855 protein-coding genes, 4 tRNA genes, 2 other RNA genes, 10 pseudogenes and 1 riboswitch (2 of these 872 only partly in view) are annotated in these 913501 nt (G+C 64.0%); of the genes and pseudogenes, 377 read left to right on the plus strand and 494 right to left on the minus strand.

The features are described from left to right. On the minus strand, positions 1-722 hold the 5' portion of the coding sequence (locus BRA1417_RS0132295) for an allantoate amidohydrolase (RefSeq protein WP_027519320.1). Its footprint begins 538 nt before the window's first position; 722 of the gene's 1260 nt are visible here — the first part of the coding sequence; its start codon is at positions 720-722; its stop codon lies off the left edge, out of view. A gap of 403 nt (positions 723-1125) precedes the next feature. Here BRA1417_RS0132295 and BRA1417_RS0132300 point away from each other — a divergent pair, with 403 nt between their 5' ends. The 6 genes from BRA1417_RS0132300 to BRA1417_RS0132325 are packed head-to-tail and all read left to right on the plus strand — an operon-like array spanning position 1126 to position 6997. Further along, positions 1126-2238, plus strand: a complete 1113-nt coding sequence (locus BRA1417_RS0132300; protein ID WP_027519321.1) for a BMP family ABC transporter substrate-binding protein — start codon at positions 1126-1128, stop codon at positions 2236-2238. Continuing rightward, the gene (locus BRA1417_RS0132305; RefSeq protein WP_027519322.1) at positions 2235-3347 is read left to right on the plus strand and encodes an ABC transporter permease; all 1113 of its coding nucleotides are present in this window, start codon (positions 2235-2237) and stop codon (positions 3345-3347) included. Before BRA1417_RS0132300 ends, BRA1417_RS0132305 begins: the two co-directional genes overlap by 4 nt. Before the next feature lies 1 nt (position 3348). After that, positions 3349-4275, plus strand: coding sequence for an ABC transporter permease (locus tag BRA1417_RS0132310; protein ID WP_027519323.1), 927 nt, complete (start codon positions 3349-3351; stop codon positions 4273-4275). A 10-nt stretch (positions 4276-4285) separates the two neighbouring features. After that, complete coding sequence (locus tag BRA1417_RS0132315) at positions 4286-4969, plus strand: cysteine hydrolase family protein (protein WP_027519324.1); 684 nt, start codon at positions 4286-4288, stop codon at positions 4967-4969. Next, positions 4966-6498: an ABC transporter ATP-binding protein gene (locus BRA1417_RS0132320; RefSeq protein ID WP_027519325.1), complete on the plus strand. Its 1533-nt coding sequence runs from the start codon at positions 4966-4968 to the stop codon at positions 6496-6498. Before BRA1417_RS0132315 ends, BRA1417_RS0132320 begins: the two co-directional genes overlap by 4 nt. Positions 6499-6511: 13 nt before the next feature. After that, on the plus strand, positions 6512-6997 hold the full coding sequence (locus BRA1417_RS0132325) for a nucleoside deaminase (RefSeq protein WP_027519326.1): 486 nt from the start codon (positions 6512-6514) through the stop codon (positions 6995-6997). 133 nt (positions 6998-7130) lie between these two features. Here BRA1417_RS0132325 and BRA1417_RS0132330 read toward each other — a convergent pair whose 3' ends face one another. Then, on the minus strand, positions 7131-8240 hold the full coding sequence (locus BRA1417_RS0132330; protein WP_027519327.1) for a hypothetical protein: 1110 nt from the start codon (positions 8238-8240) through the stop codon (positions 7131-7133). Between the two features lie 573 nt (positions 8241-8813). Between BRA1417_RS0132330 and BRA1417_RS0132335 the strand changes: the two genes are divergently transcribed. The 4 genes from BRA1417_RS0132335 (at position 8814) to BRA1417_RS0132350 (ending at position 13518) form a co-directional block, all read left to right on the plus strand. Beyond that, positions 8814-10385: an ABC transporter ATP-binding protein gene (locus BRA1417_RS0132335; RefSeq protein ID WP_027519328.1), complete on the plus strand. Its 1572-nt coding sequence runs from the start codon at positions 8814-8816 to the stop codon at positions 10383-10385. Beyond that, positions 10369-11460 (plus strand): ABC transporter permease, encoded by a 1092-nt coding sequence (locus tag BRA1417_RS0132340; protein ID WP_027519329.1) that lies wholly within the window; start codon positions 10369-10371, stop codon positions 11458-11460. The genes BRA1417_RS0132335 and BRA1417_RS0132340 overlap by 17 nt, the downstream gene beginning before the upstream one ends. Further along, positions 11447-12364: an ABC transporter permease gene (locus BRA1417_RS0132345; RefSeq protein ID WP_027519330.1), complete on the plus strand. Its 918-nt coding sequence runs from the start codon at positions 11447-11449 to the stop codon at positions 12362-12364. The genes BRA1417_RS0132340 and BRA1417_RS0132345 overlap by 14 nt, the downstream gene beginning before the upstream one ends. A 77-nt stretch (positions 12365-12441) precedes the next feature. Then, on the plus strand, positions 12442-13518 hold the full coding sequence (locus BRA1417_RS0132350) for a BMP family ABC transporter substrate-binding protein (RefSeq protein ID WP_027519331.1): 1077 nt from the start codon (positions 12442-12444) through the stop codon (positions 13516-13518). A 108-nt stretch (positions 13519-13626) separates the two neighbouring features. On the opposite strand, the gene BRA1417_RS0132355 is transcribed toward BRA1417_RS0132350, so the two are convergent. Further along, positions 13627-14976: an 8-oxoguanine deaminase gene (locus BRA1417_RS0132355; RefSeq protein WP_027519332.1), complete on the minus strand. Its 1350-nt coding sequence runs from the start codon at positions 14974-14976 to the stop codon at positions 13627-13629. Positions 14977-15128: 152 nt separating this feature from the next. Here BRA1417_RS0132355 and BRA1417_RS0132360 point away from each other — a divergent pair, with 152 nt between their 5' ends. The 3 genes from BRA1417_RS0132360 to BRA1417_RS0132370 are packed head-to-tail and all read left to right on the plus strand — an operon-like array spanning position 15129 to position 20096. Beyond that, positions 15129-15956, plus strand: coding sequence for an FAD binding domain-containing protein (locus BRA1417_RS0132360; protein ID WP_027519333.1), 828 nt, complete (start codon positions 15129-15131; stop codon positions 15954-15956). Then, complete coding sequence (locus BRA1417_RS0132365) at positions 15953-18676, plus strand: molybdopterin-dependent oxidoreductase (protein ID WP_027519334.1); 2724 nt, start codon at positions 15953-15955, stop codon at positions 18674-18676. Before BRA1417_RS0132360 ends, BRA1417_RS0132365 begins: the two co-directional genes overlap by 4 nt. Before the next feature lie 22 nt (positions 18677-18698). Beyond that, on the plus strand, positions 18699-20096 hold the full coding sequence (locus BRA1417_RS0132370) for a nucleobase:cation symporter-2 family protein (RefSeq protein ID WP_027519335.1): 1398 nt from the start codon (positions 18699-18701) through the stop codon (positions 20094-20096). Here BRA1417_RS0132370 and uraD read toward each other — a convergent pair. The 4 genes from uraD to BRA1417_RS0132390 all read right to left on the minus strand — a co-directional run bounded on the left by uraD (position 20093) and on the right by BRA1417_RS0132390 (position 22714). Continuing rightward, positions 20093-20980: a 2-oxo-4-hydroxy-4-carboxy-5-ureidoimidazoline decarboxylase gene (gene uraD, locus BRA1417_RS0132375; RefSeq protein WP_027519336.1), complete on the minus strand. Its 888-nt coding sequence runs from the start codon at positions 20978-20980 to the stop codon at positions 20093-20095. The two genes, BRA1417_RS0132370 and uraD, sit on opposite strands and share 4 nt — an antisense overlap. A gap of 7 nt (positions 20981-20987) precedes the next feature. After that, entirely contained in the window at positions 20988-21923 is a 936-nt protein-coding gene (gene puuE / locus BRA1417_RS0132380; RefSeq protein WP_027519337.1) for an allantoinase PuuE, read from the minus strand. Beyond that, positions 21924-22337: a DUF3830 family protein gene (locus BRA1417_RS0132385; protein WP_007601448.1), complete on the minus strand. Its 414-nt coding sequence runs from the start codon at positions 22335-22337 to the stop codon at positions 21924-21926. 98 nt (positions 22338-22435) lie between these two features. After that, positions 22436-22714, minus strand: a complete 279-nt coding sequence (locus BRA1417_RS0132390; protein ID WP_035968945.1) for a hypothetical protein — start codon at positions 22712-22714, stop codon at positions 22436-22438. Positions 22715-22941: 227 nt separating this feature from the next. Between BRA1417_RS0132390 and BRA1417_RS0132395 the strand changes: the two genes are divergently transcribed. Continuing rightward, positions 22942-23160: a hypothetical protein gene (locus BRA1417_RS0132395; RefSeq protein WP_027519339.1), complete on the plus strand. Its 219-nt coding sequence runs from the start codon at positions 22942-22944 to the stop codon at positions 23158-23160. Positions 23161-24112: 952 nt separating this feature from the next. On the opposite strand, the gene BRA1417_RS0132400 is transcribed toward BRA1417_RS0132395, so the two are convergent. Continuing rightward, the gene (locus BRA1417_RS0132400; protein ID WP_035969698.1) at positions 24113-24502 is read right to left on the minus strand and encodes a hypothetical protein; all 390 of its coding nucleotides are present in this window, start codon (positions 24500-24502) and stop codon (positions 24113-24115) included. A 287-nt stretch (positions 24503-24789) separates the two neighbouring features. Between BRA1417_RS0132400 and BRA1417_RS0132405 the strand changes: the two genes are divergently transcribed. Beyond that, positions 24790-25047, plus strand: coding sequence for a DUF2798 domain-containing protein (locus BRA1417_RS0132405; protein ID WP_027519341.1), 258 nt, complete (start codon positions 24790-24792; stop codon positions 25045-25047). A 50-nt stretch (positions 25048-25097) separates the two neighbouring features. Here the strand turns inward: BRA1417_RS0132405 and BRA1417_RS0132410 are convergent, their stop codons facing one another. The 3 genes from BRA1417_RS0132410 to BRA1417_RS0132420 all read right to left on the minus strand — a co-directional run bounded on the left by BRA1417_RS0132410 (position 25098) and on the right by BRA1417_RS0132420 (position 28336). Continuing rightward, positions 25098-26885 (minus strand): chloride channel protein, encoded by a 1788-nt coding sequence (locus tag BRA1417_RS0132410; protein ID WP_027519342.1) that lies wholly within the window; start codon positions 26883-26885, stop codon positions 25098-25100. A gap of 12 nt (positions 26886-26897) precedes the next feature. Then, the gene (locus tag BRA1417_RS0132415) at positions 26898-27551 is read right to left on the minus strand and encodes an L-fuculose-phosphate aldolase (RefSeq protein WP_198034880.1); all 654 of its coding nucleotides are present in this window, start codon (positions 27549-27551) and stop codon (positions 26898-26900) included. A 158-nt stretch (positions 27552-27709) separates the two neighbouring features. Further along, entirely contained in the window at positions 27710-28336 is a 627-nt protein-coding gene (locus tag BRA1417_RS0132420) for a MarC family protein (protein ID WP_027519344.1), read from the minus strand. Between the two features lie 156 nt (positions 28337-28492). Here BRA1417_RS0132420 and BRA1417_RS41280 point away from each other — a divergent pair, with 156 nt between their 5' ends. From BRA1417_RS41280 to BRA1417_RS45080, 7 genes are all read left to right on the plus strand, one after another. Further along, entirely contained in the window at positions 28493-29440 is a 948-nt protein-coding gene (locus BRA1417_RS41280) for a gamma-glutamyl-gamma-aminobutyrate hydrolase family protein (RefSeq protein ID WP_051448427.1), read from the plus strand. 3 nt (positions 29441-29443) lie between these two features. Then, positions 29444-30631 (plus strand): carboxylate-amine ligase, encoded by a 1188-nt coding sequence (locus tag BRA1417_RS41285; RefSeq protein WP_051448428.1) that lies wholly within the window; start codon positions 29444-29446, stop codon positions 30629-30631. Between the two features lie 91 nt (positions 30632-30722). Beyond that, positions 30723-30929, plus strand: coding sequence for a hypothetical protein (locus BRA1417_RS0132435; protein WP_027519345.1), 207 nt, complete (start codon positions 30723-30725; stop codon positions 30927-30929). Positions 30930-31032: 103 nt separating this feature from the next. Then, on the plus strand, positions 31033-31599 hold the full coding sequence (locus BRA1417_RS0132440) for a ferritin-like domain-containing protein (RefSeq protein WP_027519346.1): 567 nt from the start codon (positions 31033-31035) through the stop codon (positions 31597-31599). A 154-nt stretch (positions 31600-31753) separates the two neighbouring features. Beyond that, entirely contained in the window at positions 31754-32137 is a 384-nt protein-coding gene (locus tag BRA1417_RS0132445; RefSeq protein ID WP_007601432.1) for an Hsp20/alpha crystallin family protein, read from the plus strand. Positions 32138-32145: 8 nt separating this feature from the next. Further along, positions 32146-34563: an endopeptidase La gene (lon, locus tag BRA1417_RS0132450; RefSeq protein ID WP_027519347.1), complete on the plus strand. Its 2418-nt coding sequence runs from the start codon at positions 32146-32148 to the stop codon at positions 34561-34563. A gap of 5 nt (positions 34564-34568) precedes the next feature. Continuing rightward, positions 34569-34724, plus strand: a complete 156-nt coding sequence (locus tag BRA1417_RS45080; protein WP_007601430.1) for a hypothetical protein — start codon at positions 34569-34571, stop codon at positions 34722-34724. A 70-nt stretch (positions 34725-34794) separates the two neighbouring features. Here the strand turns inward: BRA1417_RS45080 and BRA1417_RS0132460 are convergent, their stop codons facing one another. The 9 genes from BRA1417_RS0132460 to BRA1417_RS0132505 all read right to left on the minus strand — a co-directional run bounded on the left by BRA1417_RS0132460 (position 34795) and on the right by BRA1417_RS0132505 (position 44496). After that, positions 34795-35097: an HU family DNA-binding protein gene (locus tag BRA1417_RS0132460; RefSeq protein WP_007601427.1), complete on the minus strand. Its 303-nt coding sequence runs from the start codon at positions 35095-35097 to the stop codon at positions 34795-34797. A 356-nt stretch (positions 35098-35453) separates the two neighbouring features. Beyond that, positions 35454-36686 carry an acetyl-CoA C-acetyltransferase gene (locus BRA1417_RS0132465; RefSeq protein ID WP_027519348.1) on the minus strand — a complete coding sequence of 411 codons (1233 nt, stop codon included), beginning with the start codon at positions 36684-36686 and terminating at the stop codon, positions 35454-35456. Positions 36687-36836: 150 nt separating this feature from the next. Continuing rightward, a complete protein-coding gene (locus BRA1417_RS0132470) occupies positions 36837-38300 on the minus strand; it encodes a GH1 family beta-glucosidase (protein ID WP_027519349.1) in 1464 nt (487 codons plus the stop codon). A 703-nt stretch (positions 38301-39003) separates the two neighbouring features. Beyond that, positions 39004-39411 carry a hypothetical protein gene (locus tag BRA1417_RS0132480; RefSeq protein ID WP_027519350.1) on the minus strand — a complete coding sequence of 136 codons (408 nt, stop codon included), beginning with the start codon at positions 39409-39411 and terminating at the stop codon, positions 39004-39006. Positions 39412-39470: 59 nt separating this feature from the next. Beyond that, positions 39471-39638: a hypothetical protein gene (locus BRA1417_RS45085; RefSeq protein ID WP_197031110.1), complete on the minus strand. Its 168-nt coding sequence runs from the start codon at positions 39636-39638 to the stop codon at positions 39471-39473. A gap of 164 nt (positions 39639-39802) precedes the next feature. Further along, positions 39803-40036, minus strand: coding sequence for a hypothetical protein (locus BRA1417_RS45090; protein ID WP_027519351.1), 234 nt, complete (start codon positions 40034-40036; stop codon positions 39803-39805). Continuing rightward, on the minus strand, positions 40033-40332 hold the full coding sequence (locus BRA1417_RS45095; protein WP_027519352.1) for a hypothetical protein: 300 nt from the start codon (positions 40330-40332) through the stop codon (positions 40033-40035). The genes BRA1417_RS45090 and BRA1417_RS45095 overlap by 4 nt, the downstream gene beginning before the upstream one ends. 147 nt (positions 40333-40479) lie before the next feature. After that, on the minus strand, positions 40480-42984 hold the full coding sequence (locus tag BRA1417_RS0132500) for a TonB-dependent receptor (RefSeq protein ID WP_027519353.1): 2505 nt from the start codon (positions 42982-42984) through the stop codon (positions 40480-40482). Between the two features lie 153 nt (positions 42985-43137). Continuing rightward, the gene (locus tag BRA1417_RS0132505; RefSeq protein ID WP_027519354.1) at positions 43138-44496 is read right to left on the minus strand and encodes a histidine kinase; all 1359 of its coding nucleotides are present in this window, start codon (positions 44494-44496) and stop codon (positions 43138-43140) included. A gap of 144 nt (positions 44497-44640) precedes the next feature. Between BRA1417_RS0132505 and BRA1417_RS0132510 the strand changes: the two genes are divergently transcribed. After that, positions 44641-45261 carry a response regulator transcription factor gene (locus tag BRA1417_RS0132510; protein WP_018460280.1) on the plus strand — a complete coding sequence of 207 codons (621 nt, stop codon included), beginning with the start codon at positions 44641-44643 and terminating at the stop codon, positions 45259-45261. 69 nt (positions 45262-45330) lie between these two features. Then, positions 45331-46176 (plus strand): S-formylglutathione hydrolase, encoded by an 846-nt coding sequence (gene fghA / locus BRA1417_RS0132515; RefSeq protein WP_027519355.1) that lies wholly within the window; start codon positions 45331-45333, stop codon positions 46174-46176. Between the two features lie 24 nt (positions 46177-46200). On the opposite strand, the gene BRA1417_RS0132520 is transcribed toward fghA, so the two are convergent. Continuing rightward, positions 46201-46773: a DUF3280 domain-containing protein gene (locus BRA1417_RS0132520; RefSeq protein WP_027519356.1), complete on the minus strand. Its 573-nt coding sequence runs from the start codon at positions 46771-46773 to the stop codon at positions 46201-46203. Positions 46774-46831: 58 nt separating this feature from the next. On the opposite strand from BRA1417_RS0132520, the gene BRA1417_RS0132525 reads away from it, so the two are divergent. From BRA1417_RS0132525 to BRA1417_RS0132550, 6 genes are all read left to right on the plus strand, one after another. Further along, the gene (locus BRA1417_RS0132525) at positions 46832-48013 is read left to right on the plus strand and encodes an ABC transporter substrate-binding protein (RefSeq protein ID WP_027519357.1); all 1182 of its coding nucleotides are present in this window, start codon (positions 46832-46834) and stop codon (positions 48011-48013) included. Further along, entirely contained in the window at positions 47998-48990 is a 993-nt protein-coding gene (locus BRA1417_RS0132530) for a YVTN family beta-propeller repeat protein (RefSeq protein WP_156949019.1), read from the plus strand. The genes BRA1417_RS0132525 and BRA1417_RS0132530 overlap by 16 nt, the downstream gene beginning before the upstream one ends. Next, positions 48987-49793: an ABC transporter ATP-binding protein gene (locus tag BRA1417_RS0132535; protein ID WP_027519359.1), complete on the plus strand. Its 807-nt coding sequence runs from the start codon at positions 48987-48989 to the stop codon at positions 49791-49793. Before BRA1417_RS0132530 ends, BRA1417_RS0132535 begins: the two co-directional genes overlap by 4 nt. Next, positions 49790-50638 carry an ABC transporter permease gene (locus BRA1417_RS0132540; protein ID WP_027519360.1) on the plus strand — a complete coding sequence of 283 codons (849 nt, stop codon included), beginning with the start codon at positions 49790-49792 and terminating at the stop codon, positions 50636-50638. The genes BRA1417_RS0132535 and BRA1417_RS0132540 overlap by 4 nt, the downstream gene beginning before the upstream one ends. Next, positions 50635-51249, plus strand: a complete 615-nt coding sequence (locus BRA1417_RS0132545) for a hypothetical protein (protein ID WP_027519361.1) — start codon at positions 50635-50637, stop codon at positions 51247-51249. The genes BRA1417_RS0132540 and BRA1417_RS0132545 overlap by 4 nt, the downstream gene beginning before the upstream one ends. 137 nt (positions 51250-51386) lie before the next feature. Continuing rightward, positions 51387-51686: a copper-binding protein gene (locus BRA1417_RS0132550; RefSeq protein WP_027519362.1), complete on the plus strand. Its 300-nt coding sequence runs from the start codon at positions 51387-51389 to the stop codon at positions 51684-51686. 181 nt (positions 51687-51867) lie between these two features. On the opposite strand, the gene BRA1417_RS0132555 is transcribed toward BRA1417_RS0132550, so the two are convergent. Then, the gene (locus BRA1417_RS0132555) at positions 51868-52425 is read right to left on the minus strand and encodes a PQQ-dependent catabolism-associated CXXCW motif protein (RefSeq protein WP_027519363.1); all 558 of its coding nucleotides are present in this window, start codon (positions 52423-52425) and stop codon (positions 51868-51870) included. 10 nt (positions 52426-52435) lie between these two features. After that, the gene (locus tag BRA1417_RS0132560; RefSeq protein ID WP_027519364.1) at positions 52436-53317 is read right to left on the minus strand and encodes a substrate-binding domain-containing protein; all 882 of its coding nucleotides are present in this window, start codon (positions 53315-53317) and stop codon (positions 52436-52438) included. 129 nt (positions 53318-53446) lie between these two features. On the opposite strand from BRA1417_RS0132560, the gene BRA1417_RS0132565 reads away from it, so the two are divergent. Beyond that, on the plus strand, positions 53447-54373 hold the full coding sequence (locus BRA1417_RS0132565) for a quinoprotein relay system zinc metallohydrolase 2 (RefSeq protein WP_027519365.1): 927 nt from the start codon (positions 53447-53449) through the stop codon (positions 54371-54373). Positions 54374-54423: 50 nt separating this feature from the next. Then, the gene (locus tag BRA1417_RS0132570) at positions 54424-55242 is read left to right on the plus strand and encodes a quinoprotein dehydrogenase-associated SoxYZ-like carrier (protein ID WP_027519366.1); all 819 of its coding nucleotides are present in this window, start codon (positions 54424-54426) and stop codon (positions 55240-55242) included. Positions 55243-55261: 19 nt separating this feature from the next. On the opposite strand, the gene BRA1417_RS0132575 is transcribed toward BRA1417_RS0132570, so the two are convergent. Both BRA1417_RS0132575 and BRA1417_RS0132580 read right to left on the minus strand, forming a co-directional pair. After that, positions 55262-56269 (minus strand): transporter, encoded by a 1008-nt coding sequence (locus BRA1417_RS0132575; RefSeq protein WP_027519367.1) that lies wholly within the window; start codon positions 56267-56269, stop codon positions 55262-55264. 90 nt (positions 56270-56359) lie between these two features. Beyond that, positions 56360-56719 carry a hypothetical protein gene (locus BRA1417_RS0132580; protein ID WP_027519368.1) on the minus strand — a complete coding sequence of 120 codons (360 nt, stop codon included), beginning with the start codon at positions 56717-56719 and terminating at the stop codon, positions 56360-56362. Between the two features lie 87 nt (positions 56720-56806). Here BRA1417_RS0132580 and BRA1417_RS0132585 point away from each other — a divergent pair, with 87 nt between their 5' ends. Genes BRA1417_RS0132585 through BRA1417_RS0132600 form a run of 4 tightly spaced genes read left to right on the plus strand, consistent with a single transcriptional unit; the run spans position 56807 to position 59627 of the window. After that, complete coding sequence (locus tag BRA1417_RS0132585; protein ID WP_035968950.1) at positions 56807-57787, plus strand: ABC transporter substrate-binding protein; 981 nt, start codon at positions 56807-56809, stop codon at positions 57785-57787. A 1-nt stretch (position 57788) separates the two neighbouring features. Continuing rightward, complete coding sequence (locus tag BRA1417_RS0132590) at positions 57789-58526, plus strand: ABC transporter permease (protein ID WP_007612967.1); 738 nt, start codon at positions 57789-57791, stop codon at positions 58524-58526. Further along, entirely contained in the window at positions 58516-59226 is a 711-nt protein-coding gene (locus BRA1417_RS0132595) for an ABC transporter ATP-binding protein (protein ID WP_027519370.1), read from the plus strand. The genes BRA1417_RS0132590 and BRA1417_RS0132595 overlap by 11 nt, the downstream gene beginning before the upstream one ends. 47 nt (positions 59227-59273) lie before the next feature. After that, a complete protein-coding gene (locus tag BRA1417_RS0132600; RefSeq protein WP_027519371.1) occupies positions 59274-59627 on the plus strand; it encodes a hypothetical protein in 354 nt (117 codons plus the stop codon). Positions 59628-59637: 10 nt separating this feature from the next. Here BRA1417_RS0132600 and BRA1417_RS0132605 read toward each other — a convergent pair whose 3' ends face one another. From BRA1417_RS0132605 to BRA1417_RS0132620, 4 genes are all read right to left on the minus strand, one after another. Beyond that, entirely contained in the window at positions 59638-59847 is a 210-nt protein-coding gene (locus tag BRA1417_RS0132605; protein WP_027519372.1) for a hypothetical protein, read from the minus strand. Between the two features lie 131 nt (positions 59848-59978). Next, a complete protein-coding gene (locus BRA1417_RS0132610) occupies positions 59979-60884 on the minus strand; it encodes a hypothetical protein (protein ID WP_027519373.1) in 906 nt (301 codons plus the stop codon). Between the two features lie 36 nt (positions 60885-60920). After that, a complete protein-coding gene (pqqA, locus tag BRA1417_RS41290) occupies positions 60921-61001 on the minus strand; it encodes a pyrroloquinoline quinone precursor peptide PqqA (RefSeq protein ID WP_018460299.1) in 81 nt (26 codons plus the stop codon). A 171-nt stretch (positions 61002-61172) separates the two neighbouring features. After that, positions 61173-61565 carry an EF-hand domain-containing protein gene (locus BRA1417_RS0132620; RefSeq protein WP_027519374.1) on the minus strand — a complete coding sequence of 131 codons (393 nt, stop codon included), beginning with the start codon at positions 61563-61565 and terminating at the stop codon, positions 61173-61175. Positions 61566-61907: 342 nt separating this feature from the next. Between BRA1417_RS0132620 and BRA1417_RS0132625 the strand changes: the two genes are divergently transcribed. The 6 genes from BRA1417_RS0132625 (at position 61908) to BRA1417_RS0132650 (ending at position 67659) form a co-directional block, all read left to right on the plus strand. Then, complete coding sequence (locus BRA1417_RS0132625; protein WP_027519375.1) at positions 61908-63572, plus strand: methanol/ethanol family PQQ-dependent dehydrogenase; 1665 nt, start codon at positions 61908-61910, stop codon at positions 63570-63572. A 10-nt stretch (positions 63573-63582) separates the two neighbouring features. Continuing rightward, entirely contained in the window at positions 63583-63939 is a 357-nt protein-coding gene (locus BRA1417_RS0132630) for a cytochrome c (RefSeq protein WP_027519376.1), read from the plus strand. Beyond that, the gene (locus tag BRA1417_RS0132635) at positions 63936-64865 is read left to right on the plus strand and encodes a transporter substrate-binding domain-containing protein (protein ID WP_027519377.1); all 930 of its coding nucleotides are present in this window, start codon (positions 63936-63938) and stop codon (positions 64863-64865) included. The genes BRA1417_RS0132630 and BRA1417_RS0132635 overlap by 4 nt, the downstream gene beginning before the upstream one ends. 127 nt (positions 64866-64992) lie before the next feature. Next, positions 64993-66003, plus strand: a complete 1011-nt coding sequence (locus tag BRA1417_RS0132640; RefSeq protein ID WP_245286303.1) for an FUSC family protein — start codon at positions 64993-64995, stop codon at positions 66001-66003. Positions 66004-66113: 110 nt separating this feature from the next. After that, positions 66114-67103, plus strand: coding sequence for a tripartite tricarboxylate transporter substrate binding protein (locus tag BRA1417_RS0132645; protein WP_027519379.1), 990 nt, complete (start codon positions 66114-66116; stop codon positions 67101-67103). A gap of 130 nt (positions 67104-67233) precedes the next feature. Continuing rightward, a complete protein-coding gene (locus BRA1417_RS0132650) occupies positions 67234-67659 on the plus strand; it encodes a hypothetical protein (protein WP_027519380.1) in 426 nt (141 codons plus the stop codon). 57 nt (positions 67660-67716) lie between these two features. Here the strand turns inward: BRA1417_RS0132650 and BRA1417_RS0132655 are convergent, their stop codons facing one another. Beyond that, on the minus strand, positions 67717-68685 hold the full coding sequence (locus tag BRA1417_RS0132655; RefSeq protein WP_007601369.1) for a helix-turn-helix domain-containing protein: 969 nt from the start codon (positions 68683-68685) through the stop codon (positions 67717-67719). A gap of 513 nt (positions 68686-69198) precedes the next feature. Between BRA1417_RS0132655 and xoxF5 the strand changes: the two genes are divergently transcribed. The 7 genes from xoxF5 to BRA1417_RS0132690 all read left to right on the plus strand — a co-directional run bounded on the left by xoxF5 (position 69199) and on the right by BRA1417_RS0132690 (position 77094). Next, positions 69199-71004 carry a lanthanide-dependent methanol dehydrogenase XoxF5 gene (xoxF5, locus tag BRA1417_RS0132660; RefSeq protein ID WP_027519381.1) on the plus strand — a complete coding sequence of 602 codons (1806 nt, stop codon included), beginning with the start codon at positions 69199-69201 and terminating at the stop codon, positions 71002-71004. 109 nt (positions 71005-71113) lie between these two features. Continuing rightward, positions 71114-71602 carry a c-type cytochrome, methanol metabolism-related gene (locus BRA1417_RS0132665; RefSeq protein WP_027519382.1) on the plus strand — a complete coding sequence of 163 codons (489 nt, stop codon included), beginning with the start codon at positions 71114-71116 and terminating at the stop codon, positions 71600-71602. 60 nt (positions 71603-71662) lie between these two features. Continuing rightward, entirely contained in the window at positions 71663-72772 is a 1110-nt protein-coding gene (locus BRA1417_RS0132670) for an S-(hydroxymethyl)glutathione dehydrogenase/class III alcohol dehydrogenase (protein WP_027519383.1), read from the plus strand. A 33-nt stretch (positions 72773-72805) separates the two neighbouring features. Next, positions 72806-73369 carry an S-(hydroxymethyl)glutathione synthase gene (gfa, locus tag BRA1417_RS0132675; protein WP_027519384.1) on the plus strand — a complete coding sequence of 188 codons (564 nt, stop codon included), beginning with the start codon at positions 72806-72808 and terminating at the stop codon, positions 73367-73369. Positions 73370-74009: 640 nt separating this feature from the next. Continuing rightward, complete coding sequence (locus BRA1417_RS0132680) at positions 74010-74462, plus strand: (2Fe-2S)-binding protein (protein ID WP_007601363.1); 453 nt, start codon at positions 74010-74012, stop codon at positions 74460-74462. A 1-nt stretch (position 74463) separates the two neighbouring features. Continuing rightward, on the plus strand, positions 74464-76776 hold the full coding sequence (locus tag BRA1417_RS0132685; RefSeq protein ID WP_027519385.1) for a molybdopterin cofactor-binding domain-containing protein: 2313 nt from the start codon (positions 74464-74466) through the stop codon (positions 76774-76776). Between the two features lie 57 nt (positions 76777-76833). Further along, complete coding sequence (locus tag BRA1417_RS0132690; protein WP_027519386.1) at positions 76834-77094, plus strand: hypothetical protein; 261 nt, start codon at positions 76834-76836, stop codon at positions 77092-77094. A gap of 220 nt (positions 77095-77314) precedes the next feature. Here BRA1417_RS0132690 and BRA1417_RS0132695 read toward each other — a convergent pair whose 3' ends face one another. The 6 genes from BRA1417_RS0132695 to BRA1417_RS0132720 all read right to left on the minus strand — a co-directional run bounded on the left by BRA1417_RS0132695 (position 77315) and on the right by BRA1417_RS0132720 (position 83294). Continuing rightward, positions 77315-79054, minus strand: a complete 1740-nt coding sequence (locus BRA1417_RS0132695; protein ID WP_027519387.1) for a methanol/ethanol family PQQ-dependent dehydrogenase — start codon at positions 79052-79054, stop codon at positions 77315-77317. 128 nt (positions 79055-79182) lie between these two features. Beyond that, the gene (locus tag BRA1417_RS0132700; RefSeq protein WP_027519388.1) at positions 79183-79836 is read right to left on the minus strand and encodes a ubiquinol-cytochrome c reductase iron-sulfur subunit; all 654 of its coding nucleotides are present in this window, start codon (positions 79834-79836) and stop codon (positions 79183-79185) included. A gap of 69 nt (positions 79837-79905) precedes the next feature. Further along, entirely contained in the window at positions 79906-80079 is a 174-nt protein-coding gene (locus tag BRA1417_RS44425) for a hypothetical protein (RefSeq protein ID WP_156949024.1), read from the minus strand. Positions 80080-80102: 23 nt separating this feature from the next. Beyond that, complete coding sequence (locus BRA1417_RS0132710) at positions 80103-80567, minus strand: group III truncated hemoglobin (protein WP_035969708.1); 465 nt, start codon at positions 80565-80567, stop codon at positions 80103-80105. A gap of 136 nt (positions 80568-80703) precedes the next feature. Further along, a complete protein-coding gene (locus BRA1417_RS0132715) occupies positions 80704-81555 on the minus strand; it encodes a 3-hydroxybutyryl-CoA dehydrogenase (protein ID WP_027519390.1) in 852 nt (283 codons plus the stop codon). 260 nt (positions 81556-81815) lie between these two features. After that, the gene (locus BRA1417_RS0132720) at positions 81816-83294 is read right to left on the minus strand and encodes an FAD-binding oxidoreductase (RefSeq protein ID WP_027519391.1); all 1479 of its coding nucleotides are present in this window, start codon (positions 83292-83294) and stop codon (positions 81816-81818) included. Positions 83295-83521: 227 nt separating this feature from the next. Between BRA1417_RS0132720 and hisC the strand changes: the two genes are divergently transcribed. Beyond that, positions 83522-84574 (plus strand): histidinol-phosphate transaminase, encoded by a 1053-nt coding sequence (hisC, locus tag BRA1417_RS0132725; RefSeq protein ID WP_027519392.1) that lies wholly within the window; start codon positions 83522-83524, stop codon positions 84572-84574. Positions 84575-84796: 222 nt separating this feature from the next. After that, the gene (locus BRA1417_RS0132730; RefSeq protein WP_027519393.1) at positions 84797-85495 is read left to right on the plus strand and encodes an ABC transporter permease; all 699 of its coding nucleotides are present in this window, start codon (positions 84797-84799) and stop codon (positions 85493-85495) included. Here BRA1417_RS0132730 and BRA1417_RS0132735 read toward each other — a convergent pair. Next, positions 85469-86278 carry a substrate-binding domain-containing protein gene (locus BRA1417_RS0132735; RefSeq protein WP_027519394.1) on the minus strand — a complete coding sequence of 270 codons (810 nt, stop codon included), beginning with the start codon at positions 86276-86278 and terminating at the stop codon, positions 85469-85471. The two genes, BRA1417_RS0132730 and BRA1417_RS0132735, sit on opposite strands and share 27 nt — an antisense overlap. Before the next feature lie 173 nt (positions 86279-86451). On the opposite strand from BRA1417_RS0132735, the gene BRA1417_RS0132740 reads away from it, so the two are divergent. Further along, a complete protein-coding gene (locus BRA1417_RS0132740) occupies positions 86452-86724 on the plus strand; it encodes a hypothetical protein (RefSeq protein ID WP_027519395.1) in 273 nt (90 codons plus the stop codon). Positions 86725-87007: 283 nt separating this feature from the next. Beyond that, entirely contained in the window at positions 87008-88114 is a 1107-nt protein-coding gene (locus tag BRA1417_RS0132750) for a hypothetical protein (protein WP_084462351.1), read from the plus strand. A 15-nt stretch (positions 88115-88129) separates the two neighbouring features. Here BRA1417_RS0132750 and BRA1417_RS0132755 read toward each other — a convergent pair whose 3' ends face one another. Continuing rightward, on the minus strand, positions 88130-89446 hold the full coding sequence (locus BRA1417_RS0132755; RefSeq protein ID WP_027519397.1) for an esterase family protein: 1317 nt from the start codon (positions 89444-89446) through the stop codon (positions 88130-88132). Between the two features lie 401 nt (positions 89447-89847). Here BRA1417_RS0132755 and BRA1417_RS41295 point away from each other — a divergent pair, with 401 nt between their 5' ends. After that, positions 89848-91575, plus strand: a complete 1728-nt coding sequence (locus BRA1417_RS41295) for a bifunctional diguanylate cyclase/phosphodiesterase (RefSeq protein WP_245286304.1) — start codon at positions 89848-89850, stop codon at positions 91573-91575. A 2-nt stretch (positions 91576-91577) separates the two neighbouring features. Here the strand turns inward: BRA1417_RS41295 and BRA1417_RS0132765 are convergent, their stop codons facing one another. From BRA1417_RS0132765 to BRA1417_RS0132800, 8 genes are read right to left on the minus strand one after another with little or no spacing between them, the layout of a single operon-like run. After that, positions 91578-92297 (minus strand): ABC transporter ATP-binding protein, encoded by a 720-nt coding sequence (locus tag BRA1417_RS0132765; RefSeq protein ID WP_035968956.1) that lies wholly within the window; start codon positions 92295-92297, stop codon positions 91578-91580. Continuing rightward, positions 92290-93045: an ABC transporter ATP-binding protein gene (locus BRA1417_RS0132770; RefSeq protein ID WP_027519399.1), complete on the minus strand. Its 756-nt coding sequence runs from the start codon at positions 93043-93045 to the stop codon at positions 92290-92292. The genes BRA1417_RS0132765 and BRA1417_RS0132770 overlap by 8 nt, the downstream gene beginning before the upstream one ends. Beyond that, positions 93042-94040 (minus strand): branched-chain amino acid ABC transporter permease, encoded by a 999-nt coding sequence (locus tag BRA1417_RS0132775; RefSeq protein WP_027519400.1) that lies wholly within the window; start codon positions 94038-94040, stop codon positions 93042-93044. The genes BRA1417_RS0132770 and BRA1417_RS0132775 overlap by 4 nt, the downstream gene beginning before the upstream one ends. Next, entirely contained in the window at positions 94037-94912 is an 876-nt protein-coding gene (locus BRA1417_RS0132780; RefSeq protein WP_027519401.1) for a branched-chain amino acid ABC transporter permease, read from the minus strand. Before BRA1417_RS0132780 ends, BRA1417_RS0132775 begins: the two co-directional genes overlap by 4 nt. Positions 94913-94922: 10 nt before the next feature. Then, on the minus strand, positions 94923-96164 hold the full coding sequence (locus tag BRA1417_RS0132785) for an ABC transporter substrate-binding protein (protein WP_027519402.1): 1242 nt from the start codon (positions 96162-96164) through the stop codon (positions 94923-94925). Positions 96165-96186: 22 nt separating this feature from the next. Beyond that, positions 96187-98562, minus strand: coding sequence for a xanthine dehydrogenase family protein molybdopterin-binding subunit (locus BRA1417_RS0132790; RefSeq protein ID WP_027519403.1), 2376 nt, complete (start codon positions 98560-98562; stop codon positions 96187-96189). Then, positions 98559-99083, minus strand: a complete 525-nt coding sequence (locus tag BRA1417_RS0132795) for a (2Fe-2S)-binding protein (protein WP_027519404.1) — start codon at positions 99081-99083, stop codon at positions 98559-98561. Before BRA1417_RS0132795 ends, BRA1417_RS0132790 begins: the two co-directional genes overlap by 4 nt. Continuing rightward, the gene (locus tag BRA1417_RS0132800) at positions 99080-99940 is read right to left on the minus strand and encodes a xanthine dehydrogenase family protein subunit M (RefSeq protein WP_027519405.1); all 861 of its coding nucleotides are present in this window, start codon (positions 99938-99940) and stop codon (positions 99080-99082) included. The genes BRA1417_RS0132795 and BRA1417_RS0132800 overlap by 4 nt, the downstream gene beginning before the upstream one ends. 255 nt (positions 99941-100195) lie before the next feature. On the opposite strand from BRA1417_RS0132800, the gene BRA1417_RS0132805 reads away from it, so the two are divergent. Then, a complete protein-coding gene (locus tag BRA1417_RS0132805) occupies positions 100196-100816 on the plus strand; it encodes a TetR/AcrR family transcriptional regulator (protein ID WP_027519406.1) in 621 nt (206 codons plus the stop codon). A gap of 6 nt (positions 100817-100822) precedes the next feature. Here BRA1417_RS0132805 and hutU read toward each other — a convergent pair whose 3' ends face one another. Genes hutU through hutI form a run of 3 tightly spaced genes read right to left on the minus strand, consistent with a single transcriptional unit; the run spans position 100823 to position 105277 of the window. Next, positions 100823-102493 carry a urocanate hydratase gene (gene hutU / locus BRA1417_RS0132810; protein WP_027519407.1) on the minus strand — a complete coding sequence of 557 codons (1671 nt, stop codon included), beginning with the start codon at positions 102491-102493 and terminating at the stop codon, positions 100823-100825. Between the two features lie 13 nt (positions 102494-102506). Beyond that, a complete protein-coding gene (gene hutH, locus BRA1417_RS0132815) occupies positions 102507-104066 on the minus strand; it encodes a histidine ammonia-lyase (RefSeq protein ID WP_027519408.1) in 1560 nt (519 codons plus the stop codon). Beyond that, complete coding sequence (gene hutI / locus BRA1417_RS0132820; RefSeq protein ID WP_027519409.1) at positions 104063-105277, minus strand: imidazolonepropionase; 1215 nt, start codon at positions 105275-105277, stop codon at positions 104063-104065. The genes hutH and hutI overlap by 4 nt, the downstream gene beginning before the upstream one ends. 84 nt (positions 105278-105361) lie before the next feature. Here hutI and BRA1417_RS41300 point away from each other — a divergent pair, with 84 nt between their 5' ends. The 7 genes from BRA1417_RS41300 to BRA1417_RS0132875 all read left to right on the plus strand — a co-directional run bounded on the left by BRA1417_RS41300 (position 105362) and on the right by BRA1417_RS0132875 (position 113662). Beyond that, positions 105362-106720 (plus strand): formimidoylglutamate deiminase, encoded by a 1359-nt coding sequence (locus BRA1417_RS41300; RefSeq protein WP_035968957.1) that lies wholly within the window; start codon positions 105362-105364, stop codon positions 106718-106720. Continuing rightward, positions 106717-107445: a histidine utilization repressor gene (hutC, locus tag BRA1417_RS0132845; protein WP_027519412.1), complete on the plus strand. Its 729-nt coding sequence runs from the start codon at positions 106717-106719 to the stop codon at positions 107443-107445. The genes BRA1417_RS41300 and hutC overlap by 4 nt, the downstream gene beginning before the upstream one ends. Before the next feature lie 105 nt (positions 107446-107550). Further along, positions 107551-108495: an ABC transporter substrate-binding protein gene (locus BRA1417_RS0132850; RefSeq protein WP_027519413.1), complete on the plus strand. Its 945-nt coding sequence runs from the start codon at positions 107551-107553 to the stop codon at positions 108493-108495. A gap of 73 nt (positions 108496-108568) precedes the next feature. Further along, positions 108569-109342, plus strand: a complete 774-nt coding sequence (locus BRA1417_RS0132855; protein WP_027519414.1) for an ABC transporter permease — start codon at positions 108569-108571, stop codon at positions 109340-109342. Then, positions 109339-110124, plus strand: a complete 786-nt coding sequence (locus tag BRA1417_RS0132860) for an ABC transporter ATP-binding protein (RefSeq protein WP_027519415.1) — start codon at positions 109339-109341, stop codon at positions 110122-110124. Before BRA1417_RS0132855 ends, BRA1417_RS0132860 begins: the two co-directional genes overlap by 4 nt. Next, complete coding sequence (locus tag BRA1417_RS0132865) at positions 110117-111349, plus strand: Zn-dependent hydrolase (protein WP_027519416.1); 1233 nt, start codon at positions 110117-110119, stop codon at positions 111347-111349. Before BRA1417_RS0132860 ends, BRA1417_RS0132865 begins: the two co-directional genes overlap by 8 nt. Before the next feature lie 1173 nt (positions 111350-112522). After that, positions 112523-113662, plus strand: a complete 1140-nt coding sequence (locus BRA1417_RS0132875) for an MFS transporter (RefSeq protein ID WP_027519417.1) — start codon at positions 112523-112525, stop codon at positions 113660-113662. Positions 113663-113742: 80 nt separating this feature from the next. Here BRA1417_RS0132875 and msrA (BRA1417_RS0132880) read toward each other — a convergent pair whose 3' ends face one another. From msrA (BRA1417_RS0132880) to BRA1417_RS0132890, 3 genes are all read right to left on the minus strand, one after another. After that, entirely contained in the window at positions 113743-114258 is a 516-nt protein-coding gene (gene msrA / locus BRA1417_RS0132880; RefSeq protein WP_027519418.1) for a peptide-methionine (S)-S-oxide reductase MsrA, read from the minus strand. A 135-nt stretch (positions 114259-114393) separates the two neighbouring features. Then, a complete protein-coding gene (locus BRA1417_RS0132885; protein ID WP_027519419.1) occupies positions 114394-114819 on the minus strand; it encodes an OsmC family protein in 426 nt (141 codons plus the stop codon). Between the two features lie 104 nt (positions 114820-114923). Then, complete coding sequence (locus tag BRA1417_RS0132890) at positions 114924-117245, minus strand: molybdopterin guanine dinucleotide-containing S/N-oxide reductase (protein ID WP_027519420.1); 2322 nt, start codon at positions 117243-117245, stop codon at positions 114924-114926. 284 nt (positions 117246-117529) lie between these two features. Between BRA1417_RS0132890 and BRA1417_RS0132895 the strand changes: the two genes are divergently transcribed. Next, entirely contained in the window at positions 117530-117922 is a 393-nt protein-coding gene (locus BRA1417_RS0132895; protein WP_035968961.1) for a RidA family protein, read from the plus strand. An 80-nt stretch (positions 117923-118002) separates the two neighbouring features. Here BRA1417_RS0132895 and BRA1417_RS0132900 read toward each other — a convergent pair whose 3' ends face one another. Beyond that, positions 118003-118947, minus strand: coding sequence for a LysR family transcriptional regulator (locus BRA1417_RS0132900; RefSeq protein ID WP_035968963.1), 945 nt, complete (start codon positions 118945-118947; stop codon positions 118003-118005). A 233-nt stretch (positions 118948-119180) separates the two neighbouring features. On the opposite strand from BRA1417_RS0132900, the gene BRA1417_RS0132905 reads away from it, so the two are divergent. The 3 genes from BRA1417_RS0132905 (at position 119181) to BRA1417_RS0132915 (ending at position 122187) form a co-directional block, all read left to right on the plus strand. Further along, positions 119181-120116: an MBL fold metallo-hydrolase gene (locus BRA1417_RS0132905; protein ID WP_027519423.1), complete on the plus strand. Its 936-nt coding sequence runs from the start codon at positions 119181-119183 to the stop codon at positions 120114-120116. 15 nt (positions 120117-120131) lie between these two features. Continuing rightward, positions 120132-121133 (plus strand): alpha/beta hydrolase, encoded by a 1002-nt coding sequence (locus BRA1417_RS0132910; RefSeq protein ID WP_027519424.1) that lies wholly within the window; start codon positions 120132-120134, stop codon positions 121131-121133. A gap of 271 nt (positions 121134-121404) precedes the next feature. Then, the gene (locus BRA1417_RS0132915; RefSeq protein ID WP_027519425.1) at positions 121405-122187 is read left to right on the plus strand and encodes a Crp/Fnr family transcriptional regulator; all 783 of its coding nucleotides are present in this window, start codon (positions 121405-121407) and stop codon (positions 122185-122187) included. On the opposite strand, the gene BRA1417_RS43240 is transcribed toward BRA1417_RS0132915, so the two are convergent. Then, on the minus strand, positions 122153-123103 hold the full coding sequence (locus BRA1417_RS43240) for a hypothetical protein (RefSeq protein WP_245286305.1): 951 nt from the start codon (positions 123101-123103) through the stop codon (positions 122153-122155). The two genes, BRA1417_RS0132915 and BRA1417_RS43240, sit on opposite strands and share 35 nt — an antisense overlap. Before the next feature lie 14 nt (positions 123104-123117). Continuing rightward, positions 123118-123405 (minus strand): hypothetical protein, encoded by a 288-nt coding sequence (locus BRA1417_RS0132930; RefSeq protein WP_018460363.1) that lies wholly within the window; start codon positions 123403-123405, stop codon positions 123118-123120. A gap of 371 nt (positions 123406-123776) precedes the next feature. On the opposite strand from BRA1417_RS0132930, the gene BRA1417_RS0132935 reads away from it, so the two are divergent. The 15 genes from BRA1417_RS0132935 to BRA1417_RS0133005 all read left to right on the plus strand — a co-directional run bounded on the left by BRA1417_RS0132935 (position 123777) and on the right by BRA1417_RS0133005 (position 139472). Then, positions 123777-124877 carry an inositol-3-phosphate synthase gene (locus tag BRA1417_RS0132935; protein WP_027519428.1) on the plus strand — a complete coding sequence of 367 codons (1101 nt, stop codon included), beginning with the start codon at positions 123777-123779 and terminating at the stop codon, positions 124875-124877. Beyond that, positions 124877-125476: a histidine phosphatase family protein gene (locus tag BRA1417_RS0132940; RefSeq protein ID WP_027519429.1), complete on the plus strand. Its 600-nt coding sequence runs from the start codon at positions 124877-124879 to the stop codon at positions 125474-125476. The genes BRA1417_RS0132935 and BRA1417_RS0132940 overlap by 1 nt, the downstream gene beginning before the upstream one ends. Continuing rightward, entirely contained in the window at positions 125473-126576 is a 1104-nt protein-coding gene (locus BRA1417_RS0132945; protein WP_027519430.1) for a glycosyltransferase, read from the plus strand. Before BRA1417_RS0132940 ends, BRA1417_RS0132945 begins: the two co-directional genes overlap by 4 nt. A gap of 2 nt (positions 126577-126578) precedes the next feature. Next, positions 126579-127388, plus strand: coding sequence for a sugar phosphate nucleotidyltransferase (locus BRA1417_RS0132950; RefSeq protein ID WP_027519431.1), 810 nt, complete (start codon positions 126579-126581; stop codon positions 127386-127388). Continuing rightward, entirely contained in the window at positions 127385-128152 is a 768-nt protein-coding gene (locus BRA1417_RS0132955; protein ID WP_027519432.1) for a TIGR04290 family methyltransferase, read from the plus strand. The genes BRA1417_RS0132950 and BRA1417_RS0132955 overlap by 4 nt, the downstream gene beginning before the upstream one ends. Then, entirely contained in the window at positions 128149-129102 is a 954-nt protein-coding gene (locus BRA1417_RS0132960; RefSeq protein ID WP_027519433.1) for a beta-xylosidase, read from the plus strand. Before BRA1417_RS0132955 ends, BRA1417_RS0132960 begins: the two co-directional genes overlap by 4 nt. Then, positions 129090-130292 carry a phosphopentomutase gene (locus BRA1417_RS0132965; protein WP_027519434.1) on the plus strand — a complete coding sequence of 401 codons (1203 nt, stop codon included), beginning with the start codon at positions 129090-129092 and terminating at the stop codon, positions 130290-130292. The genes BRA1417_RS0132960 and BRA1417_RS0132965 overlap by 13 nt, the downstream gene beginning before the upstream one ends. A gap of 208 nt (positions 130293-130500) precedes the next feature. Beyond that, on the plus strand, positions 130501-131613 hold the full coding sequence (locus BRA1417_RS0132970) for an NAD-dependent epimerase/dehydratase family protein (RefSeq protein WP_027519435.1): 1113 nt from the start codon (positions 130501-130503) through the stop codon (positions 131611-131613). Then, positions 131613-132677, plus strand: a complete 1065-nt coding sequence (locus tag BRA1417_RS0132975) for a GDP-mannose 4,6-dehydratase (RefSeq protein ID WP_027519436.1) — start codon at positions 131613-131615, stop codon at positions 132675-132677. Before BRA1417_RS0132970 ends, BRA1417_RS0132975 begins: the two co-directional genes overlap by 1 nt. Next, positions 132674-133960 (plus strand): TIGR04295 family B12-binding domain-containing radical SAM protein, encoded by a 1287-nt coding sequence (locus BRA1417_RS0132980; protein ID WP_027519437.1) that lies wholly within the window; start codon positions 132674-132676, stop codon positions 133958-133960. The genes BRA1417_RS0132975 and BRA1417_RS0132980 overlap by 4 nt, the downstream gene beginning before the upstream one ends. Next, positions 133957-135060, plus strand: a complete 1104-nt coding sequence (locus BRA1417_RS0132985) for a glycosyltransferase family 4 protein (protein WP_027519438.1) — start codon at positions 133957-133959, stop codon at positions 135058-135060. The genes BRA1417_RS0132980 and BRA1417_RS0132985 overlap by 4 nt, the downstream gene beginning before the upstream one ends. Then, the gene (locus tag BRA1417_RS0132990) at positions 135057-136187 is read left to right on the plus strand and encodes a glycosyltransferase (protein WP_027519439.1); all 1131 of its coding nucleotides are present in this window, start codon (positions 135057-135059) and stop codon (positions 136185-136187) included. Before BRA1417_RS0132985 ends, BRA1417_RS0132990 begins: the two co-directional genes overlap by 4 nt. Next, a complete protein-coding gene (locus BRA1417_RS0132995; RefSeq protein WP_027519440.1) occupies positions 136184-137272 on the plus strand; it encodes a glycosyltransferase in 1089 nt (362 codons plus the stop codon). Before BRA1417_RS0132990 ends, BRA1417_RS0132995 begins: the two co-directional genes overlap by 4 nt. Then, positions 137269-138393 carry a glycosyltransferase gene (locus BRA1417_RS0133000; RefSeq protein WP_027519441.1) on the plus strand — a complete coding sequence of 375 codons (1125 nt, stop codon included), beginning with the start codon at positions 137269-137271 and terminating at the stop codon, positions 138391-138393. Before BRA1417_RS0132995 ends, BRA1417_RS0133000 begins: the two co-directional genes overlap by 4 nt. 11 nt (positions 138394-138404) lie before the next feature. Further along, positions 138405-139472, plus strand: coding sequence for a UDP-glucuronic acid decarboxylase family protein (locus tag BRA1417_RS0133005; protein WP_027519442.1), 1068 nt, complete (start codon positions 138405-138407; stop codon positions 139470-139472). A 34-nt stretch (positions 139473-139506) separates the two neighbouring features. Here BRA1417_RS0133005 and BRA1417_RS41310 read toward each other — a convergent pair whose 3' ends face one another. Next, entirely contained in the window at positions 139507-139767 is a 261-nt protein-coding gene (locus BRA1417_RS41310; protein ID WP_027519443.1) for a hypothetical protein, read from the minus strand. Between the two features lie 121 nt (positions 139768-139888). Beyond that, entirely contained in the window at positions 139889-140386 is a 498-nt protein-coding gene (locus BRA1417_RS0133015; RefSeq protein WP_027519444.1) for a ferritin-like domain-containing protein, read from the minus strand. 225 nt (positions 140387-140611) lie between these two features. Between BRA1417_RS0133015 and BRA1417_RS0133020 the strand changes: the two genes are divergently transcribed. The 4 genes from BRA1417_RS0133020 (at position 140612) to BRA1417_RS0133035 (ending at position 143607) form a co-directional block, all read left to right on the plus strand. Next, entirely contained in the window at positions 140612-141199 is a 588-nt protein-coding gene (locus tag BRA1417_RS0133020) for an NADH-quinone oxidoreductase subunit B family protein (RefSeq protein ID WP_027519445.1), read from the plus strand. A 29-nt stretch (positions 141200-141228) separates the two neighbouring features. Beyond that, positions 141229-142098 (plus strand): MBL fold metallo-hydrolase, encoded by an 870-nt coding sequence (locus BRA1417_RS0133025; protein WP_027519446.1) that lies wholly within the window; start codon positions 141229-141231, stop codon positions 142096-142098. Positions 142099-142171: 73 nt separating this feature from the next. Next, on the plus strand, positions 142172-142516 hold the full coding sequence (locus tag BRA1417_RS44430; protein ID WP_198034882.1) for a hypothetical protein: 345 nt from the start codon (positions 142172-142174) through the stop codon (positions 142514-142516). A gap of 203 nt (positions 142517-142719) precedes the next feature. Beyond that, entirely contained in the window at positions 142720-143607 is an 888-nt protein-coding gene (locus tag BRA1417_RS0133035; protein ID WP_027519448.1) for a manganese catalase family protein, read from the plus strand. 52 nt (positions 143608-143659) lie between these two features. Here the strand turns inward: BRA1417_RS0133035 and BRA1417_RS0133040 are convergent, their stop codons facing one another. Next, positions 143660-143896: a hypothetical protein gene (locus BRA1417_RS0133040; RefSeq protein ID WP_027519449.1), complete on the minus strand. Its 237-nt coding sequence runs from the start codon at positions 143894-143896 to the stop codon at positions 143660-143662. Positions 143897-143922: 26 nt separating this feature from the next. After that, a complete protein-coding gene (locus BRA1417_RS0133045) occupies positions 143923-145119 on the minus strand; it encodes an NADH-quinone oxidoreductase subunit D (RefSeq protein WP_027519450.1) in 1197 nt (398 codons plus the stop codon). 161 nt (positions 145120-145280) lie between these two features. Here BRA1417_RS0133045 and BRA1417_RS43250 point away from each other — a divergent pair, with 161 nt between their 5' ends. Continuing rightward, positions 145281-145517, plus strand: a complete 237-nt coding sequence (locus BRA1417_RS43250; protein WP_084462357.1) for a DUF3551 domain-containing protein — start codon at positions 145281-145283, stop codon at positions 145515-145517. Between the two features lie 69 nt (positions 145518-145586). Continuing rightward, on the plus strand, positions 145587-146561 hold the full coding sequence (locus BRA1417_RS0133050) for a patatin-like phospholipase family protein (protein ID WP_027519451.1): 975 nt from the start codon (positions 145587-145589) through the stop codon (positions 146559-146561). Positions 146562-146588: 27 nt separating this feature from the next. Here the strand turns inward: BRA1417_RS0133050 and BRA1417_RS0133055 are convergent, their stop codons facing one another. The 5 genes from BRA1417_RS0133055 to BRA1417_RS0133070 all read right to left on the minus strand — a co-directional run bounded on the left by BRA1417_RS0133055 (position 146589) and on the right by BRA1417_RS0133070 (position 149470). Beyond that, on the minus strand, positions 146589-147449 hold the full coding sequence (locus BRA1417_RS0133055) for an SIR2 family protein (protein WP_051448429.1): 861 nt from the start codon (positions 147447-147449) through the stop codon (positions 146589-146591). Further along, a complete protein-coding gene (locus tag BRA1417_RS0133060; protein WP_027519453.1) occupies positions 147450-147929 on the minus strand; it encodes an NUDIX hydrolase in 480 nt (159 codons plus the stop codon). A gap of 72 nt (positions 147930-148001) precedes the next feature. Further along, positions 148002-148787 carry a succinate dehydrogenase iron-sulfur subunit gene (locus BRA1417_RS0133065; RefSeq protein ID WP_027519454.1) on the minus strand — a complete coding sequence of 262 codons (786 nt, stop codon included), beginning with the start codon at positions 148785-148787 and terminating at the stop codon, positions 148002-148004. 37 nt (positions 148788-148824) lie between these two features. Next, entirely contained in the window at positions 148825-148989 is a 165-nt protein-coding gene (locus tag BRA1417_RS44435; protein ID WP_156949026.1) for a hypothetical protein, read from the minus strand. Continuing rightward, on the minus strand, positions 148961-149470 hold the full coding sequence (locus BRA1417_RS0133070) for a DUF2243 domain-containing protein (RefSeq protein WP_027519455.1): 510 nt from the start codon (positions 149468-149470) through the stop codon (positions 148961-148963). The genes BRA1417_RS44435 and BRA1417_RS0133070 overlap by 29 nt, the downstream gene beginning before the upstream one ends. Before the next feature lie 227 nt (positions 149471-149697). Between BRA1417_RS0133070 and BRA1417_RS0133075 the strand changes: the two genes are divergently transcribed. Then, complete coding sequence (locus BRA1417_RS0133075; RefSeq protein WP_084462359.1) at positions 149698-150177, plus strand: DUF4142 domain-containing protein; 480 nt, start codon at positions 149698-149700, stop codon at positions 150175-150177. Positions 150178-150372: 195 nt separating this feature from the next. Further along, the gene (locus BRA1417_RS0133080; RefSeq protein WP_027519457.1) at positions 150373-150588 is read left to right on the plus strand and encodes a hypothetical protein; all 216 of its coding nucleotides are present in this window, start codon (positions 150373-150375) and stop codon (positions 150586-150588) included. 788 nt (positions 150589-151376) lie between these two features. Here the strand turns inward: BRA1417_RS0133080 and BRA1417_RS45105 are convergent. Continuing rightward, on the minus strand, positions 151377-151550 hold the full coding sequence (locus BRA1417_RS45105; RefSeq protein ID WP_198034883.1) for a hypothetical protein: 174 nt from the start codon (positions 151548-151550) through the stop codon (positions 151377-151379). A gap of 149 nt (positions 151551-151699) precedes the next feature. Between BRA1417_RS45105 and BRA1417_RS41325 the strand changes: the two genes are divergently transcribed. Together BRA1417_RS41325 and BRA1417_RS43260 are read left to right on the plus strand one after the other, a co-directional pair. Then, positions 151700-152269 carry a DUF1236 domain-containing protein gene (locus BRA1417_RS41325; RefSeq protein WP_051448430.1) on the plus strand — a complete coding sequence of 190 codons (570 nt, stop codon included), beginning with the start codon at positions 151700-151702 and terminating at the stop codon, positions 152267-152269. A gap of 41 nt (positions 152270-152310) precedes the next feature. Beyond that, positions 152311-152499, plus strand: coding sequence for a hypothetical protein (locus BRA1417_RS43260; RefSeq protein ID WP_007596149.1), 189 nt, complete (start codon positions 152311-152313; stop codon positions 152497-152499). Between the two features lie 20 nt (positions 152500-152519). Here BRA1417_RS43260 and BRA1417_RS0133095 read toward each other — a convergent pair whose 3' ends face one another. Further along, positions 152520-152987, minus strand: coding sequence for a metallophosphoesterase family protein (locus BRA1417_RS0133095; RefSeq protein WP_027519458.1), 468 nt, complete (start codon positions 152985-152987; stop codon positions 152520-152522). A gap of 29 nt (positions 152988-153016) precedes the next feature. Next, positions 153017-153235: a hypothetical protein gene (locus tag BRA1417_RS0133100; protein ID WP_027519459.1), complete on the minus strand. Its 219-nt coding sequence runs from the start codon at positions 153233-153235 to the stop codon at positions 153017-153019. Positions 153236-153380: 145 nt separating this feature from the next. Here BRA1417_RS0133100 and BRA1417_RS46070 point away from each other — a divergent pair, with 145 nt between their 5' ends. From BRA1417_RS46070 to BRA1417_RS0133165, 13 genes are all read left to right on the plus strand, one after another. After that, positions 153381-153503, plus strand: coding sequence for a hypothetical protein (locus BRA1417_RS46070; RefSeq protein WP_256379206.1), 123 nt, complete (start codon positions 153381-153383; stop codon positions 153501-153503). 18 nt (positions 153504-153521) lie between these two features. Further along, positions 153522-154076: a DUF421 domain-containing protein gene (locus BRA1417_RS0133110; RefSeq protein WP_051448431.1), complete on the plus strand. Its 555-nt coding sequence runs from the start codon at positions 153522-153524 to the stop codon at positions 154074-154076. 99 nt (positions 154077-154175) lie between these two features. After that, complete coding sequence (gene coxB, locus BRA1417_RS0133115) at positions 154176-155150, plus strand: cytochrome c oxidase subunit II (RefSeq protein WP_245286306.1); 975 nt, start codon at positions 154176-154178, stop codon at positions 155148-155150. Positions 155151-155152: 2 nt separating this feature from the next. Then, positions 155153-157060, plus strand: coding sequence for a cytochrome c oxidase subunit I (ctaD, locus tag BRA1417_RS0133120; RefSeq protein WP_035968971.1), 1908 nt, complete (start codon positions 155153-155155; stop codon positions 157058-157060). Further along, entirely contained in the window at positions 157057-157656 is a 600-nt protein-coding gene (locus tag BRA1417_RS0133125) for a cytochrome c oxidase subunit 3 (protein ID WP_027519463.1), read from the plus strand. The genes ctaD and BRA1417_RS0133125 overlap by 4 nt, the downstream gene beginning before the upstream one ends. Further along, complete coding sequence (locus BRA1417_RS0133130; protein ID WP_027519464.1) at positions 157653-158006, plus strand: hypothetical protein; 354 nt, start codon at positions 157653-157655, stop codon at positions 158004-158006. The genes BRA1417_RS0133125 and BRA1417_RS0133130 overlap by 4 nt, the downstream gene beginning before the upstream one ends. After that, the gene (locus BRA1417_RS0133135) at positions 157994-158917 is read left to right on the plus strand and encodes a cytochrome c oxidase assembly protein (protein WP_027519465.1); all 924 of its coding nucleotides are present in this window, start codon (positions 157994-157996) and stop codon (positions 158915-158917) included. The genes BRA1417_RS0133130 and BRA1417_RS0133135 overlap by 13 nt, the downstream gene beginning before the upstream one ends. Before the next feature lie 202 nt (positions 158918-159119). Next, on the plus strand, positions 159120-159779 hold the full coding sequence (locus BRA1417_RS41330; RefSeq protein ID WP_371260028.1) for a heme-binding protein: 660 nt from the start codon (positions 159120-159122) through the stop codon (positions 159777-159779). A gap of 129 nt (positions 159780-159908) precedes the next feature. Continuing rightward, positions 159909-161726 carry a methanol/ethanol family PQQ-dependent dehydrogenase gene (locus tag BRA1417_RS0133145; protein WP_371260029.1) on the plus strand — a complete coding sequence of 606 codons (1818 nt, stop codon included), beginning with the start codon at positions 159909-159911 and terminating at the stop codon, positions 161724-161726. Next, positions 161710-162549, plus strand: coding sequence for a substrate-binding domain-containing protein (locus tag BRA1417_RS0133150; RefSeq protein WP_027519467.1), 840 nt, complete (start codon positions 161710-161712; stop codon positions 162547-162549). Before BRA1417_RS0133145 ends, BRA1417_RS0133150 begins: the two co-directional genes overlap by 17 nt. Next, positions 162549-163184, plus strand: a complete 636-nt coding sequence (locus tag BRA1417_RS0133155) for a cytochrome c (RefSeq protein ID WP_027519468.1) — start codon at positions 162549-162551, stop codon at positions 163182-163184. Before BRA1417_RS0133150 ends, BRA1417_RS0133155 begins: the two co-directional genes overlap by 1 nt. A gap of 17 nt (positions 163185-163201) precedes the next feature. Continuing rightward, positions 163202-163570: a cytochrome c family protein gene (locus BRA1417_RS0133160; protein ID WP_027519469.1), complete on the plus strand. Its 369-nt coding sequence runs from the start codon at positions 163202-163204 to the stop codon at positions 163568-163570. A gap of 5 nt (positions 163571-163575) precedes the next feature. Further along, entirely contained in the window at positions 163576-165975 is a 2400-nt protein-coding gene (locus BRA1417_RS0133165) for a glucose/quinate/shikimate family membrane-bound PQQ-dependent dehydrogenase (RefSeq protein WP_027519470.1), read from the plus strand. Here BRA1417_RS0133165 and BRA1417_RS0133170 read toward each other — a convergent pair. From BRA1417_RS0133170 to BRA1417_RS0133180, 3 genes are read right to left on the minus strand one after another with little or no spacing between them, the layout of a single operon-like run. Next, positions 165935-167761 carry an SDR family oxidoreductase gene (locus BRA1417_RS0133170; RefSeq protein WP_027519471.1) on the minus strand — a complete coding sequence of 609 codons (1827 nt, stop codon included), beginning with the start codon at positions 167759-167761 and terminating at the stop codon, positions 165935-165937. The two genes, BRA1417_RS0133165 and BRA1417_RS0133170, sit on opposite strands and share 41 nt — an antisense overlap. Positions 167762-167818: 57 nt before the next feature. Then, positions 167819-168220 carry a hypothetical protein gene (locus BRA1417_RS0133175; RefSeq protein ID WP_027519472.1) on the minus strand — a complete coding sequence of 134 codons (402 nt, stop codon included), beginning with the start codon at positions 168218-168220 and terminating at the stop codon, positions 167819-167821. Between the two features lie 22 nt (positions 168221-168242). After that, positions 168243-168437, minus strand: a complete 195-nt coding sequence (locus BRA1417_RS0133180) for a hypothetical protein (protein WP_027519473.1) — start codon at positions 168435-168437, stop codon at positions 168243-168245. A 563-nt stretch (positions 168438-169000) separates the two neighbouring features. On the opposite strand from BRA1417_RS0133180, the gene BRA1417_RS0133185 reads away from it, so the two are divergent. Continuing rightward, complete coding sequence (locus tag BRA1417_RS0133185; RefSeq protein WP_027519474.1) at positions 169001-171433, plus strand: autotransporter outer membrane beta-barrel domain-containing protein; 2433 nt, start codon at positions 169001-169003, stop codon at positions 171431-171433. Between the two features lie 87 nt (positions 171434-171520). Here the strand turns inward: BRA1417_RS0133185 and BRA1417_RS0133190 are convergent. The 4 genes from BRA1417_RS0133190 to BRA1417_RS0133205 form a co-directional block, all read right to left on the minus strand. After that, positions 171521-171596, minus strand: a tRNA-Lys gene (locus BRA1417_RS0133190). Positions 171597-171775: 179 nt separating this feature from the next. After that, entirely contained in the window at positions 171776-172399 is a 624-nt protein-coding gene (locus BRA1417_RS0133195) for a Spy/CpxP family protein refolding chaperone (protein ID WP_027519475.1), read from the minus strand. Positions 172400-172594: 195 nt separating this feature from the next. Then, positions 172595-173599: a TRAP transporter substrate-binding protein gene (locus tag BRA1417_RS0133200; protein WP_027519476.1), complete on the minus strand. Its 1005-nt coding sequence runs from the start codon at positions 173597-173599 to the stop codon at positions 172595-172597. Positions 173600-173822: 223 nt separating this feature from the next. Then, positions 173823-175385 carry a 2-isopropylmalate synthase gene (locus tag BRA1417_RS0133205; protein ID WP_027519477.1) on the minus strand — a complete coding sequence of 521 codons (1563 nt, stop codon included), beginning with the start codon at positions 175383-175385 and terminating at the stop codon, positions 173823-173825. A 665-nt stretch (positions 175386-176050) separates the two neighbouring features. Here BRA1417_RS0133205 and BRA1417_RS41950 point away from each other — a divergent pair. Beyond that, on the plus strand, positions 176051-176746 hold the full coding sequence (locus BRA1417_RS41950; protein WP_027519478.1) for a hypothetical protein: 696 nt from the start codon (positions 176051-176053) through the stop codon (positions 176744-176746). Here the strand turns inward: BRA1417_RS41950 and BRA1417_RS0133220 are convergent. Together BRA1417_RS0133220 and BRA1417_RS0133225 are read right to left on the minus strand one after the other, a co-directional pair. Then, complete coding sequence (locus tag BRA1417_RS0133220; protein ID WP_198034884.1) at positions 176733-179162, minus strand: patatin-like phospholipase family protein; 2430 nt, start codon at positions 179160-179162, stop codon at positions 176733-176735. The two genes, BRA1417_RS41950 and BRA1417_RS0133220, sit on opposite strands and share 14 nt — an antisense overlap. A 276-nt stretch (positions 179163-179438) precedes the next feature. Further along, positions 179439-179702 (minus strand): hypothetical protein, encoded by a 264-nt coding sequence (locus BRA1417_RS0133225; RefSeq protein ID WP_027519480.1) that lies wholly within the window; start codon positions 179700-179702, stop codon positions 179439-179441. A gap of 278 nt (positions 179703-179980) precedes the next feature. On the opposite strand from BRA1417_RS0133225, the gene BRA1417_RS0133230 reads away from it, so the two are divergent. The 10 genes from BRA1417_RS0133230 (at position 179981) to BRA1417_RS0133275 (ending at position 194002) form a co-directional block, all read left to right on the plus strand. Next, positions 179981-181201 (plus strand): SMP-30/gluconolactonase/LRE family protein, encoded by a 1221-nt coding sequence (locus BRA1417_RS0133230; protein WP_027519481.1) that lies wholly within the window; start codon positions 179981-179983, stop codon positions 181199-181201. 198 nt (positions 181202-181399) lie between these two features. After that, positions 181400-182584 (plus strand): calcium-binding protein, encoded by a 1185-nt coding sequence (locus BRA1417_RS0133235; protein ID WP_027519482.1) that lies wholly within the window; start codon positions 181400-181402, stop codon positions 182582-182584. A gap of 10 nt (positions 182585-182594) precedes the next feature. Continuing rightward, entirely contained in the window at positions 182595-183698 is a 1104-nt protein-coding gene (locus BRA1417_RS0133240; RefSeq protein WP_027519483.1) for an FAD-binding oxidoreductase, read from the plus strand. 240 nt (positions 183699-183938) lie between these two features. Continuing rightward, on the plus strand, positions 183939-185180 hold the full coding sequence (locus BRA1417_RS0133245) for an ABC transporter substrate-binding protein (RefSeq protein ID WP_027519484.1): 1242 nt from the start codon (positions 183939-183941) through the stop codon (positions 185178-185180). A 104-nt stretch (positions 185181-185284) separates the two neighbouring features. Continuing rightward, complete coding sequence (locus tag BRA1417_RS0133250) at positions 185285-186160, plus strand: branched-chain amino acid ABC transporter permease (protein WP_007601104.1); 876 nt, start codon at positions 185285-185287, stop codon at positions 186158-186160. A gap of 1 nt (position 186161) precedes the next feature. Next, complete coding sequence (locus BRA1417_RS0133255; protein ID WP_018457492.1) at positions 186162-187088, plus strand: branched-chain amino acid ABC transporter permease; 927 nt, start codon at positions 186162-186164, stop codon at positions 187086-187088. Next, entirely contained in the window at positions 187088-188569 is a 1482-nt protein-coding gene (locus tag BRA1417_RS0133260) for an ATP-binding cassette domain-containing protein (protein WP_027519485.1), read from the plus strand. The genes BRA1417_RS0133255 and BRA1417_RS0133260 overlap by 1 nt, the downstream gene beginning before the upstream one ends. 39 nt (positions 188570-188608) lie before the next feature. Further along, positions 188609-189850 (plus strand): ABC transporter substrate-binding protein, encoded by a 1242-nt coding sequence (locus BRA1417_RS0133265; RefSeq protein WP_027519486.1) that lies wholly within the window; start codon positions 188609-188611, stop codon positions 189848-189850. Positions 189851-190024: 174 nt separating this feature from the next. After that, the gene (gene uvrA / locus BRA1417_RS0133270) at positions 190025-192541 is read left to right on the plus strand and encodes an excinuclease ABC subunit UvrA (RefSeq protein ID WP_027519487.1); all 2517 of its coding nucleotides are present in this window, start codon (positions 190025-190027) and stop codon (positions 192539-192541) included. Positions 192542-192691: 150 nt separating this feature from the next. Beyond that, a complete protein-coding gene (locus BRA1417_RS0133275) occupies positions 192692-194002 on the plus strand; it encodes an ABC transporter substrate-binding protein (protein ID WP_027519488.1) in 1311 nt (436 codons plus the stop codon). A 201-nt stretch (positions 194003-194203) separates the two neighbouring features. On the opposite strand, the gene BRA1417_RS0133280 is transcribed toward BRA1417_RS0133275, so the two are convergent. From BRA1417_RS0133280 to BRA1417_RS0133290, 3 genes are all read right to left on the minus strand, one after another. Continuing rightward, complete coding sequence (locus BRA1417_RS0133280; RefSeq protein ID WP_027519489.1) at positions 194204-195373, minus strand: Gfo/Idh/MocA family protein; 1170 nt, start codon at positions 195371-195373, stop codon at positions 194204-194206. Between the two features lie 49 nt (positions 195374-195422). Further along, entirely contained in the window at positions 195423-195734 is a 312-nt protein-coding gene (locus tag BRA1417_RS0133285) for a septal ring lytic transglycosylase RlpA family protein (RefSeq protein WP_027519490.1), read from the minus strand. A gap of 102 nt (positions 195735-195836) precedes the next feature. Beyond that, the gene (locus tag BRA1417_RS0133290) at positions 195837-196682 is read right to left on the minus strand and encodes a CmcJ/NvfI family oxidoreductase (RefSeq protein ID WP_027519491.1); all 846 of its coding nucleotides are present in this window, start codon (positions 196680-196682) and stop codon (positions 195837-195839) included. 439 nt (positions 196683-197121) lie between these two features. On the opposite strand from BRA1417_RS0133290, the gene BRA1417_RS0133295 reads away from it, so the two are divergent. After that, entirely contained in the window at positions 197122-198216 is a 1095-nt protein-coding gene (locus tag BRA1417_RS0133295) for a catalase family protein (RefSeq protein ID WP_027519492.1), read from the plus strand. Between the two features lie 5 nt (positions 198217-198221). On the opposite strand, the gene BRA1417_RS0133300 is transcribed toward BRA1417_RS0133295, so the two are convergent. Then, positions 198222-201293: an AAA family ATPase gene (locus BRA1417_RS0133300; protein WP_035968979.1), complete on the minus strand. Its 3072-nt coding sequence runs from the start codon at positions 201291-201293 to the stop codon at positions 198222-198224. A gap of 202 nt (positions 201294-201495) precedes the next feature. On the opposite strand from BRA1417_RS0133300, the gene BRA1417_RS0133305 reads away from it, so the two are divergent. Beyond that, complete coding sequence (locus tag BRA1417_RS0133305) at positions 201496-201675, plus strand: hypothetical protein (RefSeq protein ID WP_027519494.1); 180 nt, start codon at positions 201496-201498, stop codon at positions 201673-201675. 204 nt (positions 201676-201879) lie between these two features. Here the strand turns inward: BRA1417_RS0133305 and BRA1417_RS0133315 are convergent, their stop codons facing one another. Continuing rightward, entirely contained in the window at positions 201880-202323 is a 444-nt protein-coding gene (locus BRA1417_RS0133315; protein ID WP_027519496.1) for a hypothetical protein, read from the minus strand. A 334-nt stretch (positions 202324-202657) separates the two neighbouring features. On the opposite strand from BRA1417_RS0133315, the gene glgC reads away from it, so the two are divergent. Genes glgC through BRA1417_RS0133330 form a run of 3 tightly spaced genes read left to right on the plus strand, consistent with a single transcriptional unit; the run spans position 202658 to position 205668 of the window. Next, positions 202658-203920 carry a glucose-1-phosphate adenylyltransferase gene (gene glgC, locus BRA1417_RS0133320; protein ID WP_007613273.1) on the plus strand — a complete coding sequence of 421 codons (1263 nt, stop codon included), beginning with the start codon at positions 202658-202660 and terminating at the stop codon, positions 203918-203920. After that, entirely contained in the window at positions 203917-205371 is a 1455-nt protein-coding gene (gene glgA, locus BRA1417_RS0133325; protein ID WP_027519497.1) for a glycogen synthase GlgA, read from the plus strand. The genes glgC and glgA (BRA1417_RS0133325) overlap by 4 nt, the downstream gene beginning before the upstream one ends. 36 nt (positions 205372-205407) lie before the next feature. Further along, a complete protein-coding gene (locus tag BRA1417_RS0133330) occupies positions 205408-205668 on the plus strand; it encodes a SemiSWEET transporter (RefSeq protein ID WP_007601071.1) in 261 nt (86 codons plus the stop codon). A gap of 156 nt (positions 205669-205824) precedes the next feature. Here BRA1417_RS0133330 and BRA1417_RS0133335 read toward each other — a convergent pair whose 3' ends face one another. Next, on the minus strand, positions 205825-206622 hold the full coding sequence (locus BRA1417_RS0133335) for a class III extradiol ring-cleavage dioxygenase (RefSeq protein WP_027519498.1): 798 nt from the start codon (positions 206620-206622) through the stop codon (positions 205825-205827). Positions 206623-206780: 158 nt separating this feature from the next. On the opposite strand from BRA1417_RS0133335, the gene BRA1417_RS0133340 reads away from it, so the two are divergent. Continuing rightward, positions 206781-206960, plus strand: a complete 180-nt coding sequence (locus BRA1417_RS0133340; protein ID WP_027519499.1) for a hypothetical protein — start codon at positions 206781-206783, stop codon at positions 206958-206960. Positions 206961-206977: 17 nt separating this feature from the next. Here the strand turns inward: BRA1417_RS0133340 and BRA1417_RS0133345 are convergent, their stop codons facing one another. Both BRA1417_RS0133345 and BRA1417_RS0133350 read right to left on the minus strand, forming a co-directional pair. Continuing rightward, a complete protein-coding gene (locus BRA1417_RS0133345) occupies positions 206978-208438 on the minus strand; it encodes a carboxylesterase/lipase family protein (protein WP_027519500.1) in 1461 nt (486 codons plus the stop codon). Between the two features lie 80 nt (positions 208439-208518). Beyond that, positions 208519-208695 carry a hypothetical protein gene (locus BRA1417_RS0133350; RefSeq protein ID WP_245286308.1) on the minus strand — a complete coding sequence of 59 codons (177 nt, stop codon included), beginning with the start codon at positions 208693-208695 and terminating at the stop codon, positions 208519-208521. A gap of 258 nt (positions 208696-208953) precedes the next feature. Here BRA1417_RS0133350 and BRA1417_RS0133355 point away from each other — a divergent pair, with 258 nt between their 5' ends. From BRA1417_RS0133355 to BRA1417_RS45110, 3 genes are all read left to right on the plus strand, one after another. After that, a complete protein-coding gene (locus BRA1417_RS0133355) occupies positions 208954-211644 on the plus strand; it encodes an alpha/beta hydrolase fold domain-containing protein (RefSeq protein ID WP_027519502.1) in 2691 nt (896 codons plus the stop codon). 130 nt (positions 211645-211774) lie between these two features. After that, positions 211775-212047, plus strand: coding sequence for a hypothetical protein (locus BRA1417_RS0133360; RefSeq protein WP_027519503.1), 273 nt, complete (start codon positions 211775-211777; stop codon positions 212045-212047). Positions 212048-212136: 89 nt separating this feature from the next. Continuing rightward, the gene (locus BRA1417_RS45110) at positions 212137-212442 is read left to right on the plus strand and encodes a hypothetical protein (RefSeq protein ID WP_007601056.1); all 306 of its coding nucleotides are present in this window, start codon (positions 212137-212139) and stop codon (positions 212440-212442) included. Positions 212443-212463: 21 nt separating this feature from the next. Here the strand turns inward: BRA1417_RS45110 and BRA1417_RS45115 are convergent, their stop codons facing one another. The 17 genes from BRA1417_RS45115 to BRA1417_RS0133455 form a co-directional block, all read right to left on the minus strand. Continuing rightward, on the minus strand, positions 212464-212619 hold the full coding sequence (locus BRA1417_RS45115; protein ID WP_014493103.1) for a hypothetical protein: 156 nt from the start codon (positions 212617-212619) through the stop codon (positions 212464-212466). A gap of 113 nt (positions 212620-212732) precedes the next feature. After that, positions 212733-213248 carry a septal ring lytic transglycosylase RlpA family protein gene (locus BRA1417_RS0133375; RefSeq protein ID WP_027519504.1) on the minus strand — a complete coding sequence of 172 codons (516 nt, stop codon included), beginning with the start codon at positions 213246-213248 and terminating at the stop codon, positions 212733-212735. Positions 213249-213595: 347 nt separating this feature from the next. Beyond that, positions 213596-214846 (minus strand): DUF1501 domain-containing protein, encoded by a 1251-nt coding sequence (locus BRA1417_RS0133385; protein ID WP_027519506.1) that lies wholly within the window; start codon positions 214844-214846, stop codon positions 213596-213598. Between the two features lie 2 nt (positions 214847-214848). Then, positions 214849-216300, minus strand: a complete 1452-nt coding sequence (locus tag BRA1417_RS0133390; RefSeq protein WP_027519507.1) for a DUF1800 family protein — start codon at positions 216298-216300, stop codon at positions 214849-214851. Positions 216301-216462: 162 nt separating this feature from the next. Further along, on the minus strand, positions 216463-218982 hold the full coding sequence (locus tag BRA1417_RS0133395; RefSeq protein WP_027519508.1) for a M56 family metallopeptidase: 2520 nt from the start codon (positions 218980-218982) through the stop codon (positions 216463-216465). Next, complete coding sequence (locus BRA1417_RS0133400) at positions 218979-219371, minus strand: BlaI/MecI/CopY family transcriptional regulator (RefSeq protein WP_027519509.1); 393 nt, start codon at positions 219369-219371, stop codon at positions 218979-218981. Before BRA1417_RS0133400 ends, BRA1417_RS0133395 begins: the two co-directional genes overlap by 4 nt. Before the next feature lie 345 nt (positions 219372-219716). After that, positions 219717-221369, minus strand: coding sequence for an NAD-dependent malic enzyme (locus BRA1417_RS0133405; protein ID WP_084462365.1), 1653 nt, complete (start codon positions 221367-221369; stop codon positions 219717-219719). Positions 221370-221821: 452 nt separating this feature from the next. Continuing rightward, positions 221822-222820: a tripartite tricarboxylate transporter substrate binding protein gene (locus BRA1417_RS0133410; protein ID WP_027519511.1), complete on the minus strand. Its 999-nt coding sequence runs from the start codon at positions 222818-222820 to the stop codon at positions 221822-221824. Between the two features lie 98 nt (positions 222821-222918). Beyond that, entirely contained in the window at positions 222919-225249 is a 2331-nt protein-coding gene (locus BRA1417_RS0133415; RefSeq protein ID WP_027519512.1) for a mechanosensitive ion channel domain-containing protein, read from the minus strand. Between the two features lie 844 nt (positions 225250-226093). Next, positions 226094-227044 carry a polyphosphate kinase 2 family protein gene (locus BRA1417_RS0133420; RefSeq protein ID WP_027519513.1) on the minus strand — a complete coding sequence of 317 codons (951 nt, stop codon included), beginning with the start codon at positions 227042-227044 and terminating at the stop codon, positions 226094-226096. Beyond that, positions 227004-228023, minus strand: coding sequence for a branched-chain amino acid ABC transporter permease (locus BRA1417_RS0133425; protein ID WP_027519514.1), 1020 nt, complete (start codon positions 228021-228023; stop codon positions 227004-227006). Before BRA1417_RS0133425 ends, BRA1417_RS0133420 begins: the two co-directional genes overlap by 41 nt. Further along, a complete protein-coding gene (locus BRA1417_RS0133430; RefSeq protein WP_027519515.1) occupies positions 228020-228901 on the minus strand; it encodes a branched-chain amino acid ABC transporter permease in 882 nt (293 codons plus the stop codon). The genes BRA1417_RS0133425 and BRA1417_RS0133430 overlap by 4 nt, the downstream gene beginning before the upstream one ends. A gap of 13 nt (positions 228902-228914) precedes the next feature. Further along, entirely contained in the window at positions 228915-229619 is a 705-nt protein-coding gene (locus BRA1417_RS0133435) for an ABC transporter ATP-binding protein (protein WP_027519516.1), read from the minus strand. After that, on the minus strand, positions 229619-230389 hold the full coding sequence (locus BRA1417_RS0133440; RefSeq protein WP_027519517.1) for an ABC transporter ATP-binding protein: 771 nt from the start codon (positions 230387-230389) through the stop codon (positions 229619-229621). The genes BRA1417_RS0133435 and BRA1417_RS0133440 overlap by 1 nt, the downstream gene beginning before the upstream one ends. Positions 230390-230419: 30 nt before the next feature. Then, a complete protein-coding gene (locus BRA1417_RS0133445; RefSeq protein WP_027519518.1) occupies positions 230420-231742 on the minus strand; it encodes an ABC transporter substrate-binding protein in 1323 nt (440 codons plus the stop codon). A 95-nt stretch (positions 231743-231837) separates the two neighbouring features. Continuing rightward, positions 231838-232542 (minus strand): NUDIX hydrolase, encoded by a 705-nt coding sequence (locus BRA1417_RS0133450; RefSeq protein WP_027519519.1) that lies wholly within the window; start codon positions 232540-232542, stop codon positions 231838-231840. A gap of 29 nt (positions 232543-232571) precedes the next feature. Continuing rightward, positions 232572-233597: an ABC transporter substrate-binding protein gene (locus tag BRA1417_RS0133455; RefSeq protein ID WP_027519520.1), complete on the minus strand. Its 1026-nt coding sequence runs from the start codon at positions 233595-233597 to the stop codon at positions 232572-232574. A gap of 137 nt (positions 233598-233734) precedes the next feature. Here BRA1417_RS0133455 and BRA1417_RS0133460 point away from each other — a divergent pair, with 137 nt between their 5' ends. Next, positions 233735-234184, plus strand: a complete 450-nt coding sequence (locus BRA1417_RS0133460) for a cupin domain-containing protein (protein WP_027519521.1) — start codon at positions 233735-233737, stop codon at positions 234182-234184. Between the two features lie 39 nt (positions 234185-234223). On the opposite strand, the gene BRA1417_RS0133465 is transcribed toward BRA1417_RS0133460, so the two are convergent. Beyond that, positions 234224-235009 carry an ABC transporter permease gene (locus BRA1417_RS0133465; protein WP_007613304.1) on the minus strand — a complete coding sequence of 262 codons (786 nt, stop codon included), beginning with the start codon at positions 235007-235009 and terminating at the stop codon, positions 234224-234226. Further along, complete coding sequence (locus tag BRA1417_RS0133470; RefSeq protein ID WP_027519522.1) at positions 235009-235827, minus strand: ABC transporter ATP-binding protein; 819 nt, start codon at positions 235825-235827, stop codon at positions 235009-235011. The genes BRA1417_RS0133465 and BRA1417_RS0133470 overlap by 1 nt, the downstream gene beginning before the upstream one ends. 132 nt (positions 235828-235959) lie before the next feature. Between BRA1417_RS0133470 and BRA1417_RS0133475 the strand changes: the two genes are divergently transcribed. Both BRA1417_RS0133475 and BRA1417_RS0133480 read left to right on the plus strand, forming a co-directional pair. Then, on the plus strand, positions 235960-236742 hold the full coding sequence (locus BRA1417_RS0133475; RefSeq protein ID WP_027519523.1) for an ABC transporter ATP-binding protein: 783 nt from the start codon (positions 235960-235962) through the stop codon (positions 236740-236742). Continuing rightward, a complete protein-coding gene (locus tag BRA1417_RS0133480) occupies positions 236739-238298 on the plus strand; it encodes a glycine betaine ABC transporter substrate-binding protein (RefSeq protein WP_027519524.1) in 1560 nt (519 codons plus the stop codon). The genes BRA1417_RS0133475 and BRA1417_RS0133480 overlap by 4 nt, the downstream gene beginning before the upstream one ends. Before the next feature lie 5 nt (positions 238299-238303). On the opposite strand, the gene BRA1417_RS0133485 is transcribed toward BRA1417_RS0133480, so the two are convergent. The 11 genes from BRA1417_RS0133485 to miaA form a co-directional block, all read right to left on the minus strand. After that, positions 238304-240016: a sulfatase-like hydrolase/transferase gene (locus tag BRA1417_RS0133485; protein WP_027519525.1), complete on the minus strand. Its 1713-nt coding sequence runs from the start codon at positions 240014-240016 to the stop codon at positions 238304-238306. A 233-nt stretch (positions 240017-240249) separates the two neighbouring features. Then, the gene (locus tag BRA1417_RS0133490) at positions 240250-240540 is read right to left on the minus strand and encodes a DUF1330 domain-containing protein (protein WP_027519526.1); all 291 of its coding nucleotides are present in this window, start codon (positions 240538-240540) and stop codon (positions 240250-240252) included. Positions 240541-240602: 62 nt separating this feature from the next. Next, a complete protein-coding gene (locus BRA1417_RS0133495) occupies positions 240603-241454 on the minus strand; it encodes an SDR family oxidoreductase (RefSeq protein WP_027519527.1) in 852 nt (283 codons plus the stop codon). 478 nt (positions 241455-241932) lie between these two features. Next, positions 241933-242952, minus strand: coding sequence for a ketol-acid reductoisomerase (gene ilvC, locus BRA1417_RS0133500; protein ID WP_027519528.1), 1020 nt, complete (start codon positions 242950-242952; stop codon positions 241933-241935). Between the two features lie 143 nt (positions 242953-243095). Continuing rightward, complete coding sequence (locus BRA1417_RS0133505) at positions 243096-243698, minus strand: LysE family translocator (RefSeq protein ID WP_027519529.1); 603 nt, start codon at positions 243696-243698, stop codon at positions 243096-243098. 2 nt (positions 243699-243700) lie between these two features. Continuing rightward, on the minus strand, positions 243701-244594 hold the full coding sequence (locus BRA1417_RS0133510) for an EamA family transporter (RefSeq protein ID WP_027519530.1): 894 nt from the start codon (positions 244592-244594) through the stop codon (positions 243701-243703). 69 nt (positions 244595-244663) lie between these two features. Beyond that, positions 244664-245353 (minus strand): class I SAM-dependent methyltransferase, encoded by a 690-nt coding sequence (locus BRA1417_RS0133515; RefSeq protein WP_027519531.1) that lies wholly within the window; start codon positions 245351-245353, stop codon positions 244664-244666. A 3-nt stretch (positions 245354-245356) separates the two neighbouring features. Next, positions 245357-245899, minus strand: a complete 543-nt coding sequence (ilvN, locus tag BRA1417_RS0133520) for an acetolactate synthase small subunit (protein WP_027519532.1) — start codon at positions 245897-245899, stop codon at positions 245357-245359. A gap of 23 nt (positions 245900-245922) precedes the next feature. Continuing rightward, the gene (locus tag BRA1417_RS0133525; RefSeq protein ID WP_027519533.1) at positions 245923-246906 is read right to left on the minus strand and encodes a threonine dehydratase; all 984 of its coding nucleotides are present in this window, start codon (positions 246904-246906) and stop codon (positions 245923-245925) included. A gap of 154 nt (positions 246907-247060) precedes the next feature. Continuing rightward, positions 247061-248836, minus strand: coding sequence for an acetolactate synthase 3 large subunit (locus BRA1417_RS0133530; RefSeq protein ID WP_027519534.1), 1776 nt, complete (start codon positions 248834-248836; stop codon positions 247061-247063). A 330-nt stretch (positions 248837-249166) separates the two neighbouring features. Further along, a complete protein-coding gene (gene miaA, locus BRA1417_RS0133535; protein WP_027519535.1) occupies positions 249167-250123 on the minus strand; it encodes a tRNA (adenosine(37)-N6)-dimethylallyltransferase MiaA in 957 nt (318 codons plus the stop codon). An 11-nt stretch (positions 250124-250134) separates the two neighbouring features. On the opposite strand from miaA, the gene serB reads away from it, so the two are divergent. After that, complete coding sequence (gene serB, locus BRA1417_RS0133540; protein ID WP_027519536.1) at positions 250135-251040, plus strand: phosphoserine phosphatase SerB; 906 nt, start codon at positions 250135-250137, stop codon at positions 251038-251040. 137 nt (positions 251041-251177) lie between these two features. Here serB and BRA1417_RS0133545 read toward each other — a convergent pair whose 3' ends face one another. From BRA1417_RS0133545 to BRA1417_RS0133595, 11 genes are all read right to left on the minus strand, one after another. Next, positions 251178-252680 (minus strand): Do family serine endopeptidase, encoded by a 1503-nt coding sequence (locus BRA1417_RS0133545; RefSeq protein WP_027519537.1) that lies wholly within the window; start codon positions 252678-252680, stop codon positions 251178-251180. Between the two features lie 143 nt (positions 252681-252823). Beyond that, positions 252824-253030, minus strand: a complete 207-nt coding sequence (locus tag BRA1417_RS0133550) for a DUF2065 domain-containing protein (RefSeq protein WP_018454337.1) — start codon at positions 253028-253030, stop codon at positions 252824-252826. A 71-nt stretch (positions 253031-253101) separates the two neighbouring features. Next, complete coding sequence (gene hflC, locus BRA1417_RS0133555; protein ID WP_027519538.1) at positions 253102-253998, minus strand: protease modulator HflC; 897 nt, start codon at positions 253996-253998, stop codon at positions 253102-253104. Continuing rightward, positions 253995-255131, minus strand: coding sequence for an FtsH protease activity modulator HflK (gene hflK, locus BRA1417_RS0133560; RefSeq protein WP_007600977.1), 1137 nt, complete (start codon positions 255129-255131; stop codon positions 253995-253997). Before hflK ends, hflC begins: the two co-directional genes overlap by 4 nt. 153 nt (positions 255132-255284) lie before the next feature. After that, the gene (locus BRA1417_RS0133565) at positions 255285-255794 is read right to left on the minus strand and encodes a dihydrofolate reductase (protein ID WP_027519539.1); all 510 of its coding nucleotides are present in this window, start codon (positions 255792-255794) and stop codon (positions 255285-255287) included. Further along, positions 255794-256279: a GNAT family N-acetyltransferase gene (locus BRA1417_RS0133570; protein ID WP_027519540.1), complete on the minus strand. Its 486-nt coding sequence runs from the start codon at positions 256277-256279 to the stop codon at positions 255794-255796. The genes BRA1417_RS0133565 and BRA1417_RS0133570 overlap by 1 nt, the downstream gene beginning before the upstream one ends. Positions 256280-256284: 5 nt before the next feature. Further along, complete coding sequence (locus BRA1417_RS0133575; RefSeq protein WP_027519541.1) at positions 256285-257079, minus strand: thymidylate synthase; 795 nt, start codon at positions 257077-257079, stop codon at positions 256285-256287. Positions 257080-257302: 223 nt separating this feature from the next. After that, on the minus strand, positions 257303-258868 hold the full coding sequence (locus BRA1417_RS0133580) for a tripartite tricarboxylate transporter permease (protein WP_027519542.1): 1566 nt from the start codon (positions 258866-258868) through the stop codon (positions 257303-257305). A gap of 7 nt (positions 258869-258875) precedes the next feature. Continuing rightward, positions 258876-259637 carry a tripartite tricarboxylate transporter TctB family protein gene (locus BRA1417_RS0133585; RefSeq protein WP_027519543.1) on the minus strand — a complete coding sequence of 254 codons (762 nt, stop codon included), beginning with the start codon at positions 259635-259637 and terminating at the stop codon, positions 258876-258878. Positions 259638-259732: 95 nt separating this feature from the next. Continuing rightward, positions 259733-260263, minus strand: a complete 531-nt coding sequence (locus tag BRA1417_RS0133590; protein ID WP_027519544.1) for a chromate transporter — start codon at positions 260261-260263, stop codon at positions 259733-259735. Next, positions 260260-260877: a chromate transporter gene (locus BRA1417_RS0133595; RefSeq protein ID WP_027519545.1), complete on the minus strand. Its 618-nt coding sequence runs from the start codon at positions 260875-260877 to the stop codon at positions 260260-260262. Before BRA1417_RS0133595 ends, BRA1417_RS0133590 begins: the two co-directional genes overlap by 4 nt. An 84-nt stretch (positions 260878-260961) precedes the next feature. Here BRA1417_RS0133595 and ssrA point away from each other — a divergent pair. From ssrA to BRA1417_RS0133625, 7 genes are all read left to right on the plus strand, one after another. After that, positions 260962-261328: a transfer-messenger RNA gene (gene ssrA, locus BRA1417_RS42070) on the plus strand. A 114-nt stretch (positions 261329-261442) separates the two neighbouring features. Next, positions 261443-261958 (plus strand): SspB family protein, encoded by a 516-nt coding sequence (locus tag BRA1417_RS0133600; protein WP_027519546.1) that lies wholly within the window; start codon positions 261443-261445, stop codon positions 261956-261958. An 87-nt stretch (positions 261959-262045) separates the two neighbouring features. Continuing rightward, complete coding sequence (gene fumC / locus BRA1417_RS0133605; protein ID WP_027519547.1) at positions 262046-263518, plus strand: class II fumarate hydratase; 1473 nt, start codon at positions 262046-262048, stop codon at positions 263516-263518. A 277-nt stretch (positions 263519-263795) separates the two neighbouring features. After that, on the plus strand, positions 263796-263984 hold the full coding sequence (locus BRA1417_RS0133610) for a DUF4169 family protein (RefSeq protein WP_027519548.1): 189 nt from the start codon (positions 263796-263798) through the stop codon (positions 263982-263984). Continuing rightward, entirely contained in the window at positions 263981-264235 is a 255-nt protein-coding gene (locus BRA1417_RS0133615) for a ribbon-helix-helix domain-containing protein (RefSeq protein WP_007600962.1), read from the plus strand. Before BRA1417_RS0133610 ends, BRA1417_RS0133615 begins: the two co-directional genes overlap by 4 nt. Before the next feature lie 140 nt (positions 264236-264375). After that, positions 264376-264651 carry a FeoA family protein gene (locus BRA1417_RS0133620; protein ID WP_007600961.1) on the plus strand — a complete coding sequence of 92 codons (276 nt, stop codon included), beginning with the start codon at positions 264376-264378 and terminating at the stop codon, positions 264649-264651. Between the two features lie 20 nt (positions 264652-264671). After that, positions 264672-266543: a ferrous iron transporter B gene (locus tag BRA1417_RS0133625; RefSeq protein WP_027519549.1), complete on the plus strand. Its 1872-nt coding sequence runs from the start codon at positions 264672-264674 to the stop codon at positions 266541-266543. A gap of 193 nt (positions 266544-266736) precedes the next feature. Here BRA1417_RS0133625 and BRA1417_RS0133630 read toward each other — a convergent pair whose 3' ends face one another. After that, a complete protein-coding gene (locus BRA1417_RS0133630) occupies positions 266737-267912 on the minus strand; it encodes a GAF domain-containing sensor histidine kinase (RefSeq protein WP_027519550.1) in 1176 nt (391 codons plus the stop codon). 142 nt (positions 267913-268054) lie between these two features. On the opposite strand from BRA1417_RS0133630, the gene BRA1417_RS0133635 reads away from it, so the two are divergent. Then, entirely contained in the window at positions 268055-268552 is a 498-nt protein-coding gene (locus BRA1417_RS0133635; RefSeq protein WP_027519551.1) for a GNAT family N-acetyltransferase, read from the plus strand. A gap of 15 nt (positions 268553-268567) precedes the next feature. Here the strand turns inward: BRA1417_RS0133635 and BRA1417_RS0133640 are convergent, their stop codons facing one another. The 5 genes from BRA1417_RS0133640 to BRA1417_RS0133660 form a co-directional block, all read right to left on the minus strand. Next, on the minus strand, positions 268568-269053 hold the full coding sequence (locus BRA1417_RS0133640; RefSeq protein WP_027519552.1) for a YkgB family protein: 486 nt from the start codon (positions 269051-269053) through the stop codon (positions 268568-268570). 270 nt (positions 269054-269323) lie between these two features. Continuing rightward, positions 269324-269566 (minus strand): hypothetical protein, encoded by a 243-nt coding sequence (locus BRA1417_RS0133645; RefSeq protein ID WP_027519553.1) that lies wholly within the window; start codon positions 269564-269566, stop codon positions 269324-269326. Between the two features lie 58 nt (positions 269567-269624). Continuing rightward, positions 269625-270743 (minus strand): DUF2336 domain-containing protein, encoded by a 1119-nt coding sequence (locus BRA1417_RS0133650; RefSeq protein WP_027519554.1) that lies wholly within the window; start codon positions 270741-270743, stop codon positions 269625-269627. 399 nt (positions 270744-271142) lie between these two features. Further along, complete coding sequence (locus BRA1417_RS0133655) at positions 271143-274772, minus strand: AsmA-like C-terminal region-containing protein (RefSeq protein WP_027519555.1); 3630 nt, start codon at positions 274770-274772, stop codon at positions 271143-271145. Between the two features lie 140 nt (positions 274773-274912). Then, positions 274913-276142 carry a cytochrome P450 gene (locus BRA1417_RS0133660; RefSeq protein WP_027519556.1) on the minus strand — a complete coding sequence of 410 codons (1230 nt, stop codon included), beginning with the start codon at positions 276140-276142 and terminating at the stop codon, positions 274913-274915. Positions 276143-276271: 129 nt separating this feature from the next. Here BRA1417_RS0133660 and BRA1417_RS0133665 point away from each other — a divergent pair, with 129 nt between their 5' ends. The 4 genes from BRA1417_RS0133665 to BRA1417_RS0133675 all read left to right on the plus strand — a co-directional run bounded on the left by BRA1417_RS0133665 (position 276272) and on the right by BRA1417_RS0133675 (position 278460). Next, complete coding sequence (locus tag BRA1417_RS0133665; RefSeq protein WP_027519557.1) at positions 276272-276883, plus strand: TetR/AcrR family transcriptional regulator; 612 nt, start codon at positions 276272-276274, stop codon at positions 276881-276883. A 181-nt stretch (positions 276884-277064) separates the two neighbouring features. After that, positions 277065-277601 carry a hypothetical protein gene (locus BRA1417_RS43265; RefSeq protein ID WP_084462367.1) on the plus strand — a complete coding sequence of 179 codons (537 nt, stop codon included), beginning with the start codon at positions 277065-277067 and terminating at the stop codon, positions 277599-277601. A gap of 60 nt (positions 277602-277661) precedes the next feature. Further along, complete coding sequence (locus BRA1417_RS43270; protein WP_084462369.1) at positions 277662-278015, plus strand: hypothetical protein; 354 nt, start codon at positions 277662-277664, stop codon at positions 278013-278015. A 22-nt stretch (positions 278016-278037) separates the two neighbouring features. Further along, positions 278038-278460, plus strand: a complete 423-nt coding sequence (locus tag BRA1417_RS0133675) for a hypothetical protein (protein WP_018454312.1) — start codon at positions 278038-278040, stop codon at positions 278458-278460. Between the two features lie 75 nt (positions 278461-278535). Here the strand turns inward: BRA1417_RS0133675 and BRA1417_RS0133680 are convergent, their stop codons facing one another. After that, positions 278536-278991, minus strand: a complete 456-nt coding sequence (locus tag BRA1417_RS0133680) for a hypothetical protein (RefSeq protein ID WP_027519558.1) — start codon at positions 278989-278991, stop codon at positions 278536-278538. A 116-nt stretch (positions 278992-279107) separates the two neighbouring features. After that, positions 279108-279773 carry a MarR family winged helix-turn-helix transcriptional regulator gene (locus tag BRA1417_RS0133685; RefSeq protein WP_245286309.1) on the minus strand — a complete coding sequence of 222 codons (666 nt, stop codon included), beginning with the start codon at positions 279771-279773 and terminating at the stop codon, positions 279108-279110. A 19-nt stretch (positions 279774-279792) separates the two neighbouring features. Between BRA1417_RS0133685 and BRA1417_RS0133690 the strand changes: the two genes are divergently transcribed. Further along, positions 279793-280626, plus strand: coding sequence for an alpha/beta fold hydrolase (locus BRA1417_RS0133690; RefSeq protein ID WP_245286375.1), 834 nt, complete (start codon positions 279793-279795; stop codon positions 280624-280626). A 57-nt stretch (positions 280627-280683) separates the two neighbouring features. Then, a complete protein-coding gene (locus BRA1417_RS0133695; protein ID WP_027519561.1) occupies positions 280684-281487 on the plus strand; it encodes an isocitrate lyase/phosphoenolpyruvate mutase family protein in 804 nt (267 codons plus the stop codon). A 30-nt stretch (positions 281488-281517) separates the two neighbouring features. Here the strand turns inward: BRA1417_RS0133695 and BRA1417_RS0133700 are convergent, their stop codons facing one another. From BRA1417_RS0133700 to BRA1417_RS0133710, 3 genes are all read right to left on the minus strand, one after another. Next, positions 281518-284103 (minus strand): EAL domain-containing protein, encoded by a 2586-nt coding sequence (locus BRA1417_RS0133700; protein WP_027519562.1) that lies wholly within the window; start codon positions 284101-284103, stop codon positions 281518-281520. 152 nt (positions 284104-284255) lie between these two features. Next, the gene (locus BRA1417_RS0133705; protein WP_156949246.1) at positions 284256-285548 is read right to left on the minus strand and encodes an MFS transporter; all 1293 of its coding nucleotides are present in this window, start codon (positions 285546-285548) and stop codon (positions 284256-284258) included. A 264-nt stretch (positions 285549-285812) separates the two neighbouring features. Further along, the gene (locus BRA1417_RS0133710) at positions 285813-288203 is read right to left on the minus strand and encodes an EAL domain-containing protein (RefSeq protein ID WP_035968987.1); all 2391 of its coding nucleotides are present in this window, start codon (positions 288201-288203) and stop codon (positions 285813-285815) included. A gap of 315 nt (positions 288204-288518) precedes the next feature. Between BRA1417_RS0133710 and BRA1417_RS0133715 the strand changes: the two genes are divergently transcribed. Further along, positions 288519-289685 carry an ABC transporter substrate-binding protein gene (locus tag BRA1417_RS0133715; RefSeq protein ID WP_027519565.1) on the plus strand — a complete coding sequence of 389 codons (1167 nt, stop codon included), beginning with the start codon at positions 288519-288521 and terminating at the stop codon, positions 289683-289685. 7 nt (positions 289686-289692) lie between these two features. Here BRA1417_RS0133715 and BRA1417_RS0133720 read toward each other — a convergent pair whose 3' ends face one another. From BRA1417_RS0133720 to BRA1417_RS0133730, 3 genes are read right to left on the minus strand one after another with little or no spacing between them, the layout of a single operon-like run. Then, a complete protein-coding gene (locus tag BRA1417_RS0133720; RefSeq protein ID WP_027519566.1) occupies positions 289693-290670 on the minus strand; it encodes a hydroxyacid dehydrogenase in 978 nt (325 codons plus the stop codon). A gap of 12 nt (positions 290671-290682) precedes the next feature. Continuing rightward, on the minus strand, positions 290683-292560 hold the full coding sequence (locus tag BRA1417_RS0133725) for a TRAP transporter large permease subunit (RefSeq protein ID WP_027519567.1): 1878 nt from the start codon (positions 292558-292560) through the stop codon (positions 290683-290685). A 7-nt stretch (positions 292561-292567) separates the two neighbouring features. Further along, entirely contained in the window at positions 292568-293599 is a 1032-nt protein-coding gene (locus tag BRA1417_RS0133730) for a TRAP transporter substrate-binding protein (protein ID WP_027519568.1), read from the minus strand. Positions 293600-294028: 429 nt separating this feature from the next. Between BRA1417_RS0133730 and BRA1417_RS0133740 the strand changes: the two genes are divergently transcribed. Next, a complete protein-coding gene (locus tag BRA1417_RS0133740) occupies positions 294029-295513 on the plus strand; it encodes a caspase family protein (protein WP_027519570.1) in 1485 nt (494 codons plus the stop codon). 134 nt (positions 295514-295647) lie between these two features. After that, positions 295648-297315 carry a SulP family inorganic anion transporter gene (locus tag BRA1417_RS0133745; RefSeq protein ID WP_027519571.1) on the plus strand — a complete coding sequence of 556 codons (1668 nt, stop codon included), beginning with the start codon at positions 295648-295650 and terminating at the stop codon, positions 297313-297315. A gap of 200 nt (positions 297316-297515) precedes the next feature. On the opposite strand, the gene BRA1417_RS0133750 is transcribed toward BRA1417_RS0133745, so the two are convergent. Together BRA1417_RS0133750 and BRA1417_RS0133755 are read right to left on the minus strand one after the other, a co-directional pair. Continuing rightward, positions 297516-297878, minus strand: coding sequence for a hypothetical protein (locus tag BRA1417_RS0133750; RefSeq protein WP_027519572.1), 363 nt, complete (start codon positions 297876-297878; stop codon positions 297516-297518). 50 nt (positions 297879-297928) lie between these two features. Beyond that, complete coding sequence (locus tag BRA1417_RS0133755; RefSeq protein WP_027519573.1) at positions 297929-299353, minus strand: FAD-binding oxidoreductase; 1425 nt, start codon at positions 299351-299353, stop codon at positions 297929-297931. Between the two features lie 87 nt (positions 299354-299440). Here BRA1417_RS0133755 and BRA1417_RS0133760 point away from each other — a divergent pair, with 87 nt between their 5' ends. After that, the gene (locus BRA1417_RS0133760) at positions 299441-299947 is read left to right on the plus strand and encodes a thioesterase family protein (RefSeq protein ID WP_027519574.1); all 507 of its coding nucleotides are present in this window, start codon (positions 299441-299443) and stop codon (positions 299945-299947) included. A gap of 5 nt (positions 299948-299952) precedes the next feature. Here the strand turns inward: BRA1417_RS0133760 and BRA1417_RS43280 are convergent, their stop codons facing one another. Next, positions 299953-300126 carry a DUF1328 domain-containing protein gene (locus tag BRA1417_RS43280; protein WP_007600914.1) on the minus strand — a complete coding sequence of 58 codons (174 nt, stop codon included), beginning with the start codon at positions 300124-300126 and terminating at the stop codon, positions 299953-299955. Between the two features lie 241 nt (positions 300127-300367). On the opposite strand from BRA1417_RS43280, the gene BRA1417_RS0133770 reads away from it, so the two are divergent. The 9 genes from BRA1417_RS0133770 (at position 300368) to BRA1417_RS0133810 (ending at position 308818) form a co-directional block, all read left to right on the plus strand. After that, complete coding sequence (locus tag BRA1417_RS0133770) at positions 300368-302992, plus strand: ATP-dependent helicase (protein WP_027519575.1); 2625 nt, start codon at positions 300368-300370, stop codon at positions 302990-302992. 7 nt (positions 302993-302999) lie between these two features. Then, positions 303000-303290, plus strand: a complete 291-nt coding sequence (locus tag BRA1417_RS0133775; RefSeq protein WP_027519576.1) for a type II toxin-antitoxin system HicB family antitoxin — start codon at positions 303000-303002, stop codon at positions 303288-303290. An 88-nt stretch (positions 303291-303378) separates the two neighbouring features. Beyond that, complete coding sequence (locus BRA1417_RS45120; protein WP_018454284.1) at positions 303379-303795, plus strand: hypothetical protein; 417 nt, start codon at positions 303379-303381, stop codon at positions 303793-303795. After that, a complete protein-coding gene (locus tag BRA1417_RS45125; RefSeq protein ID WP_027519577.1) occupies positions 303795-304466 on the plus strand; it encodes an OmpA family protein in 672 nt (223 codons plus the stop codon). Before BRA1417_RS45120 ends, BRA1417_RS45125 begins: the two co-directional genes overlap by 1 nt. Before the next feature lie 154 nt (positions 304467-304620). After that, positions 304621-305157 (plus strand): Mpo1-like protein, encoded by a 537-nt coding sequence (locus BRA1417_RS0133790; RefSeq protein WP_051448433.1) that lies wholly within the window; start codon positions 304621-304623, stop codon positions 305155-305157. A gap of 29 nt (positions 305158-305186) precedes the next feature. Continuing rightward, positions 305187-306218, plus strand: a complete 1032-nt coding sequence (locus BRA1417_RS0133795) for an NAD-dependent epimerase/dehydratase family protein (RefSeq protein WP_027519579.1) — start codon at positions 305187-305189, stop codon at positions 306216-306218. A gap of 30 nt (positions 306219-306248) precedes the next feature. After that, complete coding sequence (locus tag BRA1417_RS0133800; protein ID WP_007600907.1) at positions 306249-306875, plus strand: isoprenylcysteine carboxylmethyltransferase family protein; 627 nt, start codon at positions 306249-306251, stop codon at positions 306873-306875. Positions 306876-307161: 286 nt separating this feature from the next. After that, positions 307162-307371, plus strand: a complete 210-nt coding sequence (locus BRA1417_RS0133805) for a hypothetical protein (protein ID WP_027519580.1) — start codon at positions 307162-307164, stop codon at positions 307369-307371. Positions 307372-307513: 142 nt separating this feature from the next. Then, positions 307514-308818: a sorbosone dehydrogenase family protein gene (locus BRA1417_RS0133810; RefSeq protein WP_027519581.1), complete on the plus strand. Its 1305-nt coding sequence runs from the start codon at positions 307514-307516 to the stop codon at positions 308816-308818. Positions 308819-308821: 3 nt separating this feature from the next. On the opposite strand, the gene BRA1417_RS0133815 is transcribed toward BRA1417_RS0133810, so the two are convergent. Both BRA1417_RS0133815 and BRA1417_RS0133820 read right to left on the minus strand, forming a co-directional pair. Then, complete coding sequence (locus tag BRA1417_RS0133815; protein ID WP_027519582.1) at positions 308822-309646, minus strand: aspartate dehydrogenase; 825 nt, start codon at positions 309644-309646, stop codon at positions 308822-308824. 37 nt (positions 309647-309683) lie between these two features. Then, positions 309684-310601 carry a LysR family transcriptional regulator gene (locus BRA1417_RS0133820; RefSeq protein ID WP_027519583.1) on the minus strand — a complete coding sequence of 306 codons (918 nt, stop codon included), beginning with the start codon at positions 310599-310601 and terminating at the stop codon, positions 309684-309686. A gap of 133 nt (positions 310602-310734) precedes the next feature. Here BRA1417_RS0133820 and BRA1417_RS0133825 point away from each other — a divergent pair, with 133 nt between their 5' ends. The 4 genes from BRA1417_RS0133825 (at position 310735) to BRA1417_RS0133840 (ending at position 313195) form a co-directional block, all read left to right on the plus strand. Further along, on the plus strand, positions 310735-311808 hold the full coding sequence (locus BRA1417_RS0133825) for a tartrate dehydrogenase (protein ID WP_027519584.1): 1074 nt from the start codon (positions 310735-310737) through the stop codon (positions 311806-311808). Between the two features lie 231 nt (positions 311809-312039). Next, the gene (locus BRA1417_RS0133830) at positions 312040-312495 is read left to right on the plus strand and encodes an Hsp20 family protein (RefSeq protein WP_027519585.1); all 456 of its coding nucleotides are present in this window, start codon (positions 312040-312042) and stop codon (positions 312493-312495) included. A 116-nt stretch (positions 312496-312611) separates the two neighbouring features. Continuing rightward, positions 312612-312929: a hypothetical protein gene (locus tag BRA1417_RS0133835; RefSeq protein WP_027519586.1), complete on the plus strand. Its 318-nt coding sequence runs from the start codon at positions 312612-312614 to the stop codon at positions 312927-312929. Positions 312930-312955: 26 nt separating this feature from the next. Continuing rightward, the gene (locus tag BRA1417_RS0133840) at positions 312956-313195 is read left to right on the plus strand and encodes a hypothetical protein (RefSeq protein WP_027519587.1); all 240 of its coding nucleotides are present in this window, start codon (positions 312956-312958) and stop codon (positions 313193-313195) included. A gap of 342 nt (positions 313196-313537) precedes the next feature. Here BRA1417_RS0133840 and BRA1417_RS0133845 read toward each other — a convergent pair whose 3' ends face one another. Continuing rightward, positions 313538-314470, minus strand: coding sequence for a LysM peptidoglycan-binding domain-containing protein (locus BRA1417_RS0133845; RefSeq protein ID WP_027519588.1), 933 nt, complete (start codon positions 314468-314470; stop codon positions 313538-313540). Between the two features lie 128 nt (positions 314471-314598). Next, the gene (locus tag BRA1417_RS0133850; protein ID WP_027519589.1) at positions 314599-315216 is read right to left on the minus strand and encodes an ABATE domain-containing protein; all 618 of its coding nucleotides are present in this window, start codon (positions 315214-315216) and stop codon (positions 314599-314601) included. A gap of 126 nt (positions 315217-315342) precedes the next feature. On the opposite strand from BRA1417_RS0133850, the gene BRA1417_RS0133855 reads away from it, so the two are divergent. Beyond that, positions 315343-316194 (plus strand): alpha/beta fold hydrolase, encoded by an 852-nt coding sequence (locus BRA1417_RS0133855; RefSeq protein WP_027519590.1) that lies wholly within the window; start codon positions 315343-315345, stop codon positions 316192-316194. 139 nt (positions 316195-316333) lie between these two features. Here BRA1417_RS0133855 and BRA1417_RS0133860 read toward each other — a convergent pair whose 3' ends face one another. Beyond that, the gene (locus BRA1417_RS0133860) at positions 316334-316798 is read right to left on the minus strand and encodes a MarR family winged helix-turn-helix transcriptional regulator (protein ID WP_027519591.1); all 465 of its coding nucleotides are present in this window, start codon (positions 316796-316798) and stop codon (positions 316334-316336) included. A gap of 117 nt (positions 316799-316915) precedes the next feature. Between BRA1417_RS0133860 and BRA1417_RS0133865 the strand changes: the two genes are divergently transcribed. Further along, on the plus strand, positions 316916-318127 hold the full coding sequence (locus BRA1417_RS0133865) for an ABC transporter substrate-binding protein (RefSeq protein WP_027519592.1): 1212 nt from the start codon (positions 316916-316918) through the stop codon (positions 318125-318127). A 16-nt stretch (positions 318128-318143) separates the two neighbouring features. Next, positions 318144-319322 carry a cytochrome P450 gene (locus BRA1417_RS0133870; protein ID WP_027519593.1) on the plus strand — a complete coding sequence of 393 codons (1179 nt, stop codon included), beginning with the start codon at positions 318144-318146 and terminating at the stop codon, positions 319320-319322. A gap of 215 nt (positions 319323-319537) precedes the next feature. Here BRA1417_RS0133870 and BRA1417_RS0133875 read toward each other — a convergent pair whose 3' ends face one another. Further along, complete coding sequence (locus BRA1417_RS0133875) at positions 319538-320527, minus strand: putative zinc-binding metallopeptidase (protein ID WP_027519594.1); 990 nt, start codon at positions 320525-320527, stop codon at positions 319538-319540. 401 nt (positions 320528-320928) lie between these two features. Beyond that, positions 320929-321642, minus strand: a complete 714-nt coding sequence (locus tag BRA1417_RS0133880) for a hypothetical protein (protein WP_027519595.1) — start codon at positions 321640-321642, stop codon at positions 320929-320931. 281 nt (positions 321643-321923) lie between these two features. Between BRA1417_RS0133880 and BRA1417_RS0133885 the strand changes: the two genes are divergently transcribed. Both BRA1417_RS0133885 and BRA1417_RS0133890 read left to right on the plus strand, forming a co-directional pair. Continuing rightward, a complete protein-coding gene (locus BRA1417_RS0133885) occupies positions 321924-322847 on the plus strand; it encodes an ABC transporter ATP-binding protein (RefSeq protein WP_027519596.1) in 924 nt (307 codons plus the stop codon). Further along, positions 322844-323605: an ABC transporter permease gene (locus BRA1417_RS0133890; protein ID WP_018454266.1), complete on the plus strand. Its 762-nt coding sequence runs from the start codon at positions 322844-322846 to the stop codon at positions 323603-323605. Before BRA1417_RS0133885 ends, BRA1417_RS0133890 begins: the two co-directional genes overlap by 4 nt. 46 nt (positions 323606-323651) lie before the next feature. On the opposite strand, the gene BRA1417_RS0133895 is transcribed toward BRA1417_RS0133890, so the two are convergent. Beyond that, positions 323652-323975, minus strand: coding sequence for a hypothetical protein (locus BRA1417_RS0133895; protein WP_027519597.1), 324 nt, complete (start codon positions 323973-323975; stop codon positions 323652-323654). A gap of 318 nt (positions 323976-324293) precedes the next feature. Between BRA1417_RS0133895 and BRA1417_RS0133900 the strand changes: the two genes are divergently transcribed. The 3 genes from BRA1417_RS0133900 to BRA1417_RS0133910 all read left to right on the plus strand — a co-directional run bounded on the left by BRA1417_RS0133900 (position 324294) and on the right by BRA1417_RS0133910 (position 327267). After that, entirely contained in the window at positions 324294-325064 is a 771-nt protein-coding gene (locus BRA1417_RS0133900; RefSeq protein ID WP_027519598.1) for a L,D-transpeptidase, read from the plus strand. Between the two features lie 61 nt (positions 325065-325125). Further along, a complete protein-coding gene (locus BRA1417_RS45785) occupies positions 325126-325542 on the plus strand; it encodes an acyl carrier protein (protein ID WP_245286310.1) in 417 nt (138 codons plus the stop codon). A gap of 24 nt (positions 325543-325566) precedes the next feature. After that, on the plus strand, positions 325567-327267 hold the full coding sequence (locus BRA1417_RS0133910; protein WP_027519600.1) for a fatty acyl-AMP ligase: 1701 nt from the start codon (positions 325567-325569) through the stop codon (positions 327265-327267). 6 nt (positions 327268-327273) lie between these two features. On the opposite strand, the gene BRA1417_RS0133915 is transcribed toward BRA1417_RS0133910, so the two are convergent. The 3 genes from BRA1417_RS0133915 to BRA1417_RS0133925 are packed head-to-tail and all read right to left on the minus strand — an operon-like array spanning position 327274 to position 330649. Then, positions 327274-328236 carry a hypothetical protein gene (locus BRA1417_RS0133915; protein WP_245286311.1) on the minus strand — a complete coding sequence of 321 codons (963 nt, stop codon included), beginning with the start codon at positions 328234-328236 and terminating at the stop codon, positions 327274-327276. 25 nt (positions 328237-328261) lie between these two features. After that, complete coding sequence (locus BRA1417_RS0133920; protein WP_027519602.1) at positions 328262-329644, minus strand: MBOAT family protein; 1383 nt, start codon at positions 329642-329644, stop codon at positions 328262-328264. A gap of 45 nt (positions 329645-329689) precedes the next feature. Further along, positions 329690-330649: an acyl-CoA desaturase gene (locus BRA1417_RS0133925; protein WP_245286312.1), complete on the minus strand. Its 960-nt coding sequence runs from the start codon at positions 330647-330649 to the stop codon at positions 329690-329692. A 173-nt stretch (positions 330650-330822) separates the two neighbouring features. Here BRA1417_RS0133925 and BRA1417_RS0133930 point away from each other — a divergent pair, with 173 nt between their 5' ends. After that, the gene (locus BRA1417_RS0133930; protein WP_027519604.1) at positions 330823-331830 is read left to right on the plus strand and encodes a glycerophosphodiester phosphodiesterase; all 1008 of its coding nucleotides are present in this window, start codon (positions 330823-330825) and stop codon (positions 331828-331830) included. A gap of 9 nt (positions 331831-331839) precedes the next feature. Here the strand turns inward: BRA1417_RS0133930 and BRA1417_RS0133935 are convergent, their stop codons facing one another. Then, positions 331840-334116 (minus strand): fused MFS/spermidine synthase, encoded by a 2277-nt coding sequence (locus BRA1417_RS0133935; RefSeq protein ID WP_027519605.1) that lies wholly within the window; start codon positions 334114-334116, stop codon positions 331840-331842. Positions 334117-334293: 177 nt separating this feature from the next. Here BRA1417_RS0133935 and BRA1417_RS0133940 point away from each other — a divergent pair, with 177 nt between their 5' ends. Beyond that, a complete protein-coding gene (locus tag BRA1417_RS0133940; protein WP_027519606.1) occupies positions 334294-335904 on the plus strand; it encodes an NAD(P)/FAD-dependent oxidoreductase in 1611 nt (536 codons plus the stop codon). 276 nt (positions 335905-336180) lie between these two features. On the opposite strand, the gene BRA1417_RS0133945 is transcribed toward BRA1417_RS0133940, so the two are convergent. Next, positions 336181-336336, minus strand: a complete 156-nt coding sequence (locus BRA1417_RS0133945) for a Flp family type IVb pilin (protein ID WP_085349137.1) — start codon at positions 336334-336336, stop codon at positions 336181-336183. Between the two features lie 164 nt (positions 336337-336500). Here BRA1417_RS0133945 and BRA1417_RS0133950 point away from each other — a divergent pair, with 164 nt between their 5' ends. After that, positions 336501-337385 carry a 50S ribosomal protein L11 methyltransferase gene (locus BRA1417_RS0133950; protein ID WP_027519608.1) on the plus strand — a complete coding sequence of 295 codons (885 nt, stop codon included), beginning with the start codon at positions 336501-336503 and terminating at the stop codon, positions 337383-337385. Between the two features lie 24 nt (positions 337386-337409). Here the strand turns inward: BRA1417_RS0133950 and BRA1417_RS0133955 are convergent, their stop codons facing one another. Further along, positions 337410-337589, minus strand: coding sequence for a hypothetical protein (locus BRA1417_RS0133955; RefSeq protein ID WP_027519609.1), 180 nt, complete (start codon positions 337587-337589; stop codon positions 337410-337412). A 188-nt stretch (positions 337590-337777) separates the two neighbouring features. Here BRA1417_RS0133955 and BRA1417_RS0133960 point away from each other — a divergent pair, with 188 nt between their 5' ends. Both BRA1417_RS0133960 and BRA1417_RS0133970 read left to right on the plus strand, forming a co-directional pair. Further along, positions 337778-339607 carry an aminopeptidase P family protein gene (locus BRA1417_RS0133960; RefSeq protein ID WP_027519610.1) on the plus strand — a complete coding sequence of 610 codons (1830 nt, stop codon included), beginning with the start codon at positions 337778-337780 and terminating at the stop codon, positions 339605-339607. 321 nt (positions 339608-339928) lie between these two features. Next, the gene (locus tag BRA1417_RS0133970; protein WP_027519611.1) at positions 339929-341203 is read left to right on the plus strand and encodes a multidrug effflux MFS transporter; all 1275 of its coding nucleotides are present in this window, start codon (positions 339929-339931) and stop codon (positions 341201-341203) included. Between the two features lie 175 nt (positions 341204-341378). Here BRA1417_RS0133970 and ligA read toward each other — a convergent pair whose 3' ends face one another. The 19 genes from ligA to rsmH all read right to left on the minus strand — a co-directional run bounded on the left by ligA (position 341379) and on the right by rsmH (position 367126). Beyond that, complete coding sequence (gene ligA / locus BRA1417_RS0133975) at positions 341379-343532, minus strand: NAD-dependent DNA ligase LigA (RefSeq protein WP_027519612.1); 2154 nt, start codon at positions 343530-343532, stop codon at positions 341379-341381. A gap of 107 nt (positions 343533-343639) precedes the next feature. Beyond that, complete coding sequence (recN, locus tag BRA1417_RS0133980) at positions 343640-345313, minus strand: DNA repair protein RecN (RefSeq protein WP_027519613.1); 1674 nt, start codon at positions 345311-345313, stop codon at positions 343640-343642. 13 nt (positions 345314-345326) lie between these two features. Next, entirely contained in the window at positions 345327-346232 is a 906-nt protein-coding gene (locus BRA1417_RS0133985; protein ID WP_027519614.1) for an outer membrane protein assembly factor BamD, read from the minus strand. Between the two features lie 277 nt (positions 346233-346509). Then, entirely contained in the window at positions 346510-347472 is a 963-nt protein-coding gene (gene lpxC, locus BRA1417_RS0133990) for a UDP-3-O-acyl-N-acetylglucosamine deacetylase (RefSeq protein ID WP_027519615.1), read from the minus strand. A 361-nt stretch (positions 347473-347833) separates the two neighbouring features. Beyond that, on the minus strand, positions 347834-349630 hold the full coding sequence (ftsZ, locus tag BRA1417_RS0133995; RefSeq protein WP_027519616.1) for a cell division protein FtsZ: 1797 nt from the start codon (positions 349628-349630) through the stop codon (positions 347834-347836). Positions 349631-349717: 87 nt separating this feature from the next. Then, the gene (ftsA, locus tag BRA1417_RS0134000; RefSeq protein ID WP_027519617.1) at positions 349718-351040 is read right to left on the minus strand and encodes a cell division protein FtsA; all 1323 of its coding nucleotides are present in this window, start codon (positions 351038-351040) and stop codon (positions 349718-349720) included. Next, positions 351037-352065 carry a cell division protein FtsQ/DivIB gene (locus BRA1417_RS0134005; RefSeq protein WP_027519618.1) on the minus strand — a complete coding sequence of 343 codons (1029 nt, stop codon included), beginning with the start codon at positions 352063-352065 and terminating at the stop codon, positions 351037-351039. Before BRA1417_RS0134005 ends, ftsA begins: the two co-directional genes overlap by 4 nt. Before the next feature lie 350 nt (positions 352066-352415). Beyond that, positions 352416-353402, minus strand: a complete 987-nt coding sequence (locus BRA1417_RS0134010; protein WP_027519619.1) for a D-alanine--D-alanine ligase — start codon at positions 353400-353402, stop codon at positions 352416-352418. A 22-nt stretch (positions 353403-353424) separates the two neighbouring features. Continuing rightward, positions 353425-354345 carry a UDP-N-acetylmuramate dehydrogenase gene (gene murB, locus BRA1417_RS0134015; protein ID WP_027519620.1) on the minus strand — a complete coding sequence of 307 codons (921 nt, stop codon included), beginning with the start codon at positions 354343-354345 and terminating at the stop codon, positions 353425-353427. A gap of 4 nt (positions 354346-354349) precedes the next feature. After that, a complete protein-coding gene (murC, locus tag BRA1417_RS0134020) occupies positions 354350-355753 on the minus strand; it encodes a UDP-N-acetylmuramate--L-alanine ligase (RefSeq protein WP_027519621.1) in 1404 nt (467 codons plus the stop codon). Between the two features lie 122 nt (positions 355754-355875). Continuing rightward, on the minus strand, positions 355876-356976 hold the full coding sequence (gene murG, locus BRA1417_RS0134025; protein WP_027519622.1) for an undecaprenyldiphospho-muramoylpentapeptide beta-N-acetylglucosaminyltransferase: 1101 nt from the start codon (positions 356974-356976) through the stop codon (positions 355876-355878). 165 nt (positions 356977-357141) lie between these two features. Beyond that, positions 357142-358293 carry a putative lipid II flippase FtsW gene (ftsW, locus tag BRA1417_RS0134030; protein ID WP_027519623.1) on the minus strand — a complete coding sequence of 384 codons (1152 nt, stop codon included), beginning with the start codon at positions 358291-358293 and terminating at the stop codon, positions 357142-357144. Positions 358294-358380: 87 nt separating this feature from the next. Next, the gene (gene murD, locus BRA1417_RS0134035) at positions 358381-359781 is read right to left on the minus strand and encodes a UDP-N-acetylmuramoyl-L-alanine--D-glutamate ligase (protein ID WP_027519624.1); all 1401 of its coding nucleotides are present in this window, start codon (positions 359779-359781) and stop codon (positions 358381-358383) included. Positions 359782-359788: 7 nt separating this feature from the next. Further along, complete coding sequence (mraY, locus tag BRA1417_RS0134040; RefSeq protein WP_007600847.1) at positions 359789-360892, minus strand: phospho-N-acetylmuramoyl-pentapeptide-transferase; 1104 nt, start codon at positions 360890-360892, stop codon at positions 359789-359791. A gap of 164 nt (positions 360893-361056) precedes the next feature. Further along, entirely contained in the window at positions 361057-362436 is a 1380-nt protein-coding gene (gene murF, locus BRA1417_RS0134045) for a UDP-N-acetylmuramoyl-tripeptide--D-alanyl-D-alanine ligase (protein ID WP_027519625.1), read from the minus strand. Then, entirely contained in the window at positions 362433-363905 is a 1473-nt protein-coding gene (locus tag BRA1417_RS0134050; protein ID WP_027519626.1) for a UDP-N-acetylmuramoyl-L-alanyl-D-glutamate--2,6-diaminopimelate ligase, read from the minus strand. Before BRA1417_RS0134050 ends, murF begins: the two co-directional genes overlap by 4 nt. A gap of 84 nt (positions 363906-363989) precedes the next feature. Then, positions 363990-365744 carry a penicillin-binding protein 2 gene (locus BRA1417_RS0134055; protein ID WP_027519627.1) on the minus strand — a complete coding sequence of 585 codons (1755 nt, stop codon included), beginning with the start codon at positions 365742-365744 and terminating at the stop codon, positions 363990-363992. Next, positions 365741-366133, minus strand: coding sequence for a hypothetical protein (locus BRA1417_RS0134060; protein WP_007600843.1), 393 nt, complete (start codon positions 366131-366133; stop codon positions 365741-365743). The genes BRA1417_RS0134055 and BRA1417_RS0134060 overlap by 4 nt, the downstream gene beginning before the upstream one ends. Positions 366134-366136: 3 nt before the next feature. Further along, the gene (rsmH, locus tag BRA1417_RS0134065) at positions 366137-367126 is read right to left on the minus strand and encodes a 16S rRNA (cytosine(1402)-N(4))-methyltransferase RsmH (protein WP_027519628.1); all 990 of its coding nucleotides are present in this window, start codon (positions 367124-367126) and stop codon (positions 366137-366139) included. Positions 367127-367649: 523 nt separating this feature from the next. Between rsmH and BRA1417_RS0134070 the strand changes: the two genes are divergently transcribed. Further along, positions 367650-368432: an N-acetylmuramoyl-L-alanine amidase gene (locus tag BRA1417_RS0134070; protein ID WP_035968994.1), complete on the plus strand. Its 783-nt coding sequence runs from the start codon at positions 367650-367652 to the stop codon at positions 368430-368432. A 110-nt stretch (positions 368433-368542) separates the two neighbouring features. Here the strand turns inward: BRA1417_RS0134070 and BRA1417_RS0134075 are convergent, their stop codons facing one another. Beyond that, entirely contained in the window at positions 368543-369775 is a 1233-nt protein-coding gene (locus tag BRA1417_RS0134075) for an RNA polymerase sigma factor (protein ID WP_027519630.1), read from the minus strand. 22 nt (positions 369776-369797) lie between these two features. Continuing rightward, positions 369798-370151, minus strand: a complete 354-nt coding sequence (locus BRA1417_RS0134080; RefSeq protein ID WP_018454229.1) for a YciI family protein — start codon at positions 370149-370151, stop codon at positions 369798-369800. 148 nt (positions 370152-370299) lie between these two features. On the opposite strand from BRA1417_RS0134080, the gene rnpB reads away from it, so the two are divergent. Further along, positions 370300-370779, plus strand: an RNA gene (rnpB, locus tag BRA1417_RS42005) — RNase P RNA component class A. A 56-nt stretch (positions 370780-370835) separates the two neighbouring features. On the opposite strand, the gene BRA1417_RS0134085 is transcribed toward rnpB, so the two are convergent. Continuing rightward, positions 370836-371549, minus strand: coding sequence for an alpha/beta fold hydrolase (locus tag BRA1417_RS0134085; protein WP_027519631.1), 714 nt, complete (start codon positions 371547-371549; stop codon positions 370836-370838). A gap of 71 nt (positions 371550-371620) precedes the next feature. Continuing rightward, positions 371621-372085, minus strand: a complete 465-nt coding sequence (locus tag BRA1417_RS0134090) for a DUF983 domain-containing protein (protein WP_084462372.1) — start codon at positions 372083-372085, stop codon at positions 371621-371623. Positions 372086-372134: 49 nt separating this feature from the next. Here BRA1417_RS0134090 and BRA1417_RS0134095 point away from each other — a divergent pair, with 49 nt between their 5' ends. Further along, positions 372135-373505: a PLP-dependent aminotransferase family protein gene (locus BRA1417_RS0134095; RefSeq protein ID WP_027519633.1), complete on the plus strand. Its 1371-nt coding sequence runs from the start codon at positions 372135-372137 to the stop codon at positions 373503-373505. A 7-nt stretch (positions 373506-373512) separates the two neighbouring features. Here BRA1417_RS0134095 and BRA1417_RS0134100 read toward each other — a convergent pair whose 3' ends face one another. Next, complete coding sequence (locus tag BRA1417_RS0134100; RefSeq protein ID WP_027519634.1) at positions 373513-373773, minus strand: hypothetical protein; 261 nt, start codon at positions 373771-373773, stop codon at positions 373513-373515. A gap of 230 nt (positions 373774-374003) precedes the next feature. On the opposite strand from BRA1417_RS0134100, the gene BRA1417_RS0134105 reads away from it, so the two are divergent. Beyond that, entirely contained in the window at positions 374004-374747 is a 744-nt protein-coding gene (locus BRA1417_RS0134105) for a sulfite exporter TauE/SafE family protein (protein ID WP_027519635.1), read from the plus strand. Here the strand turns inward: BRA1417_RS0134105 and BRA1417_RS0134110 are convergent. The 5 genes from BRA1417_RS0134110 to BRA1417_RS0134130 all read right to left on the minus strand — a co-directional run bounded on the left by BRA1417_RS0134110 (position 374744) and on the right by BRA1417_RS0134130 (position 382825). Then, on the minus strand, positions 374744-376012 hold the full coding sequence (locus BRA1417_RS0134110) for an O-antigen ligase (RefSeq protein WP_027519636.1): 1269 nt from the start codon (positions 376010-376012) through the stop codon (positions 374744-374746). The two genes, BRA1417_RS0134105 and BRA1417_RS0134110, sit on opposite strands and share 4 nt — an antisense overlap. A 72-nt stretch (positions 376013-376084) precedes the next feature. Then, positions 376085-377491 carry an MATE family efflux transporter gene (locus tag BRA1417_RS0134115; protein ID WP_027519637.1) on the minus strand — a complete coding sequence of 469 codons (1407 nt, stop codon included), beginning with the start codon at positions 377489-377491 and terminating at the stop codon, positions 376085-376087. A gap of 64 nt (positions 377492-377555) precedes the next feature. After that, positions 377556-379355 carry an ABC transporter ATP-binding protein gene (locus BRA1417_RS0134120; RefSeq protein ID WP_027519638.1) on the minus strand — a complete coding sequence of 600 codons (1800 nt, stop codon included), beginning with the start codon at positions 379353-379355 and terminating at the stop codon, positions 377556-377558. Between the two features lie 538 nt (positions 379356-379893). Then, a complete protein-coding gene (locus BRA1417_RS0134125) occupies positions 379894-381480 on the minus strand; it encodes a DHA2 family efflux MFS transporter permease subunit (RefSeq protein ID WP_027519639.1) in 1587 nt (528 codons plus the stop codon). A gap of 25 nt (positions 381481-381505) precedes the next feature. Beyond that, a complete protein-coding gene (locus BRA1417_RS0134130; RefSeq protein ID WP_027519640.1) occupies positions 381506-382825 on the minus strand; it encodes an HlyD family secretion protein in 1320 nt (439 codons plus the stop codon). Positions 382826-383020: 195 nt separating this feature from the next. Between BRA1417_RS0134130 and BRA1417_RS0134135 the strand changes: the two genes are divergently transcribed. Then, positions 383021-383656 carry a TetR/AcrR family transcriptional regulator gene (locus BRA1417_RS0134135; protein WP_027519641.1) on the plus strand — a complete coding sequence of 212 codons (636 nt, stop codon included), beginning with the start codon at positions 383021-383023 and terminating at the stop codon, positions 383654-383656. 53 nt (positions 383657-383709) lie between these two features. Beyond that, positions 383710-384045: a DUF6665 family protein gene (locus BRA1417_RS0134140; protein ID WP_027519642.1), complete on the plus strand. Its 336-nt coding sequence runs from the start codon at positions 383710-383712 to the stop codon at positions 384043-384045. 222 nt (positions 384046-384267) lie between these two features. Here BRA1417_RS0134140 and BRA1417_RS0134145 read toward each other — a convergent pair whose 3' ends face one another. From BRA1417_RS0134145 to BRA1417_RS0134150, 3 genes are all read right to left on the minus strand, one after another. Continuing rightward, on the minus strand, positions 384268-385053 hold the full coding sequence (locus BRA1417_RS0134145) for a potassium channel family protein (RefSeq protein ID WP_035968996.1): 786 nt from the start codon (positions 385051-385053) through the stop codon (positions 384268-384270). A 223-nt stretch (positions 385054-385276) separates the two neighbouring features. Continuing rightward, positions 385277-385465 (minus strand): hypothetical protein, encoded by a 189-nt coding sequence (locus BRA1417_RS43290; protein WP_084462374.1) that lies wholly within the window; start codon positions 385463-385465, stop codon positions 385277-385279. 449 nt (positions 385466-385914) lie between these two features. Next, complete coding sequence (locus tag BRA1417_RS0134150) at positions 385915-386487, minus strand: bifunctional transcriptional activator/DNA repair enzyme AdaA (protein WP_027519644.1); 573 nt, start codon at positions 386485-386487, stop codon at positions 385915-385917. Between the two features lie 149 nt (positions 386488-386636). On the opposite strand from BRA1417_RS0134150, the gene panE reads away from it, so the two are divergent. After that, positions 386637-387557, plus strand: coding sequence for a 2-dehydropantoate 2-reductase (gene panE / locus BRA1417_RS0134155; RefSeq protein WP_027519645.1), 921 nt, complete (start codon positions 386637-386639; stop codon positions 387555-387557). A gap of 19 nt (positions 387558-387576) precedes the next feature. Beyond that, positions 387577-388857, plus strand: coding sequence for an MFS transporter (locus BRA1417_RS0134160; protein WP_198034885.1), 1281 nt, complete (start codon positions 387577-387579; stop codon positions 388855-388857). 224 nt (positions 388858-389081) lie between these two features. Here BRA1417_RS0134160 and BRA1417_RS0134165 read toward each other — a convergent pair whose 3' ends face one another. From BRA1417_RS0134165 to BRA1417_RS0134205, 8 genes are all read right to left on the minus strand, one after another. Continuing rightward, positions 389082-390521: an IS1182 family transposase gene (locus BRA1417_RS0134165; protein WP_027519647.1), complete on the minus strand. Its 1440-nt coding sequence runs from the start codon at positions 390519-390521 to the stop codon at positions 389082-389084. A 133-nt stretch (positions 390522-390654) separates the two neighbouring features. Continuing rightward, the gene (locus tag BRA1417_RS0134170; protein ID WP_027519648.1) at positions 390655-391383 is read right to left on the minus strand and encodes a Crp/Fnr family transcriptional regulator; all 729 of its coding nucleotides are present in this window, start codon (positions 391381-391383) and stop codon (positions 390655-390657) included. A 47-nt stretch (positions 391384-391430) separates the two neighbouring features. Next, entirely contained in the window at positions 391431-392810 is a 1380-nt protein-coding gene (locus tag BRA1417_RS0134175) for an amidase family protein (protein WP_027519649.1), read from the minus strand. Positions 392811-392872: 62 nt separating this feature from the next. Beyond that, entirely contained in the window at positions 392873-393880 is a 1008-nt protein-coding gene (locus BRA1417_RS0134180; protein WP_027519650.1) for an aliphatic sulfonate ABC transporter substrate-binding protein, read from the minus strand. 29 nt (positions 393881-393909) lie between these two features. Then, complete coding sequence (locus BRA1417_RS0134185; protein ID WP_027519651.1) at positions 393910-394749, minus strand: ABC transporter permease; 840 nt, start codon at positions 394747-394749, stop codon at positions 393910-393912. Next, on the minus strand, positions 394746-396044 hold the full coding sequence (locus BRA1417_RS0134190; protein ID WP_027519652.1) for a M20 family metallopeptidase: 1299 nt from the start codon (positions 396042-396044) through the stop codon (positions 394746-394748). The genes BRA1417_RS0134185 and BRA1417_RS0134190 overlap by 4 nt, the downstream gene beginning before the upstream one ends. Before the next feature lie 320 nt (positions 396045-396364). Next, positions 396365-397570 carry an extensin family protein gene (locus tag BRA1417_RS0134195; protein WP_027519653.1) on the minus strand — a complete coding sequence of 402 codons (1206 nt, stop codon included), beginning with the start codon at positions 397568-397570 and terminating at the stop codon, positions 396365-396367. Between the two features lie 305 nt (positions 397571-397875). Then, positions 397876-398721 carry a DUF2147 domain-containing protein gene (locus BRA1417_RS0134205; RefSeq protein ID WP_027519654.1) on the minus strand — a complete coding sequence of 282 codons (846 nt, stop codon included), beginning with the start codon at positions 398719-398721 and terminating at the stop codon, positions 397876-397878. Between the two features lie 195 nt (positions 398722-398916). Between BRA1417_RS0134205 and BRA1417_RS0134210 the strand changes: the two genes are divergently transcribed. Both BRA1417_RS0134210 and BRA1417_RS0134220 read left to right on the plus strand, forming a co-directional pair. Then, complete coding sequence (locus BRA1417_RS0134210; RefSeq protein WP_027519655.1) at positions 398917-399711, plus strand: DUF2147 domain-containing protein; 795 nt, start codon at positions 398917-398919, stop codon at positions 399709-399711. 345 nt (positions 399712-400056) lie between these two features. Beyond that, positions 400057-401505 carry a FecR domain-containing protein gene (locus tag BRA1417_RS0134220; RefSeq protein WP_027519657.1) on the plus strand — a complete coding sequence of 483 codons (1449 nt, stop codon included), beginning with the start codon at positions 400057-400059 and terminating at the stop codon, positions 401503-401505. A 208-nt stretch (positions 401506-401713) separates the two neighbouring features. Here BRA1417_RS0134220 and BRA1417_RS0134225 read toward each other — a convergent pair whose 3' ends face one another. Together BRA1417_RS0134225 and asd are read right to left on the minus strand one after the other, a co-directional pair. Next, positions 401714-402280: an NUDIX hydrolase gene (locus BRA1417_RS0134225; protein WP_027519658.1), complete on the minus strand. Its 567-nt coding sequence runs from the start codon at positions 402278-402280 to the stop codon at positions 401714-401716. A 67-nt stretch (positions 402281-402347) separates the two neighbouring features. Then, on the minus strand, positions 402348-403211 hold the full coding sequence (gene asd, locus BRA1417_RS0134230) for an archaetidylserine decarboxylase (RefSeq protein ID WP_027519659.1): 864 nt from the start codon (positions 403209-403211) through the stop codon (positions 402348-402350). A gap of 35 nt (positions 403212-403246) precedes the next feature. On the opposite strand from asd, the gene BRA1417_RS0134235 reads away from it, so the two are divergent. After that, complete coding sequence (locus tag BRA1417_RS0134235; RefSeq protein ID WP_027519660.1) at positions 403247-404911, plus strand: aminotransferase class III-fold pyridoxal phosphate-dependent enzyme; 1665 nt, start codon at positions 403247-403249, stop codon at positions 404909-404911. A gap of 293 nt (positions 404912-405204) precedes the next feature. Here BRA1417_RS0134235 and BRA1417_RS0134240 read toward each other — a convergent pair whose 3' ends face one another. From BRA1417_RS0134240 to BRA1417_RS0134250, 3 genes are all read right to left on the minus strand, one after another. Then, on the minus strand, positions 405205-405864 hold the full coding sequence (locus BRA1417_RS0134240; protein ID WP_027519661.1) for a hypothetical protein: 660 nt from the start codon (positions 405862-405864) through the stop codon (positions 405205-405207). 119 nt (positions 405865-405983) lie between these two features. Further along, a complete protein-coding gene (locus tag BRA1417_RS0134245) occupies positions 405984-406673 on the minus strand; it encodes a methyltransferase domain-containing protein (RefSeq protein WP_027519662.1) in 690 nt (229 codons plus the stop codon). A 30-nt stretch (positions 406674-406703) separates the two neighbouring features. After that, positions 406704-407756 (minus strand): glycosyltransferase family 1 protein, encoded by a 1053-nt coding sequence (locus tag BRA1417_RS0134250; RefSeq protein ID WP_027519663.1) that lies wholly within the window; start codon positions 407754-407756, stop codon positions 406704-406706. A gap of 273 nt (positions 407757-408029) precedes the next feature. Here BRA1417_RS0134250 and BRA1417_RS0134255 point away from each other — a divergent pair, with 273 nt between their 5' ends. Together BRA1417_RS0134255 and BRA1417_RS0134260 are read left to right on the plus strand one after the other, a co-directional pair. Next, positions 408030-408737, plus strand: a complete 708-nt coding sequence (locus BRA1417_RS0134255; protein WP_027519664.1) for a L,D-transpeptidase — start codon at positions 408030-408032, stop codon at positions 408735-408737. 113 nt (positions 408738-408850) lie between these two features. Next, complete coding sequence (locus tag BRA1417_RS0134260) at positions 408851-409270, plus strand: cytochrome c family protein (RefSeq protein ID WP_035969730.1); 420 nt, start codon at positions 408851-408853, stop codon at positions 409268-409270. 232 nt (positions 409271-409502) lie between these two features. On the opposite strand, the gene BRA1417_RS0134265 is transcribed toward BRA1417_RS0134260, so the two are convergent. Further along, a complete protein-coding gene (locus BRA1417_RS0134265) occupies positions 409503-409769 on the minus strand; it encodes a hypothetical protein (RefSeq protein WP_027519666.1) in 267 nt (88 codons plus the stop codon). Continuing rightward, positions 409762-410556 carry a thioredoxin family protein gene (locus BRA1417_RS0134270; protein WP_027519667.1) on the minus strand — a complete coding sequence of 265 codons (795 nt, stop codon included), beginning with the start codon at positions 410554-410556 and terminating at the stop codon, positions 409762-409764. The genes BRA1417_RS0134265 and BRA1417_RS0134270 overlap by 8 nt, the downstream gene beginning before the upstream one ends. Before the next feature lie 147 nt (positions 410557-410703). Between BRA1417_RS0134270 and BRA1417_RS0134275 the strand changes: the two genes are divergently transcribed. The 8 genes from BRA1417_RS0134275 to BRA1417_RS0134310 all read left to right on the plus strand — a co-directional run bounded on the left by BRA1417_RS0134275 (position 410704) and on the right by BRA1417_RS0134310 (position 420425). Next, positions 410704-411924: a hypothetical protein gene (locus BRA1417_RS0134275; RefSeq protein WP_027519668.1), complete on the plus strand. Its 1221-nt coding sequence runs from the start codon at positions 410704-410706 to the stop codon at positions 411922-411924. Between the two features lie 30 nt (positions 411925-411954). Next, positions 411955-412593: a PQQ-binding-like beta-propeller repeat protein gene (locus BRA1417_RS0134280; RefSeq protein WP_027519669.1), complete on the plus strand. Its 639-nt coding sequence runs from the start codon at positions 411955-411957 to the stop codon at positions 412591-412593. A gap of 127 nt (positions 412594-412720) precedes the next feature. After that, on the plus strand, positions 412721-414289 hold the full coding sequence (locus BRA1417_RS0134285; protein WP_027519670.1) for a DUF4403 family protein: 1569 nt from the start codon (positions 412721-412723) through the stop codon (positions 414287-414289). A 135-nt stretch (positions 414290-414424) separates the two neighbouring features. Next, a complete protein-coding gene (locus tag BRA1417_RS0134290) occupies positions 414425-415564 on the plus strand; it encodes an ABC transporter ATP-binding protein (protein ID WP_027519671.1) in 1140 nt (379 codons plus the stop codon). Between the two features lie 87 nt (positions 415565-415651). Further along, positions 415652-416701 carry an ABC transporter substrate-binding protein gene (locus BRA1417_RS0134295; protein ID WP_027519672.1) on the plus strand — a complete coding sequence of 350 codons (1050 nt, stop codon included), beginning with the start codon at positions 415652-415654 and terminating at the stop codon, positions 416699-416701. A gap of 250 nt (positions 416702-416951) precedes the next feature. Next, positions 416952-418214, plus strand: a complete 1263-nt coding sequence (locus BRA1417_RS0134300; protein WP_027519673.1) for an ABC transporter permease — start codon at positions 416952-416954, stop codon at positions 418212-418214. Continuing rightward, the gene (locus tag BRA1417_RS0134305) at positions 418211-419041 is read left to right on the plus strand and encodes an ABC transporter permease (protein WP_027519674.1); all 831 of its coding nucleotides are present in this window, start codon (positions 418211-418213) and stop codon (positions 419039-419041) included. Before BRA1417_RS0134300 ends, BRA1417_RS0134305 begins: the two co-directional genes overlap by 4 nt. Positions 419042-419210: 169 nt before the next feature. Further along, a complete protein-coding gene (locus BRA1417_RS0134310; protein WP_027519675.1) occupies positions 419211-420425 on the plus strand; it encodes an ABC transporter substrate-binding protein in 1215 nt (404 codons plus the stop codon). 221 nt (positions 420426-420646) lie between these two features. On the opposite strand, the gene BRA1417_RS0134315 is transcribed toward BRA1417_RS0134310, so the two are convergent. From BRA1417_RS0134315 to BRA1417_RS0134325, 3 genes are read right to left on the minus strand one after another with little or no spacing between them, the layout of a single operon-like run. Continuing rightward, positions 420647-421189 (minus strand): PRC-barrel domain-containing protein, encoded by a 543-nt coding sequence (locus BRA1417_RS0134315; protein WP_027519676.1) that lies wholly within the window; start codon positions 421187-421189, stop codon positions 420647-420649. Between the two features lie 13 nt (positions 421190-421202). Then, a complete protein-coding gene (locus BRA1417_RS45130) occupies positions 421203-421433 on the minus strand; it encodes a hypothetical protein (protein WP_198034886.1) in 231 nt (76 codons plus the stop codon). Between the two features lie 42 nt (positions 421434-421475). Then, entirely contained in the window at positions 421476-421691 is a 216-nt protein-coding gene (locus BRA1417_RS0134325; RefSeq protein WP_035968999.1) for a hypothetical protein, read from the minus strand. A 244-nt stretch (positions 421692-421935) separates the two neighbouring features. Between BRA1417_RS0134325 and BRA1417_RS0134330 the strand changes: the two genes are divergently transcribed. The 6 genes from BRA1417_RS0134330 to thiC all read left to right on the plus strand — a co-directional run bounded on the left by BRA1417_RS0134330 (position 421936) and on the right by thiC (position 427486). Further along, positions 421936-422484: a lytic transglycosylase domain-containing protein gene (locus BRA1417_RS0134330; RefSeq protein ID WP_027519678.1), complete on the plus strand. Its 549-nt coding sequence runs from the start codon at positions 421936-421938 to the stop codon at positions 422482-422484. 64 nt (positions 422485-422548) lie between these two features. Then, a riboswitch (TPP riboswitch) is annotated at positions 422549-422677 on the plus strand. Further along, entirely contained in the window at positions 422665-423690 is a 1026-nt protein-coding gene (locus BRA1417_RS0134335; protein WP_027519679.1) for an FAD-dependent oxidoreductase, read from the plus strand. It overlaps the preceding riboswitch by 13 nt. Continuing rightward, entirely contained in the window at positions 423681-423878 is a 198-nt protein-coding gene (thiS, locus tag BRA1417_RS0134340; protein WP_007600772.1) for a sulfur carrier protein ThiS, read from the plus strand. Before BRA1417_RS0134335 ends, thiS begins: the two co-directional genes overlap by 10 nt. A gap of 166 nt (positions 423879-424044) precedes the next feature. Further along, a complete protein-coding gene (locus BRA1417_RS0134345) occupies positions 424045-424827 on the plus strand; it encodes a thiazole synthase (protein ID WP_027519680.1) in 783 nt (260 codons plus the stop codon). Continuing rightward, entirely contained in the window at positions 424814-425422 is a 609-nt protein-coding gene (locus BRA1417_RS0134350; protein ID WP_027519681.1) for a thiamine phosphate synthase, read from the plus strand. The genes BRA1417_RS0134345 and BRA1417_RS0134350 overlap by 14 nt, the downstream gene beginning before the upstream one ends. Before the next feature lie 165 nt (positions 425423-425587). Then, positions 425588-427486 (plus strand): phosphomethylpyrimidine synthase ThiC, encoded by a 1899-nt coding sequence (gene thiC, locus BRA1417_RS0134355; RefSeq protein WP_027519682.1) that lies wholly within the window; start codon positions 425588-425590, stop codon positions 427484-427486. A 64-nt stretch (positions 427487-427550) separates the two neighbouring features. On the opposite strand, the gene BRA1417_RS0134360 is transcribed toward thiC, so the two are convergent. Then, positions 427551-428291, minus strand: coding sequence for a toll/interleukin-1 receptor domain-containing protein (locus tag BRA1417_RS0134360; protein WP_027519683.1), 741 nt, complete (start codon positions 428289-428291; stop codon positions 427551-427553). Positions 428292-428364: 73 nt separating this feature from the next. Between BRA1417_RS0134360 and BRA1417_RS0134365 the strand changes: the two genes are divergently transcribed. Then, the gene (locus tag BRA1417_RS0134365) at positions 428365-428940 is read left to right on the plus strand and encodes a mismatch-specific DNA-glycosylase (protein WP_371260011.1); all 576 of its coding nucleotides are present in this window, start codon (positions 428365-428367) and stop codon (positions 428938-428940) included. Here the strand turns inward: BRA1417_RS0134365 and BRA1417_RS0134370 are convergent. Together BRA1417_RS0134370 and BRA1417_RS0134375 are read right to left on the minus strand one after the other, a co-directional pair. Then, positions 428913-429398, minus strand: coding sequence for a DUF4262 domain-containing protein (locus BRA1417_RS0134370; protein WP_084462376.1), 486 nt, complete (start codon positions 429396-429398; stop codon positions 428913-428915). The genes BRA1417_RS0134365 and BRA1417_RS0134370 overlap by 28 nt on opposite strands. A 90-nt stretch (positions 429399-429488) precedes the next feature. Next, a complete protein-coding gene (locus BRA1417_RS0134375; protein WP_027519686.1) occupies positions 429489-429926 on the minus strand; it encodes a VOC family protein in 438 nt (145 codons plus the stop codon). A 336-nt stretch (positions 429927-430262) separates the two neighbouring features. Here BRA1417_RS0134375 and BRA1417_RS0134380 point away from each other — a divergent pair, with 336 nt between their 5' ends. After that, positions 430263-430925: a glutathione S-transferase family protein gene (locus BRA1417_RS0134380; RefSeq protein WP_027519687.1), complete on the plus strand. Its 663-nt coding sequence runs from the start codon at positions 430263-430265 to the stop codon at positions 430923-430925. Between the two features lie 4 nt (positions 430926-430929). Here BRA1417_RS0134380 and BRA1417_RS0134385 read toward each other — a convergent pair whose 3' ends face one another. Further along, positions 430930-431658: an SDR family oxidoreductase gene (locus BRA1417_RS0134385; RefSeq protein WP_027519688.1), complete on the minus strand. Its 729-nt coding sequence runs from the start codon at positions 431656-431658 to the stop codon at positions 430930-430932. Positions 431659-431830: 172 nt separating this feature from the next. On the opposite strand from BRA1417_RS0134385, the gene BRA1417_RS0134390 reads away from it, so the two are divergent. Then, on the plus strand, positions 431831-432526 hold the full coding sequence (locus BRA1417_RS0134390; protein WP_027519689.1) for a glutathione S-transferase family protein: 696 nt from the start codon (positions 431831-431833) through the stop codon (positions 432524-432526). Between the two features lie 162 nt (positions 432527-432688). Here BRA1417_RS0134390 and BRA1417_RS0134395 read toward each other — a convergent pair whose 3' ends face one another. The 3 genes from BRA1417_RS0134395 to BRA1417_RS0134405 form a co-directional block, all read right to left on the minus strand. Continuing rightward, positions 432689-432871: a hypothetical protein gene (locus BRA1417_RS0134395; protein WP_027519690.1), complete on the minus strand. Its 183-nt coding sequence runs from the start codon at positions 432869-432871 to the stop codon at positions 432689-432691. Between the two features lie 78 nt (positions 432872-432949). Next, entirely contained in the window at positions 432950-433657 is a 708-nt protein-coding gene (locus tag BRA1417_RS0134400) for a hypothetical protein (RefSeq protein ID WP_027519691.1), read from the minus strand. A 244-nt stretch (positions 433658-433901) separates the two neighbouring features. Further along, positions 433902-434336, minus strand: a complete 435-nt coding sequence (locus BRA1417_RS0134405; protein ID WP_027519692.1) for a hypothetical protein — start codon at positions 434334-434336, stop codon at positions 433902-433904. Positions 434337-434796: 460 nt separating this feature from the next. Here BRA1417_RS0134405 and BRA1417_RS0134415 point away from each other — a divergent pair, with 460 nt between their 5' ends. The 3 genes from BRA1417_RS0134415 (at position 434797) to BRA1417_RS0134425 (ending at position 436476) form a co-directional block, all read left to right on the plus strand. After that, positions 434797-435183, plus strand: a complete 387-nt coding sequence (locus BRA1417_RS0134415) for a RidA family protein (RefSeq protein ID WP_027519693.1) — start codon at positions 434797-434799, stop codon at positions 435181-435183. Positions 435184-435334: 151 nt separating this feature from the next. Further along, complete coding sequence (locus BRA1417_RS45135; protein WP_007600739.1) at positions 435335-435595, plus strand: hypothetical protein; 261 nt, start codon at positions 435335-435337, stop codon at positions 435593-435595. Positions 435596-435840: 245 nt separating this feature from the next. Then, positions 435841-436476 carry a hypothetical protein gene (locus tag BRA1417_RS0134425; protein WP_027519694.1) on the plus strand — a complete coding sequence of 212 codons (636 nt, stop codon included), beginning with the start codon at positions 435841-435843 and terminating at the stop codon, positions 436474-436476. Positions 436477-436480: 4 nt separating this feature from the next. Here BRA1417_RS0134425 and BRA1417_RS0134430 read toward each other — a convergent pair whose 3' ends face one another. Further along, the gene (locus tag BRA1417_RS0134430) at positions 436481-436966 is read right to left on the minus strand and encodes a molecular chaperone DnaJ (protein WP_027519695.1); all 486 of its coding nucleotides are present in this window, start codon (positions 436964-436966) and stop codon (positions 436481-436483) included. Between the two features lie 111 nt (positions 436967-437077). Between BRA1417_RS0134430 and BRA1417_RS0134435 the strand changes: the two genes are divergently transcribed. From BRA1417_RS0134435 to BRA1417_RS0134445, 3 genes are all read left to right on the plus strand, one after another. Continuing rightward, positions 437078-437845: an SDR family NAD(P)-dependent oxidoreductase gene (locus BRA1417_RS0134435; protein ID WP_027519696.1), complete on the plus strand. Its 768-nt coding sequence runs from the start codon at positions 437078-437080 to the stop codon at positions 437843-437845. 221 nt (positions 437846-438066) lie between these two features. Then, a complete protein-coding gene (locus tag BRA1417_RS0134440) occupies positions 438067-438315 on the plus strand; it encodes a helix-turn-helix domain-containing protein (protein ID WP_027519697.1) in 249 nt (82 codons plus the stop codon). A gap of 112 nt (positions 438316-438427) precedes the next feature. Then, positions 438428-438943, plus strand: coding sequence for a collagen-like protein (locus tag BRA1417_RS0134445; protein ID WP_027519698.1), 516 nt, complete (start codon positions 438428-438430; stop codon positions 438941-438943). A 9-nt stretch (positions 438944-438952) separates the two neighbouring features. Here the strand turns inward: BRA1417_RS0134445 and BRA1417_RS0134450 are convergent, their stop codons facing one another. Both BRA1417_RS0134450 and BRA1417_RS0134455 read right to left on the minus strand, forming a co-directional pair. Beyond that, the gene (locus BRA1417_RS0134450; protein ID WP_027519699.1) at positions 438953-439168 is read right to left on the minus strand and encodes a hypothetical protein; all 216 of its coding nucleotides are present in this window, start codon (positions 439166-439168) and stop codon (positions 438953-438955) included. Between the two features lie 96 nt (positions 439169-439264). Further along, positions 439265-439531 carry a DUF2277 domain-containing protein gene (locus BRA1417_RS0134455; RefSeq protein ID WP_027519700.1) on the minus strand — a complete coding sequence of 89 codons (267 nt, stop codon included), beginning with the start codon at positions 439529-439531 and terminating at the stop codon, positions 439265-439267. Positions 439532-439656: 125 nt separating this feature from the next. Between BRA1417_RS0134455 and BRA1417_RS0134460 the strand changes: the two genes are divergently transcribed. The 4 genes from BRA1417_RS0134460 to BRA1417_RS0134475 all read left to right on the plus strand — a co-directional run bounded on the left by BRA1417_RS0134460 (position 439657) and on the right by BRA1417_RS0134475 (position 442348). Further along, the gene (locus BRA1417_RS0134460; protein ID WP_027519701.1) at positions 439657-440748 is read left to right on the plus strand and encodes an alpha/beta fold hydrolase; all 1092 of its coding nucleotides are present in this window, start codon (positions 439657-439659) and stop codon (positions 440746-440748) included. Positions 440749-440893: 145 nt separating this feature from the next. Beyond that, positions 440894-441238 carry a hypothetical protein gene (locus BRA1417_RS0134465; RefSeq protein ID WP_027519702.1) on the plus strand — a complete coding sequence of 115 codons (345 nt, stop codon included), beginning with the start codon at positions 440894-440896 and terminating at the stop codon, positions 441236-441238. Between the two features lie 41 nt (positions 441239-441279). Further along, entirely contained in the window at positions 441280-441714 is a 435-nt protein-coding gene (locus BRA1417_RS0134470) for a DoxX family protein (RefSeq protein WP_027519703.1), read from the plus strand. A 31-nt stretch (positions 441715-441745) separates the two neighbouring features. Continuing rightward, entirely contained in the window at positions 441746-442348 is a 603-nt protein-coding gene (locus BRA1417_RS0134475; protein ID WP_027519704.1) for an MSMEG_1061 family FMN-dependent PPOX-type flavoprotein, read from the plus strand. Positions 442349-442433: 85 nt separating this feature from the next. Here BRA1417_RS0134475 and bfr read toward each other — a convergent pair whose 3' ends face one another. The 3 genes from bfr to BRA1417_RS0134490 form a co-directional block, all read right to left on the minus strand. Next, complete coding sequence (bfr, locus tag BRA1417_RS0134480) at positions 442434-442922, minus strand: bacterioferritin (protein ID WP_018454135.1); 489 nt, start codon at positions 442920-442922, stop codon at positions 442434-442436. A 133-nt stretch (positions 442923-443055) separates the two neighbouring features. Further along, positions 443056-443328 (minus strand): bacterioferritin-associated ferredoxin, encoded by a 273-nt coding sequence (locus tag BRA1417_RS0134485; RefSeq protein ID WP_027519705.1) that lies wholly within the window; start codon positions 443326-443328, stop codon positions 443056-443058. Positions 443329-443490: 162 nt separating this feature from the next. Beyond that, positions 443491-443790, minus strand: coding sequence for a hypothetical protein (locus BRA1417_RS0134490; protein WP_027519706.1), 300 nt, complete (start codon positions 443788-443790; stop codon positions 443491-443493). Between the two features lie 135 nt (positions 443791-443925). Between BRA1417_RS0134490 and BRA1417_RS0134495 the strand changes: the two genes are divergently transcribed. Then, positions 443926-444270 carry a hypothetical protein gene (locus BRA1417_RS0134495; protein ID WP_027519707.1) on the plus strand — a complete coding sequence of 115 codons (345 nt, stop codon included), beginning with the start codon at positions 443926-443928 and terminating at the stop codon, positions 444268-444270. Between the two features lie 212 nt (positions 444271-444482). After that, on the plus strand, positions 444483-444767 hold the full coding sequence (locus BRA1417_RS0134500) for a hypothetical protein (protein ID WP_007613695.1): 285 nt from the start codon (positions 444483-444485) through the stop codon (positions 444765-444767). Positions 444768-444855: 88 nt separating this feature from the next. Here the strand turns inward: BRA1417_RS0134500 and BRA1417_RS0134505 are convergent, their stop codons facing one another. Both BRA1417_RS0134505 and ettA read right to left on the minus strand, forming a co-directional pair. Then, on the minus strand, positions 444856-446082 hold the full coding sequence (locus BRA1417_RS0134505) for a lytic murein transglycosylase (protein WP_027519708.1): 1227 nt from the start codon (positions 446080-446082) through the stop codon (positions 444856-444858). Between the two features lie 7 nt (positions 446083-446089). After that, positions 446090-447739 carry an energy-dependent translational throttle protein EttA gene (ettA, locus tag BRA1417_RS0134510; RefSeq protein WP_027519709.1) on the minus strand — a complete coding sequence of 550 codons (1650 nt, stop codon included), beginning with the start codon at positions 447737-447739 and terminating at the stop codon, positions 446090-446092. A gap of 232 nt (positions 447740-447971) precedes the next feature. On the opposite strand from ettA, the gene BRA1417_RS0134515 reads away from it, so the two are divergent. Next, on the plus strand, positions 447972-448187 hold the full coding sequence (locus BRA1417_RS0134515) for a hypothetical protein (protein ID WP_027519710.1): 216 nt from the start codon (positions 447972-447974) through the stop codon (positions 448185-448187). Positions 448188-448291: 104 nt separating this feature from the next. Continuing rightward, complete coding sequence (locus BRA1417_RS0134520; protein ID WP_027519711.1) at positions 448292-449254, plus strand: D-2-hydroxyacid dehydrogenase family protein; 963 nt, start codon at positions 448292-448294, stop codon at positions 449252-449254. 4 nt (positions 449255-449258) lie between these two features. On the opposite strand, the gene BRA1417_RS0134525 is transcribed toward BRA1417_RS0134520, so the two are convergent. Then, positions 449259-450227, minus strand: coding sequence for an NAD(P)-dependent oxidoreductase (locus tag BRA1417_RS0134525; protein WP_027519712.1), 969 nt, complete (start codon positions 450225-450227; stop codon positions 449259-449261). Between the two features lie 167 nt (positions 450228-450394). Then, on the minus strand, positions 450395-451582 hold the full coding sequence (locus BRA1417_RS0134530; protein ID WP_027519713.1) for a L,D-transpeptidase: 1188 nt from the start codon (positions 451580-451582) through the stop codon (positions 450395-450397). A gap of 320 nt (positions 451583-451902) precedes the next feature. Here BRA1417_RS0134530 and BRA1417_RS0134535 point away from each other — a divergent pair, with 320 nt between their 5' ends. Beyond that, on the plus strand, positions 451903-452739 hold the full coding sequence (locus BRA1417_RS0134535) for a hypothetical protein (RefSeq protein ID WP_027519714.1): 837 nt from the start codon (positions 451903-451905) through the stop codon (positions 452737-452739). Positions 452740-452920: 181 nt separating this feature from the next. Here the strand turns inward: BRA1417_RS0134535 and sseA are convergent, their stop codons facing one another. The 3 genes from sseA to BRA1417_RS0134550 form a co-directional block, all read right to left on the minus strand. Continuing rightward, a complete protein-coding gene (gene sseA / locus BRA1417_RS0134540) occupies positions 452921-453784 on the minus strand; it encodes a 3-mercaptopyruvate sulfurtransferase (RefSeq protein ID WP_027519715.1) in 864 nt (287 codons plus the stop codon). 214 nt (positions 453785-453998) lie between these two features. Then, positions 453999-454412, minus strand: a complete 414-nt coding sequence (locus tag BRA1417_RS0134545) for a rhodanese-like domain-containing protein (RefSeq protein ID WP_027519716.1) — start codon at positions 454410-454412, stop codon at positions 453999-454001. A 56-nt stretch (positions 454413-454468) separates the two neighbouring features. Beyond that, positions 454469-455644, minus strand: a complete 1176-nt coding sequence (locus BRA1417_RS0134550; RefSeq protein WP_018454121.1) for a VWA domain-containing protein — start codon at positions 455642-455644, stop codon at positions 454469-454471. A 123-nt stretch (positions 455645-455767) separates the two neighbouring features. On the opposite strand from BRA1417_RS0134550, the gene BRA1417_RS0134555 reads away from it, so the two are divergent. Both BRA1417_RS0134555 and BRA1417_RS0134560 read left to right on the plus strand, forming a co-directional pair. After that, positions 455768-456013 (plus strand): GlsB/YeaQ/YmgE family stress response membrane protein, encoded by a 246-nt coding sequence (locus tag BRA1417_RS0134555; RefSeq protein ID WP_027519717.1) that lies wholly within the window; start codon positions 455768-455770, stop codon positions 456011-456013. A gap of 105 nt (positions 456014-456118) precedes the next feature. Next, a complete protein-coding gene (locus BRA1417_RS0134560) occupies positions 456119-456961 on the plus strand; it encodes a MoxR family ATPase (protein ID WP_027519718.1) in 843 nt (280 codons plus the stop codon). Between the two features lie 878 nt (positions 456962-457839). Here the strand turns inward: BRA1417_RS0134560 and BRA1417_RS0134565 are convergent. From BRA1417_RS0134565 to BRA1417_RS0134585, 5 genes are all read right to left on the minus strand, one after another. Next, complete coding sequence (locus BRA1417_RS0134565) at positions 457840-458157, minus strand: immunity 53 family protein (RefSeq protein WP_027519719.1); 318 nt, start codon at positions 458155-458157, stop codon at positions 457840-457842. Positions 458158-458250: 93 nt separating this feature from the next. Beyond that, positions 458251-459897 (minus strand): GMC family oxidoreductase, encoded by a 1647-nt coding sequence (locus tag BRA1417_RS0134570; protein ID WP_027519720.1) that lies wholly within the window; start codon positions 459895-459897, stop codon positions 458251-458253. Between the two features lie 16 nt (positions 459898-459913). Continuing rightward, complete coding sequence (locus BRA1417_RS0134575; protein ID WP_027519721.1) at positions 459914-460507, minus strand: GNAT family N-acetyltransferase; 594 nt, start codon at positions 460505-460507, stop codon at positions 459914-459916. A gap of 117 nt (positions 460508-460624) precedes the next feature. Next, the gene (locus BRA1417_RS0134580) at positions 460625-461551 is read right to left on the minus strand and encodes an SMP-30/gluconolactonase/LRE family protein (protein WP_027519722.1); all 927 of its coding nucleotides are present in this window, start codon (positions 461549-461551) and stop codon (positions 460625-460627) included. Positions 461552-461698: 147 nt separating this feature from the next. Further along, a complete protein-coding gene (locus BRA1417_RS0134585) occupies positions 461699-462532 on the minus strand; it encodes an AraC family transcriptional regulator (RefSeq protein ID WP_027519723.1) in 834 nt (277 codons plus the stop codon). Positions 462533-462709: 177 nt separating this feature from the next. Between BRA1417_RS0134585 and BRA1417_RS0134590 the strand changes: the two genes are divergently transcribed. Beyond that, a complete protein-coding gene (locus BRA1417_RS0134590) occupies positions 462710-463813 on the plus strand; it encodes a mandelate racemase/muconate lactonizing enzyme family protein (RefSeq protein ID WP_027519724.1) in 1104 nt (367 codons plus the stop codon). Between the two features lie 9 nt (positions 463814-463822). Here BRA1417_RS0134590 and BRA1417_RS0134595 read toward each other — a convergent pair whose 3' ends face one another. Next, positions 463823-464179, minus strand: coding sequence for a hypothetical protein (locus BRA1417_RS0134595; protein ID WP_027519725.1), 357 nt, complete (start codon positions 464177-464179; stop codon positions 463823-463825). Positions 464180-464359: 180 nt separating this feature from the next. On the opposite strand from BRA1417_RS0134595, the gene BRA1417_RS0134600 reads away from it, so the two are divergent. Then, a complete protein-coding gene (locus tag BRA1417_RS0134600; protein ID WP_007595594.1) occupies positions 464360-464584 on the plus strand; it encodes a hypothetical protein in 225 nt (74 codons plus the stop codon). Between the two features lie 277 nt (positions 464585-464861). Here BRA1417_RS0134600 and BRA1417_RS0134605 read toward each other — a convergent pair whose 3' ends face one another. Next, positions 464862-465518: a glutathione S-transferase family protein gene (locus BRA1417_RS0134605; protein WP_027519726.1), complete on the minus strand. Its 657-nt coding sequence runs from the start codon at positions 465516-465518 to the stop codon at positions 464862-464864. Between the two features lie 172 nt (positions 465519-465690). On the opposite strand from BRA1417_RS0134605, the gene BRA1417_RS0134610 reads away from it, so the two are divergent. Both BRA1417_RS0134610 and BRA1417_RS0134615 read left to right on the plus strand, forming a co-directional pair. After that, the gene (locus BRA1417_RS0134610; RefSeq protein WP_027519727.1) at positions 465691-466914 is read left to right on the plus strand and encodes a polyhydroxyalkanoate depolymerase; all 1224 of its coding nucleotides are present in this window, start codon (positions 465691-465693) and stop codon (positions 466912-466914) included. Positions 466915-467028: 114 nt separating this feature from the next. Beyond that, entirely contained in the window at positions 467029-467955 is a 927-nt protein-coding gene (locus BRA1417_RS0134615) for a catalase family peroxidase (protein WP_027519728.1), read from the plus strand. A gap of 2 nt (positions 467956-467957) precedes the next feature. Here BRA1417_RS0134615 and BRA1417_RS0134620 read toward each other — a convergent pair whose 3' ends face one another. From BRA1417_RS0134620 to BRA1417_RS0134650, 7 genes are all read right to left on the minus strand, one after another. Next, complete coding sequence (locus tag BRA1417_RS0134620; RefSeq protein ID WP_027519729.1) at positions 467958-468884, minus strand: AraC family transcriptional regulator; 927 nt, start codon at positions 468882-468884, stop codon at positions 467958-467960. A gap of 271 nt (positions 468885-469155) precedes the next feature. Next, positions 469156-471024, minus strand: a complete 1869-nt coding sequence (locus tag BRA1417_RS0134625; protein WP_027519730.1) for an ABC transporter ATP-binding protein — start codon at positions 471022-471024, stop codon at positions 469156-469158. 9 nt (positions 471025-471033) lie between these two features. Beyond that, positions 471034-471960 carry a glyoxylate/hydroxypyruvate reductase A gene (locus BRA1417_RS0134630; RefSeq protein ID WP_027519731.1) on the minus strand — a complete coding sequence of 309 codons (927 nt, stop codon included), beginning with the start codon at positions 471958-471960 and terminating at the stop codon, positions 471034-471036. A 13-nt stretch (positions 471961-471973) separates the two neighbouring features. Continuing rightward, positions 471974-473302 carry an FAD-binding oxidoreductase gene (locus BRA1417_RS0134635; RefSeq protein WP_027519732.1) on the minus strand — a complete coding sequence of 443 codons (1329 nt, stop codon included), beginning with the start codon at positions 473300-473302 and terminating at the stop codon, positions 471974-471976. 58 nt (positions 473303-473360) lie between these two features. Then, the gene (locus BRA1417_RS0134640; RefSeq protein ID WP_027519733.1) at positions 473361-474236 is read right to left on the minus strand and encodes an ABC transporter permease; all 876 of its coding nucleotides are present in this window, start codon (positions 474234-474236) and stop codon (positions 473361-473363) included. A 2-nt stretch (positions 474237-474238) separates the two neighbouring features. Further along, complete coding sequence (locus BRA1417_RS0134645) at positions 474239-475189, minus strand: ABC transporter permease (RefSeq protein WP_027519734.1); 951 nt, start codon at positions 475187-475189, stop codon at positions 474239-474241. 27 nt (positions 475190-475216) lie between these two features. Continuing rightward, the gene (locus BRA1417_RS0134650; protein WP_027519735.1) at positions 475217-476908 is read right to left on the minus strand and encodes a peptide ABC transporter substrate-binding protein; all 1692 of its coding nucleotides are present in this window, start codon (positions 476906-476908) and stop codon (positions 475217-475219) included. A 220-nt stretch (positions 476909-477128) separates the two neighbouring features. Between BRA1417_RS0134650 and BRA1417_RS0134655 the strand changes: the two genes are divergently transcribed. From BRA1417_RS0134655 to BRA1417_RS0134670, 4 genes are all read left to right on the plus strand, one after another. Next, entirely contained in the window at positions 477129-477761 is a 633-nt protein-coding gene (locus tag BRA1417_RS0134655; RefSeq protein ID WP_027519736.1) for a cupin domain-containing protein, read from the plus strand. A gap of 140 nt (positions 477762-477901) precedes the next feature. Then, a complete protein-coding gene (locus BRA1417_RS0134660; RefSeq protein ID WP_027519737.1) occupies positions 477902-479743 on the plus strand; it encodes an ATP-binding protein in 1842 nt (613 codons plus the stop codon). Between the two features lie 77 nt (positions 479744-479820). After that, positions 479821-480270, plus strand: coding sequence for a cupin domain-containing protein (locus tag BRA1417_RS0134665; RefSeq protein ID WP_027519738.1), 450 nt, complete (start codon positions 479821-479823; stop codon positions 480268-480270). A 41-nt stretch (positions 480271-480311) separates the two neighbouring features. After that, positions 480312-481385 (plus strand): hypothetical protein, encoded by a 1074-nt coding sequence (locus tag BRA1417_RS0134670; protein WP_027519739.1) that lies wholly within the window; start codon positions 480312-480314, stop codon positions 481383-481385. Positions 481386-481577: 192 nt separating this feature from the next. Here BRA1417_RS0134670 and BRA1417_RS0134675 read toward each other — a convergent pair whose 3' ends face one another. Together BRA1417_RS0134675 and BRA1417_RS0134680 are read right to left on the minus strand one after the other, a co-directional pair. Further along, positions 481578-482045 (minus strand): GNAT family N-acetyltransferase, encoded by a 468-nt coding sequence (locus BRA1417_RS0134675; protein WP_245286314.1) that lies wholly within the window; start codon positions 482043-482045, stop codon positions 481578-481580. Positions 482046-482112: 67 nt separating this feature from the next. Beyond that, the gene (locus BRA1417_RS0134680; protein ID WP_027519741.1) at positions 482113-482931 is read right to left on the minus strand and encodes an ABC transporter substrate-binding protein; all 819 of its coding nucleotides are present in this window, start codon (positions 482929-482931) and stop codon (positions 482113-482115) included. 252 nt (positions 482932-483183) lie between these two features. Here BRA1417_RS0134680 and BRA1417_RS0134685 point away from each other — a divergent pair, with 252 nt between their 5' ends. Next, positions 483184-484377 (plus strand): efflux RND transporter periplasmic adaptor subunit, encoded by a 1194-nt coding sequence (locus tag BRA1417_RS0134685; protein WP_027519742.1) that lies wholly within the window; start codon positions 483184-483186, stop codon positions 484375-484377. 15 nt (positions 484378-484392) lie between these two features. Then, on the plus strand, positions 484393-487548 hold the full coding sequence (locus BRA1417_RS0134690; protein ID WP_027519743.1) for an efflux RND transporter permease subunit: 3156 nt from the start codon (positions 484393-484395) through the stop codon (positions 487546-487548). Between the two features lie 124 nt (positions 487549-487672). On the opposite strand, the gene BRA1417_RS0134695 is transcribed toward BRA1417_RS0134690, so the two are convergent. Together BRA1417_RS0134695 and BRA1417_RS0134700 are read right to left on the minus strand one after the other, a co-directional pair. Next, positions 487673-489940 (minus strand): cation:proton antiporter, encoded by a 2268-nt coding sequence (locus tag BRA1417_RS0134695; RefSeq protein ID WP_027519744.1) that lies wholly within the window; start codon positions 489938-489940, stop codon positions 487673-487675. A gap of 427 nt (positions 489941-490367) precedes the next feature. Then, positions 490368-491540, minus strand: a complete 1173-nt coding sequence (locus BRA1417_RS0134700) for an MFS transporter (protein ID WP_027519745.1) — start codon at positions 491538-491540, stop codon at positions 490368-490370. 60 nt (positions 491541-491600) lie between these two features. Between BRA1417_RS0134700 and BRA1417_RS0134705 the strand changes: the two genes are divergently transcribed. Both BRA1417_RS0134705 and BRA1417_RS0134715 read left to right on the plus strand, forming a co-directional pair. Continuing rightward, positions 491601-492452: a helix-turn-helix transcriptional regulator gene (locus BRA1417_RS0134705; RefSeq protein WP_027519746.1), complete on the plus strand. Its 852-nt coding sequence runs from the start codon at positions 491601-491603 to the stop codon at positions 492450-492452. A gap of 180 nt (positions 492453-492632) precedes the next feature. Continuing rightward, positions 492633-493985, plus strand: coding sequence for a malonyl-CoA decarboxylase (locus BRA1417_RS0134715; RefSeq protein WP_027519748.1), 1353 nt, complete (start codon positions 492633-492635; stop codon positions 493983-493985). A gap of 344 nt (positions 493986-494329) precedes the next feature. Here the strand turns inward: BRA1417_RS0134715 and BRA1417_RS0134720 are convergent, their stop codons facing one another. From BRA1417_RS0134720 to BRA1417_RS0134745, 6 genes are all read right to left on the minus strand, one after another. Next, positions 494330-494617 (minus strand): GIY-YIG nuclease family protein, encoded by a 288-nt coding sequence (locus tag BRA1417_RS0134720; RefSeq protein ID WP_027519749.1) that lies wholly within the window; start codon positions 494615-494617, stop codon positions 494330-494332. 227 nt (positions 494618-494844) lie between these two features. After that, positions 494845-496014: a D(-)-tartrate dehydratase gene (gene tarD, locus BRA1417_RS0134725; protein WP_027519750.1), complete on the minus strand. Its 1170-nt coding sequence runs from the start codon at positions 496012-496014 to the stop codon at positions 494845-494847. 175 nt (positions 496015-496189) lie between these two features. Next, positions 496190-496447: a DUF3297 family protein gene (locus BRA1417_RS0134730; RefSeq protein ID WP_007613756.1), complete on the minus strand. Its 258-nt coding sequence runs from the start codon at positions 496445-496447 to the stop codon at positions 496190-496192. After that, complete coding sequence (locus BRA1417_RS0134735; protein WP_027519751.1) at positions 496444-496920, minus strand: glutathione peroxidase; 477 nt, start codon at positions 496918-496920, stop codon at positions 496444-496446. Before BRA1417_RS0134735 ends, BRA1417_RS0134730 begins: the two co-directional genes overlap by 4 nt. A 2-nt stretch (positions 496921-496922) precedes the next feature. Next, a complete protein-coding gene (locus BRA1417_RS0134740; RefSeq protein WP_027519752.1) occupies positions 496923-498323 on the minus strand; it encodes an amidase family protein in 1401 nt (466 codons plus the stop codon). Positions 498324-498530: 207 nt separating this feature from the next. Beyond that, positions 498531-498788: a hypothetical protein gene (locus BRA1417_RS0134745; protein ID WP_007595657.1), complete on the minus strand. Its 258-nt coding sequence runs from the start codon at positions 498786-498788 to the stop codon at positions 498531-498533. Positions 498789-499037: 249 nt separating this feature from the next. Here BRA1417_RS0134745 and pqqA (BRA1417_RS41350) point away from each other — a divergent pair, with 249 nt between their 5' ends. The 10 genes from pqqA (BRA1417_RS41350) to BRA1417_RS0134795 all read left to right on the plus strand — a co-directional run bounded on the left by pqqA (BRA1417_RS41350) (position 499038) and on the right by BRA1417_RS0134795 (position 509041). Continuing rightward, complete coding sequence (gene pqqA, locus BRA1417_RS41350) at positions 499038-499118, plus strand: pyrroloquinoline quinone precursor peptide PqqA (protein ID WP_007595659.1); 81 nt, start codon at positions 499038-499040, stop codon at positions 499116-499118. A 118-nt stretch (positions 499119-499236) separates the two neighbouring features. Next, a complete protein-coding gene (pqqB, locus tag BRA1417_RS0134755; RefSeq protein WP_027519753.1) occupies positions 499237-500166 on the plus strand; it encodes a pyrroloquinoline quinone biosynthesis protein PqqB in 930 nt (309 codons plus the stop codon). Beyond that, complete coding sequence (pqqC, locus tag BRA1417_RS0134760) at positions 500163-500954, plus strand: pyrroloquinoline-quinone synthase PqqC (RefSeq protein WP_027519754.1); 792 nt, start codon at positions 500163-500165, stop codon at positions 500952-500954. Before pqqB ends, pqqC begins: the two co-directional genes overlap by 4 nt. Before the next feature lie 6 nt (positions 500955-500960). Then, positions 500961-501272 carry a pyrroloquinoline quinone biosynthesis peptide chaperone PqqD gene (pqqD, locus tag BRA1417_RS0134765; protein WP_027519755.1) on the plus strand — a complete coding sequence of 104 codons (312 nt, stop codon included), beginning with the start codon at positions 500961-500963 and terminating at the stop codon, positions 501270-501272. Beyond that, the gene (gene pqqE / locus BRA1417_RS0134770) at positions 501269-502462 is read left to right on the plus strand and encodes a pyrroloquinoline quinone biosynthesis protein PqqE (protein ID WP_027519756.1); all 1194 of its coding nucleotides are present in this window, start codon (positions 501269-501271) and stop codon (positions 502460-502462) included. The genes pqqD and pqqE overlap by 4 nt, the downstream gene beginning before the upstream one ends. After that, entirely contained in the window at positions 502459-503445 is a 987-nt protein-coding gene (gene pip / locus BRA1417_RS0134775; protein WP_027519757.1) for a prolyl aminopeptidase, read from the plus strand. Before pqqE ends, pip begins: the two co-directional genes overlap by 4 nt. A gap of 15 nt (positions 503446-503460) precedes the next feature. Then, a complete protein-coding gene (locus tag BRA1417_RS0134780) occupies positions 503461-504138 on the plus strand; it encodes a DUF4286 family protein (protein WP_027519758.1) in 678 nt (225 codons plus the stop codon). A gap of 234 nt (positions 504139-504372) precedes the next feature. Continuing rightward, the gene (locus tag BRA1417_RS0134785; RefSeq protein ID WP_027519759.1) at positions 504373-506172 is read left to right on the plus strand and encodes an FAD-dependent oxidoreductase; all 1800 of its coding nucleotides are present in this window, start codon (positions 504373-504375) and stop codon (positions 506170-506172) included. Further along, entirely contained in the window at positions 506142-507989 is a 1848-nt protein-coding gene (locus BRA1417_RS0134790) for a 2-oxoacid:acceptor oxidoreductase subunit alpha (RefSeq protein ID WP_027519760.1), read from the plus strand. Before BRA1417_RS0134785 ends, BRA1417_RS0134790 begins: the two co-directional genes overlap by 31 nt. Continuing rightward, entirely contained in the window at positions 507986-509041 is a 1056-nt protein-coding gene (locus BRA1417_RS0134795) for a 2-oxoacid:ferredoxin oxidoreductase subunit beta (RefSeq protein WP_018454076.1), read from the plus strand. The genes BRA1417_RS0134790 and BRA1417_RS0134795 overlap by 4 nt, the downstream gene beginning before the upstream one ends. Before the next feature lie 4 nt (positions 509042-509045). On the opposite strand, the gene BRA1417_RS0134800 is transcribed toward BRA1417_RS0134795, so the two are convergent. Together BRA1417_RS0134800 and BRA1417_RS0134805 are read right to left on the minus strand one after the other, a co-directional pair. Further along, a complete protein-coding gene (locus BRA1417_RS0134800) occupies positions 509046-509489 on the minus strand; it encodes a DUF4399 domain-containing protein (RefSeq protein WP_027519761.1) in 444 nt (147 codons plus the stop codon). 17 nt (positions 509490-509506) lie between these two features. Further along, positions 509507-511048, minus strand: coding sequence for an SUMF1/EgtB/PvdO family nonheme iron enzyme (locus tag BRA1417_RS0134805; protein WP_027519762.1), 1542 nt, complete (start codon positions 511046-511048; stop codon positions 509507-509509). A 298-nt stretch (positions 511049-511346) separates the two neighbouring features. Between BRA1417_RS0134805 and BRA1417_RS0134810 the strand changes: the two genes are divergently transcribed. The 6 genes from BRA1417_RS0134810 to BRA1417_RS0134835 all read left to right on the plus strand — a co-directional run bounded on the left by BRA1417_RS0134810 (position 511347) and on the right by BRA1417_RS0134835 (position 514122). Continuing rightward, positions 511347-511967 (plus strand): hypothetical protein, encoded by a 621-nt coding sequence (locus BRA1417_RS0134810; protein WP_027519763.1) that lies wholly within the window; start codon positions 511347-511349, stop codon positions 511965-511967. Between the two features lie 31 nt (positions 511968-511998). Continuing rightward, positions 511999-512448 carry a DsrE family protein gene (locus BRA1417_RS0134815; protein WP_027519764.1) on the plus strand — a complete coding sequence of 150 codons (450 nt, stop codon included), beginning with the start codon at positions 511999-512001 and terminating at the stop codon, positions 512446-512448. A gap of 210 nt (positions 512449-512658) precedes the next feature. Then, positions 512659-512985, plus strand: coding sequence for a helix-turn-helix transcriptional regulator (locus tag BRA1417_RS0134820; protein ID WP_027519765.1), 327 nt, complete (start codon positions 512659-512661; stop codon positions 512983-512985). Next, entirely contained in the window at positions 512982-513413 is a 432-nt protein-coding gene (locus BRA1417_RS0134825) for an SRPBCC domain-containing protein (protein WP_027519766.1), read from the plus strand. Before BRA1417_RS0134820 ends, BRA1417_RS0134825 begins: the two co-directional genes overlap by 4 nt. Positions 513414-513457: 44 nt before the next feature. Further along, positions 513458-513676, plus strand: a complete 219-nt coding sequence (locus tag BRA1417_RS0134830) for a hypothetical protein (protein WP_027519767.1) — start codon at positions 513458-513460, stop codon at positions 513674-513676. A 2-nt stretch (positions 513677-513678) separates the two neighbouring features. Beyond that, positions 513679-514122 carry a DUF1801 domain-containing protein gene (locus tag BRA1417_RS0134835; RefSeq protein WP_027519768.1) on the plus strand — a complete coding sequence of 148 codons (444 nt, stop codon included), beginning with the start codon at positions 513679-513681 and terminating at the stop codon, positions 514120-514122. Between the two features lie 217 nt (positions 514123-514339). Here BRA1417_RS0134835 and BRA1417_RS0134840 read toward each other — a convergent pair whose 3' ends face one another. From BRA1417_RS0134840 to BRA1417_RS0134855, 4 genes are all read right to left on the minus strand, one after another. After that, positions 514340-515875: a SpoVR family protein gene (locus BRA1417_RS0134840; RefSeq protein ID WP_027519769.1), complete on the minus strand. Its 1536-nt coding sequence runs from the start codon at positions 515873-515875 to the stop codon at positions 514340-514342. Beyond that, positions 515872-517149, minus strand: a complete 1278-nt coding sequence (locus tag BRA1417_RS0134845; RefSeq protein WP_027519770.1) for a YeaH/YhbH family protein — start codon at positions 517147-517149, stop codon at positions 515872-515874. The genes BRA1417_RS0134840 and BRA1417_RS0134845 overlap by 4 nt, the downstream gene beginning before the upstream one ends. A gap of 19 nt (positions 517150-517168) precedes the next feature. Then, positions 517169-519112: a PrkA family serine protein kinase gene (locus tag BRA1417_RS0134850; RefSeq protein WP_018454065.1), complete on the minus strand. Its 1944-nt coding sequence runs from the start codon at positions 519110-519112 to the stop codon at positions 517169-517171. Between the two features lie 299 nt (positions 519113-519411). Next, entirely contained in the window at positions 519412-520062 is a 651-nt protein-coding gene (locus tag BRA1417_RS0134855; RefSeq protein WP_027519771.1) for a hypothetical protein, read from the minus strand. A gap of 307 nt (positions 520063-520369) precedes the next feature. Between BRA1417_RS0134855 and BRA1417_RS0134860 the strand changes: the two genes are divergently transcribed. Genes BRA1417_RS0134860 through BRA1417_RS0134885 form a run of 6 tightly spaced genes read left to right on the plus strand, consistent with a single transcriptional unit; the run spans position 520370 to position 527880 of the window. Further along, a complete protein-coding gene (locus tag BRA1417_RS0134860) occupies positions 520370-523219 on the plus strand; it encodes a bifunctional transaldolase/phosoglucose isomerase (RefSeq protein ID WP_027519772.1) in 2850 nt (949 codons plus the stop codon). Positions 523220-523231: 12 nt separating this feature from the next. After that, the gene (gene gnd / locus BRA1417_RS0134865) at positions 523232-524230 is read left to right on the plus strand and encodes a phosphogluconate dehydrogenase (NAD(+)-dependent, decarboxylating) (RefSeq protein ID WP_027519773.1); all 999 of its coding nucleotides are present in this window, start codon (positions 523232-523234) and stop codon (positions 524228-524230) included. Between the two features lie 28 nt (positions 524231-524258). Beyond that, entirely contained in the window at positions 524259-525770 is a 1512-nt protein-coding gene (zwf, locus tag BRA1417_RS0134870) for a glucose-6-phosphate dehydrogenase (RefSeq protein ID WP_027519774.1), read from the plus strand. Continuing rightward, positions 525767-526516 (plus strand): 6-phosphogluconolactonase, encoded by a 750-nt coding sequence (pgl, locus tag BRA1417_RS0134875; protein WP_027519775.1) that lies wholly within the window; start codon positions 525767-525769, stop codon positions 526514-526516. The genes zwf and pgl overlap by 4 nt, the downstream gene beginning before the upstream one ends. Then, entirely contained in the window at positions 526503-527033 is a 531-nt protein-coding gene (locus BRA1417_RS0134880; RefSeq protein ID WP_027519776.1) for a gluconokinase, read from the plus strand. The genes pgl and BRA1417_RS0134880 overlap by 14 nt, the downstream gene beginning before the upstream one ends. A gap of 34 nt (positions 527034-527067) precedes the next feature. Then, positions 527068-527880, plus strand: coding sequence for a Cof-type HAD-IIB family hydrolase (locus BRA1417_RS0134885; protein WP_027519777.1), 813 nt, complete (start codon positions 527068-527070; stop codon positions 527878-527880). A gap of 1 nt (position 527881) precedes the next feature. Here BRA1417_RS0134885 and BRA1417_RS0134890 read toward each other — a convergent pair whose 3' ends face one another. Both BRA1417_RS0134890 and malQ read right to left on the minus strand, forming a co-directional pair. After that, a complete protein-coding gene (locus BRA1417_RS0134890) occupies positions 527882-529684 on the minus strand; it encodes a glycoside hydrolase family 15 protein (protein WP_027519778.1) in 1803 nt (600 codons plus the stop codon). Between the two features lie 43 nt (positions 529685-529727). Continuing rightward, on the minus strand, positions 529728-531689 hold the full coding sequence (gene malQ / locus BRA1417_RS0134895; RefSeq protein WP_027519779.1) for a 4-alpha-glucanotransferase: 1962 nt from the start codon (positions 531687-531689) through the stop codon (positions 529728-529730). A 204-nt stretch (positions 531690-531893) separates the two neighbouring features. Here malQ and BRA1417_RS0134900 point away from each other — a divergent pair, with 204 nt between their 5' ends. Genes BRA1417_RS0134900 through treY form a run of 6 tightly spaced genes read left to right on the plus strand, consistent with a single transcriptional unit; the run spans position 531894 to position 545897 of the window. Further along, positions 531894-533840 (plus strand): maltotransferase domain-containing protein, encoded by a 1947-nt coding sequence (locus tag BRA1417_RS0134900; protein ID WP_027519780.1) that lies wholly within the window; start codon positions 531894-531896, stop codon positions 533838-533840. Positions 533841-533851: 11 nt separating this feature from the next. Continuing rightward, positions 533852-537145: a maltose alpha-D-glucosyltransferase gene (treS, locus tag BRA1417_RS0134905; protein ID WP_027519781.1), complete on the plus strand. Its 3294-nt coding sequence runs from the start codon at positions 533852-533854 to the stop codon at positions 537143-537145. Continuing rightward, the gene (gene glgB, locus BRA1417_RS0134910; RefSeq protein ID WP_027519782.1) at positions 537138-539276 is read left to right on the plus strand and encodes a 1,4-alpha-glucan branching protein GlgB; all 2139 of its coding nucleotides are present in this window, start codon (positions 537138-537140) and stop codon (positions 539274-539276) included. Before treS ends, glgB begins: the two co-directional genes overlap by 8 nt. A gap of 3 nt (positions 539277-539279) precedes the next feature. Beyond that, on the plus strand, positions 539280-541358 hold the full coding sequence (gene glgX / locus BRA1417_RS0134915; protein WP_027519783.1) for a glycogen debranching protein GlgX: 2079 nt from the start codon (positions 539280-539282) through the stop codon (positions 541356-541358). Next, the gene (gene treZ / locus BRA1417_RS0134920) at positions 541355-543109 is read left to right on the plus strand and encodes a malto-oligosyltrehalose trehalohydrolase (protein WP_027519784.1); all 1755 of its coding nucleotides are present in this window, start codon (positions 541355-541357) and stop codon (positions 543107-543109) included. Before glgX (BRA1417_RS0134915) ends, treZ (BRA1417_RS0134920) begins: the two co-directional genes overlap by 4 nt. Position 543110: 1 nt before the next feature. Continuing rightward, positions 543111-545897: a malto-oligosyltrehalose synthase gene (gene treY / locus BRA1417_RS0134925; RefSeq protein WP_027519785.1), complete on the plus strand. Its 2787-nt coding sequence runs from the start codon at positions 543111-543113 to the stop codon at positions 545895-545897. A gap of 3 nt (positions 545898-545900) precedes the next feature. Here treY and BRA1417_RS0134930 read toward each other — a convergent pair whose 3' ends face one another. Continuing rightward, positions 545901-546218 carry a polyhydroxyalkanoic acid system family protein gene (locus BRA1417_RS0134930; protein ID WP_027519786.1) on the minus strand — a complete coding sequence of 106 codons (318 nt, stop codon included), beginning with the start codon at positions 546216-546218 and terminating at the stop codon, positions 545901-545903. A gap of 186 nt (positions 546219-546404) precedes the next feature. On the opposite strand from BRA1417_RS0134930, the gene BRA1417_RS43300 reads away from it, so the two are divergent. Then, positions 546405-546569, plus strand: a complete 165-nt coding sequence (locus BRA1417_RS43300; protein WP_007595743.1) for a DUF3309 family protein — start codon at positions 546405-546407, stop codon at positions 546567-546569. A gap of 108 nt (positions 546570-546677) precedes the next feature. Here the strand turns inward: BRA1417_RS43300 and ligD are convergent, their stop codons facing one another. Continuing rightward, on the minus strand, positions 546678-549365 hold the full coding sequence (ligD, locus tag BRA1417_RS0134940) for a DNA ligase D (protein WP_027519787.1): 2688 nt from the start codon (positions 549363-549365) through the stop codon (positions 546678-546680). A gap of 118 nt (positions 549366-549483) precedes the next feature. Between ligD and BRA1417_RS0134945 the strand changes: the two genes are divergently transcribed. Beyond that, a complete protein-coding gene (locus BRA1417_RS0134945) occupies positions 549484-550368 on the plus strand; it encodes a Ku protein (protein WP_027519788.1) in 885 nt (294 codons plus the stop codon). Positions 550369-550510: 142 nt separating this feature from the next. Here BRA1417_RS0134945 and BRA1417_RS0134950 read toward each other — a convergent pair whose 3' ends face one another. The 7 genes from BRA1417_RS0134950 to BRA1417_RS44470 all read right to left on the minus strand — a co-directional run bounded on the left by BRA1417_RS0134950 (position 550511) and on the right by BRA1417_RS44470 (position 558835). After that, the gene (locus tag BRA1417_RS0134950; RefSeq protein WP_027519789.1) at positions 550511-551200 is read right to left on the minus strand and encodes a response regulator; all 690 of its coding nucleotides are present in this window, start codon (positions 551198-551200) and stop codon (positions 550511-550513) included. Beyond that, positions 551197-553920: a sensor histidine kinase KdpD gene (locus tag BRA1417_RS0134955; RefSeq protein ID WP_027519790.1), complete on the minus strand. Its 2724-nt coding sequence runs from the start codon at positions 553918-553920 to the stop codon at positions 551197-551199. Before BRA1417_RS0134955 ends, BRA1417_RS0134950 begins: the two co-directional genes overlap by 4 nt. Before the next feature lie 37 nt (positions 553921-553957). Further along, a complete protein-coding gene (locus tag BRA1417_RS0134960) occupies positions 553958-554560 on the minus strand; it encodes a K(+)-transporting ATPase subunit C (RefSeq protein WP_027519791.1) in 603 nt (200 codons plus the stop codon). 110 nt (positions 554561-554670) lie between these two features. After that, positions 554671-556785: a potassium-transporting ATPase subunit KdpB gene (kdpB, locus tag BRA1417_RS0134965; RefSeq protein WP_027519792.1), complete on the minus strand. Its 2115-nt coding sequence runs from the start codon at positions 556783-556785 to the stop codon at positions 554671-554673. 49 nt (positions 556786-556834) lie between these two features. After that, positions 556835-558538 (minus strand): potassium-transporting ATPase subunit KdpA, encoded by a 1704-nt coding sequence (kdpA, locus tag BRA1417_RS0134970; RefSeq protein ID WP_027519793.1) that lies wholly within the window; start codon positions 558536-558538, stop codon positions 556835-556837. Between the two features lie 31 nt (positions 558539-558569). Then, complete coding sequence (locus BRA1417_RS41355) at positions 558570-558659, minus strand: K(+)-transporting ATPase subunit F (RefSeq protein WP_018454042.1); 90 nt, start codon at positions 558657-558659, stop codon at positions 558570-558572. 11 nt (positions 558660-558670) lie between these two features. Beyond that, positions 558671-558835 (minus strand): hypothetical protein, encoded by a 165-nt coding sequence (locus tag BRA1417_RS44470; RefSeq protein WP_156949050.1) that lies wholly within the window; start codon positions 558833-558835, stop codon positions 558671-558673. Positions 558836-559348: 513 nt separating this feature from the next. Here BRA1417_RS44470 and upp point away from each other — a divergent pair. Together upp and BRA1417_RS0134990 are read left to right on the plus strand one after the other, a co-directional pair. Beyond that, a complete protein-coding gene (gene upp / locus BRA1417_RS0134985) occupies positions 559349-559984 on the plus strand; it encodes a uracil phosphoribosyltransferase (RefSeq protein ID WP_027519794.1) in 636 nt (211 codons plus the stop codon). A gap of 33 nt (positions 559985-560017) precedes the next feature. Continuing rightward, on the plus strand, positions 560018-561631 hold the full coding sequence (locus BRA1417_RS0134990; RefSeq protein ID WP_027519795.1) for an AMP-binding protein: 1614 nt from the start codon (positions 560018-560020) through the stop codon (positions 561629-561631). On the opposite strand, the gene BRA1417_RS0134995 is transcribed toward BRA1417_RS0134990, so the two are convergent. After that, a complete protein-coding gene (locus BRA1417_RS0134995) occupies positions 561628-562794 on the minus strand; it encodes an acyl-CoA dehydrogenase family protein (RefSeq protein ID WP_027519796.1) in 1167 nt (388 codons plus the stop codon). The two genes, BRA1417_RS0134990 and BRA1417_RS0134995, sit on opposite strands and share 4 nt — an antisense overlap. A gap of 231 nt (positions 562795-563025) precedes the next feature. On the opposite strand from BRA1417_RS0134995, the gene BRA1417_RS0135000 reads away from it, so the two are divergent. Then, positions 563026-563478: a MaoC family dehydratase gene (locus BRA1417_RS0135000; protein ID WP_011089535.1), complete on the plus strand. Its 453-nt coding sequence runs from the start codon at positions 563026-563028 to the stop codon at positions 563476-563478. Beyond that, positions 563478-564329: a CoA ester lyase gene (locus BRA1417_RS0135005; RefSeq protein WP_027519797.1), complete on the plus strand. Its 852-nt coding sequence runs from the start codon at positions 563478-563480 to the stop codon at positions 564327-564329. The genes BRA1417_RS0135000 and BRA1417_RS0135005 overlap by 1 nt, the downstream gene beginning before the upstream one ends. A 193-nt stretch (positions 564330-564522) precedes the next feature. Here BRA1417_RS0135005 and BRA1417_RS0135010 read toward each other — a convergent pair whose 3' ends face one another. Further along, the gene (locus BRA1417_RS0135010; RefSeq protein WP_027519798.1) at positions 564523-565320 is read right to left on the minus strand and encodes a fumarylacetoacetate hydrolase family protein; all 798 of its coding nucleotides are present in this window, start codon (positions 565318-565320) and stop codon (positions 564523-564525) included. Between the two features lie 202 nt (positions 565321-565522). Between BRA1417_RS0135010 and BRA1417_RS0135015 the strand changes: the two genes are divergently transcribed. Further along, positions 565523-566422: a LysR substrate-binding domain-containing protein gene (locus tag BRA1417_RS0135015; protein ID WP_027519799.1), complete on the plus strand. Its 900-nt coding sequence runs from the start codon at positions 565523-565525 to the stop codon at positions 566420-566422. Between the two features lie 172 nt (positions 566423-566594). Here BRA1417_RS0135015 and BRA1417_RS0135020 read toward each other — a convergent pair whose 3' ends face one another. The 9 genes from BRA1417_RS0135020 to BRA1417_RS0135060 form a co-directional block, all read right to left on the minus strand. Then, the gene (locus BRA1417_RS0135020) at positions 566595-568088 is read right to left on the minus strand and encodes an amidase (RefSeq protein WP_027519800.1); all 1494 of its coding nucleotides are present in this window, start codon (positions 568086-568088) and stop codon (positions 566595-566597) included. A gap of 17 nt (positions 568089-568105) precedes the next feature. Continuing rightward, entirely contained in the window at positions 568106-568903 is a 798-nt protein-coding gene (locus BRA1417_RS0135025; protein WP_027519801.1) for a xanthine dehydrogenase family protein subunit M, read from the minus strand. A gap of 11 nt (positions 568904-568914) precedes the next feature. Continuing rightward, positions 568915-571302 (minus strand): xanthine dehydrogenase family protein molybdopterin-binding subunit, encoded by a 2388-nt coding sequence (locus BRA1417_RS0135030; protein ID WP_027519802.1) that lies wholly within the window; start codon positions 571300-571302, stop codon positions 568915-568917. 2 nt (positions 571303-571304) lie between these two features. Then, complete coding sequence (locus BRA1417_RS0135035; protein WP_198034887.1) at positions 571305-571796, minus strand: (2Fe-2S)-binding protein; 492 nt, start codon at positions 571794-571796, stop codon at positions 571305-571307. A 21-nt stretch (positions 571797-571817) separates the two neighbouring features. Next, entirely contained in the window at positions 571818-572924 is a 1107-nt protein-coding gene (locus BRA1417_RS0135040; RefSeq protein WP_027519804.1) for an ABC transporter ATP-binding protein, read from the minus strand. A gap of 8 nt (positions 572925-572932) precedes the next feature. Continuing rightward, positions 572933-573853 (minus strand): ABC transporter permease, encoded by a 921-nt coding sequence (locus tag BRA1417_RS0135045; protein WP_027519805.1) that lies wholly within the window; start codon positions 573851-573853, stop codon positions 572933-572935. Next, positions 573850-574779 carry an ABC transporter permease gene (locus BRA1417_RS0135050; RefSeq protein WP_027519806.1) on the minus strand — a complete coding sequence of 310 codons (930 nt, stop codon included), beginning with the start codon at positions 574777-574779 and terminating at the stop codon, positions 573850-573852. Before BRA1417_RS0135050 ends, BRA1417_RS0135045 begins: the two co-directional genes overlap by 4 nt. A gap of 55 nt (positions 574780-574834) precedes the next feature. After that, a complete protein-coding gene (locus BRA1417_RS0135055) occupies positions 574835-576184 on the minus strand; it encodes a PotD/PotF family extracellular solute-binding protein (RefSeq protein WP_027519807.1) in 1350 nt (449 codons plus the stop codon). 264 nt (positions 576185-576448) lie between these two features. Continuing rightward, complete coding sequence (locus BRA1417_RS0135060) at positions 576449-577750, minus strand: MFS transporter (RefSeq protein ID WP_027519808.1); 1302 nt, start codon at positions 577748-577750, stop codon at positions 576449-576451. Positions 577751-578118: 368 nt separating this feature from the next. On the opposite strand from BRA1417_RS0135060, the gene BRA1417_RS0135070 reads away from it, so the two are divergent. From BRA1417_RS0135070 to BRA1417_RS0135080, 3 genes are read left to right on the plus strand one after another with little or no spacing between them, the layout of a single operon-like run. Continuing rightward, on the plus strand, positions 578119-579333 hold the full coding sequence (locus BRA1417_RS0135070; protein ID WP_027519809.1) for an ABC transporter substrate-binding protein: 1215 nt from the start codon (positions 578119-578121) through the stop codon (positions 579331-579333). A 7-nt stretch (positions 579334-579340) separates the two neighbouring features. Continuing rightward, positions 579341-581074, plus strand: a complete 1734-nt coding sequence (locus tag BRA1417_RS0135075; RefSeq protein WP_027519810.1) for an FAD-dependent oxidoreductase — start codon at positions 579341-579343, stop codon at positions 581072-581074. 17 nt (positions 581075-581091) lie between these two features. Further along, a complete protein-coding gene (locus tag BRA1417_RS0135080; protein ID WP_027519811.1) occupies positions 581092-581886 on the plus strand; it encodes an IclR family transcriptional regulator in 795 nt (264 codons plus the stop codon). A 134-nt stretch (positions 581887-582020) separates the two neighbouring features. On the opposite strand, the gene BRA1417_RS0135085 is transcribed toward BRA1417_RS0135080, so the two are convergent. The 12 genes from BRA1417_RS0135085 to BRA1417_RS0135140 form a co-directional block, all read right to left on the minus strand. Then, on the minus strand, positions 582021-582800 hold the full coding sequence (locus BRA1417_RS0135085; RefSeq protein ID WP_027519812.1) for an SDR family NAD(P)-dependent oxidoreductase: 780 nt from the start codon (positions 582798-582800) through the stop codon (positions 582021-582023). A 58-nt stretch (positions 582801-582858) separates the two neighbouring features. Continuing rightward, positions 582859-583449 carry a thiamine pyrophosphate-dependent enzyme gene (locus tag BRA1417_RS0135090; protein ID WP_027519813.1) on the minus strand — a complete coding sequence of 197 codons (591 nt, stop codon included), beginning with the start codon at positions 583447-583449 and terminating at the stop codon, positions 582859-582861. Beyond that, entirely contained in the window at positions 583449-583988 is a 540-nt protein-coding gene (locus BRA1417_RS0135095) for a thiamine pyrophosphate-binding protein (RefSeq protein WP_027519814.1), read from the minus strand. Before BRA1417_RS0135095 ends, BRA1417_RS0135090 begins: the two co-directional genes overlap by 1 nt. A gap of 324 nt (positions 583989-584312) precedes the next feature. Then, on the minus strand, positions 584313-585056 hold the full coding sequence (locus tag BRA1417_RS0135100; protein ID WP_027519815.1) for an aspartate/glutamate racemase family protein: 744 nt from the start codon (positions 585054-585056) through the stop codon (positions 584313-584315). 9 nt (positions 585057-585065) lie between these two features. Beyond that, positions 585066-586331 (minus strand): FAD-binding oxidoreductase, encoded by a 1266-nt coding sequence (locus BRA1417_RS0135105; RefSeq protein ID WP_027519816.1) that lies wholly within the window; start codon positions 586329-586331, stop codon positions 585066-585068. A 3-nt stretch (positions 586332-586334) separates the two neighbouring features. After that, the gene (locus BRA1417_RS0135110; RefSeq protein ID WP_027519817.1) at positions 586335-587996 is read right to left on the minus strand and encodes a thiamine pyrophosphate-binding protein; all 1662 of its coding nucleotides are present in this window, start codon (positions 587994-587996) and stop codon (positions 586335-586337) included. Between the two features lie 198 nt (positions 587997-588194). Further along, positions 588195-588980 (minus strand): ABC transporter permease, encoded by a 786-nt coding sequence (locus BRA1417_RS0135115; protein ID WP_027519818.1) that lies wholly within the window; start codon positions 588978-588980, stop codon positions 588195-588197. After that, a complete protein-coding gene (locus tag BRA1417_RS0135120; protein WP_035969735.1) occupies positions 588977-589789 on the minus strand; it encodes an ABC transporter permease in 813 nt (270 codons plus the stop codon). The genes BRA1417_RS0135115 and BRA1417_RS0135120 overlap by 4 nt, the downstream gene beginning before the upstream one ends. A gap of 73 nt (positions 589790-589862) precedes the next feature. Beyond that, complete coding sequence (locus BRA1417_RS0135125; RefSeq protein WP_027519820.1) at positions 589863-590912, minus strand: ABC transporter substrate-binding protein; 1050 nt, start codon at positions 590910-590912, stop codon at positions 589863-589865. A gap of 22 nt (positions 590913-590934) precedes the next feature. Further along, positions 590935-592242, minus strand: a complete 1308-nt coding sequence (locus BRA1417_RS0135130) for an FAD-binding oxidoreductase (RefSeq protein ID WP_027519821.1) — start codon at positions 592240-592242, stop codon at positions 590935-590937. A 15-nt stretch (positions 592243-592257) separates the two neighbouring features. Beyond that, complete coding sequence (locus tag BRA1417_RS0135135; RefSeq protein WP_027519822.1) at positions 592258-592974, minus strand: HAD family hydrolase; 717 nt, start codon at positions 592972-592974, stop codon at positions 592258-592260. Positions 592975-593009: 35 nt separating this feature from the next. Next, positions 593010-594092: an ABC transporter ATP-binding protein gene (locus BRA1417_RS0135140; RefSeq protein WP_027519823.1), complete on the minus strand. Its 1083-nt coding sequence runs from the start codon at positions 594090-594092 to the stop codon at positions 593010-593012. 212 nt (positions 594093-594304) lie between these two features. On the opposite strand from BRA1417_RS0135140, the gene BRA1417_RS0135145 reads away from it, so the two are divergent. Next, on the plus strand, positions 594305-595243 hold the full coding sequence (locus tag BRA1417_RS0135145) for a LysR family transcriptional regulator (RefSeq protein WP_027519824.1): 939 nt from the start codon (positions 594305-594307) through the stop codon (positions 595241-595243). Positions 595244-595414: 171 nt separating this feature from the next. Here BRA1417_RS0135145 and uxuA read toward each other — a convergent pair whose 3' ends face one another. The 6 genes from uxuA to BRA1417_RS0135175 form a co-directional block, all read right to left on the minus strand. Further along, entirely contained in the window at positions 595415-596617 is a 1203-nt protein-coding gene (gene uxuA, locus BRA1417_RS0135150; protein WP_084462382.1) for a mannonate dehydratase, read from the minus strand. Between the two features lie 14 nt (positions 596618-596631). Beyond that, the gene (locus BRA1417_RS0135155; RefSeq protein WP_027519826.1) at positions 596632-597681 is read right to left on the minus strand and encodes an L-idonate 5-dehydrogenase; all 1050 of its coding nucleotides are present in this window, start codon (positions 597679-597681) and stop codon (positions 596632-596634) included. After that, the gene (locus BRA1417_RS0135160; RefSeq protein ID WP_027519827.1) at positions 597678-599084 is read right to left on the minus strand and encodes a TRAP transporter large permease; all 1407 of its coding nucleotides are present in this window, start codon (positions 599082-599084) and stop codon (positions 597678-597680) included. Before BRA1417_RS0135160 ends, BRA1417_RS0135155 begins: the two co-directional genes overlap by 4 nt. A 4-nt stretch (positions 599085-599088) precedes the next feature. After that, positions 599089-599667, minus strand: coding sequence for a TRAP transporter small permease (locus BRA1417_RS0135165; protein ID WP_027519828.1), 579 nt, complete (start codon positions 599665-599667; stop codon positions 599089-599091). Between the two features lie 111 nt (positions 599668-599778). Beyond that, entirely contained in the window at positions 599779-600738 is a 960-nt protein-coding gene (locus BRA1417_RS0135170) for a sialic acid TRAP transporter substrate-binding protein SiaP (RefSeq protein ID WP_035969018.1), read from the minus strand. Between the two features lie 102 nt (positions 600739-600840). After that, complete coding sequence (locus BRA1417_RS0135175) at positions 600841-601647, minus strand: FadR/GntR family transcriptional regulator (protein ID WP_027519829.1); 807 nt, start codon at positions 601645-601647, stop codon at positions 600841-600843. 145 nt (positions 601648-601792) lie between these two features. Between BRA1417_RS0135175 and BRA1417_RS0135180 the strand changes: the two genes are divergently transcribed. Together BRA1417_RS0135180 and BRA1417_RS0135185 are read left to right on the plus strand one after the other, a co-directional pair. After that, the gene (locus BRA1417_RS0135180; protein WP_027519830.1) at positions 601793-603277 is read left to right on the plus strand and encodes a mannitol dehydrogenase family protein; all 1485 of its coding nucleotides are present in this window, start codon (positions 601793-601795) and stop codon (positions 603275-603277) included. A 100-nt stretch (positions 603278-603377) separates the two neighbouring features. After that, positions 603378-603785: a nuclear transport factor 2 family protein gene (locus tag BRA1417_RS0135185; RefSeq protein WP_027519831.1), complete on the plus strand. Its 408-nt coding sequence runs from the start codon at positions 603378-603380 to the stop codon at positions 603783-603785. A 67-nt stretch (positions 603786-603852) separates the two neighbouring features. On the opposite strand, the gene BRA1417_RS0135190 is transcribed toward BRA1417_RS0135185, so the two are convergent. Next, positions 603853-604569, minus strand: a complete 717-nt coding sequence (locus BRA1417_RS0135190; RefSeq protein WP_027519832.1) for an HAD family hydrolase — start codon at positions 604567-604569, stop codon at positions 603853-603855. Positions 604570-604714: 145 nt separating this feature from the next. On the opposite strand from BRA1417_RS0135190, the gene BRA1417_RS0135195 reads away from it, so the two are divergent. Further along, the gene (locus tag BRA1417_RS0135195; protein ID WP_027519833.1) at positions 604715-605569 is read left to right on the plus strand and encodes an SDR family oxidoreductase; all 855 of its coding nucleotides are present in this window, start codon (positions 604715-604717) and stop codon (positions 605567-605569) included. A gap of 7 nt (positions 605570-605576) precedes the next feature. Here the strand turns inward: BRA1417_RS0135195 and BRA1417_RS0135200 are convergent, their stop codons facing one another. Then, a complete protein-coding gene (locus BRA1417_RS0135200) occupies positions 605577-606464 on the minus strand; it encodes a dienelactone hydrolase family protein (RefSeq protein ID WP_027519834.1) in 888 nt (295 codons plus the stop codon). 111 nt (positions 606465-606575) lie between these two features. Next, entirely contained in the window at positions 606576-607865 is a 1290-nt protein-coding gene (locus tag BRA1417_RS0135205; protein WP_027519835.1) for an MFS transporter, read from the minus strand. Between the two features lie 414 nt (positions 607866-608279). Between BRA1417_RS0135205 and BRA1417_RS0135210 the strand changes: the two genes are divergently transcribed. Then, positions 608280-608858: a MarR family winged helix-turn-helix transcriptional regulator gene (locus BRA1417_RS0135210; protein ID WP_027519836.1), complete on the plus strand. Its 579-nt coding sequence runs from the start codon at positions 608280-608282 to the stop codon at positions 608856-608858. A 14-nt stretch (positions 608859-608872) separates the two neighbouring features. Here BRA1417_RS0135210 and BRA1417_RS0135215 read toward each other — a convergent pair whose 3' ends face one another. After that, positions 608873-609877 (minus strand): hypothetical protein, encoded by a 1005-nt coding sequence (locus BRA1417_RS0135215; RefSeq protein ID WP_027519837.1) that lies wholly within the window; start codon positions 609875-609877, stop codon positions 608873-608875. An 819-nt stretch (positions 609878-610696) separates the two neighbouring features. Between BRA1417_RS0135215 and BRA1417_RS0135220 the strand changes: the two genes are divergently transcribed. After that, the gene (locus BRA1417_RS0135220; protein ID WP_027519838.1) at positions 610697-611467 is read left to right on the plus strand and encodes a response regulator transcription factor; all 771 of its coding nucleotides are present in this window, start codon (positions 610697-610699) and stop codon (positions 611465-611467) included. 175 nt (positions 611468-611642) lie between these two features. Here BRA1417_RS0135220 and BRA1417_RS0135225 read toward each other — a convergent pair whose 3' ends face one another. From BRA1417_RS0135225 to motA, 37 genes are all read right to left on the minus strand, one after another. Further along, on the minus strand, positions 611643-612101 hold the full coding sequence (locus tag BRA1417_RS0135225) for a hypothetical protein (RefSeq protein WP_018453988.1): 459 nt from the start codon (positions 612099-612101) through the stop codon (positions 611643-611645). Next, entirely contained in the window at positions 612098-612610 is a 513-nt protein-coding gene (locus tag BRA1417_RS0135230; protein WP_027519839.1) for a hypothetical protein, read from the minus strand. The genes BRA1417_RS0135225 and BRA1417_RS0135230 overlap by 4 nt, the downstream gene beginning before the upstream one ends. 43 nt (positions 612611-612653) lie before the next feature. Then, positions 612654-613139, minus strand: a complete 486-nt coding sequence (locus tag BRA1417_RS0135235) for a rod-binding protein (RefSeq protein ID WP_027519840.1) — start codon at positions 613137-613139, stop codon at positions 612654-612656. After that, positions 613136-613555, minus strand: a complete 420-nt coding sequence (locus BRA1417_RS0135240) for a hypothetical protein (RefSeq protein ID WP_027519841.1) — start codon at positions 613553-613555, stop codon at positions 613136-613138. Before BRA1417_RS0135240 ends, BRA1417_RS0135235 begins: the two co-directional genes overlap by 4 nt. A 6-nt stretch (positions 613556-613561) precedes the next feature. Further along, on the minus strand, positions 613562-614314 hold the full coding sequence (fliR, locus tag BRA1417_RS0135245; RefSeq protein WP_027519842.1) for a flagellar biosynthesis protein FliR: 753 nt from the start codon (positions 614312-614314) through the stop codon (positions 613562-613564). Further along, positions 614311-616392 (minus strand): flagellar biosynthesis protein FlhA, encoded by a 2082-nt coding sequence (gene flhA / locus BRA1417_RS0135250; RefSeq protein WP_027519843.1) that lies wholly within the window; start codon positions 616390-616392, stop codon positions 614311-614313. Before flhA ends, fliR begins: the two co-directional genes overlap by 4 nt. A gap of 93 nt (positions 616393-616485) precedes the next feature. Beyond that, positions 616486-616752, minus strand: a complete 267-nt coding sequence (gene fliQ, locus BRA1417_RS0135255) for a flagellar biosynthesis protein FliQ (RefSeq protein WP_018453982.1) — start codon at positions 616750-616752, stop codon at positions 616486-616488. Next, the gene (gene flgD, locus BRA1417_RS0135260) at positions 616749-617162 is read right to left on the minus strand and encodes a flagellar hook assembly protein FlgD (protein ID WP_027519844.1); all 414 of its coding nucleotides are present in this window, start codon (positions 617160-617162) and stop codon (positions 616749-616751) included. The genes fliQ and flgD overlap by 4 nt, the downstream gene beginning before the upstream one ends. 14 nt (positions 617163-617176) lie before the next feature. Then, complete coding sequence (flbT, locus tag BRA1417_RS0135265) at positions 617177-617587, minus strand: flagellar biosynthesis repressor FlbT (protein ID WP_027519845.1); 411 nt, start codon at positions 617585-617587, stop codon at positions 617177-617179. Next, positions 617587-617931 (minus strand): flagellar biosynthesis regulator FlaF, encoded by a 345-nt coding sequence (flaF, locus tag BRA1417_RS0135270; protein ID WP_027519846.1) that lies wholly within the window; start codon positions 617929-617931, stop codon positions 617587-617589. Before flaF ends, flbT begins: the two co-directional genes overlap by 1 nt. 67 nt (positions 617932-617998) lie before the next feature. Beyond that, positions 617999-619045, minus strand: coding sequence for a flagellar hook-associated family protein (locus tag BRA1417_RS0135275; RefSeq protein ID WP_027519847.1), 1047 nt, complete (start codon positions 619043-619045; stop codon positions 617999-618001). 3 nt (positions 619046-619048) lie between these two features. After that, complete coding sequence (gene flgK, locus BRA1417_RS0135280) at positions 619049-620527, minus strand: flagellar hook-associated protein FlgK (protein WP_027519848.1); 1479 nt, start codon at positions 620525-620527, stop codon at positions 619049-619051. A gap of 33 nt (positions 620528-620560) precedes the next feature. Next, entirely contained in the window at positions 620561-621802 is a 1242-nt protein-coding gene (locus BRA1417_RS0135285) for a flagellar hook protein FlgE (protein ID WP_027519849.1), read from the minus strand. A gap of 94 nt (positions 621803-621896) precedes the next feature. Next, on the minus strand, positions 621897-622478 hold the full coding sequence (locus tag BRA1417_RS0135290) for a transglycosylase SLT domain-containing protein (RefSeq protein ID WP_027519850.1): 582 nt from the start codon (positions 622476-622478) through the stop codon (positions 621897-621899). Continuing rightward, on the minus strand, positions 622429-623766 hold the full coding sequence (locus tag BRA1417_RS0135295) for a flagellar hook-length control protein FliK (RefSeq protein ID WP_027519851.1): 1338 nt from the start codon (positions 623764-623766) through the stop codon (positions 622429-622431). The genes BRA1417_RS0135290 and BRA1417_RS0135295 overlap by 50 nt, the downstream gene beginning before the upstream one ends. Next, positions 623763-624953: a chemotaxis protein gene (locus BRA1417_RS0135300; RefSeq protein WP_027519852.1), complete on the minus strand. Its 1191-nt coding sequence runs from the start codon at positions 624951-624953 to the stop codon at positions 623763-623765. Before BRA1417_RS0135300 ends, BRA1417_RS0135295 begins: the two co-directional genes overlap by 4 nt. After that, positions 624950-626281, minus strand: a complete 1332-nt coding sequence (locus tag BRA1417_RS0135305) for a MotB family protein (protein WP_027519853.1) — start codon at positions 626279-626281, stop codon at positions 624950-624952. The genes BRA1417_RS0135300 and BRA1417_RS0135305 overlap by 4 nt, the downstream gene beginning before the upstream one ends. Before the next feature lie 6 nt (positions 626282-626287). Beyond that, on the minus strand, positions 626288-626995 hold the full coding sequence (locus tag BRA1417_RS0135310) for a hypothetical protein (RefSeq protein ID WP_027519854.1): 708 nt from the start codon (positions 626993-626995) through the stop codon (positions 626288-626290). Then, positions 626992-628623 (minus strand): flagellar basal-body MS-ring/collar protein FliF, encoded by a 1632-nt coding sequence (gene fliF, locus BRA1417_RS0135315; RefSeq protein ID WP_027519855.1) that lies wholly within the window; start codon positions 628621-628623, stop codon positions 626992-626994. Before fliF (BRA1417_RS0135315) ends, BRA1417_RS0135310 begins: the two co-directional genes overlap by 4 nt. A gap of 300 nt (positions 628624-628923) precedes the next feature. After that, positions 628924-629835: a flagellin gene (locus BRA1417_RS0135320; RefSeq protein WP_027519856.1), complete on the minus strand. Its 912-nt coding sequence runs from the start codon at positions 629833-629835 to the stop codon at positions 628924-628926. 268 nt (positions 629836-630103) lie between these two features. Continuing rightward, a complete protein-coding gene (locus tag BRA1417_RS0135325; protein WP_027519857.1) occupies positions 630104-631012 on the minus strand; it encodes a flagellin in 909 nt (302 codons plus the stop codon). Between the two features lie 264 nt (positions 631013-631276). Then, positions 631277-632017: a flagellar type III secretion system pore protein FliP gene (fliP, locus tag BRA1417_RS0135330; RefSeq protein WP_007595877.1), complete on the minus strand. Its 741-nt coding sequence runs from the start codon at positions 632015-632017 to the stop codon at positions 631277-631279. Continuing rightward, positions 632014-632457, minus strand: coding sequence for a flagellar basal body-associated FliL family protein (locus BRA1417_RS0135335; RefSeq protein WP_027519858.1), 444 nt, complete (start codon positions 632455-632457; stop codon positions 632014-632016). The genes fliP and BRA1417_RS0135335 overlap by 4 nt, the downstream gene beginning before the upstream one ends. Before the next feature lie 42 nt (positions 632458-632499). Then, complete coding sequence (gene flgH, locus BRA1417_RS0135340) at positions 632500-633195, minus strand: flagellar basal body L-ring protein FlgH (protein WP_018453966.1); 696 nt, start codon at positions 633193-633195, stop codon at positions 632500-632502. Beyond that, positions 633196-633954 (minus strand): MotE family protein, encoded by a 759-nt coding sequence (locus BRA1417_RS0135345; protein WP_027519859.1) that lies wholly within the window; start codon positions 633952-633954, stop codon positions 633196-633198. It abuts the gene before it with no gap. Positions 633955-634018: 64 nt separating this feature from the next. Further along, positions 634019-635149, minus strand: coding sequence for a flagellar basal body P-ring protein FlgI (gene flgI, locus BRA1417_RS0135350; RefSeq protein WP_007595884.1), 1131 nt, complete (start codon positions 635147-635149; stop codon positions 634019-634021). After that, positions 635146-635622: a flagellar basal body P-ring formation chaperone FlgA gene (gene flgA, locus BRA1417_RS0135355; protein WP_051448437.1), complete on the minus strand. Its 477-nt coding sequence runs from the start codon at positions 635620-635622 to the stop codon at positions 635146-635148. Before flgA ends, flgI begins: the two co-directional genes overlap by 4 nt. A 13-nt stretch (positions 635623-635635) precedes the next feature. Further along, a complete protein-coding gene (gene flgG, locus BRA1417_RS0135360) occupies positions 635636-636424 on the minus strand; it encodes a flagellar basal-body rod protein FlgG (RefSeq protein WP_007595892.1) in 789 nt (262 codons plus the stop codon). Between the two features lie 15 nt (positions 636425-636439). Continuing rightward, complete coding sequence (locus BRA1417_RS0135365; RefSeq protein ID WP_027519861.1) at positions 636440-636769, minus strand: flagellar hook-basal body complex protein FliE; 330 nt, start codon at positions 636767-636769, stop codon at positions 636440-636442. Positions 636770-636771: 2 nt separating this feature from the next. Continuing rightward, positions 636772-637188, minus strand: coding sequence for a flagellar basal body rod protein FlgC (gene flgC / locus BRA1417_RS0135370; RefSeq protein ID WP_007613963.1), 417 nt, complete (start codon positions 637186-637188; stop codon positions 636772-636774). Positions 637189-637199: 11 nt separating this feature from the next. After that, entirely contained in the window at positions 637200-637580 is a 381-nt protein-coding gene (flgB, locus tag BRA1417_RS0135375; RefSeq protein ID WP_027519862.1) for a flagellar basal body rod protein FlgB, read from the minus strand. Positions 637581-637665: 85 nt separating this feature from the next. Next, the gene (gene flhB / locus BRA1417_RS0135380) at positions 637666-638751 is read right to left on the minus strand and encodes a flagellar biosynthesis protein FlhB (protein WP_027519863.1); all 1086 of its coding nucleotides are present in this window, start codon (positions 638749-638751) and stop codon (positions 637666-637668) included. Positions 638752-638764: 13 nt separating this feature from the next. Continuing rightward, on the minus strand, positions 638765-639805 hold the full coding sequence (locus tag BRA1417_RS0135385; RefSeq protein WP_007595897.1) for a flagellar motor switch protein FliG: 1041 nt from the start codon (positions 639803-639805) through the stop codon (positions 638765-638767). Positions 639806-639807: 2 nt separating this feature from the next. Beyond that, entirely contained in the window at positions 639808-640188 is a 381-nt protein-coding gene (gene fliN / locus BRA1417_RS0135390) for a flagellar motor switch protein FliN (RefSeq protein ID WP_027519864.1), read from the minus strand. A 76-nt stretch (positions 640189-640264) separates the two neighbouring features. Beyond that, positions 640265-640579, minus strand: a complete 315-nt coding sequence (locus BRA1417_RS0135395) for a hypothetical protein (RefSeq protein WP_018453958.1) — start codon at positions 640577-640579, stop codon at positions 640265-640267. Next, positions 640560-641498: a flagellar motor switch protein FliM gene (locus BRA1417_RS0135400; RefSeq protein WP_007613971.1), complete on the minus strand. Its 939-nt coding sequence runs from the start codon at positions 641496-641498 to the stop codon at positions 640560-640562. Before BRA1417_RS0135400 ends, BRA1417_RS0135395 begins: the two co-directional genes overlap by 20 nt. Beyond that, a complete protein-coding gene (motA, locus tag BRA1417_RS0135405; RefSeq protein WP_007595905.1) occupies positions 641495-642394 on the minus strand; it encodes a flagellar motor stator protein MotA in 900 nt (299 codons plus the stop codon). The genes BRA1417_RS0135400 and motA overlap by 4 nt, the downstream gene beginning before the upstream one ends. A 142-nt stretch (positions 642395-642536) precedes the next feature. Here motA and BRA1417_RS41360 point away from each other — a divergent pair. From BRA1417_RS41360 to fliI, 3 genes and pseudogenes are all read left to right on the plus strand, one after another. Further along, positions 642537-643324 (plus strand): annotated as a pseudogene (locus BRA1417_RS41360) (DUF1217 domain-containing protein). A 3-nt stretch (positions 643325-643327) separates the two neighbouring features. After that, the gene (gene flgF / locus BRA1417_RS0135415) at positions 643328-644056 is read left to right on the plus strand and encodes a flagellar basal-body rod protein FlgF (RefSeq protein ID WP_027519866.1); all 729 of its coding nucleotides are present in this window, start codon (positions 643328-643330) and stop codon (positions 644054-644056) included. A gap of 36 nt (positions 644057-644092) precedes the next feature. Beyond that, entirely contained in the window at positions 644093-645418 is a 1326-nt protein-coding gene (fliI, locus tag BRA1417_RS0135420) for a flagellar protein export ATPase FliI (protein ID WP_018453953.1), read from the plus strand. Positions 645419-645729: 311 nt separating this feature from the next. Here fliI and BRA1417_RS44475 read toward each other — a convergent pair whose 3' ends face one another. Then, the gene (locus BRA1417_RS44475; protein ID WP_156949058.1) at positions 645730-645882 is read right to left on the minus strand and encodes a hypothetical protein; all 153 of its coding nucleotides are present in this window, start codon (positions 645880-645882) and stop codon (positions 645730-645732) included. A gap of 389 nt (positions 645883-646271) precedes the next feature. Here BRA1417_RS44475 and BRA1417_RS0135425 point away from each other — a divergent pair, with 389 nt between their 5' ends. Beyond that, positions 646272-646907 (plus strand): MarR family winged helix-turn-helix transcriptional regulator, encoded by a 636-nt coding sequence (locus tag BRA1417_RS0135425; RefSeq protein ID WP_027519867.1) that lies wholly within the window; start codon positions 646272-646274, stop codon positions 646905-646907. Positions 646908-648015: 1108 nt separating this feature from the next. On the opposite strand, the gene BRA1417_RS0135430 is transcribed toward BRA1417_RS0135425, so the two are convergent. Beyond that, on the minus strand, positions 648016-649599 hold the full coding sequence (locus BRA1417_RS0135430; RefSeq protein WP_027519868.1) for a porin: 1584 nt from the start codon (positions 649597-649599) through the stop codon (positions 648016-648018). Positions 649600-650102: 503 nt separating this feature from the next. Between BRA1417_RS0135430 and BRA1417_RS0135435 the strand changes: the two genes are divergently transcribed. Continuing rightward, entirely contained in the window at positions 650103-650582 is a 480-nt protein-coding gene (locus BRA1417_RS0135435) for a MarR family winged helix-turn-helix transcriptional regulator (RefSeq protein ID WP_027519869.1), read from the plus strand. 94 nt (positions 650583-650676) lie between these two features. Here the strand turns inward: BRA1417_RS0135435 and BRA1417_RS0135440 are convergent, their stop codons facing one another. After that, complete coding sequence (locus BRA1417_RS0135440) at positions 650677-651759, minus strand: hypothetical protein (protein ID WP_027519870.1); 1083 nt, start codon at positions 651757-651759, stop codon at positions 650677-650679. Positions 651760-652619: 860 nt separating this feature from the next. Between BRA1417_RS0135440 and BRA1417_RS0135445 the strand changes: the two genes are divergently transcribed. Together BRA1417_RS0135445 and BRA1417_RS0135450 are read left to right on the plus strand one after the other, a co-directional pair. Further along, positions 652620-653684, plus strand: a complete 1065-nt coding sequence (locus BRA1417_RS0135445; protein WP_027519871.1) for a ketopantoate reductase family protein — start codon at positions 652620-652622, stop codon at positions 653682-653684. A 280-nt stretch (positions 653685-653964) separates the two neighbouring features. After that, positions 653965-655476, plus strand: a complete 1512-nt coding sequence (locus tag BRA1417_RS0135450) for an ATP-binding protein (RefSeq protein WP_027519872.1) — start codon at positions 653965-653967, stop codon at positions 655474-655476. 16 nt (positions 655477-655492) lie between these two features. Here the strand turns inward: BRA1417_RS0135450 and BRA1417_RS0135455 are convergent, their stop codons facing one another. From BRA1417_RS0135455 to BRA1417_RS0135495, 9 genes are all read right to left on the minus strand, one after another. After that, positions 655493-656524, minus strand: coding sequence for a HoxN/HupN/NixA family nickel/cobalt transporter (locus BRA1417_RS0135455; RefSeq protein WP_035969026.1), 1032 nt, complete (start codon positions 656522-656524; stop codon positions 655493-655495). A 210-nt stretch (positions 656525-656734) separates the two neighbouring features. Beyond that, entirely contained in the window at positions 656735-657475 is a 741-nt protein-coding gene (locus BRA1417_RS0135460) for an ABC transporter ATP-binding protein (protein ID WP_027519874.1), read from the minus strand. Next, entirely contained in the window at positions 657472-658314 is an 843-nt protein-coding gene (locus tag BRA1417_RS0135465; RefSeq protein WP_035969028.1) for an ABC transporter ATP-binding protein, read from the minus strand. The genes BRA1417_RS0135460 and BRA1417_RS0135465 overlap by 4 nt, the downstream gene beginning before the upstream one ends. Beyond that, entirely contained in the window at positions 658314-660137 is a 1824-nt protein-coding gene (locus BRA1417_RS0135470) for an ABC transporter permease (protein WP_027519876.1), read from the minus strand. Before BRA1417_RS0135470 ends, BRA1417_RS0135465 begins: the two co-directional genes overlap by 1 nt. A 13-nt stretch (positions 660138-660150) precedes the next feature. Then, complete coding sequence (locus BRA1417_RS0135475) at positions 660151-661308, minus strand: ABC transporter substrate-binding protein (RefSeq protein ID WP_027519877.1); 1158 nt, start codon at positions 661306-661308, stop codon at positions 660151-660153. 60 nt (positions 661309-661368) lie between these two features. After that, complete coding sequence (locus BRA1417_RS0135480) at positions 661369-661953, minus strand: alkylhydroperoxidase domain protein (protein WP_027519878.1); 585 nt, start codon at positions 661951-661953, stop codon at positions 661369-661371. Between the two features lie 12 nt (positions 661954-661965). Beyond that, positions 661966-662592 carry a CMD domain protein gene (locus BRA1417_RS0135485; protein ID WP_027519879.1) on the minus strand — a complete coding sequence of 209 codons (627 nt, stop codon included), beginning with the start codon at positions 662590-662592 and terminating at the stop codon, positions 661966-661968. A gap of 47 nt (positions 662593-662639) precedes the next feature. Further along, complete coding sequence (locus tag BRA1417_RS0135490) at positions 662640-663674, minus strand: putative FMN-dependent luciferase-like monooxygenase (RefSeq protein WP_027519880.1); 1035 nt, start codon at positions 663672-663674, stop codon at positions 662640-662642. Positions 663675-663810: 136 nt separating this feature from the next. Next, on the minus strand, positions 663811-664605 hold the full coding sequence (locus tag BRA1417_RS0135495) for a MetQ/NlpA family ABC transporter substrate-binding protein (protein WP_027519881.1): 795 nt from the start codon (positions 664603-664605) through the stop codon (positions 663811-663813). 392 nt (positions 664606-664997) lie between these two features. Here BRA1417_RS0135495 and BRA1417_RS0135500 point away from each other — a divergent pair, with 392 nt between their 5' ends. Beyond that, positions 664998-666785: a peptide ABC transporter substrate-binding protein gene (locus BRA1417_RS0135500; protein ID WP_027519882.1), complete on the plus strand. Its 1788-nt coding sequence runs from the start codon at positions 664998-665000 to the stop codon at positions 666783-666785. A gap of 56 nt (positions 666786-666841) precedes the next feature. Here BRA1417_RS0135500 and BRA1417_RS0135505 read toward each other — a convergent pair whose 3' ends face one another. The 3 genes from BRA1417_RS0135505 to BRA1417_RS0135520 form a co-directional block, all read right to left on the minus strand. Further along, positions 666842-667027, minus strand: a complete 186-nt coding sequence (locus tag BRA1417_RS0135505; RefSeq protein ID WP_027519883.1) for a hypothetical protein — start codon at positions 667025-667027, stop codon at positions 666842-666844. 334 nt (positions 667028-667361) lie between these two features. Beyond that, entirely contained in the window at positions 667362-667544 is a 183-nt protein-coding gene (locus BRA1417_RS44485; protein ID WP_156949061.1) for a hypothetical protein, read from the minus strand. A gap of 122 nt (positions 667545-667666) precedes the next feature. Further along, positions 667667-667861 carry a hypothetical protein gene (locus tag BRA1417_RS0135520; protein ID WP_027519884.1) on the minus strand — a complete coding sequence of 65 codons (195 nt, stop codon included), beginning with the start codon at positions 667859-667861 and terminating at the stop codon, positions 667667-667669. Between the two features lie 86 nt (positions 667862-667947). Here BRA1417_RS0135520 and BRA1417_RS0135525 point away from each other — a divergent pair, with 86 nt between their 5' ends. Continuing rightward, the gene (locus tag BRA1417_RS0135525) at positions 667948-668463 is read left to right on the plus strand and encodes a ferritin-like domain-containing protein (protein WP_027519885.1); all 516 of its coding nucleotides are present in this window, start codon (positions 667948-667950) and stop codon (positions 668461-668463) included. A gap of 63 nt (positions 668464-668526) precedes the next feature. On the opposite strand, the gene BRA1417_RS0135530 is transcribed toward BRA1417_RS0135525, so the two are convergent. Next, positions 668527-669384, minus strand: coding sequence for an SDR family oxidoreductase (locus tag BRA1417_RS0135530; RefSeq protein ID WP_027519886.1), 858 nt, complete (start codon positions 669382-669384; stop codon positions 668527-668529). A gap of 63 nt (positions 669385-669447) precedes the next feature. Further along, a complete protein-coding gene (gene treZ, locus BRA1417_RS0135535; RefSeq protein WP_027519887.1) occupies positions 669448-671259 on the minus strand; it encodes a malto-oligosyltrehalose trehalohydrolase in 1812 nt (603 codons plus the stop codon). A 336-nt stretch (positions 671260-671595) separates the two neighbouring features. On the opposite strand from treZ (BRA1417_RS0135535), the gene glgA (BRA1417_RS0135540) reads away from it, so the two are divergent. From glgA (BRA1417_RS0135540) to BRA1417_RS0135560, 5 genes are all read left to right on the plus strand, one after another. Continuing rightward, on the plus strand, positions 671596-673005 hold the full coding sequence (gene glgA / locus BRA1417_RS0135540) for a glycogen synthase GlgA (protein ID WP_027519888.1): 1410 nt from the start codon (positions 671596-671598) through the stop codon (positions 673003-673005). A gap of 74 nt (positions 673006-673079) precedes the next feature. After that, positions 673080-673337 carry a DUF3606 domain-containing protein gene (locus BRA1417_RS0135545; protein ID WP_027519889.1) on the plus strand — a complete coding sequence of 86 codons (258 nt, stop codon included), beginning with the start codon at positions 673080-673082 and terminating at the stop codon, positions 673335-673337. 43 nt (positions 673338-673380) lie between these two features. After that, positions 673381-675618, plus strand: coding sequence for a glycogen debranching protein GlgX (gene glgX / locus BRA1417_RS0135550; RefSeq protein WP_027519890.1), 2238 nt, complete (start codon positions 673381-673383; stop codon positions 675616-675618). Between the two features lie 105 nt (positions 675619-675723). Continuing rightward, positions 675724-676017, plus strand: a complete 294-nt coding sequence (locus BRA1417_RS0135555) for a hypothetical protein (protein WP_026232628.1) — start codon at positions 675724-675726, stop codon at positions 676015-676017. A gap of 148 nt (positions 676018-676165) precedes the next feature. Then, positions 676166-677437 (plus strand): DUF892 family protein, encoded by a 1272-nt coding sequence (locus tag BRA1417_RS0135560; protein ID WP_018453925.1) that lies wholly within the window; start codon positions 676166-676168, stop codon positions 677435-677437. Between the two features lie 3 nt (positions 677438-677440). On the opposite strand, the gene BRA1417_RS0135565 is transcribed toward BRA1417_RS0135560, so the two are convergent. Then, entirely contained in the window at positions 677441-680557 is a 3117-nt protein-coding gene (locus tag BRA1417_RS0135565; RefSeq protein ID WP_027519891.1) for a DEAD/DEAH box helicase, read from the minus strand. On the opposite strand from BRA1417_RS0135565, the gene BRA1417_RS41365 reads away from it, so the two are divergent. Continuing rightward, positions 680556-680828, plus strand: a complete 273-nt coding sequence (locus BRA1417_RS41365) for a hypothetical protein (protein WP_051448438.1) — start codon at positions 680556-680558, stop codon at positions 680826-680828. The genes BRA1417_RS0135565 and BRA1417_RS41365 overlap by 2 nt on opposite strands. A 116-nt stretch (positions 680829-680944) precedes the next feature. Here BRA1417_RS41365 and BRA1417_RS0135575 read toward each other — a convergent pair whose 3' ends face one another. After that, complete coding sequence (locus BRA1417_RS0135575) at positions 680945-681205, minus strand: hypothetical protein (RefSeq protein ID WP_007595982.1); 261 nt, start codon at positions 681203-681205, stop codon at positions 680945-680947. A gap of 120 nt (positions 681206-681325) precedes the next feature. Between BRA1417_RS0135575 and BRA1417_RS0135580 the strand changes: the two genes are divergently transcribed. After that, on the plus strand, positions 681326-682057 hold the full coding sequence (locus BRA1417_RS0135580; RefSeq protein WP_027519892.1) for a DUF3750 domain-containing protein: 732 nt from the start codon (positions 681326-681328) through the stop codon (positions 682055-682057). A gap of 254 nt (positions 682058-682311) precedes the next feature. Here BRA1417_RS0135580 and BRA1417_RS0135585 read toward each other — a convergent pair whose 3' ends face one another. The 7 genes from BRA1417_RS0135585 to BRA1417_RS0135620 form a co-directional block, all read right to left on the minus strand. Continuing rightward, positions 682312-682626 (minus strand): DUF2934 domain-containing protein, encoded by a 315-nt coding sequence (locus BRA1417_RS0135585; protein WP_035969031.1) that lies wholly within the window; start codon positions 682624-682626, stop codon positions 682312-682314. A gap of 254 nt (positions 682627-682880) precedes the next feature. Then, positions 682881-683042 carry a DUF2934 domain-containing protein gene (locus tag BRA1417_RS43320; RefSeq protein ID WP_084462383.1) on the minus strand — a complete coding sequence of 54 codons (162 nt, stop codon included), beginning with the start codon at positions 683040-683042 and terminating at the stop codon, positions 682881-682883. A gap of 315 nt (positions 683043-683357) precedes the next feature. After that, positions 683358-684014: a hypothetical protein gene (locus BRA1417_RS0135600; protein ID WP_027519895.1), complete on the minus strand. Its 657-nt coding sequence runs from the start codon at positions 684012-684014 to the stop codon at positions 683358-683360. 14 nt (positions 684015-684028) lie between these two features. After that, positions 684029-684523, minus strand: a complete 495-nt coding sequence (locus tag BRA1417_RS0135605; protein WP_027519896.1) for a type II 3-dehydroquinate dehydratase — start codon at positions 684521-684523, stop codon at positions 684029-684031. Positions 684524-684555: 32 nt separating this feature from the next. Continuing rightward, on the minus strand, positions 684556-685836 hold the full coding sequence (locus tag BRA1417_RS0135610) for a TRAP transporter large permease (RefSeq protein ID WP_027519897.1): 1281 nt from the start codon (positions 685834-685836) through the stop codon (positions 684556-684558). A gap of 61 nt (positions 685837-685897) precedes the next feature. After that, positions 685898-686407, minus strand: a complete 510-nt coding sequence (locus BRA1417_RS0135615; RefSeq protein WP_027519898.1) for a TRAP transporter small permease — start codon at positions 686405-686407, stop codon at positions 685898-685900. 76 nt (positions 686408-686483) lie between these two features. Next, positions 686484-687500 (minus strand): TRAP transporter substrate-binding protein, encoded by a 1017-nt coding sequence (locus BRA1417_RS0135620; protein ID WP_027519899.1) that lies wholly within the window; start codon positions 687498-687500, stop codon positions 686484-686486. Between the two features lie 229 nt (positions 687501-687729). Here BRA1417_RS0135620 and BRA1417_RS0135625 point away from each other — a divergent pair, with 229 nt between their 5' ends. Together BRA1417_RS0135625 and BRA1417_RS0135630 are read left to right on the plus strand one after the other, a co-directional pair. Further along, entirely contained in the window at positions 687730-688389 is a 660-nt protein-coding gene (locus BRA1417_RS0135625) for a GntR family transcriptional regulator (RefSeq protein ID WP_027519900.1), read from the plus strand. Between the two features lie 53 nt (positions 688390-688442). Next, positions 688443-689342 (plus strand): SMP-30/gluconolactonase/LRE family protein, encoded by a 900-nt coding sequence (locus BRA1417_RS0135630; protein ID WP_027519901.1) that lies wholly within the window; start codon positions 688443-688445, stop codon positions 689340-689342. Positions 689343-689390: 48 nt separating this feature from the next. Here the strand turns inward: BRA1417_RS0135630 and BRA1417_RS0135635 are convergent, their stop codons facing one another. Beyond that, positions 689391-690128 (minus strand): SDR family oxidoreductase, encoded by a 738-nt coding sequence (locus BRA1417_RS0135635; RefSeq protein ID WP_027519902.1) that lies wholly within the window; start codon positions 690126-690128, stop codon positions 689391-689393. Between the two features lie 224 nt (positions 690129-690352). Between BRA1417_RS0135635 and BRA1417_RS0135640 the strand changes: the two genes are divergently transcribed. From BRA1417_RS0135640 to BRA1417_RS42075, 3 genes are all read left to right on the plus strand, one after another. Continuing rightward, the gene (locus BRA1417_RS0135640) at positions 690353-690901 is read left to right on the plus strand and encodes a helix-turn-helix domain-containing protein (RefSeq protein ID WP_027519903.1); all 549 of its coding nucleotides are present in this window, start codon (positions 690353-690355) and stop codon (positions 690899-690901) included. Between the two features lie 1314 nt (positions 690902-692215). Continuing rightward, a complete protein-coding gene (locus BRA1417_RS0135650; protein ID WP_156949062.1) occupies positions 692216-692791 on the plus strand; it encodes a hypothetical protein in 576 nt (191 codons plus the stop codon). Positions 692792-692844: 53 nt separating this feature from the next. Continuing rightward, the gene (locus BRA1417_RS42075) at positions 692845-693576 is read left to right on the plus strand and encodes a hypothetical protein (RefSeq protein ID WP_156949063.1); all 732 of its coding nucleotides are present in this window, start codon (positions 692845-692847) and stop codon (positions 693574-693576) included. Between the two features lie 52 nt (positions 693577-693628). Here BRA1417_RS42075 and BRA1417_RS0135660 read toward each other — a convergent pair. From BRA1417_RS0135660 to mnmA, 6 genes are all read right to left on the minus strand, one after another. Then, positions 693629-693705: transfer RNA gene (locus tag BRA1417_RS0135660), tRNA-Met, on the minus strand. 29 nt (positions 693706-693734) lie between these two features. After that, positions 693735-694022, minus strand: coding sequence for a hypothetical protein (locus BRA1417_RS42080; RefSeq protein ID WP_027519906.1), 288 nt, complete (start codon positions 694020-694022; stop codon positions 693735-693737). A gap of 16 nt (positions 694023-694038) precedes the next feature. After that, positions 694039-694115, minus strand: a tRNA-Met gene (locus BRA1417_RS0135670). Positions 694116-694341: 226 nt separating this feature from the next. Next, positions 694342-694698 carry a hypothetical protein gene (locus BRA1417_RS0135675; RefSeq protein ID WP_027519907.1) on the minus strand — a complete coding sequence of 119 codons (357 nt, stop codon included), beginning with the start codon at positions 694696-694698 and terminating at the stop codon, positions 694342-694344. A gap of 44 nt (positions 694699-694742) precedes the next feature. Beyond that, complete coding sequence (locus tag BRA1417_RS0135680; protein ID WP_027519908.1) at positions 694743-695381, minus strand: class I SAM-dependent methyltransferase; 639 nt, start codon at positions 695379-695381, stop codon at positions 694743-694745. Positions 695382-695399: 18 nt separating this feature from the next. Then, complete coding sequence (gene mnmA, locus BRA1417_RS0135685; protein ID WP_027519909.1) at positions 695400-696581, minus strand: tRNA 2-thiouridine(34) synthase MnmA; 1182 nt, start codon at positions 696579-696581, stop codon at positions 695400-695402. Between the two features lie 348 nt (positions 696582-696929). On the opposite strand from mnmA, the gene BRA1417_RS0135690 reads away from it, so the two are divergent. From BRA1417_RS0135690 to BRA1417_RS0135730, 9 genes are all read left to right on the plus strand, one after another. Beyond that, positions 696930-698612: a flagellar hook-length control protein FliK gene (locus tag BRA1417_RS0135690; RefSeq protein WP_027519910.1), complete on the plus strand. Its 1683-nt coding sequence runs from the start codon at positions 696930-696932 to the stop codon at positions 698610-698612. Between the two features lie 13 nt (positions 698613-698625). Further along, positions 698626-699333, plus strand: a complete 708-nt coding sequence (locus BRA1417_RS0135695) for a flagellar hook assembly protein FlgD (RefSeq protein WP_027519911.1) — start codon at positions 698626-698628, stop codon at positions 699331-699333. Positions 699334-699702: 369 nt separating this feature from the next. Further along, on the plus strand, positions 699703-699978 hold the full coding sequence (locus tag BRA1417_RS0135700) for a DUF1153 domain-containing protein (protein ID WP_002714638.1): 276 nt from the start codon (positions 699703-699705) through the stop codon (positions 699976-699978). 192 nt (positions 699979-700170) lie between these two features. Beyond that, positions 700171-701778, plus strand: coding sequence for a flagellar basal-body MS-ring/collar protein FliF (gene fliF / locus BRA1417_RS0135705; protein WP_027519912.1), 1608 nt, complete (start codon positions 700171-700173; stop codon positions 701776-701778). A gap of 18 nt (positions 701779-701796) precedes the next feature. After that, positions 701797-702888, plus strand: a complete 1092-nt coding sequence (gene fliG / locus BRA1417_RS0135710) for a flagellar motor switch protein FliG (RefSeq protein ID WP_007614076.1) — start codon at positions 701797-701799, stop codon at positions 702886-702888. Next, positions 702888-703508, plus strand: a complete 621-nt coding sequence (locus BRA1417_RS0135715) for a FliH/SctL family protein (protein WP_027519913.1) — start codon at positions 702888-702890, stop codon at positions 703506-703508. Before fliG ends, BRA1417_RS0135715 begins: the two co-directional genes overlap by 1 nt. A 3-nt stretch (positions 703509-703511) precedes the next feature. Next, positions 703512-703862 carry a flagellar motor switch protein FliN gene (gene fliN, locus BRA1417_RS0135720; protein WP_007614079.1) on the plus strand — a complete coding sequence of 117 codons (351 nt, stop codon included), beginning with the start codon at positions 703512-703514 and terminating at the stop codon, positions 703860-703862. A 44-nt stretch (positions 703863-703906) separates the two neighbouring features. Continuing rightward, positions 703907-705292, plus strand: a complete 1386-nt coding sequence (locus BRA1417_RS0135725; RefSeq protein ID WP_027519914.1) for a sigma-54-dependent Fis family transcriptional regulator — start codon at positions 703907-703909, stop codon at positions 705290-705292. Between the two features lie 177 nt (positions 705293-705469). Further along, complete coding sequence (locus BRA1417_RS0135730; protein ID WP_027519915.1) at positions 705470-706618, plus strand: M20 family metallopeptidase; 1149 nt, start codon at positions 705470-705472, stop codon at positions 706616-706618. Positions 706619-706648: 30 nt separating this feature from the next. Here the strand turns inward: BRA1417_RS0135730 and BRA1417_RS45140 are convergent, their stop codons facing one another. The 13 genes from BRA1417_RS45140 to BRA1417_RS0135795 all read right to left on the minus strand — a co-directional run bounded on the left by BRA1417_RS45140 (position 706649) and on the right by BRA1417_RS0135795 (position 718960). Further along, entirely contained in the window at positions 706649-706804 is a 156-nt protein-coding gene (locus tag BRA1417_RS45140; protein ID WP_027519916.1) for a hypothetical protein, read from the minus strand. Positions 706805-706902: 98 nt separating this feature from the next. Beyond that, on the minus strand, positions 706903-707484 hold the full coding sequence (locus tag BRA1417_RS0135740) for a flavin reductase family protein (protein ID WP_027519917.1): 582 nt from the start codon (positions 707482-707484) through the stop codon (positions 706903-706905). Between the two features lie 32 nt (positions 707485-707516). Then, complete coding sequence (locus BRA1417_RS0135745) at positions 707517-708353, minus strand: ATP-binding cassette domain-containing protein (RefSeq protein ID WP_027519918.1); 837 nt, start codon at positions 708351-708353, stop codon at positions 707517-707519. Positions 708354-708373: 20 nt separating this feature from the next. Further along, complete coding sequence (gene ssuC / locus BRA1417_RS0135750; RefSeq protein ID WP_027519919.1) at positions 708374-709180, minus strand: aliphatic sulfonate ABC transporter permease SsuC; 807 nt, start codon at positions 709178-709180, stop codon at positions 708374-708376. Next, entirely contained in the window at positions 709177-710343 is a 1167-nt protein-coding gene (gene ssuD / locus BRA1417_RS0135755) for an FMNH2-dependent alkanesulfonate monooxygenase (protein WP_245286316.1), read from the minus strand. Before ssuD ends, ssuC begins: the two co-directional genes overlap by 4 nt. A gap of 8 nt (positions 710344-710351) precedes the next feature. Continuing rightward, positions 710352-711305 carry a sulfonate ABC transporter substrate-binding protein gene (locus tag BRA1417_RS0135760; RefSeq protein ID WP_027519921.1) on the minus strand — a complete coding sequence of 318 codons (954 nt, stop codon included), beginning with the start codon at positions 711303-711305 and terminating at the stop codon, positions 710352-710354. Between the two features lie 38 nt (positions 711306-711343). After that, positions 711344-712306 (minus strand): sulfonate ABC transporter substrate-binding protein, encoded by a 963-nt coding sequence (locus tag BRA1417_RS0135765; RefSeq protein ID WP_027519922.1) that lies wholly within the window; start codon positions 712304-712306, stop codon positions 711344-711346. Positions 712307-712664: 358 nt separating this feature from the next. Next, a complete protein-coding gene (locus tag BRA1417_RS0135770; RefSeq protein ID WP_027519923.1) occupies positions 712665-713831 on the minus strand; it encodes a cytochrome P450 in 1167 nt (388 codons plus the stop codon). A 77-nt stretch (positions 713832-713908) separates the two neighbouring features. After that, positions 713909-714697: a helix-turn-helix transcriptional regulator gene (locus tag BRA1417_RS0135775; protein ID WP_027519924.1), complete on the minus strand. Its 789-nt coding sequence runs from the start codon at positions 714695-714697 to the stop codon at positions 713909-713911. Positions 714698-714805: 108 nt separating this feature from the next. Further along, positions 714806-715165 carry a DUF2200 domain-containing protein gene (locus BRA1417_RS0135780; protein ID WP_027519925.1) on the minus strand — a complete coding sequence of 120 codons (360 nt, stop codon included), beginning with the start codon at positions 715163-715165 and terminating at the stop codon, positions 714806-714808. 37 nt (positions 715166-715202) lie between these two features. Beyond that, positions 715203-716408 (minus strand): LLM class flavin-dependent oxidoreductase, encoded by a 1206-nt coding sequence (locus BRA1417_RS0135785; protein WP_027519926.1) that lies wholly within the window; start codon positions 716406-716408, stop codon positions 715203-715205. Between the two features lie 101 nt (positions 716409-716509). Then, entirely contained in the window at positions 716510-717739 is a 1230-nt protein-coding gene (locus BRA1417_RS0135790) for an acyltransferase family protein (protein ID WP_027519927.1), read from the minus strand. Positions 717740-717823: 84 nt separating this feature from the next. Beyond that, positions 717824-718960 (minus strand): helix-turn-helix domain-containing protein, encoded by a 1137-nt coding sequence (locus BRA1417_RS0135795; protein ID WP_027519928.1) that lies wholly within the window; start codon positions 718958-718960, stop codon positions 717824-717826. Positions 718961-719167: 207 nt separating this feature from the next. Here BRA1417_RS0135795 and napE point away from each other — a divergent pair, with 207 nt between their 5' ends. From napE to BRA1417_RS41370, 7 genes are all read left to right on the plus strand, one after another. After that, positions 719168-719353 carry a periplasmic nitrate reductase, NapE protein gene (gene napE, locus BRA1417_RS0135800; protein WP_027519929.1) on the plus strand — a complete coding sequence of 62 codons (186 nt, stop codon included), beginning with the start codon at positions 719168-719170 and terminating at the stop codon, positions 719351-719353. Positions 719354-719378: 25 nt separating this feature from the next. After that, positions 719379-719693 (plus strand): chaperone NapD, encoded by a 315-nt coding sequence (locus BRA1417_RS0135805; protein WP_027519930.1) that lies wholly within the window; start codon positions 719379-719381, stop codon positions 719691-719693. A gap of 16 nt (positions 719694-719709) precedes the next feature. Continuing rightward, positions 719710-722223, plus strand: coding sequence for a nitrate reductase catalytic subunit NapA (gene napA / locus BRA1417_RS0135810; RefSeq protein WP_027519931.1), 2514 nt, complete (start codon positions 719710-719712; stop codon positions 722221-722223). Next, the gene (locus tag BRA1417_RS0135815; RefSeq protein WP_027519932.1) at positions 722220-722690 is read left to right on the plus strand and encodes a nitrate reductase cytochrome c-type subunit; all 471 of its coding nucleotides are present in this window, start codon (positions 722220-722222) and stop codon (positions 722688-722690) included. Before napA ends, BRA1417_RS0135815 begins: the two co-directional genes overlap by 4 nt. After that, a complete protein-coding gene (locus tag BRA1417_RS0135820; protein ID WP_027519933.1) occupies positions 722687-723340 on the plus strand; it encodes a NapC/NirT family cytochrome c in 654 nt (217 codons plus the stop codon). Before BRA1417_RS0135815 ends, BRA1417_RS0135820 begins: the two co-directional genes overlap by 4 nt. An 88-nt stretch (positions 723341-723428) precedes the next feature. Next, complete coding sequence (locus BRA1417_RS0135825) at positions 723429-724544, plus strand: ATP-dependent RecD-like DNA helicase (RefSeq protein WP_007596183.1); 1116 nt, start codon at positions 723429-723431, stop codon at positions 724542-724544. Positions 724545-724631: 87 nt separating this feature from the next. Continuing rightward, complete coding sequence (locus BRA1417_RS41370) at positions 724632-726005, plus strand: lysophospholipase (protein ID WP_198034888.1); 1374 nt, start codon at positions 724632-724634, stop codon at positions 726003-726005. Positions 726006-726017: 12 nt separating this feature from the next. Here BRA1417_RS41370 and BRA1417_RS0135835 read toward each other — a convergent pair whose 3' ends face one another. After that, complete coding sequence (locus BRA1417_RS0135835; RefSeq protein ID WP_027519934.1) at positions 726018-727715, minus strand: caspase family protein; 1698 nt, start codon at positions 727713-727715, stop codon at positions 726018-726020. Between the two features lie 244 nt (positions 727716-727959). Here BRA1417_RS0135835 and msrA (BRA1417_RS0135840) point away from each other — a divergent pair, with 244 nt between their 5' ends. The 4 genes from msrA (BRA1417_RS0135840) (at position 727960) to BRA1417_RS0135855 (ending at position 729918) form a co-directional block, all read left to right on the plus strand. Beyond that, positions 727960-728664, plus strand: a complete 705-nt coding sequence (gene msrA, locus BRA1417_RS0135840; protein ID WP_027519935.1) for a peptide-methionine (S)-S-oxide reductase MsrA — start codon at positions 727960-727962, stop codon at positions 728662-728664. A gap of 56 nt (positions 728665-728720) precedes the next feature. Continuing rightward, positions 728721-729140 carry a peptide-methionine (R)-S-oxide reductase MsrB gene (gene msrB, locus BRA1417_RS0135845; RefSeq protein WP_027519936.1) on the plus strand — a complete coding sequence of 140 codons (420 nt, stop codon included), beginning with the start codon at positions 728721-728723 and terminating at the stop codon, positions 729138-729140. Between the two features lie 107 nt (positions 729141-729247). Continuing rightward, complete coding sequence (locus BRA1417_RS43330) at positions 729248-729412, plus strand: DUF3309 family protein (protein WP_007596187.1); 165 nt, start codon at positions 729248-729250, stop codon at positions 729410-729412. A gap of 212 nt (positions 729413-729624) precedes the next feature. Continuing rightward, on the plus strand, positions 729625-729918 hold the full coding sequence (locus BRA1417_RS0135855) for a hypothetical protein (RefSeq protein WP_027519937.1): 294 nt from the start codon (positions 729625-729627) through the stop codon (positions 729916-729918). Between the two features lie 76 nt (positions 729919-729994). On the opposite strand, the gene BRA1417_RS0135860 is transcribed toward BRA1417_RS0135855, so the two are convergent. Together BRA1417_RS0135860 and BRA1417_RS0135865 are read right to left on the minus strand one after the other, a co-directional pair. Then, a complete protein-coding gene (locus tag BRA1417_RS0135860; protein WP_027519938.1) occupies positions 729995-730552 on the minus strand; it encodes a DUF4112 domain-containing protein in 558 nt (185 codons plus the stop codon). Positions 730553-730613: 61 nt separating this feature from the next. Continuing rightward, complete coding sequence (locus BRA1417_RS0135865) at positions 730614-731039, minus strand: DUF5413 family protein (RefSeq protein ID WP_027519939.1); 426 nt, start codon at positions 731037-731039, stop codon at positions 730614-730616. A 144-nt stretch (positions 731040-731183) separates the two neighbouring features. Between BRA1417_RS0135865 and BRA1417_RS0135870 the strand changes: the two genes are divergently transcribed. From BRA1417_RS0135870 to BRA1417_RS0135880, 3 genes are all read left to right on the plus strand, one after another. Further along, a complete protein-coding gene (locus BRA1417_RS0135870; protein ID WP_027519940.1) occupies positions 731184-731429 on the plus strand; it encodes a hypothetical protein in 246 nt (81 codons plus the stop codon). A 37-nt stretch (positions 731430-731466) separates the two neighbouring features. Next, complete coding sequence (locus BRA1417_RS0135875) at positions 731467-731694, plus strand: hypothetical protein (RefSeq protein WP_027519941.1); 228 nt, start codon at positions 731467-731469, stop codon at positions 731692-731694. Between the two features lie 259 nt (positions 731695-731953). Beyond that, positions 731954-732226, plus strand: coding sequence for a hypothetical protein (locus BRA1417_RS0135880; RefSeq protein WP_027519942.1), 273 nt, complete (start codon positions 731954-731956; stop codon positions 732224-732226). A 158-nt stretch (positions 732227-732384) separates the two neighbouring features. On the opposite strand, the gene BRA1417_RS0135885 is transcribed toward BRA1417_RS0135880, so the two are convergent. Both BRA1417_RS0135885 and BRA1417_RS0135890 read right to left on the minus strand, forming a co-directional pair. Then, a complete protein-coding gene (locus tag BRA1417_RS0135885) occupies positions 732385-734016 on the minus strand; it encodes a hypothetical protein (protein WP_027519943.1) in 1632 nt (543 codons plus the stop codon). Positions 734017-734053: 37 nt separating this feature from the next. Then, a complete protein-coding gene (locus tag BRA1417_RS0135890) occupies positions 734054-735346 on the minus strand; it encodes an adenylosuccinate synthase (protein WP_027519944.1) in 1293 nt (430 codons plus the stop codon). Positions 735347-735753: 407 nt separating this feature from the next. Between BRA1417_RS0135890 and mgtA the strand changes: the two genes are divergently transcribed. Both mgtA and BRA1417_RS0135900 read left to right on the plus strand, forming a co-directional pair. Then, positions 735754-738252: a magnesium-translocating P-type ATPase gene (mgtA, locus tag BRA1417_RS0135895; RefSeq protein ID WP_027519945.1), complete on the plus strand. Its 2499-nt coding sequence runs from the start codon at positions 735754-735756 to the stop codon at positions 738250-738252. A 154-nt stretch (positions 738253-738406) separates the two neighbouring features. Continuing rightward, the gene (locus tag BRA1417_RS0135900; RefSeq protein ID WP_027519946.1) at positions 738407-739339 is read left to right on the plus strand and encodes a DMT family transporter; all 933 of its coding nucleotides are present in this window, start codon (positions 738407-738409) and stop codon (positions 739337-739339) included. Positions 739340-739367: 28 nt separating this feature from the next. Here BRA1417_RS0135900 and BRA1417_RS0135905 read toward each other — a convergent pair whose 3' ends face one another. Then, positions 739368-739772, minus strand: a complete 405-nt coding sequence (locus BRA1417_RS0135905; RefSeq protein ID WP_027519947.1) for a VOC family protein — start codon at positions 739770-739772, stop codon at positions 739368-739370. 83 nt (positions 739773-739855) lie between these two features. Beyond that, complete coding sequence (locus BRA1417_RS0135910; RefSeq protein ID WP_027519948.1) at positions 739856-740260, minus strand: hypothetical protein; 405 nt, start codon at positions 740258-740260, stop codon at positions 739856-739858. Between the two features lie 73 nt (positions 740261-740333). On the opposite strand from BRA1417_RS0135910, the gene BRA1417_RS0135915 reads away from it, so the two are divergent. Further along, on the plus strand, positions 740334-740939 hold the full coding sequence (locus BRA1417_RS0135915) for a TetR/AcrR family transcriptional regulator (protein WP_027519949.1): 606 nt from the start codon (positions 740334-740336) through the stop codon (positions 740937-740939). An 18-nt stretch (positions 740940-740957) separates the two neighbouring features. Here the strand turns inward: BRA1417_RS0135915 and BRA1417_RS0135920 are convergent, their stop codons facing one another. After that, entirely contained in the window at positions 740958-741347 is a 390-nt protein-coding gene (locus BRA1417_RS0135920) for a DUF1330 domain-containing protein (RefSeq protein ID WP_084462385.1), read from the minus strand. Positions 741348-741452: 105 nt separating this feature from the next. Here BRA1417_RS0135920 and BRA1417_RS0135925 point away from each other — a divergent pair, with 105 nt between their 5' ends. Next, positions 741453-742388, plus strand: coding sequence for a DMT family transporter (locus tag BRA1417_RS0135925; protein WP_027519951.1), 936 nt, complete (start codon positions 741453-741455; stop codon positions 742386-742388). 97 nt (positions 742389-742485) lie between these two features. Next, on the plus strand, positions 742486-743463 hold the full coding sequence (locus BRA1417_RS0135930) for a tripartite tricarboxylate transporter substrate binding protein (RefSeq protein ID WP_027519952.1): 978 nt from the start codon (positions 742486-742488) through the stop codon (positions 743461-743463). A gap of 155 nt (positions 743464-743618) precedes the next feature. On the opposite strand, the gene BRA1417_RS0135935 is transcribed toward BRA1417_RS0135930, so the two are convergent. Beyond that, on the minus strand, positions 743619-745304 hold the full coding sequence (locus BRA1417_RS0135935; RefSeq protein ID WP_027519953.1) for a methyl-accepting chemotaxis protein: 1686 nt from the start codon (positions 745302-745304) through the stop codon (positions 743619-743621). 243 nt (positions 745305-745547) lie between these two features. On the opposite strand from BRA1417_RS0135935, the gene BRA1417_RS0135940 reads away from it, so the two are divergent. The 5 genes and pseudogenes from BRA1417_RS0135940 to BRA1417_RS0135960 form a co-directional block, all read left to right on the plus strand. Continuing rightward, complete coding sequence (locus BRA1417_RS0135940; protein ID WP_027519954.1) at positions 745548-746591, plus strand: C-terminal binding protein; 1044 nt, start codon at positions 745548-745550, stop codon at positions 746589-746591. A gap of 88 nt (positions 746592-746679) precedes the next feature. Next, on the plus strand, positions 746680-748023 hold the full coding sequence (locus BRA1417_RS0135945) for an ABC transporter substrate-binding protein (protein ID WP_027519955.1): 1344 nt from the start codon (positions 746680-746682) through the stop codon (positions 748021-748023). A gap of 140 nt (positions 748024-748163) precedes the next feature. Then, on the plus strand, positions 748164-749120 hold the full coding sequence (locus BRA1417_RS0135950) for a carbohydrate ABC transporter permease (protein WP_027519956.1): 957 nt from the start codon (positions 748164-748166) through the stop codon (positions 749118-749120). Further along, the gene (locus BRA1417_RS0135955) at positions 749113-750009 is read left to right on the plus strand and encodes a carbohydrate ABC transporter permease (protein ID WP_027519957.1); all 897 of its coding nucleotides are present in this window, start codon (positions 749113-749115) and stop codon (positions 750007-750009) included. The genes BRA1417_RS0135950 and BRA1417_RS0135955 overlap by 8 nt, the downstream gene beginning before the upstream one ends. An 18-nt stretch (positions 750010-750027) precedes the next feature. Next, a pseudogene (locus tag BRA1417_RS0135960) lies at positions 750028-750398 on the plus strand (esterase-like activity of phytase family protein); the annotation flags it as partial. Positions 750399-750566: 168 nt separating this feature from the next. Here BRA1417_RS0135960 and BRA1417_RS0135965 read toward each other — a convergent pair. Together BRA1417_RS0135965 and BRA1417_RS0135970 are read right to left on the minus strand one after the other, a co-directional pair. After that, a complete protein-coding gene (locus BRA1417_RS0135965; protein WP_027519959.1) occupies positions 750567-752243 on the minus strand; it encodes a mucoidy inhibitor MuiA family protein in 1677 nt (558 codons plus the stop codon). Positions 752244-752411: 168 nt separating this feature from the next. After that, a complete protein-coding gene (locus BRA1417_RS0135970) occupies positions 752412-753032 on the minus strand; it encodes a response regulator transcription factor (protein WP_027519960.1) in 621 nt (206 codons plus the stop codon). A 200-nt stretch (positions 753033-753232) separates the two neighbouring features. Here BRA1417_RS0135970 and BRA1417_RS0135975 point away from each other — a divergent pair, with 200 nt between their 5' ends. Then, the gene (locus BRA1417_RS0135975) at positions 753233-754261 is read left to right on the plus strand and encodes an AraC family transcriptional regulator (RefSeq protein WP_027519961.1); all 1029 of its coding nucleotides are present in this window, start codon (positions 753233-753235) and stop codon (positions 754259-754261) included. 2 nt (positions 754262-754263) lie between these two features. On the opposite strand, the gene BRA1417_RS0135980 is transcribed toward BRA1417_RS0135975, so the two are convergent. Continuing rightward, positions 754264-755475 (minus strand): NnrS family protein, encoded by a 1212-nt coding sequence (locus BRA1417_RS0135980; protein WP_027519962.1) that lies wholly within the window; start codon positions 755473-755475, stop codon positions 754264-754266. Between the two features lie 128 nt (positions 755476-755603). Here BRA1417_RS0135980 and BRA1417_RS0135985 point away from each other — a divergent pair, with 128 nt between their 5' ends. Further along, positions 755604-756314, plus strand: a complete 711-nt coding sequence (locus BRA1417_RS0135985; RefSeq protein ID WP_027519963.1) for a Crp/Fnr family transcriptional regulator — start codon at positions 755604-755606, stop codon at positions 756312-756314. A gap of 288 nt (positions 756315-756602) precedes the next feature. On the opposite strand, the gene BRA1417_RS0135990 is transcribed toward BRA1417_RS0135985, so the two are convergent. Together BRA1417_RS0135990 and hemN are read right to left on the minus strand one after the other, a co-directional pair. Then, positions 756603-756800 (minus strand): DUF1858 domain-containing protein, encoded by a 198-nt coding sequence (locus tag BRA1417_RS0135990; RefSeq protein ID WP_007596228.1) that lies wholly within the window; start codon positions 756798-756800, stop codon positions 756603-756605. A 101-nt stretch (positions 756801-756901) separates the two neighbouring features. Next, positions 756902-758254 (minus strand): oxygen-independent coproporphyrinogen III oxidase, encoded by a 1353-nt coding sequence (gene hemN, locus BRA1417_RS0135995; protein WP_027519964.1) that lies wholly within the window; start codon positions 758252-758254, stop codon positions 756902-756904. A gap of 160 nt (positions 758255-758414) precedes the next feature. Between hemN and BRA1417_RS0136000 the strand changes: the two genes are divergently transcribed. The 3 genes from BRA1417_RS0136000 to BRA1417_RS0136010 all read left to right on the plus strand — a co-directional run bounded on the left by BRA1417_RS0136000 (position 758415) and on the right by BRA1417_RS0136010 (position 760884). Beyond that, complete coding sequence (locus tag BRA1417_RS0136000) at positions 758415-758621, plus strand: hypothetical protein (RefSeq protein WP_027519965.1); 207 nt, start codon at positions 758415-758417, stop codon at positions 758619-758621. Between the two features lie 236 nt (positions 758622-758857). Next, positions 758858-759955, plus strand: a complete 1098-nt coding sequence (gene nirK / locus BRA1417_RS0136005; RefSeq protein ID WP_027519966.1) for a copper-containing nitrite reductase — start codon at positions 758858-758860, stop codon at positions 759953-759955. A gap of 50 nt (positions 759956-760005) precedes the next feature. Further along, positions 760006-760884 carry an SUMF1/EgtB/PvdO family nonheme iron enzyme gene (locus tag BRA1417_RS0136010; protein WP_027519967.1) on the plus strand — a complete coding sequence of 293 codons (879 nt, stop codon included), beginning with the start codon at positions 760006-760008 and terminating at the stop codon, positions 760882-760884. Positions 760885-760927: 43 nt separating this feature from the next. On the opposite strand, the gene BRA1417_RS0136015 is transcribed toward BRA1417_RS0136010, so the two are convergent. From BRA1417_RS0136015 to BRA1417_RS0136025, 3 genes are read right to left on the minus strand one after another with little or no spacing between them, the layout of a single operon-like run. Further along, entirely contained in the window at positions 760928-761563 is a 636-nt protein-coding gene (locus BRA1417_RS0136015) for a GNAT family N-acetyltransferase (protein ID WP_027519968.1), read from the minus strand. Between the two features lie 23 nt (positions 761564-761586). After that, on the minus strand, positions 761587-762237 hold the full coding sequence (locus BRA1417_RS0136020) for a CoA transferase subunit B (protein WP_027519969.1): 651 nt from the start codon (positions 762235-762237) through the stop codon (positions 761587-761589). 18 nt (positions 762238-762255) lie between these two features. After that, positions 762256-762963 (minus strand): CoA transferase subunit A, encoded by a 708-nt coding sequence (locus BRA1417_RS0136025; RefSeq protein WP_007596238.1) that lies wholly within the window; start codon positions 762961-762963, stop codon positions 762256-762258. A 289-nt stretch (positions 762964-763252) separates the two neighbouring features. On the opposite strand from BRA1417_RS0136025, the gene BRA1417_RS0136030 reads away from it, so the two are divergent. The 4 genes from BRA1417_RS0136030 to BRA1417_RS0136045 all read left to right on the plus strand — a co-directional run bounded on the left by BRA1417_RS0136030 (position 763253) and on the right by BRA1417_RS0136045 (position 768591). Further along, positions 763253-765181 (plus strand): AsmA family protein, encoded by a 1929-nt coding sequence (locus BRA1417_RS0136030; protein ID WP_027519970.1) that lies wholly within the window; start codon positions 763253-763255, stop codon positions 765179-765181. A 209-nt stretch (positions 765182-765390) separates the two neighbouring features. Then, complete coding sequence (locus tag BRA1417_RS0136035; protein ID WP_027519971.1) at positions 765391-766776, plus strand: ABC transporter substrate-binding protein; 1386 nt, start codon at positions 765391-765393, stop codon at positions 766774-766776. Positions 766777-766870: 94 nt separating this feature from the next. Then, positions 766871-767743, plus strand: a complete 873-nt coding sequence (locus BRA1417_RS0136040) for a carbohydrate ABC transporter permease (protein ID WP_027519972.1) — start codon at positions 766871-766873, stop codon at positions 767741-767743. Further along, on the plus strand, positions 767740-768591 hold the full coding sequence (locus tag BRA1417_RS0136045; RefSeq protein ID WP_007596245.1) for a carbohydrate ABC transporter permease: 852 nt from the start codon (positions 767740-767742) through the stop codon (positions 768589-768591). Before BRA1417_RS0136040 ends, BRA1417_RS0136045 begins: the two co-directional genes overlap by 4 nt. Here the strand turns inward: BRA1417_RS0136045 and BRA1417_RS0136050 are convergent. From BRA1417_RS0136050 to BRA1417_RS0136075, 6 genes are all read right to left on the minus strand, one after another. Then, positions 768588-769088 carry a DUF6622 family protein gene (locus BRA1417_RS0136050; protein ID WP_027519973.1) on the minus strand — a complete coding sequence of 167 codons (501 nt, stop codon included), beginning with the start codon at positions 769086-769088 and terminating at the stop codon, positions 768588-768590. The genes BRA1417_RS0136045 and BRA1417_RS0136050 overlap by 4 nt on opposite strands. 13 nt (positions 769089-769101) lie before the next feature. Further along, positions 769102-769914: an ABC transporter permease gene (locus BRA1417_RS0136055; protein WP_027519974.1), complete on the minus strand. Its 813-nt coding sequence runs from the start codon at positions 769912-769914 to the stop codon at positions 769102-769104. A gap of 4 nt (positions 769915-769918) precedes the next feature. Beyond that, positions 769919-770833 (minus strand): ABC transporter permease, encoded by a 915-nt coding sequence (locus BRA1417_RS0136060; RefSeq protein ID WP_027519975.1) that lies wholly within the window; start codon positions 770831-770833, stop codon positions 769919-769921. After that, complete coding sequence (locus BRA1417_RS0136065; RefSeq protein WP_027519976.1) at positions 770830-771999, minus strand: ABC transporter ATP-binding protein; 1170 nt, start codon at positions 771997-771999, stop codon at positions 770830-770832. The genes BRA1417_RS0136060 and BRA1417_RS0136065 overlap by 4 nt, the downstream gene beginning before the upstream one ends. A gap of 76 nt (positions 772000-772075) precedes the next feature. Beyond that, on the minus strand, positions 772076-773533 hold the full coding sequence (locus tag BRA1417_RS0136070) for a glycerol-3-phosphate dehydrogenase (protein WP_027519977.1): 1458 nt from the start codon (positions 773531-773533) through the stop codon (positions 772076-772078). A 141-nt stretch (positions 773534-773674) separates the two neighbouring features. Continuing rightward, complete coding sequence (locus tag BRA1417_RS0136075; RefSeq protein WP_027519978.1) at positions 773675-776362, minus strand: EAL domain-containing protein; 2688 nt, start codon at positions 776360-776362, stop codon at positions 773675-773677. A 202-nt stretch (positions 776363-776564) separates the two neighbouring features. Here BRA1417_RS0136075 and BRA1417_RS0136080 point away from each other — a divergent pair, with 202 nt between their 5' ends. Then, positions 776565-777668: an NAD(P)/FAD-dependent oxidoreductase gene (locus BRA1417_RS0136080; protein ID WP_027519979.1), complete on the plus strand. Its 1104-nt coding sequence runs from the start codon at positions 776565-776567 to the stop codon at positions 777666-777668. Between the two features lie 163 nt (positions 777669-777831). On the opposite strand, the gene BRA1417_RS0136085 is transcribed toward BRA1417_RS0136080, so the two are convergent. After that, a complete protein-coding gene (locus BRA1417_RS0136085; RefSeq protein ID WP_007596254.1) occupies positions 777832-778011 on the minus strand; it encodes a YdcH family protein in 180 nt (59 codons plus the stop codon). A gap of 327 nt (positions 778012-778338) precedes the next feature. On the opposite strand from BRA1417_RS0136085, the gene BRA1417_RS0136090 reads away from it, so the two are divergent. The 3 genes from BRA1417_RS0136090 (at position 778339) to BRA1417_RS0136100 (ending at position 779145) form a co-directional block, all read left to right on the plus strand. Next, positions 778339-778545 carry a YdcH family protein gene (locus BRA1417_RS0136090; RefSeq protein WP_027519980.1) on the plus strand — a complete coding sequence of 69 codons (207 nt, stop codon included), beginning with the start codon at positions 778339-778341 and terminating at the stop codon, positions 778543-778545. 118 nt (positions 778546-778663) lie between these two features. Beyond that, positions 778664-778870: a hypothetical protein gene (locus tag BRA1417_RS0136095; protein WP_027519981.1), complete on the plus strand. Its 207-nt coding sequence runs from the start codon at positions 778664-778666 to the stop codon at positions 778868-778870. A gap of 23 nt (positions 778871-778893) precedes the next feature. After that, the gene (locus tag BRA1417_RS0136100; protein WP_027519982.1) at positions 778894-779145 is read left to right on the plus strand and encodes a hypothetical protein; all 252 of its coding nucleotides are present in this window, start codon (positions 778894-778896) and stop codon (positions 779143-779145) included. On the opposite strand, the gene BRA1417_RS0136105 is transcribed toward BRA1417_RS0136100, so the two are convergent. Next, entirely contained in the window at positions 779146-779919 is a 774-nt protein-coding gene (locus tag BRA1417_RS0136105) for a GGDEF domain-containing protein (RefSeq protein WP_027519983.1), read from the minus strand. It lies immediately after the preceding gene. Positions 779920-780060: 141 nt separating this feature from the next. Here BRA1417_RS0136105 and purE point away from each other — a divergent pair, with 141 nt between their 5' ends. Beyond that, positions 780061-780549: a 5-(carboxyamino)imidazole ribonucleotide mutase gene (gene purE, locus BRA1417_RS0136110; RefSeq protein WP_027519984.1), complete on the plus strand. Its 489-nt coding sequence runs from the start codon at positions 780061-780063 to the stop codon at positions 780547-780549. Continuing rightward, positions 780546-781652: a 5-(carboxyamino)imidazole ribonucleotide synthase gene (locus BRA1417_RS0136115; RefSeq protein WP_027519985.1), complete on the plus strand. Its 1107-nt coding sequence runs from the start codon at positions 780546-780548 to the stop codon at positions 781650-781652. The genes purE and BRA1417_RS0136115 overlap by 4 nt, the downstream gene beginning before the upstream one ends. Before the next feature lie 36 nt (positions 781653-781688). Here BRA1417_RS0136115 and aqpZ read toward each other — a convergent pair whose 3' ends face one another. Next, entirely contained in the window at positions 781689-782411 is a 723-nt protein-coding gene (gene aqpZ / locus BRA1417_RS0136120) for an aquaporin Z (protein ID WP_027519986.1), read from the minus strand. 259 nt (positions 782412-782670) lie between these two features. Here aqpZ and rpsU point away from each other — a divergent pair, with 259 nt between their 5' ends. Together rpsU and BRA1417_RS0136130 are read left to right on the plus strand one after the other, a co-directional pair. Further along, a complete protein-coding gene (rpsU, locus tag BRA1417_RS0136125) occupies positions 782671-782985 on the plus strand; it encodes a 30S ribosomal protein S21 (protein ID WP_007614218.1) in 315 nt (104 codons plus the stop codon). Between the two features lie 126 nt (positions 782986-783111). Continuing rightward, the gene (locus BRA1417_RS0136130; protein WP_027519987.1) at positions 783112-783762 is read left to right on the plus strand and encodes a tetratricopeptide repeat protein; all 651 of its coding nucleotides are present in this window, start codon (positions 783112-783114) and stop codon (positions 783760-783762) included. 25 nt (positions 783763-783787) lie between these two features. Here BRA1417_RS0136130 and BRA1417_RS0136135 read toward each other — a convergent pair whose 3' ends face one another. The 11 genes and pseudogenes from BRA1417_RS0136135 to BRA1417_RS0136185 form a co-directional block, all read right to left on the minus strand. Beyond that, complete coding sequence (locus tag BRA1417_RS0136135) at positions 783788-784750, minus strand: hypothetical protein (RefSeq protein WP_027519988.1); 963 nt, start codon at positions 784748-784750, stop codon at positions 783788-783790. A 92-nt stretch (positions 784751-784842) separates the two neighbouring features. Beyond that, positions 784843-785127, minus strand: coding sequence for a cupin domain-containing protein (locus tag BRA1417_RS0136140; protein WP_027519989.1), 285 nt, complete (start codon positions 785125-785127; stop codon positions 784843-784845). Between the two features lie 34 nt (positions 785128-785161). Beyond that, positions 785162-785368, minus strand: a pseudogene (locus BRA1417_RS0136145) (ionic transporter y4hA); the annotation flags it as partial. Positions 785369-785386: 18 nt separating this feature from the next. Then, entirely contained in the window at positions 785387-786868 is a 1482-nt protein-coding gene (locus BRA1417_RS0136150; RefSeq protein WP_027519991.1) for a sodium:proton antiporter, read from the minus strand. Further along, positions 786822-787619, minus strand: coding sequence for an alpha/beta hydrolase (locus BRA1417_RS0136155; protein ID WP_027519992.1), 798 nt, complete (start codon positions 787617-787619; stop codon positions 786822-786824). Before BRA1417_RS0136155 ends, BRA1417_RS0136150 begins: the two co-directional genes overlap by 47 nt. Before the next feature lie 142 nt (positions 787620-787761). Next, positions 787762-789159, minus strand: a complete 1398-nt coding sequence (locus BRA1417_RS0136160; RefSeq protein ID WP_027519993.1) for an NAD(P)(+) transhydrogenase (Re/Si-specific) subunit beta — start codon at positions 789157-789159, stop codon at positions 787762-787764. Positions 789160-789201: 42 nt separating this feature from the next. Beyond that, positions 789202-789519: a proton-translocating transhydrogenase family protein gene (locus BRA1417_RS0136165; RefSeq protein ID WP_007596278.1), complete on the minus strand. Its 318-nt coding sequence runs from the start codon at positions 789517-789519 to the stop codon at positions 789202-789204. 11 nt (positions 789520-789530) lie between these two features. Continuing rightward, positions 789531-790658: a Re/Si-specific NAD(P)(+) transhydrogenase subunit alpha gene (locus tag BRA1417_RS0136170; protein ID WP_027519994.1), complete on the minus strand. Its 1128-nt coding sequence runs from the start codon at positions 790656-790658 to the stop codon at positions 789531-789533. Positions 790659-790795: 137 nt separating this feature from the next. Continuing rightward, entirely contained in the window at positions 790796-790948 is a 153-nt protein-coding gene (locus BRA1417_RS0136175; RefSeq protein ID WP_007596280.1) for an aa3-type cytochrome c oxidase subunit IV, read from the minus strand. A gap of 142 nt (positions 790949-791090) precedes the next feature. After that, on the minus strand, positions 791091-794051 hold the full coding sequence (locus BRA1417_RS0136180; protein ID WP_027519995.1) for a patatin-like phospholipase family protein: 2961 nt from the start codon (positions 794049-794051) through the stop codon (positions 791091-791093). Between the two features lie 246 nt (positions 794052-794297). After that, positions 794298-796229, minus strand: a complete 1932-nt coding sequence (locus tag BRA1417_RS0136185; RefSeq protein ID WP_027519996.1) for a M3 family oligoendopeptidase — start codon at positions 796227-796229, stop codon at positions 794298-794300. Positions 796230-796356: 127 nt separating this feature from the next. On the opposite strand from BRA1417_RS0136185, the gene BRA1417_RS0136190 reads away from it, so the two are divergent. From BRA1417_RS0136190 to BRA1417_RS0136200, 3 genes are all read left to right on the plus strand, one after another. Next, on the plus strand, positions 796357-797850 hold the full coding sequence (locus tag BRA1417_RS0136190; RefSeq protein ID WP_027519997.1) for a sigma-54 dependent transcriptional regulator: 1494 nt from the start codon (positions 796357-796359) through the stop codon (positions 797848-797850). A gap of 347 nt (positions 797851-798197) precedes the next feature. After that, positions 798198-800390, plus strand: a complete 2193-nt coding sequence (locus BRA1417_RS0136195; RefSeq protein ID WP_027519998.1) for a murein L,D-transpeptidase — start codon at positions 798198-798200, stop codon at positions 800388-800390. Between the two features lie 288 nt (positions 800391-800678). Continuing rightward, positions 800679-802301, plus strand: coding sequence for a DUF882 domain-containing protein (locus BRA1417_RS0136200; RefSeq protein ID WP_245286317.1), 1623 nt, complete (start codon positions 800679-800681; stop codon positions 802299-802301). A 15-nt stretch (positions 802302-802316) separates the two neighbouring features. On the opposite strand, the gene BRA1417_RS0136205 is transcribed toward BRA1417_RS0136200, so the two are convergent. From BRA1417_RS0136205 to BRA1417_RS0136215, 3 genes are all read right to left on the minus strand, one after another. After that, the gene (locus BRA1417_RS0136205; RefSeq protein ID WP_027520000.1) at positions 802317-802739 is read right to left on the minus strand and encodes a hypothetical protein; all 423 of its coding nucleotides are present in this window, start codon (positions 802737-802739) and stop codon (positions 802317-802319) included. A 60-nt stretch (positions 802740-802799) separates the two neighbouring features. Beyond that, positions 802800-803072 (minus strand): DUF2312 domain-containing protein, encoded by a 273-nt coding sequence (locus tag BRA1417_RS0136210; protein ID WP_007596286.1) that lies wholly within the window; start codon positions 803070-803072, stop codon positions 802800-802802. A gap of 209 nt (positions 803073-803281) precedes the next feature. Then, on the minus strand, positions 803282-803584 hold the full coding sequence (locus BRA1417_RS0136215; RefSeq protein WP_007596287.1) for a DUF1244 domain-containing protein: 303 nt from the start codon (positions 803582-803584) through the stop codon (positions 803282-803284). 177 nt (positions 803585-803761) lie between these two features. Here BRA1417_RS0136215 and BRA1417_RS0136220 point away from each other — a divergent pair, with 177 nt between their 5' ends. After that, a complete protein-coding gene (locus BRA1417_RS0136220) occupies positions 803762-804355 on the plus strand; it encodes a DUF1036 domain-containing protein (protein WP_027520001.1) in 594 nt (197 codons plus the stop codon). Next, positions 804352-805788 (plus strand): pyruvate kinase, encoded by a 1437-nt coding sequence (pyk, locus tag BRA1417_RS0136225; RefSeq protein WP_027520002.1) that lies wholly within the window; start codon positions 804352-804354, stop codon positions 805786-805788. Before BRA1417_RS0136220 ends, pyk begins: the two co-directional genes overlap by 4 nt. Positions 805789-805939: 151 nt before the next feature. Here pyk and BRA1417_RS0136230 read toward each other — a convergent pair whose 3' ends face one another. Continuing rightward, positions 805940-806620, minus strand: coding sequence for a TetR/AcrR family transcriptional regulator (locus BRA1417_RS0136230; RefSeq protein WP_027520003.1), 681 nt, complete (start codon positions 806618-806620; stop codon positions 805940-805942). A gap of 295 nt (positions 806621-806915) precedes the next feature. Between BRA1417_RS0136230 and BRA1417_RS0136235 the strand changes: the two genes are divergently transcribed. Continuing rightward, entirely contained in the window at positions 806916-808406 is a 1491-nt protein-coding gene (locus BRA1417_RS0136235) for a hypothetical protein (protein WP_027520004.1), read from the plus strand. Positions 808407-808611: 205 nt separating this feature from the next. Here the strand turns inward: BRA1417_RS0136235 and BRA1417_RS0136240 are convergent, their stop codons facing one another. Next, positions 808612-808776, minus strand: a complete 165-nt coding sequence (locus BRA1417_RS0136240; RefSeq protein WP_027520005.1) for a Flp family type IVb pilin — start codon at positions 808774-808776, stop codon at positions 808612-808614. A gap of 298 nt (positions 808777-809074) precedes the next feature. Between BRA1417_RS0136240 and BRA1417_RS0136245 the strand changes: the two genes are divergently transcribed. After that, positions 809075-810568, plus strand: coding sequence for a hypothetical protein (locus BRA1417_RS0136245; RefSeq protein ID WP_027520006.1), 1494 nt, complete (start codon positions 809075-809077; stop codon positions 810566-810568). Between the two features lie 172 nt (positions 810569-810740). On the opposite strand, the gene ftsH is transcribed toward BRA1417_RS0136245, so the two are convergent. The 10 genes from ftsH to tolQ form a co-directional block, all read right to left on the minus strand. Then, a complete protein-coding gene (ftsH, locus tag BRA1417_RS0136250) occupies positions 810741-812663 on the minus strand; it encodes an ATP-dependent zinc metalloprotease FtsH (protein WP_007596301.1) in 1923 nt (640 codons plus the stop codon). A gap of 214 nt (positions 812664-812877) precedes the next feature. Then, on the minus strand, positions 812878-813993 hold the full coding sequence (gene tilS / locus BRA1417_RS0136255) for a tRNA lysidine(34) synthetase TilS (protein WP_027520007.1): 1116 nt from the start codon (positions 813991-813993) through the stop codon (positions 812878-812880). Positions 813994-814069: 76 nt separating this feature from the next. Beyond that, positions 814070-814990 carry a tol-pal system protein YbgF gene (gene ybgF, locus BRA1417_RS0136260; protein WP_027520008.1) on the minus strand — a complete coding sequence of 307 codons (921 nt, stop codon included), beginning with the start codon at positions 814988-814990 and terminating at the stop codon, positions 814070-814072. Positions 814991-815177: 187 nt separating this feature from the next. Next, complete coding sequence (pal, locus tag BRA1417_RS0136265) at positions 815178-815666, minus strand: peptidoglycan-associated lipoprotein Pal (RefSeq protein ID WP_027520009.1); 489 nt, start codon at positions 815664-815666, stop codon at positions 815178-815180. A gap of 269 nt (positions 815667-815935) precedes the next feature. Then, positions 815936-816700: a hypothetical protein gene (locus tag BRA1417_RS0136270; protein WP_027520010.1), complete on the minus strand. Its 765-nt coding sequence runs from the start codon at positions 816698-816700 to the stop codon at positions 815936-815938. Between the two features lie 163 nt (positions 816701-816863). After that, positions 816864-819194: a bifunctional diguanylate cyclase/phosphodiesterase gene (locus BRA1417_RS0136275; RefSeq protein WP_027520011.1), complete on the minus strand. Its 2331-nt coding sequence runs from the start codon at positions 819192-819194 to the stop codon at positions 816864-816866. 242 nt (positions 819195-819436) lie between these two features. Continuing rightward, positions 819437-820780 (minus strand): Tol-Pal system beta propeller repeat protein TolB, encoded by a 1344-nt coding sequence (tolB, locus tag BRA1417_RS0136280; protein ID WP_035969040.1) that lies wholly within the window; start codon positions 820778-820780, stop codon positions 819437-819439. A 41-nt stretch (positions 820781-820821) separates the two neighbouring features. Next, positions 820822-821781 (minus strand): hypothetical protein, encoded by a 960-nt coding sequence (locus tag BRA1417_RS0136285; protein WP_027520013.1) that lies wholly within the window; start codon positions 821779-821781, stop codon positions 820822-820824. Positions 821782-821784: 3 nt separating this feature from the next. Continuing rightward, positions 821785-822234, minus strand: coding sequence for a protein TolR (gene tolR / locus BRA1417_RS0136290; RefSeq protein ID WP_018453789.1), 450 nt, complete (start codon positions 822232-822234; stop codon positions 821785-821787). A 43-nt stretch (positions 822235-822277) separates the two neighbouring features. After that, positions 822278-822994 carry a protein TolQ gene (gene tolQ / locus BRA1417_RS0136295; RefSeq protein ID WP_007596319.1) on the minus strand — a complete coding sequence of 239 codons (717 nt, stop codon included), beginning with the start codon at positions 822992-822994 and terminating at the stop codon, positions 822278-822280. 541 nt (positions 822995-823535) lie between these two features. On the opposite strand from tolQ, the gene BRA1417_RS0136300 reads away from it, so the two are divergent. Continuing rightward, positions 823536-824054, plus strand: a complete 519-nt coding sequence (locus BRA1417_RS0136300) for a DUF2231 domain-containing protein (protein WP_027520014.1) — start codon at positions 823536-823538, stop codon at positions 824052-824054. Between the two features lie 35 nt (positions 824055-824089). On the opposite strand, the gene BRA1417_RS0136305 is transcribed toward BRA1417_RS0136300, so the two are convergent. Beyond that, positions 824090-824857: a serine acetyltransferase gene (locus BRA1417_RS0136305; RefSeq protein WP_027520015.1), complete on the minus strand. Its 768-nt coding sequence runs from the start codon at positions 824855-824857 to the stop codon at positions 824090-824092. 315 nt (positions 824858-825172) lie between these two features. On the opposite strand from BRA1417_RS0136305, the gene BRA1417_RS0136310 reads away from it, so the two are divergent. Next, a complete protein-coding gene (locus BRA1417_RS0136310; protein WP_027520016.1) occupies positions 825173-826336 on the plus strand; it encodes an acyl-CoA desaturase in 1164 nt (387 codons plus the stop codon). Between the two features lie 201 nt (positions 826337-826537). On the opposite strand, the gene BRA1417_RS0136315 is transcribed toward BRA1417_RS0136310, so the two are convergent. From BRA1417_RS0136315 to BRA1417_RS0136335, 5 genes are all read right to left on the minus strand, one after another. Continuing rightward, positions 826538-827023 (minus strand): DUF2852 domain-containing protein, encoded by a 486-nt coding sequence (locus BRA1417_RS0136315; RefSeq protein WP_007596323.1) that lies wholly within the window; start codon positions 827021-827023, stop codon positions 826538-826540. 120 nt (positions 827024-827143) lie between these two features. Further along, complete coding sequence (locus tag BRA1417_RS0136320) at positions 827144-827884, minus strand: TetR/AcrR family transcriptional regulator (RefSeq protein ID WP_027520017.1); 741 nt, start codon at positions 827882-827884, stop codon at positions 827144-827146. A gap of 94 nt (positions 827885-827978) precedes the next feature. Beyond that, positions 827979-828341, minus strand: coding sequence for a YciI family protein (locus BRA1417_RS0136325; RefSeq protein ID WP_027520018.1), 363 nt, complete (start codon positions 828339-828341; stop codon positions 827979-827981). A 38-nt stretch (positions 828342-828379) separates the two neighbouring features. Continuing rightward, positions 828380-828784 carry a YciI family protein gene (locus BRA1417_RS0136330; RefSeq protein WP_027520019.1) on the minus strand — a complete coding sequence of 135 codons (405 nt, stop codon included), beginning with the start codon at positions 828782-828784 and terminating at the stop codon, positions 828380-828382. Positions 828785-828862: 78 nt separating this feature from the next. After that, positions 828863-829228, minus strand: a complete 366-nt coding sequence (locus BRA1417_RS0136335) for a nuclear transport factor 2 family protein (RefSeq protein WP_027520020.1) — start codon at positions 829226-829228, stop codon at positions 828863-828865. 156 nt (positions 829229-829384) lie between these two features. Here BRA1417_RS0136335 and BRA1417_RS0136340 point away from each other — a divergent pair, with 156 nt between their 5' ends. The 3 genes from BRA1417_RS0136340 (at position 829385) to BRA1417_RS43345 (ending at position 831481) form a co-directional block, all read left to right on the plus strand. Continuing rightward, positions 829385-830173 carry an SDR family NAD(P)-dependent oxidoreductase gene (locus tag BRA1417_RS0136340; RefSeq protein WP_027520021.1) on the plus strand — a complete coding sequence of 263 codons (789 nt, stop codon included), beginning with the start codon at positions 829385-829387 and terminating at the stop codon, positions 830171-830173. Between the two features lie 82 nt (positions 830174-830255). Then, positions 830256-830693, plus strand: coding sequence for a hypothetical protein (locus BRA1417_RS0136345; protein WP_027520022.1), 438 nt, complete (start codon positions 830256-830258; stop codon positions 830691-830693). A 434-nt stretch (positions 830694-831127) separates the two neighbouring features. Then, positions 831128-831481 (plus strand): hypothetical protein, encoded by a 354-nt coding sequence (locus BRA1417_RS43345; RefSeq protein WP_084462532.1) that lies wholly within the window; start codon positions 831128-831130, stop codon positions 831479-831481. Between the two features lie 107 nt (positions 831482-831588). Here BRA1417_RS43345 and BRA1417_RS0136355 read toward each other — a convergent pair whose 3' ends face one another. From BRA1417_RS0136355 to BRA1417_RS0136370, 4 genes are all read right to left on the minus strand, one after another. Then, positions 831589-832002, minus strand: coding sequence for a VOC family protein (locus tag BRA1417_RS0136355; RefSeq protein WP_027520023.1), 414 nt, complete (start codon positions 832000-832002; stop codon positions 831589-831591). A gap of 37 nt (positions 832003-832039) precedes the next feature. After that, positions 832040-832576: an SRPBCC family protein gene (locus BRA1417_RS0136360; RefSeq protein ID WP_027520024.1), complete on the minus strand. Its 537-nt coding sequence runs from the start codon at positions 832574-832576 to the stop codon at positions 832040-832042. A gap of 99 nt (positions 832577-832675) precedes the next feature. Next, entirely contained in the window at positions 832676-833986 is a 1311-nt protein-coding gene (locus tag BRA1417_RS0136365) for an RNA polymerase sigma factor (protein WP_027520025.1), read from the minus strand. After that, positions 833983-834351 carry a YciI family protein gene (locus BRA1417_RS0136370; protein WP_027520026.1) on the minus strand — a complete coding sequence of 123 codons (369 nt, stop codon included), beginning with the start codon at positions 834349-834351 and terminating at the stop codon, positions 833983-833985. The genes BRA1417_RS0136365 and BRA1417_RS0136370 overlap by 4 nt, the downstream gene beginning before the upstream one ends. 144 nt (positions 834352-834495) lie before the next feature. Between BRA1417_RS0136370 and BRA1417_RS0136375 the strand changes: the two genes are divergently transcribed. Then, positions 834496-835461 (plus strand): glyoxylate/hydroxypyruvate reductase A, encoded by a 966-nt coding sequence (locus tag BRA1417_RS0136375; protein ID WP_027520027.1) that lies wholly within the window; start codon positions 834496-834498, stop codon positions 835459-835461. A 118-nt stretch (positions 835462-835579) separates the two neighbouring features. Beyond that, on the plus strand, positions 835580-837547 hold the full coding sequence (locus BRA1417_RS0136380; RefSeq protein WP_027520028.1) for a methyl-accepting chemotaxis protein: 1968 nt from the start codon (positions 835580-835582) through the stop codon (positions 837545-837547). Positions 837548-837622: 75 nt separating this feature from the next. Here the strand turns inward: BRA1417_RS0136380 and BRA1417_RS0136385 are convergent, their stop codons facing one another. Next, positions 837623-838267: a TetR/AcrR family transcriptional regulator gene (locus BRA1417_RS0136385; protein WP_027520029.1), complete on the minus strand. Its 645-nt coding sequence runs from the start codon at positions 838265-838267 to the stop codon at positions 837623-837625. A 117-nt stretch (positions 838268-838384) separates the two neighbouring features. On the opposite strand from BRA1417_RS0136385, the gene BRA1417_RS0136390 reads away from it, so the two are divergent. Next, positions 838385-839029, plus strand: a complete 645-nt coding sequence (locus tag BRA1417_RS0136390) for a glutathione binding-like protein (RefSeq protein WP_027520030.1) — start codon at positions 838385-838387, stop codon at positions 839027-839029. An 84-nt stretch (positions 839030-839113) separates the two neighbouring features. On the opposite strand, the gene BRA1417_RS0136395 is transcribed toward BRA1417_RS0136390, so the two are convergent. The 11 genes from BRA1417_RS0136395 to BRA1417_RS0136445 all read right to left on the minus strand — a co-directional run bounded on the left by BRA1417_RS0136395 (position 839114) and on the right by BRA1417_RS0136445 (position 852403). Then, entirely contained in the window at positions 839114-839881 is a 768-nt protein-coding gene (locus tag BRA1417_RS0136395; RefSeq protein ID WP_027520031.1) for an ABC transporter substrate-binding protein, read from the minus strand. A 34-nt stretch (positions 839882-839915) separates the two neighbouring features. Beyond that, positions 839916-840254, minus strand: coding sequence for a cytochrome c (locus BRA1417_RS43350; RefSeq protein WP_245286318.1), 339 nt, complete (start codon positions 840252-840254; stop codon positions 839916-839918). 117 nt (positions 840255-840371) lie between these two features. Next, complete coding sequence (locus tag BRA1417_RS0136405) at positions 840372-842090, minus strand: PQQ-binding-like beta-propeller repeat protein (protein ID WP_027520033.1); 1719 nt, start codon at positions 842088-842090, stop codon at positions 840372-840374. A 356-nt stretch (positions 842091-842446) separates the two neighbouring features. Continuing rightward, complete coding sequence (locus BRA1417_RS0136410; RefSeq protein WP_027520034.1) at positions 842447-843751, minus strand: TRAP transporter large permease; 1305 nt, start codon at positions 843749-843751, stop codon at positions 842447-842449. 34 nt (positions 843752-843785) lie between these two features. Next, positions 843786-844379: a TRAP transporter small permease subunit gene (locus tag BRA1417_RS0136415; RefSeq protein ID WP_027520035.1), complete on the minus strand. Its 594-nt coding sequence runs from the start codon at positions 844377-844379 to the stop codon at positions 843786-843788. A 9-nt stretch (positions 844380-844388) separates the two neighbouring features. Then, positions 844389-845387: a TRAP transporter substrate-binding protein gene (locus BRA1417_RS0136420; protein WP_027520036.1), complete on the minus strand. Its 999-nt coding sequence runs from the start codon at positions 845385-845387 to the stop codon at positions 844389-844391. Positions 845388-845426: 39 nt separating this feature from the next. Then, positions 845427-847085, minus strand: coding sequence for a hydantoinase B/oxoprolinase family protein (locus BRA1417_RS0136425; protein ID WP_027520037.1), 1659 nt, complete (start codon positions 847083-847085; stop codon positions 845427-845429). A 2-nt stretch (positions 847086-847087) separates the two neighbouring features. Beyond that, positions 847088-849172 carry a hydantoinase/oxoprolinase family protein gene (locus tag BRA1417_RS0136430; protein WP_027520038.1) on the minus strand — a complete coding sequence of 695 codons (2085 nt, stop codon included), beginning with the start codon at positions 849170-849172 and terminating at the stop codon, positions 847088-847090. A gap of 140 nt (positions 849173-849312) precedes the next feature. Beyond that, positions 849313-850119 (minus strand): NAD-dependent protein deacetylase, encoded by an 807-nt coding sequence (locus BRA1417_RS0136435; protein ID WP_027520039.1) that lies wholly within the window; start codon positions 850117-850119, stop codon positions 849313-849315. A 53-nt stretch (positions 850120-850172) separates the two neighbouring features. Beyond that, positions 850173-851009, minus strand: a complete 837-nt coding sequence (locus BRA1417_RS0136440) for an SDR family oxidoreductase (RefSeq protein WP_027520040.1) — start codon at positions 851007-851009, stop codon at positions 850173-850175. Positions 851010-851083: 74 nt separating this feature from the next. Continuing rightward, positions 851084-852403, minus strand: a complete 1320-nt coding sequence (locus BRA1417_RS0136445) for a solute carrier family 23 protein (RefSeq protein WP_027520041.1) — start codon at positions 852401-852403, stop codon at positions 851084-851086. 125 nt (positions 852404-852528) lie between these two features. Between BRA1417_RS0136445 and BRA1417_RS0136450 the strand changes: the two genes are divergently transcribed. Next, positions 852529-853863 (plus strand): dicarboxylate/amino acid:cation symporter, encoded by a 1335-nt coding sequence (locus BRA1417_RS0136450; RefSeq protein ID WP_027520042.1) that lies wholly within the window; start codon positions 852529-852531, stop codon positions 853861-853863. A gap of 177 nt (positions 853864-854040) precedes the next feature. Here BRA1417_RS0136450 and BRA1417_RS0136455 read toward each other — a convergent pair whose 3' ends face one another. From BRA1417_RS0136455 to BRA1417_RS0136500, 10 genes are all read right to left on the minus strand, one after another. Next, positions 854041-855624, minus strand: a complete 1584-nt coding sequence (locus tag BRA1417_RS0136455; protein WP_027520043.1) for an ABC-F family ATP-binding cassette domain-containing protein — start codon at positions 855622-855624, stop codon at positions 854041-854043. Between the two features lie 172 nt (positions 855625-855796). Beyond that, on the minus strand, positions 855797-856144 hold the full coding sequence (locus BRA1417_RS0136460; RefSeq protein ID WP_007596366.1) for a RidA family protein: 348 nt from the start codon (positions 856142-856144) through the stop codon (positions 855797-855799). A 15-nt stretch (positions 856145-856159) separates the two neighbouring features. Then, a complete protein-coding gene (locus BRA1417_RS0136465) occupies positions 856160-857281 on the minus strand; it encodes an FAD-binding oxidoreductase (protein WP_027520044.1) in 1122 nt (373 codons plus the stop codon). Then, positions 857278-858696, minus strand: a complete 1419-nt coding sequence (locus BRA1417_RS0136470; RefSeq protein WP_027520045.1) for an NAD(P)/FAD-dependent oxidoreductase — start codon at positions 858694-858696, stop codon at positions 857278-857280. The genes BRA1417_RS0136465 and BRA1417_RS0136470 overlap by 4 nt, the downstream gene beginning before the upstream one ends. Beyond that, positions 858693-858989, minus strand: a complete 297-nt coding sequence (locus tag BRA1417_RS0136475) for a (2Fe-2S)-binding protein (RefSeq protein WP_027520046.1) — start codon at positions 858987-858989, stop codon at positions 858693-858695. The genes BRA1417_RS0136470 and BRA1417_RS0136475 overlap by 4 nt, the downstream gene beginning before the upstream one ends. Before the next feature lie 19 nt (positions 858990-859008). Further along, positions 859009-860145 (minus strand): FAD-binding oxidoreductase, encoded by a 1137-nt coding sequence (locus BRA1417_RS0136480; protein ID WP_027520047.1) that lies wholly within the window; start codon positions 860143-860145, stop codon positions 859009-859011. An 8-nt stretch (positions 860146-860153) separates the two neighbouring features. Then, the gene (locus BRA1417_RS0136485; protein ID WP_027520048.1) at positions 860154-860960 is read right to left on the minus strand and encodes an ABC transporter permease; all 807 of its coding nucleotides are present in this window, start codon (positions 860958-860960) and stop codon (positions 860154-860156) included. Then, on the minus strand, positions 860957-861832 hold the full coding sequence (locus tag BRA1417_RS0136490; RefSeq protein ID WP_027520049.1) for an ABC transporter permease: 876 nt from the start codon (positions 861830-861832) through the stop codon (positions 860957-860959). The genes BRA1417_RS0136485 and BRA1417_RS0136490 overlap by 4 nt, the downstream gene beginning before the upstream one ends. Further along, positions 861829-862863, minus strand: coding sequence for an ABC transporter ATP-binding protein (locus BRA1417_RS0136495; protein WP_027520050.1), 1035 nt, complete (start codon positions 862861-862863; stop codon positions 861829-861831). The genes BRA1417_RS0136490 and BRA1417_RS0136495 overlap by 4 nt, the downstream gene beginning before the upstream one ends. A gap of 23 nt (positions 862864-862886) precedes the next feature. Continuing rightward, positions 862887-863921: an ABC transporter substrate-binding protein gene (locus BRA1417_RS0136500; RefSeq protein WP_027520051.1), complete on the minus strand. Its 1035-nt coding sequence runs from the start codon at positions 863919-863921 to the stop codon at positions 862887-862889. Between the two features lie 270 nt (positions 863922-864191). On the opposite strand from BRA1417_RS0136500, the gene BRA1417_RS0136505 reads away from it, so the two are divergent. Beyond that, entirely contained in the window at positions 864192-865106 is a 915-nt protein-coding gene (locus BRA1417_RS0136505) for a LysR substrate-binding domain-containing protein (protein WP_027520052.1), read from the plus strand. Here the strand turns inward: BRA1417_RS0136505 and BRA1417_RS0136510 are convergent. From BRA1417_RS0136510 to BRA1417_RS0136550, 9 genes are read right to left on the minus strand one after another with little or no spacing between them, the layout of a single operon-like run. Beyond that, positions 865096-866469 carry an amidohydrolase family protein gene (locus BRA1417_RS0136510; protein ID WP_027520053.1) on the minus strand — a complete coding sequence of 458 codons (1374 nt, stop codon included), beginning with the start codon at positions 866467-866469 and terminating at the stop codon, positions 865096-865098. The two genes, BRA1417_RS0136505 and BRA1417_RS0136510, sit on opposite strands and share 11 nt — an antisense overlap. Next, positions 866466-868049, minus strand: coding sequence for an ABC transporter substrate-binding protein (locus BRA1417_RS0136515; protein ID WP_027520054.1), 1584 nt, complete (start codon positions 868047-868049; stop codon positions 866466-866468). The genes BRA1417_RS0136510 and BRA1417_RS0136515 overlap by 4 nt, the downstream gene beginning before the upstream one ends. Positions 868050-868071: 22 nt before the next feature. After that, positions 868072-868722, minus strand: a complete 651-nt coding sequence (locus tag BRA1417_RS0136520) for an aspartate/glutamate racemase family protein (protein WP_027520055.1) — start codon at positions 868720-868722, stop codon at positions 868072-868074. Positions 868723-868730: 8 nt separating this feature from the next. Then, positions 868731-869615: a polysaccharide deacetylase gene (locus tag BRA1417_RS0136525; protein ID WP_027520056.1), complete on the minus strand. Its 885-nt coding sequence runs from the start codon at positions 869613-869615 to the stop codon at positions 868731-868733. Then, a complete protein-coding gene (locus BRA1417_RS0136530; RefSeq protein ID WP_027520057.1) occupies positions 869602-870417 on the minus strand; it encodes an ABC transporter substrate-binding protein in 816 nt (271 codons plus the stop codon). The genes BRA1417_RS0136525 and BRA1417_RS0136530 overlap by 14 nt, the downstream gene beginning before the upstream one ends. A 14-nt stretch (positions 870418-870431) precedes the next feature. Further along, positions 870432-871196: an amino acid ABC transporter ATP-binding protein gene (locus BRA1417_RS0136535; protein WP_027520058.1), complete on the minus strand. Its 765-nt coding sequence runs from the start codon at positions 871194-871196 to the stop codon at positions 870432-870434. Beyond that, positions 871193-872050 carry an amino acid ABC transporter permease gene (locus BRA1417_RS0136540; RefSeq protein WP_027520059.1) on the minus strand — a complete coding sequence of 286 codons (858 nt, stop codon included), beginning with the start codon at positions 872048-872050 and terminating at the stop codon, positions 871193-871195. The genes BRA1417_RS0136535 and BRA1417_RS0136540 overlap by 4 nt, the downstream gene beginning before the upstream one ends. Beyond that, on the minus strand, positions 872047-872871 hold the full coding sequence (locus BRA1417_RS0136545) for an ABC transporter substrate-binding protein (RefSeq protein ID WP_027520060.1): 825 nt from the start codon (positions 872869-872871) through the stop codon (positions 872047-872049). Before BRA1417_RS0136545 ends, BRA1417_RS0136540 begins: the two co-directional genes overlap by 4 nt. Positions 872872-872906: 35 nt before the next feature. Next, positions 872907-873863 carry an N-carbamoyl-D-amino-acid hydrolase gene (locus tag BRA1417_RS0136550; RefSeq protein WP_084462536.1) on the minus strand — a complete coding sequence of 319 codons (957 nt, stop codon included), beginning with the start codon at positions 873861-873863 and terminating at the stop codon, positions 872907-872909. A gap of 151 nt (positions 873864-874014) precedes the next feature. Between BRA1417_RS0136550 and BRA1417_RS0136555 the strand changes: the two genes are divergently transcribed. Beyond that, positions 874015-874941, plus strand: coding sequence for a LysR family transcriptional regulator (locus BRA1417_RS0136555; RefSeq protein ID WP_027520062.1), 927 nt, complete (start codon positions 874015-874017; stop codon positions 874939-874941). A gap of 23 nt (positions 874942-874964) precedes the next feature. Continuing rightward, entirely contained in the window at positions 874965-875678 is a 714-nt protein-coding gene (locus BRA1417_RS0136560) for a type 1 glutamine amidotransferase (RefSeq protein WP_027520063.1), read from the plus strand. A gap of 293 nt (positions 875679-875971) precedes the next feature. Here BRA1417_RS0136560 and BRA1417_RS0136570 read toward each other — a convergent pair whose 3' ends face one another. Both BRA1417_RS0136570 and BRA1417_RS0136575 read right to left on the minus strand, forming a co-directional pair. After that, positions 875972-876439, minus strand: a complete 468-nt coding sequence (locus tag BRA1417_RS0136570; protein ID WP_027520064.1) for a nuclear transport factor 2 family protein — start codon at positions 876437-876439, stop codon at positions 875972-875974. Between the two features lie 77 nt (positions 876440-876516). Beyond that, positions 876517-876978 carry a thioesterase family protein gene (locus BRA1417_RS0136575; RefSeq protein WP_051448440.1) on the minus strand — a complete coding sequence of 154 codons (462 nt, stop codon included), beginning with the start codon at positions 876976-876978 and terminating at the stop codon, positions 876517-876519. 14 nt (positions 876979-876992) lie between these two features. Between BRA1417_RS0136575 and BRA1417_RS44490 the strand changes: the two genes are divergently transcribed. Further along, positions 876993-877080: transfer RNA gene (locus BRA1417_RS44490), tRNA-OTHER, on the plus strand. Positions 877081-877151: 71 nt separating this feature from the next. Here BRA1417_RS44490 and BRA1417_RS41375 read toward each other — a convergent pair. After that, positions 877152-877655 (minus strand): Abi family protein, encoded by a 504-nt coding sequence (locus tag BRA1417_RS41375; protein ID WP_051448441.1) that lies wholly within the window; start codon positions 877653-877655, stop codon positions 877152-877154. A gap of 718 nt (positions 877656-878373) precedes the next feature. Here BRA1417_RS41375 and BRA1417_RS0136590 point away from each other — a divergent pair. The 4 genes and pseudogenes from BRA1417_RS0136590 to BRA1417_RS45790 all read left to right on the plus strand — a co-directional run. Next, on the plus strand, positions 878374-879792 hold the full coding sequence (locus tag BRA1417_RS0136590; protein ID WP_027520066.1) for a patatin-like phospholipase family protein: 1419 nt from the start codon (positions 878374-878376) through the stop codon (positions 879790-879792). Next, positions 879755-880729, plus strand: coding sequence for a carboxypeptidase regulatory-like domain-containing protein (locus tag BRA1417_RS0136595; RefSeq protein WP_027520067.1), 975 nt, complete (start codon positions 879755-879757; stop codon positions 880727-880729). Before BRA1417_RS0136590 ends, BRA1417_RS0136595 begins: the two co-directional genes overlap by 38 nt. Further along, on the plus strand, positions 880726-882216 hold the full coding sequence (locus BRA1417_RS0136600) for a hypothetical protein (RefSeq protein ID WP_027520068.1): 1491 nt from the start codon (positions 880726-880728) through the stop codon (positions 882214-882216). The genes BRA1417_RS0136595 and BRA1417_RS0136600 overlap by 4 nt, the downstream gene beginning before the upstream one ends. Positions 882217-882630: 414 nt before the next feature. Next, positions 882631-882920: pseudogene (locus BRA1417_RS45790) on the plus strand (caspase domain-containing protein); the annotation flags it as partial. A 206-nt stretch (positions 882921-883126) separates the two neighbouring features. On the opposite strand, the gene BRA1417_RS0136605 reads toward BRA1417_RS45790, so the two are convergent. The 5 genes and pseudogenes from BRA1417_RS0136605 to BRA1417_RS41390 all read right to left on the minus strand — a co-directional run bounded on the left by BRA1417_RS0136605 (position 883127) and on the right by BRA1417_RS41390 (position 888857). Further along, positions 883127-884170 carry a nucleotidyltransferase domain-containing protein gene (locus BRA1417_RS0136605; RefSeq protein WP_027520069.1) on the minus strand — a complete coding sequence of 348 codons (1044 nt, stop codon included), beginning with the start codon at positions 884168-884170 and terminating at the stop codon, positions 883127-883129. Between the two features lie 340 nt (positions 884171-884510). Continuing rightward, positions 884511-885119: a hypothetical protein gene (locus BRA1417_RS45795; protein WP_245286382.1), complete on the minus strand. Its 609-nt coding sequence runs from the start codon at positions 885117-885119 to the stop codon at positions 884511-884513. A gap of 2 nt (positions 885120-885121) precedes the next feature. Beyond that, positions 885122-885666: pseudogene (locus BRA1417_RS43355) on the minus strand (haloacid dehalogenase-like hydrolase); the annotation flags it as partial. A 342-nt stretch (positions 885667-886008) separates the two neighbouring features. Beyond that, positions 886009-887325: pseudogene (locus tag BRA1417_RS44500) on the minus strand (arylsulfatase); the annotation flags it as partial. Continuing rightward, on the minus strand, positions 887244-888857 hold the full coding sequence (locus tag BRA1417_RS41390) for a trehalose-6-phosphate synthase (RefSeq protein WP_084462389.1): 1614 nt from the start codon (positions 888855-888857) through the stop codon (positions 887244-887246). The pseudogene BRA1417_RS44500 and the gene BRA1417_RS41390, both read right to left, overlap by 82 nt. 1434 nt (positions 888858-890291) lie before the next feature. Between BRA1417_RS41390 and BRA1417_RS44505 the strand changes: the two genes are divergently transcribed. Continuing rightward, the gene (locus BRA1417_RS44505) at positions 890292-890564 is read left to right on the plus strand and encodes a hypothetical protein (protein WP_156949075.1); all 273 of its coding nucleotides are present in this window, start codon (positions 890292-890294) and stop codon (positions 890562-890564) included. Between the two features lie 58 nt (positions 890565-890622). On the opposite strand, the pseudogene BRA1417_RS0136635 reads toward BRA1417_RS44505, so the two are convergent. Next, positions 890623-890832 (minus strand): annotated as a pseudogene (locus BRA1417_RS0136635) (integrase core domain-containing protein); the annotation flags it as partial. A gap of 29 nt (positions 890833-890861) precedes the next feature. Between BRA1417_RS0136635 and BRA1417_RS0136640 the strand changes: the two are divergent. The 4 genes and pseudogenes from BRA1417_RS0136640 to BRA1417_RS0136655 all read left to right on the plus strand — a co-directional run. After that, positions 890862-891344, plus strand: a pseudogene (locus BRA1417_RS0136640) (IS630 family transposase); the annotation flags it as partial. Between the two features lie 828 nt (positions 891345-892172). Then, on the plus strand, positions 892173-892562 hold the full coding sequence (locus tag BRA1417_RS41965; protein WP_027520074.1) for a transposase: 390 nt from the start codon (positions 892173-892175) through the stop codon (positions 892560-892562). A gap of 13 nt (positions 892563-892575) precedes the next feature. Then, positions 892576-893258, plus strand: a pseudogene (locus BRA1417_RS41400) (ATP-binding protein). A 203-nt stretch (positions 893259-893461) separates the two neighbouring features. Continuing rightward, positions 893462-893842 (plus strand): hypothetical protein, encoded by a 381-nt coding sequence (locus BRA1417_RS0136655; protein ID WP_027520075.1) that lies wholly within the window; start codon positions 893462-893464, stop codon positions 893840-893842. A gap of 424 nt (positions 893843-894266) precedes the next feature. Here BRA1417_RS0136655 and BRA1417_RS41970 read toward each other — a convergent pair whose 3' ends face one another. From BRA1417_RS41970 to sctV, 6 genes are all read right to left on the minus strand, one after another. Then, on the minus strand, positions 894267-902174 hold the full coding sequence (locus BRA1417_RS41970; RefSeq protein WP_156949257.1) for a shikimate kinase: 7908 nt from the start codon (positions 902172-902174) through the stop codon (positions 894267-894269). Between the two features lie 1065 nt (positions 902175-903239). Further along, positions 903240-904265: a LysR substrate-binding domain-containing protein gene (locus BRA1417_RS41410; protein WP_084462393.1), complete on the minus strand. Its 1026-nt coding sequence runs from the start codon at positions 904263-904265 to the stop codon at positions 903240-903242. Beyond that, positions 904240-904533 (minus strand): EscF/YscF/HrpA family type III secretion system needle major subunit, encoded by a 294-nt coding sequence (locus BRA1417_RS46075; protein WP_084462395.1) that lies wholly within the window; start codon positions 904531-904533, stop codon positions 904240-904242. The genes BRA1417_RS41410 and BRA1417_RS46075 overlap by 26 nt, the downstream gene beginning before the upstream one ends. Then, positions 904460-904714 carry a hypothetical protein gene (locus tag BRA1417_RS45150; protein WP_027520076.1) on the minus strand — a complete coding sequence of 85 codons (255 nt, stop codon included), beginning with the start codon at positions 904712-904714 and terminating at the stop codon, positions 904460-904462. Before BRA1417_RS45150 ends, BRA1417_RS46075 begins: the two co-directional genes overlap by 74 nt. Further along, complete coding sequence (locus BRA1417_RS0136680; RefSeq protein ID WP_027520077.1) at positions 904711-906093, minus strand: FHA domain-containing protein; 1383 nt, start codon at positions 906091-906093, stop codon at positions 904711-904713. The genes BRA1417_RS45150 and BRA1417_RS0136680 overlap by 4 nt, the downstream gene beginning before the upstream one ends. Continuing rightward, positions 906090-908186: a type III secretion system export apparatus subunit SctV gene (sctV, locus tag BRA1417_RS0136685; RefSeq protein WP_035969765.1), complete on the minus strand. Its 2097-nt coding sequence runs from the start codon at positions 908184-908186 to the stop codon at positions 906090-906092. Before sctV ends, BRA1417_RS0136680 begins: the two co-directional genes overlap by 4 nt. Before the next feature lie 1005 nt (positions 908187-909191). Here sctV and BRA1417_RS41415 point away from each other — a divergent pair. Beyond that, positions 909192-909305: pseudogene (locus BRA1417_RS41415) on the plus strand (transposase); the annotation flags it as partial. Positions 909306-910651: 1346 nt separating this feature from the next. On the opposite strand, the gene BRA1417_RS41420 reads toward BRA1417_RS41415, so the two are convergent. The 3 genes from BRA1417_RS41420 to sctN form a co-directional block, all read right to left on the minus strand. Continuing rightward, the gene (locus tag BRA1417_RS41420; protein WP_035969047.1) at positions 910652-911110 is read right to left on the minus strand and encodes a hypothetical protein; all 459 of its coding nucleotides are present in this window, start codon (positions 911108-911110) and stop codon (positions 910652-910654) included. 870 nt (positions 911111-911980) lie between these two features. Beyond that, complete coding sequence (locus tag BRA1417_RS0136700) at positions 911981-912418, minus strand: YscO family type III secretion system apparatus protein (RefSeq protein ID WP_084462397.1); 438 nt, start codon at positions 912416-912418, stop codon at positions 911981-911983. Further along, positions 912406-913501 carry the 3' portion of a type III secretion system ATPase SctN gene (sctN, locus tag BRA1417_RS0136705; protein ID WP_305728111.1) on the minus strand. It continues 284 nt past the right edge of the window, so 1096 of the gene's 1380 nt are visible here — the last part of the coding sequence; its start codon lies beyond the right edge, outside the window — the gene reads right to left on this strand; its stop codon occupies positions 912406-912408. Before sctN ends, BRA1417_RS0136700 begins: the two co-directional genes overlap by 13 nt.

Below are 913501 nucleotides of genomic sequence, written 5' to 3' on the forward strand. Positions count from 1 at the left end.
AGCGCCATCGGCACCGTGCCTGCGTGCCCCGCCATGCCGGTCAGCCGCGCGGCAAGCCGTGTCGCGCCCGCAATCGCGGTGACCACTCCGACGGGCAGGTTTTGTGCTTCCAGCACAGGACCTTGCTCGATGTGCAGCTCGAGATAGGCAAGCAGCTCGCGGCGGGCCCGAGCGGCCGCGCCGATATGATCGGGATCGAGCCCGAACTGCACCAGCGCATCGCGCATGGACACGCCATCGCTGTCGCGTGTGTTGAGGACGCTCTCGTCAAAGGTGCCGGCGACCGCGCGGCTGCCGAGCAAGGTCGAGGCAAAGCGCACCCCTTCCTCATCAGCAAAACCGACGATTTCGATCGCGAACGGGAGGCGCTTGCCGCGGCGGTTGAGATCGGCGACGCAGGCGATCGCCGTGATCACGCCCAACGGCCCGTCCCATTTCCCGGCATCGCGTACGGTGTCGTAGTGCGAGCCGAGCATCAGGCAAGGCGCGCCCGGCTGCTCGCCTTCGTAGCGCCCGCAGACATTGCCGATCGCGTCGAGACGCGCACTCATGCCGGCGTCGCGCATCCAGCTCAGGATGAGGTCCGCCGCCTTGCGCAGCTCGCTGGTCAGATAGATGCGGGTGAGCTTGTCGCCTTCTTCCGAGATCGCCGCGAGCTCATTGATCCCTCGCACGATCTCTTCGCCGAGCGAACCATTCTGAACCGCATTACCAACAGCCATCTCGGCGGGCTTTCCATCTCTTGGGACCGCGGCGAGGACGGTCCTGGCGACAATCGATTCAAGTTCGGTGCCAGCGAAATCACGCTGCCGCATCGTTCCAATCAGCGCGTGGTTAGCATGAATGCGGTCGCTGGCAGACCACCCGGCCCTCGTCATGCACATGTCCAAGCCCGTCAAGACTGCTTAACTCCATTGCATACAACTATAAAATATTGCCTATAATTTCATCTGCTGCTTTCCTGATCAGGCTCGAGTTGTCGAAAATCCCTAATTAATTTCAATGTCTTAATCAAAGATTCTCTCTCGGTAACCTCTGGCACGAAGCTTGCGACAATTGATCCCGGGCTCCGCCAGACCGGCGCAGCGCGAGATGAGGCGGTGCATCCGCCAAGGGGAGCAAGCAATGGAATTTGGCAGGATCTCACGACGTCATTTGTTGCAGGGCGGTGCGGCCCTCACCCTCGGTGCGGCGACGGGCATTCGTCCGGCTTTCGCGGCCGAGACCACCATCGGATTCATCTACGTCGGCTCGCGCGACGACTATGGCTACAACCAGGCGCATGCCCAGGGCGCGGCGGCGCTGAAGAAGATTCCCGGCCTCAAGGTCGTGGAAGAAGAGAAGGTGCCGGAGACCGACGCGGTCGAGAAGACGATCGAGTCCATGATCAATCTCGACGGCGCCACCCTGCTCTTCCCGACCTCGTTCGGCTACTACAATCCTCACATGGTCAAGATGGCCAACAAATTCCCGAAGCTGCACTTCGAGCACTGCGGCGGCCTGTGGAGCGACAAGGACCCGAAAAACGCCGGCAGCTATTTCGGCTATATCGATGAAGCCCAGTATATCTCGGGCATCGTCGCCGGCTATAGCTCCAAGAGCGGCAAACTCGGCTTCGTCGCCGCCAAGCCGATCCCGCAAGTGCTGCGCAACATCAACGCCTTCGCGCTCGGCGCGAGGCTTGCCAATCCCAAGGCCACCACGCAGGTCATCTTCACTGGTGACTGGTCGATGCCGGTCAAGGAAGCCGAGGCCACCAACAGCCTGATCGACCAGGGCGTCGACGTCCTCACTTGCCATGTCGACGGTCCGAAGACCATGGTCGAGAACGCCGCGCGCCGGGGCGCCATGGTGTGCGGCTATCACGTCAACCAGTCGCCGCTCGCGCCGAAGGCGTATCTCACGGGAGCCGAGTGGAACTGGGAAGCGCTGTACCCCAAGTTCGTCAAGATGATCGCCGCCGGCGAGAGCATCCCGAACTTCTATCGCGGCGGCCTCAAGGAAGAAATCGTCAAGACCTCGCCCTATGGCGAAGCGGTCTCCGCCGAGGCGCGCAAGCACGCCGACGACGTCAAGGCCAAGTTCTTGGCCGGTGACGGCTACGCCATCTTCAAGGGAGGGCTGGTCGACAACAAGGGCAAGACGGTGATCGCCGCCGGCACCGATCGCGGCCAGAAGGACCCCGAACTCGAGAAGATGGACTATCTCGTGGAGGGCGTGGTCGGGGCGACTTCGTGACGACGGAAGCTGCAGATCTGGTTGAAGCGGTCGGGACAGTTGCCCCGGCCGCCGATCCGGGATTCCTCCAGCGCCACGGCGGAGCGATCGAATACGTCCTGATCCCGGGCGCGGCGCTCGCCGGCGCGCTCGGGGTCTTCGGCATCTTCGTCGCGATGTTCGGCAAGAGCCCGCTCGACCTCTATTTCTACATGTACTACGGCGCGTTCGGCACCTGGTTCTCATGGCAGAACACGCTGACGCGCGCGGCACCGCTGATCCTGACCGCACTCTGCACGGCGCTGCCCGCCCAACTCGGCATGGTCATCATCGGCGGCGAAGGCGCACTCCTGATCGGCGCGCTGTCGGCAACCAGCGCGGCACTGGTGCTTCAGGGCATGCCACCGCTCGTCGTGCAGATCGCCATGGTCATCGCCGGCGTGATCGGCGGCGGCCTGTGGGTCATGCTCTCGGGCGCTCTGCGGCAATATCGCGGCGTCAACGAGACGATCTCGAGCCTATTACTCGTTTACATCGCGCTCGCGGTCCTCAACCATCTCGTCGAAGGCGCAATGCGCGACCCCGCCAGCCTTAACAAGCCGTCGACTCGCGAGATCGGTGCGACCAACATGATCGGATCGATTCCCGGCACCGACGTGCATTGGGGTCTCGTCTTCGGCCTGATCGCCGCGATTGCCGCCTATATCCTGATCTATCACACCGTGTTCGGCTTCGCCGCGCGCGTTGCCGGCGGCAACATCCGCGCTGCGAAGATCGTCGGCCTCAATGTCAGCAAGCTGATCCTGACCGTCTGCTTCCTCGCCGGCAGCGCCGCGGGCCTTGCGGGCATGGTCGAGGTCGCCGCCGTGCAGGGGCGCACCAATGCCAATCTCGCCGCAGGCTACGGCTTCACAGGGATTCTCGTCGCCTTCCTGGCGCGGCAAAATCCGCTCGCCATCATCCCGGTCGCGATCCTGCTCGGTGGTATCAGCGCCAGCGGCGGGCTGTTGCAGCGCCGCCTCGGATTGCCGGATGCATCCGTGCTGGTGCTGCAAGGCATCATCTTCGTCTTCGTGCTGGCCAGCGACGCGCTCTACGGCCGCATCGGGTTTCTGAAAGGAAAGTCCTGAGATGGCAGACGGCTCGATCGGACTCTGGACCGTCCCGCTCGCCGTGCTCGGCGGCGCCATTCGCGTCTCGACCCCGTTCCTGTTCGTGAGCCTGGGCGAATGCATCACCGAGCGCTCCGGCCGCATCAATCTCGGCCTCGAAGGCACGCTGGTGATGGGCGCGATGAGCGCCTACGGCATTTCCTACCTCACGGGATCGCCGTGGCTGGGCGTGCTCGCCGCCGGCATCACCGGTGCGCTTCTGGGCGCGCTGCATGCCGGCATCTGCTCGTTGCCGCGCGTCAACGACGTCGCGGTCGGCATCGCGCTGATGTTGTTCGGCACCGGACTAGCTTTCTACCTCGGCAAACCGTTGATCGAGCCGACGGCACCTCGACTGCCGGCAATCGATTTCGGTTGGTGGAGCGACATTCCGCAGGTGCGCGCGGCCCTACGGGTCAACGTACTCTTCCTGATCGGCGTCGCGCTCGCGCCAATTCTCTACTGGGCCTTCCGGACCACCCGTTGGGGCCTCCTGATCCGCACCGCCGGCGAGAGTTCGGACGCCGCGCGTGCGATGGGCTACTCCGTGCTGCTGATCCGCCTGCGCGCGACAATGGTCGGCGGCTTCCTTGCCGGCATCGGCGGTTCCTTCCTGTCGCTGTTCTATCCCGGAAGCTGGAACGAAGGCCTGTCCTCCGGCCAGGGCATCACGGCGGTGGCGCTCGTGATCTTCGCGCGCTGGGATCCCCTGCTGTGCCTGTGGGCCTCGCTTGCCTTTGGCGGCGCCGCGGCGCTGGGCCCGGCGCTGCAATCGGTCGGCGTCACCTCCGGCTACCACCTCTTCAACGCCGCCCCCTACATCCTGACGCTGGCGATCATGATCATCACCTGCTCGCCGAAACGCACGCTGACCGGAGCCCCGGCCGAATTGTCGATCACCCGCTAGGAAGCGAATCATGCCCGAGCGCACCATCAAGTCCGAGCCCTATGCCTGGCCCTATAACGGCGATCTCCGCCCCGACAACACCGCGCTCATCATCATCGACATGCAGACCGATTTCTGCGGCGTCGGCGGCTATGTCGACAAGATGGGCTACGACCTCTCGCTGACGCGGGCGCCGATCGAACCGATCAAGAGACTGCTGACGGCAATGCGGGGCCAAGGCTTTCACATCATCCATACCCGCGAGGGCCACCGTCCCGATCTCTCGGATTTGCCCGCCAACAAGCGCTGGCGTTCCCGGCAGATCGGCGCCGGCATCGGCGATCCCGGCCCGTGCGGCCGCATCCTGGTGCGCGGCGAGCCCGGCTGGGACATCATCCCGGAGCTCGCGCCGCTGCCCGGCGAACCCATCATCGACAAGCCTGGCAAGGGCTCGTTCTGCGCCACCGACCTGGAGCTGATCCTGCGCGTGCGCGGCATCGAGAACATCGTGCTCACCGGGATCACCACCGACGTTTGCGTTCACACCACCATGCGCGAGGCCAACGACCGCGGCTTCGAATGCGTACTGCTGCACGATTGCTGCGGTGCCACCGACAAGAGCAACCACGAGCACGCGCTGAAGATGATCAAGATGCAGGGCGGCGTGTTCGGTGCGGTCTCGACCTCCGACGCCTTCATCGGAGCGATTTCGTGATCGTCGGCGAAACGCCGCCGCCGTCGGGCGCCTTCGGCGTCGACGCCATCGCCATGACCATGCGTTTCGGCGATTTCCTGGCGCTGGACAATGTCGCGCTGAAGGTGCGGCCGGGTTCGTTCCATGCGCTGCTCGGCGAGAACGGCGCCGGCAAGTCGACCCTGGTCAAATGCATTATGGGCTACTATCACGCCACCGAGGGCGACATCCTCGTCGGGGGCCGCGAGCAGGCGATCGGCAATCCGAAGGACGCCCACGCCCTCGGCCTCGGCATGGTCTACCAGCACTTCACGCTGGTGCCGGCGATGACGGTCGCCGAAAATCTGGTGCTAGCGCGCGACGACGTGCCGGCCGTGGTGAACTGGCCGAAGGAGATGAAGGAGCTTGAGGCCTTTATCGCGCGCATGCCGTTCAAGGTCCCGCTCAGCGCAAAAGTCTCCGACATCTCCGCGGGCGAACGGCAGAAGTGCGAGATCCTCAAGCAGCTCTACCTGAAGCGCCGCTTCCTGATCCTGGACGAGCCGACTTCGGTGCTGACTCCGGCGGAAGCCGACGAGGTGCTCGGCATGCTCCGCGACATGGTCGTCAAGGGCGAGCTGACCACCCTGATGATCACGCACAAGTTCCGCGAGGTCATGGCCTTCGCCGACGACGTCACGATCCTGCGCCGCGGCAAGCTCGCCGGCGCCGGCAAGGTGTCCGAACTGACGCCGGACGCGATGGCGCGCACCATGATCGGCGCCGAGGAGCTGACGGTGCAGCCGCCCCGCACCGGTGAGGCCGGCAAGCCGAGGCTGGAGCTGGCGAAGATGCGCGCGCTCGACGACGCCGGCGCCATCGCCGTGCATGACGTTTCCCTCACGGTCCGTGCCGGCGAGATCGTCGGCATTGCCGGCGTCTCCGGCAACGGCCAGCGTCAGCTCGTCGAGGTGCTGGCGGGGCAGCGCGCAGCCGAGAGTGGCGAGATCCGCGTCGCCGGCGATCCCTATCACGCCAGCCGCGAGGAGATGCGGCGGCACAATATGTCACTCCTGCCGGAGGAGCCGCTGAAAAACGCCTGTGTCGGCGGCATGAGCGTCGCCGACAACATCGCCTTTCGCGAGTTCGACCGCGCGCCTTTCGCTAGCCTCGGCTGGTGGCTCAACCGCGGTGCCTTCCGCGTCGACGCCAGGAAGAAGATCGCCCAGTACAAGATCAAGACCCGCACGCCCGACACGCCGATCTCGGCGCTGTCGGGCGGCAACGTCCAGCGCGCCGTGCTGGCCCGCGAGCTCGGCGGTGACGTCGAGGTGCTGATCGCGGCCAATCCCTGCTTCGGGCTCGATTTCGCGGCGGTGGCGCAAATCCATGCCGAGATCATGGCCGCGCGCAACCGTGGCGCCGCGGTGCTGCTGGTCAGCGAGGATCTCGACGAACTGCTTGAGCTCTCCGATCGCCTGGTGGTGATGTTCCACGGCGAATTCGTGTATGAAGCACGGACCAGCGAAGCCGATCTGACCGTTGTCGGCCGGCATATGGCGGGGCATTGACCAGGGAAGAGCGATGAGCGGCGGGTCCGAGCGCGACGAGCACTTCCTCCGCCTTTCCTTTGCGGTCGCCCGCCGTTCCCTCACCCACGGCAACCATCCCTTCGGTTGCATCGTCGTCGATGCCGAAGGCAAGGTGCTGATCGAGGCCGAGAATGGCTACATGCCGCATCACGACGGCACCGCGCATGCCGAGCGCCTCGCCGCGACGCAGGCCTGCCGCACGCTCGGCCGCGAGGTGTTGGCGAGAGCCACGCTCTATTCCTCTGCCGAGCCCTGCGCGATGTGCGCCGGCGCGATCTACTGGGCCGGCATCGGCCGAGTCGTCTATGGCCTCAGCGAACACCGCCTGCGCGGCATCACCGGCGATCATCCGGAGAACCCTACCCTCGACCTGCCCTGTCGCGAGGTTTTTGCCAGCGGCCAGCGGCCGACACAGGTTACAGGGCCGCTGCTCGAAGACGAGGCCGAAGCGCTGCACGACGGCGTGTGGACGAAGTAGACGGCGCCGAGCGGGCCTTGCCCCGCACTCACCGAAGGGCCGCCTGACGCTACCCAGCCCAGCCCCAAAACGAAGATGACGCCGCGGAGGTTTGACGCGGCGCCATCGTCTTCACCTGAAGCGTGTCAGGTGGCTAGAACTTCACAGTGACACCGGAGTAGAGCGAAGACTCGGTGCAGGAGCCGGTGCTCACCCTCGCGCCACCGGCCAAAGTGGTGCAGGCCACGGCGTTGTTGTGATCGAGGCCGAACTTGTTCTGCCAATAGCGGTAGGCGACCCAGACGTCCACGAAGTGCGAGTACTTCTCACCCCAAATCGCCTTCGAGGCGTCAAGGGTCAGGCGGATCGGCTCGGAGTTGAACTCGACCTTGGTGGGATAGACGCCGTTGGCGACGCTGGCGGGAAGCGGCTCAGTGTCGGTGCCCTTCTTGCCGTACCACGCCGCGCGGCCGCTGATCGAGAAATACTGCATGTTCTGCGGCAGGAAGCCGAGGTCCATATAGTAGTTGGTTTCGATCGCCCAGGTCGGCTTGAACGACGTGTTGCCGTCGGCAATACACGGAGCGGACCAGCCGGCGCCGCACTGCGAGAAGGAGTTGTGGTTGGCGAACTCCCAGTACACCAGCGGCGCGACGTTAAAGTAGCCCTTATACGGAAGATCGAAGGCGAACTGCAGACCGGCGACAACGTCGCGCTTGGCCGCGCCGAAATACCGGTTCTCCGTGTTGGCGTCCATGCCAACCTCGAACGAGATGTTATGCAGCGGGCCCTGGGTGAAGGCCTTGGTGTTGAAGATCTCGTTCCAGCCGAAGGTCGAGCGGAAAAGACCGTAGATTTCTGTCGCACCGGCACAGCTCGTCGGTGTGGCTGCGAAGCCCGCAGCCGGCGAAACGACCACGCCTGTAGCGGTACACGGGCCTGCCGGGTCGTTGTGGTCCGACTTGAACATCGAGATGGTGAAGAAGTTGGTGCCGTAAGTCCAGGCATCGAAGTGGGTGAACGAGTAGACCTGCTTCGTCGTCTTGGCGTTGATCACGCCGTTGGTGTTGGTGAACGCACCGGGCTGCGAGGCATTGAAGATGTAGGAGAAGGTGACGCGGTCGTCGATCACCAGGAAGAACGGAAGGTCGGCCGCCTTCTTGGCAGCCTTGACCGGCAGATCCGCTGCCTGAGCCAAGCCAGTTGTAGCAACCGTAGCAAGTGACAGCGCGCCTGCTGCAATTGCCTTGAAACGAAACGACATCCGAATACCCCCAAGTTTGGACACGTAAAAATGAACGTCCCTTGGGTGCGACACTTGCGCCGATCTCCTGGAGTGAGAAGCCTCAACTTGTTTCAAGGCATGCCGCTTGTTTGCACAGGGCGCTGCGTTTCACCGGCGGATTTGGAAGGCCAAGCCTCACCGCCACACGGTCAGGCGAGAGCGGCCGTTGCCGGACATTCCCGTTTGATTTCGCTCGCCTTTTCATGTCGCGCGGACGCGGCAGACAAGATGGGCCGGAGCTACAGTCGCGGTGTTCGCAAATGCATACGCGTGATGGCGCGTCTCTGCTTAACTTCACGCCAAGCCTGCATAGCGGGTTCCGATTTGGCTTGAGCCGTCACAAATTTGCAACACGCGTCGCACGCAAGTCGGGACTGCAACGGCTGCTCGGCAGGCATTTGAGGACGATCGCCGCTCGGCGAGAGCCGCGCCTCGCCGACACCACCTGCCTGCCAAAGCGTTGAGCAAGGGATGACGCTTTTTCACACCTTACGCATCGGTTCAAACTAGCCCAGTATTGAGGCACTTCACCCCATGCAAGCGCATCAGCGAATGTTGGATCCCACGGCTAACAGCCTGCATTCCGGCGAGTCCCCGCTCCTCAGGACGGCCGGGCTCACCAAGCGCTATGGCGATTTCCTCGCCAACGATGCCATCGACATCGATATCTGGCCAACGGAAATCCACGCGCTGCTCGGGGAGAACGGCGCCGGCAAGTCGACGCTGGTCAAGGCGATCTACGGGCTGATCCAGCCCAGCGCCGGCCAGATTTTCTGGCAGGGCCAGCCGATCCTGCTGTCCGGTCCCTCGGAAGCGCGCGGCCGCGGCATCGGCATGGTGTTCCAGCATTTCTCGTTGTTCGACAATCTCACCGTCGCCGAGAACGTCGCGCTCGGCCTCGACGGGAAAGAATCCTTCAAGGACATGTCGGCGCGGCTTGAGCAGGTGTCGAAGACTTATGGATTGCCGCTCGATCCCAAACGCGAGGTCTGGCAATTGTCGGTCGGCGAACGCCAGCGCATCGAGATCGTTCGCGCGCTCATGCAGGATCCACAATTCCTGATCCTTGACGAGCCCACCGCGGTGCTGACGCCACAGGAAGCCGACCAGCTCTTCATCGTGCTGGAGCGGCTCAAGGCCGAAGGTCGCGCCATCCTCTATATCAGCCACAAGCTCGAAGAGGTGAAGCGCCTGTGCGACACGGCAACGATCCTGCGCGGCGGCAGGAAGGTGGAGACCTGCAATCCGAGGCTTGAGACCGCCGCTTCGCTCGCGCGCATGATGGTCGGCGGCGAGATCAAGGAGGTGAAGGCGGCCGCCGGCCGGCAGACCACCGTGCCGCGTCTCGTCGTCAACGATCTCTCGCTCGCCCCCGGGGAGGCGCATGGCGTACGGCTCGAGCACATCTCGTTCGAGCTGAAAGGCGGCGAGATCCTCGGCATCGCCGGGGTCGCCGGCAACGGCCAGGACGAACTGTTCGCCGCGCTGTCCGGCGAACGCCTGTCGAAGGATCCCGGCACGATCGTGATCGAAGGCCTTGCTGCCGGTCATCTCTCGATCACGCAGCGCCGCAAGCTCGGCGCCGCCTTCGTTCCCGAGGAGCGGCTCGGCCACGGCACTGCGCCGCGCATGAAGCTTTCGGAGAACGCGCTGCTCACCGGGCACGCCGCCAGCGGCATGGTCCATCACGGCTTCATTGATACTGCGGCCACCCTGAAGACGGTCGACCGCGCAACCGAGACGTTCGACGTCCGCAAGGCCAAGCGGGATCCGGAGGCAGCATCCCTCTCGGGCGGCAATTTGCAGAAATTCATCGTGGGACGCGAGATCCTGCGCAATCCCGCGGTGCTGGTGGTGAGCCAGCCGACCTGGGGCGTCGACGCCGGCGCTGCCGCCGTCATCCGCCAAGCGCTGCTTGATCTCGCAACCGCAGGCGCCGCCGTGCTCGTGACCAGCCAGGATCTCGACGAGCTCGCGGAAATCGCCGACCGCATCGCCGTGATGTTCCATGGCCATCTGTCTGCACCGCTTGCCACCAGCGAGGCGACGCGCGAAAAACTCGGCCTGTTGATGGGCGGTAGCACGCTGGAGCCGAAGGAGGCCGCGCATGCAGTTGGTGCTTGAGAAGCGCGCCGAGCGCTCCAACACGATCGCGCTGATCTCTCCGCTGATCGCGATCGGCCTCACGATCGCGACCATGGTCATTCTGTTCGCGATCCTCGGCAAGAATCCGCTGCTCGCCCTGCACGCCTATTTCATCGCGCCTTTGACCGACAGCTATTCGCTCCAGGAAATCGCGGTGAAGGCGACACCACTGGTGATGATCGCGATCGGGCTGTCGCTCTGTTATCTCGCCAATGCCTGGAACATCGGCGCCGAAGGGCAGTTCCTGATCGGCGCGGTCGCCGGAAGCTGGATTGCGGTGAAGACGCAGGGCACCGACGCCGGAGTCTGGGTGCTGCCGGTCATGCTCGTGCTCGCCGCCGCCGCAGGCGCGCTCTACGCGCTGATCCCGGCAATCTGCAAGGTGAAGTTCGGCGCCAGCGAGATCCTGACCAGCCTGATGCTGGTGTATGTGGCCGATCTCTTCCTCGACTATCTCGTGCGCGGCCCCTGGCGCGATCCGCACGGTTTCAACTTCCCGACCACCGCCGAGTTCGATCCCGTCGCAACGGTGCCGTTGCTGATCGAGGGCGGCCGGCTGCATCTCGGCTCGATCATCGCCCTTCTCGTCATCGCTGGCGCGGCAATCCTGCTCGGGCGAACCATCAAGGGATTCGAGATTCGCGTGGTCGGTGCGGCGCCTCGCGCCGCGCGGTTCGGCGGCTTCAATTCCAACCAGTTGATCATCCTAACCTTCGCCGTCTCGGGCGCGCTGGCGGGCCTCGCCGGCATCATCGAGGTCGCGGGTCCGGTCGGGCATCTCCAGCCCGGCATCTCGCCGGGTTACGGTTTTACGGCAATCATCGTCGCCTTTCTCGGCCGGTTGAATCCCCTTGGAATATTAATTGCAGGCCTTTTTCTCGCGTTGACCTTTATCGGCGGCGAGCAGGCGCAGATCGCGATGAAGATCCCGTTGGACGTCACCAAGGTTTTTCAAGGCATCCTGCTGTTCTACGTGCTCGCCTGCGATTCCCTCATTCTCTATCGCTTCAAGCTGGTCTTCCCGAACCGACAGGTGGCGCGTGGAACTCATTGAAGCCATCATTCTCGCAGTGCTCGCCGCTTCGACGCCGCTCCTGATCGCGGCGACCGGCGAGCTCGTGACCGAGCGCTCCGGTGTGCTCAATCTCGGCGTCGAGGGCATGATGATCGTCGGTGCCGCATGTGGCTTTGCAGGTGCGTGGCTGACCGGCTCGATCTTCATCGGCGCACTGTTCGGCATCATCGCCGGCACGCTGATGTCACTGGTCTTCGCACTGATGGCGCTCGGGCTTGCGGTCAACCAGGTTGCGACAGGGCTGGCGCTGACCATCCTGGGCGTCGGGCTCTCCGGCCTGATCGGCGCCGGTTTCGTCGGCGAGCGCATCACGCCGGCAACGCATCTTTACATTCCCGGCCTCACGGACATCCCACTGATCGGCCGCGTGCTGTTCGGCGAGGACGCCTTCGTCTATTTTTCGCTAGCGCTGGTCGCCGGCGTCTGGTGGTTCCTGTACCGCACGCGGCCAGGATTGATCCTGCGCGCCTGCGGCGACAACCACGTGTCTGCGCATGCACTTGGCTACCCCGTGCTGCGGATCCGGACCTTCGCCGTGATGTTCGGCGGCGCCTGCGCCGGGCTAGCCGGCGCATATCTGCCGCTCGCCTATACGCCGTTCTTCATTCCGGGCATGACCGCAGGTCGCGGCTGGATCGCGCTGGCGCTGGTGGTGTTCTCGTCCTGGCGGCCGGGCCGCCTCGTGGTCGGCGCATATCTGTTCGGCGCGGTGACGATCCTGCAGCTGCACGCGCAGGGCTGGGGCGTCGGCATTCCCTCGCAGTTGATGTCAGCGCTGCCTTACCTTGCGACTGTCGTCGTCCTGGTCCTGCTCTCCCGCGCGCGCACGGGTGGATCGACCGCACCGGCTGCGCTTGGCACCGTGTTCGTGCCTGACCGCTGAGTTTCATTTCCACACCGTGCGCGATGGGGCGCGCACGTTGCGGATCGTGGCTTTCCCCTGATGTTTGGAGATTGATGATGAGGAAATCACTTCTCGCGCTGGCTGCCGGGCTCTTGCTTGCCGGGAGCGTCGGTGCAGCCTCCGCCGCCGACAAGCTGAAAGTCGGATTTATCTACCTCGGCCCGGTCGGTGACCTCGGCTGGACCTATCAGCATGAGCTGGCACGCCAAGCGCTGGTGAAGGAGCTCGGCGACAAGATCGAGACCACTTTTCTCGAAAACGTGCCTGAAGGCCCCGATGCCGAGCGCTCGATCGAGCAGCTCGTCCGCGCCGGCAACAAGCTGATTTTCACCACCTCGTTCGGCTACATGGATCCGACGCTGAAGGTCGCGAAGAAATATCCGAACGTGCATTTCGAGCATGCGACCGGATACAAGCGTAACCCGAACATGTCGACCTATTCGGCCAAATGGTACCAGGGCCGCTACATCCAGGGCTTGATCGCGGCCAAGATGTCGAAGTCCGGCGTGCTCGGCTATATCGGCTCTTTCCCAATTCCCGAGGTCGTCTCCGGCATCAACGCGACGATCCTCGCCGCGCAGACCATCAACCCCAACATCAAGGTCAAGATTATCTGGGCCAATACCTGGTTCGACCCGGGCAAGGAGGCCGACGCCGCCAAGGCGCTGATCGACCAGGGCGCCGACGTCATCATGCAGCACACGGATTCGCCGGCGGCAATGCAGATCGCCAGCGAACGCGGCAAGCTCGCCTTCGGCCAGGATTCCGAGATGATCAAGTTTGGGCCGAAGACCCAGCTGACCTCGATCCTCGATACCTGGGGTCCCTACTATATCGCCCGGGTCAAGGCCGAGCTCGACGGAACCTGGAAATCCGAGGACAGCTGGGGCGGCCTCGACAGCCACATGTTCGCGATGGCGCCCTACACCAATATGCCTGACGACGTGAAGAAGATCGCTCAGGATGCCCAGGCCGCGATCGCCACGGGCAAGCTGCATCCGTTCAAGTGCCCGGTCCTTGGGCAGGACGGCAAGCCGGTCGAGTGCAAGGGCGGCGCCAATCTCGACGACGGCCAGATCCTCGGCATGAATTTCTATGTCAAGGGCATCGACGACAAGCTACCGGGCAAGTAGCACGCTTCTTGCATTGTCTAAATCACCTGCTCCTCCCGGAACAGGTTCGGAGGGGGTGGCCAGAAGCACCCGGCACTTGTGGTCGCCCCCTCTTTCTATTTTGGCTGATTATCCCGCCTGCATCGCCCGCGCCGCGGAACTGTGGCGGCTGATCAGATCGGCGAGATCCAGACCTGGGATCGCTCCGTCGATCACGGCCCATTTCCCCGCCACCATGACCCGATCGGCCCGGTGGGCCCCGCACAGGACGACCGCGGCAAGCGGATCGCCGTGACCGGAGAAGCGCAGCTCGTCGAGCCTGAACAGCGCGAGATCGGCCGCCTTGCCGACGGCGATCTCGCCGAGTTCCGGCCGACCGACGCAGGCTGCCGAGCCCTTGGTGGCCCAGCGCAGCGCATCCTTGTGACTGACCTTCGTCACCCCGTAGCGTGCCCGCTGCAGCAGGAACGCAGCCCGCACCTCCTGCATCAGGTTCGATCCGTCGTTCGAGGCCGAGCCATCGACGCCGATGCCGATGCCGACGCCGGCCTCCTCCATTTCGCACACCGGACAGCAGCCCGACGCCAGGAGCTGATTGCTGCAAGCGCAATGGCTGATCGTCGTCTTCGCCTTGCCGAGCCGCTTCATCTCGTCCGCATTGAAGAAGATGCCGTGGGCGAGCCACGTCCGCGCATTGAGCCAGCCGCATTGTTCGAGATAGTCGAGCGGACGGCAGCCATACGTCTCCTGGCAGAATTTGGTCTCGTCCTCGGTCTCGGCGAGATGAGTGTGCAGGCGTACGTCGAGCTTCTTGGCCAGATCGGCGGTGGCGCGCATCAGGGACGTCGTCACCGAGAACGGCGAACACGGCGCGAGCGCGATCTGCACCATCGCATCTGCACCGCGCTGGTGGTGCCTGGCGACCGCGCGCGCGCTGTCCGCGAGGATGGTGTCCTCATCCTGCACGACGCTATCGGGCGGCAGACCGCCGTCGCGCTGCGACAGGTTCATCGAGCCGCGCGTGAGCAGCACGCGCACGCCGAGCCGCCTAGCCACCGCCACCTCGATATCGACGGCGTCTTCGAGCCCGGCCGGAAATACGTAGTGATGATCCGTCGTGGTGGTGCAGCCCGAGAGCAGCAGTTCGGACATCGCCACCGTGACGCCGAGCTCGAGAGCTTCAGGCGTCAGCTTCGCCCACACCGGATAGAGCGCCTGGAGCCAGGGAAACAACTCGCGGTCCATCGCCGCCGGCAACGCCCGCGTCAGCGTCTGATAGAAATGATGATGGGTGTTGATGAGGCCCGGCAGCACGACGTGGTCGCCAGCGTCGAACACCGCAACATCCGCCGTTGCGGGCGCAGCGCCGGCCGGCACCAGCTCGACGATCCGGCCGCCTTTCACCACGATCCCGCGCTCGGCGCCATCGGCGAGGATAGCCAGGGGATCCCTGATCCAGATCGGCTTTGCGTCGCTCATGAACCTGCTCTCCTCACATCCGCTGACGACAGGCCTGCGAGGCAGGGGCCGGTCTGGTCGCGCTTTTGCTGCGACTTGTTGTTGCGACTTGGCGCTCGTCTTGCAAGACTTTCTCCTGGTTCGATTCACTCGTTGGAAGCGTTGGCGTCGCCATGGACTTGAATACCATCACAGCGGTCGCCCATCCGCAAACGCGCGCGCAGCTGCCCGTTTGGACGCCAGGCGATGCTTGGCTCGCGGGCGGCACCTGGCTGTTCTCGGAGCCGCAAGTTCACCTCACTCGGCTCATCGATCTCACCGACCTCAAATGGCCGGCGCTGACGGTCACCGAGAGCCATTTCAGCATCGCGGCCACCTGCACCGTTGCGCAGCTCGATGGATTCGCCTGCCCATCCGATTGGTTCGCGGCGCCGCTGATCAACCAGTGCTGCCGCGCCTTCCTTGCTTCCTTCAAGATCTGGAAGACGGCAACCGTCGGCGGCAATCTCTGCATGTCGCTGCCGGCGGGACCGATGATCTCGCTCACCGCCGCGCTGGAGGGCATCTGCACCATCTGGAAGGCCGGCGGAGGCGAACAGGTGATGCCCGTCGTCGACTTCGTCACCGGTAACCAGCGTAACCTTCTGGCGCCGGGGGACCTGCTCCGGCAGATCGATATTCCGATCGCCGCGCTGAAGCGTCGTACGGCCTTTCGCCAGATCTCGCTGGCGCCGGTCGGCCGCTCGGCGGCGCTGGTGATCGGCAGTCTGGATGCCGATGGCAGGCTGACGCTCACGGTCACCGCATCGACGGTGCGGCCGATCCGGTTGTCCTTTCCCGGGGCCCCCGACGCGAAAGCGCTTCGCGACGCCACCGCGCAGCAGATCACGGACGATCTGTACCACACCGACATCCACGGCAAGCCGCTCTGGCGCAAGCACATGACACTGCGGCTTGCCGAAGAGATCCGCGACGAACTCCTCGGAGCACCGTCGCCATGAGCTTCGAGGTCAACGGCAAGCCGTTTTCGCAGGAGCCACGCGCCGGCCAGTGCCTGCGCACGTTCCTGCGCGAGCTCGGCCATTTCGGCGTGAAGAAGGGCTGCGACGCCGGCGATTGCGGCGCCTGCACCGTGCTGCTGGACGGCGAGCCCGTGCATAGCTGCCTGATCCCGGCGTTCCGCGCCGAAGGCCATGCCGTCACCACGATCGAAGGTCTGGGCGGAGACGGCGGCACGCACGCGATGCAGCAGGCTTTCCTCGATGCGCAGGGCTTTCAATGCGGCTTCTGCACCGCCGGCATGATCCTCACCTGCGCCTCGTTGAATCAGGCGCAGCGCACCGATCTCGGCGTGGCGCTGAAGGGCAATATCTGCCGCTGCACCGGGTATCGTTCGATCGAGGATGCGTTGCTCGGCAAGACCAATATCGAAGAGAGCGTCGGGGCCGGCGCCGCGTTCGGCCGCAGCCTGCCGGCGCCGGCCGGCCCCGATGTCGTGCGCGGCAAGGCGCGCTACACGTTCGACACGCAGATTGATGGCCTGCTGCATATCAAGCTGCTCCGTTCACCGCACGCCCACGCGAGGATCATCGCGATCGACACGTCGGAAGCGCTGAGCGTTCTCGGCGTGCACGCGGTGCTGACGCATGAGGATGCGCCCACGATCCTGATGTCGACCGCGCGGCATGAGAAGGACTGGATGGATCCCGCGGACACCCGTGTCCTCGACGACATCGTCCGCTTCATCGGCCAGAAGGTCGCCGCCGTCGTGGCAGACAGCGAAGCCGCCGCCGAGGACGCATGCCGCCAGCTGAAGGTCAGTTACGAGATTTTGCCCGCGCTGGTCGATCCGGAGCAGGCGATGGCGCCCGGCGCGCCCGTCATTCATCCCGACCGCACCACCGCGAACCGCGTTGCCGACGCCCAGCGCAACCTCGCCGCGGAAACGCATGGCGAATTCGGCGACGTGGCGGCTGCGCTCGCGACATCCGCCGTCACCTTCGAGGGCACCTTCCATAGCCACCGTGTGCAGCATGCTGCTTTGGAAACCCACGGCGGCATCGCCTGGCTCGATGCTTCCGGCGTGCTCAATGTCCGCACCTCGACGCAGGTGCCGTTCCTGACCAGGCGCGCGCTGTCTGACATCTTCGAACTTGCCATGGACAAGGTCCGCGTGTTCTGCGAGCGCGTCGGCGGCGGCTTCGGCGGCAAGCAGGAGATGTTCGTCGAGGACGTTCTGGCGCTCGCCGCGCTCAAGACCGGACGGCCGGTGAAGCTGGAGCTCACCCGCGAGGAGCAGTTCGTCGCGACCTCGACGCGGCATCCGATGCGGGTCCACGTCAAGGCCGGTGCAGACGCGGACGGCAAGCTCACCGCGCTCCAGCTCGACGTGCTCTCCAACACCGGCGCCTACGGCAATCACGCCGGCCCCGTGATGTTCCACTCGCTGGCCGAGTCCATCGCCGTCTACAATTGCCCGAACAAGCGGGTCGACGGCTACGCGGTCTACACCAATACGGTGCCGGCAGGCGCGTTTCGCGGTTACGGCTTGCCGCAAACACTGATCGCGGTCGAGGCCGCGATCGACGAACTGGCCAAGCAGCTCGGCATCAGCCCTTACGAGATGCGCCGGCGCAACGTCGTCAAGCCCGGTGATCCCATGGTGTCGCCGCCGCCGTCGGAGTTTCACGACGTGCTCTACGGCTCCTACGGGCTCGACCAGTGCCTCGACCTCGTCGAGCGCGCGATGCAGGCTGATGGTCCGCAGCCGGACCTGTCGCCGGAGTGGCTGATCGGCGACGGCGTCGCGCTGACCATGATCGACACGGTGCCCCCGGCGGGCCATCTGGCGGATGCAATGGTCACGCTCAACGACGACGCCAGCTTCGACCTCATTGTCGGCACCGCCGAATTCGGCAACGGCACCAGCACCGTGCACCGGCAGATCGCGGCGACTACGCTTGCGACCACCGTCGACCGGATCCGCCTGCGCCAGTCCGACACCGCCCATGGCGGCCACGACACCGGCGCCTATGGCAGCGCCGGCATGTTCGTCGCCGGCAAGGCGACGCATGCCGCGGCCATGCAGCTTGCGACCGAGCTGAAGGCGGCCGCCGCCGGCGCATGGCTCTGCGACGTCGGCAGTTGCACGCTCGAGAGCGAGGCCGTCGTCAGTGGCGTGCGGCGGATGTCCTTTGTGGAACTGGCAAAGCTCGCGCGCGAACGCGGACAACCGTTCGCAGGCGCCGGCAATTCCGGCGGCACGCCGCGTTCGGTCGGCTTCAACGTGCAGGGCTTTCGCGTCGCCGTGAACAAGGGCACCGGCGAGCTCCGGATTCTCAGGAGCGTGCATGCGGCGGACGCCGGCGTCGTCGCCAATCCCATGCAGTGCCGCGGTCAGGTCGAAGGCGGTGTCGCGCAGGCGCTCGGTGCCGCGCTCTACGAGGAGATGGTGATCGATGCGGACGGCCGCGTCACCAATCCCAAATTCCGCGACTATCACCTTCCCTCCTTCGCCGATGTGCCCCGCACCGAGGTCTTCTTCGCCGACACATCCGACACGATCGGACCGTTGGGGGCGAAGTCGATGAGCGAGAGTCCGTACAATCCGGTCGCCGCCGCGCTCGGTAACGCGATCGCGGACGCCACCGGCATCCGCTTCACGGCGCCGCCCTTCAAGCCGGACCGGCTGTTTCCGGCGCTGCACGATAAGTTTGGGTAGGCATATTTCGGGGAATTGATCGATGAGTAGCGAAGTCCATCCAGTCGACGAGGTCCTGCCGGTTCCGCGCCTGATCGCGCTCGGGCTCCAGCATGTGCTGGTGATGTATGCCGGCGCTGTCGCGGTGCCCCTGATCATCGGGCGCGCGCTGAAGCTGCCGCCGGAGGATGTCGCTTTCCTGATCAGCGCGGACCTGTTCGCCTGCGGACTTGCGACGCTGGTGCAATGCCTCGGTTTTTCCGGCGTCGGCATCCGACTGCCCGTGATGATGGGCGTAACCTTCGCATCCGTCGGTCCGATGCTATCGATGGCGAGCGCGCCGGATATCGGATTGCTCGGCATCTACGGGTCGGTGATCGCCGCCGGCCTGTTCGGCATCCTCGCCGCGCCGTTCGTCAGCCGGCTGCTGCCGCTGTTCCCGCCCGTCGTCACCGGCAGCATCATTCTCGTCATTGGCATTTCCTTGATGCGGGTCGGCATCAACTGGGCCGGCGGCGGCCTGCCGACGCTGACCAGAATGGTCGACGGCGTCGCGGGCAGCTTTCCCAATCCGGCCTACGGACAGTTGCAGGGGCTTGGCATCTCGCTGTTCGTGCTGCTCTTCATTCTCGGCCTGATCAAATGGGGCACCGGCTTCCTCGCCAACGTCTCCGTGCTGCTTGGCATCATCGCCGGCGCCGTGCTCGCGAGCATTCTGGGCGTGATGCATTTCGACAAGGTCGCTGCGGCCTCCTGGGGCGCCGTCGTGATCCCGTTCCGCTTCGGCATGCCGCAATTCCATCTGGTGCCTGTTGTCACCATGTGCGTCGTCATGGTTGTCGTGATGATCGAATCGCTCGGCATGTTCCTCGCGCTCGGCGACATCACCGGCAAGACGGTCGACCGCGAAGCCCTCAGCCGAGGCCTGCGCGCCGACGGCGTCGGCACGCTGCTCGGCGGCATCTTCAACACCTTCCCGTACACGTCGTTCTCGCAGAATGTCGGCCTCGTCTCGGTCACCGGCGTGCGTTCGCGATGGGTGACGGTCACGGGCGGCTGCATCATGCTCGTGCTCGGTTTGTTGCCGAAGCTCGCCGCGCTGGTCGAGGCCGTGCCGCTAGTCGTTCTCGGCGGCGCCGGCCTCGTGATGTTCGGCATGGTCGCCGCGACAGGCGCACGCATCCTGACCTCGGTCGACTTCCGCAACAATCGCTACAATCTCTTCATCGTCGCGATCTCGATCGGCTTCGGCCTGATCCCGCTCGCCGCACCCGGCTTCTTCAGGAATTTACCGCACGATCTCCAGCCGCTGTTGGAGTCCGGCATTCTGCTCTGTGCGATCGTCTCCGTGCTGCTCAATGCCTTCTTCAACGGATTGAGCGGCGGTGCAGCGGCGGAAGCGGATGCAGCAGCGGTCGCCTCATCCGCGCAACATGTTTAACTACCGCGATAGGTCGAATAGCTCCACGGCGTGACCAGCAGCGGCACGTGGTAGTGGCTTTCCGGCTCGCTGATCGCAAAGCGCAGCGGGATCTCGTCGAGGAACGGCGGGTCGGAGAGCTGCACGTTGCGCTCGGCGTAATATTTGGCGACGCTAAACCGAAGCTCGTAGCGGCCGATCGGCAGCGGGCGGCCGCCGATCAACGGCTGGTCGGTGCGGCCGTCCGCGTTGGTCACCGCGCGCGCAATCACGCGGCTCTCGCCGAGGTTCGCGAGCTCGACCAGCTCGACCGCAATGCCCGGTGCGGGCTTCCCGGCGTGGTTGTCCAGCACATGGGTCGAGAGCCGGCCGTGCACTTTCAGCTTGTCGTCAGCACTGACGAGCTGGTCCAGCCGCAGCGCAGCGATGCGGGAGATTTCCTCGAGCGCGCGGCGTGTCTCGGTCTTGGCAATGTTCTGCAGTCGCGACTCGAAGTCACGCAGAATGGAATCCTTGGTGTGCCGGCGCGCGCAGACGATATAGGGGATACCAAATTTTTCGCGATACGCATTGTTCGCCCGCTCGAAGGCCGCATATTCGGTGTCCGACAGACGGTCTAGACCAGCGCTGCTCTGCTCGGCAGTCGAGTCCGGCGTGAGTCCCGCTGCGCGCTGGGTCTTGCTCGCGAGGTCGGGATGCGCGCGTATCAACGCCAGCTGCACCTCGGGCTCAGCGCTGGCGACCGCCGCCTTGATCGCGTCGAGCAGTGAATTGATGCCGGCAAACGGACGGCGCGCCGCGGCTTCTTGGGCAATCCAAGGCGAGTACTCGACGACGTTTTCAAGTACGGCCACGAAATCATCGAAGCTCGCGGCATTGAGATCAGACAAGGCGATCTGTGACATTGCTTCCCTATCCGATCTCGAAAGCATCGTCGGCAAGGCCCGCATGCTTGTCGTGCCAATGCTGGGCAATCTGCAGCCGCGTCGGCACCCAGACGCGCTCGTGCTTGCCGATGTAGTCGAGGAAACGGATCAGCCCCGCCGCGCGACCGGGGCGGCCGGCGAGACGACAGTGCAGGCCGACCGACATCATCTTCGGCGCGCTCTCGCCTTCGGCATAGAGCACGTCGAAGGCATCCTTCAGATAGGTGAAGAACTGCTCGCCTTCGGCAAAGCCTTGCGGATTGATGAAGCGCATGTCGTTGGCGTCGAGCGTATAGGGAATGACGAGCTGCTTGCCGTTAGCGCCCTTGACCCAATATGGCAGATCGTCGGCATAGGAATCGCTGAGATAGAGGAAGCCGCCTTCCTCCATCAACAGACGGTTGGTGTTGATCGAGGAGCGTCCGGTATACCAGCCGAGCGGTCGCGAGTCGGTCGCCGCGGTGTGGACGCGGATCGCTTCCGCGATCTCCGCGCGCTCCTGCGCCTCGGTCATGTCCTTGTGCTCGATCCACTTCAGACTGTGGCTGGCGATGTCCCAGCCCGCCTCCTTCATGGCGGCAACGATTTCCGGATTGCGCTTCAGCGCTGTGGCGACACCGAACACGGTGGTCGGCCACTTCCGTTCGCTGAATACCCGCCACAGCCGCCAGAAGCCGGCGCGCGAGCCATATTCGAACATCGATTCGATATTGGCATGGCGCTGGCCGGGCCAAGGCTGTGCGCCGAGCACGTCGGACAGGAACGCTTCCGAGGCAGGGTCACCATGCAGGATGTTGTTTTCGCTGCCCTCCTCGAAATTGACGACGAACTGCACCGCGACCCGCGCGTTGCCGGGCCATTGCGGGTGCGGCGGGTTGCGGCCGTAACCGCGGAGATCGCGCGGGTAGCGGGTCCCAGTCACTCAGACTTCCTCGAAGCGGATCGGCAGCGCGCCCTTCCACAGCACGCTCTTGCCGAGCGTCGCCAGATTCTCCAGGCCGGATGTCAGCGTGATGAAATGGTTGCCGGCGAGCTGGCCCATCTTGCTCGCGAAGTGCACGCCGCCATAGGCCATCAGGATCTCGGTCTCGCTGATGCCGCCAGGATAGAGGATGATCTGGCCGGGCGCGGGATAGCTGGTGTGGTTCTCGTAGCCGACGCCGAAATCGAGGTCGCCGAGCGGCATCCACACGCCCTCGCCGCTCCAGCGCACGTGGATGATGTGGCTTTCGAACGGCAGCGCCTTGCGGAACGCGGCGACAGTCTTGGGCGCCGCTTGCTCCTCGAAACGGGCATCGAAGGTGAAGTCGCCGGCGCGGATAACGAGTTTGGTCATCTCATCTCTCTGGATCGGGGGCGGTGGCCCCCACGGGGAATTTCAGGAAAGAGCACTCCGTCGGGCTTCGCGCAAGGGGCGCGGCGAGTCACCTCAAGTCACCTGCGGTCGTAGGACCAGCCGAAAACGCCACTCCGCCGCGTCTCCGGCGCCGGCTCGGCGGCGGGCTGCGGCGCCTCCCTCAGTTCCGCCTGCGGCGGCGGAGGCGGCACCGGCAGATTCTCGCACTTCATGGAGTAGACCAGCTTGCCGTCCGCGGTTCGCCCGATCGGCGCGCAGGGGTCCGGATGCGCCGCCGAGGTCTTTGGAGCCAGTTTGACCTGCGCCACGGCCGGCGAGGCAATCAGCAGAAGGACCAGCAGATATTTCGACATCATTGTCGCCTGAAAACCAAATTTGGCCCATTGAACCGGATTGCGCAGGTCAAGTCCATCGGGGCTACGAGCGCGATTGCCGAATATTTAGCCGAGGCTAGAAAATTGGCTCGCCCCAATGTGATGTCGCGAGCGCTGATATCGGCTGGGCGCGTCGCCATGTCAGCCGCGACGGGGACCACACAAAACATACATCTCACAGCCGGGCGTCGTCACGGGAGAAAGAAACAATGCAAAAGACTTTCATCATTCTCGGCGCGACGCTGATTGCCGCCGCCACGATCCAGACCGCCGCGGCGAACGACCGCCGTCATGTCCGCAAGGCGCAGCCCCATCCCATCACCCAGTCGGTGCGCGACTCCAATGCCGCGCTCTGGCCATGGCAGTCGACCGGGCCCGACTGGTCGCGCTATTCGAACGGCGCGATGTCTGCACCGGCGGGACGGTGATGCCGAAAGCGTAGCGCGGTTGAACGAAACTGTCTCCATGTCGTCATTGCGTGGAGCCCTCGCGACGAAGCAATCCAGACTATTTCCACGGATGCATTTCTGGATTGCTTCCACCTTCGCTAAAGCTTCGGCGGACAAGTCGCTGCGCTCGCAATGACGGAGTATGAGGCGCTAGCGGCACTCTTCGAGCTCGCATTTTGATTGCAGACACAGCTTCGCAGCCTCGCGGCTGATTCGCCCGAGCTTTGCTTCGTCACTCCACCCTCTATTCCAAGAGGGCGCAGGGAAGGCCGGGTGCCGGCTGGCACCCGCGGTCCGCTGCGCGAAGATGTAGCGCAAGGAAACCGCACAGCAGCATACAGGTGTAGCCAATCACTCGGCCTTCCCTGCGCGATGGTTGGACGGCTTATGCCGTGCTCTCCCGGGAGCCGAGTTCCTTTTGGCCTCCCTCGCCTTCGCGAAATTCACCGACACAGCGCCGGTTGACGCAGATGCCGCATCCGCAAGAGCTTGACCGTAGCAACGACGGCCAGGACCACACGGTTTTGCCGTACGCACGGCCCGCCATTTCGCCGCAGTTTTCCCAGCCCTGTCGACGGAGCCGGAAACTTACAGACGAGACGAAGCCTAGCAGCGCCGCTCGTCGGCACGAAGCCTTGGGCTCACGGAGAGCAATCCGCCCTGCCCTTGGCCTCTCGCACCCGAACGCTGCCGCGTCCACCGCAAGCCCGGCTCGCGAACGTGACGACCACAAGATCGCCCCTCAAGGATGAGCCGGGATGGGCGACACATACGCCAATTCCGAATTTCGGTAAAGTGGAATATTTTTACCAGAAGGGATTGACGCACCCGCGACACAGGTCGCGCAACGAGACGCCTCGCGCAGAAGCAACAAGGGGCGGTGCAAAACACCGCCCCTTGGCGCGATCAAGACTGCGGCGAGGTCAGGCGCCTAATACGGCTGATAATAGCCACGCGGACCATAGTAGGGACCGCCGCCGTAATAGCCCTGGCCACCGTAGTAAGGGCCGGGGCCGTAATTGTAGCGGTCCTCGTAGTACTCCTGGCGCCTGCTCTCTGCGATCGCGCCACCGATCAGACCTGCCGCCACGCCCATGAAGGCGAGACCTGCAGCGTTCGGACCTCGCCGATAGTAGCGGTGGCGACGAGCGGCGCTGAAATCGGTGGCAGCCGGAGCGGCCGGGCCCGCGGCAGCGGCCTTGCTGGGCGCGGGCGAGCTGGCAGCCGAAGGCGTGACAGAGGCCGTAATCAGAACAAGACTTGCGAAAGCTGCCGACGCAACGTTGCGGCCGGCTGCAGAAATCATCGGTCCCTTATTCATCTTGACCTTCCTGTTCTCGCTCAAAGCGACATAATCAAACAAGACTCAATGGGCAAACCACTGAAATGGTTTCGGGATCGCGGCAATCTGCCACGCTTTGAACGATTGTAAGCCGAACGACCGGATCCAGCTTGAACCATCCAACATGAGCGGATAATGAACAGACGCACCGTTTTTCGGTCGCCGTAAGCGTTTTACGTGAACCAACGCATCAACCGACGCCGTCGGGATCGATGCCATTCTTGGGTTCACCGTGACTGACGCGTCCTATTCCAAAGAGAAATCAAATGATTGCGGTTCGCAAACTGCCGGAGCGCTATGCGCCGATCGTGATGCCATTCGTGCTGTCCCTCCTCATGACGGCCGTGGTGTCGGTCATTTCCACGCTTCGAAGCCTTGGCGCAACGCCGGCGTTTCTCGCGACCTGGCCGGGCGCCTGGGCGCTGTCATGGCTCGTCGCCTTTCCGACGCTGCTGATGGTGCTGCCACTGGTCCGCCGGATCGTGGCGAGCGTCGTTGCGGCTCCTTCCCAACCGGGCCGATAGAAAGCGCGGACGGCGGCGCATGACGCACGCCGTCCCGCTTCCGCGTGACCTTACGACAGCGCCCCGAGCACGCCGCGCGTCGCCTTGTCGATCTCCTCGACATAACGGCGGCGGGCGAAGGTCTCGGTGAGGAAGCCGACCACCTTGCGGCTGTCGGTGGAATCGACCACCGCCAGCATCTCGGCCTCCGCCTCGTCGAACACCGCCATCGCCGACTTCACGTTCATTTCCGGGATCAGCACGATCTCGGTCAGGCGCGCGAGCTCGATCACCTGGATTTCGTCGGCGATGGTGTCGAGGTCGCCCGAGAACAGGTCGGGCAGGAGGACGAGGCCGACATATTCGTCCGCATTGTTGACGATGACGATCCCGGGCCGCGAGCCCAGCGCGAATTCACGGCGGACTGCGGCAATCGTCGTGGTCGACGGCACCTTGCCGACATCGGAGCGCATCAACCGCTCGACGGTGAGGTTGCGCAGCCAGCCGACGTCGTTGGCGCTGCGGATGGTCTCGCCGCGCAGATGCAGACGCCAGGTCGAGAAGGAGTGGCCGAACATGAAGCGGACGCAGATCGAGGTGACGATGCAGCCGGCGAGCACCACGGCGGTGACGTCGACGTTCCGGGTCATCTCGAGCACGAGGAACGACATCGTTAAGGGACCGCCTACGATGGCGACGCCGAGCGTCGCCATGCCCGTCAGCATCGCGACCAGCGGATCGATCACGAAGTTCGGGCTGATCAAGACCAGCACCGCGGCAAAGAACTTTCCGATCAGGCTGCCGACGAACAACGAGGCAAAGAACAGCCCGCCGCGGAAGCCGGAGGCGAGCGAGATCAGGCAGGCCGTCACCTTCAAGGCGATGACCAGCGCGATCAGGCCGATCGTCATGTCGTGAAAGAGATCGAGCACCATCGCGCCGTGGCCGGCCGCCAGCACCTGCGGCGTGACAATCGCAAAGCCGCCGACGATGAGGCCGCCGATCACCGGGCGCAGCCAGACCGGCAGCCACTTGAACAGGCGCTCGAACATCGAGGACGAGCGCATCACGGCGATGCCGACGCCGCTGGTGACGAGCGCGAGACCGATCAGCGCCAGATACTGCTCGACGCCGACGGCGCTGACCTTGGGTATTTCGAGCGAGTATGGCGCGCCGCCGAGCCATTGCGCGGTCAGTGCACCCGCGAGCGAGGCGGCGAGGATCGGCGCGGCGCTGCCGACCGAATAGACGCCGACGATCAGCTCGCAGGCGTAGAAGGCCCCGGTGATCGGTGCACCGAACGCCGCCGCGATCGCCGCTGCGGCGCCGCAGCCGACGATCAGGCGCAGATCGTTGCGGCGCAGATTGAAGAACTTGCCGAGCAGCGAGGCGATGCCCGAGCCGATCTGGGTGTAGCCGGCCTCGAGGCCGACGGAGGCGCCGCAGCCGTTCGAGATCAGCGTCTGGCTCGACACCACCACGCTGTCGCGCATCGACAGATTGCCGCCACGCAGCGCGTTCGCCTCGATTGGATCGACCGCGCTGGAGAGCTTGAGCCGTCGGCGCCACCACTCCATGATACCGAGCGCCAATCCGCCCAGCGCGGGCGCGATCAGCGCGGCCCAGGGACTGACGCTGGTATTGGCGGACAGGCGGACGTCGATGGGAATGCCGTAGATCACCATATGAGCAATCTGCGCAATCTCGGCCATCAGCGTCACGATGGCGCCGGCGAGCGTGCCGATCACCAGCGCCAGCGGGATCAGATAGAATTCGTTGCTGCGCAGCAGCGCCCGCAGCCGAACCATGACGCGGTTCGTCCCCTTGCGGTCGGCGAGATGTCTGATCCGCAGGAACACTTTCTGCCTGCCCTACCCTTCCGCCATGCCGTAACCGGACATGCGCTGGCGGACCCGCTCGATCTCGGCGCTCGACAGCAGCGGCGGCTCTCCGATCTGGAGACAGCCATGATATTGCCGCGCCAATGTCTCGACCTCGACGGCGAGCCACATCGCCTTGTCCAGCGACTTCCCGATCGCGATCATGCCGTGATGGTCGAGCAGGCAGGCAAGCCGGCCCTCCAGCGCCCGCACGGCATGCTCGGACAGCTCCATCGTTCCGAAGGTGGCATAGGGCGCGCAGCGGATGCTGTCGCCGCCGGCGGCCGCGATCATGTAGTGCACGGGCGGGATCTCCAGGCCCATGATCGCCAGGATGGTGCAATAGGTCGGATGGGCGTGCACGACGGCGTTGACGTCTGGCCGGGCTTTCAGGATGTCGAGGTGGAAGCGCCACTCGCTGGACGGCTTCTGATCGGGCGCGTGCGAGCCGTCCATCGTCATGAACACGATCTGGTCCGGCGTCATGGCGTCGTAGGGCACGCTGGTCGGGGTCACCAGAAGCCCGTCCACATGCCGGACGCTGATATTGCCCGAGGTGCCCTGGTTGATGCCGAGCGCGTTCATGCGGCGGCAGGCGCCGATGATGGCCTGTCTCCTGTCGAGCTCGTCCGCTGTCATCGACATCTCGATTTCCTGACGATGGGCGCCTATCAGACGGGGAGTACGTCAAGCAATATGGCAGCGCAAGAGAAAGCGGACCGGATCGCGCGCGATCCCGCCAGCCGCCGCGTGGCATCATGAAATAAACATGAAAATCAACGCATTAACAGATTGTCGCAGCTCTACGGCAGACTCGCCCTGACCGCCGCGATTCCGTTGATCACGAACTGCACCGAATAGGCCGCGAGCAGCATGCCGAGCACGCGCGAGAGCACGGCGTTGCCGGTGCGCCCAAGGCTCCGCGCGATCATGTTCGCGGAGACAAAGCAGAGCATGCAGAGCAAGCACACGGAGAGCACGACCGCGATGATGATCGCGAGCCTAGGCCCGTAGCCGGCATCGCCCGTCAGGAGCAGCGTGGTCGCGATCGCGCCGGGACCGGCCATCATCGGGATCGCCAGCGGGAATACCGCGACGTCGGAGGCGTGCTCGGAGCTTGCCTTGTCCGCCTCGCGGGCCTCGCGATGCGGACGGTCGCCGAAGATCATCTGGTAGGACACGCCGAACAGCAGCAGCCCGCCGGCGATCTGGAAGGCGGGGATGCCGATCCCGAGCTGGCGCAGCAGCCAGTTTCCGATCAGGGCAATCACCACCAGGATCGACGCCGCAATCAGCGGCGCGCGCAGCGCGATCGTGCGTTTGGTCTTGTCGGGCATGCCGGCCGTCGCCGCGAGGAAGGCGGGCACGAGACCAACGGGATCGACCACCAGCAGCAACGTCACGAACGCGGACAGGGAGAAATCGATCATGGCACCTCTTCCGGTCCGCGTTTCAAGCGCGGCGCAATAACAAAAGTTAGTTCAGTGTCGGGGCAAAAAGATCAACCAGCTCAATCGCGAAGCAACCATTCTGCAGGATTGCCGTTTCACTGATCATCAATATCCGAGCAGAAGCAGCACAGACAATTGCACGAGCCCCGTTCCAGAATTGATCCGCACGATCCCATTTCCTGCAGCCGCTGGGCGCTTCGATTAGGGACAAACGTCAGAGAACTCAAGGCTGCCATTCACCAATTCGGCAGCGCCGCGGACGCGGTCGCCTACGGCCTTCAGCAGTGGCGGCTCACCGCATCCCGAGGCCAGTGGCAAGCCCTCAGCGGCGCGCCGCAGGTCGGCATCCTCTCGGATTCGATCGTTGCGCGCGGCGAGCAGCTCGCCTCCGTCGCTTTGGTCTGCGTCAACGCCGTCGGCCTCGTCGCTGGCGCCGTGCCGAGGGTCCTGCCTGCGGCCCCCGAAGCAGATGTCGATGCGTATCTCGACGGCCTCGACGGACTTTTCATCGGCGGTGGACAGACCAACGTCCATCCTTCCCGCTACGGACAAACAGCCGACGAAGCGCGCGACGGTCCGTTTGATGAATTCCGCGACGAGGTCGCACTTCGCTTGATTCCGCGCGCGCTGGCGCGCGGCATTCCGGCCCTCTTCGTCTGCCGCGGAATCCAGGAGCTCAACGTCGCCTTTGGCGGCACGCTGGCAAAGGAGCCAGATGGTCTGCCGGAAGACAAACGCCACGGCACGCCCAAGGCGGACAATGAGGATGCCCGCTATCGGCTGCGGCAAAAAGTAACGCTGCGCAAAGGCGGCGTGTTGCAACAGATCTGCGGCGCAGATGCCATCACCGTCAATTCGCTGCACAGCTTCCTGATCGCCGATCTGGCACCGGGTCTGGTGGCGGAGGCCGTCGCCGAAGACGGCTCGGTCGAGGCCGTCAGCGTCGAAGGCGCGGGCGCTTTTGCGCTCGGCACCCTCTTTCATCCCGATTATTGGGCGAGCTCCGACCATGCGTCGGCCCGCATTCTCTCTGCCTTCGGAGACGCGGTTCGTCAGCATGCGAAGGCGCAAGGGGCAGCGTAGGTCATGCACCGTTATCGCTTCGGCATCGAGGAGGAATATTTTCTGGTCAACCGCCAATCGGCGGCACCGAAGTCCGAGCTGCCCAAATCCTATATGGCAGCGGCCCAGAAACGCCTCGGGGAGCGGCTGACCACCGAGATCCTGCAATCGCAGATCGAAGTGGCGACGCCGCCATTGGCGACTTCAGCCGATGCCATCGCCGAGCTCGCGCACTACCGCGCGGTTCTGGCTGAGGTCGGCAAGGAGCACGGGGTCGGTATCGTCGCGGCGGGGACGCATCCGTTGGCTCAACCCCAGCAGCAGCGCATGACGCGCAAGCGCCGCTACAGCAAGGTCATCAACGACCTCGGGATGGTTGGCCTGGGCAATCCGATCAGCGGGCTGCACGTCCACGTCGAGGTGCCCGAGCCCGACCACCGGGTCGAGATCATGCACCGCCTCGTGCCGTTCCTGCCGCTGCTGCTGGCGCTGTCGACCTCGTCGCCGTTCTGGTGCGGATACCCCACCGGATTGCTCGGCTACCGCAATGCCGCAAACGACGCCCTGCCCCGGACCGGCTTTCCCGAGATGTTTCGCAACCTCGCGGAATACGAGACCTATGTGAGAACCCTGGTCGATGCAGGCATCGTCCCCAATGCCACCTATGTGTGGTGGGCGCTCCGGCCTTCGCTCCAACATCCGACCCTGGAGCTGCGCATCACCGATTGCTGCACGGCAATTGCGGACTCGGTGGCGATCGCGGCGCTGTTTCGCGCGCTGGTCAGGCACGCCGTGCACCATCCGGATCTGAACGCCACCCATTCGGCCGTGCACCGCGCATTGATCGAGGAGAACCGCTGGCGTGCCCAGCGCTACGGAACCGACGGGACGTATATCGATCTGGTGTCGTTCGAGCCGGTCTCGTTCAGGACCTGGCTCGAGACGGTGATCGCCATGCTGGCGCCCGACATCGCGCATCTTCGCATCGAGGATGATATCCAGCATCTCAAGACCATCCCCAAGCGCGGCACGTCGGCCCATCTTCAACTGGAATATTTCCGGGGCTTGAGGAAATTCGGCCGATCGCCGCGGGAAGCGATCGGCGACGTGACGAAATGGCTGCGGACCTCGACCGAGGCCGGCGACTTCACCGCGCAAGCGGGCGAGCCGAAAGGGACAGCGGTGCGGCAGCCTGTCGCCAATCCAGTGTGAGGCGTCGCATCCGACGAGGCTGGTTGAGGAACGACCTTCCGCGATCCGACTTAGCTGACCATGACCGCAAGGGACATGGTGGAGATCATCTATGAGCGACAGCGGAGTTAGCATGTTGCTGGGCCACGCCTCGACCCAGATGCTTTGGCTCTGGTTCATCGGCGCGTTCGTGCTCGGCGGCGCTCTCGTCTACGGCGTCATGAAGGCCGGTCACCTCCGTCGCAGCGAGCGCGCGCGCCTCGATCGCGCGACGGAAGCGCGGCAGCGCCAGGACGATCCGTACAAACGGCCGGGTTAGTCCACACGGCGTTGCACATTGGGAACCTTTGGCCGCGCAGAGTCTTGATCGCCCGAGGATAGAGGAAGGCGGGGCCTTCCCGTTCACCTCGACAGGAGGATTTATGGCCAAGAAAGCGAAGAAGCGCACAACCAAGAAATCGTCGACGGGCCGCGCCCGTCAGGCGCCGAAGATGTTGAGCGACCTATTCCTGGAAACGCTCAAGGACATCTATTTCGCCGAGAACAAGATCATCAAGACCTTGCCCAAGATGGCCAAGGCTGCCAACTCGAAGGAGCTCGCGGCGGCTTTCAACAAGCATCTGCGCGAGACCCAGGGCCAGGTCAAACGTCTGGACCAGATCTTCAAAATGCTCGGCAAGCCGGCCCGCGGCAAGCCTTGCGAAGCGATCAACGGCATCACCGACGAAGGCGCCGAGATCATGAAGGAGTTCAAGAACGCGCCTGCGCTCGACGCCGGCCTGCTCGCAGCCGCGCAGGCGGTCGAGCATTACGAAATCTCCCGCTACGGCACGCTGCGCACCTGGGCCGAGGAGCTCGGCATGCAGGACGCCGCAAGGCTGCTGCAGGCGACGCTGGACGAGGAAGAGGCGACCGATCAGACCCTGACCGAGCTCGCCACCTCCGTCATCAACCTCGAGGCGGAAGAGGAATACCGCCAGGCGGCCTGAGCCCCACGTGGCGTGACGACGAAACGCCGCGGCCGGAAGGCCGCGGCGCTTGTGTTTTCGGGTCGCACGATCCGCATGGCACCTCCGCGCCGCCGGGCTGGAATTCTCGGGAACCGGCCCCATATTCAGCGTTCCCCACCGCCGAGCCCGCATCATGCAACCCAAAAATCCCCTCGACTGGATGCTGTCCGAAGCCCTGGACTCGCTGACCCGCGCCGAACGGCTGCGCCAGCAGTTCGGCCGGCAGGAAGCCTGCTGGGAGCCTCCGATCGACGTGCTCGAAACCGAGCATGAGCTCCTGATCCTGGTCGCGCTTCCCGGCGTCAATCCCGACAATGTCGAGACTGTCATCCATGACGGCGTGCTCGTCATCTCCGGCCAGCGCACCCTTCCGCCGGAGCTTCGCAACGCCCGCATCCACCGGCTCGAACTGCCGCAGGGGCGTTTTGAGCGCCGCATTGCATTGCCCGTTGGCCGCTACGCCATCAGCCGCTTCGTAATGGACGGCTGTGTCGCGCTGCGCCTCGCCAAATCCTGAGGTCGATCATGGCCACCGAACAAATGAATACCGCCCCGACCAATCCCCAGAGCAATTCCGACGTGAAGATTCCCGAGGACGCGCTGATCATCATTCCCGTGCGCGAGATGGTGCTGTTCCCCGGCGCCATCGCGCCGATCGCGATCGCGCGGCCGAAGTCGGTCGCCGCCGCGCAACAGGCGCTGCGCGAGCAGCGGCCGGTCGGCATCGTCCTGCAACGCAGTCCCGAGACCGAGGAGCCCGGACCGGACGACCTCTATCGGGTCGCGACCATCGCCAACATCGTGCGCTACATCACCGCGCCCGACGGCACCCATCACATTGTCTGTCAGGGCGTGCAGCGCGCGCGCATCCTCGACTTCCTGCCGGGGACGCCATTCCCGGCCGCGCGGATCCAGCAGATTCCGGAGCCGACCACGAGCACGCCCGAGATCGAGGCCCGCGGGCTGAACCTGCAGCGCCAGGCCATCGAGGCGATCGAGCTGCTGCCGCAGGCACCGCCCGAACTGATCGCGATGTTCCAGGGCACCACCGCGCCCGGCGCGCTGGCGGACCTGGCGACCTCGTTCATGGACATCAAGCCGCAGGACAAGCAGGAGGTGCTGGAGACCATCGACCTCGCTCTGCGTGTCGAGAAGGTGTCGAAGCATCTGGCCGAACGGCTGGAGGTGCTGCGCATCAGCAATGAGATCGGCCAGCAGACCCGCGCCAGCTTCGACGAGCGGCAGCGCGAAGCGATCCTGCGCGAGCAGATGGCGACCATCCAGCGCCAGCTCGGCGAAGGCGACGGCAAGGCGGCCGAGGTCGCTGAGCTGACCGCTGCCATCGCCAAGGCCAACATGCCGCCCGAGGCCGATGCGCATGCGAAGAAGGAGCTGCGCCGCTACGAGCGCATGCCGGAGGCCGCCGGCGAGGCCGGCATGGTCCGCACTTACCTGGACTGGCTGATCGAGCTGCCGTGGGCGTTGCCCGCGGAGAAGCCGATCGACATCAAGGAAGCGCGCCGCATCCTCGACGCCGATCACTTTGGTCTGGAGAAGATCAAGAGCCGGATCATCGAATATCTGGCGGTGCGCAAGCTGGCGCCGCAGGGCAAGGCGCCGATCCTGTGCTTCGTCGGACCGCCCGGCGTCGGCAAGACCTCGCTCGGCCAATCCATCGCGCGCGCGATGGATCGTCCCTTCGTGCGCGTCAGCCTCGGCGGCGTGCATGACGAGGCCGAGATCCGCGGCCATCGGCGCACCTATATCGGCGCGCTGCCCGGCAACATCATCCAGGGCATCAAGAAGGCCGGCGCCCGGAACTGCGTCATGATGCTGGACGAGATCGACAAGATGGGCCGCGGCGTGCAGGGCGATCCTTCCGCCGCGATGCTGGAGGTGCTCGACCCCGAGCAGAACGGGACGTTCCGGGATAATTACCTGGGCGTGCCGTTCGATCTGTCGCGCGTAGTGTTCATCGCGACCGCCAACATGCTGGACCAGATCCCGGGTCCGCTGCTGGATCGCATGGAGCTGATCAGCCTCACCGGCTACACCCAAGAAGAGAAGCTCGAGATCGCGAAGCGCTATCTGGTGCGGCGGCAGCTCGAGGCCAATGGCTTGACGCCGGAGCAAGCCGAGATCGAGCCGGAGGCGCTGAAGCTGGTGGTCAAGGGCTATACCCGCGAAGCCGGCGTGCGTAACCTGGAGCGCGAGATCGGAAAGCTGTTCCGCCATGCTGCCGTGCAGGTCGCCGAGGGCACGGCTGCCAAGGTCGTCGTGGCGCCAAAGGACATCGGCACCGTGCTCGGCCAGCCGCGCTTCGAAGGCGAGATCGCGCAGCGCACCAGCATCCCAGGCGTGGCCACCGGCCTTGCCTGGACGCCGGTCGGCGGCGACATCCTGTTCATCGAGGCCTCGCGGGTATCGGGCCGCGGCGGGATGATCCTGACCGGCCAGCTCGGCGAGGTCATGCGCGAGAGCGTGCAGGCTGCGATGACGCTGGTGAAGAGCAAGGCCACGCAGCTCGGCATCGATCCGCAGCTGTTCGAGAAGAGCGACATCCACGTTCACGTGCCTGCGGGTGCAACCCCGAAGGACGGACCGAGCGCGGGCGTTGCGATGTTCACGGCGCTGACGTCCCTGCTCACCAATCGCACGGTGCGCAGCGACACCGCCATGACCGGCGAGATCTCGCTGCGCGGCCTGGTGCTGCCGGTCGGCGGCATCAAGGAGAAGGTGGTGGCGGCTGCGGCCGCGGGCCTGAAGCGGGTGATGCTGCCGGCGCGCAACAAGCGGGACTACGACGACATCCCGAAGAGCGCGCGGGACAACCTCGAATTCATCTGGCTGGAGCGCGTCGACGAAGCCATCGCCGCGGCGCTCGAGCCGGCCGAGGCCAAGATCGAGGAAAAGATCGAGGCCAAGGTCGAAGCGGCGGAGTGAATGCGATGAAGAAACTGCTGGAAAGAGCGAAGCGATCGCGGCAGGCGCAACGGCTGCGCCAATTGCTCGATCGCGCCATCGACGGGGTTCGCGATGCGCTAGCGGCATCAGGACCGCGGCTTCAGCCGGTCCCGGTCCGCGCGAAGCGCCGCAAGGGTTGAGCCCTCCGTCTCAAGTCCTCGCTACAGCCCCGAACAAAAGGCCCCCTCGCTCGAGGGGGCCTTTGCGTTGTTAGCCCACGGCGTCCTTGGCGGCCTTGACCGGGCGGGCGCGGACGATCTTCCGGGCCGGCTTGGCCTTGAACATCATCTCTTCGCCCGTGAACGGGTTGGTGCCCTTGCGCGCCTTGGTCGCGGGCTTCTTGATGACCACGAACTTGGCGAAGCCCGGCACCAGGAACAGGCCGTTCTTCTTGAGCTCCTTGTGGCCGACGTCGGTCAGCGTCTCCATGACGCTCTTGACGTCACGCTTGGAAAGCTCGGTGGTGGTCGCGATCTTTTCGATCAGCTGCGATTTCGACATTTGGGTGGCCATCGTGTCTCCTCTGATTCGTTGACGGCTGCATATTAGACCAACCGGTGAAGGCCTATAGCCTTCTGCACAGTTTTGTCGGGGTTTTACGGGCTTTTTTGGCCCTCTGTGGCAAAAAACCCTGCTTTTTAGCCACTTCCGGAGCGGGAGAAGCCTCAGGCAGCGGATTTCACCTTGTTTCAAAGGCCCGCACGCAGCCTTGCTAATGCTGATTCGATGCTTTCGACAAGCGACGACCGGCCTCTTTGTCGGAGGCCGGTCGCGATTCACCCTGAAAAATAAGGCTAGATTGTCGTGATGCTTCGATCGCGGGTACTTTCTCTCCCTATTTTTACGGGGCGCGACGAGCTTCGCTCGCGCTAGATACGTTCGATGATGACGGCCGGGGCCATGCCGCCGGCCGCGCACATGGTGACGAGACCGCGCTTCAAGTCGCGCCGTTCGAGCTCGTCGAGCACGGTGCCGATCAGGATCGAGCCGGTGGCGCCGATGGGATGGCCGAGCGCGATCGAGCCGCCGTTGACGTTGACCTTGGCGCGGTCGAGCTTGAGGTCGCGGATGTATTTTTCCGCAACCACGGCAAAGGCCTCGTTGATCTCGAACAGGTCGATGTCGTCGATGGTCAGCCCCGCCTTCGCCAGCACCTTGCGCGTCGCGGGCACCGGCGCGTTCAGCATCAAGGTCGGCGAGTCCCCCATGTTGGCCATCGCGACCACGCGGGCGCGCGGCTTCAGGCCGTGCGCCCTGGCGTAAGCGGGTGACGCCAGCAGAATCGCGGCGGCGCCGTCGACGACGCCGGACGAATTGCCGGCGTGGTGCATGAAGTCGATCTCGAGGTCGGGGTACTTCTGCAGGATCAGACCGCGATAGGTCGTACCCTTGTCGTCGAGCGCATGGTCGGCGACCGCGGGGAATGCGGGCTTCAAAGCGCTCAACCCTTCCATCGTGGTCTGCGGCCGCGGATATTCTTCATGGTCGAGCGCGAGGCTGCCGTCCTCGCGAAGCACCGGTACGAGGCTCTTCTTGAAGTGGCCGTTCGCGATCGCATGCGCGGCACGCTTCTGGCTTTCGAGGCCGAGCGCGTCGACGTCCCTTCGCGTGATGCCTTCCAGGGTCGCGATCGCGTCGGCGCAGACGCCCTGATGCGACTGCGGATGCCGCGCACGCAGGCGCAGATTGCCGTTGTCCATCATCATCGGGCCGCCGCCGCGACGTCCTTCCATCGACATCATCTCGCAGCCGCCGGCGACGACGAGGTCCTCCGTGCCCGACATGATCGAGCTTGCGGCCATGTTGACGCTGGTGATGCCGGAGCCGCAGAAGCGGTCGAGCGTCACGGCACTGGCGCGCACGTCGTAGCCGGCGTCCAGCGCCGACATGCGGCCGAGATCGCCGCCTTGCGTTGCGACCTGCGCGCTGCAGCCCCAGATGATGTCGTCGACGTCGGCGGTGTCGATGCCGGTGCGCGTCGCAAGCGCGCGCAGCACGGTTGCTCCCAGCTGCTGCGGATGAATGCCCGAGAGCGCCCCCTTGCCGGCCTTGCCGACGCCCCGCGGGGTCCGGCAGGCATCGATGATGAGTGCGTCCGTCATTGGCGTTATCCTCTATTTTGAATTGTTGGAGGCGTTTTGAATCAAGGCGCGAAGGGAGTCAATGCGCCCTGGCGGAACCGCGTCACCCCACCCTCTCAGCGCAAGCCAAGCTCGTCGGGCCTCCGCAAGAAAGGCCGCGAGGAAGAGCGATCACACCCCCGCCGCGTTCTTCGCGATCACGTTGCGATAGAAGCTGGCGCTGAGTTTCGGCGTGCGCACCTGGGTGTCGAAATTGACGTGGTAGAGCCCAAAGCGCTTGTTGAGCCCGAACACCCATTCGAAGTTGTCCATCAGGCTCCAGAGGAAATAGCCGCGCACCGGCACGCCTTCTGCGGTGGCGCGCTGGAGCTGGGCGAGGTAGTTGCGCAAATACATGATGCGGTCGGTGTCGTAGATCTTGCCGTCGGGCGTCACGACGTCGTCGCCGGAGGTGCCGTTCTCGCTGATATAGATCGCATCCGTCTTCCAGATCTTCGCCGCCAGCTTCGGCACCCAGTAGATCGTCTCGGGGCCGACGCGCAGCCAGTCCGAATTCATGTGCGGGAAGGATTTCGGGATCGGTAGCGGCATGAAGCCCGCACCCTGGTCGGAGGCCACCACGTAGTTCTGTGGCGCGTAGATGTTGAGGCCGAGGAAATCGACCGGCGAGGAGATGATCTTCAGCTCCGCATCGGTATATTTCGGCGCGTCGCGCCCGGCGAACTTCAAGAAGGCGTCGGTGTACTGGCCCGTCATGATGACGTTGAGATAGCCGGCGTTCATTTCGCGCAGCGCTATCTCGGCGGCACGGACGTTCTCCGGCGTGTCGATCGCGGGGGCGCAGGCATCGATGTTCTCCGCCGGCCCCACCCTGGTGCCGCGGCGGCCATGGGCGCGCACCGCCTGCACCGCGAGCCCGTGCGCGAGCGCGCTGTTGTGCCTGATCTGGTTGACCTCGGCTTGGGGCAGCGTCACGCCGGGCGCGTCGATGCCGATGCCGTAGCCGAAATGAACGAAGCGACCGCTCTCGTTCAGTGTGAACACGTTCTTGACGCGATCGGTCAGATGCTCGGCGACATAGGCCGCGTAATCGCCGAAGATCTTGCAGGTCTCCGTCGAACGCCAACCGCCAAAGCGGTCCTGGAGCGATTGCGGCAGGTCCCAATGATACAGCGTCAGCCACGGCTCGATCCCGTTCTTGAGGAGCTCGTCAACCAGGCGGTTGTAGAAGTCGAGCCCCTTCGGGTTCGGCTTGCCGTCGCCGTCCGGAAACAGCCGCGGCCAGGCCACCGAGAAGCGGTAGGCCTTGCAGCCGAGCTCCTTGATCAACGCAATGTCTTCCTTGTAGCGGTGATAGTGCTCGTTGGCGCGATCGCCGGTCGTGCCGTCCTCGATCTTGCCGGGGATACGGACGAACTTGTCCCAGATCGAGGCTCCTCGCCCGTCCTCGTTGACTGCGCCCTCGACCTGATAGGACGATGTCGCGGTGCCCCAGACGAAGCTCGCCGGAAAGCCGTCCCCACTCCGCGGCGGCGATGCGGGCTTGGCGTCCGCCTCGCCGAGAGGATTGGCGATTCCGGCTGCGGACAATCCCGCCAGCGTGGCGAACTGGCGACGCGAGACGTTGTCCGACATTGATCCTGCTCCGGGATGATGCTCTTGCGGCGACACCATGGCGAATCGCCGGTCATTTGAGAAGCGGGCGAGCCGAGGGCCGAGGATGCAGGATTGCGGAATGCGACAAAGTTGTCCGAAAGGGGCCACGGCGATCGTCGGCCGAGCTACCCCAAAGCCGAAATACCAGCCCAATCCGGCGAGGAAGTCGTCAGTTCCCTTCGATACGAGGGCCCGTAGGCTCACAGAATGCCATAAACCGCTCGGAAATTACGACCAAAGTTCGAAAATATGGCGTATGGTGCAAGCATCGCCGCTCCGCTCTGGGCGATTGTCTGTCTGCACCGGTCAAGCAAGAGAACGACTGACTTAGGACGCGGTTTGACCGATGAGACTGTGGTCACCTCTTCCGCTTGACCAAGCGCCTGTCCTGCCAGGGATACATCGACTGACCCCCGCGTCAGAGCCACTGTGAATTCGAGGTAGATATATGTCGTATGCCTACAAGCTGAATGAAGACGTTCGCCACCAGCCCCAAGGCCCACAAGGACGTGCCGCAACTGAGCCGCCGATGATTTACACCATCGTCCAGCATATGCCCATCGAGTCCGATGGACGTCTCCGATACCGCATCAAGTGCAAGTCGGAGAAAATCGAGCGAGTCGTCACGGAAGATCAGCTTTCGTATTCGCAGTGAACTGCTTGACGACGGCGGCTTCCGCGATCAGCGTGAGCGCTTCGGCAATTTTGGCAGCTTGTCGGGATTGAACGGCGGTATCTGCCGGGCTCGTTCGGGTACGGGGGTCTGCTGTTCTGTCAGTATCAGCGTACCCTGGAGGACCATTCCCGGCACCTCCGCTGCCGTCGCCGTGTAGGTCGCGACCTTGCCCGGGCAGTTTCCCTCGATATCCAGCGTGAGCTCATCGTCGACGCCGAACACCGTTGCGCGTCCGTCGGTGTGGCGCTTTGTCGACACGGTGGCGGTGAAGCGATCGCCGTCGACCTTGCAAGAGCCGTGATAGGTCATCAGGCTATCGCAGCCCCAGATCTGTCCGTCTGCGACATGGACGATCCCGGTACCCTGATCGAGCGGCGTCTTGTACCAGGCGGTGTAGGTGCCGTCCTTCAACATGGGAGCAGTCTCCCGGTATTCCCTCGCGCATCATCGACACGATCAGCGCTAACAAAGCGTTAATCGCGCGGCCTGTGCCAATCCGGGCTATCCCTGCGCAGTTCGGCCTCCAGGTCTTCAATGATGCTGTGAAGCAGGCAGGCGGCAAGTGGATCGGTCACTTCGCGCTCCAAATGCCGGTAACGCGCGATCTGGAATTCCTGCTCTCTCAACTGGTGCTCTGTCATCGGACGGGCCCTCCGACGAACCGACGCAGAGACAGCCGAACAGTTTCGTTACAATTTTAGGATCATTCGCTATGGTTTCCGATCGGTAAAACAACGCAGGCCAAGCTTTGCCGGCGCGCGGACCATCGGACGTCAAAAGGTCGATACGCTGACACGTACCGCTGTCACGGCACCTCGCCGTTGTTGCGACTTCCACCGATGCTGTGCGGCTTGTTGAGGAAGAACTCCCGGTTGCCGAGAGCCGCCTCCGCGTACTGGTCGATCGCGACCTGAATGGCCTCGATGTGCATGCGGCACCAGCCCTCGAGGCAGGACAGGCGCCGCGCATGATGGAGCGCCTTCAGAAATTCCGGGGGCTCCTGCATGTCGGAGAAGTAGGTCGGCCTCTCCCCCTTCATGCCCGTGCCATCTCTCGCGGCGGAACAAGGCGGCGCTTCTCGACACCGACGCGGGATAGCATCGGCCGACGGCGGGGAACGAAGAGGCTGGCGACGACGATCGGGTCGGTGTCTCCGAGCGCGGCCCGCTCTTGAACGAGCCCGCTCATCACCATGCGCATCTTCATGACTTCGCCTGCGACGAAGCTGCAGTCCTCGTCCCTGTTGATCTGCTCATGCATGATCGCCTCGGCTTCACGCATGCTGACGCGTAACGCCCTGATGATCCTGCGGATTTCGTTGATGCGGTTGTCCATGGCTCGCTCCCTTGGGTGGACGAGCAGCATAAGAACAAAACATGAACAATGAGTCAATCGGCTTCAGGTAGAACACACCCGTTGCGGCACGCGGCGCGCAAACCGGCCTCCTCGTCATCCCACATGGGCCGGGACTTGCGAACCGGATCAGAACGTCACCCGCATCCCCGCATAGAATGCACGCGGCCTTGCCGGGCTGAGCGAGCGCGGGTCGTTGAACTCGGCACCGCCATTGGTGAAGTTGGGCACGGCTTCGCGGTCGAAGAACTGTCCGTAGGTCGCGTAACGCTTGTCGAAGATATTGTCGATCTTGCCGTAGAGCTGGACGTTCTTGGTCACCTGGTAGGACGTGTGCAGGTTGAACACGGTGTAGGACGGCAGCTTCGCATATTGGTTTGACTCGTCGCCGACCAGATATTGGCTGGAGACGAACAGCGCGTTGCCGCCGACCTTCCAGACGTCGGTGACGGCATAGTCGACGCCGACCTTGACGCGATGGCGCGGGATCGCGGGGAGCTGGTTGCCGGGCAGCACCTGAATGGTCTCGGTGGCGGTATCCCTGAACGGGCTTTCGGAACCGAGCGCGAAAGCATCGAGATAGCGTGCGTCGACGAACGCGTAGCTCGCCTGAAACTGAAGCGTGGGCGACTTGATGTTGACCTCGGCTTCGAGCCCCTGACGCCTGGTACGGCCGACGTTGGAGAAATAACCGAACCCGGTGCGGCCGACTGCGGGAACGGCGACGATGTCGTCGTAATTGGTGGCGCGGAAGCCGCCGATTTTCCAACCGAGCGTGCCGATGTTGAGCTCCCTGCTGCCGCGCAGGCCCGCTTCCACGGTCTTGGACACGACTTGCTTCAATGGCGGATCGGAGACGAGAAACGCGGCAATGAGACAGGGACGAGCTGGATCTGCGCAGCCGAGTTCGAGCGGCGTCGGAACGCGGTTGGCCTCGGAATAGCCGGCATAGGCCGTCAGCTCCGGTGTAATTTTGTAGGTGCCGCCGATCACCGGATTGAAGCGGGTGAAGGTGTGATCGCCGTTGAGATCTGTCCCGAGCTGATCCTCCAGCGTGATGCGCGCCACGTTGAAACGGCCGCCGCCGGTGACGGCAAAGGCGTCGGTGATATTGAACGTGTCCATTGCGTAGAGACCGTTATACTGGTTGACGGTCCGCAGCGAGACGGGGCCAGCAACAGTATTAGGTACACCGGTTGGCCCCAGGAAGAGGCCGTCGCCGCTGACGACGTAGTTTTCTCCGATCGTGCCGATTTCGGCGGTGGCGTTGTAGCGCGTGACGCTGGCATCATAGGTCGTGCCCATCACGAAGCGGTTGTCGTGGCCGAACAGTTGATCGGTGTTGGTGGCCTGCCCCGACACGCCGAAGCTGGTCGAACGTATCGAGCTGCGGTCGATCTCGCCGAGGATGGTCCCGGACGCGAAAGGATTGGCAAGCGGCAGGCCGTTCACGCCGTTTGCCGGTGTGGCGCCGTCGCCGAAGCAAAGAAGGCCGGCTAGCCCCGGATCAGTGCATTCCTGCGCGTCGGTCGGATTGCCGTCGACGAGCTTCTGCTCGTACCTGCGCACATGCGCGGTGCCTTCGAGCGTCCAGGTCGGCGTCGCATCGACCTTGCCGGTCAGATTGAGATAGCCGACGCGGTTGGAAGTGGTCTGCGGGGTCGTGTAGGTCGCGCCCCAATATTTGTCGAGCAGCTCGGCGGGAACGGTGGCGTTGGCGCCGAAATCGTTCTTGGCGACGCCCATGTTGGCGTGGAATTCGCTGTCGCCGGCCTTATAGCCGACATCGCCGTAGAAGCGCCGCACGTCCGATTGGGAGAAATTGCGGAAGCCGCTGTCGTGCAAGCCTTCGAGCGCGGCATAGACGCCGAAGTTCTTGTCGACCGTCTTGCCCCATTGCGCTGAGCCCTGGATGCGGCCGAACGAGCCGCCCATGAGATCGAGCTCCGCGCCCTGATAGGTGAAACCGTCCTTCATTTGCAAATTGATCGCGCCGCCGAGCGCGTTGAGGCCGAAGGCGGGATTGTTGGTGACGAGCGCAACCGACCGGATCGCCGCGGTCGGGATCAGGTCCCAATTGACGGCGTCGGAGAAGGCTTCGTTGATGCGGACGCCGTTCTGATACACGGCGAGGCCTTGCGGCGTGCCCGTCACGGGTGAGGCCACGAAGCCGCGGAATTCGACGTTCGGCTGGAACGGATTGCCGGTGACCTCGGTGATGCTGACGCCGGCGATGTTGTCGCGCAGCGCGTCGGTGACGTTGAGCGAGCCCGTCCGCCTGATCTGGCCGGCATCAACGGCGTTGATCGCCGACGGGACCTTGTCGACGTCAAGACCTCTGCCGGTACCCGGCGCGGTCGGATAGACGTAGAGGCGCGTCCTGGGGCTGGCGGATGACGGTGCCCCGATGTGCGCGACCGGACGCGATGACGCGGTGCGCCGCGCCGTTGACGGGGGCGGCGCCGTCACCTCGACCGGCGGCAGGTTCTGGACGTTGGTCTCTTCATCCTGCGCAGCTCCCGCAGGGATCGCGAAGACGGAGACCACCCCGGCCGAAACCGAGGCCATCAACAAACGACGTTTGAACCCAAGAGGCTTGAACCCAAAACGCTTGAACCGAACACGATCGCCCATCCCAGCCTTCCCATCCGTGACCACCGGCTGTTTTGATTTTCGCCGGTTGGTCGAGACGAGTGTAATCGGCAGGGATGCCCGCGCCAGCCACAAAAGGTCGGGCCGTATCCGCACCAATTTTCCCGACCAAATCGGGAATTTTTCCCGACACGATCAGGCCGCCGCCGTCGGAACCAGTGCTTCGACGGTCAGACCGCCATCACCGGAAACGACGTTGAGCGTGCCGCCCAGCGCCAGGATCCGCTCGCGCATGCCGACCAGTCCGAAGCCGAGCTTCTGGCCCGGCTCCATGCCACGGCCATTGTCGCTGACCCGCACCCGGGCACAGCCGCGGCCATCGCTTGCCGCCTGCGCCACCGGCTCGATGACGACATTGACCGAGGTCGCGCCGGCGTGGCGGAACACGTTGGTGAGCGCCTCCTGCACGATGCGGTAGATGGTGAGGTCGGCGGTCTCCCCGGTGACGCCAAGCGCCGGCGAAACCGCGGTCTCGATGGTGACATCGGGATGCGACTCCCGCCACAGCCGCGACAGCGATTCCAGCGCCTGGCGCAGGCCGAGTTCGGCAAGGCCGACGGGCCTGAGGCGCTCCAGCACGCGGCGATTGAACTGCTGCAGCGCGTTGATCTGCTCCAGCATGGCACTGCCGTGTTTTCGCACGGCCTCCGCACTCGGGGCGCGTCCGTCCGCCTGCTTCGCCAGCGCGCTGGCATGCGCGCGTAGTGAGAACAGATATGGCCCGAACTCGTCATGGAGCTCGCGCGCGATCTCCTTGCGCTCGACGTCCTGGAGCGACACCGTTCGCTCGGCGAGGCGCCGCTTGTCCTCGATGGCGTCACTGAGCGTTGCCGCAAGATGGTTGAGCTTGGTGCAGATCGCGGCGAGCTCCGGTGCGCCGCCCGGCGCGACGCGCGCCTGATAGCGCCCGTCTTCGAGCTCGGCCATCACATCCGCAAGGGATTGGAGCGGCGCCAGGGCCCGGCCGATCACATTCATCATCACCAGGAACAGCGCCAGCGCGATCACAGAGCCGACCTCGAGCTGGGTCACGATGGCGTCCCAGATCTCGGCGATCTCGTCATCGGGATGGGAGGTGATCAGCAGCGAACCCGGCTTGCCATGGATCGAGACGGGGACGCTCACCGCGGTCTGCTCGGGATGCACCAGGCTGACGAACCAGGCCGGCGGCGCGCGGGTGTCGTCGTCGGCGTCGGTCCGGGGCTGCGTCAGCGGATGGCCGGCTTCGTCCCGAAGCGCGATGCTGACATGGCGCAGGCGGCTGAGGTCGCGCGCGATCTGGTTCAGCCTGGCATCCGGATCGGGCGCCTCGTTGAGATCCGCCACGATCATCTCGATGAATTCGCGCGCGAGCCGGATCACGCTCTGGTCCTCGGCCTGCACGCGCGGTCCGGCTTCCGCGACCTGGCGGCCGATATTGACGGCGAGCCCCAGCGCCAGCAGCAGCGCCAGCAGCAGGTTGATGCGCCCGCGCAAGGATAGATTTTGCCACATTGGTATCGCCCGTGCCCCGCGAAGGATTGGCCTGCGCCTGTCCGGTGACGTTGACAGAGGCGAAGCGCCCGATATCTAATCGAAACCGTACAGCAATCCCGGCCGGGCGCGAAACAGGCCAAGACGCTGTCGCGAGGAACGCCTATGCGCATTTTGATCGTCGACGATCATCCCATCGTCGCCTCCGGCTGCCGTGCCGTGCTGGCCGACGAGGGCGAGATCGAGATTTTGGAGGCCGCCGACGCCGAAGACGGCGAGTGCGTCTTCATCGTCGAGCGCCCCGATCTCTCGATCATCGACATCAACCTGCCGACCGTGTCCGGGTTCGAGCTCGCGCGCCGCATCCTCGAGCGCGCGCCCGAGGCTCGAATCATCATGTTCAGCATGAACGACGACCCTGCTTTCGCCGCGCGTGCGATCGAGTGCGGCGCCAAGGGCTACGTCTCAAAGACCGGCGACCCCGACGATCTCGTCGAGGCGATCCGCACCGTCGGCGGCGGCGGCACCTATCTGCCGAGCGCGATCGCGCGCAGCATCGCCTTTGCGGGACCCGCGCTGGCGCAAAGTCCGCTGTCGAAGCTGAACGCGCGCGAGATGGAGATTTTGCGGCTGCTCAGCGCCGGAAAGAGCCTCTCCGAGATCGCCTGGCTGGTGCAATCGTCCTACAAGACTGTCGCCAACACCTCGTCCATCATGCGCCAGAAGCTCGGGGTGAAAACCTCCGTCGAGCTGGTGCGGCTGGCGATCGACAGCGGCGTGGCCTGACGGCCGCCACGAATTCGGTCACACAAGCGTTGCAATCCTGATGTGGTTTGATGCCACGGAGCAAATGGCATGACGATCCAGACTGTCTCGACCAATACATCCTATGGCGGCGTGCAGGGCGTGTATCGCCATGCCAGCCAGGCAACCGGAACGGACATGACGTTCTCGGTCTATGTTCCTCCGCATGCGCAGGGCGCCAAGCTGCCCGTAGTCTGGTATCTCTCCGGCCTCACCTGCACGCACGCCAACGTCACCGAGAAGGGCGAATTCCGCAAAGCCTGCGCCGAGCTCGGCCTGATCTTTGTCGCGCCCGACACCTCACCGCGCGGCCCCGACGTGCCGGGCGATGCCAACAATGCCTATGATTTCGGCCTTGGCGCCGGCTTCTATGTCGACGCGACGGAAGCGCCGTTTTCACGCAATTATCGCATGTGGAGCTACGTCACCGACGAACTGCCGAAACTCGTGACGGAGAATTTTCCGGTCGATGCGAAGCGCCAATCGGTGATGGGCCATTCGATGGGCGGCCATGGCGCGCTGACAGTCGCGCTGCGCAACCCGCACCGTTTTCGCGCGGCCAGCGCCTTCGCGCCGATCGTGGCGCCGTCGCTCGTACCCTGGGGCATCAAGGCGCTGACCGGGTATCTCGGGCCGAACAAGGACGTTTGGCGCAGCCACGACACGGTGGCGCTGATCGAGGACGGCGCGAAGTGTTCAGGCTTCCTGGTCGACGTCGGCGAGGCCGATAATTTCCTGAAGGAGCAGCTCAAGCCGGAACTACTGCAAGCCGCCTGCACCACAGCCAACATTCCGCTGACGCTGCGGCGACAGGCGGGCTACGACCACAGCTATTATTTCATCTCGACCTTCATGGGCGATCACCTGCACTGGCATGCGGAGAGATTGAAAGGGTGATGGCTTCTTCTCTCTTGGAAGAACCTACTCCGGCTTGCCGTAGTTCGGTGCCAGCAACCGGTTGCGGATCAGATAGCTCATCGTGCGCGTCCAGGATTCATCCGTGTTGCCGCGCATATCCGCGCTGGCGGCCGTGATCATGTTGCCGGTCTTCACGTCGCGCAGGTAGATGTTCAGATTGATGATCAGGTTCGAAACCTTCTGCACCATCCCGGTGATTTCCAAATCGGCACCCAACTGCCCGGCAAGCTTGAGGTCGCAGCCGCCGCAGGCCTGCAGATTGGCGTGACGGGCCGCATCCCGGATCGGCGCGATATCGAGCAGCTGGAACCTGCCTGACTCGACCAGTGCCTTGCGCAACTGCTCGCTGATGAGCTCGAGCCGCGCCTCCTCCGGCTTGGAGCCGTAGAACTCGCCGGGCAGGCTGGTGTCGATCAATTCGAAATCGAACACCGCGAGTTTCGGCGGGTCGGCGAGCGCGGCCGAGCCCGTCAACAACAAAGCTGCGAAACATATCAACGCTCGCACGATCGTGATTCCCAGCCTCACGCGCGCGAGGACGAAATGCGGGGTTGCATGGCCTGACAAATCGGTCATGCTTTAGCAGAGACAATTCTCCATCGGCGGTCAAGCCGGGGAGTTGTGCGGAGGAAACATGATCCGATGGTTGGTCGGCCTGATCGGCCTGGGTATTGCTGCGACGAGCGCGCTCGCGGCCGACCCTGTCATGATCGGCGTCGGCTATCTCGGAATCGCCGGCACCAGATCGACGCTGTCGCTGGTCGAACAGCCCGCGGAGAATGACGGCGTCGCCGGCGCACGCCTCGCCATCGAGGATAACAACACCACCGGCAAGTTCCTCAACCAGCGATTTGCGCTGGAGGAGCGGCGTATCAAGGAGGGCGAGGATGCCGTGCAGGCGGCGACCGACCTCGCCGCCCGCAACGGCTTCATCATCGCCGACCTGCCGGCCGACGCGCTGCTGAAGGTCGCCGACGCCCTGCGCGAGCGCGGCACGTTGCTGTTCAACGCCGGCGCGATCGACGAGCGGCTGCGCGAGGCCAATTGCCGCGCCAATGTCATCCATACCGCGCCGACGCGGTCGATGCTGGCCGATGCGCTCGGGCAATATCTGGTGTGGAAGCAGTGGAAGCGCTGGCTGCTCGTGGTCGGCTCGCATGACGAGGACAAACTGTTCGCCGATGCGCTCCGGCGCACCGCGATGCGGTTCGGCGCCAAGATCGTGCAGGAGCGCAGCTTCGAAGACAAAGGCGGCGCGCGCCGCACGGACTCAGGCGTGACGCTGATCCAGCGCCAGATGCCGGTGTTCACGCAACAGGCACCCGCCTATGATGTGCTGGTCGCCGCAGACGAGAGCGAGGTGTTCGGCGCCTACCTGCCCTATCGCACCTGGGATCCGCGGCCTGTCGCGGGCTCCGCCGGCCTCGTGCCCCGCAGTTGGGACGCGGCGCAGGACCAGTGGGGCGCGATCCAGATGCAGAACCGCTTCGTCAAGCTGAACGCGCGGCGGATGACCGCGCTCGACATGCAGGCCTGGACGGCGGTGCGCATGATCGGAGAGGCCACCTCGCGCACCAATTCCGGCGACATCAACAAGGTCACCGATTTCATCAAGGGTCCGGAGTTCTCGGTCGCCGCCTTCAAGGGAACGAAGCTGACCCTGCGCGACTGGAACCTGCAGCTGCGCCAGCCGATCCTGCTGGTCGACGGCCGCATGGTGGTGTCGGTGTCGCCGCAGGAAGGTTTCCTGCACCAGGTCTCCGAGCTCGACACGCTCGGCTATGACCGCCCGGAGAGCAAATGCAAGCTGAAATGAGGAAGAAGATGTTGCGCTTGTGGCGTGTGGGATTGCTGTCCGGACTGGCGCTGGCGGCGGCGCCGGCGCATGCGTTCATCGCCTATGTCTCGAACGAGAAGAGCAACACCGTGTCGGTGATCGATACCGAGAGCTGGACGGTGACCAGGACCATCAAGGTCGGCCAGCGCCCGCGCGGCATCGACTTCACGCGCGACGGCAAGTTCGTGATGGTCGCGGTCGGCGACGACGACACCATCCAGATGATCGACGCCAAGACGCAGGCTGTGGTGGACAGCCTGCCCTCCGGGCCCGACCCGGAATTGTTCGCCCAGGATGCCGCCGGCAAGGTCCTCTATGTCGCCAACGAGAACGACAACACAGTGACCGTGATCGACCTCGAGAAGCGCGCCCGCCTTGGCGACATCCAGGTCGGCGTCGAGCCCGAGGGCATGACCATCAGCCCGGACGGCAAGACGCTGATCAACACGTCCGAGACCACCAACATGGCGCATTTCATCGACACGTCGTCGCGCCAGATCGTTGCCAACGTGCTGGTCGACGCGCGGCCGCGCTTTGCCGAATTCAAGCACGACGCTTCGGAATTGTGGGTGTCGTCGGAGATCGGCGGCACCGTCTCGATCATCGATCCTGGAAAGCACGAGGTGACCGGCAAGATCAATTTCGAGATTCCGGGGTTGAGGAAAGAGGCGATCCAGCCCGTCGGCATCGGCATGACCCGGGACGACAAGACCGCCTTCATCGCGCTCGGTCCCGCCAACCGCATCGCCGTGGTCGATACCGCCTCGCGCAAGGTGACGAAATATCTGCTGGTCGGACAACGGGTCTGGCACATGGCATTCACGCCGGACGAAAAATATCTGCTTACCACTAACGGCGTGTCGAACGATGTCTCCGTCATCGACGTCGCCGCGCAAAAGGTGATCAAGACCATTCAGGTGGGCGAACTGCCCTGGGGTATCACGATCGCGCCATGACCAGCCCTGCTCCCATCACCGAACAACGGGAAACACCAAGGCCCGATCCGGCGGCCGTGCCCGCGCTATCGATCGACAGCGTCAGCCACGCCTATGGCGCGCGCCGCGCGCTGATGGACGTATCCTTTAACGTACAGCCCGCGAGCTTCACGGCCCTGCTCGGCCTCAACGGCGCGGGCAAGAGCACGCTGTTCTCGCTGATCACGCGCTTGTTCGGCATCCAGTCCGGCCGCGTCGGCATTTTCGGCCATGACGTCAGCAAAAGCCCCGGCGAAGCGCTGCGGTTGCTCGGCGTCGTGTTCCAGCCGCGCACGCTCGATCTCGATCTGTCGCTGACGCAGAACCTGCTCTATCACGCCGCACTCCACGGCATCAGCCGCCGCGAGGCGCGGGCGCGAGCCGCCGAGCTGCTCGGGCGCATCGGGCTGACCGAGCGCGCCGGCAGCAAGGTGCGCGATCTCTCGGGCGGGCAGATGCGGCGGCTGGAGATCGCCCGCGCGCTACTGCACCGGCCGCGCCTGCTCTTGCTGGACGAGCCGACCGTCGGCCTCGACGTCAAGGCGCGCGCCGACATCATCAGCCATGTGCGCCAGCTCGTGAGCGAGCAAGGCATCGGCGTGCTCTGGGCCACGCATCTGTTCGACGAAATCATGGCCGGTGACGATCTCGTGGTGCTGCATCAGGGCAAGGTGCTGGCGCAGGGACCGATGAGCCGCGTCGTCGCGGAGGCTGGCGCGCAGGACGTCAACACCGCCTTCATGCGCCTGACCGGCGCGCAGACCCTGCCGGGCGGCGGCGCATGAGCAGCATCACCACACGCGAGGCGCCGCGCGGCTTCTCGGCCGCCGAATACATGACCTGTCTCACGGGTATCGTCTGGCGCGAGGGATTGCGCTTTCTGCACCAGCGCGAGCGTTTCGTCTCGGCGCTGGTGCGGCCGCTGGTGTGGCTGTTCATCTTCGCCGCCGGTTTCCGCCAGGTGCTCGGCATCTCCATCATCCCGCCCTACGAGACCTACATCCTCTACGAGGTCTTCATCGCGCCCGGGCTGATGGCCATGATCCAGCTCTTCAACGGCATGCAGTCCTCGCTCTCGATGGTCTATGACCGCGAGATGGGCAACATGCGCACGCTGCTGGTAAGCCCACTGCCGCGCGGCTACCTGCTGTTCTGCAAGCTGCTCGCGGGCACCGCGGTGTCGCTGCTCCAGGTCTATGCGTTCTTGCTGATCGCCTGGTTCTGGGACATCACCCCTCCTCCATCAGGCTATCTCACCGTGCTGCCGGCCCTGATGCTGTCCGGACTGATGCTGGGCTCGCTCGGCATGCTGATCTCCTCCGGAATCAAGCAGCTCGAGAACTTTGCCGGCGTGATGAATTTTGTCATTTTCCCGATGTTCTTTGCTTCATCGGCACTTTACCCGCTCTGGCGGGTGCAGGAGGGCAGCCCATATCTCTACTATGTCTGCGAGGCCAATCCGTTCACCCATGCGGTCGAACTGATCCGCTTCGCGCTGTACGGACAGATCAACTGGATCTCGCTGGCGGTGGTCGCGACCTGCACAATCGTCTTCATGATCGGCGCGATCTATGCCTATGATCCCTCGCGCGGGCTGGCGCGACGGGGCCCTGCGGGAGGCGAAGGATGACGGTTCGGGTTCTGGCCATCGCCGCTCTGATGTTTGCAGCCGCGAGCACGGCGGCACCCGCGGCCGATCCGCGCTATCCGGATTGGCCCTGCACGCAGGCAAAAGTGCCGGAAATTTCGCTTGCCGCCGTTTGGGCTGGCCCTTCGCTCGACGACGTGCAGAACAAGTGGAAGGACGACGCCAAAGTCAGCGCGCTTGTCGCCAAACTGTCCGCACGCAAGACGCCGCTGGACGAAGCCGAGAAGTTGGTAAGGGCGTTTTTGGCGGGCTCCGCGGCCGACAAGACCACGAATGCAAAACTGCTGTTCGCAGGCCTGTTCGACACTCTCAACGCTCAGCGCTCCCAGGTCATGAGCGGACTGGAACGCGTCAGCCGCAAGCAGCGCGAAGCCGCCGACAAGATCCGCGAGGAGAGCGTCCAGCTCCAGGCGCTCCAGGGCGCCACGCCGCGCGACGAGGCGAAGGTCGATGCGCTCAGCAACGAGCTGATCTGGAAGACCCGGATTTTCGAGGACCGCCACAAGGTGGTGCGGTTCGTTTGCGAGGTTCCCACCACCATCGACCAGCGGCTGTTTGCGCTCGGACGCGTGATCCAGCAGGAAATGGAATAGCGTCAGCCTCATTGACCGCTTGCGGCAGGTTCCCGCGCCTCCATGGCGATCATTAACCCGCCGCCGCGCTATATGCCGGAACCAAATCGGTCTAGGATGTCTTGTCGATGGGTAATCCAAGGCATCGGGAGGCCTCGATGGGAACCACAAAATTCATCCTCACAGGCGCTGCGGCCATCAGCATGCTCGCAAGCAGCGCGTTTGCTGACGACTTGACCGGAATGGTCACCCGGATAGATCGGCTCAACAGCACGATTTCGATCCAGCAGACGCAGAAGGGCACGGTCGGCGGCAGCGCAGGCGGCGCCGGCGCGCTCCAGGAGTACAAGGCCAAGGATGCTGCGATGCTCGATGCGGTCCACGCCGGCGACAGGGTGACGTACTCTGCGACTGACAATAACGGCACGGGCACGCTGACCAAGCTGCAGAAGCAGTAGTATTGCCTTCACCTCTCCCCGCAAGCGGGGAGAGGTCGGAATTCGCGCGCAGCGCGGATTCCGGGTGAGGGGGTACAGGTCCCTCGATGAATTCAATCTGCGGAGAGAGGCCCCTCACCCCAGCCCTCTCCCCGTAAGAACGGGGCGAGGGAGCGCACCTGCGCTAGGCGATGCAGCTTGCCTACTGCTCCGGCCGCGGCTCCGGCTGCGCCTCCTCAGTGGGTAGCTTTGCGCGCTCCCAGCCGTCGGTGCCATCGGGATACCAGGCCACGTTGGAGTAGCCGTACCCGAGCGCGCGCTTGGCAGCGTTCCAGGACATCCAGCAATCGGCCAGGCAATAGATCACGAGCACCGCGGTCTTGTCGCCGTGTGATGCACGCGCAAGGCCGCGCTGAAGGTAGTCGTCCATGGCGGGCGGCAGCGTGCCATAGCCGGTATCCGGCAGCCAGATGCTGCCCGGAATGTTTTTGCGCGGCGCCTCGCGCCAGACGGTCCCCGCGGGAAGGTTCTTCGGCTTCGGCGCGCGCGGCAGCACGTCGATGAAGGCGCCGCTCTTCGCGTGCCAGATCGCCTCGGCTTCTGACGTCGACAGCACGCGCACGCCACTTAGCGTCGCCGGCACGGGCGCGCGGTAATTGTCGGTGCGATAGCCCTCGGGCTCGAACGGCTCCTGCTGCTGCGCAACAACCGGCGCCACCAGCATGGCGGCGACCAACGCAGCAGCAAGGTGCCGCCTCATGGCGTCTGCCTCATGGCGTCTTCTTGGCCGTCTCCGCGCCGAGCGGCCGATCGCTCTCGTCCAGCAGCGGCACGCCGAAATCGAGCAGGATCTTGTTGATCTCGCCCTGGTTCTCCTGGATCAGCTTGTTGAGCTGCCGCTTCCAGTTCTGGTCGGCGCCACGCACGCCCATGCCGATGCGATAGACCAGCTTTGGCCCGGTGGTTTCCTTCACCAGCGGTGTGACATGAAGCGAGCCCGCCTTCTTCGCGTAGAACCCTGCCATCGGTCCCCACAGAACGCCCGCGTCGATCTTGCCCGCCGTGAGATCATCGATCATGGCCTGCGCCGAATTGTCGTAGCGCGTGTCGATCATCAGCGGATAGGGCTTTGCATCACCCATCAGTCCCGCAATGGCCATGTTGGTGGCAGGCGGCGTGCCGGCGACGATACCGACATGTTTGCCCTTCAGCCTGGCATCCTCGAGCGTGTCGACCTCCTCCAGCCCGCTGCCTGCTTTCGCGACGAGGGCATAGCTCGTGCGGTAATAGGGATTGGTGCCTTGCACGAGGTCGTCGCCTTGGGGGAAGCCCATGATGACGTCGCAGCGATGCGAGCCAAGCGTCATGCGCACGAAGCCGGTGGCTTGCGGAAAAAAGACATAGTCGAGCTTCTTCTGGAGCTTGTCCGCAAACAGCTCGGCAAGCTTGTTCTCGAACCCCTCGCCCTTCTCATTCGAGAACGGCAGATTGCGCGGGTCGGAACAGACGCGCAGCACCTTGGGATCGACCAGCTCGAATGAGAGGTCACCCGTCTCGTTGGTCTGCGCGATGGCGACGTCGCCGAACGCGCAAGACGCAACCAGGATACTCAGTGAAAACAACCAGCGACGATGTCGTCCGGCCTCCGTCATCGCGCTTCCTCCTAGGCTTGTTTGAATGCTAGCCATGCAACGCATGACGCGCCATGTTTTGCCAGACTGTGTGCTGGCTTTTCTTTGTTGCAGTGCAACGCACGCAATCCTTTGAACTGAGGCGGAAAAGTGTCTCGCATCGCTCTCGTGATCGCAGCCTTGTCCCTGCTGGTGACAGCGACGCTAGCATGCGCTGCAGCGGCCGAATTGCCTGTGAGCGAAGTCGCGCCGGGAATCTTCGTACACTCCGGGACCATCGCGCTGATGACCCGCGAGAACGAGGGGGGCATCGCCAATGTCGGCTTCATCGTGGGCGAGGATGCGGTGGCCGTAATCGATACCGGCGGTAGCGTTCGCGAGGGCGAGGCGCTGCTGGCGGCGGTGCGGGCCCGCACCAGCAAGCCGATCCGCTACGTCATCAACACCCACGGCCATCCCGACCATGTTTTCGGCAATGCGGCCTTCGCCGTCGGCGACACCATTTTCGTCGGGCACAGCAGGCTGCCGCGGGCGCTCGCTGCGCGCGGCACGTATTATGTCGACAACTTCAGACGGATCATGGGCGACGAATTGATCTCTCCGGTAAAGATCGTGCCGCCCACAATGCTCGTCGCGGACACAATGACGCTCGATCTCGGCGCGCGCCGCCTGATCTTGAGGGCCTGGCCGGCCGGGCACAGCGACAATGATTTGACCGTGTTCGATGAGACGACGAAGACGCTGTTCGCTGGCGATCTCGTCTTTCTCCGCCATATTCCCGTGATGGACGGCAGCATTCGCGGCTGGCTCCGCACCCTCGGGGAACTCGAGAGCATTCCGGCGCAGCGCGTCGTTCCCGGTCACGGGCCCGTGAGCGAATGGCCTGCGGCGGTGACCGATGAACGGCGCTACCTGATGGCACTGCTGGCAGACGTCCGGGCGTCGAACAAAAAGGGCGAGCCGATCCGAACCGCGGCAGCCAAGGCGGCCGCCTCGGAACGACCGCAGTGGGAGCTGTTCGACGACTACAACGCCCGCAACGCAACCGCAGCATTTTCGGAAATTGAATGGGAGTAGCGGACGCGCTACGATGCGCGAAACGTTGCTTCGTCCGCGGGACCATGACCATGACGGGATGCACGCGCCGACTGCCTCTGATCGCCCTGCTCCTCGGCATTGCATTCGCCGTGCCGGCGCAGGCTGAAGAGGCTTACGACCCCTGGCCGGGCCTGGTGCAGGACATCTTCGGCAACCGTCCGATGAATGACGGCGGCAATGTCATTGGCATCGAGATGCCGTATCGCGCCGAGGACGCGGCCATCGTGCCGGTGACCCTGCGCAGCAAGCTCTCGCCCGGTGATGCCCGCCGCATCCGCTCGATCACGCTGGTGATCGATCGTAATCCCGCGCCGATGGCGGCGAAGTTCGAACTCGGGCCGGATGCCAACGTCACTGAAATCTCGACACGCGTGCGCGTCAACAATTACACCGACGTTCATGCGGTGGCCGAGCTCAGCGATGGCCAGCTCTACGTCTCGAAAGTCTATGTGAAGGCTTCCGGCGGTTGCTCGGCACCAGCGGGGAAGAATGCCGAGGAAGCCCAGAACCGGCTCGGCCAGATGCGCTACCGGCAATTCGCGCGCGAAGAGGCGCCCGCGAGCCGCATGCGGGAAGCCCAGATCATGATCGGCCATCCCAACAATTCCGGGCTGCAGATGGACCAGGTCACGCAGCTCTACATTCCCGCGTTCTTTATCAATCAGCTCAAGCTGACGCAGGACGACAGCCCCGTGCTGTCGATGGAAGGCGGCATCTCGATCTCGGAAGATCCCAACCTGCGCTTCACCTATGTCTCCAACGGCGCCAGGCGTTTTCGCGCGGAAGCCAAGGATACGGACGGACACGTGTTCCGCAATGAGTGGGATGTGGAGAAGCCGGGGACGTGAGGGCGTCCATCATCCTCTCTCAATATCCCTCGCCCCAACGATACTGCCATGCGATACCAACAGCTGTCAGTTCGCTTCCCGTGCGGCTGGTGATGCCGGTGCTGGCAGAGAGCTTGACTGAGTTTTGTCGATCGATCGGAAAGGCAACCGTCACGCCCGCGCGCGAGATGGCCTGCTCGTTATCGTTTTTGATGCCGTTGAGGGTCGTGCTGCCGCCGGTGAAATACAGTCCGTCCAGCGCCATCCATATGCCAGACTGGAACGTGTAGATGACATGTCCCTGCACCGCATAGATCGGAGCCTGCGAGAACGTCTTGCCGCCGAAGAAGTCGGTGTTGTCGCTGAAGAAGGTCACGCTGGGGGCGAGTTCGACCGTCCATGGTCCCCATGCCTTTGAGATTCCGAGCTCGGGCCGGAACGACCAACGGTTGCCGCCGAGGTTGAGCAGCTTGGTGCTGTCATATTGCCCGAGGGGCGCGGAGACCTGAAGGCTTACGCCCACGATCAGATCCTGGTGGTAGCTGGCGAAGTCCTTTGCCGAGAGCGCGGGAGCCCCAAACAGATTGACCGAGACACGAAATCGCGGATCGCCCAGACCGGACATCTCCCGTTCGCGCGGCTCGCCGTTGACGAGCCCATGCGCGCCAAACGACGATGTCGGCACGATCGCATCGAACTTGGCCGACTGGCCAGCGACGTCGAAGGACCGAACATAAGCCACTACGCCGGTATCGGAGCGGAATGTGGCATCGGCGATCGCGGTGCTGGGATCGAACGCGAGCTTGCCTTGGGCGTAAACGTAGCCCGAGATCAGGAAATTCAACCCGACAGGCGTATTCGAATACGATCGCGGCTCGGCCTCCTGGGCGCTCGCATTCGAGACCGCCGACAACGCGGCGATTATTCCCAATGCCAAGCCGAGCGGGAACCGTCTTGCGCGACGCGCTTGAGGCGCATCGGCGTTTGCATCACCGATGATGGGCGCATCACCAACCGCCCGGTGCACTCCAACGCCGTGCCGGTCCATCGAGATATCCTACCAAGCAAGCCCGTCGGATCATACCATCGAAGCTCCGCCGGCGACCTTGACGAGGGAAACGAAGCAGCGCGGCAACGGTCAAAAACACCTCACCTCGGCTTCCGCCTGCGCGCGCCTGAGGTCATTCACCGCGGAATTCGCCTGCTCCGACGTGCGGAACTGGACGCCGAGATTACCGCGGACCTGGGACATGCTGAGCGCCGTTTCTGCAGTGACGTAGCGCTCATAGGGCACAATCGAGGCCACAACGTCGATCGAGCAGGAACATTGTTCGATCGCCTGCCGGCTCTCGCCATTGGCCTTCATGCAGCCATAGACGTATTCCGCACGCGCCGACGTCGGATAATCATTGGCCTCTTCAGCCTGCGTAGCGAGCGCGGTCGCAGCCCACACCGCCAATGCGGCGACAATCGGTCGTAGCTGTCCGGCCAGATTCATGAGCGTCCTCCCGCTGGTTGCGACGGAAGCTATGCTATGCGTATTGTCCTGAAAAGCACTCTATCAGAGGAAACGGCTCACAAGGTGATGAGAGCATTTGGTCGATCATTGGCGCTCGCGGTGACGCTGGCGCTGACACTAGCCGGGCCCGTCCGCGCCGCGGATACCATCCGCCTTGCGGTGCAGAAGACCGGAACATTCTCCTGGGAGCTGGCCGCGATCCGCACTGGCGGCCTCGACAAGGAGGCCGACCTGTCGCTCGACGTCACCGAGCTTGCGAGCCCCGAGGCCGGCAAGATCGCGCTGCGCGCCGGCAACGCCGACATCATCCTGTCCGATTGGCTGTGGGTGTCGCGCGAGCGCACGCTTGGCGCCAAGCTCACCTTCTATCCCTATTCCAGTGCGCTCGGCGCGGTGATGGTGCCGGCCTCCTCGCCGATCAAGTCGCTCGCCGATTTGAAGGGCCGTAAGCTCGCCGTCGGCGGTGGTCCCATCGACAAGAGCTGGCTGCTGCTCCAGGCGCGCATGAAGCAGGACGGCATCGACCTGAAATCGGAGGCGACCATCGTCTATGGGGCTCCGCCTCTGATCGCCGCCAAGGCGCTCGACGGCGAGATGGATGCCAGCCTCAATTTCTGGAATTTCTGCGCACAGCTGGAGGCCAAGGGTTTTAGACGCCTTGCCGGCATCGAGGACATCCTGCCGAAACTCGGCGCCAAGGGCGCGGTCTCCGCAGTCGGCTATGTCTTCGACGAGAGCTGGGCAGCAAGTCACCGCGAGGCGGTGGCGCGCTTCATCGCGATGACCCGCAAGGCCAAGCAGCTGCTGGTGACCTCGGATGCCGCCTGGGACAAGATCGCGCCGCTCACCGGCACGAGCGATGCCACCCTGCTCAAGACCTATCGCGAGAGATATCGCGACGGCATTCCGCGCCGGAACATCGATGACGAGGAAAGGGACGCGCGCGTGCTCTACCGCGTGCTGGCCGAGACCGGCGGCCGCGACCTCGTGGGCCCGGCTGCCGAGCTCGATCCCGGCACGTTCTATCACGCAGTTGCCGGAGACTGAGGTGCTGCGTCTTCTGTCGTTTGCCCTGTTGCTCGCGATCTGGTGGACAGCCGCGCTGTTCGTCGGCGCCGCGAAGCTCCCCTCTCCGCCGGCCGTGCTCGACGTCGTCATCGCGGAAGCATCGAGCGGCGCGCTGTTCCTGCATCTCGGCGCCACGCTCGCCCGCGTGAGCCTCGCCTTCGTGCTGGCGATGTCGCTCGGCAGCGCCATCGGCTATCTGATGGGACGGGTGAAGCTGGCCGACCGGCTCGGCGATCCCTGGCTGATCCTGCTCCTGAACCTCCCCGCGCTGGTCGTGATCGTGCTGGCCTATATCTGGGCCGGGCTCACCGAGGCCGCAGCGATCGCGGCGATCGCCATCAACAAGCTGCCGACCGCCATCGTCACCTTGCGCGAGGGCGCGCGCGCGCTCGACCGCTCGCTGGACGAAATGGCGAGCGTGTTCGCGATGCCGCGCTGGCGCGCCTTCCGCCACGTCGTGCTGCCGCAGCTGGCGCCCTATATCGCAGCCTCAGCCCGCTCCGGATTGTCGCTGGTGTGGAAGATCGTGCTGGTCGCCGAACTCCTGGGGCGACCCAACGGCGTCGGCTTCGAGATCGGCGTCGCCTTCCAGCTGTTCGACACGCCGCGGCTGCTGGCCTATTCGCTAACCTTCGCCGCCGTCGTGCTCGTGATCGAGACCGCGCTGGTGCAACCATTCGAAGCCCGCGCAACACGGTGGCGACCCCGTGCGGCTTGAGGTCGATATCACAGGGAAGACGTTCAGGAGTGCCGCGGGCGGGACGCAGGAGGTGCTGGCGCCGGTCAGCTTCGCGCTGCAGTCCGGCGAGGTCGGCGTCCTGATCGGTCCGTCCGGCTGCGGCAAGAGCACGATGCTGCGCATCATCCTGGGGCTCGACCGCGATTTCGAGGGACGCGTCTCGCGCCCACCGGAAGCGCGGATCGGCATGGTTTTCCAGGAGCCGCGGCTGCTGCCATGGCGCTCGGTCGAGCAGAATGTGCGGCTTGCGGCCCCCGATGTCACTGATGCCAAGCTCGCCGAGCTGTTCAGGATCCTGGAGCTGGAGGCGCATCGCAGCCATTTTCCCGGCGAATTGTCGTTGGGGTTGGCCCGGCGCGTCGCGCTCGCCCGCGCCTTTGCCGTCGAGCCCGATCTGCTCGTGCTCGACGAGCCCCTCGCCTCGCTCGACGACGCGCTGGCCGGCCGCTTGCGCGACGAGATCGCGACGCTGGTGGCGCGCCGTCCGGTGATGACCCTGCTCGTCACCCACAGCCTGGATGACGCGATCCGGCTCGGCGACCGCCTGTTCTTGCTGTCGCCGCGACCGGCGCGCATCGTGCGCGAGGTGCCGATTGCCATCCCGCGCGCGGAGCGCAGCGAGGCCGAGCTCGGCAGGATCAGGGCCGAGCTCGCGGCGTTGCAGCTTGAATCGAAATGAGAACTCATGGTCAACTGGACCAACGAAATCTTCGCGGGAGGGTCATCATGCGGCGTACGCTGATTGCGATCGGCATCCTGTTGGTTGCGATGCCGGGCGCGGCGCTCGCGCAGGCCAAGGGCAAGGGTATCCGGCTCTGGAATCTTACGACGGAGACGATCTCCGGCTTCCAGCTCTCGCCGGCCGGGAAGACCGAGTGGGGGCCGAACCAGTGCTTGAACGACAAGGACAAGGAGGTCGACCACGACGAGCGGCTGCGCATCACCGGCGTCGAGCCCGGCCGCTACGACGCCAGGGTCAGCTATCCCAATGCACGGCAGTGCATCGTGCACGACATCGAGATCAAGGCGGATGCGGTGTTCTCGGTCTCCGACAAGGATCTGAAGGACTGCACGAAATAACGCCGGCGGCTTACGCCTTGTCATTCGGATGCGGATACTCGCAGCGCCACCGCACCGCCTGCCACTTCGGATGGTCGCCGACCCATTGCGCGATATAGGGCGGCGCAGCCATCGCGCATTGCTTCGGCGACCCCGCATAGTTGAACACCAGATGCTGCTCCTCGCAGGTCGCAGGCGAGAGCACCGCACACACAGTCACCACCAGGTCGATCGGGTTCATGCCGGGATCCTCGCAGAGGCGATGAAGATTAGCACAAAAGGTTACGCTCCGAGGAGCCGGAAGTTTCAATACGGCGGGACAAACGGGGGCTTTTTCCTCTCCCTGCAAGCGCGGAGAGGCGAAGAGCGCGCCTAGAAATTGACGCCGAATATGACCCTTGCCTGGTGGCGCTCGAAATTGACGAGATCAAGATTACCGCCCGATCCGGCCGGACGGCCCCAAGCCTGCATGCTCCAGCTCATGGTCAGGCGCGAGCGCTCGGACAGCTGGAAATAAGCGGTCGGACCAACGAAAAGGGCCTGGCCCGCGAACTCGCCGAGGCCGATGCCTTCATACTGCCGGAAGTAGCGCACCTCGCCGCCGAGCAGCACGTTGGGCCGCACGCGCACGAGGCCCGCGAAAGCCGCGCCGATGGTCGAGCTCTTTTCGGACAGCCCCGCCATCTCGAAGCGCGCCCATTCGGGTTGATAGATCAGGTTGAGCGCCCCAATGGCGAAGTTCGGGATCAGTTCGCGATCGAAGGCGAGCGTGAAATCGGTACCGTACATCCGCCCTTTCGCGCCCGAGGTCTCGTCGATGCGGTCGCCATGGAGTTCGGCTGCGACAGTCAATCCGAATGGCGCGCGCTCGCGATCGAGCAGGCGATAGCGCAGGTCGAGCGACGCGCCCTGGAAATTGAACTGGCGACGGTCGCCGATATCGGGGACGCCGGTGATGTCGTGCAGCGTGGCCGTGCCGCCGACCTCGATGCGGAAGTTCGGCAGCGGCACGATCTCTATTTCGACCTCCTGCGACAGCGCGCGATAGGTCCCGCCACCCTTGCCGAATCGTCCTGTCGTCTGGGTCTGGAATTCGCGCTCGCCGGGGTTGCCGACATCGGTGCCGATCATGAAGCCGAAGATGTGCTCGGTATCAAAGCCCTCTTCGGCGCTGACGCATGCCGGCGCGAGCGCGACGGTGCAGGCGGCTATGGTCCAGAATGTAAGGGCTCTCGCGCGCATCCCCGACACTACCACGGCTTCGACGGTGGTTGCCATCGAAGCCGCGGCAGGTCGTCAGTCTTACTTGTGGTCTTACTTGCGCAGAGCGCAGGCGTACATGTTGATTTCCATGCCGACCGGCACTTCCACGATCTTCGGAGCTTTCCAGGCCATTCGGGGACTCCCAAGGGATTGAGCGCGACATCGCGCCGGCCAAAACCTAGGGCTGCGTCAGGCACAGCGCAAGTCTGGAATCGCGCCGGTGACACAGCGAACTGTCGCATCGCGCTTGCAAATTTCTCTCTCGGGCAACTCGCCTTCGCTCCCAGTCAAGCGGCGCAGTCTTCACTGCAACAAGCGCAGCAGCGCGCGGCCGGCACGCGAGTTCATCTCCTTGGCATCCAGCGTTCCATCCTTGTCGGGATTCGCCGCGTTGAAGCGCTGCTCCACCACCGAGAGGTATTCGTCGAGCGTGAGAGTCCCGTCGCGATCGGGATCGGCGGCGGCGAGTTCTTTCGCCGTTAACCGTCCGCGCAATTCGCGGGCGTCGAGCGTGCCGTCGTGATCGGGATCGAGCTTGGCGAACAACGCGGCCGCCGCCTTCTTCACCTCGGCTAGGTCGAGTGTGCCGTCATTGTCGGCATCGAACGTCTTGACCGCATTGCCGGAGGCCGACCATGCCGGACCGGACATCAGCGCAATCGTGAGCGCAAGTGCAACAGAGCGACGCGATATCATGAAAACCTCCCTCACCAAGAGCTCCGATTCGAACCGGATCGAAACGACATAAGTCCACAAGCGAGCCTCGGTTCAAGCCCCGAATTGCAGCCCGCACACAGCACAACTTGCGGAACCCGTCGGCCGACCGCTGCCGTCGCGCCCGCGCCCTGCTCCATGCCGCGGAATTTCTTCAGCGCCTGCGCACAAGTGAGAGTTGCTTGTCAGCTCTCCGTCAGGTGACTGGCATCCCGCCGCCCACCATATCGGCATCGCAATTACGACTTTCGTATTGACGCGTTTTGCATTCGGGCGGAGTGTTGCTGTCGCAGCGTCAATAGGCGCGCATATTGGGAGGAACGGATGAAACGCTTTGCGATGGCCGCGAGCCTCGTCATGCTTGCATCGACTTGTGCAAATGCACAAACCAGCGAGCAGCTGGTCAAGGGCGCGACCGATACATCGAACGTTCTCAACTACGGGATGGGCTACAATCTCCAGCGCTTCTCGACGCTGAACCAGATCAACAAGGACAGCGTCAAGAACCTTGTCCCGGTCTGGAACTACTCTTTCAACGACGATCGCAGCGAGGAATCCCAGCCGCTAGTGTACCAGGGCGTGATCTACGTGACGTCGCACAACGCGACCATGGCGGTCGATGCCAAGACCGGCAAGCAAATCTGGAAATCCAAGGTCGAGTATCCTGCCGAAACGCCGCGCATCGTCTGCTGCGGCATCATCAATCGCGGCGCCGCACTCTATGAGGGCAAGGTGTTCCGCACCACGCTCGACGCCAACGTGATCGCGCTCGACGCCAAGGACGGCAAGGAGCTGTGGCGGCAGAAGGCCGCCGACATCAAGGAAGGCTATTCGATGACGGTGGCGCCGCTGGTCGCCGACGGCGTCGTGATCACCGGCATCTCCGGCGCCGAGTTCGGCACCCGCGGCTTCATCGACGGCTGGGATCCGGCAACGGGCAAGCATTTGTGGCGCACCCATTCGATCCCCTCACCCGACGAGCCCGGCGGCGACACCTGGAAGGGCGATACCTGGAAGCTCGGCGGTGGCTCGACCTGGATTACGGGTTCCTATGATCCCGAGCTGAACACGGTCTATTGGGGTATCGGCAATCCCGGACCGTTCAACTCGGCGGTTCGCCCGGGCGACAATCTCTACACCTGCTCCGTGCTGGCGATGGATCCCAAGACCGGCAAGATCAAGTGGCACTACCAGTTCTCGCCGAACAATCCGTTCGACTATGACAGCGTGGCCGAGATGGTCCTCGCCGACATGAACGTCGAGGGCAAGCCGACCAAGGTGTTGATGGACGCCAACCGCAACGGTTTCTTCTACGTGCTCGACCGCACCAATGGAAAGCTGCTCGCGGCCAATCCTTACGTGAAGGTCAACTGGGCGACCGGAATCGACATGAAGACCGGACGTCCCATCGAGACCGACGTCTCGAAGGATGCGCGTGAGGGCAAGAAGGTGACCGTCTATCCGTCGATCCTCGGCGGCAAGAACTGGGAGCCGATGTCGTTCAATCCGCAGACCGGCCTCGCCTACGCCAATACGCTCGCCTTCGGCGGCAGGTACAAGACCGAACCGGCCACCTTCAAGCAGGGGGAATGGTATCTCGGCATGGACCTCACCGATCTCTGGGAATGGGGTGATGGCCCGCGCGGTCATCTGAAGGCGATCGATCCCATGACCGGCAAGGCGAAGTGGGAAGCACCAAGCGACATCCCGCGCTTCTCCGGCGTGTTGTCGACCGCGGGCGGCGTCGTGTTCTCGGGCGCGCTGACCGGCGAGTTCGAGGCCTTCGATGCCGACACCGGCAAGAAGCTCTGGCAGTTCCAGACCGGCTCGGGCATCGAGGGACAACCGGTGACCTGGCAGCAGGACGGCGTGCAGTATGTCGCCGTGACGAGCGGCTATGGCGGCGTCTACTCGCTGTTCTCCGGCGACGAGCGGCTGGCCAAAGTCCCGCCCGGTGGCTCGCTTTGGGTTTTTGCGGTCAAGCAATAACCACGGCACGATGCTGAGAAAGCTATCTCACAAGACGGTGGCGATCCTCGCCACCGTCGCGGTGCTGGCGGTCGCGCTTGCGGCGACCGTTCGTGCCGCGGATGATTCAAGCGGCAATCCCGTGCAGGCACAGATCGACCACGGCAAGTCGACCTACGCGGAGAAATGCTCGCACTGCCACGGCCCCAACATGATGAACCCCGGCACCATCACGCCGGACCTGCGCGCCTTCCCCGACGACAAGACGCGCTTCGTCACCACGGTGAAGAACGGCAAGAACAACAGGATGCCGCCCTGGGCCGATATTCTCAGCGACGAGGAGATCGGGAATCTCTGGGCCTTCATCTCGAGCCGGAGAAAACCATGAGGCGTTGGCTGGCTGCGTGGAGCATTGCCGCGATCCTGGCGGCGGCGGTCACGGCTGCGCGCGCGGCGGACGATCCGCTCAAGATTTGTCTCGACGAGGACAGGCCGCCGTTCTCGGTGCATCACAAGGGCAAGCCGGGCTCGGGTTTCGACGTGCTGCTGGCGCAAGCGATCGCCGATCGGCTCGGAAGGCCGCTGACGGTCCAGTGGTTCGAGAGCAAGCTGGACGAGGATTCGAGCCCGCAGCTCGAGGCCAATGCGCTGCTGTCCGACGGGCGCTGCTCGCTCGTTGGCGGCTACGCGCTGACGACGGACTCTCTCGTCAAGCCCGGCATGAAAACGGCGCGCCTGCCGGATTTTGCCGGCGCTACGCGCGACGACCGGCGCCGCCGCGTCGCGCTCGGCGTGCTCGCGCCGAGCCAGCCCTATGTCTACTCGCCGATGACGGTCGTGCTCGGACCGAAGGCGCGGGGTCGCAAGATCGGCGATATCGGCGATCTCGCCGGCCTGCGCCTCGTCATCGAGAGCGGCTCGCTCGGCGATGCGATCCTCATGACCTTCGACAAGGGGCGCCTGATCGACGACATCACGCATCTTGTCCCCGCCCGCGATGATCTCCTCGGCGCACTTGCCCGTGGCGACCATGACGCGACGCTGATCGACCTCGGCCGCTTCGACGCCTATCGCGCCGCGCACCCTGATACGGCGATCACCGCGTCCGGCTACTACTATCCGATCGGGGCCAACCGCGGCTATGTCGGGCTCGCCAGCGATCCCGCACTGATCGACGCCGTCAACAAGGCGCTGACCGGGCTTGCTGCCGAGGGCAAGATCGCCGAATTCGGCAGGCAGATGGGGCTGAGCTATCTGCCGCCGCGTGAGCCTGCGATCCTCGGCGACGTCTGGATGAAGATCATTCAGCGGTGACGGGAGCGTCCGGCTCCCGGAATGACGGATAAAGTGGTCGGCGATGGGCCCGCTACAACCATGGCTGGCTCGGCGACATTCTGCACCCTATGATGCAGCCGTTTTCATTCGGTCCTTTGGTGACATCGTGAATCCTTTCGCCGCAAGTCTGCGCGATCTCCTCTCGCGCGAAATCAAGACCGGCGAGTTGGTGCGGGCGCTGATCGTCGTCGGCCCGATGGTCGCCGCCTATTTCATCGCGCGCGAGACGGCGCTGCTGAATCTCGGGTTGGTCGCGGTCTCGTTGCTCATTCCCGCACTCAGGCTGCACCTGCCGCCGAAAGTCGTGGCGTGGCATTATCTCGCCATCCTCCTCACCTTTGCCGCGCTGTTCCTCGCGAGCCCGATCAAGCCGCTATTCGCAGTGCTGACGGCGCTCGCCGGATTCCTTGCGGTCGCAGTGACGCGCCACGGCGAACATTTCCGCACGCTCGGGAATTGGGTGTTCATCCCCGCCGTGTATCTTGCCTGCGAGGTGCGGGAGGGCGTGAGCGCCTCGGAAGCCCTGCGCCATGCCGGCATGATCATCGTGTCCTCTCCGATCGCGCTGGCTCTGGTCTGCGCCATCCGGATTTACGACCAGCGACGGTGCGGCGATGCCGCGACCTCGTTCGGAGCGCCCGCGGCCGAATGGTTTGTGCCCGCGGCGGCAACCGCCCTTGCGGTGTTCGCTGCGGCGGCGCTGGTCGAGATCCTCGATCTCGCGCAGGGCCAATGGGTGATGTGGTCGGCCGCAAGCGTCGTGGTCGGCGATTTCGCCGCTTCGATCGGCAAGCTGAAGCAGCGGGCGATCGGCGCCGTCGCCGGCGTGCCGCTCGGTTTCCTCGCCGGCATGGTGCTGCCGCAAAGCCGGGTCGGCTATGCGCTCGCGGTTCTCGCGGCCACCCTCACGCTGATCTCGTTCTCCCGCTACATCATCGGCTTCGGCCTGCGCTGCTTCTTCATCGCGCTGGCCGCCTCTTTCGCCGGCAGCGCCAGCGGCATCGCGGAGGAGCGCATCGCCAACGTGCTGATCGGCGGCACCTTTGGCTTGCTTGCGGTAGCCCTGACCGAAATCGTCTGGCTGCGTGTCATGCGAAAAGTGCGATTGTCCGGATGACGCCCGAATAGGCACAGCGCGGCCATTCGAATGCGCCAATCTGTCTCGCCTGGCACCCATGGCAGAGGCGACCGGATGCAGTACCGTCGGTGGCAATCCGGGAGAGAATCATGTCCGCGAAGCTCGATCGTCGCCACTTCATCGCCGCTGGCACCGCCACACTCGCCATGCCTTTCGTCTCGCGCAACGCCTCGGCGCAGGCTGCGTGGCCATCGCGGCAAATCCGCATGATTTGCAGCTATCCCGCCGGCGGACAGACCGACCTGCTCGCGCGTGCCTATGGCGAATTCATTTCCAAGCAGGTCGGAAAGACCGTCGTCATCGAGAACAAGCCCGGCGCCGCCGGCGCGATCGGGACGGCGGAGGTCGCCCGCGCGGAGCCCGACGGCCACACCATCCTATGCTCGATCTCGACCACTTACATCATGAATCGGGTGGTGATGAAGGCTCCCGGCTACGACATGGACAAGGATTTGACGCTGGTCAGCGTCATTCCCGGCGCGGGCCTGTTGCTGGTCGCGAACCCAAAAACCGGCGTCAAGTCGCTGGAGGATTTCGTCGCCTTCGCGCGCAAGAGCGGCAAGGTCAACTTCGGCACCTATAGCGCGGGCTCGGCCCCGCATATGACCATCCATGAGCTCAACAAGCAGTACGGCCTTGCCATCGAGCCGATCCACTATCGCGGCGAAGCCCCGATGTGGACGGGCATGCTGGAAGGTACGCTCGATGTGGCCATGGGCAGCTACACGGCAGCGCAATCAGTTTTGCAGAGCGACCGTGGCACCGTATTCGCGGTGCATTCGAAGAAGGTCGACGCGATTCCCGATATCAAGACCCTCCCCGAGCAGGGCGCGACGTCGAAATTCTTCACCGTCAGCGGCTTCTCCGGCTGGGCCGTGCCGAAGGCGACACCGCAGCCGGTCGTCGACCGCCTGGCGGAGCTTTGCGTCGCTGCCAACAGCGATCCGAAGGTGAAGGAGGTGCTCAACACGTTCGTGCTCGAACCCGCGATCGGCTTCAAGGAAACCAACGCGCTGTATCAGCGCGAGCTGCCGATCTGGATCGAGAGCGCGCGGTCCCTCGGACTCGAGCCCTCCTGAACCGCGAGCCAAGACGCCCTTCGCGGCGCGGCATCCGACCAAAGCCTAGTGCCGGAAACGCATTTTCCCGCTATGATTGTGGGAAGCCGGCGGGAAGGTCCCGCCGGCGCGGACACGAAAGGCCGATCCCATGACACCGGATGGCGTCGCCGTAGCCGTCATGATCATCCTGCTCTTTCCGATGGGCTATTTCACGCTGGCGTCTCCGGCCTTTCTGCTGGTGAAGCTGGATATCCAGCCCGTCGCCCAGCTTTTACGCGGCATGTTCAATGCCCATTTTCTGGTGATGCGCGTTGCCGGACTCATCGGAACGGTCGCTTTCCTGCTCGACGGTCGTCTGGTCGCCGCGATGGGCGTTGGCCTCCTTGCGGCCTTGGCGATCTATGGACGCCGCTGGTTCATGCAACGGATGGATGAACAGCTCAGCGCCAGGGACGCCGGCGATGCTGAGGCCCCACGCCGGCTGCGCCGACTGCATTGGAGTGGGATGCTGGGCAATGCAGTGCTGCTCGCCGCTCTCCTGACCAGCATTCCCTACATCGCCATATCGGCATGAGAGACATCGCGGGCGCGTGACGGTCAGCCGTCGCGTCGAGGCCAACCTGACGTTTGCCTAATGCTCGTCCGCGGCAACGGCGCCCTGTTGCGCCTTGTGGATCGAGGACGGCACCACGCCGAAATATTTCCGGAACACCCGGCTGAAATGCGATGAGCTGGAGAAGCCCCAGGAGAACGCGACGTCGGTGATGGTCTTGCCGGCGTGGGCCTCGAGCTCCTGGCGGCAATTCTGAAGACGCGCCTGCCAGATGTAGTCGCTCACCGTGGTGCCGCGCTCCGAGAACAGCATGTGCAGATAACGCTTGGAGCAGCCCAGTTCGCCGGAGATCTGGTCGATGCACAGATCCGGATCGCGCAAATGCTCGCGGATGAAGAACTGCGCGCGCACATAGGTCGCTTCGGGCCCGACGCGATCGAGCATCGTGTCCGCCTCGCGCAGCGGCAGCAGCAAGAGGTCGATCAGCGAATCGGCGACGCCGACCGCACTGTTCGCCGACAGCTTGGCCGCCTCGTCGAAGGTCGCATGGACGAAATCGTGGGCGATGCGCCCCGTTCCCGTGCGTGAGGTCAATTTGCAGGCGGGCATTCGCTGGGACGGGAATCCGCGGTCGCGCAGCAGCGCCTTCGGCACGATCACCACGTCGTGGCGCGTGAATGCGGGGCTGATGATCGAATGCGGACAGGAGACGTCATAGGCGATGATGTCGCCCGGGTTCAGCTCGATGTGGCGGCCTTCCTGCTCGAAATAGGACACACCGTAAGTCTGGAAGTGAATCTTGATATAGGGGTGTTCATTGGCCTTGGCGCGCGCCAGCGTGTGCGCGATGCGATGCTGGCTGACCTCGATCTGGCAGAGCTTCAGGCGCGAGACGCTGGTGTAGTCGATGCGGCCCTCGAGCGAGGACGCTTCGAGCGGATCGACGTCGAAATGCCCACACAGGCTGGTCAGCCCGTCGATCCAGCTTTGGATCTGACGTTTCGGCGTCATTCCCGTCGTCGAGAGCGTGTGAATCGTGTCGGACATTAATCCAGCCACTGGTTTGATCCGGAGATTTTGACGCGAATCGCGAGCCGCGCTGCCGGAGCCCTGAACCGTGATTGCGTGACGTTTACCTCGATTTTGAGCGATCTTCTAGAACGAGCGCCATCGTTCCATTGCCACCCTTGAAAGTTAATCCTCCGCCTTAGTTGCAGCGCCGTCAAGGGGAACCTGAGCGTTGAAGGCGCTCCCAAAGCCTTGCGGCAGCGGCTGAATTCGCTACTGCAAAATCAAAAACTTCCGACCCGTGCGCTGTCAAGCAAACCATCTTCTCTCTTGGGCAAGTTTCCCGATAACGAAGTCGTTAGGGATTGTATCAGGAACAACAAGAACGGGCCGCTCCGCACGTGGACCCGTGGCTCTCATCAGGAGGAGGAAACACCACAGCATCGTTTCTGGTCCCAATCGTGACCGCCCTGCACGAGCAGACGCCGGACGAAAAGCCCGGCGATTAGCAATGCTTCGGAAACAATAAACGAGACCAATGGAGGAATGACTATGCGCAAGGTACTACTCGCGGCCTATCTTGGCTCCGCGGCGGCTCTCGCCGTCGGCAGCGCGTCGGCCAACGATGAAGTGCTCAAGATGTCGCAGAACCCGAAAGACTGGGTGATGCCGACGGGCGACTACGCCAACACCCGCTATTCCAAGCTGAACCAGATCAACGCACAAAACGTAGGCAAGCTCCAGGTCGCCTGGACCTTCTCGACCGGCGTGCTGCGCGGTCACGAAGGCGGCCCGCTGATCATCGGCAATATGATGTATGTCCACACGCCGTTCCCGAACAAGGTCTACGCTATTGACCTTTCCAACGAGAACAAGATCGTCTGGAAATACGAGCCGAAGCAGGATCCGAATGTCATCCCTGTGATGTGCTGCGACACGGTCAACCGCGGTTTGGCCTATGGCGACGGCAAGATCTTCCTGCATCAGGCCGACACCACGCTCGTCGCGCTCGATGCCAAGAGCGGTCAGGTGGCATGGACCGCAAAGAACGGCGACGCCAGCAAGGGCGAGACCGGCACTTCGGCCCCCATGGTCGTCAAGGACAAGGTGCTGATCGGCATCTCCGGCGGCGAGTTCGGGGTCCAAGCCCATATGACCGCCTACGACATCAAGACCGGCAAACTGGCTTGGCGCGGCTACTCGGAAGGACCGGATGATCAGATTCTGGTCGACGCCGAGAAGACCACCGCGCTCGGCAAGCCGGTCGGCAAGGACTCGAGCCTGAAGACCTGGCAAGGCGATCAGTGGAAGATCGGCGGCGGGGCGACCTGGGGCTGGATCTCCTACGACCCCGAGCTGAACCTCGTCTACTACGGATCGGGCAATCCCTCGACCTGGAATCCGAAGCAGCGTCCCGGCGACAATAAATGGTCGATGACGATCTGGGCTCGCAACCCTGACACCGGCCAAGCCAAGTGGGTCTATCAGATGACGCCCCACGACGAGTGGGACTATGACGGCGTCAACGAGATGATCCTCTCGGACCAGGCGATCAACGGCCAGCCGCGCAAGCTGCTGACGCACTTCGATCGTAACGGCCTCGGCTACACGCTCGATCGCGTCACCGGCGAGCTCCTTGTCGCTGAAAAGTACGATCCGAAGGTGAACTGGACCTCCGGCGTCGACATGGACAAGAACTCGCCGACCTACGGCCGCCCGAAGGTGCTCGACGCAGCTTCGACTGACAAGGCGGGCGAGGACCACAACGTGAAGGGCATCTGCCCGGCCGCGCTCGGCACCAAGGACGAGCAGCCGGCAGCCTACTCGCCGGACACGCAGCTGTTCTACGTTCCGACCAACCACGTCTGCATGGACTACGAGCCGTTCAAGGTGAGCTACACCGCGGGCCAGCCCTACGTGGGTGCGACGCTCTCGATGTATCCGCCGCAGGGTGAAACCCACATGGGCAACTTCATCGCCTGGGACGGCAAGACCGGCAAGATCGTCTGGTCGAACAAGGAGCAGTTCTCGGTCTGGTCGGGTGCGCTCGCAACCGCAGGCAATGTGGTGTTCTACGGAACGCTCGAAGGCTACCTGAAGGCAGTCGACGCCAAGACCGGCAAGGAGCTCTACAAGTTCAAGACTCCCTCCGGCATCATCGGCAACGTCACCACCTATGAGAACGGCGGCAAGCAGTATATCGCAGTGCTCTCCGGCGTGGGTGGCTGGGCCGGCATCGGTCTGGCGGCAGGCCTGACCGATCCGACCGCCGGTCTCGGCGCAGTCGGTGGCTACGCGGCGCTCAGCAATTACACGGCACTCGGCGGTACGCTGACCGTGTTCTCGCTGCCCAACTAGGCCTCTCAGCATCGCTCCGGCGCGTGGATCAACTCCACGCGCCGGCTCGTCTCACCGAATGCCTTCCGAGGAAAATCTCTTGCGTAAAATCCGCTCTGCCATTGCTGCGATGTTCTTGTTCGCGTCCGGGGGAATTGCCGTCGCGGACGGCTCAGGTGACCCGACCGCCGTCAAGCAGAACGAAACCGGCGAATGGTCCGACAAGGAAGGCAACCCGACCTACAAGATCACTGACGGATCCGTCGACTGGTACACCTATTCCGGATACCGCCGCTATCACTCGGACTGCCATGTGTGTCACGGCCCGGATGGCATGGGCTCGACCTACGCCCCGGCGCTCAAGGATTCGCTGAAGACGATGAGCTATGCCGACTTTCTCGGCGTCGTCGCCTCCGGCCGCAAGAACATCTCGACTGCTGCAGAGAACGTGATGCCGGCCTTCGGCGATAACCCGAACGTCGCCTGCTACATGGACGATCTCTACGTCTATCTGCGCGCCCGCTCCAACGAGGCCTGGGGCCGCACAAGACCCGGCAAGCACGAGGACAAGAACGACGCCTATACCAAGAACGAAGATTCGTGCATGGGCAAGAAGTGAACGTGCGGAGCCCGCCAGGACCTGATTCCTGGCGCCCTGCTGGAATTTGAGGAGTTTAAGATGAAGACACGTGCCGCCGTCGCTTTCGAAGCCAAGAAGCCGCTCGAGATCGTCGAAGTCGATCTGGAAGGACCGAAGGTCGGCGAAGTCCTGGTCGAGATCAAGGCGACGGGCATCTGCCACACCGACGCCTACACGCTCGACGGCTTCGACAGCGAAGGAATTTTCCCGTCGATCCTGGGGCATGAGGGCGCGGGCATCATCCGCGAGATCGGTCCTGGCGTGACCTCGGTGAAGCCGGGCGACCATGTCATTCCGCTCTACACGCCTGAATGCCGGCAATGCAAAAGCTGCCTCAGCCAGAAGACCAATCTCTGCACCGCGATCCGCGCGACGCAGGGCAAGGGCGTGATGCCCGACGGCACCAGCCGCTTCTCCTACAAGGGCAAGCCGATCTACCACTACATGGGCTGCTCGACGTTCTCGAACTTCACCGTGCTGCCGGAGATCGCGGTCGCCAAGATCCGCGAGGACGCGCCGTTCGACAAGAGCTGCTACATCGGCTGCGGCGTCACCACCGGCGTCGGCGCCGTCGTCAACACCGCCAAGGTCGAGCCGGGCTCCAACGTGGTCGTGTTCGGCCTCGGCGGCATCGGCCTGAACGTGATCCAGGGGGCCAAGATGGCTGGCGCGGACAAGATCATCGGCGTCGACATCAACGACTCCAAGGAGGAATGGGGACGCCGGTTCGGCATGACCGATTTCGTCAATCCCAAGAAGATCACCGGCGACATCGTCCCGCATCTCGTGACCCTGACGGACGGAGGCGCCGACTACACCTTCGACTGCACCGGCAGCACCACAGTGATGCGCCAGGCGCTGGAAGCCTGCCATCGCGGCTGGGGCACCTCGATCATCATCGGCGTTGCCGAATCCGGCAAGGAGATCGCCACCCGCCCGTTCCAGCTCGTCACCGGGCGAAATTGGCGCGGCACCGCCTTCGGCGGCGCGCGGGGCCGCACCGACGTGCCGAAGATTGTCGACTGGTACATGAACGGAAAGATCCAGATCGACCCGATGATTACCCACACGCTCAAGCTCGAAGACATCAACAAAGGCTTCGACCTGATGCATGAGGGCAAATCGATCCGTTCAGTCGTCGTGTTCTAGCTCGAAAAGCGTCACCCCAAGGAGGATCGACCCATGACTGTTGCACTCCATCCCTCGATCGATAACGGCATCAAACAGGGCAGCGGCAGCTTCGCCGGCGGCACGCTCGCATGCAAATGCAGCGACCATCAGGTCAAGGTCGCCGTCAAGGGCGACGTCGCGCATAACCATGCCTGTGGCTGCACCAAGTGCTGGAAACCGCAGGGCGCGAATTTCTCCGTCGTCGCCGTGGTACCCCGGCAGAACGTCACCGTGCTCGAGAACGGCGACAAGCTCCAAATCGTCGACCCGTCGGCGGTGATCCAGCGCTACGCCTGCAAGGCCTGCGGCACGCACATGTACGGCCGCATCGAGAACAAGGGTCACCCGTTCTACGGCCTCGACTTCATCCACCCGGAACTGTTCCAGGAGCAGGGTTCGCAGGCGCCGCAATTCGCCGCCTTCGTCTCGTCGGTGATCGAATCGGGTGTGAAGCCGGAGCAGATGGGCGGAATACGGGCTCGGTTCAAGGAGCTTGGCCTCGAGCCCTATGACTGCCTGTCGCCGGCACTGATGGACGCGATCGCGACCCACGTGGCGAAAGCCAAGGCCGCCTGAGCAAGGTCGCTAAGCAAGACCGCCTGACGTTTACCGCGCCCGATCGCTCGCTGGTTCCACCAGAGCCAGCGAGCGGACGGAGCCGGCTCAGGGACAATCGCGGCGATGCCGTCGCTTCTTCACTGCGCTTGTGCGGGGCCATCGGCTCCCTCAGTCCTGGTCTCTGAATGACTGCGCAGGGCCGCCGGCTTCCTGCTTGAAGTCCGCGGCGCCTGCGTTTCTCCCTCCCTCGACTGAGGCATCCTGCTTCGTCCGCACAGATCTTCTGGCGGACGAAGCTTTTTTTTCGGCGCGGCCATCCCCTGAGACGCGCGGCGTGATGCGGCGCCCTGCTTTTGACAAACCTTCGTTGCAATCTTTTCCCATCGAGAACAGCTGACTCAAGAACACTTGGCTGTGAACGCCAGACCAAAGCGATCCTGCTACGATCGTGTCGTAACGATGCCGCGCGAAATTCAATAATCAAGAAGACGACGGGAGGTATCGAACACATCCGGACATGACATTGGCATTCCTGAGTCCTGCCGGGATCTGTCCGCGCGGGATGACCGCTGGAATGCGAAGCCGCGCAGCAGGCATTGCACCGACCGGCATCTGGAAAATCTCAAATCAGCAAGCTTATGAAGAGCGAGGGACGATCATGATCAAGGTGAAGATCAATGGCCAGGAACAGAGCTGGGACGGCGACCCGGATCTCCCGCTACTCTGGTTCCTGCGCGACGAGGCCGGGCTGACCGGCACCAAGTTCGGCTGTGGCCAGGCCCTGTGCGGCGCCTGCACCGTCATCGTCGACAAGGAAGCCGTGCGCGCCTGCATCACGTCGATCAACGACGTCGCCGGCCGCGAGATCACGACGATCGAGGGACTGCATCCGAACGGTGATCACCCGGTACAGAAGGCCTGGCGGCAGGTCAACGTTCCCCAATGCGGCTTCTGCCAGGCAGGGCAGATCATGCAGGCGGCTGCGCTGCTGATGGACAACCCAAAGCCGTCGCACGACCAGATCCGCGAAGCGATGTCCGGCAACATCTGCCGCTGCGGCTGCTACCAGCGCATCGAGAATGCGGTCCATCTCGCATCGACGGGAGTGTGACATGAATTTCATCGACAACCCGAAGAAGCTTCGTGGCTTCGAGAAGAACATCAAAGTCGAGAAGGTTTCACGCCGCAGCATCCTGAAGGGACTCGGCATCACCGGCGGCTTCGTACTCGCGGCGCCCGTGATGTCGCGCCAGGCGTTCGCCTACGAGACCGGCGCCGGCAAGATGCCCCACGGCGTCGTGGTCGATCCGCGCGTGTTCGTCGCGGTCGCACCCGACGGCACCGTCACCATCCTCGCCCACCGCGCCGAGATGGGCACGGGCGTGCGCACCAGCCTGCCGCTGATCGTGGCCGAGGAGATGGAAGCCGACTGGTCACGGGTCAAGGTGGAACAGGCCCATGGCGACGAGGTCAAGTTCGGCAACCAGGACACCGACGGCTCGCGCAGCACGCGGCATTATTTGATGCCGATGCGCCAGATCGGTGCCTCCGCCCGCACAATGCTCGAGCAGGCCGCCGCGAAACGCTGGGGTGTGCCCGCAACCGAGGTCAAGGCCGTCAATCACGAGGTCGTCCACAGCGCGACGAGCCGCAAGCTCGGCTTCGGCGAACTCGCAGCCGATGCCGCCAAGGAATCGGTGCCGAGCATCGAAGGGCTCAAGCTGAAGGACCCCAAGGATTTCCGCTATCTCGGTAAGGGCCAGATCGGCATCGTCGATCTCCACGACATCACCACCGGTAAGGCGCGTTACGGCGCCGACGTGCGGCTGCCCGGCATGAAGTATGCCGTGATAGCGCGCCCGCCGGTGACCGGCGGCAAGCTGGTTAAGTTCGATCCAGACGCGGCTTTGAAGGTCCCCGGCGTCGAGAAGGTGATGCAGGTGCGCGGCTGGCCGTGGCCGTCGAAATTCCAGCCGCTCGGCGGCGTCGCCGTGATCGCCCGCAACACCGGCGCGGCGATCAAGGGCCGCGACGCGCTGAAGCTGACCTGGGACGACGGCGCCAACGGCAAATACGACTCCGTCGCCTACCGCAAGGAGCTCGAGGAGGCCTCGCGCAAGCCGGGCCTTGTCGTGCGCCAGGAAGGCGACGCCGAGGCTGCTCTGAAGGGCGCCGACAAGGTCGTCGTCGGCGAATATTATCTGCCGCACCTTGCCCATGTCAGCATGGAGCCGCCGGTGGCGGTCGCCGACGTCAAGGGTGACAAGGCGGAGATCTGGGCGCCGGTGCAGAGCCCGGGCGGCACGCGCGAGGACGTTGCGAAGACGCTTGGCATTCCCGAGGGCAATGTCACCGTCAACGTCACGCTGCTCGGCGGCGGCTTCGGCCGCAAGTCGAAATGTGACTTCGCGCTCGAGGCCGCGCTGCTGTCGAAGGAGCTCGGCGTGCCCGTCAAGGTGCAGTGGACGCGCGAGGACGACGTCCGCCACGATTTCCTGCACACGGTCTCCGTGGAACGGATCGAGGCGGGGCTCGACAAGAGCGGAAAAGTGATCGCCTGGCGCCATCGCAGCGTGGCCCCGAGCATCGGCTCGACGTTTGCGGCAGGTGCAAAGCACCAGGCGCCCTTCGAGCTCGGCATGGGCCTCGTCGACATGCCCTTCGAGATCGCCAACATCTCCTGCGAGAACCCGGAGGCCGCGGCGTTCACCCGGATCGGCTGGTTCCGCTCGGTCTCGAACATTCCGCGCGCCTTCGCGGTCCAATCGATGGTGGGCGAGATCGCCCATGCAACCGGCCGCGACCAGAAGGAGACGCTGCTCGCGCTGATCGGCAGCCCGCGCATCGTCAAGCCTGCTGTGAAGGATATGTGGAACTATGGCGAGCCGATGGACAGCTATCCGATCGACACCGCGCGCCTGCGCAAGGTGGTCGAGCTGGTCGCCGAGAAGGGCGAATGGGGCCGTCAAATGCCGAAAGGCCATGGCCTCGGCATTGCCGTGCACCGCAGCTTCGTCAGCTATATCGCGACCATCGTCGAGGTGGCCGTCGACGACAAGGGCAAGCTGACGGTGCCGCGGGTGGACACCGCCATCGACTGCGGCACCTATGTCAACCCCGAGCGCATCGCCTCGCAGATCGAGGGCGCGGCGATCATGGGGCTCAGTCTCGCCAAATACGGCGAGATCACCTTCAAGGACGGCAAGGTGCAGCAGAAGAACTTCGACGACTTCCAGGTCCTCAGGATCGACGAATCTCCTGCGGTGACCAACGTCTACATCGTGCCGCCAGGACCCGACACGCCGCCGAGCGGCGTCGGCGAGCCCGGCGTCCCGCCATTCGCGCCGGCGCTGATGAACGCCATCTTCGCCGCGACCGGAAAGCGCATCCGCAGCCTTCCGCTCGGCAAGCAATTGGAAGCGTAAAGGCGGGAACACAAGGCGGCCTCGCGCCGTTTGCATCGATCTGACAGGAGCAGATCGATGACCCATCTCTCAAAGGCGCTCGCAGTCTCGTTGCTGTCGAGCGCCTTTCTTTTGACGGCCACTGGCGCATACGCCCAGAGCAACACCACGCCGCCGACAACGGCGACGCGCCCCAGCACGCCGGACCAGACCTCCCTACCCAACGCCAATGCCACGCCGCCCTCGACCACCCAGACCACCGGGCAGCACAATCCCGATCCCAAGGTTCGCGAGATGAACCAGAAGGAAAAGGACAAGGTCGAGCGCGAGGGGAAGTAGACTTCTGGGTTGCGCGCGACCGCATCGTCTGGCCGGGCTTGTCCCCGGCCGTCCACGAGCTTTGCTCTGACACGAAGACCTGGATGCCCGGGACAAGGCCGGGCATGACGATTTGGTGGCGCGGGACAGCAATCCCATCACACACGCAAAATGCGGCGGACGTTGCCGTCCGCCGCATTTGCCCCCTGACACTCCGCTTCTTTCGATCCGCCAGCGGAGCTTATTTCTTGAGCGCGAACACCCAGATCACGCCGCCTTGGGGCACGTTGGCTTCGATGCCGATATTGTTGGTCACGAGTGCATCCTGGATGCGCTGCGCATCCACGCCCCATCCCGACTGGATCGCGATGTATTGCGTGCCGTCGATCTCATAGGACACCGGCATACCCATGATGCCGGAGTTGGTCTTCTGCTCCCACAACAGCTCGCCGGACTTCGCGTTAAAGGCGCGGAAGTTGCGGTCGTTGGTGCCACCTACGAAGACGAGATCGCCCGCGGTCGCCGTCACCGAGCCGAACAGCTGCGACTTGGGGAAGTTGTGTTGCCACATCTTCTTGCCCGTGACGGGATCCCAAGCTTGGAGCTCGCCGAAATGATCCGCCCCGGGCTTCGTCTTCAGCCCGATGTCCTCCGGCTTGGTGCCGAGCCAGAGTTCGCCGGGCTTAAGCGGAACCTTCTCGCCGGTGAACCCGCCGCAGAAATTCTCGTTGGCGGGCACGTAGACAAGGCCGGTCTTCTGGCTGTAGGCCGCCGACGGCCAATCCTTGCCGCCCCACAGCGACGGACAGAATTCCACGCGCTTGCCGACCATCGGCTTGTGCGCGGGATCGACGATCGGCCTGCCGCTCTCGGCGTCGATGCCCTTCCAGACGTCGGTGGAGACGAACGGCCAGCCGGCGACGTAGTTGATCTTGGTCGGCGTGCGCTCGAGTATCCAGAAGATCGCATCGCGTCCCGGATGGACCAGGCTCTTGATGTTGCGGCCGTCGCGTTGCAGGTCGATCAACATCGGCGCTTCGACCTCGTCCCAATCCCAGGAATCGTTCTGGTGATACTGGTGATAGGTCTTGATCTTGCCGGTGTTCGGATCGAGCGCGAGTACTGACGAAGTATAGAGATTGTCGCCGGGATGCATCTCGCCGGGCCACGGCGCGGCGTTGCCGACGCCCCAATAGATCGTCTTGGTGTCCTTGTCGTAATTGCCGGTCATCCAGGCCGAGCCGCCGCCGTTCTTCCAGTCCTCGCCCTGCCAGGTGTCGTGGCCGGGCTCGCCTTCGCCCGGAATCGTATAAGTCCGCCACAGCTCCTTGCCGTCCTTGGCATCATAGGCGGCGACATAGCCGCGCACGCCGAACTCGCCGCCGGAGCCGCCGACGATGACCTTGCCGTCGACGATCAGCGGCATCAGGGTCATGTACTGGCCCTTCTTGTAGTCCTGCACCTTGGTGTCCCACACCACCTTGCCGGTCTTGGCGTCGAGCGCGACGACATGGTCGTCTGTGGTGGCGAGATAGAGCTTGTCCTCCCAGAGTCCGACGCCGCGGCTGGTCGGATGCAACTGGAACAGATCGTCGGGGAGCTGCCGCTTGTAGCGCCAATATTCGTCGCCGGTCTTGGCATTCAGCGCGATCACCTGGCCCATCGGGGTCGCAACGAACATCACGCCGTTGTTGACGATCGGCGGCGCCTCGTGACCTTCGACGACGCCGGTCGCGAAGGTCCAGACCGGGGTGAGGTTCTTCACATTCGAGGTGTTGATCTGGTCAAGTGGGCTGTAGCCCTGCCCGTCATAGGTCCGCCGATAGAGCATCCAATTGGCGGGCTCCGGGTTTTCCAATCGCTGCGCGGTGACCGGCGCGTAGTTCTCGATCGGGCCTGATACGGCGGCGGTCGAGGCAAGAGTCGATGCAAGACACGTGAAGGCGACGAAGCCGGACAGTAACCACTGCTTCCTGGTCATGGCGTTCCCCTTTTTCATCCGTTTGAATTCTTGTTGTGAATTCTTGTTTTGAATTCTTGTCGTTCGTCCCGCCGTCCGCCCATCGGCGGATGCGGCCTCTCGTGACGCGGGCACAACCCGCACGCCCATCATCCCGGCTGCGCGCCACCTACCTTTCCGATGAAGTTTCCGGCGACGCTGAGCGAGCCGTCAACCAGCGTCAGCGGCAGCGTAGCGAGCCGTCGCGGCGCCGGCCCAAACACGACCTGCGCGCCCGCGCGAGGATCGTATTCGGAGTTGTGGCACATGCATTTGAGCACTTCCTTGTCGCCGACATCGCTCTTCACCCAGGCCGTGACAGGACAGCCGGCATGCGAGCAGATTGCCGAATAGGCGAGGATGCCATCGACGGCGCGCGCTTTCGTCTGCTCGTCGAGCTCGGCGGGGTCGAGGCGGATGATCAGAATCTCGTTGAGGCGCGAGGCGCTGCGCACGACCGATGTCTTTGGATCTTTCGGCCAGGCATGCACCGGCGGTCCGCCGGCCGACAGAGCGGCCGCGGTGACGGGCTTTCCCTCCTGATCGCCCTCGGAGAACACGAGCAGATCGCCCTTCTGAGGCCGCTCGTCGGAGCCGGGCGCATCCTCGCCCGCGTGGACCTGCGTGGAACAGGCGAGGCACGCCGTGGTGGCCAGCGCACTCATCAACAGCGCCCGCCGGGTCTGCTCCGTGCAGGCGTCAGCTTCGGATTCCGCTGTGTTGTCGGAGGATGAAGAGGATGTGTTGAACGATGCACGCGACATGCCCGCAAGCAGGCGCTGGAACTCTGCCGAAAAAAAGGCAAAGATTTTTTCCCGCAGTGCATCACACGGTTATGCTCGCGCTGATTGAACGCGAACACGCGCATTTTCGCGCATTTTTTTAATTGCAACGTCACGCTGCGCGACCGGCATGATGACTTCGCAGATCAGGTCAATGCTATCGGTATTGGTGCAATGCGCCGACTCGCGCGGTGCGATCATAGCGATATCGGTGCGGCTGCGCATTTCTCAGGCAGGCATTCTGTATTCTAGGAGCGGAGCACGTGACGCGGCGCAGCGATGCGCCCGGCCAAGGTCGCCGACGCCATCTCAAAGCTGTCGGCGATGCGGCGCGCCCTGTCGATGAACAGCGCGGCTGCCTGCGGCGGGCAGACCTCGCGCGCGGTCTGTTCGAACAGATCGAGCCAGCGGTCGAAATGATGGCCAGCCAGGCTCAGCGGCATATGCGCCCGCATCGGCGAACCATGGTAGCGGCCGCTCATCAGCACGACCGACGACCAGAAGTCCCGCAGCTTGGCCAGGTGCTCGTCCCAATTCTGCACAATCGCGAACACCGGCCCCAGCAGCTCATCCTCGCGCACGCGGCCATAGAAACGGGTCACGAGTTCCCCGATCATCTCTTCGGTGATCCCGGTACGCTCGATTGCATCCTGGGTCAGCAAATTCCGCCGCGCGGTCGCAGCCTCGCGCTCGGCCTTCAGTCGATCCGACATGCCCTTGTTGTCCGTTCCGTTGTTCCCGCAGACCGCCCGTTCGACATTGTCGGGCCGATTGCGCGCGGCGTCTTTGTCGCAGCGCAAATCGCGGGGTCCGGCGGCGAGCACTCAACGCCCGCCGCCCGCGCCGTTGTCAGGCGCTGTAGGCGTAAAAGCCCTGCCCCGTCTTGCGGCCGAGATGGCCGGCGTCGACCATTTCCTTGAGCAAGGGGGCTGGTCGGTATTTGGGGTCGTTGAAGCCTTTATAAAAGACCTCCATCACCGACAACATGGTGTCGAGCCCGACGAGATCGGCGAGCGCCAGCGGCCCGATCGGATGGTTGCAACCGAGCTTCATGCCGGCATCGATCTCTTCCGCCGTCGCAATCCCCTCCTGCAGCGCAAAGATCGCCTCGTTGATCATCGGGCACAGGATGCGGTTGACGGCAAAGCCCGGGCTGTTCTTCGCCGTGATCGCCACCTTACCGACGCGCTTGGCGAAATCGAGCGCCTTGGCGTGGGTGTCGTCAGAGGTCTGCAAGCCGCGGATAAGCTCCAGCAGCGCCATGACCGGAACCGGATTGAAGAAATGCATGCCGATGAAGCGATCGGGGCGGTCAGTCGCGGCGGCGAGCTTCGTGATCGAGATCGACGAGGTGTTCGTGGCGAGCAGCGTGCGCGGCGACAGCGTTGCACAGAGATCCTTCAGGATCTTGACCTTGAGTTCCTCGTTCTCGGTCGCGGCCTCGATGACGAGATCGCAATCGACGAGCTTGGCGCGGTCGGTGGTGCCCGTGATGCGCTTGAGCGTGGCGTCGCGATCACCCGCCGACATCTTCTCCTTCTTGACCAGGCGCTCGAGGCTGCCGCCGACCGTCGAAATCCCGCGGTTCACCGCCGCATCGGAAATATCGACCATCACGACCGAAAGCCCGGCCGCGGCACAAATCTGCGCGATGCCGTTCCCCATGGTCCCTGCCCCGATGATGCCAACGGTCTGGATCATTGCCTCAAATCCCTTATCCTTACGGACGTGCCCTACCGGCCCGCCCCATTGTTCCTGCATCGGGTCTAGCACTGCCTCTGGGCGGGTGCGACCTGATCCTGCCCCTTCCTTAAAGCATCCAAGGCGAGAATAAAGCCGCCTGTCGGCCGCGAAACGCCATGATTTGGCGTCCCCGGCCTGTTTTGGCCAGGTCTATCTGCGGCATCCCGTCCTCGGCGAGCGCGAGGGTCCGGGATCACTAGGCTCGAGGCGGTGGCGCCTCAACCCAGACGAAGCACCTTGCCCGGATTCATGATGTTCTTGGGATCGAGCGCCCGCTTGATCGTGCGCATGATGTCGAGCTCGGTCCGGGAACGGTAGTGCTGGAGCTCGTCGAGCTTCTCGATGCCGATGCCATGTTCCGCCGAGATCGAGCCGCCCATGGAGGTGATGAGATCGTTGACGGCCCGTGTGATCGCCCCGGAATACTGCGAGAGCGTATCGCGGTTCATGCCCTTCGGACCCATGAAGGAGAAGTGCACATTGCCGTCTCCGATGTGGCCGAGCGGATAGGGGCGGATCGTCGGCAGGATTGCGAGTACGGCCTCGAGACCGCTGTCGATAAACTCGGGAATCCTGGAGACCGCAACCGACACGTCGTAGCTCAAGCCCGGACCTTCCGTGCGCGATGCCTCGGCCACGCTCTCGCGAATCCGCCACATGTTGCGCGACTGCGCTTCGGTTTGCGCGATCACAGCATCCAGCACCCGGCCCGCCTCAAGTTGGTCAGCCAGGAACTGCTCCATCCTGTCCGACATGGCCGTGCCTCCGTCCTGCCGCGGCCGGGCCGATGACCATTCGAGAAGGAGGTACCATTCAGTCTCAGCCTTGAGAGGATCCTGGGTGCCGGGAATGTGGCGCAGCACCATATCGGTGCACGAACGGCTGATGAGCTCACAGGAGCCGACATTGTCATCGGAAGCGGCATGCGCCTCCGACAGAAGGTCGATGGCAGCCTTGGGATCGCGAATCGCAAGCCATGCCGTGCACACGTCTTTCGGCGCCGGCCAGAGTTTCAGCACCGCCTTGGTGATGATGCCGAGCGTCCCTTCGGCGCCCATGAACAGATGCTTGAGGTCATAGCCGGTGTTGTCCTTCTTGAGTGCGCGCAGGCCGTCCCAGACATCGCCGTTAGCCAGCACGACTTCGAGACCCAACACCAGATTTCGCGCATTGCCATAACGCAGCACCTGCACGCCGCCGGCATTGGTGGACAGATTACCCCCGATCATGCAGGAGCCCTGAGCACCCAGGCTGAGCGGAAACAGGCGGTCGTGGCGCGCGGCTGTGTCCTGCAGCGTCTGGAGGATGCAGCCTGCCTCCACAGTCATGGCGTAGCCGACGGAATCGACATTCAGCACGTGGTTCATGCGACCGAGCGACAGCACGATGCCGCGGTGCATGGGCCACGGAGTGGCGCCGCCCATCAACCCGGTGTTGCCACCTTGCGGAACGATGGCAATGCCGTTGTCGTAGCAGAGCTTGACGACAGCGGAGACTTCCGCAGTGCTGGCCGGACGCACGATCGCCGCGGCCTGCCCCGCCAGTTCGCCGCGCCAGTCGGTCACGAAGGGCCGCTTGTCGTGCTCGTCCAGGATCAGACTTTTGTCGCCGACGATGGCCCGCAAGCGGTCGAGAACGACTGAGGTCACGGGCGCGGTCGGAATCGAGGGAGCGGTGGGAAGGGTTGCACCCGGCATGTGTTCCTCTCTTTTCGGCCGTTCAGCGGCTTGGGCGCTCCGGCCTTCGTTCTTGTTTTCATTCTGGGCGGTGGTGCGACGACCCACCCTAGCATAGGGGTCGCGCTTGCGGGAACGTCCCCGGCAGTAAGCCTCGTGCGGATTTGCCTGGAATGCTGAATGCAGGCGCACTTCCGCCGAGGTCCCGCATACCCTACTGTGCCCCGATCAAATTCGGATTGGAGCTCATGAGCCGTTTCTGGAGTCCAGTCGTCCACACGCTGTCGCCTTATGTCCCCGGCGAGCAGCCCAAGCAGGACGGCATCGTCAAGCTCAATACCAACGAGAATCCCTACCCGCCCTCGCCGCGCGTACTGGCGGCGATCGCATCGGCCGCGGAACGGCTGCGCCTTTATCCCGATCCGCGCGCAACGCGCCTGCGCGAGGCGATCGCGGCCCATTGCGACGTGGCGCCCGAGCAAGTGTTCGTCGGTAACGGCTCCGACGAGGTTTTGGCCCACACCTTCCAGGCACTTCTGAAGCACGACACGCCACTTCTGTTCCCCGACGTCACCTACAGCTTCTACCCCGTCTATTGCCGCCTCTATGGAATAGCGCATGACGAGGTGCCGCTCGATGCTGCGATGAGGATCGATATCTCCGACTACAGGCGACCATCGAGCGCCATCCTCCTCTGCAATCCGAACGCTCCTACCGGCATAGCCCTTCAGCGCGATGCAATCGCATCGCTGCTCGCCGAAAATCCGGACCGGCTGGTGGTGGTGGACGAGGCCTATGTCGATTTCGGCGCCGAGAGCGCTGTGCCGCTGGTTGCACGCCACGACAATCTGCTGGTCATCCAGACCTTCTCGAAATCGCGCTCACTCGCTGGCCTACGGGTTGGTTTTGCCATCGGCCAACGACCGCTGATCGAAGCGCTGGAACGGGTGAAGGACAGTTTCAACTCCTACCCCGTCGATTGCCTCGCGATCGCCGGTGCCGTCGCCGCGATCGAGGATGATGGCTGGTTCAGAGACACCCGTGCCCGCATCATCGCAAGCCGGGAAACCTTGGCCCGCGATCTCAGACAACTCGGCTTCGAAGTGTTGCCGTCGCTCGCCAACTTCGTCTTTGCGCGCCATCGAAGCCGGAGCGGAGCAGACCTCGCGGCCGCGCTTCGCCAGCGCGGCGTTCTGGTCCGGCATTTCGGAAAGCCGCGCATCGAGGACTTCCTGCGCATCACGATCGGAACGGAGGCCGAGTGTGCCCGACTTGTTGAAGTGTTGCGTGGGGTGATCTGAGCCCCGACGGTCCCGGCATCGGCCAGCGTCAAACGATGAGCCCAAACGCGGCATCGTGCCATGCCGCCCGCGGCTTTGATTTCCGGCCAAATTCGGGTTACCAAACCGCTCCGCCGCTGCTTTGCCCGACGACACCCTCAGGGAAACATACGTGAAACACCTCCGCAGTCCTGAAATCGAGGCACCCAAGACGTCGTGGCGGGCGCCGAAGCTCAGGCACGGATGAACGACTTTGCGCGATCCATCGGCGCCGCATTCACGCTGATCGGCGAGGCTGATGCAGAGCTTCTGGGCATCGTCGGACTGTCGGTGCGCGTCAGCCTGACCGCCAGCATCCTCGCGCTTCTGATCGGGGCGCCGTTCGGGGCAATGCTTGCGATCACCCGGTTCCGCGGGCGGCAGGTCATCATCGTCCTCACCAATGCCTTGCTTGGTCTTCCGCCGGTCGTGGTCGGGCTCGCGCTTTATCTTCTGCTGTCGCGCTCCGGCCCGCTCGGGGCCGCCGGCCTGTTGTTCACGCCGGCCGCCATGGTGGTCGCGCAGACTCTGCTCGCCACACCGATCGTGGTGGCACTGGTGCACCGGCCGGCGAGCCTGCTGTGGGCGGAGTATGGCGACCTGGCGCGGATCGACGGGCTGTCAACGCTGCGCAGCATCGGCTTGCTGTTCGCGCTAGGCCGGACCTCGCTGCTGACGGCCTTTCTCGCAGCCTTCGGGCGCGCGATTGCCGAGGTTGGCGCTATCCTCATCGTCGGTGGCAACATCCGCGGCTTCACGCGCACGATGACGACCGCGATCGCGCTGGAGACCAGCAAGGGCGACCTGCCGCTGGCGCTCGGGCTCGGGCTGATCCTGCTCGCACTCAGCATCGCAGTGTCGACCGTCGCCTTCCTGCTAGTGGGGCGCGTTGGGGAAAAATAGCTGCTCGCCCCCGACCTTGTAGCCGGCGATGGCCTCCTGCCCTTTCGAAGAAATCAGCCAGTCGATGAAGGCTTGCCCGTCCTGCGCCTTCACGTTCGCATGCTTGGCCGGATTGACCAGCATGACGCCGTACTGGTTGAACAGCCGCTTGTCGCCTTCGGTCAGGACGGCGAGTTCGCCGCGGTTCTTGAATGACAACCAGGTGCCGCGATCCGACAGCAGATAAGCATTCGACGACGACGCCATGTTCAGGGCCGGACCCATGCCCTGGCCGATCTCGCGATACCAGCCGTCCTTGGCGGCACCGAGATCGACGCCTGCCTCCTTCCAAAGCCGCAATTCGGCCGCGTGCGTGCCGGACTTGTCACCGCGCGAGATGAACGGCGCCTTCGCGGCCGCGATCTTGCGCAGCGCCTCGGCCACGTCCTTGCCGCCGGCGATCTTCGCGGGATCGCTCTTCGGCCCGACAATGACGAAGTCGTTGTACATCACGTCGAAGCGCTTCACGCCTTCCCCTTCGGACATGAACTTGTCTTCGGCGGGCCTGTCATGGACGAACACGACGTCTGCATCGCCGCGCCGCCCCATGTCGAGTGCCTGGCCCGTGCCGACGGCAACGACCTTCACGTCGATGCCCGCGGACTTCGAGAACAGCGGCAGCAGATAGCCAAACAGCCCCGACTGTTCCGTCGACGTCGTCGAGGCCACGGTGATGGCGCGCTCCTGCGCGACTGCGATCGTGGACCAGAGCAGGGCCGCTCCGAGAGTCAGTATCCTTTTCATGCCTCGTCCTTACACCAGATGGCCGATGTTCCAAACTCTACCGTCGGTAGAGCCGTGCAGGGAACCTCGACAAGCGCCGCAACGCGCTTGGTCATGATCGTCGCGACGCTCCCCTGTGAGGAACGTCCGCTCCGCGCGCAAGTTGTCCTGATGTCAACCCAGGAGGAAACCAGATGAAGAAGATCATTTTGGCATCCGCATGCATCATGGCGCTGGCGACCGGCGGCGCCTTGGCGCAGACACAACCCGCTCCCGGCGCATCCGGCCAGGGCGACGTTGGCCCTTCGTCGCGGGGCCCCGCGACCAAGGGCATGACGACCGGCGCGTCGTCGAACATGCAGAACGAGGCCGCCGACAGCAAGGGCAAGCAGACTCCGAGCACCGGTGGCAGCAACACCAATAACACGGGCAGCCAAGCCGGCGGCGGCGCAGGCTCCGGAAAGTAGGCTTACATTGATCGGAAGTCTGGAGAGGGGCGATTCGCCCCCCTCTCCAAAATGAGGCGAACGGCATGACGCCGTGGATTGCCCGTGGCTCGGGCTCTTTGACCCGTTCGTCTTGGTGCAGCCGAAGCTTTTCGTCGTCGACAATATCGTTTACGCGTGACGCAGGCGTGAATGTTCTGCAATTGGTCCCACCTACATTGACATCAGTGTGACAGCCGGGGATTTTTACATTGCTGGCGAATCAGCGATGGCCTCAAGCCGAGTACCTCTTGGACAACTCCCAGTGCTTTCGAGACTGATATCGTTGCTGCGCCGCATCCCCGCGGTGAAATGGGCGTTCACCCGGCTTCGGCCCGCGCCGCACGGCGGCGGCATCGACGTCGCGCCTGATGCCTCAGACGCCTCACCCGCCCTCGTTGCCGAAATTGCAGCCACGACTCCAGCCCTTGACACCAGTATCAGCGCCGATACGTCGAACTGCGACGTCGCGGTCGCGGCTTCAGCCGCCGAAGACGACACCGCCAGCCCAGTCATCGCGGAGAGCCTGTCGGAAGCGCCAGCGGATGTCAGCGGTAGCGACGATTCATCCCGGGAGTCGGCGGCGGGCGTCGAGCCGGTCGTCGTGGAGGAAGCTTCGGTCGCGATCATCGAAGTCGAGCGTGAGACGGTCGACCTCCCCGAACTCATCATCAACAGCAATCCATCCACCGAACTCGCGGACGACGTTGAGCCCGTTGTCGCGGAGAAGGCCTCCTCCGTCGATGTCGAGGTCGAGTTGGAGGTCGTCCCGGTTGATGCTCCCGCTCTCGCCGTCAACGACGAGCATTCCTCTGTCGTCGACGTGGATACTTGCTCGACTCTCGATGACACCCGTGTCGCGTTCGCCGATTGCGACATCTCGCGGGAGCATATCCCTGAGGACAGCACTGACGGCGACCCCTCCCCCAGCGCCGCGGAAGTTGTCGCCGACACGGCCAGCGTTGTCGTGGATGTTGCGCCGGAGCCGGCCCTCGAGGCTCCCACCCCGGAGGTCGCCAGCGCGCCGAAGATTCGTGCAAAGCTCGCAGAACCCGCCGACCGCGCCGCGCTGATCCGGCAGCGTTGGGCGGAGACCGGGAGCAGGATGTGGAATCCTCGCCTCCACGGCGCCGGTGATGCCACGCTGAACATCCAGGGAAGCGTCGGGCTGCTGCCGCCCGCGCCCGGCGAGACGATGCCGCGCTACGACAAGCTGGAATTCCTGATGCTCGGCGGACAGATCGTCTGCGAAGGCGTGATTGTCGAAGCACCCGCGCATGCAAGCCAGCGCAGTTTTACGCGGCTCGCCGAGCCGGGGAAACCCGACCGGGTCCGCGAACCAATGCGGGACCGCCAAGCCGCTCTCGCCTGACCCTTATCGCTGCGCTCAGGGGATCGGATAGCCCTTCCAGACCCACTCCAGCGCCGACGGCAGCGTCTGCGCGATCGTGGGACGGTCGACGTGCTTGGCATTGCGCACGAACAGAAACTGATAGTGGTAGCCCTTCTCCGCCAGCACCTTGGCCATCAGCGCGTTGGAGAGGGTCCAGTCGTGCATGCCGTCGGGAATGGTGGGGTTCGGATAGAACAGGTCCTGGTCGCCGCCGAAGAACCAGAAACGGATCGGCTTGGTCGGCGCAGCGACGATCAGCGGGACGCCGGGCGGCTCGGCCGGCGTGAGCACGCCGGCCTTGGAGATGAGGTTGGGTGTGGCTGGCCCCGTCCATGCGCTGTGATATTCCCAGGCGCCGCCGCGCAGCGAGGGGTCATGCGGCCATTGCTGGTTGACCATGGTCGGCGAGAACGCCAGCACGCGGTGATAGAGATCGGGATAGAACCACGCCATAGTGAAGGCTGCCACGCCGCTCGAACTCAGTCCCATGGTCGCACGCCCCTCGGGATTTTTGGTCAGCCTGACGTCGGCGTTCTTTTCGACCAGCGGCAGCACTTCACGCTCGACGAACTGCGCGTAGGCGCCTGACACCGTGTCATATTCGCGGCCGCGCTGACTGCCCTGCGCATCCTGCCCGCCATTGCCGATCTGGATCGCGATCATCGGCGGCACGCGGCGCTGCGCGATCAGATTGTCGAGCGTAGTGGCGAGATCCTTGTAGGCGTTGGAGCCGCCGTCGCCGACCACGATGAACGGCGCCGCGGTGCCGCGGATATATTGCGCCGGCACATAGACGTCGATGGTGCGCGACCAGATCCCTGGATGGCTGGTGGTGACGATCATGTGCGACTTGTCGTTCGGCGCCGTCACGGTCGTCATGATCGAGGAGTTGGTGCAACCGGCAAGATCATCGCGGATCAGACCCGGATTGTAGATGCTGCTCTCCTTCGACGACAGCGTGAAGGATTTTGTCGTCCCGCGCGGCACACCCTCCTTCGCGATCGTCTCCGGCGCAGGATTGTGGGTGGGACCGATGATGAAATTGCCCTCGGCCCCCGGTGGCGGCAGCGTTCCGTCAGGAAGCTCAGTGGCGCGTGGATAATTGGGATTGGAGGGATCGCGCGTCGGAGGCGCCGTCTTGAAGTCGAGACCCGCCGTATCGATGAAGAACGGTCCCGCCTTGTCGGTGGTGTTGGCCCCAGGCGGAATCACCATGTTCTGAGTGACGCAAGCCGGTTGCGAAAAAGCAATCGAAGTGAAGGAGACGAGGGAAATCAGCGTCCCCGCAAAGACGGAGAATGATTGGGTCATTTGAGCTCCCGGTGCTGACGAGTCTTTCTGGCTCGCCTTAGCGCAAAGTATGACGAGCCGCGTGCGCGCGGTCAAACCCGAGCCGGCCGCGTTGCAGCAATGACGGCCATGCTCAGAACAGACAGGCACGGTTATTCCGCGCATTGCCACGAAATTGTCGGTGCGACGATACGTTGCGCTGGCGCATATGGTTAGCAGAGCGTAGCCGCAATTTATGCAAGCTCTTTCAGCCAGTCCCCGCACTTCCGCCGCCGGATATCGTTAACGCAGCCTGACCGGGGCGCGTATCGAGAAGATCCGCAGCGCGTCGAGCCTCGCGCGAGGACGCCAATCTAACGTCCCCTTTACCCCCGCCGTGCAAGATCGCCCGCGTTTCGAAGGAATTCAGGGCTGATATTGCAATGCCTCTCACCAATTTGATCTTCACCAACTGGATCGCAGCGCCGATCGGCGCGGGCTTCACTGCCTGGTCCTTCGCGCTCTACCCTTACGGCGATGCTTTCGCCAAGAGCCAGGTTGCCTTCTACATGGCGGTGACCGTGATCGGCTGCATCTTCTCGCTGATGCATCTGCGCTCGGCGGCACTGATCGTGACGCTGGTCGTCGACGTGCCCTACGTGCTGTTCTTCTGGGCCACCGGCGAGCCGACTTTGAAGGCAATCGCCGTCAACAATCTGCTCGTGTCGGGCGCGATGGTGACGGTGCTGTTCATCTACTATCGCGACTTCGCCGACCTCGTCGCGAGCCGCAAGTCGCTGCTGGCGCAACAGGCGGCCACCCAGGCCCTTTCGGACGAGAACTTCCGCCTTGCCAACCTCGATTCCCTGACCGAACTGCCGAACCGCCGCCGCTTCTTCGCCGAGCTGTCGAGCGCTTTCGCTGACGCCGAGCGCAGGAAAGTTCGCGTCGCGGTCGGGATCATCGACCTCGACGGCTTCAAGCCGATCAACGACAATTACGGCCATTCGGTCGGCGACCGCGTTCTGATCGAGGCGGGCCGGCGCATCCGCGAGGTCTGCGAAGGCTTCGGCCCGCAGCGGGTGGAATTCGCCAGGCTCGGCGGCGACGAGTTTGGCCTCGTGGTGTGCGGCGACGCTGATGATGCGGATCTGATGCGGCTCGGCGAACGCGTTGGTGACCAGGTCAAGCTGCCCTACCAGCTCGACACCGCCCATACCGGGCTGTCCTGCTCGATCGGCTTCGCGCTATTCCCGCAATCGGCAACGACGGCGGAGGCGCTCTATGAATGCGCCGACTATTCGCTCTATCACGCCAAGCGCCATCTGCGCGGCCGCACCGTGATTTTCTCGAGCGAGCTCGAGGCCGAGATCCGCAGCCGCGGCGTCATCGAAAATTTGTTGCGCACCGCGGATTTCAGCACCGAGATGGACCTGGTGTTCCAGCCGATCGTGGACGCCATGAGCGAGCACACCGCCGGCTTCGAGGTCCTGGCGCGCTGGCACAGCTCCCGCCTCGGCCTGGTTTCGCCGGCCGACTTCATTCCAACCGCCGAGCGCATCGGCCTGATCCGGCCGTTGACGCAGGCGCTGCTGGTACGCGCGCTCGCGACGGCCAGGACGTGGCCCGACCACATCCGCCTGTCCTTCAACCTGTCCGCCCACGACGTCTGCTCGCCCGAGGGCATCCTGCCGCTGATCACCATCATCGAGAAGAGCTCGCTGCCGCCGCACCGAATCGATTTCGAGATCACCGAGACGGCCGTTACCTTCGATTTCGTGCGCGCACAACAGTCGATCGCGGCATTGAAGGCGATGGGCTGCGGCATTTCGCTGGACGATTTCGGCACCGGCTATTCCTCGCTGAGCCACGTGCACTGGCTGCCGCTCGACAAAATCAAGATCGACCGCAGCTTCATCGCCGACGTCAACGACAATCCAGTGAGCCACAAGATCATCAAGTCCCTCACCGGCCTCTGTGACGACATGGAGATCGCCTGCGTCGCCGAGGGCGTCGAGACTCGCGCTCAGCTCGACACCCTGCGCCGGCTGGGATGTGACTTCATCCAGGGCTACTACTTCGCAAAGCCCATGCGCAGCGACGCGATCGACGATTATCTCGCAAAGGAAAGCCAGCGCCTCGGCGGCGCCGTAGCCAGGGTCGTGGCCTAACGTCAGACCGCGCAGTAGCGCTCCTGGATGTCTTTGTCCGCCAGCAGCGCCGCGGCGCTGCTTTGATGCACGACTTCACCCTGATCGATGATCACGGCACGGTCGGCGAGCCGCAGCGCCCATTCGACGTTCTGCTCGACCAGGAGCAGCGTCTTGCCCTCGTCGCGCAGGCGACGGAACAGGACGCCCATCTCCTCGACCAGGACAGGCATGATGCCTTCCGATGGCTCATCGAGCAGAAGCATCTTCGGTTTCGCGATCAAGGCGCGCGCAATCGCCAGCATCTGCTGCTCGCCGCCCGACAGCGTGACACCCTCCTGGTCGAGGCGCTCCTTCAGGCGCGGAAAAGTCTGGGCGATCTCGTCGATCGCCACGCGCTCATCGATGCCGCTTCCTGCCGCGACGAGGCCGAGACGAAGGTTTTCGCGCACGGAGAGACCGGGGACGATGCGGCGCTCCTCGGGGACGTAAGCAAGGCCAAGATGGAAGCGCTGATGGGCGCGCAGTTGCAGAAGCTCCCGGCCCGCAAAGCGCACGCGCCCCAACGCCTTGGGCATCAGCCCCATCATCGACCTCAGCGTGGTGGTCTTCCCGGCTCCGTTGCGACCTACAAGGGCAACCACCTCGCCGGGCTGCACATGCAAGGAAATGCCGTGAAGGACGTGGCTCGCGCCATACCAGGCGTGGAGATCCCTGATTTCGAGCAGTGCGGTCTCAGCCATAGCCTTCACTCTGTCCGAGATAGACCCGGCGGACCTCCGGATTGCACCTGATCTCATCGGGGGCGCCGTCGGCAAGCAGGCGGCCATGATGCAGCACCACGACACGCTTGGACAGGCCCAGCACCATCTTCATCTTATGCTCGACAAGAAGCACGGTACGCTTCTCGGCGAGCCGTTCCAGCAGCGCGACCATGTCCTTGGTCTCCTCCGGCCCCATGCCGGCGGTCGGCTCGTCGAGCAGAAGCAACTCCGGCTCCGACACCAACGCGATCGCGATCTCCAGCGCGCGCTGCTGGCCATGCGCCAGGAATTTCGCCAGTTCGGCGCGCCTGCCAGATAGCCCGACTGCGTCGAGTGCAGCATCGGCGCGGGCATTGAGCTCCGAAAGTCGAGCGCGGTTACGCCAGATGTCGTAGCTCACGGTCAGCGCCTGCGCCGCCACGCGGACGTTCTCGTGCACCGACAGGTCCGGGAAGATGTTTGTGATCTGGTAAGAGCGCGAGATGCCCTGATGCACGAACCGGTGCTGCGGCAGGCCGTTCAGCTCGCGTCCCCTGAAGTGCAGCTTGCCAGACGTCGGCGTCAGCGCGCCGGAGAGGATGTTGAATAACGTGCTCTTGCCGGCGCCGTTCGGCCCGATGATCGAGGTGAGCTGTCCGGCCGCAAAAGACACGGTGATGCCTTCGAGCGCGACGAAACCGCCGAAGTGCTTGCCGATCCCCTCGGCACGAAGCAACTCGCCGCTCATGGCCGCGCCTTTCCGACACCCAATGTATCGAGCAGCGTGCCCCAGATGCCCTTGGGCAGGAACAGCACGAACAGGACGAAGATCGCGCCGACGAAGAGCTGCCAGTGTGGGGTCCAGACCGAGATGACGTCCTCAAGGATCAGGAACGCCGCCGCGCCAACGAACGGTCCGAAGAAGCTGCGCGCGCCGCCGAGCAGCACCATCATCACGATCATGCCGGAGGTCTGGTAGTGCAGGATGTCGAGCGGCACGATCGACAGATGTAGCGCCAGCATGCAGCCACCGAGCGAGGAGATCGCGCCCGACAGCATGAACACGATCAGCTTGCTGCGCTCGACGTCATAGCCGCAGGCCCGCGCCCGCTGCTCGTTCTCGCGGATGGCCTCGATCACGGCGCCGAAGGGCGAGTTCAAAATGCGCGACTGGAACCACATGGCCAATGCGGCGAAAGCCATCAGCACGTAATATTTGTTGACCGGGTCGAGGAAATTGACGGGGAGTCCGAACAGGCTGATGCGATCGACGGTAAAGCCGCGCAGGCCATTCTCGCCACCGGTGAAAGACGAGGCCTGGAGCGCCACGTAATAAACGAGCTGAGCCAGCGCAAGCGTCACCATGGAGAAATAGATGCCGCGCGTGCGCGTCGAGACGATGCCGATCGCGGCGGCGAGGCCGGTGCTGAGGAGGACTGCGATCGGGACCGCGGCGAACCAGGGCACACCGTAACGACCGATCGCAATGCCGGTGAAGTAGGCGCCCGCACCGAAGAACGCGGCTTGGCCGAACGACAACAGTCCCGTGTAGCCGAACAGCAGATTGTAGCCCATCACCACGACGCCGTAGATCAGGACGTTGACGGCCAGCGCGTGAGACGGCAACAGCCAGGGCAACACAGCCAGCACCGCGATCGAGAGCAACACGCGTTGCTCGAGAAGCCGGCCGAGCCCGCCGGACGAGAGTTTGGCGACCGCTTCGCCGCTCGATGGTGAGGTCACGCGGTCCTCCCTCTGATGCCGAACAAGCCCTGCGGGCGGATCAGCAGCACCACGGCCATCAGCGCGAACATGACGATGGTCGCCATCTCCGGCGCGAACAGCGCGACCAGGCTGATGGAGATGCCGACCATGAGGCCTGCGACGACGGCCCCGACGATCGACCCGAGGCCGCCGATCACGGTCACCACGAAGGCTTCCGCCAGCACCAGCGATCCCATCTCCGGATTGACGCTGCGCATGGGACCCGCGAGCACGCCGCCGAGCGCCGCCAGCCCGACGCCTAGCCCGAAGATTGCGAGCCAGACCCGGCCGATGTCGACACCGAGCACCTGCATGATGGTGGGATCGCGGGCGCCCGCGCGCACGATCAAGCCGATCCGCGTCTTCTCCAGCGTCAGCCAGAGCACCAGGAGCACCACCGCCACCAGCGCAATGACGAACAGGCGGTAGCGCGGGAAGAAGCCGATGCCGAGATCGAGCACGCCGATCAGCTGCGGCGGGGTCGGAAACGGGATGCCGTCGCTGCCGAACACGATCCGCACGCCCTCGACCAGGATGTAGCTGAGGCCGAAGGTAAGCAGCAGCGGATCGTCGATCGAGCGCCCATAGAGCCTGCGGATCAGGACGAACTCGATCAGCATGCCGAAGGCGCCGATCAGGATGGGCGCCAGCAGCAATCCCCACCAGAAGCTTCCGGTGAGGGACGCCAGATACAGCCCCGCATAGGCCCCGATCATGAACAGCGCGCCATGAGCGAAATTGACCACCCCGAGCATGCCGAACACGATCGTCAGTCCAAGCGCAGTGATCACCAGGACCGCCCCAAGGGCGATCCCGGAAAGAAGCTGCATGATGATCAGCGACAGGTCCATTGCCCGGGCTTCAGGTCGCGTGGCCCAGCTCGCTGCAACTGCGCAGCATGTCGTCGGAGCCAGTGTCGTTGGCGAGAATGGCGAACAGATCGTTGTCGTTGGCCATGGCGGACTTCTTCTTGGACTCCAGCACCAGCACCGGCTGCACCGATTGGTGATCGCATTTGCGGTAATGCTGCGGACCCTTGGTCAGGTCGTATTGCAGCTTCTCCAGCGCATCGACCACCTTGTCGGTATCGGTGCCACCCGCGGTTTGCATGGCCGCCAGCAGCGACCCGACGCCGGAATAACCGTAGGCGCCGTAATCGGTCGGTATCGCGCCGCCATTGGCTGCCTTGAAGGCGCTGTTGAAAGCGGCAGCGGACTTGCTCTGCGTCTCCAGACCCCAGTAATAGTTGGCGCCGCCGACCACGCCCTCGAACACGTCGGGGCCGACCGCGAGCCGCTGGTTGTGCAGGATCACCGGCACGACGATCTTCATCTGCTGCTTGACGCCGAAGTCCACCGCTTGCTTGATCGCGTTGGCCTGGTCACGGCCGAAATTGGAGATGCAGAGCACGTCGGGCCGCATCGACATCAGGCGCGGCATGAAGGTGGAATAGTCGGCAGCGCCGAACGGATGCAGGATCTCGCCGACGCTATCCACGCCGATCGCCGCCTGCGCGCGCTTGAAGCCGCGCAGCATCTCATGCCCGTACGCGTAATCTGCGACGAGATGGGCAACCTTCATGCCCTTCTTCAGGGTCTGCCGTGCCACGGCGGCGGTGGTCATGTGCGGGTTCAGCGCCTCGTGGAAGGTGTATTTGCTGAAATCCTTGACCTCGTTGATGGTGTCGGACTGGCTGATCGAAACGTAGATCACGCCGCGGGCGCGGGTGACTTCGTTGACCGCGAGCTGCACGGCGCTGGAGAGCGCGCCGACCACGGCGTGAACCTTGTCCTTCTCGATCAGCTCCAGCGTACGGGTCGCGGCCTCGCCGGCATTGAGCTTATCGTCGCGCACCAACAGCTCGACCTTGCGGCCGCCGATGCCGCCCTTGTCGTTGGCGAGCTTGACCGCGAGCTCGGCGCACTTGACCTGGTCGCGCGCCTCCGCAGCGAACGGGCCGGTCAGCGGGGTCGGAAAGCCGATGCGGATCGTTTCGTCGGCGGCGCGCCCGAGCCGCGGCATGGCGAGCAGTGCCGCGCTTGCCGAGAGACCGGCGAGCGCGGTGCGGCGGGAAATTTTCGAGGTGGAAGCGGACTTGGGCATGATTTCCTCCAATTATCTTTTTCTAGAATCGCTTCAGGGCTTTCAGGACTCTTGCGGGCGTGATCGGGATGGAATTGATCGTTGCATCGAACGGTGCGAGCGCATCGTTGACGGCGTTCAGCACACAGGCCGACGCCGCCGCCGTCCCCGCCTCACCGCATCCCTTGGCGCCAAGATCGGTGTCGGCGGTCGGTGTCTCGATATGGGCGATGACGATGTCAGGCATCTCCATCGGCATCGGGACGAGGTAGTCGGCGAGCGAGCCGTTCACGAGCTGGCCGGTCTCGCTGTAGCGACACTCCTCGAACAGCGCCGCGCCCAATCCCTGCACGATGCCACCGCGGAGCTGCTCGTCTACCAGCATCGGATTGATGACCCGGCCACAATCCTCGACGATGAAATGCTTCAACATCTTGATGAGGCCGGTCTCGACGTCGACCTCCAGCGAACAGCCCTGGATGCCGTTGGTGAAGGCGAACGGATAGCCCTGTGGCGCAAAGTGATGGCTTACGGTGAGCTGGGCCTGCGTGCCCGGCGGTAGCGTATCGGAACGGAAATAGGCAATGCGCGCGATCTCGGAGATCGGCATCCGCTGGTTTCGCGTGCCAGCATCGACGACCTCGCCATCGATGATGTCGAGTGCCGATGGCTGCTCCTGGAGGATGAGCGCGGCGATTTCCAGGATATTGCGCCTGAGCGCGCGCGTGGCCTGGAGCGCAGTCTCGCCGCCGATGCCGGCGCCGCGGCAGGCCCAGGTCGCACCGCCATGCGGCGTCACCTCGGTATCACCGGTAATGACCTTGACGTGCTCCTGCGCGAGGCCGAGCTGGTCTGCCACAATCTGGCTGATGATCGCCTCGGTGCCTTGCCCCTGCTCCGTGACCGAGATCAGGCAGCGCACTTCGCCTGATGGGGTCAGGCTGATGATCGCACCGTCCTGCGAGGAGATACGGGCTCCGCCAACGCCATAGAACGCGGGACTTGGATTAGTGATCTCGACAAAGGCCGCGATGCCGATCCCGCGATAGATGCCGCCCTTGCGCAACTCCGCCTGCTCGGCGCGCAGCCCGTCATAATCCATCATCTCGTGCAGCCGCTTTAGGCAGGCCTGATGTGACAACGCCTCGAAACGGTAGCCGGTCGGCGAGGTCTGCGGATAGGCATCATCGGCGATCAGGTTCTGCGCTCGGATCGCGAAGGGATCGAGACCGAGCTTCGCCGCGGCCATGTCGACCAGCCGCTCGGTGACCGCGCAGGCGATGGGATGGCCGACCGCGCGATACTGGCTGGTCTGCACCTTGTTCTGGAAGAGCACCTCGAGCCTCGCGCGGTAGTTCTTGAAGCGATAGGGCGCGCCGATCAGGCGGATGACCTGGTTGCCCTCCACCACGCTTGTGCGCGGATAGGTCGAAAACGCCCCGATTGCGGTCAGGTCCAGCACGTCCATCGCAAGGATCTCGCCCTTGGCATCAAGCGCCATCCGGGCGCGGACGCGGTGGTCGCGGGCGTGGATGTCGGAGACGAACGATTCGATGCGGTCGGTGACGTATTTGACGGGACGGCCGAGCAGGATCGAGAGGCCGACCACGGCCATGTCCTCATGATAGACATGCAGCTTCATCCCGAAGGAGCCGCCGATGTCGGTCGCGATCACGCGAACGCGGGCCTCCGGAATGCCGAAGTGGCGCGAATAGAGGTCCTGGAACTGATACGGCGTCTGCGTCGCGTGATGCACGGTGAGCATCTCAGCCGAAGGATCGTAATCGGAAACGATGGCGCGCGGCTCTAGCGTCACCGCGGTATGGCGGCCGAAGGACAACTCCTCCTCCACCACATGGGCCGCATGCGCAAAGGCGTCGTCGACGCTGCCGTTGTCGAGCTGGCTGCGGAAGCAGACATTGTTGGCACTGCCAGGATTGATCAGCGGCCCGCCGCCCTCACGCGCGCTGTCGATATCGGCGACGATCGGAAGGTCTTCGTAGTCGATCTCGATCAGTTCCAGCGCATCCTCGGCGATCGCACGGCTCTCGGCGACGACTGCAACCACCGCCTGCCCGGCCCAGACCACGCGGTCGAGCGGCAGCGGTAATTGCGGTGCCGAGATCATCCCCTTGAAATGGTCGAGCGTGCCGGTCCAGGGCGAGCAGATCTTGGCGAGATCGACACCGGTCGCAACGAGATGCACGCCTTCGAGCGCGCTCGCCCGCCCGGCATCGATCGAGATGATATTCGCATGCGCATGCGGGCTGCGCAGGAACGCGGCATACAGCATCCGCGGCAGCCTGAGATCGCTGACATAACGTCCGCGCCCGGCGAGCAGCCGCTTGGCGTTCGGGCGCGGCACGGAGCGGCCGATATAGGAATTCGGGCGATCCAGCGAGGTCAGCGGCGCGCTCATGTCACGCCTCCCCTTTCGCTGCGCGCTTTTGCCACCGCGTCGATGGCATCTACGATCGCTTCATAGCCGGTGCAGCGGCAGTAATTGCCCGACAGCGCGTCACGAATGTCCCTGCGGCTTGGCCGCGTCACCTGCGAGAGGAGTTCGTGCGCGTTGACCAGCATGCCCGGCGTGCAAAAGCCGCATTGCAGAGCGTTGCGGCGGTGGAATTCGGCCTGGAGGTCGGCGATCACGCCGCTCTCCGTGAGACCTTCGATCGTATCGATCGTGGCGCCGTCAGCCTGCACCGCGAACATCAGGCAGGCGTGCACGGCTTGCCCGTCGAGCTGGACGAGACACGCGCCGCAGGCGCCCATCTCGCAGCCGGCATGCGTGCCTGTCAGCTCGAGCGCGTTGCGCAGGCAATCGAGCAGCGTCTCGCGCGGCGCGACCTCACAGGCCACCTTGCGGCCGTTGACGACGAAGCGAACGCGCTCGGTCTCGTCCGCATCATCCAGAAGGGACTCGTCGAAGCCGCTCATCCGCCCACTCCGAGACGTCCGAGCATGCGTCCGAGCAATACGCGCGCGAGATGCAGCCGCATCGCCGGCGGCACCTCGTCGCTATCCGGTGGCGTCAGATCAGCTTCAAGCGCGGCCTGCGCTGCGGCGATGCGTTCCGCGCCAAGGCTCGAGCCGATGAGCGTAGCCTCCGTTCCCTTCACCCGCGTCGGCGTATTGCCGACAGAAAAGAACGAGATCCTTATGTCATGGATACGCTCGCCGGTGCAGGTCGCGAGCATGCCGCAACCGACCAGCGCATAGTCCCCGCGCCGCCGGGCCAATTCGTCAAACGCAAAGCGCTGATCGGCCTTGAACAGTGGGACGAAAACCGCGGTGATCAGTTCGCCGGGCTGCAAGGCTGTCTCGAACAGGTCGACGAAGAAGTCATCGGCCTTGACGCGCCGACTGCCGGAAGGGCCGATCATCTCGATCTCGGCATCGAGCGCCAACGTCATCGCCGGAAATTCGGAAGCGGGGTCGGCGTGCGCGACACTGCCGCCGAACGTGCCGCGGTTGCGAATGGCGGGATGGGCTACGAAGGGCGCAGCCGCATGCAACAGCGGCGCGAATTCGGCGATCAGCGGCTCGCTCAGCATCTCGCAATGGCGTGTGAGCGCACCGATACGCAGGAATTCGCCTTCACGCCTGACGCCGCGCAGCTCGGCAATATGGGTGATATCGATCAGCAGCCGTGGCGCCTGCAACCGCAGCGACAACGCCGGCACGAGGCTCTGGCCGCCGGCGATGAAACGCGCATCGTCGCCGGCGCGCGCGTGAGCGTCCAACGCCTGGTCGATCGTCGCAGCGCGAAAATAGCTGAAAGCCCTCGCCTTCACCCGCCGTTTCCTCGGATCCCTCGGCTCACCAGCCGGGACGCCAGATTTGTAACCATCTGGTCTCAAAATCGTGACACGCCATCTTAAGCCGGTCAATAGGAAATGACCATTTGGTTACAAATGCGCGTTGGGCTATGAAGATCATGGGACGTGCGATTCAGCGACGAAATGGCCCGCAAAGCGCAGAAAACGGCGAAGCGACCGGTCCGGAAGCGGTCCGAGACAGGCAGCAAGTCCGCGCCAAAGCGCCGCAACATGCGTGCGGCCGACCGCGAGCGCGCCATCCTGGACGAGGCAATCCGATTCTTTGCCGAGCGCGGCTTCGAGGGGCAGACGCGCGAGCTCGCCAAGCGTTTGGGCATCACGCATTCGGCGATCTACCGCCACTTCCCGAGCAAGGAAGCGCTGATCGAGCGGGTCTACCAGGAGGTCTATCTCAGCCGCTGGTCGCCCGATTGGGGTCCGATGATCCGCGACCGCTCGCTATCGCTCGAGGCCCGGCTGACGCGCTTTTATCTCGACTATGTCGAACGCGTGTTCGAGTACAATTGGGTGCGGATCTTCGTCTTCTCCGGCATGAAGTCGTTCGGCATCACCGGCCGCTATCTCGACATCATCAGGCGCGAGATCATCGAGCCGGCGGCCGGCGAACTGCGCCACGACCTGAAACTGCCCGAAGCAAAGACACATCCGCTCGGCGAGCGCGAGACCGAGCTGTTCTGGGGCCTGCACGGCCGCATTTTCTATCTCGCGATCCGCAAATTCATCTACGCGACGCCAATACCGGCAGATCTCGACGCGATCGTTCGCGATGCCGTCCAGACCTTCATGGATGGCGCGAAGACCACGATGCCGAGGCTGCTGGCGCGCGACTGAGCCTGGCTACTTCGCCAGGCTCGGCAGATCGAGCCCTTTATCGCGGGCACATTCGATCGCGATGTCGTACCCCGCGTCGGCGTGGCGCATGACGCCGCTGGCGGGATCGTTCCAGAGCACGCGCGCGATCCGCTTTGCCGCTTCCGGCGTACCGTCGGCGACGATCACCATGCCGGCATGCTGGGAATAACCGATGCCGACGCCGCCGCCGTGATGCAGCGACACCCAGGTCGCGCCGCTGGCGCAATTGAGCAGCGCGTTGAGCAAGGGCCAGTCGGACACGGCGTCCGAACCGTCCTTCATCGCTTCGGTTTCGCGGTTGGGGCTTGCCACCGAGCCGCTGTCGAGATGATCGCGGCCGATCACGATAGGAGCCTTCAACTCGCCACGCGCCACCATCTCGTTGAAGGCAAGGCCCAAGCGATCGCGATCGCCAAGCCCGACCCAGCAGATCCGCGCCGGCAGGCCCTGGAATTTGATGCGCTCCCTGGCCATGTCGAGCCAATTGTGCAGGTGCTTGTCGTCAGGCATCAGCTCCTTGACCTTGGCGTCGGTCTTGAAGATGTCCTCGGGATCGCCCGACAGCGCGGCCCAGCGGAACGGCCCGACGCCGCGGCAGAACAAGGGACGGATATAGGCGGGGACGAAGCCGGGGAAATCGAAGGCATTCTTCAGGCCCATGTCCTGCGCCATCTGGCGAATGTTGTTGCCATAATCGAGCGTCGGAATGCCCAGTGCATGGAAATCCAGCATGGCCTGGACGTGCTCGACCATCGAGGTTTTCGAGGCGCGCTCCACGGCCTTGGGATCGGCGGCGCGCTTGGTCTCCCACTCGGCCAGCGTCCAGCCCTTCGGCAAATAGCCGTTGATCGGATCGTGCGCGCTGGTCTGATCGGTGACGATGTCGGGCCTGACACCACGGCGGACCAGCTCGGGAAAAATCTCCGCGGCATTGCCGAGCAGGCCGACCGAGACCGCTTTCTTCGTCTTCGTCGCCTCCGCCATGATCGCAAGCGCGTCATCGAGCGTTGTGGCCTTGCGATCGAGATAGCCGGTGCGCAGACGCATCTCGATGCGGCTCGGCTGGCATTCGACCGCCAGCATCGAAGCTCCGGCCATGGTCGCAGCCAGCGGCTGCGCGCCGCCCATACCGCCCAGACCGGCGGTTAGAATCCATTTGCCGGCGAGGCTGCCGCCATAGTGGCGGCGGCCAACTTCAACGAAGGTTTCGTAGGTGCCCTGCACGATACCCTGGCTGCCGATATAGATCCAGGAGCCGGCCGTCATCTGGCCGTACATCATCAGGCCCTTGCGATCGAGTTCGTTGAAATGATCGAGCGTCGCCCAGTGCGGCACGATGTTGGAGTTGGCGATCAGGACGCGCGGCGCGTCGGCATGGGTACGGAACACGCCGACCGGCTTGCCGGATTGGACCAGCAGCGTCTGGTCGGCTTCGAGCTCGCGCAGGGAAGCAACGATCCGGTCAAAGCTCGCCCAGTCACGCGCGGCGCGGCCGATGCCGCCATAGACCACGAGCTCGCTCGGACGTTCCGCAACGTCCGGATCGAGATTGTTCATGAGCATGCGCAAGGGAGCTTCCGTCAACCAGCTCTTGGCGCTGATTTCGCTGCCGCGGGGCGCGCGGATGGTGCGGTCATTGTCCAGTCGGCGGTTCATGCGGAACACCTCGTCAGGCAAGCGTCGGAAACGGGTCAGTTGAAAGCACGGCGAGCGCCGCAGCCGGCAGCGCATCGGCTTCGACCAGCGCTGCAGCCTTGGCGAGATCGCAGGCCATGTAGCGGTCGGCGCCGAGCGGCGGCACCTGCTCGCGAAGTGCGGCGATGACGGCTATGAGCGGCGCGCTCGTCGCATGCGGCGCGCGCAGCGTGATGCCTTGGGCGGCGACCAGCAGCTCGATGCCCACGATGGTGGCGAGATTGTCGGCCATGTCCGACAGCCGTCGCGCGGCATGCGCGGCCATCGAGACGTGGTCTTCCTGGTTGGCACTGGTCGGCGTCGAGTCGATCGAGCAGGCAGAAGCGCGCTGCTTGTTCTCGGCATAGAGCGCGGCCGCCGTCACCTCGGCGATCATGAAGCCCGAATTGATACCGGGATCGGGGGTGAGGAACGGCGGCAGGCCGAAATTGAGCGCGGGATCGACCAGCGTCGCGATACGCCGCTCGCTGATGGCACCGATCTCCGACAGCGCGAGCGCGATGGTATCCGCGGCAAAGGCCACCGGCTCGGCGTGGAAATTGCCGCCGGAGACGATCTCGCCGGTCTCGACCAGGACGAGCGGATTGTCGGTGACGGCATTGGCTTCGACGATCAGCGTCCGCGCCGCCTGCACGATCAGGTCGAGCGCCGCGCCCGCAACCTGCGGCTGGCAGCGCAGGCAATAGGGATCCTGCACGCGCTCGTCGCCTTCGAGATGCGACAGGCGGATGTCGCTGCCGTCGAGCAGCGCCATCAGGGTTGCCGCCGCCGCGGCCTGTCCGGAATGGCCGCGCAGCGCCTGGATCTCGGGGCGGAACGGCGCCGTCGAGGCCATCGCCGCATCGACCGACAGCGCGCCGGTGACGAGCGCGGCGCGGGCCAGGCGAAATGCGCGCAGCACGCCGGAGATGGCGTAAGCGGTGGAGAATTGCGTGCCGTTGATCAGCGCGAGCCCTTCCTTGGGACCGAGCGTCAGTGGCGTCAGGCCGGCCGCGGCGAGCGCGTCGCTGCCCGACACGGTCTTGCCGTCGACGATCGCCTGCCCTTCGCCGATCATCACCGCGGTCATATGCGCGAGCGGCGCGAGATCGCCGGAAGCACCGACCGAACCTTGCTGCGGCACCAGCGGTGAGACGCGCCGCGCCAGCATGGCCTGCAACTGCTCGATCACCTCGCGGCGCACGCCGGAGGCGCCGCGCCCGAGGGAGATGATTTTCAGCGCCATCATCAGGCGGACGATCGGTTCGGGCGTCGCCGCACCGACGCCGCAGCAATGCGAGACGATGAGATTGCGCTGGAGCAGCGCGGTCCGATCGGGCGGAATCCGCTTCGAGGCAAGTTTGCCGAAGCCGGTGTTGATGCCGTAGACGGGAGCATCCGCTCGCGCGGCCCTTGCCACGATCTCCGCGGCCGCGTCGACGCGCGGCCAGAACGAGGGATCGAGAACGACAGATGTGCCTTCGAGCACGCAAGCGAGATCATCGAGGCTGACCGTTCCCGGCTTGATGACGATCGGCGCGCGCGGCTCCGTCACTGTCCCCTCCACACCCGGCGGTGCAGCGGATTGAAGCCGATGCGGTAGACCAGCTCGGCAGGGCGCTCGATATCCCAGATCGCAAGGTCGCACCATTTGCCGGCCTCGAGCGTGCCGGTATCATGGAGCACGCCAAGCGCTCGCGCGCCTTCGCGAGTGACACCGGCAAGGCACTCGGTCACATTCATCCGGAACAGCGTCGCGCCCATGTTCATCGCGAGCAGGAGCGATGTCAGCGGCGAGCTGCCCGGATTGCAGTCAGTCGCGAGCGCCATGGCAACGCCGTGCTTGCGGAATGCCTCGACCGGAGGTTCTTGCGTCTCGCGGATGAAGTAGAAGGCGCCGGGCAGAAGCACGGCCACCGTTTGAGCTTTTGCCATCGCCGCTGCACCGGCTTCGTCGGTGTGCTCGAGATGATCGGCCGATAGCGCCGAGAATTTCGCCGCGAGCGCAGCGCCGCCGAGATTCGAGAGCTGGTCGGCATGCAGCTTGACCGGCAGTCCAAGCCGCCTCGCTGCCTCAAACACCCGCGCCGTCTGCTCCCCGGAGAATGCGATCCCCTCCATGAAGGCATCGACGGCATCGGCCAAACCGGCCTTCGCGACCGCCGGCAACATCTCCCTGCAGACGAGATCGATGTAGCGATCCTTGTTGCCGTCGGCCTCCGGCGGCAGGGCATGCGCACCAAGAAACGAGGTTCGAATCGCGACCGACCGCTGACGACCCAGGCTTCGCGCGGCGGCCAGCTGCCGCATCTCGGTCTCGGTGTCCAAGCCGTAGCCGGACTTGATCTCGACCGTGGTGGCGCCCTCGCCAATCAGCGCATCGAGCCGCGGCAGCGCGCTTGCTGCGAGTTCGGCCTCGCTTGCCTTGCGCGTCGCGGCCACCGTCGAGACGATGCCGCCGCCGGCGCGCGCGATCTCCTCGTAGCTCGCGCCCTTCAGGCGCAGCTCGAATTCATGGGCACGATTGCCGCCATAGACCAGATGGGTGTGGCAATCGACGAGACCGGGCGTGATCCAACGCCCTTCGCAATCGATGCGTTCGGCTGTATCGGCATTCGCCGGAAAGTCGGCCTGCGCACCCGCATAGACGATACGGCCGGCACGCGCGGCGATCACGCCGTGCTCGATCTCCCCGAGATCGGGACGGTCGGCCCGCATCGTGGCGAGCCGGGCGTTATGCCAGATCCGGTCGAAGCGTTCTGCCATGCAACTGTCCCTTCGCGTGGGATGCTTGACTTATATGTCTAGACATATAATCGTGTCGCGGTTCTGTCCAGCCGGCATGGAAACATGACACGACTGCATTTCGCCTCCGCGCTCCTGCCTTCGGGCTGGGCCAATGACGTGCAGGTGGTGATCACCGCCGGCGCGATCGCCGAGGTGACGCCGGGCGTAGCGCCGACGTCCGGCGACGAACGCCACCAAATCGCGCTTCCGGGACTTGCGAGCCTGCACAGCCACGCCTTCCAGCGCGGCATGGCGGGTCTCGCAGAACTGCGCGGCGATAGCACCGACACTTTCTGGACCTGGCGCGAGACGATGTACCGCTTCGCGCTGGCGATGACGCCTGACGACGTCGCGGCGGTCGCGACACTGCTTTATGTCGAGATGCTGGAGCAGGGTTTTACCCGCGTCGGCGAATTCCATTATCTGCATCATGATCGCGACGGCTCGCCCTACGCCGACACCGCCGAAATGGCCGCACGTATCGCGCAGGCCGCCGAAGCCTCGGGTATTGCGCTGACGTTGCTGCCGAGTTTTTATGCGCACGGCGGGTTCGGCGGCGCAGCACCGCATGCCGGTCAGCGCCGCTTCATCTGTACGGTTGATCAATTTTCCGCGCTGATGGTCGCCTCGCGCAAGGCGATTGCACGATTGCCGGGCGCGAATATCGGCATCGCGCCGCACAGCTTGCGCGCGGTGGCGCCGGACGAGCTTGCCGCCATCATCCCGCTCGCAGAGGGCGGGCCGATGCACATTCATGCCGCCGAGCAGGTGAAGGAAGTCGAGGATTGCCTGGCGTGGTCCGGACGACGTCCGGTGCAATGGTTGCTGGAGCACGCGCCCGTCGACCAACGCTGGTGCCTCATTCACGCCACCCACACCACGGACGAGGAAGTCCACGCCTTCGCCAAGGCCGGCGCGGTCGCCGGACTCTGCCCCATCACCGAGGCAAGCCTTGGTGACGGCATTTTCCCGGCTCGCGAATTCGTCGGTGCCGGCGGCGCCTTTGGCGTCGGCACCGATTCCAATGTGCTGGTCGGCGTCGCCGACGAGCTGCGCCAGCTCGAATATGGCCAACGGCTCAAGCACCGCGAGCGCAACGTGCTCTCGGCCGGCGCAGGCCGCTCGACGGGGCGCGCGCTGTTCGATCATGCACTTGCGGGCGGTTCGCGGGCACTGGCACAGACGTCAGTCGGCCTGACGCCAGGTTCGCGCGCTGACATCGTCACGCTCGACATCACGCATCCCTCGCTGGCGGGACGCGCGCGCGACGCCGCCATCGACGGCTGGATCTTTGCTGCTGGCAACGGTGCGATCGATTGCGTCTGGGCCGGCGGCGACAAGGTCGTCGAAGGCGGCCGGCACAGACTGCGCCAGGCCGCGCGCGAACGCTTCAACGCATCGGTGCGGAGGCTCGTTGCATGAGCCTCGCGACTGATACGGCCGACCAGCCCACGCTCTACAAACGGATTCGCGCCGATATCGAGAACCGCATTCTGACCGGCGAGTGGCCGCCCGGGCATCGTATCCCGTTCGAGCACGAACTGGTGGCGCGTTACGGCTGCTCGCGCATGACCGTGAACAAGGCGCTGTCGGAGCTCGCGCAAGCCGACCTGATCGAGCGGCGGCGACGTGCCGGCTCCTTCGTGCGACGCCCGCAGCATCAATCCGCCGTGCTCAAGATCGCCGACATGCGCGCCGAGATCACCGCGCTCGGGCGCGCTTACAGTTACGAGCTGATCGGTCGCAAGCTCCGCGCCGCAACCGCCGCCGATCGTGACCGCCTCGGAGTCAAGAAGGCCGGCAAAGTGGTCGCGATCACCTGTCGCCACAGTGCCGACAACGTGCCTTTCGCCGTCGAGGACAGGCTGATCGATCTCGCGTCGGTGCCGGATGCGGCGACCGCGGATTTTTCGCGTGAGCCACCCGGCTCGTGGCTGCTTCACCATGTGCCATGGACAGAGGCCGAGCATACGATCAGCGCCATCGTTGCGGACGATCGCACGGCGGAAGCGCTCGACATCGCCGTCGGCGCACCCTGCCTCGTGATCGACCGCTATACCTGGCGCAGCGCGCGCACGATTACCGCGGTGCGGCTGCTCTATCCCGGTGACTCTCACCGCCTTGTCGCCCGATTCAAGGGAGGCTGAGAGGACGTGTCGGCACAAATCGTGCAACGCTTCGGGCAAGGGTCCAGGAGGACCGACCAAGATCAACAGGACGTCAATCCATCGATCGGCAAGAGGACGACAATCATGCGTAGTTCGAAAGTTTTTGCGACAATCATTGCCCTCGCAGCTTCCACCCCGGTGCTCGCCGACGACGTCAAGGTCGGCGTCGGCATCTCCGGATGGACCGGCTTCGCGCCGCTGACGCTGGCGAAGGAAGCCGGCATCTTCAAGAAGAACGGTCTCGACGTCACCATCAAGAAGATTCCGCAGAAGGACCGCCATCTCGCAATCGCCTCCGGCGACGTCCAGTGCGCGGCAACGACGGTCGAGACCTGGATCTCCTGGAACGCCAACGGCGTCGCGACCAAGCAGATCTTCCAGCTCGACAAGAGCTACGGCGCCGACGGCATGGCCGTGCGCAACGAGCTTGCCGCGATCAAGGATCTGAAGGGCAAGACGGTTGCGGCTTCCGCGCCTGGTACCTCGCCCTATTTCGCGCTGGCCTGGATGCTCAAGAAGAACGGCTTGTCGGTGAAGGACGTCACCGTCGTGAACCTCGAACCGGCCGCGGCCGCGCAGGCCTTCGTCTCCGGCCAGAACGATGCCGCGATGACCTATGAGCCCTATCTGTCGACGGTTCGTGCCGCACCCGACAAGGGCAAGATCATCGCGACCACGCTCGACTATCCGATGGTCATGGACACGTTCGGCTGCACGCCGAAATTCCTCACCGAGAACCCGAAGGCCGCCAAGGCGCTCGCCGACAGCTATTTCGACGCCCTCGACATGATCGCCAAGGACCAGGCCAAGGCCTACGAGATCATGGGCGCCGACGTGAAGCAGAGCGGCGAGGCATTCGGCAACTCGGCAAAATATCTGCGCTGGCAGGACAAGGCCGCGAACCAGAAATTCTTCGCCGGCGATTTCCTGACCTTCAACAAGGAGGCCGCCGACCTCCTGCTGGAGATCGGCATCATCAAGGCGGCGCCGAAGGTCGAGGATCTCTTCGACGCGAGCTACATCAAGTAATTCTCCCAGGAGCCGCCGGCCCCGTCTCGCGGCGGGGCCGGTAAACTTGTTCACTGCCCGGATAGACAGTTTGATGCGTCCCCTCGATCCCGTGACGTCAAGGCAGCGCGTGGCTTACGGCCTTGCGTTCTTCGTGGTGTTCGTTGCCCTCTGGTCCTGGGCGACCTTCGGCGGCCACGTGTCGAAGGTGTTCCTCGCCAACCCGCTGACCATGGTGCAGGAAGGCGTCGATCTGATCGTCAAACAGGGCTTCCTGTTCGACATCGGCATGACGATCTGGCGCGTCGTCGGCGGATTCGTGCTGGCCGCCATCATCGCCGTGCCGTTCGGCGTGCTGATGGGCGCCTACAAGCCGGTCGAGGCGTTCCTCGAACCGTTCGTCTCCTTTGCGCGCTATTTGCCGGCCTCCGCCTTCATTCCCCTCCTGATCCTGTGGGCCGGCATCGGCGAGCTGCAGAAGCTGCTCGTCATCTTCATCGGCTCGGTGTTCCAGATCATCCTGATGATCGCGGTCACCGTCGGCACGACGCGGCGCGACCTGGTCGAGGCGGCCTATACACTGGGGGCCAGCGACCGCGGCATCATCCGCCGCGTGCTGTTGCCCTCCTCCGCGCCTGAGATCGCCGAGATCCTGCGGCTGGTGCTGGGCTGGGCCTGGACCTATGTCATCGTCGCCGAACTGATCGGCTCCTCCTCCGGCATCGGCCACATGATCACCGACAGCCAGGCGTTGCTCAACACCGGCCAGATCATCTTCGGCATCATCGTGATCGGGCTGATCGGCCTCGTCTCGGACTTCCTGTTCAAGGCGTTCAACGCGTGGCTGTTTCCCTGGAGGCTCGCATGACGATCCTCAAGATCGAGCAGGTCTCGCGAACCTTTCCCGCGCGCCACAACAACGCCCCGACCAGGGCGCTGGAGCCGACCGATCTCGTGATCGGCAACAACGACTTCGTTACCATTCTCGGCCCTTCCGGCTGCGGCAAGTCCACGCTGCTTCGCATCGTCGCCGGCCTCGATCGCCCGACCGGCGGACGTGTGGTGCTCGATGGACGCGAGGTGACCGGCCCGGGCGCCGACCGCGGCATGGTGTTCCAGTCCTACACGTTGTTTCCCTGGCTGACCGTGCGCGAGAACATCGCCTTCGGCCTGCGCGAGCGTGGGGTGCCCGAGGTGGAGCGCAACAAGGTCGCCGATGCCTTCATCCGCCAGGTCGGTCTGTCCGGCTTCGAGAATCATTGGCCGAAACAGCTGTCCGGCGGCATGCAGCAGCGCACCGCGATCGCGCGCGCGCTCGCCAATGATCCCAAGATCCTGTTGCTCGACGAGCCCTTCGGCGCGCTCGACAACCAGACCCGCGCCCTGATGCAGGAAATGCTGCTCGGGATCTGGGAGCGCGACCAGAAGACGGTGCTGTTCGTGACCCACGACATCGAGGAGGCGATCTTCCTCGGCAGCCGCGTCATCGTCATGAGCGCGCGTCCCGGCCGCATCAAGGCCGAGATCAACGTGGACCTGCCTCATCCGCGCTCCTACAAGATCAAGACCACGCCCGAATTCGTCCAGTTGAAGGAACGGCTGGTCGAGGAGATCCGTACCGAGGCGTTGAAGGTTGCCGAGCATGCCTGATACTTTTTCACCCGCAAATAGCGAGCGCGTTCTCGCCGATCTCAATGCGCTCCGTGCCATCGGCGCGTACAAAACCGGCGTGCACAAACCGACCTTCTCCGAGCCGCACAAGCTTTCGCTGGATTGGCTGGTGCAGAAGCTGCCCGACGCGGGCCTCTCCGCCACGATCGACGGCATCGGCAACGTCTTCGGCACCAGCGCAAAGTCGGGACCCAAGCTGCTCGCGGGATCGCATCTTGAAAGCCAGAACTACGCCGGCTGGCTCGACGGCCCGCTCGGGGTCGTCTATGCGCTCGAAGCGGCGCGCGTGCTCAATGCCGATCCCTCGCTCAAAGGCGCGGTCGAAATTGCCGCGTGGTGCGACGAGGAAGGACACTTTGGACACTTCCTCGGTTCGCGCTCCTATGTGGGGCAGGTGACCGACGCTGACATCGACGCCGCGCGCGACCGCACCAGCGGCCGCACCATGCGGGACGCACTCGCCGACATGGGGCTCGCAGGACGACCGCGCATCACCGCCGAGCCGGGCCGGCACGTTGGATATCTGGAAGCCCATATCGAGCAGGGCGACACGCTCGAGAGCGGTCGCCTTGCGATCGGCGTTGTCACCTCCATCGTCGGCATCTGGCAATACCAGATCAATTTCGTCGGTGAGCAGAATCACGCCGGCACCACCCGCATGGCTGCGCGGAAAGATGCCGGGCTGGCACTGGCAAAGTTCTGCGTCGCCATCGACGAGCGTTTTCCCGATGCCTGCGGCCCGCGCACGGTCTGGACCACCGGCCGCATCACGCTCGATCCGGGCGCGCCGAGCATCATTCCGGGTGGTGCCGAGATGCTGTTCCAGATCCGTGACGACGATCCTTCCGTCATCGCGCGGCTGGAGCAACTGCTGCGGAGCATGGCGGACGAGGCCAGCGCGAAGGGTCCCTGCACCGTCACCGTGGAGAAGATTCGCACTGGCGCGCCCGCGATGATGAATTCGGGCTTTCAGGACGCGATCGAAGCCGCGGCCGAGGCCGTCGTCGGCGGACGGTCCGTCCGTATGCCCAGCGGCGCCGGTCACGATGCGCAGATGCTTGCGGCCGTCATGCCCGCGGGTATGCTGTTTGTGCCGTCGATCGGCGGCATCAGCCATCACTGGACCGAGAACACCGCCGACGTCGATATCGTCAACGGCGCGCAAGTGTTCGTCGACGCTTGCCGGCGGATACTTGGCGGCTAGAATGACGTGCTGCCCCCACTCTCTCCCCATCGTCATTGCGAGCGAAGCGACTTGTCCGCCGAAGCTTTAGAGAAGGCGGAAGCAATCCAGAATCCCTCCGCGGCGGCGAGCTGGATTGCTTCGCTGTGCTCGCAATGACGGAGTATGAGGTGACGGCTTCGTCCTCCCAGCACCACTGTCATTCCCCGCGAAAGCGGGGAATCCAGTACGCCGCGGCTTCTCGGTTCAATCATAACTGTCTCGGAATACTGGATCGCCCGGTCAAGCCGGGCGATGACAGGGAGCGTGTAGCCGCGGACACGCCTTCGCAGCCTCGCGGCGCATTCGCCCGAGCTTTGCTTCGTCATTCCACCCTCTTTGTCCAAGAGGGCGCAGGGAAGGCCGGGTGCCGGCTGGCACCCGCGGTCCGCTGCGCGAAGATGTAGCGCAAAAGAACCGCACAGCAGCATACAGGTGTAGCCAATCACTCGGCCTTCCCTGCGCAGTGGTTGGACGGCTTATGCCGTGCTCTCCCGGGAGCCGAGTTCTCTTTGGCCTCCCTCGCTCTCACAGAAGTCGCCGACACCGCGCCGGTTGACGCAGATGCCGCATCCGCAAGAGCTTGACCGTAGCAACGACGGCCAGGACCACACGGTTTTGCCGTACGCACGGCTCGCCATTTCGCCGCAGTATTCCCGGCCCTGTCGACGGAGCCGGAAACTTACAGACGAGACGAAGCCTAGCAGCGCCGCTCGTCAGAACGAAGCCTTGGGCTCACGGAGAGCAATCCGCCCTGCCCTTGGCCTCTCGCACCCGAACGCTGCCGCGTCCACCGCAAGCCCGGCTCGCGAACGTGACGACCACAAGATCGCCCCTCAAGGATGAGCCGGGATGGAGCGACACATACGTCATTTCCGAATTTCGGTAAAGTGGAATATTTTCGCGAAGATGGATTGACAGGAGGCGACACAGAGGCGGTCGTGTAGCCCGGATGGAGCGCAAGCGTAATCCGGGACGGTGCCGAATGCCGTGCGAGCGGCCCCGGATTGCGCTGCGCTCCATCCGGCTACGGAGCCTCACTCCTTGGTTCGCACTGGCGCCTGCGACAAATTCGAGTCCGCCGCGGACATAAAGACGCAACAATTGCGAGGCTTGTCGATTGCCCCCGCCCTGATTCCTCTCCCCGGAGTTCCCATGTCTTCTGCCGACCGGCCGGCGACACGCCTTGCGACCAGACTTGCCTTCCTCGTCGCGGGCTTCGGCATCGCGTGCTGGGCACCGCTGGTGCCGTTCGCGAAGGCGCGGCTCGCCGTCGACGACGGCATCCTCGGACTGCTGCTGCTCAGCCTCGGCATCGGCTCGGTCATCGCGATGGTTCTGACCGGCGTGCTGAGCGCACGCTATGGCAGCAAGCCGATCATCATTGCGGGCGGGCTCGGTCTTGCCCTGGTCCTGCCTCTGCTGACGATCGCGAGCTCGCCGGCGACGCTGGCGCTGGCACTCCTCGCATTCGGCGCCGCGCTCGGTTCCATCGACGTCGCCATGAACATCCACGCGGTGGAGGTGGAGCGCGCCGCCGGGCGTCCGCTGATGTCTGGCTTCCACGCGCTGTTCAGCATCGGTGGCTTCGCCGGGGCCGCGCTGATGACCGCCCTGCTCTCGCTGCAACTCGGCGCGCTCGCTTGCACGCTGATCTGCTCCGTCCTGATGCTGATCGCGATGCTGGCGGCGTGGCCGCGGCTGCTTCGCTCCGTGCAGGTGCAGGAGGGACCGCTGTTCGTGCTGCCGCATGGCGCTGTGCTCCTGCTCGCGCTGCTTTGCGCCATCACCTTCCTGGTCGAAGGCGCGATGCTCGATTGGGGCGCGTTGCTCGTCATCGGCGCGGGCCTCGTTTCCGAGGCGCAAGGCGGGATCGGCTATATCGTGTTCTCGGTCGCGATGACGATCGGGCGGCTCGGCGGCGACGCCGTCGTCGTGCGCATCGGGGACCGCACCACATTGTTCTGGGGCAGCCTGGTTGCGATCGCGGGTTTCGTGGTCCTGCTCACCGCTCCCGTCGTGGCGGTCGCTGTGGCCGGCTTCCTGCTCATCGGCCTCGGCGCATCGAACCTCGTGCCGGTGCTGTTCCGTCGAGCGGCGAGGCAGACGGTGATGCCCACGGGGCTCGCCGTCGCGGCGATCACGACCGCCGGCTACGCCGGCGTTCTCGTCGGCCCCGCCGGTGTCGGCTTCGTCGCACGCTTTGGCGGATTGCCGGTCGCGTTCTGGCTCCTGACCGCGCTGATGGGCCTCGTCACGCTGACGGCGCGCATTGTTACGCGCGCCGACGGCTGAGCGGCCTCAGAACGGCTCAGCGCGACCGCGTTGTGCTCCCCGGTCCAAAACGCGATCAGATCGGGAAGCGTGATCGCGCTTTAGCCTCCCACTGCGGCCGCGCGGCGCGGCAGCTTCCAGTCGGGCCGGATGAAGTGGCAGGTGTAGCCGTCGGGATAACGTTCGAGATAATCCTGATGCTCCGGCTCGGCTTCCCAGAATTCGCCAGCGGGCGCCACCTCAGTCACCACCTTGCGCGGCCACAGACCTGACGCCTCGACGTCGGCAATCGTGTCCTCGGCGATCCGCTTCTGCTCATCGCTCGTATAGAAGATCGCGGAACGATAGCTCGTGCCCAGATCGTTGCCCTGGCGGTTGAGCGTGGTCGGATCGTGGATCTGGAAGAAGAACTCCAGCATGGTACGGAAACTGGTCTTGTCCGGATCGAAGATGATCTCGATCGCTTCGGCGTGTCCTTCGTGGTTGCGATAGGTGGCGTTCTTTACGTGCCCACCGGTGTAACCGACGCGGGTGGAGATCACGCCCGATTGCTTGCGGATCAGATCCTGCATGCCCCAGAAGCAGCCTCCGGCCAAAACTGCGCGCTCCGTCGTCATCTGTCCGCTCCCAATTGGTTTGCCCGTCGATATCTTCAGCATCATATATAGGCGTTCGGCCGTGCCCCCGGAAGCCGGGCATTCATGGCTGTCCACCCGGTTCCTAGGACCGGATCGACACGTCGAAAGCTCGTTTCAGCCCAGCAGCCTGGCGTCGAGCGTGATCACGGCGTTGAGCCCTTTTGACACCGGACAGTTCTTCTCGGCCTCGCCGGCGATGCGGGCAAAGCCGGCGCCGTCGAGGTTCGGCACTTTTGCGCGCAAAGTCAGCGCGGACTTGCTGATCTTGAAGCCCTTGCCTTCGGGCTCGAGCGTTACCGCTGCTTCCGTGAAGAGTTCGTCCGGCCTGAAGCCTGCCATCTGAAGGCCGAAAGCCAGCGCCATCGTAAAGCAGCCGGCATGAGCCGCCGCGATCAATTCCTCCGGATTGGTGCCCTTCTCGTTCTCAAAACGGGTCTTAAACGAGTAGGGCGTATCGGCGAGGACGCCGGATTCGCTCGAGAGATGGCCGGTGCCATCGCGACCGGTGCCCTTCCATACCGCCTTTGCCTTGCGGATCATGCTGGTTCTCCTTGCTTGTTGTTCGACACCGGCGCCGCATCCGGAGCACGAGAAGAGAGGATGTCGCGCGCTCTCCCCCGATCGTCATTGCGGTGCTGCGATTCCTACACCGGATCGAAAGCCCGGATCGGCGGCAGATTGCCGGTGAACTTCTCGACCTCGACTGTCGTGAGCTGGCCGGTGCAGCCTTGCGCAAAGGACGAGGTGCCGACGTCGCGGGTGAGCACGTTCGGATTGCCGTGCACGCAGAGCGGCGCGTCGTCTTCGGGGTCCATCGGGTCGTACCAGGCGCCGGTCGGCAGCTGGACCACGCCGGGCGCGATATCGTCGGTGACGTGGACCGCGGCGAGACAGGCGCCGCGCGCGTTGTACAGCCGGATGATGTCGCCGTGCTTGATCCCGCGCGCGTCTGCGTCCTGTGGGTTCATGCGCGCGACCTCGCGGCCGCGATGTTTGCTTTGAAGCGAATGGCCGCCGAAATCGAGCTGGCTATGCAGACGCGTCACCGGCTGGTTGGCGACCAGGAAGCACGGCGCCCCCGGCTTCGGGATGTCGGACTTCTCCAACCAGACCGGATGGCCCGGGCAATCCGCATCACCATGACCCGCGATCTTGGCAGAGAATATCTCGATGCGGCCGCTCGCCGTCGGCAAAGCATGATTGACGGGATCGTCGCGGAAGCGGCGCAGCCGGCCGCCGTCGTCGGGCTGCTGCGGCACCACCAGGCTGCCGCGCCGCCAGAACTCTTCGAAGCTCGGCGCCTCCAGGCCGCGCGCTTCGAGCGAGGCGCGGGTCGGCTCATAAAGATGTTCCAGCCACTGACGTGACGTCCGCCCCTCCGTGAAGGGTTCGCGCGCGCCGAGACGGTCGGCGAGATCGGCGAAGATCTCGTAGTCGTCGCGCGCTAGGCCGAACGGCTCGGCGATCCGGTGCATCGCGACCATCAGGGGATCGTTGCTGGAATAGCCGATGTCTTCGCGTTCGAGCGTCATCGTCGAGGGCAGCACGATGTCGGCATGCCGGGCCGTGGCAGTCCACGCGAGCTCGTGCACGACCAGCGTGTCGACTTTCGCAAACGCCTTGCGCAGGCGGTTGATGTCCTGGTGGTGATGGAAGGGATTGCCGCCGGCCCAGTAGACGAGGCGGATATCCGGATAGGTGCGCGTCTCGCCGTTGTAGCGATAGGTGCTGCCGGGATTGAGCAGCATGTCGGCGATGCGCGCCACCGGAATGAAATCGCGGACGGCGTTGCGGCCCTGCCCCAATGTCGGCCCCGGCACGTCGTTGACGCGACGGCCGTAATAGCCGATCGCCCCCAACGAATAAGCGTAGCCGCCGCCGGAGAGGCCGATCTGGCCGAGCGCTGCCGCCAGCACCATGCCCATCCACACCGGCTGCTCGCCATGCTCGGCGCGCTGGAGTGAATGAGAGACGGTGATGAGCGCACGTTTGCCGGCGAGCCGGCGCGCCAGCTTGCGGATTGTGTCGGTGTGGACGCCGCAGATCGCGGCGGCCCATTCGGCGTGCTTGGGTTGGCCATCGCTCTCACCCGTGAGATAGCGCAGGAAGACCGGCCATCCCTCGGTGTAGCGATCGAGGAAAGCCTGGTCATGCAGGTTTTCCGCGACCAGCGTATGAACGATGCCGAGCATCAGCGCGGTGTCGGTGCCGGGCACGCACGTCATCCACTCGGCGCCAGCCTCGACGGGCAGGTCTTCGCGCAGGGGGCTGACAAGGATGAACTCGCAGCCGCGCCGGCGCGCAGCTTCCATCGCGCCGCGCTCGACATGCTTGCTGATCGAGCCGCCGGCGACCATCGAGTTCTTCAGCGCCATGCCGCCGAACGCCAGCACGATGTCGGTATCAGCCGCGATCTGCTCCCATGTGACGTTGCGCTTGGTGATGTCCTCGTAGCCCGCCAGGATTTGCGGCAGCAGCACCGAGGACGCGCCGGAGGAATAGGAATTCACTGAGCGCACATAGCCGCCCAAGGCGATGTTGAGGAAGCGATGCACCTGGCTCTGCGCGTGGTGGAAGCGGCCCGCGCTCGACCAGCCATAGGAGCCGCCGAACACCGCGCCGGGGCCGCGCGTGTCACGGATGCGTGTCAGCTCGTCGCCGAGCAGATCGAGCGCCTTCTCCCAGCTGACGGAAACGAATTCGTCGCGGCCGCGGCGATCGTCCGGACCGGGACCGCGTTCGAGCCAGCCGCGGCGGATCGCCGGCTGGGTGATGCGCGCCTGATGGCGCAGCGCGCCGGGAAAATTGTCGATGATGCGGTTCGGATCGGGGTCGCCCGCATACGCCCTGACCTCGAGCCCGGCCTCGCCTTGACGTGCCGAGAACACGCCCCAATGCGAGGTGTGCGGCTTGAAGCCGTCGGACAGGTCGAGCCCGGGGTCGGGGAAGCCAATCGTATCGTCCATCGTTGCATTCCTTGTTCCGGTCGGCACGGTCCCGGCCGCACCGACGTCATTCGGGTGGCAGTATAGCGATCCGTTCTTCGATGTCGTCGGGTCAGGGCCGGCGAAAATGCCGGGCGCTCGTGCAAGGACAGATTGGCGAACGTTCGCAGGAACGACCGGCGGCGATTTTTCGTCCAATTTGTGCTTTTATTTTCAACGCTTTAGTCGGCTGCATTCAGAGCCGCGCGGTCCGCCTTTCGGTGAGACTTGGCGCGAGATCTCTTTGCGACGACACTGACATTGAAATGTGCGATATCCGGCCCGTCACACACAACATCGGTCCCATCATGATCCAGCGCGTCTTGCCCTACGAAGGTCTGCTCCACGAAGTGGTCGAGCACAATGGCGTGCTTTACATCGGTGGAATCGTCCCCGAGGACACGACCCTCGACATGTCGGGCCAGGCCAACGACGTCCTCGGGCAGTTGGCGCAGTTGCTCAAGACCCTCGGATCCGATCTGAGCAACGTCTTGCAGGTGACCATCTACATGACCAGCCTCCAGGAGAAGGCAGAGTTCAATGCGGCCTGGAAGGCGCACTTTGCAGAGGCTCATCTGCCGGCGCGCGCCGCAATTGGCGTCGCCGATCTCGGTCCCGGCGTCAAACTCGAGATCACGGCCATCGCCGCTCGACAATAGCAGCACGGGATCCGCTGATTGAGAGGCCCGACGATCATCAAGCCTAAATGCGTGACCTGGTGCGGTTGAGGCGAGTCGAATCAGGAGGCGGCCGCCTGGTACAGGCACTCGCGTAGCCAAGCATGAGCTCTGTCCTCCTGATTGCGCGGATGCCACAGCGCAACGATGCGTGCCGGCGGCAAATCCAGCGGCGGCGGCGTGAGATCGAGCTCGTGGGAAAATCGCATAAGAAAGCGTCGCGGCAGGGTGCAGATACAGTCGCTGTGGGCAAGGATGACTGGCGCCAGCGCGTAGGTTTGAATCGAGACGGCGACGCGTCGGGAACGGCCGAGCACAGCCAGCGCGTCGTCGATGAGGCCCGAGAATCCGCCGCCGTCGGCGGAGATCAGCAGATGATCGAGCGCGCAAAAGCGATCCAAATCGAGCGCACCGTTGCCGCGCGGATGCCCTGTGCGCTGCGCGGAGAGGAAGCTGTCCTCGAAAAGCGGGCGCTGCATCAGATCGCCATGTGCCCCGTCAGCCCCCGTCACCAGAATGTCGATCTCGCCTCGTTCAAGCCGATCGACGACGTCGCGCGTTGGATGAACGAATGCCAGCCGCGCCCGTGCGGCCGTGGAGGTCAACCGCGCGACGAAACCGGGCGCCAGCGTCACGGCTGGATTCTCATGGATGGCAACGACAAAGGTCCGCTGGCTGCGGACCGGGTCGAACACGGCCGGCCCCTCGACCATGCGACGGAGCTTGCCGAGCACGTCCGCCAGCTCCGCCTGCAGCTCCACCGCTCTTGTCGTCGGCACCACGCCGCGGCCCGCCGCCGCGGGCACGAACAACGGATCGGCAAAGACCTGTCGCAGCCGGTTCAACCGAGCCGATAGCGCCGGCTGACCGATGTTCAGGCGCGACGCCGCGCGTGTGACGTTCCGCTCGCGCAGCAGAGCCTCCAGGGCGAGCAATAGGCCAAGGTCGATCTCGGCGAGATCGGTGTCGTCGGCTGGCCGACCTGAACCGCGTTCCGCATCCGGCATCGGTCTTCCTCCGCTCAAGGCACTTGATCGCGGCCGGACGAGCCGCAGCGAGAGAAGTAAAGCGAAAGTGGCGGTCTGAAAAGCGGGGGCTGACAGCCTTTCGATATCGACGGGGTCGATGGGACCTATCGAGCCCACCGCCCTCCCGGCGGCGTAGTGCGCTTCGTACTTCACGGTCACCGCGGCGCCGGCAATCAGGCCGGCCCAGCCACGACCTGGAGTGGAGGACCTTGATGACGCAAGCGACCAAAACCTATCGCGTTGGCGATGCAGCCGTCACGCGGATCGATGAGTTGCGGCTTGCCGCGTTCAAGTTCGACGCCCTCTATCCTGACGCCGAGCCGGATGCGCTGGAGCGCCATCGCGACCGGCTGGAGGCGGGCTCGTTCGATCCTGCGACCGGCACCTTCATTCAAAGCATCCACAGCTGGCTGGTCAAAACCCCGCACCACACGATCCTGATCGACACGGCGACCGGCAACGACAAGAATCGGCCCGACATCCCGCCGCTCCATCGTCTGAACGAGCCCTTCCTGGCGCGACTGGCGGCGGCGGGCGTCACTCCGGAACAGGTGGACTACGTTCTGCTCACGCATGTCCATGCTGACCACGTCGGCTGGAACACGCGACTCGTCGACAATCGCTGGATTCCGACGTTCCCGAATGCGACCTACGTCTTCTCCGGGATCGAGCAGGCCTATGGCGAGAGCCTCGCGGCGGGCACGGCGCCGGCCGGAGCAGCCCGCCCGGACCCGGCCCTCGGCCCGGCGGCGCGCAAGCCGGCCGATCGCGTCTATGACGACAGTGTGCGGCCGGTCATCGAGGCAGGGCTTGCCCAGCTCATCTCCGTGAATGGTGAGGAGGTCCTCGACGGCATCTCTTTCATCCCGACTCCCGGCCACAGCATCGATCACGCGTCGATCCGTCTCGTATCGCGCGGCGAGCAGGCGCTTTTTGCCGGCGACGTGATGCACCATCCGTTGCAGGTGTATGAGCCCTCGCTCAATTCCTGCTTCTGCGAATTCCCTGAGGCAGCCTTGCGCTCGCGCGCCGCCGTCCTCGAGGACGCAGCCGAGCGTGGCGCAACCGTCTTCACTACCCATTTCGCACAATCGTCCGTCGGACGCATCGACCGCCGCGGCGATCGCTTCGCCTGGCACTTCCTCTGATCAAGGAGACCTATCATGGACCAGCACACTTACGCGCGGACAGACAGGTCCGACATCGTGGTCGAGGATCTCATGATCCCGAGCGACACGGCCGGCATTTCGCTTCGCTTGCGCAACAAGCGACAAGCGGCGCTCAAGACGTTCTCCGCCGAGCGAACCATCCTGATGATGCACGGCGCGACCTATTCGTCGGAAAGCCTGTTCGATGCGCCGCTCGGCGGCACCTCCTTCATGGATTATCTGGCGGGGCATGGCTACGACGTCTTTGCACTCGACGTGCGCGGCTATGGCGGATCGACGCGTCCGACCGAAATGGACGCGCCGCCGGAGGACTCTGAGCCGCTCGTGCGCACCGAAATCGGCGTGCGCGATCTCGCCAGCGCAGTTCAATACATTTTGAAACAGCGCGACATCACGCGGCTCAATCTGGTCGCCATGTCCTGGGGCGGCTCTGTGGCCGGTGCCTACACGGCAGGCAATAACGACAAGATCGTAAAGCTCGCGCTGGTCGCGCCACTGTGGTTGCTGAAGGGCCCGGCTCCGATCGATGCGGGCGGCCGGCTCGGGGCCTATCGCAACGTCCCTGTTCTGGACTTCAGGGAGCGCTGGCTTTCGGCAGCACCGGAAGCAGCGCGATCAAGTCTCATCCCGGAAGGTGGGTTCGAACTCTGGGCGGAGATCTCGCTCGCAACAGACCCGCAGGCCGGCGCAGGAGCTCCTCCGCTCATGCGTGCCGTGAACGGCCCGATCCTGGACATCCGCGAATACTGGGCCGCCGGCAAGGCCCTTTACGATGCCAGCGCCATTCGCGTTCCCGTGCTCCTGGTCCACGCCGAATGGGACCGCGACGTGCCCATCAGCTCGACACAGGACTTCTTCCTCTCGCTGAAACACGCGCAATATCGGCGATGGGTCGAGATCGGCGAAGGCACGCACATGGTTCTGCTGGAGAAGAACCGGTTGCAGGCGTTCGATGCGATCAGCCAGTTTCTCTCGGAACAGTATGAGCATGACTAGCGCGATCCTCGCGCCGATCCCACCGCGAAATCACCGGGGCTTCGCCTGAGCGCTCCTCGCGCTGCCGGTTCCCGAATGGTCCGATCCTTGAGGACGATCGCATGCGCCGTCTACTGTTCCGGAACCGTTCGACCGATGGGTGCCTCCTGCTTCTTGACGCATGCTCGGCAGACAAACAATGACCTGCATGGAGCGAAACTATCAAAGTTTAATGCGCTCCGTCGTTCCCATCGGTCAGATTGGGGACGGGTTCTGAGTTGTTAGGCGACCAATGCAGGCAGGATTTGCGTTCTCCAAGCTCGCCGACCGGTTGGCGAGCCTCACTCCCGTAACGGCCGACGATCTCCACCTGCTCGCGGACATGGCAAGCACAATCGCGCATCTGAGTTCGCGTCAGGCCGTTTTGCGGCACGGCGACGATGCCACCCAGTGCTGCTTGCTGCTCCAGGGATATCTGTCCTGGCAGGATGCGGAGAGCATGGACGGACAGATCACGTCGCTCCATGTTCCCGGTGACATAGCCGATCTACACACGCTGTATCGGCCTCGCGTTGACGGCAACCTGATTGCACTTGGCCCCGCCATCGTCGCTCTCGTGCCACACCGCTTCTTTCATGATTTGTCCGCGCGTTCGCCCGCTATGTCTCGTGCATTGCTGCTGATGCTGCTGACCAGCCATGCCATTCAGCGCAACTGGACAGTGAACCTGGGTAGCCGCGATGCACTGACGCGTGTGGCGCATCTGCTGTGCGAGATCACCACTCGGCTGCAAGTCGTCGGCTTGGCGAGAGATTTCAGGCTGCCGTCACCCTTCACCCAATCGGACCTTGCTGCAGCGTGCAGCATCTCCCCAGTTCATGCCAACCGCACAATTCAGGAACTGCGGCGATGCAACCTGCTGCAATGGCAGGGTAAGACGGTAACGATCACCGACTGGCCCGGACTCGTGCGGCTCGCAAGATTCGATCCGACTTATTTGGGGATTCCGTCCAGCCGCGACGATGCGTCGTCACCGCGTCTCAGGCCACTCGCGGCGGACCTTGCGCTCGCTTGAGTTCGTTTCGGACGACACGTTGGGAACTTGTGGAGCGTGCAATCAGGGCCTCCCGCGCCTCTCCAAGGACATCATCCCAATTGCCTGGTGTCCTCTGATGAAACAGCTGCAGGCTTGGATACCAAAGGGAATGGGATTCGGATGACGGCCAGCGCCAGTCGCAATCCGCATGCAACAAGACCCACGCATCACATCCGAGTGCTCCCGCGAGATGCGCCACCATGGTGTCGACGCAAATGAGCAGATCGAGCTGCTGGAGGAGATGACCGAGAACCGTAATGTCAGGCGTACTGACGTCTCCCGCGCCGATCTCGGCCAATTCGCGGGTTCGGGCTCCGCGTTGCAGCGAGCAGAGCGTCACGCCGGGAACGGCAAGATGCCCCAACAAGGACGGCGGAATGGTCCTTCGCTTGTCCCAGTTGCCGACTTCCCAAACCAGGCCGACGGCAAGACCTGGTGGCAGGGGTAGCGCGACCGCCGGCGGCAGCGATACGTAAGGTGCGCGCATCTCGACGTGCTCTCGCCTCGCCCTTATGGCATGCGGCACCTCCATGATCTCGATATCGACCTCGAAGTCGACGTCAGGTGCACCATCATGGAGCGCAAAGGCCCGATCGACGCCAGCCGCTCGCTCGACCAGCGGCAGAAGCTCGCCCTGGCACCAGACCGTGACGCGACGCGCGAGGTCACGAAGCGGCCGCATGAAGCGCAGGAACTGGATGGTGTCGCCGAGCCCATGGTAGCAGCGCACCAGTACATCCTTGCCCCTCAGTTCCTCACCACGCCAGATCCGCTGCAGATGACGCGGCCCGGTGTGCTTGGGTGGAGACGCAAGCATTGCCAGATCGCGATCATTGATCGCCCAGGCGCGTTCGAAGTCGCCTGCCCGCATCGCCTCGGTCCAGCTGCCCGACACCCGCGGTGATCCGATCAACGCCGCACGAATTTGTGAAAGCGGCTCGGCTTACCGTCTTTGGTCTGGTCCTGGTGGAGGAAGGCAATGCCGGCCTCGTCGAACTTGGCGAAGAATTCGTCCCAACTGATCCGGTCGAGACCTTCGTCGGGCGGATCGAAATCGATGCGCAGGATCCCGGCGTGTCCGTCCTCCTCCGTAGCCTTGACCGTCGCGGGCTTTCCGCCGCGCTCCTCCGCCCATTTCCGGATCACGTCATGGCTGGTGGTCTGCTGGGCTTCGCTGGTTTGTGATTTGGATGACATGTGACACCTCGATTGCTGACGAAGAGCGAGCGATGGATCGGCCCTCGCGTCAGACTGTTTCGCCGTGAACGCCGGAGGCGAGGATTTGTTCTTTCGTAGGCCGGACTCTCTCAAAGCATCATCTTCTTCATCTTCATCATGGAAGCTTTTCGTTCCCGCCAAACTGCCCGGGATTCTATCCCAGGTTAAGTGCGCGCAATTTTTTCGGCCGGAATCTGTCGTGAGACCGACATAGTGCCGTGAGCTCAGGAACGAACATACGTTCCCCACGTTCGCCGACGTACTTACGTCAACACTGCAAGTCTTCAACACCTGCAAGTCTTCAACACTGCATGCCTTAACGCTGCACGTCTTCCGGAGGGCCCAGATCAATGCATTCTCGTCTTCAGGACAGGCGGCGCGTGCGCGTCGGCATCGTCGGTGTCGGCAATTGTGCGAGCTCCTTCGTTCAGGGGCTCTCCTACTACCGCGACGCCAAATCGAATGAGCCGGTGCCTGGGCTGATGAACGCCGATCTCGGCGGCTACCACATCAGCGACATTCAGGTCGCGTCGGCCTTCGACGTCCATGCCGGCAAGGTCGGACGCGACGTGGCCGAGGCGATCTTTGCAGCGCCGAACAACACGCACCGCTTCTCCGACGTCGCGCCCACCGGCGTCATGGTCCAGCGCGGCCCGGTCATGGACGGTGTCGGCCAATATCTCAAGGACGACGTTCCGATTGCGGATGTTCCCGAAGCCGACGTCTCCGAAGTGCTCGCGACGTCGCGCACGGACGTGCTTGTGTCCTATCTTCCCGTCGGTTCGCAGCGCGCGAGCGAGTTTTACGCCGCGCGCGCGATCGAGGCCGGCTGCGGCTATGTCAATTGCATCCCGGTCTTCATTGCCTCGAATCCCGACTGGCGGCGGCGTTTCGAGGATGCAGGCCTGCCGATCGTCGGTGACGACATCAAGAGCCAGGTCGGCGCCACCATTCTGCACCGTGTGCTCGCCAATCTCTTCCGCGAACGCGGCGTGCGGCTGGACAGAACCTACCAGCTCAATGTCGGCGGCAACACCGATTTCAAGAACATGCTCGAGCGCGAGCGGCTGACGTCAAAGAAGATCTCCAAAACCCAGGCCGTGACCAGCCAGTTCGACGTGCCCATGGATGCCGATAATATCCATGTCGGCCCGAGCGACCATGTGCCGTGGCTGACCGACCGCAAGCTGGCCTTTATCCGCCTGGAGGGTACCACGTTCGGCGGCGTTCCCTTGAGCGCGGAAGTCAAGCTCGAGGTCTGGGACTCCCCGAACTCGGCGGGCGTCGTGATCGACGCGGTGCGCTGCGCCAAGCTCGCCATGGACCGCGGGCAGGCCGGCGCGCTGACGGGCCCCTCGAGCTATTTCATGAAGTCGCCGCCGCAGCAGTTCACGGACGAGGAAGCCGGACGGCGAACGCGCGCGTTCATCGACGACAAGGCGTATATCTGATGGCGAAGATCATTCATCTGATCCGCCATGGGCATCATGCCCTGCTCGGCCGCACGCTCTGTGGCCGGATGAAGGGCGTCGAACTCGATGATCGCGGCTGCGAAGAAATCGCGCGATGCGCCGATACCTTCGCGCCGCCGCCGAGTACGATTCAGTCGAGCCCGCAGCGGCGCTGCATGCAGTCGGCCTGCATCCTGGCGGCGCGCTTCGGCTTGCCGGTCGAGATCGTGCCGGCACTCGACGAGCTCGACTACGGCGAATGGACCGGACTGTCGTTCGAGGCGCTCGCCCGGGACCCCCGATGGTCGCGCTGGAACGAACAACGCGGAACGAACCGTCCGCCGGGCGGCGAAAGCATGCGCTCACTCCAGAAGCGCGTCGTCGCCCATCTGGAGCAGCTGCGCAATGATCATGGCAGCGGCACCGTCGTCGTCGCCGTCAGCCATGCCGAACCGATCCGCGCGGCGCTGCTGCACTATTCCCGGAAAGAGCTCGACGACTTCCTCTCGATCGAGATCGACCCCGGCAGCGTCAGCACCCTCAGCGTGGACAATCGCGGACTCAAGATCACCGGGATTAATCAGCGGGTGCCAGCGTGAAGATCGTCATTTTCGGCCTGACAATTTCCTCGTCTTGGGGCAACGGTCACGCCACCTTGTGGCGAGGGCTTTGCAAGCATCTCGCGCGAGCCGGCCACAGCGTCGTCTTTTTCGAGCGCGACGTGCCCTATTACGCCGGCGCGCGGGATTTGCACGAATTGCCCGGCGGCCAATTGCGACTGTTCTCGAACTGGGACGATGTGCTTCCTGCGGCGCGCAGCGATATTCGTGATGCCGACGTCGCGATCGTGACCTCCTATTGTCCCGACGCGATCGCTGCGACGGAGCTTGTCCTGGCCGAGGGTCGTGCGGTGCCCGTGTTCTACGACCTCGACACGCCGGTCACGCTGGCGAAGCTCATGGCCGGCGAGGCCGTTCCCTATATCGGGCCACGTGGTTTGCGGGATTTCGCCCTGGTCCTGAGCTTCACCGGCGGTCCACGCATTTGCAACGAATTTCGCGACAGGCTCGGCGCCGCCAATGTTCGCCCACTCTACGGCCATGTCGATACGGACACCCATCGACCGGTGCCGTCGCAGCCACATTACCGTGCGGATCTGTCCTATCTCGGCACTTATTCTCAGGATCGCCAGCGCGCGCTCGAGGCTCTGTTCGTCGAACCCGCACGCAGCAGGCAGGATCGGCGCTTCCTGATCGGGGGTGCACAATACCCGGAAGATTTTCCCTGGTCGCCAAACATCTACTTCGTGCAGCACTTGCCGCCGTCGGAGCACGCGTCGTTCTTTGCGTCGTCTCGGTTGACACTCAACGTCACGCGCCGGGCCATGGCGGAGATGGGCTGGTGCCCCTCCGGCCGCCTGTTCGAAGCCGCTGCCTGTAAGGCCCCCCTGCTCAGCGACGACTGGCCGGGACTGGATGAATTCTTTGTACCCGGCCAGGAGATCCTGATCGCACGCGATGCGAAGGACACGCTGGCTGCGTTGACGATCGCCGACGCCGAGCTTCAGCACATTGCCGAACGCGCATATGAACGGACCATGGATCAGCACACATCCGACAAGCGCTCAGCCGAACTGATTTCGCTGCTCGAGCAGACGGCATCCCTCGGCGCGCGCCGACAGCAACCCGAGGAGGCCTGATCATGTGGGGCATCGTTCCGGCCGCGGGCCGCGGCAGCCGCATCCAGCCGCTCGCCTTCTCCAAGGAATTGCTTCCGGTCGGAAGCCAACGGGACGACGGCATCGACCGTCCGTGCGCCGTCTCCGAATATCTGCTGGAACGGCTGATCCTTGGAGGCGCCGACAAGATCTGCTTCGTGATCTCCCCCGGCAAATCGGACATTCTCGAATATTTCGGCGATCATTATGGCAGCGCCCAGCTCGCCTATGTCGTGCAGCCCGATGCGCCGGGGCTCTGCGATGCCGTGTTCAGGGCGGGCACGGTGGTTGGCCACGACGAAGACATTCTGGTCGGACTTCCGGATACCGTCTGGTTCCCAAAGACGGCCCTGCAGGCGTTGCCGGCCGCTGACCTGTCGTTTCTGCTGTTTCCGGTCGAACACCCCGAGTTCTTCGATGCCGTCGTGCTCGACGGCGATCGCGTCACGGAGATTCAGGTCAAGCAGCCGGATGCGGCGTCGAAATGGATATGGGGCGCCTTCAAGATGTCCGGCAACGGATTTCGCGAGCTCCAGTCGCTGTGGACGAAGCGCGACCGCCGCGATGAATATTTCGGGACGCTCGTCAACGCCTACATCGCGGCCGGCGGCCAAGGTCTCGGCGTCAAGGCCGGCGAATCCTATGTCGACGTCGGCACCATCGACGGCTACCGGACGGCAATGGCGTTGCTCGCGGAGAGCTCCCCTGGGAACGGACGCTCTCGACTGCTGGCCGGCGGTTCGCCGGATGCAGCCCGCCCGGCCCACATAATGAACAATGGAGTGACCGCATGAGCAGAGGCGCCCTCTCCCGCGAGGAAATCCGCCAGCGCGTCGATGCGCTCGGACCATGGTTTCACAATCTGGATCTGAACGGCGTGCCGACAGCGCCTTCACACTTTCTCGGCGACTATCCCAACGTGAAATGGCGCCGCTTCTCCGGAATCATCCCGGACCGTCTCGAAGGCAAGACCGTGCTCGATATCGGGTGCAATGCCGGCTTCTACGCCATGGAGATGAAGCGGCGCGGCGCCGAGCGCGTCCTCGGCCTGGACACCGACGACGAATATCTCGCACAAGCCCGTTTCGCGGCCGAGGTGAACGGGCTCAGGATCGAATTCCGCAAGATGTCAGCCTACGACGTCGGACAGCTGCGCGAAAAGTTCGATCTCGTGATCTTCATGGGGGTGCTCTATCACCTGCGGCACCCTCTGCTGGCACTCGACCTGATCCATGAGCACGTGGCCGGCGATCTCCTGCTGTTCCAGTCGATGCAGCGCGGCGACAGCCGCGTGGATCCCCTCGACAAGAACTACGACTTCTGGACCACCGATCAGTTCGATTCTCCGGGCTATCCAAAGCTGCACTTCATCGAGAACAAATATGCCGACGACCCCACCAATTGGTGGGTGCCGAACCGCGCCTGCGCCGAAGCCATGCTGCGCAGCGCCGGCTTTGCCATCGCAGCGCATCCGGAAGAGGAAGTCTATCTCTGCAAGCGGGTGACAAGGCCGCAGGCGGAAGGTCCGGTTTATCCGTCGCGGGAGACCGGCCGATGATCGAAGCCGCCAAGATCTGGAACGAGCCCAATAACAAGTCACACTGGGACATCCTGATCGATCCGGACTGGACCATGTTCGCGAGCCTGGCGCTCGCTGCCGGAAAGGCGATCCGCAGCGCGCATCCCACACTCCCGCGCGTGCTCGGCGGCATGTCGCCAATCGATCCGTCCTTCCTGCGCAACATGCAGGCGCGCGGCGTGCTCGATCATGTCGATGCCGTCGCCGTGCACGGCTTTCCGCTCGACTGGAACTTGTGGCAGATCGCGGAATGGCCGGCCAAGATCGACGAGATCAAGGCGGTCACCTCGCTGCCGGTCTGGGTCACTGAGGTGGGAGTCTCGTCCTTCGGTGCCGAGGAGGTGCAGGCCTGGGGACTGACGCGGACCGCCGAGCTCTTGATTGGCCGGGCGCCGCGAATTCACTGGTACAGCCTCTACGATCTTCCTTCGAGCTGGGAGGCGACCACGCGGCACAAGGAGGCTGAAGGCTCTTCCTACTACCGGCATTTTCACATGGGCCTGCTACGCGAGGACGGAACGCCGAAAGCCTCGGCGGACCTGTTCGCCCAGTATGCACCTGCGATGGGGCTGTGCCAGTGGTTTCACTTCGAGGACCACCGCCTCGACGACGCCGTGCGCTGGATGCGCCGGCTCGGCGTGCAGCATCTCAGGACCGGCCTGTCCTGGGCCGACAGCCTCCGTCCCAATGCGCTCGCCTGGTTCGATCGGCAGATGGACGCGCTGGCCGAGTTTCAGGTCACCGTGACCTTCTGCTTCACCCCGGAACATCGGGGTATCGAGCCTCATCACACCAGCCCGCCGCTCGACGTCAACGAGTTCGCGGACTTCTGCGCCCAGATGGTCGAACGCTATTGCGCGAAAACCGGGCTCGCGCCGTCCGCAGCGTCTTCGCGCCCGGCCATCTCGGAGCCGACATGCGTGCCGTGATCCTGGTGATGGACTCCGTCGGGATCGGCGCCGCGCCCGATGCCGTCAATTACGGCGACGAGGGTGCCGATACCGTCGGCCACATTGCTGAGATGTGCATGGCCGGCAATGCCGACGGACCACGTCGGGAGGGGCCGCTTCGGCTACCTAGTCTGGTTGCGCTCGGTCTTGGCCAGGCTTGCCGTCTCGCCACCGGGCGCGTACCGCCGGGGCTCGATGGCCGTCCTGAGCAGGCGCGATTTGGCTGCGCGAGCGAGATCTCCAAAGGCAAGGACACGCCATCCGGTCATTGGGAGATCGCCGGCGTGCCGGTGCCGTTCGACTGGGGCTATTTTCCAAGAACCAAGCCGTGCTTCCCGCGCGATTTGATGGAGAGCCTGTGCGAACAGGCTCGATTGCCCGGCATCCTCGGGAACTGTCACGCCTCCGGCACCGAGATCATCGCCGAATTCGGCGAGCGTCACATCAGAACGGGCGAACCGATCTGCTATACGTCGGCCGACAGCGTGTTTCAGGTCGCAGCGCACGAGGAGACGTTCGGGCTCGAACGCCTCTATGAGGTCTGCCGCGTTGCCCGCCGACTGGTCGATCCCCTCAACATCGGCCGCGTCATCGCACGGCCGTTCGTCGGCACGTCGGCCGGTGATTTCAAGCGTACACCGCATAGGAAGGACTTTTCCGTTCCGCCGCCGGAACGGACGATCCTCGATCTTGCCGAAAGCGCAGGCCGTGACATCGTTACGATCGGCAAGATCGACGACATCTTCGCCCATCGCGGGACTGGGAGGAACCTGCGCGGCGATGGCAACCATGCGCTGTTCGATGCCACGCTCGATGGGCTGGCCTCTCTCGCCGAGGGCGGGATGTTGTTCGCCAACTTCATCGATTTCGACACGCTGTACGGCCATCGCCGAGATGTGGCGGGCTATGCAGCGGCGCTCGAAGCCTTCGATGCCCGCGTTCCGGATCTGCTGAACCGCCTGCGTGAGGATGATTTCCTGATCATCACGGCCGATCACGGTTGCGACCCGACCTGGAGCGGCACCGATCACACGCGGGAGCAGGTGCCGATTTTGGCGTGGAGCACGTCAACTTCTCCGATTGGCAAGCGCGCCGGATTTGCGGACATCGGCGCGACGGTCGCCAGGCATCTCGAACTGCAGGCGCCGGTTCATGGCGCGCGTTTCTAGCTCGGTGCACCGGCTGATTCACCTGGGTTATTGATCCAGGTTAGAGAAATATTCGTTTGTAGGTTTCGCAGGAACGAACATTCCTTGCATCGCTTCTACTTCCAAATGTGACTGGCGCGCCGGTCGTCCGACCAGAACAGCAGCGCGCTTTCATTCTCATCACGGATTGATCCCGCAGGATCGGTCTCACGGCGGCACGGAGCGGTGAATGACGCGAGTATTGATCACTGGAGGGGCGGGATTCATCGGATCGCATGCAGCCGACGCGCTGCTGGCGGCCGGCTATGAAGTCCGCCTGCTCGACAATCTCTCGCCGCAGGTCCACGGAGGCAACCGCCAGCGCCCCGCCTATCTTGCCAAAGACGCGGAGCTCGTCGTCGGTGACGTCACCGACGCTCTCGCGGTCGATCATGCGTTGCGCGGCACCGACATGGTCCTGCATCTCGCATCAGCAGTCGGCGTCGGCCAGAGCATGTACGACATCGAACCCTATGTCAGGACCAACGAGCTCGGCACCGCCGTGCTGCTGCAGACACTGTCCAAGCGCCCGGTCGCGCGGCTCGTGGTGGCCTCGTCCATGAGCATTTACGGCGAGGGTCTCTACCGGAGCGCCGATCAGAGCGTGGTCGCCTGCGAGGAGCGGGCAGTCGAGCAGCTTCGCCGCGGCGATTGGGAGCTGCGCGATGCAGCCGGCAACCCGCTCGATCCCGTCCCGACGCCGGAGACAAAGCAGCCTTCGCTGAGCTCGATCTATGCGCTCAACAAATATGCGCAGGAGCGCATGTGCCTGATCACGGGCAAGGCTTATGGCATTCCGACGGTGGCGCTACGCTTCTTCAACGCGTTCGGGCCACGTCAGGCCCTGTCCAATCCGTATACCGGCGTGCTGGCCATCTTTGCCGCCCGGCTGCTCAACGGCCGCCCTCCCCTCGTCTTCGAGGACGGCCGGCAGCGCCGCGACTTCGTCCATGTGCATGACGTCGCCCGCGCCTGCCGGATGGCACTGGAGGCGGAGCACGCGCAGGACGTCTTCAACGTCGGTTCCGGCCAGAGTCGCACCATTCTATCGGTCGCGGAGGATCTGGCCGAAGTCATGGGGCGCCGCGACATTGCGCCCGAGCTGACGCGGAAGTATCGCGCCGGGGATATCCGGCACTGCTTCGCCGACATGGGAAAATCCCGCGACGTGCTCGGCTTCGAGCCTCGCGTCGCATTCAGGGATGGGCTCGAAGAGCTGGCGGAATATCTCGCCGACCAGATCGCTGACGATCAGGCGGAGCGAGCCACCAGGGAGCTGCAGCAACGAGGATTGGTCGCGTGATGAGTGAACGAGACAACAGACCCGTCCTGATCACCGGCGGCTGCGGGTTTATCGGCTGCAACCTCGCCGACCGCCTGGCGGAGCGCGGCGAGCCGGTGCTGATCCTGGATAACCTCGCCCGCGCCGGCGTGCGGGAGAATGCGCAGTGGCTGAAGTCCCGGCATGGCGACCGGGTCACAATCACCGTGGCCGACATTCGCGAGCCGATCCCGGTGATCGACGCGGTACGCGAAGCCCGCGCCGTGCTGCATTTGGCCGCCCAGGTCGCCGTCACCGACAGCGTGAGCGATCCGGCCGCCGATTTCGAGATCAACGCGCGGGGCACACTGAACGTGCTCGAAGCTGTGCGCCTCCACAACAACGCCGCGCCGATCGTGTTCGCCTCGACCAACAAGGTCTACGGACGCCTGATCGATGATGGCGACATCGCGCTCACCGGCCGCCGCTACACGCCGACAAGCGGCCTGCTCGCCGCCGGCATCTCGGAAAATGCGCCGCTCGACTTCTACAGCCCCTATGGATGCTCCAAGGGAACGGCGGACCAATACGTTCACGACTACGCGCGGGTCTACGGCCTGCAGACCGTGGTGATGCGCATGAGCTGTATCTATGGCCCCCGTCAATTCGGCACGGAGGATCAGGGCTGGATCGCGCATTTCCTGCTGAGCGCCATCCGCAGCAAGGAGCTGACGATCTATGGCGATGGCCATCAGGTCCGCGATGCGCTTCACGTCTCCGACGCGGCCTCGGCCTGGCTCGCCGTGCTCGACGGAATCGCACTCGCCCGTGGACGCGTCTTCAACCTTGGTGGCGGTCCGGCCAACGCGATCAGTCTGCTGGAATTGATCGACCGCATCACCGATCTGACCGGCCGCAAGGTGGCCTATCGCTTTGCCGATTGGAGGCCCGGTGATCAGCCCTGGTACGTGACCGACACGCGCGCCCTCTCCAGCGCGCTCGGCTGGGCGCCTCAGGTTTCGTTCGCAGACGGCCTCCGATCCCTTCACACCTGGCTGGACGGCCGCTTCGGATCGTCACAGGACAACCGCGAGGCGCTGGCATGACGCGTGTTGCCCTCATCAACCCCAATTGGGATTTTGGCGGCAGCATCTATTTTGGCTGCCGATCCCCTCACCTTCCGCTCGAACTCGGGATCTCCGAGCATTACCTGAAGGCGGCCGGGCACAAGACACTGCTGCTCGACGCCCACATGTTCGATCTTTCCCTCGCCGAGATCGAAGCCGAGCTGCGCGCGTTCGGCCCCGACCAGATCGTCATCACGACGGCGCCGACCTATCTGTTCTGGCGCTGTGCTCCTCCCGAGCTCCGCGTTCCGCAGGAGCTCGCGATGGCGGTGCGCGACTTGGCTCCGATCCTCGTCGCGGTGGGCCCCCACGGCTCGACCGTGCCAAAAGCGGCGATTCGAAAGCTCGGCACCGACATCGTCGTGATGGGCGAGTGCGAGGCGTCCTTACTGCGTCTTGCCAATGGCGAGCGGGACTTTCCGGGTCTGTGCTTTGCCGACGGCGCATCGCTCCGTGTCAATGGCGGCCCGCAGGCCGTCGCGTTCAAGGATCAGCCGCCGCTGGACTGGCCGGAGGAGATGATCCGGCGGCATCACCATCACCACCACCGCTTCGAAGCCGAGCCGCAGGCGCCAGGCGCCGAGGTCGAATCATCCAGGGGATGTCCGTACAACTGCACCTTCTGCGCCAAGGAGAACTTCCGCAACGCCTACCGCAAGCGGCCTGCCTCCATCGTTCTCGAAGAGATCGACGGCCTGCGTCATCAGGGCATCGAATATGTCTATTTCATCGACGAGATTTTCCTTCCCAACGCGGAACTGCTGGAAGGGATGACCACACGCGGGCTGAAGTTCGGAGTGCAGACCCGCATCGACCTCTGGAAGCCGGACATGCTGGCTCTGCTCGGCCGCGCCGGCTGCGTCTCGATTGAAGCCGGCATCGAGAGCCTCACGGTCGAGGGCCGCGCCGCGCTCGCCAAGAACTGCAAGATGACGACCGACCAGCTTGCCGAACGGCTGGTCGAAGCGCGCCGTCACGTTCCTTTCGTGCAGGCCAATTTGATCGAAGTCCCCGAGGACGATGACCCCGTCGTGCAGCGCTGGCGCCGCACCATGCAGGATGCCGGCATCTGGGCCAACGATCCGGTCCCGCTGTATCCCTATCCGGGCTCGCCGGATTATCGAAAGCTGTGGGGCGAGCCCGACGACTTCGCGTGGGAACGCGCGCACCGGCACTATCTCGCGATGTTCGACCAGTTCAGCGACGTGCAGAACGATCGCCCGGTCCCGCTAGAGACTCTCGAACTGCAGGTGGCATCATGAGCCGCAGTTCGCAGCTCAGGATCCTGATGACGACCGATACCGTCGGAGGTGTCTGGACCTACTCGTCATCTCTAGCTTCGTCCCTTGCTGCGAAGGGCGCCGACGTCACCCTGGTGACGATGGGTCCGCGCGCGCGCGCCGGCCACCTTGCGATGCTCCGTGGCTCGCGGGTCCGCCTGATCGAAACGGACCTTGCACTCGAGTGGCAGGATCCGGAAGGACAAGATCTGTCCCAGGCCAGGCGCGTCCTTGCGAAGCTCGAAGCCGGAATCAGGCCTGACCTCGTTCACCTCAATAGTTTTCGCGAGGCGAACTTCGCCTGGCGCGCTCCAGTGGTGGTCGTCGCGCACTCCTGCGTCAACTCCTGGGGGCTCGCCTGCCGCGATACGAGCTGGCTCGGCGAACCGAAATGGCGCGGCTACACCGAACGGGTGACAGCCGCACTCGACACGGCACAGGCCTGGGTTTGTCCCAGCCAGTCCTTCCACGATGACATTGCGGAAATCTATCAGCCTCGCTCACGCGGCGTCGTGATCTGGAATGGAATTGGCCCTCAGGATCCCGCGGGACGGAAGCAAGACATGATCTTTGCGGCGGGCCGGCTTTGGGACCGCGCCAAGAACATCGAGGTCCTGGCGGCTGCAGCGTCTGGGCTGGACTGGCCCGTTCAGGTCGCCGGGCCGGCGGATGAGTGCCCTTCGGCTTCCGTCACCTGGCTCGGGCAGTTGTCTCACGAAGCCATGCGCGCGCACTTGCAGCACGCCGCCATCTTCGCCAGCCCCGCGCTCTATGAGCCGTTCGGCCTCTCCGTCCTGGAAGCCGCGGCGGCGGGATGTGCTCTCATCCTGTCCGACATTCCCACTTTCAAGGAATTATGGAGCGGGGCCGCGCTGTTCGTCGATCCCACCGACAGCAAGGCGCTGCATCGAGCACTCGCAGATCTGTGCACCGACGATCGCGAGCGGGTGCGGCTGCAACGTGCCGCCTTTGAGCATTCCCTGACCTACTCGTTGACCCGGACCACGAGCGCCTATCTCAGCCTCTACCGGGAGCTGCTTGCCGTCCATCACGCGCCCGCCCCCATGGAGGTCCGCGCATGAAATGCGCTCTGTTCTATCACGCGTTCACGTCCTGCTGGAACAACGGCAATGCCCATTTCCTGCGCGGTTATGCCCGCGAACTTCACGCGCTCGGTCACGAGGTCGTCGTGTTCGAGCCGATCGACGGTTGGAGCCGATTGAATGCGATCCGCGAGGGTGGCAGTCAGACGATGGAGGATATTCCAGCGCTGTTTCCCGGCATCGGCATCCGCCGTTACGACGCCTCCCTTGATCTCGGTGAAGCCTTGCACGGCGCCGATCTCGTCGTCGTCCACGAATGGAATTCACCTGATCTGATCGCGGACATCGGATCGAAACGGGCTCACGGCGCTCCCTTCACGCTGCTGTTCCACGATACCCATCATCGCGCCGTCAGCGCACCGGACGAACTTGCGCAGTTCGACCTCGACGGCTTCGACGGTGTGCTCGCCTTCGGCGAGGTCCTTCGTCAAATCTATCTGAAGCTCGGCTGGGCCGACCGGGCCTTCACCTGGCACGAGGCGGCCGACATCGCCCTGTACCATCCGCTGCCGCATGTCGAGCGCACCGACGATGTCGTCTGGATCGGCAATTGGGGCGACGGCGAACGCAGCGCCGAGCTCAACGAATTTCTGGTCGAACCCGTGGCCGAGCTGAAGCTGGGCGCGGGCGTCTATGGCGTCCGCTATTCGGACGCAGCCCTCGCGACCATTCAGGCGGCAGGCATTCGGTATGGCGGCTGGCTGCCCGCGCACTGGGCTCCCATTGCTTTCGCCGGCGCACGCGCGACTGTCCACGTTCCCCGCGGCCCCTATGTCCGCCTGCTTCCGGGCATTCCGACCATTCGTGTCTTCGAGGCGATGGCGTGCGGCATTCCACTGGTCTCGGCCCCCTGGTCGGATGCGGAAGGCCTGTTCCCGGAAGGTGCCTATCTCAGCGCCTCCGACGGCACCGAAATGAAACGGGCGCTTCGTGCACTGCTCGATGACCGGGAGTTGTGGTCCGCCACGGTGGAGACCGGACTCCGGACCATCAAGGAGCGTCACACCTGCCGTCACCGGGCGGAGCAGCTTGTCGGCATCGTGCAGGACCTCCGGGCCTCAGGCCACGCCACCCAGCCCCTGCGATATATCGGAGCCTCCGCATGAAGATCTGCTTCTTCGGATCCAGCCTCGTCTCATCCTACTGGAACGGTGCCGCCACCTATTACCGCGGCATGCTGAAGGAGATTGCGGCCCTCGGCCACGACGTCACATTCTTCGAGCCCGATGCCTTCGAGCGCCAGGCCCATCGCGACATCGACGATCCCGATTGGGCGAAGGTGGTGGTCTACGCCGCAACGCCTGACGGCTGGCGAAGCTCGCTTGAGGAAGCCGCCCGCTCGGCCGACATGCTGGTCAAGGCCAGCGGCGTCGGCGTCTTCGATCAGGAGCTGGAGAACGCGGTCGCCGACGTCCCGTCGAATGCAATGCGCATCTACTGGGACGTCGACGCCCCCGCGACGCTGGAGTCGGTGGCGGACAATCCAGACCATCATCTGCGCCATGCGATCCGGTCTTATGACATGGTTTTGACTTATGGCGGCGGCGATGCCGTCGTATCCGCTTATCGCGGTATCGGCGCGCGAGACTGCGTGCCGATCTACAATGCGCTCGACCCCGCCACGCACTTTCCGGCGCCGCCCAATGCGCGCTTCACGTGCGATCTGAGCTTGCTGGCAAACCGCCTCCCTGATCGCGAGCAGCGCGTCGAGCGGTTCTTCATTGATGTCGCACGCCGATTGCCGGACAAGACATTCGTGCTCGGTGGATCGGGGTGGGACTCCAAAGACACGCCAACTAATCTGCATAAGGTCGGGCATGTCGGAACCGGCGATCACAACGCGTTCTTCGGCTCCGGTCTGGCCACGCTGAACGTCAATCGCGACAGCATGGCGCGCTACGGTTTCTCGCCGCCGACACGCGTGTTCGAAGCCATCGGTGCCGGAGCCTGCCTGATCACCGACCAGTGGGACGGCATCGATCATTTTCTCGAGCCAGATCGCGAGGTGCTGGTGGCCGCGAGCGGGGCGGAGGTCGCAGAGCATCTTTCCGCACTGCGCCCCGACCGGGCTCAGGCGATCGCAAGGCGCGCTCGTGCGCGCATTCTGAGCCATCACACCTACCGGCAGCGCGCGCGCCAGTTCAACGATCTCTTTGCCGCAAGCAGTTCGCGAATCGAGGCAGCAGAATGAACCTCAATATCGTCGTCGTCGGTCTTTCGGTCACTTCGTCCTGGGGCAATGGTCATGCCACGACCTATCGTGCCCTGATCGAAGCCCTGGCACGACGAGGTCACCACGTAACATTTCTCGAACGCGACGTCCCCTGGTATCGCGAGCATCGTGATCTTGCCAAGCCTTCCGGTTGGACCGTCGAGCTTTATCAATCCTTGAAGGACATCCCGCAGCGCTTCGGCAAGATGATCCGGGATGCCGATCTGGTGGTCATCGGCTCCTACGTGCCCGACGGCATCGCGATCTCCGAATGGATCACGACCCACGCCCGCGGGATTACCGCCTTCTACGACATCGACACGCCGGTCACGCTTGCGAAGCTCGAGCAGGGCCTGGACTATCTTTCCGCGGCGATGATCCCGCGCTTCGACCTCTATTTGTCCTTTGCCGGCGGCCCGGTGCCCGGCATGATCGAGGAGAACTATGGTAGTCCGCTGGCTCGGGTGCTGTATTGCAGTGCCGACACCGACATCTACGCACCGCAACGCGCGGAGAAGAAGTGGGCACTGGGCTATCTCGGAACCTACAGCGAGGACCGGCAGCCGGTTCTGGAGCAGTTGCTGCTCGCCCCCGCTCGCACTCTGTCACGCGAGCAATTCGTCGTCGCCGGCGCGCAATATCCCGATGAGGTGGTCTGGCCCGCCAATGTCGCCCGGATCGAGCACCTTACACCCAAACATCATCCGGAGTTTTACGCAGGGCAACGCTTTACGCTAAACGCCACCCGTGCCGACATGCGCGCACTCGGCTTCTCGCCCAGCGTTCGGCTGTTCGAAGCGGCCGCGTGCGGCACGCCCGTGATCTCGGACCGGTGGCCTGGAATCGAGACCGTCTTCGAGCCTTCCCGGGAAATCCTGCTCGCATCGGACCCCCGCGACGTCGTGGAGATCCTGCGCGACATGCCCGAGGAGCAAAGGCGCACGATCGCGGAGAACGCACGGCGCCGCGTTCTGGCCGACCACACCTCCGACCATCGCGCCCGGCAAGTGGAGACCTACTACGCCGAGGCATCGGTCCGTCGCCGCCGGAAAACCCCGCAACTTCCCGCCTCGCGTCCCATGCAGGTCGCTCAAATCTGAAAGGCAGCACCATGACACTTCAGACCCGCATCAACGCGTCCCGCCGCTCTCCCACCGTTCTGGTGGCCGGCGGCGCCGGCTTCATCGGATCGCATCTCTGCGACGCGCTTTTGCAACGCGGCCACACCGTGATCTGCCTCGACAACCTGTTTACGGGAAGGATCGATAACATCCGGCCGCTGCTCAATCATCCGAACTTTCGCTTCATCGAACATGACGTGCGCGATCCCGTCGAGATCGAGGGCGACATCGACCGGATCTACAGTCTCGCCTGCCCGGCGTCGCCCCGTCACTATCAGAAAGATCCGGTCGGCACGATGAAGACGTGCGTGCTCGGCACCATCAACATGCTGGAGCTCGCGCAGCGGAAAGGCGCCCGGGTGCTGCAGGCATCGACCAGCGAGGTCTACGGCGATCCGGAGGTCCATCCCCAGCCGGAAACCTATCTCGGCAACGTCAATCCGATCGGGCCCCGGGCTTGCTACGACGAAGGCAAGCGAGCCGCGGAAACGCTGATGTTCGATTACCATCGCATGTACGGGGTTGAAATCAAGGTCGCGCGCATCTTCAACACCTATGGACCCCGGATGCTGGAGAACGACGGGCGCGTGGTCTCCAACTTCATCGTGCAGGCGCTTCGGGGCGAGCCGATCACGATCTATGGAGGCGGTACGCAGACCAGGAGCTTCTGCTTCGTCGACGATCTCGTGCGCGGCCTCCAGCTGCTCATGGAGAGTCCATCGTCGGTCACCGGACCCTGCAATCTGGGTAATCCGCACGAGGTTACCATCGAGGCGATCGCGCGCGACGTGCTGGCGTATACGGAATCAGCCTCCCCGCTCCGGTTCGAGGAGCTGCCGAAGGACGATCCGAAGCGCCGCAAGCCCGTCATCGACACGGCCGTGAAGGCGTTGGGGTGGCGCCCGCGCGTGGCGCTCAAGGATGGCCTTCGCGCGACCATCGCCTATTTTGCCATGCGCATGGCCGGGGAAGCGCCGGCACTCGTTCCGGCCATTGCACCGCGCAGGAGCGGACGTACCGGGGCACGCGGCCAGCTGACGATCGCCGATCGGCAGTAAGCGGTAGAAAGAGCCCACAAACCCGCGCGAGCCCTCAAGCCCGTGAAGCAGCCGCGCCACGGACCGGCTTGCAGAGATTCTCGAGATGGTACTGGTATTCGGAGATCGCGCGATTGGCCATCCGGATCCGGTTCGCCTGGCCTTCCTCGACCATCATGGTGATGCGCTGGGCCAGAAATACGCACGCATCGAACTCATCGTGGATCGCCCCGCTGCGGGCGAGAAAGTCCCATGCGATCTCATAAGCCTGTTCGGCGCCAGGACTGCGGTAGTCGCTGAAGATGATGTGCGCCATGACAGCAAAACGCGGATGAGAGGGTTTCGTCCTGCGAGCCCATATGAGAGCGCAGGCGGACTCAGCGGCCGAAGCCGCCGGTCTCAGACCGGCGGATTCGGCGGGTAGCGATGGCCTGCGATCAGGCCGCCTGACGCTGATGCGACAGATATTCCATTGTCACCTTCTCGACATTTGAGTCGATCCAGGCGGCCATGCGCTGCTCCTCCTTCAGCGATGTCTCGAGAGGCTCCTTGGCCTCCGCGAAACCAGCGGCGCCACAAAGGGCGAGCAGAGACTTGTAGGCAGCGATCTCGAAATTCTCGAAGGCATTGTTGGCGAACGTATTCTTGAGAATCTCGTCTCCGGCAACCGAGTGTGCCATCGCTTGCATGTTCGCCATCATGGATTGCGTCGTATCCTTGAGGCTGGAGGTACTCTCCCCGCAGGCTTCCAGACATCTCTCCAGCCGCTTCAGCTGCTCGTTGGTCTCTTGAAGGTGGGCCGCAACCTTTGCCTTGACTTCGGGATATTCGTCCAGCCGTTCCGACTGGCGTTCCATCAACTCTCGCGCCTGCACTTCCATCGCATGCGCATTGCGTAGTCCAACCACGAATGTATCGCGGGCTGCGTTCGTCATCTCATATTCTCCATTTCACGGGCCTTGTTGCCGCCAACCGCAGCTTAGGTGGATCGTTCCTAGGGTGATAAGTGAGGCGAACGCTGGGTTCCGGCCGCCGGACCCGAGGCTAACCTGCGATAACAGAACACAAATCCCCCTACCGCCGCAGGAACGCTGCATACAACCGACGGTTTTCCGGAGCGTGGTCGGATCGCCAAACGGCCGCAGCGCTCAGGGATAAGAATGACAAACAGTTCTCCGCACGCCAGCAACTCAGGCCCCTCGCTTGGCCGGCAGGGACTTGGCCGGCCGGGCGAGGGACGGCCGGACAACGCTTCCGATCCGTTCTTCATGACGATCCGCGACGATCTTGCGGACAAGGGCTTCTTCACGGCGACCGCGGAGGAGCTGATCACCTGGGCCCGAACGGGGTCGCTGATGTGGATGACGTTCGGGCTCGCCTGCTGCGCTGTCGAGATGATGCAGATGTCGATGCCGCGCTATGACGCCGAACGCTTCGGATTCGCGCCGCGCGCATCGCCACGCCAATCCGACGTGATCATCGTTGCGGGCACGCTCACCAACAAAATGGCGCCGGCGTTTCGCAAGATCTACGACCAGATGCCCGAGCCGCGCTACGTGATCTCGATGGGGTCGTGCGCCAACGGCGGTGGTTACTATCATTATTCGTATTCGGTCGTGCGCGGTTGCGATCGTGTCGTGCCGGTCGACATCTACGTGCCCGGCTGCCCGCCGACCGCGGAGGCGCTGCTGTACGGCGTGATGCTGCTTCAGAAGAAGATCCGTCGGATCGGCACGATCGAGCGCTAGAGAGCTGACCAAATCGGACCCGAATGGACATGACCCAAATCTCGCTTTCCTCTTCCGCCGACGCGGAGCACCCGCAATCCGACCTCGACCGCAACGACAACACGCGGCAGATCGTCGCTGACGTTGCCTATCGTCAGCTTGCGATCGTCAACGTCATCTTCGTCGGCTTCGAGAACGCCGGCGACGGCAATTGGGTGCTGGTGGACGCCGGCATTCCGGGATCGGCTGGCGCCATCCGCGCCGCCGCGAAAGCCAGGTTCGGAGGAAACGGCCGGCCCGCCTGCATCATCATGACGCATGGGCATTTCGATCACGTCGGCGTGCTCGAAACGTTGGCAAATGAATGGGAGGTGCCGGTTTATGCCCATGCGGCCGAGCATCCCTATCTTGATGGAAGCCAATCCTATCCATCGGCCGACCCCGGCGTCGGTGGCGGGCTGCTCGCTCGGCTCTCTCCGCTATTCCCGACAAAGCCGGTGAACGTCGCATCGCGCCTTTATGATCTGCCCTTTGATCACAGCGTACCCTTCATGCCGGAATGGCAGTGGATCCATACGCCCGGCCATACCCCAGGGCATATCTCCCTCTGGCGCGAAGGCGACCGCGTGCTGATCGCCGGCGACGCCTTCATCACGACGCGGCAGGAATCCATTTACGCCGCGGTGACGCAGACGCCGGAGATGCACGGGCCCCCGATGTATTTCACTCCCGATTGGGAAAGCGCCAAGAGATCGGTGCGCGCACTTGCCGCGCTCGCTCCAGAGATCGTCGTCACCGGACATGGCGCGGCCATGCAGGGGCCGCACATGCGCTCGGCTCTCGACGCTCTCGCCGAACGGTTCGACGAAGTTGCCGTGCCTTCGCAATATCGACGCGGAGTCGTCGGCCACAAAGCTTGATCACGCTGCGCGGCTAGGAACGGTCAACGCTTCACATGATTGGTCTGACATCGAAACCTCAAGGAGAAGAAAGATGCGTAAGACGATCCTGACGATCTTTACGGCAGCAATGCTTGCAGGCGCTTCAGTCGGCGCAGCGTTCGCACAAGGTGCAGGCGGTGGCGCTGGTGGTGGCGCAGGCGGCGCCGGTGGTGGGGCCGGAGGCGGCGCTGGCGCTGGTGCCGGCGGCGCAGGCGGCGGTGCTGGAGCTGGAGCTGGAGCTGGCGGTGGTGCGGGAGCCGGCTCAGGCGGAGCCAGTGGCTCCGGCGGCGGCGGCGGCATCACGCATGTCGAGCGGGGCGGACAAGGTGCCTCCAGTCCTTCCGGCATGCGCAACGAGACGACCCCGCCATCCAACGGCACCATGCCGCGCCGCTAACGGTTCGCGGTTCGCAATTTCCCAAAGCGCGCTCCTTGCTGTTGCGCGCATGAGAGCGGCCCCGGCGAGATCCTCTCCTCGCCGGGGCCGCATCGCGTTCAGTCGCAATTAGAGGCATTTCAAAGTAGCCGCTAGAAACTCCATAGGAACGCAACCCGGCAGCACTCATTGCGCAATAGCGTTGAACACAAAAGGAGCTGCGCATGTACTACTTCGACAAACGACTGCAATATCCGGTCAGGGTCGAGAAGCCCGATCCGATCTTCGCCCGCCAGCTGCAGCAGGCCATTGGCGGCGTCGAGGGCGAGATCCGCGTCTGCCTTCAGTATTTCTTCCAGGCCTGGGGTGCGCGGGGGCCGGCCAAATATCGCGACGTCCTGCTCAATACCGCGACCGAAGAGATCAGCCACATCGAGATGCTCGCGACCGCTGTTGCGTTGAACCTGGAGAATGCGCCGGCAACGATGCAGGAGACTAGCCTGCAGGCCAACCCGGTCGTCGGCGCGGTGATGAACGGCGGCGAGCGGCCGCGGCATGTGATCGAGGGCATGCTGCACCGGCATCTGCTCTCGACCGGCATGGCCGCCTTCCCTGCAAATTGCGACGGCGTCCCCTTCGATTGTTCGCATGTCTATGCCAGCGGCAATCTGGCCGCCGACATGTACTGCAACGTCGCCGCCGAATCCACCGGCCGGACCCTTGCCGTGCGTCTCTTCAACTCCACGAGCGATCCCGGTATGCAGGACATGCTGAGCTACCTGATTGCGCGCGACACCATGCATCAACAGCAATGGCTCGCAGTGATCGAGGAAATGGGCAAGGACGCCGCTCTCCCGATTCCGAACAGCTTCGATCGCAGCAAGGAGGCGACCGAGTTCAGCTACATGTTCATGGGCACCGAACGCAACGCGGCGCCGCTGCAGCCCGGGCGCTACTGCGAAGGTCCTTCGCTCGACGGCCAGGGGTCGTTCAGCTTCCGCGCCGGGTTCGAGCCTTTGGGCGAGGAGCCTGTGCTCGGACCGGCACGGCCGGATAGTGGGGCACAGGTGGAGCAGATGAACGAGCCGCCGGTGACGAACGCGCTGGCCTGATTCTCCTGCAACGGCCAGGGCGTCCGACGAAAGGGACCGCCTTGGCCGACGTCTAGCGACGCCGAGCCACCAGAACGCCCAACAGAAACGCCGCAAAGACCGCTTGTAGCGGCGCTGCCCTGGTCATGCTCCTCAGCTGGTCGGCCAATTGCACCGCGGCCGCACGGGAAGACGTATCCAATCCTGTTCTTGTATCACCGTGCGGCGCGTGCGAGCCGTTCTGCGCGGTGAACTGATCGTCCACAAGGCCGGACGCTTCGGTCATCGCGGAGCTTTCCCTGATATCCATGCTGATCCTCCAGTGCGGTTTTCCAGTCAGCGATCGACCTCGCCGAAGACGATGTCCAGCGACCCGAGGATCGCCGAGACGTCCGCGAGCAAATGCCCCCTGCAGAGAAAGTCCATCGCTTGCAGGTGGGCGAACCCCGGCGACCTGATCTTGCACTTGTAGGGACGGTTTGTCCCGTCCGCGATGAGGAACACACCGAACTCGCCCTTCGGAGCCTCGACAGCGACATAGACCTCGCCAGCGGGAACGTGGAAGCCCTCGGTGTATAGCTTGAAGTGGTGGATCAGCGCCTCCATGGAACGCTTCATCTCGCCACGTCGCGGCGGCGCGACCTTGTTGTCCTGCACGAGCACCGGGCCCTGGCCGTTGGCAGACTTCAGCTTCTCGATGCACTGCTTCATGATGCGCACAGATTGCCGCATCTCCTCCATGCGGATGAGATAGCGGTCGTAGCAGTCGCCGTTCCTGCCGACGGGGATGTCGAAGTCCATCTCGGCATAGCAGTCGTAGGGTTGTGCCTTTCGCAAGTCCCACGCCGCGCCCGACCCCCGCACCATCACGCCGGAGAAGCCCCACGCCCAGGCCTGCTCGAGCGTCACCCGGCCGATATCCACATTTCGGGCCTTGAAGATGCGGTTGAGCGAGAGCAACCGGTCCAGGTCGTCGACGACGCGCAGGAACGGATCGCACCAGGCTTCGATATCATCGATCAGTTTCGGTGGAAGGTCCTGATGCACGCCGCCGGGACGATAATAGTTGGCATGCATCCGACTGCCGGACGCACGCTCGTAGAACACCATGAGCTTCTCGCGCTCTTCGAAGCCCCAAAGCGGTGGCGTCAAGGCCCCGACGTCCATCGCTTGCGTCGTGACGTTCAGAAGATGAGACAAGATGCGGCTGATCTCGTGATAGAGTACCCTGATCAGCTGCCCTCGCCGCGGAACTTCAAGCCCGATCAATTTCTCGATCGCCAGGCAAAATGCGTGCTCCTGCGTCAAAGGAGCGACATAGTCGAGCCGGTCGAAATACGGGATCGCCTGAAGATAGGTCTTCGCCTCGATCAGCTTTTCGGTGCCCCGATGCAAAAGACCAATGTGCGGATCGACCCGTGCGACGACTTCGCCGTCAAGTTCGAGCACGAGCCTCAGCACGCCATGAGCGGCGGGATGCTGGGGACCGAAATTGATGGTGAAGTTTCTCAAGCTGGGAGACTGGTCAGACATATCGCTTCCGATCGAGGGCGCCCTCACCTTAATCGCGATCGGCATCGAACGGCTTCACACAGGTTAACGATTTGCGCCGAACCGGAGAAAAGGAGCCATGAACGTTGCACTTTGGAACACCGCTTCACGAGCGACGTTCACTGTTGAAATTGGAGATTTCCATGAAACATCGATTGCTCCTGGCTGCCGCCGCACTCGCGCTCGTGGCGGGCATCGGCTCCCCAACGGCGGCCGTCGCACAAGATCGCTACTGCCTCCAGGGCCGCGTTTGGGGCTATCCGGGCAACTGCCAGTTCGCCAGTTACGCTCAGTGCATGGCGACTGCATCGGGCACGAACGCCTATTGCGGCGTCAATCCTCGCTATGCCTATGCACGGCGATATAGGGGATATCGGTGACCGGCCCAGGCTGCGGACCGGCAATCGAGCCCCATTCTGACCCGTCCCGCCGCTGATCCGAGCGGCCCCATGGCAGCAGAGCAAACGCTCACGGCCGTCGTGTTGGCGGGCGGTCTCGGTCTTGGCGCGTATCATGGCGGCGCATTCGAAGCACTCACTTCTGTCTCGCCGCACATCGACTGGGTCGCCGGCTCGTCCGCCGGCGCGATCACGGCCGCATTGATCGCCGGATGTCCAACCGCCGACCGAATCCAGAACTTACGCAGCTACTGGCATGCTCCCGCCGCGCCTGTCGCTACAACGAGCGACAGCCGCCATCTGTCTGCCTGGCTGAGTTCGATCAATACCCGCCTGCTTGGCCACACCGGCTTTTTCCATCCCCGTCTCCCTCTACCGTCGTTCCCGTTCACCGGTCTGTACGATCTCGGCCCAACACGCGAACGCCTTCAGCGGCTGATCGATTTCGGGCGCCTGAACAACGGCGAGCTGCGCATTTCCATCTGCGCAACGGACCTCGAAAGCGGCGATGCCGTGCTGTTCGACTCGTCGTCGGAGCGGATCGAAATGGATCACATCCTGGCCAGTTGCGGATTTCTCCCCGAATTCGCTCCGGTGCAGGTCGCCGGGAGATGGCTCGGCGATGGCGGGTTCTCGCTCAACGCGCCTTTCGATCCGGTCCTCGAAGCTGCAGCCTCGCTTCGTCTTTACATCGTCGACCTCTTTGCGCGGGATGGCAACGTCCCTGATGGCCTCGAGGCCGCGGCTGAGCGCAAGAGCGATCTCAGCTTCGGCAATCAGACCTTTCAGCGCCTTCGTCACGCCCTCGAAGCTCGCCAGCTTCGCGCCGAGCTACAGGACCTGGATCGCAACGACAGGATCTATCTCCTGAGCTACCGGCCCGGCCGCGAGGAAGCCGGACCTGAGAAATCGTTCGACCTGTCGGAAGCTGCCATGGCGCAACGTTGGCGCGCGGGCTTTTTGGACATGCAGCATGCCGCATCCTTGGCGGCCGGGAACGGGATATGCGAGGTGCGGCGAGGCTAGCAGCGTTTCAGCGCGCCGGGGACTGCTTTAGGTCTCTCGCTCGATACGCTGCTGGATGTCCAGCAAAAACCGGATAACACCATCATCCGGGCCGACGCCGGCAGGCGGCGCGATGGTGGTGATGCCCCAGTTCGCCAATACGGCCTCTTGCACCGGATTGCGCTGGGTGACGAAAACGAAGGACCTCGGTCGGTCCTGGCGGTGCCCGGATTCGTCCCAACTCTGCCAAATTCGGTGCAGCAGGAGCCGAATGTTGGGATCGGACATGCTGTATCCGATGAAAAGCAGCGTGCTTCCCAAGGCGTCGGCGCGAAACCGGATATCGAGTGGCGAGTCGAACGCGAGCCGGTTAAGGAAGTCCGTTTCGGTCAGGACCAGCGAGGCATCGTCGTCGAAGTCGCCATGGAATTTGATGATGTGCGTGACGCCGGAACGGGCGCTTGCAATGTCCTTTGCGTTGCTGATCTTGGCATAGGGCTTTTCCAGGACCTCGAAGGCTGCCTCGAGGTTGCGGTCGTAATTCGTGGTGTAAATGGTCGGAAAATCGAGCTCCACGATCAGCTTGTGGAGCCGCGAGGCCGCGATCCTCTCCGGATCGACGCGCCAGTTGCGGTCGAGCCAGCTGCGGAGCGGGCCAATTCCGCCGCGCTTCAGCCGGTAGTACTCCGCCAGCATCTGATAGCCGCCGTGCATTCCATCGATCACGTCGCGCTCAAGTCCAAGATCATCCAGCAGATGGTCGATCAGAGATTGCCAGGACGGCAGGCCGACAGCCATCGAGACGCCGGCGCCGACGAACAGGATCGCGCGACGCCGCTTGATCGCAGCGGCCAGGACCTCATGAGGCGGTCGCTCCTCGAATGCGAGTCCGATCGGTTGCTGGTTCATCTACCTTGAATTACTCGAGGGCGCCCGGGTTCCTCGACTCACAACATCAAGCAGCGGCGAGGAGCCGGTCTTCTCCGTCTGCGCCGCGAAGCGGGCGATCAGACGCCGAAGCTGCGCCTTGTGGACTAGACGGCTCGCCTTCTTCGGCGAGACCCAGATTGCTTCGCGCTCACCCTTTTCCGGCCACCAGCGCTCCTGCCCGTGGACCCTCATGGGAAAGACGGCAACGTCCATGGTCCGCTTGCGATCGCCCTTCCGTTTACGATGCTTGAAGGAGCCCAGCGCGCGCTTTGCGGTGACGCCGAGGAGACCGGCCTCCTCGTACGCCTCGAGCGCAGCCGTACGGTGCGGCTCCGTCTTGCGCATCGGCGATCCCTTCGGGACACTCCACCTGCCCTTGCGCCTGGTCGTGATCAGCAACACGCGCAATTCGGAATTCTTCAGCGTGAACGGCAACGCGGCGAATTGTTTCTTGCCCATCAGGCGCCTCCAGTTTGGTCGATAAGCCAGCGCCGCAGCCATCGTTCCTTTATGTGGGGAGAGTCCGACCGATCAGAACTTCCGTTCGACCATCTTGAGCCGCAATCCCGAAATGGCTTCGCCCGGATTCAAGCCCTTCGGGCACGCCTTCGCGCAGTTGAGGATGGTGTGACAGCGATAGATCCTGAAGGGGTCTTCGAGCTTGTCGAGGCGCTCGCCTGTCGCTTCGTCGCGGCTGTCATTGACCCACCGCGCCGCCTGGATCAAAGCCGCTGGGCCGAGGAAACGCTCGGAATTCCACCAGTAGCTTGGACAAGACGTCGAGCAGCAGGCGCAGAGAATGCACTCGTACAGTCCATCGAGCTTCGCCCGATCCCCATGGCTCTGCCGCCATTCCTTCGGCGGCGTGGGCGACACGGTTTGCAGCCAAGGCTCGATCAATGCGAGCTGGGCGTAGAAATTCGTCAGGTCCGGAACGAGGTCTTTGACCACTGGCTGATGCGGCAAGGGCAGCACGCGCAGCGGCTCGCCGTTCGGGGCGTCCTCGTTCATGGACTTGGTGCAGGCGAGCGTGTTCTGGCCGGCGATATTCATCGAGCAGGAGCCGCACACGCCTTCGCGGCAGGACCGCCTGAACGTCAGCGTGGAGTCGATGTTGTTCTTGATCCAGATCAGACCATCCAGCACCATGGGCCCGCAATCGCTCATGTCGACGAAGTAGGTGTCGAGCCGGGGATTGCGTCCGTCGTCGGGATTCCAGCGATAGACCTGGAATTCGCGCAGCGATTTGCTATCCGGCTTGGGCCAGATCCGTCCCTTTTCGACGCGGGAGTGTTTCGGAAGCCTGAACTCGACCATGGTACCTCCGGGCGGACATGAGGCGTTGATAACCGCATCAGTTGGGATTGAAGCAACGTAGTTGCAGGAGATCGTCCAGCGACACACCAAACAGCACGATGCGAAAAGCCGGTGCTATCGCCAGCACCAGCAGCAATATAAAAATGGCATAGACCAGAGCTGGCGGAGTCTCTCTAGCGAGCCTGTAGACTGCTTTCCGCATGTACCCTCCCGTGCGTGCCCGCGCGTGACATGGCGGCGCCGATGACCAACATGGCCGCACCCCATAGCAGGAAGCCGATGTCCCAGAAGATGCGCTGTTCGTCGGGGACCGTCTCATTCACCCGATGCAGCTTGAAGATCTCATGGTCCACCACGCCTTCAACCAGATTGAAGATGCCCCAACCGAGCAGGACCGCGCCGAGGCACCGGCTGCCCGACAAGTGAATGTCGGACCTGCGCGCCCGTTGCCACAGCACATACAGGCCGAGGAGCACAAGAACATAGGCTGCGCTATGGAAAATGCCGTCCCAGGTCGTGTTGAGCTTGACGTTGTCGATGGAGTTGAGCGGGTACCAGCCGCTTAACATATGATGCCATTGCAGCAGCTGATGAAACACGATGCCGTCGAAAAATCCGCCCAGACCAAGCCCGAGAAGGACGCCCGCGGAAATCGGGAAGCTGGATGAATCGCTGTCTTGCATGAATCTACTCGTGCGCCGGTCGGCATCTGGATGATGGACAAACCCTCCTCCAGGTTGCCGTTCCTATGATCATGACGCACTCCCCGTGCCAATAACCTGCGTTAACCTGCCTGCTCATCTCATGCCGCCGAAGGCGCTAGATGGAGCATCGCTCGGCTGCTTATGGTGACGATAGGAACGTTCGAAACGGTCGCAGCGTCTTGTGAATCCAACATTGGAGCTTCATCATGCTGAGAAGATCGTTTTTACTTGCATTGGGCGGCCTCGGACTATCGACCTACACTGCGCAATCCAAACCAATCCCGCAGCGGGATTTTCGAACGGCCGACCTCATGGGTGGCGCGTTTGCGATGCAGACGAGTCAGCTCGCGCTGACGCGCACCGGCAATCCCGACATCGTCAACTTCGCGAATGCAGAGATCGCCGAACAGGTCCAGGTCGCGAGCGCGCTCGGAGCAGCGCCGGGATCGGCACCGCTACGGCCGGATCATGCCGCCCTGCTTCAGCGCCTTCAGGCCACACCGTCGGGTCCCTTCGACCGGATGTATGTGCAGGGGCAGATCCGCGGGCACCGTGAATTGCTCGCGCTCAACAATTCCTATTTGCGATCCGGTGGCAACCCCGGCGAACAGCAGGTCGCACAGATGTCGCTGCCGATCATTCAGCGTCACCTGGCGATCCTGAGCAATCTCAGGGATGTCGGCTAGAGCTTCACCCCGGCGACAAGGAGGTACAAATGGCAAGAAGGTCGAGACGGCCCGCCGTGAAGCACGGCAAAGGAAAACGGGGAAACGGCGCGCAACGTCTCAAGCGCAAGCGGAAGTGACAGCCGTAGCATTGGCGGTGCCCGCGCGTGACGGCCGCCGCCAAAGTTGTCGATGATCAAACTGCGAGGAGCCGATATGGCGTATGCCCTGTTCAAGGATGACGAAAAACTGAGCCGGACATTTCCGACCAAAGAGGAAACGCTGAAGAAAGCCGAAGACGCCGGTCTGGTCGAAAGCAGCGAGGGCAAGCCCAGGCTCGAGGACGATCTGAAGATCAAGCCCTGCTCGCCCGACCCCGAACCTCGAAGCGAGGACGACCTCGATTGGACGCCGGGGGACCCGACGTCCTGATCACCGATCTAGCAACCTTTGCAGATGCTCTTGATCTTCCGATCGACGTGGGAATCCTGAGAGTTCTCCGAGCGTATTTCGGCGTCGCCCGGCATCGACGGACCGGGTGTCGCAGTTCCGTCGATCCGTCCGCTGCTGGTCCCTCCTGCGGGGTTGCCCGCCCGACCGACGGTGGTTGATCCTCGCGGGCCACCACCGGTTGATTGGGCCGTTCCAGCCGTGTTCGTGCCAGCGGTGTTCGTGCCGTTAGCCGTCGTGCCGCGCGAAGCCGCAGCCGCGTCGGCCGGATTACCCAGATTGGGCGATGCACCGCCTGTCTGGTTTGTAGCTCCAGCAGACCCGAGGCCTGCAGACCCAGGACCTGCAGACCCAACGCCTGCAGACCCAAGGCTCGAGGCACCGCCGGCTGACCCGGGGCTTGTGGTGCCGCCGGTGCCGCCGCTCGTGCTGCTCGCGCTTGCTCCGCCCGATCCTCCCGAACCGCCACCGCCGCCGCCACCCCCGCCACTCTGCGCCGAGGCGGCCCCTATCGACGCGGTCGCCAGGAAGGCGATCAGCATCAAGCTCGAAGTTGTCTTAGGCATTGCTCAGCTCCTCTCGCGATCATTGTGCGTGTGATGTTGGTCGCGCTCACCACCGCCTCCCGAGACGTGTGATTTGCGGTCGTTGGTGGGCATTCCGGGCGCAGGGCGCTCATGCTCGCGACCTCCCTTTTCGGGGTGCTTGCGGTCCTGCCGCGAGGAGCCCGGACCACCGAAGCGTTCAGTGTCTGAGTTCTTGTGTGGCATTCATCGGTCCTGCTGGTAGCCTTGGTTTGTCGTGTTCTGCTTGATGTTGCCGTGACGGCCCTGGGTGTCGAAGTTCTCGCGGCCGGGGACTTTGTCCTCGGTCTCGCTCTTTGGATCAGACCCGGGTCCCTTGTCGCTTCGCTGCTCCGGCGGTACGGGGGGCATTTTGGACATTGCATGCTCCTTGTTTCGGTCTCGCGACCTCATGCGCTGGCAATGAGATGCGGCGTCGCTCGTTCCTGATCGATGCTGATGCATGCCCCTAGGAACGAACGATTCCTGCCCGTGTTGACCTTCCAGTTCATACCGAAGGCTTTTTGTTCATGGTCAAGGATCTATCGCGTGAAACGGAGAAGGACGGGACCCGGAAGCTGATGATGGTGGGTTCGGCGGTGGCAGCCGTCCTGTTTGTAGGTTTCATCGTCTGGTTCGCCGTCCCTCAGATGTTCGGGGCAACAGACTATCTGGGCCGCCCCTCCACAGGAGCGGACAAAGGTGCCGCGGCCACGACGGTCGGCACTGGAGTTCCAACGCAGCGCGAGGCGGTCAGCAAAGCTGCCAAGGAAAACCCGGCTGGCAATGAGGACGCGACCGGCGCCCGTGCGCGGGATGTGAAGCAGACCACCCAGCCGGCTAACCTCAACGATCAGCAACGCGAGCAGCTCCGCTCTATCCTCTCATCAGCGCACGGTCCCACGATGGATCGCCCGAATTTCGAGATGATGATCGGTACTTCAGTGCCGCGCCAGACTCAGGTGGCCGACCTGCCGCCCGAGGTCACGCAAGTGTTGAACGGGTTCTGGGGCGATCAATATCTCATCGCTGGAAAGGATCTCGTCATCGTCGATCAACATTCGCGCCGCGTAGCGGCAATTATCGCTGGCGTACGCTGATCGCGTGCCGCCGCATCGACAGATTGTAGAGAGGACAGCTTATGCCGAAAGCAAAAGAACCTGAAAACGACCCGAGAGAAACCCCGGTCGACGATCCGCGACAGCAGACCGATTTGCCAACCCACCGGCAGACCGATCAGCCTTGGCAGGGAAATCCCGAGAAGGAGCAGATCGACCCAAAGCGTCCCCCGATTGATCTGGAGCGGTGGCAAAAATCGAATACCCACTAGCAGGCACGCACCTGCCTCGTTCACGCGTCGAGCTCATGGATGGCTGGCCGCAGGTCGCCGCCCTCATCCAGATCGAGCGTTGCCAGCGTGATCGGCAGCTTGAAGCGCCTTGGACCGGCGCTCCCGGGATTGAGGAAAAGCACTCCGTTGATCGTGTTGACCCGCACCCGGTGCGAATGTCCTGATATCACCACGTTCACACCGGATGCTGCAGGGTCGATCGCGAGCGCCTTGAGATCGTGCAGGAGGTAGAAGCAACGAGCGCCGAGGTGCACCGTTTCGGTTTCAGGATAGCGGCTCGCCCAGCTGCCAACGTCGACGTTTCCCCTGATGGCGGTGACGGGCGCTATTCGGCAAAGCCGCTCCAGAACCTCCGGCGCGCCGATATCACCGGCGTGGAGGATATGCGAGACTCCCGCAAGACAGCGTTCGGCCTCCGGCCTGAGAAGGCCGTGCGTATCCGAGATCACGCCGATCCTCAACGCCATGATCCTCAATGCCTTGTCAGGCCAAAGCTTCAGTGCAGGACATCCAGGGGTACCTTCCCGATCTCCTCACCCTCGTGGTTCGTGACCAGGATGGAAAATTGACGATTCTTGAGTTCGGGACGCTCCGCAAGGAGCCTCTTCGCGATCTCCTCGGCAACATCCAGCGCCATGATGTCATCGGGCAATTCAGCACCCCCCTCGTCTGCGACGGTCTTGGAGTCGACCAGATCGAAATGATAGCGCGGCACGTGAACCCTCGAATTCGTCGCAGGAACGCGCGATCTCGAGCCTTCGTTCCGGCGGGGCGGCCATCAACTCCCTGCACGTCCGCAGGAACCCTCAAGTCATCGCGACATTGCTGCTGCGGAACATCCGCGTTTTTGGAGCCAACCCATGCTGGAAGAACTGCGCGTGCTTGCCCAACCCGGCGCGATGATCGCCGTCCTTATCGTGCTGCTGCTGATGGCCGCCGGCGATGCGGCGATCCTGATCGCTGACAAGGGCTGGCCATTCTAGTCCGGGCGCGTGGCTGTCATGCCCGATGTCGGACATATCCTTTTCCAGGGTTGGACCCCGCTCCTGAGAACCGCGATCGGCACGACCGTCACGTATGTCGCGCTGGTCGTCCTGCTCCGGATCGCGGGGCCCCGAACGCTTGCCAAATGGTACGCCTTCGACCTGATCGTCACGGTCGCGCTCGGCTCCACGTTCGCCAACAGCGTGTTGTCCGGCAACATCAGCGTGGCGCAGTCGCTGGTCGGCTTCATCATCCTGATCGGCCTGCAATTCATCATCGCCTTCGCCGTGGCGCAGTGGAGCCAGTTGCGGGTGGTCGTGAATCCGCAGCCGACGTTGCTGCTCCATCAGGGGCGATTTGTTCACGAGGCGATGCGCAGCCAGCGTGTGGCAGAGGCGGACGTTCGCGCCGCCGTCCGGCAGCATGGCATTGATCGTGTTGAAGATGTCGGTGCGGTCGTGCTCGAGGCGGACGGTACATTCAGCGTTATCAGGCAGCTCCGGTCCGATGCCACGGCGCTCGCCGACATCCCGGAACTGGGCGGCTCGAATTCGGCGAACCGGCCGGATTAGCGCATAGGAACCTTTGTACGCCTGACCGGTTCCGCATGTGAAGCGGAGTGCGACAAAACGTCAATGCAGGTCTGGGTGCGAAGGGTTCTGGTATTGTGCATGACTTGGCCGCTTGCTGCGTGCGCGGGCCGGCAGTCGGCGCTCGACCCTCAAGGGCTGCAATCCGACCAGATTCGGCACACGCTGTTCATCTTCCTCATTGTCGCGGCGATCGTCTGGACCGCTGTCGTCATCGTTCTGGGCGTGGGGCTGTTGCGCCGGAAGCGCACAGCCGATCAGCCGCTGGACCTCCACCAGTCCTTCGAACAGCGCTCCGGGCGCGTCATCCTTGCGCTTGGGATTGCGACCACCGTCACCGTGCTCGGCCTCTCCCTGGTCAGCTATGCCGGTCAGCGCACCGTCTTTGCCAAGGACGAGAAAGCCCACACGCTCAAGATCATCGGCCATCAATGGTGGTGGGAGGTTCGCTATGAAGCCGACAGTCCGCACCAGAGTTTCGTGACCGCCAACGAGATCCGGATCCCGACCGGCCAGCCGGTGAAGGTCGAGTTGGAATCCGCCGACGTGATCCACAGCTTCTGGGTCCCCAGCCTGACCGGCAAGATGGACTTGATCCCCGGGCAGAAGAACGAGCTGCAATTCACGGCGAAGAATGCGGGCGTCTATCGCGGACAATGCGCCGAGTTTTGCGGGATCCAGCACGCCCACATGGCACTCGCCGTGATCGCGATGTCGCCCGACGAGTTCGGCCGCTGGCGCGACCATGAAAACCAGAGCGCGAACAGCCCCGCGGATCAGCTTGGCAAGCAGGGCGAGGCTCTGTTCCGGGCGCGCGGATGCGCCTTGTGCCACAACATCAGCGGTACGCTGGCCGGCGGCCAACTCGGCCCGGATCTCACGCATATCGGCAGCCGCGCGACGATCGCTGCGGGAACGCTGCCGAATACTCCCGCGACGCTCGGCGCCTGGATCGCCGATCCCCAGCACATCAAGCCCGGCAATCTGATGCCGAAGATGCCGCTGCAATCGGACGAGCTGATCGCGATCATTCATTATCTGGAGCAGCTCAAGTGAGCATGGCCGCTGAACCAAATGAATTGCGGGACGACGTCCTGAACGGCCTGCAGCTTTCGACGCAGCTCGAGCGGGTGTGGCGCACGCCGTCCGGACTTGTCGGCGCGCTCATGTCGGTCGATCACAAGGTCGTTGGCCGTCGCTACATCCTGACCGCATTCGCCTTCCTGCTTCTTGGCGGCATCCTTGCGATCCTGATGCGCGTTCAGCTTGCCGGGCCCGAGAAGACGTTTCTCTCGGCCGACAAGTACAATCAGGTCTTCACGATGCACGGCTCGACGATGATGTTCCTGTTTGCCGTGCCTGTCATGGAGGCGTTCGCCGTCTATCTGGTGCCGTTGATGGTCGGGACACGGAACATCGCCTTTCCGCGTCTGAATGCCTTCAGCTATTGGATGTTTCTATTCGGCGGTTGCTTTCTGTGGATCTCCTTCCTGTTCAACGTCGGCCCCGATGTCGGCTGGTTTTCCTACGTTCCCCTCTCCAGCCTGCAGTTCACACCGACCAAGCGGGCCGATGTCTGGGCGCAGATGATCACCTTCACCGAGGTAGCGGCGCTCGCGGTCGCCGTCGAGATCGTCGTCACCGTGTTCAAGCTCCGCGCGCCCGGCATGACGCTCGACCGCATCCCCCTGTTCGTCTGGGCCATGCTGGTGACGGCCTTCCTCGTGATGTTCGCGATGCCCTCGATCATGGTCGCATCGACGTCACTGATCCTGGATCGCCTCGTCAATACCCGCTTCTATGATTCGTCATCGGGCGGACATCCCCTGCTCTGGCAGCATCTGTTCTGGTTCTTCGGCCATCCCGAGGTCTACATCATCTTCATCCCGGGTACGGGAATGGTCTCGGCGATCCTCGCGACGTTCGCGCGGCGGCCGGTGATCGGCTATCCCGTCGTGATCCTCTCCTTGATCGCGACCGGCTTCCTGTCGTTCGGCCTCTGGGTCCACCACATGTTCGTCACGGGCTTGCCCCAACTCGGCGCAGCCCTGTTCACAGCCTCCAGCATGCTGATCGCGGTGCCGAGCGGGCTGCAGATTTTCTGCTGGCTGGCAACGCTCTGGGACGGACGTCCGGTGTACCGGACGCCGCTGTTGTTCGTGATCGGCTTCATCGTGATCTTCGTGCTCGGCGGGTTGTCCGGCGTCATGGTCGCCTCGGTCCCGATCGACACCCAGGTGCACGACACCTATTTCGTCGTCGCCCATTTTCACTATGTCCTGATCGGCGGCGCTGTGTTCCCACTGGTCGGCGCGGTCTACTACTGGTTTCCCAAGATCGCGGGCCGCATGCTGAGCGAAAGACTCGGACGCTGGAATTTCTGGCTGGCCTTCATCGGCTTCAACGTCGCCTTCTTCCCGATGCACATCCTCGGGCTGATCGGAATGCCGCGCCGGGTCTATACCTACACCGCCGACATGGACTGGGCGCACCTGAACCTCGTGTCCAGCGGCGGTGCTCTCATTTTCGCGTTTAGCTTCGCGCTGCTTCTGGCCAATGTGGTCTACAGCCTGCGCAAGGGCGCGCTTGCCGGCGACAATCCCTGGGATGCCTCGACGCTGGAATGGGCGACCTCGTCGCCGCCTCCGCCGCAGAATTTCGACCGCATTCCGGTCGTCAAGCACCGCGATCCGCTGTGGGCCGATAGCGAGAGCCTGCCTGTGGTCGCGGGTCTGAGCGCCGAGCGGCGCGAGGTGCTGCTGACCTCGCTGGCCGAAGCCGAGCCCCAGATCCGCGAGGCATCGCCCGAGCCGAGCATCTGGCCGCTGCTTGCGGCGATCGCAACGACGATCTTCTTCATCGGATCGATCTTCACGCCTTGGGCGGTGCTCTGGGGCACGCCGCCGATGGCCGTGACTTTGATCGGCTGGTTCTGGCCGACCGGCAGCAAGGAGGACGAGGAGTGAGACAGACCATCGTCCGCAACGTCTCGGACCTGCCGACTTACGGCTATGGCCCGCGTAGTGGCCCGTGGTGGGGCGCCATGGGTTTCATGGCGCTCGAAGGCATGGGCTTTGCCATTGCCATCGGCGCCTACCTTTATCTCTACGCAGTCAACCCGACCTGGCCGATCGGAGCATCCCCGCCGGATCTCTGGCCGGGGACGGTCGAGACGGTGATTTATCTATTGAGCATCATTCCCAACGAGTTCACGAACCGCGCCGCACACCGACAGGATCTCGCGAAAGTGCGGATCGGCCTGATCGTGATGGCCTTGATCGGCATCGCGCTCCTGGTGCTGCGCGGCTTCGAGTTCGCGCATCTCAACACCCGCTGGGACAATTCAGCCTACGGCTCGATCGTATGGCTCATTCTCGGGCTGCACACGACCCACCTTGCCACGGATGTCGGCGACACGGTCGTGCTGGCGGTGTTGATGTTCACGCGCCATGCGAAACCGCGCCGGTTCAGCGACGTGACCGACAACGTGTTCTACTGGAACTTCGTCGTGCTCGCCTGGCTGCCGCTCTATGTCTTGCTCGATTGGGTGCCACGCCTATGACCGCAGCCGACGGACGTTCCAGACTGCTCTACTGGGCCGGCGTTGCGCTTGGGCCCATCGCTTGGGGCATCAATTTGCAAGGCGTCTACGTGCTCGCGCACTTCTCCTGCGAACAGACCAGGATCAGCGGCGCGATCATGAGTGCGGTTCTGGCTGTCGTCTCGCTCGCGGGCACTGTCATTTCCGCCCGCGCGGTTCGACGTGGCGCGGGGGCTGAATGGACGGATGCGCAAGGCGGCGGGCCACGAACGTTCATGGCCTGGCTTGGCGTCGGCTCCGGCGTGCTGTTTGCGCTGGTGATTGCGAACCAGTTCGCGGCCTCGCTCATGATCAGCCCATGCCTGCGCTGACCTTTGCAGCAGTGCTGTTCGCGCTGCTCGCGGGACCGGCCGCCGCGCACGGACTATCGGAGGTCGATCCCGGTTCGCTGTGGAGCTACGATCCCTGGCTGATGGCGCCGCTCTATGCCGTCGGTATCGGCTTCTATGTCGGAACGCAGCGGCTCTGGCACCATGCGGGTGGCGGCCGTGGCGTCAGCTTCCGCCAGGTCGCCGCATTCTGGACCGGATGGCTGGTGGCTGCGCTCGCCGTGACCTCGCCGCTGCACTGGCTCGGCGAGCGTCTGTTCACCGCGCACATGGTCGAGCACGAACTGCTGATGGTGGTCGCGGCACCGCTGATGGCGTTTGCCCGGATCAATGGGCCGATGCTGTGGAGCCTGCCGGCCCGGCTTCGCCCTGCGGCGGGTCGCGTGCTCAGTCTACCGATACTGGCGTGGCCGTGGCGGTTTGTGAGCCATCCCATGAGCGCGACCATCCTGCACGGCGCGGCGCTCTGGGTCTGGCACGCACCGCCGCTATATGCGTGGGCGCTCGAGAATACAGCGATTCATCGTCTCCAGCACATCAGCTTCTTTGCGACCGCGCTGTTGTTCTGGTGGGTGCTGCTGCATGGCCGCGGACAGGGCCGCAGCACCCGAATTCGCGACGGCATCGCTGTCGCGTGCCTGTTCATCACGATTTTGCATTCGGGTGTGCTCGGGGCTCTGCTGACGGTGTCGCCGCGGCTGTGGATCCCCGGTCAAGGCGCCCTCGCTGGCGAATTCGGCCTCTCGGCACTGGAGGACCAGCAGCTCGCCGGCATCCTGATGTGGGTGCCCATGGGCATGCTCTATACCGGCGCGGCGTTGTTCTTCGCTCATCGATGGCTGACTGCGAACGGCAGCCATTCCCACCTGCCGCTCATTCAACATCCGGGCTGAGCGATGCTGCATAGGAACCGCAACTTCTCTTCAGACGTTCGCCTGCCGACTGCGACACTCCACGGAGGCCACATGAAAAAAGGATCCGTCATGGCGCTAACGGCTATCTTCACCGCAGCATTCTTGGTGCCTGTAGTCTTGAACGCGCAGGACCAACCCCAGCCAGGGATGTCGTGCCCGGTCGACCAACAAGCTCGCCGACATCCTCAAGAAGAGCGTCAAGCCGGGCGGCGGCCCAAGCAACGGAGGCCTCGACAACAACGAATGGGCTGCCGTCGTCAATCGGCAGGGCGTCGTCTGCGCGGTCGCCTACAGCGGCGGCAAGGTCGACGACCAGTGGCTCGGCAGCCGGGCCATCGCGGCCGAGAAGGCGAACACGGCGAATGCGTTCAGCCTGAAGGACAAGGCGATGGCGACGGCCAATCTCTATGCGGGTGCGCAGCCCGGCGGGTTCCTGTTCGGCGCGGCCGTCGGCAACCCGCCCTCCCCGGAAGCCTTGTACGCCGGATCTCCGAACACCTTCGGCACGGCTCAGGATCCGATGGTGGGCAAGCCGATCGGCGGCACCATCGTATTCGGAGGCGGGCTGGCGCTCTACGACAGCAATGGCATCACGGGCGCGCTAGGCGTCAGCGGCGACAGCTCCTGCGCAGATCACAACGTGGCCTGGCGCGTGCGTCACCAGCTCGGGCTCGACCGCGTGCCGGCCGGCGTCAGCCCCAACATGAAGGATGCGATCATCTACGACATCGGCCCCGACGGCAAAAGCCCGTCGGGATTTGGCCATCCCAAATGCAATGGCAAGGAAGACCAGATTGCAGTCGACCTCGGCGCCGGCGTATCCGGCAACGTCGTGAGATAGCTCGTCGTCGGTCACACCTCTTTGGAACCAAGCGAAGTCGGAACGTTTGTACGTTCGTAAACCGGCCTGCGACGCAGCGCGGCCTCGTCACTGCCGTGGAGATCTTCACATATGTTAATGCGTAGCTTCATGCGGCTACTGAGCGTGATTTGCTTGTCCTCGGCGGTGCTGTCGGCCGCCTCAGCACAGACTGATCTCGCTAGCCGCATGAAAGACCCGGCCCAGTGGCCGATGGCGGCGCGCGACTATGCCAACACCCGCTACAGCGAACTCGATCAGATCAACGCGTCCAATGCATCACGCCTCCAGCTTGCATGGACGTTCTCGGTGGGCGCCGACCGGGGCCAGGAGGCGGCGCCGCTCGTGGTCGACGGCACCATGTATGTGGTCGGCCCCTATGCGGGGCCCTACCCCAACCGTGTGTTCGCACTCGATGCTACGACCGGCGAATTGAAATGGTCCTACGCGCCGAAGCCGGAGCCCGCGGCCGCAGGCGTTGCCTGCTGCGACGTCGTCAATCGCGGACTCGCCTTCGACAACGGCAAGGTTTTCCTCAACACGCTCGATAACCACACCGTCGCAATAGATGCCAAGTCCGGCAAAGAGCTTTGGCACACGAAGCTCGGCGAGATCAACAAGGGCGAAACCATCACGATGGCTCCCGTGGTGGTGAAAGGAAAGATTCTCGTCGGCAACAGCGGCGGCGAACTGGGCGTGCGCGGCTGGGTCACCGCCCTTGACGAAAACACCGGCGCCATCGCCTGGCGCGCCTATTCAACAGGCCCCGACAAGGACGTGCTGATCGGAGACGATTTCAAGCCGTTCTACGACAATCTCAAGGGCCAGGATCTCGGCGTGAAGACCTGGCCGGCCGACCGCTGGCAGGTCGGTGGCGGCACGGTCTGGGGCTGGATCTCCTACGATCCTGATCTGAATCTGATCTACTACGGCACGGCCAACCCAAGCCCCTGGAATGCGAACCAGCGCAGCGGTGACAATCTCTGGAGCGCATCGATCTTCGCGCGAAACCCAGACACGGGCCAGGCGAAATGGGCCTACCAGGTCAACCCGCACGACCTCTTCGACCACGACGAGATCAACGAGAACGTGCTTGTCGACCTCGAGCTGAATGGCCAACCGCGTAAGGTTCTCATCCATCCCGGCCGCAACGGCTATATGTACGTGATGGATCGCGCCACCGGTGAAGTCATTTCGGCGGACGCCTATGAGTTCGTGAACGCATACAATGGCGTCGACCTCAAGACCGGCAAGATCATCCCGAACGAGGAGAAGACTCCACTCGTCGGCAAGACGGTTGAGAACATCTGCCCGACCGCTCCAGGCGCCAAGGACTGGCAGCCGAGCGCGTGGTCACCGCGCACAAAATTGCTCTACGTACCCCATCAGCATCTCTGCATGAATTTCAAGGCCTCTCAAGTCGGCTACATCGCCGGCACGCCCTATGTCGGCGCCGACGTCGACATGTATGCCGGCCCCGGCGGCTATCGTGGCGAGTTCATGGCCTGGGACCCGATCGCGCGCAAGAAGGTCTGGGAGATCCACGAGAAGCTGCCGGTCTGGAGCGGCGCGCTGGTCACAGCAGGTGATGTCGCCTTCTACGGCACCATGGATCGCCTTTTTAAAGTGGTCGATGCCAAGGATGGGCACGTGCTCTGGCAGTTCCGCGCAGGCTCCGGGTTTATCGGCCAACCGATCTCCTATCGCGGCTCCGACGGACAGCAATACATCGCGATCCTGTCGGGCGTCGGCGGCTGGCCGGGTGTAGTGGCCAATGCCGAGGTCGATCCGCGGGTGCGCAACGGTGCGCTGGGGTTCACCGGCGCGACGCAGGATTTGCCGTTCTATACCGCCGGCGGGAGCGAGCTGCTGGTCTTCAAACTCGGCGGCGCGAATGGTCAGGACACCAGCCATGCGCCTTCGAAATAGTTGTCGGGGCATCGCCCTTGGTTTTCTGGTCGGGCTTGCAACCACGGCGGCGGCAGCGTCGGATCGCGATCTTCGCGTCTGTGCCGATCCCAACAATCTGCCGTTCTCGAACAACGCCGAAGCGGGATTCGAAAACAGGCTCGCGACGATGGTGGCCGAGCATTTCGGCCAGCAGGTCTCCTACACCTGGTGGGCGCAGCGCCGCGGCTTCATCCGTAACACGCTGAAAGCCGGCAAATGCGACGTCGTCATGGGCGTGCCGTCCGGCTATGATCTCGTCGAGACGACCAAGCCCTATTATCGCTCGAGCTACGTGTTCGTCACGCGCCAGGACCAGCACCTCGAGCTTTCGTCCCTGCTCGACCCGCGCTTGCATCACCTCGTGATCGGCGTGCATCTGATCGGCGACGATGGCAACAATCCCCCGCCGGCGCAGGCGCTCGGCGACCAGGGTATCGTCGATAACGTCCGCGGCTACTCCATCTACGGCGATTATCGCCAGGCCGATCCGCCGGCGCGCCTGATCGAAGCCGTCGAAAGCGGCAGCCTCGATGTCGCCGCAGCCTGGGGTCCGCTCGGCGGATATTTCGCCCAGCGCTCTGCCGTCCCGCTGACGGTCACGCCGATCCGGGATTACGAACGCTTTGCACCGCAGCAGTTCCAGTTCGCCATCGCGATGGGCGTGCGTAAAGGCGACGACGCCTTGCGCGACCGACTGAATGCATTCATCGACGAGCATCGGTCCGAGATCACCTCGCTGCTACGCAGTTACGGCGTTCCGCTGGTCGACCAACCCGTTACGGTATCGGGAGGACATGAGTGATGTCTGCTCCAGCAATGCGCGCGAGCGCCCTGTCGTTGCTGCTGGCGGTCTTGCCGAATGGTGCGGGGCTGGCCCAGCAGACCTTGCCACAGTCGCAGGAGGCGCAGATGCCGACGCTGTCTCCGCGCCCGAATTTCGGTGGCAGCGTCGGCAATGGCAGCCCCGGCGTCTTCATGCAGGTCCCGGTCAGTCACCTCCATCCCGGCGCGCAGCCGGACCCGCCGCAAATCAAGAATCCCGTGCAAGGTGATCCCAACGCGCAGCAGCGCGGGATGACCTACTATGTCAACTTCAACTGCGTCGGCTGCCACGCGCCGAATGGCGGCGGCGGCATGGGGCCGGCGCTGAGTAACAACACCTTTATTTACGGCTCGCAGCCCGAGAACATCTTTCTCTCGATCTACCAGGGGCGGCCGAACGGGATGCCGGCGTGGGGCGGCGTGCTGCCTGACAGCGTGATCTGGGACCTCGTCACCTATATCGGCAAGATCAGCAACGAGCCGAGCCACCAATGGGGCCGAACCTTTTCGGCCAATCTGCCTTCGCCCGAGGTCGAGCAAGTCCCGAGCGAGCAGGTCTCGACGACCGATCCCTGGTCTGCCACCAAGTCCTTCAACTTCGGCCAGAAGCCCTGATCGGCCGGGGAGCAGCGATGGCAAATCCGATCGCGAAATTGCTAGTCACCGCGCTACTGGTCACGACAGGCGCCGCCTGCAAGGCTGCGGGCCCGGACAATTTCATGGGCGACGCGCATCGTGGCGCCGACCTCGTCAAGCAGTACCAGTGCGGCGGCTGTCACGATATTCCTGGTATTGCCGGCGCCGAAGGCAATGTCGGCCCACCCTTGCATCGGATCGGCACGCGGACCTACATCGCCGGCTACATCCAGAACTCGCCGGACAACATGGCCGACTGGATTGAGGATCCACAGCGGGCGTTGCCGGGCAATGCCATGCCGCGAATGGGCATCCCACAGAAGGACGCGCGGGATATCGCGGCGTTTCTCTATACGCTGAAGTGACCATCATGCCTCTGACACATCGTTCAACGAACTGGTTCCGTGACGCGCCATTACTGGCCATCACCATCGTGGTCGTCGCCATCATGGGACTGGGGCTCCTCGCCGGCGGTGCCTGGCTCGCGGCGCTCGGTGGCTCCGTCTATTATCTGATCGCGGGCATCATGCTTCTGCTCACGAGCTGGCTGCTCGCGCGCCGTCGCGCCGAGGCGCTCTGGATCTATGCGGCGCTGCTGGGCGGGACGATGGCCTGGGCAATCTGGGAAGTGGGTCTCGATTTCTGGTCGCTGGCGCCGCGCGGCGACGTGCTCGTGCCGCTTGGCCTTTGGCTGATGCTGCCCTTCATTGCCTCCCGCCTGACACCCCGTTTGCGCGCGGCGCGATGGGCGCTCGGCCTTGTGTTGGTCGCCGCAGCCATCGTCGTCGGCATGTCCCTGACGAGCGATCGCCGCGATCTAGCCGGCACGATACCTGAGGGCGAAACAACCGGGGCCATTGCGGCTCCCAAAGCAGACCAGCCCGCTGCCGGGCAGAACTGGACGGCCTACGGCGGCAGCGGCTTCGGTACGCGCTTCTCGTCCCTGAGCCAGATCACCAAGGACAACGTCAAGGACCTCAAGCTCGCCTGGGAATTCCGCACCGGCGACCACAAGGGCCCGGACGATCCCGACGAGATCACCAACCAGGCGACGCCGCTCAAGGTGGGCGATCTCCTCTACACCTGTTCGCCGCACCAGATCGTGTTCGCTCTCGAAGCCGCGACCGGAAAATTGCGCTGGAAGTTCGACCCGCAGATCCAGCACAACAAGGCGTTCCAGCACATGACCTGCCGCGGCGTGTCCTATCACGCGACCAAACCCGGCGCCGTGACTGCCGACGGCACGCCGGCGCCGAGCGATTGTGCGGGGCGCATTTTCATACCGACCAACGACGGACGGATGTTCGCGCTCGATGCGCAGAGCGGCGTGCCTTGCCAGAGTTTCGGCAACCAGGGACAGATCGATCTCAAGCAAGGCAGCGAGATCCAGACACTCGGCTTCTACGAGGGCACCTCGCCGCCCGTCGTCACGGACAAGGTTCTGATCGTCGGCGGAGCGGTGATCGACAACTATTCCGATCGCGTGCCGTCGGGCGTGATCCGCGGCTTCGACATCTATTCAGGACGGCTGATCTGGGCGTTCGATGCCGGCAATTCCGATCCGAACGAAATGCCCTCGGCCTCGCATCATTTTACGGCTGGCTCACCCAATTCGTGGAGCATTTCGGCGGTCGACGAGAAGCTCGGACTCGTCTACGTGCCGCTCGGCTCGAGCTCTCCGGATATCTGGGGCGGCGGCCGTTCGCCCGAGAACGAGCGCTACGATTCGGCATTGATTGCGCTCGATGTCTCGACCGGAAAACTGCGTTGGTCGTTCCAGAACGTGCACCACGATCTCTGGGACATGGATATGCCGTCGCAGCCCAGTCTGGTCGATTTGCGCTCTAACGGCGGCGTGACGCCTGCAATCTACATCCCGGCAAAGACCGGCGACATCTTCGTGCTCGACCGCCGCGACGGGCGTCAGCTGGTGCCCGCACCGGAGAGGCCGGTGCCGCAGGGCGCCGCGAAGGGAGACCGGCTGTCGCCGACCCAGCCATTTTCGGAATTGAGCTTCCGCCCCTCCGGCATGCTGACGGACGCGCAGATGTGGGGCAGCACGATGTTCGACCAGCTCGCCTGCCGGATCAAGTTCAAGCGCCTGCGCTATGAGGGGCCGTTCACGCCGCCGTCTGAACAAGGCACGCTGGTGTTTCCCGGAGACTTCGGCATGTTCGAATGGGGCGGCATTGCCGTCGATCCGCAGCGCCAGATCGCGATCGCGAATCCCCAATCGATTCCCTTCATCTCGCGCCTGGTGCCGCGCGGGAAGGACAATCCGGCCGCGCCGAATGCGGCGCATCCTCCGGGAACCGAGCTCGGCGTGCAGCCGATGTACGGCGCCCCCTATGGCGTCGACCTCGGCATTTTCCTCTCACCGCTCGGCATCCCCTGCCTTGCCCCGCCATGGGGCAACATCGCAGCGATCGATCTCAAAACGCACAAGGTGGTCTGGCAGCACCGCATCGGCACGATCCGCGATCAGGCCCCGCTGCCGCTGCCATTCAAGCTCGGCGTTCCCATGCTGGGCGGTCCGATCGTCACCGCGGGCGGCGTCATCTTCATCACGGGAACGATGGATGATTACATCCGCGCGTTCGACGTTCGCGATGGTAAACAGCTTTGGCAGGACCGCCTTCCTGCCGGGGGCCAGTCGACGCCGATGACCTATGAGGCCGGCGGCAAGCAATATGTCGTCACGGTCGACGGCGGCCACGGCTCGTTCGGAACTAAACTCGGCGATTACGTGCGGGCCTACGCACTGCCGTGATCTGCTTCGGCACGACTTGTTTGTGCTTGGCGACGCCTTGTCCCGATCTGCCAGCGCGACGCGCAACTGCTGACGCCAGGAGAGCCACGCCCGCAGCTAGTCCCAGTACCGCGAGCCCCTGACTGATGACATCGGCAGGTGGAAGCTGCTTGCGGGACAGCCAACCGCCATCGATCGACGTGCCCTGCGGACCAGCTTCGATCATGGTGCCCTCGCTGCTCTTCGCCGGGCGCGCGCGCGACAGCAGATAGCGGAAGGCAGCTCCCACGATGTTCTCGGTGATCTGCGGAGCCATCGCGTAGGCAATTTGGCCGGCACGGGCCGGCCAGCCCACGGCGACCTCGTCCCGCGGTGCGCGAACGAGGCTCACAAACGTCTCGGCAACGTCCTCCGACTGATACAGCAGCGGACCGGGATCAAGCGTTCGGCCGGACATGTTGGCACCGTGGACGAAGCCCGGCGTGTCGACCATGGCCGGGAATACGCCGCAGACATGAATGTTGCGGTGAGCCCCGAGCTCCTGGCGCAGGCTCGCGGTGAAGCCCCGAAGGCCGAATTTGCTGGCTGTATAGGCCGCAGCAAAAGGCGTCGGCGCCCAGCCGCCGAGCGAGATGTTGTTGATTAGGATACCGCGGTTCTGGCGCAGGAAGATCGGAAGCACCGCGAAAGCGCCATGCATGGTGCCGAGGAGATTGACCTCGATCGTTCGGCGATGAAGCGCGATATCCGCGTCCTGATAGGCACCGAAAACGCCGGTACCTGCGTTGTTGATCCAGACGTCGATGCCACCCAACGCGTCTTCGGCCTCTCGGGCCAGCCGCTGCACCGCCTCGGCATCGGTGACATCGGTCGGGATCGCCAATGCGCGGCCTCCGACCGCCTCGCATTCCGCAGCAAGGCTCGTCAGGACTTCAGCACGACGTGCCGCCAGAACCACGCTTGCGCCCTTGCCCGCGAAGGCCAGCGCCGCAGCACGCCCGATTCCGCTCGACGCTCCGGTTATGACGACGCGCGTGCCAATCATTTGCCGCGGCTCAGATCCTGAGGCGCCCGCGGGAAGCAGCCAGTGCAGGGATCGCCGGAGGCGCTCGGTTCCCTCCGCTTCAAACCAGTCGCCATGCGCGAAAATCACCCGCTCCGGAGACAGCCGTATCAGCCGCTCGGCCGCGGACCGCACCGAACGGCCGCCGAGGCGCAGCAGCAGTCGCAGATAGACCGGCGCCATTCCGTGCGGCTTGGAAATGCCGAGGAGGTTTGCCGCCGCCTCGTTTGGCGCGCTGAGATCATGGGGATCGAGGTTTTGCACGAGATCCGTCAGGATCAATGTCCGGCTGCGCTTGTCGAACAGCTCGATCTCGGAGAACATCGGAGCGTCCACCGAGACGGCTTCGAGGTCGGCCCTCCATTCCTCCGGCGTCGTATTTCCCAGTTCGCGGTCGATGCGGATGCGTGCCGCCCGAACTTGCCTGCGTGCCGCAAGGCCGCGCGCCGCGAAAGTCGTGACCTGCGGCAGCTCCTTCTGCCAGTCGGACAGGAACATCCAGTGCGCGATATTCGGCGCGAGCAAGTACCTTATCGGTCCTAGCCGTTCCAGCTCACCGCGGAGAGCCGGCGAATATCTCACCGGCGAATGCAGCACGAGATCGCCGTTCGAGAGCCGAATGACGGTCATACGCACCGGAAGCTTCAGACCGGCAGCACTGATCGGTGCGTCGTCCACGACCCAGATATCGTCCGTCACGCGCGACAGACGGGCGGTCGACAAGGTGGCGTCGGAACTTTGCATGAGCGTCTTCCATTACAAGGCGCTTGCTCAAGCTTCGGGAGCGACGCTCGTTCCTCGCTAGGACGCCCGAGCCTGCTTGCCAGCGTTGCGTCGGCGACGGCGCGCTGCGAGTCGTCCTCGGCCCCTCTCCGCCGGAATATGCCGCTGGATCGCCGGTGCGAGCTCCGGCTCTGAGGGAGGTTGTTGGGCGGCAATCGGCGGTTGGTCCGGACGAGCTTCCATGAGATCAAGCACGGCGCGGCCCTTGGCCGTGATGCGCCACCCGCCATTTGTCCGGTCGATCAGCCCTTGCGAAAAGATGTCCAGGCCCGGCACCCGTCCGGCGAGCCGCCGGGTGCGCTCGGTCCAGTCGCGACCGCTGGTCGCCAGAATGGCCATATCCCGCTTGAGATCCTCCATGGCGGCGAACCCATCCGGATAGCTCACCAGGATCTTGAGGACCGTCACGTGGAAATTCACCCCCGCCCCCACATGACCATCGTCACATCGTCTGGATTTCTGAGAGAGCATTGCGGGCCGCTTGTTTGAGGCGATCTGCAGAGATGTCACCCCTGCTTGCAGTCTCCAGAAGCTTCGAGGCTACGCGGGTCCTGGCGCCGATCTCACAGCGTGGAACACCCTCACACACCTCGTCGAGAACGGTGCGCAACAACGCCTTGGTCGCGGTATCGATCATGGAAAGCCCCAGCGGAAAGCTTCACGGTAGGGCAATCGCTCCGGCCAGGGATTCAACATTGTTAATGATCTGAAAATTTCGCTGCCAGTGATCGGTCAGTATTGCTCCCTGTTGCGTGGCGAAAGAGCATCAGCAGGCAACAAATTAAAGTTGCATCTCCTGTCGTCACAATTACGGCCATCCGATCACGATTGTGATCCCTTGTACTCCATCATGACGGCTGCGTTTATCGTTGCGGATTGGAGGTTGCTTTGGACCCGGATCGACTTCTCTTCATCCGACCGCGCCGCGATACCTCGCCAGCACGCGCCACGTGCAGACATCTCTCATCAGGATTGTTAGCAGCGATTGCGCTTGTCACTGCAGCACCGGTTTCGACACACGCTCAGACAAACTGGACCGGGGCATTCTCCAATGGCTGGTTTAACCCTCTAAACTGGAGCGCCGGTGTTCCGAACACAGCGACCAGCGCAAACATTGACACGGTGATCCCAAATTCGACGGAAGTCAGGGGACCGGGAGCAACAGCACTAAACCTTGCGGTCGGTCAAAATGGCACAGGAATGCTCGTCATCCGAAACGGCGGAACATTGACCGATATAGGCGGCTTTATTGGTAATTTGCCAGGTTCGCAGGGTACCGTGACCGTTTCCGACGCCGGCTCCACATGGACGAACATTGGCAACCTCGTGGTTGGCGGTTTGGGCACGGGCGCGCTCACCGTCGAAAGCGGCGGTACCGTGAACAGTTTCGGCGGCGTCTCCGTCGGATTGTCTACCAACTCGTCTGGGACAGTGACGGTTACCGGCGCGGGCTCCAGTTTGAACATCACTGGAGGCGGCGGCTTCAATATCGGCAGTTTTGGCACGGGCACGCTCACGATCACAAGCGGTGGAACGGTCATCAATAACACTGCGTTCACTGCCAACATTGGTAGCGATGCAGGCTCGCTCGGTACGATAAGGGTGGCAGGCGCGGGCTCTATCTGGAGCAACAGTTCGGGCGTGAACGTCGGCAATTCGGGCACCGGCACGCTTACGCTTGCGGAAGGCGGCGTCGTTACCGCGCCTACTGTCGTGATCGCGGCAAATGCAGGTGCGACTGGAACGCTCAACATCGGCGCGGGCGCGAGCGCCCCGGCGGCTGCTGCCGGCACGCTCAACACCCCGAGCGTGGCATTTGGCGCCGGCGCCGGCACAATCAACTTCAATCATACGTCCGCCGACTATGTGTTTGCACCCACGATCAGCGGCACCGGCACCGTCAATGTGCTTGCCGGTACCACCAGGCTCACCGCTGCCAACAGCTATTTCGGCGCCACGAACGTCAACGCGGGCACGTTGGAAGCCGGCGGGGTGAATACGTTCAGCCCAAATTCGGCAGTAGCGGTGGCCTCAGCCGGAACGCTCGATCTCAACGGCTTCAATCAGACCGTACTCAGCCTCACCAACCGCGGTCTGGTGAGCATGGGTACGAGCACTGCGCCAGGCACGGTCTTGACGACGAACGGCTACATCGGGATTGGCGGAACGATCGCGATGAACACATTGCTTGGCGCTGACGGTTCGCCGTCGGATAGGCTCGTCATCAATGGCGGGAGCGCGACCGGCAATTCCTTTTTGCGCATCACCAATGTCGGCGGCCGCGGCGCCGAGACGGTGGCAAACGGCATTGCAGTGGTGCAGGCAGTTAACGGCGGCACTACGGCGCAAGGTGCCTTCGCGCTTGCCGGCGAGGTGCGCGGTGGCGCCTTTGACTATTTTCTCTTCCGTGGTGGCCTCGACCCCAGCAACAGTCCCAACGACTGGTTCCTACGATCGACCTTCACCGTGGGGCGGCCGATCGAGCCACCGATCGAGCCACCCCCAATCCTGCCGCCCGAGCCGCCGGTGACAGGGCCGCTGCCGCCGGGCGTCTATCCAATTATTGGGCCGGAGATCGCGACCTATGGCGTGGTCCAGCCGATCGCCCGGCAATTGGGGATGACGACGCTTGGCACTTTGCATGAACGCACCGGCGATACTTCGCCGACCGCAAACACGGACACGCCGTGCCCAACCGGTGGCAACACGTGGGACAGGATACCGCGTAGGGCCCCGGTCAAGGCGTCGACCGATTGCCTGAACGCCGGCTGGGGACCTTCGGTCTGGGGCCGGTTCCTGGGCCAGCAGATCGACAACCACTACAAGGCGTTTGCTGATCCGCGCACCTCCGGCCAGGTGCTCGGCTTTCAGAGCGGCATCGATCTGTGGCGAGGCGAATGGATACCGGGCCATCGCGATGCCGGAGGCATTTATGTCGGATATGCCAATGCCAATGTCGATGTGAGCGGCCTCGTCACTAACGAAGCAGCGACCGGCTACGTGCTCCGTCACACCGGCGGTCTCAATCTCAATGCATGGTCGGGCGGCGCTTACTGGACGCATTACGGCCCGAATGACTGGTACCTCGACGCAGTGGCGCAGGCGACGCGCTATGAAGGCGCAGCCTCCACGCAATTCGCCAGCCTTTCAACCACCGGTTTTGGCTTCCTCTCGTCGCTGGAGACGGGCTATCCGATCCGGCTGCCGATGTTTGGACCGGGCTTCGCGCTGGAGCCGCAGGCGCAGATCGTCTGGCAACATGTCTCATTCGACGACGCCAATGACGGTCTGGGTGCGGTCGCACTGGGTACAACGTCGGGCACCAGCGGGCGGATCGGGCTGCGCGGCCGATGGACCATCGTCAGTGACAGCGGCCAGGTGTGGCAACCTTATGTGCGCGCCAATCTGTGGCGCGATTGGGCGGCGCAGGCGACGACGACGTTTTCCGGTGTCGATCTGGTGCCCTTGCTTGAGCAGGCCACGCGCCTGCAACTGGGAGGTGGGGTGAGTGTGAGGATGAACGCCAACGTCAGCTTCTACGCCAATGCCGACTACCAGTTCGCTGTCAGCGATACCGACGGAGGCAGGCGCGACGGCGTGCGCGGAGCGGCCGGTATGCGATATGCGTGGTGAAGCACACCTCCTGCACAAAAATCAGAAACCATGCAGCAAACCGGATCAACCGTTCCGGCTCTGTACAACCCTAAACTACTGAAGGGATGGTGGGCGCACCAGGGCTCGAACCTGGGACCCGCTGATTAAGAGTCAGCTGCTCTACCAACTGAGCTATGCGCCCGAAAGGCGGTTAAAAGCCTTGCGAGGCCGGTCGTTTAGCAAAGCGATCCGGGTCTGGCAAGCGATGGCACGTAAGTTTTCCAAGGGTATGCCAAGGCTTTGCCCACATCCCCCAAAGAAGCGAAAAGCCGCTGGATTCCAGCGGCTTCGCCAAGGTTGATCGCGGCAACCCTTGCAGGCTCAGAGCCGACCCTCGCGGTCCCGGTCCGGGCCGCCGTCGCGGTCGAAACGGTCACGGTGGAAGTGGTCCATACCGCGCTCCATCATGCGGTCCATGCCACGCTCCATGAAGTGGCGGCGCGGGCCGTCTTCGCCGCCGCCGAACGGGCCGCCGTGGCGGGTCAGCACGGCGAGGCGCCGCTTCTGGCCATCGTCGAGGGTCTTGTAGAGCGGATCGGCGGCATCGGCGATCTTCTTCAGGGCCGCCGACGTCGCCCCCATGTCCTCGGCGCGCTGGCGCAGGCGGGCGACTGGATCCTCCGGCCTGTCGGCGTCCTTATTGGCTTCCTTGCCGGCATCGCCGGGAACGGCATTCATCCGCGCATTGGCGCGGTCGATGCGCAGCTTGGCGAAGTCGCGCACGGCGGCCTCGACCGGCGGCCACAGCTTTTCCTGGTCGGCGTTGAGCTTCAGCCCGGCATGGACGGCGGCGATCCGCGCGTCGACCATGGCGGCGCGGTCTTCCGGGTTCATGCGGATGTGGCGCATGTGCTCGTGCATCCACGGGCGATGATAATGGGCATAGACCGCGCCCGAGCCGGCGATGCTGAGCACGGCGATGGCGGCGATGGTGAACTTCCTCATGCGAACTCTCCTCTGGAAGGATGTTGTGAGGATGAGCGCAGCGCAGCTTACGCGCAACTTACAACTTGGACAGGGAGCGGGTTCTTTCGAAGATGTAACGCTCCTGAACCTTTATTCAGTCGCAATCGGAAATCATTCGCAACAAAAAGGGCTTCCGCGCCCGGCACGGAAGCCCCCATTCATCGTCCGTTCAAATCAGTTCGTCGTGCTCTTCGCTTCCTTCTGGAATTCGTCGATCAACGGTTGGCCGATGCGGCCTGCCGCTTCCTTGTAGACCGGCTCCATGGCCTTGCGCATCGCCTCGTCCTGCTCCGGCGTGAGCTTGATGATCTCGCTCTTGCCGCTCTTCCTGATCTCGGCGAGCGCGTCCTCGTTCTCCTTCTGCGACTGCGTATTGTTGAAGTCGGTCGCTTCCTTCATCGCCTTCGTCAGGGGGGCGCGGATGTCGGCCGGCAAATCGTCCCAGAACTTCTTGTTCACGATCACGACGTAGCCGATATAGCCGTGATTGCTCTCGGTGATGTACTTCTGCACCTCGTGCATCTTCTGGGTATAGATGTTCGACCAGGTGTTCTCCTGCCCGTCGACCACACCGGTCTGCAGCGCCTGGTAGACTTCGCCGAACGCCATCACCTGCGGCAGCGAGCCAAGCGCCTTGAACTGGGCCTGGAGCACGCGCGAGGACTGGATGCGGAACTTGACGCCCTGATAGTCGGCCGGCGTCACCAGCTTCTTGTTGGCGCTCATCTCCTTGAAGCCGTTGTCCCAATAGGCAAGGCCGGTGATGCCCTTCGGTTCGAGCAGCTTGAGGAGCCTCGCGCCGAGCGGACCTTCCGTCACCTTCCGCAGCGTCTTCAGATCAGGGAGGATGTAGGGGAGATCGAATACCTCGAACTCGCGGATGCCGAGCGGGCCGAACTTGGAGTTGGACGGCGCCAGCATCTGCACGCTGCCGAGCTGAAGCGCCTCGAGCTCTTCCTTGTCCTTGTAGAGCGTCGAGTTCGGGTAGATCTCGACCTTGACCTTGCCGCCGGTGTACTTCTCGGCGAGCTCCTTGAATTTCTCCGACGCCTTGCCCTTCGGCGTGTCGGTCGCCACCACGTGGCTGAACTTGATGATGATGGGCGACTGGGCCGATGCCGGCCCGGTCAAGCCAAGAGCCAGGACCGCGATGGACGCAGCGATCGCGAAGGTGCGCATAATCTCTCCCCGTTGTTATTTGGGCCACCGGGCGCGCGGGTGGCCTATCCTATGCCGTTTGCATCAATAGCTGCTGGGAGGCAGAGCCGCTATTGGCCCTTAGCAGGGCAGGTATTCGCCGCCACATGCAGAGTCATTCCGGGGAGGCCCGTTAGGACCTAACCCGGAATCTCGAGATTCCGGGTTCTCGCTTCGCGAGCCCCGGAAAGACGAACTTCGTTCGTCAGCTCGCGGCGGCGGTCGTCACGGTGTCGCGCTGGCGCTTCATGACGATCTTGTTGAGCGCGCCGAGATAGGCCTTAGCCGAGGCCACCAGCGTATCCGGATCCGCCGCGCGCGCGGTCATCGCACGTCCCTCATGCGACAGCCGCACCGAGACTTCGGCCTGCGCGTCGGTGCCCTGAGTCACGGCGTGGACCTGGTACAGCTCGAGCTTGGCTTCGTGCGGCACCAGGCGCTTGATGCAGTTGAACACCGCATCGACCGGACCGTTGCCCTCGGCCTCCTCGATCTTGATCTGGCCGTCGACGTCGAGCTTCATGGTCGCGCGCTGCGGGCCATGGGTGCCGGCGATCACGGTCAGCGAGGTCAGCTTGATGCGGTCGTGCGAAGCCGCCATCTCCTCGTCGACCAGCGCCTCGATGTCCTCGTCGTAGATGTCCTTCTTGCGGTCGGCCAGCGCCTTCATCCGCGTGAACGCATCTTCCAGCTGGTTCGGGCCGAGCTTGTAGCCCATCTCCTCCAGCTTGTGCACGAAGGCGTGGCGGCCGGAATGCTTGCCCAGCACCAGCGAGGACTGCTTCAGGCCGACCATCTCGGGCCGCATGATCTCGTAGGTGGAAGCGTCCTTCAGCACGCCGTCCTGATGGATGCCGCTCTCATGCGCGAACGCGTTGCGGCCGACGATGGCCTTGTTGTACTGCACCGGGAACGAGGTCGCCGCCGACACCACCTTCGAGGCGCGGGTCAGCTGCGTGGTGTCGATCTTGTTCCAGTAGGGGAATTTGTCGTTGCGCACATTGATCGCCATCACGATCTCTTCCAGCGCGGCGTTGCCTGCGCGCTCGCCGATGCCGTTGATGGTGCACTCGACCTGGCGCGCGCCGCCGACGACGCCGGCCAGCGAATTCGCCACCGCCATGCCGAGGTCGTTATGGCAGTGCACGGAGAACACCGCCTTGTCCGAGTTCGGCACGCGCTCGATCAGCGTCTTCATGAAGTGGGTGTATTCGTCCGGCGTGGTGTAGCCGACGGTATCAGGAATGTTCACCGTGGTGGCGCCGGCCTTGATGACGGCTTCGACGATGCGGCACAGATAGTCCATCTCGCTGCGGGTGCCGTCTTCGGCCGACCATTCGACGTCGTCAATCTGGTTGCGGGCGCGCGCGACCATGGCAACTGAGGTCTCGAGCACCTGTTCCGGGGTCTTGTTCAGCTTCACCCGCATATGCAGCGGCGACGTCGCGATCACGGTGTGGACGCGGCCACGCTTGGCAAATTTCACTGCCTCCGCACAGCGGTCGATGTCGGCCGGATGGGCGCGCGACAGACCGGCGATGACGGCGTTCTTGGAGCGGCGGGCGATCTCGCTGACCGCCTGGAAATCGCCTTCCGAGGTAATGGGGAAGCCGGCCTCGATGACGTCGACGCCCATATCGTCCAGCATCTCGGCGACCTCGAGCTTCTCCTCGAAGGTCATGGTGGCGCCGGGGCACTGCTCGCCGTCGCGCAGGGTGGTGTCGAAAATGATGACGCGGTCCTTATCGGACTTGTTCACGGGGGCCATTTGAATTTCCTTTTGAGCTTTTGCGCCGTCAGTCTTCTAGGCGCTTGAGGTGTCCGGTGATCTCGACCAACCCCTGAGCGCCCAGGCGCGTGGCGCCCAGCCGGCCCTCAGGGGCAAGTAAGAAGAAGCCCGCCAATCAGGAGGGTGGGCAGCAGCGCGGCCGGGATCGTGGCGGCGGCCAGAGCCACCTCCCCCGAAATCCCATCGATTTGGCCGCGAATCAGCATTGCCGGACCCTTTGAGCCTTCAATCCTCGGTCAAAACCGTTGACGGTTGGTTGCCGGGAGGCTCGATCTACCGTTTCTAGACGAGAAATGGCAGCAACCGCAACGCCAAAAGATGGACAGTGGAGCTGACCTGCTACGAACAGCGTGTGCGCTACATGCCTCTGCCAGGCTCTAGCCGCGCGATCCAGCTCGCCCCTTCCCCAATCGGCCCAATAGGTGCATAATTTCCAAGCGCAACTTTCGATTTCGGGGCTGCACATGCGCTCATTTCGTACTGTTGTATTGCTGCTTACGGTTCCCTTTTGCGGCCCGGCCTTGGCCGCACCATTCTGCCCTCCGCGGGCGGCCGAGCTGCAGGCCGGGATCTACGTGCGACGGGACGACACCGGCCTTCCTCTCGCAGCGATGGAGCAGTTCGAACTCTCTACGAGGCGATCCGTGGACCTGTTCTACGTCATTCGGTCGATCGGCGATCGCGCCGGTGCCGTCGTGGTGAAAAGAGCCAGGTTTGGCGTTCTGCTCGACGACGACGCCCCGCCGGCGGGGCAGGTCAACCTTGCCAGAAACAGCGCGTCGGCCGACTGCCCGGGCCTGCGACCGACCTACTCGGGAAAGGTCTCGATCCAGGCTTACGAAGACTATCACGATCACGGTCTCGAAACGTCGAGCGCGCTTTCGCAGACAAGCATCACGGGATCGGCGCGCGACGAACTGAAAGCCTTTCACACCTCCTACAAGACCGCTGCCGGATGCAGGGAGACGGATTCCAAATCCGGAGCGAACGGCTTCTACATTGCCCGCAACAACCGATCGCAATTCTCATTCGACACGAAAGTCGTCGATATCGGGATGCCCGAGCCCGCGTTCGACATCGCAACCCGTTGGGCCAGCAAGGTTGCCTCTCTGGTCGTGAGTCCCGTGGGCGCGAGCGAAGGCGCGCGGCTGCGTGAGCGTTCGGTGGAGCTGCTGCCGTATCAAACGCAGAACGGGTTTGCCTGCGTAGCCTTCAGTCTGGACGGGCGACTGCCGAAGCAGATGCTGCGCGTGAACGACCTTGAAGGGCAATGGGTGCAGGGGATTTCCCGCGAGGTTCGGTTGGGCCCCGGCTCTAAAGGCAGGCTCAGACAGCCTTGAGCAGATCGGCGCAGAACTTCTGAGCGCTGGAGCCATCCGCGGTGAGCTTCCGGATAACGGTATCGACGGTAGCAAAGCCGAGTTCACGATAAGCTTCAAACTGTGCCGGTTCGAAGAACTGATCCATCGTCGATTGATTGGGGAAATCCGGGTTCTTCGCCTTGTATCCCTTGGCCGGAAAGCTCAGCTCTTTCTGCATGTTGGACTTCACGTAGAGGAAGAGGCCCTCCTTGGCGGATAGGTCTCTCCCGATTCCCTTCAGCAACTCACCGTTCGGCCCCTCATAGCTGGCCGGCTCCGGGTAGATGATCTTGCACAGGAACCATGTTTGTTCGGAGAACTTTGCCTGCGGCGGATACCCCATATCCTTGGCGGCGACGATACTGTCGGCCTTGTCTCCCACGTCAATTGTCACGCCAAAATCCTCGTGCACACGCTGGCAGACGGAGGCCAACGCAGACATGGACGTCGCTGGGTCTTCTTCCGAGTCGAACACGACGATCACGTCCAGCCTGCGTCGGATCAATTCGTAAACGCCGAGATTGTCGAAGTGCCCGCCGTCCGTCAGTTCGACGAAATTGCTGTTGCTTCGATAAGCACCCCAGATCCCGTATTTGAAGCCCGCATTGAAGTAGTTAGGGGTACCGGGACGCGCGCCCGGCCTGCCGAGCCACACTCCCAGCCGGACATTGAGCAAGACCATGACGATAGAGATGAGCCTGTCGCGCGTGATGCCGCTTCCGATATAGGCCGCATTTGCATTCGCCGCTGCGCCGGAGGCCGCCATCGCCGACGCCAGCGTCAGCGGTCCGTAGCGCTCGATGTGCTTCCTCGTTTCCATCCATCCTGTCGATGCACTTCCCAGGAACATTGGAGACAAAACGAAGCTGTCGCCCCCGCGCAACCGCAGCACGGGATTGTCGTCGTTGATCATGATCGCGTTCGTGTTAATGAGCGGGTACGGATACAAAACCCGGCTGGCGTCTTGCGGAGCCACCCAATAATCCGCCAGCAGCGAACGATCCGCTGCCGAGAAGCCGGTGTTTCCCTTCGTTGCGAGAAAAGCCTCCATAAGGCGGTCGCGATAGAAGCGGTGCAACCCAAGATGATTGAGATTGCTCGACAGCCCGAACGCGACGGAGAAGAACAGCGTGATGGGGAACGCTATGGCGAGATTATGCGCGAGCAGTGGATGGCCATGGTCGTTCCCCAGGATCAGGTCGACGACAAGAAAAGCCAGGACCAGCATCATATAGAGGAAGGCGCCGGCCAACAATGTCGCGCCCCACCGGAATGCCAGGCGTGGAGCAGCGCGCTGCGCCTGGACGAAATGGCCGTAAAGGCCCGATACCAAACCGGACGCCGCCGTGAGCGCTGCAAAGAGCGATGGCTGCTCGTCCATGAACCGAAGGGCATATTGAGAGGCGAACGGAATCGAGCAAAGCAGTGCAAAGCCGGCGAACGACCATGCTGCACAGGTCGTACCGAGATCGAAATCCCGCCGCAGCGTGTAGTGCAAGCCGAACTCGAGCCGCCGCATCGACTGAAGCAGGGCTACGACGATTGCCAGCAGGCCGAAGCCGGTCAAGGCAAAGCCCAGCCACAAGAGTGCGCTGCTGAAATATGGCAACCCGGGCCCATACTCCGAGATCGCCTGGCTCACCAGCAGTCCTGCGCCTCCGGGGACAATGCCGACCAGAATGCATTTGCGCGCTCGCCTTTTCCGGTCCTCGATATTGTCTATGGTTTCCGGAGGCACGAGAATGGACGCGAGCGCAAGCAGGCTCGTGAAGGCCAGAAAAATCGCTGCGACGATAAACATGCCGACAAGGGCCCAGCCTGCGAAACTCGGAATGGTGACGCCCAACAGCGGCACCTGGACATACTTAAACTGGGGGGAGGGCAGGAATATCCACTCCCACGGCAGGATCGCAGGCGAAGGCGCTACGACCATGATGAGCAGCATCGCCCCGATGGTGACCGGAAACCACACCAGCAGGCTGAGCAGCAGGGTCCGGATCACCACCGCGACCCCGGACCAGATCGAGATACCCTGTCCCGGCGCGAGGAAGCTCGAGTGCGTCCGCAGATAGACGAGGTTCTCGTTATCGCTCGCAACCGGAGCGGACCGCGCGGTGCCGTAGGGGAATTGCGAGCCTGAGTCGAGCTCGGGCATGCGCGTCCAAAACCACTGAAGGGAAGCTGCGGTATAGCCTCCGCCGGAGACGCTGGACATGTAGTCGAAGTGCTTCAACAATCCGGCTGCCGCCAGTCGCTGAACCGCTCCGAGGCAATAGGTTGCCGATCGAACTCCGCCGCCGGACAGCGCCAACCCCAGCCAGGGTGACTCCGGAACGCGCTCTCGCGAGGAACACAAGCGCTCGCGTTCCTGCGCGAGCATTCTGCCTGCCGACATCGGAGGCACTTCTCCACGGAAACTCAGGCGGCGAGCACCTTCGAAAATCCATGGCAAATGACGCCGCCAACTGCTCGCACTTCCCTTCGAACCCACCGTGGTTTGCTGCATCGAGGCGAGCCCCCGTCTCTCAAGGATGCACTTGCAGCCATTTTGGACGAATAGAGCTTCACGCGCAAGCTGAGGTAGAACGACCGGTGAAACAGCCGGGACCGCTCCGCTCTACCGGCTCGTGCCGGCGCCCCGATACGATCCCGTCAAAGCAGCAAGTTACCGCTATCCCACGCGGCGAGCGCGAGCCCTGCTCTCCCAGCGGTTCAGCATCTGGCCGAGCTCGCCGGTGGCAACCGGCGCAGCGTTGCCGGCGATCGCGATCTCGTTGGTATTGGCCGGTGCGTTGGCACTCAGCCAATCCGGCTCGCTGTACTCACGCCAGCGGCGCGCCTCGGCTCGCCTTTTGCGGGACACGTAGTCGCGGGTGAAATAGCCGGCCGCAAATGCAATCCCGAGCAGCAAAACCAGTACGACGACAGCGATCACAGTAAACTCCGACTTACGCCCCGAATGAGTTCTGCCAGCATCGCGCAGGAGGTCAAGGCTTGACATGCTCCACAGCTTGGCCCTGCCCTGAGCGCAGTTCCGGTAACCCGTCACGCCGAATGAATTTGTCGTTTCCATGTTCGACGTTGCAGCGCTTTTGCCGCCCCGATATCTCGCTGAGGATGAGTACCTCCCCCTCGCAACCGTCATCGGACCGGACTAACCTCGCCCTGCTCGGCCGGATCAACCGGCTAGCCGAACATGACCGGGAGGACGCGATGATACGCCAAAAGCAGCGTGACCATGATGCTGCGCTTTCACGACGAACGCTCGTTCAGGGGCTTGCGCTCGGCGCCGCCACTTTTGCCGGCGCCGGCTCCGCGCTGGCCCAGACCGGACCTGCCGCGCCGCCGACGACGATTACCACCCCGCCACGCGATTTCGGTCCCAACGGCGCGCCGACCACCTATTTCTGGGACCCCGACGTCATCGCGGTCGATCCGTCCTTCAACGATCTCGCGCAGCCCAACACGGCGATCAAGCGTCTCTATACGGGCGTGCTGTGGGCTGAGGGCCCGGCGTGGAGTGCACAGGGCCGCTATCTGCTGTGGAGCGACATTCCCAACAACAGGCAAATGCGCTGGAGCGAAGACGACGGTCGCGTCAGCGTGTTCCGCTCGCCGTCCAACAATTCCAACGGCAACTCGTTCGATTTCCAGGGCCGTCAACTCTCCTGCGAACATTTGACCCGGCGGGTGACGCGTTATGAACATGACGGCACCGCGACCGTGCTTTGCGACAATTACAACGGCAAGAAGCTGAACTCGCCGAACGACGTGGTCGCGCATCCTGACGGCAGCTACTGGTTCACCGATCCGCCCTATGGCGGCCAGCTCTACGAAGGTGAGCCCGATGCCGCGGGCGGTCCGAGCAACACCGGCGGCAAGCTCAATCCGCGAATTGGACAGCCGGCCGGCTTCGCACCGGGCAAGCGCGAGCTGCCGACCAATTGCTATCGCATCGACCCTAGCGGCCGCGTCGATCTCGTCGTCACCGAGGAGCAGGTGCCCGACCCGAACGGGCTTTGCTTCTCGCCGGACTTCAAGAAGCTCTACGTCGTCTCAACCGGCAAGGGACCCGGCGACACCGGGCCCGGCGGCAAGGGCGAGATTTTCGTGTTCGATGTCGGCAGCGACAACAAGCTCACCAACCAGAAGCGATTCAGCGAGTGCGTGATCGACGGCGTGAAGTGCGGGCCGGACGGTGTGCGCTGCGACGTCAACGGCAATGTCTGGGCCTCCAGCAATGCGGGCCGCGCCGTCGGCTATAGCGGCGTGACGACGTGGTCGCCGGACGGCAAGCTCCTCGGCCGCATCCGGCTGCCCGAAGTGTGCGGCAACATCTGCTTCGGCGGCCCCAAGCGCAACCGCCTGTTCATGGCCGCGAGCCAGTCGCTCTATGCGGTGTACACGGCCACGCAAGGCGCAGGCCCGGGCTAAGCCCGCGCGAGAGACCACAAGCACGGGCGTCGGCGTGGACCGCCGGCGCCCTCGGTTCCCTGATCGCAATCACGCTACGCCCCGGGCAAATCTCCGCCATCAATCCAACGAAGATTGTATCGCGCGGCAAGGCCGCAGCGCGGTGCGAAGGCATGATGCCCTTCGTTCCCGCGCCCGACTTGAACCGGGAGTTGCGCGATGCGCCGTATGCCAAACGACACCATCATCGTCAGCGTTGGGTCCCAGCAATTCGTGACCGAGTTCGGGGACCCGGGCCTGCCGAACGACGGCCGCGGCGGCAGCGACAAGATGATCGCGACCGTCGATGGGAGCAACGCGGTCCTGGTATTCGTTGGCGACGACCAGACCCTGCAGGGACATTCTCACGGCGGAAACGACCATCTCGCTGCGACCGTCACAGGCTTCGGCGATTACGTGTTCGTCGACGGCGACGCGCAGGCGATGTCCGGCCACGCCCGTGGCGGCAACGATGTGCTTCATGTCGATGCATCGACATCGATCTACGCGACCCTCGGTGTTTTTGGCGATGCCGAAACCGCGATGTCGGCCGACACCAGGGGCGGCAATGACGTCGTCATTGCATCGATGGGAAACAGATCGTCCGGCGCGTTCAGCGGAGACTCCGGCAGTTCGATGAGCGACCATGCGCATGGCGGCAATGATATCCTCAACGTGACCCAGGCCGGCAGTTACGGCGGCGCTTCGATATCGGGCGACGCCCTCGTGTCCATGAGCGGCGATGCGCGCGGCGGCAACGACATCCTCAGCTACACCGTCGGTGCCGCAGCCCAATCCGGCGGCGCGTCTCTGGTTGGAGACGCCGGCTACATGAGCGACGGAGCCCGTGGCGGCAACGATATCCTGATCGCGGCCGTCGACGGCAACCCGGACTCCACGTCCATCGTGCTCGTCGGAGATGCCACGAACATGTCAGGCAACGCGCATGGCGGAGATGATATTCTTCTCGGCAGCAGCCGCAATGATTTGCTGTATGGCGATGCACAGACCTACGCCCCGTTCACGGCCGGCTCGATCACGGGCGGCAAGGACATGCTGAATGGCGGTCGCGGAAATGACCAGCTCTGGGGCGGACCGAACGACGACCGATTCGTCTTCAACAAGGGCTCGGGCCTCGACGTGATCAACGATTTCGATCAGGGCAACAAGGCTGTCGGCAGCACGGCGCAAGAGCATGACTTAATCAACGTGCACGATTACGGCTTCGCGGACTGGGCAGCGCTGAAAAACCTGATCAGAGATGACAGCACGGGAAACGCGGTGATCCACCTGACGGCGACCGATACGATCACGCTGGAGGGGCTCCATACCGCGGATCTCCATGCAAAGGATTTCATTGTATGAGAGAGCATTCATGCGCGTTGTGATCTGCGGCGGCGGCGTGATCGGCGCCTGCACCGCCTGGTTTCTTCGACGTCAGGGCATCGATGTCATCGTCGTGGAACGAACCGAGGTCGCGGCCGCAGCATCAGGCAAGGCGGGCGGCTTCCTCGCGCGCGACTGGTGCGAGGGCTCGCCGCTCGATGCGCTGGCGCGACGGAGCTTTGCGATCCATGCGCAGCTGCCGGACGAGATCGCAGGCGATTGGGGCTATCGCCCGATGAGCGCTTATAGTGGCTTCGTTGCTGCCGCTGGCCATCCGCGCCGGGATGCACCGTCTGCGCTCGGCTGGCTCAGCAACGGCGTCATCATCGCGCAGCGCATCGGCACGACGGAGACCACTGCGATCGTTCACCCCAAAAAATTCACCTCGGCCGTGATGAACGCGGCGCTCGCGCAAGGCGCCGAGTTTCGTCCCGGCCAGGTGACCGGTATCATGCGCGATGCGGACGGCACGACCGCGACGGGAGTCGAGGTCGACGGCCGCATCGTCCAGGCGGACGCCGTCATGATCGCGATGGGACCATGGTCGCTGCTCGCCGCGCAATGGATGAGCCTGCCCGCCGTCTACGGCCAGCGCAGCCCTAGCATCGTGTACGACACCGGCACGGATGTGCCGGCCGATGCGCTGTTCCTGGAGTCTGAAGAGAATGGCAGTGCCGTGTCGATCGAGGTCTTTCCTCGCGCTGACGGCAGCACACATATCACCGCTCTCTCCGACATCGCGCCGCTTCCGCTCGATCCAGCTGCCGTGACGCCGGACCACGACGCGATCGCGCGCCTGCAAACCACGTCCGAGCGGCTGTCGCCCCTGTTCCGCTCCGAGAGGATCATTGCGCAGCAAGCCTGCTTCCGGCCGGTGACACAGGACGGCCTGCCGCTGATCGGCAAGGTGCCGCAAAGTGAAGGTCTCTATGTTGCGACCGGGCACAATGTGTGGGGCATCCTGAATGCGCCCGCCACGGGCGAGGTCATGGCGCAACTGATCGCGGAGGGTGCGACGCGCAGCGTCGACATCGCGCCATTTGATCCGGCCCGGCTCGCGCCGCTCGACCCATCGCTGCTGCAAGCGCGCTGAACCATCGTTGCTCATCGACCGTCGTTGTGCGCGCCTGCCACAGCGGCGCATGCCCACCGACGAAATCTGCATGCCTACGCGTGAAACGGGTCCGGCAGCTTTCCTGCCCGCTATTTGCGCAGCGCTAGACTTTAGTCCGTGCCTCACGATCCTGAACGCGGTTTCACTTGCCGAGAATGTCTCCGCCGGTATAGTCGCGGCATAATGGCTCATAAGAGGCCTGTTAAGGGAGAGAACAAGATGAAGAAACCGCTCTCTGTTGCGTTGCGACTAACACTCGGTACCGCCGCGGCCGCTGTGTTGATGACGTCAGGCGCGGCACTTGCAGCCGATCCGATCAAGATCGGTGTGATCGCGGAAGCACAGGCGATCGCCGGCGCCTCCATCCCTCAGGCGGCACAGCTCGCCGCCGACGAGATCAACGCCAATGGCGGTGTCGACGGCCGCAAGATCGAGATCGTCTCTTACGACAATCACTCGTCCTCGGCAGATTCGGTGCGCGCATTCCAGCGCGCGGTAAACGAGGACAAGGTCAACGCGGTCATCGCCAGCTACATCAGCGAAGTCGTGCTGGCACTGGAGCCCTGGGCCTCGCGGCTGAAGACGCCGTTCGTCACGCCCGGTGCCGCGTCCAACGAGATCAGCAAGAGCGTGCATGCCGACTATGAGAAGAACAAGTACACCTTCCACGGCTATCTGACCTCCGCCGCGCTGGCGCTTTCGGTCTGCGACGGCGCCAAGGACCTGCTGGTCGACAAGATGCACATGAAGACCGCCGTCATCATGAGCGAGGACGCCGCCTGGACCAAGCCGCTCGACATCGGCTACGAGGAATGCCTGCCCAAGATCGGGCTGAAGGTGCTCGACCACATCCGCTTCTCGCCTGATACCACCGACTTCACGCCGATCTTCAACAAGATCGAAGGCTCCAAGCCCGACGTGATCATCACCGGCATCTCCCATGTCGGCGTGCAGCCGACGGTGCAGTGGAAGAACCAGCAGGTGCCGATTCCGATGTTCGGCATCGCCTCGCAGGCCACCAACGAGACCTTTGGCAAGGACACCAATCAGGCGGCCGAGGGCGTGCTCTACCAGGGCGTCTCCGGGCCAGGCGTCGCGGTGACGCCGAAATCGGTGCCGTTCGCCGAAGCCTTCAAGAAGAAGTTCGGCAACTATCCCTCCTATGCCGGCTACACCGCCTATGACGAGGTCTACTACATCGCCGACGCCGTGAAGCGCGCCGGCTCGACCGACGCCGACAAGCTCGTCGATGCGTTGGAGAAGACCGACTGGGAAGGCACGATTGGCCGCGTCCAGTTCTACGGCAAGGACGATCCGTTCACGCACTCGATCAAATACGGCAAGGGCCTGATCACCGGGCTGATGCTGCAATGGCAGGGCGGCAAGCAGAGCGCGGTCTGGCCCAAAGAAGTCGCCAAGGTCGACATCAAGTTCCCGAGCTTCATCAAGCTCTCGAACTAGCAGGACACGCTCCCGGGACCAGCTCCCGGGAGCTTCCACATGCGGCCTCCGCAGCACGTTGCTCCAGCAACATCGTCTCTCATAAATCAGATTGCCAATCCTAGATGCGTGCTTTCCAGATTCTGATCGATGGCTTTGCCATCAGCGCTCTCTATGCTCTCGGTGCCACCGGCTTCACGCTGATCTTCGGCGTGTCCGGCGTCCTCAACCTCTCCCACGGGGCCATCATGGTGGCGGCAGCGGTGGCGGCCTGGGCCGCCGCCAGCATCCTGAATGTCGGCACCTATGCCGGCGCACTGATCGGCGTCGGTGTCGCTCTCCTCACCTCCTTTGCGACCTATTTCGCGGTGGTGAAGCCGATCCAGGACTCCCGGCGCATCCCGAATGAAGAGAAGGAGATCTTCGTCCTCACCGGTACGCTGCTGTGGGGGATCATGATCCAGGAGGTGATCGCTTATTTCTTCACCAACAACGCCAAAACCGTGCTGCCCATCGTCGAGGGCGTGGTCGAGATTCTCGGCGTCCGCACGCCCAGCAACGAGATCTTTACCGCGATCGTGTGCTGCTTCGTCATCGCGCTGTTGTGGCTCCTGGTGAACCGCACCCGCACCGGCAAGGCGGTGCTGGCGGCCTCGATGAACCCGCGCGGCGTCACCCTGCTCGGCCTCGAGCTCACCAACATCTACGTCGTGGTGTGGGCGATCTACGGCATTCTCGCCGGCATCGCCGGCGTGCTGCTCGGAATGTTCCTCGGGGTCAGCTCCTACAGCGTCGGACCGCTGACCGCGAGTGCGTTCTCGATCGTCGTGCTCGGCGGCCTCGGCAGCGTCTCCGGCTCGCTGATCGCGGCCTTCGTGGTCGGCTATCTCGAAACGCTCACGGCTTATCTGGTCTCGCCGGCCTACCGCACCATTCCGGCGCTGCTGCTGCTCGTGTTCGTGATGTACATCCGGCCCCAGGGCCTTCTGGGGAGGCGCTGAGATGGCCAGCTTCTTTACGACACGCCTGTTCTTCATCTCGTTCGCGCTCGTCGTTATCGCGGCAACGCTGCCGCTCTACGTCTCCGGCTACGTACTCGGGCTTCTCACCGTCGCCTTCTATTTCGGCGTGTTCGCGATGGCGTGGGACCTGCTGTTCGGCTTCGCCGGCGAAGTCAATTTCGGGCCGACCTTCCTGATCGGCGTCGGCGCCTACACCGCCGGCATCCTGAATGCCCAGTTCGGCTGGTCGGTTTACGCTTGCATCGTGCTCGGCGCGCTCGCCTCAGTCATCGCCGGCCTGGTGCTGGCGCTGCCGGCGCTCCGGGTGCGCGGACCGTATTTCGGCCTGACCACGCTGGTCGCGGTGTTGATGCTGCAGAATTTCATCGTGGTGTTTGCCGACCTCACCGGCGGCGAGATCGGGCTGACCATTCCCGACGTCATCTCCATCAATGCCGGTGTCAACTACTGGATCGCGCTCGGCTTCATGACGATCTCGGCGGCCATTCTTTATGGCCTGTCGCAATCGCCTGTTGGCCTGGTGCTGCAAGCCAGCGGCCAGGATCCGGTGCAGGCCGGCGCGCTCGGCTTCAACATCGTCAAGCACAAGCTCGCCGCCTTCATCGTCAGCGCGTTCTTCTCAGGGTTATCGGGGGCGCTGCTGGTATTCTATTTCGGTACCGCCTCAGTCGGCACCGTCGTCGACGTCGCGGTCGGCGTCAACGTGATCGTCTCCGCCGTGCTCGGCGGCCGGCGTACCGTGCTTGGCGCGGCGCTGGGCGCGATCTTCCTGATCGTGGCCGGCGAGTTCCTGCGCCCGACCGGCGAGCTTGCGACCTTCATCGTTTCGGCCGTCGCTCTGCTCGTCGTGCTGTTCTTCCCCGGCGGCTTCCTCGGAGCGGCCCTCTCGCGTGAGGCGCGCTCGTGATGGATATGCGATCTTCAAACCGGGCCGTGCTCGAAGTCCGCGGCCTGACCAAGCGCTTCGGCGGATTGACGGCCGTGAAGAACCTCGGCTTCGAGGTCAATAGCGGCGAGATCTTTGGGCTGATCGGGCCGAACGGCTCGGGCAAGTCGACCGCGATGAAGAGCGTGATGGGCATCGAGCGCCCGACATCAGGCGAAGTGATCTTCGAGGGCGAGGACGTCGCCGGTCTTCCCGCGCACAAGATCGCGCGCAAAGGCTTTGGCATGGTGTTCCAGCATTCGCGGCCGCTGAACCGGCAGACCGTGCTGGAGAACATCATGGTCGCGCTGCTGCCGGACAGCCTGTTCATGCTGTTTCCGGACAAGGCGCTGGTCGAGCGCGCCAAATGGATCGCCGACCGCGTCGGCCTCGGCAACGTGATGAACCGCCGCCCGCCAACGCTGCCCTTCGCCGACCTGCGCCGGCTCGAGCTGGCAAAGGCGATCGCGCGTGACCCCAAGGTGGTGCTGGTGGACGAGCCCTTTGCCGGGCTGACGCGAGCGGAGGTCGAAATCTTCTCCGACCTGATCCGCAGTTTTCGCGACGAGGGCCGCGCGGTGATGCTGGTCGACCACAACGTCAAGAGCGTCGCGGCGCTGGTCGACCGCGTGCTCGCGATGTATCTCGGCGAGGAGATCGTCACCGGCAAGGCCGATGACGTCATGAAGAACGAGACGGTGCGGCGGGTCTATCTCGGCGGCGCCATCGAGACCCATGCGCGGCCCGAGACCAGCTTCAAGGACAAGGTGCCGCTGCTCCAGGTCGAGAATGTCAGCGTGTTCTACGGCAAGGCGCAGGCGCTGGAGAACGTCTCGATCCACGTCCACGAGGGCGAATTCGTCTCGATCGTCGGCCTCAACGGCGCCGGCAAGACCACGTTGTTCAACACCATCTCCGGCTTCCTGCCTTATAGCGGCGAGATCGTGCGCAACGGCGAGAAGCTGCGCGGCACGACGCCGGCCAAGATTGCCCGCAGCGGCCTCGTGCAGTGCCCGGAATCGCGCGAGCTGTTCGGCGAGATGTCGGTGCGCGAAAACCTCGATCTCGGCGGGCAACATCTGGCCGACGACAAGCGCGCGACACAGCTCGCCTGGCTGTTCGAGCTGTTCCCGATCCTGAAGGAGCGTCAGGGCCAGATGGCGCAAACGCTCTCCGGCGGCGAGCAGCAGATGCTGGCGATCGGCCGCGCGCTGATGATGCAGCCGCAGATCCTGATCCTGGACGAGCCGACGCTGGGCCTCGCCCCCGTCATCCTCGAGCTCTTGTCCAAGGCCCTAACGAGGCTGCGGCAGACGACGTCGATCACGGTGCTGCTCGGCGAGCAGAACGTGACCTTCGCGCTGCCGCATGCCGACCGCGTCTATGTGCTCGAACATGCAAGGATCGTCTGGGAGGGCGATCCCGGCCGCTTCGCCGCGGAGGCTGGCGCCGATTTTCTGTAAGTCATCAACATCAACAAAAACAAGCAAAGGGAAACGACCATGCGACCATTGATGAATTTGAGCAGCAGCTTTCTCCTCGCCTCCGCGCTGGCGCTATGCCTTGCCGCTCCCGCCTACGCGCAGTCGAACGAGCCGATCAAGATCGGCGTCATCGCCGAAGTGCAGTCGATCGCTGGCGCCGCGACGCCCGGCGGCGCGCAGATCGCCGCCGACGAGATCAACGCCAAGGGTGGCATTCTCGGCCGCAAGATCGAGATCGTGACCTACGACAATAAGAGCTCCTCGGCAGACTCGGTGCGCGCGTTCCAGCGCGCGGTGAGCGAGGACAAGGTCTCCGCCGTGATCGCAAGCTATATCAGCGAGGTCGTGCTGGCGCTCGAGCCCTGGGCGGCGCGGCTGAAGATGCCGCTGATCACCCCCGGCGCGGCATCGAACGAGATCACCAAGGCGATCCATAACGACTACGAGAAGAACAAGTACACCTTCCACGGCTATCTGACTTCGGCCGCGCAAGCGCAGCTCGTCTGCGACGCCGCCAAGGATCTGCTGGTCGACAAGCTCAAGTTCAAGACGGTCGCGATCATGAGCGAGGACGCCGCCTGGACCAAGCCGCTCGACGTCGGCTACGAGGCCTGCCTTCCGAAAGCGGGCCTCAAGGTCGTCGAGCATGTGCGGTTCTCGCCTGACACCACCGACTTCACGCCGATCTTCAACAATATCGAGGGCAAGAAGCCTGACGTGATCGTCACCGGCATCTCGCATGTCGGCGTGCAGCCGACGGTGCAGTGGAAGAACCAGCAAGTGCCGATCCCGATGTTCGGCATCAGCGCGCAGGCGCTGAGCCCGACCTTCTGGAAAGACACCAATGGCGCCGCCGACGGCGTCCCGTCGCTGGCGGTCGCAACGCCCGACGTCGCCGTGACCTCCAAGACGAAACCGTTCGCGGCGGCGTTCAAGGCCAAGTTCGGCTCGCCGCCGGCCTATACCGGCTACACCGCCTATGACGAGGTCTATTTCATCACCGAGGCGATCAAGCGCGCGGGCTCGACCGATCCGGACAAGATGGTCGCTGAACTCGAAAAGACCGACTACGAGGGCACGATCGGCCGCATCCAGTTCTACGGCAAGGACGACGAGTTCACCCACGGCATCAAGTCCGGTCCGACGACCGTATCCGGTCTGGTCTTCCAGTGGCAGGACTCGAAGCAGGTCGTGGTCTGGCCCGAGAAGATCGCGGAAGGCAAGCTGAAGTTTCCGAGCTTCGTGAAGCTGTCGCAGTAATACGCCAGACTGGGCACCGGGCTCGGTACCGAGCGCCCCATCGCCTTTGCAAGGCCCGTCGCTCCAGCCGCGACGGGCCTTTGTTTTGTGCAGAACGCCACTGGTACGCTGTCATCCGTGGACCCATCCTGCGATCCTGCCGTTAACCTCCCATGCGTGGGCCGGAGCAGCCAGATGGACGACCGACCAAGACGACCCGATGGCCTGATGCAGGACGACGGCTTCGTTCGCGTGCGCGGCGCGCGTGAGCACAATCTCAGGAACGTCGACGTCAGTATTCCGCGCAACGCCCTCGTCGTGTTCACCGGCGTGTCGGGCTCCGGAAAATCCTCGCTCGCCTTTGGGACGATCTACGCCGAGGCGCAACGGCGATATCTGGAATCGGTGTCGCCTTACGCGCGCCGTCTCTTCCACCAGATGCAGATCCCTGAGGTCGACGACATCGAAGGCCTGCCGCCCGCCGTAGCGCTCCAGCAGCAGCGCGGCGCGCCGACGACCAGGTCGTCCGTCGGCAGCGTGACCACCATCTCGAACCTGCTCAGGATGCTCTATTCCCGTGCCGGCGATTACCCGCGCGGACAAAAGATGCTCTACGCGGAATCGTTCTCGCCGAACACGCCGGAAGGCGCCTGCCCGACCTGTCACGGCATCGGCAGGATGCTCGACGTCACCGAAAACTCCATGGTGCCCGACGACACCCTCACCATTCGCGAGCGCGCCGTCGCGGCCTGGCCGAGTGCCTGGCAGGGACAGAACCTCCGGGACATCCTGACCACGCTGGGCTACGACGTGGACAAGCCTTGGCGTGAGCTGCCCAGGAAGGACCGCGACTGGATCCTGTTCACGGAGGAGCAGCCGACCGTTCCGGTCTATGCCGGTTACACTGCGGCAGAAGTCAAACGAGCCCTGCGCCGCAAGGAGGAGCCGAGCTATCAGGGCACGTTCACCGGCGCCAAGCGCTACGTGATGCAGACCTATGCCAAGTCCGAGAGTGCGATGATGAAGCGCCGCGTCGCGCAATTCATGATCACCCAGGACTGCCCGATCTGCCACGGCACGCGATTGAAGCCCGAGGCGCTCAAGGTCAAGTTCGCCGGTCTTGATATCGCCGAGATGTCTCATCTGCCGCTCAAGAAGCTGCAGGAGGTGATGAAGCCTTTCGCAAAGGCTTCGACGGTCGGCGCACCGGAGAAGACCATCGTCGCCAGGCGGATCTGCGAGGATCTGTCCGCGCGATTGGCCGTCCTGCTCGATCTCGGCCTCGGCTATCTCGCTTGCGAGCGCAGTACGCCGACGCTGTCGCCGGGCGAGTTGCAGCGGCTACGACTTGCGACACAGGTTCGCTCCAACCTGTTCGGCGTCGTCTACGTGCTCGACGAACCGTCGGCAGGTCTGCATCCCGCCGACACCGAGGCGCTGCTGCGGGCGCTGGACCGGCTGAAGCACGCGGGCAATTCGATCTTCGTGGTCGAGCACGAGATCGAGGTGATCAGGCATGCCGACTGGCTGGTGGATGTCGGGCCTGATGCCGGCGAAGGCGGGGGACTCATTCTCTATAGTGGACCGCCCGCAGGGCTCGGTCAGGTCGCGCAATCCCGAACCGCCCATTATCTCGCGCATCCACGAAAGCCGCTGCCCACGGTTCGCCGCGAGCCGAACGGGCACCTGAAGATCCGGGGGGTGACCCGAAACAATCTGTGCGGCCTCAATGTGGATATCCCGCTCGGGATTCTCGCCAGCGTGACCGGCGTGTCGGGCTCCGGCAAATCGAGCCTGATCAGTCAATTCCTCGTCGATGCCGTGGCGGAGCATCTCGGCCATACCCGGGCCGCGGAAGCGGACGACGACAGCCTGGCAGCACCCGCGATCGAGACATTGGGTGGCGAGATTGTCGCCGGCCTCGACCAGATCGATCGCCTCGTCGTGGTGGATCAGAAGCCGATCGGCCGCACGCCACGATCCAACCTTGCGACCTATACCGGCCTGTTCGACCATGTGCGGAAGCTGTTCGCCGCGACGCCGCAGGCAAAATCCCGCCGCTACGATGCCGGGCGCTTTTCCTTCAATGTCGCGAAAGGACGATGCAGCACCTGCGAAGGCGAAGGATTTGTCTGCGTCGAGCTGCTGTTCCTGCCCAGCGTCTATGCGCCCTGCCCGAGCTGCAAGGGCGCGCGCTACAATGACAAGACGCTGGAGGTGACGGTCCGCGGAAAATCCATCGCGGATGTGCTGGCGATGCGCGTCGACGAAGCCTTCGCATTCTTCCGTGACGATGCCACGCTGAACCGGTCGCTATCGGTCGTCCGCGAAGTCGGGCTCGGCTATATCCGCCTCGGTCAGTCCGCCACCGAATTGTCGGGCGGGGAAGCCCAGCGCATCAAGCTTGCGACCGAGCTGATGCGACCGCAACGCGGTCACACGCTCTATGTCCTGGACGAGCCGACCACCGGTCTTCATCCCAAGGATGTCGAGCGGTTGATCGCCCAGCTCGAGCGCATCGTGGATGCCGGCAACAGCGTGGTCGTGGTGGAGCATGACATGGATGTCGTCTCTCACAGCGACTGGATCATCGATCTCGGTCCAGGCGCCGGCGACGAAGGCGGCCGCATCGTGGCGTCGGGGACGCCGCGAGAGGTCGCCGTCGCCGGCGGGAAGACCGCCGGCTATCTCGCCCGTCGCTTGAAACAATAGCGCGGGTCTCGTCACCCTTTCGCAATTGCGTTCTGCGTCGCGGAGACCGGACCCCGACTTTCGCCATGTTGACTTTCCGCCGCCCCGCTCCCCATACTTTGAAAAAGAACAACAAGACCAAATCATAAGACGATTTTGAGGGAGGATAGGATGCCGACTTCACGCAGGCAGCTGCTGAAGAGCTCGGCGGCTGCCGCCGCCGCACTCAGCCTCGATTGGACACGAGCCCAGGCACAAGCCGAAAATTTACGCATCGGCCTGATCTACGACCTCACCGGTCCGTTCGCCGCTGGCGGCTCGGTCGCCTCCTCGGTCGGCGCGCAGATCGCGATCGACCTCGTCAACGAAAAGGGCGGCATCGGCGGCAAGACCAAGATCGTGCCGGTCGCGGCGGACTCGCAGAGCAAGGCGGACGTGGCCATCAACGAGGCCGAGCGGCTGATCAGCCAGGAAAAGATCGACATCATCAACGGCGTCTATTCCAGCGCGCATGCGGTGCCGATGGCGGCGAAGGTCGAGCAGCAGAAGAAGATCCTCTGGATCACGACCGCGGTCTCGACCGCCGTGTTCAAGGACAAGAACCTGCAATACGTGTTTCGCGCGCAGATCCATTCCGATCAGTACGGCCAGGCCTTTGCGGGCTTCGTCGCCGAGCACGCGCAAGGCAAGCTCGGCATGGACCCGAAGGACGTCAAGGTTGCGCTGATCCACGAGGACGGCCCTTACGGCGTCGGCGTCGCGGCGGCCGACGAGGCCTATGCCAAGCAGGCGGGCATCCAGGTAGTCATGCGCGAAGGCTATTCGGCGTCCGCGCCCGATCTCTCGGTGCTCGTGACCAAGCTCAAGCGCGCCAAGGTCGATGTGATCTCGCACGCCGGCTACAATCCCGACATCACCTTGTTCCTGCGTCAGGCCCGCGAGAGCGGCCTGCGCTTCAAGATGCTGTTCGGCGCGGGCGCCGGCTACAGCCAGCTCGACAAGCTGCGCGCGACCTTCGGCCCCGACATCGATAACTTCTGCAACATCGATCCGGTGCCGGCGCAACTGCTCGATGCGGCGAAGCTCGCGCCGGGAATCGGCGATCTCACAAAGACCATGGTCTCGCGCTACCAGGCCAAGACCGGCGCCACCGACGTGCCGCCGCACTGCTCGATGGGCTTCAACCAGACATGGATCTTGCTCAACAACGTGCTGCCGGTCGCCAAGGAGAAGTATGGCAGCTTCGAGCCCGAGGCCATTCGCAAGGCCGCGCTCGACGTCGACATTCCCGCCGGCGGCACCATCCAGGGCTATGGCGTGAAATTCTTCCCGCCGGGCACGCCGATGTCGGGCCAGAACGAGCGCTCGACCCCGGTGGTGATGCAGAACGCGGGCGAGCACATCTCGGTGGTGTGGCCGACGAACATCCGGACACGGGACCCGGTGTTTCCGCTACCGAAGGGATCGACCTACGGAGCGTGAGGCGATCGTTCTTCGCCTGTCCCCGCTTGCGGGAAGAGGCCGGAATACGCGCTGAAAGCGCGGATTCCGGGTGAAGGGGAGTCTCCGAGAACTCCTCTGTCACCGTCCCCGCGGAGACTCCCCCTCACCCCAACCCTCTCCCCGCAAGCGGGGCGAGGGAGCACAGTCCCGCTGCGGTGACTGCTCTCCTCTCGCCGCCCCCTACAACACCACCCGCCGTCCCTCCTCCGCCGCCCAATAGCCTGCGTAGTTCACCTTGATCGTCTCATACGCCAGCGCGAGGTCCGACAGCGGCTGCCGTCCCGTCGCGGCGCATTCCATGAAATCCTGGATCTCCTGGAGATAGCCGCGCGTCCACTCCTCTTCGAGGCAGACATATTGCCAGCCGGTTTTGCGGTCGACCTTCTCGGTGATGTAGACGGAGGCGAGCTTCTCCTCTGAGGTCTGGTAGCTCATCAGATGATTGTTCGGCGTGATGTTGGCGAACAGCGAGCCGCCTGACGTGTAGGTCTCGATCAGATTGCGCACGCCGCCCATGATCATGTCGCCGGAGAACACGGTGGCCTTGGTGCCATCCGAAAACGTCGCGGTCAGCGTGCCCCAATCCTCGACGTCGACAGGATTTGCCTTGATATAGGTACGCTCCTCCGGCTTAAGGACGGCCGTGACGTTACCGACATCGCCGGTGACGCTGGCGACGCGGATGATCTCGCCGCGCGCCTTGGCCTCGACCTGCTTGAGATAGAGTACGGCGGAAAGCGGATGGCAGCCCATCCGGATCAGCGAGCCGCCGCCGGTCATCGCCCATTGCGCGGCATGGGTCGCATGCGAGCCGGAATGGCTCTCCTCGCCCTTCATGAACAGGATTTTGTCTTTCGTCGCCTTGATGATCTCCGCGGTCTTGGTCACGGCCGGCGCGTAGATCCAGTCCTCGGCATACATGAAGAGCTTTCCGGTGCGTTCGATCGCGGCGCGCGTGGCATCCATCTCCTCCAGCACGCGCTCATACATCAGCGCCTTCGGCACATGCTTGCCGATCGGCTGCCGGTCGCCGTCGCGGCCGAAATAGCCGGCGAACGGCTTTTCGCAGATCACGTGCTTGCCGGCCTGCATGGCCGCGACGATCATCTCGGCATGCAGATTGGGCGGCGTGCAGATGTCGATGACATCGAGCTCGCGGTCTGCGATCAACTCGGCGAAGTTGCGATAGACCCGCGGGATCTGGTGGCGCCCGGCGAATTCGACGACGTGGTCGCCGCGCGCAGCGACCGCCGCGACCTCGACATCCACGCCGTAGACGCGCCGGAACGCATACATATGCAGCTCCGACACGAAGCCGCAGCCGACGAGTCCCACCCTGATCCTGGCCATAGCGCCCCCTGACCCATGCTTTGGGCGGCACTATAGCGCGCTGGCAGGTCTATTCCACCGAGACCCGCACCACGCCGGCGCTCATCATGCCCAGCGCCTTGGCAGCCGGCACCGAGAGATCGACGATCCGGCCGCGGATGAAGGGGCCGCGATCGTTGACCCGGCATTGAATCGAGCGGCTGCCGTAGGACACTCTCAGCACGCTTCCGAACGGGCGCGTCCGGTGCGCGCAGGTCAGCTCGCCCTTCCCCGCTTTTCCGTATCCGTAATAGGAGGCAAGCCCGCTTTCGGCGTGGGCGGCAGAAAAAGATGAAAGCGAGAAGGTGGCAAGGCAAGAAAATAGCGTGGTCTGCGCTCGCACGGCACCGCTCCGGGTTGGCCTGCCCCGGGCGCAAACGTTTGTTGGTTCCCGCAGGTTCCTCGGCCACTGCCGGGCAATACCCGGCAGTGCCATCACAGTTTGTTACTGTTTGTGGAACACCAAGGTGCGGACTTCGATGCTCTCACGCGGCGCCGCGTCGGCCGGCGTGGTCGGATCGACGAACGCGGTGTGCGGCCCGAAGCGCGTGCGGCCATCGGTTGCGGAATCGTAGCACTTGAGCAGCAGCGCTTCGTCGGCCGTCATCTCGGGGAAATAGAACCAGCGATGGTTTGGATTGTATTTCACCGAATAGGTCTCGCCGCGACGGTTGGGATAGATCAGGTCGGAGGCGACGAGATCGTCGGGCGCGACCGTTGTGCCGTCGGCCATCGCCAGCGGCGAGTCGCGCAAGGGACCGCGGATCGGCCGCCACAGATTGATCACCTGGACGCGGCCCTCCAGCAACTCCTCGGCCTCATCGGGCAGATGCTCGCGCACGCGATTGGCGCCTGAGACGGCGGTCTGGTCGACATGAACGCGCGTTGCCGGCTGACGCGGGCCACCGTCGCGAATATCCGCGGCCCCCTCGACACGCCGGCGCACGGTATGATCGAAGATGACGACGCGGTCGGCTTTCAGTGTTGCGCGCAGGAAGGCCTCGACGGCGGGATAGTAGACCGCCCTCACCTCTTTGTCGTTGCTGAAGTCCTTGACCTGGGTTGGATGCCGCACCAGCGCAAAGCCTTCGCGATCGAGCGAGAAATTTTGCGCGATCAGCCGCGCATCGAAGATCGGAACCTGATGGGGCTCCGGAAGCGACGTGCTCTTGGGCTCGCCAGGTGGTGGATCGAAGGCATAGGTGCGCGGCTTGCCGGAAACGGGCGCGAGATAGTTGAGTTCAGCGGTGACGAAGGGAAGCGATTCGATTTTTGTTTCTTGCAGGCCCATGGCCGGTCTCCCGATGTGGTCGTCGGGATGATTTTTGAAGAGACCGGGCGTGACGCAAGGGAGGTGGTGCAAATAGCAATGTCGGTGTTGCCGTTGGCATGAAACGCAGAACGAACGTTTCGCAAAATCCTGTCGGGTTGGAATTCGCTCTGTCCGCTTCACGGGTGCTTGAGAGGCTTGTGAGATCTCGTGCCCGGACCCGGCCTTAAGGAAAACATCAGGACAACATAAGGAGCCCATAAGGACTTACGAGCCGCCGCTGGCCTAGCATCGACCCTGTGATCGCGTCGGTAACAGGATGCCCCATCCCACGGCTTGTCCAGGCAATCACAACTCGCTCTCGGGTTGCCGATCTCGACTGGACGGGCTTACAGTGATCCGCCCTGCGGCCGTCGACGCTCGCGATGGGAAGGCGACCTTCGGGCTGGAGATCAGCGCCATGTCAGCCGATCAGTATCTTCGTTACGATCCGTCCGTCGAACAGATCCGGCCGGAGGAAGCGGCGGCCGTCGAGGAGATCGTTGCCTCGATTTCGCGAACGAGCGATCTCACTTTTCGCAAAGACAAGCACGGGACCCGGCAGCAGCACGCCAAGGGCGCCGGCTATCTCCGGGGCGAACTGATCGTCTACGAGGATTTGCCGGATCATCTGCGCCAGGGCCTGTTCAAGCAGGCTGGCCACTTCCCGATCATCGTCCGCCTATCCACCGCATTCAACAGGAGCGATCGCATCCGTTCGCCACGGGGGTTTGCCATCAAGGTCCTGGGCGTGACTGGGGCTAAGGCGCTCGGCGACGACGATACGACGAACCAGGATCTCCTGCTCGTCAATCACCCCAGCTATTTCGCGGATGCGATGGCCTATATGCGCGCACAGCACCAGGTCGAGCGCAACCTGTTCCTGCCTGATCTGGCGTACGGACTCATAGGCTTTTTGGCGCGCGTCCTGGTCGCCGCATCGGACAGAACGGGCATTCCGATCCCGATCGTCTTGAAAGCGCTCGGTGATGCCGGCAGCAACATCCTCGGAGAAACCTTTCACACGGAGGGAGCATTGCGGTTTGGCGATTATATCGCAAGGCTTCGGCTGGTGCCGATCTCGGCCTCGGTTCGCCAACTCACCGGCCAGCCCTGTCACGATTCCGATGATGCCGTGCTGAACAGCGTCGTTGCCTTCTTCAAGGACAATGCAGCCGAGTACGAACTGTCTGCCCAGCTCTGTACCGACCTGCAGCGAACGCCGATCGAAGATGCCTCGATCGACTGGCCCGAAGACGTCGCGCCGCCGCAAGCACTCGGCAAGATCACGCTTCCGCGCCAGACCGCCGACAGCCCCGCGCGTCGCCTCTATTCCGACGAGGTGCTTTCGTTCGATCCATGGCGATGTCTCGCCGCGCATCAGCCGCTCGGCTCGATCATGCGATTGCGCAGGGATGCCTACCGTGCCTCCCGCACGCTGCGGCAGCAGCAAAATCAATTCAGGGTCAAGCAACAGCCCAGCGAACCGCGAGAGATCGCGGACCTGCCGGATTGAGCCGATCACCGTCCCTTATGATGAGGCCCGGTGTCCCGGCCTGCGTCGAAAAAGGATGCCGAGCGCAGCGGATCGTCCGGATCAAGCGTCTCTGCCAGCGATGAGATCACCTGGCTGGAGCGGTCCCGCCACTTGGCAGCCCTGTGCGCTTGTCCAAGGCTCTCATAGAGCACCGCCGTCGTGCGATAAACGCGCCAGGCGGCGTGCGGCAATCTGGTATGGCGGAGGATCGAAATGGCCGCCGACAAATGCCCGCCGGCGAGTTGCGCATCCTGCTTCAGAATCGCAATTCTCGCCATGGCCTCGTAGCACAAGGCGAGAAACGGCCGGTCAGGTGCCGCGCTCGTCACCTCGTGAAACTGGCTGGCCGATGTTTGCGCGCGGTCCAGATCGCCGATCGCGATCCAATAGTCGCAGCAGGTCAGCAGATAATGCGGGATGACCAGCGACTCCATCGGCACCCGGTCGACCTCCATCCGCCGCTCCATCGCATCGAGATGCTGCCGCGCCCGAGGCAGGTCGCCCATCCTGACATAAGCTCGCGCCAGCAGGTTCCTGCCGACGAAGAAGGTGAACGGATTGGCCTCGATCATCGGGCCGAGCGCATCCTCCGCACGCCGCGACGCGCTGCCATATTCCTCCGCCTCGGAATACAGCCATCCGATCGTGAGATGACATAGCGCGACGGCCTGCGGATTTGCATTCCGTTCCGAGATCGCCAACGCGGAGACGACGTTTCGTTGCGCCCGTCCCCATTCACCGAGATAAATCTGGGCAAAGGCCTCGACCGATTCATAGAGCACGAACAGATAGACGTCACCGACCAGGCGGGCGAGTTCCTTTCCCCTGGTCGTCGCATCGCAGCAGGCCGGATAATTCGCGCGCAGGAATTCCAGCACCATCTCCATCGAGCAGCGTCGCAGCCGCATGCTCAGATCCTGCTCTCCGGTGATCAGTGCTGACGCACGCTCGGCAAGGTCCGCATTCTCGCGATCCCAGCCGCGGAGCATCAGCTTCAAATTGGCAACGTTGCCCTGGACCAGCGCGCTGAACGCCGCGTCGTCGATCGCCCGGCTCTTGACAAGCGCCTGTTCCGCAACAGGCAGGCTCTGGCGGCGATCGACGTAGAGACAAAATCTGCTGAGATCGACCAGCGCGTTCACCTCTTCGCGCACGTGCCCGTTCTCCGCCGCGTGCGCGACGACTGCGCTGAGATCCTGCAGCGAATTCAGGAAATCTCCACTGGCCCGCCAGGCCCAGGCGCGCTGAAGCAGCAACTTCAGACGTGTCGTCACCCGAAACTCCGGCGGCAGATGCGGCACCAGCTCCAAAGCGCGGGACAGGTAATTGGCGGCCTCGCGCGTGCTGAACCTTCGTGCCGAGCCCTCGGCCGCCGCGCCCAGATAATGCATCGCTTTCGGGAAATCCCGGCCTAGTTCGAAGTGGCGCGCAATAATGGCGGCGAGCTCCACAGCCTGCGGCCCATAGCCCTGCTCGAGCCCCGCCCCAAGCAGCGCATGGGTTTTCGCGCAGCGCGCCGGCGCGAGCCGCTGGTAGAGGATCTCCTGGTAAAGCGCGTGCTGGAACGCATAGCGACCGGAGACACCTCCGTTCGGCCACTCGGTCATGCCGGCAACGACGATGACGCGATCAGTCCGCGCCAGGTCCTCGCACATCTGCTCGACATCCAGCACGGGACGGTCGAGCACACCGGCGATATGGAGCGCGGAAAACTCCGCTCCCGCCGCACTGGCGACCTCGAGCAGGCAGCGCTCGTCCACGGTGAGGTGATCGATCTGCTGCTTGATCATTCCTTCCAGATCGCGCGGCATGCTGTCATGCGAGGCCGCGTCTTCGCTGACCAGCCGCCAGCCCAATTCGTGCTCGACCAGCGCGCCTTGCGCCACGAGATGATCGAGCAGAGACGACACGAACAGAGGATGCCCGCCGGTTCGCGCGAAGATGCGCTCGACCAGCTCTCTGGCAAAATCGGCCGAGTTGAAGCGCAGGGACAGATAGCGTTCGACGTCGGTGCCGGTCAATCGGTCGAGCGCCAGCTCGGTGGCGTGTCCGTGAATCCGCAAGTCCTGGTGAACGGCGCGGATAGGATGTCCGCCGACGGCGACTTCCATCGGCCGATACGTGGCCAGCACGAGGATTGCCGCCCTCCGATCCCGGCGCGCCAGTCGGGAGAGCACATCCACGGTGGCAAAGTCGCTCCAATGCAGATCTTCCAGGATGATCACCCATGGTCGGCTGACGGCGAGATGTTCCATGAGATCGGCAAATTCGCGCAGCATGCGCTCCCGGGTTGCGCCAAAGACCTCATGCTGGAACGCGGCCCGCTCTGCTTCGCCGAGGAATCCGGGCATTTGTGCGAGCCAGGTCGGGGCGTGCTCGCGGATGGACGTCAGCAGCGATGCTCCATCGGTTCGACGGCAGCACTCGTTCAGCGCTCCGATCAGCGGAAGAAAGGCCTCATGGGTGCCGAATAACTCGTTGCAGCTACAGTGCAGCACGCCCAGTCCCTGCTGGTTCATCCTGTCGAGCGTCATTTGCAAGAGGGTGGTCTTGCCGATCCCGGCCTCGCCAGTGATGAAGACGACCTGACGCTGTCCGGTACGCGCGAGTTGCAACGCCTTGTCCAGCGTATCGAGTGCCCCGGTGCGCCCGACCCTCCAGTGCCGGCGTCGATCGACGGCCTGCTCCGTGGCGGACGCCGCCTCCTGTTCGGGCGCTCGCTCGATCGCAGGCAATTCGACGGTCGCGACCGCCGCAATGAAGCGATAGCCGCGCCGCGTGACTGTCTCGATGTAATTGGGGGACTGCCTGTCGTCGCCGAGCACCGAGCGTAGCGCGTTCACGGCAACGGCGAGGCTCGACTCGCTGACGTGCAGATCGGACCAGACCGCGTCGAGCAACTCTTCCTTGGTGACGAGCTCACCGGGCCGACCGACAAGATGACAAAGAACCTCGAACGGCTTCGGCGCCAGCGCGATCCGCTCCCCGCCTCGCCACAATAGCGCGTTGGCACGGTCGAGGCGGAATTCACCAAAGGCAAGCGCGTCTGTACGCACGGCTCCGACCCCCGGATGCTCCCCCACCTTAAGGGAAAGCTCAGCCAAATGTAAGGACGCGATAAAGACCTGCGCCCTGCGCCGGCACTAGCATTGGCCTGTCCATTTCAGAGACGCCGGCCAGGCGTCGGACGGTCTTTTCATCACGCTGTCATTTCAGTCGACAGGCAGTCGATGCCTGAATTTTGGCAAGGAGTTGGCTATGAGCATTTTAAGACATTTGGCGATCCCGCCTCTCGCTTTAGCCATTCGCCATTACGACCTCAGGGTCATATTGGGCCTCACCGTCCTCAGCCGCATCTTCCTCGTCGCCATCTACCTTGCGTGCGGCGGCCCGGGCCTGTCCGAGTTCGATCTCGCCAACACCATCGCGCTGCCATGAGATCGGGACCGCTCGAATGGTGCATCGAGATCGCGATCATCGTCGCGATCTGCATCGGGATTGTCGTGGGCGGGCATGGCCGGCTCGTCGTGCCGCATCACCGGGTTCAACGCGCGCAAGCCGATCGGGCCGCTTGCGTCCAGCGGCCCTCAAACCTCTTTAGCGTCGTCACCCTGCGGCGAGCCGGTCCGCCCGTTTGATCGGTTACCAATACGCGCGGTGATAGTGCCGGTAATACGGCCGGTAGTAGCCGTAACGAGGGCCGAAATACGGGCGGTAAGGCCGATAGTAGCGCGGATAGGCATAGGCCGGACCATAGCCGTAATAGGCCGGCGCATAACCATAGCCATAGCCGTAGCCCGGCCCTGGGTATCCGTAGCCACCATAATACGGTCCGCCGCCATAGTAGCCATAGCCGTAAGGCGCGCTGCTGGCGATGGCGCTGCCGATGATCGCGCCGGCTGCGAGCCCGCCAATACCCCATCCAAAACCTCGCCCGCGCCAATGCACCTGCGTGACATCATCGCCGACGGCGGCCTTCATGGTTGCGACATTGGTGGGCAGCGGAGCCGCCGCCGCCTGCTGAATTCCTCCCGCCATCACCGCAGCGGCGAGCGAACCGGCAACTGCCGTTTTCCAGACCCTCATCGTCTTACTCCTTTCTGACGTTTGGCTTGGACATGGATCGCAGCGCCATCATCGGGCATCCTGGCGCGAGGTCAAAGCCTCGAGTTTTGCGTGCACCGCACAAGACACATGCCTCCATTCTGATCAACCGGCACCCGACGGGCTAGACGACCTCGACGCGTGTGACACCGGCAGGACGGTGCCGGGGGCCCGATCACCGCCGCAAACCATTAAGCTTCCGGCGCATTCGCAACCAACAACCACCTTCCCGATTTACTATTCGTGCCGTTACTATCGGTTCCAATGTGCGCGGCCGGGAGGCTTCTCGCGAGCGCCAGAGTTGTGGGAGAATGACATGAGTGCCGCGAGACCCGAGCCGCTTGCCCGTCAGGCGCTGGCGTTCGTCCTGGCCGGCGGACGCGGCAGCCGGCTGCTGGAGCTGACCGACCGGCGCGCCAAGCCCGCAGTCTATTTCGGCGGAAAGTCCCGCATCATCGATTTCGCGCTGTCGAACGCGGTGAACTCGGGCATCCGTCGCATCGCCGTCGCCACCCAGTACAAGGCGCACAGCCTGATCCGGCACCTTCAGATGGGCTGGAACTTCTTCCGTCCCGAGCGCAACGAGAGCTTCGACATCCTCCCGGCGAGCCAGCGCGTCTCCGAAAACATGTGGTATGTCGGCACGGCCGATGCGGTCTACCAGAACATCGACATCATCGAATCCCACGCCTGCCGCTTCATCGTGGTGCTCGCCGGCGACCACATCTACAAAATGGATTACGAGGTGATGCTGCGCCAGCATGTCGACAGCGGCGCCGACGTCACCGTCGGCTGCCTGGAGATGCCGCGCCAGGAATCTTCCGGCTTCGGCATCATGCATATCGACGAGAACGGCTGGATCAAAGAGTTCCTGGAAAAGCCGAAAGATCCGCCGCCGATGCCGGGCAAGCCGGACGTCTCGCTCGCAAGCATGGGAATCTACGTGTTCGACGCGAAATTCCTGTTCGAGGAGCTCAAGCGCGACGCCGAGGACCCGAACTCCAACCACGATTTCGGCAAGGACATCATCCCCTATCTCGTCAAGAACGGCCGCGCCATGGCGCACCAATACTCGACCTCCTGCGTCCGCTCCGGTAGCGACCCCCGCGCCTATTGGCGCGACGTCGGCACGGTCGACGCCTACTGGGCCGCCAATATCGACCTCACCGACGTGGTCCCCGAGCTCGATTTGTTCGATAGCGCCTGGCCGATCTGGTCCTATTCGGAAATCACACCTCCGGCAAAATTCGTCCACGACGAGGAGAGCCGGCGCGGCCAGGCCGTGAGCTCGCTGGTCTCGGGCGGTTGCATCATTTCCGGCGCCTCGCTGCGGCGCTCACTGCTGTTCACCGGCGTGCGCGTCAACTCCTACGCCAATGTCGAGAACGCCGTGATCATGCCCTACGTCAATGTCGGCCGCGGCGCACGCCTGAAGAACGTCGTGATCGATCGCGGCGTCGAGATCCCGGAAGGGCTCGTCGTCGGCGAGGATCCCGAGTTGGACGCAAGACGCTTCCGCACCACCGAGCAGGGCATTTCGCTCATCACCCAGCCGATGCTCGACAGGCTCAATACATGACGCCTGTTCGCGTCCTCGCGGTCGCCTCTGAAGTCTATCCCATCGTCAAGACCGGCGGCCTCGCCGATGTCGCGGGCGCGCTGCCGATCGCGCTCAAGGCGCATGGCGTCGAGATGCGCACCTTGATGCCGGGCTACCCCGACGTAATGCGAGTGCTGGGGGGAGCCGATGAAATCCGGCGCTGGCCGGATTATTTCGGCGGCCCCGGACGTCTGCTCGCCGGCTCGCATGACGGCCTCGATCTGTTCGTGCTCGACGTGCCGCATCTCTACGCACGGCCTGGCAACCCCTACGTGACGCCCGAAGGCGTCGACTGGGCGGACAATGGCGTGCGGTTCGCCGCACTCTCGCGCATCGCGGCCGATATCGGCCACGGCCTCGTGCCCGCCTTCGTGCCCGACGTGGTGCATGCTCACGATTGGCAGGGCGGACTCGCGCCGGCCTATCTGCACTACGACAACCGGCCGCGGCCCGCCACCGTGATGACCATCCACAACATGGCCTATCAGGGCAAGTTCGCGCCCGAGCTGATCGGTTCGATTGGCCTGCCGTGGCGCGCTTACGGCGTCAACGACCTCGAATATTTCGGCGGCATCAGTTTTTTGAAGGCGGGCCTGCAATTCGCCGACCGCATCACCACGGTCTCGCCGACCTATGCGCAGGAGATCCAGAGCGACGAGGGCGGCATGGGGTTCGGCGGCCTGCTTCGCGCCCGCGCCAACGTGCTGAGCGGAATCCTCAACGGCATCGATGTCTCCGTTTGGAATCCGCAAGAAGATCCGCACATCGCCTACCGCTTCGGCGCGGAGGACCTCACGTTCCGGGCCGCCAACAAGGCGGTACTTCAGCAACAGTTCAATCTGGATTCCTCGGACGAGGCGCCATTGCTCGGCGTCATCAGCCGCCTGTCCTGGCAGAAGGGGCTCGATCTCCTGCTCGAGGCCATTCCGACCATCTTGCGCGAAGGCATGCAGCTGGCGCTGCTCGGCAGCGGCGACCGCGATCTGCAGGATCGCTATCAGGCCGTTGCGCGCGCGAACCCCGGCCGGATCGGGGTCGTGATCGGCTACGACGAGATCATGGCGCACCTGATCCAGGCCGGCTCGGACGCGCTCATCGTGCCATCACGGTTCGAGCCGTGCGGCCTGACACAGCTCTGCGCACTGCGCTACGGCGCCGTGCCCATCGTCTCGCGCGTCGGCGGCCTCGAGGATACCATCGTCGATATCGGGGAGGCCGATAAATCGGGCCACGATGCCACCGGCTTCAAGTTTGGCCCCGTCACCGCGGATGCCCTCGCCGGCACGCTGCGCAAGGCCAACACCGCCTTTCACGACAAGCTGACCTGGCGGCGGCTGCAACTGAGCGGCCTTGCGACCGACGTGTCATGGCGCAACCGCGCAGGTGACTATGCCGCACTCTATCGCGGCCTCATGACGGCGCGCGCCTGAGGCCCGACATCGTCGAATCAATGCTATAGAGCCGCCATGGACCCGTTCTTGATCAAGCTGATCGGCTTTGCCGCCGCGACCTGCACCACCGTGGCCTACGCGCCGCAAGCCATCAAAGTGTGGAAGACCCGCTCCACCGGCGATATTTCGCTCGGCATGTTTCTGGTCATGGTGCTGGGCCTGGCGCTCTGGCTCGTCTACGGCCTGCTGTCGGGCGATGCGCCCCTCGTCGCCGCAAACGCCATCACCATCGTGCTCGCCGGCGGCATCCTGTTCATGAAGCTGAAATACGGGTGATGATCACCCTCTCCCCTTGTGGGAGAGGGTGGCTCGCCGCAAAGCGGCGAGACGGGTGAGGGGTTGTCTCCGCGAATTCATACGACAGTCGGACTCGCAGAAAGAACCCCTCATCCGGCGCTTCGCGCCACCTTCTCCCACAAGGGAGAAGGAAGATCACCCCCCGAACACATACGACGCCATCGCGACATTCGCGACCTCGTCGACGAAGACGCGCTGGCCCGCGTCGCTGGCGGCGGCGCCGGCGGCCACCATCAGCGGCAGAAGATGATCTTCGCGCGGATGGGCCAGGCGCGAGCTCGGGGCGTTCTCCCAGTCAACCAGCATCGCGTTGCGCCGCGCCGAGTCCTTGTGGCTGATCGCCTCGTTCAGATAGGCCTCGAAATCATACGAGACCGGCTTCGACTCGGCGCGGCCGAACCCGCGCATATTGTGATAGGTCAGCCCGCTGCCGACGATCAGAATGCCTTCGTCCCGCAGCGAGGCAATCGCCTGCCCGACCTTGATGTGTTCGGCCGGGTCATAGCTCGATCTCAGCGACAGCAGCACGATCGGCACGTCGGCGTTCGGATACATCAGCCCGAGCGGCACGAAGGTGCCGTGGTCGAAGCCCTGGTTGGGATCCTCCCGGCAATCGATGCCGGCGCGCGTGAGCAGCGCCTTCACCTCGGCGGCGAGCTCGGGCCGCCCCGGCGCCGGATATTTGAGGTGATAGGTGTGCTCGGGGAAACCGTGATAGTCGTACACCATCGGCGGATGCGCCGATGTGGACACGGTGAAGGCGTCAGCTTCCCAATGTCCTGTGATGACGAGGACGGCCTTGGGCTTCTCCGGCAAGAGCTGCGGCAGCCGGCCGAACGCCTCGGCGGTCTTCGCATATTGCACCCGCCTGTCTTCCATGAACGGCCAGGGACCGCCGCCATGCGACAGGAAGAAGGTCGGAAATCGCACCATGGGCGAAGGCTCGTTTCATTGCCAACATGCGCGTGCGAGCTGCCCGCGCGATCGGCCGCGAGCATAGGCAAACCCGTATGGTTAGCAAGACGTTAACGATTTTACGCCCAGAATCCCGGGCGTAGCCGAAGGAGTCGGCCAGCAGCCAGGGACGTGAAATGAAGAAGTTTGCGTTGGGGGACGTCGTCAACAGTGACAAGGGCCGCCGCGGCGTCGTTCGCGCCGCCTACAGGTCGAAGGAAGGCCAACAGTTCTACGCCGTCGAGAAAGACGGCGCGATGGATTATCTGGAGGAAGACCGGCTGAGCCCGGCGCCGCGCGTTGAGCTCGCAGCTTAAGTCCAACTCAACCTGCCCTAACGCCCGAACCGGTCCAGGCGCTCCGACCAGGGGTCGTCTCCGCTGGCGATGCGATCGTTCGTTATCAGCAGCAGGCGATCGCTGCCTGCGGCCGCATCCCAATGCGGCAGGTCCGCACCGTTGGGATCGCCGCTCTTGGCGAAATTGATCCAGTAGGCGCGCATGCGATTTGCGACCTCGCGATCGGCTCGTGACAAGATACCTGCACCGGGCATGCCTTCCACGCCGAAGATGAACTGCAATTCTCGCCCGCGACCGCCCTCGGGGTTTGCGCGCCGTGCCTCCGGCACATAGGCGAAGCGATAGCGAAAGGTCGGCGCACCGCTTCCAGCATGCAGGCGCGCCAGCAATTTCACCGGCTCGGAGAAGACCTTGTCGGTGTAGAACCTTGCCGCGCGGTCCGATGGTCTGGCGAGCTCGGGAGATACCCTGCGCAGTTCATCGCTCGTTGTGCCTGACGATGCCAGCTCTTCCCGGAGATCCAGCTCGCCGTCGAAACCCGTCTCGTCGTCGTTCGAGCCGATGATCAACGGAATGCGGCTCTCATGTCCGGCCGCGAAGCCCGCGGCGACGTCCTCGACCACCAGACGTCCATCGATCGTCGGCCCGAAGCTGCGCGGCGATTTTTCCAGGAGATGTTTTTCGACGGCAAGCAGGCGTTGCGGTTCGGCTGCGCGTAAATCAGCCTGTCGTCCCAGCGCCGCCACGAATTGCCGCCCCACAATCTCGGCCTCTTGTGCCGAACGCAGGCGCGCACGGCCAGGGATCGATTGCAGAATGGCTTTCTGAAACAGCGCGCGCGATTGCGCCGACAGCATCAGCAGCGCGATCGAGGTCGCGCCTGCGCCACCGCCGAACAAGGTGACATTGTTCGGATCACCGCCGAAGGCCGCGATGTTGTCGTGCACCCAATGCAGCGCCGCGATCTGGTCCATCAGGCCGTAATTGCCGGAGCCGCCTTCCGACAGCGCGGGATCGCTGAGCCAGCCGAACGCGCCGAGGCGAAAATTCACGGTCACCACGATGAGGCCGGCTTGCGCGAGCCTCGCACCGTCGAACAGCGGATCGTTCGCGGTGCCGCTGACGAAAGCACCGTCGTGGATGAACATCATCACCGGCAGGGGGCCGTCGACCCCGAACGGCCGGAACACGTTCAGCGTCAGGCAATCCTCGCTTGATCCCGGCAGCGAGGGCTGAAGACACGGCGCGCCATAGGCATAGGCGGTGCGCATCTCCGAACTCTCGGGCGCGGCCTGCGGCGGACGCCAGCGCAGCGGCCCGATCGGCGCGGCCGCATAGGCCAGCCCCTTGAACGAGGCCACCTCGCCTTCGACGGCGCCAAGCATCTGTCCTTCGCGCGTCAGCGCAAATGGAAACTGGCCGACCGGCTGGGCCACGACCGGGCCGACGCAACAGAGGACGAGTGACGTCGCAAAAAGCGCGAACACGGACCGCATCTTCGGAGCATCTCGATGCGCGGAAGGATTTGAGCAGGTTATGTCCGTGGCCCACTGCGAGGCAAGCGCCGCGGCCGCGCCTAGCTCCGCTTGGCGGCAAGCTCCGCCAGTGCGTGGCGTGCGATAATGCCGAGCTCACCGAGGGTGGTGTGACCGGACCTCGCCGCCTCGATCAGCCGCTCGGCGATGAACCTGCGGCTGTCGTGATCGCCGCCGTGCGGCAGCTGGCGGCACGTCTCCTCCAGGACAACGTCCATGTTCGCTTTGGTCCGCTCACTCAATTCTGTCATGACGCCCTGAGAACGCGTGGCTTGTAGCCGCAAGCATACACAGACGGATCGTACATGATTAGCCCGGGTAATCACGGCCATTGTGCATCGCGATGCGTGCATTGAAGCAACGTTCGCGCAGCCACGATGACGCCGCAAACGGCCACCGAAGATTGCACTTGTTCTGATGACAAGCCGAACCTGCAGCGATAGCCTGCCGGCAAAACAAAACACGGAGGAAATGCCATGCCTGATGCAATGGTTGCTGCGCGTGCCTCTGACGCGGGGCGCGGAACCAGCCAGCAGGTCGATGTTGCCGTGGTCGGTGCCGGATTTGCCGGCCTCTATCTCCTCCATCGGCTGCGCAAAGCCGGCCTGACGGCGGTCGGCCTCGAAGAAGCCGGCGACGTCGGCGGCACCTGGTACTGGAACCGATATCCCGGTGCGCGCTGCGATATCCAGACCATCGATTACAGCTACACCTTCGATCCGGACCTCGAGACCGCCTGGACCTGGTCGGAGAAATACGCGACCCAGCCCGAGATCCTGCGCTATCTCGGCTTCGTCGCCGACCGTTACGATCTCAGGCGCGACATTCGCTTCAAGACCAAGGTCACGGAAGCGAAATGGGACGAGGCCACCGGACGCTGGCAGCTCACCACCGACAATGGCGCGCCGGTCTCCTGCCGCCATTACATCATGGCCACCGGCTGCCTCTCGGCGCCGAAGCCGCCGGAGATCGACGGCGTGAAGGACTTCAAGGGCGAGGTCTATTTCACCGGACGCTGGCCGCATGACGGCGTCAATCTCGCCGGAAAACGCGTCGCGGTGATCGGCACGGGATCGTCGGCCATTCAGTCGATCCCGCTGATCGCCGAGCAGGCCGCCCACCTGACCGTGTTCCAGCGCACGCCGAATTTCGCGCTGCCTGCGCACAACGGTCCCGCGCCTTCCGATCGCATGAGCCTGCTGCAAGGCGATCGCGCGGCCTATCGCGAGCAGGCGCGCCAGTCGATGGCCGGCGTGCCCTATCCGCAGCAGACGGTCGTGAGCTGGCAATTAAGCGATGCCGAGCGTCGTGAGCGGTTCGAACGCGCCTGGGCGGCCGGCGACCTCGTCCACATCCTGACCCAGCTCTGGGCCGACCAGGCGGTGGACCTCGACGGCAACAAGATCGTCCAGGGTCTGATCCGCGAGAAGATCCGCGCCGCCGTCAAAGACCCCGAGACCGCCGCGGCGCTGATGCCGGACGATCATCCGTTCGGCGCCAAGCGGCCCTGCCTCGATACCAACTACTATGCGACCTACAACCGGCCGAACGTCACGCTGGTCAATCTGCGTCAGGAGCCGATCAAGGCGATCACCGCAACTGGGATCACCACGGCCAAGCGCAGCATCGACGTCGATGTGATCGTGTTCGCAACCGGCTTCGACGCCATGACCGGCGCGATCCGCGCCGTGCATCCGATCACCGGACGTGGCGGCAAGTCGCTCACCGATGTCTGGGCGCAGGGGCCGCAGACCTATCTCGGGCTCACCGTCGAGGGCTTTCCGAACTTCTTCATGATCACCGGGCCCGGCAGCCCGTCGGTGCTGTCGAACATGGCGGTGTCGATCGAGCAGCATGTCGACTGGGTGGTCGATCGTCTCGCGGCATTGCGCGACGCCGGCTTCACCACGATCGAGCCGACCGAGACGGCGCAGGCCGGCTGGAACAGGCACATGGCCGACTGCTCTATGGTGACGCTGCACCGGCTCGCCAACACCTGGTACACGGGCGCAAACGTGCCCGGCAAGGTGCAGGGCCTGATGCCCTATACCGGCGGTGTCGGTCCCTATCGCAGCATCTGCGACGAGGTGGTCAGCCGCGGCATGCTCGGCTTCAAGCTGACCGGTCCCAACGTCGCCGCGCAATGCAATGACGGCGAGGTGGTGCGCCTGCAGCCCGATGTGCGGCTGGTGCTCAACCTGCTGGCGTCGCTCAACCTCCCGCCGATCGAGTCGATGGGCGCGCAAGGCGCCTGCGCCTTCGTCAATGAGTTCAACAAGGGCCGTCCCGCCGGACGGCCGATCGGCGAGATCGTCGACGGTACGCTGCCCGGTGCCGACGGTCCCTTGCCTTATCGGGTCTACAAGCCGGCAACATCAGGGCCGCATCCGGTCGTGGTCTATTTCCACGGCGGCGGCTGGGTGCTCGGCGACGAGCAGTCGGACGAGCCGTTCTGCCGCGACATGGTGCGGCGGACCGGCATGATGCTCGTCAGCGTCGGCTATCGTCATGCGCCCGAGCATCGTTTCCCGGCCGCGACCGAGGACGGCTATGCGGCGACGCGCTGGATCGCCGAGCATGCCGCCGAGCTCGGCGGCAAGCCAGGCCCGGTGCTGGTCGCGGGCTGGAGTGCCGGCGGCAACATCGCCGCCGTCACCTGCCAGCTCGCACGCGATCGCGGCGGGCCTGAGATCGCGGGCCAGCTCCTGATCTGCCCGGTCACTGACTGCACCTTCGACCGCCCCTCCTACAACGACAATGCGACCGGCTATTTCCTGACCCGCTCGTTGATGTACTGGTTCTGGGACCTCTATTGCTCGCCGGCCGACCGCACCGATCCCCGCGCCTCGCCGCTCCGCGGCAAGGTCGCAGGCCTGCCGCCGGCCTTCGTCGTCACCTGCGAATTCGATCCGCTGCGCGACGAAGGCATCGCCTATGCCGAGGCAATGGCGGCCGCCGGTGTCCCGGTCGAGCAACTCAAGGCGCGCGGCCATTTCCACTCGTCCTTCACGATGGTGGACGTGATCATCACCGGCGCGCCGGGCCGGGTGCAGATGGCCGAGGCCTTGCGGCGCTTTGCCGGGTTGCCACCGGAGGTCAGCCGCGGCGACGATCGCAGTCAGGCTCATACCAGCCCGGGGCATAAGATCGCCGCGGCCGCGAGCTGAAAGCGAATAATCGGCCGGGAACAATTTCCCGGTCATCGCGTTTGGTGCTGTGGCATTGAGATGCAGTAATGGGTGTGGGCCCCGGCACGCAGGCTAGTGTGCCGGGGTTCTTTTTGCGTGAGGCGGAACGATGGGGGACGTGGTTGGGGATTCAAAGGTCGATTTTGGTGTCCTTGCGGTGCTGCATAAATGGCCATCGCTTGCGAACCAGCGACGGTCGGACCGAGCGTCCTACCAGGTGATCGAGGGCACGCTCGACGAATGCATCTCGGCGTTCATGGCCAAGCCGGCGGCGACCAGGCATCTCTATGAGATCCGCACCGTCGCGCAGCCGCCGCTGGTCACCGACATTCTCTCGCCCGAGCACATCACCGAGCTGGCGCGGCTGAGAGAATTTCTCTGATCCTGGCAGAAAGCACCGGCTGAGCGCAGGAACCTTCTTCCGGTTTTTCCCGTTGATGGTGATCGGAAGCGAAGGCGTGAGTGCCTCAGATGCTTGAAGCCGGCGTGCCAGCCCCTGTCGTGCCCTATGGCGCAGACCAGACCCTGTTCGTGGTGATCGATCGCCTCGACAAGGCGACTGAAATCCGTGTCGAGCGAAGCGATCTCGACGCCACGATCGGCGAGCTCGTCGCGGGCTGCTTCAACGACCCCGTCAAGGTCATCTCGTTCAACACGCTCGAGCACTGGATGAAGGATATCTCGACCGACGTCGCCGGCGAGATCCGGGCGCGCTGTGACATCGATGGCGTGACGCTGCCCGACTATCTCAGCGACTTCGTCGAGAGCCACAGCTGAGCGCGCGTGGGATAATGAGAATCAGGCGCGCCGGTACTTGCCGGCGATGACCTCGATCTCGCGGCGGCGTTCGCCCGCGAAGGTCAGGAGCTTTTCGATCGTCAATGTATCCGTGATCCGTTTGGCCAGCCGCTCGGCGCGTGCGGCCTGATCTTCGAGATACTGGATCGTATTCAAACGCCGCCTCCCAAGAGCTTCAACCTGGAGTCCCGAATGTTTGGGTATCCATGGTGGCTGGAGACGGCTAACAGCCGGTTAAGCACAGCGCTTCGGATCGATGTAGCTGCAAATTATCGCACCACGTCGAGCCGGACATTGGTGACACCCTTGTCGACCATGCCGAGCGCCTCCGCCGCGGAGGGCGAGATGTCGACCACGCGTCCGCGAACATACGGCCCGCGATCGTTGATCCTGACCGTGACAAAGCGGCCGGATGAGACATCGGTGACGCGCAGCTTTGTGCCGAACGGCAGGCTGGGATGGGCCGCGGTCAATTCGTTCTTGTCGAACCGCTCGCCGCTCGCCGTCTCCGTATCCGAATAGAAGCTGGCGAGGCCGTGCGAGACGCTCTGCTTCCCGTCGCCGTCGGGGACGCGCGCCCGGCTGATCGGACGCGGATGCAGCGCCGCCACCCGGTGCGGGCGCTCGACGGCGGCTTGGCGGTGGGTACCTAGATCGGCCTTCTGGCGGCCGACGGGCGATTGCGCACACGCCGCAAGCGACGCCGCGCCGATGATGGCGAGCAGTATCCGGCACAGGGTTGCCGGCGAAATCCGGGCAGTTTCGGCACGTGCAAATCGAGACATGATGCGCCCTCCGAACGACCCCGAGTTTCGGTGGGCAATGAGGGCAGAACCTTGTCGGAACGAAAGCGCGCCTGAGGCCGCCGCCGTTTCGCATTTAGCTGTGACGATTCCACCACACTGGCTTGTCCTGAATCGAGACAGACTCGCGGGATAAGCCCGAGACGACGCGCCAGACGATCGGGCGCGTCTCCGGGGAAACCTCGCCAGGTTGGGCGCCAGCCCTCGAGAGCCGCGCGAGCTCGCGCCGATAGAGCCACGGCCAGCCGGTTTTCAGGCTGGCGAGAAAGTCGAGCTCCCGTTGTGTCAGCGTGCACATCATGAACCCATCTGGTTGCAAAGCCGCGTCGTCAGCCGACGAGGCCTCCCATCGGTTTGACGTCGGCGCTGCCCGGGAAGACTGTTTCTGCGAGCACCTTCTCCTCGACACGCAGGTGATCCCTCAGCAGGCCCTTCAACACCGCGCGCAAATCCGTGGTCGGCTTGAGATCGCGATCCTCGAAGAGCTGCGCCGGCTTCAGACCCGGCCAGTCCGCGATCACGCGGCCGCCGCTGAGCCCGCCACCGATCAGGAAAGCGACCGTGCCCGTGCCGTGGTCGGTGCCCTGCGTCCCGTTGATGCGCGCTGTTCGCCCGAACTCGGTGACAACCGCGACGACGGTCTCGCGCCACGCCTCGCCCATGTTGCTCTCGATCGCGGCAAAGGCGCCGTCGAGCGCGCCGAGCAGATTGTAGAGCTGGCCCGAGGCCGCGCCCTCGGCGATGTGCGTATCCCAGCCGACGAAGCCCATGGCGCCGACACGCGGACCGTCGGGCTTTGCGAGATAGCGCGCGGCCGTGCCCGCGGCTTCGGCAAAATAGGCGCGCACGCGCGCGATGCCGGGCGGCGCCAAGGTCGGATCGTCGGACATCGGATCGCCCACGCCGGGCGCGCCGCCGAGCGAGGCGAGCCTCATGCGGGCCTGGAGCACGCTCGCGAGCTTCGGGTCGGTGTGCTGGTAGAGATCGAGCAGGCGGTTCTGCGTGTCCTCGCTCGCCGGCAACAATCGCTGCGGCACCCATGTCATGACGGGCGCCGAACCGCGCACCACCAGCGGCGTCACAGAGCCAATGCCGAGCGCGCGGCTGCCGCGTGGGTCGACAGGCCCGCCGGATTCGAGCGCGAGCAGCGCTCGGTTGAGCCATCCCGAACTCGTCATGCCTGGCTTGACGAGCCCGCTTTCCAGCACATCCTGGCCGTCGAAATGCGATCGCTCGCGGTAGGGCGTCGCGGTGGCATGGATGATTGCAGCCTTGCCGCTTTTGTAGAGCCGATGCAGGTTCGGCATCGCCGGATTGAGCGCGAAGAAGGCATCGAGCGGCAGCACCGGCGGCTTGCCGTCCAGCACCAGCGCGCGATCGCCACGCAAGGAGATCCAGTCGGGATCGCCGACCGGCGCGACCGCGCCAAGGCCGTCGAGCGCGCCGCGCAGCACGATGACCAGCAGGCGCGGATCGCGCCCTTCTGCGCGCGCAATCCGCGGCATCTGGCTCCATGCGAATAGTGCGCCGGATCCGACCAGAAGCTCGCGCCGCGTGGGCAAATGATTGACGACGCCCATGCTCACCTCCTCTGAAAATCCGCCGACATGAACAAGAGCGCCAACGCCTGCTGCCGGCTCTCGGCACGGCCGACCGCCTGCTTCACCTCGGGCGCGATCTCGGATCCGAACACGTCCTCGATGATCGCTTGAGGATCGGCCGTGGCCGCCACGCTCTCGGCAAAATTGTTGGCGATGTCGAGCCGCCGGCCGACGCCGTCGATCCAGCTCGCCTCGTCGTCCGGATAGCCCTTGGGCGCGGACGGACGCCACAGCGCCTCGCCGAGCAGCTCCAGGCCGCCGGTGAAGCGGACCGGATCAACCGTCGTGATCCCGGTCGCGCGCACCACGCCAACGCCCCACTCGCTGGGACGCTTGAGTTTCGACGTCGGCTCGCGCCAGGCTTCGTCGGACGACACCATCGCGATCGCGACTTGCTTGAGATCGCCCTCGGTGTCGCGAAAAGTCTTCGCCATCTGCTCGATCAGCACAGGCGGCGGCTCGTCGGCGACGAAGTGCCGGGCGAGCTTGGTCGCGACATGGGTCGCGGTGGCCGGATTCGCGGCGAGATCGCGCAGCACCGCACGGCCCTGCTCGACATCTTCCTGTTCGTAGCGCTTGCCGAGCACGGTCTGCCCGCCGGGCTCGTGCAGCCGCGGATTGAAGGTGAATTCGCCACCGTGCTCGGGATTGTCGCCGGGCGGCACCAGCGTCCATCCCGTCAGCACATTGGCGAAGCTGATGACGTCGTCCTGAGTGTAGCCGGTCCGCACACCGAGCGTATGCAGCTCCATGATCTCGCGCGCGATGTTCTCGTTGAGGCCGCGGCTGCGGTTGATGCCGGCGATCGAGTTGGCGCCCATCGAGCCGAGATTGTCGAGATAGAACAGCATCGCCGGGTGGCCCTCGACGGCCAACAGGAGATCGACGAAGCGGCCGAGCGCATTGGCGCGAACGGCCTCGCGCTCATAGGCGCCGGACATGCTCCGGATCTTGTTGGCCGAGACGCAGAAATGGTTGGACCAGAACCACACCAGCCGCTCGGCAAAGCCGATGTCTGCGGAAAGCGCCGCTTCCGTGCGCACCTTGGCTTCCTGCAAATAGATCGGACGCCCTGGATCGGGAATGGCATCGGCCGCTTGCTTCGCCGCCATCTCGGCGGCGTCCTTGTCCGCTCCCTGCCCTTGCGTCTGGTCTTCCGACATGGTCGGCGTCGCCGCCACCTGCTGCTTTTTTGCCTGCTGCTGAGCCTGCTTGGCGCGCGCGGCGCGCCGCGCATTGGCATCGGCCACGGTGCGATAGGCCTTTGCGCTGGAAGGAAGACTCGCGGCGGCGTTCAGGACGAGCGGGCGGTCGAGCTCGGCTATCAGCGCGCCACGCGGGTCGGTCCCGAGAGCCGCGATCGACCCCGGACGCGGCCCCATCCCGAAGCGATGAAGTGCGATCACGGCCTCGGCCTTTGCAGAACTGCTCATGGCGAATGCCCAATTCTTTCGAGCCTGCCGACGGCGCCGGCGTGAAGCTACAAACCGTAATGCTACATATCGTAGCATTCACGGCGTGGGTCTGCAAGCGCAGATTGAGCGATCGCCGCCATGAACTCGGGAGCCGCCGGTCCCGCAGCGGCGGCGCTCGTCCTAAAAATTCGGCCCGAGCGCGATCTTGGTGATCGTGCCGTTTCTGACGCCGATGCGCCATTCCGCCGAACCGTTGGCGAACTGGGCAACATAGATATCGCTGTCGAGCGCGGTGACGCCGCGGAAGGAGACCGCACGCAGCGCACCCAGCCGCGTCAGGATCGCCTGATCGAAGGGAAGCTGCGCGCGTGTGATGTCGGCGACTTCGGACGTCATGCGTTCGTAGTCCGGCTGTCCCTTGCCGACGCCCTCGATGTAGCGGCGCAGCATCTCCTCGCCATTGGCAATCGGAACGGCGCGCCGCGCTGCGCGACCCGGACGTGCGCCGAGGTTTGAGGCCTCGACATTGTGAAAGCGCGTTTGCCGACCAGGCACCAGGATCTCCATGCACCGTCCCGACTTGTCGGCAATCACCCACGGATTGTTCACGGTGGTGGTGGAGGCCCAGGTCATGTTGGGCCTGACGGCGCTCTGCGTCTTGCGATTGCCGTCGGCATCGAGATTGAAAACCTGGATGTCGTCGCCCATCTCGTTATAGACCATGATCCTGATCGGCGAGGTGCCGGCGCGGCCGCGCACGTTCGCCTCCTCAGAGCAAGGCACGATGCCACCGAGCTCGTCGTTGCCGTCGGCTCTGAAGATGACATCGCCGGCTTTGCCGTCGGGCTCGAGCAGCAGCCGGAATTCGGCCGTGCCGTTCTCGAATTTCGCGCCGTAGATGTCGTAGCCGCCGGGTCCGACGCCGCGGAAGAAGATCGATTCCAGCCCGCCGAGCGCAACGAAAATCGCGTGCATTTCATTGAGCTGGCGGTGGAGCTTGGCGGCGAGCGGTGCGCTCATGCGCTCGTAGTTCGGCGTGCCGGCGCGCAGATCCTCGATCCCGCGCACGATCATCTCCTTGCCGCCGACGGCTGGGACCTGCTCCCTGAAGCGATCGGGGACTTCGGCAAGGCGGCGCGCGAAATCCGCTTCGACGGCCTGAGCCACCGCCGCATCGACCCGGGCCGCAAGACGGGCGCCGAAAACCGCACTTTGTAGCAACACGCGCGAGACCCTCGACCGCTCGTCGCGCAGGAAGATCACGAGATGGTCGCCGCGGAAGGAGAAGGCATCAGTGCCCTCGGCAAGGATTTGCGTCGTGCCCTGCCCGGTTTCCTGCAACCAGAGACGGTCGTCATCGCGGCGCACGGTGAGCACGCGGTTCGGCGCAATCCTGTACCAGCCGACATATTGATCGAGCGAGGCAGGTTCGGTCGCAGGCGCCGGCATCTCGGCGACACGCACCGCGCGCACGTCGCGGCCGTTGAGCCGCAGCATCAGTTCGGAGGAGCGACGTTCCGCATCGAGCGGGAACGTGATCTCGCCCGACGAAGCCATGTAGGAGGCGGTGCCGTCACTGCCGACCGTCAGGCGCAGCCGGCGCTGCCCGGTGAGCTGCCCGGAGAGATCGTCACCCTCGCGGAAGACGGCGAACACCGAGGTCGGGCCCATGGCGTAGAAATTGACGAAGGGGCGGTAATGCTGGGCCGGCACCTCGCCGCTATCCGCAGCGAGCGGCGCAGGCTCCGGGGTGCGATAGGCGATCATGCCGGCGGACACGATCACGGCCGGAACGATCGCGGCCGCGATCCACGCCCGCTTGCGCCAGCCGACCGCGACGGGCATCGCGGAGGTCGCGATGATGCGCTCGACGCGGGCGCGCACGGTCGAGGCCCGTGCCATCGCGAGCTCGAGCGGCCGCGGGCTTACCGTGCTTGCGAAATCAAGCAGGATTTCCGCATAGGACAGCCGGTCGTCGATCACCTCGATCGCCTCGGCGTCGCTGATGATCTCGGCAAGTTCGGCAAGACGCGCGAGCTGCCACCAGGCGAACGGGCTGAACCAGAACACCGCGCGATTGAGCGAGGCGAGCAGGAGGATATGGAAATCGCGGTTGGCGACATGCGCGCCCTCATGCGCGAGCACCGCGAGGCGCTTCTTGGCGTCCCAGCCGGCAAATTGCGGCGGCACCAGAATGGTCGAGCCAAACGTGACGGGACCGCCGACGTCGCGGCTGACGCGCACGTCGGCGTCGACCAGGTGCGGACCGTTGATCGGCCTTGCCGCGCGCGCGAGGCGCCAGGTCAGACAGAGGCCGATCGCCAGCCGCAGCAGCAACAGGCTGGCGACGGCGAGATGGATGATTGTGGCGATCAGCCACCAATTGATCGAGACGCCGCTCTTCGCCGGCGAAACAATTGCCGCGCCGGGCGCGATCGGCTGCATGGGCTGCGGCATCTCGAGCATCGAGATATCAGCCGGCAGGACGTCATCCGGCACCGATACCGGCAATGGCAGCCGGGTGATCGTGACCGTCGGCCAATGCATTACTAGAGGCATCGCCAGCGATGCCAGCAGCACGACGACCCACGCCGTCATGTGGACGTGCGGATTGCGCACGCGAAACAGGTTGAGGCCGAACCAGACGACGCCTCCCAGCACAAGGGAGCGCAGCGCCGCCTCCGCCAGAGTTGCGATCATTCTTTCTTCACTCCCCTCGCCTTCTTCGCCTTGGCCACCTGGTCGGCCAGTGTGCGCAACTGCTGCTGGTCGAGCATTGCATTGTCGACCATGCCGACGAGGACCTCCTCCATCGAGCCGTTGCAGAACCAATCGACGATGCGCTGCACCGCCTTGGCCGCAACCCGCGCGCGCGCTTCGGCTGCGTGGTAGACATAGGTGCGTCCGTCCACCGTGTGCCGAGCATAGCCCTTTTCTTCCAGCCGGCGCAGCACCGTGCGGACGGTCGATTCCTTCAGCCGACGCGACAGCTTCTCGCGCACCACCTCGGCCGTGACAGGACCATGGGCCCAAACCAGTTGCATGACCTCGTGCTCGAGATCGCCCAGTTCGGGCAAACGATCGTCCATGGCGGCTGACCTTTGTTTCGAATTTTCTTGTAGCGCTACGGATCGTCGCATACACGGCCGCGCCGTGCAACGGGGTTTCTACCAGAAATGGTATCGCGTGCTGACCGAACCGGGGAAATAACGTCTCGGGAGTCGGATCGACTTTCGATCGGGCTAGCGGACTGCCCTGCCCCTCACCCGGATTGCGCCGGACGATGCTTCACATCGCCGGGGTCAATCCGACCTCTCCCCGCAGAAGAGCGGGGAGAGGTTAGGAGGCAACCTCTCTCACTCCCTCGCCCCGTTCTTACGGGGAGAGGGTGGGGTGAGGGGCTGCCTCCGCAAATTCAGATCGAATTGTAAGCCTCAGTACTGCGGCTCGTACATCTGGGACTGAACCAGCCCCTTCACGTCGTTGGGCGCAGGACCGTCCGCGAGCCCGCGCTGAAAGGCGACGTCGGCGACAGCGGCGGCGATGCGGACCGAGACCTCGCGGATGCGCGGCAGCGCCGGGTAGAGGCTGCCTTGCGCGAGATCGTCCTTGCCGACGCAATCCGCGAGCGTATGGGCGGCCGCCATGAACATCTCGTCCGTTACCAGCCGCGAGCGGCTGGCGATCACGCCGAGGCCGACGCCCGGGAAGATGTAGGAGTTGTTGCCCTGGCGCGGCACGAAGGTGCGGCCGTTGAGCTTGACCGGGTCATACGGACTGCCGCAGGCAAACAGCGCGCGGCCGCCGGTGTAGCGGTAGGCGTCCTCCGCCGAGCATTCGGCCTTCGAGGTCGGATTGGAGAGCGCGAACACGATCGGCTGTTCGTTGAGCTCGGCCATCGCCTTGAGCACGTCGGGCGTGAAGGCGCCGCCGACCGCGGCAACACCGATGATCGCCGTCGGCTTCAGCGTCCTGATCGCGGTGAGGAAGTCGGCGATCGGCGCCTGGTCGGCATGGGCATAACGGAGCTTGTGACCGGACAGGCCTTCACGGCCGCCGACGACGAGGCCGCGGGAATCCACCAGCCAGTTGCGGCGGAGCGCTTCCGGCTCGGAGGCACCTTCCGCCATCATCGCGGACGTCACGAGATCGGCGATGCCGGTCGCGGCCTCGCCCGCGCCGAGGAACAGGATGCGCTGATCCTTCAGCTTGCCGCCGTTGATGCGAAGCGCCGAAAACAGGCCGGCGAGCGCCACCGCAGCCGTGCCCTGGATGTCGTCGTTGAAGACGCAGGCCTCATCGCGGTATTTATGCAGCAGCTTGAACGCTGAATGATTCGCGAAATCCTCGAACTGGATCAGCACACCCGGAAAGGTCTTACGCGCGGCGACCATGAACTCGTCGACGAAGCTATCATAGGCCTCGCCCGTGAGCCGCCGCTCGCGCAAGCCGAGATAATATGGATCCTTCAAGAGCTCTTCGTTGTTGGTGCCGACGTCGAGCACGATCGGCAGGCACGTTTCGGGATGCACGCCGGCGCAGGCGGAATAGAGCGAGAGTTTTCCGACTGGAATGCCCATGCCGTTGGCGCCGAGATCGCCGAGGCCGAGGATGCGCTCGCCATCGGTAACGACGATCAGCTTGGCCGGATAGGGCCAGTTCTTCAGGATCTCGGCGATCTGGCCGCGATCGCGCGAGGAAATGAACATGCCGCGCGGCCGCTGGAAGATCAGGCCGTATTTCTGGCAGGCGAGCCCGACCGTTGGCGTGTAGATGATCGGCTGGATCTCGTCGATATTGTCGACGACGACGCGGAAGAACAGCGCCTCGTTGCGGTCGTGCAAGGCATTCAGCGCGACGTATTTTTCGAGATCGGTCGGCAGCGTGCGCAGATTGACGAGCACCCGCTCGACCTGGGTCTCCATCGTCAGCACGCAAGGCGGAAGCAAGCCGCGCAGGCCGAGCGCATCGCGCTCCTTCGCGGTGAAGGCGGTGCCCTTGTTGAGCAGGGGATCGCGCAGCAGCGCCATGCCGTGCACGGAATCGGACGATGTCGAATGGGCGCGGACCCGAGCAGGTCTATTCACGAATTCCCCCAGGGAGTTTCTTATTGAAGGGCGGGCATTGTCGGCCAGCGCTCACCCGAGATCAAGGACGCAGAAGCCTGCGGCAAGCATCGTGATCCCGCACCGCAGCGAGGTTTTCGCGACAGACCGGTCGTCGTGCACGAAAAGGTTAACGCCGCAAAGCTAGTCACTCCTCTCATGTGAGGGTGTGCAAGACGCGCCGCGTTGGCGGTGGGGCTCCCTCTCCCGCTTGCGGGGGAGGGTTGGGGTGGGGGTATCTCCGCGTCGGGACTGTCGAGAATCGCGGCGGATGTTCCTGTGTGGTGAGAGCCCTCACCCGCCGCGCTCTGCGGCGCGTCGGCCTCTCCCGCAAGCGGGAGAGGCAAGCCCGCGCGATCTCACTCGCGGCCATCCTTCGAGACGGTCGCTGCGCGACCTCCTCAGGATGAGGAAAGCGCTTGTGGCGCCGCAAGCTACTCCGCCTTGATGTCGGCGGCCTTCACGATCGGCCACCATTTCTCGGTCTCGGCCTTCTGGAAGGCTCCGAGCGCTGCGGGCGTCTGCTGATCGGGCGGAGGAATCTCCTGCCCCAATTCGCCAAAGCGCTGCTTGACGGCAGGATCGGCAAGCACGGTGACGATGGCGGCGTTGAGCTTCGCGACGATCTCCTTCGGCGTGTTCTTCGGTGCCCAGATGCCGTGCCAGTAGGAGATGTAGAGACCGGGCAGCCCCGCCTCGTCGACCGTCGGGATATCGGGCGCGGAGGCGAGCCGCGTCGGCGACGTCACCGCGAACGCCTTGATCGTACCGTTCTTGTAGTGCGGCAGCGAGTTCGAGGCCTGATCGAACATGATGTCGATCTGCCCGGCCACGAGGTCGATCATGGCGGGCCCCGCGCCGCGATAGGGCACGAACTGGAAGTCGGTGCCGGTTCTCTCCTTGAAGAAGACACCGGCGACGTGGGCACCCGTGCCGGCACCGGCGGTACCGGCAGTCACCTTGCCGGGATTGGCCTTCAGCCACGCGATCATCTCTTTCAGAGTGTTGGCCTCGAGCGACTTCCGGCCGACGATGAGCTGCGTGCCCATCGCGATCGTCGCGACCGGCTCGAAATCGGCGATCACATCGTATGGCAGCTTGAAGATCGCGCCGTTGAGCACATGCGTGCCCCAATGGCCGATCGTGATCGTGGTGCCATCAGGCGTTGCACGCGCAACGCGGGCGCCGGCGATGCTGCCGGAGGCGCCCGCCACGTTTTCGACCACGATCGTCGCGTGCAATTCGGCGGCGATGCGTTCGGACAGGATGCGTGCCAGCGTGTCGGTCGGACCGCCCGCCGCGAACGGCACCACGAGGGTGATCGGCCGCGACGGAAACGGCTGGGCGTTTGCCGGTGTGGCCCACGCCGCACATCCGATCAAGGCGCACACGACCATCACGTGGCCACGCAGTCCAGCCCACCGCCCCCGCATTCCATCCACCCTTTTTCACCGCCCGCATGTCGTCAGCGGGCTGGGGCGAAGTGAACGCTGCCGGTTCGACCAAGGCAAGCGGTAAGTTTACCAAGCGACTATCCTGCCGCTCGACGCGGCGTCAGATGAGCGGCGCTATCAGCCGGCGGCGCGATGTGCATCAGGATGGTCTGGGTGGCGGATGCGACCTCGATGCCGTTGTGCTGGAAACGCTGCTTCATGCGGCGGTTGAATTCGCGCTGCACCGGCCAGCGGCCGGCCTCGGTGCAACGGATCTGGCCGACGATCGACACCATGGCGCCATCGACCTTGTCGATGCCCCAGAGCTCGAGATCGCCGCGGATCAGGCTGCGGAATTCCGCCTCGCGGCGCATCTCGTCGACGATGTCCTTGAGGATCTGGCCGGCGCGGTCGGTGTCCTCCTTGTAGGCGACGTTGACGCTGACGGACGCATTGCCGGCGCCGCGGCTGGCATTGGTGATGGTCGTGACCGCGCTGAACGGCACGATGTGCACGGCACCGTCGCCAGCCCGCAGCCTGATCGTGCGGATCGAGACGTTCTCGACCACGCCCGAGAGCCCCGACACGCTGACGCTGTCGCCGACCTGGACGGTGTTCTCCAGCAGCAGGAATAGCCCGGTGATGAGATCCTGCACCAGCTTTTGCGAACCGAAGCCGATGGCGATGCCGACGATGCCGGCGCCCGCCAGCAGCGGCGCGACGTTGACGCCGATCTCGCTGAGCGCCGTGAGGCCGACGACGGTGGCGATCACGCACAGCAAGGCCGTGCGCAGCATCGGCTGAAAGGTCCGCAGCCGCGCGGCGCGGGCATAGTGGCCGTCGCGCGACAGCGAATTTATCTGGCGGTCCAGCAGCGCGTTACTGGCTTCCCAGATCGCCGCTGCGATGAACACGGCAAGGCCGATCGTCACCACCGCCGAGATCAGTCGGCTGCCGATCTGGCCGCCATAGAACCAGACGATGGCGTCGACGCCCCAGACTTCGAGCACGGCCACCAGGCCGATGAAGGCGATGACGCCGGATACGATCTTGCGCAGCAGCGGCAGGTAGCGGTTGGCGCGAATCTCGAGGCCCGGAAAGCGCTGGAGGATCTCCGGCTTGATGCGGAAGCCGCGGTCGATCAGGCCCAGCGTCAGCATGATGGCAACGCGCGTGATCAGCGCTACCGCGATGGTGCCGACGAAATATTGCAGCAGTAACGAATAGCCGTTGCGAATGTTCAGCGCCCACACCGCCCACAGCGCCAGGTCGAGCGCGATGGCGAGATAATGCCAGCCGCCCGCAATGCGGTTGCGCAGTCCCGCCGCGATCCCCTGCCGGTCGGCCGGCGCGCGGATGGCTTCGGCGACCTGGCGGCGGCATTGCAGGATGATGACGACGATGAAGAGATGCACGACCAGCATCACCATGCGCAGGAGCGCGGCATAGCCGCCGCGATGCAGGCCCAGTAGCAGCGCCACATTGGCAAAGGCGATGCCGGAGACGCCGACACCGACGATACGGCGCGCCCAGATCTCGATATAGGCGGCGGTTTCGGCCTTGACCGGAAACAAGCCGAACGGCCCCGCCAGCACACGGACCACACAGATGAGCCCGCGCGAGAATGCATAGGCGTTGACGACCGCGAGGATCACGAGGCGGACGGTGGCGGGCTCGCCGATCTCGGTGCCGAGCAGCGCCGTGGCGACGCCGACAAAGACCAACACGGGAAGCAGCTCGAGCAGAAAGCGTCCCAGCACGAGGGGCAACCGCAGCATGATTTGCCAGGCCCGCGCCAGGCTGTGGCGGCGCCTGTGCAGTTCGGGCGCGGGGGTGACATCGGCCACCGATGACGGCGGATCGGCAATGGGCAACACCTGCACCGGCAGACGCGCCGTTTGCGGCATGCGCCCTTCAAGGAACACGACAGGGCGCCGGATCAGACGGAAGACCAGCCATTCGGCGCAAAAGGCGCAGCCGAACACCAGCGCAAGCTTCCAGGCGATCTCGATCAGGAGATTGTAGGCCGCGGGGTCGTTCACGGTACGCACGATCCAGTAATAGAACGCCGGGAAGTGCGTGAGCGTCCTGGCCATATCGGCGACCTCTCGCGAAATTTCGCCGATCTCCTCGGACACGGTGAGCATGAGCTGCGCACCGAGACCGTCGGCCGCGAGCGGGATCGGCGATTTTGGCTCGGGCGCGGGCTGCTGTGCACCGGACGCATTCGCGATCACGCGCAGCGTGTCGATCATCTGCGCGCGTTTCTTGTCGTCCTGAAGCGTGTCCAGCGCGCGCTTGGCCTCATCGGGCGACAACGCGGCAGCGCTGTTTGCCGCCGGTGCAGGCGGCGCGGCGCGGGTGCTGGAGAGAGATGAGATCGCGATCAAGAACGCGGCGAGAAGCGCGGAGGCAAGCTTATGCGACACGAGGGATTCCCTGGGAAAAATGAATGCGACGGCGACGTCGGGACCGTCACCGCCGAAGCACATGCATCATGTCGGATCGACGCTATTCGCCCGGGCGCTGTGTCGGAAGTTGGCCAATGAGGCGACATTCTCTTGGCATTTGCCGCGGTGCAGGAAACGGGAACCGCGGTCTCAAGCCCGGACGCGCGCCACTGGAATGCGGACGCACAAAACCTCTACCGTCACTCCGGGAGTCGGCCCGGAATGACGGCGATGAGGAGGAGAGAAGCACGATGTCAAAACGTGGCGGCCGCGTCACGGCCATCCGACATAATTCGGTGTGATGCAATCGATGTGACGTAGAATACAGCGCCGGGCAGGTAGGGGCTATGCCACACTGATGCAGCCCTCTAAACCTTGGCCCGGCGTGCCGTTCGCGTTTCTGCCGCTATGCGATAGTCCGAACGAGCTCCATCGCACTTAACGCGGCTGGTTCTGCGGAGGTGGTGTCATAGACCTCCCCTTGCTCTTGATGTGGACGTTGCGCGTCGCTTGTCTGCGACCGCTGCGATGGTCCTCCCGTGACGCAGGACTGTCAAGCACGATCAACGGCGCGCAAATCACATTTGAAAACGCGTTCCATTCCAGCGCGACGGATTCGCCGCTGCCGAAACACGAGAAGTGGACGAGTTACGAGACCGCCCTTCCCGCCGCTGTGGAGCGCGTCTGCTACGGTGGCCCGCGGGTCCTGAGGAATTTGGGGATGATGACATCATACCCCTGTTTTGCCCGACGAGTCAAACCACTTCGATAAATCCGCAATCGATCGAGCTGACCTTCAAGTCATTGATTTCGTTATCCCCGGCTACTGTGCATGGGGTTGTTTTCGCGTTTTTTGTTTCTTGCCCGCCTTCTCCTCCTTCTCCAGCGCCTTGCGCACCTCGTCGAACTCGCCCAGCGAGGCCTTGTCGGCGCGGGGAAATCGCAGATCGAGTTTTTCGAGCGCCGCGACGATGGCCGACCCGATCACGACGCGGGCGAACCATTTGTGGTCGGCCGGCACGACATACCACGGCGCATGAGGCGTTGCCGTGTGCCGGACGATGTCCTGATAGACCGCCTGGTAGCGCGGCCACAGCGCGCGCTCCTTGATGTCGTCCATGGAGAACTTCCACTGCTTGGACGGATCCTCCAGCCGGTCGAGGAAGCGCTCGCGCTGCTCGTCCTTGGACAGATTGAGGAAGAATTTCAGCACCACGGTGCCGTTGCGACAGAGATAGCGCTCCCACGCAGAGATGTCCTCGAATCGCTCCTTCCAGATGCTCTTGGTGACGAGCTTCGGCGGCAGCTTCTCCTTGCCGAGGATCTCCGGGTGCACGCGCGTCACCAGGCATTCCTCATAGTGGGAGCGGTTGAAGATGCCGATATGGCCCCGCTCCGGCAGCGCGACCACATGGCGCCAGAGGAAATCGTGGTCGAGCTCCTTGCTGCTCGGCGCCTTGAAGGCACTGACTTCGCAGCCCTGCGGATTGATGCCCTCGAAGATCGCCTTGATCGCAGAATCCTTGCCGCCGGCGTCCATCGCCTGGAACACGATCAGCACCGACCAGCGGTCCTGGGCGTAGAGCTTCTCCTGAAAGGAAATCAGCCGCTTCATGTTGGCATCGAGAATCTCCTGGGCCTTCTCCTTATCGAGGTCGCCCTTCTCGTTGGTCTTGTGGTCCTTGAGATGAAACTTGCCCGAGCCATCGTAGCGGAACGGCGTGATGTAGCGATCAAGTTCCTGGGCGAGCGATTTGGACGACTTCTTGCTCATGAGCACGGGGCACCTTGCGTTGCGGCTTCAATCGGTCGAGCAAGCTACCAAGGATGCCCTTCGGAAGGAATATGATGAAAAGCACGAGCAGCACGCCGTAGACGAGATTGTCCCAGCCGACCGCCTTGGTGCCAAAGCCGATGCGCAGGGTCTCGGCCAGCATAATCGTGATGACGGCGCCGAATGTCGGGCCGAGCGAGACGAACAGGCCGCCGACGATGGCCGCGAACACCATCTGGAGCGACACCGCGATGCCGCTGACGGTGTCCGGCGTGATGAACATCTGGTACTGGCAATAGATCGCGCCGGCCAAGGCCGTCATCAGCGCGCTGAGCAGCGTGATCTTCAGCTTCTCCGCGGTGACGTCGACACCGGCGGCGGCCGCGGCGTCCTCGTCCTCCGAGATCGCCTCCAGCGCATAGCGCGCCATGCTGCGATCGACCCAGTGCCAGACCACGATGCCGAACAGCCAGACCCCGAGCGCGATCAGGTACCAGGTGATCTTGTCGTCGAATTGCAGCGACCAGAGCTTGTTGCCCGCGGCCCGGTTCGGCGTGTAGCCGAGCGAGCCGCCGGTATAGTCGCGCGTCGCCGTGATGACCTGAAGCACGATGCCGGAGAGCGCGAGCGTCACCAGCACGAAATAATGCCCGGTGATGCGGAAGCGAAAACAGGGATAGCCGACGATCAGCGCCAGCGCACCGGCCGCGACCATGCCGATGGGAATGCCGATCCAGGGCGACCATCCCAGGTGATTCCAGACTAGCGCGGTGACATAGGCGCCTATGCCCATGAAACCGCCGTGGCCGAGCGAGACCAGGCCGAACCGCCCCATCATCGACCAGGACGTATAGGCGAACGACCAGATCAGGATCAGCACCAGGATGTGCAGATGATAGGGATCGCGATAGACGAAAGGCAGCGCGACCAGCGCGGCCAGTCCGATCCCCCAGGCCGCAAGCCGTCCCCGCCCCATCATCGGCGCCTCGCGAGCAGGCCCGCGGGCCGGATGAACATCATGACGATGAAGAACGCGAAGGCGAGCACATAGCCCCATTCGAGATCGGAGAACAGGCCGCCGAGCGAGATGATCTCGGCGAACACGAAGGCCGCGATGAAGCCGCCGATGAAATTGCCCAAGCCCCCGAGCACGCAGATCAGGAAAGTGATCGGCCCGAACGACAGACCGACGAAGGGATGCACGTCATATTGCAGCACAAGGAGGCACGCTGCGAGCCCGGCCAGCCCGCCGCCGATCGCGGAGGTGATGAGATAGATCCTCTTCGTGTCGACGCCCATCAGCGCCATGATCTGCCGGTCCTGCGAGATCGCCCGGATCGCGGTGCCGGTGAAGGTCCGCGTCATGAACAGATAGACCGCGACCATGCCGACCAGCGCAGCCAGGAAAGACAGAAGTCGTGCGTAGCTGAAATTCATGTCGCCGAAGGCGAGCACCGGCAGGCGGATGCCGAGGTTGCGGAAGTCGATGCCGAAGGCGACGGTGGCAAAGCTCTGCAGCACGAACAGCACCCCGCCGGTCGCCAGCAACTGGTTGATCGGCGGCGCGGTGAGCAGCGGAGCTATCACGAGGTAGTGCAGCGCCGCGCCGAGCAGCGCGACCAGCAGGATGGTGAGCGGCGCGGCGAGGAAATAGCTGATGCCGTAATACTGCACCAGGAAGTACATGGCGTACATGCCGATCATCACCAGCTCGGCATAGCAGATCCAGGTCACGTCGATGACGCCGAAGATCAAATTGAGCCCGAGCGCGAGCAGCGCCAGCACGCCGCCGAGCAGGATGCCGTTGATCACGGCCTCCAGCAGGTAGATATCGAAAATGTCCAAAAATGCTTGCATGCCCCGATGAACCTCACACCCCGAGATACGCTTCCTTGACCGTGTCGCTCGCCAGCATCTCGGCCGAGGTACCTGAGGACCTGATCGTGCCCGCCTCGATCAGATAGGCGCGATCGACCACTTTCAGCACCTGCTGCACATTCTGCTCGACGATCAGCACGGTCAGCCCGCTGGCGCGGATCCGCTTCACCAGCTCGAACACCTGCTGCACCACGACCGGCGCGAGCCCCGCCGACGGCTCGTCGAGCAGCAGCAGCTTTGGATTCGACATCAGCGCGCGGCCGATCGCGCACATCTGCTGCTCGCCGCCGGACATGGTGCCGGCCATCTGGTGGCGGCGCTCCTTCAGGCGCGGAAACAGCTCGAACACCACGTCCAGCCGCTCGGCATAGTGGCCGCGCGCCTCCTGCATGAAGGCGCCCATCTTGAGATTGTCGTCGACCGAGAGCTGCGGAAACAGCCGCCGGTTCTCCGGCACATGCGCGATCCCGAGGCTGACGATCTTGTGCGGCGGCGTGGCCACGACGTCGACGGCTTCCATTCTGATCGAACCACGCGAGGGACGGATCAGCCCGGAGATGACGCGCATCAGGGTGGTCTTGCCGGCCCCGTTGGGCCCGATGACCCCGACAGCCTCCCCCGCCTTCACGTCGAGATCGACGTCGAACAGTGCCTGGAACGTGCCATAGCCGGCATTGACGCCGCGGAGCTCAAGCATCACTGCACCCCCGCGCGGCGGCGCGCGGCGGCGGCCGCGGCCTGCGTGGTCTCGGCATCGGTGCCGAGATAGACCTCGATGACACGGGGATCGCCGGCAACGGCACTCGGTAAGCCTTCCGAGATCTTCTCGCCGTGATCGAGCACCATGACGCGATCGACGACGCGCATCAGCACGCCCATGATGTGCTCGACCCAGATGATGGTAATGCCGAGCTCGTCGCGGATGTTGCGCAGCATGTCGGCCGCCTGCCCCATCTCGGCCTCGTCGAGACCGCCGAGGCTCTCGTCGGCCAGCAGGAGTTTCGGGGCGGTGGCGAGCGCTTTCGCCAGTTCGAGCTTTTTCAGGCCGGCTGCGCCGAGGCCGTCGACGCTGGCATGGCGATCGGTCGGCAGGCCGACCATCGCCAGCGATCGCTCGGCCGCCTCCTCGGCCCTGGCACGGCTATGGCGGCCCTGGCCGTAGAATCCGGCGAGCGCGACGTTCTCGAAGATCGTCAGGCGGCGGAATGGCCGCGGGATCTGGAAGGTGCGGCCGATGCCGCTGTTGATGATCCGGTGCGGCGGAAGGCCTGCGATCTCGGAGCCGTCGAACAGGATCGAACCGGACGTCGGCGCCAGCGTGCCCGAGAGCATATTGAAGATCGTGCTCTTGCCCGAGCCGTTGGGGCCGATCAGGCCGAGGATCTCGCCCTGGCCGACCTTGAACGACACATTGTTGACGGCGGTGAAGCCACCAAACCGCTTCACCAGCCCGCTGACTTCCAGCACCGTCCCGCTCTCCTCTCTGCGCCCATTGCGCTATTGGTTGCTGTAAGTGGTGCCCTTCGGCAACGGCAGCACGGCCTCGCGCTGCGCCTGGCTCTTGGGCCACACCACGGAGGACTTGTCGTCGATGTACTGGATCACGACCGGGAACGAGCGCTCGTTCTGCCCGGCCATCGGCGTGCCCTCGCCGTAAAACTTGACGCCGAAGCCGAGCATGGTGCCTCCTTCGGGAATATCAGTGTCGAGCGCAGCCTTGCGCAGCGCATCCGGATCGACCCCGCCATACTTCTTGATCGCGCGCGGCAGCACGTCATTCATGAACACATAGGTGTTGGACGCACCGATGCCGACATGCGCCGAGCGGATAGCGACGCCGGGCCGGATCTTGTCGAACTCCTCGCCGACCATCTTGATCACAGGCGGAAGCTTAGGATCCATGGTCTTCTGGTTGGCAAGCCAGATCGAGATCGGGTCGGTGTTGAAGATGTAGGTGGCATCGGCGCCCATGCCTTCCTTCAGTTTTTCATAGACCCCGTAACCCGCACCATGCCCCATCAGCGCGCCGAATTTCAGCCCCTGCTCGCGCGCCTGACGCAGCAACAGCGTGATATCGGGGTTGTAGCCGGTGTGGAAAATGACGTCGGGCTTGGCGCGCTTCAACTTGGTCACCAGCGCGGAGAGGTCAGGCGCGGTGGCCGAATAGCCCTCCTTCATCACGACGTTGAAGCCCGCCTTCTTCGCGCCGGCCTCGTTGCCCCTGGACACGTCGACGCCATAGGCGCCGTCTTCGTGAATGATGGCGACGCGCAGATCCTTCGGCTCCTTGTCGAACTTCGCCTTGGCGTTCTGCGCGATGAAATCCATCGTCATCATGCCGAACTGGTCGCCGCTCGCCTGCGGGCGGAAGACGTATTTGTAGCCCTTCTCGTTGAACACGGCCGACGAGATGCAGGTCGTCATCCACATGAATTTCTTGAGCTGCTCGACGCGGGCGGCGACCGGCACGCATTGCGCCGAGGAGAAGAAGCCGAGCACCATGTCGACCTTCTCCTGCTCGAGCAGGCGGACGGATTCGTTGATCGCGATGTCGGGCTTGCTCTGCGCGTCGGCGTAGACCGCTTCGATCTTGTAACCCTCGACGCCGGTCTTGGCGAAATGGTCGAGGACGATCTTTGCGCCGATATAACCGAGTTCAGAGCCGCCGCCGGCGAGAGGCCCGGTCAGATCGAATACGACGCCGATCTTGATCTTCTTGTCTTTGCCTTGATCCTGGGCCTGGGCGGACAGCGCCAGGCCCGTCGCCGATATCGCGACCAACAGCCCACGTACCAAACGGGCAGCCATGCGCACGCGCATCAAAACCTCCCTGGACGATTGTGCATTGCATTCTTTTTGGTTTTGTATTTTTGCCCATCACATGGGCTGAGCGCAGCGATGTCAAGCCTCGCGCATCAGCGCGACGCGAACTGCTGCTCGACGAAGGCCGTGACAAATCGCGGCATGGACGGCGTGAGATCGCTCATCCCGCGCACGAGATGGATGGACGAGAGCTCCGGCTCGGCCTCGCGCGCCAGATTGGCTTCGATCCGCGCACGGGCCACATCACCCGGCATGTCCAGGTTGACAATTTGCAACATCGCAATCGTTGGGCCGGTGACGACGCAATGCCAGTCCGGCTCGACCCGATAGTCCGCCGCGGTCAGGCCGGTCTCTTCCTCGAGTTCGCGGATCACGCTGCCGGGAATGTCCAGCGTGTCGCCCCTGACGTCGTCGAGATCGGGCGTGCCCGACGGGAAATAGATCCGGCCAGCATTGGCGGTGTGCTGCGCCATCTCGCCCATGACGAAGGCGCCGTCGGAGGCGCGCAACGCGCCCATGCCAAAACCGTTGAACACGGCCTTGTCGGGAAAACCCCAGTCGCGCCAGGCGAGGAAGCTCGCGAAATCGGTCTCGAAATAGGTCGCAGAAAGATGCCCGTCGGCGAACGTTGCATCACGCCCGAGCAGGACGCGACCGTTCCAGATCTTTGGCCGCTCGCGCTGCTTCTCGGCGAAATGCACCGCGATCTCGTCACGCCGCTCCTCCGCGAATGGCCAGACGACCGGCCGCACGGCAAGATCAAGCGTCGTGACGCGATGAATGATTGGTGACGTCATAGCGCCTGATGACCACGCCTTCGCGTCAGTTATTTGGCGCTCCCCGTGGTCTTCTTGGCCTGCTCGACATATTTGTTGGTGAAGGTCTTGCTGACGTCGATCTTGGCGTTCGCCACATCGGGTGAGCCGACGCTGAACACCGCGAGCACTGCGTCGGCGCCCTTCGGGTCCATCTTGCCGGTTTCGGAGTACATCGGGATCGTGTTCTTCAGCGCCGCGAGATAGAGGTCCTTGTTCTTGCCGACCGTCTCCTCCGGCATCTTTGCCATGATCTCCTCGGGCGAGTGCGAGTGGATCCAGGCGAGCGTGCCCAGGATCGCATTGGTCAGCGCCTGCGTCTCCTTCTCGTGGCCGGCCACCCAAGCCGCGGTCGAGTACAGCGCGCCGCCCGGATATTCGCCCCCGAACGTCTCGAGCGTATCCTTTTGCGTGCGGGTGTCCGAGAGGATGCGCAGATCCTTGTGGCTGCCTTGGAGCACGGTCACCGACGGGTCGAGCATCACGGCCGCGTCGATCTGGCCCTGCTCCATGGCGGCAACCGCAGTGGCCCCGAGGCCGACGCCGATCACGGCGGTGCTGGTGGGATCGACGCCGTTCTTCTTCAGCATATACTTCAGGAAGAAGTCCGTGGAGGAGCCGGGCGCGCTGACGCCGACCTTCTTGCCGGCGAGGTCCTTGATCGACTTGATCTCGTTGGTGTGCGACGGCGAAACCACCAGCACGAGGCCGGGATAGCGGTCATAGACGACGAACGCCTGAAGCTCCTGTTTCTTAGCGGCCAGGTTGACGCAATGGTCGAAATAGCCGGAGACCACGTCGGCGCTGCCGCCGAGCACGGCCTTGAGCGCATCCGAGCCGCCCTTGAGGTCCACGAGCTCGACACTGAGGCCGGCCTTGTCGTATTCGCCGAGCTGCTTTGCCAGCACCGTCGGCAAATAGCACAGGCAGGAGCCGCCGCCGATCGCGATGGTGACCTTGCTTTGCGCCGCGGCAAGACCGGTGGTGAGCGTCAGCGCGATCAACGCGCCCGCGAGCCTGGCTATCGTGTTCTTCATTGGTTTCCTCCGTTCGGCTGGCGGCACCATAGAGCAGCCGGACTGGCTTGAGAAGCAGGACCGAAGGCGCTGGCCATCGGCCTTTCGGCGCAATAGCATGAGCCCACAAGAACAATTTTTGATGGGGAGGATCATCCATGAATCGCCTTGCAATCGGACTGTCGATCGCCACCGCTTTTGCTGCCGGATGCGGCGCAACCCACCTGCTGCGGCCGGCGCTGGCCGCGGAGAACATCATGCCGCAGATCATCCACACCGGCGAGATGGAGGGCGACGCGCTCGGAAACGCCAACGCCGTCGGCTACCGTTCCAAGATGTTCGCAAGCGCCGATGGTGCCACCATCTCGATCCAGGTCGGCAACGTGCCCAAGCACATGCATCCCAACACCAACGAGATCCAGTACATTTTAGAGGGCACCGGCACGATCTGGTTCGGCGACAAGGAAGTCACGGTGAAGCCGGGCGATCTCGTCATCATCCCGAAGGGGACGCCGCACGGCGGCACCAAGCCGATCAGCGGACAGGTCAAGGCGATCGCGATCAAGACGCCGCCGCAGGCGCCCGACGACACCAAGCTGCTGGATTGATCGATCCGGGGCTCGCACGCCGTGCGGGCCCCTTGCGGCCTAGCCGCGCCCGTCCACGGTCGGGCGCCAGACCAGCAGTCTCCGCTCGACCAGCGTCACACCAAAATCGATCAGAATGACGAAGGCCGACAGCACGAACATGCCGGCGAACACGCCGGCGACGTCGAATATGCCTTCAGCCTGCTGAATGAGATAGCCGAGCCCCGCCGCCGATCCCAAATATTCGCCGACGACCGCACCGACCACGGCAAAACCGACCGACGTGTGCAGCGAGGAGAACATCCACGACAGTGCCGAGGGCCAATAGACGTGCTGCATCAGCTGCCGCTCGCTCATGCCGAGCATGCGACCGTTATCGAGCACGGTGCGGCTGACCTCCTTGACGCCTTGATAGACGTTGAAGAACACGATGAAGAACACCAGCGTCACGCCGAGCGCGACCTTGGACCAGATGCCGAGCCCAAGCCACAGCGCGAAGATCGGCGCCAGCACCACACGCGGCAGTGCGTTGACCATCTTGACGTAGGGATCGAACACCGCGGCGACCAGCGGCTGGCGCGCGAACCAGAAGCCGATCAGCACGCCGCCCGCCGATCCGATCACGAAGGCCAGGATCGATTCCGTCAGCGTGATGCCGAGATGCTTCCAGATCACACCGGACGAGAACCATTTGACGATCTGGGCGAAGACATCGACTGGGTTGGAGAAGAAGAACGGCGGCAGCAGGATCTTGCCGAACACGGGCACGGTCGATAGCAATTGCCACAGCGCGAGGCAGACCACCGCGACCAGCACTTGCAGCGAGAGCAGCGTCACGCGCGACATCACACGGCCTCCGCCGCTTGCGTGGACTGCGCGTAGCCCTTCATGACCTCGTCCTTGAGCACGCTCCAGATCTCGCGATGAAGCGCATGAAACTCCTTGTCCAGCCGCACTTCGAAAATGTCGCGCGGGCGTGGCAGGCTCACGCGCCAGTCGCCGATGATGCGGGAGGACGGCCCCGCCGACATGATCACGACGCGATCGGCGAGCGCGATCGCCTCTTCCAGATCATGGGTGACGAACAGCACGGCCTTGCGGTCGGCGTTCCAGAGGTCGAGCAGCAGGTTGCCCATCACCTGCCGGGTCTGTGCATCCAGCGGCCCGAACGGCTCGTCCATGAGCAGGATCTTCGGATCGCGGATCAGCACCTGCGCCAGCGCCACGCGCTTGCGCTGGCCGCCCGAGAGCATGTGTGGATAGCGGTTGGCGAAGGCGCCCAGGCCGACCGAGGTCAGCCATGTCTGCGCCCGCGGCAGCGCCTCGCTGCGCGACGTGCCGCTGACTTCGAGCCCGATCGCGACATTGTCGAGCGCGGTCTTCCAGGGGAACAGCGCATCGGCCTGGAACAGATAGCCGGCATCCCGATTCAGCCCGGCGAGCGGCTGGTCGAATATCCTAACGCTCCCGGCAGCCGGCTTCAGCAGCCCGGCCGCGACGTTGAGCAGCGTCGATTTCCCGCAGCCGGTCGGGCCGACGATGGCGACGAACTCGCCCTGCGCTACCGTCAGATGCGCCTTCTCCACCGCCGTATAGACCCGCCCGTCCCCCAGCTGGAACGCGACCTTGGCATCTTCCAGCGCCACTGCCGTAGGCGTTATCATGTGTTCCCTCCGAACTTGGCCCGATGCCTTAGCCGCTCGCGCGGCCAAGTTCAATCAAGCCGCCAAGCGTGGTACGCATGGGCCTCGTCATCCCCTGCCCTACGGGCGGGTTAGCGTAGTGAGCCCCGCCCGATGCCATCCAGGCCGATGATTGGCTATGCCCACGTCACCAAGAGCTTCGGCGCGCTCAAGGCCGTGGACGATGTGTCACTCGACATCGCCGAAGGCGAGTTTGTGGCCGTCGTCGGCGGCTCGGGTTCGGGCAAGACGACGCTGCTGCGGCTCGCCAACCGTCTGATCGAGGCGGATGGCGGCACGATCACAGTCGAGGGCGACGACGTGCAATCGATTGATCCGGTCGCGCTGCGGCGCCGCATCGGCTACGTCTTCCAGAGCGGCGGGCTGTTCCCGCATCTGAGCGTCGCCGACAATATCGGGATCACGCCAAAACTGCTCGGCGTCCCGGCGGCGGATATCGCAACGCGGGTCGACGAGTTGCTCGAGCTCGTGCAGCTCGACCGCGCCGCCCATCGCGAGCGGTTGCCGGATGCGCTCTCGGGCGGCCAGCGCCAGCGTGTCGGCGTGGCGCGCGCGCTTGCGGCAAGCCCCCGCATCGTGCTGATGGACGAGCCCTTCGGCGCGCTCGATCCCCTCACCCGCGATGCGCTCGGCGAGGATTTTCGCGAGCTGCACCGCAAGCTCGGCCTGACCACCGTGATGATCACCCACGACATGACGGAAGCGATCCTGCTCGCGGACCGCATCGCGGTGATGCGCAGCGGGAAGATGCTCTCGCAGGGCACGCCAGTGGAGCTCTCGAAAAGCAGCGACGCCTACGTGCTGGAGCTGTTGCGGACGCCACGACGCCAGGTCGAGCGATTGAACGCGTTGCTGCCACAGAGCGGGGCGGCATGAGCCTGTTCACCGATCCGCGCTGGGGCGAGGCGCTGGGGCATTTGCCCGACTATCTCGGCAACCACGTCCGGGTGAGTCTCGCCGCACTCGCGCTCGGCCTGATCATCAGCCTGCCGCTGGCGATCCTGACGCGCAACCGCCCCACGCCGCGCGCCGTCCTGCTCGCGCTCGCCAGCATCGTGCAGACGGTGCCCGGGCTGGCGCTGCTCGCGCTGTTCTATCCGCTCCTGCTGCTCGCGGCCTCGGTGACGCTGGCCTGGTTCGGCGTCTCCTTCTCCGCTTTCGGCTTCCTGCCGGCGATGCTGGCGCTGGCGCTCTATTCGATGCTGCCGGTGCTGCGCAATGGCATCACCGGCCTCAACGGCATCGATCCCGCGCTGATCGAGGCTGCGAAAGGCGTCGGAATGACCGCACGGCAGTCGCTGGTGATGGTTGAACTGCCGCTGGCCCTCCCCGTGATGATGGCTGGCATCCGTACCGCCGCAGTGTGGGTGATCGGCACTGCGACGCTGTCGACCCCGATCGGGCAGACCAGCCTCGGCAATTACATCTTTGCCGGGCTCCAGACCCAGAACTGGGTGTTCGTGCTGTTCGGCTGCTTTGCCTCCGCCCTGCTGGCGCTCGCCGTCGATCAACTGCTCGGGCTGATCGAGAGCGGCCTGCGCCGGCGCAGCCGCGTGCGTACGGCGCTTGGCGCGGCCGGGATCGCCGCACTGGTCGCCGCAACATTGGTGCCGACGATGGGGCGCTCGACACAGAGCTATGTCGTCGGCGCCAAGACGTTTGCGGAGCAATATGTGCTGTCGGCGCTGATGCGGGACCGGCTGCAGGCCGCCGGTCTTTCCGCCGTCGCACGATCCGGTCTCGGCTCGAGCGTGATCTTCGAGGCGTTGAGGGCCGGCGATATCGATCTCTACGTCGATTATTCCGGCACGCTCTGGGCCAATCAGCTTCACCGCACGGACATCAAGCCGCGCGCGGAGCTGTTGGCGGAGCTGCAGACGACGCTTGCGAAGGAGAGCATCACCCTGCTCGGCGAGCTCGGTTTCGAGAATGCCTATGCGCTGGTGATCCCGAAGAAGCGCGCCGAGGCGCTCGGCATCCGCACTATCGCCGATCTCGCCGCGCATGCGTCGACGCTGTCGATCGCCGGCGATTATGAGTTCTTCTCGCGACCCGAATGGGCGGCGCTGCAAAAGGCCTATGGCCTCTCGTTCCGCGCCCAGCGACAGATGCAGCCGGACTTCATGTATGCGGCGGTCGCCAGCGGCGAGGTCGATGTCATCGCGGGCTACACCAGCGACGGGCTGATCGCAAAATATGATCTCGTTGCGCTCGACGATCCCAGGCACGCGATCCCGCCTTACGATGCCATCCTGCTGCTGGCCCCGAAGCGCGCCGGCGACGAGCGGCTACAGGCCGCGCTGAAACCGCTGCTCGGCAAGATCGACATCGCCACGATGCGCGAAGCGAATTTGCGGGCGGCCGGCAACGATGCGAATTCGTCGCCGGATGCAGTGGCGAAATGGCTGTGGGCGAAGGTGGGTGGGCGGTAGGCCGGCTACAGCCCCCTGATCATCCCCGCATTGATCAGCAGCCGGTTCAACCGGCGCGCCTCGGCGCCGTCCTTGCAGCCGTAGAAGATGCCCTTGCAGCGGAGCATGATCTCCTTCTGCTCGGCGAAGGACGGATCGAGCGGGATGCCGGCAGCTTCCTGGATGACCAATGGCAGATACGGACCATCGACCGTGTCCATCACGGCCTCGCTCTTCACCGGCTCGAAATTGACGGCGTCGATCGCGTAATAGGTCGCGTAGAGGCGCGGATCGTAGGCGTCGAGCTTTTTGCCGATTGCACCCTCGTCGAGCCCGGGCTCGAGGATACCGGGCGCAAACTCGGGCTGATGGTCGCCATAGCGCACGATCAGGAAAGGCTCGCCGGGAAAATTCTTCTTCAAGCCCGCGAGGAAAGCCTTGTACTGCTCGGCGCTCATCGCCTGCCGGCGCAGATATTCGTCGATGGACGGCACATTGCCCGGTGCGCGCCAGTTCGGCAGCAGATCCGGGCGGAAGCGCGTCTCCCAGGGGAAATGATTGGCGCCGAGATAGATGAAGGTGAACAGCGGCTTGTTCGGCGTTCGCTCACCCATCAGCCGGAGCGCCTTGTCGTAGAAGAAGCTATCCGGCTCGACATCCTTGGCGCCGAGATCCTTGGAGTCGAGGAAGCGTTCGATGCCGGCCGTCATCTGAAAGCTGCGCGCGGCCATGAAGCCGCCATTGGCGGGGTAGAGCGACATCGTGTCGTAGCCGCAGCGGCGCAGCGCCAGCGGCAGGCCGCGCTCGACACGGCCTGTTGCAATGCGCGTCACGAAATAGGCGAAGCGGCCGAACGAGCGCGACGACAACCCCGCGAGCACGTTGTATTCGGTGAACCAGCTCGGCCCGCCATTGCTCTCGGCCAGAAACGCGCGCTCCTTGCCGTCCCAGGATTTGAAATGGCTGCCGTAGCCCGGCGGCACCTTGATGCCCTGCGCGGCGCGGATGTCGAAGCTCGATTCATCATGGACCATGATGATGTTCGGCCGCCGGCCGGCGGGATGGCAGGCATCGACCAGCGGCATGTTGAGCCGTTCGTTGGTCGAAGCGGCCGACTCCATGAAGCCGTATTGCGCGAAGTCGGAGACCGCGCTGACGCCCGAGCGGAAGAACTTGGAGAGATAGCCGTCGTCATAATAGCCGCGCCAGGCCTCGTCCGGATGATAGAGCGAATAGCCGACCAGCGCGGCGAGGCAGGCGAGCTTGCAGGCGAGTGCCGGTAGCCTACGGATGCGGAAAGGGTCGAGCCACCACAGCGCATACATCAGCGGCAGCGTGACGAGGCCGGCCCCGATCACCGACCAGCGCAAATTCGGGAAGATCGTGAACAGGAACGCCACCGTGTCGCGATCGATCATCATCAGGTCGATGAAGTTGACCGTCATCTGCACGACGTCGTGCTTCAGCCGCGACAGCAGCACCAGGACCACGACCATGGTCAGCGACAGCGCACCCGAGAGCGCCGGCCGCCGCAGCAGCGCGATCCAGAAGAAATTGAGGATGCCCCAGGCCAGCACGAAGGAGAGCCGTGCGCCGAAATCCGTCTCGGTCTCGTACATCAGCACGAGCGCCGCGAGATGCGGCGCCGCAACCGCGAGCAGCCGCCAGATACCGAGCGCGGCGACGCTCGCCAGCACAGCGGTCGTGGCAGAAGGACCTGGATTGGGCGCGGACGCCATCGACGACACGCAACTGCTGGTCCGGCACGGTGATGCCGAGCCGGCTGACCGGGCCTGCGGCGTTCGGCGCAGCCGGAAGGCCTGCACCGTGTCATAAAACTGTAATTGAACGGTCACCGACAAGCAACGCGTGGCGCGATCCGACCTTCGCTTAATGTTAGCGGAAGCCGATCGGTCTTCGCGCCCAATTCGTCCAGCCAGAGCGATCCCGCAGTGCAGAACCGACTTGGCGGCTAGTCGAGGCCCTCGACGCTGACCAGGCGGGCAGAACTGCAAGCGTCCCGGACCGCTTTGAGTCCCTGGTAGGTCGCGCCTGTGTAGAACGCCTCCCAGGCGGCGACGGACGGGAATTCCAGCAGAACGATCCTGCGGGGCTGCCAGTCTCCCTCGTAGACCTTGTGGGCGCCCCCTCGCGTCAGATATCTGGCTCCAGCGGCCTCCAGGGCGGGCTTCACGCCCAACATGAAGCTTTGGTACTGCTGCAAATCCCTGATCTCGACGTCGAAAATCACATAAGCCGGCATCTCAAGACGCTCCCACGATCGGAAATCGATCACCTGTCTGGCAATGGTCTCACCTCGGAGGCTCAGCCCTGCGGCAGCAGCCCGAGCCGCTTGGCGATGATACGGTCGACCACACGCTTGGGCAGCGCGGCCGTCATCAAATGTCGCATCCGGTCCGGCGTGATCTGGTAGCGAACCTTGGGCCTCTCGGCGGTGAGCGCCTCGAAAACGACCTCGGCGATCCGCTCGGCCGGCAGCCCGGTCTCGCCGAGCTTCATCATGAACGCCATGACCTTGTTCAGCGCCGGCAGATAAGGCGAGTTCTGGTAGACCGAGAGATCGATCTGCTCGGCCTTGCCCCAGATCGGCGTCTTGACTGCGCCGGGGGCGACGATGATGACGTCAATGCCGAACAGCATCAATTCGCGCCGCAAGCTTTCCGATAAGCCTTCGATGGCATGCTTGGAAGTGCAGTATGGAGCCAACAACGGATTGCCGTTCTTGCCTGCGACCGAGCTGATCATCACGATCCGTCCCTTCGGCCCCTTCAGCGACGGATCGGCGCCGAGCAGCGGCCCGAAAGCCTGCGTCGCGATGACCGGGCCGATGACGTTGATGTCCATCTGCCGGCGGAAGTCGTCGGCCGACAGTTCGAGCACGGGACCGGCGACCGCGACGCCGGCGTTGTTGACGAGACCGGCCAGCGTCTCGCCGCCCAGCGCCTCGCGGACTTTTCGCGCAGCCGCGAGGACCGCCGCCTCGTCGGTGACGTCGAACAGCAGCGGCGTGAAGTTCGCACCGAATTCACCCGTGAGCCGGTCCGCATCGGCCTGCTTGCGGACACTACCGAAAACACGATGGCCGCGCCCGAGCAGGAACTTCGCAATGGCCCAGCCAATGCCGGTGGACGCGCCGGTGACGACGACGGATCGCATGGTCTTTTCCCCCCGAAGAGCTCCCGCGATCATGCAGTGGAAAGGTGCCGCGGCGCAATGCCGTCCACCGCTCAAGGAGACGCCGCCGATGTCAGTTTTTAAGTTGAAGGCAGGTGCGAATGTCGCGACGTGAGATCGACTGCAACGTGAAGATATGGATGAAGAGCCGAATCTTTGACTCTGAAGACGCTCGGCTTTTGAGGATCGGGAGCTTCTGAGAAATTCCGAAAAACAACGCGAGACGAAGAATGTGGTTTAAGCGTCAGTTCTTCGTGCTCAGGGAGCACTTCAGCTCGCGAAGAATTTGAATGAGGCAGCAATGCTTCGCGCGAGACGAAAAGAGCGAGACCGCTGGTTGCGATCTCGCTCGAATATAGCCGCGAAAGATTTAAGAATTGGTTTGGCAAGCGAAGCTTGTGTTTTCGCTCGCGTGTCCGGATGCGGCGTAACCGATACGCCGCATCCGAACGGCCGCGACTTAGTTCTTCGACTTGTCGACCAGCGCGCCCTTCTTGATCCAGGGCATCATGTCGCGCAGCTTGGCGCCGACTTCCTCGATCGGATGCTCTGCGAGCTTGGCGCGGGTCGCCTTGAACGAGGTCTGGTTGACCTTGTTCTCGAGCATCCAGTCGCGCGCGAACTTGCCGGACTGGATGTCGTTCAGAACCCGCTTCATCTCCTTCTTGGTCTCGTCGGTGACGATGCGCGGACCGGTGACGTATTCGCCGTACTCCGCGGTGTTGGAGATCGAGTAGTTCATGTTGGCGATACCGCCTTCATAGATCAGGTCGACGATCAGCTTCACTTCGTGCAGGCACTCGAAATAGGCCATCTCCGGCGCGTAGCCGGCTTCGACCAGGGTCTCGTAACCGCCCTTGATCAGCTCGACCAAGCCGCCGCAGAGCACAACCTGCTCGCCGAACAGGTCGGTCTCGCACTCTTCCTTGAAGGTGGTCTCGATGATGCCGGCGCGGCCGCCGCCGACGGCCGAGGCGTAGGACAGGCCGAGGTCATGGGCATTACCCGAAACGTCCTTCGCGATCGCGATCAGGCAGGGCACGCCGCCGCCGCGCTGATACTCCGAGCGCACGGTGTGGCCGGGGCCCTTCGGCGCGATCATGAGAACGTCGAGATCGGCGCGCGGGTCGAGCAGGTTGAAGTGGACGTTGAGACCGTGCGCGAAGACGAGGGCGGCGCCCTTCTTCATGTTGTCGTGCAGGTGCTCGCGGTAGATGTCGCCCTGGAGCTCGTCCGGGGTCAGCATCATGACGAGGTCGGCCCATTTGGCGGCCTCGGCAACTTCCATCACCTTGAAGCCGGCAGTTTCCGCCTTCTTGGCCGAGGCCGAACCCTTGCGGAGCGCAATCGCCACGTCCTTGACGCCGGAATCCTTCAGGTTCAGCGCATGGGCGTGGCCCTGGCTGCCATAGCCGACGATGACGACCTTCTTGCCCTTGATCAGGTTCAGGTCGGCGTCGCGATCATAATAAACACGCATGGTCGTTTCCTCGTTCAGGGGCCGGAATCGGCCGTTGGTCAGGTCTTATCAGGTCTCGGATGGTGAAATTTGCGGATTTCGGGGGCTGTCTAGAGCATTTTCGGCCCCCTGGGAAACCCGTTTCTGCATGGAAAGCTCGGGCATCATGCATCCATGACGACGGGATAGAGGGACGCCAGCAGCAGGATCGCCATCAGGATATTGAAGGCGCGGACCAGCCGCACGGAGGTTAGGACGGGCCGCAGTGCTGTGCCGAAGAAGGCCCAGACGACCGTCGAGACCGTGCCCACGAGCAGGCTGATCAAGGTCTGGATCGCGATGTTGAGCGGGAATTTGGCGATCGCTGCATAGGCGGTGATGGTGCCGATCACGATCACCCAGCCTTTTGCGTTGATCCATTGGAACATGGCGGCACCCAGGAAGGTCATCGGGCCGCGGCCGTCTCCCTCGCCCGGCTTCGCCGGACCCGAGAAAGCGATCACGGCGGCCAGGTAGATCAAGTAGGCGGCGCCGGCGTATTTCAAAATAGTCTGCAGGATCGGATAGGCCAGGAACACGGTGCCGAGCCCGAGGCCGACCGCTGCAATCATGAAGGCGAAGCCGATGACGACGCCGGCGATGTGCGGAATCGTGCGCCGGAAGCCATAAGTCAGCCCCGAGGACAGCAACATGATGTTGTTCGGCCCAGGCGTGAAATACATCACGGCCATGAAGGCGAGGAAGGCATACAGCAGCGACTGGGACATGCTCACCTCACGCGGCCTTCGGCTGCGGTTCTTGGTAACGCCTCGGGGCGTTTCGCCAGCACCATCACCGCGATACCGCCGATCACGGTGAGCATGCCGGCGAGGCGCAGCGGGCCGAACCGCTCGCCGAACACGATGCTGGACGCGGCCGAGCCGACGAACGGCACCAGCAGCGCGAACGGCACCACCTGCGCAGGGGGATAGTCACGCAGCAGCCGACCCCACAGCCAATAGGCGATGCTGGTGGAGATGCCGCCGATCAACAGCAGGCAAATGAGGCCGGTGAGCGACATGTGGATCAGCGACTGCCAGGTCGGCGTCGGTCCGTTGACGATCAGCGTGAGCGCGAACAGCGGCACCGCGGTGGCCAGGCACAACCAGGCGAACAGATCGAACATCGGCACGCCGCGGGCGCCGCGCAGCAAGATATTGCCGACCGCAAAGCTGACCGGCGCGATCATCAGCACGGCGAAGGCACCGATGCTGAAATCATAGCCGACAGTACCGCAGATCATCAAAAGGCCGACGGCTGCGATGCCGATACCCAGCGTCTGCACCGGCGTCGGCCGCTCGCCGAATGCGATCGCGGCAAAGCCGATCGTGAACAGCGCCTGGCTCTGCACGACGACGCTGGTCAGCCCCACCGGCACGCCATGAGCGATGCCATAGGCCTGGCTCAGAAATTGGCCGAGAAAGAGCGTGAAGCTGATCGCGATCAGGAGCGGCCAGGCGACTTTCGGCTTGCGAATGAACAGACACGGGACCGCGGCAATGGTGAAGCGCATCGCCGTCATCAGCTCCGGCGAAAATTCGTCGAGCGCGATCCGGCTCGCCACGAAGGCAAGCCCCCAGATGACCGCCACCAGGATGGCGATGAGGATGTCGGCCGGCTTCATTGTCGTTCCCGGTTCTGCCCTGTCGTGCAGCCCTGTTTGTTGTTCTGGTCGAGCCTTGCTCGCCGGCCGTCACGTGGAAGAATTGGGTTTCCGCAGCAGATAAGTGCCGTGCATCGGGGCGTGATAATCGGCCGAGACCATCGTGAAGCCGACGTCGGTCAGCATCCGCTCCATGACCCAGCCAAAAGTGGAATACTCGTCGCGCATGTGGGTGACGACGCTTTCACGCGGCACATCGTGGTTCTTGATCTCGAAGTCGGCCCATTGATCGACGTCGCGCTCGAGCGCATCGGGCATCGAGGCGTAGACGATGTCGCGCAAATAGAAGGTGGCACCGGGCTTGAGCGCGCGATAGATCCGCGACATCGCCACCGCCTTCCAGAAATCCGGCAGATGGTGCAGCGTGAACTCGCTGACGATGAGGTCATAGGATTCCGGCCGGTAGGCGAAGCTGAGCAGGCCGGCGGACTGCGTGCGCACGGGCGCCTTGCGGTCGCGCGCGTAGATCTCGGCGAGAGCCAGCATCGCGGGCGAGATGTCGATAGCGTCGACCTCGGCGCCCATCAGCGCCGCCTCGGTCGCAAGCACGCCGTTGCCGCAACCGATGTCGGCGATGCGCCAGCCGCGCTGGACGCCGAGCATTTTCAGCGCGGCGCGCGCGCGTAGATCGGCATCGTCATGACTGTCGTAGATCGAGGCCACTGCAGGCCCGATCCCCATCCGGTTCCGCTCGTTGTAATACCAGTCGCGCGCCAGCATGGCTCACATTCCTTCAGGCCCGCGACCAATCGCGGCAACACCGGTGCGCGACACTTCGACGAGGCCAAGCGGACGCATCAGGTCGATAAACTGATTGATCTTGTCGGTGTTGCCTGTGATCTCGAACACAAAACTCTCGGTGGTGGCGTCGATCACGCGGGCGCGGAACGCGTCCGCCAGCCGCAGCGCCTCGACGCGATGCTCGCCCTCTCCGCGCACCTTGACCATTGCAAGCTCGCGCTCGATCGAGCGTTTCGTCAGCGTCATGTCGACGACGCGATACACAGGGATCATGCGGTCGAGCTGATGCTTGATCTGCTCGATCACCATCGGCGTACCCGTGGTGACGATGGTGATGCGCGAGAGATGCTTCTGGCTCTCGGTCTCGGAGACCGTGAGGCTCTCGATGTTGTAGCCGCGCCCCGAGAACAGGCCGATGACGCGCGCGAGCACGCCGGGCTCGTTCTGCACGAGCACCGAAAGCGTGTGCGTCTCGTTCGGATCGTGGCGTTCCTCGATGAAATAGGCGGATGCGGGCTGGTTCATTGTCGTCCCCTTTATTCTCATCGTCACGCCGTCGCCCGATGAGCGACCGGCGCATCCGTCCCGACCCAACCGCGGAACAGATCGAAATCGATATTGCCGCCGGACAGCACTAGACCGACGCGCTTGTCCTGTAGCTTGGTCTTTTCCTGAAGCGCCGCAGCGAGCGCGGCGGCGCCGGCGCCTTCGGCGAGATTGTGCGTGTCGATCCAGAGCGCATGGATCGCGAGCGCGATCTCATCGTCCGTCACCTGGACGATACGCGAGGCGCCCTTGAGGATGACCGCGAGCGCTTCCGGATCGGGAATCCGCGTCGCCATGCCATCCGCGAGCGTGTTGCTGGTCTCGGTGGTCACGACATGACCGGCCGCGAACGACAGCGCGTAGGACGGCGCCTCGGTCGATTGCACGCCGACGACCTCGGTCTTCAGGCCGAGCAGATCGCGCGCCATGATACAGCCGCAGATCCCCGAGCCCTGCCCGATCGGCACATAGAGGATGTCGAGATCGGGCGCGGCCCGGAGCAATTCGAGCGCATAGGTCGCCACGCCCAGCACCAGGTCCGTATGGAACGACGGCACCATGTGCAGCCCGGCGAACTGCGCGTGGCGCCCGGCTTCCTCGCGTGCGGCCTGAAAGTCCTCGCCGTGCTCGACGAGTTCGGCGCCGAATGCCTTCATCGCACGGTTCTTCTCGACCGAATTGCCGCGCGGCACATAGATCACGGCAGGCACGCCATGGCGGCTCGCCGCAAAGGCGAGGCTCTGGCCATGATTGCCACGCGTCGCCGAGATGATGCCCGGAATGTTCGGCCGTTCGCGCTTCAGCCGATCGAGATAGACCAACCCGCCGCGCACCTTGAAGGCGCCCGTCGGCGTGTGATTCTCGTGCTTGACCACGACCTGCGTGCCGAGCCGCTGGCTGAGCAGCGGCCAGGCGTGCGCCGGCGTCGGCGGCACCGCCTGCCCCACGATCGCATGCGCGCGTTCGAGCTCGTTCAGGTCGAACATTTCACCTTCTCATCGATCCATCTCTCGCGACTGTCATCCCGGCGAAGGCGGGGATCCAGTATTCCAGAGGCCCCCGAGAGCGATCGAGAGGCCGCGGCGTACTGGATCGCCCGGTCAAGCCGGGCGATGACAGCGAAATTTGTGACCATCACGCTCACACCAGCGCCTTGCCGCCGGCGAACGCCTTTGCGGTCGCCTCGTCGTTCGCCTGCTCCGGCAACAGCATCTCGTTGTGCGCCTTGCCGGAGGGGATCATCGGGAAGCAGTTTTCCAGCGACGCGACGCGGCAGTCGAACAGCACCGGGCGCTTGACCGAGATCATCTCCTGGATGGCGCCGTCGAGATCGCCCGGCTTGTGCACCTGGATGCCGACGCCGCCATAGGCTTCCGCGAGCTTGACGAAGTCCGGCATCGCCTCCGAGTAGGAATGCGACAGGCGGTTGCCGTGGAGCAGCTGCTGCCACTGCCGCACCATGCCCATATATTGGTTGTTCAGGATGAAGATCTTGATCGGCAGCTCATACTGCACCGCCGTCGACATCTCCTGCATCGTCATCTGCACCGAGGCATCACCCGCGATGTCGATGACGAGGCTGTCGGGATGGGCAACCTGCACGCCGACCGCAGCCGGCAAGCCGTAGCCCATGGTGCCGAGACCGCCCGAGGTCATCCAGCGATGCGGCTCCTCGAAGCCGTAGAACTGCGCGGCCCACATCTGATGCTGGCCGACCTCGGTGGTGATGTAGGTGTCCTTGCCGCGGGTCGCCTCGAACAGGCTCTGGATCGCATGCTGCGGCAGGATGACGTCGTTGCTCTTCCTGTAATAGAGCGAGTTGCGGGCGCGCCACTGCGCGATCTGCTGCCACCACGCCTTGATGTCGGGCTTCTTCGCCTCCGCCTTGAACACCTGGAGAATGTCGCCGAGGACGTTGCCGCAGTCGCCGATGATCGGCACGTCAACGCGGATGTTCTTGTTGATCGAGGACGGGTCGATGTCGATGTGGATCTTCTTCGAGCCCGGCGAGAACGCATCGACCCTGCCGGTGATGCGGTCGTCGAAGCGCGCACCGACACACAGCATGACGTCGCAATCATGCATGGTCATGTTGGCTTCGTAGGTGCCGTGCATGCCGAGCATGCCGAGCCAGCTCTTGCCCGACGCGGGATATGCGCCGAGGCCCATTAGCGTGGAGGTGATCGGAAAGCCGGTGACCTCGACCAGCTCGCGCAGCAGCCTAGTGGCCTCGGGACCGGAATTGATCACGCCGCCGCCGCTGTAGATCACGGGGCGCTTGGCGCCTGCGAGCAGCGCCACGGCCTTGCGGATCTGCGTCGCATCGCCCTTCACGCGCGGCGCGTAGGAGCGATGCACGTCGGACTTGCGCGGCGGATGATAGGTGCCGGTCGCGAACTGCACGTCCTTAGGCACGTCGACGAGCACCGGGCCCGGTCGACCCGTCGTCGCAACGTAGAAGGCCTCGTGCAGCACCTTTGCGAGATCGTTGACGTCGCGAACCAGCCAGTTGTGTTTGGTGCAGGGGCGCGTGATGCCGACGGTGTCGCATTCCTGGAACGCGTCGTTGCCGATCAGATGCGTCGGCACCTGACCGGAGATGCAGACCAGCGGGATCGAGTCCATCAGCGCGTCGGTGAGCGGCGTCACCATGTTGGTGGCGCCGGGGCCCGAGGTCACCAGTGCAACGCCCGGCCTGCCGGTCGAACGCGCATAGCCCTCGGCGGCGTGGCCCGCGCCCTGCTCGTGGCGGACCAGGATGTGCTGGACCTCGCTCTGCTGGAAGATCTCGTCGTAGATCGGGAGCACCGCGCCGCCGGGATAGCCGAAAATGTCGGTCACGCCATGATCGATGAGCGCGCGGACGATCATCGCGGCGCCGGTCATCTGGTTCGGATCGTGGCTCTTGTCGCTCATTGGCTTGCTCCGGATGCGCTGTTGTCAGCGGCTTCATTCGTGTCGGGTTTTCGGAAATAAAAAAGGCCCCGAAGAGGGCCCATGCACACCGCCTGTCATGTGGATGGCAGCTAGCCACCCCCGGCGGTGTGCCTGGGTACGACGGCGATAAGGAGTTTGGTAATAATGTTACGCATGGCAGGTGCCCGGCTTCCCAAAGGTTGCGCGAAACATAGCGGCCGGCGCCCCGATGTCAAGGCAATGCGGCCGTTCCCGCGCGATTTTGGCAGTGTAGCGGTGTTCCCGGGGTTGGGCGAGAGGTAAATTCGGGAGCCGAGGCACAAAAGCGTGTCAACGGGGGTCCCGCGCCACGTTCACGATCGCCGCCAGCCAGCCCCGAATCTCCTCCGGCTTCACCCACTCGAATTCGGGCAATTGGTGCCGGAACCAGGTAAACTGCCGCTTGGCGTAGTGGCGGGTGTCGGCGCGGCCGATGGTGGCCGCCTGCTCCAGGCTGAGCTCACCACGCAGATGCCGGATCAGCGCCGGCACGCCATGAGCCTTCATCGCCGGCAGCAGCGGATCGAGGTTTCGGGCGGCGAGACGCTCGACCTCCTCCAGCGCACCGGCACCCAACATGACGTCGAAGCGGGCGTCGATGCGCGCATAGAGCTCGTCGCGCTCGGGCGCGAGGAACACCGCGCGAAAACTGTCCTTGGGCAAGAGCGGCGGCTGGCCCTCATGGTGCCAGTCCAGCAGCGAGCGGCCGGTGGCTTCGACCACTTCGAGCGCGCGCGCAATGCGCGTGCGATCACGCAGGTTCAATCGCTCGGCCGCCCGCGGATCGGAGGCTGCGAGTTCGGCGTGCAGCGCCTCGACGCCATTCCGCTCCAGCCGCGCCCGGACGTCCTCGCGCACCTCGGCGGGGATCGGCGGGACCACGGAAAGGCCCGCCGTCAGCGCCTTGAAATACAGCCCGGTGCCGCCGATGAAGATGGGCAGGCGGCCTTCGGCTTGCGACTGTTCAAGCGCCTTGGCCGCGTCGCCCACCCAGGCGCCAGCCGAAAAATTCACGGCCGCATCGACATGGCCGTACAGGCGATGAGGCGCCCGCGCCTCGTCGCCATCTGTGGGGCGCGCGGTGATGATGCGGAGGTCGCGGTAAACCTGCATGGAATCGGCATTGATCACGACCCCGCCCGCAGCGAGCGCAAGCTCGAACGCCAGCGCCGACTTGCCGCTGGCGGTCGGGCCTGCGATAAGCACCGCCTTGCCAACATGCCTTCTGCCGACTTGCCCCTCGCTCACGAAAACCTCAAATGTCCCTCGTTGCCACGCTGATCTGCAACCCGAATAATCCCGCGCTCGACTCGACCATCGTCGACGGCGCCCGCGCGGTGCTGCCACAGGCGGCTCCCGCGCACTGGCTGTTCGACGGGGTTGCAGTCGACATCCCCTTCGGCGCCGACAGTAACCTCGAAGGCGACCGTCACGCCATCGAGCAGCGGCTCCGCGAGCTTCGCGGCGACCTGCCCATCGACATCGTCGTGCAGCCAGTCGGCTTCCGGCGCAAGAAGCTTTTTCTCGCCGACATGGATTCCACCATGATCGGCCAGGAATGTATCGACGAGCTCGCCGATTTCGTCGGGGTGAAGGCCCATGTGGCCGCCATCACCGAACGCGCGATGCGCGGCGAGGTCGAGTTCGAGCCGGCGCTGCGCGAGCGCGTCGCGCTGCTCAAGGACCTCCCCGCCAGTGCCGTCGACGAGGTGCTGGCCAAGCGCATTACGCTGACGCCGGGTGGCCGCGAACTGGTCGCGACCATGCGCGCCCATGGCGCCTATGCCTGTCTCGTCTCCGGCGGCTTCACACTGTTCACCAGCGCGGTCGCCACCAGGATCGGCTTCCAGGAGAACCGCGCCAACGAGCTCGTCGTCCGCGACGGCAAGTTCACCGGCGAGGTGAAGGAGCCGATCTTGGGGCGCGCGGCAAAGCTCGCGACGCTGGTGGATCTGATGGAGTCGTTCGATCTCGACGACATCGACTCGCTGGCGGTCGGCGACGGCGCCAATGATCTCGCGATGATCCAGGCGGCGGGGCTGGGCGTGGCGTATCACGCCAAGCCCGCGGTGGCCGCCGCTGCGGCGGCGCGGATCGATCATGGCGATCTCACCGCGCTGCTGTACGCGCAGGGGTATCGACGCGAGGAGTTCGTGGAGGGGTAGTCTCCTCTCCGCTGTCATCACCCGCGAAAGCGGGTGATCCAGTATTTCAGAGACAGGCGAGGATACGGAAAAGCCGCGGCGTACTGGATGCCCCGCTTTCGCGGAGCATGACAGTGAATGGGTGGCTGCTCGTGCGCCTACTGCACGCTCAACGCCACAAACCGCAGCTCGCCCTCGGCGTTCGACACCAATAGCAACACCGACTTCTTGCCGTCCTTCTTGAGCTGGTCGACCCGTTTCTGGATGTCGGCACCGCTGGAGACGGCCTCCTGCGCGACTTCGACGATGACGTCGCCGGCGGAGAGGCGCTTCTCGGCGGCATCCGAATTGGCGTCGACATTGGTGACGACCACGCCCTTGACGCTGTCCTTGATCTTATAGCGCGTACGCAAATCCTTGCTCAGCGCCGCGAGATCGAGGCCGAGCGCCTTCTGTGTCACGGTCTTTTCAGGTGCGGGCTCGTCGGTCTTCACTGCGGCCTGCACCTTGTCGGGATCCTGCAGCCGGCCGAGCATGACCTTCTTGGTCTCCTCCTGGCCCTTGCGGATGATGACGACGTCGACCTCCTTGCCGACCGCGGTGTCGGCGACCACGCGAGAGAGATCCTTGGGGTCCTTGACGTCCTTGCCGTCGAACTTGACGACGACATCGCCGGGCTCGATGCCGGCCGGTTTGGCCGGGCCCTTGTCGTCGACGCCGGCAACCAGCGCGCCGCGCGGCGGCTTGATGTTGAGGCTCTCGGCGATCTCGTCGGTGACGCTCTGGATGCGCACGCCCAGCCAGCCGCGGCGCAACTCGCCGAACTGGCGGAGCTGGTCGACGACACCCGCGACCGTCTTCGACGGTACGGCGAAGCCGATGCCGATCGAGCCGCCGGACGGCGAGATGATCAGTGTGTTGACGCCGATTACGTCGCCATCGAGGTTGAACAGCGGACCGCCGGAATTGCCGCGGTTGATGGAGGCGTCGGTCTGAATGTAGCTGTCATAGGGACCTGACGAGATGTCACGGTTCTTCGCCGAGACGATACCGGCCGTCACGGTGCCGCCGAGGCTGAAAGGATTGCCAATCGCGACGACCCAGTCGCCGAGGCGCAGCTTGTCGGAATCGCCGAACTTCACCGACACCAGCGGCTTCGACGGCTTGAACTTGAGCACGGCAAGATCGGTCTTCTTGTCGACGCCGACCAGCTCGGCCTTGATCTTGGTCCCGTCGTTGAGGATGACGTTGATCTCATCGGCGTCCGCGATGACATGGTTGTTGGTGACGACGACGCCTGACGTGTCGATGATGAAGCCTGAGCCGAGCGAGTTGGTCTTGCGCGGCGCCGGGCTGTTCTCGCCGCCCTTGCTGCCGCCGCCGGGACCCTTGCGGTTCTTGAAGAAGTCGTCGAAGAACTCCTCGAAGGGCGAACCGGGCGGCAGTTGCGGCATGGCATTTCCGCCGCCGCCCCCGCCTTTGGCTTCGACGGTCTGCGAGGTCGAGATGTTGACGACCGCGTCGATCACCTTCTCGGCGACGTCGGCGATGCCATCCGGTCCGCGCGCATAGGCCGGTGTGCCGAGTGCGCTGAAAGCGCCAACGGCGAGCGCGGCCAGCCCTAAGCGCAAACGGGTCGGGGCAATGGTGGCAGCGGTCATTGTGATCTCCAGGAAACAAGGATTCGACGTCAAGACTGCGCTCGAACGGGGGGACGGCGCAAGCGCGGCCTTAACGGGCCTCAAGACGCGGACAATAAGGCGAAAACCGGTCCCTCGCCTTCACTTTGGCGTTGGTGCGACGGCTAAATTGGACGTCGCATAACCCAGATCAGGACCAGGCCGGCCACGGCCGAACCAATGCCGACCGCCCGCAGGACATTGTCCGGCGTGGCCATCGCGCTTTTCATGGCCTTGCGCATCCAGGCCGGGCTTGCCGCAAACATCAAGCCTTCCAGCACGAACAGGATGCCCAAACCGATGAGGAAGTCGGCGAACGCAATGGACCTCATCGGATTGGAACCTCCCGTTGTGCTGTTCTTGTCGGGACGAAGGGCGGCCAGACTTGCCGCCCTTGTCTCACTTACGGCTTCGCTGGCGTCGTGGTCGCCGTCTTGCCGGACGGGTTACCAAAGAACCGGAAGAAATCCGAGTCCGGGCGCAGCAGGAAGCGGGTGTCGTTCGCACGCAGCCCGGCCTCATAGGCCGCCATCGAACGGTAGAAGGCGAAGAAATCCGCATCCTGGCCGTAGGCTTCGGCGAACAGACGGTTGCGCTCGGCATCGCCGACGCCGCGCGTCTGCTCGGCCAGCGACCTTGCATCCGCCTCGATCACGGTCGCCTCGCGGTCGGCCTTGGAGCGGATCTCCTGTGCCTTCTGGCCGCCCTGCGCGCGGAACTCGGCGGCTTCGCGTTCGCGTTCCGTCTTCATGCGCTGGTAGACCGCCTGGCTGTTCTGCTCCGGCAGATCGGCGCGGCGGATCCGGACGTCGACGACCTGGATGCCGTAGCCGTCGGCCTCGTGGTCGAGCTGATCGCGGATGCGCTGCATCAGCTTCTCGCGGTCGTCGCGGACCACGTTGATGAAGGTCACCTCGCCGAGCACGCGGCGCAGCGCCGCGTTCAAGAGCGTGGTGAGCTGGATGTTGGCGGCCTGGATCGAGCCGATGCTCTGATAGAAGCGCAGCGCGTCCTTGATGCGGTAACGCGCGAAGGCGTCGACCACGAGCCGCTTCTGGTCGGACGCGATCGCTTCCTGCGACGGGTTCTCCAGATCGAGGATGCGCTTGTCGATGTTGATCACCGAATTCCACGGCGCCTTGAAGTGCAGGCCGGGAGCGGTGACGACGTCGACGGGCTTGCCGAACTGCAGCACGATGGTCTGCTCGGTCTGCGCCACCGTGAACAGGGACATGTAGCCCACGATCACGACGAGCAGGAGGCCGAGCAGCGTGACGATACCTGTGACCGGAGATCTCATCGGTTGCCTCCGGTCGTCTGCTGGCCGGTTGCAGGCGGCCGCTTGGCCGTCAACTCGCTGAGCGGCAGATAAGGCACGACGCCCTGTCCGGACTGGCCGCCGTCATAGATCAGCTTTTCCGAGCCGCCGAGCACGCGCTCCATCGTCTCCAGATAAATCCGTTCACGCGTCACGTCGGGCGCCTTCTTGTATTCCTCGTAAACCTTCAGGAAGCGCGAGCTCTGGCCCTTGGCCTCGGCCACCGTCTGCTCCCTGTAACCTTCGGCGGCCTGCATGATCTGGGCCGCACGTCCGCGTGCCTGCGGCACGACCTGGTTGGCATAGGTCTGCGCCTCGTTCTGCAGCTGCTCGAGGTTGGCGCGCGCGGCCTGGACGTCTCGGAAGGCGTCGATCACCTGTGCCGGGGGGTCGACCTTCTGCATCTGTACCTGGCTGATCTGAATGCCGGCGCCGTAGCTATCCAGCGTCTTCTGGATCAGTTCCTGCACGCCCTGTTCGGTGACGTTGCGCGCGCCGGTCAGGATCGGCTGGATCTGCGAGCGGCCGATCACCTCGCGCATCGCGCTCTCGGCGACCGCCTTCACGGTGCCTTCGGGATTCTGGATGTTGAAGAGGAAATCACCGACTCCGTTGGGCTTGATGCGCCAAAGCACGGTGAAGTCGACGTCGACGATGTTCTCGTCGCCGGTCAGCATCAGGCTCTCTTCCGGCACGTCACGAATGGAACGGCCGCGCCGCGCCGGATCGTCGATCAGCGTCATGCCGATGGAGATGGTGGAGACGCGCAATGCCTTTGGCAGCAGCACTGTCTCGATCGGATAGGGCAGATGGTAGTTCAGGCCGGGCTCCACGGTGCGGACATGCTTACCGAAGCGCAGCACGACGCCGAGCTCTTCGGACTGCACCCGGAAGAAGCCCGACAGCAGCCAGAACGCGACGATGAGCAGCACGATCAGCGTGATGCCGATGCCGGAGAAATAGCCACCCGGCATGATCTGCTGGAGGCGATCCTGGCCGCGCCGCAGAAGGTCTTCCAGATCCGGCGGCCTCGGCCCGACCGGTTGCGGGCCGTTGCCCCATGGTCCCTTCGGACCCGAGCCCCATGGGCCACCGCCCTGATTCTTCCACGGCATTCGACGCTCTCCTCGGCAGGGTGAAATTGCCCCCGCCCGCTTTGTCCGGTCCGGCTTTATAGGGGACAGGCAGGTCCCTTACAACGCAGCCATCGCCGCCCTCCGAGCTAAGCTTGGGGGCAGAAAAGTCAATGTTAACATTGGCAAATGCGGTTAATGGCCCGCCCGCCGACGATATGTCACATAGGAGTAGTCGGCGCTGTCCTGGGGTCCGGCAGGATGACGGGTGCGCTCAACCTCATCCCACTCGGCCCTATCGATGTCGAAATGCGTGTCGCCTTCGGGGCGCGCATGCACTTCGGTGATTTCGAGGCGATCGGCGCGATCGAGCCATTGCCGGAAGATTTCGGCACCGCCAATCACGGCGATCTCGGTGACCGAACGCCGCAGGGCATCGCCGCGCGCGATGGCGTCTGCGGCGGCAGTCGATGTCGTCACGATGGCGCCGGCGGCGCGATAATCCGCATCGCGCGTGACGACGATGTTGGTGCGGCCCGGAAGCGGCCGGGGCAGGGATTCGAAGGTCCTGCGGCCCATGATCACGGGCTTGCCGATGGTGAGCGCCTTGAAGCGCGCCATGTCGGATTTCATTCGCCACGGCATCGCGTTGCCGGCCCCGATGACGCCGTTCTCCGCGATCGCGACGACGAAGACGATCTCCATCAGGACGGGCTCCCGGCAAGCCGCGTCAGCGCAGGCCCGATAACGCGGCACAGCGTCCAGTCCTCCAGCATGACGGCACCGAGCGATTTGTAGAACGCGATCGACGGCGCGTTCCAGTCGAGCACCGCCCATTGCAGCCGCGACCAGCCGTTCTCGACGCATTCCCTGGCAAGGTGCACGAGCAGAGCCTTGCCGAGGCCCCTGCCCCGGTGTGACGGCCGCACATACAAATCTTCGAGATAGAGGCCGTGGCGGCCGTTGAACGTCGAGAAATTCACAAACCACACCGCGAAGCCGACCGGCTCGCCGTTCCACTCGGCGAGGGCGCAATGGAGTTGCGGTCGCTCGCCGAACAGTGCGTCGGCGATGTCAGCCTCGGTCGCCTCGACCTCGTGCGAAAGCTTTTCGTACTCGGCGAGCTCGCGGATGAAAGCGAGAACAAGCCCGGCTTCGCCGGGACGCACACGGCGGATATTGAGCGACATCGGCGTCAGACCGCGACTGCCGCCTTGATGTGCGGATGCGGATCGTAGCCGACGAGCTCAAAGTCCTCGTAACTGAAGGAGAAGATGTCCTTCACGTCGGGATTGATCCGCATCACCGGCAGCGCGCGCGGCGCGCGCGTGAGCTGGAGCTTCGCCTGCTCCAGATGGTTGGAATAGAGATGGGTGTCACCGAACGAATGCACGAAGTCGCCGGGCTTCAAGCCCGTGACCTGCGCCACCATCATGGTGAGCAGCGCGTAGGAGGCGATGTTGAAGGGTACGCCGAGGAACACGTCAGCCGAGCGCTGATAGAGCTGGCACGACAGCTTGCCGTTTGCGACGTAGAACTGGAACAGGCAGTGGCACGGCGGCAGCGCCATCTTGTCGACCTCGGCCGGATTCCAGGCCGAGACGATCAGGCGGCGCGAGTCCGGATTGCGCTTGATCATGTCGATCACGTTCGCGATCTGATCGATGCTGCGTCCGTCCGGCGCTGGCCAGGAGCGCCACTGATGACCGTAGACGGGGCCGAGATCGCCGTTGGCGTCGGCCCACTCGTCCCAGATGGTGACGCCGTTGTCGCGCAGATATTTGATGTTGGTATCGCCTTTCAGGAACCACAACAGCTCATGCACGATCGCCTTCAGCGGCAGGCGCTTGGTGGTCAGCATCGGAAAACCGGCAGACAGGTTGAAGCGCATCTGATGGCCGAACACCGACAGCGTGCCGGTGCCGGTCCGGTCGGTCTTTTCGGCGCCGTCTGAAAGAATCCGCTCGAGCAGGTCCTGATACTGGTGCATGTGCGTGAGCCTTTGGGGAGGCGGCGAATTTAGCGGCCGCCCCCGCGCTGCGACAGCGGCGATTCGCCATCCATACGCATTATACCCGGAAAAGTGAGCGTTCCCGGTGCAAACGACAAGGGGCGGAACTCAGCGTCCCGCCCCTCGTCTATCAGATTGATCCTGCTGGCCAACTTGCCAACTTGGGTTCGAGCCACGGCGCGCCGACGCAGGCGCCGCGACCCTAGTTTTCGGATTCGGTGAACACCTCGTCGCGCTTGGCACGCAACGCGGGCAGCACCGTCAGCACCAGGAGGAAGGCCGCGATCGCGAGCAGCACGGCCGAGAGCGGACGCGTCAGGAACACGCTCCAGTCGCCGCGCGAGATCAGCAGCGCGCGGCGCAGGTTCTCTTCCATCAGCGGTCCGAGCACCATGCCGAGGAGCAGCGGCGCCGGCTCGAAATCGTGCTTGATCAGCCAGTAGCCGACCAGACCGAACACGCCTGCCAGGATGACGTCGACCGGCGCGTTGTTCACCGAGTAGATGCCGATCGCGCAGAAGATCACGATCGAGGGGAACATCAGCCGGTAGGGGACGCGCAACAGCCGCACCCAGATTCCGACCAGCGGCAGGTTGATGATGATCAGCATCAGATTGCCGATCCACATCGAGGCGATCATGCCCCAGACCAGCTCCGGCTGCTTCTGCATCACTTGCGGACCCGGCACGATGCCGTGGATGGTCATCGCACCCACCATCAGCGCCATCACGGCGTTGGGCGGAATGCCGAGTGTCAGGAGCGGGATGAAGGAGGTCTGCGCCGCGGCATTGTTGGCGCTTTCCGGCGCCGCAACGCCCTCGATCGCACCGCGGCCGAACCGCGACGGGTTCTTGGCGATCTTCTTCTCGAGCGTGTAGGACGCAAAGGACGCGATGACGGCGCCACCGCCCGGCAGGATGCCGAGGATCGAGCCGAGCACGGTGCCGCGCAGGATCGCAGGCGCCGAGTCGACCAGATCTTTCCTGGTGGGCATCAGGCCGGTGATCTTCTGCTGCACCAGGTCGCGGTTCATCTCGGCGCCGGCATCGAGATTGCGGATGATCTCGGCGAAGCCAAACACGCCCATCGCCACCGTCGCAAAGCCGAGACCGTCGGCAAGCTCCGGAATGTTGAACGCCATGCGCGAGGCGCCGGTCTCGATGTCGGAGCCGACCATCGACAGCATCAGGCCGAACACGATCATCGCGATCGCCTTCAGCACCGAGCCCTTGGCCAGCACCACCGCGAAGATCAGGCCGAGCACCATCAGCGAGAAATATTCGGCCGGACCGAACGCCAGCGCGAGCTTGGTCAGCGGCGCGCCGAGCACGGCGATGAGCACGGTCGCGACGCAGCCGGCAAAGAACGAGCCGATCGCCGCGATGGCCAGCGCCGGGCCGGCACGGCCCTGCTTCGCCATCTGGTGACCATCGATGGCGGTGACGACCGACGTCGCCTCACCGGGAATGTTGACCAGGATTGAGGTGGTCGAGCCGCCGTACTGGGCGCCATAATAAATGCCGGCGAGCATGATCAGCGCGCCGACCGGCGGCAATCCGAACGTGATCGGCAGGAGCATCGCCACGGTTGCGACGGTGCCGATACCGGGCAGCACACCGACCAGCGTGCCGACCAATGCACCAATCAGGCACATGAGAATATTGATCGAGATCGGGAGCGACAAACCGTAGAGCCACCAGGGTGACCACCAGGAGATCTGAAACACCACACCGAAACCGAGGCCCAGATTGTGGAAGAGATCGAACATCACACCCTCACTGAACCAGGAAGCGCGGGAACATCGGCATCGGCAGGCCGAGCACGTAGGGGAAGAGCACCGCGCAGCCGAGCGTCAGGCAGGCGCCGACGATGAGCGCTTCGACCCAGCGCGTCTCATGCGTGCCCATCGCCGCGATCATGAAGCTTGCGAACGCCGTAACCACCACCCCAAGCGGACGAATCGCCAGTGCGAAGAACACGATCGAGACCATCACGAAGAGCGGCCCACGCCAGGCATAGTGCGCCATGCCCGGCCCGTCGGTCAGCAGTCCCGTCAACGCAATGCCGGCGCCAAGTGCGACCAGCAGCCCGCCAAACATCCGCGGCGCCGTGCCGGCGCCGAAGGAGAAGCCGCGCATCCCCTGCAAATCGCTGGAGGCCCACAGCGCGAACAAGGCGAGCGCCATCAGCACGATCCCGCCGACATAGTCCTGGGCCGACCTGATCGTCATGAAGAATGTGAGAATCGCCACCGCAAAGATCGGATAGGAATAGATCAGCGCCAGCAGCACATCGGATGACGCCTTCTTCGTGTCACCGCCGGCCGCCCCCAGCAACGCGCCGGGCGCGCCCGCGAGCAGCGCCGTAGCGTGGCTGATCACCACGGCGGCCGGGCCGCGTCCCGCGCCCCAGCCAAAGATCGTCCCGAACGACCAGATGAATTCGAAAATCTGCGGCGCTATGGCCAGCAGACAAAAGCTGATCACCACCGAGGTGTTTCGGTTGGCTGTCGCCGAGTGGCCCATCGTATCGGCCATGCATGTCTCCTCCGCGACCCGTAAGCCACGAGCAATGTTGTTCTAATCGGCTGGAAATCGATGCCCCCGCCCGGATCCCTGCCTAGCCATTTTCATTACACAATGCCAGCAAAACCCAACAAGCCCCCGACCAGCAAAATCCATAGTGGATTGATGCGCGAGACGGATGCGACCACTGCAACCGTCGCGGTCAGGAGCAGCGCAGCAAGCGTGCGATCGGTCGACTCGGCGAGGATCAGGGCGCTCGCCGCCATCAAGCCGATCGAGAGCGGAACCAGTGCAGCCTGGATCAGCCCGGGCCAGCGCGATTGGCTCGGCCGGTTGAGGAGCCGGCTGACATAATAGGCAAGCAGCGCGGTGGGCAGGCACATGGCCAAGGTCGCTGCCAGGGCGCCGGGGATGCCGGCGACGGCATAGCCGATTAACGTGACGATAAGTACGTTCGGACCTGGTGAGAGCTGCGCGATCGCATAGGCGTCGGCGAACTGCTTGTCGGTCATCCAGTGATGCACATCGACCGCGATGCGGTGCATCTCGGGCACCGCCGCCGCGGCGCCGCCGACTGCGAACAGCGACATCAGACCGAAGGTCGAGATCAGCGCCCAGATCGGGTTCTCCGCGTTCATGCTGCTACCTTGCGCCGCGTCAGAGAAGTGGCGCCGATACTGACGGGGATCGCGACCAAGAGCACGGCCTGGAGCGGCAGGCGAAGGACGCCGATGGCGAGGAAGACGCCCATCATCAGGATGAGCGCCAAGGCGTCCAGCCGCTTGAGCAGCGGCGTCATCATCCGAAAGACCACCGCGATCAAGAGGCCGACGGCCGCACATGAGATGCCCGCGAGGATGCGGCGCAGCACCTCCACATCGCCGAACCTGGCGTAGACGATCGCGAGCACCGTCATGATCAGCGTGGGCGGCAGCAACAGCCCCGCAAAGGCGGCAATGCCGCCGGCGATCCCGCGCAGCCGCGCGCCGAACACCATTGACAGATTGACGATGTTGGGCCCGGGCAGGAAATGGCAGAGCGCAAACGTCTCGTTGAACTCGTCCGCCGTCATCCAGCGGTGCTGCTCGACGATGGCCTGCCGGGCGAACACCAAAACCCCGCCGAAGCCCGCCAGCGACATCCGGGCGAAGGCCAGGAACAGCGCGAGCAAGCCCGGCGGAACGGCGCTGGTGGCGGGACGGTCCGGCTCTTGAACTGGTTGTTGGGCGGCCGGTGCGGAATCCTCGGACATGTCAGGAGCTTAGAACGCCGGCCGGCGCGCGGCCAAGCCTGCCGGGAACCTATCCAAAGGGAACCTCGGAATGGTCGCTCGAAACACCTGTTATTTGAAACCTTTGCCCCCTATATTGGGAGTGCCGGTTCGCCGGCTATGGAAATAAACGGTCGTCGCAATAAACCATTCGGACCCGGGGGCGGTACCCGGCGCCTCCACCAAAGCCCACCAGTGGGCTAGCCCTGAAGGCGGGCTTTGGCGGGGGCGAAATAGGATCGACGAGGGCGTAAAGGGCGTTCTTTTTCTCGGTATTGTTCCGCCGTTATCGGGCTATGCAATAGTTGCCAACGACAACTTTGCTCCGGTTGCTCAGGCTGCGTAACGCAGTTTGAAAAACCATTCTGAAGTCCTAACGGGTTAAGCTCCGTTAGGCGGGGTTCGGAGGCACCTGGCAACAGAAGCCTCCACTTACCTCTTATTTCCTACCCCGCGGGGACTCCTGTTGACCCGTCAGGCGCGGTACTATTGCGGCTTGGCGAGTCGGGCCGGCAGGGCCCAGCTCCTGGCATGCAACAGGACCACCATGGCGACCGATCATATCCGATACGATGTGCTGGCCCGCGACGCGCTGCGCGGCGTGTTGCGCAAGGTGCTGACCGACGCCGCGTCCCAGGGACTGCCCGGCGAGCATCATTTCTTCATCACCTTCGTGTCGAAGGCCGAGGGCGTTAAATTGTCGTCGCGGCTGCTGGCCCAATATCCGGAAGAGATGACGATCATCCTGCAGCACCAGTTCTGGGATCTGACCGTGCTCGAGGACCGCTTCGAGGTCGGCCTGTCCTTCGGGGGCATTCCGGAGCGGCTGATCGTGCCGTTCAGCGCCATCAAGAGCTTCCTCGATCCGTCCGTGAAATTCGGCCTCCAGTTCGACACCTCCGATGTCGCCGACGTTTCGGCCGAGACATTGCCGGCCGCTCCCGCCCCGTCCGCGGTCGCGGTGCCCCCTGCCACTGAACCGGCGGAAGGCACTGAGGAGCCGGCGGCCCCGAACCAGGGCGGCGCCGAAGTCGTGCGATTGGATCGTTTCCGCAAGAAATGATCTAGATCAGGCTGGAGCCGGTCGCAGGCGGCCAAACTCCCTATATAGAGGCACATGAAGAGGCCGCGTGGCATTTCGCGCGGCGGAATGGATGTGCTCATGGCCAAAACTTCCCTCTCGAAGACTTCCCGCTCGACGGCTGCCCGCGCGAAGACAGACCGCTCCTCGCGCCCGGCGACCCGCACCGAGACCGACAGCTTCGGCCCGATCGAGGTCCTCGCCGATCGCTATTGGGGCGCGCAGACCGAACGCTCGCGGCAGAATTTTCGCATCGGCATCGATCGCATACCGATCTCGCTCGTGCACGCGCTCGGCATCGTCAAGCTCGCCGCGGCGCAGACCAACCAGGAGCTCGGCCTGCTCGACCAGCGCCGCGCCAACGCCATCATCCGCGCCGCCCGCGAGGTAATCGAGGGCAAGCTGGACGATCATTTCCCGCTGGTGGTGTGGCAGACCGGCTCGGGCACGCAGAGCAACATGAATCTCAACGAGGTCATCGCCAACCGCGCCAATGAGCTCCTGGGCGGCGAGCTCGGCGCCAAGAAGCCGGTGCATCCCAACGATCACGTCAACATGAGCCAGTCGTCGAATGACTCGTTCCCGACCGCGATGCACATCGCGGCGGCAAGCCGCATCACCGCCGATCTCGTCCCTGCGCTCGGCGAATTGCTGCGCGCGCTGTGCAAGAAGGAGAAGGAGTTCGCAAAGATCGTCAAGATCGGCCGCACCCACACCCAGGACGCGACGCCGCTGACGCTCGGCCAGGAATTTTCCGGCTATGCCGCGCAGGTCGAAAGCGGCATCGCCCGGCTCAAGGTCGCGGTGAAGGAGCTCTATCCGCTGGCGCAGGGTGGCACCGCCGTCGGCACCGGGCTGAATTCGAAGCCGCGCTTTGCAAAACTGTTCGCAAAGCACGCGGCCAGCATCACGAAGCTGCCCTTCACCAGTGCTGCCAACAAATTCGAGGCACTGGCCTCGAACGACGCCTACGTGTCCGTGCACGGCGCCATCAATTCGGTCGCGACAGGCCTGTTCAAGATCGCCAACGACATCCGCCTGCTCGGATCGGGTCCGCGGTCGGGCCTCGGCGAACTGATGCTGCCGGAGAACGAGCCGGGCTCCTCGATCATGCCGGGCAAGGTCAATCCGACGCAGTGCGAGGCGATGACGATGGTGTGCTGCCAGGTGTTCGGCAATCACACTGCGATTACGGTCGCCGGCAGCCAGGGCCATTTCGAGCTCAACGTCTACAAGCCCGTGCTGGCCTACAACATGCTGCACTCGATCCGGCTGATGGCGGACGCAGCGCGCTCCTTCACCGAGCATTGCGTCAGCGGCATCCGCGCCGACGAGAAGCGCATCAAGGAGCTGATGCAGCGTTCGCTGATGCTGGTGACGGCGCTCGCCCCCAAGATCGGCTACGACAACGCGGCCAAGGTGGCCAAAACGGCGCATGCCAACGGCACCACTCTGAAAGAAGAGGCGCTGCGGCTCGGCTTCGTCTCGGCGGAGGAGTTCGACCGCCTGGTGCGCCCCGAGAAGATGACCAGCCCGGGATAAATTCCGAATTCCGATAGCCATCCGTAATGATACGGAGCCCCAAGCTCCATTAAATGTAGGGCTTAAAGGACGGGATTTGATTACCGTCAATGTCGCGGCGGGATTTGCGTGTTACGCAGCCCCTCCGCCCCCGCGGGGCGGAATTCATCGTTTGATGGCCCAAGGGTCGATTGACGAGGACAAGCGAATGGCGATCAAATCTCATTGGGCGCAGTGCGGCGCACAGTTTCTGAATGTTTCATCCTGCCCACGGAGGATCGGATGATGGAGACGCGACATGGGGAACGTCATCAACCTGAATCGTTTCCGGAAGCGCGCCGAGCGGCAAGCCACGGCGAAGCAGGCGGACGCCAACCGAACGAAGTTCGGCCGCACGAAGGCGGAGCGGTCGGCGGAGGAGACGCGCGCGGACCAGGCGAAGGCGCACCTGGACCAGCACCAGATCGATCCCGAGGAGCAGCCATGAAGTCGCCCGTCGTGAAACGGTCGATCGTCGTCGCCGGTCACAAGACCAGCGTCAGCCTGGAAGAGGCGTTCTGGAACGGCATGAAGGAGATCTCGGGCCTGCGCAACATGACGCTGTCCGAGCTGGTCGGCGAGATCGACGGCAACCGCCAGCAGGGCAATCTGTCCTCGGCGATCCGCCTGTTCGTGCTCGACTACTTCAAGAGCCGCGCCATGGCCGCCATCCAGGCGGAAAAGGTCCCGGCCCAGTAGCCGTCTTGGTGCCGAGCTTGGCGCCCGATCCTGGCGCCGATCGCCTCCGTCACGAAGCTGGTACTTTAAAATCACTCTAAGGTGCAGTTTCAGCGACCGAGCGCGCTTGACCTCGATGCCCTGCGTTGAAAATACAGGGCATGACCGACATCCATGATACGCGACCGCAGATGCCGCTGGGCCTGGCCCAGCGCGGCTATACCGGCGTCATCCAGCACCTTTCCCCCAAGGACGCAGGCTCGGCGCTCTCGGACATCGAGCTCGAGAGCCGGCTGATCGAGCTCGGCTTCGTCGAGGGCGCCCGGGTCGAGGTCCTGCACGAGGGTCTGGTCGGACGCGACCCGATTGCAGTGCGGGTCGACAGCATCACCATCGCGGTCCGCCGTCGCGAAGCCATGGCCATCATCGTCGCCTGAAGCGACCGGACCCCAACTTCATGGAATTGCCCTTACTTCATCTCGCCCTGGTCGGCACGCCAAACAGCGGCAAGACCTCGCTGTTCAATGCGCTGACCGGCAGCCGGCAGAAGGTCGCGAACTATCCCGGCGTCACCGTCGAGCGCAAGGAAGGATTCTTCGTCACCCCGTTGGGCCGCCAGGTCTCCGTGGTCGACCTGCCCGGCACCTATTCGCTGCGCGGCCGCAGCCCGGACGAGGAGATCACCCGCGACTTCGTGCTCGGCAAGGCCACCGGCGAGACCCTGCCCGACCTCGTGCTGTGCGTGGCGGATTCCACCAATCTGCGCCTGACCATCCGCCTGCTGCTCGAGCTCAAGCGCACCGGCCGGCCGATGATCCTCGTGCTCAACATGTTCGACATCGCGACCCGCCGCGGCATCACTGTCGACGTCGAGCGGCTCGCCAAGGAGCTCGGCGTGCCCGTGGTCACCTCGATCGCGGTGCGCAAGGGGGGCACGGCCGACCTGCTGTCGCTGACCGACGAGATTTCGGCAAAGCTCGCCGCCGAGCCGGGAGAGAACAATTGGCGGGCGCTCAGCGTGGCCGATCTGCGCGCCACCCAGCGCGAAGCCGACCGCATCATCGCCGATTGCGTCAGCCTTCCCAGCCGGCCCGACACCTGGACCGCGCGGATCGACGCGATCGTGCTGCATCCCGTCGGCGGGCTGATCGTGCTCGCGGCGATCCTGTTCGTGATGTTCCAGGCGGTGTTCGCCTGGGCGCAGCCGCTGATGGAGCTGCTCAACTCGGGCTTCGACTCCCTCGGCGAGTTCGTGCACGCCACCCTGCCCGCCGGCTTGCTGCAGAGCTTCCTTCAGAACGGCGTGATCTCAGGCGTCGGCAGCGTCATCGTGTTCCTGCCGCAGATCATCATCATCTTCCTCTTCATCCTGCTGCTGGAAGATTTCGGCTACATGGCGCGTGCCGCGTTCCTGATGGACCGCATCATGGGCGGCGCCGGCCTGCACGGCCGCGCCTTCATTCCGCTGCTGTCAAGCTTTGCCTGCGCCATCCCCGGCATCATGGCGACGCGCGTGATCGACAACAAGCGCGACCGGCTGACCACGATCCTGATCGCGCCGCTGATGACCTGCTCGGCACGCATTCCCGTCTACACGCTGATCATCTCCGCCTTCATTCCGGCAAAGGAAGTCTGGGGCTTCATCAACCTCCAGGGCCTCGTGATGTTCGGCCTCTACGCGGCCGGCATCATCAGCGCGCTTGCCGTCTCGTTCCTCATCAAATTCTTCATGCTGCGCGACTATGCGCCGGCGCCGTTCATGCTGGAGCTGCCGGACTACAAGATGCCGCGGCTGAAATCGATCGCGATCGGCGTCTATACGCGTGCCAAGATGTTCCTGCACCGCGCCGGCACCACGATCTTCTCGATGATGGTGCTGATCTGGTTCCTTGCCTCGTTCCCGCAGCCGCCCGCGGGCGCAACCGAACCGGCGATCGACTTCAGCCTGGCTGCGATCATCGGCAAGGCGCTCGAACCGCTGCTGGCGCCGGTCGGCTTCAATTGGCAGATCGCGGTCGCGCTGATCCCGGGCATGGCGGCGCGCGAGGTCGCGGTCGCAGCACTCGGCACCGTCTATGCGATCGAAGGCGGCAAGGAAGCGGCCGAGCAGATCGGCCAGGTGCTGGCGACGAAATGGTCGCTCGCGACCGCGCTGTCGATGCTGGCCTGGTACATCTTCGCCCCGCAATGCGCATCCACGCTGGCCGTGATCCGGCGTGAGACCGGAAGCTGGACCTGGATGGCCGTCACCTTCTTCTACATGCTGGTGCTGGCCTATGCCGCGAGCCTTCTGACCTACAATGTCGCGGTCGCGTTCGGGGCGGGATAGCCCCTCTCGAAACTAAAAGCGCGAAAACAACCCCATGCACAGTAGACGGGGGTCGTGAAATCAATGGCTTACGCGTGTGCTAAAATCAGCTGACCGTAGCTGGCCAGAAGCAACGCCGGCACACAAGGCCGGTTGCGCCGTCGGGCAAAACAGGCGCATGATGGTATTGTCAGAGAATTGGCGCGGCGTTCTGTCAGCCACCGCCCGGTCCCGCCGGGAACGACGCGGTGAACACCGTTTCATCCCGTATCGACGACGCGACGATCAATCCACCATGGGCGCGCGCGATCTCCTGGGCGATGTACAATCCGAGCCCAAGCCCTTTCTGGTTCGGCAGAACGTCGCCACGATCGAACGCAGTGAAAAGGCGCGGGATCGCATCAGCCGGAATTGGCGCACCTTTGTTGACAACGCTGATGTCGAAGCCAGCGCCGGTCGCCTGCGCCAGCACCCTGATCGGCTCGCTGGCGGCACCATAGGAAATCGCGTTGCCTAGAAGATTGGACAGCATCTGGCCTATGCGGTCGGCGTCGATTCTCACACTCACCGGAACGTTGACGACCGTTTCGATGACGCGATCCGGATGCACGTTCTCGAACTCCGCGACGATCTGCTTGATGACAGGCTCGAGTGGCTGTTCTTTCAGCTTGAGCTGCATGCCGGCGCCGAGCCGCGCGCGGGCGAAGTCCATGACATTGTCGATCAGGCCCGCCATCCGGGCCACGCTTCCCTGCAGCAGGTTGATCCAGTTCTTGCCCTCGTCATCGACCTTCTTGTTCAGAAGTCGCAGCCCGCCCTGGATCGAGGCGAGAGGGTTTCTGAGGTCGTGACCGAGCACGGCGATGAACTGCTCGCGCAGTTCAGCATTGCGTTGTTCCAGCGCGAGCCTGTTCTCGATCAGTTCGACGCGCTCGGCCGCATCGAGGTGAGACGCGATCAGCTCAGCAAACAGCTTGAACATGCCGATGATCTCGGGGGTCCGAAGCTTGCGCGGCTTCGGATCGATCGCGCAAAGAGTTCCGAAGAATGAACCGTCGGGGAGAATGATCGGCACGGAGATGTAGCTTTGGAGGCCATATTGCGCAGGCGTGTGATGCGTGCAGTACGCGGCGTCTTCACTGACATTCTCGATGACAACCGCCTCGCGGCTCTGCCGGATCTCATGGCAGATCGTGGTCTCGACCTTGAGCTCGTCACCGGGCTTCAGCCCGAACTCAAGTTCGTCACGCGAGGCACATGTGATCCACCTGTCCTCGGTGACGCGGGCAACGGCGGTAAACCCCATGCCCGTGGTCCGGCTGACCACGTCCAGGATGGTCGAGACCGCAGCGATCCCGCTGACCTTGGCTATGTCGCGCTCGAAATCCATTGCCACTCCGCGTCGGAACTTCGCCGGACGACTGTCACCCCCACGAAAGCGCGTCCTTGCAATGGTAAGAAGCACTGCCAGCCAAGTTCTTCCGCGTCAATGTTACTCGACGCTCCGCCTTGGAAGGGGCTATCTGTTCCCAATGGAACGTTTCAGCACGGCTAGGCTAACCGCCGAGAGACTTCGTGAGGATCACCTCGCGCACCTCGTCGCATTGCATCTCGATGCGGACGTGTCGCGCTATCTCGGCGGCGTCCGTTCGGCGGAGAGGACCAAGACCTATCTCGATGCGAATATCGCGCATTGGGACCAGCATGGCTTCGGGCTGTGGGTGCTGCGAACGAAAGACGGGGCATTCGCCGGGCGGGCGGGCATCCGGCACATCCTGGTGGACGATATCGACGAGATCGAGATTGCCTACGCGTTCAAGCGCGAATGCTGGGGCCGCGGCCTTGCAAGCGAGACCGCGACCGCGCTGACCGATATCGGACTGCTACACCACGAGCTGCCCTCCCTCATCGGCCTGGTCTATGCCGACAATGGTGCATCGCGCCGCGTTCTGGAGAAAGCCAACTATCTCCTCGAGCGACGCACGTTCCGTCACGGCGAGAACGGCGTTCTCTACCGGATTCGTCGATGAGAGACGGCCTGACGATCACTCCGTGCGCAGCCGGACAACCGATCGCGGCAGGGAGGCCAGAAACAACACCGCGCACACGCACAGCAGGACGATGTCCTTGAACAGAAATTCGCCGGTCAGATTCCACGCCATCGGATCGGATGAAAGGCTCCATTTGACGACGCCGGGCGTCGTGAAAAAGAAGGACCAGGTGATCGCAAAGGTCACCACGCCCATGAATGAACCGAGCGCGGACGAAACCGGGCTGAAGCTGCCTGCCGCGAGCAGCGCCGCAATCACGAATTCAGCGACACCGAGGACATAGGCCTCTCCCCTCAGGCCGAATACCGACAGCCAGGAGACGAACGGGCTGTTGCTGATGAACTGGGCGATGCCCTGCGCAGATTGCGGCGTGAATTTCTGCATGCCAAACGATACGAAGATGATCACCATGACCCAGCGCAGAATGGCAAGAGGACGATAGGAACCGCCCCCGACCTCAGCGACGTTGAACTCTTTCATCCGACCATGTCTCCCCGGTTTCACATCCATCAGCTCTGCGAGACTACGCTCGCTGAAGGCTGTACGAAGAGGAGCTTCCGTCGTTACCCGCGTCGGCAGGTTCCGGAGATCACAGCTGCGTGCGATGCGCGTGACCGCGCCATGCCCGCGCGGTCTGGGGCTGTCGGCGCGTTATTGTGCCATTGAAGGAGCGACGGCGGTGCCCTGCGCTCGCAATGACGGTGTGGAAACAACCGCGATCGCGCGGATGGAGCGGAGGCCTGCGGCGTCTTACCTGAAATAGCCCAGCACGAGATCGACATCCGCGCTGCCGGCTACGGTGCCGTTCAGCTCGGCGTCGATAACGCGGCGGCAGGCTTCAATCGCAGCGTGGTCGCCGAGGTCGTTGGCGGCTTCCAGCACGAGCCAGGCGGCATCGACCGAGGCCTGGTCCGCTGCTCCGCCGCCGATCTCGCCGGCTGCGGCCTTGTTGAGGTTCTTCTTGCGAACTGCGGTGCCGAATTGAGGCAACATTGCAAATACTCCCTGCCAATTCCCGGATGATGCTCGGTGTACCTGTTCGGTGTACCGCTCAGTGCACCTGCAGCTCGGGCTGACGACCCGTGACGGGATCGGTGCCGGTCTTGCGCGACTGGTAGAACTTCAAGACGCTGCGCGAGGTCTCGATCTTGAGCTTGCCGAAATCGCGCTCGTTGTCGTGGAGCTCGCGCGCCGTGATCAGATGATCCTTGGCGCCGAGGAACAGCAGCGACATGGTGGTGTCCCAGGAGAAGTCGAGCGCCTTGCACAGCACCAGGATCATCTCGCGATTGCGGTCCATCATCGCGCGCTCGATCACGTCGACCGGCAGCGACGACAGCAGCGACAGGCCGATCTGCACCTCGTCGAAGCGGTGCTGGCGCGCATAGTTCGAGATCGAGTCCTGGTTGAGGTTGCCCTGCCGGTACTGCGTCGTCACCACGCGCTTGGCGACGAAATAGCTGCGCGAGGACGGGCCGAACTTGGAGTGCAGATCGCCGGTGACGTCGCTTACCGAGCTCTGGATCTGCGCCATCATTTCCGGGCGCTCGTGCTCGAGCCGGCGGCGGACGTCTTCTGACGCCTTCGAGATCAGCTGCTGGAAGATGTGGCGCGGCACGTCCTTGCGCAGGCCAAGCTGCTCGGCAAGAATCGAGTCACCCTCGGCGCGCCGGACCATATGCAGAAGGCCCGAGCCGGAGAAACGCGCGCCCTCATTCCGGGCAACCGACGTCACGACCTCCTGGTCGCCGCGCTTGACCAGCACGTCGGTGACGGCCTCGCCGATCGACTTGCGCTGGGCGATCGCGAGCAGATGCGACTGGCTCTTGGTCATGGCGCTCTCGACCAGCAGCTTCTCGTCGATCCGATTGGAGTCGCGCAGCACGGGACCGGCGACCTCGATCTCGTCGGCGCTCGCGAGTTGCGCAATGACATTGAGCGGAGCGTGATCGCAGGCTGCCATCACCTCGGAGAGTTGCACTCGCGCGGCAACTTCAATCTCGTCGGCGAGCCGGCCGATGACCTCGCCGAACGTGCTGATCTCGTCGTCGCTGTAGCGGCCGGTGATCAGAATGTCGGTCGCATGCCATAACGCCTTGGTCCGGCTTTCGTCGGTGCCACGTGCGATCGCGTCGTCCAGATCCTGCAGAAGTGTTGTCGCGCCGTTCATCCCGATGACCCCAGTTCTTGGCTAGCCATCCTGCTTGTGCCGGCAGGACGCCGAGTTCCTCTGGGAACAGAGACTAGGGAACAAACGCGAGAATCCGGTAAAGTCGGCAGATCAGTTTTGCCGGGGAAAATTCGTTAAAATGCGAGGCAATGAGTTTACCGGTGAAGCTGCAGCCATCCTTCGAGACGCCCGCCTACGGCGGGCCCTCAGGATGAGGAATGAGTATGCGGCAGCATTTCAACGGAGACCGTTTCAGCTAAGCCTCATCCTGAGGAGACCGCGAAGCGGTCGTCTCGAAGGACGAGGCGCTCGCTCAGGCGGCGCTGAGACGTCATTTGCAATAGCCCTGCCCGCAAGCGGGAGAGGTTAAGAAGGCCAGCAGCCCGACCTCCAAACCAATCACGGATTTGACGGCGTCAGCACCAGCGGCGGCTTGGGCTTGGGCTTTGCGGGCGGCGGACCGGGGGCCGGCCTCACGTCGATCGGCGGAGGCAGCGGCGCGATCTGCGTGCTTGCAAGCGGCGGGCTTGGGGCCGCGGGAGCGGCCTGCGGCGCCTTCGGTGTCGGCGCGACCCTGATATCGGCCTTGGGCTTCGGCGGCGGCGCGCGGCGCGGATCGCGGCCGGGCATGGGCACATCCTGCAGCGACGGCTCCGGCATCGGATCTGGCGACACCAGGGTCGGCAATGCGGCGGTCGCCGGCGGCGGCTCGCCGCGCTCGATGGCGTCCAGCCGGCGCGTCTCGCGATCGATCGTGCGCACCGCGAGCCAGGACGACAGCGGCCCGAGATCGACGGTGCGGTTGAGCCTGTCGGGGGGACCGGCCGCGAACAGCTGGATCTCCGGCGGCGCGCCGGAGAGCCCGGTCATGATCGGCGTCAGGCTGGCGCGGATGTCGGCCTGGTCGGCGGGGATGTCGTAGCCGCCGGAGACGATGGCACGCGCGTTCTTCGCCTCTAGCGACGTTGCGCCGACGCGCAGGCGCCCGTCGCGGATCGTGAACGGGATCTGCGCCGAGGCCACTGCAATCGGACCCGCCGACAGCGCGGGCTCGACCAGCTGCCGCAGCCGGTTGTCGTCGGCAATTTGGCCGCCGTCGCTGGCGCGGATGGCGATCTCGAAGGCGCGCGGATTGAGGCCGGAGATTTCAGCGGATTCGAGCGTCACCGTGCCGTTGCCGGCGAGCGCGCCGGTGAGGGCCGCGACGCTGCGGCCCTGGCTCGTCAACGCCATCTGCGCCGAGGCACGTCCCTTCGGCAGCGCGAGGTCGCGATAGCGCAGCGCCGCCGCATCGACATTGCCGAGCTCGATGCGCGCGTTCAACGTCAGACCGTTGGCGCCATTGCGCGCATCGAGGCTCGCCGACATCTCGCCGCCGCCGACGCCGCCCTTCATTGCGTCGAGCGCGAGCGACTGCCCGTCGCTCCGGATCGTACCGCCGAAGGGGCGCAGCTCGATGCCGCCGGGCAACGTGCCGTGCAACGCCTGGAAGGCGACGCGGCCGCGCCAGCCGCCGAGAAGCCCGGCACTCAACGGCGCATTGGCATCGTGTCCGGCCGCGCCGATGGCCATCGCGAGCGCCGGCACGAGGTCGAGCGAATCGAGGCCGACTTCGCCGTCGACGGTCTTCTCCTGATCGAGCGTCACCGCCAGATGACCGCGCAAATGCGAGCCGGCCACGGTGCTGTCGAGATCGTTGAAGGTCAGGCGGTTGCCGGAGAGGCCGACGCGCGAGGACAGATTGACGCTCTGCACGGATTTATCGGCAGGGCTGGTGCCGAACAGCGGGGCCAGATTGGCGTTGCGCACGCGCAAATTCACGCTGCCTTTCGGCTCCGACAATTCGACGGTGCCTTGTGCGTCCGCGTCCAGCCCGCCGCCGCTGAGCTTTGCAGTCAATTGCAGCTGATGACGCCACGCACCGCTCAAGCGGCCTTCGAACTGCGAAGCGCCCTCGCCTGCGGCGACCACGCGATCGAGCCCGAGCAAGGCCAGCAGCGCACTTCCCTGTGGTGTCGAGACTTTCGAATCCAGCGTGAAGTCGCTGTTGCGCAAGCGGTCGATATCGATGCCGTTGACGGCGGCGACCGGCGTCTGCGCGGCCAGCGTCGCGGTGGCCTTGAGCTGCGGCGCGTCGAGCTCGATTACCGCGCGCGCGTCGTTGCGATCGGCATGCTCGGCGTTCTTGTCGAGGCTGAGATCGAGCTTGAGGCGGATCGCACCTGGCAGCGATGGGATGGCGTCGAAGCGCGCGCGCACCGACGGTGCAAACGGCTCGAGCAGTGCGGTGAGATCGCGCAGCGAATTGGCGGAGGATTTCAGCGCGAGCTTGCCAGTGGCCTTGGCGCGGTCGAAGCTGCCGCTCGCTTCCGTGGTCACGCCGCTGGCCTGACCGAACCGCAACTGCTCCAGCGAGAGCGATGCCGGGCCGTAGCCGAGTTTTGCAGTGAACGGCCGTAGCTCCTGCCCGGCCGAGATCGCGCGGCCGATATCGAGCGAAAGCTTCGCTTCCTCCGGCCATTCGCCCTGCGGCCCCGAAAGCGCCCGCACAAAACTTGCGGCGGCATCGAGGTCGAGGCGATCCGCCTTGAGCTCCGCGTCGATCCGCGAGCCCTTGCTCGCGCCGGTTTGGACGAAAGCGATGCGGCCTTCGACCGCGCCGCCCTCGATGTCGGCCTTCAACCTGTCGATGGCGAAATGGTTGGCGGCGATGGTCACGTCCCCGGCAAGGCGTAGCGGCCGCGTGCTGCGGCGGTTGACTTCGTTGCGGCCCTGGAGCCAGGCCACCAGCGTATCGGGATCGGCGGAATCGACGCTGAGACGGCCGCTGAAACTGTCGGCGCCGGGCGTCGCGCCGTTGAGCGAGAGCTGCGTCTGGCCCGGCGCGCGCAGCTCGAGCCGCTGGAAGGTCCAGGACCGTCCGTCGGTCGCAAGCTCGGCCGTGATGTTCTGGAGCGGCCGGCCGCCGAGCATGATCTGGTCGGAGTTGAACTCGATCTGCGCCGGGATCGGCGCCTGCGGGATTGCGGCGAGCCCCGCACGGAGCGCCGGAAGGATGCGCTGCGGCTCGGTATCGTTCCTGGCCGTGAGCTTGTCGGCGTCGACCTGGCGCGCCGACAGCACCGCACGCAGCAGCGGCGACGCCCCGAACCTGATATCGCCGACGCCGCCGAGCTTCAGCGCGGAATCTTCGGGCCCGAAGCTGGCATCGACCTGCTCGAACTTGGCGCCGGCCGGATCGGCCTTGAGTTTCGTCGTGAGCTTCCAGGGCATCGGCCCCGCATCGCCCGGCTTCTTCGGCGCCGGCACCGCGAGTATCAGCGCGCCGTCGAATTTCGGCAGGCGGTTGTCGAAGGCGAGCACGCCTTCGAGATCAGCCAGGATGGCGCGTTCGCCGGGATCGATGTTGAGGTGGAGGCGGGTGGCGTTGCCGTCGGCGCTCGGGCCGGAGGAGACGCGGAACGGATAGCGGACGCCGGTGGCGGTGAAACTGCCGTCGCCCCGGACCGAGCCGGCCAGCGAGCGCACGTCGCCGGAGAAGGCGATGTCGTTGAGCTCCAGCGTCGACCGGCTGGCGGCATCATGCAGGGCGATGCGGCCGGTGAGGTTCAGCCGCTCGATCGCCAGCGAAGCCAGATTGAAGCTGCCGCTCGCGGTGGACGGCAAATCGACCCGCCCGCGCGCGTCGAGGCCGAGATCGACCGCCATGCCGTTGACCGAAAGCTCGGTGGCGCGCCATTCGCCGCGCATCAGCGAGCTCAGGCTGAACTCGACGTCGAGCTTGTCGGCGCGCAGGCGGCCGAGATCATTGTTGCCGCCGAAGGTGACCCCGCGCAGCCGCAGCGTCGGCGCCGGCAAAAGCCGCGCGTCGAGCTCGCCCGCCACCCGCACCGGCACGCCGATGATCCTGCCGGCCTCCGCTTCGAACTGGGGCCTGAACTGGTTCCAGTCGACGAAGTAAGGCCCGATCAGAGCGGCCAGCAGCGCTAAGATAAAGGCAATCGCCAATCCGAGCAGCGTCGTCTGCACGGGTCTCCCCTCGGCCAAACCGGATGCGGGCCTTGCCTGAGCCGCAGGGCCTCAGACGTACCGGAACAGCCCCTTATATAGGGGGAAGTGTGGCGAAGTCACAGCGACTGTTGCGCGCGGAGGTTAACGCCGGCGAGCTGTCACCAGCTCGCGGGCAGCCGCTTCAGGCCGCGCAGCACGAAGGTCGGCCGCCATTCCGGGTTTTCGACGTCGTCGATGCGCAGATCGGGCAGCCGCCGCAACAGCGTGGCGATGGCGATCTCGGCCTCGAGGCGGGCCAATTGCGCCCCCAGGCAGAAATGGATGCCGCCGCCGAACGACAGCGGCCTCACATTCTGGCGGGTCACGTCGAGCCGGTCGGGGCGGTCAGGATAGACCGCCGGGTCGCGGTTGGCCGAGCCCAGCAGGCAGAGCACGGTCTCGCCCTTCGGGATCTTGGCGCCGCCGAGATCGTCGATATCCTCCAGCGCGACCCGCCCGGTCATCTGCACCGAGGAATCGTAGCGCAAGAATTCCTCGATCGCGCCCACCATCAGCTCCGGCCGCGCGTTCAACAGCGCGAGCTGGTCCGGATTGCGATGCAGCGCAAGCAGGCCGTTGCCGATCAGATTGACCGTGGTCTCATGGCCGGCGCCGAACAACAGGATGATGTTGGCGGTCAGTTCCTCGTTGGTGAGCTTGTTGCCGTCTTCCTCGGCCTGCACCAGCTGGGTGATGAGATCGTCGCCGGGGTTTTTGCGACGCAGCTCGAACAGCTGCTGGAAATACATCTGCGCCATCATGTTGCCGGCGTTGCCCTTGGCGATCTCCTCCGGCGAGAGCGGCACGGGGTCGAGCAGCCGTCCGCCGTCGCGCGAGCTGTTATAGAATGTCTCGCGATGGTCCTCCGGGATGCCGAGCATGTCGCAGATGATGGTGACAGGCAGGCGGAAGGCGAAATCCTCGATCAGATCCATGTGGCCGCGATCGATCACGGCATCGATGGTCTGATCGACGATCTCCTGGATGCGTGGCCGCATGTCCTCGACGCGGCGGGCGGTGAAGGCCTTCACGACGAGGCCGCGCAGGCGGCTGTGGTCGGGCGGATCGGCCTGCAGCATCCAGTGGCTCATGCTGCGGAAGACCGGCTCCTCCATGATCTTCTCGCTATAGCGGCGCTTGGAACGCTCGACGAAATCCTTGCCGAAGCGCTTGTCGCGCATCACGAGGCTGACATCGGCATGGCGGCTCGTGACGAACTGGCCGAACGGCGTCACGTGAATCGGATAGATCGCGCGGAGCCGGTCGTAATGCGGATAGGGATCGCGGATGAAGTCCGGCGACAGCGGATTGAACAGCGGACCGCCGGTGCCCTGCACGTGCTCGTTCATGGTGACCTCATATCGGTTGCCGCATGAATCGCATACGCCGGGCAGCCCCTGTTGCGCAGCGTAACCATCCCTGAATTATCTACTCGATACATTGTTGTATCGAGTTGCATTCTGCCCTAACCTGCTCCGATGTCAAGGGTGAGAACCAGGCCGACCAGGGGCGACACGCGCGACAGGCTGTTCGAGGCGGCCGCGCGCGTGTTCGAAGAGGATGGCATCGGCGGCGCCAGCATCGAGGCGATCGCGGCAGCGGCCGGATTCAGCCGCGGTGCGTTCTATTCCAACTTCAAGAGCAAGGACGAGCTGATCATCGCCATGCTCGAGGACCATGTCGCGCAGTCGATCCGGCGCAACATGGACATCCTCGCGCAACACGACAATCTCGACGACTTCATCGCGGCGCTGAAGGCGATGGACCGCACAAGGCAGGATCCGCTCGGCCGCTCGCCGCTGCTGCATATGGAGATGATCCTGTTTGTCGCGCGCGCCGAGAAGCGCCGACCGGAGCTTGCAAAGCGCCTGCGCGCGCGGCGCAAGCTGGTCGCCGACATCGTCGAGGCCACGCTGAAGGGCAACGCGAAGGGCGACACGCTCAATCCGCCCTGGATGGCCTCCGTCGTGCTGGCATTGGAAGACGGCTTTCGCCTGCATCGCCTGATCGATCCGGAGACGACGCCGGCCGACAGCTTTCTGCGCGCGATCACGGATTTGCGGCGCAGGACGGGATTGTCGTCGGACTAGCGCCTTTTTTCAGAACTCCACTGTTCCCGCTCGATCAGTTCGCTGCGCTTCGCAGTTGGAACCTGGCCAGGATCATGCGCGCGCATTTTCCATTTCGTCGCACCCATCCAAGGAACGTTTGTGCGGCCTGCCACTTTATCCCGAGCCTGTTTTGGCAATTTGATCATTGGAGGAGACAACGATGAGGATTCTGAAATTGACTGCGGCCGCAGCTGCGCTGCTGGCCGGTACGGCGCTCGCCGTGGCGCAGTCGAGCTCGACGGTCGGCACGGGCGGCTCGTCAGCCGGCGGCGGCACCAGCAACTCGACCGTCGGCACCGGCGGTTCATCGGCGGGTTCGGGCAGCGGATCGGGTTCGGCTTCGACGCTCGGCACCGGCGGTTCGTCGGCCGGAGGCGGCACCAGCAGTTCGTCGATCGGCACCGGCGGCTCCGCCGCGGGCTCCGGCAGCGGCTCAGGCTCGGCCTCGACGCTCGGCACCGGCGGTTCGTCGGCTGGTGGCGGCAAGAGCTCGTCCAGCGTCGGCACCGGCGGATCTGCGGCCGGCTCCGGCTCCAACTCGGCATCGACGCTCGGCACCGGCGGCTCGTCCGCGGGCGGCGGCAAGAGCGGCTCGACTGTGGGAGCGGCTGGCTCCTCCGCGGGACATGCCAGCGACATGGGCATGGAAAAGGGCAAAGGCCACCACAAGGACGAGATGAAGAAGGACAAGGACTGACATCCCGGCCGGCGGAGCGGCAGCAATGCCGCTCCTTCGTCCTTCCTGAGGAGGACTGGCATGAACAGATCAATCGTTGCGATCGCAGTTTTGACTTTGATAAGCAGCGCCGCTGTGGGGGAAACCATGCAGAAAACCGGCAAGACCGCGTCCGGCGAGACCTGTCGGGTCACGGTGGAAAAACATCCCGACGGCAGCATTACCGCGCTGGGGTCATCGGGTTCAGGCACAACCGGCTCGACCTCATCGAGCGGCTCGCTGTCGAGCTCGAGCTCGGCCGGCGGATCGTCGGTGCACGTCCAGGCCGGTGGCGGCAACGTGTCGAGCTCGTCCTCGACGGCCGGCGGCCCGGGTTCGACCAGCGCCAGCACCGTCACAGTCAACGGCTGCACCATCTCGACATCGTCGCCATAGCAAAAGGATTTCACAGATGAGAATGTTGATCGCGACCTCGTCGGTCGCACTCCTGCTCGCCGCCGCCTCGCCGTTGTCGGCGCAAACCAGCATGACCGGGGGCACCGGGGGCTCGGCTGCGGCCGGCGGCACCTCGGCCAGCACGCTCGGCACCGGCGGCACGTCGACGTCGGGCTCCGGACAGACCGGCTCGTCGATTGCAGCCGGCGGCAGCGCCGCGTCCGCCAACGGCAAGGCGCAGTCCGGCACCAGTATGAACAAGGGCAACGGTCCGGTGCTCAATTCCAATGCGCGCGCGCAGGCGCATGAGGGTGGCACGTTCAGCCGCTCCCACACCCGCACGAAAGTCAAGGCGGGCGAGGAGGTCGGGTCCACCACCAAGACCATGTCGCACGTGCCAGGGTCTAAGCCGACCATGTCGACGACATCGACCAACGTGCGCTGAACCATCCTCACGAGACTGCTGCCCGCAACCTGCGGGCAGTTTTTTCTTTGTGAGCAGATCTTCTTTGTGAGCGGATCAACCGCCGCTCAGCGTACGGCTGACGCGGGTCACGAGCGCATCCCACTGCCGCTTTTCGGCGGCCGGATAGTTGATCAGCACGCAATGCACGTAGCGGCGGCCAAAGTTGCAGCGGTCGTACCAGATCTTGCCGCCCCGGGTGCTGGAGACCACGAAGAAGCGCGGCGTGATGCGCTTGTAGGTGATGCCGGACGGCGGATTCTTGCGCGCCAGGAAAGCGGCCGGTGAGCTGCCGTCGTTGGGAACGGCCTGCACCGTCAAATCCGCGCGGCCGTCGCTGGTCCGGTACTGCATGCCATAGCCGTCGGGCCGACCCGCTTGCTCGGTGAAGATGGATGCGGGAATGTCGACGCTGGTCCCGGTCTCGGGAATGCGATAGCCGCTCCAGCTCTCCGCACGAGCAGCAGCCGGCAAGCTACAGAGCATCACAAGGATGGTGGCGATCTTCTTCATCGTAAGGCCCGGTTTGCGCTGGTGGGCCGACAACGTGGGGAAAAGCCGGACGTTCCTTTCCGTGACGTGAACGCGCGTTGGGCCCAAGCCGGATGATAGCGTCGAGCGCGCGCCCGCTAGCGAGCGCGTTTGCCCTTGTCCGTGGGCAAGGGGCAATTCGTGCAAACGCTGTCGTCGCACATGCGGCAGATCGTGAAGCGATCCATCTCGGACGTATCCTGCCGTGCCAACAACTCATGGAGCAGCGTTTCGAGTCGTTTCGTTTCCGCCGGCGACAGCACATCCAGAAGCGACGCGACCGCCGAAATCCGCGAATTCATCAAATCGTTGCGGGTTGCGGCACCCTTCGCCGTCAGGTGCAGAGCAACCTCGCGGCCATCCTGTCCGGGCCGACGTTCGACCAGCCGGTCCGACACCAGACGGTCCACCAGCCGGACCGTTCCTGAATGCGACAGCCCAAGGATCCGCCGCAGCTTGTCATTGGTCATGCCCTGGCCATAGCCGATGACGACCAGTGCGGCCGGCGTCTCGCCACCGCGGCCTATGACCTCGCGCGCGCCCTGCTCGATCCGATCCATGACGGCGAGCGATAGCGCCCCCAGCAAATTTGCGATTCCGTTTTCCATGAGCCGGACAATATGTGCGGAGCGCACAAAAAACAACTTGACGAATATGTGCGCTCCGCACATATTTCGATCGCGGGGCACGGTGACATGGAGAATGACGATGAATACTGGGAGCGCGGCACGACAAGCGAATGCCCAAGCGAATACCAGAGGCATTGAACCCGCCTTGAAATACGTGCAGGCCAACGGCGTGCGCTTCGCCTATCTCGAACAGGGCGACGGCCCCCTCGTCATGTTCCTGCACGGCTTTCCCGACAATGCCTGGTCGTATCGAAAGCAGCTGCAGGTCTTCGCGGATGCAGGGTATCGTGCGGTTGCGCCGTTCCTGCGTGGCTATGCGCCGACCGAGATTCCGGCGGACGGCATTTTCGATCCCATCGCACTGGGCAAGGATCTTGAAGGCCTCATCGCAGCGCTGAGCGACGACGGACAGGCGCGCGTCGTCGGCATGGATTGGGGCGGCACCTCGACCTTTCAGGCGCTGGCCACGGCGCCATCGGCAATCAAGGCCGCCGTGGTCATGAACACCGCACATCCGATTACAATTTCGAGCATCAGAAGGGATCCGGAGCTCGTTCGAGCCGTCTTCCATGTCTACTTCTTCCAGCTTCCCGGCGCCGAATCCGCGGTCAGTACCCAGGGACTTCCCTTCGTCGACTATCTCTGGAAACTGTGGTCGCCGACATTCAACAATGCCGAGCACATCCGTTCAATCAAGGAGACGCTCAGCTCGCCCGGCACGATGGCCGCCGCGCTTAAATATTACGGAGGTCTGACCGATGCGGGGCTCGCGCGCCGGCTGCCGATCAATGACATGCACACGCCGACGCTGACGATCTATGGCAGCAACGATCCGACAGCGAGGTACTCGGTCAAGGAGGAGCCGCTGTTCAAGGGGCCGCACAAGCGGATTGTCCTGCCCGATGTCGGGCACTTCCCGCACCTCGAGCGTGAGGAAGAAGTCACCGGCCTGATCATGGACTGGTTCAAGACGCACGCGCCCGACTGAACGCAGAGGGCGTGGCCCACAACATCCTTCGATGTTCTCTAATCCGGAGTGCGCGCAATGGACGCCAAGACACAACAGCGATATGCCGAGACGTTTCATGCCCTTCACAGGAAGGGCGATCCGCTCATCCTGTTCAACGCCTGGGACGCCGCCACCGCCAAAGCCATCGCGAAGACCTCTCCGGCCATCGCGACCAGCAGCGGGGCGGTCGCCTCCGCACTTGGATACGCCGACGGAGAAAATGTCCCGCTCGACATGGTGACCGGCCTGGTGTCGCGGATGACTGCGGCCGTGTCTGTTCCAATGTCAATCGATCTGGAGGCCGGATATGGCGACACCCCGGAGGCCGCCGCCAGATCGGCGACCGAGATTTTGAAAGCCGGCGCCGTCGGCATCAATATCGAGGACGGGCTCTCGGGGGGAAAGCGGCAACTGGTCAATCCCGAACGCCATGCCGCCAAGATCAAGGCCGTGCGGCACGCTGCAAAAGATCTGGGAGTTCAGCTGTTCATCAATGCGAGAACGGATCCGTTCTTGCTGAAATTCGGATCGCCAGACGAGTGCATGAACGAAGCGGCAAGGCGCGCGAAGGTCTATGCCGAGGCGGGGGCCGACGGAATTTTCGTACCCGGCCTCACCGATCTCGCTCTCATCGAAAAGTTGGTTCAGCACACGCCTCTGCCGGTCAACATCATGGTGACACAAGGCGTCCCGGCAATCCCGGATCTGGCTCGCGTCGGCGTTCGGCGGGTCAGCCTTGGGCCGTGGCCGATGATGGCCGCGATGCGGATAGTCGGACAGGCCGCGGCCGCGGTCGCCGCGACCAAGCAATACGGCACGTTCCTGCAACCGAGCGTATGAGCCCGAACATCATCGGCCAAAAAGTCGCTTCTACGCCGACCGCTTCACCGCGGTCGCGCCGGCCGGTGCAATGTCGAGACGAGCCAACATCGTCTGCGCCTGCTCGGCGCAGTGCTCGATCAGCCAGCGCTCGAAGGCAACAGGCGCGAGCGCGGGTGCGTAGAGGAAGCCTTGCACGACGTCGCAGCCGAGTTCGGCCAGCACCTTGCGCTGCGCCTCAGTCTCGACCCCTTCGCCGACGACGGTCATGCCGAGGCCCTGCCCGACGCGCACCACGGCGGTGGCGATCGCGAGCGCGCCGGCGTCACGCTCGATGTCGCGCATGAAGCTGCGGTCGATCTTGAGCTCGCGGATCGGCAGATGGGCGAGCCGGCTGAGGCTGGAATAGCCGGTGCCGAAATCGTCCACGGAAAGGCCGACGCCGAGCTCCCGGATCGCGTTCATCGTCTCGAGCGCGGCGACGCTGTCCTGCATGAATGCGCCTTCGGTAATCTCGAGCATCAGCGCATCCGCCGGCAGATCGTATTCGGCGAGGATGTCCTTGAGCCGCGCGGCCAGCGTGACGTTGCGGAAATTGATCGGCGACAGGTTCACCGACACGGATGGAATGTCGAGCCCGGCGCGGCGCCAGCTCGCCATCTGCCGGCAGGCCTCGCGCACCGACCACAGGCCGATCTGCTCGATCAGGCCGCACTCTTCGGCGAGCGGGATGAATTTTGCCGGCGAGACGTCGCCGAGCTCGGCATCGTGCCAACGCGCCAGCGCCTCGACGCCATGGATCGCGCCGTCGCAGCTGCGGATCTGCGGCTGATAGCTGAGGGTCAGATCGCCCTCGGCGACCGCGCGGCGCAGCGCCGCGATCAAGGCCAGCCGCTGCTCGGTGAGCCCGTTCATCTCAGCGCTGAACAGGCGATGGGTCGAGCGGCCGGCCTGCTTGGCCATGTACATGGCCGCGTCCGCCTGCTGCATCAGGGTGTCGATGTCGGTGGCATGATCGGGATAGAGGCTGATGCCGATGCTCGCCGACATCTGCAGCTGCCTGGAGCCGAGCCGCAGCGGCGCGGCCAGCGCTTCGGTGATTCCGGCCGCGACGCGCTCGGCACTCTCGGCGTTGCGCCGCGGCAGCAGGATGACGAACTCGTCGCCGCCGAGCCGCCCCAGCATGTCCTCGGGTCCGATCTGCTCGCGCAGGCGCTGCGCAAGCTGGATCAGGAGCTCGTCGCCAGCGGCATGACCGAGCGTGTCGTTGACGTCCTTGAAATGATCGACGTCGAGGAAGGCCAGCGCGACGTGGCTGCCGGTCGGGCAGGCATCGATGGCGGTGGTGATCAGGCGCCGCAATTGCGCACGGTTCGGCAGGCCGGTGAGGATATCGTGGTAGGCGAGCCGCGCGATCTCGGCGCGCGCCTCCTTACGCTCGATCGCGAAGGCGCCGAGATTGACGCAAGCATCGACGATGCGGCGGTGCCAATTGCTCGGCGCGCGCGGTTCCCGGTAGTAGAAGGCGAAGGTGGCGATGACCCGTCCGTCCTTGGCCTTGACCGGCGTCGACCAGCACGCGCGCAGGCCAATCGCGAGCGGCATCGCCTTGTAGGGCTGCCAGCGCGGATCGGTCTCCAGATCCGTCGCCAGCACCGGCTCGCCGTAGAAGGCCGCGGTTCCGCACGAGCCGACATTGGGGCCGATGGCAACGCCGTCCAGTGCGCGGGAATAGTCCTCGGGCAGGCTTGGGCCGCCGAGCGGATGGATCAGGCCCGCGGCATCGATGTGAAGCAGCGAACAGACGACGTCGGGCGCGATCTGCTCGACACGGCGGCACAGCCGGTCGGCGATCTCGCCGATCGGAACCTCGTCGGCGAGCGCGCCCATGATGAGCTGCTGCAGGGAGTGCAGCTGCTTGGTCTCGGTGATGTCCTCGAGCAGCGCGAAAATGTGCTTGACCTGGCCCTTCCTGTCGCGGAAGGCATCGATGCGAGCGCAGACCCAGATCTCCTCGCCGTCCTTGTCATAGGCGAGCATCTCGACCTCGCCGCGGTGGCCGCCATCCATCAGGCGCTTGACGAGCTTCGCAACGGCCTTGCGATCGGTGTGGCGGCCGGCGAGCAGGCCCCTGGCACGGCGGCCCTCGGCTTCCTCGCTGGTGTAGCCGAACAGCGTCGTGAAGGCGGCATTGACGTAGACGATGTTCTGGTCGGTGTCGGTGACGAGCACCGCGCGGTTGGTCTGGTCCGAGACGGCGTGGAGAAGCCCGATCCTGACGCGGCGTTCGGCGTCCGCGGTGACGTCGCGCGCGAACACGATGCGATAGGCAATGCCGCCACTTGCAATGGATGAAAGCGAGATGGCCGCGCGAATCCGGCTGCCGTCACGGCGCACCAGGCTGATCTCGTCGCGGAACTCCGCAAACGGTTCGGCCTGAAGGCATTTGAGGCTGAGAATTTCGGCGTCGCGGCAGAGCACATCAGCGCGTGCGAGTTTCCAGATCCGCTCCGCACCGGCATTGAAATGCGTGATGCGACGCGCGCTGTCGACGATGACGATGCCCTCGTCGGCGCGTTCGAGCGCGGCCAAAAGCAGTTCCGGAGTTTCTGTCATGGCACAATCGGAGGCAGACATCGCTAGACCCGGAGGCATCGGGAAGATATGGCAAGCGACGCTAGCGCCGCGATGGTGTCCAAGACGTTTTTGCAGCCTCGTTGCACCGCGCCAAGACGCGACATGCTTAACATTCCGCAAAAGAAGCGAAGGTAATCCGCTGCGTACGGAGCCTATTCGGCGCCGACTTCCGCCTGAAGCTTGCCGGCGACGGCGCGCACCTTGCGCGGCGCGGCTCGCCAGATCGAGAGCGCCGACAGCCCGCTTACGATGATGGCAACGCCAAAGGCGAGCGTGTAGTCACCGGCCCGATCGTAAAGCAAGCCTGTGACCCAGGGACCGGCGGCGCCGCCGGCCAATGCCGCCAGCATGATCGTGCCGAAAATGCTGCCCTGGTGCTTGCCCTGAAAAATCTCGAACACCACTGCGCCCATGATCGAGGTCAGGCCGTAGCCGAGCGCGCCTTGCGTGAACACCATGAGATAGACCAGCCACAATGACGGTTGGAATTTCAGGGCCATCAGCGCCGCGAAAGAGATCGCAAAACCCGCGCAGCTGATTGCCCAGACCCATTCCCGCCCGATCCGGTCGGAGACATGGCCGAGCAGGATCTGGCCGGGAATGCCGAGCAGGCTGACGATGCCGAGCGCCCACACCGCGACACCCGGGCTGAAGCCGATGTCGAGCAGGAATTTGGTCTGGTGCACCTGCACCGCGTACCAGATGTACAGGCCGCAGAAATAGCCGAGGGCGATCCACCAGAACCGCGTCGTGGCGACCGCTTTCCGGAGTGTCCATTCGGTCCCGGCCCAGACGGGATCGACGATGTTGGAGGCGGGTCTTGCGGCACCCGCGGCCGGCGCGGCATCGCCGTCAGGTCGCAGGCCGATATCCTCCGGGCGTCGATGCAGGAACAGATTGATCGGCGCCAGCACGATGAGGATCATCAGGCCCATCGCCGTGCAGGCGGTGCGCCACCCGGTCCCTTCGATCATGTGCTGCACCCAAGGCAGCAGCGTCACCGAGCCGATGCCGACTCCGGCGAAGGCGATGCCGATGGCGAGGCCGCGTGTGCGGATGAACCAGTTCGGCAGGAACAGCGACTGGCCGGAATAGCCGAGACACACCGAACCGGCGCCGACCATGACACCGATGGTGACATAGAGATGCCATGGCTGGCTCGTGAGCGGCGCGAGCAGCAGCCCGCCACCCATCAGAACCACGCCGAGCTCCATCACCGCGCGCGGGCCGGCGCGGTCCATCAGCCGGCCGATCAGCGGGCTGACCATGCCCGATACCACGAAGCCGAAGGAAAAGGCGCCCGCGGTGACGCCGCGCTCCCAGCCGAATTCGGAGATGATGGGAGGAAAGAACAGCGAGAAGGCGGTGCGCGCGTTGACGCCGATGGCCATGGTGACGAAGGTCACCGCGACCACGACCCAGCCGTAGAAGAACGGAAGCCGCATTGTGTGTTTCATCCCTGGACGGTCCTTCCGACCATTCGGGACTGTCCGGGTCAAGCGCTTTTCGCGCATGCCCGTGAGTAACGTGATCGCATCAGAAAAAGTACTGGCAAGCACCTCGCCTACGGCCATCCTTCGAGACGCCCGCTCGGGCGGGCTCCTCAGGATGAGGCCGGAGTATGCGGTAGCAGTTCGACGGGCACAATGCCGCTGAGCCTCATCCTGAGGAGACCGCGAAGCGGTCGTCTCGAAGGACGAGGCGGGCGCTCAGGCGGCGTCGCGTTGGGACGGTTTCACGGGCGCGTCGAACAGGATCCGTTCGATTGGGTGCGGCCGGCCGAACAGATAGCCTTGCGCGAAATTGACGCCGAGCGCCTTCAGACGTTCATATTCCTCGCGGGTCTCGACGCCTTCGGCGGTGACCGACATGTCCAGCCCGCGCGCCAGCGTGACGATCGAGGAGATGATGGCGGAGCTGCGCGGCTGATGCGTGAGGTTGCGGATGAACGACTTGTCGATCTTGATCTTGTCGAACGGGAACGCGGTCAGATAGCTAAGCGAGGAATAGCCGGTGCCGAAATCGTCGAGTGCGAGCGCGATGCCGATGCTCTTCAGCCGCTCCATGAAGGCGTGGTTCTCGACGCCGCGTTCCAGCAGCACGGATTCCGTGATCTCGATCTCCAACCGCTGCGGCGGCAGCCCGGAATCCGCGAGCGCCGCGCTGATCATCTCGAACAGCTCGGCCTCCTTGAACTGGATCGGCGACAGGTTGACGGCGACCGCGAGGTCGAACGGCCAGCCGGCCGCGTCCGCGCAGGCGCGTCGCAGCACGAATTCGCCGAGCGGCACGATCAGCCCGGTCTCCTCCGCAAGGGGGATGAACTGGTCCGGCGGAATCAAGCCGCGCGTCGGATGCCGCCAGCGCACCAAGGCCTCGAAGCCGCGCCGCGCGCCGCTGAGGGCGTCGACGAACGGCTGGTAGTGCACCTCGAGCTGGCACCGCGCGATGGCATCGCGCAAATCGCCTTCCAGCGTGCTGCGCGCCTCGAGCTCGGCCGACATCGCCTTGTCGTAGATGGTGAAGCAGTTGCGGCCCGACGATTTAGAGCGGTACAGCGCAAGGTCGGCCTTCTTCAGCAGCTGCTCCTGATCGGTGCCGTGATCGGGCGCGATCGCAATGCCGATGCTGGTGCCGATCTCGACGCGATGTCCGGGAAGAAGGAACGGCTCGGCGACGAGTTTGGCAATCCGCCCCGCCAGTTCGGTCGAGCAGACGCGCTGATCCTCGCAAGCTTCCTGGATGATGGCGAATTCGTCACCGCCGAGCCGGGCCAGCACGTCGCTGGCGCGCAGCGCGGATTTCAGCCGCTGTGCGACCTGACGCAGCAGCGCATCGCCCGCACCGTGACCGAGCGAGTCGTTGACGTTCTTGAAGCGGTCAAGGTCGAGCATCAGGATCGAGAAGGTCGGACCGGCGTCCATCAAACGGCCATTGAGCTGGTCGAGCCGGGCGAGGAAGAAGGCGCGGTTCGGCAATCCGGTCAGGATGTCGGTCTGGGCGAGTTCGAGCACCCGCCGGTTCGCCAGCGACAGCCGCTGCGAATTGCGGCTTGCGAGCATGAGATAGGTCGAAAGCGACAGCGTCAGCAGCATGCCGACGATCAGCACCGCGCCCGCGCGATCGTAAGTCGTCTCCAGCGGACCGCCGGCAGCCGGCACCGCCCGCACCTGCCAATCGGTGTCGCCGATCTTGAGATTGCCCGACCAGTGCACGGCGCGCGCGACGTCCCGCATCGATTGCGGCGCCGTCGCGGCCGACGAATAATCCGGCAGCATGTCCTCCAAACCGACGATCTGCCCCGTAAACGGTGGATAGACGTTGACGCTGACCGCGGGGCTTGCCCCGGTGGTCACGCGAATGGACTGAATCAGCAGCGGCAGGTCGAAGACGCCGACGACGAAGCCGGCGAGATTGCGGCGCCGGTCGACGACCGTGTCGCGCGACGTTCCCTTGGCGTAGACGGGAATGGCGACGAGGACGTCGGGCAACCGGCCCCCCTCCTTCGGTTCGTAGAGGCGGGTGCGAATGGCTGCGATCCGGTCGGTGTCGCGCGCGCGCTCGAGGACCGCGCGGCGTTCCGGAACGGTCGCATAATCCATGCCGTAGACCGAAGACGTCTTCGGCTGGGTCGAATAGAACACCGGAAAATATTCGTCGCTCTGCGGCGCGGTCGCGAATGCATCGCCCTGGAGCGACTTGATGCGATAGCCGGACACGCCGTCCGTGATCGCCGCGGCCTCGTATTCGGCACGCTCCTTGCGGTTCACGCGCGGCACCCAGCCGATGCGCAGCATGCCGGGATGGCGCTCGAACAGGCGGGCGCTGAAGGTCTCGAATTCGCTGCGGGTGATCTCCTGGTTGGTCGATTCGAACAGCGTGCGCAGCGCGACGAGCCTTGAAATGTACTCGCCCATGCCGTTTTGCATGACGATCACTTCGGTCTCGGCCGCGTTCTCGAACTCGATCTTGTTGACGCGGCCTTCCCACCGCGCCACCGCGGCCGCAGCCACCACCGAAAACAGAAGACCGATTCCGACCGCGACGAGCGCAGGGCGATAGAGCCCGAGCAGGGGCGCTGCACGCCACCATCCAGTCATACGTCCCCGATCCTGATCGTTCTGATCCCGACCGCCCATTGCAGAAACCGCCGCCCCTCTCCCGGCCAACCGAACCTCTGGTTGAGCCACCCGAGCCACTATCGGAACAGGACCGCGGTTAAGAACTGCACAATTTCGGAACCCGGCTTTTCCGCATTAGCCGGCTTAGTTAATGAAGTGCAGGATGACGCGGACTTTGTCGAAGCAAGTTGCCGGTTTTCCCCGGAGTAGTACGGAGCCCCCGATACATCGCCGATTCATCCCGCGGCGATAGCTTTCCCGGAGCTACTCACCGCACCGGCAAGACTTTTTCCGATGTATCGATCTCGATCTGCCACATGCATCGCCGTGACCGTCGCCGTCCTGGCAGCAATCATGCCGCCGGCGAAAGCTGACGAGATCGGCGTCAGCGAGGATGCGATCCTGTTCGGCCAGGCCGCAGCACTCGAGGGTCCCTCCTCCACACTCGGACAGCGGATGCGGCAGGGCATCGTCGCAGCTTTCACCGAGATCAACACCAAAGGCGGCGTCCACGGCCGCAAGCTCCAGCTCATCAGCCGGGACGACGGCTACGACCCCGACCGCTCGGTGGCGCAGACGCTGCGGCTGATCGAGGACGACAAGGTGTTCGCGCTGATCGGCGCGGTGGGCACGCCGACCGCGATGGCGACGATACCGATCACCAGCGCCAGGAACGTGCCCTTCATCGGTCCGTTCAGCGGCGCCGAATTCTTGCGCGACCTCGAGCTTGCGAACGTGGTCAACATCCGTGCGAGCTATGGCGCCGAGGCCGAGGCGTGGGTCAAGCACCTCACGGAGGATCGCCATTTCACCCGCATCGCCATTTTTTACCAGGACGATTCCTTTGGGCGCGACGGTCTTTCCGGCGTGAAGCGCGCGCTTGCCAAACGCGGCCTCGAGCTCGCCGCCGAAGGCACCTTCGAGCGCAACACTCGCGCCGTCGCGTCGGCCTGGCGCACGATCAAACGCGTCGAACCCGAGGCGATCGTCAGGGTCGGGACCTACGGTCCCTGCGCGGAGTTCATCAAGCTCGCGCACCGCAGCGGCGCTCGTCCGACCTTCGTCAACATCTCTTTCGTCGGCGCCGTTGCGCTCGCCCGGGAGCTCGGCCCCGAGGGCGAAGGCGTCGTCGTCACACAGGTTGTGCCGTTTCCCTGGGACCGCTCGCTCAAACTGGTCGCCGACTATCAGGCGGCGCAGAAAGCATCCGACCCCGCGCTGACACCGGATTTCGTGTCGTTCGAAGGCTATATCGCCGGCCGTCTCGCGGCGGCGGCGCTGGAACAAGCCGGACCGCAACCGACGCGCGCGAGCCTGCTGCGCGCCATCAACGATGTCGGCCGCTTCGACATCAGCGGCAGCACCGTAACCGTCGGCATGCGCACGATCGACGCGCCGCCGAAGGTGTTTTTGACGGTGATCCAGAAGGACGGGACCTTCAAAGCAGTGGACCGGCTGTAGAGCCGGCTCACGGCCGCCGCGTCCAGCGCTCGGCGTTGACCGCGCCTTGCGGGATCTCGCCTTTGACGATCGCTTCGACCTGGCGCACGGTTTCCAGTGACTGGTATTCGATCGCCTGCGGCGTCAGGCCGCCGACATGCGGTGTCGCGATGACGTTGGGAAGCTTCGCAAGCTCCGCACTTGGCATCTGGTCGGGCGCGCGGCCGACATCCATCGCGGCACCCGCGATACGATTCTCAAGCAGCGCCTTCGCCAGCGCCGCTTCGTCAACGAGGTTGCCGCGCGAGAGATTGATGAAGACCGCATGCTTCTGCATGCGCGCCAGCGCCGCCTCGCCGATCAGATTCTCGGTCTGCTCGTTCGCGATGGCAAGGCAGACGACATAGTCGGATGCGGCGAGGAGCTCGTCGAGGCTGACCTGCCGGATGGCACTGTCGCTCACGGTCGCAAAGGGATCTGCGACCAGCACCTCCATGCGCATCACCTTGGCGATTTCGGCGAGATAGCGCCCGATGCTGCCATAGCCGATGATGCCGATCTTGCTGCCGGCGAGCTGCCGTCCCATCCGAGCTTCCGGGTTGCGGCCTGCCTGGTAGTCGGCCGTCGCCCGGGATACGCCGCGGGAGAGATCGACCATGAAGCCGAGCGCGAGCTCGGCAACGGCTTGCACGAAGCCGGGCCCGGCGCGGGTCACGAGCACGCCTGCGTTCGAGGCGGCCTCGACATCGACGTTGCGGATGTCGACGGCGCAGCGGACGAAGGCGCGCAGGCGCGGCAGTTGCGCAAAGATCTCGCCGCGTCCCTCGGTCATGCGATCGGCCACGATGATGTCGACATCTTGCGCAGCGCGCACGAGGCTGGCTGAGACCAGCGTCTCATCGCTCTCATGCAGGACCACCTCGGCGGCCGCGCGCAAACCGTTCAGGCTGCGATCGCCATAGTAATTGCGGCGCATCTCCGGCGTGTGGGCCAGCAGGACTTTCACGGCAAGACTCCTTCAGTAGCCGAACGCGCGCGGCAATGCCGTGCTGAGCCATGGCACGAACGCGATCACAAGCAGGCAAAGGAACAACAGGCCGAGATAGCCCATGATCGGCTTCACCGTCTGCTCGATCGGCACATTGCCGATCAGGCAGGCGCCGTAGAGCCCTAGCCCGAGCGGCGGCGCGAACAGGCCGATGCCCATCGCGATCACGAGCACGACCCCGAAATGCAGGGGATCGATGCCGAGCTGCACGGCCACCGGCAGCAGCAGCGGACCGAAGATGATCAGCGCGGCCGCGCCCTCCAGCACCGAGCCCATCACGATCAGCACGGCGATTGCGAGCAGGATGAACAGCCAGGTGCCCGAGGTTTTGGACAATCCCAGCATGAAATCGCCGACCGCATGCGGCACCTGCTGCAGGGTCAGCGTGAACGCCAGCGATTGCGCTGCGGCAACGATGAACAGCACCAGCCCCGCACGCGTCGCGCCCTGGACGAAGCTGTGCGCGGCCGATGTGAAGCTGAGCTCGCGGAACACCACGCTGCCGACAACGAGTGCATAAGCCACGGCAAAGGCCGAGATCTCCGTGGCGGTTGCAAAGCCGCTCTTGAAGCCGAAGAAGATCATGAAGATCAGACCGAACGAGGCGATCGCGCCGCTCCACAGGCCCGACACCGGCATCTGCGGCGCGATGTCATCGGCATCACCCGGAGTCTCGGTTGGAGTCTCAGTTGGAGTCTTGCCGAAGATGATGGAGACGGCGATCAAGGCCAGCGCCATCAACGCCGCCGGCAGCAGCCCTGCGACGAACAGGCCGCCGATCGACAAATTCGCGACGAAACCCAGGATGATCAAATTGATGCAGGGCGGAATGGTCTCCGCCATCACCGCGGAGGCCGCGAGCAGCGCCACGGCACCGCCCGGATTCTGCCTGGAGCGGCGTGCGGCCGGAATCAGCACGGAGCCGACCGCGGCGACGTCGGCCATCTTCGAGCCGGAGATGCCGGAGAACAGCACCATTGACGCGACCATCACGACGTTGAGGCCGCCGCGCATGCGCCCGACCCCACGCTGCAACAGCTCGATCAGCCGCACCGACATGCCGTTGGCTTCCATGAGGTAGCCGACGAGAATAAAGAACGGAATCGCGAGCAGCACGAAATTGTCGATGCCGCGCGCCATCTGCTGGGCGAAGATCACGCCGGGCAGCGCGCCCTCGACCCAGATGAAGATCAGCGCAGCCAGCGCCAGCGCAAAGCCGATCGGCAAGCCACCGACCAACGTCGCGAAGAAACCGATCAGCATCAGCGTGCCCGCCGACGGCACCGTGGCGGGCGACAGATAATCCCAGGCGAGATAGAGGCCGGTCACGACGGCAATCGCGACGAGGCCTCTGACGATGTCAGGGAGCGGCCGCGAGCAGAGTTGGTCGATCGCAAACACCGTCATGAACAGCGCGCCGGCGCCCATCGGGTAGAAGGTCAGCTCCAGCGGCAAGCCGGATCCGGTGGTCTGGCCCGCCGTCAACGAGCCGAGCTTGATGGCATTGTAAGCGACATAGGCCGAGATCAACACCACCAGCAGCGCACTCGCGGCGTCGACCAGCGCGCGCAGCCGTACTGGCGCCAGGTCGCGGAAGAAGGAGACGCCGACATTCTCGCCGCGCGCGAGCGCACTCGCCGCGCCGAAGAAGGCCGAGCCGACCATCAGGCCGCGCGCGACGTCGTCGGACCACTCCACCGGCGCGTTGAAACAGAAGCGCAGCAGCACGGAACCGCACACGACGACGAGATCCGCGGCCAGCAGGATGGCCGCGATCGCGTCGCTGAGGCGAAGCAGCAGGGCGATGCTCCCGTGGCGGCCGCCCGAGAGAGGTACGGCAGCTGTCATTGCCACGTCAGGCCTGTGTGGCGCGGATGATGTCGATGACGGCCTTGGAGTCCGGCCGCGCCTTGATGAAGTTCTCGATCTGCGGCGCGACGCGCTTTTTGAACGCCTCGCGGTCGCATTCGGCCACCGTCACGCCCTTCTCGGTCAAAGCCGACAGCGCCTCCTTCTCGACCGCGAGCCCGTGGGTGCGCGTGTCAGCCGCAGCCTTCTTCGCGGCGTCGAGGAAACCCTCGCGCAGCTTCGGATCCATGCGGTTGTAGGTCGTGTCGCTGAAATAGATCGCGAGCGGCGAGAAATTGTGCTGCGTCAGTGAATAGAATTTCGCCGTTTCGAAGAACTTGCTCGCCAGGATGGTCGGCGGATCGTGCTCGAGCCCGTCCAGCACGCCGGCCTGCAATGCCGTGTAGATTTCGCCGAACGCCAGCGGTGTCGCGGCGGCGCCCATCAGGCGCAGGCATTCCGTGATGACGGGGTTCGGCAGGGTGCGGATCTTGAGACCGGCGAGATCTTCCGGCGTCTTCACCGGCTTCCGCGCCAGCACGCTGCGCGAGCCGAAATTATAGGCCCAGGCGATGATGCGGATGTTGCTGCCCTTGAGCAGCGCGTCCTCGATCGGCTTGGCGGCGCCGGAATCGAACGCTTTGGTCTGCTGCGGGAAGCTCGAGAACAGGAAGCCGAGATCGAAGGTCCCGACCAGCGGCACCAGATTGGCCGAGATCGACGAGCCCGACACCATGAGATCGATGACGCCGAGCTTCACCGAATTGATGACGTCGATTTCCTGACCCAATTGGTTGTCGGGAAAGAACGCGACCTCGACCTGTTCACCGAGGCCGTTCGCCTTCAGGTTCTTCACGAGATTGTCGTAATAGACGCGGCCGTTGGCGAATTTGGGATCGTTCGGCAGCGAGGAGGAGCATTTCAGCTTCAAGGTCGCGGCTTCGGCGCGGCCGATGAGTGCGGGGGAGAACACGAGGCCGGCGGCAAGTCCCGTCGACGACTTGATGAACGCGCGACGGTTCACGGGCACGATGGGCATGGTGCGGTCTCTCCCCGATTATTGTTTTTCGAGCGACGGTCGTTGCCGCAGCCCGTTGCGCGGGACTGTATGGCCAAAGCGACAGCGCAGGCAAGACTTGCGGCCGGCTGTTGCAAAGCGGCCTGTCGCGAAGATCGACGGCATCAGCGCGCGGCGAAACAACCATGTTTTTTGCGGGATTCTCGCTCAGACCGGCATCGGACCCATTGTGCGAGAGGATGCTTTCGCGCGGCATCGGCGATCAATCCAATTGGCGCATGGATCAATGCGCAATTCACATGGATTGCGCCAGAACGATGCCGCACCAGCTCTGGCAGACCCCCTGCCCCATTTTGCCGCAGCTCAACGTGATCCAGTGCACAGACAGACGCATGGCGGCCACCTAGAAAAGGTGACATCATCGCGCGCATTGCCGATGGAGGTGACACCATGCGCCGTCCAGTTCTTCGCAATTTGTTTCTTGCATCCGGTCTTCTCGCGCTCACGCAATTGACCACGCCCACGGAGGCGGCGGCCGAAGCGCGGCTCGCACTCGTGATCGGTCAATCGGCCTATCGCACCGTGCCGGAACTGCCCAACGCAGCCAACGACGCCAAGGGCATGACGGAGCTGCTCGGCAATGCCGGCTTCACCGTCACCACGGCATCCAATCTGGCGCAGAACGATATGCGTCAGGCGATCTCGGATTTCGCCGGCAAGGTCAGCGCCAGCGGCGCCGACACCGTCGCGCTGGTGTTCTATGCCGGCCACGGCCTCCAGATCGACGGCGAGAACTATCTCGTTCCCGTCGATCTCGACCCCAAGCGTGAAGCCGACATTCCGCTGCAGGGCGTACGGCTCAACGATTTGCTCAACACGCTCGGCGCGCTGCCGACACGAGCACGCATCTTCATGCTCGATGCCTGCCGCAACAATCCGTTCCCGGCACTCAGTGGCGCCGGACACGGGCTTGCGATCGTCGACACCAAGGCCGGCGCGCCGGGCTCCTTCATTTCCTATTCGACCTCGCCGGGCTCCGAAGCCGAGGATGGCTCCGGCATCGACAGCCCCTACACCACCGCAGCGCTGACCGTCGCCAAGCAGCCCAATCTGCCGATCGAGGAAGTGTTCAAGCGCATTCGCGTCGCCGTGGCGCAATCGACCGACGGACGCCAGATCCCCTGGGAAAGCTCGTCGCTGACGACCGATTTCAAGTTCTTCGGCGGCGACAGCAGCGCTCAGACTGCGCTTCCTGGCGCATCCTCCATGGCACTTGCGGGCGGTACGCGCAGCCTCGAGGACTGGCGCAAGGATTTGCAGGGCAAGCCGGCCATGGTCGCCTATGAGATGGTGATCACCGACGATACCGTGCCGGCGTATCAGGCCTATATCGAGTTGTATGCTCAGGATACCCGTACCCCGCGGCTGCGCACGATTGTGGAGCGCCGGCGCCAGATGCTGGCGTGGGAGCGCGCCACCGCGATCAACACCCGCGCCTCGTTCGAGGCTTATCTGGCGAACTGGGACAACAGCGATCTGGCTGCGACCGCACGCCGGCTGCTGCTTCGCGTCCAGAACCGCAACTACGTCTTGCCTGCCGTGGTCGCGGCCACTCCTGCCCCGGTCGCCGTCGCGATGGCCCCGACCTGCCCGTGCTCGACACCCTCGGCACCGGCAACGCCGGTCAACCCGACGATCGCGCCTGTGATCAAGAAGCGCGTCGACGACACCCCGCCGAAGCGCAAGGTGGTCGACACGCCACCCAGGCAGCGCCGGCCGCCGCCCGATGAAGTGATCTACGAGCGCGCACCGCCGCCGGATCGCGGCCCGCCGCCCGGCGCCATCATGCAAGGCATCGGCATCGGTGTCGGGATCGGCATGGGTATGGGCGGCGGACGCGGCGGCGATTATCACAACGACCGCGGCCGATACTGAGGCCACCTCTCGCAATACGGAGGACAGATCTGTCCTCCGTCATTGCCACCGGATGGAGATAAACTGCGTCTGCTGCTTCCCGATACGGAAATGCTGTAGTCTAACCGATTGACGATTCCGGGGACTCCATATCGATGCCGCACGACGCTCACGCCAAGCCAGCTTGGCCGCTATTCCGCTCGCTCGCGTCCTTTTCGCTGCCTGGCGACCTCATGGCCGGCCTGACGCTCGCCGCGATCGCGATTCCCGAGCAGATGGCGACCGCGCGGCTCGGCGGCTTCGCGCCGCAGATCGGCTTCTTCGCCTTCATGGCGGGTTCGCTCGGCTGTGCCATGCTCGGCGGCAACCGCTTCCTGTCGTGCGGCGCCGATTCCACGATCACGCCGATCTTCGCCGGCGGACTGGCGGCGCTGGCCGCCGCCGGCTCGCCCGAGTATCAGGGCCTCGCGATCGCGCTGGCGCTGATGGTCGGTGCGATGATGCTGGCCGGCGGCGCCTTCCGCCTCGGCGGCATCGCCAATCTCCTGTCCGTGCCCGTCATGGTCGGCTTCCTCGCCGGCATCTCCGTCCACATCATCGTGTCGCAATTGCCGGGCGTGCTGGGCCTGGACTCGCCGAACGAGCCGACGCTCGATCGCATCGGCGTGCTCGCAAGCGAACTCGGCCGCACCAATCCCTTCACGCTGTGCATCGGCTTCGGTGTGCTGGCCGTGGTCTTCCTGGCCGAGAAGTTCAGCGCAAAAATTCCGGGCGCGCTGATCGGACTCGTCGCCGCGACCTTGGCCACGATCGCGCTCGGCCTCGAGAACAAGGGCGTCAATGTCGTAGGCGCCGTGCCGGGCACGCTGCCGCGGCCAACCTTCCCCGAGCTTGCACCGGAGCAATGGGTCCGCCTCGTGCCGCTCGCCTTCGTCATCACGGTCGTGGTGATGGTGCAGACTGCGGCAACGACGCGCTCGTTCCCGTCCGATCCCGACAAGCCGGCCGATGTCGATCGCGATTTTCTCGGCGTGGGTGCCGGCAGCGTGCTGTCGGGCCTGTTCGGCGCGTTTCCGGTCAATGCCAGCCCGCCGCGAACGGGCATTGTCGCCGAGACCGGCGGACAATCGCAGCTGGCGGGCCTCGCCGCCGCTGCGATCGTGCTGGCGCTGCTCGCGTTTGGAACGGGATTGCTGCAGCACGTTCCGGACGCAGCCCTCGGCGGCATCCTGCTGTTCGTCGCGCTGCGCATCATCCGCGTGAAGCAGATCGCCACGATCTATCGCCAATCCCCCAGCGAATTCCTGCTGATCGTCGCCACCGCCGCGCTGATCATCGTGCTGCCGATCCAGCAGGGCGCGTTCCTTGGCATCGTGCTGTCGCTGCTGCACGGCATCTGGAGCACGACGCGTGCACGGCTGGTCGAGTTCGAGCGCGTGCCGGGCACCACGATCTGGTGGCCGGCGCATCCGCACATCGCCGGCGAGCGCATCGCCGGTGTCGCCGTGATCGGGCTGCAGGCGCCGCTGTCGTTCCTCAACGCGCCCGGCTTTCGCAGCGACGTGACCAAGGTGCTCGGCACGACGCCGCCGCAACTGCTGGTGCTGGAGGCGAGCGGCATGGTCGAGATCGACTTCACCGCCGCGCAGATCCTGCTCGATGTGTTCAGGGCGTGCAGCGAACAGGGCGTCACGGTCGCGCTGGCCCGGCTGGAATCGGTCCGCGCGCAGGACGCGTTCGAGCGGTTCAGGCTGTTCGAGGCGCTGCCCCGGGAGAACGTCTTCCACAGCGTCGACGAGGCCGTGCGGAAGTTGGCGAAATAGGAACAGCTTTGATTCGCGCAGGTCGAGCCGCGAACTCGCTGTAACCTCTCCCGCCTGCGGGAGAGGTCGGCGCGTCCCGGGCGATGCGAAGCATCATCCCGCGCGCCGGGTGAGGGCTTTGTCCTCTTGGGGATTGTCCCGTTGCGGAGACACCCTCTCCCCGACCCTCCCCCGCAAGCGGGGGAGGGAGCGCACCGCCTTCACTGCGCCAATGTCGGGTGATCGCGCTGCACGGTCTCGCGGATCCAGCTGGCATGGATCGCGCGAAACAGGATCTGCGCGGTCTTGAGGTCGTTCGCTGTCATGCAGAGATCGACGATGCGACGGACTGCGTCGTCGCGCATCAGCCCATCCGAAATCTTCATCGCGATTTCCATCGCGACTTTCGCCGCACGCTCGTAGCGCTCGCTGTCGCGCTTGTCGCTGCGCGCGGACCCTGCCGCGCTCGCCGCGGCGGCGTCACAGATCGCACGGATGCGCTCGGCGGCCTCGATATCGCCGAGCGGCCGTTCGATCGCCTCGTCCCAGATGTCCTGACGCGTCTTGCGCGCGAACCACTGCATTGCCTGCTCCGTGGTGAGAGAGCGAGCATAAACGGCGGTGAGCCTGCGCGCTACGCCTCCGGTACGATCTTGCCGGGATTGAAGATGTTCTGCGGGTCGAGCGCCTTTTTCAGTGCCCGCATTGCATCGATCGCCTCGGGGCCGAGTTCTGCCGCAAGATATTTCTGCTTGCCTTGGCCTATGCCGTGCTCGCCGGTGCAGGTGCCGTCCATCGCCTGCGCGCGCTCGACCAGCCGGTGCATGAACTCCTCGCCGCGGGCCATCTCGTCGGCATCGTTGGTGTCGCAGACCAGCGAACAGTGGAAATTGCCGTCACCGACATGGCCGACGATCGGCGACAACAGGTTGAGCCGCTTGAGATCTTCCTCGGTCTCGCCGACGCATTCGGCAAGGCGCGAGATCGGCACGCAGACGTCGGTCGCGACCACACCAATGCTGTCGCCGGGCCGCAGCGCCTTCACCGACCAATAGGCGTCGTGCCGCGCCTGCCACAATTTTGTGCGATCCTCCGGCTTGGTGGTCCAGGAGAAATCGCCGCCGCCGCAGTCCTTTGCGATCTCGCCGAAGGCCTTGGACTGTTCGGCGACCTCGATCTCGCTGCCGTGGAATTCCATCAGCAGCAGCGGCGTTTCCGGCAGAGTCAGCTTCGAATAGGCGTTGCAGGCCCGCACCTGCGCGGCGTTGAGCAGCTCGATGCGCGCCACGGCAATGCCGGTCTGGATTGCCAGGATCACGGCCTGACACGCCCCGTGCACGGTCTCGAACGACACCGCGCCGGCCGCGATCGTATCGGGAATGCCGCGCAGGCGGATGGTCAGCTCCGAGATGATGCCGAGCGTGCCCTCGGCGCCGACGAACAAGTGCGTCAGGTCGTAGCCGGCGGATGATTTCTTCGCACGCGTGCCGGTGGTGATGATCTCGCCGTCGCCGCGGACCACTTTCAGCGCCAGCACACTATCGCGCATGGTGCCGTAGCGCACCGCGTTGGTGCCGGAGGCGCGGGTCGAGGCCATGCCGCCGAGGGAAGCATCCGCGCCCGGGTCGATCGGGAAGAACAAGCCCTGGTCGCGCAGATGCTCGTTGAGCGCCTTGCGGGTGACGCCGGGCTGGATCACGCAGTCGAGGTCCTCGGCATGCACCGCGAGCACCTTGTTCATGTCGCGCAGATCGATGCAGATGCCGCCGGCGGGTGCGTTGACCTGGCCCTCGAGCGAGGTGCCGGTGCCGAAGGCGATGACGGGCACGCCGTTTTTCGCGCAGATCCGCACCACGTCCTGGATGTCGGCGGTCTCCTGCGCCATCACCACACCATCCGGCGGCTGGTTCACGATCCATGTGGTGGTATGGCCGTGCTGCTCGCGGACGGCCTGCGAGGTGATGAGGCGGTTGCCGAACCGCGCAGCAAGCTGCTCCAGCGCGCTCGCGAGGGCTTTCGGCGCCGGCCGCGGCGGATTATTGGTGATGGTCGTACCCACGGACGCTCCTCCCGACGAGACGAACCGTGGCAAAGGACATCTCACCGGTCAAGTCAAGCGACCGGGCGCATAGCTGGGGAAGAAAACATGCCGGAGAGTGCTGCCACAGCGACCAACGCCGTGCCGTTCCGCGCGTCGATCATGCAGATCGAGCCGCAATGGATCGACTACAACGGCCACCTCAACATGGCCTATTACAACGTGATGTTCGACCGCGCGATCGACCAGACGTGGCTGACGCTTGGGATTGGGCCGGGCTACATGAAAGAGCGCGGCGGCTCGACCTTCACTGCCGAGTGCCACGTGCGGTATTTGCGCGAAATCCACTTGGGCGATCCCGTGCAGGTCTCGGTCTGGCTGCTGGAGGCCGACGACAAGCGGCTGCACACATTCCAGGAGCTGCGGCACGCCACCGAAGGCTGGCTGTCCGCCACGTCGGAGAACATGTCGCTTCACATCGACATGGGCTCACGAAAGGTGGCGGCGTTTCCGCCAGACATTCGCGAGCGCATTGCGGCGGTGGTCAAGGCTCATAGCGCCATGCCGCGGCCCGAGGGCATCGGCCGGAACGTGGCGATGCCCTCGAAGCGATAAGCGCGCTAGACCCTATTACGGCCGCGGGCCAGACCAACAACGGCCGAGACCAGGAACAACACGACCGCGATGAAGAAGATGATCTTGGCGATTTCGATCGACGCGCCGGCGAGGCCGCCAAAGCCAAGGATACCGGCGATCAGGGCGATAACCAGAAACGTAACTACCCAGCTAAGCATGATCCGAACCTCTGTTTCGATGTCTCTCTGCGATCGGCGCGACTGACGCGCCTCACTTGCAGGACCAATCGCCAACTCGGAACAATGGTTCCGGGTCGCTGGAGCCGGAAATTCGCCTGAGCGACAGGAACAAATTGGCTTTCCGCGCACGTGGAAAACCCCTCCCCGCGGCCCCATATAGGGACCAATCCCTGTTAAGAAGGCTCCCCTTTCACCACCCCGCGGTGCCAACGTGGGGCAAATGATTCGCATGACCGAGCCGAGCAAGATCACGTCCCAGAGCGTCCCCGACCACCAGCCCGCAGCCGGCGGCATCGCCGCGCGTGCGCGCGCCTCGGTGGGCCCGCAATACCTGTCCGGGCTCAATCCGGAGCAGCGCGAGGCAGTGGAAACGCTGGACGGCCCGGTTCTGGTGCTGGCCGGCGCCGGCACCGGGAAGACCCGCGTGCTGACCACGCGCATCGCTCATATCCTGAGCCAGGGCCGCGCCCGCCCCTCCGAGATCCTGTCGGTGACCTTCACCAACAAGGCCGCGCGCGAGATGAAGCACCGGCTCGGTCAGATGCTCGGTCATGCGGTGGAAGGGATGCCATGGCTCGGCACTTTCCACTCCATCGGCGGGCGCATCCTGCGGACCCATGCCGAGCTGGCGCAGCTCAAGTCGAACTTCACCGTGCTCGATGTCGACGATCAGGTGCGGCTGTTGAAGCAGCTGCTGCAAGCCGACAACATCGACGACAAGCGCTGGCCGGCGCGCATGCTGGCCGGGCTGATCGACGGCTGGAAGAATCGCGGCCTGACGCCGTCGCAGGTGCCGTCGGGCGAAGCCGCCGTGTTCGCCAACGGCAAGGGCGGCAAGCTCTATGCGAGCTACCAGGAGCGGCTGAAGATCCTGAACGCCGCCGATTTCGGCGATCTGCTGCTCGAGGACATCCGCATCTTCCGCGAGCACCCGGATATCCTGCGGCAGTACCAGCAGCGCTTCAAATTCATCCTGGTCGACGAGTATCAAGACACCAACGTCGCGCAGTATCTGTGGCTGCGGCTGCTGTCCCAGGCGCCATCGTCTCCTTCCTTCACCTCTCCCCGCGTGCGGGGAGAGGTCGGATCGCACAGCGATCCGGGTGAGGGGGACTCTCGGCAGGCTGAGCTCGTGGAGGCAGCCCCTCATCCCGACCTTCTCAGCGCGAGCGAAGCTCGTCGCGACCCCGCAAGCGGGGAGAAGGAGCAGACGCGCCACGTCAAGAACATCTGCTGCGTCGGCGACGACGACCAGTCGATCTATGGCTGGCGCGGCGCGGAGGTCGACAACATCCTGCGCTTCGACCATGATTTTCCCGGCGCCAAGGTCATCCGGCTCGAGCGCAACTACCGCTCGACCGGCCACATCCTCGCCGCCGCCTCGCACCTGATCGCCCACAACGAGGGCCGGCTCGGCAAGACGCTGCGCACCGAGGACCATGACGGCGAGAAGGTCACGGTGACGGGCTCGTGGGATTCGGAAGAGGAAGCCCGCGGCATCGGCGAGGAGATCGAGCAGATCCAGCGCCAGGGCGACAAGCTCAACGAGATCGCGATCCTGGTGCGCGCGTCCTACCAGATGCGCGAGTTCGAAGACCGCTTCGTCACGCTCGGCCTGCCCTATCGCGTCATCGGCGGCCCGCGCTTCTACGAGCGCGCCGAAATCCGCGATGCGCTGGCTTATCTGCGCGTCATCAATTCGCCGGCCGACGATCTCGCCTTCGAGCGCATCGTCAACACGCCCAAGCGCGGGCTTGGCGATGCCACCGTGCAGATGCTGCACGATCACGCCCGCAAGCGCCGCATTCCGCTGTTCGAGGCGGCGCGCGCGGTGGTCGAGACGGACGAGCTGAAGCCAAAGGCGCGCGGCTCGTTACGCGACGTCGTCGCCCAGTTCGACCGCTGGCGCGCCCAGCGCGAGGTCACGTCGCACACGGAGCTCGCCGAGATCGTGCTCGACGAGAGCGGCTACACCGAGATGTGGCAGAAGGACCGTTCGGCGGACGCCGCGGGCCGGCTCGAAAACCTCAAGGAGCTGGTGCGCTCGATGGAGGAGTTCGAGAATCTGCAAGGCTTCCTCGAGCACATCTCGCTGGTGATGGACCGCGACAGCGGCGCCGATGAGGACGCAGTGTCGCTGATGACGCTGCATTCGGCCAAGGGTCTGGAATTCGACAACGTGTTCCTGCCCGGCTGGGAAGAAGGCCTGTTTCCGAGCCAGCGCACGCTGGACGAACAGGGCCGCGCCGGCCTCGAGGAAGAGCGCCGGCTCGGCCATGTCGGCCTGACCCGGGCTCGCCGCCGCGCCAAAATCTATTTCGCCACCAACCGCCGGATCCACGGCACCTGGTCGACCACGATCCCGTCGCGCTTCCTCGACGAACTGCCCGCGGCCAATGTCGAGATCACGGAATCCAAGGGCGGCTCGGCCTGGGGCGGCACCGGCGGCTACGGCGCCTCCCGCTTCGACGACATGGAAGCGTTCGGCTCCACCTATTCGACCCCGGGCTGGCAGCGCGCCCAGGCCAATCGCAATCGCGGCGGCGGTGGAGGCGGCAATGGCGGCCGCGGCAGCTTCGAGGAACAGGCCTCGTCGTATTCGTCCCAGTCGTCCTCGCCCGATTTCGGCAGCTTCTCCTCGCGCCGTCGCGGGCCCCTGACGATCGAGGGCGAGCTGGTGGCCAAATCCACCGGCACGACCTCGGAATTCTCCCTCTCCGACCGCGTCTTCCACCAGAAATTCGGCTATGGCCGCGTCACCAAGATCGACGGCAACAAGCTCACCATCGCGTTCGACAAGGCCGGGGAGAAGAAGGTCGTGGACAGTTTTGTGCAGCGGGCGTGAGGCCTGCATGCCGCACTACATCGCCATCATCGAGGATGCCGGCCCGGACGAAGCCGTCGGCGTGTGGTTTCCCGACCTGCCCGGCTGCATTTCCGGCGGCGACGACGTCGATGAGGCGCTGGAGAACGCGCCCGAGGCACTCGCCTTCTATGCACAGGAACTGATCGCGGACGGCCGCCAGCTTCCCCCGCCGCGGACATTGGACGAGCTCAAGGCCGACCCTGATCTGGCCGACGACCTCGGGAAACACACGGTCGCCGTGATCGAATGGCCACCCCTCACTGAGGCCACGGAGTGAGGACTGTTCGCCGCACTGGTCGGACTCTCGACACTTCTCGCCCGAACAGCCCTTGACCACCGCGAACTTCCCCGTATCAGATGCGGCCATGGTCCGGGGCTCCATCACACTGATCTTGCTGGCATTGGGTATGCCGTCGCTTGCGGCGGCGGAGACCATGAGCTTTGGGGACGCTATCGGGTTGCTGGCGAAAAGTTGCGGCGCGGAAATCGTCGCCAATTGCCGCGGCGTCAACCCGGATTCGACCCGCCTGAAGGAGTGCCTCTCGCGCAACCGCGACGTGCTCTCGCAACAGTGCCAGAGCGACTATCTCGGCGCGTTCGACGCGATCCAGAAGCGCGTCGCCGCCCGCGTCACCGTGGCGAACGTCTGCCAGCGCGAGATCGTCAAGGTCTGCGGCGGCTCGACCAAGGAGACCAGCAAGGCGGTCCCCTGCCTGGTCTCGACGCCCAAGGGCATCAGCAACAATTGCCTGAAGGCCGTCGACGACGCGGGGTATCGGTGATGCCAACGACCAGGCTTTCCATCATCGGAATAACCATCGCGCTCGGCCTCACCTTGCTTGCGGGCGCGGCAGAAGCGCAGACGGCGCCGCCGACCCGCGACGACATCGTCGGCAAGCTCAACCATTTCGAGCAAGCCGCCGAGATCGATCTCCCCGCGCTGAAGCTGCAGGTGATGGAGCGGGCCAAGGCAAGGATCAAGAACGATCCCGGTCCGGTGAACCGGCCGCTGATCGCGCCCGATCTGGTCAATTTGCCCACCTTCACCGCGCAGATCCAGTTCGACGCCGACACGCCGATCATCCAGCCGGCGTCCTACCAGACCGTCGGGCGCCTCGCTGACGCGCTCGTCCATGCCTCGCTGCTGCCCTACACGTTCCTGATCGTCGGCCATGTCGAATCCAACGCGAAGACGCGCGAGGCCAACGCGATCCTGAGCCAGCGCCGGGCGGACGCGATTCGCGACGTGCTGGTGAACACGTTCAAGATCTCGACCAAGCGGCTGCATCCGATCGGCCTCGGCGAGGAGCAGTTTCTCGACCGGGCCAGGCCGACCTCAGCCGCCAACGCCCAGTTGCAAATCCTGACCTACGCCAAGGTACCCGAGGAAGCGCCTGCGCATCCGGCTGCGACACCTGCGCCTGCGGCGAAAAAGCCCGCCAAGAAGCGCTGAGCGGACGCGCCACGGCGGCTGACGGAACCCTTTGAAGTCACGTTTCTTTTGTGACCTGTCTCACAGCGCAACAGCGCGGTTTCGCGCGACAATTACGTCGGTTTGTGCACCGCCCTATCAGGTGCTATAGGCTTTTTTCGCCCTCCCCGACCCCATGCTGCACGAGACCGAGATGGCCAGTTCTTTTCAACACCAACTGGCCGACTACGTCGAATATCATCGCGATCCCTGGAACTGCGCGATGCACGTGGTCGGCATCCTCCTGCTCTTCACCGGCGCCGTGCTGCCGCTGACGCTGGTCCATTTCCCGGTGTTCGGGATCGAGGTCAGCCTGGCCATGGTTCTTGCCCTGCCGGTGCTGGCCTACTGGCTCATGCTGGACGCCGGGATCGGGCTCGGCATCCTCGCCGCGATGATCGTGCTGCTTTTGGTCGCAACCGCGATCGGCAATCAGGTCTCGATCGTCATGATGTGGTCGATTTTTGCGGTGCTGATCGGATTTGGCGTCGCTGCGCAAATCGTCGGCCACAAGGTTTTCGAGGAGCGGCAGCCGTCGATGGTCGACCACCCCACGCATTTTCTGCTTGGACCGATGTTTGTCATGGCAAAATTATTCATTGCATTGGGCTTCCGTCGCGACCTTGCCGCGATTCTGGCGCCTGTTCCGACCAATTCCCTTTCAACCCGATAGTTCTAGACGCGAAACAGCAAACCTTCTGCATGGCTCTCGTACTGGTTACCGGTGGCAGCGGCTTCATCGGACATCATCTCGTAGAAGCGCTCCGCGCCCGTGGGCAGCGGGTGCGTGTTCTCGACGTCCGTGCGCCTGCCGCGCCGTATGCCGACGTTGAATATGCCCAAGGCTCGGTGCTCGACGGTGCCGCGGTCGATGCCGCGATTGCTGGGGTCGAGCAGGTCTATCACCTCGCGGGCCTGCCCGGCATGTGGGTCGCCGACAAGCAGGCCTTTCACGACGTCAATTGCCGCGGCACCGAGATCGTGCTCGCGGCCGCGATGAAGCGCGGGGTCTCGCGCTTCCTGCACTGCTCGACGGAATCGATCCTGTTCCCCTATTCCGACCTCAACGGTGTTCCCGCCGAAGAGGCGCTGCAGCCGGCCGATGCGATGCCGGGCGCCTACACGCGGTCCAAATCGCTGGCCGAGCATTGCGCCGCAAAGGCCGCAGCCGCAGGCTTCCCGCTGGTGATCGGCACCCCGACCATGCCGATCGGTGCCGCCGACCATAATCTGACGCCGCCGACCGCGATGCTGTGGTACTTCCTGCAGAAGAAAGTGCAGCCGCATCTCGACTTCCCGGTCAATCTCGTCGACGTCCGCGACGTTGCCATGGGTCTCGTGCTGACCATGGAACGCGGACGTAACGGCCAGCGCTACATCCTCGGCGGCGACTGCGTCAGGCTCGGCCAGATTCTGCGGATGATGTCGGCGATGAGCGGCCGCCGGCAATTCCCGGTCGTCGTTCCCGGCAAAATGGCCGAGCTGTCGGGCATCATGCTCGAATATCTCTCCGATCGTATCACGCGCCGGCCGCCCAACGGTACCGCCGAGGGCGTGCGCATCGCGCTCGCCGCGAGCGACCTCTCGATCGGCAAGGCGCGCACCGAGCTCGGCTACGCGCCGCGCCCGATCGAGCCGGTCCTGCGCGAAACCATCACCCATCTTCTCGCCCGCGGCGGCGCGCTTGCCTCCGGCGCTATCGAGCATCACGCGCTCTCCTCGCGCGCCAGCTGAGCTGCCGCCCAACCCAAAGAACCTTTCCGCATGTCCTTCGATTTCAGCAAGCTTCTCTCTGTCGCCTGGGGTGGTTGGACCACGACCTGGCCGACGCAACTGCTCGCCCTGATCTGGCTCGCCTGGCTCGCAAGCTGGGTCGGCGCCTCGTTCTGGCAGGGCCGCACCCAGAAGCAGGTGATGACGCTGGAGTCCGGCCGCTATCGCATCCCGATCCTGGTCGGCGGCATCCTGTTCACGCCCTGGACCGCGGAAGTGCTCGGCGAGAAGCCGCTCTGGGTGTTCAGCAATACCGCCGTCTACGTCGTGGCGCTGATCGTGCTGGCCGGCATCTCCTTCACCTGGTGGGGACGGCTGCATCTTGGACAGTTCTGGTCCAACACCATCACTCACAAGCAAGACCACCGCGTCATCGACACGGGCCCGTACGGCATCGTGCGCCATCCGATCTACACCGGGCTGATCCTCGGCATGCTGGTGACCGGCATCGCGGTCGGCACGGTGACGGCGATGCTCGGCGCCATCCTGATCTCGCTCGGCATGTGGCAGAAGGGCCGGATGGAAGAGGTGTTCCTGTCCAAGGAGCTCGGCGAAGACGCCTACGGCGCCTATTGCCGCCGCGTGCCGATGATCATCCCGTTCCTGTCGCCGCGGTGAGAGCGGGGAACGCTTCGACGCTGTCATCGCAAGCGTAGCGCGGCTACACCTCCGGAGTCGTCCTGGCGAAAGCCAGGACCCATTGCCCAGAGAGCGGTTTGGCGGGGATTGCCCGGAACTGAGGCCGCACACAATCGATGGATTCCGCGGTATGGGTCCTGGCTTTCGCCAGGACGACGCTGAGGAAGCTGTGTGCGCAACACATCGGCTCCTGGCTGGCAGGAACCCCTGCTGCCTGCGCCCGTTAGCCCCTCGATACCTGCCACACACCGCAGAGCATCGAGCCATGTCCGACGCCTACGATTATTTTCGCGAGCACGCGATCGCCGCAGTCCGCAAGGCGCGGGCGCTGCCGCCCGGGCGGCCGAAGCAGAAGCAGCGCACGGTGGCGCGCGTTTATCATCTCCTCTCGAGGGAGGCCGCGCTCGCGCCGAACGTCCATCATCTGGATGATTTTCGCGCGGCGCGCCGGGCGGAGCGGCAGATCGGCCGCTGATCTCCGGGCCCAGCCTGTCGGCATTCGTCCCATGCAAATTCGAGCGGCTGCCATTCCGCGGGAATAGAGCCCCGCGGCGCTCCACACAGGTTGACGTCTGCCCCGTCAGCCCGTTGGATGCGCGCGCAAACAGGGGCTTCTCATGACTTTTTCCAGTATCTTTGCGCAGTTCGTTGCGCTTCTCGGCGGCATCGCGCTGCAATGGCGAAAGCTGTCGGGCACCGTGCCTGCGCCGGCCTGGGGCCAGTCGCCCGCGATACCCGAAGCAAAGCCGCAAGGCGCCATCCCGACGCTGAAGATGCCGACGGCGCGGGGCTGGAGCGAGGGACAGAAGCCGACGGTCGCACCCGGGCTCAAGGTCAATGCGTTCGCGACCGGTCTCGACCATCCGCGCTGGATCGAGGTGCTGCCCAACGGCGACGTGCTGATCGCGGAGGCGACGCAGATCGCGGGAGCGCCACGGTCGGTGTTTCACTACGCAATGCAGGCCACCATGCGACGCGCCGCCGCGCTCGGCGTCAGCGCCAACCGCATCACGCTGCTGCGCGACAAGGACGGCGACGGGGTCGCGGAGTATCGCGGCGCGTTCATGGAAAATCTCAGCCAGCCATTCGGCATGGCGCTGGTCGGCGATACCTTTTATGTCGGCAACACCGACGGCGTGATGGCCTTCCCGTACGTGGCGAATGCCGATCGCATCACCGCTCCGGGCAAGCGCCTCACCAATTTCAAGCCGAGCGGCCACTGGACCCGCAGCCTGCTCGCGAGCCCCGACGGCAAAAAACTCTATGCTGGCGTCGGCTCGCTCAGCAACATCGCCGAGATGGGCATGGAGGTCGAGGAAGGCCGCGCCGCGGTCTACGAGCTCGACCTCGTCGCCGGCACGCAACGCATCTTCGGAGCCGGCCTGCGCAATCCGGTCGGTCTCGCCTGGGAGCCAACGACCGGCGTGCTCTGGACCGTCGTCAACGAGCGCGACGGCCTCGGCGACGAAACGCCGCCGGACTATCTGACCTCGGTGCGCGACGGCGGCTTCTACGGCTGGCCCTATTGCTACTGGGGCAAGACGGTGGACGATCGCGTGCCGCAGGATCCCGCGATGGTCGCCAAGGCGCTCACGCCCGACTACGCACTCGGCGGCCACACCGCTTCGCTCGGCCTGTGCTGGATGCCGGCGGGCACGCTGCCGGGCTTCCCCGACGGCATGGCGATCGGCCAGCACGGTTCGTGGAATCGCAGCAAGCTGTCAGGCTACAAGTTGGTGTTCATCCCGTTCGAGAACGGAAAGCCTTCGGGTCCCGCACGCGACATCCTGTCCGGCTTCCTCGCGCCCGACGAGAAAGAATCCTACGGCCGCCCGGTTGGCGTCGTGATCGGTCCCGACAAGAAGTCGCTGCTGATGGCCGACGACGTCGGCAACGTGATCTGGCGCGTCACCGGCGCTTGAAGGTTATGTTCCAACACTGAGCGTGGCGCGCTGCTTGCGGAGCAGCGCGATCACGGACAGCGCCGTGATCAACCCGGTCTTGGGATTCTCGGACGGGATGTTCTCGATAGACATCGAGAAGCGCGCCGAATCCGCCTCGACCTCGATGCGATGAACATTGCGCGTCACGGTGGGGTCGGCCCAGATCTGCACCTGGGTGCGATGCGGCCCGACGCCCGCGAGCGACAGCGCGACCGCGACGTTGAGATTGGCCGGAAAGCCTTTCGCGGCCTCGCGCGCCGTGCCCTCGAACAGCTTCAGCGGCTCGCGCAGATGGTCGATATCGATGTTGTTCTGGACGATGAACGGCGCGCCCTTCAACCCGTCGATCGGCTTGCGTGTGACCATCTTCACCGAATGGATGGTGCCGATCGCGGCGGCGTTGACGGCGTCGAGCCCGATCAGCGCGCCGGTCGGCACGAGGATGCGGCCGCCATTGGCGCGGGCGAGATCGACAAGATCGAAATTGTCGAGCAGCCCGCCGACGCTGACCACGACCGCGGCCCTGCCGCGTTTCACTGCGGGCTCGACGATCGCGCGGAGTTGGCCGCTCGGCGCGCATTCGACGACGATGTCGGCGGCGTCGCCGAGCTGGTCAAGCGGCAATACGGATGGCGGACGACGCAGGCCCGAGAGGAATGTCTGATGCTTTGCGGGATCGCGCACCGCCACGGCGGAGAGCGTCAATCCCTCGACGCCCTGATCGAGCGCGGTCGCGATCTTGGTGCCGATCGAGCCGAGCCCCGCGATGGCAACCCGCATTTCGTTCGAAGCTCTCGGTTCCGTCATCGCATCACCCCTCTCGCCAAGCCGATGTCATAGCGCCTCAGGCGTCGCGCGCATAGCTGCGCAGACGCGTCTCGAGCACGGACAGCATCGCGTCGCGGGCCGGATCACGCGAGCCGCGCAGCCATGCGGCAGCGAGCGGCAGCCGGCCGACGGGTCCGATCTGCTTTGGCCGCAGCGGCACGAAGCGCACGCCTGACACCGCCATCCGCGTGCTCCAGCGCGGCACGATCGCGACCCCGAGCCGGGTTGCGACGAGATTGATGATGGTCTGCTTCTCGTCGGCGACCTGCACGATGCGTGGCGTAAGGCCTGCCTGCTCGAACAGTCTTATCGTGAGGTCGTGGCTGTGCGGCCGCGAGCGACGATCCGGCACCAGCATAGCTTCGTCGGCGATCTGGGAGAGCGTGATCGACTTGCGCGCGGCCAGCGCGTGGCGCCGCGGGAACGCCACGATGGCGGTCTCCTGCAGCAAATCGCGGAATTCGAGCCGCTTGTCCCGCTGAGCCGGCGGACGCACGAAGGCGAGATCGAGCGCGCCGGTCAGGATCTTCGGCAGCAGCCGGACGGTCTTGTCCTCGAGAAGCTGCACCGCGATATCAGGATGCTTTGCGCGAAAATCGCGCAGCAACGCCGGCAAGAGTCCTGCCGCGGCACTGTCGATGGCGCCGACCCGGAGCTTTCGAGCAGCCCCCGCCCGCGCGCGATTGCGCAGATTGCTCTCGACCGCCTCGACGCGGGCAAGGATGGCACGGGCATCGCGCAGCAGCGTCGTGCCCTCTTCCGTCAACGACACCGCACGCGTCGTCCGCGCGAACAGCCGCGTGTCCAGATCTTGCTCCAGCAGCTTGATCTGGCGGCCCAGTGCGGAGGGCAGCATCTGCAGATGCTGCGCCGCGCGGCCGAAATGCAACTGCTCGGCCGCCGCCACGAAGCATCGCAACTGATGCAATTCCATCCAACAGTCCTCTGATCCTGTGACGGGATTATATCATTTTTTTGTATAAACCAGCGCCGATTGAGCCCCTGCCCCTCCTCGCCTAGGTTCGCTGGCGTCACGCAATCCCACCGACATCTGGACGGAGCACCTCATGCGTACCCATTCGATTGCAGCGATCCCCGCCGACGGCATCGGCCCCGAGGTCATCTCCGCCGGTGTCCACGTGCTTGAGGCGCTGGCCAAACGCAGCGGCGACCTCGCCTTCAACATCAAGACGTTCGACTGGGGCTCGGACTATTACAAGAAGCACGGCGTGATGATGCCGGCCGACGGCCTTGCGGAGTTGAAGAAGTTCGACGCGATCTATTTCGGCGCGGTCGGTGCGCCCGACGTGCCCGATCACATCACGCTGTGGGGGCTGCGGCTGCCGATCTGCCAGGGCTTTGACCAATACGCCAATGTGCGGCCGACCAAGATTTTGCCGGGCGTCGCCTCGCCGCTGCTCAATGTCGGCGTCGGCGACCTCGACTGGGTGATCGTGCGCGAGAATTCGGAGGGCGAGTATGCCGGCATGGGTGGCCGGGCCCACAGGGGCCTCCCGGAAGAGGTCGGCACCGAGGTCGCGGTGTTCACCCGCGTCGGTGTCACGCGGATCATGCGCTATGCCTTCGAACTCGCGCGGTCGCGCCCGCGCAAGTTCCTGACCGTGGTGACCAAGTCGAACGCGCAGCGCCATGGCATGGTGATGTGGGACGAGATCGCTGCCGAGGTCGCGGCCGAATTCCCTGATGTGACCTGGGACAAGATGCTGGTCGACGCCATGACGGTGCGCATGACGCTGCATCCAAAGAGCCTCGACACCATCGTCGCGACCAACTTGCACGCCGACATCCTATCCGACCTCGCGGGCGCGCTGGCGGGAAGCCTCGGCGTGGCGCCGACCGCCAATATCGATCCGCAGCGCCGCTTCCCCTCGATGTTCGAGCCGATCCACGGCTCGGCGTTCGACATCACCGGCAAGGGCATCGCCAATCCGGTTGCGACATTCTGGACCGGCGCGCAGATGCTGGAGCATCTGGGCGAGAAGGACGCGGCGGCTCGGCTGATGGCGGCGGTGGAGAAGGTATGCGCCGCCGGCGTGCTGACACCTGATGTCGGTGGCACGGCGACGACGAAGGACGTGACGGATGCCGTGATCGAAGCGATCCAGGGATCGAACGTGTAATCCGAACTACGTCTCTCCCTCCCCCGTTCTTGCGGGGAGAGGGTGGAGCGGGAGGCGCCGGGGATTCCAAAAAATTTTGGACCCCCTCTTGAAACCAGAACGGGCTTTTTTTATTTTTCCGCTGCCGCCGAGAGGTGGCGTTCCCGACGCCTCTAGGGTCGGGAAGCTGAGACGGGCACCGGTCGTGTCCGGTGTCGTTCGTATCCATTTTGCTCCTTGGAGGATCTGGCTATGCGCGCTTACGACTTCTCTCCCTTGTGGCGTTCGACCGTTGGCTTCGACCGCCTTTTCGACCTCGTCGAAACGGCACAGCGTGCCGGCGAGGACAACTATCCCCCCTACAACATCGAACGCATCGGCGAGGATCGCTACCAGATTTCGCTTGCGATTGCGGGCTTCTCACCCAACGAAGTCACGGTGACGGCCGAGCAGAACGCGGTGACCGTCGAGGGAAACAAGCCGGACCGAGCCGAACGCGAATATCTCTACCGGGGCATTTCCGCGCGGCCGTTCAAGCGGCAGTTTAACCTGGCCGATTATGTTCAGGTGCACAGCGCCTCGTTCGAGAACGGCCTGCTGAAGATCGAACTGGTCCGGGAAATCCCTGAAGCCATGAAGCCGCGGCGAATTGCCATCAATGCCGCGCCGTCCGGCAACGTGCATCAACTCGAAGGCAAAGCCGCCTGAATTCGGTCTGTCGGAGACCCGCGTGATCCCGCCCGATCGTCGGGCGGGATCACCATGGCCTTCGACCGCGTACCCGAATGCAAGTCAGAGGTTTAGAGAAAGGAGGAGGACCTCTCATGCTCGATCATGTCGACAACATCATCGATCTGAATGCGATATTGCACCCTGGCTCCGTCTATGATTATCCCCGCGACGTCATAGCCGACCCAACGCTGTCGATCGGCGAGAAGCGCGCGATCCTTGCGTCCTGGGCTTCGGATGCAGCCAGTATCGCCTCGAGTCCGGCATTGCGGGAGCTTCCCGGCTCGGGCAAAGCCGTCACCATCGACGAAATTCTGGAAGCGCTCGCGAGCCTCGATCACCATCCGAAGGGCCCTCCGGGTGGCAAGCCGGTTCGCACGCGATCCGTCGAACGAACCGGCCTCGCAGCCTAGGCAACGACAGGTCAACGGGGATTGCGATGAGGGTTGATGAAGACCTGGCCTTGTTGCGCGGCCACCGCAGCAACATCAGCCGATATCAGCGGTTGCTCAAGACCGAACTGACCGAGTTCGAACGGCGGTTCATCGAGCGACGTTTGTCTGAGGAGCGCTCGGCGATCGAGAAGCTCGCCGTCTCTGCCTTTCCGCTCACCTTTCAGGCTCCGAACCGGGCGATGGGGAACGCAGCCACGCGCCTGACGGCGAGCAGCCACGGGTAATCGACATGCCCGAACAGCTCCCGACATTCGAGGTGTTCCTGAAGAAATGCGGTCGAAGGACATGGCGGTGGCGTGTCTGCACGACGGAAGGACGCCTGGTCATGCACGGCTGCGAAAACGGCCGACCGGCCGCCAAATATGCGGCTGAAAGGGCGTTGTTTCTGATGCTTCTCGCCGCGCCTTATCGCCCGGCGCGCCGGGCTTCCGCCACGGCTCGCTCCTCCTTGGCGACACCCGCCTCAAGATGGCTGCCGCGACACAAGATGCGTGAATGACAGGCGCCGCGGGGATGGTGCCTGGCATCAGCCAAGCCCCATCTCCGCCATCTCCGTTGCTGACCGCTTACCGCCGTGCGGGCGATGGGGTCGCCATGGCGGCTGTCGGCTCCGGCGGCATCAGGTGGCGCGGGACGACGATGGACTGGCCGGGGGTGAGCGTGGCGTTCTCCGGCAGCGAGTTGCTCTGCGCCAGCGACCACAACGGCACGCGATTGGCTACCGCGATGCTCTCCATGGTGTCGCCCCGGCGCACCGGTAGCCGCACGCCACTATCCCACAATTCGACAAGCGTATTCGCCGGCACGAGGTAGCGCAGCGGCACGGCATCGACCTGCGTCTGGGGCGGAATGCGCGGCAACTGCGTGACCATGTCGACGATCTGACGGTGGATGTCGTCGGACTTCTCGATGTTGATGTGGCTGACTCGCGCGTTCTCCTTCAGGTCATAGCTCGCATAGTGACCGCGATAGCCCGGCACCGCGACCACGTTGCCGCCACCGAGCACGCTGTCGGAGAGATAGATGTTGATGAAGCGCTCGACATTGAGCGGCACGTCGCCGGTCGCATGCGCGGGATCGATGGTAATGACGAGGCTGATCGGGACGTTCTCCTTGGCCGCCATCTCTGAGATGACGATCGAGCAAAGCCCGCCCATCGAATGCCCGATCAGCACGATCGGCGCCGGCGTTTCCTTGTAGCTGGAGATGGCACGATCGCCGATCCATCGGCAGATGGTGAATTCATAGACGTTGGCGGAAAAGCCGGCCTGCGTCAGCTTCTCTTCGAGCCGGTCCATGCCGGTGGAAAAGAACGGCCCCATGGCGCCACGGAACAGGTAGATTTTCGGCGGCGGCAATGGCTCAAACGGTGGGGGCGGTGGCGCGGCGGGTGCGGCCGCGGCGGGCTTCGTCTTGGCAGGTGAGGCAACGGCCGTCCCTGTGCTCAAGGCCAGCAGCGTAACGGCTGCCAGCGCGAGGAGTCGCCTCAAATCGATCATCAGTCCAGCAGTCCCACTCCGGGAGGCTGCAGCCTCCCCCAAAGGCGCTTAGTGACGGTCGATTGGGTGGAATTTGGGGCACGGAACCGGGGCTCGATCCGCGCTCATTCCAGCATCTCGACACCCAATCACTGCATGCTCTTGAGCCTGCTGCGGTGGGCAGCCTGTTTCGCGCGGTTGCCGCAGACCGCCATGATGCACCATCGCCGCGCGCGCCTGCGCGTGTGGTCGGCGAACAGCATGGTGCAGTTGTGCCCCTCGCACGCCTTGACGTTCGAAAAGTCCTCCTCGCAGACGAACTTCGCCATGGCTTCGCCAACCGGCAGCAATAGCGCCTCCGGCGATCGCCAGCGTCGCCTCATCCGCAATACCAGAGCGCCGCCATCGTCCTGCCCGGGCTCGATCCGGCTGAAGGCTTCGTCGCGCTCCAGCAGGCCGTTCAATGGACCGAGCTCGCGCAAGGCATCTGTCGTGAGCGGCCGGCCCGCATGCTTGCGCACGACCCCCCTGAACCATTCGCGCAAGGCGCGCGCCTGATCCGCGACCTTGTCCAGCTCGTCCGGCGTGGCGCGTGCCGTCAGCGCGTGCAGATCATCCGCCGGCACCAGCTTCGCCTGCGCCAGCCAGTCGATCAGGCCATCGCCGTCGTCGATCCAGTCCACGGGCGTATCGACCGGCGTCGCCACCGAGTTGAGGAAGTCGAGGCCGAGCGAGTCGGCGATGAACATGGCGGGCGGGCGGTCCATGAGCGGTCCTTGGCCGGTCGGGAGAACATGGACATAGATAACCAGTTAAGACGCCATTGACAAGTTACGATTCCTAACAGTAACCTCTTAAATAGCTCTTATTCGGTTACTCAAATGGAGAATGTCATGGCCTCGATCACGTACCGCAGCGCCGATGTCGACGCATTCAAGGTGGCCTATCGCGAGGCCGGCCTTGTCGGTGCGCCAAAACTCCTGCTGCTGCACGGATTCCCCAGCGCAGGCCACATGTTTCGTGACCTCATCCCGCTGCTTGCGGACAGGTTTCATATCGTGGCGCCCGACCTTCCCGGCTTCGGCCAATCCGACATGCCTTCGCGCGAAAGCTTCCGTTACACGTTCGACAATTTCGCACGCGTGATCGAACGCTTCACCGAAGTGATCGGCTTCGACCGGTTCGCGGTCTACGTCTTCGACTACGGCGCGCCGACTGGTTTCCGGCTTGCGCTCAGGCACCCCGAGCGGATCACGGCGATCATCTCGCAGAACGGCAACGCCTATGAGGATGGCCTTAGCGAGAACTGGACTCCGCTCAAGACCTATTGGCAGGATCCCTCGCCGGCCAATCGCGACGCGCTACGCGCGCTCCTCACGCCGGAAGCGACGCGCTGGCAGTACACACATGGCGTTTCCGATCCGATGACCGTGTCACCGGACGGCCAGAATCTCGACAATTTCTACCTTGCGCGCGCAGGCTCGGACGACGTGCAGCTCGACCTGTTCGGCGACTACAAGAGCAACGTCGCGCTCTATCCGGCCTTCCAGGAGTATTTCCGCAAGCACACGCCGCCGTTTCTCGCGGTCTGGGGCAAGAACGACCCATTCTTTATTCCGCCCGGCGCCGAAGCGTTCAAGCGCGACAATCCGAACGCCGTGGTGCAGTTCTTTGACACCGGTCATTTCGCGTTGGAGACGCATGCGACGGAGATTGCAGACAGCATTCGCGCGTTCTTGACCTAGGAGGAGCAACGGCCATGGCCCATGCGAAACGGGCTCCGGAACGATTGAGCATTTTCCTACGGTGTGTTCGCCGCTCTAAAATCCTAAACGCCTATCAGCAGACCCGGTTGATCGAGGACAGCCTCTTGAGGCTCCACAGCTAGAGCGGCAGGATCCGATTCAATAGCTCAAGCAGGGTGCGCTGCTCGGCTTCGCTGAGCGGCACGAGCATCTTCTTGTTGTACGGCTCGGTCAGGCTCGTCGCTTCGTGGATGAGCTTGGCGCCCTTCGGGGTGAGCACGAGCTCGACGGCGCGGCGATCCGCCTTGGAGCGGTTGCGCTTGATGAAGCCCGACGACTCCAGCTCATTCAGGATCTTGATCAGATTGGGCAGGCGCAGCCGCAGCAGGCTTGCGAGGCTGCTCGGCGGAACGCCGGGATTGTCGCGAATGACGACGAAGATCGCATAGGTCGCGGGGGTCACGCCCAAGGCGGCGAACACTTCGTAGAAGCCCTCGAAGAATTTCAGCTGTGCAAGCCGAAGCATGAAGCCCGGCGTGCGCTGGAGCGCCTGCAAATTCAACGATTTCTCCGGCTGCTGACCGGACTTCCCCGCGGGTTTCACGAACTCATGTCCTCGAAGCACGGCGGCCCAAGTACCCGCCGAATTGACTCTCCCGAAAATAGATATAAAATATAACTATTATTTAGCGGCACCAAGACCGCCCACGGGAGGGAGACAATGAACAGCAAATTCCTGCATAAATTGTGCATTTCGGCCTTGATGCTGGCTGCGGCAGGGCCGGGCTTCGCTCACGACGTGGTGAAGATCGGCGTCCTGAACGACCAGTCGGGGCCGTTCGCGAGCTACCAAGGCGTAGGCTCCGTCGTCGCCGCCAAGATGGCGGTGGAGGATTTTGGCGGAAAGGCCGGCGGCAAGCCGGTCGAGATCGTCGCGGCGGACCATCAGAACAAGACGGACATCGGGATCGGCATCGCGCGGCGCTGGTACGAGAACGACGGCGTGGATGCGATCTTCGACATTCCGAACTCGTCGATCGCGCTTGCCGTCGCCGGCATGAGCGCCGAGAAGAACAAGGTCTTCGTCGGATCGGGCGCCGGTACGGTGCTGCTGACCGGCGAAAAATGCACGCCGAACACCGTGCATTGGACCTACGACACTTATGCCTACGGGCGCGGCGTCGGCAAGGCGATCGTCCAGCAGGGCGGCAAGAAGTGGTTCTTCATCACCGCCGACTACGCCTTCGGTCACGATCTTGAAAAACAGGCGGCGGAGACCGTCAAAGCGTCCGGCGGCGAGGTGCTCGGCAGCGTCCGGCATCCGCTGGGAACGGCCGACTACGCCTCTTTCCTGCTCCAGGCGCAGGCGTCAGGCGCAAACGTCGTCGGCTTCGCCAACGCCGGTGACGACACCATCACGTCCATGAAGCAGGCCGCCGAGTTCGGTCTGACCAAGGACCACAAGCTGGTCGGGTTAATCCTCGGCATGAACGGCCTGCCCGCGCTCGGGCTGAAGTTTGCGCAAGGCGCGCAGATTATGAACCCGTTCTACTGGGATCTGAACGACGGCACGCGGGCTTTCGCCAAGAGCTTCGCCGAACGCATTCCGTCGAAGGCCTATCCGAACGACATGCAGGCTGGCGTCTACGCCTCGGTGATTCACTATCTCAAAGCGGTTGACAAGGTCGGCGGTGCCAAGGATGGCAAGGCAGTGGTGGCGGCGATGAAGGAGATGCCGACCGACGATCTGCTGTTCGGCAAGGGTCACATCCGCAAGGACGGCCGCAAGATCCATCCGCTCTATCTGCTTCAGGTCAAGGCGCCGGAAGAGTCGACATCGACCTGGGACCTGCTGAAGGTCGTCGCCACGATCAAGGGGGAGGACGCGTTCCGCCCCGAGAGCGAAGGCCAGTGTGCGCTGACCAAGCAATAGCGGACGGGAGCTGACCATGAGCGGCATTGCATCCAGTCCGGCCGACCCGTTTGCGCCTGATTTCCTGATGGACCCCTATCGTGCCTATGAGGCCCTGCGCGCGCTCGGGCCAGCGTTCGCGTTGGAGCGCTACGGCGTTTGGGCCATGGCAGGCTATGCCGAAGTCGAGCCGGCCCTGAAGGACTGGAAGACGTTCATCAGCGGCGAGGGTGTCGGGCTCCACGGGATGAACCCGGCCCTGCCAAAGCCGCTGACGCTCCAGATCGATCCTCCCGACCACGACAAGGGCCGCCGCGTGCTCGGCCGCACCCTGTCCCCGGGTGTCGCGCGGCGACTGCGCGAGACGTTTCAGAAGGAAGCGGAGAAGAAGGTTTCGGAGCTGATCGACAAGGGCACGTTCGATGCCGTCACCGATCTCGCCGAGGCCTACCCGATGAAGGTGTTTCCGGACGCGATTGGCATCCGGCCGGATGGCCGCGACAGGCTGCTTGCCTGGAGCACGTTCGTGTTCGACAGCTTTGGCCCGGAGAACGAGACGCTGGCAGCGTCACGACAAGCCGGCCTCGCGGCGCAGAGCTGGATCATGGAATGTTGCGCGCGAGATGCGTTGCAACCGGACGGGCTTGGCATGATGATCTACCAGGCCGCTGACGAAGGCGAGATCAGCGAGCATGAAGCGACCCATCTGGTGCGCCCGTTCCTCACCGCCGGCATCGACACCACCGTCAACGGTATCGGCAATACGCTGCTCGCACTCGCCACTCACCCGGACGAATATCGCAAGCTGCACCACAAGCCGGAGCTGGCGCGCAATGCCTTTGAGGAAGGGCTGCGTTACGATTCACCGGTGCAGACGTTCTTCCGCACCACCTCGCGCGATGTCGAGATCGGCGGCGGCGTGATCCCCGCACACCGCAAGGTGCTGCTGTTTATGGCGTCCGCCAACCGAGATCCCGCGCGCTGGGACAGACCCGATCGCTTCGACATCGAACGGCTCGCGACCGGGCATGTCGGTTTTGGCGCCGGCATCCACGCCTGTGTCGGCCAGATGATCGCACGCCTGGAAGGCGAATTGATCTTCGGAGAGCTCGCAAGGCGTGTGAAGACCATCGAGCTCACGGCAGAGCCGAGGCGCAGGCTCAATAATTCCCTGCGTGGGTTGGAGCGCATGCCGGTGCGGGTGACGGCTGCCTAGCATGATCGGTTCTGATTGAATCAGAACTCTTGCTGCGAGGGTTTTGTTGACGCGAACCGGAATTCACTTCCCTCGAAAACGCTCTAGTTCCTAGCCGGAGCCATTGCCATCGCCGCCCCGATCGCGCGGGACACTGCAACCGGAGCAGCACGCGAAGGAGATCGCGGACAGCATTCGCGCCTTCCTGACGTAACGGGGGCTGTCCGCTGCGACGTTTACGCCGCCAGGCTCCGCTGATCGCGGAATGCGCTGATCGCCATGTGGACGAGATGCAGCTTGCCCTTGACCGCCGGCGATATGTCGAAGGGATATGCGTCGCTCATCCCGAGCGAGCGGTTGAGCTCGTTGATGCTGCGAGCAAGCGGCATCCACAGGGCCAAAAGTGCCTCGAAGTCGCTCTCGAGATAGGGATCCGTCAGGGTCTGGCGGGCGCGCTCGTCCAGCGACAACGGCAAACCTGCCAGCGAGTCGAGCGTCGACACGATATGCAGGAAATGCGCGAACGTTTCCGCCCAATCCTCCCAGGGGTGGGACGTGGCGTACTCGCTGATGAAGCCGCTTCGGTCGTATGAACGATCGGCGCGGCTGTAATATGAGTTGATCGCGGCCTGATAGTCCTGCGCCTGGTCACCGAAGATCAGCTTGAACGGCGCCTGGAATGTCGTGCCGTCAACGAGCAGGTCCCAATAGAAATGACCGATCTCGTGCCGGAAATGCCCGAGCAGCGTACGGTACGGCTCCCGGAACGCCACGCGGCGAGCTTCTCGCTCGACATCGTCGGCCTCCACAAGGTTGAGCGTGATCAGGCCCGAGAGATGCCCCGTCAGGATCGGACTGACCTCGTCGGAGAGAATGTCGAAAGCCAATTGTTCGCCGGTGCGCGATGCGAGCGGAAGCCTGAGGCGACCGAGATCATAGAGAAGACGGCGCTTGGCTTCCTCCATGCGACGCCAGAGCATGATGTTTCTGGTGCTGCCGAGGTTTGGAATCGTGCGCGTGAGGCGGCACGAGCCGCAATACCAGTCCGCGCCCTCGACACACCAGTTGCAGCCGATGATCTCGCGGTTACGGCACGCTTGATGGGATGCAAGTTTCGTCATTTCGATGCACGAGGAATCGAACGCCAGCTCGGTGCTGCAATTCGCGCACGCGACGTGCTCGAACGAGACAGGATGGCGGCATGACGGGCACTGAAAAAACTTCACGTGGACTGGCCCCAGACAGACGGCACACCGGAAACCGGCCTGTCAATTCGAGGAACTCTTAACTCTTGCGACCGTCGCGGTTGTCGGCGAGCAACGCCCGCTGCGTTCGCAGCGCGTGCTGCCTCAACAGGCCGGCTCGCTTCGCGCTCAATTGGCTCGATTGAGGCTGCGGCCTTTTCTCAAGGACATTTTCGGAAACAGGTCGACCGGCCCACGCTCGCTTGGGCTGAACCGCCATGGGGCCGACGTTTCGTTTCCTTGTCATGGTGTGACAACACCAGATCGTGTGCCGAGTTCCCTTCCTTCGACCGGCAGGTGATCGAGTTTGGCTCTGCAGATACGACAATGCCGCCGTCGGCATGACGGCGGCATTGTCAATTCAGCGGCTTGCGGCGAAGGGGTTAATTCCGGGGAGCCGTTGCTGCCGCCGAGCGCGCCGGCCTGGGGGCGCCGGGTTCGGCAACCGGAGCAGGTGCGCGCGAGCGCATGATTGCAGCGTCGATCTCGGCAATCACGCGGCGCTGGATCGCCTCGTTCTTGTCGATCGAGATGTGGCCGACGCCGGACCCGCGGACGTCGACATTGTCGAGCTTGCCGCGAAAACCGTCCGCGCGCTTCACCGGCTCGCCGGGGCCGTCACCGATATAGATGTTGATGTAGCGCTCCGCGCCGGTCGACAGCTTGGTCTTGAACACGGAGTCGAGCCCGATCGCGAGTTTCACGGGCACGCCAAGACGGTTGAGCTTGGCGATCATGTCCGGCAGCGCCGTCGCGCCGGAGGAATGCCCCACCAGCACGATGGTCTTGAGCCGGCCGGCCTTGTAGGCGGTGGCGGCCTCATCGGCGAGCGAGGACCACGACACGAAATTCGAGACGGTCACCGGGATGCCCTGCGCCTGGAGCCGGGCGCCGATGGTGTCGAGTCCGAGCGAGAAGATGTTGAGCACGCCGCGGAGCAGGTAGACATGCGTGGTCGCGACCGCAGCCTGGCTCGGCGCCGCCTTAGCGGTGGTCGGGCTGATGGCAACAGCTGACAGCAGGAGCAGGCCCATCGCCCAGGCACGGAGGGCGGACAACTGGCTGGCGCCAGCGGTGTGACGGCCGTTCGGTCTCATCGATCTTTTCCCTGGGAATATGCTTCAGCCGGAATCGTAGCCATGGCCTGCTCGCAGACGCAACAAAGAGCCGCGTGAACGACGATCTTAGCAGCAAGCCGTGACCATCGCGCAACACTTGCCCGAAACCTGCCACGGAAGGGCCTGTTTTGAGGCCATTCTTCTCCGGCTAATTGCAGCCGCGCAAGGGCCTTCCTATCTCAGGGCTCCGCTGACCTGCCCCTCCCGGCAGGTTCCAGCCTCCCCTCCCCAGCTTTCGCCCCCTCAGACTTGCGGCCATCATGTCCTCCATCATTTCCGTCGCCAATTTGTCGAAGACCTATGGGTCCGGCTTCAAGGCGCTCAAGAACGTCAATCTCGACATCAGGCGCGGCGAGATCTTCGCGTTGCTCGGCCCCAATGGGGCCGGCAAGACCACGCTGATCTCGATCGTCTGCGGCATCGCCAATCCGAGCGAAGGCAAGGTCCTCGTCGGCGGCGAGAACATCCAGACCTCCTATCGCAAGGCGCGCTCGCTGATCGGGCTGGTGCCGCAGGAATTGCACACCGATGCCTTCGAGAGCGTGTGGGCGACCGTGAGCTTCTCCCGCGGGCTGTTTGGCAAGCCGAAGAATCCCGATCATATCGAGAAGGTGCTGAAGGACCTCTCGCTGTGGGACAAGAAGGACAGCAAGATCATCACGCTCTCCGGCGGCATGAAGCGCCGCGTGATGATCGCGAAAGCGCTGTCGCACGAGCCGCAGATCCTGTTCCTGGACGAGCCGACCGCCGGGGTCGACGTCGAACTGCGCAAGGGCATGTGGGAAGTGGTGCGCACGCTCCAGCAATCCGGCGTCACCATCATCCTGACCACGCACTACATTGAGGAAGCCGAGGAGATGGCCGACCGCATCGGCGTCATCAACAAGGGCGAGATCGTGCTGGTCGAGGACAAGGCCACCTTGATGCAGAAGCTCGGCAAGAAGCGGCTGACGCTGCATCTGCAAGGCAAGCTCGATGCGCTGCCGGAGAGCCTCAGGCATTACGAGCTCGACCTCTGCGACGGCGGCGCGACCCTGGTCTACGACTACGACACCAAGGGCGAGCGCACCGGCATCACCAGCCTGCTCGGCGACCTCCGCACGGCCGGCATCCGTTTCAACGATCTCGACACGACGCAATCGTCGCTCGAGGACATCTTCGTCGATCTCGTGAGGGCGTCATGAACTACCGGGCTGTCCGCGCCATTTACCTGTTCGAAATGGCGCGCACCTGGCGCACGCTGCTGCAAAGCATCGTGTCGCCGGTGGTCTCGACCTCGCTGTATTTCGTGGTGTTCGGCGCCGCGATCGGCTCGCGCATCAGCCAGGTCGAGGGCGTCAGCTACGGCACCTTCATCGTGCCGGGCCTGATCATGCTCTCGGTGCTGACGCAGAGCATCGCCAACGCCTCTTTCGGCATCTACTTCCCGAAATTCACCGGCACGATCTACGAGATCCTGTCGGCGCCGATCTCCTATTTCGAGATCGTGCTCGGCTATGTCGGCGCGGCCGCGACCAAATCGATCATCCTCGGCCTGATCATCCTCGCCACGGCCGGACTGTTCGTGCCGCTGCACATCCACCATCCGGTCTGGATGCTGGCCTTCCTGGTGCTGACGGCGGTGACGTTCAGCCTGTTCGGCTTCATCATCGGCATCTGGGCCGACGGATTCGAAAAGCTGCAGATGATCCCGATGCTGGTGGTGACGCCGTTGACCTTCCTCGGCGGCAGCTTCTATTCCATCGACATGCTGCCGCCCGCCTGGCGCACGGTGGCGCTGCTCAATCCGGTCGTCTATCTGATCTCCGGCTTCCGATGGAGCTTTTACGAGATCGCGGATGTCAGCATGGCCGTCAGCATCGGCATGACGACGGCGTTCCTGGTGATCTGCCTGGTCGTGATCTGGTGGATTTTCCGTACGGGATATCGGTTGAAGAACTGACCCCGGCCGTCATTCCGGGGCACGCGCGCCCCGGAATCGCTAGCCACTACCGATAGCAGTGGAAGCGGTTGTATCCATCGTAATAGCCGCGGCAGCGACGGTGGCCGCGATGAGGAATGCCGAACACGCCCTCGACTGCCCCCACCGCTCCTCCAACGCCGGCGCCGACCGCGCCACCAACCACGCCGCCGACGGGGCCGGCGATCCGGTTGCCTTCATAAGAACCTTCCTGGGCGCCCCGAACGATGCCTTGGGCGTGGCCAGGCTGTGGGATGCAGGACAGCGCCGCCAGAACGGCGGCGCCAGCGAAGAGCAGACGGAAAGGCAGACCGGCCGGCCGAGAGGCGGCGGCGACGCAAACTTTGTTCATCTTCATTCCCAAGGGTAAAACCAGCAGCGGAAGCCGCCGTCCGAGGCGGGTCAATCGCAACTCCGATGAAGCCAAATGGTTGCGCCATTGTGATGAATTGTCGGCATTATGAACGCATCTCCCGCTCGCGAAAATGTCAGCGTCGCCGCTGGCTTTGCGGCACAAAGCGGCCTTGCTTACGCCGGGCGTCCCGTTAACGATGGCAATAAGGTTAGCTTTGCAGGCCGCTGGAACGAAAGCCGGATTGCAGGCATAGTGCACGCCGGGGGACGGAGAGCCGCGGCGCCTAGTGTGAACAGGCCGGAGGCCACAAGTCAGATGCGTTCGTTTTTTATTGCTTTCACCTCCCTGATGCTTTTGAGCGCGGGCGCCGCGCAGGCCAAGGTCGAGATCACCGTCGACAAAGACAATCAGCAGATGACCGTCGCTGTCGACGGCGTCGCGCGCTACCACTGGCCGGTGTCGACAGGCATCCCCTCGCGGGAGACGCCGAACGGCGCGTTCCGCACCTTCCGCATGGAAGAGGATCACTACTCCAAGGAATTCGACGACGCGCCGATGCCGCACGCGATCTTCTTCACCAAGGTCGGGCACGCCATCCACGGCACCGACTCGGTCGGCCGGCTCGGCACGCCCGCCTCGCACGGCTGCGTGCGGCTGTCGCGCCAGAATGCCACGACGCTCTACGCGCTGGTGCAGCAACAGGGCGTGCTCAACACCACGGTGACACTGACCGGCTCGGCGCAAGTGGCGCTAGCGCGCAATCCGCGTGGCCGCAGCCCCACGGCAGTGGCCCGCGCGCCGCAGCCCGCCGAAGAACAATACGCCACATCAGGCGATCCCGTGAACCTGACGCCTCAGGCCGCACCTGCCCGCCGCTACATGCCGCAGGATGACAACTACATCTATCCGGCCGACGGCAGCGACACCAGCGCGCGCTACCCGGCGCCGCGCGGCACCCGTCCGCTCTATGACGCACAAGTCTATCAGCAGCAGCCGCAGCAATATTACAATCAGGGCAACGGCACCTATTATCAGCCGCAGCCCCGGCAGGTTTACCAACCGCGTGGCTATTACTACCAGAACTGACTCTATCTGAACGGGGCGTTGCCGCGCCAGCGAATCAGAAAGCCGCTGCCGCGACGGGCGCTTGCGGCAGTCGACCGCAGGAATAGCGCCAGCCTGTGCACGGATTGGGCACCGGCCGACGCAAGGAAGCAACAGTCCACAACCTTCAACGCAGCGGCGTTCCGACCAAATTGACAACCAGGGGGGCAGCCCTATTGTCGTTCCATTGTTTCTGGGACATGACATAACACGCGAGCAGATTTCGGATTTCTGCGTTACCGCCCTGGCAAATATCCTGCGAATCTCAAGGGATCGCGTCGATATCAGCACGAAATTCAGCCGCCTCGGCCTCGATTCGGCGATGCTGGTCTACCTGATGATGGAACTCGAGGAGAAGCTCGACCTCGAACTATCGACGGACGATTTTTACGACCATCCAACCGTTGAAGCCTTGTCGCGATTTCTCGTCGACAAGCGCGCAATCCGCCCCGCCGCCTGAGGGCGGCTGAAGCCGGCGCAACCCATGGAAACTTTCCGCTCGCTCGTGGCACTGCTAGCCCGGCGTGCGGCGGAGCAGGCCGACGACCGCGCCTATGCCTTCGTCTCCGATCGCGGGACGGAGGAAGCTATCCTCACCTTCCACCAACTGCATCGCTCCGCATCCGCCCTTGCGCAGCGATTGACTGTGACCGCGCGTCGCGGCGACCGCGCCATTCTGGTGTTTCCGCCCGGCATCGAATTCATGGTGGCGTTCTTCGGCTGTCTGATGGCCGGCATCATCGCCGTGCCGATGATGATGCCGCGGCGAAACAGCGCGCGCGATGCCAGCGTCGCGATCCTCGCCAATTGCACGCCGGCGGTTGCGCTGACCAATTCGGCCGTCTTGCTCCGTGGTGATCTGCGGGCACGCTTCGAGCAAGCGGACATTCGCTGGATCGAGGTCGATCTCGCCGCGGCCGATGGTGAGACAATCAAACTGCCCGAGCCGGCGCCGGACGACACCGCCTTCCTTCAATATACCTCCGGCTCGACGTCCGCGCCGAAAGGCGTGATGGTAAGCCACGCCAATCTGCTCGCTAATCTCGAGATGATCCGGCTCGCGCTCGGCAACACCCGGCAATCGACTTACGTCAATTGGGTGCCGCTCTATCACGACATGGGGCTGATCCTGAACGCACTGCAGGCACTCTACGTCGGCGCGACCTGCGTGCTGATGGCGCCGAACGCATTCATGCAGCGGCCGCTCGGCTGGCTCCGCGCGATCTCGCACTATCGGGCGGAAGTGGCGTGCAGCCCGAATTTCGGCTTCGACCTCTGCGTCAGCCGCTATCGCGCCGACCAGATGGAGGGTGTCGACTTGTCCTCGCTCAGGATCGCGCTGAACGGTGCAGAGCCGGTGCATGCGGAAACCATCGAACGGTTTACCCAGACATTTGCGCCGCACGGCCTCGCCCCCCGCGCGATGTATCCCGCCTACGGAATGGCGGAAGCGACGCTCCTGATTTCCGGCGGACGCCGTGGCGAGGATCATGTCACACGCAGCCTGAGCCGCACGGCGCTTCAGGCGCATGCGGCGGAAGAGCCTTCCAGCGCCGAAGATACGCAGATCGCCGTCGGCTGCGGCCGCGCGCTCACCGGCGAGCGGATCGCCATCGTGGACGCGGACAACCGCACGCGCCTGCCTGCGCACCGCGTCGGTGAGATATGGGTGAACGGCGCCAATATTGCCCGCGCCTATTGGCGCAACGACGAGGCGACGCGCGAGGGGCTCAATGCGCAGATTGCCGGCGAAAACGGGGCGTGGCTGCGCACCGGCGACCTCGGCTTCCTCGACGTGACAGGCGAATTGTTCGTCACGGGCCGGATCAAGGACCTCATCATCGTCCGCGGCATCAACCATTATCCCCAGGACGTCGAGCGCACCGTGCAATCGCTCGATGGAGCTTTGCGCGAAAATTGCGGCGCGGCGTTCTCGGTGCCGGATGAGAGCGGCGAAGAGGCACTCGTCATCGTCCAGGAAATCGAGCGCACCGCGCGCCACTCGATCGACACCGAAGCGATCAAGGGCCGGATTCGCGAGGCCGTCGCCGACAACCACGAACTCTCCGTGCGCCACATCGCGCTGATCCGGCCCAGCACCCTGCCGAAGACCACCAGCGGCAAGATCCAGCGCAAGCTGGCGCGCAAGCTCTGGCTCGATGGCGGTTTTGAGCAGCTCGGCTGAGACGACTCAGAAATCGATCTTCGCGCTCTCCCCATCGCGCAGGCTCGCAGCGATCCCCTGCTCGATCTTGCGCGCGAGAATTGGGCGATAATGGATGAAATCGGCAAAATTGGCGCGGTCGCGCGTGAGAGCGTTGTCAACTCGGTAGCTGATGAAATTGCTGCGCGGTCGGCCCGCGACCACTTTCTTCAGCGCAGTATCGCAGGCGCTGCGCTCCAGGGCGGCTTCCGTGCCGGGCTCCGGCACGGTGGTCGCGAAGGTCGGCGGCACGATGATGACGACGGGCACATCGGCCGGCAATGTCCTGACGGTATCTGCCAGCGCAGCAATCTCGGGAAATGTCGCCCGCATCTCGGCGGACAAGGACGCCGCCGGATCCCTTGGCCAGCCGACTTCCTTGAACTGACCCGGCGGCCAGATATCCTCATAGCTGACAAAGCCGTCAGGGTTCATCCGTGGTCGCCGGCCAAGCCCGATACTGATGCGTTGAAAAGCCTGCTCGATCGCCTGCCAGGAGATCAGCCGTGCGGCGTAGGTGACGACGCTTCTGTCGTAGAGCCAGTCGGGGAATGGGACGCCGCCCTCCTCCTTGGCACGTGCATGCGCGCACCAGCCGGGGTCGGCTACGATCACCAGTGCGCCGACCTCCCGGTGATTCCGCAGGAAGAAGTCCAGCACCGCGAGCTCCTGGCGGGGAACCGCACCGGTCATGTAGAGCTGCACGAATCGCTGGCCGGTCGCGCGCGACAATTCCGCCGGCTCGATCATCTGCGCCGTTGAATTGCCCAGGATCGCGGCATTGAAAACCGGATTCCTGGCGCGGCTCGCGGCCGTGATCTGGGTCAGACGATTATCGACGCCGTCGATACCGAGCAGGCCGAGCTTGCCGCTGTCATAGGGATCGACCGCTACCATGAGTGCGAGCACCAGCAGCGCAGCGGCGATCAGCGTGCCCAGACACGCGAGCAAGCTCCGGCCCCAGCCGGGGTCGGTCTCAGAACTTGAAGTAAACGAAGTCATGCAGATCCCGACCACCCATGTGGAGCAGCAATGCGAATAACCCAAGACCGAGCAGAGCAGCGAGCCACGGATTGGGGCGACGCGTGAGCACCGCTACGATGTCCTGGCTCGCTGGCAGCAGGAAGGCGAACAGCGGCGCGACAATCAGCGGCCACAAATGCTTTCCGCGCTCGAGCGGCAGCGGCGAAAGCAGTCCGCAGAAGACGTGCCAGGCCGCCTCCACGGAGCCCGCGCGAAAAATCACGCCGGTCGCGAGCACAAACAACACGGTCAGCGCCCAGCCGAGCCATGATGGGAACGTCGGGCCATAGCGACGCCACAGCGTGCAAGCAACCAGCGCAAGCCCGTGCAAAACACCCCACAGCACGAAGGTCCAGCTCGCGCCGTGCCAGAGGCCGCACAGCGCCATGGTGATCATCATGGCGGCGAAAAACTGTACGGGAAGCCAGCGCCGCGGCAGCAGGCGGAGATTGACCAGCGGATAAAACACGTAGTCGCGCAGGAACAGCATCAGGGTGATGTGCCAGCGCTGCCAGAAATCCTGGATATTGGTCGAGCGCAGCGGCGCATCGAAATTGTACGGCAGCTGCACGCCGAACAGCAGGCCGAGGCCGATCGCGATGTCGGAATAGCCGGAGAAATCGAGCAGGATCTGGAAGGAGAAGCAGAAGGCGAGCCACGCGTCACCGCCCGGCAGCGGCCCGCTCGATGCCTGCGCGTAGATGGGATCGAGCAGATGCGCGAGGCCGTCGGCGATCACGATTTTTTCGAGCAGGCCGATCGCGATGAAGCAGGTGGCGACGCAAAACTGGCGCTGCCAGCCCGGAACGTAGACCTGCCTGCCGAACTGGTGCATCACCTCCGACCAGCGCGCCAGCGGGCCGGCGATCGCCTGCGGGAAGAAGGCGATGTAGAGCGCGTAGCGGTCGAGCGCATAGAGCGGCGCCCTGCCGCGCTTCAGGTCAACCAGATACATGATGTGGTGAAAGGTGAAGAAGGATATGCCGAGCGGCAGCCCGACGTCGAGCACCGGCAACCTCGTACCCAGTACGAGACTGAGATTGGCAAGAAGGAAGTTGGCGTATTTGAACAGCGCCAGCACCGCAAGATCGAGCCCGATCACCAGCGTCAGCACTGCCGGCCACTTCACGCGCTCATAGGCGACCGAGGCGAGCCAGTTGATCGCGATGGAGCCGATCAGGAGCAGGATGAAGGACGGGCTGCCCCAGGCATAGAAGGCGAGCGACAGCGCTACCTGCACGCCGATACGCAAGCCCGGATAGGGATCGGCCAAGCGATAGATCAGCAGCGCCGCGGGCAGAAAGACCAGGAGAAAGGGATAGTCGTTGAACAGCATCGGTTCAAAGCCGCGCCATCGCCGGCGTGAGCCGGCGGATGATGCTCAGCCCGTTTCGAGGTCGGGCGCAGCGTCGCCCGGCTGCCGTAGCATGCGTCGCGCAATCTTCTCCTCGCTCGGCACCTTGACGTCCCAGGCCAGTCCCAGCGCTTCCAGCGCCCGGATGAAGATGAAGCCGGGATCGAACTCGAACCAGCGCAGGCCGAACGCTGCGGAATAGGGAAAGGCATGGTGGTTGTTGTGCCAGCCCTCGCCCCAGGCAAGCCAGGCCATCACGCCGAGATTGCGGCTGTTGTCGTCGCGGGTGACGAAAGGCTGCGCGCCAAAGCTGTGCATCACGGAGTTGATGGCGGACATGGTCTGCTCGACCACGAACATGCGCACTACGCCGCCCCAGAGCAAGCCGGTGAGTGCGCCCCACAGGCTCATGGTGGCGAGGCCGCCGATCGCGGCCGGCAGCACCAGGCCGAGACCGACCCAAGTGTAATAGTAGCTGTTGACGGCAACCAGTCTGCGATCTGCTATCAGATCCGGGACATAGTGCGCAACGTTGGGATAATCGTGCTCGATCATCCAGGTCAAATGCGCGTGCAGGAAGCCGCGCAGGCGGCCGAATGCGCCGTCGCCGTGCAGCCGCGGCGAATGCAGATCGCCGTCGTGATCGGACAATTCGTGGTGCCGGCGGTGCATTGCCGCCCAGGACAGCATGGGACCGCGGCCGGCCATCGATCCCATCACGACCAGGATCGCACTCATCGCTGTGGAGGTCGCGAAGGCGCGGTGGGTAAAGAGCCGGTGATAGCCGACGGTGAGGCCGAGGCCGGTGACCAGCCAGAAGCCGACGAACAGGCCAAGCTCGATCGCGCCGATCGGGCGGTAGAGCAGAAGGACCAGCGCCAGCAGCGTGCCGAGGAAAGGCAAGACGTCGAAGATGATGAAATGCCGCCGCTGCATCCGGCGAAAATGCCGGCTGCGGATAATTCGATGATCGCGTTGCTGCTGCACGGGCGGGATTCCAGGGCACCGACCATGAGTACATACCCCCGCGCCGGCCGCAACCCAAGCCACCGCCCAAGCCACCGCCCAAGGTTTCAACAGCCACGAAAACCTATACAATCGGCCGGACGCGCCAAAACGCGTTGAAATATCGCCCCTTTCCCCTTGCCCCACGAGCCGTCATGCCGTCACGTGCTGCGACGATCTTGACCGTACTGTCACTTCTCATTGCGGGGCCGGCCATGGGATTCGATTCGGCATCTGATTCGGCTTTCGACCTCGAAGCCCATCGCGGCGGGCGGGCACTGCTGCCGGAAAACACCCTGCCGGCGTTCGCCAACGCGCTGTCGATGGGCGTGGACACGCTGGAGCTCGACGTCGGCATCACCGCCGACGGCGAAGTCGTCGTGTCGCATGAGCGGGGGCTCAACCCTGATATCACGCGGGATGCGAGCGGCGCCTACGTCGCGGCCCCCGGCACGCCCTTCGTGAAGCTGCGGCTCGCCGACGTCAGGACCTACGACGTCGGCCAGATCCGGCCAGACAGCCCTTACGCGAAGCAATTCCCCGATCAGCGCGCCATGCCCGGGACCCGCATTCCGACCTTAAGCGAGCTGTTCGCGCTCGTGCGCAAATCCGGCAATACGCGCGTGCGCTTCAACATCGAGACCAAGATCGATCCGAACCATCCGGACGAGACGCTCGATCCGCAATCTTTCGTCACCAGGCTGCTCGAGGTGATCGAAGCCGAAAAATTCTCCGACCGCGTCATGATCCAGTCGTTCGACTGGCGGACCCTGCTGCTGGTCCAGCAGCGGGCACCGAAGCTGCCGACGGTGTACCTGACGCTCCAGCGCGGCTCGGGCCAGACGGTGGCGCTGGACAAGGCGACCAAGTGGACGGCTGGGTTCAGCCCGGCCGATCACGGCGGGTCGCTGCCCCGAACCATCAAGGCTGCGGGCGGCGCGATCTGGTCGCCCTATTTCGGCGACGTGACCGCGGCACTTATCTCGGAGGCTCATACGCTCGGGCTGCGTGTCGTGGTCTGGACCGTCAACAAGCCCGAGGACATGGCGCGCATGATCGAGATCGGCGTCGACGGGATCATCTCCGACCGGCCCGATTTGTTGCGACAGGTCGCGGGCGAGAAGGCAATTGCATTGCCCGCGGGGACAGCGGTGGAGCCGTAGAAGCGGGCCCTACTCCCCGTCCCTCAAACGCCGGTACAGCGCGCCCAAAATGTTGGAGTAATCGTCGGTCCAGACCCGCACCCTGTCGTCGGCTTCGGTCTGCTCCCATGCTTTCGACGATGCGAGCCTGCCGACGTCGGCATCCTCGCGGGCGGAGATGACGACGTCGGTCGAGAAAATGTAGTCACCATCGCGCCCCGAATCCTCGTTGTAGACCCAGCTCTTGAGATCGTTGGCATCGGCGATGCCGACCACGACGGTCTCGAGATCGAGGTGGCGGTTGGAGACGTGCATCACCACGGCGCCGTGCGGAGCGAGCTTGTCCTTGTAGATCTTCATCGCCTCCTCGGTCGCAAGATGGATCGGGATCGCATCCGACGAATAGGCATCGACGATGATGAGATCATAAGCGCCATCCGGCTCCTTCGCGAAGGTGAGGCGGGCATCGCCGATCACCGGCTTCAGACCCGGCATACAGCTCGAGATGTAGCGGAAATTCTTCGGATCGCTTGCCGCGTCGACCATGGACTGATCGATCTCGAAGAATGTCCAGCTCTCGTTTGGCTCGGCGGCGCAGGCGAGCGTGCCCGATCCGACGCCGATCGCCGCGACCTTCAGCGGCGCGCCCTTGCGCTCGCGCATCGCGGTGACGGCCTGACCGATGCCGCCGTCCTTGTGATAGTAGGTGATCGGCTCGGGCCGGCCGGTGACCGGCGTGCCGTCATTGTTGAGGAAGCGCTCGGCGCCGTGGATCGTGGTGCCGTGCATCAGCACGTGGAAATAGCCGCCGGGCGTCACCACGATCTTGTGCACGCCGAAGAAGCTGCGCACCGTGGTGACGCGGCCTTCGTCCGCGGGATAAACCCGGATCAACGCCAGCGCGAGCGCGACGGTGGCGAATATCTTCCAGCGGCCGGCGTTGACCGTCAGCGCCAGCAGCGCGGCGAGCACGCCGACGCCGCCGGCCGTCCAGACGCGGTGATCCTCGAACCATGTCGATAGCCCGCCCGTCGTGGTGGACGGCCCAATGAGGACGACGGCGAGCGCGGCAAGCGCCAGCCAGTACCATTTGACGATGCCCGCCAGCCGCTCGTTCGCGGGTGGCCGGCACAGCGCGGCAAGCGCGACCAGGATCGGATATTCCGCGATCCAGGAGAATGTGAACGGCGCGACGAGCCCCGCGAAGAGGCCGCCGACCATGCCGCCGAACGACAGCGCGACATAGAATCCGGTGAGATATTTGGCGGCCGGCCGGGTCCGCGCCAATTCGCCGTGGCAGGCCATTGCGATGACGAAGAAGCACAATTGATGCCCGCCGAGCGTCAGCAGCAGGTTCTGTTCGCCCCCGAAGGCCAGCAGGAAGACGACGCCCGCGATCGCGACCGGCTGCAGCATCAGCATCCATTTGTGCGGCAGCAGCGGCCGCGACTGGAACACCACCACCCAGGTCAAGAGGTACAGCGACAGCGGCAGCACCCACAGCAACGGCGCCGCCGCAACGTCGGTCGAGATGTGCGCGGTGACGGCGATGAGCAGCCCGGACGGCACTCCGGCGAGGAATATCCAACGCAGCCGCGTCATGAAACCGGGCGCCGGCGCATTCAAATCCTCAGTTCGTGCATCGACCAAGGCAAGCTTCGGCGAGCGCAACAGCAGCACGCCACATGCGGCGATCAGGAGGATCAGAATGCCGTAACCGCCGGTCCAGAGCCGGTTCTGTGTGTGCAGCGTGAACATCGGCTCCAGCAGGAACGGATAGGACAGCAGGGCGAGGAAGCTGCCGATGTTGGAGGACGCATAGAGGAAATAGGGATCATGTCCGGCAGGATGCCCGGTGCGGACGAACCAGGCCTGGAGCAACGGATTGTTGGCGGCGAGCGCGAAGAACGGCAGCCCGATCGAGATCACGAACAGGCCGAGCAGCCAGATCGCGTAGCCCGAAGCGGGCGGATCGCCATAGGCCGAGGCGATGCCGAGCGGCAGCGTGACGAAGGCCGCGATCAGCAACAGGAGATGCACCACCACCGGAACGATGCGGTTCCTCACCTGCATCAACATATGCGCATAGGCGTAGCCCGCCAGCAGCAGCGACTGGAAGAACACCATCGCCACCGACCACACCGCCGGCGAGCCGCCGAGCCGCGGCAGGACCATCTTCGTGAACAGCGGCTGCACCGAGAACAGCAACAGCGCGCTGACGAAGATCGCGGCGGTGTAGACCGTCAGCAGCAGCCGGTTGCGTGACGAGGACGGCTGCTCCGTGGCGGGTTGCACGATCGAATCCATGGAAGCTCCGGCATAACCCCGGCGGGCGCCGGGCGCGCGCAATGGAGCACAAGGCGCCTGAACGGGCAATAAAGGGTCTCGTGATGTTGCAGCGGGGAATGCTTCATATACAGATGTCATTCCGAACCGGGTCGCTCAGACCGTCCCGGAATGAGCGTGGAACAGCTTGCACCCTTCATGATCGAAACCGACGTCATCATCATCGGCGCTGGCCATAACGGCCTCACCTGCGCGGCCTATCTCGCGATGGCCGGCTTGCGCGTGCGCGTGGTCGAGCGCCGCAAGGTGGTCGGCGGGGCCGCGGTCACGGAGGAGTTTCATCCGGGCTTCCGCAATTCGGTCGCGGCCTACACCGTGAGCCTGCTCAATCCGCAGGTGGTCCGCGACTTGAAGCTGGCCGAACAGGGCCTGCGCATCGTCGAACGGCGCGCGCAGAACTTTCTGCCCGCCCCCGACGGCAGCTATCTGCTCACCGGCGAGGGGCGGACGCAGGCGTCCGTCGCACGGCTGAGCGCGCATGACGCAAACGCGCTCGACGGCTTTTCGCGCGAGCTGGAAGATATCGCCGACGTGCTCCGGCAATTCGTGCTGCGCGCGCCGCCAAATCTGCTCGATGGTTTCGGCACGGCCTCGATCCGCGAAGCCGTGAACGCAATCCAGAGCGCCAACATCCTGCGTGGGCTGTCGCTGGAGCAGAGCCGCAGCCTGCTCGATCTCTTCACCCGCTCGGCCGGCGAGATGCTGGACGAACGTTTCGAGCATGATCTGGTCAAGGCGCTGTTCGGCTTCGATGCCATCGTCGGCAATTATGCCAGCCCCTACGCCGCGGGCTCGGCCTATGTGATGCTGCATCACGCCTTCGGCGAGGTGAACGGCAAGAAGGGCGTCTGGGGTCACGCCATCGGCGGCATGGGCGCGATCACGCAAGCCATGGCCCGCGCCGCACGCGACCGCGGCGTTGTGATCGACACCGATGCGGGCGTGCGCGAAGTCGTCGTCGAGCGCGACCGCGCGGTCGGCGTGGCCTTGGAGAACGGCACGACGATCCGCGCGAAATATGTCGCAGCCAGCGTCAATCCGAAGCTGCTCTATACGCGGCTGGTCGCCGCCGATGCGCTTCCCCAACCCTTCCTCGACCGCATCCGGCACTGGAAGAACGGCTCCGGCACCTTCCGCATGAACGTGGCACTGGACCGCCTGCCCTCCTTCACGGCGCTGCCAGGCGACGGCGATCATCTCACCTCGGGCATCATCCTGGCCCCTGATCTCGGCTACATGGACCGTGCCTTTCTCGATGCCCGCGCGCACGGCTGGAGCCGGGAGCCCGTCGTGGAAATGCTGATCCCCTCGACGCTCGACGATACGCTCGCGCCCGCAGGACAACATGTCGCGAGCCTGTTCTGCCAGCACGTCGCGCCGGAGCTTCCCGATGGAAAGTCGTGGGACGACCATCGCGACGAGGTCGCCGACCTCATGATCGCGACGGTGGACAAGTACGCGCCGGGTTTTGCGACAAGCGTGCTCGGCCGCCAGATCCTGTCACCGCTCGACCTTGAACGGCAGTTCGGCCTGTTGGGGGGCGACATCTTCCACGGCGCGCTGACGCTGAACCAGCTGTTCTCGGCGCGGCCGATGCTGGGCCATGCCGATTATCGCGGACCCGTGAAGGGCCTCTATCACTGCGGCTCGGGCGCCCACCCCGGCGGCGGCGTCACCGGCGCCCCCGGCCACAACGCCGCGCGGGCGATCCTGAGGGATCATCGCTCGCTGTTCGGAAGCCGTGGATAACCCTGTGGATGGGCTGTGGACAAGGCTGTTGGCAGAGCTGTGGAAGAGCGGTGGGTTACGCCCCTCCAAGCTTGGTACAAATTGGTGGAAAATGCGGGGATGAGCGGCGGGCTAATGCGTGGACACAGCCCGGAAAAACCAGCGGACAGCCTGTGGGCATTCTGTGAAAACCTGTCCCCAAAACGACTTCGCCCGCCAGGGGCAATTCCCCCGACGGGCGCTGGTCGAAAGCAGTCGTGTGGAGAATTGGCCCCGCCGGGAAATGGAAAGCGGAAATTACTTCAAGGAGCTGCTAATCGAAGTGAACTTCTCGTTCATGGTGGTGCCCAGGCCGTTCACCACGGTGATGATCGCCAGCGCGATGCCGGCTGCGATCAGGCCATACTCGATTGCGGTTGCACCTGAATCGTCGGTCCAGAACTTCAAAATCATGCGCTTCAAGTCTCGCCTCCTATTCTATTTCAAGCTGTGTGGGTTGCCCAACACCCGGAAATGTACGGAATACAACCTGCGGTCGGGTTAATCCCTTAAATGCAAGTTATGCAAAATATTGGAAACAAAAGTTCCAAAAATTGAACCGGACGGAACCCTGAGATATGCAGCCCTCCACCCATCGCGCCAGTTTTTCGATCGGCAGCGAGACCGCCGCCAAGCGCATTGTCGACGTCCTCACTGAAATGTTCTTCGAGGACGATGCGGCGGTCGCCGCGTTCGAGCAACCGAACGGACAGTGGGACGTCGCGCTGCATTTCGCGAACGCGCCGGACCGGGCGTGGCTGCGCGAACTCGTTGCAACATCAGCAGGAAATGAGATCGCCGACACGCTCGCCTTCGACACCGTCGAAGCCAGGGACTGGGTCAAGTCGAGCCTGGAAGATCTCGTCCCGGTGCCGGCCGGGCGCTTCGTCGTCCACGGCAGCCATGACCGCGACCGCGTGGCGCCAAACAAGCTCGCCATCGAGATCGAGGCGGCCCTCGCCTTCGGCACCGGCCATCACGGCACCACGCGCGGCTGTTTACTCCTGCTTGACCATGTCTTGAAAAGCACCCGGCCGGGCCGCCTGCTTGACCTCGGCACCGGGACCGGCGTGCTGGGGATAGCGGCGGCGAAGGCGCTGCATCGCGCGGTGCTGGCCTCCGACATCGACCCGGCCTCGGTCAAGGTGGCAGCCGAGAACGCCTTGTTGAACGAAGTCGGTCATCATGTGCGAGTGATCCGCGCCACCGGCTTCGCGGCGGCCGATTTCGGCAGATGCGGCCCGTTCGACCTGGTGCTGGCCAACATCCTGGCCAATCCGTTACGGCAATTGGCGGGCCCGATGACGCGGCACCTCGCGACCGGAGGGCGCGTCATCCTCTCCGGTCTGTTGACGCCCCAGGTCCCCGCCGTGATCGCCGCCTACCGCGCGCGCGGCCTCGTGCCTCTGAAGCACTTGCGGATCGAGGGATGGAGCAGCCTGTTGCTGCGGAAGATGGGGTGAGTACGGCTGCTGCCGTAGATGCCGCTACTTTGCGGCCTTCTCGTCCGGGCGCATCGCGCGCTCGGCCTGCGAGGCGCGCCTCGCGCGGCGTTCGGCGAAACGGTCGATCATCTGGTTGATGAGGCCGCGCGGTTTCTTCGGTGTTGCGGCAGCCGGGGCGCGGCGCACCGGCGGCGTAATCTTCTCAAACGTGAACGCTGGCATCGAGTGTCCCCTCGTCATTGAGATGAACAACTTGCTCGAATTTCCCTGTTATCCGGACGAAGCGCAACTGCCGCATCCTGTACTCCACTCAATTCGAATGGAACTTGTTCAAGCACAGTCCATGCCAGATGCGACCTCAAATGCGTCTACATTGCGGACTGATCCGCATGATCCTAAAGTGATCCACCATGTTCGAAGCGCACTTCCAGACATTCGAGGAGCCCGAGGCCGGCGTCGCGTTGACGGCGCGGTTGGCCGCGCTCCGTGAAGAACTCGCCCGCCGCAAGCTGACCGGTTTCGTGATTCCACGCGCCGACCAGCAGCAGAATGAGTATGTGCCGCCCTCGGAAGAGCGTCTGGCCTGGCTGACCGGTTTTACCGGCTCGGCAGGACTGGCGGTGGTGCTGACGCACGAGGCTGCGGTCTTCGTCGATGGCCGCTACACGATCCAGGCGGCCAAGCAGGTCGATTCAAGGGCCTGGGCCGTGGAATCTCTGATCGATCCCCCGCCGGAAAGCTGGATGTCGGCACACCTGAAGGCCGGCGACCGCCTAGGATTTGATCCGTGGCTGCACACTTTTGCGGCAGCCGAGCGTTTGGCCGCCGCCTGCACCAAGGCCGGTGCCGAGTTGGTCGCCGTCGACAGCAATCCGGTCGATGCGATCTGGCAAGACCGGCCACAGCCGCCGATTGCGCCGGTCACGGTGCACGGGATGCAACATGCCGGCGTGACTGAAGCCGAGAAGCTGACGCAGATCAGGAGCGAGATCGGCAAGCTCGGCGTCGATGCGTTGGTGCTGTCCGACAGCCACGCCGTTGCCTGGACCTTCAACATCCGCGGCGCCGACGTCGCGCATACGCCGCTGCCGCTGTCCTATGCGCTGGTGCCGAAGGACGGCCGTCCCACCATCTTCATCGATCACCGCAAGCTCTCCAATCTGACCCGCGACCATCTCGAGCAGTCCGCCGACGTGCGCGAGCCCGATGCGATGGCGCCGACGCTGATGGCGCTCGCCAAGAGCGGTGGATCGATCGCGCTCGACAATGCGACCGCGGCTGATGCCCTCAGCCGGCTGATCACGGGTGCCGGCGGCAGGCCGGTGCGCGGCAGCGATCCCATCGCGCTGCTCAAGGCGGTCAAGAACACGACCGAGATCAAGGGCACGCAAACCGCGCACCGGCGCGACGCCGTGGCGCTGGCGCGCTTCCTCGCCTTCATCGACCGCGAGGCGGCAAGCGGCAAGCTCACCGAGATCGACGCGGTCGAGGCACTGGAGACGTTCCGCCGCGACACCGGCGCACTGAAGGACGTGTCGTTCCCGACCATATCGGGCACCGGCCCGAATGGCGCGATCGTGCACTACCGCGTCACCCGCAAGAGCAACCGGCGGATCGTGCCGGGCGATCTGCTGCTGATCGATTCAGGTGCACAATACGAAGACGGCACCACCGACGTCACCCGCACCATGGCCGTGGGCGAGCCGACCGCCGAGATGCGCGACCGCTTCACGCGTGTGCTGCGCGGCCACATCGCGATCGCGCGGGCGATCTTTCCCGACGGCGCCACCGGCGCGCAGCTCGACACACTGGCACGGCAATATCTCTGGGCCGCCGGCGTCGATTTCGAGCATGGCACCGGCCACGGCGTCGGCAGCTATCTCTCGGTGCACGAAGGACCGGCGCGGATATCGAAGCTCGGCACCACGCCGCTGAAGCGCGGCATGATCCTGTCCAACGAGCCCGGCTACTACAAGACCGACGGTTTCGGCATCCGCATCGAGAACCTCGAACTGGTGGTCGCTGCCGACATCAAAGGCGCGGAAAAATCGATGAACGCGTTCGAGACGCTGACCCTGGCACCGATCGACCGCCGGCTGATCGATGTCGGCATGCTCAGCAAGGACGAGCTCGACTGGCTCAACGCCTATCACGCGCGCGTCAGGGCCGAGGTGCGGCCGGCGCTGGACGAGACGACGAAGGCGTGGCTGGACCAGGCCACGGCGGAGCTGAAGGCGTAAGTTCGCCATTTCACGGGCTCGACGCATAGCACCACACGATTTGCGCAAGGCTCATTTCCACCCCCGCTGTCATTCCCCTCGAAGGCGGGGAATCCAGTATTCCAGAGACAGCAAACGTATGCGGAGAAGCCGCGGCGTACTGGATCGCCCGGTCAAGCCGGGCGATGACACCGAGCTTTTGACGCGAGCAACGCGCCCAATCGGTCGCCATCGTGCCCTCATCACCGTCCCGGAATCCGTATAGCCGCATTCCGAAACGCCGATATGCGTCTTGTGCGAGCGCGCTACAGTCCGATTCGAGTTTCTACCAGACGGACACGCATGCACGGCATCATTAGCAAACCGCCGGAAACGGCGAAGAACCTCGCGACCTCGCGCGTGGTGTTGCTGTTGCTCGTCGTCATGACCGGGATCGCGCCGATCTCGCTTTACATGCTGGTTCCGGCGCTGCCGGTGCTGGCGACGACATTTGGCAGCGACATCTCGGTCGCGCAGATGACGGTGTCGCTGTACATGGTCGGCATCGCGCTGTCGCAACTCATCATGGGCCCGCTGTCGGACCGTTTCGGGCGACGCCCGGTGCTGCTCGGAGGCCTGGCCCTGATGGTCGCGGCCAGCGTCGCCTGCATCTTCGCGGAAACGCTGCCGCAGCTGATCGCCGCGCGCTTCTTCCAGGCGCTGGGCGGCGCCGCCGGCATGGTGGTGAGCCGCGCCATCATCCGCGACATCTACCAGCGCGATCGCGTCGCCTCGATGATCAGCCTCGTGGTCGCGGCGCTGATGATCGGGCAGATGGTCTCCCCGCTCAGCGGCGGCCTGATCGAGACAGCATTCGGCTGGCGCGCGATCTTCTACGCCATCACCGTCGCCGCGATCATCGTCGCCGTCGGCATCGCATTCGCGCTGCCCGAAACGCGCCGAGACCGCGCCGCCGGCAGCGGCTTTCGCGACGATGTCGGCATCCTGATCCGCAACCGCGCCTTCGTCGGCTACGTGATGTGCCAGGTGCTCGCCTCGCAGATCATCTTCACCTTCGCCGGCGGCGGCCCCTATATCGTGGTGACGCAGATGGGCAGGACCAGCGCCGAATACGGCGCGTGGTTCGCGACGACGGGTTTTGCCTATCTCGTCGGCAATCTGCTCTGCGTGCGCTTCGCGCCCAGGCATTCGCTGGAGAAGTTGATCTGGTTCGGGCTCGCGCTCCAGCTTTGCGGTAGCCTGTTGAACCTGCTGTGGAGTTTCACCGGCTGGAACGAGGCACCCGCCTGGCTGTTCGGCACGCAGATGATCGTGATGGTCGGCAATGCCTTCGTAATGGCGAACTCGGCCGCCGGCGCCATCAGCGTCCGTCCCGAGGCCGCCGGCACCGCGTCAGGTGCGATGGGCTTCCTCCAGCAGGGCATCGGCGCGCTGATGTCGCAATTCGGCGCCTATCTCGGCGGCCATTCCGCGACCACGCTGCCGCTCACCGCCGCGGTGCTGGCGATCTCCCTGCTCTGCGCCTGCACGATGATCTTCGTCGTCCCCCGCCGCGAGGTCATGGTGAGCGAGACGCTGATCGGGCAGGCGGAAGAGGAAGAGAGCGGGATGATGTGAGGGATGCGCGGTGAGGCCTTCTTCCTTCTCCCCTTGTGGGAGAAGGTGGCGCGCGTAGCGCGCCGGATGAGGGGTCTCTCTCCGCACGGGCCCCCTCTCAAAGTTTGAACTCGAGGATAGAACCCCTCATCCGGCGCTACGCGCCACCTTCTCCCACAAGGGGAGAAGGGAAGAGTCACTCCCCGATCAGCTGCAGCCACTCGTCCTCGGTCAGCACCTTGACGCCATGCTTGGTGGCTTCCGCGAGCTTCGAACCCGCGCCGGGGCCGGCGACGACGAGATCGGTTTTCTTGGACACCGATCCGGACACTTTTGCGCCTAACCGCTCAGCGGTGGCCTTGGCCTCGTCGCGCGTCATCTTCTCCAGCGAGCCCGTGAACACCACGGTCTTGCCGGCGACGGCGGAGTTGCTCTTCGGCTTCTCGGCGTCGATGATCTCGACCTCCCTGGTCAGCCGCTCGACGATGCCGCGATTGTGGCTCTCGCCGAAATAGTCGGCGATGCTCTTGATCACGGTCTCGCCGATCTGGTCGAGCGCATCCATCTCGGCCATCGCCTCCTCGTCGCCCTTGGCGACCTTGAGGCTGGCATCGTGGAAGGCGTCCCAGGAACCGTAGCCGCGTGCCAGCGCCAGCGCCGTGGTCTCGCCGATATGGCGCATGCCGAGCGCGTAAATAAAACGCTCCAGCGCGATCTTCCGACGGCTCTCGATCGCGCTGAACAAATTGCGCACCGAGGTTACGCCGTAACCCTCGATGTCCTCAAGCTTGAGTTTAGCATTGCGCTTTTCCAGCGTGAAGATGTCGGCTGGCTCCTTCACGAATCCTTCGTCGAAAAAATACTGAAGTTGCTTCTCGCCGAGGCCGTCGATGTCGAAGGCCCGCCGCGACACGAACAGCTTCAGGTGCTCGGTCTTCTGATAGGGACAGGCGAACTCGCCGGTACAACGGGCGCGTGCCTCCTCTTCGCCAGCGGCCGTCTCTCCTCGCACGACGTCGGTATGCAGCGGACACGGACATTTCTTGGGGAAGTGGTATTCCTTAGCGCTCTTCGGCCGCATGTCGAGGACGACGTCGACCACCTGCGGGATGACGTCGCCGGCGCGCTGGATCACGACGGTGTCGCCGATCCTGATGTCGCGGCCCTCGCGCAGCACTTCGCCCTTATTGCCGATACCCTTGATGTAGTCCTCGTTGTGCAGCGTGACGTTCTGCACGATCACGCCGCCGACGCCGACCGGCTCGAGCTTGCCGACCGGCGTGAACGAGCCGGTGCGGCCGACCTGGATCTCGATGTCGCGCAACACCGTCGTGGCGCGCTCGGCCGGGAATTTGTGGGCGATGCCCCAGCGCGGCGTGCGCGAGACGAAGCCGAGCCGTTCCTGCCAGTCGATGCGGTCCACCTTGTAAACGACGCCGTCGATGTCGTACTCGAGCCTTGCGCGCTGTTCCTCGATCGCACGATGAAACGCGAGCAGCTCCTCGACGGAGTGACAGAGCTTGGTCAGCGGGTTGGTCTTGAAGCCGCAGCGCTCGAACCAGTGGATCATGCCGCTCTGCGTGGCCTCCGGCATCGCGCTCATCTCGCCCCAGGCATAGGCGAAGAAGCCGAGGGGACGCGAGGCGGTGATGGTCGGGTCCTTCTGCCGGAGCGAACCCGCGGCCGAATTGCGCGGATTGGCGAAGATGGTGCCGCCTTCGGCCTTCTGCCGCTCGTTGAGCGCGAGAAAGGCCTTCTTGGTCATGTAGACCTCGCCGCGCACCTCGCAGATATCGGGAACGTTGCGGCCCTTCAGCTTTTGCGGCACGTCTTCGAGCGTGCGGATATTGGCGGTGACGTCCTCGCCGACCGCGCCGTCACCGCGCGTCGCGGCGGTGACGAGCTCACCACCCTCATAGCGCAGCGACATCGAGAGGCCGTCGATCTTCGGCTCGGCGGAGAAATCGATTCTGTCGTCGTCGAGCTTCAGGAAGCGGACGATGCGGCCGACGAAGTCGCGCAGATCCTCTTCCGCAAAGGCGTTATCGAGCGACAGCATGGGGACGGCATGCCGCACCTTCTTGAAGCGGCCTGACGGTGCGGCGCCGACTTTCTGCGACGGCGAGTCCGCGCTGACGAATTCCGGAAAGCGCTTCTCGATCGCGTTGAAGCGCTGGCGCAGCGCGTCATACTCGGCATCGGTGACGGTGGGCGCGTCGTCCTGGTAGTAGCGTTCGTTATGCCCCTCGATCTCGAGCGCGAGCCGCATGTGTTCGACCTTGGCCTGCGCCTTGGTGAGGTCGGCGACGTCGCGAAGCGGTGCTGGTTTCGATTTTGCTGCTCTGGCCATGGGTGCTTGGATACGATGGAGCGGACGGGAGGGTAAAGGCGGTTACAGTTTCGTACCCCGGACATAACGTTTAGGGCCCGGCGCTTGCGCGCGTCCGGGACACGAAATCAAGCCGTCGCCGCCTTGAGCAGACGGTCCGCGGCAGCCCTCGCCTCGGCGGTGATCTCGGCGCCGGCGAGCATCCGCGCGATCTCCTCGCGGCGGTGGTCGGCGGCGAGCGCATTGACGCGGGTGGCGACGCGCTTGCCCTTGTCCAGTGCGTCCTTGGAGATCAGCAAATGCTGGTCGGCACGGGCGGCGACCTGCGGAGCGTGGGTGACGGCCATCACCTGAACCTTGCCGGCGAGCCGCGCCAGCCTTCCGCCGATCGCGTCCGCGACCGCGCCGCCGACGCCGGTGTCGATCTCGTCGAAGACCAAGGTCGGCGCCGAGCCGCGGTCGGACAGCACGACCTTCAGCGCCAGCAGGAAACGCGACAGCTCGCCGCCGGAGGCGACCTTCATCATCGGCCCTGGCTTGGTGCCCGGATTGGTTTGCACCCAGAACTCGACGCGGTCGAAGCCTTGCGGGCCTGGAGCTGCCTCGTCGGTCTGAACCTGGGTCATGAACTTGGCGCGTTCGAGCTTGAGCGGCGCGAGCTCGGCATTGACGGCCTTGTTGAGCTTCTCCGCCGATTTCTGCCGCGCCATCGACAGCTTCTTGGCGGCCGCCGCATAGCGCGCGTCGGCTTCGATCGCGGCCTGCTCCAGCTTTTTCAGCCGTGAGGCGCCGGCGTCGATCAGGACGACGTCGGCGGCATATCTTGCGGCAAGTGCGGCGAGCCCGTCGACCGGCGTCGAATATTTGCGCGAGGCGGCGCGCAACGCGAACAGCCGCTCCTCGATGCGTTCGAGCTCCGAGGGATCGAAATCGGTCGCGGCAAGCGCCGCCTGGAGATGCTGGTCGGCTTCCTCCAGCGCGTTGATCGCGGTATCGATCGCCCTGACCGCGGGCTCGACCAGCGCCGGCGAGTTGACGCCGCGACGCTCCAGCCGGCGCACGGCTGCCGACAGCGAGGCGACCGGCGAATGGTGGCCACCGACCGCCTCCTGCGCCTCGCGCAGGTCGGAGGCGATCTTCTCGCCCTGCATCATGGTCGTGCGCCTCGAAGCCAGCGAGGTCTCCTCGCCATCCCTAGGCGCGAGCTGCTTCAATTCGTCCGAGGCGTGGCGGAGGTAATCGGCTTCGCGCGCGGCGCGCTCCATGCCGGCGCGATGCTCCTCCAGCGCAGTGTTGGCGGTGCGGCGGGCGTCCCAGAGCGCCTCGACCGCCGAGACGTCCTTTTCGAGACCGGCGAAGGCGTCGAGCAGGCGGCGGTGGGTGGCGGCATCGACCAGCGCGCGCTCGTCGTGCTGGCCGTGGATCTCGACCAGGGCAGCACCGACCGCCTTCAGCGTCTGCACGCTGATCGCCTGGTCGTTGATGAAGGCGCGGGTGCGGCCGTCGGCGAGCTGGACCCGGCGGAGAATCATCTCGCCGGTGTCCTCCAGCCCGTTCTCCGCGAGGATTTTGGCCGCGGGATGGTTTTTTGGGATATCGAATACGGCAGTGACCTGCCCCTGCTCCGCCCCATGCCGCACGAGACCGGCATCGCCGCGGCCGCCGAGCGCCAACGCAAAGGCATCGAGCAGGATGGATTTGCCCGCACCGGTCTCGCCGGTCAAAACCGCGAGGCCGGTTGCGAATTCGATATCGAGCCGTTCGATCAGGACGATGTCACGGATCGACAGACGCGCCAGCATGGAACTCTATTTCCTAGCCGAGACCCATTTTCTTGAAGGTCTTGCTAATCCAGGACCCCTGATTCTCGCTCGGTTCGAGACCGCCTGATTTTACAAGATTATAGGCGTCCTTGTACCAGCGACTGTCAGGAAAATTGTGCCCAAGCACGGCGGCGGCCGTCTGGGCCTCGCCGACGATGCCGATCGCCATATAGGCCTCGGTCAGGCGGTACAGCGCCTCCTCGACATGGCGGGTGGTCTGGTATTGCGTCACCACGGCCTTGTAGCGGTTGATCGCCGCCGTGTAGTCGCGCTTCTGCGCGTAATAGCGGCCGACGTTCATTTCCTTGCCGGCGAGCTGGTCGCGCGCACCTTCGATCTTGGCCTTGGCCGAGGTCGCATATTCGGAGGTCGGATATTTGCGCACCACCTCTTCCAGCGAGGCGATCGCCTTCTCGGTACGGGTCTGGTCGCGGCTGATGTCCGGAATCTGGTCGTAATGCGAGGCGGCAATCAGATATTGCGCGTAGGCCGCATCCGGGCTGCCGGGATGCAGCGTGACGTAGCGGGTGGCCGCGCCGATGCAGCTGTCATAATCGCCGCCCTGGTAGGACGCGTAGGCCGACATCAGCAACGATTTGCGGGCCCAGTCGGAATAAGGATGCTGGCGGTCGACCTCTTCGAACTTCTTGTTCGCCGCCTTCATGTCCTTCTTCTCGTTCATGAGGTACAGGCCCTCATTGTAGATCTTGTCGGCGGGCTCCTCGACGAAGGTGTCGTCCTTGGCGGTGAACTTGTCCCACAGCGCGCCGGTGCCGCAGCCGGCCAGCGGCAGCGCGAGCACGAAGAGGGCGACAACCTGAAGCAGCCCACGGGCTCGAGACGAGAGTTCTCGAGACGGGACTTGAAGATATCCGCGCGTCATACGCTGTGCCGACATGAGTATTGCCCTGACGCCCTGTGGTGCGGTGTCCGCCAGCCCATGAACCCCGTCCTGGGCGCGAAATATAGCCGTGGTGCCTGCCGTGCGACCACGCCGGTGTAACCGAAAAACGATCTTCAACCAACCGGATAGGCAGGCATTCCGCCCGGATTAAGGCGAACGCGCCGCAATCCTAGCCGATCATCGTTACCAGGAGTTTCCCGGGGAAAGCCGCCGCCAAACGTCCATGGCAACGGGTCTCTTCAGGCTCGTCTCTCTTCGGAAATGTCTCGCTTCAGGAAACGTCCGGTCCGTAGACCGCGGCGATCCGGCCACCGACGATGCCGCGACCGGTTTCGGCCACCGGACGCGTGGTGCGGCGGGCTGCCTCGCCCTCGACCACCCGCCAGGCGGTGCGGTCGGCGAGCAGCGCGGTCAAGACGGCGTGGTTGAGCTTGTGGCCGCCACGTACCGAGCGGTAGGCGCCGAGCAGCGGCAGACCGGCCAGCGCGAGGTCGCCAATCACGTCCAGCACCTTGTGGCGGGCGCATTCGTCGGCGTAGCGCAGGCCTTCGGTGTTGAGCAGCCGCTCCTCGTCGAACACGACGGTATTGTCGAAGGAGGCGCCGAGCGCATAGCCGGCGCTCCAAAGCCGCGCAACGTCGCACATCAGACCGAAAGTCCGGGCCCGGCCGACTTCGCGGCGGAAACGCTCCGGGTTGAGGTCGAAGGCGTAGCTCTGCTGGCCGATGACAGGATTGGTGAAATTAATCTCGACCTCGGCGCGGAACCCGTCGGCATAGGGCCGGATCTCGCCGAAGGAGTCGCCGATCTTGACCGAGATCGGCTTCAAAACCTGAATGAAGCGGCGCTGTGGCGGCTGGGTCACGATGCCGGCCTGGTCGATCGCCGCAACGAAGGCCGCGGCGCTGCCGTCCATGATCGGCACTTCCGGCCCGTCGATCTCGATGATCGCGTTGTCGACACCCATGCCCCGCAGTGCAGCAAGCACATGCTCGGCGGTGGAAACCAGCGGACCGTCGCGATCACCGAGGACGGTGGCGAAATCGGTCGCGATCACCTGCTCGGCGGTGGCCTGAACTTCGCGATCGCTTCCCTCAAGCCCCGTGCGGATAAAAACAAAGCCCGCGTCGACGGGCGCGGGTCCAAGCGTAAGCGTGACGGGAAGACCGGAATGAACGCCGACGCCTGCCACACTGGCTTGCGCACGAAGCGTTGTTTGCCGGCTAAATTTCATCAGGAACCGCCCCACTACGACCACCGCGACTTATACTGAACCCGACTGAGCGGCTGAGACCGCTCGCTTCCGAATCCGTATCCCCAAGTCACGGCAAACCATAGTCACTGCCTCAAACAGCGCCAACTCACGCTTTTTTACCGATTGTTACCCCAAACCCGCCGTATTCGCGCCAAGGCTTAACCAAATTGGACCGGAGTTTGGGACCGTTTTCGGCAGTTTTACTAAACCATCGAATACGTGATTAATGATTTAAAATCAGTTGCTTGGCTACGCAATCCGGATATGCACGGGGCAAAAGAAAAGGTCCCGGCAAGCTTCCCGCCGGGACCTTTTTTCGTCTGCCTTATTGTAACAATCCTCAGGTCGCCTGCCGCCGCAGGAAGGCCGGGATATCAAGATGGTCGTCTCCCTGTGGCGCCGGGGCAACAGGCGCAGGACGGCCGTGCATGTCCAAGCCCTGCGGCGCGGGACGACGGGCATACTCGGACACCGGCTCGGTGGACGCGATTTGCTGCGCCACGGTCTTCTGAGGGCGGCGATCGGGCAATGGCGGCATCGCGGGACCGGCGGTGCGGGCAGCGATCGGCGCTTCGGTCTCCTCGTCACGACGGCCGAGGCCGACATTGGCGAGCCGCTGCAGCAGCGACAGCCGGGTCTTTTGCGGGGTCTCTTCCTCGACCTCGCCGCGGGCCTGGCGAAGCTCGGCCTGGGCGGGCATCGGAAGTTCCTCGATCCGCGGCATCCGCGGTGTGCGGACCGGCGCACGCTCGGCCTGCGGCGGGATGAAGGTTTCCGGCGTCATCGGCTCGTGCATGGCCAGCGGCGCCTGCTCGGGCTCCGGGAACAGCGTGGGCTTCTGCGCGATCGGGCGCACGGTGACGTCGCCATAGGTCTGCATCGGCGCGGGTGCCTGCGGGACGTCCGCAACGGCGGCGGCGATGGCGGCAAGCGCAGCGCGCTCGACGTTCGGACGCGGAGCCGCGGGAGCGGCAGCAAACTGGCCCGATCCGGCGGCCGGGCTGGGTGCTTCGAACTTCTGGGCGCGCTCGGCCATGCGCTGATTGTCGGCGCGCAGCCGTGCGGTCAAATCGGCAAGGCGGCTCTCGGCAGCCGCGGCCGGAGCCTGCTGGGCCTGCGGTGCCGGGTTCGCAACCGGCGCACTGGTGGCCTGGGTGTTACGAGCGATCGCGGCCTGCTCGATGCCGGTGGCAACGACCGAGACGCGGATCAGGCCGTCGAGCGCCTCGTCGAAGGTGGCGCCGACGATGATGTTGGCGTCCTGGTCGACTTCCTCGCGGATGCGGGTCGCGGCTTCGTCGACTTCGAACAAAGTGAGGTCCTTGCCGCCCGTGATCGAGATCAGCAGGCCCTTGGCGCCCTTCATCGAACTGTCGTCGATCAGCGGGTTGGCGATCGCGGCTTCGGCGGCGGTCAGCGCGCGCTTGTCGCCGGAGGCTTCGCCCGTGCCCATCATCGCCTTGCCCATTTCCTTCATCACCGCTCTCACGTCGGCGAAGTCGAGGTTGATCAGGCCTTCCTTGACCATCAGGTCGGTGATGCAGGCAACGCCCGAATAGAGCACCTGGTCGGCCATCGCGAAGGCGTCGGCGAAGGTGGTCTTCTCGTTGGCGACCCGGAACAGGTTCTGGTTCGGGATGATCAGCAGCGTATCGACGACCTTGTGCAGTTCGTTGATGCCGGCTTCCGCGGTGCGCATGCGGCGACCGCCCTCGAAGTGGAAGGGCTTGGTCACGACGCCGACGGTGAGGATGCCCATCTCGCGCGCGATCTTGGCGATCACGGGAGCCGCACCGGTGCCGGTGCCGCCGCCCATGCCGGCGGTGACGAACACCATGTTGGCGCCCGAGAGATGGTCGCGCAGCTCGTCCATGACTTCTTCGGCCGCGGCCGCGCCGACGACCGGCTGCGAACCTGCGCCCAAGCCTTGCGTGGCCGCCGTGCCCATCTGCACGATGCGCTGCGCCTTCGACATGGTCAGCGCCTGCGCGTCGGTGTTGGCGACCACGAAGTCGACGCCCTGGAGGCCCGCCGTGATCATGTTGTTGACGGCGTTACCACCGGCGCCGCCGACGCCGAACACGGTGATGCGGGGCTTCAGTTCGTGAATATCAGGAACATTGATGCTGATGGTCATGTTTGCCTCTCGATCACGCGCGCGTGGGTTCGCCCCGGCCGGCGGCCGCGGGAGTTGGTGAAAATCGAATATTGCGGGAAGGAGTCATCAGAAGCCCTCGCGTAGCCATCGTCCGACCTTTCCGAAATACCCGCCGGTCCCCGTCCTGACCTGCTGCCGCGTATGCCGCGGTTCGACATGTTCGTGGTGAACATATTGCGGGTAGACGAGCAGTCCGGCCGGTACCGCGAAGGCGGCGTTCTTCGCCTCGTTGGGCAGCCGGCCGAAACCGAGCGGACGTCCGACCCGCACGGGCCGGCCGAGAATCTGCGTTCCAAGCTCGACGAGACCGGTGAGCTGCGAGGCCCCGCCCGAGAGCACGACGCGGCCGTTGGGCTCCGAGGCGAAGGGCGAATCCTTCAGCTTGTCCCGAACCATTTCGAAGACTTCCTCGGCACGATGCTTGACGATGTTGGCGATGGTAGCGCGGGAGACGATCTGCGGCAGATCCTGCTCGTCACCGGCTGTCGGTACAGACATCAGCTCACGCGAGTCCGATCCGCCGGTGATGACGGTCCCGTATAACGTCTTGATTCGCTCGGCATCGGCAATGGTCGCGGAGAGTCCGCGCGCCAGATCCATCGTGATGTGTTGCCCGCCGACCGCAAAACCCGCGGCATGCACGAAGCGGCCGCCGGAAAAGACCGCGATCGTGGTGGTGCCCGCGCCCATTTCGACCACGGCAGCGCCGAGATCGGCCTCGTCGTCGGTCAGCACCGACAGGCCAGCCACATAAGGGCTTGCCGCCATGGCTTCGACGTTGATGTGGCAGCGTTCGACCGCCAGCATCAGGTTCCGCGCCACGGTGGCGTCGCAGGTGACGACGTTCATGTCGATGCCGAACTGATGGGCGACCATGCCGCGGGGGTCGCGGATGCCCTTGACGCCGTCGAGCGTGTAGCCGACCGGCAGCGCGTGCAGCACGGTGCGGCCTTCGCCGGTGGCGTGGCGCATGCCGGTGGAGGTGACGCGGCTGACATCGGCCGGCGTCACGGCGCCGCCGCGGATGTCGGCCGCAGCTTCGACCAGCTGACCGGAGAGCCGGCCGCCGGAGACCGACAGCAGCACGGACTCGACCCGCACCTTGGCCATTTTCTCCGCAAGCCCGACGGCCTGTCGCACCGCCTGCTCGCATTCGCCGAGATCGATCACGGCGCCGGCCTTCATGCCGCGCGACTGGATCTGGCTATAGCCGATCAGCTCCACCGCATGGGTCCGGTCGCGCAGGGCTTCGCTCGGCGCCGACGGCTTCAGCCGGGCGATCATGCAGGCGATCTTGCTGGTGCCGATGTCGAGGCAGGCGACGAGGCCGCCGCGCTTGTGCGACATCGGGCGTGTCTTCGGTGTCTGGGTGCGATCAAGACCGGTCATGCAGCATCCCCGGCCTTTTTCTTCTTCTTGTCCTTGAACAAATCGTCGCGCGCCTTGGCGGCGTCCTCGGACAGCTGCACCACCAGCCGATCGGGCAGGCGAAGGTCGACGGCGACGATGTCGCGGGAGAACAGCCTGTCCTCCTTGTCGAGCCTAGACAGCATCGCAAGCGCGTTGCCGACGTCCTGCTCGGGTAGCCGGATGTCGAGGCCGTCCTTGAGCCTCAGGTTCCAGCGCCGCTCCCCGACGAAGATCGCGGCCTTGGTGATGGAATTGACCTGCGGATAGCGCGCCAGCAAAGCGAGGAAGTCGCGGGCCTGCGTCTCGGCGCCCTTGCCGACCACGAGCGGCAGCGACAGGAAGCGGCGCGAGACATAGGGTTCGAGCACGGCGCCGTCATCGGCAATGACGGAGAGCCGGCCGGCCTCCTGCCACAGCGCGAACGCCTTGCGCTCGGTGAGCTCGATCATGAGCTGGCCCGGATACAGCTTCAGAACGGTCGCATCCGCGATCCAGGGATTGGCCTTGAGCTTGTCGCGCACCGCGTCGGCGTCGAGGAACAGCAGCGAGGACCGGCCGCTGACGCCGCCGATCGCGAGGATCTCGTCCTGGCTGAGCTGCTTGCGGCCGTTGATCACGACGGAGGTGATGCGGAAGCCGGCGGAATTGGCCAGGGCGTTACGGGTGTCGTTGACCGCCGTGATGAAATCCTGGAGATGGCCTCCCTTGACGATACCGAAGCCGCAGCTTCCGATCAGGAGCAGCACCGTCATGCTGATCCCGACGCGGCGCGGCAGATAGCGCTCGACCAGCGCGACCAACCGCGGCGGCGGCTCGCGCTCGATGACGGCTTTCGCCCTGGTTTTTTCCTTGGCGGCAGCACGGGCGCCGAGAACTCTTTCCTGACGCTTGTCCTGCACCCACTCGCGCAGAAGCACGACCGCTCCAATAGCGGCCGCCTTCAGGTCAGCTTGGGGCCTCAGCGATCTAAAAAGCGACCGAGTGAGGCTTCCTGCTCCATCCATTGCACGAGCTCGTCAACAGTTTGCCCGCGACATCGCGCGGGTCCTGGCGAACATGACGTCTCGGACTTGCCGGGCCGGGTGCTGGTCTTCAGCAGAAGAAAACCTCTCCCCTTCAGAGCGTTCGCTGGGAGTGACAACACCCGCAACGGTCCACGCGCCGGCAGCCAAAGCGTCATATGCGCCGCCAGCGTTAACCTTCGGACGTCCTGGTAAACAAAAGGTAAAGTTCGTTAACGACGTGAGCTTTTTGCCCAGGCCTGTGAGGCATTTATGCCGCGATATCCGGCATTTTACCGGTTTTGGGTTCCAAAACCGGCCGTTTCGCCGGTTCGGCCGTTAACCAGTCCTAATTATTTTCGGACACCGGCCACGGCGAGCTCGACCAGGCCGCGCAGGAAGTCGACGAACGCGATGCCCTCGGCCTTCAGCGCCTTGGGGTAGAGCGAGGACTTGGTCAGGCCGGGCAGCGTGTTGGTTTCGAGATAGACCAGGCCCTTGGCCGAGACGATGAAATCCGAACGGGAATAGCCGGTACAGGACATCGCCCGGTGCGCCAGCATCGCCTGCTGCTTCAGTGCGGCCGTGATCTCCGCCGTGAAGCGTCCTGGACAGATCTCCTGGGTCGACTTCAAAAGATATTTCGCCGCGTAGTCGAAACTGCCCTCGCCCGGGATGATCTCGATCGGCGGCAGCGAGATGATCGAGCCATCCGGCCGCTCCAGCACGCCGCAGGTCGCCTCGACGCCGGCGATGTAGGGCTCGATCACATACTCTTCGTGCTTGGCGGCATTGCGGACGGCGACCAGATCCTGCCTGGCGTTGACGAAGATCAGGCCGTAGCTCGAGCCATCCCTGGCGGGCTTTGCGATCAGCCGGCCGTATTCGGCGAAGGCCTCGTCGATCTGGTCCAGCGCAATGTTGGCCGGCGGCGACACGCCGCCGAGCGCGGCGAAATGCTTGGCCGCGAACTTGTCGAACGCGAGATGCGAGGAGGCCGAGCCCGATCCGGTGAAAGGCACGCCGCGCGCCTCGCACATCACCTGCAATTCGCCGTTCTCGGCACGACCGCCGTGCAGGCCGAGCACCAGCACGCGGTTCTCCGCCCTGGCCTGGTCGAGCGCCTGCGCCAACGGAATGCCTGACGTGCCGGGCTTGAATTCGTCCTCGAACGGGCGGGCATGTTCGAGCAGCTGTCTGGATTGCACGACATGCACCTTGTCCTCGACGTCCCACCACCAGAGATCGGCCTCAGGCAGCGCCTGATGCAGCGCCTGGGCTGAGGCGACCGAAACCAGACGTTCGCGGTTGGAGCCGCCGAAGAGGATGGTGATGCGCATGTTCTCTCGTTGCTTGTCCAAATTAGCCGGGGATTCCGATCCGCTTGATTTCCCAGTGTAGCTCAATTCCTGAATTCGTCTTCACCCGTTCACGCACGGTCTCGCCCAACGTCTCGATGTCGTGCGCGGTGGCATTGCCCGTGTTGATCAGGAAATTGCAGTGCATCTCGGACACCTCGGCACCGCCAATGCGCAGGCCACGGCAGCCGGCGGCATCGACCAGCTTCCAGGCGGAATGGCCGGGCGGATTCTTAAAGGTCGAGCCGCCGGTCTTTTCGCGGATCGGCTGCGCAGTCTCGCGATGGGTTTGCACTTCCGCCATGCGCGCGCGGATTGCGTCGGCATCCCTGATCTCGCCACGGAAACGGGCGGAGGTGAAGATGATGGAGGGATCGACGCCGCTGTTGCGGTAGACGAACTTCATGTCGGGATTGGAGAAGACGTGCTTGGTGCCGTCGCGCCCGACGCCTCGCGCTTCGATCAACACGTCCCTGGTCTCGCCGCCGTTCGCGCCCGCATTCATGCGCAGCGCACCGCCGATCGTGCCGGGAATGCCGAAGTAGAATTCGAGCCCGCCGATGTTCGCGCCCGCGGCGACTTCCGCCACGCGCTTGTCGAGCGCTGCCGCGCCCGCAGTGACGGTATCACCACTCGCGCTCGCCTCGCCGAAGGCGCGCGGTGCCAGACGGACCACCACGCCTGCCATGCCCCCGTCGCGCACGATCAGATTGGAGCCGACACCGACGACATAGACGGGAATGTCGCTTGCGAGATGCGCGAGGAAATAAGCGAGATCGTCCTCGTCCGCCGGCGTGAACAGCACCTGCGCGGGACCGCCGACGCGAAACCAGGTGAGCTCGGCCAGCGACTGGTTCGCCAGCAGCCGGCCGCGAAGATCGGGCATCGCGGCTTTGAGAGAAGGCGTGATGTCGGGAAAGCCCACTGCCCTACCCCAGCGCCTTCAATTCGCCGGGCAACGCATACGCCCATTGCGTGATGTTGCCGGCGCCAAGGCACACGACGAGATCGCCCGATTTCGTCACACCCTTGACGATGCCGGCGAGATCGGACGCCGCCGGCAGCGGGATCACCTCGCGGTGGCCGTGGGCGCGCAGGCCCGCGGCGAAATGGTCGCGATCGATACCCTCGATCGGCGTCTCGCCTGCGGCATAGACCTCGGCGACGATCACCGCATCCGCATCGTTGAAACAGGTGCAGAATTCCTCGAACAGCGACTGCAGCCGGGTATAGCGATGCGGCTGCACCACGGCGACGATCTTGCCGTTGGTGGATTCCCGCGCCGCCTTCAGCACCGCCGCGATCTCGACCGGATGATGGCCGTAATCGTCGATGACGGTGACGCCATTCCACTCGCCGGTCTTGGTGAAGCGGCGCTTGACGCCGCCGAAGCCGGCGATCGCCTTGCGGATCGCCTCGTCCGAGACGCCGAGCTCGCGCGCGACCGCAATCGCGGCCGTCGCGTTGGAGGCATTGTGGCGTCCCGGCATCGGCAGCATGAGATCGGAGATCTCGTGCACGGCGCCCGTCTTGCGATCGCGGAACGCAACCTTGAACTTCGATCCGCCGCCCATCGGGGCCAGATCGACGAAGCGCACATCGGCCTGCGGATTCTCGCCATAGGTGATGATGCGCCGGTCCTCGATCTTGCCGACAAGAGTCTGCACCACCGGATGATCGATGCACATCACGGCGAAGCCATAGAATGGCAGGTTCTCGACGAAATGGCGGAAGGCGTCCTGCACGGCTTCGAAGGTCTTGAAGTGGTCGAGATGCTCGGGATCCACATTGGTGACGATCGCGACCTCGGTCGGCAGCTTCAGGAACGTGCCGTCACTCTCGTCGGCTTCGACCACCATCCAGTCGCCCGCACCGAGACGCGCATTGGAGCCGTAAGCGTTGATGATGCCCCCGTTGATGACGGTGGGATCGAGGCCGCCGGCGTCGAGCAGCGTCGCGACCATCGTGGTCGTGGTGGTCTTGCCGTGCGTGCCGGCGATGGCGACGCAGCTCTTCAGCCGCATCAGCTCGGCCAGCATCTCGGCGCGGCGCACCACCGGGATACGCCGTTCGCGCGCCGCCGTCAGTTCCGGATTGTCACGCTTGATCGCGGTGGAGACCACGACGACCTCGGCGCCGTCGACGTTCTCCGCCTTGTGGCCGACCGAGACCTTCGCGCCGTTCTTGCGCAGACGGTCGAGATTGTAATTGTCGGAGGCGTCCGAGCCCTGCACGGAATAGCCGAGATTGAGCAGCACCTCGGCGATGCCGCTCATGCCGATCCCGCCGATCCCGACGAAGTGGATGGGTCCGATCTCGCGCGGCAGTCTCATGCTCTGTTCCCTGACCTCGCCGCCGGAAAGGGCGGCATCTGGCGAAGGTCACGGCAAATCAGCCGCGCGCCTTTCCTACTGGATGCCCCGCTTTAGAAGGCGAAGACAAGGGCTTTTTCGCGTCAGATTCCCGCGATTTTGGCCACCAGATCCGCCAGCCGCTCGGCCGCGTCGAGCCGGCCGGCGCCACGGGCGGCCTGCGCCATGGCGGCAAGACGCGCGGGCTCGGCGGCGAAGGCTGAGATCTCTGCGGCGAGGCGATCGGACGAAAACTCGGTCTGCGGAATGCGGATCGCACCGTCGACCTTGGCCAGCACGCCGGCATTGGCGAACTGGTCCTGGTCGATCGCGCCCGGTAGCGGCACCAGGATCGAGGGCCGCCCGATCGCGGCGAGTTCGGCCACGGTGCCGGCGCCTGAGCGCGACACCACCAGATGGTTGGAGGCGAGCCGTGCCGGCAGATCGGTGAAAAACGGCGCAAGCTCGGCCTTGATCTTCAGTCTGTCGTAGACCGCGCGCACGCGCGCCATGTCCTCGTCGCGCACCTGCTGGGTAAGGACGAGCCGGCTCCACAGCGCGGGCTCGAGGCGCTCGATCGCGCCCGGCACGATGTCGGCCATGATGCGCGCGCCCTGGCTGCCACCGACGACGAGCAGGCGCAGCGGACCATTCACTTCAGGCGCAGCGTATGGCACGCCAGCTGCGGCGAGGATCGCCGGACGCATCGGCGTGCCGACCGTCGTGGTCTTGCCTGATAGCGCCGGATCGCGATCGAGCACGCCGGGCAACGACGTCGCAATGGCGCGCACGCGGCTCGACAGGAACCGGTTGGCGCGGCCGAGCACTGCATTGGCGTCATGGATGATGCCGGGCACGCCGGCGAATTTCGCCGCGACCAGCGGCGGCAGCGTCGGATAGCCACCGAAGCCGACGACGGCGACCGGCTTCAATCGCTTGATCAGGTTGTAGGCGGACAACGTGCCGGCCGCGAGCGTCAGGCCGGCATAGGCGAGCTGCAGCGGATTGCGTCCACGCGCAGTCTCGCTCGAGACGACGTCGATCATGTCCTTGGTGAACAGGCCGCTGTAGCGCAGCGCGCGCTCGTCCGTAACGAGGCGGACGCGGAATCCGCGCCGGATCAGCTCGACGCCGAGCGCCTCGGCCGGAAACAGATGGCCGCCAGTGCCGCCCGCGGCGAGAAGAATCAGGGGGGAGGTGTCCATGGTGGGGAGTTTTACAGTGTCTCCCCCGTCATTGCGAGCCGGCCGGCCGGACTGCCTGATCCTCATCCTGAGGAGCGCATCTTCGCGCGTCTCGAAGGATGAAGGCCCGGCCGGTGGCCTCGCCCTTCGAGACGCCGCGCGTAGCGCGGCTCCTCAGGGTGAGGGTCACGCGTAGCTGCGCATCGCCTCCGCGTGGCCGCTCGCCTCGACCTCGGTGCGCGGGCGCAGCCGCGTCAGCGCGAGCATCATGCCGACGCCATAGGCCAGCGACACGATCGAGGAACCGCCATAGGAGATGAAGGGCAGCGTCATGCCCTTGGCGGGGATGAGCTGGAGATTGACCGACATGTTGATGGCGGCTTGCACGCCAAACAAGATCGCAAGACCCGACGCCGCGAAGCGCGAGAACATGTCCTCGTTGGCATAGGCGCGCGAAAGTGTGCGGATGACGACGAAAGCAAACAGTGCCAGCATCGCGAGGCACAGGATGATGCCGAACTCTTCGGCGGCAACCGCGAACACGAAGTCGGTGTGGCTGTCCGGCAGGCTGCGCTTGGCGATACCCTCGCCCGGCCCGAGCCCGAACCAGCCGCCGTTGTAGAAGGCCTCCATGGCGGTATCGACCTGGAAGGTGTCACCAGAGGCCGGATTCATGAAGCGCTTGATGCGGCCCGCGACGTGCGGAACAAAAAGGTAGGCGCTAAACAGTCCGGCGGCGCCGAGGCCGGCGAGCCCGAACACCCAGATCATCCGCATGCCCGCGATGAAGAACAGCGAGCCCCACACCATCAGGATCAGCATGGTCTGGCCGAAATCGGGCTCCATGACGAGAAGCGAGACCAGCATCAGGAGCAGCGTGAGCGCCATCGAGGTCGCCGGCATCTCCGGCCGCTTGGTGGATTCGGCGAACAGCCAGGCGGCGATAACGACGAACGACGGCTTTGCGATTTCGGAGGCCTGGATGTTGACGCCGAGCAGCGTGATCCAGCGCCGCGAGCCCTTCACCTCGGGACCGATCGCGAGCGTCAGCACGATCAGGACGATGCTGGCCGCGAAGATGATCAGCGCCGAGCGACGGATCGCCCGCGGCGACAGAAAGGACACCCCGAGCAGCACCAGGCAGGACGGGAGGAGGAACAGCACGTGGCGGCTGAAGAAGTGGAAGGGATCGAGCCCGATGCGGGTCGCGACCGGCGGGCTCGCCGCCAGCGACAGGATCACGCCGGTCAGCATCAGCGCCAGGATGGCCCCCATCAGCGGCTTGTCGACGGTCCACCACCACTCGGAAAAGGGGGTGCGTTCTTCACGGGAGAGCATGGCGGCCGCTTTCGGACAGAGGTCGGTCCATTGGTCGCCGAGGTTGGTTACCGGGGGGTTAAGGAAACGCGGATGACTGGAATTGCCTCACACCACCAGCTTCACGCCAGGCAGCGCCTGCACCAGTTCGCGGAACCTGGTGCCGCGGATTTCGAAGTTGCGATACTGGTCGAAGGAGGCGCAGGCGGGTGACAAGAGCACGACCGCGTCAGTGATGCCCGACGCCTCCGCATCGCGTGCGGCTTGCTCGACGGCGACGTCGAGCGTCTGGCTGATCTCGTGCGGCACGTGCGTGCCGAGCGTGCCGGAAAACTCCTGGGCGGCCTCGCCGATCAGATAGGCTTTTCGGATGCGCGGGAAGTAGCCGCTGAGGCCAGTGATTCCGCCGGCCTTCGGCTTGCCGCCCGCGATCCAGAAGATGTCCGAAAAGGAAGACAGTGCGTGCGCGGTGGCGTCCGCATTGGTGCCCTTGGAGTCGTTGACGAACAGCACGCTGCCGCGGCGGCCAACCTGCTCCATGCGATGCGCCAGGCCTGGAAAGCTCCGCAGGCCGTTCTGAAGGACATCGAGACTAATACCCATCGCGAGCGCGGCGGCGGCGGCGCACGCCGCGTTCTGCGCATTGTGCAGGCCACGCAGAGAACCGATGCCGCCGAGCGCCGCGATTTCACTGCGTGCGCCGCCGGAATTGCGCACGATGGTGCCATGCTCGACATGGATGCCGCTGGCCAGCGGATTCCTGACCGAGATGCGCACCACAGTCTTGCCGGCGCGATCGAGCCGGTCGGCGATATCGCGGCAAAAACCGTCGTCGACGCCGACGATCGCGGTGCCGCCGGCCTGCACACCCGCAACGAGGCGTTCCTTCACCGCGGCGTAATGCGCGATGGTGCCATGGCGATCGATGTGGTCCTCGCTGACATTGAGCAGAATGCCGACGGAGGGATCGAGCGAGGGCGTGAGGTCGATCTGATAGGACGACATCTCGATGACGTGGACGCGGCCCATGCCCGGCGGCTCCAGCGACAGGATCGCCGTGCCGATATTGCCCCCCATCTGGGTGTCGTAGCCGGCCACTTTGGTGAGATGCGCGATCAGCGCCGTCGTCGTCGATTTGCCATTGGTGCCAGTGATGGCGACGAACGGCGCGTCCGGCGCGTGCCGGCGCCGCTCGCGGCAGAACAGCTCGATGTCGCCGATCACCTCGATAGCGGCCTCGCGCGCCTTCAGCACGCTCCAATGCGGCACCGGGTGGGTCAGGGGAACGCCGGGCGCGAGCACCAGCGCGGCGAAATTCGCCCAGGAGACGTTGCGCAAATCAGCCGTGATGAAGCCGGCTTGCGCGGCCTTGGCGACGTTGTCGGCATTGTCGTCGGCGGCGATCACCTCGGCGCCGCCCGCCTTCAGCGCGTGACAGGACGCGAGCCCCGAGCCGCCGAGGCCGAACACCGCGACCGTCTTGCCGGCAAAGGACGTGACGGGGATCATCGAGTGCTCACCGCAGCTTCAGCGTGGACAGGCCGGCGAGCGCCAGCATCACCGAGATGATCCAGAACCGGATCACGATCTGCGGCTCGGTCCAGCCGAGCTGCTCGAAATGGTGATGGATCGGCGCCATCCGGAAGATGCGCTTTCCCGTCATCTTGAACGACACCACCTGCACGATGACGGAGACCGCCTCCAGCACGAACAGGCCGCCGATCACCGCAAGCACGATCTCGTGCTTCACGGCGACCGCGATCGCACCCAGCATACCGCCGAGCGCTAGCGAGCCTGTGTCGCCCATGAAGATCGAGGCCGGCGGCGCGTTGAACCAGAGGAAGCCGAGGCCCGCGCCCAGCAGCGCGCCGCAGAGCACCGCGAGCTCGCCAGTGCCGGCAACGTATTTGATCTGGAGATAATCGGCGAACACCGCGTTGCCGGCGAGATAGGCGATCATCGCAAAGCTCGCGGTCGCGATCATCACGGGCACGATGGCAAGGCCGTCGAGACCGTCGGTGAGGTTCACCGCATTGCCGGCGCCGACGATGACGAAGGCGCCGAACACGACGAAGAACCAGCCGAAATGCAGCACGGTGTCCTTCAGGAACGGAATCGTCAGCGCGGTCGACGCGGGATCGCGGTTCAGCCGCACCAGCGCGTAGCAGGCAACCAGCGCGATCGCCGCCTCAATCAGCAGGCGGAGCTTGCTGCCGAAGCCGGTCGTGGTCTGCTTGGTCACCTTGAGATAATCGTCATAGAAGCCGACGAAGCCGAAGCCGAGCGTCACCGCCAGCACGATCCAGACGTAAGGATTGAGTGGATTGGCCCACAGCACCGTGCCGACCGTGAGGCCGGACAGGATCATCAGCCCGCCCATGGTGGGCGTGCCTTTCTTGGCGAGATGCGACTGCGGACCATCGGCCCGGATCGGCTGGCCCTTGCCTTGCCGAATGCGCAAATGGTCGATGATCCAGGGGCCGAACAGGAACACGAACAGCGCGCCGGTGACGACCGCGCCGCCGGTGCGGAAGGTGATGTAGCGGAAGACGTTCAGGAAGGTGCGAACGGCACCGAAGCCCGGAAATGTGTTGGAGAGCTCGATCAGCCAGTAAAACATTCAGACAGTCCTATGGCGCCTTTGCACGCGCCTTGATCTTGGCCTTATCAACCTGCCTCACGCGCATTCGCTGGTCTTCATCCTGGGGTCGGGCGACCTCTAAAGAAAACGAACGGCTTCGCGCCGGAAAGGGTGGGATTCGGGAACAGCGCCTTCCAAGCAGTTTACGCCCTTGCCTGCAAGGCGGCCACTAGGCCTGGCACAAACTTGTTGACCCAGAACATCTTCTTGCTGCCCTTGACAACCACGACATCGCCTGCCCTCAGCAGATTTGCGACCTCACCCGGCTTCAGCGTAACGGGGTCGTCGTGCCAGCCGAGACCCTTGCCGGCTGGAAGCACCTCGAACAGGTGACGCATCAGGGGCCCCACGCAATAGACGGCGTCGATGCCGTCGAGATGCCTTGCGAGATCGGTGTGATAGGCCGGCGCGCCCTCGCCGAGCTCCAGCATATCGCCGAGCACCGCAATGCGGCGGCCGCCGGTCGTGTTGCGCGCCTGCAGGCTTTGCAGCGCGGCGGCCACGCTGGCCGGATTACCGTTGAAGCTGTCGTCGATCACGGTGACGCCGCCGACCGCCTGCTCGACGCCGCGGCCGGTCATGATGCCGACGCGGTCGAGCTTGATCGCAAGCGTTGCCGCATCGAGGTTCGCCGCACGGATCGATGCGAGCGCGGCGAGCGCATTCTGGACGCGGTGCGGCGCGCCCGGCGTCAGGCTGAACGCGATCTCCTTCTTGCCGAGCGCGGCCACGACCTGCCAGCTGTCGCCGTGCGGCGCGTGCGCCACCTCGTGCACCTCGGCTTTGTCGCCGAAGCGTATGACCTTGCCCTTCCAGTCCGGCGCCTTGATCCCGGCGGGCAGCACCAGCACGCCTTCCGAAGGCAGGCCGATTGCAATCGACACCTTCTCGCGGCGGATGGCTTCGAGCGAGCCAAGCTTCTCCAGATGCACCGGCTGGACGTTGACGACGAGCGCGACTGTCGGCCGCGTCAGTTCGCTGAGCCGCGCGATTTCGCCGGCCTGGTTCATGCCCATTTCGACGACCCAGAGACTGGCATCGGGCCGCGCATTGCACAGCGTCAGCGGCACGCCCCAGAAATTGTTGAAGCTCGACGGGCTGGCATAGGCATTGGGGTGGGCCGCGAGGAATTCCTTGGTGCTGGTCTTGCCGGCGCTGCCGGTGAGCCCGATCACCGGCCCGTTGAAGCGCGCACGTGCCGCGCGCGCGAGGCCCCAGAGACCGTCGATCAGCGTGTCCTTGACGACGATCTGGGGAACGCGGATGCCCGCGATCTCGTGCGGCACGATCATCGCGACCGCGCCTGACGCTTCCGCCTTGTCCGCGAACTCCCAGCCGTCACGCGCGCTGGCGAAGGCCGAGATGAAGCCGCCGCTCGGCGTGCCGCTCAGCGCCACGAACAGGCTGCCCGGTTTCACCAGCCGGCTGTCCTGGGTGACAAAGTCGATCGGCGTGTCCGGGAACGATCCGGCGGCGCCCAGCGCGCGCGCCACTTCGGCCACCGTCCATATGGGCGCGCTCATGCAATCCTCGACGCTAATGCGGCGGCGACCGCCTCGTGATCACTGAAGGGCAAAACCTCTGCGCCGACGATCTGCCCGGTCTCGTGGCCCTTGCCGGCAATGAGCAGCGCATCGCCATCTTCCAATTCCTCGATCGCGGTGCGGATCGCCGCGGCCCGGTCACCGATTTCGCGGGCGCCCTTGGCGGCAGCGAGGATCTCGGCGCGAATGGCCTCCGGCTTCTCGCTGCGCGGATTGTCGTCGGTGACGATAATGCCGTCGGCGTTGCCAGCCGCGATCTCGCCCATGATCGGACGCTTGCCGGCATCGCGGTCGCCGCCGGCGCCGAACACGACGACCAGCCTGCGCCTGGCGTAGGGACGCAGCGCCTGCAGCGCCTTGGCCAGCGCATCGGGCTTGTGCGCATAGTCGACGAAGATCGGCGCGCCGTTGCGCTCGCCGACGCGCTCCAGCCGTCCTTTGGCGCCCTCGAGACGTTCGAGGGTCGCGAACACATTTGCGGCATCGCTGCCGGTACCGATGGCGAGGCCGGCCGACACCAGCGCATTCTCGATCTGGAATTCGCCGACCAGCGGCAGCCGGATCGCATGCTGCTTGCCGCGATGTTCGAGCGCGAGCACCTGCGAAAACCCTTCGACCTCCGCACCGGCGAGACGAATGCCCTCGCCCGCCCCGTCGCCGTTGCGACCGACCGCCATCACGCGCAAGCCGCGCGATTTCGCAGCACTGATCGCCTCCGCCGAACAATCATGATCGGCGGAGATCACGGCCGCGCCCCCCGGCGCAACAAGTTCGCGGAACAGCCTGAGCTTGGCCGCAAGATAATGCGCGACGGTCGGATGGTAGTCCATGTGGTCGCGCGACAGATTGGTGAAGCCGCCGGCCGACACGCGCACGCCGTCGAGCCGATACTGATCGAGCCCGTGCGAGGAAGCCTCAAAGGCGAGATGCGTGACGCCCTCGCGTGCGATCTCATCGAGCTGCCGGTGCAGTGCGATCGGATCGGGCGTCGTCAGCGAGCCGTAGACGGTACGCTTGGGCGAGACCAGGCCGATGGTTCCGATGCTGGCGGAGGCGTGCCCGAGCCGCTCCCAGATCTGCCGGGTGAATGCGGCCACCGAGGTCTTGCCGCTGGTGCCGGTCACCGCCGCGATGGTCGCAGGCTGCGCGGGGTAAAAGCTTGCCGCGGCCAACGCCAGCGCGCGGCGCGGATTGGCAACCGCAATGAACGGCACCTTGCAGCCATCAGGCGCATGGTCGCCGACAACCGCTACCGCGCCTGCGGCAATCGCAGCATCGACGAAGCGCGCACCGTCGGTCTTGCTGCCCGCAAGGGCGAAGAAGAGATCGCCCGGCTTGACCACGCGGCTATCGAGAGCAACACCGCTCACGTCGAGCGCCGCGACCACAGGCTCGATTGCGGCATCATTGCCCAGAACGTCCTGGTCGAGGAGATCGCGCAGCTTCATGGTCTTCCAGTCGACATGCCGAACCGGATCGCCGAATCTCTTGGGAAATCCCGACTCAGCAGCGGCAATGGCCCACCCGGTTGATTACTGGGTTGTCCTGGATGCTGCAAGAATAAGGCGCTCGGACGGCGGCAGGTCAAACCGCGGTTCGACGCCCAAAAGCGGCGCAATCCGCTCGATTACCTTGCCGCCGGTCGGCACCGCGTTCCAGCCCGAGGTGATGAAACCCTTCGTTTCGGGAATCGCCTGGGGCTCGTCCAGCATGATCAGGATCTGATATTTCGGATCGTCGCAGGGCATGATCGCGGTGAAGGAATTGAGCACGCGCTTTTTGGCATAGCGGCCGTTGATGACCTTCTCGGACGTGCCGGTCTTGCCACCGACATAGTACCCCTTGACGTCGGCGGTCTTGGCGGTGCCGATTTCGGCATTGAGCCGCATCAGGAACCGCATCTTGTCGCTGGTCTCCGTCCTGATGACGCGCTTGGCCATCGCCGCCGCTTCGGATTCGGTGCGTTTCATGAAGGTCGGCGGAATCAGATAGCCGCCGTTCACCAGCGCGTTGATGCCCATCACCGCCTGCAGCGGCGCCACCGACATGCCCTGGCCGAACGCGATGGTCACCGTGTTCAGCTCGCCCCAGCGGCGCGGTATCAGCGGAGCCGCGCTTTCCGGCAACTCGGTGCGCAGCCGCGTCAACTGGCCCATCTTGGCGAGGAAGGCCTTGTGGGCCTCGACGCCCTGGCTGAGCGCGATCCGCGCGGCGCCGATATTGGATGAGAAAGTGAACACTTCCTTGGTGTTGATGAAACGTCCGAGCGCGTGGCTGTCATGGATGGTGAACTTGCCGTAGTGCAAGTTTCCCCGTGCATCCCACATCGAATTCAGGTTGATCTTGCCGGAATCGAGCGCCATCGCCAGCGTGAACGCCTTGAAGGTCGAGCCCATCTCGTAGACGCCGGTGGTCAGGCGATTGATGCGGTCGGGGTCGTGCGCTTCCTTCGGATTGTTGGGATCGAAGTCCGGCAGGGAGACCATCGCCACGATCTCGCCGGTCTTGACGTTGGAGACGATGCCGGAGGCGGCCTTGGCGTGGTATTTCTCCTTGGCCTTCAGGAGCTCGTCACGCAGTGCGTGCTCGACGCGCAGATCGACCGAGAGCTCGATCGGCTTTTGCAGCCGGTCGGTGGCGAAGCCGGCGCGGTGGAGATCCGCCAGCCCTTGATTGTCGAGCCACTTCTCCATGCCGGCGATGCCCTGGTTGTCGATGTTGACGAGACCGATGAGGTGGGCGACCTCGTTGCCGGTCGGATAGACGCGCTTGTTCTCGCGCAGGAAGCCGATTCCGGGAATGCCGAGCTTGTGGATGTCCTGCTGCTGCTTCGCCGTAATCTCGCGCTTGAGCCAGACGAAGCCCTTGCGCGTCTTCAGGCGCTCGCGCACCTCGGCCTCGTCGAGGTCGGGCACGGTGGCGGTCAGAAGCTCGATCGCCTCGTCCTTGTCGATGATGCGGCGCGGCTCGCCGAACAGGCTCGAGGCCTTGACGTCGGTCGCGAGGATCGCGCCGTTGCGATCGACGATGTCGGGCCGCGCGGTCGCGACCACCTCCTGCGCCGCGGCACGGCGCGCGCCGTGGGCGTCGGCGCCGATCGCGAACATCACGAGCCGGCCGCCGATCAGGGCGTAAACCGCGCCGAAGGCGAGCATCGCCAGGCCGACGCGCGCCCGCGCCTTGGCCGCGCGATCGACGTTGCGCCCGTACAGCAGGCTGCGGATCAGCCGTTGCCGCCAAGGCTCGGTCGGCTTTTCTGCAGGTTTGGCCGGGGTCACAGCACTCATGGCTTGTCCTCGGGCTGAGGCACGGAGCCCGTTACATTGTCGGGATCGCTCGCGGCTTCGATGGTATTGAGCATGGCCCCGATCGGATCCGGCTCGCCCGGCCTGAACATCCGCGGCGGACGCTCGGGCAAATTCTTCAGTGAATCATATTGCGTGCCGTTGACCGGCTTGAGCTGCAGATGCCGGTCAGACAGGCCTTGCAGTCGCAGGGGCGCATCGAGCTTGGCCCATTCGGAGCGCAGCGCCGCGATCGCATCGCGCTGCTCGCGGATCTCCGCATGCAGACGCAATACCTTTTCGGTGCGCGCCGTGGAGTCCATCTTGATCCGGTAGACATAGGCCGCTGCGAAGATCAGCGCGCCGATGACGAGGAGGTGGATGAAGCGCATGCGCTAGCCACCTCTCATGACGTCGGAAAGTTTTGGCCAGGACGATTGCTCGCGATCATCCTGCGCGGGTGCCGAGGTGCGCTCGGCGGCGCGGAGTTTTGCAGACCGCGCGCGCGGATTATGCGCGGCTTCGTCCTCGCCTGCGATCACCGGCCGCCGCGTCAGAAGTTGAAAGCTCGGCACCGCCTGCGACACTTCCGGAAGATGGCGTGAGCCGCCACCTGTCTTGCTGCGCTCGGCGAAGAAATTCTTGACGATGCGGTCTTCCAGCGAATGGAACGAGACGACTACGAGACGACCACCAGGCTTGAGCACACGCTCGGCAGCGATGAGCGCGCTCTGGAGTTCCTCGAGCTCTTCGTTGACGAAGATGCGCAGAGCCTGGAACGTCCGCGTCGCCGGATGAATATCGCCGGGCTTGGAACGAACCACCCTGCCGACGAGATCGGCGAGCGCGCGCGTGGTCGTGAACGGCGTCTCCTGACGGTCCGCGACGATGGCGCGGGCGATCCGGCGCGACTGCCGCTCTTCGCCGAAGAGATAGATGATGTCGGCGAGATCGCCTTCCGACGCGCGCGCCACGACATCGGCCGCAGTCGGGCCTGCCTGCCCCATCCGCATGTCGAGCGGACCATCGAGGCGGAACGAGAAGCCGCGGCCGGCCTGGTCGAGCTGCATCGAGGACACGCCGACGTCCATCACGACGCCGTCGACGCCATCGACGCGTTGAGCCGCGCAGATTTCGGCGAGGTTGGAGAAACGATCTTCAACGAGGGTCAGCCGGCCCGCGGAGCGGGCGACCAGCTCGGCGCCGCCCTCGATCGCAGTACGGTCGCGATCAATGGCAATCACCCGGGTTCCCGGCATGTCGAGAATCGCACGGCTGTAGCCGCCGGCGCCAAAGGTCGCGTCGATGTAAAGGCCGCCTTCGCGTGGGGCGAGGTGGTCGATGGCCTCACGGCCAAGAACGGGGATGTGCGGAGCCGAGCTCATGCGCCAAGCCTGCCGATCGCCCCGCCGGACTCCCAAGTGAGATCGGGGACGAACAAGCTCATAACGCCTCGAATGATTCCGCGTCGCGGCGGTTCCACGACCCAACCCCCGTCCAACATGGTTACCGTGCCCGGTCGTCCCGGGCCACCAACCCAGTATTCCCCTTGGAATTTGTCGGGCAGCCATGGGATTTCGAGCCAAAATACGCTTTGGCCGCCTCCGGACGCGGGTCGGCTCTTCATCCCTCAGTAACGGCCCTTAGCGTTAAGAAAGCGTTGATCGGCTCGCGACAAGTCGAAAAGCTGACGCGGCGGTGATGCTTCATCCACACACATGCGTCAAAATGCATCCGTTAACCTCGTCGCGCGGTTGCGCACGGTGGAGGGTAAAGGAATAGTAAAGAGAAGGGCTTGGCCCACTCTCTGTCTGTCTCGAGCTGTTTATGTCGTCCGGTTCGTCCACGCCGTCTGGATCTGATTCGAAGCGTCAACGCGTTCTCCCGGTTCCCAAGGCCGCCGCGAACATGCGGACGTTCGAGCCGGATTCCTCGATCGTCTCGGACATCATCCCGTCACCGAACCACGGCGACCGTAACAAGGGCCGGCAGCCCGACATGATCGTGCTGCACTACACCGGCATGCCCGACGTCGAAGGTGCGCTGGCGCGGCTCTGCTCCGCGGGCACCGAGGTGTCGGCACATTATGTCGTGCTGGAAGACGGCCGCATCGTGCAATGCGTGCCGGAGGCCAGGCGCGCCTGGCATGCCGGCGTCTCGTCCTGGTCCGGCGAGGACGACATCAATTCCTGCTCGATCGGGATCGAGATCGTCAATCGCGGCCACGATTGGGGTTATCCGGAGTTTCCGCTGCGCCAGATCGCCGCCGTGATCGCGCTGTGCCGCGGCATCATGCTTCGCCGCAAGGTGCCCGCGCACCGGGTGCTCGGCCATTCCGACGTGGCGCCCGCGCGCAAGAAGGATCCCGGCGAAAAATTTCCGTGGCATTCGCTGGCGAATTCCGGCGTCGGCCACTGGGTCACGCCCGCGCCTGTCGTGCGCGGCGAGAGCCTGATGCTCGGCACCATCAGCGACGAGGTGCTGAGCCTGCAGCAGGCGCTCGCCCGATACGGCTACGGCGTTCCCCTCACCGGCAAATACGACGCCGCGACCATGGAAGTCGTCACCGCGTTCCAGCGCCATTTCCGCCCGGCGCGGCTGGATGGAGTCGCGGATCACTCGACTCTGTCGACCTTGCAGGCGCTGTTGGGGAGTCTCCCTCAGGAGACAACGACCGTCGCGACGAAGTGACGGGAATCGTCATTGCGAGCGAAGCGAAGCAATCCAGACTGCCTCCGCAGAAGCAGTCTGGATTGCCTCGTCGCAAGTGCTCCTCGCAATGACGGAGTATGAGGCAGCAACTACTCCATCTCCCTCATCCTTCGCGCATAAAGTCGTCGCAGCGGCTCCAACTGCGTCGCCTCCGTCGCCGCGCGATAGTCGTCGCGCGCCTCCTCCTTCCGGCCGAGCCGCCGCAATAGATCGGCCCGCACCGCCGGCAGCAGCTCGTAGCCACGAAGCCCGCCGCGCGCAGTAGTCGCATCCACGAGATCGAGTGCGCGCGCGGGCCCATCGACCATCGACACCGCCGCCGCGTGGTTGAGCTCGATCACCGGCGACGGGTTGATGCGCAATAGCACTTCGTAGAGCCCGGCAATCTGCGGCCAGTCTGTCTGCTCATAGCTCGGCGCGCGCGCATGCAGCGCAGCGATCGCGGCTTGGACTGCATAGGGCTGCGGCCGGCCGGGCACGCGCAGTGCGTCGTCCACCAGACGGAGACCCTCCTCGATCTGTGCACGGTCCCACCGCGAACGATCCTGCTCTTCCAGCAGCACGATGTCGCCGGCGGCGGTCTGGCGCCCTGCGCGGCGCGCATCGTGCAGCAGCATCAGCGCCAGCAGGCCCTTGATCCCCGCGCGATCGGGTAACAGCCGGTCGAGCAAGCGGCCAAGCCGGATCGCCTCGGCCGCAAGATCGGGGCGCATCAAATCCGCACCCGATGTCGCCACATAGCCTTCGGTGAAGACCAGATAAATCACGGCAAGCACACCCTCGAGCCGCGGCACCAGCGTGTCGCGCTCGGGGACCTCATAGGGAATGCCGGCGAGCCTGATCTTCTGCTTGGCGCGGACGAGACGCTGCGCCATCGCCTCCTCAGTGACGAGGAAGGCACGCGCGACCTGCGCCGTGGAGAGCCCGCAGACGGTGCGCAGCGTCAGCGCGACCTGGACTTCGGGCGCAAATGCGGGATGACAGCAGGTAAAGATCAGCCGCAGCATGTCGTCGTCGAGCATCGCCGGCGGCTCATTGGGCGCCTGCGCGTTCAGCTCGAGCTCGTGCACGAGCGCCTGCTCCTTGCCGCGGAAGACGGCCTGGCGCCTGATACGGTCGATCGCCTTGTGCCTGGCGACATTGACCAGCCAAGCACGCGGATTGTCGGGGACCTCGCACGTCGGCCAGCGCTCCAGTGCCACCGCAAACGCGTCCTGGAGCGCGTCCTCGGCGAGATCGAAATCGCCGACGAGGCGGATCAGCGTGGCCAGCGCCCGCCCCGCCTCGTCGCGGAAGATCTTGTCGATCTCGGACAGCGTCATGCGCCGATGCGCGACGGCGCCGTCACTTGTCGTAGACCCAGATCGGCCGCACCTCGATCGAGCCGATACGCGCCGACGGAATCCGCGACGCGATCTCGATCGCAGCATCGAGATCCTTGGCCTCCACCAGGTAATAGCCGCCGAGCTGCTCGCGTGTTTCGGCAAACGGGCCGTCGGTCGTCAGCGTCTTGCCGTCGCGCACGCGGACCGTCGTCGCGGTCGTGGTCGGCTGCAGCCGGTCGCCGGCCTTGAAATTGCCGCTCTGAATGATGCCTTGCGTGAAGGTCTGATATTCCGCCGTCATCTGCTGGCCGGCCGCCGGACGCATATTCGCGTACTCGGCTTCGTTCTGGTAGATCATCAGCAAATACTGCATCGCTTAACTCCTGTTGCACTTGGGATCACCGACAACCAGTCGAACGGGACACGCTTCCAACGACATCTTCAGGATAAATTATTTCGGGCGAACCCTGCATGGCGTTATCGGCTTGCGGAACCGACACAAATGCTTCATGCGTAAGCCGTCAGTCGGCCGGACGGCCGCTCCGGCAAGTGCCGAAAGGCCGCCGGGGAGGAAAGTCCGGGCTCCCTTGACATACGGTGCCGGATAACGTCCGGCGGGGGCGACCCCAGGGAAAGTGCCACAGAGAACGAACCGCCCGCCGTCGCCCCTTCGGGGCTTTGGCGCGGCAAGCCCTCGGGCCTGCCGTGCCGTAGCAGCGCAAGCTGCGTAGGCAGGTAAGGGTGAAAAGGTGCGGTAAGAGCGCACCGCGGCTGCGGCAACGGAGCCGGCATGGTAAACCCCACCGGGAGCAAAACCGAATAGGGACGGCGTAGCGGGCTGTTCGCGAAAGCGATAACGCCGCGGGGCGATGTCAGGCCCGCCGTCCGGGTAGGTTGCTCGAGGCCATGTGCAAACATGGTCCCAGAGGAATGGCCGTCACGTATCGGTCGCGCAAGCGGACGGTGCCTTACAGAACCCGGCTTACAGGCCGGCTGATATCTTGCAACGAGGGGTTCGATGCTGACCGCATCGAGCCCCTCACCATTTGGGCGCTCACTATCCGACGATCTCTTGCAACACACCCATCAGCGCCTCCGGCGCCGTGACGTTCGGCGCGTGGCTCGCATCGAGCTCGAAAGTGCGCCAGCCATCCTCGCTCTTGGTGCGCTTCGCAAATTGCCCGAACACGTCGCCCGGCGGAATGCGCGTGCAATAGATGTAGCTGCGCGGCATCGCCGGCTCGCCATGTTCGAGCTTCAGCTTTGTCTCGAAACATTTGATCGGCATGTTGATCCGGCGCGCGTTGAGCCAGTCGAGATCGGCCTGCGGCGTATCCGGCGGCGGCGGGTTCGGCGGGATGCGGTAGCCATCGCCTGAGCTTGCCGCCTTGCGCATCGGCTCGCGCCCGCCCTCATGGAGATCGAACAGCGATTGGCCGTCACGCGGCACGAAGGCGTCGAGATAGATCAATTGCGTCACCCGCTCGCGCGCGCGATCGACGACGCCGGTCGCGACCATGCCGCCATAGCTGTGGCCGAGCAGCACGATGTCCTCGAGGTCCTCGAACCTGATTACGTTGAGAATGTCCTGGATGTGCGTATCGAGATCGATCGCGGGACTGGCCAGATGCGCTCGTTCGCCGAGCCCGGTATAGGTCGGCGCGATAAGGCGGTGCCCGGCCTGCGCCATCAGCGGATGCATTTTCTTCCAGGCCCACCCGCCGGACCACGCACCGTGACAAAGCAGGAAGGTTTTTGAGCGTGCGGCCATCGGCGTTTCCATCGTTCTTGTTTGTACGATGGAGTGTAGCGGGCGAGCGCGCGATGTAAACGCTGCGGCCCTTAAGCCGCGCGCGCATTCACCTTCACGAGGACGGGTGCAGGCCGACCAGCTTCGCGCCGCAGCTTGCTGGCCTCAAAACCGTGCATGCCGATCTGCCATTGCAGCCCGACGATGGCGCCCTTGGTCGGCTGCAGCAGCGCAAGCGAGGCGAACAAGGTCACCGGCAGCCACACCGCCAGTTGCAGCCAGACGGCCGGCGCATAGGCGGTCTCGACCGCGAGGATTGCCGGCACCACGAGATGGCCGACGACGACCATCACGAGATAGGCCGGAAAATCGTCGGCGCGCTGGTGGAACAGCTCCTCGCCGCAATGGTCGCAGGCATCTGCCACCTTCAGGAAGCGTCCGAACGCATGGCCTTCGCCGCAGTTCGGGCACTTGCCGCGAAATCCGCGCCACATCGCCTTTGCTAGAGAAACTGAACCGGTCGCCATGACCCCACCTCTTCCTTTTCTACGGTCCATACAATAACATCTTGCATCCATACATTCAAAGAATATAGGCCTTAATTGCATGGATTGGACCCCTACAATCTCGGAGCTGAGCGGGCCGCGCTATCAGCGCATCGTCGAGGCCATGGAGGCCGATATCGCCGCCGGCCGGCTGGTGCGTGGGCAGCAACTGCCGACCCAGCGGGCGCTGGCAAAGGCGCTCGGCATCGACCTCACCACGGTGACGCGTGCCTACACCGAGGCGCGGCGCCGCGGCATCATGGAGGCCCGGGTCGGCCAGGGCTCGTTCGTGTCGGAGACCAGCGCGCGCCGCGCCATCGACCTGCCGCATCCCGTCGCGATCGACCTCTCGATGAACGTGCCGCCGCAACCTCTCGAAGCGCAGCTCGACGAGCGCATCATCGCCGGGATGGAAGCCATCCGCGCGCAATCGGGCCTGACGGCGCATCTCAACTACCAGCCGCCCGGCGGCAGCGCACACGAGCGCGAGGTCGCCGCGCGATGGATGCGCGCACGCGTGCCGCATGCGCATGCCGACCGGCTCGTGATCTTTCCCGGCGCGCAGACGATCCTGTTCAACCTGCTCGCCCACCTCGCCCGGCCCGGCGACATCGTGCTGACGGAGGCCCTCACCTTTCCCGGCATCAGGGCCGCCGCCGCGCGGCTCGGCGTCAAGCTCGTCGGCGTCGCCATGGACGACGGCGGCATCCTGCCCGACGCGCTGGCAAAGGCTTGCCGCTCGCATAAGCCGAAAGCGGTCTATCTCATTCCGACGCTGCACAATCCGACCACCGCGACGCTTCTTCCCCAGCGCCGCAGCGCCATCGCAAAGATCATCAACGATGCCGATACGATTCTGATCGAGGACGACGCCTACGGGCTGCTCGATCGCTCGGCATCGCCGATCGCCAATCTCGTTCCGGACCGGACATATCTCGCGACTACGCTGTCAAAATGCATCGCGCCCGCGCTGCGGGTTGCCTATCTGGTGACGCCCGACAGCAGCTCGCAGCGGGAGATGCGCAGTTACTTGCAGGCGACGGTGCAGATGCCGGCACCGCTGATGGTCGCGCTGGTGACGCATTGGATCGAGACCGGCATCGCCGACCGCATCATCACCGCCATCAGGAGCGAGGCGATCGGCCGGCAGCAGCTCGCGCAACGGGCGCTCAAGGGTTTTGAGTTCCAGGCCAAGTCCGCCGCTCACCATCTGTGGCTGCGGCTGCCGGAGGACCGTCCCGACGTCGCGGCGCATCTGCTGCGGAATGGACTCGCAGTCGTCGCCGGCGAGGCCTTCACCGTCGACGGGACCGCGCCGCACGCGGCACGCGTCTCGCTAGGCGCGGCGCGCAACAGGGCGGAATTGACGGAAGCGCTGCGCATCCTGGTCGGCGCGCTGCACAGGCCCGCCGACATCAGACAGATCGTCTAGCAATAGCCTATTGATGCTGGCGGCGATGCCGCGAGCGCACGACCGGCGCGACAGGGGACGGATAGGCCGCATAGGCTTCGCTCGGCGCGAGAGACTCGCCGCGGGCCCCGCGCGCGGCGGGTGTGAGCTGGCCGCCATTCAGAACGTCGCGGTCCGGATGAGCAGCCTGATAGGCCGCAGGCTCGGAAAACTGGGCCTGAGCCATTGTCGGCATCAAGGCCGCCGCCGACACCAGCGCGGCCGCGACGGCAATCTTCGTGCGGGTCATCGTCCTTCTCCATACGCTCATTCGGGAAATCACCGATCGAACCGCATGATGGCGTCGAGCGGCCCCCCAGATTGAAGTACGAGCATCATGTAGGCCTGTCTTTCGCGAACGCCCGCCGCTGCGGATCACGCTTGCGTGCGGCTTTGAAATTGACCTGCACGGCCGCAGCTGTGCTATGCGAGCGATGGCGATCAACAGTTCGGGATCGCCCAGGCGACAGGGACGATCTGTTGGAAATACTCACCTACGCGCTGCTGCTGCTCGGCGCACTGGCCGGGGGCTTCGTCTCGGGCCTAGCCGGATTCGGCACGGCGCTGATGGCGCTCGGCATCTGGCTCTACGTGCTGCCGCCCTCGCTCGCGGTGCCCTTGGTGCTGATCTGCTCGGTGATCGCGCAGAGCTCGACGCTGCCATCGATGTGGAAAAGTTTTGATCTCTCGCTGGTCTGGCCGTTCCTGATTGGAGGACTGATCGGCGTGCCGCTGGGCACCATGCTGGTCGCCTCCGTCGATCCGAAAGTGTTCAAGCTGAGCGTCGGCGTGTTGATCCTGGTGTTTTCAACCGCTCTCTATCTCAACAAGCAGCCGCTCGCCGTCACCTTCGGCGGCCGCATTGCCGACGGCGCGATCGGCTTTGCCGGTGGCATTCTTGGTGGCCTTGCCGGACTGTCGGGGCCGCTGCCGATCCTGTGGGCCAACATCCGCGGCTGGAACAAGCACGAGCGGCGCGGCATCTTCCAGCTCTTCAATTTCACCGTGCTCGCCGCCGCTTTGGTGTTGCAGACCGCCTCGGGCCTCGTCGCGTTCAAGGTGATCTGGCTCGCGGTGATCGCATTTCCGGGCACGCTGATCGGCGCATGGGCCGGCGCGCGCGTCTATCACGCGCTCAGCGACAAGCATTTCGGCGACGTCGTGCTCGGTCTCTTGTTCCTGTCGGGCCTCGGGCTGGTCTGGAACAGTTTGGGCACGCACTAACTCCGTATTGTCTTCGCGGCGCGCGCCATGCCGCCGGCAATGCCGACGCCAAGCACGTAGATCCAGCCCTCGGCGAAATCGAACAGATGCGAGTTGAGCAGCGAGGACAGCATGTTCTGCACCACGACCAGGAGGCCGACCCAGCAAGCCAGCCCCTCGCCGCGAAACAGCGAGAGGTGCGCGAACCAGAGCGCGTAGAGGACCACGACGCCCAACGCGCCCCACTGCACGGCGACATTGAGTGTCTGGTTGTGGGGATCACCGACGATTTCCGCCCGAACCCCGCTCTCGCCGGCAGCCGCGCGCGCGAACAGGCCGCGGATCGCGCCGGTGCCGTGACCGAGCAGCGGTGCGTCCGCGGTGAACGCCAGCGATTTGCGCCAGAACTCCAGTCGGGACCCCATACCGCTGACCTCGTTGCCGACGACGCTGACCTCGTAGTCTCCGCTGAATTTGGCGACTGTTGCGCGCAGACGCGGCGAGGCTGTCCACAGCAGCACGGCCAACAGCCCCATCGCGCCGACGGCGAAGAGCGCGGTGCGGCGGCGCAGATGCAAGAGCGCGAAGACCACGATCAGGATCGGCAGCGTCACCAGCGCCGTGCGCGAAACCACGACGAACATCATGTTGGCGAGGAATCCGATCGCGAGCGCCGCGAACAGCGCCGCGACGCGGTAACGGCCCTGTCGCAGCAGCGTCACGATCGGGTAGGCCAGCGCGATCCCACAGAGCGCGAACTCCTGGCTCTGGTCGATATAATTGCGCACCGCGATCCCGCTTTCGACCTTGTAAGGCCCGCGCGACAGATAGAGTTTCAGCGACAATGCGGGATCGGCGGCGACGGCAAAGGAATAGAGCATCAGCGCCGTGCACGACACCAGGAACGCGGAAAACACCCAGCCGCCAAAAGGCCAGCGCTCGAACTGGTAGATCAGGAGCGGAATCACCAGCAGCTTCGCCGCCGGGCCGATCGCATGGATTCGGTCCGGCCACGGCGCATCCGACCAGAGCGTGCCGATGGCGGCGAGTACGACCAGCGCAATCGGCAGCAGGCAGATCGGCCGAAGCAGCGAACGCGGAAATTCGCGGAGGTCGAGGAACGCGAACGTGATCAGCCAGGGAATGAGCGCGAAAATGAGCCCGGTCGTGGTCCACGGCAACAGCAACGCGATCAGCGCGACGAAACGGGCCGGCGTGCGATAGCGTGCCGCCCAGATCGCCGAGAGCCAGGAATTCGGCCGCTGCTCGTTCAACACTCCGGTCATTTGGCCCCTTGCAACCGCGATCCCCACGGCGCGGCAAGTTTGCCGGAGCCGTGGGGCGGGGACAAGCGATCGCTACGCGGGCGCGCGTGCAGGAGACGCCACGGGCTCGGGCGCAGCCTGCTCCGGGAATTCCTCGTGCCGGAGCACCACAAGGCGCTTCCTGAATTCACGCCGTAGCAGCCAGAAGCTCAGGGCCGCCTGCAGCGTGGTTGCCGCGATCGACAGGTACCAGACGTGCTCGATCCGGAAGCCCGGCCGCGTCGACAGCCAGATCGCCGGCAGGGAATAGGTGAACACGCGCGTTGCCGAGCTCCACAGCACCGGCTTGGTATTGCCGAGGCCCTGGAACATGCTCGAGCAGGTGAAGATCACGCCCTGCGCCACCATGTTGAGCGAGATGATCCGCAGGAACAGGAACGCGATCTCCATGGTTTCCCGGTCGTTCGAGAACCCCGCGAGCAGGAGCTGCGGCTTCAACTGCGCGAGGCACATGAAGCCGATCATCACGACGCTGGTGATCAGCGCCGCCTTGACGAAGGTTTCGCGCACGCGCTCGCCTTTTCCGGCGCCCATGTTCTGGCCGGCGATCGGCCCAGCGGCGAGCGCAACTGCAAGCGCCGGCATCTGGATCAGGCCCAGGACCCGTTGTCCGATCCCGAAACCGGCCTGCGCCGCCGCACCGAAATCGCGCAGCACGAAATAGACCACCGCCATCAAGATGAACATCATCGCGAACTCGCCGCCGGCAGGCAGACCGACATTGAGGATGCGCTTCAGATGCTGCGCCTGCGGACGCCACTGCGCCGGATTGAAGGCCACATAGCGCTCGACCTTGCGGAAATACGCAAGCAGCATCACAGCGCCGATCAACACCGCGATCGAGCTCGCCAGCCCCGCACCGGCAACACCGAACGCATGGCCCGTGCCCCAGCCCGTGATCAGGATCGGCGCCAGCGCGATGTTGATGGCCACCGCAAGCGCCTGCACCAGCATCGTGGGACGCACGATGCCGGTGGCGCGCAGCGCGGATCCCATCACCTGGGTGGCGAATTGCAGCGCGAGCGCCGGCATGAACCACAGCAGATAGGTGGTCCCCGCCTCGATCGTGGCTTCGTCCGCGGCGATCGCATGCATGTAGGCGCGCGACAGCGCCGCGCCTGCGACCAGGGTCAACAGTCCGAAAAGCAACGACAGCACGATCGCCTGATTGAAGATCAAATTGGCATCCGGCCGATCCTTGCGTCCCACGGCATGCGCGATCAACGACACCGCGCCGACGCCGAGCACCTGCATCAGCGCGTTGATGAGAAAGCCGGCATTGCCGGCCGCCGCCACGCCCGCGACCGCGGCATCGCCCAAGCCCGAGACGAAGTACAGATCGACCAGCTGGCAAAGCATGATCGTGACCATACCGACCATGATCGGCGGTGCCATGCCCAGAATGTGCTTCGCGACGGAGCCGTTGGTCAGGTCTTTCATGTCACCCATCCTTGACCGATTCTTTGGCGACGCGGCCGACATTGGTCCGCCGGCCGCACGCCACTCATTCCGCTGCTGCGATCTGCCCGAGCTCCACCACCTGGCGCTCGAACAGCCCGCGATAGATGCCGCCGGGCTTGGCCGCGAGCTTGGCATGGGTGCCTTGCTCGACGATCTCGCCGCGGTCGAACACCAGGATGCGATCGAGGCTCTTCACCGTCGACAGCCGGTGCGCGATCACGATCGAGGTCCGGCCTCGCATCAGCCGCTCCATCGCCTGCTGGATCAGCGCCTCGGATTCCGAATCGAGGCTCGAGGTCGCTTCGTCCAGGATCAGCACCGGCGCATCGGCCAGGAAGGCGCGCGCCAGCGCCACCCGCTGCCGCTCGCCGCCGGAGAGCTTGACGCCGCGCTCGCCGACCAGCGTGCCGTAGCCCTTGGGCAGCCGCACGATGAAGTCGTGCGCGTTGGCCAGCCGTGCCGCCTGCTCGATCGCCTCCAGGCTGGCGCCGGGCCGGCCATAGGCGATGTTCTCGGCGAGCGAGCGGTGAAACAGGATCGGGTCCTGCTGCACGATCGCGATCTGGCTGCGCAGCGAATGCTGCGTGGCCTTGGCGATGTCTTGCCCATCGATCAGAACGCGGCCGCCGGTCACGTCGTAGAGCCGCTGCACCAGCTTGACGAAGGTGGTCTTGCCGGAGCCGGAGCGGCCGACGAGACCGACGCGTTCGCCGGCGCGGATCGTGACCGACAGTTCGTCATAGAGCGGCGCGTGATGGCCGCCGTAGTGGAACGTGACATCGTCGAACACGAGCTCGCCGCCCTCGATCGCGATCGGCCGCGCGTCCGTCGCATCCGCAATCCCGATCGGCTCGTCGTGGATCGCCACCAGCTCCTCCATGTCGTTGACCGAGCGCTGCAGGTTGTTGATGTGCATTCCGACGTCGCGCAAATAGGCATGGATGACGTAATAGCTCGTCAGCACATAGGTGACGTCGCCGGGCGAGGCCCGCCCCGAGATCCACAGCAGCACGGCGCCGCCGATCACGGAAGCGCGCAGGGCCAGCAGTACCGAGAGCTGCGCCAGATTGGTGTAGTTGTAGCGCAGCCAGGTCCGCCGCACGCGCACGCGCCAGCGGTTGACGACACGGGCAAGCCGCGCATCCTCGCGCACCTCCGCGCCGAAGGATTTCACCACCGCGTTGCAGGTCAGCGCATCCGCCAGCGTGCCGCCGACCTTGGTGTCCCAGGCATTGGAGATGCGCGCGGCCGGCGCGATGTAGCGCGTCGAGAACAGCACCGTCATCGTGACATAGACCAGCGCGCCGAAAGCGATCACCGCGCCAAGCGAGGCCCAGTGCACGCCGAGCAGGATCATCGACCCGATCAGCACCAGCAGCGACGGCGCCAGCGCCATCAAGATGGTGTCGTTCAACAGGTCGAGCGCCCACATGCCACGGGTGACCTTGCGCACCGTGGATCCCGCAAAGGAGTTGGCGTGCCAGTCGGTCGAGAAGCGTTGCACGCGCATGAAGGCTTCCTGCGCGACCTCGGACATGATCTTCAGCGAGAACGGCACGATGGCCTGGAGGCCGGTCAGCCGCAGCACCATGGAGGCTGCGCCCAGCGCCACGATACCGCCCAATGCCATCAGCGCCGCGTGACGCGCGGCGGGATCGGATGGGCCGCGCGTCAGAGCGTCGACCAGATGTCCGGAGAAGACCGGCATGAACAGGTCGGCGATGGTCGCACCCAACAAGCCGCCGGCCACGACGAGCGTACGCCCCGGCTGCTTCAGCCAGTGCCGGAACACGAAGGGCAGCACCACGCGTATCGCCGCGGGCCTTTTTGACAGAGCGGTCATGGCATCATCCGGCCGCTTATGGCGCGGGCCGGCTCCATTGATGGACGCAGGCCAGCCGCGCGGGCCGAGACGGCGTCACTTAAAGTTGGTTTTAGACTTGGGGAGAGGAGCGATCGGGACTGGAAGCCCAATCGAAGCTGGCGGAAGAGGCCTCTAGGAGGCCGAGCACATACCGAGCCAGAGCACCATCGAGCGCGGGCGTGCGATCTGCGAATGCGACGAAATCATGCAAATCCTCCCGGTTCGATGGAATGAGGTGCGCTTTATAGATGTGTCATCGGTGATTTGCAACGGGGCTCGCGCGAGATCACGCACGAGTGTTGCAAATTAGTGCGCGTCGCAGCGCTCTCCTCCGTCATGCCCCGCGACCCGGCTACGCCAAGGCTTCGCCGGGGTTCAGGTCCAGGGGCGCCGAAGCTTTAGCGAAGGCGGCAGGCGGGGCATCCAGTACGCCGCGGCGCCTCGGCTCTATTACAGGCTTTTCGGAATACTGGATCGCCCGGTCAAGCCGGGCGATGACACCGAATGAGTGGCTGGCTTAGTGCGCGTCGCCGCTGGCCCCGAACGGCGAGGCCGGCCTCTTCAACAGCGTGACGAGCAGGGTCAGGCCGAGATAGAACAGCGTCAGGATGAAGAAAGCATCGCCGAAGCCCATCACCACGGCCTGGCGATGCACGAGCTGCGACAGTTGCTTCATCGCCATCAGCGTGGAATCGCCAAGCCCCTGAAACTTCTGCATGAACATCGTCAGGGTTTCGGTCGCGGTCGCGTTGCCCCATGTGACGCGCTCCTGCAGGCGCGTGATGTGCAGGTCGGTGCGGTCGTTGAGCACAGTGTTGATGACGGCGAGACCCACCGCGCCGCCGAGATTGCGCATCAGGTTGAAGAGGCCCGAGGCGTTCTTCACCCGGTCTGGCGCGAGCGTGCCGAGCGCGATGTTGTTGGTCGGCACCATCGCGAACATCATGCCGATGCCGCGCAGGATCTGCGGAATCAGCAGCTCGTAGAAATCGTAGTCGCGCGTGATCCAGGTCATCTGGTAGGAGCCGAGCGCGAACACGACCAGGCCGAACGCGATCATGTAGCGCATGTCGACGCTCGCCATCAGCCGGCCGACCAGCGGCGCGACCAGGAACATGGTGATGCCGGAGATGGCAACGGTCTCGCCGATCATCAGCGCGCTGTAGCCGCGCACTTCGGCGAGATAGCGCGGATAGATGTAGGTCAGGCCGTAGAGGCCGATGCCGATGCAGAACTGAAGGACGCAGCCGATCGCGAAATTGCGATTGGAAAAGGTACGTAAATTGACGATCGGCTCGGCCGCCGTGAAGACGCGCCAGAAGAAGGCGATCGCCGAGATGCCGCAGATCCAGGCGCAGATCGCGACAGAGGGGTCCTGCATCCATTCATATTGCGGCCCTTCCTCCAGCACATATTCCAGCGTGCCGAGGAAGCCGGCCATGAACAGCAGCCCCCACCAGTCGAAACGATCGAGCAATTCGAAATGCGGCTCGTCGAAATCGACCAGCGCCAGCACGCCGATGGTGATCCCGATGCCGGGCACGATGTTGATGAAGAACAGCCAGTTCCAGGACATCAGGTCGGTGATGTAGCCGCCGACGGTCGGTCCGATGGTCGGTGCCAGCGTCGCGACGAGCCCGATGATAGGACCGACGATGTGGAATTTGGTGCGCGGGAAGACGGTGTAGGCGGAGGCGAACACCGTCGGGATCATGCCGGCGCCGAGAAAACCTTGCAGCGCGCGCCAGAGGATCATCTCCTCGATGGTGGTGGCGAAGCCGCAGAGCAGGCTCGATGCGGTAAAGCCGGCCGCCGAGATTGCGAACAACAACCGCGTGCCGAAGGCACGCGACAAAAATCCCGACAGCGGAATCGCGATTACTTCGGCGATCAGATAGGCGGTCTGGACCCAGGAGACCTCGCTGGAGCTTGCCGACAGGCCGGCCTGGATTTCACTCAGGGACGCCGAGACGATCTGGATGTCCAGGATCGACATGAACATCCCGAACACCATGATGATGAAAGCGAACAGCCGCTTCGGTGCGATGCGCTCCGAAGCGGGGTCCGCCATCATGGCAGGTGAAGCGGTCGTGGCGTTCGCCATGGTCTGACCTCGCGGCGCAGGCGCGCTACTGCGGATGGATCATGGTGGCGTCGTCGAGATCGACTTCGCTGTCGGCGTCGGCCGCGCCCTTGTTGGTATCGACGGTCGCAGTGACCGACATGCCGGCGCGAAGCAGGTTTTGCTTTGCGACCGACTTCGGCACGCGGATGCGGACCGGCACGCGCTGCACGATCTTGGTGAAGTTGCCGGTGGCGTTGTCAGGCGGCAGCAGCGTGAACACCGAGCCCGCGCCCGCCGCGATGCTGTCAACGACGCCGGAGAATTTGCGCATGCCGTAGGCGTCGACCTTGATCGTCACCGGCTGGCCGGGGCGGATGCGCTTGAGCTGGGTCTCTTTGAAATTGGCGTCGATATAGACGTTGTCGAGCGGCACGACGTTGCCGAGCCGCTGGCCCACCGCGACGAAGTCGCCGGCGCTGACGAGGCGGTTCGAGAACGTGCCGTCGACCGGCGCGCGCACCGCGGTGAAGGCGAGATCGCGCTCGGCCTTGGCCAGCGTGGTCTTGAGCTCGGCGAGCTGCGCCTGCGCTTCGGCCTGCTGCGCCTTGGCGACGTCGACATTGCTGAGCGCGACGTCGTAGGCGGCCTGCGCAGCCTTGACCGCGGCGGCGCCCTGGTCGCGTCCGGCTTCGGAGCTCTCGAAGGTGGCGCGCGAGGCAAACCCCTTGTTGCTCAGCGCCTGCTGGCGCTCGTAATCGAGGTCGGCGCGCTTGAGGCCGGCTTCGGCGGAGACGAGCTGCGCCTTGGCCTGTGCGACCTGGCTGTCGAGCGCCGCGACCTGGCGGCCGATGCGATCGATGGTGGCCTGCTGGGTCGCGATCCTGGTCGCGGCGGCGTCGACCGCGATCTTGTAGTCGCCGTCGTCGATGCGGAAGACGATGTCACCGGCGCGCACCGTCGTGTTGTCGCCGGCGAGGATCGAGGAGACGTGGCCGGCAACGCGCGCGCCCAGCATGGTGTTGTTGGCGCGGACATAGGCGTCGTCGGTCGCGACGTAGAAGCGGCCGACCAGCGTGTAATAGCCGGCATAGCTCGCGGCCGCGAGCGCCAGCACCAGCCCTACTCCCATCATCACGAACTTGCGCTTGCCGGACTTCGGCGCGCCGGCGGCGGCGGGCACGTCGGGGGCTGCGGCCGGCTTGTCGGTCACGGGCGTCTCCGGCGCCTCGCTGGGGCGGCGCTTGGTTTCCTCGGCCACATGAGAGCGCAACTGCTCGGCGAGAGCTACAGACGTGTCGGTGGCAGCGTCACCACCCGCGGGCGTCGGCGTCTCCACGGCGTCCGGGCGAAGGACGCGCGCAGCCTGGTCTCTCACTACGGCCATGGAGGCCTCCCCCAAAAAAGCGCAATGAGGGACGGCCGCCGTGCGGCCGGGTCCCTCTCGCCTATCCCAAATATCATTGACCGAACGGTTCGGTCAATATAGATAATATTCCCGGGCAGACCCTACTGGCCCGAATCCTTTATTTCGGTTTCATGACCCTCGACCGAAGCAAAAACTTTCCGAGACCCTGAACCAATGGTTGTAGCCGGCCGCGAACATCTGCACGTCATCCAGGAGGAGGACAGCTCCAAACGCCGCCAGATCCTGGACGGGGCCCGCAAGGTGTTCATGGATCTCGGGTTTGACGGCGCCAGCATGGGCGAGATCGCCCGCGCGGCCCAGGTCTCCAAGGGCACGCTTTACGTCTACTTCGCCGACAAATGCGCGCTGTTCGAAGCCATCCTCGAGCAGGAGGCGCTCCAGCACGGTCAGGTCGCGTTCAATTTCGATCCCGCCCGCGATGTTGAAACCACGCTGAAGGATTTCGGCCGGGCCTACAATCGTCTGCTGTGCCGGCCCGGCGGCGGATCGGCGATCCGCACCGTGATGGCGATCGCCGAGCGCATGCCCGATCTCGGCCGCCGCTATTATGCGCGCGTGCTGGACAAATCCATCAACCGCCTCTCCGACTATCTCAACACCCATGTCGCCTCCGGCGATCTCGAGATCGACGATTGCGATCTGGCGGCGTCGCAGTTCATGGAACTGTGCAAGGCCTCGCTGTTCCTGCCCTTCGTCTTCCAGGCCGCGCCCGCACCGTCGGAAGAGCGCATGAGCGAAGTCGTCGACAGCGCGACGCGGATGTTCCTGGCAGCTTATCGGGCGAAGTAGCGGCAAGCCGGGCCTGCGTTGCAGGCCGTTTCGGCAGCATTATATTTGGGCTCATGTCCCGTGATCTCCGCCCGCCCGTCGATATCCTCCATTACGAGATTGTCCAGGAACAGGCCTCCGCGCTCGGACGGATGGGCCGCACGCTCGAACAGGCGCTGGCGCGCCTGCGCGAGTTCGACGCCGCCCATGCCCTCCCCGAGGTGCCGGCCTCGATGCAGCCGGCCCGACGCAAGCTGGTGATGGAGGCCGGCCACGCGCTCTGGATGTTGGTGGTGCAGCGTGAGGCCTCCGGCTTGCGCGACAGCCGCCACATCATGCGGACCTACAATGTCCCGGCCGAGGTGCAGCTGTGCATGGGGCTGGTGCCGGCACCGTCGAAGTCGACCTGAAAATAATTTCTACGGCGCCGGGCGCTAGACAAGGCCGTTACCACGGCGATGATTGCGATGGATGCAAGGGCGTAGAAAGAGACCATGGTCCCATACCACCTGTTCCAAAGCTCTATCATGTGCGGGCTCCTCGCGAGCGGGCACCCACGACCGAAAAACGCCATCCACTCCGGCACCGCTCCTGATGATGGCAATACGTTTCGATCGCCGAGGTAGCAACAGCTACGCCAAACCTTCATCGGGAATATTGAGAACAGCGCCGCATGCCTTGCAATGCACGGCATCGCTCTCATGCCGCTGCAGTCCGCAAGTTGGGCAAGGAAATCTGACCTTGTTCGGACTCAACAATGCGCGCGCAAGATTGAAGAACAGGGTTACGCCGAAAATCATGATCACGACGGTTATCAAACGACCTATTGTGCCTGGCAGGGTGATATCGCCAAAGCCAGTCGTCGTCAGCGCGGTGACCGTGAAATACAGGGCGTCAGCATAATTCCGAATCTGATCGTTACGAAACTTCTGGGTCTCGTAGACTATCCCCGTCATGACAAATATGAAAACCGCAAGGTTCGTGACGGCAAAGATGACCTCCTCGTTGCGACGGAAGAATGACGAATCCATGCGCAACCTAGCGAGCATCTGGTAGTCACGAAGCAGTCCCAGTGTCCGCAAAATCCGCAGAAAGCCGCCAGCCTCGCCAGCGAGGGGCGCCAGGAATGAAACGATGGCGACCATGTCAGCCCATGTCGAGAGGCGGCCAAACTTTCGAAGCGGGTGCCGGTCGGCGAGTAGGCGTGCTGAAAAATCGGCCAATATCATTGCGCCGAATAGCAGGTCGAAGGTTTCGATGATCTCACTGGGGTGCAGGAACGACGTTCCGATGATGAACAGTATGGTAACAACATCAAACGCGAGCAAAGCATAGCGGAAACCAACGGCGCTCGGCGTTGTACCCTCGTAGAGGCGACGGACGCGGCTTCTCAGGGAGGTGTGGTTCACAGCTGCCATGCTCGCAGTTTGCACAGATGATTGCAGCTGGGACAACCCTCGCGCCTGGGAGATCTAAGTCAGTGCGACGAGTTCGAGCTGGTTGACGCTTCCGTGACAGTCCGCAGCACCAGCGTCAGGTGGCTGTTACCGAGATGGATTATCATCGGCAACCTCGATGCTATCGGCTCAAGTTCGCCTGCTTTCCTCCACTGAAACGCAGCGCCGGGTCTGCTGTATACATTCACCCTTTTTGTTTCTCTTCGGCGTTTCTTCCATCCGAGCTTTTGGAGCGTTCTTCGAAGCGATCAGCGCCCTTCGCTAAATCGTGTCCCGTCTTTCTCTCGTTTTTCGCTTCTTCCTTGGCAGTCGCCTCGCGCAAGCCTTCAGCGGCCCGTTCTCCAGGATTCGATGATTTTCGTTCGTCATCCATGTGAAGCACCTTCCCTGATAACGACAGGCTTTTCCAGGAATACTCCGTGCCTGTCTCAGCTGGGCTGTAGCAAACTTCAACAGGATCGCTTGGAGATTGTTCCAGTTCGGTTGAAGCTAGTGCGTTTACTGGCCCGAAGCTGACTTCAGACGAGCCGCGCAGTCCATGTGCGCTAAAGGATATCGAAGATTACAAACAGCACCTTCGCTCCGGTCCCGGCCGAGGTGCAGCTGTGCATGGGGCAGGTCCCAGCGTCCTCGAAGTCGGCCTCGGAATGATTTCTACGGCGCCGTGCGCTAGAGCGTGTACTCATCGAGCGGCCGGCCACCTGATGTCCGGCTTAACGCCAACACTGGCCGACGAGCGGATGGCTTCCGAGGTCGCAGATGGGCAAACAAGAGACGTGTGCGCTCGGCTGACGATCTGTCCGCTTCACCGAAAGCCGACGTTTACGTGGCACTCGGTTTGCGGGCACGCCTGATCTGCGTTGGCGGTCGCCGATAAACCTCAGCGAACACCGTATTGAATCGCCGCAAGCTACCGAAGCCTGCGCGCACGGCGATCTCCGACATCGTGAGATCGGTCTCGTCCAGAAACCGCTTCGCCCGCTGCACGCGTGTCGTCTGGGCGACTTGAACCGGGCTTGCACCGAGATGCCTTTGGAAGAGCCGGGACAAATGTCTCGAACCGATCCCGAGACGATCGGCCAAAGTCTCGACACTGCCGTCATCAAGTGCACCGTCCGCGATGAGCCGGAGCGCACGTTCGACAGTGGTGCGTGTTCCCTTCCATGCAGGCGAGAAAGGAGCAGCCTCGGGCCTGCACCTCAGACACGGTCGGAAACCCGCAAGTTCGGCCGCCGCTGCCGACGGATAGAACATTACGTTGGCCGCCTTGGCTGGGCGCACCGGACAGACCGGGCGGCAGTAGATACGTGTCGTGCGAACGCCAGAAAAGAATAGGCCGTCGAAGCGACGATCCCGCCTAACGCGTGCCCGTTCGCATTCTTCGATATCGAGCATTGAGTTCCTCGAGGATAGCCGGCGACGGAGTCCGATTCCGGCGAGCGCGCAGAGTGCCCCTTCTGGTATGTAGATGTCCAGGAACACCGGAGCCGCGGATAAGCAACGTTCTGGACAATCCGGTATCCAACAACAAGAGGAATTGAGAGATGCGCGTTCTCATCGTTGGCGCAGGGGCCATTGGCGGATACTTCGGCGGCAGGATGCTGCAAGCCGGCCGCGACATCACCTTTCTGGTGCGGCCGCGCCGTGCCTCGGAGCTTGCCGCCGCAGGCCTCGTGATCAAAAGCCCGAATGGCGACGTAACGCTGAAGCATCCGCCCGTCGTCCAGGCCGACACCATCAAGGACAAGTTTGACGTCGTGCTGTTGAGTTGCAAGGCCTACGACCTCGACGATGCGATCAAGTCGTTCGCGCCGGCGGTAAGCGAGAGGACCGTGATCATCCCGCTGCTCAACGGTATGCGTCATCTGGACGTTCTCGACGAAAAAATTGGCGCGAGCCAGGTGCTGGGCGGGCTCTGCCTGATTGCAGTGACACTGAACGACAAGCGAGAAGTAGTCCAGCTGGCCCCGGTGCAGTCGCTTGGTTTCGGCGAGCGCGACGGCAAACTGTCAGACCGGGTTCGCGCCATCGAGGACGTCGTCAGAAGCTGTAATTTCGACGGCGCGGCGAGCGAGACCGTCCTGCAAGATATGTGGGAGAAATGGGTGTTCCTCGCGTCGATCGCGGCCTCGACCAGCCTGATGCGCGCCCCAATCGGCATGATTCTGGCGGCGTCCGGCGGTAAGGACTTCCTGCTTGGCATTCTCGACGAATGCAGGGCGGTCGCGACCGTGGAGGGCTATCCGCCCCGTGCGCCTGCGCTGGAACGCGCGACAGGGATGTTGACCACGGAAGGCTCACCGCTCACCGCATCGATGTTCCGCGACATTAAGGCGGGCCAACTGATCGAAGCCGATCATGTGATTGGCGACCTGATTGCGCGCGCTGATACAGCTAAAGTTCCGGTGCCCCGGCTGCGCACGGCCTACACGCATCTGAAGGCCTACGAGCAAACGCGCGATTGATTGCGCATACGGTGCGTACTTGGCAAGTCGTCGCCCTGCCCTCAGATCAGGACACCTAACTCTGCAGATCCCCGAGCTTCGACAATCGCGATTTCAGGGCTGGTCCGTCGTTTGGGCCGCGTTTGTAATCGCGGTCTTCGGATGGGGTGTCGGATTTTATAGTCCGGGAGTGCTCTTGCTGACGTTGCACGCTTCCAAGGGCTGGCCGGTCGCAATGATCTCTAGCGCGATCACTGCGCACTTCCTGATCGGGGCAGCACTGATTGTGTACTTACCCGAAGCTCACAGATCACTTGGGTTGGCGCAGACAACGATCATCGGCGCGGTTCTCGCAGGCGCAGGGATCGTGGCCTGGTCAGTCGCGTCAGCTCCGTGGCAATTGTTCGGGGCGGCAGCAATCTCGGGGAGTGGTTGGGCAGCGACGAGCGGTGCGGCGATCAACGCGATGGTCGCTCCATGGTTCGATCGAGATCGACCAATGGCCATCGGCTTGGCATTCAACGGCGCAAGCATCGGCGGCGTCATGTTTCCACCGTTGCTTATTTTGCTGATCGCCAAGATTGGGGTTGAGGCGGCGGCGGTCGCGGTAGGTATCGCCATGCCGCTGGTCATAATACCTCTTTCGATTTTTTACCTGCGCCGTGATCCGAAGGGACTCGGTCTGGCGCCCGACGGGCTGCTTATCGACAGCAAGCCCCACGTCGCTGCCCCATCGACGCGTAGTCCTCGTAAAGACCTCATCAAGACCAAGGGTTTCATGACACTTTCAGTGGCCTTCGCGTTGGCTCTATTCGCTCAAGTCGGACTGCTAACGCACTTGCTGACCCGAATATCCCCATTGCTCGGCGAGAACGGGGCTGCCGCCGCAGTCAGTATGGTGACGACATCCGCTGTTTTGGGCCGCACTCTGCTAGGCTGGACGATCGGAGGCCGTGATCGCCGCCTGGCTGCATCCGCGAACTTTCTTCTCCAAAGCGCCGGCGTTGCATTGATGATCATCTCAGATGCGCCCACGATTGTACTGGTTGGTTGCGTGCTGTTTGGTCTCGGCGTCGGTAACGTTGTTTCCCTTCCCCCGCTTATCGCGCAACATGAGTTTCGTCCGGCCGACGTCGGTACGGTCGTCGCGCTCGTGGTGGCGTTCAATCAAGCTGTCTTTGCGTTGGCTCCTGCTATCCTCGGCGTACTTCGGGACATTTCGACGAGCTACGTGGTGCCGTTCGCCTTGGCCGCGGCAATGCAAATCGTAGCCGCGTTGATTGTGCTCATAAGGCCTCCAAGAAGGTCGGCTGGTGAGTAGATCTTCGGACGAACCCAGCGGTGGAGCCAGTGCCTGCAATGGGTCTTGGTCGTGTAAAAACGCTGTTGCATGACGCGGACCGGCGCGGTCGAACTCAGGCTATCGCGGCCCGATCAATTTGGGCAAGTTTTACAGCCGCTCGACCAGAACTCATCCTGAGGCAATGTCGGGGGCTCTTTTACGCGCCGCCCCATGAACCGCAACGGCGCGCGGCAACGCCCGTATCACGCCCTCACCGCCGCCAGCAGCGGTTTCATCCCGACGATGTTCAGCACGCGTGTCAGATTGTAGCCGAGCACGCACAGCGCCATCTCGGTCGCAACTTTCGGCAGGGTCACGCACAAGAAGTGCGTCGCGCCCATGCGCATCTTCAGTGTGCCGAACCTATGCTCGACGGTCTCGCGGCGTGTGCGCATGGCGTTTGGATTCTTGTCGAGCCGCGCCTGAGCGCGTTCGAGAACGTCCTCGTGCACCCATCGCTTGATACGGCGTTGTGGGCTCGGCGTGCACTTCGATTTGAGTGGACAGGTTTTGCAGGCGTTCGTCCAATAGTTGCGCAGCTTCTGGCCGTCTTCGTCGTTGGTATAATAATATTTGAGTTTCTCACCGGCAGGGCAGCGATAAACATCCTCATTTGGCAGATAAGCAAAGTCCTGTTTGCCGAAGCGTCCCGAAGCCTTCGCACCCGATGTCATCGGCTTGGGCAAAGTCACCGTGATGCCAGATTGCTCGCACGCCACGATTTCTTCACCCTTGAAGTAGCCGCGATCGGCAACAACATCGAGCGTGTCGGCCTCAAGAACGGCTTTGGCTTGCCGGGCTATGTTTGCAAGTTGCGACCGGTCCGAGCCGCTTGTTGTCACCTCGTGCGCGACGATCAGATGGTTTTCTGTATCGACCGCCGTCTGCACGTTGTAGCCGACGACGCCAGAACCACGGCCGCTCGTGGCCATCGAACGGCTGTCGGAATCAGTGAACGATATCTGCTGATCGGGCGACGCCAGAACCTGTTTTTCAATCGCTGCGAGTTTCGCCATTTCAACGGTCAGATTTTTGAGTCGTTCTTTGATCCGCGTCTTTTTTAACTCCAGTGTTTCCGACGGCTCCTGCCGGTCGGCGGCATCGAGCTGAGCGAGATAGCGCGCAACACTCTCCTCCAATTGCGTGCGCCGCCGCTCGACTTTGCCGCGCGTGAAGTTCTTATCGCGATTATTGACTGCTTTGAATTTGCTGCCGTCGATCGCAACGCTGGCTGTCGCGAGCAAGCCCATCTTGCGGCACACCTCGACGAATCGCGCGCAGACCTTTTTGATGCCGGGACCATTGTCCTTGCGGAAATCGGCAATCGTTTTGTGATCGGGCGCAAGCCTGGCGAGCAGCCACATCACTTCGACATTGCGGCCAGCTTCACGCTCAAGCCGGCGGCTCGAATGGACACGGTTGAGATAACCGTAAATGTAGAGCCCTAAGAGCGCGGCCGGATGATACGACGGCCTACCTGTGCCGGCAGGCTCAACGCCACCGAACCCAAGTTCAGCCAGATCGAGGGCTGCAACGAAGGCGTCGATCACGTGAACCGGATTGTCATCTGCAACCCAGTCGTCCAGGCATTCCGGCAACAAAGTAGATTGCCCGCGATCAGCTCCTTGAACGAAACGAGCCATGCCAGCCCCCGCCGATTCAGTGCGGGAATCATAGTAGGCACGGCGTTTTCACACAGCCAGGGTCAAAAGCCGCCCATCATGCTCAAGGCGGAGACTTCCGTTGCGTCGGTAAGCTGACCTTACTCGTCCACGCCTAGTCGGTCACCTGCTTGCGGAGCGCAGCGAGATCGTTGACGACCATCTTGGTCGGGCCGGTCCAGATGATGCCGTCGTCCTGGAGGCGGCTGAGGATCAGGCTGATCGACTGGCGCGTCGCGCCGATCATGCGCGCGAGATTGGCTTGCGTGATGCGGCCGAGCGAGATCGGGCCGCTCTCGTCCTGGGCTGCGTTCTCGCACAGCTTGACCAACAGCAGCACCAACCGTTCCGCCGCCTTCTGTCCCGCCAGCGTCTGCGCCAGCATCGAATACGTCTCGCCCTTGAAGCCGAGACACTCGATCAGCGCGACTGCGAACGACGGCGACTGCGCGATCAGCCGGCGGACCGCGTCCTGATCGAGATGCAGTGCTTCGACCCGCCCGAGCGCGCGGGCCGACCAGCTGTGGCGATGATCGCCGAGGATATAGGGCGCGCCGACGAAGTCGCCCGCCTCCCAGGTCGACAGCATCAGTTCGCGCCCCTGTGTGCCGGCATGGGTGCTTTCGACGATCCCGTTCAGGATGATGTGGACGCCGTTTGCGGGCTCGCCCTCCCGCAGCAGATATTCGCGGTTCTGGTAGGTCGCGAGCCTGCCGGTTCGCATCACCAGCTCCAGATCGGGCTTGTCCAACGCCTTCAGCACATAACGTCCGGTCCCGGGCCGAGGCAGTTCGGCGCGCGGCTCAGCTGGATCGGCCACCTCATGCGCATCGCTGCGCTCCACGATCGGTCTCCCTTCGAGTGACGGCTCGAAGGCTAGGGGGTCTCCACTCAGATTGCAACGCGGCGCATATGGTCGGGCACGGCTGAAGCCTCCACGAAAGCGCAAGCCAGATCGGTGAGCAGGCGCTCCCGGCCGGCCGGCGCCAGGAACGTGACGCCATAGGGCACGCCGGCTGCGGTGACGGCGTTCGGAACGGCGATGGCGGCCAGCGCAAGCGGGTTGGCGTAATTGGTGTAATAGCCGTTGTTGAAGTTGGACGTCAGCGGATCGCGCGCGACGTCGTCGATGCTCAGCACAGTGCCGACCGTCGGCACGACCAGCGCGTCGTGAACTTGCCAGAAATCGCGCAGCGATCGCTGGACCTCCTTGACCTTGTAGAATGCACGATAGGCGTCGGCCGCCGTGAACTTCCGGCTGCCGATGACCAGGTCGCGCACGATCTTCACGCCCGCGTCCGGGTTGGCGTCGAGGAACGCGCCGACCGAGACGTCCCGCTCGGCGAGGAAAGGTCCGAAAAACATCAAATCGTTGACCGAAATGAACGGCGAGAAATCGACCGAAGTGACCGACAGATCGAGTTGCCGCAGCTTGCGAAGCCCATCGCCGAACAGCGCCTCCGTCTCCGCATTGCCGAAGAACCTGAGCTGATCCGGACGGGGCGTTGCGATGTGAAGCGGCCGCGCTGGAGATCCCTGCTCCGTCCATCCGGCGAAATCCACCGGTGAAAAACAGTCCTCGGCATCGCGCCGCGCCAACACGCGATAGACGTCGTGGCCATCTCCGGGATCGCGCGTGTAGAGCGAGATGGTATCAAAACTTCGGCACGCATAGACCATGCCGCGCTGACTGAAGGCGCCGGGCGCCGGCTTGAAGCCGGTCACGCCGCAATAGGACGCCGGCACCCTGCCCGATCCGCCGGTATCGGTGCCGAAAGCAAAGGACGAGGTGCCTGTCGCGACCGATACCGCTGCGCCCGAGCTGGAGCCGCCGGGAATGTAGTGGGGGTTATGCGGGTTGCGGGCGATGCCATAGGGCGAGCGCACGCCGACGAGGCCGGTCGCGAACTGATCCATATTGGTCTTGCCAAGGTAGATCGCGCCGGCGGCGATGGCGTCGGCGACGACCGGGCTCGTGTCTTTCGCGGTGTAGGCGAATTCCGGGCAGGCCGAAGTGGTCTGCTCGCCGGCCACATCGATACAATCCTTGACCGAGAACACGAGGCCGTAGAGCGGCAGCTCGGCGATCTCACCAATGCGGGCATCGAGCGCGCGGGCCTTTGCCATGACGCCTTCGGGATTTGCCGTCGAGATCCAGACGCCGCTTTGGTCGGCATCCTCAAGGCGCGAAAGCACATAAGCGGCGACATCGGACGGCTTGAGCTCACCGCTACGATAGGCGGCACGGAGGTGGCGAGGTGCGAGATTCATATCGGTCACGTGCGAGAGGGAATTGGCAATGTGCCGGCGAGACAGGCCCGCCGGCACCGACCCTAGCGGCCGATCACCTTCTCCAGATAGGCGGGCTGGATGAAGGCTTCGAAATCCGCGCGCGGCAGCAACTTCGGCAGGCGCTCCTGCTTCACCAGGAAGTCGGCGGTCGAGATCAGCGTGTCGACGAACTTGCCCTTTTTCGCGGACGTGCCGAGATATTCCTCCGTGAGCTGCTTGTTGCAGGGGATCATCCCGGTACCCTTCATCATTCGCTGCGCGTCCTCGATGGGCAGCGAAAGCTCTTCCGCGATGATCTCCGCGGTCTTCTCCGGGTTCTTCAGCCAGAAGTCGATGCCTTCGCATTCGGCCTTGATGAACTTGTCGACGTAGGACGGATACTTCTCTGCGAATGCGTTCATGACGACGCCGATGTCCCAGGTCGGGTAGCCGCGCTTCGCCATATCGCCCGAGGTGACGAGGATCTTGCCGCCGTTCTTCACGGCCTTGCCGAGATTCGGCTCCCAGAACCAGGCCGCGTCGATGTCGCCGCGAAGCCAGGCCGCCGCGATGTCCGACGGCGCGAGGTCCAAGATCTTCATCGAGGCGGGATCGACACCCTCGTCCTTGAGCGCCTGGAGCAGGAGGTAGTGCGTCGTGGAGCCGAACGGCGCCGCCACCGTCTTGCCCTTGAGGTCCTTGAGCGAGGTGATGTTCTTGTCGGCGCGAACCACCATCGACTCAACGTAGTCGAGCATGTTGATCACCAGGATGCCCTTGATCGGCAGGGCGCGCGTCGCGCCGATCGCGGTCGGCGGATTGCCGAGGCCGCCGAAGTCGACGTCGTTGCCGGCGATCGCGCGCAGCATGTCGCCGCCGCCGCCGATTTTGACGTATTTGATGTCGACGCCCGGCATCTCCTTGGCGAGCAGGCCAAGATGCTTGGTGACCAGCTGCGCGTTGACGAGGTTCAGATAGCCGACGGTCACCTTCGCCGGCTTTTCCTCGGCGCGGACAGCGGCCGTGAGCGCCAACGTGGTAACCGCGAGCGTCGCAATCAGTCTCTTCATAGAGGTCTCCCCTAGGATCAGGATTGGATTCAGGCCCACGGCATCAACAGTCTCGCGATGCCGCGCATCATGAGGTCGAGCACGACGCCGGTGAGACCGAGCACGATCAGCCCCATGATCACGACGTCGGACAGCAGGAATTTCGCGGCGTCCCAGATCATCCAGCCGATGCCGGCGGATGCCGCGACGATTTCGGCGGCGACGAGAACGGTGTAGGTGAATCCGAGCGAGATGCGCATGCCGGCCAGAATCAGCGGTCCCGCCGCCGGCAAATAGACGTGAAACAGCAGGTGTCGCCGGGTCGCGCCGAGCGACTGGGCGGCGCGCACATAGACCGGGTCCACGCTGGTGACGGCCTGGATCGTCGAGATGACGATGCCCGGCAGACCGGCAAGAAACAGCAGCGACAGCTTCGAGCTCTCACCGATGCCGAGCCACATCACCAGCAGCGTATAGAGGCCGAGCGGCGGCAATGGCCGGTAGAACTCGATCAACGGATTGAGGAGCGCGCGTGCGTTGCGCGACACGCCCATGAGGACGCCGAGCGGGATGCCGATCAAGCAGGCCAGCGTGAAGGCCGTGAGGATACGATAGAGGCTTGCGCCGAGATGCTGAAGCAGGGTCGCGCCCTGATATCCCTTCGTCATCGTCTTGACGAACGCGGCCCAGACCGCCTGCGGCTTCGGCAGGAACAGCTCGTTGGCCCAGCCCATCTCAGTGACGATGGCCCAGCCGGCCAGCAGCACGGCGACGGTCAGCGTCGAGAGCAGCACCGATCGCGAGACCTTCGGAAGCCGCAGCCGCAAGCTGCCGCGTCGCGTGCGATCCGGCGAGATTGGAATCGTCATGTGGGTCGCCTCGACGCTCATGTCCGCACTCCCAGGATCTGCATGATGGTCAGCGCGTAGATCCGCGTCGCCATCACCGACTTGGTGATCGAGATGTTCTCGTTGTCGACGGCCCAGCCGTCTTCTCCGGGACCGAACGTCACCGCATTGATGCCGGCTTCGCGGAAGCGGATCGTGTCGTTGAAGGCATTCTTGCGGTTGACCCCGGGCTCGCGACCCATCAGACGCCGGTACACCGCGCGCAGGGAGCGGCAGGGCTCCTCCTCGAGCGGCACCGGTTCGGTAGCATTGACGAACAACGAGCCGGGCACCTGGCGCACCTCGACCTTGACGTCGTTCACGCCCGCAAAAGTGTCCCGTCCGAGACGCTCGATGTCCGCAATCACACTCGATAGCGTCATGCCGGGCACGATGCCGACCACGGCGAGCGTGATGGTGCAGGCATCCGGCGAGAACTGCATCTCCCCAGGCAGGCCGGACCGAATGCGCACCACGGCGCAGCAGGGCGGCGTATGCCCCATGAACTTGCTGGGGATATGCGTGAACGCCATGTCCTTCAGTTTCGGCAACAGCTTTGCCGCTTCCATGATGGCGTTGACGCTGATGTCCGGTCGCCAGATGTGCGACTTGATCCCGTGAACGGTGAGCTCGATCAGGCAGTGGCCGGAATTGGCCACCGACAGGTTCATGCCCCAGTCCGTATTGACGTCCCCCCAGGCGGTCGGCTCGGCGGTGATCTCGTAGTCGGCGGTCAGGCCGACCTTGTTCAACATGTAGATGGAGCCCTCGGTGCCGTTCCGCTCCTCATCGACGGTGTAGCAGCACATCAAGGTGCCATCGAACTTCACACCCGCTTCGGTCAGGGCCTGCACTGCGAGCAACGATGCAGCGAGGTTTCCGCGCGTGTCGGACGTGCCGCGCGCGTAGAGCAGATCGCCATGGCGCGTCGCCTTGAACGGATCGAAATCCGTCATATGCCATTTCTCGGGCTCGACGGCCGGATAGGTGTCGAGGTGATCGTTGAGAATGAGCGAAGGCGCGCCGTCGCGTCCCCTGAGCACGCCGAGCACGTTCGGCCGGTGCGGCTGCGCGCTGTGCTTGGTGACCGCCATGCCGAGCGCTTCGAGCTTGCCCGCGACCAGCATCGAGATCGCCTCTTCCTCGGCAGGGGGCAAATCGGGATCCAGCGGATTGCCGGAACGGGGCTGGCCGGTGCGGATCAGCTCGGACGCGAGCTCAAGCCAGCGCTCCTCCGTGATGCGCGACAGCACGCGCTGTTCGAGATCCGAATAAGGAGGGCTGACAGGCATCTGCATGACGGGATCCGCTGGCTCACGGCGCCGGCTGCGCCGCTTCGTGGCAGCCTCCTCATCGCAGCGACCGTGCCAACTGCTGGAAAACCCCGCGGCGGCAGAATTGTCTTTCTGGCTTCAATGGCTTAGGCGAGATTTGCGCGTGCGCAAATTTTTGCGCCCGAGATGCGCTCTGCCGAAGACGCGACGCCGGCTGAACAGGCAAGGCTCAGCGCGAGGCCGGCCGGCGTGGGGTCGTAGCCCGCATGGAGCGAAGCGGAATGCGGGAACGCCTTCCCCTGATTGCGCTTCGCTCCATCCCGGCTACGGATGGTGCGCAATCCTCAATCGTCGGCGTACTCGTCCTCTTCGTGTTTTCGCGCCATGCTCTTGCGCGTCCCCAGCGAGCCGGTCACGGAGGGTTCGCGCGCATTCGCATAGGGATTGCGCCCGCCCGCCCGCGCGGCGACCTCTTCGCCGGAGACGGCGGCGGGCTGGCAGATCAGCCGGCGGCTGGCGCGACGCATCAGATCGACGTGGATGTGATCGTAATGATAGACGTTCGAGCCCGGCGCCAGCACCGTGGTGAAATGCACGCAGGCGCCCGACTGCACGTCGCGCAGGAATCCCTGCTCTTCCGGCATGCCGCGCCAGCCATCCTTCACGGTGACGCGGCGGCCGTCGGCGAGCACGAAGGCGGCGATGTCGAGCGCATTGCCGAAGGCGTGCTCGGAAATATGGGCATGCGAATTGCCGTTCATGCCGCGGCAGGAATAGGCGGAGATCTGCTTGATCTCCGCGACGCGGGTTCCGAACCAGCGCATCGCCGAGGGCTGTACGGTGTCGGCAAGCCAGCGGTCGAGTTCGGACACGATCGGACAGGCCAGCGTCGCAACCGGCTTGATCGCAACAGGGCCGACGGCGGTGACGGGATTGCCCTGTGCCGGACCGAGGCGCGGCAGCGGTTGCTGCGCGGGCGCCTGCGAATAAGGCGCCGGCCGTGCCGGATAGCTCGGCGCATTCATGTAGCGCGACGCGCCCGCGGCATCGGTACCCTCGGGCGGCAGGTCGATCTCGTCTTCCTGCTGAGCCACGCCGGGCGCGTTCAATGGCATCGGACCAGGGGAAGCGCCATAGCCGGAGGGCTGGCGCACCGCGCTCTCGGGATAGTTTGAGCGTTGCGGATAGGACGATGCCGGATAGTTCTGGCTTTGCGGGTAATTCGATCGTGGCTGCGTCACCGGCCAGCGCGGCTGGTTGCCGATGCTCCCGGGCGGACGCAAATCCTCATCGGCAAAGCCGTAGCTGCTCGAGCCTTCGCCGAGGGCGGCGACCTTGAGCGGAAACTCCGCGCCGCACATGCCCGGCCCGGAGATCGGGTCGATGCGGACGAGATCCGGCCCTTCTTTCACCGCGCCTGATTTCAGGCATGCGGCTTCGGCCTCGGCCCGCCACGGTTCACGTTCGGCCTGGAAGACGCCGCGTCCGCAACCCGCTAACGAAACAAGGACGATGGAGCCGACGAGATACAAACGAACTCCGCGCGTCATGCACGCACGTTCGGTGAATTTACTTAAAGACTCTTCAACGTGTGATTTCAGTGTTCTTTAACCATGTCAGCCCGCGCCAGCAGCCGTTCCTGCCGGTGACGAGTGACAGCAAGGCTGACTTTTTCGGAAAGAGACTTTCTGTTAACCATGATCCTCTCGCGCAAGGCGGCGCGACAGCGGGAGCGACCTCATGACGTTCGCCGGGAGACTGAGCGTTATCACCGCGTACCTCGCCATGGCCTTTGTCGGCGCTATCGTGCTCGGCATGATCTAGCGGTTTCAGCCGGAGGTATCGAACGTTCCCCTTACGACCGCGCGCTCCACTGCCGCGACGTCGTGATCAGCTCCTGCGGCCGCTCTTCGGCTCGCGTCCAGTCGTTTCCGGAACACCAGAAGTGGCCCAGAGCGCAGGCTTCGACGTGGAGCTTGCCAGAGCTCTTCAGCGTCATGGTCGCATAATAGGTGCTGCCGCTGGAGCGGCTGTAGATGTTGCCGGTCCAGACGTCGTGTGTTTTCGGCTTCATGTTGACGAGCACGCTCTCGCCCCTGGTCGATGCTTCGGTCAGCGCGAAGCCGCACAGTGCAGGACCGCAGCGTTCGATGCGAACCGTGCCCTTGGCGCCTGCGCTCTCCCATTCGCCGAGCGGCAAATAGGCGAGTTCGTCGTCGCTGCGCTCAGGGCTCGTCACGGCCTGCTCGAGCTCCGGCCTCGGCGAGACGACAGGTGCCTTCATGCGCGGCGGATCGAGCGCGACGGTCTTCGGCGGATCCGTCCGCGGTAGCTCGACCCGTGGCGGATTGGAGCTTGGCGCCGGCGGCGGCAGGACAACTGGCTGCGACGTCGTCGAGGCAAGGACAGGAGCCGCCGGCGCCAGTGGAGGCGCGACCGCAATGGCTGGCGCCGGCGTGACCGGAGCCACGGGATAGAGCGGTTGCGGCGGCGGAAGCACCGGCGCCGGTGTCGTATCGACGTCCGGCCGAAAGCTGCGATGGGAGGAAACCGAGACACAGGAAGCCGATCGGCAATTCCTGGGCGACTCGACCCGGAATCGATGACCGCCGATCGAGAACGCGTAGGAGCCGGCCTCGGCTGCGGGCGCAATCGCCAGCAGCGCGATCAATGTGCCAAGCGAAGTCACAAGCCGCATCATCGGCGCCTCCCTCTGTGTGGCGACGACGTTACGCGGATGGAATCGCGGCCGAATGTGCGCTGCGTCACCCAGCGGCGGTGAGCCGTTGTGACGTCTATCACAGAAGGTCCGACCAGCCCGGCGTAGGGTCGAACCACGTTTCATCCACCCGCGACTTCAGTCCCATCGGGACCCACACATTCTTCGGAGGTTGTCATGAACAAGCTCACCATCGCCGCCACCGCCCTCTTCCTCGCGTCCACCGCCGCCGCGCATGCCGGCAATGCGATCTCGTTCCAGATCGAAGGCCAGAACATCCGCATCGAGACGCCGCGCAACTGCGCCTCGCTCAATTGCGTGACCATCGTGGCGCCGGGCCTGTCGGACAAGCCGATCAAGCTGAACAACATCAACCTCAAGGGCCTTGGCTCCAGCTCCAAGGACGACGACGTCGACACCACGCCGGCTCCGGCCACGACCGCGCAGCCGGCGCCGGCTCCGGTGCAGCAGCAGCCTGTGCAGCAGGCCCCGGTGCAGGCGACCGCGCCGGCAGCGCCCGCTATCGCGGCTCCGGCGACAACGGTTGCCGCTGCTCCGTCCGTCGGCTACGACGCCACGACGCAGACCGCGCCCGTTGCGGCTCCCGCTCCCGCTGCTGCGCCCGCGCCGGTCGCGGTTGCGCCGGCCCCCGCTCCGGCTCCGGTCGCCGCCGCGCCTGTTGCGGCCGCTAACACGCCGATCGGCGTCTGGGCCACCGAAGAGAACAAGGGCAATGTCCGCGTCGAACAGTGCGGCGTCAATCTCTGCGGTTACGCCGCGAAGACCAACGAGCGCATCCTGATCAACATGAAGCCCGACGGCGCGAAGTGGAGCGGCCGCATCCACGATCCCGACTCCGGCCGCAACTACGACTCGACAATCGCGATGAAGGGCCCGAATGCAATGCGTGTGCAGGGTTGCGCCTTCGGCGGCATGTTCTGCGGCGGCCAGACCTGGAAGCGCGTGAGCTGACGCACCACCATCGTCCCATTCTATCGTCATCCCGGGCGATGCGAAGCATCGACCCGGGATCATGCGCGACGGTCTCAGTTTATCCCCTCACCCTGAGGAGCCTGCGAAGCAGGCGTCTCGAAGGGCGAGGCCCGGGATCGCGAGCGGGCCTGCATGGTTCTCGCGGCGATGCGCAGCATCGTCCGCCACGCGCGCAAGGGCGCGCTCCTCACCATGAGGGGAAAGAGTTTGGTTTGAACGTTCACCGCCGCCGTGCCATAGACATTCATCCGCCATTCACCTGCATCAGGATGATATCGGTCGATCTCACCTCGCGTTTCTCACCGGGACCTCCTCGTGACTTTTATCGTGGCCTGGCGCCGCTTGATGTTCGCGCTTGTGCTGCTGGCGTTGCCGGCCGGCGCCAGGGTTGCGTTCGCATCCGATGCGATCGAGCTTGCGCAGGCGCAGCCAGAAGCGCGGCCGTCGCCCGCCCCCTCGCCGACGCCATCGGCTTCACCCGCTCCCGCGACCGAGGCGCAGCCCGCCGCCGTCGAGCCGATCGGTAACGTCGCGACGGTGACGGGCATCGCGACCGTGATCCGCGACAAGAATTCCTATCCGCTGCGGGTGCGCGACGACATCTATCTCAACGACGTCGTGCAGACTTCGTCGAACTCCTCGCTCGGCATCACCTTCGACGACGCGACCACGTTCAACCTCTCCGCCAGCACGAAGATCACCATCGACACTTACGTCTATGAGGACGGCGGCAAGCACAACGCAGGCATTTTCGACATCGGCAAGGGCACGGTCGCCTTCGTCGCGGCGGCGGTGGCAAGGACCGGCGACATGAAGATCACGACGCCGACGGCGACGCTCGGTATCCGCGGCACCACCGGCGTCGTCGACGTGCCGGAAGGCGCGGCCGCGAACAAGACCAACAACGTCAACATCAAGCTCTATCCCGACGCCGACGGCCGGGTCGGACACATCGACGTCGACGACCGCACGAGCGGGACGCGGCTCGGCGCGCTGACGCAAGGCGCGAGCGGTTTTGCGATCCGGCCGGGCGCAGCCGCGGCCGGCGTCATGCGCTTTGCCGCGGTGCCGATCACGATTCCCGCACAGCAGATCGCGCGCGACCGCGGCTTCGTCAGCCAGGTGCATCTGGCGCAGACCACGGGCCGGCAGATCGTCACCGAGCAGCGCGACTTCCGCCGCGCCAATCCGGCCGCGAGCCCGCGCATTCCGCGGCCGTTCCAGCCGCCGCAACAGCAGCAATTGCGGCCGAACACGGCGCCAGGACAACAGCCGCAACAGCCCCAGCGGCCGAACGGTCAGCCCGGTCAGAACAACCGTCCAGGCCAGCAACAGCCAGGCACGCCAAGCCGTGAAGGCAGCCAGCCGCCGCAGCGGCAGGGTCAAGCGCCGAGCCAAGGCGACGCAGTGCAAACAGGCACGCCGCGCGCGGGTCAGGGTCAGCAACAGCAAGGCGCTCGGCGACCGGCAGGTACGCCGCGCACCGGGCAAGGCACGCAGCCTGACGGCACCCCGCAAACCCGGCCGGGACGCGGTGGACGGAGTCCGACGCAGCCCGGCGGAGTCGCGCCGCCGCAGCCGGGTGGAGCGCAACAGCAGTCCGGCCCGCAGCCGCAACTGCCGCGCACCGGCATGCAAACCGGCCAACCGCCCGCCGCTCAACAGCCGGGCCTGCAGCGCCCGGGCGGATTCCAGCAGCGCCTCCCCGCCGCACAACGCCCCGCAGCGCCGCGAAGGCCAGCGCCAGTTCCGAAGGAGAAGGAGCGGCGGTGACGTGCGTGCGGCGGTCGCTTCCGCACGATAGTGCCAGGTGAGCACCGCTCTCTCCTACGTCATTGCGAGCGCAGCGAAGCAATCCAGAGTTTCTCCGTGGAAAGATTCTGGATTGCTTCGCTGCGCTCGCAATAACGAATTCGAGGGAGCTGGCGCTTCCACAACCGCACTCACGCGCGGATAAATGCCCGAGCACCGGCGCGCGACCTCACGCCTCGCCGCGTAACCACGCTCTCACCTTCTGCAGCAGGCCATGTGGCATTTCGTCGACCGAAGCCGCTTCGGCTGGCGTCAACGTCTGCAAGGCTGCATCCACATCGTTGGCTGCGAGCGGTGGTGTGACGTCGGCATCCGCCGGCGCAAGCCCCGCCGCCGCGAGCGCGATCGGGCCAACCTGGGTCAGGAACACGCGCTCGTACTCGCGCGACAGGCGCGCGAGCGCGTCTTCCAGCGTCAGCCAGTCGACCGCCTTGATGTCGTTCATCAGCTTGCGGACCGGACCGTCCCCGGCCTCCATGCGCCAGAAATGCACGACCTTGGAGCGGCCACCGGACTGATAGACGAGCGTGCCCAGAAATTCGTGGATGGCGACTTCGTGGCCGGTCTCTTCCAGCACCTCGCGATGCGCGGCTTCTCTCGGCGTCTCGCCGTCGTCGAGCTTGCCCTTGGGCAAAACCCATTCGTTGCGCTTGCGCTGGCGCACGACGGCAATCAGCGGCGGCGCACCTCGCCGCAGCACAATACCACCCGCCGCCATGACCGGCGCCCGCGCCATCACCCGATCCGTCGCCGTAGAAACGTCCCCACGAACGATATAGGCGGCCGACGCGGCAGATTGAAGGCTAGTTTTTTCTCAGCAGCGCTTGACCGGCGCGAATGCGCGTGCCTTCGGCGATGCCGTCGCAGAAGGTGAAATCGCCGGGCGCGAGCATGATGATGGTCGAGCCATGCTCGAACCAGCCGAGCTCCTCGCCCTTGCTCACGTTGACGTCGCAGGGAAAATTGACCGGCCCCCTTGTCTGCGCGTTCAGCACCATGTCGAGGAAGTGCAACCGGATGCTCGCGACCAGGATCGCGGCGACCGGCACAAGCGTCACGGCTTCGCCGGTGGACAAATGCGTGCGGATCACCGCGCGCTCATTCTTGCAAAACAGACGCTCGACCCGCTTCAGCGCGATCGGGTTGACGTTCCAGACGTCGCCATGGATCAACGTGACGCGCTCGATATGCGCGTCAAAGGGCGCGTGGAAGCGGTGATACATGCTCGAGGTCAGCCGCAGCGTGACGAAGGAGCCGTTGCGGTGCTGGTCGACCAGCACCGAGTCTCCGAGCAGATCGAGCAGCGAGTACGGCGCGCCCTTGACCTGGAACAGCTCGGTGTCGGCGATCCGGCCATGGGCGCCGACGATGCCGTCGGACGGGCTGGCGACGATGGAGGAGTCCGGATCAAAGGGTCGCAGGCCGGGCTTGAGTTCCCGGGTGAAGCAGTCGTGCAGACTCCTGAAATGGGTCTTGCGCGCCTCCGACAGATCGAGGTCGGAGAACAGTTTCCACAGCGCGATGGAGCCGTCCCGCACCAGCGGATTCTCGATCTTGGAGAACCAGCCCATGAAGCGGGTCAGGGCCGCGCGGGGAATGCGGTTGGTCAACAGGAAGTTGAGGTCTTCCTGCTGGGTGAAAGAGGCGATGAGGGCTTTGACTGTCATGAATCTGTCAGCTCGCAGTATTAGCGCTTGTTGTCATGGAAACGACACTCCCGATTCTTTCTTTGTCCGTGGCCGCCGCAGCGTCTGCTGCCGCCGCCTTCCCGAAGATCAAGGCGCGGATCGAATTGTCCCGCGCCAAGCACCGCTCGCTCGCCGGACACTCCAAGATGTCGCGCCGGGTGGCAAAGCTGCTCCCGTTCTACGAATTCGAAGGCGATGCGTACTTCGCCTGTGACGGCGCGCCGGCGAACGTCGCAACGCAGCGCAAGGACGGCTTCTTCCGCCTCGCAAGCTTCTACGCCGAGCGCTACCCCAAGGGCCGCGCGATGACGAAGGACGCGGCGGAAAAGATCTCCGACCTGCACTTCACCGAAACTTACCGCGTGCCGTTCCAGTTCTCGCGTCTCGTTCGCGAGCATCTGGGCACCTCGACCTTCGTGGAGTCCTCGCGCGGCGTCACCGTCACGGATGTCGACGGCAACACCTCCTATGACCTCACCGGGTCCTACGGCGTCAACATCTTCGGCAACGACTTCTACAAGGAGTGCATCGAGGGCTCCGAGAAGCGCGCGCACGCGCTCGGACCGGTGCTCGGACCCTACCATCCCGTCATCCTCGATAACGTGGCGCGGCTCTGCCAGATCTCGGGCCTCGACGAAGTGTCCTTCCACATGTCCGGCACCGAAGCCGTGATGCAGGCGGTACGGCTCGCGCGCTACCACACCAGGCGCACCCATCTCGTCCGTTTCGCTGGCGCCTATCACGGCTGGTGGGGCGACGTGCAGCCCGGCGTCGGCAATCCGATTCCCGCGCACGAGACCTACACCCTCGCCGAGATGTCGGAGCAGACGCTGCACGTGCTGCGCACCCGCAAGGACATCGCCTGCGTGCTGATCAACCCGCTGCAAGGGCTGCATCCGAACGGCAACGCGCCCGGCGATTCCGCGCTGGTCGATTCCTCCCGCGGCGGCAATTTCGATCGCGCGGCCTACACCGAATGGCTCAAGAAGCTGCGCGAGGTCTGCGACCAACGCGGCATCGTGCTGATCTTCGACGAGGTCTTCGTCGGCTTCCGCCTCGCCGCAGGCGGCGCCCAGGAGTATTTCGGCGTCCGCGCCGACATGGTGACCTACGGCAAGAGCCTCGCCGGCGGCCTGCCGGTTGGCGTGGTCTGCGGCAGACGCGAGCTGATGCGCCGCTTCAACGACGACCGCCCCGCCGACGTCTGCTTCGCCCGCGGCACGTTCAACTCGCACCCCTATGTCATGACGGCGATGGATGAGTTCTTGAGTCGGCTCGCCAGCCCGAACTTTCGCGCCATCTATGACGGATTGGACGAGACCTGGAACGGCCGCGCGGAAAAGCTCAACCGGATGATGATCGACGCCGACCTGCCGGTGCGGTTTGCCAACTTCTCGTCGATCTGGACGGTGAAATACACCACGCCGTCCCGCTACAACTGGATGCTGCAATATTATTTGCGCGCCGAAGGCCTGTCCTTGAGCTGGGTCGGCACCGGCCGGCTGATCTTCAGCCTGAACTACACGGATGCCGATTTCACCGAAGTCGCCGAGCGTTTCGTCCGCGCGGCCGAGAAGATGAAGGCCGACGGTTTCTGGTGGCACGATGGCGTCCTCACCAACAAGAGCATCAAGCGGCAGATCCTGAAAGAGATGCTGGCCAAGCGCTTCGAGCGCTGAGGTTCTTCCTTCCACCACGGTCAGTCCGGGGCACAGCCTCTCCTCTCCCTCTCCCCGTTCTTCGCGGGGAGAGGGTTGGGGTAAGGGGCTGCTTCCGCAATCACGGTGAGAGCTGGACTCGCGGAGAGCCCCCCTCACCCGAATTTGCGTGACACGCAAATCCGACCTCTCCCCGCACGCGGGGAGAGGTGAAGGAAGCACCGCTTTCGCGGCTCCCAAGACGTGGACGCCCGGGACAAGCCCGGGCATGACGTAGCCAATCGACATCGGAGTATCTTGTGAGAAAAGCGCGCTCAGGCGTGCCGCTCTTCGAGCGTGGGCTCGCCGATCAGGCCCAGCGTGTGCTCGGGCTTGAGGTGCAGGCCGGGGTCCATCAGCTCGCCGCGCATCAGCGCCAGCGGCGCGTTGCGGTAGAGCATCAGATCGTGGAAGGGGTCGGTTAGGATCTTCGTCATCCAGACGAGGCCGGTTTCGACATCGCGGATGAAGAACAGGTGCACCGTGCGGAACATCAGACCGCCGCCGCCGACGACGAGCCAGATCTTGGCGACCTGCCGCATGAAATCGGTCGCGCCGGCCCAGGGCGTGAACAGTCCGAACAGCGTGGGATCGACCAGCAGCACCACCGGCGACAGGGCCCAGATCGACATCAGCACCACCTTGCGCCGAAGGTTGTAGCCGACCTTGATCTCTTCCTTGTGCTCGTGCGTCGCCTGGTTGATCTGGTCGTAGCCGTGCGGCTCGAAGAAGAAGTGACCGGCCTGGCGCGAGGTCATCGAGACCAGCCACCCGACCAGCGCGGAGACCATGGGATCGACGAACAGCCAGACATAGGCGAACAGAAAGCTCAGCGCGCTGACGAAGTGCAGGCTCTGATTGATGCGGCTGTGGTGATAGTAGCGATGGTCGTCCCAGCGCTGGATCCGCAGCTGCTCGAGATAGTTCTTGATCATGCTCTCCCCCAAATGCTTTCGGGTTCAGGATTTACAGAGATTCGATGTAGGCCGTGTGACATCATCGTTTTGTCATGTGACGATGTGCAGCGACGCGGTGACGCACGCGTGAGCTTGGGTTACGCCGCTTTTGCGACGTCGATCTTGCGGAAGCGCACCAGCGAGAAATGACCGAGCGGCGGAATCAGGCGGCGCTCGGCGAGTTCGATGCCGTTGGCGCCGGCGAGCCATTTGGCATAACGCGACCAGGCGAACTCGGCGGTGCGGAAGCCGAGCGGACGCACCACCGGCTGCAGCTTCTGCTCGATGAAGCGACGCATGCCGGCATCGGCGCTGACGCGGGTGAGGATGATCAGCTCGCCGCCCGGGCGCAGCACGCGGGCGAATTCGTCGAGCGCGACTTCCGGATTCGGCACGGCCGTGACGACGTATTGCGCCATCACGACGTCGAAGGAGTTGTCGGGGAATTCGAGCTTCTCGGCATCCATCACTGCCAGTCCCTCGACATTCTTCAAGCCGCCCTCAGTGACGCGCTGACGTGCCTTGTCGAGCATCGCCTCCGAGATGTCGGTGCCGAAGATGCGCAGATGCGGCGCGTAGAGTGGCAGCGAAATGCCGGTCCCGACGCCGACCTCGAGCACGCGGCCGCCGATCTTGTTGGTGGCCGCGATCGCGGCCTGCCGGCCCTTGGCGAACACGCCGCCGAACACGAGGTCGTAGACCGGTGCCCAACGATCATAGGCCTGCTCGACCGTGCCACGGGTGAGGTCGAGCTGCTGGTTGCCGTCAAGGTTCATGATCTTAGCCATCGATGAGGTTCTCGCTGTGGTCGAACGGGATCAACCGCGCACCGGCCGACGCGCCATGATCGGCGAGGCGCGCAAGGCACGGCTGGGCTGAAGTGAAGTGAGGTTGCCGACGAACTGGCGCGCGCTGTTTTCCCAGGAGCGCTCCAGCGCGAAGTTGCGGCAGGTCTGGCGCGACATGGTGAGCGCGCGCAGGCACGCGGCGCGCAGATCGTGGTCGATCGCGCCGATCGGATGATCGGCGATGACGTCCTTCGGACCCGTCACCGGAAACGCCGCCACGGGCGTGCCGCAGGCGAGCGCTTCGAGCTGCACCACGCCAAACGTGTCGGTCAGGCTCGGAAACACGAACACGCCGGCGGCGGCGAGATGCGCGGTGAGATCCGCGCCCTTCTTCTCGCCGAGGAAGACCGCGTCGGGATATTTCTTTTCGAGCGCGGCCTTCTGCGGGCCGTCGCCGATGACGACCTTGCTGCCGGGCAGGTCGAGCGACAGGAACGCTTCGAGATTCTTCTCCACCGCCACGCGGCCCATCGTCATGAAGATCGGCCCGGGCAAATCGAGCTTGGCCGGAGAGTCCGGATGGAACAGCTCGGTATTGACGCCGCGCGTCCAGAAGCCGAGCCGCTTGAAGCCGCGCTCGGACAGCTCCTGGCGCAGCGAGGGCGTCGCCACCATCGTCATCGCGGCGGCATCGTGGAAGTGGCGCAGCACGGCGTAGCCGACAGCAGCCGGAATGCCGGTCCGCACCGAGACGTATTCGGGAAAGCGCGTGGTGTAGGAGGTGGTGAAGGCGAGCCGGTTGCGGCGGCAATAGGCCCGCGCCGCCCAGCCGACCGGCCCTTCGGTCGCGATGTGCAGCGCTTCCGGCGCCGCCTTCTCGATCCGCCGCGCAATCTCCTTGCCGCTCGGCAGCGCCATGCGCAGCCCCGGATAGGTCGGTAACGGCCACGACCGAAAGCCGTCCGGCGTGAGGAAGTCGATCTCGACATCCAATGCCTTGGCCGCGGCAGCCAGCGAGGTCAGCGTCCGGACCACACCGTTGACCTGCGGATGCCAGGCGTCAGTCGCGATTAATACCCGCATGGGGAAATCCCGAGATTTTTATGATTCTCGGCTTTGGACCATCAACCACGGATATTTCAGGCGTGTGACGTCATGGAAGTGTCGGCCCGCTGTTTTGTTCGTTAACGGGTCCGCGCAGCCACGAAACCGTCATGAAACAATCCTTTCCGCCATGAAGCCGTTTTCGGTTTTCCGCGCAAACGTCCCGAAACTTCTTGCGGTTAGTGATTTACGCAACAGAGCACCGAACGGTGCCGGGGCGGCCGAGAAACACCGCGCAAACAGGGGCGACCAATGATCAATCTGGAGACGTTGAAGACCTATTCGCGCGCCGTTGCGTTTGGCGCAGTGGCTGTCACCGCGATCTCGTTCGCCGGACCGGCGAAGGCCGCGCCCGTGCAGCTCTTCCCGTTCTTCCAACCGCTGCCGCCGATCGCAGCGCCGCAACCGTACCAGCCCTATCAAGGCACGCCCTATCAGGCCGCGCCGTCCGAGGATCAGGACGTCATTGAAACACCGGCCCGCTTTCGTCGTCAGACGGTCTCCTATGCGACGCGTGAGGCGCCGGGCACCATCATCATCGATACGCCCAACACCTACCTCTATCTCGTGCTCGGCAACGGCCAGGCGATACGCTACGGCATCGGTGTCGGCCGCGACGGTTTCACTTGGTCCGGCGTGCAGTCGGTGACCAGGAAGGCGGAGTGGCCGGCGTGGACCCCGCCGCCGGAGATGATCGCCCGCCAGCCCTATTTGCCGCGCCACATGGCCGGCGGCCCCGGAAATCCGCTCGGCGCCCGCGCCATGTATCTCGGCGGCACCATCTACCGCATCCACGGCACCAACGCGCCCGAGACCATCGGCAAGCAGGTCTCCTCCGGCTGCATCCGCCTGACCAATGACGACGTCTCGGACCTCTACTCCCGCGTCAACGTCGGCACCAAGGTCATCGTGCTGCCGATGACGGAACGCCGCGCCGACCTCGGAGCCGCGACGCGGTAAGCGACAGGACATTGTGACGCAAACGGCCCCGGAACCCACCGGGGCCGTTTTCGTTTGCCCTCGGCATCCCGATGCGCGCGCGTGCTGCGGCGCGATCCCCGATGGAGGCGCGAATGCAATCACGTCCGCAAACGCCGCAAGGCACATGGCTGCGTGCGATCGTCGGCGCCAGCGCACTGACGTTGCTGCTGTCCGGGCCCGCTTCGCTCGCACAGCAGCCGGCGAGCGGCGATGCAGCCCAGCAGGCCTTCAACAATTCCTGCCGAACCTGCCACTCCGTGAAAGAGGGCGACAATCGTCTGGGCCCCAACCTCAATAAAATCGTCGGACGCAAAGCCGGCTCGCTGCCGAACTACAACTATTCCTCGTCGATGAAAGAAGCCGACTTCGTCTGGGACCAGGACAAGCTCACCCGCTTCATGGTCAAGCCGGACGAGATTGTATCCGGCAACAAGATGCAGCCCTATGGCGGCGTCTCGGCGGAGGAAGCCGGCAAGATCGTTGCTTACTTGCAGGCGGCGGGGGCGCAATAACAACGTCATCGATGCCGGGCCGTTTTCGCCGGGCGTCGGTGACCGCGGCCATCCTTCGAGACGCCCGCCTTCGGCGGGCCCTCAGGATGAGGACTGAGTGTGAGGCTCCGCGTTGGAAGAGAGACCTCCACAAATGCCTGCCGCAACCCGCAGGATGCCTATTGAGCCTCATCCTGAGGAGCCCGCGTGAGCGGGCGTCTCGAAGGACGAGGCGGGCACCACGCGGGACTGCTTACGCCGCCCTTCCCCACCGCTCCGCAATCAACCTCAGCCACGCCGCTGAATGAAACGCACTCATCAAGAGATACATCGGCACCATCCCGCCTAGCATAGAGCCGGAGCCACACAGCATGTCCGCCGGGCCATCGAGCATGGCCGTCAGCACGGCCATGATCGCGAAGGTCGGCGTCGCCGCCAGCCCGAGCCATCTGGCGAGGTGGCGCGCGGCCACCACGCCGTTGCGGCTCGCGCCGGCAGTTGCGCTGACGGGACTAGTCACGTCCTTCAGCCGCCTCCTCGCGAAACGCCTTCTCGCCGGCGGTCGAGATCTCGACCCATTTCTTGTCGGGTGCCGCACCTTCGGTGTAGCTGTCGTGCCAGTTCCACCATTTGTAGGTCGGCGTTTGCGGATAGCCTTTCGGCGAATCCTCCCAGACCTCCTGCCGTCCCAGCGGTGTGATATCGAGATAATTCCAGGTGCCGCCCATCTGCTCGTCGCCGCGGCTCTTGACGAAGTAGGTGCGGAAGATGCGCGTCCCGTCCCGGAAGAACACGTTGGTCCCGTGCCATTCGTCGACGCCGTAATCCGCATCGAAGCTGTCGGTGACGGTGACCCATGGCATGGTCCAGCCCATCCGCTGCTTCAGCCTGCTGATGTCGGTTTGCGGTGCGCGCGAGGCGAACACCAACGTGGTGTCGCGGGCATTCAGGTGCGCGACATGGGCGACCTGGTCGGCCACCATGGAGCAGCCGCGGCAGGCATGATCGGGCCAGCCGAACACGCCCGGCTCGAAGAAGGCGCGATAGACGATCAGTTGCCGCCGGCCCTGGAACAGGTCGTGCAGACTGACCTTGCCGCCGGGCCCCTCGAACGCATAGGTTTTGGTCACTTCCATCCACGGCATGCGCCGGCGCTCGGCGGCCAGGGCGTCGCGGGCACGGGTATTCGCCTTTTCCTTCACGAGCAGTTGCTGACGGGCGGCCTCCCAGTCCTGCGGCGACACCACCGGCGGTGTTTGCATGGCGGCCTGTCCGTGGTTTCCTGCGTTGTCAGCTGATGTCATCATGGCTCTCCAACTTTTCCCGGGCGGCTGTTCCGTATCTCGCTATGCGAGATGCGGAACCGCTCGTCCCTCGCCGCACATTGTCGGCCGTCAACGATCTCTCGCACCGGACGGTTGCGTGGTGGGAGTAACAAGTGTGGCGGGATTTGAATGGAGTCGCTGATCACGGCCGCGGCCCGCGCGCTCCAAGCCGGCGATCCGCTCGGCGCGCTGAACCGCGTTGCGCTGCGCAACGATGCACCTTCGCTGGCGCTGCGCGGCATCGCGATGGCGCAGCTCGGCGATCTCACGAAGGCGAAGACGTTGCTGCGCAGCGCCGCACGCGCTTTCGGCCCGAGAGAGGCGGTCGCGCGCGCCAGATGCGTGGTGGCGGAAGTCGAGATCGCGCTCGTCTCGCGCGACCTGACCTGGCCGACAAAAACGCTCGCCGCCGCGCGGGCGACGCTCGAAGGACACGGTGACCTCGCCAACGCCGCCCATGCGGGTCACATCGAGGCGCGCCGACTGCTCCTTCTCGGGCGCCCCGACGAGGCCGAGCGCACGCTGGCCGAGATCAAGTCCACGCCGCTGCCCCCGGCTTCTCAGGTCGCCCGCGAACTCGTGATCGCCGGTATCGCAATCAGGCGGCTCAGAACGAAAGCCGCGCGTGCAGCGCTCGACCGCGCGGCGAGCGCTGCGCGGCAGGCCGGCATTCCCGCGCTTGCGGCCGAGGTCGAAAGCACGAGCCGCGTGCTCGACACGCCCGCAGCGCGCCTGATCACGCGCGGGCACGAACGGTCGTTGCTGCTCGAGGAGGTCGAGGACCTCGCGACATCGGAGGCGCTCGTGGTGGACACGTTCCATCACGCGGTTCGCAGGCGCTGCATCCTCGTGCCGCTCGGAAGGCGGCCGGTGCTGTTCGCGCTCGCCCGCATCCTGGCGCAGGCCTGGCCCGCCGATGTCTCGCGGGAAGCGTTGATCACGGGCGCGTTTCAGGCAAGGCATGTCGATGAATCGCATCGCGCCCGGCTGCGCGTCGAAATCGGGCGGCTCCGCACCAAGCTCAAGCCTCTCGCCGATGTCAGCGCGACCAGGCAAGGTTTTGCGCTGACGCCGCGCAAGACGCCGCAGGTTCTGGTGCTGGCACGCCCCGTCGAGGAAAAGCACGCCAATGTGCTCGCCTTCCTCTCCGACGGCGAGCCATGGTCGAGCTCGGCGCTCGCGCTGGCGCTGGGAACGAGCGCGCGCACGGTGCAGCGGGCCCTCGAAGAGCTGGCGCGATCGAACAAGGTGCAGTCCTTCGGACACGGACGGGCGCGGCGCTGGATGACGCCGCCCGTCCCGGGTTTCCCGACAGGCTTGTTACTCCCCGGACCGCTCCTGAAGACGTAAGGTGGGATTCACACCACAGGGACCGAGCAGATGAAACGTTCAGCCGCCGAGATCGTCAGGGAATACGGGCCCTTTGCGGGCGTCGAAGCCGTGCACGGCGTCACCTATGACGGCACCCATGTGTGGTTCGCGTCCGGCGACCGATTGAACTCGGTCGATCCGGCCGACGGCAAGATCGCCCGCTCCATCGATGTCGCCGCGCATGCGGGGACGGCCTTCGACGGCCGTCACCTGTTTCAGATCGCCGAGGACCGCATCCAGAAGATTGACGCGGCGACCGGCAAGGTGCTCGCCAACATCCCTGCACCCGGCGGCGGTGGCGATTCCGGATTGGCCTGGGCCGAAGGCTCGCTCTGGGTCGGGCAGTATCGGGAACGCAAGATCCATCAGGTCGATCCCCAGACGGGAAAGGTTCTCCGCACCATCGAAAGCAAGCGCTTCGTCACCGGCGTGACCTGGGTCGACGGCGAGCTCTGGCACGGCACCTGGGAAGGCGAGGACAGCGACATCAGGCGGATCGATCCCGATACGGGCAATGTGCTGGAGCAGCTCGACCTGCCCGCCGGGACCATGGTGTCAGGATTGGAGTCCGATGGCGGCGACCGCTTCTTCTGCGGTGGCGGAGATCGCGGCAATGTGAGGGCGGTGCGCCGTCCGAAGCGCAGCTAGGTACGCAAGGACGAATGCGCGGCAACGGCAGCCGTTAATATGTTTGCCCCAATTCCACCCCATCGGTGGGCTCTAGCGCCCTCCTCGCCTGCCCTGTAGACTTCTGCCCGGGCGGCCTGGGGGATTGATGCGACTGACGCTGAACTTGAAAACTGTCCTGATCGCCGTCGCGGTGCTCGCGGCGTCGTTTTTCATCAGCCTGAAGGCGATGGACTGGCTGTCGCCGCGGGCGACGAATTCCGCACCGCCGGTCGCGCAACTGCCGCCGCTGCCGCCGGTCGCGAAGAGCTCGATCGTGGTGGCGCCGGTCGCCATCGCGCTGTCGGCGATCCGCGAGCAGGCCGAGAAGGCCGCTCCGCGCAATTTCGCCGGGAAGGCCGAGAACCCGATTTCGCAAATCCTGGAGAACGCCGACATCGGCTGGTCCGCCGTACGCGGGCCGATGGCAACTGCCGGCGACAGGGACGTGCTGACGATCTCGACGCCGCTCACGGGCAAGCTGAACGTGACGGGCTCGCTCTCGTCGAAAGCCACCGGCGCGCTCGGCGAGGCGCTCGGCAGCGTGCTCGGCGGCAATGCCGCGAAACAGATCGGCGCGGTCAACATCAAGAATTTGAACGCCAGCGCCGAGATCAAGGGCAACGTCGTCGTCACCTCGCGGCCGAAAATTGCGGCCAACTGGCATCTCGAGCCCAATCTCGGGGCCCAGGTCAATCTTGGCGACACCAACCTCAACGTCTCGGGCGCCAAGCTCAACGTGCCCGCGCAGGTGAAGCCGCTGATCGACAAGACCGTCGGCGAACAGATCAACGCCGTTTCCGAACGCATGCGCAACGATCCGACCTTGCGGGAGAACGCGAAGCTGCAATGGGCCAAGGCCTGCCGCTCGATCCCGCTGCAAGGCTCGGGGTCTTCCGCCGCGCTGCCGCCGCTTTGGCTCGAGATGAAGCCGATCCGCGCCATCGCGGCACAGCCGCGCGTCGACGCGCAGGCCGTGACCCTGCTGCTGGGCCTGGAAGCGGAGACGCGCGTCACGTCGACGCCGACCAAGCCCGACTGCCCGTTCCCCGACAAGATCTCGATCGTGCCGCCGACCGGCACCGGCGTGAACATCGGCGTACCCATCGACGTGCCCTTCACCGAGATCAACAAGCTGATCGCGGCGCAGATGGTCGGCCACACCTATCCCGAGGACGGCTCCGGTCCCGTGGACGTCACCGTCAAGAGCGTCAACGTGATCCCGTCCGGCGAGCGCCTCCTGATCTCGCTGCTGGTGCGCGCCAAGGAGAAGAAGAGCTGGCTTGGTCTCGGCGCCGAAGCGACCATGCACATCTGGGGCCGGCCGATGCTCGACCAGGCACAGCAGACGCTGCGGCTCGCCGACATCCAGCTCGCGGTGGAATCAGAGGCGGCCTTCGGCCTGCTGGGTGCCGCGGCACGCGCGGTGGTGCCGCAGATGCAGCAGGCGCTGGTGCAGAAAGCGACGGTCGATCTGAAGCCGATTGCCGCCAATGCACGCGAGAAGATCGCCGCCGCGATCGCCGACTACCAGAAGAGCGAGGACGGCGTCAGGGTCGATGCAAAGATCGACAGCCTGACGCTAGCCGATATCGCCTTCGACTCCAAGACGCTGCGCGTGATCGCGGAAGCCGGCGGCTCGCTGAATGTGTCCGTGACGAAACTGTCGGGAATGTAGCGCGCCCCCTTTCCTCGACGGCTCCGTGCGCGTCGTCGCTTACGCCGCTGGCAATCTGGTCGGAGGATGTTAAGCTGTTCCTCGCACCCTCGAACGAGGTGCTGACAGCAATGTGGCTGATAACGCGAGGACGACATGGAAGCCGGCATGGTCACGCCTGCGCCGGCGCTGGTGCGCTTTTCCGGCATTCAGAAGACCTACGATGGCGAGCACCTCGTCGTGAAGAACCTCGATCTCGACATCAAGAAGGGCGAGTTCGTCACCCTGCTTGGTCCGTCGGGCTCGGGCAAGACGACCACCCTGATGATGCTGGCCGGCTTCGAGGTTCCGACCCGTGGCGAGATCTACCTCGCGGACCGGCCGATCAAGAACGTGCCGCCACACAAGCGCGATATCGGCATGGTTTTCCAGAACTACGCCTTGTTTCCGCACCTGACGATTGCGGAGAATATCGCCTTCCCGCTCTCCGTCCGCAACACGAACAAGGCCGAAGCGCAGGATCGTGTCAAAGCGGCATTGCGCATGATCAAGATGGAAACCCTGGCGCAGCGGCGGCCCGGGCAGCTGTCCGGCGGTCAGCAGCAGCGCGTGGCGCTGGCCCGCGCTCTGGTTTTCAATCCGCAACTCGTGCTGATGGACGAGCCGCTGGGCGCCCTGGACAAGCGCCTGCGGGAGCAGATGCAACTGGAGATCAAGCAACTGCACGAGACGATGGGCATCACCGTCGTCTACGTCACCCACGATCAAAGTGAAGCGCTCACCATGTCGGACCGCATCGCCGTGTTCAACGACGGCATCGTGCAGCAGATCGACAGGCCCGACGCGCTGTATGAGCATCCGGTGAACAGCTTCGTCGCCCATTTCATCGGCGAGAACAACGTGCTGTCCGGCACCGTCGAGACGCTTGAAAAGGAATATTGCCGCGTTGCGCTGGCGGGCGGCGGCGCCGTGACCGCACGCGCGGTCAACGTATTAGGCGCGGGCGCATCGACCTCGCTGTCGGTGCGGCCGGAGCGGATCGCCATTATCCCGGATGGCACCTCCAGCGACGAACCGAACCGACTGCCGGCCAAGGTGCAGAACACCATCTATCTCGGCGACCACGCGCTGGCCGTGCTCGACGTCGCCGACAACAGGGAGTTCATGGTCAAGCTTCAGCCGGGGACGCATGACAGCCTTAGACATGGCGGCTTAAGAGCTGACAGCCTGAGACCTGGCGATGACGTGTTCATCACCTTCCGCCCGGAGGACTGCCTGGCCCTCGATCCCGTCTGATTCAACCATGCAGCATCTCGCCAACGCGGGCGGACCTGCACCGACCAAGCTCAACGCAATTCACGTGAAGAAGAAGGAACAAAGACCATGCTGATGCGCAAGATTGTCCTGGGTTTCGCCGCCGCACTCACCGCCAGCGCGGCGCTGGCCACGGTCGCGCAGGCGCGTGACCTTACCGTCGTGTCGTGGGGCGGCGCGTATCAGGATGCCCAGAAGAAGGTCTATTTCGAGCCGTTCAAGAAAGCGGCCGGTGTGCCCATGAACGACGAGTCCTGGGACGGCGGCGTCGGCGTGTTGCGCGCCAAGGTGCAGGGTGGTGCCGCCACATGGGACGTCGTCCAGGTCGAGAGCGACGAACTGGCGGTTGGCTGCGAGGAAGGCCTGTTTGAAAAGCTCGACTATTCGAAGATCGGCGGCGAGACCGCCTATATCCCACCGGCAGTCAATCCATGCGGCGTCGGCGCCATCCTCTACGATTTCGTTCTCGGCTACGACAAGGACAAGCTGAAAGAGGCTCCCAAAGGCTGGGCTGACTTCTTCGACACCAAGAAGATCCCGGGCAAGCGTGCCCTGCGTCAGGGGCCGAAGACCACGCTGGAGATCGCCCTCATGGCCGACGGCGTCGCGCCAAAGGACGTCTACAAGGTGCTGGCGACCGACGAGGGCGTCGAGCGCGCCTTCAAGAAGCTGGACACCATCAAGGGCGACATCGTCTGGTGGAAAGCCGGCGCTCAGCCACCGCAATTGCTCGCCTCCGGCGAGGTGGCGATGACCTCAGTCTACAATGGCCGCATCGACACTGCGAACAAGAACGAGAAGAAGAATTTCGGCATGGTGTGGGACGGAGCCCTCTTCACCATCGACACCTGGGTGATCCTGAAAGGCAGCCCGAACAAGGACGCGGCCTACAAGTTCCTGGATTTCGTCGGCAAAGCGGAGAACCAGTCGAAACTGTCGGAGAACATTGCCTATGGCACCTCGAACAAGGACGCAGCCGCCCTGCTCGCGCCCGCCGTTCTAAAAGACCTGCCGACAGCGCCCGACAACATCAAGAATGCGGTCGAGATCAACGTTGCCTTCTGGCTCGAGAACATCGACCGCCTGACCGAGCGCTTCAACAAATGGGCCGCGAAATAGCGCGCGGCCGAACCGGCGTGCAGAGCGCATTGGCAGCAGTTTCGTCGGGGCCATCCTTCGAGACGCCCGCCTTGGGCGGGCTCCTCAGGATGAGGACGTGCGCGGCGGCGACCTCGGAGAGCCTCATCCTGAGGAGACCGCGAAGCGGTCGTCTCGAAGGACGAGGCGCTTGCTCAGGTCGCTCCGAAAGGCCGCACGCGATTGCCACAGCCAAAATGACGAGAGATGTCCGGTCACAATGGGGCTCCCGATGACGGCAGCCTCCTCAACCGGCGCCGATGCGTCGACCGAGGTGCCGCTCAAGCGCCGCTTGCGGCGGGCGGAGCGAGCACGCCAGGTCAAAGCATTGGCGCTGGTTCTGCCGCTTCTCGTCTTCCTGCTCTTCACCTTCGCGGGGCCCATCGCCGGCATGCTGTGGCGCTCGGTCGGTGACCGGGAGGTGCGTCAGGTTCTGCCTCAAACCGTGGCTGCTCTCGCCGACTGGAACGGCAAGGACCTGCCGGACGAGAAGGCTTACGCTGCGCTGGCAAGCGACATCCTGGCGGCACACGCCTCCGGCACTATTGCGATTGCGGCCAAACGGTTGAATTACGCGCTGAACGGCTTTCGAACCATCCTGAGCAGCACCGCACGCAATCTGAAGACCATGCCCGAGCCCGGCATGGCGAGGGAGACGCTGGGCAAGATCAATCCCGCCTGGCGCGAACGCGCCACCTGGGCCACGATCAAGGACGCCAGTGGCCCAGTGACCGGCTTCTACCTTTTGTCGGCGCTCGACCTGACGCGAAACGTGGAGGGCGCGATCATCGCAGCCCCGCCGGACCAGGCCATCTACCGCGACATTTTCGTCCGTACCTTCCTCATCAGCCTCAGCGTCACGGTGCTCTGCCTGATCCTTGGCTTTCCGGTCGCTTACTTGCTGGCGGCGCTGCCGCCCGGCCGGTCGAATCTGCTGATGATCTTCGTCCTGCTGCCGTTCTGGACATCGCTGCTGGTCCGCACCTGCGCCTGGATCGTTCTGTTGCAGGGCAAAGGCGTCGTGAACGACAGCCTGCTCTGGCTTGGCATCATCGACGAGCCGTTGCGCCTGATCTACAACCGCTTCGGGGTCTGCGTGGCCATGACCCACGTTCTGCTGCCGTTCATGATCCTGCCGCTGTACAGCAGCATGAAGGCGATCTCGCCTGCTTACATGCGTGCCGCCGCCTCGCTCGGTGCGCCACCCCTCACCGCCTTCCTGCGGATCTACCTGCCTCAAACCCTGCCCGGCATCGGCGCCGGAAGCTTGCTCGTCTTCATCCTGGCGCTCGGCTATTACATCACGCCGGCACTGGTCGGCGGCGCCGCCGACCAGATGATCAGCTACTTCATCGCGCTCTACACGACCGAGACGGCCAATTGGGGACTTGCTTCGGCACTGGGTGGGGTGCTGCTGCTCGCCACTGTTCTGCTCGCGCTCGTCTACGGCAAGCTGGTGCAGGGACAGCAGGTGACCGGAGGGATGAAGAATTGAGCGACAATTCCTCCATCCGCACGCCGAGCCAGCGCATTGCGTGGACCGCGACCATTGTGATCTCCACGCTGGTGTTCATCTTCCTGATTGCGCCGATCCTTGCGATCATGCCGCTCTCCTTCAGCTCGGGCTCGTACCTCACCTATCCGCTGCCGGGCGTCTCGCTGCGCTGGTACGACGACTTCATCAATTCGCCGCGCTGGATGAATTCGCTGAAGAACAGCATGATCATCGGTGTGGCCTCGACCGTGCTGTCGATGGTGCTCGGCACGCTGGCCGCGCTGGGGCTGGCGCAGTGGAAGAGCCGGTTCAAGCCGCTGGTGCTGGCCTTCGTGCTGTCGCCGGTCGTCGTGCCCGGGGTCATCACCGCGGTCGGCCTGTATTTCTTCTTCGCGCCGATCGGATTGACCGGCAGTTATCTCGGCTTGATCCTGGCCCACACCGCGCTGGCGACGCCCTTCGTGGTGATCACGGTCGGCGCGACGCTGCAGAGCTTCGACACCAATCTGGCCCGCGCCGCCGCCTCGCTCGGCGCCTCGCCGCTCGATGCGTTCCGCCGCGTGATCCTGCCGCTGATCCTGCCCGGCGTGGCATCGGGGGCGCTGTTCGCCTTCGCCACCAGCTTCGATGAGGTGGTGATCGTGCTGTTCATGGCTGGTCCCGAGCAGCGCACCCTGCCGCGCGAGATGTTCAGCGGCATTCGCGAGAACATCAGCCCAACCATCACGGCCGCGGCGGTGATCCTGACGACGGTCTCGGTCATCCTGCTCGCCACACTGGAAGGCCTGCGTCGGCGCAACGAACGGCTGAGGGGCAGCAGCGCTTGAGCTTACCTTCTCCCTCTCCCCGCTTGCGGGGAGAGGGCAAAAACACCGCAGAGCCCTGCTTATTTCTCAACCCTCCTCGCGCATTCCGGGCTTTGCGACCGCGTCCGATTGTCGTTAGAACGGCTCCCGCAACAAAACCCAAACAACAACGCTGAGGGAGAAAAACAAAATGCAAAAACTCATCGCCGCGGTCGCGGCCGGGCTCGCTCTCGCCGCCACGTCAGGCGCCGCCCATGCGCAGATTTCCGACGACGTCGTCAAGATCGGTGTGCTCACGGACATGTCGAGCCTCTATGCGGACGCGACCGGCAAAGGCTCGCTCGCCGCCGTGGAGATGGCTGTCGCCGATTACGGCGCCAAGGTCGCGGGCAAGCCTGTCGCAGTGGTTTCCGCCGATCACCAGAACAAGCCCGACGTCGGCGTCAACATCGCCCGCAACTGGTACGACAACGACAAGGTCGACGCGATCTTCGACGTGCCAACCTCGTCGGTGGCGCTGCCGATCTCGGCGCTGACGCGCGAGAAGAACAAGATCCACATCAATTCCGGCGGCGGCTCATCCGATATCACCGGCGTCGCCTGCTCGCCCAACACGGTGCACTGGACCTACGACACCTATGCGCTGTCGAACGTCGCCGGCAAGGCCATGGTCAAGCGCGGCGAGGACTCCTGGTTCTTCGTCACCGCCGACTACGCCTTCGGCATGGCGCTGCAGCGCGACGCCGCCAACGTGGTCAAGGAGAGCGGCGGCAAGGTGCTCGGCGAGGTCCGCCATCCGCTCAACTCGTCGGATTTCTCCTCGTTCCTGCTCCAGGCCCAAGCCTCCAAGGCCAAGGTGGTCGCGCTGGCCAATGCCGGCGGCGACACCACCAATGCGCTGAAACAGGCGGCCGAGTTCGGCCTGACGCAGGGCGGCCAGAAGATGATCGCCTTGCTCATGGAGATCACCGACGTTCATTCGCTCGGCATCAAGTCGACGCAAGGCCTGATCATCACCGACGCGTTCTACTGGGACACGAACGAGGAGACGCGCGCCTTCTCCAAGCGCTTCAACGAGAAGGTCGGCCACATGCCGACCATGATCCAGGCGGGGCTCTATTCGGCGACTATGCATTACCTGAAGGCGATCGACGCCATCAAGTCCGACGAGGCACCGAAGGTGATGGAGCAGATGCGCAAAACGCCGGTCAACGACTTCTTCGCCAAGAACGGCAAGATCCGTATCGACGGCCGCATGGTCCACGACATGTATCTGTTCGAGGTCAAGAAGCCCGAGGAGTCCAAGGGCGAGTGGGACCTCTACAAGCTGATCGCCACCGTGCCCGGCGACGAGGCCTTCCGCCCGCTCGACAAGGGCGGCTGCCCGCTGGTGAAGGGAAACTAGGGACAGATAACCGGCCGGCGTCAATCCTCATCCTGAGGAGCGCGTCTTCGCGCGTCTCGAAGGATGAAGGCCCGGCCGGTGGCCTCGCCCTTCGAGACGCGCGCAAAGAGCGCGCTCCTCAGAGTGAGGCTCGACTCCTCGCAATGACGGCAGACGAACAAACACACGACAGCGCGCCCGGCAAAAACCGGGCGCGCTTCGTTTAGCCGTTCAGAGCCGCGTTACTCCGAGTACTTGAACTCGGGCATGTTCTTCAGCTCGTCCTTGCTCGCATTGAACACGGCGTGGTCCGGATACCATTTCGACGAGGACGTGGCCGTCGTTGTCGTCGCGGGCTTGTTGTCGGTGCCGGTCGCGGCACCCGTCGTGGTGGTCGCTGCGGGCCGGTTGGCTGCGCTGTTCGGGTTGCTCCCGGCAGCGCCGGTGTAGGCGACCGCCTCGTTGACGAATTTCAGCTTCTCATAGGGCACGGCAACCAGATGCTCGCCGAGGCCGAGGAAGCCGCCGACGCCGATCACGGCGATCTTGATGTTGCCGCTCTTGTCCATCAGCAGATCGTTGATCGAGCCGATGTTCTCGTTGGCGTCGTTATAGACCTTAATGCCGTCCATCTTGGACGTACGCCACTGTCCCGACGCGGTCGTGGTGGTCGTCGAGGCGGCAGCCGGCGCCTTGTCGGTGGTGGCGGTCGGATTTTGCGCGAACGCAACGGTTGCGAGCAGTGCGGTACCGGCGAGACCGGCCGCGATCGATTTCATCAACATATTGTCCTCTCCTTCAGCAGAAACCTTGTGCGGAGAAAACAGCTCGGATCAGTCCCAGTTCCGCGCGTGCTGCAATTTCGTCGCGTGCTGCGCGAGCATCGGAGCCGCGTGCGAGTGTTCCTAAGTCACTCAGGAACATTTCGCAGCGCACGATGCCGTCGATAAATTCACGCGGCGCGCGCGATCGCGCATCGCGGCGAGCATCGCTGCACGACCGGGAGCCGCATGGGCTGATCGTGCGCATGCAATTGCCGGCATGGCAGCAGCTGCGGCTGGCGGCCTAACCTCAGGCCGCGAGCGGCGGATGCGCGATGGGCATCTCGTCGAAGATCGCCACCGCCTCGAAGCGATAATTGCAGGCGTGGCAAGTCCAGAGATAGGAGACGCGCCCTTCGCCCGGCTCGATCCAGTCGGGCTGCGCGATCGGCGTGCCGCATTGGGCACAGGGGTTATGTCTGGGGATCTCGCCACTGTGGGCTTTGACCATGGTTGATTTTGTCATGGCACCTCTCCCGATTCGCTGGCCGTGACATACTCGCTTTCGTGCGCACATGCGAATAGACAGGCCTGCTGTCGCGAGTTGTCCGCCTGAGGGAACTCTGGCGCCAGCATTGAGTCGTCACTGCGGCTCGGCGCCGCGAAAACGTTGACGGCGGCGTTTGGTCACATCATCGCCGCGTTCGGGAGGCCTAAACGGCAGCCGGGCGCAGGCCTTCAATCAGTCTCAGGGACCTCCGGGATATCTGATGAAAATTTTACATGTTGCCGCGCTGCTCGCGGCCGGACTGACGTTGCCGCAGGCGGCATTCGCGGGCCAGGCGGAGTACGCCGAGATGGTCGCGGCCCATGCGCGCGCCAACGGCGTGCCGGAGGCGCTGGTGCATCGCGTCATCATGCGCGAAAGCCGCTATCAGCCCGGCCTGGTCGGCCATGGCGGCACCATCGGACTGATGCAGATCAAGCTCGCGACCGCCCGCGGGGTCGGCTACACCGGCGACGCCGCCGGCCTGCGCGATCCCAACACCAATCTCACCTATGCCGTGAAATATCTCGCCGGCGCCTATCACGCCGCCAATGGCGACCACAACCGGGCCGTTCGTTATTTCGCCGGCGGTTATTACTACGCTGCAAAGCGGCAGCGGCAGGAGGCCGTGCAGGTCGCCAACATAGGCGAGGCCAATATGGGCGCCCCTTGGCTCGAGCCGAACGGCAATCCGCAGCCGATATTCGGCGCCGCGCCGCACCGGAAGCTCGCCCAGCGCGTCCGCAACGCCCGGGCGCAGGCGCCCAAGTAAACGCCCAAGTAAGCGCGGTTCCCACCAAGCGCGTTGACCACCCAGCCCTGCTGGCATACATTAGAGCCGTTCCGAGGGGTGCTCCGAGGAGGAGCTGAGATACCGCTAAATGGGCAAATCCGCCCAGGACCGCGGTGACCCTTTGAACCTGATCCGGGTCATGCCGGCGAAGGGACAGGGATGTTGCAGACGACCAAGCGACCGGATTCCCCGGTATCCATCATCGGCGCAGGCATTGCGGGCGCCTGGCAGGCCTTGCTGTTCGCGCAGGCCGGCCACGCCGTCACCTTGCACGAGCGCGGTGACGCCGAAATGACCGATGCCACCAGCCATTGGGCCGGCGGCATGCTCGCGCCTTATTGCGAGGCGGAGGTTTCCGAACCGATCATCTCCAGGCTCGGCCTGCGCTCGCTCGACATCTGGCGGCGCGAATTGCCCGACACGCCCTTCAACGGCTCGCTGGTCGTCGCCCACCCGCGCGAGCGCAACGATTTCGAGCGTTTTGCCCGGATGACCGAAGGCCATCGCCGGCTCGATGCCGCCGGCCTTGCCGAGTTGGAGCCGTCGCTCGAAGGCCGCTTCCGCGACGCGCTGTTCTTCCCGACCGAGGGCCATGTCGAGCCGCGCCGCGTGCTGCCGAAACTGCACGAGCGCATCCGCGCCGCCGGCGGCACCATCAAATTCGAGAGTGATGTCGCCGCGGCCGAACTCGCAAAACTCGATCCTAAAGGCATCGTGATCGACTGCCGCGGCCTTTCTGCGCGCGACGAGCAGCCGGAGCTTCGCGGCGTCAAGGGCGAGATGATCCTGATCGAAACCGCCGAGGTGCAGCTCGCGCGCCCGGTGCGACTGATCCATCCGCGCTGGCCGCTCTACGTGATCCCGCGCGAGGACAATCTGTTCATGCTGGGCGCGACCTCGATCGAGGCCGAGGACACCGGCGTCAGCGTGCGCTCGGCGCTGGAGCTGTTGGGCGCGGCCTATGCCGTCCATCCCGCCTTCGGCGAGGCCCGCATCGTCGAATTCGGCTCCGGCCTGCGCCCCGCCTTCCCCGACAATCTGCCGCGCATCGGCATCCGTGACGGCACGATCAGCGTAAACGGCCTCTACCGCCACGGCTTCCTGATCGCGCCGGCGCTTGCCGAGCTGACGCTTAGCTTTGTCGAGCGCGGCCAGATCGACAATGAGGTGATGCAATGCGCGTGATCGTCAACGGCGAGCAACGCGAGATCAATTCGGCCAGCGTCGACGCGCTGCTTAGCGAGCTCGACTATGAGGGCACCCATTTCGCGATCGCGCTGAACTATGACGTCGTGCCGAAGAGCCGCTGGGCCGAGACCGCGCTGAAGGCCGGCGACGAGATCGAGATCATCACGCCGCGGCAGGGAGGGTGAGGATGGCGCGCTCTATCCAGGAGTCGTCCCGGCGAAGGCCGGGACCCATAGCCACCGTCCTTCATTGGGACGGAAGGTCTCTGCCAAGCTGCCCCAAGACAAATCACGCGGTATGGGTCCCGGCCTTCGCCGGGACGACAGTTGAATCTGAGGAGACACCTCGCACATGGTGACCTTCTACGGCAAAACCTTCCCCTCCCGCCTCCTGATCGGCAGCGCGCTTTATCCCTCGCCTGCGATCATGCAAGGCGCGATCCGCGCCTCGGGCTCGAACATCGTCACGGTGTCGCTGCGGCGCGAATCCGCCGGCGGCAAGACCGGCGATGCGTTCTGGAATCTGATCCGCGAGCTCGACGTCACCGTGCTGCCGAACACCGCCGGCTGCCGCAGCGTGCGCGAGGCGGTGACGACGGCCAAGCTCGCGCGCGAATTGTTCGCGACATCCTGGATCAAGCTCGAAGTCATCGCCGATAACGACACGCTGCAGCCCGACGTCGTCGGTCTCGTTGAAGCCGCCACCATCCTGATCAAGGATGGCTTTGAGGTGTTCCCCTATTGCACCGAGGATCTTTCGGTCGCAAACCGCCTGGTCGATGCCGGCTGCAAGGTGGTGATGCCGTGGGCGGCGCCCATCGGCAGCGCAAAAGGCATCACCAACCGCGATGCGCTCAAGCTGATGCGCGAGCGGCTGCCCGACATCACGCTGGTGGTCGATGCCGGCATCGGCGCGCCGTCGCATGCGGCGCAGGCGCTCGAACTCGGCTACGACGCCGTGCTGCTCAACACCGCCATCGCCAAAGCCGCCGATCCCGTCGCCATGGCCAACGCCTTCCGCCTCGGCATCGAGGCCGGCCGCACCGCTTTTGAGGCCGGGCTGATGAACGCCCGCGATTTCGCCTCCCCTTCCACCCCTGTCGTTGGGACACCGTTCTGGCATGCAGTATCCTGATCGCTTTTATCCCGTCGTCGACAGCCTCGCCTGGGTCGAGCGCCTGACCAAGCTCGGCGTCGGAACCATCCAGCTGCGCGCAAAAGACCTCGACGATTCGCAATCGCTGCAGATGGTCACCGATGCGCTCGCGATCACCGCGGGCACGCAAGCCAAGCTGGTTGTGAACGACTATTGGCGCGCGGCGATCGTCGCCGGCGCGAAATATCTACACCTCGGTCAGGAGGACCTTGCCGACGCCGACCTCGCTGCCATCCGCGAGGCCGGCCTGTCGCTCGGCGTCTCCACCCATGACGAGGACGAGCTGGACACCGCGCTCGCCGCCGAGCCCGACTATGTCGCGCTGGGCCCGATCTTCTTCACCACGCTGAAGTCGATGCGCTTCGAACCGCAGGGCATTCCAAAAATCACGGAATGGAAAAAGCGCATCGGCCCCATCCCGCTGGTCGCGATCGGCGGAATCAAGTTCGAGCACGCCGCGGAGATCTTTGCCGCGGGCGCAGATTCCATCGCCGTCGTCAGCGACGTCACGCAGAACGCCGACCCGGATGCGCGGGTACGGCAATGGCTCGGCCTGTCCGCGGAGGTCGCGTGATGCGCACTCTCTCACCCCGTCATTGCGAGGAGCACTTGCGACGAAGCAATCCAGACTGTCTCTGCAGAGAGATTCTGGATTGCTTCGCTGCGCTCGCAATGACGGAGCAAGAATTCACCGCCCTCGCCCAGACGCACACACATACGAATTAAACCGGAGGATCCCATGAACATCCGCTCCAATCCCGACAAGACCGTCCCCGCCGTCACCACCGGCCCGCTGCCCTCGTCGCGAAAGATCTTCGTCTCGCCCGATGCCGCGCCCGACCTGCGCGTGCCCCTGCGCGAGATCATCCTGTCCGAAGGCGCGGGCGAGCCGAACCTGCCGGTGTACGACACCTCCGGCCCCTACACCGACCCGTCCGTGACCATCGACGTCAACGCCGGTCTTGCGCGCGGCCGCAAGGCCTGGGTGCTGGAGCGCGGCGGCGTCGAGGAATATCAGGGCCGCCAGATCAAGCCGGAGGACAATGGCAGCGTCTCCACCGACAAGGCCGCGCGCGCCTTCTCGGCCTATCACCAGCCGCTGCGCGGCCTCGACGGCCACAAGATCACGCAGCTCGAATTCGCCCGCGCCGGCATCATCACCAAGGAGATGATCTACGTCGCCGCCCGCGAAAATCTCGGCCGCAAAGAGCAGCTCGAGCGTGCGGAAGCAGCCCTTGCCGACGGCGAAAGCTTTGGCGCGGAAGTCCCCGCCTTCATCACCCCGGAGTTCGTCCGCTCCGAGATCGCGCGCGGCCGCGCCATCATCCCCTGCAACATCAATCACAGCGAACTCGAGCCGATGATCATCGGCCGCAACTTCCTCACCAAGATCAACGCCAATATCGGCAACTCGGCGGTGACATCGTCGGTCGAGGAAGAGGTCGAGAAGATGGTGTGGGCGATCCGCTGGGGCGCCGACACCGTGATGGATCTCTCCACGGGCCGCAACATCCACACCACCCGCGAATGGATCTTGCGCAACGCGCCGGTGCCGATCGGCACCGTTCCGATTTATCAGGCGCTGGAGAAGTGCGACGGCGATCCGGTCAAGCTGACCTGGGAGCTCTACAAGGACACGCTGATCGAGCAGTGCGAGCAGGGCGTCGACTATTTCACCATCCACGCCGGCGTGCGCCTGCAATACATCCACCTCACCGCCAACCGCGTCACCGGCATCGTCAGCCGCGGCGGCTCGATCATGGCGAAGTGGTGCCTGGCGCATCACAAGGAAAGCTTCCTCTACACCCATTTCGACGAGATCTGCGACCTCATGCGCAAATATGACGTCTCGTTCTCACTCGGCGACGGCCTGCGCCCGGGCTCGATCGCGGATGCCAACGACCGTGCACAGTTCGCCGAGCTGGAGACGCTCGGAGAACTCACGAAGGTCGCGTGGGACAAGGGCTGCCAGGTCATGATCGAAGGCCCCGGCCACGTGCCGATGCACAAGATCAAGATCAACATGGACAAGCAGCTCAAGGAATGCGGCGAAGCCCCGTTCTACACCCTCGGGCCCCTGACCACCGACATCGCGCCGGGCTACGACCACATCACCTCCGGCATCGGTGCGGCCATGATCGGCTGGTTCGGCTGCGCCATGCTCTGCTACGTCACGCCGAAGGAGCATCTTGGGCTACCCGACCGCAACGACGTCAAGGTCGGCGTCATCACTTACAAGATCGCCGCCCACGCGAGCGATCTCGCCAAGGGCCACCCGGCAGCCCAGCTGCGCGACGACGCGCTCTCCCGCGCCCGTTTCGACTTCCGCTGGAGCGACCAGTTCAACCTCGGCCTCGACCCCGAGACCGCAAAGAACTTCCACGACGAAACCCTGCCGAAGGAAGCCCACAAGGTCGCGCATTTCTGCTCGATGTGCGGCCCGAAATTCTGCTCGATGAAGATCACGCAGGACGTGCGGGACTACGCGGCCACGCTGAACGATCCGAACGGCGTGGGCATGTCGATGAGCGGGACGGCCGAGGACGGCATGGCCAAGATGAGCGCGAAGTTCAAGGAGATGGGCTCAAGCGTTTATCTGGATGCGGAGAAGGTGAAGGAGAGTAATCGGGTGTTGTGAGGGGGCACTCGCGGGATTCTGCGGCGCTGGCACGTGTCAGCGCCGCTAATTTCTGCCAGTCGATTTAGCCCTTTTGCAACGCCTTGTAGATTTCTTTGAAGCCATCATAGTAACCTTCTCGAAAATCCGCATACTTAAGGTCGGCCAGAATTTCGGGGACGTCGCAATCTTCAAGGAGCGCAGGGAGAATTCTCAAATCACTTCCCGACAATTGCCTGCTCAGGAACGATTGCCACTCCTTCTTTGTCCATAATGATCGCACAGACTGCTTGGACAAAAAGGCAATCATTATCTTCGATTTGCCCAAACCTTCGTTGATCTTCGATACAATCGAGTCCCCAACTTTGATTTTGTTCTCGTCAAGCCAACAACTAACACCCAAATTCTTTAGATCATCGTGCACCATACGTACCCAACCTTTGTCGACAGAGCTGTGACAAAGGAAAATTTCGGTTTCGGTGTCCAGTTTACCAAATTCGCCAAACATCCTGCGCTCATACAGGGTATCGCTGACTAGACTTTTTTCAGCCCAAAGCTCATGTATTTCCGACGGCTCAACATCCCATTCTTTGCTAAGAGCGTAATCTGTTAGTTTCCGCCAGATCTCTTCGCGACGCTTCTGTAACTCGTCTATCGTTGGCTCTCTGAGGAACCTCATGGGGACGCCATACGAGCCTACGAAATCGACTGGATGACCGACATAACAAATGCCCATCTTCTGTGTCTCGTTGTCGTCGTAGTATAGGACACGGCCCTTATGACGACCGCCGAAAACGAACACAGGCCCGTAGTCCAGCTCATCCATGGTCGCTCGCTCCCCACCTTTCCCTAGACTATCCCCGTTCAAGCAAGGAGCACAACTATTGCGGAGGGTGGCCTTGGCCTCGGGTCTACAGATCAGGCGGACCAACAATTTGTTTCACACTTCGACTCACCGCCTCCCCGACCAACTCGTCCCCAACCTCCGCCTCGTCTTCGTCGGCAGCGCGGCCAGCACGCGTTCGGCCGAGCTCGGGCACTACTACGCCCATCCCGGCAACCGCTTCTGGCGCGCGATCCATGAGGCCGGCATCACGCCGCGGCGCTATCAGCCGGGCGAGTTCGCAAGCTTGCTCGAGCTCGGGATCGGCTTCACTGATCTGTCCAAGTCGGGCGCCGGAATGGATCACCAGATCGCGGCTGAGACGATCGACGTGCCGGGGTTCAGGGCCAAGATCGAAAAGTTTCGGCCGAGGACGATTGCGTTCACGAGCAAGAAGGCGGCGAGCTTATTTTACGGCAGGCCGTCGAGCGTGATTGCGCTGGGGCGGCAGCAGCGGGATGAGAGCTTGCCGGAGGTATTCGTGCTGCCTTCGCCGTCCGGCGCTGCGTCCGGGCATTGGACATTGGAGCCGTGGCACGATTTGGCCGAGTGGATCGGCAAGCTTCAGGAAAACGATCTCAACACCGGTTGATACGTTCTGAGACTCACATCGTACCCCGCTTCCCAAGGAAACCGCCCCTCGCGATCCGGCCATACGATCTGAAGGCAGGGAAACGGCCGCAGCAATCTTGCATAGAACCAGATCGCCGTGCCGAGATAGGCTTCGTAGGCCCTGAGCGGCACCTCGACGAAGCAGACCTTACGCTCGAGCGGAAGGTCGTCGCAGACGTCGCCCGCGACGTAGCGCCGTCCCGCTGCGGCTCGGTCGCGAACGGCGTTGATGACGGCGCAAGCGTCTTTGGAGTCGAGCCCGAACAAGACGAGTTCGGCGTGCGCGTAGTTGAGGTAGAGGCCGATCGAGAAAACATAAGCCGGGGTCTGCGCCTCGGCGGCGATACCCATCAGGTGGCAGCCGTGTTCCCGAACGTTGCGGAACAGTATCTCGTCGGGAGCCCCGTCCGGCTCGGGCCATACGAAACTATCCAGCATGGGCGGGTCTCGGACCTCAGGTTCGCGGGGTGGGTGAGCGCAGCGTAACCCACCACCTCGCGTCTGCAAACGACATCCTTCGCAGCCCCCTCACCCCGCATACGCCTTGTCCAGATCCGCAATCACGATCTTTCTCATCTGCATCATCGCCTGCATGACGCGGTTCGCCTTGCTGCGGTCGGGGTCGCCGAGGTAGCGGCCGAGCGCTGATGGGATCACCTGCCAGGACAGCCCGAACTTGTCCTTGAGCCAGCCGCAGCGGGATTCCTCGCCACCGTCGGCGGTGAGCCTGTCCCAGAAATAGTCGACTTCCGCCTGCGTCTCCACGCTGATGAAGAACGACACCGCCTCGTTGAACTTGTATTGCGGCCCGCCATTGAGCGCGTTGAAGCGCTGGCCTTCGAGCTCGAACACCGCCATGAAGTCGCTGACGGTCTCGACCCTGGCGTTGGGGAACACCGATTTGTAGAAGGCGACGGCCTCCGGCACGTTGTTGTCGAACCAGAGAAACGGCGTGATGGAGGTCATGAACGGATATCCTTTGCCTCGGGCGGGCGCGCGGCGGGCGCCGATGTTCCAAGGACGAGGCAGGGAGGGACGTTCCGCCATGGACGTGGAATTTTTCAACCCCGACAGCGCGCCAGCAAAAAACGAGATAGTCTGTCGGAATCCGCGCCGGTCGTTCGTCCTCTGGACGCAAAGTGCTGAACCGAATACCTCGCTGGCATCGTGATCTGTGAGGGGCGTGCTGCCGCGCCCCCGTCATTGCGAGGAGCCCTTGCGACGAAGCAATCCAGACTGTCTCCGCGGCGACAGTCTGGATTGCTTCGCTGCGCTCGCAATGACGACGAATGGAGACCCCAAATGCCTCCCACCATCACCGCCTTCGCAAACTCGCCCGACCGCGGCAAGGGCCAGGCGCGCGACATGCGGCTGCGCTGGGCGCTGGAGGAAGTCGGCCAGCCTTATGATGTCCGCCTGGTGTCGTTCGCGGCGCTGAAGGACCCGGCCCATCTCGCGCTACATCCGTTCGGGCAAATCCCGACCTTCGAGGACGATGACCTCGCCCTGTTCGAGTCCGGCGCGATCGTGCTCCATATCGCGGAGCGCCATGCCGGGCTGCTGCCGACGGAGCCGAACGCCCGCGCACGCGCGACCGCGTGGATGTTTGCCGCGCTGAGCACGCTGGAGCCGCCGATCGTCGAGCTCGGGATGGCCATGCTGTTCGAGCGCGACAAGAGCTGGTACGCGGAGCGGCTGACCATGCTCAGGGATCGCGTCCGTGTCAGGCTCGGCGATTTGTCCCGCCACCTCGGCGATGCCGACTGGCTCGACGGTGCGTTCAGCGCCGGCGATCTCATGATGGTGACAGTGCTGCGCCGGTTGAACGCGTCAGGCCTGCTGGACGAATATCCTGATATCGCCGCCTATGTCGCCCGCTGCGAAGCGCGGCCCGCGTTCATGCGCGCTTTCGACGCGCAATTGGCGATATTCACCGCTGCATCGAAGGGTTCGCAGGACCCTTAGCGCCCTAGAGATCGAAATTGGTCGGCAGCATCACCACGTCGCGAATGGTCATGCCACGCGGCCGCGTCAGCATGAACATCACGACCTCAGCCACGTCGCTGGCCTCCAGCAGGCTTCCGGAGTTCCTGGCTTCCTTCAGCTTCTCCGGCGGCCAGTCCGCCAGCAGGGCGCTGACGACGGGGCCGGGCGAAATCGAGCCGACGCGGATGCCGTGCTTGAAGACTTGGCGCCGCACCGTCTGCACGAAGCAGTTGACTGCCCATTTGGACGACGCGTAGACCGGCTCCCATGGCGTCGGAAAATGCGCCGCCAGCGAGCTCGTGACGATGATGTCGCCGGTCCCGCGCGCGATCATGTGCGGCAGCACGTCGTGCACGTTCTTCATCACGACGTTGACATTCAGGTTCAGCATCCGGTCGATCGCCATGGTATCGGCATCGACCAGATCGCCACCGACATATGTGCCGGCATTCGCATGCAGGATGTCGAGCTGCCCGGCCTGCTCCAGAACGCGCGGCAGCAGCGTTGCACAGTCCTTTGGGTCCAGCAGGTCGACCAGCAGCGGGATCACGGCATCGCCGTGCTTGCTGCAGAGCGCGTTGAGCGCGGCCTCGTCGCGATCGACCATCACCACGCGCGCGCCCGCGGCCAACATCGCCTCGGTGCTGGCCAATCCGATGCCCGACGCAGCCCCGGTCACGGCCGCAACCTTGCCTTCCAACTCTCTCGCCATAGGGTCACCATCGCTGACGTCACGGGAATGCGCAGTATAACAATCCCGGGTGGCGTTGTCGGGGCAAACCAGCAACGATGCCGATCGTTCGCCGAGGGCGGCGGCGCACAAGGCGCGAGACTGTTGCAAGGGCGTCACTGCGGCGATACGACTTCGGCTTGAGGAGCCGCCCATGCTGACCCTCTACTCCTATCCAGAGCTGTTCGGCGTCGCCGACAACAACGGCTACGGCCTCAAGGTCTATGCTTTCCTGAAGCTCGCGGGCGTACCGTTCGTGCATGAGCACGTGTTCGATGCCTCCGCCGCACCGCGCGGGCAGCTGCCCTATATCGTGGACGACGGCGAGACGATCGGCGACAGCGAGACCATCATCGCGCACGCGACCGCGAAATACCGCCTGACCATCGATGCAGCGCTAACTGCCGAGCAAAGGCGGACCAACCACTTCGTCACGCGCATGCTCGACGACCTCTATTGGGTGATGTCGTATTCACGCTGGAAGGACGAGCGCTATTATCCCGCGTTCCGCGACGCCTTCATCGCCCAGCACAAGCAGATCGACGCGGCAGGATTCGAGAAGGCGAAAGCGTATAATGCGCAGCGCTACCATTTCCAGGGCATCGGCCGCTACACGCCCGAGCAGGCCTATGCGCGGGGGCTTGCCGATCTGCAGGTGCTGGCGGAGATCGTGCCGGCGGCCGGCTTCGTGCACGGCGCGGCGCCAACAAGCGTCGATGCCGGCATCTACGGCTTCATCGCCAACATCTACTACTTTCCAATCCCTACGCCGCTGAAGGCCTTCGTCGATGCACATGAAAACCTCGTCGCCCATTGCGAGAGGGTGCATGCGATGGTGACGGGAACGTAGTTGTAGGGTGGACAAAGCGGAATCGTGCCCACCGTGTCTGCAAGGCGATCACATGCCTCATCCATAGGAGGCTGCGAAGAGGTCGTGTCGAAAGATCAGTGCGGGCGGAAGGCGCCCTTCTCGATTGCGCGTAGCCTTGATCTACGGTACCTTGAAGCTGTTTCAGCGCAATATTTGGAGACCTTCGATGTTAATGAGAGCTTTGATCGTTCTTATGCTCAACTTCGTGATGGTGTCAGCGAGCATGGCCGACCCGACGACTGATACCAGCACCAGTACGAGCACAGACACCAGCACATCGACCTCGACATCGAGCCCTGCGACTCGCAGGTAGGTCGTCGTCATTTTCGTATCTGGCCGCGTTGGCATGGCCGAGCGCCACCTCCGCCCAGTCAGGCGGAGACGCGCTGCTCCGGTGATGCACTACTGTACGCCCTGCATCTTCGGCAGACCAACCCACACGCACGAAGGCGCCCTGCGGAACATAAGGCTTCGTGTCGGACAATTCTTGTCGGATATTAGGAGTTGAAGACCGGTATCGTCGAGCTTCGTCACGATCGTTCCGTCACATATTCCAACGTGCGTTCGCTTTCCAACGGCGAAGATCGTCTCTCCCTCGTTAGCGCTCTCCAACCAGCGATCCGGCGTCGGTCGCGTCCAATTGCTGACATGAGTGTTTCCGGGATCCGTCGCACGGTAGTTGAAAGCCGAGACGCGAGTCGCATCTGCTTCCGCATATTGGGCGGCTGCATCGGGGCATTTCGAACTCCATTCGGGGACCACCGGCGTCGAATTCGGTGAGCCAAATACGATAGCTGCCGACGCGACGCCCCCACAGATGAGTGCCAGAAATACAAAAGAAAGAAAAAAAAGCAGGTCCCGTCGCGCCTTGATGCGCAGTTGCTCCAGAACAATTTCCGCCTGTCGTTCCACCGGCAAACCGGCAATGTTAACCCGAAAGAATTCGGCAAGTGTTGCGATCGCTTCCACGCGCTCTGATGGCGGAGCACTCTTGACGACCGCAGCCTTGGTTCGCGACCACTCCCGATAGCCGTAAAAGACAGCCGCTACAACGAAGGCGACCAGACTGAAACCTCCGCCAATATATTGCGTGAGCTGCCAAGCACTCATGGTCCTTCCCCCTCGCCCCAACCTCAACCCAAAATAGCAGCATTTGGGCCGGTATTGACAAGGGGGCCTCAGACCGCCCAGGCGAATTATCAGCTGGATCACAACTCGCTGGCGGGCTAGCGCGAAGTGCAATCCGTTGGGCGTAACTCACTACTTCTGATACCGCGGATACGAAAGAGGTTGCTTAGTCCCCGCGACCGGGCTTCGCAAAGCCGCAAGGTCTGCCCACCTCACGCGCCCGCCCCTACCGCATCGTGATCGCGAGCCCGCTGAGATCCGCATTCGCCATCAGACCGACTTGCGTGCCGGACAGCTCGAGCACGGCACCCTTCTGGTTGGTCAGCACGATCGCACGGGCGCCGCGGCCCACTGCGATGCCGGCACCGGCGGCGCCGTAGACGCCGGCGATGTCGGAGGGCCGGTTGATGTTGGAGACGCGGCCGCGCAGCACGGTCTTGGAGCCGCCGAAGACGAGGCCGTAGTCGAGCCCGCCGGTCGATAGCGAATAGGCGCGACCCCGGAAGTTCAGCACGCCCGAGCCGCCGGAGCCGCCGATGATCCAGCCCGCCTTGTAGATCGTCAGCACCACGGTGCCGCCGTCGGCCAGCGCCGAGGTCGAGAGGCCGGCAAGCGCGGCAATGCCGACCAGCGCGGCGCGAAGGGTGGATGCGAATTTCATGGAGGTCTCCGGGGGCTATTTTTTGAAGGCAGGGTTCGAATATAGATCGAATCAGATGCAGCGAATGTATCCGATGGATCGCGGCGGCAACATGATAGGGCGGGCGTGAGTCGTGGTCTGTAGCACCACACTCAACTGTCATCGCCCGGTTTAACCGGGCGATCCAGTATTCCAGAGAGGGCGATGGTGAACCGAGAAGCCGCAGCGTACCGGATGCCCCGTCGAGCCGGGGCATGACGGCGGAGTTTGGCGCGACAAGACGCTCACCCGCCATCATGCCATTCTGCCCCTGTTTTGTCCGACGCAGCAACGATTATTTTGCTTTTCCCGAAGTCGAAAAGAAAGCGCAATGATTCCCGCCGGATGCCTACTGTGCATGGGGTTGTTTTCGCGTTTTTTGTTGGAGGCGCCCCGACCTGCCGTTACGCTTGCGCTTCCAGCCGTCCATCCGAGGTGATCCATGCCGATCCAGCATTTCGCACCCCCGCCGCACGTCAAGGCACCGCCGCTGTCCTTTGCCACGCGCGCCGGCGATCTCCTGTTCGTCTCCGGCATTCCCGGCTTCGACGCGACCGGCGCGCTGCCCGACGGCTTCGAGGCGCAGTTCGCCAACGTCGCCGTCAACATCAAGCGCGTGCTGGCGGAGGCCGGCGCCGAGATCCGCGATCTCGTCAAGGTCAACGTCTTGCTGACCCGCGCCTCGGACGTCGCCGCCATGAACGCGCTCTATGCCGGCACCTTCGGCCCGCCGCCCTACCCCGCCCGCACCACCTGCGTGGTCCACGCGCTGCCCGATCCGAAGATGCTGATCGAGATCGAGGCGGTGGCGTCGCTGGCCAAGGGCTAGACGTGTGCTCGTCAGGCGATAGTCAAGCGATAAGGATCGTTCGAACAGCCGACCAACGGCTGACATATCCGTGAACGGTCGCCGCCCCGCTTGCCAGCCGCACCATTTTGCCGCACCAGTTTCCGTGTCACGTTCCCATCAGGAGATATTCATGCGTCGCGTTCTCGCCCTCTGTGCCGTTGCCGGCATCGCCACCTCCGTGTTCGCCGTGCCGGCCTCCGCGGCGGTCGGCTATTACGTGATCCGCTGGGACAACACCGGCATCTGCCAGGTCTGGAACGAGGACCTGAAGTACAAGCCGTTCCAGTGGGGCGTGTCGACCTACAAGGTCGTCAGCAAGCCGCTCCCGACCTTCACGGCCGCCTCGGAGCTCCAGATCAAGCTGCGCGGGGAGCGCCGCTGCACGCTCTAGGCGTGCGGCGACAGACCGGATTTCAAGGGGCGGATCGCGCAAGCGGTCCGTCCTTTTCGTTTTGGACGCGCCATTGGTTTTTCGACCGACATCGCGTTTTTCCGCGCGCCCGCTTTGAACCTGGCACGTTGGCGGACCTACTCACATCTTGTCCGGGCGCCCCCCAGCGTCCCGCGCCAACCAGCATCCTTGCCCGCTTGTTTTTGCCCGCTTGTTTTTTCACCTCGCGGCTTTGGAGCCAATCGATGCGCGCACCGACGACAGCGACGGTTCTGGCCGCATCGCTGCTGCTCGCCGCAACGGCGAACGCACAGGCCCCGCAATCCTTCCGCGTGATCTCGCCGGTCTTCGGCCAGCTTGTCAGCTTCGCGATGCCGTCGAATTTTTCCGCGGTGTTCGAAAACACCAAGGGCGGCCACTACATCCGCGAGGCCGTGCTGAAGGGTGAGACGCCCGAGCGCTGGACCGAGATGATCACCGTAACAGGCGAGAAGGGCATGACGACCACTCCCGGTTCATCGCCGGAGAAGTTCGCGGGCTCGATCGCAGGCGGTTTCAAATCCGCCTGCCCCGACAGCTTTGCGGCAAGGTCGCTTGGCGCCACCGCGTTCGGCCGCTTCGAAGGTTTCGTCGCCGTGATCGGCTGCGGCCGCGTCGACAGCGGCCCGACCCGGCACAGCGAGACCGCGCTGCTGGTTACGCTGAAGGGCACGACCGACTACTACACGATCCAGTGGGCCGAGCGCGGCCCCGAAAGCGACGAGCCGCCGGTGAATGACGACCGCTGGCAGGCGCGTTTGCGCGCGCTCAGCCCGATCGAGCTCTGCCCGATCGTATCGGGCGAAGCCGCGCCCTATCCAAGCTGCGTGAACAAGAGCTGAGCCCTCACGCGTCCTTGTGGGCGCGGGGATGGATCAGGAGATCGCGCGCGGCGGCGAGATCGATGAACGCTTCCGCGCTGCCGCCCCGGTCGGGGTGCATGCCCTTGGCGGCGCGGCGATAGGCCTGGTTGATGTCCTCGCAGGTAAGCTGCACCGCGAGCGGCAGGCCGAGCACCTTGCGGGCGCGATCCTCGCTGGACAATTTTTTCGGCGCAGCATTGCGGCGCCCGAAGCGCGGCGCGGTCAGATCATGGACGACATCGAGCACCACGCCAAGACGACGCCGGGCCGCCAGCGTGACGCTGTGATCGTCATTGTCCACGGCCTGGCGCAGCACCGGAAGTGCCTGCTCGGCAGCCTGGCGCAGCATGGTGTCGGTGCTCATCCGCGCGATCTCGGCCACGAGCCGGCCGGCCTCGGCCCAATCGGCGCCGTCCACCGACCGCAGGCGTTCCAGTGCGAGTTTCCAGGATTCAAGCCGTTCCATCATGCGCGCAACGTTTAGCAATCAGGATCAGTATGCCAAGGCCGCCGTTTCCGACCCCTTAATTTCGAGTTAGCCTTTCATGAAACATCGAAACGAAATCGGGAGGAAATTGTCATGGCGTTGCTCGCGAACCACATCGCAATCGTCACGGGCGCCGGATCCGGCATCGGCCGGGCCATCGCGTCCGGCTACGCCCGCGAGGGCGCGCAGGTGGTGTTGCTCGACGTCAACGCCGACACGGTCGCGGAAGCCGCCGAGGAGATCCGCAAGTCCGGCGGCAAGGCCGAGAGCTTTGCGCTCGACGTGACCAAGCGCGACGATTGCTTTGCGCTCGCCAAGCAGGTCGCCGACAAGGTCGGGCAGGTCTCGATTCTCGTCAACAATGCCGGCATCACCCGCCGCAACGCCTTCACCGCGGAGCCGGAGACGGTGGCGAAGGACTGGAACGACATCATCTCGCTCAACCTCAACGGCGTCTTCAACATGACGCAGGCGTTCCTCAGCCCCTTGCGCGCAGCCAAGGGCCGCATCGTCAATATCGGCTCGATCCAGTCCTTCGTGCATCTGCGCACGCCGAGCTCGGCGGCCTACACCACCTCGAAACACGGCGTGCTCGGCTTCACCAAGGCGCTCGCGGTCGAGCTCGGCAAGGACGGCGTGCGCGTCAATGCGATCGGGCCGGGCTTCATCGAGACCAATATCAACGCCAATGTCCGCGCGACGAATCCAGCGCTGGTGCAGGCCTTCGTCGATCACACCCCGCTGGCGCGCACCGGCAAGCCCGAAGACATCGTGGGTCCCGCGATCTTCCTTGCGTCGGACATGTCGTCCTACGTCACGGGAACGATCGTGATGGTGGACGGCGGATACCGCACGGTGTGAGCGGGATGATGCCTGCTTTGTAATGCGGTGTATGCCCGCAGGAATATGCAATCCGTGCCAATCGCGGCGGTGCGGCGGCATTCCCAAGGTCAATTCGTGCGATCGCCCGCGGTTAACCTTTCGTTAACCAAACCCGCCCACCGTAGATCTACGGCTTGGGGGTCGTTTGTTCTCGATCCGCTTCCAAAGACGGAAGCGGGCGTTGATCGGGGAGTGTGTCGATGACCACTGTTCATGTCGCTGCGTCCGAACCGGGCGCATATTTCCTTTCACCGAACCAGATCGTTCCGCTGCTGATCGGCGCGACCGTCGACGAGGTCGAGCGCGAGCTCGTGCTCCAGACGCTCGCACGCTGCGACGGCAATCGCACGCGCGCATCGCGCGTGCTCGGCCTCTCGGTGCGCACGCTGCGCAACAAGATCAGGCTCTACGCCGCCTCCGGCATCGAGGTGCCGGCCTACCACGACTAGCGTGCGACGTGCGGTCGATTGGTGTTGATCGAGCCGGCGCGCTGTCCGGGCGGAATTGCCGCTGTCGTCAAACGCCGCTAATTAGCTTGCTTCCGGTCAAGGGAGCAGCGGCGTGGCAGACGAACCAAAACGGCAGGGACCTCAGGGACCGCGCGGACGGCAGGGCGAACCGGGGCGGCCGGGACCGCAGGGTCATCCAGGCAAGCGCGGGCCGGATGGCGCGCGTGGCAAGCCGGGTCCGCAGGGCAAGCCGGGTCCGATCGGGAAGGCTGGACCGCTGGGCAAGCCCGGTCCGCAAGGCAAGCAGGGCGAAGCCGGACCGCGCGGGGCGGCCGGTGCACAAGGACCTGTCGGACCGCAAGGACCGGCGGGGCCGCAAGGCCCGCGCGGCGAGCCCGGTCCGCCCGGCCCATTGCCGTCGATCGAGCAGGTGCTGCCGTGGCTCGATCAGCTGTTCGACGCCTGGGACGAGCGCCGCCGCCAGCGCGAGCGTGAAGCCGCCGAGCGCGAGGCGCTGGAAGCAGCCGTGCAGGAAACCGACGACGCGCCCTTCGGTGACGAGGACGACGGCAGCGAAGGCGATCACAGGAAAAAGAAGAAAAAGAAGAAGCACGGCCACAAGGACTGACAGACGAATCTATTTCGTCCCATTCTCCCGTCGCGGCAGCATGCCCATGCGCTCGAACTGCCAGCGCATGGCGCGGTACCAGAGATAGCCGACCGCTGCGCCGCACAAGGCCAGGATCACAACGTTCGCGCTCGAGAACGAGCCGCTCCACCACGTCATCCACGCGGTCCACAGCAGCGTGAAGACGATGGCACCTGCTTTCAGCGGAAGAAGAGGGCGGGTCATGGTGGTGCTCCGGCGTGTCAAAAGCCCGGCGAACATCATCGCACGTTGAGGCCGCTTCCACCGTGAGCCAGGTCACGGAACAGACGTTCGAGCCGCCTAACCGAAACGCAGCCGCGAACGTTCCTTGGCCTTTTCCGCTTCGACCTTACGATCGCGCGCCGGAGCATGGGTATGCAGCGACGTCAGGAGCTTTCGCGCAGCCTCCGAGACCTCCGCCACCGCACGGTCGAAGGCCGCCTCGTTGGCCTGCGACGGTCTGTTGAAGCCGGACAGCTTTCGAACGAACTGGAGCGCGCTGGCGTGTATCTCATCCTCCGTCGCCTCCGGCTCGAAGTTAAACAGCGTCTTGATGTTGCGGCACATGCAGTCTCTCCTGACCTTTCCCCCAAGGACGACCGGCGAAAACGAAATCCTACATCCTTCCGGACAGTTCTGCTAAGTTCCGCCGCAACGCGGCCGCCGACCAGAGCCGCACGGGGGAAATAGACATGAAAGCTTCTTGCGCGCCGCTGTCAGCCATTCTGTTGTCCGTCTCTTTGTCGGCCATCTCGACGTCCGCATGGGCGGCCGACTATCCGGCGCCGAAACAGGGCGACTGGGTCGCCAGGGATTTCAAGTTCCACACCGGCGAGACCATGCCGGAGCTGAAGCTGCACTACACCACGGTGGGTGAGCCGGGCGGCGAGCCGGTCCTTGTGCTGCACGGCACCGGCGGCTCGGGCGCGAGCATGCTGTCACCCGCCTTTGCCGGCGAGCTGTTCGGCGCGGGGCAGCCACTGGATGCCTCCAAATATTACATCATCATCCCCGACAATATCGGTCATGGCAAATCGTCAAAACCGTCCGACGGGATGAAGACGAGCTTCCCGAAATACGATTACGACGACATGGTCGAGGCCCAGTATCGCCTGGTGACGGAAGGGCTCGGAGTCAAGCACCTGCGGCTGGTCATCGGCAATTCGATGGGCGGCATGCACACCTGGCTGTGGGGCGAGAAATATCCGAAGGCGATGGACGCGCTGATCCCGATGGCCTCGCAGCCGACCGAGATGGCGTCGCGCAACTGGATGCTGCGGCGGATCATGCTCGACACCATCCGCAGCGATCCCGACTACAATGCCGGCAATTACACCGGCCAGCCGCGCATGATGAAATACGCCATCACCGCCTACGGCATCGCGAGCATCGGTGGAACGCTGGCCTATCAATCGCAGGCGCCGACGGCGGCGAAGGCCGATAAGATCGTCGACGAGCGGCTGGCCATGCCGATCACGGCAGATGCCAACGACTTCGTCTACCAGTGGGAGTCTTCGCATGACTACAATGCCGGCGAGAAGCTAGAGGCCATCGAAGCATCGCTGCTGCTGATCAATTCCGCCGATGACGAGCGCAACCCGCCGGAGACCGGCATCACGGACGCTGCGATGACGCGGGTCAAGAACGGCAAACTGTATCTCATCCCGGCCAGCACCGAGACGCGCGGCCACGGCACCACCGGGAACGCAAAATTCTACAGCGAGCAGGTCCGGCAGTTTCTGCAAGCCGCGCCGCAGCAAACGATCGAATCTGCGCGCCGCTGATTTTGCATCGCATCAACGGCCATCTAGCCCGCATATTATTTGAGCATGCATTACGCCGGCTGCTCGGGCTTAATTGCGTCGATGTCCGAATCGACGCGCGGGACAATCGCGCGCCAATGGCACGACACGCGATGAGGAGGATCGCATGCACAGGCTCGTACTGTGCGTTTGGCTGGCGGCGCTGACGGGCGCCGCGTTCGCGTTCGACAACGGGCAATATGATCACGTCCCGCCCGACATCCGCGCCTGGTTCAAGAGCGTGATCGCACCGAACGGCGTGCCTTGCTGCGACGTTTCCGACGGCCATCGCACCGAGTACGACGTGCGCAGCGGCGCCTATTGGGTGCCGATCGAGGGACAATGGATGGAGGTGCCCGAGCGCGCCATCATCCGCGACCGCGGCAATCCGGTCGGCCAGGCCGTGGTGTGGTACGTCCGTCACCGCGGCGCCATCATCATCAGTTGCTTCGTGCCGGCCGATGCGGTGTAGCGCGCGATAGCGCCTCGGCGTCGCGCGTGCTAGTTCGGCCGATGGCTCCTGCGAACGACCGAACGCGCGCGGTCATGCGCTTTGTGCTGGCAGCGTTCTACATCGCGGCTGGCATCGCGCATCTGCGGGTCCCCGACAAGCTGCTTGCGATGACGCCGGCCTGGGTTCCTTTTGCAACACAGCTGATCCTCATCACTGGCGTGTGCGAGATCGCAGGCGCAATTGCGCTGGTGACGAAGCCGCTGCGCTGGTGGGCGGGCGTTGCGCTCGCGCTCTATGCGCTTTGCGTATGGCCGGCCAACATCAAGCATGCCCTGGAGGGCATCGACCTTCCACCCATCCCCACCAGCTGGCTCTATCACGGGCCGCGGCTGGCGCTGCAGCCGGTGCTGATCTGGTGGGCTTTGTACTGCGCTGGCGTGATCGACTGGCCGCGGCGGCGTGACAAGGGGGATAGCGATCGCGCTGGGAGATGATATTCTCAGACATTCCACCAGGGAGACCTTCGTGACTGATCTTTGCGCCGAAGACCTCGCCACCATCTATGCCCAGCCGAGCCCGCGCGTGATCGCGAAAGCGCGCCCCGCGATCGATGCGCACGCGAAGAAATTCATCGAGATGTCGCCGTTCTGCGTGCTCGCGACGTCGGGAGCCGACGGCAGCGTCGATGCCTCACCACGCGGCGGCGGCGTTGGCTTCGTCCACGTCGCCGGCCCCAACCAGCTGCTGATGCCTGATCGCTCCGGCAACAACCGGATCGACAGTTTTCGGAATGTGGTGGAGGGCTCGGGCTTCGTGCATCTGCTGTTCTTCGTCCCCGGCATCGACGAGACGCTGCGCGTCGGCGGCCGCGGTACGCTGTCGGCCGATCCGGACCTGCTCGCCTCGATGGTGGAGTTCGGCAAGTCGCCGCGCGCGGTGCTGAACATCGCCGTCAGCGAAGTCTATTTCCACTGCGGCAAGGCACTGATGCGCTCGAAGCTGTGGTCATCCGAGAAGGTGCCGCGCTCGGTAATGCCGAGCATCGTCGAGGTGGTCCACGAGCAGACCGGCCTTGGTGAGCCGCAGAGTCAGGAGATCGTGGAAGAGCTCTACAAGACGCAGTTGTAGCTGGCGTCCTGGACTGTCGTCCCGGCCTGGCGCGCAATTGCGCATCAGACCGGCACGGAGTTTGTGGCAGCGATAACACGCCGAACTAGTGCCCGTCGCCCTCGAGCCCACCAACGTGCTTCTGGGTATAGAGCTCGAGGCCGATGCGGCCGATCAGGTCGAGCTGGGTCTCGAGGAAGTCAATGTGGTGCTCCTCGTCGCTCATCAGCTTCTCGAACAGGTCGCGTGTGACGTAGTCCTTGACGCTGTGGCAGTAGGTCGCCGCTTCCTGGTAGAGCGCCCGCGCGCTCATCTCGGCGGCGAGATCGCACTCGATGATCTCCTTGACGTTCTGGCCGATACGCAAGGGATCGAGCACCTGCATGTTCGGGAAGCCGTCGAAGAACAGGATCCGCTCGGTGAGCTTGTCGGCGTGCTCCATCTCCTCGATGGACTCCTTGCGCCACACCTTGGACATGTCCCGCAGGCCCCAATTGTCGAGGAAGCGGTAGTGCAGCCAATACTGGTTGATCGCAGTCAGCTCGTGACGCAGTGCCTTGTTGAGATAATCGATAACTTTTGCGTCGCCCTGCATGGTTCACTCCAGCTCTTGCAGTCCAAATCGGCCGTAAACCGAATTTAGAACGCTTCTAAATGAGTTTGAAGACTGGAGCAATCGGCTACGGGGACGCAGCCGGGGAAAAGCTCAGTCAGGGTTGCGGAAGATTTCAGCAGGCCGCGAGGGCGAACTCGGCCAGCTGGGCCGTCTCGTCATTGGCGGCCACACTGTGATTGTGCGGACAGCCGGAGCAGCAGGACGAGGCACAGGGGCCGAGCGCTTCATCGATAATGGTCTTGATCGTCCGGGCGCAGCGGCCGCATTCGGCGCTACAGCCGAGACATCCATAGACCTGCTTGGCATGGCGCACGGCGTCGTCGGACTCGGCGACGGCGGCGCGGATGTCGTCATCGCTCAGCACGTTACAGGAACAAACGATCATGGAAGCGGCAGGCCCTTTTGGTGATGCGCCATCATCGATATTTAAGGGGCCGGCCGGATGCAAAAGGAAAAAGCGGAATTTGAAGCTATTCCAAACTAGCCCGGAAACAGCCTAGAACGGCTCTAAAATAGGGCCTTGCGCTGGATCAAGATTGCGGCGGATCTAGTCGCCCCCGCCGCCTCCACCATCGCCGCCGCCCCCGCAATCCCCGCCACTGCTGCCGCTGTCGCTGCTGGAACAGCTGCCGCCGTCGGTCGCGCTGCCGGAACTGTCGCTGGAGAACCAGCTCCCCAATGAGAAGCCGTCGCTCGTGCCCGCGGAGGTGTCGCCACCGCTATTGCCGCTGGCCCCGGCGCGGGAGCGCCGCTGGCCGCGGTTCTGGAGATGGGTGATCCAGCCGTAGCCGATCGCGGAGACGATCCCGGCAGCGATCAGTGCATTTATCATCGCGTTGCCCATCATCGCCTTCCCCTGGCTGAGCTGCGGTCCATGTTAATTGGTCGCCCCCGGCAAAGGTGCCGTTCATTGATCATTCAAAGGAAATATGGAACTTTACCCCCAAAAGAGTTCCCGTGTGTTTGCTCGAAAGGTCAGTCAATGAAGAAGTCGCTCCTGGCAATCGCTGCCGTCGCCGCTATGGCCCTTAGCGCCGTTACACCAGCCCAGGCGCAACGCGGCGTCGCCGCGGGCGTGGCGGCCGGGATCATCGGCGGTGCCATTGTCGGTGGGGCGCTGGCCTCTCCGTACTATTACGGACCGGGCCCCGGCCCCGGCTACGCATATGGTCCGGGATATGGCCCCGGCTACTATCCGCCGCGCTACTACGCGCCGGGCCCGGGCTACGTCGCCGACGACTATTACGGCAACGGCTGCGTTTGGCAGAAGCAGCGTTTCTGGGACGGTTACGCCTGGCGCGTCCGCCGCGCGAGAGTCTGTGGCTGAAGTCGCCGCAAGCCGGTTGATTCCAGCTGCGCCGTTCATCCAGGGGCCTGAAAAAGACCGCTTTTTCTCGTCACAGCTCCGTGCGCGTTTACCGCGGATTGACCATTTGCGCGCTTCCTAGCTGCAAGGCCAATTCCATCAGAGTCTGCGTGAACCTTTGAACCCCGGACGCTCCTAACAAGGAGCATCCATCTCTCAGGAGAGCCAAGAGTATGAAGAAGACTTTAGTTGCCGCCCTTACGGTTGCGACGATCGCCGGTTCGCTGGTGACCGCCACGCCGTCCGCCCAGGCCCATGACGGCGTCGGCGTCGGCATCGCAGCCGGCCTGATCGGCGGCGCGATCGTCGGCGGCGCCATCGCATCGAGCCGTCCCGCCTATGGTGGACCGGTTTATGTGGCCGAGCCCGGCCCGCCGCCGCCGCCCTGCTACTGGCAGCGCCAGCGCTACTGGGATGGCTACGGCTGGACCGTCCGCCCGGTTCGCGTTTGCTACTGATCTGATCGCACGGCGCTCATGAGCGCCGCGATCGAAGCCCGGCCGAGCACCTCGGCCGGGCTTTTTTCTTTTAGCCAGCCCTGCGCGCCTATCGCGTCGCCTGGATCGAGCGCAGCACCTCTTCGCTCGGCCAGCAATCGACCTTGAGGCCTGCGGACTTCTGGTAGGCGCCGAGCGCAGCGCGCGTCTGCATGCCGGCCTTGCCGTCGATCTTGTCCTTGTAGAGCCCGACGCGCGTGAGCCCGCGCTGCATCGCCTCGACATCCCTGGTTCGCAATTGCTTCGAGGCAGACCACGGCGTCGCGAACGGTTGCGGGCTCGTCATGCGGTCGGCGAGATGGCCGACGAACAGCACATAGAGATCGGAGAAATTGTATTCCTTGATGACAAAGTAGTTCTTCGTGGTCAGGAAGGACGGGCCGTAGATCCCTTCCGGTTGCAGCAGCGAGGCCGGCTGCGCCTGCTCGGCGGCAGTGAGCTTTTGTCCACGCACCGGCACAAAGCCTTCGCGCAGCCACTGTCCGATCGGCTTCGTCACCTCGGGCACGCCAGCGGTGCAATCGACCTTGGCCGGTGCCTGCACCTCGTAAGCCCAGCGCACGCCGCTCTGCCAGCCCTTGTTGACGAGCTGCTGCGCGGCGGAAGCCAGCGCATCGGGCACCGAATGCCAGATGTCGATGCGGCCGTCGCGGTCGAAATCGACGCCGTGCTTGTAATATTCGGACGGCAGGAATTGCGTGAGCCCGGTCGCGCCGGCCCAGGACGAGCGCATGTCCTTGCGTGTCACCACGCCGTCACCGAGAATTTTCAGCGAGAGGATGAACTCGTTGCGATAGGTGTCCTTGCGGCGGCCGACATAGGCCTGCGTCGCCAGCACACGGACGAGATCGTAGGGCAGTGTGTAGCGGCCATAGTCGGTCTCGCGGCCCCAGATCGCCAGCATGACGGTGGCCGGCACGCCGGAGCTCTTCTCGATCTCGGTCAGGGCCTGACGATATTTCTGCAGCAGCCGCTGCCCCTCGCCCGCAAGCCGCGCGATCGAGGCTTCCCTGACATAGTCGGCCGGCACCTGCACGAACTCGGCCTGTGACGGCGCCCCGGTCGCGGGCCGCCCCGGCAGGATCAGATCCGGCAGCTTGTAGTCAGGCTCGAGGCCGCGCGTCTCTCGCTCGAACGTCGCGCGCGACACACCGGCAGCTTCCGCCTCCGGCCACAGCGAGGCGATGAACTGCGTGAAGGCGGCGTCGGCAGCGCGGGCGGGCGACAGGCCGCAGGTGACGGCGATCACCGCAGCTATGAGCACCCGCCGCATCATGCTGGGATCACCGCGTCAGCTTCTTGTACTTCACGCGGTGCGGGATGATGCTGTCCTGGCCGAGCCGGCGCATCTTGTCCTTCTCGTAGTCCTGGAAGTTGCCCTCGAACCATTCGACATGGCTGTCGCCTTCGAAGGCCAGGATGTGGGTCGCGATGCGATCGAGGAACCAGCGATCATGGCTGATGATGACGGCGCAGCCGGCGAAATCCTCTAGCGCCTCTTCGAGCGCACGCAGCGTGTCGACGTCGAGGTCGTTGGTCGGCTCGTCGAGCAGCAGAACGTTGGCGCCGGATTTCAGCATTTTTGCAAGGTGCACGCGGTTGCGTTCACCGCCGGAGAGCGCGCCGACTTTCTTCTGCTGGTCGGCGCCCTTGAAGTTGAACGACGAACAATAGCCGCGTGAATTGACTTCCCTCTTGCCGAGCAGGATCAGCTCGTTGCCGCCGGAGATCTCCTCCCACACGTTCTTGCTGCCATCGAGCGCGTCGCGCGACTGGTCGACGTAACCGAGATGAACGCTCTCGCCGACCGTGATGGTGCCCTTGTCCGGCTGTTCCTGCTTGGTGATCATCCTGAACAGCGTGGTCTTGCCGGCGCCGTTGGCGCCGATCACGCCGACGATACCGCCGGGCGGCAGCTTGAAAGTGAGATCGTCGATCAGCATGCGATCGCCGAAACCTTTGCTGAGCCCTTCGAAGTCGACCACGTTCTGCCCTAGGCGCTCGGCCACCGGAATCGTGATCTGCGCGGTCTGGGTCTGCTTTTCGCTCGCCTGCTTCAGCAGCTCGTCATAGCGCTGATAACGCGCCTTGGACTTGGCCTGGCGGGCTTTCGGCGAGGACGCGATCCATTCCTGCTCGCGGGCCAGCGTCTTCTGATGCGCAGCGTCCTCGCGGCCCTCCTGCTCGAGCCGCTTCTGCTTCTGCTGCAGCCAGGACGAGTAATTGCCCTCGTAGGGAATGCCCTTGCCGCGATCGAGTTCGAGAATCCAGCTCGTGACGTTGTCGAGGAAGTAGCGGTCATGGGTGACGATCAGGATCGCGCCGGGATAGTTGCGCAGATGACCTTCCAGCCACGACACCGATTCCGCGTCGAGATGGTTGGTCGGTTCGTCCAGCAGCAACAACTCAGGTTGGTCGAGCAGCAGCTTGCACAGCGCGACACGGCGGCGCTCACCGCCGGAGAGTTTCGACACGTCGGCATCGTCGGGCGGACAACGCAGCGCGTCCATGGCCTGGTCGACCTTGCTGTCGAGATCCCAGAGGCCTTGGGCCTCGATCTCGTCCTGCAGCTTGGTCATCTCGTCGGCGGTCTCCTCGGAGTAGTTCATCGCCAGCTCGTTGTAGCGATCGAGGATAGCCTTCTGCTTCGCAACGCCCAGCATGACGTTCTCGCGCACGCTCAATGCCGGATCAAGATGCGGCTCCTGCTCGAGATAGCCGACGCGGGCGCCCTGGGCGACCCAGGCCTCGCCGTTATATTCCTTGTCGAGGCCGGCCATGATCTTGAGCAGCGTCGACTTGCCCGAGCCGTTGACACCGAGCACGCCGATCTTGGCGTCCGGGTAGAAGCTCAGATGGATGTTATCGAGCACCTTCCGGGTCGGGTAGCTCTTGGTCAGGCCCTGCATGAAATAGATGAACTGGCGCGCCATCGGTCCCGAAAACCTTCGATTTGAGGAAATTTGCTTGCCGCCGATGTAGCGATCCCGCCCCCAAAGGGCAATGTTTTCCCTCCGTTCACCACGGATGAATACGGGACGGACACCATCCCGCCGCCGATCCGGACAATTGAAACCATCTTTTAATAAATCAGGCCAAAGCTCGTTTTCGCGCGGAAACAGCGCCACCCGCTCAGAATGAACGGGAGCATAGCGAGACAGCGTCATGGCCATGATCGAGACCCATTCCCTTCCCGTTCCGGCGGAAGCCGGCAGCGCCTCCGCATTTGCCTCGGAGATCAAGGGCTTCTGGAAGCGCTTCTTTGCCACCGCTTTCAATCCCTACCGGCCCGAACTGCATTACATGCGCGGCCCCGGCCCCGCCTGGCGCGCCAAGCACGGCATGAATGCGCCGTTCCGGCTCAAGCCCCGCGACCTCTGAGTCTTTATCAGCTGTCGGATTTTTGAAGACGCGAACGGCTTGCGCACGGTCCTGATTGCGCGCAACCATGGCCTGGTTCCACCTCTCGCCATGGAAGAACGCTGATGACGCGGCTGCGCTGTGCAATTCTCGACGACTATTTCAACCTCGCCCTCGACGTCGCCGATTGGCAAAGCCTGTCCGACCGGATCGACGTCACCGTGTTCAGCCATCCCTTCGCCTCCGAGCAGGCTGCGGCGAGCGCACTGGCCGATTTCGAGATCGTCTGCGCGATGCGCGAGCGCACCGCGTTCCCGAAGAGCCTGTTCGAGAGCCTGCCGAAGCTGAAGCTGCTGCTGACATCAGGCATGCGCAACGCCTCGATCGACATGGAGGCCGCCAAGGCGCGGGGCGTCACGATCGGCGGCACGCAATATTCGCGCGATCCGACCGCGCCCCTGACCATGGGCCTGATCCTGGAACTGACCCGCGGCATCGGCCGCGAGAACGCGCGCATGCATGCGGGCGAGCCTTGGCAGGCCTTTGCCGGCGTCGAGATCGAGGGACTGACGCTCGGCGTCGTCGGGCTCGGCAAGCTCGGCAGCAAGATGGCTGAAATCGCGAAGGCGTTCGGCATGAACGTGATCGCCTGGAGCCCGAACCTGACCCCGGAGAAGTGCAAGGACGCCGGCGTCGGCTACGCCACCAAGGAGGAGCTGTTCGCCAAGGCCGATATCGTCAGCATCCATGTGGTGCTGAGCGAGCGCTCGCGCGGGCTGGTCGGGGCTGCCGATCTCGCGCGGATGAAGCCGACGGCCTTCCTCGTCAACACGGCGCGCGGCCCGATCGTGGACGAGCTGGCGCTGCTCGAGGCGTTGCAGCAGAAGAGGATTGCAGGCGCCGGCATCGACGTATTCTCGGTCGAGCCGCTGCCGACGGACCATCCCTTCCGCAAGCTCGACAATCTCGTGCTGACGCCGCATCTCGGCTACGCCACCGAGGACGGCTTGCGCATCCATTACGGCCAGATGGTCGAGGCGATCGACGCCTTCACCAAGGGCAGCGAGCTGCCGCGGAAGCTGGCCTGAAGCCTCAGGCCGCCGAGCGGTGGCTGGTGGGCTGCCGTGCCGCGTCGGCAAAACCGTCGCGCCAGGAGGCATGCGCCGGCAGCCAGCCGAGCTCGCGCTTGGCCTTGCCGTTGGAGGCTCCGCGCACCTCCGTCATCATCGCAACCATATGCTCGCCCGCAAGCAGGCGCCCGAGCCAGGCGGGAATGTGACGCGGCGGCTTGGCACCGAGCAATTCGGCCAGCGCGGGCAACCAGTCCTTCACCTGCGCCGGATGATCGTCGACGATATTGTAGATGCTGCCGGCGCGTCCGCGTTCAAGCGCGGCGAGCGCGGCAGAGGCGGCATCTTCGGTGTGAATGAACGACCACGTGCCGCCGCCATCGCCGATCACCGGCACACGCCGGTGGCGCAGCTGGTCGATCATCGCCGGCGAGAGCGTGCCGGTACCGGGTCCATAGAAGAATCCAGAGCGCAGCACGATGCCCTCCGGCGTCGTCGAAGCGGTGACGCTTCGCTCCAGATACCGGATTGCCTCAAGCGTGCGTCGCAGCTCTCGCGGCGGATGCGGGTCGAGCTCATCGGTCTCGGTCTTCACCGTTCCTCCGGCGCGACTGAAGGTCCAGCCGCAGAAGCTTTGCGCGATGAAGCGCCTGGCGCCGGCCTCGCGCGCGGCGTTGAGCAGAATGTCGGTTCCGCGGGTGCGAAGCTCGTTGGTTCGCTTGAAAGCCCGATCGAAATGGCGGAGGTCCGTGGCGGCCGCGAGATCTGTCATCTGGTGAATGACGGCGTCGGGCTTTGCCGCAATTACTGCAGCGCGCATGCTGTCGGCATCGAGGCCGTCGGCGACGACCGGCTCCGCACCCAATCGCCGCACAAAGTCTGTTTTTGCCGCACTCCGTGTCGTGCCGATCACCGAATGACCCGCGGCGACCAGCGCCGGAACAAGATACTGACCGACCGCGCCGGTCGCGCCCGCAACAAAAATGCGCATCCTGTGCTCCTCAATTCGTTGCAATCCTCCCGGACGTAATCGAGGTGCGCAGCGGTTCAAGCAAGGCATGCGCACACGCAAGCGAGACATGCGCGCATGCGTCAAATGATGACGGCGCGTGACCGAAGGCCACACGCCGTAACCAGATCAATTCTTGTGAGGCCGGTTCAGCGCACGGTGACCGGAGCGGGCAGCGGCGGCACCACTGTCGGCTGGGTGCCTCCGACCGGGCCGGCCTGTGCGGCCATCGGAGCGGGGCCGGCAGCGCCGGGCACCGGCGCGGCGGATGCGGTCGCAGTTCCCGGCGGCGGACCACCCGGCATCACGACCACGCGGGTGCCGACCTTGACACGATCGAACAGGTCGGAGACGTCCTCGTTCAGCATGCCGATGCAGCCGGAGGACACGAATTTGCCGATGGTCGAGGGCTGGTTGGTGCCGTGGATGCGGTAGACGGTCGAGCCGAGATACATCGCGCGGGCGCCGAGCGGATTGCCGGGACCGCCGGCCATGAAGCGCGGCAGATAGGGCTGGCGCTCGATCATTTCCGTCGGTGGATGCCAATCCGGCCACTCGGCCTTGCGAGTGATCTTCTGCACGCCGGTCCAGGTGAAGCCGTCGCGGCCGACGCGGACGCCGTAGCGGATCGCACGGCCGTTGCCGAGCACGTAATAAAGGTAGGTATTCGGGGTATCGACGATGAGCGTTCCGGCCGGCTCCTTGGTTGCCAGCGAGACCTCCTGACGGCGCAGGTTCTGCGGCAGCTGCGCCGGAGCAGCGTCAGGCTGCTCCTCGGGCGGGAGCGAGGCGATCGCCATCGGCCGGCCGTCGGCACCCACGGGCGGCTGCCCGGCCTGGACCGTTCCGGTCGCGCCGGAACCACCGACGGCCTCGGGCGGACGCAGGCCGTCACTGCCGGGCGCCTGAGCCGGACGATCGGCGTAGATCACCGCGGGCGGGCCGCCAGGGCGGCCGTAGCGCGGATCGTCGGGCGACGTCACGGGCCCCTGCGGCGGCGCGGCCGAGTAGACGGGGGCGCCGGCGGGGCGGCCATAACGGGGATCATCGGGCGACATCACCGGACCCTGCGGCGGCGCGGCGGAATACACCGGGGGAGCGCTGGGCGGACGGCCGTAGCGCGGATCCGGGCCGGGCGGCGGCAGCACTGCCTGCGGCATCGAATCGTCTTCATCGTCCATAGCGTCGAAATTCGGCGCGCGGTCGCCGGGCCGATATTCGGCCGGCGCGCCATAGCTCGGCGCCTGCTGGACCGGATAGCTCTGGGCCTGTGCGAGCGAGGTTCCCGCCGCAGCGACTGTTGCGGCAGCGCATATCGTCAGAAAATGTTTGATCATCATCGCTCTTGTATAGTCCCCGGGCCCCGTCCGGACCGTTAACGGCCAGATGACGGAAGATAGCGGCACATTCAAGACATTACAGGCGGATTTGTGCCTGATTTGCCGATTTGTGATCCGCAAGACTACCGTTGCCTGCTTGCATCACGGGGCGAAAATCGGCCCACGCCCGAGATCGCCGGAGTCGCCGGCTCCGTTTTTTACGGAACGGCGCGGAATCGTTGCGGTATGTTCGAATCAGCCTGATTCGCCTCCGCTTTGAGCTTCGATCCCCGCGTGGCGAACGCGGCAGCAGTACCGTCACCGCGTTCAGATGGCTCATGGGCCCTGGCCACTTCGCCGCCGGGGCGGAAATTCGCAATCCCTCGATGCTTCCCGGCTTTCGCTTCCTGTTTGCCGCGATCCTGCTGTCAGCCTCCATCCTGGTATTCGGCCTGGGCGCCGCCGCGCTGCTGCGGGCGAGCCACGAGCAGTATGTCAGCAACCCCTCCTGGCGGAATGGTCCGCAGGAGCAGGTGTTTGCACAAGCTCCCGAACCGGCCCAGCCGGTGCTCGCGGTCCTGCGCGCCGAGCCGGAAGCAGCCACCGATCCGACGCCGTCGCTGCGCGATCAAGTCCCGACCATCGCACTGCCGATGAGCGAGCCTGAACCTGTCGTCGCGCTGACGACCGAGACCGACGGTCAGCCGCAGGTCGTTGCAGCTTCGGCTGACCTCCCGGCCGAACCGGCCAATGCGGAGACCAAGGCCGAGACGACGACGGACGCCGCCGCGCCCGCCTCGAGCAACACGCTTACTCCGGCCGACGCCAGCGCATCCATCGCCGAGGCCAAGCCGGTTTCGATCGCTCTCACGAGCAAACCAGCACCTGCCGCCCCCAGCGGAGCCTCGGCTTCGTCCACGTTCGACATGGCGAGCGCGAAGTTCGCAGCATTGAACGACCTGGCGACCACGGCCTGGAAGGATCCGCCGGCGAAGGCCAAGGCCGACTCTAAGGCCGACAGCAATTCGCCAGAGAGCAAGGCGACCAAGCCGCGGGCGCATCGCGTGAAGAAGCGCCGCCGCATTGTCCGGCGTCCGCCGCCGCCGGTTCAGCAACTCGATCCGTTCGGACAACCGCAACCCACGCTCGCCGCAACGACGACCCGAGCGCGTTGACCCCTCTTCACCTCGCCCCGCTCGCGGGGAGAGGTCGGGATTCGCGCGCAGCGCGGATTCCGGGTGAGGGGGTACAGGTCATTCGATAATCTGATGGTGCGGAGAGAGGCCCCTCACCCCAACCCTCTCCCCGCAAGGGCGGGGCGAGGGGGCACACCATCAGCGAGGCACAGCGAGTGCGCTAGCCTCCCGCCCGCCCCGTCGCGATCGGCGGTCCCTTTTCCTGACCCCATTCCGACCACGAGCCGTCATAGAGCGCGGTGTCGGTGATGCCGAGGCGATAGAGCGCCAGCGTCAGCACGCCGGCAGAGACCCCGGAGCCGCAGCTCGTCACAATCGGCGCATCGAGCTTGACGCCGGCGTTCGCGAAAGCAGCGCGGAGATCATCGAGCGGCTTCATCGTGCCGGTCGCGGCGTCGAACAGGAGATTGTAGGGCACGTTGCGCGCGCCCGGGATATGGCCGGAGCGGATGCCCGCGCGCGGCTCCGGCGCCCGGCCCTCGAACCGGTCGGCGGCGCGCGCGTCGATCACCTGCTCGGCCTGGCTTTCGACGTTGGCGATCAATTGCTGCATGCTGCGCACGCGCTTTGAATCGTAGCTCGCCTTGAATGTCGCCGGCTTCGGCTTCGCCTCGCCGCTCTCGACCGGACGCCCCTCGGCGCGCCACTTCTTCAGGCCGCCATTGAGGATGCGCACATTGCCGTGGCCGAAAGCCAGGAACATCCACCACGCGCGGGGAGCAGCGACCCAGCCGCCGGCATCGTAGATCACGACGGTGTCGGCATTGGAGATGCCGAGATGACCGACGTCGCGGCCGAACTGCTCGGCGCTCGGATACATGTGCGGCAGCGGGTTGGAATGGTCCGAGACCGCGTCGACGTCGAAGAACACCGCGCCCGGCAGATGGGCGGCGAGGTAATCGTCCTTCGGCAGCGGCAGCACGCCCGGCAGCTTGAAGCTGGCGTCGAGCACCTTGACGTTGGCATCGTTGGTGTGGGCGGCGAGCCATTCGGTGGAGACGAGGGGATCGGTGGGGGTGGTCATTGGCTTTTCCTTGCAGTCATTACGGTGCGCGCGCAGCGCGAGAGAGGTTGATACGGCGCGCGGCAAATTCCGCTGTCATCGCCCGGCCAGTGCGCAATTGCGCACCAGGACCGGGCGATCCAGTACGCCGAGACGATTGTGCTTCAACCGAGAGCCCGCGGCGTACTGGATTCCCCGCTTTCGCGGGGAATGACGAGTGGAGAGAGCGAGGCCCTCACCCCTTCTTCTTCGGCTCCCACTGCTCGACCGGGCCGCCGGCATCGCGCCAGGCGGCATAGCCGCCAGCGATGTGGGCGACGGGCTTGAGGCCCATGTCCTGCGCGGTCTTGGCGGCGAGGGCGGAGCGCAAGCCGCCGGCGCAATGGAAGACGAACTTCTTTTCCTCCTGGAACACCGGCTTCGCATAAGGGCTCTGCGGATCGATCCAGAATTCGAGCATGCCGCGGGTGCAGGCGAACGCGCCGGGGATGCGGCCGTCGCGCTCGATCTCGCGGGGATCGCGGATATCGACGATGACGACGTCGCCGCTCTTGGAGATCTCGATGGCGTCCTTGGCGGTGAGCGTCTCGATCTCGGCATTGGCCTCGTCGATCAGCGCCTTGATGCCGCGGGTGATGGTCTGGGGCACGTGGTTCTCCCTCTTGTCGACTGTTGCGCGACGGTCCGCATCGACGGCACGTGCAATCAGTGCGTCAATTCCTTCATCGCACCCTCGAGCCCCTCGATCGTGATCGGGTACATGCGGTTGGCGAAGATGCGTTTGATGATGGTGGTGGATTCCGAATAGTCCCAGTGCTTCTGCTGCACAGGGTTGAGCCACACCGAATGCGGATAGGTGCGGATGATGCGATCGAGCCAGACCGAGCCGGGCTCCTCGTTGACGTGCTCGACCGAGCCGCCGGGTACCATGATCTCGTAGGGCGACATAGAGGCGTCGCCGACGAACACGATCTTGTAGTCGTGCGGGTATTTGTGCAGCACGTCCCAGGTCGGCGTGCGGTCGGTGAAGCGGCGCTTGTTCTGCTTCCACACGCCTTCATAGAGGCAGTTGTGGAAGTAGAAATACTCCATGTGCTTGAACTCGCTCTTCGCCGCCGAGAACAACTCCTCGACCTGCTCGATATGCGCGTCCATCGAGCCGCCGATGTCGAAGAACACCAGCAGCTTCACCGCGTTGCGCCGCTCGGGCCGCATGTGCACGTCGAGATAGCCGTGATTGGCGGTCTCGCGGATGGTGGTGTCGAGATCGAGCTCGTCGGGCGCGCCGGTGCGCGCGAATTTGCGCAGGCGGCGCAATGCCACCTTGATGTTGCGGATGCCGAGCTCGACATTGCCGTCGAGATCCTTGAACTCGCGCTTGTCCCACACCTTGACGGCGCGGTTGTTGCGGTTCTTGTCCTGCCCGATGCGGATGCCTTCGGGATTGTAGCCATGGGCGCCGAACGGCGAGGTGCCGGCGGTGCCGATCCACTTCGAGCCGCCCTGATGGCGCCCCTTCTGCTCCTCGAGGCGCTTCTTCAGCGTCTCCATGAGCTTGTCCCAGCCCATGGCCTCGATCTGCTTCTTCTCTTCGTCGGTCAGGTATTTCTCGGCCAGCTTCTTCAGCCACTCCTCGGGGATCTCGGCCCCCTCCATGGCGTCGAGCAGGCTTTCCAGCCCCTTGAAGACGGTGCCGAAGACGCGGTCGAACTTGTCGAGGTTGCGCTCGTCCTTCACCAGCGAGGTGCGCGAGAGATAGTAGAAATTCTCGACCGAGTAGTCCGCGAGGTCGGCGTCGAGCGCCTCCATCAGCGTGAGGTATTCGCGCAGCGTCACGGGGACCTGCGCGTCGCGCAGAGAAGTGAAGAATTGCAGGAACATGGGTGACAGATTGCCCGTCGGGGGGCGAACGTCAAGGGGCGGAGGCCACTGCTCTGCGCTGGACCGGGAGGCTTTTTGCTCTAGAATTGGCGGTCTCACGGGGTTGTTTTGGGGACGTTTGCAATGGGAATTCTCGCAGCGCTCATCATTGGCGCGATCGCAGGCTGGCTTGCCGGCAAGATTGTCCATGGGGCGGGATTTGGGCTGATCGGCAACATCGTCGTCGGCATCATCGGTGCGCTCGTGGCGAGCTGGGTTCTGCCTCAGCTGCATATCCAGCTCGCAACCGGCACGGTCGGGGCCATCGTGGATGCGACCATCGGCGCGGTGATTGTGCTCGTCATCCTTTCGCTGATAAAACGGGTCTGAAAGCCTGACTGAACCAGGAACGGCCGCCACGCGCGGCCGTTCCGTTTGTTGGACCAGGGTCATGAAACTGGCAATTCCTGGGACGACGACCAACAAGGACGCACGATGAAATTTACCGGCACCAAGGACTATGTTGCGACCGACGATCTGAAGGTCGCGGTCAACGCCTCGATCGTGCTGGAGCGCCCGCTGCTCATCAAGGGCGAGCCCGGCACCGGCAAGACGGTGCTGGCGGAGGAAGTGGCGAAGGCGCTGAACGCCCCGCTTCTGACCTGGCACATCAAGTCCACCACCAAGGCGCAGCAGGGCCTCTACGAATACGATGCGGTGTCGCGCCTGCGCGACAGCCAGCTCGGCGATGCGCGCGTGTCCGACATCAAGAACTACATCAAGCGCGGCAAGCTGTGGGATGCCTTCACCGCCGAGCAGCGCCCGGTGCTGCTGATCGACGAGATCGACAAGGCCGACATCGAATTCCCGAACGATCTTTTGCTCGAGCTTGACCGCATGGAATTCCATGTCTACGAGACCGGCGAGACGATCAAGGCCAAGCAGCGCCCGATCATGATGATTACCTCCAATAACGAGAAGGAGCTGCCGGACGCGTTCCTGCGCCGCTGCTTCTTCCACTACATCAAATTCCCCGACGCCGACACCATGACCCGGATCGTGGACGTCCACTTCCCCGGCATCAAAAAGCGGCTGGTCGAGGAAGCCTTGCGCATCTTCTTCGAGGTCCGCGAAGTGCCCGGCCTGAAGAAGAAGCCGTCGACCTCGGAGCTGCTCGACTGGCTCAAGCTGCTGCTCAACGAAGACATGAGCGTCGAGCAGTTGCGCGAGCGCGATCCGCGCAAGCTGATTCCGCCGCTGCACGGCGCGCTGCTCAAGAACGAGCAGGACATGCATCTGTTCGAGCGATTGGCGTTCCTGAGCAGAAGGGAAGTTTAGGCGCAAACTGTCTCGCAATAGCGATCCGCTGTTTGCTTCAGTCTCCGGTGTCATTCCCCGCGCAAGCGGGGAATCCAGTACGCCGCGGCCTCTCGGTTCAATCACAACCGCCTCTGGAATACTGGATCGCCCGCCTTCGCGGGCGATGACCGCGAGTGCGTGGTCAGACACGCCTACGCATCCTCGCGGCGCATTTCGCCCGAGCTATGCTCTCTCCATCGCGCCCGTAAACAAAGAGGGCGCAGGGAAGGCCGGGTGCCGGCTGGCACCCACGGTCCGCTGTGCGCATGTAGCGCAAAAGGACTGCACAGCGGCATACAGGTGTAGCCCAACACACGGCCTTCCCTGCGCAGTGGTCGGACGGCTTATGCCGTGCTCTCCCGGGAGCCGAACTTTCCTTCTGGCCTCCCTCGCCCCGCGAATTGACGATGCCGTCCGCCCGGTTGGGCTCGCGCACATCTCCGCAAAGGCTTGACCGTAGCAACGACGGCCAGGACCACACGGTTGCCGTACGCAGCTCATCCGGCTTCGCCAAGAGGCTTCGCCGGACTTCGGCGCCGCTCGTCCGCACGAAGCCTCGGGCTCACAGGGACTACCCGCCCTGCCCACGCCTCTCGCGCACGACGCTGCCGCGTCCACCGCAACCCGGCCCGCGTTTCGAACGACTCGCGAACCGCCCCTCTTCCGTAGGCCGGGCTGTTTCGACTTATGCCGCAATTCCGAATTTCGGTAAAGCGAAATATTTTTGCGGAAAGGGATTGACGGGGTGTTTCGCCTAGGCGGGCCGGGCTGCCGTTCGAACGCAGATAAATTTTCGTGAGAGGAGGATGGCTCCGTGTGCTCGAGAGGACGTCATCCACATGCGCCTGTAGCTGGTTCTACCTGGCAGGCGGGCCTTCGGCCCAGCTGAGGAAAATAGAAATCACTTCACGTAGTCGATGAGGAGGGCAATAGCCGACAAATTGCCGATCCTTGACCTCCCAGTAAAGGAAGTCCGCATGGTCGTCATTCTGCCCCTCTTGAACCTTCTCAAAGCTGCGACCAAGGAGATAAGTGTCGGTTAGGTCGACCTTGAAGGACCAACCAGGGTTATCGAGGGTGTCGATTTTTACGCCGTAGGTATGCTCCCAATCCTCATTGCATTGAGCCGCGTACCAGCGCTCCAGTCGTTCAAGCACGTTGCCTGCGTCCCGCATCGGATTTCTATCCGTTGGCTGATGAACTCGTAGGGTTAGTTAGGCGAAGGCGGCGCGAAGCGCAGTCCGCCAACGTAACCCGCCTTCCGCACCTCACGCCACTGCCGCGTCCGGTACCCGCGCGGCTTCCATCGGCTGCTTGCCGCGGATGAGGTCCGAGGCGCGGTCGGCGATCATCATGGTCGAGGCATTGAGGTTCGCCGAGATCATGCGCGGCATCACGGAGGCGTCGATGACGCGCAGACCTAGCAACCCGTGAACGCGGAGCTGGTCGTCGACCACCGCCCAGGTGGAATCCGCCGGGCCCATGCGGCAGGTGCAGCCGGGGTGGAAGGTGGTGGTGCCGCGTTCGGTGGCGGCGGCCAAGAACTCGTCGTCGGTGTTGATGTCAGGACCCGGGAAATCCTCGTAGGCGTAATAGGGCGACAGCGGCGCGCTCTTCAAAAGCCGGCGCGCGAGCTTCATGCCGCCGACGATGACGCGGCGGTCGAGCTCGGCGTCGAGATAATTGGTCTGGATGATCGGCGGCGCGAACGGATCAGACGAGCGGATCCGGACATAGCCGCGGCTCTCGGGGCGCTGCTGCCAGGAGGCCACCGTCATGCCGGGCTCGTCCTCGAGCTGGCCCTGCACGCCTTCCTTGTAGCTCGCCGGCGTGAAGGTGAGCTGGAGGTCGGAGCTTTCCGCGCTCTCGCCGGAGTGCCAGAAGCAATAGACCATGGTCGGCGACAGCGACAGCAGGCCTTTGCGCGCGGTGGCCCATTTCATTGCCTCGACCCAGAGACGCCAGCCGCGGCGAAGCTCGTTGATGGTCCTGATGTCCTTGACTCGCGCGACCGTGCGCGGCGCATAATGATCCTGCAAGCCTTCGCCGACCGGAAGTGCGTGACGCACGGCGATGCCGTGGGCGCTCAACAAATCTGGCGAGCCGATGCCGGAGAGCTGCAAGAGCTGCGGCGAATTATAGGTGCCGCCGGAGAGGATCACTTCCTTGTTGGCGCGCACTTCCACCGGCGTTCCGCCCGAGCCGCCTTTCATGTAGCGCACGCCGACGGCGCGCTTGCCCTCGAAGATGATCTCGGTGGCGTGCGCGTGGGTGTGGACATGCACGTTCGGACGCTTCATCGCGGGCTTGAGAAACGCGGTGGCGCCGGAGACGCGCAAGCCCCTATCGATGGTGCGCTGGCAATAGGAGACGCCTTCCTGGGTCTTGCCGTTGTAGTCGGGGTTGCGAGGGATGCCGAGCGAGACCGCGCCTTCCATGAAGGCTTCGCAAAGCGGATCGCGCCAGTTCATCGTGGTAACGGTGAGATTGCCGTCGCGGCCGCGATAAATGTCCTCGCCTTCGCCGACGCGCTTCTCCAGCCGCCGGAAGTAGGGCAGCACGTCGGCATAGCCCCAGCCGCGATTGCCCATCTGCGCCCAGGTGTCGAAATCCATGCGCTGGCCGCGATTGTAGATATGGCCATTGATCGAGGACGAGCCGCCGAGCGTCTTGCCGCGCGGCGCGTAGATGCTGCGCCCGCCGGTCCAGGGCCCGACCTCCTGCTGGTAGGCCCAGTTGATGCTCTTCATGTGGAAGGTCTTGATGAAACCGGCCGGCAGATGGATGTAGGGATGCCAGTCGCTCGGGCCCGCCTCGAGCACGCAGACGCTGGTCGCAGGGTCTTCGCTCAGCCGGCTGGTGAGCACGCAACCGGCGGAGCCCGCGCCGACGATCACATAATCAAATCTGTCCATGGTGCCTCGGCCGCCTCTAGCGCGGCTTGTCGTTGAGTTGATAATTCAAATGCGTTCGCACGGTCGGCCATTCGGCCGCGGTGATGCTGTAGACCACGGTGTCGCGCAGGGTGCCGTTCGGCGCGACCTGGTGGCTGCGCAGGATGCCGTCCTGCCTGGCGCCCAGGCGCTCGATGGCGCGGCGGCTCTGGTGATTGAAGAAATGCGTGCGGAATTCCACCGCGATGCAGTCCAGGGTCTCGAAGGCATGGGTGAGCAGCAGCAGCTTGCACTGCGTGTTGAGCGGGCCGCGCTGCGCGCTCTTGCCATACCAGGTCGAGCCGATCTCGACGCGGCGGTTGGCGGCATCGATGTTCATGTAGGTCGTCATGCCCACGATCTTGCCGCTGCCATCGAACACGGTGAAGGGGAGCATCGAGCCGGCGGCCTGAAGACCGAGCCGGCGGTCGATTTCCTTGCCCATGTTGTCCGGCGTCGGGATCGCGGTGTACCAGATGGTGGAGAGCTCGCCATCCTTCACGGCCTCGATCAGCCCCTTTCGGTGCTGATGCGACAGCGGCTCCAGACCGGCATGCTGTCCACGCAGGGTGATGGGATCGGGCCAGGGCATTTGAAACTCTCTCTTTGGTCATTGCGAGGAGCGAAGCGACGAAGCAATCCAGACTGTCACCGCGGACGCATTCCTGGATTGCTTCGCTTCGCTCGCAATGACGGTCACTAGCACCGTTTACTTGTTTAGGAAATTGAGCGGCAAACCGCCACGCGGCCAGTCCATGGCGATCAGTTCGCCCTTGCCTGAGAGCGTGATGTAGGCGGTCTTCAGCTCGGGGCCGCCGAAGGCGATGTTGGTGGTGACGCGGTCGCCGGTCGGGACCTGCTCGACCAGAGTGCCATCAGGCGCGATCACCGAAATGCAGCCGGTGACGAGGGTGGCGACGCAGACATTGCCGTTGGCTTCGACCGCCAGCGAGTCGAACATCTGGTAGCCGCCGAGGCCGCAGATCGGCTTTCCCCGCTCGCCGCGATAGATCACATCGCGGGGCTTGAGCGTGCCGGGCGCGGAGAGTTCGTAGGCCCAGAGCCGGCCGGTGGGCGTCTCCGCGATGTAGACGGTGGCCTCGTCCGGCGACAGGCCGATGCCGTTTGCCGGCAACACGCCATGGACGACCTCGACGATCTCTTTCATGCCGGGCTTGAGATAATACATGCCGCCGACGTCCATCTCGCGCGCGCGGCGCTTGCCGAGATCGGAGAACCAGAGGCCGCCCTGCTTGTCGAACACCAGATCGTTCGGCCCGCGCAGATCGTGCTCGCCGCATTTCGTCACGACGGTCTCGATCTTGCCCGTTTGGAGATCGACGCGCTGGATCGAGCCGCCGAGATAATCGTCGGGCTGCGGACCCGGCATGATCATGTTGCGGGTCGGGATCCAGGAGAAGCCGCCATTGTTGCAGATGTAAATCTTGCCGTCGGGGCCGAGGGCTGCGCCGTTCGGGCCGCCCGGAATCTTCGCGACGATCTCCTTGCGGCCGTCGGGATGAATTCGGGTCAGGCGCTGGCCGCGGATTTCCACCAGCACCACCGAGCCGTCCGGCATCACGACCGGCCCTTCGGGAAATTCGAGGTCGGTGGCGAGAACGCGGACCTTGGACATGTGGGACCCTCCCGGCTGCTTGTTATGACTTGTTGTTTTGACTTGCACGGGATGTCCGGCACGGGCCCCACACGCAAGATTGCCTGCGGTTATGGCAAAGTCACCGGGGCTTGCCAAGCAAGCGGGATGGTATGCCAGCGTTGCGCGCTAATCTCGCACGGGTATCCAAATCTCCAGGCCGCCATTGCCGGTGGCGGGATCGAATTTCTCGTCGTAGCGTTCGAAGTTCGGCGCATCGGCAGCCTTCAGGCCGGAGGCCGGCAGCCACTGATTCCAGATCGCGTTGACGGTGCGCCTGATCGAGGCGACGTGGTCGGCGTGGGTGAACACCGCATAGCGCTGCTCGGGGATTCGGATACGGCCGAAGCGGCGCGGCAGCTCGGAGAAATCGGAGACCTCGACGCCGGCGATGTAGTCGAAATTGCCGGCATCGTCGCCGTTGCAGCAGACGCCATAGGCGACGGATCCAACGCGCGCGGGAATGTCGGCGACCTCCTGGTGGAAGCGCTGCCACAGTCCGGGAATGACCGCGCCGTTGTCGCAGGAGATGCGCTCGTTGATGCCTGCGACGAGGAAGGCCTTTGTGGTTTCGAAGCGCGGGGCGGCGAGCTTGTCTGCGATGGTTGAGTCCATGAGGATCGGCTCCTGAAGCTTGAGATGACCGGTGCATTGCGCGGCACGGACCGCTTCGGGCGTGGTGCCGAACTGGTCGCGGAACGCGCGGGTGAATGCTTCGTGCGAGCCGTAATCCGCCTCCAGCGCCAGCGACAGGATGTCCGGTGCGCCGTTCGCAAGACTGCGCGCCGCTTCGGTCAGCCGCCGCGCGCGCACGTACCGCATCACCGGCAGGCCGGTGGCGGCCGCAAACGCGCGCACGATGTGGAACCGCGACACGCCCGATATCGCAGCGATCTCGTCGAGCGTCGTCGGCTCGGCCAGATGGCTCTCGACATACCAGAGCGCGCGCTGGGCTGGGTTCATGGCGTTTCTCGTTCGAAGAGCGACCATGATGCACGGAAGTCCTCAGACTTCGCTTGATCGGTGTTGCGGTCCCGCAAGAGGATAACGCCGGACCAGCCACTGGCAACGTCCGGGCGTTCATGGCTACACTCGGGACGTCCTTGAAACCGCTCACGAGAAAGCAGGAGGAACCGCGTCATGAAGATCACCGATGTGCGGGCGCACCATATCCGCATCCCCTATGACGCCGGTGTCGCGAGCTTCCGTCAGGGCGCCTCCGCCATCACGGCCCTCGATATGGTGGTGGTCGAGGTCAGCACCGACGCCGGGCTGACCGGCTGGGGCGATGCCTTCGCCTATGTCTGCCCCCGCACCACGCGCAGTGCCGTCGAGGAAATGATCGCACCGCAGGCCCGCGGACTCGAGGTTCCCGATGCCGCCGGTATTCCCGCGGTGATGGAGCAGATCCAGCGCAATCTGCATCTGTTCGGGCGTTACGGCGTCACCATGTTCGCAATCTCCGGGCTCGATATCGCGCTGTGGGACCTCGCCGCCAAGATCAAGAGCGTGCCGCTGCACCGCCTGCTCGGCGGCACCCGGCGCCCGGCCATTCCGGCCTATGCAAGCCTGTTGCGGATCGGCTCGCCCGACAACATCGCCGCCGAATGCAAGAAGGCGCTGGCGCTCGGCTACGGCGCCATCAAGCTGCACGAGACCACGGCGCCGGCGGTGTTTGCCGCGCGCGCGGCGATCGGGCCCGGCATTCCGCTGATGGTCGACATGAACTGCCCGCTGTCGGGCGAAGAGGCGATCGCGTTCGCCAGGGCATGCCGGGACGCGCAGCCGATGTTCCTGGAGGAGCCGGTCTGGCCGCCGGAGGATTTTGCGGCACTTGCCGAGGTCCGCAGCAAGGGCGGGCTCGGCGTCGCCGCCGGCGAGAACGCCTGCACGGAATATCAATTCCGCCAGATGATGGAGGCTGGCGCGGTCAGCCACGCCCAGCCGTCGGTGATCAAGGTCGGCGGCATCACGGAATTTCTGAAGGTTGCGGCGCTCGCAGATCGGCTCGGCGTCAAGATCGTTCCGCACTCCCCATATTTCGGCCCCGGGCTGCTGGCGACCTTGCATCTGCTGGCGGGGCGCGATGACGGGTTGGTCGAGATGTTTTACCTGAAGCGCGAAGCCTGCCTGTGGGGCGGCCGCGCCGACGTCGATGCCACCGGCCATGTCGCGGTGCCGACCGGACCTGGGCTTGGCTACGAGCCCGACCGCAGCGTGATGGAGCGATATCGCGTCGCCTGAGCGCGGCGCCTATTTCGCCGCATCCTTCGGCGGCGGCGCATCCTGTTTCTTCTTTAGATCCTCCGCGGTCTTCGCCTGCGCGGCCTGGAGATCGCCGAGCATCTTCTGCAAGCCGGCCACGGTCGTCTTCAACGCATCGATCTGGCGACCCGCGGCGTCCAGCTTCTGCTGGTGATCGAGGCTCAGCTTGGTGATCGTCTTCTGGAGGAAATCGACGTTGCTCTGGAGGCAGCTGGTGCGGCGCTCCATGGTCTTCTCGACGGTGCAGATCTCGATGCCGGGCACGTCCTGCGCGCGAACCGGCACAATCGCCAGCGTGGCGAGCAGTGACATCGCGAAACAGACGCCGGCGCTTCGAAGCAGCATGCAGGTTCCTCGTCAAATCAATCACGGCAATGTGCGCTTTTTGCACGCAGCCTGTCGAGGCTACCACACTCGCACCGCATTCTCGCGTTGAGCTTGCGCTGTTCCCTCGGACGGGGAGCGATGATCTGCACGCGGAGGAAATGGGCGCTCCTTCCGCGGCTTTGTTTAGGGGAGTTTTTGATGGCAACGCGCGACAGACGACTGGCGGAATTCGACGGCGCCGGAGAACCGCCGCCTGGCCTTGCAGTCGAAGTGCTGTGCGAGGACCACAGCGGGACTTATCAGCTGCCGTTCGCCTGCCGCTATGTCGAGGGACGCTGGCAGAACCACACGGCCGGCGTCGCAGTCGAGGCAACCGTCATCGGCTGGCGCGTCCCGCGCATGAAGCATTCGGGCGTGGCCTGAGCACCGATTTCTGTCTCAAAATGCAACGGGGTCGCGTCCCGGCTTAACCTTCGGAACGCGGCCCGAACGAATCGCGTCCGAATCAGCCGTAGGGCCCCGTACGCGCCTGTTCACGGCTAGATGTCGCAACTGGCCACCAGGCGCATACAATATCTGCGCACCGCTTGAGCAGGGCCAGCCAGCCATGGGCGTCAAAAGTTAACGGCTTCAATGACATGACCGCGGGTGCGGCGATTGGATGTTCGCTTCCAAAACAGGCAGATGGCACCCGGTCTGCCTAATATTCGACCTCGAGCTCCTCGATCTCAGCCGGCTCATTCTTTGCCGCCGCGATCCATTCCTTCATCTCCGGCATGGCCATGATGGTTTCGGCATAGGCCTGCAGCTGCGGCTCGAGCTTGACGTTATAGGTCACGAAGCGCGTCACCACCGGGGCGTACATCGCATCAGCCATGGTGCGGGTCTCGCCGAACAGGAAGGGCCCGCCCGATTTGTCCAAGCAGTCGCGCCAGATCGCCCAGACGCGATCGATGTCAGCCTGCGCGCGCGACCAGATCTTGAAGCCGGGAAAGTGCCCCTTCAGGTTGACCGGCAGCGAGGCGCGCAAGGTGGTGAAGCCTGAATGGATTTCGCCGCAGATCGAGCGGCAATGCGCGCGCTGGACACGATCCGCGGGCAACAGCCCGGCATTCGGCATCGCCTCGTTGAGATATTCGGCGATCGCTAGCGTATCCCAGACGACCGCGCCGTCGTGCCGCAGGCACGGCACCAGGATCGAGGATGACAACAGCAGGATTTCGGCGCGCGCCGACGCGTCGTCCGGCGCGGTGACGATCTCCTCGAAATCGAGCCCGGAAAATTTCGTCAGCAGCCAGCCACGCAGCGACCAGGACGAATAGTTCTTGCTGCTGATGGTCAGTGTCGCCTTCGCCATGTGGCCTTCCCTCACGCCTGTGACCCGCACCCTGCCCGGACTCTGCGGGAGTGCGCACCGCCTGTGCTTCCCGCGAAATGAGCAGCAAGCGACGTGCCAATCTTGAGAGCTGCCCATCCCGGGTTTGGCTTCGATATTGCATAACAGCACGGGGACAGGTGGGCGTTTCAGTATGATGTCGATGTATTATCAGGCCTTTCAGAACCATATGGACCTGACGGCGCCGTGGCGATCGGGGGCCTCCTCCGCGCTCAAATTCCTCAATCTGGTGCCTCAGGGCTTGTCGGATCAGGTCGTCGGCCGGCTGTCGGCCGCACTGGAGCTGATCTCCCGCTCCACCCTCACCTACCACCGCCCCGCCTACGGCATCGACAGCGTCATGGTCGGCAATCGCGAGGTCGCCGTGACCGAGGAGATCGCTTACGCGACTCCGTTCGGCTCGCTGCTGCGCTTCAAGAAGGAGGGCGTGGGCGAGCAGCCGCGCATGCTGCTGGTGGCGCCGATGTCCGGCCATTTCGCGACGCTGCTGCGCGGCACCGTGAAGACGCTGCTGCAGGATCACGACGTCTACATCACCGACTGGCACAATCCGCGCGACATTCCCCGCAGCGAGGGTCGTTTCGGGCTCGACGACTACACAGAGCATCTCATCGACTTCCTCGGCCAATTGGGCCCGCGTCCGCATATGGTCGCGATCTGCCAGCCCTCGGTTTCCGCGCTCGCGGCCGCCGCAATCATGTGCGAGGGCAACCATCCTTCGCGGCCGGCGACGTTGACGCTGATGGCCGGCCCGATCGACACGCGCATCCTGCCGACCAGGGTCAACGAATTCGCCAAGAGCAGGCCGATCGACTGGTTCGAGCAGAACCTGATCAACTACGTGCCGATGCAGTGCCGCGGTGCCTTGCGGAAAGTCTATCCCGGCTTCGTGCAGCTCACCGCCTTCGTCTCGATGAATCTCGAGCGCCACATCAAGCAGCATATCGATCTCGCCGATCACATCGCCAAGGGCGAGAAGGAGAAGGCGGCCAGCATCAAGACCTTCTACGACGAATATTTCGCCGTGATGGACCTGCCCGCGGAATTCTACATCGAGACCGTGCGCGACGTGTTCCAGGAGCATCTTCTGCCCCAAGGCAAGCTGATGCATCGGGGACGTCCGGTGGACACCAAGGCCGTCAGCCGCATGGGGCTGATGACGGTCGAGGGCGAGAAGGACGACATCTGCTCGATCGGCCAAACGCTGGCCGCGCAAGACCTCTGCACCGGCGTGCGCGCCTATCGCCGCGTCCACCACATGCAGGCCGGCGTCGGCCATTACGGCGTTTTCTCGGGCAAGCGCTGGAACAACGAGATCTACCCGCTGCTGCGGGATTTCGTGCACGTGAACTCCTGAAGCCGCGCCAAGTTTCTTCAGCAGGATCGGACAAGGCAGCGCGGCTTTGGGAAAGACGCCGGCGCTGCACCAGCCCTAACTCACGGACATGCCGCTCGCGCCGGAGGCCAAGCCATGTCCGAATTGCCACCCCCTGCCGCCACGCCGGCCGCGATCGTCGACGCGCTCAAAACGGTCGCAGGCAATCCGCCGAAGGTGCGCGCGAGCTTCGCCAAGGGTCGATGTGTGCGCGGGACCTATGCCCCGTCCGACCGCGCGGAAGAGATTACGCGATCGCTGAGCTTCACAAGACCGTCGCGCGTGCTGGCGCGCTTCTCCGTCGGCGGCGGCAATCCCGGGGTGACCGACACCGACAACCTCGTGCTGCGCGGCTTCAGCTTCAGGCTTGGCGACGACGCCCATCGCTCGGACATCCTGACGGAAACCGCTCCGGTGCATTTTGCACGGACGCTCGACCAGATGCTCGCCTTCCTGGAGGCGCGCATTCCGGGCGCAGACGGCAAGCCTGACATCGAGAAGGTCCGGGCCTTTTCCGCGGACAATCCTGAAACACTGAACCAGGCGAACTACCTCGCGGCACGCCGGCTGCCCGGCAGCTTTGCCGGCACGACCTATTGGGGCGTGCACGCCTTTCCCGCGACGAACGCGAAGGACGAGACCCGCTTCATCAAGTTCAAGGTCGCGCCTGTCGGCGGCGACGTCACCTTGAGCGAGGACGAAGCCAGGACGAAATCGGCCGATTTCCTGCATGACGATCTCGCGCGGGGAATCGCAGCCGGCGATGTCCGCTTCAACGTGATGGCCTTGCTCGACCGTCCCGGCGATCCCACCATGGACGTGACCCTGCGATGGCCGGACGAGGACAACCGTGAGCAGGTGCGGCTGGGGACGATCGTCATCACCAGCCTCGAGGCCAACGAGGCCTGCGACGGCTCCATCTTCAACCCGGTCAATCTTGCCGACGGCATCGGCCATCCGCCGGACGAGATCTTTGCGGCGCGCCGCACGGCCTACACGATCTCGCTGGCGAAGCGTCAGTAAGTTCAAGTCTTGTTCCGTCCGCCATCCGTTTCGCGGCGCCATGCGCCCGGACTGACGCCGACGATGGACGAGAACACCCGCGTGAAATGGCTCTGATTGGCAAATCCGGCCGAGATGGCAATCTCGGACAACGGCAGGTCGCGGACCGACATCAGTTGCTTGGCCGCCTTCACGCGCTGCTGGAGCAGCCATTGATGCGGCGGCAGGCCGGTGGAGATCCGGAACGCGCGTGAGAAGTGGCTGACTGACAGGCCAAGCTCGGTCGCGATCAGCTGCAGCGCGATCTTGCCCGAGAGATCGGAATCGAGCCGGTCACACGCACGTTTCACCTGCCATGGCGCGAGACCGCCGCGGCTCGGTTCTGCGGCTGGCTTCAGCCCACCATAGGTCTGGGCGACATGGGCGGTGAGCGCAAGCATCATGTGATCGACGAAAAGCTGGTTGGTCTCGTCAGGCCGACACAGTCCTTGCCGCAACGAGGCACCGACATGTCGAACGACCTCGTCGTCATGACCGACACCGGGCTCGTAGCTGAGCTCGCCAACGCGCGGCCCGCCCGGTTGCCTGGCAACACCGTTGAGCGCCGAGCGCGGCAAATAGAAGAAGAGCGAGTGAAACGGCTTGTCGATCACATAGCGCGGGTCGCGCTTGAGGTCATACAGATAGGTCGCACCTGCGCGAACATCCGCCTTGGTGACACAGCGGCCCTCCTCCCAGCATTCGCAATCCGGATAGTCGCGGAGTTTCAGGCTGAGCAGATAGGCATCTTCCGCAGCCAGCGAGCCGGAAATATCCGGTGTCGGATCGTCGTTGCGGACTTCGGTGACCGCGAGCTCGGCGCTGTGCAGCGAACGCGTGATCAGGACCGGTGCCTGCTTCGAGCGAAGGCCCTGCCCGAGCCTCTGTCCGTAGACGCCTGCTTGTGTCATTTCAGTAAATCCATCCGTAAAGGCACGTCTTCGCCGGCCCTCCCGAGATCCGCGCATTATCGGAGATCGCCGGCCGACGGTCCAGCTGCAGCGCATAACACGAAGCCGTCGCTGCAGGCCCTCGCACCGGACCCTGCCGCGATGATTTCATTGTGATTTCAGCGTGATGTCACAGGCCCGGCAGGGCGAAGGACAACACCGTTGGCCTGCCCGGGCAGATTGCCGCACGACTTCATCGTGCATTTTGGAAATGATTTGCGGCCTGCGCACGTCAGGCGGACCATTCCTCGCCCCAGACCTGGACGACGTGGCCCGGCGACACCTCGCGATATTGGCGCACGGGCGGCTGGTAGTCGGGCGCGCGCACCGGACTTCTGATCTCGTCGTTCGCTACCTCGCGCCTGGTGCCGCGGCGCGATGGATCGGGCACCGGCACGGCCGCCATCAGCTTCTTCGTATAGGGATGCTGCGGATTGCCGAACAGGGCCGCGCGCGGACCGGTCTCGACGATCTCGCCGAGATACATCACCGCGACGCGATGGCTCATGCGCTCGACCACCGCGATATCGTGGGAAATGAAGAGATAGGCAAGTCCCATGCTGGCCTGAAGGTCCAGCATCAGGTTGACGACCTGCGCCTTCACCGAAACGTCGAGCGCCGAGACCGCTTCGTCCGCGACGATCAGCTTCGGTCCAAGCGCGAGCGCGCGGGCAATGCAGATGCGCTGGCGTTGGCCGCCGGAGAATTCGTGTGGAAAGCGCGCGGCCATGTCGGCGGTGAGACCAACGCGAACGAGCAGGTCGGCGACCTTCTCCCGCGCCTGCGACGCCGTGGCGAGCCCGTTGGCGAGCAATGGGGCCGCAATCGCCGTTCCCACCGACATGCGCGGATTGAGGCTCGCGACCGGATCCTGAAACACGATCTGCATCTGCTTGCGGAAGTCACGCAAAGTGCGGGCACTCATGGCCAGCACATCCTGCCCGTCGATCAGAACGGTGCCGCTGTCCGGCTCCGTCAGCTTGAGAATGGAGCGGCCCGTCGTCGATTTGCCACAGCCGGATTCGCCAACCAGCGCCAGCGTCTCCCCGGCGCGCAAAGAGAAGGAGATGTTCTCGACCGCATGGACGCGGCCCGAGACCTTGCCGAACAGGCCCGAGCGGATTGGAAAGCGCGTCGTGAGATTGGAGACTTCGAGCAGCGGTCGCTCGGCAATCGAGACTGTATCGGGCGTCTCCGCCGGCTCGTCCGAGGTCCCCGTCGCCTTGTCGACGATCGGAAAACGCATCGGTCGGGTCCGCCCCTCCATCGAGCCGAGGCGTGGCACGGCCGCGAGCAGTGCCCTTGTATAGGGATGCGAAGGGGCTGCGAAGATGCGCGAGGTATGGTCGGTTTCCACCGCCTGACCGCCATACATCACCACGGTGCGGTCCGCGATCTCGGCCACCACGCCCATGTCGTGGGTGATGAAGAGGATCGACATCTCCTCTTCCTGCTGGAGCTCCTTCAGAAGCTCCAGGATCTGGGCCTGGATCGTGACGTCGAGCGCGGTGGTCGGCTCGTCCGCAATCAGCAGCCTCGGCTTGCAGGCCAGCGCCATCGCGATCATCACGCGCTGGCGCATGCCGCCGGAGAAACGATGCGGATGCTCGTGGAAGCGCGATTTCGCCGCAGGTATCCGCACGCGATCGAGCAGGCGAATGGTCTCGACCTCCGCCGCCGCGCGCGACAGGCCGCGGTGCTGGATCAGTGCTTCCGCAATCTGGAAGCCGATGGTCAGCACCGGATTGAGGCTCGTCATCGGCTCCTGGAAGATCATGGCGATGTCGTTGCCACGAACATCCTTCATGCTCGCTTCGGGCAGCGTCAGCAGGTCGCGGCCGGCAAGCCGGACGCTGCCTTCGACGCGGCCGTTCTCCTTCGGAATTAGCCGCATGATCGAGAGCGCGGTGACGCTCTTGCCCGAACCGGACTCGCCGACGATCGCCACGGTTTCCCCCGAGGCAATATCGAACGACACGTCGCGGACGACGGGACTCCATTGCCGTTCGCGGAGGAAGGACGTGGTGAGGCCGGAAACCGACAGCACCGGCGACGGCGCTTTGGCAGCGACGTGGTCAGCTCCGGTTGCGCCCATGCTCATGCCAGTGTCCTAATAGCCACGACTACGATCGACCCGCCCTGGCAGCTCCTCGCCGCGGCGGTGGCGCGCGATTACATCCAGCACGAAATCGACCGCCGTATCCGGCGTGGTCATGCTGGCGTTGTGCGGCGTGATCAGGATGCGCGGGTGGCTCCAGAAAGGATGCCCCGCAGGCAGCGGCTCCGGCTCGGCGACATCGAGGACGGCACCCGACAATGCGCCGCTGTCGAGCGCCGCGAGAAAGTCGGCTTCGACCAGATGCGGGCCACGCCCGACATTGACCAGCGACGCGCCGCGCGGCAGGCGCGCGAACAAGTCTGCATTCAGGATGCCGCGGGTCTCGTCGGTCAAGGGCAGCAGGCAGACGAGAATGTCGGTCTGCGCAAGAAAATCCGGCAACGTCTGCATGCCCGCGTAACAGGTGACGCCGTCGATCTCGCGCGGCGAGCGGTTCCAGCCGAGAAGCGGAAAGCCGAACACCGTGAGGCGTTCGAGCGCGGCCTGGCCAAGCTGGCCAAGACCCATCACGCCGACGCGACGACGTTTGGCCGGCGTGATCCGGATCTCGCGCCAGACCTGCGCCTTCTGCTGGCCGATGAAGTGCAGGAGATCACGGTGCAGGGCGAGCACCGCCATGGTGACGTATTCGACCATGGTCTCGGCGATGCCGGGCTCCAGCATGCGCACGAGCGGAATGTGCGGCGGAGCTTTCGACGCGTCGAACTGGTCGACACCCGCACCGACCGAGAAGACGAGCTCGAGATTTGGGAACGTCGTCGCGATGTCGTCCGGCGGCACCCACACCACGAGATAGCGGACGTCGGCGGGATCGCCGATGTCGGGCCAGAGCCGGAACGGCACATCGGGCGCGCGCTCGGCGAAGAAGCCCGCCCACTCAGCGCCCCGAACCATGTTGGCCTTGTAGAGAACCGTCATGCCGCAAAAACCCTCAGAATGGGCTGACCGGCGCGAGCCGGCGGCCGTCGATCAGGCGCTTGTGGCTGTAGGCCGCGGGATCGACCAGCGGCGTCGCGCCCGTCACGATGTCGGCGGCGAGCTTGCCGGCCGCAGGACCGATGCCAAAGCCGTGGCCGGAGAAACCGGTGGCCAGGAAGAAGCCGGGCATGGCGTCGACCGGCGAGATGACCGGAATGGTATCCGGCGTGCAGTCGATCGTACCGCCCCAGGCCTCCGCGATCTCGATGTCCTTCAATTCAGGATTCGACCTGATCAGCGAAGCCAGCGCCGCATTGACTAGGGACATGTCAGGCGCGGGATCGCGCACGCGCTCGGTCTCGAACGGCGACGGCTTGTCCAGGCTCCAGCTCGTGCCGCGCATGAGCTGGTCGAAGAAGGATTTTCCGAACGACAATTTCAACCCGTTCTTGCGATGCAGATAGGTCGGCCAGAAGGTCCGCGCGTAGCGGAACAGATCGGGCGACAGTTCGACCGTGCCGCGATTGCGCAGCGCCAGGGTAAAGCCGCCGTCGAGGCGGCGGCGGATGCAATAGAAATCGGTGCCGAGCGCGCCGGAGGTGATCTCCGGCCCCGGCGTGGTCCGGCATGCGGTGGCGTTGACGAGGCCGATCGGCAGCTCGATGCCGTGGCGTCGGCAGAACAACGACGACCACGCGCCGCCGGACAGCAGCACCGATTGCGTGCGAATGGTGCCCTTCTCGGTGACGACGGCGCTCACCCGTCCGCCTTGCGTCTCCAACCCGCGCGCGGCGCAGCCCTGGTGAATGGTGACGCCGTGTTTTCGCGCGGCGGTCGCAAGCGCCGGCACCGCCATCGACGGTTCGGCGCGCCCGTCGCTGGGCGTGTGCAATCCGCCGACCCATTTTTCGGCGTTGCCGGGCAGGCGCTCGGCGACCTCGGCCGGCGTCAGCACGGTGGAGTGGACCTGCATCTCGCGCGCGACCGCCGCCCAGCGCTCCCAGCTGGCGAGTTCGTCCTTGCTCTTGGTCAGGAACAACACGCCAGTGCGGCGGAAGCCGGCATCGACACCCGCATCGTTCTGCATGTCCTCCCACAGCCGCAGCGCCTCGCGGGCCAGCGGGATCTCCTCGCGCGCGCGGCCCTGCTGGCGGCACCAACCCCAATTGCGGCTCGACTGCTCGCCGCCGACATGGCCCTTCTCGACCAGGGCGACGGAGAGGCCCTTTTTCGCGAGATGATAGGCCGCGGAGACGCCGATCACGCCGCCGCCGATGACGACGACATCCACCTGCGCCGGCAGGCGTTCGTCACTGTTTATACGGGTGAGCGGCGGGGACATGGGACACTCCAGATATTCAGTTCGATCGAGACAGCTCGGCTCGTCGCTGGTTTGCAGATCACGGGATGTTCATCCGCGGATCGAGCGCGTCGCGCAGGCCGTCGCCGAGGAAGTTGAAGCTCGTCACCGCCAGCGTGATGGCGAGGCCCGGCGCAATCGCGAGCCAGGGCGCACTGGTGAGATAGATCTGCGCATTGTTGAGCATGTTGCCGAGGCTCGCGGCCGGCGGCTGGATGCCGTAACCGAGATAGCTGAGATAGGATTCCAGCAGAATTGCCTTGGCGACATTCAGCGTCGCCGCCACTACGATAGGCGCAACAGCATTGGGCACGAGCTCGCGGAACATGATCCGCAGGTTCGACGAGCCGAACGCGAGTGCAGCAACCGCAAACTCGCGTTCCCGCAGCGAGCGCACCTGCGCCTCGACGACGCGGGCCACCCACATCCAGGCGGTTGCCGCGATCAGCACGGTGGTGGTGACGAAGCCGGGCTCGATGAGCGCCGCGAGCGCAAGCAGCAGGAAGATGGTCGGAAAGCACAGCATGGCATCGACGAGCCGCATCAGCACCGCGCCGACCACGCCGCCATAGAAGCCGGCAAAGGCGCCGACGGCGATGCCCACCGCCATCGCGATCACCATCGCGACGAAGCCGATCGACAGCGAGACGCGCGCGCCCATCATCAGCCGCGCCAGCACGTCGCGGCCGAGTTCGTCGGTACCGAGGATGTGCGCGCCTGACAGCGGCGGTGCGAACCGCTTCATGATATCGATATAGGTGTCGTCGAACGGCAGCAGATAGGGACCAAAGACCGAGCCGAGGACGAGCACCAGAATGATCAACGCGCCCGCGAGCGCAAGGCGATGCCGGCGGAAGCGCCGCCACGCCGCCTGGCCCGGCGCAAGTTGATCGGTGGAGAGGGCGGCAGTCGTCATCCCTAGCCCACCCGAATGCGCGGATCGACGACAGCATAGAGGATGTCAGCGAGCAGCGACCCAATCAGCACCATGATCGCCGAGAACATCAGGATGCCCATCACTACCGGATAGTCGCGATAGCCGATCGAATCGAGGAACAGCCGGCCCATGCCGGGCCAGGTGAACACGGTCTCAGCGACCAGCGCACCACCGAGCAGCGTCGGAAACTGAAGGCCGCCCACCGTGATCATCGGCAGCAGCGCGTTGCGCAAGGCGTGAACCGTAAGGATTCGCCATTCCGGCATGCCCTTGGCGCGCGCGGTGCGAATGTAGTCCTGGTTGATGACTTCGAGCATCGAGGAGCGCATGAAGCGGCCCCACATCGCGGTCTCGACCAGCGCCAGCACCAGCGCCGGCGCAATAAGATGATGGAGCAGGTCGAGCAGGGAGCCGTCGCCCACGGTCTGCCGGTTGCCCGCCGGCAGCCAGCCGAGCTTCACCGAGAACACATAGATGGTGACGAGGCCGAACCAAAAGGTGGGGATCGACAGCGCGATCATGGCGCCGACGGTCGCCAGCGAATCGAACAGCGAATAGCGGCGCAGCGCACCGAGCACGCCAATCCAGCAGCCGAGCAGCACCGCGATGATGGTCGCCGTCGCCATCAGTTCCAGCGTGGCGCCAAGATGCGAGGAGATCACCGCCAACACCGGCTCGCCGTCGCGATACGAGCGGCCCCAATCGCCCCTCAGCATCCGGCCGAACCAGTCGAGATACTGGATCGGCAGCGAACGATCGAGGCCAAGCTGCCTGGTGACGCGATCGAGATCCTCCTGCGTCATCTGCGCGGACGCCGCGAATTGCGAGAGCGGGCCGCCCGGCGCCAGATGCAGGATGGCGAAGCCGATCGCGGACACGATCACCAGCAGCATGATCGCCTGCGCCAGGCGATTGGCGACGTAACGGGCCATCTCAGGCGATCTCGCGCACCTGAACCATCAGGCCCAATACCATTCGCGGATGTTCCAACAGTTGATCGACATGTTGATGTTGGGGCGGAAACCTTGCAGCCCTTCCTTCACGCCTTCGGCGATGAAGCCCTGGAACAGCGGCAGGATCGCGAGATCGTCGCGGATGAGCTTTTGCAGATTGCCATAGGTCGTCTTGCGCTGCGCCAGATCGAACTGCTTGGCACCTTCGGCGAGAAGCCGATCCGCCTCCGGGTTGCGATACTGATAGGTGTTGTAGCCGCGGCCACCCTTGGCAGGAATGGCGCCGGAGCCGAAGCGGGGCGTCACGTCGGGGTCGCTGCCGAGCATGAAATTCACCCCCACGATCACCGAGTTGAATTTTGATTGCTGCCAAAAGTCGCCCCAGATCACGGCGGCCGGCATGTTGTTGACGCGCATCGCGGCACCGATTGCGCGCCAGTCCTGGATCAGCAGCTGCTGGGTCTGCTCGCGCACCGCATTGCCCGACGTCGTTGAATTGGTGAATTCGAGCTTGACGCCGCTCTTCTCGCGCACGCCGCCAGAGCCACGCACCCAGCCGGCCGCATCGAGCAGCGTGTTGGCTTTGGCCGGATCGTATTTGTGCTGCGGCAGCCCCTGCTGGAACGACCAAGCCTGTTGCGGCACGAAGCTTTCGGTCTGCGTCGGCAAGCCGTAGTTCAGCGCGTCGATGATCGCCTGCTTGTTGATCGCGAGGTAAAGCGCCTCGCGCACCGTGCGGTCCGCCAACGCGCCGAACTCCAGATTGGGCGCGATGTGCTCCACCGACGAAGTCGAGGAGACGAAGATCTTGCGGCCCTTCAGCGTCTTCGCCTCCTGGACGAAGTTCGGCAGAATGCCTTGCAGGCCGGTATAGTCGACCTGGCCGGTGCGGAACTGGGTGTAGAGCACGGTGAGGTCAGGAATGTACTTGAACACCACGCGTTCGACGTACGGCCCCTTGCCGTGATAGCCCGCATGGGCATTCAGCTGAATGTGGTCGCCCGGCACGCGCTCGCCCCAGCGGAACGGTCCGGTGCCGACGGGCGCATTGTGGAACGGCGAGGCGTTCGGATCGGTCACCTTCTCCAGGATGTGCTTGGGCACGATGAAGGTCAGCGATCCCAGGATCGACATGTAGGGCGAATAGGGAGCTTCCATGCGCCAGTGAATCTCGTCGGGCGCGACGACCTTGATGTCCTTCACGAGACTATGGCCGACGCGGCTGCGCGCGCGGAAATCGGGATTGTTGATCAGCTCGAGCGAGAACTTCACGTCCTCGGCCGTGAACGCCGTGCCGTCGTGCCATTTCACGTCGCTGCGGAGCTTGATCTTCCAGGTCAGGCCGTCGGCCGACAGGCCGCCATTCTCGATGGTCGGGACTTCGCGGGCGAGGTCGGGAACGAACTTGCCGTCGGGGTCGATGAACCAGAGCGGCGAGAACACCTGCCACCAGATGCCCTGATCGACTTCGATGCCCGGCATCAGGGGATGAAAGACCGTCGGCTCCTGCGACAGCGCCGCGATCACCTGCCCGCGCGGCTTGTCCGGCGGATTGGTTGGACGTTCGGTCTGCGCAAATGCGTGGCCCGAAAGCGTCCATCCCGCCGCGGCGCCCGCGCCGAGCTGAAAGATCTGACGGCGATTCGGATTGCCGAGATGCAGTGCCCCAACGCCGAACTTCCCGGTGTCGTCCGCCATGACCACTCTCCGTTTTCGCACGCGGCACCGTCTCCCGCGCCCCGAGATCCCCGGCAAAGGGACAGGAGTGGGCTTTAGTGCTTCTAAATTTTTCTACCAAAAGTTCATCACGACTAAATACAGCTGTCAATCGCATTGCTAGGATGCGCGACCTTTTCACTCCGACTGGAAGCTTCGGACCGTCGTTGTCCGGGGCCGAGATGATGCATGGGAGAGCGACATGGATGGTCGCGGCGAGATCAACGATCCGAAAGATGCCCCGGCGACCGAGGCCGACGATGCCGTCGACCAGCGCCTCGGCGAGACCGTGCGGCTGCTGCGGCAGCGTGCGGGCCTGTCGATCCAGGACGTCGCCAACAAGACCGGCCTCTCCAACGGCATGATCAGCCAGCTCGAACGCGCGCGCGCCATGCCGTCGATACGCACGCTGCGGCTGCTCAGCATCGCGCTCGACGTTCCCATCTCCTATTTCTTCGAGACCACCGACCCCGCCGACGTGCAGCGCTATATCGTGCGCAAGAACAGCCGGCGCTTGCTGCGGCTCACCACCAGCGGTGTGGTCAAGGAAGCGCTGACGCCGGCAGACAAAGGCCAGCTCGAGCTCTACGAGCTCACGCTCAATCCTGGCGCCTCGTCCGGCACCGACTTCCTGCAGCACACCGGCGAGAAGGCGGGCTATATCCTCTCGGGGAGCCTGCGGCTGTGGCTCGACAACCAGGCCCATCTGCTCGAGGCCGGCGACAGCTTTCGCTTTCCGAGCATCGTGCCGCACATGTTCGACAACCCGACCCAGCAGACCGCCCGCGTGATCTGGGTGACCACGTTGCGCCAGACCGATTCGCCGGCAGGTTGAAGCGCCATCCGACCGGCACCACCGCAAATTGCCCCTCGACGCCGCCGCGCGGAATCTGTAGCTCACACTGTCGCTGACGTGGCGCCGGACATTGACCGGGCGGACACGGGGGGCCGCGACTGACGCGTTGGTGTGAGACCATGAAACTCAGGGAGCTTCTGACACTCGCGATGGCCGCGCAGGTCATCGTGACCGCGGCGGCTCTCCTCGTCTCCTATGCCGCGACCGGAACCGGGTTCGGCGTTGCTCAGATTGTCGCCCTGCTCGCAAGCGGCGCCATTGCCGTCCTGCTCGCGCGTCTGTGCACGCGCGCGATCGAAACCGCGCAGGAAAAACGTGCCGCCGCGCAACTGGCCGAGCAGGCGCGGGCCAGCGCACAGATGACGCAAGCCGTCATCAAGACCGCGCTCGACGCCTTCATTCAGACCGACCAGAGCGGCATCGTGCTGGAATGGAGTCTTCAGGCCGAGGCCCTGACCGGATGGACGCGCAAGGAGGCCCTCGGCACCGATGTCGTCGACCTCCTCATCGCCGAGCCGCTGCGCGACGGCTTCAGGCAACGCATGATGCGGCTGCTGCCGGAATTGTCGGATACGCCGATCGGCATCCGGTTCGAAGCGACCCTGCTGCACCGGGACGGCGACGAGATCCTGATCGAGGCCTCCAGCACGGCGCTCCGCATCGGGGAGCGCACCCTCATCAACAATTTCGTCAAGGACGTTACCCAGAAGCGCGCCGCCGCGGAGCAGCTGATCCAGGCCCAGAAGATGGAGGCGATTGGCCAGCTCACCGGCGGCATCGCGCACGAATTCAACAACATGCTCACCGTGATCACGGGCACGATCGAGATCCTCGCCGACGCCGTGAAGGACAATCCGCCGCTCGCGACCATCACCAAGCTGATCAGCGACACCGCCGATCGCGGCGCCGCGCTGACGTCGAGCCTGTTGTCCTTTGCCCGCAAGCAGGCGCTCAAGCCGGCCGAGAGCGACATCAACGTACTGCTCGAAGAGCTCGCAAAGCTGCTGCTGGCAACCTTCGACAAGAAGATCGAAATCGTGACCCGGCTCGACGGCAACGTCTGGCTCGCCCTCGTCGACCGCGGCCAATTGAGCTCGGCGCTTCTCAACCTCGCGATCAACGCCCGCGACGCGATGCTGGATGGCGGCAGACTGACGCTGACGACGCGCAACGTCGTGTTCGGCGTCCGCGAGGCCGTGGCGGTCGGGGCCGGCTATGCCGGCGATTATGTCGAGATCGAGATCGCGGACACCGGCACCGGCATTCCGCCGGCCATTCTGGAGCGGATCTTCGATCCCTTCTTCTCGACCAAGGACGTCGGCAAGGGCACGGGGCTCGGGCTCAGCATGGTGTTCGGATTCATCAAGCAGTCCGGCGGCGGCATCAAGGTCGCTTCCGAAGAAGGACGCGGCACGACTTTCGCGATCTACCTGCCGAAGGCGGAGGCGAGCACGCTTCGTCCTACCGGCTATGACGAGCGCAAAGTCGTGGGCGGGACGGAAACCATCCTTTGTGTCGAGGACGACCGCGACGTCCGCCAGTACGTCACGGTCCAGCTCGAAAGCCTCGGCTACAAGGTCATTCCGGCCGCCAATGCGGCCGAGGCGCTCGCCATCGCGGCCGAAGGCACGCCCTTCGACCTGCTCTTCACCGACATCGTGATGGCCGGCAGCTTGAATGGACGAGAGCTCGCCGACGAGATGGTGGCCGCGCGCCCCTCGCTGCGGGTGCTGTTCACGTCGGGCTATGCCAACGACGCCCCGCATGCGCAGGGACGCGCCACCAAGGGCGCGCCGCTCCTGACAAAGCCCTACCGCAAGGCCGAGCTCGCGCGCATGCTGCGCCGCTCCCTCGACACCGCCGTCGACGCGGCTGGCGATCCGATCCCGACGCCCTATTCGGTGCAGGCCGATCTCGAAGGCTTTCTGCGCAGGCAGGCGGCTGAGCGCGACAGGCGCTAGGGCCAGTCTTGCGCATGGACAGCGCATGGCTGCTGCGCAACACTCCGTCTCAGTTACAATCCCATTGGAGGCAAGCCATGACGTCACTCGAAAAGGGCATCACCGCGAACGGTACGGGCTATGGCGGCAAGACCTGGAACATCCTGGGCCAGGTCTATTTCCCCAAGGCCGTCACCGACTCGACCTTCGCGTTCGAGACCAACAGCGATCCCGGCCAGTTCGTGCCGGTGCACATCCATCCGACCCAGGACGAATTCATCCTGGTGCAGGAAGGCACGCTCGACCTCAAGCTCGACGGCAAATGGGTCAAGGCCCACGCCGGCGACCTCGTGCGCCTGCCGCGCGGCATCCCGCACGGCTATTTCAACAAGTCCGACAAGCCGGCCCGCGCGTTGTTCTGGGTCTCGCCGATGCAGAAGCTGGAGGCGCTGTTCAACCAGCTCCATGACCTGACCGACCCGGCCGAGGTCGTGCGCATCTCGGCGCTGCACGAGGTCGACTTCCTGCCGCCCGAAGCCAACGACTAGGCTACGATCCCCCAACCGACGAATCGTTGGGGGAACCGGCCATGCCTGCACGACATCAATTCCTCGCCATCATCGCCGCGCTTGGGCTGCTCCTCACGACGTTCGTCCCGAGCCAGGCGCAAACGATTACGAGCAGGCAATCGGAGGCGGTTGCGACCTACGAGCGTGCGCTCGGCGATTTCAAGGCGATTCTGGCCGAGCGGCGGCGCCAGATCGACGCCAAGGAGCCGCTGCCGAACCTGCCGGGACAGGCGCTGTATCTTGCACGCGTCGCGGTGATCAGTGCTTACAAGGATCTCACCGACGCCATGCCGTCGCGGATCGGCAGGCCCAACAAGTTCGAGATACCGCCGGCCTATTTCGATGCCGACATCGAGCCGCTGGTCGACGAATACTCAAAACTGTTCGAGATCATGGAAGCGCCGCCGGCCGGCGCGCAGAACTCGGCGACGCCGTTCAAGGACGTAGTCGATCTCGCAGTTGCGATCGCGCGCGCCAAGGGGCTTGCGCCTGACCACGCCGAAGCCGCGGGCCGGATCAGCCTCGGGCTGTTCTTCGCCGAGACCAACGGCAAGCAGAACGTCCGCAACGGGCGCTCGAACACCTATATGGGCAGCTTCCAGACCGGCCCCTCCGAGGACCGCAACGGCCGCAGGAAATGGGAGACCATCAAGGCCGAGATCGCGGCCGCCGATCCCGAGTTGAGCGCGCGCGACGACAAGGAGGAGGCGCGCGCCCGCGGCAGCGATCATCGCTTCAATCACTGGACCAACGTGCGCGACGGCCTGATGAACGCGCATGCGGATGTTTTCCGGGAGATCCCGGGAATCGTGAAGACGCTGCCCGACCCGATCGACCAGATGAAGCTGTTCGAGCTGATCCAGATCGTTCCTACGCCGACACGGTCGGCGCTCAAGTCCGGCGATCTCCTGAACTACAGGGTGTCGAGTCCGACCATCATGAAGCACCTGCGCAACAACAGCATCTTCGCATTCGGACAGGCCGACCGGGCGCGCACCTCGGCAAGCTTCCGGGAAATCCTTGGCGCGATGTGGCTGTTCAAGCGGAAATTCGAAAAGGCGATGGCGAAATATGCGGAGATCAAACCGCGCTGAGGGGCTGCTCGCGGCGTGGCACGCGGGTGAGAGGCGCCAGCCCGCGGGCATCCGCACCGCGGAGCCGTAGGGCCTGCTCTACTCCAACGGGATCGTCGCGTTCTTTGTGAGATTGTTGTCATGGGCCTCGCCCAAAATCCAACGCTCGTGGCGACGAGGACTCCTGCCGCACAACCGCGCTCCGAAGGGCCGTCAAAGGCGCTTGGTGAAATGGTAGCGACGAATGCCGCCACCTATGGTCTTGTTGCTGGCGGCTGCGGCAGTCTCTTCGCGTCCGCTTTGGTATCCCGCGTTTCGATACAGAGCCAGCGCGTCCCGCTGAAGCTCCGACGTGCTCAGCTGCAGTTGTTGCCGATTTCGCCGGCGGCATTCATCCTCCGCGAACGCCAGCATCTTTCGCGCAATTCCCTGGCGCCGCAAGCCGGGAGCGACGTACATGCGCCGCAACTCCATCGCATGCTCGCCTGAGGCCTCGAGACCGAACATGCCGACGATCTCGTCGTCGGCTACGGCGACCCAGAAACCGCCGTTCTGACTTGCATAATAATCCGCGAGCCGATCGATCTCTTCGGCGAGAGAGTGGACGATGTAGCGTTCAAACGCCTCCGCCATATGCGCTGGAGCCAATAGACGATTCACCCGGATGAACAGCTCGCGCACGGCAGCGGCATCAGGCGGCGCAAAGGCGCGAATCTCAATCTCTCTTGTCATGGAGGCGCTGCCGCCGCTACTCGGTTCTTATCGACGAATCCTTCAGACCATTGTTGTCATACGCCTTGCGCAAGGTGCCGTTCGTCACCGCCTCGTTCATGAACTTGCTCACGAACGCCAAAGCCTGGCTGCGGCCGAGCGGGACGGCGACGGCCGTGACGGTCTTCTTAAACGTCTCGTCGAGCACGCGCGTGCCCGGAATCTTCTGCGCCATCTTGTTGAGCTGGTCGCGCGACAGGGCGAAGGCATCGATCTCGCCGCTCCTCAGGAGGCCGAAGATCTCGTCATAGGTCTGGTAGCCCGTAACTTTCGCGTTCTTCAGATGCGCGACGGCGCCGCGCATGGTCGTGGTGGCGTTGACGGCCGCGACCTTGATGCCGGGCTGGTCGAGCGTGGCGAAGTTGGTGACGCTCGAGCCTGATTTGACGATGTAGGTGGCATCCGCGACCTCGTAGATCGGGCCGAACATCATCATGGTCTCGCGCTCGGGATCCTTGGGGAGCCAGGTGACGTCCCAAGCATCTTTTTCAAGAGTCCCCTTCGATGCCGCATCGGTGATCTGGCCGGAATTCTGGTGCACGACATATTCGACGGGGACGCCGAGCTGGGCGGCCATCTCCCTGCCGAGATCGACCGGAACGCCGGCATAGCCGGCTTCGGTCTTGGTGGACCAGAACGCGCCGCCCGCCGGGCTGATTGCGATCGCGACCCGCAGCTTGCCGGTCGGTGCGATCTCGTCCTTCAGACCATCGGCTAGCGCGGGCATGGCAACGGCCGCGGCGAGAACGAGGCCGGCAAGGACTGATTTAAGGACCGACTGGAGAGACGTGGGCATGTCATGATCTCCCGACCTCTTCTTTTATTCTTCTCTTGTTGGTCCCGACTGCTTCGCGTGCCGCCGCCGGGCCCTTGACATAATTCTGGTCGATCGTGCGCGCGATGAAAAGCGGTTTGTGATTGCAAAACTGCCAAAGGCCACAGCGCAGTCTGCAGTGCAAGGTCGACGACTGCCATGGCTATGGTGTTCCACGTCCGGGCATTTGTTGGTAGCCTCCCGCCCCGACAGACAGTAACCGGGGGCCACCGAATGACCTGCGCGAATCCCGCATCTCCCGCACGACGCAACGGAGCGTGGAGACGTGTCGGGCGGGCACTGGCCGCCGCCATGGCCGTGGCCGCGCTCGCCGGCTGTGAGGACAAGAATACGTTCGTCGCCCCGCCGCCGCCCAAGGTGGACGTCGCCGCGCCGGTGCAGCGCCCGGTGACGCGGTATGTCGAGGCCACCGGCAACACCGCGCCGGTCAAGAATGTCGATCTCGTCGCGCGCGTGCAGGGATTCCTGCAATCGATCGACTACCAGGATGGCGCGTTCGTCAAGCAGGGTACCCAGCTGTTCACGATCGAGCCCGAGACCTACAAGCTCAAGCTCGACCAGGCGCAGGCGGCCGAGGCCGGCGCACAAGCCTCGCTCCGGCAGGCGGAAGCCGACTTCAAGCGGCAGAGCGATCTCGTGCAGCGGCAAGCGGTCTCGCAAGCGACTTTGGACAGTTCGACCTCGAACCGCGACAACGCACAGGCCAACCTCCAGCAGGCCCAGGCCAACACCCGCCTCGCCGAAGTCAACTACGGCTACACCAAGGTGAGCGCACCATTCGACGGCGTCGTCAGCGCGCATATGGTCTCGATCGGCGAACTCGTCGGGGTCTCCTCCCCGACTCAACTCGCCTCCATCGTCGCGATGGATCCGATCTATGTGAACTTCACAGTCAACGAGCAGGACGTGCTGCGCATCCGTGCCGAGGCCGCTCGCCGCGGCCTCACTGCCGCCGACATGAAGCAATTCCCGATTCAAATCGGCCTGCAGACCGAGGCCGGCTATCCGCATGAGGGCAAGCTCGACTATGTCGCCCCGACCCTCACCCAGTCGACCGGCACGCTCGCAGTGCGCGGTCTCGTGCCCAACGACAAGCGGGTGCTGCTGCCCGGCTATTTCGTCCGGGTCCGCGTGCCCTTCACCCAGGAGAAGGACGCCCTGCTCGTGCCCGACACCGCGCTCGGCAGCGACCAGGGCGGCCGCTATCTCCTCGTCGTCAACGGCGACAACGTTGTCGAGCAGCGCAAGGTGCAGATCGGTCCCGTGGACAACGGCTTGCGCGTGATCGAAAGCGGCTTGAAACCGGAGGACCGCGTGGTGACGTCAGGGCTGCTGCGAGTAATCCCGGGCCAGAAGATCGACCCGCAGGTGACCAAGATCGAGCAGCCGCAGGCGTCTGCCAAGTAAGTAGGAGCGCCTGCCATGATCTCAAAGTTCTTCATCGAGCGGCCGGTCCTCTCGAACGTCATCGCGCTGCTGATGATCCTGATCGGCGGCGTCGCGCTGTTCAACCTCGCGATCGCGCAATATCCCGACGTGGTGCCGCCGACGGTGCAGGTCACCACACGCTATCCCGGCGCCAGCGCCAAGACCGTGATCGACACGGTTGCCTTGCCGATCGAACAACAGGTCAACGGCGTCGAGGACATGCTCTACATGCAGTCCTACAGCGGCTCCGACGGCACCTATACGCTGACCGTGACCTTCAAGATCGGCACCGACCTCAACTTCGCGCAGGTGCTGGTGCAGAACCGCGTCTCCAGCGCGCTGTCGCAACTGCCCCAGTCAGTGCAGAACCAGGGCGTCACCGTGCAGAAGCGGTCGACGTCCATCCTGCTGTTCGTGACGCTGACCTCGCCGGACAAGACGTTCGACAGCCTTTATTTGAGCAACTACGCCACCATCAACCTCCGCGACGAACTCTCGCGCCTGCCCGGCGTCGGCAACGTCACCGTGTTCGGCGCCGGTCAATATTCGATGCGGGTGTGGCTCGATCCGAACAAGCTGCAGGTCCGGGGCCTGGTGCCGCAGGACGTCATCCAGGCGATCCAGCAGCAGAGCCAGCAGGTCTCCGCCGGCCAGGTCGGCGCACCGCCGACACCGTCTGGACAGGCGTTCCAGTACACCCTCAACGTCAACGGCAGGCTCGACGACACCACCGAATTCGAGAATATCATCGTCAAATCGGGCACCAGCGGCGACGTCACGCGGGTGCGCGACGTCGGCTGGGTCGAGCTCGGCGCGCAGACCTACAGCCAGATCTTTTCGCTGAACAAGCAGCCGGCCACCGGCATTGGCGTGTTCCAGTCGCCGGGCGCCAATGCACTCCAGGTCGAGCAAGCCGTCGAGAAGAAAATGGCGGAGCTTGCAAAGGCCTTCCCGCAGGGCATGAAGTACGACACGCCGTTCGACACCACCAAATTCGTGCAGGCCTCGGTGCACGAGGTTTACATGACGCTGATCGAGGCCGGCCTGCTGGTGCTGGTCGTCATCCTGGTGTTCCTGCAGGACTGGCGCGCGATGCTAGTGCCGGCAACCACGGTGCCGGTCACAATCATCGGCGCGTTCGCCGCCATGGCCGCGCTCGGTTTCACCATCAACATGTCGACCTTGTTCGCCATCGTGCTCGCGATTGGCATCGTCGTCGACGACGCCATCGTCGTGGTCGAAGGCGCGGCTCACAACATCGAGCAGGGCATGAACGGCCACGACGCCGCGATCAAGGCGATGGACCAGCTGTTCGCGCCGATCGTCGGCATCACGCTCGTGCTGATCTCGGTGTTCCTGCCGGCCTCGTTCCTCGCGGGCCTCACGGGCCGGATCTATTCGCAATTCGCGCTGGTGATCGCCGCGACCGCGCTTCTGTCCGCCATCAACGCGGCGACGCTGAAGCCGACGCAATGTGCGCTCTGGCTGCGGCCGACCGTGCCGCCGGAGCAGCGCAATTTCTTCTATCGCGGCTTCAACGCGGTCTACAACCGCGTCGAGCGCGGCTACACCCGACTGATCGGCGTGCTGTGCAGGAACAGCACGATCTCGGTCGCGTTCGCGCTGGTGCTGATCGGAATCGGCGGCTACGGGCTGTCCCGGGTGCCGACCGGCTTCCTGCCGATCGAGGACCAGGGCTACCTGATCGCCGCCGTGCAACTGCCCGACGGTGCCGCGCTGGAGCGGACCCAGAAGGTGCTCGACAGAGCCAGCGAGCTGATCAAGGACACGCCCGGAGTTCAGCAGGTCATCACCATCGCCGGCATCTCCGCACTCGACAACAGCGCCAGCCTTGCCAATGCCGGCGTCGCCTACATCATCCTGAAGGACTGGGACGCGCGCAAAGGACCGGGCGAAGATCTGCGCTCGCTGGTCTACGGGCTGAACGACAAGCTCGCGGTCATCATGGAGGCGCGCACGCTGGTGCTGCCGCCACCGCCAATCCAGGGCATCGGCAACGCCGCCGGTTTCTCGATGCAGGTCGAACTGCGCGACGGCAACAGCGATTTCGCCAAGCTCCAGGCCATCACGGGCGCGATGGTCAGCAACGGCCAGAGCCAGAGCGCGCTGCAGCGCGTGCAGTCGTCGTTCCGCTCCTCGGTGCCGCAATTCAACGTCGAGATCGACCGCATCAAGATCCAGACCCTGCACGTCACGACCGACCAGGTGTTCGCCGCGCTGTCGACCTATCTCGGCTCGTCCTATGTCAACCAGTTCAACAAATTCGGCCGCGTGTTCCAGGTCTACACGCAAGCTGATCCCGCCTTCCGCGTCACCGAGCGCGACATCGCCAACATGATGGTGCGCAATTCGAACGGCGACATGATCCCGATCGGCACCGTCGCCACGATCACGCCGGCCACCGGCCCCTCGCTGATCAGCCTCTACAATCTCTATCCGTCCTCGACCGTCATCGGCCTGCCGGCGCAGGGTTACTCGTCCGGCCAGTCGCTCAAGCTGATGGAGGAGATCGCGGACAAGACGCTGCCGCCGGGCACCGGCTTCGAATGGACCGCGATGTCCTATCAAGAGAAGGCCGTCTCCAACCAGATCTACTGGGTGTTCGGGCTCGCCATGCTGCTGGTCTATCTCGTGCTCGCCGGCCAGTACGAGAGCTGGTACGCACCGATCTCGGTGATCCTGGCGGTGCCGCTGTCATTGCTCGGCCCCATGCTGATCCTCAATGGACTGAAGATCGACAACAACCTCTATTGCCAGATCGGCCTGATCCTCTTGATCGCGCTGTCGGCCAAGAACGCCATCCTGATCGTCGAGGTCGGGCTCGAGCTGCACGGCCGCGAAGGCAAGCCGGTGCTGGAATCCGCGATTGAAGCTGCGCGTGCCCGCTTCCGCCCGATCCTGATGACGTCGTTCGCCTTCATCCTCGGCGTGGTGCCGCTGGTGATCGCGACCGGCGCCGGCGCTAGCGCGCGCAAGTCGATCGGCATCACGGTGTTCTCGGGCATGCTGGCCTCGACCTGCCTCGCGGTACTGTTCGTGCCGGCGTTCTTCGTGGTGGTGCAGCGCTTCGAGAACTGGCGCGCGTCGAAGAAGACGCCGAAGGCGGTGGCAGTGGCCGAAGTGAAGTAAAAGACGCGACCATCTACCACAGCCGTCATTGCGAGCGCAGCGAAGCAATCCAGAATCTTTCCACGGAGAAACTCTGGATTGCTTCGTCGCAAGGGCTCCTCGCAATGACGGCAAGGAGACCCCGTTACGCCTTCTCCGCAGGGGCCTGCCGCACCTCACCGCTCGAGACCAGGAGCACCGAGACCTTTGCCTGCCTGAGCACGGCGTCGGCGACGCCGCCGAAGGAGAGGTGGTCGGCCTGGATGCGATCGACGCCCATCACCACGAGATCGACGGCGGTGGTCTCGATCTCGCGCAGGATTGCCGCTTCCGGCGCCCGGTTCGCGCGCAGGGTCGTGGTGATGTCGACGTCGTAACGGGCGGCGAGATCGCTGGCGTCCTTCAGGATGCCGGTCTCCTGGCTCAGACCACGCGAGGCGCCGCGCTGCGCGCCCTTGTCGCGCGTCGTCGCGACATAGATCACCCGGAGCGAGCCTGATCCGGCCTGCGCCAACGCGACCGCGACCTCGGCGCCGCGCTTGGAGACACCGCTGCCGGAGACCGGAACGAGGATGTTGAGCGCCTCGGGCATCGGCTGCTTCAGGTGCTTGCCCTTGGCCGCCACGATCGCAAGCGGCCCTTCGAACTCCGCTGCGATGTCCTCGATCTTGCGGTCGAATCGATCCTTGGTGGCCGCGACCTTGTCGATGCCGACGACAAGGAGATCGAAGCCCTTCTTCGCTTCGTCTCCGATCGTCTCACCGAGCCCGGATTTGCGGACCCGCGTCGTGACATCGACGTTCCGGACATCCTGGTCACCGGTCGCTGATACCGCTTCAGCTGCCTTCTTCACCACCGCCTCGTGGCTCTCCGCCTCGCCGCTCTCCTTCTCCTGCTCCTTGGCGCGCTTGCCGATGTGCAGCACGGTGATCGGCAGGCCGCGCATGCCGGCGATCAGGCCGGCGATGTGGGCGGCGAAGCTGGCGTTGACGCTTTCGTCCACCGCGAGCAAGGGACGTTCGAGATTGGCGACGAATCCGCGCTTCTCGAACTCTTCCCGCTCCAGGCGCTCCCTCTCCTCCTCGTTCATCGGCAGCTTCGCCAGCGCCGCGCGCAGCATCGGCGGCATGGCCATCGTGGTCACGATCGCCATGGTCACGATCATCGTGAACAGGTTCTGGCTGAGCACGCCGATCGAAAGACCGATGGTGGCGATGATCACCTCGGTCGAGCCACGCGCATTCATGCCGCTCGCGAGGGCCAGCGACTCCCGTGTGTTCAGCCCGCCCACGGTTCCGCCGACGAAAGCGCCGCCGAACTTTCCGACGCTGGCGATCACGACCAGCAGCCCGGTGAGCATCAGCAGATGGGGATCGCGGAGCACCGTGAGGTCGGCGCTCAAGCCGGCCAGACCAAAGAACACCGGCATGAAGAAGCTCGAGATCAATCCGCGCAGCCGCTCGTCGATTTGCCGCGTCAGGATCGGAGACTCCCCGACCAGAATGCCGGCGACAAAGGCGCCGAGCACGGTGTGTACGCCGATCAGATGCGTGATCAGCGCCATGGCGCACATCATCAGCACGATTACCGTGATAACGGGCGCGGTGCTGACGAGAGTGTCGTTGGCCCATCGAATGAGCTGGAACGCGAGGCGGCGGCCGATGGTGAAGCTGACGGCGAGGAAGGCCAGCGTGCCCAGCACGGCTTTCGCCACCGAGGCGATATCCAGCGTGCCGTGCGAGGCCAGGCTGAAGATGACGGCGATGATGATCCAGCCGATGGTGTCGTCGATGACGGCGGTGGCGACGATGATCTGGCCGACATTGCGGCGCATGAAGTTCATCTCACGCACCACCACCGCGACGATCTTCACCGAGGAGATCGACAGTGCCGTGCCCATGAACAGCGACGCAACCAGGCGGGCTTGCGGATTCGGCAACAGCGCATCCGGCAGGAACTCGCCCAGCACAAAGCCGCAGGCGAAGGGCACGAGGATGCCGGCGATCGAGATCGCGATCGCGGCCTTGCCGACCTTCCTGACCAGCTTGAGGTCGGTCTCCATGCCGGTCAGCAGCAACAGAAGCAGGATGCCGAACTGCGCGATGCCGTCGATCATCGCTTTCTGCTCGGGCGTTTTGGGGAAGATCGCGTGCTGTGCGTCAGGCCAGACCCAACCGAACAGCGACGGACCCAGCAGGATGCCGGCGAGCAGTTCGCCGATCACCGAGGGCTGGCCGAGGCGCTGCATGATCTCGCCGAGACCGCGGCCGACCGCGATCAACAGCACGATCTGCGCTACCAGCAGGAATTCCGAGGGACCGGCCGATTTGCCGCCCTCGGCACTGGCCGCAACGGTGGTGAGGACGAGAGCCGCGGCGACAAGGCCGACCGGTCGGAGCAGGCTCCACTGCATGCAGGAATTTTCCCCCTTCATCTGGCCCGGCGAGGTGCCGGGATGACGGAGATAGAACCCGCGGGAGGTGCAGCGGGTTCCTGTCGCTTGCGGCGGGTTAGGGAGGCAACACCAAAAAACGCGAAAACAACCCCATGCACAGTAGGGATGAGGTTGAAAAGACTGGAGAAAATTTTGTGTGCGCCGAAATCGAATTTCGCCTTTGCCGAAAATGCTTGCTCCGTCGGGCAAAACACTGGCATGGTGGCATCATGAGTGGTCTGCGCAAGGTGCCTCCTCATCCCCCGTCATTGCGAGCGCAGCGACTTGTCCGCCGAAGCTTTAGCGAAGGCGGAAGCAATCCAGACTGCCGCCGCGGAAAGATTTTGGATTGCTTCGCTGCGCTCGCAATGACGACGTGGAGACAGCCGCGCCTCACGCCGATCCCTCACACCGCCTGCGGTGTCCTGATCTCGCGCGGGAGAATGATCGCGGCTGCGATCGCGAGCAGGCAGAGCGCGGCGAAGGCATGCAGCATGGTGACGAAGCCGCCCTGCTCGTAGAGCCAGGCGACCAGGCCGACCGAGGCGCCGGCGGCGGTGAAGCCGATGAAATAGCGCACGGCATAGGCGCGCGAGCGCCATTCCTCGCTGGTGTATTTGCCGACCATGGCGTCGTTGACCGTGACCTGCCCGAACGCGCCCATGACGATGCCGATCGAGACCAGGATCAGCGGCAAATTGGACAGGCTCGCGGCCAGATACAAAAACGGCGCCAGCATGAAGGACAGCGGCAGCGCCACCGTCTTCAGCGAATAGCGGTCGAGCAGCCGGCCGATCGTGTACTGCGTCATCGCGCCGAACACGTAGACGCAGGCCGCGATGACGCCGAGCAGCGCCGGGCTTTTGGTGAGATCGGCGAGCCGCTCGGCGAACAGCTTTGGCAGCGCGACGGTGACGGCATTGAACGTGGTGGAGATCGCGATCACCACGATCAGCAGCGACAGGATCACGCGCCACATGTCCTGCTTGGCCACGCGCGCCTGCGCTGCCGCCTGCTTCGAGCCCTTGCGGTCCTCGTGCACGACCATCATCGCAAACGCGATGCCGATCAGGATGGTCACGATGCCGGGGACGATGAAGGCGAAGCGCCAGCCGAGATACTGGCCGATCACGCCGGTGACCAGCGCCGACGATGCAACGCCGAGATTGCCCCAGACGCCGTTGATGCCCATCTCGCGGCCGAGCCTGTCGGCGTAGGACACGATCATGGCAGTGCCGACGGGATGATAGATCGAGGCAAAAATGCCGATCGCGAACAGGGCCGCGCCAAGCTGTGCCGGGGTCTGCACGAATCCGACCGAGATCATGGAGGCGCCGATGCCGACGAAGAAGATCAACATCATGTGGCGGCGGCTCCAGCGGTCGCCGAGCCAGCCGGTGAGCAGCGAGCCCGCGCCGAAGGCGACGAAGCCCGGCGTCGCATAAGGCAAGAGTTCCGAATAGGCCATGCCGAGCGCCGGTCCCATGATGATCACCGCGGCGGCGAAAATCAGCATCGCGTAATGGTCGATGAAATGGCCCGCGTTGACGAAACTGATCACCCGGCTGGGGCTGTTCATTCCGAATCCTCTCCTGCTCCGAAATGAGTTATATGTCTTGGGCATGACGGGATGCTGCCAATGACTGTCGTCGAGACGCCAATCCTCCGGGCGGTCCGGAGCAACCATCGCTCGCCCGCGGGCGTGCATCTGGTCGCGCGCGACTACCCCAAGGGCATGCGGATCGCTCCGCATATGCACCGCGAGGCGCAGCTGATCTATGCCGCCAGGGGCACGATGCAGGTGACGACCCCCGGGGGACGCTGGCTGGTGCCGCCGGACCGCGCGGTCTGGGTCCCCGCCGGGCTCCAGCACGCCATCGATCTGCTCGCCGACATCGAGATGCGCACGCTGTATTTCGACCTCGCCTGGTTGAAGCGCGAGCAGCGCCATGAGGGACTGACCAAGGAATTCGTGGTGCGGGTGTCGCCGCTGCTGAATCAGGCGATCCTCGCATTGTTCGACGCGCGCAACACCGAGGAGCGGACCGATCTGCTGGTTCGGCTGGTGATGCTGGAACTGGTCCAGGCCGAGGATTCCGCGACCTTCGTGCCGCTGCCGCACGAGCCGCGCTGCCGGCGCGCGGCCATGATCGTGCTCGACGATCCCACCGGCCTGCACGACATCGACGCGCTGGCGCGCGAGGTCGGAACCTCCGCGCGCACGCTGTCGCGGCTGTTTTCGACAGAGACGCAGCTGAGCTTCAAGAGCTGGTGCCAGCGCGCAAGAATCGCGGCGGCGATCCAGCGGCTGTCGACCGATGCCAATGTCTCGGTGAAGCAGCTCGCGACCCAGCTCGGCTATGCCAGCGTGCCGGCATTTTCGGCCGCGTTCCGCCAGGTGACGGGGCGAACGCCGACGGAATTTGCGACACATTCGGTGTCATCGCCCGGCTTGACCGGGCGATCCAGTACTCTGGGACGGCGCGACTAGAACCGAAAAGCTGCGGCGTACTGGATGCCCCGGTCAAGCCGGGGCATGACAGCTTTCTTTGGGTTTTCGAAACGCACGCCCCCGCTAAACTTGCCAAATTCCCCCGCTTGATTGTGATCGGCTTCCGCCCAAATCCCGTGTAAGATTCCCGCACCGCACAAACCCGACACGAAAGCCCCGATGGCCAACGCCTTCTTCTCCGACCTGCTCACCACCATCTCCGAGCGCGGCCGCACGCTGCTTCGCCGCGGGGATTCTGCCGACACCAAGCCGGACGCCGATGGGCTCATCGAGCTCTGCGGCGCGCTGCTGTCGGGCCGGGGCGAAGCTTCGGGCACCGCGATGGCGCGTGAGGTGCTCGACATCTACCAGGAATTGGATGCGGCGGGACGTCGCGCTTTTTTCGAAGCCCTGGTGCGCGATTTCGGCCCGGATCGGGAACGCCTGTCCAAGGCGATCGAGACCTGGCGTGCCAAGCCGGCCGACGAGGATGCCAGCGCGCTTCATTTCGCCTCCGAGCCGCGCCGGCAGGAGCTGATCCGCCGCCTCAACCGCGCGCCCGGCGGCACCGGGGATCTCGTCAAGATGCGCGCCGACCTGCTCGACATGAGGAACGGGCACACCGATCTCGCCGCACTCGATCGCGACGTTTCGCATCTTCTCTCGTCATGGTTCAACAGGGGGTTTCTCGTGCTGCGCAGGATCGACTGGTCGACTCCGGCCAACATCCTCGAAAAGATCATCCGTTACGAGGCCGTGCACGAGATCAGCGACTGGGACGATCTGCGCCGCCGCATCGATCCGGTCGACCGCCGCTGCTACGCCTTCTTCCATCCCGCGATGGTGGACGAGCCCCTGATCTTCGTCGAGGTGGCGCTGACGGAGACGATCCCCGGCGCGATCGCGCCGCTGCTCGCCGTCGATCGCCCCTCCGTCCCGATCGAGCGCGCCCGCACCGCCGTGTTCTACTCGATCTCCAACACCCAGCGCGGTCTCGGCGGCATCTCCTTCGGCAGCTTCCTGATCAAGCAGGTGGTGGAGGAGCTGCGCCGCGAATTGCCCAAGCTCGACAATTTCGTGACGCTGTCGCCGGTGCCGGGCTTCATGCCATGGCTGAAGCAGGACAAGGATTTGCCGCTGTCGGACGAGGACCGCGAAGTGCTGAAGCGCCTCGACGATCCCAAATGGTTCGAGAACCCCGAGACGACCACGCTGCTGCGTGGCGTGATCGAACCGCTCGCGGCGCACTACTTCCTCAAGGTCCGCACGCCGAAAGGCAAGCTGATCGACTCCGTCGCGCGCTTCCATCTCGGCAACGGCGCCCGCCTCGAGCGCATCAACTGGTTAGGCGATCTCTCGCCCAAGGGCGTGCGCGAATCCGCCGGCGTGATGGTCAACTACCTCTACCGCCTCGACGACATCGAGAAGAACCACGAAGCCTACGCCAATGACGGCGAGGTCGTGGCCTCGAGCGCGGTGAAGAAGCTCTTGAAGGGCGAAGGGCGACGGCTGCTGGATATGCGGTTGTCGTAGGGAATGTCCGGCTCACGCCACATCGTCAAGGCGAACCCAGCCGACGACGCACTCTCCGCCGTCATTGCGAGGAGCTCTTGCGACGAAGCAATCCAGACTGCTTCCGCGAAAAAATTCTGGATTGCTTCGCTACGCTCGCAATGACGGAGAATGTGGCGACACCTCGGGCGATCCCAGTGGCTGTCAGCCGCGGGCCCAAGCGCGCCCGCAAGCAACATCGCCCTCTCGCCGCCGTCATTGCGAGGAGCCCTTGCGACGAAGCAATCCAGACTGCGCCCGCGAAAAAATTCGGGATTGCGTCGCTGCGCTCGCAATGACGGAGTGTGTGGTGACACCTGGTGCAATCAGATCAGCGTCTCGTACAAATCCATCCAATCCGGATTGACGCTCTCGATCAGCGCAAGCTTCTTTTCCCGGCTGCCGGCCTTGATCTGCTTCTCGCGTGTGATCGCGTCGGTCATCGTCGCATGCAGCTCGTACCAGACGAGAAGCTTGCAGCCATACTTTGACGAGAACCCCTTCACCAAGCCCTCGCGGTGCTCGAACGCGCGGCGCGGTGGATTGGACGTGACGCCTGTATAGATCGTCCCGTTGCGGCGATTGGCGAACATGTACACGCAAGGCTGCTTCATGACTGCGCCTCGATTAACGAGAGCTTCCACGATATCACAACCAAGAGATGATTGCGAGACTTTCGCCGACACCGACATTGCGAGGAGCTCGCGACAAAAATTGCAAAGCAATTTTGCGCTGATGCGACGAAGCAATCCAGGCTGCCTCCGCGGAAATATTCTGGATTGCTTCGCTGCGCTCGCAATGACGGTGTGTGTGGCGCGGCCGTCGCGCCCCTCGCGTTGCCCTACTCCGCCAGCGCCTTCATTTCCTTGTAGAGATCCGATTTGCCTTCGAAGCCGATGCCGGGGAGATCGGGCATGGTGATGTGGCCGTTCTCGACGCGGACGCCGTCGGGGAAGCCGCCATAGGGCTGGAACAGGTCGGGGTAGCTCTCGTTGCCGCCAAGGCCTAAGCCGGCTGCGATGTTGAGCGACATCTGGTGGCCGCCGTGCGGGATGCAGCGGCTCGGCGACCAGCCATACGTTTTCAACACCTCCAGCGTGCGCTGGTATTCGCACAGGCCGTAGGACAGCGCGCAGTCGAATTGCAGCCAGTCGCGGTCGGGGCGCATGCCGCCGTAGCGGATCAAATTGCGGGCATCCTGGTGGCTGAACAGGTTTTCGCCCGTTGCCATCGGTCCCGGATAGAATTCGGCGAGGGCTGCCTGCAGCGCGTAGTCGAGGGGATCGCCGACCTCCTCGTACCAGAACAAGGGATAGTCCCGCAGCATCTTGGCATAGGCGATGCCGGTCTCGAGATCGAAGCGGCCGTTGGCGTCGACGGCGAGCTGCGCGTCCTTGCCGATCTCTTTGAGCACCGCCTCGATGCGGGCGCGATCGTCTTCGATATCGGCGCCGCCGATCTTCATCTTCACGACGTTGTAGCCGCGATCGAGATAGCCGCGCATCTCGCCGCGCAGCATCGAGAGGTCCTTGCCCGGATAATAATAGCCGCCGGCGGCGTAGACGAACACGCGCGGATTGGCTTTGACGCCGTGACGCTCAGCCAGCAGGCGAAACAGCGGTTGGCCCGCGATCTTCGCCACGGCATCCCACACCGCCATGTCGATGGTGCCGACCGCGACGGAGCGCTCGCCGTGGCCGCCCGGCTTCTCGTTGGTCATCATCGCGCCCCAGATCTTGTCGGGATCGAGATTGTCGCCGGAAGCGTTCAGCAGCGATTTCGGATCGGCCTCCAGGATGCGCGAGGCAAAGCGCTCGCGGATCAGGCCGCCCTGCCCGTAGCGGCCGTTGGAATTGAAGCCGTAGCCGACGACGCGCTTGCCGTCGCGGACGAAATCGGTGACGACCGCAACCAGGCTCGTCGTCATCTTGGTGAAATCGATATAGGCGTTGCGGATCGGCGAAGAAATCGGTTTCGTGATCTCGCGGACGTCGACGATGCGGACGGACATGGGGGACCTCTTGCTTTCGTCATTGCGAGCGTAGCGAAGCAATCCAGAAATGCATCCGCGGAGATAGTCTGGATTGCTTCGTCGCAAGGGCTCCTCGCAATGACGAGGAGAGAGGGTGCGCTCCTCGCAATGACGAGTGGATAAGTGCGCCCCATCGCAATGACGGCGGTTGGACTTACTTCTTGTCCCTGAAATACGGCTCGACCGGGCCGTGCACCTTGATGGTCAGCGGATTGCCGTGACGGTCCTTGGCGTTGCCGGCGGTGACGCGAACCCAGCCTTCGCTGATGCAGTATTCCTCGACATTGGTCTTCTCGACACCCTTGAAGCGGATGCCGACGTCGCGCGCCAGGATGTCCGCATTGTAAAAGGGGCTGTTCGGATCGACCGAGAGGCGGTCCGGAAATTCGTCGCTCATGATTGTCTCGCTCATAACAGGGTCTCGATTTGCTGCCGCAATCCTTCGGGCCGCGCGGTCGGCGCATAGCGCGAAACCACCTTGCCGGCGCGATCCACCAGGAATTTGGTGAAATTCCATTTGATGGAGGCGCCCAGCAGGCCGGATTGCTGGCGTTTCAGGTACTCATACAACGGATGGGCATTACTGCCGTTGACGTCGATCTTCTCGAACAGGGGGAAGGTGACGTCGTAATTGGTCGAGCAGAACGCCTGGATCTCGCTCGCCGGTCCGGGCTCCTGCGCACCGAACTGGTTGCAGGGAAAGCCGAGCACCGAGAAGCCGCGCGGATTGAGGTCGCGATGCAGATCCTCCAGCCCGCGATATTGCGGCGTGAAGCCGCATTTGCTCGCGGTGTTGACGATCAGCAGCACCTGTCCCTCGAAGCTGCGCATGGGCACTTCTTCGCCGAGAAGCGAGTTGGCCTTGAAGTCGTAGATCACCGACATCGCTAACCCACGGGGTCGATCGGCGACGGCGGCACGCCGCCCGCCTCGATCGCCTCGCCCGCGAGCAGGCAGAGATCCTCGCGATAGCGGCCGGACACGATGTGCACGCCGACCGGCGCCTTGCCGACGAGGCCGGTGGAGACCACGAGGCCCGGCAGTCCCATGAAGGGAATCGCGATCTGCGGCAACTGCGCTTCCCAGACGCGTTTGAAGGATTCGTCGTCCTTGCGGTCGAGATGATCGGGGAACGGCAATTCGCCGGAGACTGGCGTCAGCAGCACGGCATAGGTCTCGAAGAACAGCATCCAGTCGCGGGTCAGCGTGGCGCGGCGGGTCAATGCCTTGGCGTAATTGGCCTGGTCCATCGGCGTGACCCTGGCGCGGTTGCCGCTGAGGCACGCCAGCGCGCCGGGATCGCCCTCACGCTCGGCCATTTCGAGCTGTGCCTCATAGCCGTCACCCAGCCAGAGCTTGATCTGCCACTCAACCGCTTCGCGCATCGGCGGCGTGTTCTCGATCACATCGACCGTCCAGCCAGCACGCTCCAGCCGCTTGCCGGCATCGGTCACGGCTGCCTTCACCTCCGGTGTGGTCGCAAGGCCATCCGGGCTGAGGCAGAGCGCGGCGCGCTTGGGCCGTGCGGGGCCTTCCAGCGGCGCCGGCACGAACCAGGGATCGCGGACATCGCGGGCCGACATCGCCGCGAGCGAAATCCTGATGTCGTTGACGGTGCGCGCCAGCGGTCCCGACACCGCCATGATCTGCGGCCCGATCGGACGCTCCGGCAGGGCCGGATTGAAGGCGGGGATGCGGCCGAGCGTCGGGCGCAAGCCATGCACGCCGCAGGCATAGGCGGGATAGCGGATCGAGCCGGCAATATCGGTGCCGTGAGCGATATGGCCGATGCCGGCCGCGACCGCCGAGCCGGCGCCGCCGGACGAGCCGCCCGGCGTCAGCGAGGCATCGCGGGGGTTCTTGGTGTCGCCGTGGACCAAATTGGTGGTGAACCAGCGATAGGAGAAGGCCGGGCAATTGGTGCGCCCAAGCAGAACGGCGCCGGCTTTGCGGAAATTGGCGACCACCGGATTGTCCTCGCGCGCGATCAGGTCGCGCTGAAGCTTGAGGCCGTTGGTGGTGGCAAAGCCCTCCTGGTCGACGTTGGCCTTGATGGTGACGGGCACGCCGGCCAGCACGCCGGGGTCCTCGCCCTTCGCGATGGCGGCATCGACGGCATCGGCCTGCTTGAGCACGTCCTCCGGCCGGTGGTCGATCACGGCGTTGAGGCTGGGATTGACGGCGTCGAGCCGGGCCAGGCCGGCCAGCGCGGCCTCCCTGGCGGAGACCTTTTTGGCTTTGACGAGGTTGGCGAGGTCGGCCGCCGACAGGCGCCAGAGATCTTGCATGGCTTGCTCCGTTTAACCGGCGTCTTTTAGCCCCGGGAACGCGGCAAAGCCATGCGGATTTCGCAGGGACGAAGGGCGGGGGATGCCGGGTGAGGCTCATTCGCCGTCATTGCGAGGAGCCCTTGCGACGAAGCAATCCAGTCTGCCTCCGCGGAGGCATTCTGGATTGCTTCGCTACGCTCGCAATGACGGGGAGAGAGTCGGGGGCTAATGCCGCGTCGCGGACTGGTCCGGGATGTCCAGCAATGCCTCGGTGAAGGGGAATTCGAGCACGATCTCGCCTTCGCGGTCGGTAACCTCGATGACGGCCTCAAGCAGGGCCGGCTGGGTGCCTTCCGATCTCAGCACCTCCAGGATCATCTGGCGGGCGACCTCCCAGGCACGGTCGGGATTGCGCAAATCCTCTCCTTCGGGATCCACGATCAGTTCGTTGCCGATACGGGTGTTGAAGAAATATCTGGGCATCACGAAGTTCCAGTTGGGTCGCCTGTACCGGATTGAAAGCTGCACTGCACTCACAACTGCTTTATCAGGACAGGGTTCGCGACCGAATGCGCCGAGCGCAGGGCCGCATCACCAGAAAGTACTGTTCCCCGCGCTTTTCTCGCGGCGCAATATGCCTTCGCTCGGGAAAATTTCACTGGCGAACTTTTGTGCCCGCAGTAACTTAGCCCCGGGCGGATACGTCCGAAATCTCGAAAATGGAGAGCCGAAATGGCCTGGAAAGCCCCGAAGATCGTCGAAGTGCCCTGTGGCATGGAAATCAACATGTATGTGAGCGCCACCCGCAAGTAAGCGGTTGGTGAGTTCGCGTTCTGCGCAGGTGGATCTTTCGGTCACGATGCATGTCCGGAAGACAGGATTTGTGTTTGCGTGAGATCCACCTCGCGACATTGCCTCCAGGAGACGGATCATGCTTCGCGTCGTCGTCCTGGGCGCCGCAGCCGGCGGCGGAGTGCCGCAATGGAATTGCGGCTGCGAGGGCTGCCGGACGGCCCGTGATAACGGCCAAGAGCTGCAACGGACCCAAGCCTCGGTCGCCTTCAGTGGCGACGGCGAGCACTGGTTCTTGATCAACGCCTCCCCCGACCTCCGCCAGCAATTGAATGCCACGCCGCAGCTGCATCCGAAGGCAGGCGCGCTGCGCCATACGCCGATCGCAGGCGTGATCCTGACCAACAGCGAAGTTGACGCAGTGGCAGGCCTGCTATCGATGCGCGAGGGCTCGCCCTTCACGGTCTATGCGCATGAGAAGGTGCTGGCGATCCTGAAGGCCAACAGCATCTTCAACGTGCTGAACGAGAAGAACGTGCAGCGCCTGCCGATCGGCATCAACGAGCCGTTCGAGCCGCGGCTGCCGGACGGGGCGCGCTCAGGACTTGAGGTGCTGCCCTTCGCGGTGTCGGGCAAATCGGCCTGGTACCTGGAAGGCAAGGTGCATCCGGGCGGCGACACCGGCGACGGCGATACGCTGGGGCTGAAGATCACCGACAAATCGACCGGCAAATACTTCTACTTCATCGCGGCCTGCGCCGAGGTCACCGACGCGCTCAAGGCCGAGATCGACGGCGCGTCGCTGGTGTTCTTCGACGGCACGGTGTGGCAGGACGACGAGATGATCAGGGCCGGCCTCGGCCACAAGACTGGCAAGAGCATGGGCCATGTCGCGATGTCCGGCGACCACGGCGCCATCGCGCGGCTCGCCGACCTCACACTCGACAGGAAGATATTTCTGCATATCAATAACTCGAACCCGGCGCTGCTGCCCGCTTCCCCCGAGCGCAAGGCCGCTGAAGCGGCGGGCTGGCAGATACCCGCTGACGGAACGGAGATCGTGCTGTGAATGCCGCGTCACTGACTGGAATGACCGCGCTCTCGATCGGCAAGGACATCAGGCTCAACTCGGCCCAGGAGCTGGAGACGGCGCTGCGCCATATCGGGGCGACGCGCTATCACAGCCTGCATCCGTTCCATAAGCTCTTGCACGGCGGCAAGCTGAACAAGGGCCAGGTTCAGGCCTGGGCGCTGAACCGCTACTATTACCAGAGCACCATCCCGATCAAGGACGCGGTGGTGATCTCGCGCTTCCGCGACCGCGCCACGCGCGTGGAATGGCGCCACCGCATTGAGGATCATGACGGCGATATCGGTTCCGAAGGCGGTATCGAGCGCTGGCTGAAGCTGACCGACGGCCTCGGGCTGGACACGGCCTATGTGGAATCCACCGAAGGCATCCTCCCCGCGACGCGCTTTGCCGTGGAAGCCTATGTGCACTATTGCCGCGAGAAGTCGCCGCTGGAGGCGATCGCCTCCTCGCTCACCGAATTGTTCGCGCCGAACCTGCACGAGGAGCGCATTGCCGGGATGCTGGAGCACTACGACTTCGTCAATCCTGACATCATGAGCTACTTCAAGCGTCGCCTGACACAGGCGCCGCGCGATGCCAATTTCGCACTCGACTATGTCAAGGCGCATGCCACCACGCCCGAGCAACGCGCGTCCGTCTGCAACGCGCTGATCTTCAAGACCAACGTGCTATGGGTGCAGCTCGACGCGCTCCAACACGCCTATGTCGAGGGCCACATTCCGCCGGGCGCGTTCGTGCCCCAAGAACACCAAAAAGCGAGCTGAGGAACAATGGCCGGGCCGCGCAACATCAGCGTCAGCGAGACCAGCCGGCCGGTGCTGCCGCGGCACGCCAAGCTGAAATATGACGAGACGCGAAAAGTCTGGGTGATCCTGGCGCCCGAACGCGTGCTGGCGCCGGACGAGATCGCGGTCGAGGTCTTGCAGCTCTGCGACGGCGAGCGCAATGTTGGCGAGGTTTCCGACCAGCTCGCCGCAAAATACGCCGCGCCGCGCGAGGCGATCCTGGCCGACGTCATCGTCATGCTGCAGGATCTCGCCGACAAGGGCTTTCTCACGGAGGCCCGGGAGAAGACGTCATGAGCGATGTGCTCGGCAATCCCACCATCCCGTCCGACGCCAGCGACAGCCTCGCGGTGCTGGAGAAGAGCCGCTCGACGGCAGAGACGTTCGGCATTCCGCTCGCCGTGCTGCTCGAGATCACCCATCGCTGCCCGCTGCAATGCCCCTATTGCTCCAACCCGGTCGAGCTCGACCGCTCGGGCAAGGAGCTGACCACCGAGGAATGGAAGAAGGTATTGAGTGAGCTCGCCGAGATCGGCGTGCTCCAGGTGCATTTCTCCGGCGGCGAGCCGACGGCGCGCAAGGACCTGGTCGAACTGGTCAAGCATGCCAGCGATGTGGGCCTCTACACCAACCTCATCACCTCGGCGGTGCTGCTGACGCGCGAGCGGCTGAGCGAGCTTGCGGATGCCGGGCTCTGCCACGTGCAGATCAGCTTCCAAGGCGTCGAAGAAGCCCTCGCCGATCGCGTCGGCGGTTACAAAAACGGGCACCGCAAGAAGCTCGAAGTGGCAAAATGGACCCGCGAGCTCGATTTGCCGCTCACCGTGAATGCGGTGATGCACCGGCAGAATTTGCACCAGCTGCCCGATATCATCCAGATGTCGATCGACCTCGACGCCGATCGGCTTGAGGTCGCCAACGTCCAATATTACGGCTGGGCGCTGAAGAACCGCGCCGCGCTGATGCCGACGGTGGCCCAACTCGACGAGTGCACCCGCATCGTCGAGGAGGCGCGCGAGCGGCTGAAGGGCCGGCTGACGATCGACTATGTCGTGCCCGATTATTACGCGCTGCGGCCGAAGAAGTGCATGGGCGGCTGGGGCCGGCAGTTCTTCAACATCTCGCCGGCCGGCAAGGTGCTGCCCTGCCACGCCGCCGAAAGCATCACCGGGCTCGAGTTCGAATCGGTGCGCTCCAACCATTCGATCGCCTGGATCTGGCAGAACTCGGAGGCCTTCAACCGCTATCGCGGCACCGGCTGGATGAAGGAGCCGTGCAAGAGCTGCGAATTCCGCGAGATCGATTTCGGCGGCTGCCGCTGCCAGGCGTTTGCACTGACCGGTGACGCCGCCAACACCGACCCGGCCTGTGCGCTGTCGCCGCTGCACGAGACGATCTTCAAGCAGGCCGAGCGCGAGGCCGAGGGCGAAACCAACCGCTTCCTCTATCGCAATTTCGCCGGCGGCACTCTGGAATCCGGCGAATGACGCCTGACGCCGACGCGGCCGGCTCAGTCAAGCGTGCCGATCCCTTTGCACCGCTGACCTCCGAAATGCTCGACGTCGGCGACGGCCACGAGCTCTATGTCGAGAGCGTCGGCCGCACCGACGGAATCCCCGCGGTCTATCTGCATGGCGGCCCCGGCAGCGGTTGCCAGCCCGACCATCGCCGCCTCTTTGATCCCGACCGTTTCCATGCCGTGCTGTTCGACCAGCGCGGCTGCGGCCGCAGCCGGCCGAAGGGATCGCGCCAGCACAACACCACGCAGCATCTGATCGCGGACATGGAAAAGATCCGCGAGAAATTCGGCGTCGCGCGCTGGATGGTGGTCGGCGGCTCCTGGGGCGCGACGCTGGCGCTGGCTTATGCGCAGGCGCATCCCGCGCGCGTCTCCGGGATTGCGCTCCGCGCGACGTTTCTCGGCACGCGAGCTGAAGTCGAGACCGCCTTTACCTCGCGCCTGTCGCAATTCTACCCTGCGCTCCACGAGGATTTTCTCAGCGTGCTGCCGGTGGAGGAGCGCGCGCGGCCGGTGGAAGCCTACTATCGCCGCATCCTCGATGCCGATCCGGCCGTGCATGGCCCGGCATCGCGCGCCTGGCACGACACCGAGCGCGCCCTGTCGGAGCACAAGGCGGCAAAGACGCGGATCGACCTGGCGTCGCTGAACGTCTGGCGTACATTGCCGGCGACGCCGTTCATGGAGGCGCATTATTTCGTCCAGGACAGCTTCATGACGGAGAACCAGTTGTTGCGGAACGCTGGCAAGCTCGACGGCATCCCCGGCATCATCGTCCAGGGCCGCTACGATCTGTTGTGCCCTCCCGAGACATCCGAGCGGCTAGCGAAAGCGTGGCCGGGTTCCGAGATTCGCGTCGTGGAAGAAGCCGGCCATTCGCTCTATGATACCGGCGTGCGGGACGCGGTCATGAAGTCGATCGCGGATATCGCCTCGAAGATCTCGCGCTAGTAGGACAACAAGAAAATGCCACTCGCTGGAAAAGGCATGCTGCTGACGTCGATGAATATCGACGTTTCAGATGAAGCCGATTTCAATCGCTGGTATGATCGCGAGCATCTGGAAGAGCGCGTTGCGATCGACGGCTTTCTGGAGGCGCGGCGCTATGTCGCGCATGCCGCCAATCCCAAATATCTCTCGCTGTATTCGACCGCGACGCTCGACGTGCTCGACAGTCCCGCCTACCGAGCGCGGCTCGCCAACCAGACCGAATGGTCGCGGCGGAGCATGGCCCATTTCAAGGACATGCTGCGGGTGGTCGCGCGCATCACGATCAGCAAGGGCATCGGACGCGGCGCGGCGCTCGGCCTCGTGCGGCTCCGGCCGACGCCGGACAATGCAGTCGCGTGGCGTGACGCACTGCTAGACAGGCTGGCGCCGGACAAGCACGACGGCATCATCTCGATGCATCTGCTCGAGAGCGAGCCGGAATTGTCGGGCGCAACCGCGGACATTCCGGCGGCGCGCAACGAAGGCGCGCGCGACTGGTTCGTGCTGATCGACGGCACGCATGTCGGCGCGGTCTCCGCCGTGATCGCCGCGCGCTTCACCGGCCCTGCCGCCGCGCCATTCCCGCTTCCCGTTTCGGTCGGCACCTACAGCTTGATGTGGGACCTCGCGAAGAGCGACATCGCGCGCAACTAAGCCATCGGACGCACCGCAACATGCTGCACCGCCACATACTGGCGCGCGGCCGTTAATGCTGTGTGCGCGTAGCTCCCATGAAAGCGGGGAAGCACGAAATTTGCCGTTGTACTTCGGACCGGTTCTAATAAGCTAACCCAATGACGTCATTCAGAAACCAGATCGCCGCGCGTTAGCGTTCGCAAGCTCAAGAAAAGGCCGCGGGGTCTTTGAGCCTGCGCGGACAGGGTAGGAATGAAACCGACCGATATTGCGGCCCCCGACTACTTTCACAAAGTGGTCGATTGCCAATGGGCCTGTCCTGCGCACACCCCCGTTCCCGAATACATCCGACTGATCGCCCAAGGCCGCTACAGCGACGCCTATATGATCAACTGGAAATCGAACGTGTTTCCCGGAATTCTGGGACGCACCTGCGATCGTCCATGCGAGCCGGCGTGCCGCCGCGGACGCGTCGAGGAGACGCCGGTCGCGATCTGCCGCCTGAAGCGCGTCGCCGCCGACTTCAAGGACGACATCACGCAACGCCTGCCGCGGCCCTCGGCCAAGAACGGCAAGCGCGTTGCATTCGTCGGCGGCGGTCCCGCTTCGCTGACGGTGGCCCGCGATCTCGCGCCGCTCGGCTATCACTGCACCGTGTTCGACGCCGATGCCCAAGCCGGCGGCATGATGCGCTCGCAGATCCCGAAATTCCGCCTGCCCGATTCGGTCATCGACGAGGAGACCGGCTACATCCTGGGTCTCGGCGTCGACTTCAAGGGCGGCCACCGCATCGAGAGCATGAAGGCGCTGCTCGCGGAGAAGTATGACGCGATCTTCGTCGGCTCCGGCGCACCGCGCGGCCGCGAGCTCGACATTCCCGGACGCAAGGAAGCCGCCGCCAACGTCCATATCGGCATCGACTGGCTGTCCTCGGTCTCGTTCGGCCATACCGACAAGATCGGCAAGCGCGTCATCGTGCTCGGCGGCGGCAACACCGCCATGGATTGCTGCCGCACTGCGCGCCGCCTCGGCGGCGAAGAGGTGAAGGTCGTCGTGCGCTCCGGCTTCGAGGAAATGAAGGCCTCGCCCTGGGAGAAGGAAGACGCGCTCCACGAGGACATCCCGATTCTCAACTTCCTCGTGCCCACGGCCTTCGTCCATGACAACGGCAAGCTCACCGGCATCACCTTCCAGAAGGTGAAGGCCGAATACGACGCCAAGGGCCGGCGCAACCTCGTGCCCTCGGGCGAGCCGGACCAGACCATCGAATGCGACGACGTGCTGGTCGCGGTCGGCCAGGAGAACGCTTTCCCCTGGATCGAGCAGGATTGCGGCATCGAGTTCGACAAATGGCACATGCCCAAGGTCGATCCGAAGACGTTCGTATCCACCAATCCAAAAGTGTTCTTCGGCGGCGACGCGGCGTTCGGGCCGAAGAACATCATCTGGGCGGTGGCGCAGGGCCATGACGCCGCGCTGTCGATCCACAAAATGCTCTCGGGCGAGGACGTCACCGAGCGTCCATTGCCGGAGGTGCACGTCTCCTCGCAGAAGATGGGCATCCACGAATGGAGCTATGACAACGACATCTCCAACGACAAGCGCTACAAGGTGCCGCATCGCGACAAGGTGATCGCGCTGAAGGACATCCGCACCGAGGTCGAGCTCGGGTACGACGTCAAGCTGGCGCTGGGCGAGGCCCATCGCTGCCTGAACTGCGACGTCCAGACCGTGTTCTCGACCTCGCTCTGCATCGAGTGCGATGCCTGCGTCGACATCTGTCCGATGGATTGCATCACCTTCACGGACAATGGCGAGGAAGGTGATCTCCGTCAGCGCCTGAAAGCGCCCTCGCTGCATCCGGACCAGGATCTCTACGTCTCCAGCGATCTCAAGACCGGGCGCGTGATGGTCAAGGACGAGGATGTCTGCCTGCATTGCGGGCTGTGTGCCGAGCGCTGTCCCACCGGCGCCTGGGACATGCAGAAATATTTGATCGAGATGACTCACGCAGGTTCAGCATGTCCGACAAAAAGCCGATCAGCAGCGTAAACGACTTCGTCGTCCGCTTCGCCAACGTCAACGGATCGGGCTCGGCCAGCGCCAACGAGATGTTTGCGCGCGCGATCCTGCGCCATGGCGTTCCGGTGAGCCCGCGCAACATCTTCCCCTCCAACATCCAGGGACTGCCGACCTGGTACGAGGTGCGGGTGACCGAAGACGGCCATCTCGGCGCCCGCGGCGGCGTCGACATGATGGTCGCGATGAACCCGCAGACCTGGGACAAGGACGTCGCCGGCATCGAGCCCGGCGGCTATCTGTTCTACGATTCCACCAAGCCGATGCCGTCTACCAAATTCCGCGACGACATCACCGTAATCGGCGTCCCCCTGACCGCGATCACGAACTCGACCTATACCGATCCGCGCCAGCGCCAGCTGTTCAAGAACATCATCTATCTCGGGGCGCTCTCGGCGCTGCTCGACATGGACCCGAAGCTGATCGAGCAGCTGATCGGCGAGCAGTACAAGGGCAAGGAGAAGCTGCTCTCGTCCAACGTCCACGCGCTGCATCTCGGCCGCGACTGGGCGCTGCAGAACCTGAAATGCCCAACCGGGCTTCGGGTGAAGAAGTCCGACAAGGTCGGCGACCGCATCTTCATCGAGGGCAACAGCGCCGCCGCGCTCGGCGCCGTCTATGGCGGCGCCACGGTGTGCGCCTGGTATCCGATCACGCCGTCCTCGTCGGTGGCGGAGGCTTTTACCGCCCACTGCAAGAAGTACCGACACGATCCAAAGACCGACAAGGCGAAATACGCCATCGTGCAGGGCGAGGACGAGCTCGCTTCGATCGGAATCGTGATCGGCGCCTCCTGGAACGGCGCGCGCGCCTTCACCGCGACCTCCGGGCCCGGCATCTCGCTGATGACCGAGTTCATCGGGCTCTCGTATTTCGCCGAGATCCCGGCCGTGATCATGAACATCCAGCGCGCCGGCCCCTCCACGGGCATGCCGACCCGCACCCAGCAATGCGACATCATCGCCTGCGCCTATGCTTCGCATGGCGACACCAAGCATGTGCTGCTGTTCCCGGAGGATCCCGCCGAGGCGTTTGAGTTCGCGGCCGCGGCCTTCGATCTCGCCGAGCGGCTCCAGACCACGATCTTCCTGATGCTCGACCTCGACATCGGCATGAACCACCGGCTCTGCCGTCCCCTGAAATGGGACGATTCCAAGCAATACGACCGCGGCAAGGTGATGACCGCGGAGATGCTGGACGAAGGCCGCGATTTCGGCCGCTATCTTGACGTCGACGGCGACGGCATCCCGTATCGAACCTATCCCGGCACGCATCCGACCAAGGGCTCATTTTTTACCCGCGGCACGTCGCGTGACCGCTATGCGCGTTACTCCGAAGAAGGCTCGGTCTACGCCGACAACATGCAGCGGCTGATGCGCAAGTTCGAGACCGCGCAGGATCTGGTGCCGCGGCCGCTCCAGGCCAATGCCGAACGGCCGACCAAATACGGCGTGATCTATTTCGGCTCGACCACGCCGGCAATGGACGAGGCGATCGGATTGCTGGAAGCGCGCGGGCATCAGCTCGATCGCCTGCGCATCCGCGCCTTCCCGTTCCATTCGAGCGTGGCGAGCTTCCTTGCCGAGCACGATTTCGTCTACGTGGTCGAGCAGAACCGCGACAGCCAGCTGCGCCAGCTCATCGTCAACGAAAACGGCATCGACCCGGTGCGGCTGGTGCCGATCGTGCATTACGACGGCTCGCCGATCACCGCCCGCTTCATCGCAAAAGCCATTGGCGACCACCAGGATCACCTCAAGGTGACCCCGCTCCGCAAGGCCGTGTCATGACCTACATTGCAAAGCCGAAATTCCACCATCCCGGGCTGAAGAAGAACGAGCTCGGCTACACCCATCGCGACTACGAAGGCAAGATCTCGACGCTCTGCGCCGGCTGCGGCCATGATTCGATCACAGCCTCGATCATCGAGGCCTGCTACGAGCTTTCGATCGAGCCGCACCGGGTCGCCAAGATCTCGGGCATCGGCTGTTCGTCGAAGACGCCCGACTATTTCCTCGGCAATTCGCACGGCTTCAATTCCGTGCACGGCCGCATGCCCAGCGTGCTGACCGGCGCCAACCTCGCCAATCGCGATTTGATCTATCTCGGCGTCTCCGGCGACGGCGATTCCGCCTCAATCGGCTTCGGCCAGTTCGCGCATTCGATCCGGCGCGGCGTCAACATGACCTATATCGTCGAGAACAACGGCGTCTACGGCCTGACCAAGGGCCAGTTCTCAGCCACCGCCGACCGCGGCTCGAAGTCCAAGAAGGGCGTCACCAACACCGACAACGCCATCGACCTCGTCGCCATCGCGCTGCAGTTGGGCGCGACTTTCGTGGCGCGCTCGTTCTCCGGCGACAAGACCCAGCTCGTCCCACTGATCGCCGCCGCGATCCGCCACAAGGGCGCGTCGTTCATCGACGTGATTAGCCCCTGCATTGCCTTCAACAACCACGCCGGCTCGACCAAGAGCTTCGACTATGTCCGCGAGCACAATGACGCGGTGAACCGGCTCGACGTGCTGGTCGGCCGCGATCCGATTGCGGTGGATTACGCACCCGGCACGGTGCAAATGGTCGAGCAGCATGACGGCAGCAGGATTGCGCTACGCAAGATCGACGCCGACTACGATCCGCATGACCGGCTCGGCGCCCAGACGTTTTTGCAGAAGCACGCCGCAAAGGGGCAGATCGTCACCGGCCTGCTCTACGTCGATCCTGATGCGGAAGATCTGCACGAGCATCTCAACACGGTCGAAACGCCGCTCAACACGCTGGAAGCGGATACGCTCTGCCCGGGCTCCGCGGCGCTGGACAAGTTCAACGCCAGCCTGCGGTGATCGCCTACCGTGCCGTGGCGGGCTGCCTGACGCGTATGGTGATCTTCTCCGACACGATGGGCGGCTCGAATGGATAGTGCCTGGCATCGCCCAGCACGAGTTGAAGCGTGTGCGTTCCGGGCGGAAGCTCGAGCAGCGTTTCGGTCTGCCCCGCCCCGAAATGCAGATGCGACTTGTCCTGCAGGATCGGCTCCTTGGGATCGATGGGATCGTTGACGTCGATCAGCAGATGATGGTGACCGGCGTTCTGGTACTCGTCGCCGGCATGGGTCACTCCCATGTTGCGCAAGCCGAACCGCACCCAGAATCCGCCGCGGACCTTCTGCCCGTCATGCGGGGTGATGAAATAGAGCTTTGCGTCCTTGGGCGCTGCCTTGCCTTGCGAAAAGGCTGCCCCCGGGAGCAATGCGAGCGCCGCCGCCAGCGCGACGCAACGAAAGATCTGCATCAAACCAACTCCACCACTTAGGGACTGAGCGCCACGCGGAATCCGTGCGTGGGATAACGAACATTGGTGTCGTAGCCGTCGCGGTTGGACGGCCGCACATATCTCGAATCGTTCTTCCAGGAGCCCGAGCGCAGGACATGAGCGCTGCAGTCCCCGCTGCTCCATGCCGAGCCGTCGCCGGGCGCGCCTTGATAGGTCTTGTGCCAGCAGTCCTCGACCCACTGATCGATACCGCCGCCCATGTCGTGGAGCCCGAACGGATTCGGCCTGAAGCTGCCGACCTTCGCCGGCTGCTCGGCCGCGAGATCACCGCAATCCTTGCAACCGGCCATGCCCGGCTGCAGCTTATCGCCCCACCAATATTTGGTCTGCGTTCCGCCCCGCGCGGCATATTCCCATTCGGCTTCGCTCGGAAGCCGATAAGTCTTCTTCGTCGCCTGAGCGAGATAGGCCGCATATTGCTGCGCGTCGGTCCAGCTCACATTGCTGACCGGTGCATCGTCCTTCCCGGTCGCCGTGAAGCCGCACGCCTTTGCAGCGGCGCACTCGTTCCATTCCTGCACGGTCACCGGATATTTTCCGATCGAGAACGGCTTGACCGTCACCTGATGGACAGGACGCTCGGTCGGGTCGTCATTGCTTCCCATCGCAAAGCTGCCGCCGCGAATGGCGACCATCTCGGGTTCGCGGACGGGAACTGGCGATTGACTTGCCGATTGACTCGTCGATTGATTTGGCGCCGGAGCGGGCGACGGAGATGGCGAAGCCGCGGAGGGAGACGGCTGCGGCGTCGCTTCGCGTGGCGGAGGCTGCGGGCTCGGTGATGCGGCAGGAGAAACGGTAGTGACGGCGGCCTGCTCGCCCACCCTGCCCGGCGTCTGAGCCAGCAGATACCACAGCACGCCGGCGGCCATCACCGACAGCGTGATACCCAGGAGAAAGATCAGAGCATTCTCGCGCCGCCCCCGCGTCCTGCCGACGGCGTCTGCATCCGGCAGCACTTTATAGACCCGCACGGGATCGGTGATGTTCTTGACTTTGCGGTCCCCGAGCGACTCGTAGCCGCACACGACCTTGTGCTTGATCTGCTCGTAGATCGCGCCGGAGATAAAGACCTGGCCTGGCTCGGCGATGCCCTCGATGCGCGTTGCGATGTTGACACCATCGCCGTAGACGTCGTCAGGCTCCACGATGACGTCACCGAGATTGACGCCAATCCGGTACTCGATCCGGGTCTCCTTCGGAAGCGAGGCGTTGCGGCCGATGAGATTCTGCTGGATAACGATGCTGCATCGGACGGCCTCGACCGGGCTGTCGAAAATGGCGATGAAGCCATCGCCCGTCGTCTTCACCAGATTTCCATGGTGTTCGACGATGCTGGGCTGGATGAGATCCCGCTCGATCCGCTTGACGCGGACGTGCGTGCCCTCCTCGTCGGCCTGCATCAGGCGGCTGTAGGAAGCGATGTCACCGACAATGATGGCCGCGAGACGACGAGGCATCGGGCCGTGCGTGGGCGGCTCGTCATTCCCGGATCTGAAGTTGCGAATTTCGCCCATTGCGGGGGACTCCACAAACTAAAGGCAGACCCCAGCCTACGACCGCCAGAGGCGATCGTCTGTGAAGGCTATCACATCGATGAAATCGGGCAACGTCGGAGCAATCGTCGGCGTCGAGTTCCGAAAGGCGAAGGCGTCAGCTCGAATGAACCTTCGTGACCCCACCGAAGACTAATGCCCGGCGTGGAACTTCACCTCGCTCCGTCCTGCGACGATCACGTCGTATTGCGAACGTTGAACGCGTCGCAGCTGGGCCGCGTCTACAGCGTACAGCTCAGCTGCTGCGCGCGAGGCCATCATGAAGCTTTCTCTTTTTGCTGCCGTCTTCCTTGCGGCGCTCGGCGGCGCTGCTTACGGCGAAGAGGCCGACGATATCCGTGAGGCCAGCAAGGCCGAGGCCGAGACCTTCAACGCGCGCATGTATGCGGGCGCACTCGGCAGCAAGGCCTATGCCTGCTTCGTCCGGCGCTACGACGCCGAGCATCTGGCGCGCCATCCGAAGCAGAAGGTCGCCTCGATGAAGCTGCTGATCTCGGCGGAATTGGACACGGAAGACAAGCAGCTCCACAACGCCTTCCGCCTCGGCTTCAGGTATCGTCACCGCTCCGGCGATTTCGACTCCAGCGGCTCCTGTCATCACGCCGTGTTCACCCAGGACGGCAGCGAGATCCGCCTCGGTTGCGGCGTCGACTGCGAGGGCGGCGGCATCGGCGTCGCGCTCTCAAAGGACGACAAATCGGCGATCGTGCGGCTGGCGCGGGTCAGGGTCTGGCAGAACAACAAGCCGGATGAGGATGCCGAACTGTCACTGGTCGCCGGTGCCGACGACGGGATTTTCCGCCTAGATCGAACGGACAACAAGGAATGTGCCTCGCTCGTGACCGACCGCAAGGAACTCGCCGCGCTCCGCCACAAATGATATGTGTCCGGCGCAATCGAGGGAGATCGTCATGAACCGCCGGAACATGTTGTGGAGCGCCATCTCAGGCCTGGGCGCGGCGCTTGGCGCCTCCAGCGCGACGGCCGCGACCGAAGCCGGCACGGGCAACAAGCTGAAGGTGGTCTATCATTTGAGCGATGCGGAGAAGGTCAATTTCGTGCTCGGCAACATCCAGAACCACATCGACGGCGTCGGCGGCCCCGAGCATGTGACGATCGCGCTGGTGATCCACGGGCCGGCGCTGAAGGCGTTTCACTGGGCGCAGGCCAACCCTGACATCAGCAAGCGCGTCGGCGACTTCTCCAAGGATGGCGTCGAGCTTGCCGCCTGCGGCAACACGATGAAGGCGCAGAACGTCACGCTTACGGATCTATTGCCGGGCTTCGTCAGCGCGGAGAAGGGCGGCGTGGTCCGTTTGGCCGAGCTCCAGTCGCAGGGTTATCTCTATCTGCGGCCGTAGGGCGCGGGAGGCGCCGCTACATTGTCCGTCATTGCGAGCGCAGCGAAGCAATCCAGTCCCTCCACGGAGGCAGACTGGATTGCTTCGTCGCAAGGGCTCCTCGCAATGACGGCGGAGCGGGTTGCGCGACGAGTACCGCTCGCAAGGCGCTTGACTTACCCATAACTCCAGGGTTATGAATATACCCATAACTTACAGGTTATGGATTGCATGTCCGCCGCCGCCCACGATCTTCTGTTCAGGACGCTCGCCGACCCCACCCGTCGGGCGATCTTCGAGCGATTGTGCCGCGAGGGCGAACAGACGGTCGGGGCTCTGACGGCACTGTCGGGCGTGTCCCAGCCGGCGGTCTCAAAACATCTCGGCGCGCTGAAGCAGGCTGGCCTCGTGCGCGACCGGCATCAAGGGCGGCAGACCCATTACAGCGCCCAGCCCGGCGCGCTCAATCCGCTGATCGACTGGACCAGCCAGATGGCCGGGTTCTGGCAGAGCCGGCTCGATGCGCTCGACGATCTCCTGAAGAGGATGGACCAATGAACGAATCCGCGACCGAAACCCGATCTGTTGTCGTCGAGCGCGAATTTGCCTTTCCGGCAGAGCGGATCTGGCGCGCACTGACGCAGCCGCATCTGATGGAGGAATGGCTGATGAAGAACGACTTCAAGCCGAATGTGGGCCACCGCTTCAACCTTCGCGGCGAGTGGGGCGGCGTGCTGGACTGCGAGGTTCTCACCATCGAGCCGCAGAAGACGCTCGCCTACACCTGGAATTTCTCGCATGACGACGCGGCGTTCGATCTCAAGAGCGTCGTGACCTTCACGCTGACCCCGACGGGCGCAGGCACGCATCTGCGTGTCGAGCAAGCCGGCTTCAGCCCGACACAGAAGCAGGCTTTTGGCGGCGCGCATGCCGGCTGGAAGCAGTTTCTCGCCAAGCTGGACGAGCTGCTGGCACGGGCAGATTAGCTCGGCCGCCGGCCTTCATTCGATCATCTCAAGAGGAGGTTTCATTGACCGGAAATATGTGGATTCGGCAGATCCATCGTTGGCTCTCGATCGCTTTCACGCTGGCCGTCATCGCCAACATCGTTGCCCTGACGCTGCAAGTCCAGGCGACGTGGATCGGCTTGCTCGCCTTCGTCCCATTGATCCCATTGCTTGCGACGGGGCTCTACATGTTCGCGCTGCCCTATCTCGGCCGCCGCCGCAGCGCCCGACAAGAGGTGTGAACATGAAGAAGGCCGTGACCGCGAAAAACAGCAGCACGACGAAGACGGATGGCGCTTCGCCATCCAGGATGATCGACGGCAGGATCAAGGAGCTCGGCGACTGGCGCGGCGAGATGCTCGGGCGAATCCGTGGCCTGATCAAGGACGCCGACCCTGATGTCGTCGAGGAATGGAAGTGGCGCGGCGTTCCCGTGTGGGAGCACGACGGCATCATCTGCACCGGCGAGACCTACAAGGCCGTGGTGAAGATGACGTTTGCCAAGGGCGCCGCGCTGGACGATCCCGCCGGCCTGTTCAACTCGAGCCTCGACGGCAACGTGCGTCGCGCGATCGATATTCGCGAAGGCGAAAAGATCAACGAGAAGGCGTTGAAGGCGCTGATCCGCGCGGCGGTGGAGCTGAATGCGTCGAAAGCCAAGAAGAAGCCGGCGAAACGTTCCGGATAGGACAGTCGTCGCGGAGCCACGAATGCTTTCCTTCTCCCCTTGCGGGAGAAGGTGGCGCGAAGCGCCGGATGAGGGGTCTCTATCGACACGGGAAAATGTGGAGAGATACCCCTCACCCCAGTGAGCTTGTGTCTCCCGGCATCGCCGCCCTCTCCCACAAGGGGCGAGGGCACATCAACGCGCATCTCGCCGTATTGCTCCGCACAGTCAGCCGCCCTCAGGCCACCGCCGAGATCGGGCGCGGGCTGACGACATATTCGCGCAGCACCTTGTCGGTGGCATCCACCTCGATCAGCGCGACGTCGTAGGTCCAGAGATCGGCCAGATGCTGGAGCACGCGCTTGGCGTCGGTCTCGTTGAGCTGCGCGCCCTTGATGACATGGTGATGCAGGATCAGCCGCCGGTCGCCGGAGAGATCGACATCGACCACCTCGATATTCGCGTCGATGTAGCCGACATCGTGCTGCCGTGCCAGCTCGCGCCGGACGCGGCGGAAGCCGCGCTCGTCGTGAATGGCGTCGACCCGGATGCCGGCACGTTCCTCGGGATCGTCATGCAAGTGGAACATGCGAAGGTGCCGCATCAGCTTCGGGCTCAGGAACTGGGCGATGAAGCTTTCATCGCGGTAGTTGGCCCAGACGTCGCGCAGCACGCCCATCACGTCGTTCTTGCCGGCGATGTCCGGGAACCACTCGCGGTCCTCGTCTTCCGGCCTTGCGACGATGCGCTCGATGTCCTGCATCATGGCGAAGCCGAGCGCATAGGGGTTGAAGCCGGAAAAGCGCTGGTCGTCGAATTCAGGCTGGAACACGACGTTAGTGTGCGACTGCAGGAATTCGAGGAAATTGCCGTCGCTGATGCGGCCCTGCTGATGCAGCTTGGTCATGATGCGATAGTGGACGTAGGTCGCCGTCCCCTCGTTCATCACCTTGGTCTGGCTCTGCGGATAGAAATATTGCGCGATGTGGCGCACGATGCGCAACAACTCGCGCTGCCATGGCGCCAGCCGCGGCGCGCTCTTCTCGAGGAAATACAGCAGGTTCTCCTGCGGCAGGCCGAGCAGCTTGCGGCGGCGTTCGATGCTGAGCGCGGACCGGGTCTTGCTCTTTCCTGCCGGCACGGTGCGCCAGAGGTCGTTGAAGACCTCCTCCTCGTGCTGGCGGCGGCGCCCTGCCCGCTTCTCTTCGGCGCGGAGGTCGAGCTTCTTCTTGCCGGGATAGCGGTCGATCCCGTGCGACATCAGCGCATGCGCGGCATCGAGGGTGCGCTCGACCTCGACGCGACCGTAGCGATCCTCGCATTGCATGACGTAGTTCTTGGCGAAATCGAGATAGTCCAGGATGCCGTCGGCGTCGGTCCACTGCTTGAACAGATAGTTGTTCTTGAAGAAGTGGTTGTGCCCGAAGGCGGCGTGCGCGATCACCAGGGTCTGCATCGTCGCCGTATTCTCCTCCATCAGGTAGGAGATGCAGGGCGACGAGTTGATCACGATCTCATAGGCGAGCCCCATGAGGCCCTTGCGGTATGAGGCCTCGTGATACGCAAAGTGCTTTCCGAACGACCAGTGCTTGTAGAACAGCGGCATGCCGACGGACGAATAGGCGTCCAGCATCTGCTCGGCGGTGATCACCTCGATCTGGTTCGGATAGACGTCGAGCCCGAGATCTTTCGTCGCCACCTCCTCGCAGGCATCCGTGATGCGCTGCAAGGTATGAAAATCCCAATCGGCGCCTTCGAACAAGCGTTCCGTCATGGGGCGGCTTTCTCCTGGGCAGTGTCGCGGCGCTGAAACAGATCGTGGAACACCGGAAAAATCTCGCTGCGCTCGCTGACCTTGCGCATCGAGAGCGGTGCGCCGCTGTTGCGCAGGCGCTCGTAGAGGGTCCAGAGCGAGGAGTCGGACAGATCGAAGGCGCTGCCGCCGGACTCGCCGACCTCGAGATAGGCGAAGAACTGGCAGACCGGCAGGATCTTGTCGGTCAGCAGCATGCCCGCGAGCTCGCCGTCGGAATAGGAATTGTCGCCGTCGGAGGCTTGCGCGGCGTAGATATTCCAGTCCGACGGGCTGAAGCGTTCGCGCACGATCTCGTGCATCGCCTGCAGCGCGCTGGAAACCAGCGTTCCGCCGGAAGCCGGGCCGTAGAAGAAGGTCTGCTCGTCCACCTCCTCAGCGCGATCGGTGTGGCGGATGAAGACGATGTCGACGTGCTTGTAGCGGCGCTTCAGGAAGACGTAGAGCAGCATGTAGAAGCGCTTGGCAAGATCCTTCATGTGCTCGGACATCGAGCCCGACACGTCCATCAGGCAGAACATCACGGCCTGGGCAACGGGCTTGGGCACCGTCTCGAAGCGGCGGTAGCGGATGTCGAGCGGATCGATGAAGGGAATGCGCTTTGACTTCGCCTTCAGTTTTTCGAGCTGGGCCATCAGCAGCAGACGCTCGTCCTCGTCCGCGCATGCGGCGATGGCGTCTTCCAGCTCTTCGATCTCCTCCTTGCTGGGACGCCTGAGCGCGATACGGCGCGCCATTGCGCGCCGAACCGTCCGGCTCACCGAGATGTTGGACGGCGAGCCCGACGTGGTGTAGCCGGCGCGCTGGATGCCCTCGCTCTCGGTCTGCGCGATCTTGCGCTTGGCGAGATCGGGAAGTTCGAGATCGTCGAGGAAGAGATCGACGAATTCGTCGCGGCTGAGCACGAAGCGGAAGGCGTCCTCGCTGTCGCCTTCACCCGGACCGGAATCCTTGGCGCTGCCCTGGCCGGAGCGCTGGAGATAGTCGCCCTCGATGAACTTCTTGTTGCCGGGCAAAACCATGTCGCGCGTTCCGCCGTCGCGGCGGAAACGCGGCTCGTGCATGCCGTCGAGCGGAATCGTGACCTCGCCACCCTCCAGGACGTCCTTGATGTCGCGTTCCTGCGAGGTCTTCTTGACGGCGCCCTGCACCAGGGATTTGGCCCGACGCAAGAACCGCTGCCGGTTCTCGAGACTCTTGCCGCCTGGATTCAGGCGCCTGTCAATAATGTGAATCGGCACTTTTCCATCCGCCTCAACCGGCCTGCTTCACGCGCATGTACCATTCGACGAGCCGGCGAACCTGACGCTCGGTGTAGCCGCGCTCCACCATGCGTGCGACGAACTCGCCGTGCTTCTTCTCCGTCTCGCCGTCCTTCTTCGACCCGAAGGAGATGACCGGAAGCAGGTCCTCGACCTGGGAGAATATCCGCTTTTCGATCACATCGCGAATCTTCTCGTAGGAGATCCAGGTCGGATTCTTGCCACCGTTCTGGGCGCGCGACCGTAACGAGAATTTGACCACCTCGTTGCGGAAATCCTTCGGATTGGCGATGCCCGCCGGCTTCTCGATCTTGGTCAGCTCCTGGTTCAAGAGTTCGCGATCCAGCAGCTGGCCGGTGTCGGCATCCTTGAAATCCTGGTCCTCGATCCAGGCGTCGGCGTAGTCGACGTAGCGGTCGAACAGGTTCTGACCGTAATCCGAGTAGGATTCGAGATAAGCCTTCTGGATCTCGTTGCCGATGAACTCGGCATAACGCGGTGCAAGGTCGGCCTTGATGAATTCGAGGTAGCGCTTCTCGACTTCCTCGGGCAGCTGCTCGCGCTTGATCGATTGCTCCAGCGCGTACATCAGATGCACGGCGTCGGCGGCGACTTCCTGCGGATCGTGGTTGAAGGTCGCAGCCAGGATCTTGAAGGCAAAGCGGGTGGAAACACCGTCCATGCCCTCGTCGACGCCGGCGGCATCGCGATATTCCTGGACGCTGCGCGCCTTCGGATCGGTCTCCTTCAGGCTCTCGCCGTCGTAGACCCTCATCTTGGCGTAGATCGTGGAATTTTCGTGCTTGCGCAGGCGCGACATCACCGAGAACCGCGCCAGCGTCTCCAGCGTCGCGGGCGCGCAAGGCGCGGCCGCGAGCTCGGAGCCCTGGATCAGCTTTTCGTAGATCTTCTGCTCTTCCGTGATCCGCAGGCAGTAAGGCACCTTGATCACGCAGATGCGGTCGATGAAGGCCTCGTTGTTCTTGTTGGCCTTGAAGCTCGACCACTCGGCTTCGTTGGAGTGCGCGAGGATGACGCCGGTGAACGGGATCGCACCGATATTCTCGGTGCCGATGTAGTTGCCCTCCTGCGTCGCGGTGAGCAGCGGATGCAGCATCTTGATCGGCGCCTTGAACATCTCGACGAACTCGAGCACGCCCTGGTTGGCGCGGTTGAGGCCGCCGGAATAGCTGTAGGCGTCGGGATCGTTCTGCGCGTAGGTTTCGAGCTTGCGGATGTCGACCTTGCCGACCAGCGAGGAGATGTCCTGGTTGTTCTCGTCACCCGGCTCGGTCTTGGCGATCCCGATCTGGCGCAGCCGCGATGGCTGGATTTTTGCGACCCGAAACTGGGAAATGTCGCCGCCAAAGGCTTCCAGCCGCTTGTAGCACCACGGGCTCATCAGGCCGGTGAGACGGCGGCGCGGAATGCCGTATTTCTCTTCCAGCATCGGGCCGAGCTGATCCGGATCGAACAGGCTGAGCGGGCTTTCGAACACCGGCGAGAGCTCGTCGCCGGCCTTGAGCACGTAGATCGGGTGCACTTCCATCAGCGACTTCAGCCGCTCGGCGAGCGAGGATTTGCCGCCGCCGACCGGACCGAGCAGATACAGGATCTGCTTGCGCTCTTCGAGGCCCTGCGCCGCGTGACGGAAGAAACCGACGATGCGCTCGATGGTTTCTTCCATGCCGTAGAAGCCGGCAAAGGCCGGATAGGTGCGGATCGTGCGGTTCAAAAAAATACGGCCAAGGCGTGGGTCCTTGGCCGTGTCAATCGTCTGGGGCTCACCGATCGCTGCTAGCAGTCGTTCGGCCGCGTTCGCGTATTTCATGGGATCGCTTCGACACGATTCCAGATATTCCGCCATCGACATGTCGTGTTGGCTTCTCGCCTCGAACGACTTAGCGAAAGCGTTGAATAGAGAATCGTTGTACATGATCCCTCTCCGCGTGAGTTCCGCTACACAATTGAACGAAAGCAGCGACCGGACCGTTCCTTAGCGCCACTCTCGAATCAGCGTGAGCACATGACGATCATTCGACACCCGGGCGCCTTCTCGGCGCAACGCACAACGTAGGCACAGGGTGAGTTACGAACAGGCACCTGCCTGATATTTGAGCGAATCTTTGTCTATATTGGCTCATTTCCAGAAAATGTCACTTGCTCGCAACATCCGGGCGTTACCGGGGATGCGTTCATCCGGCGCTCCATCATAGCGATCTGCGAACGGCGATCTTATGACGCTTGTGCGGCGAAGCCTTGGGTGCTGCGTTCATCTTCCTGTTGCAATGCGGTGCGTGGACCGCCGGCGGCGTGACAGTCGCGGCAAGCACGCAGCAGTGTATCAAAATCGGTCGCCAGGCCCTCCGACCGGATCACGATGCGATCGTCCGTCACGCAGCCGACCAAGCCGCGGATACTGCAGAGCTGCCGCTGCAAGGCCGGCGTCGGCGTCAGCACGATCACCTTGCGCCCACGGCGTTCTTCAGCCGAAATCTCCGCGATCGAGTCCCACAGCAGAAATTCATTGCCGATGCGGAGATCGCGAATCCCATACGGGGTGACGATCACCACCGATCCCCGTTCGGCGGGGAGCATCCAGATCAGCCGACCGGTCATCAGGGCGAACGCCACCACACCGGCACAGCCGACCGTCGTGTCGTAATCGCCAAAAGCACCCCACCAGCCCAAGGCGAGCGTTGCGCTGAGCAGCGTCATGGCGAAGCCCGCTACGACCAGCAGTCGCGTTTGGCTCGTACATGGACCGATTTCGAGATCGTGGGACGCATCGACGCTTCCGGTCGACGTGACCGATCGGGGACTGTCTGTGACAGCGAGCGCCAGACGGTCATGATGTGCTTGCATGCTTTCCCCCAGCATGGCCATTCGCGACCGAGCCACGACGCATCAGGCGGACCGGAATCCGCTGATGAGTACTCCGCGCAGCCGCTAGCGGCGAGCCGAGGCAGCTGACGTTACACAACGAGGCCCGGCCGATTTCTCACGGCCAACGACCTTTTACGCAACTCGGCTCCCTCTACGCGGATCGCCATGATCGCGACGGAGTTACACTGGAGGATATGACGCCCATACCCTTGATTGGTTCCCTCAAGGAAGCATGTAAGCTAGAGGATAGCGCGTCAGGACCGGCGCGGAAACCCCTCGCCCGCAGGCTTGGAGATAAATTAGCATCATGAATCCCGTCAAAGAACTGGAAAAGCACGGACAAGCCGTCTGGCTGGACTTCCTGGCCCGTGGCTTCATCGCCAAGGGCGACCTGAAGCGGCTGATCGACACCGACGGCGTCAAGGGCGTCACTTCCAACCCGTCGATCTTCGAGAAAGCGATCGGCAGCTCGGACGAGTACGACGCGCCGATCGGCAAGGCATTGAAGCGCGGCGATCGGTCGGTCGCCGACCTGTTCGAGGCTGTCGCGATCGAGGACATCCAGAACGCGGCCGACGTGCTGCGCCCGGTCTACGACCGCCTCAAGGGCGGCGACGGCTATGTCAGCCTGGAAGTCTCGCCCTATCTGGCGATGGACACCGCCGGCACGGTCACAGAGGCGCGGCGGCTCTGGAAGGACGTCAACCGCAAGAACCTGATGGTGAAGGTGCCGGCGACGCCGGAAGGCCTGCCGGCGATCGAGCAGCTCATCGGTGACGGCATCAGCATCAATATCACGCTGTTGTTCTCCAGGGACGTCTATCTGCAAGTCGCCGAGGCCTATCTCGCCGGCCTGGAGACATACGTCGCAGGTGGCGGCGACCCCTCCCACGTGGCGAGCGTGGCGAGCTTTTTCGTCAGCCGCATCGACTCGGTGGTCGACAAGCAGCTCGACGAGAAGATCGCCCGCGCCAACGACCCCAGCGAGAAGGAACGGCTCGCCGCGCTGAAGGGCAAGGTCGCGATCGCCAATGCGAAGGTCGCCTACCAGGATTACAAGCGCCTGTTCTCAGGTCCCCGCTGGGACAAGCTCGCGGCCAAGGGCGCCAAGCCGCAGCGCATGCTGTGGGCCTCGACCGGTACCAAGAACAAGGACTACAGCGACGTTCTCTATGTCGAGGAATTGATCGGTCCCGACACCATCAACACCGTGCCGCCGGCGACACTGGATGCGTTCCGCGACCACGGCACGCCGCGCGACAGCCTGGAAGAGAATGTCGACGACGCCAGGCGCGTGTTGGAAGAGCTGGAGCGCTCCGGCGTCTCGCTCGATGCCATCACCGAGGAGCTCGTCAAGGACGGCGTCAAGCAGTTCGCCGACGCCGCCGACAAGCTCTATGGCGCGGTCGCCCACAAGCGCGCCACCGTGCTCGGGCCCGCGATCGACCGCCAGCTTCTCTCGCTCGGCGACGGTCTCGGCAAGGCCGTTGCCAAGAGCACCGAGGAATGGCGCGCATCCGCCAAGATCCGCCGGCTTTGGCAGCGCGACAAATCGGTCTGGACCGACACCGACGAGGATAAATGGCTCGGCTGGCTCGACAGCGCCGCCAAGACCGACGTCGCCGACTACGAGGATTATACAAGCCGCGTAAAAGGCCAGAAATTCTCCGACGCCGTCGTGCTCGGCATGGGCGGATCAAGCCTCGGGCCGGAGGTGCTGGCCGAGACCTTCGGCAAGAAGCCCGGGTTCCCGAAGCTGCACGTGCTGGATTCCACCGACCCGGCACAGGTGCGGGCGATGGAGGCCAGGATCGACATCGCCAACACCGTGTTCATTGTCTCCAGCAAGTCCGGCGGCACCACCGAACCGAATGCGATGAAGGATTATTTCCACGAGCGCGTCGCGCAGGCGGTCGGGCCGAAGGTCAAGACCGGCCATCGCTTCATTGCAGTCACCGATCCCGGGTCGTCGCTGGAGAAGGCGGCGAAGACGCTGAACTACGCGCGCATCTTCTACGGCGAGCCCTCCATCGGCGGACGCTACTCGGTGCTCTCGCCGTTCGGGCTGGTGCCGGCGGCAACCGCGGGCATCGATATCAAGACCTTCGTCAAGCACGCGCTTGCGATGGCCCGCTCCTGCGGACCGGACGTGCCGCCAAGTGAGAACCCCGGCGTGCAGCTCGGTCTTGCCATGGGCCATGCAGCGCTCGAAGGTCGCGACAAGGTGACGATCCTGTCGTCGAAGAAGATCGCCGATTTCGGCGCCTGGGCCGAGCAGCTCATCGCGGAATCGACCGGCAAGGACGGCAAGGGCCTGATCCCGATCGACGGCGAGCCGCTGGGCGAGCCCGCGGTCTACGGCAATGACAGGCTCTTCATCGACATCCGTATCGAGGGCGAGGCGGACGCCGCCCATGACTCGCAGCTTGCTGCGATCGAAGCGGCCGGCCATCCCGTCGTCCGCATCGTCATGAAGTCGATCGACCATCTCGGCCAGGAGTTCTTCCGCTTCGAGATGGCAACGGCGGTGGCGGGCAGCATCCTCGGCATCAACCCGTTCGACCAGCCGGACGTGGAAGCGGCTAAGATCAAGACCCGGGAGCTCACCGCCTCGTTCGAAAAGACCGGCGCGCTGCCGGCCGAACGGCCGGTGGTCAGCACCACCGAGGCCGATCTCTACACCGACGAGACCAATGCCGCGGCCCTGCGCGCCGCCGGCGCCAACGGCGACCTCACCTCATGGCTGAAGGCGCATCTGTCGCGCTCCAAACATGGCGATTATGTCGCCCTGCTCGGCTACATCGCGCGCGACAAGGCGACGATCGACGCACTCCAGACCATGCGGCTCGAAGTGCGCGAGAAGCGACATGTCGCGACCTGCGCCGAGTTCGGACCGCGTTTCCTGCACTCGACAGGACAAGCCTACAAGGGCGGCCCCGACAGCGGCGTGTTCCTCCAGATCACCGCCGACGATGCCAAGGATTTGCTGGTGCCGGGTCAGAAGGCCAGCTTCGGCGTCATCAAGGCGGCGCAGGCGCGCGGCGATTTCGACGTGCTTACCGAGCGCGGCCGGCGCGCGCTGCGGGTCCACCTGAAGGGTGGGCTCAAGAAGGGTCTCGCGGCGCTCAATGCGGCGCTCAATGACGCACTGAACTAAGGGAATTCCTCAATGCAACTCGGCATGATCGGCCTCGGCCGGATGGGCGGCAACATCGTTCGACGGCTGATGCGCCAGGGACATTCGACCGTGGTCTACGACAAGGATGCCAAGGCCGTCGCGGGTCTTGCCGCAGACGGCGCGACAGGCTCGGCGACGCTCGAAGAGTTCATTGCGAAACTGGATCGGCCGCGCACGGCCTGGGTGATGCTGCCGGCCGGCCACATCACCGAGACCACGATCGATACCATCGCGGGCGTGATGCAGGAAGGCGACGTCATCATCGACGGTGGCAACACGTTCTGGCAAGACGACGTCCGCCGCGGCAAGGCGCTGAAGGAGCGCGGCATCCACTATGTCGACGTCGGCACCTCCGGCGGCGTCTGGGGCCTCGACCGCGGCTATTGCATGATGATCGGCGGCGAGAAACAGGTGGTCGATCGGCTCGATCCGATCTTCGCCGCGCTCGCGCCCGGCGCCGGCGACATTCCACGCACGGAGGGACGTGAGGGGCGCGATCCCCGCATCGAGCAGGGCTACATCCATGCCGGCCCGGTGGGCGCCGGGCATTTCGTCAAGATGATCCACAACGGCATCGAATACGGCTTGATGCAGGCCTATGCCGAAGGTTTTGACATCCTCAAGAACGCCAATATCGAGGCCTTGCCGGCGGATCATCGTTACGATTTCGATCTCGCCGATATCGCCGAAGTCTGGCGGCGCGGCTCCGTGATTCCGTCCTGGCTGCTCGATCTCACCTCGACGGCACTCGCCGACAGCCCGGCGTTGACGGAATATTCCGGCTTCGTCGAGGATTCCGGCGAAGGACGCTGGACCGTGAATGCCGCGATCGACGAGGCCGTGCCGGCCGAAGTCCTGACCGCGGCGCTGTTCGCACGTTTCCGTTCCCGCAAGGAACACACCTTCGCCGAGAAAATTCTCTCAGCGATGCGAGCCGGCTTCGGCGGCCACAAGGAGCCGAAGCAGTCGGCTGCTTCGAAGCCCAAATAGCAATTAGCAGAGCGAAGGCCGATAGTTCGTGACAAAAGACCCGCAAGCCAAGCGCAAGCCGGAAAATTGCGCCTTCGTCATCTTTGGTGTCACCGGCGACCTCACCCATCGGCTGGTGATGCCATCGCTCTACAATCTGGCGGCCGAGCATCTGTTACCGGAAAAGTTTTGCGTGGTCGGCGTCGCCCGCCGGAGCCAGTCGGACGACGAATTGCGCGACAGCCTGTTGAAGGGCTTGCGCCAGTTCGCGACCCGTCCGGTGGACGATGACATTGCCAAGAAGCTGCTGGAATGCGTGACCTTCGTCGAAGCCGACGCAAAGGATCCGCCATCCTTTGATCGCCTGCGCGAGCATCTGGATTCTCTGGAATGCGCGCAGGACACCGGCGGCAATCGGCTGTTCTACCTCGCGACCCCGCCGGCTGCATTCGCGCCGACCGCGCGCGAGCTCGGCCGTACCGGCATGATGAAGGAGAATGGCACGTGGCGGCGGCTGGTGATCGAAAAGCCGTTCGGCACCGATCTCGCCTCGGCTCGCGCGCTGAATGGCGAGCTGCTGAAGATCATGGACGAACACCAGATCTACCGGATCGATCACTATCTCGGCAAGGAGACGGTGCAGAACATCCTGGTGCTGCGCTTTGCCAACGGCATGTTCGAGCCGATCTGGAATCGCAACCATATCGACCACATCCAGATCACGGTGGAGGAAAAGCTCGGCGTCGGCCATCGCGGCGGCTTTTACGACGCCACCGGCGCGCTGCGCGACATGGTGCCGAACCATCTGTTTCAGCTGATGTCGCTGGTCGCGATGGAGCCGCCGGCGCGTTTCGACGCCCATTCGGTGCGCTCCGAGAAGGCCGAGATTCTGACCTCGATTCAGCGCCCGAGCGAAGAGGAAGCGCTGAAGAGCTCGGTGCGCGCCCAATATCTGTCGGGGCGAATCGGTGACGATGAGATCCCGGACTATCGCAAGACCGAGGACGTCAAACCCGGCAGCACCACCGAAACCTATGTCGCGCTGAAACTGATGATCGACAATTGGCGCTGGGCCGGCGTGCCGTTCTATTTGCGCACCGGCAAGGCGCTCGGCCACAAGCGCACCGAGGTCGCGATCAAGTTCAAGCAGGCACCGCTGTCGATGTTCTCAGGCACCGCTGTCGATCGCCTCTCCCAGAACTTCCTCACGATCGGCATCGCGCCGACCGAGACCATCGAGCTCCAGTTCAACGCCAAGATCCCGGGGCCGAGCGTCACCATCGACGGCGTCGAGATGAAGTTCCGCTATGGCGACTATTTCCGGGCCGATCCCTCGACCGGCTACGAGACGCTGATCTACGACTGCATGATCGGCGACAACATCCTATTCCAGCGCGCCGACGGCATCGAAGCCGGATGGGAGGCGGTGCAGCCGTTCCTGGACGCCTGGAAGAACGCGGGCAGCAACGGCATCGAGACCTATCAAGCCGGCAGCGACGGCCCCGCCTGCGCCGATGAATTGCTCCGCCGCGACGGCCGAAGCTGGCGCAAGTTTTCGTGACGGCGGCCGGACAGCCGAAGCTCATCGTCGCGGCCGACGCCGAGGCTCTCGCGCGGGCCGCGGCCGAGCGGGTGATGGCGCGAATCGCCGACAATCCCGGGCGCATCGCGATCTGCCTGACCGGCGGCTCCAGCCCGAAGAAGCTCTACCAGCTGCTGGGCAGCGAGGCCTGGCGCGAGAAAATCCCGTGGGAGCGCGTGCACTGGTTCATCGGTGACGAGCGCTTCGTGCCCGAAAGCGCCCCCCTCAACAACATGGCGGTTGCCCGCGCGACCTTTCTCGATCGCAACGCGCCCTCCGGCCATGTTCACCCGATCCCGACGACGGCTGACACCCCCAATCAGAGCGCCGAGGCCTATGCGCGCGAGCTGCAGGCTTTCTACGGCGCGGAAAGCCTGGATCCGGCACGGCCGCTGTTCGACATGGTTTTGATGGGCGCAGGTCCCGACGGCCACACGGCGTCGCTGTTCCCGGGCTATCCTGCGATCGAGGAGACCGAGCGCTGGGTGGTCGGCGTCCCCAAGGCCAATGTTGCCCCCTTCGTGCCGCGGGTCTCGCTCACCCTGCCCGCGCTGGCGTCCTGCCGCGAAATGCTGTTCGAGATAGCGGGGCACGACAAGCAGCCGATCTTGACGCGCCTGCTCAATGGCGAGACTCTGCCGGCTGTACGCGCGCGCTCGAATGGCGAGACCGTCTGGCTGGTCGACCAGGCCGCGCTTCCGGGGGGAATTCGTGACGGGCGTTGAAGCACCTTGTGCATTGATCGTGATGGGCGTGTCGGGCTCGGGCAAGAGCACGGTTGCAAAAGCGTTGGGCGAGCGCCTCGGCTGGCGGTTCGAAGACGGCGACAGCTTTCATCCCGCCAGCAATGTCGAGAAGATGCGGGCCGGCCATCCCCTCACCGACGAGGACCGCTGGCCCTGGCTCAACGCCATCGCCGACGAGATCGCGCGGGTCTGTGACAAGGGCGAGCACGTGATCATCGCCTGCTCGGCGCTGAAGCATACTTATCGGGACGTGCTGCTGCGCGGACGCGACGACGTCCGCTTCGTCTTCCTCAGGGGCACGAAGGAGCTGATCGCCGCTCGCCTCGCGCAACGCAAGGGGCACTTCATGCCGCCCGGCCTGCTGACGAGCCAGTTCAACACGCTGGAGCCGCCGGAGGCTGGCGAGCACGTGATCACCGTCTCGATCGACGAATCCGTGGAAGCAATCGTGGACGGCGTCGTGCGACAGCTGAAACTGGGCAGCGCGAAACGCTGAGGCCAAACACCCAAGAAACACCCAAGGGACCGCCATGACAAAAATCTCGCTCGTCGTCTCCGACGTCGACGGTACGCTGCTGACCAAGGACAAGACGCTGACCGACCGCGCGAGGTCCGCGGTGCAGCGTGTGCACCAGGCCGGCATCGGCTTCACGATTACGTCGAGCCGCCCCGCGATCGGCATGCGCTTCCTGATCGAGCCGCTGGCGCTCTGGCTGCCGGTCGGCCCGTTCAACGGCTCCTCGATCGTCGATCCCGAAATGAATCCGGTCGAGCAGCATCTCATCCCAGCCGGCGCGGCCGAGCGAAGCCTGCAAATTCTCCGGGACTTCGGCGCCGACATCTGGCTGTTCACCACCGACAAATGGCTGATCGACAGGCCTGATGGCCAATACGTCGCTCACGAGCAGCATACGATCCGCTCCGATCCGACCATCGTCACGGATTTCTCGCCGTATCTCGCCAGCGCCTGCAAGATCGTCGGCGCCAGCGCCGATGCGGCGGGCCTCGAGCGTTGCGAGAAGGCGATGCAGAAGGCGCTCGGCAGCGAGGCGATGGCAGTGCGTTCGCAAACCTACTACCTCGACATCACCCCGCCCGGCTTCGACAAGGGCACATTCGTGCAAGCCATGGCCAGGCGCCTCGGCGTTTCAACCGACGCGGTCGCCACCATCGGCGACATGCAGAACGACCTCGCGATGTTCCGCGTCAGCGGCACCTCGATCGCGATGGGCAACGCGGCCGACAACGTCAAGGAGCAGGCGACCCACGTCACCGCGACCAACGAGCAGGACGGTTTCGCGGAAGCGATGGAGATGATTTTGAAGCGGAACGAGGTCGCCTAGGTCACTGCTTCGACCGCTGCATCGCCGGCTTCTGGCTGCCCTGCCTTGCCGCCGACAGATTATGCGCGGTGTTGACCAGCGCAATATGCGTCAGCGCCTGCGGGAAATTGCCGGTCTGACGCCTGGCGCCTGAATCATATTCCTCGGCCAGCAGCCCGACGTCATTGGCGATACCGACCACGCGATCGAACAAGCTCTGCGCCTTGTCGAGATCGCCCGCCAGCACATGGGCATCGGCCAGCCACAGGCTGCAGGCGAGGAAGGCGCCTTCGAGCGGCGGCTGCCCCGCAGGCACCTCGCGGGGATCGTGCCGCAGCACGAAGCCGTCGCGCAGCATGTGGTTTTCGACCGCCGCGATGGTGCCGCGAATGCGCGGATCCGACGCGTCCAGGAAGCCGACGGCCGGCAGCAGCAGCACGCTGGCATCGAGCAGCTTCGAGCCGTAGGACTCCACGAAGGCATTCTCCTCCGCGTCGAAGCCCCGGTTGCAGACGTCGCGATGAATGGCGTCGCGCAAGATGCGCCAGTGCAGCAGCGGAGCCTTGAAGCCGAAAGTCTCGGCGCTCTTGATGCCGCGATCGAAGGCGACCCAGGTCATCACCTTGGAGAAGACATAGTGCTTCGGCTCTCCGCGCCGCTCCCAGATGCCATGATCGGGCTGGTCCCAGACTTCGGCGAGGTGCTTGAGCACGGCGCATTCCAGCGCCCAGCTCTCGTCATCGAGCTTGAGCTTGGCCATCCGCGATTGGTGGAAGGCGTCGATCAGTTCGCCGTAGACGTCGAGCTGGAGCTGCGCGTGCGCGGCATTGCCGACGCGCACCGGCTGTGCGCCTTCGTAGCCGTCGAGCCAGGTCGCTTCCCATTCCAGCAGCCGCCGCTGGCCCCAGATGCCGTACATGATCTGCATGTTCGCCGGCGAGCCCGCCGCCGCACGCAGCAGCCAATTGTGCCAGGCCGAGGCTTCCTCGGTGTAACCCGAGTTCATCAGCGCCAGCAGCGTGAAGGTGGCGTCACGCAGCCAGCAGAAGCGGTAGTCCCAATTCCTGGCGCCGCCGAGCTTCTCCGGCAACGAGGTGGTCGGCGCCGCGACGATGCCGCCGGTCGGGCCGAAGGTCAGCGCCTTGAGCGTGATCAGCGAGCGCACGATCAGGTCGCGATAGTCGCCATCGCGATTGCAGTGGCTGCACCAGTCCTGCCAGAATTTCTCGGTCTCTTTGAGCGCGAGCTCCGGATCGATCGGCGCGGGTGGCTCGAGATGCGAGGGGCCGTAGGTCAGCACGAACGGCACGGTCTCGCCGGCCTTCACCTCGAAGTCGGAAACCGTGGTCAGATCCTCACCGCGGGTCTTCGCCGGCGTCCGCAGCACGGTCATGTCCTGCCCGGCGACCGCCAGTAGGGAATGGTCGATCCGCCGCACCCACGGGATGTCGACGCCGAAGCCGAAGCGGATGACGAGCTCCATCCGCATCTTCACCGTGCCGCTGACGCCGCGGACCAGCCGCACGATGTCGGAGGCCTTGCCACGCGGCGGCATGAAGTCGATCAGCGCAACGGTGCCGCTGTCAGTCTCAAAGCGCGTTTCCAGGATGAGGGTGTCGCCGAGATAGCGGCGCGACGTCGCGGTGACGTCCTCGCCCGGCGCGATCAGCCAGCGGCCGTTCTTGTGCGTGCCGAGGAGGGCTGCAAAGCAGGCATCGGAATCGAAGGCCGGCCAGCACAGCCAGTCGATCGAGCCGTTGCGGCCGACCAGCGCCGCGGTCTCGCAGTCGCCGATCAGCGCATAGTCCTCAATTCTCTGAGACAATGTCGTACGAGCCTTGAAAACGGCACCCTCGAAGCCCCGGCGATCAACGCCCGCCGGGCAACGAGCGTTCCCGTGTGGCGGCCTTCAAAGCCGCGAGATCGACTTTCGAGGCGATCTTGTCGAGCGTCACAGGCAGGCGCTGGCGCCAGTTCGGATGCTCGTCGATCGTGCCGGGAATGTTGGGCTGGTCGATCACGCCGAGCAGATCCTCCAGTGACACCGCAAGCAGCCGCGAGGGCGTGCGCGACAGGAAGGCGAGCACCGAATAGACATCATTGGCACGGATGCCGTTGGCACGCAGGATCTCGTCGAGCAGGCCGAGCGCATCCCAGCGGGCCTGATCGTTCTCGCCGGGATCGAGCCCGAGCGAGCGCTTCATCTTGAGATCGCTGAAGGAGCGCCAGCCGGCATAGGTCGACAAATCATGGGTGTTCAGCGTCACCAGCGCGTTGGGCCGGTAGTGATCGACGGGCCGGAAGTGACCGGCATCGTCGCGCTCGAACATCATGACGAGATAGGACCAGATGCCGAAATCCTGCATGGTCTCGCGAAATCCTTTCGGCACCGTACCGAGATCCTCGCCGATGACGATGCACTTATGGGCCGCGCTCTCGCGCGCCACGGTCGCCAGCAGCGCCTCGAACGGCATCTGCACATAGGCGCCGTTGTCGGGCTTGAAGCCGCGCGGCACCAGATACAGCCGCTTCAGGCCCAGCACGTGGTCGAGACGGATGGCGCCGGAATGGCGCATCGAAGCCGCGAGCATGTCGGCGAACGGCACGAAGGATTGCGCCTCCAGGCCGCCGGCATTGAAGCCGGCGAGGCCCCAATCCTGGCCGATGGTGTTGAGCACGTCCGGCGGCGCGCCGACCGCGAGATGACGGGAGATCGCCCCCTGCTCGTTCCAGGCGTCGAAGCCGTTCGACTGCACGCCGACCGCGACGTCGAGATAGAGCCCGACCCGCATGCCGAGCTGGCCGGCCAGCTCCTTGGCGGCATGCAATTGGCTATCGGCGGTCCATTGCACGAATTCGACGAACTCGACCTCGTGCTTGTCCGGGCCATTGCGCAACTCGGCGCACTTCGTCTCGTCCGGCTGCTGCCACTCCATCGGCCATTCCCACCACGGCGCCGCGAAACGATGGCGTAGCACCTCAAAGCAGGCAAAGCGGGACAACAGCGGCGCGCGAGCCGCGCGGAAGGCGTCGAACTGGTTGCGGCGGACGCCGCTCGCGGTTTTCACGAAGCTGTCGAAGGCGGCGCGGAGGCCGAGCCATTTCAAGGCCGCCATGTCCGAATAGGGCACACGATCGCCGTCGCGGAGCCGCGCGGCGGTCGCGGCCGCGTCGGGGACGAGGTCGGGCGAAAATTCCGGGATCGCCTCGACGTCGATATAGAGCGGATTGAGAAACAGCCGGCTGTTCGGCGAGTAGGGGCTGCAATCGGCCGGATGGTCGTCGAACAACACATGCAGGGGATTGAGCCCGACGCCGTCGGCTCCCAACTGCTTGGCGAGCCGGACGAGACCGGCGAGGTCGGTGAAATCGCCGATGCCCCAATTGCGCTCCGAGCGGACGCTGTAGAGCTGGACGGCAAGCAGCCAGCCGCGGTCGAAATCCCCGCCAAAGGCCCGCTCCGGCGCCACGATCATCGGCACCTCTTCGGTCACGCCTTCGGCATCGATCAGCGTCAGTCGGTGATAGCCGAGCGGCAGGCCGGCGGGCCAGGCAATCACGGGCTCGCGCGTCTCACCTTGCGCGATCAAATTGCCGTTGCCGGTCATCTTCCATTTGAGCGGCGGCGCACCGATCGTCACCAATTCGGTGCGCGGCTGTCCCAAGGCGCGGACCACCACGGGCCCGCTGACGAAGCGGTAAACCCGCTTCTCCGGTAGGGCGTCGAGGATGGATCTGAGGGCCACGGGATCGGTGACCCGCAGCTTTCCGAGGGCATCGACGAATTCGGATTGAACGCCCTTGATCCGGGCTTGAGCTAAAAGATCCATTCGGCACGCAGCTTGCAGGCCATGTTTTGGCCGGGGGCATCGATTTTAACGAGGTCGCGGAAGAGGTTAGTCAGGGTTAACTCGCGAGCCGCGCCTGCCGTTCCCAACGGAACCAATGACACACAAGCGGCTTTCTATAGTGGTATCAAGCGTAGGTTCCCGGCAAGGGAAACGGGCTCCTGCTTTCTTGTCAATGGCATCACCGTGAACAAGACAATTCAAACTGTCGAGAGTGCCGCAGCGGGCAGCACTTTCCTCATCGAGGACGTCTATCCCCTGATCGACGGCGGGCGCTTCGCCGTGAAGCGGATCGCCCGCGAACCGGTCGAGGTCTGGGCCGACATCTACCGGGACGGCGACGCCGTGATCGGCGCAGCGCTGATCTGGCGACAGGAGCAGGACCGCGAATGGCGGAGCGAGCCGATGATCCATCACGGCAATGACCGCTGGTCCGGCGCGTTCACACCCGTCGAGCCCGGCAAATATGTCTATGCGATCGAAGCCTGGACCGACGAATTCGCGACGTGGTCGCACGCGGTCGCGCGCAAGCAACGCTCCGGTGCCGACGTCACGCTCGATGCGATCGAGGGCGCCGGCCTTCTGACCAAGGCGCATGGCGCGCAGCAGGACGCCGCCGCCGTCATCGTCAGGCAATGCGAGGACTATCTTCAGACCGGCGACGTTGCCCCGCTGCTGGCAACCGAGCTCGGCGCAGCCATGGCCGAGAGCCAGTCGCGGCCTGATCTGACGCGCTCGGCGCTATTCCCACTGTTCGTCGACCGCGACAAGGCACGGTTCGGCGCCTGGTATCAGATGATGCCGCGCAGCCAGAGCGTGGTGCCAGGACAGCATGGCACGCTCCGCGACTGCATCGCGCGCGTGCCCGACATCGCCGCGATGGGCTTTGACGTGCTCTACTTCACGCCGATCCATCCCATTGGCCGTACCCGTCGCAAGGGCCGCAACAACACGCCGGTGGCGGGCGACGGCGATCCCGGCTCGCCTTATGCGATCGGCGCCATCGAGGGCGGGCACGACGCGCTGCACCCCGAACTCGGCACGATCGAGGATTTTCGCGCGCTGGTCGCGACCTGCCTGGAATACGGCCTCGAGCTCGCGCTCGACTTCGCCGTGCAATGCTCGCCGGACCACCCGTGGCTGACGCAACATCCGGAATGGTTCAAATGGCGCCCGGATCGCTCGGTGCGGACGGCCGACGGGCCCTATTCCGATATCGTGATCCCCGATTTTACGTCCGTCGACCGTGCTGGACTGTGGAACGCGTTTCGCGACGCCATGCTGTTCTGGATCGACCACGGCGTCACCATCTTCGCCATCGACAATCACGACACCGCGCCGCTCGCCTTCTGGGAATGGCTGATCCGTGACATCCGTCGCCGGCATCCCGAGGTGATCCTGTTCTCCAAGACGTTCGCGCGCCCGAAGCTGATGAAGGGCCTCGCCAAGCTCGGCTTTGCACAATCCTTCAGTTATTTCCCCTGGCGCACGGCGAAGTGGGAGCTGGAGCAATATCTCGGCGAGCTGACGCGCTATCCCGAACGTGATTTCTATCGGCCGAACCTGTTCGTGAGCACGCCCGATCTTTTGCCCTATCATCTCCAGGGCGGCGAGACCTGGGCGTTCAAATCGCGCGTCGCGCTGGCCGCGACGCTGTCCGGTAATTACGGCATCTACAGCGGGTTCGAGTTGCTGGAGCACGACGCGATCCCCGGCCGCGAGGAATATCTCGACTCAGAGAAATACCAGATCAAGCAGCGTGACTGGAACAAGTCCGGCCATATCAAGACCTGCATCGCGGAGCTCAATCGCATCCGCAACGAGAATGCTGCGCTTCAGCAGACGGCGAATCTGCGCTTCATCGGCATCGAAGACGGCGAGACGATCGCCTTCGTCAAGGAAGCGACCGACCCGGCCAATGTCGTCGTGATCGTGGTTGCGCTCTCGCGCCATGTGCGCGAATTCTGGTTGCCGCTCGGCGACGTCACGGTTGACGACGGCGGGCAGCGACGCCATGTGTCGGCACTCCAAAACCTCCTCACCGGCGAACAGGCCCGCATCGAATGGGGCGGGATCAAACTGCGTATCGATCCCGAGCGCGATCCGGCGCTGCTGTTCCGCTGCCTGGCGTAAGGGCGCACGCCATGAATGTATTGTCTTCCGTCGATACCAAGAAAGCCGAGGCTGCCGAGATCGTGGACGAGCTCTGGTACAAGGACGCCATCATCTATCAGCTCCACGTCAAGGCGTTTGCCGATAGCAATCAGGACGGCATCGGCGATTTCGCAGGGCTGACAGAGAAGCTGCCTTATCTCCAGGAGCTCGGCGTCACCGCGCTCTGGCTGCTGCCGTTCTATCCCTCGCCCGGCCGCGACGACGGCTACGACATCGCCGATTACGGCGCGGTCAATCCCGATTTCGGGACGATGAAGGATTTCAAGCGCTTCATCCAGGAAGCGCAGAAGCGCGGCTTGCGCGTCATCACCGAGCTCGTCGTCAACCACACCTCGGACCAGCACAATTGGTTCAAGCGCGCGCGCCGCAGCCCTCCGGGCTCGAGCGCCCGCAACTGGTATGTCTGGAGCGACACCGACCAGAAATACCAGGGCACGCGCATCATCTTCACCGATACCGAGAAGTCGAACTGGACCTGGGACCACGAGGCCGGCGCGTTCTATTGGCACCGCTTCTTCTCGCACCAGCCGGATCTCAATTTCGACAATCCTCGCGTCGTCAGCGCCCTCATCCAGGTGATGAAGCGCTGGCTGGATGCCGGCGTCGACGGCTTCCGTCTGGACGCCATTCCCTATCTCTGCGAGCGCGAAGGTACCTCGAACGAGAACCTCCCCGAGACGCATGCCATCATCAAGCGGCTGCGCCACGAGCTGGATTCCTACTCCAAGGGCAAGCTGCTGCTGGCCGAAGCCAATCAATGGCCGGAGGACGTGCAGGAATATTTCGGCCGCGGCGACGAGTGCCACATGGCCTACCACTTCCCGCTGATGCCGCGCATCTACATGGCGATCGCGCAGGAGGACCGTTTCCCGATCACCGACATCCTGCGCCAGACGCCGGACATTCCCGCAAGCTGCCAATGGGCGCTGTTCCTGCGGAACCATGACGAGCTGACGCTGGAGATGGTGACCGACGTCGAGCGCGACTATCTGTGGACCACCTACGCCAACGATCCGCGGGCCCGCATCAACGTCGGCATCCGCCGGCGCCTTGCGCCGCTGATGGACAACGACCGGCGCAAGATCGAGCTGATGAACTCGCTGCTGCTGTCCTTCCCCGGCACGCCGATCATCTATTACGGCGACGAGATCGGGATGGGCGACAACATCTATCTCGGCGACCGCAACGGCGTGCGCACGCCGATGCAATGGAGCCCGGACCGCAACGGCGGCTTCTCGCGCTGTGACCCGGCCCGCCTCTACGCGCCGCTGATCATGGATCCCGTCTACGGCTACGAATCGGTGAACGTGGAGGCGCAGTCGCGCAGCCTGTCCTCGCTGCTCAGCGCCACCAAGCGCCTGATCTCGGTGCGCAAATCGACGCTCGCCTTCGGCCGCGGCACCATGACCTTCATCCGCCCGGCCAACCGCGCCGTGCTGGCCTATGTTCGGCAGTACCGCGACGAGGTGATCCTTTGCGTCGCCAATCTGTCGCGCGCGGCCCAGGCGACCGAGCTCGATCTGTCGCCCTGGAAGGACCGCATCCCGCAGGAGATGCTCGGCCGCACGCGTTTTCCGGCGATCGGCGAACTGCCCTACATGGTCACGCTGGGGCCCTATGGCTTCTACTGGTTCCAGCTCACCGAGCGCGACAAGTCCGAGCCGGTGACACCGCGCGCAGTGCCGGAATTCGAGACCCTGGTGGTGCCGGTGAACTCGACCTGGGTGTCGCTGGCGCGCGAGCGCGGCGTGTTCGAACATGAGGTGCTGCCGGGATTCCTGTCGCGCACGCGCTGGTATCCGGAGCACAATCCCAAGCAGATCAAGCCGACGCTGACCTCGGCGGTGCCGTTCTGCGACATCGGCGACAACAGGCCCTGGATCGCGTTTTTCGAGGCGGCGCAGGGCGACGTCACCACGCGCTACGTGCTGCCGATGCAGATCGAATGGGTGCGCTTCGACCGCGAACGCTTCAATCCCAGAGCGCTCGCCGCCGTGCGTCAGGGTGCCCGCGAAGGGACGCTGCTGGATGTGGCAACCGAGCAGATCTTCATCGGCCTGTTCCTGCGCAACCTGTCGCAGAACCTGGTGGTGGAAGAGAACAATCTGCGGCTGGAGTTCAAGGCGACCAGCCGGTTTGCCGAGTACACCATCAAGGAGCCCGAGCGCATCCGCACGATCGAGCAGTCGAACAGCACCGCGCTGGTCGACAACCAGTATGTCGCCAAGATCTATCGCCAGCTCGAAGCCGGCATCAATCCCGAGATCGAGATCGGCTCCTACCTCACCGAAATCGCCCGCTTTGCCAATACGCCGGCACTGCTCGGCAGCGTCGAGCTGGTCGAAGACGACCGTCGCAGCGCAGTCGGCGTGCTGCACGCCTATGTCGAGAACCAGGGCGACGGCTGGGGCGTCACCGCGGGCTATCTCGACCGCTATATCGACGAGCAGCGGGTGCTGCCCCCGGGCGAGATGCCCCGCGAGACACAGGAGCAAGCGCCCTATCTGCACTTCATTACGCAGATCGGCCGACGGCTCGCCGAGCTGCATGTGGCTCTGGCCGCTGCAAAGCCCGGAGATCTCGCGCCGGAGCCGATTGGCTCCGCACAAATCAAGCGCTGGTCATCCGAGCTCAAGGCACGGGCCGAGCGGGTTTTCGAGCGGCTGGCCGCCAGCGGCGACGGCCTGCGAGAGGCAGATCGGCCGCTGATCAATCAGCTCGCCGCGAAGCGCGCGTCCCTGGCAGGTCGGCTCGACGCGCTATTACCTTCCGAGATCGGCGGGTTGAACATCCGTCATCATGGCGACTTCCGCCTCGGGCAAACTCTGATCGTGAAGGACGATATCTTCATCATCGACTTCGACGGAGATCCGCGTTTGCCGCTGGCCGACAAGCGGCGCAAGCTGCCTGCGGCGCGCGACGTTGCCGGCCTGATCCGCTCGATTGATCTTTCGGTTAACGCGGCGCTCCACCGCGCGCTCACCGGTGCTTCCGACGAACAGGGCCGGCTTACGGCTGCCCTCGACGAATGGCGCGAGCGCACCACCGCGACGTTCCTCACCGCCTACCGCGAAGCCATGACCGATCGGCGGCTGTGGCCGGAAGATCCGCAATCCGCGGCAGGCCTGTTAAGGTTTTTCCTGCTTGATCAAGCGTTCGAGGAAGTAGAGTACGAGCTGTCCAACCGGCCTGAGGGGCTCCATGCGCCGCTGTCCGGACTGCTTCGCATTCTGTCCAGTATCGAGAGCGAAGCCCATGCCTAAACTCCCTGCCGAAGCCTATGCGATCATCGAGGGTCGCCACTCCGATCCGTTCCACTATCTCGGGCTGCATCCCGAGGGCGACAAGAGCGTGGTGCGCGCGTTTCTTCCTGATGCCTCCAACGTCGAAGCGGTGGGCGAGCACGGCGAGGTGGCGAAGCTCGATCGCGTCCATGATTCCGGCCTGTTCATCGGCGCTCTTCCGAACGGCGCGAAGCACTATCAGCTCCGCGCGAAGTTCGGCGACAACGTCATCGAATTCGAGGACACCTATCGCTTTCCGCCGATCCTGACTGATTTCGACCTTTATCTGCTCGGCGAAGGCACTCACCAGCGCCTTTACGACAAGCTCGGCGCACATCCGATACGGCTCGAAGGCATCGATGGCATCGGCTTCGTCGTGCTGGCGCCCAACGCCCGGCGTGTCTCCGTGGTCGGCGACTTCAACTTCTGGGACGGGCGCCGCCATCCGATGCGGGTGCGGGGCGCGGGCTATTGGGAATTGTTCATCCCGCACGCCAAGGCCGGCGACCACTACAAGTTCGAAATCATCGGACCGCATGGCCATCTGCTTCCGCTGAAGTCCGATCCGATGGCCTTTGCAAGCGAGGTGCGGCCGAAGACCGCTTCCATCGTGTTCGACGAGGCGCATCTGCCGCGGCCGCGACCGGCTCCCGACGGCATCAACGCGTTGTCCGCGCCGATGTCGATCTACGAGGTCCATCTCGGCTCATGGCGGCGCAAGAACGGCAATGAATGGCTGACCTATCGCGAACTGGCCGAGCAGCTGCCGGCCTACGCCCGCGACATGGGCTTTACCCATCTCGAATTCCTCCCCGTCAGCGAGCATCCTTTCGACGGCTCATGGGGCTATCAGCCGACCGGTCTGTATGCGCCGACCAGCCGCTTCGGCACGCCGGAGGATTTCGCCGCGCTGGTCGATGCCTGCCACCGCGAGGGCGTCGGCGTGCTGCTCGACTGGGTGCCCGGCCACTTCCCGGACGATCCGCACGGGCTCGGCAGCTTCGACGGCACAGCGCTGTACGAGCACGCCAACCCGCTCCAGGGCCGCCACCTCGATTGGGGCACGCTGATCTACAATTACGGCCGCACCGAAGTGACGAACTTCCTGGTATCGAACGCGCTGTTCTGGCTCGAGCGCTACGCGATCGACGGATTGCGCGTCGATGCGGTCGCGTCCATGCTCTACCTCGACTACAGCCGTCCGCCCGGCGCGTGGATTCCGAACCAGCATGGCGGAAGGGAGAACATCGAGGCGATCGCGTTCCTGCGCCGCTTCAACACCGAGCTGTTCGCGCGTTTCCCGAAGGCGACCACGGCCGCCGAAGAATCCACCGCCTGGCCGCAGGTTTCGCGTCCGGTCGAATTCGGCGGGCTCGGCTTCGGCTACAAGTGGAACATGGGCTGGATGCACGACACGCTGAACTACGTCAGCAAGGACCCGATCCACCGCAAGCATCACCACGGCGACATCCTGTTCGGCCTGCACTACGCCTTCTCGGAGAATTTCGTCCTGCCGCTGTCGCATGACGAAGTCGTGCACGGCAAGCGCTCGATCCTCGGGCGTATGCCCGGAGACGAATGGCAGCGTTTCGCGAATTTGCGCGCCTATTACAGCTTCATGTTCGGCCATCCCGGCAAGAAGCTGCTGTTCATGGGTGCCGAGATCGCACAAAGCCGCGAATGGAATCACGACCAGTCGCTCGACTGGCACTTGCTCGAGTACAAGCCCCATTCAGGCATCCAGGCGCTGATCCGGGATCTCAACCGGCTCTATCGCGCGGTGCCCGCGCTGCACCAGATGGACTGCGAGCAGGCCGGCTTCGAATGGCTGATCACCGACGATGCCAACCGCAACGTCTTCGCCTGGTTGCGCAAGGGATTTGACGAGCACGCCCGGTGCATGGTGATCGTCAACTTCTCACCCAACGTCTATCGCAACTACCGGGTTCGCGCGCCGCTCGGCGGCAAGTGGAAGGAAGTGTTCAACTCGGACTCCGCCCATTACGGCGGCAGCAATGTCGGCAACATCGGCGAAGTCCACGCCGTCAATGGCGAGCTCCGCCTCACCATTCCGCCGCTCGCTGCGATCTTCCTCGTTCCGGAAAGCTGAACGATGCGCCTGACTGCTGGATCGCCCGCACGCCTCGGCGCAAGCTGGGACGGACGCGGCACCAATTTCGCGCTGTTCTCCGCCAACGCGCACAAGGTCGAGCTGTGCCTGTTCGACATGCAGGGCCGCCGCGAGCTCGAGCGCGTCGAGCTGCCGGAGCGCACCGAGGATGTCTGGCACGGCTATCTCAACGACGTCTCGCCCGGCCAGCTCTACGGCTACCGCGTCCATGGCCCCTACGAGCCCGAGCACGGCCACCGCTTCAACGCCAACAAGCTGCTGCTCGACCCCTATGCCAAGCGGCTTTCCGGGCGGTTGGTCTGGAGCGATGCGCATTTCGCCTATCGCACCGGAAGCCCGCGCGAGGACCTGTCGTTCGACCGGCGCGACAACGCGCGCGGCATGCCCAAGGCCGTCGTCGTCGACGAGACCTTCAACTGGGGCCGGCGCGAGATACGGCCCAACATTCCCTGGGAAGACACCATCATCTACGAGGCCCACGTCAAGGGACTGACACAGAAGCGCGACGACGTGCCGCCGAATTTGCGCGGCACCTATGGCGGCCTGTCCTCGCCGGCGATGATCGAGCACCTGAAGAAGCTCGGCGTCACCACGGTGGAGCTTCTGCCGGTGCACAGCTTCGTCGACGACCGCATCCTGGTGGAGAAGAAGCTTGCCAATTACTGGGGCTACAACACCTTGTCCTTCTTCGCGCCCGAGCAGCGCTACGCCCAGGACAACGCCCTCGATTCCTTCCGCACCACGGTCGCGCGCCTGCACGACGCCGGCATCGAGGTGATGCTCGACGTCGTCTATAACCACACCGCCGAGGGCAATCACCTCGGCCCGACGTTGTGCTATCGCGGGATCGACAACGCCTCCTATTACTGGCTGAACCGCGAGAACCCGCGCTATTACGACGACTTCACCGGCTGCGGCTCGTCGGTGAACCTCACCCACCCGCGCGTGCTGCAGATGGTGATGGATTCCCTGCGCTACTGGGTCGAGGTCTGCCACGTCGACGGCTTCCGTTTCGACCTCGCCACCACGCTGGCGCGCGGGCCGAACGGTTATGATCGCGGCAGCTCGTTCCTGACCGCGATCCGCCAGGACCCGGTGCTGGCGAGCGTCAAGCTCGTCGCCGAACCCTGGGACCTCGGCCTCGGCGGCTATCAGGTCGGCGCATTTCCCTCGCAATGGTCGGAGTGGAACGACCGCTACCGCAGCGCCATGCGCCGCTACTGGAGCGGCGAAGGCAGCCTGATCGGCGACATCTCCAGCCGCATGACGGCGTCCTCCGACCTGTTCAACCACGATGGACGGCGGCCGCGCGCCAGCGTCAACCACATCACCGTGCATGACGGTTTCACCCTGGCCGATCTCTTCAGCTACAACGAGAAGCACAACGAGGCCAATGGCGAGGACAACCGCGACGGCTCCAACGACAATCACAGCAACAATTGCGGTGTCGAGGGCCCGACCGACGATCTCCAAATCGTCAGCTTGCGCCGGCAGCTTCGCAAGAACGTGCTGGCTTGCCTCATGCTGGCGCAGGGCATTCCGCTGATCCTCGCCGGCGACGAGGTCGGGAATTCGCAATCAGGCAACAACAACGCCTATTGCCAGGACAACGAGGTTGGCTGGGTCGGCTGGGACAATCTCGGCAAGGACGGCGACGACATGGTCGATTTCGTCGCCGAGCTCGCCGACATCCGCCGCCGGTTCTCGCAGCTTCGCAGCCATCGCTGGCTCGACGGCCGCCCCAAGGACGGCATCTCCTACGGCGCGCTGTGGCTGACGCCGGCCGGCGACGAAATGACGGAAAGCGACTGGAAATTCCCGGAAGGGCGGTTCCTCTCCTATGTGATGGGGCCGATGGAACCCGGCAGCGCCGCGATCTTTATCGTACTCAACGCAGCCCCCGAAGAGATCGCATTCAAATTGCCAAAAATGACCGATTACAAGAGCTGGCAGCAAATCCTCAACACGACCGACGCCAAGCTGAACACGGTCGACTTCCAGCCCGGGAGCGACAGCAAGGCGCCGCCGCGCTCCGTGCTCGCTTTCGCGGGGGCGCTATGAGGCCATCCTTCGGGGCGAGGCCGACGAAGGACGGCGTATCGTTCCGGCTGTGGGCGCCTGCCGCGCGCCGTGTCGATCTCCTGCTCGACAGACGACACGCGATGCAGCGCCGGCAGGATGGCTGGTATGTCGCCGAGATTGCCAATCTGCCCGTCGGCAGCAACTACAAATTCAGGATCGACGACGAGATCGACGTGCCCGATCCGGCGTCTGCATTCCAGCCCGACGACGTGTTCGGCCCGAGCGAGGTGATCGATCATGACGCCTTCGCCTGGCGCGCATCCGATTGGCGCGGCCGTCCCTGGGAAGAGACGGTGCTGATCGAGACGCATGTCGGCACCTTCACCGCGGAAGGCACCTATCGCGCCATGATCGACAAGCTCGATCATCTCGTCGCGACCGGCATCACCGCGGTCGAGCTGATGCCGCTGGCCGACTTCGCCGGTCGCCGCGGCTGGGGTTATGATGGCGTGCTGTGGTACGCGCCCGACAGCGCCTATGGTCATCCCGATGATTTGAAGACGCTTATCGACGAAGCCCATCTGCGCGGGCTGATGGTGTTCCTCGACGTCGTCTACAATCATTTCGGCCCCGAGGGAAATTACCTCGGCCGCTACGCGCCGGCCTTCTTCACCGACGCGCACACGCCATGGGGCAGTGCGATCGATTATCGCGTGCCGCAGGTTCGCGCTTTTGCCGTCGAGAACGCGCTGTCGTGGCTCAGCGACTATCGCTTCGACGGCCTGAGGCTCGATGCCGCCAATCACATCATGGCGATCCCGGGCGAGCAATCCATGCTGCAAGACCTCAGCGTCGCCGCAGGCGAGCTTGCCAAGGCGACGGGGCGGCACATTCATCTCGTGCTGGAGAACGGCGACAACCGCGCCAGCCTGCTCGACGCGGCGCAGGAGCCTCCGAACGGCAAATATCGCGGACAGTGGAACGACGACTACCACCACGTCTGGCACGTGATGCTGACGGGAGAGCTGGCGGGCTATTACGCGGACTATCAGACGCCGCGGCTCGATCTCGCACGCGCGCTCGCCTCCGGCTTCGTCTATCAGGGCGAGATCTCGGAATTCTGGGGCAAGAAGCCGCGCGGCGAGAAAAGCGATGAGCTGCCGCCGGCAACCTTCGTCAACTTCCTGCAAAACCACGACCAGATCGGCAACCGGCCGCTCGGCGACCGGCTCGAAAGCCTGGCATCGCCCAAGCAGATCGAAGCCGCGCTTGCGGTGACCCTGCTCGCGCCGATGGTGCCGATGCTGTTTCAGGGCGAGGAGTGGGGCTCCACCGCGCCCTTCCCGTTCTTCTGCGACTTCCAGGGCGGACTGGCTGACGCCGTCCGCAAGGGGCGCAGGCAGGAATACGCCTGGGCCTATGAAAAGTACGGCGACGAGGTGCCCGACCCGCTCGATCCGGCAACGCTGCAATCGGCCGTGCTCGACTGGACCGGCCACACGCCGGAGCAGGATGCACGCCTCGCGCTGGTGCGGGAGCTGCTCGCGCTCCGCCACAAGGAGATCGCGCCGCGACTGAAAGGTGCGCGCTTCGGTGATGCCGCCGTGGCCGATAGCGGCCTGCTCACCGCACATTGGCACATGGGAGATGGTGCGACGTTGCGCCTCGTGGCCAATCTCTCCGACAAGGACATCACATATTCCGACGGCGGTGTGGGCACCCCGATCTGGGGCGGCGCGACTGGCGACCGGCTTGCGCCCTGGTCGGTGGTCTGGCGCCTCGGAGGTTGACATGCCTTCAGCCATTCCTCTCGCAACCTACCGGCTTCAGCTCACCGCGGATTTCGACTTCGACAAGGCCGCCGCGGTGGTGCCCTATCTGAAGGCGCTGGGCATCACGCATCTCTACACATCGCCCGTGATGAAGGCCCGCAAGGGCTCGACCCACGGCTACGACACCGTCGATCACAGTCAATTCAATCCGGAGCTCGGCGGCGAGGCCGGCTTCGCGCGGCTGAGCGAAGCGCTGATACGACACGACCTCGGCCTCATCATCGATTTCGTACCGAACCATGTCGGCGTCCACTTCGCCGACAATCCCTGGTGGCTGGACGTGCTGGAATGGGGCCAGGCCTCGCCGCACGCCGTCTCCTTCGATATCGATTGGGATCAACTGGCTTTCCGCGCCCGTGGCGGCGTGCTGCTGCCGATCCTCGGAGCGTCCTATGGCGAAGCGCTCGAGAGCGGCGATATCGAGCTGCGCTACGATCCCGACGAAGGTAGTTTTTCCGCCTGGTATTTCGAGCATCGATTGCCGATCGCGCCGGAGCGCTATGGCGAGATGCTGCGGATGATCGTTAAGGAAGCCGACGCCGCACAAACCGAACCTGGCAAGCGCCTGTTGTCGCTCGCGGCGCGCTACACGGGACTGCGCCGCCCCAACCGCAAGGAAGCGCCCGGCTTCAAGGCGGAGCTCAGGGAGATCGCAGGCAGCGCCGACATCATCGCGCGCGGCCTCGGCGCCTATCACGCCGCCAAGGACCGCGCCGCCCCGACGCTGGCGCTGCATCATCTGCTGGAGCGCCAGCACTACAAGCTCGGGCACTGGCGGCTTGCCTCCAGCGACATCAACTATCGCCGCTTCTTCGACGTCAACGGGCTCGCCGGCATGCGCGTCGAGGATCCCGGCACGTTCGCCGCCACGCACCGGCTGGTGAAGCAACTCATTGCCGACGGCAAACTGCAAGGCATCCGGCTCGATCATATCGACGGCCTGCGCGATCCCGCGCAATATTGCCAGCGGCTGCGCCGGCTGGTGCGCGACGCGCAGGGCACCACAAAGCCGTTCTATACGGTGATCGAGAAAATCCTGTGCGAGCACGAGCGCCTGCCGCATTTCGCCGGCGTCCAGGGCACCACCGGCTATGAGTGGATGAATGCCATCACTCACGTTCTGGTCGACGCCAACGGGCTGGAGGCCCTGGACGAGACCTGGCGGCAGATCAGCAACCGGCCGCCGCGGCTCGCGCCTTACGTCAAGGACGCCAAAAGGCGCGTGCTGGAGACGCTGCTGACCAGCGAATTTACCGTTCTGACGCGCCTGCTTGCGCGCATCGCCAACGGGCACTACTCGACCCGCGACTTTTCCGCCGACAGCCTGCGGCAGGCGCTCGAGCTCTACGTGCTGCATTTCCCGGTGTACCGGACCTATTTGACGACAGGCGCGCCGACGGCGAACGATCGCAAGCTGATCGACAACACTATCGAGTACGCTCGCCGGGAATGGTTCGCCGCGGACGAAGGCATTTTCGACTTCCTGCGCGACGCCCTCACCATGGACCTGCTCAAGCCCGGCCGTCCCCCGCACAGCGCCCCGCGGGTGCGCCGCTTTGCGCTGAAGGTGCAGCAATTCACCGGGCCGATGATGGCGAAGTCGCTGGAGGACACGGCTTTCTATCAGTTCCACCGGCTGCTCGCCCTCAACGAAGTCGGCGGCGATCCCGCGAGCAAGGGCCTCACTATTCTCGCGTTCCACGAGACAATGCAGGCCCGCGCCAGGGAATGGCCGCAAGGGATGACGGCGACCGCCACGCACGACACCAAACGTGGCGAGGACGCCCGGGCGCGGATCGCTGCCTTAAGTGAAATTCCCGGCGAATGGACCAGCGCCGTGGCGCGCTGGAAAGTCCTGAACGCACCGCACCTCGCGCTCGACGGCAATCTTCGCGCTCCGTCGGCTACGTTCGAATACATGCTCTACCAGACGCTGCTCGGCGCCTGGCCGCTCGGAGAGACGGCCGATGCCGGTTTCGTCGAACGTATCCAGGCCTATGCGCTCAAGGCCGCGCGCGAGGGCAAGGAGGAGACGAGCTGGCTCAACCCGCACGAGGCCTATGAGAACGGCGTCAAGAGCTTCATCGCGAAGATCCTCGATCCCACGCAATCAGGCGAATTCCTCGAGGCGCTGCAAACCCTGGCGCGCCGCGTCGCGCTGCTCGGCGCGCTCAACGCGCTGAGCCAGCTCACGCTCAAGGCGACTCTGCCAGGCGTCCCCGACTTCTACCAAGGCACCGAATTCTGGGACCTCTCGCTGGTCGATCCGGACAACCGTCGCCCGGTGGATTTTTCCGCGCGACACGCGGCGCTGGGCACGCTGGACAATCCGGATTGGAATCATCTGATCAAGAGCTGGCCGGACGGCCAGCTCAAGCTGTCCTGGACGCGGCACCTGCTCAAGCTGCGCAACGAGCTGCCCGACGTCTTCGCGCGAGGTGACTACCAGCCGCTTCAGGTGCGGGGCGCACATGCCGACCATGTCGTGGCCTTTGCCCGCCGCCACGGCCGCACTGCTGCGATCGTCGCTATCGGGCGCCACTTCGCACCTTTCACGCAAGCAGGACGCGAATGGCCGGCCCTCGATGGGGTCGATGCCACCGTCGACATCACGGGCTACAACGTGCCGGGCTTTGCAGGGAACGATCTGCCGCTCGCGCAGGCGCTTCGCGGTTTTCCCGCTTCTGTGATCCCGGCGCGCCCCGCGGGTGCGGCGAAGCCGGTGCGACAGCGCGCCCGCGCTTGAACGCTAACTTTTCGCGTCTTTGCCCAACAGCAGCTGGCCGCGCTTGCGGATCGTGGCCTGCGCCATTTCGGCAAAGCGCTGCAATAGCCAAGGCAGCACCACCTGCACCTTCACATGGTCGTCGGCGACTTCGACCTGCCCCGTTGCGATCTGCCCGAGGGCGCGGATGCGAAAATTCATGCTGTCGCCGTTCCAGCGCTCCTCCTCGACCTGCATCACGGGAATGCTGGCGGCCGCACGGCCGAGCCCGGTCTTGAGCCGGCGTACCGCCTCCTCGCGGCCGAGGCGGTGGGGAATGGAGACGACAAGCGGTGCTGACATGGCTCTGCCCGGTTAGTGATTGAACCTCACATAATCATGCCCGCCGGTACCACAAAGGTTCCATGCAAGTTGCGCGTGCACCCGGTGTTTCATTGGCGGAACTTTAAAACCTGCGGCAAGTTGCCCTCGCACCACGGGACAGGTTGCAAACGACCCTTCCAACGAAGGGCTGGAGGAGATTTCCGCATGTCTATCGGTACGATCATTCTGATCATTTTGGTCATCGCGCTGCTCGGCGGCTTCAGCGGCATCGGCGGCGGCCCGTTCTACGGCACCGGCTATTACGGCGGCGGCGGCCTCGGGCTCGTCATCGTGATCTTGCTGATCCTGTTGCTGCTGGGACGGATCTAGCGACCGAGCGAAGATCTAGTTCGGTAGGGTGGGTTAGCCGCGAGGCGTAACCCACCTCTTTTCTTTCCGCGTCAACAGAAGTGGTGGGTTACGCTTCGCTAACCCACCCTACTTCTTTTTCGCCGCGAGCTTCTTGATGGCTGTCTTGATCGACACGGCCGCATCGTCATAACCATCCCACGCCTTCGACCGCGGCAGCAGACCGGGCACGCTGCGCAGCGTGTAGCGCTTCGGATCGAGATCGGTCTTCACCTGCGCCCAGGTGAGCGGCATCGACACGGTGGCGCCGGGGCGCGCACGCGGCGACAGCGGGGCCACCGCCGTCGACATGCGGTCGTTGCGCAAATAGTCCAGGAAGATCTTTCCCTCTCGCAACTTCTTCGACATGTTGAGCAGGTAGCGCTCGGGAGCGTCGTCCGCCATCCACTGGCAAACGCCTTGTGCGAAGGCCTTCGCCTCTTTCCAGCTCACCTGATCGCGCGCGCCATGACGCAGCGGTACCACGACGTGCAGGCCCTTGCCGCCCGTGGTCTTGCAGAAGCTTTCCATGCCGATGTCGGTCAGCCGCTGCCGCATCTCCTTGGCGGCCTCGACGACCTCGGCGAAGACGACGTCGGGCGCCGGGTCGAGATCGAACACCAGCCGGCCCGGGGTGTCGTAGGCGTAGGGCGCGCAATTCCACGGATGCAACTCGACCCCACCAATCTGTGCTACGGCCGCGAGCCCCTCGACCCGATCGATCTGCAGATAAGGCTTGCGGTCGCCGGAGACCCGCGCGAGCTCCAGAAGGTTCGACGTGCCCTGCATGGCGTGGCGCTGGAAGAAGCATTCGCCCTTGATGCCGTCCGGGGCGCGGATCAGCGAGCACGGACGGCCCTTCAGGTGCACGATCATCCATTCGCCGATTGCTTCGAGGTAGCGCGCGAGATCCAGCTTGGTGACGGGATCGCCATTGCCGTCGTCCGGCCAGAGCTCCTTGTCCGGCTTGGAAATGACGACTCCCATCACTTCGGCACTGCCGGCTTGCGCTGTTCGTGCGCCGGTCTTCGCCTGCGCGCGCGGCTTGGCGCGTCGCTTCGTCGAAGGCTCGGCAAGCTCGGTATCGACCGGTGTCTCGGCCTCGACCTCCTTCGCCGGCTTGTCTTGCCGCAGCCCCTTGAAGGCGGCCTGGCGGATATTGCCGTCGGCGGTGAAGCCGGCGAACTCGATCTCCGCCACGAGCTCCGGCTTCAGCCAGTGCACCTCCCGCGCTTTCTTCGGTGCATTCTTGCCGCCGAACGGGCTTTGCTTCGCCTCCATGGCCTTCAAGGACGGCATGATGCGCTTGACCTTGTCGGCGCCGAAGCCGGTGCCGACCATGCCGACGAAGGCGAGATGATCACCGCGGTGCACGCCGGCCATCAGCGAGCGGAATTTGCCGTTGGTTGTCTTGTAGCCGCCGATCACGACCTCATGGCCAGCGCGGCATTTGGCCTTGGTCCAGCTTTCCGTCCGCCCCGAACGATAAGCCGCGTCCAGCTTCTTCGATACGACGCCCTCAAGCTCGAGCTTGCAGGCCGATTGCAGCACGGCGTCGCCGCCGCTTTCGAAATGCTCGACATAGCGGATCTGGCTCGATTTGCGCTTGCGCGCCTCCAGCAGCTCCTTCAACGGCGCCTTGCGCTCGCCGAGCGGTAGCCGCCGCAAATCGAGGCCTTCGACGAACAGGAGGTCGAAGGCGAAGAAGATGAGCTCGTCGGTCTTGCCGTCCGACAGCGCGGCCTGGAGCGACGAAAAGTTCGGTGCGCCGTTGTGGTCGAGCGCGACGATCTCGCCGTCGATCATCATATCCGGCAACGCGCCCGCTTCCTTCGCTATGCTTGCGAATTTTTCGGTCCAGTCGAGGCCTTTGCGCGTCTTCAACGTCGCCTTGCCGCCCTCGACCCGCAGCTGCACGCGGTAGCCGTCGAACTTGATCTCGTGGCACCAGCCATCGCCACCCGGCGGGCGCTCGACCGAGGTGCAGAGCTGCGGCGCCACGAAATCCGGCATCTCCGCCGCCTTCTTCGCGCTCGTGGCGGTCGTGGCTTTCTTCTTTACCGTTTTGCCGGTCTTCAACGCCGCGCGCGGTGCTGGCGTGACCGTGCGCCCTTTCGTTTCGTCGGCCCGGTTGGACTGCCAGACCGCGTCGGCCTTGGCCCTGGTGCCCTTCGCCAGCATGAACGGCTTTGGTGCGCGGCCCTTCCCCTCCGCGATCTGCTCCATCGCACGGCCGGAGGCGACCGACTTGTCCTCCTCGAGAATGTCGTTGTCTGCGCCCTCGCGAACATATTCGTCGCGATGCTTGATCAAGAGCCAATTGGTCCGTTTGCCGCCGGTGCGATCGTTGCGCATGCGCACCAGGACCCAGCTGCCGTGCAGCTTCTCGCCATGCAGGGTGAACTTCAGATCGCCCTTCTTGAAACCGCGTTCGGGATCTTCGGATTCCCAGGTGCCGCGGTCCCACAGCATGACCGTGCCGCCGCCGTACTGGCCTTCCGGAATCGTGCCCTCGAAGTCGCCATAGTCGAGCGGATGGTCCTCGACCTCGACGGCCAGCCGCTTGTCGTGCGGATCGAGCGAGGGCCCTTTCGTCACCGCCCAGGACTTGAAGACGCCGTCGAACTCGAGCCGCAGATCGTAGTGCAGCCGCGTGGCGTCGTGCTTCTGGATCACGAAGCGCCGCTGCTTCGATGGCGCCACCGCGGTTTTGCCCGACGGCTCAGGCGTCTTCTCGAAATCACGTTTCTGTCGATACTTGGAGAGCTTTTGCAGCACGACTGGTCCCGGATTCTCTTTCGGCGTGGAAGCCTATCACGGCCCGCATCCCACCCGGAACCAAAACCCCGCGGGACGGTTGGGGTTCCAAAATGACTCGCAGACGCTGGAGAACGGAATGGCACCGCGCGCCTATTGGAAGGGAACGTTGAAGCTCTCGCTGGTCAGTTGTCCCGTTGTGCTTTATCCGGCGACCACCGCGGCCGAGAAGACGCGGTTTCACATGATCAACCGCGAGACCGGCAACCGGTTGAAGCAGCAGATGATCGACGCCGAGACCGGCGACATCGTCGAGAGCGACCAGAAGGGCCGCGGCTACGAGCTGCGCAAGGGCAAATATGTCGAGATCGAGCCGGAGGAGCTCGAAGCCGTCCAGATCGAGAGCAACCACACCATCGACATCGAGAGCTTTGTGCCGAGCGACGAGATCGACCAGCGCTACCTCAACCATCCCTACTATATCGCGCCCGACGGCAAGGCCGCGGTCGATGCCTTCGCCGTGATCCGCGACGCCATGAAGGACCAGGATCGCATCGCGCTCGCCAAGATCGTGCTCACCAATCGCGAGCACATCATCGCGATCGAACCGCTCGGCAAGGGTCTGCTCGGCACCACGCTGCGCTTCCCGTACGAGCTGCGCGACGAGGACCAGTTCTTCGATGACATCAAGAGCCCGAAGATCACCAAGGACATGGTCGAGCTCGCCGGCCATATCCTCCAGACCAAGGCCTCCCATTTCGATCCCAGCAAGTTCAAGGACGACTACGAGAACGCGCTGAAGGCCCTGGTGAAGCGCAAGGCCAGCGGCAAGACAATCGAACTGCCGGAGCCCGAGGAGCGGCCGAGCAATGTGGTCAGCCTGATGGATGCGCTGAAGCAGAGCTTGAAGGGACGCGGCGGGAAGAAGACGGCGGCGAAGTCCCATGCGCGCCGGGCGTCGGGGCGAACGCGCGCCGCGAAGAAGACGCATCGGTCGACGGCGCGGCAGAGGAAGGCGGGTTAGCTCTCCGCCGCGCATACGGCTCTCTTCCCTCGTGGTGAGGAGGCGCGAAGCGCCGTCTCGAACCATGCAGGCCCCGCTGCAGCAGTTGGGTCTTCGTCCTTCGAGACGCGCGTTCCGCGCTCCTCAGGATGAGAATCGAGAGCTAATCCCCTGCCCTTAACCGGTACCCGATCCCCGTCTCCGTCAGCACAAATTGCGGCCGCTCCGGATCGGCTTCGATCTTCTGCCGGAGCTGGCGGACATAGACGCGCAAATATTGCGCGTCGGTCAACTCATCCCAGAGCTCCCTCAGCAGGAAGCGGTGAGTGAGCACCTTGCCGGCGTGCTGCACCAGCACGCGCAGGAGGTCATATTCCTTCGGCGACAGTTTGACATCGCGCTCGCCGACCCTGACGATCCGGCGCACCAGATCGACAGAGAGATCGCCGGCACGAAACACCGGCCGTTCGCCCTGGATCTGAAGCTGGTGCCGCAGCGCGGCGCGCAGGCGCGCCAGCAGCTCGTCCATGCCGAACGGCTTCGTCAGGTAATCGTCGGCCCCGAGATCGAGCGCCTCCACCTTGCCGGCCTCGTCGCCACGGCTCGACAGTACCACGATCGGCACAGCTTCATTGCGGGCGCGGATGGTGCGCAGCAGCTCGTGGCCCTGGATGTCAGGCAGGCCGAGATCGAGGATGATCAGCGCGGGATCCTCGCTGAGCTTCTCCAGCGCGATCTTGCCGTTCGACGCCTCCAGGATCTCATAGCCTTGCGTCGAGAGCCCCATCCGCAGCAATTTGCGGATCGGCGGCTCGTCGTCGATGACCAGCACTTTGATCGCGGCAGCGCTCATGCGGCGGTATCCAATGCGTGGGTCCGGGCCGGAATGGGCAGACGGATGGTCAGAACCGCGCCGCTCCGGTCGCTGCGATTCGCAGCCGAGATCGTGCCATGCATCGCCTCGACAAAGCCGCGGGAGATGGCGAGCCCGAGCCCAGTACCGGGCCGGACATGGTCACCCTTCTGCGCGCGATAAAACTTGTCGAACACGCTCTCGAGCTCCTCGGACGGAATGCCGTCGCCCTCGTCGGCGATCTGGAGCACCACATGATCGCTGTCGCGCCGGCTGCGGATCGAGACCGTGGCGTGGGGCGGCGAATATTTGGCGGCGTTGTCGAGCAGGTTGAACAGCACCTGCTCGAACAGCACCGCATCGAGCTGGAGCATGGGAAGATCTGCGGCCAACTCCAGCTCCACCTTGTGGGCGGTGAGGATCTTGGCTGCCCGCCGGAGCGCGCTGCCGACGATCTCTCCGAGATCGTGCAACGCAGCGTTGGGCACGATGGCGCCGGATTCGAGCTTGGTCATGTCGAGCAGATTTGCGATGAAGCGGTTGAGCCGTTCGGATTCGTCGATCACGGTCGCGAGCAGGTCGCGCTTCTCGGTGTCGGAGAGCGCGCTGGCGAGATCGCGCATGGTCGAGGCCGCACCCAGCACGGATGCGAGCGGCGTCTTCAGGTCGTGTGAAATCGACGTCAACAATGCGGAACGCAGCCGCTCGGATTCGACGGAGCGCTTGACGCGATCGACGTCCTCGACCAGCAGCACGCGCTCGATCGCCAGCGCGCCCTGGTCGACCAGGGCGTCGAGCAGCCGGCGCTGGTCCGGCGTCAGCAAGGGACCGGTGCGGTCGTCGTCGATGCCGATGACGCCGATCGGGCCGCGCCCGGTGCGCATCGGCAGGAACAGCCGCTTTGCGCCGGGCAGCGTGTCCGAGCCGCGGCCTGCAGGGCGGTCGTTGCTCCAGGCCCAGTTGGCGGCGGCGAGGTCGGCCTGATCGAGATCGTCCTCGGGCGGATAGCCCGACTTCACCGTGAGCAGGCCTTCGTCTGGCAACAGCAGCACCACGCGGACTTTCAGCATCAGCGCGATCTGGTAGGCGGTCGCCCACAGCACGTCGTCGAGCGTACCGGTGCCGGCGAGCTTGCGGCTGAAAGCATAAAGCTGCTCGGTGGTCCGGATGCGGCCGATCGCAGCATCAGCCTGGGTGCGGACCCTCCCCGCCACATTCGACACCACGAACGCAATCAGCATGAAGAAAAAGAACGCCGCGACATTGGTCGGATCGGTGATGGTGAAGGTATAGACCGGCGGCAGAAAGAAGAAATTGTAGGCGAGCGACGCCGCGACGCTCGCAAGCAGCGACGGCCACAATCCATAGCGCACGGCAACCGTCACCACGGCGGTCAGAAACATCAGGTCGACGTTCTCAATGCCGAAATACGGCTTGATCGCCACGGCAGCAGCGAGGCCAAGCGCGGTGATCCCGAGTGCCTTCAGATAGGGCCGCGCGTCAAACGGGTCCGATCGCGTTGCGGTCTGCACCGTCGTCTTCGGCGCCGGCTCGCTCGTGAGCTCGTCGCCAGGAATGACATGCACGCTGATATTGCCGGCGCGGCGCACCAGATCGTGCACGACGGAGCCGCGCGTCATCTCGAACCAGAGCGAGCGCGTCGACTTGCCGATCACGATCTGGGTGACGTTGTTGCCCTGCGCGAAGTTGACCACGTCGTCGGCGAGGCGGCGGCCGACGCCCGGGATCGTCAGCGCCTCGCCGCCGAGCGATTCCGCGAGCCGCAGCGTATCGGCCAGCCGGTCGCGCTCCTCATCGGACATTTGCAGGGACCGCCGCGTCTCGATCGACACCGCGATAAACGGCGCGTGCAGCCGGTCGGCCAGCCGCTTGGTGTAGCGCACGAGGCTGGCCGCGCGCGGATCTTCGCTGATGCAGACGAGGATGCGCTCGCCGGCGGCCCAGGGACCGGCGATCGCGTTCGCCTGCATGTGGGTGAGCAGCTGCTCGTCGACCCGTTCGGCCGTGCGCCGCAGCGCGAGTTCGCGCAACGCAGTCAGGTTGCCCGGCGAGAAATAATGCTCCAGCGCCCGCTCGGCCTGCCTGGGGACATAGACCTTGCCCTCTTTCAGCCGCTGGATCAGGTCGTCGGGCGTGAGGTCGATCAGCTCGATGGCGTCTGCGCGGTCGAACACCGAATCCGGTACGGTCTCCCGCACCCGCACATGGGTGATCTGCGCGACGACGTCGTTCAGGCTCTCGATGTGCTGGATGTTGACGGCGGTATAGACGTCGATGCCGTGGGACAGCAGCTCCTCGACATCGAGATAACGTTTCGGATGGCGGCTACCGGCGGCATTGGTGTGGGCGAGCTCGTCGACCAGCGCGATTTTCGGCCGGCGCGCGATCACGGCGTCGAGATCCATTTCCTCGACAATCTGGCCGCGGTAGTCGAGCTTCTTGCGCGGGATCACTTCCAGCCCGCGCACCAGCGCCTCGGTCTCGGCGCGATCATGGGTCTCGACGAAGCCGACCACGACGTCGATGCCGGCCTTGCGCTTGGCGTGGGCGCTTTGCAGCATCTCGTAGGTCTTGCCGACGCCGGGAGCGGCGCCGACGAAGATTTTCAGCTTGCCGCTCACGCCCTCCTCCCGGCGCGCGGCCTCCAGCAGCGCCTCGGGCGAAGGACGTTGTTCGGGATCGCGGCGCTCTCGGACCATCAGATCAATATAATCATCCGCGCGGACCTAGCCTAGACTACTTCGTGGCACGATCGAGCGCGAGGTTCAGAGCCAACACGTTGACCCGGGGCTCGCCGATCAGGCCGAGCAGGCGGCCCTGGATGTTGGAAGCCACCATTTGCTTGACCTGATCCTCCGCCACGTTTCGCGCCTTCGCGACGCGCGGCACCTGGAATTGCGCCGCTTCCGGCGAGATATCCGGATCAAGGCCGCTGGCCGAGGTCGTCACGAGGTCGACCGGCACGGCGACATTCGGATTCTCGCCCTTGAGCTTGTCCACATCCTCCTTCAGCCGGTCGGCCAGCGCCTTGCTGGTCGGGCCGAGATTGGAGCCACCTGAATTGGCGGCGTTGTAAGGCGCCGGTACCGTCTTGGTCGAATCGTTCGGATCCGGCGCCACCGTCGCCGAGGGACGGCCGTGGAAATATTTGTCGTCCTTGAACTCCTGCCCGATCAGGGCGGAGCCGACCACCTTGCCGTCCTTCTCGATCAAGCTGCCCTGCGCCTGCGCGGGGAAGATCGCGCCGGCAATAGCGGTCATCGCGAGCGGATAGGCCAAGCCAGTGATGGCGGTGAGCACCAGCAGCAGGACGATGGCGGGGCGGATTTCTCTGAGCATGCGTTTCTCCTATTTCTTTCGTCATTGCGAGGAGCGAAGCGACGAAGCAATCCAGTCTGTCAGCCGCGGCAAGAATTCTGGATTGTTTCACTTCGCTCGCAATGACGGGGCTAAGCCAGGTGCAAGGCAACGACGACGAGGTCGATCGCCTTGATGCCGATGAAGGGAATGAGAATGCCGCCGAGGCCGTAGATCAGCAGGTTGCGCCGAAGCAGTGCGCCGGCCCCGACCGCGCGATAGGCGACGCCCTTCAGCGCCAGCGGGATCAGCGCGATGATAACAAGCGCGTTGAAGATGATCGCAGACAGGATTGCGCTCTGCGGGCTGGACAGGTTCATGACGTTGAGCACGTTGAGCTGGGGGTAGAACGCCAGGAACATCGCCGGGATGATCGCGAAATATTTCGCGACGTCGTTGGCGATCGAGAACGTGGTCAGCGCGCCGCGCGTCATCAAGAGCTGCTTGCCGATCTCGACCACCTCGATCAGCTTGGTCGGGTTGGAATCGAGGTCGACCATGTTGCCGGCCTCGCGGGCCGCCTGGGTGCCGGTGTTCATGGCGACACCGACATCTGCCTGCGCGAGCGCCGGCGCGTCGTTGGTGCCGTCGCCGCACATCGCCACCAGCTTGCCCTTGGCCTGCTCGTCGCGGATCAGCTTGAGCTTGTCCTCGGGAGTTGCCTGCGCCAGGAAGTCGTCGACGCCGGCTTCCGCTGCGATCGCGGCGGCCGTCATCGGATTGTCGCCGGTAATCATGACGGTGCGGATACCCATGCGCCGCAGCTCGGCAAAACGCTCGCGGATGCCGCCCTTGACGATGTCCTTGAGCTGGATGACGCCGAGCAGCTTGCCGTCCCTGGCGACCGCCAGCGGCGTGCCGCCGGCCTTCGATATGTCGTCGGCAATGGTCTGGATCTCGCGGCCGATGTCCGAGAGCCCGGCGAGCTGGATGGAACGAGCCGTGTTGCCGGAGGCGACCACCAGCGGTGCACCGCCACCGACATAATTGAGGATCGCATCGACCGCGCCCTTGCGCACCGACGAGCCGCCGGCATCGACGCCGCTCATGCGGGTCTGCGCCGTGAACGGGATGAAGGTGGCTCCCAACTCGGCCATGTCGCGGCCACGGATGCCGTATTTCTCCTTGGCCAGCACCACGATCGAACGGCCCTCCGGGGTCTCGTCGGCGAGCGAGGCGAGCTGGGCCGCGTCCGCGAGCTCCTGCTCGATGACGCCGCGCACGGGGCGGAAGGAGGTCGCCTGGCGGTTGCCGAGCGTGATCGTTCCGGTCTTGTCGAGCAGCAGCGTGTCGACGTCTCCGGCGGCCTCGACCGCACGGCCGGACATCGCCAGCACGTTGAAGCGGACCAGGCGGTCCATGCCGGCGATGCCGATCGCCGACAGCAGCGCGCCAATCGTGGTCGGGATCAGCGTCACGAATAGCGCAACCAGCACAACCACCGAGATCGAGCCGCCGGCATAGGCCGCGTAGCTCGGGATGGTTACGGTGGCGAACACGAAGATGATGGTGAGGCCGGCCAGCAGAATGTTGAGCGCGATCTCGTTCGGGGTCTTGGCCCGCTCGGCGCCCTCGACCAGTCTGATCATACGGTCGATGAAGGTCGAGCCCTGCGCTGCCGTGATCCGCACGCGAATCCAGTCGGACAGCACCTGGGTGCCGCCGGTCACTGCTGAACGGTCACCGCCGGACTCACGGATCACGGGCGCGGACTCGCCGGTGATGGCGGCCTCGTTGACGGACGCGACGCCCTCGATCACCTCGCCATCGGAGGGAATGGTATCGCCGGCCTCGACCAGCACGATGTCTCGGACCTTGAGGCTAGTGCCGGGTACCAACTTGAAGGTGCGGTCAGAGCCGGTCAGTAGCTTGGCTTGGCTCTCGGTGCGGGTCTTGCGCAGCGATTCCGCCTGCGCCTTGCCGCGGCCTTCGGCCACGGCTTCGGCGAAGTTGGCAAACAGCACCGTGAACCAGAGCCAGACGATGATCTGGAAGGTAAAGCCGAGATTCCCGTCGCCTGTAACGAGGTCGCGCAGGAAGATCACAGTGGTGAGCGCGGCCACGATCTCGACCACGAACATCACGGGATTCTTGATCATCAAGCGCGGATCGAGCTTGGTGAAGGACGCGCGGATCGCAGGCACGACGATCTTGGGATCGAGCATCGCCGAGACGGAGGCGCGTTTTTGCAGTTTCATGGTATCCATGGAGGTCACTCCAAACAATCGGGAGGGTGTCGATCAGCACACTTGCTGGTCAGAAGATTTGGCCGGCGTTCATCGCGAGATGCTCGACGATCGGGCCGAGGGCGAGGGCTGGGAAGAAGGTCAGGCCGCCGATGATCAGGATCACGCCGACAACAAGGCCGATGAACAGCCCGCCCGTGGTCGGGAGGGTGCCCGCGGACGGCGGGATCGATTTCTTGGCGGCCAGCGAACCCGCGATCGCCATCGCCGGGATGATCATGAAGAAGCGGCCGACGAACATCGCGCTTGCAAGCGTGAGGTTGTAGAAGAAGGTGTTGCCGGTGAGGCCTGCGAAGGCCGAGCCGTTGTTGCCGGTCGCCGACGTGAAGGCGTAGAGCACCTCGGTGAAGCCATGCGGCCCGACATTCGCCATCGAGGCGACCGCCGCCGGATAGACCACGCCGACGGCGGTCCAGCCGAGGATCATCAGCGGCAGCACCAGGATGGCCAACATTGCCATCTTGACCTCGCGCGCTTCGATCTTCTTGCCGACATATTCCGGCGTGCGACCGACCATCAGGCCCGCCACGAAGATCGCGAGGATGACGAACAGCAACATGCCGTACATGCCGGCGCCAACGCCGCCAACAATGATTTCGCCGAGCTCGATGTTGATCAGCGGAATCATGCCGCCGAGCGCGGTGAAGCTGTCATGCATGGCGTTGACCGCGCCGCAGGAGGCGGCCGTCGTGATCACGGCGAACAGAGAGGACGCGACGATGCCGAAGCGAACCTCCTTGCCTTCCATGTTGCCGCCGATCAGGCCGAGCGCGTGCATGGTCGAAGTACCGTTGGCCTCCGCCCAATAGGTGATGGCGACACCAGCGAGGAACAGCACGCCCATCACGGACAGGATTGCCCAACCCTGGCGCTGGTTGCCGACCATACGACCGAACACGTTTGTGAGCGCGGCGCCAAGCGCGAAGATCGACAGCATCTGGATGAAGTTCGACAGCGCGGTCGGATTCTCGAAAGGATGCGCCGCGTTGGCGTTGAAGAAGCCGCCGCCATTGGTGCCAAGCATCTTGATCGCGACCTGCGAGGCGACCGGCCCGACCGCAATGGTCTGTTTAGCGCCTTCGAGCGTGGTCGCCTCGACGTAGTCACCCAGCGTCTGTGGCATGCCCTGCGACACCAGGAACAGCGTGTAGACGATGCAGATCGGCAGCAGGACGTACAGTGTGCAGCGGGTGACATCGACCCAGAAATTCCCGACGGTGCGTGCCGACGCACGCGAGAAGCCGCGGATCAGCGCCACCGCGAGCGCGATGCCGGTCGCCGCCGACAGGAAGTTCTGGTGCGTCAGGCCGAGCATCTGCACGAGATAGGAGATCGTGCTCTCGCCGCCGTAGTTCTGCCAGTTGGTGTTGGTGATGAAGGAGATCGCGGTGTTGAAGGACAAGTCGGCGGCGACCGCCGACTGCCCGGCCGGATTGAACGGCAGTACATCCTGCAGCCGCATCACGCCGTAGATGATGAGGAAGCCGCCGACGTGAAACAGCAGCATGGCGACCGTATAGGTCAGCCAATGCTGCTCGCGCTTCTCGTCGACGCCGGAGAACCAGTAGATGCCGGCCTCGATCGGACGCAGCACCGGCGACAGGAAGGTCCGCTCGCCGTTGAACACGCGCGTCATGTACCAGCCGAGCGGTTTTGTGAGCGCGACGATAATGACGCAAAAGAGAATGATCTGGAGCCAACCGATCACAGTCATGACATCAACCCTTCAAGGTTCGTGAGCACGGTCAGAACCGCTCAGGCCGCAGCAGTGCGTAAGTGAGGTAGAACAGGAGGCCGAGCGAAACGGCACCGGCGAGCGAATAATCGAAGATCATGGTCCGCTCCCTCAGAGCCGTTCGCAGGCGTAGGTGTAGCCGATCGCAACGGCGAAGAAGCCGAAGCCCAGCGCCAGCATCAGAATGTCCATCATGGAGATACTCCTCGTTGCGCCCCTGATTTCGGTGCAACCGTTTCTCGGGAGACCCGGTCGGCGCGTGAAAGGAGATGCCACTGCATTTCCACGGCGCCCACCGGGACTTTTGACCGTGCTGGAGTGCCACCCCAGGCATAGGTTTTCGAGACGAGGGCCGTGGCGAAGTTATAGGAATCTCATAAAAGGCCGGGGCTGACGGCGTGGTCGGACAACGCTCGCGAGGCACATCACATCGTCGTCCCGGCCTAGTGCGCAATTGCGCACGGGGGCCGGGACCCATAACCACGGAATCAGGTTTGACGAAAACTCGGGATTGATGGCTTCGCGCCACGACTTCTGCCCCGGCGTATGGGTCCCGGCCTTCGCCGGGACGACAGCGGAGAATGGCGCGCCACCGCCCCCATCCCACACTTATGAAATCCCTATATCTACCGCGCCTTCGCCATCTCGTTTTCAAATGACCATGTTTGCCTACGGGGCGAGCAACCTGCTCCGCAGCGCGGTCGCGACGTCCGGCTGAAGGCACGTCTGCCGCACCAAAAACACCCGACCGATCTGGCGCGGTTTCACGGAACCGTGTAGATCGGTTTCATGAGCATCAGCAACGTCAACGTCGTCGCCCATCCCCTGGTCCAGCACAAGCTCTCCCTGATGCGGGAGAAGGACCGCTCGACCAAGAGCTTTCGCGAGATCCTGAACGAGATCGGGATGCTGCTCGGCTACGAGGTGACGCGCGACCTGCCGCTGGAGCTGGTCGGGATCGAGACGCCGATTGCGCCGATGCGGGCGCCCAAGATCGCCGGCAAGAAGCTTACGCTGGCGCCGATCCTGCGCGCCGGCGTCGGCTTCCTCGACGGCATGCTGGCGCTGATGCCCTCGGCGCGCATCGCTCATATCGGGCTCTACCGCGATCCTGATACGTTGCAGGCTGTGGAATATTACTTCAAGGCCCCGCAGGACCTCTCGGACCGCACCGTGATCCTGATGGATCCGATGCTGGCGACCGGCAACTCGGCCTGCGCTGGCGCCTCGCTGCTGAAGGCGCGCGGCGCCCGCGACATCCGCTTCGTCTGCCTTCTGGCCGCGCCTGAAGGCATCGCGCAGTTCCAGAGCGAACATCCCGACGTGCCGGTCTGGACCGCCGCGATCGACGAGCGGCTCAATGACCACGGCTACATCGTGCCGGGCCTGGGCGACGCGGGCGACCGGATGTTCGGCACCAAGTAGACAGGTTCGCGCGGTCGGGTTAGTCCGGTTGCCATGAGCGCCAACGAATTTTCGCTGCAATCGCTGATCAGGACCGAAGCCGCCGCCGAACCGGCCTTCGTGTTCGACGGTACGCCGGTCTCGCGCGCAGAGTTCTCGGAAAAGATCGAGCAGACCGCCGCCTGGCTTGCCGCGCACGGTGTCGGCAAGGGCGACGTCGTCGCGGTCTGGCTGGTCAACCGGATCGAATGGATCGCGCTGCTGTTCGCCGCCGGCCGGCTCGGGGCAATCGTCGCCGCCGTCAACACACGCTACCGCAGCGCGGAGGTCGCGCATCTCCTGAAGCTGTCCGGCGCCCGGCTGATGGTGATCGAAGCCGCGTTCCGCTCGATCGACTTTGCCGTTATTCTCGCCGGCGTCGCCAAGGACGAGGTGCCTGCGCTGCGAGAGCTTGCAGTTGTGGGTGCGGATGAGATTCCCGCCCAATGGCCCTGCGTGTGCTTCGATGCCTTCGAGAAGCGCTATCCGCCTGCCCCGCCTGCCCAGGACGATTTCGATCTGCCGGTTCTGCTCTACACGACGTCAGGCACGACCAAAGGACCAAAACTCGTCGCGCATTCGCAGCGAACGCTGGCCACGCACGCCACCTCCGTCGCCAAGGCGCTCAAACTCTCACCGCAGCGCCATGCGCTGCTGGCCATGCTGCCGTTCTGCGGCACCTTCGGCATGACGAGCCTGCTCGGCTTCGTCGCGGCGGGCGCGACCGTCCATGCGCTCGACGCCTTCGAGGCCGCGCCGGCGCTGAAGCTTCTCCGCGAGTACGGGATCACGCATGCCTTTGGCTCGGACGAGATGTTCCGCCGCATCCTCGCCGTCACCGAGGCGCCGCATCCGTTTCCGCATCTCGAAGTCTGCGGCTTTGCCGCCTTCCAGCCCGGCTGGCGCGAGCTTGCCGCGGAGGCCGAGGCGCGCGGCATGCCGTTGCACGGCCTCTACGGTTCGAGCGAGGTGCAGGCGCTGTTCTCGATCGCACGCTCGAGTGACGCCTTCGCCGATCGGATCGAGGGCGGCGGCTGGCCAATGTCGCCGGAGGCTAAGGTCCGTGTGCGCGACACCGAGACCGGCGAACTCGCGGCTCGCGGCGTCTCCGGTGAGATCGAGATCCAGGCACCGTCACGCTTCCTCGGCTACTACAACAATCCCGACGCGACGCGCGACGCCATCACCGCGGACGGCTTCTTCCGCACCGGCGATATCGGCCGGCTGCGCGGCGACGGCTCCTTCGTCTATGAAACCCGCGCGGGCGACGCCATGCGGCTCGGCGGCTTCCTGGTTGCGCCCGGCGAGATCGAGGACGAGCTCAAATCGTGCGCTGGCGTGGCCGATGCCCAGGTCGTCGCGGTCGATCTGAAGGGAAACGCCCGCTGCGTTGCCTTCGTGATCCCTGCCCAGGACCCCCACCACGAGCCGCCGCGGCAGGACGCGTTGATCGCGCGCCTGCGTGAGCGGCTCGCCGGCTACAAGGTCCCGGCGCGGATCTATGTCGTGGAGGCCTTCCCCGTCACCGACAGTGCCAACGGCGTCAAGATCCAGCGCGGCCGGCTTCGGGCCATGGCGATGGATCGGATCGGATCGGTGCCGAATAAGCACGTCCACTGGGATAGCTAGTACGACTTGGCCAGTCCAAGCACCTTTTCCGCGATGAAGCTGAGCGCAAGCTGCGGGCTGACCGGCGCGATGCGCGGGATCAGCACTTCGCGCAAGTAACGCTCGACATGGAATTCCTTGGCGTAACCGAAGCCGCCATGGGTCATCACCGCCTGCTCGCAGGCGTGATATCCGGCCTCACCCGCAATGTATTTCGCGGCATTGGCGGCGCCGCCGCAGGGCATGCCCTTGTCGTATTGCCAGGCCGCCGACATCACCATCAACCAGGCCGCCTCGAGCTCGACCCAGTTTACGGCCAGCGGATGCTGAATGCCCTGGTTCTTGCCGATCGGCCGGTTGAACACCACGCGGGTCTTGGCGTATTCGGTCGCACGCGACAGTGCGAGCTTGCCGAGGCCGACGGCTTCCGCGGCGATGAGAATGCGCTCGGGGTTCATGCCTTCGAGGATGTACTGGAAGCCTTTGCCCTCTTCGCCGATGCGATCCTCCATCGGGATTTCAAAATCCTCGAAGAACAGCTCGTTGGAATCGACGACCTTGCGGCCCATCTTCTCGATCTCGTGGACCTTGATTCTGGTGCGATCGAAGTCCGTATAGAACAGGCTCAGCCCATGGGTCGGCGAGCGCACCTCCTCCAGCGGCGTGGTGCGCGCCAGCAGCAGGATCTTGTGCGCGACCTGCGCGGTCGAGATCCACACCTTCTGGCCGTTGACGATGTAGCGGTCGTTCTTGGCCACCGCGCGGGTCTTGAGCTGGGTGGTGTTGAGGCCCGTGTTGGGCTCGGTCACGGCAAAGCACGCCTTCTCGCGGCCCTCGACCATCGGTGGCAGCATGCGCTTGCGCTGCTCCTCGGTGCCGAACACGACCACGGGATTGAGGCCGAACACGTTGATGTGCACCGCGGACGCGCCGGACATGCCGGCGCCGGATTCCGCGATGGCGCGCATCATGATCGCGGCCTCGGTGATGCCGAGGCCGGAGCCGCCATATTCCTCCGGCACGCAGATGCCGAGCCAGCCGGCGTCCGCCATGGCCTTGTGAAAGTCGTGCGGGAAGCCGCCGTCGTGGTCCTTCTTCAGCCAATAGGCGTCGGGAAAGTCTTCGCAAACCTTTGCGACGGCGTCGCGAATGGCTTCCTGCTGAGCGGTGAGCGCGAAATCCATATTCCTGATCTCCTTCTTGGGAGAAGCGATCGCGCAATCTCCCCCTCGTCGCGTTCCCCACTCGACGGCCGTGGCGGATTGGTGCGCCCGAACGTGCCTTCGCTTGCGTTCTTTAACTTGAAAAACAGGGTACAGATACGTGAATTTCCCTATCAACTGTGTGTAGCATGCATAGGGTCATGCGGCGCGAGGACGCGGGCGCGCCGTTATTTCGCAGGGAGGAAGACCGCAATGGCGGGACTTTATTTCGAAGACTTTTCCGTGGGCCAGGAGTTCAGGCATCCCCTGACGCGGACCGTCACGGAGATGGACAACACCATGTTTAGCCTGCTGACCCTCAATCCGCAGCCGCTGCACATCGACGCGCATTTCGCCGAAAAGACCGAGTTCGGCCAGCGCATTTTCAACAGCCTTTACACCCTCGGCATCATGATCGGAATGACGGTCTATGATACGACCATGGGCACCACCGTTGCCAATCTCGGCATGACCGACGTCACCTTTCCGAAACCGGTCTTCCATGGCGACACGCTGCGGGCAACGACGAAGGTGCTTTCGTTACGGGAATCCAAATCGCGCCCCAAGGCGGGCATCGTCGAGTTCGAGCACCACGCTCTCAACCAGAACGACGAGATCGTCGGCAAATGCCGCCGCATGGCGATGATGCACAAGAGGCCGGTCTGATGCGTTCGATGCTGTTCGTGCCGGGCGATTCCCCGCGCAAATTCGAGAAGGCCAGCGAAGGCAAGGCCGACGCGCTGATCATCGATCTCGAAGATTCCGTCGTCACCGACAAGAAGCCAGAGGCGCGCGGGTTGACGCTGGCGATGCTCAACGGCCGCAACAAACCCCATCTACTCTATGTCCGCGTCAACGCGCTCGATACCGGCATGACGCTCGCTGACCTTGCCGCGGTGATTCCGGGCAAGCCTGACGGCATCGTGTTGCCGAAATCGCAGGGCGGCGACGACGTGCGGCAGGTCGCGACCTGGCTCGAAGCTCTTGAGGCTGCGGCTGGTATCGCCATCGGCTCAACACGCATTGTTTGCGTCGCGACCGAAACTGCGGGATCGATCTTCGGGCTCGGCAGCTACAAGGGCTGCTCCCCTCGCCTCGCGGGCCTGATGTGGGGCGCGGAAGATCTCTCGGCCTCCCTCGGCGCTACTGAAAAGGCGTCGGGCGGAGTGTTCCACAGCCCTTATCGCCTGGCGCGCGATCTCTGTCTGATGGCGGCGGCGGCGGCCGAAGTCGCGCCGATCGACACCGTCTATACCGACATCGACAATCTCACGGGGCTCGAACAGGAAACGCGCGCGGCGCGGCGCGACGGTTTTTCGGCGAAAGCGCTGATCCATCCCAAGCACGTCGACGTGGTCAACGCGGCGTTCGAGCCGACCGAGGCCGAGCGCAATTGGGCGGAGAAGGTGATCGCCGCGTTCGCGAACAATCCGAACTCCGGCACGCTGCGCCTCGACGGCCAGATGATCGACAAGCCGCATCTTCGCGCGGCGAAGAAGATTCTCGGCCAGAGCTAGAGCAGGACGCCGCGCTGCGACAGATGGGATCGAAGCCACTCTCAGCGTCGTCGTGGCCGGGCTTGTCCCGGCCATCCACGGGCTTCCACGCAACCGGCACCCAAAACGTGGATGCCCGGGACAAGCCCGGGCATGACGAAGCGAAAACGTCCCGCCCCTCACTTTCCGCAGGCAGGAGAGGCGAAGACCGCCGCTAGACGATCTTGATCGACATGTCCGGCAAGCCGTCGAGCTTGCACAACAGCACGTCGCCCTTCACCACCGGACCGACATTCTCGGGCGTGCCGGAATAGATGATGTCGCCGGCCTTGAGCTCGAACGCTTCCGACAGTTTTGCGATCTGCTCGGCCACGCTCCAGATCATCTTGCTGAGATCCGAGCTCTGCTTCACCGTCCCGTTGATCGCCAGCGAAATGGCGCCCTTGTCGAAATGACCGGTCTTGCTGGCCGGGTGGATCGGTCCGATCACCGCGGCGTGGTCGAAGCTCTTGCCGATCTCCCACGGCTTCTTCTCCGCGGCCATGCCGTTCTGGAGATCGCGCCGGGTCATGTCGAGGCCGAGCGCGTAGCCATAGACATGGTCGAGCGCCTTCTCGGCCGGAATGTTGGAGCCACCGGACTTCAGCGCGGCGACCAGCTCGACCTCGTGGTGATAGTTCTTGGTCAGCGACGGATAAGGATGATCGGCGACCTCGCCCACGGCGACGTTCTGGATTGCGTCGGTCGGCTTCTGGAAGAAGAACGGCGGCTCGCGGTTCGGATCCGAGCCGCGCTCGATCGCGTGCGCCGCATAGTTGCGCCCGATGCAGTAGATGCGGCGGACCTGAAACACCTGGGCTTCGCCGACGATCGGGATGGTGACCATCGGCACCGGAAAGATCGGCTTCGGCCCTGCCTGCGCCGCAGCCGGCGCAACTTCCGCGATTGAGGCAGCACCTGCGGCCGCGGCAATTGCGAGCAGCTCTCGTCGCGTTGCTGATGTCTCTTTCATGTTTTGTGCTCCCTTTTTATGTTCGTTGGGCGCATCATGCGCGCCGAGCCGCCTGATAATCAATATTCAGTATGCCAGCAATGCTGGACCGGCACGTCGTCTAATTGATGAGAACAGGCCGTCTGCGACCGAGCCTTCCCACCCCGGCTCCCTTTCGCCCTAGCATGGAACTTGCATAAATTCTGGGCGACATGGACGCCGCATGAACCTCATCAGCCTCGATATCCGCATGCTCCGGTCGCTGATCTCCGTGGTCGAGACCGGCAGCATCACCGAGACCGCGCGGCGGCTGGGCCGCACCCAGCCGGCGATCACCCTGCAATTGCAGCGGCTGGAGGAGCTCACCGGCAAGCAATTGTTCGAGCATGCCGGGCGCCGGCTGACGCTGAGCGAGGACGGCACCACGGTTCTCACCTACGCCAAGTCCATCCTGCGGTTGCATGACGAATTGATTTCGCAATTGGCGTCACAGGAGATCGAGGGTCAGGTCGTACTCGGCACGCCCGACCTCTATGCCGCCTTCATGCTGCCGCAGATCCTCAGCGTGTTCCGAAAATCCTTCCCCCGGGTCCAGGTCGAGCTCAATTGCGCGCTCTCGACGCCGCTGGTGGGCCTGGTCAAGCGTGGCGATGTCGACATCGCGCTCGTCACCCGCATGAACGATTTTACGGGCGGCCAGGTGGTACGGCGCGAGCAGCTGGTCTGGATGACCGGTGAGCAGTCCGCCGCGCACCAGGAACGGCCGATTCCGCTGGCGTTGCTGCCGCCCGGCAACATCTATCGCGACTACGCGATCGACACGCTGGAACGCGCGAATTTGCGCTGGCGCATCGCCTGCGTCAGCGAAAGCGTCGGCGGCCTTCAGGCGGCGGCCTTCGCCGGCATGGCCGTGACCGTACTCGGCCGCAGCGCCCTGGTGCCGGCGATGCGTGAGATCGGCCCGAACGAGGGCCTGCCGCCGCTGCCGAAGATCGAGCTGCTGCTCTACAAATCGAGCGGCGCGACCTCGAAGGCGGCGACCGCCTTGCACGACTATCTCGCGCACTATCTGCGCCTCGACGAAGAGCTCAGCGGCCGCGGCGACCCGATCGAGCTGTCTTAGCTCGGGCCTGTTCCCGCTGCGATGGTGCGCTCCCTCGCCCCGTTCTTACGGGGAGAGGGTTGGGGTGAGGGGCTGCCTCCGCACATTCGGCGACAGCTGCCTCGCGGAAACTCCCCCTCACCCGGATTGCATCTCCGATGCAATCCGACCTCTCCCCGCAAGTGGGGCGAGGTTAAGGCGCCGCTTTCGTGCGCGCAGGCTTCTCCCGCAACGCCAACTGCGGCCAGCACGCCGCCCATGGCTGGGCCGCTTCGAACGCAGCGGCGATGCGGAAGATCGTGGGCTCGTCGAGCCAGCGCGCCACGATCTGCAGGCCGATCGGCATTCCGTCGCGATCGAAGCCGCAGGGCAGCGTCGCCGCCGGAAGACCGGCGAGGTTGATCGGCCAGGTGAAGGGCGACCAGCCGAGATGCGGATCGACCTTGCCGCCGTCGACCGTGTCGATGCCGATGCGGCCGGCTTCGAACGCGGTCACCGCGACCGTCGGCGTCACCAGCGCATCGACGCGCTCGAAAAGCTTCAGGAAGCCGCTGCGTGCCTGGCCGCGGCGATACCCCGCTTCGATGTAGTCCGTGCCGCTGTAGCGCCGGCCGGCACTGATGACGTCAAGATAATCTGCTTCGGAGCTGGCGAGATCGGCCGTGGTCCTGGTCGCGACCGCGGCCGCCTGTTCGGTGAAGGCGATCGGCTTCAGCGTGTGTTCGAGGATCCCCGGATCGAGGCCAGGACCATCCATGGTGACCTGCGCGCCGCAGGCATCGAGAATGGCCAGCGCCTTGCCGAACGCCGCGCGCACATCGGGGCTGACGGCGGCGTAGCCGAGATCGACGCTGGCGCCGATACGAATGCCGTTCAACGGCGCGGGCTTTGTATCGAACCGCCGCGCCGCCACCGGCAGGCTCGCGGGATCGCGCAGATCGTAAGCAGCGATGATTTCCAGCGTCAGCGCAGCATCGGCGACCGTGCGCGTGATCGGCCCGGTATGCGCGAGCGAGCCCCAGGACGGCGGTGAGAAGCCGGGCGAGCGCGGCACCAGGCCAAAGGTCGGCTTCAGGCCGAACACACCGCAGAAGGACGAGGGCACGCGGATCGAGCCGACGCCATCGGTTCCGATCGCGATCGGACCGCAGCCGGCGGCAACGCCCGCCGCCGCGCCGCCGCTCGATCCGCCGCTGGTGCGACCGGGATTCCAGGGATTGCGCGTGGTGCCGGTAACCGGGCTGTCCGCCGTCAACTTGTAACCGGACTCGCAGGTCGTGGTCTTGCAGGTGACGATTGCACCCGCCTCCTTCAGCGCCGAGACAACCGCCGCATCGACATCGGGCACGAATGCCTTGTTCATCGGCGAGCCGCCATAGGCCGGCACGCCCGCGACAAAGACCAAATCCTTGATTGTCACGGGTACGCCCGCGAGCGCCCCCTTGGCTTCGCCGGCGCGCATCTCCCTGGTGAGACGATCGGCCTCCGCCCTCGCCTGCTCGTACATCGGCGTCACCACCGCGTTGCAGGCCTCGTTCGTTGCCTCCAGCGCGGCAATGGTGTCGTCGATGACGTCGCGCGGCGTGAACGCCTTGTGCCGGTAGCCGGCCAGGATCTCGATTGCGGAAAGCGAGCCAAGGCCAGTCGGCGCCGGCGGGAAGGCCGTTCGGCCGGAACCATCAGTCATCATCAACCCTAAAAGTGCTAGCTGAGCGCCGCGTCGACGGCGCGCTTGGCCATGACCGTGACGAGATGCGCGCGGTAGTCGGCTTCGGCATGGATGTCGGAGGTGAGACCGTCGGTGTCGATCCTGATCGCCGCGATCGCGGACGGATCGAAATTGCGCGACAGCGCTTCCTCCATTGGGGGAACGCGGAATACGCCGGAGCCCGCTCCGGTCACGGCCACGCGAACGCCATCGGCGGATTTCGCGACGAACACGCCGACCAGCGCATAGCGCGACGCCGGCGCCTTGAACTTGGCGTAGCCCGCCTTGAGGGGTACCGGAAAACGGATCGCCGTGATGATCTCGCTAGGTTCGAGCGCGGTCTCGAACAGGCCGCGGAAGAAACCGTCGGCCGCGATCTCGCGCGTGCTGGTGACGACGGTCGCGCCAAGGCCGAGCACACCTGCCGGATAATCGGCCGCCGGATCGTTGTTCGCGACCGAGCCGCCGATGGTGCCGCGGATGCGGACGGCGGGATCGCCGATCATCGAGGCCAGCGCGGCGAGACCGGGGATCTTCGCCTGCACCAGCTGCGAGGCGGCCACCGCCGCATGTGGCGTCATCGCACCGATGGTGATGGTGGCGCCGTCGTCGCTGATGCCCTTCAGATCTCCGAGCTTCGACAGATCGACTAGGGCAGGCGGACTGGCGAGCCCCTGCTTCAGCGTCGGGATCAGCGTCATGCCGCCGGCGACGAGCTTGCTGTCCTCGATCGAGGTCAGCAGTTTGGCAGCGTCGGGAAGCCGGTCCGGCTGGTGATAGGCAAACGGCTTCATTGTTATCCTCCCTATTCCGCAGCGACCGGCAGCGATGCATTTTGCAGCAGGCGCCAGATCCGATTCGGCGTCGCCGGCATGTCGACATGGGTAACGCCGAGATGCGACAGCGCATCGACCACCGCGTTGATGACGGCGGCCGGCGAACCGATGGTGCCGACCTCGCCGCAGCCCTTCACGCCCATCGGCGTGTGCGTACACAGCGTCGAATGGGTCGCGATGTTCATCATCGGCATGTGGTCGGCGCGCGGCATGCAATAGTCCATCAGCGAGCCCGACAGCAGCTGGCCCGAGCCCTCGTCATAGACCGCGTTCTCGTACAGCGCCTGACCGACGCCCTGCACGATGCCGCCGTGCAACTGGCCCTCCACGATCATCGGGTTGATGACCGTGCCTACGTCGTCCACCGCGGTGTAATTGACCAGCGTCGCCGTGCCGGTTTCCGGGTCGATCTCGACCTCGGCAATGTGGCAGCCGCCGGGATAGGTGAAGTTGACGGGATCATAATAAGCCTGCTCTTCCAGTCCCGGCTCCAGCACTTCGAGCGGATAGTCGTGCGGCACGTAGGCGGCGCCCGCGATCTCCTCGAACGTCTTCATGCGGTCGGTGCCTGCGACCGAGAATTTTCCGGCCTCGAACTGGATATCCACTTCGGCCGCTTCAAGCAGATGCGCCGCAATCTTCTTGCCTTTCGCGACCACCTTGTCCGTCGCCTTCGACAGCGCCGCGCCGCCGACCACCAGCGAACGCGAGCCATAGGTTCCCATGCCGAACTGCACGCGATCGGTATCGCCGAACACGATGTCGACATTGTCAAACGCGACACCGAGCTTTTCCGAGACGATCTGCGCGAACGTCGTCTCGTGGCCCTGGCCGTGATTGTGCGTGCCGATCATGACCGTGACCTGGCCGGTCGGATGCACCCGCACCGTGGCGCTCTCATAGAGCCCGCCGCGCGCGCCCAATCGTCCCGCGAAGCGCGACGGCGCGAGGCCGCAGGCCTCGACATAGGTCGAGTAGCCGAGCCCGCGGAATTTGCCCCTGCGCGCCGACTCCGCCTTGCGGATACCGAAGTTCTTGACGTCGGCCGCGACAAGAGCGCCGTCGAGACACCCCATCGGATCGCCGGAATCGTACTGCACCAGCACCGGCGTCTGGTAGGGATAGGCCTCCTTCGGGATCATATTGCGTCGGCGAATCTCGACGCGATCGATGCCCATCTCGTTAGCTGCGACGTCGACGATGCGCTCCAGCACGAAAGTTGCCTCGGGTCGGCCCGCGCCGCGATAAGCGTCGACCGGAACGGTGTTGGTGAACACCACCTTCACGTTGCAGTAGATTGCCGGCGTGGTGTAGACGCCGCCGAGCAGCGGTCCGTAGAGATTGGTCGGGATGTTCGGTCCGAAGGTCGAGAGATAGCCGCCCATATTGGCGAGCGTGTTGACGCGGAAGGCCAGAAACTTTCCGGTCTCGTCGAGTGCGAGCTCGGCCTCGGTGACGTGATCGCGGCCGTGGCGATCAGAGACATAACCCTCCGACCGGCTCGCAACCCATTTGATCGGCCGCATCACGCGCTTGGCAGCCCAGGTGATCACGGCCTCCTCGCCGTAGTGGAACTGCTTGACGCCAAAGCCGCCGCCGACATCGGGCGCGACCACGCGCAGCTTGTGCTGCGGAATGTTCAACACCAGCGCGCCCATCAGAAAGCGCACGACATGCGGGAACTGGCTGGTGGTCCACAGCGTGAAGCGATCGGTGCCGGGCTCATATTCGGCGATCGCCGCGCGCGGCTCCATCGGGTTGCCGATCAGCCTGTTGTTGACGAGGCTGAGCTTTGCGACATGCGCCGCTTTCCGGAAGGCGGTCTCGATCGCGGCCTTGTCGCCGAGCTCCCAGTCGCAACAGATGTTGTTCGGCACGTCGTCGAACAATTGCGGCGCGCCGGGCCGCACGGCTTCGAGCACGCCGACCACCGAGGGCAGCACCTCGTAATCGACCGTCAGGAGCTCGGCTGCCGCGCTGGCCTGCGCCGGCGTCTCCGCGACGACGAAGGCCACCATGTCGCCGACGAAGCGCACCTTGCCCTGCGCCAGCATCGGGAACGGAGGCTCCTTCATTGGCACGCCCTTGGCATCCGTGATGCCCCAGCCGCAGGGCAGCGAGCCTAACTTGTCCGCGGCGGCATCCTCGCCGGTCAGGACCGCGATGACGCCGGGCGATGCCAGGGCCGCACTCTTGTCGATGCCGCGCAGGATCGCGTGTCCGTGCGGCGAGCGCACGAACACACCGGCCGTCATGCCGGGACGCTTGATGTCGGAGACGTAATTGCCGCGGCCGGTGAGGAAGCGCTGGTCCTCTTTCCGTTTCGGTGAGGCGCCGATCCCGATCACATTGCCCATGGTCACTCTCCCTTGGCGGCGTTCATGGCGGCAGCGCCAGCCATGACCGAGACGACGATGTTCTGATAACCTGTGCAGCGGCAGATGTTGCCTTCAAGGCCGTGGCGGACGTCGGCTTCCGTCAGGTCCGGCTTCTCGGTCGCGAGCGCCACCGCCGTCATCAGCATGCCGGGCGTGCAGAAGCCGCATTGCGAGCCGTGATGTTCGCGAAACGCTTCCTGCATCGGATGCAGCCGGTTCGAACCGGGCGCACCTTGCAGGCCCTCGATGGTGAGCAGCGTCGCACCGTCGATCGCAGGCGCCAGCAACGTGCAGCTCTTCACCGGCAGGCCGTCGAGATGCACCACGCAGGCGCCGCACTGGCTGGTGTCGCAGCCGATATGGGTGCCGGTGAGGTTGAGCCGCTCGCGCAGCAGCTCGGCGACGAGCGTCGCCGGCTCGACATCGACAGTGGTCGGCCGTCCGTTGAGTGTGAAGGATATCTGCACGATCATACTCCTGTGCGCGACGGGTCTTTAGGCGAGTGGAAGCGCGCTGCCGGTGGCCCATGTGGCCATCACGACGTCGCCGACGGTGAACGGATCCGCGAAGAAGGTCTTTTCCGGCACATAGGCGACGAACGCGTCGTCCGGCACGGTGTCCAGCATGACCTTGACGAAATAGCCCTGGTATTCGATCGCGAGCACGCGACTCGGCAACGAGGTGGAGCAACCCGGCGGCAGCTCCCTGCCCGGCCGGACCAGCGCGACATCGTCGCGACGCACGGCGATATCGATCTTGTCACCGACGCTGACCGCGGACCGCGCCTGAAGCGGGACCTCGATGCCATCAGGCGCGGCCTGCGCGAGCGTAAAGGTCGAACCGTTGACCTTCTCGACCCGTCCCGACAGCACATTCTGCCCGCCCATGAACTCGGCGACGTAACGATCGTGCGGATGGGCATAGACGTCGCGCGCCGCGCCCGCCTGCTTGATCCTGCCCTGCTCCATGACCACCACCAGATCGGCGAGCGCGATCGCCTCGAGCTGGGTGTGGGTGACGTGGATGAAGGTGATGCCGAGCTCCTGCTGCATCCGCCTGAGCTCCTGGCGCATCTGCACGCGGAGCTGCTCATCGAGGGCGGACAGCGGCTCATCGAGCAGCAGCACCCTCGGCTCGGTGATCGCCGCGCGCGCCAGCGCCACACGCTGCTGCTGGCCACCGGAGAGCTGCGCCGGCAGGCGATCGGCGAACTGCGTCAGCCGCACCTTCTCGATCATGGCATCGGCTGCGCGCAGGCGATCGGCCTTCGACATGCCGCGCACGCGCAGCGCGAAGGCGATATTCTCGCGCACGGTCAGATGCGGGAACAACGCGTAGGACTGAAACATCATCGCGGTGCGCCGCTGCACCGGCGCGAGCCCGACGACGTTCTGGCCGCCGATGACGATCTCGCCCGCGGTCGGGTCCTCGTGGCCGGCGATCATGCGCAAAATCGTGGTCTTGCCGCAGCCGGACGGGCCGATGAAGCAGCAATAGGCGCCGTCGGCGATCTTGAGGTTGACGCCGTCCACCACATTGGTGACGCCGTCAAAGCTCTTGCAGATGCCCGCCAGTTCGATATCGCCGCGATCGCTCTTCATTTCCCAGCTCAAGCCTTTGTGCTGCTGCCGCGCTTCTTCTGGATCAGCACGATGCTGCCCAGGCTCGCGCCGATGACGATGAAGGACACGATCGTCGTCACCGTGCCGAGCGCGTAAAGCGAGGGCGACGTGACGTTCAAGGTCATGCTCCAGATCTCCAGCGGCAGCGTGTTCAGTGAGCCCGCGGTCTGCAGGCTGCGCGCAAACTCGTCGTAGGAGAGCGTGAAGCCGAACAGCGCGACCGCGACCAGGCCGGGCGCCAGCACCGGGATCATCACCAGCCGGATCGATTGCCAGCGGCTGGCGCCGAGATCATAGGCCGCCTCCTCCCAGACGTGGTTGAAGCGCGACATCACCGCGAACATCACGAGCACGCCGAACGGCAGCGTCCAGGACAATTGCGCGCCGAGCGCCGAGGTGTACCAGCTTGCGTTGAGCCCGAGGGCCTGGAACAACAGACCGGTGCCGAGGCCGAGCACGAGACCCGGTGCGACCAGGCTGCCGATCATCATGTAAAACACGACGGTGTCGCCGCGAAAGCGCTTGCGAAAGCCGAGCCCGGCCAGGAACGAGACCACCACCGTGATGACAGTGACAATGACGGCGAGCTTGATCGAGCGATCGAACGAGCCCTTGACGTCGCCGGTTCGCACCTGGGTGAAGAGATCGACGAACCAGTGCAGCGAAGTGCCCTTCATCGGGAACACGAGGCCGCCACGGATATCCTGGAACGACAGGACGTAGATACAGAACATCGGGCCGTACAGCGCGATCACATAGAACGCGAACAGTGTCGCCAGAACATAGAACGTCCACGGCCGGCCGCCCTTGCTCGGTGCAATCGCCTTGGTCGTCGCCGGTGCGACCGTCTTTGACATGTCGGCCTTGGGCAAGTCAGTCTTGGGCATGTCGGCGAGAACCGCGCTCATCGCGTGATCTCCTGCCTGATGTCGACGGTGCGCAGGATCAGCGAGACGATTGCGACCAGCACCAGCGTCAGCAACACCGCGCTTGCCGCCGCCGTTGGATACTGCAGCACGCCGACGTCTTCGTAGAAAGCGCTGACCACCGAGGCCGAGCCGCCGCCGGACATCACCTTGACCACGAAGAAATCGCCCATCACGATCGAGACGACGAAGATGGTGCCGAGGGCGATGCCGCTCTTGGACATCGGCACCACGATCAGGCGCATGATGTCGAAACGGCTGGCGCCTGCATCGATCGCGGCCTCGATCAGCTTCTTGTCGATCCGTGCCATGGAATTGAAGATCGGCACGATCATGAAAATGGTAAGCTGATGGACATAGGCGATGACCACCGCGAGGTCCGAGAACAGCAGCACTTCCAGCGGCTGGCGGATCAGACCGAGCCCCAGCAGCGCCTGGTTGATCAAGCCTTCCTTGCCGAGCAACGGAATCCAGGAAATCATCCGGATGATGTTCGAGGTCCAGAACGGCACCGTGCAGAGCAGGAACAGACCAATCGCCAGCAGCTGGTTGCGGACGTGGAAAACCAGGAAGTATGCGACGAAGAAGCCGATGATTAGCGTGAAGACCCAGGTCAGCACCGTGAACTTGATCGTCGCCAGGTACAGTTTGAGCGTCAGCGCCGAATGCAGCACCTCGACATAGCTCGCTAGCGTGAAGCCCGGCGTCAGCCCGCCAAAGCCATCGGTGGCGAAGAAGCTCGCGGCCAGCACGACCAGGATCGGCGCAACGAAGAACGGCACGAGCACCAGCACGAGCGGCGACACGTAGAGCCAGCCAGCGAGATTTGCGCGTGGTGAGGTTTGGGCTGGATTAAGAGCTGGACTAAGGCTTGGCTGCATGTCGGCAAACGCCTCGAAGTTGGTCATTTGGCACCGGCGCATTACCGCGCCGGCGCTTCATTCACGTCAGGTGAAGCAGGTTTCAGGCCACCTTGAAGTCGTTCCAGCGCTTGTTCATGTAGGCGGCTTCGTCCATCAGCGTGTTCCAGCAGGAGATGTTCTTGACGCGGTCGAGGAACGAGCCGCCGTCACGCTTGGTGCCGCTCTTCTCCATCGGCACGCCATAGGGGTCGTTGACCACCTCGGGCGCGGGCTGGCCCTCGTACCAGAATGCCCATTCGGCCGACGTGAGAAATTTCTTCGCAGTCGAAGGCACCGGGCTGTAATAGCCGTAGCGCGCGACGAAGCCGCCCTGCCAGCCCGACAGATACCAGTTGAGATATTCATAGGCCGCGTCCAGCTTCTTGCCCGAGAGATGCTTCATCAGGCCCATGCCGTTGCACCAGCCGCGATAGCCTTCCTTGCCGTTCTTGATGTTGACCGGCGCGTAGACGCAGGGGATTTCTTTCACGCGCACCGCGGCAACCGCCGGCGACCACATCGACTGGATGACCACTTCGCCCGCCGCCATCAGCTGCACCGACTGGTCGAAGGTGGTCCAGGTCGCGCGGAACTGGCCCTGCTTCTTGAGCTCGATCAGCTTATTGCAGGTGAAGTCGATCTCCTCCTTGGTCATGTTGCCCTTGTTGCCGTACTTGATCAGCCCGGCGCTTTCGAAGCAGAGCGCGGCATCCATGATGCCGATCGCGGGCACGTCGAGGATCGCGGCCTTGCCTTTGAACTTGGGATCGATCAGATCCTTCCATTCGGTGACTTCATGGCCGACGAGGTCGGGGCGGTAGCCAATGGAGTCGGCGTTGTAGACCTGCGGCAGGAAGGTCGCCCATTCGGTCACGCCGTCGTTCAAATCGGTCGAATCGGGCTTGGCGATATACATGGCCTCGTAGGGCGAGATGCCCTGGCGCGGGATCTTGTGACCGTCGATCTCGCCCTTGGTGAAGATCGGCAGGATGTTGTCGAACTCCTTGACCTTCTTGACCTCGATGCCCTGGATCACGCCGCGCTTGGCAGCGAGCTTGGCCTGCCACCCCTCGAGATCGGCGATGTCGACCGTATTAGGCTGGCTTATGAAGCGGTTGATGGCGGCGGAGGTGTCGAGGTTCTGCATCGTCACCTTGAAGCCGAGATCCTTGGCCGCTTGGTCGCCGATCGCCTTCACCACCGAATAGGACACGCCGACATGGCGCAGCTCGATGTCCTTGATCTCCTGCGCCCAGATCGTCGGGAATCCGCGGATCGCGTCCGATCCTGCGGCCGCGCCGGCCACCGCCGCAGCGCCCTTCAACAGCGTGCGCCGGCTCAGCTTTTTCGCAGGCTTGTCGCTCGTCCCCGCCGGATTGGCAGTGGATGTCCCCTTGTCCCTGTCAAGCATGGCAACCCTCGTTGGCTACGATGAACGCTGCGCACCGGTCGCCATTGACCGGCTGCGGATGTGATCAATTGCAAGGGAGGCTATGGGCGGGATGTTGTGAAGTAAAATTGGAAGTAAAAATTCGCTGCATAAACGCGGCTAATGGTTCGCCCCGCTGCACCGGCTTTTGGCAACGCGCATAAGAAGGCGTCAGGACCTGCATACAAAAACGATAGCTTCGAACGTGCGGGCCCGCTCGCGCGGCAGACGCGATGAAGGCGCTCCTCAGGACCTGAGCTGGTCCCGCGCCGTCTCCGGCGCCATCAGTGTCGCGATGATGGTGATGATCGAGAGTGCAATGATGTAGACCGACACGGCCCAATAAGAACCGGCCCATGCCAGCAGTGCCGTCGCAATCAGGGGCGAGAAGCCGCCGCTGATTGCGGCGGCAACGTTGGCTCCCAGCGATGCGCCGCTGTAGCGCACCTGGGTGCGGAACAGCTCCGGCATGAACGCCGCCTTCGGCCCGAACAGCAGCGCATGCGTCAGTGTCATCGTCACGACGAGCGCGAGCGTGATCAGCGCCGGCTCCCTGGTGTCGAGGAACCAGAACAACGGAAACGCCAGCGCCACCGAGAACACGCCACCGGCGAGATACAGCGCTTTGCGGCCGAAGATGTCGGACAGCCAGCCTGCGAGGGGCAGCGTCGCGAGCTCGACGAGCGCGGCATAGACCACCGCATTGAGGATCACCTGCCGCGGAAGGCCGAGCTGCGTCGTGGCATAGACCACGGTGAAAACAGTGAGGAGATAAGCGAGCCCGACTTCGGACACCGTGATGCCGATCGCCAGCAGGAAGCTGCGCCAGTCGCGGCGCAGGACTTCCAGCGCCGGCTGCGCCAGGACCTCCTTGCGCTCGAGCACCTCCTTGAAGTGCGGCGTCTCCGCCAGCTTCAGCCGCACGATGAAGCCGACGCCGACAAGCAGGATGCTGATCAGAAACGGCACGCGCCAGCCCCAGCTCAGGAAGTCCGCCTCGGGCAGCTGCGTCATCAAACCGAAAATCCCGGTGGACGCGGCGACGCCGACGGGGAAGCCGATCTGCACCAGGCTGCCGTAGAAACCGCGACGGTGGCCGGCGTGCTCGGCCACCATGACCACGGCGCCGCTCCACTCGCCACCGAGCCCGATGCCCTGGACGAAGCGCAAAATGACGAGGAAGATCGGCGCCCAGACCCCGATCTGGCTGTAGGTCGGCAGGCAGCCGATCAGGAACGTGCCCAGTCCCATCGCGATCATGGTGGCGACCAGCATCTTCTTGCGGCCGAGCCGGTCACCATAATGCCCGATGATCGCACCGCCGATCGGCCGCGCGACGAAGCCGACGGCATAGGTCGAGAACGCCGCCAGCGTACCGACGAAGGGATCGAAGCTCGGGAAGAACAGCTTGTTCAGCACCAGCGCCGCCGCCGTGCCGTAGATCAGGAAGTCATACCACTCGATCGCGGTACCGAGCGCGCTGGCCCACACCACATGCGCCGTCGTCGATTTCTCGCTCGCCGTGGAGACCCCCGATGCTGCCGTCATCGCCATGCCCCAAGATTCCTGGGCGCCATCATGGCCAATCGCGATGGCGGTTGCAACTTGTCCGGGCATGGTCGTTGAAGAGGATCACAGTGGGTGACGATTGCGCGCTACTGCTTCAGCACCGTCATTGCGAGGAGCCCTTGCGACGAAGCAGTCCAGCATCCCGCAGCGGAAAGAACCTGGATTGCTTCGCTTCGCTCGCAATGACGTTGTTGAAACAGTCGCGTGCGTCGCTCGGCAACCTCTTCGCGGCCTTCACGGAACCTGCATCCCCTTTATTCGCCATTGACAAACTTGTTCACCATTATCTAACTTGCTCTCACAATAACCAGCCGCGCCAAGCGGCCCATAAACGAGAGGGAACCACGATGAGAGGGCTTTTGGCCTGCGCCATGTTCGCGGCCATGACTTCGGTTGCCATGACCACCGTTGCGAACGCGCAAGTCTCCGACGACGCCGTGCGGATCGGCGTGCTGACGGATCTGTCGAGCTGGGGCCGCGACAACAGCGGGCCGGGCTCCGTCGAGGCCGCGAAAATGGCGGTGGAGGAATTCGGGCCCACCGTGCTCGGCAAGCCGATCGAGATCATCAGCGCCGACCACCAGATGAAGACCGACGTCGGCGTGCAGATCGTGCGCGGCTGGTTCGACAACGGCAAGGTCGATGCCGTCGTCGACATCCCCAACTCCGGCATCGCGATCGCCGTCCACAATATGGTGCGCGAGCGCAACAAGATCGCGCTGCTCTCCGGCCCCGGCGCGAGTTCGCTGACCGACGAGCTTTGCAGCCCGAACACCGTGCACTTCACCTACGATACCTACGCGCTGTCGAAGGTGACGGCATCCGCCGTGATCAAGGAAGGCGGCAAATCCTGGTACTTCATCACCGCCGATTACGCCTTCGGCCAGCAGCTCGAGAAGGACGCCACGCGCTTCATCAACGACATGGGCGGCAAGGTCTTGGGTGGCGTGAAGCACCCCACTAACACGGCCGATTTCTCCTCCTTTGCGCTCCAGGCGCAAAGCTCGAAATCGGACGTCGTCGCCTTCGCCAATGCCGGCCAGGACACCGACAATGCGATCAAACAGTCGGGCGAATTCGGCCTGGTCCAAGGCGGCCAGAAGCTGGTCGGCCTCCTGATGTTCGACACCGACGTGCACGCGATCGGCCTCAAATCCGCGCAGGGCACCTACATGACCACGGCGTCCTATTGGAACATGGACGAGGCAACCCGCGCCTGGTCGCGGAAATTCTACGAGCGCACCAAGGTGATGCCGACCATGATCCAGACCGGGGTCTACGGCTCGGTGCTGCATTATCTCAAGGCCATCAAGGCCGCCGGCACCGATGATCCCGCCAAGGCGATGGCCAAGATGCGCGAGCTGCCAATCGAGGATACATTCGTTCATGGCGGCAAGTTGCGCGAGGACGGCCGGGTCATTCGCGACATGTATCTCGCCAAGGTGAAAACGCCCGAGCAGTCCAAAGAACCCTGGGATTATTTGGAGATCATCAAGACGGTGAAGGGCGAGGACGCCTTCCGCCCGGTCTCCGAATCCAAATGTCCGCTGCTCAAGAAGTGAGGCCTGCATGACCGGCAACGAGCGCAACGCAATTGAGACTTACGAGTGCGATGTGCTCGTGGCTGGATCGGGCTGCTCCGGCATGTCGGCCGCGATCACCGCGCGCTATCGCGGTCTCGACGTCCTGATCGTCGAAAAGGAGCCACGCTTCGGCGGCACCACCGCGCGCTCCGGCGGCTGGTTGTGGATTCCCGGCACCTCGCTGGCCAAGGCTTACGGCATCGAGGAGACGCCCGAGCAGGCGCGGACCTACCTGCGGCACGAAGCCGGCAACAACTTTGACGCCGCGCGCGTCGATGCATTCCTGAGCGCCGGGCCCGAGGCGGTCGATTTTTTCACCAGCAAGACGGCGCTCCGTTTCGACATGCCGCTGGTGTTCCCGGACTACCACGCCGAGGCGCCCGGCGGCACCCAGGGTGGTCGTTCGATGGTGGCGCGCCCGTTCGACGGCCGCGAGCTCGGCGATCAGATCAAGACCTTCGGTATGCCCCTGCCGGAGTTGACCGTATTCGGCATGATGCTCGGATCCGGCAAGGACATCGTCCATTTCATGCGCGCGACGAAGTCGCTGACCTCGGCGGTCTATGTCGCAAAGCGCCTGTCGCGGCATCTGATGGACGTGCTGCGCTATGGCCGCGGCATGACGCTGACCAATGGCAATGCGCTCGCCGGGCGACTGGCAAAATCCGCGCAGGATCTGAAGATTCCGATGTGGCTGTCCGCGCCGGTGCGCGAGCTGACGGTCGAGAACGGCACTGTCACCGGCGCCATTGTCGCCCGCGAGGGACGCGACGTCCACATTCGTGCCAGACGAGGCGTCGTGCTCGCCTGCGGCGGTTTCCCGCATGATGTCGAACGGCGCAAGAAGATGTTCCCACACGCGCCGACCGGCAACGAGCATTTTTCGCCGGGACCGACCGGCAACACCGGCGACGGCCTGCGGCTTGCGGAAGGCGCCGGCGGCCATGTCGAGGACCGGCTGCCGAACGCGGCAGCCTGGGTCCCGGTCTCGGTCACCAAGCGCAAGGACGGCTCAAACGGTGTGATGCCGCATTTCATCGACCGCGCCAAACCCGGCGTGATCGCGGTGATGCGTGACGGCAAGCGCTTTGCCAACGAAGGCAATTCCTATCACGACTTCGTCCAGGCCATGGTCAAGGCGGCGAAGCCCGGCGAGGAGATCGCGGCGTACCTCATCTGCGATCACCCGACCCTGCGCAAATACGGCCTGGGCTGCGTGCCGCCATTCCCGATGCCGCTGGGTCATCATCTCAAGACCGGCTATCTCATGCGCGGCGAGACGCTGGAGGCGCTCGCGGCAAAGGCGGGCATCGACCGCATGGCGTTCGTCGAGACCGTCAACCAGTTCAATGCGACCGCACCACAGGGGCATGATGCGGCCTTCGGCAAGGGGTCAAAGGCCTATAACCGCTATCAGGGCGATGCGCTGCACGGCCCGAACCCTTGCGTCGCGCCGATCGAGAACGGCCCGTTCTACGCCATCAAGATGGTGGTCGGCGATCTCGGCACCTATGCCGGCATCGTCACCGACGAGAACGCGCGGGCACTCGATGCGGAAGGACGGGTGATTCCCGGACTCTATGCCGCCGGCAACGACATGGCCAGCATCATGGGCGGCAATTATCCCGGTGCCGGCATCACGCTTGGGCCGGCGCTGACCTTCGGCTACATTGCCGGCCGTCATCTCGCCGACAGCGCCGCCAAGCGCAACGCGGCGTAAGCCACGCCAGGAGGCGCATGAAAAGAGAGAGCCGCGGCATCCAGTCGATCGAGGTCGGCGGAGAATTGCTCCGCGCGCTTGCCAGATGCGGCGAGCCGATGATGCTGCGCGATCTCGCGCGCGAGGCCGGCATGACGCCGGCCAAGGCGCATCCCTACCTCGCCAGCTTCTCCCGCATCGGCCTGATCGAGCAGGACGAGACCACCGGCCGCTACGAGATCGGCGCGCTGGCGCTGGAGCTCGGCCTGATCAGCCTGCGCCGCCTGTCTGGCGTACGCATCGCAGGACCCAAGATCGCGGCGCTCGCAAGTCAGATCGGGCATGCGGTCTCGCTCGCGGTCTGGGGCACGCACGGCCCGACCGTGGTGCAGCTGGAAGAACCCGGCCAGCCGATTCACATCGTGATGCGCGCCGGCTCGGTCATGGCGCTGCTGGAGACGGCCACGGGCCGCGCCTTTGCGGCCTTCCTGCCGGAGAAGACGATCAACGCCGCACTCGAAAGCGGCCTCGATCGTCACGGCGTCGGCTATAATCCGAAGCGCGCTGTGAAAGGCGCGAAGCTCACTGAGATGCTCACAGAGGTCCGCAAGCACGGCCTCGCCCGCGCGCTCGGCGACCCCCTGCCTGGCGTCAACGCATTCTCTGCGCCGGTGTTCGACCATTCCGGCCATGTCGCGCTGGTGATCACCGCGATGGGGCCGGAAGGCACTTTCGACGCCCGCTGGGACGGCGCCATCGCCCACGCGCTACGCGACTGCGCCGGCGGCATTTCGAAACGGCTGGGTCACGGGATGACCGCCGCGGCGGAATAGCCGCATACAACCATCGCTGTCATGCCCCGCGAAGGCGGGGCATCCAGTACGCCGCGGCCCATCGAATCACCGCGGGCGTCTCGGCGTACTGGATCGCCCGGTCAAGCCTGGCGATGACAGAGAATGGGTCCGCCCTATTTCTCCTTCACCGGCACCGTGTAATTCAGGATCAACCGCCCACCATCCGGATAGATGGTCTGCCCCGTGATGTAGGAGGCATCGTCGCTCGCAAGAAACGCCACGACCGAGGCCACCTCGCTCGGCTCGCCGCCACGGCCGGCCGGCGTGCGTGACATCACGGTCTTGCGGGCATCCTCCGAGGTGTAGATGGACGATGCCACCATGTCGGTCAGGATCGTGCCCGGTCCGACGGCCACCACGCGAATGTTGTGCGGGGCGAGCGCGACGGCGGCCACCGATGTGAGCTGCTTCATGCCGCCCTTGGACATGGCGTAGGTCGCAAGCGCTGGGATCGCCAGCAGCGCGTTCACCGACGACATGTTGATGATGACCCCGCCGCCGCCTTGCGCGATCATCTGCTTCGCCGCCGCCTGCACGCCGAAGAACGCACCCTTCAGATTGATGCCGATGATCTCGTCGAATTCTTCTTCAGAAATCTCCAGGAGGTCCCGGTTGCGAGCGACGCCGGCGTTGTTGACCATGATGTCGAGCCGGCCGAACTCCTTCACGGCGGTTGCGACCAGCTGGTCGACATCGGCGCGCTTCGCGACATTGCCGATGACAGTGCGCAAGGCATCCGGTCGGGCGAGTTCGACGGCCGTCGCGGCCAGGCCCTCGGCATCGACGTCCGAGATGACGACTTTGACGCCGTCGTCCAGGAATCGTTTCGCGCAAGCCTTGCCGATGCCGCGCGCCGCGCCGGTGATGGCGGCGACCTTGCCGGTTAGTTTCATGGTCTCACTCCAGAGTAGCTGCTTCGACAGCAGACTGTCGCCGGGTGAGAAACCCGGCTCAGGCCGCCGCGAAGCCCAGATGAGCACGGAACCGGTTCTTGATAAAGACAGCATCGCGCGAGGGTAGCGAGCGCGGCGGATTTTCGGCCAGAACCTTGATGACAAAAAGCCGCGGGCCTTCGGCCGGCTCAGCCATTTGGGTTGCGAGGCGCTGCACCTCCTGGATCGTCCGCACGGTTCCGGCAGCGGCAAAACCGCAGGCCACAGCAATCGCGGTGAGATCGACGCCGCGCCCGGTGTGGCTGGCCTGCATGCCGGTCTCGCCAAAATGCTGATTGTCGATCACGACGATGTCGAGATTGCGCGGGCGCGCGACGCCGATGGTGGCGATGCCGCCGAGGCCCATCAACTGCTCGCCATCCCCGGTCAAAGCGAGGACGCGCTTTCCCGGCTGGGCCTGCGCGAGGCCAAGCCCGATCAGCGCGGCGCCGCCCATGGCGCCCCAGAGATAGAAATTGCCGTCGTGGTCGCCGACCGAATGAAGGTCGTAGGTCGGCGAGCCGAGGCCGGAGACGACCAGAGTGCCGTTGCGATTCTTCAGGAGCGCGGCGACGGCGGCGCGGCGGTCGAGTTGGGCTTGCATGGACATCACCACTTCTTCTTGCCGATCAGACGCTGCCCGATCAGCACCGCGATCTGTTGATCGGATTCGTAGGCGAGCGCTGCGGCCGATTCCACGGTCTCAGCCAGATCCTCCGCCGTCTCCGCCCGCATCACCTTCAGGCCGATCGCCTCCAGCGAAGGCTGCGTCGCCCGGCTCATCGGCACCTGCCAGGGATTGAACTCGGCCCATTCGCCGCGCATCGTCACCAGCATCAGCAGTGGAAATCGTCCGATTGCCGACAGCGACAGCATGTTGATGCAATTGCCGACCCCGCTCGACTGCATCAAGAGCACGCTGCGCTGACCGCCGAGCCAGGCGCCGGCGGCGATGGCAATGCCCTCCTCTTCCGTCGTCAGCACGTTGGTGGTGACGTCGCGATCTGCCGAGAACAGGCGGATCAGCTGGCTGTGGCCGGCGTCGGGGACGTAGGACATCTGCCGCACGTCGGCGGCTTTCAGGATGCGGTAGAGCTCTGACGGCCAATCATCTGCGCGCGTGTCGGGACTGGATTGAAGGCTGTGCACCGCATGTCTCCGTGAATTCGAGCGGTACTCTAGCGATATTCAGGCGCGAAAGCTCTGACCGTCTGGCGCGATCAGGTATCGAGGGATTGTATAGCTGCCTCTTCCGCTGCCGGTGGGACAGCGCACGATGCGCATGGCTGCGCCCTCTCCCCTTGCGGGAGAGGGCATCACCGCTGACAGATACAAACTCATTTGGGTGAAGGGTATCTCTCCGCGCACTCATCCGCATCTATATGCGCGGAGAGATACCCCTCATCCGGCGCTTCGCGCCACCTTCTCCCGCAAGGGGAGAAGGAAGAGGAGCCATAGGCGGCTTCTCGACCTCTAGCCAAACTGGCGCGGGCGCAGTCCGGCATGAAACCACGTGATCATGGAATAGATATCGTAGACGGGCAATCCGACCTCGGCCTGCAGCGCCGCTGCATAAGGCGGCATGTTGGTGCATTCCAGCACGATCGCGCCGACATCCGGGTTCCTGGCGACCAGCTCCTTGCCGGCCTCGACCACATCACGTTCGGCCTGCGCGATGTCCATGTCGTCCTTTTCGGCCTTGATCAGGACACGGAAGAATTCCTTGCCGTGCTCGGTGCCGACCAGCGGCGTATCGAGCGGCACGCCGGCACCTGCGAGATGGGCCGGCGTCAAGGACGAACCGGACACCGTGACGACGCCGACGCGCTTGCCAGGCGGCAAGGTTGCCTGCACCCACGGCACCTGCATCAGTGACGAGGTCGCAACGGGAACGCCGACCGCGGCGGCGATCTCCTTCTGGAACAGTGAGAGGAAGCCGCAATTGGTGGTGATGGCTTCGGCCCCGAGCCGCACCAGATCCCTTGCCGCATCGATGAAGTCAGGCAGCAGACCGGCGGCACCCTTCAGCACCACCTTCTCCGGCGAAGCCCCACCCACCACGCGATAGAGCACGGGGAAAGGCCAGGTGGTGCCGTTACCCATGTCGCCGGGAATGCGGGGGAAGCGCGCCTCCAGCATCAGGATGCCGAGCGGCGCCCCATAAATGGCTTTGCCGCCGCGGGCGATTCGGGGGGACGAGTTGGCTGGAGTGGTCATGATGCGATCTCAGAGAAAACGATCGGGCGAAAACGGTGCGAGCGGAATTTCCGGCGGCTTGCCGCTCAGAAGCTGGGCGACGAGACGGCCGGTGCGGGCCGAACCGACCAGGCCGATATGGCCGTGGCCGAAGGCATAGACGATGTCGCGCGAGGCCCGCGCGTAACCGATGCAGGGACGTCCGTCCGGCATGCTCGGCCGATGGCCAAACCAGGTCTTGATACGCGAAGCCGGAATGTCCGTCGGCAGTTTCGGGAACATGCTGAAGAGGTTGTTGCGCAAAATCTCGGCGCGCTTCCAGTTCGGCGCGGCCTCGAGGCCCGCGATCTCGACCGTGCCGGCGGCGCGCAAACCCTTGTCGGTCCAGTTCACCACCATCTTCGCATCCGAGGCCATCATCGAGCTGCGCGGGCCCGATTCCGGATTCTCGATCATGACGTGATAGCCGCGCTCGGTCTCCAGCGGCAGCGGATCGCCGACGGACGTCGTGAGCCGCTTCGAATGCGCACCGGCGGCAATCACCGCGGCATCGCACACGATCTCGCCGGTCTCGGTCAGGACAGCCACGAGCTTGTTGCCGGACAGCTTCAGCCCAATTGCCTTGGTCCGCACGAGCTTGGCGCCGCTTGAAAGCGCATGCTGCGCGAGCGCGGCGACATAGGCGCCCGGGTCGCGGCAGCGCCCGGCCTCTTCAACCACCACGCCGAACGTGTAGCGCGGATGCAAATCGGGCTCGCGCTGACGCATCTCGTCGGCCGAAAGCTCCAGCCATTCGACACCAACGCGTTTGCGCAGGCGCCAGCCGAGATCATTGTCGAAATTGCCGCGCGACGGGAAGACATGCATCACGCCGTTACGCTCGATCAATTCAGGAACGCCCGCCTCCTCCGCGAGCTTCCTGTGCAGCAGTGGCGCGTCCTTCAGGAGGTCGCGCAGCGCAAATGCCGTCGTCTCGACCCGCGCCTCGGTCCAGCCCGAGAGCAGATATTTGATCAGCCAGGGCAGTGCCTTCGGCAGATAAGACCAGCGGATCGCGAGCGGTCCGAGCGGATCCATCAGATAGCCCGGCACCTTCTTCCAGACGCCGGGCTCAGCCGGCGGGATCACCGAATGCGAGGAGAGCCAGCCCGCATTGCCGTAGCTCGCCGCCTGTTCGCCACCGGGCTCGCCCGCATCGATCAGCGTGACGCGATGTCCCTCGCGCAGCGCCTCGATGGCGCTGATCACGCCGACCGCGCCGGCACCGATGATGGCGACGTGGCGGCCCTCCGACATCGCTTAAGCCTTCACCGCAGGAGCAAAGTCCTTACTGACCGACATCGCGCGCGGATCGATGATGCAGTGGAGGATCGACGGCTTGCCCGAGGCGAGCGCACGCTCGAAGGCCGGCGCGAACTCTTCGGTGCGCTCGACGCGCTCGCCATGGCCGCCGAACGCTTTTGCGTACATCGCGAAATCCGGGTTCTTGAGCTGGGTGCCGACCACGCGTCCCGGATAGTCGCGCTCCTGGTGCATGCGGATGGTGCCGTATTGCGCATTGTCGACGACGATGACGACGAGGGCTGCGTCATACTGCACGGCAGTCGCGAACTCCTGGCCGTTCATGAGGAAGCAGCCGTCGCCGGCGAAAGCTATGACGGTACGGTCCGGATATTGTCGCTTCGCGAGCACCGCGGCCGGCACGCCATAGCCCATCGAGCCCGACGTCGGAGCGAGCTGCGCTGCAAAACTGTGGAAGCGGTGATGGCGATGGATCCAGCCGGCATAATTGCCGGCGCCGTTGCAGACGATCGCGTCCTTGGGCAGGCGATCGCGCAGCCAGGTCATGACCTGACCATACTGGAACGTGCCCGGCAGCTCGCGCGCCTTGTCGGTCCAGGCGAGATAATCGGCATGCGCCTTGGCGGCCTCGCCCTTCCAGGCGAGTGCGCCGGCGGGCTTCAGCGTCTCGACCGCAGCGGCGAACGCGGCGGGCGTGGCCTGGATCGCGAGCTCAGGCTGATAGATGCGGCCGAGCTCTTCGGAGCCCGGGTGAACGTGAATCAGCTTCTGCCGCGGGGTCGGAATGTCGAGCAGCGTGTAGGATGAGGACGGCATCTCCGACATGCGGCCGCCGATGAGCAGAATGACATCGGCGTTGTCGATGCGCGCCTTCAGGCCCGGGCTCGGGCCGATGCCGAGATCGCCGGCATAGTGCGAATGATCGGCGTCGATCAGCGACGCGCGGCGGAACGAGGTCGCGACCGGCAGGTCGAAGCGCTCGGCAAAGCGCGCGATGCTCCTGGTCGCCTCATCGGTCCAGCGCGAGCCGCCGAGAATGACGAGCGGCGCCTTGGCGCTCGCAAGCATGGCTCCAACGCGCTCGATATCGGCAGGCGCCGGCCAGCTCACCGCCGGCTCGATCCGCATGGCATCCGCAACGGCAGCAGTCTCGGTCAGCATGTTCTCGGGCAGCGAGATTACGACGGGACCGGGCCGGCCCTGCATGGCGACGCGGAAGGCGCGCGCGACCAGCTCCGGAATGCGGTCTGGACGATCGATCTCGACCGCCCATTTCGCCATGGTGCCGAACACCGCCTTGTAATCGAGCTCCTGAAACGCCTCGCGCTCGCGCATGCCGGTGTCGACCTGACCGACAAACAGGATCATCGGCGTGGAATCCTGCATCGCGATGTGGACGCCGTGGCTGGCGTTGGTGGCGCCGGGGCCGCGGGTGACGAAGCAGATTCCGGGGCGCCCGGTGAGCTTGCCATAGGCTTCCGCCATCATCGCGGCACCGCCCTCGGCGCGGCAGATCATGACGTCGATCGGGCTGTCATGCAGCGCGTCGAGCGCCGCAAGGTAGCTCTCGCCCGGCACGCAGGTGACGCGCTCGACGCCCTGCGCGACCAGCTGATCGATCAGGATCTGGCCCCCGGTGCGGGTGTTGCGAATGGTCATGACGGCTCCCTCAAGGCTTTGGCGATGCGTTTCGCAGCTTCGCGAAAATTTTGTTCCGGGCTGGCGTAGGACAGCCGGAAACAAGGTGCAAGGCCGAAACCGCTGCCCGGCATTACGGCCTCGTCATGCCTCTCCGGCAAATGGCGGCGGCGGCCATGCCTCTCTCGGACGTCGACCGGGAAGCAGGCCACCTTGCCGTCATGCCCCTTTGCGCTGCCGCGCGCTCGCCAGCAGCACCAGCATGAACGAGGCCGCCGTCATCAGTGTCGAGATGGCGGCGATGGTCGGGTCGATCTCGTCGCGGAGCGCGGTGAACATGCGCTTGGTCAGCGGCTGATACTGGCCGCCGGAGATGAACAGCGCGACGATGGTCTCGTCCATCGCCGAAATGAAGGCGAAGATGCCGCCTGCGACCACGCTGGACTTGATCTGCGGCAGGGTCACCGCGAAGAAGCTGCGCAGGCGGTTCATGCCGAGGCTACGCGCCACCATCTCCTGCGCCGGATCGAAGCTCTGCAAACCCGCCAGCACCGAAATGATGACGTATGGTAGGCCCAACATGACGTTCGCCAGCACCAAGCCCGGCAGCGTCGCGACCAGGCCGGCTTTGGCATAGAGGAAGAAGATGCCGACGGCGGTGATGATGATCGGCACCACCAGCGGCAGCAGCAGCGCCACGTGGATGACGCGCATGATGCGCAGCTTCGACTGGCTGATGGCATAGGCGGCGGAGACGCCGAGCGGCGTCGCGATCACCACGGTCAGGAGTGCCACCGTCAGCGTCACCCGCGTCGCCTGCATCCAGGCCGCGTTGGAGAAATACTGTTGATACCAGCGCAGCGAGAACGACGGTGGCGGGAAGGTCAGGAAGCGCGCGCTGGAGAAGGAGATCGGCGCGATGATCAGGACCGGCAAAATCAGGTAGACCAGCGCCAGCGCGCTGATCACATAGAGGGCGATCCGGGCGGGCGACCATCGCGTCATTTCTGCCCCAATATGCGATCGAGCGAGATGAAGCGGCTGACGGCGAAGAAGATCGCGAGCACGCTTAAGAGCAGCACGACGGCGACCGCGCTCGCAGCCCCGAACTGGTTGTAGAGCTCGACATTGCGGCTCACGAGCATCGACACCATCACCGTGCGGCCGCCGCCGAGCAGCTCCGGCGTGATGTAGAAGCCGAGGCAGAGCACGAACACCATGGTGCAGCCTGCGAGCACGCCCGGCAGCGACAGCGGCAGGAAGACGCGGACGAAGGTGAGCAACGGGCTCGCCCCCAGGCTGGCGCCGGCCTGCATGAGATCGCTCGGGATCTTCTGCATGGTGGCATAGAGCGGCAGCACCATGAACGGCAGGAGGATGTGTACCGTCGCAACCACGGTGCCGAAGGTGTTGTGCACCAGCGCGAGCGGTTCGCTCGTCACGTCGAGATAACGCAAAAGCTGGTTGATCACGCCGGTGCGCTGGAGCAGCGCCAGCCAGGCATACGCCCGCACCAGCACACTGGTCCAGAACGGCAGCACGACCAGCGACAGGATGAGAATACTCCATCCTTTCGGCACCGAGTTGGCGAGGTAGGCCACGGGATAGCCAAGCAGCAGCGCGATTCCCGTGACCGCGAGGCTGATCTCGAAAGTCAGCGCAAAGCTGCGCCAGTAGATGTCTTCGGTGAAGACGCGGCGATAATTCTCCAGCGTGAAGCCGTCATGGTAGATCGATTGCCAGGCGAGCCAGCCGACCGGCAGCACGATCAGAGCCAAGATCACCAGCAGCGCCGGCGACACCAATGCCAGCATCAGCGCATGCTCGCGGCGCTGATGCTTTTGCGATGGATCTGGCACGGATGTCGTCAACGCGGCCTCGCTTGGCTTACTTCTGCATGAACGACGCCCAACGCTTCTCGGCGGCTTCGCCGGCCGGCGAGGACCACCAGGCGTAGGACATCAGCGCCTGCTTCGCCGCGTTCGCGGGCTCGCTCGGCAACTGCGCGGCGCGCTCGGGCTTGATCACGTTGGTCTCGAACGCCTTCGGGTTGCCCGGGCCGTAATCGATATGCAGCGGCAGATTGGCCTGGTGCACGGGATCGACGGCCTCGTTGAGGAATTTCACCGCCGTCTCGAGATTCGGCGCGCCCTTGAGGATGCAGAGCGAGGTGCTTTGCAAAACGCCCTGATTGTAGGTGAAGGCGACCTTGGCGCCTTCCTTCGCGACGGCGCTGACGCGGCCGTTCCAGGCCATCTCCATGTCGACCTCGCCGTCATTGAGAAGCTGCGCCGACTGTGCGCCGGAGGTCCACCACACCGTGATGTGCGGCTTGATCTCTTCGAGCTTCTTGAAGGCCCGGTCGACGTCGAGCGGATAGAGTTTGTCGGGCGCGACGCCGTCGGCCATCAGCGCCGCCTCGAGCGTGGCGAACGGGTGGTTGCGCAGCGCACGGCGGCCGGGGAATTTCTTGACGTCCCAGAAATCGGCCCAGCTGTTCGGCGCGTCCTTTGGAAACGTTTTCTGACTATAGGCCAGCACGCTGGAATAGAACTCGTAGGACACCGAATAAGGACTGCGATACGCCTCCGGCATCGCGGCGCCATTCGGAATCTTCGAGAAGTCGAGCTTCTCGATCAGCCCCTGCTCGCCGCCACGCAGGCAGTTCCCGGTCGGGGTATCGACAACGTCCCAGATCGGCTTGCCGCTGCCGACCTGGGTCTTGATCGCAGGCCAGGCGTCGGGAATCGAATCCTGATTGATGGTGATGCCGAGCTTCTTGGCGGAGGGATCGAGGATCGCCACCGTCTGCGCCTGCTGATAGGCACCGCCCTGCGAGACGAAGGTGATCTGCTCGGCGGCACTGGCCGCGGTCCCGCCAAGCGCAATCGCGCCAACCAGCGCGTAGCCAAATCGAAAATTCCGCTTCGTATTCATCCTCGCCTCCTCCAGATAAATCTCACTGTCCGATCGCATCGAGAAACTGGTACCAGCCGGCGACGATGCGCACGGCGGGCTCGCGCAACGGATAGAACGGGATGGCTTTCAATCGCCGCGCATCGAGCAGCCCGACCTCTGGCGTCTCGCCGCGCACGAAGGCGGCGAGATAGCGGCCCATCAGGCTCGACATCGCCACGCCCGCGCCGTTGTAGCCCATCGAAAACAACGTGCGGTCGTCGAGCCGGCCGATATGCGGCACCGAGTCCAGCGTCATCCCGACCAGGCCCGACCATTTGTAGGCGAGCGGGACCTCGGCGAGATCCGGGAAGATGCCGACCATCGCCTTGCGCAACGCGCCGAAGGCGGTTTCCGAATCCTGCTTGCCGAACGCGCCGCGGCCCCCAAAAACCACGCGGTTGTCGACCATGCGGAACCAGCGCATCATGCGCTTGGTCTCGGTGTAGGTGCGCCCGGTCGGCATCAGGCTTCCCGCGAGGTTGCGCGGCAGCTTGTCGGTCGCGATGATGGCGCTGCGGAACGGGATCAGCGTGCGCTGCATGCTCGCGGTCGCGCCGGTGAGGTCGGAATAGCTGTTGGTGGCGATGATCGCTTGTTTCGCCCGCACCGCGCCCTGCGGCGTTTCGGCGACGATGCCGCTATTGTCGCGCCGAAGCTTTACGACCGGCGACTCCTGGAAAATCGGGACGCCGCGGCGCGCCACGCCAGCGGCAAGGCCGCGCAGATAATTCAGCGGATGGATGCCGCCGGAGCCGGGATTGAGCACGCCGCCGACGAAGATGCCGGAGCCGGTCTCGTCGCGCACTTGCCCCTTGTCGAGGATGCGGACCTCCGCATCGCCCATCTCGCGCTTCATCCAGTTGGCTTCGGCGATCGCGGCCTTCAGGGTCGTCTCGTTGTGGGCGGCCTTGACCTGGCCGGTGCGCGTTAACGCGGCACTGGTGATGCCAAATTCGGAGACCAGCTCCTCCACGATATCGGTGGATTCATGCGCGATCCCGTACATGCGCTGCGCCATGGCACGACCGTGCACGGCGTCGATCTCGCGGAACGACAGGCGGAACTTTGCGGTGATCACGCCGCCATTGCGGCCACTCGCGCCCCAGCCCGGGCGGTTGGCCTCGAGCACAATCGGCGACAAACCGCTTTTGGCGATGTGGTGCGCAGCGGACAGGCCGGTATAGCCCGCCCCGATGATCACCACATCCGCCTGGTGCTCGCCCGACAGAGCCGGAAACTCGCGCGCGGGCTCGGCCGTGGCGGCCCACAGCGAGTTGGCCGATGGCAGCGCGTTCCGGTCCCGTGTCATGCCACCGCTCATGCCTTACGCCGCCGGCCCGATGGCCGCATCGGCAAGCGCCTTCAAGGTCGGAAAATGGAAATCCGGCTTGGTCAGCGTCTCCACGGCCGGTGTGCCTCCGAAGCCGGCCACGCCCTGGCGACGCTCGATCCAGCACACCTTGTAGCCGAGCTTCCGCGCGATCCCGATGTCGTGATACTGGCTCTGCGCGACGTGAAGGATATCGGACTGCTTGTAGCCGAAAGCGGACTGGCGACCCTTGTTGTAGGCGAAGAACTCCGGATCGGGTTTCGCAACGCCAGTCTCGTCGGCGCACACGGTATCATCGAAGGGATTGCCGAGCGCATGCGCGTAACAGGAGAGCGCGACGCGGTCGGCGTTGGTCATCGCGACCAACCTGAATTTGGTGCGCAGGCGCTTGAGCGCTTCGACCGAGTCCGGGAACGGTCCCCAGCGCAGCACCGCGAGTTGGAACACGTCGCAGGAGGCGTCATCGGCCTGCAGCCCGAGCTCCTTGGCGAGATAGCGATAGACATGGAACATCACCTCGCTCGAACGCTCGTGGTGATTGTCGCGACCGCGCTTGTAGGATTCGAAGATCTTGTCGTCGCTGAGCTCGGCCGGCGACTTGCCCGAGATCCGGCGCACCGCGGAGAGCACGCCGGTCTCAAAGTCGATCAAGGTGCCGACGACGTCGAAGGTGAGAACCTTGAAATTGCTGAACGAGGCTGCTGACGACATTTTGGCTTCTTCTCTCGGTTGGACAAGGCTTGGGTTCAGTCCCTCACTCTGGGCACCACGATGGTATCCTCGGGATGAAGGGTCACGGTGAGGCTGCCGCCGAGCGGCGGGATGCGCCTGTAGGCCTGGTGATAGCTCGCCTGGCGCAGGCTGAGCACGATCCCATCGGCGAGCGCCAGGAAGATGCGCAGGCTCTCGCCCTGATAGACGATGTCGGTGACCGTGCCGGTCAGCCGATTGCAGGCGGTGTCCGGCGCGCCGTCGTCGATCAGCAGCTTTTCGCTGTGCACGGCGAGCATCAGTGCGTCCCCGTCGGGAATGGCGCGGGCGCTGCGCAGAAGGACGTTGCCGAGCGCAACGCCGGAGGCATCGACGCGTCGCACGGGAAGCATCGTGGCCTCGCCAATGAAACTCGCGACGAAGGAATCCGCGGGATGATCGTGCAGACGCTCGGGCGCGTCGATCTGGATCAGCCTGCCGTCCTTCATCACGGCGACGCGGTCGCTCATGGTCAGCGCTTCGCGTTGATCGTGTGTGACGTAGATGATGGTGGCGCCGATGCGCTTGTGCAGCGTGCGCAGCTCGATCTGCATGGATTCGCGCAGCTGCTTGTCGAGGGCGGACAGCGGCTCGTCCATCAGGATCAGCCGCGGCTCGAAGATCATGGCGCGTGCGAGCGCCACGCGCTGGCGCTGGCCGCCGGAGAGTTGCGCGATACCGCGCTCTTCGTAGCCGGCAAGGCCGACCATCGAAAGCGCCGCGCGCACCTTATCCGGCCAGGCCGCCTTCGGCAGCCGTCGCGCGCGCAAGGGAAAGGCGACATTCTCGCCGACGCTCATATGCGGGAACAGCGCGTAGTTCTGGAACACGACGCCGATGTCGCGCTTGTGCGGCGGCATCCACGTGACGTCGCGGCCGCCGAACAGGATCGTTCCGCTCGATGGCAGGATGAAGCCACCGAGGATGCCGAGCAACGTGGTCTTGCCGGAGCCGGAGGGGCCGAGCAGCGAGACGAACTCGCCGGCCGCGACATTGAGGGACACGTCGTCGAGGGCGCGAACGGCGCCATAGGCCTTGCTCGCGGATCTGATCTCGACGCTTTCCGCTCGTTTGTCCAACGATCGACCTCACCATGTCCCTACAATGGCGTGCCTCACTGCGCGCCATAAGCCTGCTTTATAGACAAGACATTCGAGCACTTACGGTCGAAGCGTGCACCGCACCAACTTCTTCGCTCGCAAGCCTTGTCTTTAGGCTGTCATGTCGATGACACCAGACTTGGCAAAACTCGGCAATTGCCAAATTCTCACCCGGCTCATAACATGGCGTTATGCCTGAGCTACGCCGGATGCTGCCCTCAAGTAACGCCCTGTTCGTCTTCGACGCAGCGGCACGCAATGGCAGCTTCACGGCGGCTGCCGCCGAACTGAACGTCACCCAGCCTGCGGTGAGTCGGATGCTGGGTCAGTTCGAGGACCATCTCGGCGTCCGCCTGTTCGATCGCAAAGCGGGACGCGCCGTGCTCACCGAGGAAGGCGAACTCTTGTATCGCCGCGTGCTCGAAGGCTTTCGCAGCATCGAGAGCGGACTCGTGGAAATCGAACGGCGGCGCAAGGGCACCGAGACGGTGACGCTGTCGGTCTCCTCCGCCTTCACCACGCATTGGCTGATGCCGCGCATCGACAAGCTGCAGCGGCAATTCCCACAGGTCGATTTGCGCTTTCAACTGATCTCCGGCGCGCTGCGCGGACCGGTGGAAAATGTCGATCTCGGCATGCGCTTCCGCGATCGCGAGGAACCGTCATCCGGCGGCACGCTGGTGATGAAGGAGGTCATGCTGCCGATGTGCAGCCCTGCCTATCTCGGAGAAACCGATCCCGCCGAGGGCAACACCATCATTCGGCTCGCCGAGACGCCGGGCGACTGGGCCGCGGATTACGCATCGCTTCTCACGGGGCGCCGCGGTGCGGCCAAGGCGCTGAGCTTCACGGATTATGCCGTCGTGATGCAGGCTGCCCTGCTCGGCCAGGGCATCGCGCTCGGTTGGCTGACGGTCGCCTCGCATTGGATGCTGACCGGCGCGCTGGTGCCGGCCTCCGACACGCTCACCACCACACGCCGCATCTGCGAATTCCTGCCACCGCGCAACCGGCCGATGCGCCCCATCGCCGCCGAGATCCGCGACTGGATCACCGCGCAGATGAAAAGCGAGATCGCCGCGATCGATCGGCTCTATCCAAAGCTCGGCGCGATGGCGGCCTGCTATTGAGCGAGCGGGAGGTGTTGGAGTGAGGCACCTCTCCCTCCACGTCATTGCGAGCGCAGCGAAGCAATCCAGAGTCTTTCCGCGGAGAGATTCTGGATTGCTTCGCTGCGCTCGCAATGACGACGTGGGTAGATTCCGGCCTCTCCCCGCGAGCGAGGAGAGGCGAAGCACGCCTCAGTGATGCTCGATCGCGCGGATCGCACCGCGGAGCTCGGCGAGGCCGCGGAGGCGGCCGATTGCGGTGTAGCCCGGATTGGTGCGCTTGGTCGCTGCGAGATCGTCGAGCATGCGGTGGCCATGATCGGGCCGGAACACAATTTGCCGGTCGGGCGAACGCCGCGCGTTCTCCTTCAGCAGCGCCTTCAGCAGCGCCTTCAGCACCGCGACCATGTCGACGTCACCGTCGAGATGATCGGACTCGTAAAAGGACAGGCCATCCGCCTCGCGCTTGGTCGCGCGCAGATGCGCAAAGGCGATGCGCGGACCGAAGCGTTCGGCCATCGCGGGGAGATCGTTCTCGGCGCGCACGCCGAGCGACCCCGTGCACAGGCAGATACCATTCGCCTTTGACGGCACGGCATCGAACAACGCCTGATAGTCATCGGCGCTGGACGCGACGCGCGGCAGGCCGAACAGCGGGCGCGGCGGGTCGTCCGGATGAAGTGTCAATGAGACCCCGAGTTGCTCGGCGACGGGTGTGACGCGGCCCAAAAATTCGGCGAGATGCTGCCGCAGGATTTTTGGCGTGACATCGCGATATGTTTCCAGCCTGTCGCGGAATTGCGGGATGGTCATCGGCTCGGTGGTCGAGCCCGGCAGCGCGCTGGCGATGACCATGACGAGATAGTCGATATCGGCCTGGCTCATCTGCTCGAACAGCTTTTTCGCGCGGGCCTGCTGCTCGGGTGAGTATTCCTGGATAGCGGCCGGCCGCTTCAGGATGTGCAGCTCGAAGGCGGCGAAACGGTCCTGGTCGAAGCGCATGGCACGAGCGCCGTTCGGCAACTCCCATTCCAGATCGGTGCGGCACCAATCCACGACGGGCATGAAGTTGTAGCAGATGATCTTGATGCCGGCCGCGGCCACCGCCTCCATGCTGGCGATCCACGTCTCGATCGAGCGCGTCGCCTTGGCCCCGAGACGCTTGACGTCGTCGGGGATCGGAATCGATTCCACCACCGACCAGGTCAGCTGCGAGCGGCCGGGCTGGCCACGCTCGATGAAGTTCTTGCGCTCCTCGACCGCCTTGCGTGTCCAGGCTTCCCCGATCGGCACCTGATGCAGCGCCGAGACGATGTCGCTCGCCCCGGCCTGCCTGACATCATCCAGCGACACGGGATCATCGGGCCCGTACCAGCGCCATCCCTCTAGCATCATGCCCGTTTCTCCGATCAATTCGCGGTCAGCACGACCTTGACGCTCTGCGAGCGATCGAGCGCCAGCCGCAGCGCGTCCGGCGCGGTGGACAGCGGCCGCTCGGCGGTGACCAGCGACAGCACGTCGACGCTGCCGTCCGCGATCAGCTCCACCGCATTCATGAACTCGAGCCCGAAGCGGAACGAGCCGCGCAAATCGATCTCCTTGGCCATCACCGCATTGGCCGGCACCGGAATCTGACCGCCCGGCAAATTGCCGATCTGCACCACAACGCCGCCGCGCCTGACGATACCGATCGCGCTGGCAAGGCCTGCAGCCGTGCCCGAGACTTCGAACGCGATATCGTAGGGGCGCGACGCGGCCTGCGCCTTCAGGCCTTCCTCGCCGGCTGCGACATTCTCGACGTGAGAGGCGCCGAGCCGGGTCGCAAAGGCCAGCGGCGCTGGCGCAATGTCGGCCACCGTGATGTCGGTCATGCCGGCGCGGCGCGCGGCGAGCATGGTCAGAAGCCCGATCGGACCGGCACCGAAGATGATGCCGCGTTTGCCTTCGATGTTGCCGGCACGCGCGACCGCGTGCAGGCAGACCGCGAGCGGCTCGGCCAGCGCCGCGGCCTGATAGGACACGTGATCGGGGATCTTCACGCACTGCGCCGGGATTGCATCGAAATAATTGGCGAAGCCGCCCTGCATGTGCGGAGTCTTCGAGGCCGAGCCCATGAAGTAGATATTTTCGCAGAGGTTTTGCCGGTCTTGGCGGCAGGCGACGCAATGGCCGCACCAGCGCGACGGGTTGACCGCAACGCGGTCGCCGACCTTCAGGTTCGCCGCGGAGCCCGCGATCTCCACGACCTCGCCGGAGATTTCATGGCCGAGCACCAGCGGCGATTTCGCCACGAAATCGCCGGTCCGGGCATGGCGGAAATAATGCATGTCCGAGCCGCAGATGCCGCCGGCGCCGAAACGGAGGCGCACCATGCCTTCGGCGAGCTTGTCGAGCGGATGCTCGACCATGCGCAGATCTTCGGGGCCAAACAGGGTTGCGGCGAGAGCAGTTGAGGTCATTTGGAAAGTCCCATGTATTTCGGCAGCCAGAGGGTCAATTCGGGGATGTAGGTGATCGCGATCAGCGCGAGCATCAGCGGCACCAGCCAGGGCAGGATCGCCACCGTCGTGCGTTCGACCGAGAGCTTTGCGACGCGCGCGAGCACGAACAAGACCATGCCGAGCGGCGGATGCAACAGGCCGATCATCAGGTTCAGCGTCATGATCAGACCGAAATGGATCGGGTCGATCCCGAGCTTGAGCACGATCGGCAACAGGATCGGCACCAGAATGGTGATCGCCGCCGTGGTGTCGATGAAGCAGCCGACGAACAGGATCAGGACGTTGGCGAGCGCCAGGAACACCCATTTGTTGTGGGTGATGCTGAGCATCCAGTCCGACAGCATCTGAGCTGCCTGCGACACCGTCAGCAGCCAGGCGAAGATCGAGGCTGCGGTGACGATGAACAGAACCGACGCCGTGGTCTCGATGGTGTCGAAAGTCGCTTTCGCGACCGTTTTCATCGTCATGGTGCGGTAGCGCACGAGGCCCAGGAACAGCGACCAGATCACGGCGGCGACGGCGGCTTCCGTCGGGGTGAACCAGCCGAGCGTCATGCCGCCGATCAGGATCACCGGCGCCATCAGCGCCATCACCGCGGAGAAATCGAAGTACCAGTCCATCGCGAGCAGCACGACCAGGCCAATCCCAACTGCCCAATTGGTGGAGAGACCGGCGACCGTCAGAAGCCAGACGGCCATCGGGAAAGCGAGCACGACGAGGATCTCGAGCCCCGCCGATCCCAATTGCGGCCAGGAGAACGGCGTATCGCTGCCCCATTTGTTCTTGTGCGCGAAGTAGGTGACGGTGGCCATCATCAGCAGCGTCAGCACGACGCCTGGAATGACGCCCCCCAGAAACAACGCGCCGATCGAGACGTTCGCCATCATGCCGTAAATCACGAAAGGCAGCGACGGCGGGATGATCGGGCCGAGCGTGGCGGACGCCGCGGTGACGCCGACGGAGAATTCCGTGGTGTAACCGTGATCCTTCATCGCCTTGATCTCGATGGTGCCGAGACCCGCGACATCCGCGATCGCGGTGCCGGACATGCCGGAGAAGATCACCGAGCCGATGATGTTGACGTGCCCGAGGCCGCCGCGCATCCAGCCGACCAGCGCGACCGCGAACTTGTAGATGCGGCCGGTGACGCCGGCGATGTTCATGAGATTGCCGGCCAGGATGAAGAAGGGCACGGCGAGCAGCGGAAAGCTTTCCACCCCGGCGATCATGCGCTGCGCCAGCGTGACGTCGGGCGTCACGCCGCTGACCAGGATGTAGAGCAGCGACGACGTCGCCATGGCAATGGCCACGGGCACGCCGAGCAGCATCAGGATGAGGAAGCCTCCAAGCAACAGCAGCATGAAATTACCCTTCAAAACCGTCGTAGGCGCCGGGACGTTCGAGGATCGAATAGCCCTGTCGCAAATGTTGCACCGCCACTTGCAGAGAGCGCACGAACATCAGCACGAAGCCGAGCAGCACCGCATAGTAGACGTAGTCCTTGGGAAGATTGATCGTCGTCATGGATTCGTCGCCGATGATCTGGATGTAGACCCAGACCAGCTTGATTGCGTAGCCGAAGAAGGCGATCCGGATCAGGTCGATCACCGTCGACAATGCGCGCGCCGCGAGGTGCGGCAGATAGCGATAGAGCAGATCGACCTGGATGTGCCGCGACAGCCGCACGCACATCGAGGAGCCGATGAAGACCACGCCGATCAGGCAGTAGGTCGCGATCTCCTCGGTCCAGGCGTAGCTGTCGTTGAGCACGTAGCGGGTAAAGAACTGGAGGAAGACGGCGAGCGCCATCACCCAGAAGATCGCCAGCGCGACCCAGTCCTCGAAAGCGTAGATGCCGAGATCGACCTTGGGTGCCGCCTCCTCCTCAAAAGTGTGGGCGATCTCGTCCGCGGTGATCTGCCGGTGCGTTTCGGCGGTGGACATGGGTGTGCTCCCTAAAACACTGACCGTCGTTCCGGGGCTCGCGAAGCGAGAACCCGGAACCTCGAGATTCCGGGTCTGGTCCTTCGGACCATCCCGGAATGACAGCACTGGCTATTTTACCGCCTGGATCCGTTCCCAGTCGGCCTTGCGATAGCCAAACGTCTCGAACGCGACGTTCTTCAGCACGGTGTCGCGGAACTCGTTCTTGTCGACCTCGGTGACGGTCAGGCCCTTCTCCTTGAAGAAGGCGACCAGCTTGGCCTCGTTCTGCTTGATCTCCGCGGTCGCCTTGGCGGCGGCTTCCTGCGCCACGTCGGTGAAGATCTTCTTGTCCTCGTCGCTGAGCTTCTTCCAGAGCGCGCCGGCCACCACCGTGTTGAGATGATCGACGATGTGGCCGGTCAGCACGATGTGCTTCTGCACCTCGTAGAACTTCTTGGCCTCGATCGTGGTCAGCGGGTTCTCCTGGGCCTCGACGGTGCCGTTCTGGAGCGCGAGATAGACTTCGGCGAACGCGATCGGCGCGGTGTTGGCGCCGCAGGCGCGCGGCATCGCCAGATAGGCGGGAACGTCGGGCACGCGCATCTTCAGGCCCTTGAGGTCGGCACAGGTCTTGATCGGCTTGTTCGACGAGGTCTGACGCACGCCGTAATAGGTCACCGCGAGGATGTGGTGGCCGCTCTTGTCCTCATAACCCTTGGTGAGCTCCTTGAAGATGTCGCTCTTGGTGTAGGCGAGCAGATGATCCGCATCGCGGAAGGTGTAGGGATAATAGGTCACGCCGATCGGCGGAAAGCTCTTGGCCGCGAAGCTCGAGCCGGAGATGATGATGTCGACCGAGCCGAGCGAGAGGCCCTGGTTGATGTCGGCTTCCTTGCCGAGCTGCGATGCCGGATAGACATCGATCGCATAGCGCCCGTTGGTGCGCTTGCCGATCTCCTGCGCGGCCCAGACCGACGCGGTGTGGAACGGCTCCGAGGTCTCGTAGACATGGGCCCATTTGAGCTTGGTCTGCGCCATGCCGGCGCCAGTCGTCGCAATCATCGCCGCGGCCGAGACCGCCAGCACCATTGTCATCTTTTTCAACACTGACTTTCCTCCATTTTTCAAGTCTGCTTCTTTAAATCTGCTTCTTGTCAGCCCGCCCCCAGCGCGGGGGCGGGCTGCACAATGTCATCGCTGTCGCGCGCTGCTGCTCGCAGCTCGCTTCTTCGGCGCACGTTCCGGTTTTGACGGCTTTGCCGTCGATCGCGCCGCGCGCCCGGAAGACGGCCCTGCCGCCTTCTCGGCGCCGAAGTTCTGCGCAAAGCGCTCCTGGGATCGCGCGAGATGATCGCGCATCGCATCGCGCGCGGCCCCGGGATCATGCGCCGCGATCGCGTCGCGCACCGCGCGATGCTCGTCGAGCGCAGTGCGCCACGTGCCCGGGCTCTCGAAATAATGCGCAAGCTGCGCGAAATAGGGATTGAGGCGCTGGTCGAACAACTCGCCGACCACACGGACCAGAACGGCATTGCCGAGGCTTCCGGCGATCGCGACGTGGAAGGCGCGGTCGTGGACCATCGAGGCTTCGCCGGGGTGTTCTACATTCTCCATCGCGACAAGGGACGCATCGATGCGGGCAACGTCGTCCTTCGTCGCCACGCGCGCGGCTTCTTCGGCGATGGCGCTTTCCAGGAACTCGCGGGCGCGCAGCAGCTCGAACGGGCCCTCGATGACGGAAGCAGGCGCGGTCGCCGCAACCGCCGCGGGCTCAATCACATAGATGCCGGAACCGACGCGGATACGAAGGCGGCCCTCGACTTCGAGCGCGATCAGGGCTTCGCGCACCGTCGGCCTGGAAATCCTGAGCTGCTCGGCGAGCTCGCGTTCGGTCGGCAAGCGGCTGCCGACCGCGTACTCGCCGCTGTCGATCAGGCTTCGCAATTGATCGGCGACCTGGCGATAAAGCCGTCGCGCCTCCACAGCTTCCAGCGGCACGCTGGTCCTCCCGAAAGGGTCATGCCGGCAGCTCTCGCCGCCCGCGGCCCGCCAATTTTGGAAAATTGGTCTTACCAATTGACCGCAGCATTGACCGAGGACAGGCGCCATGTCAAGCAGCGGCCAAACAAGGGGAGAGACGACCATGCGCCCTGATTCAACGCGCCTTGGCCGCGCCAATCTCGACCGGCTACCACCTGGCATCCGCCGCCCGGCCTACGACCGTTCGCGCGTCACGCCTGGCATCGTGCATCTTGGCCTTGGCGCGTTTCACCGCGCCCACCAGGCCGTCGTCATCGACGATTGCCTTGCGGCCGGCGCCACCTCGTGGGGCATCGTCGGCGCCAGCCTGCGCAGCCCTGACACACGCGACGCCCTCGCCCCGCAGGATCATCTCTATACGGTTGCCATCCGTGCGGCCGAAGGCACCGAGCACCGCATCATCGGTGCGCTGCTCGACAGCGTGGTTCCGCGCGAGAGCCCGGCACGATTGGTCGAGCGAATGGCCGATCCCGCCATTCGCATCGTCTCCCTCACCGTCACCGAGAAAGGCTATTGCCACACGCCGCAGACCGGCGATCTCGACGAACGCCATCCTGATGTCGTGCACGACCTCAACAATTTCGACGCGCCGCGCTCGGCTCCCGGCTTCATCGTGGCGGCGCTGGCGCGCCGGCGGGCCCTGGGCGCCCCGCCCTTCACTGTGCTGAGCTGTGATAACCTCGCCGCCAACGGCCACACCGTGCAGCGGATCGTGACGCAATTCGCCGCGCTGCGCTCGAAAGATCTCGGCAAGTGGATCGCGGATACAACCGCCTTCCCCTCGACCATGGTCGACCGCATCGTGCCGGAGACGACGGATAGTGACCGCGATGCGGTTTCATCGGCGCTCGGTTTGCGCGACGCATGGCCCGTCATGACCGAGCCGTTCACGCAATGGGTGGTCGAGGACCGTTTTTCAGCGGGCCGGCCCGATCTTGCCGCAGCGGGTGTCGAGCTCGTCACGGACGTCAAGCCGTTCGAGTTGATGAAGCTGCGGCTGCTCAACGCCAGCCATTCGGCGCTGGCCTATCTCGGCTATCTCGCCGGCTACGAGACCATCGCCGACACCATGCAGGATCCGCATTTCGCGCGCCTCGCCGCGCAGGTGATGGAAGAGGCCGCGGTGACGCTGATGATGCCATCAGGCGCAGACCTGGCCGCCTATCGCGCCTCGCTGCTCAAGCGCTTCGCCAATCCGGCACTGCATCACCGCACCTGGCAGATCGCGATGGACGGCTCGCAAAAGCTGCCGCAGCGCCTGCTCGGCGCGATCCAGGATCGTCTCGCCAGCAACCTGCCGATCGCGACGCATGCGCTCGCGGTGGCCGGCTGGATGCGCTATGTCACTGGCCTCGACGAGAAGGGCCGCACCATCGACGTGCGCGATCCGCTCGCCGCCGAGTTCACCGGTTTGGCGCGCGAGGCAGGCCCCGTCGCCGAACGATTGGCGCCCGCACTGCTCGGCGTCGGAAAAGTGTTCGGGCCGCTGGGGGCGGAGCCGCGCCTGCGCGAGGCCGTGACCGCGGCGCTCGGCCGACTCTACAAGGATGGCGCGCGGCGTACGGTGGAGACGCTGATCGCGGCGTGACCACAAAACGGGCAGCAATGCTGCATTGCGGTCCAGAGCGAACGGAAAGTCGACGGAAGTCGCGCTTGATTTTTCCCTGTCATTGCCCCACCCGAGAGGCATGGCGAAGGACACCAAGGTGATCGCGGCGAACGCAGCGTTCTACGCCGCCTTTTCGACCGGCGATTTCGACGAAATGGAGCGGATGTGGGCGGACGATGACGCCATTTCCTGCATTCATCCCGGCTGGCCGGCCATCATCGGCCGGGCCACAGTGATCGGAAGCTGGCGCGACATCCTGCAGAGTCCGGAACGGCCGCAGATCGTTTGCGCGGAACCCCAGGCCATCGTCGACGGCGACAGCGCGCGCGTGCTCTGCATCGAGATCGTCGACGGCACGGCATTGGCCGCTGCCAACCATTTTCGGCGCGTCGGCGACGACTGGCGCCTGGTGCACCACCAGTCGAGCCCGATCGCGCAAATTGTCGAGCAAGCTGAGGACGATAGAGCGAGCCACCGCGTCCATTGAGGGCGGCCGGCCCGCAGGCACATTCTACTGTGCATGGGGTTGTTTTTCAGCTTTTTGTTTTGGCGCCTCACCCGAGCCCGGACAGGTCATCCAGCACGACCCGCGCCTGGCTAAAATCGTCGTCCCGGAAGAACATGCTTCTGGTGATGAGCACGGGAATGTTCGCCCTTGAGGCTGAGATCAGGCCGTTGGCGGAATCCTCGATCGCGACGCAGTCGGACGCGTTGAGCTTCAGCCGCGCCAGGACCTCGAAATAGACATCCGGCGCAGGCTTTTTGTGCTGCACGTCATCCCCCGCGACGATCGCATCAAAATCCGCGGCCCAGCCCCTTCCCAGCGTCCGCGACAGCAGCGCGTCGATGTTGGCGTGCGACGTGGTCGTCGCGATCGCGAGCCGCTGGCCGCGCGCCTTGGCAGCAGCGAGCAGATCCGTCACCCCGGGCCGTAAGGGGCAGCAGCCGGTCTCGACCAGTTCGGCATAATACGCGGTCTTGATGCGGTGGAGTTCCGCGATCTCCACATCCGATAGTGGCGCGGCAATCCTTAGCCTTTCATGGTGGGCGCGGATCCGTTCCTTGCCGCCCGTGACCCGCAGCAGGTCCTTGTAGACGGCCCGGTCCCATTGCCAATCGGGACCGTGGCGGGCGAAGGCATGGTTGAAGGCCTGCCGATGCAGCTCCTCGGTCTCGGCCAAGGTGCCGTCGACATCGAAGATCAGCGCCGCGGCGCGATGGACCAACTCAGCGGCGTCAGATGGCACTGTGGCGAGCACTTCTGCCTGCATGATCGATGCGTCCCTCCGATGAGCGACCATCGCCTGCACAGGCGGGCGGGACAAATTGCAATATCTTTTGCCGGACCCAAAAATCTCTTATGAGCGGAGGACGCGCTGCGGCGCGAACGGGAACTCCGACCTGCAAGGAAGATGTATGCGGCTCTTTATCCTTGGCCTCGGCTACAGTACCCGGCACTTCGTCCGCCTGTTCGGTGGCCGCTTCTCGCATATCGCCGGCACGGTGCGCGATCCCGCGCAGCGGGGCGATCTCGCCGGCATTGAGGTGCACGCTTTCTCCGGAAGCAATCCGGCACGCGAGACGGTCGAACGCATGCGCGACGCGGATGTCCTTCTCGTCTCGATCCCGCCCGGCAGCGCGGGCGATCCCGCAATCGCGGCCTTCTCCGGCGTCCTGGCGGCGGGCGCGAACCGCAAGATCGTCTATCTGTCCACGATCGGCGTGTATGGTGATCACGCCGGCGGCTGGGTCGACGAGAGCACACCGCCGAAGGCCGACCTCGACCGCACGCGCATGCGGGTCGCGGCAGAACAGGCCTGGACCGACACGACCGGTGGCGACGCCGCGATCCTGCGGCTTGCGGGCATCTATGGCCCCGGCCGTAACGCACTGGTGACGCTGCGGGCCGGAACGGCCCGGCGCATCATCAAGCCGGGACAGGTGTTCAACCGCATCCACGTCGACGACATCGCAAGCGCAATCATGGCCGCGATTCATCACCCGAGCGGCGGCATCTGGAACGTCTGTGACGACGAGCCGGCGCCGCCGCAGGATGTGATCGCTTACGCGGCGAAGCTGATGAACGTTGCACCGCCGCCCGAAGAGGCGTTCGAGACCGCCGAGATGTCGGCGATGGCCCGCAGCTTCTATGCCAGCAGCGCTCGTGTTTCCAACGCGAAAATGAAGCGCGAGCTCGACGTTACGCTTGCTTATCCGACCTACCGCCACGCCCTGGATGCGTTGTGGCAAGCAGGGAAAGGAGGATCATGATCAAGCGTCAGCTCAACACGCCATACTTCTTGAACCAGGCCTGGGCCTGCTTCCAGGCATCTTCGGCGGCGTCCTTGCGGTAGCTGCTGCGGTAGTCGGCATGGAAGCCGTGCGGCGCTTCCGGATAGATCTTGAACTCTGCCGTCTTCTTGTGCTGCTCGAGCGCGGCCTTCATCTGCTCGACCTGAGTGACGGGAATGCCGGTATCGGCACCGCCATAAAGGCCGAGCACCGGTGCCTTCATCTCGGGCGCGAGCTGCATCGGGCTCTTCGGCCACAGCGGGTTGGCGGGATCGACCACGGTGCCGTAGAACGCAACACCAGCCTTGAGGCCGCCGCTGTGAGCGGCATATTCCCAGACGGTGCGTCCGCCGCGGCAGAAGCCGATGATGCCGAGCTTACCGGTGTCGCCGCCTTGCGATCCCGCCCACGCCACCGTCGCATCGAGATCGGACAGCAGCTCGGCGTGCGGCTTGGCATTGACGATCGGCAGCAGGTCCTTGATCTCGGTGACCTCGGTCAAATCGACGCCCTTGCGAAAGTAATAGTCCGGCGCGACTGCGAACGCGCCGAGCTTGGCCAGGCGCCGCGTCACATCCCTGATGTATTCGTGCAGGCCGAAAATCTCCATCGCCACGATGATCACCGGCGCCTTGGTGCTGCCGGCGGGGCGGGCAAAATAAGCAGGCATTTCCTCGGAGCCGACCTTGATCTTGACGTCGCCAGTCTGGAGCCCATTGACGTCAGTCGTGATCGCCTCGGCGCGAACGGGCCCGGCCGCAAGCGTGTAGCCGGCCGCGACCGCCGCCGTGGCGCTCATGAATCCGCGGCGCGAGACCGAAGCAACCTTGGTCAGCCCGACGACGTCGGATGTCATGGTGGTTTCGATACTCATCGGTTCGTCCTTCCTGATGCGCGGCCGTGATCCTTCAGGCGCGCATTCGCCAATAGTTGCCGGTGAAACGCAAATCACCAGCCTGCGAGCGCGCCGCTTTCGGGCTTGTTTTCAGATCTTGGTATGACGCTGTCTCACTGGCGCAGTCTCGGGCATGAGGCTCATTGCGCCAAGTCCGACGATCGCCGCAAGCAGCAGGTACCAGGCCGGCGCCAGCGGATTGCCGGTGACGTGGAGGAGCCAGGTGACCACGAGCTGCGCCGTCCCGCCGAAGCTGGCGATCGCGACCGCATAGACGGTCGCGAACACGCCGCCGCGGATGTTCTGAGGCAGCGCCTCGGTGAAGGTCGCGTAGAACGCGGTGAACGGCAGCGAGCCGATGACGGACAGGACACCGAAACCAACCAGGAGCGACAACGCGCCGGGTGCATGGACGATCCACAGGAAGGTCGGGTAGGTCAGCAGCAGCGTTGCGAACTGCGGCCAGATCATCACCGGCTTGCGACCGAGACGATCCGCCAGCCAGCCCCCGACCAGCGCGCCGACAAACTGAATGCCGTTGCTGACCAGCGACACGGTGAAAGCCAGTGTCGACGACACATGCAGCGTGTTCTGCGCATAGGTCGTCATGTATTGGGTGACGTAGGTCGAGATCGTACCGCTTGCCAGGATCATCAGCGCAAGTCCAATGATGCCAAGGTGCCGTTTCGCCTGCGAAAGATGACTGGTGTGCTCGACGGCGCGGGCACCGGCTTCGGCCTGCGGGATCGTCTCGGGCAGCGTCCGGCGCATCCAGACGCCGAACGGCAGGCAGACCGCCCCGATCAGAAACGCCACCCGCCAGCCATAGGCGTCGAGCATCTCCGGCGCCATCGTCCTGCTCAGGATGACGCCAACGAGCGCGCCCGCGGTCGCGGCGATCTCCTGGCTCGCCGGTTGCCAGGCCACCACCAGCGCGCGATGCTCGGGCGGGGCGATCTCGATCAGATAGGCGGTGGTCGGTCCAACCTCCCCGCCCAAGGCAAAGCCTTGCGCCATGCGCGCCGCGATCACGATGACGGGCGCTGCAAGGCCGATCGTTTGATAGGACGGCGTGAGCGCGATGGTCAGGATCGATAGCCCCATGAGCGCGAAGCTCAGCAGCATGGCAGGCCGCCGGCCGATCCGGTCGGAATAGATCCCGAGCACGATTCCGCCGATCGGCCGCGTCACGAAGCCGGCGCCGAACGTCGCCAGCGACAGCATCAGGCTGCCGTACTCGCTGCCCGTGGGGAAGAAGGTGTGGCCGATCTGGATGGCGAAGAAGCTGTAGGTGATGAAGTCGTAGAACTCGAGCATGTTGCCGACGGTGGCGGCCAATGCTGCGCGATTGACGCTGAACGGCTTCACTTGCTCGATCACGGACGACACTCTGGCATTCCCGGGCTCGATCCTATTTCGATTTAACCGCCTGGCCGCACTGCAACGCAACATCCATTAACCGCAAACGGTGGTTCCTCGCGCCCCCTTTCCGCCGGCCCGAGTTGCGGCCGATCCGCCTGCTCGCGCAATTGGAAGCGCATCGCGCAATAAATGGGCTTTGCGGTGGTCTCAACGCTGCACGCACATCCCGCGCTAGCGGAATTTGCGCGTACACCGCGGTCATTTGACTGAAATTTTCAGAAGAGTTGCGCCGGGCGATTTACTCGAACTTTCTTCGTGACGCTCTAGTTCCACGTCCGGAAGGTTCCACCTCTCTGGGATCCTCACTATCAGCCGCTCGGATTGCGCTACCAAAAGCTCAATTGAATTAAGATTTATCGACCTGGAATTGAAATGAACTTGGCTCGTGAATCGATTGAACTGCTGGAACAGGTCGCCCGTATCCTGTGGTTCGAAGGCGCCAAGCACGGCTTGCGCGACCGCGAGTGGATGGCGCTGCGTTTCCTTTCCCGCGCCAACCGGTTTTCCCGGACGCCGTCAGCGCTCGCGAGTTACGTCGGCACCACGCGCGGCACCGCCTCGTTCATCATCGGCGAGCTGGAGCGGCTCGGCTATCTCGAGCGAAAGCGCTCGGCCCAGGACAAGCGGTCGGTGATGCTGAGCGTGACACAACAGGGCAAGAAGTTCCTGGTGCGCGACCCCGTCAACGTCCTCGTCGACTCCATCGCCGTACTCGAGGACGAGGCGAAAGTCAGCTTCCGCGACGCGCTCCGCCACGTGCTGGATCAGTCGGACGCGGCCGAACAGCGGCACCATACCGACGTCTGCAAGCGATGCATCTTCCTCCGCGAAGATCGCACCACCGCGGACAGCAGGACGACGGCCGAGTTCAGCTGCCGCCTGTTCCGGGCGCCGATCGCGGAGGCGGAGGTCGAGCTGCTATGCACCAGCTTCGAGCATCACCGTAAATAGAAGGCGGCCCTCGATCAGGGCGTTGCCTTGCGTGACGAATAGATGACGCCCCCGCTGGACTCGACCACCAGACGTCCGTTCTCGTTTCTGATCTCCTCGATGCGGCCAAGGCCGGGCACCTGCTGTCCCAGCACCGCCTCGACGACGCCGTTCGGGCCCTGCAGGATCGCAATTCCCTCATAGGCCTGGCGGACTGACCAGCCCTTGACCGTTTTGTGCGGCGCCGAAATGCGCTCGGACGGCGCTACCGATCCCGTGACCTCGGGCGTAGCGGCCGAGGCCATCATTGGCATTGGCTGTGAGGCGACGGGCGCCGGAGCCTGGGCCTGCACCTGGGCAAGCTTGTCGAGCTTCACCGTAGAGGACGAGCTCACTCGTTCGATGCGATCCAGATTCTCGCCAAAACGGCCAAAACGGTCATTGGTCGCCTTGCTCGATTGATCGACCGCGGTGCGCAGGCCGTCGAGATTGTCGGACACGCCCGACACCTGCCTGCGCAGTTGCGCCACCGTCTCGCGCAGATTCCTGATCTCAGTGTTGGCCGCGACGTTGGTCTGGGCGGGCTGCATGGCGAAATAGGCGATCACGCCGGTGCAGGCACAGACGACCAGGATCGCCGCGACCGCCAATGTCGCGAGCGGCGCGACCCATGTCGGACGCGGCGGCGGCGGTTTGGCCACGATCACGGCCGGCTTGATCACGATGGGCGTAGGCTTGGAGATTGCCATCTTGTCGAGGCGCGCCTTGGCGCGAATACGCTTCAGACCCTCGAGCGCCTCTTTCGCCAGAGTTTCATCACTCGCTGCTGCCGACGCAGGCTTGGTGTTCGCAGCGGGCTTGGTATTCACAGCAGGCTTGGTATTTGCGGTGGGCTTGGTACTTGCAAAAGACTGGGTATTTGCAAATGGCTTGGCCGTCGGCGCCGCATTGTCTCTGGCATCGCGCGTCTCCGCAGCCGGTTTCGCCGCTGCGGAAACATCGGCGGTCGCGTTGGGACGAGCTTGTCCATCGGACAACATGCGAGAATGCTCCGTTCGGTTCGGTCTTTCGAACGGTGACACTATTTGCCGAAGCTTGCCTGAAACGTGCGCGTCGAACACTTTTCATCACGCGCGATGCGACGTCGCATGAGTCAAACGCGTCACGCACGTGGCGAGAGTGCGACTCGAAAGACACACCCTCGCCAAGATTTCGCCAAGCTGGAGTCGCCTCGCCATACATGAGTCGAATTGTCGCACGTGGAAAGACGATGACGAGAGTCAATCCGGGGTTGAAAACCCATCAATGTGCATGAAGCGCACCACCACCCAAAATAGCTGTAATCATACGGGGATGCGGAACTTTAGAACCGCCAGGGTGCAAAACTAGTTCGAATTCCAAATCAACTGATGCGATTGAATATACCAAGAAACAACTCGAACCGAATCAACAGCATCAAGCACGTGTAGCAAACGCTTAGTTGCGCACGCTTGATCGGAAATCGGCAATTGTTACGGTCCTACTCAAGTGATTCTCGCCAGTTGGCGAGGAGATCGACACAGTACAGTGGCGTTCGGACGCAATGAGCAACTTGGCGCAACTGTTCTAGGTCGCTTTCTCAATCCGCTCCGCGAGGTGATCCGTAAGACACCCGCCGAGCCTCACGCAGTAAGCGTTCAGTATCGAGTCGAAGTAGCAGGCCTGCGAGACGCAGGCACTGAATGCGTAGGGCTGCCCGCGAATATCGAAACCATAATAACGGTTCGCGGGAAGGAATATCGTCAAACAGCACAGTTGTAGAGCCGGGCATCACAACAACGAACCGGCCGCAACAAGTGCGAAACAGGGGCGAAAGACTGATGTATATTATCGTTGATGATCGCGAGAGCGTCACGAACAGCTATGTCGGAGGGCTCGTTCGCGAAGGTGTATCGTCGATCGGCTTCTCCTCCGGAGAATTCTGGGACTGGCTGCAATCTGCGAGTGAATCGGATCTGGCCGCGGTGGACGCCTTCCTCCTCGGGGATTGCGACACCCGCGGAAGCCTGCCGCGGGCGATGCGCAAGCGCTCCTCGGCGCCCATCATCGCCATGAGCGGCCAGAAGATGCTCAAGAACACGCTGGAGCTCTTCGAATCGGGCGTCGATGACGTCGTCCACGTGCCGATACACCTCCGCGAGATCCTCGCCCGAACGGCCGCGATTGCGCGCCGCCGGGTCGGGGAACTGCCGAGGCCCTGCGAGACCAGGATCCAGGTCTTCTTCAACGGACGTGACCCCGAGATCGCCGGCCACGCCCTCACCCTGCCCCGCCGCGAACTGCGCATTCTCGAATATATGGTCAGCAACCACGGCAAGTGGGTCACCAAGACGCAGATCTTCAACGCGGTCTACGGCATCTTCGAAGCGACATTCGACGAGAGCGTGATCGAGAGCCACGTCAGCAAGCTGCGCAAGAAGCTCCGCGACCGCCTCGGCTTCGATGCAATCGTGGCCCGGCGCTACGTCGGATACCGCCTCGACATCCCGGCCGGCGAAACCATCGACGTGCCGATGCAGGAGCTCGACGAGGTCGGCATCCTGCTGAACAGGTCGCATGCCGCCCCAGTGGCGTATCCGGCCGGAAACTGATCGATAGGGAGTTGCCACGAAACCGGCAACGGCCTCTGCGAACCACCTTCGCAGAGGCCGTTGTACTTTCAGCGACGTCAATGGCGAACAGAGGCGCGGCAATACCGGCGCTGCGGCTCGCGTGTAAGTATAATTCTAGAGGCTCGCTTCTGATTCAATCAGAACCGGTAATGCCCTAGGGCTTCTGCTGGAATTCTTCCTTCGACACGTAATTGAAGTCCTCGACAAGGACGTCCTGGACGACTTCGGCCTGCATTCGCTCGTTGACACGCTGCTTGATGGCCGTCGTGAGGATGGAGAGGTCGTAACGGGCGAGTTTTCTGAAATCGAGGCGGTCGTCGGCATAGATCCTACGGAAGGCTTCATCGACGACGAACGGCTCGGGCGGAACGTTGAGCTGATGCATGGTCCGCGCCTCCACTGTGTAGACGAAGCGCGCGACGATGTAGCCCTGCACGTTGCCACTCTCGACCATGGGCACGCTCAGCGCCCGCGTCTTCTGGTACTGTAGCCCGTCGAGATATTCGTCCTTTGCCGGCAGTAGGCTGCCATTTTCCTTCCAATAGGCCACGGCATAGCTCGTTCCCGCGGTGAGGATACATACCCAGAGCCCGGCTAGCACGAGTCTGATCATTTTCCGTCCTGTGCTGCGCGACCGGTATAGGTGCCGTCCGACTCGGCGTCCTTGATTGCCTTGACGATGATGGTCGCGACCTCGCGCACCGCATCGTAATGCATTTCGAGGATGGAACGGTTGCGCTCGAGCTTCTCGCGCAGCCGCTGAATCTCCTCGGTGATCTCAACCTCGCCGCCGAGGTGCATTCGAGCCCGCATCAGGCGGACGAATTCCAGCATGCTCCGGCTCTTCCGGGCGCTGAACTCCTCGAAGTCGATCTTCTTGCCCGTCGCGAGCGCCGCCGTCTCCTCTTCCACGATGCCTTCGAGCCGGCGGATCGCAGCCAACAGGCCGCGCACCTCGTCCGATCTCGCCGCGTCCGCACCGTCGTTCGCCTCCTCGCCGCCGACATCCGACAGCAGCACGGGCAACAGCGCATCGCCCGACACGGCTGCCGTCGTCATCGCCTCGGTGTCCACGGCCGGCTGTTCCATCACCATGGCCGCCGCGCCTTCTTGTGCCTGCATAGGAAATTCACCCTTCAACTTCTGTCATCCATTGCTCGGATCGTCATCCGGCCTTGCCCGTAGCGTCCGGTCCCGCCGGATGCGCAGCAGCGAGCTGCTTGGCAATGCCAATGCCCTTGCCCTTTGCCAGCTGAGCACCAAGCTGCTCCGCCAGCATCGACTTCCAGACGCCGCCGGCCGTGCCCTTGCCAAAGACCTCCTCCGACTCCTTCGGCAACATCGTCTCAACGAAGGTCTGGAGGATGAAGGCCTCAAACTTGCGGTACACCTCTCCGGATGCCGGCGCCTTGATCACCTGCACCGGCGCCCCGTTCACCGCACCCGACTGCGGTTCCGAAACCTTCGCCGCGGATTGGTCGGCAGCAGCAGCCTTGGTCTTGGCCTTGCCAACCTCGGCGTCCATCGTGGCGGCGAAATCCGTGTCCGATGATTTCAGCGCGTCGAGCTTCGCGGTGGCCGCGCGCTGCGTCACGGGATCGGCGGCGTCGAGGACGTCGAGAACGAGGTCGGGTGTCGCTGTCACGATCATGTCTTGGTCCGATTTGCTGGCCGTGGCGTCCACTCGCGCACGGTGAGGCTTGTTCCCGTCATCTCCTCGAGCGATCGCTTCTCGGCGTCGCGAAGCTTGTCCGCGAGCGCCGCCTTCGCGACTTGCTCGAACTGCTTCACACGGCGGCTCTCCGCGCGAACCTGGTCGAGCTGCTGCGAGGCTTGGGCCTGAACCACGCGAGCGCCGACGCTGGTTCTGGTCAGGCGCCGCGCGATCGATTCGCTCGATGATCCCGCCGGCGGCTTTCCCTCGTTGAGAGTTCCGACCAGCCATTCCTGTTCGTCCTGCAAGCTGCGCTCCTGCTGCCGCAGATGCGCGAGCTGCCACTCTGACAGCCGGAGCTGGAGCTTCACGAGCGAGACCATCCGGCCGAGCTTGTCCGCGCGCGACGTCATGGCCGATCACTCCGCCAGCCACGAGGAGACGCCAAGCATGAATTGCGTCAGGAGCTCGTCGCTGGTGAGGTAGAGCAGCAGGAAGCCGCCGAACAGCACGAAGGGTACCGAGATGAAATAGACCGGGATCGCCGGCGTCAGCTTGTTGATCAGGCCGACCGCCAGGTTGACGACGACCGAATAGACGATGAAAGGGCTGGCGATCCGCAGCGTCAGCACGAATGCCTCCGACAGCCTGCCGACGAGCTGGTCGAGCGGCATGCTGCCGCCGAGCCGGTCGCCCGGATGCCAGACGTCGTAGGAGTTCATCAGCCCGCGCAGGATCTGCCAGTGCTGGTCGGTCATGAAGAACAGCGTGGTGACGGATGTCATGATCAGCGGCACTAGGGCCGGCGCCGGATCGGTGTCGCCGACCGGCGTCCCCGGGATGTTGCTCAGCCCGATCGCGCTGGCCATCACGGTGGCCATGGTCTGGAGTGCGAGAAAGAACACGCGACCGCCGAGCCCGATGACGCTGCCGACCACGAGCTCGGAACAGATCAGCAGCACGAGGGTCAGCGGCGCCGCGTTGTCCGTAAGTGGTTTCAGGACGGCGATCAGGATCGGCGTCAGCGCAAACGTCGTAACGAGCGCGACGAACAAGCGGACCTGGGCCGGAACGTTGACGCTGGAATAGCCGGGCACCAGCATCAGGCAGGCACCGATGCGGCAGAACACGATGAACGTCACCAGCACGCTGTCGGTGAGGCCGCTGATCACGATATGGCTCCGAGGGCCCTGATCTCGGTGCTGCGCGCGACTTCGACATGCGACAGGATCGGCAGGGTCGGAAAGACCCGCTCCAGGATCATCCGGACGTAGGGACGCGCTTCCGGGGTCACGGCCAGCACCACGCTGGTGCCGTTCTCGGTGAACTTGCGGATCGCGGCGCTGGCTTCGGTCGCAAACTGCTCGATCAGGCGCGGATCGGCGTCGAATTCGACAACGTCGCCCTTGGCGTCGCGCTTCAGGCTCTGGTGGAACGCGAGATCCCAACGGTTGCCGAGACGGACTACGTTGAGCACGCCGTTGTCGGAGAGATCGCCGCAAATCTGCTGGGCAAGACGTGTACGCACATGTTCTGCCACCTGCTCGGAGCGCCGCACATGGGGCGCGATCTCGGCGATGGCTTCGAGGATCAGATGGAGGTTGCGGATCGACACGCGCTCGGCCAGCAGGATCTTCAGGATCGCCAGCAGCCCCGAATACGATATCTGCGACGGGCAGAGATCCTCGACCAGTCGCTTGTATTCGGGATCGAGCCGGTCGAGCAGGCCGCGCATGTCCTTGTAGGACAGGAGCTGGGCGAGATTGGCCCTGATCACTTCGCTCAGATGCGTGAGCAGCACCGACAGATTATCGACCGGCTTGCAGCCCTGGCGCTTGACCTCATCGGTGAACGCGTCCGTCACCCACAGCGCCTTCATGCCGAAGGCCGGCTCGATCACCTCTTCGCCGGGAACGTCGGGCTTGCCATCCTTGTCGACGAGCACCAGCACTTCGCCAAGCCTGAGCTCGCCCTGGGCAACGCGGGTGTCGTGGATCCGGATCTGGTATCCCTTGGGATCGATCGACAGATTGTCGGTGAGCTTGATCTCGGGAACCACGAAGCCGTACTGCTTGGCGAACTTCTTGCGGATCTTGGCCACGCGGTGCGCCAGCTCGTTGCGCGAGCCCAGCAGATGGACCGAGAGGTGGCCGCCGAGCGCCAGCTCGATCTCCGCGGTCTTGAGCGATTCCTTGACGGATTCCTTGGCATCGACCTGGGCGCGTTCGTCGGCCTTGTGCGCATCTTCCTTCTGCTTCAGGGCTGCCTGCCGCCTCGGCAGCGAGTACCCGACGAAGGCCATGACGCCGCCGAGCAGCAGGAAGGGTGCGGTCGGCAGCCCCGGCATCAAGGCGAGCACGAACATCATCAGCGCGGCGGCCGACACCGCGCGCGGATAGCCGCCGAGCTGCCGCAACACCGCCTGCTCGGCCGAACCTCTGGTGCCGCCCTTCGAGACGAGCAGGCCCGCCGACAGCGACACGATCAGCGCGGGCATCTGCGTTACCAGACCGTCGCCCACGGAGAGCTTGGTGTAGACGTCGGCGGCGCGTGCCAGCGTCAATCCGTGATGCGTCACTCCGATGATGATACCGCCGAAAATGTTGATCGCGGTGATGATCAGGCCGGCGACGGCGTCGCCGCGGACGAATTTCGAGGCACCGTCCATGGCGCCGAAGAACGCGCTCTCCTCTTCCAGCTCGCGGCGCCGGCGCTGGGCTTCCTTGTCGTCGATCAGGCCCGCGGACAGATCCGCGTCGATCGCCATCTGCTTGCCGGGGATGGCATCCAGAGTGAAACGGGCGCCGACTTCGGCGATACGCGTTGCGCCCTTGGTGATCACGACGAAGTTCACCGTGACCAGAATCGCGAAGATGATCAGGCCGATGACGAAGTCACCACCCATGACGAACTTCGAGAAACCGGCAACGACATGGCCGGCGGCGTTTTCCCCCTCCCCGCCGCGCGACAGGATGAGACGGGTCGTTGCGACGTTGAGCGCAAGCCGCAGGATCGTCGCGATCAGGAGCACGGTCGGGAAGGCCGAGAAATCGAGCGGCCGCTGGATCCACAGCGCGACCATCAGGATCAGCGCCGACAGCGCGATCGAGAATGCGAGGCCGAGATCGATCAGGATCGGCGGTATGGGCAGGAACAGGATCGTGAGCATGGCCACGATGCCGCCTGCGAAAAAGGCGTCGGCGCCCAATCGTCGCGGGGTCGGCAGGCTAGCAGCTAACGTATCCGTCATGGGTCACCGGCAGAGGATCCGGCCCGTAATCTGCCGTGCAAAGCTTACGCGGGGGTGGTGGCAGGGGCGACAGAGGAGGTCGGGCCGTCCGGATCAGAAGCCGCGCTCGATGTGCGAATAGACCATCTCGGTGAAGGTGGACAGATGGGCTCCGATGAAGGAGCCCGAGACGGCGACGACCACGAGAATGACGATGATCTTCGGAACGAAGGTCAGCGTCACCTCCTGGATCTGGGTCAGGGCCTGGATCAGCGCGATGATGGTACCCACCAGCATCGCGGCACCGACCGCAGGCCCGGAGGCGACGATGATGGTCCAGATCGCCGCCTGGACGATGTCGAGAGCATCCCGTTCGTTCATGACTGGCTGATCGTGAGACCGGGGCCGATCGCGACTTTCGTGCCGTTCTCGAGCGTCGCGACCGAGCCGTCGCTGTTGATGGAGATCGAAGCGACCTTGCCGCTGAAGCTTGCTCCTGTCGCGTCCGTGAAGCTGACGGTCTTTCCGATCAGCCCGTCGGCCTGCGACAGCGACTGCGAAGACAGCAGAGCGTCGAGCTTGGTATTTGTCTGCATTGCCTGCTCGACCGACGAGAGCTGCGCAAACTGGCTCATATATTGCGAGGTATCCATCGGATTGGTCGGATCCTGATTCTTCATCTCCGCGATGAGGAGCTGAAGAAACGTGTTGTAGTCGACCCCGGTGCTCGACGTCGTCGTTGTCGTGCTGGTTGACTTGTTGGTACTATCGGTCGCGCTGGTGACGTTCATGTCGCTCTCCGCTGTCAGGCAGCCTCGAATGGGGAATCGATCTTGGCGCCGGCCAGGATGGCCTGCTCCACCGGAAACAGTGCCCGGATCCGCTTGAGCGCCTCGAAGTAACGGCTCGCCCCGACCAGGTCGTCGACCGCGCCAAGCCCGACCAGCATCTCCTGGCTCTCGCACACCGCGAGCAGAGCGGCGTGATGCTGCCCGTAGAGAGCCGAAGCATCCCGGACGTCGGTCGGATTCATCAGCATGAGCTGGACGATGAAATAGAGCTGCCGCAGCGCCGTGGTGGCGTCGGAGGCCTGCATGATCTGCCCTTCGAGCAGGAACATCACGTCGTTGACAAGCTCGACGGAGACCTTGCGGTCCACACGCAGCACCGCGCCGTTGATGTAGACCCGTTCGCCCGCACGCAAGGATATCTTCATCAAAGAGCGTCTCGGATCAGGCGGTTGATTTCGATGAGCTGCATCACGTCATTGGACTTTTCTTCGCGAAGGCGGTCGGCTTCCTTGACCACCCACAGCCCGATCGAGATGATGTCGGCGCGCAGCTTTTCCGGAAGCCCGTTTTCCGGATGCGCGAGATCCTCGATGAAGATCGTCCACAGCCGCCGCACATAGAGCAGGCTCTCGACCAGATCCTCAAGGCTGAAGCGGTCCTCCTGGATCCGCTCGAGCCGGTCGATGCCGAGGCTGAGCGCCTGCCGCTCGCGGCCCCGCGCCTCATAGCCGCTCTCGTCGACGACCGATTCATAGGCTTCAAACGTCATCAGGACAACTCTGCGCAGGAGACCGAACAACAAGACAAGGGTTACGCGCCTTACGAAGGAGCTGGAGTTAGAGATAGTTGATGAGGCTGATCTTCTGGAGCTGCGAGGTGAGCGCAAGTGCCGTCTGGATCTGCGCCTGCAAGGTGTTGACCCTGACGGAGGCTTCCGTCGGATCGACCTTCTCTATACCGACGATCTGATTGTTCAGAATGTCCTGCTGCGTCTTGAGCTTGTCGGTTGCGGAGGTGATCCGCTGCTGGACCGTGCCGATGTCGCCGCCGAGGGTCGCAAGGTCAGTGATGGCGTTTCCGACAAGGCCGATGGCCTTGTCCACGACGACCTGGAACGTCGCTTGGTCCAGGTTCGCGTTCCCGAGATCTGCCATCATGGTGTAGGCCTCGGCGAGCTTGCGGAAGCCTGTCTGATTGGCGCTGACGGAGGTATCGGCGATCTCGGTCGTCGAAATACGGCTTTGCATCACCTGGTCGGTAGCCGATGACCAATTCGTGTTCCAGGCCGGGCTCGCGAACTCGGCATCGAAGGTGGTGTCGAGGAAGGTCTGCATCTGGGCCGGCGTGATGGTGTTCACGCTGGGGGATGATTGCGAGAAGCCGAAGGTCGCAAGGAAGTCGGCATCGACCTGGTTCTTGCTGGCCGAGCCCGCGGTGTAGGCCGTGATCGGCGTGTTCTGCGTATTGATCCCCGCAAAGAGAGACGAGCCGTTATAGGAGACGTTCAGCGCGCCAATCAGATCCTGGAGGTTGGAGGACGCAGGCGGCAGGATGATCCGCCCGCCGCCGTCGGTGCTGCGCGCCGCGATCAGATCCTTGAGGAAGTCCGTCGCGGTCGAACCAAGCTGGGTGATCCGGCTCTGCGTGATGTCCAGGCGTCCCGAGACCAGCCCGTTGGTATCGACGAGCTGATCGGCGAAGCTCAAATCCGCCCGCAGGGTGACGTCGCCTCCCGTCGTGGCGCCAAGCTCGAGGCCGACATCGGCGAAGCGACCGGTGGTGGCTTCCTTCGAGGCCTTGGCCAGCGCGGCCTGATTGTTGGTGATCGATGACCTCAACGACGACGACAGCATCAAGGTCGAGATGTAGTTCGCGCTCATCATGACTTAATTTCCCACGGCAGCCAGCAGGCTCTGCAACATTTCGTCGACGGTCGAGATGATCTTCGACGACGCCGAATAGGTGCGTTCGACCTGGAGCATCAACGACATCTCGTCGTCCATGTTGACGCCGCTGACGTTCGACAGCGCAGCGGTGCTGCGGTCGAGCAGCGTTTTCTGGTAGGTGACGTTGGAGTCGGCGGTCTTGCGCTGGTTTTCGATCCAGCTCGTCGACGACGACGCGAAGTCGATCAAGCTGCCGTTCGGTTTGCCTTGCGTGGTTGCATCGAACGGCTGCGACGCATCCATGGCGCCGATGAGCTGCTGCAGCCGGGCCGAGTAACCGCCATTGCCGGCGGTATTGTATTGGTATGCGACGTTGCCGCTGATCGCACCGTCGCGCAGCAGATTGGGATTGCCGCCCTGGGCCGGATCGACCGATGCAGCAACGGAAATCGTACCAGCGAGGCCCACCAAGACGGTGGCGCTCGCCGGCATTGCCGGCGCGCCGGGATAGGTGAAGAGACCGGGGACGTCGGGCAGCGCCGGAACAGGCGACTGGTCACTTTCCTTGAAGGCATCGACCAGGCCGCGCGCGATTTCGTCGAGCTGGCTCTGGTAAGTAACCGTATCATTGTCGCGCAGCTGGGCCAGGCCAGCAAGCTTGCCGGACTTGAGCGGCATCGCGGAATTGGCGCCGGTCACCGGAACGCCGTCGATATAGACCGCATTGCCGGTGGTGCCGGCCGTATAGGCGTTCGTCGGTGCAAAGCTCACCGTTCGCGCCGTCTTGTCGAACAGCACGACGCCGCTGTCGGTATAGAGCGCCGCGTCGCCGTTGGGACGGAGCGACATCGAGACCCCGACCTCCTGCGACAGCTGCGAGACGATGCTGTCGCGTTGGTCGAGGTAGTCGGTGATGTCGTCGCCGGAGATCGTCCCCTTCACGATCGCGGTATTCACGGTCTGGAACTGGGAGAGCAGCCGATTGATGTTTTGAACCGACGTATTCATGTCGGCATCGGCGCCCTCACGGGCCGACTGCACGGTCCGGGTCGCCTGGTTGAGCGCGATCGCCATGTCCTTGGCGGACGTCACCGCTGCTTGCGCCAGCGTGGTGTTGTCCGGGGCGTTGGCATATTGCTGGAGCGCCTTCTTCAGCGCATTGAGCTGCGCCGTCGGCGACTGGTCGAGTTCCGGATCGTCCACCGTGGCAGCTGCGATCTTCTGGAGACCATCAAGGATCGCGCTCTGCTTGGCCGACGTCGAAGTTGCGGTCAGCACGTTGGTGTAGAGACCCGAACTCGCGGCGCGCTGGATCGCCGCCACGTAGACGCCGGTTCCCGGGAGGTTGTCCAGCACGGCAATCTTGCGCGAATAGCCGGCGGAGCTGGCGCCGGCGATGTTGCGCGAGATGACCGACGACTGGACGCCCGACGCCATCAGCGAGGAGCGGGCGGATTCGAGAGCGGCGGTAAGGTTCATGATCTGCTCTTGCCGGAACGAGCGCTGAGAGGCTCAGCGCTTCAGGTTGACGACGACGTCCAGCAGATCGGCGCCGGTCTGGAATGATTTCGAATTCGCGGTGAAACCTCGCTGCGCCTCGATCATGGAGGTCAACTCGTCCGCGAGATCGACATTGGAATCTTCCAGAGCACCCGACTGGATGGTGCCGAGCCCGCTCTTGCCAGAGACATCGACCTGCACGTTTCCAGAATCCAGGTTCGGCGAGTAGACGTTGCCGACTTCGGGTGTCAGACGATCCGGGCTCGGAACGGTGGCGAGCGCGATCTGGAAGCTCGGCAGCGGAGTGCCGTTCTTGAGGACGGCAGTGACCACACCCTTGCTGTCGATGTTCACCTTCTCAACAGCGGAGGGCGCGTTGCCGTCGACGTTCGCCTTGAAGTCGAAACTGGAGGCGACCTGGGTCATGGCCGAGAGGTCGATGTTGAAGGCAGCCGAACCACCGGGGATCGCCACCGTAAGCGATGTCGCACTCGGCGGCGGGCCCACCAGATCGAGCTTGCCTTTTCCGGTCGAGCTTACGTCAAACGTGAACGTGGTGCTGGGCCCGCTTGACGGAAGCGCCGTCGCGCCGTTGTAGACCTGCATATCCCAGGTATTTGCCGCAGTCTTTTTAGCGTAGACGTCGAGCGTCACGGCATTTCCGATATTGTCGTAAGTTACGATCGACGTCTTGGACGTGTAGTTGGCGGGGCCGGCCGGTCCAGCAGAGAAGGCGGCGCTCGGATCAAGATTGGCGGCGACGGTGGCCTTGGTCGAGGGTGACGCCTGCAGCGCCATCTGATTGACGTTGATGACCTGCAGGTTGCCGAAACCGTTGGCGGAAGTGTTGGGCACGGCGCCGTTCTGGATGTTGTAACCCATCAGCTGGAAGCCGGCGGCGTTGACGAGGTTGCCCGTGCTGTCGGGCACGAACGCACCGGCGCGCGTCAGGAAGTTGTTGCCGTTCGGATCCTGCACCACGAAGAAGCCGTTGCCCTGAACCGCGAGATCCGTCGCCGAGGTCGTGAACTGGTAATTGCCGGCATCGGAGATCGCGTAACGCACCGTGGTCTCGACCGCGCCGGAATCGTAATTGCCCGAGCCGCTCTTCAGGATCAGCGAGGAAAATTCGGTCGAAGCCCGCTTGTAGCCGGTGGTGTTGACGTTCGCGATGTTGTCCGAAACCGTCGACAGCTTGTTGGACTGCGCGCTCATCCCGGAAACGCCGGTGCGCATAACACCATACAGGCTCATGAAGTGGGCTCCTTTGGTAGGTTGCAGTTACAATGGAGGCTGTTGCTTGCGCGGGGCTGATGACGGGGAACATGCAAAAATTGGTATCGCCTCCTTAGGTCGTCTTGGGCTGACAGAACGATCGCGCCTTGTCGGTCCACGCGCCGAAGCCGCTGGAGACGAGATGCGCGACGATGTGACAGACGTAGCGCTTCTGTGCCGGCTGATTGTTGGGGCCTGCATTGTACCGGGCGACCGCCATGGTCCAGCTGCCCTCACGCTGCTTCAGCTCCTTCAGGAAGCGCGCGGCGTAGTCAACATTCCCAGCGGGATCGAACATCGCCCGGACCGAGGCGAATTTGTCGCCGTGATAGTAGTGGTTGATCTGCATGCAGCCGAGGTCGATCAGCTTGATCCCCCTAGCTCGCATGGCTTCGAAGTTGGCGATCGCGTCGTTCATGTCCTTGGCGAACACGGTCTGTCCTTCGGCGCCGAGCGCGTAAGGATGAAGCGCGCCGCGCCGCCCGGTCTCGGTCAGGCCGACCGCGTAGAGAATGCCGAGGGGAATTCCGTGCTGCTGGGACGCACGCGCCATCTCGCGCTCGCACGGGCGCGAATTGTCGGTCGCAGCAGTCGCGGCGCCGGCGTTACAGATAAACAGGGCCGCGACGAATCTGCGGCGCCACGTCCTGGTCATGACCGGTCTCCTGGTTGGACGGGCGCTCCTGTCGGGCCTGCTTCGCGCCGCCGTCGGCTTGTCCCGACGAATTGCTGGTACCGTCGAACGTGCCTTGCGACTGCGACGATGGCTGCTGGCCCGAAAGCTGCGGCTGCGACTGCCCGGAGCCGCTCTGGAAACCATCCAGCGAGCCGTGCTGGACCGGCGCAATGTCGGCGACGTAGCCCGCCGATTGCATCAGGTCGCGGATCGAATCGCGCTGCTGATCCAGCATCTGGCTCGTGTCCTTGCGCGCGGCGGCAAGGTGGACGGACACTTCGTTGCCGACCAGACGAAGGCGCACGGTGACATTGCCGAGCGCGGGCGGCTCGAGATTGATGGTCAGGATCTTGAGCGGCTGATCGGGCGCATTGGCTTGGGACACGGCAACATCTGCAGCTGCGGACGCCGTCGGTGCTGGAGCTTCTTTCAGCTCGGCGATAACGGCGTTGGCAACCTGCTGCGGAGCGTTGAACTGCACCGGCGGCAGATGGGTCTCCTGCTGGACCACGGTGACCTTGGTCGTCTCGGGCAATGCGTCCCGCGCCGAAGCCCTGGCGGCACGCTCGACATTGGCCGCGACGGCCTCGAAGCCGGGTGCCGTCGGCTTCGGCGATGGCTCACTGCCTTGCGGCGATGTCGCCTGGTCGGCAGCCGTCGCGTGCGACGCCGCGGCGTGCGAATGCGCGGCGGTTGGAGCCGCGGGAGACGCGGGCTCGGCTGTCGTCGCCTTCGCCATGCCCAAGGCCTGAACGTCGCGCTTCGTCGTGGAAGACCGCTCGTCACGCCCGGACGAATCCTTCTTGTCGCCGGTCGGTGCTTGCATCTGCGGCATCACGACCGGCGGCCCGGCGACGATCTCCTGTCCGATGATCCCGGCAATGCTCGATCGGCTCTGGACGTTGGCCTGCTCGGTAGGATCGAGGAATCCATGTTTCCCGGACGATTTCTCGGTGGGTTTCTCGTTCGATCCGGGCTCCTCGGCCGCCGCGTTACGGTTGTGCACCGTCTCGTCGTTCGCGTTGGCCTTCCCGCTGTGGTGCGCCAGTCGCGTCCGCAGCGTTCCGGCTTTCGCGGCCGTGTCGCTGCCCTCGTCGTTGAGCGCCCGCTTCGCGAGATTCGAGACGGTGTGCAGCAGATCGTTGAAGGACGAGTCCGCCGGCGCTTTCGCCCCGGCGCTCTTACCGGAGCGCGATGTGCCCCGCATGTTGAGGCTTTCGGCGAGACTCGAAAAGACCTGTCCGGAGGTTCCACTGAGCTTCGTCATGGACGGCGATCCCTGGTGAGAAGTTCGAGTTCTCCCAGCTGCTTCCGCGCGCGCGCAAGCGTTGCGGTCGACGACGCGAGGTCGAGACGCGCCGGCGTGACCGGAGGCTTGTCGGCTGCGGCGGCGGATCCGCCAGCGAACGGCTTGCGAACGTCGAGTGCGAGCTGCACCGTTGCATTGAGAAAGGGAATGTCGCGCTCGGGCAGCTTCGACCGGTCGAGCGCCTTCAACTCGGCGAGACCGCCGTCATATTCGTCTGTGAGCGCCCGCGACACGCCGCGGAATAGATGCGCCCGCTCGCGCTCCGCCGAGGCATCGGCGCTGAGCGCCAGCGCGCGTTCGCCGGCAAGCCGGGTCACGACCAGCCCTCCGCGCACCATCGCGGTCCGCGCGATCACGAGATAGAGCTTGAGGCGGCTCGCGCGGTCGATCTGCTCTAGCAGGGTGGTGATCCGCGCAAACCGACGCTCGTCGAGCGCGAGGCTCGATTGCGTGAGAACCGTGGAAAAACGCTGCCAGAAGTCTCCTGCATAGACCGAGTTGTGGTAGTGGCGGATGTAGGCCAGCGTCAGGAACTCGAACTTGTCGAAATCCTCGGCTTGCCCGACCAACAGGATCTCGCGCCGCAGCGCGGCCTCCTCCACCAATGTGCCCGGCAAGAGCAGGCGCGCGTCATCCAGACGCTCGATTGCAAGCGATGCCTCGGCGCGTGCGAACAGCGCGCCCTGGACCAGCGCGAGCTGCCCGCCCAGGCCCGCCGGAACCGTCCGCGGCTTGACGTCCTTGAGCAGTTCGCGCGCTTCGTCCTGACGACCCTCGACATAGGCCAGCGCGCCATCGAACAGCCGTCCATCGACGTTTAGCTTGTCGCGCGGCAGCTTGCGGATGATTTGCGGCGCGCCGCCGCTGAGCAGGTAGATGACGGCGGCCTGGCCGTTCTGCGGGTTGCTCCACACGCCCGGATCGGCTGCGAGAAATTTTTCGCCGATCTGCCGGATCAACGCGCTGTGGCTGCCGTGCGCCGCGCTATCGCCGTTGGCGATGCCGTCCTGCACGGCCTGCAACGCCCGAACGAGTTCATATGGCTCGCCCGATGCCGATACCATCGGTGCCGGCTCGGCGAATGCGCCTGCCACCGTGAACGACAGCAGTATCAGCAGCGCGGCGCAGAGAAGAGGCCTGATCAAGGACGCTTCTCCCGGACCATGATCTCGATCCGGCGATTCTGCGCAGCCGCCGGATCGTTTTGAAGTTTCGGCCGCCGATCGGCATAACCCTCGACATGCTCGATGCGCTGCGCATCGACGCCGGAGCGGACCAGCATGTAATAGGCCATCTGCGCACGGGCCGTTGACAGTCGCCAGTTGTCATAGGTCTCCGAACGGTACGGCCGATTGTCGGTGTGGCCGCGGACGATGATCACGCCGGGACGCTTCGTCAGCAGCGGGCCGATCTTGTCGATCACACGGATGAGTTCGGGCCGCGGCTCAGCAGAGCCGACCGCGAACATGCCGAAGTTGGCATCGTCGGTCAGGCTGATCAGCAGGCCTTCCTCAACCTGACGCACCTCGGCCACCGGTCCGGCGCCAGCCTTGACGTCCGACAGCGCGTCGGCGATCGCCGACTGAAGCTGCTTGACCGCTAGTTGCTGGGCCTGAGCCGCGTCGCGTGGCTCGGATTCCTTCGTCGTGTCGTTGGGACGCGGCTGCGCGGCGGCATTGACTTGATTACCAGCCTGGGCGCCCGGCTGCGCGCTCCCTTCGCGTGAGGCCTGTGATGGCGCGGGCCCCGGCGGCAGCAGAGCCGACAGATTTGCGGACGACGCATCGGCGTTCGGGGCCACGCTTCCGCCGGCATCGTCCTGCCTGGCTCGGCGTGCCTGCGGCTCGCCCTCACCTGTGCCGGACGCAGTGTCGCGCGCGGACGCATTCGGCTTGAGCTCGGGCTTGGGCTCGATGATGCGATCGGCATCCTTGGGTGCCTGCGGCGCAAGCTTCCAATAGCCGGGGTCGAACGGATCGCGGTAGGCGTCGCCTCCCTTGAGGCCATCCTCTTCGGCGGACGTCAAAGCGCCGGCGCGCCGCTGGCCCGAGGCCTGGTTCGCGCTGCTGGCGATCTCGGCGAGTGTCGTATAGGGATCGCGGAACAGGACCTTCTCCTCGTAGAAGGGCGGCTTCTCGGCCGTCGGAGAGTCACCGCGACGTTCCTCGCTCGGTCCTCCCGGCTGGCGCCTGCCGTCCTGGCCGTCGAACGACGACGGCTCCTTCTTGGAGAGATCCTTAAGCCCCTTCGGGGCAGGTGCGTTCTCCGCGAGCTTGATCGGATTGAAATAGCTCGCGACCACCTGCTTCTGATCCTGGTTGAGCGCATTGATCAGCCACATCACCAGGAAGAACGCCATCATCGCGGTCATGAAGTCCGCATAGGCGATCTTCCAAACGCCGCCGTGCGGTTTCTCGTCGTCGAAGGCGCTCCGCCGGCGGATGATGACCAGTTCTGACTTGACTTCATTCATGACGGACTACCGGCGCGCCTCTTTCAGGCGCTCGCTCCAGGCCGTGATCTGCGTCTCGATCACGGTCTGGTCGGCCACGACACGAACCTCGAATGTATCGGCGGCCTCATACTCGAAGCCCGTTCGCCGGGCCGTCCCGAGCTGCGTCTTCACCAGGTCGAGCAGTTCGCTTGGGCCGGTGACCTTGAACACCGGCACCGGCGAATTGCCGGTCAGCGCCGCAATCTGCTCGACCAGCGAGCCGATCGCCTTGTCGCGGACCGCATCGGCGAGGAACGGCAGCAATATCCGCGCAACGGAGCTCGCGATGTTGGTCTCGATTTCGCGGCAAGCCGTCTCGAAGCCGCTGACGACCGTCACCGCCTGCTGGTCGGACCACTTGGCCCGCTCTTCGCCGAGGCGGATCGCGCTGCGAACTCTTTCCTCGGCGATCCTGGACTCGCCCTCCGCGACGCCGGCCGCATGGCCGCGCCGAAAGGCATCGTCCAGGAGATTGGCCGCCGGGGCTTCCGCCTTCGGCGCCACAGGCGGCGACTGAAGCTGGGGCTGCGACTGCGGTTGCGAATGGGTCTGGAGCTGCGGTTGCGGCTCGCGCCGGGCTTCCTTCGGCCTCGTCAGCACATCCTGGATTTTGGGCGGCGGTGGAGGCGGAGGCGATTTGACCCGCCCGTTCGCGTCGAACTGCGTCAGGAGCTTTCCGATTGCCGCGTTCATGCCGCCTCCTCGCGTCGCATCCAGTCTTTAAGGATCGCTGCCGCCTGCATCTGATCGAGACGGACGATCTGCTCCAGCCGCTTCTGCGGCGTTCGTTGCATCTTGCCTTCGAGGTCTTCGACCAGGTTGAGCTCGGCCTCTTCGCTGTCCGCCAATGCGAGGGCACCCGCGGCCGACTCGAGCTGGGCGGCTTCTGCCGCCTCGGTCTGCTCCTGTGCCGCGCGATGGGTCAAAATGCCGTTGACCGCAGGACGAAGTCCGAACCACACCAGCATCGAAGCTACGGCCAGGATCGTGACGGCGTTGATGACGCTGCCGAGCTGCTTGTTGATCATCTCGACGAAGCTGATCGGCGGCACCGGCGCCAGTTCGCGCGAGCCTTCGATGAAATCGACGGCCGTCACCTGGATCTGGTCGCCGCGCGCCTTGTCCAGGCCGCCGGCGGTGGCTGCGAGTTGGCTGATCTCGGCGAGCTTGCTGTCGACGATGGCCTGGTTGCTCTTGTCGCCCAGGTCGGCAATGAGCCGCCCACGGTTGACCAGCACGGCAATGAACAGCTTCTTCACCGAATAGCCGTCGCTCACCGTCGTCGTGGTCTTGGATGAGACCTCGAAATTGGTGACGTCCTCGCGGCGGGTCTTGTCCTCGCTGGAATTCTTGGTGCCGCCGGCGTTCACCTGCTGGTCGGGAAGATTCTGCTGCACCGTGGTCGGCTGCGACCGGTCCGCGTTCTGTGACTTCTCGTTCTCGCGGACGTTCCGCACCGAACGCTCGGCGCGGCTCTCCGGATCGTAGACGGTCTCGTTGGTCTGCCGCTTGTCGGTGGAGAGCTGCGATGCAACGCTCACTTCGAAATTGTCGAGGCCCAGATACGGCGTCAACGCCTTGCGGATGTTCTCCTGCACCATTCCGCCGACCGTCTTCTGCAGGCTCGCCATCTTGGTCGGAGCAGCAGTTGCCTCGTCCTCTTCGGCAAGCAGCATCGAACCGTCGGCGTCCAGCACCGTGACCTTGTCGCGGCTCATGCCCGGGATCGCCGCCGCGACGAGATGGCGGATCGACTGCGCCGTGCGTGCCTCAATCGCGCCGTCGGTGCGCAGCACGACCGATGCCGAAGGCGGCTGCTGCGTCGCGCGGAACGACCCCCGTACCGGCATCACGATATGCACCCGCGCTGCCTTCACGCCCTTCATCAACTGCACCGTGCGCGCGATCTCGCCTTCCAGCGCCCGGAGCTTGGTGACCTCCTGCATGAACGAGGTCAAACCGAGCGAACCGATCTTGTCGAACAGCTCGTAGCCGGAATTGGCGCTGGTCGGCAGTCCCTTCTCAGCGAGCAGCATCCGCGCTTGCATGGTCTGGCTCGGACGGACCGAGACCGCGTCGCCGGCGGTATTGACGTCGAAGGTGATGTTTTGCTCGCGCAGTGCGGCACCCATGCGCGTCACGTCTTCGCGGGAAAGGCCGGTATAGAGCGTTTCGAATTCAGGCCGGCTCAGATAGTAGGCGCCGCCCACGACGGTGACGAGAACGGCGAAACCGATCAATCCCAAGGCCATCAGGCGTCGCGGCCCAAGCTCCAGCAGATTGTTGAGCAGTTGCTGTATCTGCGCACGACTGAACAGCATGTGACCTCATACCAATGCGAACGTAGAGGACACTCTGCTGCCAACCTTGTCTGAAGGTTGCGCGAGACCACGAACGTGTCGGTTCGCAGGCGAGGCGTTGCAATTTTACAAGAGACTGAGTGACGCAATCGCGCGCGTCGGCAACACGCGGACGCCGGTCGGATCGCGATGCGATGGGCGACGGAGTGTCGCCTGGGACGTGCGTCAGGAGATCGATGTGGGCACGTCGTGTGCCGTCGGATCCGCCGTTCGGCGGAGACCGTGCTCCCCGGGGAGCACGGTCGTTTTCGAAGCCGCGGCTTAGCGGAACAGCGACAGAATGCTCTGGCTGTTCTGGTTGGCGATCGAGAGCGCCTGAACGCCGAGTTGCTGCTGGGTCTGGAGCGCCTGAAGGCGGGTCGATTCCGCGTTCATGTCGGCGTCGACGAGCTGGCCGACACCGCGGTCCACGGAGTCCATCAGGGTCTTGACGAACTCAGTGTTGGTCGCGAGGCGGTTCTTGACGGCACCGAGATTGGCGGCGGCCGAGGCCACCGAGTTGATGCCAGCGGTGACTTGCGCGATGTAGCCGTCGAGCGTGGTCTGGTCAGCTGCCGAGTCGGTCAGTGCGGAGATGCTCATCGTGTCGATCGACGGAGAGGTCGAACCGGCCGTGTCCAGAATGCCGCCCTGCGCCGAGGTGTAGAGCGAGTAGTTGGCGGTGGTCACGGTGATGGAACCGATGGTGGGGGTGCCGCCGACACGCGAGTACGACGACACCAGGTTGAAGGTCGCCGGCGTGGTGGCGGTCGTGCTCAGCCAGTTGATGCCGTTGAAGGTTGCCGAGTTGGCCTTGAGCTTCATATCCTGCTGGATCTGGGTGATGTCAGCCTGGATCTTGGTGCGATCGATACCAGCGGTCTTGGCTTCGACCAGCAGCGCCTGGAGCTTGGTCAGGCCGGAGTCCTTGTCGCCGATAACCGAGGTCAGAGCGGTATATTCGGTGTCGACCGTCGCAGCCGACAAACCGAGCGAGTCGGACACCGCGGAGAGCGCGGCATTGTCGGAGCGCATCGACGTCGCGATCGACCAATAGGCAGCGTTGTCCGAGGCGGTCGAGACGCGCATACCGGTCGAGATCCGGTTCTGCGTCGTCGCGAGCTGCGAGCTCACGTTGCGAAGGGTCTGCAGCGCGGTCATTGCAGACGAGTTGGTGAGAAGGCTAGAACCCATTTTGATGTCCCTTTGGAGATTGAATTAAATTTGGGGACATACCGGACTTGCACCGGTACGGCAGGGCGGCGTCATGCCTTTGGGCTGCGCAAAAGCGTCAAGGCCCAACCTGTCGTAACGGCGACCATAGCCCGCGAAGCTTGTGCGAGGCTTGTGGCTCTGTGTCTTTGCCGCAACAAGGCGGCCGAAATTGCGGCGCGCGACGTCACGCCAAAACAAAAGGGCCGCGCTTCGCGAGAAGCGCGGCCCTCCCCGAATGGTTCGAGGTTTAGCGGAACAGCGACAGGATGCTCTGGCTGCTGTTATTGGCGATCGAGAGCGCCTGCACGCCGAGCTGCTGCTGGACCTGGAGGGCCGACAGGCGGGTGGACTCCTGGTTCATGTCGGCGTCGACGAGCTGGCCGATACCGCGATCCACCGAGTCCATCAGCGACTTCACGAAGTCCGAGTTGGTCGAGAGGCGGTTCTTGACGGCACCGAGATTGGCGGCGGCCGAGGCCACCGAGTTGATGCCAGCGGTGACCTGCGCGATGTAACCATCGAGCGTGGTCTGGTCAGCCGCCGAGTCGGTGAGCGCGGAGATGCTCATCGTGTCGATTGACGGAGAGGTCGAACCGGCCGTGTCCAGAATGCCGCCCTGCGCCGAGGTGTAGAGCGAGTAGTTGGCGGTGGTCACGGTGATGGAACCGATGGTGGGCGTGCCGCCGACACGCGAGTACGACGACACGAGGCTGAAGGTCGTCGGCGTCGTGGCGGTCGTGCTCAGCCAGTTGATGCCGTTGAAGGTCGCAGCATTGGCTGTCGCCTTCATCTGCTGCTGGATCTGGGTGACGTCGGCCTGGATCTTGCTGCGGTCGATACCGGCGGTCTTGGCTTCGACCAGCAGGGACTGGAGCTTGGTCAGGCCGGAGTCCTTGTCGCCGATGACCGTGGTCAGAGCGGTATATTCGGTGTCGACGGTCGCGGCCGACAGACCGAGCGAGTCGGAGACCGCCGAGAGCGCGGCGTTGTCGGCGCGCATCGAGGTCGCGATCGACCAGTAGGCAGCGTTGTCCGAAGCGGTCGAGACGCGCTGGCCGGTGGAGATGCGGGTCTGCGTGGTGGAGAGCTGCGAGCTCACAGACCGCAAGGTCTGGAGTGCGGTCATGGCGGTCGAGTTCGTAAGCAGGCTTGACATTGCGAATGTCCCTTTATGTACGCGTTACATTTTCACGAGGGGACATACCGGGCTTTCACCGGTACGGAGGGGCGGCATCATGCCTTTGGACTGATGTTGGTGGGGTCCAACCCGCCGTGACGCATTGCTAGCACGCCGAATCTTGCGCGCGGATTAAGATCGGCTTGAATTGCGCTGTAAAATCAGTTGGTTAACAGTACCTATTGCTAACCATAATCCGGTACTTCCCGCTAACCATAACCATCCCTCTGGCGCTCGTTGCCGTCACGAGAACGACCGCACCAGCCCGGAGGCGAGCAGGTTCCAGCCGTCGATCAGCACGAAGAACAGCATCTTGAACGGCAGTGCGAGGATCGTCGGTGGCATCATCATCATTCCCATCGACATGGTCAGCGTCGCCACGATCATGTCGATCACGAGGAACGGCAGGATAATGAGAAATCCGATCTCGAACGAACGCCTGAGCTCGGAAATCATAAAGGCCGGAATGATGACGCGCATGTCGACGCGCTTGTCGTCGAACTTCCTGCGGAAGCTCTCCGCGGCGAGCGATTCGAAGGTCTGCAGATCCTTGTCGCGAACATGGGCCAGCATGAATTCGCGGAACGGATCGGTGATCTTCAGATAGGCCTCTTCCTCCGAGATCTCGTTCTTCATCAGCGGCTGGATGCCGGTCTCCCAGGCGCGGTCGAAGGTCGGCGCCATCACGTAGAAGGTCATGAACAGCGCGAGGCTGATCAGCACCAGATTGGCCGGCGTGGTCTGGAGGCCGAGACCGGCGCGCAGGAACGACAGCGCCACCGCAAATCGCGTGAAGCTCGTCACCATGATGAGCAGTCCCGGCGCCACGGACAGCACCGTGATCACCGCCATCAACTGGATGATCCGGCCGCTGGTCGAGCCGTTGCCCGGCGGCAGCAGCGAATTGAGGTCCGGAATCTGGGCCAGTGCCACTTCGGGCAGCACGACCAGGAGCAACGCAAGCAGCAGGACTCTCAGTTTCACTGAATCACCAACGTCTCAATGATCAATTCGCGGATCTTGCCCGAGGAGCGGATATTGGCGCGTTCGGTCAGGTCGTCGCGCAGATGCTGAAGCCCGCGCGATCCCTCGAACTGCGCAACCGTCGCCGACCGCAGATAGGTGACGATGTCCTCGCTGATATGGGCCGCCAGGATGCCGGCATCCTCGTCGCTCATGCTGTCGGTCACCATGGAAGCTTCGATGCGGGCCCAGTTGTTGGCCGGCGCGCCGAGATTGGTCACGATCGGCGACAGCTTCCTGAGCCGCGCGCTGCCGGCGTAGCTCGAGGCAAGAGGCGGCGGCGTGGCGGTTTTCTTCGCATCGGCGACGCGTTCGGCGGCCGCAAACAGATGCAGGCCTGCAAGCGCGCCCGCGCCGATCGCGACCAGGGTCAGCACCAGGACGGCCGCAATCAGGCGCATGACGTCCCCTGCCCTCGTGACGCGGCCCGACGGTCGCGCATCTCAGAACGGTGCCACGGCGTCATAGATCCGATGTCCCCATCCAGGCTGCTGCACGTCCGAGAGATTTCCGCGGCCGCCATAGGCCACGCGCGCCTCGGCAATCTTCTCGTAGGAGATCGTGTTAGTTCGCGAGATATCGCGTGGACGCACGATGCCGCCGACGTTGAGCACGCGCATTTCCGTGTTGACTTTGAATTCCTGCGAGCCGCTGATCATCATATTGCCGTTCGGCAACACGTCGGTGACGATGGCTGCGATCGACAGTTTGATATCCTCTGTGCGGTCGATCTGGCCGTTGCCCTTGATCTGGGTGTTGGTGTTGAGGTTGGCGCTCGTCGAGCCCTTGTCCTGCCATCCCGCGACGTCCATCAGCCAGTCGAGTCCGAACTTGATCTGCGAATCGCGCGAACGGCCGGTCTTGTTGTCGAGCTTGGCCTTGTCCTGCATCGAGATGATCACCGTCACGACGTCGCCGACGCGCCGGGCGCGGGGATCGCGGTAGAGGTCGGTGCCGTCGTCCCAGGTCGAGCGATAGCTGACGGGCGAGTGCATGCGGGGCGTCACGGGAATCGGATCGGCCTGCGTCCTCAGGCCGCTCCCGACCGGCGACAATCGCGGGCCAGTCAGGACCTCGGCCGGATCAGTGACGCATCCGGCAAGCGATAACAGCGACAGGATGAGGATCAGATTCTTCATCTATTTGGTCTTTCCGTCATCCACGCGACGCATTCCGCCGAGCAGATCGGCGAGGTGCGCCGCGCGCCCCGTCTCCATCTCGTTGAAGATTGCGCTCGAGCTCCTCGGGCTGAGCTTTGCGAGCACGGCCGCAGCCGTCTCGTCCGCCATCCCGGCGATCTGGGTTGCGGCGGCGTCCGGCTTCATGCGCGAGTAGATCTCGACGACGCTCGCTTCGGCCTTCTTCAGGAAGTCGTCGCGCAACGCCATCCACTTCTCATATTCCGCGCGCTTGGCCTCGACCTCGGCGATCCGCTCGCGCAGCTGGTTCTCGGCCTTCTCCAGCTCCTTGAGCTGCCAGGCCAGTCTTGCATCGACGGCGGGGTCGGCGACATTGCTGCAGAACAGGGCGACTTCGTTGTCCGCGGTTGCAGCGGCCGGGGGTGGCACCGGCTTCGGCGGCGCCGTGACGCTGCCGGGCTTGGCCGGTCGCGGCGCGGCTGTGGGTGCCGGCGCGGGCTTCTCGGAGGCCGGCACGGCAGCCGTGGTCGCCGGTCCCGAATCCTCGGCTGCCCACGCCGTCGCCCGCATCGACGCATTGTCGCTCGGGATCGACGAGATCGGCTTCTGCGAGCCAGGCGCGCGGGCGCGCGCGAAGGACAGCAGGTTGAGCGGCTTCGACGGCTTGGCCTCATCCAGCGCCAGAACGGGCGAAGCGCTCGCGAGCGCGGAGGCCGCGACCAGGAGGAGGAGTTTAGCTTTATGATCCAGCTTCAACATCGGTCCGCGTGCGATTCTCGGTCGAGAGAGCATTGAGCGACCAAGCTTGCAGGGCGCTTGCGCGTCATTGCACGATGACATCCGCCTGGAGGGCGCCGGCCGTCTTGATCGCCTGGAGGATCGCGATGATGCCGGATGGTTTCAGGCCGATCTGGTTCAGGCCGCGCACCAGGCGCTGGAGATCGACGCCGCTCAGGATCGCCACCTGCGATCCGGCCTCGTTGGCCTCGACCACGGTCTGGGGTACGACCACCGTCTGCCCCTTCGAGAAGGGCGCCGGTTGCGATACCACGGGAAGCTCGGTGACGCGGACCGTCAGATTGCCGTGCGTCACGGCAACGGTCGATATCCGTACGTCGCGTCCGATCACTACCGTGCCGGTACGCTCGTTGATCACCACCCGCGCCGGCGTGTCCGGCTCGACGGTCAGCTCGCCGATTTCGGCGAGGAAGCGGACCGGGCCGATGTGGCGCGGCTTCGACAGCACGATGGTGCGGTAGTCGCGCTCGAAGGCGATCTGCGCGCGGTAGCGTCCGCCTGCGTAGCGATTGATGGCGTCGAGGATTCGCGTTGCGGTGACGAAGTCGGGGTTCTTGAGCTCCAGCACAAGATACTCCATTTCATGGAGACTACCCTGCACCTCGCGCTCGACCAACGCGCCGTTCGGGATGCGGCCCGCGGTCGGCGTGCCCTGGCTGACGTTCTGGGCCTGGCCTCCGACGCTGTAACCGGCGACCGTGACCGCGCCTTGCGCCACTGCATAGACCGCGCCGTCCGCCGCGCGCAGCGACGTCATCACCAGCGTGCCGCCGAGCAGCGAAGTCGCATCGCCGAGCGACGACACCGTCACGTCCATGCGCTCGCCCGCACCGATCGAGGGCTGCAGGTCCGCGGTCACCATCACGGCCGCGACATTGCGCGTGCGCAGCGTCGTCGGACGCGGCGGATTGTTGGTGCTCGTGGTCTCGTTCCTGACATTGATGCCCATGTTCTCGAGCATCGATTGCAGGGACTGCTCCGTGAACGGCGCATTGCGGAGCGTGTCGCCGGTGCCGTTCAGGCCGATGACGAGGCCGTAGCCGACGATCTGGTTTTCGCGCAATCCCTTGATATCCGCGATGTCCTTGATGCGGACGGCGGCCTGGGCGCTGGCGGCGGAAACGAGCAGGACGAGCGCAAGCAGGACTCTGGTCATGACCCGTCCACGACCTTGACGGTGCCGTCCGGCTGGACGATGCCCCTGATGATCACGCCCGTATCGGTGTTACGTATCGGGATGAGCGCACCGGGCGCGCCGGACTGCATCGCTGCGCCGTAGGTCACGATCGACAGGCCGCTGTCTTCGACCACGACCTTGACCATCGCGCCGCGAGCGACCGTCCAGGGATCCTCCACCGAGTTGGTCGGGATCGGTTGGCCGGGGAGCAGCGCGCGGCGCGCCATGCGGCCGACCAGGACCTGGCGTCCTTCGATGAACATGGCGACGCCGAGCACGTTGGACGCGAAGGCCCGCTCGGTGATCATGTCGTCCCGGATCAGCTCGCCGGCGCGGATCGAGACGGCCGGCACGGGAAGCCGCTTCTCCTCGGCCGCCGCGACTCGCGCGAAGACGAGAACCAGCAGCACGGCGGCCAACCCGCGCTTGATCGAGCCCATCCTGTTCAACATGGATACACCGGAACTAGCGCATGCCCTTCGAGACCGTCTGGGCCATTTCATCCGAAGCCTGGATGACCTTGGCATTCATTTCGTAGGCGCGCTGGGCAGAGATCAACTCAGTGATCTCCTTGACCGGATCGACGTTCGAGGCTTCGAGATATTGCTGGTTGATCTTGCCGTAGCCGGAATCGCCGGGCAGCCCGACCACCGGCGTGCCGGACGCCGTGGTCTCGCGATAGAGATTGCTGCCCAGCGGTTCGAGGCCAGCCTCGTTGGCGAAATTGGCGAGATTGAGCTGGCCGATCTGCCTCGGGTTCACTTCCGTATCCAGCTTGGCAAACACCTGTCCGGTCTGGTTGACCGTGACCTGGACCGTTCCCTGCGGCACCGTGATTGCGGGATCCAGCAGATAGCCGTCGGTCGTGACGAGCTGGCTGTTGGCATTGGTGTTGAACGAGCCGGCGCGGGTATACTGCACCTCGTTGTTCGGGCCGAGCACCTGAAACCAGCCGCGGCCGTTGATCGCCATGTCGTAGGGATTGCCGGTCTGCGTGAGCGCGCCCTGGATGTGCAGCTTGCGGATCGCCGCCGACTTGACGCCGAGGCCGAGATTGGCGCCTTCCGGAATCGGAGAGGAGCCGCTGGTGTTGGCAACGCCCTGCATGCGGTCCATCTGGTAGAACAGATCGGTGAACTCAGCACGCGCCCGCTTGTACGAGGTCGAGTTGATGTTGGCGATGTTGTTCGCGATGACTTCGATGTTGGTCTGTTGGGCGTTCATGCCCGTGGCCGCGATGGCAAGCGATTTCACAGCGTCACTCCTTGATCAGATCGACATCCGAACGACTTCTTGGTAGGCTTGCACGACCTTGTCGCGAACTGCGACCGCCGTCTGCAAGGCCTGCTCGGCCGACATCAGCGCCTCCACGACGCGCCGCGTCGATTCCTTGCCCTGCATTGCCGAGATCGAAGCCGCCTCGCCCGCCTTCAGCGTCCCTATCGCGTCCGTCGTCACCTGCTTCATGACGGATTCGAATCCGACGTCGCCGCCGGATTGGATCGCGGGCGTCGCCGTCGACGAGACCGCCTGCGCCTCGGTCGCGCGGCTCGCCGCCTGCGCATTTGAGATCGCCGTTGATGAAATTGCCTCAAGCATTGTCAGCTCCTCAGCAGGTCGATGGTCATGCCCAGCATCGACCTCACCTGTTTCACGACCTGCAGATTGGCTTCATAGGAGCGGTTGACTTCCCGCATGTCCGCCATCTCGATCATCATGTTGACGTTCGGCAGCTTGACATAGCCGGCCTTGTCGGCGGCGGGATGCCCCGGCTCGTACTCCACGCGGTACGGCGTGGTGTCGACCCCGATTTCCTTGACCTTCGCCAGCTGCGCGCCCGAGGCGCGGTCCATCGCGGCATCGAAGGTGATCGTCTTGCGTTGATACGGATCGGCGCCGGCGACGCGCCCCGTCGACGTCGCGTTGGCGAGGTTCTCCGAGACGATGCGCATGCGCGTCGACTGTGCTTCGAGCCCGGAGCTCGCGACCGTCAACGAGGATTGCAGTGAGTCCAGCATGTCAGTTCACCTCAGGTCTTCGCGCTCGACAGCAGCATGCGGTGAAACGACCGCACGACCGCCGAGTTCATCGAGTAGTCGCGACTGACGTCGCTGCCCTTGATCATTTCCTGCTCGAGACTGACGGAGTTGCCGGAGTGAACCACGTCCCAGCTGTCCTTCTTCGCGGTTGCCCGCGTGTCGCTCTCGGCAGCGGAGAGTTGCATGTGCGACGGCGACGTGGTCGCCAGTCTCACCGGCGTGCTGTCGAGCACCTTGTTGAAGGGCTCGACGTCGCGCGCCTTGAATCCCGGCGTGTTGGCGTTGGCGACGTTGGTGGCAATCGTCGATTGGCGGAGCTCGAGGTATCGCGCCTGCGACGATGCGAGTTCGAAGAGATAGAGCGGTCCCACGGCAGCACCATTCTGGTTCAGACGGTGTAACCTTAGGGTCGCAAGCTTTCGTCAGGCTGATGGAAGGGACGCCGTCCTCGGAATTCTACTGGACCTTCTCGGACCGCGGCGTCTGCTTGGACTGCAGGAAGTAGATGATCTCGGCGACCGGCCGGAAGAACTCCGCCGGAATCACCTGGTCGACCTGAACCGCCTCGTAGAGCGCGCGCGCCAGCGCCTTGTTCTCGATCACCGGAATCCGGTTCTGCTCGGCGACTTCGCGGATCTTCAGCGCAATCACGTCCATGCCCTTCGCCACGACGATCGGCGCCGGATTTTCCTCGCGATTGTAGCGCAGTGCGATCGCGAAGTGGGTCGGGTTCGCGATCACCAGCGTCGCCCGCGATGCGGAAGCGATCATGCGCTGGCGCGAGCGATCGCGCGCCAGCGAGCGCAGGCGCGCCTTGATCAACGGATCGCCTTCGGCCTGCTTGTGCTCGTCCTTGATCTCCTGCCGCGTCATGCGCAGCTCGCGCCGCCAGTGGAAGCGTGCCCAAGCCAGATCGACCGCGACCAGGACGATGGTCGCGATGCAGATCGCCGAGACGATTCGCATGGCGATGTTGAGAATCATCTCCGGCAGCGCGACCGGATCGGTGTACATCGCCTCGAACGCCTTCGCTTCCGACGAGCGCAGCACGAACGCGACGACGATAGTCACCGCGGCGAGCTTGAACAGCGACTTGGCGAACTCGACGAGGCCCTGCGATCCAAACAGCCGGCTCCAGCCGCCGAGCGGAGAGATTCGCGAAAGGTCCGGCGTGATGCGCTGGAGCACCAGGCTGGGAGCATTTTGCAACAGCGAGGCTGCGAGCCCGAACGCCGCCAGGGTGACGACCAGCGGCGTCAGGAACCGCAGTGCCTGAAGCCCGACCACAATGAGGAGATTCTGGGCATCGGCCCCGGTGCTGAGAGGAAAGCCGTCGGGATCATCGAGAAAGCCCGTCAGCATCGGCGTCAATTGCTGCACGCCCTGACCGATCAGGAACGCCTGGATCACCATCAGCGCGGCCATCGAGGCGAAGATGGAAGCCTCCCGAGAGACCGGGATTTTGCCCTGTTCGAGCGCATCGCGGACTTTTTTCTCGGTCGGCTCTTCTGTCTTGCTCTCCTGATCGGTTGTTTCTGCCATGCCGGTTCAGCGGTCAGCGGAAGACCAGCTCATCCTCCTGCTCGGGGTTGAGCTCGATTTCGCCCTTTTCCGCAAGGTCGAGCGCGAGGTCGGTGATCACGCGCCGCGCCTCCAGCACGTCGCGCTGGTTCGACGGTTCGCCGATGGCGAGTTCGTGCTCGACGACCCGGCGGACGCGCGAGGCGACCGAGGACAGGATCATCTCGCGGAAGTGCTTGTCGGTGCCCTTCAGCGCGATGACGATGCGATCGGTCGGCACCTGGTCGAAGATCATGGTGCGCGCCTTCGGCGTCAGGTTGGTGACGTCGTCGAAGGTGAAGAGCAGCTCCTTCAGCACTTCGGCCGACTTCGGCCGCTTCTCCGACAGGCTCTTCAGCATGTCCTCGATGTGTCCACGCTCCATCTTGTTGATGATGTCGGCGACGCGGGCATAGGTGTCCGCGCCGAGGTTGCGGGCGAAGTTCAGCGTCAAATCCTCATGCAGCGTCTTCTCGAGGACCCTCAGGGCGTCGTCGACGATCGGCTTGAGGCTGAGCACGCGCCGCATCAGCTCGTTGCGCAGGCTCGACGGCAGCTGGCTCATGACCTTGGCGGCGCAGGACGGCTTGACCTTGGACAGGATGAGCGCCGCGGTCTGCGGATGCTCCTTGGACAGGTAGCTTGCCAGCGAGTTTTCCGACACCGACGAGACGCGGTCCCACACGGACCGGCTCGAATTGCCGAGCAGGTCCGACATGATGGCCGAGACCTGGTCGGCCGGAAGCACGTCGCCGAGCACGGCTTCCAGGCCGCCGAGGGTGCCGAGAATGTTGGCGCCCATCGAGAATTGCTGGGCGAATTCCTCGACGATCGCTTCCAGTTCCTGCGCCGTGATCGGCCGCAGCTCGGCCGCGGCCTTTGTAACAGTGCGGATATCCTGCGGCTCGAACTGCGCGAGCACGCTGGCGGCCGCCTGCCGGCCCATGGCGAGCAGGAGTGCCGCAACCTTCTCCGTTCCGCCCAGCGTGGCGACGCCTCGCTGCTTGATGGGAGCCATGCCGACCTGTGCCGCCATGGTCAGGTATCACCCTGCCCCAACGGCCCGACAATCTCGGTGAGCGAGACGCCGAAGCGGGAATTGTCTTCTTCGACCACGACCACCTCGCCGCGGGCGACGACGCGGCCGTTGACCACGACGTCGACGGGTTCGCCGACCCTGTGATCGAGCGGAACCACCGCGCCGCGGCCGAGCTTCATCAGATTTGCCACCGGAATGGTCGCCGATCCCAGCACCACCTGCATGGTCACGGGAATGCGCAGGATGGCATCGACATTGGCGAACTTGCCGGTCTCCTCCGCAGTGCGCGCGGCGATCTCCGCCAGCCGCTCTAGCGGAGATGTTTCGGTATGCCCCTCGTCGGCCGCCGATGCTGACTCATAGTCGAAGGATTGCGCCATCTGGTATCGCCTCTTGGTATTTCCGCTCCCGGAGCGCCGTGACGTTCCGATCGTATTTATTCCGCCGGCTTCGGCTTCAATGCTTGTTCACGTCGGCGCCGCCCGCGGTCGCCGCGGATGCGAGCCCGCTCCTGGCATCAAGCGCCGCGATCGCCTCGTGGGCCTGATCAATCTTCGTGCTCAGCACGTTGGCGAGCCGCCCGAGATTTGCGGTGGAATCATGCGCCGCGGTAATGACCGTGTCGAAGGCGCCCGCCGTCTCCTGGACGATGGTCGAGAACTCGCCCTGGTAGCTGCGCAACCGCGCCAGCTCGCGATGCATCCGGGTCACCCGCATGCTGGTGAAGGCGAGCGCGATCAGCAGCACGGCATCAACGAGATAGGATATCATCGACGAACTCCCGTTTCTGATCGACGGGATCTGCCACCTGCATGGCATAATAGCCATCAAGCTGGCCGATCTGACACCAGAACAGCACCTGGTTGTTGCTCTCGAGTCGAGCCAGCGTACGCGGCGTGGCTTCGAGCTCGAGCACCTGTCCGACCTGGAACTTCACGACGTCGCCGAGCGAAATCATCTTCTCGTCCAGCACGGCGCTCAGCGTCACCTCGGTGCGGTGAACCTCGGTCTCCATCTGCTCGCGCCAGCGCGGATCGGCCGCACGGCCGTCGCTGACGACGACGGTCGCGAGCTTCTGCCTGAGCGGGTTGAGCGCGGAGTGCGGAATGATGAGGAACATCTGGCCGCCGCGGTAGAGTGCCTGGAGCATGATGTTCGCGCAGATCGACATGTTGCCGCTCCGCCCGATCGCCAGCGACGCCATGGCGGTCTCGACCCGCTCCACACGGAAAGTGACGTTGGAGGTGCCGGCGAAGGCGGATTGCAGCGCCTTGGCGAACCGCTCGAACAGCGCCTGGACCAGGCGGATCTCGATGTTCGAGAAGCTGCGCTCCACGTCGAGCGGCGGCTCGGCACCATCGGAGCCGAACATCGCCTCGACCATGGTGAACACGAAGTCGCGGTCGAGCATGATGATGATGCGGGAGTCCCACTGCTCGGCATAGAGCACAGCCGCAACCGCGTTCGCCTCGTAGTCCTTGATGATGTCGCCGACACGGTCGTTGGTAATGCCGTTGACCGAGAAATAGCATGGCGTTCCAGCCATCGGCTGCAGGCTGTCCGTGCACGATGCCGCCATGCGATCGAAGATCACATTCAGCATCGGCATGCGCTCGATCGAGATGCCGGCGGCGTCCAGCAGATAGTTCGGCAGCGGCTTGCGCTGATCGACGTCGAGGGCTTCCATCATGATGCGCGCGCAGCTTTCGGTTCAACCTCGGTCACGACCGGCTTGGGTCCCGCGATCGTCTCGTTCTCGACGACGTCGATCGAGGGCCGCTCGGGGCTCGCGATCATCTTCCGGCCGTGCTCGACGGCGATCTGCGGCATGGCGCCGTTCATGAACGCCAGCAGCGTCTGCTTGACGATGATGTAGGGCCGGCAACGCTTCTCGCGCGTCATCTTCACCTTCATCGCGAAGGGCGAAATGATGCCGTAGGACAGGAAAATGCCGGCGAAGGTGCCGACGAGGGCGGCGCCGATGAAGCCGCCCAGCAGCTTCGGCGACTGGTCGAGCGCGCCCATGGCCTTGATGACGCCGAGCACCGCGGCGACAATGCCGAGCGCGGGCAGAGCTTCCGAGACCACCACCAGCGCGTGGTAAGGCGCCAGCTTGCTCTTCACGATGGTGTGGATCTCCTCGTCCATCAGCGCTTCGATCTCGTGCGTTCGCGCGTTACCCATGATGATGAGACGGACGTAGTCGCAGATGAACTGGAGCAGCGACGGATCTCCGAGCACGCTCGGGAACGCCTTGAAGATCTCGGACGACGCGGGATCGTCGATATGCGCCTCGACCTCGTTGCGGCCCTTGCCCCGCAGCTCCCGCATCAGCGCGTGCAGCGCGCCGAGCAGATCGAGATAGTAGCGTTGACCGGGCACCGCCCCCGTCACTGCCTGCACGCAGGCAAGCCCGGTATCCGCGACCGTCTTCCAGGGATTGGCCATAATGAAGGTGCCGGCCGCGGTGCCCATGATGATCACGAACTCCCAAGGCTGCATCAGCACGCCCAGATGCCCGCCCATGGCGGCAAATCCGCCCAGCAGTGCCGCTACCGTGATGACGATCCCCACGAAACTGCCCAACGCGCCGCTCCATCACCGATCCCATCGGGAATATCTAGTCGGCGAGCCTTGCGCGAGGCTGGCTTCCCCCTCGCCAGCCTCGCGCAAGCGATTCACGGCAGCTTGCGACGACGTCGCGAGAGCGGCCAGAGGGGCGCGTGTCATGCTATCCACCATCGCGGACTACACCAGACTGACCAAGGACATGGGCAAGTCGCTGACACAGGTCGCGACGCAGCCGGACGTCAGCCGCGACACCGATTACTTCCTCAGCCACATCGGCAACGTGAAGACCATCGACGACTTCCTGAAGGACTATCGCCTCTATTCCTACGCGATGAAGGCATATGGCCTCAGCGACATGGCCTACGCCAAGGCGTTCATGCGCAAGGTGCTGACCGAGGGTATCGCCGACAACAAGACCTTCGCCAATAAGCTGACCGACACCCGCTACCGGCAATTCGCCGCCGCGTTCAATTTCGCCGCCCTTGGCGACAAGGCGACCCAAACCGCCGCGGCCACGACCGGCACGGCGACCCAATACGTCACGCAGACGATGGAGGAGAGGCCGGCGACCAGAACGAGGGCCTGCGGCTGGCGCTCTATTTCACGCGCAAGGCCTCCACGATCACCAATTCCTACCAGATCCTCGCGGACAAGGCGATGACGCAAGTGCTCCAGACGGCGCTCGGTCTGCCGTCGACGATCAGCTCGGCTGATATCGATGCCCAGGCCAAGATGATCACGAGCAAGATCAAGCTCACCGATTTCCAGGACCCAGCCAAGGTCACCAAATTCGTGCAGCGCTTCGCGGCGATGTGGGATGCGACCCAGGCCCAGAGCGACAGCTCGACCAACCCGGCGCTGGTCCTGATCGGCGGCGCCGCAACTTCGATCAGCATGGACAGCAACGTGCTCACGACACTTCAGAACATCAAGTTCAACAGGTAAGTCATGCAATCGGCCCTCTATGTAGGATTGTCGGCGCAGGTCGCCCTCGAAAAGCGCCTCCAGACGATCGCCAACAACGTCGCCAACGTCAACACGGCGGCGTTCCGCACCGACGTGGTGAAGTTCGAGACCGTGCTGTCCAAGGCGGGCGCGAACCCGGTCGCCTTCTCCTCCCCCGGCGACAACATCATCTCGCGCGAGATGGGCAGCATCACCGAGAGCGGCAACCCGCTCGACGTCGCCGTGGTCGGACAGGGCTGGATCGCCTTCGCCGGTCCGAACGGCACGGTCTATACGCGCGACGGCCGTCTCCAGATCGCCGCCAACGGCGACCTTCAGACGGTGTCCGGCTTCCCCGTCATCGATTCCGGCGGCGCGCAGATCACGCTCGATCCGAACGGCGGACCGGTTTCGATCGCGCGCAGCGGCGCGATCACCCAGGACAACAACGAGATCGGCACGATCGGCCTGTTCAACATTCCCGCCGATGCCAATCTCGACCGCTACGGCAATTCGGGCGTCACGCCCAACCGGCCTGCGACCGCCATCGCCGACTTCTCCCGCGACGGCTTCAAGCAGGGCTATGTCGAGGGCTCGGGCGCCAATCCGATGATGGAATTGACGAAGCTGATCGCGGCCTCGCGCGCCTTCGACGGTGCCAATTCGATGATCGAGGGCACCGAGAGCTCGCTCCAGAACGCAATCCGCACGCTGGGCGAACCCGGCAAATAGACTGCGCCCCGCGCGCAATGAGGTTGGACGGTTTCCTTGAACGCTCTTCGGCAACTTGAGTGGGCGCTGCTGGAGCTTCAGCAGAGCACTCCCCTGGCAAGCGTCAGCGGCGCGATCTCCGAGATCGCGTCGACGCATTTCCGTGTCTCCGGCCTGTCGCGCTTCGTCAGGCTCGGCGAACTGATCGGCGTCAACTCCGGCGGCAAGCCCCAGATCGGCGAGGTGGTGCGGATCGACAGCGAGGGCATCATCGCCAAGCCGTTCGACCGGCAGTTCGCCGGCGGCCTCGGCTCGGTCGCCTACCGGATGCCGCCCCTGTCCTTCGCGCCAGATCCGAGCTGGAAGGGCCGCGTCATCAACGCGCTGGGGGCGCCGCTGGACGGACAGGGCCCTCTCACCCCCGGGTCGCGTCCGGTCTCAGCCGAGGCGGAGGCGCCTTCTGCCATGAAACGCGCGCGGGTCCACAAGCCGCTGCGTACCGGCGTACGCGTCATCGACCTGTTCGCCCCGATCTGTGCCGGCCAGCGCGTCGGCATCTTTGCCGGGTCTGGCGTCGGTAAATCGACGCTGCTTGCGATGCTCGCCCGCAGTCAAGGCTTTGACACCGTCGTGCTGGCCCTGGTCGGCGAGCGCGGCCGCGAGGTGCGCGAGTTCATCGAGGACGTGCTGGGCGCCGATCGTCACCGCGCCGTCACGATCGTGTCGACGGGAGACGAGAGCCCGATGATGCGGCGACTGGCGCCGAAGACGGCCATGGCGGTCGCCGAATATTTCCGCGACCGGGGCGAATCGGTCCTGCTCATGGTCGATTCGATCACCCGCTTCGCCCACGCCGCCCGCGAAGTCGCGCTCGCCGCCGGTGAACCCGCGGTCGCGCGCGGCTACGCACCCACCGTCTTCACCGATCTGCCGCGCCTTCTGGAGCGCGCCGGGCCCGGCGAGGAGGGGTCCGGGACGATCACCGGGATTTTCTCCGTGCTGGTGGACGGCGACGACCACAACGAGCCGATCGCCGATACCATCCGCAGCACACTCGATGGCCACATCGTGCTCTCCAGGCACATCGCCGACCAGGCGCGTTACCCGGCCGTGGACGTTCTGGGTTCGGTCTCGCGCCTCGCCCATAACGTCTGGGACCCTGAAGAGCGCGAATTGGTGAGCAAGCTGCGCGCCATGATCGCGAAATACGAGGACACGCGCGACCTTCGCCTGATGGGCGGATACCAGGCGGGACGTGATTCGGGTCTCGACCAGGCGGTCGACATGGTCCCGAGAATCTACGGCGCAATGCGGCAGGACGCCTCGGCTCCGCCAAGCGCCGATCCGTTCCGCGAGCTGCGGGACATGCTCAAGGGCGACTAGCAAGTCTCAGATTGAGTCGGCGCGCGAGACGCCCCGCGATCGCACCTTGCTCGTTGTTTTCGACAGGCGATGGCGCATGCCGCCACGCTCACAGCGCATGCGCCTGCGCCGCCATCTCCCGGTTTCCGCCGTGATCGCCTCCACCGTTCGGGTGAGGCAGCCGCGCCGAATGCGACTGGACGGCGATTCCTTGATCCGCCCTGGACAACCGCCGCGTGCAATTCCTGTGAGTTCCCTCGGACAATTCTTGGCAGAACGCACAAGTTGTGGATGACATGTCGAGGCACATCGTCGTCGTGCACAAGCTTCGATCAACTTGCATCAACCACAGCCAACAACAGGCCGTGCAATAAAACCGTCGCATAGTCGCGTGCATGTTGCTCGTGGGACAGGGTATTGCGTTCACCATCATGTGTCCCGAAGAGCGAGATTGTCTTGAACGTTACATTCGCCTGCGACGACATCCAGTCTCCGCGAGGGTCTCTACTTGATTTTGTTGAGAAGCTCATTCATCGTTTCGTCGAACATAAGAAACGTCTGCGTGTGACTTGAACCTTAGGGGCTTCGGTTGAACTACTCCGATCCATCGTCTGCTGGCGACGGCTACTCGGGCTCCCGTGCGACGACGCCGCGAATGGCATACCATCAGCAACACCGCTTCCCGCGCCATAGCTTGCAGTGCCCATCGGTCCAGGTCGGGCGCCGGGCTGTCCGTGCCTTCATGCGAGAGAAGAGCACGGTGCATGTGTCGAACATTGCCGGTAGTAAGGCTTCTCGCAAACGGCTCGTGCGCAACGACGGAAGGCGGCTCCGGGGCGCCGCAGACGTTATTCCCGGGGCAAGGTAGGAATTCATGCCATTGGCAAGAGAAGCCGTGGAGCTGCTGGTTCAGGCAGCGAGGGCTTGGTATTTCGAAGGCGATCAGCATGGGTTGCGCGATCGGGAATGGATGGCGCTGCGCTTTCTCGGCCGCGCCAACAGGTTTTCGCGCACGCCGTCCGCGCTCGCCGGCTTCATCGGCGCAACCAGGGCAACTGCATCGCAGATCGTGAAGACGCTGGAGAGCAAGAGCTTCCTGGTGCGAAAGCCGTCGCACGAAGACAAGCGTTCTGTCGTGCTGCACGTCACGGCGCAGGGCGAGAAGTGCCTGAGCCAGCACGATCCGATCAATCACGTGCTGAACGCGGTCACGGCGCTCGGACCCGATGAGTGCGTCAGGCTGCGCGATTCGCTGCGCGAGATCCTCAATCACCTCGACGCGGCACATCAGCGGCTCGATGCCAGCATCTGCCGGGACTGCATGTTTCTCGCCGAACGCGGGCCGGGTACCGGCAAGGGACGCGCAACGGCCGAATTCATGTGCCGGCTGTATCGCGCCCCGGTCTCGCTCGAGGAGACCGAACTGCTCTGCACCAGTTTCGAGCGCACCCGCGACCGTCCCAAGATCGAGGAACATCTCGATCGCGCGCGTGTGGCGAACCAGGGGTGAGGCACGCGTCATTTCCGTGCGCGGATGCTGCGCTGAACTTGCGGAAGATTGCGCAGCGTTGGCGAGAACGAAATGTGGTGCACACTCCGTCAAACCGTCATTGCGAGCGCAGCGAAGCAATCCAGTATCCCTCCGCGGCGGCAGACTGGATTGCTTCCGCCTTCGCTAAAGCTTCGGCGGACAAGTCGCTGCGCTCGCAATGACGGAGTATGAGGCGGCAGCGCCACTCTTCCAGCTCGCATTTTGAATTACAGACACGCGTTCGCATGCTCGCGGCGCATTCGCCCGAGTTTTGCTTGGTCACGTCACCCTCAAAGCCAAGAGGGCGCAGGGAAGGCCGGGTGCCGGCTGGCACCCGCGGTCCGCTGCGCGAAGATGTAGCGCAAGGAAACCGCACAGCAGCATACAGGTGTAGCCAATCACTCGGCCTTCCCTGCGCGATGGTTGGACGGCTTATGCCGTGCTCTCCCGGGAGCCGAGTTCCTGCTGGCCTCCCTCACCCCAGCGAAATTCACCGACACCGCGCCGGTTGACGCAGATGCCGCATCCGCAAGAGCTTGACCGTAGCAACGACGGCCAGGACCACACGGTTTTGCCGTACGCACGGCTCGCCATTTCGCCGCAGTTTTTCCAGCCCTGTCGACGGAGCCGGAAACTTACAGACGAGACGAAGCCTAGCAGCGCCGCTCGTCGGCACGAAGTTTTGGGCTCACGGAGAGCAATCCGCCCTGCCCGACTCCTCGCACCCGAACGCTGCCGCGTCCACCGCAAGCCCGGCTCGCGAACATGACGACCACAAGATCGCCCCTCAAGGATGAGCCGGGATGGCCGACACATACGCCATTTCCGAATTTCGGTAAAGCGGAATATTTTGCGACGGCCGATTGACAGCCTCGCGGGTGTTTTGCCCGTCGGGTGATGCGGGTCGTCGCCCCAAGCGCGCCCGCAATCCGAGCAAGGTCTCGCGCCGGAAGAGTGGCCGCGGATCACGCTTGCAATCCATCCGGGCACCGTGCCTCGGGGTCGCCGCTTTACATCATCTGCCTTGCGCAACAAAAAACACCCGGCGGTTTCCCGCCGGGTGTTCGTTCATGTGTTTCGACAGATCTTACCAGTTGCGCTGAGCGCGGAGGATCATGGCGATCGAGTCCTGGTCCTTCAGTTCGTAAACCGCGGCCGGCTTAGCGGTAATAACGTTCGGGACGAGGCCAACCGTCCCGGAGTACTTCTGGTCGAGGTGAGTCCAGGAGACGTCAGCCGAGAACGTCAGGTTCTTGACCGGGGTCCAGCGGGTGACGACACCGAGCTGGCCGATGGCGAAGTCCGGATTACAACCCGTCACACCGGCCAGGCCGCCGAACACGCCGCCAGCACCGCCGGCGCCGCAGAGAGTGGTCTTGGCCTGGGTACCGAACTGAGCCTGAGCATAGGCACCGTAGAGCGAGGAGTTCCAGTACGCATCCCAGTTATGGGTGTAAGCGCCACGGAAGCCCCAGGTCTTGACGGTTTCCTGCGAGCCGCCGGTCACGAACACCGTATCGGGAGCGCTGGCGAAGCCGAGGCTGCCGTAAGCGCCAGCAATGCCCGAATTGCCGTACAGCGCGTAGGTGCTGCCCGACAGGTTCTGGAAATTGTAGCGGGTCGCACCGTCGGTGTAGACGCCCTGGATGTTGATCGTGTCACCCGCGCCGGTCGGGATGTTCTTGATCGACAGAGCGAGCTGAACCGCCCAACCCCATTTGTCGTCGGGGTGGCCAGTCGGCTCGGTGGCGCCGTAATAACCGACGTGATTGTCATGCGCGGCCACCGACGCCTGGAACAGGCCCCAGGCCTGGTCGACACGGACCTGACCGACGAGGTTCGGCGAACGAGTGCCGCCGATCGCGTTGGTGCCGTACGAGCCGCCGATCATGCCGCCTGCGGTCGCGCCGGTCATGTTGACGTTTCCGGCCTGATAGTAGGCCGAGACGTCTTCAGCCGAGAACGACGCCGTGATGCCCTGACCGAAGTCGGCGGTGTAGGTGAACTGGTTGACGCCAGTGACCGTGCCGCTGCCGCCGACGAGATTGTCGGTGAGGTTGCCGGGATAGTTGGTCCAGGGGGCGTCGAACTGCGACACGGCCTTACCCATGGTGAAGCCGGCGAACTGGATGAAGGCATAGTAGACGCCGAGCGCACCACCGGAGGTGTTGCCGTCGGTGCCGTTGACGCTGCCGCTACCATTCGAGCCGACGAGGGCGGTGCCCGCAGCGTTCAGACCGAGTGCACCGCTGTACTGGGTACCACCCGTTGCCGAACCGGTCGGGGTGTAGTTGCCGCTCGTCCAGGTGAAGACGCCGTCGAAGAAGGTGCGGACCACGCCGTACTCGGTCGCGGTGCGGGTGTCGATGTTGAGGTCTTCACGAGCGCGGAAGGTGTAGTAGTTCATCAGGCGGTTGCGAGCACCGGCAGTACCGCCCTGGTTCGGATTGAAGTCCGAGTTGGTGTTGAAGTTCGCGTCAGCGCGCACGTAGCCGCCGAGCTTGATGCAGGTGTCGGTGCCCGGGATGTAGTAGTAGCCGGCGCCGTACAGCGAGCAGATCTTCACGTATTCGACCGCCTTGGCCTTCACGGGAAGATCGGCAGCGAACGCCCCGGAGGCGGCCATCAGGCCGGCAGCCGAGCCGAGAAAGAGTGTCTTCGTCAACTTCATTAGTAAACCTCCAGGTCGGTTCAGGGGGGGGTCGGGTCCTCGGTGGACGCCGCTTTACCCTCTCAATTTCGCTCAATTCAGATCCGCACGAAGGTCCGGACTGAAACGACAGTGAGGTGCCCCCTCCGTCGTGGCTTCACATATAGTTTATAAAAACAACTGCCTCAATTTATTGATTTGATGAATCGACAGTTCAAGCCGCGATGTGTCTTGAGAGCAACAGCGGCGATATCACCTCACAAAATTGCTGCAAAAAAAAGGAAAAGCCCTCGGGGGGCATCCCGAGGGCTTCTTGGAGGTCTCGCATCGCTGTCCGTCGCGTGGGTCAAGAGCAGCGAAATAGAGTGGAATAGTCGATAATAAAATTAATTGTTCTTTGCAAGCAATAATTGAGACTACGATTCCTTCCGCGCGGTATCTCCCTTTGGTCGGCGCGCGATTTTCGAGACGCTTCCAAGATATCCCATTAAGGATAGGCAAGGGATAAACGGGGAGGCAGCCACATGATCGAGAAGAAACTCGACAGGGCGATTACCGACTTCATCTGGAACGTCGTCGAAATTCATTCCCAGCTGGAGGACATCCACACCAGCTGGGCCGGACTGCTGGGCATTACCGAGCCGCAGTGGCTGATCCTGATGGCCATCACCGAACTGGACGAGGGGCGAGGTGTCGCCGGCATCGACATCGCAAACAAGCTGCGGGTCCACGCCGCCTTCGTCACCAACCAGACCAAGGCCCTCGAAAAGGGCGGCTTCCTGTCGCGACGGCCGGCAGCAGACGACGCACGCTACGTCCTGATGTCGCTGACGGCGAAAGCAACGGCGGAGATCGAAAAACTATCGAAGAGAAAGCTCGCCTTGAACTCGACCATGTTCAACGAACTCGACGAGAAAACCTTGGCCGATCTGAATGCCGCGCTCGCAACGATTGCCAAGAATGCCCGGCTGGCCGCACGGTTGCTGGCCATCGACGCTTCATGACCCCTGACGTCAGGCGCGGAACGTGCGCCTCGATTCATCCCCAATCTCTTCTCGCCTTCCCAATCTCTTCTCGGTTTCCCAATCTCTTGGCGCCTTAGAGGTAGGTCACAGAATCCAGCTGACGGGCAATTCCAAGTTTGCTGTCGAGCCATTCGAAAATGAAATCGTCCACCGCGATGAAATTCTCGACCTCGCCCAGTGGGTGCGGAATGCAATTCGGCACAACGGTCGCGCAATCGGCTCCGGCCTGCCGATAGCCGGCTTGCAGTTCGAGAGCATCCTCCTCCCAAATCATTGAGCGGCTCCCGACGACCATCAGAAGCGGGCAAGGTATCCGACGCGACGGCAGCAACGAACCCGTCGAGGTCCCGTCACGGACCGCCTGCTCGACGCCGATCATCCAGCGCAGCGATGCCCGGCGCATGCCCGGCGTCCCAATGCCGCCGTCGCACACGGCGGCAGCGATCCTGCGATCCAGGAGGGCAAGACGGGATGCGTGACTGGCGGCCGCCCCCTCGCCATAGACCGCGATCTGCTGCGAATCGACGTCCGGACGAGCTTCCAGGTAATCCAGCCAGCATTGCAGAATATGCGCCGCCTTGAAGGGGCTACGACCGGATGAACCGCCGGCATCAACGAGCAGGAGTGACATGTTCCGTCGCCCTGAGGCCGGCAACAGCCTGCTCATCATCGAGCCCACGGTGATGTCCTCTTCGCTGACACAGATGACCGCGGGTGCGAAAGACCGATCGGGGAACGCTGGCAGAAAGTAGCCCGCAAGCGAGCCTTGATCGAAGCAGTCGATCTCCACGCGCTCGATCGCCGAACCGGCGTCCTCCTCGAAGCCCTTCAAGCTGAGTCCGACCTTCTCTACGAGGTCGGTACTCCCGGGATCTCCGGGCCAAGACAGGTTCCTCGCGACTTCAAGGGCCGTCAGCGAGCACAGCCACGCTTCCCCCGCGATCTGAGCCGAACTGGCTACGCGCGCCGATTTGGCGGATATCCGGTACTCGCCTGCGATCCTCAACCAGTCCGAAATCCACCGATGCCTGTGCGCCTCGCGCACGAGTTCCGCGACGGACAAGCTTTCGAGAAAATCGGACGCGCGTTTCCGCAAGCACGCCAGGCTTCGGCCGGCGCCGTCGCACGCGCCGTGAGGCCAATGATCATCTTCCATGTCAGTCCCCGAACGGCGCGTCGGCGGTTGCTTGGACCAGGCGCAGCGCTGTCAGCGCATCGCCCTGCATGTCTGCTCGATGCGATGTCACGCGTGCGTGATCGCGCTTGCGTCTGCCGTCCCGATCATCGTTCCGTTTTCCCTTCGCGGGCGGGGGCACTGGACCAGACAGACTACGGTCCGAACCAACCGGTCGCAAAACAAGTCTCACGCCGACTCCAACTCAATCGTCACGTCTCAGCTCCGTTGCTGATACCCAGTTTAGGCCCCGCACCACTCTGCCATTTTTTGCTGTCCCGCGTTTGCAGTTTTTTGTTGCGATGGACGACTAAAAATTGGATCTCGTTTGATGGCGAAAAACGCAGGGCCTATGTCGGCTTCCATCATGAATTCCTCATGACACCGATCCGGCGTGCCACCCATCACGATGGCGATAAGGGATGCGGAATTGCCGGCCGATCGGTGCCGATGCCCTTCGCCACAGGACTTTCAGGCGGTCGACGTCGCAGGAAAACCGGCGCGACAAAATCCTCGAAGTCGCTCATCCGCACCCGGCGCGCGAGCCGTGACGAGGTATGATCGCGTTCTGGGTGAGCCCGGGCGATCGAGACGTGCAACATTTCTTACTTCGGTAAGCCAGTTATTTGAGCAACTCAGGGACCTGCAGAACCCGCCACCGGTGAGGCGTCGTCGCGCTTTCGGCGTCACGCAACACGCCGCCCCCCCTGCCGAGCCCGTCACGCCTTGTATCCATTATCCCAGTTGCCATCCCCACGCACTTTGCCTTACATGCCCGCCAAACTCGCCCGCGGATGACGGCCGGGGCTCAAAAACAGCACAAATTGTCAAAGGGACGAGACATGGCGCGTAACATCCTGATTCTCGGGGCATCCTACGGCTCCCTGCTGGGCACGAAGCTGCTGATGGCGGGACACAACGTGACCCTGGTCTGCCGCGCCAAGACCGCGGAGCTGATCAACCGCGAGGGTACCGAGGTGCGCATCAAGTTGCGTGACGAGGCGCTTCACCGCGCCATCTTCTCACGCGACCTGCCCGGCAAGCTCGACGCCGTGACACCCGCCAATGTGGACTTGTCGCGTTACGACATGGTCGGCCTTGCGATGCAGGAGCCCCAATACACCAACCACACGGTGCGCGTTCTCATGGTCAGGATCGCCGCGGCGAAGCTGCCGTGCCTGTCGATCATGAACATGCCGCCGCTGCCCTATCTGAAGCGGATTCCCTCGCTCGCAGACATGGATCTCGAGGAGGCCTACACCAATGCGCAGGTGTGGGAGCGCTTCGAGCCCGGGCTGGTGACCCTGTGCTCGCCCGACCCGCAGGCGTTCCGTCCGCCGGAAGAGGCTGCGAACGTGCTTCACGTCGGCCTGCCCACGAATTTCAAGGCATCCGTGTTCGCCGACGAGAAGCACAACAAGGTGTTGCGCGAGCTCGAAGCCGACATCGACGCGGTGACCCTCGACGGCCACGACGTGCCGGTGAAGCTGAAGGTGTTCGATTCTCTGTTCGTGCCGCTGGCGAAATGGTCGATGCTGCTGACCGGCAACTACCGCTGCATCACGCCGCACGAGCCGCAGTCGATCCGCGATGCCGTGCACGGCGATCTCGCGCGCTCGCAGACGATCTACGAGCATGTCGACGCCATCGCCCGGCGTCTCGGCGCCGATCCGCAGGACCAGGTGCCGTTCGCGAAATACGCCAAGGCCGCCGAGAGCCTGCTGAAGCCGTCATCCGCGGCACGCGCGGTGGCCGGCGGCGCGCCCTTCATCGAGCGCGTCGACCTGCTGGTCAAGCTGATCTCGCATCAGCTCGGCGCGCCCAATGCAGAGATCGACCGCACGGTCGAGACCGTCGACCTGAAGCTCAACGAGAAGATCGTGCAGGGCGGATCGGGCGCGCTGTAACGGGCCGCGATCCCCTTTGCCCGACTTCGCGCACCCATCATTGACTGGCGCATGCCGAGCGCACGGCGCAATGGCGGTTTCGCACATCAGCGGGGGAACTCACGCAAGCGATACCCAGGACGACGATCCGCAAGCCCCCTATCGGCCCGCACTTCTACGGCAATCGAATCACGCCTGAACTCCGCCGTGGGCAACGATGCATGATTTTCGCCGTGGCGCTCGACGCGCCGCGACCGGGTTGATAAGCCCCTGTCCGCGAATGATGGGACTTGAGTCGGGCATGACGGTTGCGATCGAGATGGGGCAGACCACGGCGGGCGCCGCGGCGGCCATGGACCTCGAAGAACTGCTGGCGACCCGCCTCCTGGTGCAGGGCAATTCGGGTTCCGGAAAATCACATCTGCTGCGGCGGTTGCTGGAGCAGAGCGCGCCCTGGGTGCAGCAGGCCATCATCGATCCCGAAGGCGATTTCGTCTCGCTGGCGGAGCATTTCGGCCATCTCGTGATCGAAGCCGAGGATCACACCGAACGCGGCCTTCAGGTCGCCGGCGAGCGCGCGCGGCTGCATCGCGTCTCCACCGTGCTCAATCTCGAGGGGCTCGACGCCGAGAACCAGATGCGGCGCGCCGCGGCCTTCCTCGGCGGGCTGTTCGACGTCGACCGCGACCATTGGTACCCCATGCTGGTGGTCGTCGACGAGGCGCAGTTGTTTGCGCCTGCGGTCGCGGGCGAAGTCTCGGACGAAGCGCGAAAGCTATCGCTCGGCGCGATGACCAACCTGATGTGCCGCGGCCGCAAGCGCGGGCTTGCCGGGATCATCGCAACCCAGCGGTTGGCAAAGCTCGCCAAGAACGTCGCGGCGGAAGCGTCCAACTTCTTGATGGGCCGCACCTTCCTCGACATCGACATGGCGCGCGCCGCCGACCTGCTCGGCATGGAGCGGCGGCAGGCTGAGTCCTTTCGCGATCTCGAACGTGGACAATTCATGGCGCTCGGCCCCGCGCTGTCGCGACGCCCCCTGCGTTTGAATATCGGCGCGACCGAAACCCAGCCGCGCAATTCCACGCCGCGGCTGATGCCGATGCCCGAAGCTGCACTCGAAAACATGCGCGCTGTGATCCTGGCGGCGCCGCCGCCCGATGCCAGCCGGCCGCAGCGCCGGCCCGCGCCCGATCTGCTCGAGCAGCTCCGCGCCGCGAAGGCTGCGGCACCGGAGATCGGCCCCGACATGATCGAGGTCCCGGTCAGCGCCGAAGAGCTCGCGGAGCGGCGCGAGCGCGTGGATCGGACCCTTCGTGCCGTGCTCGCCGCGCCCGACGCCGGTTTCCGCGCGGTCGGCGTGCTGTACCAGGAATTCGTCGTCCGCTGCCGCATCGAGGGACTCGGCTCGGCGGTGCCCGACCTGACCGAATTCCGCCGCATGCTGACACGCGCACGCGCCGGGCTCGGCGCCGAGCATGCCGAGGACGACGCCTGGCAGGACGTGTCGCTGCGCGCCTCGATCCTGCCCGACGACATGCAGGGCGTGTTCATGATGATCGCGCGCGCGGCGAAAGAAGGCTGGCCTTGTCCCGGCGACGCCGCGATCGCCCGCGCCTACGGTTCGCATTCGCTGCGCCGGGCGCAGCGCCTGCTCGGCTACATGGAAGAGCAGGGCCTGATCGTCTGCCAGCTCGACGGGGCCGGCCGCCGGTTCGTGACGCTGGTGGAATTGGCCTGGGCCACCGCGCCGGGCGATCCCAATGCCGACGATCTGCCGGCGGAGCAGGTCGCGAGCGCGGCGTCGGCTTGAGCCAGCGGATTGTCGATCAGGCCGCTTCGGTGGCCTCGGCGCCGATCAGCGCATCCGCGGCGCGCCGCCGCTCAACTGCAAACATGCGCCGGTAGAGCACGACCGAAACGAGCCAGGCGATCGCGAACAGCGCGATCACGGCGAAGCCGACATTGGCGAGCGAGTCGTTGAGGGCGTCAACCAATGCCCACACGCCGCCGGATAGGCTGAGCCGGTCCGCGATCAGCCCGAGCGCCTCGATGCCGCCGATCAACAGCGCCACTGCCACCGAAGCCCCTGTGATCGTGAGGTTGTACCAGAGCTTTCGCAGCGGATCGACGAAGGCCCAGCGATAGGCGCCCACCATCAGCGCGGAGTCGGCGGTGTCGACCAGCGCCATGCCTGCTGCGAACAGCGCGGGGAAAACGAGGACATCGGCAAACGATGCGCCGCGCGCGGCTTCGCCGGCAGAGATGCTGATCAGGCCGATCTCGGTTGCAGTGTCGAAGCCGAGCCCGAACAGGAAGCCGAGCGGATACATGTGCCAGGGTTTTGTCACCAGGCGGAACATCGGGCCGAGCAGCCGCGCCAGAAGGCCGCGACTGGCAAGCAGGGCATCGAGGCCCTCGGCGTCGTGAACGCCCTGCTCCCGTGCCGCGCGGAACGTCCGCCACAGGCCGGCGAAGATGACGAGATTGATGGCCGCGATCACCAGCAGGAACAGCGCCGAGACCGACGTGCCGATGAAGCCGCCGATCTCCTTGAGCAGGCTGTCGCCACCGAGGCTCACGACGCCGAGCGCGAGCAGCATGGTCGCGACCACGACGATCGTGGAATGGCCGAGCGCGAAATAGAGACCGACACTGCGCGGCGCGCCACCTGCCTGCATCTGCTTGCGCACGACATTGTCGATGGCCGCGATGTGGTCGGCATCGACGGCGTGGCGCAGGCCGAACACCCAGGCCAGCAGTGCGGTCGCCATCACCGTCGGCCGGTCACCGAACGCCGCGAACGCCCAGGCCCACGCCACGATGTTGGCCCCAATCAGCCCGCCGAACAGCAGCACCATTCCGGGCTCGACCGCCCGCAAAGATAATCTCGTCACGTCGTTGATTCCGTCCGCTGCACGCCGATCGCGCCGACGGTATGATCTTTTCATAGGACGGTCATACTGACCAGACCCGGCGGCCGCCCGATGATCGCATATGCGAATTTGCGGGAGGTCGTCATGGCAGGGCTTGTCCCGGCCATGACAATGAGGAGACGTCAGCGCACTGCATTAAGCCGCCTCGGAGCCGCCGAGATAGGCGTCGCGGATGCGGGGATCGTCTTTCAGCGCGCGGGCGGAGCCGGACAGAACGATCTTGCCGGTCTGGAGCACATAGGCCTCGTGCGCGATTTCGAGCGCGAGGCTGGCGTTCTGCTCGACCATGAAGACCGAGACGCCCTCCTGGTTGATGGTGCGGATCAGCTCCAGCACGCGGTCAACGTAAAGCGGCGACAGGCCCATGGTCGGCTCGTCCATCACGATCATCCTAGGACGGCTCATCAGCGCGCGCGCCATCGCGACCATCTGCTGCTCGCCGCCGGAGAGCGAACCGGCGCGCTGCGACAGCCGCTGGCCGAGCTTCGGGAACAGCGTGAGCATCTTGTCGAGATCCTGCGCGATCGCCTCGCGGTCATCGCGCACGAACGCACCCATCAGGATGTTCTCGCGCACGCTCATGTCCGCGAACAGCCGCCGTGCCTCCGGCACCGAGGCGATGCCGCGGCGGACGATCTGCGGCGTGGTCAGCCCGATCAGCGAGGCGCCGTCGAAAGTCACCTGGCCCGAGCGCGGCTTCACCAAGCCCAAAATGATCTTCATCGTCGTCGATTTACCGCTGGCGTTGCCGCCGAGCAGGCAGACGATGTGGCCGCGCGGAACTGATATCGACAAGTCGAAATGCACCTGGGCCTGGCCGTAGAAGGTATTGACGTCGGTGAGCGCGAGCAGCGCATCGGGAGGCGAGTTCGTCATGCCGCGCTCTCCTGCTTCGTCGCCAAGCCGTGGCCGAGATAGGCCTCGATCACCTTGGGATCGCCGCGCACCTGTTCACCCGGGCCTTCCGCGATTTTCTTGCCCTCGTCCATGACGATGACGCGATCCGAGAGGCGCATCACCATTTCGAGCTTGTGCTCGATCAGCAAGATCGTCAGCCCTTCGGCCTTCAACTCGGCGACGAGCCCTTGCATCTCCGTGGTCTCGGTCGGGTTCATGCCGGCGGTCGGCTCGTCCAGCAGCAGCAGGCGCGGCTTCAAGGCGAGCGCGCGCGCGATCTCGACGCGGCGGCGGTTGGCGTAAGAGAGGCTGTAGGCCGGCTGGTCGATGCGCGGCAGCAGCCGCTCGCCGAAGCGCGCGAGAATGACCTTCACCTCCTCGCGCAGCCGCTCCTCCTCTGCCCTGACGCTGGCGGGGCGCAGCAGCGCCAACCCCAATTCCAGTAGCGGACCGATCACCGGCACGGCCGGCTTGACGGCACGCAGCCGCGTGTGGGCGCCGATCAAGACGTTGTCCATGACGCTGAGATTGCCAAACACGCGACCGAGCTGGAACGTGCGCGCGATGCCTCCGGCGGCGAGCCGTTCCGGCAAAAGACCCGTGATGTCCTGACCTTCGAAGCGAACCGTCCCGGCGTCCGGCAGGTCAAGCCCGGTCACGATATTGAACAGCGTCGTCTTGCCGGCCCCGTTCGGGCCGATGATGCTGATCAGCTCGCCTTTGGCAAGATCGAGATCAATGGCGTCGACGGCGGTGAGGCCGCCGAAGCGCCGCGTCAGCCCGCGCAGGGACAGCATGGTCGTGTGCTGCTCCATCATCACATCGTCCCCAGCAGGCCCTGCGGCCTGAACCGCACCAGCAGCAGCAGCACGATGCCGTAGATCAGAATGCGATACTCCGCCGCGATCCGGAACACTTCCGGCAGGCCGACCAGCGCGACCGCTCCGACGATGGCGCCGACGACATTGCCGAGGCCGCCGAGGATCACCACGGTCAGCGCCAAGATGGATTGCTGCGTGTTGAAGGTCTCGTGGTTGATGTAGGAATAGAGATGCGCGGCGATGCCGCCGCTGATCCCGGCGGCGAAGCCGCCGAAGATGAAGGCCAGCGATTTGTAGCGATTCAGGCTGAGCCCATAGGCACGCGCGGCAATGTCGTCATCGCGGATGGCCCGAAAGCTGCGGCCGAGATGCGAGCCGAGCAGGCGTCCCTGCAGCAGCGCCAGCACCACCATCACGATGAAGCTGAACCAGTAGATCGAAATCGGGCTGACCAGCTCATAACCAAATAGCGCCAGCGGCGGAATGCCGGAAATGCCGATCGGACCGCGCGTGACGCTCTCCCAGTTCAGGATCACAAGCGAGACGATCTCGCCGATCGCGAGCGTCGCGATCGACACATAGTGGCCGCGCAGCCGGAACGACGGCGAGATCAGCGCCGTGCCCAGCGCAGCACTCATCAGGCCGCCGCCGATGATGGCAAGGACGACCGGGACGGCGAACGTGAGCGACAGCAGCGCGGAGGTGTAGGCCCCGATCGCGAGCAGCGCGGCGTGTCCCAGCGAGACCTGACCGATCGTGCCCGCGACCAGCGTGAGGCTCAGCGCGAGCATGCCGAGCAGCCAGGCGTTGATCAGGGTCTGGAGCACGTAGAACGACACTGGCAACAGCGGCAGGATCGCGAACACGGCGGCAGCGATCAGCAGAGCCCAGCGCGGAATCCGCACCGGCCGGCTCGGCGCGATGAAGGTGCCGGTGAGCGGCTCGGGCGGCGCCTGCCGGGCGCTGGCGAACAGGCCATTCGGGCGCAGCACGAGCACGACGACCAGCAGCAGGAACGCGAACAGATTGCGGTAGCTGGTGCCGAACACGGCGACGCCATAGCTCTCCACCAATCCCAGCAGCAGGCTGCCGATCACCGCGCCCGGCACGTTGCCGGCGCCGCCGACGACTTCGGCGACGACGCCCTTGAGTGTCGCCTGCAGGCTCATCGCGGTGTCGATCTGGTTGTAGTACATGCCGACCAGAAGGCCGGAAACGCCGCCGAGCGCAGCCGCAATGCCGAACACGGCCTGATTGACGCGGTTGACGTCGACGCCCATCTGCATCGCGGCGTCGCGGTCCTGCGCGGTGGCACGCACGGCCCAGCCAAGCTTGCTGTAGCGCAGGAACACGAACAGCAGCAGCGCGCTGGTGAGGCCAACACCAGCGATGAGCAGATCGAGCGGGCCGATCGTGCCGCCGCCGATCTGGAATCGGACATCCGGCAACTGGCTCGGCAGCGCGCGCGGATTGGGCGAGAAGGTCAGCATCACGAGCTGATCGAGCACGAAGCTGATGCCGATGGTCGCCAGCAGCGGCGCGATGCGCACCGAATTCTGCAGCGGACGCAGGCCGAACCGCTCGATGATCAAGCCGACCAGCGCCGCCGCCACCGCGACCACGATGATGGTGAGCGGCAGCGGCGTATGCAGCTGCACCACCGCGACCCAGCCGATATAGGCGCCAACGAGATAGATCGAGCCTTGCGCAAAGTTGATCAGCCGGCTGACGCCGAAGATCAGCGCGAGCCCGACCGCAACGAGGGCGTAGACGTTACCGACGATCAGCCCGTTGATCGTGTAGTCGAGCCAGGAAGACACGCAGGAGATCCCCTCAGGTCGGCTTGCCGTCCCAGAGCGCGAACTGGCCCTTGCGCACGACGAGCTCGGCGTTCATGGCGCCCTTGACTCGCCGGCTCTCGACGTCGAACGTCGCCTTGCCGAAGATCACGCTCGAGACGTCCTTCACTTTCGTGAAGGCGTCGCGGATCGCGCGCCGGTCGGCGCCGCCGATCCTCACCACGGCGGCCGCCATGTTCATCGCGTCATAGGCGTAAGCGTTGAACGCGTCGGGCTCCACGCCGTTGTACTTCTTCTTGAAGCCCGCGATGAACGTCTGCACCTCGGGGCGCGGGTCTTCGGGGAAGTAGCGCGTGCCAACATGGACGTCCTCGACGGCCTCGCCGCCGAGCTCCAGGAATTTCGGCGAGTAGACCGAGCTCGCGGCGCAGATCACCTGCTTCAGCCCGACCTGGCGCGCCTGGCGCGCGATCAGCGCACCGTCGGAATAATAGGAGATCAGGATCAGCCCGTCCGGATTGGCATCGCGGACACGTACCAGCGTGGAGCGGAAGTCGCGCTCCTCCGCGATGTAGCCTTCGGTGACGGCGATTTCGGCGCCGTTCTCCTTGGCGGCCTTGACGAAATAGTCGCGGCTGGTGCGGCCCCAATCGGTGTTGAGGTGCAGCACGGCGAGCTTCTTCAGGCCGAGACGCTTCACGGCATAGGCCGCCAGCAGCGGCTGCTCGTCGGCCTGACTGACCGAGGTGCTCCACATGAAGTCGCCGCCCTTGGTGAAATCGGGATGAGAATTGGTGAAGCCGAACTGCACCAGCCCGCCGCGCTGATAGATCGGCGAGGCCGCCATCGAGGCGGGGCTGGAGAAATCGCCGAGCTCCATGACGATCCTGGGATCGGAGACGAACTTCTGGGCGATCGCCACCGACTGGCGCGGGTCGCTCTGGCTGTCTTCGAAGCTGTAGGCGAGCTTGCGGCCGTTGATGCCGCCCGCTGCCTGGATCTCGTCGAGCGCGAGATCAAAGCCCTGCTTCCACTGCGTGCCATATTGTGCGTTCGGCCCGGTCAACGGACCGCTGACGCCCAGCAAAATCGGTTCGGACGATTGCGCAAGCGCGGCGCGCGAGAAGGCCACTCCCGCCATCATGGCGGCAAGCGAGCCCTTGACCAGGGTACGACGATCGATGTTGCTCATGGACGGCTCCCTCCTCTTAGGTGTTGAAACAACCAGCAATTTCCATGCCGATGAGATTGGCTATTTCGAGGGCTCGCCGAGCGACAGCATCAGCCGGTTCGCCCAGTTGAAGAACGACGCGCCGTTGATGACGTCGACGATCTCCGCATCGTCGAGACCCGCGCGGCGCAGCTCATCGATATTGTCGGGGCCGAACGCGATCGGCGTTGCGGCCAGCGCCACCGAGGCCTTGACGACCGCATTCCAGCGCTCGCCGAGATCGGCGCCAACGCCCTCGTCGAGCAGCCGCTGCACATCGTCGCGGCGCTTGGAATAGGTGCTGGCGAAACGCGCATGTACGGAGGCGCAGTAGATGCAGCCGTTATAGCGCGAGGTCGCAGCCGCCGCGAGCTCGCGCTCGGCGCGCGGCAGGCCGTCAGCGACGTTGTAGAAGATGTCCTTGTCGGTCTTAGTGCGGGCTTCCAGCACCTCGGGATCGCGCACCAGCAGGCGGAAATACTCGGACTTGGAACGGGAGCGATCGACGAGGCCGGCGAAATGCCGCTCGGTTAGCTCGGCTTCGGGCAGCGGATCGATCCAGGACACCCAGCCGAGTTCATCCTGGGTGAAGACGACGGGCGGAGTGACATTGCTTGCAGCGCTCATGATACAGCCTCCTTACGCGCCGGCCGCGACGTTCGCGGTGCGCCTGAGCGAGGCACCGAGCACGCGCAACCCGGTGACGACGCGCACCTGGAACGACAGGAACGCAACGAGCTGAGAGAACGTGACGATGCCGGTGTTCGACCAGCCGGCGGCGAGCAGAGCCTTCATGTCGGCTGCAGCCGCGTCGCGCGGGCGGAACACCAGCAGATGCGCATGCTCGAACGCCGCAACTAGCCGGTCTCCGAGATCGGGCTTGCGCTCCGCGCCGACGCGATAGATCAGGCCGGCCTTGTTCTCGACCGACAGGGGGCCGGCCGGAAACGCACCGTAGGGGCCCGAGGTCTCGCCCCGCGCGATTTCGACATCGACCGCTTCGACCAGGCGCGCGCCATCGGCGGTCGCAGCTAACTTCGTCCGATAGAAGGCAGCTACAGTCGGCTCGCGGTGAAGGCCGATCACGAACAGCGCGACCGCGGCGCGCTCCACCAGCGAGACATCGCCGGCGTCGATCGGCTCGAACAGCGAGAGATAGCTCTTCTGCGCATTGTCGCGCGCCTGCACGCGCTTGGCGCGAATGCCGTCCAGAGCCGAACCCGGTTCGATCCCGGCGAGCGTGTCGATGATATCTTTCGTAGCCATCATTGAGCCTCTTGCAGCCTCGTGCAACGCGATTGCGTTCATTCCGACTATCCCGCCAGCGCCACGTCGGGCGCGGTCCGCGCCCAGCCCAGCGCCGGCGCGACCTTCTCCGCGACCAGCTCGATCGAGCGCAGGATATGGGGATGCGGGGCGTCGACCGAATGCGCCTGGAAAACGAGATCGGTCACCCGCTCCAGGGTGGCGTCGGCGCGCAGAGAGGCGATGACGTCGTCGGCCGCGCCGACATGGGTGTCGAACGCCGCGATCATCTCCTCCAGCGTCTCGCCCGGCTTGGCGTGGCCGCCTTTGAGGAATTGCGGCAGAGCGCGCCGCAGGCCGATATCGGCAAGGCGCATCGCCTCGCTTCGGTCGTCGGCAACGAAGACGGTACGCGAAGCCATGATGCGAGGCTCGCGTCCCGGCGGTAGCGCTTCGAGATAGGCATCGATCACCGGATTCTGAATCTCGGCCAGCGTTGCCTTCGGCGCCTCCTTGGTCCGGGGCTGGGTACGCGACAGCAACAGGCCATCGCCCGCCTTGCCGGCACGCGCGCCGCCCGCCACAGAGAACGTCGCCTGCCAGATCCGGTTGTCCAGTTGCGGCCGCTGTGGATAGAGCGTGTCGCCACCGTCGAGCGGCTTGCCCACCAGCGCGGTGCGGACGACCTCGAGATTGCGCGCAAAGATCTCGTTGCGCTGGGCGCTGTCGAGGCCGAACGCGGCAAAGGCCGAGGGATTGCCGCCGGTGCCGACACCGAGCTCGAAGCGACCGTTGCAGAGCAGATCGAGCACCGCGGCGTCTTCCGCCACCCTCACCGCATTCTCCAGCGGCAAGGTGACGATGCCAGTACCGAGCCGGATGCGCGAGGTCTGCGCTGCGACGTAACCGAGGAAAGTAAAGGGCGACGGCAGGCCGCCCTCGCGCTCGTGGAAATGATGCTGCGCGATCCACGCGGAATCGAGGCCCGCCTTCTCGGCGCGCACGATCTGTTCGGCCGCGAAGCGATATCGGTCGGCCGGCGGGGCCTCGTCGAGAAGCCGCGTGAAAAACCCCAGGCGTTTCAGGTTTGCTAAGCGTTTCATACGACCCCTGTCGGACGAGGATGGGCCCCGATGATGTCGGTTGCCGCAGCTCCAGACAAGCGGGCATTGCGCAGGGCTCGTACGCAAGCCTGCCCGCCGGGATCGCCCTGAGCTGAACTTTGGCTGGGCAGACTGCCTACCAGCTCGGCAGTACCGCGCCCTTGAACTTGGTCAGGACGAACTCCTTGACCTCCGCCGTGTGGTAGCTGTCCACCAGGATCTTGACCCAGGGCTTGTCCTTGTCGACCGTGCGAACGGCGATGAGATTGACGTAGGGACCCTTCGGGTCCTCGCGCAGGATCGGATCCTTGACGGGATCGAGGCCCGCCTGGGTTGCATAATTGGTGTTGATCGCGGCGGCGTCGACATCGTCGAGCGCGCGCGGCGCCTGCGCCGCGTCGACCTCGATGAACTTCAGCTTCCTGGGATTCTCGGTGATATCAAGCACCGTCGGCTTGAAGCCCGTGCCATCCTTCAGCTTGATCACGCCCTTGTCGCGAAGCAGCAGCAACACGCGGCCGCCATTGGTCGGATCGTTCGGGATCGAGACCTTGCCGCCTTCGGGGATGTCGGCGAAGGCCTTGTGCTTCTTGGAATAGACGCCGATCGGGAAATTCACGGTCAGGCCGACGGCTTCGATCTTGTAACCACGGTCGGCCTTCTGGTTGTCCAGATACGGCTGATTCTGAAAAGAATTGGCCTGGATCTCGCCGGCATCGAGCGCGGCGTTCGGCACGACGTAGTCGGAGAATTCGATGAGCTGGATGTCGAGACCCTGCTTGGCCGCGACCGGCTTTACGGCCTCGAAGATCTGGGCGTGCGGTCCCGGCGTCACGCCGATCTTGATGGTTTCGCCTGAAGCGGCGGCCGACCAGGCGGCGAGCACGGTCGCAAGGATCAGGGGGAGGCGAAACGACATCTTGGTCTCCATGGCTTGGCAATGATTGGAACCGTATTCGCTTCTCCGCAGCGCGAAATCAATGAAATTGAAATCCATATTGGCCTGCTGGAGCGGACGACGCTTCTCCGTTCGTCCGCATGTGGGGAACGAATGCACCTGCGCAAGCATGAGGCGCATCACGGCAAAACGGCACGGATCGTTGGGCCCAAGCCGCTGGAGCGAAGCGCAATCCGGAGCGCCGCCTGCCGCTGCTGGACTTATCCTGATTTGCGCTCGGCCCCATCCGGGCTTCAGACCTCTCCCCGCACATTCGTCATTTCGCCGCAGGTTTTTTTCACCCCGTCGGCATTGCCGCCTCGGCCTTGATGAAACATGATGGGCCCTGGCCAGTGGCGACTTGTCTGCGACGTGGGGATCATCCGATGAACGAGAACGAAATCCGCAAATCCATCGCGGAGGTGAAGCAAGGCACCCTGTCGCGACGCTCGTTCATGCAGACGATGGCTGCGATCGGGATCGCAGCGCCGGTCGCGAGCCAGATCCTGGTCTGGAACGACGTCGCGATGGCGGACGCCACGCTGCCTTACAAGCCCACCAAGGCCGGCGGCGGCGGTCCGCTCAAGATCCTGCTCTGGCAGGCCCCGACGCTGCTCAATCCGCATTTCGCGCTCGGCACCAAGGACCAGATCGCCTCGCGCGTCTTCTTCGAGCCCCTCGCCGGCTGGGACAAGGAAGGCAACCTCGTCCCCTGCCTCGCGGCCGAGGCTCCATCCAAGCAGAACGACGGCCTTTCGCCGGACGGCCTGAGCGTGACCTGGAAACTGAAGCAGGGCGTGAGGTGGCATGACGGCAAGCCCTTCACCGCCGACGACGTCGTTTTCACCTGGCAATACGCCTCGGATCTCGCCACGGCGGCGTACACCACGGGTTCTTACAAGGACATCACGGTCGAGAAGATCGACGACTACACCGTCAAGGTGCTCTTCAAGGCCCCGACCCCGTTCTGGGCCGACCCGTTCGTCGGTTCGGTCGGCCCCATCCTGCCGAAGCATCATTTCGGCGACTATGTCGGCGCGAAGTCGCGCGAAGCGCCCGGCAATCTGAAGCCGGTCGGCACTGGCCCGTACAAATTCGTCGAGTTCAAGCCCGGGGACCTGATCCGGGCCGAACGCAATCCCGACTATCACGTCAAGAACCAGCCGCATTTCGACACGCTCGAAATCAAGGGCGGCGGCGATGCGGTGTCCGCGGCGCGCGCCGTGCTGCAGACCGGCGAATACGATTATGCCTGGAACATGCAGGTGGAGGAGGAGGTCCTCAAGCGCATGGAGGCCAGCGGCAAGGGCAAGCTCGACGTCACGCCCTCCGGCAATGTCGAGTTCATCATCCTCAACACGACGGACCCGTGGACCGAGGTGGACGGCGAGCGCTCCAGCCCCAAGACCAAGCACCCGACACTGTCCGATCCCGCCGTTCGCCGCGCGATCAACCTGCTGATCGACCGCGACTCGATCCAGAAGTTCATTTACGGGCGCGGCGGCATCGCCACCGCGAGCTTCGTCAACGCACCCAAACAGTTCAAGTCGCCGAAGCTGAAATACGAGTTCGACGTCGACAAGGCCAACAAGGTCCTGGATGAAGCCGGCTGGGCCAAGGGCGCGGACGGCCTCCGCGAGAAGGACGGCAAAAAGCTGAAATTCGTCTTCCAGACCTCGACCAATGCGCCGCGTCAGAAGACGCAGGCCATCATCAAGCAGGCCTGCCAGAAGGCCGGCATCGAGATCGAAATCAAGGCGGTCACGGCATCAGTGTTCTTCTCGTCCGACGTCGGCAATCCTGATACCTACTCGAAGTTCTATGCCGACATGGAGATGTACAACACCACGCAGCCGCAGCCCGACCCGGAGCGCTTCCTGAACCAGTGCGTCTCCTGGGAAATTTCCAACAAGGACAACAAATGGCTCGGCCGAAACGTCTCGCGCTGGTCCGATCCCGAGGCCGACAAGGCCTACAAGGCCGCGCAGAACGAGCTCGATCCGGTCAAGCGCGCCGCGCTTCTGATCAAGGTCGACGAGACTTTTTGCGAGGCCAACGTGTTCCTGCCGCTTCTATCCCGCAACATCGTCAACGCGGGGGTCAACAACCTCATGGTCGACATGTCGGGATGGGACGTCACGACCTGGAATCTGGCGAGTTGGTACCGCAGCTGACGACCTCCAGCTCAGGGCTTGCCAGCTCAGTGCTTGCCAGTTCAATCCTTGTAAGCTCAATCCCTGCCGGCGAATTGACGGTCGAGATTTGACGCCGTGTCGGCGCTTCTCAGCCGTTTCATCAGCTCGTCCCGCTCCTTGCCGTCGGGCAACGCCTCGGCCTTTTCGCGGATGGTCCTGGTGAACTGCGCAAGCCGCTCTTGAAGCGTGGTGGTTTGCGGAACGCGACGCCGCCTGAGCACGATCGGGTCTCCATGTCATGGCACGATGCGGTGCCTTTCTGGATGGCCAATGATAAGAGCGAGCCCAGCCATAGCTATATCAAATGATACAGTTCAAGCCATTTATAACGACGCGCTTTGTTCACATGTGAACAGTCGGAGCTGCCTTCAGCTGACGGTTCGGAACGAAAAGGTCGACTGTTACATTGACGCGGAGAGACAGCACGGACGCGCCATGGGCAAGATATTGATCAGCACCGCCGTCGTAAGCCTGGCACTCATCATTGCCTTCGCTGTCTATGTCATCACTCTTTGAATTACCGACAGAGGAAGCGGTGATGGTGCGGCTCGGACATCACCCGCGCGCGCAGCAATCGACCAACAGGTCCCATATCCGCTGCGCCTCGGCCGTCTTGCGGGTTTCAGGCCCCTTCTCCGGGCTGGACTCGGGGTGGCCCGCCACCCGACGTTCCTCGCGAGGCACGATCCATCGCTGCGAGATGGGATCGTACCATTTTCCGATCATCATTTCAGTCACGCCGATCGACTCACCGTTTTGATCCTGGGCGGAGCCACGGCTCGCGGGCTTCCTCGTATCCCGTTCGCCACGCCCCGCCCATTTTACAAATCGGCTTCTTGCGCGATCGTTCCCCCGCCGCGTCAGCCCGGCCGCGCCGGATGAAGCGTACGGGGATGCCGCTCGTGCAGCAGCCGCGCGAGCTCTTCCCGCTCCGCAGGCCGTCCCTTCATGGCGGTCTCGAACAGCGCTTCCTGGATGTCGCGCGGCATGTCGCCCCACACGTCCATCGCCGCCCGTCCGAGCAGGCTCGCTAGATGATCCGCACCATCGCTCATTCGGCTCTCCTGATCTGGTCACAGGAATGGAACAGCTGCGGCTGTGCGGCGTTCCAGTTCCATCATTGTGAAAGGAGACGTCGTTTATGGGATTCTTCACCAAGGACATCAAATCGATGGAAGACCTGCTGCTGCACGGGCTGCAGGACATCTACTACGCGGAACAGCAGATCCTGAAGTCGCTGCCGAAGATGATCGACAAAGCGACAAACAGGGACCTCGTCACCGGACTGAAAGCTCATCTGGAAGAGACCAACAAGCAGGTCGACAGGCTCGGCAAGGTGTTCGCGAAGCTCGGCAAGGAGCCCAGCGGAACACACTGTCCCGCCATCGACGGCATCATCAAGGAGGCCGATGAGACCGCGGGCGAGATCGAGGACAAGGCCGTGCTCGACGCCGCGATCGTGGCCAACGCACAGGCCGTCGAGCATTATGAAATGTGCCGCTACGGCACGCTGATCGCATGGGCAGAGGAGCTCGGGCACGACGACATCGTGCGCTTCCTCACAACGAACCTGAACGAAGAGAAGGCCGCCAACACCAAGCTGAACACGGTGGCGCTTCGCAAGGGCGTCAATGCCAAGGCGTCCAGCGCCGCTTGATCGAGACGTATTGGACGTGGCGGCCCTGCTCGCGGGGCTGCCACGTTCTCGTTGCACGATCGCTTAGATGAACGGCTTCCCGCCGGTGACCGCAAGGGTCGCTCCCGATGTGTAGCTCGAGAGCGGATCGGCGAGCATGACATAGGCGGTCGCGAGTTCGGCCGGCTGGCCGGCCCGTTGCATCGGCACCTGCTTGCCGAAGTTCTTGACCTTCTCCTCCGGCATCGTCGACGGAATCAGCGGCGTCCAGATCGGCCCCGGGGCGACCGCGTTGACCCGAATGCCCTTCGCCGCCAGCATCTGGGCGAGCCCACCGGTAAAGTTCTGAATGGCGCCCTTCGTCGTGGCATAAGCCAGCAGGGTCGGATTCGGCATGTCGGAGTTCACCGACGCGGTGTTGATGATCGCCGCTCCCGGGCGCATGTGAGGGACCGCAGCCTTGGTGAGATAGAACATGGCGTGAATGTTGGTCTCGAACGTCCGCTGCCATTCCTCGTCGCTGATGTCGGCGATCTCCTTGAACGTGTCCTGATGCGCCGCGTTGTTGACGAGGATGTCTATTGCGCCGAACGCCTCGACGGTGCGGGCGATGATCGCGCGACAATGACCGGGATTGCGGATGTCGCCGGGGATCAGGACGACCTTGCGTCCCTCGCGCTCCACCAGCGCCTTGACCTCGGCGGCATCCTCATCCTCGTTCAAATAGGCGATGACGATGTCAGCACCTTCCCGGGCATAGGCGATCGCGACCGCGCGGCCGATGCCACTGTCGCCTCCGGTGATAACTGCCTTCTTTCCGGCCAAACGGCCGGAGCCTTTATAGCTCTCCTCGCCGTGATCCGGTCGCGGATTCATCGCGCGGGTCGAACCGGGCATCGGTTGCTGTTGCGGAGGATAAGGCGGCTTTGGATAGTCGGTCATGGAGCGGCTCCAGGGATTTGCTCCGCTAACGGAAAGCTTTCGGAAGCGTTCCTCGCCGTTCCATCACGCTTCCTGGCCAAGCCGCACGATGATGTCGTTCGGCAACAGGGCTGGCGCGTCGGCCGCGCCCAATCGCCACAGGCTCTCGCCCGCGACCAGCGCCGGCATGGGCAGTTCGCGGTCGGCGAAATTGGCGACAATCTGCAAGATGTCTCCGTTCTCCGTCCGCCAACGGGCATTCAGGCCGCCCGTGCGAGTGTTCTCCCCCAGCAACTTGCAATGAGCCGACACGAAACCCCGTTTGATCAGCGGCACGATCTTCTCGCGCCGTATCTTCAGCAATTGGGCTGTCAGGCCGCGAAACCTGACGCTGACGGGAGAACGGTCGATGCCGTTCCAGTCGAGCTTCGATGCCTCGAAGGTTTTTTGATCGCACGGATCCGGAATGCTGGCACGCATGTCGGGGGTCGAGAATGCCTTGAAGTGAGAGAACTCCTTGCGCCGCCCTTCCCGCGTCAGCTCGGCAGCTTCGCCGGACCAGTCTGCGAAGAACTGGAATGGCGTGTCGGCCGCGGCTTCCTCGCCCATGAACAACATCGGAATGTGCGGGTTCAAAAGAACCAGCGCCAGGGCCTGATCCAGTTTCTCCGGACCGACCAGCGCGGAAAGCCGCTCCCCGAGCGCGCGATTGCCGATCTGGTCGTGGTTCTGGGCGAAGAAGATGGTGGCCTCGGGCGGCAAATGCGCGCTCGGCTCTCCGCGCGGTGCGTCATGCAGCGGAAAGACTTCGCCCTGATAGGCAAAGCCCTCGGTGAGCGCTCGCGCGAGATGTTCGAGCGGCCTATCCGCGAAGGCGCGATAATAGCCCTCGTCCTCGCCCGTCAGCAGGACGTGGAGCGCGTTGTGAAAATCATCGCCCCATTGCGCGTCATAGAGCCGGGTTCGCCCTTGCGCCCGGTCGAGCAGGCGAGCCTGATTGGCCTCGTTCTCCAGCATCAGATGCACGCGCCGGCCCGGCAGCTGACTGCGAACCGTCTCGGCAAGCTCGATCAGGACATGGCGGTCGGAATCGTCCTTCAGGGCGTGGACGGCATCGAGCCGCAAGCCGTCGAACCCGTAGTCGCGCAGCCACATCAATGCGTTCTCGATCAGGAACTCGCGCACGAACGCGCCGTCATGTCCCTCGAGATTGACCGCAGGCCCCCAGCCGGTGCTGTGGCGCGTGGTGAAGAAGCTTTCCGCATAGAGGTGCAGATAGTTCAGCTGCGGCCCAAAATGGTTATAGACGACATCGAGGTAAACCATGATGTCGAGGGCATGTGCCGCGCGTAACAGCCGCTTGAGGTCTTCCGGCCTGCCGTAGCGTGCATTCGGCGCATTCAGCAGCACGCCGTCATAGCCCCAATTGTGCCGGCCAGGGACGTCGTGGAGCGGCATCAGCTCGATTGCGGTGATGCCGAGATCGCGCAGATAGGGCAGCTTCTTCTCGATGCCGGCATAGCTGCCTTCCTCGCTGAAGGTGCCGACATGCAGCTCGTAAATCACGGTCTCCGCCCACGGGCGGCCGGGATAGAGCACCGAGTCCCGGAACGCCGCGGTGTCGACCACCTCGCTCGGCGCCCCGACGTCGTCGGGCTGGAAGAACGAGGCGGGATCGGGAACGACCAGATCTTCGTTGATCCTGAACTGATAGCGCGTGCCGACATGCGCGGTGGGACTCAACGACTGGTACCAGCCATCGTGGTCGCGCATCATCCGGAGTGGCGGCCGGCCGGCTTCGAGCAATTCGACCGATTGCGCAGTCGGCGCCCAGAGATTGAAGCAGACCCCGTGATCGAGGCATCGAGGACCGTGGTGTCGCGCCTGCCCGGCCATTCCCAATCTGTGACTCAAACCTGGTCGCCTTTACGTGCATGGCTGGAAGTGACGACACGCTTCGCGAGGCTCAATTTGACGATCGCTTAAGCATGCTCAGGACGAAAGAAGCCGAGATGCAGGCATTCGTTCCTCAGGCGAGCGCTGCACCCGGCCCACACGCTCTGTGTGCACTTTTGGACCGAGGACGAAAAATGTCTGATCGGTGGCGAAAGTTAGGAACGTTTGTTGCGGCGCAGAATTCAGGATTTGCGCTCCGTTGGGGAAGCGCCATTGGAATTTTCGAAGATGGTTGGCAGAGGCCAGTGTTGTCCATTGGGCCGGGGGGCCTAGCGCATGCGGATCCTTTTCGCGACGCCGGAAGTATCAGACTTCATTCAAGTGGGTGGACTTGCCGCCGTCTCGGCGGCTCTCCCGCGCGCCTTGCGCGACTTTGCCGACGTCCGCGTCATCATCCCCGGCTATCCGGCTGTCCTGCGCGGATTACAAGACCTTACGACCGTCGGACGATGCCAACCTTTCGCGGCCCTTCCGGCCTTTGCCATCGATCTCGGGCATACCGCCGACGGCATGACCTATTACGTCGTCCGGTGCCCGGCGCTGTACGAACGAGACGGCACGCCCTATGCCGATGGCCGCGGAGCTGATTGGGGCGACAACAATGTCCGGTTCGCGACCTTCTCTTATGCCGCCGCGCAGGTCGCGAGAGGATTGGTCGACAAGGATTGGGCCGCTGATCTCGTCCATGCCAATGACTGGCAATGTGCACTGATCCCCGGCTATCTGGAATGGCACTACGCGCACATTCCAACTGTGTTCACGATCCACAATCTGGCCTATCAAGGCGTCTTCGACCGCAGCTCGCTCGCGCCGCTGGGGATTCCCGAGGCGAGCTTCAACATCGACGGCGTGGAATTCTACAATCGCCTGTCCTTCATCAAGGCCGGCCTGGTCTACGCTTCCCACCTGACGACCGTCAGTCAGACCTATGCCCGCGAGATCACCACGGCCGAGTTCGGCTGCGGTCTCGAAGGGCTGTTGCGGCAACGGGCCGATCGCAACCAGCTTTCGGGCATCTTGAACGGAATCGACGAGAGCTGGGATCCGCGCACCTGCTCCTCGCTGTTCCAGCCGTTCGGAGCCGGTGACTGGGCCGAACGATCAATGAATGCCGACGATGTCAGGGAACAGTTCGGGCTGGCGGTCTCGAGAGGTCCCCTGTTCGCGCTCGTGGCGCGACTGGTGCACCAGAAGGGCGTCGACCTCGTGATCGAGAGTGCGCAAGCGATCGTCGATGCGGGCGGCCAGATTGTCGTGACAGGCAAGGGCGAAACGCGGTTCGAGGAGGCGCTGCTGCAGGCGCAGGTGCGCGCGCCGCGCTCGATCGCCGTGAAGATCGGCTTCGACGACGCCGAGGCACGAAAGATCTTCGCCGGCAGCGACTTTACCCTGATGCCGTCGCGCTTCGAACCCTGCGGGCTGAGCCAGATGTACGCCCAGCGCTTCGGCTCGCTGCCCATCGGGCATCGTACCGGCGGCCTCGCCGAGACGATCGTGGACGGCGAGACCGGCTTCCTGTTCGACCGCGCGTCGGCCCCCGGCTTCCTTGGAAGCCTTTGCCGGGCGTTTTCCACCTTCGGCATGAAGGACCGCCTCGATCACATGCGCCGCGCGGCCATGGCGCAGGCCTTCAGCTGGACACAGTCGGCCAAGTCCTACGCAGCGATCTACAAATCCTCGATCTAGACGGGCAACTGCAGGACGAGCAGGGAACGGAATCGCCTGAGGAGCGGTTGCAACTCAACACAGGAGTTTTCGCCATGCGTCGCCCGAAGCCACAAGCGATCCGCAACAAGCTCGACCTGGCCGACCCTACCCAGGTGCGCCTCGTCAGAAAGCGTCTTGGACTGTCCGACGCGGAGCTGACCGGCATCGTCGAGCGGATCGGCAACTCGATTGCGGCGATCAGCAAGGAGGCGGCGCTGCAAAGGGCAACCACGCTGCCCAAGCCGGACGATGTGCCTCCTGTCGCCGTGATTACTTCTGCGGTCGTCGGCGAGCGGGCGACGCGGAAGTGACGGCAACTGCACCAAATTGCTGAAGGGCTGTTCGGGGGCAACGATGGATCAAACAGTACATTCGGATGACGCACTGACGCGGGCGGCCTCGAGCCTGCGCCGCTCCCGCATCAGCGAGGGCAAGCCGTTTCCACTCGGCGCCACCTGGGACGGGCTCGGTGTCAATTTCGCGCTATTTTCGGCCCATGCCACCAAGGTCGAGCTCTGCCTGTTCGACGACGACGGCGAGACCGAACTGGAGCGGATCGAACTCCCGGAATACACCGACGAAGTCTGGCACGGCTATCTGCCCTCGGCGCGCCCCGGCACCGTCTACGGCTACCGCGTCCATGGCCCCTACGAACCCGACGCGGGACACCGCTTCAATCCCAACAAGCTCGTGCTCGATCCCTACGCCAAGCAGCTGGTCGGCCGGTTGCGCTGGGGACCGGAGCTGTTCGGCTACCAGCTCGACCATGCCGACAAGGATCTCTCCTACGACGAACGCGACAGCGCGCCCCTGATGCAGAAATGTCGCGTCATCGACCCGGCCTTCACCTGGGGCGCCGCGCGCAAGCCGGAAGTGCCATGGGAGCGGACGATCGTCTACGAGATGCACGTCAAGGGTTTTACCCAGCTGCATCCGCTGGTGCCCGACGTGGACCGCGGCACGTTCTCCGGTCTCGCCCATTCGGAAGTCCCGGCCTATCTGCGATCGCTCGGTATCACCAGTGCAGAATTGCTGCCGATCCACGCCTTCGTCGACGACAGCTACCTGATCGAGAAAGGCCTGCGAAATTACTGGGGCTACAACTCCCTTGCCTTCTTCGCGCCGGAGCCGCGTTACCTCAAGACACCGTTCGCGAACGAATTCAAAGCCATGGTCAACCAGTTCCACGCCCATGGCATCGAGGTCATCCTCGACGTCGTCTACAATCACACCGCGGAAGGAAACGAGCTCGGCCCCACCCTGTCGTTCAAGGGCATCGACAACGCCAGCTATTATCGCCTGCTGCCGGACCAGCAGCGCTACTACATCAACGACACCGGTACCGGGAATACGGTGAACCTGTCGCACCCGCGTGTGCTGCAACTGGTCGCGGATTCCCTGCGGTACTGGGCGACCGAGATGCGGGTCGACGGCTTCCGCTTCGACCTCGCCACCATCCTGGCACGGGAGCCCTACGGGTTCGACGAAGGCGGCGGCTTCCTCGACGCGTGCCGCCAAGACCCGGTGCTCTCCAGCGTCAAGCTGATCGCCGAGCCCTGGGACATCGGTCCGGGCGGATATCAGGTTGGTCAGTTTCCGCCGGGATGGGCGGAGTGGAACGACAAGTTCAGAGACACCGTGCGCGCTTTCTGGAAGGGCGACGAGGGGTCGATCGCGGACTTCGCTAAGCGCGTGTCTGGCTCCGGCGATCTCTTCAACAAGCGCGGCCGCCGGCCATGGGCCAGCGTCAACTTCGTCACCGCCCATGATGGTTTCAATCTCAATGACCTCGTCTCGTACAACGACAAGCACAACGAGGCCAATGGCGAGGACAATCGCGACGGCCACAGCAACAATCATTCCTGGAACTGCGGCGCCGAGGGACCGACGGACGATCCGGACATCATTGCGCTGCGCGAGCGCCAGAAGCGCAATCTGCTGGCGACCATGCTGTTGTCTCACGGCACACCCATGCTGCTTGCCGGCGACGAATTCGGACACACCCAGCACGGCAACAACAACGCGTACGCCCAGGACAACGAGACCACATGGCTCGACTGGATGGGCATCACCGCGAACGGCCGCAGCCTGCGCGAATTCACGCGCAAACTGATCGCCACGCGCAAGGCATTTCCGATTCTCTACCGCAGTCGCTTTCTGGTCGGCTCTCACAACGAAGAGCTGGACGTGAAGGACGTGACGTGGCTCGCGCCGTCCGGAGAGGAAATGACGACGGAGCAGTGGCAGGACGGCAACGCCAAATGTTTCGCTTTGCTGCTCGACGGCCGCGCCCAGGAGACCGGGATCAAGCGCCGCGGTTCGGACGCAACCATGCTGCTGATCTACAATGCTCATCACGACGTCGTCAATTTCACCTTGCCCGCGGTCGCCGAGGGACGCAGCTGGATCGGGTTGATCGACACCAACCAACCGGAGGGGCAGATGCCCGCATTCGAATTCGGGCACGTTTATGCGATGACCGGGCGATCCCTCGTGGTGTTCGGTCTCGCCACCGAGAGCATCGCCACGCGCCGTTTGCGACAGGGTCTCGGCGCCCTGCTGGACGTCGTGGAGGCGCCACTGCCCGGATAGTTCGCCATGACAGTGCGAGAAGACGTTTTCGAGTTGATGACGACAGGGAACGCACGCAGGTCACCGGCGTTCGAGTAGATGGGGCATCAGTCGGAGAACACCGAGATGAAGTTCACAGGTGCCGTTATCCTCGCCGCTCTCGCGCTGCCTGGAGCAGCCTGGGCGCAGGCCAGCAAGCCTGACGTTTCGTCCGCGCCGAGCGCGCAGAATTCGGGTGCCGGGATTGCCGGACAGCCCGGCAACAAGAACGGTCCGGCCGCCAAGCCCGGTGAGACCGTCGGATCGAGCTCGACGAGCTCCACTGGCAACACCGCCGTGCAATCGCAGGACCCGTCGAATATTCAGGGCGCACCAGGCAACAAGAATGGGCCGCCCGCCAAGCGTCCGGACCAGCGCTAACGAATACGCCCGCTATCCTGCCGCTCGACATTCAACGACCCGCGCCGGACAACACTGGCGCGGGTCGTATCAATAGGAACGAACGCTGCAACCGCCCGTTCGGGACTCACCTTCTTTCCACTCCCCCTCCAGCACCCGAGAGTCCACCATGTATCACCACGTCAAGAAGCTGATGTTCACCGTTCGCGTCGACGAACCGGATCCCCGCTTCGGCAACATGCTGCTGGAGCAGTTCGGCGGCGCCAATGGCGAGCTCGCCGCCGCGATGCAGTACTCGATCCAGGGGTTGAACTGCGAGGACCCCGATCGCAAGGACCTGCTGATGGACATCGGCACCGAGGAGCTCAGCCATCTGGAAGTGGTCGGCACGCTGGCGCGGATGCACCTCAAGCCGTCGAAGTTCGACCGCCAGGCGGCCGAAGCCGATCCCCTCATCGCCATCGCGGGCGGCGGCGGGGTCAATCTCTTCAACTCGCAGGGAAATGCCTGGACCGCCGACTATCTGAAGATCACCGGCGAGCTCGACGTCGACCTGCGCAGCAACATCGCCGCAGAGGCGCGGGCCAAGATCGTCTACGAGCGGCTGATCAATTTCTGCGACGACGCCGGCAGCAAGGACGCGCTGCAATTCCTGATGACCCGCGAGATCACGCACATGAAGGCGTTCGCGCTCGCGCTTGAGAGCATGGGCAAGCCGGCCTTCAGCATCGGCCGCATCGCCCCGACGCCCGGCCTCGTGGATCAGTTCTTCAACGATTCCACCGGCGCCGGCGATCATGGCGAGATCGACACACGCGGACCGTGGAACGAGGGCGGCGACTGGGTCTTCACGGAGTCGCCGGCGATCCAGGCGGGTGAACCGGGTCCGGCCTCGGCCATCGTCACCGAGAGCTCGCCGCCCGCGGACGAAGCGGGTCTCGGCGATCTGCTCATCAACGAGCTGCGCGATATCCTGCATGCCGAGAAGCAATTGACCAAGGCGCTTCCCAAGATGGCGGAGGCCGCCCGCTTCGACCAGTTGCGCGAGCTGTTCGAGCAGCATCTCGCGGAGACCGAAGCGCAGGTCGAGCGCATCAACGAATGCTTCGAAATGCTCGGCAAATCCGCCCGCGCCAAGCCCTGCAAGGGCATGATGGGCCTCGTCGAGGAAGGCCAGGAGATCATGGCCGAGGGCGAGGACAAGGAGGACGCGGCGGCCGACCTCGCCCTGATCGGCGCAGCGCAACGCGTCGAGCATTACGAGATCGCAGGCTATACCACGGCGCGCAACCTCGCCCAGCAGCTTCGCCACAGTGCCATCGTCGCCCTGCTGTCCAAATCGCTGGCGGAGGAGGAGAACGCCGATCAGCTCCTCAACCAGGTGGCCCGCTCGCTGATGTCGGTGGCGAAAATGCCCGCGGCAGTCGAGCAGACCGAATGATCCCTAGCCGTCGAGGAGTTCGAGGAATTCCTCGACGCGCCTGAACGGATCCTGATCACGGCGACCGGCGTAGACGACGCGGTCGCCGTCGCGCTGCAGTAATCGGCCATCCGACTTCCCCCTCGATTTTCGCAGCCGCCCGGGCAGGAACGTCGCGGCGACCGCCTCGGGCCCGACATCGAGCCTGACGATGCCACGCCGTTTGCAATCAATCCGGAGCCTGGCGGATGCGAAGAAGTCGCGGGCCTCCGGCGGCAGCCTGCCGAAACGACGCGAGATCTCCTCCTCCAGGTCTTCCAGATCGTCGTCGCTTCGGCACCTGGCAGCGCGGCCATAGATCTCGAGCCGTACCGCCTCGGATTGCACGTAGCCTTCGGGCAGCATGTCGGCCAGCGGCATATTGAGATCGGGCACCCACAGATCGGCGCCGGCATCGCTGCCACGCTCGGACGCCCGCTTCAGCAGATGACTGTAGAGCACGGGTCCGAACACCTGGACGTGGCCGGACTGCTGTTCCGAAAACAGATCGCCGGCGCCCCTGAGGTCGAGGTCGCGCTCGCTGATCGCAAAGCCGGCACCCGGCTTGCTGAACTCCTCCAGCACCGCCAGACGCTTCTCGGACTGCTCCGACGTCGATTCCGTCAGCAGATGGGCAAAAGCGCGCGTGCCGCCGCGTCCCACCCGTCCCCTGAGCTGATGCAGCTGTGCAAGCCCGAACTTTTCGGGCCAGCACACCACGATGGTGTTCGCGCGTGGAATATCGAGACCGCTTTCCACGATATTGGTCGCCAGCAGCACATCCGCCGCGCCATCGACGAAACTCATCATGCGGTCGTCGATCTCGTCCACGGGCAGTCTGCCGTGAAGACAGACGATGCGCAGCTCCGGCGCCACCGATTGCACACGGGCCAGCATCGGCTCCAGATCCTGGATGCGCGGGCAGATCAGGAAGCTCTGACCGTGCCGCCTGCGCTCGCGGAGCAGCGCCGCGGCGATGGCAGCGTCGGACAGCGGCGCGATCCTGGTCACGATGGGAAGGCGATGAACCGGCGGCGAGGCAATCACGCTGAGGTCCCTGAAGCCGGCAAGTCCCGCCGCGAGCGTGCGCGGGATTGGCGTGGCGCTCATCCACAGCGAATGGGCACCCTTGGCGAGGCCTGAAAGCTTCGCCTTCTCCGCCGCGCCGAAATGCTGCTCTTCGTCGATGATGACGAGGCCGAGGTCGGCGAACTTCACGTCCTTTGCCGCAAGCGCCTGCGTGCCGACGACGACTTTCAGTGTGCCGCGCCGCAGCCCCTCCTTGGTCTCTCGCGTCTCCGGGCCTGAACTGGCTCGCGACAGGCTTCCCACCTCAATCCCGAGAGGGCCGAACCGTTTGCGGAAGGTTTCGACATGCTGCCGCGCCAGCACGGTCGTCGGCGCCGCGATCGCCACCTGCTTGCCCGACAGCGCCACTGCGGCTGCCGCCCGCAGCGCGACCTCGGTCTTGCCGAAGCCGACGTCACCGCAGATCACCCTGTCCATCGGATGGCCCGCCGCAAGATCGTCGAGGACGTCTTGAATCGCCTGGCCCTGGTCCACTGTCGTGAAATAGGGGAACCGTGCGACGAATTTTTCGTAAGCCGGCCCCGGCGGCACCAGTTTGGGTGCGCGACGGCGGAGGCGCTGGCTGATGTGTTTGGCGAGCGCCTTGGCGGCGACCTGGATTTCCGCTTCCGCCTCGGTGCGCCGCGCCCACCAGCTGCTGCCGTCCGCCTTGTCGAGCGTCAGCTTGCCGGGCTCGCCGGCATAAGGCCAGATCACCGCGAGATCGGACGGCGGTACAAGCACGGCATTGTCGCCCGCGAATTTGAGCCTGATCATCTCGCGTCGCGATCCTTTGCCCATGTCGAGGGTCTGCAAGCCGTCGAGCACGGCGAGCCCGCGTTGCAGATGGACAATGGCGGCGCCCTTTTCGGGCACGTCGGGATGATCGAACGCCGGGTTCCAGGCGCGCGCCATCGGCTGGGGATGATGGGCCCGGCTGCCGAGCACGTCGGACGCGGTCACGACGACAAGCGGCTTGCGGCCGGCGCCAATGAACCCCGCGTCGAAATCGGCCAGCAGCGCGCCGTCACGGCTCCGTGCCTTCGTCACCTCGCTCCAATCGGCCAGGCGCTCCGCCTTGATGCCGCTCATGCGCTCCATCGCGCGAAGGTCATCCTCGACGGCGGCGACGAACAGCAGCCGCGATCCGCCGCGCTGCATGTCGGCGACGAAGGCGCGAAGCGCCTTGCGCGGCGAGGCCAGCTTCGAGAACTCCGGCGTCGAGATGAAGGCGGCCTTGCGCGGCAGCACGCTGATGCGCTTCTTCAGCTGCTTCCAGTCCGCCTGCCCCAGATACTCGCGCTCCGCGTCCCTGCGGCCGGCGGCGTCCTCGATCGTGCCCAGCCAGCTCTCGGCGTGGGTCGATACCCCGGCATCCGCGATCCATCGCGCGCGGCTGCAGTAATCCGGCAGTGTCGCCCGCTGTCCGCGCGTAGCTCCCAGCGCGATCCGTTCGGACATGGGATCGATGATCAATTCGGCGGTCTCGTAGACGACCTCGTGCTCGATGGGATCGACCGCGACGATCTTGCGGATCGTGTCTCCGGAATGCTCGATCCGGAAGGGAGCGAGCGCGCCGGCGGGAAACACTTCGAACGTCTTGCCATGGAACAGGACGCCGCCCGGATATTCCGCCTCTTCGTCGAGATCGTAGCCGAGAGCCTCCAGCCGCGTCTCCAGCTCGGGCCCGGAATAGGGTGCGCCCACCTTCAGCGTGAGGCTCGACCGCGACCAGCTCGCCGGCAGCGGCAGCCGTTCCATGATGGCTTCCGCGGTCGACACCAGGAAGACGGGTTTCTTTGCCTTGGCGAGACGCCGCAGCACCGAGCTGCGCCGGCCCGCGATCTCGCGGGAGGGCTCGAGGCCGTCGAAGGGCAGCGTGTTCAGGCGCGGAAACACCAGCACGTCGACCGAGGGATCGAGGGCGTGGATCACGCCGCCCAGCCGCTCTGCCCTGCTCTCGTCATCGCAGAGGAAGACGAGGCCGTCGCGGCCGGACTTCTCCCAGTGATCGAGCAGATGCAGCGCCAGCATGCCGAGCGGCGATGAGGAGGCGACCGCGGACCGCGAGGCGCTCTTGTCCGGGCGCTTGCTTGTCGAGCCCGTACTTTTCGAACTCGTGCTCCTCGAACTCTTGCTTTTCGCGCTCTTGCTTATCGAGCCTTTGCTTTTCGAGCTCTTGCTTTTTGTCTTTATCGCGCCGGTCGTGGCCCGGGCTTTCCTGGTGGGCGCCAATGTGTATCCAACTTTGTTTCGCAAATTGAGGCGAGCGACGACGAGCCCTCCCGTCGAGCTCCGTCGATAACGCGCCTCGGGCGTGAGCGCCCAATGACGTCATTACAATTTTGCAATTGCGTTGAAAAGCAGAGACAGCGGGGGAAGGCAAGCGGCCTGAGCGGGCAGAAAGCTGCCGGCAGGCGGCTATTGCAGGACCTTCGGCAGCACCACGACCACGTCCACGCTCTGCGCGAGGATATGCGTGGCGACCACAGCGAGCTGGTGCGAGAACTCGTCCTCGATCTCGGCCGCGCAGTCTTCGTCGCTGGCAATGGCAAACAGCAGATTACCGTCGATTTCGTCGAACCGGATGCCGGCGAAGAGGCGATCGAAAATCTCGGCGCCCGCGATGTACGCGATTCGCGCCTGGATAGCCTGGTCCTCGACGAGCGACAACTTTCTCATGGACGCAACATATGGCCGCACCACCCGAATGCAAGAGCAGGAGAGCGCTGGCGCCGCGTGCCTTGCGAACTATATTGGTGGCATCGTCCCGCCTGCCCGCGTTTGCCCTTGAGGAAATCCTTGATTCTGTTCCTGCTGCTGATCTTCCTGCCGATTGGGGTGTCGGCCGGCCGCTATTATTTGCGCGGCGACGGCCGCGGCAATTGGCAGACGGCGGATCGCTCCAGCGCCGGCCTGCTGCCGCCCGCATCCGCCAATCCGGACGCGCTGATCCGCGTATTCGCCGCGCGCACCGTGCGCTGGCGCAGCATCTTTGCCGTCCACACCTGGATCGTCGTCAAGGAGAAGGGTGCCGCGACCTACAGCCGATACGACTACACGGCCTGGGGCGATCCTGTTCGCAGCAACGGCTTTGCGCCCGACGGCCGTTGGTTCGGCGCCCTCCCGGAAACCGTCGTCGCCGTCGACGGCGCGCGGGCCGAAGCGTTGATTCCGAAGATCCGTACCGTCATCGAGAATTACAAGTTCCGCGCCTATGGCGACTACAGCGCCTGGCCGGGACCGAATTCCAACACCTTCGTGCAGGCGGCGCTGGACGCCGTTCCCGAATTGCGCGCGGTGCTGCCGCCGACCGCCATCGGCAAGGACTTTCCCTATAGCGGACGCTGGGCCGGCATCACGGCGTCCGGCACCGGGCTCTACGCCTCGCTGTCGGGCTATCTCGGCATGACCATCGGCTGGGTCGAAGGTGTCGAGGTCAATTTCCTCGGCGCGGTGCTCGGCCTCGACATCCGCCGCCCCGCGCTGAAGCTTCCTGGCATCGGCCGCCTGGGTGTGGCGGCCGGCACGTAGGCCAATGAAGGCGTGGTCCCGTCAAAGTCGGGGCCCTCCCAAGCTTCCCGAATCGTCCTTCCAATGTGTGCTTCAGGTCACAGCCGAATCGAGCGCCTTCGCGTAGAATGATCCTGCATGGCCGCAAACAAGGTAACGGCGGTACGCACGAGGCTGGAGAGGCGACCAACAGCTACGGACTTTTGAAGCCGCCAGGGCGAAGAGCTCGGCGGTTTTTTCTTTGTGTATCATTTTCGGTCCGATCGCTTCGCTTTCTAACGTTTCTCCGAGGAATCCGGGAGCCTCCGCTGATCGCGCTCTTGTTCGATCTGCCGTTCCGCTTCGACCCAGAACTCCAGATCGCGATCGGCCGGGCGACCGGCCTGCTCCCAGAGTTCGTAGGCGCGCGCTCGCACCTTGCCGCGCCCCATCATGCGAAGCAGCTTTTGCTTCAGCTCCTCGGCAAAGTTCCTGAATCGCTGGACGGTGGTTTCGTCTTTGACGAGCGCAGCCGCTCGCGTTGCGAGTTCGATCTGGTGCTCTATCTTTTGCTGCTCATCCACCGCAAACCCCGCCGTAGCCACGGGCATGCGTCGCAGCCCGTGCTGCTCACAACTCAATTCCTGCTGGAAGGGTCTGTTCCGCCTTCAATGCCACGTCCTTCAATGCCACGTCGTGCCCGCTTCGACGATCACCGCCCTTGTCTCGGGATCTTCGGTCGCGTTGCAGGTGCAGGGCATGCCCTCACCGCATCGGCAGCCGCCCAATTCGTCGCTCCAGGCGCGGAGCGGATGGTTTTCGCAGACCCATCCCAGACCGTGGCAGAATGGGCAGCTCTTGTTGGTCACAGCGTATCCGGCGTCCGCATGGGGTTCGACTTGTCCTCGTTGCGCAACTCCTGCTCGGCCGCGTGCCAGAACTCTTCCTCGCGGCCTTCCGGCTTGCCCGCCTGTTCCCACAAGCGGTGCGCGCGTTCTTTGATGTCGTGATCGGTCGGCTCGGGCATTGTATCTCCTGCGAAGAGACACGGCCCCACCCTGGGGGGTATGGGGGCTTGGAGGCGGGGCCGTGCAGGCCAGCAAATCGGCGGCGACGCTGGCCCGCTGAGTCAAGCCTCGATGGTGCGCAAGAGTTCCTAGGTCGAGCGATCACGCCAGCTCGAACGAAGCCGCCGTCGCCGCCTGTGCGGACCCCGAGATGAAGCGGTGCACTCCCGACACGGCGCGTTCCGCGGGTATCGGGATGTGACCTCAGCCAGTCATTCAGGCGAAGCTGACGTCGGGCAGCCGGCGGCGTAGTTCGGCGAGCGAGAACGTTGTCATCAGCCGAAATCTGCGATACGGGCGTCGAGCGCAAACATGCTTTGATAAACTTCCGGCTCGCTCGCCCCGGCCATGACGTTGGGCGCAAGCTCGCTCGCCCGCTGCAAGGCGGCCTGCAACGAGGCGACGTCGAGCGCCTCGATCAGTAAGAGTCCGGCGAAAAAGCCCTCGTTGTTCCGCATGCCCTTCTCGGTCGTCCGCACCGATGTCCGCGCCTCGTCGGTCGCGCCGATCTGCACGGCGGCAACCCCGTCGCACGCAACGAGCGCCTGAGCCAAACCTTGGGGATCTTTCGGCAACGTCTCGATCCGCAGCGCCACGATCGATGCGCCCTCGCCCCGCCCTGCCCGCGCGATCATGACGCCGCCGCCCCGAATGAAATTGCCGAGCTTCGGCATGATGCGCTGGGACCAAGGCGTCGGTGCGTTAAGGCGCGCCAGATAGGCCTCGCCGTCGAGGACCTCCGGTGTTTCCAGCTCATACAGAATGAAGAAGCGGTTGATGTCATCCCTTGCCGCGCGGAAGACACGCGATGCCAGGAACCCCTTCGTCGTCACGCGTTCGGTCGTGTGCTCACGCGTCAGCCAATGCCGGTAGTCGGTCAGGTCGTGAGCCTCGACGTCGCTCCAGATCGCGAGAAATCCCGTGCCGCGCATCCCGCCCTCCATGCCTACACCTTGCCGCCGGCCGCTAGCCCGTGCAGAGCCGGTGCGATGGTCTCAGGCAATTGCCCCAGCCGTTGGACGGCCGCAAGCATTGCGGCGAGATAGCCATAGGGACCGAGGCCGCAAATGACCGCCGTGCAGGCACTCGACGTGATCGAGTGGCGGTGCAATTCGTCCCGCGCGTGAATGTTCGAAATATGTACCTCGATCTTCACGCCCTCGAAAATCTTCAGCGCATCGATCAGCGCGATCGAGGTGAATGAATAGGCCGCGGGATTCATGATGATAGCCTCCGCATTGCCATGGGCGGACTGGATCAGGCTGACGAGTTCGCCTTCCATGTTCGATTGATGGAACGACATCGAAACGCCGAGCTGGTCGGCCAGCGCCTGGCAGCTCGCCTCGATCTGCTCAAGCGTCGTCGAGCCGTAGATGTGGGGCTCGCGGATGCCAAGGAAATTGAGATTGGGTCCGTTGAGGATCATGATCCTTGCGGCCATTTTCGCTTGTCCTTCCTTTGTTGCCGACGCGTCTAGCCGCTGAACCACTTGGCCGGGATCGTCACCAGTCCCGGGAATAGCACCATCGCGAACAGGACGATCAGTTGCGCGATCAAGAAGGGCCAGACGCCCTTGATTATTTCCTCCATGCTGATCCTGGAGACGCCGCAAACCACATTGAGCACGATACCGACCGGTGGCGTGATGAGGCCGATCGCATTATTGATGATGAAGAGGACACCAAAGTAGACGGGATCGATGCCCGCCGCCTTGACGATCGGCATCAGGATGGGCGTGAGGATGAGGATGGTCGGCGTCATGTCGAGGGCCGTTCCCACGATCACCACCACGACCATGATCGCCAGCATCAGGAGCGTGTTGTTGCCCATGAAAGGCTTCAGCAGGGTGACGATCTGTGCCGAAATCTCGGACACGGTGATGAGCCAGGACGATACCAGCGCCGCTGCCACGAGAAACATGACGATGCTCGTGGTCAGGGCCGAAGAGACGAAGACCTCATAAAGTTGCGACAGCTTCAATTCCCGATAGATACAGGTCGCGACGAACAGCGAATAGACGGCGACGACGACTGCGGCTTCCGTCGGCGTGAAGATGCCGAAGCGCAGGCCGACGATGATGATGACCGGCAGCATCAACGCCCAGAAGCCGTCGACCACCGCTTTCACCATTTCCGAGAGCGATGCCCTTGGCGGGGGCGTCAGGTTCTCCCGGCGCACCACCCACCACCAGGCCAGGCAGAGCCCTGCCCCGAGCAACATCCCCGGGACGATCCCGGCCAGAAACAGTTTCGAGATCGACACGCCTGCGGCAACACCGAAGATGACGAACCCGATGCTGGGCGGAATCACGGGCGCGATGATGCCGCCGGCCGCCACCAGACCCGCCGCATAGGACTTCTTGTGACCCGCCGCCACCATCATCGGCACCAGCAGGGCGGCCAGCGCCGCGGCGTCGGCTGCCGCGGAGCCCGAGAGCGACGCAAGGATGCAGGATGCGAGGATCGTCACGTAACCAAGTCCGCCGCGAAAATGGCCGACCGCGACGAGCGCAACGTTGACGATTCGCTTGGCCAGACCGCCCTTGTTCATGACCTCGCCAGCGAGCATGAAGAAGGGAATGGCCATCAGCGGAAAGCTGTCCGCGCCGTTGATGACGTTCTGCGCCACGATCTGGGCGTCGAACATGTCGATCGTGCTCATCAGGGCCACGCCGCAGACGATCAGCGCAAAGGCGATCGGCATGCCCAGCGCCATGGCGCCGAGCAGCGAGAAGGTGAAGACGGCGATCGTCATGGCGTGATCCCGGTGATTTTCAGGATGCGAGCGCCGGGCTGCACGATACGGGGAGACAGCATCAGTGCTCCTCCGATTCCCTGACGGCTACCATGTCGGCTTCGCTGGCCTGTCCGGAAATGACGCGGAACAGGTCGTAGAGGAGGATCATTCCGGTCGAAACGCCGAAGATCACGCCGACGCCATAGAAGATGCCAAGCGACAGCCCCGTCGCCGGCGCGCGGTCGTCGAGATTGATGATCGTCTGACGCCAACTTCCCGAGAGCAGAAGCCAGTCGGCGAACAGCATCAGGACGTAGCTGACGATGAAGCAGATGCGTTTGCCGTAAGCCGGCAGCATCCGCACAAGGCTATCGACGCCGAGATGGGCGTGTTCGCGCATTGCCACGATCGCACCGAGGAAAGTCAGCCAGACCAGGAGCCAGCGCGACAGCTCCTCGGAGATCGCGATTCCGGAGTTGAAGCCGTAGCGCAGCACCACGTTGCCGAACACCAGCACCACCATCACCGCAAGAAATGCGGCAATGATGCCCTTCAGCAGGGTGCAATAGAGGTCGAGAATTCGTGCCATGCGGGCCGTCCAGGCAAGGTCAGTTCAAGAGCCGGCCGACCGGTCGGCTCCTACTTATGCATGCTGACGAGGTCGACTATTTCACGTCCTTGCGGATGCGATCGAGCTCGTCGTTGAACAGCTTGACAGCCTCCGGCTTGAGATTGGCGGCAATCTTGTCGACCACCGGCTGCGCCGTCTTACGCATGCGATCGAGTTCTTCCGGCGCGACGGTGTTGTACTGCATGCCCTTCGCCTGCAGTTCCGACAGGGCCTTTTCGGTCTGAAGGCGCGTCTGCTCCTTCTGATAGCCTCGGCTTTCCTCGTACGCCTCGCGCATCAGGCGCTGCTCGGTCGGCGACAGCTTGTCCCAGAACGCCTTGCTCACCAGGATGATGTTCAGGGTGAAGGTGTGATTGGTGGCGGAAACGTATTTTTGCACTTCGTAGAACTTGTTAGAGAGAATGACCGTGAAGGGGTTCTCCTCGCCGTCGACGGTGCGGGTCTCCAGCGCTGAGTAGAGTTCGCCGAAGGCCATCGGAACGGGATTGGCCTTGAAGGATCCGAAGGTCTCAAGGTAGACCGGATTCGGAATCACGCGAAGCTTGAGGCCGTTGAAATCCTCGACCTTGGTGATCGGCCGCGTGCTGTTGGTGACGTTGCGGAAGCCGAGGCCCCAATAGCCCAGACCGATCAGCCCCTTCGGCGGCAAGGCATCGAGCATTGACGTCCCGAATTTGCCGGTGCCGAGCGCGTCGGCCTGCTCGATGGTCTTCACGATGAATGGGAAGTCGATGAGGCCGAACTCCGGCACGACGGTTGCGAGCGACGTCGTCGAGGCCGACAGCATTTCCTGCGTGCCGCCACGCAGTGCGGATTGCTGCTGCAGTTCGTTGCCGAGCTGCGAGGCCGCGAACTCGCGAACCTTCATCTTGCCCCCGCTCTTTGCCAGCAGGATCTCGGCAAACTTCTGCACCCCCGCGCTGACGGGGTGATCGGTGTTGTTCAGGTGTCCCCACCTGATCGTGCGCTCCTGAATGTCCTCAGCGGATGCGCCGACCGTCAGCGCCACGCAGATCGCCGTCGCAGACAGCGCCCGTACCAGCAAGCTCATCGTTTCCTCCCTGTTCGAACGGGCGCGAACGGTGGCTTAAGCCATCATTTTTCGTACCCTCAGTCTATTTAGACATCACACATGTATTTCGATGTCAAATGACGATACCTATTTCATATGATGATTTGCTGTACGTCAGACGCTCAAAATCTGCTATAGTGCTGGCAACATTGATGGTTCGGCCGCCTCCGAGGTGGCGGACCGATCGGGACAGGTGGGATCAGAAGGCATGACGTCACTCGAGGAACGGCCCCTGTCGGCGGGCGACAACGGCTATCAGCGCATCCGGGCCGACATCATTTTCGGAGTGCTCACGCCATCCGGACGCCTCAAGCTCGATGCCATGAAGGAAGATTACGGCCTCAGCGTCAGCACGCTGCGCGAGATCCTCAATCGTCTGACGTCCGAGGGATTCGTGGTTGCCGAGGGCCAGCGCGGCTTCGAGGTGGCGCCGATCTCCATCCAGAACCTGCGTGAGCTCGCCGGTCTGCGCATCCTGCTGGAGCATCATGCGATGGCAGAATCGTTCCGCGCCGGCGACGTGGAGTGGGAAGGCCGCGTGGTGTCGGCGCATCACAAGCTGGCGGCGACAGAACGCACAGTGCTCAAGGAGGGTGACGATCCCGAGCTGCGCAAACGCTACGACGGCGAATTCCACCAGGCGCTGATCTCGAGCTGCGGTTCGCGCGAGCTGATGCAGACCCACGCGGTCGTGTTCGACAAATATTTCCGCTATGCGCTGCGCTACCGCGGCGCAGAGACGATCAACCAGCACAAGGCGCTGCTGGACTGCGCGCTCAAGCGCGACATCAAGAGCGCCAAAGCCGTGCTCACCGAGCACATCAACGGTTGCGTCGCGCACGCCCTCGCCTCCTGGAACGAGGATTAATTGCCCGCGCCTGACGTCTTTCGACGGCAGCTCGTGGTTGGAATCGGATCGGGATGACCACCGACATGATCCCCGCACATCGGATAGAGACCGCGGTCGCCGCAGCCGACATCCTCGGCGAGACGCCGTTGTGGTGCGACCGCTCCCGCAAGCTGTGGTGGGTCGACGTCGACCGGCGGCTGCATCAATCGTTCGATCCGGCGACAGGTGCTCATCAAGTTGTGCCGTACGCATGCAACTTCCTCGGCAGTCAGGCTCTGACGGCGGATGGCTCCCACCTGCTCGCGCAGGATCTGGGACTGTATCGCCGCGCGTCCGATGACGGTCCTCCAGCTCAGCTCTGCGAGGTCGAAAGCGGCCCCGACAACCGCCTGAACGACGGGCGCGTCGACGCGCGGGGCCGGCTATGGATTGGCACCATGGACAACCAGCTGCATCGGCCGAACGGGGCGCTGTATTGTGTGGATTCGGACGGCCGCACGGCGCGCATGTTCGGCGGCGTCATCGTGACGAACGGCATCGCGTTCTCACCCGACAATCGCACGCTCTATTTCACGGATACGAGGCGATACCGCACCTGGCAGTTCGACTTCGATCTCGATGACGGCGTGATTGGCAACAGACGGCTGTTCGCAGATTACAGCACCTCCGGGGAGAGGCCGGACGGCGCTTGTATCGACGTCGCCGGCGGACTGTGGACCGCATTCTTCTCCGGCGGCCGGGTGATACGCTATCGGCCGGACGGCCGGATCGACACCGTCATTCCGGTGCCGGCGACCAATCCGACCTGCGTATGCTTCGGCGGGGCCGATCTGAAGACCTTGTTCGTGACGACGGCGCGAAAGTTTCTGGATCGTGAGCAATTGAGCCGCGAACCCCAAGCGGGTCATGTTCTGGCCATTGATGGCATTGCACAGGGACTTCCAGAACACCGCTTCGGCAATTCATCCTGAACCCTTTTCATTCCGAACCCTTGCACGGGCCGTCGTGAACCGGCTTCGCTACCATTTCTCGCCGAAGGGACGAATCTCCAGCTCGAAGGTCCAGGCGCTTTTGGGTTGCTGATAGAGCATCCAATAGGATTCGGCGACCGACGATGGCGGCATCAGGAGGTCGGGATTATCCAGCGCGTTCGGACCGAGCGCTTCGATCCGCCGTTGCCGGACCCATTCCGTGTCGACGCCGGAATCGATGATGAGGTGCGCCACGTGAATGTTCTTCGGGCCCAATTCGCGCGCCGCGGCTTGCGCAACCGCCCGCAGGCCGAACTTGGCGCTGGCGAACGCCGCATAGCCGCTTCCGCCGCGCAGGCTCGCCGTCGCACCGGTGAAGAAGATGTTGCCCTGGCCGCGCGGCAGCATCAGGCGCGCGGCCTCGCGGCCGGCGAGGAAGCCGGAATAGCACGCCATTTCCCAGACCTTGCGGAACACCCGTTCGGTCGTGTCGAGAATCGGAAAGTTGACGTTGGCGCCGACGTTGAAGATGCAAACCTCGAGCGGGGCGTGCTTGTCGGCATCGCCGAGAAACGAGATGATCTGGTCTTCCTTGCGCGCATCGAGCGCGCGCGCGTGAATTTCGCCGCCGGCCTGCTCGATCTCCTTGACGAGCGGTTCGAGCTTGGCGCCGTCGCGGCGTCCCGCGAACACCGTAAAGCCCTCGGAGGCGAACTTCTTTGCAATCTCGCTGCCGATAAAATCACCGGCGCCGATCACGGCCACGGTCGCGTTTCTCTTTTGCATGGGACTTCTCCCGGTCAGGTCTGGATCCGGTCGTCGGATCATAATTCAGACCGCGGATTGTCTTATAGTTCTAAAAATGAACTGTCAATTCAGGCGTATTTTCCGCTGAACTACGCCTTCGCAAGACATTGCCTCGCAGTCAGTTCCGATTTAGAATGATAATTGAACCAAAGGCTTCCTGGACGACATCCGCGCGGAAGCCGCGGGCGGAGTGGAGATCCGGAATGAAATGGGGTGAGCTGGAGGACGAGCCGTGCTCGATGGCCCGCACCATCGGCGTGATCGGCGACCGCTGGACCCTTCTGATCCTGCGTGAATGCTTCCTGCGCACGCGCCGTTTCGAGGGGTTTCAGTCTTCGCTCGGAATCACGCGCCACCTGCTCGCCGAACGGCTGAAGAAGCTGGTCCGGCAGGGCGTGTTGCGTCGTACCCCCTATCAGGACTCGCCCAAGCGGCACGAATACATCCTCACCCAGAAGGGGCTCGATCTCTATCCGATCATGATGGCGATCGTGCACTGGGGCGACACTCATATGGTCGACGTACGCGGGCGACCTTTGCTGCATCAACACCGCAAATGCGGCAAGGACTTCAACCCGGTCATGGTTTGCTCCGGATGCGGCGAGCCGCTTTCGGCGAAGGAGGTTCATACCCACCCCGGCCCTGGTGCTCGACGCAATCCGGTTTCGGTGGCGCCGGAGAAGCCCAAAGCAAAGCTGAAGGCAAAGCTCGAGACAAAGACAAAGGCGAAGGCCCGCCGCAGGGCCGCGTGAGATGGATGCGTAGTGCGAGCGCCGTTCGACATATTCCGGGAATGATGCGACTGATCTTTCCAACAGCGGACATGAGCTCTCGTTCTCGCGGCGAAATTCGCCCGAGGTTTGCCTGGTCACTCCACCCTCAAATCCAAGAGGGCGCAGGGAAGGCCGGGTGCCAGCTGGCACCCGCGGTCCGCTGCGCGAAGATGTAGCGCAAAAGAACCGCACAGCAGCATACAGGTGGTGCCAATCACTCGGCCTTCCCTGCGCGATGGTTGGACGGCTTATGCCGTGCTCTCCCGGGAGCCGAACTTTCCTTTTGGCCTCCCTCACTTCCGCGAATTTGGATGATGCTGTCCGCCCGGTTGGGCTCGCACACACCTCCGCGACAGCTTGACCGTAGCAACGACGGCCAGGACCACACGGTTTTGCCGTACGCACGGCCCGCCATTTCGCCGCAATTTTCCCGGCCGTGTCGACGAAGCCGGAAACTTACAGGCGAGACGAAGCCTAGCAGCGCCGCTCGTCCGCACGCGGTTGCGGGCTCACAGGGACTACCCGCCCTGCCCGCACCTCTCATGCCGACGCTGCCGCGTCCATCGCAAGCCCGGCTCGCAATCAAGACGACAACGAGATCGCCCCTCAAGGATGAGCCGGGATGAGCGACACATACGCCAAAACCGAATTTCGGTAAAGTGGAATATTTTTGCGGGGAGGGGTTGACGGGTGCGACACGGTCCTTTGCCCAGCAACCCAGACTTCTATACTGTCGGGCCAAACTAGCCCCCCTTGCGGCGCCTCATCTCTTTGTCGTGGTCTTCCCGCGCGACTTTCTTAGCTAGTTCCTCAACGAGATTAAACAGGAGCTCGATCGCCAAACGACGGGCCGGATCATCCTCGTCCATGCTCCAAACACCCCGCCCTAGCCTCAAGCCGACGAGAATCTATCTGAAATATCTGATTTAGATATTCTTGGAATCTGCATTATTTGCCTACCCCGTCTCTTCGGGGTTCGCAATGTCCAAGACTATTCGATCGGCCAGACATGAAGCGCTGCGCGCGCTCATTCGCGACCGGAGAAAGCGGCCGGATTTACGCAAGCGGAACTGGCAAAGCGGCTCGGAAGGTATCACCATACGTAGCGATGATTGAAGGCGGTGAACTTCGAGTGGGAGTGGTCGAGTTCTTGGAAATTGCAAAGGCGGTCGCTGGCTAAGGTTCGCGAGTAAGCAAACAAACTCAGGAAAAAGACAGCAAATCCAACACTTGCGCCGGTTCCCTTTTTCTAAAAAGAGTGCTCCAATAGCAGCACACGGAATGGGGGAAACAATGTCCGGTAAGAAACTGACCGAGGTGCATTCGAAGATAGTGGATTTACTCCAGCCCCTCGATAGCGACGAGCGCATCCGAGTTATCAATGCTGCGCTGATGCTTATTGGCGACGTTCCCATCGCAAATGTGGGACAGGCGGCTCCGGAACATGCTGCACAGGGGGGCACTGCGAGCGCCGAGAATGGCGGCCTGCCCGCTCTACACGCACGCGCGAAAACGTGGATGTCCCAGAACGGGGTTACTAAGCAAAACCTCGACCAAGTATTCCATATCGAAGGGCAGACTGGTGAACTGATTGCATCATCCGTCCCTGGATCAAACCAAAAGGAGCAAACCTACAACGTCTATATCCTTCTGGGAGTGTTGAGTCTGCTGACAACAAGCGAGCCGAAAGTTGATGATGAGACGGCGCGCGCTACCTGCAAGCGCCTGGCCTGCTTCAATCAGGGAAACCATGCAAACTATATGTCATCGAGACCAAACACGATCAGCGGCTCAAAGGCTGGTTGGACCATCACCGCGCCCGGTTTAACGCTTGGCGCTGAGTTGATAAAGCAGATGGCCTCAAGTTGACAAATAACAGCGCATCTCTTCTCGCAGCCATTCCTAGCGGCTTACGAGATCCCTTGCTCGCAACTTATCAGGAGATAGCTCAAAATTTTTTGGAGCATCGTTGGGAGCCGTCGGAATTGAACGGTGGCAAATTCTGCGAAGTTGTATTCTCTATTATCAGCGGAACCTTGTCCGCCAGCTATCCAGCGTCACCGTCTAAACCGCGCGATATGAAAGCCGCCTGCCTCGCTTTGGAGCAACAGACTCCGAATGCTGCGCGTCTTGGAGATCGTAGCCTTCGTATTCTCATCCCGCGGATGTTGATGCCGCTTTATGAAATTAGAAACAATCGGGGTGTGGGACACGCCGGCGGCGAGGTCAGTCCCAATCAAATGGATGCGATCACTGTCTACGGCATGGCTAGTTGGATTTTAGCCGAGCTAATCAGAATTTTTCATTCTGTTTCGATAGGTGAGGCGCAAGCTACCGTGGATGCACTGGTTGAACGAAAGCTTCCACTTGTCTGGCAATTGGACGAGATCAGTCGCGTTCTCGACACTACGCTCAAAGCAAGCGACCAAACGCTCGTCCTGCTGTATCAATCAACGTCTTGGGCATCTGTCGACAACTTGGTGAAGTCGGTAGAATATAGTGGAGCCGCGATGTTCCGCACGCGCGTTCTAGATCCCCTGCATAAATCTCGGCACATCGAACACGATAGCAAAAACGCTCGCGCGCGCATTTCACCACTCGGATCAAAATATGTAGAAGAAAAAATTCTGTCAGCTTGGCGCGCTCAAGCTTGACCCGCCACCATGACTGATATTTTATCTTTATATCAAACACTTATGCTGTTTTTGGTAGCGGGAGAGGGACTCGAACCCCCGACCCCAGGATTATGATTCCCGTGCTCTAACCAGCTGAGCTACCTTGCCACAAGGTAGCGAGGGCCAAAACGCCGATCTCATCCATCGCTCGAGACTCCAACGACGCTATCCAACCAGAACAAGAAAGCGCCGACGGCCAAGACTAAGGGGAGAGCGAGCATCAGGCGGATGAATTGGCGATTGTACGCGTGGAATTCCTTTGAGAGTTCGCTTGCCAACGGCCGCCGGAGCGTCAGCAGGCCGCGCCATTCCGGCAATTCTCCGGCTCTCAGAAATGCCAGGCGGCCTGCCATCGCTACGAGCACGACCGCGCATCCCCAATCCACGAAGATCAGGACACGCACCGCTTGGTGAAGGACGGACATGCGAAGCTCGGGGAAATGGTAGCGGGAGAGGGACTCGAACCCCCGACCCCAGGATTATGATTCCCGTGCTCTAACCAGCTGAGCTACCCCGCCACAGGGTCGCGAGGGCCGAAACAGGCCGATCTCGCGAACGCGCGGCATATAAGGAAGGGGGCGGCGGGCTGTCAAGCAAGGTGGGGCGGTTGTCGGGGGTGATTTGGGGGCGGAATCGCGCCTCTTGGGCACCAGACTCGCGGAGAGTCCCCCTCACCCGAAATCCGCGCTTTTGCGCGGATTTCGGCCTCTCCCCGCAGGCGGGGAGAGGCGAAGGAAGAACCGCCTATTTCGGCCGCACCGTCGGGTCGCCGCCGGGGCTGCCGGGGGGCGGGATGACGGGCATGGCGCCGTTCGTGCTGGGCGCCGGGGCGTGCATCTCGGGATCGACCCCGGAGGGCGGGCAGAGCACGCCGTCCGATTTTGCCAATTTGTCGCCGAGCGGTTCCCGGGATTGGCCGGTGGTGGTGCCATCGGCCGAGCGGTTCGGGCGGTCCTGCGGCGTGCAACCGGTGGCGTGCTGCGGGGATGGCGGCGCGGTTTGTTGCGGCGGCGTCGCCGGGGCGGGCGGGGCCTGCGCGATCGCGCTGCCGGAGGCGGCGATCAGGAGGCTGGCCAGAATGATTTTTGATGTCGTGCGCATGGGAGGGAAACGCGCGGGTCAGCCCGCGTGTTCCGCGCCCCCGATCACGATTTGAGGTAGCGGATCAGCGAAAAGTGCCCCATCGGCGGCATCGGGCGGCGCTCGGCCAGGGTGACGCCGCCGTGTTTCGCGGCCCAGTTGACCAGGCGCTCCCACGGAAACTCCGGGCGCCAGCCGAGACGGCGGGCCAAGGGCGCAAACGCGAGCTCGGAGAGTTTGCGCAAACCCTTTTCCGCACCGATGTGGTTGACCAGGATCAGCTCGCCGCCGGGCTTCAAGACGCGCACGAACTCGTCCAGCGTGCCTTCGGGATCGGGCACCGCGGTGATGACGTATTGCGCAACCACCGCGTCGAAGAAGTTTTCGGGGAAGGCGAGGTTTTTCGCATCCATCACCGAGAGCACTTCGACATTGGAGAGCCGCAAGCTCCGCACGCGCGATTGCGCCTTGCGCAGCATCGGCTCGGAGATGTCGACGCCGCATATCTTCGTGGTGCGCGCATAGTCGGAGAGCGAAAGCCCGGTGCCGACGCCGACGTCGAGAATGCGGCCGCCGATGCGGTCGGCCTCCGCGATGGTCGACTGCCTTCCGGCGTCGAACACCTTGCCGAACACGAGATCGTAGACCGGCGCCCAGCGGTCATAGGCCTTCTCGACCCCGGCCCGCGAGATGTCTGCTGCCATGCCCCTGCCCTATATTTTTTAGCCGCGGACCGCTTCTGCGAGCGGCCTCGTCGTGCTGCTTGCGGCCTTCGCGGCGGCGCTTTGAATGAAGCCGCCGCCGAGCACGCGGGCCTGGCCGCCAGGTGCCTCGTAGAACACGCAGGCCTGTCCCGGCGAAACGCCTTCTTCGCCGGCGACGAGCTCGACCTCGTAATGGCCGTTCGCGCCGCGCAGCCACGCCGGCTGGGGCGCGCGGGTCGAGCGCACGCGCACGAACATCTCGAGGCCATTGCCGATGGCGCGGTCGATGTCGCCATCGCCGATCCAGTTGACGTCGCGCAACACGATGCGGTGCATCTTCAACGCCTCGCGCGGGCCGACGACGACGCGGCGGTTGGCGGCCTCCAGCCGCACCACGAACAGCGGCGCGGCGGCTGCGATGCCGAGGCCGCGGCGCTGGCCGATGGTGAAATTGGCGATGCCGTTGTGACGGCCGAGCACGCGGCCGTCGAGATCGACGATGTCGCCGGGGTCCATCGCGTTCGGCCGCAGGCGGGTGATGATGTCGGTGTAGCGCCCGGTGGGCACGAAGCAGATGTCCTGGCTGTCGTGCTTGTCGGCAACCGCGAGACCGAAGCGCCGCGCCAGCTCGCGCGTCTCGGGCTTGGTCATGTCGCCGAGCGGAAAGCGCAGATAATCGAGCTGCTCCTGCGTGGTCGCGAACAGAAAGTAGCTCTGGTCGCGATCGGCGTCGGCGGCGCACACCAGCGCGCGCGAGCCGTCGTCGCGGCGGCGCGAGGCGACGTAATGGCCGGTGGCGAGCGCGGTGGCGCCCAGTTCGCGCGCGGTCTTCAAGAGGTCGCGAAACTTGACGGAACGGTTGCACTCGATGCACGGCACCGGCGTCTCGCCGAGCGCGTAGCTGTCGGCGAAATTGTCGATGACGGACTCGCGAAAGCGGTCCTCGTAGTCGAGCACGTAATGGGGAATGCCGAGCTTGGCCGCGACGTCGCGGGCGTCGTGGATGTCCTGGCCGGCGCAGCAGGCGCCCTTGCGATGGGTAGCCGCACCATGGTCGTAGAGCTGCAGCGTGATGCCGACGACGTCGTAGCCTTCCGCCTTCAACAGCGCAGCCGTCGTCGATGAATCGACGCCGCCCGACATGGCAACGACGACCCTGGTATCCTCAGGACGGCCTTCGAGATCCAGACTGTTGAGCATGGGCCTTAAAGCGTTGTGGACGGCGGCGTTGGGCGATCCGCTGGGTGCTTCCGGCGGGACAACGGCGACCCGCGGGAACTGAGAGTTCCCGAATGGCGCGGCCTGCCCGGTCGAAAGCGGCTGAGAGCTGTCTCTTTAATATAGGCGGCCTTGCGGTGAAGCAATCATGGACCCCGCAAGCTTTACGGCAATTCTTGCCGGGGAGGCAGAAATGGCGGGGCTTCGAGAGGCCTCGCGGCGGGGCGCCAAATCATCAAGCCATTGATTTTGTTCGTTAAAATTACTCAGCGCGGCGGTGGCCCGCTCTTTGCTACCTCTCATGGCGAAGATGTTTCCAAGGGGTTGCCTGTGGTCGGTCGTACGTCAGATGTCGTGGCAAGCGTGCAAGTCCCAAGCGCGCAGCAAAAGCCTGCCCGGTCGCATGCGCCGAAAGAGAGCGCCGCCAACGATTCCTTCGGCTCGTTGGTGGACAGCAACACCCAGGCGATCAACGACAGCGCGGCGTCCTCCGCGCAGGACTCCCCGCGCCGCACCGATTCATCGTCCTCCGCCTCGGACAAGAGCCCGCGCGATCGCTCAGTGACCGACAAGTCCTCGCAGAGCAAGGCCAGCGACGACGCCGACAATTCCGCGGCCGCCAAAAGCGACACCAGGAACGACGCCAAGAGCGACGCCAAGAACGACGTCAAGAACGACGTCAAGAACGACGTCAAGAACGACTCGACCGCCGATGCGGCCAAGGCTGATAGCAAGACCAAGGACAAGCCGAACGCGTCCGACGCCAAATCGGCCGACAAGTCGGCGGACAAGTCCGACGAGTCCAAAGCGGACAAGGCCGACGGCACCGATGGCCTCGCCGCCGCCATCGATACCGCCGCCGCCGCGCAGATTGACGCGACGCAGGCCGCCGTGCCCGATCCGAATGCACTCGTGGTGGCCGTGCCGGTCGATCCCAACGCGACCGCGAACCAGGCCGCCGGCCCCGCCTCCTCGCCGCTGACGATTGCCGCCGCCGGCATCGCCGCCAGCGCATCCATAACGGCGCAGATCGCCGGCACCAAGACCGACACCGCGACGCCGGGCGACAAGAGCGCCAAGACCGCAAGCGCCAAGGTTGATGCCGACACCTCGGCGACGCTGGCCGATGCCGCGACCGGCGCGACCGATTCGACCGCGACCGATGCCAAGACCAATGGCGGCCTGATCGCCGCCGTCGACCAGGGCACGCCAAAAACCACGTTCAAGGCCGCAGCCATTGCGCAAGGCGCGAGCGACGTTTCCAATATCGGCCAGGACACCGGCAAGGCGAACGCCGCACAGACTCCGGCAACGGCAGCATCCGCCACCACGGCGCATCCGCAAGCCGACAAGCCGCCGATCGACGCGAACGCGGCCGACACCAAGGCTGGGACTTCCGACCGCACCGCCGATGCCGCACCGGCGACGGCGACACCGCATGCCCATGCGGGCACGCAGGCGGCCGTCCCCACCACCGACACCAGCGCGCAGGCGGCCTCCGCCATTCAAGCGCCGCTGACCAATACGACTTCGGCCGCGACCGCTTCGACCGCGACGCTCACGGCGACCGCGGCGAATGCCAATGCCATTCCGATCAGCGGCGTGCCGATCGAAATTGCCGCCGCCGCGCGCGCGGGCAAGACCCGGTTCGACATCAGCCTCGATCCGCTCGACCTCGGCCGCATCGACGTCCGCATCAATGTCGACCGCAACGGCCAGGTCACCTCGCATCTCACCGTCGAGAAGCCGGAGACGCTGCAGATGCTGCGGCAGGACGCGCCGCAATTGCAGCGCGCGCTCGACGATGCCGGCCTCAAGACCGGCAGCAACGGGCTGTCCTTCAGCCTGCGCGACCAGAATTCATCGGGCCAGCACTCCGGCCAGAACAACGACAATGGCGGCAATGCCCGCCGGCTGATCGTCAGCGAGGAGGACGCAGTTCCCGCGGCCCCGGTCGGACGCAGCTACGGCCGCATGCTCGGATCGAGCAGCGGCGTCGACATCAGAGTGTGAGGAGTATTCGACCATGACCACCACGAATGCCGCCACCGCCCCATCCGTCGTCTCCGGCACGACGGACCTGCCGAAATCCTCGTCGAACCCAAGCCTGGGCTCGAGCACCGGCGCGACGCTGGCCGGCAACTTCCAGACCTTCCTGACGCTGCTGACGACGCAGCTGCAGAACCAGAACCCGCTCGATCCACTCGACACCAACCAGTTCACCCAGCAGCTGGTGCAGTTCGCCGGCGTCGAACAGCAGCTCAAGACCAACGACTCGCTGTCCCAGCTCGTCACGCTGCAGCAGACCACGCAGGCGACCCAGGCGCTCGGCTTCGTCGGCAAGACCGCCCTGGTCGACGGCACCACCGGGACCATGACGAATTCGTCGGCGACCTGGCATCTCAACGTGCCCAGCGACGCCACTGTGGACATCACCATCGCCAATGCCAGCGGCCAGACCGTATTCACCGGCAAATACACCGCCGGCGCGGGCACCGACGTTCCGTTCACCTGGAACGGCCAGGGCAATGACGGCACGCAATGGCCCGACGGCAAGTACACGATCTCGGCCACGGGCAAGGATGTCGCCAACAACAATGTCGGCATCGCCGCGCAGGTGCAGGGCACGGTGTCGTCCGTCGACCTGACCCAGTCGCCGCCGCTGCTGACCATCGACGGCTCCAGCTACACCCTGAGCCAGGTCAAGAGCATCATCGCGACGGCCAGCAATTAAAGGCCGGGTATTCGCCACACAAGCAGTGTCGTCCTGGCGAAAGCCAGGACCCATAACCACCGCAGTCGTTTTGGCGCGAGGACCTGACCCCGAGTCGCCGTAGCGACTACTCCCTGGGGTAATGGGTCCCGGCCTTCGCCAGGACGACAATTGGGGCCTTGCAGCGTCGCGCGCAGGCCTCGTTCGTTAGTAAAGTATTTACGAATACCCCCTCGGCCCGCCTGGACGCACCGTCCCGCCGGTCGAGACGGCTGCGTTCCAGCCATTTTCAACGAGAATTGTATTGAAGCCTTAGGCTTAGCGGATTTTTAAGCCGGCGCGCGTAGGGTTCCTGAGTGAGTTCAGTGGTTGAGAGTTTGTGAGTACGCCATGACAGAACCCCATCGCCCGAGGGTAAAATACGTCATCGGGCCGGACGGTAGTCCGTTGACGATTGCGGATCTGCCTGCACCCGGCACCAAACGCTGGGTCATCCGCCGCAAGGCCGAGGTCGTCGCCGCAGTCCGTGGCGGTCTTCTCTCCCTCGAGGAGGCCTGCAGCCGTTATACGCTGACGGTTGACGAATTCCTCTCCTGGCAGTTTTCGATCGACCAGCATGGTCTGGCGGGACTTCGCACCACCCGTATCCAACAATATCGCCAGTAGGCAATCCGGAAATCTGCGGCTTTTGACGAAAATCGGCCTCGCCTCGCGAGGCCGATTTTTTTCATGTTTCGTTTTGGCGCGACTTTTGTCGCAGCTCTTAACCTTCGTTAACCATATCGAAACCATCACCTAGGCAATAATTGCCCAGTCGGCCTTTCCTGTGAAAGCAGCCGAATCTGTCGGGGCGGTTGCTTGCAAGGTCTTGCGGACTTTCTGAAGGGTATTGGAGCCGCCCGGTTCGGGGCGATGATCGCGGTCACCGCCGCGCTCGTCGGCTTTTTCGCGTTCGTCATCATGCGCGTCACCACGCCGCAGATGACGACGCTGTTCACCGACCTCAGCGTCGAGGACTCCTCGGGCATCATCAAGGACCTGGAGCGCCAGGGCATCCAGTTCGAGCTGCGCAACGAGGGCACCATCATCATGGTGCCCAAGGACAAGGTCACACGCCTGCGGATGAAGCTCGCCGAGGGCGGCCTGCCCAAGGGCGGCGGCGTCGGCTACGAGGTGTTCGACAAATCGGATGCGCTCGGCACCACCTCTTTCGTCCAGAACATCAACCATCTCCGCGCGCTGGAAGGCGAGCTCGCCCGCACCATCCGCGCCATCGACCGCATCCAGGCTGCCCGCGTCCATCTGGTGCTGCCCGAGCGCCCGCTGTTCTCGCGCGAGGCGCCGGAGCCGTCGGCCTCGATCGTGGTTCGGGTCCGCGGCGCGCTGGAGGCCCAGCAGATCCGCGCCATCCGCCACCTCGTCGCCTCGGCCGTGAACGGGCTGAAGCCGCAGCGGGTCTCGATCGTCGACGAAACCGGACAGCTGCTCGCCGACGGCGCGCAGACCGACCCGGACCAGCAGATCGGCGACGAGCGCCGCACCGCCTTCGAGAAGCGGATGCGCAAGCAGGTCGAGGACATCGTCTCCTCCGTGGTGGGCACGGGGCGCGCCCGGGTCCAGCTCTCCGCCGATTTCGACTTCAACAAGATCACCCAGACCTCGGACAAGTACGACCCCGAAGGCCGCGTGCTGCGCTCGAGCCAGACCCGCGAAGAGCAGAGCATGACCGCCGACAACAACGGCCAGGTCACCGTCAATAACGAGTTGCCGGGCAACCAGCAGAACGGCGGCGTCGCGGCCAAGGACCAGAGCAAGAAGAGCGAAGAGACCAACAATTACGAGATCTCCCGCACCACCAAGACCGAGGTGACCGAGGCCGGCAGGGTCAACCGGATCTCGGTCGCGGTGCTGGTCGATGGCATCTACTCCAAGAACGAAAAGGGCGATCTGGCCTACCAGGACCGCACCAAGGAGCAGCTCGATCGCATCGCCACGCTGGTGCGCTCGGCGATCGGCTTCGACCAGAAGCGCGGCGACCAGGTCGAGGTCGTCAATCTGCGCTTTGCCGACGCCCCCTCCACCACCCCGATCGCGGAGCCGAGCGGCTTGCTCGGCATGCTCCAGTTCACCAAGGACGACGTCATGTACTTCGTCGAGCTCGGCGTGATGATGCTGCTCGGCCTAGTCGTGCTGTTCCTGGTGGTCCGGCCGCTGGTCAAACGCATCCTGGCATCCGACGAAGTCGCAGCCGCCATCTCCGGCGCCCTCACCGGCCCCGCGAGCGACGAGGCCGCCCCCGCCAGCCAGCCGCTCCTGCCGAGCGGCGCTGCGAGCGCGATCGACGTCGCCACCGTCCAGGGCCAGGTCCATGCCCAATCCGTCCATCGCGTCGGCGAACTCGCCGAGCGCAATCCCAACGAGACCGTCGCCATCATCCGCCAATGGCTGACCGAACCCGCGAAATAATTCGAGAAGTGATCTGACATGGCCGCTGCCCTGCAAAACGCCAACTCCAACGACATCACCAGCGTGATCTCCACGCTCGGTCAGCGTGCCGTCGGCCGCGCGGGCGCCAAGACCGAAGCAGTACCGGGGCCGAAGCGCGCCGCGATCCTGATGCTGGCGCTCGGCGAGCAGTATGGCGGCAAGATCTGGGGCTTGCTCGACGACGACGAGGTGCGCCAGCTCTCCCTGGAGATGTCGACGCTCGGCACCGTCGAGGTCGACACGGTGGAGGACATGCTGCTCGAATTCGTCTCGCGGATGTCGGCCTCCGGCGCGCTGATGGGCAATTTCGACGCCACCGAGCGGCTGCTCCAGCAATACCTTGCCCCCGAGCGCGTCAACGGCATCATGGATGAAATCCGCGGCCCCGCCGGCCGCAACATGTGGGAGAAGCTCTCCAACGTGCAGGAAGAGGTGCTCGCCAACTATCTCAAGAACGAATATCCGCAGACCATCGCGGTGGTGCTGTCGAAGCTGAAGCCGGAACACGCCGCCCGCGTGCTCGGCATCTTCCCCGAGGATCTGGCGCTCGACGTCGTCAACCGCATGCTGAAGATGGAGGCGGTGCAGAAGGAGGTGATCGAGAGCGTGGAGAAGACGCTGCGGACCGAATTCATGTCCAATTTGTCACAGACCCGCCGACGCGACGCCCACGAGGTGATGGCGGAGATCTTCAACAATTTCGACCGCCAGACCGAAACCCGCTTCATCACCTCGCTGGAAGAGGACAACCGCGAATCGGCCGAGCGCATCAAGGCGCTGATGTTCACCTTCGACGACCTCGTGAAGCTGGATTCCGGCTCCGCCCAGACCCTGATGCGCAACGTCGACAAGGACAAGCTCGGCGTCGCACTCAAGAGCGCCAACGAGGACGTCCGCAACTTCTTCTTCGGCAACATGTCCTCGCGTGCGGCCAAAATGCTCCAGGACGACATGGCGGCGATGGGTCCGGTCCGCCTGCGCGACGTCGACGAGGCCCAGGCGCTGCTGGTCAACCTCGCCAAGGATCTCGCCGCCAAGGGTGAGATCATGCTGACCAAGAACCGCGCCGACGACGAGCTGGTGTACTGATGGCCGCTCCGGCAAAATTCCTGTTCGACAACGACTTCGCCGCGCCCGACAGGACGCGCGAGAAGGCCGCAACCGCGGCCGAGATCGCCCAGAAGGTCGCGGAAGCCGAGGCACGCGCCTATCAGGAAGGCTTCGCCGCCGGGCAGCGCGAGGCCAAGGCCGAGAGCGACCGCCGTGTCGCGCTTGCCATGGAAGAGATCAACATCGCCATCCGGGGCATCGCTTCGGGCATCGGCAACATCGAATCCAAGATGGAGACCGAGGCGGTCGACGTCGCGGTCGCGGTGGCGCGCAAGCTGTGCGCCGATCTGGTCGCCGCCGAGCCGCTCGGCGAGATCGTCGCGCTGGTCAAGGACTGCTTCTCGCATCTGGTCGCGACGCCGCATCTCGTCGTCCGCATCAACGACGCGCTCTATGACGCCGCGCGCGAGAACATCGAGCGGCTGGCCAAACAGAGCGGCTTCGAAGGCCGGCTGGTGATTCTGGCCGAGCCCGAGATTGCCACCGGCGACTGCCGGATCGAATGGGCCGATGGCGGCGTCGTGCTGGAGCGCGCCGCCATCGCGGCCAAGATCGACGAAATGGTGGGGCGCTACGTTGCGTCCCGCAGGGGGAGTTAAACCATGAGCGACACTGACGGACAGGTCCCGCTGCCCGATCTCAACGGCCCGATGCCGCCCGCCGGCACCGACGTCGGCTACAACGAGGACGAATACGCGACGCGCGCCGCCGCCGACCTCGAGGCCGTGTTCGACGTACCGGTGCAGGTCTCGGCGGTGCTCGGCCGCTCGAAAATGGACGTCAGCGAGCTGTTGAAGCTCGGACCCGGGACCGTGCTCGAGCTCGACCGGCGCGTCGGCGAGGCCATCGACATCTACGTCAACAACAAGCTGGTAGCCCGCGGCGAAGTCGTCCTGGTGGAGGACAAGCTCGGCGTGACCATGACTGAAATCATCAAGACTGAACGCGCCTAAAGCGACGACGCGCGGCAGCGCGACCAGACGGACAGGAGACTGACATGCGGCTTCTCATCGTTGGCACATTGAAGGGCCAGCTCACCACCGCCACCAAGATCGCGATGGCGAACGGGGCTACCGTGACGCACGCCGAGGATAACGAACAGGCGATGCGCGTGCTGCGCGGCGGCAAGGGCGCCGACCTGCTGCTGGTCGACGTCGCCCTCGACATCCGCGATCTCGTGATGCGGCTCGAGGCCGAGCACATCCACGCCCCGATCGTCGCCTGCGGCATCACCAACGACGCCCGCGCCGCGGTCGCCGCGATCCATGCCGGCGCCAAGGAATACATCCCGCTGCCGCCGGACCCGGAACTGATCGCAGCGGTGCTGGCTGCCGTCGCCAACGATTCCCGCGAGCTGGTCTATCGCGACGAGGCGATGGCCAAGGTGATCAAGCTCGCGCAACAGATCGCGGGCTCGGACGCTTCGGTGATGATCACCGGCGAATCCGGTACCGGCAAGGAAGTGCTGGCCCGCTACGTCCACACCCGCTCGGCCCGCGCCAAGCGCCCGTTCATCTCGATCAACTGCGCCGCGATCCCCGAGCATCTGCTGGAGTCCGAGCTGTTCGGCCACGAGAAGGGCGCCTTCACCGGCGCGATCGCCCGTCGCATCGGCAAGTTCGAGGAGGCAACCGGCGGCACGCTGCTGCTCGACGAAATCTCGGAGATGGACGTCCGCCTGCAATCGAAATTGCTCCGCGCCATCCAGGAGCGCGTGATCGACCGTGTCGGCGGCACCAAGCCCGTGCCGGTGGACATCCGCATCATCGCGACCTCGAACCGCAACCTGGTGGACGCGGTCCGCGAAGGCACGTTCCGCGAGGACCTCTTGTTCCGGCTCAACGTCGTGAATCTGAAGATCCCGCCCCTGCGCGACCGTCCCGCCGACATTCTCGAGCTCGCCCAGCACTTCGTAAAGAAATACGCCGAAGCCAACGGCGTGCCGATGCGCCCGATCTCGGCGGAAGCGCGCCGCGTGCTTTCCACCAACCGCTGGCAGGGCAACGTCCGCGAACTCGAAAACACCATGCACCGGTCGGTCCTGATGGCGCAGGGCGACGAGATCGGCGCCGATGCGATCCTCACGCCCGACGGCGACCGCCTCGACCTCGCCAAAACCGTGCCGGCCGTGGCGCATGCCACCATGGCCGCCGAGCAGGTGACGCGGGCCCTGGTCGGCCGCACCGTCGCGGACGTCGAGCGCGACCTGATCCTGGAGACGCTGAAGCACTGCCTCGGCAACCGGACCCATGCCGCCAACATCCTGGGCATCTCGATCCGCACCCTGCGCAACAAGCTCAACGAATATTCCGACGGCGGCATTCCGATCACGCCAGCCGGCACCCCGGGTGAATATCCGCGCATGCCGATGGTGGGAGCGTAGGCGGTCCTGCCGAACATTGACACTGCGAATGCCCGGGCTGATCCCGGGCATTTTGTTTGATGCAAGCTGCTAACCTCGTCATTGCGAGCGCCCTCGCATAACGGGACCGCGTTCTCCGAGTAGGTCACACCGGCGCCAGGCCCTATAACCCCGCGTGAGAACCACGCGAGGATAAACATGTCTGAAGCTCAAATCACGGACTGGCTGGCGACGCAGCGGCAGGCGATGATCGATCTGCTGCGCGATGTCGTGAACATCGATTCCGGATCCTATGACAAGGAAGGCGTCGATGCGGTCGGGGCGCGGTTCGAGCGGCATTTCGGCGAGCACGGCATTCCGTTCCGACGCGAAAGCCATGCCACATTCGGCGATGCCATCCATGCCGAAGTCGCAAAGCCTGGCAGCAACGAGAAGCCGGTGCTGTTGATGGGACATCGCGACACCGTGTTCGGCAAGGGCGAGGCCGGACGGCGTCCGTTCACGATCCAGGGCACGCGCGCCTATGGTCCTGGTGTTGCCGACATGAAGTCCGGCGTCGTCATGAACATCTTCGTGGCAACCGCCTTCCACAAATTCGGCGGCAACCCGCACCCCATCAAGCTGCTGATCACCTCGGACGAGGAGATCGGCTCGCCCTCCTCACGGACCGTGATCGAACGCGAGGGACGTGCCGCGCGCGCCGTGTTCAACTCCGAGCCGGGCCGGCCCACGGGCAACGTCGTCACCGGCCGCAAGGGCGGCATCTTCATGCATTTCGCCATTACCGGCAAAGCCGCGCATTCCGGCGCCAATTTCGCCGCCGGCGTCAGCGCAATCGGCGAGCTCGCGCACAAGATCGTCCAGATCCACGCGCTGACCGATCTCGACAAGGGTATCACGCTCAATGTCGGCCTGGTCTCGGGCGGGCAGTCCGTCAACACCACCGCGCCTTACGCGGAAGGACAGATCGACCTGCGCTATGTCGATCCCGCCGATCGCGCGAGGGTGATGGCCGCGATCGAGACCATCATCGCGACGTCCTACGTTCCCGGCACCAGCGCGACGCTGACCGTCAAGGGCGAGTTCGTGCCGGTGGTGCAGAGCGCCGATTCAAAGGCGCTGTTCGAGAATTATCAGGCCGCCGCAAAGCAGGCCGGCCTCACCACGCTTCAAGGCGAGTTCTCCGGCGGCTGCGCCGATTCCGGCTTCACCGCCGCGGTCGGAACGCCGACCATCTGCGGGCTCGGCCCGGTCGGCGGGCTCGCGCACACGCCGGAGGAATATCTCGAGCTCGACAGCATCGTCCCGCGCGCGCAAGCGCTGGCGGTGGCGATCTTGCGAGGATGAAAACAGGTGCCGCGCCCGTCCGCGAAAACCTCACGAATAGCTCGGCGCATCCGGCCTGCGGAAGATCTGGATGGGGTCGCCAGGCACGATCGGATGGCCGCTGAACGTCGCATAGGCGTAGAGCGCGAGATAGGCGATCGCGAGCGCGCCGACCGCATAGAAGGCCCAGGTCGCGACGCGTTTCATGATTGCGCTCCATTGCTGTCCCGGCGGGAGGCTCAGGCAGCGCTTCTAGAGCGAGGAGGGGGAAAAGGCCAGCCTGCACGGCCTGTGGCTGGCGGCGATCAAATGCCGCGCCGGACCTTGGTGGGAACGCTGACGTCCGCAAGCCGGAGTGCGTCTTCGTCCTGATCCACCGCCACGTACTGGCCGTGCCAATAGGCCAGCGCAGCGTTGCGGGTCGAATTCCTGACGTCTCGCACCCGCCCGATGACGATGCCGTGCGAATGGCGCTCGAATATCTCCTCGACCTCGCAATCGACGGCCGACAATGCGCCCACCAGCAGCGGAACACCCGAGACGGCGGTCACCCATCTGGCGCCCGCGAAACGATCGGCACCCTTGAGCCCGCCCTTGCCGGCAAAGCGCTCGGCGATGTCGAGCTGATCGGCCGCGAGGATGTTCACACCGAAGGCGCCGTGGCGCCGGATCAGCGGGAAGGAGGAGGCGTCGCGGTTGATGCTGACGATCAGCGTCGGCGGATCGACCGAGAACGAGCTGACCGAGGTGACGGTCATGCCGGTGATGTCCTTGCCCCGTCCGGCGGTGATGACGCTGACGCCGCCGGTGAGATGGCGCATGGCGCCGCGGAAATCGGCGGAGGAGACGACATTTTCGGTCATGAGATCGCGGGGCACTACATTCATGGCATCGTCCCCAAGCGGGGGTCCCTCTCTATCTAGGTACGATCGTCCGCCGACAAAAGGTGGCTCAGGATCGAGCCTTCGAGACCCGCGAGCTCGGCCGAGCCGCGTTCGCGGGGCCGGGCCGTGTTAACCACAACGTCGTGGGCGATGCGCCCTTCCTCGATCACCAGCACCCGGTCGGCCAGCGCGACCGCCTCGGCGACATCGTGGGTCACCAGGATCGCGGTAAAGCCCTGGTCGCGCCAGACGCGCTCCAGCAACCGCTGCATCGAGATGCGGGTCAACGCGTCCAGCGCGCCAAGCGGCTCGTCGAAGGCGAGCACACGGGGACGCGAAACCAGCGCGCGGGCAAGAGCTACGCGCTGCTTCTGGCCGCCCGACAGCACCGAGGGCCACTGGTCGCGCTTGTCGGTTAGTCCAACCTCGGTCAACGCCTTATCGGCGCGTGTATGCGCATCACTGGATGAACGATCGCGGCCGAGACCGACCTCGACATTGGAGAGAACGCGGGCCCAAGGCAACAGCCGAGGCTCCTGGAACATCACGCGGATATCCTCGGGCTTCACGGCGTCGCCGAGCGAGATGCTGCCGGCGTCGATCTTTTCCAGGCCGGCAATGAGGCGCAGCAGCGTGCTCTTGCCGCAGCCGCTTTTTCCCACGATGGCGACGAACTGGCCGGCGGGGATGTGCAGGTCGATGCCGCGCAGCACCTCGTTGTCCCCGTAGGATTTGCGCAGGCCACGGATGCTGAGCGGCAGGCCGCTCGTTGGCACCGGGCGCTCCTCGCGCACCACGCGGGCGTGAGGCGCGAAATGGGCACGGCTGGCGAGTTCGGTGTCTGGAACGGAGGTACGAAGGGCTGTCTGCATGTGATTCCCGGTATGTCTGCTCAGCGTTTCCAATAAGCGGGGTGCCAGGAGAGCGTCAGGCGCTCCAGCACGCGGGAGGCGCTGTCGGCGAGCTTGCCGAGCAGCGCGTAGATCAGGATCGAGAGCACCACGACGTCGATCAGCATGAACTCGCGCGCCTGCATCGCCATGTAACCGAGGCCCGAAGACGCCGCGATGGTCTCGGCGACAATCAAGGTCAGCCACATGATGCCGAGCGCGAAGCGGATGCCGACGAAGATCGAGGGCAGCGCGCCCGGGAAGATCACCCGGCGGAACAGCTCGCCATCGGTCATGCCGTAGATGCGGCCCATCTCGATCAGCTGGGGATCGACGGTGCGGATGCCGTGCAGCGTGTTGAGGTAGATCGGGAAGAACACGCCGAGCGCGACCAAAAACAGCTTCGCGCTTTCGTCGATGCCGAACCACAGGATCACCAGTGGGATCAGCGCCAGATGCGGCACGTTGCGCACCATCTGCAGCGTGGTGTCGGTGAGCTTTGACGACAGCTGCGACAGGCCGTTGGCAAGACCGAACGCGAAGCCGATGCTGCCGCCGATCAGGAAGCCGATCGAGGCGCGCCAGAACGAGACCCAGATGTTGCGAACGAGCTCGCCAGAGAGCAGCAGCTTCCAGCCCGCAAGCAACACGTCGCTCGGCGCCGGCAGCACCCGCGTCGGCACGAAGCCGGTGACGCTGGCGACCTGCCAGATCGCAATGATGGCGAGCGGCACGATCCACTGGATCAGGCCGTCCACGCGCGGCAGGCGCAAGCCGCGGGGAAGCGAAACGCTGTCGATCAGGCTCATGATTGCGACACCTGCTGCTGCGGACGATAATCGCTGCCGACCGTTTCACCAAAAGGGCCACCGTTGAAGTGCAGCCTGGTCACGTTGCTGGGCTGCTCCAGCGAGAGCAGCGGAAACACCAGCTCGGCAAAACGATAGGCTTCCTCCAGATGCGGGTAGCCCGACATGATGAAGGTATCGATGCCGATGTCCTGATACTCCTTGATGCGGGCCGCGACCGTCTGGGCGTCGCCGACCAGCGCCGTGCCGGCGCCGCCACGCACGAGGCCGACGCCGGCCCACAGGTTCGGGGCGATCTCGAGCTTGTCGCGCTTGCCGCCATAGAGCTGCGCCATGCGCTGCTGGCCGACCGAATCCATCCGCGCGAAGTTCTTCTGCGCGGTCGCGATGGTCTCGTCGCTGACATGCTTGATCAGCTCATTCGCCGCACGCCAGGCCGCGTCATTGGTCTCGCGGACAATCACGTGGAGCCGGATGCCGAAGGATAGTTTTCGACCGCGAGCCGCGGCGACCTCCCTCACCTTCGCGATCTTCTCCGCGACCAAGGCCGGCGGTTCGCCCCAGGTGAGGTATTTGTCGACGGTGTCGACGGCGACGTCGATGCCGGCATCCGACGAGCCGCCGAAATAGAGCGGCGGACGCGGCGACTGCACCGGAGGAAACAGCAGCTTGCCGCCTTCGACATGGATGTGCTTGCCCTCGACGTTGACGGTCTTGCCGGCGAGCAGCTCGCTATAGACGCCGAGGAACTCGCGGGTGACCTCGTAGCGCTCGTCATGGGCGAGGAAGATGCCGTCGCCCTTGTTCTCGACGGGATCGCCGCCGGTGACGACGTTGACCAGGAGCCGGCCGTTGGTGACGCGGTCGAGCGTCGCGGTCATGCGCGCGGCCACGCTCGGCGATTGCAGGCCGGGCCTGACCGCCACGAGATAGCGCAGCCGCTCGGTGAACGGCGCGACCGAGGAGGCGACGATCCAGGAATCCTCGCAAGACCGCCCGGTCGGCAGCAGCACACCGAAATAGCCGAGCTGGTCGGCGGCCTGCGCGATCTGGCGCAGATAGTTGAAATTGACCTCGCGGCCGCCGATGCCGGTGCCGAGATAGCGGCCGTCGCCGTGGGTCGGCAGGAACCAGAGGATGTTGGCGTTCGCTTGCTTGCTCATTTGCTTGCTCATGATCCTGGCTTCCGCGCCACGTCGGAAATCTTGATGGATTTGGGGATCAGGTTGAGCGCGAAGAACGCGTCCGCAACCTGTTGCTGATCGGCGATGACGGCATCGGTCAGCGGCTTGATGCCGTAGGATTGCCGCTTCAGCGCGACCTCGACCACCGGGACTGACAGGCCGATCGACGGCGCCAGCTGCGCGGCAACCCCGTGGATATCGCCCTTGGCCCAATCGTCCACCGCGCTGAGCTCGGCCAGCACGGCGTCGACGATATCAGGATGGGCCTCGAGGAATTTCTTCGAGGAGAAATAGAACTGGTAGTTGGCGACGATGTTGGTGCCGTCAGCGAGCGTGCGGGCGCCGGTCGCGGCTTCCGCGGCGGCCTGGAACGGATCCCAGATCACCCATGCATCGACCGCGCCGCGCTCGAAGGCGGCGCGCGCATCGGCCGGCGCGAGAAACACCGGCTCGATCTCGGAATATTTGACGCCGGCTTTCTCCAGCGCCTTGACCAGGAGGTAATGGACATTGGAGCCCTTGTTGAGCGCGACCTTCTTGCCCTTGAGGTCGGCGACGGACTTCAGCGGGCTGTCCTTCGGCACCAGGATCGCCTCGCCCTTCGGGGCCGGCGGCTCGTAGGCGACATACTGGATCGGCGCGCCGGCGGCCTGCGCGAAGATCGGCGGGGCTTCGCCGGTGTTGCCGAAATCGATCGCACCGACATTGAGCGCCTCGAGCAGCGGCGGGCCGGAGGGGAATTCGGTCCACACCACCTTGTAGCCGTCGGCAGCTAGCTTCGGCTCCAGCGTGCCCTTGCTCTTGAGCAGCACCAGTTTGCCGTATTTCTGGTAGCCGATGCGGACCACCTTGTCCTGCCCATAGGAGGTGCCGACCGCAGCGGCGACGATGCCGATCGACAGCACGATGGCCGCGATCAGACGCTGGATGATACGCCTCATGTTCAAACCCTTTTGAATGGGAAGGCTGGTTGGCACGATCAGGCTGCCGGGTTGCGCCAGACGATGTCGCGGATCACGATCGGCTTCGGGATCAGGCCGAGCTTGTGGAAGCGGTCGGCGACACCCTGCTGGGTCGTGACGATGTCGTCGGTGACGGGGCCGACCACGAAATTCGCGCGATTGGCGGCGAGGGTCTGGATGTCCAGCGGGACGCCGGTGATCGCGGCGAGCGATTTGGCGACCTCGTTCCGGTGCTGTTCGGCCCATCGACCAGCTGCGCTCGCCACATCGATGATCTGTTGCAGGACTGCGCCGTGGCTCTTCGCGAAATCGCGATTGGCGATGAAGAAGGAGTTTGTCTTGGTGACGTCGCGCGCATTGATCAGGATGCGGCCGCCCTGCTTGGTCTCGCCGATCGCGAAATACGGATCCCAGATCGCCCAGGCTTCGATGCTGCCATTGGCAAAGGCGGGACCGGCATCCGGCGGCGTCAGATAGACCGGCGTGATGTCGGCATAGGTGAGGCCGGCTTTCTCCAGCGTCTGCACCACGATGTTGTGGGCGCTGGATCCCTTGGTGAAGCCGACGCGCTTGCCCCTCAAGTCCGCGATGGCGCGGAACGGCGAATCCTTCGGCACCAGGATGCCCTGCCCGTTGGTGATGGGCTGGCCGGCGGCATAGACGATCGCCGCGCCCGCGGCCTGGGCGAACACCGGCGGGGAATCGCCGACCGCACCGAAATCGACGCTGCCGACATTCATCGCCTCCATCATCGGAGGCCCCGACGAGAACTCGACCCATTTCACGTCGACGCCCAAGGGCGCGAAATGTTTTTCCAGGGCGGCCTGCTGACGCGTGACAACCAGCACGCCGGTCTTCTGGTAGCCGATACGAATTTCCTTCACCGCACCTTGCGACGTTGCTTGCGCGTTGGCGTGCGAAGCGAATGCGGCGGCTGCCGCAGTTCCAACGGATAGTTTCAGAAAGTCCCGACGTTGCATCCGACACTCCAGGCCGCGTGCGGCCGTCCTTCATTCGTGCTCGGGAATGATGGTGCGGCTTGTCGGAGGTGTCGAGACGCGCGGAAAAATAGCGATGCAGGCACTGCAAGCGCGGCGGAGCGCATGATTAATCTTTCAATCCACCGAGCAATGCAGGGGATATTTTTCCGCACGCGAATGTGAAAAACGCACGCACCCGACCGAGAAATAAAAAAATCGCGAAAACAACCCCATGCACAGTAGCCGGCGCGTGCGAAAACAATGACTTACGTTTATCCGAACTTGACTTGACTCGTCGGGCAAAACAGGAGCAGGATGGCATGATGGCGGCGTTGCGGATGGACCGGTCCCTGCCGGACTAGTGCAGCCACCTCACCGGCAGATTTTGCAGCCCGCGGAACGCCCATCCGCCGATCCGCACCGGCTCGTCGTCGGCGATCTCGAGCCGGCCGGCACGCGCGAACAAGGTCGGCAGTGCGACGTCGGCGATCATGGCGCGCGAGGCCCAGGCGCCGGCGCAGAAATGCGGGCCAGCACCGAAAGCGACACTCTTGGCCGTATCACGCCGCGCGTCGAACTGGTCGGCGCGCACGAAGTGCTTCTCATCGCGATTAGCGGAGCCGAACATGAGGAATACGCGTTCATCGGTTTCGAATGCGACGTCTCGGATCGTCCACGGCTTTGCGATGCGTCGCGGCGACATGCCGATCGGCGAGATCCAGCGGGCATATTCCTCGAAGGCCTGGAGCCACGTCACCTCGCCCTTGCGCACGAGATCGAGCTGGTCGGGATGGCTCAGCAGCGCCCACACCGTGCCGGCGATCGCCTTGCGCGGCTCGTTCTGGCCGCCGGATATCGCGAGCTTGACGTTGGCGCGCACGCTCTCCATCGCCATGCCCGAGGCGAACAGCACGCCGAGGATGCTCTGGTCGGGATGCTTGCGCATCACCGGCAGGATGTCGTCGATCGCCGCATCGATGCCCGACGTGGCCGCATGACACCGCGCCTCGACGGCTGGGTCGCCGCTGTAGTTGGCGATGCCCTCGATCATGCCCTGTGACCAGGCGTCCATGTCCGCAAAGCCGATATTGGTGAGGCCGGTAATCGACTTCAGGCATTCGCCGGAGAACGGCAACGCGAAGTCGCGCATGAAATCGATCCGCCCGGGCTCGATCGCGTCGATGATGCGGTCGGCATGGGCCTGGAACAGCGCGGCCCAGTGCGCCTTCACCGCCTTCGGCGACACCGTCGGAAACATCGCGCGGCGCTCGACCTGGTGCGCCTCGCCGTCCTTGCGCATCATGTTGTGGCCCATCAGCTGGTTCATCAGGCCTGCCGGCTGGTGCGAGGAGAACACGTCGATCTGCTTCTCGGAAATCGAGATATCGTCGCGGCTCGTCAGCAGCGTCGAGCCGAGCTGCGGCACGAAGGCGATCGGCGCCTCTTTCCGCATCTTGGCGAGCATCGGATAGGGGTCGGCCCAGAATGCGGCCGGGTCGATGTCGATGCGCGGCGCGGTGCTCAAGCTTCGCTCCATTGCTGTTCGCCGCCAACGTTAGCGGCTTCAGGAGGCGCCGTCTGTCCCCAGCGATTGGGACAGCCTCAGTTCAGGCCGCGCGGGCCGGCGAGCAGGCGCAGCACGATCGCAAACAGCTCGCTCTGCGAGGAAATGCCGAGCCGCTCATAGGCGCGCTTGCGGTACGTCAGCGTCGAATGCAGGCTGATTCCGAGCGCCTGCGAGATCGCCTCGGAGCTGAAGCCCGAGAGGATGCGCCGGCAAACGTCCTGCTCGCGCGGGGTGAGGCTGGCGAGCGGCGCGCGCGTCGCGAAGAGCCCGGCGAGAGACTGCTCGGTCGTCGCCGCCGAGCCGTGCTGGAAATGGCGTGCGACGCTCGCACTGATGGCCGGTGCGATGGCCTCAAGCCGCACACGCTGGGCGTCGCTGAAGCGGCCCTGGACGGCGATGCGATAGAAATTGACGTAGAAGCAGGTGTCGTCGACCCAGATCGCGGTCGCGCATTTGTCGACGATGCCGGAATCCACAAAGAACATTTTGCGGTAGCGCGCGCCGTACATGCGCGGCGCGAAGGCGGGCAGCACGAGCGTCGCGCGGCCCTCGCCTTCGAACAGCGCATCGCGGTTGGGATCGGATTGGTGGAACTGCCCGGCATAGGCGGCGCCGAGATCGCCGCCGATCGGGATGTTGCCGGCATCGAGCAGGCAGTGTGCGGCGCCCGCGCGGCTCAGCGCGAACACCATGCAATGCCCGACCCCGGCCTGCCGGCGCAGTGTATCGATCAGGATATCAGGGAAATCCGGACGACCGATGGCAAGCACCGCGGGCGTAACATCGCCAGCCGCCGGATTTGCGGGCGTCCCGTGAGGGCGCATCGTTTTCTCCACATCGCCTTTTGACGAAATTTATCAGCAATGGCCGCGCAGCGGAAGGCGGGTATCGCCGGATATCTCGTCGCCAAGCCAGGCGTACGAAGGGGCGGCTCAGCCAGCACTTGTCCGCAAAATCTTGTCCATTGCTTTTCCCTTGGCCAGCTCATCGATCAGCTTGTCCAGGTAGCGGATCTCTCGCATCGTTGGCTCTTGGACATCCTCGACCCGGACGCCGCAAACCACGCCTGTGATCAAGGCTCGCGAAGGATTGATCTTGGGGGCTTTCGCAAAGAAGGTTTCGAAGTCCGTCCGCTGTTCCAGTTGAGCTTCCAGCTCCTTCTGACCATAGCCTGTCAACCAGGAGATGACCTGATCAACCTCTGCTTTGGTGCGTCCTTTCTTCTCCGCCTTCGCAACGTAAAGCGGGTAAACGCTTGCGAAGCTGGTGGTGTAGATCCGGTGTTTTGTCATGAGCACTCCGGGATAGCTTGTTGCAGGACGTGACACTCTACCCGGCCGCCGCCTTCGCCGGCGCAACGTTGACGGCGAGTTTGCCGTAGCGGTCGGTGAAGGCCTCGGTGTCGATTTCCTCGAGCTTGATCTCGCCGCTCATGACGCCTTGCTTCCACGCCGCCTGCGCCGGATCATTCTGGAATTCCGGCATCACCTCGCGGCCGAACAGCTCCAGCGATTCGCAGATGTGCTCGTGGCTGTTCTTGCCCGCTTGGTTGAGCAAAATGACCTGGTCGACGTGCGAGCCCTGGAAGCGCTTCAGCTTCCTGCGGATGGTTTCGGGCGAGCCGATCAGGCCGCCGCGCAGCGCCGCCTCCTGCGCCTCCGGGTTGTCGCGCTTCCACTTGTTGTACTCGTCCCACATGTTGACGGTGTAGGGCGCCGGACGCTGGCGGTTCTGCGAGGCGCCGTAGAAGCGCAACGCGAACTGGAAGAAGGTGGCGCCGTCGGCGCGGGCGCGGGCCTCCTCATCCGTCTTCGCGCACATGAAGAACGACACCAGCGCCATGTTCGGGTTGATCTCGTAGTCGGCAAGCTTGGCGAGACGCTTGGTCATGGCGTTGTAATAGGCGTGCACCCAGGCGTGCGCGGCATCCGCGCTGACGAACTGGAAACCGAGCGCGCCAAAGCCGTGCCGTCCCGCGCGTTCGATGGTCTGTAATTGCGAGCAGGCCATCCACAAGGGCGGATGCGGTTTTTGCACCGGCTTCGGGACGACGTTTCGCAAGGGAATGTCGAAATATTTGCCGTGATGCTCGCTTCCCGCGTCCTTGAACATCGGGAAGATCGCGGCGACGGCCTCCTCGAACACCTCTTTCTTGGTCTCCATGTCGCGGCCGAACGGCGTGAGCTCGGTGATGGAGGCACTCTCGCCCATGCCGAATTCGCAGCGCCCGTTGGAGAGCAGGTCGAGCACTGCGACGCGCTCGGCGACACGCGCCGGGTGGTTGGTGGTGAGCTGGAGGATGCCGTGGCCGAGCCGGATGTTCCTGGTGCGCTGGCTTGCGGCCGCGAGGAACGATTCCGGCGAGGGCGAGTGCGAGTACTCTTCGAGAAAATGATGCTCGACGACCCAGGCGTGGTCGTAGCCGAGCTGGTCGGCCAGTTCCATCTGCGAGAGCGCGTTCTGGTAGAGGCTGAGCTCGTCGCCGGCCACCCACGGACGTGGCAGTTGCAGCTCATAGAAGATGCCGAACTTCATGACGCCTCTCCCAAGTTTTCTTGAGTTTTCTTGAGTTTTCTTGAGTTTTCTTGCCGCTCATATTTTTGTTGCGGGCATCTTAATGGGTGGGGCGGCGCTGTCTACGCAGTCGCAATTCCGCCTTGCGGGAGAAGGTGCTTTTCGGCGCGGCGGCCATTCAGGACCACACCGATGAAGGTGAACCGGACCAGCAGATGATAGCTCGCCAGCATCGGAGGAAGCGCGACGATGAGAAGAACGCCGAACTTGATCAGCCCGGGCCAGTCGAGCTGTGACAGCGCAACCTGCAGCGCCATCACGATCGGCAGGTGGATCATATAGAGCCAGTAGGATGCATCGGCGAGATAGCGCCACGTCCGACTGAAGCCGGACATGAAGCGGAGGGCGAGGCCGAGGACCGCGAAGGTCGAAATCCATATCGCCGGCGCATACAGGATCACGGAGACAAGCCGGAGCGTGGCGAAGCCGAAAGGCAGTTTCGGTGCACCCGGCGCGGACGTCATTGCCCCAACCAGCACGAAACTGATCAGGATCAGAGTGATTGCGAGCAGAAGATGCGGCAGCCAGCGCCGCTCAATCAGCCGCAGCAGATCGATCTGCCGATGCAGCAGCCAGCCGATCGCGAAGGCGGTGCCGAAGCCGATCCAGGCCTGCGCGTTGGTGATGAGCGATTGATCCGGCGTCCTCACGCCCATCACGTTGATCCAGCGTTGATCGAGACAGAAGGCGACGCCGATCGGGATTGCCAGAACAAGGGGGGCCAGCGGACTTTTCATGATCCCGGCGAAGACGCGGTCGATCCCCGCTCGCCACCCGCCTGACGCATCTAGCCAAACAAATGCCCCGCGCAGCAGCAGCACGGCGACATAAAGCTCCAGTAGCACATAGATGAACCAGAGATGGGTCAGGGGGAAATTCGGCAGCACCGGTGGCCAGCTGCGGGACCAGCCGCCGTTCGGGAAATGAGACGCCCAGATCGCGATGAAGTACATGGGCGTGAACAGGATCAGCCAACCGATCACGAGCGGCAGCCCGATTCTCAGGAGCCTGTCGCGGACGAAGCCCCTGACGCCCCGGCGATGAAAGCTCATGCGGGCGAAGAAACCCGCCATCAGGAAGAAGGTCGTCATCCGGAAGACATGGATGGTGAAGGTCAGCAGGCCCAGGAGCAGGCTTGGATGGGTGTCCTGGATGAACCAGAACCGGGGCGTGGCGGGCACGAACGACATGGCCGCGTGCAGGACGATGCCGAGCAGCAGGGCGCCGCCCCTGAGTGCATCAAGAGCGTGCAGCCGTTCCGATGCAGGGGTAGCGGCGGTCGAAGGTAACATGGGTGGGCTCATTCGGCTGGCGAGAGGATCTGCCGGACAGTCTGCCCAACGGGGCGCGGCGCTCTTGCCCGATCCAGAAATCGGCTAGCCGATTTCTCGACGCGGCTGGCTGATTGTCTGATCGCGATCGGTTTCCGGCCGGCTCAGCGCCTCGCGCCGGAATTCGGTCGGGGTCATGCCGGTTTCGGCCTTGAAGGCGCGATTGAAAGGTCCGATCGACTGGAAGCCCGCATCCATGGCGATGGTCAGCACCGGGACCTCCCGTTGCGTCACGTCGGACAGCGCCAGCCTGGCGTCCTCGATACGGTAGCGGTTGAGGAAAGCATTGAAGTTGCGATAGCCCAGCCCTTCATTGATCGCCTGGCGCAGCCGATGCTCGGGAACGTCGAGCCGAGCCGCGAGCGCTCCGATCGCAAGACCTTCCTGCCGATAGGTTCGCTCCACCGTCATCAGATGGTCGAGGCGCCGGAGCAGGATCGGGTCGACGACGACCCGCCCCGCGGCGGCGCGATCGGCGACCAGGGCTTGCCTCCCTACCTCGCCGGATGCGATCGCGGCGGTGGCGTCATTGACAGCCATCGCCGGCGCGCTGAACAAGCCGATGCCGGCAAGCATGGCCACCACGAACAGCCCGAGCGCGGTCGGAAGACTGCCGGGCGCACCGGGAACCGCGACGGGAATTGCGGCGAAGCCGGCGACGGCGACGGTCGCGATGAGCACGACATTGATCGCAAGCATCGCCAGCCGCAGTCGGCGTCGCCGCGCGACCAGATCGGCTCGCCAGGTCTTGACCGTCTGAATCGCGGCAGCGAGGGCCAGCACCAGGGTGGCCAAAGCCAGGACTCGCCCGCCTGCGCCGGCCAAAGCGGGCCAGTTCGCCCAGCCCAGCGTGATCGCAAACCCGAAAGCCACGATGCTCAGCCACAGGGCGCCGTGCCAACGCCTCAGCACGAAATCGTCGTCGAACGCCGCGCGCGCCCACAGCCAGAATACGGCAGGCTGCGCGGACAGGATCGGCAACACCCACCACCATGACGATTTGGGAATGTTGGGCGCCGTCGCGATCGCATAGAATATGCCGCCTGCGCACATCGCGATGCCCAGCAAAGCCTGTTGGCCGGCCGCACGACGCAGCAAGGCCACGAGAACGATCAACAGGAACACGCCGCTCGCCGCGCCGCGAAGTCCGAGATCGATCGCCGTCAGCCCTGTCGCGGTCACAACTCGGATCCCCGTTCGACGCCAAATTGTCGCATCGCCTTCGCACGGGTACAACCCAAACTTGCGGTAGTGGCTCCGGCCGCAGCGACCGCCGCAAATTGACGGATTGATCCAGATCAAGGCGTCAGTGGCCCTGCTGCATCTAAAGTGCAGCAAGGCAACGGCCCGGATGCCGTCCCAATCCCTACATTTCAGACGAGACCGAATATGTCGGCCCCTGACGACGCGACTTCGCGCGTGCGCCGTAAGCGCATGGAGATTTTCGCTTTCCTGTTCCTGACCGCGATCGTGATGCCCGTCCTCGCGGTCGGAACGGTCGGCTCCTACGGGCTCGGCGTCTGGATCTACCAGATCTTTGCCGGCCCTCCCGGCCCGCCGCCCTCCCCGCATTGATCCCTTAAAGCGAAAGACAGGCATCATGGCCCACGCCACACTCAACCGCCGTGCCTTGATCACCGGCCGGGTGCTCAGCGCCGAGCGCGTCATCTCGCCGCCCGGTTGCGAAATCGCCAGCATCATCGTGCAGGCGCGCCCCGAGCGCCTGGACCAGCTGGAAGCCGCGATCACCGCCCTTGCCGGCTGCGAGATTCACGGCCGCGCTGCGCGAGGAAAGCTCATCGTCGTGACCGAGGCGCCTGATGCCGGCAGCCTCGGCACCCTGCTCAACACCATCCAGTCGCTGCCCGACGTCTATTCCGCAGCGCTGGTCTTTCACGCCATTGAAACCGCCTGAGTCAGGAAGAGCCATTATGACATCGCCAAAGCTCGACCGCCGCCAGATGCTGAAGCTCGAGGCCGCCGCCATCGCGGCCGCCGCTGCCGGCATGCCGGCACCGGCGCTCGCCGCGAACCTCGTCGCCGAGCGCGACGTCGCCGAACTGAAATGGGACAAGGCCGCCTGCCGCTTCTGCGGGACCGGCTGCTCGGTGATGGTCGCGACCAAGAACAATCGCGTCGTCGCCACCCACGGCGACATCAAGGCCGAGGTCAATCGCGGCCTCAACTGCGTCAAGGGCTACTTCCTCTCCAAGATCATGTACGGCCACGACCGCCTGACGCAGCCGATGCTGCGCAAGACGGCCGGCAAATACGACAAGAACGGCGAATTCACGCCCATCTCCTGGACCGAAGCCTTCGACATCATGGAGGTGAAGTGGAAGGAGGCGATCAAGAAGCGCGGGCCGAACGGCGTCGCCATGTTCGGCTCCGGCCAGTGGACGATCTGGGAGGGCTATGCCGCCTCGAAGCTGTTCAAGGCCGGCTTCCGCACCAACAACATCGACCCCAATGCCCGCCACTGCATGGCCTCCGCGGTCGCCGGCATGATGCGCACCTTCGGCATCGACGAGCCGCCCGGCTGTTATGACGACATCGAGGCCACCGACGCCTTCGTGCTGTGGGGCTCCAACATGGCGGAGATGCACCCGATCCTGTGGACGCGCGTGGCCGACCGCCGGCTGTCCGCACCGCATGTCCGCGTCGCCGTGCTCTCGACCTTCGAGCACCGTTCGTTCGACCTCGCCGACATCGGCATGATCTTCAAGCCGCAGACCGACCTCTATCTGCTCAACGCCATCGCCAACCACATCATCAAGACCGGCCGGGTCAACAAGGATTTCGTTGCCGCGCATACCATCTTCAGACGCGGCCAGACCGACATCGGCTATGGTTTGAGGCCCGAGCATCCGCTGCAGAAGAAGGCGACGGGCGCGGCGAAGGCCAACGACTCCACCGAGATGAGCTACGACGAGTACGTCAAGTTCGTCTCCGAGTACACGCTGGAGAAGGCCGCCGAGATGTCGGGCGTGCCGCTCAACCGGCTGGAGGCGCTGGCCGAGCTCTATGCCGATCCCAAGACCAAGGTGGTCTCGTTCTGGACCATGGGATTCAACCAGCACACCCGCGGCGTCTGGTGCAACAACCTCGTCTACAACATCCATCTGTTGACCGGAAAGATCTCCTCGCCCGGCAACAGCCCGTTCTCGCTGACCGGCCAGCCCTCGGCCTGCGGCACCGCGCGCGAGGTCGGCACCTTCTCACACCGCCTGCCGGCCGACATGGTCGTCACCAACAAGGAGCACCGCACCAAGGCCGAACACATCTGGCAGCTCCCGGAGGGCACCATTCCCGACAAGCCCGGCGCGCATGCCGTGCTGCAAAGCCGGATGCTGAAGGACGGCCTGATCAACGCCTATTGGGTGCAGGTCAACAACAACCTCCAGGCCGGTCCCAACGCCAACGAGGAGACCTATCCGGGCTTCCGCAACCCCGACAATTTCATCGTGGTCTCGGACGCCTATCCGTCGGTCACCGCGCTCGCCGCCGACCTCATCCTGCCGACCGCGATGTGGGTGGAGAAGGAAGGCGCCTACGGCAATGCCGAGCGGCGCACGCAGTTCTGGCATCAGCTCGTCGCTGCCCCGGGCGAGTCGAAGTCCGATCTCTGGCAGCTCATGGAATTCTCAAAACGCTTCAAGATCGAGGAAGTGTGGCCGGAGGAGCTGATCGCCAAAAAGCCGGACGTGCGCGGCAAGACGCTGTTCGACGTGCTCTACAAGAACGGCGAGGTCGACAAGTTTCCGGTCTCCGACATCGAGCAGGGCTACCTCAACGACGAGTCCAAGGCGTTCGGCTTCTACGTCCATAAGGGCCTGTTCGAGGAATACGCCACCTTCGGCCGCGGCCATGGCCACGACCTCGCGCCGTTCGACACCTATCACCGCGAACGCGGCCTGCGCTGGCCTGTCGTCAACGGCCAGGAAACCAAATGGCGTTTCCGCGAGGGCAGCGACCCTTACGTCAAGCAGGGCACCGAGGTGCAGTTCTACGGTTATCCGGACGGCAAGGCGCGCATCTTCGCCCTGCCTTACGAGCCGGCGGCAGAATCGCCCGACAACGAATATCCGTTCTGGCTCTCGACCGGCCGCGTGCTCGAGCACTGGCATTCCGGCACCATGACGCGCCGGGTGCCCGAGCTCTACAAGGCTTTCCCCGAGGCCGTGTGCTTCATGCATCCCGACGACGCGCAGGAGGCGAAGATCCGCCGCGGCGACGAGGTGAAGGTGGTCTCCCGCCGCGGCTTCATCCGTGTCCGCGTCGAGACGCGCGGCCGCGACCGGCCGCCGCGCGGCCTCGTCTTCGTGCCGTGGTTCGACGAATCCAAGCTGATCAACAAGGTGACGCTGGACGCCACCGATCCGATCTCGCTGCAGACCGACTACAAGAAGTGCGCCGTGCGCATCGAGCGGGTGAACGTGTCATGATGAAACGATTTGGAGTAGCGCTGCTCGCAGTCGCGATCGCAGCCGGCGCGAGTTCGCTGACAGCGCAGACGGTGACGTCAGGCCTGCGCGGCCCGACGCCGCTCAACGAGGAAGGTCCGGCGCCGCCGATGCTGCCGAACCGCAACACCTCCGAAAGGGAAGTGCGCAACTATCCGGAGCAGCCGCCTGTCATTCCGCATACGATCGACGGCTATCAGATCGATCTCAACGGCAACAAGTGCCTGTCCTGCCATGCGCGGGCGCGCATCGCGGAATCGCAGGCGCCGATGGTCTCGATCACCCACTTCATGGACCGCGACGGCCAGTTCCTGGCTTCGATCTCGCCGCGCCGCTTCTTCTGCACGGAATGCCACGTGCCGCAGAACACCGCCAATCCGCCCGTCAGCAACGACTTCACCGACATCGACACGCTGCTGTCGCGCGCAAGTCCCGGTGGCCGCCGATGACGACGACCGCTGATGAGCCCGACGAGGGAATGAAGGCCAAGGGCGGCTTCGTCGCGCGAAGCCTAGACTTTGCGCGCGAGCTCTGGCAGGTGCTGATCCGTCCGAGCTCGGTGTTCGGGCTCGGCGTGCTGGTGCTGGCGGGCTTCATGGCCGGCGTGATCTTCTGGGGCGGCTTCAACACCGCGCTGGAATTGACCAACACCGAAAAATTCTGCACCGGCTGCCACGAGATGAAGGACAACGTCTACGCCGAGCTGAAATCGACCATCCACTTCGCCAACCGCTCCGGCGTGCGCGCAACCTGTCCGGATTGCCACGTGCCGCACAACTGGACCGACAAGATCGCCCGCAAGATGCAGGCCTCCAAGGAGGTCTGGGGCAAGCTCTTCGGCACGATCGACACCCGCGAGAAATTTCAGGATCACCGGCTCGAGCTGGCGGCGCATGAATGGGCGCGCTTCAAGTCCAACGATTCGCTGGAATGCCGCAACTGCCACAGCGCCGATTCCATGGACATCACCAAGCAGTCGCCGCGGGCCTCGGTCGCGCACCAGCGTTTCCTGTTCACCAAGGAAAAGACCTGCATCGACTGCCACAAGGGCATCGCCCACCATCTGCCCGACATGCGCGGCGTTCCCGGCTGGCAGTAGGGCGCCCCGCCCGGCTTGAACCGGCGGTGCGAATGGTTAGTTTTGGGGCTGGCGAATCGCTCCGTTTCGCCCCCTCCTCAAAGCAGACATGGCCACATTCACCCCGCATCAAGATGCCGCGCTCAAGGCCGTTGGCGACTGGCTCAAGGCCAAGCCCGGCCGCAACGGCACGCCGCCGGTGTTCCGCCTGTTCGGCTATGCCGGTACCGGCAAGACCACGCTGGCGCGGCACATCGCCGACGGCGTCGACGGCGAGGTGAAGTTCGCCGCCTTCACCGGCAAGGCGGCGCTGGTCATGCGCAACAAGGGCTGCGACGAAGCCTCCACCATCCATTCGCTGATCTACCGCACCCGCGAATCCGGCGAGGAGCAGCCCAGCTTCGAGCTGTGGGACGACGCCCCGGCGTCCAAGGCCAAGCTGATCGTGATCGACGAATGCTCGATGGTCGATGCCGAATTGGGCCGCGACCTGATGTCGTTCGACTGCCCGCTGCTGGTGCTGGGCGATCCCGCGCAGCTGCCCCCGATCCAGGGCGGCGGGTTCTTCACCAATACCGAGCCCGACGCGATGCTGACCGAGGTGCACCGCCAGGCCCAGGACGACCCGATCGTGCGGATGTCGATGGACGTCCGCGAGGGACGCGAGCTCGACATCGGCCGCTACGGCGAGAGCGAGGTGGTGTCGCGCAAGGAGCTCGATCCTGATCGCGTCATGGCCGCGGACCAGGTGCTGGTCGGACGCAACAACACGCGGCGCGCGTACAATATGCGCGTGCGTCAGCGCCAGAACATCGAGGACGTCTTCCCCGTCGCCGGCGACAAGCTGGTCTGCCTGCGCAACAATCGCAAGAAGGGCCTGTTCAACGGCGGGCTGTGGCGCGTGAAGTCGCGCAACACCTCGCGCTCGAAATCCCGCATTCTCAGCATGAGGCTGTCGCCGGACGAGGATCTCGGCCACAAGGTGACGAAGGTCTCGGTGCGCGCCGATTGCTTCGAGGGCGGCGTCGAGGCGATCGCCTGGGAGCAGCGCAAGCCCTATGACGAGTTCGACTACGGCTACGTGCTGACCGTGCACAAGTCGCAGGGCTCGCAATGGGACGACGTCGTGCTGTTCGACGAGAGCTTTGCGTTTCAGGAGAGCCGCGCGAGGTGGCTTTATACCGGCATCACGCGCGCGGCAAAACGTCTGAGCATTGTGGTGTGATGCGCCGCAAGCGCGGCCCCGAGCGGATGCATTCACCAGGCGCTAGGCTTTGATGTGTATCACCGTGCCGTCTGGATGGGGACGCACATGAACACCGGAAGACTCGATTACCTCGACACGCCCGATGAAGCCTGTGCGAACCGTCGCCGCTTCCTGAGATCGGTCGGCATCGCGGCCGGCACGCTCGCCGCATCGGCTGTAGCGCCAGGGATGGCGCTATCCGCTCCGCTTCGCGCGGGCCACTCGCGGTCGGGCAAGCCGGTGCGGATCTCGAAGCAACGCCTCAACGAGCTGGCGGCGAAATTCTATGCCGTGTTCAACGAACGCGACATCCTGCCCAAGGACTTCTCCGAGAAGCATGCCGCGCGCTACGACGTCGAGCTGCGGCGCATCGTCACCTCTACGCACGTCCCCGAGACGGGAGAGCGCGTGCAGGTCAGCGCGCTCGTCGCGGTCCCGGCCGGTATCCGCGGCGTGCTGCCGGTCCTGTCCTGGCAACACGGCACGATCCTGTCGTTCGATCAGGTGCCATCCAACCTGCTGCGGCTCGGCGATGAAGCCTACCAGCTCCGCGACAATGTCGACTCGCTGGAGACGCTGTTCAACATCCAGCGCTTCGCCGGCAACGGCTATGCCGTGATCGCCGCAGACTACGTCGGCAAGGGTCCTTATCGCAACGGTCGCGGCGAGGCCTATGCGGTGAAGGGCGCCACGGTGCAGTGCTGCCTCGACGTCCTCGATGCCGGCCTGATCGAGCTGAAGGCGCTCGGCCTTCGCCAATCGGAGCTGTTCCTGAACGGCTGGTCGCAAGGCGCGCTGAACACGCAATGGCTCAAGCAGGAGATGCAACGCCGCGGGCTCAAGGTGACGGCAACCGCGACCCAAAGCCCGTTCAACAATCTCGCCGAGAGCTTCCATTACTGGGTCAACCCGGCGTCCTACATTCCCTCTACCGAGACGTCCTACCCGATGCCGCCGGCCTGGATCACGCCGTGCTTGATCGTCCTGTTGGGAAGCTACCGCCAGTACTATGGACTACGCGATCTGTTCACGACGGCCATCAAACCGCAATATCAGGCGTTCGCGGAAAAATACTGGGCCGACTACAGCCTGGAGGGCGAGACAGCGAAGAGCGTTCCGCCAGCTGGCGATTTGCTGGCGGACGGGTTCTTCGACCGCTTCACCAAGGACACCAACAGCCGGCTGCTGCGCCAGCTCGGCAACAACAGCGCGACTTTCTGGGACTATGATTCCCCTATCCGGTTCTATTACGGATTGGCGGACGAGGCGCTGCATCCGCGGTTGGTCAAGCCGGCGATCGCCGCCGGCGGACGGTTCGCGGACGGCGTTGCGGTTGGTGGCGCGAGCCATCGCGTCACGTTCCTCGCGAGCCTCTATGGCGACAGCGCCGTGTTGAACGGGCAGTCCACCGTGCTCGACTGGTTCAACTCGATGATGTGAACCGGCGCGCGGCTATTTGCCCGCGACGAAATAAAAATCCTCTCTTCCCGGCGGCGAGCCGTAGGAAAACGGCTGCTGCACGTGCTTGGTCACAAGCCAGACGTCGTCGCGGACAATGTCGAACAGTTTTCGGATCTCGACGCGCGGCATCTTGATTTCGCGGGCGAGCGCAGTGGCGAACGGACTGTCGGCGCCGCCGTCGCCGTCCATCGCGGTCTCGCCGTGCTTGGCGGCGTAGACCACCATGAAGCCGGCGCCGGGCTCGATGTTGGAAAAGCCCTTGTCGACCAGCTTGAGCGACAGCGTGCGCTGCATGGTCGGCGCGAACGGATTGTCGCGGCAGGCATCCAGCATCACCAGACGCACTTTTCGCGCAGCGCCCACCGCGGCGATCACCTGCTCCAGCGCAACCGCCTGGGTCTCGGCGTCCCTGTCGGCGGCAAGCTTGGCATCGACGGGAACGAGATAATTGACGCCGCCGATCTCGAAACCGTGGCCGGCGTAATAGACCACAGCCCAATCCGCCTTCTCCGCCTCGGCAGCAAACGTCTGCAACGCTTCGAAGAACTTGTCGCGGGTGAGGTCGCTGACGGATATCACGGTCTGGAAGCCGACATCGCGCAGCACGGCTGCGATCATTTTCGAGTCGCGGGGCGGATTGGGCAAGGCGTGGACGTTCTTGTAGGCGCCGTTACCGATCACAAGCGCCACACGGCGCCCGGTGGATCCGGCCGAGGGCTGCGGGGTCAGCGCAGCCAATCGCTCCTGCGCGATCGCGCGGGCGCGCGCGACATCGAGCTCGTCGAACTTGGTCAGCGAATAGGCCGCCGCACGATAGTCGGCACGGGCCTGGGCGAGATCCTTCTTGCGCTCGTAGATCTGGCCGCGCCCCGAATGTGCCCGGACATTGTTCGGGTTGATCTGGATCGCCGTATTGTAGTCCTTCAGCGCGGCGTCGAAATCGCCCTTCAACATGTTGACGTCGGCGCGATTGTTGATCGCGTACACGTTTTTCGGCAGCTTCTCGATCAGGCCGTTGCAGTCGGCGAAGGCCTGGTCGTACTTGCCCATCATGCCGTAGGTGATGCAGCGGTTTGCGGTGATCTGCTGCGCGCCCGGTTCGATCTTCTCGGCCTCCGCGAAATCGGCGATCGCGCCGTCAAAATCCTGCATCAGCGTGCGCACGCGGGCGCGGTTGGTGTAGCCGAGCAGGAATTTTGGCGCATATTTGATCGACAGGTTGAAATCGTCGAGCGCGCTTTGCAGCGCACCCCGGCGCAACTGGATGATGCCGCGGTTATTGTAGGGGACACCGTAGGTCGGGCGTTTCTGGAGCGCGAGGTTGTAGTCCGCCATCGCATGGTCGTCCTGGCCCGTCCGTTCATAGGCGAGGCCGCGCAAATTGAGCGTGACGACGTTTTCGGGATCGAGGTCGACGGCGATGGACAAGGTCTCGATGGCGTGGACGTAGTCGCGTTTGTTGATCAGCGTATTGCCGCGCACGGAGAGTGCGATGGCCTTGTCCTTGCCGCTGAGCCGGTCGGCGTTGAGCAAATTGTCGCAGGCCTGCGCCCTCGCCTGCGCATCCGCCTGGCGGTCGCGGCAAATGGCGAGGTCGTCGCCGGGTTTTGGATCGGCCGCCGCGAGCGAGCTCCAGGCGGACAGGATCGTGAGCACGGCGACGAGGGTCAGGGATACGACGCGCAGCATGTTGTCAGGTCAGCTCCAGCCATCATTCTTTAGGTCGATCACCGATCGCGCCGGTTCATCTAGCGCGGAGTTCCGGTCCTCGCCAAGCCGGGCGGCGCCAGGCGCCGCGTTTCACAGACTCGTGTCTGCCCGGCCGTAACAATCGCCCGGTCCGCCCGTATCTCGAATGTCCGAAAATGCCGGGCAGGCTGTTCGCCCGGCACCAACCGCCCTAGACTGTCAGACCTTCCGAAAGAGGATCGCCATGCGCCGACCTGCCCTCCTGTCCCTGCTCGCCGCAACCACCGCCCTGACGCTGGCCTTTGCCGCGCCGACCCGGGCCGCAGAGGATGCGGTCGTGATCCCCGCTCCCGCCGTTGACGCGGCGCCCGCCAGCGGGATCCAGACCGCCGTGATCGCCGGCGGCTGCTTCTGGGGCGTGCAGGGCGTGTTCCAGCACACCGCAGGCGTCGTCAACGCGGTCTCCGGCTACGCCGGCGGCACCAAGGCGACGGCCGACTACCAGACCGTCTCGAGCGGCCGGACCGGCCACGCGGAATCGGTCGAGATCAAATACGACCCGAAGAAGATCTCCTACGGCAAGATCCTCCAGATCTACTTCTCGGTGGCGCACGACCCGACCCAGCTCAACCGGCAGGGCCCCGACACCGGCACGCAATATCGCTCGGCGATCTTCACCACCTCGGACGAGCAGAAGAAGGTGGCCGAGGCCTATATCGCCCAGCTCAACGGCGCCAAGGTTTTCAGCAAGCCGATCGCGACCAAGGTCGGCGCGCTGGAGGCGTTCTATCCGGCGGAGGCCTATCACCAGGATTATCTGACGCTGCACCCGAACCAGCCCTATATCGCCTACAACGACCTCCCGAAGGTGGAGAACCTGAAAAAGCTGTTCGCGGATAACTATATCGAGAAGCCGACGCTGGTGAGCGCCAGCAAGGCCACCAACTGATCGCAAGATCACTGAACAAGATCACCGAAAACAAGATCACGAAAAACGGGAGACCCATGCCCGACACCAAGACGAAAACCACGGACGACAAGGTCATCAAGAGCGAACAGCAATGGCGCAGCGAGTTGTCGCCGATGCAATACGCGGTGCTGCGCGAGAAGGCGACCGAGCGTCCCTTCTCCGGCGAATATGAACACGACCACCGCGCCGGCACCTATACCTGCGCCGGCTGCGGCAACGTGCTGTTCGAGTCCGACGCGAAGTTCGATTCCGGCTGCGGCTGGCCGAGCTTCACCCAGCCCGCCGTCGAGGGCCATATCGACGAGGAGCGGGACGTCAGCCACGGCATGGTCCGCACCGAGGTGCTGTGCGCCAAGTGCAGCGGCCATCTCGGCCATGTCTTCCCCGACGGCCCGGGGCCGACGGGCTTGCGTTACTGCATCAATTCCGCCGCGCTGAAGCTCGAACCCAAATAAACCTTGCGCGCCGCCGGGTTCCGTCATGGAACCCGGCGGCGCGATGTGCTTTTCTACCTCGTGGTGCGGCCGTCCATGGCGTTGCGGCGGCCGCCAGGGAGGATGCCATGACGCTTGGGACCATCCTGATCATCCTGGTGATCATTTATCTCGTCGGCGGCCTGTCGGGCCGCATCGGTGGTTACGGCTACGGAATGGGTCATTCCGGCATGGGGATCGGCGGCCTCGTCCTGGTGGTGCTGCTCGTGCTGCTGCTCCTTGGCAAGCTATAAACCATTCAAACTACTGATATTACTGCAGCTTTCCGCCTTGCGGAGCTGCCATGCGCGGATTCATCATCTCGCATCGCGGGGGTCGCAATTTTGTCAAAACGAGCTATATTAGAGGACGAAAATGACATGTGCGGCGCCCACTCCAATGGTGGCCTCTGCCCGTCCCAACCCCACGCGCTTAAAGCCCCAGAGAGATCACGAGGTCTTTGACCATGCGTCCACTGCGTCCGTTCAACTTCAACACTTCCGCCGAACTCTTCCCCGCTGCGATCCGCAAGAAGAAGCGTGCAGGATTCACCTATCGCCGGTTCGGCACCGCGGCCGAAGCCGTCCAGTTCGCGATGGAGCAGTTGCCGACGGATTCGCTGAACGGCGCCTATCTCCAAGTCGAGGAAGCGCGCTTCGACCAGAACGGCATCCGCTCGCTCTATGAGAGCGAAGCCTTCCCGTTGCCCCGCCACCGCAAGCCGGTTGAAGCCAGCTCCGACGCCGCCGACGCGGCCTAAGTTTTCGTAACGACTGCGATGTGCGCTCAGGGCGCGATGGCCGAAAGGCCGTCGCGCTTTTTGCGTTTTGGGAGTGTCAGATGCGCGGCTGCTTGTCGAGCCAGCGGCGGAGCAGGCGCACGTTGCGCATGTTGGCACGGAACATGACGTCGAAGGCGTCGCCCGCGAACGGGACGATGCCGACGACGCCGTCGAGAGCGACATTGCCGAGCATGCGCGCGGTGATGTACCAGGGCGCCCCGAGCGCCCTGGCCTCTCGTACCAGCCAAAGCGAGATCGCGGTGGTGATGATGTCGCCGACCACGGGGATCAACCCGATCAAGCCGTCGATGCCATAGCGGATATTGGTTCCGGGCAGCACGAAGGCGACGTCGAGCAGCTTTGCGATCGCCTCGATCCGCGCGATCCGCTGCTCGCGCGTCAGATTGCCGAACGGGTTGCCAGCGAAGGGACTGTCCTTCCCTAACTCGAAACGAAACTCGCGAAAGCCCTGCTCGAGCGTTTCGGGCCGGATCTCGTGACCGTCCTGATCGATGATCGGCCCACGCCCCTCGGTGCCCGAAGAGGCCGCACCCGGGCGGCTTCCCGAACGGGAGCGACGCGGAGCAAGAATATCGTCATCGGGCATGGTCATGGCCTGTAGGGAACGCGCCAGCGCGGCGGAGGTTGCTGCGGCGTGATCGAAGGTCGCGCCCTCAAGTCTGTGCTGCCGCCGGCTGCGGCTCCGCGACATATCTATGCACGAGCCAGGATGAAATCACCGCCGGCACGAAGCCGACGAGGCCGTACAGGATGAACTGCACCGCGCCCGAGTCCGGCCCGCGCGAGCTGTAGGTCAGCGAGGCCAGGATGAAGGCGAACACGCCGACCAGCAGCATCCGCAGCACCGGGCCGATCCGGCGGATGTGGACCAGGATATCGTCGACCGCACCGATCATCAGCGAGGGCAGGAAACCGAACAGATAACTGTATTGCAGGGATTTGAAGAACACCGCGAACAGCTTGCCGACCTCAGCGAGACTGGTCTGGGTCCAATAGCCGGACTGATAGGTCGTCGTCAGCAGCAGCAGGAACCCGCCCACGAACGGGCCGACCAGCGCAAACACGAGATAGCGTTTCATCAGGCACCCTCATCCTTCGCCCCGTTATAGCAGCGCCGCGGGAACCTTGAATAGCGGGGGGTGCGGACTCTGCGCTGGGAACAAGCGGCATGGCGACGAGTTCAGACAGGACTTGAAACTCACCTGTCAGATTTGGAGCCGCCGATGTCCCGCAAACTGTTCTTCCTGGCGACGATCGCGCTGACGGCCGTGAGCGGCCTGTCGAATGCGCCCGCTCTCGCACAAGGCCATATGGGGTCGTCGCAGGAGCAGCAGGCCTGTTCGCGGGACGCCTCGCGCTTCTGCCGCAAGGACCTCGGCAATGACGGGGCGGTGCAGAGTTGCCTGCAAGCCAACCGGGCCAAACTGTCGCGGTCTTGTAGCAAGGTGTTTCAGAGCCACGGCATGTGAGGACCGGAACCATCCCCGGATAATGGAGAGTGAAGCCATGTTGCGCGACGAACAGCTCTCGATCCTGAGGGACATCAGCCAGTCCATCGCCTTTGCCGACGACCGGCACGGCAAGATAGGCGAGCTGATCGCCGACGGTTACGTGATGAAGGACGGCGATCTGTTCGAGCTCACGGCAAAGGGCGTTACGGCTGTCGAGGAGCACGCAGCGCTTGGCGCAACCGATGCGGAACAAGCGAGCGTATCCTCCGATCGATTGATCTGATCGCACGCGAGTCGCATTGTGCGTGACGTGCGCGCAACAATTGCGAATTCCTTTTCGCCTGCCATTGCGGCCGCGTGACAATGGCGCATACTTGATTCGGGCGGCGCAGCACTTTTCGATTCGAACATCACGAGAGATCGAGCGACCACATCCGGGATTGAGGTCCCGGCGTGAAGGCTGTGACATGCGGCAGATCAAGCCGCGTGCGGCGCCCCAAAACCAAGTGGCTCAACCCACGGAACTCGGGGACGCATTCCGCATGACACGCTACCAGACCATCGCAACTCTCTTCGCCGTCACAACCGCAGCCATCGCATTCCAGACATCGCCCGGCCTTTCCTTCTCGTCCGAAGCGCAGCAGATGTGCTCCGGCGATGCGATGCGGCTGTGCTCCAGTGAGATCCCCGACATCCCTAGGATCAGGGCCTGCATGGTGCAGAAGAAAGCTCAGGTCAGCCCGGGCTGTCGCGCCGTGATGGACCGCGAGCACGCCGCCGCGACATCGCGCAAGCGGGAAGCGACGGCGCAGTAGAGAGAGCGTACCTGCGGCCATCCTTCGAGACGCCCGCCCAAGGGGCGGGCCCTCAGGATGAGGTCTCGTTTCGCGGCGAGATATCAACCCTCATGGTGAGGAGCCCGCCAAGGCGGGCGTCTCGAACCATACGGGCCGAGGTCTCACGGAGTAGAGATCTAGTCGCCCCACTGCGCGAAGGCGTCGTTGAAGGCGCGCTCGCCGGGAGCGCCCTTCTCGATGGCGATGATCGCGCGGCGCTGGTTGGCGTAGACCAGGGGCACGTCGAACCAGGAGCGCTCCTTGAGGAGCTGGACGTTGCGGCTGCGGTCGGCGTCGACGTTGGAGAGGCCGACCAGGAAGAAGCCGTCGGTGACCTTGACCGCGAGGCCTGCTAGCGGCGTGCCGCGTGCCTGCTCGTTCGACTTCATCAGGATGCCCGGCACGTTGGCGACGCCGCCGCCCGAAAAGTCCGCCGGCAGGACGAAGGTCAGCTCCGCGGTATGGCTCGCCGGCAGCGAGGAGTCGGTGTTGCGGCGGAACGACATCGTCATCTTGAACTTGCGGTCGGGGATCTCGATGTCGGCGCGCACGGCGACGTCGGCCTTCTGGTTGCCCGACGCCTTGATCGGCTCGAGCCGCCACACCACCGAGCCGACATATTGCTTGCCCTTCGGATCGGACGGATCCTCGTCGTAGAGCACGACCTTCTGCGCCACCGGCGCGACCGGCTGGTCGCTGGCCGAGGGCTGGCCGACGCGATCCGGAATCTTGGGCTTGCTCTGCGGCTGCGACGAATCCCTGGGCGCCTCCACTACCTGCGTCGGCGAAGACTTCAACAGGTTGGTCGCGGTCTGGACCAGCTGCTTGCCCCAGAGGATGCCGGCACCGACCAGGATCAGTACGATGCCGACTGCGATCGCGCTCTTGAACGGAAAGGCGGAGCCGGTGCGGGCGCGCTTCCTCTTAGGTTCGCGGTCGAGAACGGGGATGTGTGGACGTTGCGACGGCGGCTGCGACTGCGGCGCGTAGCGCTCGGCTTCCTCGATCGATTCGTCGTAGGAGTAGGGCGCGTCCGTCCCGGCGGCGCGATTTTCCAGGCTCGGCTCGAGCCGGTCGAATTCCGGCGAGGGCGAGGGCACGTTGGCGTAGGTGCGGCGCGCCGCGCGGTTGGCCTGCGCGGCGGCGCCGCCGAGATCATTGGCGTCGGCCGTGATGTCGCGGAAGCCGCGCACGCCCGGTGCCGGCGGCGGCGGCGGCGGAGGCGGAGGTCCCATGTCCGGCGGACGGCGCCCACCGGCACGATCACGTCCGGCTGGCGGAGGCTCCGGCATCGACGGCGGCGCCGGCGGACCCGGCTGCCGCGGCGCGTCGAAACGCGGAGCCCGCGGCGCACGCGGGGCGTCACCCTGGTCATCGACGTTGAAGGAGGGCCGGTCGGCGCGCGGCGGCGGCGGCGCCGGACGGGTGCGCGGGGGGGCAGAAGTTTGGGGCGCGGGCGCGTTGCCCTCGGTGGCGCGGGTGCTGGCGCGGCGGAAGGCATCGCCGCTGCCGCTGCTGCGGGCGCCGCCACCGGGACGCGAGGCCTCGCGGGCACGCTGGGCGGCCTCCGATTCGACCTTGCGGACGGCCTCTTCCAGCGAGAGGCGCTCGCGGGTGATCTCGGATTCCGAGAGCGGCGGCTGCACGCTGCGGAGCTGCGCGATTAGCGCCGTGCGCGCCCGCTCGTAGAGCGCGCGACGGCTCTCGCCGGGAGCGTTGGGGTCCAGGGCGGCAATAGCGCGGGCGATCAGCGGATAGTAATCAGCCATTTCTACTCAATTATACGCGCGTCCCGGTAAGAGATCGTTAAGCCTCAAACGGATTTTGTACGAGGATAGTATCCTCGCGTTCGGGGCTGGTGGAAAGCAGTGCGACCGGGCACCCCACCAATTCCTCGATCCGGCGGACATATTTGATCGCCTGGGCCGGCAGCTGGGCCCAGGACCGCGCATTGGCGGTCGGCTCCTTCCAGCCTTCGATAGTCTCGTAGATCGGCTCGACCCGGGCCTGGGCGCCCTCGCCCGCCGGGAAATGATCGATCTCCTTGCCGTCGAGCTTGTAGCCGGTGCAGACCTCGATCGTGTCGAAGCCGTCGAGAATGTCGAGCTTGGTCAGCGCCAGACCGTTGATGCCGCAGGTCCGGACCGCCTGGCGAACCAGAACCGCATCGAACCAGCCGCAGCGGCGGGGCCGTCCGGTATTGGTACCGAACTCGCGGCCGCGCTCGCCGATCTTGCGGCCGGTCGGGTTGTCCTGCTCGGTCGGGAACGGGCCCTGGCCGACGCGGGTCGTGTAGGCCTTGCAGAGGCCGAGCACATAGCCGACCGCGGCGGGGCCGAGGCCCGACCCGGTCGCCGCCTGCGCTGCCACCGTGTTGGACGAGGTGACGTAAGGATACGTGCCGTGATCGACGTCGAGCAGCGCGCCTTGCGCGCCCTCGAACAGCATGCGCTTGCCCTCGCGCCGCTTGATGTCGAGCAGCCGCCACACCGTCTCGGCATAGGGCAGGAGCTGCGGCGCCAGTGCGGTCAATTCCTTCAGTATCTCCTTGCCGTCGAACTCCGGCAGGCCGAGTCCGCGGCGCAATGCATTGTGATGCGCCAGCAGCCGGTCGATCTTGTGCGGCAGCGTGTCGAGATCGGCGAGGTCCATCAGGCGGATGGCGCGGCGGCCGACCTTGTCCTCGTAGGCCGGGCCGATGCCGCGGCGCGTGGTGCCGATCGCGGTCGCCGCATTGGCGGATTCGCGATGCGCGTCGAGTTCGCGGTGCAGCGGCAGGATCAGGGTGACGTTCTCGGCCACCCGCAGATTGTCCGGGCTGACCGCGACACCCTGCGACCGCAGCTTGGTGACCTCGTCGAGGAAGGCGGCGGGATCGAACACGACACCGTTGCCGATCACCGACAGCTTCTGCTCGCGCAGCACGCCCGAGGGCAGCAGTGCCAGCTTGTAGGTCTTGCCGTTGATGACCAGCGTGTGGCCGGCGTTATGGCCGCCCTGGAAACGGACGACGATGTCCGCCTGCTCCGACAACCAGTCGACGATCTTGCCCTTTCCTTCGTCGCCCCACTGGGCGCCGACGACGACAACATTGGCCATTCGCGGGTAATCCCTATGCAATCTGTTAGATGCGCCCAGCCCAATCACGGCCGGGGCCGCTCGAACGCGAGGCAGCCAACCGGATAAAGGATGCAGCCTCTGTAAGCAAGCAAGAACGGGGCTTTTTCGGTGCCCAATGCGCTATCCAAGCCCTTGATATCCCCTAAAAATCCGCTTTATCGGACGGGCTTGACGACGTTAGGCCCGGATGCGGCCGTCGACCACTTCGATGATGCGGTCGCAGGCGTGGTCGAGCTCGAGGTCAATGCCGTGCACACCTTCGTTTCAGTCGGTAGATGCCGACGAAGCCAGGGCGCCCCGCGGCATTCGAGATTGCGACAGGTCAACAGGTTACGCCGGATTTCGAGGCATTTGCCTGACGAGACAATTCGAATCGGGGGCCTTGCTTGTCGGACAGTCCAGCGCACGCCGACGACCGCTTCTGGCATCTTTCACCCGATCAATTATGCAAGCGACTGGGCTGCGGCCTCACAGGCCTGACCGCCGCGGACGCCTCCGAGCGCCTCGCACGCTTTGGGCCGAACAGCGATGCGCGGCCGCGCGTCGAGGGGGCGGCGCGCGCGATCATGCGCCGGCTGCTGGAGCCGCTGTCTCTGATCCTGCTGGTTGCCGGCATCGTCTCGATGCTCACCGGCGACGATATCGGCGGGCTCATCATTGTCCTGATACTCGCGCTCTCGATCGGGCTCGACACCGTCCAGGAAGGCCATGCGTTGCAGGCCGCGGAAGTGCTCCGCCGATCGGTGGCGCTCAAGGCCGAAGTCAGACGCGACAACGACTTCCGCGAGATCGACGTCGATCGGCTCGTGCCCGGCGACATCCTGCGCGTCCGTTCAGGCGACATCATTCCCGCGGACGCGCTCATCCTGGAGTGCACTGCCTTCACCGCGGGCGAAGCGGCGCTCACCGGCGAGCCCTATCCGGTACAGAAGCGCGCCGGCGCCACCACCGGCCCGGACGACAAATCGAATGCACTGTTTCGCGGTGCCGTCGCGCAAACCGGCGAGGCGGTCGCGCTCGTCGTCAGGACCGGACGCGAAACAGTGTTCGGAGCGGCGGCCTCCGCGCTTGCCGAGGCCCAGACGCCTTCACCGTTCGAGCGCGACTTGCGCGAATTCGGCCTCGTGATCGCGCGCGCCACGCTCGCGTTGGTGCTGGTCGTGCTCACCGTCCGCGTGGTGTTCGGCCGCCCCGTGATGGACTCGCTGCTGTTTGCCGTCGCGCTCGCGGTCGGGCTGACGCCGGAACTGCTGCCGATGATCACCACGGTGACGCTGTCGCGCGGCGCGCTGCGCATGGCCGGCCGCAAAGTGATCGTCAAGCGCCTCGCCGCGATCCACGATCTTGGCGCCATGACCGTCTTGTGCACGGACAAGACGGGCACGCTGACCTCGGCCGAGATCACGCTGGCCAGGAGCCTCGATGCCGCCGGCAAGGATGATGCCCGCGCCGCGCGGCTCGGCGCCATCGCCGCGAAACTCGGCGGCGATCGCGGCTCGCTCGATGCGGCGCTGGTTGCCGGCCAGTCGAATGCCGCGCAGGGCTGGACCCTCGCCGGCAGGCAGGCGTTCGACTTTTCACGGCGGCTCGGATCCGTGCTCGCGACCGGTCCCGAAGGCGCGCTGCTCATCGTCAAGGGCGCGCCGGAGGCGGTGCTCGAGCTGTGCGTGATGGACGACGACACCCGGACCCGCGCGATCGCCCGCGTGCACGAGCTCGCGAGCGAAGGGCTCCGCAGCATTGCGATCGCCTCGCGCCCTTGGACCGGCGCAACGCGCGAGGTCGAGACCGAAGACGAGACCGATCTCGTCTTCGAAGGCTTTTGTGCCTTCGCCGACCCGCCGAAGCCGACGGCCGCGGCCGCGATCGCGCGGCTCGCGGCAACCGGCATCACGCTGAAGATCCTGTCGGGCGACGATCCGGTGGTGGTGAAGCGGCTCGCCGGCCTGGTCGGGCTGAACGCCGACCGCGTCCTATCGGGAGCCGACATCGCCGAGCTCAGCGACGAAGCACTGGCGGTCCAGGTTCAATCGACCGACGCCTACGGCCGGCTTGCGCCCGATCAGAAGTCGCGCGTCGTGAAGGCCCTTCAGGCCGGCGGCGCGGTGGTCGGCTTTCTCGGCGACGGCATCAACGACGCTCCGGCGCTGAAGGCCGCCGATATCGGCCTGTCGGTCGAAGGCGCGACCGGCGTGGCGCAGGCCGCCGCCGACATCATCCTGCTCGCCTCGGATCTCGAAGTCGTCGCCGACGGCGTCGAAGAGGGCCGGCGCACCTTCGCCAACATCATGAAATATGTCCGGATGGGCGCGAGCTCGAATTTCGGCAACATGCTGTCGATGGCGATCGCCTCGATGGCGCTGCCGTTCTTGCCGATGCTGCCGACGCAGATCCTGCTCAATAACCTGCTCTACGATCTCTCCGAGCTCGGCATTCCCTTCGACCAGGTCTCGCGCGCGGCCACCACGCAGCCGCAGGTCTGGAGCATGACGCGGCTGGTGCGTTTCGCCGCGATCATGGGGCCGCTGTCCTCGGTCTTCGACTTCCTCACCTTCGGCGCCCTCATCATGCTGTTTCATGCGTCGCCGGACGAATTCCGCACCGCCTGGTTCATCGAATCCATGGCGACGCAGATCCTCGTGATCTTCATCATTCGCACCAATGGCCGAGCGTGGCGCAGCTGGCCCGATCCGGTGCTGTCCGCCTCCTCGCTGGTCGCCTTGCTGGTCGCGATGTTGGTGCCTTTCACGCCGCTCGGTGCCTGGTTCGGCTTTGTTGCGCCGCCACCGCTCATGATGGCCGGCATCGCGGCTCTCGTTGTCGTCTATCTCGCCTGTGCCGAACTGTTGAAGCCGTTTGCGATCCGTGCCGGGCTGAAGGGCTGAGCGAGGTTCCGGCCGCTGCCGTGCATGGACGCGATGCGCCTCGCGCCATTGATATCGGCCGGATTTCCGTGTCTTTGAACGGGCCGGGTCTGAACCGGCCCGGGTGCCGCCGGGCTGGAGCCTTGGCGCATGACGCGGGGCCACAACGATCACCATGTCCGCCACCGACGAGAGCACCGGCGCCGCCACGTCCGGCCACAACTGGATCGCCAACCAGCCCTATCTGCTGCTCAGCATCACCGCGCTGTGCTGGGCCGGCAATGCCATCGTCGGGCGGCTGGCCGCCGGTCACATCCCGCCGGTGACGCTGTCGTTCCTGCGCTGGTTCTTCGCCTTCCTGCTGGTGCTGCCGTTCGCCTGGAAACACCTTGCGCAGGACTGGCCCGCGATCCGCGGCAAGCTCGGCCTGATGGTCACGCTCTCGATCACCGGCATCGGCGCTTTCAACACGCTGCAATATTGGGCGCTCGAGCATACGCAGGCGCTCAACACTCTCCTCTTGCAATCCGCCGCGCCGCTCGTCGTGGCGCTGTGGTCGCTCGTCATCCTCGGCGTGCGCCTCACCGCGGCGCAGGCTTTCGGCGTGCTGCTGTCGATGTGCGGCGTGCTGATCATCCTGCTGCATGGCGATTTCACCACGCTGTCGAACATCGACTTCAACAAGGGCGACCTCATCTTCGTCGTCGCGCTGATCATCTTCGCGCTCTATTCGGTGCTGACCTTGAAGCGGCCGCCGATGCACGGCCTGTCGTTCCTCGCCTTCACGTTCGGCTGCGGTGCGGCCTGTCTCATTCCGCTGGAGATCTGGGAGTTGTCGGCGCGTCCCGTGATGAAGCTCGACGGGCCGAACCTCCTGACCCTGTTCTATGTCGCGGTGTTCCCCTCGACGCTCGCCTATCTCTGCTTCAATCGCGGCGTCCGGCTGATCGGCGCCAACCGCGCCGCGCCCTTCTTCCATGTCGTGCCGGTGTTCGGCTCGATCATGGCAATGGCATTTCTGGGCGAGCACCCGCAGGCGTTCCACTTCATCGGCTTCGCGCTGGTGCTGGCCGGCGTGTTCGTGGCGTCACGGAAGCAGGCGGCCTAGGCTTGGGGCCCGGTTCGATCGACTGCGATCAAGCGTTTGCCGACGCGTTCATCCATACCATCTCCCAAACATATCCATCCGGGTCTTCAATGTGTCGGTTGTACATGAAGCCGAGATCCTGCGCCGGATTGGGATCGGCGCGACCGCCCGCAGCCACCGCGCGGGCCAGCGTTACATCGACGGCATCGCGGTCGTCGACCGTCAGGGCGAACATAGACTGGCTGTGGCGCCGCGCGTCGCCGATCTCGCGTTGGGTGAATTCACGATACTGGTCGTGGGTCAGCAGCATCACGCCGATCGCATCCGTGAACATGAGCGAGGTCGAATTTGCTCCGGAGAATTGCGGATTCACCGCGCCACCCAGCGCTACGTAGAACGCCGTCGATGCGGCGAGGTCGCGTACAGGCAGGTTGATCAGAATCATCTTGGACATTGCTTTTCCTTCGAAAGCGGCTGGAAGCCGAGCCAGGGTCTGGCATCAGGAACAGAAGGTCTCAACCTCCTTCCCGAATGCATTCAAATATAGCGCGCGGCGCCCATGCAAAGCGCGGCGATGCCCAGCAGGCCCGCCGCCGCACGTTGGGCGGCCGCGATACGCGCACGGAGGTCCTCCGGCTTGCCGGTGCCACGACGCAGGGCCACGAGCGCACGGGGACCGATGACAGCCTGAACGCCCGCCGCGATCAGTGCGCAGACAGCACCGACCGCGAGCACCTGCTCGGTCGTGCCGAAGCTGTGGGAATGAACGAGATGCCCGAGATAACCGCCGGTCAGGATGGCAATCGTCGCCGCGCCGAGTTGTGGAAAGACCAGTTGCTCACCGCCAACTCCGCCGATGCGGGCCAGCGCAAAGCTTGATCCCGCCCAGAACACGGACGACAACACATGAAGTGACAACGCGATCACGAGGGCAGTTTGCATGGCAAGCTCCGAACCGGCTTCTAAATTAGATATACACGATGTATAATCAATTCGTCAACAGAATGGCAAGCCGATGTCGAAGCGCAATTATGTGAGCTCCGCGCGTGCTTCCGCGGCGGCGGCGACGCGCCAGCGCATCATCGCGGCCGGCGCGCGGCTCCTGCGCGAGGACGCGAGCATTGCGCACTTCTCCCTCGACGTCGTCGGCAAGGCGGCCGGCGTCTCGCGGTTGACCGTCTACAACCAGTTCGGATCGCGGCGGGGATTGCTGGAGGCCGTGTTCGACGACATCGCGCACCAGGGCGGACTGTTCGAACTGGCCGGGGTGATGACGATGGCGGATCCGCGCGCCGCGCTCGACCGCGTCATCGAAATCTTCTGTACGTTCTGGGGGCGCGATCCCGCCATCGGCGGGCTCAACCAAGCCATCGCGACCGATCCGGAATTCGGCGAGGCGCTGATCGAGCGTAACGAGCGCCGCCGGGAACTGCTGACCGCGCTGCTGTCGCGGATCGTCGGCAAGCAGGCGGCAAAGCGCGCCATGCGGGACACGGTCGATTTGGTCTTCGTGCTGACGAGCTATCCGACTTTCGCAGCGCTGAACCGGCAGCGGTCGAGCGACGAGGTCTGTCGCTTGCTGCAGAAGGCGTGTCACGCGGCTGTAGATGGGCTGAAGTAAGCCGGCGGCAGGCGGCGCCTACCTCATTTTGAACTTGCTGTACGCTTCGTTCATCGCAATGATGACGTGCTCGGCGCAGGCGTTGACGCGGTGCGGATCGGCTTCGTGCTCGTAGGACTCTGACGTCATCATGCCCAAAAAAGCCGCGACCGTGGGATAGTAGACCAGCGCGACGAAATCCCACTTATTGCCGTCATGCGGGCCGAGCGCGACCGCCTTGGCGTCGCCGGTCCAGAGCAGCGTGCCGCCGCGCGCCTTGATCATCGGCACTGTGACCGCACTGTAGCGCAAATAGGCGTCCCAGCCGGAACCGTCGCCATCGCCGGAGCGCGCGTGGAAGCGCATCAGGTTCAACATCACCACCGGTGCATCCCGATCGAGCCGCTTCAGGTCGTCGATGTTCAACATATTAACCGCCAATGCCGCCTCCTCTGGTCATGCCTGCATTGTAGCATTGCGGCCGCGTGACTTGTGTCACGACGTAAATCCGGCGCAAGCTTGTATCCAACGCCAATGACGATCGCTTCGCCCGCGCCACCGGCTTCTAATCCAGCCAGTTGGCTCAACAACCAGCCTTATCTGCTGCTTAGCCTGAGCTCGCTGTTCTGGGCCGGCAACATCGTGCTCGCGCGCCACGTCGGCGCGCATGTGCCGCCACTGACGGTGACCACTATCCGCTGGTTCGGCGTGTTCCTGATCCTCCTGCCGTTCGCCTGGCCGCATCTGAAGCGCGACTGGCCAAATCTGCGCAAGAGCCTGCCGCTGATGCTGTTCCTGTCGCTGGTGGGCTTTGCCTTCAACAACGCGATCTCGTACTGGGCGATGCAGTACACGGAAGCGCTGAACGCGCTGCTGATCCAGTCGGCCGGACCGCTGTTCGTGGCGCTGTGGTCGCTGGTGCTGTTCGGCGTGCGGCTGACCGGTGCGCAGCTCGCCGGCATCGGGATCTCGCTTCTCGGCGTGCTGATCATCATCCTGCGCGGCGATCTCGCCGCGCTCGCGAGCATCAGCTTCAACAGGGGCGACATCATGTTCGCCTCCTCGCTGGTGGCATTCGGGATCTACTCTGCCTTCATCCCGCGGCGACCGAAGATCCACCAACTCTCCTTTCTCTCCTTCACCACCTGCTGCGGCGCGACGATGCTGCTGCCGACCGCGATCTGGGAGGCCTGGAGCGGCCGCGTCCTGCAACTCGACGGGGTGACGCTGGCGACGCTGGGTTACATCCTGGTCTTTCCCTCGACGTTGGCCTATCTGTTCTTCAACCGGGGCGTGGCGCTGATCGGCCCGAACCGCGCGGCGCCGTTCTTCCATCTGGTGCCGGTGTTCGGCTCGGCGATGGCGATCCTGCTGCTCGGCGAAAAGATCCAGCCATTCCACCTGATCGGCTACCTGCTGGTGCTCGCCGGCGTCGTGATCGCTTCGCGCCAGGGGTCTGCGGTGAAGTAATTCCGCACCGCGAGACGAGGCGACAAACTCGCGCCTTCCGATTTCGACGAGGAGACGCTAGGTTCCCCGCCAACGAAAAAAGAGGGAACGACCAGACATGCTTTCAGCGTTGATCCGAAACCTGCGTGCCATCGGCACGGCCGTCCTTTGTCTCGCCGCCGCATCCGCCGCGCAGGCCGACAATTATCCGAGCCGCAACATCACGCTGGTGCTGCCGTTCGCGGCCGGCAGCGGCACCGACACCACGACGCGGCTGATCTCGCAGCATTTGTCGCAGGCACTCGGCGTCGGCATCGTCATCGAGAACAAGGCGGGCGCCAACGGCATGATCGCCGCCACCTATGTCGCGCGCGCCGCGCCGGACGGCTACACGCTGCTGGTGACCACCAACACCACGCATTCGGCCAATCCCTATCTGCTCAAAAGCCTGACCTACGATCCGGTCAAGGACTTCACCCCGATCGCGCGCACCGGCGACCTGCCCTTCATGCTGGTGATCCACCCGGAGGTGCCGGCCAAGACCGTCGGCGAACTCATCGCCTACGGCAAGGCCAATCCGGGCAAGCTGAGCTACGCCTCGGGCTCGTCCTCGGCGATCGTGTCGGGTGCGACCTTTGCACACAATGCCGGGCTCGACCTCCTGCACGTGCCTTACAAGAGCTCGCCGCCGGCGCTCAACGACGTCATGGGCGGCCGCGTCTCGATGATGTTCGTGGACATCCTGACCGGTCTGCCGCATGTCCAGGGCAACGCGCTACGCGCGCTCGCCGTCACGACCAAGGACCGCTCGTCGCTGGTGCCGAACCTGCCCTCGATGCAGGAGGCCGGCGTGCCGGACTTCGACATCTCGTCGTGGCAGGGCTATTTCGGCCCCGCCGGCATGCCCAAGGAGATCGTGACGCGGCTCAACGCCGAGATCCGGAAGATCGTCGAGAAGCCGGAGATCAAGGCCCAGCTCGCCACCCTCGGCATGGACGCGTTTTCAGGCACGCCCGAGCAGCTCGGCACGTTCGTGAACGAACAGCTGGTGTTGTGGGAGAAGCTGATCCGCCAGGCGGGGATCGAGAAGCAGTAGGGGCGCGCGAAAGCCGCGCCCTCCGCATTCTCCGTCATGGCCGGGCTTGTCCGGCCGTCCACGTCTATCAAAGCGTCCGGTGTCCAAGAACGTGGATGCCCGGGACAAGCCCGGGCATGAGGATGGAATAGGTGGCGTCGCTCTTGTGTGACGCCCTACGCCGCGCGCATCTTGGCGAGGAAGCCGTCGACTGCGCTACGCAGCGCGCCGGACTGGCTGTCGAGCTCGCGGGCGTTGGTGAGCACGTCGCTTGCCGCCGTGCCGGTCGCTTCCGCGGCCGAGGTGACACTGCCGATATTGGCGTTGATCTCGTTCGATCCGGCCGCGACCGACTGGATGTTGCGCGCGATCTCGCGGGTCGCCTCGCCCTGCTGCTCGATCGACGCGGAAATGCCCGCGGTGATCTCGCTCCTCTCGGCGATGGTCTGGGTGATGCCGCCGATGGCGGCGACCGCATCGCTGGTCGAGGTCTGCATCGCCGCGACCTGGGCGGAGATTTCCTCCGTTGCCTTGGCGGTCTGGTTGGCGAGCGCCTTGACCTCGGAAGCGACGACGGCAAAGCCGCGGCCGGATTCACCGGCACGCGCCGCCTCGATGGTGGCGTTGAGGGCGAGCAGATTGGTCTGTGCCGCGATCGAGTGGATCAGCTTGACCACCTCGCCGATCTTCTCGGCGCCGGTGGAGAGCTCCTGCACCGTGGCATTGGTGCGCTCGGCGTCGTTGACGGCGCGGCTCGCCACTTCGGTCGAGCGGGTGACCTGGCGCGAGATTTCCGCAACCGAGCTCGACAGCTCTTCGGCAGCCGCGGCGACCGTGCCGACATTGCCCGACGCTCTCTGCGAGGCTGCGCCGACCGTCGCCGCGCGCGAAGAGGCGTCGCTGGCGGTCGCGGTCATCGATTGCGCCGTGGCTTGCATGCCCGTCGCGGCCGAGGAGACCGAGCGGACGATGCCGTTGACGCTGCGTTCGAAATCGGCGGCGATGCCTTCCATCGCGCTGCGACGTTCCGCCGCGACACGATCCTTGGCGTCGGCTTCGGTCTTCTCGAGGTCGCGAATGCGCAGTGCGTTGTCCTTGAAGATCTGGACGGTCGAGGCCATCGCGCCGACCTCGTCGCCACGGCCGACGCCGGGAATGTCGCCCTCGAGCTTGCCCTCGGCGAGATCGTTCATGCGCGCGCCGAGCAGCGCCAAGGGAAGGCTGATGCTGCGGCCGAGCAACCAGGCGACGCTGCCCGCCACGACGACGATGCCGAGCATGGCAAGCCCGAGCAGCCAGTAGACCGGGCCCATCCTGGCGTCGAGATCGTCAAGATAGACGCCGGTCCCGACGAACATGTTCCAGCCCGGTATGGCGACCGCGTAGGACAGCTTGCGGATTGGGTCCTCCTGACCCGGCTTCATATATTCATAGCGCAGGGTCACGTATCCGTTGGCTGCAACGCCGTCGCGCAGCTCGCGCGCGAGCTTTCTGCCGTTGGTTTCGACGTCGAGCTGATTCTGACCGATCGTCTTGAGGCTGGGTGACAGGATGGTCACGCCTTCCATCGTATAGGCGAATATGTATCCGGCACCTTTGTCATAAGTGAGCGTACTGCCACGGCGGGCGAACTCGGCGATGGCCGCATCCTTGGTCAGTTGCCCCGCGTCCACCTGCTTTTGAAGTCCGAGCGCCATGTTGAGTGCCATCTCGACGATGGCGTGGCTCTGTTCAATCCGCGCGTTCAGCATTTCGCGCTTCATCAGGTAGCCGGCAAGAACCCCGGAAATGGACAGGCCGAGCAACGTGACGCCGACAAGGATGCCAAGCTTGGGGGCGATCTTCATATTGGTCAACTTCACAGGATTGGCTCCAAAGCATAACGCGCGAGTGAATCGGTCGAAGTTGAATCAACTTCTAGTGGGGGACCCCTTAGCAAGCTGTTACGGAGCGCCCCGTAAAAGCCCGGAGGAAACGTCGGGGCCGGTCGCACAATCGACGCAACGGCAACCGCCGATTGTACGCAACGGCCCCGATTTCGCGTAAAAGACGCAAAGGCCCGCGCGAAGGCGGGTCACAACAAGAAACCAAATCGGGAGCAGGACATGCCGAAATACAGGGTGGTGACGCCAAAGGGCGCGAGCTTCACGGTCGCGAGCAGCGATTATTCCTACGAGCGCGAGGCGCTCGATCCGATCGACGCCGAGATCGTCGAGGCGCCGGCCGACGAGGCCGGGTTCATCGCGGTCGCGAAGACGGCGGACGCCATCTACGCCAAGGGCATCCCGATCACCAAAACCATCATCGACGCGCTGGAGAGCTGCAAGGTCATCACGCTGGGCTCGGTCGGCGTCGACAGCGTCGACATCAAGGCCGCGACCGCGCGCGGCATTCCCGTCACCAACATCCCCGACACCTTTATCGAGGAGGTCGCCGACCACGCCATGATGCTGCTGCTCTCGGGCTTCCGCCGGCTGGTCGAGCAGGACCGGATGGTGCGCAGCGGCCGCTGGGCGGAGGGCCGGCCGGCGTTGTCGAAGATCCCACGGCTGATGGGCCAGACGCTCGGCTTCATCTCGTTCGGCCGCGTCGCGCGTGCAGTTGCGAAACGCGCGGCTCCCTTCGGCCTGCGGATGATGGCCTACGATCCCTTCATCCAGGAAACGCTGATGTCAGACCACGGCGTGATTCCGGCGACGCTGAACGAGGTGTTGTCGCAATCCGATTTCGTCTCGATGCATGCCCCCGCCCGGCCCGAGGTGCATCACATGCTCACCGAGAAGCACTTCCGGCAAATGAAGAAGGGCTCGGTCTTCATCAACACGGGCCGCGGCGCCACCGTGGACGAGGAAAGCTTGATCAAGGCGCTTCAGGAGGGCTGGATCGCCCATGCCGCCCTCGACGTGCTGGAGAAGGAGCCGCCCTCGCACAACAATCCGCTGCTCGGCATGGAGAACGTGACCCTGACCGCCCACGTCGCCTCCGCCTCGGCACGGTTCGACGAGGCGCGCAAGCGCCGGGTGGGCTACGAATTGTCACTGGTGCTTCAGGGCATGTGGCCGGTAAGCTGCGTCAATCCGTCGGTGCTGCAAGACACCGCGCTCCGCCGCTGGCAGCCCGTCAGCATGGACCGCGGCCCGAACAGCTAGGCGGGACGGCCGCGAACGCGCGCCGGCAACCGGAAAGACCCTTCACCGGCGATCAACGCCGGGACGGGAAACACATAGGGAGGAACCGATGAGGAACGACATCACACGTCGTGATGCCTTGGCGCTGGGCATGTCCGCTGCGGCAATCGCAGCAACCGGTGCTCCGGCAAATGCCCAATCCGCGATCAAGGCCGCGGACGTCCCCACACCGAAACTGCCGATCGAGAAAGGCGCATCCCTGCGCATGCTGCGACCGGTACGTTTCGTCCAGACCGACGAGGACGTGTTCCGCGCCAATGCGGCTAAATTCACCAAGGAAACGGGCGTGGAGGTCAAGGTCGACTTCGTCGGCTGGGAGGACATCAACCAGCAGACCGCGGTGACCGCGAATTCCGGCGCCGGCCCCGACATCATCATCGGCTTCTCCGATGCGCCGCACATCTATATCGACAAGCTGATCGAGCTGACCGACGTCGCCGACTATGTCGGCAAGCGTTACGGCGGCTGGCTGCCGCTGGCGCAGCGCTACGGCAAGAAGAACAAGAGCGACGCCTGGATCGGACTGCCGTTCGGCGCCACCGCGGGTCCGCTGATCTACCGCAAGTCGATCCTGCAATCGGTCGGCTTCGACAAGGTGCCGGACGACCATGCCGGAATCCTCGACCTCTGCCAGAAGCTCCAGAAGGCCGGCAAGCCGGCAGGCTTCGCGCTCGGCAATGCCAGAGGTGACGGCACTGGTTTCGCGAACTGGTCTTTGTGGTCGCACAACGCGGCGCTGCTCGACGAAGACGGCAACGTCACAATCAACAGCAAGGAGACCATCGCAGCGCTGAACTGGGTCAAGCAGCTCTACCCGACCTTCATCGCGGGCACGACGTCATGGAATGACGTGTCGAACAATCGCGCCTATTCCGCGCAGGAGATCGGGCTGACTGCCAACGGCGTCTCGCTGTACTTCTCACTAAAGAACGATCCGGCGACCAAGGCGATCGCGGATGATAGTGAGCATCAGCTGCTGCCCAAGGGCCTCGCCAAGGTCTCTCCGATGGATGGACTCACGCTCAATGCCATGGTGTTCAAACACAGCCAGTATCCAAACGCCGCAAAGGCCTTCCTGCAATACATGCTGGAAAAGGACCAGTACGAGCCGTGGCTCAACGCCAATTCCGGCTACTGGTCGCAGCCGCTCGCGGCTTATGCCGATGCCGCGGTGTGGGCGCAGGACCCCAAGGTATCGATCTTCAAGAACACGATGAATAGCACTTACTACAGCGGTTATAAGGGACCGATCTCGACCGCGAGCGGAGCGGTCACCGCCGACTACGTGCTGATTCAGATGTTCGCATCCGTCGCGACGGGCGCTGCCACACCGGAAGCCGCGGCCGCGGAAGCCGAGCAGCGCTGCAAGCGGTACTTCCGGCGGCAGAAGTAACGCTGGACGATAAAGCGACCGTCATTGCGAGGAGCGAAGCGACGAAGCAATCCAGACTGTAACTGCGGAGACAGACTGGATTGCTTCGCTTCGCTCGCAATGACGGATGTGGTGACAGCCTAAAACAGGACGCCTGACCGATGTCCGTGACCACACTTCCCACTCTCGCCCTCGCACGACGGCAGCCCTCCTGGCTGGTGCGCCTGTTCGACTACAAGCCGTTCCTGATCGTGATGTGCCTCGCACCCGCGATCGGGCTGCTCACGGTGTTCCTGACCTATCCGCTCGGCCTCGGCATCTGGCTCGCCTTCACCGACACCACGATCGGCAGAAAAGGCGTCTTCGTCGGTCTGGAGAACTTCCAGTATCTGCTCACCGATTCCCTGTGGTGGAACGCGGTGTTCTACAGCGTGGTCTACACGGGGATCGCGACCTTCGGGAAGTTCGCGCTGGGCTTCTGGCTGGCACTGCTGCTCAACAACCATTTTCCGTTCAAGAGCCTGTTGCGTGCGATCATCCTGATGCCCTGGATCGTGCCGACGGTGCTCTCGGCGCTGGCGTTCTGGTGGATCTACGATCCGCAGTTTTCGATCATCTCCTACCTGCTGGTCGACGTGCTGCACTGGCGCACCACCAATATCGACTTCCTCGGCTCACCCTGGCCGGCGCGCTTCTCGCTGATCGCCGCCAACATCTGGCGCGGCATTCCCTTCGTCGCGATCTCGTTGCTGGCGGGCCTGCAGACCATTTCGCCCTCGCTCTACGAAGCCGCAATGCTCGACGGCGCCAGCGCCTGGCAGCGATTCCGTTACATCACCTTCCCGATGATGATGCCGATCCTCGCCATCGTCATGACCTTCTCGATCATCTTCACCTTCACCGACTTCCAGCTGGTCTACGCCATCACCCGTGGCGGTCCCGGCAACTCGACCCATTTGCTGGCAACGCTGGCCTTCCAGCGCGGCATTGCCGGTGGCGAGCTCGGCGAGGGTGCGGCGATCGCGGTGTCGATGATCCCGTTCCTCGTGTTCGCGACACTGTTCTCTTATTTCGGCCTGGCGCGCCGCAAATGGCAGCAGGGAGAGAGCAATGACTGATACCACCGCCCAGCCGGCCGCCGTCGCCACCACACCGCCGGACACCATGGCCTGGGATTCCGGGCTGCGGCGGCTGATGATGATCTACCTGCCGCTCGGCTGCTTCGTGCTGATCCTCCTGTTTCCGTTCTACTGGATGGCGATCACGTCGTTCAAGCCGAACGCCGAGCTGATGAACTACAAGGAACACAATCCGTTCTGGATCTCCTCGCCAACGCTGGCGCACATCAAGCATCTCTTGTTCAATACCGCCTATCCGCGCTGGCTATGGACGACGATGCTGGTTGCGGTCGGCGCGACCACGCTGTCGCTGATCGCGAGCACGCTGGCCGCCTATGCGATCGAGCGCCTGCGCTTCCGCGGCAGTCCCTATGTCGGCCTCGGCATCTATCTTGCCTATCTCGTGCCGCCGTCGATCCTGTTCATTCCGCTTGCGACTGTGGTCGTGCAGTTCGGCTTGTTCGACAGCCCGCTTGCCCTGATTCTGGTCTATCCGACCTTCCTGGTGCCGTTCTGCACCTGGCTCCTGATCGGCTATTTCAAGTCGATCCCCTACGAGCTCGAGGAATGTGCGCTGGTGGACGGCGCCACCAGGCTCCAGATCCTTCGGCGGATCACGCTACCGCTGGCGGTGCCCGGCCTGATCTCGGCCGGCATCTTCTCCTTCACGTTGTCCTGGAACGAGTTCATCTACGCGCTCGCCTTCATCCAGAGCGGCGCCAACAAGACGGTGCCGGTCGCGATCCTGACCGAGCTCGTCACCGGCGACGTCTACCAATGGGGTGCGCTGATGGCGGGATCGCTGCTCGGCTCGCTGCCGGTTGCGATCTTCTACTCGCTCTTCGTGGATTACTACGTGTCGTCGCTGACGGGCGCGGTCAAGGAGTAACTCCACTCTCTCGTTCCCTCCAAAGGTTATGAGGGCTTCGCCGCCGCGAACGACGGCAAATTCCTCTACGGCCTGCTCGAGAGCCCGCTGTGGGATGCCGAGAAGAAGGACTGGGAGAAAGTCGACGGCAAGGAAGCCTCGCGCATCCTCGAATTCGACGTCGCCGCGGAAAAATTCACCGGCCGCTACAGGCAGTATGTGTTCGAGCAGAACGGCAATGCCATCGGCGACTTCAGTTCTTCATCATCGAGAACGTCGATCGTGTCGACGACACCCACATCATCGTCGGCAACGACAACAATCTGCCGTTCTCGTCCAGCCGCGATCCCAACAAGGCCGACGACGACGAGTTCATGCTGCTCGACGTCGCGGATTTTCTGAAGGCATAGTGAGCCACGCTCTCTCCTCTCCCTCTCCCTCTCCCCGTTCTTACGGGGAGAGGGTCGGGGTGAGGGGCTCTATCCATGGAGACGGTGAGCGTGCGACTCGCGGAGAGTCCCCCTCACCCGGCGCTTCGCGCCGAGTTCTCCCCGCACGCGGGGAGAGGCGAAGACTCCCTAACCCGCCGGCACGATCACCATGCTCTTGTCCTTCGGCCAGCGAACGCGCCAGGCGAAATTGATGTCCTTGACCTCGCCGGGCTTGGCGTCGAACGACCATTCTAGGACGCCGCGCCGGTCGCGAATGTTGCTTGCGGTCGGCGGCGTGGTCGCAGGCAGCATCTCGACGAGGATGTCCTCGTTCTCGCTGACCGGCAACTGATCCTCGATCGCGACCTTGATCGGGAAGTCGTGACCATTGCGGATCGTCGTCTTGAACGATCGCTCGTCGGTCTTCGACGTCGTGACCAGGAGGCCTGCCGAACCTTCGTTGCGCTTGAGCACCGCGCGCTCGATCCTGACCTTGTCGTCGGCGCCGAAGCCGAGCCGCACGATATCGTCCTTGGCCGAAGCCGAGAGCTTGCCGCGGCCGACGAAAGTCCCGTCGCGATAGATTGCGACCTTGCCTGGCAACAGGCTCGCGTCGTCGGTCTGCTTGAAGCTTGCCTCGAGGAAGGCGGTGGGATCCATCACCGGCGCCGCGCGCACCATGAGATCGGCGGGCACGGTCATCGAGGCGATGCGCAGGCTCTTGGCGCCCTCGGCGGCGCCAAGGCTGACGCGGCCGGGAATTTTGTAGGTGGCCTGGAAATCGCCGATTTCGGCAACCGCCTGCTGTTCTTCGGCGCGCTCGCGGATATCGTCGGCCGCCCTGGCCGCGGAAACTTCCATCTTTCGCTGCTGCATTGGCGCCGCTGCAGGCATTGCTGAATCCGAAACTGAGCCCAGCGCCCGCGGCCTCGGCACCTGCGGATATTGTGCAACCAGCGAATTCAGCTCCAGCGCGCTGCCGCCACGACCGATGCGGACCGTGGAGACACCGAGCGCGACGTTCGACCAGTCCTCGCCGGTCGATTGCGTGACCTCGGCGCGGCGGACCAGTTCGACTTGCGGCTTGCGGTCCTTGGCGCCGGTGTCGAGCCGGGCGTCATAGAGCGGCAGCCAGCGCGCATTGCGCACATTGTAGGTGACCCTCAACGTCGCCTTGGTTGCTGCCGGCGCGGCGATGTCCATGCGGACTTCGAGCTTGCTCGGCGGCTTGGCCTTGCGCTCGACTTCGAGCTGGGCGATCTGCCGATCGATCTCGCGCATCTTGCGCGTGGCGTCGCGAACGGCGGTGTCGGCGCTCGCAATTTCCTCGCCGACGGTGGCAAAGGCCGTGCGCCATTCGGCAATCGGCCGCGCCTCGCCCTTGTCGCCGATCCCCGCGGGCGACGCTTCCGCGAAATGCTCCGCGAATTTGCGCCGCGCATTGGCCGAGTCGATCGCGCCTTGCAGGTCGGCGCGCTGGTCGGTCAGCGCCTCGATGCGCTTGTCCAGCTCCGGCAGATTGACCGGCGCCGCACGCGGCGTTCGGGCATCGATCGTGCCGATGGTGAGCTTCGCTCCCCCCTCACCCTCCACGCGGATCGAGGAGGTGTCGAGACCAAGCGGGAAGTCCTTGGCAATAAGCGTCGAGTCGCCAGACGGCAGGTCCACCGCGATGATTCGGGTGACGGTCGCGCCATCGGGGTAAACGGTGACGGTATCGATGGCCGACGTGGCGTCCAATTCGGCAGCCCATGACGACGACGCGAATGCCGTGGTCACCAGAACCAGGCTCGTCGTCGCCAGACATCTTGCGGTGATGCGCATCAAGTCCCTCCTCCAAGTCATCGCCGCCGCCAGCCGGACGCGCGATCCAATGCCTCGCCAACATGGTTGGACGCGGCAGGGAAGGAACTGGTTCGATTAGGGTTTCCGTGGGGCGCCGCCGCGGCGGCAGCAAGGCCCGGAACGCGTCGTCGGCCCGCGACGGAGCCCTTAATCCTGAGCGGACGAACCCTGCCCGAAGATGCGCCGGAGCAGATCGGTGACGTTCTTGGCGCCCGCCTTCCTCAGGATGCCGGCGCGATAGCCTTCGACCGTCCGTGCGCTCAGATGCATGCGCCGGGCGATCTCCTTATTGGTCAGGCCGGCGGCGAGATGCTCGAGCACGTCACCTTCGCGCGCGGTCAGGGGTTCGCAGCCGGGCAGCCAGCGCTGCCGGTTGGAGCCGGGCTGTGCGAACTCGTCGATGGCGGCATCGATCCGGTCGACGATGTCGCGGGTGCGGAACGGCTTCTCGATGAAGTCGGCCGCACCGCTCCTGATGGCATCGACCGCCATGGCGATACTGCCATTTGTCGCGGTCACCAGCACCGGCGCCATGCAGTTTTCCTCGCGCAGGCGCTTGAGCACGTCGAGACCAGAGCGATCGGGCGGCATCTCCAGCAGCACGCAGGCCGGCATCCGCGCCTTGGCCTCCGAGAGCAGAGACGCGCCGTCGGCGAAGCAGATCACGTTGTATGCGCTCTGTTGGAGCGCGGTGGACAATTGTTCGCGGGAGGCGGCATCGGTGTCGATGACGAATACCTCACCCTTGGAAAGCATGTTCCCCGGCATAATTCCGATCCAGCAATGTCTTTGGTCAAATGGTCCGAGACAGCAGCGGGGCCTCGTCGCGCCGCGCCGTCATGTGCACGGCATTCACGCCCGTGCTTCGGTTTCACTTATGTATGTTCCACCCGGTTCCCGGATTTGACGGATCGGGACACAAACTTTACATTTCGGGACATCTGCGGATGGCCGGCAGGAACGCGGCGATGACCGACCTCATTCGTAGCGCAGGCTTGAGCTATTACCCGGAGGTCGCCCGGTCGGTCGGGCTCGACCCCAAACAAATGATGCGCAAGGTCAGGCTGCCGCTGGCCTGCCTCGACAAGCCCGATACGCCCATTGCGGTCACAAGCCTGCGACGTCTGCTCGAATTGTCGGCCGAGGCGTCCGGAGCCGAAGATTTCGGCTTGCGGCTTGCCGAGCGCGGCGGGCTGACCAATTTCGGCGCGGTCGGCCTGATCGTGCGCGAACAGGCGACCGTTGGTGAAGCCATCGAAGCCTTCTCGCGCTTCATCCCGATCCATCACGACGGCATGAAGTTGGACGTCACCCGCGACAAGCAGACCGTCACCGTTACGCTGCACCTGCGCGGCCGACAGCCGACCGCGCCGCGCCAGTCGATCGACATGGCGCTCGGCAGCGTCCACCGCATCATCCAGTCGCTGTTCGGCAGCGATTGGCGGGCCCAGGAAGTGCACCTGCATTATCCACCGCCGCACGACCGCAAGCGCTATCGCGAGTTCTACGGCTGCCGTGTGACTTTCAATGCGGAGGAGGATTCGATCCTGTTGTCGGCACACGAAATGGAGCGCCGGATCCCGAGCGCGCATCCGCTGATCGCGAGCTATCTGCGCAAGCGGATCGAGGCAATCGAGACGCGGCCGGCAAGCTGGGAGGAGAAGGTCGACGAGGTCGTCCGTCTCTTGCTCGCCGGCGGCGACTGCACGGTCGAGCGCGTCGCCGAGCACCTCGCCTGCACCCGCCGCACCATCCACCGCCACCTCGCCGAAGCCGGCACCAGCTTCTCGGCTATCCTCGACGCGCAGCGCGCCGATCTCGTGGTCCAGCTGATCGACGATCCCGGCCGGCCGCTAGCCGACATCGCCGTGCAGCTCGGCTTCTCCGCACAGAGCGCAATGGCCCGCTGGTTCCGCGGCCGCTTCGGCTGCACCATCACCGCATGGCGCAAAGGCGTCCGGCCATTGGAATCACCGACCACGGCGACCGCGGCCTGAATTCAGCGGGCCGGGACGGGGACGCCCATGATGGCGAGTGCGCGGCGACGGCTGCCGGCGAGCAGCGGGCCGAACGCGATGGCAAAGCCGAGGAACGCAACGATCCAGCCGCAGGCGGCAAGGTGGAGCAACGCATCGCTGTGCGCCGGCCAAACCACCGCCGCGACCCGCGCCAGCGCCGCGACGATGATCGCGGCATAGATGGCTTGTGTCGCCGGCGAAGCCGTCAGCGCCTGTCCGGTATGGCCGAGACTTGCACGAGTCATCACCGCGAGCGTCATGGTTCCGGCCGCGCCCGCCATCCAGGCATGGATGCCGGCGCTCGGCGGCAACGCGCCGAAGACCGCAAAAGCATGCAGGAGGAAGCCGAGCGGCACGAAGACATAGCCGACATGGAGAATTACGAGCAGCCTCTCGCGGAAGGTGCGGTCACCAGCCCAGCGCGCAAGCCGCACCAGGTGCAGCACACCCACCAGTGCCATCACCGCCCCGGTAACCGTACTCAAGGGCGCGACGATCCACGCGATGATCGCAATTGCGCTGCACCCGATCACCACACCGTCAAAACGCCCGAACGGCACCGGGAGGCGGCCGGGGTTGAACTTGACCAGCCAGTTTCGGGTGAAGCTCGGGATGATGCGGCCGCCGATCAGCGAGATCGTCACAACGACCACGCCGATGCCGACGCGGATGCTGACATCGGCCGCACCCGCATAATGCGCTTCGAGATGGAAGGCGACATTGCCGGCGAGCAGCACGAGTACCAGCACCACGACGGGCAGGTTGCGCCAGTTGCCGCCGGCGATGATCTCGCGCGTTGCAGCGGCGACGACCAATGTCAGGAAGGCGGCATCAACGGCAAGCGCAAACGCCCAGCCGATATCCGCGGACAGCGTCACCGCGATCCGCCCGGCGAGCCAGACCGCCACCAGCGCGCCCAAGGACGTCCCCTGGATGGGCAGCCGCCCGGTCCAGTTCGGGATCGCCGTGAACAGGAATCCCGTGATCACCGCCGGCAGGAAGCCGTAGAGCATCTCATGGACGTGCCAGTCGCGCGGCGCGAAAGCGGAGCTCACCGACAATTCGCCATAGAACATCGGCAGCCAAGCCAGGATCGAAAGCCCTGCCTGGATGGCGGCGAGCAGGAAAAACGGCCGAAAGCTGTTCGCAAACAGCGGCCAGCCCTCAAAGTTGCGGGATCGGACGCCAGCCATGGGTCAACTCCAGTCGATACAAATCGTCGCCTGGAAAAATACTGCCGTCCGGCCGGCCCCCTTTTGAGCTAGCGCAAACACCCTGACGATTGCAGGTGTCATCACACTTCCAGCGCCAAGGAGGCAGAATGGCCAAGGTCGACACATCGCTGGTTGCGCATTTGCCGCTGTTTGGGGGTGTCAAACCGGAGGACCTCGAGGAGATCCTGCGCGAAGCCCGCTCAGTGCGCTATCCCAAGAACAGCGCCATTTTCGAGCAGGGCGCGGACGCGCAATCCTTCTTCCTGCTGCTGCACGGCCATGTTCGCGCGGCCAAGACCACACCGACCGGCGAGCAGATCGTGGTGCGCTATGTCGCGCCGGGCGAAACGTTCGGTCTGGCAATGGCGATCGGGGCCGCACGCTATCCGGCCACGGCGATCGCGGTCGACGACAGCGTCGCCTTGGTCTGGCCGACCTCGGCATGGCCGCGACTGGTCGAGCGATTTCCCTCGCTTGCCGCCAACACGCTCCAGACCGTCGGCACGCGGCTCCAGGAGAGCCACACCCGGATCCTGGAAATGTCGACGCAGCAGGTCGAGCAGCGCGTCGCGCATGCGCTGCTGCGCCTCGCCAAACAATCCGGCAAGAAGCTCGACCACGGCATCGAGATCGATTTCCCGATCAGCCGCCAGGACATCGCTCAGATGACCGGCACCACGCTGCACACCGTGAGCCGCATCCTGAGCGGCTGGGAACAGCAGGGGCTGGTCGAGAGCGGCCGCCAGCGCATCATCCTGCGCGATCCCCATGGGATCGTTGTGCTGGCGGAGCGGAGCCCCGACAGCGGCGCGGCTTAGCTCTTTCTCCCTCGCCCCGTTCTTACGGGGAGAGGCGTAGGCGGCCTTCGGCCGCCGTTGTTAGAACGCCGATGCGAAGCATCGGCTATGGTGAGGGGCCCTCTCTCCGCGTATGAGATCGTCGAGAGACCTGTACCCCCTCACCCGGATCGCAAGGGCGATCCGACCTCTCCCCGCAAGCGGGGAGAGGTGAAAAAAGAAAAATAGGGGTGAAGGGTGCTTCCGCTTACGGCGAAAGCGCCCCTCACCCGGGAATCCGCGCGCGGCCCGCGCGAATTCCTGACCGGTTCACGCCGGCACGCGGTCGCACAATGCGGCGAGGAATTTGTCGCGATCGATGCCATGCTCGCGGCAGGCGTCATCGACCGTGTGAAAGGTTGCGATCGGACAGCCCACGCAAGCCATCCTGAAGGCGAGAAACACGCGGATCGTGTGCGGCGCCGTGCGCATGATGTCATCGACCAGATCGTCGGATCCAAAAGGCATGGACAACAACTCCGTTCCGAAACCACGATAGCGGAGCAGGCGAGAATCTCTTTGTCGAAGCGCAAGCTGGCCCGTCATTCCGGCATGACGGTAAGGTGATCTCACACCGCCCGGCTGTGCAACTGCTTCGCGGGATCCAGATGCGCGTCGAACGCGGCTGCGACGCTGCGCACGAGAAAGCGGGAGTCCTTTGCGACTGCGATGCGGTCGCCATCCAGTCTCACGACGCCGTCGGAAATCAGCGGCTTCAGACGCGATGCCGATTTCAGCATTGCCCCGGCCTCTGCGCCATGACGCGCGCAGATGTCGCCGAGATCGGCGCTGAACTCGCACATGATGCGTTCGATGATGTCGGCGCGCAGCCGGTCGTCGTCGGTGAGCCCATAGCCTTTCGCGGTGGCCAAATGGCCCGCGGCGATGCTCTGCGCATAAGCGCCGATCTGCACCTCGTTCTGGACATAGCCCTGCGGCAGATGTCCGATCGCGCTCGCGCCGAAGCCGAGCAGAACTTCGCCCTTGTCGGTGGTGTAGCCCTGAAAATTGCGCCGCAGCGTGCGTTGCTCGAAGGCCACAGCCATGGAATCGTCCGGCCGCGCGAAATGATCGAGCCCGATCTGCACGTAACCGGCCTCCTTCAACGCATTGGCGATCGCGCAGGCCTGGTCGTGGCGCGCAAGGCCGTCGGGCAGCACGGCCTCGTTGATCATGCGCTGGTGCTTCTTGAAAGCAGGCACATGCGCGTAGCCGAACACCGAGAAGCGGTCGGGCCCAAGCTCGAGCGAACGTCGCACCGTATCCAGGCACGAGGCAACGGTCTGGTGCGGCAGTCCGTAGATCAAATCGAAATTGATCCCGTTGATGCCGGCGTGCTGGAGCATGTCGACGACGGAAGCCGTCTGCTCAAAGCTCTGCACACGGTTGATCGCGCGCTGCACGACGGGGTCGAAGCTCTGCACGCCCAGGCTCGCGCGATTGACGCCGGAGAGCCGCATGGCCTCGACCATGTCGGCCGTCAGCGTGCGGGGATCGATCTCGACCGCAATCTCGGCCGACGGCAGCACGAAGAACGATTGGCGCATCGCCGCCATCAACTCGGCAAAAGCCTCCGGCGCCATGATCGTCGGCGTGCCGCCGCCGAAATGAATGTGCTCGACCTTGATGCGCCGGCCGATCGTCTCGGACACCTGCGCGATCTCGCTGCGAAGCGTACGCAGATAGGCCGCGATGAGACCGTCTCGACGGACGATCTGGGTATGGCAGCCGCAATACCAGCACATCTCGCGGCAGAACGGCACGTGCAGATAAAGCGACGCGCTAGCCGCCGCCGGGAGCTCCGCCAGCCACCGGGCGTAGGCGTCCTCGCCGATCGCCGGCGAGAAATGCGGAGCGGTCGGGTAGCTCGTGTAGCGCGGCAGTCGTTCTTCGCCGTAACTCGCCGCAAGATCGGCTCTCATAATCTTACCCATTCGTATATCAATGCTGCGCAGTGGGACGGCGCATCCGGGATGGCACGAAATTACCCGTTTTCGGGTGCGAAACTTTGCGCTCGCTCAAAGTCCGAGCACCGGATCGGAGCCATGGTGACATGTGATGATTGCCCTCTGGAGACAGGTTATGGCGTCGTTCGCGCTCGATCTCGTTCTGTGGCTCACCGGCGTTCGCGGCCATATCCCGCGCTTTGACGATTTTCGTCCCGTCCCCACGACGCCCACCGTTGGCGCCAGCCACCTGGTCCGCGTGATGGTCATCACGGCCGCCGTTCTCGCCGCGCTGTCGCTCGCGGTTTGGGGCACGGTCTGGATTGCGATCCAGTTGCTCTAGTCGAAGACAATCCATTCACAATAAACGCAATTGAATATGCGAACGATTTGCGGCCGACGCGGCTGACGTCGGGCGCCATCGCGTCTTTGGTATCGCCGATGCGATCTTCGACAAACTCCTAAGGGTTTTACTGGAGGCGAATACGGCAAAAGCTTGTTGCAGCGCAAACACGGTTGCCGCGATCGGCGCACACTGCATTCCGTCATCAAAACCATTTTAGATGAAGGATGCTTCCGATGTTCACCCGCCGAGCCGCATTGATCAGCGCCGCCGCCACCGCCTTGATGCTGGCAACACCCGCCTTGGCTGCCGACGATCTCAAACTGCCGCGCCAGAAGGTCGAGTTGGTCGCTCCGCCGTTCGTGCACGCGCACGAGCAAGCGACCAAGCAGGGCCCCAAGATCGTGGAGTTCACGCTCACGATCGAGGAGAAGAAGGTCGTCATCGACGAGAAGGGCACCACCTTCCAGGCGATGACCTTCAACGGCTCGATGCCAGGTCCGATGATGGTCGTGCACGAGGGCGACTACGTCGAAACGACGCTGGTCAATCCCGCATCCAACTCCATGCCGCACAATATCGACTTCCATTCCGCGACCGGTGCGCTCGGCGGCGGTGCGCTCACGCTGGTCAATCCCGGCGAGCAGGTCGTCTTGCGCTGGAAGGCGACCAAGACCGGCGTGTTCGTCTACCATTGCGCACCGGGCGGCCCGATGATCCCCTGGCACGTCGTCTCCGGCATGAACGGCGCCGTGATGGTGCTACCGCGTGACGGCCTCAACGACGGCAAGGGCCACGCACTGAAATACGACAAGGTCTACTATGTCGGCGAGCAGGACATGTACGTGCCGCGCGACGACAAGGGCAATTTCAAGTCCTATGAATCGCCGGGCGAAGCCTTCACCGACACCGAAGAGGTGATGAAGAAGCTGATCCCCTCCCATGTCGTGTTCAACGGCAAGGTCGGCGCGCTCACCGGCAAGAATGCGCTCACCGCCAATGTCGGCGAGAACGTGCTGATCGTGCATTCGCAGGCCAATCGCGACAGCCGTCCGCATCTGATCGGCGGCCATGGCGATTATGTCTGGGAGACCGGCAAGTTCTCCAACGCGCCGGAGACCGGGCTCGAGACCTGGTTCATCCGCGGCGGCTCGGCGGGAGCTGCGATGTACAAGTTCATGCAGCCCGGCATCTACGCCTATGTCACGCACAATCTGATCGAGGCCGCCGACCTCGGCGCCACCGCGCACTTCAAGGTCGAAGGCAAGTGGAACGACGATCTGATGACGCAGGTGAAGGCCCCTGCCGATATCCCGCCCCCCAACACCAACTAGACGCGATGAGGGGCCGGTAATGACCGGCCCCTTTTTCTTGGGGAACGACCATGCTAATCGCATTCAAGCTGAAACTGCTACTCGCCTGCGCCGCCGGGCTTGCAGGACCGATCGCGGTGGCGCCGCTGGTGTCGGACATCGGGACCCACGGCACGGCGGCGGAGCCCGCCATCGTCAGGGTCGCGCCGGGCAGCCTGTCCTATCGCGAGGCTGGCGATTTCACGCGCGCCGGGCAGCAGGCGGAAGCGCCGCTGCGCGCGATGCGCTTCGAGAGGCCGCTGCACATCATGCGGCATCAGGTCTCGTCTTCCGACTATCAGATTTGCGTACAGGAAGGCGCTTGCCGCGCGCTTGATCGCGGCGTGGCAATCGCCTCCGATCGGCCTGCGGTGCAAGTGAGCTGGCACGATGCCGAGGCCTATGCCGGTTGGCTCTCGCGCAAGACCGGTCACGGTTACCGCCTGCCGAGCGACGCGGAATGGGCGTTTGCGGCCGGCTCAAGATTCAGGGATGACGGCCTTCCGGTGGACGCAGCAGATCCATCGAAGCGCTGGATCGGCCGCTACGAGCGTGAATCAGAACGCGACCTCTTCGACACGACGGCCTATGCGTTCGGCAAGTTCGGTTCGAACGAGCACGGCATCGAAGATCTCGCCGGCAATGTCTGGGAGTGGACCTCGACCTGCTTCGTGCGCTCACGGATCGACGCGGCCGGCAATGCCGGCAAACCGACCGTGAACTGCGGCGTGCGTGTCGCCGAAGGTGCGCACCGCGCCTATGTCACCGATTTCATTCGCGACGCCCGCGCCGGTGGCTGCGCGCAAGGCGTGCCGCCCGCCAATCTCGGCTTCCGCCTGGTGCGAGAGGAAACGTCCTGGGTCGCCAGCGTATCGGCGCGGTGGAGCAAGACGTGGGCGGCGAGGTCGTGAGTGATCGTAGCGTCATGGCCTTCGCCAGCACGACACCGGGAATTCACGTCGCCCGCGCGAACATGCGAAAGCCCGGCGCACCGATGATCGCCTCGAAGGCAGGATCGCGCTTCTCCTCGGCAAGGACAAAGCCGGCCTTGGCATAAGCGCGCTCGGCGGGATCGTTGCCGATCAGGAACGATATTGTCGCCCGGGCAAATCCAGCCGCCCGCCCCTTGTCCAGTGCGTGGGTGATCAGCGACTGCACGAGACCGCGACCACGATATGCGGGATCGGTCGCGACATGCTCGACCATCCAATCGCCCTCGCCGCCCTGAACCCAGCAGGCGCGCGTGTAGCTGGCGCGTTGACGGATGGCCTCCAGCTCTGCCGGGGCGAGCCCGGACGCGGCGGCGACGTCCTCGATCGCACGCCAAGCTGCTGGTCCCGTGCCGGCCGCCGGCAGCGCACACAAGGCGGCAGCAGGCTTGCCATCGATCTCCGCGACCAGAAATTGCGAGACGTGCCACATCGACACTGCGCGGGTGACTGCGACGCGTGCGATGAAATCGCGGCACTGTGTTTCAGGCCAGCCGAGCGCGACGTCGAACCAGCCGCGCTGCCGGTAGCCACGCTGCGATGACAGGATGGTTTGTGCGATGAAATCGGCGTCTTCGGGACGCGCAGACCGTATCGTCATGCGCGCCCCCTTTCGCGAAAACCTTACGTGTTCTTCAGCGCGATGCGGAATTCGGCTTCGGTCTTGGCCTTGACCTCGTCGAGCGAGACGCCGTCGGCGAGCTCGATCAGCGCCATACCGCCGTTGCCGTGCTTGTCGATCGTGAAGACCGCCAGATCGGTCACGACCATGTCGACCACGCGCTCGCCGGTCAGCGGCAAATTGCACTGCTTCAGGAGCTTTGGACCGTCCTTGGCCGAATGCTCCATCACCACGACCACGCGCTTGACGCCAGCGACGAGATCCATCGCGCCGCCCATGCCCTTGACCATCTTGCCGGGGATCATCCAGTTGGCGAGATCGCCGTTCTGGGCCACCTGCATGGCGCCGAGGATCGACAGATCCATGTGGCCGCCACGGATCATGCCGAAGGAATCCGCGCTCGAGAAATACGAGGTCGACGGCAGCTCGCTGACGGTCTGCTTGCCGGCGTTGATGAGATCGGCGTCCTCTTCACCCTCATAAGGGAACGGGCCCATGCCGAGCATGCCGTTCTCGCTCTGAAGGCTGACGTCCATGCCGTCCGGGATGTAGTTCGAGACCAGCGTCGGGATGCCGATGCCGAGATTGACATAATAGCCGTCACGCAATTCCTTCGCGGCGCGCGCAGCCATCTGTTCACGGGTCCAGGCCATGTGGTTCTCCTGATACGCTTAAGCGGCGGTGCGCGGGCGGGTGTTGCGGAATTCGATGCGCTTCTTGGCCGTTCCGACCTCGACGATGCGCTTGACGAAAAGACCGGGCGTGTGGATGTGGTCGGGATCGAGTTCGCCGGCCGGAACCAGATGCTCGACCTCGGCCACCGTGACCTTGGCGGCCGTCGCCATCATTGGGTTAAAGTTGCGCGCGGTCTTGCGGTAGATGAGGTTACCTGCGGTGTCGCCCTTCCAGGCGTGGACGATGGCGAGGTCGGCGAACAGGCCGCGCTCCATCAGGTATTTCTGTCCGTCGAATTCCTTCACTTCCTTGCCTTCGGCGATCAGGGTGCCGACGCCGGTCTTGGTGTAGAAGGCCGGAATGCCGGCGCCGCCCGCGCGGATGCGCTCGGCCAGCGTGCCCTGCGGATTGAATTCGAGTTCCAGCTCGCCGGCGAGGAATTGCTGAGCGAACAGCTTGTTTTCGCCGACATAGGACGAGATCATCTTCTTGATCTGGCGGGTTTCGAGCAGACGGCTGAGGCCAATGCCGTCGACGCCGGCATTATTCGAGACCACCGTCAGGTCCTTGACGCCGGAGTCGCGGATCGCGTCCGACAGCGTCTCGGCGATGCCGCAGAGACCGAAGCCGCCCGACATGATCATCATGCCGTCTTTCAGAACGCCCTCGAGAGCCGACTTGGCGTCGGGATAGACCTTGTTCATGCAAATAACCTTCGAGTGAACCTTCGGCTTGCAGGCGTCGCGCCTTAGTGGCGGCGATTATTAGGCGAAATCGTCCGAAGCCGTCAATGATACGGGGTTCTCCGCTCCGCCCGTGGGTGATAGAAGCTGCCCAAGCCGTGGGCGCAACCGTTCCCGCGGCCTTGAAAGCGACAAGAAAACCCATCAAGTTGCGGCACTTAACACAATAGGTCCTGGGCGTGGGGCGCGCAGGTTTCCCGGCCCGCCTTCTGGCTCCAGCGACCAACTCGATCAGGACATGCCATTGACCATGGCCCAAGGAATGAAGCGCCTCGGGACGCCGATCGCGGCGCTGCTCGGCGTGGCGCTGATCGCCCTGATCGCGACCTCATGGCTCATCAATCGCGACGCGTTGCGCAAGGCCGTGGAAACGCAGATCCGCGACGTCACCGGACTCGAGGTCAATGTCGCAGGCGCGATCGACATTTCGGTGCTGCCGGCAAGCTACATCTCCTTCCATGACGTCGGCCTGAAGGGCGGCGGCACCAGCGATCCCGCGCTCCATGTCGACGTGCTCACCGCGAACCTGCGGCTGCTGCCGCTGCTGCTGCAACGGTTCGAGATCGCCGACCTGACGCTGCTGCGGCCGCGCATCCATGTCAGCCTGAAGCCGGACGGCGAGAGCAACTGGACGCCGTTCATCCAGACCATCGCGCGCACCATGAAGCCCGGCGCCGAGAATCAAGTGTCGTTCTCCGAGATCCGGATCCAGGACGGCGTGCTCAATTACGAGGACGCTGCCACGCACGGCACCGAGAAGTTCGAGGATATCGACCTGTCGCTGGCCTGGCCCTCGATCTCGCGCTCCTTCGCCGCGACCGGACAGTTCGACTGGCGCGGCGAACGGGTCGATGGCTCGATCAGCTTTTCCGATTTCGTCGCCGCCCTCTCCGGCGAGCGCTCGGGGTTGAAGGCGCGGATCGCGAGCGCACCACTCAAGCTCGCCTTCGACGGCAGCGTCGCCAACCGCACCAGCCCGATGATGGAGGGCACGCTCACCATCGACAGCCCGTCCTTGCGCAACGCGCTACGCTGGACCGGCCAGCCGCAGCCCGCCAGCGGCGGCTTCGGCCGCTTTGCGCTGAAGGCGCGCGCCAATGTCGTCGGCGCCTCGATCGCGCTCACCAACGTCAATGTCGAGCTCGACGGCAACACCGCCGAGGGCGTGATGACCTACGCCAATAACGGCCGGCAGACGCTGCAGGCGACGCTCGCAGCCGACGCGCTCGACTTCACACCCTATATCTCGACCTTCCGCCTGCTCGCGAGCGGCGCGCGCGACTGGAACAGGCAGCTGTTCGACCTCAACGCCTTGTCGACCACCGACCTCGACATGCGCCTGTCGGCCGCCAAGCTGACGGTCGGGGCGTCGAAACTCGGCCGCACCGCGATCGGCGCGAATCTGCGCAACGGCACGCTGGCGCTCTCGGTCGGCGAGGCCCAAGTCTATGGCGGCATCGCCAAGGGCTCGTTCGGCATCGCGCGCTCCGACACCGTCGCCGACATCAAGGCGCAATTCCAGTTCACCGACGTCGACCTTCAGGCCTGCGCCTCCGAGCTGTTCGGTATCAACAAGCTGTCCGGGCGCGGCAACATCAACGTCTCGCTCCTCGCGTCCGGCTCGAGCCCGTTCGGCCTCGTGCAGTCGCTCGACGGCAGCGCCACCGTGACCGGGCATGACGGCGCGATCGCGGGCTTCAATGCCGAGCAGCTCCTGAAGCGGCTCGAGCGGCGGCCGCTGTCCGGCGGCGGCAATTTCCGCAACGGCTCCACCCCTTACGACAATCTCACCATCGCGGTGAAGTTCTCCGACGGCGTCGCCACCGCCGAGGACATCCGCGTCGAAGGACCGGCGGCGAAGATCACGATGACCGGCACCGCCTCGGTGCCGGCGCGCGAATACGACATGAAGGGCGTGGCCAGCCTCAACAGCTCATCGGGGTTCGAATTGCCCTTCGTGGTGCAGGGCCCCTGGGACGACCCCTTGGTCTTCCCTGATCCGGAAAGCCTGATCCGCCGCTCGCCGGCCTCTGCGCCGCTGCTCGACATGCTGAAAGACCGCAAGCCGGGCGACGCAGTGCGCTCCGCGATCGAGCGCATCACCGGCACCGGAAAACGTCCCGCACCGGCCGAATCGCCGACGGCGGAGAACGCCAAGGAAGGCGCGAAGTCCAATTAAGGACCGCGATCATACGGCATGAGCCGATCGGCGCGAATTGATCAGGGCGCATTGATGCGGCGATTGGATCGATGCGCCCATTAAGCATCTCCTCTCGCCCGACACCCCCACGACCTATGTCTGACAACAAGCCGCTAGATCGGACTACCGGCATGCGCTAGTGTTTTATACGACCGGTTAAAAACACCGGCCGTTTGAGGGAGAAAAACGTGAAATCCAAGGTTATTGGCGCAGTATCACTGGCGGTCGCTGCGGCCGGGCTGTTTGCAGCCGCTGCACCCGCATTTGCGCAGCAGAAGACGATTACGGTCTGGTGGGGCAAGGGCTTCTACCGCTCCGAAGACGATGCGCTGATCGAGACGATCAAGAAGTTCGAAGCCAAGACCGGCATCAAGGTCGAATTGTCGCAGTACGCGATCCAGGACATGATTCCGAAAACGGTTGCGGCGCTCGATGCCGGCACCGTGCCCGACGTCGCCTATTCCGATTCCTATGACGTGCAGGCGCAGGGCAAGTGGGCCTATGAGGGCAAGCTCGAGGACCTCACGGATGTCATGGAGCCGATCAAGGGCCGGTTCGTGCAGAACACGCTGGATGCATCGATCCTCTACAACGACGTCACCAAGAAGAAAGCGTATTACGGCTTCCCGCTGAAGCAGCAGAGCATGCACGTCCAGATCTGGAACGACATGCTGGAGAAGGCCGGCTTCAAGCAGAGCGACATTCCGACCGACTGGGCGGGCTACTGGACGTTCTGGTGCGACAAGGTGCAACCGGGAATCCGTAAAGCCACCGGCCAGCGCATCTACGCCGTCGGCCAGCCGATGGGCGTGGAATCCACCGACGCCTTCCAGTCATTCTACACCTTCATGGACGCCTACCACGTCAAGCTGGTGGACGACGACGGCAAACTCACGGTCGACGATCCCACGGTCCGCGAGAACCTGATCAAGGCCATGAAGGACTACACCGACACCTACATCAAGGGCTGCACGCCGCCGTCCTCCACGACCTGGAAGGATCCGGACAACAACGTCGCGTTCCACAACAAGACCATCGTGATGACCCACAACTTCACGATCTCGATCGCGGCTAAGTGGTACGAGGACTCGCAGAACCAGGCGCTCACGCAAGAGCAGCGCGACGCCGGCAAGAAGGCCTATGAACAGGACATCATCACGGCGTCCTTCCCGAAGGCGCCGGATGGGTCGACCATCCGCTACCGCTCCGACGTCAAGACCGGGCTGGTCTTCAGCGTGGCCAAGAACAAGGCCGAGGCCAAGCAGTTCATCAGCTTCCTGCTCCAGGAAGAGAACGTGCGGCCCTATATCGAAGGCGCGCTCGGCCGCTGGTTCCCGGTGACGAAGGAAAGCCAGGCCAGCCCGTTCTGGCAGGCCGACAAGCACCGCAAGGCGGTCTACGCCCAGTTCACGGGCGGCACCGCGCCGTTCGACTTCACCAAGAACTGGAAGTTCACGATCCTCAACAACGAGAACGTGTGGGCCAAGGCGATGAACCGGGTGGTCAGCGAGAAGGTTCCGGTCGACAAGGCCGTCGACGAACTTATCGCCCGCATCAAGCAGGTCGCGGGTTAAGTCATCATCCCCTCGCCCCGCCCTGCGGGTGAAGGTATAAGAACAGTACCGGCCGCGTTTCGCGGCCGGCAACTCTTTGAAGAGTCCAAAAAGAATGGCGATTACGCTCTCTGGCGATCAGTCGATCCCCGCACCGCCCTTGTCGTCGCGGCTGACCCCGACGCAAATCTGGGGCATCGTGCTGCTCGCACCCTATTTGCTCGTTTTCCTCGCCTTCGTCGTCTACCCCGTCTGTTACGGGCTATGGCTGGCGCGGGCCCCGTCGAATTATGTCGCGCTCTATAACGACCCGATCTTCGCGCGCGCCGCCGTCAACACGCTGATCTTCCTGGTCATCGGCATCAACATCAAGATGCTGATCGCGCTGTTCCTGTCCGGCTTCTTCGCGCAGCAGCGCACCTGGATCAGATGGCTCTCGGTGGTCTTCATCCTGCCCTGGGCAGTGCCGTCGATCCCGACCATTCTGTCGGTGCGCTTCATGTTCAACCCCGAATGGGGCATGGTCAACCACTTCATCTTCTCCTTGACCGGAGACGACGGCCCGAACTGGCTGAACGACCCGACGGTGGCGCTAACCATGGCGATCGGCGTCCACATCTGGAAGTCGCTGCCGTTCTGGACGCTGATCCTGATGACCGGACGGCTTGCGATCGCGCAAGATCTGTTCGAGGCCGCCGAGGTCGACGGCGCGAGCTGGTGGCAGAAATTCCGTTACATCACCTGGCCGTCGCTGCAGATGCTCTACATCACCTGCACGCTGCTCTCGATGATCTGGACGCTCGGCGACTTCAACAGCGTCTATCTGCTCACCGGCGGCGGCCCGGCCGACCTCACACACGTGTTGTCGACGCTCGGCATCCGCTATCTCCGGCTCGACCAGCTCTCGCTCGCGATGGCCTCCATCGTCTGCGCGATACCGTTCGTCCTCCCGCTGATGTACTTCATGATGAAACGGTTGTCGCGATGAAGCTTCCCTCTCTCCGTGACGTCGCGACCGAGGCGCGGCTGCTCCTGATCGGCATTCCCGTCCTGCTCTGGACGATGATCCCGATCTATCACATGTTCCTGTTCGCGATCTCGCCGAAGGAGGACGCGTTCTCGGGCAAGCTGTGGCCGGATCATCCGACGCTGCACAACTTCGAAATCGTGTTCAAGCAGCAGCATTATTTCCTGCGCGACTTCTACGTGCAGTTCTGGAATTCGCTGGTGATCGCGGCGGCCGTCGGCGTGCTGACGCTGGTCATCGCGACCGCGGCGGCGTTCTCGATCTCGCGGCTGCGTGTGCCCGGCGGGCGCATCGTGATGAACCTCGCGCTGTTCACCTATTTCATCCCGGCGGCGTTCCTCGCGGTGCCGATGTATCGCACCATGGGCAATTACGGCCTGCTCAACAATCACTGGTCGCTGATCCTGGCCATGGTGACGATCGCCAGCCCTTACGCGATCTGGGTGCTCAAGCAGGCCTCCGACAAGCTGCCGGTCGAGCTGGACGAGGCCGCCGTGATGGACGGCGCGACCACCCTCCAGATCTTCCGCCTGGTCTACTTGCCGCTGATGATGCCCTCGCTGGTCGCGATCGGCACTTATGCGGTGCTGCTCGCGTGGAACGAATACCTCTACGCGTTCCTGCTGCTCTCGAACGACCGCGAGATCACGCTTCCCGTCGCGCTCGGCAACTTCCTGGCCGCCGACGACTCGCCGTGGGAGCTGTTGATGACGACCGGCTTCATCTACGCGCTGCCGCCGGCGGCGATCTACTACGCCTTCCGCCGCTACATGGTGGGCGGGCTCACGGCAGGTGCGGTGAAGTCCTAAACATCGGCCGCGCGCTTGCTGCGATAGGCGATCAGAAGCGCGATCGTCGAACCGATGAAATAGCCGGCGGTCGCGCCCGAAATGGAGCGGCCGACGATGACGGCCAGCGCACGATCGCCGGCATCGATCGCCGAGATCACGCCGACCGTGTATTGCAGAGAGAACACGACGAGGTTGCGGATAAGCGCAAACGCGTCGCCCGGGCGGACGATCTCGCCTGTCTTGTGATCGACGTCGAACGGGCGCGGCGTCAATACGCCGATCGGCAACAACGCCAACGCGGACCCGCCCCAGGCAATCAGCGGCCACGCGCTGTCCTGATGCCCGAAGCCGATCCGGGATATCCCCCAGACGATGAACACGACTGGCACGATCAGCGCACGCCAGATCGGCGTCGTGCGCGGCTGCATCGCCTGCACACCTTGCCAGATGAGATAGGCAAGCAGTGCGAAGACCCAGACCGGCGTATGCACCAGGACCTGGTAGGTGAATGTCACAATGCCTCCTCTCTCAAAGCGGCGCCGCGCTCTCGCCCTGCGAACTCGACAGTTTCGAGGCGAGCGAGGCGATCACGATGACGACCGCGATCAAGGCGATCACCAGCGTGCAGATCGCATTGATCTCGGGCTTCACTCCCAGCCGCACCTCCGAATAGATCCGGATCGGCAGCGTCGCCGAGCCCGGGCCGGTGGTGAAGCTCGCGATCACGAGATCGTCCAGCGACAGCGTGAAGGCGAGCATCCAGCCCGCGACGATCGCGGGCGCGATCAGTGGCAGCGTCACGGCGACGAACGCGCGCACCGGGTCGCAGCCGAGATCCATCGCGGCCTCTTCCAATGAACGGTCGAGCGAGCCGAGGCGGGACTGCACGACGACGGCGACGAAGCACATCGTGAGCGTGGTATGGGCGATCGTCACCGTCCAGAAGCCCCGCTCGGCGTTCAGCGCCACGAACAGCAGCAGCAGCGACAATCCGGTGATCACCTCCGGCATCACCAGCGGCGCATAGAGCATGCCGGAGAACAAGGTGCGGCCGCGGAATCGCTCGCCCCGCGACAGCGCCACGGCGGCAAGCGTGCCGATCAGGGTCGCAATGGTCGCCGACGAAACCGCGACGCGCAGGCTCATCCAGGCCGCCTCGATCATAGCACGATCATTGAAGAGCTCGTGATACCAGCGCAGCGACCAGCCGCCCCACACCGTCACCAGGCGCGAGGCGTTGAAGGAATAGATGACGAGGATCAGGATCGGCAGGTAAAGGAAGGCCAGACCCAGCGCAAGCGAGGCGACGTTGAAGCGGGACAGACGCGAGAGTTTGCGCATCGTCTCACCGCCCCTGTTCCAGCTGCCGCTTCTGCAGCCGTTCATATAGCAGCAGCGGCACCAGCAGCACCAGCAACAGCACGATGGCCGCGGCGGAGGCGACCGGCCAGTCCTTGTTGGTGAAGAATTCGAGCCACAGCGTCTGGCCGATCATCAGCGAATTGGAGCCGGCCAGGAGATCCGGAATGACGAACTCGCCGACGATGGGAATGAAGCACAGCAGCACGCCAGCGCCGACGCCGGGCAGCGACAGCGGGAAGGTGACGAGCCAGAACACCTGCCAGCGCGGCGCGCCGAGATCGGAGGCGGCCTCCTCCAGCGCGGGCTCCATTTTGGCCAGCGTGGCGTACAGCGGAAGGATCATGAACGGCAGGTAGGAATAGACGATGCCGATATACATCGCACTGTCGGTGGAGAGCCATACCACCGGTTGGCTGACCAGATGCAGCGCCAGCAGGATCTGATTGAGCAGGCCGTCATGCTGGAGGATGTTGATCCAGGCATAGATGCGGATCAGGAACGAGGTCCAGAACGGCACGATCACCAGCACCATCGCCACGGCCTGCCAGCGCGCCGGCAGCCGCGCCATGCCGTAGGCGATGGGATAGCCGATCAGAAGCAACAGCGCGGTCGCGGTGACGGCGACGGTGAGGCTACGCACATAGGCGAACAGGTAGATATCGTCGGAGGCGAGCAGCCTGAAAGTGTCGACCGACAGCGCGGCAAAGGCGGTCTTCAGCGCCCCCCATCCCGCCATCAGGTCGAACACCGGCTCGTAAGGCGGCTGCGCGATCGCCGTCTGCGAAAGGCTGATCTTCAGCACGAAGCCGAACGGCACCAGGAAGAAAAGCACCATCCAGACATAGGGCGCGATCGCGGCAAGGCGAGCCGGTCGCGCAAAGATGCGGCGCGCGCTCATGACGGCAGCACCACGCAGTCGTCGGGCGTGAACCAGGCGACGACAGGCTGGTTCAGGCTGTAGGCGTCGACGTCGAGGCGCGCGTTGTTGGCGACCGAAGCCTGCAGCATCCCGCCGGCGTCGAGCTTCACCTTGTAAGTGGTGGTGCCGCCGAGATAGCAGATGTCGGCGATCACGCCGTCCAGCTGGTTGATCGCCGTTTCATGACCGGCTTCCCTCACCGGCCCACGGCGCGACAGCTTGACCTTTTCGGGGCGGATCGCAACCGATAATCTGCCCTCGCCGAACGGCTCGCGCGGCTCCGCCACCACCAGCGTGCCCGCATCGCGCGTGCCGATGACCAGACGATGACCGTCGCGCAATTTGGACTCGGCGTCGAACAGGTTGACGTCGCCAACAAACTCCGCGATCCAGCGCGAGCGTGGCGCCTCGTAGAGTTCGCGCGGGCTAGCGACCTGCGCGAGCTTGCCGTCTCTCATCACGCCGATCCGGCTCGCCATCGTCATCGCCTCTTCCTGGTCGTGGGTGACGATGATGAAGGTCATGCCGAGCCGGCGCTGAAGCTCCATCAGCTCGCCTTGGGTGTTTTCGCGCAACTTCTTGTCGAGGGCCGCGAGCGGCTCATCGAGCAGGAGGAGCTGCGGCCGCCGCGCCAGTGCGCGCGCCAACGCCACGCGCTGGCGCTGCCCCCCGGAGAGCTGGTCAGGCTTGCGCTTCTCCAGCCCATCGAGCTTCACCAGCGCAACCATCTCCGCCACGCGCGTGGCAATGTCGGCGCGCGCCATGCCGGCGCGCTTCAGGCCGAAGGCGATGTTGTCGCGCACCGCGAGGTGCGGAAACAGCGCGTAGTTCTGGAACATCATGTTGATCGGCCGCTCATGCGGCAGCGCCTGCGCGATGTCCTTGCCGCCGAGCAGGATGCGCCCTTGATCCGGCGCTTCGAAACCGGCGAGCATGCGCAGAAGCGTGGTCTTGCCGCAGCCGCTGGGGCCAAGCAGTGCAAAGAACTCGCCGGCCTTGATGTCGAGCGACACGCCGTCGACGGCCCGGAACGTCCCGAACGTCTTGGCGACGCCCTCAATGCGCAGCAGCGGCTCGCCGGCCGCGAACTGCGTCTCTCCGACCGCATCCGCAGCAGCGTCTGTTCTGGGCAACTCGTCAGTCATGGTCCCTTGCCAACCCCAATCCCGCCGCACGCTAGCGGCCGATCGTCCCCAGCTCAACCGGTTAGAGGCGGTTCGTTCACGCATTCGCCATGAACGCAGCCAGCGCATCGCATTCCTGCGCTGAGATCGTCAGACCGAGCTTGGAGCGGCGCCACAGGATGTCCTCGGGAAAACGCGCCCATTCGCGGGTCATGAGATGGCGCACCTCGGCGCCCGTCAACTCGGGACCGAAGGCGGGGCCGAGATCGTCGCGCGTCTTCGCCTCGCCAAGCACATCCGATAACCGCGAACCATAGGCCGCAACGAGGCGTTGGGCCTGCGGCTCGGACAGAAAGCGCCAACGGTCACGCGCAAGATCGACCTCAGTGTCGAAACGATCCCACGCGAAATCTCCGCCCGGCAGCGCCGCGCCTGCGGTCCAGGGCGGCGACATCGGATAGAACGGCGTCAACTTCGTCACCGCGCGCTCCGCGCGGAGGCGCGAGGTGGTGACGTCGCCGCCGAACATCGTGATCAGCGGCGCCTTGCGCCGGCGCGCGTGGAACAGCGTCGTGCCGTCACGCCCGCGCGCGGACGCCAGCGTCAGGTTGACGCCGGAGACCGCGCGCACCACGTCGGTCGGGGCGACGCGCTCGCGGAAATAGCGGCTGGCCGCTTCGCAGAGATAGCCGATGTCGGCCCCCCGCATCGCGACGATCGCGGGATCCCCGGTGAAATCGTGCGTGACTGTTCCGATCAGCGTGAAATCGCGATCGAGAGGACTCGCGAAGATCAGCCGGCCGTCACTGTTCTGGAAGACGTAGACGTTATCGGAATCGAACAGCCGCGGGACGATGATCTGGCTCATCTGCATCGCCGCCATGGCGGGTTGCGGCTGCCGCAGCACGGTTTCGGCGACCATCGACGTCCAGCCGCCGGTGGCGTTGGCCAGTGCCCGGGCCGTGATCGTGCGGCGATGGCCGCGGTCGACCACCGCGAGCCGCCATGCGTCGGTTCGATCGGCGCGCGCACAGCGCGCTCCAGTCCGAATCACGGCGCCGCGCTCGGCCGCATCCAGTGCCGTGAGCACCACCAATCGTGAATCGTCGACGACGCAATCCGAATATTCGAAGGCCGTACCGAATGGTCGTTTCAGCGCGTTGCCGACCGGATGATGTGTGATGTCGAGGGTCGCCGTTGCACGCAGGCCGCTCCGGCTGGTGAGGCTGTCGTAGAGGAGCAGGCCGACGCGCAGCAGCCATGGTGGGCGCTCGTCGGAATGCGCCGGGATCACGAAGCGCATCGGACGAACCAGATGCGGCGCGATCCGAAGCCAAATCCGGCGCTCGACGAGCGCCCGGCGCACCCGTCGGAAGCCGCGCCGTTCCAGGACCGAGAGATCGCCGTGGATCAGCCGCGGTGTTGCCGAGGACGCCGCGCCGCCCAGATCGCCCTGCTCCAACAGGATGACCCGCAGGCCGCGGCCGGCGGCATCGCGCGCGAGGCTGACACCGTTCAGGCCGCCGCCGATGATCGCAAGGTCGTAATCCGCCATGAAGCCGTCGACTAGGAGCGAACGAAGCGCCCACCATCACTAGAGCCATTTCCGTTCCGATGAAATCGGAACGGGGCTCTAGATTCTAATTTTGGCGCGTTTTCTTGACGCGGACCGGCATCCACTTCGCTCGAAAACGCTCTAGCCGGTCTTGAGCGCAAGCTCCATGACTTCCGCGCGACCGACGAGGCCGGCATATTTCCCGATCGGCAGGGGCTTGCCGAGCAGATAGCCCTGCACGCCGTCGCAGCCTTCCTCGGCGAGGAAGACGAGCTGTTCCAACGTCTCGACGCCCTCGGCGACGATCGACATGTCCAGGCCATGGCCGAGACCGATCACGGCGCGCACGATCGCCGCCGATTGCGGGTTGCGGCCGAGATTGATGATGAAGGCGCGGTCGATCTTGATCTTGTCGAACGGGAACGCCTGGAGATAGCTCAGCGAGGAATAACCGCTGCCGAAATCGTCCATCGAGATGCGCACGCCGAGCGCCTTGAGCCGGCGCAACAGCGCGAGACCACGATCAAAGTCCTCGATCAGTACGCCCTCGGTGATCTCGAGCTCCAGCCGGCCGGGTGCGAGACCCGTCTCGATCAGGATGGAATGGACGAGCCCGACCACGTCGCCGTGCATGAACTGCGCCGGCGACAGATTGACCGCGACCTGAAGCGGCGTCGGCCAGGACGCGGCCTCACGGCAGGCCTCGCGCAGGATCCACTCGCCCATCTCGACGATCAGGCCGCTTTCCTCCGCGATCGGGATGAACTCGGCCGGCGAGACCTGGCCGCGCACCGGATGCTGCCAGCGTGCCAGCGCCTCGAAGCCGATGATCTCGCTCTCGGCGACGCTGTGGCCCGCGGCTCCCTGCGGCTGGAAGGCGAGCGAGAGCTCGCCGTTCTTGATCGCCATCGAGAGGTCCTGATGCAGCACGCGGCGATCGCGGATCTGCTGGTCCATCTCAGGTTGGAACAGGCTGATCGTGCCGCGCGATTTCTGCTTGGCGCGGAATAGCGCCGCACCGGCATTGGCGAGCAGCGAGGCGGCGTCGGCGCCGTTGTGCGGGAAGACCGACATGCCGGTGGTGACACCGGCGCGGACCGGCCGGCCGTCGATCTGGAATTCCTTAGCGATCGCATCACCGATCTGCTGCGCCAGGGCGAGACCTGCCTCCGGCTGCTTGCCGTCGATGATCAGGCCGAACTCGTCGCCGGACAGGCGCGCCACCACGCCGCCGCGCGCGGAGTCCTGGAGCCGCTGGGCCACCTCCACCAGGAGCTTGTCGCCGTGCGCATGACCGAAGACGTCGTTGACCTCCTTGAGGCCGTCGAGGTCGACGCACAGAACCGCGAACTCCTCGCCGGTGCCCTCGCAGGCCTCGATCATCTGGGTCAACGCCTGCAGGAAAGCGGCACGGTTCGGCAAATCGGTGAGGCCGTCGTGATAGGCCATGTGCGCCATGCGCGACTCGGTCTGCCGGCGATCGGTGACGTCCTCGTGGGTCTTGATCAGATATTGGGGCTCGCCGGTCTCGCTCAGCACGGTGGCGCGGCGGGTGAGGAACAGCCGCAGCCCGTCCTTGGTGGAGATCGGGTGCTCTTCGGTGATCATCCCACGCTTCTTGATCGCGGCTTCGTCGCGCGCGATGATCAGCTTGGCTTCCTTGGGATTGAAGATGTCGGACGCGGTCAGGCCCGTGGCTTCCTCGCGCCTGCGGTTGAGGATCGTCTCCGCGCTGCGGTTGGCGAGCAGGTAGCGGCCGTCCTTGACCTGCTCGACGATCAGGGCCACCGGGATGTTGTCGACCACGAGCTCCAGGAACTTCTTCGTGCTCTCCAGCTCCTTCGACAACGAGCGGCGGTCGGTGATGTCCTCAAACACGAGCATCAGGAATTCGGGCTTGTTGCTCTCGTTGCGGACCACGATCCGGATCGAGGCAACCATGCGTCGCTCACCGGCGCGGTCGACCTCGAATTCGTTGCGAAACTGACCGTCCGGCGAATCGAGTGCCGCCCGGTCGGTCGCCTCGATGCTGTCGGCCGAGGCAGGCGCAAACAGCTCGCGCGCGATCTTGCCGACGACATGGTCGCGCGAGAAGCCCCAGAACCGCTCATAGGCGCTGTTGGCGAAGATGTAGCGGCCATCTTCGATGTTCTTCGCCGCCACGCAGGCCGGCACGTTGTCCAGCAATGTTTCCAGGAACTGCTTGGTGGAGGCGAGCTGCCGCGACAGTCTGCGTTGCTCGCTGACGTCCAGATGCGTCGTCACCGAGCCGCCATTTGGCAGCACGAAATATTTCACCAGGATGGCCCGCCCGTCCGGCAGTTCGGTGATCAAGCCGTTGGTGCTTGCCGCCTTCTCGTAGAACTCGTCGTTGGAGGCGGCGCCGAGCACCCCGCGCTTGCGTCGCAGCTCAAGGAGTTCGTAGCCGTCCATGTTGGCCCAGAGATCCGACCGCGCCAGGCCGTAAATCTCGATATAGCGATCGTTGCAGAAGATGATGCGCCGCTGCGCATCCGTCATCACCACGCCCTGGTTGAGATTGTTCATCGCGGAGGAGACAAAGGCATTGCGCCGCAGCTGCAGACGCCTGGTCCGGCGCAGCGAGGAATGGATCCACAGCGCGATCGCGGCGAGGAACGAGCAAATCACGACGCCCGCGATCAGGGCTTCCCAGATCACGTTGGGATCAAGCTCGCCGAGATAGCTCGGAGGGCTGAACCTGTCCGAGAGGGCAAAGGCGCGCGCAGGCGCCGCCGCTGCGGCCAGGCACACGACGGCCTGCACCGCAATCGGAAGCGCGCTGCCCGCGTGCCAGTTCTTCTCAGCCATCAGCCACCCGCGATTTCAACGTCGGATTGTCTGGCCTCGCGGGTTTGGATCGGGTAAACGCCTGTCCGCGCAACGGAAAAATGTGGCATCAAATACGGCAATTGCCCTGACATGATAAATTCTTCCTTAACGGAAAACGCCCCCGCGCCGCCGTCCCCAGGCGTGGGGCCATCGTCGCTTCGAGCGGACGTCCTGCACAACCATGGATAGGGTCGACTGCGTCGTCATCGGAGCTGGCGTGATCGGGCTCGCGGTGGCTCGAAAGCTGGCGCAAGCCGGGCGCGAGGTGATCGTGCTCGAGCAAGCCGAGGCCATCGGCACCATCACCTCCTCGCGTAACAGCGAGGTGATCCATGCCGGCATCTACTACCGCGCCGGAAGCTGGATGGCGCGCATGTGCGTCGACGGCAAGCACGCGCTCTACCGTTACTGTTCCGAGCGCGGCATCCCGCACAGGAATTGCGGCAAGCTGATCGTCGCGACCAATCCGAAAGAGACCGAGAAGCTGCAATCGATCAAGGCGCATGCCGAGGCCAATGGCGTGCTCGACATGCAGCTCCTCGCGGGCGATGCGGCATGTGCACTGGAGCCGGCGCTCGCCTGCGACGCCGCGCTGCTGTCGCCGTCGACCGGCATCATCGACAGCCACGCCTACATGCTCTCGCTGCGCGGCGAAGCCGAGGACGCGGGCGCGGCCTTCGCGTTTCACACACCGCTGATTCGTGCCAAGGCGAGCGCCGGCGTGATCGAGATCGAGGCGGGCGGCGAAGCGCCGATGACACTGCAATGCAGCCTCCTCGTCAACGCCGCCGGGCTCTCGGCGACCACGGTGGCGCGCAACATCGAGGGCATGCCGCTGGAACGGATCCCGACGGCCTACCTCGCCAAGGGAAACTACTTCAGCTGCAATGCCAAGGCACCGTTCTCGCGCCTGATCTATCCGGTGCCCGAGCCCGGTGGGCTAGGGGTGCATCTGACGCTGGACATGGCCGGGCAGGCCCGTTTCGGCCCCGACGTCGAGTGGATCGAGACGATCGACTACGAGGTCGACCCGTCACGCGCCGAGCGCTTCTACCCGGCCATTCGCAAATACTGGCCGACGCTGCCTGACGGTGCTCTCATGCCGAGCTATTCGGGCATTCGCCCGAAGATCGTGCCGCCGGCGGTGGCCACGCAGGACTTCTTGATGCAGGGCCCGCGCGATCACGGCGTCGAAGGCCTGATCAATCTGTTCGGCATCGAGTCGCCCGGATTGACGTCATCGCTCGCGATCGCGGATCACGTTGCCGAGCTCGCAAACATCTAGCGCTCAAAGCGAACTGAAGTCCGGTCACACGCAAAGAACCGCGTCCAGACAAGACGCTGGAGCCGCGCAATCCTTGCACGGTGTGGCACCTTGCAAGGATGAGCGCAAAGGCTCTCATCCCTGCTTGAAGGGTGCGATCAACTCTACGCTGATACGGGGGTTACTAGTGGAGCGTGTCGCCGTGCCTGAGACGCTCGATCTGGTCCTTGACCATCAACTTCCGGCGCTTCAACTCAACAATTTGCAGGTCGTCTGTTGAAAGGTGCACGAGAGCTTCGTGCAATTCGTTTTCGAGAGTTTTATGCTTCCGTTCCAATTCAACCAGATGTGCCTGAATTGTCATTCGAAACCTCCTCGGTAGGGGTGAACCTTGGATTCGACCGGACGACGAAGTGTACATCACCGATTCGTTCTGTCGATGGGTATCCGTCGTCGCACTGTCATTTTTGAAAATTCATAAGTAACGAAGCGTGAGTAAGGGAACCACGCGGGAAAAATCCGTGATATCAATGCGATTGCGCAACGTCGGAGCGACCGCAGAAATATCCCGCGGGAGATCGACGCGGGACAGCCCGAGATCGCTTGCGATCACGGCGCGCAAGGACGATAGTTTCCACAGGGCATCCACAGCCTTAATCTCACGCCTATCGGTTTTTCGGCCACCGCAGACATGACCAATGAAGATGCGCGCGAACTCGAATCCGAGCTCGCCCGGTTGCACCAGGAACACCGAGATCTTGATGCGGCGATCGATGCACTGCATCAATCGCCCGCCCCCGACCTGTTGCGGTTACAGCGGTTGAAGAAACGCAAGCTGTTGTTGCGTGACCGTATCGCGTTCATCGAAGACCAGATCACGCCCGATATCATCGCCTGATCCACAGGAGGACAGCTCACGGCGCCCCGCCGCATGTGAATCCGCTTGACTCGAAAGGAACAAAATAAGAACATTTGGGCACCACCGCCCCCGGGAAAACCGTCCAAGGAAAACGCAGATGTCGGCAGCCGCCCTTCTCGACAACGGCCATTATGAACAAGCCTGTGATCAGGCGATCGCGATGTGCGACGGCAATCTGCGCAGCACCATCAAGGCGCTGATCATGGCCAATGAATATCTGGAGGCCGAGCTGGAGGAATTGCAGGCGGCGGTTTCCGCAGGTTGCATTCCGGAGACCTCGCGCAGCAAGAGCAGCGCCGCCTAAGCTGTCAGCTATCGGAGCCGACCATGTCCGATGTCACCTATTACGTTGCATTACCTTTCCTGACCGACGAGGACGGCTCGCCGGTCGCAGGTGCGGCCGAGGAATGCCAGAGCGCGGCGGCCGCGTTACGGCGCGCCGAGATCATGTCGCACGGCACCGGCCACACCGGCGCGGTCGCGTTCAGCCGCAGCGGCGATCCCATGACCGGCGAATTCGGCGACGCCAAACTGCTCCGCAGCTTCGGCAACGTACCGAAAGACCTCGGCACCCTTTAGCTAGCTGCTGACGAGCCTGATGCGCGGCTCGTGCCGGCGGTGCGCCTTGCGCACATACATGGCGGCATCGGCCTCCTCCAGGGCCCGCGTGGCGTCGGATTGCACTCCAAGCAGGGCGACGCCGGCGGAAGCACCCGCACTCACGTGCTGGCCGCGAAAGACAAAGGACAATTCGTCGACGGCCTGCTCGAAAGCCGCGGCCTTCGCCTTGGCGTCGGTCTCGCTGAGATTCCAGAGCAGCAGCGCGAACTCGTCGCCGCCGAGCCGGCCCACCACGTCCGAGGCGCGGATCTGCCGCGTCAGCGTGGTGGCAATTGCCTTCAGCACCTCGTCGCCGGCCGCATGGCCGAAGGAATCGTTGATCGGCTTCAGCCGATCGACATCGAGCACGATCAGCGCGCCGCTGGCGCGGTAGCGCTTCATGTAGGCGACGGCGCGAGCGAGCTCGCGTTCGAAGCCGCGGCGGTTCGGAATATCGAGCAGGAAGTCGGTGTCGGCGGCCGCCTCGAGCTCCGCGACCCGCCGCAGCGCCCTCTTGAGCTTGCTCCGGAGCTCGCGGATGGTCGCGTTGATGGCCGGCTTCATGACCTCCTTGGCGCCGTCATCGGCAGACGCTTCGCGCCGCGGCGGTCTGGCCGGACGCCGCGCCGGACGCTTGGCCGGACTCTTGGTCCGACTCTTGGCCAGACGCTTGGGAGCAACTTTGGAGCGGCCGGCGCTGGTTTTCGGGCCCTTTTTGGCCTTCGCAGCGCTCGCCCTTTTTGGTTTCTTCATGGGCATCCTGCTCAATGAAGGCTTGCGGGGATTCACCAAGACAGGATAGTGCATTCCCTTCTCCTTGCCACCGCCTTGCGAGCAACCGGCCGGAACCGCTAATCTGGCCTATCTTCCTGTTTTTCGAGCACAATTGACGTCATGACCGCGCCAATCGCCATCATCATGGGAAGCCAGTCGGACTGGGACACGATGCGGCACACCGCCGACACGCTTGCAGCGCTCGGCGTTGCCGCCGACACTCGCATCGTTTCGGCACACCGCACCCCCGACCGGCTGTTTGCGTTCGCCAAGGGCGCCAAGGGGGCCGGTTACAAGGTCATCATCGCCGGCGCGGGCGGCGCTGCGCACCTGCCCGGCATGGCGGCGGCGCTGACGGAACTGCCCGTGTTCGGCGTTCCCATCGAATCGAGGACGCTCAAGGGTATCGACTCGCTTTATTCGATCGTCCAGATGCCCGCGGGGATCCCGGTCGGCACCCTCGCCATCGGCAAGGCCGGCGCCGTCAATGCGGCGCTGTTGGCGGCCGCCGTGCTGGCCTTGTCCGACCCGGCCTTGTCCGATCGCCTCGCCGCCTGGCGTAAGGCGCAGACCGAGGCCGTGGCCGAACGCCCGGAGGACAAGGCGTGACTGACGCAAAGCACGTGAAGCTGAAGCCCGGCGACACTATTGGCATCCTCGGCGGCGGACAATTAGGACGGATGCTGGCCATGGCGGCGGCCCGGCTCGGCCTGCGCTGCCAAGTGTTCTCGCCCGATCCGGACTCACCGGCCTTCGACGTTGTCCTGAATGCGACCTGCGCCGAATATGCCGATGTCGAAGCACTTGAGCTGTTCGCCAACGACGTCGACGTCATCACCTACGAATTCGAGAACGTGCCGTCCGCGGCCGCGATGGTGCTGGATGCACGCCGTCCCGTGCTGCCCAACCGCAAGATCCTCGAGACCACCCAGGACCGGCTGGCCGAGAAGGATTTCGTGACGCGGCTGGGCATCGGCACTGCGGCCTATGCCGACGTCACCTCGGTCCCGTCATTGCGCGAGGCGATCGCCAGGATCGGCCTTCCGGCGGTGCTGAAGACCCGCCGCTTCGGCTATGACGGTAAGGGCCAGGCCATCATCCGCGAGGGCGACGACGTCGCGAAAGTGTGGACCAGCCTCGCCACCAAATCGGCCATCCTGGAAGCCTTCGTGCCGTACGAACGTGAGATTTCCGTGATCGCCGCCCGCTCCGCGACAGGCCAGGTCGAGTGTTTCGACGTCACCGAAAACGAGCACCGCGACCACATCCTGAAGATCTCCCGTGCGCCCGCCCGGATCCCGGACGTGCTCGCCGAGGAAGCGCGCAGCATTGCCGGCAAGATCGCGGGCGCCCTCGACTATGTCGGCGTGCTTGCCGTTGAGATGTTCGTGCTCGCCAACGGCACCGGACCCAAGGTGCTGGTCAACGAGATCGCTCCGCGCGTGCACAATTCCGGACACTGGACGCTCGACGGTGCGTCCGTCTCGCAGTTCGAGCAGCACATCCGCGCCATTGCCGGCTGGCCTCTCGGCAAGCCCGTGCGCCACGGCGAAGTCGTCACCATGACCAATCTGATCGGCGACGAGATCAACGACTATGACAAGTGGCTGAGCGTGCCGGGCGCGACCGTGCACATCTACGGCAAGGGCGCGCCGCGCCCCGGCCGCAAGATGGGGCATATCACCGAGGTGCGACCCACGACCGACAATTGACGGGACCGCGGCGCATGCCGCGATCCCGCTTTGCGATTACGCCGTCTTCGCGCCCGCGACGACGCCGGCGGGTTCGTCGCTGAGCCAGCGATAGATCACCCCGCCCAGCGCGCCCCCGATCAGTGGCGCAACCCAGAACAACCAGAGCTGTGCTGTCGCCCAGCCGCCGACGAACAATGCGGGACCCGTGCTGCGCGCCGGGTTCACCGAAGTGTTGGTGACGGGGATGCTGACGAGATGGATCATCACCAGCGCGAGCCCGATCGCCAGCGGCGCAAAGCCCGCGGGCGCGCGGCCGTGGGTGGCGCCCATGATGATGAACAGGAACATCATGGTCATCACCACCTCGGTGAGGAAGCACACGATCATGCTGTACTGGCCGGGAGAATGGGCGTCGTAGCCGTTGGACGCGAATCCTTTGCTGACGTCGAAGCCGGGAGCTCCGCTTGCGATGACGTAGAGAAGCCACGCGGCCACGATCGCGCCGGCCACCTGTGCGATCACATAAGGCAGGATCTGTCCGGCCGGAAAACGTCCGCCGGCGGCAAGACCGACGGTGACGGCCGGATTGAGATGGCAGCCTGAGATGTGGCCGATCGCGTAGGCCATGGTGACCACGCTCAGCCCGAATGCGAGGGAGACACCGACGAGGCCGATGCCGACCTGGGGAAAGCCGGCTGCAATCACCGCGCTCCCGCAACCTGCGAATGTGAGCCAAAAGGTGCCGATAGCCTCGGCTGCGTATTTCTTCATATCCATGTGTCGTCCCCTGCTTTCAAAGATTCCGGAACAAAGCTCCGGAAACGGCCCCACCTTGGCGTCAAATCTCCCAAATCAGGGCCGCACAGAGGTATTTTGCCTCATTTAATGGCTGAACTTGGCCCGAAAACCCGCTTGGCCGGTGGACATCCCAAGTTTTGTCTGATACATCCGCGCCCTCAAGGTTAAGGGCTTGTGCGTTTCGCCATCCCCTTTGACTTACCAGAATTCAAATCCGATCCACTGAAGAGGATGCCGCGTGCAGGTTCTCGTTCGCGATAACAATGTCGACCAAGCCCTCAAGGCGCTGAAGAAGAAGATGCAGCGCGAGGGTATTTTCCGCGAGATGAAGCTCCGCGGTCACTACGAAAAGCCCTCCGAGAAGAAGGCCCGCGAAAAGGCCGAAGCCGTGCGTCGCGCACGCAAGCTGGCCCGCAAGAAGCTGCAGCGCGAAGGCCTGCTGCCGATGAAGCCGAAGCCGGTGTTCGGTGCCGGCCCCGGCGGTGATCGTGGCGGTCGTGGCGGCCCGGGTGCTGGTGCAGGTGCAAGTGCTGGCCCGCGCGGACCGCGCTGATTTACCGGACTTGAAGAGACTTCAGTTTTCGATGACGCGGGCCCCTGGCCCGCGTTATTGTTTTGTGAGCGGTGCCTTCCTGGGATGGGGCACTACCGATGCGGCACCAGCGCGAGCGAACCGTAGATGGCCTCCCCTTTCCCCAAGCGCGGCTTGGCGCGGTTACGCCACATCCTGCTGCAGCCGTTTGCGCTTGGCTTGATGGGGATTTCGCTGTGCGGCTGCTCCTTCGACCTGGGATCGCTGACGCCGGAGAAGGAGAAGCCGCAGGAGGCACCCAAGGCAGCCACGACCGCCGAAAACGTGGTCAGCGCCGGCAATGTCAGTGAAGCCCAGGCCCATACGACAAAGGCCCAGGCCCTGGCAAAGTCCGGCGAGACGGCGGCCGCGCTCGATGAATTCAATCACGCGGTCGGACTCGATCCCTACAACGCGCAGGCGCTCTATGGCCGCGCCCTGATCTACCAGGGCAAGAACCAGCACGATTTCGCGATCGCCGATTTCAGTGCCGCGAGCGGCCTTAACCCGCAGAAGGTCGAGCCGCTGCTCGGCCGCGCCACCAGTTATCTCGCCCTCGGCAAGGCCAAGGAGGCCGCGGCCGATCTGGATGAGGCTTCCGAGGCCGATCCCCACAATGCCCAGGTCTGGACCATGCGCGGGCAAGCCTATGAACGGCTGGGCGACAGGACCAAGGCGGCGGCGTCCTACACCAAGGCGGTCTCGCTTCGTCCACGGGACGATGCCGCCCGCAGCGGCCTTGCCCGCGTCGGCGGCTGACGTCTGGCGCAGCGCAAGCGCCGTCTTAATCTGGGGTGACGCTCTTCGGCAGAACGGAATGGAACATGGACTTGACGCCCGACAGCATGTCGTCGGCGACATTGGTCTTCGGCCGCGGCATGGACGCGCCGGCATCGGCGCGCAGATCGAGCGGGGGCGCAATCATCGGGACCGGAATATCAGCCGGCGGCGTCAGCCGATTCGGGTTCTCGTTGCCGACCGAGGCCGTGTAGGGCGGGCTCGGCTGCGACGAGCCGCCATTGCCATAAGCCTCGGCTGCGGGTGTCGAGACCGTGATCGGCGGCGGCAACGGACGCACCGATGACGTATCCACGGGAATGACACGCGGGGCCTCCGGGGTGCGGGCGGCTTCACGCACCGCAGGCTCCTGAGTCTTCTCGGGCGACTTGGGCTCGGAAGACTTGTTGTCGGAAGCCTTTGTGTCGGAAGCCTTGTTCTCCACAGACTTGGCCTCAGCCGCTTTGCTCTCAGGCGACTTGCGCAGGCGCTCGATCGCGGCGCGCACGAGATCGTTGGCGTCGGGGGTTGCGGCCGGCGCGGCAGCAGCCGGCGCCGAATTGGCCTCCACCACCGGGGCAGCAGGAGTGGGTGCACTGACGGCCGGGGTGGACTTGGCCACTGCCTTCTCGCGCGCGGACGGCTTGCCGCGCGGCGCGGCCTCGGACGGCGCCACGTCCGCCGTCGAAGTCTTCGACTCCGCGGCGGGCTGATCGGCGGCCTTCTCGGTCGCCGGCTTGTCCGTCACCTTCTTCTCGGAAATGCCCTTGGCCTTGACGCCGGGCGCGGGGAGGTTGGCCACATCGGCGGGCTTGCCGTTCTTGCCAGCCTCGGCAGGCGCCATCACGGCCGCGGGTGCATCCGCCGCCGGCTTCGCGTTGATGTAATGATTAACGATATACGCCCCGATGATCGTTGCGAGCACCGAGGGGAAGATGTCCATCGAGATTTTAGCGATGTATTTCAGCATTCCGGCCACTCCCCGCGCGATCTGATGCGGGAACTTTGAGGCATAGTGAGGGATCAACTGCGACAGATCAATGGCAAAGGGGTACGCCGGAATTACGGCTTCAGCTCGACCTCAAGGAACACGATCTCGGTTGCGGTTTCGTTAAGCACGTCGTGCTGGACGCCGGCGTTGCGAAAATAGGATTTTCCGGCCGCAAGCTGTGCCTTGGACCGCTCGCCATTGGGTGCCACGATGGTCATTTCCCCTGCGACCACGGGAACAATGACGTAGTCCATGCCGTGGGTGTGATGGCCGGTGGCGCTGTTTGGCGGGAGCCGCCACTCGGTCACCCGAACCTCGTCATTGTCGACCTGAACCTCGGACTCGGCGGCAAGCATCGGAACTCTCCTGGGCATCATCCGGAAAACCGGTTCAGGGCACGAAAACCATGTACACGTAGACGGCAAATACCACCATATGGACCAGCCCGAACAGGACATTGGTCCTGCCCGTACCGAAGGTCAGCATGCTCAAAAGCACGCTGCCCTGGCCGCTGAGGCCGAGCGTGAGTTCCTTGTCGAGCGCATAGGTGGCGACACCGACCGCCGGGATGGTCAGCCCGATGGTGGCCAACGACGAACAAATCGGCCGGCGGATTCAATGCCAGCGCAGGATCGGCGCGAACGGCAGCAGCGTCAGCAGCACGAACAGCGGGATCAGCACCGCGCTGGCGCGCACGAAATAGCCGAAGAAGCTCGGCATCTCGATGCCGTTCTCGCGAGCGATGCTGCTCACCATGAAATTCGGCGCGTTACCGATATAGGTGAGCGCGCCCATGTAGACTGCGCCCATGGAGATGGAGGCGAGCGTACCCGAGAGCTCGTGCATCATCACCTGCGGGTCCCCACCGGCCAACTCGAAGAACAACAGATAGGTCGGCGCATTGTCGAGGAACGCCGACATCAGACCGGTAAACCAGAAATAGGCAACCTCGCGCGGCGTGCCGTCCGGCGTCGTCACGGCCGACAGCAGCCAGGCGAACGCGCCGTGATGGCCGGCATTGAGCATGGCGATGACCGGGATGATCGCGATAAAAATGCCGGCGAACAGCTTTGCGACTTCGCGGATCGGCTCCCAGGTGAAGCCGTTGGCCTGCCTGTGCTCGTCCGGCGTCAACCACACCGACAGGCCCGCTATGGCCAGCAGCGCCGCGTTGCGGGCGATATCTTCCAGCTCCAGCCTGGTTCCGAGAATGTCGAAGGCGATTCCGGGCTTCCACATCGCCGAGGCCAGCAGGCTCGCCACGATGGTTGCGATCAGCACCAGATTGACGAGGCCGCGGATGCGGACCGGCTTCGCGACGCCGGCAGCGCCAAGGAAGGGTTCGCTACGGAAGCGCCAGACGTCGATGACGACGAAGATCGCGAGCAGCAGTCCGGCAACGATCACCGTCTGCAGCCAGATGGTCCGCGTGGTCCAGAAGAAATCGACACCATGCAGGAAGCCGACGAACAGCGGGGGATCGCCGAGCGGGCTCAGCGCGCCGCCGACATTGGCGACCAGGATGATGAAGAAGATAACGACATGGGCGTTGTAGCGCCGCGGCCGGTTGGCGCGGATCAGAGGGCGGATCAGGATCATGGCCGCCCCCGTGGTGCCGACCACGCTCGCCATCACCGTCCCGAGCGCGAGGATGCCGGCATTGGCCGCCGGCGTCGCTTTGATGTCGCCGGTGACGAGAATGCCCCCGGCCACGACATAGAGCGAGAACAGCAGCACGATGAAGCCGAGATATTCGGCGAGCATGGCGTGAACGAGCGCCGCCAGCGTCGCCGTGCTCCCAGCCAAGATGACGAGCGAGGCGAGTGCCAGCAGCGACCAAGCCGCGGCGATCTTGCCGTAATGATGGTGCCAGAATCGTGCAAACAGCAGCGGGCCGAGCGCGATCGACAGCAGGAGGCCGGCAAAGGGCAGCGCATAGGGCCAACCCATCGCCGCACCGTCGAGCCCGGTCGCAGCCCATGCGTGCTGTGGCAACAACACGACGAGGATCGCGGCGATGAACCCGCTCGCGCGCCGAACGACAAGCCGTCTAGAAAGCAATGAAGCGCCTCGCCGTTTCAATCGCACCGAATGCATCGAGATTATCGTGTCCCCCGCCCGCAAAGCGAACGAACTGCTTCGGTTCGTGGGCAAGCGCGAACAGACGCTCTCCGAACACGATCGAAATGGCAAGGTCATTAGTGCCATGCATCACCAATAGCGGCACCGTGACGCGCGGGATGCGCTCGTCGGAATGAAATGGATCGCGCATCAGCAGACGCACCGGAACGAACCAGAACGATGAAGCTGCAATGTCGGCCGTCGATGTATAGGGCGCTTCCAGGATGAGTTTTCCAACACGATGCTCCGAGGCCATCGCGACCGCCACGCCGGTCCCGAGCGAAAAGCCCCAGGCGGCGATTCGTTCCGCCGCGTAGCGCGCAGTGGTGAAGGCATAGGCGGCCGCGGCATCGCGCAGCAGGCCCGCCTCGCTCGGCGCCCCGCTCGAGCCGGCATAGCCGCGATAGGACAGCGCGACGAGGCCGGTGCCGTCCGCCGTCATGGCCTTGAACCGGCTGATACGACCGGCGAGATAATCACCATTGCCCGGAAAATACAGGATCACGGGACGACCGGGCTTCGCCGGCACGTGCCAGACGATGACCTTCTCGCCATCGGAGGTGGTCAGGACGTGCTCCTCGGCCTCAGGGAGACCTGCGGCATCCGGCGCCGTGCGACCGACCGGCGGGATCGGAAACAGCATCTCGCGCTGCCTGACATAGAGCACGAGGAGACCGACGCAATAGACGGTCACGAGCAGGATGGCGATCCACTTGACGATGATCATGATGACGCGGCCCGGGCCCCGGTTCAGGGCTTGCACCGGCTCCGCAGCAATTTCATGACATCGCCGGCCGCGCGCCGGAACATCACGGCAGCCGCACGCCGCCATGGCGGCGCGCTTTGGCAATGGCCCGTTTGCCTGCGCGCTACATCGCCTTGACGATGTTCTCGGTGACCTTCTTGGCGTCGCCGAGCAGCATCATGGTGTTGTCGCGATAGAACAGCGGATTATCGATGCCGGCATAGCCCGAAGCAAGCGAGCGCTTGATGAACATCACGGTGCCGGCCTTCCAGACCTGGAGCACGGGCATGCCGTAGATCGGCGAGGTCTTGTCCTCTTCGGCGGCCGGATTGGTGACGTCGTTGGCGCCGATCACGAAGGCGATGTCGGCCTGCGCGAATTCGGAGTTGATGTCCTCAAGCTCGAACACCTCGTCATAGGGCACGTTGGCTTCGGCCAGCAGCACGTTCATGTGTCCGGGCATGCGGCCCGCGACCGGGTGAATGGCATATTTCACCTCGACGCCTTCCTTCTTCAGGATGTCGCCCATTTCGCGCAGCGCATGCTGGGCCTGCGCCACCGCCATGCCGTAGCCGGGCACGATGATGACCTTCTGCGCGTTTTTCATGATGAAGGCCGCATCGTCGGCCGAGCCGAGCTTGGCCGGCTTCTGCTCGCCGCCGCCACCGCTAGCTGCCGCGGTCTCGCCGCCAAAGCCGCCGAGGATGACCGAGATGAAGGAGCGGTTCATCGCGTGGCACATGATGTAGGACAAGATCGCGCCGCTTGATCCCACCAACGCGCCGGTGATGATCAGCGCGGAATTGCCGAGGGTGAAGCCGATGCCGGCCGCGGCCCAGCCCGAGTACGAGTTCAGCATCGAAATCACGACCGGCATGTCGGCGCCGCCGATCGGGATGATCATGAGGACGCCGAGCGCCAGCGCGATGATGACGATCAGCCAGAAGTCGAGCGCGCTGCCCGACATCACCAGCCCGACGATGAAGACGACGAGGGCGACCGCGAGCGCGATGTTGATGATGTGGCGGAACGGCAGGATGATCGGCGCACCGCTCATCCGCGCGGACAGCTTCAGGAACGCGATCACCGAACCGGTGAAGGTCAGCGCGCCGATGGCGACGCCGAGCGACATCTCGACCAGGCTCTGCGGATGGATGTTGCCGGGGGAGCCGATGTCGAACGCCTCCGGCGCGTAGAACGCACCGGCGGCGACCAGCACCGCGGCCATGCCGACCAGCGAATGGAAGGCGGCGACCAGTTCCGGCATCGAGGTCATCGGCACGCGGCGCGCGATCACCGCGCCGACGCTTCCGCCGATCGCGATGCCAAGGATCACCAGGATCCAGGCGAGGCCGTCCGCCGGCGGATGGCTGGCCAGCGTGGTGGCGACCGCGATCGCCATGCCGATCATGCCGAAGAAATTACCTTGCCGCGACGAGGCGGGGCTGGACAGCCCGCGCAGTGACAGGATGAACAGCACACCCGCCACGAGATACAGAACTGCAGCCAGATTGGCGTTCATCTCAGGTCCCCTTTGTCTTTGTCACCCCGAGGTGCACGCCGCTCACTTCACCTTCTTCTTGTACATCGCCAGCATGCGCTGGGTGACAAGGAAGCCGCCGAAGATATTCACGCAGGCGAAAATGAGCGCGATGAAGCCGAAGCCGCGCGCCCAGCCCGAGCCGCTCGAGATCATGCCGACGCCGACCGCAAGCAGCGCGCCGACCACGATCACCGAGGAGATCGCATTGGTGACGCTCATCAGCGGCGTATGCAGCGCCGGGGTCACCGACCACACCACGAAATAGCCGACGAAGACGGCGAGAACGAAAATCGACAGCCGGAAGACGAAGGGATCGACGACCTGTGCAATATGCTCCATGACGGCTCTCCTTACACTTTCGGCTGGAAATTCGGGTGGATGACGGCGCCGTCCCGGGTCAGCGCGGTCGCCTTGACGAGTTCGTCGTCCCAGTTCACGGCCAGCGCCTTGCTGGTCTTGTCGACCATCGTTTCGATGAAGTTGAACAAATTGCGCGCGTAGAGGCTGGAGGCCGACGCCGCGACGCGGCCGGCGACGTTGGTATAGCCGACGATCTTGATGCCACCGACATCGGCGACCTCGCCCGCCTTGACGCCTTCGACATTGCCGCCGCGCTCGACGGCGAGATCGACCAGCACCGACCCCGGCTTCATCGACTTGACCATGTCGGCCGTGACGAGCTTCGGCGCCGGCCGGCCCGGAATCAGCGCCGTGGTGATCACGATGTCCTGTTTCTTGATATGCTCGGCGGTGAGCGCGGCCTGCTTGGCCTGGTATTCCTTGGACATTTCCTTGGCGTAGCCGCCGGCGGTCTGCGCGTTCTTGAATTCCTCGTCCTCGACGGCGAGGAATTTCGCGCCGAGCGATTCGACCTGCTCCTTGGTCGCGGGCCGGACGTCGGTCGCGGTGACGACGGCGCCGAGGCGGCGCGCGGTTGCGATCGCCTGGAGGCCGGCGACGCCGACGCCCATCACGAACACTTTTGCGGCGGGCACCGTGCCGGCCGCGGTCATCATCATCGGGAAGGCGCGTCCGAAGGCCTCGGCGCCCTCGATCACGGCGCGGTAGCCGGCAAGGTTGGCCTGCGAGGACAGCACGTCCATCACCTGTGCGCGCGTGATGCGCGGCATCAATTCCATCGCGAAGGCGGAGACGCCGGCATCGGCTATCGTCTTCAGCGCGGCCTCGTTGCCGTAGGGGTCCATGATGGCGATGACGAGCGCGCCGCGCTTGTACTGCGCCAACTCGAAGGCTTCGGGGCGCTTCACCTTGATGATGATGTCGGCGTCCTTCAGCGCGTCGGCGCTGACGGTGGCGCCCACGGCGGTGAATTCGGAGTCCGGCAGACCCGACTTGAGGCCGGCGCCCGGCTCGACGGCGATCTCGGCGCCCAGCGCCTTGAACTTCTTCACCGTATCCGGCGAAGCGGCGACCCGCGGCTCCGACGGATCGATTTCCTTGGCAACGGCGATCTTCATAGGCCCTCCGGCGACGCGGGAAAGAGCGCGCACGCGAACTTAGCGTTACTCCCGCAACGTTGGATACCGGTTTTCAATCCGGCTTGATTGCAAATTTTATGGGCACCGACGACACTGGCGGTGCTGCAGACGATGGATCAGGTCAGGAAGATCGCCATCAGGATCACGATAAGCGCGACCGAGACCGTGCCGTACTTCACCAGCTTGATGAAGCCCTCGTAGGTCTGCTCGTGGGCAACGTAGTCGTTGCCGTCGGCGGTGCTGTACGCCACTTCGCTATGGTCAGCCATGAATTGTCCCCAGTCGAAAGTCGAATTTCATGGCTGGGATACCGCAAACTTTCGGGCAGGGCAACGGCACGGAGGCGCGGTTTCCCGGCAAATCGGGTCATTTGGAATTCCGATTGGCGGGAAAGCTCGGCGCGAGAGCAGTTCAGCCTAGGTCGACCATCGTGGCGGTGACGCTTGCGGCGGGGCGCTGGGGTACCGGAAGGCCGAGCGCTTCGCGCACCGCGTCGATCGCCGGCTCGCCCGCCTCGGTGAACCGGGCCGTATGCGGATTGACGCCGCACCCGATCGCCACCGGATTGTCGCCGGACAGGAAGCCGTGGGCCATATGGAAACCCAGTGCGCGGTAGACCTCGAACTGCTCTTCGGAGAAGAACTGGTCACCCGTGGTCTCGTGCGGGAACGTGGCGTGCCGCCGCGCATAGTCGCGGATGTAGTCGTTCTCGTCACCGGTCAGGGACGATTTGAGGTAGACGAGATAGCCAATGTCGCCGGCGCCGTAGTCGATGGTGCCGATGGCGACATGGACGTGATCGATCGGCTCGTCGTGGCGCCGGCCTGGGGACGTAGAGGGGTCCGCATTGCACGCCATGACGGCCCGCGTGCGCTCGCGGATCGGCATCCAGGGCAGATCGATCCGGACACCGAGATCGATGCGGGCATAACGCTGCAACGTCATCAGCGAGGCGAAGTTCATCGGCGTGTCCGCTTCCGCATCCACAGCGATGATGACCCGGCACCGCCGGCGCAGCAGCTCGTAGATGCCGAGATTCTCGATATGGCCGCCGTCGGTGAGATAGACGCCGTCGCTGTTCTCGTAGAGACGGCCGGAAATCTCCGACCAGAAATAGAGCGGCGAGAAGCGGCGGAACCAGCGCGCATTCACATAGCGCGGATTTCGCAGCCAAAAGCCGAGCCGCACGTTGAGAAGCGCAAGTGTCGGCGTCAGCGCCCGGATCGAGTTCGATCCCATATTCGACGACGCAGCCGCCCCGGAGATCGCCATGGCCGTGGCGAGGTCGAGACTTTGCTCGGCCTTCTCGACAGCCAGTGTCGCCGCGTAGCCGGTGGCCTCGCTCCCGACATTGCGCGGTGAGAATACGAAGAAGTCGGCGTTGCGGCCGCGCCGGTTGGCGAAGTCCGACCCCTGGATGTTCAGCGCCGTGTTGATGAGGTGATAAGGCGCCAGCAATTTGGGCCCGCCCTGTTGGCCGTCCTCCTGAGCGTCTGCGACGCCATAAAGGTCGCTCAGCTTCATGCGATCGAGCGACTTGAAGTCGCGCCCCTGGTCGAGACTGGCCTCGGCGCGCGCAAGATCATGCTCGACCGGCCGGATCGGGTTGAACAGGAAGGCCTTGCTCAGCCTGTCGCGGTAAAGCCGGTGCAGCGAGTTCGCATTCGGGGTCAGAAGCCAGGAGACCAGGAACAACAATAGACCCGTCAGCGCATACAGGACGATCACCGGCAGGGTGTAGGAGTACGCCGCGTCGGATCCCGATCCCTGGAACAGTTGGGGAAAGTACGGCTGAACCCTGAGCTTGACCCATTGTGCCGCAGGCTGAAGCCACGCCGGCGCATGCCAAGTCGCCAACCGATCCGAGTCCGTCTCGACGCGCGGCTCGGGGGACGGCGCAGCCTTTGGCTCGGTGAATTCGATGGCGGCGTTTCGGTCCAGCTGCACCTTGCCTGCGAGAGCCGCCGGGAGGGTCGCGGTCAATTTTGCCTTGGCGATGCAGTCCCTCTGCTCGGTCTGGGCCGAGCAATCCCTGAAGATGTCGTTGGAGATCCCCCAATAAGACAAATTGAGATAAGCGACCCAGATGATCAGCGGCAAGGCGAGGCCGGCGAACCAGAGCGCGGCCTTGGCAACGACTGCAAGAACCATCGATCCTCGCTGCGAGGAAACGCTGTTGCCCTTCAGCAGTTCGAGAAATTGCTGCCGGAACGCGGCGACGAGCGCCGCGATCGGCGCCGCGACGGCGGCAAGCGACTGGATCCAGGTCACCGCGACGCCGCCGACCGGCCCGCCGATCACGCTGCTGTCGGCAACATCGAACATCTGCCGCAGCATGAACGGCTGAAACTCGAAGAAGGCGATGGCCGACAGCAGGACCAAGAAGGTCGCCCCCACGGTCGGCAAATGCGAACGAAATTCCTGGCGATGGCTCGGGCGGGCAAAGGACCGCACGATCGCCCACAGGAAAAAGAGTCCGACCACGATGATCGCAGTTGCCAGGGTGAGCGCGAAGTTGGTCACCTTGAGCGCGCGCGCGAAATCACAGGCGCCGCCGACCACAAGGACGATGGCCGCGGCATAGACCCATACGATCGCCGGACCGCTCCCCCGTTGGGATCGCGAGAACACATAAGCCAGCACTGCGCAGGCGAGCAGGATCACACAGGCGATGGCACCAACCTTGGTGAAGCCATGCTGATTCACGAAGCCAAAATCGTATAGCTCGCATCTCTTGGAATCGACAAAGCTGACGCCGAACAGATTGGCCACCGTCAGACATGTCCGGGTCGGCGTCGACCAGATGGTGACCGCCGCCAGCATCAGGATGATCGGAAGAATGATCCCGATATTGGCGATCAATCCGCGCACCACGATGGCAAAGCCGGTGAGGAGATCGCGCACGCCGGCGGGAATCAGATAGTTGGAGTAATTCCGGATGTGCCCGACGGAGGCGGTATCGCTGATCTCGCTCGCGGTCGCGGTGCCGCCCGAAGGCCTCTCCCCGAACACGAAACGCCGCGTGACCGTCATGGTCGCGCTGAGCGAGGCGCCGATATAGCCGCCGCCGGAGACAGTCGAGAGGTAGTCGATCCGCCGGAACAGATTGTGGTGGTTCAACGCCTGGAGGACGCCGAGGCAGAGCGCCGAGGACCGAATGCCGCCGCCGGACAATGCGAGCCCGGTGACGTCGAGCATCTGGCAGGATTGCAGACCATCCGTGCCGATCTGGCGCGTCGCCTCGCGGCGGGTGTTGATCGCTTCGATCTCGTCGCGAACGATTAGATGGTGCTTTTCGCACCAGGGCATTTCCTCAGTGGACCGCGGCGCCCGGGCTTCAACGGGCAGCGTCGGCTGGACCTGATCGAGCATGCGTGCCTCCCCTAGGTGGCGGAGCACCGACAATCAATGGTTGTAAAACGAATGAAAATAGCCTTATGGAATTTTAGTCTCGTCGGGGATGCAAACGTTCAATGCCACATCGCTGGCGCGCGTGGTTGCGAGGGCTATGTGGCCAAGACGCTGCGTGGCCAAGGGCTACGCGGCGCCGGCTGGAACTCGCCGGCGCTGCATCCTGCGGAATGTCTCGAGCCCCGCTTCAGGGAACTCGTGCCTGCCTCAGCCCATCGCTTCCAGTTCGTCGATCATGCCGGCGATGACGCTCAGGCCGCCGTCCCAGAACTTTGGATCCTTGGCATCGAGCCCGAACGGCCGCAGCAGTTCGGAATAATGCTTGGTGCCGCCGGCGGCGAGCATGTCGAGATAGCGCTCGGCAAAGCCTTCGGCCGCGTTCTCGTAGACGGCGTAGAGCGAGTTCACCAGACAATCGCCGAACGCATAGGCGTAGACGTAGAACGGCGAATGGATGAAGTGCGGGATGTACATCCAGTAGTTCTCGTAGCCCGCTTTGATCTCGATTGCCGGCCCAAGGCTCTCGCCCTGCACCGAGAGCCAGATCTCGCCGAGCCGCGTCGCGGTGAGCTCGCCGTTCTTGCGTTCGGTGTGGACCGCGCGCTCGAAGGAATAGAACGCGATCTGCCGCACCACGGTGTTGATCATGTCCTCGACCTTGCCGGCGAGCAGCGCCTGGCGCTGCTTTGCGCTCCTGGTCTGCGCCAGCAGCCGCCGGAAGGTCAGCATCTCGCCGAACACGCTCGCGGTCTCCGCCAACGTCAGCGGCGTCGGCGCCATCAATGCGCCGTTCCTGGCCGCCAGCACCTGGTGCACGCCGTGGCCGAGCTCGTGGGCGAGCGTCATCACGTCGCGCGGCTTGCCCTGGTAATTCATCAGCACGTAGGGGTGCGCGGACGGCGTGGTCGGATGCGAGAAGGCCCCCGGCGCCTTGCCCGGGCGCACCGGCGCGTCGATCCAGCGGTCGGTGAAGAAGCGCTCGGCGATGTCGGCCATCTTTGGCGAGAAGCCGCGATAGGCGGTGAGCACCATGCTTCGCGCGTCGCCCCAGCCGATGACGTCGGTCGCCGCAAAAGGCAGCGGCGCGTTGCGGTCCCAATAGGCCAGGCGCTTCCTGCCGAACCAGCGTGCCTTCAGCGCGTAGTAGCGATGCGACAATTTTGGATAGGCCGCGCGCACCGAGGCGACCAGCGCATCCACCACCTCGCGCTCGACGCGGTTGTTCAGATGCCGGGAATCTGCCACGTCCTTGAAGCCGCGCCAGCTGTCGGAGATGTCCTTGTCCTTGGCCAGGGTGTTCGTGATCAGCGCAAAGGTGCGCTCATTGGCCTTGAAGGTCTTTGCGAGCGCCTCTGCCGCGGCCTTGCGCTTGGCGCCGTCGCGGTCCTGCAACAGATTGAGCGTTGGCTCGATCGCGAGCTCCTTGGGGCCGACCTTGAAGCGCAGGCCCGAGATGGTCTGGTCGAACAGCCGGTTGAAGGCGGAATAGCCGGTTTGCGCCTTCTCAAGGAAGAGCTGCTCGAGCTTGTCGTCGAGCTGGTAAGGCTTCTCCTTGCGCAGGTCCTCGATCCAGGGACGGTAGTGCGCGAGCTCGGTGGCCTGCATCGCGCGGTTCAAAATATCGTCATCGACGCGATTGAGCTCGAGCGCGAAGAACAGCAGATGCGTCGATGCCGCCGTCAGACGCTCGGAAACGTCGCCATAAAACTTTGAAATCTTGGGGTCCACGCTGTCGCCGGCATGAACGAGGCCGGCGTACGAGCCGAGCCGGCCGGCGAGGTCGTCGATCGCCTCATAGCGTCGCACGGCTTCAGCGAGCCATTTTCCGCCATCTTCCTTTGCTGTTCCTGTTGCGAGCTTGCCCTTGTAGTCCGTCTCGAACGCGACGCAATCGGCGTCCATCTTTGAGAGATCGCGCGCCACTTCCGGCGCATCGATCCCGGAATAGAGGTCGGCGAGGTTCCACTCCGGAAGCTTGCCGGTCTTGCTCGCAGGCTTTGCGGGTGAAGGCTTGGCAAGCGAAGACTTGGCGGGTGAACGCTTGGAGGGTTTTGCCTTGGCTGTCTTGGTGTTCGGCTTGCGAAGAGCGGGCTTGCTGATGGCGGACTTCTTAACTGCAGGCTTGGAGCGCGAATTCATTGTGTGGGAAACCTGTGTTCAACAATCGCGACGGCGGGCGGGGGCATCAGGATTTAACAGTGCGTTAATCGGCTTCGGCCAGAGTGCCCCGATTCGAGACAGATAGTAGTAGCGTGCGGGGAACACCATGGCTGCCAGTATTTTGATCGCCGACGACGACGCTGTAGCCCGCCGGCTGGTCGAAAACATGGTGCAGAAATGCGGCTATGAGACGATCGTGGTGGACTCCGGCGACGCGGCGATTGCCGCCCTCACCGCCCCTGACGCGGCCATCGACGGCGTCATCCTCGATCTCGTGATGCCCGGCCTCGACGGCATGGGCGTGCTGGCGAAAATCCGCGAAGCGGGTCTCAGCATCCCCGTGATCGTGCAGACGGCCCATGGCGGCATCGACAATGTGATCTCGGCGATGCGCGCGGGCGCGGCCGATTTCGTGGTCAAGCCGGTCGGCCTCGAGCGGCTCCAGGTCTCCCTTCGCAACGCGCTCAATTCGTCCGCGCTCAAGGGCGAATTGCAGCGCATCCGTCACAGCCGCGAGGGCCGGCTGACCTTCTCCGACATCATCACCCGCGCCGAGGCGATGGCGGGCGTGATGCGCGCGGCGCAGAAAGCAACAAACTCATCGATCCCGGTGCTGATCGAGGGCGAGTCCGGCGTCGGCAAAGAGATGTTCGCGCGCGCCATCCATGGCAGCGGCGAGCGCAAGGCAAAGCCCTTCGTCGCGGTCAATTGCGGCGCGATCCCCGACAACCTCGTCGAGTCCATCCTGTTCGGTCACGAGAAGGGTGCCTTCACCGGCGCCACCGAACGCCACACCGGCAAATTCGTCGAAGCCCATGGCGGCACGCTGTTTCTGGACGAGGTCAGCGAGCTGCCGCTGAGCGCGCAGGTCAAGCTGCTTCGCGCGCTCCAGGAAGGCGCGGTCGAGGCGGTCGGCGGCCGCAAACCCGTCAAGGTCGACGTCCGCATCATCTCGGCGACCAACCGCAGGCTGCTTGAGCGGGTCAAGCAGGGCCACTTCCGGGAGGATTTGTTCTATCGCCTGCACGTGCTGCCGCTGACGATCCCCTCGCTGCGCGCCCGGCGCGAGGACATCCCGCATCTGCTCAGGCATTTCCTGGCGCGCTTTGCCGCCGAGGAGAACCGCCCCATCACCGGCATCAGCGGCGAGGCCGTTGCGCACCTCGCCCAGCTCGATTGGCCCGGCAACATCCGCCAGCTCGAAAACGCCGTCTACCGCGCCGTGGTGATGAGCGACGGCGACCAGCTTGGCCTTGACGACTTCCCCCTGATCGCCTCGCAGCCGCATCCGGGAGCAGACATTCCGACCGCGCCACTGATGCTGGAGCCGATCGCGGCCCCCTCCGTCGTGTCGGGTAATGACATACCGATCGCACCGCTGCCGCAAGCGGGTGCTCTCTCCATGCTGACCGCGACCGGCGACGTCCGGCCGCTGGAGGACATCGAGAACGAGATCATCCGTTTCGCGATCTCGCATTATCGCGGGCAGATGTCCGAGGTCGCCCGCCGCCTCAAAATCGGCCGGTCCACCCTCTACCGCAAACTCGATGAGGCCGGGGTTCCCGGCCATGGCGGCAAAAGCGGTGAGGAGACGCACTGAGCCTGACGCGAACGGAGGTTCGTCCGGGCGGAGCGATACGACTGTAAGCCGTTCGTAGGACGACGGAATTCGACTGCGATTTGAACCGTGACTTGGAAGTGACAGACACAGGGAAAAGCGCGTGTCAGAAGCGCACAATCCGTTGCCAAGAGGCTTGCTTGAAGTCAGTTTGTCGTGAGTTGTCCCGGGTAGCGCTGGCTGCGAAATCGGGGCCTGTATATCGTCTGCGTAGGATTCGTTGCGTGCAGGCGTGCAACTTTCGAGAGGCCGGCGCGGTTTAGCCGAAGCTCAATAGGCGATAACGAAGCTGTTCCACGGGGGACAGTTCACCCGAGGGGTGCGACACAATGCGTGACTGTTTGAACCACCGTGCAGGCTTTGACCGCGTTTTGATAACGGTCGCGGCGACCTTCCTCACGGTATCGGCCAGCTCGGCCCTTGCGCAGGATCAGGCGCGCAGCAGCGCTGCCGAGCTCGCGATCGAAGCCGCAATCCCGCGCCCCGAACCCGCAAACGTCCCGCCCCCGACCGCATCAGACATCAAGCTCGACACCACCGCCACTGTGGTGGACCCTGCCAAGGAGCCCGCTAGGGAACCCCTGAAAGCCGAAGCCGCTCCCGCGCCGGACAAGGTCGAGACCAAGCCTTCCGACGTCGCCACCACACCGGCGACCGAGGCGCCGAAGAGCGAGACGGCGAAGACCGAACCTGCCAAGACTGAACCTGCCAGGACCGAACCTGCGAAGGCCGACACGGCGACAACGCCGGCCGCGCCCGCCACCGCTGCGGCTCCGGCCTCGGAGCCGGTGAAGGCCGCGAGCAACGTTCCCGCCGCGGACCAGCCGGTCGCCGACAAGCTCAAGGACGCCATCGGCGCCAAGGCTTCGCGCTATTTCGACCGCAAGAACGAACGCGCGGCGATCGAGAAGTTTTACGGTGCACGCGACTTCGCGCCGGTCTGGACCCAGGGCGGCAGCCTGACCGCTGCGGCCAAGGGCGTGATCGCACGGCTGAAGGACGCGGCGTCCGACGGTCTCAATCCGGCCGATTACCCGCTGCCGGACTTCGCAGCCGCCACGACACCCGATACGCTCGCCGATGCCGAGCTCAAGCTTACCGCCAGCATGTTCGACTATGCGCGCCAGGCTCAGAGCGGCCGCATGCACTGGTCGCAGGTCAGCGGAGACATCCTCTATCCCGAGCATCCGATTGATCCGAACGAGGTGCTCGCCAAGGTCACGACGGCGGCGGACGCCTCCGCGGCGCTCGACAGCTACAATCCGCCGCAGAAGCTCTACAAGGAGCTGAAGGCGAAGCTCGCGGAGCTCCGCGGCCAGGGCAACGGCCCAGTGATCGAGATCGCCGATGGTCCGACGCTGAAATACACCCCGGCCGGCAAGAAGCAGGCTGAAATCGTCGTTGAAGATCCGCGCGTGCCGCAGCTGCGCGCCAAGCTCGGCATCGCCGAGAACGCCAACGACACCCGCTATGACGCGGCGGTCGCTGAAGCCGTGCGCAAGTTCCAGAACGGCGCCGAGCTCAAGGCGACCGGCATTCTCGACGACAAGACGGTCAAGGCGATCAACACGCCGAAGCGCGACAAGCAGATCGACGTGGTGCTGATGAACATGGAGCGCTGGCGCTGGCTGCCGCGCGACCTCGGCGTGCCGTCGCTCGGCGATGCCTACGTCATCCTCAACATTCCCGACTACACGCTCAAGGTGATGCAGCGCGGCCAGCAGGTCTGGACCACCCGCGTAGTCACCGGCAAGCCCGGCACGCATGCGACTCCGCTGCTCACCGAGACGATGAAGTACATCACGGTCAATCCGACCTGGAACGTGCCGCCGTCGATTGTCTACAACGAATATCTGCCGGCGCTTCAGCAGGATCCCACCGTGCTCCAGCGCATGGGCCTCAAGCTCGAGCAGAACCGCGACGGTTCGGTGCACATCTCGCAGCCGCCCGGTGAGGCCAACGCGCTCGGCCGCATCCGCTTCAATTTCCCCAACAAGTTCCTGGTCTATCAGCACGACACGCCGGACAAAAACTTGTTCGCCCGCGACGAACGCGCCTTCAGCCACGGCTGCATGCGCGTGCAGAACCCGGATCAGTACGCGTCGGTTCTGCTCAACATCGCGATGCCGAACGAGAAGTACACGCCGGAACGCATCCGCAGCATGTACGGCAAGAGCGAGATCGACCTGAAATTCCCGACCCCGATCCCGGTCAACATCACCTATCAGACCGCATTCGTGGACGATGGCGGCAAGCTGCAATTCCGCAAGGACGTCTATGGCCGCGACGCGACCATGATCAACATCCTGAAGAACGGCCGCGGCAAGGATCTCGAGAACGTGGTCGCGCATTCCCAGCCGAGCTATTCACGCCCGGCAACAACATTGCCGAACGGCGTGTTGGCAGCCAACAATGGCGGCTCGTCCGGCCCGAACTTCTTCGAGCGGCTGTTCGGCGCGCCGACCCCGCCGCCGGCTCCGGTCGGCCGCCGTCCGCAGCAGCAGCGGGTGTTCACCCGCTGAGCCAGGCCCGTCCCGACGCCTGATTTCCTGAAATTCTGCAATAAAATCAGCGACCTCATCCTCTGGATGGGGTCGCTTAACGTTAACCATTCTCCACCTGACCTCGGGCAGCGGGCCTTTTTTCGCCACACTCACCCGGTTAGGTTCGCGATCTGACTTGGTTTGGGGACGGGAAGGTCAACCTCGAATTAACCTTCTCGCTTTAACAAAGCGTTCATCCTCTTTCGCGCGCTACGGGGTTAGCGGGAGAGTCCATTTTGAACGCTCGTCGACTGGGTGGGCTCTAACGTGCTGACTGGTATCGCACGCCAATTTGCTGTGCTGTCGTTGTCCCATGCGGGAGTGAAGGCCGGATCACGGATCGGCCTCGCTGCCGTATTGCTGCTTGCTGCCGCGGGTTCAGTTCATAACGCCGCCGCGCTCAACGAGACCAAGACGCTCTCCTTCCACCACACCCATTCCGGCGAAGACCTCACCGTCACCTTCAAGCGCGACGGGCGCTATGACGAAGCGGCGCTGAAGCAGATCAACCACTTCCTGCGCGACTGGCGCAGCCAGGACGAGACGGTCATGGACCGTCACCTCTTCGACATCCTCTGGGAAGTCTACCGCGACGTCGACGGCAAGCAGCCGATCCAGATCATCTCCGCCTACCGCTCGCCCGCCACCAACTCCATGCTCCGCCGCCGCTCCTCCGGCGTGGCGCGCTTCAGCCAGCACATGCTGGGGCATGCGATGGACTTCTACATCCCGAACGTGCCGCTGGAGCAGATCCGCTTCGCCGGCCTGCGCCTCCAGCGCGGCGGCGTCGGCTTCTACCCGACCTCCGGCTCGCCGTTCGTACATCTGGACACCGGCAGCATCCGGCATTGGCCGCGCATGACGCATGACCAGCTCGCCCGGGTCTTCCCGGACGGACGCACCGTCCATGTCCCGACCGACGGCACGCCGCTGAAGGGCTATGAGCTCGCCAAGGCCGAGATCGAGCGGCGCGGCAGCGGCGAGGATTCCGGCAGCAAGTCGAACTTCTTTGCCGCCCTGTTCAAGGGCAAGCCGGCTCCGGCCGCCGCGAGCAACGACGAGGATGACGAGGGCGCGCCCGCTCCGTCCGCGAAGACTGTCGCGCCGACCGTGGTCGCCGCCGCGACCAAGCCGGCCGATCCGGTGCCGACGCCGCGCGCCAAGCCATCAGTCGCGGCGACGATCCAGCTCGCCTCGGCCGATGCGCAGGTCTTCGCGCTGCCCAAGCCGAAGCCGGCGCCCGTGGCTGACAAGCCGGCCGCCGGCAAATCTGCTGACGCCAAGCCCGAGACGCCCGCCGACATCATCAATGCCCGTGGCTTCTGGGATGCCCCGGCTACGCCGCAGCAGGCGACGCCGGCCCAGATTGCCGCGCTGAAGGCCCGGCAGGCGCTTGCCGCCGCCACCGATCCGCAGCCGACCGCGAGCGTGTCCAGCGCCGCCTATCAGGCACTGGCCTACGCGCCGGCGTCCGCTTCCCCGGTCGACCGCGCCAATGTCGTTGCCGCCTCCGCACCGATCCCGCGCTCCGCCCGTCCCGCCGCCGCGTCGCGCAACCTTGCGCCCGCGACCGAGATCAACACGGTGGTCGGCAAGCGCGTCGACGGCATGGTCGCAACCGCGACCCGGCTCTCCGCAGCCAAGGGCGAAAGCGTCTGGCTCAAGATCGTGATGCTGTCGCCGAGCGCCAGCCGCGCGATGTCGGTCACGCTGATGGGCGAGCTCGACACGGCCGCGATGCGCGCCTACTTCGTCAAGCCGCAGTCCGTGATCGCCATGGGTTTTGCCGACGATCCGATGCAGGGCCTGTCCTGCGACAGCTTCTCGGGCACTGCCACCGCCAAGCTCGAGACGACGTCGTTCGTCATGCGGACCGCCGCGTTGCGCTAAGGCCTTCGCGCGCCGCTAACGCTTCTTCCTTCGTCGATCCAGATGATACGTCAACGCCAGCGACAGGCAGATCGATAGGTCCTGCTTCGGCAGCTTGCCCGACACCGGCAACAGCAGCGCCCTGGTCTGCCGATATTCGAACCGATCGGGAAAGCGTTCGCGAAAGGTATCGACCAGCGTCGTCTTGCAGTTGAACAGAATCGCGGCTTGCGCGGAGTCCTTCAGGCGGCCGAGCCGGATCGTGCTGCCACTGCCGGTCTCTTCGGTCAGATAAGCAGGCTCGCCCCATTTCAACGTTTCGGTGAGACGGCCGATGCCTTCATGCGCCGCGGCGATCGCGAAGATCAGCTCGCGTACCGAAAGCAGCCGTTTGCCGATCGACGCCGGAAAAGCGTAGTAGGCACGGCTTACCTCGCGCGGCAGCGGCGGCGCAGTCACCGCGGTCTCCTTTGATCGACATGGTGTCGCCCTGGCAAAAGCCAGGACGACACCGATAGCTCAGATCATTCCCAGAGCCTGCATGTAGGTCTCGAGGATCGTCTCGGCCTCGGCGCGCTCGTTCGGGTCCTGCTTGCGCATGCGCACGATGGTGCGCAGCGCCTTGACGTCGTAGCCGTTGCCCTTGGCCTCGGCGAATACGTCGCGGATGTCGTCGGAGATCGCCTTCTTTTCTTCCTCCAGCCGCTCGATGCGCTCGATGATGGACTTGAGCTGGTCCTTGGCAAATTTCGTCGCGGGCTCGTCGTCGCGGACGGCGGCGGAGGTGGCCATCTTGGTACTCCCAATAAAACTGGCAAAACGAGGTGACGCCGGCATCCTCACCGCGCGTGCTGGTTAGACCCTTAGGGTTCGGACCTCTCGGGTTCAAGGCAGCATCGCGCTCGTCCACAGCGCGCCCACACCTTCCTACGACGCGTCGAAGAAAGCTGTTGTGTGATGCGACTCAAGGGCACCGCATATCGGGCCGTCGGCGAGGCCGTTCAGTGCCCGGGATGAACCTTCTTCATGGCATCGAGCTGCTCAGGCGTGGCAGCGCCCTGGTATTTCGACTTCCATGCCTCGTAAGGCATGCCGTAGACGGCTTCCCGGCTCTCGTCCTTGCTCAAGGCGACGCCTTGGGCGTCAGCGGCGTCCTTGAGCCAGTTGGACAGGCAGTTGCGGCAGAAGCCTGCGAGATTCATCAGGTCGATGTTCTGGACGTCTGTCCGCGTCTTCAAATGATCGACCAGGCGCCGGAAAGCGGCAGCCTCGAGTTCCGTTCTGGTTTTGTCGTCGATTGCCATGGCTGGATCCCTCGGCTTTGCGAAATTGGCTGTGACCTGGATGGGTCACCCTTACGAGATCAGGTGGGGCCTGTCACAGATTTTGCCATATCGCGGCGCAAACGGGCGCGAAGCCGGCTCGGGCAGTTCCCGGGCCCTACGCCAAATCGTCAATGATCTGATATAGCTTCCGCGACAATGATCGCCGAATCTCCCCGCTCCCCCCTTCGCCTGCTCGCCCGGTTGGTCCCGGTGCTGGTGGTTGGCTTGCTATGCTTCTGGACCAGCCCGGCCTCGGCCGATTTCCGGCTTTGCAACAACACATCGAGCCGGGTCGGCATCGCGCTCGGCTATAAGGATGCCGAGGGCTGGACCACCGAGGGCTGGTGGAACATCTCCTCCCGTTCCTGCGAGACCCTGCTGCGGGGAACGCTGGTGGCCCGCTTCTATTACATCTACGCCATCGACTATGACCGCGGCGGCGAATGGTCGGGCCAGGCCTTCATGTGCTCGCGCGACAAGGAGTTCACCATCCGCGGCACCGAGGATTGCCTCGCGCGCGGCTATGACCGGACCGGCTATTTCGAAGTCGATACCGGCGAGCAGCGGGCCTGGACGGTGCAGCTCACCGATGCCAACGAGCAGCCGTCAAAACAGCAGCGCGTGCCTGGTCTGCCCGGTCCTGTTGGCCCGGGGGTTCCGGGTTTGCCCAATGGCCCGCCCGGTGGTACGCCCCCCGCCGCGCCTGGCCTCGCGCCAGCTCCCTCGCCCCCGTCTGGAAATAAGCCATGAGGCGTCTTCGCCGTATCAAGATTCTCGCGACCCTCGGACCCGCCTCTTCGGACCTCGCGATGATCCGCCGCCTGTTCGAGGCCGGCGCCGACCTGTTCCGCATCAACATGAGCCACACCCCGCATGACAAGATGCGCGAGCTGGTGGCGACGATCCGCAACGTCGAGAGCAGCTATGGCAGGCCGATCGGCATTCTGGTCGATCTCCAGGGCCCAAAGCTCCGGCTCGGCGCCTTCGCCGAAGGCGCGGTCCAGCTCCAGAACGGCCAGACCTTCACATTGGATTCCGACAAGACGCCGGGCGACTCCACCCGCGTCCAGCTTCCGCATCCGGAGATCCTGGCCGCGCTGCGGCCGGGCCATTCGCTGCTGCTCGACGACGGCAAGGTGAGGCTGATCGCCGAGGAGACCTCGAAGGAGCACGCGGTGACGCGCGTCGTGGTCGGCGGCCGGATGTCCGACCGCAAAGGCGTCAGCCTGCCCGACACCGACTTGCCGGTCTCGGCGATGACGCCGAAGGACCGCGCCGATCTCGAGGCGGCGCTGGTCACCGGAGTCGACTGGATCGCGCTGTCCTTCGTGCAGCGGGCAGACGACGTGCTCGAGGCCAAGAAGATGATCCGCGGCCGTGCGGCGGTGATGGCCAAGATCGAGAAGCCGCAGGCGATCGATCGCCTCGCCGACATCATCGACGCCTCTGACGCCCTGATGGTGGCGCGCGGCGACCTCGGCGTCGAGCTGCCGCTGGAACGCGTGCCGAGCCTGCAGAAGCAGATGACGCGCATGGCGCGGCGCGCCGGCAAGCCGGTGGTGATCGCGACCCAGATGCTGGAATCGATGATCCAGTCGCCGGTGCCGACCCGCGCCGAGGTTTCCGACGTCGCCACCGCCGTCTACGAAGGCGCCGACGCCATCATGCTGTCGGCCGAATCGGCGGCCGGCAAATTCCCGGTCGAGGCCGTCTCGACCATGAATCGCATCGGCGAGGAGGTCGAGCGCGACCCGATCTATCGCTCCGTCATCACCGCACAGCGCCCCGCCCCGGAAGCCACCGCCGGCGATGCCATCGCGGACGCTGCGCGGCAGATCGCCGAGACGCTCGACCTGCCGGCCCTGATCTGCTGGACCAGCTCGGGATCGACCGCCGTGCGCGTGGCGCGCGAGCGGCCGAAGCCGCCGATCGTGGCGATCACGCCGAACGTCGCGGCGGGACGCCGGCTGTCGGTCGTCTGGGGCATACATTGCGTGGTGGCGGAAGATGCGCGCGACCAGGACGACATGGTGAGCCGCGCCGGCCAGATCGCGTTCCGCGACGGCTTCGTCCGGGCCGGCCAGCGCGTGATCATCGTCGCCGGCGTGCCGCTCGGCATCCCCGGCACCACCAACATGGTGCGCATCGCCTCGGTCGGCCCCGAGGGCGAAGCGAATATTTAGGTCCGCCAGCACGCGGCAAACAAAAAATGTCGAAAACAACCCCATGCACAGTAGCCGGCGGGACCGGCGCATGTGCTGAGGTTTTTCGCAAAGGCGAACTCTGGCAATGGCCTGGGCGCGATCAGGTCCGCCGGTCGATCAGACTGACGTTTTAGGCCCCAACCAGCGCTTTCGCCGCCGGCAGCAGCGTCTGCTGCACGACGAGACCCCTGGCGCGGGCGTCCATGACGCCGACCGCGCGGAGCGCCAGCAGCGTCACGGTCTGCACGGCATCGCGCATCCTGGCGGGATCGTCGAGATTGTCCGGCGCGAGCGGCCCGACCAGGGCCTCGTGCAGGGCGCCGAGCAGCGCGGTGGCGGCGAGTGCGGTGTCCTGTGCCGGCAGGTGGCCGGCGCGCACGGCGGCGTCGATTCGCGAAGCCATCTCGCCCGCGATCTCGCGCCGGCTGGCGAGGCGTGAAGCACTGACATCGACATCGACCGGCTCGGCCAGGATACCCCAAGCGAGCCTGCGCTGTGACAGGGTATGCACCGCCACGGTGGTCACCGCCGCCGCCAGAGCCGAGGACGGCCCCGGCGCGGCATCGGCGGCTCGCCGGATCGCAGTAAGCTCGTCGCGGGAGACTTCGGCGATCAATTCGGAGATCAAATCGGCCTTGGATGGGAAGTAGCGGTAGACCGTACCCGCAGCGACGCTGGCGCGAAGCGCGACCGGCGCAATCTGCACCGCCGCCATCCCGCCTTCCGCCGCCGCCTCCCGCGCCGCCGCCAGTATCGCACTGCGCCGGGCCGCAAGGCGCTTCACCACTTGATGCGTCCGCCGATAAACCATGGCGCGCTTCCTGTCCCCAGCATCCGGTCCGGCGCAAAGCCCGACCGCATGCTTATTCGCTAATCTTCGCCCAAATCGCCCTCAAGAACTGAACAACTATTCAGGGCGGATGACAAGACGCAAATGAGCATATGTGCGCGACGCAAACTTCAGCGCGAGGAGGGCAGGTAAACGCATTCTTGCTTGGCGCGGCCGCGGTAAGACGATCCGGTTTACCTCAACTTAAAAGCGATCATGCTCAGGTTGCCGATGCCTGCGCGCTGCTGCGTGCTGTCGTTTCAGCCCCGAGAGTCCGATGTCGATGTCCATGACAAGCAGCGTGCCCGTCCGCGGTGTTGCGCGCTGGCTTTTGCCGTTCTGCATTGCCGCCGGCGTCTACCTGTTCTTCCTGGGCATCGGCGACATCATGCTGCGGGATACCGATACGCTGTGGCAGATCAAGATCGGGCAGTGGATTCTCGAACACCGCGCCCTGCCCTATACCGACATCTATTCCTTCACGCGAGCGGGCGAGCCCTGGATCTCGAGCTCCTGGCTGTCGCAAGTCCTGTTCGCGCTGGCTTACGAACCGTCGAACTGGTCGGGGGCAGTTATCCTGACGTCGCTCGCGATCGGAGCGACCGCAGCGATTTTCGTCTACCTGCTTGAGCCCTATCTGGAGCCTGCGCGCGCCTTTCTGCTCGTCACCCCGCTCCTCTTCATGTCGATGGGCCACTTTCTCGCCCGCCCGCACATGCTGGCACTGCCTGTCATGCTGGCCTTTGTCGGCGGGCTGCTGGCGGCCGCCGATCGGCGCACCGCGCCGTCGTGGCTATTGCTGCCCTTGATGGCGCTATGGGCCAATCTTCACGGCGGCTTCGTCATGGGGCTGGCGCTGATTGGGCCCATCGGCCTCGATGCGATCGCGTCCACCGATCGCAAGGACCGCTTTGCACTGGCCTCGCGCTGGACCTTGTTCGGGCTTGCTGCGCTTGCCGCAAGCTGCTGCACGCCCTATGGCTGGAATACGCCGCTCGCATCGGCGAAAATCCTCAGCCTCGGCAAGTTGCTCTCGCAAATCTCGGAGTGGATGCCCGCCGATTTCAGCTCGTTCGACTTGTTTGGTGCCAGCCTGCTCGGATTGATCGCCCTCGGCTACTACAAAGGATTGGTGCTGCCGTGGACCCGCATTCTTCTGCTGCTCGGCCTGGTCTGGGCGGCACTCAACCACGTCAGAAACATCGAAGTCTTTGCGTTGTTGACACCGCTCGTGCTGGCGAAACCGTTGGCCGAACAATTCGGCGCGGCCAGAGCGGTCGCGCTCGCACGAGCTGAAGCACGGTCCTCCTTTGCAGTGACCGCGATCGCGGCGCTCGCGATCGTTGCGACCAGCTGGAGTATCACGCGGTCCTACGCCACGCCGACGCGGTATGCCTTTATTGGCAATCCGACCCCTCGGGCCGCAGTCGACCTGCTCGAGCAGCGGCACGCGCAGCGCATCTTCAGCACCGCGCCGATCGGGAGCTATCTGATCTCCCGCAACCTCAAGACCTTCATCGATGGCCGCGCCGAGCTGTATGGAGAGCAGTTCGTGCTCGACTATTTCGACGCCATCGAAGGCAAGAACGCCGAGACCCTGCTGCGTCTGCTCGATACCTATCAGATCGACGCCACACTGCTGAACGGAACGACTCCCGCCGCAAGGATCATGGATCATGTGCCGGGCTGGAAGCGGCTCTACTCGGATGACCTTGCCGTCATCCACGTCCGCGACGACGCACCGGCGAAGCTACCCTCAGCACCGTGAGCCGCGGATCGGGCGTTTAACCGTCGCGGACTCGCATGGACGCGACGGCTTCGGCGAAGAAAAGACCTCTCTATAACGAGACTTCGCTAGAACAACACTTGGCCGGAACAAGACTTGGCACGAAAGGCTTGGCTCAAAAGGCTTGGCACAAAAGAAAAGAGCCTTGTCCGGGACAAGGCTCTTTCTACTCTTGGTCCGTTCAGTCTTACTTGAGGCTGGACGAGATCGAGGTGAACTTGGCGTTCAGCGTGCCGCCCAGGTTATTGACGACAGTGATGATCGCCAGCGCGATACCGGCGGCGATCAGACCGTATTCAATGGCGGTGGCGCCGGATTCATCTTTCGCGAAATTCGCAACGAGGTTCTTCATAAAGAGCTCCAAATGAGTACACGAGGCTTACAACTGATCTGGTCTTTTTGGCTTCCCAGCGCCGCTCGACCATGGAACCGAACGTAGTGGCAAAGAATTGCGCCGCAGTTAATTCGACTGCGGAAACACAGAGCGGTTTGCGTGTATTCTCCGATGGTAAACCGAAATCTAAAACGATCCGTTAAATTGTCGAGACATCGAGCCGGCCCGGCATCGCCGGTTTACCCGGAATTATGACCGCCATGGTTCAATGTCGATCGCTCTGCACCCCGACAAAACAACAGGACGACGAGGCGGCATGTCCCTTTCCTTTGCCAACAGCATCACGGTGCAGGGGCGTGCGCGAGCCCTGGTGCCGCTGTGCGTCGGTGCGGGCGCCTATCTCTTCTTCATGTATGTCGGCGACACGCTGCTTCAGGACTCCGACTCGCTTTGGCAGATCAAGATCGGACAATGGATTCTCGATCACGGCGCTATGCCGCACACGGACCTCTACTCCTTCACGCGGACGGGCGCGCCGTGGATTTCGACGTCGTGGCTGTCGCAGGTACTGTACGCTCTCTCCTATGCGCAATTGGGATGGGCAGGTCCCGTCATCCTCACCGCGATGGGAGTCGCGCTCACGGCCGCGATCTTCGTCTATCTGCTCGACGTGCAGATCGAGGCACCGCGCGCAGTGCTGCTTGCGATGCTGGCCCTGCTGCTGTCGCTGCATCACGTTCTGGCGCGCCCGCACGTCCTGGCGCTGCCTGTCATGGTGGCGTGGGTCGGCCTGTTGATGGCGGCTGCCGACCGCAGGAGCGCGCCGTCCTGGTACTGGCTCCCGCTGATGGCGCTGTGGGCGAACTTGCATGGCGGCTTCGTGCTCGGTCTGGCGCTGATCGGTCCGATCTCGCTCGAGGCCGTCGAGCACGCCGAGAAGGGGCGGCGGCTTCAGCTGTTCCTGCGCTGGGTGCTTTTCGGCATCGGCGCACTGGTCGCGAGCTGCTGTACGCCGTACGGCTGGGGAACGCTGCTGGGCGCCACCAACATCTTGAGCCTGGGCGAGTTGCTCTCGCTGATCTTCGAATGGATGCCGGCGAACTTTGCCACCTTCTCCTCGTTCGAAGGCGCCCTGCTCGGCCTGATCGCATTCGGCTATTATCGCGGCATCGTGCTCTCCGCGCCCAGGATCTTCCTGATCCTGTTCCTGACCTGGAGCGCGCTGACCCACGTCAGGAGCATCGAGGCTTTCGCGTTCCTGGTGCCGCTGGTGCTGGCGAAGCCGCTCGGCCAGCTGGCCTCGCGCCCGCAGCCGGACGCACCCGGTGCCGACCGCTGGCCGGCCCGCTATGTCACCGCGCTTGGCGCGCTGATGATCGTCGCCGCGAGCTGGGCCTCGACCTCGCTCTATATGGGCCACCACAGCTTCAGCTTCACCATGACGCAGACGCCGGTCGCGGCAGTCGACTTGCTCGAACAACGCAAGGTCCAGCGCGTCTTCAACGCCTATCAGTTCGGCGGCTATCTGATCTCGCGCGACATCCCTGTCTATGTCGACGGCCGCGCCGAGCTCTATGGCGAGAAATTCGTCATGGATTTCTTCAAGGCCACAGAGGGGAGGAAGCCCGAGTTGCTGCCGCGCCTGCTCGACGAGTCCAAGATCGACGCGACGCTATTGGCCGCCGACGCGCCCGGACCGCAGATCCTGGACATGCTGAAGGGCTGGAAGCGGATCTATACGGACGACATCGCAGTGATCCACGTGCGGGACAACACGGTAGGTGGGTCGGCGACGAGCGCGAAGCCCTAGCGCCTAGGTGATTGCGAGGCAACCCTGCCCTGCGTCAACGTCGTCACTGCGAGCGTAGCGAAGCTTCCTCGCAAGAGCTCCTCGCAACGACGAGTCATTCGCCGACGCACCACCACCCAACAAAAAACGCGGCGTTTCCGCCGCGTTTTTCAATTCAATCTGCCGCTCGGGATTACGCCTGCGGCTGCGGCTCCAGGCCGGGATCCGGATCGGGCCGCGGGCGCGACTTGCCGGCCGGCGGCACGGCGGAGGCACGCGGCGTCGTCGGCTCGAGCACGGATTCGCGGTTCGGCTTCTTGCCCTTGAGCAGGTCGATGATCTCGTCGCCGGAGAGCGTCTCGAATTCGAGCAGGCCCTTGGCGAGGGCTTCGAGATCGGCGCGCTTCTCGGTAAGAATACGCGTCGCTTCGTTGTAGCCTTCTTCGACGAAACGCCGGATCTCGGTGTCGATCTTCTGAACCGTCGCTTCCGATGCGTTCTGGGTGCGCGACACCGACATGCCCAGGAAAACCTCGTCCTGGTTCTCGCCATAGGACACGGTGCCGAGCGCCTCGGACAGGCCCCAGCGCGTCACCATCATGCGCGCCAGACGCGTCGCCTGCTCGATGTCCGACGACGCACCCGAAGTCACCTTCTCGCGGCCGAAGATCAGCTCTTCGGCGACGCGGCCACCCATCATGATGGCAAGGCGCGAGGTCATCTGCTCCAGCGACATCGACAGCTTGTCACGCTCGGGCAGCTGCATGACCATGCCCAGAGCACGGCCGCGCGGAATGATGGTCGCCTTGTGGATCGGGTCGGTCGCGACAACGTTGAGGCCGACGATGGCGTGGCCGCCCTCGTGATAGGCCGTCAGCAGCTTCTCTTCCTCGGTCATGACGAGCGACTTGCGCTCGGCGCCCATCATCACCTTGTCCTTGGCTTCCTCGAACTCGGCCTGGGTCACCATCCGCTTGTTGCGGCGGGCGGCGGTGAGCGCTGCTTCGTTGACGAGGTTCATCAGGTCGGCGCCGGAGAAACCCGGAGTGCCGCGCGCGATGGTCTTGAGGTTGATATCCGGCGCCAGCGGCACCTTGCGGACGTGGACCTTGAGGATCTGCTCGCGGCCGACGACGTCCGGGTTGGGCACCACGACCTGACGGTCGAAGCGGCCGGGACGCAGCAGCGCGGGATCGAGCACGTCGGGACGGTTGGTCGCGGCGATCAGGATCACGCCCTCATTGGCCTCGAAGCCGTCCATCTCGACCAGCAACTGATTCAGCGTCTGTTCGCGCTCGTCATTGCCGCCGCCGAGGCCGGCGCCACGGTGACGACCGACGGCGTCGATTTCGTCGATGAAGATGATGCAGGGCGCGTTCTTCTTGGCCTGCTCGAACATGTCGCGGACGCGGCTGGCGCCGACGCCGACGAACATCTCGACGAAGTCAGAACCCGAAATGGTGAAGAACGGCACGTTGGCTTCGCCCGCGACCGCACGCGCGATCAGGGTCTTGCCGGTGCCGGGAGGTCCGACCAGCAGCACGCCGCGCGGAATGCGGCCGCCGAGGCGCTGGAATTTGCCGGGGTCGCGCAGGAATTCGACGATCTCCTGCAGGTCCTGCTTGGCCTCGTCGACGCCCGCAACGTCCTCGAAGGTGACGCGGCCATGCGCTTCAGTCAGCATTTTTGCGCGCGACTTGCCGAAGCCCATCGCCTTGCCGGCGCCGCCCTGCATCTGCCGCGACAGGAAGATCCACACGCCGATCAGCGCGATGAACGGCAGCCAGGAGACCAAGAGCGAGACGAACCACGGCACGTTGTCGCCGGGCGGCTTCGCGGTGATCTGCACCTTGCTGTCATAGAGGCGCTTCACGAGCGTCGGATCGCTCGGCGCATAGGTCTGGAAGCTCGAGCCGTTGGTGAAGGTGCCGTGAATGTCCGGCCCCTGGATCACGACGTCGCGCACATTGCCGCGGTCAACCTCGCTCAAGAGCTGGGAGAAGGCGATGTCCTGCGAGGAGGCGCGCTGACCCGGATTCTGGAAGAGCGTGAACAACGCCAACAGCAGCAGGACAATGATGACCCAGAGGGCGAAATTGCGCAGATTGGCGTTCATCGATCTTCCTTCGTGGTCGCGCGGATCGCGGCCTGAGCCTTGGGCAGTTATTTGGGCAGCGCGAGGAAATCCCCAAGGAATCCTCTCGGTTAGACGGATACAATCTAGGTGTCGCTCCGGTCGCTGCCAAGGGAACGAGATGGGACTATTTAGCCCATCTTAGTCCGATTCCCGCTGAAATAATGGCGCCCGGATCCCGCTTTTTCCTGCCTGGTTAAGGTGTCCTCACGGCGCGGTCTCGAAACGGCCGGTGCCATGATCCGCCCCTATCCACCCTTGATCCACCCTTGCGCCGGGCCGGCGCCGGCGCGATGCGGATACGTCCCCCGGCAAGGCTGATCAAGGCTCCCGCAAGCGTCTGCTTCAGGGCCGGCCGGCCATTTGCGGGTGCGCGGGAGCTTGCGGCAATGGCCTGATCGAGCATGGCCAGGAGGGATTCGACCTTGCCGAGTTCCGCCGGTCCCTCATGCCCGAAGGCGTTGATGGCCCGCAGCAGGATCCGCAGCCGGACCTCATCCGGCAGGGCGGCAAACACGGGGGCCTCGAAGCTTCGAACGCCGGCCTGCGGCGCATCGCCGCGATCCCGCAAACGGAGGAAGCGCTCGGCTCCATCGGTCAGCACCTCGACGGCCGCATTGGCGCGCGCCAACCTTGCCGCGAGGCGAGCCAGGCTGCGGGCATCACCGCCCTCCGCCGCGAGCTGCGGCAGCAGCGCACGCAGCCGCGGCCGGGTAAAGGCAGCGTCGTGGTTGGTGGGATCGTCGGCAAAGCCGATCTTCGCCCGCTTCAAGGTCGCGATCAGCTGCGACTTCGGAACATCGAGCAGTGGACGCGCAAGAACGACGCCGTCGCGCTCGGTGAGACGGGCCATCGCCGACAGCCCGGCCAATCCGCTGCCGCGGACAAGACGCATCAACAAGGTCTCGGCCTGGTCGTCGCGGGTGTGGGCGGTCAGCACGTGGCTCGCACCAGCTTTGCGTGCGGCCTGCACGAGCAGGCGGTAGCGGGCTTCGCGCGCGGCGGCCGGCAGTCCCGTTTTCGGCTTTGCCCCGCGCCAGCGCAGGGTCCGGTGCGGCAAGCCAAGCCCGGTCGCCAGACGCTTGACCTCGCGCGCCTCGCGCGCCGCCTCCGGCCGCAAGCCGTGGTCGATGGTGACGACGGTGAGACGCGGGCCGCGCGCGAGGCTGCGGTGCCAGCGCGCCGCAAGCCACATCAGCGCGACCGAGTCGGGCCCGCCGGAGACAGCGAGCAACAGTCCCTGCGCGCCTTTCAGGCCGGCGAAGAGGCGCCTGGCCTCACGCGCCGAGATCGGTGAATTGTCCTCTGACATGACGCTGCAATCGTCCGCGGATGGACCGACTGTTTAGCGCAGCGCCATCAATCTTGTCAGGATCAATCGCCGCGCCTCAGCACTTCACCCGCTTCTGCTCGCGATCGACCGCGGCTTTGACGCCGGCGGAAGCGCGCGGATATTTGCGGCCGACTTCGCCGAAGGCGGCGCACGCGGCCTCCTTTTCCTTCAGCGCGGCCAGCGACTGGCCGAGCCGCAGCAGGGCATCCGGCGCCTTGGCGGATTTGTCGTATTTGGTGGTGACGGCGAGAAAGGCTTCCGCGGAGTCGCGATATTGCTGGCGCTGGAAATAGCTCTCGCCGAGCCAGTATTGCGCGTCGCCGAGCAGCGGATCGCTCGGATATTTCTGCGAGAAGTTCTTCATTGTCTGTTCGGCCAGCGCATAGTCCTTGCGCTGCATGTAGCCGATGCCGAGGTCGAATTCGTCGCGCGGCGTGGCCGAGGGCGGCAGCGTCGTCAGCGCCGGGGCGCCGCTCGGGGCACCTGCAGGCATCGGTTGCTGCCCGCCGCCGAGCGCGCGTGGCGCACCCGGCGCATTCGGGCTCTGGTTCGGGTCGAACGCATCGCCGCGGCGGCGCATGCCCGGCGCGCCGGGCGCAGGCTGCTCCTGAACGATCGGCGCCGGAGAGGCGATCTGCGGCTGCTCGTAATTCGGCTGGGCCGCTTGCTGGTGCGGCGGCTGGCGATAGGCTGGCGCGGCTTGCGCGGGCGGCATGGCCGCGACATTGGGCTGGACCGGCGTCTGGCCGGGCGCAGCTTGCGCGCCGCCCTCGATCGCTCGCAGCCGCTCTTCGAGTTGGCGGTTGCGATATTGCAGCTCTTCGTTCTGGCCGGTGAGCTGGCGCAGCTGGTTCTCCAGCCGCTCGATCCGCATCTCGGGATCTGCATCGTCCGACTGTGCGAGGGCGGGCGAGCACAAGGAGAGCAGCGCGGCGATCGCCACGGTGCCGGTGAAGACCTTAAATCTGGATGACATCTTGCCCTGACGACGAAAGCGAAATGGCCTGCGACCGAACATTCGACGCGCCACACATTGAAGCGGAGTACGCCAAAACTGTGACTGAAACAAAGGGGTTTCCGTCACAGATCGCTGAAACGAAACCGGCGCCCGAGAGGGCGCCGGCATAATCGGTTTCTGAAGATGAACGGCGCCTGACCAATGGTCAGGAGCTCGCGTTCAGCACGGTGACGGCGCGGCGGTTCTGCGACCAGCAGGAGATGTCGTTGCAAACGGCCACCGGCCGCTCCTTGCCGTAGGAAATCGTGCGCATGCGGTTCGGATCGATGCCGCGCGAGGCGAGGAACGAACGCACCGACTGGGCGCGGCGGGCGCCGAGCGCGATATTGTATTCGCGGGTGCCGCGTTCGTCGGCATGACCTTCGACGGTGAAGCTGTAGCGCGGATAGCTCTGGAGCCACTGCGCCTGCTTCTCCAGGGTCACGATCGCCTGCGGGGTCAGATCGGTCTGGTCGCTTTCGAAGAACACGCGGTCGCCGACATTGACCACGAAGTCTTGCTGGCTGCCCGGCGTCGCCGCGTTGGCCATCGCATCCGTGTCAGCATTCTTGTTGGCGCAGGCACCCATCGACAACGCGACGGCAAGCACCGCGGCCAGCTTCAATCCCTGGAGGATGCGCATAGGATGTTTCATTCCGGAGCCTCCACGCTCACGTTTCGTCCACTGCTGTCCGGTCTACAGGGGGTTGGTTAAGCGAACGTTCCGTCAACCTTGATGGAACCTTGCCACAGCCGGTCAAATGCCCCCAACCAGCGAAAAGCAACCGTCATGGTTAATGGGTTGTAAATGTGGCGCGATGGTGAAGGCAAGCTGCGCCGACCGGCAAAAACCGCGGCCTTTGCTGGAATTTTAGGCTCTCGCGCGGAGACGCTGGGCCGGACCTTGAGGTCAGACCCTGGGACCTAGCGGGCAGAACCCGTTGCCGAGGCGGCTACGTCGGGGGTCCACTGGGTGGCCAGCGACACCGGGCGCGGGGCGGCCTGGCGCGGGCTGCTGCGTTGAAACAACATGCGCCGCTCAAAAGCGCTGGAGCGCATGATCGGAAAGCGCGTCAGGACCTTTTCCCGCTGGTTCCGGAAATCGGACGCCATCAGCACCGCCTTCTTGGTCGGCCAGCCCGGAAACCCGCGGGGCTCCGGTGAAATCGCCTCGTGCAGGAAGACGCGACGATAGAACGCCTGATGGTCGGTCCGGATCATGGCCAGCCCGGTGTCGGCGTTGAAATGATCGCAAGCCACAAAAGCCAGCCGCACCGTCAGATAGGGCAGCTCCGGAAAACGCTGGTGCTTTTCGGGATCGGCAACAAACCGGCACGGATCGATGAGAACTTCGCCCCGATCGAGGCGGGGATGCAGGACGTCGCCAAACACTTCGGTCGTGTAGGACATCCGCCAGTCGGACGTCAGGACGTGAATGCGAACGGAGCTGCAGAGCTCTCCATCCACATAAACCCCGAAATTCCAGGTGTTGGGCGCATCGTCGAAGCGATCGGTCACGCGCCGCGACTCCGACGGCTCGATCAGTCCGGCGTGCAGATAGGCCCGGTACCGCATCAGATAGAGGTTGTCTCGGTCCTCGGGAGTTTCGATCAGGCGGTAATCGATGCGGTCAAACAGAGCGGCTCCCCGCGGAAGGAGCACCGTTTGCGGTTCAGCTCCAGACGTCATCCAGTACCCCTACACTCCAAAGCAACTTCTGCGAGTGTGGCGAGATTAATGGTTCATTAACGGAATTGCAAAGGCTTAGAAACGTTAGGGTTAACCTTTGCAGCCCGCAAGAACACGGGGCGCGAACAAGAGCCAAGGCGTTGAAGGAGCAGGCAGTGAAAGATCAGGCGATCGATCGCGAGGACACCATGACGATCTGGTCCTCAGCCCCGCGACGGCCATGCGAGGCATTGAGCAACTGGCGAATCCGGACTGCGGGCACCGGCCGGCTGAACAGATAGCCCTGCCCTTCGGTCACGGTGCCGTCGGCGCTGATCAGCTCGAGCTGATCATTGGTCTCGATGCCCTCGACCACGACCGCCATGCCGAGATCGGCCGACAGCCGCGCCACGCCGCGCAGCAGCGTCAGCGGCCGGTCGGCGTCGATGCCTTCGAGGAAGGAGCGGTCGATCTTCACCTTCTGCATCGGGAAATTGTGCAGGTAGCTGAGACTTGAATAGCCGGTGCCGAAATCATCCAGCGAAATGCGCACGCCGATCGCATGCAATTGCGACAGGATATCGTGCGTGAGCTGGGTGTTGCGCAACAGCGAGGATTCGGTGATCTCGATCTCCAGCCGATGCGCCGGCAGCCCCGAAACCTCGAGTGCGTAGCGAATTTCGCTCAAGACGTCGCGCTGGTGGAATTGCTGCGGCGAGAAGTTGACGGCGACGTTGACGCCTTCCGGCCATTTCATGCATTCCATGCAGGCGCGGCGCAGGATCCAGCGGCCGAGGTCGACGATCAGCCCCATGTCCTCGGCGACCGGGATGATGTCCACCGGCGAGACCGTGCCGCGCACTGGATGATTCCAACGCAGCAGCGCCTCGCACGTCGTGATCTTGCCGGACTTCAGATTGACCAGCGGCTGGTAGAACAGCTCGAATTCCTCGTTGGCGAGCGCCTTGCGCAGGTCGAGCTCGAGGATGCGGCGCGCCTCGACCGTCGCCGCCATCTCGTCGCGGAAGAAGCAGAAGGTGCCGCGGCCGTCGGCCTTGGCCCGGTACAGCGCCATGTCGGCGTTCTTGAGCAGCGTGTCCGCGCTGACGCCCTCCGGTGAGGTCAACGCGATGCCGACGCTGGCGCCGATCTCGACCAGATGATTGTCGATGCGGTAGCGCTCGCTCAGCCGTTCGACGATCCGGCGCGCCAGCGCAGCGGCGTCCTCGGGCGAGGAGATGTTCTCCTGGAACACGACGAATTCGTCACCGCCGAAGCGGGCGACGAAATCCTCGGGGCGCAGCATCTCGCGCAGACGGTTGGCGACCGCGCACAGCAGCTGGTCGCCGCAGGGATGGCCGAGCGTGTCATTGACCTGCTTGAACTGATCGAGGTCGACGAACAGCAGCGCGGACAGGCGCTCGGCATCGTGCGAGATCGCCAGCAGCCTTTCGATCTCATCGCGGAAATGAACCCGGTTGGGGAGCGCGGTGAGGTCGTCGTAGCGCGCCAGATGCGTAATCTTGGCTTCGGCGCTGCGACGGTCGGTGATGTCCTCGAGCAGCACCACCGCGCCACCGTCAGCCATCGGCTGGACAGTCCAGCACAACGACCGGTTTCGCTGCGTGTCGGGATCGGCGGTGATGATCTCCTTGGCTTGCGAACTCTCGATGTCCGCGACGATCCGCTCGCCGCTCCCAGCCGAGATGGATCCGGCGCTGACGCACGCCGCGACAATGTCACGCGCGTTGATGCCGCGCTGCGCGAGGCCTTCCGGCAGATTCATCATTGCGCCGAAGCGGTGGTTCATGACCGCCAGCTGTCCGTCGACGCGGAACATGCAGAGGCCGTGCGGCATGTTGTTCAGCGCCGTATCGAACTGGCCGGCGAGCGCGGCTTCGCGCTCCCGTGCCACGACCGCTCCCATGAAAATTCGGTGCAGATTCACCGAAAGCTGCATGATCGCCATCAGGAACGCGCCGCTGACCAGCGCCATCGCGATGTAGTAGGGCGTTCCACGCAGCGCCAAGGCAAGCACGGCCGGACCGAAAATCAGCACGGCCTGGAGGTGGAAGATCGCAGGCCGGCCATATGCCCTGCCCGCGCCGCCCGCCGCGATACCGGTGGTGACCGACAAGGCGATCATGTGAGCCACGGCGTCGTCTGTGGCCAACAGGGCGGTGGCGCACCAGATGCCGATGGCAGCCGCCTGGATCTTTGCCCCGATCTGATAGCGCTTCTGCCAGCGTGCGGCCGCCTCGACGGTCATGACCGCCTGACGTGCCTGATAGAGACGCAGGTCGATCGCCCGCGCGGTCCCGGCCAGGATCAGAAGTGCGACGCACGCCCAGATCAGCGGCTCGCCCGTCCTCAGCGCGGTGAGGGCCGCACCGATCGACACGAAAATGAGTCCGGCCAGCAACGGGCCCGGCGCTTCGAACAGCGAATCGATTTGCGCCGCCGAAGTTTTCGGCGGCCGCTGTTCCGGCTCTCCGCTCTGACTTGCAAACTGCATCTGGTGTTTACGCGCGTCCTGTCTGGAGCGCAGTTTTACCGATCCGGTATGAAGTCTTTCTGAGGGAACATCGTTAAAGTCGAGTTGTTTTGAGTGACCAGTAATCGAAATACATCAATAGAAACAAGCCGATGGGAAAAGTTTGCCGAGTGCAACCTTAAAGAACAATTATCGCGGGGAAACATCTGGCAAAGTTTTCGGAAAAGGCGCGCGGTCAAATCATCGCGCGCCGCGGGCGGCGGCTAGCCCGATGTCGAGGACAATAGCGGCGACCATGCCGGGTCGGAGGCGAAGCCCGGCGTCGGCACCTTCAGCTCGTTGCGTCCCGAGATGTCGACGGAGAACAGCGACGGCCCGCCGCTGCCGCCGGGATCGCGGAAGAACATCAGCACGCGGCCGTTCGGCGAGAAGGTCGGACCTTCGTTGTGGTAGCCGGAGGTGAGAAGCCGTTCGCCGGAGCCGTCCGGCTTCATCACGCCGATCGAGAACTGCCCGCCACCTTGCCTGGTGAAGGCGATGTAATCGCCGCGCGGCGACCACACCGGCGTCGAATAGGTCGCGTTATTGTCGTCCTTGGAGAAGGAGATGCGCTGCGCCGCTCCGCCGCCCGCGGCCATGACATAGATCTGCGATCTGCCGCCGCGATCGGACTCGAAGCAGATGCGGGTGCCGTCCGGGGAGTAGGAAGGTGAGGTGTCGATCGCGGGCGTGTCGGTGAGGCGCGTGGTCGAGCGCGAGCGCAGATCCATCACGAACAGGTTGGAATTGCCGCCCTGCTGCAAGCTCATGATGACGCGCTGGCCGTCGGGAGAGAACCGCGGCGCAAAGGTCATGCCCGGGAAGTTGCCGACGATCTCGCGCTGGCCGGTCTCGATGTTGAAGAGATAGACCTTCGGATCGCCCTGACCGAACTCCATGTAGGTGATCTCTTGCGAGTTCGGCGAGAAGCGCGGCGTCAGCACGAGGTCGGAGCCGCGGGTCAGGTAGCGCACATTGGCGCCGTCCTGGTCCATCATCGCGAGCCGCTTGACGCGGCGCTCCTTCGGCCCGGTCTCGTCGACGAACACCACGCGGCTGTCGAAATAGCCCTTCTCGCCGGTCAGCTTCTCATAGATCTGGTCGGAGATGATGTGAGCGATGCGACGCCAATATTCCGGCGAGGTGAAATATTGCTGGCCGGCGAGCTGCTGACCGGTGACCACGTCCCACAAGCGGAATTCGGCCTTGAGGCGTCCGTCCGGCTGCCGCGTCATGCGGCCGGTGACGAGGGCCTGCGCGTTGAGGGTTTTCCAGTTCTCGAATTGCGGCGCGACGTCGATGTTGCTGATGCGCTCGATGAAGGCGGCCTGGTCGACCGGCGCGAATAGGCCCGAGCGCTTCAGATTGTTGGTGATGACCTGGGTGACGCCGTTGCCAACGTCGCCGTCGGCGGGCGAGCCCGGCACGAAATTGGTGATCGCAATCGGGATCGGCCGAAACTCGGTGGGATTAATTTCAAGCCGCTTTTGGGCCTGGGCCAGGGCATGTCCTCCCCCAAGCATCGCCAACGCAGATCCACTGATAGTCATGAAGCGGCGGCGGTTCATCGATCGAGCGTCATTCATCGCAAAATTCTTTTGTTCGGATGTCACAACATATCTTTCAGGCCGAAGCGCATCGGAATCGTTTTCCAAGTGTCATACTGTTGCTTTGGCAGGAACGAATAGACTTGACACTGCACGATGGCTCGCTTGCCACTCTCCGCCACTGCCTGAGCAATCGACCGCGACGGTCCCCTCGCCGCAACGACGACCGGCTCAGACGCCAGCGATCCATCGATCCTCATGAAAATATCGATGTCAGCTTCGTATTGATCGGCGTCCTGCCCGTTGTAAGTAGGTGTGAAGCAGCGCTTGACCGCTGCCATAAACGCCCCTTGCCAGGTCGCGACATTGTTGGCGGCGGTCCCGGTCGTCGAGCCCAGCGCAGCCGACGCATTCAGCGCCGCGCCGGTGAGCTCGTGTCGGGTGGCAGCACGCTTGTCGAGGTCGCGGGCAATCTGCGCGGGATCGAAGGTGCGCTCCTTGGGCTTCGGCTGCTGCTGCGGCTGTACTGCCGCAACCTTTTGCTCCACGGGCTTGGGCGGCGGCTTCTTGGTTTCGAGCTTTTTCTGGAGCTCGGCGATCGGATCTTCCTTGGCCGGATCAGGCTTCTTTTCCTGTGGCTTCGGCTCTTCCTTCGGCTTGGCTTCAGCCACGGGCTTGGGCGGTTCGGGCTTCTTCTCGACCGGCTTCTCGACGGGTTTGGGCGGCGGCTCGGGCGTCGAGTTGGTCTTGATCAGCTCTTTCTTCTCGGTGACCTTGCCGACAGCGTCTTCCTCGGGCTTGGCTTCCGCGATCTTCTCGACCTTCGGCTTCGGCTCTTTCTTGTCGCCGGTCTTCTGCCCCGACATCATCTGCGCGAGCTGGTCGGTGGAGATGATGTCGATCGGCAGCGACTCTTCTGCCGGAACGAAAGCCCTGCTGCTAAAGGTGACGAGCCCCCATCCCAGCACGAGGACGTGGAGGGCAATCGACGCAACGAGTGTCTTGTCGACCTTCACCTTCACGGTCTACCCCTGATCCGCTTCCGTGACGAGCGCCAGCTTCTTGAAGCCTGCGCCGGACAACTGGCCCATCACCTTGGCCACCGTCCCGTAATCCGCCTTCTTGTCGGCACGCAGATAGATGCGTTCCTCGAGCCCGCCGCGCGCGTCCGTGATCGCCTTCAGCTTCGGGATCAGTTCGTTAATTGCGATCTCGGCGTCGTTGATGAACACCTTGCCCTTGATGTCGACCGACATCTGGATTGGCTTCTGGTCGTTGTTTTCGAGGCTCTTGGCCTGGGTCTGCGGCAGGTCGAGCGGCACGCCGACCGTCAGCATCGGCGCCGACACCATGAAGATGATGAGCAGCACCAGCATCACGTCCACCATCGGCGTGACATTGATTTCGGCTACGACCGGCTTGCGCCGGCCACGGCGTCCACCGCCTCCGGACGAACTCGCAACGTTCATGCCCATGGTCTGGTGCCCAAATTGCCCTTCACACTATACATGCCGTCCGTCAGCCCCGCTCGTCGATCTGGCGCGACAGGATGGCTGAAAATTCATCGGCGAAGCCTTCGAGCCGCTGGGCCTGCCGGTTCACCTCGGAGGTGAACTTATTGTAGAAAATAGTGGCAGGAATGGCGGCGATAAGGCCGACGGCGGTCGCAAACAGCGCCTCCGCGATGCCGGGGGCCACCACCGCCAGAGAGGTATTTTTAGACGCCGCGATCGACTGGAAGCTCGACATGATGCCCCAGACGGTGCCGAACAGGCCGACGAACGGGCCTGCGGAGCCGACGGTGGCGAGCACCAGCAGCCGGCGTTCCAGCCGCTCGACCTCGCGGGCGATCGACACATTCATGACCTTGTCGATGCGCATCTGAAGGCCTGCGACCGAGCGGGCCTGGCTCTCGAACGAACGCTTCCACTCGCGCATTGCCGCGACGAAGCAGGCCGCCATGGAATGCGTCGGCTTGGCCGACAGCGTGCGATAGAGGTCTTCGATCGACTCGCCGGACCAGAAAGCTTGCTCGAAACGGTCCATCGAGCGGCGGGTGCGGGCAAACAGGAAGATCTTGTCGATGGCGATCGCCCAGACCCAGACGGAACAGGCGAGAAGCCCCAGCATCACCGCTTTCACGATCCAGTGAGCCTGCCAGAACAGCGCGATCAGCGACACGTCCGCGGAAGCGGCAACCGGAAGGGCTGACTGAGCCACGTCGGCCGGATTCATAGGCAGTATCCTCTCAAGGCGATCGTTACCTGATGTCCCGATCTAATGTCCCGGCCAGCAAATGGCCGCCGGTTCCCCAATAGCCGCGCTAGAACCGGCGCGGCCGGCAAGCCCGCTCAAAGCCTTGTCTTTCTGGGGTGCAGGGCTCGTCCAAAGCCAGCCGCCTGCATTCCCTGCCAAGATGTCAAAACTATGGGCCCGATCCCAAGGCTCAGACTTCGGGCTTTGGGCGCGATTGTCCGCAATTACCAGAGCCCGGCGATGGTTAATGCTGGGTTACCGCGGGCGGATTTGGCTGCGGGAAAGAGAGGTGGCGCAGGGGGAATGGCTGGCCGGCGAGCGGTTCCGCGTTCCGCCACCCACCGCAACGCCCGTGCGGGGCCTCGGCTCTGCGGCGCGTTTTGGACGGGACGTTGCGGTGCGCCCTGGACACCAGAGTTCCGCTCCCCGTGCGCATCATTAGCGGAGCCCGCTCTCCGCCGGAGGAACCAGCCCCGGCCCGAAAAATTGTCTGGAAAATCACTTCTCGCGAGGTTTTGCCATGAGCATCAACCCCAAGTCGACCGCCGCTATCGGCGATCATCCGCTCCACCCCATGATCATCCCGTTCCCCGTCGGCTTCCTGGTCGGCGCGCCCATCGCCGATCTCGCCTTCATCGGAACCGGCGACGGCTTCTGGGCCAGAGCCGCCATGTGGCTGATCGGCGCCGGCATCGTCATGGCGCTCGTTGCCGCCGTGGCCGGCTTCACCGACTTCTTCAGCGACGCCCGCATCCGCAGCCTCAATGACGCCTGGTATCACATGATCGGTAATCTCGTAGCCGTCGTGCTCGCCGCGATCAATTTCTACCTCCGCTACGCGCAAGGCGCGGAGGCTGCGGTCAAGCCGTGGGGCGTGGCGCTCTCGCTGATCGTGGTCGGCATCCTCCTGTTCACGGGATGGAAGGGCTGGGAAATGGTCTACCGGCATCATGTCGCGGTGCTGGACGCGCCGGGCCAGACCAGTTCGGAACCGGTCACCCCGCATCATGGCGGCGAGCGCCACCGCCGCGCCGCCTGAACGAGGAGCACGTCGCCTGAGGACGTGAGGGCGAGTCAGGCCGCCGAGGCGGGTTCGGGGCAATTGGTCAGCCGCGCCGGATTGCCGACTGCGGTGCAGCCCTGGGGCACGTCGCTCGTCACGACGGTGTCGGCGCCGATCTTGGCAAAATCGCCGATTCTGATGTTGCCGAGAATTGTCGCGCCGGAGCCGATGAACACGCCGCGACCAATGCGAGGCGAGCGCGCCGGCAGTTCCGTGCCCCGACCGATGCTGACGTTCTGAAGGATGATGGCCTCGTCGCCGATCACGACATCGGCGCCGATCACGATGCCGGTGGCGTGGTCGAGATACACCGAGCATCCCAAGCTCGCCGCCGGATGAATGCTGACCTGCAGGACGTTCGACGCCTCGTTCTGAAACAGTAGCGCCGCGTCGCGATGGTCGTGATGCCAGAGCCAGTTCGAGACGCGCCAGGCCTGCAAGGCGACGTAGCCCTTGAAGTGCAGCAGCGGCGCCAACACTCCGCTGATGGCGGGATCGCGAAGCACGATCGCCTGCAAGTCGCGGCCGGCCGCCTCAATCAGATCCGGCTGACCGCGAAAGGCGTCGCGGGAAAATGTCGTGAAGCGCGCGCGTTCGGCCGCGCTGTCGCCAAGCCGGCGTCCGATCAGGTCGGACAGTGCGGCGGTAAAATCGTCATGGGCGAGGATGAGACCGACAACGGCCGTACCGAACATGGGGTCGGCTGCCGCTGCGCGCCGCGCCTCGTCGCGGATATTCTGCCAGAGGGCTTCGCTCGCGATCATCGCCGCTTCCGTCATCGTTGCCGCCTGCGGTGTTTTGACGCTTCCTTTTCACTGTTGGATATAGAGCGTCGGCAGCCCGCGCGCCACGCACCCCGTGAGGCTACGAGCTTGCATGCCAGCCGGCCGGGATCATATATAGTCAGTCGAGTTCGCGGCCGAAGCTATGGCCTCAGGTTGGCTTTGCCTCGTACGGCCGCCTTGGGCCAGGGTTGTCCCGGCAAAGCATCTCGTTCAAGACCCCCGCAGTGGTCAGCCATCCCCGGGTTTTTCGTGCACAGCGGCCCTCAATGCTGCGAAGCGAATCCTCGTCATCCAAGGTCACGCCAATACATGTCGCCCAACGCCCCCGCCGACGACCAACACGACGACATCATGTATCCCTCCGCCCTGCCATTCCTGCTGGTCCATCTCGGCTGCTTTGCGGCCATCTGGTCAGGCGTTACCTGGCAGGCCCTCGCGATCTGCGCCTCTCTGTATGTCGTGCGCATGTTTGCAATCGGGGCAGGCTATCACCGCTATTTCTCCCATCGGGCTTTCGCGACCGGCCGGGTGTTTCAGTTTATCCTGGCCTGGGTTGCGCAAAGCACCGCGCAGAAAAGTGTTTTGTGGTGGGCGGCCAAGCATCGACATCATCATCTGCATTCCGATACCGAAGACGACGTGCATTCGCCGCGTCATCGGGGCTTCCTCTACAGCCATCTCGGCTGGATTTTCTACCGGGAGCACGATGGCACCGACCTCGTGAAGGTCGGCGACTTCGCCGCCTATCCGGAGCTGATGTGGCTGCATCGTCTGGAACTGCTGCCGGCCATTACGCTGGCTGTGCTCTGCTTCCTGGTTGGCGGGTGGTCCGGCCTCGTCGTCGGCTTCCTGTGGAGCACCGTGCTGGTCTATCACGCGACCTTCTGCATCAACTCCCTCGCCCATGTGCATGGACGCAAGCGGTACGTGACCGGCGATGATTCTCGCAACAATTGGCTGCTGGCCTTGTTCACCCTCGGTGAGGGCTGGCACAACAATCACCACGCCTACCAAAGCAGCGTGCGGCAAGGTTTTCGCTGGTGGGAAATCGACGTCACCTATTACATCCTGAAGGTGCTGTCCTGGTTCGGCATCGTCTGGAACATGAAGTCGCCGCCCGAGCAGGTGCTGCGCAACGAGCAGCCGCTCGGCGCACGCGTCATCAACCGGGCGGCCCGCGAGCTTGCCGGACGGTTCGATGCGCAGACACTGGCGCAGGCGATCTCGTCGGCGCTACGCCGAGCCGATCTGGCCCAGTTGCAACTGCCGACGCTGCACGACATCCTCAGTCGCGCGCATGAAGGCGTCGATGCACTGACGCATCTGCATTTGCCGAAGATTCCGACCCGCGAGGAGTTTCTCGCCGAGGCCAAAGCGATGTTCGCGCGAACGCGATCACTCAACGAGATCGTGGACTACGCCTACGAACACTTCCTGGAGTCGGTTCGCGCGCAGCTCGCCACGGCGCGCTGACCAAGTCTCTCTGGACCAGGACTTTCCAGACCAAGACTTTTCGAGACCAACGCAATCCGGAGGTCGCGGCAGCCTGACGCGCATTCCCAAATCAAACCGCCCGCCTGCGCGTTGCGCAGGCGGGCGGCTCGGGGCCATCAGGACTTTGGGGGCATGCGCCTGACGGCTTGAGAGGCGTCAGTCCCGAGATCAACCTTGAGATCAACCTTGCTGCTGATCGGTCGGCGGCGGGGTCGGGCGTGTCTTGTGTTGCGCCATGAACTGGTCGAACTCTTCCTTGTCCTTGGCGTGACGCAGACGGTCGAGGAAGTTCTTGAACTCGACCTGCTCCTCCTCGAGCCGCTGCAGTGTCTCGGTGCGGTACTCATCAAAGGCGCGGTTGCCGCTCGAGGGCGGGCCGAAGCCAAAGCCGAAACCGTGGCGCTCCATGCGGCCGCGCATACGGTCCATCTTGTACTGCATCCGCTCCATCTTGTTCTGCCAGCGATCCTGGTTGCTCCAGCACGACATTCTTCTGCTCCCGAGTGTGAAAAAGAGAAGGGCAAGTCCGATCGGCCACCAGATGATGAAGCCGAGGATGGTCACGGCGATCCAGCCGGGATGCCAGGGCGTGTTGAGCATGTGGGGGCGCTCGTAGTGTTGGTCCGAAGGGCCGCGCCATCGATTGACATCAGCGGTGTAGGCCATTTCCCTCTCCATGACGGCATCAGCGCCGTTGTGAATGTAAATAACATTTACATAGGTAGATCATCCCGCGATTTTGTCAAGCCGACCGCCTAACAGGGCGGGGCAATTATTTGGGTAACTTTATTTCGGCTTGCCCCATGGACCACCGGGCGGCACGCCTGAACCGGAGGATGCCTCCGGCGGCACCGGCGGCGGCTCGGCGCTTTTCGCCGGGGGACGGCGATCGGTCGGGAAGCCGAGACCGCGCAGATAGATCAGCACCTCGGCTTCGAGCAGCTCGTCCGGGGACATCGGCAGCTTTCGACGCGCAGCATCGCCGCGCGAGAACAGTGAGGCCACGCCATGCGCCATCGACCAGATGTGCAGCGCCATCATCATCGCCGGCGGCCGCGGGGTGCCCGGCGGTGCCAGCGCGGCAAGCCGCTCCGCCGCGGCACGAATGATGTTGAAAGCACGCTCGCTGGCGGCCTGTAGCGCCGGATTGGAATCCACCGGCACGCCCGATTCGAACATTGCGTTGTAGAACGCGGGCTCCTCGCGGGCGAAGGCAAGATAGGCCCTGCCGACACGCTCGAACGCCGTGACGGTGTCGGGCCCTCCGTCGTCCCAGGCCGCGGTCAGGCGCGCTTCGAACTGCTCGAAGCCGCGCTGCGCGATCGAGGACAGCAGTTCTTCACGGTCGCGAAAATGCCGGTACGGTGCCGCCGCGCTGACGCCGGCCATGCGCGCGGCATCGGCAAAGGTGAAGCCGGCCGCGCCCTTCTCGGCGATCAGCCCGAGGGCGGCCTGCAACAGGGCTTCCTTCAGATTGCCGTGGTGATAGCCGCGCTCGGCGCGGCGCGTCTCCTTGCGCCAGCTCATGTGAACGACCTTTACATGAGCTGGGCAGGAAGGTCACTAGCGGCAACGGGTTTGGTTGACCCGTATTCTGCCGGTCTGGGGCGGCCGCCGAAGTCTAGCCGCCAGGGATCGGCAGCACCGGCATGATCTCGACGCGTTCGCCGGGGAAAATCGCGAAGTGCGGGTGGTTCTCGAACATCTTCGCCGCGGCTTCATGGGATGCCGCGCGCACCACGGTGAAGGCGCCCATCTCGTTGGCGATGTCGGCGATGCCCTTGCCGTCGACCTTCTTGGTCTTGCCGAGCGGCCCGCCCATGGCCTGGATCGCGCCCTGGTGTTTTTCGACCCAGCCCTTCCAGGCCGCCATGCCCTCCCGCTCCTTCGTCTTGCGCTCGGCCTCGGGCATCGCATTCCATGCGGCCCATTTGGAGCTGGTCTTGCTGCCGAGGAAAACGGCGAGATAGGTGTCTGTGCTCATCGGTTCTCTCCCTTGGTGATGGATAAACGAAGCTGCGGCTATTTCTTGAGGTCGCCGAAACCGGCGGCGGCCTCCTGCACGTCAGGCGGAAAGTCGCTCATCTCCTGCACCTGACGGATCTCGATGATTTCGTTCGGTGCGGCCGGACACCGCTTGGCCCAGGCGATCGCCTCGGCACGCGAGGTAACCTCGATCATCCAGTAGCCACCCAGGACCTCCTTGGCCTCGGCAAACGGACCATCCGTCACGATGGGCTTGCCGGCCGCGAACGAGACGCGCGCGCCCATCGACGGCGGGTGCAGACCGTCGAGCGTGATCAGCACGCCGGCGTCCTTCAGCGCCTCGTTGTAGCGCATCATCGCAGCGACCCGCTCGGGATCGAGCTGAACGTCGGGCGCTGCGGTCTCGTAGCCGAGCGGAATCATCAGCATCATGAATCGCATGAGCATTCCTTGCGTGCTTGGTCGCCCTTACCCAAGACGAGCGAACCCTGACGGAACCGACAGCGTGGCGACAATTATTTAGCGCGCCTGTGGCAGGAAACGCCCGTCCTGCCGGGCAGCGCCGAAATAGACCTCGATGCGGCGGACCTTGCCGCCGGCGAAGGTGAAGAACTCCGTGTTGCGAAAGCTCCTGCCATCTGTCGCCAGGCAGAAATAGGTGACGAAGGCTTCCTCGCCTTGGACGAAAATCCGCTCGATGTCGTGCCGTGCGATCCAGCCGGTGTCCCTCCAGCAGCGCTCGAAATAGGCCGCCTTGTCGAGGTCGTCGTCGAACGGGCTGGTGAAGCGGAAATCGTCGGCGAGCGCGTCGCTCACCTGCTGCCGGTCGTTGGCGAGATAGGCAGCAAACAGGTTCCGGATCATGTGCGCGGGGTCGTAGGGCATCGGTCGGTCTCCTCGGCAGACGTTCTGTGGAAGACGATGCAGCGGCGGCCGCGCCGACATCGCGGTCGGGGCCTTTCTCGTCGGGACCAAAGCGAAGTAAAAGACCGGACCCAAAGGGCGCCGCGCGTCCCACTCGAACACAGGACGGATTAGCAAATGCCGCAGGCCCCACACAAACTCGCCCTCGTCACCGGAGCCGCGCGCGGCATCGGGCTTGCGACCGCGAAGAAGTTTTTGGCCGAGGGCTGGGGGGTGGCATTGCTCGACATCGAGGGCGAGCTGCTCGGCCGCGCGGTCGCCGAGATCGGCCGGGACGAGGCCACGCTGGCGTTGACCTGCGACGTCTCAGACGCAACCGCGGTTGCCGCTGCGATGACGACGATCGAACGGCGGTTTGGCCGGCTCGACGCGCTCGTCAATAATGCCGGCATTGCCGTGTTCGCGCCGCTGATGGAGACGTTGGAGACCGAGTGGCGCCGCGTGCTCGAGGTCAACCTCACCGGTCCGTTCCTCTGCACCAAGGCGGCGGTGCCGCTGATGCGCGACGGCAATGGCGGCGCCATCGTCAACATCACCTCGATCTCGGCGGTGCGCGCCTCGACGCTGCGCTCGGCCTACGGCACCAGCAAGGCGGGCCTCGCGCACCTCACCAAGCAGCTCGCGGTCGAGCTCGCGTCTCTCAACATCCGCGTCAACGCGGTCGCGCCGGGACCGGTCGACACCGCCATGGCGAAGCAGGTGCACACCAGGGAGATCCGCGCCGACTATCACGACGCCATCCCGCTCAACCGCTACGGCCTGGAAGAGGAACTTGCCGAAGCCATCTACTTCCTGTGCTCGGAACGCTCAAGCTACATCACCGGCCAAATTTTGGCCGTCGATGGCGGCTTCGATGCGGCAGGCATCGGCCTGCCGACGCTGCGCGGCGAGCGGCGGAACGGATAGACACGGCGTAGGTTGGCTTAGCGAAGCGTCACGCATCTCTTCTCGTCGGCCTATCCTACGGACTCGAATTCGCGGAGGCTTCATGCGACGCGTCACCTTCCTCGGGGCCTTGATGCTCGCATCCGCGCTGCTGGCGTCCAGGCCCGCCGTGGCCGAAATCCGCATCATCCAGTCGCCCGGGGGACAGGTCGGGCCGTTCCTCGACTTGTTCGAGAAGGTGCGGGAGAGCGGCGAGCGTGTGGTGATCGACGGTCCCTGCCTGTCCGCCTGCACACTGGTGCTGAGCATCGTGCCGGGCGAGCGCATCTGCGTCACCAAGCGTGCCGTGCTCGGCTTCCATGCGGCGCGATCGGTCGATCGGCGCGGACGCTTCTACGCCGAGCCGGAAGCATCCGATGCGGTGCTTGCGGCCTATCCCGGCCCGGTGCGCGACTGGATCAGCCGCCGCGGCGGCCTCTCGTCGCGGTTGCTTCTGCTGAAGGGACGCGACCTCGCCGCGATCTATCCGCGCTGCCGGTGATGATCAGGCGGACGCAAGCGCCCGCCAATTCCGCCCGTCACACGCTTCCTGAGGTCTAATAGAAACTCTGGATCAGCTCGGTCAATTCCATGCTCGCGCAGATGAGCATACCCCAAAGTGCAAAGTTGATCTGCAGCGCCGCCGCCATCGGTCGCTCCCCTTCCAAGTCCGCCCGCCCCAGCTTTTAAAATTTTATGACGAAATAAATAACGATTCTGTCCCGGAGTTCACAGCCTAATATTGCGCCAGTTGTTGTGCGATGCGGTCCGCATGATTTCACGAAGCGGCCTCACTGCTTTCGCAATGTGGTGCGACAGCAAAATCCATATTCGGCCGTGTCGGCCAGGCGTTTCCCTTAGGTTCCATTTGAGCGATGCGTCGCAAGCTTCGGCATGCGGACTTGGCGCGTCGCATACAACACCCAAGGGTCCGGCATGATGCGACACGGCTTTGTCTTGCTCACTTTTTGCGCAACGCTCATGGGATGCGTGGTTGCGCCTGCGCAGGAACGCCGTCCGATCGCATGGGACGGCCTCGGTCAGGATCCGAACCGTCCCTCCGGCGTGAAGCGTCGTGCGGCGACCCAAGCTCCTGGGGCGAGTGATCCGAATCAGGAGCGGGAAAGAGTCCTCGGCACCTTGCACCCGTATTCCGCGGCGTGGTGGGCAATCCATGACGAAATCGAAGCGGAGAATGACAGGCAGCTCGGGACAAAGCTCGTGATCTGTCCGCGCTGCGTTCCCTCCTCCCAACCACCGAGCAATGACGTGACCGGATCGATCCGCTGAGAGCGGCACGCGGTCGATCGGCACATGACGCAACGTCTCATGCGCGCCCCTCTCCGCATCGTCGGGGAGAGGGGATCGCCGCCTGGCGCGTCAAACGATCGCGCTCGTCACATTCCCTCGGCCGGGCAGTTCACCATCCAGGGAATGCCGAACTTGTCGACGCACATGCCGAAACCCTTGGCCCAGAACGTCTTGCTGAAGGGCATGGTAACGCTGCCGCCGTCGGCCAGCGCATTGAACTTGCGCTCGCCGTCCGCGGGGTCCGCGACCGTGAGCGAGATGGAAAAGCCCTGCGGCTTGTGAAAATGCTCGCCTGGTGCGTCGGAAGCCATCAACACGCTTCCGTCAGGCAGCGACATCCGCGCATGCATGATGATCTTCTCGCGGCCAGGCGTGGCGGGCACTTCCGGCGGCGCATCCGAGGTGCGCATCATCGCATCAATCTTGCCGCCCAAGACCCTGGCGTAATAATTGAACGCCGCTTCGCAGGTGTCCTGATAGAACAGATAGGGATTGAGCATCGTTTCTCTCCGTTTTGCTTTCGTTCGGGGTGAGGCGCTACTTCTCGGTAAGCTTCTTCAGGCTGGCCAAGCCCGCCTCGAAATCCTTGCCGATCATGCTGTCCATGTTGATGAACACCTGCATGACCTTGGACAGGAACGGGGCCGGACCGGACATCGCCCACGTGACCAGTGTGGCATCGCCTTGCGGCACAAAGGTGAACTCGGCGGTGTTGTGGCCTTCGAAAGGCCGCTCGAAGTCGAGCTTGATCCGGAGTTTTGACGGCGCACTCGCCTCGAGGATCTCCATATGGCCGGCGCCGACATTGTTGTTGCCGTCCCAGGCATAGGTCGCGCCCTTGCCTGGCGCAGTTCCGCCAAACGTCCGCTTCATCGCAGGATCGCGGTTCTCGTAGGGTGACCAGGCCGTCCAGCGATGGAAATCGGCGACAAAGGGATAAACCGCATTGGCCGGCGCTTTGACGGCGAGGCTGCGTTCGACGCGGAATGTGTCGGGCTTCGTCAGGGCGAAGACGAGCACGCCCACGATTCCGACTACGAACAGGATGGCGATGACGGCAATGGATTTCAGCATGAATGGCTCCCTGGATACGGTCCTAGGACGAAGGGAGAGGGTCGGGTCCGACAAGCCGAAGCAGAAATTTTGCTGCGCCCGAAGCAGATCGTCCCTACGTCACCTTGGCGCCTTGACCTTGGCGTCTTGCCTGGCGCCGCCATTGGCGCCCTTGGGCTGGCTGTCTCGGATCAGGCGATCGAGATGCACGCGGATGTGAGCCGCCTCTGCGGACGTGTTGGCGAGGGCGATGGCACGGTCGAAGGCGACGCGGGCTTCGTCATTGCGGCCGAGCTGCATCAGGAAAGCGCCGCGCACGCCGTAGAAGTGGAAGTAGTTGGCAAGCTTTGGCGCCAGCGGCTCGATCAGGTCGAGCGCGGCTTGCGGTCCGCGCACCTTGGAAACCGCGACTGCGCGGTTGAGCGTCACCACCGGCGAGGGCTGCACCACCTCCAGCGCACCATAGAGCAGGTCGATCTGCGCCCAGTCGGTCTCCTCAGGCGTCGACGCGCGGGCATGCAGCGCGGCGATCGCGGCCTGGATCTGGTAGGGTCCGCTACGGCGATGGCGTATCGCCTTGTCGATCAGCGCGAGGCCTTCCGCGATCATGGTGCCGTTCCACAGCGAGCGATCCTGGTCGTCCAGCAGGATCAGCGAGCCATCCGCGGCAAAGCGCGAGGCGCTGCGCGCATGCTGCAACAAGATGAGCGCCGTGAGCCCCATGATCTCCGGCTCGCTCTGGAACAGCCGCAACAGCAGCCGCGCCAGCCGGATCGCTTCCTCGCATAGCGGCTTTCTGATTGCGGCGGTGTCGCCGCTCGCAGAGTAACCCTCGTTGAAGATCAAATAGATCATCGCGGCGACTACGGCGAGCCGCTCCGAGCGCTCGATCGCGCCAGGCGTTTCGAACGGCGTCCCGGCCTCGGCGACCTTGGCCTTGGCGCGCGTGATGCGCTGCTCCATCGCCGCATCCGACACCAGGAAGGCACGCGCGATCTGCTTCACGGTCAGTCCGCAGACGATACGGAGCGCCAGCGCGATCTGCTGCGTCGCCGGCAGGCCTGGATGGCAGCAGATGAACATCAACCGCAAAATGTCGTCGCGGTAGTGCGAGCCGTCGAGCCGCTCGGCGATTGCACCCTCGGCGTCGTCGAGATCGGAGATCGCCTGGTCGTCCTCGGGCAGCGGCTGCTGCTTGCGGGTGCGGCGCACCTCGTCTATCGCGACGTTGCGGCCGACCATGATCAGCCAGGCCGCGGGATCGCGCGGCGGCCCGTTCTGCGGCCACGTCTTCAGCGCGCGCAGGCAGGCGTTCTGAAAAGCTTCCTCGGCGGTATCGAGATCGCGGAAATAGCGCAGCAGCGCGCCGACCGCCTGGGGGCGCGCCGAGGTCAGCGCGGTCTCGATCCAGGCGGTATCGGCCTCGCTCATTTCAGATTCCCTCCGGGCCTGAACACGCCCACGGGCCGCACCTCATAGGCGCCGCCGGGATTGGCCGATCCGAGGTCGCGCGCAACGTCGAGCGCCTCGTCGAGATTCTTGCAATCGACGATATAGAAGCCGAGCAACTGCTCCTTGGTCTCCGCGTAGGGACCGTCGAGCACCAGCGGCGGGTCCTCCTTGCGCAGCGTCGCTGCCGCAGTGGTCGGCAGCAGCCGCGCCACGGGGCCGAGCCTGCCCTGCTTCGCGAGACCTTCCTGCACCACGGCGAGCTTCTTCATCACGGCCTCGTCCTGGTCCTTGCTCCAGGAGCCGACGAAGTCCTCGTCATGATAGCAAAGGATCGCATAAAGCATGGGCAGTACCTTCTCTGAGCGCTTGTTTTGAAGACGATCCAGTATGCCTTGCCCCGACATGGCTGCGGAAAAAAATTGCAAGAAAAATCCGGCAGATCGTGCCAAGGAGAGCCTTCAAAAGCGGAACTTAAAGAGGCACTTCGAATGACCATGGGCACGCTGGCCGTCCTGATCAACAGCACGCAGCAGAACTGGCTGCCGGAGCGCTGGAAGGCCCGGTTCGACGCGGTCAGCGGCGGTCGCCCCGTGGTGCTGCTGCCCGATGCCGGGCTCGATCCGGCCGAGGTGCACTATGCCGCGGTGTGGAAGCCGGTGCCGGGCGACCTCGGCTCGTTCCCCAATCTGCGTGCGATCTTCAATCTGGGCGCCGGCGTCGATGCGCTGATGGCGGACAAGAGCCTGCCCGACGTGCCGCTGGTGCGCGTCGCCGTGCCTGACCTGACCAACCGCATGACCGAATACGTCGTGCTGCATGTGCTGATGCACCACCGCCAGGAGCTTTATCTGCGCCAGTCGCAGCGCGAAAAGCGCTGGGAGCCGACATATCAATGGCCGGCGAGCGCCGTCACGGTCGGTGTCATGGGGGTGGGCACGCTCGGCACTGACGCGGCCGATGTGCTGCGGCGGCTTGGTTTCCGCGTCGCCGGCTGGAGCCGCAGCGCGCGTACCATCGCAGGCGTCGAATGCTTCCATGGCGCCGGCCAGATCGACGCATTCCTGCGCACGACCGATATTCTCGTCAGCCTGTTGCCGCTGACGCCTGAGACACACGGCATCCTCAATCGCGACGTCTTCACCAAGCTCAACCGCAAAAGCCCGCTCGGTGCGCCCGTGCTGATCAATGCCGGCCGCGGCGGCCTCCAGAACGAAGCCGACATCCTTTCTTGCCTCGACGACGGCACGCTGGGCGCCGCCTCGCTCGACGTCTTCGTGCAGGAACCGCAGCCGGCGGACAGCCGGTTCTGGACCCATCCCAAGGTGTTGCTGACGCCGCACAACGCCGCCGATACCGACGCCGATGCGATCTCGACCTACGTCGCCGAGCAGATCGCGCGGTTCGAAGCGGGTGGTGTGCTGGAGAACGTGGTGGATCGGACGCGGGGGTATTGAGACCTCACGTGCCGCCCGGGCCCGTAAAATCACGGATCGCCGGGCGGTATCCCGTTCATCCTCTCTTAGCGAGAAGTTGATAGGCGTTGTTAATCAACGCTCAACGAACGAGTCGGACATGCGCTTCACGCTCGGCCTCAGGATGCGGATCACGGTTGCGCTGGCGGTGACGGCGGCGGCGACCGCCCTGTTTGCCGTGCTCGGGGCGATGTGGATCATTTCCGGCATCATCGACCGGGCCGACCAGCGCGAGCTTCGCAGTCATTACGACGCGCTCCAGTCGCGAATTGCCGAGGAGTCCCAGCGTGCCGCCGCCATGAGCGCCGTCGTGGCCGCGATGCCGGCGACACAGGACGCGATGGCCAAGCAGGATCGCAATACCCTGGTCAGCCTGTTCGGGCCGGTGTTTGCCGCGACCAAATCGGAGTACGGCGTCGAACAGTTCCAGTTCCACGTGGCGCCCGCGACTTCGTTTTTGCGCGTACACCAGCCTGCTAAATTTGGCGACGACCTCTCGGGCTTCCGCAAAACCGTGATCATGGCCAACCAGGAGCACAAGGTCGTGGTTGGCCTCGAGGGCGGCCTGGCCGGGCTCGGCATTCGCGGCGTCGTGCCAATCGCGCAAGGCGGCAAGCATCTCGGCTCAGTGGAGTTTGGCCTGACCTTCGGCCAGTCCTTTCTGGACGACTTCAAGAGCAACCGCCATGTCGACATCGCCTTCCATCTCGCGGACGGCGGCGGTTTCAAGCTGTTCGGCGGCACGCTGAAGGGCAAGAGCTTCTTCGATGCGGCCGATTACGGCCGCGCCGCCGGCGGCGACTTCACGGTACGGCAGGCCAAGCTCGACACCACGCCGGTGGCCGCGCTGCTCGGACCGATCAGGGATTTTTCCGGCAAGCCGCTCGGCGCGGTCGAACTCGTGATGGACAATGCCGACTATGTGGCCTCCGCCGACCGTGCCTGGCTGCTGGCATTCGGCATCGCCGCGCTCGGGCTCGTGCTCGCCGCCATCGTCGGCTATCTCATCGCCCGCAGCATCTCGCGTCCGATCATCTCCATCACGAGCGTGATGCGCGAGCTGGCCGACGGACACCTCGATGTCGCCGTCCCCGCCAGCAAGGCGAATGACGAGGTCGGCGCGATGGTCAAGGCCGTCGCAGTGTTCCGCGACAACGCCGTCAACTTCAACCGGCTCCAGACCGAACAGGCCGACACCAAGGCGCAATCCGAAGCGGAGAAACGGCGCGCGTTCGCCGCGCTCGCCGACAATTTCGAAGCCAGCATCCGCGACGTCGTCACCACGGTCTCCTCTGCCGCGGTCGAGATGGAGAACACGGCGCGCTCGATGTCCGATATTGTCGAGCGGTCGCGGCAGCAGACCGGCACGGTGTCGTCGGCCTCCGCGCTCGCCTCCGAGAATGTGCAGACGGTTGCTGCCGCCGCGGAAGAGTTGTCGTCGTCGATGACAGAGATCAGCCGGCGCCTTGCGCACGCGACCTCGGTGGTCGGCAAAGCTGCCAGCGACGGACGACGGTCGAATGAGCGCGTGCAGAGTCTGGCCGACGCCGCGCAGAAAATCGGCGACGTCGTCTCCTTCATCAGCGGCATTGCCGAGCAAACCAATCTGCTGGCCCTCAACGCGACGATCGAGGCGGCGCGCGCGGGGGAAGCCGGCCGCGGCTTTGCGGTGGTCGCCTCCGAGGTGAAGGCGCTGGCAACCCAGACCGCCAAGGCGACCGAGGAGATCGGCGCGCAGGTGACGGCGGTACAAGGTGAGACCACCGGCGCAGTGGACGGTATCCAGTCGATCTGCGCAACGATCCAAGAGGTCGACGAGATCTCTGCCGCGATTGCCGCCGCCGTCGGCCAGCAGGGCACCGCGACGCAGGAGATCGCGCAGAACGTCCAGCAGGCAGCCGCCCGCACCAGCGAGGTCTCGCAAAACATCGCGGGCGTCACCGCCGGTATCGCCGCGACGGGAACAGCGGCCGAGGAAGTCCTGGGCTCGGCGATCGAGCTGTCGAAACAATCGCAGCGGCTGCGCGACGAGGTGGACCGCTTCCTCGCGCATATTCGCGCGGCGTAGCGAGGCTACAAACTCCGTGTCGTCCTGGCGAAAGTCAGGACGACGTTTGGGAGATGGCTCGCGCCACGCAACCGCCTAGCTCTTTCCTCCCACCATCACGTCGATCGCCCCCTTCACGATCGCCTCGAGCTCCTTCCGCGACACACGCGCGCGGGAGCGAATGGCAATTGAGTGCACGGTTGCGGATGCGAGCTGCGCCAGCACGGCGGGATCGGCGCTGTCGGGCAACTCGCCTTTCTCCTTGGCACGGCGGAAGCAACTCGCAAACCCCTTGTCGAGCTCGTTGAGACCATCGAGCACCATGGCCCGGATGTCTGGATCGCCGACCGCCTCGGAGGCCGCCGTGACCACGGTGAAGCAGCCGCGCGGGCCGGTCTCGCCGGAGAGATAGATGTTCAGCGCGGAGGCGAAGATGCGCTCCAGCCGCTGCCGCACGGGCATCTCCTGACGAAAGATCTCCACCATCGATGCGCGCGCTTCCTCGCGATAGCGCTGGTAGCTCTTGATGTAGAGCTCGCGCTTGTCGCCGAAGGCGCCATAGAGGCTAGGACGATTCATGCCGGTGGCTTCGCTGAGATCGTCGAGCGAGGTCGCCGCGAAGCCCTGCGTGCGGAACAAATCGAGCGCCTTGCCAAGCGCGACGTCGGGTTCATAGGCGCGCGGACGGCCGCGGCGTTTAGGCTCACTGGCAGCAGCTGGCGGCTTCGATTTTTGTACCATTTCGCAATTTAATCCTTGACCGCTCCCATAATATGCAAGACAGTACAAAAATCAATCTGGCCAGGTTGAGCGACACTCCAAAAAGTCACATCGAAGAATTGCCCAAGGAGGCTCAAGATGGATCTTTATTTCTCGCCGCTCGCCTGTTCTATGGCGAGCCGCGTCGCGCTGTATGAAGCCGGCGCCGAAGCCAATTATCTCGAAGTCGATCCGCCTACCAAGGCAGTGCTGAGCGACGGCACTGACTTTCGAACCGTGAACCCGATCGGCCTGGTGCCGACGCTGCGCACCGACGAGGGCGTGGTGCTGACCGAGAACGCCGCGATCCTGCAATATATCGCCGACCGCTTCCCGCAATCGGGCCTCGGCGCCGCAGCGGGCATCGAGCGCACGCGGCTGCATCAATGGCTCTGCTTCATCGGCACCGAGCTGCACAAGGGCCTGTTCATCCCGGTGCTCGACCGCAAGGCGCCGCAGGAGACGAAAGCCTATGCGCTGGAGAAGAATCTGTCGCGGCTGGACTATCTCGACAATTACCTGAAGGGGCGCGACTTCCTGCTCGACCATTTCAGCGTCGCCGACGCCTATCTCGTCACGGTCATCAACTGGACCATGGCGACGCCGCCGATCGAGCTCGCGAAATGGCCGAACGTGAAGGCCTATTACGAACGCCTGCGTCAACGGCCGTCGGTCGCACGCGCGATCGCGGAAGAGTTCGAGCTGTACAAGGCCGAGCAGGCGCGGAAGAAGGCCGCGGCGTAAGCGACATTCGAAACGACCGTCGTTCCGGCCAATGCGGCCGGGACGGCGGGTTAAAGCGCGACTGACCGCGCCCGGAACAATTGGCTATTTCGGCGTCTGCAGTACGACCCCGTAGCGGCCGTATATCCGATCGATCGTGCCGTCGCTTCGCAGCCGTTCAAGCGCTCCATCGATGGTGTCGCGCAATGCATCATCCGGGCGGACCATGCCGACCGCGACGTTCCAGTTGAGATCCGTTAAGGACTCGTCGCGATCCAGGATACGGAATGCCTTGTCCGGATGCGTCAGATTGAAATAACTCGCTGCAGTAGGTGTGACCGCAGCGGCATCGATCTCATGGTTTGACAAGGCATCGAGGCTGTCGCTCTCGAAGCCGAAAGTCGACGTCGGGACGTGCCGTTGACTGATGATCATGGCAGCGACGGAGCCAACCTGCACCCCAACCTTGGTATGCTCGTTGAGGCTCTGGAACGAGGCGAGCGAGCTGGAGGAAGGGACGGCGAGCGCGACCCCCGTACGATAGTACGGTTTTGAGATTCTCAAGCGGGTTTCACCCTGCGCTTCGCGGTCGGCAATGACGTCCAGAACAATGTCGCAACCGGCGCTCCGCATCTGGTACTGGGTGATAATCCAGTCGAGTCGCAGCGAGACGCCGAGCTCGTGTGCCAGCGCCTGGCCCAATTCGATCTGAAAGCCGGGAGGATCGGCGGCCTTGCTTGCGAACGGAAGCGAGTTCGGATGGGCGCACAATCCGAGCACGCCGGACGCGCGGACCGCGTCGAGGCTTCGTCCCTGCGCCGGATTCAGCAGTCCGATCACGGCGCCGACCACAATCGGGAGAACTGTCTTCATTCCGTGTCCTCGTATCGACATCGGCCTGGTCGATTCAACCCTCGCGCGGCTTCAGGGCGCGGATATATTTGACGATCTGGTCGATCTGCGCGTCAGTGAAGGCCCCGCCGAATGCCGGCATCGCACCAGACTTGCCGTTCTTGATGCGGCTGTGCAGATAGTCGTCGTCGCGCGGCGAATTCATCAGCTGCGGTCCCTTGCCGGCGGCCCGACCCCCAGCAGAGTGACAAAAGCCGCAAGTCCCTGCGAATAACTGCTCGACGTCGAGCGTCCCGTTGTCGGGTATGGGAGCGGCAGACTGCGCCTGAACCGGTGCGGCATACAGCAACGAGGCTCCGAGCACCGCCCATAGCAGCGCGGTGATCTTCTTCAAATGCAAGTTCAAGGTATCCAGCTCCATATCCTGAAGCACGATGTCCTGATGAAGCACGCCGCAATTCCGATCTACGGGGAGCAAGCTTGCGCCTGCTCCCCGGCAATCTGCGATGATCTATTTCAAGCTGAAGACGACAAGCGCCCCGTCATCACGCGGCATGCTCTTGTAGGCGCCGCCGAAGTTTGGCGCGTATTCGTCCGCCAGCATGCCGCCAAAGCCAGCGACCACGGCAATGTACTGCTTGCCGTTGACGGAATAGCTGACGATGCCGCCCTGGTGGCCGGTGCCGTTGTTGTGACTCCACAGCTCGGCCCCGGTTTCGGCATCGTAGGCATGAAGGATCCCGCGGGAATCGGGCACGAATACGAGATTGCCCGCGGTCGACAGCACGCTTCCGAGCGGCGGCTCGGGATAGCGAACCTCCCACTTCTTGGCGCCGGTGATGGGGTCGCGCGCGTCGAGATGTCCATAAATCTCTCCGCCCGGAGGGGGTACCATCTTGAAATCGGCGCCGATGTTGAGCTGGACCTGGGGCGCTGTGACCGGCGTCGTCTTCTGGACGTCGAGCGTCATGCACCATTCCTGGCCGATCTTGTAGTACAGGCCGGTCTTCGGGTTGTAGGAGCCGGCGTTCCAGCTGACGCCGCCGCCAATGAAGGGGCACAGCGGCGGCTCGGTGACCTTCCCGGCGCTGAAGTCGCGACGGCCGATCAAGGCACCCGTCTTGGGATCGATATCCTTGACGAAATTGATGTTCTCAACGAGCCGCCAGACATTCTTCACGGCGAGATTGCGGTCATAGACGAAGACGAAACCGCCCTTGTTCGGGTGAACCACGAACTTCTGACCGTCGCGTTCGAGCATCACAAACTCGCCGACCGCGCTGTCGAAATCCCAGGCATCGTGCGGCAATTCCTGATGATGGAATTTCAGCCTGCCGGTATCGACGTCGAGACCGATCACCGAACTCGTGTAGAGATTGTCGCCGGGACGCGCGCCTTGCGTCTTGTAATCGGCGCCCGACCAATCGTAGAGCGGCGCCGGGTTTGCGGTGCCCCATAGGATCGTGTTGGTCTCGGAATCGTAAGTGCCCGGCATCCAGCCGCCACCCCCGCCGGTGCGCCAGGAATCGTTTCCCCACGTCTTCATGGCCTCGTCGGTGCCGGCGACGGTCAAGAACTCCCACTTCTTCTTCCCGGTGGTGGCATCCAGGCCGAAGATCGGGCCGCGGCCCGGCCATTCACCGCCTTGCGCTCCGATGATCACCGTACCCTTCGCGTAAAGCGGTGCACCGGTGAAACCGACCGTGAGCTTCTGCGAGTCGATCAGCCTGGTTTCCCAGAGGACCTTCCCCGACTTCATATCCAGGCCAAGAACCCTGCCATCCATCGTGCCGACGAAAACCTTGCCCTCGCCGAGCGCTACGCCGCGATTGTAGGGGGAATGGGTCTGACGGGAGATCAGTGCCTCGTCCAGCTCCGGAAAATGAGACCAGATCACCTCGCCTGTCGCGCCGTTGAGCGCAAAAACCCGGCTGTAAGAACCCGAGTAATAGAGCACGCCATCCGCCACGAGGGGCATCGATTGCAGGCCGCGGGTCGAGCGTCCTGGAATATGGGTCCAGGCAACGTTCAGATTGCCGATATTGTTTGCATTGATCTGCGCCAGCGGGCTGTAGTGATAGGATTTGTATGAACCGTGATAGGTCAGCCAATCGTTCTGACCGCCGTTCTCGATCCGCGCAGTATCCACGGACTGGGCCAAGGCCGACGACACCATCAGCGTCGCGCCGGCAATAAGAGGTAGACCAGACTTACACCAAGGCTTCTTCATCCGTTCCTCCCGCTTTTATGTTTGTTTAACTTGCGTCTCACAGACGCCACCGCGAGGGATGCTGCAGTCCGCTCTCTGTCGGCCTTCTCCATCGCATACGAGCCGCCAACGGCTCTCGATCTCTCTCGGCGGACATCGCCAAAAGGTGCTACGTTTTTGGACTGGTTGCAGTTGCGCTTATCCTCGCTCCGGCAGCGTACGCCGGATGACGAGGAGCGCAAAGATGGAACACGCGCACGGCGCGAATTTGACGCGCAGCGCGGATCACAAACGTCAGTTGCGCTGTCCGGTTCGTTGGCCTCGCAGTCTCAGACTGCTGCGGGCGGACGCGATAGCGCCAAGGCCGGAGGAAGGATTTACCCGTACAGCACGCGCGGGAGGATCGTGACGATGCCGGGCCAGAGCGTCAGCAGCAGCACGAAGCCGACCATGATGAGAAGATAGGGCATCGTGACGCGTGCGATGTAGCCGAGGCCGTCGTCGGTCAGGCCCTGGATCACGAACAGATTGAAGCCGACCGGCGGGGTGATCTGGGCCATCTCGACCGCGAGCACGAGGAAGATGCCGAACCAGATCTCGTCGAAGCCAGCACCCTTCACGATCGGCAGCACGATCGGCAGCGTCATCACGATCATCGAGAAGCCATCGAGGAAGCAGCCGAGGATCAAATAGAAGATAATCAGCACGACGATCAGCATGAAGGGCGATAGCCCCAAGCCCTTCACGAAGGCGGCGACCGCCTGCGGGATGCCCAGGAAGGCCGCGGCGTTGCCGAGGATCGAGGCGCCGAGCACGATCAGCGCGATCATCGAGCAGGTCACGACCGAGCCGATCAGCACGTCGCGCATCACCTGCTGCGACATCGAGCCCTGCGCCCAGGCGACCAGCGCCGCGCCGAGCACGCCGACCGCGGCGGCCTCCGACGGCGTCGCCAGCCCGCCATACATCGAGCCGAGCACGCAGGCGATCAGGAACAGCGCAGGCGCGAGGTCCTTCAGCGCCGCAAAACGTTCGCGCCACGGCACCTGCGAGAGCTTGGCTTCCGTCTCCGGCACCATGCTGGGGTCGAGGGTCGTGTGCAGCATCACCCACCCCATGAAGGTGGCGGCCAGCAGCAGTCCGGGCAGCACGCCAGCCGTGAACAGTTTCAGGATCGAGACGTCGCCCAGCACGCCGTAGATGATCATGATGTTGGACGGCGGGATCAAAAAGCCGAGCGTGCCGGCGCCGGCGAGCGAGCCAATCGCGATGTCGCGGGAATAGCCGCGGCGTGTGAGCTCGTTCAGCGACATGCGGCCTATCACCTGCGTCGTCGCCGCCGACGAGCCGGAGATCGCCGCGAAGATGGTGCAGCCGATCACGTTCACATGCAGGAGACGACCCGGCAGAAGCCCCGCCCAGGGCGCGAGCCCCTGGAACAGCGAACGCGACAGACGGGTGCGAAACAGCAGCTCGCCCATCAGGATGAACAGCGGCAGCGCCAACAGCTCCTGCGTCGTCAAAATGTTCCAGGCGTATTGCGGCAGCAGCTTGTCGAGCGGAATCGAGCGGAACATCGCCAGCAGCAGCGTCGCGGTGAGCGCAAGCGTCAGGCCGATCCAGACGCCGCAGGCCAGAAGCGCAAACAGGATCGCGAAGAGAGCGACGACTTCTATGGTCATGGAGTCCGGTGTCCGCTGGCTGGCGCGAGGGCGATCATTCGACGGGCGAGGCCTTCATGCGATGATCCTCCAGCGGCAGGCCGAGCACGGCCTGGATCGCGCGCGCCAGGAACTGCAGCGTCAGCAGCAGCATGCCAAAGGCGACGACTCCTTGCGGAAACCACAGCGGGGTATCGCTCGAGGTCGAAACCTGGCCGCGCACATAGGCGCCGAAGGCGAACTTCGCCATCGACGAGGTCAGGAAGGCCATGAAGGCGAAGCCCGCGGCGGCCGACAGGATTTCGATCGCGCGCTGAAACGGAGCGGGAACGTTCTTCAGCAGCAGCACGACACGGATATGGCCGCCGACGCGCAGGGTCATGGCGGCGCCGAAAGTGAAGGACGCCGCCATCAGATAGGAGGAATACTCCCACGCGATCGAGATTGTGGGCGGAAAGAACGGCAGGAAGTTCGAGAGGAAGCGCGTTGCGACCTCGCACAGCATCAGCAGCGTCAGCATCAAGAGGCAGCCGCCGCCGATCCAGCCGTCGAGCCGGCCGAGACGGTCGATACCGTCGAGCAGGATGCGCAGCGGCGCCGGCGCCGCCGCGTTGAGACTTTGGGACGACGCAGGCAAAACATCCGCCACTGCAAGTCCTCAGCGCTTCATTTCGGCGAGATAGGCCCGCACCGGCTTGTCGGCCGCCGGCACGCGCTTGACGAAAGCCTCAAGCTGCGGCGCGGTCTTGGCGCGAATGTCCGTGATCATGGCCTCCGAGACCGGCACCACCTCCATGCCGCCTTCCTTGAGCCGGTTGAGGCTGTCGACGTCCGCCTTGAGCGAGTTCGCCCAGAAGCCCGGCTCCATCTTGGCGGCAATGCCGGCGACGAGTTGCTGCTGATCGGCGCTCAGTGCCTTCCAGGAATCGAGGTTGACGGTGAGCATCTGCGACGACCAGACGTGATTGGTCGGGTAAATGTATTTCAGGAATTCCCAGAATTTTCCGTCGACACCCGACACCGACGAGGTGGAGACGCCGGAGACCGCGCCGGAGGCAAGCGCGGGGATGGTCTCGCCCCAGGGAATCATCACCGGCGCCATGCCGACCACGGCCAGCATGTCGACGGCATTCTTGTCGGGCACGCGGATCTTGATGTTCTTCAAGCCGTCGACATCGGCGACCTTGACCTTGAGATGCAGATATTGCGTCGGCCACGGCACGATGTAGAGGATCTTCTGGTTGTTGCGCGCGGCGACCTTCTCGTATTCGGGCCGCACATATTTGTGCAGCACCTTCAACTCGTCCATCGAGCCGCAGAGAAAGGGAATGCTTTCGACGCCCATGAAGGGCTCGTCGCCGACCTGCTGGATATTGAGGACGTCGGCGAGCGGCACCAGGCCGTCGCGCACGGCACGCAGATGCTCGGGACCCTTGAAGCCGAGCTGGCCACCGGCCTTCACGGTGATCGCGACCGAGCCGCCGCTCTGCTTCTTCACCTCCTCCGCGAAGGCAAACGCGTTCTGGGTGTGGAAATTGCCGTCGGGCCATACCGTCGACATGTCCCAGCTCACCGTCGCCGCCCGCGCGCGGGTCGAGATGTGACCGGCTGCGAGCAGCGTCGCTGCGCCCGCGGTGAAATTCCGTCGCGTGATCATGGAGCCCCTCCGTTTGCTACGCGCACGACGCCTGAGGCGTCATCGCATATGCCCATAAACTGCAACCGCGTTGTCGGCAGACACGAGGCCACTTTCGATGTCGTCGTTGACGGCTGTCGGCGCACGCTCCCGGGGATCGCCGATGCCGGCGCCGCCTGGTGTCAGCACCACCAGCCGGTCGTCCGGCGGCACCTGCTGAAAGCCTTTTCCACGCAGCTTCTTACCGGACTTCAGCCCGACATAGCCGGCCTCGCCGTTCTTGCCGCCATCGCGACCACGTGGCGGATGATCGATACGGTCGAACGCCGCCAGGATGTCGAACGGCGCATCGACGCCGCTGCTGACCTCGATGATCTGGCCGAGGCCGCCGCGGGTGCGCCCTGCCCCGCCGGAATCCGGACGCAGCTCCTTGCGCCAGAAGATCAGCGGCGTCTGCGTCTCCGCGATCTCGACCGGCGTGCCGCGCACCCCGCTGGGATAGGCGGTCGCCGACAGCCCGTCCTTCGCGAAGCGCGCGCCGGTGCCGCCATTGGAGGTCACCGCCATGGAGAATCCATAATTGCCGCCGGCGCCCGAGCGGGTCTGTCCGCGCACGTTGAGATTCCACAGGCACGAGGTGCCTTCCGCGGGCACGCGCTCGGGAATGATCTGGCGCAGGCAGCCGAACACGACATCGGGCAGCATCTGACCGATGATGTGACGCGAGGCGACCGGCGCCGGCTTCGGCGCATTGAGGATCGCGCCCGGAGGAGCCGACACCGTCAGCGGCGAGAGCGAGCCGGCATTGTTCGGCATCTGCGAGGCGACGACGCAGCCGAGACCGAACACCGTGTAGGCGATGGTGTAGGACAGAGGCACGTTGATGCCGAACCGGGACGCGGCCGAGGTGCCGTCGAAATCCACATGGATGCCTTCGTCCGAGATCGTCAGCGTCGCCTCGAGCGAGACCGGCGCGTCATAGCCGTCTACCACCATGGTGTTGCGCCAGGTGCCCTTCGGCAGCTTGGCGATCTCGGCCAGCACGGCCTCGCGCGAGCGGTCGCAAATGTAGTCGCCGAGCGCATCGAGCGAGTCGATGCCGAACTCGGTCATCATCTCGACCAGGCGCTCGCAGCCGACGTCGTTGCAGCCGGCGAGCGAGTAGGTGTCGCCCTCGGTGTCGATCGGCAGCCGCGTGTTGGTACGGATCATCGCCATCAGCGTCTCGTTGACGACGCCCTGGTCGATCAGCTTCAGCATGGGGATGTAGAGCCCCTCCATGAACACGTCGGTGGCGTCGGGCCCGAAGCCGATGCCGCCGATGTCCATGAGATGACTGGTGCAGGAAAACAGCGCGACCGGCTTGCCGTCCTTGAAGCAGGGCGTGGTGACGACGAAATCGTTGAGATGGCCGGTGCCCATCCAGGGATCGTTGGTGATGTAGGCGTCGCCCTCCTTCATCGTCTCGATCGGAAAGTGGGCGATGAAGTGCTTGACCGATTCCGCCATCGAATTGACATGGCCGGGGGTGCCCGTCACCGCCTGCGCCAGCATCCGTCCCTTGAGGTCGAACACGCCGGCCGAGAGGTCGCCGCATTCGCGCACGATCGGGCTGAAGGCGGTGCGGAGCAGCACCTGCGCCTGCTCCTCGACCACGGCGATCAGTCGGTGCCACATGATCTGAAGGTCGATCAGACTCGCGCCGCTTGCCTTGCTCATGATCAGGCCGCCTTCCGTTCCATGACGATGCTGCCGGCACCGTCGATATGGGCATCAAAACTGTTGGAGACGAACGTCGAAGTCTCGTCCTCCGCGATCACGGCGGGACCTGCAATCGTCGCGCCCGGCGCCATATCCTCGCGGCGGTAGAGCGGAATCTCGATCACCTCCCCTGCCCGGCCGTCGAAGAATTTGCGGCTGCCGGTCGCCTTCCCGGCCGGCTTGCGCGTCACGGCCGCGACAGTAGCCGGATTGCGCGCCTCGGTCGTCGCGAGCACGGACCAGCTCAACACCTCTATTGCCGCACCCGGGATCGACCGCTCGAACATCGCCGCATAGTCCGCCTCGAACTTCTGGCGCAGGCCGGCCAGATCGGCCGTCGCCAGCCGCCGGTTCGGCAACTCGATCGAGATCTCATGGCCCTGGCCGACATAGCGCATGAAGGCGGCGCGGCGCTCGCGGACCGGCGCACCGGCCGCACCCGTCTCGACCAGCGCACGCGCTTCCGTCACCATCTCCTGGAGCAGGTCGGAAACCCCTTCAGTGTCGAAATCGTCCAGCCGGACATGACGGCTGCGCACCAGTTCATAGGCGATCGGAGCCGCAAGGAAGCCGACGGCCGAACCCACGCCGGCATTGGAAGGGACGATCACGCGGGAGACACCGATCTTCTCGGCGACCCGCGCCGCATGTAGTGGCGCCGCGCCGCCGAAGGCGATCAGCGTGTGCTGCCCGACAATCTCACCGCGCTCGACCGCATGCACGCGCGCCGCACTCGCCATGTTCTCGCAGACGACCTCGTGCACGGCATAGGCTGCAGTCTCAGCCGACAGACCCAGCGGCTCGCCCACGGCGCGCAGCAGCGCCTGCTTCGATAGCTCCGGGTCGAGCTTGATCGTTCCACCCGCGAAATCGTCGGGATCGATCATGCCGAGCGCAACGTCGGCATCCGTCACGGCCGGGCGCAAGCCGCCGCGGCCGTAGCAGGCGGGCCCTGGCTCCGACGAGGCACTTTCGGGGCCGACCGTGACGCGCTTCATCGCATCGACATGGGCGATCGAGCCGCCGCCGGCGCCGATCTCGACCATCTCGATCACGGGAATCCGCACCGGCAGACCCGAACCTTTCAGGAAGCGCGCTGCGCGATCAACCTCGAACACGCGCGAGGTCTCGGGCTGGTATTTTTCGATCAGGCAGATCTTTGCCGTGGTGCCGCCCATGTCGAAGGACAGCACCTTGCTCTCGCCGAGACGCGCCGCGATCTGCGCCGCGAAAATGGCGCCGCCGGCCGGACCGGATTCGACGAGACGGACCGGAAAACGCCGCGCCGTCTCGATCGAGGTGACGCCGCCGCCGGAGGTGACGAGATAGATCGCGCCGCGGTACTGCTCGACTTGCAAGGCGTCGGACATGCGGGCGAGATAGCCATCGATCAGCGGCTGCACATAGGCGTTGGCCACCGCAGTCGATGTGCGCTCATATTCGCGGATCTCCGGGCACACCGCGGAAGATACAGTCACGGAAATGCCGGGCATCTCCTCGCTGATGATCGCGGCCGTGCGGCGCTCGTGCTCGGGATTGGCGTAGGAGTGCAGGAACGCGACCGCGACACTCTCGACGTTCAGCGCGCGCAATCGTGGCGCGAGCGCGCGCACCGCCGCTTCGTCCAGCGGGAGGCGGACGGCGCCATGCGCGTCGATGCGCTCGGGCACCGTGAAGCGCAGGGACCGCGGCGCCAGCGGCTTCGGCTTGTCGATGGAGAGGTCATACTGGTCGTAGCGGCTCTCGGTGCCGATATCGAGCACGTCGCGAAAGCCCTCGGTCGCGATCAGCGCCGTCTTGGCGCCGCGACGCTCGATGATGGCGTTGGTCGCCAGCGTCGTGCCGTGAATGAAGACGTCGATGTCGCTGATATGGGCGCGCGCATCGGCGAGAATGAGCCGCATGCCATCAAGCACCGCTTGTTCGGGCCGCTGCGGTGTCGTCAGCAATTTGCGCGTCTTGCGCACCTCGCCCACGTCCAGCACGATGTCGGTGAACGTGCCACCGATATCGACGGCAAGCCGCACCTCGGCTCCCTCAAGCATTCCAAATTCTCCGTGCTGATCGTCAAGACTGAGGACAAAAGCGCAGCAATTTCCATGCCATGAACGACAGGAACCTGCGGCGTCCAGCTATTCTGCTTGGCACCCATGCAATAGGCAAGGCGTGTTCGCAGCCCGCGCGATCAGAGCAGGAATGCAAGCGCCGCTTCACAGCGCTCCTCGACCTTCAGCGTGAGGAGATCATCGGCGCGGGTGCGTCCGAGATTGACCGCAGCGATCGGGATTTGCCGCTGCGCGGCAGCCTGCACGAAGCGGAATCCGGAATAGACCATCAGTGACGAGCCGACGATGAGCATGGCGTCGGCCTGCGCCAGATGAGCCTGCGCGGCAGCGACCACGTCGCGCGGGACGTTCTCGCCGAAGAACACGACATCGGGCTTGAGGATGCCGCCGCAGGTTTCGCAGGCCGGCACCTTGAACGACGAAAAATCCGCATGCTCGAGGTCGGCATCGCCGTCGGGCGCATCGGCGGCATCGAGCGTCAACCATTCCGCATTGGCGTGGCCGAGCGTCTCCTGGAATTCGCTCCGCGGCGTCTTTCGGCCGCAGCCCATGCAGCGGACCAGATCGAGCCGACCGTGCAGGTCGATCACCTGGCGGTGGCCGGCGGATTGATGCAGCCGGTCGACGTTCTGGGTCAGCAGCATTCCGCAACGCCCGCTCGCCTCGAGCCGGGCGAGCGCGTGATGCGCATCGTTCGGCCTCGCCTGGCCGAACCGCCGCCAGCCGATCAGGCTGCGCGCCCAATAGCGCCGACGCGTACGCTCTTCCGACATGAACGCCTGGAAGTTCACCGGCTGGGTCCGCTTCCAGTTGCCGTGACTGTCGCGATAATCGGGAATGCCCGAATTAGTGCTGCAGCCGGCGCCGGTCAGCACGAACAGATTTTCGTGCCGCTGAACGAAGTCTTCGAGCGGAGCTTTTTCCATGTCGCAGATGTAGTCTGCGCAGGCGGGTTTTGCCAGATGGCCAGGAAGCCCGGTTAGCTCGCCCAATTGTCCCGAAACTCGGGAAACAGCGTCAGGCCCCCGCAGGCATAGATGGTCTGGCCGGTGATGTAGCTTGCTTCGTCCGAAGCGAGGAAGGCGAACACGGCGGCGATCTCCTCCGGCGTGCCGACGCGGCCGAGCGGAATGTGGCTGGTGACCACGCCGCGCTTTTCCGGATCGCCGGTCCAGGCCGCGTTGATCGGGGTGTCGATCGCACCGGGGCCGACCGCATTGACGCGAATGCCGCGGCCGGCGAATTCGAGCGCCAGCGTGCGCGTCAGATTGGCCATGCCGCCCTTGCTGATGGAATAAGCGAGATAGCCGGGTTTCGGGATGATCTGGTGCACGCTGGAGCAGTTGATGATGCTGCCGCCTGCGCCGCGCGCGACGAAATGGGCGAGCGCCTTCTGCGCGCAGAGCACGGCGCCGTTGAGGTTGACGTCGATGATGCGGCGATAGGTGTCGATGTCGAGCGCCTCGCTCGGCGATTCCCGCTGGAAGCCGGCATTGTTGACCAAGCAGTCGAGGCGCTTCCAGCGCGCCAAAACCGTCTCGAACATCGCGGCGACCTCCTGCTCATTGCTCACGTCGGCCTTGACGATGGCATGATCGAGCCTGCCGTGGCCGCGATCGCTCGATGCCGTGCGTACCAGCGCGAGCACCTCCTCCGCCTTTTCGGGATGATCGACATAATTGATGGCGACAGTCGCACCTTCCTGCGCCAGCCTGATTGCGACGGCGCGCCCTATGCCCTGGGAGGCGCCGGTCACCAAAGCGTATTGGCCGACGAGGCGCGAGGAAAAGGTGGTCGAGCGGTCGGTATGTGGCATCGTTCTTCTCCGGGAGACACATCAACATGGAGGGAACCGGCGTTTTGTTCCATCCGTCGGCGCGCCGCTGGGATTCACTCCTCGCGGCGAGCCAGGCGCGAAGTCAGGATTTGATAGAGGATGATCGCGCCAAAAGTTGCGGTGCCGATCCCGCCGATCGTGAAAGCGCCGAATTTCAGCGTGAGGTCGCCGGCGCCTGCGGTGAGCGCGACCGCGACGGTGATCAGGTTTGCCGGACTTGAGAAGTCGACCTTGTTCTCGACCCAGATCCGGCCGGCCATCGCGGCGATCAATCCGAACAGCACGATCGAGAGCCCACCGATGACGGGACCCGGGATCGACAGGACCATCGCGCCGAATTTCGGTGAGAAGCCGAGCACGATCGACACCACCGCCGCGAAGGCAAACAGCAAGGTCGAATAGACCTTCGTGGCCGCCATGACGCCGATGTTCTCCGCATAGGTGGTAACGCCGGTGCCGCCGCCGCAGGCGGCCACGATGGTCGCGAGGCTGTCGGCGAGCAAGGCGCGGCCGAGATAGTCATCGAGGCTCCGGCCCGTCATGGCGCCGACGGCCTTGATGTGACCGAGGTTCTCGGCGACGAGGATGATCGCGACCGGCGCTATCAAGAAGATCGCATCCGCATGGAACGTCGGCGTGGTGAAGCTCGGCAGGCCGATCCACGGCGCCGCCGAAACTTGCGTGAAGTCGATCGGCTTGCCGAAGCCGAGGCCGTTCGCGAACAGCAGGTACAAAAGATATCCGCCGATCGCGCCGAGGATGATCGGCAGGCGGCGCCACAGGCCCGGTGCGCCCACGGCAACCACGCCAATGATCAGAACGGTCGCGAGCCCGATTCCCGTGTCGAATGCATTGGCGCTCACTGCCTTGACCGCCACGGGCGCGAGGTTGAGACCGATCGCGGCGACCACAGCGCCGGTGACGGCCGGCGGCAACAGCCTCTCGACCCAGCCAACCCCCGACCACATCACGATCAGCGCGATCACGCCGTAGAGGACGCCGGCCCCGACGATGCCGCCAAGCGCAACCGACAGGTTCGGGTTCGGCCCGTGCCCGGCATAGCCTGTGGCGGCGATCACGACCGCGATGAACGCGAAGCTCGAGCCGAGATAGCTCGGCACGCGTCCCGCGACGATGACGAAGAAGATCAGCGTGCCGATGCCGGAAAACAACACCGCAACATTGGGATCGAACCCCATCAGCAGCGGCGCGATGATCGTCGAGCCCGACATTGCGACGCAATGCTGGAGACCGGAGACGACGGTCTGGCCGAGCGGCAGCCGCTCCTCGGGCATGATCACGCCGGAGGACTTCAGAGTCCAACGCGGAAAATAGCCTTGCGCTCGCTGTTCGGAGCCCGTTGCAATCGGCATGTTCCCCCCAGTTGCGGTGCAGCGATCGATCTTCGTGCGAACAGACAAAAATGTGATTGTCGCTTCTGCGGCGGCCATCACATGATGCAAATCAAACAAGATCAATACGTTCCGGGGCCTATTCTATGACACAGATTGCGATCCAGCCAGCCATCCACCGGCGGCACCAGCCCTGGTACAAGATCCTCTACATCCAGGTGCTGATCGCGATCGCGCTCGGCGTGCTCGTTGGCTATTTCTATCCCGATCTCGGCAAGGCGCTGAAGCCGCTCGGCGACGGTTTCATCGCGCTGATCAAGATGATGATCGCACCGGTGATCTTCTGCACCGTGGTGCACGGCATCTCCTCGATGGGCGACCTCAAGCGCGTCGGCCGGGTCGGGCTGAAGTCGCTGATCTATTTCGAGACGGTCTCGACCGTGGCGCTCGCGGTCGGCCTGCTGGTCGGCGAGGTGCTCCAGCCCGGGCACGGCTTCAACATCGATCCCGCCACGATCGACCCGAAATCGGTGGCGACCTACGTCACCAAGGCCAAGGAAGAAGGCATCGTCGCCCATCTGATGGCGATCATCCCCGATAGCTATCTGGGCGCCATCGCACGCGGCGATCTGTTGCAGGTGCTGCTGATCTCGATCCTATCGGGCTTCGCCATTGCCTTTCTCGGCAAGGCCGGCGAGCCGATTGCGGAAGCGATCGACAAGGCCGCGAAAATGTTCTTCGGCATCATCCGCATCATCGTGCGCGTCGCCCCGATCGGGGCGTTCGGCGCAATGGCCTTCACCGTCGGCGCCTATGGCCTCGGTTCGCTGCTCAACCTGGCGGCCCTGATCGGCACGTTCTATCTCACCAGCATCCTGTTCGTTGTGGTCGTGCTCGGCGCGATCGCGCGGCTCGCCGGCTTCTCCATCCTGCGTTTCATCGCCTACATCAAGGACGAGCTCCTGATCGTGCTCGGTACCTCGTCGTCTGAGACGGTGCTGCCGCAGATGATCCAGAAGATGGAGCATCTCGGCGCCTCGCGTTCGGTGGTCGGCCTCGTCATTCCGACCGGTTACAGCTTCAACCTCGACGGCACCAACATCTACATGACACTGGCGACGCTGTTCCTGGCGCAGGCGACCAATACCCATCTGACCATCTGGCAGGAGCTCGGCATTCTCGGCATCGCCATGATCACATCGAAGGGCGCCTCGGGCGTGACCGGGGCGGGCTTCATCACGCTCGCGGCAACGCTCTCGATCGTGCCTGACATCCCGATCCAGTCGATCGCGATCCTGGTCGGCATCGACAAGTTCATGAGCGAGTGCCGCGCGCTGACCAATCTGATCGGCAACGGCGTCGCCTGCGTCGTCATCAGCATCTCCGAAGGCGAGCTCGACCGCGAGGCGCTGCACGAGGCCATGGCCCATCCGCTGGAGATGGGTGAGGCGCTCGAACCGGGCGGCAGCGCCGCCTCCTAGGCCGGGCACAGGTTTGGCGGAGTCCGGTTCCAACGCGGTAGTTTCCCGGAGTGGTAAATTGGTGCGACGCGAGTCACAACTATTGCGTTGGGATCCCGTATTGATACTCATCTTTTTCCACCCGACGCGCTGGGGGCAGGGCGTCGGGTTTTTGTTAATCAACGATGGGCAGCCGACCTAGCCGGCCAGTTCGACCCTGCGCGTGATCCCGATCGCCTGCAAGAATGCCTCGTCATGACTGACGACGAGCAGCGCGCCGTCATAGGCCCTCAGACCTGCTTCCACTGCTTCGATGGATTCGATGTCGAGGTGATTGGTCGGCTCGTCGAGGATCAGCAGCGATGGCGGGCTCGCTCCACCCAGCACGCAGGCAAGGCCCGCGCGAAACATCTGCCCGCCGCTCAAATGTCCGACGATCTGCAAGGCCGCATCTGCACGGAACATGAACCGGGCCAGCGCGGCATGGCATTCATTTGCACCGGCCTTGCGATGGAAGCTCCTGAAATTGTCCAGGATGGAGACCGCGGGATCGAGCAGACTGACCTTTTGATCGAACAGCGCAAGATCCGGCCTGACCCGCACGGTGCCGGAGAGCGGACGCAGTTCGCCGGCGACGAGTTTCAGCAGTGTCGTCTTGCCGGAACCGTTGGGCCCGACGATTGCCACCCGCTCCGGACCGACGATCGCGAGCGATAGACCGCGCAAGACTTCCCTATCCGGCCGATAGCCGGCGCTGACGCGATCGAGCCAAACCACCTCCCTGCCCGCCGGCAGTTGGGTCGAGGGCAGCTTCACCGACAGCGGCTGAAGAATCTCGATGCGTCGGCGCGCCGTATCGACGGCCTCAAGCGCATCCGCACGCCGCCGCTCGGCGATCTGCGCGGTCTTGCCGCCGGTGTCTTCGCTACGGTCCTTGCGTGCGCCGGCCAGAATGCGCGGCATGTCGCCCTTGGCGCGCTTCTTCTTGCCCCCGCTGTCCTTGCGCGCTTTCCTCTCCGCGGCCTCCTGCGCCTTCCCATCGATCTCGGACAGGCGCCTCTGGGCATGCGCGAGGTCGTGCCTGACAGCCGCAAGCGCAACGGCTTTCTGCTCGCAATAACTGCTCCAATTGCCGCCGTATCGCGTAGCTCCGAGCGACGTCAGCTCGACGATCGCATCCATGGTTTCGAGCAGGCTCCGATCGTGGCTGACGACGATCGCCCCACCGCGCCAGGACGCAAGGAAATCAATCACGGCCTTGCGCCCCTTCCGATCGAGATTGTTGGTGGGCTCGTCGAGCAGCAGGAAGTCCGGCTCCGCGAAGATCAGCGCGGCGAGACGAACCCGCGTGACCTGCCCGCCCGACAGGCTGCCGAGCTCGATCTCCGGAGCGACCTCGAACCCGACACGCGCAAGGGCGGATGCAAGCCGTGTTTCGAGGATCCAATCGACCTCGGAAACCTCCTCGGCCGAGGCATCCCCGCGCTCGGCACGGCGAAGCAGATCGAGCGCGGCTCGCGCACCGAACAGGTCGATCACCTTCGCGCCCGCAAGGGGCTGGACGTCCTGGCGCAGCAGACCGACGGTACCTTTGACGGCAATGCGCCCCGACTGAGGAATGTGCTCTCGCGAAATCGACGCAAGCAGCGTCGTCTTCCCGACGCCGTTGCGACCGACGAGGCCGGTCCGCTCGGCGCCGAATGTCAGATCAATACTGGAAAAAAGAGAGCGGCCGTCAGGCGTGGACAGCGACAGGTTGGACAGGATGATTGAAGCAGGCATGGAATTCCCCGTGAGCAAGGCAGGTCGGCTTTGCGGTCGGGGTAAAATCCATGGCTCTCGAATATCCTGTTTGAGGCGCTCTCTAACTAATCCCATCAAAGGGCAAGATCAAGGCGAGGCTCGCAGGGACGACAGCGCGCCGAGCGCTAACGTGCCCCGCCGGCCGGCGCGATCAGCCCTTGAGCGCGGTGACCACGACCTCGATCAACGCGCTGCCGCCGAGATCGGCGACACCAACGGTGGCGCGGGTCGGCAGATTGTCGCCGAAGAATTCGGTCCAGACCGCGTCCATCTCCTTCTTCTTGGAAAGATCCGTGACGAAGATCGAGGTGCTCACGACGCGCGACTTGTCGGTACCCGCTTCCTTCAGATAGCCGGCGATCTTGCCGAGGATGTTGCGGGTCTGCTCGCCCATCGACACCGAGGTGTCGTCGGCGATGGTGCCGCCAATGAAGACGAAGCCGTTGGCTTCGACGGCGCGGTGCATGATGGGCGTGCGGATGCTGCGGGTAATGCTCATGATGTCCTCTTGTTGCTAGAGCGTGGAAGGATGGAAACGGTCGATGCCGAGATCGCCGATGCGTGTCTGGGTGCCGCCATTGACAATCAGCTCCGCCATGACGGCACCCGCCCCGGGGCCGAGCTGGAAACCGTGCAGCGAGAAGCCGAACTGGTGATAGAGGCCCTTGTGCCGGCTGCTCGGTCCAAACACGGGCAGATCGTCCTTGGTCTTGGCCTCGATGCCGGCCCAGGCCCGCATGATCGTCGCGTCGCGCATGACCGGGAACAGCTCGAACACGGTGCGGGCGCTGGTCGCGAGGCTCTTCCAGTCCAGCACCGTCTCGTTTCGATCCTGATACGGCGTTGCCAGATGGCCGCCGCCGATCAGCACCGTGCCGTTCTTGAATTGCTTGAAGGACAGTTTGCGCCCCCGCAGGATCACGACCGGATCGATGAAATGCGGCACGCGCGAGGTGATCATCAGCATCGGCGCCACGGTCTCGACCGGAACGGGCTCACCGAGCGCGGCTGCAATGGTCCCGGCCCAGGCGCCGGCGGCGTTGACGAGCACCGGCGCGGCAAAGCTCTCGGCGCCGACATCGACACGCCAGAGGCCGTCGGTGTGCCGGATGTTCGTGGCCGCAATGCCCTCGCGCACGGTCGCACCGAGCTGCCCGGCCTTGCGCCGGAATGCCGTCGTCGCCTGCGCCGGATTGGCCGCGCCGTCGCGGCGCGAGACCACGCCGCCGGGACAGGTCTCGGCGACCGCGGGCACGAGGCGCCGCAGCTCGGCCGCATCGATCAGCTCCTCGTGCGTAAAGCCGACCGCGTTGAGCTCGGCCACACGTGCGCGGCAGACCGCGAGTTCCTCCTCGTTCTCGGCGACGAGGACCTGGCCATAGCTCTCAAAGCTGCAATCGTCGTCGAGGAGATCGGTGATCTTCTCCCAAATTCCCATCGAGCGGATCGAAAGCGGGATTTCGGGGATGTGCCGCGCCAGCTGGCGCACGCCGCCTGCATTGACGCCGGAGGCGTGCCGGCCCGCATAGTCCTTCTCGATCAGCACCGGTTTCAGGCCGGCGAGACACAGATGCAGCGCAGTCGAGCACCCGTGGATGCCGCCGCCGACGACGATCGCATCCACGTTTTTCGTCATCCGCGCACCACCGCCTTGATGTCGTCTTCGCTCTTCGGAACCGCGGCAAGCTCGGCGAGCGTGATCGGCTTGACCGGCGCGCGCAGCCGGTAATAGCCGATCTCCTGCGGGCTCTTGCCCCGCGCCTGCGCCATCAGCTCGGTGACGGTGAGGCCGCAGAGGCGGCCCTGGCACGGGCCCATGCCGGTGCGGCGATAGGCCTTGAGCTGGTTCGGCCCGGTCGCGCCGATCGCGACGGCGTCGAGAATATCCTTTGCGGTGACCTCCTCGCAGCGACAGACGATGGTGTCGCCCGCGGGAATGCGAAACTGCGGCGCCGGACGGAACAGCATGTCGAGGAAAACGCGGCCACGCTCGGCCTTGGCGAGATCGGCGCGGAGGCTCGCCATCGGCGCGAGTTTTGTGGCAGCCGCGGGCGCCAACGCCTCCACTGCCGCGCGCGCCGCGATGCGGCCGCGCACCACGGCTGCGTTCGCGCCGCCGATGCCGGCGCCGTCGCCGGCGATCGCAATACCGGCGACCGACGAATTGCCGCTGGCATCGAGCACCGGAGACCAGCACAACTGCAGATCATCCCAGCGATGCTCGATTCCGGCCGCCATCGCCAGATTGACGTTGGGCACGACGCCCTGGTGCAGCAGCAAGAGATCCGCAAGGACGATCTCGCGCTTGCCGCCGGCGACATAGCTCACGTTCGCGAGCTGGCCGTCGCCAGAGGCCGCAAGCTCGCTGACACCTGAGACGACCTGCACCTTTGCCTTCACCTCGCGCATCATCGACAGGCCCTTGGCGAAATAGGGCGAGGTCAGGAAGGCAAAGGCGTGGGGGAGAGCCGCGAAATAGTTTCCGCGCTGCGTAGTGTCGAGAATGCGATCGATGCGGCCGCCGAGACGCAAAATCTGGGCGGCGAGCAGCCAGAGCAGCGGCCCCTGCCCCGCGATCACCGTGCGGCCATCCGGCACCAGGGCCGACGATTTCAACATGGTCTGCGCGGCGCCCGCGGTCATCACGCCCGGCAGCGTCCAGCCGGGAATCGGGAACGGTCGCTCCAGCGCGCCGGTCGCGAGGATCACGCGCTTGGCCTTGACGAACGCGGACGCGCCGCCGACCGAGACGGCGATGTCGAGGTTGCGATCGAGGCTCCAGACGGTGGCTCGGTGGATGACCTCGGCGTCGCTCGCGCGCAGTGCCTGCACGAGATCGGCGCCCACCCAATAGTCGGCGCCGAGCTGATCGCGCTCGGTCACCGGTGTCGAGGTGATGGCGCGGAACACCTGGCCGCCGGGCCCGACATTCTCGTCGAGCAGCAACGTCGACAGGCCGGCTTCGGCAGACGTCGCAGCGGCGGCGAGGCCGGCAGGCCCGGCCCCGATCACCACGACGTCGTATTCTTCGCGCTTGGGAGCCACGGTCATTTCCCGATCTCCCGCTTGCCCTTCTGAATCTCGATCTGCATACCCTCGGCGACGGGCACGAGGCAGCCCTGGCGGTTACCGACGCCATCGATGGTGACGAGGCAGTCGAAACACACGCCCATCATGCAATAGGGCAGACGCGGCGCGCCGCTCACCGCGGTCAAACGGCGTGCATCGCAGCTCGAGGCCAGCAGCGCCGCGGAGACGGTATCGCCCTGCCGCGCCGCAACGGCAACGCCATCGACGAAGATCTGCACCGGCGGCCGCTTGTCCTGTTCGGATCGTTTGAACATCCTGGCTCCTTCAATATCCCTAGTAGCCGCTGTTGTTCGCAGCACCGGCGGCGCCAAAACGGCTGGCCGAGAACGCGCCGACCAGCTCCGGCTCGAGCGCGCCCTGCGCGACCATCCGCGCAATCTCGAAAGCGTGGTTGGAGGCGAGCGTCACGCCGGAATGGCAGCAGGCGACGAAGGCGCCGGGATGCGTTTCCGACTGGTCGTAGATCGGAAAGCCGTCCTGCGGCATGACGCGGATGCCGGCCCAGCTCCTGACCACGTTGAGCCGCGCGAGATGCGGAAACATGCGCTGGGCGCGATCGGTCATCACGGCGCTGATCGAGTGCTTCAGCGCGCGATCGTCGAGCTCGTCTTCCTTGCTGTCGCCGATCATCACCGTGCCCTCGTCGGTCTGGCGGATCGTGGTCAGCGGATGTGGCAGAAACGGCATGGTGCGTTCGGTCACCACGATCTGGCCACGGGTCGGGCCCATCGGAACGGTGAGACCGACCATCGGCGCCAGGGTCTGGTTGGCATTGCCGGCGGCGAGCACGATCTTGGCGGCACGGAGCTCGCCCTGCGGCGTCGTCAGGCGGAATTCGCCGCCGCTCTTAGTGATCGCCGAGACCGGACGCTCCGGAAGATAATCGATGCCGAATGCCCTAAAGCCGGTGTGGAACGCACGAAACGTGCGCAGCGAATTGACGTGACCGTCGAGCGGACAATAACTGCCGCCCGAGACCTCGGGCCCGATCAGCGGCAGCGCCTTCTTCACCTCGGACGCCGGCAGCATCTCCATCTTGTAGTCGGCGGCGCCTGTCTGGTTGTGCATGCGCTTGACCAGCTCGCTGCGCTGGCCGAACTCGTCTTCGCCGAGCGTGAGATGAAAGCCGCCATTCTGCTGAAGAGAGACGTCGAGATCAGTCTGTTGCTTCAACTCCGCGGCGAGCCTGCTCCACGCTTGTGACGCCTGCACGGTCCAGACGGTATAGGCCGGCATGCCGAGGCCCTTGCTCTGCACCCAGACCAGCGCAAAGTTGGCACGCGAGGCACGCTTGGTGATGTCGCCTTCGTCGAGCACGGCGACGCGCTTGCCGAGTCGGCCGAGGCCCCAGGCGATGGCGGAGCCGAGCAATCCGCCGCCGACGACGGCGACGTCGTAATCTGTTCGCATGGATTCTCCTATCGCCCTGTATCGCCCTTGCCGGCGAGCACACGGTCGAGCCCGTAGAAGCGGTCGAGCAGAATGAGGGCGGTCATGGTGATCGCGATCACGCAGGCCGAAACCGACGTCACCAGCGGATCGATATTATCCTGGATGTACAGAAACATGCGCACCGGCAGTGTCTCGGTGCCGGGTGCCGCGAGGAAGACGGTCATGGTGAGATCGTCGAAGGACTGGATGAAGGCGAGCGCCCAGCCGCTGATGACCCCGGGCAGGATCAGCGGCAGCGTCACGCGGCGGAACAACGTCCAGCCGCCGGCGCCGAGCGAGATCGCCGCCATCTCGACCGAGAGGTCCATGCCGGTCGCCGCCGCCAGCGTCAGCCGCAACGCGAACGGAAACACGATGATGACATGCGCAATGATCAGCGCGGCGAAGCTGCCGCCGAGGCCGGCCGACGTGAAGAAGCGCAGGAACGCGATACCGAGCACGACATGCGGGATCATCAGCGGCGACAGGAACAGCGCCGCCAGTGCGTCTCGACCGCGGAACCGATAGCGCGCGATCGCGAGCGCCGCGGGCACGGCGAACAGCAGCGCCACGAAGGAGGACAGTGCGCCGAGGCCAAGGCTGACCCAGAAAGCGTGGACGAATTCGGGATAGTTGGCGATCGCCCTGAACCAACGCAGCGAAAAGCCGTTTGTCGGCAGCGACAAGAAGCCTTCAGGCGTGAACGCGACGAGGCAGACGACGAGGATCGGCGCCACCATGACGATGACGAAGATGGTGTGGAAGATCAGCGCCAGCGGCCCGTTCCGGCTCATCGGAACACCTCCGCGTAACGGCGCTCGATCAGTGTGTTGCTGCCGACGACGATCAAGACCAGCGCGGCCAGCAGCAGCGTGGCGACCGCCGCACCCAGCGGCCAGTTCAGCGTATTGAGGAACTCGTCATAGGCGAGCGTCGCCGCGACCTTGAGTCGGCGGCCGCCAATGATGGCGGGCGTCGCAAACGCACTGGCCGAGAGCGAGAACACGATGATCGCCCCTGACAGCACACCCGGCATGATCTGCGGCATGATGATGCGGCGGATGATGGTCACGGGGCCGGCGCCGAGCGACATCGCGGCATTCTCGATCTGCGGATCGAGCCGCTGCAGCGCCGCCCACACCGACAGCACCATGAACGGCATCATCACGTGCGCAAGCGCGACCACCATCCCGGTTTCGGTGAACATGAAGGGGATGGGCGCGCGGATCAACCCGGCCGACATCAACAGCTTGTTGACCAGCCCGTTGTTGCCGCCGAACAGCAACGCCCAGCCGAGCGTCCGCGCCACCACGGAAATCAACAGCGGCCCCAGGATAACCAGCAGGAAAACGCTCTTCCAGCGTCCGCCCATGCGGTTGAGGATGTAGGCTTCGGGCGCACCGAGCACGGCCGTGAGCAGCGTGGTCAGGATCGCGATGCGAAACGTCCGCCCGAACATCTCGGCGTAATAGGGATCGGTTACGATCTCGTGCCAGTTCTTGAGGATGAAGACCGGCTCGATGCCCTTGTACTGGCCCCAATCGTGGAACGACAGCATCACGGTCATTGCCAGCGGAATCAGGAGCACGCCGACGAACAGCATCAAAGCGGGCGCGGTCAGCGCGCAGGGCGTGCGTGCGTTTCGTTCCTCGGCGGAAGCGCTCATGCGACGCCTCTCACGCCCATGTCTTCCGGCCGCCAGGTGAGGTGAACTGCCTCGCCTTCGACCGGCTGCGATCGGCCGTCATTCTGGCGGATCACGGTCGCCGGGCCGCATTCGCTGTCGCACTGGAACAGCCAGTGATTGCCCTGGAAAATGCGGGTGACGATCTTTGCGCTGAGGCCTGCGTCGCCAAAGTCGATCCGCTCGGGGCGAATGCTGATGGTGACAGGACCGCTGCGCCCGGCAGGCGCAGGCGCGCTCCACGAGCCGGCGATCAATCGCGCAGGCGCATTGGTCCGATCGATCGTCGCGGCAAAGTCGTTGGTCTTGCCCAAAAACTGCGAAACGAAGGCCGAGGCCGGCTTCTCATAGGTCTCCTGCGGCGTGCCGATCTGCTCGATTCGGCCCTGGCTCATCACCACGATACGGTCGGACAGCGACATCGCCTCATTCTGGTCGTGGGTGACGAGGATCGTGGTGGTGCCGATGGTGCGCTGGATCTGGCGCAGTTCGATTTGCATCTCCTCGCGCAGCTTGGCGTCGAGATTGGACAGCGGCTCGTCAAGCAGCAGTACGCTCGGCTTGATCACCAGCGCGCGCGCCAGCGCCACGCGCTGCTGCTGGCCGCCGGACATGCGGCGCGGATGGCGATCCTCGTAGCCGGCAAGCCCGACCATCGCGAGCGCGGCGCGGACGCGCTCGGCCCGTTCGCCCCGCGGCACATTGCGCATCTCGAGGCCGAAAGCGACATTCTCGGCCGCGGTCATGTGCGGAAACAGCGCGTAGCTCTGGAACACGATCCCGAGCCCGCGTTTGGCCGGATGGGTCGCGGTCAGATCCTTGCCTTCCAGCCGGATCGCGCCGCGGCTGGGATCGAGGAAGCCCGCGATCATTTGCAGGGTCGTGGTCTTGCCGCAGCCGGACGGGCCGAGAAAGGAGATGAACTCCCCCTTCCCCACCGCGAGACTGAAGTCGTCGACGACAGTCTGCGCTCCGAATTGCTTGGCGACCCCTTCGAGCTCGAGATAGGCCATCATACTGTCTCCGGTATGACCGATCAGCGTTCGACCTCGCGATTCCAGCGCTTGGTCCATTCCTCGCGCTTCTCGTTGATGACAGTCCAGTCCGGATTATAGAGCTTTGCCGCGCGCTCGCCGATCGGCGCCATCTTGCCGAGCTCGGGCGGGATCACCAGCGATTTCAGCACCGGGCCGTAGCCGTAGTCCTTCAGCATCACGAGCTGGATCTTGGGTTCGAGCAGCATCTTGACGAAGCTGGACGCAAGCGGCGAGGCGTTCGGCTTGGTGATCGGACAGGCGGTGGTCAGCAGCGTCGCGGCGCCTTCCTTCGGGTAGACGAAGTCGACGGGGAAACCGGTATTGGCAAAGCTCTGCACGCGGCCCGTGCCCCACACTGCGATCACGGCTTGGCCGGACTGGAACAGTTCGGTCATCTTGCCCGGCGACGGCTCGTAGGCGAGCACGTTCGGATTGATCTGCTCCTTGAAGATCTTGAAGCCGGAATCGACATTGGTCTCGCCGCCGCCATTCATCTTCGACAGCATCACTAGCGCTTCGAGGCCATAGGTGTTGTTGATCGGCGGGATCACGAGCTGCTTGGCGTATTTCGTGTCCTTCAAATCGTTCCAGGAGGTCGGCGGCGCCCAGCCTTTTTCGGCAAACACCTTGGTGTTGTACATCAGACCGGTGGCGACGATGCCGATCGCGACCGCACGATCATCCTTGAAGCGCGCGGTGTCGTAGAGATCGGCCGGCAGTCCCTCGAGCTTGCCGCAGAAGCCGAGTTGGATCGCCTGGTACATCGGACCGTCGTCGACGATGGCGACATCGATCTGCTGGTTGCCCTTCTGCGCCTGGAGCTTTGCCAGCGTGTCGGTGGAGTTGCCGGCGACGTACTCGACCTTGACGCCGTTCTCCTTCTCGAAGGTCGGGATCACCTCGTCGCGGATGGTCTTCTCGAACGAGCCGCCATAGCCGGCGACATAGAGCGTCTTTTGCTGGGCGGTGGCGACCGACGGGGCGGCGATGAGGGCCGCGATGCTGACCGCTGTCAGAAGGCGAAGAGTCTTCATGTGGTCCAATCTCCATACCGGATGAGGTGACGTGCCGACGAGTCGCGTTGGCTGAACCTTCCGCATTTCCTTCCGCGCAAATCCCTCTCCGACAGGGCTCCGGCCCCTGCGCAGCAGATTTTGGCGCGATCCGGAGGTTCGAACCCCTCCAATCTGCCGAAAAAGCGGGCCGTCTCCAGCTCTGATGAAAAAGATCGCAAACTCCGGCTTCCATCGTCCAATGAATAATGGCAGCTTCTGCATGCCTAAATGTTATGAATGGAATTCGGGATGGCGCGGATCAATTCGCGGCAGGTGGAAGCCTTCCGGGCGACGATGCTGACCGGCAGCGTGACGGAGGCGGCGGCGCTGATGAAAGTGACGCAGCCGGCGGTCTCCCGGTTGCTGCGCGACCTCCAGGCGCTGCTGAAGATGGAGCTGTTCGAACGGCGCGGCACCGGCCTGGTGCCGACCGCTGCGGCCATGGCGCTCTACACCGAAGTCGAGCGCTCTTTCGTCGGCCTCGAACGCATCACCGCGGCAGCCGAGGAAATCCGGGGCCGCCGCACCGGCTCACTGCGGATCGCGGCACTTCCAGCATTGTCGAATGGCTATCTGCCGCGGCTCACCGGGCACTTCCTGAAGGAGCGGCCGAACCTCAACCTCGCTTTCTTCGGCGTGATCTCGCCGATCGTGGTCGATTGGGTGCTGAACAACCAATGCGACGTCGGCTTTGCCGAGGTGCCGATCGCGCATTCCGGCTTGCCCAGTCAGAAGCTGCCGGCGCCGGCGCGTGTGGCTGTACTGCCGACGGGTCATCGCCTCGCGGAAAAGGAAGTTTTGGAGCCGCACGACTTCGAGGGCGAGACCTTCATCTCGTTGTCGGCGGGCTCGTCGAGCCGCCATCTCGTCGACCAGGTCTTCCATCGCCACGACGTCCGCCGCGTGCTCAGGGTCGAGACCACGCTGTCGGAGATCATGTGCGGCATGGTGTCGTCAGGACTTGGCGTCGCGATCTGCGATCCCTTCACCGCCCAGGAATTTTCCACCCGCGGCGTCGTCGTGCGCCGCTTCCTGCCTCGCATCGACTTCGAATTCTCGGCGGTCTTTCCAGCGCAGCGCAGCCCCTCGCCGGTGGCGCTCGATCTGGTCGAGACCATGCGCAAGTCGCTCGCCGAATTCGACGAGCCAACCCTCAGCCGTTAAACGCTGCCTGCGCTTCCGGCAGGTCCCAGATCTTGCCGATCGCAGCGGTGCCGGCAGCTGTGATCGCCGCCTCGTCAGCGCCGAGATAACGGCCGGCATCGACCAGCATGCGGCCGTCGACCATGACCTGATCGATATTGGCGCGATTGGCGAGCGCGATCAGCGCGCGGCGGGGGTCAAACAGCGGCTGAAGATGCGGATGGGTGAGATCGACGATGGTGAGGTCGGCGGTCGCGCCCGGCTCGATCCGGCCGAGATCGGGCCGCTTGATGACATCGGCGGCGATTGCCGTGTTCGCCTCGATCAATTCGGGCGCGTTCGCGACGTCAGCCCGCGCCGAGGTGACCTTGGAGATCAGCGACGCCGCATTGAGCTCGCCGAGCAGGTCCATGTTGTAGCCGTCGGTGCCGACCACGGTGCGAACGCCATGCTCTGCAAACCGGCTGAACGCGGCGGTGACGCCGGCGCGCGCGAACACGCGCGGGCAGTTGAGAACCGTCATGCCGCGCGCGGCCATCAGCTTGAGATCGTCGTCGGTGCTGAACATGCAGTGCGCCGCCATCAGATCGGGCGTCAGCAGGCCGAGCCAGTCGAGATATTGCGCCGGCGTGCGGCCGCCATAGCGCTTGCCGATGGTTTCGACCTCGGCGCGGCTCTGCGCCATATGCGTCGTGATGGGCACCCCAAGCTCGCGCGCCCGCGCGGCGCATGCCTTGAGCAGATCGGGGCCGCAGGTGTCGGTAGCATGCGGACTCATCGCCAAGCTGATGCGACCGTCGCCACGATTATTCCAGCGCTGGTAGAGCGCATCCCAGGTCGCCATGTCGGCGGTGCCATCATCGCCCGCATAATGGACCACGCCGTCGGGGCCGGCCTTGGCGTCGGAGGTGGAGAAGAGGTAGGGCGCGCCGTAGAAACGGATGCCCATCTCCTCGGCGGCGTCGAACATCTCCGGGATGGAATTGCGGAACGGCTCCATCACCGTGGTGGCGCCTCCCTTCAGGAGTTGAAGAATGCCGAGCCGCGCGACCGCCATGCGCTCTTCCGCCGACAAGATATCTGCACCGCGCTTGGTCAGCGGCAAGAGCACCGTGTAGACGATGCTCTGGTTGTTCTTGCGGCCATTGCCGTCCTCGGTGTGGCTGCGCGCCACCGCTTCCGAGAAGCAGTGATTGTGCAGGTTCAACAGGCCCGGCAGCACGAACCGGCCGGGACGGTCATGCACCTCGTCCGCGCGCGGCTTGTCGCGCGTGACCGCGGCGATTGTCTTGCCTTCGACCAGAACCCAATGGTCGCGCAACACATCCTGCGCGCCGTCCTTGCGAGACAGCACATAGCTGCCGAAAATTGCTGAGGTGCTCATGCGGGGCGTACGTTCCAGAAGACGGCGGTGCCGTCGAGAATGCCGGTGATGGCTTTGCGATAGGCGGTCGGCTGCTTGTACAGGCCGATCGGAATATAGGGAATTTCCTGGAACGCCACCGCCTGGATCTCGCGGCAGATGCGCTGTTGCTCCGCGAGCCCGGAGGCCGCGAGCCACTGGCTGCGCAGGCCGGCCATCTTCTCGCTCGCATACCAGCCGGCGACCTTGCCCTCGCCACGGATGTTGGTGTTGCCGGCCGGATTGAGCCAGTCGATGCCCTGCCAGTTGCCGACCGCCGCGCTCCAGCCGCCCTGACCGATCGGATCTTTCTTGAGCTGGCGCTGCAACACCACGGCGAAATCGAGCCCCGCATATTCGACGTTCATGCCGGCTTTGCGCAAGGAGTCGACGGCGATCTCGCCAAGCGGCTTCTGCGCCAGTGAATTGGTGGGGACCAGCACCACGATCTTCTCGCCATTATAGCCCGCGGCCTTGAGGTCGGCCTTCACCTTGGCGTAGTCACGCGGGCCGCGGAACACATCGAGGCCGACTTCGCTCGCCATCGGCGTATTCGGCGCGAAATAGCCGATCGGAGAGACCTGAAAGTTCGGATCGGTCCCGGCTACCGCGGTCATGAAGGCGGATTGATCGATCGCCCCCAGGAGCGCGCGGCGAACGGCAGGATTGTCGAACGGCGGCTGGAGATGATTGAGACGCAGCATGCAGGCATAACCCCGGGGATCGAGGATGCGCGTCTCGATGTCGCCGGCCGCCTTGATGATCGGCAGCAGGTCGTGCGGCGTGGTCTCCTGCCAGTCCTGCTCGCCGGTCTGCAGCGCGGCGACGCCGGTACCGGCATCGGGCGTGGTGGTCCAGACCACCCGATCGTAATGCACGATCTTGGGACCCGCGGTCCAATCCGGCTTGCCGTCGCTACGCGGCTGGTAGCGCTCGAATTTGGCGTAGGCGTTGCGCGCACCCTGCACGCGCTCGTCGGCGAGATAGCGGAACGGGCCGCTGCCGATCACTTCGGTGAGCGGCTTGAACGGATCCTGGCCCGCCAGCCGCTCCGGCATGATGAAGCACGCGTTGATCGCGGCCTTGCCCAGCGCCTGCGGCAATAGGGGGAACGGACGCTTGAGGCGGAAGCGGATGGTGCGGTCGTCAGTGGCAGACAGCTCGTCCGTCGCCTCCATCAGCTCACCGCCAAAGCCGTCGCGCGCGGCCCAGCGGCGGATGCTCGCGACGCAGTCGCGGGCAAGCACGCGCTCGCCGTCGTGCCAGAACAGACCGTCGCGCAAGCTGAGGTCCCATTGCAGCCCGTCGCCGGAGACGACATGGCCCGACAGCATCTGCGGCGAGACTTGCAGGGAGGAGCTCATGCCATAGAGCGTGTCGTAAACCATGAAGCCATGGTTTCGCGACACCTGCGCCGTGGAATAGATGGGGTCGACGAAGGCGAGGTCGATGACGGGAATGAAGCGCAGCGTGGTCTGGGATTCGGCGCGCAGGATGCCCGGGAGTGACAGCGCCGGCACAGCGGCTGCGGCCTTGAGGAGCGAACGGCGAGAGACGGGCATTGCAAGAGGCTCCTGAAGGATCTTACGTGTTCAGCAAGACGGCACCGATCGCAGTCACCACCGCCTGCTGCGCCGGCTCGACCACGGGAACGCCGATGGCATCCGCGATGGCCGCGCGATGCGAGGCCATGCCGGCGCAGCCCATCACCACGACGTCGGCGCGGCATTGCGCGACTAGGGCGCGGCCGGCCTCGATCAACCGTCCCCGGATGTCCGCGCCCGCCGTCTCCGCCGCGCTCGCGCCGACCGACCAGCTTCCGGCATAACGGCTATCGACGCCCATCAGCCGCACCATGCGCTGCTGGCGGCGGATGCTCGACGGCGACAGCGCGATAACGCCAAAACGTTCGCCCAGCATCAATGCGCGAAAGATGCCGCATTCGGCGATGCCCAGCACCGGGCGCCCGCCGGCCGCCTCGCGCACCGCATGCAGGCCGGGATCGCTGAAGCAGGCGAGCACGAAGGCATCCGCATTGTCGCGCGTGACGCGGTTGACCAGCGGCATCACAACGCTGTCGGCATCGCGTTGCGAGCTGATGCCGGGCGGCCCCTCGGCAAGGCCGACGACCTCGATTGCGGGTCCGCCGGCGATGCGCAGCGGCGCGACGGCGTCATCGATCGCCGCCGTCACCGATGCGGAGGAGTTGGGATTGATGACGAGGATGCGGGTCATGGCGTGGCTCAGCTTTTTCCGGCCTCGTGGCGCAGGAAGTTGGCCGCGATCTTCTCACCAGTCGTGGTCCAGACGTCCGGGCACGACTTTGCGTAGGTCAGGAACTCACGCAGCAGGCGCAGCCGCATCGGACGGCCGCTGCATTGCGGATGCAGCACGGTCGTCACCATCGCGCCCCAGTCTCTGGTTTCGTCGAGCTCGTCCTTCCAGATCGAAAGCACATGCTCCTTGGGGAAAATCGAGCGCGGACTGAAGCGCGCGGACAGGCCATGCATCCAGTCGTCATAGCTTGCGGTCACCGGCAGCTCGATCGTGCCTGGCTTGCCGTCTGCGAGACGATGCCGATAGGGCCGAACGTCGTCTCGGAACGATGAAGTGTAGACGATGCCGTGGCGCACCAGCGCCACCCGCAGCTCCTCGGTGAATTCGCCGTAGGGCGCGCGGTAGCCGGTCGGCCTGACGCCAAGCCGGCGCTTGAGCGCCTCGAAGCCGCGCTCGAGCTCCTCCTCGATCCAGGGATCGCCGGGATCGGGAAGGAGATGGTGATAGCCGTGATGGCCGATCTCGTGACCGGCCTTGAGAATGGCCTCGGCCATCGCCGGATGCGCGTCGACCGACCAACCCGTGACGAAGAAGGTCGCCTTGAGATCGAGCTGGTCGAGCAGCTCCAGGAGTTTCGGCGTGCCGACGCGCGCCTCATAGCCGCCATAGCTCATGGTGATGAGCCGCTGCGCGTGCACCGCGTCCTTGCTGGTCCAGGCGCTCTCCGCGTCGACATCGAACGACAGGAACATTGCCGAGTTGTACGGCTTCGGCCAGGGGTATTCCGGCGCAGGATCCGCGGTGTTGGCTGGGGTGAGCGGAATGCTCTGGAGTGCCTTACTGTCCAGCATTGATGGTCGCCTTTTCGAGTGCGTTGTCGGTCAGTTTCCACTTGGCAAGCAGCGTACGATAGGTGCCGTCCGCGATCAGCGCATCGACCGCCTCCAGTATGGCTTGCTGCAGCGCCTTTTCCTTGACCGGCAGCGCGATGCCGGTGAATTGCTGCGCGATGGGCTCGCCCACAGTCGCATAGGTGCCGGGCTCGAGGTCCATGATGTAGGGCAGCGTCTCGTTGCCCTGGGCGGCGGCATCGATGCGGCCCTGCCTGAGCTGGGTGCGGGCGTCGGCCGAGCCGTCGGTCCCGACGAACTGGATCGGATTGGTGCCGCAATTCTTCTCGCTCCAGGCCGCGATCTGCGCCGGGAACATGGTGCGGCGGCTGGCGCCGACCTTCTTGCCACAGAGCGCGGCTGCGTCCTTGAACTCCGCCTTGCGCGACTGCTGCACGAAGAACTGCGGGCCGCTGCGCAAATAATCGACAAAGGACGCGATCTCGTGCCGGCTGGCATAGTCGGTGAAGCCGGACAGGATGGCGTCCACCCGCCCGGTCGAGATCGACGGCATGAACTCGGCGAAGCTGGTTTCCTGCCATTCGATCTTGACGCCGAGCTTGCGGCCGATGGCCTCGCCGAGATCGATATCGAAGCCGGACAACGCGTTGGTGGCGGGATCGCGGAACTCCATCGGCGGATAGTTCGGCACCAGCGCGACCTTGATGCTGCCGCGCTTGGCGATCTCCGCCGGCAGCTCGACCGCCATGACCGGAGCGCTCATGGCGCCCACGAGTGCCGCCGCAACCAGAAGTCTCTTCATCGATACGCCCCCATTCAGATCACTGCCGAAAGAAATGCCTTGGTGCGCTCCTCGCGCGGCGTGCCTAAGACGTCCGAGGCGCTGCCTTGTTCGATGATCGCGCCTTGGTCCATGTAGACGACACGGTCGGCGACCTCGCGCGCGAAGCCGAGCTCGTGTGTCACGACCATCATGGTCATGCCGCTCCGCGCCAGCTCCTTCATGACCGTCAAGACCTCGCCGACGAGCTCGGGATCGAGCGCGCTGGTCGGCTCGTCAAACAGCATCAGCATCGGCTTCATGGCAAGCGCGCGGGCAATCGCAACGCGCTGCTGCTGGCCGCCGGAGAGCTGGGCCGGATACGCGTCCGCTTTGGCCGACAATCCGACGCGCCGCAGCAGCTCGATCGCCTCAGCACGCACCTCGTCGGATTTTCGGCCCTGAACCTGGAGCGGACCTTCCATGATGTTTTCGAGCGCGGTCTTGTGCGGAAACAGGTTGAAGCGCTGGAACACCATGCCGGTCTTCAGCCGCTGCCGCCCGATTTCGCGCTCGCTGAGCCGATGCAGCCGGCCGCCCTGCTCGCGCACGCCCAGGAGCTCGCCGTCGAGCCAGATGCCGCCGCTGTCGATCGCGGCGAGCTGGTTGATGCAGCGGAGCAGCGTGGTCTTGCCGGAGCCGGAGGCGCCGATCAGGCACATCACCTCGCCGGGCTGGATGTCGAGCGAGACATTTTTGAGAGCCTGAAACTCTCCAAAACTCTTGCTGACGGAGCGGATCGCGACGAGGGGTTTTGTCATCGCGCGAGCCGCAATGTGCCGCGCGCAAAACGGCGTTCGAGCAGCATCTGGAGCGGCGTCAGGACCGAGACGACGAGCAGGTACCAGAGCCCGGCGACGATCAGGAGTTCGATCACGCGTGAATTGGCGTAGTAGATGTTTTCGGCGTTGTGCAGCAGTTCCGGATACTGGATGACGCTGGCGAGCGAGGTCGCCTTCACCATCCCGATGAACTCGTTGCCGAGCGGCGGGATCACCACCCGCATCGCCTGCGGCAGGACGATCCGGCGCAGCGCACGCAAGCGTCCCATGCCGATCGCCTGCGCCGCCTCATATTGCCCGATATCGACCGACAGCATGCCGGCGCGCATCACTTCCGACGTATAGGCGCCCTGGTTGATGCCGAGCCCGAGCAGCGCGGCGAGGAATGGCGTCATGACGTCGACGGCGCGCGCGCTCCACAGGCCGGGAATGCCGATGGTCGGAAACACCAGCGCGAGATTGAACCACAGCAGCAGTTGCAGGATCAGCGGCGTGCCGCGGAACAACCAGGTGTAGCCGGCGGCAACGGTCTTCAGCACCGGGTTGGGCGACAGCCGCATGACCGCGACGACCACGCCGAGCAAGATGCCGAGCGCCATCGCCAGCACCGCCATCACCATGGTGTTGACGATGCCTTCGAGAATGACTTTTGCGGTCAGGAAGCGGCTGACATAAGACCATTCGATCTGACCGTTCGCAAAAGCGCGCACGATCAATGCAAGCACAAGAACGATCAGCGCGGCGCTGAGCCAGCGAAACCAATGCGGCTCGCGCGCTACCCGCATCCCCGACAGGTCGGGAAAACCCTCCGCGAGTGCCGGTGCCGTCTTCATTGTGGCGCCGCGTTCAGCATGGGCTGGGCGACCGCATTGGCGCCGAGACCCCATTTGTCGAGGACAGCCTTGTAGGAACCGTCGGCGATCATCGCGGTGAGCTTCTCGGTCACCGCCTCACGAAGCGCTGCATCGTCCTTGCGGAACATGATGCCCTGATATCCTTTGGCAAAAGGCTCGCCGATCACGCGGTATTTGCCCGCTTCCTGCGTCTGCGCATAAGGCAGCGTCTCGCTGCCCTGTACGGCGGCGTCGATGCGGCCCTGCTTGAGCTGGTTGCGGACGTCGATCGAGTTCTCGCCCGGCACGTACTGGATCGCCTGCTTGCCGGCCGCCTCGCAATTCTGCTTGCTCCACTTCTCGATCTCGACCGGGAAGCTGGTGCTGCGGGTGGTCCCGACCTTCTTGCCGCAGAGATCGGTCGCAGCCTTGGCTTCGTTCTCCGCCATCACGAAGAACTGCGGGCCGGTCGCGAGATAATCGACGAAATCTGCGGTCTCGCGCCGCGAGGCGCGATCGGAGATGCCGGAGATGATGAAATCGGCGCGCTTGGTCTGAAGTGACGGGATCAATTCGGCGAACGGCGTCTCGCTCCAGACGATCTTGACGCCGAGGCGCTTGGCGAGCGCGTTCGCCAGATCGACGTCGAGCCCGACGAGCTCATTCGTCGCGGGATCGCGGTATTCCATCGGCGCGTAAGTCGAGTTGACCGTGAGCTTCAACGTGCTCGCCTGCTTGATCTCCGCCGGAAGCTCCGCCGCCTGCGCGGACGCCACGGCCGCCAACGTTGCGATGCCGAGGAAATACGAGAAGCGCGTCATATCGGCTCCTTTGCCAGTGTTGTCGGAACGTCCTATCAGTCCGCGTCGAGAACCGCGGGCTCGATCACGCCGGCGCGTTCAGTGATCACCCGGTATTGCTCCGGCCGCCGGTGCGCGGCGAAGTTGAACATCTTGTCCTTGCCCTGGCGACAGAGGTCGAGATCGATGTCGGCGACGATCACCTCGTCAGTCAGCGTTGCGGCCTGCGCGACGATGCGGCCATTGGGATCGACGATGCAGGAGCCGCCGATCAGCCCGGAGCCGTCCTCCTCGCCCGCCTTCGCCACCGAGATCGCCCAGGTCGCGTTCATGTAGGCGTTGGCCTGCGTCACCAGCGTAGAGTGGAAGGTGCGCAAGGAGGCATCTTCCGTGCTGCCGCCATTGGGATCATAGGCCGCCGAATTGTAGCCGATGCAGACGAGCTCGACGCCCTGCAGGCCAAGCACGCGCCAGGATTCCGGCCAGCGGCGATCGTTGCAGATCATCATGCCCATGATGGCGTGGGCCCAGGCCGAGCCGGCGCGGAAGGCCGGAAAGCCGAGATCGCCATAGTCGAAATAGCGTTTCTCGAGCTGCTGGTAGCGCGCACCTTGTCGCGGCTCGACCGAGCCGGGCAGGTGCACCTTGCGATAACGGCCGAGCAGCTCGCCGTCGCGATCGACCAGGACGGCGCAATTGTAGCGGCGTCCATCCGGCGTCAGCTCGGCATAGCCGACATAGAAGCCGACGCGCAGCGCACGCGCACGGTCGAACAAGGTGGCGACGTTCGGGTTCGGCATGCCGCGTTCGAAATAATGGTCGAGCGCCTCGCCTTCGAGCAGCCAACGCGGAAAGAATGTGGTGAAGGCGAGCTCGGGAAACACCACGAGGCTGGCGCCGCGGCCGGCCGCCTCCTCAAGCAGCGCAAGCATTCGCGACAGCGTATGCTCGCGTGTATCGGCTTTTTGCGTCGGCCCCATCTGTGCGGCGGCGGCGCGAAGGACACGAACCAAGATTGCCTCCAATCTGTGCGCAGTGGCGCCTCAATGGGCGAATGAACCCTTTGATGCGACGTGCAAATCCGCTGCCATTACGCGGAAGCGGGGCTGCAAAATCAATTCGTTCTGCTATGATGTTTTGGCCCAGAGTATAATCGGCAGTGATATGAACCTGCGCCAGCTCGAGATTCTCCGCGCCGTCATCCGCCACCGCACCACGGTTGCGGCCGCCGACGAACTGGCGTTGTCGCAGCCCGCAGTCAGCAATGCGCTGAAGACGATGGAGGCGCAGGCGGGTTTTGCGCTGTTCGAACGCGTCAACAACCGGCTGTTTCCGACCACGGAAGCGATGGCGCTCTACAAGGAGAGCGAGGCGATCTTCGCGCTGCACGCAAAGCTCGAGAACCGCGTGCGCGATCTGCGCGAAAACCGCTCCGGGCATCTCGCGCTGGTCGCGACGCCGCCGCTCGCCTACAGCATCATCCCTTCGGCGCTGTCAGGTTTCCTGCGCCGCCGCCCGGAAACGCGGGTGTTCTTCGACGTGCGGCGCTATGAGGGCATCATCGAAGGGGTGCTCAACCGCGTCGCCGAACTCGGCTTCGCACTCGGGCTGACACATCATCCAGGCATCGCCCATGAGGTGGTGCACACCGGCGAGATGGTCTGCGTGCTGCCGCCGCAGCATCCGCTCGCCGACCGGCCGGTGATCTCGGCCGCGGACCTGTCCGGCCTGCCCTTCATCGGGCTCGAGCGCGGCACGCGGCTTGGCGAGGCCGTGCGTGACAGTTTTGCCCGCGCCGGCGCGCCGTTCCAGCCGACCGTCGAGGTGCGCTACTGCAACACGGCCTGCGTGCTCGCCGCCGCCGGCGTCGGCGCCGCAGTGGTCGATCCCTTCTCGCCGCGGCAGAACGGCGGGACCGGCCTCGTCGTGCGGCCGTTCGCGCCGACGACGCACGCGGTGGCCTATATGCTATGGTCGGAAGCAGAGCCGCTGTCGCGCCTGGCCAAGGCGTTTCTCAACGAGGTCCGGAAAGAGAGTACGCTGCTGGAGCGCACAGCGCCAGACCAGCAACATGGGGCACGAAGCGACTGAGCTTGACCTTTACCAGAGGGCACATGGCACGCATCACCATCATCGAGACCGGGCAGGTCCCACAAAAATATCGCGAGCCCCACGGTTCGTTCCCGGACATGTTCGAGCGCATGGTCCGCGCCGAGGATCCGACAGCCACGGTCGACATCGTCAGCATCCCGAACGGCGATGCGCTGCCCGATCCGCGCAGTTTGGAGGCGGTGCTGATCACCGGCGCGGCCGCCGGCGTCTATGACGGGCTCGACTGGATCGCGCCGCTGGAAGATTTCGTGCGCACGGCCTACGCCAGCAAGACACCGATGGTCGGCGTCTGCTTCGGCCACCAGCTGATCGCGCAGGCGCTCGGCGGCACCGTGCGCAAGTCGGAGAAAGGCTGGGGCATCGGCCGGCACGTCTATCAAGTGCTGCCGGACAACGGCGTCGTCGACGGCGAAGCGGTCGCCATCGCCTGCTCGCATCAGGACCAGGTGATTGTGCCGCCGAACGACGCGCTAACCATCCTCTCCTCCGACTTCACCCCGCATGCCGGCCTGCTCTACGCCAACGGCGCGATGCTCACCCTGCAGCCGCATCCGGAGTTCGACGTGGAGTTTGCGCAGGTGTGCTGTGAGCTGCGCGACGGCAAGGCGCCGGACGATGTCGTTGCCACCGCGAGGGAGTCACTGGCGCAGCCGATGGACCACGCCAAGCTTGGTGGCGCGATTACGAGATTTCTCGCAAGGCGCAGGGCACCTTAGTTGCGCACTCCTTACTTCGACCCTTAAAGGGAGAGAAGACAAAAGGCAAAGATGGCCTCTGGATCTGCAGGTTGGATTGAGAATGAGCCCAATTCGGCGCGCAATAAGCCTGATGCTTGCACTGGCCCTAATTGTCGTAGGGCTGGGTGCTCTAGTCTATCTCCTATTCTTCGCACTTTGGTGGAAGGGCTGGATGCTAATGGCAGCGGGGTTCGTGACGGCGTTAGGCGTTCTGTGGTTTTGGGAGGACTTCCCAAAAGCGAAACGCAAGAGCAATTGGGGCGATTAGATAATCAGAACGGATCCGTCCCCAGCCCCGCCACATCTGCCGGCCTCGGCCCCGGTGCCGGCCAGTGAAACCGCCGGTCCTTCTCCGCAATCACCACGTCGTTGATCGACGCCTCGCGCCGCCGCATCAGGCCGTGCTCGTCGAACTCCCACTGCTCGTTGCCGTAGGAGCGGAACCAGTGGCCGCTCGCATCGTGCCATTCGTACTGGAAGCGCACGGCGATGCGGTTTTCGTCGAACGCCCAGAGATCCTTGATCAGGCGGTAGTCGTGCTCCTTCTCCCATTTGCGGGTGAGGAATGCGACGATGGCTTCGCGCCCCTGAAAGACCTCGGAGCGATTGCGCCAGCGGCTGTCCTCGGTATAGGCGAGCGAGACGCGCACCGGGTCGCGCGAATTCCAGGCATCTTCGGCCATGCGGGCCTTCTGCGCGGCGGTCTCACGGGTGAAGGGCGGAAGCGGCGGGCGCGACATGAGGGCCTCATCGGTGGGCGGGAGTGCAATCTATCGCCGCGCGCGGGGGAGTCGAGAGGCCGTCCGCTATCGCCCGATCACGAAATCAGATCAGCCTTCATCAAGGCGCGGATCGATTTCGGGATCGGCTGGGCGCGGCCGCCGCTGATGAAGGCGACGCGCACCTCCGCTTTCACCAGCACGACTTCACCGCGTCGCACCTCCTGCGCCAGCATGATGGAGGCGCCCTTCACGGCGACCGGCCAGGTCACGACGTCGAGCACGTCATCCATCCGGGCAGGCTTGAGGAAATCGAGATGCATCGAGCGCACCACGAAGGCGAAGCTTGCGTCTTCCGCCTCGGCCTGGTCGAACAATGCCTGCTGCTCGGCGCCCATCAGCCGCAGATGATTGGTCCGTCCACGCTCCATAAAGCGCAAATAGTTGGCGTGATAGACGATGCCGGAAAACACTGGTTTGACGATGTCGCAACAGAAGCCTAGTGGGTTGCTTTCATTGGGTCGCTGGACCGCTAAGGCATGAATGAAGAGCAGATTTATCTAGCCCTTCCGTAGCACACCGTGACTAAGAGATCGTCTGCGCGCCTGACTGTTGCCCTCCGAAGGCAAAGGTCACACGTTCGGATCGTGTCGGGTGCGCCAGCAAAATCAACAGCTTATCGAAATTTCGTTACTTCACCGCTTAGCCGGGTAAGCACCGGGTAAGCAGGGCATTAGCTTTGATAGTCCCCAGGCCGCTCGAGCTTCTTGCGACAGGGCGGCACCCACATGAGACGAGGAGCTTCCGCCGCCTGCTTCTCCCAGACAATCCATGCATATCCGGTAGCGGTAGAGGCGCGCTGGAAGTTCAGATGCAGTGCCTGCGCGTCTCGATGCGCTTGCGCACCTAACTTGCCCAGTTCCAGAGTGATTTGGACACGAAGCGCGATTTCGATGCGCTCAATCACATCCATCAGGAGCAGGCGAAGCTTCTTGTCGAAGACGTATAATTCAACGATTTCGGAAAATTTGGTGTTGGGACGAAACTTATCGCCTACAACGAGGCTGGCGCCTGACCCTTGCGATTCCCTGTACGGGTACCAATAGCCACTGAGGCGGTAATAGCCGATACGATTTAGGTAAACCTCAGCCAGGGCGTCATCCGAAATGATCATTCCCCGGCCCTTTATTAGGGCCAGTTGATCCGGGACAGACAAGTATGGCTTGCTATAGGCCATTCACAGAGGCCTATAAAAAGAAGACCCACCCGTACACTTTCGTGCAGAGGGGCGGGCCATGTTGCCGTACATATGATTCATCGAACCGAATCCGTCAAGGGGGCATATTTCAACTTAGAATAGGAACTTTTACATTGGTTGTTAACACCTATCACTCTGATTTATCGTGAAACTTCCCCGTACGCACACTTGGCGGCTGATTGGCGACGGCCGGACGGCATCGCTTAGACCTCCAATTTTCCACAGCCAATCTGGCCGCCCAGGGTTCGGTCTTGACGAACAACTAGCGGTGCCATCCGCTTAGCGAGCCAGCCCTAGCGGCTTGCGAATAACCCTCGTCGGAGGAAGCCTCCGGCATGCCAGCCGCCAGAATCATCACCCCGCCCCTCTCCGGCCGCGACCGTCAGCACTATGCGCACGAGCTCCATAAGGCCGAAGTCGCTATGAGCACGAGATACAGGAAGCAGCAGAGGCTCACGCGGCGGCTGATGTAGATATTTTCCAAGGATTTGGTCGCCATTGGCTGCCCGGCGCCGTGGCGACTGTCACATCGCAGATCAGGGCTGGCCAAAAAGAACCGGTCGATTCCTCCGCTTGCGTTCGCGCGCTGGTTGCGATTGGATAACAAGGACCAAAGAGATCAAAGGTTGCAACGAAAAACCTTCCAGCCAGTCCCTCTGTGACGATCCTTGGCTTAATTTGACATCAGTGCGCCTAAATGCAGTCAGACGGGATTTCAGAGTCGCATCGGCAGACTGCGTTCTCAGCAGTTGTAGCCCAGCCGTCGGCTGAGTCTAAAGCAAGAGACGACGGCGTTCAAAGCAAGATCGCTATCGACGCGCTTATTATGAAGGGTGGAGGGGTTAAGGGTCTTGCATTTGCTGGTGCAATGCGAGAGCTAGAACGTTTCTTCGAATTTCAGTGCTTTGTAGGGACCTCCGCAGGCGCCATCGCCGCCACATTGTTTGCGTCCGGAGCTAGTGGTGCGGCCCTCGAGGCTACGCTGCGTGACCAGCGCTTCACAGACTTCCTCGATGGAAATATCTGGCTTCTTCCTTTCACCTTCTGGACAACACGAGGATTGCATCCCGGACACACATTCGTGGATTGGCTCCGGGGGGAGTTACACAGCCGAATAGATCGGCTAGCCGACATTGAAATGCAGCACCTACCTAAGCGGGCGGTCGTTTATGCATCGACACGGCGCGCCGGTGAAGTGACGTTCGACAAAATCGGTGAGCACAAAGATACCGCGGTCCACACGGCCGTTCGTTGCAGCATGTCGATACCATACCTCTTCCAACCGCAAATGTTCAATAATCGGCGGGTTTATGACGGTGGTCTGCTAAATAATTATCCCATCCAGATCTTTCTGCAGCAAGAGGCCCAGCGAGATCCGACGGCTGCCCGTCTTAACTTCATTGGCCTTTATCTCGGATCAGTAAAACCAGACTCCCTAAAACCGTCATCAGTGTGGGACGACCTACTGCACATAAATATTGATAGGAACGACGCGAAGCTCATCGATCAGTATCGCGATCGAACGATCATGATCGACACCGATCCCATCGGCACAGTCGACTTCGACCTCACAGATCAACAGAAGGAATTTTTAGTCCTTCAGGGACGTACAGCAGCCCTGCGATTTATCGACAAGCGTAAGCTCTTGAGCGCCTCTGAAGTTCAGCAGATTGAGGTGCTCGAAGCTCAGGCGGCGCAGTTGCGTGACGCAATCGAGGCCGAAAAACACGGGCGACGTGGTCTTGGCCGACGTATGGCCGCCGTTGCTGCTCTAATCGGCGTGCTGCTGGTACTCGGTTTCAAGTTCGTGCCTCCGCTTCCGACACCTCGTGCTTGTCAGATCGCTACCTCGATAGACATGTTGACACCGAACGAATCAGCTACGCCGCTTTTCCTGGATGTATCTGCCGGCGACGGAATGGTCCGCTATCCGATCGGAAATGGGAACACTGTCGAACTGAGGATTCAACCGCAAGATATTCAGAGGTATTCTATAACTTTGAAATGGTCAGACGACTCGTCATCTTACTTTGAACCTTTCGCGAGCTGCGGGTCTGTAAACGGTAGGAAATCAAAAGATGGGCGATCATCGCTGCGTCTCGCGCCTCGTCGTTAGCTCGGCGATTTATTGGACGTGCACGATAGGGTGCGCCTTTGCCGACTCGTTCGTCGGTGGTCATATATTTGATGCGATCACAAAGCGGCCGGTGGCCGGCGCTGATGTGTATGTTGAATACTCTTCCCGTCGGATCGGCGCCGCCAAAAGCGACGGGGATGGCGTTTACCGAGTACCGTTCGTGATGCCATCAACGATACCTGCTACAGCATTCGCAACCATCACTGCCAGCGGCGCCGGCCACGCGGCCAGCACGGAAAACCTACAAATTACGGATGGGAGCTCGGGTGCGGTCAAAGATCTGGAACTCTATCCGATCGGTCTACTTGAATGCAGATCTCAAGCGGAACACTCGGTAATCATCGGCAATTTTCTACCGCCCAGTCCGGCAGGAACGTTGTCCGACCTATCTCGCCGCATCGCGAAATCGTTGGAGTTCTCGCTGAAGACGCGTTTGCAAGCCGTGCATCTGATTTTGGACAAGCAGCCGTCGTTTGAGCCGTGCGAAAGTGCAAAACCCGCAACCAGCAAGTTGGGAGCGGGATATGCGAAAGCGCTGAAGGCGGACGCCTTCGTGGACGGAGATGTTTCCCACGACAAGCGTCTGCTTGGCTACGCTGTCAGCTTTTACGTCAGCGATGCGTACGATTTCTTCCCCGATCCTCAGCTTGCCTCTAACCGGAATCTCGACCTCGATACGCCTAGCGCGGTATCAGTTTCAGATGAAACGCATCTTGCCGTGCTGGCATCAATTGCTGCAGGATTAGCTAAAAGAAAAGATTGCGCTACCGCGCTCCAAGTCATCTCGGTTGGGGAGCGCTTGATAGAGGAGCCAATCACTTCATCGAATGCACTGCGTGCAGATTATTTTGCCCAACTACGTAAGGGGTGCGAGGAGCAGCTTCCGAACGTTGGCCTGAGGAAGACTACTAAATGAGCTTTGATAGAGCCGCGGCAGTACTATTAGCGATTCTCTTATTCGCGCTGACATTGCCTGACTCCGCGCAAGCCGGAGGCGAAATTTCCTTCGAAAAAGAATACAGACGGATCATCGACATCGAGAATCAGGTCATGGCTCAACCTGCTTATCGAGAATCAAAAGAACTATTGGATGAAATTGAGCGGTCGCGTGAAACTGTTGTTTCGATAGAAGAGCGATATGCAGATGCCGCGGCCTCTGATGGACCCGAGCCAATCTATCTGCGGGAGGCTGCCCGGATTCGAGCGCGTATCAAACAGTTGGAACGTCGCCTTGCCGAAGCGAAAAAGGCCGTTGCGGATTTTCGAGAAGCCGCAGAGGGTTCAGCTGGAGGAAGGATATTTCCCAACGCCACCCATCGGACGGCAGTATTTACTTACGAGGATCGGCAAGGAAGCGGTCTAGGAGATGCCATCGCGTTCCTTATCTCCAAAAAATTACTCTTCACCGCGCCGGTGCATTCGGTAGCAGTTGTGAACTTTAGGAATGAGCAATTGGCTACTCCGGCTGCTACGGTCGGAGTGGAAAAGGGGGTAACATACTTCGACAAAGTCGATTTAGTGACAAAAAATCAGAATTTTGGCCTCGCAATTTGGGGAAGAATTGCTCGACGTGGCGATGGGTTTAGCATCGACTCTTTCCTTCAAGTGCCGGCGAGCGCCAGCCGGGAAAAGTTTAGCAGCAGCGTTCGTATCCCGACGGCCATGGGCGGCGGAGCATTGTATGCTCGTCTCCGATCAGATCGCGTTCTGATCGGAACAACGTATATGGATGCCAAGTTAGCGCAGAGCCTTAACGAAATTGCGCGCCAGGTCGGTAACTTGCGACGTCAACCGAAAGTCGGTGCACCGGTAGTAGCCAAATTAGAGGGCCTTTATCGTATCACTCAGTATCAGGGCACTTGGGTTGAAATCTTGCTAGCCAACGGTCGTCGAGGCTGGACAAGCATCGATCAGTTTTGCACCGAAGAGTGTCGTTTTTTATTGAAAACGGCGGATTTCACCAACGATATTCTGGCACTCACTGGTGGCGCGCGTCCACGGCGCCTTTTGGAGGGGCTCACACGAGACGCGGACGAAATGCTGCAACAACTTGCAGTGCTTCGAACGCTTCAGGACAGCCCTGACGGAGCTGCGAATATCGCTAAGACTTGGATCGAGGGTAGCAGAACTCCGTCGCCTACGTTTGAAAGCTTGTTGGCTTTGGCAAAGCTCGAGATCGCGCTAAAGCGGGAGCTCGCGCGAGGAAAGAACTTCGAGGACATTCGCCTTCAGGAGCCGGAGGTGCAACCGGTAGTCGATTCTCTCGTGGAAGCTTCTATTGCAAATCCTGGCGACGAAGATGTGCTTTTGAACTTAGCTCATCTTTTCGAGTTCCTGAGCGATCCCACGCGAGCCGCGTTGGCGCGTCAACTTGCGTCACAAGTGACGCGTGCTACTCCATAAAGCTTTGCCCTAAATAACACGGTTCTGAGTGTCTTAAATGCACGATGCCTTCGGCGATGAAAGCTCCGGTGTCGAGCACGCGGCTTACGCCGTGGGCTTGAGCTGCACGAAAGCGGTACCTACCTGACGTGGCAAAATCCGAGCGTCAGACCGTGTCACCCGATTAGACTTCAGGAACGGCTCGTTCCCGTTCTTAAGGCGGGATCGATGAAAGCTGAGAAGCCCGCGCGATTTTGGTCCGCAACTTGGCCGCGCGCTCTGACGATGCGAGGAGCCGCCACTAGGTTTCGGACGCTTCTTTCCCGAGACACCGTTGTTCTGCACCCGAGGATTGTAGTAGCCTGTACCAAGCCCACGACGGGGGGATTGGGCATGCTCAAGGTTGTGGTTGGTGCGATTGTCGCTGCAGTTAGCATGCTGGCGACAAATCCAGCGGTCGCCGAACGCCGCGTCGCCTTGGTAATCGGAAACTCCGCCTATCAGCATGTTTCCAGGTTAGACAACCCCAGCAATGATGCGCGATTGGTTGCCGAAACGCTTCGATCTGTGGGCTTTTCACTAGTGGGCGGAGCAGCACTCCTCTGGACAAGGCCAGCTTCGATAGCGCCATACAGAACTTCGGTAATCAGATTGGCGGAGCCGATGTCGCCTTGTTCTATTTCGCTGGACATGGGGTGCAGGTCCGCGGCTCAAACCATTTGGTATGCCCGGCAATTGGCACCGTTGACCTCCGAAAGCGTTTTGCCGCACCACCATTTATTCAGACGCGCTATCCGCTCGTCGAACTTCGATTTGTTCGCCTGAGTTTCGCGGCGGTCATCGTCATAAACAGAAAGCACGTCCGCAACGTCGATGTCCTCAATATCCTTGAGGCGCCGTGCCGGGGTGTACTTCTCGCCGATGTAAGCGGCTAGGCTCGCGCCCCTGTGTCTTTCTTAGCGAAAAGCGGCGCCGCGTTGTCTACCACTTCTTTCGGGAGCATTTTTAGCTGCTCTGGTTCGAACGGCAGATGAGTGAGATAGTTCGCGACCAGAGCCCCCACGGCTTCCGCCTGTGCTGCATCTCGTTGGCGCTTGAGCGGTTCTCTGTCCGCACGACGGGACAACCAAAGCTTATGGGCGCCCCAAACCCGGGGATCAGGCGCGACGATACGCACGGGTTCACCCTTTTCGTCGATCGCAATCGCCTCGAAAGCCGGAGAATTCTGCAGCCAATCGAGTCCTTCGATTTGAACGGCAGTCAGGTCTTCTGGGTCCGAGCCGATCTTGTCTGGAGCTTTCTTCCAGGGAGGGCTCTGCATAGGCTTGATTAGATCGACGAGATAACCGTCTCGGTTTACAGCGCGGAAAGTCTGCTTGGCACGTTCAAAGCTGGTGTCGACACGTTGGAGTATCTTGAGGAGCGAAGAGTCAGAGACGTCGTCGTCCGCCACGAACGTAAGCCCGCCGCACGCGTCGAACAGAAGATCGATGTCCTCCGTCGTGGCGAGACCCGGATCAATTCTGACGCCGGAAGAGGCTTCATAACCGTAGATCGCGTTCGTTCCGAGAATCCGAATGCCTGAACCCAGCATCCCGAAGCCATCGAGAGCGCGCATGATCCGGGCTCCGATGAGCGGTACACGCCCCAAGCCGAGCACACGATTAACCGCAGCTTGCCGAGCCATCGTGTCGCGCAAGTTCTTCAGTCGGTCCTCTGCCGCAGTGCGCTTGGCCTCAAAATCGGCCTTCATCTTTTCCGTTTCGGGAGAGCGCGCGCCAAGCGAGCTTTGCTTCCGGAGGCCCGCTTTGTCGTAGTAGCTCCGGACTAGGTATTCATGGCCCTTGGACTCTACCCAAGTCAGGGAACCGCGATGAGCGTCGTACGCCTCCTTCGCGTCTCGCAAGGCCTGGAATCGCTGCTGGCTATTGACCACTTCGCGGCGCTGATCGTTGTTAAGCTCTTGAAAATCCATGGTTTCAACACTTCGGTAAGTTTAAGGTCCATACTGTTGAAACCGTATTTATCATTCAAAATCAAAGGTTTCAACAGTTCCGACCCATTGAAAGCCAAACTGTTGAAACCGGGAACTTTTCTCTATCCTCGCGTCCCCTGGTCTTGCTGGTACCCGCCTCCATCGAACCACCGATCCAGCGCCCGTCTATCGGTCTCCTCTTCCGCGCACGCAACATCGCGATCCAATTGATAAATGAGATCTGCCAACTGTCGATCGTCCAGGGAAGGCACCAGGTCGATCGCTTCGTTTTCGATCACCCGCAGGGGGACGCCTTCTTCGTAATGCTTGAAAGCTTCTCTCAAATGCTTCGGCAGCCATCGTTCGTATTTGGCAAGCTCGACCCGGAGAGCACTGTCGTACCGGCCCCGGGCACAACGGCTACGGAGGAGTTCCTGATACTGCTCCGCCCGCTTAGTTCGCGCTCTGGACAGACGCGCTTGCTTGGAGATGGCTCACCGAATTCACGCGCCGCCTCGATCAGCTTTTCGGGATTGCAGTTGTTGTTGGGCTTCCCGTCCACGCGACCGCCTCGGCCGGCTTCGAAGGTGATGACGGCTCGCACACCGGCCGGATTCAAAGACGAGAATGCCAAAGCGCCCCAGCCGCCGCCGGACTGACCGACGACGATCGTTCCGGACGCACTCGCAAGCTTTTGGCCGACGACGTAATCGATCACCCACTGATTGAGCCTGGCGATTGCGATACCGGCCGTTCGAAAGCTTGCGTCGGTGCATTTACCGACGGTGCCGAAATAGGTGCTGAATACGCCTTGGTCCGGCAGATCGATAGCCGAACTGCCGAAGCCCGGCCGGATCGGCACGACAACCAGATGTCCGCGCCTGGCGAACCAGAAGGCGGCGTCGCGGAATTCAACCATCGGATAAAAGCTGCGCTCCTTCGGGTCCAACGTCTCTCCGTCCAGGGCCGCATGAACTCCACGCCGCCGGCGGACACGATGAAAGTCTTGAAGCCTTTGCTCCGGAGAAGCGCGAGCAGTTCCAGCATCGGCTGGTAGGTCAGTTCGGTGTAGGGACGGTTGAAGCGCGGATGGCGCGCCATCGCGAGCCAGTCGACGACGGACTTCGAGAACTCGTCGGTGGTCATGCCGCTGTGGGCGACGCCGACGATCTGCATCAGGCCCGTTTCGCCCGCGCCGGCCAGCGCCTTCATGTCTCCGTCGAGCACCGCCTTGAACGGCTGCGTCGTCTTCCATTCCCGATGCTCGGGGCCATCGCCTTGACGCGGTCGAGGGCGAAGAAGCCCTGGAAATAGAACGGCTGCTCGGTCCACAGCGTGCCGTCGTTGTCGAACACCGCCACGCGCTCGGGCGCCGGCACGAAGTCCGGCCCGCCCTCCGCGGTGACGCGCGCGACCTGGCGGTCGGTCCACGACGGCAGCGGATCGGTCTGAGCCCGCGCAACGCCCGCAACGAAGCAGAGCATTCCCCCGAACATAACGCTTGAGACGCTCTTCCAACTCATTGTGTCACCTTCGCTGCCCCCGATCAGCAGGTGGCCCAATACGCTCCACCTGCATGACTTGATTGATTCACGACTGGTCGCGTCGGACGTCAGTTTTTGGTGGCTCCCTGCTGCAGCGCCTGCAACGCCTTCTCGACGCTCAGGGACCCGGAGACCTGGCTGGGTGGGGTAATTCTTGAAGGTTGCGAGGAACTGACCCATGACGGTCGTGGCGGGCATCATGACCCAGAGTTTCTTGCCCCACCATTCGCCGTAGGACGTCGATTCGGTCTGATAGCGCTCCCACGGGTCGACGCGCAGGTTGGTCACGATCGGGACGTTGGTGGAATCCTCCTTGCCGGAAAACAGGTTTCCGACGATGGTCTTGAAGGTGATCTTCCACTCGTCGTAGCGCACGGCCATCAGATCAGCGTTGTCGCTGAAATAGAAGAACTCCCGGCGCGGACTCTCAGTCACCTTGCCTTCGAAGAACGGCATGAAGTTGTAGCCGTCGAGATGGTTTTTGAAGGTCTTCTCGCCCGCCTTGTAGCCGGTGAGCAGCTTCTGCTTCTGCTTCAGATCCGGATCGCCGCCGGCAGCCGCGACGAGGGTCGGCATCCAGTCCTCGGCCGACATGACGTTGTTGATGATGGTGCCGGGCTTGATGACGCCGGGCCACTTGGCCAGCATCGGCACCCGAAAGCCTCCTTCGTACACGGTGCCTTTTTCGCCGCGGAACGGATGATTGCCGCCATCGGGCCAGCTGAAGATTTCCGCGCCATTGTCGCTGGTGAACATCACGATCGTATTGTCGGCAATGCCGAGTTGGTCCAGCTTGGTGAGCAGTTCGCCCACGACCCAGTCCAGTTCGGCCATCGCATCGGCAAACAGGCCGAAGCCCGTCTTGCCGTCCCACTGCTTGGACAGGTGCGTGAAGGAGTGGCACCGTGTGGAGTTGTGCCAGAGGAAGAACGGCTTGTTGGCCTTCACCGAGCGGTCCATGAAGTCGCACGAACGTCTCACCAGATCCGGCTCGATGTCCTCCATGCTCACCTTGGCGGCGGGATCCATGCCCGGATGCGGCGGCAGCGGGCCCGCGTCCGTGATCTTCTGCTTGCCGACGCGGCCCCAGCGCGGATCCTCCGCCGGATCATCCGCGTCGCTGGCAACGCTGCTGATGATGTTGCGCGGTCCGAACCTTTCGCGGAATTTAGCGTCCTTCGGATATTGAGGGTCGTAGGGTTCCTCCAGCGCGTTGAGGTGGTAGAGGATGCCGTGGAATTCGTCGAAGCCGTGAACCGTCGGCAGATATGCGTTTCGATCCCCGAGATGGTTCTTGCCGATTTGCGCCGTCGCGTAGCCGAGCGGTTTGAGGAAATCCGCGATCGTCGGATCGGACTCCTGCAAGCCTTGTTTCGCCGCAGGTAGGCCGACTTTCAGCAGGCCCGTGCGGAACGGCGTCTGCCCGGTGATGAAGGCCGCGCGCCCCGCAGTGCAGGATTGTTGTCCGTAGTAATCGGTGAATAGCGCACCGTCGCGTGCGAGACGGTCGATGTTTGGCGTGCTGCCGCCTAGGCGGTCACCGCAGCGGCGGTAACTTGGCTTTTGTCCAGCTCTCGAAGGTAGTCCGCCGACCAGTGGTAGATCGTATATGCTTCAAGTTTGTCCATCATCGACCGCCAGCGCCCGATACGCTCCTCACCCGGCATGTTGACTGCCTGCCAAATTGCCTCCCTGATTTCTTCAGGACGGTTCGGATCCACCAGCAGCGCCTCCTTGTCGTTGAAGTCTTCAGCCGCACCCGCGAACTTCGAGAGCACCAGAACGCCAGGGTCCTTCGGATTCTGTGCAGCAACATATTCTTTCGCGACGAGATTCATGCCGTCACGCAACGGCGTCACGACGCCAACACGCGCAGCGCGGTAAAGACGCGCAAGTGCGGACTGGCTGAACGATTCGTTCTTGTACTGGATCGGGCTCCACTCGTCCGTGCCGTGCTCGGCATTGACCTCGTTGATCCGGCCCTCCACCTCGTTTTTATACTTCTGATACTCTTCGACGTCGGCGCGTGAGGGGGGCGCGATCTGCAACAGCGAGATGCTGCGCGGCTCGGCCTTCAAAAGCTGATTGAACCCTTCGACCTTTTTGTCGATGCCCTTCGTGTAGTCGAGCCGGTCGACGCCGATCGCAAGCGTGGTGCCCTCGACGCTTTTCAGCAAGGACGACACTTTCTCCTGCTCTGCGGGAGACAAGTCTGCAACCAGGTATTCTGCGAACTGCTTCGGATCGATACCGATTGGGAACTTTTGACATCGCGTTTGGCCGCGCTCTGAGATCACAACGCCATCCTTGCTCTCCAGCCCGAGATGGGAACGCAGACAGGCGAGGAAGTTATTCACGTCCCGGTTCGTCTGAAAGCCCAACAGATCATACTCCAGCATCGACTTCATCAGTTCGCGATGATTGGACACGAGCTTGATCATGTCAGGGGCGGGCCATGGCGTATGCAGGAAAAAGCCGGTCGGCCCTTCGATGCCGAGCTTACGAAGGTCGGCCGCGAGAGGAAATAAATGATAGTCGTGCACCCAGAATGCGTCCCGATCCTGCAAGCCAAATGCCGCGCGCGCGATGAAGTCGTTCATCTCTCGATAGCTGCGGTACCCCGCTTGCGTGCGCGACATCCGGTCGGACAGAGAGTGCAATGCCGGCCACAACGTCGAGTTCGAATAATCTCGATAGTAGCCGGGATAGTGCGCAACCGGAAGATCGAGCTTGGCCACATGGGCTTTGCCAGCCTTCTCGAGCAGCAGAGGCTTCTCAGTCCCGTCGCCGAGGATATCCGAGGAGAACATCCAGACCGCCCCGGAACATTCCAAGACTGGCTCGAGGCCTGCGGCAAGTCCGCCGCTCTGGGGTTTATTGGGATCGAAGCGAGCGCCGCGGTTCGAAATGACGACCAGCTTCATGTTTGGCGGCTGGCCCACCAAATCAAGACGATCGTTAAGGTCGCTCGCGATAACAGGCTGGGAAGGACCTCCACTGGCTTGCTGCTCCAGCTGTAGTGGGATCTCGCTCAGGTATCGATCAAACGCCGCATGGCCTATCGTTTCAGGTTGCTGAGCGGCGTGTAACATAGCATCGGGGCTCAATGTTGCCGCTCTGAGAGTGTCATGGACTCGCTCCATTTCCTAACTCCGTTTGACGATGTTTCCGTCTGATGCGGTTCGCGATCAGCCCCCACTTATTTCTCAGCCCTCGTTATTTCCACCTCACAAGACTAGCAGGTCTAGCTCTCGGGAAGCTGACCAGGCGCCGAGCCAAATAGCGGTATCGGCGCTCCCATCCAGGACTGCAGCGCGATCGTGGCGGATGGGCCGTCGGCGCATCGGATTGAAAGAAGACTACCTTGGCCTTGATCGCGTTGATGAGCGCATGTAGGCCGCTGGATACAGCCGGACAAGGCGATCTCTAACACGCGACGGAAAAGATCGCTCTCTCGGAACCGGCCATGATACCGCGTGCGTGATCCTCTGTTGATCTTCGGCCGTTTGACCGGGCGCAGCACTTGTCGCGACCACGAACCACGTTTATCGCCCGCATCGTACAGACGCAAAAACTGGGGATACCGGCGAGCGGTCGCCGGAACCAGTCGCGGCCCCGCGAAGCTCTCGTCTACGATCCTGAGCTTCTCCGCACTCGTCCAGCGGCGCCGACGACCGCTCTCCACCACCTCTATGCGGCTCAGCACCGCACTGACCTTATGCACATCCATAAGACTACACTCCCAACCTTTTCACAAGACGGCCTTGCTCGGGTACGTACGTTTCGGCGGCAATGTGCGAGATAACTGAGTCTGCGCGCAAGAAGGAGGAAACCGATAATCCCATCCCGCTTGGAACGCGAAACCTGGCGTTTTGGGGCTCTTCTTTGATGCGAACCGGGACAGCAATCCCGTTTCATACTTAGGCTACTCAGGTCTGGCTGGGACAACGTAATGAACCCTACCAATTCCCGGAGGAGCATGCGGACGTGAAGTCCAATAGAGACTCCTTACCAGAGCGCGAACTCAGCGCCGAATCGCAGCGTCAGAAATGTTGGCAGTTGAAAGCGCCGCCGGAGAGATACGTACGTGACAGAGCACCCTCATTTACCGTCTGTCATGGCTGAGTGAGGGCTGGCGACAAGCACGAACTGACAGTCGATCGAACGTCCAGCAGCAGCGTCGACATCGTTCACCGCAAAGTGACACCGCCGCCAGAAATTGGGACGCCTAAAACTTGATTTTACCATGCCCCACATCCATCCAACTCGCTCTCTCTCTCACTACACTGCACCAGTTAATACCGAACCCGACGACACTTCGTATGATACTACAGTTTCGTCATCGGTTGACGGGTCTGGTGTCATCGGGCTGTCTGCTTGCAGACAAATCGCCGAAGGCATTAATGGAAATCCTTGAGCGGTTGATTGATGATGCGCGATACGAGGCAAGCCGTGCAAGCGCAAGAGACCGAACGGCTTGCTTTCCTTCTTAGGAGATCTGGGAGCCTTGCTGATTCTAAGAAGAGCGGCGGACCGTTTTCATTATCTGCAGAACAGAAGCAAGCATTCCTTGGCAGGTGTCAAATTTAATTGCTGAAGAAACACTCACCGGTATCTCCGATGAAGTACTAAAAAGAGTAGCAAAAGTCTCCGCGGGAACAGGAGTAGTGGGGCCGAAGACGAAAGAGGAAAGGAAAAAGATAGACACATCTTCGATACGAGAAGGGCTATACAACCTCGGCGACGAGATCGACGAAAAGCTTGGCGTGCCTGAACATGCGCGAATTCCTCCGATCACTTGGAAGCCGATGCATATCAAAGCAACACGGCTCTCGAACGTCCAGGAGTGAGCTGGTCCCGGTTGTCTGAACAGAATCTCCGCATCGATAAGTGGAGCGTCTGCCGGGGTTAGGCTGCCAGGCGGAGCGGCAGCGGGGTGAAGTAGGCTTGATCCGGCGTGCTGCCGTCAAGACTCGAATGGGGACGTCTGCTGTTATAAAAGTCGAGATATCGGCCGATCGAGTTGCGCGCCTCGCTGACGCTATCATAGGCCCGCAGGTACACCTCCTCGTATTTGACGCTGCGCCACAACTGCTCGACGAACACGTTGTCCCGCCAGCCGATGATGTCCGATCCGCGTCCAGCAGACCCGGACAGACATGGCGCCGTTGCGGGGATGGGCCCCGCGCGGGCACAGGCTCCCCGCCAAAGTCCCAGACGGCCGTTGGAAAACCATGACTTTCCTGGCGGCCCTGCGCCATGACCGGATCGATGCGCCATGGTTCATCGAGGGACCAATCGATGGCGCGAGCTTCCGGATCTATGTCGAGAAGGTTCTTCTGCCGATCCTTCGTCCCGGCGATATCGTCGTCCTGGACAATCTCGGCAGCCACCGAAGCAAAGCCGTGCGTCAGCTCATCCGCTCGGCCGGAGCCAAGCTGTTCTTCCTGCCAAAATACTCACCCGACCTGAACCCGATCGAACAGGTCTTCGCCAAGCTCAAACATCTGCTCCGCAAGGCAGCCGCACGAACTGTCGACGCGGTCTGCGCCGCTATCGGTGAACTCCTCGACGCCTTCACGCCCGAAGAATGCGCCAACTACCTCAAAAACTCAGGCTATCGAAGCTAATGCCATCACGCTTTAAGCGCAGACATAGAAGCTCACATCGGCTCACAAAATCAGCAGCCGATAGCCGATTGCTCACCCCCAGCGCCAGACGGGGTCTCTTTGCCGCTTACTCATCATTTGGAGCGCAAGGCGATTCTTTGGGCGTCAATCCTCGGCCCATCAGGTGACGGGCTCAGCGGTGAGGTGCGCAGTGCACAGATCTTCCGTCGCCGTGCTCGGCGCCTCGAACTACACCTACGCCGAGGCCAGCCTCACCCAGAGCCTGCCGGACTGGATCGCCTCGCACGTTCGGGCCTTTGCCTTTTTCGGCGGTGTGGCCCGGCACACTGTGAGCGACAATTTGAAGGCCGGCATCACCCGGGCCTGCTTTCACGAGCCAATGGCCAAGGACCTATGCCGATCTCGCCCGCCATTACCGCACCGCCATCGTTCCAGCGCGGCCGTATCGGCCGCGCGACAAAGCCGAAGTCGAAGTCGAGGTCCAAATCGTCGGGCGATGGATTCTGGCGCGTCTGCGCAACCGCCGCTTCTTCTCGCTCATCGCCCTCAACGAGGCGATCTACGCGCTTCTTGTCGAGCTGAACAATCGACCGCTGCGCAGCTGGGGACGAAGTCGGCGCGACCTGTTCGAGGAGCTCGATCGTCCGGCGCTCACCCCCTTGCCGGATGAACCTACGAGTATGCCGAGTGGAAGCGCTGCCGGGTCAACCTCGATTATCACATCGAGATCGCCAAGCATTACTACAGCGTTCCTCACAAACTCGTGCATCAGGAGGTCGAGGGGCGGATTACCCAGAAGACCGTCGAGATCTTCCTGCATGCAAGCGCGTGGCCTCGCATCTGCGCAGCACGCTGCCGCATCGCTCGACGACGATCCCCGAGCACATGCCGAGCTCGCATCGCCGCTATCGTGACTGGACCCATGAGCGCATTCGCTCCGAGGCCGCCAAGGTCGGCCCCGACGCCGAGACGCTGATCGACGTCATCCTGCGGTCGTGGCCGCATCCGGAACAAGGCTTCCGCTCGGCCATCGGCATTCTCGGGCTGGGCCAGGAACGCGTCGACGCTGCCTGCGCCCGTGCCCTGCTGCTCAACGCTCGTTCCTACAAATCGGTCGTCGCCGTCCTCAAGAACTGCACCGACAGAACCGCTCCTCCCACTGAGGAGGCGCCAATCCTCTTCCACGCCAACATCCGTGGCCGCAACTACTACAATTGATCAGGAGATCAGCATGCTCATTCACCCCACCGTCGATCGCTTGCGCGTACTCGGCCTCACCGCCATGGCCGATACCCTCGTCGAACTGCAGAACAATCCCGAGGCGACCGGAATGCCGCACGCCGATTGGCTCGGCCTCCTCGTCGATCGCGAGGTCACCGCCCGCGACAACCGCCGCCTCACCGCACCGCCCGTGGCCTCGATCGTTCGCTCTGCCAGAACCTCGCTACCTGTCAATGGATCCGCGATTCCAACCACCTGGTCATTGTCGGCCCAACCGGCACCGGCAAGTCCTGGCTTGCCTGCGCGCTCGCGCAACAAGGCTTGCCGCGACGGCTTCTCCGTTCTCTACAAGCGAGCATCCCGCCTGTTCGCCGATCTCGCTCAGGCGCGCGGCGAAGGCCGTTTGGCGCGCCTGATCGCCGCGCTTGAGAGCGTCGATCTCCTCATCCTGGACGAATGGGGACCCGAACCGCTCACCGCCGACCAGCGCCGCGATCTGCTCGAGATCGTCGATGATTGCTAGGACAAGGGATCCTTGTTGATCACAAGCCAGATCCCCGTGTCGCAATGGCGACGTCATTGCCGATTCCACTCTCGGCGATGCGATATTGGACCGCATCATTCACAATGCCCACCGTCGAGCTCAAAGGCGACAGTGTGCGCCGGCAGGCCGGCGAAAGGAAAACCACGTGAGCACCTCGCGCTCGATCGTCCCGCCGGCCCACAGGCCCCTCCCGCGCGTGTCGCTGCCGTCGCTCGTGGGGGCACTCCGCGCCGCACACGGGGCCCTCCCATGGACCGCCAGGACGATCTCCAAACCAATCGGCCAGCCTTGACCAGGAGACCATTTCCAGCCCACATAAACCCGTCAGTCGTGTTCGCCTCCGCACCTGATCATGATCGCTGGAATCCGTGATCACCATCGCCTGGAACACCTGATCACCATCCCTGGAATGCGCAGCCACCTCCGACCTGCCGCGAAAAGGCCACTCAATCAACGCGGCATGTTCTGTGTCGCTGGCCTACAAGGGCATGGCAAAAATAACCTGGTCTATAAGCTCGAAGACAGCCCTGCCACTGTGATGACGCAGCAGCAGCGTAGTGTCGGCACTGAGGTTAAGCATCTGGCGACGCACCCAGCCGGCTACAGGGCTGGCGAAACGATGCTTGAGTTGGCCATAAGCCGGTTTCTTGCTGCAGGTCGTCGCGCCAAAGTAAGCTTAGTTGCTACGCCCGAAGCGCAAGGATTTCATGAGAAGAATGGCTTCAATAGATGACGCTTTTTTGGTGCGCCTGTTTTTGATTTTAAACGTCCGTTTGACGGCGCGCGCTCGGCGTTTCTGCGGGGCTTGGCCGAGACGAAGCCGCGATAATGGCCGCCCTAGCGATGTTGCAGGAGATCGTGGCAGGTCGACACCGGCTGGTTCAACGAAGAAGGAAGCGATCAGCGTACGAGTCAAAACGCGGATCGCGCGCCTACGAGACCTCCCATGTCGCCGGCAAGCCACACTCATGGTTGCCTCGCGCGCTTCCGTTGGCGAGGATCAAGCCGGCTGTTGGGGGTAGCTGCGGCGCCATCGCGTAGAGCTGCACTTCGGCCCTCCGGAGCAGTTCGACGGACTGAACCATCCCTTTTTCGCGCGCCTGCGGAGCCCGGACGAGAGCGCAGTTGGATCGTCGTACGAGCTCCCGAAAGGGCCGTCATTTTGACGCGTCCGGCGCGCCATTGCCACAGAGGTAGGTCCGTAGTGCCTGCACGCATACATCTGCATTCTTGTTGTCTCTCTTCTCCCGCGGAACGAAGGTGAGATCGGCGTGCCGATAATGTGGCGTCCGCTTCTCGACCATTTCATTGAAGGCTTTATTCCGATCGCTGGTCTGCAACAACGGGCGGCTCTTGTCCTTTGAAAGGCGCTTTCGAATCTTGTTCTGGTCGGTGTCGAGCCAGATCGAGACCGCTTTCTCGCTGATAAGGTGTCGGGTCTCCTCACACATAAACGAACCGCCACCGGTCGCGAGCACCGCGGGCCCTTTCTCGAGAGATTGCGCGATAACCTTTGCCTCACAATCCCTGAACCACGGCTCGCCTTTCGTTGCGAAAGTATCCGATATCGACATGTCGGTTACCTTCTCAATCTGTTTGTCGGAATCGATGAATGGCAGCCTCAGGCGTGTTGCGAGATACGCGCCGATCGTGGATTTGCCGGACGCGGGAAGGCCGACGAGCACGATCGGCCGCGTGCCGAGAGCAGTGACAATCTCTTGTGCGATCGGTGATCTCTCAAGCGTTCTTGGCCGTTCGACAGCTCGCAATCCAAAGGCTGCGCTGGCGCCCCATCTACGACTCTCTTCGACCTGCCAGTGGGAGATGCTTTGGGCACCATCTGGGATTGCGACCTCCTTGCAGACCTCTCGCGCGCGCTGCGCGAGCTCTTCGGCTTCACGTTGCTCCTGAGCGTCTCCGCTCGCTTGCTGGCGAAGTTTCTCCAGCTCCTTGTAAGTATCGTGGTTGACGACCTTGGCCTGGTAGCTAGCTGGTGTATGAAACTCCACCTCGAAGCGGTAGCTGCCGGGAGTGGCAAGCACGGACTTGATGCCAACGAAGGCCGGATCGTGCATCCTGAACCAATTAGCGGTGCTAATTTCGGCGTAGCCTTGCTCCTCAAACGCGAGCATGGCCTTCATGAAGGCAAGTCTGAAATCCTTGTCAGGGATTTCGAAGACGTGACGGACAGCGTTGCTGATCAATTGTGCGGCGTCGGAGACTACGCTCTTACCGGTGAGCTGCTTTCTAATCGAGCTTTCAGATTTTAACCGATGATCGAGATGGGGCATATTCACCTGGAGGTTTGCCTTCCTGAGGGCTCGGGCAACCAAGAAGGCCGTGGTGGTGATTGCCTCCTCTTCCGCCTTAGCGCGGGCAGCCTCCATTTGGGCGCGCTTTGAGGCCTCCTCGCGGGTCAGCTTGACCGTCACGGTGGAATTCTCGGCGACAGGCTGCCGGCCAGAGGATTTGGGCAGAATGTGCTTCTCCACGGCGAGCCCGATCGAGGCTTCCATGATTGAAGCCGCCAGCGTGGGATTGTCCTTTAGATCCTCCAAAGTCGCATCGACGTCGAACCTTCCCTGGCTGAGGGTTGCCGCCAAGCTCTTGCCGAAGGGTGCGGAGTTCAGGCCCGGCGTCTGTTGCAGGAGCCGCTGCAGCTCTCGGCTTTTTTTCATGAAGAGCGGGGCGCCTGTATCGGACTTATAGGCGTCGGTCCCAACCTTGATGCCGAGGCTCAGGAGGTTATTTGCGCTTTGGACGCAATCGTCCGGAATGTAACCATCCGGTCGGGGATCGATGCGCGCAGGATAGTGATCGAGCAATGACTGGACGCGGTCGCGTGGGTGAGGAGCAACCTGATAGGCTTCCGCCAAGTCCGGGAAAAGCTCCGAAAGCGTCTCACTCACCGTCGAGTTTGGATCCGAGCCGCTTTCGACCGCCTTGGGCAGAACCTGCTCATCTTCTCTTGCTGCCCACGCCTTGAGGTCGGCGACGAGCCGCACCGCCGCTTCGCGAGCGACCGGATGGTCTGCAGCCGCGATCTCGTCCCTTGCCCTCTCGAGCTTAGCTTGAATATCCTGGCTGCTGACCTGTTCCTGATTCAACAGGTCGCGGATGTCTCTTCGCAGTTCGTGATGAACGCCCTCGTAGATGCCGAAGATGGCCCGTTCGGCAAACCACCGCTGCGCTTGATGGGATTGCGCAAGAAAGTGTCGCTGCAGGGTACTATAAGTTTCCAAGACATCCTGCGTGGCAGCGAGGATCTGGCGGCCACGACTGAATTGGTAGCTACCGCCCTCCATTGCCGGCGTATGCGATTTTGGCGGCTTGAGCGAGCGAACTCTGCGAGCTTGCTCCTTCTGATCAAACGCGCGAACATGGGCATAAAGCTGCGGCCTGTCACCGATGATAATGACGGTATCACCGTCAAAGTCACCATCGAGTTTTTTTTGTTCACCGATCGGTACGGCCACCAAGGACCCCGGAGCAAACAATTCGGTCGCCTGGAGAATGCCGACGCAGTCGACCCGTGTGTCTACCGTTACGCGGTCCTTGCGCTGGGTCCAGTTCGAATGCGACTTGACATCTTCGGCAGACATCACCAGCCCACGGTCGGCGTAGTTGGATGGCCACATCTCCTCCGGCACCACGATCAGGATGCCTTTCGAAAAAAACGTCGGATCCTCGGGCGTCAGTTGCTTTCGTGACTTCTGCGCGACATTGAAGCTGTATTGCATAGCCACGCATTTATCGAGAAATGCCGCAGTCGGGTCTCCGTCGAATGATAACTTAACGTGCTCGGCGGCGAATGGCCGCAGGTTGGCCTTGTCATAGGGGGACCGGCCGACCAGAACGCCATTTGTTCCTGTCAACGTATCGCTCTTGAGCGTCGGTACATGGAGATCGCCGTCACCGGAGGGTACGGCGACGGCGCCGGGACCATCGATGTGTCCGGCCGTCACGGTACGAAACAGCTGATCGGCCGTCAGGGTTTCTCCTTCTCTGCTCTCAAGCCAGCTCTTGGCCTTCTCGCGCGCTTCTTGTGCCACCTGCTCGCTGCGCGGATAGTGTTGCAACGCCGAGGCGGGCAGCGATGATCTCCTTCCCTCAGCGAAAGCATGGACCCGATCAGCGCCTTGGGCAACCAGGCGAATAACGCCCATACGCTCGGCCAGCGATGCCTTTATGAAGCCGCAGCCGTCATGCGGCCGCAAAGCGATCGGGCCATCTGGTCCAGTCAGCCTGAATGGATGCTGCTCGTTGGCAGGCCGGTCCGGCAGTAGCAACAGCCTGAACGCTCCCTCCAGCGCGTAGTCGTGAGGGCTGAGATCACTGACTGCAGGTGGCGCCGCAAACCCTCTGCGCTGAGTGTAATAATATGCCTCTTTGAACGGGGCCCAGGCGCGGGATAGCTGCTCGAACGCTGTGCCGGGAGCGGTTTCGGAATAAGGTATCGCCAGGAGCTTTCCCCCGGGAGTTATAGGGTCAGGCTCGCCAGGAACGGTCGCTGCGATTTGCGACAGAGTTGGCCTTGGCGCTTTTAACTTGCTTCCGCCGAACAGATCCATGCGATATGGCACACCTTCGACGGCGAGCGTACGCGCCAACATGAACGCGCTCGGCTTTGCCGGGAGTTGCACCGCGACTACGGGCAAGACCCCCGAGGTCAGTCGATGAAAAATCGAATATCGCGTCTCCGGCTCCGTGGCCACTCGCCGCCCCTGCATGTCAACGACTGGTAACTGCAGCAGCCCTACCTCACCCTGCGGCGGCCTGGGCTCGTGATCCATGGCTTGCAGAACCTGATGCACGTCGAAGACGGATGCAGGATGTTGAGCCCGGATCCTCGCCGCATCATGCGTCATGAATGTGTCCAGCGCATCAATGGTCTCGTCTTCCTCAATCTGTGCGATGAGATTCCAGCTTTTGTCCGAAAGATCGCCTTGAATGAGGTCGCGCGCGTTCGCCAGCATCTTCTTGGACCCGCTTTCCAGCTCTTGCCGCCTGATCGCCAAATCGGGCTTGCTGCCCTCGACATGCGGTCGCCGGTAAAAACTCGCCAGGACCTCACGCGCCTTGAGCACCTGATAGATTGAGAGGGCGGGACGGCGGGTCGACAATGATCCGCGGGTTCTCTCGGTATCGCTTGCTGTGAGATGAGCCGCGACCTTCTGCTCCAAGACTGGTTGGAGATCGTTCAGCAGGTATAGAGCTTGCCTACGGTGTCGGCGCGTCGATTTTTGCGAATTGCAGGCCAGCGGCAGCAGAGCGACGCAAAGGTTGCCCATCGACTCGAGGTTGTTCTCGGCCATAAAGCCGGAGCCATGAAGCAATTCCTCGAGCCGAGCTAACCCGATCGGTGCGAGTAAGCCAAGATCGTCGAACAACCGGGCCTTACTCAGGGCCTTGAAAATGGTGGCGATGATTAGAACATCGGCTTGTTCCAAGCGATCAGCCGCATACTCAAGATGATGGGCCACCCGATGTAGCCGATCGCTCAGTAGCGCCGTCTCTGTAATTTCTCCGGTGTCCTCCCCCCTCATGCAACTTCGCCCGAGAGCATGGGCAATCATGCTGAGCTGAGGTGTAGTAAAATCACCGAAGCGCCGGCCTCTCGTACCGAGGTCGCGTGCGAGGCGTATGATCGCCTGGTGGCACGCCGCCTCGTTCGGCCACTTGCTGAAACCATTCGCCAGGACAGCCATGGCCTGTGGATCGAAATGGGAGAGCTGGCCGGGACTCACCTCGCCGGCGATCGCGACCGCAGCGTCGCGGCAATCCGGCTCGTCCGACCACTTGCTGAAACCGTTTACCAGGTTCACCAGGTGGTGCGGTTCGAAATCGGAGAGCTTGCGGGAAAGCACCTCACCGGCGATTGCACCTGTGCCATTGCTACAATCCGGCTCCGCCGGCAACTTGCCGAAACCATTCACCAGGTTGGCCAAGGCCTGTGGATCAAAATGGGAGAGCTGGCCGCGACGCATTATACCCGCGATTGCGACTGTGGCCGTGCGACATTCCGGCTCGTCCGGCCACTTGCTGAAACCATTCACCAGGTTGGCCAAAGCCTGCGGTCCAAAATCGGAGAGCTGGCCGCGATGCATTACACTCGCGATTGCGACTGTGGCCGTGCGACATTCCGGCTCGTCCGGCCACTTGCAGAAACCATTCACCAAGTTGGACAAGGCCTGCGGTCCAAAATCGGAGAGCTGGCCGCGACGCATTATACCCGCGATTGCGACTGTGGCCTTTCGACAATCCGGCTCCCCCGGCCACTTGCTGCAACCGTTCACCAGGTTCGTCAGGTGCTGCGGTTCAAAATCGGAGAGCTTGCGGGAAAGCACCGCACCGACGATTGCGACTGTCGCCTTGCGACAATGCGGCTCGATCGGCCACTTGCTGAAACCGTTCACTAGGACGGCCAAGGCCTTTGGATCAAAATGGGAGAGCTGGCCTGGACGCATCCCACCGGCGACTGCGGCTGTAGCCTTGCGACAATTCGGCTCGTCCGGCCACTTGCTGAAACCGTTCACCAGATTGGCCAAGGCCTGTGGATCAAAATCGGAGAGCTTGCGGGAAAGCACCGTACTGGCAATTGCAACTGCGGCCTTGCGACAATCCGGCTCGTCCGGCCACTTGCTGAAACCATTCACCAGGTTCACGAGCTCTTGCGGCTTAAAATCGGAGAGCTTGCGGGAAAGCACCGCATGGGCGACCGCAACTGTGGCCTCGCGACAATCCGGCTCGTTCGGCCACTTGCTGACACCGTTCACCAGATTCGTCAGGTGCTGCGGTTCAAAATCAGATAGCTTACGGGAAAGCATCGCACCGGCGATTGCGACTGTGGCCTCGCGACAATGCGGCTCGACCGGCCACTTGCTGAAGCCGTTCACCAGGACTGCCAAGGCCTGTGGATCAAAATAGGAGAGCTCGCCGCCACGCACCTCGCCGGCGATTGCGACTGTGGCCTTGCGACAATCCGGCTCGACCGGCCACTTGCTGAAACCGTTCACCAGGTTCGCCAAAGTCTGCGGATCAAAACAGGAGAGCTCGCCGCCACGCACCTCGCCGGCGATTGCGACTGTGGCGCTGCGACAATCCGGCTCGACCGGCCACTTGCTGAAACCGTTCACCAGGACCGCCAAGGCCTGCGAATCAAAATGGGAGAGCTTGCCGCCGCGCACCTCACCGGCGACTACGACTGTGGCCTTGCGACAACCCGGCTCGACCGGCCACTTGCTGAAACCGTTCACCAAGTTCGCCAAGGCGTGCGGTTCAAAATCGGAAAGCTGGCCCGGACGCACCTCATCGGCGATTGCGAGTATTGCCTTCCGACAACCTGGCTCGTCCGGCCACTTGCTGAAACCGTTCACCAGGTTCGCCAGGTCCTGCGATTCAAAATCGGAGAGCTGGTGGGGACGCACCTTACCAGCGATTGCGACTGCGGCCTTACGACAACCTGGCTCGACCGGCCACTTACTGAAACCATTCACCAGGTTCACTAGCTCTTGCGGCTTAAAATCGGAGAGCTTGCGGGAAAGCACCCCATCGGCGATTACGACTGTCGCCTCGCGACAGGAAAGTTCTTTCGGCCACTTGCTAAATCCGTTCACCAGGTTCGCCAAGGCCTGCTGATTGAAGGCAGAGAGATTGCCGCGATGCACCTGGCCAGCGATTGCGACTATGGCCTTGCGACAATCTGGCTCGTCCCGCCACTTACTGAGACCATTCACAAGGTTCGCAAGGTGCTGCAGTTCAAAATCGGCGGGCTTGCGAGAAAGCACCGCACCGGCGATTGCGACTGTGGCCTTGCAACAGGACGGTTCTTTCGGCCACTTGCTGAAACCGTTCACCAGGTTCACCAGGTGCCGCGGTTCAAAATCGGATAGCTTGCGGGAATGCACCGCACTGGCGATTGCGACTGTGGCCTTGCGGCAGTCCGGCTCGTCCGGCCACTTGCTGAAACCGTTCACCAGGACCGCCAAGGTCTGTCGTTCAAAATGGGACACCTGGCGGCCACGCACCTCACCGGCGATTGCGACAGTAGCCTCGCAACAGGATGGTTCGTCCGGCCACTTGCTGAAACCGTTCACCAGGACCGCCAAGGTCTGTCGTTCAAAATGTGAGAGCTGGCCGCCATGCACCTCACCGGCGATCGCGATCGTGGCCTTACGACATCCTGGTTCGTCGGGCCACTTGCTGAAACCGTTCACCAGGTTCGTCAGGTGCAGCGGTTCAAAATGGGAGAGCTGGCCAGGACGCACCTCACCGGCGATTGCGACTGTGGCCCTACGACAACCAGGCTCGTCGGGCCACTTGCTGAAACCGTTCACCAGGTTCGCCAAGGCCCGCGGCTCAAAATGGGAGAGCTGGCCAGGACGCACCTCACCGGCGATTGCGACTGTGGCCTTACGACAACCGGGCTCGTCAGGCCACTTGCTGAAACCGTTCACCAGGTTCACCAAGTGCTGCTTATTAAACTCAGAAAGGCGGTGGGGACGCACGCTATCAGCAATTGCGACAGCCGCCATACGACAACCTGGCTCGCTCGGCCACTTGCAGAAGCCGTTCACCAGAGTCGCCAGCTCCTGCGGCTTAAAGTCGGATCGTTTGCGGGAAAGCATCTCACTGGCGATCGCAGCTGCCGCCTTCCGACAGGAGGGTTCTTTCGGCCACTTGCTGAAACTGTTTACCAGCAATGACAGATCTTGACCGTTCGGCTCCTCACGCACTCTGTTTTCGCCGCAATACAATTTGGCGACTTTCGTCGTTGCATCGCGGCATTTAGTCGAGCCTGGGTGACGACCGAATGACAATGCGAAGAGCGAAAGCGCCCCCGGCTCCACTTTCCTCATTAGCTGGTGAGCAAGCCGCGATACCTGTTCTGCCATGGCCTTGCAGGCTAGTATGCCTGCCTGACCTCCGGCCTCCCTACTTACCGCATTGCATGTCGTAGCGTAGCACCAGGATTTCTCGCTATGGACAGCATCTTCCAAGCGCGGAACAAATTCCCTTTCGAAATGAGTTGCGACCTTTTGCAGGAAGGTTGCCAACCACGGCATCCTCAGCTGCTTGGGATTATTTCGGCTTGTATGATCGACCACGACCCTTGAGAATGCATCGATATCGGATTTGAGACAAGCGCGTTGAATGGCCTCCAGCGCTTTACGAAGCTTTGCTTCAAGATCTACACGTCCATGTCGCTCCAAGTCTGTAAGGTGCAGGTTGTATGCGCCCACCTCATCGGTGCGCTGCTTTGCCCCGCTCTGTATGGACGCGGATTGCCTCTGTGATACGAACGCGCCTGTTTGCGAGCGTCTAGTTACTGGATCGACCGGCCAGTTTTCGTCGCCTGAACGCGACGAACCTGCGCCCCAACCTTGTACGCCACGCTCCGACACGGAGAAAGGATCACCGCGCCTCCCACCGGTTGCGTATTGTGCAGCCGCGTGGATTTGATGTGAGCCACCGGAGGGATCGGCAAGCCCATCACGGAAGACATCACGAGGACCAGACGCTGCGCGAGCAGAGGCCTTTAGCTCTCGAGGCCCAGCGTGCATCTGCCCCACGACAGAAGCGTACGTTTTGCTACCTTCTCCATCGCCGAGACCGGGCTCAGTGCGAGACGCGCACGCTCCACCGGTCCTGTCGGCTTCAAACCCTGCAATGTGCAACTTCCCGACTCGGCCAATGCCCGTCATCATCGCCCGCGATCAAATGGTCCGGGAGGTACGTAGCGAGTCACACTTCGCAATCGTAGTTTCGCAATAGTGGAGAGAACAACAATCATTGGCTGCTTTGTTATAGAGATGCGCCGCCCCCCCCACTGCAAAAGCGTACTTCATCACGGAAGCGGCCAAGCCGGGCGAGTTGCCGCTTCCGCGTGCTTGCTCTCCGTCACTGCATTTCGCAGCGTTGATTTGACCACGAATATCAGAAGCATCCTGTGGGGCGGCAAGACACTTGGTCGATGGAGTCGGATTCGACTTGGCCCTGTGCGGCGCAACCAGCAAGCCCTGTGATGCAATCCCGGTGCGTTGCGCCGCCTGAAACACCGTTCCCAATTGTCCATTTGTGATACGCATTTCCTATCACCTCTAGTAGGTGAACCGCCTGCCACTGAACTGTCACTTGGCAACGGCTAGGGTCTCGGCTTTTGAATCGAGATCAGGTGTCGTAATCAGCTCGCGTCCTGCAAGAGGTCTTATTTGAAGCACTTTTCGTACCTGCGCAATCAGCAAGGCGCTCACGGCTTCCGCGGCGGGGGCGAGGTCGCCAGAAGAGATGAGGCAGGCTGTCAGATGGATCGGTGGATCTATCACGAGCGGCCTCAGATCTTCGTCGCCTGGAATATCGGGAATTTCGCCCTTGGGCATGATCGCATTTGCGAGACCGGCCCTGACAAAGGAGAGCGCACTGGCGAAGGTGTCGACTTCTGCGATGCAGTTCGGCATCACGCCGGCCACTTCAAACGTCCGATCTAGTACGTCGCGAATTGTGTTTGGGCGCGTCGGCAATACAAGGGGGAGCTCGGCCAATTCCTCAACCGAAACGGCGGGAGCGACTTCTCCTGTATCGGGAGGACGTACCAGGTGGAGTCGCTGCTGAAAGAGTGACTGCCGAGCAACACCTGAGGTGGGTTCATCCTCAAGCACAGCGCAGATATCAAGCGCTCGTGATACGATGAGCGGCTTCATCTGAAGAGAGTCACCCGCAACAAGATGGAGGCGTACTTTTGGCAGCACTCTCCGGCTGGCTTTTATCAGGGCGCAGGCGAACGAAGCGGCGAGCGCTGAGGACATGCCGAGCCTTACAACACCTTCCGGTTCTCCTGCCGTAGAGCGGATGATGCCGCGCAGTTGGTCAACCTGTTGAAGAATGGACGTGGCCTCACGATAAAAGACCTTGCCCTCGCGAGTCGGGCGAACGCCGCGTACGCTACGGTGCAGCAGCACGACGCCAAGCTCGGCTTCCAAGGCAGCCATCTGCTGACTCAGGGCCGGCTGCGCCACGTGGATTGTCGCCGCTGCTTGGCAAAAACTACCAGCATCCACGATGCCCGTGAAATATCGGAGATGACGTAGTTGCATAAAGCTGGAAGACATAGCACCCAAGAAACGTCGTCGTTCAGGCGATATTCCGGATAATACCATTGAGCGCTTCGTGAACCGCTTTGATAACGGTCGAATTCAGGCTCAAGAGTGTAGTGTGTGTGTTCATTGAGAGCTGAAGCTTGAGCTGATCCATGGTGTCGTCCGGATTCATGGTCGCCATGTGACTTCTTAGGCTGCGTTCCGATGCCGCAACAGATCTGCCAAGAGGCCCACTTATCGTCCTGAAATCCACCTTACCCCTCCAAGCCAGAGGACAGACCGCTGTGGTGGTGCATCCATGTTGTATTAACAACGTCTGTTGCCGCATCTATTGCGTCAAGCAACGTGCACAATGCGTCGAAATGACGCCGCGTGACGCCGCCATCCATGTCACGTTTCAACGATTGTCGCCAACTCTCAAACTCTCTCTTGAGGGCAGATAGCTCTGCGCCATCGACGTCATCTACCAGGTGTTTCTGCAGCTCAAGCATGGCCAGATGCTCGCTCACAGTTGATCCTCCTCTGCTATCCATTCCGGCTTGTTCGGATAGGGAACGTGCACGTCGGCCTCTCCGATACGCACAAGCATTCCGTCGCGATCGATGACAACGATCTTGCCGAAATGATCGATGTTGTCGCCGACTTTCAGGCGCGTTCCGTTCTGAACGACGATGAATGGAGACCGGCCGAGGTGCACACCTCTCGCTGTCGGCAATACCACTGGCGAACAGTGTGCCTCTAGCCGAATGTGGGGCGCGAACTCCTCCTCAAAGCGGGAGGCAACGGTCTTCCATTCGCTATAGGCGGTTGGGGTAAGCGCCCCCGAAACCAGGATGACGTCTGGCTTCACCACGATGCGAATGGAGCGACGGAGTTCGGCTGTCGTCGCTGTCTCCAGAAAGGTTCGTGCGCGGTCCGGCGTTGTGACTGTGTCATCAATTGTGCGGACTCCGGGAATATCCTGCTGCAGGCGATGAAGGGCCGCTTTGACGACTGCATCACTCGGGCCATATCCCGCTATTGATATCCCTCCGGCGCTTCCCACGCGAACACTCCCCTCGATACCGAATGCCCGTATTACGGTCGTTGACAGGTCGATGATCTTTGCATCAGACAGGGCGGTGGCGGTCGCCAATTTCGGTGTTACCTCTGCTGTTAGCCCGGCGTCGCGTAGGGCTGCTTTGATCTTTGTCGCCTCTCCAGGTCCCAAGTCGCCGTCGATGATCAGCTTATCATCGGAGAGGGCGATGCTGAGCCCGCTTCGGACCTTCAAATCGCGAAGGACGTTCCTGGCAATTTTGATCGGATCGGTACCCGGAACAGGGGCCGAGGTGAAAGAGGAAACAACACTCGCTATCCCGGCGTAAGTTCCGTAGACGATGATCAGAAGGCCGCAAGCGGCTGCACCAAGCCGAAATGGCCGAGGTATCGAGTTCATCCCAAGACCAGCTTCTCGCCCCCCGGTCGCCGGTTCGTCGGGAGCTGGGGGGGCACGCTCTGCATCCGGCCTTCTGCCCTCGACCACGGCGTCGATCTCGGGAAAGCTGCCACCGGTCGGGCCGATACTGAAAATCGTCCGCCCAACCTGAACCGGAGTGAGTGGATCGAGGGTCGTCGGGCACTCTGTTAGACAATCACTACCGCAGATGAGCACACCCGGTGCGAGTGCGGTGATCTGGATTTGCCCGGCCTCGATGACAATGCGAAGATGTGAGTCAACCAGTTCCGGATCTGCGAAGGTAAGGTCGTCAGCGTCATGGCTACCGACTAGCCACGCTCCATCGCCGAGCGATGTCTCGGCCCCCTTGTTGGGGCCAGATAGCACATGCAAGGACAGCTGGGTCTGATCGCCCGTGAGAACATCTTGTTCTATGTTCGCGTTTTTCATTGCAGCGATATCCTTCCCAATGGCTGTATGGAGATATCGGGGGGAAGCTCCTGATACGATAGCACTGGAAGTTCGTAGAATTCGGTTTCGATGACCTTGCGTACGTATCGACGTATATCCATTGAAGCCAGCAGCACCGGCTTGTGCGGCTGCTGGTTAAGGTTGCCGATAGCCTCTCGTATCGCGTCAATGATCTGCCCTGTGGTTCGAGCGTCAAGGGCGAGATAACTGCCGGCGGAAGTCTGCCGAATGGCGTTGCGCACGGTATCTTCCACGTCTGGCGTAAGAAGGTAAGCGGGCAGCAGGTTCCTGCCGATACAATAAGGCGTGCAGAGTTGCCTCCTTAGCGCACAGCGCACATGCTCCGTCAGCAGGACAATGTCTTTTTCGATCTGTGCGCGTTCGACCAGTGCGGCGAGGATGGTACGCATGTTACGCAATGAAACCTCCTCCGCGATGAGTCGTTGAAAGACCTCTGAAATCTTCTGCAGAGGCGCTGAGCGCAGCACTTCCCTTACGAGCTCGGGAAACCACACCTCGACGCGATTCAAAATAGTTTTTGTCTCCTGGATCCCGACAAACTCGGCAGCATGCCTGCGCAGAATTTGACCAGTTTGGTAGCTAAGGATCTGAACCGACTCCAGGAAAGGGATGTTGGCAGCTCGCAATGATTCGCGATGTATGGCGTCCACCCAGACCGTCTCGATCCGAGGAAGGAAGGATTTGTCCAGAACATATGGAATGCCCACAAGATCGAGGTTCTCTGGAGTACCGCGTGCCAAAAGATGTTGCGATCGCAGTCGCCCTTCACCGCATGGTATTTCATTTACCATGATGACGTACGCTCCGTCCTTGCAGCTGTCGTTCACCCGCACATTGATCGCTGGAAGAGGGACGCCGAGATCAAGAAGGAGGGCGTGCCGTTCGGCATCCAATGCCTTCTTCAGCAGATCGGGAGGGATGACCGCCTGAACGTCGTGACCAATGTCGATCATCAGTGGCACGGTGAACGTGATGTCATTATCGCCGGCTTCATCACCGCCGCCGGTCGGCTCGTCCGACGCCGTTAAGCGCGCTCCCCCTCTCGCCGAGTAGCGACGCACTGCCGGTGCGGCCAGCCGCCGACTACGCTGTAGTTGCCAGCCACCGCCTCCGACTACGAGCGCCAAGATCATGAAGACTCCCGTCGGAAATCCAGGGACGAACGAAAAGAGAAGGAGAATGAATGACGCGACAATCAGCGCACGTGGTTGTGCGCTCACCTCGTCGCCGATTTCGTTGCCGAGATCTGCACCGCCATTTTCGTCACTAACCCTCGTAACGATAAACCCCGCTGTAATCGCCGTGAAGAGAGCCGGTATCTGACCGACGAGTCCGTCTCCGATGGTCAGGATCGCATAAACCTCGAGCGCCTCGTACAACCCCATTTCCTTTTGAAACGAACCAATCGCGATCCCGCCTACGATGTTCACGGCAATGCTGATCAAGCCCGCGATGGCGTCACCCTTGAGAAACTTCATGGCGCCGTCCAGGGCACCGTACAGCTGGCTCTCGCGCTCAATCGCACTGCGGCGCCGACTTGCCTCTCGCATATCAATACTGCCGGCACGCAAGTCGCCGTCAACGCTCATTTGCTTGCCCGGCATCGAATCCAGAGAAAACCGTGCAGCAACCTCCGCGACACGCTCAGATCCCTTGGTGATGACGACAAACTGAACGATCGTCATGATCAAAAAGGTGACTGCGCCCACCACGAGATTGCCGGCCACCACGAAGTCCCCGAAGGTCTTGATGATCTGGCCGGCGTCTGCATGAAGCAAGATAGTGCGTGTCGCGGCGACTCCAAGCGATAGCCGAAATAGCGTCGTCACCAAGAGGACCGACGGAAAGGAGACGAACGCAAGGGGGGATTTAATATAGACCGCCATCATCAGCAGGAGTGCCGAGAGTCCCAGGTTGGCGGCCTGGAGCACATCCATCAGGACCGGCGGCAGTGGGATGATCATCATGAAAATGATCGTGATCAGCAGCGCCACCAGAACAAGATCATTACGGCCCGACGCGACCGTTCGGACTCTGTCAAGAAACTTCACGCTAGCCACTTGCGCGCCATCCTCTGTACGTGCGTGTCCGGCAATGAGCGACGCGATGAACCGCAGACAGGTTCCCGCCTGGCGCTGATGCTTGCCCAAATCCTTTGACTAACACTCGGCGTTCGAAATCGGCCCTCGCCGTCCCGCGACAATGGTAGAAACCGCCTTGGATGGGCAGCGCCCCACCTGTCCGCAATATTCAGCGTTCGGCGGTGCGACGCGCCCGGCGGTGTTGAAATCAATTTGTCAGTCCCAGCTGCCATCCTCAGCACGCACCTAAGCGGCGATTCCCCGCGCGGCCTTGTTCTTGAGAAATTCGCTGAGCCTACGGAATAAGGTAGCGTAACGTATGCAGGTGGGCTTCTTAGGCTTCGGGACGGTTCTAAGCATTGCTCCGAATCGGCGTTTGCAATCTCCCAATTGTCGCCTTCGAAACAGTGTCGTGGCGGAAAACGATCAATAGTGTTCCCGTCCTCGGAGCGATTGGAGATGCGCGGGACATCCAGTGTCGATCCCGTCGGCTCCCCCGAGCAAGTACGGATCGCCCAACTGATACCATCGTTTTGCCCGAACATGACGCCATCTGCTAAGTCTTGATTGATCTTGTCACGGCGCGAGCAACCGCAGCGGCGGTTTGGAAAGCTCGTCTCAAGATCAGTTTGAGCTTGTCCGGAGGTAGCAATTGTCATGCCGAAACCGGTCTCGAACCAGGAAGCCAATCTTCAGCGGGAATGCAGGTCTGGCCGGCGTTTAATGAGCGGGATTTAGACGCGGTTCATTCCGTCACCCGACTTGGGTCACGTTGTGTCGATCAACGATGACATGCAAAGATAGTATTCCACGTGTGGCGTGGCGAATGATCGAAAATGGGTGCCAAGGCGACGAAGTGGCCTGCGCGGAGTTGGGGGTCACCAAGTATGAAGTTGTTCTGACGCGGGCAGTGCCATGCATCCAGACTGTGCACTTTATGACCTTCACGAGTGCGACCGAACCGGGCGTGTTCGGCCATACGAGCGCCTCAACGATGAGATCAAGCGACGGACCGAGATGGTCGGCATCTTCCCCAACGAGGATGCTATCGTTCGCCTGGTCTGTGCAATCCTGAGCGAACAAAACGACACGGGCTGAGCTTTCCGGGGAAGCGATGCACTCACCATCGGCGGCAGCAGCACGATAGTGCGCTCATTACCTGACGTTGGAGACTATTACGACTGTGAGCAATACCCATCGTCGGCTTGCTCTTGGCGGCTAGTGTTCTGTCCCGTTAATTCACAGCATAGTAATTGCATCGGTTTGAGGTGTGCCGATCGAAGGAGATACCCGATGCGCACCGGACGCCCGGAGGCGATGCTGACGATTTCCGGCGATGAACGCACACAGCTCACGGCCATAACACCGCGGATTCCATCCTCCAGAAACTCACACGACCTTGTTGACGCATTTCCGGGACAGAACACTAGCTGACGCCGTCCGACTCGGCAGGATAGCGGCGGTGCTCCCTCGTCAGCTACGCCACGCCACCGACGCGATCCGAGCTGGTCTTGCGTCGAATCCAGCCCAGGCGGCGGATAGGTTAGGCTTGCCTATGTCGCTGGCAGATGCGCTGGTCGGTGGCGGACGGAGTCGACCCTCGCGGTTCGCCGGCAAGTGATGAGCAGCCGGAGATCGTGTGGTTTCTCGAGATAAGCGCCCCCGTTCGGAAAGGGATGGTGCCGAGCTACTCGAAGTAGTCCCTGCGAGCTCGTACATGGTGCTCTTCACATCAAGTGCCATGCCTCCGAATGCTCTTAGTTCCCGCGGGAAGTCCGATCAAGGCAAGCACTGTGAGCCAGCAGAGAACGATCATTCAGGAATTGACGACACAGTCGCTAAAAAGAAACGACGGCTAGACCCGCTTCCAGTAGTCCCGTGGTGTTTCCTCTGAATCGACACGTGACGCCGCCAATTGAACCGCCCGATCGTCCGGCTGTCTTACGCCGATCGCCTGAGAGGCCGCCTCCGGGGCGCTACTGTAGGATCACGAACCATCTTCAGCCCGACGATGAGGACTCCGTCATCTGGGAATAGTTCATTAGCACGAGCAATCAGCGAGCCATGATCTAGCGTACTGATTCCTTCGCCATTACGATTGGGCACTTCGGCAAACCCGCGAAGACTGCGGCAATAACGGTCAACGGCAGTCAAGGAACGCCTTTTTCAACGGAAGCACGAGTCGCGCGCTCGATGACACACTTGTCGTCCTGAGAGAGCGTATGGCGTCGAGGACTGCGATCAGCTGAGGCATCGGGTTCTCGATAGTTACGGAGTATGGTCAAAGCGCGACGCGTTCGAAGGCTTTTCTCGAGGAACTGATCAGCGTGAGCGACTCGGCGAAGAATTCGAGCATAGCACTCTGCGGTTTTGGGTGCCCATCTCCGGCGCCTAGCAGCTTGCTTGATCGCCTCGTCAATGAGCATCTCGTCATCCTACGAGGCGAGTAGGCGCCTGACAGGAGGTGGAGCACCGGGCTGACGATGATGACGCAGCCAGGGCAGAGCGAACCTCATGTGCCTGTCACTCGCGAAGAACTGTTTGACGTAATCGACCAGCGCGTCGTGATCGAGTGCAGCAATCCTCGTGCCGACCGCTCCGAGATGGTTCGCCAGTCTGCGCAGCGCCGCAAGATGTTCCGCCGCCGTGCTCAATCGCTGTATTCCTCGTCCAACGGCGGTCTGGATCGCCGCCTGGGCGAGGCTCAAGTCCTCGGGATGGGCCTGAGGATAACACCGTCGGGGGTCGATATCTGACACGGCGCCAATTGCGGACTCGGCCTGACGTTGCTGCACCTGCGGTTGCTGCGGCACGGCGGAGCAGGCCGCCTGCCACTCTGGCTCCGATGAGTTGAATTGGCTTGAGTGAAATGCATTGACTTTGCGCAGCTGCATGTGTCCCTCATACGTTTGCAGGTGACGTGAGCGCTAGCTTCAGTAATTATATGCTGCTCGGCTAGCTTATGGTTAGCAAGTGAGCCGACTTTCCGCTGCGGCTAGCCTGCCGAACTAAGCGACATCGAGTATAGCATGGGCACCATTGCGAGCGGCTATCAATTCGTTCACGGACGCGGAAGAGAGATTAAAAAAGGTATGAATGGACCGGGTCGAGGATCTTGGGTCGATGCAGCCGGTTTGATGGACACCGCCGCGGGCTAATCCAACCTTGCATTAGAACTCAAACCGAGATGGCGCATCGTTAAGACCGTTGGGTGGCCAATTGAACACTCAGTCTGGCATCGCTCCTCGTTCGATAAGTCCCCGGCGCCGTGGGCTCTGTCTCGAGTGACGAAAAGGAGCTCTCCATCGCCGGGTCGTCTTGCACTTTGCCTCGGCTGCTCTTGATGGAGACAATGCCATTGTCGGCCAGCGGTTGGAACTCGTCCCTGGCATACGGCGGTCCCGGTTGGGGTGCAGCAGCGCAACCGGCTTCCCGCCGCGCCAGATCGCCATTACGAGTGTATCCGCGACCAACCGGGCGATCATGCTCGCGTTCATCGACAGCCCATGACTAGCCAGCGACGAAGCTGCTCTTTCTCGCGATTAGAAATGCTGACAACCATTGGCGACGACCGGTTACATGACCGTGATGGCGAGTTTTGTCACCCCGTTCAGCGAGCGCGTGGCAAGCTCACCGGAGAGACCCGATGTGATCTGTTCGCTGACCTCGCAAACTTCTTACAGAGGCGCTACGACACAGAACTTCCGAGGTCCCCCACAACGGCGCCCCGCACCATTGGACGCTCCGCTGCTTAGATCCATAGATCAGAGTTCCTTCTCGTACAGCGGGCCGGCGTTCAAGGCACGCACCAAATTGTCGCATTTCTCGAGCTCCCGATATGCCTTACGTGCGGCGTCGGAGGCTTCCTGACGCGCCTGCCGAGCTTGTTCGGCTTCCGACAGTGCCTCCTCAAGGTGCCGCTCGAGCAGCCGTTCGTGGTCGTGCAGTGAGATCATCTTCGCCTTCGCCTCCTCAACATCCTTCAGAGCGACGGTTTTGCCGATCAACAAATCGTATATCTCGCGTTCCAGACGAGGGCGGTCTTGCCGCCATGTGCGGAGGATTGTCAGTGCCGCTTCGATAGCCGTGTCGCATTTGTCGATGGCTGACTGCCACACTCGTAGACTCTCGTCGGCCCGGTGATGCCGCAATTTCCTCAACTCAAGCAATTGATGTACGGCCTTCGGAGTTATGCCAGGCACGTGGCAAGCTCCTGAAGCATTGCGTCGAAGCCAATTTGTTCACATCTTGGCTGTCGCAGGAACGCCCGTATGTTCTCTATCTTGGCGATAGCCGTATCGGCGTGCGGATCGGCTCCTTTCTTGTACTCGCCGACCCGTATCAATAGTTCTACGTCGCGGTATTTCGCTAGCAGGGTCCGCAGCTCACCGGCTAACTTCTCATGCCGTGACGACACGATAGCACTCATAGCACGGCTGACGCTTTCCAGAATATCGATAGCGGGATAGTGGTTCGACGCCGCCAAGGCGCGTGAGAGCACAATGTGGCCATCCAGGATGGAACGGATTTCTTCGGCCAGTGGTTCGGCGACGTCATCGCCCTCCACAAGCACGGTGTAAAACGCGGTTATCGATCCACGATCGTTGTTGCCGGCGCGTTCCACGAGCTGCGGCAAGGTTGCAAACACCGAGGGCGGGAAACCACGCAGGGTGGCCGGTTCGCCGGCCGCCAGACCAATCTGCCTCTGGGCGCGCGCAAAGCGCGTTATCGAATCCATGAGGAGCAGCACACGCTGTCCCCGATCTCGATACCATTCTGCGATAGCCGTCGCCACGTAGGCCGCCTTCACCCGCTCCATCGCGGAACGATCAGAGGTCGCAACGACAAGAACTGAGCTCCGTCGCGCTTCTGAGCCGAGATCGAGTTCGATGAACTCCTTCACCTCTCGGCCACGCTCGCCAATCAGCGCTATCACTGTCACGTCAACCGCCGCGCTACGCACCAGCATCGACAGCAGTGTGCTCTTGCCGCCGCCTGCCGCGGCAAAGATGCCCATGCGCTGTCCTTCCCCGCACGTCAAAAGACCATCGATCGCCCGTATGCCGACTGGAAGAGCGCGATCAATTATGCGCCGCGTCAAGGGATCCGGTGCCTCGCTTTGGACTGGCACGCGGGCGTCTGGAAGCAGAGGCCCATGAGTGGATGTGTCGAGAGGACGGCCCAGACCGTCAAGTACCCGGCCAAGCAGGTTCCAGCCCGCGGGTGCCGTCAGAGGCTCTCCCATCGGAATCACCTCAGTGAGAGTAGAAAGCCCCTGTGTTTCG

This window comes from Bradyrhizobium sp. WSM1417, assembly GCF_000515415.1.
Classification (GTDB): Bacteria; Pseudomonadota; Alphaproteobacteria; order Rhizobiales; family Xanthobacteraceae; genus Bradyrhizobium.

Excerpts from the sequence above, each read along its gene's own strand:
- BRA1417_RS0132300 (WP_027519321.1), top strand. The coding sequence starts at position 1,126 with ATGGAATTTGGCAGGATCTCACGACGTCATTTGTTGCAGGGCGGTGCG.
- BRA1417_RS0132310 (WP_027519323.1), top strand. The coding sequence starts at position 3,349 with ATGGCAGACGGCTCGATCGGACTCTGGACCGTCCCGCTCGCCGTGCTC.
- BRA1417_RS0132315 (WP_027519324.1), top strand. The coding sequence starts at position 4,286 with ATGCCCGAGCGCACCATCAAGTCCGAGCCCTATGCCTGGCCCTATAAC.
- BRA1417_RS0132325 (WP_027519326.1), top strand. The coding sequence starts at position 6,512 with ATGAGCGGCGGGTCCGAGCGCGACGAGCACTTCCTCCGCCTTTCCTTT.
- BRA1417_RS0132330 (WP_027519327.1), bottom strand. The coding sequence starts at position 8,240 with ATGTCGTTTCGTTTCAAGGCAATTGCAGCAGGCGCGCTGTCACTTGCT.
- BRA1417_RS0132335 (WP_027519328.1), top strand. The coding sequence starts at position 8,814 with ATGTTGGATCCCACGGCTAACAGCCTGCATTCCGGCGAGTCCCCGCTC.
- BRA1417_RS0132340 (WP_027519329.1), top strand. The coding sequence starts at position 10,369 with ATGCAGTTGGTGCTTGAGAAGCGCGCCGAGCGCTCCAACACGATCGCG.
- BRA1417_RS0132350 (WP_027519331.1), top strand. The coding sequence starts at position 12,442 with ATGAGGAAATCACTTCTCGCGCTGGCTGCCGGGCTCTTGCTTGCCGGG.
- BRA1417_RS0132355 (WP_027519332.1), bottom strand. The coding sequence starts at position 14,976 with ATGAGCGACGCAAAGCCGATCTGGATCAGGGATCCCCTGGCTATCCTC.
- BRA1417_RS0132360 (WP_027519333.1), top strand. The coding sequence starts at position 15,129 with ATGGACTTGAATACCATCACAGCGGTCGCCCATCCGCAAACGCGCGCG.
- BRA1417_RS0132365 (WP_027519334.1), top strand. The coding sequence starts at position 15,953 with ATGAGCTTCGAGGTCAACGGCAAGCCGTTTTCGCAGGAGCCACGCGCC.
- BRA1417_RS0132370 (WP_027519335.1), top strand. The coding sequence starts at position 18,699 with ATGAGTAGCGAAGTCCATCCAGTCGACGAGGTCCTGCCGGTTCCGCGC.
- uraD (WP_027519336.1), bottom strand. The coding sequence starts at position 20,980 with ATGTCACAGATCGCCTTGTCTGATCTCAATGCCGCGAGCTTCGATGAT.
- BRA1417_RS0132385 (WP_007601448.1), bottom strand. The coding sequence starts at position 22,337 with ATGACCAAACTCGTTATCCGCGCCGGCGACTTCACCTTCGATGCCCGT.
- BRA1417_RS0132390 (WP_035968945.1), bottom strand. The coding sequence starts at position 22,714 with ATGATGTCGAAATATCTGCTGGTCCTTCTGCTGATTGCCTCGCCGGCC.
- BRA1417_RS0132395 (WP_027519339.1), top strand. The coding sequence starts at position 22,942 with ATGCAAAAGACTTTCATCATTCTCGGCGCGACGCTGATTGCCGCCGCC.
- BRA1417_RS0132400 (WP_035969698.1), bottom strand. The coding sequence starts at position 24,502 with ATGAATAAGGGACCGATGATTTCTGCAGCCGGCCGCAACGTTGCGTCG.
- BRA1417_RS0132405 (WP_027519341.1), top strand. The coding sequence starts at position 24,790 with ATGATTGCGGTTCGCAAACTGCCGGAGCGCTATGCGCCGATCGTGATG.
- BRA1417_RS0132415 (WP_198034880.1), bottom strand. The coding sequence starts at position 27,551 with ATGTCGATGACAGCGGACGAGCTCGACAGGAGACAGGCCATCATCGGC.
- BRA1417_RS0132420 (WP_027519344.1), bottom strand. The coding sequence starts at position 28,336 with ATGATCGATTTCTCCCTGTCCGCGTTCGTGACGTTGCTGCTGGTGGTC.
- BRA1417_RS41285 (WP_051448428.1), top strand. The coding sequence starts at position 29,444 with ATGCACCGTTATCGCTTCGGCATCGAGGAGGAATATTTTCTGGTCAAC.
- BRA1417_RS0132435 (WP_027519345.1), top strand. The coding sequence starts at position 30,723 with ATGAGCGACAGCGGAGTTAGCATGTTGCTGGGCCACGCCTCGACCCAG.
- BRA1417_RS0132440 (WP_027519346.1), top strand. The coding sequence starts at position 31,033 with ATGGCCAAGAAAGCGAAGAAGCGCACAACCAAGAAATCGTCGACGGGC.
- BRA1417_RS0132445 (WP_007601432.1), top strand. The coding sequence starts at position 31,754 with ATGCAACCCAAAAATCCCCTCGACTGGATGCTGTCCGAAGCCCTGGAC.
- lon (WP_027519347.1), top strand. The coding sequence starts at position 32,146 with ATGGCCACCGAACAAATGAATACCGCCCCGACCAATCCCCAGAGCAAT.
- BRA1417_RS45080 (WP_007601430.1), top strand. The coding sequence starts at position 34,569 with ATGAAGAAACTGCTGGAAAGAGCGAAGCGATCGCGGCAGGCGCAACGG.
- BRA1417_RS0132460 (WP_007601427.1), bottom strand. The coding sequence starts at position 35,097 with ATGGCCACCCAAATGTCGAAATCGCAGCTGATCGAAAAGATCGCGACC.
- BRA1417_RS0132465 (WP_027519348.1), bottom strand. The coding sequence starts at position 36,686 with ATGACGGACGCACTCATCATCGATGCCTGCCGGACCCCGCGGGGCGTC.
- BRA1417_RS0132470 (WP_027519349.1), bottom strand. The coding sequence starts at position 38,300 with ATGTCGGACAACGTCTCGCGTCGCCAGTTCGCCACGCTGGCGGGATTG.
- BRA1417_RS0132480 (WP_027519350.1), bottom strand. The coding sequence starts at position 39,411 with ATGTTGAAGGACGGCACCTACACCGCCTGGTACAAGACGCCGCTCGAT.
- BRA1417_RS45085 (WP_197031110.1), bottom strand. The coding sequence starts at position 39,638 with ATGACAGAGCACCAGTTGAGAGAGCAGGAATTCCAGATCGCGCGTTAC.
- BRA1417_RS45090 (WP_027519351.1), bottom strand. The coding sequence starts at position 40,036 with ATGAAGGGGGAGAGGCCGACCTACTTCTCCGACATGCAGGAGCCCCCG.
- BRA1417_RS45095 (WP_027519352.1), bottom strand. The coding sequence starts at position 40,332 with ATGGACAACCGCATCAACGAAATCCGCAGGATCATCAGGGCGTTACGC.
- BRA1417_RS0132500 (WP_027519353.1), bottom strand. The coding sequence starts at position 42,984 with ATGGGCGATCGTGTTCGGTTCAAGCGTTTTGGGTTCAAGCCTCTTGGG.
- BRA1417_RS0132505 (WP_027519354.1), bottom strand. The coding sequence starts at position 44,496 with ATGTGGCAAAATCTATCCTTGCGCGGGCGCATCAACCTGCTGCTGGCG.
- BRA1417_RS0132510 (WP_018460280.1), top strand. The coding sequence starts at position 44,641 with ATGCGCATTTTGATCGTCGACGATCATCCCATCGTCGCCTCCGGCTGC.
- fghA (WP_027519355.1), top strand. The coding sequence starts at position 45,331 with ATGACGATCCAGACTGTCTCGACCAATACATCCTATGGCGGCGTGCAG.
- BRA1417_RS0132520 (WP_027519356.1), bottom strand. The coding sequence starts at position 46,773 with ATGACCGATTTGTCAGGCCATGCAACCCCGCATTTCGTCCTCGCGCGC.
- BRA1417_RS0132525 (WP_027519357.1), top strand. The coding sequence starts at position 46,832 with ATGATCCGATGGTTGGTCGGCCTGATCGGCCTGGGTATTGCTGCGACG.
- BRA1417_RS0132530 (WP_156949019.1), top strand. The coding sequence starts at position 47,998 with ATGCAAGCTGAAATGAGGAAGAAGATGTTGCGCTTGTGGCGTGTGGGA.
- BRA1417_RS0132535 (WP_027519359.1), top strand. The coding sequence starts at position 48,987 with ATGACCAGCCCTGCTCCCATCACCGAACAACGGGAAACACCAAGGCCC.
- BRA1417_RS0132540 (WP_027519360.1), top strand. The coding sequence starts at position 49,790 with ATGAGCAGCATCACCACACGCGAGGCGCCGCGCGGCTTCTCGGCCGCC.
- BRA1417_RS0132545 (WP_027519361.1), top strand. The coding sequence starts at position 50,635 with ATGACGGTTCGGGTTCTGGCCATCGCCGCTCTGATGTTTGCAGCCGCG.
- BRA1417_RS0132550 (WP_027519362.1), top strand. The coding sequence starts at position 51,387 with ATGGGAACCACAAAATTCATCCTCACAGGCGCTGCGGCCATCAGCATG.
- BRA1417_RS0132555 (WP_027519363.1), bottom strand. The coding sequence starts at position 52,425 with ATGAGGCGGCACCTTGCTGCTGCGTTGGTCGCCGCCATGCTGGTGGCG.
- BRA1417_RS0132560 (WP_027519364.1), bottom strand. The coding sequence starts at position 53,317 with ATGACGGAGGCCGGACGACATCGTCGCTGGTTGTTTTCACTGAGTATC.
- BRA1417_RS0132570 (WP_027519366.1), top strand. The coding sequence starts at position 54,424 with ATGACGGGATGCACGCGCCGACTGCCTCTGATCGCCCTGCTCCTCGGC.
- BRA1417_RS0132575 (WP_027519367.1), bottom strand. The coding sequence starts at position 56,269 with ATGGACCGGCACGGCGTTGGAGTGCACCGGGCGGTTGGTGATGCGCCC.
- BRA1417_RS0132580 (WP_027519368.1), bottom strand. The coding sequence starts at position 56,719 with ATGAATCTGGCCGGACAGCTACGACCGATTGTCGCCGCATTGGCGGTG.
- BRA1417_RS0132585 (WP_035968950.1), top strand. The coding sequence starts at position 56,807 with ATGAGAGCATTTGGTCGATCATTGGCGCTCGCGGTGACGCTGGCGCTG.
- BRA1417_RS0132600 (WP_027519371.1), top strand. The coding sequence starts at position 59,274 with ATGCGGCGTACGCTGATTGCGATCGGCATCCTGTTGGTTGCGATGCCG.
- BRA1417_RS0132605 (WP_027519372.1), bottom strand. The coding sequence starts at position 59,847 with ATGAACCCGATCGACCTGGTGGTGACTGTGTGTGCGGTGCTCTCGCCT.
- BRA1417_RS0132610 (WP_027519373.1), bottom strand. The coding sequence starts at position 60,884 with ATGGCAACCACCGTCGAAGCCGTGGTAGTGTCGGGGATGCGCGCGAGA.
- pqqA (WP_018460299.1), bottom strand. The coding sequence starts at position 61,001 with ATGGCCTGGAAAGCTCCGAAGATCGTGGAAGTGCCGGTCGGCATGGAA.
- BRA1417_RS0132620 (WP_027519374.1), bottom strand. The coding sequence starts at position 61,565 with ATGATATCGCGTCGCTCTGTTGCACTTGCGCTCACGATTGCGCTGATG.
- BRA1417_RS0132625 (WP_027519375.1), top strand. The coding sequence starts at position 61,908 with ATGAAACGCTTTGCGATGGCCGCGAGCCTCGTCATGCTTGCATCGACT.
- BRA1417_RS0132630 (WP_027519376.1), top strand. The coding sequence starts at position 63,583 with ATGCTGAGAAAGCTATCTCACAAGACGGTGGCGATCCTCGCCACCGTC.
- BRA1417_RS0132635 (WP_027519377.1), top strand. The coding sequence starts at position 63,936 with ATGAGGCGTTGGCTGGCTGCGTGGAGCATTGCCGCGATCCTGGCGGCG.
- BRA1417_RS0132645 (WP_027519379.1), top strand. The coding sequence starts at position 66,114 with ATGTCCGCGAAGCTCGATCGTCGCCACTTCATCGCCGCTGGCACCGCC.
- BRA1417_RS0132650 (WP_027519380.1), top strand. The coding sequence starts at position 67,234 with ATGACACCGGATGGCGTCGCCGTAGCCGTCATGATCATCCTGCTCTTT.
- BRA1417_RS0132655 (WP_007601369.1), bottom strand. The coding sequence starts at position 68,685 with ATGTCCGACACGATTCACACGCTCTCGACGACGGGAATGACGCCGAAA.
- xoxF5 (WP_027519381.1), top strand. The coding sequence starts at position 69,199 with ATGCGCAAGGTACTACTCGCGGCCTATCTTGGCTCCGCGGCGGCTCTC.
- BRA1417_RS0132665 (WP_027519382.1), top strand. The coding sequence starts at position 71,114 with ATGTTCTTGTTCGCGTCCGGGGGAATTGCCGTCGCGGACGGCTCAGGT.
- BRA1417_RS0132670 (WP_027519383.1), top strand. The coding sequence starts at position 71,663 with ATGAAGACACGTGCCGCCGTCGCTTTCGAAGCCAAGAAGCCGCTCGAG.
- gfa (WP_027519384.1), top strand. The coding sequence starts at position 72,806 with ATGACTGTTGCACTCCATCCCTCGATCGATAACGGCATCAAACAGGGC.
- BRA1417_RS0132680 (WP_007601363.1), top strand. The coding sequence starts at position 74,010 with ATGATCAAGGTGAAGATCAATGGCCAGGAACAGAGCTGGGACGGCGAC.
- BRA1417_RS0132685 (WP_027519385.1), top strand. The coding sequence starts at position 74,464 with ATGAATTTCATCGACAACCCGAAGAAGCTTCGTGGCTTCGAGAAGAAC.
- BRA1417_RS0132690 (WP_027519386.1), top strand. The coding sequence starts at position 76,834 with ATGACCCATCTCTCAAAGGCGCTCGCAGTCTCGTTGCTGTCGAGCGCC.
- BRA1417_RS0132695 (WP_027519387.1), bottom strand. The coding sequence starts at position 79,054 with ATGACCAGGAAGCAGTGGTTACTGTCCGGCTTCGTCGCCTTCACGTGT.
- BRA1417_RS0132700 (WP_027519388.1), bottom strand. The coding sequence starts at position 79,836 with ATGTCGCGTGCATCGTTCAACACATCCTCTTCATCCTCCGACAACACA.
- BRA1417_RS44425 (WP_156949024.1), bottom strand. The coding sequence starts at position 80,079 with ATGCGCAGCCGCACCGATATCGCTATGATCGCACCGCGCGAGTCGGCG.
- BRA1417_RS0132710 (WP_035969708.1), bottom strand. The coding sequence starts at position 80,567 with ATGTCGGATCGACTGAAGGCCGAGCGCGAGGCTGCGACCGCGCGGCGG.
- BRA1417_RS0132715 (WP_027519390.1), bottom strand. The coding sequence starts at position 81,555 with ATGATCCAGACCGTTGGCATCATCGGGGCAGGGACCATGGGGAACGGC.
- BRA1417_RS0132720 (WP_027519391.1), bottom strand. The coding sequence starts at position 83,294 with ATGCCGGGTGCAACCCTTCCCACCGCTCCCTCGATTCCGACCGCGCCC.
- hisC (WP_027519392.1), top strand. The coding sequence starts at position 83,522 with ATGAGCCGTTTCTGGAGTCCAGTCGTCCACACGCTGTCGCCTTATGTC.
- BRA1417_RS0132730 (WP_027519393.1), top strand. The coding sequence starts at position 84,797 with ATGAACGACTTTGCGCGATCCATCGGCGCCGCATTCACGCTGATCGGC.
- BRA1417_RS0132735 (WP_027519394.1), bottom strand. The coding sequence starts at position 86,278 with ATGAAAAGGATACTGACTCTCGGAGCGGCCCTGCTCTGGTCCACGATC.
- BRA1417_RS0132740 (WP_027519395.1), top strand. The coding sequence starts at position 86,452 with ATGAAGAAGATCATTTTGGCATCCGCATGCATCATGGCGCTGGCGACC.
- BRA1417_RS0132755 (WP_027519397.1), bottom strand. The coding sequence starts at position 89,446 with ATGACCCAATCATTCTCCGTCTTTGCGGGGACGCTGATTTCCCTCGTC.
- BRA1417_RS41295 (WP_245286304.1), top strand. The coding sequence starts at position 89,848 with ATGCCTCTCACCAATTTGATCTTCACCAACTGGATCGCAGCGCCGATC.
- BRA1417_RS0132765 (WP_035968956.1), bottom strand. The coding sequence starts at position 92,297 with ATGGCTGAGACCGCACTGCTCGAAATCAGGGATCTCCACGCCTGGTAT.
- BRA1417_RS0132770 (WP_027519399.1), bottom strand. The coding sequence starts at position 93,045 with ATGAGCGGCGAGTTGCTTCGTGCCGAGGGGATCGGCAAGCACTTCGGC.
- BRA1417_RS0132780 (WP_027519401.1), bottom strand. The coding sequence starts at position 94,912 with ATGGACCTGTCGCTGATCATCATGCAGCTTCTTTCCGGGATCGCCCTT.
- BRA1417_RS0132785 (WP_027519402.1), bottom strand. The coding sequence starts at position 96,164 with ATGCCCAAGTCCGCTTCCACCTCGAAAATTTCCCGCCGCACCGCGCTC.
- BRA1417_RS0132790 (WP_027519403.1), bottom strand. The coding sequence starts at position 98,562 with ATGAGCGCGCCGCTGACCTCGCTGGATCGCCCGAATTCCTATATCGGC.
- BRA1417_RS0132795 (WP_027519404.1), bottom strand. The coding sequence starts at position 99,083 with ATGAGCGGCTTCGACGAGTCCCTTCTGGATGATGCGGACGAGACCGAG.
- BRA1417_RS0132805 (WP_027519406.1), top strand. The coding sequence starts at position 100,196 with ATGCGTGCGGCCGACCGCGAGCGCGCCATCCTGGACGAGGCAATCCGA.
- hutU (WP_027519407.1), bottom strand. The coding sequence starts at position 102,493 with ATGAACCGCCGACTGGACAATGACCGCACCATCCGCGCGCCCCGCGGC.
- hutI (WP_027519409.1), bottom strand. The coding sequence starts at position 105,277 with ATGGCAGAACGCTTCGACCGGATCTGGCATAACGCCCGGCTCGCCACG.
- BRA1417_RS41300 (WP_035968957.1), top strand. The coding sequence starts at position 105,362 with ATGACACGACTGCATTTCGCCTCCGCGCTCCTGCCTTCGGGCTGGGCC.
- hutC (WP_027519412.1), top strand. The coding sequence starts at position 106,717 with ATGAGCCTCGCGACTGATACGGCCGACCAGCCCACGCTCTACAAACGG.
- BRA1417_RS0132850 (WP_027519413.1), top strand. The coding sequence starts at position 107,551 with ATGCGTAGTTCGAAAGTTTTTGCGACAATCATTGCCCTCGCAGCTTCC.
- BRA1417_RS0132855 (WP_027519414.1), top strand. The coding sequence starts at position 108,569 with ATGCGTCCCCTCGATCCCGTGACGTCAAGGCAGCGCGTGGCTTACGGC.
- BRA1417_RS0132860 (WP_027519415.1), top strand. The coding sequence starts at position 109,339 with ATGACGATCCTCAAGATCGAGCAGGTCTCGCGAACCTTTCCCGCGCGC.
- BRA1417_RS0132865 (WP_027519416.1), top strand. The coding sequence starts at position 110,117 with ATGCCTGATACTTTTTCACCCGCAAATAGCGAGCGCGTTCTCGCCGAT.
- BRA1417_RS0132875 (WP_027519417.1), top strand. The coding sequence starts at position 112,523 with ATGTCTTCTGCCGACCGGCCGGCGACACGCCTTGCGACCAGACTTGCC.
- msrA (WP_027519418.1), bottom strand. The coding sequence starts at position 114,258 with ATGACGACGGAGCGCGCAGTTTTGGCCGGAGGCTGCTTCTGGGGCATG.
- BRA1417_RS0132885 (WP_027519419.1), bottom strand. The coding sequence starts at position 114,819 with ATGATCCGCAAGGCAAAGGCGGTATGGAAGGGCACCGGTCGCGATGGC.
- BRA1417_RS0132890 (WP_027519420.1), bottom strand. The coding sequence starts at position 117,245 with ATGGACGATACGATTGGCTTCCCCGACCCCGGGCTCGACCTGTCCGAC.
- BRA1417_RS0132895 (WP_035968961.1), top strand. The coding sequence starts at position 117,530 with ATGTGCGATATCCGGCCCGTCACACACAACATCGGTCCCATCATGATC.
- BRA1417_RS0132900 (WP_035968963.1), bottom strand. The coding sequence starts at position 118,947 with ATGCCGGATGCGGAACGCGGTTCAGGTCGGCCAGCCGACGACACCGAT.
- BRA1417_RS0132905 (WP_027519423.1), top strand. The coding sequence starts at position 119,181 with ATGACGCAAGCGACCAAAACCTATCGCGTTGGCGATGCAGCCGTCACG.
- BRA1417_RS0132910 (WP_027519424.1), top strand. The coding sequence starts at position 120,132 with ATGGACCAGCACACTTACGCGCGGACAGACAGGTCCGACATCGTGGTC.
- BRA1417_RS0132915 (WP_027519425.1), top strand. The coding sequence starts at position 121,405 with ATGCAGGCAGGATTTGCGTTCTCCAAGCTCGCCGACCGGTTGGCGAGC.
- BRA1417_RS0132930 (WP_018460363.1), bottom strand. The coding sequence starts at position 123,405 with ATGTCATCCAAATCACAAACCAGCGAAGCCCAGCAGACCACCAGCCAT.
- BRA1417_RS0132935 (WP_027519428.1), top strand. The coding sequence starts at position 123,777 with ATGCATTCTCGTCTTCAGGACAGGCGGCGCGTGCGCGTCGGCATCGTC.
- BRA1417_RS0132940 (WP_027519429.1), top strand. The coding sequence starts at position 124,877 with ATGGCGAAGATCATTCATCTGATCCGCCATGGGCATCATGCCCTGCTC.
- BRA1417_RS0132950 (WP_027519431.1), top strand. The coding sequence starts at position 126,579 with ATGTGGGGCATCGTTCCGGCCGCGGGCCGCGGCAGCCGCATCCAGCCG.
- BRA1417_RS0132955 (WP_027519432.1), top strand. The coding sequence starts at position 127,385 with ATGAGCAGAGGCGCCCTCTCCCGCGAGGAAATCCGCCAGCGCGTCGAT.
- BRA1417_RS0132960 (WP_027519433.1), top strand. The coding sequence starts at position 128,149 with ATGATCGAAGCCGCCAAGATCTGGAACGAGCCCAATAACAAGTCACAC.
- BRA1417_RS0132965 (WP_027519434.1), top strand. The coding sequence starts at position 129,090 with ATGCGTGCCGTGATCCTGGTGATGGACTCCGTCGGGATCGGCGCCGCG.
- BRA1417_RS0132970 (WP_027519435.1), top strand. The coding sequence starts at position 130,501 with ATGACGCGAGTATTGATCACTGGAGGGGCGGGATTCATCGGATCGCAT.
- BRA1417_RS0132975 (WP_027519436.1), top strand. The coding sequence starts at position 131,613 with ATGAGTGAACGAGACAACAGACCCGTCCTGATCACCGGCGGCTGCGGG.
- BRA1417_RS0132980 (WP_027519437.1), top strand. The coding sequence starts at position 132,674 with ATGACGCGTGTTGCCCTCATCAACCCCAATTGGGATTTTGGCGGCAGC.
- BRA1417_RS0132985 (WP_027519438.1), top strand. The coding sequence starts at position 133,957 with ATGAGCCGCAGTTCGCAGCTCAGGATCCTGATGACGACCGATACCGTC.
- BRA1417_RS0132990 (WP_027519439.1), top strand. The coding sequence starts at position 135,057 with ATGAAATGCGCTCTGTTCTATCACGCGTTCACGTCCTGCTGGAACAAC.
- BRA1417_RS0132995 (WP_027519440.1), top strand. The coding sequence starts at position 136,184 with ATGAAGATCTGCTTCTTCGGATCCAGCCTCGTCTCATCCTACTGGAAC.
- BRA1417_RS0133000 (WP_027519441.1), top strand. The coding sequence starts at position 137,269 with ATGAACCTCAATATCGTCGTCGTCGGTCTTTCGGTCACTTCGTCCTGG.
- BRA1417_RS0133005 (WP_027519442.1), top strand. The coding sequence starts at position 138,405 with ATGACACTTCAGACCCGCATCAACGCGTCCCGCCGCTCTCCCACCGTT.
- BRA1417_RS41310 (WP_027519443.1), bottom strand. The coding sequence starts at position 139,767 with ATGGCGCACATCATCTTCAGCGACTACCGCAGTCCTGGCGCCGAACAG.
- BRA1417_RS0133015 (WP_027519444.1), bottom strand. The coding sequence starts at position 140,386 with ATGACGAACGCAGCCCGCGATACATTCGTGGTTGGACTACGCAATGCG.
- BRA1417_RS0133020 (WP_027519445.1), top strand. The coding sequence starts at position 140,612 with ATGACAAACAGTTCTCCGCACGCCAGCAACTCAGGCCCCTCGCTTGGC.
- BRA1417_RS0133025 (WP_027519446.1), top strand. The coding sequence starts at position 141,229 with ATGACCCAAATCTCGCTTTCCTCTTCCGCCGACGCGGAGCACCCGCAA.
- BRA1417_RS44430 (WP_198034882.1), top strand. The coding sequence starts at position 142,172 with ATGCGTAAGACGATCCTGACGATCTTTACGGCAGCAATGCTTGCAGGC.
- BRA1417_RS0133035 (WP_027519448.1), top strand. The coding sequence starts at position 142,720 with ATGTACTACTTCGACAAACGACTGCAATATCCGGTCAGGGTCGAGAAG.
- BRA1417_RS0133040 (WP_027519449.1), bottom strand. The coding sequence starts at position 143,896 with ATGGATATCAGGGAAAGCTCCGCGATGACCGAAGCGTCCGGCCTTGTG.
- BRA1417_RS0133045 (WP_027519450.1), bottom strand. The coding sequence starts at position 145,119 with ATGTCTGACCAGTCTCCCAGCTTGAGAAACTTCACCATCAATTTCGGT.
- BRA1417_RS43250 (WP_084462357.1), top strand. The coding sequence starts at position 145,281 with ATGAAACATCGATTGCTCCTGGCTGCCGCCGCACTCGCGCTCGTGGCG.
- BRA1417_RS0133050 (WP_027519451.1), top strand. The coding sequence starts at position 145,587 with ATGGCAGCAGAGCAAACGCTCACGGCCGTCGTGTTGGCGGGCGGTCTC.
- BRA1417_RS0133055 (WP_051448429.1), bottom strand. The coding sequence starts at position 147,449 with ATGAACCAGCAACCGATCGGACTCGCATTCGAGGAGCGACCGCCTCAT.
- BRA1417_RS0133060 (WP_027519453.1), bottom strand. The coding sequence starts at position 147,929 with ATGGGCAAGAAACAATTCGCCGCGTTGCCGTTCACGCTGAAGAATTCC.
- BRA1417_RS0133065 (WP_027519454.1), bottom strand. The coding sequence starts at position 148,787 with ATGGTCGAGTTCAGGCTTCCGAAACACTCCCGCGTCGAAAAGGGACGG.
- BRA1417_RS44435 (WP_156949026.1), bottom strand. The coding sequence starts at position 148,989 with ATGCGGAAAGCAGTCTACAGGCTCGCTAGAGAGACTCCGCCAGCTCTG.
- BRA1417_RS0133070 (WP_027519455.1), bottom strand. The coding sequence starts at position 149,470 with ATGCAAGACAGCGATTCATCCAGCTTCCCGATTTCCGCGGGCGTCCTT.
- BRA1417_RS0133075 (WP_084462359.1), top strand. The coding sequence starts at position 149,698 with ATGCTGAGAAGATCGTTTTTACTTGCATTGGGCGGCCTCGGACTATCG.
- BRA1417_RS0133080 (WP_027519457.1), top strand. The coding sequence starts at position 150,373 with ATGGCGTATGCCCTGTTCAAGGATGACGAAAAACTGAGCCGGACATTT.
- BRA1417_RS45105 (WP_198034883.1), bottom strand. The coding sequence starts at position 151,550 with ATGTCCAAAATGCCCCCCGTACCGCCGGAGCAGCGAAGCGACAAGGGA.
- BRA1417_RS41325 (WP_051448430.1), top strand. The coding sequence starts at position 151,700 with ATGGTCAAGGATCTATCGCGTGAAACGGAGAAGGACGGGACCCGGAAG.
- BRA1417_RS43260 (WP_007596149.1), top strand. The coding sequence starts at position 152,311 with ATGCCGAAAGCAAAAGAACCTGAAAACGACCCGAGAGAAACCCCGGTC.
- BRA1417_RS0133095 (WP_027519458.1), bottom strand. The coding sequence starts at position 152,987 with ATGGCGTTGAGGATCGGCGTGATCTCGGATACGCACGGCCTTCTCAGG.
- BRA1417_RS46070 (WP_256379206.1), top strand. The coding sequence starts at position 153,381 with ATGCTGGAAGAACTGCGCGTGCTTGCCCAACCCGGCGCGATGATCGCC.
- BRA1417_RS0133110 (WP_051448431.1), top strand. The coding sequence starts at position 153,522 with ATGCCCGATGTCGGACATATCCTTTTCCAGGGTTGGACCCCGCTCCTG.
- coxB (WP_245286306.1), top strand. The coding sequence starts at position 154,176 with ATGACTTGGCCGCTTGCTGCGTGCGCGGGCCGGCAGTCGGCGCTCGAC.
- ctaD (WP_035968971.1), top strand. The coding sequence starts at position 155,153 with ATGGCCGCTGAACCAAATGAATTGCGGGACGACGTCCTGAACGGCCTG.
- BRA1417_RS0133130 (WP_027519464.1), top strand. The coding sequence starts at position 157,653 with ATGACCGCAGCCGACGGACGTTCCAGACTGCTCTACTGGGCCGGCGTT.
- BRA1417_RS0133135 (WP_027519465.1), top strand. The coding sequence starts at position 157,994 with ATGCCTGCGCTGACCTTTGCAGCAGTGCTGTTCGCGCTGCTCGCGGGA.
- BRA1417_RS0133145 (WP_371260029.1), top strand. The coding sequence starts at position 159,909 with ATGCGGCTACTGAGCGTGATTTGCTTGTCCTCGGCGGTGCTGTCGGCC.
- BRA1417_RS0133150 (WP_027519467.1), top strand. The coding sequence starts at position 161,710 with ATGCGCCTTCGAAATAGTTGTCGGGGCATCGCCCTTGGTTTTCTGGTC.
- BRA1417_RS0133155 (WP_027519468.1), top strand. The coding sequence starts at position 162,549 with ATGTCTGCTCCAGCAATGCGCGCGAGCGCCCTGTCGTTGCTGCTGGCG.
- BRA1417_RS0133160 (WP_027519469.1), top strand. The coding sequence starts at position 163,202 with ATGGCAAATCCGATCGCGAAATTGCTAGTCACCGCGCTACTGGTCACG.
- BRA1417_RS0133165 (WP_027519470.1), top strand. The coding sequence starts at position 163,576 with ATGCCTCTGACACATCGTTCAACGAACTGGTTCCGTGACGCGCCATTA.
- BRA1417_RS0133170 (WP_027519471.1), bottom strand. The coding sequence starts at position 167,761 with ATGCAAAGTTCCGACGCCACCTTGTCGACCGCCCGTCTGTCGCGCGTG.
- BRA1417_RS0133180 (WP_027519473.1), bottom strand. The coding sequence starts at position 168,437 with ATGATCGATACCGCGACCAAGGCGTTGTTGCGCACCGTTCTCGACGAG.
- BRA1417_RS0133185 (WP_027519474.1), top strand. The coding sequence starts at position 169,001 with ATGCTCGTCATCCGAAACGGCGGAACATTGACCGATATAGGCGGCTTT.
- BRA1417_RS0133195 (WP_027519475.1), bottom strand. The coding sequence starts at position 172,399 with ATGAGGAAGTTCACCATCGCCGCCATCGCCGTGCTCAGCATCGCCGGC.
- BRA1417_RS0133200 (WP_027519476.1), bottom strand. The coding sequence starts at position 173,599 with ATGCGCACCTTCGCGATCGCTGCGTCCATCGCGGTCCTGGCTCTTGGC.
- BRA1417_RS0133205 (WP_027519477.1), bottom strand. The coding sequence starts at position 175,385 with ATGGCCCCCGTGAACAAGTCCGATAAGGACCGCGTCATCATTTTCGAC.
- BRA1417_RS0133220 (WP_198034884.1), bottom strand. The coding sequence starts at position 179,162 with ATGTCGGCAGGCAGAATGCTCGCGCAGGAACGCGAGCGCTTGTGTTCC.
- BRA1417_RS0133230 (WP_027519481.1), top strand. The coding sequence starts at position 179,981 with ATGATACGCCAAAAGCAGCGTGACCATGATGCTGCGCTTTCACGACGA.
- BRA1417_RS0133235 (WP_027519482.1), top strand. The coding sequence starts at position 181,400 with ATGCGCCGTATGCCAAACGACACCATCATCGTCAGCGTTGGGTCCCAG.
- BRA1417_RS0133240 (WP_027519483.1), top strand. The coding sequence starts at position 182,595 with ATGCGCGTTGTGATCTGCGGCGGCGGCGTGATCGGCGCCTGCACCGCC.
- BRA1417_RS0133245 (WP_027519484.1), top strand. The coding sequence starts at position 183,939 with ATGAAGAAACCGCTCTCTGTTGCGTTGCGACTAACACTCGGTACCGCC.
- BRA1417_RS0133250 (WP_007601104.1), top strand. The coding sequence starts at position 185,285 with ATGCGTGCTTTCCAGATTCTGATCGATGGCTTTGCCATCAGCGCTCTC.
- BRA1417_RS0133255 (WP_018457492.1), top strand. The coding sequence starts at position 186,162 with ATGGCCAGCTTCTTTACGACACGCCTGTTCTTCATCTCGTTCGCGCTC.
- BRA1417_RS0133260 (WP_027519485.1), top strand. The coding sequence starts at position 187,088 with ATGGATATGCGATCTTCAAACCGGGCCGTGCTCGAAGTCCGCGGCCTG.
- BRA1417_RS0133265 (WP_027519486.1), top strand. The coding sequence starts at position 188,609 with ATGCGACCATTGATGAATTTGAGCAGCAGCTTTCTCCTCGCCTCCGCG.
- uvrA (WP_027519487.1), top strand. The coding sequence starts at position 190,025 with ATGGACGACCGACCAAGACGACCCGATGGCCTGATGCAGGACGACGGC.
- BRA1417_RS0133275 (WP_027519488.1), top strand. The coding sequence starts at position 192,692 with ATGCCGACTTCACGCAGGCAGCTGCTGAAGAGCTCGGCGGCTGCCGCC.
- BRA1417_RS0133280 (WP_027519489.1), bottom strand. The coding sequence starts at position 195,373 with ATGGCCAGGATCAGGGTGGGACTCGTCGGCTGCGGCTTCGTGTCGGAG.
- BRA1417_RS0133290 (WP_027519491.1), bottom strand. The coding sequence starts at position 196,682 with ATGGGCCTGCAAGAAACAAAAATCGAATCGCTTCCCTTCGTCACCGCT.
- BRA1417_RS0133295 (WP_027519492.1), top strand. The coding sequence starts at position 197,122 with ATGTCAGCCGATCAGTATCTTCGTTACGATCCGTCCGTCGAACAGATC.
- BRA1417_RS0133305 (WP_027519494.1), top strand. The coding sequence starts at position 201,496 with ATGAGCATTTTAAGACATTTGGCGATCCCGCCTCTCGCTTTAGCCATT.
- BRA1417_RS0133315 (WP_027519496.1), bottom strand. The coding sequence starts at position 202,323 with ATGAGGGTCTGGAAAACGGCAGTTGCCGGTTCGCTCGCCGCTGCGGTG.
- glgC (WP_007613273.1), top strand. The coding sequence starts at position 202,658 with ATGAGTGCCGCGAGACCCGAGCCGCTTGCCCGTCAGGCGCTGGCGTTC.
- glgA (WP_027519497.1), top strand. The coding sequence starts at position 203,917 with ATGACGCCTGTTCGCGTCCTCGCGGTCGCCTCTGAAGTCTATCCCATC.
- BRA1417_RS0133330 (WP_007601071.1), top strand. The coding sequence starts at position 205,408 with ATGGACCCGTTCTTGATCAAGCTGATCGGCTTTGCCGCCGCGACCTGC.
- BRA1417_RS0133335 (WP_027519498.1), bottom strand. The coding sequence starts at position 206,622 with ATGGTGCGATTTCCGACCTTCTTCCTGTCGCATGGCGGCGGTCCCTGG.
- BRA1417_RS0133340 (WP_027519499.1), top strand. The coding sequence starts at position 206,781 with ATGAAGAAGTTTGCGTTGGGGGACGTCGTCAACAGTGACAAGGGCCGC.
- BRA1417_RS0133345 (WP_027519500.1), bottom strand. The coding sequence starts at position 208,438 with ATGCGGTCCGTGTTCGCGCTTTTTGCGACGTCACTCGTCCTCTGTTGC.
- BRA1417_RS0133350 (WP_245286308.1), bottom strand. The coding sequence starts at position 208,695 with ATGGACGTTGTCCTGGAGGAGACGTGCCGCCAGCTGCCGCACGGCGGC.
- BRA1417_RS0133355 (WP_027519502.1), top strand. The coding sequence starts at position 208,954 with ATGCCTGATGCAATGGTTGCTGCGCGTGCCTCTGACGCGGGGCGCGGA.
- BRA1417_RS0133360 (WP_027519503.1), top strand. The coding sequence starts at position 211,775 with ATGGGGGACGTGGTTGGGGATTCAAAGGTCGATTTTGGTGTCCTTGCG.
- BRA1417_RS45110 (WP_007601056.1), top strand. The coding sequence starts at position 212,137 with ATGCTTGAAGCCGGCGTGCCAGCCCCTGTCGTGCCCTATGGCGCAGAC.
- BRA1417_RS0133375 (WP_027519504.1), bottom strand. The coding sequence starts at position 213,248 with ATGTCTCGATTTGCACGTGCCGAAACTGCCCGGATTTCGCCGGCAACC.
- BRA1417_RS0133385 (WP_027519506.1), bottom strand. The coding sequence starts at position 214,846 with ATGGGCGTCGTCAATCATTTGCCCACGCGGCGCGAGCTTCTGGTCGGA.
- BRA1417_RS0133390 (WP_027519507.1), bottom strand. The coding sequence starts at position 216,300 with ATGAGCAGTTCTGCAAAGGCCGAGGCCGTGATCGCACTTCATCGCTTC.
- BRA1417_RS0133395 (WP_027519508.1), bottom strand. The coding sequence starts at position 218,982 with ATGATCGCAACTCTGGCGGAGGCGGCGCTGCGCTCCCTTGTGCTGGGA.
- BRA1417_RS0133400 (WP_027519509.1), bottom strand. The coding sequence starts at position 219,371 with ATGGACGATCGTTTGCCCGAACTGGGCGATCTCGAGCACGAGGTCATG.
- BRA1417_RS0133410 (WP_027519511.1), bottom strand. The coding sequence starts at position 222,820 with ATGCGGGGGCGGTGGGCTGGACTGCGTGGCCACGTGATGGTCGTGTGC.
- BRA1417_RS0133420 (WP_027519513.1), bottom strand. The coding sequence starts at position 227,044 with ATGAGCAAGAAGTCGTCCAAATCGCTCGCCCAGGAACTTGATCGCTAC.
- BRA1417_RS0133425 (WP_027519514.1), bottom strand. The coding sequence starts at position 228,023 with ATGATGGGGCGGGGACGGCTTGCGGCCTGGGGGATCGGACTGGCCGCG.
- BRA1417_RS0133430 (WP_027519515.1), bottom strand. The coding sequence starts at position 228,901 with ATGCAAGCATTTTTGGACATTTTCGATATCTACCTGCTGGAGGCCGTG.
- BRA1417_RS0133435 (WP_027519516.1), bottom strand. The coding sequence starts at position 229,619 with ATGCTTGAGCTCCGCGGCGTCAATGCCGGCTATGGCACGTTCCAGGCA.
- BRA1417_RS0133445 (WP_027519518.1), bottom strand. The coding sequence starts at position 231,742 with ATGCGCGTGCGCATGGCTGCCCGTTTGGTACGTGGGCTGTTGGTCGCG.
- BRA1417_RS0133450 (WP_027519519.1), bottom strand. The coding sequence starts at position 232,542 with ATGACGTCACCAATCATTCATCGCGTCACGACGCTTGATCTTGCCGTG.
- BRA1417_RS0133455 (WP_027519520.1), bottom strand. The coding sequence starts at position 233,597 with ATGAAGAACACGATAGCCAGGCTCGCGGGCGCGTTGATCGCGCTGACG.
- BRA1417_RS0133460 (WP_027519521.1), top strand. The coding sequence starts at position 233,735 with ATGAATCGCCTTGCAATCGGACTGTCGATCGCCACCGCTTTTGCTGCC.
- BRA1417_RS0133465 (WP_007613304.1), bottom strand. The coding sequence starts at position 235,009 with ATGTCGCGCGTGACGCTGCTCTCGCTGCAAGTGCTGGTCGCGGTGGTC.
- BRA1417_RS0133470 (WP_027519522.1), bottom strand. The coding sequence starts at position 235,827 with ATGATAACGCCTACGGCAGTGGCGCTGGAAGATGCCAAGGTCGCGTTC.
- BRA1417_RS0133475 (WP_027519523.1), top strand. The coding sequence starts at position 235,960 with ATGCCATCCAGGCCGATGATTGGCTATGCCCACGTCACCAAGAGCTTC.
- BRA1417_RS0133480 (WP_027519524.1), top strand. The coding sequence starts at position 236,739 with ATGAGCCTGTTCACCGATCCGCGCTGGGGCGAGGCGCTGGGGCATTTG.
- BRA1417_RS0133485 (WP_027519525.1), bottom strand. The coding sequence starts at position 240,016 with ATGGCGTCCGCGCCCAATCCAGGTCCTTCTGCCACGACCGCTGTGCTG.
- BRA1417_RS0133490 (WP_027519526.1), bottom strand. The coding sequence starts at position 240,540 with ATGCCGGCTTATGTGATTTTCGACGTCGAGATCAGGGATTTGCAGCAG.
- BRA1417_RS0133495 (WP_027519527.1), bottom strand. The coding sequence starts at position 241,454 with ATGCGATCCGTCGTCGTCACCGGCGCGTCCACCGGCATTGGCTGGGCC.
- ilvC (WP_027519528.1), bottom strand. The coding sequence starts at position 242,952 with ATGCGTGTTTATTATGATCGCGACGCCGACCTGAACCTGATCAAGGGC.
- BRA1417_RS0133505 (WP_027519529.1), bottom strand. The coding sequence starts at position 243,698 with ATGTCCCAGTCGCTGCTGTATGCCTTCCTCGCCTTCATGGCCGTGATG.
- BRA1417_RS0133510 (WP_027519530.1), bottom strand. The coding sequence starts at position 244,594 with ATGAAGCCGGCCGACATCCTCATCGCCATCCTGGTGGCGGTCATCTGG.
- BRA1417_RS0133515 (WP_027519531.1), bottom strand. The coding sequence starts at position 245,353 with ATGCTGGCGCGCGACTGGTATTACAACGAGCGGAACCGGATGGGGATC.
- ilvN (WP_027519532.1), bottom strand. The coding sequence starts at position 245,899 with ATGAACCAGCCCGCATCCGCCTATTTCATCGAGGAACGCCACGATCCG.
- BRA1417_RS0133525 (WP_027519533.1), bottom strand. The coding sequence starts at position 246,906 with ATGTTCGACCTGAACGAGCTCGAACGCGCGCATGCGATCGTGGGGCAG.
- BRA1417_RS0133530 (WP_027519534.1), bottom strand. The coding sequence starts at position 248,836 with ATGAGCGACAAGAGCCACGATCCGAACCAGATGACCGGCGCCGCGATG.
- serB (WP_027519536.1), top strand. The coding sequence starts at position 250,135 with ATGTCCCTCGTTGCCACGCTGATCTGCAACCCGAATAATCCCGCGCTC.
- BRA1417_RS0133545 (WP_027519537.1), bottom strand. The coding sequence starts at position 252,680 with ATGACCGCTGCCACCATTGCCCCGACCCGTTTGCGCTTAGGGCTGGCC.
- BRA1417_RS0133550 (WP_018454337.1), bottom strand. The coding sequence starts at position 253,030 with ATGAGGTCCATTGCGTTCGCCGACTTCCTCATCGGTTTGGGCATCCTG.
- hflC (WP_027519538.1), bottom strand. The coding sequence starts at position 253,998 with ATGAGATCTCCGGTCACAGGTATCGTCACGCTGCTCGGCCTCCTGCTC.
- hflK (WP_007600977.1), bottom strand. The coding sequence starts at position 255,131 with ATGCCGTGGAAGAATCAGGGCGGTGGCCCATGGGGCTCGGGTCCGAAG.
- BRA1417_RS0133565 (WP_027519539.1), bottom strand. The coding sequence starts at position 255,794 with ATGGAGATCGTCTTCGTCGTCGCGATCGCGGAGAACGGCGTCATCGGG.
- BRA1417_RS0133570 (WP_027519540.1), bottom strand. The coding sequence starts at position 256,279 with ATGTCGCTCAATATCCGCCGTGTGCGTCCCGGCGAAGCCGGGCTTGTT.
- BRA1417_RS0133575 (WP_027519541.1), bottom strand. The coding sequence starts at position 257,079 with ATGCACCAGTATCAGGACCTGCTCGAGCGGATTCTTTCAGACGGCGCC.
- BRA1417_RS0133580 (WP_027519542.1), bottom strand. The coding sequence starts at position 258,868 with ATGTTCGATCTCTTCCACAATCTGGGCCTCGGTTTCGGTGTGGTGTTT.
- BRA1417_RS0133585 (WP_027519543.1), bottom strand. The coding sequence starts at position 259,637 with ATGGCCGATACGATGGGCCACTCGGCGACAGCCAACCGAAACACCTCG.
- BRA1417_RS0133590 (WP_027519544.1), bottom strand. The coding sequence starts at position 260,263 with ATGAACGCGGAGAACCCGATCTGGGCGCTGATCTCGACCTTCGGTCTG.
- BRA1417_RS0133595 (WP_027519545.1), bottom strand. The coding sequence starts at position 260,877 with ATGTCCGAGGATTCCGCACCGGCCGCCCAACAACCAGTTCAAGAGCCG.
- BRA1417_RS0133600 (WP_027519546.1), top strand. The coding sequence starts at position 261,443 with ATGGCGACCGATCATATCCGATACGATGTGCTGGCCCGCGACGCGCTG.
- fumC (WP_027519547.1), top strand. The coding sequence starts at position 262,046 with ATGGATGTGCTCATGGCCAAAACTTCCCTCTCGAAGACTTCCCGCTCG.
- BRA1417_RS0133610 (WP_027519548.1), top strand. The coding sequence starts at position 263,796 with ATGGGGAACGTCATCAACCTGAATCGTTTCCGGAAGCGCGCCGAGCGG.
- BRA1417_RS0133615 (WP_007600962.1), top strand. The coding sequence starts at position 263,981 with ATGAAGTCGCCCGTCGTGAAACGGTCGATCGTCGTCGCCGGTCACAAG.
- BRA1417_RS0133620 (WP_007600961.1), top strand. The coding sequence starts at position 264,376 with ATGACCGACATCCATGATACGCGACCGCAGATGCCGCTGGGCCTGGCC.
- BRA1417_RS0133625 (WP_027519549.1), top strand. The coding sequence starts at position 264,672 with ATGGAATTGCCCTTACTTCATCTCGCCCTGGTCGGCACGCCAAACAGC.
- BRA1417_RS0133630 (WP_027519550.1), bottom strand. The coding sequence starts at position 267,912 with ATGGATTTCGAGCGCGACATAGCCAAGGTCAGCGGGATCGCTGCGGTC.
- BRA1417_RS0133635 (WP_027519551.1), top strand. The coding sequence starts at position 268,055 with ATGGAACGTTTCAGCACGGCTAGGCTAACCGCCGAGAGACTTCGTGAG.
- BRA1417_RS0133640 (WP_027519552.1), bottom strand. The coding sequence starts at position 269,053 with ATGAAAGAGTTCAACGTCGCTGAGGTCGGGGGCGGTTCCTATCGTCCT.
- BRA1417_RS0133645 (WP_027519553.1), bottom strand. The coding sequence starts at position 269,566 with ATGTTGCCTCAATTCGGCACCGCAGTTCGCAAGAAGAACCTCAACAAG.
- BRA1417_RS0133650 (WP_027519554.1), bottom strand. The coding sequence starts at position 270,743 with ATGAACGGCGCGACAACACTTCTGCAGGATCTGGACGACGCGATCGCA.
- BRA1417_RS0133660 (WP_027519556.1), bottom strand. The coding sequence starts at position 276,142 with ATGAACGAGCACGTGCAGGGCACCGGCGGTCCGCTGTTCAATCCGCTG.
- BRA1417_RS0133665 (WP_027519557.1), top strand. The coding sequence starts at position 276,272 with ATGTCAAGGGTGAGAACCAGGCCGACCAGGGGCGACACGCGCGACAGG.
- BRA1417_RS43265 (WP_084462367.1), top strand. The coding sequence starts at position 277,065 with ATGAGGATTCTGAAATTGACTGCGGCCGCAGCTGCGCTGCTGGCCGGT.
- BRA1417_RS43270 (WP_084462369.1), top strand. The coding sequence starts at position 277,662 with ATGAACAGATCAATCGTTGCGATCGCAGTTTTGACTTTGATAAGCAGC.
- BRA1417_RS0133675 (WP_018454312.1), top strand. The coding sequence starts at position 278,038 with ATGTTGATCGCGACCTCGTCGGTCGCACTCCTGCTCGCCGCCGCCTCG.
- BRA1417_RS0133680 (WP_027519558.1), bottom strand. The coding sequence starts at position 278,991 with ATGAAGAAGATCGCCACCATCCTTGTGATGCTCTGTAGCTTGCCGGCT.
- BRA1417_RS0133685 (WP_245286309.1), bottom strand. The coding sequence starts at position 279,773 with ATGCCTCTGGTATTCGCTTGGGCATTCGCTTGTCGTGCCGCGCTCCCA.
- BRA1417_RS0133695 (WP_027519561.1), top strand. The coding sequence starts at position 280,684 with ATGGACGCCAAGACACAACAGCGATATGCCGAGACGTTTCATGCCCTT.
- BRA1417_RS0133700 (WP_027519562.1), bottom strand. The coding sequence starts at position 284,103 with ATGTCTGCCTCCGATTGTGCCATGACAGAAACTCCGGAACTGCTTTTG.
- BRA1417_RS0133705 (WP_156949246.1), bottom strand. The coding sequence starts at position 285,548 with ATGCGGCTTCCGTTCTTCTACGGCTGGGTCGTGGTCGCGGTGACCTTC.
- BRA1417_RS0133710 (WP_035968987.1), bottom strand. The coding sequence starts at position 288,203 with ATGACTGGATGGTGGCGTGCAGCGCCCCTGCTCGGGCTCTATCGCCCT.
- BRA1417_RS0133715 (WP_027519565.1), top strand. The coding sequence starts at position 288,519 with ATGTATCGATCTCGATCTGCCACATGCATCGCCGTGACCGTCGCCGTC.
- BRA1417_RS0133725 (WP_027519567.1), bottom strand. The coding sequence starts at position 292,560 with ATGACAGCTGCCGTACCTCTCTCGGGCGGCCGCCACGGGAGCATCGCC.
- BRA1417_RS0133730 (WP_027519568.1), bottom strand. The coding sequence starts at position 293,599 with ATGCCCATCGTGCCCGTGAACCGTCGCGCGTTCATCAAGTCGTCGACG.
- BRA1417_RS0133740 (WP_027519570.1), top strand. The coding sequence starts at position 294,029 with ATGCGCCGTCCAGTTCTTCGCAATTTGTTTCTTGCATCCGGTCTTCTC.
- BRA1417_RS0133745 (WP_027519571.1), top strand. The coding sequence starts at position 295,648 with ATGCCGCACGACGCTCACGCCAAGCCAGCTTGGCCGCTATTCCGCTCG.
- BRA1417_RS0133750 (WP_027519572.1), bottom strand. The coding sequence starts at position 297,878 with ATGCAGTGGTTCGCGCGCAAGACGCGTCAGGACATCTGGGACGAGGCG.
- BRA1417_RS0133760 (WP_027519574.1), top strand. The coding sequence starts at position 299,441 with ATGCCGGAGAGTGCTGCCACAGCGACCAACGCCGTGCCGTTCCGCGCG.
- BRA1417_RS43280 (WP_007600914.1), bottom strand. The coding sequence starts at position 300,126 with ATGCTTAGCTGGGTAGTTACGTTTCTGGTTATCGCCCTGATCGCCGGT.
- BRA1417_RS0133770 (WP_027519575.1), top strand. The coding sequence starts at position 300,368 with ATGATTCGCATGACCGAGCCGAGCAAGATCACGTCCCAGAGCGTCCCC.
- BRA1417_RS0133775 (WP_027519576.1), top strand. The coding sequence starts at position 303,000 with ATGCCGCACTACATCGCCATCATCGAGGATGCCGGCCCGGACGAAGCC.
- BRA1417_RS45120 (WP_018454284.1), top strand. The coding sequence starts at position 303,379 with ATGGTCCGGGGCTCCATCACACTGATCTTGCTGGCATTGGGTATGCCG.
- BRA1417_RS45125 (WP_027519577.1), top strand. The coding sequence starts at position 303,795 with ATGCCAACGACCAGGCTTTCCATCATCGGAATAACCATCGCGCTCGGC.
- BRA1417_RS0133790 (WP_051448433.1), top strand. The coding sequence starts at position 304,621 with ATGCTGCACGAGACCGAGATGGCCAGTTCTTTTCAACACCAACTGGCC.
- BRA1417_RS0133795 (WP_027519579.1), top strand. The coding sequence starts at position 305,187 with ATGGCTCTCGTACTGGTTACCGGTGGCAGCGGCTTCATCGGACATCAT.
- BRA1417_RS0133800 (WP_007600907.1), top strand. The coding sequence starts at position 306,249 with ATGTCCTTCGATTTCAGCAAGCTTCTCTCTGTCGCCTGGGGTGGTTGG.
- BRA1417_RS0133805 (WP_027519580.1), top strand. The coding sequence starts at position 307,162 with ATGTCCGACGCCTACGATTATTTTCGCGAGCACGCGATCGCCGCAGTC.
- BRA1417_RS0133810 (WP_027519581.1), top strand. The coding sequence starts at position 307,514 with ATGACTTTTTCCAGTATCTTTGCGCAGTTCGTTGCGCTTCTCGGCGGC.
- BRA1417_RS0133815 (WP_027519582.1), bottom strand. The coding sequence starts at position 309,646 with ATGACGGAACCGAGAGCTTCGAACGAAATGCGGGTTGCCATCGCGGGG.
- BRA1417_RS0133820 (WP_027519583.1), bottom strand. The coding sequence starts at position 310,601 with ATGGAATTGCATCAGTTGCGATGCTTCGTGGCGGCGGCCGAGCAGTTG.
- BRA1417_RS0133825 (WP_027519584.1), top strand. The coding sequence starts at position 310,735 with ATGCGTACCCATTCGATTGCAGCGATCCCCGCCGACGGCATCGGCCCC.
- BRA1417_RS0133830 (WP_027519585.1), top strand. The coding sequence starts at position 312,040 with ATGCGCGCTTACGACTTCTCTCCCTTGTGGCGTTCGACCGTTGGCTTC.
- BRA1417_RS0133835 (WP_027519586.1), top strand. The coding sequence starts at position 312,612 with ATGCTCGATCATGTCGACAACATCATCGATCTGAATGCGATATTGCAC.
- BRA1417_RS0133840 (WP_027519587.1), top strand. The coding sequence starts at position 312,956 with ATGAGGGTTGATGAAGACCTGGCCTTGTTGCGCGGCCACCGCAGCAAC.
- BRA1417_RS0133845 (WP_027519588.1), bottom strand. The coding sequence starts at position 314,470 with ATGATCGATTTGAGGCGACTCCTCGCGCTGGCAGCCGTTACGCTGCTG.
- BRA1417_RS0133850 (WP_027519589.1), bottom strand. The coding sequence starts at position 315,216 with ATGGACCGCCCGCCCGCCATGTTCATCGCCGACTCGCTCGGCCTCGAC.
- BRA1417_RS0133855 (WP_027519590.1), top strand. The coding sequence starts at position 315,343 with ATGGCCTCGATCACGTACCGCAGCGCCGATGTCGACGCATTCAAGGTG.
- BRA1417_RS0133865 (WP_027519592.1), top strand. The coding sequence starts at position 316,916 with ATGAACAGCAAATTCCTGCATAAATTGTGCATTTCGGCCTTGATGCTG.
- BRA1417_RS0133870 (WP_027519593.1), top strand. The coding sequence starts at position 318,144 with ATGAGCGGCATTGCATCCAGTCCGGCCGACCCGTTTGCGCCTGATTTC.
- BRA1417_RS0133880 (WP_027519595.1), bottom strand. The coding sequence starts at position 321,642 with ATGAGACCGAACGGCCGTCACACCGCTGGCGCCAGCCAGTTGTCCGCC.
- BRA1417_RS0133885 (WP_027519596.1), top strand. The coding sequence starts at position 321,924 with ATGTCCTCCATCATTTCCGTCGCCAATTTGTCGAAGACCTATGGGTCC.
- BRA1417_RS0133890 (WP_018454266.1), top strand. The coding sequence starts at position 322,844 with ATGAACTACCGGGCTGTCCGCGCCATTTACCTGTTCGAAATGGCGCGC.
- BRA1417_RS0133895 (WP_027519597.1), bottom strand. The coding sequence starts at position 323,975 with ATGAACAAAGTTTGCGTCGCCGCCGCCTCTCGGCCGGCCGGTCTGCCT.
- BRA1417_RS0133900 (WP_027519598.1), top strand. The coding sequence starts at position 324,294 with ATGCGTTCGTTTTTTATTGCTTTCACCTCCCTGATGCTTTTGAGCGCG.
- BRA1417_RS0133910 (WP_027519600.1), top strand. The coding sequence starts at position 325,567 with ATGGAAACTTTCCGCTCGCTCGTGGCACTGCTAGCCCGGCGTGCGGCG.
- BRA1417_RS0133920 (WP_027519602.1), bottom strand. The coding sequence starts at position 329,644 with ATGCTGTTCAACGACTATCCCTTTCTCCTGGTCTTTCTGCCCGCGGCG.
- BRA1417_RS0133930 (WP_027519604.1), top strand. The coding sequence starts at position 330,823 with ATGCCGTCACGTGCTGCGACGATCTTGACCGTACTGTCACTTCTCATT.
- BRA1417_RS0133935 (WP_027519605.1), bottom strand. The coding sequence starts at position 334,116 with ATGGATTCGATCGTGCAACCCGCCACGGAGCAGCCGTCCTCGTCACGC.
- BRA1417_RS0133940 (WP_027519606.1), top strand. The coding sequence starts at position 334,294 with ATGATCGAAACCGACGTCATCATCATCGGCGCTGGCCATAACGGCCTC.
- BRA1417_RS0133945 (WP_085349137.1), bottom strand. The coding sequence starts at position 336,336 with ATGATTTTGAAGTTCTGGACCGACGATTCAGGTGCAACCGCAATCGAG.
- BRA1417_RS0133950 (WP_027519608.1), top strand. The coding sequence starts at position 336,501 with ATGCAGCCCTCCACCCATCGCGCCAGTTTTTCGATCGGCAGCGAGACC.
- BRA1417_RS0133955 (WP_027519609.1), bottom strand. The coding sequence starts at position 337,589 with ATGCCAGCGTTCACGTTTGAGAAGATTACGCCGCCGGTGCGCCGCGCC.
- BRA1417_RS0133960 (WP_027519610.1), top strand. The coding sequence starts at position 337,778 with ATGTTCGAAGCGCACTTCCAGACATTCGAGGAGCCCGAGGCCGGCGTC.
- BRA1417_RS0133970 (WP_027519611.1), top strand. The coding sequence starts at position 339,929 with ATGCACGGCATCATTAGCAAACCGCCGGAAACGGCGAAGAACCTCGCG.
- ligA (WP_027519612.1), bottom strand. The coding sequence starts at position 343,532 with ATGGCCAGAGCAGCAAAATCGAAACCAGCACCGCTTCGCGACGTCGCC.
- recN (WP_027519613.1), bottom strand. The coding sequence starts at position 345,313 with ATGCTGGCGCGTCTGTCGATCCGTGACATCGTCCTGATCGAACGGCTC.
- BRA1417_RS0133985 (WP_027519614.1), bottom strand. The coding sequence starts at position 346,232 with ATGTCGGCACAGCGTATGACGCGCGGATATCTTCAAGTCCCGTCTCGA.
- lpxC (WP_027519615.1), bottom strand. The coding sequence starts at position 347,472 with ATGAAATTTAGCCGGCAAACAACGCTTCGTGCGCAAGCCAGTGTGGCA.
- ftsZ (WP_027519616.1), bottom strand. The coding sequence starts at position 349,630 with ATGACCATCAGCATCAATGTTCCTGATATTCACGAACTGAAGCCCCGC.
- ftsA (WP_027519617.1), bottom strand. The coding sequence starts at position 351,040 with ATGACCGGTCTTGATCGCACCCAGACACCGAAGACACGCCCGATGTCG.
- BRA1417_RS0134005 (WP_027519618.1), bottom strand. The coding sequence starts at position 352,065 with ATGGATGGAGCAGGAAGCCTCACTCGGTCGCTTTTTAGATCGCTGAGG.
- BRA1417_RS0134010 (WP_027519619.1), bottom strand. The coding sequence starts at position 353,402 with ATGCGCATCACCATCCTCTTCGGCGGCTCCAACCGCGAACGTCTGGTT.
- murC (WP_027519621.1), bottom strand. The coding sequence starts at position 355,753 with ATGAGACTGCCGCGCGAGATCGGACCCATCCACTTCGTCGGGATCGGC.
- murG (WP_027519622.1), bottom strand. The coding sequence starts at position 356,976 with ATGGACACCTCCCCCCTGATTCTTCTCGCCGCGGGCGGCACTGGCGGC.
- ftsW (WP_027519623.1), bottom strand. The coding sequence starts at position 358,293 with ATGCTCTCCCGTGAAGAACGCACCCCCTTTTCCGAGTGGTGGTGGACC.
- murD (WP_027519624.1), bottom strand. The coding sequence starts at position 359,781 with ATGATCCCCGTCACGTCCTTTGCCGGCAAGACGGTCGCGGTGTTCGGC.
- mraY (WP_007600847.1), bottom strand. The coding sequence starts at position 360,892 with ATGTTTTACTGGCTGATCGAGCTCTCCAACACATTTCCGGGCTTCGGT.
- murF (WP_027519625.1), bottom strand. The coding sequence starts at position 362,436 with ATGAGCGCGCCCATATGGACGGTGGCCGAAGTGGCGCGCGCGCTGGGC.
- BRA1417_RS0134050 (WP_027519626.1), bottom strand. The coding sequence starts at position 363,905 with ATGAAGCTGCGCGATCTCCTCGACCAGGACGTTCTGGGCAATGATGCC.
- BRA1417_RS0134055 (WP_027519627.1), bottom strand. The coding sequence starts at position 365,744 with ATGAGTGCTGTGACCCCGGCCAAACCTGCAGAAAAGCCGACCGAGCCT.
- BRA1417_RS0134060 (WP_007600843.1), bottom strand. The coding sequence starts at position 366,133 with ATGCGCTTCATCCACCTCCTCGTCATCGGCGCGCTGATCTTCGCAGCG.
- rsmH (WP_027519628.1), bottom strand. The coding sequence starts at position 367,126 with ATGAGCTCGGCTCCGCACATCCCCGTTCTTGGCCGTGAGGCCATCGAC.
- BRA1417_RS0134070 (WP_035968994.1), top strand. The coding sequence starts at position 367,650 with ATGCGGACGTTCGAGCCGGATTCCTCGATCGTCTCGGACATCATCCCG.
- BRA1417_RS0134075 (WP_027519630.1), bottom strand. The coding sequence starts at position 369,775 with ATGACGCTGTCCGAGATCGACAAGATCTTCCGCGACGAGGCGGGGCGG.
- BRA1417_RS0134080 (WP_018454229.1), bottom strand. The coding sequence starts at position 370,151 with ATGCAGTATTTGCTGATGATCTACCAGAACGAAGCCGAGTACGCGAAT.
- BRA1417_RS0134085 (WP_027519631.1), bottom strand. The coding sequence starts at position 371,549 with ATGGCCGCACGCTCAAAAACCTTCCTGCTTTGTCACGGTGCGTGGTCC.
- BRA1417_RS0134090 (WP_084462372.1), bottom strand. The coding sequence starts at position 372,085 with ATGGACCGTAGAAAAGGAAGAGGTGGGGTCATGGCGACCGGTTCAGTT.
- BRA1417_RS0134095 (WP_027519633.1), top strand. The coding sequence starts at position 372,135 with ATGGATTGGACCCCTACAATCTCGGAGCTGAGCGGGCCGCGCTATCAG.
- BRA1417_RS0134100 (WP_027519634.1), bottom strand. The coding sequence starts at position 373,773 with ATGACCCGCACGAAGATTGCCGTCGCGGCCGCGCTGGTGTCGGCGGCG.
- BRA1417_RS0134110 (WP_027519636.1), bottom strand. The coding sequence starts at position 376,012 with ATGACCGGAGTGTTGAACGAGCAGCGGCCGAATTCCTGGCTCTCGGCG.
- BRA1417_RS0134115 (WP_027519637.1), bottom strand. The coding sequence starts at position 377,491 with ATGAAAGACCTGACCAACGGCTCCGTCGCGAAGCACATTCTGGGCATG.
- BRA1417_RS0134120 (WP_027519638.1), bottom strand. The coding sequence starts at position 379,355 with ATGACCGCTCTGTCAAAAAGGCCCGCGGCGATACGCGTGGTGCTGCCC.
- BRA1417_RS0134125 (WP_027519639.1), bottom strand. The coding sequence starts at position 381,480 with ATGGCGAACGCCACGACCGCTTCACCTGCCATGATGGCGGACCCCGCT.
- BRA1417_RS0134130 (WP_027519640.1), bottom strand. The coding sequence starts at position 382,825 with ATGGCCGTAGTGAGAGACCAGGCTGCGCGCGTCCTTCGCCCGGACGCC.
- BRA1417_RS0134135 (WP_027519641.1), top strand. The coding sequence starts at position 383,021 with ATGGTTGTAGCCGGCCGCGAACATCTGCACGTCATCCAGGAGGAGGAC.
- BRA1417_RS0134140 (WP_027519642.1), top strand. The coding sequence starts at position 383,710 with ATGTCCCGTGATCTCCGCCCGCCCGTCGATATCCTCCATTACGAGATT.
- BRA1417_RS0134145 (WP_035968996.1), bottom strand. The coding sequence starts at position 385,053 with ATGGCAGCTGTGAACCACACCTCCCTGAGAAGCCGCGTCCGTCGCCTC.
- BRA1417_RS43290 (WP_084462374.1), bottom strand. The coding sequence starts at position 385,465 with ATGGATGACGAACGAAAATCATCGAATCCTGGAGAACGGGCCGCTGAA.
- BRA1417_RS0134150 (WP_027519644.1), bottom strand. The coding sequence starts at position 386,487 with ATGCTCGATATCGAAGAATGCGAACGGGCACGCGTTAGGCGGGATCGT.
- panE (WP_027519645.1), top strand. The coding sequence starts at position 386,637 with ATGCGCGTTCTCATCGTTGGCGCAGGGGCCATTGGCGGATACTTCGGC.
- BRA1417_RS0134165 (WP_027519647.1), bottom strand. The coding sequence starts at position 390,521 with ATGGCTCGTTTCGTTCAAGGAGCTGATCGCGGGCAATCTACTTTGTTG.
- BRA1417_RS0134175 (WP_027519649.1), bottom strand. The coding sequence starts at position 392,810 with ATGAATCTCGCACCTCGCCACCTCCGTGCCGCCTATCGTAGCGGTGAG.
- BRA1417_RS0134180 (WP_027519650.1), bottom strand. The coding sequence starts at position 393,880 with ATGAAGAGACTGATTGCGACGCTCGCGGTTACCACGTTGGCGCTCACG.
- BRA1417_RS0134185 (WP_027519651.1), bottom strand. The coding sequence starts at position 394,749 with ATGAGCGTCGAGGCGACCCACATGACGATTCCAATCTCGCCGGATCGC.
- BRA1417_RS0134190 (WP_027519652.1), bottom strand. The coding sequence starts at position 396,044 with ATGCAGATGCCTGTCAGCCCTCCTTATTCGGATCTCGAACAGCGCGTG.
- BRA1417_RS0134195 (WP_027519653.1), bottom strand. The coding sequence starts at position 397,570 with ATGACGCGCGGAGTTCGTTTGTATCTCGTCGGCTCCATCGTCCTTGTT.
- BRA1417_RS0134205 (WP_027519654.1), bottom strand. The coding sequence starts at position 398,721 with ATGATGCGGCTTGTGACTTCGCTTGGCACATTGATCGCGCTGCTGGCG.
- BRA1417_RS0134210 (WP_027519655.1), top strand. The coding sequence starts at position 398,917 with ATGAACAAGCTCACCATCGCCGCCACCGCCCTCTTCCTCGCGTCCACC.
- BRA1417_RS0134225 (WP_027519658.1), bottom strand. The coding sequence starts at position 402,280 with ATGGCGCGGGCGCCGGTCATGGCGGCGGGTGGTATTGTGCTGCGGCGA.
- asd (WP_027519659.1), bottom strand. The coding sequence starts at position 403,211 with ATGACAGTCAAAGCCCTCATCGCCTCTTTCACCCAGCAGGAAGACCTC.
- BRA1417_RS0134235 (WP_027519660.1), top strand. The coding sequence starts at position 403,247 with ATGGAAACGACACTCCCGATTCTTTCTTTGTCCGTGGCCGCCGCAGCG.
- BRA1417_RS0134240 (WP_027519661.1), bottom strand. The coding sequence starts at position 405,864 with ATGATCAAGAACTATCTCGAGCAGCTGCGGATCCAGCGCTGGGACGAC.
- BRA1417_RS0134245 (WP_027519662.1), bottom strand. The coding sequence starts at position 406,673 with ATGGCTAAGATCATGAACCTTGACGGCAACCAGCAGCTCGACCTCACC.
- BRA1417_RS0134250 (WP_027519663.1), bottom strand. The coding sequence starts at position 407,756 with ATGCGGGTATTAATCGCGACTGACGCCTGGCATCCGCAGGTCAACGGT.
- BRA1417_RS0134255 (WP_027519664.1), top strand. The coding sequence starts at position 408,030 with ATGATCAATCTGGAGACGTTGAAGACCTATTCGCGCGCCGTTGCGTTT.
- BRA1417_RS0134260 (WP_035969730.1), top strand. The coding sequence starts at position 408,851 with ATGCAATCACGTCCGCAAACGCCGCAAGGCACATGGCTGCGTGCGATC.
- BRA1417_RS0134270 (WP_027519667.1), bottom strand. The coding sequence starts at position 410,556 with ATGATGACATCAGCTGACAACGCAGGAAACCACGGACAGGCCGCCATG.
- BRA1417_RS0134275 (WP_027519668.1), top strand. The coding sequence starts at position 410,704 with ATGGAGTCGCTGATCACGGCCGCGGCCCGCGCGCTCCAAGCCGGCGAT.
- BRA1417_RS0134280 (WP_027519669.1), top strand. The coding sequence starts at position 411,955 with ATGAAACGTTCAGCCGCCGAGATCGTCAGGGAATACGGGCCCTTTGCG.
- BRA1417_RS0134285 (WP_027519670.1), top strand. The coding sequence starts at position 412,721 with ATGCGACTGACGCTGAACTTGAAAACTGTCCTGATCGCCGTCGCGGTG.
- BRA1417_RS0134290 (WP_027519671.1), top strand. The coding sequence starts at position 414,425 with ATGGAAGCCGGCATGGTCACGCCTGCGCCGGCGCTGGTGCGCTTTTCC.
- BRA1417_RS0134295 (WP_027519672.1), top strand. The coding sequence starts at position 415,652 with ATGCTGATGCGCAAGATTGTCCTGGGTTTCGCCGCCGCACTCACCGCC.
- BRA1417_RS0134300 (WP_027519673.1), top strand. The coding sequence starts at position 416,952 with ATGACGGCAGCCTCCTCAACCGGCGCCGATGCGTCGACCGAGGTGCCG.
- BRA1417_RS0134310 (WP_027519675.1), top strand. The coding sequence starts at position 419,211 with ATGCAAAAACTCATCGCCGCGGTCGCGGCCGGGCTCGCTCTCGCCGCC.
- BRA1417_RS0134315 (WP_027519676.1), bottom strand. The coding sequence starts at position 421,189 with ATGTTGATGAAATCGATCGCGGCCGGTCTCGCCGGTACCGCACTGCTC.
- BRA1417_RS45130 (WP_198034886.1), bottom strand. The coding sequence starts at position 421,433 with ATGCGCACGATCAGCCCATGCGGCTCCCGGTCGTGCAGCGATGCTCGC.
- BRA1417_RS0134325 (WP_035968999.1), bottom strand. The coding sequence starts at position 421,691 with ATGACAAAATCAACCATGGTCAAAGCCCACAGTGGCGAGATCCCCAGA.
- BRA1417_RS0134330 (WP_027519678.1), top strand. The coding sequence starts at position 421,936 with ATGAAAATTTTACATGTTGCCGCGCTGCTCGCGGCCGGACTGACGTTG.
- BRA1417_RS0134335 (WP_027519679.1), top strand. The coding sequence starts at position 422,665 with ATGTTGCAGACGACCAAGCGACCGGATTCCCCGGTATCCATCATCGGC.
- thiS (WP_007600772.1), top strand. The coding sequence starts at position 423,681 with ATGCGCGTGATCGTCAACGGCGAGCAACGCGAGATCAATTCGGCCAGC.
- BRA1417_RS0134345 (WP_027519680.1), top strand. The coding sequence starts at position 424,045 with ATGGTGACCTTCTACGGCAAAACCTTCCCCTCCCGCCTCCTGATCGGC.
- BRA1417_RS0134350 (WP_027519681.1), top strand. The coding sequence starts at position 424,814 with ATGCAGTATCCTGATCGCTTTTATCCCGTCGTCGACAGCCTCGCCTGG.
- thiC (WP_027519682.1), top strand. The coding sequence starts at position 425,588 with ATGAACATCCGCTCCAATCCCGACAAGACCGTCCCCGCCGTCACCACC.
- BRA1417_RS0134360 (WP_027519683.1), bottom strand. The coding sequence starts at position 428,291 with ATGGATGAGCTGGACTACGGGCCTGTGTTCGTTTTCGGCGGTCGTCAT.
- BRA1417_RS0134370 (WP_084462376.1), bottom strand. The coding sequence starts at position 429,398 with ATGCTGGATAGTTTCGTATGGCCCGAGCCGGACGGGGCTCCCGACGAG.
- BRA1417_RS0134375 (WP_027519686.1), bottom strand. The coding sequence starts at position 429,926 with ATGACCTCCATCACGCCGTTTCTCTGGTTCGACAACAACGTGCCGGAG.
- BRA1417_RS0134380 (WP_027519687.1), top strand. The coding sequence starts at position 430,263 with ATGCCTCCCACCATCACCGCCTTCGCAAACTCGCCCGACCGCGGCAAG.
- BRA1417_RS0134385 (WP_027519688.1), bottom strand. The coding sequence starts at position 431,658 with ATGGCGAGAGAGTTGGAAGGCAAGGTTGCGGCCGTGACCGGGGCTGCG.
- BRA1417_RS0134390 (WP_027519689.1), top strand. The coding sequence starts at position 431,831 with ATGCTGACCCTCTACTCCTATCCAGAGCTGTTCGGCGTCGCCGACAAC.
- BRA1417_RS0134395 (WP_027519690.1), bottom strand. The coding sequence starts at position 432,871 with ATGACGACGACCTACCTGCGAGTCGCAGGGCTCGATGTCGAGGTCGAT.
- BRA1417_RS0134400 (WP_027519691.1), bottom strand. The coding sequence starts at position 433,657 with ATGAGTGCTTGGCAGCTCACGCAATATATTGGCGGAGGTTTCAGTCTG.
- BRA1417_RS0134405 (WP_027519692.1), bottom strand. The coding sequence starts at position 434,336 with ATGAAATTCGCATCCACCCTTCGCGCCGCGCTGGTCGGCATTGCCGCG.
- BRA1417_RS0134415 (WP_027519693.1), top strand. The coding sequence starts at position 434,797 with ATGCCGATCCAGCATTTCGCACCCCCGCCGCACGTCAAGGCACCGCCG.
- BRA1417_RS45135 (WP_007600739.1), top strand. The coding sequence starts at position 435,335 with ATGCGTCGCGTTCTCGCCCTCTGTGCCGTTGCCGGCATCGCCACCTCC.
- BRA1417_RS0134425 (WP_027519694.1), top strand. The coding sequence starts at position 435,841 with ATGCGCGCACCGACGACAGCGACGGTTCTGGCCGCATCGCTGCTGCTC.
- BRA1417_RS0134430 (WP_027519695.1), bottom strand. The coding sequence starts at position 436,966 with ATGATGGAACGGCTTGAATCCTGGAAACTCGCACTGGAACGCCTGCGG.
- BRA1417_RS0134435 (WP_027519696.1), top strand. The coding sequence starts at position 437,078 with ATGGCGTTGCTCGCGAACCACATCGCAATCGTCACGGGCGCCGGATCC.
- BRA1417_RS0134440 (WP_027519697.1), top strand. The coding sequence starts at position 438,067 with ATGACCACTGTTCATGTCGCTGCGTCCGAACCGGGCGCATATTTCCTT.
- BRA1417_RS0134450 (WP_027519699.1), bottom strand. The coding sequence starts at position 439,168 with ATGACCCGCCCTCTTCTTCCGCTGAAAGCAGGTGCCATCGTCTTCACG.
- BRA1417_RS0134455 (WP_027519700.1), bottom strand. The coding sequence starts at position 439,531 with ATGTGCCGCAACATCAAGACGCTGTTTAACTTCGAGCCGGAGGCGACG.
- BRA1417_RS0134460 (WP_027519701.1), top strand. The coding sequence starts at position 439,657 with ATGAAAGCTTCTTGCGCGCCGCTGTCAGCCATTCTGTTGTCCGTCTCT.
- BRA1417_RS0134465 (WP_027519702.1), top strand. The coding sequence starts at position 440,894 with ATGCACAGGCTCGTACTGTGCGTTTGGCTGGCGGCGCTGACGGGCGCC.
- BRA1417_RS0134470 (WP_027519703.1), top strand. The coding sequence starts at position 441,280 with ATGGCTCCTGCGAACGACCGAACGCGCGCGGTCATGCGCTTTGTGCTG.
- bfr (WP_018454135.1), bottom strand. The coding sequence starts at position 442,922 with ATGCAGGGCGACGCAAAAGTTATCGATTATCTCAACAAGGCACTGCGT.
- BRA1417_RS0134485 (WP_027519705.1), bottom strand. The coding sequence starts at position 443,328 with ATGATCGTTTGTTCCTGTAACGTGCTGAGCGATGACGACATCCGCGCC.
- BRA1417_RS0134490 (WP_027519706.1), bottom strand. The coding sequence starts at position 443,790 with ATGATGGGCAACGCGATGATAAATGCACTGATCGCTGCCGGGATCGTC.
- BRA1417_RS0134495 (WP_027519707.1), top strand. The coding sequence starts at position 443,926 with ATGAAGAAGTCGCTCCTGGCAATCGCTGCCGTCGCCGCTATGGCCCTT.
- BRA1417_RS0134500 (WP_007613695.1), top strand. The coding sequence starts at position 444,483 with ATGAAGAAGACTTTAGTTGCCGCCCTTACGGTTGCGACGATCGCCGGT.
- BRA1417_RS0134505 (WP_027519708.1), bottom strand. The coding sequence starts at position 446,082 with ATGATGCGGCGGGTGCTCATAGCTGCGGTGATCGCCGTCACCTGCGGC.
- ettA (WP_027519709.1), bottom strand. The coding sequence starts at position 447,739 with ATGGCGCGCCAGTTCATCTATTTCATGCAGGGCCTGACCAAGAGCTAC.
- BRA1417_RS0134515 (WP_027519710.1), top strand. The coding sequence starts at position 447,972 with ATGGCCATGATCGAGACCCATTCCCTTCCCGTTCCGGCGGAAGCCGGC.
- BRA1417_RS0134520 (WP_027519711.1), top strand. The coding sequence starts at position 448,292 with ATGACGCGGCTGCGCTGTGCAATTCTCGACGACTATTTCAACCTCGCC.
- BRA1417_RS0134525 (WP_027519712.1), bottom strand. The coding sequence starts at position 450,227 with ATGCGCATTTTTGTTGCGGGCGCGACCGGCGCGGTCGGTCAGTATCTT.
- BRA1417_RS0134530 (WP_027519713.1), bottom strand. The coding sequence starts at position 451,582 with ATGATCAAACATTTTCTGACGATATGCGCTGCCGCAACAGTCGCTGCG.
- BRA1417_RS0134535 (WP_027519714.1), top strand. The coding sequence starts at position 451,903 with ATGGGCCCTGGCCACTTCGCCGCCGGGGCGGAAATTCGCAATCCCTCG.
- sseA (WP_027519715.1), bottom strand. The coding sequence starts at position 453,784 with ATGACCACCCCCACCGATCCCCTCGTCTCCACCGAATGGCTCGCCGCC.
- BRA1417_RS0134550 (WP_018454121.1), bottom strand. The coding sequence starts at position 455,644 with ATGTTCCTGCAATTCTTCACTTCTCTGCGCGACGCGCAGGTCCCCGTG.
- BRA1417_RS0134555 (WP_027519717.1), top strand. The coding sequence starts at position 455,768 with ATGGGAATTCTCGCAGCGCTCATCATTGGCGCGATCGCAGGCTGGCTT.
- BRA1417_RS0134560 (WP_027519718.1), top strand. The coding sequence starts at position 456,119 with ATGAAATTTACCGGCACCAAGGACTATGTTGCGACCGACGATCTGAAG.
- BRA1417_RS0134565 (WP_027519719.1), bottom strand. The coding sequence starts at position 458,157 with ATGCGGGACGCAGGCAACGTGCTTGAACGACTGGAGCGCTGGTACGCG.
- BRA1417_RS0134570 (WP_027519720.1), bottom strand. The coding sequence starts at position 459,897 with ATGGACAGATTTGATTATGTGATCGTCGGCGCGGGCTCCGCCGGTTGC.
- BRA1417_RS0134575 (WP_027519721.1), bottom strand. The coding sequence starts at position 460,507 with ATGCCCTGGCCCGATCCCATCACCCTGCGTGGACAGCATGCCGGTCTG.
- BRA1417_RS0134580 (WP_027519722.1), bottom strand. The coding sequence starts at position 461,551 with ATGTCCAAGGTCCGCGTTCTCGCCACCGACCTCGAATTTCCCGAAGGG.
- BRA1417_RS0134585 (WP_027519723.1), bottom strand. The coding sequence starts at position 462,532 with ATGAACCCAGCCCAGCGCGCGCTCTGGTATGTCGAGAGCCATCTGGCC.
- BRA1417_RS0134590 (WP_027519724.1), top strand. The coding sequence starts at position 462,710 with ATGAAGATCACCGATGTGCGGGCGCACCATATCCGCATCCCCTATGAC.
- BRA1417_RS0134595 (WP_027519725.1), bottom strand. The coding sequence starts at position 464,179 with ATGCTGCTTCGAAGCGCCGGCGTCTGTTTCGCGATGTCACTGCTCGCC.
- BRA1417_RS0134600 (WP_007595594.1), top strand. The coding sequence starts at position 464,360 with ATGGCAACGCGCGACAGACGACTGGCGGAATTCGACGGCGCCGGAGAA.
- BRA1417_RS0134605 (WP_027519726.1), bottom strand. The coding sequence starts at position 465,518 with ATGGCGAAGGCGACACTGACCATCAGCAGCAAGAACTATTCGTCCTGG.
- BRA1417_RS0134610 (WP_027519727.1), top strand. The coding sequence starts at position 465,691 with ATGATGTCGATGTATTATCAGGCCTTTCAGAACCATATGGACCTGACG.
- BRA1417_RS0134615 (WP_027519728.1), top strand. The coding sequence starts at position 467,029 with ATGTCCGAATTGCCACCCCCTGCCGCCACGCCGGCCGCGATCGTCGAC.
- BRA1417_RS0134620 (WP_027519729.1), bottom strand. The coding sequence starts at position 468,884 with ATGACACAAGCAGGCGTCTACGGACAGAGGCTCGGGCAGGGCCTTCGC.
- BRA1417_RS0134625 (WP_027519730.1), bottom strand. The coding sequence starts at position 471,024 with ATGAGCATGGGCGCAACCGGAGCTGACCACGTCGCTGCCAAAGCGCCG.
- BRA1417_RS0134630 (WP_027519731.1), bottom strand. The coding sequence starts at position 471,960 with ATGACGGTTCTCTACAAGGCCAACATGGTTCGGGGCGCTGAGTGGGCG.
- BRA1417_RS0134635 (WP_027519732.1), bottom strand. The coding sequence starts at position 473,302 with ATGTCCCCGCCGCTCACCCGTATAAACAGTGACGAACGCCTGCCGGCG.
- BRA1417_RS0134640 (WP_027519733.1), bottom strand. The coding sequence starts at position 474,236 with ATGACGACTGCCGCCCTCTCCACCGATCAACTTGCGCCGGGCCAGGCG.
- BRA1417_RS0134645 (WP_027519734.1), bottom strand. The coding sequence starts at position 475,189 with ATGGCCCGTTACGTCGCCAATCGCCTGGCGCAGGCGATCATGCTGCTG.
- BRA1417_RS0134650 (WP_027519735.1), bottom strand. The coding sequence starts at position 476,908 with ATGGCGGACGACACCGGGAAGTTCGGCGTTGGGGCACTGCATCTCGGC.
- BRA1417_RS0134655 (WP_027519736.1), top strand. The coding sequence starts at position 477,129 with ATGGATGGTCGCGGCGAGATCAACGATCCGAAAGATGCCCCGGCGACC.
- BRA1417_RS0134660 (WP_027519737.1), top strand. The coding sequence starts at position 477,902 with ATGAAACTCAGGGAGCTTCTGACACTCGCGATGGCCGCGCAGGTCATC.
- BRA1417_RS0134665 (WP_027519738.1), top strand. The coding sequence starts at position 479,821 with ATGACGTCACTCGAAAAGGGCATCACCGCGAACGGTACGGGCTATGGC.
- BRA1417_RS0134670 (WP_027519739.1), top strand. The coding sequence starts at position 480,312 with ATGCCTGCACGACATCAATTCCTCGCCATCATCGCCGCGCTTGGGCTG.
- BRA1417_RS0134680 (WP_027519741.1), bottom strand. The coding sequence starts at position 482,931 with ATGCCCACGTCTCTCCAGTCGGTCCTTAAATCAGTCCTTGCCGGCCTC.
- BRA1417_RS0134685 (WP_027519742.1), top strand. The coding sequence starts at position 483,184 with ATGACCTGCGCGAATCCCGCATCTCCCGCACGACGCAACGGAGCGTGG.
- BRA1417_RS0134690 (WP_027519743.1), top strand. The coding sequence starts at position 484,393 with ATGATCTCAAAGTTCTTCATCGAGCGGCCGGTCCTCTCGAACGTCATC.
- BRA1417_RS0134695 (WP_027519744.1), bottom strand. The coding sequence starts at position 489,940 with ATGCAGTGGAGCCTGCTCCGACCGGTCGGCCTTGTCGCCGCGGCTCTC.
- BRA1417_RS0134700 (WP_027519745.1), bottom strand. The coding sequence starts at position 491,540 with ATGAACAGCCCCAGCCGGGTGATCAGTTTCGTCAACGCGGGCCATTTC.
- BRA1417_RS0134705 (WP_027519746.1), top strand. The coding sequence starts at position 491,601 with ATGACTGTCGTCGAGACGCCAATCCTCCGGGCGGTCCGGAGCAACCAT.
- BRA1417_RS0134715 (WP_027519748.1), top strand. The coding sequence starts at position 492,633 with ATGGCCAACGCCTTCTTCTCCGACCTGCTCACCACCATCTCCGAGCGC.
- BRA1417_RS0134720 (WP_027519749.1), bottom strand. The coding sequence starts at position 494,617 with ATGAAGCAGCCTTGCGTGTACATGTTCGCCAATCGCCGCAACGGGACG.
- tarD (WP_027519750.1), bottom strand. The coding sequence starts at position 496,014 with ATGTCCGTCCGCATCGTCGACGTCCGCGAGATCACGAAACCGATTTCT.
- BRA1417_RS0134730 (WP_007613756.1), bottom strand. The coding sequence starts at position 496,447 with ATGAGCGAGACAATCATGAGCGACGAATTTCCGGACCGCCTCTCGGTC.
- BRA1417_RS0134735 (WP_027519751.1), bottom strand. The coding sequence starts at position 496,920 with ATGTCGGTGATCTACGACTTCAAGGCCAACTCGCTTCTCGGCGAAGAA.
- BRA1417_RS0134740 (WP_027519752.1), bottom strand. The coding sequence starts at position 498,323 with ATGCAAGATCTCTGGCGCCTGTCGGCGGCCGACCTCGCCAACCTCGTC.
- BRA1417_RS0134745 (WP_007595657.1), bottom strand. The coding sequence starts at position 498,788 with ATGCCCAGATATTTCTTCAACACCCGTATCGGCAACGAACTGATCGTG.
- pqqA (WP_007595659.1), top strand. The coding sequence starts at position 499,038 with ATGGCCTGGAAAGCCCCGAAGATCGTCGAAGTGCCCTGTGGCATGGAA.
- pqqB (WP_027519753.1), top strand. The coding sequence starts at position 499,237 with ATGCTTCGCGTCGTCGTCCTGGGCGCCGCAGCCGGCGGCGGAGTGCCG.
- pqqD (WP_027519755.1), top strand. The coding sequence starts at position 500,961 with ATGGCCGGGCCGCGCAACATCAGCGTCAGCGAGACCAGCCGGCCGGTG.
- pqqE (WP_027519756.1), top strand. The coding sequence starts at position 501,269 with ATGAGCGATGTGCTCGGCAATCCCACCATCCCGTCCGACGCCAGCGAC.
- pip (WP_027519757.1), top strand. The coding sequence starts at position 502,459 with ATGACGCCTGACGCCGACGCGGCCGGCTCAGTCAAGCGTGCCGATCCC.
- BRA1417_RS0134780 (WP_027519758.1), top strand. The coding sequence starts at position 503,461 with ATGCCACTCGCTGGAAAAGGCATGCTGCTGACGTCGATGAATATCGAC.
- BRA1417_RS0134785 (WP_027519759.1), top strand. The coding sequence starts at position 504,373 with ATGAAACCGACCGATATTGCGGCCCCCGACTACTTTCACAAAGTGGTC.
- BRA1417_RS0134790 (WP_027519760.1), top strand. The coding sequence starts at position 506,142 with ATGTCCGACAAAAAGCCGATCAGCAGCGTAAACGACTTCGTCGTCCGC.
- BRA1417_RS0134795 (WP_018454076.1), top strand. The coding sequence starts at position 507,986 with ATGACCTACATTGCAAAGCCGAAATTCCACCATCCCGGGCTGAAGAAG.
- BRA1417_RS0134800 (WP_027519761.1), bottom strand. The coding sequence starts at position 509,489 with ATGCAGATCTTTCGTTGCGTCGCGCTGGCGGCGGCGCTCGCATTGCTC.
- BRA1417_RS0134805 (WP_027519762.1), bottom strand. The coding sequence starts at position 511,048 with ATGGGCGAAATTCGCAACTTCAGATCCGGGAATGACGAGCCGCCCACG.
- BRA1417_RS0134810 (WP_027519763.1), top strand. The coding sequence starts at position 511,347 with ATGAAGCTTTCTCTTTTTGCTGCCGTCTTCCTTGCGGCGCTCGGCGGC.
- BRA1417_RS0134815 (WP_027519764.1), top strand. The coding sequence starts at position 511,999 with ATGAACCGCCGGAACATGTTGTGGAGCGCCATCTCAGGCCTGGGCGCG.
- BRA1417_RS0134820 (WP_027519765.1), top strand. The coding sequence starts at position 512,659 with ATGTCCGCCGCCGCCCACGATCTTCTGTTCAGGACGCTCGCCGACCCC.
- BRA1417_RS0134825 (WP_027519766.1), top strand. The coding sequence starts at position 512,982 with ATGAACGAATCCGCGACCGAAACCCGATCTGTTGTCGTCGAGCGCGAA.
- BRA1417_RS0134835 (WP_027519768.1), top strand. The coding sequence starts at position 513,679 with ATGAAGAAGGCCGTGACCGCGAAAAACAGCAGCACGACGAAGACGGAT.
- BRA1417_RS0134840 (WP_027519769.1), bottom strand. The coding sequence starts at position 515,875 with ATGACGGAACGCTTGTTCGAAGGCGCCGATTGGGATTTTCATACCTTG.
- BRA1417_RS0134850 (WP_018454065.1), bottom strand. The coding sequence starts at position 519,112 with ATGTACAACGATTCTCTATTCAACGCTTTCGCTAAGTCGTTCGAGGCG.
- BRA1417_RS0134855 (WP_027519771.1), bottom strand. The coding sequence starts at position 520,062 with ATGGCCATGCTGGGGGAAAGCATGCAAGCACATCATGACCGTCTGGCG.
- BRA1417_RS0134860 (WP_027519772.1), top strand. The coding sequence starts at position 520,370 with ATGAATCCCGTCAAAGAACTGGAAAAGCACGGACAAGCCGTCTGGCTG.
- gnd (WP_027519773.1), top strand. The coding sequence starts at position 523,232 with ATGCAACTCGGCATGATCGGCCTCGGCCGGATGGGCGGCAACATCGTT.
- BRA1417_RS0134885 (WP_027519777.1), top strand. The coding sequence starts at position 527,068 with ATGACAAAAATCTCGCTCGTCGTCTCCGACGTCGACGGTACGCTGCTG.
- malQ (WP_027519779.1), bottom strand. The coding sequence starts at position 531,689 with ATGGATCTTTTAGCTCAAGCCCGGATCAAGGGCGTTCAATCCGAATTC.
- treS (WP_027519781.1), top strand. The coding sequence starts at position 533,852 with ATGAATGTATTGTCTTCCGTCGATACCAAGAAAGCCGAGGCTGCCGAG.
- glgB (WP_027519782.1), top strand. The coding sequence starts at position 537,138 with ATGCCTAAACTCCCTGCCGAAGCCTATGCGATCATCGAGGGTCGCCAC.
- glgX (WP_027519783.1), top strand. The coding sequence starts at position 539,280 with ATGCGCCTGACTGCTGGATCGCCCGCACGCCTCGGCGCAAGCTGGGAC.
- treZ (WP_027519784.1), top strand. The coding sequence starts at position 541,355 with ATGAGGCCATCCTTCGGGGCGAGGCCGACGAAGGACGGCGTATCGTTC.
- treY (WP_027519785.1), top strand. The coding sequence starts at position 543,111 with ATGCCTTCAGCCATTCCTCTCGCAACCTACCGGCTTCAGCTCACCGCG.
- BRA1417_RS0134930 (WP_027519786.1), bottom strand. The coding sequence starts at position 546,218 with ATGTCAGCACCGCTTGTCGTCTCCATTCCCCACCGCCTCGGCCGCGAG.
- BRA1417_RS43300 (WP_007595743.1), top strand. The coding sequence starts at position 546,405 with ATGTCTATCGGTACGATCATTCTGATCATTTTGGTCATCGCGCTGCTC.
- BRA1417_RS0134945 (WP_027519788.1), top strand. The coding sequence starts at position 549,484 with ATGGCACCGCGCGCCTATTGGAAGGGAACGTTGAAGCTCTCGCTGGTC.
- BRA1417_RS0134950 (WP_027519789.1), bottom strand. The coding sequence starts at position 551,200 with ATGAGCGCTGCCGCGATCAAAGTGCTGGTCATCGACGACGAGCCGCCG.
- BRA1417_RS0134955 (WP_027519790.1), bottom strand. The coding sequence starts at position 553,920 with ATGGTCCGAGAGCGCCGCGATCCCGAACAACGTCCTTCGCCCGAGGCG.
- BRA1417_RS0134960 (WP_027519791.1), bottom strand. The coding sequence starts at position 554,560 with ATGCTCAGAGAAATCCGCCCCGCCATCGTCCTGCTGCTGGTGCTCACC.
- kdpB (WP_027519792.1), bottom strand. The coding sequence starts at position 556,785 with ATGGATACCATGAAACTGCAAAAACGCGCCTCCGTCTCGGCGATGCTC.
- kdpA (WP_027519793.1), bottom strand. The coding sequence starts at position 558,538 with ATGACTGTGATCGGTTGGCTCCAGATCATTCTCTTTTGCGTCATTATC.
- BRA1417_RS41355 (WP_018454042.1), bottom strand. The coding sequence starts at position 558,659 with ATGATCTTCGATTATTCGCTCGCCGGTGCCGTTTCGCTCGGCCTCCTG.
- upp (WP_027519794.1), top strand. The coding sequence starts at position 559,349 with ATGAGCATCAGCAACGTCAACGTCGTCGCCCATCCCCTGGTCCAGCAC.
- BRA1417_RS0134990 (WP_027519795.1), top strand. The coding sequence starts at position 560,018 with ATGAGCGCCAACGAATTTTCGCTGCAATCGCTGATCAGGACCGAAGCC.
- BRA1417_RS0134995 (WP_027519796.1), bottom strand. The coding sequence starts at position 562,794 with ATGGATTTCGCGCTCACCGCTCAGCAGGAAGCCATTCGCGACGCCGTC.
- BRA1417_RS0135000 (WP_011089535.1), top strand. The coding sequence starts at position 563,026 with ATGGCGGGACTTTATTTCGAAGACTTTTCCGTGGGCCAGGAGTTCAGG.
- BRA1417_RS0135005 (WP_027519797.1), top strand. The coding sequence starts at position 563,478 with ATGCGTTCGATGCTGTTCGTGCCGGGCGATTCCCCGCGCAAATTCGAG.
- BRA1417_RS0135010 (WP_027519798.1), bottom strand. The coding sequence starts at position 565,320 with ATGAAAGAGACATCAGCAACGCGACGAGAGCTGCTCGCAATTGCCGCG.
- BRA1417_RS0135015 (WP_027519799.1), top strand. The coding sequence starts at position 565,523 with ATGAACCTCATCAGCCTCGATATCCGCATGCTCCGGTCGCTGATCTCC.
- BRA1417_RS0135020 (WP_027519800.1), bottom strand. The coding sequence starts at position 568,088 with ATGACTGATGGTTCCGGCCGAACGGCCTTCCCGCCGGCGCCGACTGGC.
- BRA1417_RS0135025 (WP_027519801.1), bottom strand. The coding sequence starts at position 568,903 with ATGAAGCCGTTTGCCTATCACCAGCCGGACCGGCTTCCCGACGCTGCC.
- BRA1417_RS0135030 (WP_027519802.1), bottom strand. The coding sequence starts at position 571,302 with ATGGGCAATGTGATCGGGATCGGCGCCTCACCGAAACGGAAAGAGGAC.
- BRA1417_RS0135035 (WP_198034887.1), bottom strand. The coding sequence starts at position 571,796 with ATGATCGTGCAGATATCCTTCACACTCAACGGACGGCCGACCACTGTC.
- BRA1417_RS0135040 (WP_027519804.1), bottom strand. The coding sequence starts at position 572,924 with ATGAAGAGCGATCGCGGCGATATCGAACTGGCGGGCATCTGCAAGAGC.
- BRA1417_RS0135045 (WP_027519805.1), bottom strand. The coding sequence starts at position 573,853 with ATGAGCGCGGTTCTCGCCGACATGCCCAAGACTGACTTGCCCAAGGCC.
- BRA1417_RS0135050 (WP_027519806.1), bottom strand. The coding sequence starts at position 574,779 with ATGACCAACTTCGAGGCGTTTGCCGACATGCAGCCAAGCCTTAGTCCA.
- BRA1417_RS0135055 (WP_027519807.1), bottom strand. The coding sequence starts at position 576,184 with ATGCTTGACAGGGACAAGGGGACATCCACTGCCAATCCGGCGGGGACG.
- BRA1417_RS0135060 (WP_027519808.1), bottom strand. The coding sequence starts at position 577,750 with ATGACGGCAGCATCGGGGGTCTCCACGGCGAGCGAGAAATCGACGACG.
- BRA1417_RS0135070 (WP_027519809.1), top strand. The coding sequence starts at position 578,119 with ATGAGAGGGCTTTTGGCCTGCGCCATGTTCGCGGCCATGACTTCGGTT.
- BRA1417_RS0135075 (WP_027519810.1), top strand. The coding sequence starts at position 579,341 with ATGACCGGCAACGAGCGCAACGCAATTGAGACTTACGAGTGCGATGTG.
- BRA1417_RS0135080 (WP_027519811.1), top strand. The coding sequence starts at position 581,092 with ATGAAAAGAGAGAGCCGCGGCATCCAGTCGATCGAGGTCGGCGGAGAA.
- BRA1417_RS0135085 (WP_027519812.1), bottom strand. The coding sequence starts at position 582,800 with ATGAAACTAACCGGCAAGGTCGCCGCCATCACCGGCGCGGCGCGCGGC.
- BRA1417_RS0135090 (WP_027519813.1), bottom strand. The coding sequence starts at position 583,449 with ATGTCCATGCAAGCCCAACTCGACCGCCGCGCCGCCGTCGCCGCGCTC.
- BRA1417_RS0135100 (WP_027519815.1), bottom strand. The coding sequence starts at position 585,056 with ATGACCACTCCAGCCAACTCGTCCCCCCGAATCGCCCGCGGCGGCAAA.
- BRA1417_RS0135105 (WP_027519816.1), bottom strand. The coding sequence starts at position 586,331 with ATGTCGGAGGGCCGCCACGTCGCCATCATCGGTGCCGGCGCGGTCGGC.
- BRA1417_RS0135110 (WP_027519817.1), bottom strand. The coding sequence starts at position 587,996 with ATGACCATTCGCAACACCCGCACCGGGGGCCAGATCCTGATCGATCAG.
- BRA1417_RS0135115 (WP_027519818.1), bottom strand. The coding sequence starts at position 588,980 with ATGACGCGATGGTCGCCCGCCCGGATCGCCCTCTATGTGATCAGCGCG.
- BRA1417_RS0135120 (WP_035969735.1), bottom strand. The coding sequence starts at position 589,789 with ATGCTGGCATTGGTGTCGCCGGCGCTGCTGGTGATCTTGGCTCTGATC.
- BRA1417_RS0135125 (WP_027519820.1), bottom strand. The coding sequence starts at position 590,912 with ATGAATACGAAGCGGAATTTTCGATTTGGCTACGCGCTGGTTGGCGCG.
- BRA1417_RS0135130 (WP_027519821.1), bottom strand. The coding sequence starts at position 592,242 with ATGACACGGGACCGGAACGCGCTGCCATCGGCCAACTCGCTGTGGGCC.
- BRA1417_RS0135135 (WP_027519822.1), bottom strand. The coding sequence starts at position 592,974 with ATGTCGTCAGCAGCCTCGTTCAGCAATTTCAAGGTTCTCACCTTCGAC.
- BRA1417_RS0135145 (WP_027519824.1), top strand. The coding sequence starts at position 594,305 with ATGCCTGAGCTACGCCGGATGCTGCCCTCAAGTAACGCCCTGTTCGTC.
- uxuA (WP_084462382.1), bottom strand. The coding sequence starts at position 596,617 with ATGATGCTAGAGGGATGGCGCTGGTACGGGCCCGATGATCCCGTGTCG.
- BRA1417_RS0135155 (WP_027519826.1), bottom strand. The coding sequence starts at position 597,681 with ATGACCTCAACTGCTCTCGCCGCAACCCTGTTTGGCCCCGAAGATCTG.
- BRA1417_RS0135160 (WP_027519827.1), bottom strand. The coding sequence starts at position 599,084 with ATGCTGCTGTTGCTTGGAGGCTTCCTCATCCTGATGCTGCTCGGCGTG.
- BRA1417_RS0135165 (WP_027519828.1), bottom strand. The coding sequence starts at position 599,667 with ATGTCCACCGCCGAAACGCACCGGCAGATCACCGCGGACGAGATCGCC.
- BRA1417_RS0135170 (WP_035969018.1), bottom strand. The coding sequence starts at position 600,738 with ATGGTGCTGGCGGTCTCGGCCGCGGCGATGATTGCGACGACTGGCGCC.
- BRA1417_RS0135180 (WP_027519830.1), top strand. The coding sequence starts at position 601,793 with ATGCGCCCTGATTCAACGCGCCTTGGCCGCGCCAATCTCGACCGGCTA.
- BRA1417_RS0135185 (WP_027519831.1), top strand. The coding sequence starts at position 603,378 with ATGGCGAAGGACACCAAGGTGATCGCGGCGAACGCAGCGTTCTACGCC.
- BRA1417_RS0135190 (WP_027519832.1), bottom strand. The coding sequence starts at position 604,569 with ATGCAGGCAGAAGTGCTCGCCACAGTGCCATCTGACGCCGCTGAGTTG.
- BRA1417_RS0135195 (WP_027519833.1), top strand. The coding sequence starts at position 604,715 with ATGCGGCTCTTTATCCTTGGCCTCGGCTACAGTACCCGGCACTTCGTC.
- BRA1417_RS0135200 (WP_027519834.1), bottom strand. The coding sequence starts at position 606,464 with ATGAGTATCGAAACCACCATGACATCCGACGTCGTCGGGCTGACCAAG.
- BRA1417_RS0135210 (WP_027519836.1), top strand. The coding sequence starts at position 608,280 with ATGAACTTGGCTCGTGAATCGATTGAACTGCTGGAACAGGTCGCCCGT.
- BRA1417_RS0135215 (WP_027519837.1), bottom strand. The coding sequence starts at position 609,877 with ATGTTGTCCGATGGACAAGCTCGTCCCAACGCGACCGCCGATGTTTCC.
- BRA1417_RS0135220 (WP_027519838.1), top strand. The coding sequence starts at position 610,697 with ATGTATATTATCGTTGATGATCGCGAGAGCGTCACGAACAGCTATGTC.
- BRA1417_RS0135225 (WP_018453988.1), bottom strand. The coding sequence starts at position 612,101 with ATGATCAGACTCGTGCTAGCCGGGCTCTGGGTATGTATCCTCACCGCG.
- BRA1417_RS0135230 (WP_027519839.1), bottom strand. The coding sequence starts at position 612,610 with ATGCAGGCACAAGAAGGCGCGGCGGCCATGGTGATGGAACAGCCGGCC.
- BRA1417_RS0135235 (WP_027519840.1), bottom strand. The coding sequence starts at position 613,139 with ATGATCGTGACAGCGACACCCGACCTCGTTCTCGACGTCCTCGACGCC.
- BRA1417_RS0135240 (WP_027519841.1), bottom strand. The coding sequence starts at position 613,555 with ATGACGTCGCGCGCGGACAAGCTCGGCCGGATGGTCTCGCTCGTGAAG.
- flhA (WP_027519843.1), bottom strand. The coding sequence starts at position 616,392 with ATGACGGATACGTTAGCTGCTAGCCTGCCGACCCCGCGACGATTGGGC.
- fliQ (WP_018453982.1), bottom strand. The coding sequence starts at position 616,752 with ATGAACGAACGGGATGCTCTCGACATCGTCCAGGCGGCGATCTGGACC.
- flgD (WP_027519844.1), bottom strand. The coding sequence starts at position 617,162 with ATGAACGTCACCAGCGCGACCGATAGTACCAACAAGTCAACCAGCACG.
- flbT (WP_027519845.1), bottom strand. The coding sequence starts at position 617,587 with ATGAAGATATCCTTGCGTGCGGGCGAACGGGTCTACATCAACGGCGCG.
- flaF (WP_027519846.1), bottom strand. The coding sequence starts at position 617,931 with ATGACGTTTGAAGCCTATGAATCGGTCGTCGACGAGAGCGGCTATGAG.
- BRA1417_RS0135275 (WP_027519847.1), bottom strand. The coding sequence starts at position 619,045 with ATGATGAGCGCGAACTACATCTCGACCTTGATGCTGTCGTCGTCGTTG.
- flgK (WP_027519848.1), bottom strand. The coding sequence starts at position 620,527 with ATGAACCTTACCGCCGCTCTCGAATCCGCCCGCTCCTCGCTGATGGCG.
- BRA1417_RS0135285 (WP_027519849.1), bottom strand. The coding sequence starts at position 621,802 with ATGAGCCTGTATGGTGTTATGCGCACCGGCGTTTCCGGGATGAGCGCG.
- BRA1417_RS0135290 (WP_027519850.1), bottom strand. The coding sequence starts at position 622,478 with ATGACCAGGACGTGGCGCCGCAGATTCGTCGCGGCCCTGTTTATCTGT.
- BRA1417_RS0135295 (WP_027519851.1), bottom strand. The coding sequence starts at position 623,766 with ATGACGAAGCTCAGTGGAACCTCCGGACAGGTCTTTTCGAGTCTCGCC.
- BRA1417_RS0135305 (WP_027519853.1), bottom strand. The coding sequence starts at position 626,281 with ATGAATGAAGTCAAGTCAGAACTGGTCATCATCCGCCGGCGGAGCGCC.
- BRA1417_RS0135310 (WP_027519854.1), bottom strand. The coding sequence starts at position 626,995 with ATGAACGCGGCAATCGGAAAGCTCCTGACGCAGTTCGACGCGAACGGG.
- fliF (WP_027519855.1), bottom strand. The coding sequence starts at position 628,623 with ATGCTGTTCAGTCGTGCGCAGATACAGCAACTGCTCAACAATCTGCTG.
- BRA1417_RS0135320 (WP_027519856.1), bottom strand. The coding sequence starts at position 629,835 with ATGGGTTCTAGCCTTCTCACCAACTCGTCTGCAATGACCGCGCTGCAG.
- BRA1417_RS0135325 (WP_027519857.1), bottom strand. The coding sequence starts at position 631,012 with ATGTCAAGCCTGCTTACGAACTCGACCGCCATGACCGCACTCCAGACC.
- BRA1417_RS0135335 (WP_027519858.1), bottom strand. The coding sequence starts at position 632,457 with ATGCGCCTGATTGCGGCCGTCCTGGTGCTGACCCTGGTCGCGATCGGC.
- flgH (WP_018453966.1), bottom strand. The coding sequence starts at position 633,195 with ATGAAGAATCTGATCCTCATCCTGTCGCTGTTATCGCTTGCCGGATGC.
- BRA1417_RS0135345 (WP_027519859.1), bottom strand. The coding sequence starts at position 633,954 with ATGTTGAAGCTGGATCATAAAGCTAAACTCCTCCTCCTGGTCGCGGCC.
- flgI (WP_007595884.1), bottom strand. The coding sequence starts at position 635,149 with ATGACCAGAGTCCTGCTTGCGCTCGTCCTGCTCGTTTCCGCCGCCAGC.
- flgA (WP_051448437.1), bottom strand. The coding sequence starts at position 635,622 with ATGTTGAACAGGATGGGCTCGATCAAGCGCGGGTTGGCCGCCGTGCTG.
- BRA1417_RS0135365 (WP_027519861.1), bottom strand. The coding sequence starts at position 636,769 with ATGCTTGAGGCAATTTCATCAACGGCGATCTCAAATGCGCAGGCGGCG.
- flgC (WP_007613963.1), bottom strand. The coding sequence starts at position 637,188 with ATGCTGGACTCACTGCAATCCTCGTTGACGGTCGCGAGCTCCGGGCTC.
- flhB (WP_027519863.1), bottom strand. The coding sequence starts at position 638,751 with ATGGCAGAAACAACCGATCAGGAGAGCAAGACAGAAGAGCCGACCGAG.
- BRA1417_RS0135385 (WP_007595897.1), bottom strand. The coding sequence starts at position 639,805 with ATGGCGGCACAGGTCGGCATGGCTCCCATCAAGCAGCGAGGCGTCGCC.
- fliN (WP_027519864.1), bottom strand. The coding sequence starts at position 640,188 with ATGGCGCAATCCTTCGACTATGAGTCAGCATCGGCGGCCGACGAGGGG.
- BRA1417_RS0135395 (WP_018453958.1), bottom strand. The coding sequence starts at position 640,579 with ATGATATCCTATCTCGTTGATGCCGTGCTGCTGATCGCGCTCGCCTTC.
- BRA1417_RS0135400 (WP_007613971.1), bottom strand. The coding sequence starts at position 641,498 with ATGATGGAAGCCCTCGACGTCGATCAGCGCAAGCCGCTGCCGAACTAT.
- flgF (WP_027519866.1), top strand. The coding sequence starts at position 643,328 with ATGCAATCGGCCCTCTATGTAGGATTGTCGGCGCAGGTCGCCCTCGAA.
- BRA1417_RS44475 (WP_156949058.1), bottom strand. The coding sequence starts at position 645,882 with ATGTCGTCGCAGGCGAATGTAACGTTCAAGACAATCTCGCTCTTCGGG.
- BRA1417_RS0135425 (WP_027519867.1), top strand. The coding sequence starts at position 646,272 with ATGCCATTGGCAAGAGAAGCCGTGGAGCTGCTGGTTCAGGCAGCGAGG.
- BRA1417_RS0135430 (WP_027519868.1), bottom strand. The coding sequence starts at position 649,599 with ATGAAGTTGACGAAGACACTCTTTCTCGGCTCGGCTGCCGGCCTGATG.
- BRA1417_RS0135435 (WP_027519869.1), top strand. The coding sequence starts at position 650,103 with ATGATCGAGAAGAAACTCGACAGGGCGATTACCGACTTCATCTGGAAC.
- BRA1417_RS0135440 (WP_027519870.1), bottom strand. The coding sequence starts at position 651,759 with ATGGAAGATGATCATTGGCCTCACGGCGCGTGCGACGGCGCCGGCCGA.
- BRA1417_RS0135445 (WP_027519871.1), top strand. The coding sequence starts at position 652,620 with ATGGCGCGTAACATCCTGATTCTCGGGGCATCCTACGGCTCCCTGCTG.
- BRA1417_RS0135450 (WP_027519872.1), top strand. The coding sequence starts at position 653,965 with ATGACGGTTGCGATCGAGATGGGGCAGACCACGGCGGGCGCCGCGGCG.
- BRA1417_RS0135455 (WP_035969026.1), bottom strand. The coding sequence starts at position 656,524 with ATGGTGCTGCTGTTCGGCGGGCTGATTGGGGCCAACATCGTGGCGTGG.
- BRA1417_RS0135460 (WP_027519874.1), bottom strand. The coding sequence starts at position 657,475 with ATGACGAACTCGCCTCCCGATGCGCTGCTCGCGCTCACCGACGTCAAT.
- BRA1417_RS0135465 (WP_035969028.1), bottom strand. The coding sequence starts at position 658,314 with ATGATGGAGCAGCACACGACCATGCTGTCCCTGCGCGGGCTGACGCGG.
- BRA1417_RS0135475 (WP_027519877.1), bottom strand. The coding sequence starts at position 661,308 with ATGAGCAACATCGATCGTCGTACCCTGGTCAAGGGCTCGCTTGCCGCC.
- BRA1417_RS0135480 (WP_027519878.1), bottom strand. The coding sequence starts at position 661,953 with ATGAGCGCTGCAAGCAATGTCACTCCGCCCGTCGTCTTCACCCAGGAT.
- BRA1417_RS0135485 (WP_027519879.1), bottom strand. The coding sequence starts at position 662,592 with ATGGCTACGAAAGATATCATCGACACGCTCGCCGGGATCGAACCGGGT.
- BRA1417_RS0135490 (WP_027519880.1), bottom strand. The coding sequence starts at position 663,674 with ATGAAACGCTTAGCAAACCTGAAACGCCTGGGGTTTTTCACGCGGCTT.
- BRA1417_RS0135495 (WP_027519881.1), bottom strand. The coding sequence starts at position 664,605 with ATGGAGACCAAGATGTCGTTTCGCCTCCCCCTGATCCTTGCGACCGTG.
- BRA1417_RS0135500 (WP_027519882.1), top strand. The coding sequence starts at position 664,998 with ATGAACGAGAACGAAATCCGCAAATCCATCGCGGAGGTGAAGCAAGGC.
- BRA1417_RS0135520 (WP_027519884.1), bottom strand. The coding sequence starts at position 667,861 with ATGAGCGATGGTGCGGATCATCTAGCGAGCCTGCTCGGACGGGCGGCG.
- BRA1417_RS0135525 (WP_027519885.1), top strand. The coding sequence starts at position 667,948 with ATGGGATTCTTCACCAAGGACATCAAATCGATGGAAGACCTGCTGCTG.
- BRA1417_RS0135530 (WP_027519886.1), bottom strand. The coding sequence starts at position 669,384 with ATGACCGACTATCCAAAGCCGCCTTATCCTCCGCAACAGCAACCGATG.
- treZ (WP_027519887.1), bottom strand. The coding sequence starts at position 671,259 with ATGGCCGGGCAGGCGCGACACCACGGTCCTCGATGCCTCGATCACGGG.
- glgA (WP_027519888.1), top strand. The coding sequence starts at position 671,596 with ATGCGGATCCTTTTCGCGACGCCGGAAGTATCAGACTTCATTCAAGTG.
- BRA1417_RS0135545 (WP_027519889.1), top strand. The coding sequence starts at position 673,080 with ATGCGTCGCCCGAAGCCACAAGCGATCCGCAACAAGCTCGACCTGGCC.
- glgX (WP_027519890.1), top strand. The coding sequence starts at position 673,381 with ATGGATCAAACAGTACATTCGGATGACGCACTGACGCGGGCGGCCTCG.
- BRA1417_RS0135555 (WP_026232628.1), top strand. The coding sequence starts at position 675,724 with ATGAAGTTCACAGGTGCCGTTATCCTCGCCGCTCTCGCGCTGCCTGGA.
- BRA1417_RS0135560 (WP_018453925.1), top strand. The coding sequence starts at position 676,166 with ATGTATCACCACGTCAAGAAGCTGATGTTCACCGTTCGCGTCGACGAA.
- BRA1417_RS41365 (WP_051448438.1), top strand. The coding sequence starts at position 680,556 with ATGCCGAGCGGCGATGAGGAGGCGACCGCGGACCGCGAGGCGCTCTTG.
- BRA1417_RS0135565 (WP_027519891.1), bottom strand. The coding sequence starts at position 680,557 with ATGCTGGCGCTGCATCTGCTCGATCACTGGGAGAAGTCCGGCCGCGAC.
- BRA1417_RS0135575 (WP_007595982.1), bottom strand. The coding sequence starts at position 681,205 with ATGAGAAAGTTGTCGCTCGTCGAGGACCAGGCTATCCAGGCGCGAATC.
- BRA1417_RS0135585 (WP_035969031.1), bottom strand. The coding sequence starts at position 682,626 with ATGCCCGTGGCTACGGCGGGGTTTGCGGTGGATGAGCAGCAAAAGATA.
- BRA1417_RS43320 (WP_084462383.1), bottom strand. The coding sequence starts at position 683,042 with ATGCCCGAGCCGACCGATCACGACATCAAAGAACGCGCGCACCGCTTG.
- BRA1417_RS0135600 (WP_027519895.1), bottom strand. The coding sequence starts at position 684,014 with ATGCGCGGCACGGGATTTCTCGCGATCTGGAGCGACGTCGAGGCTCAC.
- BRA1417_RS0135605 (WP_027519896.1), bottom strand. The coding sequence starts at position 684,523 with ATGGCCGCAAGGATCATGATCCTCAACGGACCCAATCTCAATTTCCTT.
- BRA1417_RS0135610 (WP_027519897.1), bottom strand. The coding sequence starts at position 685,836 with ATGACGATCGCCGTCTTCACCTTCTCGCTGCTCGGCGCCATGGCGCTG.
- BRA1417_RS0135615 (WP_027519898.1), bottom strand. The coding sequence starts at position 686,407 with ATGGCACGAATTCTCGACCTCTATTGCACCCTGCTGAAGGGCATCATT.
- BRA1417_RS0135620 (WP_027519899.1), bottom strand. The coding sequence starts at position 687,500 with ATGAGCTTGCTGGTACGGGCGCTGTCTGCGACGGCGATCTGCGTGGCG.
- BRA1417_RS0135625 (WP_027519900.1), top strand. The coding sequence starts at position 687,730 with ATGACGTCACTCGAGGAACGGCCCCTGTCGGCGGGCGACAACGGCTAT.
- BRA1417_RS0135630 (WP_027519901.1), top strand. The coding sequence starts at position 688,443 with ATGACCACCGACATGATCCCCGCACATCGGATAGAGACCGCGGTCGCC.
- BRA1417_RS0135635 (WP_027519902.1), bottom strand. The coding sequence starts at position 690,128 with ATGCAAAAGAGAAACGCGACCGTGGCCGTGATCGGCGCCGGTGATTTT.
- BRA1417_RS0135640 (WP_027519903.1), top strand. The coding sequence starts at position 690,353 with ATGAAATGGGGTGAGCTGGAGGACGAGCCGTGCTCGATGGCCCGCACC.
- BRA1417_RS0135650 (WP_156949062.1), top strand. The coding sequence starts at position 692,216 with ATGTCCGGTAAGAAACTGACCGAGGTGCATTCGAAGATAGTGGATTTA.
- BRA1417_RS42080 (WP_027519906.1), bottom strand. The coding sequence starts at position 694,022 with ATGTCCGTCCTTCACCAAGCGGTGCGTGTCCTGATCTTCGTGGATTGG.
- BRA1417_RS0135675 (WP_027519907.1), bottom strand. The coding sequence starts at position 694,698 with ATGCGCACGACATCAAAAATCATTCTGGCCAGCCTCCTGATCGCCGCC.
- BRA1417_RS0135680 (WP_027519908.1), bottom strand. The coding sequence starts at position 695,381 with ATGGCAGCAGACATCTCGCGGGCCGGGGTCGAGAAGGCCTATGACCGC.
- mnmA (WP_027519909.1), bottom strand. The coding sequence starts at position 696,581 with ATGCTCAACAGTCTGGATCTCGAAGGCCGTCCTGAGGATACCAGGGTC.
- BRA1417_RS0135695 (WP_027519911.1), top strand. The coding sequence starts at position 698,626 with ATGACCACCACGAATGCCGCCACCGCCCCATCCGTCGTCTCCGGCACG.
- BRA1417_RS0135700 (WP_002714638.1), top strand. The coding sequence starts at position 699,703 with ATGACAGAACCCCATCGCCCGAGGGTAAAATACGTCATCGGGCCGGAC.
- fliG (WP_007614076.1), top strand. The coding sequence starts at position 701,797 with ATGGCCGCTGCCCTGCAAAACGCCAACTCCAACGACATCACCAGCGTG.
- BRA1417_RS0135715 (WP_027519913.1), top strand. The coding sequence starts at position 702,888 with ATGGCCGCTCCGGCAAAATTCCTGTTCGACAACGACTTCGCCGCGCCC.
- fliN (WP_007614079.1), top strand. The coding sequence starts at position 703,512 with ATGAGCGACACTGACGGACAGGTCCCGCTGCCCGATCTCAACGGCCCG.
- BRA1417_RS0135725 (WP_027519914.1), top strand. The coding sequence starts at position 703,907 with ATGCGGCTTCTCATCGTTGGCACATTGAAGGGCCAGCTCACCACCGCC.
- BRA1417_RS0135730 (WP_027519915.1), top strand. The coding sequence starts at position 705,470 with ATGTCTGAAGCTCAAATCACGGACTGGCTGGCGACGCAGCGGCAGGCG.
- BRA1417_RS45140 (WP_027519916.1), bottom strand. The coding sequence starts at position 706,804 with ATGAAACGCGTCGCGACCTGGGCCTTCTATGCGGTCGGCGCGCTCGCG.
- BRA1417_RS0135740 (WP_027519917.1), bottom strand. The coding sequence starts at position 707,484 with ATGAATGTAGTGCCCCGCGATCTCATGACCGAAAATGTCGTCTCCTCC.
- BRA1417_RS0135745 (WP_027519918.1), bottom strand. The coding sequence starts at position 708,353 with ATGCAGACAGCCCTTCGTACCTCCGTTCCAGACACCGAACTCGCCAGC.
- ssuC (WP_027519919.1), bottom strand. The coding sequence starts at position 709,180 with ATGAGCCTGATCGACAGCGTTTCGCTTCCCCGCGGCTTGCGCCTGCCG.
- ssuD (WP_245286316.1), bottom strand. The coding sequence starts at position 710,343 with ATGAGCAAGCAAGCGAACGCCAACATCCTCTGGTTCCTGCCGACCCAC.
- BRA1417_RS0135760 (WP_027519921.1), bottom strand. The coding sequence starts at position 711,305 with ATGAGGCGTATCATCCAGCGTCTGATCGCGGCCATCGTGCTGTCGATC.
- BRA1417_RS0135765 (WP_027519922.1), bottom strand. The coding sequence starts at position 712,306 with ATGCAACGTCGGGACTTTCTGAAACTATCCGTTGGAACTGCGGCAGCC.
- BRA1417_RS0135775 (WP_027519924.1), bottom strand. The coding sequence starts at position 714,697 with ATGCGCCCTCACGGGACGCCCGCAAATCCGGCGGCTGGCGATGTTACG.
- BRA1417_RS0135780 (WP_027519925.1), bottom strand. The coding sequence starts at position 715,165 with ATGACAAAACACCGGATCTACACCACCAGCTTCGCAAGCGTTTACCCG.
- BRA1417_RS0135785 (WP_027519926.1), bottom strand. The coding sequence starts at position 716,408 with ATGAAGTTCGGCATCTTCTATGAGCTGCAACTGCCACGTCCGTGGGTG.
- BRA1417_RS0135790 (WP_027519927.1), bottom strand. The coding sequence starts at position 717,739 with ATGTTACCTTCGACCGCCGCTACCCCTGCATCGGAACGGCTGCACGCT.
- napE (WP_027519929.1), top strand. The coding sequence starts at position 719,168 with ATGTCGGCCCCTGACGACGCGACTTCGCGCGTGCGCCGTAAGCGCATG.
- BRA1417_RS0135805 (WP_027519930.1), top strand. The coding sequence starts at position 719,379 with ATGGCCCACGCCACACTCAACCGCCGTGCCTTGATCACCGGCCGGGTG.
- napA (WP_027519931.1), top strand. The coding sequence starts at position 719,710 with ATGACATCGCCAAAGCTCGACCGCCGCCAGATGCTGAAGCTCGAGGCC.
- BRA1417_RS0135815 (WP_027519932.1), top strand. The coding sequence starts at position 722,220 with ATGATGAAACGATTTGGAGTAGCGCTGCTCGCAGTCGCGATCGCAGCC.
- BRA1417_RS0135820 (WP_027519933.1), top strand. The coding sequence starts at position 722,687 with ATGACGACGACCGCTGATGAGCCCGACGAGGGAATGAAGGCCAAGGGC.
- BRA1417_RS0135825 (WP_007596183.1), top strand. The coding sequence starts at position 723,429 with ATGGCCACATTCACCCCGCATCAAGATGCCGCGCTCAAGGCCGTTGGC.
- BRA1417_RS41370 (WP_198034888.1), top strand. The coding sequence starts at position 724,632 with ATGAACACCGGAAGACTCGATTACCTCGACACGCCCGATGAAGCCTGT.
- BRA1417_RS0135835 (WP_027519934.1), bottom strand. The coding sequence starts at position 727,715 with ATGCTGCGCGTCGTATCCCTGACCCTCGTCGCCGTGCTCACGATCCTG.
- msrA (WP_027519935.1), top strand. The coding sequence starts at position 727,960 with ATGCGCCGACCTGCCCTCCTGTCCCTGCTCGCCGCAACCACCGCCCTG.
- msrB (WP_027519936.1), top strand. The coding sequence starts at position 728,721 with ATGCCCGACACCAAGACGAAAACCACGGACGACAAGGTCATCAAGAGC.
- BRA1417_RS43330 (WP_007596187.1), top strand. The coding sequence starts at position 729,248 with ATGACGCTTGGGACCATCCTGATCATCCTGGTGATCATTTATCTCGTC.
- BRA1417_RS0135855 (WP_027519937.1), top strand. The coding sequence starts at position 729,625 with ATGCGTCCACTGCGTCCGTTCAACTTCAACACTTCCGCCGAACTCTTC.
- BRA1417_RS0135860 (WP_027519938.1), bottom strand. The coding sequence starts at position 730,552 with ATGACCATGCCCGATGACGATATTCTTGCTCCGCGTCGCTCCCGTTCG.
- BRA1417_RS0135865 (WP_027519939.1), bottom strand. The coding sequence starts at position 731,039 with ATGAAACGCTATCTCGTGTTTGCGCTGGTCGGCCCGTTCGTGGGCGGG.
- BRA1417_RS0135870 (WP_027519940.1), top strand. The coding sequence starts at position 731,184 with ATGTCCCGCAAACTGTTCTTCCTGGCGACGATCGCGCTGACGGCCGTG.
- BRA1417_RS0135875 (WP_027519941.1), top strand. The coding sequence starts at position 731,467 with ATGTTGCGCGACGAACAGCTCTCGATCCTGAGGGACATCAGCCAGTCC.
- BRA1417_RS0135880 (WP_027519942.1), top strand. The coding sequence starts at position 731,954 with ATGACACGCTACCAGACCATCGCAACTCTCTTCGCCGTCACAACCGCA.
- BRA1417_RS0135885 (WP_027519943.1), bottom strand. The coding sequence starts at position 734,016 with ATGGCTGATTACTATCCGCTGATCGCCCGCGCTATTGCCGCCCTGGAC.
- BRA1417_RS0135890 (WP_027519944.1), bottom strand. The coding sequence starts at position 735,346 with ATGGCCAATGTTGTCGTCGTCGGCGCCCAGTGGGGCGACGAAGGAAAG.
- BRA1417_RS0135900 (WP_027519946.1), top strand. The coding sequence starts at position 738,407 with ATGTCCGCCACCGACGAGAGCACCGGCGCCGCCACGTCCGGCCACAAC.
- BRA1417_RS0135905 (WP_027519947.1), bottom strand. The coding sequence starts at position 739,772 with ATGTCCAAGATGATTCTGATCAACCTGCCTGTACGCGACCTCGCCGCA.
- BRA1417_RS0135910 (WP_027519948.1), bottom strand. The coding sequence starts at position 740,260 with ATGCAAACTGCCCTCGTGATCGCGTTGTCACTTCATGTGTTGTCGTCC.
- BRA1417_RS0135915 (WP_027519949.1), top strand. The coding sequence starts at position 740,334 with ATGTCGAAGCGCAATTATGTGAGCTCCGCGCGTGCTTCCGCGGCGGCG.
- BRA1417_RS0135920 (WP_084462385.1), bottom strand. The coding sequence starts at position 741,347 with ATGTTGAACATCGACGACCTGAAGCGGCTCGATCGGGATGCACCGGTG.
- BRA1417_RS0135925 (WP_027519951.1), top strand. The coding sequence starts at position 741,453 with ATGACGATCGCTTCGCCCGCGCCACCGGCTTCTAATCCAGCCAGTTGG.
- BRA1417_RS0135930 (WP_027519952.1), top strand. The coding sequence starts at position 742,486 with ATGCTTTCAGCGTTGATCCGAAACCTGCGTGCCATCGGCACGGCCGTC.
- BRA1417_RS0135940 (WP_027519954.1), top strand. The coding sequence starts at position 745,548 with ATGCCGAAATACAGGGTGGTGACGCCAAAGGGCGCGAGCTTCACGGTC.
- BRA1417_RS0135945 (WP_027519955.1), top strand. The coding sequence starts at position 746,680 with ATGAGGAACGACATCACACGTCGTGATGCCTTGGCGCTGGGCATGTCC.
- BRA1417_RS0135950 (WP_027519956.1), top strand. The coding sequence starts at position 748,164 with ATGTCCGTGACCACACTTCCCACTCTCGCCCTCGCACGACGGCAGCCC.
- BRA1417_RS0135955 (WP_027519957.1), top strand. The coding sequence starts at position 749,113 with ATGACTGATACCACCGCCCAGCCGGCCGCCGTCGCCACCACACCGCCG.
- BRA1417_RS0135965 (WP_027519959.1), bottom strand. The coding sequence starts at position 752,243 with ATGCGCATCACCGCAAGATGTCTGGCGACGACGAGCCTGGTTCTGGTG.
- BRA1417_RS0135970 (WP_027519960.1), bottom strand. The coding sequence starts at position 753,032 with ATGCCGGGGAACATGCTTTCCAAGGGTGAGGTATTCGTCATCGACACC.
- BRA1417_RS0135975 (WP_027519961.1), top strand. The coding sequence starts at position 753,233 with ATGACCGACCTCATTCGTAGCGCAGGCTTGAGCTATTACCCGGAGGTC.
- BRA1417_RS0135980 (WP_027519962.1), bottom strand. The coding sequence starts at position 755,475 with ATGGCTGGCGTCCGATCCCGCAACTTTGAGGGCTGGCCGCTGTTTGCG.
- BRA1417_RS0135985 (WP_027519963.1), top strand. The coding sequence starts at position 755,604 with ATGGCCAAGGTCGACACATCGCTGGTTGCGCATTTGCCGCTGTTTGGG.
- BRA1417_RS0135990 (WP_007596228.1), bottom strand. The coding sequence starts at position 756,800 with ATGCCTTTTGGATCCGACGATCTGGTCGATGACATCATGCGCACGGCG.
- hemN (WP_027519964.1), bottom strand. The coding sequence starts at position 758,254 with ATGAGAGCCGATCTTGCGGCGAGTTACGGCGAAGAACGACTGCCGCGC.
- BRA1417_RS0136000 (WP_027519965.1), top strand. The coding sequence starts at position 758,415 with ATGGCGTCGTTCGCGCTCGATCTCGTTCTGTGGCTCACCGGCGTTCGC.
- nirK (WP_027519966.1), top strand. The coding sequence starts at position 758,858 with ATGTTCACCCGCCGAGCCGCATTGATCAGCGCCGCCGCCACCGCCTTG.
- BRA1417_RS0136010 (WP_027519967.1), top strand. The coding sequence starts at position 760,006 with ATGCTAATCGCATTCAAGCTGAAACTGCTACTCGCCTGCGCCGCCGGG.
- BRA1417_RS0136015 (WP_027519968.1), bottom strand. The coding sequence starts at position 761,563 with ATGACGATACGGTCTGCGCGTCCCGAAGACGCCGATTTCATCGCACAA.
- BRA1417_RS0136020 (WP_027519969.1), bottom strand. The coding sequence starts at position 762,237 with ATGGCCTGGACCCGTGAACAGATGGCTGCGCGCGCCGCGAAGGAATTG.
- BRA1417_RS0136025 (WP_007596238.1), bottom strand. The coding sequence starts at position 762,963 with ATGAACAAGGTCTATCCCGACGCCAAGTCGGCTCTCGAGGGCGTTCTG.
- BRA1417_RS0136030 (WP_027519970.1), top strand. The coding sequence starts at position 763,253 with ATGGCCCAAGGAATGAAGCGCCTCGGGACGCCGATCGCGGCGCTGCTC.
- BRA1417_RS0136040 (WP_027519972.1), top strand. The coding sequence starts at position 766,871 with ATGGCGATTACGCTCTCTGGCGATCAGTCGATCCCCGCACCGCCCTTG.
- BRA1417_RS0136045 (WP_007596245.1), top strand. The coding sequence starts at position 767,740 with ATGAAGCTTCCCTCTCTCCGTGACGTCGCGACCGAGGCGCGGCTGCTC.
- BRA1417_RS0136055 (WP_027519974.1), bottom strand. The coding sequence starts at position 769,914 with ATGCGCAAACTCTCGCGTCTGTCCCGCTTCAACGTCGCCTCGCTTGCG.
- BRA1417_RS0136060 (WP_027519975.1), bottom strand. The coding sequence starts at position 770,833 with ATGAGCGCGCGCCGCATCTTTGCGCGACCGGCTCGCCTTGCCGCGATC.
- BRA1417_RS0136065 (WP_027519976.1), bottom strand. The coding sequence starts at position 771,999 with ATGACTGACGAGTTGCCCAGAACAGACGCTGCTGCGGATGCGGTCGGA.
- BRA1417_RS0136070 (WP_027519977.1), bottom strand. The coding sequence starts at position 773,533 with ATGGCGGATTACGACCTTGCGATCATCGGCGGCGGCCTGAACGGTGTC.
- BRA1417_RS0136075 (WP_027519978.1), bottom strand. The coding sequence starts at position 776,362 with ATGGCTGAGAAGAACTGGCACGCGGGCAGCGCGCTTCCGATTGCGGTG.
- BRA1417_RS0136080 (WP_027519979.1), top strand. The coding sequence starts at position 776,565 with ATGGATAGGGTCGACTGCGTCGTCATCGGAGCTGGCGTGATCGGGCTC.
- BRA1417_RS0136085 (WP_007596254.1), bottom strand. The coding sequence starts at position 778,011 with ATGACAATTCAGGCACATCTGGTTGAATTGGAACGGAAGCATAAAACT.
- BRA1417_RS0136090 (WP_027519980.1), top strand. The coding sequence starts at position 778,339 with ATGACCAATGAAGATGCGCGCGAACTCGAATCCGAGCTCGCCCGGTTG.
- BRA1417_RS0136095 (WP_027519981.1), top strand. The coding sequence starts at position 778,664 with ATGTCGGCAGCCGCCCTTCTCGACAACGGCCATTATGAACAAGCCTGT.
- BRA1417_RS0136100 (WP_027519982.1), top strand. The coding sequence starts at position 778,894 with ATGTCCGATGTCACCTATTACGTTGCATTACCTTTCCTGACCGACGAG.
- BRA1417_RS0136105 (WP_027519983.1), bottom strand. The coding sequence starts at position 779,919 with ATGAAGAAACCAAAAAGGGCGAGCGCTGCGAAGGCCAAAAAGGGCCCG.
- purE (WP_027519984.1), top strand. The coding sequence starts at position 780,061 with ATGACCGCGCCAATCGCCATCATCATGGGAAGCCAGTCGGACTGGGAC.
- aqpZ (WP_027519986.1), bottom strand. The coding sequence starts at position 782,411 with ATGGATATGAAGAAATACGCAGCCGAGGCTATCGGCACCTTTTGGCTC.
- BRA1417_RS0136130 (WP_027519987.1), top strand. The coding sequence starts at position 783,112 with ATGGCCTCCCCTTTCCCCAAGCGCGGCTTGGCGCGGTTACGCCACATC.
- BRA1417_RS0136135 (WP_027519988.1), bottom strand. The coding sequence starts at position 784,750 with ATGCTGAAATACATCGCTAAAATCTCGATGGACATCTTCCCCTCGGTG.
- BRA1417_RS0136140 (WP_027519989.1), bottom strand. The coding sequence starts at position 785,127 with ATGCTTGCCGCCGAGTCCGAGGTTCAGGTCGACAATGACGAGGTTCGG.
- BRA1417_RS0136150 (WP_027519991.1), bottom strand. The coding sequence starts at position 786,868 with ATGCATTCGGTGCGATTGAAACGGCGAGGCGCTTCATTGCTTTCTAGA.
- BRA1417_RS0136155 (WP_027519992.1), bottom strand. The coding sequence starts at position 787,619 with ATGATCATCGTCAAGTGGATCGCCATCCTGCTCGTGACCGTCTATTGC.
- BRA1417_RS0136160 (WP_027519993.1), bottom strand. The coding sequence starts at position 789,159 with ATGAACGCCAATCTGGCTGCAGTTCTGTATCTCGTGGCGGGTGTGCTG.
- BRA1417_RS0136165 (WP_007596278.1), bottom strand. The coding sequence starts at position 789,519 with ATGGAGCATATTGCACAGGTCGTCGATCCCTTCGTCTTCCGGCTGTCG.
- BRA1417_RS0136170 (WP_027519994.1), bottom strand. The coding sequence starts at position 790,658 with ATGAAGATCGCCGTTGCCAAGGAAATCGATCCGTCGGAGCCGCGGGTC.
- BRA1417_RS0136175 (WP_007596280.1), bottom strand. The coding sequence starts at position 790,948 with ATGGCTGACCATAGCGAAGTGGCGTACAGCACCGCCGACGGCAACGAC.
- BRA1417_RS0136180 (WP_027519995.1), bottom strand. The coding sequence starts at position 794,051 with ATGCTCGATCAGGTCCAGCCGACGCTGCCCGTTGAAGCCCGGGCGCCG.
- BRA1417_RS0136185 (WP_027519996.1), bottom strand. The coding sequence starts at position 796,229 with ATGAATTCGCGCTCCAAGCCTGCAGTTAAGAAGTCCGCCATCAGCAAG.
- BRA1417_RS0136190 (WP_027519997.1), top strand. The coding sequence starts at position 796,357 with ATGGCTGCCAGTATTTTGATCGCCGACGACGACGCTGTAGCCCGCCGG.
- BRA1417_RS0136195 (WP_027519998.1), top strand. The coding sequence starts at position 798,198 with ATGCGTGACTGTTTGAACCACCGTGCAGGCTTTGACCGCGTTTTGATA.
- BRA1417_RS0136210 (WP_007596286.1), bottom strand. The coding sequence starts at position 803,072 with ATGGCCACCTCCGCCGCCGTCCGCGACGACGAGCCCGCGACGAAATTT.
- BRA1417_RS0136215 (WP_007596287.1), bottom strand. The coding sequence starts at position 803,584 with ATGGCAATCGACGACAAAACCAGAACGGAACTCGAGGCTGCCGCTTTC.
- BRA1417_RS0136220 (WP_027520001.1), top strand. The coding sequence starts at position 803,762 with ATGATCGCCGAATCTCCCCGCTCCCCCCTTCGCCTGCTCGCCCGGTTG.
- pyk (WP_027520002.1), top strand. The coding sequence starts at position 804,352 with ATGAGGCGTCTTCGCCGTATCAAGATTCTCGCGACCCTCGGACCCGCC.
- BRA1417_RS0136230 (WP_027520003.1), bottom strand. The coding sequence starts at position 806,620 with ATGGTTTATCGGCGGACGCATCAAGTGGTGAAGCGCCTTGCGGCCCGG.
- BRA1417_RS0136235 (WP_027520004.1), top strand. The coding sequence starts at position 806,916 with ATGTCGATGTCCATGACAAGCAGCGTGCCCGTCCGCGGTGTTGCGCGC.
- BRA1417_RS0136240 (WP_027520005.1), bottom strand. The coding sequence starts at position 808,776 with ATGAAGAACCTCGTTGCGAATTTCGCGAAAGATGAATCCGGCGCCACC.
- BRA1417_RS0136245 (WP_027520006.1), top strand. The coding sequence starts at position 809,075 with ATGTCCCTTTCCTTTGCCAACAGCATCACGGTGCAGGGGCGTGCGCGA.
- ftsH (WP_007596301.1), bottom strand. The coding sequence starts at position 812,663 with ATGAACGCCAATCTGCGCAATTTCGCCCTCTGGGTCATCATTGTCCTG.
- tilS (WP_027520007.1), bottom strand. The coding sequence starts at position 813,993 with ATGTCAGAGGACAATTCACCGATCTCGGCGCGTGAGGCCAGGCGCCTC.
- ybgF (WP_027520008.1), bottom strand. The coding sequence starts at position 814,990 with ATGTCATCCAGATTTAAGGTCTTCACCGGCACCGTGGCGATCGCCGCG.
- pal (WP_027520009.1), bottom strand. The coding sequence starts at position 815,666 with ATGAAACATCCTATGCGCATCCTCCAGGGATTGAAGCTGGCCGCGGTG.
- BRA1417_RS0136270 (WP_027520010.1), bottom strand. The coding sequence starts at position 816,700 with ATGACGTCTGGAGCTGAACCGCAAACGGTGCTCCTTCCGCGGGGAGCC.
- BRA1417_RS0136275 (WP_027520011.1), bottom strand. The coding sequence starts at position 819,194 with ATGCAGTTTGCAAGTCAGAGCGGAGAGCCGGAACAGCGGCCGCCGAAA.
- tolB (WP_035969040.1), bottom strand. The coding sequence starts at position 820,780 with ATGAACCGCCGCCGCTTCATGACTATCAGTGGATCTGCGTTGGCGATG.
- tolR (WP_018453789.1), bottom strand. The coding sequence starts at position 822,234 with ATGGGCATGAACGTTGCGAGTTCGTCCGGAGGCGGTGGACGCCGTGGC.
- tolQ (WP_007596319.1), bottom strand. The coding sequence starts at position 822,994 with ATGAATCCGGCCGACGTGGCTCAGTCAGCCCTTCCGGTTGCCGCTTCC.
- BRA1417_RS0136300 (WP_027520014.1), top strand. The coding sequence starts at position 823,536 with ATGAGCATCAACCCCAAGTCGACCGCCGCTATCGGCGATCATCCGCTC.
- BRA1417_RS0136305 (WP_027520015.1), bottom strand. The coding sequence starts at position 824,857 with ATGACGGAAGCGGCGATGATCGCGAGCGAAGCCCTCTGGCAGAATATC.
- BRA1417_RS0136310 (WP_027520016.1), top strand. The coding sequence starts at position 825,173 with ATGTCGCCCAACGCCCCCGCCGACGACCAACACGACGACATCATGTAT.
- BRA1417_RS0136315 (WP_007596323.1), bottom strand. The coding sequence starts at position 827,023 with ATGGCCTACACCGCTGATGTCAATCGATGGCGCGGCCCTTCGGACCAA.
- BRA1417_RS0136320 (WP_027520017.1), bottom strand. The coding sequence starts at position 827,884 with ATGAGCTGGCGCAAGGAGACGCGCCGCGCCGAGCGCGGCTATCACCAC.
- BRA1417_RS0136325 (WP_027520018.1), bottom strand. The coding sequence starts at position 828,341 with ATGAGCACAGACACCTATCTCGCCGTTTTCCTCGGCAGCAAGACCAGC.
- BRA1417_RS0136330 (WP_027520019.1), bottom strand. The coding sequence starts at position 828,784 with ATGCGATTCATGATGCTGATGATTCCGCTCGGCTACGAGACCGCAGCG.
- BRA1417_RS0136335 (WP_027520020.1), bottom strand. The coding sequence starts at position 829,228 with ATGCCCTACGACCCCGCGCACATGATCCGGAACCTGTTTGCTGCCTAT.
- BRA1417_RS0136340 (WP_027520021.1), top strand. The coding sequence starts at position 829,385 with ATGCCGCAGGCCCCACACAAACTCGCCCTCGTCACCGGAGCCGCGCGC.
- BRA1417_RS0136345 (WP_027520022.1), top strand. The coding sequence starts at position 830,256 with ATGCGACGCGTCACCTTCCTCGGGGCCTTGATGCTCGCATCCGCGCTG.
- BRA1417_RS43345 (WP_084462532.1), top strand. The coding sequence starts at position 831,128 with ATGATGCGACACGGCTTTGTCTTGCTCACTTTTTGCGCAACGCTCATG.
- BRA1417_RS0136355 (WP_027520023.1), bottom strand. The coding sequence starts at position 832,002 with ATGCTCAATCCCTATCTGTTCTATCAGGACACCTGCGAAGCGGCGTTC.
- BRA1417_RS0136360 (WP_027520024.1), bottom strand. The coding sequence starts at position 832,576 with ATGCTGAAATCCATTGCCGTCATCGCCATCCTGTTCGTAGTCGGAATC.
- BRA1417_RS0136365 (WP_027520025.1), bottom strand. The coding sequence starts at position 833,986 with ATGAGCGAGGCCGATACCGCCTGGATCGAGACCGCGCTGACCTCGGCG.
- BRA1417_RS0136370 (WP_027520026.1), bottom strand. The coding sequence starts at position 834,351 with ATGCTTTATGCGATCCTTTGCTATCATGACGAGGACTTCGTCGGCTCC.
- BRA1417_RS0136375 (WP_027520027.1), top strand. The coding sequence starts at position 834,496 with ATGACCATGGGCACGCTGGCCGTCCTGATCAACAGCACGCAGCAGAAC.
- BRA1417_RS0136380 (WP_027520028.1), top strand. The coding sequence starts at position 835,580 with ATGCGCTTCACGCTCGGCCTCAGGATGCGGATCACGGTTGCGCTGGCG.
- BRA1417_RS0136385 (WP_027520029.1), bottom strand. The coding sequence starts at position 838,267 with ATGGTACAAAAATCGAAGCCGCCAGCTGCTGCCAGTGAGCCTAAACGC.
- BRA1417_RS0136390 (WP_027520030.1), top strand. The coding sequence starts at position 838,385 with ATGGATCTTTATTTCTCGCCGCTCGCCTGTTCTATGGCGAGCCGCGTC.
- BRA1417_RS0136395 (WP_027520031.1), bottom strand. The coding sequence starts at position 839,881 with ATGAAGACAGTTCTCCCGATTGTGGTCGGCGCCGTGATCGGACTGCTG.
- BRA1417_RS0136405 (WP_027520033.1), bottom strand. The coding sequence starts at position 842,090 with ATGAAGAAGCCTTGGTGTAAGTCTGGTCTACCTCTTATTGCCGGCGCG.
- BRA1417_RS0136410 (WP_027520034.1), bottom strand. The coding sequence starts at position 843,751 with ATGACCATAGAAGTCGTCGCTCTCTTCGCGATCCTGTTTGCGCTTCTG.
- BRA1417_RS0136420 (WP_027520036.1), bottom strand. The coding sequence starts at position 845,387 with ATGATCACGCGACGGAATTTCACCGCGGGCGCAGCGACGCTGCTCGCA.
- BRA1417_RS0136425 (WP_027520037.1), bottom strand. The coding sequence starts at position 847,085 with ATGAGCAAGGCAAGCGGCGCGAGTCTGATCGACCTTCAGATCATGTGG.
- BRA1417_RS0136430 (WP_027520038.1), bottom strand. The coding sequence starts at position 849,172 with ATGCTTGAGGGAGCCGAGGTGCGGCTTGCCGTCGATATCGGTGGCACG.
- BRA1417_RS0136435 (WP_027520039.1), bottom strand. The coding sequence starts at position 850,119 with ATGGAAAAAGCTCCGCTCGAAGACTTCGTTCAGCGGCACGAAAATCTG.
- BRA1417_RS0136440 (WP_027520040.1), bottom strand. The coding sequence starts at position 851,009 with ATGCCACATACCGACCGCTCGACCACCTTTTCCTCGCGCCTCGTCGGC.
- BRA1417_RS0136445 (WP_027520041.1), bottom strand. The coding sequence starts at position 852,403 with ATGCCGATTGCAACGGGCTCCGAACAGCGAGCGCAAGGCTATTTTCCG.
- BRA1417_RS0136450 (WP_027520042.1), top strand. The coding sequence starts at position 852,529 with ATGACACAGATTGCGATCCAGCCAGCCATCCACCGGCGGCACCAGCCC.
- BRA1417_RS0136455 (WP_027520043.1), bottom strand. The coding sequence starts at position 855,624 with ATGCCTGCTTCAATCATCCTGTCCAACCTGTCGCTGTCCACGCCTGAC.
- BRA1417_RS0136460 (WP_007596366.1), bottom strand. The coding sequence starts at position 856,144 with ATGAGCATTACCCGCAGCATCCGCACGCCCATCATGCACCGCGCCGTC.
- BRA1417_RS0136465 (WP_027520044.1), bottom strand. The coding sequence starts at position 857,281 with ATGACGAAAAACGTGGATGCGATCGTCGTCGGCGGCGGCATCCACGGG.
- BRA1417_RS0136470 (WP_027520045.1), bottom strand. The coding sequence starts at position 858,696 with ATGACCGTGGCTCCCAAGCGCGAAGAATACGACGTCGTGGTGATCGGG.
- BRA1417_RS0136475 (WP_027520046.1), bottom strand. The coding sequence starts at position 858,989 with ATGTTCAAACGATCCGAACAGGACAAGCGGCCGCCGGTGCAGATCTTC.
- BRA1417_RS0136480 (WP_027520047.1), bottom strand. The coding sequence starts at position 860,145 with ATGCGAACAGATTACGACGTCGCCGTCGTCGGCGGCGGATTGCTCGGC.
- BRA1417_RS0136485 (WP_027520048.1), bottom strand. The coding sequence starts at position 860,960 with ATGAGCCGGAACGGGCCGCTGGCGCTGATCTTCCACACCATCTTCGTC.
- BRA1417_RS0136490 (WP_027520049.1), bottom strand. The coding sequence starts at position 861,832 with ATGAGCGCTTCCGCCGAGGAACGAAACGCACGCACGCCCTGCGCGCTG.
- BRA1417_RS0136495 (WP_027520050.1), bottom strand. The coding sequence starts at position 862,863 with ATGGCCTATCTCGAGCTCGAAGGGGTCGCCAAGCAATTCGGAGCGCAG.
- BRA1417_RS0136500 (WP_027520051.1), bottom strand. The coding sequence starts at position 863,921 with ATGAAGACTCTTCGCCTTCTGACAGCGGTCAGCATCGCGGCCCTCATC.
- BRA1417_RS0136505 (WP_027520052.1), top strand. The coding sequence starts at position 864,192 with ATGGCGCGGATCAATTCGCGGCAGGTGGAAGCCTTCCGGGCGACGATG.
- BRA1417_RS0136510 (WP_027520053.1), bottom strand. The coding sequence starts at position 866,469 with ATGAGCACCTCAGCAATTTTCGGCAGCTATGTGCTGTCTCGCAAGGAC.
- BRA1417_RS0136515 (WP_027520054.1), bottom strand. The coding sequence starts at position 868,049 with ATGCCCGTCTCTCGCCGTTCGCTCCTCAAGGCCGCAGCCGCTGTGCCG.
- BRA1417_RS0136520 (WP_027520055.1), bottom strand. The coding sequence starts at position 868,722 with ATGACCCGCATCCTCGTCATCAATCCCAACTCCTCCGCATCGGTGACG.
- BRA1417_RS0136525 (WP_027520056.1), bottom strand. The coding sequence starts at position 869,615 with ATGCTGGACAGTAAGGCACTCCAGAGCATTCCGCTCACCCCAGCCAAC.
- BRA1417_RS0136530 (WP_027520057.1), bottom strand. The coding sequence starts at position 870,417 with ATGAAGAGACTTCTGGTTGCGGCGGCACTCGTGGGCGCCATGAGCGCT.
- BRA1417_RS0136535 (WP_027520058.1), bottom strand. The coding sequence starts at position 871,196 with ATGACAAAACCCCTCGTCGCGATCCGCTCCGTCAGCAAGAGTTTTGGA.
- BRA1417_RS0136540 (WP_027520059.1), bottom strand. The coding sequence starts at position 872,050 with ATGAAGACGGCACCGGCACTCGCGGAGGGTTTTCCCGACCTGTCGGGG.
- BRA1417_RS0136545 (WP_027520060.1), bottom strand. The coding sequence starts at position 872,871 with ATGACGCGCTTCTCGTATTTCCTCGGCATCGCAACGTTGGCGGCCGTG.
- BRA1417_RS0136555 (WP_027520062.1), top strand. The coding sequence starts at position 874,015 with ATGAACCTGCGCCAGCTCGAGATTCTCCGCGCCGTCATCCGCCACCGC.
- BRA1417_RS0136560 (WP_027520063.1), top strand. The coding sequence starts at position 874,965 with ATGGCACGCATCACCATCATCGAGACCGGGCAGGTCCCACAAAAATAT.
- BRA1417_RS0136570 (WP_027520064.1), bottom strand. The coding sequence starts at position 876,439 with ATGTCGCGCCCGCCGCTTCCGCCCTTCACCCGTGAGACCGCCGCGCAG.
- BRA1417_RS41375 (WP_051448441.1), bottom strand. The coding sequence starts at position 877,655 with ATGGCCTATAGCAAGCCATACTTGTCTGTCCCGGATCAACTGGCCCTA.
- BRA1417_RS0136590 (WP_027520066.1), top strand. The coding sequence starts at position 878,374 with ATGCAGTCAGACGGGATTTCAGAGTCGCATCGGCAGACTGCGTTCTCA.
- BRA1417_RS0136595 (WP_027520067.1), top strand. The coding sequence starts at position 879,755 with ATGGGCGATCATCGCTGCGTCTCGCGCCTCGTCGTTAGCTCGGCGATT.
- BRA1417_RS0136600 (WP_027520068.1), top strand. The coding sequence starts at position 880,726 with ATGAGCTTTGATAGAGCCGCGGCAGTACTATTAGCGATTCTCTTATTC.
- BRA1417_RS0136605 (WP_027520069.1), bottom strand. The coding sequence starts at position 884,170 with ATGGATTTTCAAGAGCTTAACAACGATCAGCGCCGCGAAGTGGTCAAT.
- BRA1417_RS41390 (WP_084462389.1), bottom strand. The coding sequence starts at position 888,857 with ATGGAGCGAGTCCATGACACTCTCAGAGCGGCAACATTGAGCCCCGAT.
- BRA1417_RS0136655 (WP_027520075.1), top strand. The coding sequence starts at position 893,462 with ATGATCGCTGGAATCCGTGATCACCATCGCCTGGAACACCTGATCACC.
- BRA1417_RS41970 (WP_156949257.1), bottom strand. The coding sequence starts at position 902,174 with ATGCCGTGGTTGGCAACCTTCCTGCAAAAGGTCGCAACTCATTTCGAA.
- BRA1417_RS41410 (WP_084462393.1), bottom strand. The coding sequence starts at position 904,265 with ATGGTATTATCCGGAATATCGCCTGAACGACGACGTTTCTTGGGTGCT.
- BRA1417_RS46075 (WP_084462395.1), bottom strand. The coding sequence starts at position 904,533 with ATGCGGCAACAGACGTTGTTAATACAACATGGATGCACCACCACAGCG.
- BRA1417_RS0136680 (WP_027520077.1), bottom strand. The coding sequence starts at position 906,093 with ATGAAAAACGCGAACATAGAACAAGATGTTCTCACGGGCGATCAGACC.
- BRA1417_RS41420 (WP_035969047.1), bottom strand. The coding sequence starts at position 911,110 with ATGCAGCTGCGCAAAGTCAATGCATTTCACTCAAGCCAATTCAACTCA.